The organism is Flavobacterium sp. P21 (assembly GCF_050632225.1).
Lineage (GTDB): Bacteria > Bacteroidota > Bacteroidia > Flavobacteriales > Flavobacteriaceae > Flavobacterium.
Genome location: NZ_CP192585.1, coordinates 3,862,162 through 4,784,907, shown reverse-complemented (window position 1 = coordinate 4,784,907; position 922,746 = coordinate 3,862,162). Strand labels below are relative to the sequence as shown.

General features: G+C 34.0%; 770 protein-coding genes, 12 tRNA genes, 3 rRNA genes, 3 other RNA genes and 148 pseudogenes (1 of these 936 only partly in view). 446 read left to right on the top strand and 490 right to left on the bottom strand.

Annotation, left to right across the window (positions count from 1 at the left end):
* From ACQ9BO_RS24020 to ACQ9BO_RS24005, 4 genes are all read left to right on the top strand, one after another.
* Positions 1-132 carry the end of a hypothetical protein gene (locus ACQ9BO_RS24020; protein ID WP_431242777.1) on the top strand. The gene continues 618 nt to the left of window position 1, outside the view, so only the last 132 of its 750 coding nucleotides appear in the window; its start codon lies beyond the left edge, outside the window; its stop codon occupies positions 130-132.
* A gap of 170 nt (positions 133-302) precedes the next feature.
* Positions 303-1,040: a sensor histidine kinase gene (locus ACQ9BO_RS24015; RefSeq protein WP_431242776.1), complete on the top strand. Its 738-nt coding sequence runs from the start codon at positions 303-305 to the stop codon at positions 1,038-1,040.
* Positions 1,041-1,159: 119 nt separating this feature from the next.
* The gene (locus ACQ9BO_RS24010) at positions 1,160-1,822 is read left to right on the top strand and encodes a response regulator (protein ID WP_431242775.1); all 663 of its coding nucleotides are present in this window, start codon (positions 1,160-1,162) and stop codon (positions 1,820-1,822) included.
* 338 nt (positions 1,823-2,160) lie between these two features.
* Positions 2,161-3,420 carry an asparagine synthetase B gene (locus ACQ9BO_RS24005; protein ID WP_431242774.1) on the top strand — a complete coding sequence of 420 codons (1,260 nt, stop codon included), beginning with the start codon at positions 2,161-2,163 and terminating at the stop codon, positions 3,418-3,420.
* Here ACQ9BO_RS24005 and ACQ9BO_RS24000 read toward each other — a convergent pair.
* The 13 genes and pseudogenes from ACQ9BO_RS24000 to thrS all read right to left on the bottom strand — a co-directional run bounded on the left by ACQ9BO_RS24000 (position 3,417) and on the right by thrS (position 13,492).
* Positions 3,417-3,641: a hypothetical protein gene (locus tag ACQ9BO_RS24000; protein ID WP_431242773.1), complete on the bottom strand. Its 225-nt coding sequence runs from the start codon at positions 3,639-3,641 to the stop codon at positions 3,417-3,419. The two genes, ACQ9BO_RS24005 and ACQ9BO_RS24000, sit on opposite strands and share 4 nt — an antisense overlap.
* A gap of 151 nt (positions 3,642-3,792) precedes the next feature.
* A complete protein-coding gene (locus ACQ9BO_RS23995; protein ID WP_431242772.1) occupies positions 3,793-4,221 on the bottom strand; it encodes a hypothetical protein in 429 nt (142 codons plus the stop codon).
* Positions 4,222-4,236: 15 nt separating this feature from the next.
* Positions 4,237-4,440 (bottom strand): hypothetical protein, encoded by a 204-nt coding sequence (locus ACQ9BO_RS23990; RefSeq protein WP_431242771.1) that lies wholly within the window; start codon positions 4,438-4,440, stop codon positions 4,237-4,239.
* 145 nt (positions 4,441-4,585) lie between these two features.
* Positions 4,586-5,254 (bottom strand): response regulator, encoded by a 669-nt coding sequence (locus ACQ9BO_RS23985; protein ID WP_431242770.1) that lies wholly within the window; start codon positions 5,252-5,254, stop codon positions 4,586-4,588.
* An 11-nt stretch (positions 5,255-5,265) separates the two neighbouring features.
* Positions 5,266-5,787 carry a sensor histidine kinase gene (locus ACQ9BO_RS23980; protein WP_431242769.1) on the bottom strand — a complete coding sequence of 174 codons (522 nt, stop codon included), beginning with the start codon at positions 5,785-5,787 and terminating at the stop codon, positions 5,266-5,268.
* Positions 5,788-5,833: 46 nt separating this feature from the next.
* Positions 5,834-6,934, bottom strand: coding sequence for a hypothetical protein (locus tag ACQ9BO_RS23975; RefSeq protein ID WP_431242768.1), 1,101 nt, complete (start codon positions 6,932-6,934; stop codon positions 5,834-5,836).
* A gap of 122 nt (positions 6,935-7,056) precedes the next feature.
* Positions 7,057-8,535, bottom strand: coding sequence for a tetratricopeptide repeat-containing sensor histidine kinase (locus tag ACQ9BO_RS23970; protein ID WP_431242767.1), 1,479 nt, complete (start codon positions 8,533-8,535; stop codon positions 7,057-7,059).
* Between the two features lie 410 nt (positions 8,536-8,945).
* Positions 8,946-9,380 carry a carboxymuconolactone decarboxylase family protein gene (locus tag ACQ9BO_RS23965; RefSeq protein WP_431242766.1) on the bottom strand — a complete coding sequence of 145 codons (435 nt, stop codon included), beginning with the start codon at positions 9,378-9,380 and terminating at the stop codon, positions 8,946-8,948.
* 79 nt (positions 9,381-9,459) lie between these two features.
* Positions 9,460-10,032: a Crp/Fnr family transcriptional regulator gene (locus tag ACQ9BO_RS23960; protein WP_431242765.1), complete on the bottom strand. Its 573-nt coding sequence runs from the start codon at positions 10,030-10,032 to the stop codon at positions 9,460-9,462.
* A gap of 151 nt (positions 10,033-10,183) precedes the next feature.
* Positions 10,184-10,527 (bottom strand): annotated as a pseudogene (gene rplT, locus ACQ9BO_RS23955) (50S ribosomal protein L20).
* Between the two features lie 154 nt (positions 10,528-10,681).
* The gene (gene rpmI, locus ACQ9BO_RS23950) at positions 10,682-10,879 is read right to left on the bottom strand and encodes a 50S ribosomal protein L35 (RefSeq protein WP_026727505.1); all 198 of its coding nucleotides are present in this window, start codon (positions 10,877-10,879) and stop codon (positions 10,682-10,684) included.
* Positions 10,880-10,976: 97 nt separating this feature from the next.
* Positions 10,977-11,477 (bottom strand): annotated as a pseudogene (gene infC / locus ACQ9BO_RS23945) (translation initiation factor IF-3); the annotation flags it as partial.
* Positions 11,478-11,545: 68 nt separating this feature from the next.
* On the bottom strand, positions 11,546-13,492 hold the full coding sequence (gene thrS / locus ACQ9BO_RS23940; protein ID WP_431242764.1) for a threonine--tRNA ligase: 1,947 nt from the start codon (positions 13,490-13,492) through the stop codon (positions 11,546-11,548).
* Between the two features lie 617 nt (positions 13,493-14,109).
* On the opposite strand from thrS, the gene ACQ9BO_RS23935 reads away from it, so the two are divergent.
* From ACQ9BO_RS23935 to pafA, 7 genes are all read left to right on the top strand, one after another.
* Complete coding sequence (locus tag ACQ9BO_RS23935; RefSeq protein ID WP_431242763.1) at positions 14,110-14,301, top strand: hypothetical protein; 192 nt, start codon at positions 14,110-14,112, stop codon at positions 14,299-14,301.
* Positions 14,302-14,637: 336 nt separating this feature from the next.
* Positions 14,638-16,153: ribosomal RNA gene (locus tag ACQ9BO_RS23930) — 16S ribosomal RNA — on the top strand.
* A gap of 126 nt (positions 16,154-16,279) precedes the next feature.
* A tRNA-Ile gene (locus tag ACQ9BO_RS23925) sits at positions 16,280-16,353 on the top strand.
* A gap of 107 nt (positions 16,354-16,460) precedes the next feature.
* Positions 16,461-16,534 (top strand) — tRNA-Ala (locus ACQ9BO_RS23920).
* A 127-nt stretch (positions 16,535-16,661) separates the two neighbouring features.
* Positions 16,662-19,545, top strand: a 23S ribosomal RNA gene (locus tag ACQ9BO_RS23915).
* A 172-nt stretch (positions 19,546-19,717) separates the two neighbouring features.
* Positions 19,718-19,827, top strand: a 5S ribosomal RNA gene (gene rrf / locus ACQ9BO_RS23910).
* The 16S, 23S and 5S rRNA genes sit together here with 2 tRNA genes alongside, the layout of an rRNA operon.
* A gap of 363 nt (positions 19,828-20,190) precedes the next feature.
* Positions 20,191-21,816 carry an alkaline phosphatase PafA gene (gene pafA / locus ACQ9BO_RS23905; RefSeq protein ID WP_431242762.1) on the top strand — a complete coding sequence of 542 codons (1,626 nt, stop codon included), beginning with the start codon at positions 20,191-20,193 and terminating at the stop codon, positions 21,814-21,816.
* A gap of 136 nt (positions 21,817-21,952) precedes the next feature.
* Here the strand turns inward: pafA and ald are convergent, their stop codons facing one another.
* Positions 21,953-23,071, bottom strand: coding sequence for an alanine dehydrogenase (gene ald / locus ACQ9BO_RS23900; protein ID WP_431242761.1), 1,119 nt, complete (start codon positions 23,069-23,071; stop codon positions 21,953-21,955).
* A 161-nt stretch (positions 23,072-23,232) separates the two neighbouring features.
* On the opposite strand from ald, the gene ACQ9BO_RS23895 reads away from it, so the two are divergent.
* Entirely contained in the window at positions 23,233-23,673 is a 441-nt protein-coding gene (locus ACQ9BO_RS23895) for an Lrp/AsnC family transcriptional regulator (protein ID WP_431242760.1), read from the top strand.
* 139 nt (positions 23,674-23,812) lie between these two features.
* Here the strand turns inward: ACQ9BO_RS23895 and ACQ9BO_RS23890 are convergent.
* Both ACQ9BO_RS23890 and ACQ9BO_RS23885 read right to left on the bottom strand, forming a co-directional pair.
* A pseudogene (locus ACQ9BO_RS23890) lies at positions 23,813-25,262 on the bottom strand (glyceraldehyde-3-phosphate dehydrogenase).
* A gap of 216 nt (positions 25,263-25,478) precedes the next feature.
* Positions 25,479-26,878, bottom strand: a pseudogene (locus tag ACQ9BO_RS23885) (Do family serine endopeptidase).
* A gap of 170 nt (positions 26,879-27,048) precedes the next feature.
* On the opposite strand from ACQ9BO_RS23885, the gene dapF reads away from it, so the two are divergent.
* The 4 genes and pseudogenes from dapF (at position 27,049) to ACQ9BO_RS23865 (ending at position 30,670) form a co-directional block, all read left to right on the top strand.
* Entirely contained in the window at positions 27,049-27,831 is a 783-nt protein-coding gene (gene dapF / locus ACQ9BO_RS23880) for a diaminopimelate epimerase (protein ID WP_431242759.1), read from the top strand.
* Positions 27,832-27,916: 85 nt separating this feature from the next.
* A complete protein-coding gene (locus tag ACQ9BO_RS23875; RefSeq protein WP_431242758.1) occupies positions 27,917-28,450 on the top strand; it encodes a GNAT family N-acetyltransferase in 534 nt (177 codons plus the stop codon).
* Positions 28,451-29,499: pseudogene (gene mltG / locus ACQ9BO_RS23870) on the top strand (endolytic transglycosylase MltG).
* A 528-nt stretch (positions 29,500-30,027) separates the two neighbouring features.
* Positions 30,028-30,670, top strand: a pseudogene (locus ACQ9BO_RS23865) (peptidoglycan-binding protein LysM).
* Between the two features lie 55 nt (positions 30,671-30,725).
* On the opposite strand, the pseudogene scpA reads toward ACQ9BO_RS23865, so the two are convergent.
* The 11 genes and pseudogenes from scpA to dnaA form a co-directional block, all read right to left on the bottom strand.
* Positions 30,726-32,872: pseudogene (scpA, locus tag ACQ9BO_RS23860) on the bottom strand (methylmalonyl-CoA mutase).
* 38 nt (positions 32,873-32,910) lie between these two features.
* Positions 32,911-34,274 (bottom strand): annotated as a pseudogene (locus ACQ9BO_RS23855) (methylmalonyl-CoA mutase subunit beta).
* 16 nt (positions 34,275-34,290) lie between these two features.
* Positions 34,291-34,623, bottom strand: coding sequence for an FtsB family cell division protein (locus ACQ9BO_RS23850; RefSeq protein WP_431242757.1), 333 nt, complete (start codon positions 34,621-34,623; stop codon positions 34,291-34,293).
* Between the two features lie 107 nt (positions 34,624-34,730).
* Positions 34,731-35,339, bottom strand: a complete 609-nt coding sequence (udk, locus tag ACQ9BO_RS23845; RefSeq protein ID WP_008467967.1) for a uridine kinase — start codon at positions 35,337-35,339, stop codon at positions 34,731-34,733.
* Positions 35,340-35,601: 262 nt separating this feature from the next.
* Positions 35,602-36,483, bottom strand: a complete 882-nt coding sequence (locus ACQ9BO_RS23840; protein ID WP_431242756.1) for an SDR family oxidoreductase — start codon at positions 36,481-36,483, stop codon at positions 35,602-35,604.
* Between the two features lie 74 nt (positions 36,484-36,557).
* Positions 36,558-37,685: a methionine aminotransferase gene (locus ACQ9BO_RS23835; protein ID WP_431242755.1), complete on the bottom strand. Its 1,128-nt coding sequence runs from the start codon at positions 37,683-37,685 to the stop codon at positions 36,558-36,560.
* A gap of 33 nt (positions 37,686-37,718) precedes the next feature.
* Positions 37,719-38,174 (bottom strand): energy transducer TonB, encoded by a 456-nt coding sequence (locus ACQ9BO_RS23830; protein WP_431242754.1) that lies wholly within the window; start codon positions 38,172-38,174, stop codon positions 37,719-37,721.
* Between the two features lie 159 nt (positions 38,175-38,333).
* Positions 38,334-38,810, bottom strand: coding sequence for an energy transducer TonB (locus ACQ9BO_RS23825; protein ID WP_431242753.1), 477 nt, complete (start codon positions 38,808-38,810; stop codon positions 38,334-38,336).
* Positions 38,770-39,482: pseudogene (locus ACQ9BO_RS23820) on the bottom strand (SAM-dependent methyltransferase). Before ACQ9BO_RS23820 ends, ACQ9BO_RS23825 begins: the two are co-directional and overlap by 41 nt.
* A gap of 60 nt (positions 39,483-39,542) precedes the next feature.
* Positions 39,543-40,010, bottom strand: coding sequence for a low molecular weight protein-tyrosine-phosphatase (locus tag ACQ9BO_RS23815; protein ID WP_431242752.1), 468 nt, complete (start codon positions 40,008-40,010; stop codon positions 39,543-39,545).
* Positions 40,011-40,018: 8 nt separating this feature from the next.
* Positions 40,019-41,446 (bottom strand): chromosomal replication initiator protein DnaA, encoded by a 1,428-nt coding sequence (dnaA, locus tag ACQ9BO_RS23810; RefSeq protein WP_026727948.1) that lies wholly within the window; start codon positions 41,444-41,446, stop codon positions 40,019-40,021.
* A gap of 184 nt (positions 41,447-41,630) precedes the next feature.
* Here dnaA and ACQ9BO_RS23805 point away from each other — a divergent pair, with 184 nt between their 5' ends.
* Positions 41,631-42,035 carry an acyl-CoA thioesterase gene (locus tag ACQ9BO_RS23805; protein WP_026727949.1) on the top strand — a complete coding sequence of 135 codons (405 nt, stop codon included), beginning with the start codon at positions 41,631-41,633 and terminating at the stop codon, positions 42,033-42,035.
* 31 nt (positions 42,036-42,066) lie between these two features.
* Here the strand turns inward: ACQ9BO_RS23805 and ACQ9BO_RS23800 are convergent.
* The 3 genes and pseudogenes from ACQ9BO_RS23800 to ribD all read right to left on the bottom strand — a co-directional run bounded on the left by ACQ9BO_RS23800 (position 42,067) and on the right by ribD (position 44,468).
* Positions 42,067-42,698 (bottom strand): annotated as a pseudogene (locus ACQ9BO_RS23800) (IMPACT family protein).
* A 125-nt stretch (positions 42,699-42,823) separates the two neighbouring features.
* On the bottom strand, positions 42,824-43,426 hold the full coding sequence (locus ACQ9BO_RS23795; protein WP_431242751.1) for an HAD-IA family hydrolase: 603 nt from the start codon (positions 43,424-43,426) through the stop codon (positions 42,824-42,826).
* On the bottom strand, positions 43,419-44,468 hold the full coding sequence (ribD, locus tag ACQ9BO_RS23790) for a bifunctional diaminohydroxyphosphoribosylaminopyrimidine deaminase/5-amino-6-(5-phosphoribosylamino)uracil reductase RibD (RefSeq protein WP_431242750.1): 1,050 nt from the start codon (positions 44,466-44,468) through the stop codon (positions 43,419-43,421). The genes ACQ9BO_RS23795 and ribD overlap by 8 nt, the downstream gene beginning before the upstream one ends.
* Before the next feature lie 110 nt (positions 44,469-44,578).
* Here ribD and ACQ9BO_RS23785 point away from each other — a divergent pair, with 110 nt between their 5' ends.
* Positions 44,579-45,064 carry a GNAT family N-acetyltransferase gene (locus ACQ9BO_RS23785; RefSeq protein WP_431242749.1) on the top strand — a complete coding sequence of 162 codons (486 nt, stop codon included), beginning with the start codon at positions 44,579-44,581 and terminating at the stop codon, positions 45,062-45,064.
* Between the two features lie 80 nt (positions 45,065-45,144).
* A pseudogene (gene prmC / locus ACQ9BO_RS23780) lies at positions 45,145-45,992 on the top strand (peptide chain release factor N(5)-glutamine methyltransferase).
* Positions 45,993-46,062: 70 nt separating this feature from the next.
* On the opposite strand, the gene ACQ9BO_RS23775 reads toward prmC, so the two are convergent.
* Entirely contained in the window at positions 46,063-47,307 is a 1,245-nt protein-coding gene (locus ACQ9BO_RS23775; protein ID WP_162847881.1) for an ABC transporter permease, read from the bottom strand.
* A 242-nt stretch (positions 47,308-47,549) separates the two neighbouring features.
* On the opposite strand from ACQ9BO_RS23775, the pseudogene hisS reads away from it, so the two are divergent.
* From hisS to ACQ9BO_RS23710, 13 genes and pseudogenes are all read left to right on the top strand, one after another.
* Positions 47,550-48,973, top strand: a pseudogene (gene hisS / locus ACQ9BO_RS23770) (histidine--tRNA ligase).
* A gap of 255 nt (positions 48,974-49,228) precedes the next feature.
* Positions 49,229-49,299: transfer RNA gene (locus tag ACQ9BO_RS23765), tRNA-Trp, on the top strand.
* 325 nt (positions 49,300-49,624) lie between these two features.
* Positions 49,625-50,203, top strand: coding sequence for a nucleotide exchange factor GrpE (locus tag ACQ9BO_RS23760; RefSeq protein ID WP_026727957.1), 579 nt, complete (start codon positions 49,625-49,627; stop codon positions 50,201-50,203).
* Between the two features lie 74 nt (positions 50,204-50,277).
* Positions 50,278-51,384 (top strand): molecular chaperone DnaJ, encoded by a 1,107-nt coding sequence (dnaJ, locus tag ACQ9BO_RS23755; RefSeq protein ID WP_431242748.1) that lies wholly within the window; start codon positions 50,278-50,280, stop codon positions 51,382-51,384.
* 158 nt (positions 51,385-51,542) lie between these two features.
* Complete coding sequence (locus ACQ9BO_RS23750) at positions 51,543-52,472, top strand: ABC transporter ATP-binding protein (RefSeq protein WP_431242747.1); 930 nt, start codon at positions 51,543-51,545, stop codon at positions 52,470-52,472.
* Between the two features lie 63 nt (positions 52,473-52,535).
* A pseudogene (locus tag ACQ9BO_RS23745) lies at positions 52,536-53,852 on the top strand (ABC transporter permease).
* 201 nt (positions 53,853-54,053) lie between these two features.
* A pseudogene (locus ACQ9BO_RS23740) lies at positions 54,054-55,216 on the top strand (sigma-54-dependent transcriptional regulator).
* A 50-nt stretch (positions 55,217-55,266) separates the two neighbouring features.
* A complete protein-coding gene (locus tag ACQ9BO_RS23735; RefSeq protein ID WP_431242746.1) occupies positions 55,267-55,929 on the top strand; it encodes a DEAD/DEAH box helicase in 663 nt (220 codons plus the stop codon).
* A gap of 60 nt (positions 55,930-55,989) precedes the next feature.
* Entirely contained in the window at positions 55,990-56,763 is a 774-nt protein-coding gene (locus ACQ9BO_RS23730; RefSeq protein ID WP_431242745.1) for an alpha/beta hydrolase, read from the top strand.
* Between the two features lie 20 nt (positions 56,764-56,783).
* Positions 56,784-57,002: a putative signal transducing protein gene (locus ACQ9BO_RS23725; RefSeq protein WP_431242744.1), complete on the top strand. Its 219-nt coding sequence runs from the start codon at positions 56,784-56,786 to the stop codon at positions 57,000-57,002.
* A 74-nt stretch (positions 57,003-57,076) separates the two neighbouring features.
* Complete coding sequence (locus ACQ9BO_RS23720) at positions 57,077-57,655, top strand: HAD hydrolase family protein (RefSeq protein ID WP_431242743.1); 579 nt, start codon at positions 57,077-57,079, stop codon at positions 57,653-57,655.
* Positions 57,630-57,881, top strand: coding sequence for an HAD family hydrolase (locus ACQ9BO_RS23715; protein ID WP_431242742.1), 252 nt, complete (start codon positions 57,630-57,632; stop codon positions 57,879-57,881). Before ACQ9BO_RS23720 ends, ACQ9BO_RS23715 begins: the two co-directional genes overlap by 26 nt.
* Positions 57,882-57,887: 6 nt before the next feature.
* Positions 57,888-58,415, top strand: a complete 528-nt coding sequence (locus tag ACQ9BO_RS23710) for a GNAT family N-acetyltransferase (protein ID WP_431242741.1) — start codon at positions 57,888-57,890, stop codon at positions 58,413-58,415.
* A 175-nt stretch (positions 58,416-58,590) separates the two neighbouring features.
* Here the strand turns inward: ACQ9BO_RS23710 and ACQ9BO_RS23705 are convergent, their stop codons facing one another.
* Entirely contained in the window at positions 58,591-59,010 is a 420-nt protein-coding gene (locus ACQ9BO_RS23705) for a hypothetical protein (RefSeq protein WP_431242740.1), read from the bottom strand.
* 485 nt (positions 59,011-59,495) lie between these two features.
* Here ACQ9BO_RS23705 and mtaB point away from each other — a divergent pair, with 485 nt between their 5' ends.
* Positions 59,496-60,830 (top strand): tRNA (N(6)-L-threonylcarbamoyladenosine(37)-C(2))-methylthiotransferase MtaB, encoded by a 1,335-nt coding sequence (mtaB, locus tag ACQ9BO_RS23700; RefSeq protein WP_431242739.1) that lies wholly within the window; start codon positions 59,496-59,498, stop codon positions 60,828-60,830.
* A 100-nt stretch (positions 60,831-60,930) separates the two neighbouring features.
* Here mtaB and ACQ9BO_RS23695 read toward each other — a convergent pair whose 3' ends face one another.
* The 10 genes from ACQ9BO_RS23695 to ACQ9BO_RS23650 form a co-directional block, all read right to left on the bottom strand.
* Positions 60,931-61,440: a hypothetical protein gene (locus ACQ9BO_RS23695; protein ID WP_431242738.1), complete on the bottom strand. Its 510-nt coding sequence runs from the start codon at positions 61,438-61,440 to the stop codon at positions 60,931-60,933.
* 68 nt (positions 61,441-61,508) lie between these two features.
* A complete protein-coding gene (locus tag ACQ9BO_RS23690; RefSeq protein WP_431242737.1) occupies positions 61,509-62,225 on the bottom strand; it encodes a 3-ketoacyl-ACP reductase in 717 nt (238 codons plus the stop codon).
* A gap of 114 nt (positions 62,226-62,339) precedes the next feature.
* Positions 62,340-62,927 (bottom strand): phospholipid scramblase-related protein, encoded by a 588-nt coding sequence (locus ACQ9BO_RS23685; protein ID WP_431242736.1) that lies wholly within the window; start codon positions 62,925-62,927, stop codon positions 62,340-62,342.
* Positions 62,928-63,029: 102 nt separating this feature from the next.
* Complete coding sequence (locus ACQ9BO_RS23680) at positions 63,030-63,380, bottom strand: TonB-dependent receptor (RefSeq protein WP_431242735.1); 351 nt, start codon at positions 63,378-63,380, stop codon at positions 63,030-63,032.
* Between the two features lie 10 nt (positions 63,381-63,390).
* Entirely contained in the window at positions 63,391-65,247 is a 1,857-nt protein-coding gene (locus ACQ9BO_RS23675) for a YfbK domain-containing protein (protein ID WP_431242734.1), read from the bottom strand.
* Positions 65,168-65,572: a carboxypeptidase-like regulatory domain-containing protein gene (locus tag ACQ9BO_RS23670; RefSeq protein WP_431242733.1), complete on the bottom strand. Its 405-nt coding sequence runs from the start codon at positions 65,570-65,572 to the stop codon at positions 65,168-65,170. Before ACQ9BO_RS23670 ends, ACQ9BO_RS23675 begins: the two co-directional genes overlap by 80 nt.
* Before the next feature lie 70 nt (positions 65,573-65,642).
* Positions 65,643-65,966: a hypothetical protein gene (locus ACQ9BO_RS23665; RefSeq protein WP_431242732.1), complete on the bottom strand. Its 324-nt coding sequence runs from the start codon at positions 65,964-65,966 to the stop codon at positions 65,643-65,645.
* A 5-nt stretch (positions 65,967-65,971) separates the two neighbouring features.
* The gene (locus ACQ9BO_RS23660; protein ID WP_431242731.1) at positions 65,972-66,604 is read right to left on the bottom strand and encodes a hypothetical protein; all 633 of its coding nucleotides are present in this window, start codon (positions 66,602-66,604) and stop codon (positions 65,972-65,974) included.
* A gap of 2 nt (positions 66,605-66,606) precedes the next feature.
* Entirely contained in the window at positions 66,607-67,107 is a 501-nt protein-coding gene (locus tag ACQ9BO_RS23655; RefSeq protein ID WP_431242730.1) for an RNA polymerase sigma factor, read from the bottom strand.
* Between the two features lie 225 nt (positions 67,108-67,332).
* A complete protein-coding gene (locus tag ACQ9BO_RS23650) occupies positions 67,333-68,010 on the bottom strand; it encodes a CPBP family intramembrane glutamic endopeptidase (RefSeq protein WP_431242729.1) in 678 nt (225 codons plus the stop codon).
* Positions 68,011-68,122: 112 nt separating this feature from the next.
* Between ACQ9BO_RS23650 and ACQ9BO_RS23645 the strand changes: the two genes are divergently transcribed.
* Positions 68,123-69,097, top strand: a complete 975-nt coding sequence (locus ACQ9BO_RS23645) for an integrase core domain-containing protein (RefSeq protein WP_431241922.1) — start codon at positions 68,123-68,125, stop codon at positions 69,095-69,097.
* Positions 69,098-69,210: 113 nt separating this feature from the next.
* On the opposite strand, the gene ACQ9BO_RS23640 is transcribed toward ACQ9BO_RS23645, so the two are convergent.
* The 3 genes from ACQ9BO_RS23640 to ACQ9BO_RS23630 are packed head-to-tail and all read right to left on the bottom strand — an operon-like array spanning position 69,211 to position 71,091.
* A complete protein-coding gene (locus ACQ9BO_RS23640; protein ID WP_431242728.1) occupies positions 69,211-69,723 on the bottom strand; it encodes a hypothetical protein in 513 nt (170 codons plus the stop codon).
* Between the two features lie 10 nt (positions 69,724-69,733).
* The gene (locus ACQ9BO_RS23635) at positions 69,734-70,570 is read right to left on the bottom strand and encodes a DUF6929 family protein (protein WP_431242727.1); all 837 of its coding nucleotides are present in this window, start codon (positions 70,568-70,570) and stop codon (positions 69,734-69,736) included.
* A 5-nt stretch (positions 70,571-70,575) separates the two neighbouring features.
* Positions 70,576-71,091, bottom strand: coding sequence for a hypothetical protein (locus ACQ9BO_RS23630; protein ID WP_431242726.1), 516 nt, complete (start codon positions 71,089-71,091; stop codon positions 70,576-70,578).
* Positions 71,092-71,560: 469 nt separating this feature from the next.
* On the opposite strand from ACQ9BO_RS23630, the gene ACQ9BO_RS23625 reads away from it, so the two are divergent.
* The 3 genes and pseudogenes from ACQ9BO_RS23625 to ACQ9BO_RS23615 all read left to right on the top strand — a co-directional run bounded on the left by ACQ9BO_RS23625 (position 71,561) and on the right by ACQ9BO_RS23615 (position 74,892).
* Entirely contained in the window at positions 71,561-72,811 is a 1,251-nt protein-coding gene (locus ACQ9BO_RS23625) for a hypothetical protein (RefSeq protein WP_431242725.1), read from the top strand.
* Positions 72,790-73,014, top strand: coding sequence for a hypothetical protein (locus ACQ9BO_RS23620; protein ID WP_431242724.1), 225 nt, complete (start codon positions 72,790-72,792; stop codon positions 73,012-73,014). The genes ACQ9BO_RS23625 and ACQ9BO_RS23620 overlap by 22 nt, the downstream gene beginning before the upstream one ends.
* 97 nt (positions 73,015-73,111) lie before the next feature.
* Positions 73,112-74,892, top strand: a pseudogene (locus ACQ9BO_RS23615) (cytochrome-c peroxidase).
* Positions 74,893-75,012: 120 nt separating this feature from the next.
* Here ACQ9BO_RS23615 and ACQ9BO_RS23610 read toward each other — a convergent pair.
* Complete coding sequence (locus ACQ9BO_RS23610) at positions 75,013-75,531, bottom strand: hypothetical protein (RefSeq protein ID WP_320568474.1); 519 nt, start codon at positions 75,529-75,531, stop codon at positions 75,013-75,015.
* A 189-nt stretch (positions 75,532-75,720) separates the two neighbouring features.
* On the opposite strand from ACQ9BO_RS23610, the pseudogene ACQ9BO_RS23605 reads away from it, so the two are divergent.
* From ACQ9BO_RS23605 to ACQ9BO_RS23590, 4 genes and pseudogenes are all read left to right on the top strand, one after another.
* A pseudogene (locus ACQ9BO_RS23605) lies at positions 75,721-77,105 on the top strand (MATE family efflux transporter).
* Between the two features lie 63 nt (positions 77,106-77,168).
* Positions 77,169-77,396 (top strand): hypothetical protein, encoded by a 228-nt coding sequence (locus tag ACQ9BO_RS23600; RefSeq protein ID WP_431242723.1) that lies wholly within the window; start codon positions 77,169-77,171, stop codon positions 77,394-77,396.
* A 226-nt stretch (positions 77,397-77,622) separates the two neighbouring features.
* On the top strand, positions 77,623-78,189 hold the full coding sequence (locus ACQ9BO_RS23595; protein ID WP_431242722.1) for a hypothetical protein: 567 nt from the start codon (positions 77,623-77,625) through the stop codon (positions 78,187-78,189).
* On the top strand, positions 78,186-79,553 hold the full coding sequence (locus ACQ9BO_RS23590) for an LTA synthase family protein (RefSeq protein ID WP_431242721.1): 1,368 nt from the start codon (positions 78,186-78,188) through the stop codon (positions 79,551-79,553). Before ACQ9BO_RS23595 ends, ACQ9BO_RS23590 begins: the two co-directional genes overlap by 4 nt.
* 99 nt (positions 79,554-79,652) lie before the next feature.
* Here the strand turns inward: ACQ9BO_RS23590 and meaB are convergent.
* The 3 genes and pseudogenes from meaB to ACQ9BO_RS23575 form a co-directional block, all read right to left on the bottom strand.
* Positions 79,653-80,747, bottom strand: a pseudogene (gene meaB, locus ACQ9BO_RS23585) (methylmalonyl Co-A mutase-associated GTPase MeaB).
* A 267-nt stretch (positions 80,748-81,014) separates the two neighbouring features.
* Positions 81,015-81,657: pseudogene (locus ACQ9BO_RS23580) on the bottom strand (NAD(P)-dependent oxidoreductase).
* A gap of 218 nt (positions 81,658-81,875) precedes the next feature.
* The gene (locus ACQ9BO_RS23575; RefSeq protein WP_431242720.1) at positions 81,876-82,124 is read right to left on the bottom strand and encodes an Rrf2 family transcriptional regulator; all 249 of its coding nucleotides are present in this window, start codon (positions 82,122-82,124) and stop codon (positions 81,876-81,878) included.
* Between the two features lie 241 nt (positions 82,125-82,365).
* Here ACQ9BO_RS23575 and ACQ9BO_RS23570 point away from each other — a divergent pair, with 241 nt between their 5' ends.
* The 3 genes from ACQ9BO_RS23570 to ACQ9BO_RS23560 all read left to right on the top strand — a co-directional run bounded on the left by ACQ9BO_RS23570 (position 82,366) and on the right by ACQ9BO_RS23560 (position 84,026).
* A complete protein-coding gene (locus ACQ9BO_RS23570) occupies positions 82,366-82,761 on the top strand; it encodes an AEC family transporter (protein WP_431242719.1) in 396 nt (131 codons plus the stop codon).
* Positions 82,716-83,276, top strand: coding sequence for an AEC family transporter (locus ACQ9BO_RS23565; RefSeq protein ID WP_431242718.1), 561 nt, complete (start codon positions 82,716-82,718; stop codon positions 83,274-83,276). The genes ACQ9BO_RS23570 and ACQ9BO_RS23565 overlap by 46 nt, the downstream gene beginning before the upstream one ends.
* A 111-nt stretch (positions 83,277-83,387) precedes the next feature.
* Positions 83,388-84,026: a peroxiredoxin gene (locus tag ACQ9BO_RS23560; RefSeq protein ID WP_431242717.1), complete on the top strand. Its 639-nt coding sequence runs from the start codon at positions 83,388-83,390 to the stop codon at positions 84,024-84,026.
* A gap of 172 nt (positions 84,027-84,198) precedes the next feature.
* Here the strand turns inward: ACQ9BO_RS23560 and ACQ9BO_RS23555 are convergent, their stop codons facing one another.
* The 5 genes and pseudogenes from ACQ9BO_RS23555 to ACQ9BO_RS23535 form a co-directional block, all read right to left on the bottom strand.
* The gene (locus tag ACQ9BO_RS23555) at positions 84,199-86,406 is read right to left on the bottom strand and encodes a cation:proton antiporter (RefSeq protein WP_431245198.1); all 2,208 of its coding nucleotides are present in this window, start codon (positions 86,404-86,406) and stop codon (positions 84,199-84,201) included.
* A 239-nt stretch (positions 86,407-86,645) separates the two neighbouring features.
* Positions 86,646-87,993: pseudogene (gene purB / locus ACQ9BO_RS23550) on the bottom strand (adenylosuccinate lyase).
* Between the two features lie 80 nt (positions 87,994-88,073).
* On the bottom strand, positions 88,074-88,763 hold the full coding sequence (locus tag ACQ9BO_RS23545) for an SIR2 family NAD-dependent protein deacylase (protein WP_431242716.1): 690 nt from the start codon (positions 88,761-88,763) through the stop codon (positions 88,074-88,076).
* Between the two features lie 93 nt (positions 88,764-88,856).
* Complete coding sequence (locus tag ACQ9BO_RS23540) at positions 88,857-89,042, bottom strand: hypothetical protein (protein ID WP_431242715.1); 186 nt, start codon at positions 89,040-89,042, stop codon at positions 88,857-88,859.
* Positions 89,043-89,068: 26 nt separating this feature from the next.
* Positions 89,069-89,941 carry a BNR repeat-containing protein gene (locus tag ACQ9BO_RS23535; protein ID WP_431242714.1) on the bottom strand — a complete coding sequence of 291 codons (873 nt, stop codon included), beginning with the start codon at positions 89,939-89,941 and terminating at the stop codon, positions 89,069-89,071.
* A gap of 339 nt (positions 89,942-90,280) precedes the next feature.
* On the opposite strand from ACQ9BO_RS23535, the gene ACQ9BO_RS23530 reads away from it, so the two are divergent.
* On the top strand, positions 90,281-90,943 hold the full coding sequence (locus ACQ9BO_RS23530) for a TrmH family RNA methyltransferase (protein ID WP_132989655.1): 663 nt from the start codon (positions 90,281-90,283) through the stop codon (positions 90,941-90,943).
* 190 nt (positions 90,944-91,133) lie between these two features.
* Here ACQ9BO_RS23530 and ACQ9BO_RS23525 read toward each other — a convergent pair whose 3' ends face one another.
* From ACQ9BO_RS23525 to ACQ9BO_RS23485, 9 genes and pseudogenes are all read right to left on the bottom strand, one after another.
* Positions 91,134-91,853, bottom strand: coding sequence for a YARHG domain-containing protein (locus tag ACQ9BO_RS23525; RefSeq protein WP_431242713.1), 720 nt, complete (start codon positions 91,851-91,853; stop codon positions 91,134-91,136).
* Between the two features lie 178 nt (positions 91,854-92,031).
* Complete coding sequence (locus ACQ9BO_RS23520) at positions 92,032-92,667, bottom strand: DUF2306 domain-containing protein (RefSeq protein ID WP_431242712.1); 636 nt, start codon at positions 92,665-92,667, stop codon at positions 92,032-92,034.
* Positions 92,668-92,779: 112 nt separating this feature from the next.
* Entirely contained in the window at positions 92,780-94,378 is a 1,599-nt protein-coding gene (locus ACQ9BO_RS23515; RefSeq protein ID WP_431242711.1) for a PepSY domain-containing protein, read from the bottom strand.
* 103 nt (positions 94,379-94,481) lie between these two features.
* Positions 94,482-96,622: pseudogene (locus ACQ9BO_RS23510) on the bottom strand (TonB-dependent receptor).
* A gap of 85 nt (positions 96,623-96,707) precedes the next feature.
* Complete coding sequence (locus tag ACQ9BO_RS23505; protein ID WP_431242710.1) at positions 96,708-97,085, bottom strand: hypothetical protein; 378 nt, start codon at positions 97,083-97,085, stop codon at positions 96,708-96,710.
* Between the two features lie 223 nt (positions 97,086-97,308).
* Positions 97,309-100,649 (bottom strand): annotated as a pseudogene (secA, locus tag ACQ9BO_RS23500) (preprotein translocase subunit SecA).
* Between the two features lie 88 nt (positions 100,650-100,737).
* Positions 100,738-100,959, bottom strand: a complete 222-nt coding sequence (locus ACQ9BO_RS23495; RefSeq protein ID WP_007138072.1) for a DUF2795 domain-containing protein — start codon at positions 100,957-100,959, stop codon at positions 100,738-100,740.
* A gap of 216 nt (positions 100,960-101,175) precedes the next feature.
* Positions 101,176-101,745, bottom strand: coding sequence for a cob(I)yrinic acid a,c-diamide adenosyltransferase (locus ACQ9BO_RS23490; RefSeq protein ID WP_320568456.1), 570 nt, complete (start codon positions 101,743-101,745; stop codon positions 101,176-101,178).
* Between the two features lie 82 nt (positions 101,746-101,827).
* Positions 101,828-102,514 carry an ABC transporter ATP-binding protein gene (locus ACQ9BO_RS23485; protein WP_431242709.1) on the bottom strand — a complete coding sequence of 229 codons (687 nt, stop codon included), beginning with the start codon at positions 102,512-102,514 and terminating at the stop codon, positions 101,828-101,830.
* 292 nt (positions 102,515-102,806) lie between these two features.
* Between ACQ9BO_RS23485 and ACQ9BO_RS23480 the strand changes: the two genes are divergently transcribed.
* Positions 102,807-103,469 carry a DUF6565 domain-containing protein gene (locus tag ACQ9BO_RS23480; protein ID WP_431242708.1) on the top strand — a complete coding sequence of 221 codons (663 nt, stop codon included), beginning with the start codon at positions 102,807-102,809 and terminating at the stop codon, positions 103,467-103,469.
* A gap of 55 nt (positions 103,470-103,524) precedes the next feature.
* Here ACQ9BO_RS23480 and ACQ9BO_RS23475 read toward each other — a convergent pair whose 3' ends face one another.
* From ACQ9BO_RS23475 to ACQ9BO_RS23450, 6 genes and pseudogenes are all read right to left on the bottom strand, one after another.
* A complete protein-coding gene (locus tag ACQ9BO_RS23475; protein ID WP_431242707.1) occupies positions 103,525-104,307 on the bottom strand; it encodes an O-methyltransferase in 783 nt (260 codons plus the stop codon).
* Between the two features lie 26 nt (positions 104,308-104,333).
* Positions 104,334-104,624 carry an FKBP-type peptidyl-prolyl cis-trans isomerase gene (locus ACQ9BO_RS23470; RefSeq protein ID WP_431245197.1) on the bottom strand — a complete coding sequence of 97 codons (291 nt, stop codon included), beginning with the start codon at positions 104,622-104,624 and terminating at the stop codon, positions 104,334-104,336.
* On the bottom strand, positions 104,533-104,808 hold the full coding sequence (locus ACQ9BO_RS23465; protein ID WP_431242706.1) for a hypothetical protein: 276 nt from the start codon (positions 104,806-104,808) through the stop codon (positions 104,533-104,535). The genes ACQ9BO_RS23470 and ACQ9BO_RS23465 overlap by 92 nt, the downstream gene beginning before the upstream one ends.
* Positions 104,809-104,953: 145 nt before the next feature.
* Positions 104,954-106,815: pseudogene (locus ACQ9BO_RS23460) on the bottom strand (ABC-F family ATP-binding cassette domain-containing protein).
* A gap of 49 nt (positions 106,816-106,864) precedes the next feature.
* Positions 106,865-107,227, bottom strand: a complete 363-nt coding sequence (locus ACQ9BO_RS23455) for a hypothetical protein (RefSeq protein WP_431242705.1) — start codon at positions 107,225-107,227, stop codon at positions 106,865-106,867.
* Between the two features lie 293 nt (positions 107,228-107,520).
* On the bottom strand, positions 107,521-107,829 hold the full coding sequence (locus ACQ9BO_RS23450) for a hypothetical protein (RefSeq protein ID WP_431242704.1): 309 nt from the start codon (positions 107,827-107,829) through the stop codon (positions 107,521-107,523).
* A 446-nt stretch (positions 107,830-108,275) separates the two neighbouring features.
* Here ACQ9BO_RS23450 and ACQ9BO_RS23445 point away from each other — a divergent pair, with 446 nt between their 5' ends.
* The 19 genes from ACQ9BO_RS23445 (at position 108,276) to ACQ9BO_RS23355 (ending at position 125,566) form a co-directional block, all read left to right on the top strand.
* Positions 108,276-108,701 (top strand): adenylyltransferase/cytidyltransferase family protein, encoded by a 426-nt coding sequence (locus tag ACQ9BO_RS23445; RefSeq protein WP_431242703.1) that lies wholly within the window; start codon positions 108,276-108,278, stop codon positions 108,699-108,701.
* Positions 108,702-108,780: 79 nt separating this feature from the next.
* Complete coding sequence (locus ACQ9BO_RS23440) at positions 108,781-109,800, top strand: aldolase catalytic domain-containing protein (RefSeq protein WP_431242702.1); 1,020 nt, start codon at positions 108,781-108,783, stop codon at positions 109,798-109,800.
* 152 nt (positions 109,801-109,952) lie between these two features.
* Positions 109,953-110,180: a hypothetical protein gene (locus ACQ9BO_RS23435; protein WP_431242701.1), complete on the top strand. Its 228-nt coding sequence runs from the start codon at positions 109,953-109,955 to the stop codon at positions 110,178-110,180.
* A 137-nt stretch (positions 110,181-110,317) separates the two neighbouring features.
* Complete coding sequence (locus ACQ9BO_RS23430) at positions 110,318-111,016, top strand: cytidylyltransferase domain-containing protein (protein ID WP_431242700.1); 699 nt, start codon at positions 110,318-110,320, stop codon at positions 111,014-111,016.
* A complete protein-coding gene (locus ACQ9BO_RS23425) occupies positions 111,003-111,449 on the top strand; it encodes an HAD family hydrolase (RefSeq protein ID WP_431242699.1) in 447 nt (148 codons plus the stop codon). The genes ACQ9BO_RS23430 and ACQ9BO_RS23425 overlap by 14 nt, the downstream gene beginning before the upstream one ends.
* 1,038 nt (positions 111,450-112,487) lie before the next feature.
* Entirely contained in the window at positions 112,488-112,961 is a 474-nt protein-coding gene (locus ACQ9BO_RS23420; RefSeq protein WP_431242698.1) for a hypothetical protein, read from the top strand.
* A 289-nt stretch (positions 112,962-113,250) separates the two neighbouring features.
* Complete coding sequence (locus ACQ9BO_RS23415; RefSeq protein ID WP_431242697.1) at positions 113,251-114,180, top strand: hypothetical protein; 930 nt, start codon at positions 113,251-113,253, stop codon at positions 114,178-114,180.
* 290 nt (positions 114,181-114,470) lie between these two features.
* Positions 114,471-114,944, top strand: coding sequence for a hypothetical protein (locus ACQ9BO_RS23410; protein ID WP_431242696.1), 474 nt, complete (start codon positions 114,471-114,473; stop codon positions 114,942-114,944).
* A 14-nt stretch (positions 114,945-114,958) separates the two neighbouring features.
* Positions 114,959-115,288, top strand: a complete 330-nt coding sequence (locus tag ACQ9BO_RS23405; protein WP_431242695.1) for a hypothetical protein — start codon at positions 114,959-114,961, stop codon at positions 115,286-115,288.
* A gap of 92 nt (positions 115,289-115,380) precedes the next feature.
* Positions 115,381-115,920: a sialidase family protein gene (locus ACQ9BO_RS23400; RefSeq protein WP_431242694.1), complete on the top strand. Its 540-nt coding sequence runs from the start codon at positions 115,381-115,383 to the stop codon at positions 115,918-115,920.
* 77 nt (positions 115,921-115,997) lie between these two features.
* A complete protein-coding gene (locus ACQ9BO_RS23395; protein WP_431242693.1) occupies positions 115,998-116,333 on the top strand; it encodes a hypothetical protein in 336 nt (111 codons plus the stop codon).
* 5 nt (positions 116,334-116,338) lie between these two features.
* Entirely contained in the window at positions 116,339-116,632 is a 294-nt protein-coding gene (locus ACQ9BO_RS23390; protein WP_431242692.1) for an exo-alpha-sialidase, read from the top strand.
* Positions 116,633-116,872: 240 nt separating this feature from the next.
* Positions 116,873-118,093: a glycosyltransferase family 4 protein gene (locus ACQ9BO_RS23385; RefSeq protein WP_431242691.1), complete on the top strand. Its 1,221-nt coding sequence runs from the start codon at positions 116,873-116,875 to the stop codon at positions 118,091-118,093.
* A gap of 371 nt (positions 118,094-118,464) precedes the next feature.
* Entirely contained in the window at positions 118,465-119,685 is a 1,221-nt protein-coding gene (locus tag ACQ9BO_RS23380; RefSeq protein WP_431242690.1) for a right-handed parallel beta-helix repeat-containing protein, read from the top strand.
* A gap of 21 nt (positions 119,686-119,706) precedes the next feature.
* Entirely contained in the window at positions 119,707-120,819 is a 1,113-nt protein-coding gene (locus ACQ9BO_RS23375) for a DUF1972 domain-containing protein (protein ID WP_431242689.1), read from the top strand.
* A gap of 151 nt (positions 120,820-120,970) precedes the next feature.
* Positions 120,971-122,239, top strand: a complete 1,269-nt coding sequence (locus ACQ9BO_RS23370) for an undecaprenyl-phosphate glucose phosphotransferase (protein WP_431245196.1) — start codon at positions 120,971-120,973, stop codon at positions 122,237-122,239.
* 242 nt (positions 122,240-122,481) lie between these two features.
* Entirely contained in the window at positions 122,482-123,159 is a 678-nt protein-coding gene (locus ACQ9BO_RS23365) for a polysaccharide biosynthesis/export family protein (RefSeq protein WP_431242688.1), read from the top strand.
* A gap of 14 nt (positions 123,160-123,173) precedes the next feature.
* Complete coding sequence (locus ACQ9BO_RS23360) at positions 123,174-124,274, top strand: GumC family protein (protein ID WP_431242687.1); 1,101 nt, start codon at positions 123,174-123,176, stop codon at positions 124,272-124,274.
* The gene (locus ACQ9BO_RS23355) at positions 124,259-125,566 is read left to right on the top strand and encodes a tyrosine-protein kinase family protein (protein WP_431242686.1); all 1,308 of its coding nucleotides are present in this window, start codon (positions 124,259-124,261) and stop codon (positions 125,564-125,566) included. The genes ACQ9BO_RS23360 and ACQ9BO_RS23355 overlap by 16 nt, the downstream gene beginning before the upstream one ends.
* 73 nt (positions 125,567-125,639) lie before the next feature.
* On the opposite strand, the pseudogene ACQ9BO_RS23350 reads toward ACQ9BO_RS23355, so the two are convergent.
* Positions 125,640-126,382: pseudogene (locus ACQ9BO_RS23350) on the bottom strand (tyrosine-protein phosphatase).
* A gap of 140 nt (positions 126,383-126,522) precedes the next feature.
* Between ACQ9BO_RS23350 and ACQ9BO_RS23345 the strand changes: the two are divergent.
* On the top strand, positions 126,523-127,713 hold the full coding sequence (locus ACQ9BO_RS23345; protein WP_431242685.1) for a DUF5009 domain-containing protein: 1,191 nt from the start codon (positions 126,523-126,525) through the stop codon (positions 127,711-127,713).
* A 68-nt stretch (positions 127,714-127,781) separates the two neighbouring features.
* Here the strand turns inward: ACQ9BO_RS23345 and ACQ9BO_RS23340 are convergent, their stop codons facing one another.
* On the bottom strand, positions 127,782-128,174 hold the full coding sequence (locus ACQ9BO_RS23340; protein ID WP_431242684.1) for a hypothetical protein: 393 nt from the start codon (positions 128,172-128,174) through the stop codon (positions 127,782-127,784).
* A gap of 3 nt (positions 128,175-128,177) precedes the next feature.
* Positions 128,178-128,774 (bottom strand): hypothetical protein, encoded by a 597-nt coding sequence (locus ACQ9BO_RS23335; RefSeq protein ID WP_431242683.1) that lies wholly within the window; start codon positions 128,772-128,774, stop codon positions 128,178-128,180.
* Positions 128,775-128,899: 125 nt separating this feature from the next.
* Between ACQ9BO_RS23335 and ACQ9BO_RS23330 the strand changes: the two genes are divergently transcribed.
* From ACQ9BO_RS23330 to ftsY, 11 genes and pseudogenes are all read left to right on the top strand, one after another.
* Entirely contained in the window at positions 128,900-130,036 is a 1,137-nt protein-coding gene (locus tag ACQ9BO_RS23330) for a hypothetical protein (protein WP_431242682.1), read from the top strand.
* 94 nt (positions 130,037-130,130) lie between these two features.
* Positions 130,131-131,295: pseudogene (locus ACQ9BO_RS23325) on the top strand (glycosyltransferase family 2 protein).
* An 84-nt stretch (positions 131,296-131,379) separates the two neighbouring features.
* A pseudogene (locus ACQ9BO_RS23320) lies at positions 131,380-132,728 on the top strand (dihydrolipoamide acetyltransferase family protein).
* 216 nt (positions 132,729-132,944) lie between these two features.
* Complete coding sequence (locus ACQ9BO_RS23315) at positions 132,945-133,715, top strand: exonuclease domain-containing protein (protein ID WP_431242681.1); 771 nt, start codon at positions 132,945-132,947, stop codon at positions 133,713-133,715.
* Between the two features lie 77 nt (positions 133,716-133,792).
* Positions 133,793-134,404 carry a fumarylacetoacetate hydrolase family protein gene (locus ACQ9BO_RS23310; RefSeq protein ID WP_431242680.1) on the top strand — a complete coding sequence of 204 codons (612 nt, stop codon included), beginning with the start codon at positions 133,793-133,795 and terminating at the stop codon, positions 134,402-134,404.
* On the top strand, positions 134,404-134,748 hold the full coding sequence (locus ACQ9BO_RS23305; RefSeq protein WP_026728026.1) for an Hpt domain-containing protein: 345 nt from the start codon (positions 134,404-134,406) through the stop codon (positions 134,746-134,748). The genes ACQ9BO_RS23310 and ACQ9BO_RS23305 overlap by 1 nt, the downstream gene beginning before the upstream one ends.
* 217 nt (positions 134,749-134,965) lie before the next feature.
* Positions 134,966-136,219 (top strand): CinA family nicotinamide mononucleotide deamidase-related protein, encoded by a 1,254-nt coding sequence (locus tag ACQ9BO_RS23300; RefSeq protein WP_431242679.1) that lies wholly within the window; start codon positions 134,966-134,968, stop codon positions 136,217-136,219.
* A 71-nt stretch (positions 136,220-136,290) separates the two neighbouring features.
* The gene (gene rpmB, locus ACQ9BO_RS23295; RefSeq protein ID WP_431242678.1) at positions 136,291-136,527 is read left to right on the top strand and encodes a 50S ribosomal protein L28; all 237 of its coding nucleotides are present in this window, start codon (positions 136,291-136,293) and stop codon (positions 136,525-136,527) included.
* Positions 136,528-136,554: 27 nt separating this feature from the next.
* Positions 136,555-136,736, top strand: a pseudogene (gene rpmG, locus ACQ9BO_RS23290) (50S ribosomal protein L33).
* A 74-nt stretch (positions 136,737-136,810) separates the two neighbouring features.
* Positions 136,811-136,963 carry a DUF4295 domain-containing protein gene (locus ACQ9BO_RS23285; protein ID WP_008468081.1) on the top strand — a complete coding sequence of 51 codons (153 nt, stop codon included), beginning with the start codon at positions 136,811-136,813 and terminating at the stop codon, positions 136,961-136,963.
* Between the two features lie 189 nt (positions 136,964-137,152).
* Positions 137,153-138,105: pseudogene (ftsY, locus tag ACQ9BO_RS23280) on the top strand (signal recognition particle-docking protein FtsY).
* Positions 138,106-138,348: 243 nt separating this feature from the next.
* Here the strand turns inward: ftsY and ACQ9BO_RS23275 are convergent.
* Positions 138,349-139,414, bottom strand: a pseudogene (locus tag ACQ9BO_RS23275) (serine hydrolase domain-containing protein).
* Positions 139,415-139,646: 232 nt separating this feature from the next.
* Between ACQ9BO_RS23275 and ACQ9BO_RS23270 the strand changes: the two are divergent.
* The 3 genes from ACQ9BO_RS23270 to ACQ9BO_RS23260 all read left to right on the top strand — a co-directional run bounded on the left by ACQ9BO_RS23270 (position 139,647) and on the right by ACQ9BO_RS23260 (position 140,928).
* The gene (locus tag ACQ9BO_RS23270; protein WP_431242677.1) at positions 139,647-140,087 is read left to right on the top strand and encodes a hypothetical protein; all 441 of its coding nucleotides are present in this window, start codon (positions 139,647-139,649) and stop codon (positions 140,085-140,087) included.
* Positions 140,068-140,364 carry a DUF721 domain-containing protein gene (locus ACQ9BO_RS23265; RefSeq protein ID WP_431242676.1) on the top strand — a complete coding sequence of 99 codons (297 nt, stop codon included), beginning with the start codon at positions 140,068-140,070 and terminating at the stop codon, positions 140,362-140,364. Before ACQ9BO_RS23270 ends, ACQ9BO_RS23265 begins: the two co-directional genes overlap by 20 nt.
* Before the next feature lie 159 nt (positions 140,365-140,523).
* On the top strand, positions 140,524-140,928 hold the full coding sequence (locus ACQ9BO_RS23260; RefSeq protein ID WP_431242675.1) for a hypothetical protein: 405 nt from the start codon (positions 140,524-140,526) through the stop codon (positions 140,926-140,928).
* A 26-nt stretch (positions 140,929-140,954) separates the two neighbouring features.
* Here ACQ9BO_RS23260 and ACQ9BO_RS23255 read toward each other — a convergent pair.
* The 3 genes and pseudogenes from ACQ9BO_RS23255 to bshC form a co-directional block, all read right to left on the bottom strand.
* Positions 140,955-141,375: pseudogene (locus tag ACQ9BO_RS23255) on the bottom strand (nucleoside-diphosphate kinase).
* Between the two features lie 220 nt (positions 141,376-141,595).
* On the bottom strand, positions 141,596-142,867 hold the full coding sequence (locus ACQ9BO_RS23250; RefSeq protein WP_431242674.1) for an acyltransferase family protein: 1,272 nt from the start codon (positions 142,865-142,867) through the stop codon (positions 141,596-141,598).
* A gap of 197 nt (positions 142,868-143,064) precedes the next feature.
* Complete coding sequence (bshC, locus tag ACQ9BO_RS23245) at positions 143,065-144,654, bottom strand: bacillithiol biosynthesis cysteine-adding enzyme BshC (RefSeq protein ID WP_431242673.1); 1,590 nt, start codon at positions 144,652-144,654, stop codon at positions 143,065-143,067.
* A gap of 272 nt (positions 144,655-144,926) precedes the next feature.
* Here bshC and ACQ9BO_RS23240 point away from each other — a divergent pair, with 272 nt between their 5' ends.
* The 8 genes from ACQ9BO_RS23240 to ACQ9BO_RS23205 all read left to right on the top strand — a co-directional run bounded on the left by ACQ9BO_RS23240 (position 144,927) and on the right by ACQ9BO_RS23205 (position 148,610).
* A complete protein-coding gene (locus tag ACQ9BO_RS23240; protein ID WP_431242672.1) occupies positions 144,927-145,205 on the top strand; it encodes a hypothetical protein in 279 nt (92 codons plus the stop codon).
* The gene (locus ACQ9BO_RS23235; RefSeq protein ID WP_431245195.1) at positions 145,094-146,203 is read left to right on the top strand and encodes an MFS transporter; all 1,110 of its coding nucleotides are present in this window, start codon (positions 145,094-145,096) and stop codon (positions 146,201-146,203) included. Before ACQ9BO_RS23240 ends, ACQ9BO_RS23235 begins: the two co-directional genes overlap by 112 nt.
* 98 nt (positions 146,204-146,301) lie before the next feature.
* On the top strand, positions 146,302-146,556 hold the full coding sequence (locus ACQ9BO_RS23230) for an autorepressor SdpR family transcription factor (RefSeq protein WP_431242671.1): 255 nt from the start codon (positions 146,302-146,304) through the stop codon (positions 146,554-146,556).
* A gap of 4 nt (positions 146,557-146,560) precedes the next feature.
* Positions 146,561-146,839, top strand: coding sequence for a DUF1648 domain-containing protein (locus tag ACQ9BO_RS23225; protein ID WP_431242670.1), 279 nt, complete (start codon positions 146,561-146,563; stop codon positions 146,837-146,839).
* A 74-nt stretch (positions 146,840-146,913) separates the two neighbouring features.
* Entirely contained in the window at positions 146,914-147,372 is a 459-nt protein-coding gene (locus ACQ9BO_RS23220; RefSeq protein WP_431242669.1) for an SdpI family protein, read from the top strand.
* On the top strand, positions 147,296-148,015 hold the full coding sequence (locus ACQ9BO_RS23215; protein ID WP_431242668.1) for an alpha/beta hydrolase family protein: 720 nt from the start codon (positions 147,296-147,298) through the stop codon (positions 148,013-148,015). The genes ACQ9BO_RS23220 and ACQ9BO_RS23215 overlap by 77 nt, the downstream gene beginning before the upstream one ends.
* A gap of 89 nt (positions 148,016-148,104) precedes the next feature.
* Complete coding sequence (locus ACQ9BO_RS23210; protein WP_431242667.1) at positions 148,105-148,287, top strand: hypothetical protein; 183 nt, start codon at positions 148,105-148,107, stop codon at positions 148,285-148,287.
* On the top strand, positions 148,239-148,610 hold the full coding sequence (locus ACQ9BO_RS23205; protein WP_431242666.1) for an alpha/beta hydrolase family protein: 372 nt from the start codon (positions 148,239-148,241) through the stop codon (positions 148,608-148,610). The genes ACQ9BO_RS23210 and ACQ9BO_RS23205 overlap by 49 nt, the downstream gene beginning before the upstream one ends.
* A gap of 78 nt (positions 148,611-148,688) precedes the next feature.
* Here the strand turns inward: ACQ9BO_RS23205 and ACQ9BO_RS23200 are convergent, their stop codons facing one another.
* The 3 genes from ACQ9BO_RS23200 to ACQ9BO_RS23190 are packed head-to-tail and all read right to left on the bottom strand — an operon-like array spanning position 148,689 to position 152,730.
* Positions 148,689-150,383, bottom strand: coding sequence for a T9SS type B sorting domain-containing protein (locus ACQ9BO_RS23200; protein WP_431242665.1), 1,695 nt, complete (start codon positions 150,381-150,383; stop codon positions 148,689-148,691).
* Positions 150,356-151,591, bottom strand: coding sequence for an immunoglobulin domain-containing protein (locus tag ACQ9BO_RS23195; RefSeq protein WP_431242664.1), 1,236 nt, complete (start codon positions 151,589-151,591; stop codon positions 150,356-150,358). The genes ACQ9BO_RS23200 and ACQ9BO_RS23195 overlap by 28 nt, the downstream gene beginning before the upstream one ends.
* On the bottom strand, positions 151,579-152,730 hold the full coding sequence (locus ACQ9BO_RS23190; RefSeq protein ID WP_431242663.1) for a hypothetical protein: 1,152 nt from the start codon (positions 152,728-152,730) through the stop codon (positions 151,579-151,581). The genes ACQ9BO_RS23195 and ACQ9BO_RS23190 overlap by 13 nt, the downstream gene beginning before the upstream one ends.
* 136 nt (positions 152,731-152,866) lie before the next feature.
* Between ACQ9BO_RS23190 and ACQ9BO_RS23185 the strand changes: the two are divergent.
* A pseudogene (locus tag ACQ9BO_RS23185) lies at positions 152,867-155,072 on the top strand (B12-binding domain-containing radical SAM protein).
* A 1-nt stretch (position 155,073) separates the two neighbouring features.
* Here ACQ9BO_RS23185 and ACQ9BO_RS23180 read toward each other — a convergent pair.
* The 4 genes from ACQ9BO_RS23180 to ACQ9BO_RS23165 all read right to left on the bottom strand — a co-directional run bounded on the left by ACQ9BO_RS23180 (position 155,074) and on the right by ACQ9BO_RS23165 (position 157,737).
* Complete coding sequence (locus ACQ9BO_RS23180; protein ID WP_431242662.1) at positions 155,074-155,838, bottom strand: MBL fold metallo-hydrolase; 765 nt, start codon at positions 155,836-155,838, stop codon at positions 155,074-155,076.
* A gap of 92 nt (positions 155,839-155,930) precedes the next feature.
* Positions 155,931-156,617, bottom strand: a complete 687-nt coding sequence (locus ACQ9BO_RS23175; protein WP_431242661.1) for a response regulator transcription factor — start codon at positions 156,615-156,617, stop codon at positions 155,931-155,933.
* Positions 156,614-157,015, bottom strand: coding sequence for a sensor histidine kinase (locus ACQ9BO_RS23170; protein WP_431242660.1), 402 nt, complete (start codon positions 157,013-157,015; stop codon positions 156,614-156,616). Before ACQ9BO_RS23170 ends, ACQ9BO_RS23175 begins: the two co-directional genes overlap by 4 nt.
* 38 nt (positions 157,016-157,053) lie before the next feature.
* Complete coding sequence (locus ACQ9BO_RS23165) at positions 157,054-157,737, bottom strand: histidine kinase dimerization/phospho-acceptor domain-containing protein (RefSeq protein WP_431242659.1); 684 nt, start codon at positions 157,735-157,737, stop codon at positions 157,054-157,056.
* A gap of 302 nt (positions 157,738-158,039) precedes the next feature.
* Between ACQ9BO_RS23165 and ACQ9BO_RS23160 the strand changes: the two genes are divergently transcribed.
* On the top strand, positions 158,040-158,453 hold the full coding sequence (locus ACQ9BO_RS23160; protein ID WP_431242658.1) for a DUF1573 domain-containing protein: 414 nt from the start codon (positions 158,040-158,042) through the stop codon (positions 158,451-158,453).
* Positions 158,454-158,609: 156 nt separating this feature from the next.
* Positions 158,610-160,187 (top strand): L,D-transpeptidase family protein, encoded by a 1,578-nt coding sequence (locus ACQ9BO_RS23155; protein WP_431242657.1) that lies wholly within the window; start codon positions 158,610-158,612, stop codon positions 160,185-160,187.
* 157 nt (positions 160,188-160,344) lie between these two features.
* On the opposite strand, the gene ACQ9BO_RS23150 is transcribed toward ACQ9BO_RS23155, so the two are convergent.
* The gene (locus ACQ9BO_RS23150; RefSeq protein WP_431242656.1) at positions 160,345-160,845 is read right to left on the bottom strand and encodes a C40 family peptidase; all 501 of its coding nucleotides are present in this window, start codon (positions 160,843-160,845) and stop codon (positions 160,345-160,347) included.
* A 260-nt stretch (positions 160,846-161,105) separates the two neighbouring features.
* Here ACQ9BO_RS23150 and ACQ9BO_RS23145 point away from each other — a divergent pair, with 260 nt between their 5' ends.
* The 4 genes and pseudogenes from ACQ9BO_RS23145 to ACQ9BO_RS23130 all read left to right on the top strand — a co-directional run bounded on the left by ACQ9BO_RS23145 (position 161,106) and on the right by ACQ9BO_RS23130 (position 167,428).
* Positions 161,106-162,023: a GDSL-type esterase/lipase family protein gene (locus ACQ9BO_RS23145; protein WP_431242655.1), complete on the top strand. Its 918-nt coding sequence runs from the start codon at positions 161,106-161,108 to the stop codon at positions 162,021-162,023.
* 108 nt (positions 162,024-162,131) lie between these two features.
* Positions 162,132-163,526, top strand: coding sequence for a sialate O-acetylesterase (locus tag ACQ9BO_RS23140; RefSeq protein WP_431242654.1), 1,395 nt, complete (start codon positions 162,132-162,134; stop codon positions 163,524-163,526).
* Between the two features lie 344 nt (positions 163,527-163,870).
* A pseudogene (gene bglX / locus ACQ9BO_RS23135) lies at positions 163,871-166,170 on the top strand (beta-glucosidase BglX).
* 301 nt (positions 166,171-166,471) lie between these two features.
* Positions 166,472-167,428 (top strand): aldo/keto reductase, encoded by a 957-nt coding sequence (locus tag ACQ9BO_RS23130; RefSeq protein ID WP_431242653.1) that lies wholly within the window; start codon positions 166,472-166,474, stop codon positions 167,426-167,428.
* A 205-nt stretch (positions 167,429-167,633) separates the two neighbouring features.
* Here the strand turns inward: ACQ9BO_RS23130 and ACQ9BO_RS23125 are convergent, their stop codons facing one another.
* The 12 genes and pseudogenes from ACQ9BO_RS23125 to ACQ9BO_RS23070 form a co-directional block, all read right to left on the bottom strand.
* Complete coding sequence (locus ACQ9BO_RS23125; protein WP_431245194.1) at positions 167,634-167,816, bottom strand: glycoside hydrolase family 97 C-terminal domain-containing protein; 183 nt, start codon at positions 167,814-167,816, stop codon at positions 167,634-167,636.
* Between the two features lie 29 nt (positions 167,817-167,845).
* Positions 167,846-169,178 (bottom strand): annotated as a pseudogene (locus ACQ9BO_RS23120) (glycoside hydrolase family 97 catalytic domain-containing protein).
* A 2-nt stretch (positions 169,179-169,180) separates the two neighbouring features.
* Positions 169,181-169,612: a glycoside hydrolase family 97 N-terminal domain-containing protein gene (locus ACQ9BO_RS23115; protein ID WP_431242652.1), complete on the bottom strand. Its 432-nt coding sequence runs from the start codon at positions 169,610-169,612 to the stop codon at positions 169,181-169,183.
* Between the two features lie 112 nt (positions 169,613-169,724).
* Positions 169,725-171,086, bottom strand: coding sequence for a glycoside hydrolase family 28 protein (locus ACQ9BO_RS23110; RefSeq protein WP_431242651.1), 1,362 nt, complete (start codon positions 171,084-171,086; stop codon positions 169,725-169,727).
* 8 nt (positions 171,087-171,094) lie between these two features.
* Positions 171,095-171,352: a glycosyl hydrolase family 28-related protein gene (locus tag ACQ9BO_RS23105; protein WP_431242650.1), complete on the bottom strand. Its 258-nt coding sequence runs from the start codon at positions 171,350-171,352 to the stop codon at positions 171,095-171,097.
* Between the two features lie 49 nt (positions 171,353-171,401).
* A complete protein-coding gene (locus ACQ9BO_RS23100) occupies positions 171,402-172,688 on the bottom strand; it encodes a glycoside hydrolase 5 family protein (RefSeq protein ID WP_431242649.1) in 1,287 nt (428 codons plus the stop codon).
* Between the two features lie 64 nt (positions 172,689-172,752).
* Positions 172,753-173,988 (bottom strand): glycoside hydrolase family 26 protein, encoded by a 1,236-nt coding sequence (locus tag ACQ9BO_RS23095; RefSeq protein WP_431242648.1) that lies wholly within the window; start codon positions 173,986-173,988, stop codon positions 172,753-172,755.
* A 151-nt stretch (positions 173,989-174,139) separates the two neighbouring features.
* Positions 174,140-174,550: a hypothetical protein gene (locus ACQ9BO_RS23090; protein ID WP_431242647.1), complete on the bottom strand. Its 411-nt coding sequence runs from the start codon at positions 174,548-174,550 to the stop codon at positions 174,140-174,142.
* A 44-nt stretch (positions 174,551-174,594) separates the two neighbouring features.
* Positions 174,595-175,785 (bottom strand): AGE family epimerase/isomerase, encoded by a 1,191-nt coding sequence (locus ACQ9BO_RS23085; RefSeq protein ID WP_431242646.1) that lies wholly within the window; start codon positions 175,783-175,785, stop codon positions 174,595-174,597.
* A 6-nt stretch (positions 175,786-175,791) separates the two neighbouring features.
* A pseudogene (locus ACQ9BO_RS23080) lies at positions 175,792-176,983 on the bottom strand (glycoside hydrolase family 130 protein).
* A 29-nt stretch (positions 176,984-177,012) separates the two neighbouring features.
* On the bottom strand, positions 177,013-178,320 hold the full coding sequence (locus tag ACQ9BO_RS23075) for an MFS transporter (RefSeq protein WP_431242645.1): 1,308 nt from the start codon (positions 178,318-178,320) through the stop codon (positions 177,013-177,015).
* A gap of 122 nt (positions 178,321-178,442) precedes the next feature.
* On the bottom strand, positions 178,443-179,495 hold the full coding sequence (locus ACQ9BO_RS23070; protein ID WP_431242644.1) for a glycoside hydrolase family 26 protein: 1,053 nt from the start codon (positions 179,493-179,495) through the stop codon (positions 178,443-178,445).
* Between the two features lie 378 nt (positions 179,496-179,873).
* On the opposite strand from ACQ9BO_RS23070, the pseudogene ACQ9BO_RS23065 reads away from it, so the two are divergent.
* From ACQ9BO_RS23065 to ACQ9BO_RS23025, 9 genes and pseudogenes are all read left to right on the top strand, one after another.
* Positions 179,874-180,752 (top strand): annotated as a pseudogene (locus ACQ9BO_RS23065) (AraC family transcriptional regulator).
* Between the two features lie 311 nt (positions 180,753-181,063).
* Positions 181,064-183,727 (top strand): SusC/RagA family TonB-linked outer membrane protein, encoded by a 2,664-nt coding sequence (locus ACQ9BO_RS23060; RefSeq protein ID WP_431242643.1) that lies wholly within the window; start codon positions 181,064-181,066, stop codon positions 183,725-183,727.
* Entirely contained in the window at positions 183,717-184,256 is a 540-nt protein-coding gene (locus tag ACQ9BO_RS23055; protein WP_431242642.1) for a hypothetical protein, read from the top strand. Before ACQ9BO_RS23060 ends, ACQ9BO_RS23055 begins: the two co-directional genes overlap by 11 nt.
* A gap of 12 nt (positions 184,257-184,268) precedes the next feature.
* Positions 184,269-185,867, top strand: coding sequence for a RagB/SusD family nutrient uptake outer membrane protein (locus ACQ9BO_RS23050; RefSeq protein ID WP_431242641.1), 1,599 nt, complete (start codon positions 184,269-184,271; stop codon positions 185,865-185,867).
* A gap of 20 nt (positions 185,868-185,887) precedes the next feature.
* Entirely contained in the window at positions 185,888-186,922 is a 1,035-nt protein-coding gene (locus ACQ9BO_RS23045) for an IPT/TIG domain-containing protein (RefSeq protein WP_431242640.1), read from the top strand.
* Between the two features lie 95 nt (positions 186,923-187,017).
* Positions 187,018-188,250, top strand: coding sequence for a glycoside hydrolase family 27 protein (locus ACQ9BO_RS23040; protein WP_431242639.1), 1,233 nt, complete (start codon positions 187,018-187,020; stop codon positions 188,248-188,250).
* Positions 188,251-188,260: 10 nt separating this feature from the next.
* Positions 188,261-188,983, top strand: coding sequence for a glycoside hydrolase family 5 protein (locus tag ACQ9BO_RS23035; RefSeq protein WP_431242638.1), 723 nt, complete (start codon positions 188,261-188,263; stop codon positions 188,981-188,983).
* Positions 188,943-189,224: a cellulase family glycosylhydrolase gene (locus tag ACQ9BO_RS23030; RefSeq protein WP_431242637.1), complete on the top strand. Its 282-nt coding sequence runs from the start codon at positions 188,943-188,945 to the stop codon at positions 189,222-189,224. The genes ACQ9BO_RS23035 and ACQ9BO_RS23030 overlap by 41 nt, the downstream gene beginning before the upstream one ends.
* A gap of 595 nt (positions 189,225-189,819) precedes the next feature.
* Entirely contained in the window at positions 189,820-190,815 is a 996-nt protein-coding gene (locus tag ACQ9BO_RS23025) for an outer membrane beta-barrel protein (RefSeq protein WP_431242636.1), read from the top strand.
* Between the two features lie 442 nt (positions 190,816-191,257).
* Here the strand turns inward: ACQ9BO_RS23025 and ACQ9BO_RS23020 are convergent, their stop codons facing one another.
* The 5 genes from ACQ9BO_RS23020 to ACQ9BO_RS23000 form a co-directional block, all read right to left on the bottom strand.
* Complete coding sequence (locus tag ACQ9BO_RS23020) at positions 191,258-192,163, bottom strand: N-acetylmuramoyl-L-alanine amidase (RefSeq protein ID WP_431242635.1); 906 nt, start codon at positions 192,161-192,163, stop codon at positions 191,258-191,260.
* 35 nt (positions 192,164-192,198) lie between these two features.
* Positions 192,199-192,693, bottom strand: a complete 495-nt coding sequence (locus ACQ9BO_RS23015; RefSeq protein ID WP_431242634.1) for a hypothetical protein — start codon at positions 192,691-192,693, stop codon at positions 192,199-192,201.
* Between the two features lie 90 nt (positions 192,694-192,783).
* On the bottom strand, positions 192,784-194,097 hold the full coding sequence (rimO, locus tag ACQ9BO_RS23010; protein WP_431242633.1) for a 30S ribosomal protein S12 methylthiotransferase RimO: 1,314 nt from the start codon (positions 194,095-194,097) through the stop codon (positions 192,784-192,786).
* Positions 194,098-194,321: 224 nt separating this feature from the next.
* On the bottom strand, positions 194,322-195,827 hold the full coding sequence (locus ACQ9BO_RS23005; RefSeq protein ID WP_431242632.1) for an OmpP1/FadL family transporter: 1,506 nt from the start codon (positions 195,825-195,827) through the stop codon (positions 194,322-194,324).
* A 44-nt stretch (positions 195,828-195,871) separates the two neighbouring features.
* Positions 195,872-196,882 (bottom strand): hypothetical protein, encoded by a 1,011-nt coding sequence (locus tag ACQ9BO_RS23000; RefSeq protein WP_431242631.1) that lies wholly within the window; start codon positions 196,880-196,882, stop codon positions 195,872-195,874.
* A gap of 101 nt (positions 196,883-196,983) precedes the next feature.
* Here ACQ9BO_RS23000 and proS point away from each other — a divergent pair, with 101 nt between their 5' ends.
* From proS to rpsT, 4 genes are all read left to right on the top strand, one after another.
* A complete protein-coding gene (gene proS / locus ACQ9BO_RS22995; protein WP_431242630.1) occupies positions 196,984-198,462 on the top strand; it encodes a proline--tRNA ligase in 1,479 nt (492 codons plus the stop codon).
* A gap of 78 nt (positions 198,463-198,540) precedes the next feature.
* Positions 198,541-198,611: transfer RNA gene (locus ACQ9BO_RS22990), tRNA-Glu, on the top strand.
* A gap of 45 nt (positions 198,612-198,656) precedes the next feature.
* Positions 198,657-198,728, top strand: a tRNA-Glu gene (locus tag ACQ9BO_RS22985).
* A gap of 154 nt (positions 198,729-198,882) precedes the next feature.
* A complete protein-coding gene (gene rpsT / locus ACQ9BO_RS22980) occupies positions 198,883-199,134 on the top strand; it encodes a 30S ribosomal protein S20 (protein WP_089052957.1) in 252 nt (83 codons plus the stop codon).
* A gap of 193 nt (positions 199,135-199,327) precedes the next feature.
* Here the strand turns inward: rpsT and ACQ9BO_RS22975 are convergent, their stop codons facing one another.
* From ACQ9BO_RS22975 to ACQ9BO_RS22965, 3 genes are all read right to left on the bottom strand, one after another.
* Positions 199,328-199,741: a response regulator gene (locus ACQ9BO_RS22975; RefSeq protein ID WP_431242629.1), complete on the bottom strand. Its 414-nt coding sequence runs from the start codon at positions 199,739-199,741 to the stop codon at positions 199,328-199,330.
* A gap of 4 nt (positions 199,742-199,745) precedes the next feature.
* Positions 199,746-200,339 (bottom strand): sensor histidine kinase, encoded by a 594-nt coding sequence (locus tag ACQ9BO_RS22970; protein ID WP_431242628.1) that lies wholly within the window; start codon positions 200,337-200,339, stop codon positions 199,746-199,748.
* 83 nt (positions 200,340-200,422) lie between these two features.
* The gene (locus ACQ9BO_RS22965; protein ID WP_431242627.1) at positions 200,423-201,256 is read right to left on the bottom strand and encodes a PAS domain-containing protein; all 834 of its coding nucleotides are present in this window, start codon (positions 201,254-201,256) and stop codon (positions 200,423-200,425) included.
* A gap of 365 nt (positions 201,257-201,621) precedes the next feature.
* Here ACQ9BO_RS22965 and typA point away from each other — a divergent pair, with 365 nt between their 5' ends.
* Positions 201,622-203,418 carry a translational GTPase TypA gene (gene typA, locus ACQ9BO_RS22960; RefSeq protein WP_431242626.1) on the top strand — a complete coding sequence of 599 codons (1,797 nt, stop codon included), beginning with the start codon at positions 201,622-201,624 and terminating at the stop codon, positions 203,416-203,418.
* 117 nt (positions 203,419-203,535) lie between these two features.
* Here the strand turns inward: typA and ACQ9BO_RS22955 are convergent, their stop codons facing one another.
* The 4 genes from ACQ9BO_RS22955 to ACQ9BO_RS22940 all read right to left on the bottom strand — a co-directional run bounded on the left by ACQ9BO_RS22955 (position 203,536) and on the right by ACQ9BO_RS22940 (position 207,645).
* Positions 203,536-204,390, bottom strand: coding sequence for a T9SS type B sorting domain-containing protein (locus ACQ9BO_RS22955; RefSeq protein ID WP_431242625.1), 855 nt, complete (start codon positions 204,388-204,390; stop codon positions 203,536-203,538).
* A 263-nt stretch (positions 204,391-204,653) separates the two neighbouring features.
* On the bottom strand, positions 204,654-205,751 hold the full coding sequence (locus tag ACQ9BO_RS22950; RefSeq protein WP_431245193.1) for a choice-of-anchor L domain-containing protein: 1,098 nt from the start codon (positions 205,749-205,751) through the stop codon (positions 204,654-204,656).
* Positions 205,752-205,893: 142 nt separating this feature from the next.
* Positions 205,894-206,730, bottom strand: coding sequence for an ABC transporter permease (locus ACQ9BO_RS22945; RefSeq protein ID WP_431242624.1), 837 nt, complete (start codon positions 206,728-206,730; stop codon positions 205,894-205,896).
* A 3-nt stretch (positions 206,731-206,733) separates the two neighbouring features.
* Entirely contained in the window at positions 206,734-207,645 is a 912-nt protein-coding gene (locus tag ACQ9BO_RS22940) for an ABC transporter ATP-binding protein (RefSeq protein WP_431242623.1), read from the bottom strand.
* Between the two features lie 93 nt (positions 207,646-207,738).
* Here ACQ9BO_RS22940 and ACQ9BO_RS22935 point away from each other — a divergent pair, with 93 nt between their 5' ends.
* Positions 207,739-208,791 (top strand): hypothetical protein, encoded by a 1,053-nt coding sequence (locus tag ACQ9BO_RS22935; protein WP_132989743.1) that lies wholly within the window; start codon positions 207,739-207,741, stop codon positions 208,789-208,791.
* Positions 208,792-208,889: 98 nt separating this feature from the next.
* Positions 208,890-209,747, top strand: a pseudogene (locus ACQ9BO_RS22930) (hypothetical protein).
* A 173-nt stretch (positions 209,748-209,920) separates the two neighbouring features.
* Here the strand turns inward: ACQ9BO_RS22930 and ACQ9BO_RS22925 are convergent.
* Complete coding sequence (locus ACQ9BO_RS22925; RefSeq protein WP_431242622.1) at positions 209,921-211,405, bottom strand: hypothetical protein; 1,485 nt, start codon at positions 211,403-211,405, stop codon at positions 209,921-209,923.
* A complete protein-coding gene (locus ACQ9BO_RS22920) occupies positions 211,386-213,668 on the bottom strand; it encodes a metallophosphoesterase (RefSeq protein ID WP_431242621.1) in 2,283 nt (760 codons plus the stop codon). The genes ACQ9BO_RS22925 and ACQ9BO_RS22920 overlap by 20 nt, the downstream gene beginning before the upstream one ends.
* Before the next feature lie 27 nt (positions 213,669-213,695).
* Here ACQ9BO_RS22920 and ACQ9BO_RS22915 point away from each other — a divergent pair, with 27 nt between their 5' ends.
* Positions 213,696-214,883, top strand: a complete 1,188-nt coding sequence (locus ACQ9BO_RS22915; protein WP_431242620.1) for a Pycsar system effector family protein — start codon at positions 213,696-213,698, stop codon at positions 214,881-214,883.
* 86 nt (positions 214,884-214,969) lie between these two features.
* Here ACQ9BO_RS22915 and ACQ9BO_RS22910 read toward each other — a convergent pair whose 3' ends face one another.
* Positions 214,970-217,339: a GAF domain-containing protein gene (locus ACQ9BO_RS22910; protein ID WP_431242619.1), complete on the bottom strand. Its 2,370-nt coding sequence runs from the start codon at positions 217,337-217,339 to the stop codon at positions 214,970-214,972.
* 229 nt (positions 217,340-217,568) lie between these two features.
* On the opposite strand from ACQ9BO_RS22910, the gene ACQ9BO_RS22905 reads away from it, so the two are divergent.
* Positions 217,569-218,321, top strand: a complete 753-nt coding sequence (locus tag ACQ9BO_RS22905; RefSeq protein ID WP_431242618.1) for an SDR family oxidoreductase — start codon at positions 217,569-217,571, stop codon at positions 218,319-218,321.
* Between the two features lie 72 nt (positions 218,322-218,393).
* A complete protein-coding gene (locus ACQ9BO_RS22900; RefSeq protein WP_431242617.1) occupies positions 218,394-218,975 on the top strand; it encodes a TetR/AcrR family transcriptional regulator in 582 nt (193 codons plus the stop codon).
* Positions 218,976-219,040: 65 nt separating this feature from the next.
* On the opposite strand, the gene ACQ9BO_RS22895 is transcribed toward ACQ9BO_RS22900, so the two are convergent.
* The 13 genes and pseudogenes from ACQ9BO_RS22895 to ACQ9BO_RS22835 all read right to left on the bottom strand — a co-directional run bounded on the left by ACQ9BO_RS22895 (position 219,041) and on the right by ACQ9BO_RS22835 (position 227,847).
* Positions 219,041-219,520 carry a hypothetical protein gene (locus tag ACQ9BO_RS22895; protein WP_431242616.1) on the bottom strand — a complete coding sequence of 160 codons (480 nt, stop codon included), beginning with the start codon at positions 219,518-219,520 and terminating at the stop codon, positions 219,041-219,043.
* Between the two features lie 41 nt (positions 219,521-219,561).
* Positions 219,562-219,996, bottom strand: coding sequence for a hypothetical protein (locus tag ACQ9BO_RS22890; RefSeq protein ID WP_431242615.1), 435 nt, complete (start codon positions 219,994-219,996; stop codon positions 219,562-219,564).
* Positions 219,997-220,007: 11 nt separating this feature from the next.
* A complete protein-coding gene (locus ACQ9BO_RS22885) occupies positions 220,008-220,367 on the bottom strand; it encodes a hypothetical protein (RefSeq protein WP_431242614.1) in 360 nt (119 codons plus the stop codon).
* Complete coding sequence (locus ACQ9BO_RS22880) at positions 220,355-221,044, bottom strand: hypothetical protein (protein WP_431242613.1); 690 nt, start codon at positions 221,042-221,044, stop codon at positions 220,355-220,357. Before ACQ9BO_RS22880 ends, ACQ9BO_RS22885 begins: the two co-directional genes overlap by 13 nt.
* A gap of 191 nt (positions 221,045-221,235) precedes the next feature.
* Positions 221,236-222,293 (bottom strand): annotated as a pseudogene (locus tag ACQ9BO_RS22875) (nucleoid-associated protein).
* A 44-nt stretch (positions 222,294-222,337) separates the two neighbouring features.
* Positions 222,338-222,697 (bottom strand): four helix bundle protein, encoded by a 360-nt coding sequence (locus ACQ9BO_RS22870; protein WP_431242612.1) that lies wholly within the window; start codon positions 222,695-222,697, stop codon positions 222,338-222,340.
* Positions 222,698-222,793: 96 nt separating this feature from the next.
* Positions 222,794-223,336 (bottom strand): IS1096 element passenger TnpR family protein, encoded by a 543-nt coding sequence (locus ACQ9BO_RS22865; RefSeq protein WP_431242611.1) that lies wholly within the window; start codon positions 223,334-223,336, stop codon positions 222,794-222,796.
* A gap of 192 nt (positions 223,337-223,528) precedes the next feature.
* A complete protein-coding gene (locus tag ACQ9BO_RS22860; protein ID WP_320568365.1) occupies positions 223,529-224,128 on the bottom strand; it encodes an HPP family protein in 600 nt (199 codons plus the stop codon).
* Positions 224,129-224,211: 83 nt separating this feature from the next.
* Complete coding sequence (locus ACQ9BO_RS22855; RefSeq protein WP_431242610.1) at positions 224,212-225,516, bottom strand: chloride channel protein; 1,305 nt, start codon at positions 225,514-225,516, stop codon at positions 224,212-224,214.
* Positions 225,517-225,868: 352 nt separating this feature from the next.
* Complete coding sequence (gene gloA2 / locus ACQ9BO_RS22850; RefSeq protein WP_320568363.1) at positions 225,869-226,258, bottom strand: SMU1112c/YaeR family gloxylase I-like metalloprotein; 390 nt, start codon at positions 226,256-226,258, stop codon at positions 225,869-225,871.
* Positions 226,258-226,834 (bottom strand): annotated as a pseudogene (locus ACQ9BO_RS22845) (sugar O-acetyltransferase). Before ACQ9BO_RS22845 ends, gloA2 begins: the two are co-directional and overlap by 1 nt.
* Positions 226,835-226,861: 27 nt before the next feature.
* Positions 226,862-227,296, bottom strand: coding sequence for a YciI family protein (locus ACQ9BO_RS22840; RefSeq protein WP_431242609.1), 435 nt, complete (start codon positions 227,294-227,296; stop codon positions 226,862-226,864).
* A 92-nt stretch (positions 227,297-227,388) separates the two neighbouring features.
* Positions 227,389-227,847, bottom strand: a complete 459-nt coding sequence (locus tag ACQ9BO_RS22835; RefSeq protein WP_431242608.1) for a DinB family protein — start codon at positions 227,845-227,847, stop codon at positions 227,389-227,391.
* Between the two features lie 141 nt (positions 227,848-227,988).
* Here ACQ9BO_RS22835 and ACQ9BO_RS22830 point away from each other — a divergent pair.
* The 12 genes and pseudogenes from ACQ9BO_RS22830 (at position 227,989) to ACQ9BO_RS22775 (ending at position 236,121) form a co-directional block, all read left to right on the top strand.
* Positions 227,989-230,156, top strand: a pseudogene (locus tag ACQ9BO_RS22830) (TonB-dependent receptor).
* Positions 230,157-230,507: 351 nt separating this feature from the next.
* Entirely contained in the window at positions 230,508-230,915 is a 408-nt protein-coding gene (locus ACQ9BO_RS22825) for a DUF2141 domain-containing protein (RefSeq protein ID WP_431242607.1), read from the top strand.
* 45 nt (positions 230,916-230,960) lie between these two features.
* Positions 230,961-231,584, top strand: coding sequence for a hypothetical protein (locus ACQ9BO_RS22820; protein WP_431242606.1), 624 nt, complete (start codon positions 230,961-230,963; stop codon positions 231,582-231,584).
* A gap of 22 nt (positions 231,585-231,606) precedes the next feature.
* Positions 231,607-232,964 (top strand): annotated as a pseudogene (locus ACQ9BO_RS22815) (2TM domain-containing protein).
* Positions 232,964-233,293, top strand: a complete 330-nt coding sequence (locus ACQ9BO_RS22810; protein WP_431242605.1) for a 2TM domain-containing protein — start codon at positions 232,964-232,966, stop codon at positions 233,291-233,293. Before ACQ9BO_RS22815 ends, ACQ9BO_RS22810 begins: the two are co-directional and overlap by 1 nt.
* Positions 233,284-233,598: a 2TM domain-containing protein gene (locus ACQ9BO_RS22805; protein ID WP_431242604.1), complete on the top strand. Its 315-nt coding sequence runs from the start codon at positions 233,284-233,286 to the stop codon at positions 233,596-233,598. The genes ACQ9BO_RS22810 and ACQ9BO_RS22805 overlap by 10 nt, the downstream gene beginning before the upstream one ends.
* Before the next feature lie 61 nt (positions 233,599-233,659).
* Complete coding sequence (locus tag ACQ9BO_RS22800) at positions 233,660-233,902, top strand: 2TM domain-containing protein (protein WP_431245192.1); 243 nt, start codon at positions 233,660-233,662, stop codon at positions 233,900-233,902.
* Positions 233,903-233,904: 2 nt separating this feature from the next.
* Positions 233,905-234,234: a 2TM domain-containing protein gene (locus ACQ9BO_RS22795; RefSeq protein ID WP_431242603.1), complete on the top strand. Its 330-nt coding sequence runs from the start codon at positions 233,905-233,907 to the stop codon at positions 234,232-234,234.
* Positions 234,225-234,542: a 2TM domain-containing protein gene (locus ACQ9BO_RS22790; protein WP_132989768.1), complete on the top strand. Its 318-nt coding sequence runs from the start codon at positions 234,225-234,227 to the stop codon at positions 234,540-234,542. The genes ACQ9BO_RS22795 and ACQ9BO_RS22790 overlap by 10 nt, the downstream gene beginning before the upstream one ends.
* A gap of 18 nt (positions 234,543-234,560) precedes the next feature.
* Positions 234,561-234,860 (top strand): 2TM domain-containing protein, encoded by a 300-nt coding sequence (locus ACQ9BO_RS22785; protein WP_431242602.1) that lies wholly within the window; start codon positions 234,561-234,563, stop codon positions 234,858-234,860.
* Positions 234,861-234,948: 88 nt separating this feature from the next.
* Positions 234,949-235,317 carry a 2TM domain-containing protein gene (locus ACQ9BO_RS22780; RefSeq protein WP_431242601.1) on the top strand — a complete coding sequence of 123 codons (369 nt, stop codon included), beginning with the start codon at positions 234,949-234,951 and terminating at the stop codon, positions 235,315-235,317.
* Between the two features lie 35 nt (positions 235,318-235,352).
* Positions 235,353-236,121: pseudogene (locus ACQ9BO_RS22775) on the top strand (LytR/AlgR family response regulator transcription factor).
* Between the two features lie 288 nt (positions 236,122-236,409).
* On the opposite strand, the gene ACQ9BO_RS22770 reads toward ACQ9BO_RS22775, so the two are convergent.
* Both ACQ9BO_RS22770 and ACQ9BO_RS22765 read right to left on the bottom strand, forming a co-directional pair.
* The gene (locus ACQ9BO_RS22770) at positions 236,410-237,435 is read right to left on the bottom strand and encodes a COX15/CtaA family protein (RefSeq protein WP_431242600.1); all 1,026 of its coding nucleotides are present in this window, start codon (positions 237,433-237,435) and stop codon (positions 236,410-236,412) included.
* Between the two features lie 12 nt (positions 237,436-237,447).
* A pseudogene (locus tag ACQ9BO_RS22765) lies at positions 237,448-238,880 on the bottom strand (CCA tRNA nucleotidyltransferase).
* A gap of 408 nt (positions 238,881-239,288) precedes the next feature.
* On the opposite strand from ACQ9BO_RS22765, the gene yaaA reads away from it, so the two are divergent.
* Entirely contained in the window at positions 239,289-240,047 is a 759-nt protein-coding gene (yaaA, locus tag ACQ9BO_RS22760) for a peroxide stress protein YaaA (RefSeq protein WP_431242599.1), read from the top strand.
* Between the two features lie 227 nt (positions 240,048-240,274).
* On the opposite strand, the pseudogene ACQ9BO_RS22755 reads toward yaaA, so the two are convergent.
* From ACQ9BO_RS22755 to ACQ9BO_RS22630, 26 genes and pseudogenes are all read right to left on the bottom strand, one after another.
* Positions 240,275-241,866: pseudogene (locus ACQ9BO_RS22755) on the bottom strand (DHA2 family efflux MFS transporter permease subunit).
* 5 nt (positions 241,867-241,871) lie between these two features.
* Positions 241,872-242,951 carry an HlyD family secretion protein gene (locus ACQ9BO_RS22750; protein ID WP_431242598.1) on the bottom strand — a complete coding sequence of 360 codons (1,080 nt, stop codon included), beginning with the start codon at positions 242,949-242,951 and terminating at the stop codon, positions 241,872-241,874.
* Positions 242,952-242,963: 12 nt separating this feature from the next.
* On the bottom strand, positions 242,964-244,283 hold the full coding sequence (locus ACQ9BO_RS22745; protein ID WP_431242597.1) for a TolC family protein: 1,320 nt from the start codon (positions 244,281-244,283) through the stop codon (positions 242,964-242,966).
* A pseudogene (locus ACQ9BO_RS22740) lies at positions 244,273-244,901 on the bottom strand (TetR/AcrR family transcriptional regulator). The gene ACQ9BO_RS22745 and the pseudogene ACQ9BO_RS22740 overlap by 11 nt, the downstream one beginning before the upstream one ends.
* A gap of 184 nt (positions 244,902-245,085) precedes the next feature.
* The gene (locus ACQ9BO_RS22735; protein WP_431242596.1) at positions 245,086-245,328 is read right to left on the bottom strand and encodes a hypothetical protein; all 243 of its coding nucleotides are present in this window, start codon (positions 245,326-245,328) and stop codon (positions 245,086-245,088) included.
* A 250-nt stretch (positions 245,329-245,578) separates the two neighbouring features.
* A pseudogene (gene trpA / locus ACQ9BO_RS22730) lies at positions 245,579-246,339 on the bottom strand (tryptophan synthase subunit alpha).
* 198 nt (positions 246,340-246,537) lie between these two features.
* A pseudogene (locus ACQ9BO_RS22725) lies at positions 246,538-247,251 on the bottom strand (carbon-nitrogen hydrolase family protein); the annotation flags it as partial.
* 35 nt (positions 247,252-247,286) lie between these two features.
* Complete coding sequence (locus ACQ9BO_RS22720) at positions 247,287-247,604, bottom strand: gamma-glutamylcyclotransferase family protein (protein ID WP_431242595.1); 318 nt, start codon at positions 247,602-247,604, stop codon at positions 247,287-247,289.
* A gap of 6 nt (positions 247,605-247,610) precedes the next feature.
* Positions 247,611-248,791 (bottom strand): annotated as a pseudogene (gene trpB / locus ACQ9BO_RS22715) (tryptophan synthase subunit beta).
* 12 nt (positions 248,792-248,803) lie between these two features.
* On the bottom strand, positions 248,804-249,436 hold the full coding sequence (locus ACQ9BO_RS22710) for a phosphoribosylanthranilate isomerase (protein ID WP_431242594.1): 633 nt from the start codon (positions 249,434-249,436) through the stop codon (positions 248,804-248,806).
* Positions 249,437-249,554: 118 nt separating this feature from the next.
* A pseudogene (gene trpC, locus ACQ9BO_RS22705) lies at positions 249,555-250,333 on the bottom strand (indole-3-glycerol phosphate synthase TrpC).
* Between the two features lie 48 nt (positions 250,334-250,381).
* Positions 250,382-251,373, bottom strand: a pseudogene (trpD, locus tag ACQ9BO_RS22700) (anthranilate phosphoribosyltransferase).
* Positions 251,374-251,468: 95 nt separating this feature from the next.
* On the bottom strand, positions 251,469-251,684 hold the full coding sequence (locus tag ACQ9BO_RS22695) for a GNAT family N-acetyltransferase (protein ID WP_431242593.1): 216 nt from the start codon (positions 251,682-251,684) through the stop codon (positions 251,469-251,471).
* Positions 251,685-251,691: 7 nt separating this feature from the next.
* A complete protein-coding gene (locus ACQ9BO_RS22690) occupies positions 251,692-251,871 on the bottom strand; it encodes a hypothetical protein (protein ID WP_431242592.1) in 180 nt (59 codons plus the stop codon).
* A 74-nt stretch (positions 251,872-251,945) separates the two neighbouring features.
* On the bottom strand, positions 251,946-252,512 hold the full coding sequence (locus ACQ9BO_RS22685) for an anthranilate synthase component II (protein WP_431242591.1): 567 nt from the start codon (positions 252,510-252,512) through the stop codon (positions 251,946-251,948).
* Between the two features lie 89 nt (positions 252,513-252,601).
* Positions 252,602-253,045, bottom strand: a complete 444-nt coding sequence (locus tag ACQ9BO_RS22680; RefSeq protein ID WP_431242590.1) for a hypothetical protein — start codon at positions 253,043-253,045, stop codon at positions 252,602-252,604.
* Positions 253,046-253,355: 310 nt separating this feature from the next.
* A pseudogene (locus ACQ9BO_RS22675) lies at positions 253,356-254,757 on the bottom strand (anthranilate synthase component I family protein).
* A 300-nt stretch (positions 254,758-255,057) separates the two neighbouring features.
* On the bottom strand, positions 255,058-256,239 hold the full coding sequence (locus ACQ9BO_RS22670) for a hypothetical protein (RefSeq protein ID WP_431242589.1): 1,182 nt from the start codon (positions 256,237-256,239) through the stop codon (positions 255,058-255,060).
* 297 nt (positions 256,240-256,536) lie between these two features.
* Positions 256,537-257,102, bottom strand: a pseudogene (locus ACQ9BO_RS22665) (YceI family protein).
* 31 nt (positions 257,103-257,133) lie between these two features.
* A pseudogene (locus ACQ9BO_RS22660) lies at positions 257,134-257,768 on the bottom strand (NAD(P)H-dependent oxidoreductase).
* A 6-nt stretch (positions 257,769-257,774) separates the two neighbouring features.
* Positions 257,775-258,236 carry a MarR family winged helix-turn-helix transcriptional regulator gene (locus ACQ9BO_RS22655; RefSeq protein WP_431242588.1) on the bottom strand — a complete coding sequence of 154 codons (462 nt, stop codon included), beginning with the start codon at positions 258,234-258,236 and terminating at the stop codon, positions 257,775-257,777.
* A 345-nt stretch (positions 258,237-258,581) separates the two neighbouring features.
* A complete protein-coding gene (locus tag ACQ9BO_RS22650) occupies positions 258,582-260,159 on the bottom strand; it encodes an FAD-dependent oxidoreductase (RefSeq protein ID WP_431242587.1) in 1,578 nt (525 codons plus the stop codon).
* Positions 260,160-260,475: 316 nt separating this feature from the next.
* On the bottom strand, positions 260,476-260,994 hold the full coding sequence (locus tag ACQ9BO_RS22645) for a GNAT family N-acetyltransferase (RefSeq protein ID WP_431242586.1): 519 nt from the start codon (positions 260,992-260,994) through the stop codon (positions 260,476-260,478).
* Positions 260,995-261,014: 20 nt separating this feature from the next.
* Positions 261,015-261,404, bottom strand: a complete 390-nt coding sequence (locus ACQ9BO_RS22640) for a DUF6691 family protein (RefSeq protein WP_431245191.1) — start codon at positions 261,402-261,404, stop codon at positions 261,015-261,017.
* 96 nt (positions 261,405-261,500) lie between these two features.
* Positions 261,501-262,068 (bottom strand): annotated as a pseudogene (locus ACQ9BO_RS22635) (YeeE/YedE family protein).
* An 87-nt stretch (positions 262,069-262,155) separates the two neighbouring features.
* On the bottom strand, positions 262,156-263,574 hold the full coding sequence (locus ACQ9BO_RS22630) for an MBL fold metallo-hydrolase (protein WP_431242585.1): 1,419 nt from the start codon (positions 263,572-263,574) through the stop codon (positions 262,156-262,158).
* A gap of 224 nt (positions 263,575-263,798) precedes the next feature.
* Here ACQ9BO_RS22630 and ACQ9BO_RS22625 point away from each other — a divergent pair.
* From ACQ9BO_RS22625 to ACQ9BO_RS22605, 5 genes and pseudogenes are all read left to right on the top strand, one after another.
* Positions 263,799-264,388: pseudogene (locus ACQ9BO_RS22625) on the top strand (HD domain-containing protein).
* Positions 264,389-264,769: 381 nt separating this feature from the next.
* Positions 264,770-266,116, top strand: coding sequence for a cytochrome ubiquinol oxidase subunit I (locus tag ACQ9BO_RS22620; RefSeq protein WP_431242584.1), 1,347 nt, complete (start codon positions 264,770-264,772; stop codon positions 266,114-266,116).
* A 2-nt stretch (positions 266,117-266,118) separates the two neighbouring features.
* Positions 266,119-266,436: a cytochrome d ubiquinol oxidase subunit II gene (locus ACQ9BO_RS22615; protein WP_431242583.1), complete on the top strand. Its 318-nt coding sequence runs from the start codon at positions 266,119-266,121 to the stop codon at positions 266,434-266,436.
* Positions 266,375-267,196, top strand: coding sequence for a cytochrome d ubiquinol oxidase subunit II (locus tag ACQ9BO_RS22610; protein WP_431242582.1), 822 nt, complete (start codon positions 266,375-266,377; stop codon positions 267,194-267,196). The genes ACQ9BO_RS22615 and ACQ9BO_RS22610 overlap by 62 nt, the downstream gene beginning before the upstream one ends.
* 233 nt (positions 267,197-267,429) lie before the next feature.
* Positions 267,430-267,918: a hypothetical protein gene (locus tag ACQ9BO_RS22605; protein ID WP_431242581.1), complete on the top strand. Its 489-nt coding sequence runs from the start codon at positions 267,430-267,432 to the stop codon at positions 267,916-267,918.
* 820 nt (positions 267,919-268,738) lie between these two features.
* Here ACQ9BO_RS22605 and ACQ9BO_RS22600 read toward each other — a convergent pair.
* The gene (locus tag ACQ9BO_RS22600) at positions 268,739-269,524 is read right to left on the bottom strand and encodes a sulfite exporter TauE/SafE family protein (RefSeq protein ID WP_431242580.1); all 786 of its coding nucleotides are present in this window, start codon (positions 269,522-269,524) and stop codon (positions 268,739-268,741) included.
* Positions 269,525-269,769: 245 nt separating this feature from the next.
* On the bottom strand, positions 269,770-270,396 hold the full coding sequence (locus tag ACQ9BO_RS22595; protein ID WP_431242579.1) for a Crp/Fnr family transcriptional regulator: 627 nt from the start codon (positions 270,394-270,396) through the stop codon (positions 269,770-269,772).
* Between the two features lie 463 nt (positions 270,397-270,859).
* Between ACQ9BO_RS22595 and ACQ9BO_RS22590 the strand changes: the two genes are divergently transcribed.
* From ACQ9BO_RS22590 to ACQ9BO_RS22570, 5 genes and pseudogenes are all read left to right on the top strand, one after another.
* A complete protein-coding gene (locus ACQ9BO_RS22590; protein WP_026728137.1) occupies positions 270,860-271,171 on the top strand; it encodes a rhodanese-like domain-containing protein in 312 nt (103 codons plus the stop codon).
* 77 nt (positions 271,172-271,248) lie between these two features.
* Positions 271,249-272,830: pseudogene (locus ACQ9BO_RS22585) on the top strand (NADP-dependent glyceraldehyde-3-phosphate dehydrogenase).
* 275 nt (positions 272,831-273,105) lie between these two features.
* Positions 273,106-273,873 carry a hypothetical protein gene (locus ACQ9BO_RS22580; protein WP_431242578.1) on the top strand — a complete coding sequence of 256 codons (768 nt, stop codon included), beginning with the start codon at positions 273,106-273,108 and terminating at the stop codon, positions 273,871-273,873.
* Entirely contained in the window at positions 273,836-274,978 is a 1,143-nt protein-coding gene (locus ACQ9BO_RS22575) for a M1 family aminopeptidase (protein ID WP_431242577.1), read from the top strand. The genes ACQ9BO_RS22580 and ACQ9BO_RS22575 overlap by 38 nt, the downstream gene beginning before the upstream one ends.
* 149 nt (positions 274,979-275,127) lie before the next feature.
* Positions 275,128-275,739: a hypothetical protein gene (locus tag ACQ9BO_RS22570; protein ID WP_431242576.1), complete on the top strand. Its 612-nt coding sequence runs from the start codon at positions 275,128-275,130 to the stop codon at positions 275,737-275,739.
* A 55-nt stretch (positions 275,740-275,794) separates the two neighbouring features.
* On the opposite strand, the gene ACQ9BO_RS22565 is transcribed toward ACQ9BO_RS22570, so the two are convergent.
* Positions 275,795-276,358, bottom strand: a complete 564-nt coding sequence (locus ACQ9BO_RS22565; protein WP_431242575.1) for a hypothetical protein — start codon at positions 276,356-276,358, stop codon at positions 275,795-275,797.
* A 170-nt stretch (positions 276,359-276,528) separates the two neighbouring features.
* Between ACQ9BO_RS22565 and ACQ9BO_RS22560 the strand changes: the two genes are divergently transcribed.
* The 5 genes and pseudogenes from ACQ9BO_RS22560 (at position 276,529) to ACQ9BO_RS22540 (ending at position 283,479) form a co-directional block, all read left to right on the top strand.
* On the top strand, positions 276,529-276,942 hold the full coding sequence (locus ACQ9BO_RS22560; RefSeq protein WP_431242574.1) for a GNAT family N-acetyltransferase: 414 nt from the start codon (positions 276,529-276,531) through the stop codon (positions 276,940-276,942).
* Positions 276,943-277,200: 258 nt separating this feature from the next.
* Entirely contained in the window at positions 277,201-277,584 is a 384-nt protein-coding gene (locus ACQ9BO_RS22555; RefSeq protein ID WP_431242573.1) for a hypothetical protein, read from the top strand.
* Positions 277,585-277,757: 173 nt separating this feature from the next.
* A complete protein-coding gene (locus ACQ9BO_RS22550) occupies positions 277,758-278,840 on the top strand; it encodes an efflux RND transporter periplasmic adaptor subunit (RefSeq protein WP_132989812.1) in 1,083 nt (360 codons plus the stop codon).
* Positions 278,841-278,874: 34 nt separating this feature from the next.
* Positions 278,875-282,044 (top strand): annotated as a pseudogene (locus ACQ9BO_RS22545) (efflux RND transporter permease subunit).
* Complete coding sequence (locus ACQ9BO_RS22540; protein ID WP_431242572.1) at positions 282,037-283,479, top strand: TolC family protein; 1,443 nt, start codon at positions 282,037-282,039, stop codon at positions 283,477-283,479. Before ACQ9BO_RS22545 ends, ACQ9BO_RS22540 begins: the two are co-directional and overlap by 8 nt.
* Positions 283,480-283,659: 180 nt before the next feature.
* Here ACQ9BO_RS22540 and ACQ9BO_RS22535 read toward each other — a convergent pair whose 3' ends face one another.
* From ACQ9BO_RS22535 to ACQ9BO_RS22525, 3 genes are all read right to left on the bottom strand, one after another.
* Complete coding sequence (locus ACQ9BO_RS22535; protein ID WP_431242571.1) at positions 283,660-284,301, bottom strand: sensor histidine kinase; 642 nt, start codon at positions 284,299-284,301, stop codon at positions 283,660-283,662.
* A 20-nt stretch (positions 284,302-284,321) separates the two neighbouring features.
* Positions 284,322-284,657, bottom strand: coding sequence for a hypothetical protein (locus ACQ9BO_RS22530; RefSeq protein WP_431242570.1), 336 nt, complete (start codon positions 284,655-284,657; stop codon positions 284,322-284,324).
* 760 nt (positions 284,658-285,417) lie between these two features.
* Entirely contained in the window at positions 285,418-285,645 is a 228-nt protein-coding gene (locus ACQ9BO_RS22525) for a hypothetical protein (RefSeq protein ID WP_431242569.1), read from the bottom strand.
* 559 nt (positions 285,646-286,204) lie between these two features.
* On the opposite strand from ACQ9BO_RS22525, the gene ACQ9BO_RS22520 reads away from it, so the two are divergent.
* Positions 286,205-286,852, top strand: a complete 648-nt coding sequence (locus tag ACQ9BO_RS22520) for a hypothetical protein (RefSeq protein WP_431242568.1) — start codon at positions 286,205-286,207, stop codon at positions 286,850-286,852.
* A 352-nt stretch (positions 286,853-287,204) separates the two neighbouring features.
* Positions 287,205-287,570, top strand: coding sequence for a hypothetical protein (locus ACQ9BO_RS22515; protein ID WP_431242567.1), 366 nt, complete (start codon positions 287,205-287,207; stop codon positions 287,568-287,570).
* Positions 287,571-287,644: 74 nt separating this feature from the next.
* Here the strand turns inward: ACQ9BO_RS22515 and ACQ9BO_RS22510 are convergent.
* Both ACQ9BO_RS22510 and ACQ9BO_RS22505 read right to left on the bottom strand, forming a co-directional pair.
* Positions 287,645-288,996 (bottom strand): annotated as a pseudogene (locus ACQ9BO_RS22510) (GH1 family beta-glucosidase).
* A 243-nt stretch (positions 288,997-289,239) separates the two neighbouring features.
* Complete coding sequence (locus ACQ9BO_RS22505) at positions 289,240-289,908, bottom strand: response regulator (protein WP_431242566.1); 669 nt, start codon at positions 289,906-289,908, stop codon at positions 289,240-289,242.
* Positions 289,909-290,486: 578 nt separating this feature from the next.
* Between ACQ9BO_RS22505 and ACQ9BO_RS22500 the strand changes: the two genes are divergently transcribed.
* Positions 290,487-291,404 (top strand): hypothetical protein, encoded by a 918-nt coding sequence (locus ACQ9BO_RS22500; protein WP_431242565.1) that lies wholly within the window; start codon positions 290,487-290,489, stop codon positions 291,402-291,404.
* A 99-nt stretch (positions 291,405-291,503) separates the two neighbouring features.
* Here the strand turns inward: ACQ9BO_RS22500 and ACQ9BO_RS22495 are convergent, their stop codons facing one another.
* The 13 genes from ACQ9BO_RS22495 to ACQ9BO_RS22435 all read right to left on the bottom strand — a co-directional run bounded on the left by ACQ9BO_RS22495 (position 291,504) and on the right by ACQ9BO_RS22435 (position 298,984).
* The gene (locus ACQ9BO_RS22495) at positions 291,504-291,713 is read right to left on the bottom strand and encodes a hypothetical protein (protein ID WP_431242564.1); all 210 of its coding nucleotides are present in this window, start codon (positions 291,711-291,713) and stop codon (positions 291,504-291,506) included.
* A gap of 11 nt (positions 291,714-291,724) precedes the next feature.
* On the bottom strand, positions 291,725-292,114 hold the full coding sequence (locus ACQ9BO_RS22490; protein ID WP_431242563.1) for a hypothetical protein: 390 nt from the start codon (positions 292,112-292,114) through the stop codon (positions 291,725-291,727).
* A 116-nt stretch (positions 292,115-292,230) separates the two neighbouring features.
* Positions 292,231-293,286, bottom strand: coding sequence for a type I restriction endonuclease (locus ACQ9BO_RS22485; RefSeq protein WP_431242562.1), 1,056 nt, complete (start codon positions 293,284-293,286; stop codon positions 292,231-292,233).
* A 196-nt stretch (positions 293,287-293,482) separates the two neighbouring features.
* Positions 293,483-293,785, bottom strand: a complete 303-nt coding sequence (locus ACQ9BO_RS22480; protein ID WP_431242561.1) for a hypothetical protein — start codon at positions 293,783-293,785, stop codon at positions 293,483-293,485.
* A gap of 72 nt (positions 293,786-293,857) precedes the next feature.
* On the bottom strand, positions 293,858-294,121 hold the full coding sequence (locus ACQ9BO_RS22475; RefSeq protein ID WP_431242560.1) for a hypothetical protein: 264 nt from the start codon (positions 294,119-294,121) through the stop codon (positions 293,858-293,860).
* Positions 294,106-294,414 carry a hypothetical protein gene (locus ACQ9BO_RS22470; protein ID WP_431242559.1) on the bottom strand — a complete coding sequence of 103 codons (309 nt, stop codon included), beginning with the start codon at positions 294,412-294,414 and terminating at the stop codon, positions 294,106-294,108. Before ACQ9BO_RS22470 ends, ACQ9BO_RS22475 begins: the two co-directional genes overlap by 16 nt.
* Before the next feature lie 141 nt (positions 294,415-294,555).
* Positions 294,556-295,014 (bottom strand): hypothetical protein, encoded by a 459-nt coding sequence (locus tag ACQ9BO_RS22465; RefSeq protein ID WP_431242558.1) that lies wholly within the window; start codon positions 295,012-295,014, stop codon positions 294,556-294,558.
* Complete coding sequence (locus ACQ9BO_RS22460; RefSeq protein WP_431242557.1) at positions 295,005-295,520, bottom strand: PIN domain-containing protein; 516 nt, start codon at positions 295,518-295,520, stop codon at positions 295,005-295,007. Before ACQ9BO_RS22460 ends, ACQ9BO_RS22465 begins: the two co-directional genes overlap by 10 nt.
* 76 nt (positions 295,521-295,596) lie before the next feature.
* Positions 295,597-295,890: a hypothetical protein gene (locus ACQ9BO_RS22455; protein ID WP_431242556.1), complete on the bottom strand. Its 294-nt coding sequence runs from the start codon at positions 295,888-295,890 to the stop codon at positions 295,597-295,599.
* Positions 295,887-296,135 (bottom strand): hypothetical protein, encoded by a 249-nt coding sequence (locus ACQ9BO_RS22450; RefSeq protein WP_431242555.1) that lies wholly within the window; start codon positions 296,133-296,135, stop codon positions 295,887-295,889. Before ACQ9BO_RS22450 ends, ACQ9BO_RS22455 begins: the two co-directional genes overlap by 4 nt.
* Positions 296,136-296,364: 229 nt before the next feature.
* The gene (locus ACQ9BO_RS22445; RefSeq protein ID WP_431242554.1) at positions 296,365-297,033 is read right to left on the bottom strand and encodes a response regulator; all 669 of its coding nucleotides are present in this window, start codon (positions 297,031-297,033) and stop codon (positions 296,365-296,367) included.
* Between the two features lie 6 nt (positions 297,034-297,039).
* Positions 297,040-298,506: a tetratricopeptide repeat-containing sensor histidine kinase gene (locus ACQ9BO_RS22440; protein WP_431242553.1), complete on the bottom strand. Its 1,467-nt coding sequence runs from the start codon at positions 298,504-298,506 to the stop codon at positions 297,040-297,042.
* A 292-nt stretch (positions 298,507-298,798) separates the two neighbouring features.
* Positions 298,799-298,984: a hypothetical protein gene (locus ACQ9BO_RS22435; RefSeq protein ID WP_431242552.1), complete on the bottom strand. Its 186-nt coding sequence runs from the start codon at positions 298,982-298,984 to the stop codon at positions 298,799-298,801.
* Between the two features lie 365 nt (positions 298,985-299,349).
* Here ACQ9BO_RS22435 and ACQ9BO_RS22430 point away from each other — a divergent pair, with 365 nt between their 5' ends.
* Complete coding sequence (locus tag ACQ9BO_RS22430; RefSeq protein WP_431242551.1) at positions 299,350-300,312, top strand: hypothetical protein; 963 nt, start codon at positions 299,350-299,352, stop codon at positions 300,310-300,312.
* 61 nt (positions 300,313-300,373) lie between these two features.
* Here the strand turns inward: ACQ9BO_RS22430 and ACQ9BO_RS22425 are convergent, their stop codons facing one another.
* Together ACQ9BO_RS22425 and ACQ9BO_RS22420 are read right to left on the bottom strand one after the other, a co-directional pair.
* Complete coding sequence (locus tag ACQ9BO_RS22425) at positions 300,374-301,330, bottom strand: L,D-transpeptidase family protein (RefSeq protein WP_431242550.1); 957 nt, start codon at positions 301,328-301,330, stop codon at positions 300,374-300,376.
* 189 nt (positions 301,331-301,519) lie between these two features.
* Positions 301,520-301,783 carry a hypothetical protein gene (locus ACQ9BO_RS22420; protein ID WP_431242549.1) on the bottom strand — a complete coding sequence of 88 codons (264 nt, stop codon included), beginning with the start codon at positions 301,781-301,783 and terminating at the stop codon, positions 301,520-301,522.
* A 651-nt stretch (positions 301,784-302,434) separates the two neighbouring features.
* Here ACQ9BO_RS22420 and ACQ9BO_RS22415 point away from each other — a divergent pair.
* From ACQ9BO_RS22415 to ACQ9BO_RS22330, 18 genes and pseudogenes are all read left to right on the top strand, one after another.
* The gene (locus ACQ9BO_RS22415) at positions 302,435-304,588 is read left to right on the top strand and encodes an alpha-glucuronidase family glycosyl hydrolase (protein WP_431242548.1); all 2,154 of its coding nucleotides are present in this window, start codon (positions 302,435-302,437) and stop codon (positions 304,586-304,588) included.
* A pseudogene (locus ACQ9BO_RS22410) lies at positions 304,581-305,341 on the top strand (SDR family NAD(P)-dependent oxidoreductase). The gene ACQ9BO_RS22415 and the pseudogene ACQ9BO_RS22410 overlap by 8 nt, the downstream one beginning before the upstream one ends.
* A 238-nt stretch (positions 305,342-305,579) precedes the next feature.
* Entirely contained in the window at positions 305,580-306,743 is a 1,164-nt protein-coding gene (gene uxuA, locus ACQ9BO_RS22405; RefSeq protein ID WP_431245190.1) for a mannonate dehydratase, read from the top strand.
* 71 nt (positions 306,744-306,814) lie between these two features.
* Positions 306,815-309,508, top strand: a complete 2,694-nt coding sequence (locus tag ACQ9BO_RS22400) for a glycosyl hydrolase 115 family protein (protein WP_431242547.1) — start codon at positions 306,815-306,817, stop codon at positions 309,506-309,508.
* 382 nt (positions 309,509-309,890) lie between these two features.
* The gene (locus ACQ9BO_RS22395; protein ID WP_431242546.1) at positions 309,891-310,832 is read left to right on the top strand and encodes an endo-1,4-beta-xylanase; all 942 of its coding nucleotides are present in this window, start codon (positions 309,891-309,893) and stop codon (positions 310,830-310,832) included.
* Positions 310,833-311,052: 220 nt separating this feature from the next.
* Positions 311,053-312,486, top strand: a complete 1,434-nt coding sequence (locus tag ACQ9BO_RS22390) for an MFS transporter (RefSeq protein WP_431242545.1) — start codon at positions 311,053-311,055, stop codon at positions 312,484-312,486.
* 59 nt (positions 312,487-312,545) lie between these two features.
* On the top strand, positions 312,546-313,538 hold the full coding sequence (locus tag ACQ9BO_RS22385; protein WP_431242544.1) for a glycoside hydrolase family 43 protein: 993 nt from the start codon (positions 312,546-312,548) through the stop codon (positions 313,536-313,538).
* 30 nt (positions 313,539-313,568) lie between these two features.
* A complete protein-coding gene (locus ACQ9BO_RS22380) occupies positions 313,569-315,311 on the top strand; it encodes a glycoside hydrolase family 43 protein (RefSeq protein ID WP_431242543.1) in 1,743 nt (580 codons plus the stop codon).
* A gap of 418 nt (positions 315,312-315,729) precedes the next feature.
* Positions 315,730-316,716 carry a GntR family transcriptional regulator gene (locus tag ACQ9BO_RS22375; RefSeq protein WP_431242542.1) on the top strand — a complete coding sequence of 329 codons (987 nt, stop codon included), beginning with the start codon at positions 315,730-315,732 and terminating at the stop codon, positions 316,714-316,716.
* 22 nt (positions 316,717-316,738) lie between these two features.
* A pseudogene (locus ACQ9BO_RS22370) lies at positions 316,739-318,221 on the top strand (xylulokinase).
* Positions 318,222-318,234: 13 nt separating this feature from the next.
* Positions 318,235-319,560, top strand: a pseudogene (gene xylA / locus ACQ9BO_RS22365) (xylose isomerase).
* Between the two features lie 370 nt (positions 319,561-319,930).
* Positions 319,931-320,587, top strand: a complete 657-nt coding sequence (fsa, locus tag ACQ9BO_RS22360; protein ID WP_431242541.1) for a fructose-6-phosphate aldolase — start codon at positions 319,931-319,933, stop codon at positions 320,585-320,587.
* Between the two features lie 26 nt (positions 320,588-320,613).
* On the top strand, positions 320,614-321,588 hold the full coding sequence (locus tag ACQ9BO_RS22355) for an aldose epimerase family protein (RefSeq protein WP_431242540.1): 975 nt from the start codon (positions 320,614-320,616) through the stop codon (positions 321,586-321,588).
* Positions 321,589-322,220: 632 nt separating this feature from the next.
* Positions 322,221-325,232 carry a SusC/RagA family TonB-linked outer membrane protein gene (locus ACQ9BO_RS22350; RefSeq protein WP_431242539.1) on the top strand — a complete coding sequence of 1,004 codons (3,012 nt, stop codon included), beginning with the start codon at positions 322,221-322,223 and terminating at the stop codon, positions 325,230-325,232.
* A gap of 11 nt (positions 325,233-325,243) precedes the next feature.
* On the top strand, positions 325,244-326,047 hold the full coding sequence (locus ACQ9BO_RS22345; RefSeq protein ID WP_431242538.1) for a RagB/SusD family nutrient uptake outer membrane protein: 804 nt from the start codon (positions 325,244-325,246) through the stop codon (positions 326,045-326,047).
* Between the two features lie 19 nt (positions 326,048-326,066).
* Positions 326,067-327,176 carry a RagB/SusD family nutrient uptake outer membrane protein gene (locus ACQ9BO_RS22340; protein ID WP_431242537.1) on the top strand — a complete coding sequence of 370 codons (1,110 nt, stop codon included), beginning with the start codon at positions 326,067-326,069 and terminating at the stop codon, positions 327,174-327,176.
* Between the two features lie 251 nt (positions 327,177-327,427).
* A complete protein-coding gene (locus ACQ9BO_RS22335) occupies positions 327,428-329,119 on the top strand; it encodes a sialate O-acetylesterase (protein ID WP_431242536.1) in 1,692 nt (563 codons plus the stop codon).
* Complete coding sequence (locus ACQ9BO_RS22330; RefSeq protein WP_431242535.1) at positions 329,083-329,346, top strand: hypothetical protein; 264 nt, start codon at positions 329,083-329,085, stop codon at positions 329,344-329,346. Before ACQ9BO_RS22335 ends, ACQ9BO_RS22330 begins: the two co-directional genes overlap by 37 nt.
* Before the next feature lie 109 nt (positions 329,347-329,455).
* Here ACQ9BO_RS22330 and ACQ9BO_RS22325 read toward each other — a convergent pair whose 3' ends face one another.
* From ACQ9BO_RS22325 to ACQ9BO_RS22305, 5 genes are all read right to left on the bottom strand, one after another.
* Positions 329,456-329,848, bottom strand: a complete 393-nt coding sequence (locus tag ACQ9BO_RS22325; RefSeq protein ID WP_431242534.1) for a hypothetical protein — start codon at positions 329,846-329,848, stop codon at positions 329,456-329,458.
* Positions 329,849-329,987: 139 nt separating this feature from the next.
* Positions 329,988-331,559: a PAS domain-containing sensor histidine kinase gene (locus ACQ9BO_RS22320; RefSeq protein WP_431245189.1), complete on the bottom strand. Its 1,572-nt coding sequence runs from the start codon at positions 331,557-331,559 to the stop codon at positions 329,988-329,990.
* Between the two features lie 34 nt (positions 331,560-331,593).
* A complete protein-coding gene (locus ACQ9BO_RS22315; protein WP_431242533.1) occupies positions 331,594-332,265 on the bottom strand; it encodes a PAS domain-containing protein in 672 nt (223 codons plus the stop codon).
* 59 nt (positions 332,266-332,324) lie between these two features.
* Positions 332,325-333,215, bottom strand: a complete 891-nt coding sequence (locus ACQ9BO_RS22310) for a PAS domain-containing protein (RefSeq protein WP_431242532.1) — start codon at positions 333,213-333,215, stop codon at positions 332,325-332,327.
* Positions 333,216-333,225: 10 nt separating this feature from the next.
* Positions 333,226-333,624, bottom strand: a complete 399-nt coding sequence (locus ACQ9BO_RS22305; RefSeq protein ID WP_431242531.1) for a response regulator — start codon at positions 333,622-333,624, stop codon at positions 333,226-333,228.
* 368 nt (positions 333,625-333,992) lie between these two features.
* On the opposite strand from ACQ9BO_RS22305, the gene ACQ9BO_RS22300 reads away from it, so the two are divergent.
* On the top strand, positions 333,993-334,463 hold the full coding sequence (locus ACQ9BO_RS22300; RefSeq protein WP_431242530.1) for a YybH family protein: 471 nt from the start codon (positions 333,993-333,995) through the stop codon (positions 334,461-334,463).
* Between the two features lie 67 nt (positions 334,464-334,530).
* Here the strand turns inward: ACQ9BO_RS22300 and ACQ9BO_RS22295 are convergent, their stop codons facing one another.
* On the bottom strand, positions 334,531-335,655 hold the full coding sequence (locus tag ACQ9BO_RS22295; protein WP_431242529.1) for a hypothetical protein: 1,125 nt from the start codon (positions 335,653-335,655) through the stop codon (positions 334,531-334,533).
* 346 nt (positions 335,656-336,001) lie between these two features.
* Here ACQ9BO_RS22295 and ACQ9BO_RS22290 point away from each other — a divergent pair, with 346 nt between their 5' ends.
* The 5 genes from ACQ9BO_RS22290 (at position 336,002) to ACQ9BO_RS22270 (ending at position 340,616) form a co-directional block, all read left to right on the top strand.
* Positions 336,002-336,580, top strand: a complete 579-nt coding sequence (locus ACQ9BO_RS22290) for a murein L,D-transpeptidase catalytic domain-containing protein (protein ID WP_431242528.1) — start codon at positions 336,002-336,004, stop codon at positions 336,578-336,580.
* A 92-nt stretch (positions 336,581-336,672) separates the two neighbouring features.
* A complete protein-coding gene (locus ACQ9BO_RS22285; RefSeq protein ID WP_431242527.1) occupies positions 336,673-338,274 on the top strand; it encodes a family 43 glycosylhydrolase in 1,602 nt (533 codons plus the stop codon).
* A gap of 244 nt (positions 338,275-338,518) precedes the next feature.
* Complete coding sequence (locus ACQ9BO_RS22280; RefSeq protein ID WP_431242526.1) at positions 338,519-339,115, top strand: TetR/AcrR family transcriptional regulator; 597 nt, start codon at positions 338,519-338,521, stop codon at positions 339,113-339,115.
* A gap of 6 nt (positions 339,116-339,121) precedes the next feature.
* Positions 339,122-339,349: a hypothetical protein gene (locus ACQ9BO_RS22275; RefSeq protein ID WP_431242525.1), complete on the top strand. Its 228-nt coding sequence runs from the start codon at positions 339,122-339,124 to the stop codon at positions 339,347-339,349.
* Between the two features lie 19 nt (positions 339,350-339,368).
* On the top strand, positions 339,369-340,616 hold the full coding sequence (locus tag ACQ9BO_RS22270; RefSeq protein ID WP_431242524.1) for an MFS transporter: 1,248 nt from the start codon (positions 339,369-339,371) through the stop codon (positions 340,614-340,616).
* 149 nt (positions 340,617-340,765) lie between these two features.
* Here the strand turns inward: ACQ9BO_RS22270 and ACQ9BO_RS22265 are convergent, their stop codons facing one another.
* The 4 genes from ACQ9BO_RS22265 to ACQ9BO_RS22250 all read right to left on the bottom strand — a co-directional run bounded on the left by ACQ9BO_RS22265 (position 340,766) and on the right by ACQ9BO_RS22250 (position 342,933).
* Positions 340,766-341,197, bottom strand: a complete 432-nt coding sequence (locus ACQ9BO_RS22265; protein WP_431242523.1) for a DUF5367 family protein — start codon at positions 341,195-341,197, stop codon at positions 340,766-340,768.
* Positions 341,157-341,552, bottom strand: a complete 396-nt coding sequence (locus ACQ9BO_RS22260) for a hypothetical protein (RefSeq protein ID WP_431242522.1) — start codon at positions 341,550-341,552, stop codon at positions 341,157-341,159. The genes ACQ9BO_RS22265 and ACQ9BO_RS22260 overlap by 41 nt, the downstream gene beginning before the upstream one ends.
* Before the next feature lie 14 nt (positions 341,553-341,566).
* The gene (locus ACQ9BO_RS22255; protein WP_431242521.1) at positions 341,567-341,983 is read right to left on the bottom strand and encodes an SDR family oxidoreductase; all 417 of its coding nucleotides are present in this window, start codon (positions 341,981-341,983) and stop codon (positions 341,567-341,569) included.
* A gap of 71 nt (positions 341,984-342,054) precedes the next feature.
* Entirely contained in the window at positions 342,055-342,933 is an 879-nt protein-coding gene (locus tag ACQ9BO_RS22250) for a helix-turn-helix domain-containing protein (RefSeq protein WP_431242520.1), read from the bottom strand.
* Positions 342,934-343,481: 548 nt separating this feature from the next.
* On the opposite strand from ACQ9BO_RS22250, the gene ACQ9BO_RS22245 reads away from it, so the two are divergent.
* The 19 genes and pseudogenes from ACQ9BO_RS22245 to ACQ9BO_RS22155 all read left to right on the top strand — a co-directional run bounded on the left by ACQ9BO_RS22245 (position 343,482) and on the right by ACQ9BO_RS22155 (position 367,860).
* Positions 343,482-344,456 (top strand): ribonucleotide-diphosphate reductase subunit beta, encoded by a 975-nt coding sequence (locus ACQ9BO_RS22245; protein ID WP_431242519.1) that lies wholly within the window; start codon positions 343,482-343,484, stop codon positions 344,454-344,456.
* A gap of 12 nt (positions 344,457-344,468) precedes the next feature.
* A complete protein-coding gene (locus ACQ9BO_RS22240) occupies positions 344,469-346,163 on the top strand; it encodes a ribonucleoside-diphosphate reductase subunit alpha (protein WP_431245188.1) in 1,695 nt (564 codons plus the stop codon).
* A 406-nt stretch (positions 346,164-346,569) separates the two neighbouring features.
* A complete protein-coding gene (locus tag ACQ9BO_RS22235) occupies positions 346,570-347,160 on the top strand; it encodes an RNA polymerase sigma factor (protein WP_431242518.1) in 591 nt (196 codons plus the stop codon).
* 171 nt (positions 347,161-347,331) lie between these two features.
* Positions 347,332-348,477: a FecR domain-containing protein gene (locus ACQ9BO_RS22230; RefSeq protein WP_431242517.1), complete on the top strand. Its 1,146-nt coding sequence runs from the start codon at positions 347,332-347,334 to the stop codon at positions 348,475-348,477.
* A 169-nt stretch (positions 348,478-348,646) separates the two neighbouring features.
* Positions 348,647-349,639 (top strand): carboxypeptidase-like regulatory domain-containing protein, encoded by a 993-nt coding sequence (locus ACQ9BO_RS22225; protein ID WP_431242516.1) that lies wholly within the window; start codon positions 348,647-348,649, stop codon positions 349,637-349,639.
* Complete coding sequence (locus tag ACQ9BO_RS22220; RefSeq protein WP_431242515.1) at positions 349,581-351,974, top strand: hypothetical protein; 2,394 nt, start codon at positions 349,581-349,583, stop codon at positions 351,972-351,974. The genes ACQ9BO_RS22225 and ACQ9BO_RS22220 overlap by 59 nt, the downstream gene beginning before the upstream one ends.
* A 10-nt stretch (positions 351,975-351,984) precedes the next feature.
* Positions 351,985-353,430, top strand: coding sequence for a RagB/SusD family nutrient uptake outer membrane protein (locus tag ACQ9BO_RS22215; protein WP_431242514.1), 1,446 nt, complete (start codon positions 351,985-351,987; stop codon positions 353,428-353,430).
* A gap of 16 nt (positions 353,431-353,446) precedes the next feature.
* On the top strand, positions 353,447-354,220 hold the full coding sequence (locus ACQ9BO_RS22210) for a DUF4843 domain-containing protein (RefSeq protein WP_431242513.1): 774 nt from the start codon (positions 353,447-353,449) through the stop codon (positions 354,218-354,220).
* Positions 354,221-354,253: 33 nt separating this feature from the next.
* Entirely contained in the window at positions 354,254-355,747 is a 1,494-nt protein-coding gene (locus tag ACQ9BO_RS22205; protein WP_431242512.1) for a PKD-like family lipoprotein, read from the top strand.
* Between the two features lie 75 nt (positions 355,748-355,822).
* Positions 355,823-356,542: a thioredoxin fold domain-containing protein gene (locus ACQ9BO_RS22200; protein WP_431242511.1), complete on the top strand. Its 720-nt coding sequence runs from the start codon at positions 355,823-355,825 to the stop codon at positions 356,540-356,542.
* Positions 356,543-356,699: 157 nt separating this feature from the next.
* Positions 356,700-357,908, top strand: coding sequence for a retropepsin-like aspartic protease (locus tag ACQ9BO_RS22195; protein ID WP_431242510.1), 1,209 nt, complete (start codon positions 356,700-356,702; stop codon positions 357,906-357,908).
* Complete coding sequence (locus ACQ9BO_RS22190) at positions 357,871-358,173, top strand: hypothetical protein (protein ID WP_431242509.1); 303 nt, start codon at positions 357,871-357,873, stop codon at positions 358,171-358,173. The genes ACQ9BO_RS22195 and ACQ9BO_RS22190 overlap by 38 nt, the downstream gene beginning before the upstream one ends.
* Before the next feature lie 27 nt (positions 358,174-358,200).
* A complete protein-coding gene (locus ACQ9BO_RS22185) occupies positions 358,201-358,728 on the top strand; it encodes a hypothetical protein (protein ID WP_431242508.1) in 528 nt (175 codons plus the stop codon).
* Complete coding sequence (locus ACQ9BO_RS22180; RefSeq protein ID WP_431242507.1) at positions 358,715-359,584, top strand: TlpA family protein disulfide reductase; 870 nt, start codon at positions 358,715-358,717, stop codon at positions 359,582-359,584. Before ACQ9BO_RS22185 ends, ACQ9BO_RS22180 begins: the two co-directional genes overlap by 14 nt.
* Positions 359,585-359,677: 93 nt before the next feature.
* A complete protein-coding gene (locus tag ACQ9BO_RS22175; RefSeq protein WP_431242506.1) occupies positions 359,678-360,067 on the top strand; it encodes a hypothetical protein in 390 nt (129 codons plus the stop codon).
* Positions 360,068-360,223: 156 nt separating this feature from the next.
* Entirely contained in the window at positions 360,224-362,905 is a 2,682-nt protein-coding gene (locus tag ACQ9BO_RS22170; RefSeq protein ID WP_431242505.1) for a M16 family metallopeptidase, read from the top strand.
* A 145-nt stretch (positions 362,906-363,050) separates the two neighbouring features.
* Positions 363,051-365,095, top strand: a pseudogene (locus tag ACQ9BO_RS22165) (cytochrome c biogenesis protein CcdA).
* A gap of 133 nt (positions 365,096-365,228) precedes the next feature.
* Positions 365,229-367,091 (top strand): TonB-dependent receptor plug domain-containing protein, encoded by a 1,863-nt coding sequence (locus ACQ9BO_RS22160; protein WP_431242504.1) that lies wholly within the window; start codon positions 365,229-365,231, stop codon positions 367,089-367,091.
* A gap of 142 nt (positions 367,092-367,233) precedes the next feature.
* The gene (locus ACQ9BO_RS22155; RefSeq protein ID WP_431242503.1) at positions 367,234-367,860 is read left to right on the top strand and encodes a response regulator; all 627 of its coding nucleotides are present in this window, start codon (positions 367,234-367,236) and stop codon (positions 367,858-367,860) included.
* On the opposite strand, the gene ACQ9BO_RS22150 is transcribed toward ACQ9BO_RS22155, so the two are convergent.
* The gene (locus tag ACQ9BO_RS22150; RefSeq protein WP_431242502.1) at positions 367,857-370,346 is read right to left on the bottom strand and encodes an ATP-binding protein; all 2,490 of its coding nucleotides are present in this window, start codon (positions 370,344-370,346) and stop codon (positions 367,857-367,859) included. The genes ACQ9BO_RS22155 and ACQ9BO_RS22150 overlap by 4 nt on opposite strands.
* 202 nt (positions 370,347-370,548) lie before the next feature.
* Entirely contained in the window at positions 370,549-370,902 is a 354-nt protein-coding gene (locus tag ACQ9BO_RS22145) for a hypothetical protein (RefSeq protein ID WP_431242501.1), read from the bottom strand.
* Positions 370,903-371,082: 180 nt separating this feature from the next.
* On the opposite strand from ACQ9BO_RS22145, the gene ACQ9BO_RS22140 reads away from it, so the two are divergent.
* Complete coding sequence (locus ACQ9BO_RS22140) at positions 371,083-371,643, top strand: NAD(P)-binding domain-containing protein (protein WP_431242500.1); 561 nt, start codon at positions 371,083-371,085, stop codon at positions 371,641-371,643.
* 185 nt (positions 371,644-371,828) lie between these two features.
* On the top strand, positions 371,829-372,470 hold the full coding sequence (locus ACQ9BO_RS22135; protein WP_431242499.1) for an NAD(P)H-binding protein: 642 nt from the start codon (positions 371,829-371,831) through the stop codon (positions 372,468-372,470).
* A gap of 82 nt (positions 372,471-372,552) precedes the next feature.
* Here ACQ9BO_RS22135 and ACQ9BO_RS22130 read toward each other — a convergent pair whose 3' ends face one another.
* From ACQ9BO_RS22130 to ACQ9BO_RS22120, 3 genes are read right to left on the bottom strand one after another with little or no spacing between them, the layout of a single operon-like run.
* The gene (locus tag ACQ9BO_RS22130) at positions 372,553-373,110 is read right to left on the bottom strand and encodes a carboxymuconolactone decarboxylase family protein (protein ID WP_431242498.1); all 558 of its coding nucleotides are present in this window, start codon (positions 373,108-373,110) and stop codon (positions 372,553-372,555) included.
* A gap of 17 nt (positions 373,111-373,127) precedes the next feature.
* Complete coding sequence (locus tag ACQ9BO_RS22125; RefSeq protein WP_431242497.1) at positions 373,128-373,685, bottom strand: cupin domain-containing protein; 558 nt, start codon at positions 373,683-373,685, stop codon at positions 373,128-373,130.
* The gene (locus tag ACQ9BO_RS22120; RefSeq protein WP_431242496.1) at positions 373,672-373,917 is read right to left on the bottom strand and encodes a 2TM domain-containing protein; all 246 of its coding nucleotides are present in this window, start codon (positions 373,915-373,917) and stop codon (positions 373,672-373,674) included. The genes ACQ9BO_RS22125 and ACQ9BO_RS22120 overlap by 14 nt, the downstream gene beginning before the upstream one ends.
* A gap of 215 nt (positions 373,918-374,132) precedes the next feature.
* Here ACQ9BO_RS22120 and ACQ9BO_RS22115 point away from each other — a divergent pair, with 215 nt between their 5' ends.
* Positions 374,133-374,708, top strand: a complete 576-nt coding sequence (locus ACQ9BO_RS22115) for a Crp/Fnr family transcriptional regulator (RefSeq protein ID WP_431242495.1) — start codon at positions 374,133-374,135, stop codon at positions 374,706-374,708.
* A gap of 1 nt (position 374,709) precedes the next feature.
* Here the strand turns inward: ACQ9BO_RS22115 and ACQ9BO_RS22110 are convergent, their stop codons facing one another.
* From ACQ9BO_RS22110 to gndA, 9 genes and pseudogenes are all read right to left on the bottom strand, one after another.
* Entirely contained in the window at positions 374,710-375,264 is a 555-nt protein-coding gene (locus ACQ9BO_RS22110) for a hypothetical protein (protein WP_431242494.1), read from the bottom strand.
* Positions 375,265-375,322: 58 nt separating this feature from the next.
* The gene (locus ACQ9BO_RS22105) at positions 375,323-375,820 is read right to left on the bottom strand and encodes a hypothetical protein (RefSeq protein ID WP_431242493.1); all 498 of its coding nucleotides are present in this window, start codon (positions 375,818-375,820) and stop codon (positions 375,323-375,325) included.
* A gap of 60 nt (positions 375,821-375,880) precedes the next feature.
* Positions 375,881-376,459: a DJ-1/PfpI/YhbO family deglycase/protease gene (locus ACQ9BO_RS22100; RefSeq protein ID WP_431242492.1), complete on the bottom strand. Its 579-nt coding sequence runs from the start codon at positions 376,457-376,459 to the stop codon at positions 375,881-375,883.
* A 14-nt stretch (positions 376,460-376,473) separates the two neighbouring features.
* Entirely contained in the window at positions 376,474-376,629 is a 156-nt protein-coding gene (locus tag ACQ9BO_RS22095; protein ID WP_431242491.1) for a hypothetical protein, read from the bottom strand.
* 92 nt (positions 376,630-376,721) lie between these two features.
* On the bottom strand, positions 376,722-377,492 hold the full coding sequence (locus ACQ9BO_RS22090; protein ID WP_431242490.1) for a putative quinol monooxygenase: 771 nt from the start codon (positions 377,490-377,492) through the stop codon (positions 376,722-376,724).
* A 289-nt stretch (positions 377,493-377,781) separates the two neighbouring features.
* Positions 377,782-378,231 carry a Crp/Fnr family transcriptional regulator gene (locus tag ACQ9BO_RS22085; RefSeq protein WP_431242489.1) on the bottom strand — a complete coding sequence of 150 codons (450 nt, stop codon included), beginning with the start codon at positions 378,229-378,231 and terminating at the stop codon, positions 377,782-377,784.
* 370 nt (positions 378,232-378,601) lie between these two features.
* Positions 378,602-379,126: a 6-phosphogluconolactonase gene (gene pgl, locus ACQ9BO_RS22080; protein WP_431242488.1), complete on the bottom strand. Its 525-nt coding sequence runs from the start codon at positions 379,124-379,126 to the stop codon at positions 378,602-378,604.
* A gap of 59 nt (positions 379,127-379,185) precedes the next feature.
* Positions 379,186-380,717, bottom strand: a pseudogene (gene zwf, locus ACQ9BO_RS22075) (glucose-6-phosphate dehydrogenase).
* 28 nt (positions 380,718-380,745) lie between these two features.
* A complete protein-coding gene (gndA, locus tag ACQ9BO_RS22070; protein ID WP_431242487.1) occupies positions 380,746-382,155 on the bottom strand; it encodes an NADP-dependent phosphogluconate dehydrogenase in 1,410 nt (469 codons plus the stop codon).
* An 856-nt stretch (positions 382,156-383,011) separates the two neighbouring features.
* Here gndA and ACQ9BO_RS22065 point away from each other — a divergent pair.
* From ACQ9BO_RS22065 to ACQ9BO_RS22055, 3 genes and pseudogenes are all read left to right on the top strand, one after another.
* A pseudogene (locus ACQ9BO_RS22065) lies at positions 383,012-383,617 on the top strand (carboxypeptidase-like regulatory domain-containing protein); the annotation flags it as partial.
* A gap of 100 nt (positions 383,618-383,717) precedes the next feature.
* A complete protein-coding gene (locus tag ACQ9BO_RS22060) occupies positions 383,718-386,171 on the top strand; it encodes a SusC/RagA family TonB-linked outer membrane protein (RefSeq protein WP_431242486.1) in 2,454 nt (817 codons plus the stop codon).
* A gap of 12 nt (positions 386,172-386,183) precedes the next feature.
* Positions 386,184-387,611: a SusD/RagB family nutrient-binding outer membrane lipoprotein gene (locus tag ACQ9BO_RS22055; RefSeq protein ID WP_431242485.1), complete on the top strand. Its 1,428-nt coding sequence runs from the start codon at positions 386,184-386,186 to the stop codon at positions 387,609-387,611.
* A gap of 132 nt (positions 387,612-387,743) precedes the next feature.
* Here ACQ9BO_RS22055 and ACQ9BO_RS22050 read toward each other — a convergent pair whose 3' ends face one another.
* From ACQ9BO_RS22050 to ACQ9BO_RS22040, 3 genes are read right to left on the bottom strand one after another with little or no spacing between them, the layout of a single operon-like run.
* A complete protein-coding gene (locus ACQ9BO_RS22050; protein ID WP_431242484.1) occupies positions 387,744-387,947 on the bottom strand; it encodes a hypothetical protein in 204 nt (67 codons plus the stop codon).
* Positions 387,948-387,961: 14 nt separating this feature from the next.
* Positions 387,962-389,482 carry an NACHT domain-containing protein gene (locus ACQ9BO_RS22045; RefSeq protein WP_431242483.1) on the bottom strand — a complete coding sequence of 507 codons (1,521 nt, stop codon included), beginning with the start codon at positions 389,480-389,482 and terminating at the stop codon, positions 387,962-387,964.
* A gap of 35 nt (positions 389,483-389,517) precedes the next feature.
* Positions 389,518-390,366, bottom strand: coding sequence for a hypothetical protein (locus ACQ9BO_RS22040; protein ID WP_431242482.1), 849 nt, complete (start codon positions 390,364-390,366; stop codon positions 389,518-389,520).
* A 1,154-nt stretch (positions 390,367-391,520) separates the two neighbouring features.
* Between ACQ9BO_RS22040 and ACQ9BO_RS22035 the strand changes: the two genes are divergently transcribed.
* Positions 391,521-393,443, top strand: a complete 1,923-nt coding sequence (locus ACQ9BO_RS22035) for a beta-galactosidase (RefSeq protein WP_431242481.1) — start codon at positions 391,521-391,523, stop codon at positions 393,441-393,443.
* A 177-nt stretch (positions 393,444-393,620) separates the two neighbouring features.
* On the opposite strand, the gene ACQ9BO_RS22030 is transcribed toward ACQ9BO_RS22035, so the two are convergent.
* The 5 genes and pseudogenes from ACQ9BO_RS22030 to ACQ9BO_RS22010 form a co-directional block, all read right to left on the bottom strand.
* Positions 393,621-393,830, bottom strand: coding sequence for a hypothetical protein (locus ACQ9BO_RS22030; RefSeq protein ID WP_431242480.1), 210 nt, complete (start codon positions 393,828-393,830; stop codon positions 393,621-393,623).
* Positions 393,831-393,832: 2 nt separating this feature from the next.
* Positions 393,833-394,315: a hypothetical protein gene (locus tag ACQ9BO_RS22025; RefSeq protein ID WP_431242479.1), complete on the bottom strand. Its 483-nt coding sequence runs from the start codon at positions 394,313-394,315 to the stop codon at positions 393,833-393,835.
* Entirely contained in the window at positions 394,266-395,087 is an 822-nt protein-coding gene (locus ACQ9BO_RS22020; RefSeq protein ID WP_431242478.1) for a hypothetical protein, read from the bottom strand. Before ACQ9BO_RS22020 ends, ACQ9BO_RS22025 begins: the two co-directional genes overlap by 50 nt.
* A gap of 506 nt (positions 395,088-395,593) precedes the next feature.
* Positions 395,594-395,991: a transfer-messenger RNA gene (gene ssrA / locus ACQ9BO_RS22015) on the bottom strand.
* 149 nt (positions 395,992-396,140) lie between these two features.
* Positions 396,141-397,342 (bottom strand): annotated as a pseudogene (locus tag ACQ9BO_RS22010) (serine hydrolase domain-containing protein).
* A gap of 240 nt (positions 397,343-397,582) precedes the next feature.
* On the opposite strand from ACQ9BO_RS22010, the pseudogene ACQ9BO_RS22005 reads away from it, so the two are divergent.
* Positions 397,583-398,785: pseudogene (locus ACQ9BO_RS22005) on the top strand (NAD(P)-dependent oxidoreductase).
* A 150-nt stretch (positions 398,786-398,935) separates the two neighbouring features.
* Here ACQ9BO_RS22005 and fumC read toward each other — a convergent pair.
* Positions 398,936-400,321, bottom strand: a pseudogene (gene fumC, locus ACQ9BO_RS22000) (class II fumarate hydratase).
* A gap of 66 nt (positions 400,322-400,387) precedes the next feature.
* Here fumC and ACQ9BO_RS21995 point away from each other — a divergent pair.
* On the top strand, positions 400,388-400,552 hold the full coding sequence (locus tag ACQ9BO_RS21995; RefSeq protein ID WP_431242477.1) for a hypothetical protein: 165 nt from the start codon (positions 400,388-400,390) through the stop codon (positions 400,550-400,552).
* Positions 400,553-401,127: 575 nt separating this feature from the next.
* On the opposite strand, the gene ACQ9BO_RS21990 is transcribed toward ACQ9BO_RS21995, so the two are convergent.
* Together ACQ9BO_RS21990 and ACQ9BO_RS21985 are read right to left on the bottom strand one after the other, a co-directional pair.
* Positions 401,128-403,563: a TonB-dependent receptor domain-containing protein gene (locus ACQ9BO_RS21990; RefSeq protein ID WP_431245187.1), complete on the bottom strand. Its 2,436-nt coding sequence runs from the start codon at positions 403,561-403,563 to the stop codon at positions 401,128-401,130.
* 118 nt (positions 403,564-403,681) lie between these two features.
* Positions 403,682-404,026 (bottom strand): ArsC/Spx/MgsR family protein, encoded by a 345-nt coding sequence (locus tag ACQ9BO_RS21985; protein ID WP_431242476.1) that lies wholly within the window; start codon positions 404,024-404,026, stop codon positions 403,682-403,684.
* A 111-nt stretch (positions 404,027-404,137) separates the two neighbouring features.
* On the opposite strand from ACQ9BO_RS21985, the pseudogene ACQ9BO_RS21980 reads away from it, so the two are divergent.
* Together ACQ9BO_RS21980 and ACQ9BO_RS21975 are read left to right on the top strand one after the other, a co-directional pair.
* A pseudogene (locus ACQ9BO_RS21980) lies at positions 404,138-405,054 on the top strand (lysostaphin resistance A-like protein).
* A 21-nt stretch (positions 405,055-405,075) separates the two neighbouring features.
* On the top strand, positions 405,076-406,119 hold the full coding sequence (locus ACQ9BO_RS21975) for an AMP-binding protein (protein WP_431242475.1): 1,044 nt from the start codon (positions 405,076-405,078) through the stop codon (positions 406,117-406,119).
* Between the two features lie 93 nt (positions 406,120-406,212).
* Here the strand turns inward: ACQ9BO_RS21975 and ACQ9BO_RS21970 are convergent.
* The 3 genes and pseudogenes from ACQ9BO_RS21970 to ACQ9BO_RS21960 form a co-directional block, all read right to left on the bottom strand.
* Positions 406,213-407,428, bottom strand: a pseudogene (locus ACQ9BO_RS21970) (RsmB/NOP family class I SAM-dependent RNA methyltransferase).
* A gap of 146 nt (positions 407,429-407,574) precedes the next feature.
* Positions 407,575-409,551, bottom strand: a pseudogene (locus ACQ9BO_RS21965) (KUP/HAK/KT family potassium transporter).
* A 133-nt stretch (positions 409,552-409,684) separates the two neighbouring features.
* A complete protein-coding gene (locus tag ACQ9BO_RS21960; RefSeq protein ID WP_431242474.1) occupies positions 409,685-410,944 on the bottom strand; it encodes a hypothetical protein in 1,260 nt (419 codons plus the stop codon).
* 237 nt (positions 410,945-411,181) lie between these two features.
* Between ACQ9BO_RS21960 and ACQ9BO_RS21955 the strand changes: the two genes are divergently transcribed.
* Entirely contained in the window at positions 411,182-412,243 is a 1,062-nt protein-coding gene (locus tag ACQ9BO_RS21955) for an oxidoreductase (RefSeq protein ID WP_431242473.1), read from the top strand.
* 88 nt (positions 412,244-412,331) lie between these two features.
* Here ACQ9BO_RS21955 and ACQ9BO_RS21950 read toward each other — a convergent pair.
* From ACQ9BO_RS21950 to ACQ9BO_RS21925, 6 genes and pseudogenes are all read right to left on the bottom strand, one after another.
* Positions 412,332-412,789 (bottom strand): annotated as a pseudogene (locus ACQ9BO_RS21950) (sensor of ECF-type sigma factor).
* 16 nt (positions 412,790-412,805) lie between these two features.
* On the bottom strand, positions 412,806-413,030 hold the full coding sequence (locus ACQ9BO_RS21945; protein WP_431242472.1) for a hypothetical protein: 225 nt from the start codon (positions 413,028-413,030) through the stop codon (positions 412,806-412,808).
* A gap of 14 nt (positions 413,031-413,044) precedes the next feature.
* Entirely contained in the window at positions 413,045-413,227 is a 183-nt protein-coding gene (locus ACQ9BO_RS21940; RefSeq protein ID WP_431242471.1) for a hypothetical protein, read from the bottom strand.
* Complete coding sequence (locus ACQ9BO_RS21935) at positions 413,214-413,801, bottom strand: RNA polymerase sigma factor (protein WP_431242470.1); 588 nt, start codon at positions 413,799-413,801, stop codon at positions 413,214-413,216. The genes ACQ9BO_RS21940 and ACQ9BO_RS21935 overlap by 14 nt, the downstream gene beginning before the upstream one ends.
* A 58-nt stretch (positions 413,802-413,859) precedes the next feature.
* Complete coding sequence (locus tag ACQ9BO_RS21930; protein WP_431242469.1) at positions 413,860-415,077, bottom strand: SRPBCC family protein; 1,218 nt, start codon at positions 415,075-415,077, stop codon at positions 413,860-413,862.
* A 196-nt stretch (positions 415,078-415,273) separates the two neighbouring features.
* Complete coding sequence (locus ACQ9BO_RS21925; RefSeq protein ID WP_431242468.1) at positions 415,274-415,453, bottom strand: hypothetical protein; 180 nt, start codon at positions 415,451-415,453, stop codon at positions 415,274-415,276.
* Between the two features lie 81 nt (positions 415,454-415,534).
* On the opposite strand from ACQ9BO_RS21925, the gene ACQ9BO_RS21920 reads away from it, so the two are divergent.
* Positions 415,535-415,915: a hypothetical protein gene (locus tag ACQ9BO_RS21920; protein ID WP_431242467.1), complete on the top strand. Its 381-nt coding sequence runs from the start codon at positions 415,535-415,537 to the stop codon at positions 415,913-415,915.
* Positions 415,916-415,975: 60 nt separating this feature from the next.
* Here ACQ9BO_RS21920 and ACQ9BO_RS21915 read toward each other — a convergent pair whose 3' ends face one another.
* On the bottom strand, positions 415,976-417,046 hold the full coding sequence (locus ACQ9BO_RS21915; protein WP_431242466.1) for a branched-chain amino acid aminotransferase: 1,071 nt from the start codon (positions 417,044-417,046) through the stop codon (positions 415,976-415,978).
* Between the two features lie 310 nt (positions 417,047-417,356).
* Between ACQ9BO_RS21915 and mnmD the strand changes: the two genes are divergently transcribed.
* Complete coding sequence (gene mnmD / locus ACQ9BO_RS21910) at positions 417,357-418,022, top strand: tRNA (5-methylaminomethyl-2-thiouridine)(34)-methyltransferase MnmD (protein ID WP_431242465.1); 666 nt, start codon at positions 417,357-417,359, stop codon at positions 418,020-418,022.
* A 164-nt stretch (positions 418,023-418,186) separates the two neighbouring features.
* Positions 418,187-418,384 carry a hypothetical protein gene (locus ACQ9BO_RS21905; protein WP_026730370.1) on the top strand — a complete coding sequence of 66 codons (198 nt, stop codon included), beginning with the start codon at positions 418,187-418,189 and terminating at the stop codon, positions 418,382-418,384.
* Between the two features lie 31 nt (positions 418,385-418,415).
* On the opposite strand, the gene ACQ9BO_RS21900 is transcribed toward ACQ9BO_RS21905, so the two are convergent.
* Both ACQ9BO_RS21900 and ACQ9BO_RS21895 read right to left on the bottom strand, forming a co-directional pair.
* The gene (locus tag ACQ9BO_RS21900; RefSeq protein WP_431242464.1) at positions 418,416-418,937 is read right to left on the bottom strand and encodes a LysR substrate-binding domain-containing protein; all 522 of its coding nucleotides are present in this window, start codon (positions 418,935-418,937) and stop codon (positions 418,416-418,418) included.
* Positions 418,938-419,026: 89 nt separating this feature from the next.
* A complete protein-coding gene (locus ACQ9BO_RS21895; protein WP_431242463.1) occupies positions 419,027-419,362 on the bottom strand; it encodes a LysR family transcriptional regulator in 336 nt (111 codons plus the stop codon).
* Positions 419,363-419,468: 106 nt separating this feature from the next.
* Between ACQ9BO_RS21895 and ACQ9BO_RS21890 the strand changes: the two genes are divergently transcribed.
* The 3 genes from ACQ9BO_RS21890 (at position 419,469) to can (ending at position 422,839) form a co-directional block, all read left to right on the top strand.
* On the top strand, positions 419,469-419,948 hold the full coding sequence (locus ACQ9BO_RS21890) for a Dps family protein (RefSeq protein WP_132989911.1): 480 nt from the start codon (positions 419,469-419,471) through the stop codon (positions 419,946-419,948).
* A gap of 461 nt (positions 419,949-420,409) precedes the next feature.
* On the top strand, positions 420,410-422,083 hold the full coding sequence (locus ACQ9BO_RS21885) for a SulP family inorganic anion transporter (RefSeq protein ID WP_431242462.1): 1,674 nt from the start codon (positions 420,410-420,412) through the stop codon (positions 422,081-422,083).
* 120 nt (positions 422,084-422,203) lie between these two features.
* Positions 422,204-422,839, top strand: a complete 636-nt coding sequence (can, locus tag ACQ9BO_RS21880) for a carbonate dehydratase (RefSeq protein ID WP_431242461.1) — start codon at positions 422,204-422,206, stop codon at positions 422,837-422,839.
* A 37-nt stretch (positions 422,840-422,876) separates the two neighbouring features.
* On the opposite strand, the pseudogene ACQ9BO_RS21875 reads toward can, so the two are convergent.
* Positions 422,877-424,078 (bottom strand): annotated as a pseudogene (locus tag ACQ9BO_RS21875) (LETM1-related biofilm-associated protein).
* A 109-nt stretch (positions 424,079-424,187) separates the two neighbouring features.
* Complete coding sequence (locus ACQ9BO_RS21870; protein WP_431242460.1) at positions 424,188-424,715, bottom strand: superoxide dismutase family protein; 528 nt, start codon at positions 424,713-424,715, stop codon at positions 424,188-424,190.
* A gap of 213 nt (positions 424,716-424,928) precedes the next feature.
* Here ACQ9BO_RS21870 and ACQ9BO_RS21865 point away from each other — a divergent pair, with 213 nt between their 5' ends.
* From ACQ9BO_RS21865 to ACQ9BO_RS21845, 5 genes are all read left to right on the top strand, one after another.
* Complete coding sequence (locus ACQ9BO_RS21865; protein ID WP_431242459.1) at positions 424,929-425,354, top strand: META domain-containing protein; 426 nt, start codon at positions 424,929-424,931, stop codon at positions 425,352-425,354.
* A gap of 37 nt (positions 425,355-425,391) precedes the next feature.
* Positions 425,392-425,913: a DUF4251 domain-containing protein gene (locus ACQ9BO_RS21860; RefSeq protein WP_431242458.1), complete on the top strand. Its 522-nt coding sequence runs from the start codon at positions 425,392-425,394 to the stop codon at positions 425,911-425,913.
* Between the two features lie 97 nt (positions 425,914-426,010).
* Positions 426,011-426,865: a transporter gene (locus ACQ9BO_RS21855; RefSeq protein ID WP_431242457.1), complete on the top strand. Its 855-nt coding sequence runs from the start codon at positions 426,011-426,013 to the stop codon at positions 426,863-426,865.
* A gap of 80 nt (positions 426,866-426,945) precedes the next feature.
* Positions 426,946-427,158, top strand: coding sequence for a hypothetical protein (locus tag ACQ9BO_RS21850; protein WP_431242456.1), 213 nt, complete (start codon positions 426,946-426,948; stop codon positions 427,156-427,158).
* Positions 427,159-427,208: 50 nt separating this feature from the next.
* A complete protein-coding gene (locus ACQ9BO_RS21845) occupies positions 427,209-427,433 on the top strand; it encodes a hypothetical protein (RefSeq protein WP_431242455.1) in 225 nt (74 codons plus the stop codon).
* Positions 427,434-427,562: 129 nt separating this feature from the next.
* Here the strand turns inward: ACQ9BO_RS21845 and ACQ9BO_RS21840 are convergent, their stop codons facing one another.
* The 8 genes and pseudogenes from ACQ9BO_RS21840 to ACQ9BO_RS21805 form a co-directional block, all read right to left on the bottom strand.
* Positions 427,563-428,201 (bottom strand): glycoside hydrolase family 18 protein, encoded by a 639-nt coding sequence (locus ACQ9BO_RS21840; protein ID WP_431242454.1) that lies wholly within the window; start codon positions 428,199-428,201, stop codon positions 427,563-427,565.
* Positions 428,099-428,602 (bottom strand): glycosyl hydrolase family 18 protein, encoded by a 504-nt coding sequence (locus ACQ9BO_RS21835; protein ID WP_431242453.1) that lies wholly within the window; start codon positions 428,600-428,602, stop codon positions 428,099-428,101. The genes ACQ9BO_RS21840 and ACQ9BO_RS21835 overlap by 103 nt, the downstream gene beginning before the upstream one ends.
* A 219-nt stretch (positions 428,603-428,821) precedes the next feature.
* Positions 428,822-430,631: pseudogene (locus ACQ9BO_RS21830) on the bottom strand (acyl-CoA dehydrogenase family protein).
* Between the two features lie 239 nt (positions 430,632-430,870).
* Positions 430,871-432,051, bottom strand: a pseudogene (locus tag ACQ9BO_RS21825) (thiolase family protein).
* 105 nt (positions 432,052-432,156) lie between these two features.
* Positions 432,157-434,546, bottom strand: a pseudogene (locus ACQ9BO_RS21820) (3-hydroxyacyl-CoA dehydrogenase NAD-binding domain-containing protein).
* A 48-nt stretch (positions 434,547-434,594) separates the two neighbouring features.
* A pseudogene (locus ACQ9BO_RS21815) lies at positions 434,595-435,052 on the bottom strand (MarR family winged helix-turn-helix transcriptional regulator).
* A gap of 221 nt (positions 435,053-435,273) precedes the next feature.
* On the bottom strand, positions 435,274-436,311 hold the full coding sequence (locus ACQ9BO_RS21810; RefSeq protein ID WP_431242452.1) for a helix-turn-helix transcriptional regulator: 1,038 nt from the start codon (positions 436,309-436,311) through the stop codon (positions 435,274-435,276).
* Positions 436,312-436,538: 227 nt separating this feature from the next.
* Entirely contained in the window at positions 436,539-437,186 is a 648-nt protein-coding gene (locus ACQ9BO_RS21805; protein WP_431242451.1) for an HD domain-containing protein, read from the bottom strand.
* A gap of 94 nt (positions 437,187-437,280) precedes the next feature.
* On the opposite strand from ACQ9BO_RS21805, the gene ACQ9BO_RS21800 reads away from it, so the two are divergent.
* The 11 genes from ACQ9BO_RS21800 to ACQ9BO_RS21750 all read left to right on the top strand — a co-directional run bounded on the left by ACQ9BO_RS21800 (position 437,281) and on the right by ACQ9BO_RS21750 (position 446,518).
* Complete coding sequence (locus ACQ9BO_RS21800; RefSeq protein WP_431242450.1) at positions 437,281-437,664, top strand: hypothetical protein; 384 nt, start codon at positions 437,281-437,283, stop codon at positions 437,662-437,664.
* A 65-nt stretch (positions 437,665-437,729) separates the two neighbouring features.
* Positions 437,730-439,151, top strand: a complete 1,422-nt coding sequence (locus ACQ9BO_RS21795; RefSeq protein ID WP_431242449.1) for an RtcB family protein — start codon at positions 437,730-437,732, stop codon at positions 439,149-439,151.
* Positions 439,152-439,445: 294 nt separating this feature from the next.
* Positions 439,446-440,246, top strand: a complete 801-nt coding sequence (locus ACQ9BO_RS21790; protein ID WP_431242448.1) for a TatD family hydrolase — start codon at positions 439,446-439,448, stop codon at positions 440,244-440,246.
* A gap of 80 nt (positions 440,247-440,326) precedes the next feature.
* Positions 440,327-441,028 (top strand): DUF434 domain-containing protein, encoded by a 702-nt coding sequence (locus ACQ9BO_RS21785; protein ID WP_431242447.1) that lies wholly within the window; start codon positions 440,327-440,329, stop codon positions 441,026-441,028.
* A 16-nt stretch (positions 441,029-441,044) separates the two neighbouring features.
* A complete protein-coding gene (locus ACQ9BO_RS21780; RefSeq protein WP_431242446.1) occupies positions 441,045-441,227 on the top strand; it encodes a hypothetical protein in 183 nt (60 codons plus the stop codon).
* A 17-nt stretch (positions 441,228-441,244) separates the two neighbouring features.
* A complete protein-coding gene (locus tag ACQ9BO_RS21775; RefSeq protein ID WP_431242445.1) occupies positions 441,245-441,727 on the top strand; it encodes a hypothetical protein in 483 nt (160 codons plus the stop codon).
* Positions 441,728-441,730: 3 nt separating this feature from the next.
* Positions 441,731-443,101 (top strand): SDR family NAD(P)-dependent oxidoreductase, encoded by a 1,371-nt coding sequence (locus tag ACQ9BO_RS21770; RefSeq protein WP_431242444.1) that lies wholly within the window; start codon positions 441,731-441,733, stop codon positions 443,099-443,101.
* A gap of 79 nt (positions 443,102-443,180) precedes the next feature.
* Positions 443,181-443,254, top strand: a tRNA-Ser gene (locus ACQ9BO_RS21765).
* 74 nt (positions 443,255-443,328) lie between these two features.
* Positions 443,329-443,400: transfer RNA gene (locus tag ACQ9BO_RS21760), tRNA-Asp, on the top strand.
* A gap of 1,301 nt (positions 443,401-444,701) precedes the next feature.
* Positions 444,702-445,202 (top strand): hypothetical protein, encoded by a 501-nt coding sequence (locus ACQ9BO_RS21755; protein ID WP_431242443.1) that lies wholly within the window; start codon positions 444,702-444,704, stop codon positions 445,200-445,202.
* A 770-nt stretch (positions 445,203-445,972) separates the two neighbouring features.
* Complete coding sequence (locus ACQ9BO_RS21750) at positions 445,973-446,518, top strand: exonuclease domain-containing protein (RefSeq protein WP_431242442.1); 546 nt, start codon at positions 445,973-445,975, stop codon at positions 446,516-446,518.
* Positions 446,519-446,524: 6 nt separating this feature from the next.
* On the opposite strand, the gene ACQ9BO_RS21745 is transcribed toward ACQ9BO_RS21750, so the two are convergent.
* The 11 genes and pseudogenes from ACQ9BO_RS21745 to ACQ9BO_RS21695 form a co-directional block, all read right to left on the bottom strand.
* A complete protein-coding gene (locus ACQ9BO_RS21745) occupies positions 446,525-447,463 on the bottom strand; it encodes a phytanoyl-CoA dioxygenase family protein (RefSeq protein ID WP_431242441.1) in 939 nt (312 codons plus the stop codon).
* Between the two features lie 111 nt (positions 447,464-447,574).
* Positions 447,575-449,354 (bottom strand): annotated as a pseudogene (locus ACQ9BO_RS21740) (AMP-dependent synthetase/ligase).
* Between the two features lie 181 nt (positions 449,355-449,535).
* Positions 449,536-449,967 (bottom strand): hypothetical protein, encoded by a 432-nt coding sequence (locus ACQ9BO_RS21735; protein WP_132989938.1) that lies wholly within the window; start codon positions 449,965-449,967, stop codon positions 449,536-449,538.
* A gap of 285 nt (positions 449,968-450,252) precedes the next feature.
* Positions 450,253-451,515 carry an outer membrane beta-barrel family protein gene (locus tag ACQ9BO_RS21730; protein WP_431242440.1) on the bottom strand — a complete coding sequence of 421 codons (1,263 nt, stop codon included), beginning with the start codon at positions 451,513-451,515 and terminating at the stop codon, positions 450,253-450,255.
* Entirely contained in the window at positions 451,512-452,648 is a 1,137-nt protein-coding gene (locus ACQ9BO_RS21725) for a carboxypeptidase-like regulatory domain-containing protein (protein WP_431242439.1), read from the bottom strand. Before ACQ9BO_RS21725 ends, ACQ9BO_RS21730 begins: the two co-directional genes overlap by 4 nt.
* Before the next feature lie 219 nt (positions 452,649-452,867).
* Positions 452,868-456,541, bottom strand: a pseudogene (purL, locus tag ACQ9BO_RS21720) (phosphoribosylformylglycinamidine synthase).
* Between the two features lie 383 nt (positions 456,542-456,924).
* Positions 456,925-457,440, bottom strand: coding sequence for a T9SS type A sorting domain-containing protein (locus ACQ9BO_RS21715; protein ID WP_431242438.1), 516 nt, complete (start codon positions 457,438-457,440; stop codon positions 456,925-456,927).
* Positions 457,409-458,773, bottom strand: coding sequence for an endonuclease (locus ACQ9BO_RS21710; RefSeq protein ID WP_431242437.1), 1,365 nt, complete (start codon positions 458,771-458,773; stop codon positions 457,409-457,411). The genes ACQ9BO_RS21715 and ACQ9BO_RS21710 overlap by 32 nt, the downstream gene beginning before the upstream one ends.
* Positions 458,774-459,243: 470 nt before the next feature.
* The gene (locus ACQ9BO_RS21705) at positions 459,244-459,402 is read right to left on the bottom strand and encodes a hypothetical protein (protein WP_431242436.1); all 159 of its coding nucleotides are present in this window, start codon (positions 459,400-459,402) and stop codon (positions 459,244-459,246) included.
* 34 nt (positions 459,403-459,436) lie between these two features.
* Positions 459,437-460,012: an XAC2610-related protein gene (locus ACQ9BO_RS21700; RefSeq protein WP_431242435.1), complete on the bottom strand. Its 576-nt coding sequence runs from the start codon at positions 460,010-460,012 to the stop codon at positions 459,437-459,439.
* 51 nt (positions 460,013-460,063) lie between these two features.
* Positions 460,064-461,578 (bottom strand): hypothetical protein, encoded by a 1,515-nt coding sequence (locus tag ACQ9BO_RS21695; RefSeq protein WP_431242434.1) that lies wholly within the window; start codon positions 461,576-461,578, stop codon positions 460,064-460,066.
* A 307-nt stretch (positions 461,579-461,885) separates the two neighbouring features.
* Here ACQ9BO_RS21695 and ACQ9BO_RS21690 point away from each other — a divergent pair, with 307 nt between their 5' ends.
* From ACQ9BO_RS21690 to ACQ9BO_RS21670, 5 genes and pseudogenes are all read left to right on the top strand, one after another.
* The gene (locus tag ACQ9BO_RS21690; RefSeq protein ID WP_431242433.1) at positions 461,886-462,314 is read left to right on the top strand and encodes a PaaI family thioesterase; all 429 of its coding nucleotides are present in this window, start codon (positions 461,886-461,888) and stop codon (positions 462,312-462,314) included.
* 7 nt (positions 462,315-462,321) lie between these two features.
* A complete protein-coding gene (locus tag ACQ9BO_RS21685) occupies positions 462,322-463,815 on the top strand; it encodes a P-loop NTPase fold protein (protein ID WP_431242432.1) in 1,494 nt (497 codons plus the stop codon).
* Positions 463,816-463,839: 24 nt separating this feature from the next.
* Positions 463,840-464,919 (top strand): chorismate-binding protein, encoded by a 1,080-nt coding sequence (locus ACQ9BO_RS21680; RefSeq protein WP_431242431.1) that lies wholly within the window; start codon positions 463,840-463,842, stop codon positions 464,917-464,919.
* Between the two features lie 155 nt (positions 464,920-465,074).
* Positions 465,075-465,792, top strand: a pseudogene (gene bshB1 / locus ACQ9BO_RS21675) (bacillithiol biosynthesis deacetylase BshB1).
* A 77-nt stretch (positions 465,793-465,869) separates the two neighbouring features.
* Positions 465,870-465,943, top strand: a tRNA-His gene (locus ACQ9BO_RS21670).
* 286 nt (positions 465,944-466,229) lie between these two features.
* Here the strand turns inward: ACQ9BO_RS21670 and ypfJ are convergent.
* The 9 genes and pseudogenes from ypfJ to ACQ9BO_RS21625 form a co-directional block, all read right to left on the bottom strand.
* Entirely contained in the window at positions 466,230-467,081 is an 852-nt protein-coding gene (ypfJ, locus tag ACQ9BO_RS21665; protein WP_431242430.1) for a KPN_02809 family neutral zinc metallopeptidase, read from the bottom strand.
* Between the two features lie 162 nt (positions 467,082-467,243).
* Positions 467,244-470,516: an ATP-binding protein gene (locus ACQ9BO_RS21660; protein ID WP_431242429.1), complete on the bottom strand. Its 3,273-nt coding sequence runs from the start codon at positions 470,514-470,516 to the stop codon at positions 467,244-467,246.
* A 14-nt stretch (positions 470,517-470,530) separates the two neighbouring features.
* Positions 470,531-470,857, bottom strand: coding sequence for a hypothetical protein (locus ACQ9BO_RS21655; protein WP_431242428.1), 327 nt, complete (start codon positions 470,855-470,857; stop codon positions 470,531-470,533).
* Positions 470,858-470,944: 87 nt separating this feature from the next.
* Entirely contained in the window at positions 470,945-471,739 is a 795-nt protein-coding gene (locus ACQ9BO_RS21650; protein WP_431242427.1) for a hypothetical protein, read from the bottom strand.
* Between the two features lie 119 nt (positions 471,740-471,858).
* Positions 471,859-473,186, bottom strand: a pseudogene (locus ACQ9BO_RS21645) (aldehyde dehydrogenase).
* Between the two features lie 78 nt (positions 473,187-473,264).
* Entirely contained in the window at positions 473,265-473,954 is a 690-nt protein-coding gene (locus ACQ9BO_RS21640; RefSeq protein ID WP_431242426.1) for an RluA family pseudouridine synthase, read from the bottom strand.
* A 53-nt stretch (positions 473,955-474,007) separates the two neighbouring features.
* A complete protein-coding gene (locus ACQ9BO_RS21635) occupies positions 474,008-474,358 on the bottom strand; it encodes a four helix bundle protein (protein WP_431242425.1) in 351 nt (116 codons plus the stop codon).
* 158 nt (positions 474,359-474,516) lie between these two features.
* Positions 474,517-475,335, bottom strand: a complete 819-nt coding sequence (gene panB / locus ACQ9BO_RS21630; protein WP_132989950.1) for a 3-methyl-2-oxobutanoate hydroxymethyltransferase — start codon at positions 475,333-475,335, stop codon at positions 474,517-474,519.
* A gap of 90 nt (positions 475,336-475,425) precedes the next feature.
* Positions 475,426-476,854 (bottom strand): annotated as a pseudogene (locus tag ACQ9BO_RS21625) (L-serine ammonia-lyase).
* A 304-nt stretch (positions 476,855-477,158) separates the two neighbouring features.
* Between ACQ9BO_RS21625 and ACQ9BO_RS21620 the strand changes: the two are divergent.
* Both ACQ9BO_RS21620 and ACQ9BO_RS21615 read left to right on the top strand, forming a co-directional pair.
* Positions 477,159-479,305, top strand: a pseudogene (locus ACQ9BO_RS21620) (cation:proton antiporter).
* Positions 479,306-479,320: 15 nt separating this feature from the next.
* Complete coding sequence (locus ACQ9BO_RS21615; protein ID WP_431242424.1) at positions 479,321-479,686, top strand: glyoxalase; 366 nt, start codon at positions 479,321-479,323, stop codon at positions 479,684-479,686.
* A gap of 95 nt (positions 479,687-479,781) precedes the next feature.
* Here the strand turns inward: ACQ9BO_RS21615 and ACQ9BO_RS21610 are convergent, their stop codons facing one another.
* The 19 genes and pseudogenes from ACQ9BO_RS21610 to ACQ9BO_RS21520 form a co-directional block, all read right to left on the bottom strand.
* A complete protein-coding gene (locus tag ACQ9BO_RS21610; RefSeq protein ID WP_431242423.1) occupies positions 479,782-480,288 on the bottom strand; it encodes a mutarotase in 507 nt (168 codons plus the stop codon).
* Between the two features lie 5 nt (positions 480,289-480,293).
* Positions 480,294-480,464, bottom strand: coding sequence for a hypothetical protein (locus ACQ9BO_RS21605; protein ID WP_431242422.1), 171 nt, complete (start codon positions 480,462-480,464; stop codon positions 480,294-480,296).
* A gap of 7 nt (positions 480,465-480,471) precedes the next feature.
* A complete protein-coding gene (locus ACQ9BO_RS21600) occupies positions 480,472-481,164 on the bottom strand; it encodes a TlpA family protein disulfide reductase (RefSeq protein WP_431242421.1) in 693 nt (230 codons plus the stop codon).
* Positions 481,155-481,370 (bottom strand): hypothetical protein, encoded by a 216-nt coding sequence (locus ACQ9BO_RS21595; RefSeq protein WP_431242420.1) that lies wholly within the window; start codon positions 481,368-481,370, stop codon positions 481,155-481,157. Before ACQ9BO_RS21595 ends, ACQ9BO_RS21600 begins: the two co-directional genes overlap by 10 nt.
* 41 nt (positions 481,371-481,411) lie before the next feature.
* Entirely contained in the window at positions 481,412-481,780 is a 369-nt protein-coding gene (locus ACQ9BO_RS21590; protein ID WP_431242419.1) for an iron chaperone, read from the bottom strand.
* Positions 481,781-482,027: 247 nt separating this feature from the next.
* Positions 482,028-482,495, bottom strand: coding sequence for an SRPBCC family protein (locus tag ACQ9BO_RS21585; RefSeq protein ID WP_431242418.1), 468 nt, complete (start codon positions 482,493-482,495; stop codon positions 482,028-482,030).
* A 118-nt stretch (positions 482,496-482,613) separates the two neighbouring features.
* Positions 482,614-483,195, bottom strand: coding sequence for a TIGR00730 family Rossman fold protein (locus ACQ9BO_RS21580; protein ID WP_431242417.1), 582 nt, complete (start codon positions 483,193-483,195; stop codon positions 482,614-482,616).
* A 103-nt stretch (positions 483,196-483,298) separates the two neighbouring features.
* Positions 483,299-483,757 carry a GNAT family N-acetyltransferase gene (locus ACQ9BO_RS21575; protein WP_431242416.1) on the bottom strand — a complete coding sequence of 153 codons (459 nt, stop codon included), beginning with the start codon at positions 483,755-483,757 and terminating at the stop codon, positions 483,299-483,301.
* Between the two features lie 81 nt (positions 483,758-483,838).
* Positions 483,839-484,963, bottom strand: a complete 1,125-nt coding sequence (locus ACQ9BO_RS21570; protein WP_431242415.1) for a lactonase family protein — start codon at positions 484,961-484,963, stop codon at positions 483,839-483,841.
* A 24-nt stretch (positions 484,964-484,987) separates the two neighbouring features.
* Complete coding sequence (locus tag ACQ9BO_RS21565) at positions 484,988-485,509, bottom strand: GNAT family N-acetyltransferase (RefSeq protein ID WP_431242414.1); 522 nt, start codon at positions 485,507-485,509, stop codon at positions 484,988-484,990.
* Between the two features lie 181 nt (positions 485,510-485,690).
* Positions 485,691-486,017: an MBL fold metallo-hydrolase gene (locus ACQ9BO_RS21560; protein ID WP_431242413.1), complete on the bottom strand. Its 327-nt coding sequence runs from the start codon at positions 486,015-486,017 to the stop codon at positions 485,691-485,693.
* A complete protein-coding gene (locus ACQ9BO_RS21555) occupies positions 485,983-486,789 on the bottom strand; it encodes an MBL fold metallo-hydrolase (RefSeq protein ID WP_431242412.1) in 807 nt (268 codons plus the stop codon). The genes ACQ9BO_RS21560 and ACQ9BO_RS21555 overlap by 35 nt, the downstream gene beginning before the upstream one ends.
* Before the next feature lie 7 nt (positions 486,790-486,796).
* Positions 486,797-487,219 carry a DUF1801 domain-containing protein gene (locus ACQ9BO_RS21550; RefSeq protein ID WP_431242411.1) on the bottom strand — a complete coding sequence of 141 codons (423 nt, stop codon included), beginning with the start codon at positions 487,217-487,219 and terminating at the stop codon, positions 486,797-486,799.
* Positions 487,220-487,225: 6 nt separating this feature from the next.
* Positions 487,226-488,274 (bottom strand): annotated as a pseudogene (locus ACQ9BO_RS21545) (serine hydrolase domain-containing protein).
* Positions 488,275-488,350: 76 nt separating this feature from the next.
* The gene (locus ACQ9BO_RS21540) at positions 488,351-488,719 is read right to left on the bottom strand and encodes a nuclear transport factor 2 family protein (RefSeq protein WP_431242410.1); all 369 of its coding nucleotides are present in this window, start codon (positions 488,717-488,719) and stop codon (positions 488,351-488,353) included.
* Positions 488,720-488,847: 128 nt separating this feature from the next.
* Positions 488,848-488,970: a hypothetical protein gene (locus tag ACQ9BO_RS21535; RefSeq protein WP_431242409.1), complete on the bottom strand. Its 123-nt coding sequence runs from the start codon at positions 488,968-488,970 to the stop codon at positions 488,848-488,850.
* Between the two features lie 27 nt (positions 488,971-488,997).
* Positions 488,998-489,429, bottom strand: coding sequence for a hypothetical protein (locus ACQ9BO_RS21530; protein ID WP_431242408.1), 432 nt, complete (start codon positions 489,427-489,429; stop codon positions 488,998-489,000).
* Between the two features lie 35 nt (positions 489,430-489,464).
* Positions 489,465-489,950 carry an SRPBCC family protein gene (locus ACQ9BO_RS21525; protein ID WP_431242407.1) on the bottom strand — a complete coding sequence of 162 codons (486 nt, stop codon included), beginning with the start codon at positions 489,948-489,950 and terminating at the stop codon, positions 489,465-489,467.
* A gap of 241 nt (positions 489,951-490,191) precedes the next feature.
* On the bottom strand, positions 490,192-490,788 hold the full coding sequence (locus ACQ9BO_RS21520; protein ID WP_431242406.1) for an NAD(P)H-dependent oxidoreductase: 597 nt from the start codon (positions 490,786-490,788) through the stop codon (positions 490,192-490,194).
* Between the two features lie 106 nt (positions 490,789-490,894).
* On the opposite strand from ACQ9BO_RS21520, the gene ACQ9BO_RS21515 reads away from it, so the two are divergent.
* Genes ACQ9BO_RS21515 through ACQ9BO_RS21505 form a run of 3 tightly spaced genes read left to right on the top strand, consistent with a single transcriptional unit; the run spans position 490,895 to position 493,402 of the window.
* Positions 490,895-491,653 (top strand): M14 family zinc carboxypeptidase, encoded by a 759-nt coding sequence (locus ACQ9BO_RS21515; protein ID WP_431242405.1) that lies wholly within the window; start codon positions 490,895-490,897, stop codon positions 491,651-491,653.
* Complete coding sequence (locus ACQ9BO_RS21510; protein ID WP_431242404.1) at positions 491,646-492,179, top strand: hypothetical protein; 534 nt, start codon at positions 491,646-491,648, stop codon at positions 492,177-492,179. The genes ACQ9BO_RS21515 and ACQ9BO_RS21510 overlap by 8 nt, the downstream gene beginning before the upstream one ends.
* Before the next feature lie 29 nt (positions 492,180-492,208).
* The gene (locus ACQ9BO_RS21505; RefSeq protein ID WP_431242403.1) at positions 492,209-493,402 is read left to right on the top strand and encodes a hypothetical protein; all 1,194 of its coding nucleotides are present in this window, start codon (positions 492,209-492,211) and stop codon (positions 493,400-493,402) included.
* Positions 493,403-493,492: 90 nt separating this feature from the next.
* On the opposite strand, the gene ACQ9BO_RS21500 is transcribed toward ACQ9BO_RS21505, so the two are convergent.
* The 14 genes and pseudogenes from ACQ9BO_RS21500 to truA all read right to left on the bottom strand — a co-directional run bounded on the left by ACQ9BO_RS21500 (position 493,493) and on the right by truA (position 505,069).
* Positions 493,493-493,909 (bottom strand): hypothetical protein, encoded by a 417-nt coding sequence (locus ACQ9BO_RS21500; protein ID WP_431242402.1) that lies wholly within the window; start codon positions 493,907-493,909, stop codon positions 493,493-493,495.
* A 5-nt stretch (positions 493,910-493,914) separates the two neighbouring features.
* The gene (locus ACQ9BO_RS21495) at positions 493,915-494,322 is read right to left on the bottom strand and encodes a hypothetical protein (protein ID WP_431242401.1); all 408 of its coding nucleotides are present in this window, start codon (positions 494,320-494,322) and stop codon (positions 493,915-493,917) included.
* 88 nt (positions 494,323-494,410) lie between these two features.
* Complete coding sequence (locus tag ACQ9BO_RS21490) at positions 494,411-494,899, bottom strand: hypothetical protein (protein ID WP_431242400.1); 489 nt, start codon at positions 494,897-494,899, stop codon at positions 494,411-494,413.
* Positions 494,900-495,063: 164 nt separating this feature from the next.
* Positions 495,064-495,495 (bottom strand): GNAT family N-acetyltransferase, encoded by a 432-nt coding sequence (locus tag ACQ9BO_RS21485; RefSeq protein ID WP_431242399.1) that lies wholly within the window; start codon positions 495,493-495,495, stop codon positions 495,064-495,066.
* 14 nt (positions 495,496-495,509) lie between these two features.
* Positions 495,510-496,190 carry a DUF4919 domain-containing protein gene (locus ACQ9BO_RS21480; protein ID WP_431242398.1) on the bottom strand — a complete coding sequence of 227 codons (681 nt, stop codon included), beginning with the start codon at positions 496,188-496,190 and terminating at the stop codon, positions 495,510-495,512.
* 33 nt (positions 496,191-496,223) lie between these two features.
* Positions 496,224-496,610 (bottom strand): YdeI/OmpD-associated family protein, encoded by a 387-nt coding sequence (locus tag ACQ9BO_RS21475; protein ID WP_431242397.1) that lies wholly within the window; start codon positions 496,608-496,610, stop codon positions 496,224-496,226.
* A 111-nt stretch (positions 496,611-496,721) separates the two neighbouring features.
* Positions 496,722-497,456, bottom strand: coding sequence for a DUF2625 domain-containing protein (locus tag ACQ9BO_RS21470; RefSeq protein ID WP_431242396.1), 735 nt, complete (start codon positions 497,454-497,456; stop codon positions 496,722-496,724).
* Between the two features lie 26 nt (positions 497,457-497,482).
* Positions 497,483-497,872 (bottom strand): DUF1801 domain-containing protein, encoded by a 390-nt coding sequence (locus tag ACQ9BO_RS21465; RefSeq protein WP_431242395.1) that lies wholly within the window; start codon positions 497,870-497,872, stop codon positions 497,483-497,485.
* A 184-nt stretch (positions 497,873-498,056) separates the two neighbouring features.
* On the bottom strand, positions 498,057-498,734 hold the full coding sequence (locus tag ACQ9BO_RS21460; protein WP_431242394.1) for a carbonic anhydrase: 678 nt from the start codon (positions 498,732-498,734) through the stop codon (positions 498,057-498,059).
* Positions 498,735-498,861: 127 nt separating this feature from the next.
* Positions 498,862-499,761 carry an arginase family protein gene (locus ACQ9BO_RS21455; RefSeq protein ID WP_431242393.1) on the bottom strand — a complete coding sequence of 300 codons (900 nt, stop codon included), beginning with the start codon at positions 499,759-499,761 and terminating at the stop codon, positions 498,862-498,864.
* Positions 499,762-499,886: 125 nt separating this feature from the next.
* Positions 499,887-501,274: pseudogene (gene lpdA, locus ACQ9BO_RS21450) on the bottom strand (dihydrolipoyl dehydrogenase).
* Positions 501,275-501,702: 428 nt separating this feature from the next.
* Positions 501,703-502,287, bottom strand: a complete 585-nt coding sequence (locus ACQ9BO_RS21445; RefSeq protein WP_431242392.1) for an NUMOD4 domain-containing protein — start codon at positions 502,285-502,287, stop codon at positions 501,703-501,705.
* A gap of 144 nt (positions 502,288-502,431) precedes the next feature.
* A pseudogene (locus tag ACQ9BO_RS21440) lies at positions 502,432-504,185 on the bottom strand (ABC transporter ATP-binding protein).
* A 137-nt stretch (positions 504,186-504,322) separates the two neighbouring features.
* A complete protein-coding gene (gene truA / locus ACQ9BO_RS21435; RefSeq protein WP_431242391.1) occupies positions 504,323-505,069 on the bottom strand; it encodes a tRNA pseudouridine(38-40) synthase TruA in 747 nt (248 codons plus the stop codon).
* A 620-nt stretch (positions 505,070-505,689) separates the two neighbouring features.
* Here truA and ACQ9BO_RS21430 point away from each other — a divergent pair.
* Positions 505,690-506,184: a metallophosphoesterase family protein gene (locus ACQ9BO_RS21430; RefSeq protein WP_431242390.1), complete on the top strand. Its 495-nt coding sequence runs from the start codon at positions 505,690-505,692 to the stop codon at positions 506,182-506,184.
* Positions 506,185-506,317: 133 nt separating this feature from the next.
* On the opposite strand, the gene ACQ9BO_RS21425 is transcribed toward ACQ9BO_RS21430, so the two are convergent.
* The 3 genes from ACQ9BO_RS21425 to ACQ9BO_RS21415 all read right to left on the bottom strand — a co-directional run bounded on the left by ACQ9BO_RS21425 (position 506,318) and on the right by ACQ9BO_RS21415 (position 508,354).
* Positions 506,318-506,863, bottom strand: a complete 546-nt coding sequence (locus ACQ9BO_RS21425; RefSeq protein WP_431242389.1) for a sensor histidine kinase — start codon at positions 506,861-506,863, stop codon at positions 506,318-506,320.
* A 276-nt stretch (positions 506,864-507,139) separates the two neighbouring features.
* A complete protein-coding gene (locus tag ACQ9BO_RS21420; RefSeq protein WP_431245186.1) occupies positions 507,140-507,802 on the bottom strand; it encodes a response regulator in 663 nt (220 codons plus the stop codon).
* 144 nt (positions 507,803-507,946) lie between these two features.
* Positions 507,947-508,354, bottom strand: a complete 408-nt coding sequence (locus ACQ9BO_RS21415) for a DUF4293 domain-containing protein (protein WP_431242388.1) — start codon at positions 508,352-508,354, stop codon at positions 507,947-507,949.
* Between the two features lie 180 nt (positions 508,355-508,534).
* Here ACQ9BO_RS21415 and rho point away from each other — a divergent pair.
* Positions 508,535-510,361, top strand: a pseudogene (gene rho, locus ACQ9BO_RS21410) (transcription termination factor Rho).
* A 144-nt stretch (positions 510,362-510,505) separates the two neighbouring features.
* On the opposite strand, the pseudogene ACQ9BO_RS21405 reads toward rho, so the two are convergent.
* From ACQ9BO_RS21405 to ACQ9BO_RS21375, 7 genes and pseudogenes are all read right to left on the bottom strand, one after another.
* A pseudogene (locus tag ACQ9BO_RS21405) lies at positions 510,506-511,520 on the bottom strand (M28 family peptidase).
* A gap of 6 nt (positions 511,521-511,526) precedes the next feature.
* The gene (locus ACQ9BO_RS21400) at positions 511,527-512,546 is read right to left on the bottom strand and encodes a DUF3667 domain-containing protein (RefSeq protein ID WP_431242387.1); all 1,020 of its coding nucleotides are present in this window, start codon (positions 512,544-512,546) and stop codon (positions 511,527-511,529) included.
* A gap of 44 nt (positions 512,547-512,590) precedes the next feature.
* Positions 512,591-513,363 (bottom strand): annotated as a pseudogene (locus ACQ9BO_RS21395) (dienelactone hydrolase family protein).
* Between the two features lie 99 nt (positions 513,364-513,462).
* Entirely contained in the window at positions 513,463-515,661 is a 2,199-nt protein-coding gene (locus tag ACQ9BO_RS21390; protein WP_431242386.1) for a penicillin acylase family protein, read from the bottom strand.
* A gap of 2 nt (positions 515,662-515,663) precedes the next feature.
* Complete coding sequence (locus tag ACQ9BO_RS21385) at positions 515,664-516,326, bottom strand: cyanophycinase (RefSeq protein WP_431245185.1); 663 nt, start codon at positions 516,324-516,326, stop codon at positions 515,664-515,666.
* The gene (locus ACQ9BO_RS21380; RefSeq protein WP_431242385.1) at positions 516,272-516,526 is read right to left on the bottom strand and encodes a hypothetical protein; all 255 of its coding nucleotides are present in this window, start codon (positions 516,524-516,526) and stop codon (positions 516,272-516,274) included. Before ACQ9BO_RS21380 ends, ACQ9BO_RS21385 begins: the two co-directional genes overlap by 55 nt.
* Positions 516,527-516,555: 29 nt before the next feature.
* A pseudogene (locus ACQ9BO_RS21375) lies at positions 516,556-517,007 on the bottom strand (Lrp/AsnC family transcriptional regulator).
* Between the two features lie 392 nt (positions 517,008-517,399).
* On the opposite strand from ACQ9BO_RS21375, the pseudogene rocD reads away from it, so the two are divergent.
* Positions 517,400-518,651 (top strand): annotated as a pseudogene (rocD, locus tag ACQ9BO_RS21370) (ornithine--oxo-acid transaminase).
* Between the two features lie 127 nt (positions 518,652-518,778).
* Here rocD and ACQ9BO_RS21365 read toward each other — a convergent pair.
* From ACQ9BO_RS21365 to ACQ9BO_RS21250, 24 genes are all read right to left on the bottom strand, one after another.
* Complete coding sequence (locus tag ACQ9BO_RS21365; RefSeq protein WP_431242384.1) at positions 518,779-519,459, bottom strand: RagB/SusD family nutrient uptake outer membrane protein; 681 nt, start codon at positions 519,457-519,459, stop codon at positions 518,779-518,781.
* A 38-nt stretch (positions 519,460-519,497) separates the two neighbouring features.
* A complete protein-coding gene (locus ACQ9BO_RS21360) occupies positions 519,498-520,175 on the bottom strand; it encodes a RagB/SusD family nutrient uptake outer membrane protein (protein WP_431242383.1) in 678 nt (225 codons plus the stop codon).
* A gap of 10 nt (positions 520,176-520,185) precedes the next feature.
* Entirely contained in the window at positions 520,186-520,485 is a 300-nt protein-coding gene (locus ACQ9BO_RS21355; RefSeq protein ID WP_431242382.1) for a hypothetical protein, read from the bottom strand.
* A gap of 55 nt (positions 520,486-520,540) precedes the next feature.
* Positions 520,541-520,978, bottom strand: coding sequence for a hypothetical protein (locus ACQ9BO_RS21350; protein ID WP_431242381.1), 438 nt, complete (start codon positions 520,976-520,978; stop codon positions 520,541-520,543).
* A 7-nt stretch (positions 520,979-520,985) separates the two neighbouring features.
* Entirely contained in the window at positions 520,986-523,172 is a 2,187-nt protein-coding gene (locus ACQ9BO_RS21345; RefSeq protein WP_431242380.1) for a SusC/RagA family TonB-linked outer membrane protein, read from the bottom strand.
* Positions 523,173-523,555: 383 nt separating this feature from the next.
* Entirely contained in the window at positions 523,556-525,481 is a 1,926-nt protein-coding gene (locus tag ACQ9BO_RS21340) for a family 2A encapsulin nanocompartment cargo protein cysteine desulfurase (RefSeq protein WP_431242379.1), read from the bottom strand.
* Positions 525,465-525,785, bottom strand: a complete 321-nt coding sequence (locus tag ACQ9BO_RS21335) for a hypothetical protein (RefSeq protein ID WP_431245184.1) — start codon at positions 525,783-525,785, stop codon at positions 525,465-525,467. Before ACQ9BO_RS21335 ends, ACQ9BO_RS21340 begins: the two co-directional genes overlap by 17 nt.
* A gap of 31 nt (positions 525,786-525,816) precedes the next feature.
* Complete coding sequence (locus ACQ9BO_RS21330) at positions 525,817-526,386, bottom strand: hypothetical protein (protein ID WP_431242378.1); 570 nt, start codon at positions 526,384-526,386, stop codon at positions 525,817-525,819.
* Between the two features lie 61 nt (positions 526,387-526,447).
* Complete coding sequence (cysK, locus tag ACQ9BO_RS21325; protein ID WP_431242377.1) at positions 526,448-527,359, bottom strand: cysteine synthase A; 912 nt, start codon at positions 527,357-527,359, stop codon at positions 526,448-526,450.
* 15 nt (positions 527,360-527,374) lie between these two features.
* Positions 527,375-528,106, bottom strand: coding sequence for a serine O-acetyltransferase EpsC (gene epsC, locus ACQ9BO_RS21320; RefSeq protein WP_431242376.1), 732 nt, complete (start codon positions 528,104-528,106; stop codon positions 527,375-527,377).
* A 108-nt stretch (positions 528,107-528,214) separates the two neighbouring features.
* The gene (locus ACQ9BO_RS21315) at positions 528,215-529,870 is read right to left on the bottom strand and encodes an arylsulfatase (RefSeq protein ID WP_431242375.1); all 1,656 of its coding nucleotides are present in this window, start codon (positions 529,868-529,870) and stop codon (positions 528,215-528,217) included.
* Positions 529,871-530,416: 546 nt separating this feature from the next.
* On the bottom strand, positions 530,417-531,058 hold the full coding sequence (locus ACQ9BO_RS21310; protein ID WP_431242374.1) for a YeiH family protein: 642 nt from the start codon (positions 531,056-531,058) through the stop codon (positions 530,417-530,419).
* Entirely contained in the window at positions 531,009-531,680 is a 672-nt protein-coding gene (locus ACQ9BO_RS21305; protein WP_431242373.1) for a putative sulfate exporter family transporter, read from the bottom strand. Before ACQ9BO_RS21305 ends, ACQ9BO_RS21310 begins: the two co-directional genes overlap by 50 nt.
* 33 nt (positions 531,681-531,713) lie before the next feature.
* Positions 531,714-531,839 (bottom strand): hypothetical protein, encoded by a 126-nt coding sequence (locus tag ACQ9BO_RS21300; RefSeq protein WP_431242372.1) that lies wholly within the window; start codon positions 531,837-531,839, stop codon positions 531,714-531,716.
* Between the two features lie 69 nt (positions 531,840-531,908).
* Positions 531,909-533,297, bottom strand: a complete 1,389-nt coding sequence (locus ACQ9BO_RS21295) for a sulfatase-like hydrolase/transferase (protein WP_431245183.1) — start codon at positions 533,295-533,297, stop codon at positions 531,909-531,911.
* A gap of 11 nt (positions 533,298-533,308) precedes the next feature.
* Entirely contained in the window at positions 533,309-533,524 is a 216-nt protein-coding gene (locus ACQ9BO_RS21290) for a hypothetical protein (RefSeq protein WP_431242371.1), read from the bottom strand.
* A 435-nt stretch (positions 533,525-533,959) separates the two neighbouring features.
* Positions 533,960-534,934 carry an integrase core domain-containing protein gene (locus ACQ9BO_RS21285; RefSeq protein ID WP_431241922.1) on the bottom strand — a complete coding sequence of 325 codons (975 nt, stop codon included), beginning with the start codon at positions 534,932-534,934 and terminating at the stop codon, positions 533,960-533,962.
* A 100-nt stretch (positions 534,935-535,034) separates the two neighbouring features.
* Entirely contained in the window at positions 535,035-535,751 is a 717-nt protein-coding gene (locus ACQ9BO_RS21280) for a thioredoxin domain-containing protein (protein WP_431242370.1), read from the bottom strand.
* 10 nt (positions 535,752-535,761) lie between these two features.
* Entirely contained in the window at positions 535,762-536,814 is a 1,053-nt protein-coding gene (locus ACQ9BO_RS21275) for a sterol desaturase family protein (RefSeq protein WP_431242369.1), read from the bottom strand.
* Between the two features lie 342 nt (positions 536,815-537,156).
* On the bottom strand, positions 537,157-539,088 hold the full coding sequence (locus tag ACQ9BO_RS21270) for an arylsulfatase (protein WP_431242368.1): 1,932 nt from the start codon (positions 539,086-539,088) through the stop codon (positions 537,157-537,159).
* Positions 539,089-539,279: 191 nt separating this feature from the next.
* Positions 539,280-540,116 (bottom strand): RagB/SusD family nutrient uptake outer membrane protein, encoded by an 837-nt coding sequence (locus tag ACQ9BO_RS21265; RefSeq protein WP_431242367.1) that lies wholly within the window; start codon positions 540,114-540,116, stop codon positions 539,280-539,282.
* A complete protein-coding gene (locus ACQ9BO_RS21260; RefSeq protein ID WP_431242366.1) occupies positions 540,031-540,534 on the bottom strand; it encodes a RagB/SusD family nutrient uptake outer membrane protein in 504 nt (167 codons plus the stop codon). Before ACQ9BO_RS21260 ends, ACQ9BO_RS21265 begins: the two co-directional genes overlap by 86 nt.
* Entirely contained in the window at positions 540,488-540,754 is a 267-nt protein-coding gene (locus tag ACQ9BO_RS21255) for a hypothetical protein (protein ID WP_431242365.1), read from the bottom strand. The genes ACQ9BO_RS21260 and ACQ9BO_RS21255 overlap by 47 nt, the downstream gene beginning before the upstream one ends.
* Positions 540,755-540,767: 13 nt before the next feature.
* Positions 540,768-543,899, bottom strand: a complete 3,132-nt coding sequence (locus tag ACQ9BO_RS21250; RefSeq protein WP_431242364.1) for a SusC/RagA family TonB-linked outer membrane protein — start codon at positions 543,897-543,899, stop codon at positions 540,768-540,770.
* Positions 543,900-544,861: 962 nt separating this feature from the next.
* On the opposite strand from ACQ9BO_RS21250, the pseudogene ACQ9BO_RS21245 reads away from it, so the two are divergent.
* The 18 genes and pseudogenes from ACQ9BO_RS21245 to moaA all read left to right on the top strand — a co-directional run bounded on the left by ACQ9BO_RS21245 (position 544,862) and on the right by moaA (position 562,006).
* Positions 544,862-546,335, top strand: a pseudogene (locus tag ACQ9BO_RS21245) (MFS transporter).
* Between the two features lie 214 nt (positions 546,336-546,549).
* The gene (locus ACQ9BO_RS21240; RefSeq protein ID WP_431242363.1) at positions 546,550-548,028 is read left to right on the top strand and encodes an MFS transporter; all 1,479 of its coding nucleotides are present in this window, start codon (positions 546,550-546,552) and stop codon (positions 548,026-548,028) included.
* Positions 548,029-548,044: 16 nt separating this feature from the next.
* Entirely contained in the window at positions 548,045-549,040 is a 996-nt protein-coding gene (locus ACQ9BO_RS21235) for a magnesium transporter MgtE N-terminal domain-containing protein (protein WP_431242362.1), read from the top strand.
* Positions 548,997-549,638 carry an MFS transporter gene (locus ACQ9BO_RS21230; RefSeq protein WP_431242361.1) on the top strand — a complete coding sequence of 214 codons (642 nt, stop codon included), beginning with the start codon at positions 548,997-548,999 and terminating at the stop codon, positions 549,636-549,638. The genes ACQ9BO_RS21235 and ACQ9BO_RS21230 overlap by 44 nt, the downstream gene beginning before the upstream one ends.
* Positions 549,639-549,667: 29 nt before the next feature.
* Positions 549,668-550,717 carry an MFS transporter gene (locus ACQ9BO_RS21225; protein ID WP_431242360.1) on the top strand — a complete coding sequence of 350 codons (1,050 nt, stop codon included), beginning with the start codon at positions 549,668-549,670 and terminating at the stop codon, positions 550,715-550,717.
* Between the two features lie 82 nt (positions 550,718-550,799).
* A pseudogene (locus ACQ9BO_RS21220) lies at positions 550,800-553,017 on the top strand (molybdopterin oxidoreductase family protein).
* A 19-nt stretch (positions 553,018-553,036) separates the two neighbouring features.
* Positions 553,037-553,605, top strand: a pseudogene (locus ACQ9BO_RS21215) (4Fe-4S dicluster domain-containing protein).
* Positions 553,606-553,615: 10 nt separating this feature from the next.
* A complete protein-coding gene (locus tag ACQ9BO_RS21210) occupies positions 553,616-554,128 on the top strand; it encodes a Rieske (2Fe-2S) protein (RefSeq protein ID WP_431242359.1) in 513 nt (170 codons plus the stop codon).
* A gap of 16 nt (positions 554,129-554,144) precedes the next feature.
* A complete protein-coding gene (locus tag ACQ9BO_RS21205; protein ID WP_431242358.1) occupies positions 554,145-554,393 on the top strand; it encodes a DUF6755 family protein in 249 nt (82 codons plus the stop codon).
* Between the two features lie 167 nt (positions 554,394-554,560).
* The gene (locus tag ACQ9BO_RS21200) at positions 554,561-555,733 is read left to right on the top strand and encodes a molybdopterin molybdotransferase MoeA (RefSeq protein ID WP_431242357.1); all 1,173 of its coding nucleotides are present in this window, start codon (positions 554,561-554,563) and stop codon (positions 555,731-555,733) included.
* A gap of 129 nt (positions 555,734-555,862) precedes the next feature.
* Positions 555,863-556,609 (top strand): sulfite exporter TauE/SafE family protein, encoded by a 747-nt coding sequence (locus ACQ9BO_RS21195; RefSeq protein ID WP_431242356.1) that lies wholly within the window; start codon positions 555,863-555,865, stop codon positions 556,607-556,609.
* Between the two features lie 187 nt (positions 556,610-556,796).
* On the top strand, positions 556,797-557,369 hold the full coding sequence (locus ACQ9BO_RS21190) for a molybdenum cofactor guanylyltransferase (protein WP_431242355.1): 573 nt from the start codon (positions 556,797-556,799) through the stop codon (positions 557,367-557,369).
* Between the two features lie 6 nt (positions 557,370-557,375).
* A complete protein-coding gene (gene cobA, locus ACQ9BO_RS21185; RefSeq protein ID WP_431242354.1) occupies positions 557,376-558,164 on the top strand; it encodes a uroporphyrinogen-III C-methyltransferase in 789 nt (262 codons plus the stop codon).
* Positions 558,165-558,166: 2 nt separating this feature from the next.
* Positions 558,167-558,406 carry a MoaD/ThiS family protein gene (locus ACQ9BO_RS21180; protein WP_431242353.1) on the top strand — a complete coding sequence of 80 codons (240 nt, stop codon included), beginning with the start codon at positions 558,167-558,169 and terminating at the stop codon, positions 558,404-558,406.
* Between the two features lie 3 nt (positions 558,407-558,409).
* On the top strand, positions 558,410-559,474 hold the full coding sequence (gene moeB / locus ACQ9BO_RS21175) for a molybdopterin-synthase adenylyltransferase MoeB (RefSeq protein ID WP_431242352.1): 1,065 nt from the start codon (positions 558,410-558,412) through the stop codon (positions 559,472-559,474).
* 192 nt (positions 559,475-559,666) lie between these two features.
* Positions 559,667-560,098, top strand: a complete 432-nt coding sequence (locus tag ACQ9BO_RS21170) for a molybdenum cofactor biosynthesis protein MoaE (protein WP_431242351.1) — start codon at positions 559,667-559,669, stop codon at positions 560,096-560,098.
* Positions 560,098-561,012: a bifunctional molybdenum cofactor biosynthesis protein MoaC/MoaB gene (moaCB, locus tag ACQ9BO_RS21165; protein ID WP_431242350.1), complete on the top strand. Its 915-nt coding sequence runs from the start codon at positions 560,098-560,100 to the stop codon at positions 561,010-561,012. Before ACQ9BO_RS21170 ends, moaCB begins: the two co-directional genes overlap by 1 nt.
* Entirely contained in the window at positions 560,999-562,006 is a 1,008-nt protein-coding gene (gene moaA, locus ACQ9BO_RS21160) for a GTP 3',8-cyclase MoaA (RefSeq protein ID WP_431242349.1), read from the top strand. Before moaCB ends, moaA begins: the two co-directional genes overlap by 14 nt.
* 293 nt (positions 562,007-562,299) lie before the next feature.
* Here the strand turns inward: moaA and ACQ9BO_RS21155 are convergent, their stop codons facing one another.
* The 4 genes and pseudogenes from ACQ9BO_RS21155 to ACQ9BO_RS21140 form a co-directional block, all read right to left on the bottom strand.
* Entirely contained in the window at positions 562,300-562,434 is a 135-nt protein-coding gene (locus ACQ9BO_RS21155; RefSeq protein WP_431242348.1) for a hypothetical protein, read from the bottom strand.
* Between the two features lie 161 nt (positions 562,435-562,595).
* A complete protein-coding gene (locus ACQ9BO_RS21150) occupies positions 562,596-562,871 on the bottom strand; it encodes a hypothetical protein (RefSeq protein ID WP_431242347.1) in 276 nt (91 codons plus the stop codon).
* A 364-nt stretch (positions 562,872-563,235) separates the two neighbouring features.
* Entirely contained in the window at positions 563,236-564,666 is a 1,431-nt protein-coding gene (locus tag ACQ9BO_RS21145) for a rubredoxin (protein ID WP_431242346.1), read from the bottom strand.
* An 86-nt stretch (positions 564,667-564,752) separates the two neighbouring features.
* A pseudogene (locus tag ACQ9BO_RS21140) lies at positions 564,753-568,268 on the bottom strand (molybdopterin-dependent oxidoreductase).
* Positions 568,269-568,445: 177 nt separating this feature from the next.
* Here ACQ9BO_RS21140 and ACQ9BO_RS21135 point away from each other — a divergent pair.
* Positions 568,446-568,838 carry a Crp/Fnr family transcriptional regulator gene (locus tag ACQ9BO_RS21135; RefSeq protein ID WP_431242345.1) on the top strand — a complete coding sequence of 131 codons (393 nt, stop codon included), beginning with the start codon at positions 568,446-568,448 and terminating at the stop codon, positions 568,836-568,838.
* Positions 568,838-569,149: a Crp/Fnr family transcriptional regulator gene (locus ACQ9BO_RS21130; RefSeq protein ID WP_431242344.1), complete on the top strand. Its 312-nt coding sequence runs from the start codon at positions 568,838-568,840 to the stop codon at positions 569,147-569,149. The genes ACQ9BO_RS21135 and ACQ9BO_RS21130 overlap by 1 nt, the downstream gene beginning before the upstream one ends.
* Positions 569,150-569,220: 71 nt before the next feature.
* On the opposite strand, the gene ACQ9BO_RS21125 is transcribed toward ACQ9BO_RS21130, so the two are convergent.
* The 15 genes and pseudogenes from ACQ9BO_RS21125 to nirB form a co-directional block, all read right to left on the bottom strand.
* A complete protein-coding gene (locus ACQ9BO_RS21125) occupies positions 569,221-569,538 on the bottom strand; it encodes a type II toxin-antitoxin system RelE/ParE family toxin (protein WP_431242343.1) in 318 nt (105 codons plus the stop codon).
* Positions 569,538-569,771 (bottom strand): hypothetical protein, encoded by a 234-nt coding sequence (locus tag ACQ9BO_RS21120; protein ID WP_431242342.1) that lies wholly within the window; start codon positions 569,769-569,771, stop codon positions 569,538-569,540. The genes ACQ9BO_RS21125 and ACQ9BO_RS21120 overlap by 1 nt, the downstream gene beginning before the upstream one ends.
* 104 nt (positions 569,772-569,875) lie before the next feature.
* Positions 569,876-570,499 (bottom strand): class I SAM-dependent methyltransferase, encoded by a 624-nt coding sequence (locus ACQ9BO_RS21115; protein WP_431242341.1) that lies wholly within the window; start codon positions 570,497-570,499, stop codon positions 569,876-569,878.
* A gap of 83 nt (positions 570,500-570,582) precedes the next feature.
* The gene (locus ACQ9BO_RS21110; protein WP_431242340.1) at positions 570,583-571,143 is read right to left on the bottom strand and encodes a hypothetical protein; all 561 of its coding nucleotides are present in this window, start codon (positions 571,141-571,143) and stop codon (positions 570,583-570,585) included.
* A gap of 147 nt (positions 571,144-571,290) precedes the next feature.
* Positions 571,291-572,037, bottom strand: coding sequence for an endonuclease/exonuclease/phosphatase family protein (locus tag ACQ9BO_RS21105; protein WP_431242339.1), 747 nt, complete (start codon positions 572,035-572,037; stop codon positions 571,291-571,293).
* Entirely contained in the window at positions 572,038-572,397 is a 360-nt protein-coding gene (locus tag ACQ9BO_RS21100) for a hypothetical protein (RefSeq protein ID WP_431242338.1), read from the bottom strand.
* A gap of 115 nt (positions 572,398-572,512) precedes the next feature.
* On the bottom strand, positions 572,513-572,878 hold the full coding sequence (locus tag ACQ9BO_RS21095) for a hypothetical protein (RefSeq protein ID WP_431242337.1): 366 nt from the start codon (positions 572,876-572,878) through the stop codon (positions 572,513-572,515).
* Between the two features lie 137 nt (positions 572,879-573,015).
* Positions 573,016-573,525 (bottom strand): hypothetical protein, encoded by a 510-nt coding sequence (locus tag ACQ9BO_RS21090; RefSeq protein WP_431242336.1) that lies wholly within the window; start codon positions 573,523-573,525, stop codon positions 573,016-573,018.
* Positions 573,468-574,283, bottom strand: coding sequence for an alginate export family protein (locus tag ACQ9BO_RS21085; protein ID WP_431242335.1), 816 nt, complete (start codon positions 574,281-574,283; stop codon positions 573,468-573,470). Before ACQ9BO_RS21085 ends, ACQ9BO_RS21090 begins: the two co-directional genes overlap by 58 nt.
* Positions 574,284-574,361: 78 nt before the next feature.
* Positions 574,362-575,840 carry an MFS transporter gene (locus ACQ9BO_RS21080; RefSeq protein ID WP_431242334.1) on the bottom strand — a complete coding sequence of 493 codons (1,479 nt, stop codon included), beginning with the start codon at positions 575,838-575,840 and terminating at the stop codon, positions 574,362-574,364.
* A 98-nt stretch (positions 575,841-575,938) separates the two neighbouring features.
* Positions 575,939-576,599, bottom strand: a pseudogene (locus tag ACQ9BO_RS21075) (response regulator).
* A 773-nt stretch (positions 576,600-577,372) separates the two neighbouring features.
* Positions 577,373-579,181: an ATP-binding protein gene (locus ACQ9BO_RS21070; protein ID WP_431242333.1), complete on the bottom strand. Its 1,809-nt coding sequence runs from the start codon at positions 579,179-579,181 to the stop codon at positions 577,373-577,375.
* A 6-nt stretch (positions 579,182-579,187) separates the two neighbouring features.
* Complete coding sequence (locus ACQ9BO_RS21065) at positions 579,188-579,772, bottom strand: DUF4202 domain-containing protein (RefSeq protein ID WP_431242332.1); 585 nt, start codon at positions 579,770-579,772, stop codon at positions 579,188-579,190.
* Between the two features lie 259 nt (positions 579,773-580,031).
* Entirely contained in the window at positions 580,032-580,409 is a 378-nt protein-coding gene (nirD, locus tag ACQ9BO_RS21060) for a nitrite reductase small subunit NirD (protein WP_111285356.1), read from the bottom strand.
* Between the two features lie 233 nt (positions 580,410-580,642).
* Positions 580,643-583,155, bottom strand: a pseudogene (gene nirB, locus ACQ9BO_RS21055) (nitrite reductase large subunit NirB).
* Between the two features lie 268 nt (positions 583,156-583,423).
* Here nirB and ACQ9BO_RS21050 point away from each other — a divergent pair.
* Positions 583,424-584,197 (top strand): META domain-containing protein, encoded by a 774-nt coding sequence (locus tag ACQ9BO_RS21050; RefSeq protein ID WP_431242331.1) that lies wholly within the window; start codon positions 583,424-583,426, stop codon positions 584,195-584,197.
* 129 nt (positions 584,198-584,326) lie between these two features.
* Here the strand turns inward: ACQ9BO_RS21050 and ACQ9BO_RS21045 are convergent.
* The 3 genes and pseudogenes from ACQ9BO_RS21045 to ACQ9BO_RS21035 form a co-directional block, all read right to left on the bottom strand.
* Positions 584,327-585,612, bottom strand: a pseudogene (locus ACQ9BO_RS21045) (DUF2130 domain-containing protein).
* Positions 585,613-585,913: 301 nt separating this feature from the next.
* The gene (locus ACQ9BO_RS21040; protein ID WP_431241922.1) at positions 585,914-586,888 is read right to left on the bottom strand and encodes an integrase core domain-containing protein; all 975 of its coding nucleotides are present in this window, start codon (positions 586,886-586,888) and stop codon (positions 585,914-585,916) included.
* Positions 586,889-587,008: 120 nt separating this feature from the next.
* On the bottom strand, positions 587,009-587,890 hold the full coding sequence (locus ACQ9BO_RS21035; protein WP_431242330.1) for a LysR family transcriptional regulator: 882 nt from the start codon (positions 587,888-587,890) through the stop codon (positions 587,009-587,011).
* A 359-nt stretch (positions 587,891-588,249) separates the two neighbouring features.
* Between ACQ9BO_RS21035 and ACQ9BO_RS21030 the strand changes: the two genes are divergently transcribed.
* Positions 588,250-588,957 (top strand): class I SAM-dependent methyltransferase, encoded by a 708-nt coding sequence (locus ACQ9BO_RS21030; RefSeq protein ID WP_431242329.1) that lies wholly within the window; start codon positions 588,250-588,252, stop codon positions 588,955-588,957.
* Between the two features lie 96 nt (positions 588,958-589,053).
* Here ACQ9BO_RS21030 and ACQ9BO_RS21025 read toward each other — a convergent pair whose 3' ends face one another.
* The 4 genes from ACQ9BO_RS21025 to ACQ9BO_RS21010 form a co-directional block, all read right to left on the bottom strand.
* A complete protein-coding gene (locus ACQ9BO_RS21025; RefSeq protein WP_431242328.1) occupies positions 589,054-589,512 on the bottom strand; it encodes a DUF3291 domain-containing protein in 459 nt (152 codons plus the stop codon).
* A gap of 158 nt (positions 589,513-589,670) precedes the next feature.
* A complete protein-coding gene (locus ACQ9BO_RS21020; protein WP_431242327.1) occupies positions 589,671-589,886 on the bottom strand; it encodes a putative quinol monooxygenase in 216 nt (71 codons plus the stop codon).
* 64 nt (positions 589,887-589,950) lie between these two features.
* Entirely contained in the window at positions 589,951-590,556 is a 606-nt protein-coding gene (locus ACQ9BO_RS21015) for an NAD(P)H-dependent oxidoreductase (RefSeq protein WP_431242326.1), read from the bottom strand.
* Between the two features lie 419 nt (positions 590,557-590,975).
* Positions 590,976-591,962, bottom strand: coding sequence for an aldo/keto reductase (locus ACQ9BO_RS21010; protein WP_431242325.1), 987 nt, complete (start codon positions 591,960-591,962; stop codon positions 590,976-590,978).
* Between the two features lie 119 nt (positions 591,963-592,081).
* On the opposite strand from ACQ9BO_RS21010, the gene ACQ9BO_RS21005 reads away from it, so the two are divergent.
* Positions 592,082-592,927: an AraC family transcriptional regulator gene (locus ACQ9BO_RS21005; RefSeq protein ID WP_431242324.1), complete on the top strand. Its 846-nt coding sequence runs from the start codon at positions 592,082-592,084 to the stop codon at positions 592,925-592,927.
* 134 nt (positions 592,928-593,061) lie between these two features.
* On the opposite strand, the pseudogene ACQ9BO_RS21000 reads toward ACQ9BO_RS21005, so the two are convergent.
* Positions 593,062-593,822, bottom strand: a pseudogene (locus ACQ9BO_RS21000) (NlpC/P60 family protein).
* Positions 593,823-593,892: 70 nt separating this feature from the next.
* Positions 593,893-595,072, bottom strand: a pseudogene (locus ACQ9BO_RS20995) (acetyl-CoA C-acyltransferase).
* 239 nt (positions 595,073-595,311) lie between these two features.
* On the opposite strand from ACQ9BO_RS20995, the gene ACQ9BO_RS20990 reads away from it, so the two are divergent.
* The 4 genes from ACQ9BO_RS20990 (at position 595,312) to ACQ9BO_RS20975 (ending at position 596,510) form a co-directional block, all read left to right on the top strand.
* Positions 595,312-595,395: transfer RNA gene (locus ACQ9BO_RS20990), tRNA-Ser, on the top strand.
* 14 nt (positions 595,396-595,409) lie between these two features.
* Positions 595,410-595,484 (top strand) — tRNA-Pro (locus ACQ9BO_RS20985).
* A 30-nt stretch (positions 595,485-595,514) separates the two neighbouring features.
* A tRNA-Arg gene (locus ACQ9BO_RS20980) sits at positions 595,515-595,588 on the top strand.
* Between the two features lie 130 nt (positions 595,589-595,718).
* Positions 595,719-596,510, top strand: a complete 792-nt coding sequence (locus ACQ9BO_RS20975) for a Fic family protein (RefSeq protein ID WP_431242323.1) — start codon at positions 595,719-595,721, stop codon at positions 596,508-596,510.
* A gap of 19 nt (positions 596,511-596,529) precedes the next feature.
* On the opposite strand, the gene ACQ9BO_RS20970 is transcribed toward ACQ9BO_RS20975, so the two are convergent.
* The 5 genes and pseudogenes from ACQ9BO_RS20970 to ACQ9BO_RS20950 all read right to left on the bottom strand — a co-directional run bounded on the left by ACQ9BO_RS20970 (position 596,530) and on the right by ACQ9BO_RS20950 (position 599,095).
* Positions 596,530-597,306 (bottom strand): ThuA domain-containing protein, encoded by a 777-nt coding sequence (locus ACQ9BO_RS20970; protein ID WP_431242322.1) that lies wholly within the window; start codon positions 597,304-597,306, stop codon positions 596,530-596,532.
* Between the two features lie 29 nt (positions 597,307-597,335).
* Complete coding sequence (locus tag ACQ9BO_RS20965; protein WP_431242321.1) at positions 597,336-597,608, bottom strand: hypothetical protein; 273 nt, start codon at positions 597,606-597,608, stop codon at positions 597,336-597,338.
* A 19-nt stretch (positions 597,609-597,627) separates the two neighbouring features.
* A complete protein-coding gene (locus tag ACQ9BO_RS20960) occupies positions 597,628-597,861 on the bottom strand; it encodes a hypothetical protein (RefSeq protein ID WP_431242320.1) in 234 nt (77 codons plus the stop codon).
* 23 nt (positions 597,862-597,884) lie between these two features.
* Positions 597,885-598,574 (bottom strand): annotated as a pseudogene (locus ACQ9BO_RS20955) (glycoside hydrolase family 9 protein); the annotation flags it as partial.
* 50 nt (positions 598,575-598,624) lie between these two features.
* Positions 598,625-599,095 carry a cellulase N-terminal Ig-like domain-containing protein gene (locus ACQ9BO_RS20950; RefSeq protein WP_431242319.1) on the bottom strand — a complete coding sequence of 157 codons (471 nt, stop codon included), beginning with the start codon at positions 599,093-599,095 and terminating at the stop codon, positions 598,625-598,627.
* Between the two features lie 552 nt (positions 599,096-599,647).
* On the opposite strand from ACQ9BO_RS20950, the gene ACQ9BO_RS20945 reads away from it, so the two are divergent.
* Positions 599,648-599,992 (top strand): fatty acid desaturase, encoded by a 345-nt coding sequence (locus tag ACQ9BO_RS20945; RefSeq protein ID WP_431242318.1) that lies wholly within the window; start codon positions 599,648-599,650, stop codon positions 599,990-599,992.
* The gene (locus ACQ9BO_RS20940; protein ID WP_431242317.1) at positions 599,989-600,519 is read left to right on the top strand and encodes a fatty acid desaturase family protein; all 531 of its coding nucleotides are present in this window, start codon (positions 599,989-599,991) and stop codon (positions 600,517-600,519) included. The genes ACQ9BO_RS20945 and ACQ9BO_RS20940 overlap by 4 nt, the downstream gene beginning before the upstream one ends.
* A gap of 72 nt (positions 600,520-600,591) precedes the next feature.
* On the opposite strand, the gene ACQ9BO_RS20935 is transcribed toward ACQ9BO_RS20940, so the two are convergent.
* Positions 600,592-601,110, bottom strand: coding sequence for a hypothetical protein (locus ACQ9BO_RS20935; protein WP_431242316.1), 519 nt, complete (start codon positions 601,108-601,110; stop codon positions 600,592-600,594).
* Positions 601,111-601,263: 153 nt separating this feature from the next.
* Here ACQ9BO_RS20935 and ACQ9BO_RS20930 point away from each other — a divergent pair, with 153 nt between their 5' ends.
* On the top strand, positions 601,264-601,917 hold the full coding sequence (locus tag ACQ9BO_RS20930; RefSeq protein WP_431242315.1) for a M15 family metallopeptidase: 654 nt from the start codon (positions 601,264-601,266) through the stop codon (positions 601,915-601,917).
* On the opposite strand, the gene ACQ9BO_RS20925 is transcribed toward ACQ9BO_RS20930, so the two are convergent.
* The 8 genes and pseudogenes from ACQ9BO_RS20925 to tsaD form a co-directional block, all read right to left on the bottom strand.
* Positions 601,918-602,481 (bottom strand): hypothetical protein, encoded by a 564-nt coding sequence (locus ACQ9BO_RS20925; protein WP_132988085.1) that lies wholly within the window; start codon positions 602,479-602,481, stop codon positions 601,918-601,920.
* Between the two features lie 3 nt (positions 602,482-602,484).
* On the bottom strand, positions 602,485-603,666 hold the full coding sequence (locus ACQ9BO_RS20920) for a THUMP-like domain-containing protein (protein ID WP_431242314.1): 1,182 nt from the start codon (positions 603,664-603,666) through the stop codon (positions 602,485-602,487).
* A 2-nt stretch (positions 603,667-603,668) separates the two neighbouring features.
* Positions 603,669-604,759 (bottom strand): annotated as a pseudogene (locus ACQ9BO_RS20915) (AI-2E family transporter).
* Between the two features lie 106 nt (positions 604,760-604,865).
* Positions 604,866-605,825, bottom strand: coding sequence for a M43 family zinc metalloprotease (locus tag ACQ9BO_RS20910; RefSeq protein ID WP_431242313.1), 960 nt, complete (start codon positions 605,823-605,825; stop codon positions 604,866-604,868).
* Positions 605,826-606,110: 285 nt separating this feature from the next.
* On the bottom strand, positions 606,111-606,608 hold the full coding sequence (locus ACQ9BO_RS20905; RefSeq protein WP_431242312.1) for a TrmH family RNA methyltransferase: 498 nt from the start codon (positions 606,606-606,608) through the stop codon (positions 606,111-606,113).
* An 87-nt stretch (positions 606,609-606,695) separates the two neighbouring features.
* Positions 606,696-607,334 (bottom strand): DUF4159 domain-containing protein, encoded by a 639-nt coding sequence (locus ACQ9BO_RS20900; RefSeq protein ID WP_431242311.1) that lies wholly within the window; start codon positions 607,332-607,334, stop codon positions 606,696-606,698.
* A 115-nt stretch (positions 607,335-607,449) separates the two neighbouring features.
* Positions 607,450-608,163: a 16S rRNA (uracil(1498)-N(3))-methyltransferase gene (locus ACQ9BO_RS20895; protein WP_431242310.1), complete on the bottom strand. Its 714-nt coding sequence runs from the start codon at positions 608,161-608,163 to the stop codon at positions 607,450-607,452.
* A gap of 2 nt (positions 608,164-608,165) precedes the next feature.
* On the bottom strand, positions 608,166-609,188 hold the full coding sequence (gene tsaD, locus ACQ9BO_RS20890; RefSeq protein ID WP_431242309.1) for a tRNA (adenosine(37)-N6)-threonylcarbamoyltransferase complex transferase subunit TsaD: 1,023 nt from the start codon (positions 609,186-609,188) through the stop codon (positions 608,166-608,168).
* A 278-nt stretch (positions 609,189-609,466) separates the two neighbouring features.
* Here tsaD and ACQ9BO_RS20885 point away from each other — a divergent pair, with 278 nt between their 5' ends.
* From ACQ9BO_RS20885 to ACQ9BO_RS20860, 6 genes and pseudogenes are all read left to right on the top strand, one after another.
* Positions 609,467-612,556, top strand: a complete 3,090-nt coding sequence (locus ACQ9BO_RS20885) for a translocation/assembly module TamB domain-containing protein (RefSeq protein WP_431242308.1) — start codon at positions 609,467-609,469, stop codon at positions 612,554-612,556.
* A complete protein-coding gene (locus ACQ9BO_RS20880) occupies positions 612,507-613,886 on the top strand; it encodes a translocation/assembly module TamB domain-containing protein (protein ID WP_431242307.1) in 1,380 nt (459 codons plus the stop codon). Before ACQ9BO_RS20885 ends, ACQ9BO_RS20880 begins: the two co-directional genes overlap by 50 nt.
* A gap of 307 nt (positions 613,887-614,193) precedes the next feature.
* Positions 614,194-615,177: pseudogene (gene pfkA, locus ACQ9BO_RS20875) on the top strand (6-phosphofructokinase).
* Positions 615,178-615,269: 92 nt separating this feature from the next.
* A pseudogene (gene gap, locus ACQ9BO_RS20870) lies at positions 615,270-616,275 on the top strand (type I glyceraldehyde-3-phosphate dehydrogenase).
* 133 nt (positions 616,276-616,408) lie between these two features.
* Positions 616,409-617,260: an N-acetylglucosamine kinase gene (locus ACQ9BO_RS20865; RefSeq protein WP_431242306.1), complete on the top strand. Its 852-nt coding sequence runs from the start codon at positions 616,409-616,411 to the stop codon at positions 617,258-617,260.
* Positions 617,261-617,270: 10 nt separating this feature from the next.
* Positions 617,271-617,645 carry a methylglyoxal synthase gene (locus ACQ9BO_RS20860; RefSeq protein WP_132988140.1) on the top strand — a complete coding sequence of 125 codons (375 nt, stop codon included), beginning with the start codon at positions 617,271-617,273 and terminating at the stop codon, positions 617,643-617,645.
* Here ACQ9BO_RS20860 and ACQ9BO_RS20855 read toward each other — a convergent pair.
* Both ACQ9BO_RS20855 and ACQ9BO_RS20850 read right to left on the bottom strand, forming a co-directional pair.
* Positions 617,626-618,006 carry a Rid family detoxifying hydrolase gene (locus ACQ9BO_RS20855; RefSeq protein ID WP_431242305.1) on the bottom strand — a complete coding sequence of 127 codons (381 nt, stop codon included), beginning with the start codon at positions 618,004-618,006 and terminating at the stop codon, positions 617,626-617,628. The genes ACQ9BO_RS20860 and ACQ9BO_RS20855 overlap by 20 nt on opposite strands.
* A gap of 131 nt (positions 618,007-618,137) precedes the next feature.
* A complete protein-coding gene (locus ACQ9BO_RS20850; RefSeq protein WP_431242304.1) occupies positions 618,138-620,474 on the bottom strand; it encodes a putative LPS assembly protein LptD in 2,337 nt (778 codons plus the stop codon).
* 488 nt (positions 620,475-620,962) lie between these two features.
* Here ACQ9BO_RS20850 and ACQ9BO_RS20845 point away from each other — a divergent pair.
* The 5 genes and pseudogenes from ACQ9BO_RS20845 (at position 620,963) to ACQ9BO_RS20825 (ending at position 625,966) form a co-directional block, all read left to right on the top strand.
* Positions 620,963-622,088: pseudogene (locus ACQ9BO_RS20845) on the top strand (N-acetylmuramoyl-L-alanine amidase family protein).
* 50 nt (positions 622,089-622,138) lie between these two features.
* Entirely contained in the window at positions 622,139-623,104 is a 966-nt protein-coding gene (locus ACQ9BO_RS20840) for an MlaD family protein (protein ID WP_431242303.1), read from the top strand.
* Between the two features lie 6 nt (positions 623,105-623,110).
* Positions 623,111-624,449 (top strand): annotated as a pseudogene (locus tag ACQ9BO_RS20835) (4Fe-4S dicluster domain-containing protein).
* 132 nt (positions 624,450-624,581) lie between these two features.
* Positions 624,582-625,372: pseudogene (locus ACQ9BO_RS20830) on the top strand ((Fe-S)-binding protein).
* Between the two features lie 111 nt (positions 625,373-625,483).
* On the top strand, positions 625,484-625,966 hold the full coding sequence (locus ACQ9BO_RS20825) for an ABC transporter ATPase (RefSeq protein ID WP_431242302.1): 483 nt from the start codon (positions 625,484-625,486) through the stop codon (positions 625,964-625,966).
* A 237-nt stretch (positions 625,967-626,203) separates the two neighbouring features.
* On the opposite strand, the gene ACQ9BO_RS20820 is transcribed toward ACQ9BO_RS20825, so the two are convergent.
* The 7 genes and pseudogenes from ACQ9BO_RS20820 to ACQ9BO_RS20790 all read right to left on the bottom strand — a co-directional run bounded on the left by ACQ9BO_RS20820 (position 626,204) and on the right by ACQ9BO_RS20790 (position 634,492).
* Positions 626,204-626,620, bottom strand: a complete 417-nt coding sequence (locus ACQ9BO_RS20820) for a hypothetical protein (RefSeq protein WP_431242301.1) — start codon at positions 626,618-626,620, stop codon at positions 626,204-626,206.
* A 198-nt stretch (positions 626,621-626,818) separates the two neighbouring features.
* Positions 626,819-629,923 (bottom strand): annotated as a pseudogene (locus ACQ9BO_RS20815) (efflux RND transporter permease subunit).
* A 35-nt stretch (positions 629,924-629,958) separates the two neighbouring features.
* Positions 629,959-631,047: an efflux RND transporter periplasmic adaptor subunit gene (locus ACQ9BO_RS20810; RefSeq protein ID WP_431242300.1), complete on the bottom strand. Its 1,089-nt coding sequence runs from the start codon at positions 631,045-631,047 to the stop codon at positions 629,959-629,961.
* A 30-nt stretch (positions 631,048-631,077) separates the two neighbouring features.
* Positions 631,078-632,364, bottom strand: a complete 1,287-nt coding sequence (locus ACQ9BO_RS20805) for a TolC family protein (protein ID WP_431242299.1) — start codon at positions 632,362-632,364, stop codon at positions 631,078-631,080.
* Positions 632,365-632,461: 97 nt separating this feature from the next.
* Complete coding sequence (locus ACQ9BO_RS20800) at positions 632,462-633,352, bottom strand: sensor histidine kinase (RefSeq protein WP_431242298.1); 891 nt, start codon at positions 633,350-633,352, stop codon at positions 632,462-632,464.
* A complete protein-coding gene (locus tag ACQ9BO_RS20795; RefSeq protein WP_431242297.1) occupies positions 633,352-633,819 on the bottom strand; it encodes a hypothetical protein in 468 nt (155 codons plus the stop codon). Before ACQ9BO_RS20795 ends, ACQ9BO_RS20800 begins: the two co-directional genes overlap by 1 nt.
* 2 nt (positions 633,820-633,821) lie before the next feature.
* Positions 633,822-634,492: pseudogene (locus ACQ9BO_RS20790) on the bottom strand (response regulator transcription factor).
* A 525-nt stretch (positions 634,493-635,017) separates the two neighbouring features.
* Here ACQ9BO_RS20790 and bshA point away from each other — a divergent pair.
* Together bshA and ACQ9BO_RS20780 are read left to right on the top strand one after the other, a co-directional pair.
* The gene (gene bshA, locus ACQ9BO_RS20785; RefSeq protein ID WP_431242296.1) at positions 635,018-636,154 is read left to right on the top strand and encodes an N-acetyl-alpha-D-glucosaminyl L-malate synthase BshA; all 1,137 of its coding nucleotides are present in this window, start codon (positions 635,018-635,020) and stop codon (positions 636,152-636,154) included.
* A 25-nt stretch (positions 636,155-636,179) separates the two neighbouring features.
* A complete protein-coding gene (locus ACQ9BO_RS20780; RefSeq protein WP_431242295.1) occupies positions 636,180-636,602 on the top strand; it encodes a protease complex subunit PrcB family protein in 423 nt (140 codons plus the stop codon).
* A 260-nt stretch (positions 636,603-636,862) separates the two neighbouring features.
* On the opposite strand, the gene ACQ9BO_RS20775 is transcribed toward ACQ9BO_RS20780, so the two are convergent.
* Together ACQ9BO_RS20775 and ACQ9BO_RS20770 are read right to left on the bottom strand one after the other, a co-directional pair.
* On the bottom strand, positions 636,863-637,360 hold the full coding sequence (locus ACQ9BO_RS20775) for a hypothetical protein (RefSeq protein ID WP_431242294.1): 498 nt from the start codon (positions 637,358-637,360) through the stop codon (positions 636,863-636,865).
* A gap of 167 nt (positions 637,361-637,527) precedes the next feature.
* A pseudogene (locus tag ACQ9BO_RS20770) lies at positions 637,528-638,342 on the bottom strand (UDP-2,3-diacylglucosamine diphosphatase); the annotation flags it as partial.
* Between the two features lie 186 nt (positions 638,343-638,528).
* Between ACQ9BO_RS20770 and aroC the strand changes: the two are divergent.
* The 4 genes from aroC to ACQ9BO_RS20750 all read left to right on the top strand — a co-directional run bounded on the left by aroC (position 638,529) and on the right by ACQ9BO_RS20750 (position 643,240).
* Complete coding sequence (gene aroC / locus ACQ9BO_RS20765; protein ID WP_431242293.1) at positions 638,529-639,587, top strand: chorismate synthase; 1,059 nt, start codon at positions 638,529-638,531, stop codon at positions 639,585-639,587.
* 120 nt (positions 639,588-639,707) lie between these two features.
* Positions 639,708-640,922, top strand: a complete 1,215-nt coding sequence (locus tag ACQ9BO_RS20760) for a dicarboxylate/amino acid:cation symporter (protein ID WP_431242292.1) — start codon at positions 639,708-639,710, stop codon at positions 640,920-640,922.
* Positions 640,923-641,036: 114 nt separating this feature from the next.
* Positions 641,037-643,016 carry an ATP-binding response regulator gene (locus tag ACQ9BO_RS20755; protein ID WP_431242291.1) on the top strand — a complete coding sequence of 660 codons (1,980 nt, stop codon included), beginning with the start codon at positions 641,037-641,039 and terminating at the stop codon, positions 643,014-643,016.
* Positions 643,016-643,240 carry a response regulator gene (locus ACQ9BO_RS20750; RefSeq protein ID WP_431242290.1) on the top strand — a complete coding sequence of 75 codons (225 nt, stop codon included), beginning with the start codon at positions 643,016-643,018 and terminating at the stop codon, positions 643,238-643,240. Before ACQ9BO_RS20755 ends, ACQ9BO_RS20750 begins: the two co-directional genes overlap by 1 nt.
* Here the strand turns inward: ACQ9BO_RS20750 and ACQ9BO_RS20745 are convergent.
* Together ACQ9BO_RS20745 and ACQ9BO_RS20740 are read right to left on the bottom strand one after the other, a co-directional pair.
* The gene (locus ACQ9BO_RS20745; RefSeq protein ID WP_132988055.1) at positions 643,237-644,484 is read right to left on the bottom strand and encodes a DEAD/DEAH box helicase; all 1,248 of its coding nucleotides are present in this window, start codon (positions 644,482-644,484) and stop codon (positions 643,237-643,239) included. The genes ACQ9BO_RS20750 and ACQ9BO_RS20745 overlap by 4 nt on opposite strands.
* Before the next feature lie 125 nt (positions 644,485-644,609).
* Positions 644,610-645,656, bottom strand: coding sequence for a formimidoylglutamase (locus tag ACQ9BO_RS20740; protein ID WP_431242289.1), 1,047 nt, complete (start codon positions 645,654-645,656; stop codon positions 644,610-644,612).
* Positions 645,657-645,752: 96 nt separating this feature from the next.
* Here ACQ9BO_RS20740 and ACQ9BO_RS20735 point away from each other — a divergent pair, with 96 nt between their 5' ends.
* Complete coding sequence (locus tag ACQ9BO_RS20735; RefSeq protein WP_431242288.1) at positions 645,753-646,631, top strand: hypothetical protein; 879 nt, start codon at positions 645,753-645,755, stop codon at positions 646,629-646,631.
* 75 nt (positions 646,632-646,706) lie between these two features.
* Here ACQ9BO_RS20735 and hutI read toward each other — a convergent pair.
* Positions 646,707-647,944 (bottom strand): annotated as a pseudogene (hutI, locus tag ACQ9BO_RS20730) (imidazolonepropionase).
* 106 nt (positions 647,945-648,050) lie between these two features.
* Positions 648,051-649,102 (bottom strand): annotated as a pseudogene (locus ACQ9BO_RS20725) (glutaminyl-peptide cyclotransferase).
* 88 nt (positions 649,103-649,190) lie between these two features.
* Between ACQ9BO_RS20725 and ffs the strand changes: the two are divergent.
* From ffs to ACQ9BO_RS20700, 5 genes and pseudogenes are all read left to right on the top strand, one after another.
* Positions 649,191-649,288, top strand: an RNA gene (gene ffs, locus ACQ9BO_RS20720) — signal recognition particle sRNA small type.
* Between the two features lie 194 nt (positions 649,289-649,482).
* A pseudogene (locus ACQ9BO_RS20715) lies at positions 649,483-650,285 on the top strand (SDR family oxidoreductase).
* 5 nt (positions 650,286-650,290) lie between these two features.
* Positions 650,291-650,497: a hypothetical protein gene (locus tag ACQ9BO_RS20710; protein WP_431242287.1), complete on the top strand. Its 207-nt coding sequence runs from the start codon at positions 650,291-650,293 to the stop codon at positions 650,495-650,497.
* Positions 650,498-650,638: 141 nt separating this feature from the next.
* Positions 650,639-651,295 (top strand): fructose-6-phosphate aldolase, encoded by a 657-nt coding sequence (gene fsa / locus ACQ9BO_RS20705; protein ID WP_431242286.1) that lies wholly within the window; start codon positions 650,639-650,641, stop codon positions 651,293-651,295.
* An 89-nt stretch (positions 651,296-651,384) separates the two neighbouring features.
* A complete protein-coding gene (locus tag ACQ9BO_RS20700) occupies positions 651,385-651,879 on the top strand; it encodes a hypothetical protein (RefSeq protein ID WP_431242285.1) in 495 nt (164 codons plus the stop codon).
* Between the two features lie 112 nt (positions 651,880-651,991).
* On the opposite strand, the gene ACQ9BO_RS20695 is transcribed toward ACQ9BO_RS20700, so the two are convergent.
* The 3 genes from ACQ9BO_RS20695 to ACQ9BO_RS20685 all read right to left on the bottom strand — a co-directional run bounded on the left by ACQ9BO_RS20695 (position 651,992) and on the right by ACQ9BO_RS20685 (position 655,366).
* A complete protein-coding gene (locus ACQ9BO_RS20695; RefSeq protein ID WP_431242284.1) occupies positions 651,992-653,446 on the bottom strand; it encodes an MFS transporter in 1,455 nt (484 codons plus the stop codon).
* Positions 653,447-653,622: 176 nt separating this feature from the next.
* Entirely contained in the window at positions 653,623-654,324 is a 702-nt protein-coding gene (locus tag ACQ9BO_RS20690) for a LytR/AlgR family response regulator transcription factor (RefSeq protein WP_431242283.1), read from the bottom strand.
* Positions 654,314-655,366, bottom strand: a complete 1,053-nt coding sequence (locus tag ACQ9BO_RS20685; protein WP_431242282.1) for a sensor histidine kinase — start codon at positions 655,364-655,366, stop codon at positions 654,314-654,316. Before ACQ9BO_RS20685 ends, ACQ9BO_RS20690 begins: the two co-directional genes overlap by 11 nt.
* Positions 655,367-655,628: 262 nt before the next feature.
* Here ACQ9BO_RS20685 and ACQ9BO_RS20680 point away from each other — a divergent pair, with 262 nt between their 5' ends.
* From ACQ9BO_RS20680 to ACQ9BO_RS20605, 16 genes and pseudogenes are all read left to right on the top strand, one after another.
* Positions 655,629-656,279, top strand: a complete 651-nt coding sequence (locus tag ACQ9BO_RS20680) for a carboxypeptidase-like regulatory domain-containing protein (RefSeq protein WP_431242281.1) — start codon at positions 655,629-655,631, stop codon at positions 656,277-656,279.
* Positions 656,233-658,818, top strand: coding sequence for a SusC/RagA family TonB-linked outer membrane protein (locus tag ACQ9BO_RS20675; protein ID WP_431242280.1), 2,586 nt, complete (start codon positions 656,233-656,235; stop codon positions 658,816-658,818). The genes ACQ9BO_RS20680 and ACQ9BO_RS20675 overlap by 47 nt, the downstream gene beginning before the upstream one ends.
* Before the next feature lie 10 nt (positions 658,819-658,828).
* A complete protein-coding gene (locus ACQ9BO_RS20670; RefSeq protein ID WP_431242279.1) occupies positions 658,829-660,343 on the top strand; it encodes a SusD/RagB family nutrient-binding outer membrane lipoprotein in 1,515 nt (504 codons plus the stop codon).
* Between the two features lie 86 nt (positions 660,344-660,429).
* Positions 660,430-661,451: pseudogene (locus ACQ9BO_RS20665) on the top strand (glycosyl hydrolase family 18 protein).
* A gap of 360 nt (positions 661,452-661,811) precedes the next feature.
* The gene (locus ACQ9BO_RS20660; RefSeq protein WP_431242278.1) at positions 661,812-662,708 is read left to right on the top strand and encodes a carboxypeptidase-like regulatory domain-containing protein; all 897 of its coding nucleotides are present in this window, start codon (positions 661,812-661,814) and stop codon (positions 662,706-662,708) included.
* 275 nt (positions 662,709-662,983) lie between these two features.
* The gene (locus tag ACQ9BO_RS20655; RefSeq protein ID WP_431242277.1) at positions 662,984-664,843 is read left to right on the top strand and encodes a TonB-dependent receptor domain-containing protein; all 1,860 of its coding nucleotides are present in this window, start codon (positions 662,984-662,986) and stop codon (positions 664,841-664,843) included.
* Positions 664,844-664,854: 11 nt separating this feature from the next.
* Positions 664,855-666,150, top strand: a complete 1,296-nt coding sequence (locus ACQ9BO_RS20650) for a SusD/RagB family nutrient-binding outer membrane lipoprotein (protein WP_431242276.1) — start codon at positions 664,855-664,857, stop codon at positions 666,148-666,150.
* On the top strand, positions 666,131-666,436 hold the full coding sequence (locus ACQ9BO_RS20645; RefSeq protein WP_431242275.1) for a SusD/RagB family nutrient-binding outer membrane lipoprotein: 306 nt from the start codon (positions 666,131-666,133) through the stop codon (positions 666,434-666,436). The genes ACQ9BO_RS20650 and ACQ9BO_RS20645 overlap by 20 nt, the downstream gene beginning before the upstream one ends.
* A gap of 117 nt (positions 666,437-666,553) precedes the next feature.
* Positions 666,554-668,492, top strand: a pseudogene (gene nagB, locus ACQ9BO_RS20640) (glucosamine-6-phosphate deaminase).
* Between the two features lie 136 nt (positions 668,493-668,628).
* Complete coding sequence (locus tag ACQ9BO_RS20635) at positions 668,629-668,922, top strand: hypothetical protein (RefSeq protein ID WP_431242274.1); 294 nt, start codon at positions 668,629-668,631, stop codon at positions 668,920-668,922.
* 16 nt (positions 668,923-668,938) lie between these two features.
* A complete protein-coding gene (locus ACQ9BO_RS20630) occupies positions 668,939-670,696 on the top strand; it encodes a beta-N-acetylhexosaminidase (RefSeq protein WP_431242273.1) in 1,758 nt (585 codons plus the stop codon).
* A gap of 456 nt (positions 670,697-671,152) precedes the next feature.
* Positions 671,153-675,890: pseudogene (gene chiA / locus ACQ9BO_RS20625) on the top strand (T9SS-translocated chitinase ChiA).
* 342 nt (positions 675,891-676,232) lie between these two features.
* Positions 676,233-676,442: a hypothetical protein gene (locus ACQ9BO_RS20620; protein ID WP_431242272.1), complete on the top strand. Its 210-nt coding sequence runs from the start codon at positions 676,233-676,235 to the stop codon at positions 676,440-676,442.
* Positions 676,443-676,477: 35 nt separating this feature from the next.
* Positions 676,478-677,005: a TlpA family protein disulfide reductase gene (locus ACQ9BO_RS20615; protein WP_431242271.1), complete on the top strand. Its 528-nt coding sequence runs from the start codon at positions 676,478-676,480 to the stop codon at positions 677,003-677,005.
* A 247-nt stretch (positions 677,006-677,252) separates the two neighbouring features.
* Positions 677,253-678,872: pseudogene (locus ACQ9BO_RS20610) on the top strand (ABC-F family ATP-binding cassette domain-containing protein).
* Between the two features lie 388 nt (positions 678,873-679,260).
* Complete coding sequence (locus ACQ9BO_RS20605) at positions 679,261-679,413, top strand: hypothetical protein (protein ID WP_431242270.1); 153 nt, start codon at positions 679,261-679,263, stop codon at positions 679,411-679,413.
* Positions 679,414-679,506: 93 nt separating this feature from the next.
* On the opposite strand, the gene ACQ9BO_RS20600 is transcribed toward ACQ9BO_RS20605, so the two are convergent.
* Positions 679,507-679,977 carry a hypothetical protein gene (locus ACQ9BO_RS20600; protein ID WP_431242269.1) on the bottom strand — a complete coding sequence of 157 codons (471 nt, stop codon included), beginning with the start codon at positions 679,975-679,977 and terminating at the stop codon, positions 679,507-679,509.
* A gap of 408 nt (positions 679,978-680,385) precedes the next feature.
* Positions 680,386-681,408: a hypothetical protein gene (locus tag ACQ9BO_RS20595; protein ID WP_431242268.1), complete on the bottom strand. Its 1,023-nt coding sequence runs from the start codon at positions 681,406-681,408 to the stop codon at positions 680,386-680,388.
* A gap of 182 nt (positions 681,409-681,590) precedes the next feature.
* Here ACQ9BO_RS20595 and pyrR point away from each other — a divergent pair.
* The 6 genes and pseudogenes from pyrR (at position 681,591) to ACQ9BO_RS20565 (ending at position 686,170) form a co-directional block, all read left to right on the top strand.
* Positions 681,591-682,129, top strand: a pseudogene (pyrR, locus tag ACQ9BO_RS20590) (bifunctional pyr operon transcriptional regulator/uracil phosphoribosyltransferase PyrR).
* A 105-nt stretch (positions 682,130-682,234) separates the two neighbouring features.
* A pseudogene (locus ACQ9BO_RS20585) lies at positions 682,235-683,163 on the top strand (aspartate carbamoyltransferase catalytic subunit).
* Between the two features lie 174 nt (positions 683,164-683,337).
* Positions 683,338-683,671: pseudogene (locus ACQ9BO_RS20580) on the top strand (ribonuclease Z).
* Between the two features lie 80 nt (positions 683,672-683,751).
* Positions 683,752-684,657 carry a ribonuclease Z gene (locus tag ACQ9BO_RS20575; RefSeq protein WP_431242267.1) on the top strand — a complete coding sequence of 302 codons (906 nt, stop codon included), beginning with the start codon at positions 683,752-683,754 and terminating at the stop codon, positions 684,655-684,657.
* A gap of 187 nt (positions 684,658-684,844) precedes the next feature.
* Positions 684,845-685,489: a pyridoxamine 5'-phosphate oxidase gene (gene pdxH / locus ACQ9BO_RS20570; RefSeq protein WP_431242266.1), complete on the top strand. Its 645-nt coding sequence runs from the start codon at positions 684,845-684,847 to the stop codon at positions 685,487-685,489.
* Positions 685,490-685,666: 177 nt separating this feature from the next.
* Positions 685,667-686,170 carry a CAP domain-containing protein gene (locus ACQ9BO_RS20565; protein WP_431242265.1) on the top strand — a complete coding sequence of 168 codons (504 nt, stop codon included), beginning with the start codon at positions 685,667-685,669 and terminating at the stop codon, positions 686,168-686,170.
* 132 nt (positions 686,171-686,302) lie between these two features.
* Here ACQ9BO_RS20565 and ACQ9BO_RS20560 read toward each other — a convergent pair whose 3' ends face one another.
* From ACQ9BO_RS20560 to ACQ9BO_RS20525, 8 genes are all read right to left on the bottom strand, one after another.
* Entirely contained in the window at positions 686,303-688,243 is a 1,941-nt protein-coding gene (locus tag ACQ9BO_RS20560) for an OmpA family protein (RefSeq protein ID WP_431242264.1), read from the bottom strand.
* A gap of 11 nt (positions 688,244-688,254) precedes the next feature.
* Complete coding sequence (locus ACQ9BO_RS20555) at positions 688,255-689,172, bottom strand: PorP/SprF family type IX secretion system membrane protein (RefSeq protein ID WP_431242263.1); 918 nt, start codon at positions 689,170-689,172, stop codon at positions 688,255-688,257.
* Positions 689,173-689,324: 152 nt separating this feature from the next.
* A complete protein-coding gene (locus ACQ9BO_RS20550; RefSeq protein ID WP_431242262.1) occupies positions 689,325-691,388 on the bottom strand; it encodes a gliding motility-associated C-terminal domain-containing protein in 2,064 nt (687 codons plus the stop codon).
* Complete coding sequence (locus tag ACQ9BO_RS20545) at positions 691,327-693,534, bottom strand: Ig-like domain-containing protein (protein ID WP_431242261.1); 2,208 nt, start codon at positions 693,532-693,534, stop codon at positions 691,327-691,329. The genes ACQ9BO_RS20550 and ACQ9BO_RS20545 overlap by 62 nt, the downstream gene beginning before the upstream one ends.
* Complete coding sequence (locus tag ACQ9BO_RS20540; RefSeq protein WP_431242260.1) at positions 693,488-698,848, bottom strand: Ig-like domain-containing protein; 5,361 nt, start codon at positions 698,846-698,848, stop codon at positions 693,488-693,490. The genes ACQ9BO_RS20545 and ACQ9BO_RS20540 overlap by 47 nt, the downstream gene beginning before the upstream one ends.
* Positions 698,781-699,113: a hypothetical protein gene (locus ACQ9BO_RS20535; protein ID WP_431242259.1), complete on the bottom strand. Its 333-nt coding sequence runs from the start codon at positions 699,111-699,113 to the stop codon at positions 698,781-698,783. Before ACQ9BO_RS20535 ends, ACQ9BO_RS20540 begins: the two co-directional genes overlap by 68 nt.
* The gene (locus ACQ9BO_RS20530) at positions 699,046-700,260 is read right to left on the bottom strand and encodes a hypothetical protein (protein WP_431242258.1); all 1,215 of its coding nucleotides are present in this window, start codon (positions 700,258-700,260) and stop codon (positions 699,046-699,048) included. The genes ACQ9BO_RS20535 and ACQ9BO_RS20530 overlap by 68 nt, the downstream gene beginning before the upstream one ends.
* Positions 700,241-700,726, bottom strand: coding sequence for a hypothetical protein (locus ACQ9BO_RS20525; RefSeq protein ID WP_431242257.1), 486 nt, complete (start codon positions 700,724-700,726; stop codon positions 700,241-700,243). Before ACQ9BO_RS20525 ends, ACQ9BO_RS20530 begins: the two co-directional genes overlap by 20 nt.
* Positions 700,727-701,543: 817 nt before the next feature.
* Here ACQ9BO_RS20525 and ACQ9BO_RS20520 point away from each other — a divergent pair.
* The 6 genes and pseudogenes from ACQ9BO_RS20520 to ACQ9BO_RS20495 all read left to right on the top strand — a co-directional run bounded on the left by ACQ9BO_RS20520 (position 701,544) and on the right by ACQ9BO_RS20495 (position 707,077).
* Positions 701,544-702,029 (top strand): SixA phosphatase family protein, encoded by a 486-nt coding sequence (locus ACQ9BO_RS20520; protein WP_431242256.1) that lies wholly within the window; start codon positions 701,544-701,546, stop codon positions 702,027-702,029.
* A gap of 5 nt (positions 702,030-702,034) precedes the next feature.
* Positions 702,035-704,112, top strand: a pseudogene (gene ppk1 / locus ACQ9BO_RS20515) (polyphosphate kinase 1).
* 32 nt (positions 704,113-704,144) lie between these two features.
* Positions 704,145-705,035: a Ppx/GppA phosphatase family protein gene (locus tag ACQ9BO_RS20510; RefSeq protein ID WP_431242255.1), complete on the top strand. Its 891-nt coding sequence runs from the start codon at positions 704,145-704,147 to the stop codon at positions 705,033-705,035.
* A gap of 106 nt (positions 705,036-705,141) precedes the next feature.
* Positions 705,142-705,723 carry a TMEM175 family protein gene (locus ACQ9BO_RS20505; RefSeq protein ID WP_431242254.1) on the top strand — a complete coding sequence of 194 codons (582 nt, stop codon included), beginning with the start codon at positions 705,142-705,144 and terminating at the stop codon, positions 705,721-705,723.
* A 3-nt stretch (positions 705,724-705,726) separates the two neighbouring features.
* Positions 705,727-706,293 (top strand): Crp/Fnr family transcriptional regulator, encoded by a 567-nt coding sequence (locus ACQ9BO_RS20500; RefSeq protein ID WP_431242253.1) that lies wholly within the window; start codon positions 705,727-705,729, stop codon positions 706,291-706,293.
* 206 nt (positions 706,294-706,499) lie between these two features.
* Positions 706,500-707,077 (top strand): annotated as a pseudogene (locus tag ACQ9BO_RS20495) (NAD(P)H-dependent oxidoreductase).
* Positions 707,078-707,152: 75 nt separating this feature from the next.
* On the opposite strand, the gene ACQ9BO_RS20490 reads toward ACQ9BO_RS20495, so the two are convergent.
* Positions 707,153-707,569 carry a DNA polymerase III subunit gamma/tau gene (locus ACQ9BO_RS20490; protein ID WP_431242252.1) on the bottom strand — a complete coding sequence of 139 codons (417 nt, stop codon included), beginning with the start codon at positions 707,567-707,569 and terminating at the stop codon, positions 707,153-707,155.
* A gap of 283 nt (positions 707,570-707,852) precedes the next feature.
* Positions 707,853-708,935, bottom strand: a complete 1,083-nt coding sequence (dnaX, locus tag ACQ9BO_RS20485; RefSeq protein ID WP_431242251.1) for a DNA polymerase III subunit gamma/tau — start codon at positions 708,933-708,935, stop codon at positions 707,853-707,855.
* 220 nt (positions 708,936-709,155) lie between these two features.
* Between dnaX and ACQ9BO_RS20480 the strand changes: the two genes are divergently transcribed.
* From ACQ9BO_RS20480 to ACQ9BO_RS20465, 4 genes are all read left to right on the top strand, one after another.
* Positions 709,156-709,950 (top strand): hypothetical protein, encoded by a 795-nt coding sequence (locus tag ACQ9BO_RS20480; RefSeq protein ID WP_431242250.1) that lies wholly within the window; start codon positions 709,156-709,158, stop codon positions 709,948-709,950.
* Positions 709,951-710,489: 539 nt separating this feature from the next.
* Complete coding sequence (locus ACQ9BO_RS20475) at positions 710,490-710,939, top strand: nuclear transport factor 2 family protein (protein WP_431242249.1); 450 nt, start codon at positions 710,490-710,492, stop codon at positions 710,937-710,939.
* A 45-nt stretch (positions 710,940-710,984) separates the two neighbouring features.
* Entirely contained in the window at positions 710,985-711,188 is a 204-nt protein-coding gene (locus ACQ9BO_RS20470; RefSeq protein WP_431242248.1) for a hypothetical protein, read from the top strand.
* Positions 711,173-711,463, top strand: a complete 291-nt coding sequence (locus ACQ9BO_RS20465; RefSeq protein ID WP_431242247.1) for a cupin domain-containing protein — start codon at positions 711,173-711,175, stop codon at positions 711,461-711,463. The genes ACQ9BO_RS20470 and ACQ9BO_RS20465 overlap by 16 nt, the downstream gene beginning before the upstream one ends.
* 62 nt (positions 711,464-711,525) lie before the next feature.
* Here the strand turns inward: ACQ9BO_RS20465 and ACQ9BO_RS20460 are convergent.
* Positions 711,526-711,818: pseudogene (locus ACQ9BO_RS20460) on the bottom strand (hypothetical protein).
* A 126-nt stretch (positions 711,819-711,944) separates the two neighbouring features.
* On the opposite strand from ACQ9BO_RS20460, the gene rnpB reads away from it, so the two are divergent.
* Together rnpB and ACQ9BO_RS20450 are read left to right on the top strand one after the other, a co-directional pair.
* Positions 711,945-712,274, top strand: an RNA gene (gene rnpB / locus ACQ9BO_RS20455) — RNase P RNA component class A.
* 114 nt (positions 712,275-712,388) lie between these two features.
* Positions 712,389-713,554: pseudogene (locus ACQ9BO_RS20450) on the top strand (cation:dicarboxylate symporter family transporter).
* Between the two features lie 137 nt (positions 713,555-713,691).
* On the opposite strand, the gene ACQ9BO_RS20445 reads toward ACQ9BO_RS20450, so the two are convergent.
* Complete coding sequence (locus ACQ9BO_RS20445) at positions 713,692-713,886, bottom strand: hypothetical protein (RefSeq protein ID WP_431242246.1); 195 nt, start codon at positions 713,884-713,886, stop codon at positions 713,692-713,694.
* Between the two features lie 180 nt (positions 713,887-714,066).
* Here ACQ9BO_RS20445 and ACQ9BO_RS20440 point away from each other — a divergent pair, with 180 nt between their 5' ends.
* Positions 714,067-714,606, top strand: coding sequence for a hypothetical protein (locus ACQ9BO_RS20440; RefSeq protein ID WP_431242245.1), 540 nt, complete (start codon positions 714,067-714,069; stop codon positions 714,604-714,606).
* Positions 714,607-714,638: 32 nt separating this feature from the next.
* On the opposite strand, the pseudogene ACQ9BO_RS20435 reads toward ACQ9BO_RS20440, so the two are convergent.
* From ACQ9BO_RS20435 to ACQ9BO_RS20425, 3 genes and pseudogenes are all read right to left on the bottom strand, one after another.
* Positions 714,639-715,329 (bottom strand): annotated as a pseudogene (locus tag ACQ9BO_RS20435) (response regulator transcription factor).
* A 10-nt stretch (positions 715,330-715,339) separates the two neighbouring features.
* Positions 715,340-715,653, bottom strand: a pseudogene (locus ACQ9BO_RS20430) (sensor histidine kinase).
* Between the two features lie 98 nt (positions 715,654-715,751).
* A complete protein-coding gene (locus tag ACQ9BO_RS20425) occupies positions 715,752-716,696 on the bottom strand; it encodes a histidine kinase dimerization/phospho-acceptor domain-containing protein (protein ID WP_431242244.1) in 945 nt (314 codons plus the stop codon).
* Between the two features lie 305 nt (positions 716,697-717,001).
* On the opposite strand from ACQ9BO_RS20425, the pseudogene ACQ9BO_RS20420 reads away from it, so the two are divergent.
* A pseudogene (locus ACQ9BO_RS20420) lies at positions 717,002-719,103 on the top strand (outer membrane beta-barrel protein).
* 86 nt (positions 719,104-719,189) lie between these two features.
* Here ACQ9BO_RS20420 and ACQ9BO_RS20415 read toward each other — a convergent pair.
* From ACQ9BO_RS20415 to ACQ9BO_RS20405, 3 genes and pseudogenes are all read right to left on the bottom strand, one after another.
* A pseudogene (locus tag ACQ9BO_RS20415) lies at positions 719,190-719,794 on the bottom strand (RsmD family RNA methyltransferase).
* Positions 719,791-720,006 (bottom strand): DUF3822 family protein, encoded by a 216-nt coding sequence (locus ACQ9BO_RS20410; protein WP_431245182.1) that lies wholly within the window; start codon positions 720,004-720,006, stop codon positions 719,791-719,793. Before ACQ9BO_RS20410 ends, ACQ9BO_RS20415 begins: the two are co-directional and overlap by 4 nt.
* Positions 720,007-720,064: 58 nt before the next feature.
* The gene (locus tag ACQ9BO_RS20405) at positions 720,065-720,610 is read right to left on the bottom strand and encodes a DUF3822 family protein (protein WP_431242243.1); all 546 of its coding nucleotides are present in this window, start codon (positions 720,608-720,610) and stop codon (positions 720,065-720,067) included.
* 242 nt (positions 720,611-720,852) lie between these two features.
* Between ACQ9BO_RS20405 and ACQ9BO_RS20400 the strand changes: the two are divergent.
* Together ACQ9BO_RS20400 and ygiD are read left to right on the top strand one after the other, a co-directional pair.
* Positions 720,853-722,261: pseudogene (locus ACQ9BO_RS20400) on the top strand (ATP-dependent DNA helicase).
* Positions 722,262-722,493: 232 nt separating this feature from the next.
* Entirely contained in the window at positions 722,494-723,324 is an 831-nt protein-coding gene (gene ygiD / locus ACQ9BO_RS20395) for a 4,5-DOPA dioxygenase extradiol (RefSeq protein WP_431242242.1), read from the top strand.
* 95 nt (positions 723,325-723,419) lie between these two features.
* Here ygiD and ACQ9BO_RS20390 read toward each other — a convergent pair whose 3' ends face one another.
* Positions 723,420-724,742 (bottom strand): PQQ-binding-like beta-propeller repeat protein, encoded by a 1,323-nt coding sequence (locus ACQ9BO_RS20390; protein ID WP_431242241.1) that lies wholly within the window; start codon positions 724,740-724,742, stop codon positions 723,420-723,422.
* A gap of 411 nt (positions 724,743-725,153) precedes the next feature.
* On the opposite strand from ACQ9BO_RS20390, the gene ACQ9BO_RS20385 reads away from it, so the two are divergent.
* From ACQ9BO_RS20385 to kdsB, 3 genes are all read left to right on the top strand, one after another.
* Entirely contained in the window at positions 725,154-725,831 is a 678-nt protein-coding gene (locus ACQ9BO_RS20385) for a class I SAM-dependent methyltransferase (protein WP_431242240.1), read from the top strand.
* Positions 725,818-725,967, top strand: a complete 150-nt coding sequence (locus tag ACQ9BO_RS20380; RefSeq protein ID WP_431242239.1) for a hypothetical protein — start codon at positions 725,818-725,820, stop codon at positions 725,965-725,967. The genes ACQ9BO_RS20385 and ACQ9BO_RS20380 overlap by 14 nt, the downstream gene beginning before the upstream one ends.
* A gap of 156 nt (positions 725,968-726,123) precedes the next feature.
* Positions 726,124-726,858, top strand: a complete 735-nt coding sequence (gene kdsB / locus ACQ9BO_RS20375) for a 3-deoxy-manno-octulosonate cytidylyltransferase (protein WP_431242238.1) — start codon at positions 726,124-726,126, stop codon at positions 726,856-726,858.
* A gap of 281 nt (positions 726,859-727,139) precedes the next feature.
* On the opposite strand, the pseudogene ACQ9BO_RS20370 reads toward kdsB, so the two are convergent.
* The 8 genes and pseudogenes from ACQ9BO_RS20370 to ACQ9BO_RS20335 all read right to left on the bottom strand — a co-directional run bounded on the left by ACQ9BO_RS20370 (position 727,140) and on the right by ACQ9BO_RS20335 (position 742,241).
* Positions 727,140-729,552, bottom strand: a pseudogene (locus tag ACQ9BO_RS20370) (alpha-ketoacid dehydrogenase subunit alpha/beta).
* Positions 729,553-729,740: 188 nt separating this feature from the next.
* Positions 729,741-732,490, bottom strand: a pseudogene (locus ACQ9BO_RS20365) (aminopeptidase).
* Positions 732,491-732,763: 273 nt separating this feature from the next.
* On the bottom strand, positions 732,764-733,492 hold the full coding sequence (locus tag ACQ9BO_RS20360; protein WP_026730075.1) for a TIGR00730 family Rossman fold protein: 729 nt from the start codon (positions 733,490-733,492) through the stop codon (positions 732,764-732,766).
* 632 nt (positions 733,493-734,124) lie between these two features.
* Complete coding sequence (gene uvrA / locus ACQ9BO_RS20355) at positions 734,125-736,956, bottom strand: excinuclease ABC subunit UvrA (protein WP_431242237.1); 2,832 nt, start codon at positions 736,954-736,956, stop codon at positions 734,125-734,127.
* A 101-nt stretch (positions 736,957-737,057) separates the two neighbouring features.
* Positions 737,058-738,011 (bottom strand): Fic family protein, encoded by a 954-nt coding sequence (locus tag ACQ9BO_RS20350; protein ID WP_431242236.1) that lies wholly within the window; start codon positions 738,009-738,011, stop codon positions 737,058-737,060.
* Positions 738,012-738,075: 64 nt separating this feature from the next.
* Positions 738,076-739,859: pseudogene (locus ACQ9BO_RS20345) on the bottom strand (chloride channel protein).
* 85 nt (positions 739,860-739,944) lie between these two features.
* Entirely contained in the window at positions 739,945-741,627 is a 1,683-nt protein-coding gene (gene ggt / locus ACQ9BO_RS20340; RefSeq protein WP_431242235.1) for a gamma-glutamyltransferase, read from the bottom strand.
* A gap of 29 nt (positions 741,628-741,656) precedes the next feature.
* Entirely contained in the window at positions 741,657-742,241 is a 585-nt protein-coding gene (locus ACQ9BO_RS20335; RefSeq protein ID WP_431242234.1) for an ACP phosphodiesterase, read from the bottom strand.
* Positions 742,242-742,493: 252 nt separating this feature from the next.
* Here ACQ9BO_RS20335 and glmM point away from each other — a divergent pair, with 252 nt between their 5' ends.
* Positions 742,494-743,882: a phosphoglucosamine mutase gene (gene glmM / locus ACQ9BO_RS20330; protein WP_431242233.1), complete on the top strand. Its 1,389-nt coding sequence runs from the start codon at positions 742,494-742,496 to the stop codon at positions 743,880-743,882.
* Positions 743,883-743,950: 68 nt separating this feature from the next.
* Here the strand turns inward: glmM and ACQ9BO_RS20325 are convergent, their stop codons facing one another.
* The 4 genes and pseudogenes from ACQ9BO_RS20325 to ACQ9BO_RS20310 all read right to left on the bottom strand — a co-directional run bounded on the left by ACQ9BO_RS20325 (position 743,951) and on the right by ACQ9BO_RS20310 (position 746,539).
* The gene (locus tag ACQ9BO_RS20325) at positions 743,951-744,607 is read right to left on the bottom strand and encodes a carbohydrate-binding protein (RefSeq protein ID WP_431242232.1); all 657 of its coding nucleotides are present in this window, start codon (positions 744,605-744,607) and stop codon (positions 743,951-743,953) included.
* Positions 744,529-745,074: a glycosyl hydrolase gene (locus tag ACQ9BO_RS20320; protein ID WP_431242231.1), complete on the bottom strand. Its 546-nt coding sequence runs from the start codon at positions 745,072-745,074 to the stop codon at positions 744,529-744,531. The genes ACQ9BO_RS20325 and ACQ9BO_RS20320 overlap by 79 nt, the downstream gene beginning before the upstream one ends.
* The gene (locus tag ACQ9BO_RS20315) at positions 745,004-745,438 is read right to left on the bottom strand and encodes a glycosyl hydrolase (RefSeq protein ID WP_431242230.1); all 435 of its coding nucleotides are present in this window, start codon (positions 745,436-745,438) and stop codon (positions 745,004-745,006) included. The genes ACQ9BO_RS20320 and ACQ9BO_RS20315 overlap by 71 nt, the downstream gene beginning before the upstream one ends.
* 226 nt (positions 745,439-745,664) lie before the next feature.
* A pseudogene (locus tag ACQ9BO_RS20310) lies at positions 745,665-746,539 on the bottom strand (lysophospholipid acyltransferase family protein).
* A gap of 111 nt (positions 746,540-746,650) precedes the next feature.
* Between ACQ9BO_RS20310 and ACQ9BO_RS20305 the strand changes: the two are divergent.
* The 18 genes and pseudogenes from ACQ9BO_RS20305 (at position 746,651) to ACQ9BO_RS20220 (ending at position 764,955) form a co-directional block, all read left to right on the top strand.
* Positions 746,651-747,288 (top strand): annotated as a pseudogene (locus ACQ9BO_RS20305) (rhomboid family intramembrane serine protease).
* 52 nt (positions 747,289-747,340) lie between these two features.
* Entirely contained in the window at positions 747,341-747,970 is a 630-nt protein-coding gene (locus tag ACQ9BO_RS20300; protein WP_431242229.1) for an SIMPL domain-containing protein, read from the top strand.
* Positions 747,971-748,419: 449 nt separating this feature from the next.
* Positions 748,420-749,217: a carboxypeptidase-like regulatory domain-containing protein gene (locus ACQ9BO_RS20295; RefSeq protein ID WP_431242228.1), complete on the top strand. Its 798-nt coding sequence runs from the start codon at positions 748,420-748,422 to the stop codon at positions 749,215-749,217.
* Positions 749,153-751,153: a TonB-dependent receptor domain-containing protein gene (locus ACQ9BO_RS20290; protein WP_431242227.1), complete on the top strand. Its 2,001-nt coding sequence runs from the start codon at positions 749,153-749,155 to the stop codon at positions 751,151-751,153. The genes ACQ9BO_RS20295 and ACQ9BO_RS20290 overlap by 65 nt, the downstream gene beginning before the upstream one ends.
* A 197-nt stretch (positions 751,154-751,350) precedes the next feature.
* Positions 751,351-751,806, top strand: coding sequence for a hypothetical protein (locus tag ACQ9BO_RS20285; RefSeq protein ID WP_431242226.1), 456 nt, complete (start codon positions 751,351-751,353; stop codon positions 751,804-751,806).
* Positions 751,807-751,818: 12 nt separating this feature from the next.
* On the top strand, positions 751,819-752,142 hold the full coding sequence (locus ACQ9BO_RS20280) for a hypothetical protein (protein WP_431242225.1): 324 nt from the start codon (positions 751,819-751,821) through the stop codon (positions 752,140-752,142).
* A complete protein-coding gene (locus tag ACQ9BO_RS20275; RefSeq protein WP_431242224.1) occupies positions 752,120-753,832 on the top strand; it encodes a RagB/SusD family nutrient uptake outer membrane protein in 1,713 nt (570 codons plus the stop codon). Before ACQ9BO_RS20280 ends, ACQ9BO_RS20275 begins: the two co-directional genes overlap by 23 nt.
* A 172-nt stretch (positions 753,833-754,004) precedes the next feature.
* A complete protein-coding gene (locus ACQ9BO_RS20270; RefSeq protein ID WP_431242223.1) occupies positions 754,005-754,388 on the top strand; it encodes a hypothetical protein in 384 nt (127 codons plus the stop codon).
* On the top strand, positions 754,385-755,161 hold the full coding sequence (locus tag ACQ9BO_RS20265) for a TlpA family protein disulfide reductase (protein ID WP_431242222.1): 777 nt from the start codon (positions 754,385-754,387) through the stop codon (positions 755,159-755,161). The genes ACQ9BO_RS20270 and ACQ9BO_RS20265 overlap by 4 nt, the downstream gene beginning before the upstream one ends.
* A 513-nt stretch (positions 755,162-755,674) precedes the next feature.
* Positions 755,675-756,028 carry a helix-turn-helix transcriptional regulator gene (locus ACQ9BO_RS20260; protein ID WP_431242221.1) on the top strand — a complete coding sequence of 118 codons (354 nt, stop codon included), beginning with the start codon at positions 755,675-755,677 and terminating at the stop codon, positions 756,026-756,028.
* 945 nt (positions 756,029-756,973) lie between these two features.
* The gene (locus tag ACQ9BO_RS20255) at positions 756,974-757,237 is read left to right on the top strand and encodes a hypothetical protein (protein ID WP_431242220.1); all 264 of its coding nucleotides are present in this window, start codon (positions 756,974-756,976) and stop codon (positions 757,235-757,237) included.
* A complete protein-coding gene (locus ACQ9BO_RS20250) occupies positions 757,206-757,556 on the top strand; it encodes a vitamin K epoxide reductase family protein (RefSeq protein WP_431242219.1) in 351 nt (116 codons plus the stop codon). The genes ACQ9BO_RS20255 and ACQ9BO_RS20250 overlap by 32 nt, the downstream gene beginning before the upstream one ends.
* A 20-nt stretch (positions 757,557-757,576) precedes the next feature.
* The gene (locus ACQ9BO_RS20245) at positions 757,577-758,320 is read left to right on the top strand and encodes a DsbA family protein (RefSeq protein ID WP_431242218.1); all 744 of its coding nucleotides are present in this window, start codon (positions 757,577-757,579) and stop codon (positions 758,318-758,320) included.
* 65 nt (positions 758,321-758,385) lie between these two features.
* A pseudogene (locus tag ACQ9BO_RS20240) lies at positions 758,386-760,577 on the top strand (peptidase domain-containing ABC transporter).
* A gap of 22 nt (positions 760,578-760,599) precedes the next feature.
* Complete coding sequence (locus tag ACQ9BO_RS20235; protein ID WP_431242217.1) at positions 760,600-761,946, top strand: HlyD family secretion protein; 1,347 nt, start codon at positions 760,600-760,602, stop codon at positions 761,944-761,946.
* Positions 761,947-761,964: 18 nt separating this feature from the next.
* On the top strand, positions 761,965-762,636 hold the full coding sequence (locus ACQ9BO_RS20230; RefSeq protein ID WP_431242216.1) for a DUF6625 family protein: 672 nt from the start codon (positions 761,965-761,967) through the stop codon (positions 762,634-762,636).
* Between the two features lie 661 nt (positions 762,637-763,297).
* Positions 763,298-764,647, top strand: a complete 1,350-nt coding sequence (locus ACQ9BO_RS20225) for a cysteine peptidase family C39 domain-containing protein (RefSeq protein WP_431242215.1) — start codon at positions 763,298-763,300, stop codon at positions 764,645-764,647.
* The gene (locus ACQ9BO_RS20220) at positions 764,647-764,955 is read left to right on the top strand and encodes a hypothetical protein (RefSeq protein WP_431242214.1); all 309 of its coding nucleotides are present in this window, start codon (positions 764,647-764,649) and stop codon (positions 764,953-764,955) included. The genes ACQ9BO_RS20225 and ACQ9BO_RS20220 overlap by 1 nt, the downstream gene beginning before the upstream one ends.
* Positions 764,956-765,048: 93 nt before the next feature.
* Here the strand turns inward: ACQ9BO_RS20220 and ACQ9BO_RS20215 are convergent, their stop codons facing one another.
* The 11 genes and pseudogenes from ACQ9BO_RS20215 to ACQ9BO_RS20165 all read right to left on the bottom strand — a co-directional run bounded on the left by ACQ9BO_RS20215 (position 765,049) and on the right by ACQ9BO_RS20165 (position 773,002).
* Positions 765,049-765,540 (bottom strand): CHRD domain-containing protein, encoded by a 492-nt coding sequence (locus ACQ9BO_RS20215; RefSeq protein WP_431242213.1) that lies wholly within the window; start codon positions 765,538-765,540, stop codon positions 765,049-765,051.
* A 29-nt stretch (positions 765,541-765,569) separates the two neighbouring features.
* Complete coding sequence (locus ACQ9BO_RS20210) at positions 765,570-766,112, bottom strand: YceI family protein (RefSeq protein ID WP_431242212.1); 543 nt, start codon at positions 766,110-766,112, stop codon at positions 765,570-765,572.
* 9 nt (positions 766,113-766,121) lie between these two features.
* Positions 766,122-766,469, bottom strand: a complete 348-nt coding sequence (locus tag ACQ9BO_RS20205) for a c-type cytochrome (protein ID WP_431242211.1) — start codon at positions 766,467-766,469, stop codon at positions 766,122-766,124.
* A gap of 17 nt (positions 766,470-766,486) precedes the next feature.
* Complete coding sequence (locus ACQ9BO_RS20200; RefSeq protein WP_431242210.1) at positions 766,487-767,266, bottom strand: DUF5777 family beta-barrel protein; 780 nt, start codon at positions 767,264-767,266, stop codon at positions 766,487-766,489.
* 87 nt (positions 767,267-767,353) lie between these two features.
* On the bottom strand, positions 767,354-767,749 hold the full coding sequence (locus tag ACQ9BO_RS20195; protein WP_431242209.1) for an OB-fold protein: 396 nt from the start codon (positions 767,747-767,749) through the stop codon (positions 767,354-767,356).
* Positions 767,750-767,765: 16 nt separating this feature from the next.
* Positions 767,766-768,680: a COG4315 family predicted lipoprotein gene (locus ACQ9BO_RS20190; protein WP_431242208.1), complete on the bottom strand. Its 915-nt coding sequence runs from the start codon at positions 768,678-768,680 to the stop codon at positions 767,766-767,768.
* Between the two features lie 324 nt (positions 768,681-769,004).
* The gene (locus ACQ9BO_RS20185) at positions 769,005-769,547 is read right to left on the bottom strand and encodes a hypothetical protein (protein ID WP_431242207.1); all 543 of its coding nucleotides are present in this window, start codon (positions 769,545-769,547) and stop codon (positions 769,005-769,007) included.
* Complete coding sequence (locus ACQ9BO_RS20180; RefSeq protein ID WP_431242206.1) at positions 769,535-771,238, bottom strand: carboxypeptidase-like regulatory domain-containing protein; 1,704 nt, start codon at positions 771,236-771,238, stop codon at positions 769,535-769,537. Before ACQ9BO_RS20180 ends, ACQ9BO_RS20185 begins: the two co-directional genes overlap by 13 nt.
* Positions 771,239-771,537: 299 nt before the next feature.
* On the bottom strand, positions 771,538-772,155 hold the full coding sequence (locus ACQ9BO_RS20175; RefSeq protein ID WP_431242205.1) for a FecR family protein: 618 nt from the start codon (positions 772,153-772,155) through the stop codon (positions 771,538-771,540).
* 7 nt (positions 772,156-772,162) lie between these two features.
* Positions 772,163-772,309, bottom strand: coding sequence for a hypothetical protein (locus ACQ9BO_RS20170; RefSeq protein WP_431242204.1), 147 nt, complete (start codon positions 772,307-772,309; stop codon positions 772,163-772,165).
* A gap of 178 nt (positions 772,310-772,487) precedes the next feature.
* Positions 772,488-773,002: pseudogene (locus ACQ9BO_RS20165) on the bottom strand (RNA polymerase sigma factor).
* Positions 773,003-773,131: 129 nt separating this feature from the next.
* Here ACQ9BO_RS20165 and ACQ9BO_RS20160 point away from each other — a divergent pair.
* The 43 genes and pseudogenes from ACQ9BO_RS20160 (at position 773,132) to ACQ9BO_RS19950 (ending at position 815,026) form a co-directional block, all read left to right on the top strand.
* The gene (locus tag ACQ9BO_RS20160) at positions 773,132-774,247 is read left to right on the top strand and encodes a hypothetical protein (protein WP_431242203.1); all 1,116 of its coding nucleotides are present in this window, start codon (positions 773,132-773,134) and stop codon (positions 774,245-774,247) included.
* A gap of 107 nt (positions 774,248-774,354) precedes the next feature.
* Positions 774,355-774,762: a hypothetical protein gene (locus ACQ9BO_RS20155; RefSeq protein WP_431242202.1), complete on the top strand. Its 408-nt coding sequence runs from the start codon at positions 774,355-774,357 to the stop codon at positions 774,760-774,762.
* Positions 774,759-775,310, top strand: a complete 552-nt coding sequence (locus ACQ9BO_RS20150) for a YheT family hydrolase (RefSeq protein WP_431242201.1) — start codon at positions 774,759-774,761, stop codon at positions 775,308-775,310. Before ACQ9BO_RS20155 ends, ACQ9BO_RS20150 begins: the two co-directional genes overlap by 4 nt.
* Positions 775,311-775,408: 98 nt before the next feature.
* Positions 775,409-775,987, top strand: coding sequence for a Crp/Fnr family transcriptional regulator (locus ACQ9BO_RS20145; RefSeq protein ID WP_431242200.1), 579 nt, complete (start codon positions 775,409-775,411; stop codon positions 775,985-775,987).
* A gap of 164 nt (positions 775,988-776,151) precedes the next feature.
* Positions 776,152-776,957: pseudogene (locus ACQ9BO_RS20140) on the top strand (SDR family oxidoreductase).
* 90 nt (positions 776,958-777,047) lie between these two features.
* Positions 777,048-777,782, top strand: coding sequence for a VOC family protein (locus tag ACQ9BO_RS20135; RefSeq protein WP_431242199.1), 735 nt, complete (start codon positions 777,048-777,050; stop codon positions 777,780-777,782).
* Positions 777,719-778,054 carry a nuclear transport factor 2 family protein gene (locus ACQ9BO_RS20130; RefSeq protein ID WP_431245181.1) on the top strand — a complete coding sequence of 112 codons (336 nt, stop codon included), beginning with the start codon at positions 777,719-777,721 and terminating at the stop codon, positions 778,052-778,054. The genes ACQ9BO_RS20135 and ACQ9BO_RS20130 overlap by 64 nt, the downstream gene beginning before the upstream one ends.
* A 427-nt stretch (positions 778,055-778,481) precedes the next feature.
* Positions 778,482-778,712, top strand: coding sequence for an energy transducer TonB (locus ACQ9BO_RS20125; protein WP_431242198.1), 231 nt, complete (start codon positions 778,482-778,484; stop codon positions 778,710-778,712).
* Between the two features lie 351 nt (positions 778,713-779,063).
* Positions 779,064-779,915: an aldo/keto reductase gene (locus ACQ9BO_RS20120; RefSeq protein WP_431242197.1), complete on the top strand. Its 852-nt coding sequence runs from the start codon at positions 779,064-779,066 to the stop codon at positions 779,913-779,915.
* Between the two features lie 812 nt (positions 779,916-780,727).
* A complete protein-coding gene (locus ACQ9BO_RS20115; RefSeq protein ID WP_431242196.1) occupies positions 780,728-781,762 on the top strand; it encodes a glycoside hydrolase family 43 protein in 1,035 nt (344 codons plus the stop codon).
* A 529-nt stretch (positions 781,763-782,291) separates the two neighbouring features.
* Positions 782,292-783,640 (top strand): annotated as a pseudogene (locus ACQ9BO_RS20110) (glycoside hydrolase family 43 protein).
* Between the two features lie 49 nt (positions 783,641-783,689).
* A complete protein-coding gene (locus tag ACQ9BO_RS20105) occupies positions 783,690-784,025 on the top strand; it encodes a hypothetical protein (protein ID WP_431242195.1) in 336 nt (111 codons plus the stop codon).
* 169 nt (positions 784,026-784,194) lie between these two features.
* Positions 784,195-784,602 (top strand): sialate O-acetylesterase, encoded by a 408-nt coding sequence (locus tag ACQ9BO_RS20100; protein WP_431242194.1) that lies wholly within the window; start codon positions 784,195-784,197, stop codon positions 784,600-784,602.
* The gene (locus ACQ9BO_RS20095; RefSeq protein ID WP_431245180.1) at positions 784,602-784,892 is read left to right on the top strand and encodes a sialate O-acetylesterase; all 291 of its coding nucleotides are present in this window, start codon (positions 784,602-784,604) and stop codon (positions 784,890-784,892) included. Before ACQ9BO_RS20100 ends, ACQ9BO_RS20095 begins: the two co-directional genes overlap by 1 nt.
* Positions 784,822-785,507 (top strand): annotated as a pseudogene (locus ACQ9BO_RS20090) (alpha/beta hydrolase); the annotation flags it as partial. The gene ACQ9BO_RS20095 and the pseudogene ACQ9BO_RS20090, both read left to right, overlap by 71 nt.
* Entirely contained in the window at positions 785,505-786,809 is a 1,305-nt protein-coding gene (locus ACQ9BO_RS20085) for an alpha/beta hydrolase-fold protein (protein WP_431245179.1), read from the top strand. The pseudogene ACQ9BO_RS20090 and the gene ACQ9BO_RS20085, both read left to right, overlap by 3 nt.
* 64 nt (positions 786,810-786,873) lie before the next feature.
* The gene (locus tag ACQ9BO_RS20080) at positions 786,874-787,722 is read left to right on the top strand and encodes a glycoside hydrolase family 95 protein (protein WP_431242193.1); all 849 of its coding nucleotides are present in this window, start codon (positions 786,874-786,876) and stop codon (positions 787,720-787,722) included.
* Complete coding sequence (locus tag ACQ9BO_RS20075) at positions 787,719-788,312, top strand: glycosyl hydrolase family 95 catalytic domain-containing protein (RefSeq protein ID WP_431242192.1); 594 nt, start codon at positions 787,719-787,721, stop codon at positions 788,310-788,312. Before ACQ9BO_RS20080 ends, ACQ9BO_RS20075 begins: the two co-directional genes overlap by 4 nt.
* Positions 788,275-788,866 (top strand): annotated as a pseudogene (locus tag ACQ9BO_RS20070) (glycosyl hydrolase family 95 catalytic domain-containing protein); the annotation flags it as partial. The gene ACQ9BO_RS20075 and the pseudogene ACQ9BO_RS20070, both read left to right, overlap by 38 nt.
* A 54-nt stretch (positions 788,867-788,920) precedes the next feature.
* Positions 788,921-789,316: a glycoside hydrolase family 95-like protein gene (locus ACQ9BO_RS20065; RefSeq protein ID WP_431245178.1), complete on the top strand. Its 396-nt coding sequence runs from the start codon at positions 788,921-788,923 to the stop codon at positions 789,314-789,316.
* Positions 789,317-789,383: 67 nt separating this feature from the next.
* Complete coding sequence (xyl3A, locus tag ACQ9BO_RS20060; RefSeq protein WP_431242191.1) at positions 789,384-791,978, top strand: xylan 1,4-beta-xylosidase; 2,595 nt, start codon at positions 789,384-789,386, stop codon at positions 791,976-791,978.
* 142 nt (positions 791,979-792,120) lie between these two features.
* Positions 792,121-792,981: a ligand-binding sensor domain-containing protein gene (locus tag ACQ9BO_RS20055; RefSeq protein WP_431242190.1), complete on the top strand. Its 861-nt coding sequence runs from the start codon at positions 792,121-792,123 to the stop codon at positions 792,979-792,981.
* Entirely contained in the window at positions 792,921-793,997 is a 1,077-nt protein-coding gene (locus ACQ9BO_RS20050) for a ligand-binding sensor domain-containing protein (RefSeq protein ID WP_431242189.1), read from the top strand. The genes ACQ9BO_RS20055 and ACQ9BO_RS20050 overlap by 61 nt, the downstream gene beginning before the upstream one ends.
* Entirely contained in the window at positions 793,958-794,260 is a 303-nt protein-coding gene (locus ACQ9BO_RS20045) for a hypothetical protein (RefSeq protein WP_431242188.1), read from the top strand. The genes ACQ9BO_RS20050 and ACQ9BO_RS20045 overlap by 40 nt, the downstream gene beginning before the upstream one ends.
* Positions 794,257-794,595, top strand: coding sequence for a triple tyrosine motif-containing protein (locus ACQ9BO_RS20040; RefSeq protein WP_431245177.1), 339 nt, complete (start codon positions 794,257-794,259; stop codon positions 794,593-794,595). Before ACQ9BO_RS20045 ends, ACQ9BO_RS20040 begins: the two co-directional genes overlap by 4 nt.
* A 16-nt stretch (positions 794,596-794,611) precedes the next feature.
* Positions 794,612-796,258, top strand: a complete 1,647-nt coding sequence (locus ACQ9BO_RS20035; RefSeq protein WP_431242187.1) for a response regulator — start codon at positions 794,612-794,614, stop codon at positions 796,256-796,258.
* Positions 796,259-796,813: 555 nt separating this feature from the next.
* The gene (locus ACQ9BO_RS20030; protein WP_431242186.1) at positions 796,814-797,512 is read left to right on the top strand and encodes a TonB-dependent receptor plug domain-containing protein; all 699 of its coding nucleotides are present in this window, start codon (positions 796,814-796,816) and stop codon (positions 797,510-797,512) included.
* Between the two features lie 29 nt (positions 797,513-797,541).
* The gene (locus ACQ9BO_RS20025; RefSeq protein WP_431245176.1) at positions 797,542-799,821 is read left to right on the top strand and encodes a SusC/RagA family TonB-linked outer membrane protein; all 2,280 of its coding nucleotides are present in this window, start codon (positions 797,542-797,544) and stop codon (positions 799,819-799,821) included.
* 9 nt (positions 799,822-799,830) lie between these two features.
* Entirely contained in the window at positions 799,831-801,318 is a 1,488-nt protein-coding gene (locus tag ACQ9BO_RS20020) for a RagB/SusD family nutrient uptake outer membrane protein (RefSeq protein WP_431242185.1), read from the top strand.
* A 178-nt stretch (positions 801,319-801,496) separates the two neighbouring features.
* Positions 801,497-802,042 (top strand): hypothetical protein, encoded by a 546-nt coding sequence (locus ACQ9BO_RS20015; protein ID WP_431242184.1) that lies wholly within the window; start codon positions 801,497-801,499, stop codon positions 802,040-802,042.
* A 168-nt stretch (positions 802,043-802,210) separates the two neighbouring features.
* Positions 802,211-802,776: pseudogene (locus ACQ9BO_RS20010) on the top strand (DUF6851 domain-containing protein); the annotation flags it as partial.
* 33 nt (positions 802,777-802,809) lie between these two features.
* Positions 802,810-803,706, top strand: a complete 897-nt coding sequence (locus ACQ9BO_RS20005; RefSeq protein WP_431245175.1) for a vanadium-dependent haloperoxidase — start codon at positions 802,810-802,812, stop codon at positions 803,704-803,706.
* Between the two features lie 49 nt (positions 803,707-803,755).
* Complete coding sequence (locus ACQ9BO_RS20000; RefSeq protein WP_431242183.1) at positions 803,756-804,115, top strand: hypothetical protein; 360 nt, start codon at positions 803,756-803,758, stop codon at positions 804,113-804,115.
* Between the two features lie 53 nt (positions 804,116-804,168).
* A complete protein-coding gene (locus ACQ9BO_RS19995) occupies positions 804,169-805,965 on the top strand; it encodes an FG-GAP-like repeat-containing protein (protein WP_431242182.1) in 1,797 nt (598 codons plus the stop codon).
* 63 nt (positions 805,966-806,028) lie between these two features.
* Positions 806,029-806,583 carry an FG-GAP repeat domain-containing protein gene (locus ACQ9BO_RS19990; RefSeq protein WP_431242181.1) on the top strand — a complete coding sequence of 185 codons (555 nt, stop codon included), beginning with the start codon at positions 806,029-806,031 and terminating at the stop codon, positions 806,581-806,583.
* A 2-nt stretch (positions 806,584-806,585) separates the two neighbouring features.
* A complete protein-coding gene (locus ACQ9BO_RS19985; RefSeq protein ID WP_431242180.1) occupies positions 806,586-809,321 on the top strand; it encodes a VCBS repeat-containing protein in 2,736 nt (911 codons plus the stop codon).
* Between the two features lie 312 nt (positions 809,322-809,633).
* Complete coding sequence (locus ACQ9BO_RS19980; protein WP_431242179.1) at positions 809,634-809,984, top strand: hypothetical protein; 351 nt, start codon at positions 809,634-809,636, stop codon at positions 809,982-809,984.
* A gap of 39 nt (positions 809,985-810,023) precedes the next feature.
* Positions 810,024-810,398, top strand: coding sequence for a hypothetical protein (locus ACQ9BO_RS19975; RefSeq protein ID WP_431242178.1), 375 nt, complete (start codon positions 810,024-810,026; stop codon positions 810,396-810,398).
* Positions 810,399-810,448: 50 nt separating this feature from the next.
* Complete coding sequence (locus tag ACQ9BO_RS19970) at positions 810,449-810,934, top strand: hypothetical protein (RefSeq protein ID WP_431242177.1); 486 nt, start codon at positions 810,449-810,451, stop codon at positions 810,932-810,934.
* Position 810,935: 1 nt separating this feature from the next.
* Positions 810,936-811,799, top strand: coding sequence for a hypothetical protein (locus ACQ9BO_RS19965; RefSeq protein WP_431242176.1), 864 nt, complete (start codon positions 810,936-810,938; stop codon positions 811,797-811,799).
* Positions 811,750-812,184: a hypothetical protein gene (locus ACQ9BO_RS19960; RefSeq protein WP_431242175.1), complete on the top strand. Its 435-nt coding sequence runs from the start codon at positions 811,750-811,752 to the stop codon at positions 812,182-812,184. The genes ACQ9BO_RS19965 and ACQ9BO_RS19960 overlap by 50 nt, the downstream gene beginning before the upstream one ends.
* Positions 812,171-812,500 carry a phosphatase PAP2 family protein gene (locus tag ACQ9BO_RS19955; protein WP_431242174.1) on the top strand — a complete coding sequence of 110 codons (330 nt, stop codon included), beginning with the start codon at positions 812,171-812,173 and terminating at the stop codon, positions 812,498-812,500. The genes ACQ9BO_RS19960 and ACQ9BO_RS19955 overlap by 14 nt, the downstream gene beginning before the upstream one ends.
* Positions 812,501-812,860: 360 nt before the next feature.
* Positions 812,861-815,026, top strand: a complete 2,166-nt coding sequence (locus ACQ9BO_RS19950; protein ID WP_431242173.1) for a beta-glucosidase family protein — start codon at positions 812,861-812,863, stop codon at positions 815,024-815,026.
* 57 nt (positions 815,027-815,083) lie between these two features.
* Here ACQ9BO_RS19950 and ACQ9BO_RS19945 read toward each other — a convergent pair whose 3' ends face one another.
* Positions 815,084-816,457 (bottom strand): MFS transporter, encoded by a 1,374-nt coding sequence (locus ACQ9BO_RS19945; protein ID WP_431242172.1) that lies wholly within the window; start codon positions 816,455-816,457, stop codon positions 815,084-815,086.
* A gap of 474 nt (positions 816,458-816,931) precedes the next feature.
* Here ACQ9BO_RS19945 and ACQ9BO_RS19940 point away from each other — a divergent pair, with 474 nt between their 5' ends.
* The 15 genes from ACQ9BO_RS19940 to ACQ9BO_RS19870 all read left to right on the top strand — a co-directional run bounded on the left by ACQ9BO_RS19940 (position 816,932) and on the right by ACQ9BO_RS19870 (position 831,288).
* Positions 816,932-817,888: a thioredoxin domain-containing protein gene (locus ACQ9BO_RS19940; protein WP_431242171.1), complete on the top strand. Its 957-nt coding sequence runs from the start codon at positions 816,932-816,934 to the stop codon at positions 817,886-817,888.
* A 35-nt stretch (positions 817,889-817,923) separates the two neighbouring features.
* Positions 817,924-818,127, top strand: coding sequence for a hypothetical protein (locus tag ACQ9BO_RS19935; RefSeq protein ID WP_431242170.1), 204 nt, complete (start codon positions 817,924-817,926; stop codon positions 818,125-818,127).
* A gap of 31 nt (positions 818,128-818,158) precedes the next feature.
* Positions 818,159-818,953, top strand: coding sequence for a hypothetical protein (locus ACQ9BO_RS19930; RefSeq protein WP_431242169.1), 795 nt, complete (start codon positions 818,159-818,161; stop codon positions 818,951-818,953).
* 542 nt (positions 818,954-819,495) lie between these two features.
* A complete protein-coding gene (locus tag ACQ9BO_RS19925) occupies positions 819,496-821,433 on the top strand; it encodes a glycoside hydrolase family 97 catalytic domain-containing protein (RefSeq protein WP_431242168.1) in 1,938 nt (645 codons plus the stop codon).
* 42 nt (positions 821,434-821,475) lie between these two features.
* The gene (locus ACQ9BO_RS19920; RefSeq protein ID WP_431242167.1) at positions 821,476-822,438 is read left to right on the top strand and encodes a glycoside hydrolase family 43 protein; all 963 of its coding nucleotides are present in this window, start codon (positions 821,476-821,478) and stop codon (positions 822,436-822,438) included.
* 111 nt (positions 822,439-822,549) lie between these two features.
* On the top strand, positions 822,550-824,019 hold the full coding sequence (locus ACQ9BO_RS19915; protein ID WP_431245174.1) for a glycoside hydrolase family 43 protein: 1,470 nt from the start codon (positions 822,550-822,552) through the stop codon (positions 824,017-824,019).
* Between the two features lie 17 nt (positions 824,020-824,036).
* Positions 824,037-824,420, top strand: coding sequence for a hypothetical protein (locus ACQ9BO_RS19910; protein WP_431242166.1), 384 nt, complete (start codon positions 824,037-824,039; stop codon positions 824,418-824,420).
* Between the two features lie 5 nt (positions 824,421-824,425).
* Entirely contained in the window at positions 824,426-825,334 is a 909-nt protein-coding gene (locus ACQ9BO_RS19905; protein WP_431242165.1) for a glycosyl hydrolase family 8, read from the top strand.
* 88 nt (positions 825,335-825,422) lie between these two features.
* Positions 825,423-827,267: a glycoside hydrolase family 9 protein gene (locus tag ACQ9BO_RS19900; protein WP_431242164.1), complete on the top strand. Its 1,845-nt coding sequence runs from the start codon at positions 825,423-825,425 to the stop codon at positions 827,265-827,267.
* Positions 827,264-827,536, top strand: a complete 273-nt coding sequence (locus tag ACQ9BO_RS19895) for a hypothetical protein (RefSeq protein WP_431242163.1) — start codon at positions 827,264-827,266, stop codon at positions 827,534-827,536. Before ACQ9BO_RS19900 ends, ACQ9BO_RS19895 begins: the two co-directional genes overlap by 4 nt.
* A gap of 46 nt (positions 827,537-827,582) precedes the next feature.
* Complete coding sequence (locus ACQ9BO_RS19890) at positions 827,583-827,885, top strand: hypothetical protein (RefSeq protein ID WP_431242162.1); 303 nt, start codon at positions 827,583-827,585, stop codon at positions 827,883-827,885.
* Between the two features lie 19 nt (positions 827,886-827,904).
* Complete coding sequence (locus ACQ9BO_RS19885; protein ID WP_431242161.1) at positions 827,905-829,071, top strand: alpha/beta hydrolase-fold protein; 1,167 nt, start codon at positions 827,905-827,907, stop codon at positions 829,069-829,071.
* 36 nt (positions 829,072-829,107) lie between these two features.
* On the top strand, positions 829,108-829,683 hold the full coding sequence (locus ACQ9BO_RS19880; RefSeq protein ID WP_431242160.1) for a TonB-dependent receptor plug domain-containing protein: 576 nt from the start codon (positions 829,108-829,110) through the stop codon (positions 829,681-829,683).
* Positions 829,677-830,282, top strand: coding sequence for a hypothetical protein (locus ACQ9BO_RS19875; RefSeq protein WP_431242159.1), 606 nt, complete (start codon positions 829,677-829,679; stop codon positions 830,280-830,282). The genes ACQ9BO_RS19880 and ACQ9BO_RS19875 overlap by 7 nt, the downstream gene beginning before the upstream one ends.
* Entirely contained in the window at positions 830,203-831,288 is a 1,086-nt protein-coding gene (locus ACQ9BO_RS19870; protein WP_431242158.1) for a TonB-dependent receptor domain-containing protein, read from the top strand. Before ACQ9BO_RS19875 ends, ACQ9BO_RS19870 begins: the two co-directional genes overlap by 80 nt.
* Positions 831,289-831,368: 80 nt before the next feature.
* Here ACQ9BO_RS19870 and ACQ9BO_RS19865 read toward each other — a convergent pair whose 3' ends face one another.
* The 10 genes from ACQ9BO_RS19865 to ACQ9BO_RS19820 all read right to left on the bottom strand — a co-directional run bounded on the left by ACQ9BO_RS19865 (position 831,369) and on the right by ACQ9BO_RS19820 (position 838,536).
* Entirely contained in the window at positions 831,369-833,006 is a 1,638-nt protein-coding gene (locus tag ACQ9BO_RS19865; RefSeq protein WP_431245173.1) for a glycoside hydrolase family 9 protein, read from the bottom strand.
* Positions 833,007-833,167: 161 nt separating this feature from the next.
* Positions 833,168-833,821, bottom strand: coding sequence for a hypothetical protein (locus tag ACQ9BO_RS19860; RefSeq protein ID WP_431242157.1), 654 nt, complete (start codon positions 833,819-833,821; stop codon positions 833,168-833,170).
* 349 nt (positions 833,822-834,170) lie between these two features.
* Positions 834,171-835,043 (bottom strand): IS3 family transposase, encoded by an 873-nt coding sequence (locus ACQ9BO_RS19855; protein ID WP_431242156.1) that lies wholly within the window; start codon positions 835,041-835,043, stop codon positions 834,171-834,173.
* The gene (locus tag ACQ9BO_RS19850) at positions 835,033-835,329 is read right to left on the bottom strand and encodes a transposase (RefSeq protein WP_431242155.1); all 297 of its coding nucleotides are present in this window, start codon (positions 835,327-835,329) and stop codon (positions 835,033-835,035) included. The genes ACQ9BO_RS19855 and ACQ9BO_RS19850 overlap by 11 nt, the downstream gene beginning before the upstream one ends.
* A gap of 300 nt (positions 835,330-835,629) precedes the next feature.
* Positions 835,630-835,710 (bottom strand) — tRNA-Tyr (locus tag ACQ9BO_RS19845).
* Between the two features lie 381 nt (positions 835,711-836,091).
* Complete coding sequence (locus ACQ9BO_RS19840) at positions 836,092-836,229, bottom strand: TlpA family protein disulfide reductase (RefSeq protein ID WP_431242154.1); 138 nt, start codon at positions 836,227-836,229, stop codon at positions 836,092-836,094.
* Positions 836,198-836,461: a peroxiredoxin family protein gene (locus ACQ9BO_RS19835; RefSeq protein ID WP_431242153.1), complete on the bottom strand. Its 264-nt coding sequence runs from the start codon at positions 836,459-836,461 to the stop codon at positions 836,198-836,200. Before ACQ9BO_RS19835 ends, ACQ9BO_RS19840 begins: the two co-directional genes overlap by 32 nt.
* A 36-nt stretch (positions 836,462-836,497) precedes the next feature.
* Positions 836,498-837,139, bottom strand: a complete 642-nt coding sequence (locus ACQ9BO_RS19830) for a DUF4369 domain-containing protein (RefSeq protein ID WP_431245172.1) — start codon at positions 837,137-837,139, stop codon at positions 836,498-836,500.
* A 379-nt stretch (positions 837,140-837,518) separates the two neighbouring features.
* Entirely contained in the window at positions 837,519-837,959 is a 441-nt protein-coding gene (locus ACQ9BO_RS19825) for a KTSC domain-containing protein (RefSeq protein ID WP_111366992.1), read from the bottom strand.
* A 331-nt stretch (positions 837,960-838,290) separates the two neighbouring features.
* Positions 838,291-838,536, bottom strand: a complete 246-nt coding sequence (locus ACQ9BO_RS19820) for a hypothetical protein (protein WP_431242152.1) — start codon at positions 838,534-838,536, stop codon at positions 838,291-838,293.
* A gap of 84 nt (positions 838,537-838,620) precedes the next feature.
* Between ACQ9BO_RS19820 and ACQ9BO_RS19815 the strand changes: the two genes are divergently transcribed.
* The 10 genes and pseudogenes from ACQ9BO_RS19815 to ACQ9BO_RS19770 all read left to right on the top strand — a co-directional run bounded on the left by ACQ9BO_RS19815 (position 838,621) and on the right by ACQ9BO_RS19770 (position 846,849).
* Positions 838,621-839,175 (top strand): hypothetical protein, encoded by a 555-nt coding sequence (locus ACQ9BO_RS19815; RefSeq protein ID WP_431242151.1) that lies wholly within the window; start codon positions 838,621-838,623, stop codon positions 839,173-839,175.
* A 241-nt stretch (positions 839,176-839,416) separates the two neighbouring features.
* Entirely contained in the window at positions 839,417-839,653 is a 237-nt protein-coding gene (locus tag ACQ9BO_RS19810) for a hypothetical protein (RefSeq protein ID WP_343534835.1), read from the top strand.
* A complete protein-coding gene (locus tag ACQ9BO_RS19805) occupies positions 839,640-840,020 on the top strand; it encodes a YchJ family protein (RefSeq protein ID WP_431245171.1) in 381 nt (126 codons plus the stop codon). The genes ACQ9BO_RS19810 and ACQ9BO_RS19805 overlap by 14 nt, the downstream gene beginning before the upstream one ends.
* Positions 840,021-840,126: 106 nt before the next feature.
* Complete coding sequence (locus ACQ9BO_RS19800) at positions 840,127-841,245, top strand: vWA domain-containing protein (RefSeq protein ID WP_132988953.1); 1,119 nt, start codon at positions 840,127-840,129, stop codon at positions 841,243-841,245.
* Between the two features lie 79 nt (positions 841,246-841,324).
* Positions 841,325-842,788: an AAA family ATPase gene (locus ACQ9BO_RS19795; protein WP_431242150.1), complete on the top strand. Its 1,464-nt coding sequence runs from the start codon at positions 841,325-841,327 to the stop codon at positions 842,786-842,788.
* 127 nt (positions 842,789-842,915) lie between these two features.
* Positions 842,916-843,365, top strand: a complete 450-nt coding sequence (locus tag ACQ9BO_RS19790; RefSeq protein ID WP_431242149.1) for an EamA family transporter — start codon at positions 842,916-842,918, stop codon at positions 843,363-843,365.
* Entirely contained in the window at positions 843,350-843,730 is a 381-nt protein-coding gene (locus ACQ9BO_RS19785; RefSeq protein ID WP_431242148.1) for a hypothetical protein, read from the top strand. Before ACQ9BO_RS19790 ends, ACQ9BO_RS19785 begins: the two co-directional genes overlap by 16 nt.
* A 476-nt stretch (positions 843,731-844,206) precedes the next feature.
* Positions 844,207-844,640: pseudogene (locus tag ACQ9BO_RS19780) on the top strand (Glu/Leu/Phe/Val family dehydrogenase); the annotation flags it as partial.
* Positions 844,641-844,652: 12 nt separating this feature from the next.
* Entirely contained in the window at positions 844,653-845,438 is a 786-nt protein-coding gene (locus ACQ9BO_RS19775) for a Glu/Leu/Phe/Val family dehydrogenase (RefSeq protein WP_431245170.1), read from the top strand.
* A gap of 607 nt (positions 845,439-846,045) precedes the next feature.
* Positions 846,046-846,849 (top strand): sterol desaturase family protein, encoded by an 804-nt coding sequence (locus ACQ9BO_RS19770; RefSeq protein WP_431242147.1) that lies wholly within the window; start codon positions 846,046-846,048, stop codon positions 846,847-846,849.
* Positions 846,850-847,078: 229 nt separating this feature from the next.
* Here the strand turns inward: ACQ9BO_RS19770 and ACQ9BO_RS19765 are convergent, their stop codons facing one another.
* Both ACQ9BO_RS19765 and ACQ9BO_RS19760 read right to left on the bottom strand, forming a co-directional pair.
* A complete protein-coding gene (locus ACQ9BO_RS19765) occupies positions 847,079-848,083 on the bottom strand; it encodes a DUF6377 domain-containing protein (RefSeq protein WP_431242146.1) in 1,005 nt (334 codons plus the stop codon).
* A 53-nt stretch (positions 848,084-848,136) separates the two neighbouring features.
* Positions 848,137-848,676 (bottom strand): hypothetical protein, encoded by a 540-nt coding sequence (locus tag ACQ9BO_RS19760; protein WP_431242145.1) that lies wholly within the window; start codon positions 848,674-848,676, stop codon positions 848,137-848,139.
* Positions 848,677-849,160: 484 nt separating this feature from the next.
* On the opposite strand from ACQ9BO_RS19760, the gene ACQ9BO_RS19755 reads away from it, so the two are divergent.
* From ACQ9BO_RS19755 to ACQ9BO_RS19715, 9 genes are all read left to right on the top strand, one after another.
* Complete coding sequence (locus tag ACQ9BO_RS19755) at positions 849,161-849,682, top strand: DUF5004 domain-containing protein (protein ID WP_132988948.1); 522 nt, start codon at positions 849,161-849,163, stop codon at positions 849,680-849,682.
* Positions 849,683-849,690: 8 nt separating this feature from the next.
* Positions 849,691-850,071 carry a hypothetical protein gene (locus ACQ9BO_RS19750; protein ID WP_431242144.1) on the top strand — a complete coding sequence of 127 codons (381 nt, stop codon included), beginning with the start codon at positions 849,691-849,693 and terminating at the stop codon, positions 850,069-850,071.
* Positions 850,019-850,774 carry a hypothetical protein gene (locus ACQ9BO_RS19745; protein ID WP_431242143.1) on the top strand — a complete coding sequence of 252 codons (756 nt, stop codon included), beginning with the start codon at positions 850,019-850,021 and terminating at the stop codon, positions 850,772-850,774. The genes ACQ9BO_RS19750 and ACQ9BO_RS19745 overlap by 53 nt, the downstream gene beginning before the upstream one ends.
* A 248-nt stretch (positions 850,775-851,022) precedes the next feature.
* Positions 851,023-853,908: a SusC/RagA family TonB-linked outer membrane protein gene (locus ACQ9BO_RS19740; protein ID WP_431242142.1), complete on the top strand. Its 2,886-nt coding sequence runs from the start codon at positions 851,023-851,025 to the stop codon at positions 853,906-853,908.
* 62 nt (positions 853,909-853,970) lie between these two features.
* Positions 853,971-854,996 carry a RagB/SusD family nutrient uptake outer membrane protein gene (locus ACQ9BO_RS19735; RefSeq protein WP_431242141.1) on the top strand — a complete coding sequence of 342 codons (1,026 nt, stop codon included), beginning with the start codon at positions 853,971-853,973 and terminating at the stop codon, positions 854,994-854,996.
* Positions 854,927-855,436 carry a RagB/SusD family nutrient uptake outer membrane protein gene (locus ACQ9BO_RS19730; protein ID WP_431242140.1) on the top strand — a complete coding sequence of 170 codons (510 nt, stop codon included), beginning with the start codon at positions 854,927-854,929 and terminating at the stop codon, positions 855,434-855,436. Before ACQ9BO_RS19735 ends, ACQ9BO_RS19730 begins: the two co-directional genes overlap by 70 nt.
* A gap of 188 nt (positions 855,437-855,624) precedes the next feature.
* Entirely contained in the window at positions 855,625-856,542 is a 918-nt protein-coding gene (locus ACQ9BO_RS19725) for a glycoside hydrolase family 71/99-like protein (RefSeq protein WP_431242139.1), read from the top strand.
* Positions 856,499-856,873, top strand: coding sequence for a hypothetical protein (locus ACQ9BO_RS19720; protein ID WP_431242138.1), 375 nt, complete (start codon positions 856,499-856,501; stop codon positions 856,871-856,873). Before ACQ9BO_RS19725 ends, ACQ9BO_RS19720 begins: the two co-directional genes overlap by 44 nt.
* A gap of 26 nt (positions 856,874-856,899) precedes the next feature.
* Entirely contained in the window at positions 856,900-858,918 is a 2,019-nt protein-coding gene (locus ACQ9BO_RS19715) for a glycoside hydrolase family 97 protein (RefSeq protein ID WP_431242137.1), read from the top strand.
* A gap of 276 nt (positions 858,919-859,194) precedes the next feature.
* On the opposite strand, the gene ACQ9BO_RS19710 is transcribed toward ACQ9BO_RS19715, so the two are convergent.
* From ACQ9BO_RS19710 to ACQ9BO_RS19695, 4 genes are all read right to left on the bottom strand, one after another.
* On the bottom strand, positions 859,195-859,572 hold the full coding sequence (locus tag ACQ9BO_RS19710; RefSeq protein ID WP_431242136.1) for a hypothetical protein: 378 nt from the start codon (positions 859,570-859,572) through the stop codon (positions 859,195-859,197).
* Between the two features lie 194 nt (positions 859,573-859,766).
* Positions 859,767-860,111: a hypothetical protein gene (locus ACQ9BO_RS19705; RefSeq protein WP_431242135.1), complete on the bottom strand. Its 345-nt coding sequence runs from the start codon at positions 860,109-860,111 to the stop codon at positions 859,767-859,769.
* 431 nt (positions 860,112-860,542) lie between these two features.
* On the bottom strand, positions 860,543-860,977 hold the full coding sequence (locus tag ACQ9BO_RS19700) for a DUF6526 family protein (protein ID WP_431242134.1): 435 nt from the start codon (positions 860,975-860,977) through the stop codon (positions 860,543-860,545).
* A gap of 255 nt (positions 860,978-861,232) precedes the next feature.
* The gene (locus tag ACQ9BO_RS19695) at positions 861,233-861,727 is read right to left on the bottom strand and encodes a DNA-deoxyinosine glycosylase (protein WP_431242133.1); all 495 of its coding nucleotides are present in this window, start codon (positions 861,725-861,727) and stop codon (positions 861,233-861,235) included.
* Between the two features lie 193 nt (positions 861,728-861,920).
* On the opposite strand from ACQ9BO_RS19695, the gene ACQ9BO_RS19690 reads away from it, so the two are divergent.
* Positions 861,921-862,442, top strand: coding sequence for a hypothetical protein (locus ACQ9BO_RS19690; protein ID WP_431242132.1), 522 nt, complete (start codon positions 861,921-861,923; stop codon positions 862,440-862,442).
* Entirely contained in the window at positions 862,424-862,930 is a 507-nt protein-coding gene (locus ACQ9BO_RS19685; RefSeq protein ID WP_431242131.1) for a helix-turn-helix domain-containing protein, read from the top strand. The genes ACQ9BO_RS19690 and ACQ9BO_RS19685 overlap by 19 nt, the downstream gene beginning before the upstream one ends.
* Before the next feature lie 258 nt (positions 862,931-863,188).
* On the opposite strand, the gene ACQ9BO_RS19680 is transcribed toward ACQ9BO_RS19685, so the two are convergent.
* The 13 genes and pseudogenes from ACQ9BO_RS19680 to ACQ9BO_RS19620 all read right to left on the bottom strand — a co-directional run bounded on the left by ACQ9BO_RS19680 (position 863,189) and on the right by ACQ9BO_RS19620 (position 873,666).
* The gene (locus ACQ9BO_RS19680; protein WP_431242130.1) at positions 863,189-864,277 is read right to left on the bottom strand and encodes an NAD(P)/FAD-dependent oxidoreductase; all 1,089 of its coding nucleotides are present in this window, start codon (positions 864,275-864,277) and stop codon (positions 863,189-863,191) included.
* A complete protein-coding gene (locus tag ACQ9BO_RS19675; protein ID WP_431242129.1) occupies positions 864,274-864,825 on the bottom strand; it encodes a low affinity iron permease family protein in 552 nt (183 codons plus the stop codon). The genes ACQ9BO_RS19680 and ACQ9BO_RS19675 overlap by 4 nt, the downstream gene beginning before the upstream one ends.
* Positions 864,803-867,169: an AsmA-like C-terminal region-containing protein gene (locus ACQ9BO_RS19670; protein ID WP_431242128.1), complete on the bottom strand. Its 2,367-nt coding sequence runs from the start codon at positions 867,167-867,169 to the stop codon at positions 864,803-864,805. The genes ACQ9BO_RS19675 and ACQ9BO_RS19670 overlap by 23 nt, the downstream gene beginning before the upstream one ends.
* Positions 867,151-867,651: an AsmA family protein gene (locus ACQ9BO_RS19665; protein ID WP_431242127.1), complete on the bottom strand. Its 501-nt coding sequence runs from the start codon at positions 867,649-867,651 to the stop codon at positions 867,151-867,153. Before ACQ9BO_RS19665 ends, ACQ9BO_RS19670 begins: the two co-directional genes overlap by 19 nt.
* Entirely contained in the window at positions 867,648-868,514 is an 867-nt protein-coding gene (locus ACQ9BO_RS19660) for an MlaD family protein (RefSeq protein ID WP_431242126.1), read from the bottom strand. The genes ACQ9BO_RS19665 and ACQ9BO_RS19660 overlap by 4 nt, the downstream gene beginning before the upstream one ends.
* Before the next feature lie 22 nt (positions 868,515-868,536).
* On the bottom strand, positions 868,537-869,316 hold the full coding sequence (locus ACQ9BO_RS19655) for an ABC transporter ATP-binding protein (protein WP_431245169.1): 780 nt from the start codon (positions 869,314-869,316) through the stop codon (positions 868,537-868,539).
* 3 nt (positions 869,317-869,319) lie between these two features.
* Positions 869,320-870,074 (bottom strand): annotated as a pseudogene (locus tag ACQ9BO_RS19650) (MlaE family ABC transporter permease); the annotation flags it as partial.
* 262 nt (positions 870,075-870,336) lie between these two features.
* Positions 870,337-870,693 (bottom strand): hypothetical protein, encoded by a 357-nt coding sequence (locus tag ACQ9BO_RS19645; RefSeq protein ID WP_431242125.1) that lies wholly within the window; start codon positions 870,691-870,693, stop codon positions 870,337-870,339.
* On the bottom strand, positions 870,645-871,457 hold the full coding sequence (locus ACQ9BO_RS19640) for a hypothetical protein (protein ID WP_431242124.1): 813 nt from the start codon (positions 871,455-871,457) through the stop codon (positions 870,645-870,647). The genes ACQ9BO_RS19645 and ACQ9BO_RS19640 overlap by 49 nt, the downstream gene beginning before the upstream one ends.
* The gene (locus ACQ9BO_RS19635) at positions 871,441-872,607 is read right to left on the bottom strand and encodes a glycosyltransferase (RefSeq protein ID WP_431242123.1); all 1,167 of its coding nucleotides are present in this window, start codon (positions 872,605-872,607) and stop codon (positions 871,441-871,443) included. Before ACQ9BO_RS19635 ends, ACQ9BO_RS19640 begins: the two co-directional genes overlap by 17 nt.
* Positions 872,588-872,887, bottom strand: a complete 300-nt coding sequence (locus ACQ9BO_RS19630; protein ID WP_431242122.1) for a hypothetical protein — start codon at positions 872,885-872,887, stop codon at positions 872,588-872,590. The genes ACQ9BO_RS19635 and ACQ9BO_RS19630 overlap by 20 nt, the downstream gene beginning before the upstream one ends.
* 138 nt (positions 872,888-873,025) lie before the next feature.
* A complete protein-coding gene (locus ACQ9BO_RS19625; RefSeq protein WP_431242121.1) occupies positions 873,026-873,226 on the bottom strand; it encodes a hypothetical protein in 201 nt (66 codons plus the stop codon).
* Between the two features lie 50 nt (positions 873,227-873,276).
* Positions 873,277-873,666, bottom strand: a complete 390-nt coding sequence (locus ACQ9BO_RS19620; protein WP_431242120.1) for a hypothetical protein — start codon at positions 873,664-873,666, stop codon at positions 873,277-873,279.
* Positions 873,667-873,925: 259 nt separating this feature from the next.
* On the opposite strand from ACQ9BO_RS19620, the gene ACQ9BO_RS19615 reads away from it, so the two are divergent.
* Entirely contained in the window at positions 873,926-874,093 is a 168-nt protein-coding gene (locus ACQ9BO_RS19615; protein WP_431242119.1) for a DUF1328 domain-containing protein, read from the top strand.
* A 72-nt stretch (positions 874,094-874,165) separates the two neighbouring features.
* Here ACQ9BO_RS19615 and ACQ9BO_RS19610 read toward each other — a convergent pair whose 3' ends face one another.
* From ACQ9BO_RS19610 to ACQ9BO_RS19555, 12 genes and pseudogenes are all read right to left on the bottom strand, one after another.
* On the bottom strand, positions 874,166-874,633 hold the full coding sequence (locus ACQ9BO_RS19610; protein ID WP_431242118.1) for a DUF1440 domain-containing protein: 468 nt from the start codon (positions 874,631-874,633) through the stop codon (positions 874,166-874,168).
* A 34-nt stretch (positions 874,634-874,667) separates the two neighbouring features.
* Positions 874,668-874,922 (bottom strand): hypothetical protein, encoded by a 255-nt coding sequence (locus tag ACQ9BO_RS19605; protein WP_431242117.1) that lies wholly within the window; start codon positions 874,920-874,922, stop codon positions 874,668-874,670.
* 28 nt (positions 874,923-874,950) lie between these two features.
* Entirely contained in the window at positions 874,951-875,178 is a 228-nt protein-coding gene (locus ACQ9BO_RS19600) for a hypothetical protein (RefSeq protein WP_431242116.1), read from the bottom strand.
* A 21-nt stretch (positions 875,179-875,199) separates the two neighbouring features.
* Positions 875,200-875,511 carry a VOC family protein gene (locus ACQ9BO_RS19595; RefSeq protein ID WP_431245168.1) on the bottom strand — a complete coding sequence of 104 codons (312 nt, stop codon included), beginning with the start codon at positions 875,509-875,511 and terminating at the stop codon, positions 875,200-875,202.
* 361 nt (positions 875,512-875,872) lie between these two features.
* Positions 875,873-876,253 carry a DoxX family protein gene (locus tag ACQ9BO_RS19590; RefSeq protein ID WP_431242115.1) on the bottom strand — a complete coding sequence of 127 codons (381 nt, stop codon included), beginning with the start codon at positions 876,251-876,253 and terminating at the stop codon, positions 875,873-875,875.
* Positions 876,254-876,493: 240 nt separating this feature from the next.
* Positions 876,494-877,225, bottom strand: coding sequence for a GNAT family N-acetyltransferase (locus tag ACQ9BO_RS19585; RefSeq protein ID WP_431242114.1), 732 nt, complete (start codon positions 877,223-877,225; stop codon positions 876,494-876,496).
* Between the two features lie 72 nt (positions 877,226-877,297).
* Complete coding sequence (locus ACQ9BO_RS19580; RefSeq protein ID WP_431242113.1) at positions 877,298-877,903, bottom strand: Crp/Fnr family transcriptional regulator; 606 nt, start codon at positions 877,901-877,903, stop codon at positions 877,298-877,300.
* A gap of 367 nt (positions 877,904-878,270) precedes the next feature.
* On the bottom strand, positions 878,271-879,689 hold the full coding sequence (locus tag ACQ9BO_RS19575) for a TolC family protein (protein ID WP_431242112.1): 1,419 nt from the start codon (positions 879,687-879,689) through the stop codon (positions 878,271-878,273).
* A 329-nt stretch (positions 879,690-880,018) separates the two neighbouring features.
* Positions 880,019-883,187, bottom strand: a pseudogene (locus ACQ9BO_RS19570) (efflux RND transporter permease subunit).
* Between the two features lie 11 nt (positions 883,188-883,198).
* Positions 883,199-884,416 (bottom strand): annotated as a pseudogene (locus tag ACQ9BO_RS19565) (efflux RND transporter periplasmic adaptor subunit).
* A gap of 241 nt (positions 884,417-884,657) precedes the next feature.
* Positions 884,658-885,251 carry a TetR/AcrR family transcriptional regulator gene (locus tag ACQ9BO_RS19560; RefSeq protein WP_431242111.1) on the bottom strand — a complete coding sequence of 198 codons (594 nt, stop codon included), beginning with the start codon at positions 885,249-885,251 and terminating at the stop codon, positions 884,658-884,660.
* 301 nt (positions 885,252-885,552) lie between these two features.
* Positions 885,553-886,467, bottom strand: a pseudogene (locus tag ACQ9BO_RS19555) (SMP-30/gluconolactonase/LRE family protein).
* Positions 886,468-886,843: 376 nt separating this feature from the next.
* Here ACQ9BO_RS19555 and ACQ9BO_RS19550 point away from each other — a divergent pair.
* The gene (locus ACQ9BO_RS19550; RefSeq protein WP_431242110.1) at positions 886,844-887,068 is read left to right on the top strand and encodes a cupin domain-containing protein; all 225 of its coding nucleotides are present in this window, start codon (positions 886,844-886,846) and stop codon (positions 887,066-887,068) included.
* Positions 887,069-887,238: 170 nt separating this feature from the next.
* Here ACQ9BO_RS19550 and ACQ9BO_RS19545 read toward each other — a convergent pair whose 3' ends face one another.
* The 16 genes and pseudogenes from ACQ9BO_RS19545 to ACQ9BO_RS19470 all read right to left on the bottom strand — a co-directional run bounded on the left by ACQ9BO_RS19545 (position 887,239) and on the right by ACQ9BO_RS19470 (position 901,123).
* Positions 887,239-887,583: a cupin domain-containing protein gene (locus ACQ9BO_RS19545; RefSeq protein WP_431242109.1), complete on the bottom strand. Its 345-nt coding sequence runs from the start codon at positions 887,581-887,583 to the stop codon at positions 887,239-887,241.
* Positions 887,584-887,603: 20 nt separating this feature from the next.
* The gene (locus ACQ9BO_RS19540) at positions 887,604-888,026 is read right to left on the bottom strand and encodes a DoxX protein (RefSeq protein ID WP_431242108.1); all 423 of its coding nucleotides are present in this window, start codon (positions 888,024-888,026) and stop codon (positions 887,604-887,606) included.
* Between the two features lie 223 nt (positions 888,027-888,249).
* Complete coding sequence (locus tag ACQ9BO_RS19535) at positions 888,250-889,044, bottom strand: helix-turn-helix domain-containing protein (protein WP_431242107.1); 795 nt, start codon at positions 889,042-889,044, stop codon at positions 888,250-888,252.
* 103 nt (positions 889,045-889,147) lie between these two features.
* Positions 889,148-889,492 (bottom strand): hypothetical protein, encoded by a 345-nt coding sequence (locus ACQ9BO_RS19530; protein ID WP_431242106.1) that lies wholly within the window; start codon positions 889,490-889,492, stop codon positions 889,148-889,150.
* 354 nt (positions 889,493-889,846) lie between these two features.
* Complete coding sequence (locus ACQ9BO_RS19525; protein ID WP_431242105.1) at positions 889,847-890,320, bottom strand: hypothetical protein; 474 nt, start codon at positions 890,318-890,320, stop codon at positions 889,847-889,849.
* A 440-nt stretch (positions 890,321-890,760) separates the two neighbouring features.
* Positions 890,761-891,228: a hypothetical protein gene (locus ACQ9BO_RS19520; RefSeq protein ID WP_431242104.1), complete on the bottom strand. Its 468-nt coding sequence runs from the start codon at positions 891,226-891,228 to the stop codon at positions 890,761-890,763.
* A 383-nt stretch (positions 891,229-891,611) separates the two neighbouring features.
* A complete protein-coding gene (locus ACQ9BO_RS19515) occupies positions 891,612-891,758 on the bottom strand; it encodes a hypothetical protein (RefSeq protein ID WP_165877248.1) in 147 nt (48 codons plus the stop codon).
* Positions 891,759-891,931: 173 nt separating this feature from the next.
* Entirely contained in the window at positions 891,932-892,324 is a 393-nt protein-coding gene (locus ACQ9BO_RS19510; protein WP_431242103.1) for a hypothetical protein, read from the bottom strand.
* 66 nt (positions 892,325-892,390) lie between these two features.
* On the bottom strand, positions 892,391-892,954 hold the full coding sequence (locus ACQ9BO_RS19505; protein WP_431242102.1) for a hypothetical protein: 564 nt from the start codon (positions 892,952-892,954) through the stop codon (positions 892,391-892,393).
* The gene (locus ACQ9BO_RS19500) at positions 892,920-893,222 is read right to left on the bottom strand and encodes a hypothetical protein (RefSeq protein WP_431242101.1); all 303 of its coding nucleotides are present in this window, start codon (positions 893,220-893,222) and stop codon (positions 892,920-892,922) included. The genes ACQ9BO_RS19505 and ACQ9BO_RS19500 overlap by 35 nt, the downstream gene beginning before the upstream one ends.
* A 349-nt stretch (positions 893,223-893,571) precedes the next feature.
* Positions 893,572-894,000, bottom strand: a complete 429-nt coding sequence (locus ACQ9BO_RS19495; RefSeq protein WP_431242100.1) for a hypothetical protein — start codon at positions 893,998-894,000, stop codon at positions 893,572-893,574.
* A gap of 104 nt (positions 894,001-894,104) precedes the next feature.
* Entirely contained in the window at positions 894,105-894,728 is a 624-nt protein-coding gene (locus tag ACQ9BO_RS19490) for a hypothetical protein (protein ID WP_431242099.1), read from the bottom strand.
* Between the two features lie 305 nt (positions 894,729-895,033).
* Complete coding sequence (locus ACQ9BO_RS19485) at positions 895,034-895,786, bottom strand: efflux RND transporter periplasmic adaptor subunit (RefSeq protein ID WP_431242098.1); 753 nt, start codon at positions 895,784-895,786, stop codon at positions 895,034-895,036.
* Between the two features lie 20 nt (positions 895,787-895,806).
* On the bottom strand, positions 895,807-896,058 hold the full coding sequence (locus ACQ9BO_RS19480; protein WP_431242097.1) for a biotin/lipoyl-binding protein: 252 nt from the start codon (positions 896,056-896,058) through the stop codon (positions 895,807-895,809).
* 376 nt (positions 896,059-896,434) lie between these two features.
* Positions 896,435-899,725 (bottom strand): annotated as a pseudogene (locus tag ACQ9BO_RS19475) (efflux RND transporter permease subunit).
* A 12-nt stretch (positions 899,726-899,737) separates the two neighbouring features.
* Positions 899,738-901,123, bottom strand: coding sequence for a TolC family protein (locus ACQ9BO_RS19470; protein ID WP_431242096.1), 1,386 nt, complete (start codon positions 901,121-901,123; stop codon positions 899,738-899,740).
* A gap of 448 nt (positions 901,124-901,571) precedes the next feature.
* On the opposite strand from ACQ9BO_RS19470, the gene ACQ9BO_RS19465 reads away from it, so the two are divergent.
* The 6 genes and pseudogenes from ACQ9BO_RS19465 (at position 901,572) to ACQ9BO_RS19440 (ending at position 904,239) form a co-directional block, all read left to right on the top strand.
* Positions 901,572-902,324 (top strand): sensor histidine kinase, encoded by a 753-nt coding sequence (locus ACQ9BO_RS19465; protein ID WP_431242095.1) that lies wholly within the window; start codon positions 901,572-901,574, stop codon positions 902,322-902,324.
* Positions 902,324-903,022 (top strand): annotated as a pseudogene (locus ACQ9BO_RS19460) (LytR/AlgR family response regulator transcription factor). Before ACQ9BO_RS19465 ends, ACQ9BO_RS19460 begins: the two are co-directional and overlap by 1 nt.
* A gap of 90 nt (positions 903,023-903,112) precedes the next feature.
* Entirely contained in the window at positions 903,113-903,400 is a 288-nt protein-coding gene (locus ACQ9BO_RS19455; RefSeq protein ID WP_431242094.1) for a hypothetical protein, read from the top strand.
* 25 nt (positions 903,401-903,425) lie between these two features.
* On the top strand, positions 903,426-903,587 hold the full coding sequence (locus ACQ9BO_RS19450) for a hypothetical protein (RefSeq protein ID WP_431242093.1): 162 nt from the start codon (positions 903,426-903,428) through the stop codon (positions 903,585-903,587).
* A 144-nt stretch (positions 903,588-903,731) separates the two neighbouring features.
* Positions 903,732-903,920, top strand: coding sequence for a hypothetical protein (locus tag ACQ9BO_RS19445; RefSeq protein ID WP_431242092.1), 189 nt, complete (start codon positions 903,732-903,734; stop codon positions 903,918-903,920).
* Positions 903,913-904,239, top strand: a complete 327-nt coding sequence (locus tag ACQ9BO_RS19440; protein WP_431242091.1) for a hypothetical protein — start codon at positions 903,913-903,915, stop codon at positions 904,237-904,239. The genes ACQ9BO_RS19445 and ACQ9BO_RS19440 overlap by 8 nt, the downstream gene beginning before the upstream one ends.
* Before the next feature lie 111 nt (positions 904,240-904,350).
* On the opposite strand, the gene ACQ9BO_RS19435 is transcribed toward ACQ9BO_RS19440, so the two are convergent.
* From ACQ9BO_RS19435 to ACQ9BO_RS19400, 8 genes are all read right to left on the bottom strand, one after another.
* On the bottom strand, positions 904,351-905,115 hold the full coding sequence (locus tag ACQ9BO_RS19435) for an SDR family oxidoreductase (protein WP_431242090.1): 765 nt from the start codon (positions 905,113-905,115) through the stop codon (positions 904,351-904,353).
* A gap of 123 nt (positions 905,116-905,238) precedes the next feature.
* Positions 905,239-905,961, bottom strand: coding sequence for an SDR family oxidoreductase (locus ACQ9BO_RS19430; RefSeq protein WP_431242089.1), 723 nt, complete (start codon positions 905,959-905,961; stop codon positions 905,239-905,241).
* 246 nt (positions 905,962-906,207) lie between these two features.
* A complete protein-coding gene (locus ACQ9BO_RS19425; protein ID WP_431242088.1) occupies positions 906,208-907,131 on the bottom strand; it encodes a helix-turn-helix domain-containing protein in 924 nt (307 codons plus the stop codon).
* Between the two features lie 88 nt (positions 907,132-907,219).
* Positions 907,220-907,477 (bottom strand): hypothetical protein, encoded by a 258-nt coding sequence (locus ACQ9BO_RS19420; RefSeq protein WP_431242087.1) that lies wholly within the window; start codon positions 907,475-907,477, stop codon positions 907,220-907,222.
* A gap of 79 nt (positions 907,478-907,556) precedes the next feature.
* Positions 907,557-907,781 carry a hypothetical protein gene (locus ACQ9BO_RS19415; protein WP_431242086.1) on the bottom strand — a complete coding sequence of 75 codons (225 nt, stop codon included), beginning with the start codon at positions 907,779-907,781 and terminating at the stop codon, positions 907,557-907,559.
* 24 nt (positions 907,782-907,805) lie between these two features.
* Positions 907,806-908,120, bottom strand: a complete 315-nt coding sequence (locus ACQ9BO_RS19410; RefSeq protein WP_431242085.1) for a hypothetical protein — start codon at positions 908,118-908,120, stop codon at positions 907,806-907,808.
* A gap of 475 nt (positions 908,121-908,595) precedes the next feature.
* A complete protein-coding gene (locus ACQ9BO_RS19405) occupies positions 908,596-908,766 on the bottom strand; it encodes an alpha/beta hydrolase (RefSeq protein ID WP_431245167.1) in 171 nt (56 codons plus the stop codon).
* Positions 908,767-908,792: 26 nt separating this feature from the next.
* A complete protein-coding gene (locus tag ACQ9BO_RS19400) occupies positions 908,793-909,527 on the bottom strand; it encodes an alpha/beta hydrolase (RefSeq protein WP_431242084.1) in 735 nt (244 codons plus the stop codon).
* A 441-nt stretch (positions 909,528-909,968) separates the two neighbouring features.
* Between ACQ9BO_RS19400 and ACQ9BO_RS19395 the strand changes: the two are divergent.
* From ACQ9BO_RS19395 to ACQ9BO_RS19350, 10 genes and pseudogenes are all read left to right on the top strand, one after another.
* A pseudogene (locus tag ACQ9BO_RS19395) lies at positions 909,969-911,239 on the top strand (MFS transporter).
* Positions 911,236-911,499 carry a hypothetical protein gene (locus tag ACQ9BO_RS19390; RefSeq protein ID WP_431242083.1) on the top strand — a complete coding sequence of 88 codons (264 nt, stop codon included), beginning with the start codon at positions 911,236-911,238 and terminating at the stop codon, positions 911,497-911,499. The pseudogene ACQ9BO_RS19395 and the gene ACQ9BO_RS19390 overlap by 4 nt, the downstream one beginning before the upstream one ends.
* A 47-nt stretch (positions 911,500-911,546) precedes the next feature.
* A complete protein-coding gene (locus ACQ9BO_RS19385) occupies positions 911,547-912,863 on the top strand; it encodes an MFS transporter (RefSeq protein ID WP_431242082.1) in 1,317 nt (438 codons plus the stop codon).
* A 99-nt stretch (positions 912,864-912,962) separates the two neighbouring features.
* Positions 912,963-913,802, top strand: a complete 840-nt coding sequence (kduI, locus tag ACQ9BO_RS19380) for a 5-dehydro-4-deoxy-D-glucuronate isomerase (RefSeq protein ID WP_431242081.1) — start codon at positions 912,963-912,965, stop codon at positions 913,800-913,802.
* Between the two features lies 1 nt (position 913,803).
* Positions 913,804-914,596 (top strand): annotated as a pseudogene (locus tag ACQ9BO_RS19375) (gluconate 5-dehydrogenase).
* Between the two features lie 25 nt (positions 914,597-914,621).
* Positions 914,622-916,025: a glucuronate isomerase gene (gene uxaC / locus ACQ9BO_RS19370; protein ID WP_431242080.1), complete on the top strand. Its 1,404-nt coding sequence runs from the start codon at positions 914,622-914,624 to the stop codon at positions 916,023-916,025.
* A 177-nt stretch (positions 916,026-916,202) separates the two neighbouring features.
* Positions 916,203-917,225 (top strand): PfkB family carbohydrate kinase, encoded by a 1,023-nt coding sequence (locus tag ACQ9BO_RS19365; protein ID WP_431242079.1) that lies wholly within the window; start codon positions 916,203-916,205, stop codon positions 917,223-917,225.
* A 7-nt stretch (positions 917,226-917,232) separates the two neighbouring features.
* Positions 917,233-917,904, top strand: coding sequence for a bifunctional 4-hydroxy-2-oxoglutarate aldolase/2-dehydro-3-deoxy-phosphogluconate aldolase (locus ACQ9BO_RS19360; protein WP_431242078.1), 672 nt, complete (start codon positions 917,233-917,235; stop codon positions 917,902-917,904).
* Positions 917,905-918,123: 219 nt separating this feature from the next.
* A complete protein-coding gene (locus tag ACQ9BO_RS19355; protein ID WP_431242077.1) occupies positions 918,124-919,572 on the top strand; it encodes a tagaturonate reductase in 1,449 nt (482 codons plus the stop codon).
* 2 nt (positions 919,573-919,574) lie between these two features.
* Positions 919,575-921,209 (top strand): UxaA family hydrolase, encoded by a 1,635-nt coding sequence (locus ACQ9BO_RS19350; protein WP_431245166.1) that lies wholly within the window; start codon positions 919,575-919,577, stop codon positions 921,207-921,209.
* 314 nt (positions 921,210-921,523) lie between these two features.
* Here the strand turns inward: ACQ9BO_RS19350 and ACQ9BO_RS19345 are convergent.
* Positions 921,524-922,551 (bottom strand): annotated as a pseudogene (locus tag ACQ9BO_RS19345) (LacI family DNA-binding transcriptional regulator).
* Positions 922,552-922,746: the final 195 nt, after the last annotated feature.

Below are 922,746 nucleotides of genomic sequence, written 5' to 3'. Positions count from 1 at the left end.
GGAAAAGTAACTGGGATTTTGATAGAATTGGATAAGAACAATGCCATCAAATCAAAATCATCTTTAACCGGTAAAACGATGGATAATCCGGAGGATGTGTATGATGGTATCCGTCCGTCCCCTCCATATTAAAATTAACTGTTTTTGATTAAACAAACCTCTCTCAAAATTTTATTTTGAGGAGGTTTTTTTTGATTTTTCGAATAACTTCAATCTTTTGAAATTCAAAAGGCAAAAATTCTTAAATATATGACAACAAAAGCAATCTCAGAATCCGAAATTGTTGCAACCGCGATATTCAGTTGTGTTTCTTTCTTTTTGATGGGGCTTGTTTTGATCTTGTTTTTTTATTTCTCAAGAAAAAAATTACGCAGAAAGAATTAGAAAAAAGAGATTTAGAAATTCAATACCAAAAAGAACAATTACATGCGATTATTGTAACTCAAGAAGAGGAACGGAAACGAATTGCGCAGGATCTTCATGACGATATTAGTTCGAAATTGAATATTGTTTCTTTGAATACCCATTTATTATCTGCTCCAAATTTGACCGAAGTTGAAACGAAGGAAATCACAGAGAATATTATTAGTTTGACGACTAAAGCTTTGGAGAATTCTCGAAAAATTGCCCACAATTTATTGCCTCCAGTTTTCGAAAAATTTGGGCTTAGTGCTGGTGTAGAAGAATTGTGTGCAGAATTCGAATCCAGCAAAGCGGTAAAAGTTCATTACAAAAACACTGCTGAGTTTGATGAAAATGATATTGATCGTCATTTGCATGTGTTCAGAATTCTTCAGGAATTTATGAATAATTCGCTCCGACATGGAAAAGCAAGTGAAATCAAAATTGAGTTCTTGGATGATAACGGAATTTTTACCTGCAATTATGAAGATAACGGAATTGGTTTTGATAGCCAAAATGCCGAAAATCAAAAAGGTCTCGGAATGAAAAATATTGATAGCCGTATTTCTTTCCTTAACGGAACTATTCGCATTTCTTCAGAAATAAATAAAGGTTTCGTTGCAAATTTTACATTTTAAGTTAATTTGTTGTATTAATTGTAGATTTAAAGCGATATATTGGATTTCTTAGGTCAATGTTTGCTACATATTTTGTAAATTCGGCATACCAAACGACCAAAAACAATAAATAAAAATGAATGCTTGCTATTAAAATTGCTTTAGTTGATGACGAAGTTTTATTTCGAAAAGGAATTGCCTTTTTATTGCAGAGAGAAGAAAATATCGAAATTATTTTTGAAGCATCAAACGGCGAAGAACTTCTTGCTAACTTAGAAGAAAACGAAATCAAGCCAGATATTATTATCATGGATTTGAAAATGCCTGTCCTTAATGGTGTTGAAGCGACAAAAATTATTCGTAAATCCTATCCAGATATTAAAATAATAGCACTAACAAGCTATGACACTAAATCATTTATTGCTAATATGATTCAGGTTGGCGCAGTGGCATATCTTATAAAAAATACTACTCCAAAAGATTTAATACTTACTATTAATGAAGTCGCAAAAAAAGGATTTTATTACAATGAGAGTGTTTTAAAAACAATTCAAGATACTATAGTTTCATCAAAAACCTCTAAAGTGCATCTTGAAACAAGTTTTCTTTCACCTCGTGAAATCGAAATATTGCGGCTTATTTGTCAGCAAAAAACAACTTCTGAAATTGCTGAACATCTTTTTTTGAGTCCGAGAACTGTTGAGGGCCACAGAAACAATTTGCTTCTTAAAACAGAATCTAGAAATATTGCAGGATTAGTTGTGTATGCGATTCAAAACGAAATTGCTGTTTTGACACTATAAATTTCTAGGCAGTCAAAAATTGTATAGAGAGGACATAGTACAAAATAATGGTAAGGACAAGTACACAAATACCAATTTTTTGAATAACATTTAATCCTTTTGGTTGGTTATTACTTTCGTTAAATTTCATAATTTTGGCTTTCATTGATTTATTGCTCAATGATTTGAGTTACCAAATGTAGTTAGAATTTGCTTTTGCAAAATACGTGTTTTTACCTGTTTTTAGATATTAGGATAAAAACAGTGAAAATTTTTAACTTTTCGTTCAGTTATAAATCAGCGATAACGTTAGTGTTTTTAACTGCTTACTTCATATCTTTACTAAAATAATTTTTTGAATGAAGAAGAGTTTAGTATATATCTTTATCATATTGTTTTCGTTTTCAGCAAAAGCATCATTTATTTTGTTGCCAATGGACGAAACGACACAACAAAATCATCTTAAAGCTTACGGAATTACTTATTGGTGTTTGAGCAAAGACTATAAGGCAAGCTGGCTTCTCAATTATAGAGGCGGTTCATTTTTGTTGCCTGATGCCGAAGAAATTAGAAAAGAATGCAAAATAAGAGGAGTAAGTTTTGAAATTTTATCGGATAGCGAAGAAGTCGCAATTTTGAATGAAATTTCTAGTCCATCTCAAAATATGGAGTCGGTTGTTTTGGAAAAAGCACCCAAAATTGCCGTTTATACTCCAAAAGGAAAACAACCCTGGGATGATGCTGTAACATTGGTATTAACTTATGCCGAAATTCCGTTTACACCAATATATGATGAAGAAGTCTTAAGCGATCAATTGTTGTTATACGATTGGCTTCATTTGCATCATGAGGATTTCACTGGTCAATATGGGAAATTTTATGCCGCATATAAAAATACACCTTGGTATATCGATCAGAAAAAGGATGCCGAGGCTTTAGCCGCAAAATTAGGCTATGCTAAAGTTTCACAAGAAAAAGGTGCAGTTGCAAAAAAAATAAGAGATTTTGTGATTGGCGGCGGTTTTATGTTTGCGATGTGTTCTGCCACAGATAGTTTTGATATTGCTCTTGCGACTGATGGAGTTGATATTTGCGAAGCCATGTTTGATGGAGATCCAAGCGAATCAAATTACCAGTCCAAATTGGATTTTGGAAATTCTTTTGCTTTCAAAAATTTCACTTTAGAAAGAAGACCAGAAGTTTATGAGTTTTCCGATATTGATATGACCTTGAAACGCAAAGTTCCAATGGAAAAAGATTATTTTACTCTAATGGAATTTTCGGCAAAATGGGATCCAATTCCGAGTATGTTGTGCCAAAACCATACACAGCTTGTTAAAGGTTTTATGGGACAAACTACTTCGTTTGATACTTCGTTGATTAAATCAAATGTTTTGATAATGGGAACTTGTGAATTAAATGGCGAATCGAGATATATTCATGGCGAGAAAGGAAAAGGAATGTTTACTTTCTTTGGTGGTCACGATCCTGAAGATTTTCAGCATCAAGTTGGTGATCCGCCAACAGTTTTAGATTTGCATCCAAATTCTCCTGGCTATCGCTTAATTTTAAATAATGTTTTATTTCCTGTCGCAAGAAAGAAAAAGCTTAAAACCTAGTTTAACGAAAATTCCATCCAGATTGGTAAATGATCGGATATTTTTCTTGCTTCAGATAAAGAATTGAATTTTGCATAAAAATGAATTACACCTGATTTTTTGTAATTCAATGTATTTGATTTGTAAAAAATATTGTCAAATTCAGATGCTAGACAAACATTGTTCCTGCATTCTTTCTTTAAAGTGGTTTTTTGATTTTGCAAAATAGAAGTGTAGCCCATTTTCTTTAAAGGAAAAAAACAGTATGCGACTGCGGACAGTTGAAATCTCCAAGAAAAATTAAATTTAATTCAGGATAAAGAGCAGGTAGAAATTTAAAGTATTTAATTTCTGTCTCAGGATTTCTGTTTTTGGTAATTGCGTGAAAGTTGCTTAAAGTAACAGTCTTTTTGCCAATTTCAAATGTGGCATAATAAGGTTCACGATCAATTTCCAGACTAAATTTTTTTCCAGCGAAGGTTTTCCTTTTAACTTTGCTTTACTTGTTTTCCAGATAAAAGCATAACGTTCTGCTTTATAGCTACTGTCGCTTGTTGGTTCACTGATTGTATAATCCCATTTTGTGCCCTTTTCATTTAATATAGCCGCAAGTTTAGCTATTGCTTGTGCACCGCCGTAGCCAGCAACGACTTCTTGAATAGCCACAATATCATAATCAACAACAGTTGAAGCGATAAAATTTATCTCCGAATCTGTTTTTGATTTTCCAAAATTTTCCAGATTCCAGGAAAGAATTTTAGTTTGTGAAAAGGAAAAGAGTGTAAAAAAATAAAGAACAATGGTAATAAAAGTGGTTTTCATTTGAAATTTAAAAAATCAAATATAAACAATACAAAATTGGATTGCAGTAACCTTAATTTTTTTGTATCTATTTTTTAGCGCTGTTGAAATTATGATAATTTGCAATACAAGTAATGCAGGAATAAAAACCATTTTCCATTCAATTTCAAAGCCACCGGCTTTTTCTGATACGAATGCAAAACTCACTGATAAAAAAATACAAAGAAGCATTGTTTTCATAATAATTCTGTTTTTAGTTGTATTAATTTTGCGGATAAAATTAATGCGATATTTAGGTTTCATGGTTTAGCTAATAGGATACTAGACAAATTTATGAGTATAAAAGAGCATTTCATTACGGAAAACCGTAAAGCAAATGTTAATTTTAAACTAAACCAAAATCTTTAGCGATGGCAATTAAATGAACATTGTTGTTCGCTTTAAAATATATTTTCAATTTGTTGATTCGTTTTTCAATGTCGCTAGTCCCGTTAGGAGTTATTGACATTGCTTTAAATTCATTTGAAATATGCTCTAAAATATAGCCTTTTGCTAAAAGTGATAAAATAGAAATATCGTAAGATTCAATTTCAATTAAAGATTTATCGCTGAAACTAAAAGATAAATCAGAGGATAATATTTTTTCTTCATTTCGACAAACCCCTTCTATGGCTTTTCTTAATTCTTCAATACTGTTGCGTCCTTTGGAAACATAAGCATTTATGCCTAAATCATTAAAAAGTGATTTTATGCGAAATGATTTGTCTTCTATTGAAAAAACAATCTTTTTTAAATCTGGTTGTACTTTATTAACCGCTCCAATGAGATCTTCGCCACTGTTAAGTTGATTTTTACGATAATCTGATTTGAATGATAAATCAGTGATCATTAAATCGTATGGTGCATTTTCTGCAAGTGCCTTTTTGATTTTTAATAAGCCGTCGTCACAGTATTTTACGTGGTCTATTATAGGAACTTTTAAGTCTTCAAGTACTTGAATTACAGCGATGCTAATGCTGTCTAAATCTTCGGCAACTAAAACTTTTTTGAACATATAATTTGTTTTTAAATAGGGAAAGTGAAACTTAATTTAAAACCTTTGTCAGAATTTTTGTCAAAAGTAATAGTTCCTTTTATAGTTTTAATACGGTTTTCCACATTTTGGAGACCATTTTTTAGAATTAGTGCATTATTTTTTGTTCCAATGCCATTGTCAATATATAAAACGGTCAAATTATGGTTAGATATTTTTAATATGACACTTACCAAACTAGCTTCACTGTGTTTTTTCATATTCAGAAATAATTCTTGCATCACACGGTAAAGAATTATTTTTTTGTTTTTCTCGATTTGATTCCATCGAACAGTGTCAAAACCTTGCAATAAAATATTCACTTTTTGGGTTTTGTATCCTGAAATCATTTCTTTTAGTTCAGAAATGTAATTTTCATCAGTGTTTATTAAGCTATTTTCTTTAGAAATATTTCTAGCTTTTGAATATATATTTTCGAGATTATTTAATAATTGATCCTTATTTTGGCTTAATTCCAAATCTTCCTTTTGTACCAAAACTATAGTGTGATACAAATCGTTGGCAAGTTCAGCATCTAATTTTCTAGAAATTCTGGCCTCACTAATATAAATTGCATCTTTTTTTCTTTCTTGCCTTTTTTGGAAAGATGAAAGAATAAAAAAGGAATGCTGAGAGAACAAATACTATAGAAATATATAAAATGATATTTCGATTTTTTTGTCTTTCTAATTGTAATTCTTTTTCCGCTTTTTGAGTTTTCAGCTCTAAGTTTTCTTCCCTGTCTTTCTTGGAGTTGTATATAGCATCGGCAAATTGATTTTTTGCTTTTTTTCTGCTGACAATTAAACTATCAACCTTTCTACTGTAAATTTTCCAATGTTTTCTGGAATTTTCGGCATTATCAGCCTCAATAAACTGAGCCAACATATTAATTTCATATGTTGTTGCTTTTGCTCTTTTTGCGCAATAGTAAGCTTTCTCGGCATTAATTTTCTTTAATTCTGGATTGTTGTATTTTTTATAATACTTATAAAAAGCATGATAGTTGCCAACAAGTTCATAATCATCATTTAATGTAAGTGTTAGTTTCAAGCTTTCGTTAAAGCATTTGAATGCTTCTTCTTTATGATTTCCGAGATATAAATAGGAAAGGCCTAGATTATATAATATAGTCGCGCGCTGAGGAATTGTATTTGAGGGCGTTATTTTATCTTCAATCTTATTTCTAACTCTAGCTAATGATTCTAATATATTTATTGCCTCTTGATATTTTTCTTGATGCATGTAAACAAATGCAATTTCGGATAATATTCGAGCTTTTCTAAATGTAGAGATTGCTTTTTTCAGTGCTTTTTTATGATAATATAATGCTTTCTCGTAATCATATGTATATAAGTAGTTATAGGCCATGAATGTATATGCATTAATGGCGTATTTTCCATTGGTTGTTTTTTCTAGGTATGGGAATGCTTTTATAAGAGTAGCTTCTGCTTCGTAATAATTGCCGTGTCGTTGCTGGATTTCTACCATATGATTTAATGAACCAACATAATAATCTGCATAATCTTCTTTTGGTTCACATAACAATTGTGTTTTATTGAAATAAAAAAAGGCGCTATCAAATTTTCCCGAATCAAAGAAAGCAAATGCTTTTTTGTGCATTTGTTCTATTTCTGCAGTACGATCTTTTTTGATGTGCAATATTTGTCGCTCTTTTGCTTCAGAAAATTGCGTAAAAAAACTAAATGCCAATACTATGATAAAGATTGGAAAGCAAAGAAAAATATAGTTTTTTCGAAAAAAACGGAATAAGTTCTTCTTTATCATAATGGGAGTTTAATTAGAACTTTAAAACCTTTTCCTAAATCAGAGTGAATATCAATTTCACCATGGATTTTGTGAATTGTATGCTCCATGTTATGCAATCCGTTTTTTAAGGTCATTTTGGAAGAATCAATTCCCTTTCCATTATCAGTATAATTGATTATAAGGGTATTGTCTTTTTCTTTAAAAGTTATTGCAACTAAACTGGCCTCACTATGTTTTTTCATATTTACAAGTAATTCCTGTATGGCTCTATAAACCGATATTTTTTTGATCTTGTCAACTTTATCCCATGAAATTGTGTCCAAACCATTAAGCAACAGATTTACATTAGATGTGTTAAATCTCGAAATCATCTCTTTGAGCTGAAAAGTATAATTTTGATTGCTTAAAATCGGATTGTTTTCCTTTGAAATATTTCTTGTTCTTGAATAAATATCATTAAGCTTCGTTAGTAAGTGATTTTTATTTTCTTCGCTAGAAAGATTTTTGCTTTCAACAAATGCTAGAGCATGGTAGACATCATTTGCTAATTCGTCATGAAGTTTTTTTGAAATTCGAGTTTCGCTCTGATATGTTGCTTCTATTTTTTGACGATTCATTCGAGCGGTTAAATAAAAATAAATTATAGTAATTAAGCACAATGCTAATATGATAATGATGTAAGAGATGATATTTCTACGTTCCTGTTTTTCTAATTGAAGTTCGTTTTTTATTTTTTGAGCTTTTAGTTTTAAGTTTTCTTCTTTTTCAGTTCTGGAATCATATTTCATTTTTGTAAATTGATTTTTAGCTTTTTGTCTGATTTCATAAATGCTGTCAATCGTTCTTATATAAAGAAGAGCTTTTTCTTTTGACTCTTCAGCCGAATCAGTATTTTCTATAATGAATTTTAAGGCAAGTAAACGATCATCGGTATTGCCGGATAGCGTGTAATTCTCGTAGCTTAGTTTGGCATATTTCATTGATAGAACCTTATTGTTCTTATAGTATTCCGTAAGATTATAATATGTTTTGCCCAAGCCATCTTCGTCTTTTGCTTGAGACTTTATTTGAATACTCTTTTCAAAAAAACTCAAGGCTTTAGGATTCTGGAGTTTGAAATAACAATAACCAATATAATTGAGTATTTTTGAATAGTAGGTTGGTTTTTGCTGAAGAAATTTCTCTTTACTTATTGATAGAAAAATCTGGAGAGCTTCATTGTACTTGTGCTGTTTTATATAAATTGTTGCTATATTATTTTTTGCTTCAAGTATATTGATTCTGTCAACTTTTAAAATAAATGCTTTTGAGTAATAGGAAATGGCATTTGGATAATCGTAAGTATAATAATAGTTTCTTCCCAAAACACTATAGATATTCCAAACGTAATTTGGATCTTTAATTTTATTTAAATAAGGAATTGTTTCTGTTGCGGTCTTAGTGCTTCCAATAAAATCTTCATGATCTTGTTGAATTTCGGCCATGTAATACATGCAATAAACGTAGGTCTTAGCATCTTCATTAGGATCGCATTTTGTTCTCGCTTTATTGTAAAAATAAAATGCACTATCTAATTGTTTATTCTTGTAGAAAGAATCAGCAGTATTTATTATCTCTTTTATTTTGACCTTATTATTTGTAATTTCCTCTGTAGAATATTTTTTCTTTTGACAGGCAAAAAAGACTGTGAAAATGAGAATTATATAGAGAGAAAATTGTATTTTTTGAAACCATGCGCCAAAAATAGAAAATTATATTTCTTACAACCACGTATAAATACGGTATTTTGTTTTTGATTAAAAAAAATATAATTCGAAATCTCATTTACAGGTATATACAAACAGACCCTCGAATAGGAGGGGCTGTAGATATGAAATTTATTGTAAAATTTATCTTTATAAAATTATTCTGCTCTCATTCCGGTTGCAATTCCTATTCTGTTCCAAGCATTAATTGTGATGATGGCCAAAATGATTTCGGCAAGGTATTTTTCATCAAATAATTTGGTCGCATTTTGATAAACTTCTTCAGAAACATGATTGCTTATTAAAGTAATTTCTTCGGTCAAAGCTAATATTGCTTTTTCTTCTTCCGAATAAAAATCAGCTTCACGCCATGCACTCAATAAATAAATTCGTTGTTCAGATACGCCATATTTTCTTGCATCTGCTGTATGCATGTTAATACAGTAAGCACAGCCGTTTATTTGCGAAGCACGAATTTTAATAAGCTCTTTATGAACTGGAGTTAATGAAGTTGTCGCCATATATTTTTCTAATCCTAACATGGCTTGATAAGCTTCTGGGGCAACTTGCGGGATAACAATTCTTGATTTCATTTTTATATGTTTTAAAAGTTCATTACAAAGGTCAATAATGTATGCTTTTAAAAACTTGAACTACTTCAAGAAATTCAAATCAGACTTTTCCGGCTCTGATCTTACTCATGAATTCAGCAGAAAAATCCAAGTAGGAGGCAAGCATATATTGCGGAACTCGCTGAACAAATTCTGGAAAATGATCATTAAAATGATGATACCTCTCTTCGGCCGACATTGTAAACAAGAATTTAATTCGCATTTGCATTGCACCAAAAGTCTTTTGAGTAACGACTCTAAAATACCTTTCAAGATTTGGAATTTCAATTAGTAGTGATTCTAAAACAGTTTTATCAAGTGCAATAACTTCTGAGTTTTCTACCGCCTGCAAATAAAAACTAGAAGGGATGTGATTATGGTAGCTCAAATAATCAGTGATCCACCAGTTTTCAATACCAAATTGTAATGTTTGTTCGGCTCCTTTAGGATTAATGATATATTGTCTCATACAGCCTTTGACAACAAAATACATCGTATTGCAAACCTGACCTTCCTTTAATACATGTTCTTTCTTTTTTATTTTGGAAACTTCTAAGCATGATTCTAATTTATCAATATCTGAAGGTTCGAGAGAAATGAATTTTTCAATATGATCAAAAAGTGGTTTGTACATAAGAAAGTTTTGGTTTTATACAAAGTTACTTTTTAAATTTTGTTTCTGAAGGAAGAGATTTGAAACTTCTTTAAAACAAAAAACCATCCCGTTTTGACTGGATGGTTTTTCTATGATAAGTAAGTAATCTTAAATTGAGTTTATAAAACGTTTATTTTACTTTATTAAGAATAGCTTTGAAAGCTTCTGGGTGGTTCATAGCTAAATCAGCAAGAACTTTTCTGTTCAATTCGATTCCGTTAGCTTTAACTTTCCCCATGAATTGAGAATAAGACATTCCTTCTAATCTAGCTCCAGCGTTGATACGTTGAATCCATAATGAACGGAAATTTCTTTTGTTTTGTTTTCTATCGCGGTAAGCGTAGCTCATCGCTTTCTCTACTGCATTCTTAGCAACTGTCCAAACGTTTTTACGTCTTCCAAAGAAACCTTTGGCTTGCTTCATTATTTTTTTCTTCTTGCTCTTTTAGCAACTGAATTTACCGATCTTGGCATAATTTTAATGTGTTTTTGTAGCAGGCGTCCTGAATTGAATCAAAGGAACTTAATGGCCGTACTCCAAGGTTATATAAATAATTTTTTAACCTAAAGAATTTTAGTCAAAATCAAAAATGACTTTAGACTTTATAACTTTCGTCTTTCGACTTAATTAGATAATTCTTAATTGTTGTTTGATGCTTTTCATATCTGTTTGGTGAACTAGCGCTGAGTGTGTCAAAGCTAATTTACGTTTTTTAGATTTTTTAGTCAAGATGTGACTTTTAAAAGCATGCTTTCTTTTAATCTTTCCAGAGCCAGTAACTTTAAAACGTTTCTTAGCGCTAGATTTTGTTTTCATTTTAGGCATTTTTCCTAGTGTTTTAATTTATTCTTACTTACTTATGTTTTTTGTTTCAAGTTTAAAGTCTCAGGTCCTAACTGAACACTGAGACTGTAAACTGAGACTATTTTTTCTTCTTCGGAGCAATGAACATGATCATTCTCTTTCCTTCCAGAACTGGCATAGCTTCAACTTTACCATGTTCTTCTAAATCTTGAGCAAGACGCAATAACAGAATCTGACCTTGATCTTTGTAAATGATAGAACGTCCTTTAAAGAATACGAAAGCTTTTAATTTAGCTCCCTCTTTCAAGAATTTTTCAGCGTTCTTTCTTTTAAACTCGTAATCATGCTCATCAGTCTGAGGACCAAATCGAATTTCTTTTACAACAACTTGAGAAGATTTAGCTTTTAATGCTTTGTCTCTTTTCTTTTGTTCGTAAACAAATTTCTTGTAATCCATGATTTTACAAACTGGCGGTTCTGCATTTGGCGAAATTTCAACTAAATCCAATTCAAATTGGTCAGCTAAACGTAACGCATCTGCGATTTTAAAAACGCCAGGCTCAATATTTTCACCTACAAGACGTACCTCTGGAACACGAATAAGATTGTTTATTCTGTGTGCATCTTTTTTCTACTCGAGGTTGAAAACCTCTGTTGCTTCTTATTGCTATGACTTTCTAATTTAAGTTAAACTGTAAATACTTTTAATGTCTTTTTTATTTCTTCGTCCACAATCGCGACAAATTCTTCGATTGAAACTGTGATATTACCTTTTCCTTCTTGTCCGTGACGACGAATCGAAATTGTACCGTTTTTCTCTTCTTCCTCGCCTACAATAAGCATAAATGGAATTTTTTGCATTTCTGCATCTCTAATTTTCTTACCGATAGTTTCGTTTCGGTTGTCAATTAGGGCGCGAATTTCGTGATTTTCTAGCAAATCTAAAACTTTTTTAGCATAATTTTCGTATTTCTCGCTCAAAGACAAGATAATAGCTTGCTCAGGCATTAGCCAAAGTGGGAAATTTCCTGCTGTATGCTCTAGTAAAATTGCTATAAAACGTTCCATAGATCCAAAAGGAGCTCTGTGAATCATAACAGGGCGATGTAATTCATTATCAGCACCTTTATAAGTCAAATCAAAACGCTCAGGCAGGTTGTAATCTACTTGAATTGTTCCTAGTTGCCATTGTCTTCCCAAAGCGTCTTTAACCATGAAATCTAGTTTCGGACCATAGAATGCGGCTTCACCATATTCTACAACAGTATTAAGACCTTTGTCTTTTGTCGCATTGATGATAGCGTTTTCTGCTTTCTCCCAGTTTTCGTCTGTACCAATATATTTATCTCTGTTTTCTTGGTCTCTTAATGAAATTTGAGCAGTAAAGTTTTCAAAACCTAATGAACCAAATACATATAATACTAGGTCGATTACTTTTTTGAACTCTTCATCTAATTGTTCTGGAGTACAGAAAATATGTGCGTCATCCTGAGTAAATCCTCTAACACGAGTTAAACCATGTAATTCGCCAGATTGCTCATATCTATAAACTGTACCAAATTCAGCATAACGTTTTGGTAAATCTTTGTATGACCAAGGTCTTACATTGTAAATCTCACAGTGATGAGGGCAGTTCATAGGTTTCAATAAAAACTCTTCCCCTTCTGCTGGAGTATGAATTGGCTGAAAACTATCAGCGCCATATTTAGCATAGTGTCCAGAAGTAACATAAAGCTCCTTTTGTCCAATATGTGGACTCACAACTTGCTCGTATCCTGCTTTCTTTTGTGCTCTTTTCAAAAATTGCTCTAAGCGCTCTCTAAGTGCGGCTCCTTTTGGAAGCCATAAAGGCAAACCTTGACCTACTTTTTGAGAGAAAGCGAACAATTCAAGTTCTTTTCCTAATTTACGGTGGTCACGACGTTTTGCTTCTTCAAGAAGTTCAAGATATTCAGTTAAGTCTTTTTGTTTAGGGAAAGATGTTCCGTAAACGCGTGTCAACTGTTTGTTTTTCTCATCGCCTCTCCAGTAAGCACCGGCGACACTCATGATTTTTACAGCTTTGATAATTCCAGTATTCGGAATATGTCCACCGCGACATAAATCGGTAAAAGTAGAATGATCGCAGAAAGTAATTGTTCCGTCTTCAAGGTTAGAAATCAATTCAGTCTTGTAAACGTTGTCTTTGTACATTTCCAATGCTTCTGCTTTAGTTACAGGACGCATTTTAAAATCAAATTTCCCTCTTGCAATTTCAAGAATACGATCTTCGATTTTTTTGAAATCAGCCTCAGAAATTTTCTGGTCTTCAAAATCTACATCATAATAGAAGCCGTTAGCAATTGCAGGTCCCAAAGTTAATTTAATTCCAGGATACAATTCCTCAAGAGCTTGAGCCATCACGTGCGAAGTTGAGTGCCAGAAAGCTTTTTTGCCTTCAGCATCATTCCAAGTATATAAAATAAGATTACCGTCGGTCGTTAATGGAGTCTCGGTTTCAATAGTTGTACCATTAAAAGATGCAGAAATAACATTTCTTGCAAAACCTTCGCTAATGTTTTTAGCGACCTCCATTGGAGTTACGCCCGAAGCGAACTCTCTAATTGACCCATCGGGTAAAGTAATCTTGATCATTGTTTATAATTTTGTGAATGCAAATATACATGATTACAAAAATACATACAATATATATATGTATAAGATTGCTTTATTATGTAAGAACCTAGACATATCTATATATAAGAGTAGATTTCATTCGTACAACCCGCCAGTTTTCCAAAACCTGTCGGGTTTGTTTTTTATACATATATATGTATGCACAGTTTGAATTGGGTCCCAATCTTCCGTAGAGGCGCACAGCAGTGCGTCTTATGCACATGGTTGACATACATATTAATATATTAACAGACTGCTTAGTGTTTTTTTTAAGACAGAGCGAATTTGGAATTTCAGTATTGCAGTCTTGATATATATAAGGAGCTGATCCCGCTATCCGCTCCAATCTTTTGTGCCGAACCCCGGCACAAAAGGATTTCAGCCGCTATCGGGGCTATGGCATAGGTTTTCAGAAGAAGAATCAGGGATAAAAGGGATAAAACTTGGCGTCTTGGCGTCTTTGTGGCATAAAACCGGCTGATGAAAACTTAATATCTCTTCAGAAAATTATCAAAAAAGCTGAAAACCCATCAAAAACGGAATCCTAAAAGAGGCAGAAACTGCCGAAACCGCGCATAAAACAAGAAAATTCCTGCATGGGATCAAAAAAATACGAAATGCAAGTTGTATGTTATCAGCGAGTTAGGAGAAAAATAAAAAAAGACCGAAAAAACATTTGGAAAAGCCTTGCACAACTGGAAAAAGGTGCTACTTTTGCACCCGCAACAGCGAAAACGTTCACAGAAATACTGGCAGGCAATACGGACCAAGCGGGAAGAGATTCCTGAAAAAAAGTTCAAAAAAAGCTTGCAGGTTTTGAAAAAGCGTTCTACATTTGCACCCCGCAAAACACGGAAAGTTCCTTGAGAGATTGAAAGAAAAATGAGAAAATGGAAGCGAAAAAAAGTTTCAAAATTTTTCAAGTTTTTCTTGCGAGAAACAAAAAGAAGTTTTAGTTTTGCACCCGCTTTGAGAGACAAGCGGAATACAAGAAATTACGTTCGTAGACATATTGAATTGACAGCCGTTCCGATGAGAATCGGAACAAACAGAATAAGAGTAACGGAATCGGAAGATCCGAATATAACCACTAGATAAGCGTCGAATATACATTATTAAAATATACGATGAAGAGTTTGATCCTGGCTCAGGATGAACGCTAGCGGCAGGCTTAACACATGCAAGTCGAGGGGTAGAAGTCTTCGGATTTTGAGACCGGCGCACGGGTGCGTAACGCGTATGCAATCTGCCTTCCACAGAGGGATAGCCCAGAGAAATTTGGATTAATACCTCATAGCATCGTTTTCCGGCATCGGGAAGCGATTAAAGTCACAACGGTGGAAGATGAGCATGCGTCCCATTAGCTAGTTGGCAAGGTAACGGCTTACCAAGGCGACGATGGGTAGGGGTCCTGAGAGGGAGATCCCCCACACTGGTACTGAGACACGGACCAGACTCCTACGGGAGGCGACAGTGAGGAATATTGGTCAATGGGCGCAAGCCTGAACCAGCCATGCTGCGTGCAGGATGACGGTCCTATGGATTGTAAACTGCTTTTGTACGGGAAGAAACACTCCTACGTGTAGGAGCTTGACGGTACCGTAAGAATAAGGATCGGCTAACTCCGTGCCAGCAGTACGCGGTAATACGGAGGATCCAAGCGTTATCCGGAATCATTGGGTTTAAAGGGTCTGTAGGCGGTCTTGTAAGTCAGTGGTGAAAGCCCATCGCTCAACGGTGGAACGGCCATTGATACTGCAGGACTTGAATTACTGGGAAGCAACTAGAATATGTAGTGTAGCGGTGAAATGCTTAGAGATTACATGGAATACCAATTGCGAAGGCAGGTTGCTACCAGTGGATTGACGCTGATGGACGAAAGCGTGGGTAGCGAACAGGATTAGATACCCTGGTAGTCCACGCCGTAAACGATGGATACTAGCTGTTGGGGGCGACCTCAGTGGCTAAGCGAAAGTGATAAGTATCCCACCTGGGGAGTACGAACGCAAGTTTGAAACTCAAAGGAATTGACGGGGGCCCGCACAAGCGGTGGAGCATGTGGTTTAATTCGATGATACGCGAGGAACCTTACCAAGGCTTAAATGCAGACTGACCGTTTTGGAAACAGAACTTTCGCAAGACAGTCTACAAGGTGCTCGCATGGTTGTCGTCAGCTCGTGCCGTGAGGTGTCAGGTTAAGTCCTATAACGAGCGCAACCCCTGTTGTTAGTTGCCAGCGAGTCATGTCGGGAACTCTAGCAAGACTGCCAGTGCAAACTGTGAGGAAGGTGGGGATGACGTCAAATCATCACGGCCCTTACGCCTTGGGCTACACACGTGCTACAATGGCCGGTACAGAGAGCGACCACCCCGCGAGGGGGAGCGAATCTACAAAGCCGGTCACAGTTCGGATCGGAGTCTGCAACTCGACTCCGTGAAGCTGGAATCGCTAGTAATCGGATATCAGCCATGATCCGGTGAATACGTTCCCGGGCCTTGTACACACCGCCCGTCAAGCCATGGAAGCTGGGGGTGCCTGAAGTCGGTGACCGCAAGGAGTCGCCTAGGGTAAAACTGGTAACTAGGGCTAAGTCGTAACAAGGTAGCCGTACCGGAAGGTGCGGCTGGAACACCTCCTTTCTAGAGCCTTAGTGTTGGTAGCAATACACGCTGAGGAAAAAAGATGCGGACCGGATGGTTTGGGATCCAAGACTGCGCTACTCTTGCTGTCGATTTAAAAAAAATGATAAAACTTAAGAAAAACAGAGTCTCGTAGCTCAGCTGGTTAGAGTACTACACTGATAATGTAGGGGTCGGCAGTTCGAGTCTGCCCGGGACTACTATTTGACTTGAGCAAAGGAAATTCTGGAAGCTGGGATTCGCCAAAAGAGATTAGAGAAGAATCAAGGGATCTAAAATCTGAATTCTAAAATCTGAGATTCAAAATGGGGGATTAGCTCAGCTGGCTAGAGCGCCTGCCTTGCACGCAGGAGGTCAACGGTTCGACTCCGTTATTCTCCACAATCCCGATGGATCGGGAAAAAGTTCATTGACATATTGAGATAAGAAAAATACAAAAAGTAGAAAGCGTTTCTGCCAGCGATGGCGGAAACAAAAAAACGGTCTCGTTTTGAAAACGAGATTGGTACAATAAGCAAAACAAGGGCGCATGGGGAATGCCTAGGCTCTCAGAGGCGAAGAAGGACGTGATAAGTCGCGAAAAGTCGCGGGGACTGGCACACACAGATCGATCCGCAGATATCCGAATGGGGCAACCCGCTATGCTGAAGGCATAGCACACCGATAGGTGGGCAAACCCGCTGAACTGAAACATCTAAGTAGGCGGAGGAGAAGAAAACAAAAGTGATTCCGTAAGTAGTGGCGAGCGAACGCGGATTAGCCCAAACCAGGCATGTTGCGGCATATCTGGGGTTGTAGGACCGCGACATTTCATGCACAAGGAACCGGAAGCTTCTGGAAAGGAGCGCCATAGAGGGTGACAGCCCCGTATGGGCAACGAGTGTAATGGATAGCGGTATCCTGAGTAGGGCGGGGCACGTGAAACCCTGTCTGAATTCGGCGGGACCATCCGCTAAGGCTAAATACTCCTGAGAGACCGATAGTGAACCAGTACCGTGAGGGAAAGGTGAAAAGAACCGTGAATAACGGAGTGAAATAGATCCTGAAACCATGCGCCTACAAGCGGTCGGAGCCCTTAAGTGGGGTGACGGCGTGCCTTTTGCATAATGAGCCTACGAGTTAACGTTGCCGGCAAGGATAAGTGGTTAAGCCATGGATCCGCGGCCGAAAGCGAGTCTGAATAGGGCGCTTTAGTCGGCAGTGTTAGACGCGAAACCGTGTGATCTACCCATGGGCAGGTTGAAGCTGTGGTAACACACAGTGGAGGACCGAACCGGTTGACGTTGAAAAGTCTTCGGATGACCTGTGGGTAGGGGTGAAAGGCCAATCAAACTCGGAAATAGCTCGTACTCCCCGAAATGCATTTAGGTGCGGCGCTGATGATAGTTATATAGAGGTAGAGCTACTGATTGGATGCGGGGGCTTCACCGCCTACCAATTCCTGACAAACTCCGAATGCTATATAATGTTTCACAGCAGTGAGGGCTTGGGTGCTAAGGTCCAAGTCCGAGAGGGAAAGAACCCAGACCATCAGCTAAGGTCCCCAAATATATGCTAAGTTGAAAGAACGAGGTTTGTCTGCCCAGACAGCTAGGATGTTGGCTTGGAAGCGACCATTCATTTAAAGAGTGCGTAACAGCTCACTAGTCGAGCGGACGAGCATGGATAATAATCGGGCATAAGCATATTACCGAAGCTATGGATTTTGCGGCAATGCAAAGTGGTAGGGGAGCATTCCGACAGGGCTGAAGGTGTGTCGCAAGGCATGCTGGACCGGTCGGAAAAGAAAATGTAGGCATAAGTAACGATAATGCGGGCGAGAAACCCGCACACCGAAAAACTAAGGTTTCCACAGCTATGCTAATCAGCTGTGGGTTAGTCTGGTCCTAAGGCGAACCCGAAAGGGACAGTCGATGGCCGACGGGTTAATATTCCCGTACTACTAATTACTGTGATGGGGTGACGGAGTGATGAAAGCGCCGCGAACTGACGGAATAGTTCGTTGAAGTACCTAGCTATATTCTCTATAGGCAAATCCGTAGAGAATGGTGAAATACGATAGTACTCGGAGTCTTCGGACAAAGAGATAGTGCGCCTAAGGGCTTCCAAGAAAAACCTCTAAACTTCAGGTAATTAGTACCAGTACCGCAAACCGACACAGGTAGTTGAGGAGAGAATCCTAAGGTGCTCGAGAGATTCATGGCTAAGGAATTAGGCAAAATAGACCTGTAACTTCGGGAGAAAGGTCGCCCCGCCCACGGCGGGGCCGCAGTGAAGAGGTCCAGGCGACTGTTTATCAAAAACACAGGGCTCTGCAAAATCGCAAGATGAAGTATAGGGCCTGACACCTGCCCGGTGCTGGAAGGTTAAGAGGAGATGTTATCTTCGGAGAAGCATTGAATTGAAGCCCCAGTAAACGGCGGCCGTAACTATAACGGTCCTAAGGTAGCGAAATTCCTTGTCGGGTAAGTTCCGACCTGCACGAATGGTGTAACGATCTGGACACTGTCTCAGCCATGAGCTCGGTGAAATTGTAGTAACGGTGAAGATGCCGTTTACCCGCAGTGGGACGAAAAGACCCTGTGCACCTTTACTATAGCTTAGTATTGACCTTGGATAAATGATGTGTAGGATAGGTTGGAGACTATGAGGCGGCGTCGCCAGGCGTTGTGGAGTCATTGTTGAAATACAACCCTTTGTTTATCTGAGGCCTAACCCCGCGGCCGCGGGGGACATTGCTTGGTGGGTAGTTTGACTGGGGTGGTCGCCTCCAAAAGAGTAACGGAGGCTTCTAAAGGTTCCCTCAGCACGCTTGGTAACCGTGCGCAGAGTGCAATGGCATAAGGGAGCTTGACTGAGAGACATACAGGTCGATCAGGTACGAAAGTAGAGCATAGTGATCCGGTGGTTCCGCATGGAAGGGCCATCGCTCAAAGGATAAAAGGTACGCCGGGGATAACAGGCTGATCTCCCCCAAGAGCTCATATCGACGGGGGGTTTGGCACCTCGATGTCGGCTCGTCACATCCTGGGGCTGGAGAAGGTCCCAAGGGTTGGGCTGTTCGCCCATTAAAGTGGCACGCGAGCTGGGTTCAGAACGTCGTGAGACAGTTCGGTCTCTATCTACTGCGGGCGTTAGAAATTTGAGTGGATCTGATTCTAGTACGAGAGGACCGAATTGGACCAACCTCTAGTGTATCTGTTGTCCCGCCAGGGGCACCGCAGAGTAGCTACGTTGGGAAGGGATAAGCGCTGAAAGCATATAAGCGCGAAACCCACCACAAGATGAGATTTCTTTTAAGGATCGTGGAAGATGACCACGTTGATAGGCTACAGATGTAAAGGCGACAATGTCACAGTCGAGTAGTACTAATAATCCGTAAGCTTATGTACATCCCTTTTCCCTCCGAGCAATCGGAGGGAGAGAACTTTCTATAATGGATATTGTTTCTTTGTCTCAGTATGTTAAGATATTAGCTCGCGCAAGAGCAGTGACTAGTAAAAAGTAACTAGTGATTAGTCCAAAGCTAATTGCTAATCACTAAAAGCTAATCACTTAAAACCTTAAGGTGGTTATTGCGGCGGGGCTCACCTCTTCCCATCCCGAACAGAGAAGTTAAGCCCGCCTGCGCAGATGGTACTGCATCATTGTGGGAGAGTATGTCGTCGCCTTTCTTTTGAAAACCCTGTCCAATTCGGACGGGGTTTTTTGTTTTATATGGTTTGCGGGGAATCATTAAAACCGGAACTTTCTTTTATGGCCGGAGCCGCGTTAGTGATGGGAGCGGCATCCTTTTGCGGGAACCCGCAACTTCCATCCTCCGTTGAAAGCTCTTCCGCAAAAGATACAGCGGACAGCACGGCCCGGAGGGAAACGCCATAATTATTCTTTCTACTTTATAAATCATTTATATATTGTCAATGTGTTTGATGACAGAATTCTGTTAAATTAAAGTCAATTTTAGGTTTTAAACTTAGCTGTATTAGCCTTTTTAAATGTGAATCTGTATTTTTGTTTTTAATAATATAATTTAAAGTATGAAAAAAACTATTGTATTGTTGGCATTGTTTGTTATTGCAAATTTAAATGCTCAGCGGCGCCCTAAGTTGGTTGTAGGTATTGTTGTAGATCAGATGAAAATGGAATATTTATATCGTTTTTCAGATGATTTTACGCAAAATGGCTTTAAGAGGTTAATGAATGAAGGATTTACTTTTCAAAATATGCATTATAATTATATGCCAACTTATACTGCTCCGGGTCATGCTTCAATCTATACTGGTACTACGCCTGCCACACACGGAATTGTTGGTAACGAATGGTTTAGTAGAACTTTAGGTAAAGAGACATACTGTACAGATGATGCCAGTGTAAAAACTGTTGGTGATGGAACTGTGGAAGAAGGTGCAATGTCTCCTAAAAATCTTCAAAGTACTACAATTACTGACGAAGTGAGAATGGCTACTAATTTCGCAGGTAAGGTAATTGGAATAAGTCTGAAAGATCGTGGTGCGATTTTACCAGCGGGCCATTTTGCAAATTGGGCATTTTGGTACAGTAAAACTGGTTCTTTTATTTCGAGCACTTTTTATGGTGAAAAATTGCCAGATTGGGTAACTCAATTTAATAATGAAAAGCATTATATGCCTTATATTAATAAAGGATGGGATTTATACAAACCAGCTTCAACTTACAATGAAAGTTTGCCAGATAATAATCCTTATGAAGGCAAATTATACGGAAGTGCGGCGCCAGTTTTTCCTTATGATCTAAAAACAATGTATGAGAAAAATGATGCAGGTGTTTTAAGATCAACTCCTTTTGGAAATGATTTATTAGCTGAGTTTGCTAAAAAAGCAATCGAAAATGAAGAACTTGGAAAAGATAATGTTACAGACTTCTTGACTGTAAGTTTTTCGTCAACAGATTATGTTGGACATTTACTTGGACCTCGTTCAATGGAACTTCAAGATACTTATTTAAGATTAGATCAAACTATTGCTGATTTTCTGGCTTATTTAGATAAAACTGTTGGTAAGGGGAATTATCTTTTGTTTTTAACTGCAGATCATGCTGGTGCTGAAAATGTAATTTATTTAAAAGATCGTAAATATAATGTAGATAATTATCCGTCTAAAGATGTTCGTAAAAGTCTTCAAGATTTTTCAGTAAAAACTTTCGGAGTTGATTTGTTACTGAACTATTCTAATTTTAATATTTTCTTCAATAAGCAAATTATTAAGGACAAAGGTTTAGAGTTGACTAAAGTAAAACAAGCTTTTAAAGAATTTTTGATTGCTCAACCACAAGTTAAAAGAGTTTATACTGAAGAAGAAATTCTTGCGAATAGTGGAAATGATTATTATTTAAACTTTGTAGCAAAAGGTTATGATGTAACTCAGGATGGTGATATGGTTGTTATAAATAAACCTGGTGATATTGAGTATTCACCTACGGGAACTTCTCATGGAACGCCTTATACTTATGATACTCACGTGCCAGCTATCTTTTTCGGATGGCATATCAAAAAGGGTGAATCATACGATAAAAAAGCGATTACGGAAATTGCTCCAACAGTAGCACAAAAAATCAAAGTCACTTTTCCTAATGGAACTGAAGCAAAAGTAATGCAGGAAGTTTTAGACGAGAAAAAGAAGTTGTGAATGCAAAAAAATAATTCAGAATAAATATAAATTTAAACCAGTCGATTGACTGGTTTTTTTGTGCTAAAAAAAAGGCTTTTCAATTAAGAAAAGCCTTTTAGTAGTGTTTTAGTAAGCACTTATTTTAATGTCAGCACTATGCGTTTGCCAACACTAATTCTTCGTTGTAAGGAAGATTCCAAGCTTCAGCAACTCCTTTGTAAAGGATTTTTCCATTCGCTACGTTTAATCCTTTTCTTAATTCTTCGTTTTCTGCACATGCTTTTTCCCATCCTTTATTTGCTAATTGTACAGCATATGGTAAAGTTGCATTTGTTAAAGCTAAAGTAGAAGTGTAAGGAACAGCTCCTGGCATATTAGCTACACAATAGTGAACAATATCATCAATAATAAAAGTTGGGTTTTCGTGTGTTGTAGGAGTACAAGTTTCGATACATCCTCCTTGGTCAACAGCAACGTCTACAACAACAGCTCCTGGACGCATTAATTTAAGCATGTCACGCGTAATCAAGTGAGGTGCTTTTGCTCCCGGAATCAAAACAGCACCAACAACTAAATCAGCATCTTTAATTGCTTTAGTAATGTTGTAGTGATTTGACATTTCAGTATTTACGTTTGCTGGCATAATATCGTCTAATTGACGTAAACGTGGCAAACTTAAATCCATAATAGTAACTTGTGCACCTAAACCTGCGACCATTTTTGCGACTTGAGTTCCTACGATTCCTCCACCTAAAACTAATACTTTTGCTGGCGGAACACCTGGAACACCACCTAAAAGAATTCCTCTTCCTTTTAATGGTTTTTCTAGATATTTTGCTCCTTGTTGAATTGCCATACGACCTGCAACTTCAGACATTGGTACTAATAATGGTAAACTACGATCTGTTTTTTCAACTGTTTCATAAGCTAAACAAACTGCACCTTTCTCAAGCATTGCATGCGTTAATTCTTCTGATGAAGCAAAGTGGAAATAAGTAAATAATAATTGATCTTTTTTAATCAATGGATATTCAGATGCAATTGGCTCTTTTACTTTGATGATCATTTCTGCAATTGCATAAACTTCTTCAATAGTTCCTAAAACTACTGCACCAGCATTTGCATACTCTTCATCGCTAAATCCACTTCCTAAACCTGCAGTTGATTGTACATAAACAACATGTCCGTGTTTTTTCATTTCAGAAACACCAGCTGGAGTTAATGCTACACGATTTTCATTGTTTTTGATTTCTTTTGGAACACCTATTATCATAATTGTTATATTTTTTGTTTTCTAGAATTTGTTTTACAAAGCTACTCATAGAGAATATATTATTGATAATGGACTTATAAATAAGAAAATATTATTTTATTTTATATTTTTACAGAAATATTTTCTGTTTGAGTGTCTTTAAGTTTCTCAAAAGAGAAAAAATGACTAAATTTTTATTAATTAAAGAAAACGTTTTCGCTATGATTTTAGATGATATTGACAAAAAAATCTTACGTCTTTTGCAAGAAAATGCACATTATACACTAAAAGACATTGCTAATAAAATAAACTTGTCTCTTACGCCAGTTCATGATAGGGTAAAACGTCTTGAAAAAGAAGGTGTTATAGAGAAATATGTTTCGATTTTAAACAAGAAAAAATTAGGAAACAATCTTACAGTTTATTGTCAAGTTACTTTGACAAAACAAACTTATGATACTTCTGAAGGATTTAATCAAGCTATTTTAGAAATGCCTGAGGTTGTCGAATGCAATTATGTTTCTGGGAATTTTGATTATATGTTGAAGATTATCATTCCTGACATGGAAAGCTATCATCATTTTCATCAAAAAAATTATCTGTTTTGCCTGAAGTTTCGTTAATCAATACTGTTTTTGTCATTTCTGAAGTAAAAAGCACAACGGTTCTTCCTATTTGAAAAGAAGCAAAAAAAGCCACCAAGAAAACTTGATGGCTTTTAGAAATAGTTGGTTTTGGTTTTATTTAATGGTTGGTTTTTTATTAATAGTATGTAAAGCGTCTTACTTTTGCGATATATTTTGCAAGACGAATTACTTGATGACTGTAGCCATATTCATTGTCGTACCAAATGTAGAGTACGATGTTTTTTCCATCTTTTGAGACAATTGTAGCATTGCTGTCATAAATTGAAGGCGCAGATGTACCTACAATATCTGATGACACTAATTCATTATTCAAAGAATATTTAATTTGCTCAACAAGTTCTCCTTCAAGAGCGTATTTTTTCATGATTTTGTTTACTGCCGAAATCGAAGTTGTTTTTTTAACTTCTAAATTTAAAACTACAAGAGATCCATTAGGAACAGGAACGCGAATAGCATTGGAAGTTAATTTTCCTTCTAATGATGGCAATGCTTTTGCTACAGCGCTTCCTGCGCCAGTTTCAGTAATTACCATGTTTAAAGCAGCAGCTCTTCCACGACGGTATTTTCTGTGCATATTGTCAACCAAATTTTGGTCATTCGTATAAGCATGAATAGTCTCTAAATGCCCTTTTGCAACTCCCAATGTATCTTCAATCGCTTTCAAAACTGGAGTGATTGCATTAGTCGTACAAGATGCTCGCAGAAAAAATATCAATTTCGTCTGGATTAAAATCATTATGATTTACGCCATGAACAATATTTGGAATGCCTTTTCCAGGAGCAGTTAATAAAACTTTACTTGCTCCTTTTGAAGATAAATGTCTTTTTAAAGCTTCTTCAGTAGTGAAAACACCTGTATTGTCAATAACTAATGCGTCATTGATTCCGTATTGGGTATAATCAATTTCTTCAGGAGAATTTGCGGTAATGACATGAACTGTAGTTCCGTTGATGATTAAAGCATTATTTTTCGTATCGGCAGTCACAGATCCTTGAAAATCTCCGTGAATTGAATCATAACGTAATAGAGAAGCTCGTTTCTCTAGACTCGAGATATCATTCTTGTCACGTGTAACAATTGCTCTCAAACGTAATTGATTTCCTTTTCCGGTTTTTGACATTAATTCTCTCGCTAACAAACGTCCAATTCTCCCAAAACCATACAAAACAACATCTTTTGGCTGAATTTCTTCTGAAGATTTAGCTTTCTTTAATTTATCCATTACAAAATATCTTGCGTCTGGATATTTTTCATCTTCTAAACGATATTCGTAAGTTAATTTTCCCAAATCTATTTTTGCAGGAGGCAAATCTAATGATAAAACAACTTTTGCAATTTCAACCGAATCAAAAATGGTTATTGGTTTTCCAACAAATTCACCAGCATATTGATGCAGGTTGATTATATCGCTGACATTTTTGTCCAATAATTGGTTTTTAAATAAAACCATTTCAATGGATTTGTCATACCATAAATCACTTATAACTTTGATTAATTCGACACCAGCTCTTCTTCGGTCGACTTGTAATGATACCTCTTTTTGGTACAAGGATTTTTTGCTCATAATTGACTAAATTGAAAAAATAAAATGCTCACTATTTTAAAATTTTGCGCAAAAGTATCTATTTCAATCGATTTCGTAAACTATTTTAGCATTTATTTTTGAAATAAAAAAAGCCACCTTATTTTATTAAGATGGCTTTTTTTGAAGTTTTCAGTCACAGTCGCAGTCACAGTTTGCAATTTTTAGTAGCTGAAAACTGAGACCGAAAACTGAGATTTAAATTATAATTCTAAAGATTTCTCCGTTTCTGTTTATCATTTCAATTCGAACACTTTGGCCTTCGTCTTTTTTGCTCAACAGTTTTGAAACGGTCTCAACGTTTGTTGCTTTTACATTATCAATACTTAGAATAATATTTCCTTGTAACTCATTTTGATACTGCATTAAATTTTCATTCGTGATGTTCTTAATTTTAACACCATAATCTATTCTGAATTTTTTCTTATCAACAGCATCAATATTTTCTAATTCGATACCTTTAAATTCTGCACTATAAAATTCATTTTTGCTTAAAGTTACAGGAACTGTTTTCGTTTTTCCGTCCTTAATATAAGTAACTTTTACAACGTCATTTGGTCTTTTTGTATTGATATATCCTGAAAGATCTGCATAAGTCGAAATATTTTGATCATCAAGTTTTACGATAATGTCGCCTTTAGTTAAACCTGCTTTTTCGGCTCCAGAATTTTTAGAAACTCGGTTAATATAAAACCCTTGCGTTTCTGTTACTCCTAATTCTTTTGAAGCAGTTGCATTTAATTCGCCTCCTTCAACTCCAAGAATACCTCTTTGAACATTTCCATACTCCATTATATCTTCAATAATTTTTCTGGCAATGTTTGAGGGAACTGCGAAAGAATAGCCAACATAAGAACCTGTCATTGAAGAAATCATAGTGTTAATTCCAATCAATTCGCCTCTTGCATTTACTAACGCTCCACCGCTATTACCAGGGTTTACCGCCGCATCAGTTTGAATGAAAGATTGGATGCCGCTTTGGTCTAAATTTCTGGCTTTCGCCGAAACAATTCCTGCAGTTACAGTTGAAGTCAAGTTATAAGGATTTCCAACTGCCAAGACCCATTCGCCTACTTTTACATTGTCAGAATTTGCAAAAGCAGTGTAAGGAAGTTTTTCATCAGCATTGATTTTCAAAAGGGCAATATCCATTTTTGAATCGGTACCGATTAATTTCGCTTTGTATGATTTTTTATTGTTTAAAGTAATTTCGATTTCTGTAGCGTCTTTAATTACGTGATTGTTTGTAACAATATATCCGTCTTCAGAAATAATTACACCAGAACCAGTTCCTACTTGTTCTTGTTGCTGTTGTCCGCCGTAACCGTAGAAAAACTCAAGCATTGGATTGTTGACAGTTCTTCTAGAAACATTTTTTACGTGAACAACGGTATGAATAGTTTTGTCTGCGGCTTCGGTAAAATCTAATGTTTCAGCTCCTAAACCAACATTTTTTCCATAAGAATTAGGAGCGAGAGTTACAACAGAATTTCCTTTACCAAAAAAGAATTGTTGCTTTCAAATAATAACTTGTAAGCACCAAGAGTAATAGCACCACTCAATAATGACACTAAAAATAAGGCTGAAAATCTTTTCATATTAGAATTTGTAATTAAGTTATTAGAATTAAAGTTTCATGTTTATTAACGTAAAATTACTTCAAAAAATTATTTGGAAAAATGGTTTAACGCTCTTTAACAATGATTAACATTTCATTAATTAATCTTCGCAGTTTCTTCGTACTTTTGCATTTCTTAACCACTAAAAAATGCAAATAGAATTTTATAAATATCAAGGTACAGGGAATGATTTTGTGATGATTGACAATCGTTCTAATTTTTTTCCAAAAGAAGACATTCAACTAATTGAACGCCTCTGCGACAGACGTTTTGGCATTGGTGCTGATGGCCTTATTTTATTAGAAAATGATTCTGAAACTGATTTCAGAATGGTTTATTACAACTCAGACGGAAATGAAAGCTCAATGTGCGGAAATGGCGGTCGTTGTCTCGTAGCTTTTGCCAATCAGCTTGGAGTTATAAACGACAAAACAACTTTTATTGCTACTGATGGACTGCATCATGCTTCTGTAAATAAGGATTCGATTGTTTCATTGCAAATGATTGATGTTGACGAAATTCAAAAACACGATTCGCATACTTTTTTGAATACAGGTTCTCCGCATCATGTTCAGATTGTTGAAAATTTAGAACAATACAATGTGAAAGAAAATGGAGCGGCTATTCGTTATGGCGCTTTATATGGAGAGAAAGGAAGCAACATCAATTTCGTTAAAAAAATTGATGAAGATACTTTTTCGCTTCGTACTTATGAAAGAGGTGTTGAAGATGAAACCTTGGCATGTGGAACCGGCGCAACAGCAGTTGCAATCGCGATGAATGCAATTGGGCAAACGGATAAAACGTCAATTAATTTAAATGTTGAAGGAGGAAAGCTAGTTGTTTCATTTGATAAATTAGGAGAACATTTTTCAAATGTTTTCTTAACTGGACCAGCAAAATTTGTTTTTAAAGGTACGATAGAAATATAATCAATAATGTCAGTCTGAGCGAAGTCTAAGACAATTTTCAAAAGCAACAATCCAAAATCCAAATTCTAAAATCTAAAATTGTCAAATGATAACACTCAAAGGCGAAAATATTTATTTGCGTGCATTAGAACCAAATGATTTGGAGTTTGTGTATGAAATGGAAAATGATCAAAGCATTTGGGAAGTTAGCAATACAAATACGCCTTATAGTCGTTATTTGATTAGGCAATATCTCGAAAACGCGCAACAAGATATTTATGAAGCAAAGCAATTGCGTTTGGCAATTTGTCAAGACGAGGATTTTCCGGCAATTGGATTGATCGATTTATTTGAATTTGATCCAAAGAATAACCGAGCTGGAATTGGAATTGTGATTCAAAAAAATGAAAATAGAGGGCAAAATATTGGTTCTGAGGCATTAGAACTTTTAATTAAATACGCTTTTTTTAATTTAAATCTGCATCAGCTTTATGCAAATATTAATGTAGGAAATGTAGCTAGTACAGCTCTTTTTACTAAATTTGGTTTTGAGAAAATAGGAATTAAAAAAGATTGGATTTTGCTAAATAACCACTATCAAGATGAAGCAATTTTTCAATTAATTAACAAACAAATTTAAATTTTAAACTTTGAGCTTAAAAAAATAATCACCATAACTGCCGTTGCAATAATCTCAGTATTATTAATTTACGGATTCATCTTAATCAGCAGAATTTTTAGTTCTAATACTAAATTTGAAGAAAAAGAACTTTATGTTTATGTTCCAACTGGAGCAAACTACACCGACGTAAAAAAATATTAGAGCCTTATATTAAGAATTTCGATAATTTTGAATTGGTAGCAAGCAAAAGAAGCTATCCAGAAAATGTAAAATCAGGTCGTTTTTTATTAAAAAATGGTATGAATAATATCGATTTGGTTCGCGCAATGCGTTCAAATGTTCCTGTTAAATTAGCTTTTAATAATCAAGAGCGTTTAGAAAATTTTGCAGGAAGAGTTGGTTCAGAAATCGAAGCAGACAGTTTATCTTTATTAAAAGCGATTAAAGATTCTACTTTCATGGCGCAGAATGGTTTCAATGAAGACAATGTATTTGCCATGTTTATTCCAAATACTTATGAAATTTATTGGAATACTTCAGCTGAGAAATTCCGTGATAAAATGATTAAGGAATACCATAAATTTTGGACTGACGAAAGAATCGCGAAAGCTAAAAAACAAGGTCTTACTCCAGTTCAAGCTACTATTTTGGCATCAATTGTACATAAAGAGTCTGTGAAGAAAGATGAGAGACCACGTATTGCTGGAGTTTATTTAAACCGTTTGCGTTTAGATATGCCACTTCAGGCAGATCCGACTGTAATTTATGCTTTGAAATTAAGAGATAATAATTTTGACCAAGTAATCAAGAGAGTTTTTTATAATGATTTGGTTATGAGATCTCCATATAACACATATGTAAACACAGGGCTTCCTCCGGGACCAATTGCAATGCCTGATATTACAGCTCTTGACGCAGTTTTAAATCCTGAGAAAAACGATTATATTTATTTTTGTGCAAGCGTTGATCGTTTTGGTTATCATGAATTTGCTTCTACTTTAGCAGAACATAATATAAATGCTAAAAAGTATTCTGACTGGATTGCAAGTCAAGGTGTAACAAGATAAAAAATCATTACAAAAAAATGAATCAAGACCGATGCAAAAATGCATCGGTTTTTTTATGTTTTTTTCTCGAAATCGTAAAAAATATGATTTTTTAGAATAGTGTTTTTTCGTACAAATAAGCTTGTTTCTCAGAAGTTTTTTGATCTATGAAAGCAGTTTTGCGTTCAAAAAAAGCTTAAAAAATCCTTTTTTGTAGCTTTTATCTTGTGAATTTTATGTTAGTTTTAGAAAACAAAACTAAATTTAAGCTACTAAATTGCAAAATAACATAAGTTTTATCTTATAAATTTAACGAATTTGATAAAAAATTGATAAAAATGACGTTTTTTGGATTTTTATTTTGGTTGTATTTCCGCGCTATTTAGTTTTTGCGAAATCTTCCGAAAACTGCATTATCACAGGGGGTTCGAAAGATTTTAAAATTTGCCAAAACTCGTAAAGTGTTGATTTACTGAGTTTTTTTGTATTCCTTATCTTTGCATCGTAGAAATTTCAAAAAGGTGACAGCGTTTTGAAGAAAAACATTTTATGATAAAGAAGTGGTATTTTTATGCGAGTTTAGTCGTTATTATTACATTTTTAAGTTTGGGTTTTAAACCCTTCAAAGTAAAAACCGAACCTTGGTTTTTAACAGAAAAAACAGATGGAACCGAATACATATTTCCATCACAAGAAAAGGATGATTATCCTAATACCAATGTCCCATACACAGGAAATCATTTAATAGGTTTTAAAGAAGCAGTTGCTTTCAAAGAATCTCAAGGAAAATACCGATTGGTAAATTCACTTGGTTATATGGGAAAATACCAATTTGGTTCTGAAGCCCTAAGAGCTATCGGTATAAAAAACAACAAAGCCTTTTTAAAGGATCCTGCACTACAAGAGAAAGCTTTCATTGCATTATTATCCAAAAACAAATGGATTTTGCGTTATGAAATTGCAAAGTACGAAGGAAAAGTAATTAATGGTATTGAGATTACCGAATCCGGAATTTTAGCAGTAAGCGCATCTTGGTGGAGCTGGTTCAGTAAAAAACTTTTTTAAGAATAAAGGGAATAGGCATTTTAGAGATGCTTACGGAACGTCATTAAAAAGTTATATGAAGGACTTTGGAGGTTATGATCTTTCTTATATTGTGGCAGATAGTAATGCGACAATACATAAGATCTAATAAAAAAGCATAAAAAATCCCGAATTCAATTTCAATTCGGGATTTTTTATGCGATTTAATCAATTAATATTTCTAAAATTTGAATTGTTGCTTCGCTGATTTTGGTTCCTGGACCAAAAATGGCAACAGCACCAGCATCAAACAAATATTGATAGTCCTGGACCGGAATTACGCCACCTACAATAACCATTATATCTTCGCGTCCATGTTTCTTCAATTCTTCAATTACTTGTGGCACTAAAGTTTTATGGCCAGCGACCAATGATGAAACTCCTAAAATATGAACATCATTTTCAACGGCTTGTTTTGTCGCTTCGGCAGGAGTTTGAAAGAGGGGACCTATATCGACATCAAAGCCAACATCTGCATAACCCGTTGCTACCACTTTTGCACCACGGTCATGTCCGTCTTGCCCCATTTTGGCAATCATTATTCTTGGACGTCTTCCTTCTTGTTTGGCAAAAGCATCAGCTAATTGTTTTGCTTTTTCAAAATTCTCATCATTTTTTATTGCCGCACTATACACACCGCTAAAGGATTTAATTTGTGCTTTGAATCGGCCAAAAATACTTTCCAGAGCATCGCTAATTTCACCCAAAGTAGCTCTTTCACGAGCGGCTTCAACAGCAATTTCCAGTAAGTTTCCTTGTCCAGTTTTGGCACAATGAATTAATTTTTCCAGTGATTGATTTACTTTTTCAGTATTTCTTTTTGCTTTTATTTCGGTAAGACGCTCAATTTGCTGTTTACGCACCATCTGGTTGTCAACATCTAAAATATGAAGCGGATCTTCTTTTTCTAATCTAAATTTGTTTACACCAACAATAATGTCTTGTCCACTGTCTATTCGGGCTTGTTTTCTTGCCATGACTTCTTCAATTCGAAGTTTTGGAATTCCAGCTTCTATGGCTTTTGTCATACCACCTAATTCTTCAACTTCTTCGATCAGTTTCCAAGTGTTTTCCAAAATTTCATTTGTCAAACTTTCAACATAATAACTTCCTGCCCATGGATCGACCGTTTTGGTAATCTTTGTTTCTTCTTGTAGAAAGATTTGCGTATTACGAGCAATTCTAGCAGAAAAATCTGTTGGTAAGGCAATTGCTTCATCTAGTGCATTTGTATGCAAAGATTGCGTTCCTCCAAAAGCGGCAGCAGTGGCTTCGATACAAGTTCTGGCAACATTATTAAACGGATCTTGTTCAGTTAAACTCCAACCACTGGTTTGGCAATGTGTTCTAAGAGCTAATGATTTATCGCTTTTTGGGTTGAATTGCTGTAATAATTTTGCCCAAATCATTCGGCCAGCTCTCATTTTAGCAATTTCCATAAAGTGATTCATTCCGATAGCCCAAAAGAAAGAAAGGCGAGGGGCAAAATCATCAATTGTCATTCCGGTTGATAGTCCAGTCCTAATATATTCTAAACCGTCTGCCAGCGTATATGCTAATTCAATATCAGCAGTTGCGCCAGCTTCCTGCATATGATAACCTGAAATGGAAATCGAATTGAATTTTGGCATTTTTTTGCTCGTAAATTCAAAAATATCAGCAATGATTTTCATCGAAGGCGCTGGCGGATAAATATAAGTATTACGCACCATAAATTCCTTCAAAATGTCATTCTGAATCGTTCCTGACAGTTTATTTAGAGGAACTCCTTGTTCTTCAGCGACAACAATATAAAATGCCATAATTGGCAAAACAGCGCCATTCATGGTCATGGATACCGACATTTCATCCAATGGAATCTGATCAAATAATACTTTCATATCTTCGACAGAATCAATGGCAACTCCGGCTTTTCCAACATCGCCAACTACGCGTTCGTGATCGGAGTCGTAGCCGCGATGTGTCGGTAAATCAAATGCAATGGATAATCCTTTTTGTCCTGCGGCTAGATTTCTTCTGTAAAAAGCATTGCTTTCTTCTGCGGTCGAAAATCCTGCATATTGACGAATGGTCCATGGACGACGAACGTACATTGTTGCGTACGGCCCACGTAAATTAGGCGCAAAACCAGCTCCGAAATCAAGAAATTCCAAATCTTCAATATCTTTTTCAGAATATCTTTTTTGACTTCGATTCCCTCAGCAGTCATGAAATTGTTTGTCAAATTTTCTAGCTTTTGTCCCGAGGCTTCGGGATCAATTTTAGACTTTAGACTTTCAAGGTTAATATGTTTAAGGTCTTTTCTTATCATAGACACTTTTTCTTTTTAAATTTAATTACAATTGAAAACTATTCTAATTCCAATCTTTCTTGTTCCAGTTTTTCAGCTAATCGTTTTTCAATTATTGGCGTAATTAATGTTTTTCTTGGCTTGATTTTTACAAAAGGAAACAATTCTAAATCATGTTTCATCTTGTCTTCCTTGTTTGGATATTTATTTGTTCCGAGTAAAACCTCTTTTTGGAATCAAATAATTCTTGCTCTTTATTGGCACTTTCTTGGATTTTCTTTTTTACGGTTCCCTCATTCAAAAGTTTTAAGAAACCGCCATCAGCTTCAATTTCTTTGAATAATTTCAAGCTTTTTTCTGCCAATTGCATTGTCAAACTCTCGATATAATAACTTCCATCTGCCGGATTATTTACTTTGTCAAAATAACTTTCGTGTTTTAAAACCAATAATTGATTTCTAGCAATTCGGTCGCCAAATTCATTGTCCTTATGATATAAAGCATCATAAGGCAAATTTGCTACAGCATCGGCTCCGCCTAAAATGGCCGACATACATTCTGTAGTAGTTCGAAGCATGTTGACATTATAATCGTAAATTGTTTTGTTTCGTTTGGTTGGCGTCGCTAATAAATGGCAATCTAAATCTGGATTGTATTCTTGTGCAATTAATTTGAAAAGCATTCGCAAAGCACGAAGTTTTGCAATTTCAAAAAAGTAATTGGTTCCAACGGAAATTTGAAAAACAATAGGTTTCGATAGAGTTGGAAAACGATTCAAATATTCATTTGCGTGAGCTAAACTATACGCAATTTGCTGTGTAATATTGGCTCCTGAATTTTGGTACAAACCTAAATCGACACTAATTAGTGAAAGATTTGTAGTTTGATTTGCCATTTTTTCAAGTGTCTCGAAATTGTTTTTGTCTGAAGTCGTAAACCAATTTCCGTCTCGTGCTAATTGTCCAATTGGATCTAAATTACAGAAAAAAACAGCTTTTTTCTCGGTTGCAATTTTGTCTAATTTTTTAACGAAATCGATTGAGAGAAAAGTCAAATTAAAGTAAATGATTTTGCCTTCTAAAGGAAGATTTTCCAATAAAGAAACAATATCTATATTTTCGTTTTGAATCGTAAAACGCAGACTTTCGGCACCTCTTTCTAGAGTGTTATTTGCTCGTTTGATTGATTTTTCAATGTCATGGACAAAAATATTTTGGCAGATTTTAAAATCAGAAGCATGAGTTTCAACCGTCGCCGATTTTGTAAACTCATCTATATGATAAAAAGGTTTCACCTGAATATCTTCGGGAGAATTCCAAATTACAGTTTGATTATAATCGGCGCCTTCTAATTCAAACTGAATTTTTTGTTTCCATTGTTTGGATGAAATCGGATTAAAATCTTCGAATAGGTTAGTGGCCATTAGGTATTTTTTCTGATTATTCTTTATCTTGAATAGTGTCTCCTTCAAAGTGAATGATGTAAATATCTTCGCTATCTTTTTTCATAAAGTATTTTTCGCGAGCGTATTTTTCTATTTGTTCAGGATTTTTAAGTTGTTTGATCTGTTCTTGATCTTTTTTTATTTCGTCCTGATAGTATTTTTTATTGTCTTGAAGCTCATTGATTTGTTCGTCAAGAAATCGATGATCAAAATAAGAGTAATTGTCTAAAAATAGCATCCAAACTATAAAAAACAACAAAACCCAAACATATTTGTTTCCAAGATATTTGAACCATTTTTTGTCCTTGTATGGATTTTTGAATTTCATATAAGATAATTTCTTTTGAATTGTATTGCTTTTTTAGACCTCATTGAGAGCAATCCCGACCAGGGCCGGGTTGCTTAAGATTTTATGGTTTAAATTTACGATAAAAATTATGAAATTCGCTGATTAATTACGGCGCGAACTACATCAATAGCTACCGTGTTGTATTTGTCGTTTGGTATGATAATGTCTGCAAAAGCTTTTGATGGCTCTATAAATTGCTCGTGCATAGGTTTTAAAGTAGTTTGGTAACGGTTTAAAACTTCGTCGATATCACGTCCGCGTTCTGAAATATCTCTTTTCAAACGACGAATTAATCTTTCGTCAGAATCGGCATGGACAAAGATTTTGATATCGAACATATCACGAAGTTCAGGATTTGTTAAAATCAAAATTCCTTCAACAATCATTACTTTTCTCGGATGCGTCGAAACCGTATCGTCAGTTCTGTTGTGTTGAATAAAAGAATATACAGGCTGATCAATTGTTTCACCAGCTTTCAAAGCTTTTAAATGTTTTACCAACAACTCAAAATCAATCGCACGAGGATGATCAAAATTGATTAATGCTCTTTCGTCAAATGATAAATTATCGGTTTGTTTGTAGTATGAATCCTGAGAAATTACACCAACTTCTGTGTCTGGTAATTCGTTCATGATTTGGTGTACTACCGTTGTTTTTCCACTTCCTGTTCCTCCTGCAAGTCCAATAATGAGCATAAAATTTTTGTTTGATATTTGTTTGACAAAATTAATAATTTAACTGAATTGTTAAACATATTATGTGATTTAACCATATAAGTAATGTAAGTAAATTTAAGCTACAAAATGTTTAAGCGGTATAATACTTAACTGAACTTATATTACTTATATGGTTAAAAATATGATGAAAAACATAAAAAAATCCCGAAAGTAAACTCTCGGGATTTCGTGCAATCAGTATAGTTTAAAAAAATATTCTGAATTTAGTAAGCACTTGTAATTATTTATTCTTTTTTGCTTTTATCATCATTTCAAGCTGATCCCAAAGTTCTTCTGGAATTGCTTCTAATAAGTTGAATTGCCCAGCGCCTTTTAGCCATTCGCCTCCGTCAATTGTGATGACATCACCATTCACATAAGCTGAAAAATCAGAAACTAAATAAGTCGCTAAATTTGCCAATTCTTGGTGATCTCCAACACGTTTCAAAGGCACTTTTTTGGCCATATCAAACTTTTCTGAAAGATCGCCTGGCAATAATCTGTCCCAAGCACCTTTTGTTGGGAATGGTCCTGGAGCAATTGCGTTTGAACGAATTCCGTATTTTGCCCATTCTACTGCAAGACTTCTTGTCATTGCCAAAACGCCTGCTTTTGCAGTTGCGCTTGGCACCACATAAGCCGAACCTGTCCAGGCGTATGTAGTTACGATATTTAAAATCGTTGCTGATGTCTGTTTCGTATCAATCCAATGTTTTCCAAAAGCTAGTGTGCAGTTTTTAGAACCTTTTAGTACGATATCTATAACAGTATCAAATGCATTTGCTGATAAACGTTCTGTTGGTGAAATAAAGTTTCCAGCGGCGTTATTTAAAAGAACATCCACTTTTCCAAAAACTTTTAAGGTTTCCTGAAGCATATTTTCTACTTCTTCATAATGGCGAACGTCACACTGAAGTGGTAAACACTTTCCTCCAGTTTCACTTTCTAATTCTGAAGCAGTTGTTTTCAATTTTTCTAAATCTCTAGAAGTAATCGCTACTTGAGCGCCTAATTCTAAGAAATATTTTGTCATTGCTTTTCCTAAACCGCTTCCGCCCCCAGTAACCACAATGACTTTGCCTTTTAAGGCATCATCGCGCAACATTTTATCTGTATAGCTCATACTTTTCTTTTTTTACAATATTAATTAAAAAAATAGGATGCACGCATACTATTGTTATAAAATTTTGATAAACTTTATATTTCGCACAGTTTTTTTGCGGCTGATTCGAGAGTGAAATTATCTTTTGCGAAACAGAAACGAATCAATTTCTGGTCTTTATGATCGGAATAAAAAGTTGAAATAGGAATTGCCGCAACGCCATGATTGATGATTAAATTTTTGCAGAATGTTACATCATCTTCATCTGAAATACTAGCGTAAGAAGCGACCTGAAAATATGTTCCTTCGCAAGGTTTTAATTCAAATCGACTATTTTTAAGCAGTTTTTGAAAATAGTCTCGTTTTTCCTGATAGAATTTTCCAAGTAAATTTACATCAACAACATCTAAATATTCACTGATGGCAAATTGAGAAATACTGTTGACGCTGAAAACCAAAAACTGATGCACTTTTTTGATTTCGTTCATCAAATATTCCGGTGCAATGGTATAGCCAATTTTCCAGCCCGTTATGTGAAATGATTTCCCGAAAGAGGAAACCATTACGCATCGATCAATAAGGAAATTTTTGGTATGTGCCGAAATATGTTTTTCCTCAAAAGTGATGTATTCGTAAACTTCGTCAGATAAAACAATAATATCAGGATATTTCTCAAGAAGATTTTTTAGCTGAATAAAATCATTTTCGTTTAATATTTTCCCAGTCGGATTATGGGGATTATTGATAATCATCATTCTGGTCTTAACCGAACATGCTTTTTCGATTCTTTCCCAATTAGGCGTATAATCATCATTTAGCGCCACTCGAACTGGTTTTGCTTTACAGAGTAAAACAGGAGATTCATAGGAATCATAACTCGGATCAAGAATAACTACTTCATCATTTTCTCTTACCAAAGCCAAAATAGTAGTAAAAATTCCTTGTGTTGCACCGGCAGTAACTAAAAGTTCAGTGTCAGGATTGATTGTTCTGTTATAAGAAGCTTGAGTTAGCTTCGCAATTTTGTTCATCAACGGCGGATAACCTGCCATTGGTGTGTATTGATGGACGTTTTCCTTTGATAATCGGGCGACAATATCTGTTAATCTTTCATCAACAGGAAAATTTGGAAATCCCTGAGAAAGATTGATAGCATTATATTCGGATGCCATTTTAGACATTACCGTAAAAATGCTTGTGGTTATGTTTGGAAGTTTACTCATTATAAAGTTTGATTTTGGGAAACTTGTGAGTAATTAGTTTGAAGGAATATTTATGTATAATGGAGCAGAATAAAGAACTCTTACTAGTTTATTGTTCTGTTTTCCTGGTTTCCATTTCGGAGATAGTTGCAAAACACGGATCGCTTCTGAACCTGTTTCATATCCAATATCTCTTAATACTTTAATTCCGCTTAGAGAACCATCTTTTTCTATAACAAAAGTGGTGTAAATTTTTCCTTTTAAACCGTCTTTTGGAATTTTGAAATTCTGTTCAATAAATTTATTAAATTCAATTATTCCTCCAGGAAATTCGGGTCTAACGTCTATGCCTGCTGTATTGTAAACAGTATAATCATCATTTGGGATATCTCCTTGTGGATGATTTTTAGTAGTAGGATCGTCAATAGTCAAAATGTCATTTGATTTTTTGCTTTGAGAAAATATATTCTGCGTCGTACAAATTAAAATCAGGATTAATATTTTTTTCATAATTAATTGGTGGTTTTGAAGTTAGTTTACATTTTATGAATAATGAAAATCGTTGGCCAATTGTGAAGGTTAAATTTTGATGACTTGCGAAAGATTTGTCGAATTGTATTCATCTGTCATTTTAGAAGTAAACAAAGCTTATAGTTGAATAAAATAAGCTTAATTTATTACCATTGGAATAGAGTAGAGGGCTCTAACAGTTTTATTGTTTAGTTTTCCCGGACTCCATTTTGGAAATAGTTTTATAACTCTTATAGCTTCCGCGACTGTTTCGTATCCAATGTCTCTTAAAATTTTAATATCGCTTAATGATCCGTCTTTTTCAATAATAAACATAGCATATACCTTTCCTTTTAAACCTTCTTTTGGGCTTTTAAAATTTTGTTTTATAAAGCTGTCCATTGCTTCTTTTCCTCCCGGAAATTCAGGTTTTACATCTATACCTGCTGTATTGTAAACATAATTTCCTTCAATAATAGCTCTTTCAGCATCGCTTATATATTCTCTAGGTGGTTCAATTTGAAAAAAACATTTTGAGCAAAACAAATTACAATCAGAATTAGAAGCTTTTTCATAAGGTGGTTTTAGAGTTAGTTTACATTTTATGAATAATAAAAATAGTAGGACGTTTATCAATATCAATTTTTAATTTTTTCCAATCCGAAACTTTCAGGGTTTTGATGAATTCCGTTGGCAAAGTGATATCTGTCGCAATACATAAATGCGTCGACGGATTTAAAATCTGCAAAAGATCTTCAATCAATTTATTGTTTCTATATGGAGTTTCAATAAATAACTGTGATTGGTTTTTGTCCTGAGACAATCTCTCAAAATGACGTATTGCCGATTTTTTCTCGTCTTTATCAATTGGTAAATAACCATTGAAAGTAAAACTCTGGCCGTTCATTCCTGAAGCCATCATTGCCAGTAGGATAGAAGATGGTCCAACCAACGGCACAACCTGGATTCCTTTTTCATGCGCCAATTTTACAATAACAGCTCCGGGATCAGCAACTCCGGGACAACCGGCTTCACTCATTAATCCCATGTTTATTCCTTCTAATAATGGTTTTATGAAATCTGAATGTTCGCTGGTTTCTGTACGTTTGTTAAGAGTAAAAAGTACTAATTCTGATTGTTTTTTTCAGGATAAACCGCTTTGATTGATTTTCTGGCAGTTTTGTCGTTTTCAACAATATAATGGTCAATAACTTCGATTGTTCTTCTAACAGTTTGCGGTAAAACATCCATCGGATCGCTTTCGCCCATTGTGGTTGGAATAAGATATAATTTTCCGAAAGATTTCATGTGCTTTTGTTTAAAATTAAAAAATTCAATTATCTCTTTTTTAGAAACAATTGAATTGAATTAGGAATGCTTTTCAAGTAGCTGATCTGCAATTAAGTCAGTTACTTCATCCAGCATTTGGTAAACGTTGTCAAAACCGTTTGCAGATCCATAATAAGGGTCTGGTACATCGACATTTTCATCTGGGAATAATTCGTTTAGAATCAAACGAACTTTATTTTTATGTTCTGGAGTTTTGGCTAAATGAACTACATCGCGAAAATTTGAATTATCCATTACATAGATATAATCGAATTCATCAAAATCAGAAACTTGAATTTGTCTGCCTTTTTGTGTGCTGATATTAATTCCGTTTTTTCGGGCAACTTCTATGGAACGCTTGTCAGGACAATGTCCAATATGCCAAGATCCCGTTCCAGCTGAATCTACAATAAATTTGTCTGCGGGTAATTTTGATGCTAAAATTCCTTCGGCTAAAGGCGATCTGCAAATATTTCCCAAACAAACCATTAAAACTTTTACAGGCATGATTCGCGTTATAGCGTTAATTTTTTGTTGATGTCTTCGACAAATTTTTTGAATTGTTTGTCTGTGGAAACTAAATTGTCAACAGTTTTGCAAGCGTGTAAAACAGTAGCGTGGTCGCGATCTCCAATTTGAGAGCCAATGTTTGCCAAAGAAGCTTTAGTGAATTTCTTTGCAAAAAACATAGCCAATTGTCTCGCTTGTACAACGTGCCTTTTTCTGGTTTTCGATTGAAGCGTTTCAATATCCAATTGGAAATAATCAGATACAATTTTTTGAATATAATCGATAGAGATTTCTCTCTTTACGTTTTTAACAAATTTCTCCACAACGCTTTTCGCCAGTTCGATTGTAACTTCTTTTTTATTGAAAGAAGATTGAGCGATCAACGAAATAATGGCGCCTTCAAGCTCACGAACATTGGTTTTGATGTTTCGGGCAACATATTCAAGAATATCTTCTGGCATATCTACACCATCGCGGTACAAAATATTTTTTAAGATCGAAATACGTGTTTCGTAATCTGGCTGATGCAATTCAGCAGATAATCCCCATTTGAAACGAGATAATAAACGTTGTTCGATATCCTGCATGTCAACAGGTGCTTTATCTGAAGTTAAAATTACCTGTTTTCCATTTTGATGCAAGTAATTAAAAATATGGAAGAAAACGTCTTGAGTTCCAGATTTTCCAGATAAGAACTGAACATCATCAATAATCAATACGTCAATTAACTGGTAAAAATGAATGAAATCATTACGATTATTCTTTTTTACAGAGTCAATATATTGTTGTGTGAAAATTTCGGCAGAAATATATAAAACCGTTTTTTCAGGATATTTGTCTTTTACTTCAACACCAATAGCGTGCGCCAAGTGTGTTTTTCCTAAACCAACTCCACCAAAAATCAATAAAGGATTAAACGAAGTTCCGCCTGGTTTATTGGCAACTGCCATACCTGCAGAACGCGCCAAACGGTTTGAGTCTCCTTCAAGGAAATTGTCAAAACTGTAGTTTGGGTTTAACTGCGATTCAATTTTTAAGTTTCGGATTCCCGGAATTACAAAAGGATTTTTAAGCTCTGGATTTAAGTTTTTAAACGGAGCATCAACCTCTTGTGGTTTCATAGGCACTCTGTTGGAACTTGGCAACTGCTCGGTAAACGGTTGTTTATTTCCATAAGTGTTTTCCATTTTGATTTTATAGAGTAACTTTGCGTTTTTTCCTAGTTCTTTGGTAAGCGCAACTTTCAATAATTTAACGTAGTGTTCCTCTAGCCATTCGTAGAAGAATTTACTTGGTACCTGAATATATAATGCGTTGTCGGTTAGCTCAACTGATTTGATTGGTTCGAACCAAGTTTTATATGCTTGATCTTGAATATTGTCTTTTATAAAGGACAAACAGTTTTCCCATACCGATTGAGCAGTTTTAGTCATAGATTCAGATAAGTTTTTTATTATTGATAAAGATTCTCCTAATAAAAATGGAGCAAAATTTTTCCGTATTTCGGGATAACAAATATGTGAACAAATTTCTGTAAAAAAAATATTTTGGGTCTAATTTTGTAAAAAAAAGTTGTAAGTGAACTTTAGGAATTTAATTTTTTTTAATCTATAAATAATGAAAAATCATCAAACGCAAGTGCGTGTTCGTTACTCAGAAACTGACCAAATGGGAGTTGTTTATCACGGAAATTATGTGCCTTATTTTGAGATTGGACGCGTGGAATGGCTTAGAAATAAAGGGATTTCGTATGCTAGCATGGAAGAAAGCGGCATTGGACTCCCGATTGTTTCGATGCAAATTAATTATAAAAAATCAGCGCGTTATGATGAACTCTTAACAATTCATACAACCTTCAAAAGTCAGTCATCTGTTAAGATTGAATTCGACTGCGCTATCTATAATGAGGCAAATGAGTTATTAACAACGGCAGTGTTTATTTTAGTATTTATTTCGTTAAAAACGGGTCGTCCAACAGCACCTCCAGATTACATTTTGGAATTGTTTAAAACACTAGAATAATTGTTAAAATGAGGTGTGTTTTAATGTTAATTTACACAATTTTAATATCGATTTCAAACATTAAATCAAAAATGTCGAATATAGATTCGGCATTTTTTTTGCGCGTTTTTGTCATTATTTTGCCAATTGGAAGCCCAGAATTTTCATCAATTTCCATTTCCTGAGAAGTAATTTCGAGTTTTTTTCTTTGATGACGCGCATTACTTTATTCATGTTTTTATAGTCAAAAGAGATTAAAAAATGAACATCAATTGTTTTTTCGACAATTTCACAAACCTCAAGCGTCATTTGCGCGGTAGTTCTGTAAGCCGTAATCAAACCCCCAACACCTAGTTTTACTCCGCCAAAAATACGAACTACAACTACAAGAACATTAGTTAATCCAAAAGATTGAATTTGTCCATAAATCGGTGCGCCTGCAGTATTGCTGGGTTCGCCGTCGTCATTTGCTCTATAGGATATTTTTGGAGCAGTTCCTAATTGATAAGCGTAACAATAATGAACAGCATGTGGATGCAGTTTTTTTAAGTCTTCAATTATTGGTTTAACTTCGTCTTCGCTTTCAATAGGAAATGCGTAGCCAAAGAATTTGCTTCCTTTTTCTTTAAAAAGAATCTCTTCAGATTCGAATGCAATGGTTTGGTATGTATCAGGATATTCCAAAAGTAAATTTTCTATAATTAGGGCTAAAATTTTTCTCTCGCAGATTTTGCAGATAAAACAGATATTTTAAATTTCTTATAAAAACAAATCTGCATTATCTGCAAAATCTGCGAGAGAAAATATTTTTATAATAAGCCTTTGCTAAATAAATCGACAACATCTTCTTTTCCGACTTGTAAATTCCAAACTTTAAGTCCTAAAGCGGTGGCGACATCTGTGTTTTCTTTTTTATCGTCAACAAATAACGTTTGTTCAGGAACTAAATTATGTTCGTCAATTAAATGTTGATAGGAATTGGCATTTGGTTTTCTTTTGCCAATCTCATATGAAAAATGAACTTTTTCAAAACAGTTGTAAAATTCTGTGTAAAAATCTACACCAGTTCTGTTTTGGAAAGTATTAATATGAATTGAATCTGTATTGCTTAAAAGAAACAAACGGTATTTTTTTGAAAGTTCTTTTAAAAAATCTAATCGATATGATGGGAAATCGGCTAAAACGGCATTCCAAGCTTCAAGAATTTCTTCTACAGAAGCATTTGGAAGTTCTTTCTGAAATCCGCCTACAAAATCATCGTACGATACATCTCCGGTTTCAAACAATAAATTCAAACGATCCATTTCGGAACTCCATTCGGTCATGCCTAATTTTTTCAATCCCGAAATTGTTCCTTGTTTATTTAAATTGATGAAAATATCGCCAAAGTCAAAAATTATCGTATCAATCATGGTTTCTAATATAAAGTAATTCGTCGTTTTGAATAATTGTTTTTGAAATAGTGCTTTTCTGAATTATAGGTGCTTTAACACCTTTTTCAAAAGTAGTTGTTCCAATGAAAATTCGTGCTTCATCCCATAAATCCGAATCTATAAAAGCTTGCAAAGTTTGTCTTCCGCCTTCAATAATTACAGATTGAATTTGATGCTGATATAAAACATTCAGAATTTGAGAAATCATACTTTCATTAAAATGAATTTTCTCAAAAATGGTATTTTCTGTTGAAAGGTTATTTTCTGATTTCGAGAATACAATCGTTTTTACGCTGTTATCAAAAACAAAACTGTCTTTTGAAATTCGGTTATTCTGATCCAAAACCACTCGCACCGGATTATTTCCTGACCAATCTCTAGTATTCAATTTCGGATTATCGTCAATAACCGTTTGCGTTCCTACTAAAATAGCCTGTTCTTCACTTCGCCATTTATGAACCAATTGTCTCGAATATTGATTCGTAATCCAAATTGGTTTGCGTTCCTGGTCGGTTTCTTTTTCAGGTGCCAAAAATCCGTCTTGGCTTTCGGCCCATTTCAGTATAATATACGGTCTCTTTCTTTGATGGAAAGTAAAAAAGCGTTTGTTGAGCTCGTTGCATTCGTCTTCTAAAATGCCAACAGTAACAGTCGCACCAGCTTCAATTAATTTTTTGATTCCTCTTCCTGCTACTTTTTCGTTTGGATCTACGGTTCCAACAACAACATTCGGGATTTTATTTGCAATAATTAAATCACAACAAGGAGGTGTTTTTCCAAAATGAGAGCAAGGTTCTAAACTAACATAAATGGTAGCTTTTTTTAGCGACGATTTGTCTTTTACAGATTGTACAGCATTTACTTCGGCATGTGGTTCGCCGGCTTTTTTGTGCCAGCCTTCGCCAATTATTTTTCCTTCATGAACAATTACGCTTCCTACCATCGGATTTGGATAAGTGGTTCCAAAACCGTTTTGAGCAAGTTCAATGCAACGTTTTATGTATTTTTCATGTGTATTCACGGTGCAAAAATAAACATTTTTGATTTTAATCTCGATAGTTAACAGTATAGTTGGAGAACTATCGGAAAAGTATTTTTACTTTTGTAGTTATAGTACACGAATAAACAATTATGAAAAATTATATTATCCGAGCGATTAAAAAAGAAGACAATAAGGCAGTTGCACAATTAATACGATCTGTTTTTGATGAAATGGAAATTCCAAAAATAGGTACAGCTTATGCGGACCCTTATCTTGATTTGATGTTTGAAGAATATGATAAGCCGAAATCTGCTTATTTTGTAGTTGAAAATGAAGGTGAAATTGTTGGTTGTTGCGGCGTTGCGCCATTGGAAAATGGTGCTCCAGAAGTTTGTGAACTACAAAAAATGTATTTTTTGCCAAAAACTAGAGGTTTGGGAATTGGTAGCCAAATGATGGAGAAATGTCTTGATGAAGCAAGAAGTTTTGGATTTGAAAAATGTTATATCGAGACGATGCCTTTTATGCATGCCGCTCAAAAATTATACAAAAAATCAGGTTTTGAATATTTAGATGCACCTTTGGGATGTACTGGGCATAATTCTTGTCCGGTTTGGATGTTGAAAGTTTTGTAAATCTTGTAACAAATTAGATTTTTCAATACTTATTTGAAAGAAAAATCAGCTTTTGCTGAAAAAAATACTCATACGCAGAAATGAAAATCAAACAATACCGGACTCAGTTTATAAAAGAATTATCACCTCTATATGATGCATATGAGGCAGAGAGTTTTTTCTATTTAATTTTAGAAGACAAACATAAATTGCGTCAGATTGACTTGGCGTTGAACCACGAGTTGAATTTTTCTGAAAAGGATTTTGTGGTTTGGGATTCATTATTGGATGATTTGAAAAACGAAGTTCCAATTCAGTATTTGCTCGGGAAAACCAGTTTTTATGGTTTGGATTTTGAAGTAAATGAAAATGTCTTGATTCCGAGGCCCGAAACCGAAGAGTTAGTGGAGTGGATTATTAATGAAAATAAAGGAAAATCTAAAGAAATCAAAATATTGGATATTGGAACTGGTAGCGGTTGTATTGCTATTTCATTAGCTAAAAACCTTCCAAAAGCCAAAGTTTATGCAATTGATGTTTCGAAAAAAGCATTAGATACAGCTAAAAGAAATGCGGTAAACAATAATGTCGAGGTTACTTTTATGCTAAAAGATATTCTGGAATTGGAAATATTGAAATCCGATTATGATATTATTGTTTCAAATCCGCCATATGTTCGAAATTTAGAAAAAGCTGAAATCAAAAAGAATGTCTTGGATTTTGAACCTCATTTGGCCTTATTTGTTGACGATAACGATGCTTTGATTTTTTACAGGAAAATTGCTGAATTGGCGAAAAAAATCTTTTAGAAAATGGACAATTGTATTTTGAAATCAATCAATATCTAGGAAAAGAAATGGTTGATCTGCTTGAAAAAATGAATTTTAAAAATATCGAACTCCGAAAAGATATTTACGATAATGATCGCATGGTAAAAGGGAATATTTAAAGTTTTCGGTCTCAGTCACAGTTTGCAGTCACACAAATAACTGAAAACTGTAACTGAAAACTGCGACTAATTATTCATATCGCAAAGCCTCAATAGGATCTAATTTTGAAGCTTTAATCGCAGGATATAGTCCAGAAACTATGGCAACGGTAAAACTGGTTGCAAAAGCCGCGAAAATAGCGCCCCACGGAATGACAAAGGCAAACTTCATTGCAGTTGCAATCGCAAATCCAAGCAAAATTCCGATTATAATTCCAACCAATCCACCAATTTGCCCAATCAACAGTGTTTCGATAAAAAACTGAGTAGAAATAGTTGTTTTTGTTGCGCCCAAAGCTTTTCGGACACCAATTTCACGAGTGCGTTCCGTAACCGAAACAATCATAATATTCATTAAAGCAATTGATGAGCCTAGAATTGTTATGATTGAAATAATCCATGAAGCCCAACCTAAATATTGTGTAATTCCAAGAATACGATTTATCAAATCATCGCTTCGGCCCATTCCGAAATTATTGTCCCGAACCGGATTTAATTTTCGAACTCTGCGCATTACGCTAGTTGCATTGTCAATTGCAGGATCTAAAAGCTCTTTTTTAGAAACCATGACGCTAATCGTATAATTGATATTTGGTGCTGTAAATAAAGAACGCGCAACTTGAATTGGAATCAAAACACGTAAATCCTGGCTATTTCCAAAAGTGGAGCCTTTTTCTTTTAATACGCCAATTACTTTAAAACGTGCTCCTCGAATCGAAATAATTTTGTCAATTGGATTGACATCTTTCAATAAGCCTTTTTCAAAATCAGAACCTACAATACAGGAATAGGTATTGTTGTCAATATCAAATTGATTGAATGAACGCCCTAAAGTGGTTTCAAGACCAGAATTTGAAATGAAATGTTCATCTACGCCAAGTATTTTAATTTCAGGATCTGTTTTTTCGCCTAGAAATTTAACTTCGGCTTTTGAGGTCGCAGTAAACGAAAGTGAGGTTTCAGTAAATGGATATTTGTATTTGTTTTTGAAGGCAACGGCTTCTGGATAGGAAATAATAGGGTTTATGATTTCGCGTTCTTTTCCGCCGCGATTTTTGAGATTGTTTTCGTATTGGTTGATGTTGAAAGTATTGGCGCCCATCGAAGCAAAATTGGTCGAAACGGTATTTTCCAAAGCCGTTACAACGGTCAAAATTCCAACCAAAGCGGTAATTCCGATAGCAATAATTAATACGGTAAGAATGGTTCGCAGAATTTGTGTTTTGATAGAACCAAAAGCAATTCGGATATTTTCTTTAAATAATTTTAGCATCATGACCAATTTGTCACGAAAATACGGTTTTTGTTACAAGTTTGTTTTCCAAGTGTTATTATTTATTTTAAAAAGTAAGATATTTGCAGACTTATTTAAGTCGAAAGTTGGAAAGTCATAAAGTCGAAAGTCTGAAGATCCAACAATCTAAAAGAAAATCTAGAAATAAATTAATTTTAAAAGTTTAGATTTTTAGGTTTCAAAGAAATCTAAAATCTAAAATCAGAAATCTAAAATAAAAAGAGATGGCTTCAAAACCAAGCGTACCAAAAGGAACCAGAGATTTTTCACCTGCTGAGGTGTCAAAACGCCAATATATTATGCAAACCATAAAAAGTAATTTTGAAAAATTTGGTTTTCAACCGATAGAAACACCTTCGTTTGAAAATTCAGATACTTTGATGGGAAAATATGGCGAAGAAGGAGATCGTTTGATTTTTAAAATATTGAATTCAGGTAATTTCTTTTATGATAAAAAGAAAATTGAACTGCCGCAATCTATTGAGGAATTACTTGTAAATTCTGCTGAAAAAATAAGTTTAGATCAAAGAATCGAATTAAATAAATTCACAGGGAAAATTTCTGAGAAAGCATTACGTTACGATTTGACAGTTCCGTTTGCGAGATACGTAGTACAACACCAAAGTGAAATAGTGTTTCCTTTTAAAAGATATCAAATTCAACCGGTTTGGAGAGCCGATAATCCACAAAATGGGCGCTACAGAGAGTTTTATCAATGTGATGCTGATGTTGTCGGTTCAAAGTCACTTTGGCAGGAAGTAGAATTAGTTCAGTTATACGACACTGTTTTTACTTCTTTAGGTTTGGAAGGTGTTACCATCAAAATCAACAATAGAAAAATTTTATCTGGAATTGCTGAGGTAATTGGTGCATCAGATAAATTAATCGATTTTACGGTTGCGCTGGATAAATTGGATAAAATTGGAGAAGACGGAGTAAAAAAGAAATGATCGAAAAAGGAATTTCTGAAAATGCTTTAGTTAAAGTGCAACCTCTTTTTAGTTTCTCAGGAACTTTTGCAGACAAAATTGCACAGCTATCGGAATTATTGGCATCTTCTGAAGAAGGGATGAAAGGTGTTGAGGAACTGAAATTCATTTGCGACAATGTGGCCGATTTAGGTTTGTCAACTGCAATTTTAGATCTTGATGTGACTTTGGCACGTGGATTAAATTATTATACAGGGGCTATTTTTGAAGTGGCGGCCCCAAAAACGGTTTCAATGGGGTCTATTGGCGGTGGCGGTAGGTACGATGATTTAACGGGTATTTTTGGTTTACAGAATATGAGTGGTGTTGGAATCTCTTTTGGATTGGATAGAATCTATTTAGTTTTAGAAAAATTACAATTGTTTCCGGAAACTGTGGCGACGACATCAAAAGCAATTTTTATCAATTATGGCGACAAAGAAGCTTTGTATGCTTCAAAAGCGATTCAGAAATTGAGAAAAGAAAATATAAAAGTAGAATTATATCCTGATAATGTAAAAGTTGGAAAACAATTTCAGTATGCAGACAAACGATTGATTCCGTTTGCGGTAATTGCTGGTGATCAGGAGATTGCATCGAATACTTTTGCACTTAAAAATTTAGTGACAGGAGAGCAGGTTTCTGTTGATTATGACGGATTGAAAAATGCACTAAGCTAATAATCAGATTTAAAAGATTTTATTTCACGCAGATTTGAGCAGATTAAAGCAGATTTAATTTGATTTTTATATTAAGAAATCTGTGCTAATCTGCTCAAATTATTTTTAAATCTGCGTGAAATAAAAAAAAGGTTAACTGTTTGAAATAAAGGTTTTTGCTCTGGATTGCTTGTATTTAAAGAGATTTCTTTTAAAATCTCTGCCTGAAATAGTTGCTGGAGAAGAAAAAATACTTTTAATTTGCGACCTCAAGTTACGGGCGTAGTTCAAGGGTAGAATAGCGGTCTCCAAAACCGTTGATGGGGGTTCGAATCCCTCCGCCCGTGCAAAAATGTAAATGACTTTTTTGTCATATAAAAGCTCAAACAAAAAAAGCTTCGTCTCTATAGGCGAAGCTTTTTTTAATATAAGGTAAATTTGAATTAATAATTATTTTGAGGCCTAAGCCAACCCTTAAATTCAATTTTGGTGTAATAATTTACGTTTTAACGACATCAAAGATAAAACAAACTATAACGTAATAGTCTTAAAATTATACTAATTTTTTTTGAGGTATATTTGATTTTTAAAGTACTCAGTTTTAATAAAGTGACAATTTGACATTTTAGAAATTTTGGCAGTACTTTTGCAATCCAACAGAAAGAAATAAAAATGAAGTTTAAGAATATTTTTAAAAATAAAAGTAATATGACTACGGAAAATACAGAATTCGATCAGGAATTAGATGATGTAACGTTAGAGAACAATGCCAACGGAGAGCAGTTAATTGTTGAAGAATTAAGTGTTGAGGAGCAATTAGCTAAAGACTTGGCTCACGAAAAAGATAAGTTTTTGAGATTATTTGCTGAATTTGAAAATTACAAAAAAAGAACTTCAAAAGAACGTCTTGAATTGTTTAAAACAGCAAACCAAGAAGTTTTGTTGGCTATGCTTCCTGTTTTAGATGATTTTGACAGAGCGGCAGTAGAGATCAACAAGTCAGATGATGAAAATTTGAAAAAAGGTGTTGAGTTGATTCACGATAAACTTAAAAACACTTTAGTTTCTAAAGGTTTAGAGCAAGTTGAAATTCAAGCAGGTGATGCTTTCAACGCTGATATTGCTGAAGCAATTACCCAAATTCCAGCTCCGTCTGACAAATTAAAAGGGAAAATTGTTGATGTTATTGAAAAAGGATACAAATTAGGAGACAAAATTATTCGTTTCCCTAAAGTTGTAGTAGGAAACTAAAAAAAATGCAATAAGAATTTCAAGTGCATTTTTTTGGATTTTGGAATTTTTAAGATTTGGAACCTAATCTAATTATGAAAAAAGATTTTTACGAAATATTAGGCATTTCAAAAAATGCTGATGTCGCCGAAATTAAAAAAGCGTACAGAAAAAGTGCTTTAAAATACCATCCTGATAAAAATCCAGGCGACAAAGAGGCAGAAGAAAACTTCAAATTGGCGGCAGAAGCTTACGAAGTTTTAAGTGATCCACAGAAAAAAGCGAAATACGATCAATATGGGCATCAAGCATTTGATGGTTCTGGTGGATTTGGCGGTCACGGTGGTATGAATATGGATGACATTTTCAGCCAGTTTGGTGATATTTTTGGTGGCGGATTTGGCGGTTTCGGAGGCGGAGGCGGAGGCCCTCGTCGTGCAAAAGGAAGCAATCTTCGAATTAAAGTAAAATTGACTTTAGAAGAAATTGCAAATGGAGTTGAGAAAAAAGTAAAAGTAAAACGTAAAGTTCAGGCAAAAGGTGTAACGTATAAAACTTGTACAACTTGTAACGGTCAAGGTCAAGTAATGCGTGTAACCAATACCATTTTAGGAAGAATGCAATCTGCATCTACATGTCCTACTTGTGGTGGTTCTGGACAAATTTTAGATAAAAAACCTTCTGAAGCAGATGCTCAAGGAATGGTTCAAGAAGATGAAACAGTATCAATCAAAATTCCTGCGGGAGTTGTTGACGGGATGCAGTTGAAAGTTTCTAATAAAGGTAACGATGCACCAGGAAACAGTATTCCAGGAGATTTAATTGTTGCAATTGAAGAAGTTGAGCACGAATTCTTGAAACGTGAGGGTGAAAACGTTCACTTCGATTTGTACATTAGTTTCCCTGAAGCAGTTTTGGGAGCTTCAAAAGATATTGAAGCAATCAACGGAAAAGTGCGTATCAAATTGGAAGAAGGAATTCAATCTGGAAAAATCTTGAGATTAAAAGGAAAAGGAATTCCAAGTTTGAATGGTTACGGAAGTGGTGATTTATTGGTTCACGTAAATGTTTGGACTCCAAAAACATTAAATAAAGAGCAAAAACAATTTTTTGAAAATGCTTTAAACGATGAGCATTTCGCTCCAAGTCCAGAGAAGTCAGAGAAATCATTTTTTGAGAAAGTAAAAGATATGTTTTCATAAATCGGAACTTTTTCGGAATATTTAAATATAAAACCCATTCTAACATAAAATTAGAATGGGTTTTTTGCTGAATATTACGCAGATTCGCTACGAATTATTTACTTTTACAGTCGCTGAACCAGAATGGTAATAGTGACGCAGAAAATCTTTAAAACAGCATGAGCAACTTACTAGAAGTACATAAAGTCGTAAAACAATACGGTGATTATGTAGCGCTTAACGAGGTTTCATTAAATGTGCCAAAAGGTACTATTTATGGACTTTTAGGTCCGAATGGAGCAGGAAAAACTTCCCTTATCAGAATCATAAATCAAATTACATTGCCCGATAGTGGCGAAATAATTTTGGACGGAGAAAGATTGCAACCAAAACATGTGCAAACTATTGGCTATCTTCCAGAAGAAAGAGGCTTGTACAGCTCGATGAAAGTAGGCGAGCAATGTTTGTATTTGGCACAAATGAAAGGTCTTTCTAAAGCTGAAGCCAAAAAACAATTGGATTATTGGTTTGATCGTTTGGGAATTCAAGGTTGGTGGAACAAGAAAATCCAAGAACTTTCTAAAGGTATGGCGCAAAAAATTCAGTTTGTTGTTTGTGTTTTGCATAAACCAAAACTGCTTATTTTAGATGAGCCTTTTTCTGGTTTTGATCCTGTAAATGCGAATGTTATTAAAGATGAGATTCTGGCATTAAAAGAGCAAGGTTCAACCATTATTTTTTCGACACACCGAATGGAAAGCGTAGAAGAACTTTGCGAGAATATAGCTTTAATTCACAAATCAAATAAGTTGATAGAAGGAAAAGTTGTAGATGTAAAACGTCAATTTAGAACCAATAGTTTTGAAGTTGGAATTTTGACAAGCAATGTTGAAGGTTTGATGTATGACATTACACAGAAATTTACGGTTTCGCCGGCAAGCTTTAAATCGTTAAATGATGATTTGAAATTAAATATTCAAATTGGAAATGCCTCGCCAAACGAATTATTGAATATTCTGACACAACGCGGACAAGTAACTCACTTTGTTGAAAAAATTCCAAGCATAAACGATATTTTTATTCAAACAGTTACTGAAAATAAAGTTTAGATTTCAGATTTTATAATAAACATCTAAAATCTAAAATCAACAATCTAAAATCTAAAATTATTTATGAGTATCATCTCGTTGATTATAAAAAGAGAATTTATTGCCAAAGTCCGCAATAAATCTTTTGTTGTTATGACTTTTTTGAGCCCGCTTTTGTTTGTGGCGATAGCCATTTTTATTGGTTATTTAAGCTCCATGAAAGCCGAAACAAAAAGAATTGCTATTCATGACGAAACAGGACTTTTTGCTTCTGATTTTTTGAAAAAAATAAAAAAGGAGCGGAGTTTAAATATCTTAATTTGTCTGAAATTGATGTTAATGCTTTAAAAGACAGTATTACAAAAGAAAATTTCAGCGGATTGATTGTCATTCCGAAAACAAATAATACAAGAGATTTAGAAAGTAAAATCGAGTTTATTTCAAACAATAGTCCGAGTATTTCTTTTGTTGAAAAAACACAAGATATTATTGCTTCAAAAATCACAAAACTGAATTTGGAAGAAGCAAAATTAGATACTTTGTCGATTCAAAAAGCACAATCAAAAGTAAATATTCATTTAATAAAAGCTTCTGGAGAGGAAAGTCTGAAAGGATTAAATGAAATTAAAATTGCAATTGGAGGAGCATTTGGTTACTTAATTATGATGTTCATTATCATTTACGGAAACATGGTAATGCGAAGCGTAATCGAAGAAAAAACAAACCGAATTATTGAAATCATTATTTCATCGGTAAAACCATTTCAATTGATGATTGGAAAAATTGTCGGAACTTCATTGGCAGGAATTCTGCAATTTATGATTTGGGCGATAATCGGTTTAGGATTAATGTTTGTCGCTTCGGCGTTTTTTGGTGTAAACGTTGGCCCAACATCAAGAATTTCACCAGAAATGATGCAAACGGCGCAACATCAATTGTCAGGATCAGCACAGATGTATATTACTGAATTATGGAATTTGCCGATTGCAAGCATTATAATTGGTTTCGTAATTTATTTTATAGGAGGATATTTCTTGTACAGCTCATTTTACGCAAGCAATTGGAGCGGCGGTTGACAATCAAACCGATTCGCGACAGTTTTTATTGCCAATCTTAATGCCACTGATTTTGAGTGTCTATATCGGGTTTTTTACAGTAGTAAACGATCCACACGGAACAATTGCTGTTGCATTTTCGATGATTCCGTTAACGTCGCCAATTGTAATGTTAATGCGTATTCCGTTTGGGGTGCCGTGGTGGCAAATTGCAATTTCGGTATCATTATTGTTTGCTTCATTTTTCCTTGTGGTTTGGTTCGTCGCAAAAATTTACCGAGTAGGTATTTTAATGTACGGCAAAAAACCGACTTGGAAGGAATTGTATAAGTGGCTGAAGTACTAGTTGTTTAAAGTTGCAAAGTTACAGAGGGACAAAGGTTCAAAGGTTTTTTATTTGAATTTTTTATAACTTAGAAAAGCGACTTTAAGATTGTGGATGAAGCATAAAAGAGATATTACTAATAACAGGTTAATAGGTAGCATAGCGATAAAGATTTTAAACTTTGTCACTCTGTAACTTTGCAACTTTGAACCTTAGAAAAGAATGAGTAAAATACTAATTGTAGAAGACGAAGCGGCAATCAGAAGAGTTTTGGTAAAAATATTATCAGAAGAAAATGATTCGTATCAAGTTGATGAAGCTGAAGATGGTGTTGCGGGACTTGAAAAAATAAAAAACAACGATTACGATTTGGTTTTGTGCGATATCAAAATGCCAAAAATGGACGGTGTTGAGGTTTTGGAAGAAGTAAAAAAGATAAAACCAGAAATCCCGATGGTGATGATTTCAGGCCACGGCGATATGGAAACGGCAATTCAAACAATGCGTTTAGGAGCTTTTGATTATATCTCAAAACCACCAGATTTGAACCGCTTATTGAATACAGTTCGTAATGCTTTGGACAAAAAACAATTAGTTGTTGAGAATAAAATCTTAAAGAAAAAAGTCAGCAAAAACTACGAAATGATAGGCGACAGCGAGTCAATTAACCATATCAAAGTGATGATTGACAAAGTGGCGCAAACTGAAGCGAGAGTTTTGATTACGGGGCCAAATGGAACTGGAAAAGAATTGGTAGCGCATCAATTGCATGAAAAAAGCGAGCGCTCTAATTTTCCTTTAATCGAAGTGAACTGCGCCGCAATTCCGAGTGAATTGATTGAAAGTGAATTGTTCGGTCACGTGAAAGGTGCCTTTACATCGGCGGTTAAAGATCGTGCTGGAAAGTTTGAAGCCGCAGATAAAGGAACTATTTTCTTGGATGAAATTGGCGATATGAGTCTTTCGGCACAAGCCAAAGTTTTGCGAGCGCTTCAAGAAAGTATGATTACGAGAGTTGGAGCAGATAAAGATATCAAGGTAGATGTTCGAGTTGTTGCCGCAACTAATAAAGACTTAAAAAAGAAATCGCAGAAGGTCGTTTCAGAGAAGATTTATACCATCGTTTGGCTGTAATTTTAATTAAAGTACCTCCTTTGAATGAAAGACGTGACGATATTCCGGCTTTGATTGCGCATTTTTCAGAAAAAATTGCTTCGGAACAAGGAAATGCCGTGAAAGGATTTTCGGCGCAAGCCATAAAATTACTGCAAGAGTATGATTGGACAGGAAATATTCGTGAACTGCGAAATGTAGTAGAAAGATTAATCATTTTAGGAGGAAATGAAATCTCTGAAAGTGATGTGAAAATGTTTGCGAGCAAATAATGATTTAGTTTTCAATCTGAAATCTAAAATCATAAATCTAAAATTTAGATATGAAACTAAAAAAAATAAACGAGAAATTACAAGATGCCTTAATTGAGAATGGTTTGACAGAAGCAAATGTTTTGCAGATGGAAACTTTTTCGACTATAAAAAGTGGCGCGGACTGTGTAATTGTTTCGCCAAAAGGAAGCGGGAAAACCACGACAATTGTTTTGAATGTAATTCAGCAATTGGCTGGAAAAAATGAAGAATCACCTAGAGCCTTGATCATTGTTGAAGACAAAGAAAAGGTTTTGGCAATGGAAGCGCTTTTTGATAAGTATAACAAATATACTAATCTTGAAGTGTATGGAGTTCACGACAAAGGCGATATGGATTACGATAAAAACTACGTTTCTACCGGAATCGACGTTTTGATTGGAACACCAACCAAATTAAATGACATGTTCAGTACGGCAGGTTACAATGTGAATCGTCTTAAAATGTTTATTGTAGATGATGCAGATCCGATTTTAAAATTGCGCCATGATCCAAAAATTACTCGTATTTCTAATAGTATTGCCAAAGTGCAACGCATTATTTTTGCTGAAACTTTGACAGAACGCATCGAAATTTTGGCAGACAAAATTATGATTGAACCGTATTTGTTTGATATGGATGAAGAAGGTGAGGAGGAATTGGATGAAGAGGAAGACGACGTAGAAGAAGAATAAAATCCTGCAGTATATTTTATGGAAATGATAAAAACGTTAAAATTTTTTACAATTGTGCTGATGGCATTTTTTGTAATTATTTATATCGTTATTGTTTCGTATGTATATTTCAATCAGGTTGGTATGATTTTTCAGAGTTCGTCACTTCCTAAGGAATATCAATTTGATTATCAGAGTCCGTTTGAGGAGTTAAATATTAAATCTTTTGATGGAGTAAATTTAAACGGACTTTTATTTAAGGCCGAAAAATCTAAAGGCCTTGTTTTTTATCTTCACGGAAATGCCGGTACGCTACAAACCTGGGGCAGTATAGCGAAAAATTATACCAATTTAGGATACGATATTTTTATTTTAGATTACCGAAGTTTTGGAAAAAGCGAAGGCGAAATCGAAAACGAAGAACAACTAAATAAAGATATTACAACAGCTTACAAAAAATTAAACCAAAGATATCCTGGAAATAAAATTATTATTGCGGGCTATTCCATTGGTTCTGGATTAGCGACAATTTTGGCTTCAGAAAATAAACCTAAAGCGTTGATTCTTCAATCGCCTTATTTTAGTTTTACTGAATTATCAGGAACCAAAGTTCGGTTTTTTCCTGATTTTATGAAGAAATTCCATTTTGAAACCTATCAATATCTTCCAAAAGTTAAAGCTCCGATTTATATTTTTCATGGATCAGACGATCAGTTGATTCCGGTTGAAAATTCGGTCAAATTAAATGAAATTTTAGGTTCTAGAGGGTATTTATATGTTTTGAAAGATCAGGGACATATTGGAATGAACGAAAATGAAAATTTCCAAGAGGAATTAAAAACAATTTTGAAATAAAGAATAAAAATAGAAATGCCATGGGATTAATGAAAGTGTTTTCAGGAAGTGAAGTATTAGCAATAGCTTTGCAGGAAAGATTAGAAGAAGCGGGAGTAGAAACAGTAAAAAAAGATAATATTCAATCGGCTAGATTGGGAGGTTTTGGCGGAACAGATTTAGCTGTTGAGGTTTTTATTCAGGAAACCGATTTTGCAAAAGCAAATCCAGTGATTGAAAACTTTAGAATGAGCCTTTAATAAGTCGCAGTTTGCAGTCGCAGTTTTCAGTATTCAAACTGTAAACTGCGACTGTGACTGAAAACTAAAAAAATATGCAATACAAAATGTTAGTGCTCGACATGGATGACACCTTGTTGACAGACGATCATAGAATTTCAGATTTAAACAAAAAAGTTTTATTAGAAGCTCAGGCAAAAGGAGTTTATGTGGTTTTGGCTTCTGGCCGACCAACTACAGCAATGACTGCTTATGCTAAAGAATTAGAGCTAGATATAAACGATTCTTATATGATTTCGTTTAATGGAGCTATTATCAGCCGTGTTAAAGATGATCTTGTTTTGTTTGAGCAAAAGTTAACTGTAAAGCAAATTCATGATTTATACGATTACAGTGTAAAAATGAATACGCATATCATTACTTATGTAGATGACGAAATTATAAGCGAAACTGATTCTGAATTCATCGAAATCGAAAAAGAGATTACAGGAATGCCTCATCTTATGGTTTCTAGTTTTAAAGACTATGTCGACAAGCCTGCTGTAAAATGTATTCTTTTAAAAGAACCGTCTGAATTAAAGGAATTAGAAGAAGATCTAAAAGCCAAAATGCCAGATTTAAGTATTTCAATGTCGAAACCTTTCTTTCTTGAAGCGACCGCGACAAGGAATTGACAAAGCGGCAAGCTTGAAATTTCTTGCAGATAAATTAGGGATTCTTCAAGAGGAAATAATCGCTGTTGGAAACGCAGGAAACGATTTGACAATGATTGAATATGCAGGTCTTGGTGTTTGGGTTGATAATGTTACGCCCGAATTGCGTGATCGAGCAGATTTAATTGTAGCGTCAAATAATGATGATGGAGTGGCCGAAGTAGTGCAGAAATATATCTTAAATTAAATTTTGATGAAAAATCCAATTGAAACAGAACGTTTGCTATTAAGAGAATTTCTTCTTTCTGATGCTGATGGAATGTTTGAATTGGATTCAAATCCAAAGGTGCATCTTTTCTTGGGTAATAATCCAGTAAAAAAGCCCGAAGAGAGTATCGAATATATTCATTTTGTTCAAAAACAATATAAAGATTTTGGAACAGGACGCTGGGCAGTGATTCTTAAGGAAACTAATGAGTTTTTGGGTTGGTCTGGGATTAAGTTCATTACAGATGAAATTAACGGACATAAAAACTTTTATGAAATTGGCTATCGTTTTATAGAAAAGCATTGGGGAAAAGGATATGCCACAGAAGCCGGAAAAGCTTTTGTAAATTATGCTTTTAATGAAATGAAGGTAGATGCGCTTTATGCGTACGCAGATGCAGGGAATGAAAACTCAAGAAAAATTCTCGAAAAACTAGGCTTGCAATATGTAAACTCTTTTGAGTATGAAGGAGAAACTGAAGTCTGGTACGAAATAAAAAATCCAAACTTATAATTGAGAAATGCGCTCCAAATCTTTGTAAGCTAATAAAAACCTGCAAAGATTTGGAAAACGTAATTTCTTAATTGCTTATTTTTTAGCTACAGAAACAAAATATTTGTTTCCATCACCCATTGTTAATTTTACACGCTCGTCGCAAAGATCGATTGCAAAAGCGGCACTTTCGTAGCTAGTTGCAAGTTGTGTTTTTGTCTTTAGACATTTCAGTTTTGCAATTGTTGTTTTTGAAAGTTGCTAATTGCGGTGTGTACAAGCTTACTAAATCTGTAGAAGCTGTAACCAAAGAAATAATACTTGCAGAATTATTATTCGTAATTCTGTAAACAATTCTGTCTGTATAGTTTACGTCATTTACAGTTACTTTACGAATATAAGTGTAGGCAGTAGATTCTGCACCTGGTTCTTTAACCTCAAATTTAAAACCAACGGCACGAATTGCAACATCAAATTGTTGTTGAGAGTTTAAACTTGCCCAAGTCGTTAAAGTGCTAATAGATGGAAATGGATTTGCGGCTGGGGCATTAGTTTGCGCTTGCGAACTAAAAACGGTTAAGAACATCAAGCAGATTGTGGGTAAAAATGCTTTCATAAAGTGTGGTATTTGTAATTTTATTTTTGCCTACTCTCTTTGGTTTTCGGCTTTCCCATTTCATTTTGTTACACAAAACAACAACATAACGATTGAAAATCAAAATTGTTATGTCCGATTTATTATTAAATTAATTAATACTTGCGATAATTTTAAAATCGGAATAAATTCTACAAGAGAATTTAGTTCTAGTAAATGTAAGATTTTTTCAGTTTAAATCGTTAAAAAATGTATTTAATCGATGAAATTTGCACTTAATCGATGTTTTTGTCATTTAATTCTTATTGAATTGTATAACGTAAAGTTCGAAAAAAATATTGTTTTTCAAAATTTTTGCAATCATTAAGTGCATTTTATTTTTATTAAAACTCTAATTTACGCAAATTGTTGAAACGAAGTCAATTATTGATTTTCTTTTACAAATATTGTTTGTAAATTTGCGACCTTAAATTTTTTGACAACGATTTCATTAATTTAAGAAAATTATGGAAAATAGAAAGAAAGTTGCCTTTTATACGCTGGGTTGTAAACTGAATTTTTCAGAGACTTCTACAATTGCCAGAAATTTCAATGACGAAGGTTTTGACCGCGTCGATTTTGAAGAAATAGCAGATATTTATGTGATCAATACTTGCTCTGTTACAGAAAACGCTGATAAGCAGTTTAAGCAAGTAGTCAAAAAAGCAATGAAGCTGAATGATAAAGCATTTGTTGCCGCTGTTGGCTGTTATGCACAATTGAAGCCAGAAGAATTAGCCGCAGTTGATGGTGTTGATTTGGTTTTAGGTGCTACTGAAAAGTTTAAAATTACCGATTATATTCACGATTTAAGCAAAAATGATATGGGTGAAGTTCACTCATGCGAAATTGCTGAAGCTGATTTCTATGTGGGAAGTTATTCGATTGGAGATCGTACACGCGCTTTCTTGAAAGTTCAAGATGGCTGTGATTATAAATGTACGTATTGCACCATTCCGTTGGCGCGTGGAATTTCTAGAAGTGATGCTTTAGAAAATGTTCTAAAAAATGCTAAAGAAATTTCGGCACAGAATATTCGCGAAATTGTTTTGACTGGAGTAAATATCGGAGATTATGGAAAAGGGGAGTTTGGAAACAAAAAACACGAACATACGTTTCTGGATTTAGTTCAGGCTTTAGATCAAGTCGAAGGAATTGAGCGTTTGAGAATTTCGTCAATTGAACCGAATTTGCTGAAAAACGAAACTATTGAGTTTGTTTCTAAAAGCCGCACTTTTGTACCGCATTTTCATATTCCGCCGCAATCAGGAAGTAATGATATTTTGAAATTAATGAAACGCCGTTATTTGCGCGAAGTTTATATCGATCGCGTAAATAAAATTCGCGAAGTAATGCCGCACGCTTGTATTGGTGTTGACGTAATTGTTGGTTTTCCTGGTGAAACAGACGAACATTTTTTAGAAACCTATCATTTCTTGAATGAATTGGAGATTTCTTATCTGCATGTATTTACCTACTCAGAAAGAGATAATACAGAAGTCGCTGAAATGGAAGGTGTTGTTCCGGCAAATGTTCGTGCAAAACGAAGCAAAATGTTGCGCGGATTATCAGTGAAAAAACGTCGTGCTTTTTATGAAAGTCAATTAGGAACCAAAAGAACAGTTCTTTTTGAAGGTGAAAACAAAGAAGGTTATATTCATGGTTTTACTGAAAACTACGTAAAAGTGAAAACGCCTTGGAATCCAGAATTGGTGAATACTTTGCAAGAAATTAATTTGACTAAAATTGATGAAGACGGAAGTGTTCGAATGGAGTTTGTAAATAAATTAGCAGAAGCTTAACGAGCGTTTTTAGGAACTTTGTCAAAGTTTGACAAAGTTTTACACGTACTTTATAAAAATGAGAAAGCCCTTTTCAAAAAGGGCTTTCTCATTTTTATAATTATTTCTGATCTTCCGGAATCACCAGTTTCAAAGAATTAATATAATCGGTATCAAATTCAATGACTCTGATTTTTTCGGGAATAAAATTTAATTCTCCGCCAAATTGACCTCTTGTGTCCAGAAAATCAATCAAAAGTTCCTCATCAGTAAGTGAAAGCAATTTGCCCAAATAGGCAGATTTAGCTGACTTTTTTGCAATTTGAAAAATTCCGTATTTATTGCTTATATAATTTAAAATCGAATCTAAATCTCTAATCGGAATTATATCTTCAGAATTGATTTTTAAGCCTTTTAACCGAATTACTTTTTCTGTAAAAGCCAAATCATGATCTCTGTTGACCGCCAAGATGTTTTTGTTTCTTAAAATCACAAATCCATCCAAAATAAAATCAACAGGATTATTTCGAAGCAAAATCCAATCATCAGAATAATCAATAAGAAATCCAGTAAAAATTTGCTTTTTATCTACAAATTCTATTTCGACTAATTGTCTTAAATATTGTTCCATTTAACGCTTTTTTTGCGATTTGAACTTTGTCAAAGTTTCAAACTTTGACAAAGTTTACGAGATTAGTTTTATGGGTTGGTTGACCAAATACTGCTGTTTTTCACAAAAACTCTTCGGTTCAATTTTAATTGCGAAATAATCAATTCGGCCATATCTTCCGACTGCATTACCTTTTCAGGATTTCCGTCAGTTAAGTTTAAATCCTTTGCCATATCAGTTGCAACTGTACTTGGCGTCAGAGCAGTTACACGAATGTTGTGTTTTCTCATTTCCTGCATCAAAGAATCGGTTAAGCCCAAAACAGCAAATTTTGAGGCGCTATACGCACTTGTCAAAGCATTTCCGTTCAAACCCGCAGTCGATGAAATATTAATAATGTCACCAGTTTGTCTTTCAATCATATTCGGTATTATGGCGCGCGTTGTGTAGTACGTTCCCATTAAATTTACCTGAATAATTCTTTCCCAAGCTTCTGGTTCCAATTCTAAAAATTTTCCAAAAGAAGCAATTCCAGCACTGTTGATCAAAATATCTATATGTTTGAATTCGGCTAGAGCTTTTTCTGCAACTGCATTGATAGAATTGATGTCTGAAACATCAGCGGTAATAGCCAAAGCTTTTACGCCCAAATTTGAAGCCTCATCAGCTAATTGTTCTACATCTTTTTGTGTTCTTGAAACTAAAATCAGGTTTGCGCCTTCTTTTGCTAAAGCAATTGCAACGGCTTTTCCTATTCCTTTTCCTGCTCCTGTAATAAAGGCAGTTTTATTTTTTAAATCGGTCATGATTGTATTTTTAGAAATGCAAAAAGCATCATTATAAGTCTTACAAAAATAAGCTTTTGCAAACTAAAATCATGCTTTAAGATGTTTTCTTAATCTAAGTTTAACAAGTTTTTGTTATTCTTTCAGAACCATATCGATGCACATTACAGCTCCTAAGATTAATTGTCTTAACGGACTTTCAGCGACAACAGTGTTTTCAATTTGAAGAACATAATTGTCCGCACTTGTAAAAAACTCTTTGCCAATTCCTGCCCATTTTTTACTTACTTGTGCCAATTGGTTGTTTTCGTGTGAAAATTTAAAATCCCAGCCTGTCCATTTTCCTTGAAGTGTTGCAACTGGTTTTTCATTTTTATCCAAAATTTCAAATCTTCCTCCAATTGAAAAGAATTTTTGTTTGAATGTGCCAACCAAACGATCTTTTTCGTCCAAAACTTCAACAGTCGATCTGAATATTGCAATTCCTCTTCTTACAGTAATTAACTTTTCGCCAGACGCAGTTGAGATTTCAATATTAAATGGTGTTGCTCTTTTAAAGTCTGTGAAACGTAGCATTTTAGTGAAAAAACTTAAATTTTTTTCACGGCAGTTCATAATTATTTGATTGCTTTCAGGATTATAAATATCGTAATTGTTTGAGGCTTTGAACATTCCGATATGTTCTTTTACTAAAAATAGATTTTGGCTTAAAATTGAGTTCATATGCGTGTAAAATTGATTTTTAAAACGAAGCGCAAATGTAGTAAAACGTTTATTAATTATTAGGTTTTTGTGTTTGTTTAAGGATGATAAAATTTATAAAATTCATTTTTTAGTAATGATTAAAATTGCTCCATTTGCTCCTTGTTCACCATAAATTAATTTTGCTTCATCTGGGTGAAGTATTTTCATAGATTTAATGTTGTTGGGATTAATTTTGCTGAAATCCAGTTGATTTATAATCTTTCCATTCAAAATATATAAAATTTGCATGAGAGAAGATCTTGACGGACCACATATTATTACTTTAGCACTTTGAGTTTGCTCTGGATCAGTAACGGTTGCAACTTTCATTTTCTGAACTGAATCTTTTGTTTGAGTTGAAGTCGCTTTGTCTTGTGCCTTTGCAATAAAACTTAGTAGAAATAAGAATGGAAAAAGCTGGATTATTTTCATAATTTCTAATTTAATTATATTGCTTAGCACCTTCTACGAGACGAATAAACTCTGCTTTATAACCTTCGCCATCATTTGAATTTCCTTGCCTTGCGAGTTTTACAATGTCTTCAGAAGACTTATCAGCAATCAATTTAGAATCTCTCAATTTCAACCCAAACCAAGCTACGGCATTACTAAACTTCATATCGTCACTCGCTTTTTCCAAAGCAACTGATTTGTTTTCAATTGTCTGAACCATTTCGATGCTTTTATCGCCATCCGGTTTTTTGTAACGGAATTTTATGGTTGCTAATTCGTTGCTGTAATTATTTGAATTTGGTTCTGTTTTAGTGTATTTTAAATCATCAGGTTGCTCAGCTAAATAATTGCTTTTTACACCAGTCGGAATAATTTCATATAAAGCCGTAACTGTGTGGTTGCTTCCTAATTCACCTGCATCAATCGCATCATTTTTAAAATCTTCTGGACGAAGTTTTCTGTTTTCATAACCAATCAAGCGATATGCCTGAACTTGTTTCGGATTAAATTCGATTTGGATTTTTACATCTTTAGCAATCGCAAACATCGAACCTTTGAATTCTTTTCCTAAAAAACGATTCGCTTCTTGAATATTATCGATGTAAGCATAATTTCCGTTTCCTTTGTCGGCAAGGATTTCCATTTTGCTGTCTTTGTAATTTCCCATTCCGTAGCCCAGACAAGTCAAGAAAACGCCAGTTTTTCTTTTCTCTTCAATCAATTTTTCCATATCAGAATTTGAAGCGCTTCCAACATTAAAATCTCCGTCTGTTGCTAGAATTACACGATTGTTGCCGCCTTTAATAAAGTTTTCAGTTGCCGTTTTATAAGCCAATTCAATTCCTGCACCACCGGCAGTGCTTCCGCCAGATTGTAATTTGTCAAGGGCTTCAATAATTGTTTCTTTCTCATCTCCAGAAGTTGGAGGCAAAACCATTCCAGTTGCGCCAGCGTAAACTACAATAGCCACTTTATCCTTAGGTCTTAATTCGTTTACCAATATTTTTAAAGATTGTTTCAATAAAGGCAATTTGTTCATGTCGGCCATAGAGCCTGAAACGTCAATCAAGAAAACAAGATTTGATGCTGGCAAATCCTCAGTCAGAATATTTTTTCCTTGTAAACCAATTTTCAAAATTTTAGTATTTGAATTCCAAGGAGAATCGCTCACTTCTGTATTAATAGAAAACGGATTTCCATCTTTTGGTTGCGGATATTTGTATTTGAAAAAATTAATCATTTCTTCTACACGCACAGCATCTTTTGGAACTTGCTGGCCATTGTTTAAAAAACGTCTGATGTTAGTGTAAGAAGCATTGTCAACATCGATCGAAAAAGTAGAAAGCGGGGCAGTCTCTGGACTTTCGAACGCATTTTCTACAAAGGCATCATAATCTTCCTGCGTTGGTTCTGTTGGAATTGGAGTAATATTTAATTTTTTGTTTAATTCATTTTCCGAAAGGTTTTTATAGATTTCATTTTTAGTTGAGATAATCACAACTCCATTTGATGCTTTGCTTCCGTAAACAGAAGTTGTCGCTTCATCTTTTAAAACTTTCAAATCCTGAATATCATTTGGATTAATTTTTGCCATTTGATTGGCTTTTGCTGGAACTCCATCGATAATATACATTGGTTCGTTTTTTGGCGAAATTGATGGAGATTCTCGCGGCATTTGAAAATTTGAATTTGCTACATATCCAACATTGTTTTGAACCTGAAGTCCCGCAACTTTTCCTTGTAAAGAAGCCGCTTGAGAAGCTTGCTTAGCTTCTTTTTTCTCTTCTTCTTTCCGCTCGCTCGTAACTTCTTGCACTGTAATCTGAATCGCTTTCACTTGAGCCATAACCAACAACTACAACTTCACTTAAAGTATTGTTATATTCTTTTAGGCGTATATTAATCGTATTTGAGTTTTGAACTTTTTGTTTTTGAGTTTCGTATCCAATAAAACTAAAAACTAACATATCTCCTGTTTTAGCTTGGATACTGTATTTTCCGTCAAAATCAGTTGTGGCAGATACTTTTGTATTTTGAATGTAAATCGATACTCCTGGAAGAGGCTGTTTATATTTATCAGAAACAATTCCAGTTATAGTTCTTTCTTGTGCCATGGTTACGAAACATATAAGCATAGCAATGGCTGATGAAATAAGTTTTAAACTTTTCATGATAATGAGTTTTAAGAATTAATGTTTTGATTTTGCTTTGTCAAAGCCGCAGACTTTGACAAAGCTTAGATTATTTTTTAGGAGTTGGTTTTCCTGTTTTTGTGGTAATGATTACAACTCCTTTTTTGCCTTTTTCGCCATATTTTTCAGTAGCTTCAAGGTCTTGTAAAATGGTAATAGTTTTAATGTCCTGTTTGTCTAAAGGCGCGTATGGACTCGTTGGGTTTTTTCCGAATAAATCATTTTCCGAATAATATATGCCGTCAATAATGTAAAGTGGCTCTTCTAGAATTACTAATGATTCTACGTTTTCAGGTTGCACATTCGGAAGTTCCGCCTGCATCATTTTATCTCTTTTTGTATCATCGCTGTGCGCTATTGCATTTCCATTCATAATAATTAGTGGCGCACTTTTTTTCGCTTTTGTCGCTTGTTTGTCGGCCAAAGCAACTTTAGCAGATTCTCTTTCAGGATAACCAATATATCCAACTTGCGTATTGTTTTCTTTTTTGAAAGCATGTCATCACCTTTGTCTTCAGTGTTTTCTTCATTTACTGGAACAATTACTTCTTGAGTTCCTGCGCATATTGGCAATGACGATTCTGCTTGAATGCCTGAGCCTGTTGTTTCTTGAATTGCAACGCTTTCTTTATGTTTTGTTTTGTTTTCTAAAATTTTTTCAGCTTCTTCATTTGGAATGAATTGTGAATCTGATGAAGCTGGAGCATTGTTTTTTTCTTCTGAATTGTTTTTAATTGTTTGGTTTTGTGTGTCATTGGTTACAACTTGATCGTTAGTTTCTAAAGTTGATTTTTTATCTGTTTTCAGAAATTGATAACCTAATGAGATTACTAATAAAAGTGAAGCCGCAACTGCAATTTTTTTCCAAAGTGAAATCGTTTTTTTGTCTTCTTTTTTGTCGAGTTTTTGTTCAACGCGCGACCAAACTTTTTCCATTCCGGGAAAATCTTGTGCTGGGGCATTTTCAGTCGCTTCTTTAAATTTGTCGAATATTTTATCTTGATTGTCCATGACTATTTTGCTTTTTGATAATATAATTTATTAACCAGATCTTTCAGTTTGGTTTTGGCGGCGTTCAATTGTGATTTCGAAGTGCCCTCTGAGATATTCAGCATTGTCGCTATTTCCTTATGTCCAAAACCTTCAATTACAAAAAGATTGAAAACAGTTTTACAGCCATCCGGAATATGGTTTAATAAATTGAGTAAATCCTCTTCTTCCAGTGCGCTCATTTCGTCTGTAAAAGGCTGTGAAAGCACTTTTACATCATCAAGATACATGTTGAAATTGGTGTTTTTCTTGATGGTTGCCAAGCAGTGATTAACGGTAATTTTTCTGGCCCAGGCTTCAAAGGCTTTGTCTTCTTTGAGCTGTTCTAGTTTCGTGAAAATGGTATAGAAGGCATCAGCAAGAGCTTCTTCAATTTCTTCTTCTTTCTTGAGGTATCGTTTGCAAACGCGATACAATTTTGGAGCCATATGCTCATAAACCTGACGCTGGGCATCACGGTTCATTTTTTTGCAGTTAGAAATTAGCGTTTCGTTTATCACAATGTTGGTCTTTATTTATAAAGAGAACTAAAAAGATAAAAAGGTTGGGACGGTTGTAAAAAAAATATTTTTTTAAGGTTCAAAGTTGCAAAGAAACAAAGTTACAAAGGTTTTATTGTAGAGGCGTACAGCAGTGTTTGTCTTGTCAAGATATTATTACGATAATTTTCTTTTATACAAATATACTTTTTACGTTTTTGCCGTCAAAAGAAAAAGATCCCAAAGAAAATGACAGACAATCAGTATTTTAATGTTTCTGTATTTTTCATACTGAACAGCAAATACCGGCCCTATAACAATTGACCCAATAACATTCAGTAATGTTCCATAACCAATATGCAGTAATCCAAACAGAATGCTGGAAATAATAATTGCCACGATTTTATTTTTAAAAAGAAGTTCTAATCTTGGCATTAAATAACCTCTGAAGATTAATTCTTCTGTGATGCCTGCTGTTAGACAAGTAAAGAAAAGCAAAAAGTAACTCTTTTTAAAAAGCGCCAAAGCTTTTTGCAACACTGCGCTTTCTGCAGTTATTTTAAATAACATGATTAAAAGCCCTGTAAAATATACCGCAATAAATAATTTTACGAATGTTATGAATATCGCTTTTGCGAAATCAGGAAAAGAATATTTGGTTTCTGGCCAAAGCAAAAAAGGCTGTTTTTCTAATTTTATCGAATATAAGAATAACAACAGTAGTGAAATCCAGATGGCAAATCTCGAAATGTAGAATTGAATTTCCTTGCTGATTCCAAGATCTTTGAATAATAAAGAAGAATAAATCGCGAGAACCGGAAGAAATACAGAAAGTATGATGCTGATAATTAGAACTGGTTTCTTAGCTGAATCTGAAATGTTGAGCATTTATTTTGGTTGTAGGTTTTGTTTAAATAGATGTGAATTTTCCCAATCTTGTCATTTCTGTAAAGGTTAGATATTTCGGTAACAAAATTTAAATTTAATAAATTTTGTTACGATGAGAAATAATAGTCAAGATTGTACATTAGAGAGGAACTATTTAGAGAAATATCGTTTCTTGATAAAAGAATATGAGCAGGTGAAAAACAAAACTCATCCACTTTATAAAAAGGCGATGGATTTTTACACAGCAAATGACACGTGCAGAAAAAGTTTCTTAAAGTATTATAATCGCTATAAACAGAGTGGGAAATCTCAGGATCTATTGCCTCAAAAGCGAGGTCCAAAATATAAAACCCGACGTCCTTTGCCTTTTATAGAACAAAAAGTAATCGAATTAAGAGAAAAAGGAAACAACAAATATGAAATTGTTAGTATCTTAAATCCCAAATTAGGAAAACATGCACCATCATATTCTGGAGTTTATAATATTTTAAAAAGGCATAAAATAAATAGATTAACTCCGAAGATTAAAAAGAATCATCAGAAAATAATCAAGGAAAGAATGGGACAGCTGGGTCATATTGATTGTCATTATTTAAGTAAAAGCATAATTCGTGGAGAAAATAAAAAACTCTATTTAGTCTGTGTAATTGATGATTACAGCCGAATTGCCTGGGCAGAATTAGTTCCAGACATTACCAGTTTAACAGTGATGTTTGCGTCATTAAAATGCTTAAACATCCTAAGCAGTCATTATGAAATAAAATTTGAAGAGATATTATCTGATAATGGGGCTGAATTTGGACCTAAAACAAGCAAAGTCAAAAATAACCATCCATTTGAAAGAATGCTGATGGAATTAGGAATCGTGCACCGATATACAAAACCTTACCGTCCACAGACAAATGGTAAAGTAGAGCGGTTTTGGAGAACTCTGGAAGACGATTTATTAAGAGACACGGATTTTGATTCTCAAGAAGAGCTAAAAGAAGAATTATTACAATATTTATATTATTATAATCACGAAAGACCACATCAGGGAATCGATGGAAAAAAGCCAATTGAAATGATAAATCCGTTACCGAAATAAGTGACTTTTACAATTTCGACTAAGGAGAAATCTTCACGAGTAGCTCCCCAATCTTTGTCGAGTTTCTTGCGAAGATTTTTCCTTCGTCGAAATGATATAAAATGCGGTTAATTTTATTTTTTTGTATTTCGATACCAATTTTCAATTTTTCTTACAGATTCCTTATCTGTTTTCGGATTGCAATTCAAACCCATATTAATTTGTTTTTTAGAAATATAGGAGTTTAGAAAAATTATTGCAAAACCGCCAACTTCGCCATTTTCAGTTGAAATAAAAGAAGAAAATGTATTCATGTATCCACAACATTTTTCTTTAGAGTTCATAATTGAAATTAAATATTGAACATCATTTGGCTTTACCCAATTTTCGGGAAAATCTCCAAGCATTGTTACAAAATTTAGCTTAGAGTTTTTATTATATTTCTCTTTAAAAAGTTTGATAAATGATTTTGGATTTAAATCTTTTGGACGTAATGTTTGATAGTATTTACCTTTTGTTTCTTCAAATTTCAATTCAAAAGTTTTAGAACTTGAAATCTCGTTATCATTAATTTTAAAATGATAATATAGATAACTGCTACCCAAAAGAATAAAAACGATTAGTGATGAAAAAAATATTTTTCTCATAAAGTTTACATTATTTAATCGGCAAAGCCAATTTATAAATCTTAGTTTCTAAGACCTCCGTATCATTATCCTCGCAAAGTAAAAACTCAATTTTATTATTTTCTTTTTTATAAAAAGTCAAACCTTCAAATTTATTGGTTGAAGTTATTTTTTGTGTAAAATCAATTTTCATGGTTTTAACATCGATTCTTCCAATAAAACTTCCTAATATTTCGCCGTCGTCGTAAGTTGATTTTGTGTCTTCGGCAGTTGAAAGAAAATAGATTTTGTCTTCGACTAAAATGGCGTCAGTAAAACTGGAACGAACGCCTTTTATTTTTGGCAGTTTATAATTGACCGCAATCAAAGCAAATTCCTGATCCAGTTTTTTTGCATGAATAGTGAAAATGGTGTTTTTGTTTGAAATTCCATTTCCACGATTAAATAAATACCAGTTTTCGCCATCGAAAATAGCGCCTTCTAAATTGAAATCTTCTGGTTTTATTTCGCCGAAACTTTGCATTAAAGCATATAAATCGACTAAATTATTTTTCTGTAAAACACTTTTGGATTTAAGATCAAACTCAATCATTTTGTTTCGGTTTTCCGTGGAGCCGGAACCAAAAACATAAAGTGTATCATTATGATGCGTAATTGATTCAAAATCGGGTTTTAGGTTTTTAGGAATATTTTGTGTTGGATTATCAATTAAAGCATGCTGATTCAATTGCTGATTCTGCATATTGTATTCGTATAAAAATCCGCTGTTGTCGCCAATTACGTAAAGCGTATCATTGTTATAAAATAATCCAGATGCCGAACCGATTCCGATGATTTGAAATAATATTTCTAATGTGAATTTTTCCATGAATTTTATTTTGAAACTTCTTTTGTTCTATTTTTTTGTTTTACTGATTTAGAGTTATTAATTAACTCCATTGTCGCGTTATTTACGGCTTCACTTATTTTTATTAAAGACTGCGAAACAATACATTCTGCCACGCTTATGTATACTATTTTGTCATCATCTGTTAAAATTTCATTATCCCAATCAGCTTGGCTTGAACTATTCATTCCATAGGTTAAGTACACAGGTGTTCCTTCGCTATATAGTCTAACAGTTATTTCTACAGCTCTTTTTAAAATTGAACTTTCAATTTCTTTTTTGTTTTCTGCGTAACCAATTCCTCTAACACATTGGTATAATGAACAGAATCTTACATTTTCCTTTTCGGGAATTAAATTTATTGTACCTTCAATCGGTTCCAGATCTTTATAGCATTTTCCAAATACTTCGATTATAGCTTTTTCGGGATTCGAATAATTTCTATCCTGACTAAAAGCTTGATTTATGAAAAACAATAATATAAATAGAATTCTTTTTGTCATTGTGAATTTTTGAGATAACGAAAAAGTTCATATGAAAACCAATGCCTAGCCCTGATAGTAATGAAAATACTTTGAAAAGAAATTGCATTTTTTCCTGACAGAACAAAGCGACTCCCGATGCATCGGGATAAGCTCTTGTTATGGCTTTGGAAAAAAGCAATTTATTGAAAAGTATTGCAATGAATAGCAGGAATATGCTTCGTAAAATTAGACTATTTATTAGTATAAAAAAATGAAAATTATGGAGATGCGAGAAGAATTGCGAGCATCAAGTTCTAAAATTCGTTTCTTTTTTTGACAGTAATGTTAATAGAAGTTTATGTGTATTTTGTATTACTAATTTATTGTTAAATTTTTATTCAACAAAGGTTGTTTGTGGTAAAAGTCTTGTTTTTTTGATAATATGGAAGTCATTTTAAGTTAAAGTGCTCGGATTTACTTTGTAAAAAAATAAAACCAATTTTAGCTTATGAAACGAATTATTCTACCTCTAATGATTATTGGGTCGGTGCTTACATCTTGTAACAACGATTCTAAAGATGACACGCCAGCCACAAGCGTTGTTTTGAAAGACCAATCTGTAACGCCAAGTTTATTAAAAGCGCAAGCAGGTTTTGAAAATTTAAAAATCTACTCTCTTTTTAGCTCAGATGATGTATTTGCAGATAGTCCAAATTTTGTTTTTGGAGGTTCTGCCGATGGTTCTGGTTTGTTGAAAAACACTGACGGAACATTTACATTTTTGGTAAACAATGAAGATAACTTTGCAGTTTCAAGAATTACATTAGACAAAACATTCAAACCTACAAAAGGGGAATATTTATTGAATTCAAGCGGAGGAACTTGGAGATTGTGTGGTGCGACAATGGCTACACAAGCAGAACATGGTTTTGGTCCAGTTTATTTGACTTGTGGAGAATCTGGTGAAGAATCTCGTACGCACGCTTTAGATCCTTATGGAAGTGCTGGAAATGCATCAGTTTCAAAAGAATTATCAGGATTTGGACGCTTAAGTGCTGAAAATGCTTTGCCATTGCGTTCGACTGCCTACAAGGGAAAAACGGTTGTAGTAATTGGCGATGACGATTCTGGAACTTATGGAGGTCAAGTTTTCATGTATGTATCGAACACCGTTGGTGATTTGACTGGCGGATCTTTATATATGTTAAAAAGAAACGATGACAATCAAAGAGAAAAAGATATGGAAGTTAGCAAGACATATCCTGTTTCTTTCGTAAAAATCGACAATCATACAACAATGACAGGTGCACAGATTAATGTCGCTGTTAATACTTTGAAAGCAATCAAATTTGGTCGTGTTGAAGATTTGGATTACCGCAAAGGCGGAAATACTGCAGATCGCGAATTGTATTTCAACGTGACGGGACAAGCAACAACTGGAACAAATGCTGATGGTTCAAGAACGAAATACGGAAGAGTTTACAGATTAAATCTTGATCTTGCTGATCCGCTAAAAGGAACTTTGGAAGTAATCCTTGATGGAGATAACAGAAGCGGAATTGCTGGAAAATTCCAAAATCCAGATAATATCTGTGTGACTAAAAACTATGTTTACGTTCAAGAAGATGCAAACGGTTACGGAGACGAAACACACGATGCATACATCTATCAATATAATATTGCTACAAAAGATTTAAAAGTTGTAGTTGAATTAGATCACCGTCGTACTGCGGCGAGATGCTTGCAAAATACAATGTAGGCGGAACTTCTAAATTTGGTGACTGGGAATATGGTGCTTTGATTGATGTTTCGGAGCAAGTTGGTATAAATGATACTTTTATGTTAAGCGTTCAGCCACATACTTGGACGGGAGCAAAATACAAAGGTGTTGACGGCGGAACAAATCGTCCGAATGAGCAACAAGCAAGCCAAATTTTGGTACTTCAAGGTTTAGCGAGATAAATTTTTAAGTCTTTATAAAACAGTATCCACTATTTCAATTTTGAAGTAGTGGTTTCTGTTTTTCTAAATATTCCTCTTTTATAATTCTAATAAAATCATGAAAAAAATATATTGTTTGCTGTTCTTAATGGCTCTTGTTTCTTGTCAGAAAAAAAGCAAACATCAGGAAGTAAATGAATTGTTTCAAAAAGATATTACTTCACTTATTGAAAAAGTTGCCAAACTGAAATATTCTGTTGAAGAAGATTCGACCGAAGCTCAAATTCAGAGGCAATTTCTGGAAGCGCATCAAAACTACAAGAAAGTCGAATTGCTCAGCGAATATTATTCGCCGTCAGTTTCTAAGGCAATCAACGGTCCAGCAATACCTGAGTTCGAAGAAAATGATAAAGTAACTGTTTCACCCGAAGGTTTTCAGGTTATTGAAGAATTGGTTTTTCCGAAATACAGCAAAGTGAACAAACAAGAATTGATTCAGGAATTAGGAGTTCTGGAAGCAAATTTAACTCGTTTGGAAAAAGTTTCAGGTTCCAATGAATTGACAGATGCCCATGTTTTTGATGCGATGCGATTAGAAGTGTACCGAATTATAACTTTGGGAATAACCGGTTTTGATTCGCCTGTCGTTCTAAACTCGCTTCCGGAGGCATTAGTATCTTTAGAAACGATTGAAAAATATTATCGTGTTTATCTTCAAGATCAATCGGTTTCAAATTCGAAACAAGTACTTCAGATTTTCGAAAAAGGGAAAAATTATCTGAAATCAAATACCAATTTTAATGCTTTCGATCGCGCTTATTTTATCAAAGAAATTTTGAATCCGCTAAGCAAAGGACTTTTTAAAACGCAATCTGAATTGGGAATTTCTCTGATGAAAGAACAGCGCGGATTAAAAGTTACGGCTCAAACTTTATTTGATAAAGATGCTTTTGATCCAGAAGCTTTCTCTGGTTTTCCAGATTATAAAACTACACCAGAAAAAGTTGCATTAGGCAAAAAGTTATTCAATGATCCTATTTTATCAGGAAACAATACACGTTCTTGCGCATCGTGTCATCACGCCGAAAAAGCATTTACAGACGGATTAGAAAGAGCTGTTTCGTTAGACGGAAAATCGATGTTGCAACGTAATACGCCAACGCTTTCAAACATTGCTTTTCAACGCGTATTTTTTGCTGATTCTAGAGTGAGTTATCTAGAAGATCAGGCTATTGCAGTCATTAAAAACGAAAACGAAATGCACGGATCATTGGAAAAATCGGCTTTGGAAATTCAAAAAATGTTGAATACGTCAAGTCTTTCAAAAAAGCTTTCCCGAAAGGAGAAATAAATGAATTTGCAATCAAAAATGCCTTGGCATCTTATATACGTTCGTTAAGTAAATATGATTCTAAATTTGATAATTATATGCAGAACAAAACTGCTTTTACAGCTGATGAAAAAGCAGGATTTAATTTATTTGCCGGAAAAGCAAAATGCGCTACCTGCCATTTTATTCCGCTTACAAACGGAACTGTACCACCAAATTTTGATCGCTCAGAAAGCGAAATTCTAGGAGTTCCAAATAAAGATAAAAAGCTTGATGGAGATTTGGGCAAGTTTGTTATCACGCAAGCGGCCATTCATAAAAATTCGTTTAAAACGCCAACAATCAGAAACATTGAACTTACAGCGCCATACATGCATAATGGAGTTTATAAAACGCTCGAAGAAGTTATTGATTTTTATAACGAAGGCGGAGGTTTAGGAAAAGGATTTGATGTGCCAAATCAGACTTTGCCTGAAGATAAATTGAACTTGTCTGAAAAAGAGAAAAAACAATTGATTGCTTTTACGAAAACATTGACGGATGAAAAATATTTTAAAATTAACAATTAACAATTAACAATTAACAATTAATAATTAATAATTAACCATTTTATAAAACACCAAACCCGGCAGACTGTGCAATCTGCCGGGTTCATACCAAAAACAAAAAAATAAATTAAACCTTAACTTTTATAAGTCAAAACCGTAAGCAACGCGCAAGGCTACTTGATTGGTTCTGAAATCATGATAATCTTCGTAACGTACGCTCAAATCAATGTATTTGTTTGCGTATCCTATTCCTGGCGCCCATAAAAAAGTCGTTTTGTCATAACCGTTTGTTACAGCAAAACCGGCACCAACTTCACCTAAAACATAGAACTGATCTTCCCAAACAAAGGCTTTAAAACCAGCTTTTGCAGGAATAAATCCAAGGTCTTTTACGTCATTTCCAAGTTCATCTTTTCCCATAAATAAATTGGTGAATCCCGTTGTCAAGGTCAATGATGTTCTTTTTGACAAATCATATTGTAAACGAACGTCTCCGCCAAGTGACCAGTCATAATCGTTATCTGTTGGAATTCCTCCATTGATACCGAAACCTAATCTAAATCCCTGATCGTAATTTTTTGTTTCACTTTCTTGTGCGAAAGTTGTGTTGGCGAATAAAAATGCAAAAGCGGCTAGGCATATCATTTGTACTTTTCTCATGGCTTATATATTTGAATTATTAATAATGTAAAAGTATAATCAAGGGCTTTGGAGCTTGTTATATAATTTTTAAAAATCGTTACATAATATTAGGGTGTGCTTAATTTTGCCTTAAAAATGGGATATCTTTTTATTGATAGGACAGAATTCGGAGCTTCTGATTATCTTTGCCCACAAAATAAAATAGAAGTGAATTTAAAGCAGTACACAAAGGAGTTTTCTTATAATTTAAAACTGGCATATCCTGTAATTTTAGGAATGGTCGGGCATACTTTAATTGGTATCGTCGATAATATTATGGTTGGAAAATTAGGAAGTACTGAACTGGTCGCGGTTTCATTAGGAAATAGCATGATTTTTATCGCAATGTCGTTAGGAATTGGTTTTTCTACTGCAATCACTCCAATTGTTGCCGAAGGTGATGCCGAGAAAAACGATGCAAAAATTCGTTCAGCTTTTCATCACGGATTGTTTTTATGCACCATTCTTGGTTTAATTCTTTTTAGTGTCATTATGTGTGCCAAACCAATAATGGAATTATTAAAACAGCCTGCAGATGTAATTGTTTTAGCGAAACCGTATTTAGGTTGGGTAGCTTTTTCATTGATTCCGTTAGTGATGTATCAAGGATATAAGCAATTTGCAGACGGAATGTCATTGACCAAATACTCTATGTACGCAATGGTGATGGCAAATGTATTGCATGTCGGAATTAATTATGTTTTGATTTACGGAATTTGGATTTTTCCAAAAATGGGAATTATCGGCGCGAGCACTTGGTACTGTAATTTCAAGAATATTTTTGGTAATGTTTATGCATATTATGCTTTCGCGAAGAGACGATTTGAAACGTTTTTTCAAAGGCTTTAGTTTCGACGAAATTAAAAAAGCGACTATCAAAAAAATTATCAGCATCGGATTTCCATCAGCAATGCAAATGCTTTTTGAAGTGGTTTTGTTTACAGCCTCAATTTGGCTTTGTGGAAATATCGGAAAAACGAGTCAAGCGGCCAATCAAATCGCATTGAGTCTTGCTTCACTTACTTTTATGTTTGCAATGGGACTAAGTGTCACTTCAATGATTCGTGTAAGTAATCAGCGAGGTTTAACAGATTATAAAAAGCTTCTTGTTGTAGCAAGGTCCATTTTCTTGCTCGCTATTATTCTGGAGGTTTTCTTTGCGATCATTTTCATTGTTTTTCATACAGTTTTGCCAAATATGTTCCTAAATATGGAAAACACGATTCAGCTAACAGATAATACAGAAGTAATAGCAATTGCTTCTAAATTATTAGTGATAGCGACAGTTTTCCAAATTTCTGACGGAATTCAGGTCGTTGTTTTGGGTGCTCTTAGAGGATTGCAGGATGTTAAAATCCCAATGTATATCACATTTGTGGCTTATTGGGTAATTGGTTTTCCGATTTCCTATTATTTAGGAGAATATACTGAATTGAAAGCTCAAGGTGTTTGGATAGGGCTTTTGGCAGGTTTAACGGCAGCGAGCAATTATGCTTTACTTGCGTTTTAATTATTTAACTAAGAAATTGATTACAAATTCAGTTTCTAAATAACTAATTTTGGAAAAAAATAAGCTATAACTTGAAAATATAAATTAACAATTAATAAAAATAAATATGGAATTACCTAAATTTTTACTTGGAGACAATACTGATTTTCCAGATGATATTTTCATCATTCATCTTGATTATCCTCGATTTATTATCAATTTAAAAGATGATGAGGTTGAATTTTTAGAAGAAGCAGAAGATCTTGACGAAGCAGAATTAAACGCTGAAATGGAGAGCTTGATCGAAAAAGCAAATGATTTTTACGACAGAGAAGTAAACCGTTACGAAGAGTAGAGGCACACCGCAGTGTGTCTTCTAGATACCTGTCTTTTATTTAACGCCAGAATTTTTCACAAAGCATAATGTAAAGATTTATTTCATGCAGATTTTAGCAGATTTAATTTTAAAATTTGCTATAAAAAATCTGCGTGCATCTGCTTAAATCTTTTAAAATCTGCGTGAAAAAACTTTGTGAATCATTATTTCCCTCTTTGAATCAAAAATTAATGCCATATCAATAATGAAAAAATTAAGTTACCTAAAACCCATTTTTAATTTTATACTATTTGGGTTGCTGATCACAACTTTAAGCCGTTTGTTTTTATTTTTCCTCTTTAAGGAAAGAGTAGTCGAAACGCCAAATTTCTGGTATATTTTTCCAATTGGTCTTCGAATGGATATGATTCTGTTATGTTATTTGTCATTTCTGCCAGCAGTTTTGATTACTTTTTTGCCCAACAAATCAATCAAATTCACCAATAAATTTCTAGTAATTTATAGTTTTCTCTTTCTGTTTTTGATTCTTTTTGTAGAAATAGCATCGCCAGATTTTGTAAAGCAATATGATACACGACCAAATAAGATTTTCTTGGATTATCTTATTTATCCAAAAGAAGTTGTCGGAATGCTTTTAAAAAGTTACCTAATTTCAATTATTGTGGCGTTTCTAATTTTGGGAACTGTTCTTTATTTGGCATTAAAAAAAGGAAAAAAATATTTTCATACAGTAACGACAGATTATAAATTTAAGCTGATGGTTTTTCCGTTATTAGCTTTTTTATTGTTTTTGGAGCGCGTTCAAGCTTGACTTCAAAACGACCAATTAATGCTAGTAATGCTGTTTTTTCGACAGATCAATTAACCAATACTTTAGGTTTAAATTCTTTTTATACAGTTGCGTTTGCGGCTTATTCAATCAAGAATGAAGCAAATACAAAAATGTACGGAAAAATGGATGAAGCCGAAGCAATCGCTCGTGTAAAAAAATACATGATTGCCGGGCTAAAAGATTTTACAGATCCTGAAATTCCGTTTCTTCACGTTCAGCAACCGGATTCAGCTAGGCAAAAACCATATAATTTGGTGATTTTTCTGCAAGAAAGTTTAGGAGCAGAATATGTTGGAATTTTAGGTGGAAAACCTTTAACGCCAGAGTTTGATAAATTATCAAAAGAAGGTACTTTATTCACTAATTTGTATTGTACAGGAACCAGAAGTGTTCGCGGAATCGAGGCAGTTGTGACAGGATTTTTGCCTTCACCATCAGAAAGTGTTGTAAGACTTGGAAATTCTCAACAAGGTTTTTTCACACTTGCCGACGCTTTAAAACAAAAAGGATATGACACAAGTTTTATTTACGGTGGAATGGCGAATTTTGATAATATGGCCTCGTTTTTTAATGGAAATGGTTTCAGTGATATTGTTGATCAAACCGATTTTGAATCTGATGGAAATAAATATGCGTTCAAAGGAACTTGGGGCTATTCTGATGAAGATTTGGTTACCAAAGCCAATCAGTATTTCAAATCAAAAGGAGACAAGCCGTTTTTCTCTTTAATGTTTTCGACTTCAAATCACGAGCCTTTTGAATATCCAGCAGGAAGAATAAAACCTTATGACAAAAAGCCTGCAACAGTAAATAACGCCATGAAATATGCTGATTTTTCAATCGGGAAATTCTTTGAAATGGCTAAAAAAGAAGCGTATTTTAAAAACACGATTTTCATCGTAATTGCCGATCATAATACAAGAACGTACGGAAAAAATTTAGTGCCAATTAATAAATTCCATATTCCGGCATTTATTATGGGACCTGGAGTTGCAAAAGGTGCAGTTTATGACAGATTAGCAAGTCAGATAGATATTCCGCCAACGTTATTGGGTTATTTAGGACTTCCATTCGAAACGCCAATGGTTGGAAGAAATTTAACAAAATTAGATCCAAAAGTCCAAGGAAGATCAATCATGCAGTTTAATGATATCAACGCATTTAGAGTAGAAAATCAAGTGGTAATCATGCAACCAAATTTGAAACCGCTTCAATTCGAAATCAAAAACGATACGACTTTAATTCCTGTAAAATTAAACGAAGATTTAGCAAAAGATGCTTTGGCACACGTAATTACAGCAGGAAATTTGTATAAAGAAAGTAAATATAAATTAAGACGCTAAGATTCTAAGTTGCTAAGGTTCTAAGTTTTTTATTTAGAGAACGAGTGGTCTTTTTTTTAATTGACAAAAGCGAGAAAACTTAGAGTCTTAGAATCTTAATCACTTAGAATCTTTATTAAAATAAAATTTTAATAAAAGAGAAGCAGTACAAAAGGTGAAATTTCATCATTTTGCACTGCTTTTTTATTTTTTCCAATAATGAAATAATTTCTGGCTGATTATAGAAGTTTTGTTTTAATTGCTCATTGATCGTTTCCATCATCCAAAACTGATTTTGTTCGTGTCGTTTTTCTTGGAAAAATCCCGTTTCTTTGGTCATTTCGAAATAATCAGAAATAGTATTCCAGACTTCCGAAATGCCATCTTTGGTAATAGCGCCGCAAGTAGTAACTTTTGGTTGCCAATTTGATGGTTTTGGAGGAAATAAATGTAAAGCTCGATTGAATTCTAATTTTGCCTGATTGGCTTTTTTGATATTGTCTCCGTCGGCTTTATTGATTACGATGGCATCAGCCATTTCCATAATGCCTCGTTTAATGCCTTGAAGTTCATCGCCTGCGCCAGAAATTTTTAATAAAAGAAAAAATCAACCATACTGTGAACAGCAGTTTCGCTTTGTCCAACACCAACGGTTTCAATAATTATGGTATCAAAACCAGCGGCCTCGCATAAAATAATCGATTCGCGGGTTTTTCGAGCCACACCGCCCAAAGTGTCTCCAGAAGCGCTGGGTCTGATAAAAGCATTTTCATCTTTCACTAATTCTTCCATTCGGGTTTTATCGCCCAAAATGCTTCCATGCGAAATAGAACTGCTTGGGTCAACTGCCAATACAGCCACTTTTTTGCCAATGCTAGTAAGAAAGGTTCCAAAAGCTTCAATAAAAGTACTTTTTCCAACACCAGGAACGCCAGTAATCCCAATTCGGATTGATTTATTGGCATGAGGCAAACATCCCTTTATGATTTCGTTTGCTTTTTCTAAATGTTCAGGATTGGTGCTTTCGATAAGCGTAATTGCTCTGCTGAGAGCTGTGCGATTTCCAGATAGAATTCCAGATATTAATTCAGAAGCTGAAGGTTGTTGTCTGCGTTTGTTTTTAATTTCATTTATAGCAGAAGCACTGGTGATTTCAGGGGATGAAATTCCAGCTTTTTCAGTTAAGCTACTCGATTGTTTCTTTAAACTTGACAAAATACTTTTTTAGTATCGTAAAAGTACAGAAAACAAAAACAGTTTCAAAAAGTTTAGTATGCCACGAATTACGCGAATTTTCACTAAGTTGTTGGCTAATTTTTGTCATCCTGAGCGAAGTCGAAGGACACGATAGAAACTCCATAATCAAAATCGACAATCTTTGTCGAGTCGCTTGCGCGTCCTTCGACTTCGCTCAGGATGACATGGAAAATTCATTAAAAAAAAGGAATTAGTGAAAATTAGTGCAATTCGTGGCGAAAAAAATTAGTATCCAGCTGTAAAACGAACTTGGTGATGTTTTGGAGTTTCAACTTCATCAGCAATAACCACTGCTAGATCTTCAACAGATAAAATACTTCTTTGTTCGTCGTTGAAAACAGGATTTTCTAACCCTAAACGGTATTTTCCTGTTCTTCCTGTCGTAATTCCTTGGTGCATTTCAAGAGCTGGACTAAAAAATGCCCAATCCAATTCTTTTTCTTCTTTAATAACATTTAAATAATCTCTTGCGGCAGAAGCGACTGTGTAATATTCTTTTGGAAACTCTGGAGTATCAACTGCTTGCACGCCTGGCGCAACATATAAACTTCCCGCACCTCCGATTGTGATAAAACGTTTTACACCTGATTTTTTTGCGGCTTCTTGAATCGATTTTGAGCCGTTTTCGAAATCAGAGGCGTAATTTGTATTTGTCCAACCTGGATTATAAGCGTTGATGATAACATCATGTCCTTTTAAAATTTCGGACAAAGCATCTGCATTAAAAATATCTGCTCGCAACCCATTTTGCATTGTCAGTATCTTTTGGGGTTCTTGCAATTGCTGTAATTTCGTGTTTTCTGTTTGCCAATTCGTTTAAAATTGCTGAGCCTACAAATCCTGTAGCTCCAATAAGTGCGATTTTCATAATATATATAAATTTATTTAGTAATAAAAAATGTTACAGTTTTGGTTAAAAAAATAGTTCTAAAACTGATTCGAAAAATCTTCCAATGAAATTTTTTCAAGTTGTGCACTGACTTTTTGATTCATTTCGCTGTATAAAGCGTCCAAATTCTGATTTATTTTTTTCCAACAGGACAATCAGGATTTGGCTGATTTTTGGCATAACCTAAACCAATAGTTTCAAAAGTCATTTCGAATATTTCTTTCAAAGTCAGTTTTGCGAGCATCTACAGCCAATTTTGTACCGCCATTTTTCCCTTCTTTACTTTCTACAATATGATGCGCTTTTAGGTTTGCAATCTCTTTTCTAACCAAAACAGGATTGAGGTTCATACTTCCTGCAATATATTCCGATGACAAATAATCATTTGGGAATTTATGAAGCAAAGTAAGAATGTGAATCGTTATGGCAAATTTACCTGAAAGCATACTGTAATAAAATATGTTACAAATATAATGAGTTTTGCAATACGAAAATAAATTTTAACTAACTTTTTGGAAATAAGTGATTAGTAATTAGTGAAAAGTGATTAGCAAATTATTTTTGGTAAAGTGTTATAAGTGTAACAAAATAAAATAAGTAGTTGCTATTCGTTCGAAAAGCTAATTACTAATCACTTTTCACTAATCACTAAAATATAAATAACTATTTTTGTCTCGATCTTATGATATGAACAACTTTCTTCTAATATTTTTATTTCTTTCGTTAGGCTTGGTTTTACAACATGTAAAACAATTTCCTACTCATATTTATAAGACGCTCAATAAGATTGTCATCTATTTTTGTCTTCCTGCGATTACTTTATATCACATTCCGAAAATAAAATGGAGCGACGAATTGCTGTTTCCAATAGGAGCAGGGTGGATTACCTATATTTTGGCTTTTATCTTTTTTCATTTCTTAGGAAGAAGAAATGGCTGGTCCAATAAACTCATTGGTTGTTTGATTTTAACTGCTGGATTAAGCAACAGCTCTTTTCTGGGATATCCAATTATTGAAGCTTTATTTGGAAAAAAGGTTTGGAAACTGCTGTTTTGGTCGATCAGCCTGGAACTTTTGTGGTAGTTTCTACACTTGGCGTTTTTACAGCGGCTTTTTATTCTAAAGGAAGCCCAAATGCTTTAGGGATCTTCAAAAAAATCATCACGTTTCCGCCATTTCTGATGTTTGTTTTAGCCTGCCTGATGAATATTTTTGATTATAATTTAAATGAAAATTTTCAATTAGTATTGCTGAAAATTGGAAGTTTGGTGACACCTTTGGCTTTGCTTTCTGTTGGTTTGCAATTGACTTTTGATCGAAAAAGTCAGCATTGGAAATTTTTACGACTCGGACTTTTCTTTAAATTGCTTTTAGTTCCTTTTATCATTTTTGTGCTGTACGTGTTTGTTTTTAATCAGCATTCTGAGGTCATAAAAATTACCTTGATGGAAACTGCAATGGCACCAATGATTACAGGTGCAATTTTAGCTTCAACTTACGGATTAAAACCAAAATTAAGCAGTATGATGATTGGTTTTGGTATTCCAATTTCTTTTGTAACTCTTGCTTTTTGGTACTTCATTCTTAGTTTTATTTAATAGTAAAATAGTAATTATATCGACAAAGTAGAATTTTAACTTTTTTTACCTTTTTGATGTTTTCTTAATGTGTTTTTTGGTTAATTTTATTGGAACTAAAAAATATAAATTATGTCAACATTAAGATTAGGCGATATAGCTCCGGATTTTCATGCAGAAACCACACAAGGACCAATCAATTTTCATGAATATTTAGGTGATTCATGGGGCGTTTTATTTTCGCATCCAGCAGATTTTACGCCGGTTTGTACTACTGAATTAGGAACTGTGGCGAATTACCTTCCTGAATTTACAAAAAGAAATACCAAGGTTATTGCTTTGAGTGTAGATGGATTAGAGTCTCACAAAGAGTGGATTAAGGACATCAATGAAACTCAAAATACAGAAGTCAATTTCCCGATTATTGCTGATGAAGATAAAAAAGTAGCGACTTTATATGATATGCTTCACCCAAATGCAAGCGATAAATTTACAGTTCGTTCGGTTTTCGTGATTGGCGCCGATAAAAAAATAAAACTGACATTAACATATCCAGCTTCAACAGGAAGAAATTTTGACGAATTGCTTCGTGTAATTGACAGTTTGCAATTAACGGCAAATTATAGCGTAGCAACGCCGGCAAACTGGAAAGATGGTCAAGATGTTGTAATCGCGCCAGCAATTCCAGATAGCGATATCCCAGCAAAATTCCCAAAAGGACACACACCAATCAAACCTTATTTAAGATTGACGCCACAGCCGAATAAATAATTAAAGATACTAAGATGCTGAGATGCTGAGTTTCTAAGTTTTATTCTCAGCACTCTTTGGCTTCTGTCAAATAAAAAGCGCTAAGATTTCATAATTGAAATCTTAGCGCTTTTTATATAAAAAAACTTAGAACCTTAGCCCCTCAGAACCTTAGTCCCTTTAGTCAACTCATTCATTTTTTCTTGTCGCCTACAACCCAGATAATATCATTTTTCTGTAAAATAATAGGAGATTCTGGGTTCAAAATTCTGTTTCCGTTTCGTTCAATTCCAACGACTAAACCACCAGTTTTTCCTCTAAATTGTCCAATGCTTTTTTGGATGAAATCCTCCTGAGAAACCTCTAACTGACGTAGTACAATTTCAGATTCTTGAACTTCTGTTGGAGGTTCAATTTCATTTTGATTTAGATATTTAGCAAATTCGGTTACTTGAGCATCGGTACCAATTACACAAATTTCGTCACCCGGAAACAAACGTTCATTTTTAGACGGAATTGGAATGGTAATATCGCCTCGTTTTATTTCAGCAATATTAATTCCGAGTTGTTCTCTGAATTTTAATTCTTCAAGTGTTTTTCCTGCCAAGTTTGATTCTTTTCCAATGTCAAAAAACGACATGTGGCCGTCCCAAGGCATCAAATTAGCGTAACGTCTGTCGATTTTTTTGTTTTCACGATCGTTAAGATTTTTCAGAAAATGATTTTCAATTTTATGATATTGTTCGTTTAATTTTTTAGGGAAAATTTGATAAGCGCAAATGGCAATAATCAGCGCGACAAAAGCAACCAAAGGCGAGAAGAAAATATTCAATAAAAATCCAACGAAAAACAGACCAAGACTCATTCTGATTAAAATCAGCATTAAAAGTGCACCACGGTATTTTCGCTCTTCCCATAAAGTTTCAACTTCATCAACTTTTACTCTTCGCAAAGAAAGCGCCCATAAAAAAGGAGCAATAATAACCAAAGTAATTAAGGCGGCAAGCGTATTTCCAAATCGGGTATCAGCCACTAACGGAGCCACAAATTTTGATGATAATAATATGATTGCCGTAATGATGATGGTATGAAGAATAATTTGTGTTACAGAAGCTCTCAAAACAATTTGCCAAGTGCTAACCGATTTAATTGCTTGCGCATTCATACTATAACGGTTGATGTTTTTGACCCATCTTTTTGGCATTTTTGATTCCAAAAACAAAGCAAATTGTTCCGAATATTTAATCAAAAATGGCGTTGTAAATGTAGTAACTGCTGAAACAGCCACAATTATTGGATACAAAAAGTCACTTGTCACTTTCAATGACATTCCGAGTGTGGCAATAATAAATGAGAATTCCCCAATTTGCGCCAAACTCATTCCGGTTTGCACCGATTGTTTTAAAGGTTGACCCGAAAGCAAAGCTCCAAATGCAGAGCTTAATGCTTTTCCAAAAACAGTTACCAAAGTGATAATCAAAACGGGAAGCGCAAAATCAACTAAGGTTACCGGATTAATCAACATTCCTACCGATACAAAGAAAACAGCTCCAAATAAGTCTTTTACAGGTTGAATCAAATGTTCAATTTTTTCGGCCTGAGTGGTTTCGGCAATAATAGAACCCATTATAAAAGCACCTAACGCTGGCGAAAAACCAACATTGGCGACAAACATTACCATCATTAAACAAAGGGCAAGCGAAATAATAAGCAACATTTCATCGCTCAATAAATGTTTCGCCTTTTTCAATATCGTCGGAATAATGAAGATTCCGCCTAAAAACCAAATAATCAAAAAGAACACTAATTTTAAAACAGATTGCAATAAAGCGACTCCAGAAACCTGATCACTCACCGCAATTGTGGATAATAAAACGAGCATCAAAATCGCAACAATATCTTCGACAATCAATGCGCCAAATACAATTCCAACGAACTTTTTTCCTTTGACGCCCAATTCATCAAACGCTCGAATGATAATAGTTGTAGAAGAAATAGAAAGCGTGGCGCCAAGAAAAATACTGTCCATTTTTCCCCAGCCCATCCATTGACCAACTAGATAACCAATTAAAGTCATAAACATAATCTGAGTTATCGCGGTTATGGAAGAAGTGCCTCCCACTTTCATCAGTTTTTTAAAACTAAATTCGAGACCTAAGCTAAAAAGCAAAAAGATAACACCAATTTCGGCCCAAACTTCGACACTTTTCATATCTGTAATTGATGGGAAAAAGTCAAAATGATTTCCAGCCAAAAAACCTGCAATCAAATACCCTAAAACTAAAGGCTGTTTCATTTTTTTGAATAAAAGCACAGCAATTCCGGCGGTCATCAGGATTAATCCCAAGTCGCTGATTAAAGGTTGTAAGTGGTGGGTGGTTTCGGCGTTTAATGCAATCATATAAAATGTGGTATTTTTTTCAGGAGCTAATCCAGCTTTCCATTTCAAGCTTTTGTTCAAAACGCCTATTTTTTAAGCAGTTCCAGGAGCTTCCTCTGGTCGCTCTGTACCTGCAAAAAAATATGGCGTTTTGAACAAAAGGCTTTTCATTTCAATCTGGGCTAAAAAGAGTCTGAGTTAAATAAAAAAAGCTATCTCGATAAAGATAGCTTTTTTTGGGAAAATATTTTAGGTTTTCTTTAAATTCCTGTGTAATTGCTAGGTGTTATCGCTAATAATTCTGCTCTAACAGAATCAGAAACCTCTAAAGTTGCAATAAAATTATGGATTGCGTTTTTATCAATAGCCTCATTAGTTCTTGTCAAACCTTTCAAAGCTTCGTATGGATTTGGATAAGCTTCGCGACGTAAAATCGTCTGAATTGCCTCAGCAACAACCGCCCAGTTTTTCTCCAAATCTTCAGCAAATTTGCTTTCGTTTAAAAGCAATTTGTTCAAACCTTTTAAAGTCGCTTCAAAAGCAATAATGGTGTGACCAACAGGAACACCAACATTTCTTAGAACCGTACTGTCAGTCAAATCACGCTGTAATCTCGAAATAGGCAATTTAGCGACCAAATGTTCAAAAATCGCATTTGCAATTCCTAAGTTTCCTTCAGAATTTTCAAAATCAATTGGGTTTACTTTATGTGGCATTGCAGATGAACCAATTTCGCCCGCTTTGATTTTTTGTTTGAAATAATCCATTGAAACATATGTCCAAATATCGCGATCTAAATCGATAATGATATTGTTGATTCTTTTTAAACCATCAAAAAACAGCCGCAAAATGATCGTAATGCTCGATTTGTGTTGTTGGGAATGAATGTTGCAATCCTAAACTAGTTTCAACAAATTTAGTTCCGAATTGTTTCCAATCAATTTGCGGGTAAGCAACATGATGGGCATTGAAGTTTCCAGTTGCACCACCAAATTTAGCGACAAACGGAACATTAAATAACAAACGCATTTGCTCTTCTAAACGCTCAACAAAAACCAAAATTTCTTTTCCTAAACGAGTAGGAGAAGCTGGTTGTCCGTGCGTGCGTGCCAACATCGGAATATCCTTCCATTCAACGCTTAATTCTTTTAATTTAGAAATTACCGAAATTAAAGATGGCATATAAACTTGCTCAAAAGCTTCTTTTGTAGAAAGCGGAATAGCAGTATTATTAATATCTTGAGATGTTAATCCGAAGTGAATGAACTCTTTGTATTGAGATAAACCTAATTTTTCAAAAGCATCTTTAATAAAGTATTCCACCGCTTTTACGTCGTGGTTAGTTACTTTTTCGGTTTCTTTAATCCAAAGCGCATCTTCAGTCGAGAAATTTTTGTAGATGTTTCTTAAACTGTCAAATAAACTTGAATCAATGCCTTTTAGTTGTGGCAACGGAATTTCGCATAAAGAAATAAAGTATTCCACTTCAACCAAAACACGGTATTTTATCAAAGCTTCTTCAGAGAAAAAAGGTGCTAAATTTTGAGTTTTATTTCTATATCTTCCATCAATTGGCGATATAGCATTCAATTCGTTTAGAGTAGTCATTGTTATGTTGTTTTTCGAAAGGTGCAAATATAAACAGAATTTAGCGATTTGAAGTAATCAAAAACGTCATTTATATGTGTTTAAAGTGATTTTAGCAGATCTCTCATCTCAGCAACTCCTTCGGAAGCAAATTTGGCAATTGTTTCTACTTTGTTTCGAATATTTGGAATCGCAATTGGTTTTGGATCAATATAAAAAACAGGAGTTGTACTTGGCGCGTAAGAAATCAAGCCTGCGACAGGATAAACCTGCAACGAAGTCCCAATCACCGCAAAATAGTCTGCTGTTTCAGTGATGTCGATCGCTTCTTCAAGCGCGGGAACTTCTTCACCAAACCAAACAATATGTGGTCGCAGTTGATGTCCGTTTGTGTCAAAATCGCCTGTATGTAAATCTTCAGTCCAATCTAAAATTAAGCTTTTGTTTTGCGTGCTTCGCACTTTTAATAATTCTCCATGCAAATGCAAAACTTTTGTACTTCCGGCGCGTTCGTGCAAATCGTCCACATTTTGAGTGATTACATGAACGTCGAAATCTTTTTCTAATTCGGCTAAAATGATATGGCCTAAATTCGGCTGAACTTCTTTTAGTTGTTGGCGTCTTTTATTGTAAAAATCCAAAACTAATTCTTGATTTTTATGCCAGCCTTCTGGCGTTGCAACTTCCATAACGTCGTGACCTTCCCATAAACCGTCGCTGTCTCGAAAGGTTTTTATACCACTTTCGGCACTAATTCCAGCACCAGTCAAAACTACAAGTTTCTTTTTCATTTTTTAAATTATATTATTTCGGCAGTTGATTCACTTCTAAAACTCTCACCATTGTAGGTTCAGATTTTGCAAGACCTTCGCCATCGACCTGATTTACATTTTGAAGAAAGATATGAAGTTTTTTTGTTTTTCCCAAAGAGAAATGTCATAATTGGGTTCCCATTCGCCTATAGATGTTGAGGTTAAATCGGTTACTTTCCAAGGATTGTTTTCGCCTAAATTGGTATAAGCTACTGAAACTTTGTTTTCTCTTTCAGCATCTCTGAAAAGAAGATACAAATAGCGTTTTTTCCCTTCTTCTTTGATTAATAAATCGGGTCTGGAAATTGGAATTTTTTGGTGCCTCCGCCTCCTAAATAAAAAGATGTTTTTCTGAACGCTGTATTTGATTTTTTCCAAATTCCATTTTCTAAATATACAATTTGAAATTGCGGGATATTGTTTTCACTCCAATAATTGGCAATGTATGGATTTCCGTTTTTATCAGTCGTCATTGAAGTTTGGTTAATCAAGCTTGATTTTTCTGGAATTTTCCAAGCAATTTCTGCTGATGCTACAGTGATTGGCAAGTTGTATTTTTCCCTGTTTGATTTTTCCCAAGTCAAACCGCCATCAAAAGAACGAGCATAACAAATGTCGTGATTCGTCGAAACATCCCAGCTTTCTCTCCAAACCCATGAGAGATGGATTGTGCCTTTTTGATCAACTTTGGCCTGCCAGTAAGCGCTTCTTTGCTCTTCGCCGTTTAATAAATTGCTTTGTAACTGCGACCATTTTTTGTCTTTTACCGAATATAAATTGAGAATCATATTTCCTCGTCCCGAAGCCCCGGAGCGGTAAAAGAACAATAAATTACCGTTTGGCAGATTATGAAATTCAGGATATGTTACTTTTTGTTCCGCAATTCCCGTCATTGATTCTTCTTTGTCCAAGTCTAAACTCAACGGATATTTGCTTCTTGCGTATCTAAGTTTTGTGTCGTGATGATCCCAACTGACATGCAAATAGCCATCGCCATCAATCGCAATACTGATTGTGTTATGTGCATCTTTCACATTTCCGGAGTAAGGTGTTTTTACAATTTCCCAATTCGCCGAATTCAATTTTCTTTTGCCCAAAACAACATAACCGACATTATCGTAATAGGCTATAAACTGAAAATTTTTAAAAGTCGTCAAAGCATTTTTTCTGAATTTTACTGTATTGACAGAATTGTCATGCTCCAGCCGTTTCCTACCGGAATTTCTACGTTTTGTTGTGCGATGCAGAAAAATGAACTAAAAAGAAGAAAATAAAGGATTTTGTAAAAATGTGGTTTCATTAAAAAGTTGCTGTTTGGTTGTAGTTAGTGAGAAATGAAAATTGGTTGAATTTTCCGAATTAGTAAAAATAACCGATTTAAATATAGCGAGGACTTAAACCATACCAGTTTAAATCTGTAAATGAATGGATCTCCACAAGAAGACGCTTTGTCCAATATGACAATTATTGTTATTTTTGCCGCAAACAGAAATAAAATGATTGATTTAGATTACCTCGCATTTCTTGAGAATATATTAACAGACAACCGTAAAGAAAGGTTTTTGGAAGTATTAGGAAACCGCACCAAACATTTTACAGTTGCTGTAGAAGATGTTTTCCAAATGCATAATACAAGTGCAGTAATGCGAAGCTGTGAAGTTTTTGGAATCCAAGAACTTAATGTAATCGAACAGCGTTTCGGAAAGAGAATCGACAAAGAAATTGCACTTGGTGCTCAAAAATGGGTAGATATCAATCGATTTGATTCTGTTTCAGGATGCCTTTCAGATTTAAAAAGCAAAGGTTACCAAATCATCGCAACTACGCCACACGAAAAAGATTCGATGTTGGAAGATTTCGATATTTCTAAACCAAGCGCCTTATTTTTCGGAACAGAAAAAGAAGGCCTGTCGCAAGAAATCATGGACAATGCCGATGGTTTCTTAAAAATACCAATGGTTGGTTTTACTGAGAGTTTGAATATTTCTGTTTCTGCCGCAATTGTTATTCAGAATTTGACCAACAGACTTAGAAGATCTGACGTTAAATGGCAATTATCAGAAGAAGAAATTCTAGTAAAGCGTTTAGATTGGGCTAAAAATTCAATTCGAGATATTAAAAGAATCGAAGCAAGATATTATCAAGATAATCCGAGATAAAGTTTTTTTAAAGGTTCTAAGGTACTAAGGTTCTAAGATGCTAAGTTGTTGGATCTAAAAAAAACTGAGCTAGAAACTCCATAGTGTGTCTAGCTCAGTTTTTTTATAAAACAATGTATAAAATCTTAGAATCTTAGAATCTCAGCGTCTTAGCGTCTTAGTATCTTAGTACCTTAGAACCTTTTTCAAACTATCTTCCAAAAGATTCGTAACTATCTGTTGCGTACTTTTCAAAACGTTTTAATAATACAATATTTTCTTTTTCAAGGGCAGTTAATTGATCATTTACATTGGTTGAAACTGGAATATACCATTCTTGATCATTAAAAAATTGACGTATAGTTTTAGTTTTAAAAGAAAGTCCATGTCTGGCAAAAATTGTATTTCTAAGAATTTCTAAATCTAGTTTTTTCAAATTCTTTAATTGGCTTTCTTTTAATTTTGTTGTTGAAGAATTAATCGTGTAAACAACATCTGAGGCTCCCCTATAAAGTGGTGAATCAGAATCGTCATACTCTTCGTCTTCATTGATTGTATCTTTTTTAATTTTTTCTTCTTTCTGTTCAGGTTCTTTAGGATTTTGAAAATCCATATATATGTCTTCAGAAAGCATTGCATTTGGATCGTATTTAAACTCTTTTTTTAATAGCTTAAATTTTCTCTTTGTAACTTCTTTTTTAGAATTGTAAGCAGTCCATGTTCCAATCAAGAGTGTATCTTTTTGAATTTCAAAAGTAAAAACGCCATCATTTTTATCATCTCCAGGTTCTTTAAGAGTAAAATAAAATGTATTGCCTGTTCTTTTCATAAATCCTTTAAGAGGCCTGATATTTCCAGCAACAATACTTTGTCCGATAACTTCTGTAGAGGTGATTTTTTTGATAAGGATATTGATTTTATTGCTGTACATTTCTGTTACAGGTCGGGTTGTGTCACGTTCTGCAACAACAAAGCCACCAACCCACGAACCATATAAATCTGTTCGGATTTCATCGGTTACTAAATTGTCTGCAGTATTTTTATTGTCTTTTTTTCTTTGGAATTACATGAAAATAATAAAACGGCAACAAATAAATAAAGAAGGTTTTTCATTTTTTGGATTGGTTATAAAGATAAAATTCAACGATTAATAAATTAGGAATCCAGCCAAGCCAGGCTATTATTTGATAAACATCCATTGGTGAAGGCTGAAACAAATATACAAGAAAAACCTTCCAAAAACGGAGTGTCACAGCAGAAAATGTTAAAGCAAAACTTCGATACATAAATACGTTGTGAAGCACTATATTTTTGTTTTTTATAGCCAAAAAACCTTTCAAAGTAAAGTAAAACCATAAAATGGATAAGGTCACAAAAGATATTTTAGAATAAAAACCGCCATTCGCAAAAATGCCAATAAACAACCCCGAAGGAGCACTAAAAAAGAGAATAGTGAAAACGTATAATTTCCCGATGTTTCGATGAATAATCGGGCGGTTTTTTAGTAAACCCGAATTGAATTGCGTAAATCCGGCAAGCAAAACAAAAATCGCTGAATAGACATGCGTGTAAAAGAAAAAAAGATAAAACGGAATTTCTGAAACTTCGGTTTGTTTTATTTGAAGAAAAGCCACATCATTTCTAAACGGAATGTATTGCCAAGTAATTTGAATCATCAATATGAAAAAATAGCTAAAGCACAATGTCATTAAGAATGGGAACGAAAGCTTTAAGTACTTTTTCAATTTATTTGTGACAGATGATTTGAGAGTCAAATGTAAGAAAAAGATTCTGAGCTTCTAAGATTCTTATAGTAAAAACTTAGAATCTTAGTAACTCAGAACCTTAGAATCTTTTTTACTTTTTCAGAAAAAGAATAAAACCTAAAACACTCACAATTAAAATGGATAGCGCGACAAAAACTGTTGCTAAATCACGAATGTTTTTTCCGGCCCAATCCATAAATAAAAATTTATGCAAAATGGCAAAAGAATAACCTTCGATTTTGTCTGAATTATTGACAACTGCGGCTAATCTTGATGTTGAGGTTTCAATAAAATAAGTTGTTTTTTCGGGCGTGTCATATGCCAATTTTACAACCGGAAGCCTTTTGTTTACAAAGCCGTATTCTCGACTATCAAAATCGGTTAAAACTTTTGATTCAAGCAATTTTATATTTTCGAAAGAGGGTTGAGAATCATCTTCTGAAGTGTCGATCATTTCGCAACATGAAGCTTTTGGAGCTCCATCGGTAAAGTAATACGCTAAAAATTGGGCATATTCTAAATCGAGATTTGGTGCAATTTTATTTGTTGTGGCGTTAATGTAAATCACTTCAGATTTTGGATCTTCTTTTTTATTCCATTTCGAATCTGATTTTGGCATTTTGAATCTTTTTGTGTCTTTTTCAAGCAATTGGCATCTGTAATACGTAGAGTCATTTAGCGTAATTAAACTGATGTTTTGAAAACGGTTCCAATCTAAATTTAGATTGTTGTTTGCGCCAGGAATTTCTTTGGTTACAAAAGTGGGTTCATAAACCATTTGTGACAACGTATAAGGCGCCCATTTTGTAGTTGCGTGATACGCACCGCTGAAAGCGAAAGTCAAAGTGAAAAGTGAAATCCAAATTCCAATTTGACGGTGGTATTTTCTCAAACCTTTTTTTGGTGCTAAACTATCTGTTTTTTTGAATTGTTTCCAAAGCAAGCCATAAATTAAAATCCCGCTCAAAGCAGAAAATCCAATAATTGACAACAAGAAAATCATCGTAATAATTCGGATACTGTTGTTGCTGATTGCATCTATAAGCGACCAATTGTGGAACGTATCAAAAAACCAGATGAAAAATTGTCGTGAAGTTGGATTATAAGTTGCTAATTTGCTTGAAGAAGTTTCTACATAGACCTGCATGGCATCTGGACGATCAAAACTTAATTTGTAAACTGGCAAATAGCGATTTACATATTTGTATTGAGAGGTAAATTCGGTTACTACTTCGCTGTTTTTTATCGGACTTTTTTGGTCATCCAAGAAATAGCGCGAAAGCCATTCGGCATATTTTTGATCTCCACTTTCCAGTTTTTTGGCTGTGTTCGCATCATAATACCAAAGCTCACCAAGAATTGTTTTTACTTGATAATAAGTCGCATTATTGAAAGTGACGATTCTGAAATTTTTGAATTGCGATATTTCATTTTTCAACAAAACTTCCTGAATTGAATAATGCAGTTGACTTTTATCAATAATTGATTGTTCGATTTTATCATGAGCAATTTCAGGTTTGAAAAAGTGCGCCATAAAAGGATGCATTAAACCAGAAAAAGTCCAGAAAATTACTGGAACAATTGTAATCAACCCAATAACACGATGCCATTTGTACATGTTTTGTTTGACTTTTTTGATGAATTTAGAATCTTTCTTCTTTGAAGATTTATTATTTGTTTCTTTACTCATTGGTTGCTTTTTTTTGGCCACAGATTTAAAAGATTAGAAAAGATTATTTAATCTGTGTTAATCATTTTAATCTGTGGCTAAATATTATTTTTTTAATGAAAAATTATATTGTATTCCGAATACAAAAGTTCTTGTAGCTGCAGACTGTATAAGTAGGCTGGGCATTGGCAACATTTGTTCTAGAAACATTATATGCATATAGTTTATCAGTAAGATTTAGTACGTTTCCGTAGATCTCAATTTTTTTCCATTGATAACCAATTCGAGCATTGAAAATATTATAACCGTCATATTTTACAGTGTTGATCTGATCTTGGTAATAACTGCCAACAAGTTGCCATTCTAAAGACGTTCTCAAATTTGGAAGCCAATTTGGGTAATAACTTACTTCTGAATTTCCTGACCATTTTGGTGCTGACGGCATTTCTTTTCCATTCAAGTCCTGAATCGGATCTGATGGTTTGTCCGAAAGTTTGAAATCAATATAAGTATGTTGTGCATAAGTTCCCCCAATGCGAATATTGAACTGTTTTGAAGGTTTGTATGAAGCGCCAAACTCAATTCCTTTATGACGTGTTTCTCCAGCAGAACGATAATCGGTTGAATTGTCTGGAAGTTTGATGTTCAGCAACTCATTTTTGCCTTCCATATAATAGAAAGCGTAATCAAAATTTAGTTTATTTTGAAAAAAGAAAGCCATCCGCCAACTTCATAATTATCAAAATCTGCAGGTTTTAAGTTATAATAAAATTCAGCTGGAACGCCCGATGTACCTCCAGTTCCCGGTTTAGCTCTAAAAATAGAAGTAATTCCCGGAGGCGCAAAACCTTGTGAATAATTGCCATAAAAACCGGCAAACTCAAACGGATTATAATTGGCTCCAGCCTTAAAGGTAAATTTGTCATACACTTTGCTTCCTGTAGAAAGATCAATGGCATTGTCATAATTCACTTTCATGTTGTCATAACGTCCACCAATTGTTACAACTAATTTTTCGATTGGGTTAAAACTGATTTGTGCATAACCAGCTGTGTTGAAAATGTCAGCCGTATAATCAGAAAGTTTAGAATCTGGATGTTCAGCAATGATTTCATACGAATTTACGGTTTGTTTTCCTGGATCTCCCGGATTTAAGTTCGCTTTCAAATCAATTACGTACGACAAATAGGTTACTGGCGAATAATCATATAAAGCTCCTGCAACAATTTTAGTGTTCAGAAAATCAAATTTTTGAGTGTGTTGCCCAATCGCTCCGTAACTTTTAAAGTTGTTCGAATTTACTTCGCCTTTTGCCGTAGTCGGATTTACGGTTGGACTCCATTTGATTCCGTATGAAGGATTTTGCCCCAATTTATTATCACGCAAATAAGCCGTAATATAACTGCTCGAATTTTCGTTCCAGTCATGTTCTAAAGTCAATCGAGTTCGCAAAGCATCAGATTTTCTATAAGTGAAATCAGAAGTGCTTTTGTATGTTCTGTTGTTAAAATCGTCTTCATTGACCGTACCGCTCATGTCTGAATAATATTTTCCGTACATGGTATTGCTGATCAATCGGGTAGTAGCAGAGATGTTGTAATCAATTCTCGCATTCAAATTGTCTTTGTTGTAATCAGAATAGGTCATCCAGCCATTTTCTTGCAAACTTGAAATTCCTGCAATATGAAAACCTACTTTTCCGATCGTTGCTCCGCCCGTGACTTGAAATCTTCGATAGCCATAATTGTCCGCTTGGATACCGAATTTAAATTCAGGATCAACAGGTGGTTTTAGAGAAATTAAATTAATAGTTCCACCAACAGCTTCGGGCCCGTATAAAGAAGAAACCGGACCTTTTACAACTTCGATACTTTGCAGATTGTATTGATTTATTTCCAATAAGGCATTATGATTGAAAATTCCCATCGGGCGAATTGGCAATCCGTCTTCTAGATATAAATAATAAGCATTTGTGGTCATAGGTTGACGAATAGACATCATATGTTGTTCGTTTCCTAGATTTACCATCAAGACTCCCGGAGTTTTATTTATGATTTCGTAAACCGCTGTAGCCTTGGTTTCGTTGATTGTTTTTACTGTTAATTTGCTGATTGCAACTGGAGTTTCTTTTCTTAAAGTTGCGGTGCGATTAGCGGTTACAAAAACATTTTCAAGTTCATGTGATTTTGTTGTGTCTTGCGCTGTTTTGTTTTGCGCAAAAACACATTGCCCTATGACTAATAGGGTAAAGTATATCTTTTTCATTTTGAATTATATAAATTAAAGCTGTAAGCTATAGGCTTTAGGCCATAAGCTAAACTGTAAGTCTTAAATTTTGACTTTTTAAAATTTATATAAAATAGGATGGAGGGTGAAAAATTGAATTTGCGATTGCAATAGGTTTTTTATCGAATGAAGCATAGATTTTTGCTTTTGATTCGATAATCCCTGTCAATTTGAAGTTGTTTAAAATAGAAGTTTGAATGTAAACAACATCTGTTTTTTCTTTCAGATTGTTTTGCATTCTTTTTTCGTTGTCTGCGTATTTTTTTAAGCTTTTTTGAAGTTCACAACGACCGTTACAGGTATTAAAAACCATTTTGCGCTGTACACAGATTGTTTTTGAAATCTCTTCCTGATTTAATTTGAATGAGGTATAAACAAAGAAACTGCCAAAAGAAGGAACTAATAGCATGCAAGAAAGAAATATGACGAAAAGTCGTTTCAAAGTGTGTTTCGTTGTTTTCGAACGCAAAAATACATTTTAAATATTATTTACAAGAATGATTTTTGTCATTTTGTGCAAAAAAGTCTTTTTTAGTATTCAGTATCAGTCTCAGTGCGGTACTGGATTTTTTTAAATAAATAAACCCGACAAGTTTTTTAAACTTGTCGGGTTTGATATGTAATTTAAGTACTAGTCTGAAAACTTAGACTGGGACTGAAAACTATTATTTAACTAAAACCCAAGCGCCTGAAGCTAATAAAGCTTCTGCTTTTTTGAATTTCATTTCTTCCGTTTTTCCAGTTGCAACTTCTTGAACAGTAACTGTATCATTTCTGTTGATTTTTGGCATATCTCTAACGATAGTTTCAGTAACTTGACGTTGCTGTGTTTCTCCAGCTTCGCGGTTCATGCTTTCGCTGTTTGGAATTTCGTCTTTGCTCAATTGCAAGTTTTCTTGTTGGCGAACTTCTCTAGCTTCGTGAATTTCTGGAGCGTTTTGAGCAGGTAGATCACCTTTGAATAAGAATGAAATAACTTCTTTATTAACGTTGTCCAACATTCCTCTAAACAAATTGAAAGCTTCTAATTTATAGATAAGCAATGGGTCTTTTTGCTCGTGAACAGCCAACTGAACAGATTGTTTCAATTCGTCCATTTTGCGTAAGTGTTTTTTCCAAGCTTCATCAACAATTGACAATGTGATGTTTTTCTCGAAATCAGCAATCAATTGAGCACCTTGGCTTTCGTATGCTTTTTTCAAATCAGTAACTACATTCAAAGTTTTGATTCCATCTGTAAAAGGAACTACAATTCTTTCGAAATGATTGTTTGGTTCTTCAAAAACACCTTTGATGATTGGGAAAGCTTCTCTTGCGCTTCTTTCTGTTTTTTCTGTGTAGAATGCTAAAGCTTCTTTGTATACTTTTCCAGTAACTTCGATATCAGATAATTTTGTGAAATCTGCTTCTGAAATTGGAGATGTAATTCCGAAATAACGAATTAAATCAAACTCGTATCCTTTGAAATCATTTGTTACTTTATTGTTGCTTACAATTAATTCGCAAGTATCATAAAGCATGTTAGCAATATCCAGTTTCAAACGCTCTCCGAATAATGCATGACGACGACGTTTGTAAACTACTTCACGTTGAGAGTTCATAACGTCATCATATTCCAATAAACGTTTACGAACACCAAAGTTATTTTCTTCTACTTTTTTCTGAGCACGTTCAATAGATTTAGTCATCATAGAATGCTGAATAACTTCACCTTCTTTCAATCCCATTCTATCCATTACTTTCGCAACTCTTTCAGAACCGAATAAACGCATCAAGTTATCTTCAAGAGAAACGTAGAATTGAGAACTTCCTGGATCTCCCTGACGACCAGAACGACCACGTAACTGTCTGTCAACACGACGAGAATCATGACGCTCTGTACCAACGATTGCTAGACCTCCTGCCGCTTTTACTTCTGGAGATAATTTAATATCGGTACCACGACCAGCCATGTTTGTTGCAATAGTTACAACTCCCGCTTTACCAGCTTCCTCAACGATTTGTGCTTCTTGCTTGTGCATTTTAGCGTTCAATACGTTGTGTTGGATTCCTCTCATTTTAAGCATACGGCTTAATAATTCTGAAATCTCAACAGAAGTTGTTCCAATCAATACCGGTCTTCCTGCTTGTGATAATTCTGTAACATCTTCAATTACTGCGTTGAATTTCTCACGAGTTGTCTTGTAGATATAATCTTCTTTGTCAATTCTTGCAATTCCTTTATTTGTTGGAATTTCAACAACATCTAATTTGTAAATCTGCCATAACTCACCAGCTTCAGTAACAGCAGTACCGGTCATACCTGCTAATTTGCTGTACATTCTGAAATAATTCTGTAATGTAACTGTTGCAAAAGTTTGTGTTGCGGCTTCGATTTTTACATTTTCTTTTGCTTCGATCGCTTGGTGAAGACCGTCAGAATAACGACGTCCATCCATGATACGACCTGTTTGCTCATCGACAATTAAAATTTTGTTGTCCATGATAACGTACTCAACATCTTTTTCAAACAAAGCATATGCTTTTAAAAGTTGAGTTAAAGTATGGATACGTTCGCTTTTTACTCCAAAATCTTGGAATAATCTTTCTTTAGCTTCCGCTTCAGCGTCTTTGTCTAATTTTTGTTTTTCAATCGCGACGATTTCTGTTCCGATGTCTGGTAAAACGAAGAAATCTGCATCAGTATCTCCAGAAAGGTATTTGATACCGTTATCTGTTAATTCTACTTGATTGTTTTTTCTTCAATCACAAAATACAAAGCTTCGTCCACTTTATGCATTTCGCGATTGTTGTCTTGCATGTATTGATTTTCAGTTTTTTGAAGCAATTGTTTAATTCCTTCTTCACTTAAAAATTTAATTAATGCTTTATTTTTAGGTAAACTTCTGTAGGCTCTTAATAATTGGAAACCTCCGTCTTTAGTATTTCCTTCTTTGATCAATTTTTTAGCTTCAGCTAAGAAACCATTCGCTAATTGACGTTGTTGTGCAACTAAGTTTTCGATTTTTGGTTTCAATTCGTTGAATTCGTGACGATCTCCCTGAGGAACTGGTCCAGAAATGATAAGCGGCGTTCTAGCATCATCAATTAATACGGAGTCAACCTCGTCGACAATCGCAAAATTGTGTTTTCTTTGAACTAGATCGCTAGGAGAGTGCGCCATGTTATCTCTTAAGTAGTCAAAACCAAACTCATTGTTTGTTCCGTAAGTGATATCGGCATCGTAAGCTTTTTTCTTTGTTCTGTACTTGGCTGGTGATTGTCGATACAGTCTACAGATAAACCGTGGAATTCGAATAAAGGCGCTTTCCAAGTACTATCACGTTTTGCCAAGTAGTCGTTCACCGTTACTAAGTGAACTCCGTTTCCTGTCAAAGCGTTTAAGTAAAGTGGAAGAGTAGCAACTAAAGTTTTACCTTCTCCCGTTTGCATTTCGGCAACTTTACCTTCGTGCAATACCATACCACCAATCAACTGAACATCATAGTGAATCATGTCCCATGTGATATCTTTTCCTGCGGCATTCCACTTGTTAGCCCAAATTGCTTTATCGCCTTCAATAGTAATATAAGGTTTCTGTTGCTGAAAATTCGCGGTCTTTTGGAGTTGCAGTAACTTCAATATGTGAGTTTTCTTTAAAACGACGAGCCGTTTCTTTAACTACAGAAAACGCTTCCGGAAGAATTTCTAATAAAGTTTTTTCAGAGATTTCATAAGCTTCTTTTTCAAGAGCATCTATAGCATCATAAATGTCTTCTCTTTTATCGATGTCTTCGATGTTTTCTACTTCAGCTTTTAGTGAAGCGATTTTAGCATCTTTATCAGCTCTAGCTTCTTTAATTCTGTCTTTAAAATAAACGGTTCTTTCTCTTAATTCGTCGTTTGACAGACTCATTAATGGAGCTTCGAATGTTTTGATTTTATTTAAATAAGGTTGTAAAGCTTTGACATCTTTCTGTGATTTATCACCTACAAAGACTTTAATAATACTGTTTATGAAACTCATGATTTATTGTATTTCTTTATTATATAATATGTATTTGAACCAAAAAAAAGTCTCTATGATGAGAGACTTTTTCATTTGGTTTATTTTTTTAATATTCATCCTCATTCCAAAGATAATCTTCGTCTGTTGGATAATCTGGCCAAATTTCTTCCATTGATTCATATATCTCGCCTTCATCCTCGATTGACTGAAGGTTTTCTACTACTTCTAATGGAGCACCAGCTCTAATAGCGTAGTCAATAAGTTCATCTTTGTTAGCAGGCCATGGCGCATCACTTAAATAAGATGCTAATTCTAATGTCCAATACATCTGTTATCTGTTTAGTTTGTGCAAAAATAAATTTTTTACTGAAAAAGACAAGTAAATTTTGATTTATTTTAATAAAATTTAAGAACGTCCCTATTAGTAATCAGTTTTCAGTGGCAGTTTGCAGTTTGAAAACCGATGTTTGCTACTAATTACTGTACTTTAAAGTATTCAGTTTTCATGTTAGTTTTCAGTATGAAAACTGAAAACTGAGACTGTTTACTTACGCGGAATCCATTTCACTTCCTCCGCTTTTAAGTCAAACGACAACTTCCGTGCCAAGACAAAAAGATAGTCAGAAAGTCGGTTTAAGTACTGGATTGCGATTTCAGGAACGTGCTCATTATGGCTTAAATGTACTGCCAAACGCTCCGCACGACGACAAATACAACGTGCTATATGACAATGTGACACAGTTGGGTGGCCACCAGGCAAAACAAAATGAGTCATTGGCGGAAGGCTTTCTTCCATTGTATCTATTTCGTTTTCGAGCAATTCAATATCTGAATCAATAATTCCGAGATTTTCTAAGCGAAGTTTGCCATTTTTTAAGACTTCTTTTTCCTGTGGTGTTGCCAAAATGGCACCAACGGTAAAAAGACGATCCTGAATTTCGATTAAAATAGTTTTATAATGTGGATTCATTTCCTGATCGCGAATCAATCCTATATAAGAATTCAGTTCATCAACAGTGCCATAACTGTCAATTCTGATATGATCTTTAGGAACACGCGTGCCTCCAAAAAGTGCCGTTGTGCCTTTGTCGCCTGTTTTTGTATATACTTTCATTGTGATTTTAGATTTTAGATTTTAGAGTGTAGATTTTAGATTTACAGGATTTAATCTGAAATCTAAAATCTACACTCTAAAATTATTTTCTCGTGTCGCTTTCAATTAAACCATCTCTTAAACGAATAACTCTGTGCGCATAAGCGACAATATCTTCTTCGTGAGTTACTAGAATTACCGTATTTCCTTGTGCGTGAATATCGCCGAAAAGTTTCATGATTTCTACAGAAGTTTTACTGTCTAAGTTTCCTGTTGGCTCATCGGCTAAGATTATTGAAGGTTTGTTGACCAATGCGCGAGCAACGGCAACACGTTGACGCTGTCCTCCAGAAAGTTGATTCGGTTGGTGATCCATTCTGTCTGCAAGATTAACTTGTGTTAATACTTCTGTAGCGCGTGCGATTCTTTCGGATTTTCCGTACCCAGCATAAATCATAGGAAGTGCAACATTGTCAAGTGCAGTTGTTCTAGGCAAAAGATTAAAAGTTTGGAAAACAAAGCCAATTTCTTTGTTTCTGATTTCAGCTAATTCATCATCTCGCATTTTGCTGACATCTTTTTCATTTAAAATATATTGACCAGAAGTTGGAGTGTCTAAACAACCCAGCAAGTTCATTAAAGTAGATTTTCCAGATCCCGAAGGTCCCATTAAAGCAACATATTCGCCTTTGTTTATTTCGAGATCAATTCCTTTTAAAACATAAACGATTTCATTTCCTAGCGTAAAATTTCGTTTTATGTCGGTTATTTTAATTAATGGATTTGCCATTTTGGTTTATAATTTTGGATTTAAAAGTACAAAACACTTTTCAATAAAATGATAAGTAGTTCAGAATTGGATTTTGTTACAAAAGCCTTTTTATAAATAAAGGGCTAAAAAGAATATGCTTTTGAAGTATAAAAGCGTTACATCTTTCTGAGATAAAGTTGCATAATGCTCATTATTTTACGTGTTTTATAATTTTAAGATGTTTTTAATTTAAAAAATGTGATAATAATGTAAAATTTTTAGAGTTGAGTAGTAGTAAATTTGGTTATCTATTAATTAAATAATCAAGATTATGAAAAGCATAAAAATAGCCGCAGGAATTGCATTACTAGTATTAGGGTTAGCATCTTGTAAAGATGAAAAACAAGAAAAAGCACAAAAGACCATTGACTCATATGTAGTGTATGTTGATTCAGTAAAAAATATCAAATCAGATGAGTTGAAAGCAAACTGGGAAAGTGTAGATGCTGAACATAACAGAAGAGCTGAAAATGCACAAATGGCTTTAGCAGATTTAAAAGATAATACTGCTGAAACCGCAAGGATAAATGCAAGCAAAGTCAAATATGAGGAATTTAAAAATGAAATGACTGTTGCTCTTGCACCACCACCGGCTCCAAGTCCTAAACAGCAATTGAGAAATGCTTTGTTTGGAGAAGGGAAAATTGGAGACGATATGAGTTTTGCTTGGGTAAATGCCCAAAATATTCACAGTGTATATCAGCAATTTGTTCATACGGTTGAAGACAATAAGGATCGTTATTCTAGAGAAGATTGGGATGAAATCAAAGTATTATATGAAGCCTTAGACAGCCGAAAAAACACAGTTGAAAAAGAAGGTTTGACAGCTGAAGACAATAGAAAAATTGCAGGTTTGAAAATTAAATTTGCGCCTATGTATAAAATAAACAGAATGGGAGCAAAAGCAGAAGAAAATAGAGAAGCTAAAAAATAGGTTTTAAATATTTTGAATTAGTAAAAAAGACAATCAGAAATGATTGTCTTTTTTATTATGCTCTTATTATAAAGTGTTCTTTTGGTTGTTCGTATCTGAAGAAAACAAATCCCCATTGAAAAGTATCAATTGTAACTTTTACTTTTGGATGTTTTTTTATAGCCTCCCAAGCTTCTTCCATATCTTTTGACCAATGAATATCGTCGAAAATCCAAACCGAATCGTTGTTGGTTGTTGGAAGCAAAAGTTCAAAATATTCTAAAGTCGCTTTTTTAGAATGATTTCCGTCGAAATATATTAAATCCCAATTACAGATATTTGCTGAACCATCTTTCAAAAAATTGCTAAATTCTGAATTTACAAAGTCAAAATTAAAATTTGGGAATTGTTCATTAAATAAATTTTCAGCAACTGAGAGCGTGTTTTGACAGCCCTCAAGACTTAGTAAAAAAGAATTTTTATTTCCCAATGCGATAGCTGAAGTTGCCAATCCTAAAGAAGTTCCAATTTCCAGAACATTTTTTGGTTGAAAATAATTCGCAACACGAAACAATAATTCCGCACGTTTTGATGAAATTCCTGCGGTTTTGGCAATTTTAGAAATTTGTCTTCGGTTTGATTTGAAAACTCGAGAACCCGCACCAAAATCGGTTACTTCAATGAAGTTTTGATTTTCTAAAAGTGATTTTCTGTAATTTTTAAGAATGCTGTATTCCGGTTTTCTTTTTCTATCATAAAAACATTTTGTCAATAAATTAAAAACAAATGGCGAATGTACCGCATGTTCATTTTTAGATTTCCAAAGGAATTTGAGATATGATTTTATTTGAAAAAGCATTTTTGAATTTTACTAAGAAATATAAATTAATTTACAGAAATTAATTTCACATCAAAAATTAGAACAGAACCTGCTGGGATTGTGCCAACGCTTTTATCTTCATAGGCTAAATGAGCCGGAATTAAAAGCATGCCACTTCCGCCTTCTTTAAATAACGGAATTCCTTCTGTCCATCCAGCAATGACTCTGTTTAATGGAAATGTTGCTCCACTACTTGTACTTTGATCAAATACTTTTCCGCTTGTTAAATATCCTTTGTAGGCAACAGTTACTGAAGATGTCGCTGTAGGCTGTTTTCCAGTTCCTGGTTCTGTAATGATGTAATATAAACCTGTGCTCGCTTTTTGTTGCAGTCAAATTGTTTTTGGCTAAATAATCTGTGATTTCTTTGTCGTTTTCTGCAGAATAATCCTTTGGAGGAGCCGTGTTAATGTCTTTGTCAGAGCCTGTGCACGAAATAAAAAGTGTTAATGTAAATAATGTGGCTAATAATTTTTTCATGTGTTATTTATTTTAAACTTCGTAAATATAGGGAAATTAGTTTTAGTCGCAGTCTCGGTCTCGGTCTTCAGTTTTTTTTTAATATTAAAGCAAAACCTGAAATCTGAAACCTGAAACCTGAAACTTGAAACTTGAAACAAAAAGACTATCCTTCTAATTTAGCAGAAAGTTCAAACCAACGTTCTTCTTTTGCGTCGATTTTATTGATTATGTTTTGAAGTTCGTTTGCTTTTTTCTCGATATCGGCATCGGCAACTTTTCCGTCAGAGAATAATTGTTCAATTTTAGATTTTTCGGCTTCAAGATCTTTAATTTCTCTTTCGATTTTTTGATATTCTTTTTGCTCGTTAAAGCTCAAATTCCCTGTCGGATTATTTTGTTTCCAGTCTTTCTTTTCCGCTTTGTTTTCTTCTTTTTGAGCAACATCGGCACTGTCTTCATAAGCTCTAAAATCAGAATAGTTTCCTGGGAAATTTTCGATTTCGCCCTGACCTCTGAAAACAAATAAATGATCGACAATTTTATCCATGAAATAACGGTCGTGCGAAACTACCAAAAGACATCCAGGATAATCCAAAAGGAAACTTTCTAAAACATTCAAAGTCACAATGTCCAAATCATTTGTAGGCTCATCTAGAATCAAAAAGTTTGGATTCTGAATCAAAACGGTACATAAATACAAACGTTTTAATTCGCCACCACTTAATTTTTCTACATAATCATATTGTTTTTTGGCGTCAAAAAGAAAACGCTCTAACAATTGCGAAGCCGAAATAATTTTTCCTTTCGCCAATGGAATATATTCTCCATATTCTTTGATAATGTCAATAACACGTTGTCCCGGTTTTGGATTAATTCCTGATTGCGTATAATAGCCAACTTTTATAGTGTCACCTTTCACAACGCGTCCGCTGTCTGGCGGAATTGTTCCTGTCAAAAGATTTAAGAAAGTCGATTTTCCAGTTCCGTTTTTACCAATAATCCCAATACGTTCTCCACGTTGAAAGTCAAAACTAAAGTTGTCCAGAATAACACGATCTTTAAATTTTTTAGAAAGTTTGTGAAGCTCAATAATTTTGCTTCCCATTCTTTCCATATTGATTTCAAGCTCAACTTTGTTTTCCTTACGTCGGCTTTGAGCTTTTTCCTTAATGATGTAAAAATCATCCTGACGTGATTTAGATTTGGTTGTTCTCGCTTTTGGCTGGCGGCGCATCCATTCTAATTCTTTTACAAATAAGTTTTTAGCTTTATCTATACTCGCATTTTCAGAAGTAATTCTTTCTTCTTTTTTCTGTAAGTAATAAGAGTAATTTCCTTTGTATTGATATAATTTTCCATTATCAAGCTCAAGAATTTCATTGCAGACACGCTCCAAAAAGAAACGATCGTGCGTAACCATAAACAATGTGATGTTTTCTTTGGCAAAATAACTTTCAAGCCATTCGATCATTTCAAGATCCAAATGGTTGGTTGGCTCATCCAAAATCAATAAATCAGGACGATTGATTAAGATTATGGCTAGTGAAAGACGTTTTTTTGTCCACCAGAAAGATTTTTAACTTTAAGTTTAAAATCTTCCAGTTTTAGTTTGAAGAGGATTTGTTTATACTGTGTTTCAAAATCCCAAGCATTATGCTGATCCATAGCATCGAAGGCTTTTTGGTAAGCTTCTTCGTCAGAAGGGTTTTCTAACGCCTTTTCGTATGCTTCAATGACCTTAAGTGTTTCGTTGTCTGAAGCGAAAATGCTTTCTTCGATTGTCAATTCATCTTGCAGATTATTATCTTGAGAAAGAAACGCCATTCTGATTCCTTTTCTTAAAACAACTTGTCCAGTATCGGGTTCGTCCAAACCATTAATGATGCTCATAATAGTGGTTTTTCCAGAACCGTTTTTTGCTATAAAAGCAATCTTTTGATCTTTGTTGATTCCAAAAGAAATGTTGTCAAAAAGGACTCTTTCACCAAATGACTTTGATATATTTTCTACAGATAAGTAATTCACAAGAATAAAATTTTTTGCAAAAGTAAACTATTATCTCCCGATTTGCGAATTATTTATGAATGTAGGAATTTAGAATTGAGCTTAAATCAAAATAATGAATTTGCGCCGGAACATTTATAATTGGTTTCCGAATCAATGTTTCATTTGTTAGATAATAGTGAAGTCCGTCTGTAGTTGCAATTCCTTCGATTTGATGAAAAGAAAGCTGAAGGTCGATTCGGCGTTTGTTTCCTGAATCAAATTCATGATTTTTGAAATCATAGAGCAAATACAAAAAAGGTTTCCCGAGTTTGGAATATCCACAAAGCACAACCAGTTTTTTTGACTCCAAATAAGTGGCACCGGTGACCAAGCCTTTGGTGTCGATTGTTTGTTTTAATTGCGCAATATGATTTCCAGGTTGATTCGGCAAGGCATAAATGTTTGTTTTGGATAATTTCCATTGTTTAGTAAACAGATAAATGCTGTCTTTAGTTACTATAAAAGCTTCGCAATCAAAATTAGTTGTATTGGGTTTTTGTGGAGAAAAGTCAGTTTGATCCGAATATTTGAAAGAAATAGTTTCTATAGTGGGTTTGCCATTCAGAAAATCTGCTTTATTGATTTTTAAGATACTTAAATCAACTCTGTTTCCGGAAAGGTTATTTCCAAAATCACCAATATAAATGCTGGAACTGTCTTGAGAAATTTCTTCCCAATCGTGATTTATAACTTTGTCTGGAATAATTTTTTTTGAATTTTTCCTAAAGTGTCTATCCCATAAATATTTTTGTCATGATCGTCATTATGCGTCCAAAGTAAATCTTTAAAAACAATTAATCCAGAAGTTTCCTTTATAGAATCACTCAGTTTTACAGAATATTTAGGCCTTAGTTTTAAATTTTCATATTGGCAACTGCCGTTATTTTCAAGAGCATTTTGATCGTAATTTTTAGCCAGTAAATCAGTACAGCCAAATGATTGCGAATAAGTTGAGTTAAATATTAAGAATAAAAAGAAAGCTAAATTTTTCATGTATAAACTTTTCTCTCAATGAGATAGATAAAAGTAATTTTAAATATTGAGAATTTTATCGAAAATTACTTTATAAAAATATTTTTAGAGATACAATTTTTTAAAAATTAAGATGTTATTCCTGAAGATGAAAATACGTTTAAGATGTATTAAATTAAGACATTTCTTTCTTTGTGTGTTTCAGTATTCATTTTAGAAATGTATTTTTGCAAAAATATTAGAGGGCTATTCTTACGGTTTTGTGCTTATGTTGTTGATAAGCAGTGTTTTGTAGCTGATAGTCGTTATTTTGACATCTTTTTTAAAGTATTGTTTAATAAAAAAACTTAAAATTTGTCAATATATTTGCCGCTAATGCAAATTTTTCTACTTTCAAATTTTGGGAGTTGGAAGGGCGAAGCCGTGTGTTGAAAGTAACTGTAAATTTCGAAAAAACAAAAAAAGATATGAAAATAGGCATCACATTCAGTGCATTTGATCTTTTGCACGCTGGACATATTAAAATGCTAGAAGAAGCAAAACGTCAATGTGATTATTTGATCGTTGGCTTGCAAACGGATCCAACAATAGATCGTCCTGAAAAAAATAGTCCAACGCAAACCGTTGTTGAAAGGTATATTCAATTAAAAGGATGTAAATTTGTTGATGAAATTGTTCCTTATGCAACAGAGCAGGATTTAGATGATATATTACGTGCTTTTAAGATTGATGTTCGAATACTTGGAGATGAGTATAAAGATAAAAATTTCTCAGGAAGAACCTATTGTGAGGAGAAGGGCATTGAATTGTATTTTAATACAAGAGATCACCGTTTTTCAAGCAGTGGCTTAAGGAAAGAGGTTGCGGTTAAGGAATTGAAAAAAGTGAAGTAATTACTGCCATTTATAGATAGGATAATGGTTGGAAATGTATCCTTATAGTTTGTAAATGATAGGTTATAATAAAAAATATATGAAAATACTAGATTGTACATTACGAGATGGGGGTTATTACACCAACTGGGATTTTGACAAAAACTTAGTTGATACATACATAACGGCAATGAATGATTTGCCGGTTGATTATTTAGAAGTAGGTTATAGAAGTCCTAAGTTATCAGGATATTATGGCGAATATTTTTATTGCCCCGATTTTGTATTGAAAAAGCTAGCTCTGATATCAAACAAAAAACTGGTAATTATATTAGATGAGAAAAATATTGACATAGAAACAGTTGAGGAATTGTTAAAACCTTGCCTTGGAATAATCACTATGGTTCGAATTGCTATTGATCCAGAGAAATTATTAAGAGCAATTGATTTGGCCAAAAAGGTTAAATCAATGGGATTTGAGTTGGGATTCAATGTTATGTACATGTCAAAATGGAAGAACTTGCCGGAGTTTCTCTCTAATTTAAAATATGTTGATGGTGTTGCAGATTACTTTTATATGGTAGATTCATATGGTGGTGTTTACCCTAATGATGTAAAAGAAATATATGCTCTCGTACGCTCTCAAATGCAAACTAAAATTGGTTTTCATGGTCACAATAATCTAGAATTAGGTTTGATAAATACTCTTACTGCGATTGAGTGTGGTGCCGATATGGTTGATGCAACGATAACAGGCATGGGACGTGGTGCGGGAAATTTAAAAACAGAATTGTTACTTACTGCGTTGAATCAAAAAAACAATTTAGAAGTTGATTTTAATGCTTTGAGCTCAGTGACTGATGCTTTTTCACAATTGCAGAAAGAATATGAGTGGGGAACAAACTTGCCTTATATGGTTTCAGGGGCAAATTCATTGCCTCAGAAGGATGTAATGGATTGGGTTGGGAAACGTTATTACTCGTATAATAGTATAATTCGAGCTTTAAGCAATCAATCGAAAGGAATAAAAGATAACGAAACATTGAATGAATACCATCCAGTTGAAGTGTTTAAAAGAGCTTTGATTGTAGGGGAGGTGATAGTGTTAGAGAGCATATAGATGCACTTAAAAGCTATTTATCGCTGAATCCGGATGTTGTTATAATACATTCTAGCTCAAGAAATGTAGCTTATTTAAATGATTGTGATAATAAACAATTTCATTGTTTAGCCGGAAATGAGGGACATCGTTTAGAAAAAGCTTTTAATTCTGTGCCGAATAATAGAGTTGCAATACTACCACCTTTTCCTAGAGCAATGGGAACTTATATACCAGTTAATTTTAAATCAAGTTCTTTTCAACTTTCTGAGATTAATATAACAGAAAAATATAAAAACTCAATTACGGCTTTAGTTCTTCAACTAACAAAAGAAATGAATGTCGAAGAGTTGATATTTTGTGGATATGATGGATACAATGGTGAAATTACGCAAGCATAAATTGGAGTTGTTTAATGAAAATGAATACTTGTTTAGAAATTTTTCAAAGAACAATTATATTTTAAAATCTGTTACTCCTACAAAATATAAAGGTTTGCGTCAGGAATCTGTTTATTCTGAACTTTATAAATAATTGTATGGAAACAGTCAGCGTATTCTTGCCTACTCGAAAAGGCAGTGAAAGAGTTATAAATAAAAATACCCGAATTTTTGCAGGTGTTTCTAATGGACTATTAGAAGTTAAGTTAGGTCAGCTTTTAAAGACCAAATTAGTTGATGAAATAGTTTTGTCCTCTAACGATGAAGCATCTCTGGATTTCGGAAATGATATAGCTAAGAAAGAGAGTAGATTAAAAATTATTGAGCGTCCAGATCATTTGGCATTAAGCAGTACAAATCTAATAGATTTAGTAAAGTATGTTCCTTCAATCTGCAGTAGTTCAAATTTTTTATGGACTCATGTCACTTCTCCTTTTGTAACTGGCGAAGACTATGATAAAGCAATTAAAACATATTCTGATAGACTGACAGAAGGTTATGATTCTCTTATGAGCGTTAAAACCATCCAAAATTTTTTATGGTCCAAAGAAAAAAATGATTTAATAAATAGATTGACAGATGTTAAATGGCCAAGAACGCAGGATTTAATGTCGTTATACGAAATTGATAGTGCTTTTTTTATTGCTTCTCGAGATATTTATGTAGATAATCAAGATAGAATTGGAGAGCGACCTTTTTTAATGGAACAATCTGGATTTAAGTCGTTTGATGTTGATTGGGAAGATGACTTTGAATTGGCTGAATTAATTTATAAGCATTTGGATGGAAAATTTTAAAACAATTCTATGGGATTTTGATGGTGTTATAATGGATTCAATGCCTGTTCGTGATAAAGGTTTTGAAATTGTTTTGCAAAAGTATCCTCAAGAACAAGTTTCTCTTTTGATGGATTACCATCGAAAAAATGGAGGTTTATCAAGATATCATAAGTTTAGATATTTTTTTGAAGAAATAAGAAAAGAATCAATAACTGAAGATGAAATTCAAGGATTGGCAAAACAATTTTCTACTGTAATGTTGGAAAGTCTTTTAGATGAAAGTCTATTGATAAAAGATACAGTAATTTTCATAGAAGAGAATTATACAAAATACAATATGCATATTGTTTCTGGTTCAGACGGGAATGAACTTAGATATATTTGCGAAAAATTGGGATTGTCAAAATATTTTATTTCGATTCATGGTTCACCAACTCCAAAAAAGAATTAGTAAAAGATTTATTGGCTGAAAAAAGTATCAAAATGATGAAACATGTTTAATTGGAGATTCATTTAATGATTTAGAAGCGACAGAGGTTAATGAAATATCTTTTATCGGTTATAACAATCCAGCGTTAGGTAATAAAAGTGGTTACATAAATAAATTTGCTGATTTAAATAAATTTGCTGATTTAAATAAATTTGCTGATTTAAATAAATTTTAGTTAAAGATTTTTTTTTTTTTCAATAGGAATATTTTAATAAAAAGTGTTATATAGAAGCTCTAATAAAAGAGTAAAGCGTTTATTTATAAGGCTTTAAATAATAAGAATTAATTGTGAAATCGAATATTACAAAAAACACCATGTTTCTGTATGTCAGGATGTTGGTGTTAATGGGGGTAACACTATATACTTCCAGAGAAGTATTAAATGTTTTAGGCGTTGTTGATTTTGGAGTTTGGAATTTGATAGCAAGCTTTATTTTATTATTTTCTTTTATTCAGAACTCCCTATCATCCACTACACAACGATTTATTAGTTATGAACTGGGAAAGGGGAACTCTAAAGGGATCAAAAGCATTTTTTATAATAGTAATATGCTATACTTGGTAATTTTTTTAACCGTAGTTATTTTATGTGAATGCTTTGGACATTATTTAGTATGTAATTTAAAAATACCCGATAACAGAATTGATGCTGACCTATGTGGCATATCATTTTGTTATTTTGGATTTTTCTTTTAAGATATTGAGATTGCCATTTGAATCAATAATTCTTTCTCATGAAAAAATGAAATTCTATGCTTACATAAGTATTTTAGAAGGAGGAATTGCTTTAATTGCCGTATTTATTTTAAAGTGCTTAAATTTTGAAGGGGATCGACTTATCTTGTATGCAATGCTTTTAGCATGCTCAACTATTGTCGTTAATTTGGTATACTATAGATTTTGTTTTAAGGAGTTTGGAGTTCTTTTTTTAAATTTCATTATGATAAAGAGGTTTTTAAATCACTATTTTCTTTTACAAGTTGGGCCTTGCTAGGCGGGATGGCTACAGTACTTTCAATACAAGGGGCTAATATTTTAATAAATCTTTTCTTTGGTGTTGTAGTTAATGCCGCAATGTCAATTGCAAATCAGGCAAGCACAGCTGTAAATAAGTTCGTTTATAATTTTCAATTAGCATATATTCCTCAGATTACAAAAATGTATTCAATGGGCGATGATCTAAACTTGAAGAAACTAATTATAAGCTCTTCAAAACTTTCTTTTCTATTATGCTGGATTTTGGCATTTCCTTTAATATTTAATATTAATTATCTTTTTAATTTATGGTTAGTTACACCTCCTCTTTATGCTAAAGAACTTTGTAGATTAATTTTAATTACTTTCCTAATAGAAGGAGCTTCAACTCCTTTGTGGATTACAGTACAGGCAGAAGGTAAAATTAAAAGATATCAAATAGTTTATAGTTTAGTTATGTTGTCTAACATTGCACTCTCTTACTTTTTTTATCTTTAGGATATAATGTTTATTGGGTACTCTATGTGAAAATTTTTATTTCTTGTTTGTCTTTGTTGGTGAGGCTTTTCTATGCCGCGAAAACTAAAATGATTGAATTCGAGACCTTTTTTATTCAAGTGGTACTTAAGTGTTTCGGATTGGTGTTTTTTTCATCGACTTTAATTATTTTTTTCTTTCTCAATTAGAAGACGGTATTTGGAAGTTAATTCTATCGTCTGGTTTATTTTTTATAATTACATCTCTCATTAGTTTTTATTTCTTTCTTGCAATAGAAGAAAGAATTTGGGTGAAAAGCTTTATAAAGAAAAAATTGACTTTATACAAGTATATGCTGGTAAGTAAGAGTGGACTGTATACTTTAGCAATATTATTGTTCCCAATAGCAATATTGTTAAAGTTAGATTATTATGATGAGATGGTCGTTAGTCTGCTGACGTTGTTTTTTTTGTTTAAGTCCGATAAGCAAATAAAAAAGAGCGATAAGATTATTTTTAGTTTACTCATTATTTCCTACTTAATAGGTTTCTTGTCAAATATTGAAAGTAAACTTATTAAACGGGTTGATTCAGTTTTTATTGATGCATTTGTAATTTATAAGCCATTGTTGGCTTTTCTTACAGTCCGATATCTTATAGATTATGATATGCATATACAGGTAATTAAGAAACTTCAAGTTTGGTCAAAGTTATTTATTGTAATAGGGTCAGTATTGGCTATTGTATCGCAAGTAATTGACATAGGAATGACTACGACCGAAGTACGTTATGGAATAAAAGCGGTTTATTTTTTATATGATACTCCTACTGTTTTTGGCTTATTAACAGTTATGGCAATAATTGTTCTTTCTTATTCTAATAAAACTGCTATCATTTATTATATACTTGGATTTGTTTCTTTGATACTAACAACTAAAGGAGTTTTTTACTCATTCATAATTTTTTCAATCGCTATTTTTTTATTTAATAGACGTAAAAAGATAAAGAAACGAAGTTTGATATTATTAGCATTATTGCTCGCTCTGGGTAGTATATTTCAAATTGAAACTTATTTTAAGGATTTGACATCTCCCAGAATGGTTTTTTTAGTTACAGTTTTAAGATTGCAAATGATTATTTTCCTTTGGGTTCAGGCTTTGCAACATATGGTAGTGAAGAAGCTAAACAGCATTATTCTGAATTGTATAAAAAATATGGTTTTGATTCATTCTGGGGCATGAGTGAAGACGAAAATCAATTTTTAAATGATAATTATTGGGCAATGATTATTGGTCAGCTGGGTTATATTGGGTTTGTCCTATTTATAATTATACTATATCTAATTTTCAATACGACAAATTCACATAAGTATCAAAATTCGAAAACACGATCATTTGTTATTGCGGCATTATTAATGATGTGTGTTACAACTATTGCGACTGGTATAGTGAAATCCTCCATGGGGGTCTGTCTTTTTTCTTTTTAGGGATCGTTATTAATAATGGAAGAAGAGTAAAATATATATTCAAAAATGAGTAAGTTTATAGAGAAAGTAAAGGATGTTAAGCTATTATTTTTTATTGGTGTTACAATTAAAAGTATTTATTATAATCATATTTTAAATTCATTAAAGTATTTTAGATGTGTTTTAGTTCGCAAAGGACTCTTTTCTAAAGGAAAGTATAATGAAATTGAAAAGTTTAAAAATATACACTCAGGTGAGCGTTGCTTTATTGTTGGAACGGCACCGAGTTTGACTATTAGCGATCTGGATTTATTAAAAAATGAGACCACTTTCAGCGTAAACTCTGTTATTAAGCTTTACGATAAAACAGATTGGCGCCCGACTTATTATGGAATTCAGGATCCTTTTGTTTATGAAAAGCTGGAAGACTATATCAGTACTACAAATATTCCAGTTGGTTTTGTTGGGGATTATATTTATAATAAATATTCTTCCGCAAAAAAGTTTACTCCATTTTTTTATATGAATGTGGTCATGTAAGCCACCCCGAAAGGATGAAGTTAAGATCAGGATTTTCTTCAGACGTTTCTGAGATTGTTTATGATGGATACTCAATAGTATACTCTTTAATTCAAATTGCAGTTTATATGGGATTTAAAGAGATTTATTTATTAGGAGTTGATTGTTCATATAGTGTTACTGGGAAACAACATATTGTAGATTCTGGTTTTACTGATAAACAGTCCGCCACCGTAGGTGAAAGAATGATTTTTGCACATTCTATTGCTAAAGATTATCTAAATAATTATCAAGTTGAAGTAAAAAATGTAACAAGGGGGGATGTTAGAAGTTTATCAACGTGCAACTTTAGAAGATATTCTTAAATAATTATAATATTTGGATGCCTTTAGAATCTGTATACAAAATTTGTTTAATATTGTCTTTTTGAAAATTATTACATTTAATACTGTTTTTTATGATTAATGGCTTACGAAAAACTTCAATCAAATTAAGCAACGCCATCGTTGTATTATTTTTATGCAGTTCTGTAGCTCTTTTTTTACTTTCATGTGATAAGGAGGAATCAAAATTTTCTCAGTCTGTGTCTACTAGCAAGCCAGTTTCTTTAGAAGGCGTTGATTTTAATTTATTAGAGACAACTCAAAAAAGTGATACCACTTATTCAGAGGGTGTGATTCTTCAAGATCAGAGTAAGAATGATTTATTTCAAAATCGGAAATGGCAGGGAACAGCTTCTATTGGCATGGACAGGTATAAAAATTTATTTGTCGGATGGATTTCTGGTGGCGATGGAGAGGGAAATGATAATTATATCACAGTATCCTTAAGTAAGGATAATGGTCAGACATGGACGCATGACAAATTAGTAGTATGTGTTAAACCAGCCGATAGTACACGATTAATGGATGTAAGCTTTTTTAACGATCGATTTAGTAATTTGTATATGGCATGGTCTAAAAAAGTGGAAAAAAAGGTGTTAAAGAGTGGTCAGTAGTTTGGTATTCAAAGCTCAAGTTAAATAATGATAATATTATTGAGTTTACCAAACCAAGACGCATTGCAGAAGGTTCTATGTTAAATAAGCCATGTTATTCAAACATAACTAAAAAACTATACTTTCCAATCGCTGTTTGGTTTTGGGGTGATGCATCTATTTATGAAGCACAATATGATTCTTTAAATAAGAGAAGTTTAGTAGGATTTAAGAAGGATGGTTATTTGCCAATACCAAAGGCAATTAAACAAATACATGAGCATATGATGGTAGAACTATCTGATAGTACCTTTTTGGCAATGGTACGAACAGCAGATGGTATTTATTATTCAAAAAGTAAAGATGTTATAAATTGGGATGAAGTTAAAAAGTTTACAGGAATAGGAGCTACAACTTCGTCACGATTTTTTTAAAGAAATTGCGATCAGGAAGACTTTTGTTAATTGCTAACAATAGCACTATCCGTCGAGACTTAAAGGCATTTCTTTCTGATGATGATGGCAAGACCTGGAAGTATTCTTTAAAGATAGATTCACGATATTGGGTTTCTTATCCTGATGCAGTAGAGGACGAAGATGGAGTATTAAAAGTTGTATACGATTTTGAAAGAAAACCAACAGGGACTATTTATTATTTGACCTTTAGTGAGAATGATATTTTAACTGGTAATGAAAAAAACATTAAAAAAGTTGTAGTAAACACTTTGTTGTAAATAGTTTAGATTTTCGGATTTTTTTAAATAATCAAGAATATTTATAGGAATTAGTAATTATTTATTTTTTATCAAAATAAGATAATTATTTACATACAGCATGATGTAAATAGACAGCGTATGATTATAATTAAATACAAATAAGAATAAAGAGTATATTTTATTGAAATTTCTTGATTTTCAGCTTCTAAAGTGAATCTATAGACTTTCAATACATTTAGTCAGACCAAAAATGTTATAATGAAAATACTTCAAATAAATAAATACCACTATATAAGGGGCGGTTCAGATAGTGTTTATTTTAATACTACAAATTTGTTAAGAGAACGCGGGCACGAAGTTATTCATTTTGCAATGGATTTTGTTGAAAATGAAACATCAAATGAAGCTAATTATTTTGCATTAAACAATGATTTTACAAAGCAAAATTTAATGCAAAAAATAATTGGGATTCCTTCCTTTTTTTATAATAAAAATGCAGAGAAAAGGTTGAAAGAGCTAATTGTAGCAAGTAAACCTGATTTAGCACATTTGCATATCTTTTATGGAAGCTTAACGTCTTCAATCCTGGAAGTATTGAAAGAATACAAGATTCCAATTGTGGTAACTGTACATGATTATAAGTTTGTTTGTTCTTCTTATTTATTCCTGAATAATAAAAATGAAATTTGTGAAAAATGTGAAGGTAAAAAACATTACCATGCAATTACAAATAAGTGTGTTAAAGGAAGCAGATTGTTTAGTGCTGTATTTGCGCTAGAAGCTTATTATCGTGATGCAGTTTATCCTATACATAAAATGTTTGACAGGTTAATATTTGTAAGTAAATTTTCTGCAAAAATTCATAATAAATATAAACAAGAATTTGAACCCATTACTTCCCATCTTTATAACTTTGATCCTTTCCTAGACGCTAAAGTTGCAAATAATAAGAAAGGAGATTATTTTTTATATTCGGGAAGATTGTCAAAAGAAAAAGGATTAAAGACATTAATACAGGCATTTTCTAGATTACCGAATATTAAATTAAAAATTGCTGGTACAGGTGAGGAAATGGAAGCATTGAGATCAATAGCTACTGATAATATTGAGTTTTTAGGTTTTTTAAAGGGAGAAGAATTACAAAATGTGATTTTAAATGCATCGTTTGTAGTAACTCCGTCTGAATGGTATGAAAATAATCCTATGGCTGTGATTGAGGCTTTAACCTTAGGAAAACCTGTAATCGGTGCAAATATTGGCGGAATACCAGAAATAGTGATAGAAAATACCTCTGGATTTCTTTTTTCTGCCGGTTCCGAGCACGAGTTGAGATCAACGGTTCTAAAAGCAGAGCAATTGAGTGAAAATGATTATTCCAAATTGTCAGCAACGTCAAGAAAATTTGCTGAGGAACATTTTTCACCAGCAAAACACTACGATGGCTTAATAAAAGTATATAATGACGTGCTTGAGAAGTAATATCGATAAAATACGAAGTACAAACGATAGAATAAGAGGATTGTAAGGATATTCGCCTAATAGTTGTTAAGAGGTATAAATGGTTTTATAATTTATTGTTGGATTGAAGGGGATTGATCTTACAGTATAAGACCATTTTTTGACTCACTACAACTATGATTTCTTGATAAAAAATATATAGTGATCTAATTATATGAATCAGATTAGCGGAATAATACTCAAAATTTATATGGAATAATTCATATAACAATTGGTAAAAAAGATTTTTTAAAGGACTATTGCGATTCAATAAACTATAAATTCCGCTTGAAGTATTAATCTTTATCAGATTTTCTTCCTTATTTTTTATGTTTAATTATATACGCTTAGTTATGAGATTTTTTCTTTTGCTAATATTTGTAATAAAGGGATATTCCCAAAAGATTTATTTTATTTCTCAATCTGGAAATGATTTAAATACGGGGACATCGGCTAAAATCCCATGGAAAACCCTTAAAGACTTTAAGCAAGGGAACACTTATTTATTCCATGCCAATGATACATTTTATATAAATATTCCTAAAATAAATATTGAAGACAGTTTACCAACAACAATATCTTCATATGGAAAAGGTGCTAAACCTTTGATATGTGGATATCGGATCATATCTCCAAATATGATTTTTCCAACTAATTTTCAAAATGTCTGGCAAGTAGATATAAATAACAATTTATTAGGAGGATTGAAATCCAATCAAAATGAAAATGTAGGATTTTTAATTATTAAGGGGAAAATTTATGGTAATAAGTGTAAAGCGTTAAATTTGCTAAAAAAAGAAGGCGATTTTTATGACGAGAATGGAGTATTATATATTTATGCATTATCAAAACCCAACAACAAAATATATTTTGCCTGCAGGGGAAATATCATAACTTTAAGTAATAACTTGACAATATCAGATTTAAGAGTAGAAGGGAGTGGTAGTCATGGTGTTCAAGGCGTAAATGTGAAGAATGTAAGAGTGAAGAATCTCGATATTAGTAATATTGGAGGTGCTTATCTTAAAGGATTTGGTAATGGGTTTATTAGATATGGTAATGGAATTGAATTTTGGGAAAGCGCTACTAATTGCTATGTTGAATATTGTTCTATTAAAAATGTTTATGATGCCGCATTTACTGCACAGGGAAGAAGTCCTTTAAAAGTGTTTTCTAATATTGTTTTTAGGCACAACAATATCTCTTACTGTGAACAAGCAATAGAGTTCTGGCAGGAGCATTCTCCTGATGGATTTAAAAATTGTTCTTTTTCCAACAATAAATCCATGTATGCTGGTTATGGATGGTCGCATGATGTAAGACCAGATACTAGTGCAGGGGTTCATGTATTAGTTTATTTTCCACTACTTGGTAGATCAGATGTTAAAATTAATGATAATACTTTTACAAATGGTCGAACAGCCTCTTTAAGATTACCGGTCGATTTTAATAAAAATAATTGTTTGTCTTTTGATAATAACTCTTATTATGGCAATAACGATAATTTTATTTATTATAATAACGGAGAGATTAAGAGTATAATTGACTTCAAGTCGACCGTTTCAAAAGAGTAATTCAAACTTAAGAATATATTGATGAAAATAGCAATTTTAGGAACAAGAGGTATTCCTAATCATTATGGAGGCTTTGAACAATGCGCTGAATATCTTGCATTAGGTCTGGTAAAAAGAGGTTTTGAGGTTGTCGTTTATAATTCACATAATCATCCTTATCAGGAAAAACAATGGAATGATGTTCAAATTGTACATTGTTACGATCCCGAACATAAACTAGGAACTGCAGGTCAGTTTATTTATGATTTGAATTGTATTTTGGATGTTAGAAAACAGAACTGTGATATCATTTTACAGTTAGGTTACACAAGTAGTTCAATATGGGGTTGGTTGATGCCCAAGAAATCTATTGTAACTACAAATATGGATGGGCTTGAATGGAAGAGAACAAAATATTCAGAAAAAGTTAAAAAATTCTTGCGTTATGCAGAGTCATTAGGGGTTAAGTATAGTAACTATCTTATTTCAGATTCTATTGGTATTCAAAATTATCTTAAAGAGACTTATAAAGCAGATTCTACTTATATAGCTTATGGCGCAACTCTTTTTGAAAAGAACAATCCAGAGGTCTTATTTGATTATAATTTACAACCTCAGAGTTATGATATGTTGATTGCCAGATTAGAACCTGAAAATAGTATAGAAATTATTTTAGATGGCGTTGCCAAAGCAAATCTTTCTCGTTCTTTTTTGGTAGTTGGTAATCACGAAACGGAATATGGTAATTATTTAAAAAATAAATTTTCTGTTTCTCCTCAAATTAAGTTCATAGGTGGAATTTACAATATACAAGTATTAAATAATTTGCGTTATTATTCTAATATTTATTTTCATGGTCATACTGTTGGAGGTACTAATCCTTCACTATTAGAAGCTATGGCATCAAATAGTTTGATTTGTGCTAACGACAATGATTTTAATCGATATATATTGGGTGAAGATGCCATCTATTTTAAAAATGGAGATGATGTAGCTAATCATTTGTTAAATGTGATATATGAAGAAAATCAATACCAAGTAATGTTGACTGAAAATAAAAGAAAAATAGCCGATGAATTTGAATGGGAACTTATTGTTGATCAATATGCAAATCATTTTAGAAATATTCTAAAAGTTAAAAAAAGCAAAGCATAAGTATGAAAATTTTGCAAGAACTCTCAGAATATCGTTTTTCCCGTTATTTTAAAGCGATATTTTTAATATGGGATGTGATATTATTGAATATCTCTATTGTATTATCTGCATTATTGCGATTTGGAACTCTAGATAAGCTTTTTTGAAAGAAGTGCAGACTATTTCTTTATTAGGAAATCTAGTTTGGATTGGACTTTTGTTATATAAAGATTCCTTTAGAATTGTTAGAATTGAACCTATTGAATCCATATTAAAAAGAACTATAAAGAAAGTAATTATCCATGTTTCTATAACCACTTTTTTTGTTGTTGTTTTGAAATATAGTGATATTTCAAGATTACGTTTAATTTACTTTTATTGTATATTCTTTGGATTGTTAATGGTTTCTAGGTTTTTATCAATGAAGCTTCTTAAATATATTAGAGCTAAAGGCTATAATTTTAGAAGTTTTATAATCATTGGTGCAAATGATACTGGTGAACGTATGCGAAAAATTTTAGCTAAAGATTTAACGTATGGTTATCGTTTTCTTGGTTTTTTTGATGAAAAAGTAGATCCTTTTGCGTTTATTTCACATCCTATATTAGGTGGGTTTAACCAAATAGAAGAGTTTATAATTAATGAAGAAGTAGATGAAATGTATGTAGCGTTGCACATTGACAATATTGAAGTTATAAACAAATTGGTAAAAATTTGTGAACATCATATGGTACGCATCAAGTTTATTCCAGATTTTCAGTTGTACACAAAATCAAATAAAGTCGAAATGACTTTTTATGAAAATACTCCAGTATTAATGTTTCGACGAGAGCCTCTAGAAGCGACTGTAAATAGAATTTTAAAGAAAGTATTTGATATTTGTTTTTCGTTATTCGTATTAGTTTTTATATTTCCATGGCTATTTCCTATAATAATGCTCATTATTAAAATTGAATCTCCAGGTCCGATTTTTTTCAAACAAGAACGATCTGGAAGAGATAATAGATCATTTACTTGTTTAAAATTTAGGAGTATGCGCCTTAATGGAGCCGCCGATAGCAAGCAGGCTGTAAAGGGAGATAGTCGCGTCACTAAATTTGGAGCCTTTATGAGGAAAACAAGTATCGATGAGTTACCTCAGTTTTTTAATGTTTTCTTCGGAGATATGTCGGTTGTTGGTCCAAGACCTCATATGGTTAATCATACTAAACAATACAGCGAGTTGATTAATAACTATTTAGTTCGCCAATATGCAAAGCCAGGTATAACTGGTTGGGCTCAGGTTAACGGTTTTCGTGGTGAAACGAAAGAACTTATTGATATGGAAAATAGAGTAGAATATGATATATGGTACATTGAAAATTGGAGCTTATTGCTAGATATCAAAATAATAATAAAAACGGTTATTAATGTATTTAAAGGCGAAGAAAATGCCTTTTAATATTTATTCAAATTTTGTATAAACTTTTCTGGATTTAAATTGGAGTTATAAGACACTTTAGAACTTAAGTTTTTTCTGTAAATAAAATATTTTAATCCTTATATTTGCCCCCGTAAATTGTAGACCTGATGAAATTGAACCCTTCTTTTTTTATTAAAGCTTGTAGCTTTTTATTGCTTTTATTTTTATGTTTTTCCTGTGGATCAAAAAAAGATATAGTATACTATCAGAACATTGATAATATGGTCGCACAGCAAAATGCAAATTCTTTCGAAATTAAACTACAACCAGATGATTTGTTGATGATTTTAGTTTCAGCCGATGATCCTGAAGTCGCAATTCCTTTTAATTTAAGAACTTATAGCACAACAAATAATAATAGGTTGGATATTACTAGAGGCCAAGAAACTGTTCAACTTTATTTAGTAGATCAAAGTGGCAATATTGAATTTCCTATTATTGGGAAATTACATGTAGGCGGGTTGACTCGTACAGAGGTGCTAAAATTGTTGCAAGATAAAATTGGTACGTATATTAAAAACCCCATTATAAACCTTCGTATAATGAATTTTAAAATTTCAGTACAAGGTGAGGTTAATTTGCCAGGTACTTATCCTATTGCGTCAGAGAGAGTCACTTTAATTGAAGCTTTAAGTATGGCGAAAGACTTGACGATTTATGGAAAAAGGGATAATGTTTTAGTTATTAGAGAAACTAATGGAGTGAAATCATATAATAGAGTTGATATTACTAAATCTGATTTTATTAATTCTCCATTTTATTATTTGGCTCAAAATGATGTGGTTTATGTTGAACCAAATCAGACTAAAATAAACGCGTCTGCAGTAGGTCCTAATACCTCAGTAATTATTTCGGCGATTTCTATTCTAGTGTCGTTGTCTGTCCTAATCTTTAAATAAAATTGAAATAGAAAATGCAAAAGCAAGGTTTTTATAATGATGTAATTGATGATGAAATCGAGGATGTTAATTTAAGAGAACAGTTAGATAAATATTTAATCCATTGGCGTTGGTTTTTAGTTAGTGTTGTTATTGGTCTATTTTTAGCCTTTATATATTTGCGTTATACGACGCCAAGTTATGAAGCTACAACTTCTATTTTAGTTAAAGACGAGAAAAAAGGAGGAATGCTTTCAGAATTGTCTGCTTTTGCTGATTTGGGGTTAGGTGGTAGCATGATAAACAATGTTGATAATGAAGTTGAGATTTTAAAATCGAGAACATTAGTAGAAAATACAATTAAGAAGTTAAATTTAGATGTATCGCTTTATGTTGAAGGGAAGGTAGTTGACCGTGATGTCTATGTTGATACACCAATTAGCGCGCATTTTACGAATAAGACTATCTTATTCGATAAAACAGAAGTTGTTTTAAATTGTAAATTTTTAAATTCAACTACGTTTTCATTAGAAAATGAGGAAGAAGAAACAGAAAAAGGAAATTTTATTCTGTCTACCAAAAATGAATTTAAATTTGGAGAAAAAATACCTACAGCAGTAGGTGTTTTGGTTGTTCAAAAAACAGCTTTTTATGCTAAAAATCATACCGGTAGATTTGAATCAATTCATATTGTCATCAATCCATTAGATGAATTGACTGAAAGCTTTAAGAAGAAACTAAAGGTAGAGCCTATTAGCAAAACTAGTAGTGTCGTTAACGTGTCAATTTCAGATCCTGTTGCTAAAAAAGCGGAAGATTTTTTAGATAACATGATTCAAATTTATAACGAAAATGCGACTGAAGACAAAAACTATATTTCAGAAAACACATCTAAGTTTATTGCAAGCAGATTAGCATTAATAGCTCAAGAATTAGATGGTGTAGAGCAAGATGTGGAAACATTTAAAAAGAGAAATAAACTTACAGATATTGAATCTGAAGCAAAACTTTTTATTGAAGGTTCGACAGAATACGATAAAAAAGGCGTTGAAACTGAAATCCAATTGAATGTGGTTTCTTCACTTTTGGATTTCATGAAAAAAGCACCAATTCAGATTTATTGCCTACTAACATGATTTCTGATAATGCTGATGCAAGTGGATTGATCTCTTCGTACAATCAGTTGGTTTTAGACCGCAACAGAATTTTGAAATCTGCTACTGAAGAAAATCCATCTGTAGTAAAGTTAGATCAGCAGATTACCTCTTTGAAGTCTAATGTGGCTTCCAGCTTAAGACGTATGCAGGCTAATTTGCAAATACAAAATCGTGATATTAAAAGTCAAGAAAGTCTTTTGAATAATAAAATTGGTAAAATTCCAGTTCAAGAACGTCAATTCAGAGTAATTGCAAGACAGCAAAAAGTTAAGGAGGAATTGTATTTATATTTACTTCAAAAACGTGAAGAAACGGCAATTTCACTATCTGCAACAGAACCTAATGCTCGTGTGATTGATGCCGCAAAAGCAGAGAAAGATCCAATCAGCCCAAAGAAAAAAATCATTTATTTAGCTGGAATGTTACTAGGACTTGTGGTTCCATTTGGGGTAATTTATGGAAATGATCTTTTAGATACAAAAATTAAAAGTAAATTGGATCTTGAAGGAAAAACACAGATCCCATTTATTGGAGATGTGCCAACTTCAGATGATATTGCTGAATTAATCAAATCAGAAAGTAGAACAAGTTCTGCTGAAGCTATTCGTATTGTAAGGACTAACTTGGAGTTCATGCTTACAAAAGTTCCAGACGGAATTGCGAAAACTATTTTTGTAACTTCTACTTTCCCTTCTGAAGGAAAAACGTTTATATCTGTAAACTTGGTCGCAACTTTTGCTTTGTCTGGAAGAAGAGTTTTGTTGATAGGTTCGGATATTAGAAATCCGAAATTTGGTGAATATATAAATGTACCGGGTGTTGGTTTAACTAATTATTTGTCTTCAACAGATAAAGATGTTAGAGACTATATCATTAAACATGAAGGTTATAAAAATTTCTTTATTCTGCCTTCAGGTGTGATTCCGCCAAATCCAGCTGAGTTGTTGATGAGCAATAAAGTAGATCAGCTTTTCGAAGAACTTAAAAAAGAATACGATTACATTATTGTAGATACGGCTCCAGTAAGTTTGGTTACTGATACATTATTAATAGCTAAAAATGCTGACACATTTGTATATGTAATGCGTGCAAATGTTCTTGAAAAACGTATGCTGAATATTGCCAATACATTCTATAAAGAGAAGAAATTACCTAATATGTGCATCGTACTTAATGATACCGACTCTACAAAAGGCTATGGTTATGGTTATGGCTATGGTGTTAGAGTTGAGAAAAAACCTTGGTACAAAAGAATAATCTCTAAAAAATAAAAAGAGATTTTCATAACATAAAAAAACGGCTCAATTAATTGAGCCGTTTTTTTATGCAATATTTTTAATTTAATTAAAACTTGAAAAATTGATTATTTGCAATAATGTCTTTTAAAGCCTTGATATTATTATTGTCAATTTTAAGCTTTTGATTGAAAGAGGCAATATGATTATTATGGTGGACATCTGTTCCAACAAAATCATACATTCCTTTTTAAGAAGCTCGTCTGCTACTTTGGTGATTTCAGCACCATAATATCCAACTGTCGCCAACAAATTAAGCTGAAATAGACATCCTGCTTTTTTTAATTTATCATATTCATTAAAATTTTTATGATAGAATAAATAGCGCTCAGGGTGTGCTAAAACCGGAATATAACCTGCAACTTGAAGATCAAAAAGAATCTTGTATAATTGAACTGGTGCATTCATGTACGACATTTCAACTAAAACATAATTGTCTTTCAATGTCAAAAGTTTTTCGTTTTGAAAATGACTTTCAAACCAATCATCCATGAAATATTCTGCGGCAGCTTTGAAAGGTGTTTTAATATTTTCAGCTTCTAACAAAATTTGAGTTTCTTGCTGTTTGGCAATAATTTCTTCGGGCGAATTATTCCAAATGTAATGGCTAATATGCGGTGTAGCAATAAATTGAACAACACCCATTTCTTGAAAAGACTTTGCAAGTTTGCTAGTGTCTGCTATTGTTTTGGCACCATCATCAATTCCTGGTAATAGATGTGAATGAATATCAACATAATTTCCAGCTAGAAGGTCCTTTAAATACGGTTTTGATTTTAAGAATGATAACATGCCGCAAAAGTAAGTAAACTACCTTATATTTTACATCATAAAAGATAAACTTTTTAGTACAGATGAATTTTGAGTGGTAATCTAATTTTTCTATCTCAACTATTAGTTTATATTTGTTTCTGATAATAATTTAATGATTTATGATAATTAAAGAGAATTTATATAACCAAAGAATTGTTTCTATAGATGCTTTGCGAGGAATTACGATTTTTGTAATGATTTTTGTAAATGAGTTGGCAAGCATAAAAGATGTACCGCAATGGATGAAACATATGCCAGCTGATGCAGATGCAATGACTTTTGTAGATGTTGTTTTTCCGGCTTTTTTGTTCATTGTGGGAATGTCGATACCATTTGCTTTTAACGCTAGGTTGATAAAAGGAGATAGCCCCAAAACGATTTGGACGCATACTTTGAAAAGAGCATTGGCTTTGATTATCATTGGTGTTTATATGGTTAATGCCGAATATGGTTTTGATGCTTCAAAAATGCTTATTTCTCCTGCCTTTTGGGGACTTTTGGCTTACGCAATGCCAATTCCAATTTGGAATAAATACTCTAAAGATTTTCCGGTTTGGCTGAAAAATATACTTCAGTATGGTGGAATGCTGGTCCTGATAGCTCTTTATTTTCTTTATATTCAAGATACTGGCGAGAGGGGAATGACTCCAAAATGGTGGGGAATTCTTGGCTTGATTGGTTGGGCATATCTTTTTACTGTTGTTTATTATTGGCTAGTTTGCGGTAGATTGTTTGCTATGATCACTTTTCTAGTTTTATGCGTTATTTGTAATTCAATCAATTTGACAGAAGGATCTGCTTTGCATCAACTGCCTTGGTTTAACTTTATTGCAGGGCATTTGACGCATGCTTCCTTAGTAACTGCCGGAGTAATAATTTCTCTTTTATTTTTTGATCGAAAAACACCAATCAAAATTAATTGGCCTGTAATTGGTTTTGCCATTTTGTTTTTTACCGTTGCATGTTTGTTGAGGCCTTATTATGGAATTTCAAAAATTAAAGGAACACCATCTTGGACTATGTTTTCGGCGACTATTTGCACGGTTTTGTTTTATTTCCTGTATTGGTTTATGGAAGTTAAAAAACAGACTAAATGGAGCGAGTTTTTTATGCCTGCGGTAACAAATCCGTTACTGATTTATATTTTGCCGGGAGTTATTTATTACTTCTGTAAAGTTTTTAATTTTCATATTATTCCAGGGTATTTTCGAGTTGGAGTTCCTGGCATTGTTTGGTCGTTAATTTTTTCGACCATTATGTTATTTGTAATGAAAATTTGCAACAAATATAAAATTCAACTGCATTTGTGAAAAAAGTTTCAGGTTTCAAGTTTCAGGTTTTTAACCTGAAACTTGAAACCTGAAACCTGAAACAAATTTCATCGAATTCTTTTAAATGCAATTGAACCTGTTCGGTTTTTATTGTCTTTAAAAGTGCCTTCAAGTTTGTTTCCGTCTTCAGACAAAACTAAAGTGTGAGTTCCTGCTGTAGCCCAGCCTTCAATAGGCAAAGTCACATTTACGTTGTATGTAATTGAATTTCCTATTCTTTTTCCTGTGCCACTTTCTACAAATTTTTGGCCTTTCCATTCTAAATAATGAGTGAAAATAATTTTTTCGTTTTGTTCCGATATAATGGCAACAGCATTCTGGACTCCAGAATTAATATCTTCCCAAACTCCATTAATATCCATTTTTGGAACAGATTTTTGTTGGCTGTAGCCAAGATTAAAGAAAAGTACAGCAATAAAAAATAAAAGTCTTGTTTTCATATTTTAATTTTGAATTAGAACGGATTTGATTTCTAAAGAGGCGCCAGGTACTGGATTATAATTCACAAAATTGAACTTGCAAAGATTGTGGATATTCAAAAGTTTTCCGTTGGCAAGGCCATCTTGTCTAAAGCTTTCCCACGGAATTTTAACAGTCATAAATTTTTTAGGAGAAGCGGATAAATCAACTCTTGGGTGAGAACCACCATGCACACAACCTGTTCCGTTTTCATTTCCTTCTCGGGCTTGAAGTTTTATCAAATGAGAAGATTTATAGGTAATACTGACAAATTTTGAATCTTCTGATAAATTTGTAGGTTTTCCGTCGTTTGAATCAGAAGGTGTAATCATCACATTCAATTCAATTTCTCCCTGCGGATTTTCATTTGCAGTAACTTTTACAATGCCATTTTCTAGCCTGACCTTATTTATTGTTTCTTGACTTTCAACTACAGGTCCGGCAATGTACCAAGTAGAATTTTTGACAAGATCTAAAGCTAATTTTTGTTTGTTTTCTTTTGATGAAAAACCAAAGAGAAAGCAACAAGATATAATTAGTAAAAGAAATAACGGAATCGAGGCTTGTTTTTGATCTTTCATAGAAATAAATTATTTCAGGATAAAATTAAAAATATCATTTTTTATGATAATTAGCTCTTTTCTTGATTTTTATTATTTTCTAAAATCAACTTCTGTTCCGAATAAAATTTTAAATTTGTAAGAAGTTGTTTCTGAAAGCCTTATACGATGAAAAATACGAAATGTCTGATTGTCTTGTTTTTCTTTTTTTAATGCCGTTTTGTTATTCGCAAACTGATTCAATTACGAATAATAAAAGAGATATTCTGGATGTTTTGTATAAACTTTTTCATAAAAACGATTCTGTGAGAACTGGGTTGGACAAAAAGATTGCTTTCTCGTTATTGCCTGTGCCTATTAATGCTGATAAAAGTGGTGGATTAGTGATTTCGTTTTTAACATCTTTTTATTTGGGAGATGAAAAAACGACCAATATGTCGCAAATTTCATTTTCGCCTTATTTCAGTTTTACGAATCAATATGTTTTTCCCATTCAATCTTATATTTATACAAGAGATAACCATTGGAATTTTATCGGAGATTACCGATTTATGATTTATCCGCAAGACACTTATGGTTTGGGCGGAAATAATACAGATGATAAAATGTCGACTCTCGATTATCAGCAATGGCGTTTTTATCAATTTGCAACACGAAAGATAGTTGGGAATTACAGGGCGGGTCTTGGTTTGTTGTACGACAATTACCAGAATATTTCTGAAGAATCTTATATTGATGGCGAGACGGATTATTACAAATATATGAACGGCGATTTTTCTAACGAAACTTCTTTTGGAGTTGCGCTTCAAGGGCTTTACGATTCTCGTGAAAACAATGTAAATCCCGAACAAGGCTTGTATGTTGAGGCCGATTACAGAATAAATACAAGTGGCGTTGAAGGAAAAAAATGGAATTCAATTTATATAGACGCAAGAAAATATCATTCTTTTAGTAAAGTAAGGCACAAGGTTTTGGCTTACAGGGCTTTTTATTGGTCAACTTTTGGAGGAAAACCTCATTATTTAGATCTTCCCAGCATTGGTTGGGATCGTGAAGGGAAAACGGGTAGAGGTTTTACCCGAAATAGATTTCGAAGCAATGCCCTTTTGTATTTTGAAGGTGAATACAGAATGGATATTTCAAGAAATGGATTTTGGGGAGCTGTTTTTTTACTAATATTTCTTCGGTTTCAAAGTTTGAAACTTATGATTTCGCAAAATGGAATCCTGCTGTTGGGACAGGATTGCGCATTAAATGGAACAAAAAAAACAACAGTAATTTAGTATTGGATTACGGAATTAGTAAAAACGATTGGTCATTGCGACTAGGTTTGTCTGAAAATTTCTAACTTCCCCAAAAATAAATTTCCTGTTTTTTATGCGGCTTTCGGTTATTATTTTAAATTACAATGTGCGTTATTTTCTGGAACAGTGCATTTTGAGTGTTCAAGAAGCTGTTTCTGCAATGGATGCTGAAATCATTGTAGTCGATAATAATTCTTCTGATGATTCTTGTTTGATGATGCAAGAGCGATTTCCGTCGGTAAAACTCATTCAAAACAAAGAGAATTTTGGTTTTCCAAAAGGCAATAATATTGGAGTGCAAGAAGCGCAAGGAAAGTATGTATGTATTTTAAATCCTGATACTGTTGTTGCCGAAGATACTTTTGCTAAAATTTTGGCTTTCGCCGAAGAACAAAAGGACTTAGGAATAATTGGATGCAAATTAATTGACGGTAAAGGGATTTTTTTGCCCGAAAGCAAACGCGGAATTCCGACACCTTGGGTTGCTTTTACAAAAGTTTTAGGCTTGTATAAATTCTTCCCGAAATGGAAAATCTTTAATCAATATTATGCCCAGCATATAAATGAAAATGAAAACGGGAAAGTTGAAATTCTTGTTGGTGCATTTATGCTAATGACACGAGAACTTTATAACGATTTGAATGGTTTTGATGAAAATTGTTTTATGTATGCTGATGATATTGATTTATCGTACCGAGTATTGCAAAAACAAAAGATAAATTATTATTTTTCTGAAACGACAGTTTTGCATTACAAAGGTGAAAGCACTATAAAAGATGAGAAATACATGAAACGCTTTCAAGAAGCAATGAACTTTTTTATAATAAGCATTTCAAGAAATCATTGTTTTTCAGTTCGTTTATTCAAATCGGAATTTGGTTTTTTTCTTTTATAAAAATGTTTCAAGGAAAACCAAAGCAAAAACCGCATGACCTGAAAAGTATATTTTTTACTCCTCAAATAGTATTTTGTCTGAAAAATTACCCTCCATTCTAAAAAATAAAGTTCAGTTTTTGGATTTCAAAAAAGAAAAAATGGTAAATTCGTCCCACGTTTTTAAGGGTAAAAGAGTTGAGATTATTTTAGATAATCAGTACGTTTCATTCAAAAAATGTATCAAAATCATAGAAACTCTTAAAGATAAGAAGGTTACTTTTAAGATTTTCCCCAAAAAAGCAAATTTTATTATTGGAAGCAATTCGCGAAATGACAGAGGGCAAATTGTAAAAATTGAGTAAAAAATTATATTAAATGTAATTTATATTTAAAAAATTCGGTAATTTCGCAATCTGTAAATCAAAATCACCCTTGAGGTTAACAATATGGCAAGATTTGAATTAAAACTTCCAAAAATGGGAGAAAGTGTCGCTGAAGCAACTATTACAAACTGGTTGAAAGAAGTTGGAGACAGAATTGAAGCTGATGAAGCTGTACTGGAAATTGCAACTGACAAAGTTGACAGCGAAGTGCCAAGCGAGGTATCAGGAGTTTTAGTTGAACAGTTATTTGGTAAAGATGATTTAGTTCAGGTAGGGCAGACTATTGCAATTATTGAAACAGAAGGTGATGCTCCAGCTGAAGCAAAAGCTGAAGAAACAGTAATCCCGGCGCTTACCGCAGAAATTGAAAAAACAATTGAAACAGTAAAAGAAGCAGTAAGCACTCCGCAGGATTTTGCTTCATCGGATAAATTCTTTTCTCCATTGGTTAAAAATATTGCCAAAGAAGAAGGGGTTTCTATTGCTGAACTTGATAGTATTCAAGGTTCAGGAAAAGATGGGCGCGTAACTAAAGAAGATATTTTAAAATATATTGAAGATCGCAAATCTGGAATAACAGCGCCTGTTGCAACAACAGAACCTGTGAAAGTAATAGCTGAACCTGCAAAAGTTGCTGAGCCAGTAAAAGCAGTAGAACCTGTTGCTCAAAAAAGTCATCAAGCCGTTCCGGTTTCTGTAAATGGAGGTGATGAAATCATCGAAATGGACAGAATGCGTAAACTGATTTCAGGATACATGGTGGCTTCTGTGCAGACTTCGGCTCACGTTCAATCATTTATTGAAGTCGATGTAACAAACATTGTAAAATGGAGAGATAAAGTTAAAACAGCTTTCGAGAAAAGAGAAGGCGAAAAACTTACTTTTACTCCTATTATGATGGAAGCGGTTGCGAAAGCTTTGAAAGATTTTCCAGGTATGAATATTTCTGTTGATGGCGAATATATCATCAAAAAGAAAAATATAAACTTAGGAATGGCGTGACTTTGCCAAACGGAAATTTAATTGTTCCTGTAATTAAAAATGCAGATCAATTGAATCTTGTTGGAATGGCAAAAGCAGTTAATGATTTAGGAAACCGTGCAAAAGCTGGAAAATTAAAACCAGACGATACACAAGGCGGAACTTATACAGTTACAAACGTAGGAACTTTTGGAAGTGTTTTTGGAACGCCAATTATTAATCAGCCGCAAGTTGGAATTCTGGCTCTTGGAGCAATTCGTAAAGTGCCGGCGGTTATTGAAACTCCTGAAGGTGATTTTATCGGAATTCGCCAAAAGATGTTCTTGTCGCACTCTTATGATCATAGAGTTGTAGATGGAGCTCTAGGCGGTAGCTTCGTAAAAAGAGTAGCTGAATATTTAGAGGCTTTTGATGTAGATCGCGATTTTTAGTCGATTCAATAAATAAATTTAGAACCCGGAAAATCAATTCGTTTTCCGGGTTTTTTATTAACAAGAAAATTAGAAATTAAAGTTTTAAGACCATCATATGGGGCTCTTTTTTAAAGTTAAAATCTAATAAATAGCCTTTTTTTAGGCAAAAAAAATAGAAATAGGGGCGGAAAATTCGGCTTTAAAATTTACATTTGTAATCTTATAAAAATTAAAATGGAATTAAAACTCAACAAACCAATTTGCTTTTTTGATCTTGAAACAACAGGAATAGATATCGGTAAAGATCGAATCGTAGAAATTTCAATATTCAAAGTTTTCCCAAACGGAAATAAGGAAAGTAAAACATGGTTGGTGAATCCTACAATTCCAATTCCTCCTCAAACAACCGCTGTGCATGGCATTACTGATGAAAAAGTAGCAAATGAACCTACTTTTGCAGAGCTTGCGCCTCATATTTATAATATGATAAAAGATAGCGATTTGGGAGGTTTTAACTCAGATCGTTTTGATATTCCGTTGCTTGCTGAAGAGTTGCTTCGCGCGGGAGTAGATTTTGATATGAAAAACAAAGTTTCTGTAGATGTCCAGACTATTTTTCATAAAATGGAAGAGCGTACTCTGAGTGTCGCCTTGAAATTTTATTGTGGAAAAACATTGGATAATGCGCACTCGGCAGAAGCAGATACAATGGCAACTTACGAAATTTTAAAAGCGCAATTAGATCGTTATCCTGAATTGGAAAATGACATGAAAGCTTTGTCTGAATTTACTACACGTAAAAAAATTGCTGATTTTGCAGGGATGATTGCTTTTGATAAAGATGATGAAGAAATTTTTACTTTCGGAAAACATAAAGGGGCCAAAGTTGAAAAAATTCTCGAAACTGAACCTGGCTATTTCAGCTGGATTCAAAACGCAGATTTTCCTTTATACACCAAAAAGGTTTTAACTGGAATTAAATTAAGAAAATTAAATACGAAATAAGGTTCTAAGATGCTAAGATTCTAAGGCGGTAAGTTCTTAGTATCTTAGCATCTCAGCTTCTTAGCAACTTAAAAGAAATGAAGATTATTTGCATCGGTAGAAATTATACCAATCATATTGAGGAATTAAAAAATGAACGCCCAGACGAACCGGTTATTTTTATGAAACCAGATTCGGCGGTTTTGTTGAAGCAACATCCTTTTGTAATTCCAGAATTTTCTGAGGAGATTCATCACGAAATTGAGATAATTGTTAAAATCAATAAAGTAGGAAAGTATATCGAGCCTAAATTTGCCAATAAGTATTATGACGAAATTAGTGTAGGTATCGATTTTACTGCCAGAGATTTACAAGATAAACTAAAAGCAAAAGGGTTGCCTTGGGAAAAAGCAAAAGCATTTGACGGTTCTGCTGTCATTGGAGATTTTTTGCCAAAAAGTGATTTCGTTTCTATGGAAAATCTTACTTTTGAATTGAAAAACAATTCTAATACAGTTCAGAAAGGCAATACAAGTTTGATGCTTTGGAAAATTGACGAACTTGTTGCTTATGTTTCACAATTTTTCACATTAAAAATTGGAGACATAATTTTTACAGGAACGCCTGCGGGTGTTGCGCCTGTAAAACCAAATGATGTTTTAGAGGGCTTTTTAGAAGATAAAAAATTATTCAGAATACAAGTAAAATAATGGCTTTAAAGTACAACCTTTCGAAAGTATATGCGCTTTCAGACAATGATCCGGAATTTGTAAACGAAATTCTTAAATTATTTGTTACTGAAGTTCCTGAAGATTTAAAGCAAATCAAGGAAGGAATCAAGAAAAAGGATCATAAATATGCTTATTCATATGCGCACAAAATAAAGCCTACGCTGGATTTGATGGGCTTGAATGTCGCTTTTGAAGAAATTCTTCAGGTTGAAGCATGGACAAAGGCTGAAGGCAAGAAAAAAGATATTATTGAGACTTTTAAAAGTATCAGAGTACAAGTAAAAGAAGCAATAAAAGAAATCAAAAAAGATTTTGATTTGTAGTAGTATAACCAAACCTTGCTTTGTTTTTTAGGAATAAAAAGATAGAGCAAGGTTTGTATTTTTCACCGATTTAAAATACTTCGTAAAATAAGTGGCATCTTGAAATGATATAAAAATAAAAGAAGCCAATTCTGCCCCTCCCATAAATCAAAACTTCCACAGCCTACTTTCCTTTAATAATAGCTTACAGATTATTTAAGCAAAAAATAAAATTTGCATGAAAGCAACCATTATAACTATTGGAGACGAAATTTTAATAGGACAGATTGTCGATACAAATTCTGGATTTATTGCAAAAGCATTAGACCGTATTGGGGTTGAGGTTACAGAAATGATCTCAATAAGTGATGATAAAAAACAGATTTTAGATACGTTTGCACAACTTCAGAATAAAGTTGATATCGTAATTGTGACTGGAGGTTTAGGCCCAACAAAAGATGATGTCACTAAAAAAACATTCTGTGAATATTTTGATGATGAACTTGTTGTAAATCCTGAAGTTCTGGCGCATGTGACACAATTGATTGAAGGTTTTTACAAAAGACCTATTTCGCAATTGAATAAAGATCAGGCGTTGGTTCCGTCGACTTGCACGGTTTTGCATAATAAAGTGGGAACTGCACCGGGAATGTGGATGAAGAAGGAAAATACTGTTTTTGTTTCGCTTCCAGGAGTTCCGTATGAGATGAAATATTTGGTGGAAGAAGAAATAATTCCAAAAATAGTTCGCGAATACAAACGTCCATACATTATTCATAAAACCATTTTGACTTACGGTCAAGGCGAAAGTTTAGTTGCAGAGCGTATTGAAAACTGGGAAAATAATCTCCCAGAGTTTATCAAATTGGCTTATTTGCCAAATCCTGGACGTGTTCGCCTGCGTCTGACTGCTCGAGGAACTGATAAAGAAGAATTAGAAAAAGCGATTGAAGACAATGTTCGGTCTTTAGATGCTATAATTCATGATATAATAGTAGGTTACGAAGAAAATGAAACAATCGAAACCGTAATTGCAAAGTTTTTGACGAAGCAAAATAAAACGATTTCAACGGCGGAAAGTTGTACCGGAGGAAGAATTGCATCACTTTTATCCTCTGTGCAAGGTGCTTCAAAATATTTTAAAGGAAGTGTTGTTTCGTATGCGACAGAAGCGAAAGTCAATATTCTTGGGGTTTCGCAGAATTTGATTGATGAATATTCTGTAGTTAGTGCCGAGGTTGCGACAGCTATGGCTTTGAGTGTAAAAGAGATGCTTAAGACAGATTATGCGATTGCAACGACAGGCAACGCCGGGCCGTCAAAAGGCGACTCAGATGCTGAGATCGGCACTGTTTTTATAGCTTTGGCAACGCCAAATGAAGTAATTGTAGAAGAATTTAACTTCGGACAACCGCGTGAAAAAGTGATAGATAGAGCGAGTATTAAGAGTTTGGAAATATTACAGAAAGAAATTTTAAAAATTGTGCAATAATTTTTTGCTACAATGGTTTATTTTTCTTTTCTTTGCACCCTGATTTTGAATAACGATAAAAGATAAGTATAATGTCAAGAGTTTGTGACCTTACAGGTAAAAGAGCGATGGTAGGAAATAACGTTTCTCACGCTATGAACAAAACTAAGAGAAAGTTTTCTGTAAACTTAGTTAAAAAGCGTTTTTATCTTCCAGAAGAAGATAGATGGATTACTCTTAGAGTAGCGACATCTACGATAAAAACAATTAATAAAAATGGAATCACTGCAGTTTTGAAAAAAGCGCAGTCAGAAGGATTTATCAAATAATCTTTTCCTAAATAAATATATAGCAAGATGGCAAAGAAAGGTAATAGAATCCAAGTAATTTTAGAATGTACTGAGCACAAGACTTCTGGTGTTCCAGGAACTTCTAGATATATTACAACTAAGAACAAAAAAATACTCCAGACAGATTAGAGATTAAAAAATTTAATCCAATCTTGAAAAGAGTAACTGTTCACAAAGAAATTAAGTAATAATTAGAGATTTTTATAAATCTCAAATGGTTTGGCCATTCGAGTTTTATGAAAAGTTCAATAACATTTGAATCATGGCAAAGAAAACCGTAGCATCGTTACAAACATCTTCTAAGAGATTATCAAAAGCCATCAAAATGGTGAAATCTCCTAAAACTGGTGCATATACATTCGTAGAATCTATTATGGCTCCTGAAGAAGTTGATGAATTCTTGAAAAAGAAATAATTACAATTACATTATATAGAAAAGCTACTTTCTTTCGGGAAGTAGCTTTTTTATTACCTATATTTGTCTAAAATTTAAAGAATCGCAACAATTGCTCTTTTTTTGAAAAACAATTACGCTTTCTTTAATGAAATTGGGTTTCTTGCCTGAAAATCGAGAAATCTAGTAAAACTAAATAAACTACAAAAAATGAGTTTTTTTAAAAAATTATTCTCTACCGAAAAAAAGAGACTTTAGACAAAGGTCTTGAAAAAACAAAAACTACTTTTTTCTCGAAGTTAAGCAAGGCCGTTGCTGGAAAATCTAAAGTCGATGATGACGTTTTAGATAATCTGGAAGAAGTTCTTGTAGCTTCAGATGTTGGCGTAAACACTACTTTGAAAATCATAGAAAGAATTGAAAAACGTGTTGCGGAAGATAAATATCTTGGAACTGACGAATTAAATCAGATTCTTCGTGATGAAATAGGAGCTTTATTGTCTGAAACGAATACAGGCGAAGCGACCGAATTTGAAGTTCCTGCAACTAAAAAACCTTACGTTTTAATGGTTGTTGGGGTAAATGGTGTTGGAAAAACAACGACAATTGGGAAATTAGCTTATCAATTCAAAAAAGCGGGACATAAAGTGGTTTTAGGTGTCGCCGATACTTTCCGTGCGGCGGCGATCGATCAGTTGCAGGTGTGGGCAGATAGAGTTCAAGTGCCAATTGTAAGACAACAAATGGGGAGCGATCCAGCTTCTGTCGCTTTTGATACCTTGCAATCTGCAGTTGCTCAAGATGCTGATGTTGTGATTATTGATACTGCTGGACGTTTGCATAACAAAATTAACTTGATGAACGAGCTTACAAAAGTAAAACGTGTAATGCAAAAAGTAGTTGCTGATGCTCCTCATGATGTGCTTTTGGTTTTAGACGGTTCAACAGGGCAAAATGCTTTTGAACAGGCAAAACAGTTTACTGCGACAACAGAAGTAACATCATTAGCCGTTACTAAATTGGACGGAACTGCGAAAGGTGGCGTTGTGATTGGTATTTCAGATCAGTTTAAAATTCCGGTAAAGTATATTGGTGTTGGCGAAGGAATTGAAGATTTGCAAGTCTTTAATAAATATGAATTCGTAGACAGTTTCTTTAAATAATATATAATGAAAAATATATCAGCTCTAACTTTTTATTTTGCGAGCATAATATCTTTTGTTCTGGCAAATGTTTTAAAGGATAAGAATCTCTCCGTATATTACATTTTACTGGTTTTGGGAGTTGTTTTGTTCTTTTTGGGAGTTCTTAAAAGAATAAAAACTAATCGCTAGTTTTTCTATCTTAAAATATTTGAGCTTTTAAATAAAAGTGTTTTTAATAACCTTTATTTAAAAGCTCTTTTTTTATTGATACAATGCATTGATTTTTTCCCAAAGCGTTTTATCGAAATCAGATAAGGCTAGATTTACATTATCTGTCAGCATCTCCCATTCTAATTACAACCATTTTCTTGCTTGGAATTACGTAGATTTTCTGATCATTTTTTCCTAAAGCCATAAACATATCGCTTGGACCAGTTGGAATTACGCTTCCTTGAAAAGTAAGTTGTGATTGTGGTAAATGATAAGAAGCTTTTCCGTTCAGCCACCATAAGTAACCGTATCCTAAATTAATGTTTTGGGAAGTTGTTGTTGCGTCATTAAAATAAGCTTCGTTCAGAATGGTGGTGTTTTCCCATTTTCCTTTATTCAGCATTAACAATCCAAAACGCGCCATATTTCTTGTGTCACTGGTGTAAACACTGTTTACGCCAAGCTGAACCCAATTGCCATTCATCCCGATTTTGTCTCTTAATTTGCTGTTGAAATACGTTTCCCATTTTTGTCCGCTGGCTTTTTCGACAACATCTTGCAGTTTTACATAAACATTATGATACGCCCATCGTGTGCCTGCATCAGCCTTGTAGATTAAATTGGATGGTTCTATATCGTCTGTGCTGTCGTCTAATCCTGATGTCATGGTCAGTAAATGTTTGCAGGTAATTAGATTTTCCTGTGCTAATGTTTCGCTTGTCCAACCAGTGCCTAGGTATTTTGAAACTTTATCGTTTATATTTAATAGATTTTCTTGCTGTGCAATTCCTGTTACGGTCGATGTTAGTGTTTTTCCAGCACTAGCCCAATACCATGGTGTTGTTGCTGAATGTCCGTTGAAGTAATTTTCTAAAACGATTCGGCCATTCACTAAGATTATGAACGATTTGGAGTTTTTAAGTTGCAAATAATCTAAAAGAGGCTGAACAGCATTTTGGTTCCATTTTAAATCGGCTATTGATTTTGTTTCCCAAGTATTCCCTGTTAATGGCGGGAAATACATACTTTCTGAAGGAGTTGTCTCAGGTTCTGTAGAATCTTTGTCGCAACTTACAAACAATAAGATTGTCAGGATGGTGCAAATAGTTTTGGTCATGGTTTTTTGGTTTTAGTTTGGGGTTTGACCAAAAATATGTAAAATAGTTTAATGGGTTTTGCAAATTTTTATTTCTTTTGAGATTTATAAGTTTACCTTTGTACTTGACTAAATTTACTTTTGAAAACGGATGCCCTAGCCCTGCTGTCCGCTGTATCTTTTATGGTGGGGTTCACCATAAAAGATACAGCGGACAGCAGGAAATAGCTCCTAATTAATACTATAAATTATTATGAAAAACACTTTTATGATTTTGGTTTTGTCACTTTTGTTTGTGGGTTGCAAACAAGAGATCAAACCGGCAGATATTGCTAAACTTAATGGCTACTGGGAAATTGAAAAAGTTGTTTTTGATAAAGGTGAGGAGAAGGCTTACGGAATGAATGAAAACTTTGATTTTTTTAAAATTAAAGGGACGAAAGGAACGAGGACGAAAGTAATGGCGCAATTGGATGGGACTTTTTTGACTACGAATACTTTTGAGAATTTTTCGGTTAGATTTACAGATAAAGGAACTTTTTTGGATTACAAAACAGATTATGCGAAGTGGAGTGAGGAATTGATCTCGATTTCGGATAAAGAGTTTGTGGTGAAAAATGACCAAAATAAGGAGTATCATTATAAAAAAGCAGGACCAGTTAATATTTTAAACGATGGCAAAGAGACTAAATAACGAAAGTACGATTGGGGCTGTTTTGAAGCAAATTATTCAAACGAATAAGCTTCAGTCTGGAATGGATGAAATTGATGTTCGTGACGCTTGGAAACAACTAATGGGAAGCGGTGTGAATACTTATACGAGAAATGTTGTCTTGAAGGGAAGCACGCTTTATGTTGAATTGGGTTCGGCTGTTTTGAGAGAAGAACTAAGCCACGGGAAATCTAAAATCGTTAAAATGATTAATGAAGAATTGGGGCGAGATGTAGTTACAGACGTTGTTTTGAGATGATATTGTTTAAGTGTTTTTAAAAACAGCAATGATGATTCCATTGAAATCTAGATTTAAACTTCTGCCAATTTTGTTAATTTCGTTTTTGAATCTTTTTCCATTTTTGGCTATTTATATATATGTTATCTCTCCAAAGGAAACTGTTTTTTTCCTCTAGTAATGTTCGCAATTATTGCTTATTTGTGGTTTGCTCTAGTGAGGACAAGGATACATAAAGTAATAATTGAAAAAGATAATATAATAGTTAAACGTTATTATGGATTAGGGAAAACTCTAGTTTATAACTTTAGCAAATTAGATGGTTTTGTGACATTACTCGAAAATGGAAAACTGGGTATTTCTGAGTCTCTTTTTATTCTTGAAAATGGAAAAAGAGTTGTTTGTGTCTGTAGTTATTACCTAAGTAATTTTAGTAATTTGAAATTGGTTATAAAAGAAAATTTGCCTGATTTAGGAGAAATAAAAGGGCATGATAATATTTCCGAATTTTTAAAAAGTCATAAAAAAATCCATTCGCTTCAACGAATGGATTTTTTTATTTTGATAATTAAGTTCAAAATCTAAAATCTGAACTCTACAATCTATATTTATTAGAATTGCTCTCTTCCTGCAAAGTGGAATGCACTTTCGATAGCGGCTGTTTTCGTCGCTGTCAGATCCGTGAACTGCATTTTCTCCAATTGAAGTAGCGTATGCTTTACGAATAGTTCCTTCAGCGACTTCAGCTGGATTTGTAGCTCCAATTAAAGTTCTGAAATCTTCTACTGCGTTGTCTTTTTCTAAAATTGCCGCAACAATTGGTCCGCGTGACATAAATTCAACTAATTCTCCGTAGAAAGGTCTTTCTGCGTGAACTGCGTAAAATGCTTTTGCATCAGCTACAGTTAATTGAGTTAATTTTAATGAAACGATTTTGAAACCTCCATTAGTAATCATTGCTAAGATATTCCCGATGTGTCCGTTTGCAACAGCATCTGGTTTAATCATTGTAAAAGTTCTATTTGTTGCCATTTTATTGTGCTTTTTAAATTTTGTGCAAAAGTAGACTTTTTTTATGAATTGATTTTAATAAATTCATAATTTAAACATAACAGAATGATGTTTTAACCAATAAAAGCCTTTTGTGAAACCGTATTATGTAGAGATGCACAGTAGTGCATCTAACGCAAAGTTGATTTTGAAATAAAAAAAGACGCACTGTAGTGCGTCTCTGCATAATATGGTAAAAAAATTAGACCTTGAATATTAATTTATTTCTGTAGAAAATCCATAAAATAAATGTCCAAATACAAACATAAACTAATGCGCCAGCTAATGAAGCTGTCATAGGATTGGTGAAAAATGGTGCAATCCAAAAGTTGTATAAATAACTTAGTAGATTGATTTTTTCTTCAGGCTTATCTGGATTTTGAAATTCAATCATTATTAATGCCTGTGGAATAATTTGAGAACTAAAAAATACAATCATAGGGTTTACTCCCCAAATCAAAAACGGTTTGAAACCTTTTTTATAATCGGCAATGTCAATTATGTAATATAAAATAGTCAGGAATACGGTTGCCAGACCTGTTGTATATAAAACGTAACTGCTGGTCCAGATTGACTTGTTGATTGGGAAAACAAGATCCCAGATTAGTCCTAAAAATATTAGTGTAGTTCCAGCGATTCCCATTTTTTGTGCTTTTTGAATTTTAGTTATATCAAAAAGCAAAAGCTTTCCAAGTAATAAACCAATAATTCCGTTAACAATTGACGGAATTGTACTTAAAATTCCTTCGGGATCCCAAGTTACTGTACCATGATACATATGTCCTTTTAATAAAACACTATCCAGCCATGCGGCTAAATTTGTCCCTTTTTCAAGATTTGCCTCTCCAATTCCAGGAACTGGAATTAAAGTCATAAAAGCCCAATACCCAAACAATAAGATGATTCCAGTTAAGATTTGTGTTTTTTGAGATGTTTTTAAATATAAAAGTGAAACGACAAAATAAACAACAGCAATTCTTTGCAAAACTCCAGGAAGTCTTACGTCTTGATATGCTTCTATACCACTATAGGCTAAAAAGAGATAGATGAACAAAATCGAGAAGGCTAAAATATTTTTGACCTTTGAACTGAAACTACCCATTAATGCGTATCCGACAGCAATAGTTATGACCAAGCGCCCAATCAAAAGCGGAATACCTTCAAGTCCAAACAACTGAATTTTCCCGAAGAAGTTGAAGAAAATTCCCAAACAAAGCATTCGTAAGGAACGAATCAAGATTTTGTTGAAAGTGGTTCCGTCATAAAATTTATCGGGCATTGCGAGCGGAACCGCAACTCCCATAATAAATACAAAAAATGGAAAAACTAAATCGGTTGGGGTACAGCCATTCCATTCGGCGTGGAGCAGTGGCGGATAAACATGGCCCCAGTCTCCAGGATTGTTGACGATTGTCATTAATAAAATTGTGAGTCCGCGAAAGACATCTAGCGAAATTAAGCGTTCTTTTACCATTGGTTTTGGGTAAATAGGTTAGTTAATAATTTTAAAAATCGCTATTTGGTTTGGAGAATAATAATTTTGAGAAGATAGGTGGTTATTTGGTCCTCAAGAATTATTATATGTTTTTTTGCCACGAATTGCTTCGCCTGTTCGCTATCGTTAGGGTCACGAATTAATTAAATGAAAATTCGTGAATTCGTGGCTATTTTTTAAATTGTTATGATGTTAAAATTCATTTCTAATGGTTTCAGTTTTTGGATTAAAAGCGGAATCAACTGATCGCCTTTTTCCATATAAAATTCAGAAAAATTGCTTTGACGTTCTTGCAAACTATTATTTGGGAACAATTCGCATTGCAAATCTATAACACGTTGCAGTTGATCATTTAGGTTTCTTTTTTGGGCTTTTAATAAGCGTTTCTCTAAATTTTCTAAACCCTTTGTTTGCTTGGCTTCTTGTGCTTTTACGGCGCCAGAAAAAGATTTGTCAGTTTGATTTGCTAAGTTGTAAAGATATTCAAATTGTGTTTTTAGTGCTTCTTTTTGAGGTGTTAAATCAATTGGAAAAGCAGAAATTTTATGCGTAATCGCATTTACTAAATTCTCTTGTTTTGTAAATAAATCTTTCCAGCTTAAATTTAAATTATCGGCTTTTTTAGCTTGTTTTTCAGTTGTCAAAAGCACAGAATTTCGAACTAAAAGGATTGGAAAAGTAATATTTACAGCATCAAAAAAAGATTTCAATTCCAACCAATAGGCAATTTCTCCGCCTCCGCCAATGTAGCATAAATTAGGAAGAATAATTTCTTGATACAGCGGACGCATAATTACATTTGGACTAAATTTCTCTGGATTGCTTTCTAGCAAATTGAATATTTCGTCTTTTGAAAAAGCAATTTTAGTATTGTTTACATGGTATTTGTCGTTCTCAAAAATGATTCTTTCACGCAAATCATCTTCAATATAAAACAAATTAATCTCGCGCGGATTTACCTGAACGGTATAATCTTTTAGTGATTCAATTGTTTTTTGAACCGCTTTGTATGAAGTGTTTTTTTCTAATTCTTCTTTAGCAAACGGAATAAAAGCTTGCTTCAAAGTATTATCATCTGCATCAATAATAACTAATCCATAATTTGAAAATAAGCTGTCAGCCAAAAAGCGTGTTGCGTCAGCCAAATTATCATGCTTCAAATAAGCATCTTCAAAAAGCTTTTTTAGCGTATTTGCATTTGTGCTCGATCCTAATTCTAATGAATATATTTCTAAAAATTCAGCTAAACCTTCAGTTGAAAGTCGGCCCACAGGGCCAGTACTTTCTTTATTCCATCTGAATTTTTTTCCTTTAAAATTAAAATAATTGATTTCTTCAAAATCATGATCTTCAGTCGCCATCCAATAAATCGGAACAAAATTATTTGAAGGATATTTTGACTTTAATTCTTTGGTCAAATTAATTGTTGAAATGATTTTGTACAAGAAATATAAAGGTCCGCTAAATAAATTTAACTGATGCCCGGTTGTAATTGTGAAAGTATTTTCGAGTGCTAAAAGCTCAATATTTTGTTTTGTTGAATCTGAAATCTCAATATTTTGATATTGTTTTTTTAATGTTTCAACCAATGGGATTCGGTTTTTATTATCAAAATTGGATTTCTTTTCTTCGATTTGTTTTTCGAAATTTTCCAAAGTTGGAAAATTATTATATAAAGATTGAAGTGCTGGTTTTTGATCTAAATAATCTTGTATCAAGGCAGAGAAATATCCTGAGGTTTGATAGCTGATACAGTCGGTAGGCATAATTTTAGATTTATTTTTGATAGCTGTAAATTTAATGAAAATATACAGTTAAAAATGTTTTTAACGATAGCTTATGATTTGATTTTTTGTTAATGATTATTAAAGGTCATAAAATCAAGTTTTTAATTTTAGCCGAAATAAAAATCTGTAAAATGTAAAATATATGAAATTTGTTAAAATGCAATTGTTGTTTTAAAACTATTTCTGTTAAATATGAATTATTAATAATGAAACTATATTTTTGTAATCAAAAAAAGTTATATCTATTTTACATGAAAAATAACCCAAATCAAAAGAACTCATTAAAACACGTTCTTTTTGGAAGTCTTATAGGCACCACAATTGAATTTTTTGATTTCTATATTTATGCCAATGCCGCAGTATTGGTTTTTCCTCAATTATTTTTTCCAAGTGCCGATTCGACTATGGCGACTCTTGAATCGTTAGCTACCTTTTCGATTGCTTTTTTATCGCGTCCGTTGGGTTCAGCTTTTTTGGACATTATGGAGATAAAATTGGGCGTAAATTTACCTTGGTTGCGGCTTTACTAACAATGGGAATTTCGACCGTTGCAATTGGATTTTTACCGAGTTATGCTAGTATTGGGGTTGCGGCGCCTTTATTATTAATGCTTTGCCGATTTGGCCAAGGAGTTGGTTTAGGCGGAGAATGGGGCGGAGCCGTTTTGCTTGCGATCGAAAATGCGCCACCGCATAAACGAGCTTGGTATGGAATGTTTCCGCAATTAGGCGCGCCAATTGGGTTGTTGCTTTCTGGCGGAACCTTTTTATTGCTGACAGATTCTATGAGTAATGAGGATTTTATGAATTATGGCTGGAGAATTCCGTTTATTGCCAGTGCGCTTTTAGTGGTAGTAGGTTTTTATATCCGAACAAAAATTACAGAAACACCTTCTTTTGAAACTGCTAAGAAAGAACAAGAAGAGATTAAAGTGCCTTTCTTTGAGTTGGTTAAATCATATAAGAACCAATTGATTTTTGGAACTTTTGTCGCAATTACAACTTTTTTGGTTTTTTATTTAATGACCGTTTTTACGCTAAGTTGGGCAACATCAGATTTAGGAATCGTTAAAAGAGATGGATTGTTGATTCAATTGTTCTCAGTATTGTTTTTTGCGCTTTTTATTCCGGTTTCGGCTGTAGTGGCTGATAAAATTGGACGCCGAAAAATGCTTATTTTGGCTACAGCGGCGATTGCAATTTTTGGATCTTTCTTTTCATTCTTTTTGAGTACAGGGAATATTGCGTTAGTGGCTACTTTTGCTTGCATCGGAATGGCTTTAATGGGATTCACTTATGGCCCGTTGGGAACCTTTTTATCCGAGTTGTTTCCTACGAATGTTCGTTATTCTGGCGCCTCTTTGACTTTTAATTTAGCAGGAATTCTTGGTGCGGCTTTTGCGCCAATGATTGCTATCTGGCTGGCTAAAACATACAGTGTAAGTTATGTTGGTATATATTTAATGATAGCCGCTTTTATTTCGTTGATTTCTCTATTCGTGATTAGTAAGGACGAGCATAAGTTTTAGTTTAATTTTCAATTATATAAAAAAGCGAGCAATAAGAAAATTGTCGCTTTTTTTGCAAATTAAAAAAGTATTTAGATATTTGTCTAAATGTTTAAATAATGAATGAGATTTTTAAAGCATTAAATGATGCAACCCGAAGAGAAATTCTAGAACTTTTGAAAGAGAGAGATTTGACAGCGGGAGAAATTGCCGATGCTTTTAATATTTCGAAACCCAGTATTTCTCATCATTTAGATATTTTAAAACGAGCAGATTTAATTACATCTGAAAAAAACGGGCAATTCATTATTTATTCCATCAATACCACCATAATGGAAGATGTTTTGCAGTGGATACTAACCTTTAAGAAATAAAAAAATGAATTTAGAATTTAAAAAAGAGCTTCCAATTATTGGAATTGTTCTTATTCCGTTTGCGTATTTGGCATTTATTTGGAACAGTCTTCCGGAAAAAGTACCAATTCACTGGAATATGAATGGCGAAATTGATAATTGGGGAAATAAGTTTAGTTTGTTGCTTTTAGTTTTTATGCTTCCTGTTTTAATGTACATAATACTATCAGTGGCGCCAAAAATTGATCCTAAAAAAAGGATTTCTTTAATGGGGAAAAAGTTTTATCAATTAAAGTTTTTTTAGTGTTGTTGATGTCTTTGCTTTCTTTGTTTCTTCTGTATGTTGCAAAAAATCAATCTACTTCTAGTCTAAATTTTATGCACATATTAGTCGGACTTTTAATAATGGTTTTAGGGAATTATTTTAAAGTTATTCAGCCTAATTATTTTATCGGGATTAGAACACCTTGGACGCTGGAAAACAAGGAAGTTTGGAAAGCTACTCATACGTTTGCTGGTAAGCTTTGGTTTTTTGGAGGCTTTTTTATTGTTCTTGGAGGTATCCTGTTTTCGGGCTTTATTTTCGCGAAAGCGTTTGTTGGTATCGGAATTACTTTGGCTTTAGTGCCAGTTGTCTATTCTTTTTTCAAATTCAAGCAATTGGAGAAAAAGAAGGAAATCATAATTCTTAATTATTTAAAGCATCTAAAAAATGATAAAAACAATACTTATTATAATTACAGCTTTAATTTCATTTATAATGAATGGGCAAGAAATAGAAGGACAATGGAATGGACTTTTGAAAGTGCCCGGAACGCAATTAATAGTTGTGTTTAATGTCAATAAAACTGAAACCGGATACAGTGCGACAATGGACAGTCCTGATCAGAAAGCTATGGGAATTCCGATGGAAAAAGCGAGTTTTGAAAATTCAGTTTTAAAATTGGAAATGCCAAAAGCTCTAATTTCCTATGAAGGAACTTTGAATAAAGACAATACTATTATTGGGAAATTTACGCAAGGCGGACAATCTTTAGAATTGAATTTGTCTAAAGAATTGCTTCAGAAACAAGTTTACGGGAGACCTCAAGAACCTCAAAAACCATATTCATATTATACTGAAGATGTCAAATTCGAAAATAAAACAGATAAAGTAGTTTTGGCCGGAACGCTGTCTCTTCCTAAAAAAGAGGGTAATTTCCCGGCTGTGATTTTAATTTCAGGAAGCGGTGGACAAAATAGGGATGGAGAAACTCTAGGACATAAACCATATCTTGTTTTGGCCGATTTTTTGACCAAAAATGGTTTTGCAGTATTGCGTTTTGATGATCGTGGTGTTGCACAATCATCAGGAGATATTTCAAAAGCTACAACTGCTGATTTTGCGCGAGATGTTCAGGCCGGAGTTGATTATTTGCAAACCAGAAAAGAGATTAATAAAAAGAAAATTGGATTAATAGGTCATAGCGAGGGGGAATAATTGCTCCAATTGTTGCTGGAAATTCATCTGCAATTGATTTTATTGTTTTGCTGGCAGGACCGGGAATTCGAGGCGAGAAATTATTGCTTTTGCAAAAGGAAGCAATTGAAAAAGTAAGTGGTGTTCCAGAAAGTGAAATTCAAAAAGCACAAGAAATTTTTAGAGGTGCTTATGATATTATTATTGCCTCTTCTGTAAATGATGAAAATTTGAAAAAAATATCATGGCTTATTTTACGTCGAAATATAATGTTGATTTTGCAAAAACATTGACGCGACAAATTACAAATAATTGGATGTATTATTTTTTAAAAATGGATCCAGCGGTAAATTTAGCAAAAGTAAAATGTCCAGTTTTAGCACTTAATGGCAGTAAAGATTTGCAAGTTCCTGCTACTCTTGACTTAGAAGCTATTAAAAATGCGTTGTCAAAAGCAGGGAACAAAAATGTAACAACAAAAGAACTTCCTGATTTAAATCATATGTTTCAGGAATGTCAAACAGGTTCTCCCGAAGAATATGAAAAAATAGAGCAGACTTTTTCGCCTATAGCTTTAGAAGAAATTTCAAGCTGGATGGTGTTGCAGACGAAATAGATAAATTTTGAATTTATGAATTGAAGTTCGCATTGATTTAAATCTTTATTTAAATCAATGCGAACTTTGTAATTAAATCTATCTTTTCAAGCTAAAATGTCCTCTAAATTCTTTTCCATTTGCTCTGGTCACAATAAACCAATAATCTGAAGCAGGTTGTTGTTGGCCTAGATAATTTCCATCCCAAGCAGTACCGTTGCTTAATTCTTTAATAAATTTCCCGTATCGGTCAAATATTCTAATTGCGGTATTTGGTGCCAAATAGGCAAAATCTATTGTCCAATGATCATTGTAACCATCGCCATTTGGCGTAAAGAATTTAGGAAAAGGAAGCTCGTCTACAAAATTGATGCAATTTCCAGCAGTTGCTTCAAGAACATTGATAGAAACAGGAACTCTGCCACTTTCACAATTATTTATTTCTTCTGATGCATAATAAGTCATCCCGTTTTCAAGTAAAGTTGATTCGGACAAACTTATTGTCGAAGTTGGACTTTCAAACCATTTTAAGTTTTCGCCTGAAATAGTAATGTCACTAATTTTTGCCTTCTGTTGCACACAGAAGGTTTGAGGAGAAGAAGCGATAGGGTTTTGAGGATCTTGAATTTTTACAGAAACAGCAAATCTTTGGCTCTCGCAATTATTAAGTGTTTGGCTTGCATAATACGTCTGATTTTGCAATAAAGTTGTTGTTGGCAAAAGCGCCCCGTTTGTTGAAGAATTGTACCATTTGATATTTGTTCCAATGATATTAAGATTTGCAATTGTAGCATTTTCATCAATACAAAAAAGCTGACTGCTATTTCCTGTTGGCATAGCAGTGTCATAAACACGAACTAAAACTGGAGTTCTGTCGCTTTCACATCCAATAGTTTGTGAGGCATAATACGTTCTGTTGTTTTCTAATAAAGTTGTGTTAGGCAAAGTTGATGCAGACATTGCAGTATCAAACCATTTTATGTTTTGTCCAGAAATTTGAATGTTGTTTAATGTTGCATTTTCGCTTTTACAGAATGTCTGATTTGCATTTGCAGTAGGTGCAGGCGGTGTATTTACAATCGAAATCGTAACTCCAAATCGAGGTCCTTCGCAACCATTTACAGTTTGTGAAGCGTAATAGGTTTTTCCGTTAACAAGACTTGTTGTTTCTGATAATAAAGAACCATTATTTTGCGCATCATACCATTTTATCGTGGTTCCAGTAACTTGAATATTAGCGATTGTTGGAGTTTGGCCTGTACAAAATGGTTGATTTGTATTTCCTGTTGGTGCAGGAGTGACTTGGATATTAATTGTAACTGGAATTCTATTGCTTTCGCAACCGTTTATAGTTTGCGAAGCATAATAGGTTGTCTTATCTTGAGCTACAGTTGTAGGTGAAACAAGTGTTCCGTTTGTTAAGTTACTGTACCATTTTATGTTTTGACCTGTTATTTGAATTTCATTTAAAGTTGCATTTTGCTGAACACAAAAAGTTTGTGGAGAATTTGCTGTTGGCAATGGCTGACTTGTAATGGTTACAGTTTGGTTTTGCGTAGATGAATTTCCGTTCCCATCGTTATAATTCCAAACAATTGTATAATTTCCTGGCAAAGCATAAGACAACGGACTTGTGGTTGTTGCATTGATTACTCCTGCACAAGCATCATTAGCTGTTGGAATTGTTGTGACCGTCGTATTGCAATCTCTTGTTATTGTTGGAAGAGTTGCTAAAACTGGAATTGGTGGTTCAATATCTCCTATTATTACTTGAATGTCATATTTTTTTCGCATCCACAATTATCACTTGCTGTTAAATGATATGTACCACTATTTGCATTTGTTACATTTGTGATAATTGGATTTTGTAAGTTGCTTGAAAAGTTATTAGGACCAGTCCATACATAATTATAACCAGGATCAGCATTTAAATTTAGGGTTTCGCCAAGACAAACTGGTGAATTGCTGGTTGGATTTGCATTAATATTACAATTCGTTTCTTCTGAGAATTTCATTAGATAGAAATTTTTAGGGCCTAAAATGTTGGATTGATATGAATCTTGATCCGCAATTCCATCATTAATCATAATAGATGTTCCGCCAACGACAATTTGATTGTTTTTAATTGTTATTCCGGTTTGACTATATTGGTCGAATCCTCCAATATAGCTCCCCCAAATAAATTCTCCATTTTTTGAAAATTTACCAATATATCCTCCAGAATAACCTGTTCGTTTGTATGCACATAAACTTGTTATTGAATTGTCATACCCACCATTTCCTCCAATGTATAATGCATTATTTGTAAAAACAAGGGAATAGATTTCGGTATCAAGCCCTAAATATGATCCCCATAATCTCTGTCCATGTTGATCCAATTTAGCAAAAAAGCCAGTATTGCTATATATGCTATAATCATCAAAAGAATTTGGAGTGGCAATGTTTTTTGAACTATGTGATTCTCCTCCTATATATATATTATTTTCATCGTCAATTTCAATTGCGTGAATTTTATCAATAGACTCTCCTCCATAATATGTGCTCCATATTCTATCTCCATTTAAATTTAATTTAAATACTATCCCGTTACTGGAAAAATTATTTTTGTCGTAAAGATCTTCTTGAAAAACACCAGGTGTTGAAATATTATCTGCACCATTGGAAAATCCTCCAACCGCTATAAAATTTTCTCCTACTTTAATTGCTCTAAATTCATCTGTTCCTTTTCCGCCATATAATTTTTGCCAAAGAAGAGTTCCATTAGGATTGTATTTAGTTATAAATCCATCACCTATTGGCGAGTTAAAAATATTCTCATAATGATTAATTGCAAAACTACCAACCATGAAAATGTTATTGTCTTTATCAATATCAATACTATACGCGACATCATCATAACTTCCTCCAAAATAAGTACCCCAGAGTCTCACACCCGACTCATTAAATTTTACCAAAAATGCATCATCATATTGGTTTTGGTAAGAAGGAGTTATTGGTCCCATGGTGCTAATGTTTTTTTTGCTTTCAGTTTGACCTGCAATAATAACATTGTTTTGGAAGTCAGTTTTAATTGAATAGATCTTGTCCAATTTTTCTCCTCCATAATACGTTGCCCATATTTTTTTCCCGTGGGAGAAAATTTTACTATTATTCCATCGTAATCCATCGTGCCAGGATTTCCAATTGTGACTTGATGAGCACCTGATGTTGCATATGATGAATTAGAAATCGAAGTAATTCCGGCTAAATAATTATTGCCAAGTAAATCCGTTGCGATACCAGCAAAAGCATTTCCACCATAATTTTCTTGATCACCATAGAATGTTCCCCAAAGACGAACTGGCACCGGATCAATAACAACAGTTTTCCCATTTACAGTATTAGAGGAACCAAAGCCATAAACATCTTTCTTTATCTTTCGATACTCGACAGCAATTTCCTTTTTTGTATTTCCATCTTCAATCCAACTGGCTGGCAATGTTTCCTCCATTTTTCCAAAACGAACATTCATTAGGATTTTGTTGTCAACCAAATATGTTTCAGCACCATTAAATTTCAATTGAATGTCTGAAATTTTTCCTTTCGGATGAATTACGAAATTATACTCAACGGTTTTCTGAGGGTCAGCAGGAATTGTAAAAACAACATCAATGTTTGGATAAATGTTTTTATAAGTAACTTGTTTGAATTGATAAACACCGAGAACTCCTTCGGGTTTGTTTGGAACATTATAATAGTTGTCAAAATCAGTTGATTTTTGTTCGGCAATTAATTCAACTTTAGAATTTGAATTTACAAAGTCAATATCGATTCTGTGAAAAGTATATTCTAGTTTAAAATTAGTTTCTTGTTCATTTTTGTTATTTTGAAAATGTGAAGAATTTTCTCGTTCATTTCTAGGATCTTTAGTTTCTGTTAAAGGAATCTTTTTTACTTCATAAATATCATATGAAAATCCAGTTTTCTTCAATTGTACATTTAATCCGTTGGAATTTAATAAATACAAAACTGAAGTATTCAGCTTTCCTTTTTGATCAACAATCTGACCTTTATTCTCTTTGAAACCAATAGATTGGTTTTTGTTTTGAGAAAATAATTGGGTGCCAACTAAAAAGAAAATTAAAAGTAGTTTTTGATTCATTTAAACTGATTTGCATTGTCGCAAATGTAATTAAATATCTACAAAACAAAACCAAAAATTCAAACCCCAGAACATTAAAATCTTTTCCTGAAAAAGTCCCCAATAACCCGTATTTTTGCAAAAAAATAATTCCCTTTTGAAAACGAAACTTTTTGTAATTACACCGCCTTTTACTCAACTGAATACTCCGTATCCGGCAACGGCGTATATAAAAGGTTTTTTAAACACTAAAAATATCGAATCAGTTCAGGCTGATTTGGGTATTGATGTGATTCTCGAATTGTTTTCGAAAAAAGGACTTGTTGATTTGTTTCACGTTTCACGTTTCAAGTTTGAAGTTCACTCTGAAATCTCGGATAATTCGAAACGTATTTTTGCTTTACAGGATGAATACATCAAAACAATTGATCCAGTAATCCAGTTTTTGCAAGGGAAAAATCCAACTTTGGCATTGCAGATTTGTCAAGAAGATTTTTTGCCCGAAGCTTCTCGTTTTGCACAATTAGAAGAGCTTGATTGGGCTTTTGGAACAATGGGAACGCAAGATAAAGCAAAACATTTGGCGACTTTATATCTTGAAGATATTTCGGATTTTATTGTGGAATGTGTCGATGAGAATTTTGGCTTCAGCCGATATGCCGAACGTTTAGGACGAAGTGCAAATTCGTTTGACGAATTGTATTTGGAACTTCAAAAAGAACCAACTTATATCGATTCGATTTTGATCTCGCTTTTAAAAGTTAAAATTGAAGCTGTAAAACCAACTTTGTTTTTAATTTCAGTTCCGTTTCCAGGAAATTTATATAGTGCGTTTCGATGTGCCCAATGGGTAAAACAACATCATCCTGAAATCAAAATTTCGATGGGCGGTGGTTTTCCAAATACCGAATTGCGTTCACTTTCTGACAAACGTGTTTTTGAGTTTTTTGACTTTATCACTTTAGATGATGGAGAAGTACCAATCGAAGAATTAATTTTCAATTTAGAAAACCCAAATTCCAATTCTTTCAAAAGAACTTTTTTATTAGAAAATGGAGAAGTTGTTTACAAAAACAATTCTTTAAAACACGATTACAAACAATCACAAGTCGGAACTCCAGATTATTCAGATTTGCCTTTGGACAAATATATTTCAGTGATTGAAATTGTAAATCCAATGCATCGAATGTGGAGCGATGGGCGTTGGAATAAACTCACGATGGCACACGGCTGTTATTGGGGGAAATGCACGTTTTGTGATATTTCTTTGGATTATATCAAAGTGTACGAACCTGTTGCCGCAAGTTTGCTTTGTGATCGAATGGAAGAATTGATCGAACAAACTGGCCAAAACGGATTCCATTTTGTTGATGAAGCCGCGTCGCCTGCATTAATGCGTGCCGTAGCTCTTGAAATTTTGAAAAGAAAACTGGCGGTAACTTGGTGGACGAATATTCGTTTTGAAAAAGTTTTTCAAAAGATTTGTGTTTATTGCTAAAAGCTTCTGGTTGTATTGCTGTTTCCGGCGGTTTAGAAGTGGCCTCTGACCGTTTGTTGAAATTGATTGATAAAGGCGTTACGGTTGAGCAAGTTGCTAAAGTTACACGAAATTTTACCGAAGCTGGAATTATGGTGCACGCCTATTTGATGTACGGATATCCAACACAAACGATTCAAGAAACAGTTGACAGTCTGGAAATGGTGCGCCAATTGTTTGAAGCTGGCGTTTTGCAATCTGGATTTTGGCATCAGTTTGCGCTTACAGCACACAGTCCTGTTGGATTGTATCCGGAGCAATTTGGCGTGACCAAAAAAACTGAAGCAATCGGAACTTTTGCTAACAATGATATTGAATACACTGATTCTACAGGAATCAATCATGACAAATTCAGTTTCGGATTAAAGAAATCGCTTTTCAATTTTATGCACGGAATCTGTTTTGATTATGAATTGCAAGATTGGTTCGATTTTAAAATTCCGAAAACAAAAATCGATCCCGATTTTATTTTTAATGCTTTAGAAGAACAAAACGATTTCAACACAAAACCAAATGCAAAAGTAGTTTGGTTAGGAGGAAAGCCTTCTGCAGAAATTTTTACAAAATCAAAAAAAGGAAGAAGCTGGGAAATGATGTCCCTGACTTTTCATGACAAAAAGAAAGCTTCACCATTCAAACCAGTAAAGATGAAGGCGAATGGTCGCTTTCGATTTTGACAAATATCTCGGTTTCGGGCCCTAAAAATTACACTTTTCAGGAAGTGAAAAATGATTTTGAAAATCAGGATTCTTTAGAGGATTTTGAATTGTTTTGGTATTCAAAACCTGTGAATACGTTGAGAGAATTTGGATTATTGGTTTTATAAATCAATACTCTACAAAAGTTCCATCACTAGGAATTGCAGTTTTTGATAAAAGATCATTTTCCGAAAGTGCTCTTTTTAATTCCTCACGAGTTGTCGGGCAATGATTTAAGGCTTCAAGATGATTGGCAAAAACTTTTCCTGGCGCAAGAGCGGCAAATTTCAAAATGTCATTCATTCGCATTAATAATGGTTGTCCAAAATCAAGTCTGGCGGTTCCGCAGGCAACAGTGGCAATATCTGGTTTGAGTTCTATAAGGACTTTTTGAACATCATCAGTAAAAATAGTGTCAGAACTTATGTAAATCGATTTTTCATCGGCAAGTTCAATATAAAACCCCATTACATTGCCCATAAGTTTTGCAATGAATCTGTAGCCATGAAGTGCAGGGATACCAATAATTCTTCCATCAAGAAAAGGCTGAGGTTCCCAATAATTTAAAGTTTGAACAATTTTTAAGCCTCGTTTTGTCAGTTCTTTTTCATCTTTCGAACTGCATATAACTGGAATGCTTTTTCGTCTTAAATAAACTTCGCCTGCTTTGTCGATATGATCTGGATGCAAATGCGTAATTAAGCAATGCGTTACGTTGCTTAAAATTTCTCTGCTGTTTTTGGGTAATGCAACTAGAGGATTTCTTTTTGGTTTATAACGGAAAATGGTGAATGGCGGGATTGTTTTTCTTTTTCCCAACATTGGGTCAACCAGAATTACATGTTTTTCGGTTTCAATTACTAAAGTCGCATTTCGCAAATGATGTATTTTCATATCTGACAAAATTAGAACTTAAAAATACAAAGATTTTTCAAAATCTATTTACAGATTTTTCTTTATTTTTAATGGAATTGTTAGGAATTAAATTACGCAATAGAAAAACGAAACCCTATTCCATGCAAGTTTTCAATAGAAATATCTTTTTCGTTTACCAATATTTTACGCAGTCGCGAAATAAAAACATCAAGGCTTCGCCCCATAAAATAATCATCAGTTCCCCAAAGTGCTGTCAAGATTTGTTCTCTTTTTAAAACGAGATTTTTGTTATCAAGAAAAAGTTTTAGCAGTTCGGCTTCACGTTGCGTAAGACTGATTTTTTCATCTTTATTAAAAAGAATAAAATTATTGATATCAAAATTATACTTCCCAATCTCATAAACCGATTTTTCTAATGGAGCATTTTTCTGCGAACGTTTTAAAAATATTTCAATTTTCAAAAGCAATTCCTCAATACTGAAAGGTTTTACCAAATAATCGTCGGCGCCCAAACGCAAACCTTTGATCCGGTCTTCTTTTAATGTTTTTGCTGAAAGAAAAATAATCGGAATATCAGTATTTAATTTTCTGACTTCGGTAGCTAAATCGAAACCGTCCATTTTTGGCATCATAATATCAAAAATGCAAATGTCAAATTTTTCTTTTTTGAAATTTTCCAAACCAGACAATCCATCGCAACAATGCACAACAGTATAGTTGTTTTGTTCCAAATTATCTTTGGTTAAAAACGCTAAAGTTTCATCATCTTCGGTATAAAGTATCTTGAATTGTTTCATTTTTTATAAGGAATTGATAAAGTTATAGTGATGCCTTTTTCTTGATTGTTTTCGGCTTTAATTTTCCAATTTTGAAGACTGCAGATTTCTTTCACATAATATAAACCAAGTCCGAAACCGTTTACTTCATTGCTTTTCTCGTTTTTTACGCGATAAAACTTATCAAAGATAAAGGAAATGTTTTTAACAGGAATTCCAATTCCGTTATCAATAAAAGCCAATTTTAGGATTTGATTTTGCTGTGTAATCTGAACTAAAATTTCTGGTTTTTCCGTGCAATATTTTATGGCGTTGTCAAGTAAATTGTAAACTAAATTATGAAAATGGAAAACATCTGTTTCAATTTTGAAATCTTTTGAAGTCGTTTCGATTTTAACTGAAGCTTCAGGATATTTCAATTGAATGTTTTCAATCGTTTCTTCAATAATCGGAACAATTAAAACAGTTTCTTTTTTATTTCCAAAGGAGCATAATCTGACTTAGCGATATTCAGAATCTTTTCAATATGATTGTTCAGTTTATTGCTCTGATTGATAATAATATCGGTATAGGTATATAGTTTTTTATCTTCTTTAATTGGGTTTTGCTCAATTAAATATTTCGATGCAATTAAAATGGATGATAAAGGTGTTTTAAATTCATGTGTCATATTATTGATGAAATCTCTTTGAAGCTCGGAGTATTTTTTTTGCTGTAAAAGCTTAAAAATAGAATATACATAGATGAGCAAAATCAAAATCAGTGCGGTAGAAAGCACAAACCAAAAACGCATTGAACTAAATAAATAAGTCGTTTCATTCGGGAAACGAACCGCAAAATAATACACTAAATTTTTGTGTTTCGGGAAATAGACCGTTTTGTTTTGTTTTCCTTTTTTTGACAAAGAAACATAATCGCCATAAACCATTTCATCACTTTGGCAATTGTACATTGCATATTCAAAATCGGTCGTAATATTCATTTTTTTGAATTCCGATTTTAGATAAAATTCTAAAATATCGGGTTCAAAATCATTCTCGATGTTGACAATATAATAATCGTTTGAAATTTTTTGAACAGGATTTTGGCAAGAATGTTCATGATCTGTTCCTTCATATAATTTTCGGGAAACTTCAAGCAAGGCAATATGAGCTTTTTGGCTCAGCTTTTTTGTTCTAATGTAAAAGCCTCTTTTGTCCAAAGCAATTGCGCTACCAAGATGCTAATAATGGCAATTAATCCGAGGAGGATAATACTATTGAGTCTGTTTATTTTCAAGAAAAATGGCTTTTTAAAAGTGTAATATTAATCAAATTTATTCTCAAAAACAGCACTTAACAAGTCGTTAACAAAGATTTGAAAGCGGTTAACAGCGATTTGATTTATTCTGAAATACTTTTGAAATACAAATTTAGAACTATAAATCACTAAAAATATTTAACTATGAAAATGATCAAAATCTCCATGTTAGCTTTGGCATTAGGTTTAATGTCTTTCTCGGCTGTTGCGCCAGTAAAATCATTAGTTTCAGAAACTAAAACTGTAGAAACAGCTTCAACAATTGTTTGGAAAGCTGAAACAATCGATGTTGGACAAATTCCGCAAGGAACTCCAAAAGCAATTGTTTACGAATTCAAAAACACAGGGAAAACAGCAGTTGTAATTACAAATGTTCAAGGATCTTGCGGTTGTACTGCAACAGATTACACTAAAGAGCCAATTCAGCCAGGAAAAACAGCTAAAGTTACTGCGACTTATAATGCGGCAAACAAAGGTGCTTTTACAAAAACAGTAACCGTTACGACAAGTGCTGAAACAACTCCAAAAGTTCTGACATTAAAAGGAACTGTTATTTAATTAGAATTTTAATAGGTTGGTTATATCGTGAGCCTCAAATACGCACTGTATTTGAGGCTTTTTTTATTTGTTTTGAGAGGTTAGATTTATTAAAAATTTCATTTTAGAAAGGTTTGCTTTTATGAAAACTTTCCTATTTTTATTAAAAATTTTATTATGAAAATCTGGTACCAGTTTATTGCCGCCGTTAGCCTTTTTGCTGTTGTTTCATGTAATTCAAAAGGGGATAAAAAAGAAGAAAATCAAATAAAAGCCAAAGTCGAAATTCCAGAACTTCATCTTACAATTGATAGTTCTAAAATTGCTTCTTTTTATGCAACATATCCAAAATTAGCCAAATTTCAAGATCAGGTTTTTACTTTATACAAGAAAAATAAATCAACGCAATTGTGGCAGGATAATAAAGGAATTGATGAGTTTGCACATACTTTATTCAATAAATATAAAGGTCTTGATGAAGAAGGTTTAAAAGCAAACTTTCCTTATAAAGAAATCAATTCTGTATTTGAAACCATTACCGACAATAAGTTGTCGAAGGAAAATACAGATTTAATGATTTCAAATTTGTATTTCTATTATGCCGAAAAAGTATATTCTGGAGTTGACGAAAAAACTAGTATTTCGCTTGAATGGCTTTTGCCGAGGAAAAAGCTCAATTACCGCGCCTTAACCGATTCTATTTTTCAAAAATCGACTATAAATGATGACCACAAAAACAAAATGTTCAGTCAATATTATAAGCTTCGAGATGTTTTAAAACAATATCGTGATATTGAAAAAAATGGAGGATGGAAAACTATTGAAACAGGCGAGGATTATAAAAGCTTGAAATTAGGCGATTCATCAAATATAGTGGCTCAAATTAGAGAAAGGCTTTTTATTACAAATGATATCAAAGAAGACAATAAAAGTGCGGTTTGTGATACGGTTTTGATTAATGCAGTGAAAAGCTATGAACTGCATCACGGATTAACCCCTAAAAATATAATTCTGCCAGAGCATATTGCAGAAATGAATGTTCCAGTTTCTGACCGAATCAAAACCATTATTGTCAATATGGAGCGATGCAGATGGATTGATCCTGAATTGGAAAAAGGGAAAAAATACATCGAGGTCAATATTCCTGAATTTAGATTGTATATAATTGAAGACGGAAAAATTGCTTTTATTTCGCCAGTTGTGGTTGGAAAAGCGATGACGAAAACGGTTATTTTCAGCGGGATGATGAATAATATTGTTTTCAGTCCGTATTGGAATGTTCCGACAAGTATTATCAATTCAGAGATCAAACCTGGAATGGCAAGAGATAAAAACTATTTGCAAAAGAAGAATCTAGAATGGAATAATGGCGCCGTTCGCCAGCTTCCAGGGAAAAATAATTCGCTTGGTTTGGTGAAGTTTTTGTTTCCAAATTCAAGCAACATTTACTTGCATGATACGCCAGCAAAAAGTTTGTTTGAAAGAGAAAGCAGAGCCTTCAGCCACGGTTGCGTGCGTGTCGCAAAACCTCGTGAATTGGCTATCGAATTATTAAAAGATGACCCAAAATGGACTCCCGCTCGAATCGACAAAGCGATGCACGCAGGAAAAGAAAATTGGGTTAGCTTAAAAAAGAAAGTTCCAGTTTATATTGGATATTTTACTGCTTGGGTTGACAGAAAAGGCCAAATGAATTTCTACAAAGATATTTATCAAAGAGATGAAAGTCTGCTTAAATTATTGACCGAAGAGTAAATGTTTGATTTGATGTTTCACGCAGATCTTGCAGATTTCAGCAGATTTAATTTGATTTTTATAAACAGATTATGCAAAATAAATCTTCGTGCATCTGCTCAAATCTTTTTATCCCGATAGCTATCGGGAGCCTGAAAAATAAATCAGTGGCAAAAAACTACTCAGACAAAACATCAATACACTTATAAAAGCGTTTGGTGTAATGTTCTGTATCAAGTGCAGTGATAGTCACGCATTGTGCTTTTCCAGACGAGGCATGAATAAATTTTGATTGCATACCGTTGGCTTCACAAATAATTCCGAGATGCCCAATTACGGTATTGTTTTTATAACCATAAAAAACCAAAATATCACCAACTTTAAATTCTTCGGGATTTAATTTTTTACCAATGTTTTTATATTCGCCAGAACTTCGCGGTAAAGTCACTCCATAGTTTTTGAAAACATAATTCACAAAACCAGAGCAGTCGAAACCTTTTTCGGGATTATTGCTCGCGTAAACATAAGGAGTTCCTAAATATTTTTTTGCAAAAGCAATAATTGAATCACGGTCAATTTCTGATTGGATTTGAGTTTTATAAGTTATTTTCTTTTCTTCTTTTTTGAAGGAAGAAAAGAAAATAATGGGTAGCATTAAAATTAATAGACGCAATTTCATTTTTGTAAAAAAAGTAATAATTGATTTAAAGATAAACCCTAGTTATTGAAAAACAAAGTAAAATGTAAGAATTGACATCTGTAATTCGAGGATTGATGTGCTTGAGTGGTATTTTTTTATTACGTTTTGACGTTTTAGTATCTTTCTATCTAAGAGATTTCAAATATATTTGTGAATCTAATTTATATTTTAACAAATAATGTATGTTTCTTAAAAAAATACCTTTTTTAATTTCGTTTTTACTAGTTACAACCGCTTGTGTGTCGCAAAACCAAAGTAAAAACAAAACTTTTTTATACGCAGGCCGAGTTGAAAAACTTCAAAATGATAATGTTATTTTAATTGGAACTGCCTCTTCGGTTTCATTCAATTTTATAGGAAATGAATGTTCGATTTTACTTCAAAGCGTTGATTCATATGAACACCATAATTATGTTGCTTTAGTTTTAGATGGGAAATATCTTGGGAAAGTCAGAATTGAAAAAGGTGGTGCGCAATCTTTTCCAATAAAAACAACTTCAAATAAAAAAGAACATAAACTGGAAATCTACAAAAATACCGAAGCACATACGGGCGGTGTTTTATTTGCAGGAACAACTGCAAAACTGACTACAATTTCATCTAAAAAGAAAAAGAAAATCGAATTTATAGGCGATTCTATAACATGTCTTCACGCAAGTGATTCTGTTGATTGTGACAAAGGCGAATACATGGATCATCATAACGGATATTATGCTTATGGGCCAACACTTTCAAGAGCAATTGATGTTGATTATTTGACTAGTTCTGTTTCAGGAATTGGAATGTACCGCAACTGGAATGATGAGAACAAAGACGAAGCAATAATGCCAGATGTGTATCAGAATTTGTATTTGACAAAAGACAATTCGAAACCTAAATATGATTTTGCTTTTCAGCCAAATATCATCAGTATCGCTTTGGGAACTAATGATTTTTCGGGAGGAGATGGCAAAAAAGAAAGATTGCCTTTTAATGCAGAAAAATACGTTTCGAATTACATCAATTTCATAAAAATGCTTTATCAGCATAATCCAAAAGCACAAATAGTAATTACAAATAGCCCTATGGTTGGAGGCGAAAAGGCCGCTGTTTTTGAAGATTGTCTGAAAAAGTTAAAAACGCTTTCGCGGATGATAAAGCGCACAAACCAATTTTGATTTTCAAATTCAAACCAATGAAACCAAATGGCTGTCTAGGTCATCCTGATGTTGCAGATCAAAAAGTGATGGCAAATGAATATGGTCCTTTTTTAAAGAAGTTGCTAAATGAAAAATAATATCTATAAGTTTGTTTTCTTTTTATTGATCTCCAGTACTATGATGGCAAACGTTTCGCTTCCGAATATTTTTAGTGACAATATGGTTTTACAGCGCAATTCTGAAGTGAAAATTTGGGGCTGGGCAAATCCAAAAGAAGAAATCAAATTGGTTTCAAGCTGGAATAATCAAGAATATAAAACGGTTGCAAACAATCAAGCAAAATGGGAATTGTTGATTAAAACTCCAGAAGCGGGCGGACCTTTTTCAATTTCAATAAAAGGCTACAACGAAGTGGTTTTAAAAAATATTTTGATTGGCGAAGTTTGGCTTTGTTCCGGACAATCAAATATGGAAATGTCCGCAAGCTGGGGAATTGACGATGGTGAAGAAGAAATGAAAAACGCGACGAATCCTAATATTCGTTTTTTTACTGTTCCAAAGTTAACTGCAACAACGCCACAAAATAATTTACTTGGAAATTGGACAGAATCGACTCCAGAAACGATGAAATATTTTAGCGCAATTGGTTATTTTTTTGCCAAACGTTTAAGAGAAGATTTGAAAAATGTTCCAATTGGATTGATTTCTTCCAATTGGGGCGGAACTCCAGCTGAAATCTGGATGCCGGAAGATGTCGTAAACGGCGATCCAATTTTATTGGAAAATGCCAAAAAACTTAACGAGCAAGAATACGGCCCGAGACAACCTGGACGCGCTTACAACGCTATGATTTATCCAATTGTTGGATTTAAAATTGCAGGAACGCTTTGGTATCAAGGTGAATCTAATGTTGGTTCTTTGGTTTATGATAAAACGTTAGGAGCTTTAATTACTTCTTGGAGAAAAGAATGGAAAGATGATTTTCCGTTTTACTATGTTCAGATTGCGCCTTTTAAAACAGGAAGCAATAATTTCTCCAATGTTACGGTTCGAAATTCTCAAAGAAAATTATTGAAAGAAATTCCAAAAACCGGAATGGTTTTGACTTCGGATATTTCGGATACAATTGATATTCACCCAAAAAATAAAAAGTCAGTCGGAATTCGTTTGGCTAATTTGGCTTTGGCTGAAACGTATCCCGAAGCTTCGGGACTAAATTCTAATTTGGTAAATGGGCCACTTTATAAAGACTATAAAATTGAAAAAAACAAAGTAATCGTTTCTTTCGATTATGCTGACGGACTTTATTTTAAAGACAAAGTTTCGAATCAATTTGAATTGGCTGGAGCCGATGGGATTTTCTTTCCTGCTGAAGCTTCAATAAAAGATAATAAGGTGATTTTGACGAGTAAAAAAGTCGCTCAGCCAGCAAAAGTGAGATTTGCGTGGGGAAATACAATTCAATCAGATTTGTTTAATAAAGTGAATTTGCCGGCTTCTTGTTTTAGTTCTGAATATTGAGATTTTAGAAGAAAGAGGAAAGAACAAAGGGTAAAGATTTTAGATTTTTCCGCATTTTATGTCAGACTGAGCGGAGTCGAAGTCCCGCAAAGATTGGCGATTTTGTTTGTGGACTTCGACTCCGCTCAGTCTGACAAAACTTTGTATTGAAAAATAAAAACCGAAAAAGTTCTTTTGAAACCGTTCGCGTGAGGGATAGCAGTGGAAAGCCCACAGCCTGACGAAGGAAGTGCGAGGACTTGTAGCGGATAGCCCGACCCGCCTTTTTCGGCGGGACACGCCCAAAAGAAAAAACTTAGCATCTTAGTATCTCAGCATCTTAGTAGCTTTTAAAAAAACTAACCATGAAAAATAAAAAAATAATAATTATTGGGGTCTTTTCCCTTTTTACGATTGGAAATATGAATGCACAAAAAAAGCCGTATCTGGATAAAAATAAAACTATTGAACAGCGTATAGATTTGCTTTTGCCTTTAATGACTTTGGAGGAAAAAGTAGGGCAAATGAATCAATACAACGGTTTTTGGGATGTGACAGGACCTGCTCCAAAAGGCGGAACAGCCGAATTAAAATACGACCATTTAAGAAAAGGATTAGTCGGTTCAATGCTGACGGTGCGCGGTGTGAAAGAAGTGCGTGCTGTGCAGAAAATTGCGGTGGAAGAAACTCGTTTGGGAATTCCGTTAATTATTGGTTTTGACGTAATACATGGCTATAAAACGTTAAGCCCTATTCCGTTGGCTGAAGCGGCGAGCTGGGATTTAGAAGCGATTAAAAAATCGGCGGCGATTGCGGCTGATGAAGCTTCGGCATCTGGAATTAACTGGACTTTTGGACCAAATGTTGACGTTGCAAATGATGCACGTTGGGGGCGTGTGATGGAAGGTGCAGGAGAAGATCCGTATTTAGGAAGCAAAGTGGGTTATGCTCGTGTGAAAGGTTTTCAAGGTGAGACCGTTGCTGATTTGGCCAAAGTAAATACGATTGCTCGCTTGCGCGAAACATTTTGTCGCTTACGGTTATGTTGAAGCGGGATTGGAATATAATATTGTAGATATCAGTAATTCGAAATTGTACAATTCGGTTTTGCCACCTTTTGAAGCGACTGTAGAGGCAGGAGTTCGTACGTTTATGAATTCGTTTAATACTTTGAATGGTGTACCAGCAACGGGAAATGCCTTTTTGCAAAGAGATATTTTAAAAGGAAAATGGAAGTTTGACGGATTTGTGATTTCTGATTACGCTTCGATTCGTGAAATGATTGTGCACGGTTATGCAAAAGATGAAGCTGATGCAACAACAAAAGCAGTAATTGCAGGTTCTGACATGGACATGGAATCGTATTTGTATGTGGCGAAATTGGTTGATTTGGTAAAATCAGGAAAAGTAAAAGAAGCTTTGGTCGATGATGCTGTTCGTAGAATTTTAAGAGTGAAATTTGAATTAGGATTATTTGATGATCCGTATAGATATTGTGATGAAAAACGCGAGAAAGAAGTTGTTGGCAGTAAGGTCAATAATGATGGTGTTTTGGACATGGCGAAAAAATCGATTGTTTTATTGAGGAACGAGAAAAACTTGCTTCCGCTAAAGAAATCGGGACAAAAAATTGCTTTGATTGGCGCTTTGGCAAATGATAAAAACAGTCCGTTAGGAAGCTGGAGAATTGTCGCCGATGATAATACAGCTGTTTCAGTTTTAGAAGGAATGCGAGCAATATAAAGACAATCAATTGGTTTTTGAAAAAGGAGCAGAATTGTTAACACAAAAAGCGACTTTTTTAACTGAAACCATTTTTAATACAACTGATAAAAGCGGATTTGAAGCGGCAAAATCAGCGACGAAAAATGCTGATGTTGTGGTAATGGTTTTAGGTGAATATGGCTTCCAAAGTGGTGAGGGAAGAAGTAGAACAGATTTGAATCTACCGGGATTGCAACAAGAATTATTAGAAGAAATTTATAAGGTAAACCCAAATGTAGTTTTGGTTTTGAATAATGGTCGTCCGTTGAGTATTCCTTGGGCGGCTGAAAATATTCCGGCCATTGTTGAGGCTTGGCAATTAGGAACTCAAACTGGAAATGCTGTAGCGCAGGTTTTATACGGAGATTATAACCCAAGTGGAAAACTGCCAATGTCGTTTCCTAGAAATGTTGGGCAAGTGCCAATTTATTATAACAAATACAGCACTGGAAGACCAGTTGACAGCGATAAAAACGTTTTTTGGTCGCATTATATGGATGTGGAGAAAACGCCTCAATTTCCGTTTGGGTTTGGTTTGAGCTACACAACTTTTGATTATAAAAACCTGAAAATAAATAAATCAGATTTTGCAAAAGGAGAAAAAGTTCAAGTTAGTGTTGAGGTCACAAATACTGGAAATTATGATGGAAAAGAAGTCGTTCAATTATATATTCATGATGAATACGCAAGCATCGTACGTCCAATAAAAGAATTGAAAGGTTTTGAATTGGTTAATCTGAAAAAAGGAGAAACTAAAACGGTAAACTTTACTTTAACGGATAAGGAACTTGGTTTTTATAATAACGAAGGAATCTATTTAGTTGAACCGGGAACTTTTAAAATCATGGTTGGAGGAAGTTCAGATAAAGGTTTGCAGAGTGGTTTTGAAATAAAAGAGTAACTTTTTTTGAGAGGCAAAGTGACAAAGTGACAAAGTGACAAAGATGCAAAGATTTTTTGAATAGCCCCTAGCTTTAGCTAGGGGAATAAGATTTGAATAGAAAAAGGCTTTAGCCGAGCTTTAAAGTTTGGCTAAAGCCTTTTTGATTGTGTTTATGTTTTCATCCAGCTAAAGCTGGACGCTATTGACTATTATTTTAAAAAAACTTTGTGCCTTAGTGCCTTTGTGGCAAAACAAACGTGCAACTTAATTATTTTTTTACCTTTAAAATCTATTAAAATACCAACCTTAAACTAAAATAATGAAATATAACAGATGTGGAAAAAGCGGGTTATTACTGCCTGAAATTTCTTTAGGATTATGGCATAACTTCGGGTCAGTTGATAATTTTGGAAATGCTGAAAGTATTGCTATTGAGGCTTTTGATAAAGGGATAACTCATTTTGATTTAGCGAATAATTATGGACCGGTTCCAGGTTCTGCTGAAGAGAATTTTGGTAAAATATTATGGCATAATTTTCAGGGGAATCTGCGTGATGAAATCGTAATTTCGACAAAAGCAGGTTATACAATGTGGAAAGGACCTTACGGTGACTGGGGGTCACGAAAATATCTGCTTTCGAGTTTAGATCAAAGTTTGAAACGAATGAATATCGATTATGTTGATATTTTCTACTCGCATCGCCCAGATCCTGAAACTCCGATTGAAGAAACTATGATGGCTTTAGACCATGCGGTAAGAAGCGGAAAAGCTTTGTATGTTGGAATTAGTAATTATTCGGCTGAGCAGACTCGTGTTGCGGTTGATGTTTTGAAACAATTAGGAACGCCTTGTTTGATTCATCAAGCAAAATATTCGATGTTGCAACGTTGGGTTGAAGATGGATTATTAGATGTTTTAGAAGAAAAAGGAGTAGGCTGTATTGCTTTTTCGCCTTTGGCACAAGGACTTTTGACAGATAAATATTTAAACGGAATTCCAGAAAACTCGCGCGCTCATAATCCGAATGGGCATTTGAGAGAAGATGAGGTGACGCAGGAACGCATTCAGAAATTGATTCAGCTGAATGAAATTGCTCAAAATAGAAATCAATCTTTGGCACAAATGGCTTTGGCTTGGTTGCAAAAAGACAAACGAATTACATCAGTTTTAATTGGTGCGAGTTCGGTAAAACAATTGTGTAATAATATTGATTGTTTGCAGAATACGGAATTTACGCACGATGAATTGAATGCGATTGAAAAAATATTAGCTTAATTTACTCTCATAATCTAAAATGGACTGAAGTCCAGCCCTACAATATAATTCGTTCCTTCGGATCGATAAGAGAGCCTTTGGCTCGATCCATATTGTAGAGCTGGACTTCAGTCCAGTTTTTGGAATTTTGGAATTTTGGAATTTTGGAATTTTGGAATTTTGGAATTTTGGAATTTTGGAATTTTGGAATTGAAAATTGTTATTTTTATTTGATAATCATCGCCAATCCTCCACCGCTAGCTAAACGATATTTTAATTTTGTTGTCGAATCAATGGTTATGATTTCTTTTTTATAATCAGTTGCGGCTTTGTCTGCGTTTAGGCCGTCTGAGAAAATTTCGGCTTGGAATTTTTTGCCTTTTTCGAGGAAAGAAAAATCAATTGTAATTTCTCTTGAATCCCAGTTTGTAATTGCGCCTAAATACCAAGTATTGTCTTTTTTCTGGCAATTGAAACGTATTTTCCAACTTCACCATCAAGAGCAACGGTTTCATCAAAAGTCGTTGGAACTTTAGCGATAAAATCGGTGCTTTCTTGTTCCTTCATAAAAGCTGTCGGACTGTCGGCCATCATTTGTAAAGGAGCTTCAAAAATGGTATAAAGTGCCAATTGATGACATCTTGTTCCTTGACTCATTGGGTTCGAATGGCTTGGTTTGAATTCACTTTTAGTTGCATTTCGCATTGCGCCCGGCGTATAATCCATTGGGCCTGCCATCATCCTGATAAATGGAATTGTACAATCATACAACGGAACATCATCATTTGGTGTCCATTTATTGTTTTCTAAACCTTTAACGCCTTCAAAATTTAGGATGTTCGGAAAAGTTCTTTGAATTCCGGTTGGTTTGTACATGCCGTGGAAATCCAAAAGGAGTTTGTGATTGCTGGCTTTTTGTGCAATATCGTAAACTGAATTTACCATTTTAGCATCGTCACGATCAATAAAATCAACTTTAAAACCTTTTACACCTAATTTTGCATAATTGTCAAAAACGGCTTCTATTCTATTATTGATTGCCATCCACGAAGCCCACAAAATAATGCCTACTTTTTTCTTTCGCGTAAGCAATCAAATCCTCCAAATCAACATTCGGATTGTGTTTCATAATGTCGGTTTCAACACTCCAACCTTCATCTAAAACCACATATTCGACTTTGTTTTTAGAAGCAAAATCAATATAATATTTATAAGTCTGCGTATTGATTCCTGCTTTGAAATCAACATTGTAAATATTCCAGTCGTTCCACCAATCCCAAGCCACTTTTCCGGGTTTTATCCATGAAATATCTTTTAATCTTGACGGTTCGGATAATTTCTGAACCATATCATTATTGGCTAAAGCTGAATCATTTTCAGAAATTATAATCGCTCTCCACGGAAAAGTTCGCGTCCCTTTGGTTTTGACCAAATAATCGGCTCTTTCGGTAATTAATTTGTTGAGATAATTAAATCCGCCGTTGGTTTCTTGAGTAGGGTATTTAGAAAAACGGGATTCAAAACCTGTTTTGTTTTTATTATTAGTAACAAATAAGCCTGGATAATCTTCTAAATCAGCCTCCAGGAAAACCGCTTTTTTATGGTTTTTATAATCAACTAAAAAAGGTAAAAATGCTAAAGTATCTTTTGAAAATTCACTTATTTTTTTGTTTTCATAATGCGATTCAAACGAAGAAATAAATTGATCTTTTGGGTTTCTTAAATCACGAACGTAAGGCATTAAAGTGTTGTAGTCTTGATCGAAATTCAAAACTACTTCTTCTGATTTAACTGTAATCTCTTTTTCTTTTTGATTAGAAATCGATAAGCCGCGCCATCATCAAAAACGCGAAATTCAATTCCGAAATCATTTTTAAAATTGATTGTCAATTTGTTGTATTGATCTTTTACGGATTTCTTTTTGTATAAAGGTGTTTCAAAAGAACTGTTTACACTTCCTTTTTTTGAATTTAAAACGATTGGATTTTTTCCTAAAACCTGATTTTCGTCCAAAGTCAAAGACATTTCTGAAGGTGCCAGAATCAAATCTTTTTCATGCGAAATCGACCATGAAATTTTATCGTTCACAGTAATTTTAACTTCAATTTTCCCATCTGGAGAATTTACTGAGAAGTCTTGTTTTTTCTGTGCAAGAGAAAGATTTATAAACAATATTGTGAAAAAGAAATACAATGCTTTTTTCATAATGTAGTAATTTTAACTTTTGCGCCTTTGTGTCTTTGCGAGCAAATTTCAGCCCAAATAATTAAAGCTTAAATTGTTTAATCTCGCAAAGACGCAAAGGCGCAAAGACTTTTTAGTTTTTAACATTAACCATTTTTACAACCATCTTTTTATCTAAATCCAGATTTGTTTTTGTACCATTTTCTAATAGAACGGGAACTGCTGTTTTATTAATTGTCGATCCGGTTCCTTTAAAATTAATAATTCTTACGTCACTAAAATTATTGATTTCGATTCCGTTAGTAAAATATGGCATTCTGGGTTTTGTCCACGTTAATTTAAAATCTTCAATAGTTAATCCGTCAACATATTGGCCATAAATTCCCGGAATATCACGTTGAAAAAGTTGTTGTTTTTCGTCCAGACAACCGCGAAGATCAATATTTCCGCCAGCAACATCATTTAGTTTGCTGTCGATAAATTCGAAAGTTATATTTTTAAAATTAATGTTTTGCAAAATACTTTCTTCAGAACCAAAAACTAAAATTCCGTTTTCGGCTTTGCAATTAATATTACTGAAAGTCACATTTTTTACGACGCCCAATTTCTCAGTTTCTGTTCCGGCAACTTTCACTTTTCCTCGAACTGCCGAAATGTGAATTGGCTCGCCATTTCCCCACCAATCACCGGTTCTCAATTTGGTTTCGATATTTACATTTGAAATATTAATGTTTTCTAAAGATCCTTGATCTCTTAGGAAAATCCCAATTCCTCTGGTTGAATTGGCGATGTTGCAATTTGAAATATTGATATTTCGAACCGAATTATGATCAAAATAACCAATTCGAATCGCACTCGAAGCCGACTGCAAATTGCAATTGACAATATTGATATTTTCAGAAGTGTGACGTAAATCTTTAAAGCCCGGAACTTCAAAATGCGAAGCGTAACCGACAACAATAATGGCGTCGTCACCTGTACGAATATCACAATTACTGATCGTTATATTATTTCCAGAGGTAATATCAATTCCGTCTGCGTTGGGAGTCAACATATTTGTCCAAAGTCTTATTCCGTCAATTAAAACACTATCACAATCTGCAATCAGAATCGTCCAGAAAGAAGAATTAGAAATAAAGACATCTTTAATCGTGACTCTTTTGCAGTTACTAAAAATCAATGTTTGATATGGTCTTTCTTTTGGGACAATTGGTCCGTCGCCAATGCCGCCATCTGTAACTTTCCTGAAATTTTCTTTTTGACGAGTTCCTGAAGTTCCGCCCCATTCAATTTTTTTAGCTTTAGTTGCATCAAAAAAAACTGCTCCATTTGCATCAATATTTCCGCTTCCGGAGATTGTAATGTTTTCTGAATTTTCAGTAAAAAACATACCATAATGAACGCCGTTTACAGGAGTGTAATCGTTAATGTTTGAACTTCCTTTTATGACAGCTCCACTTTCTAGATAAAGGTTTACATTGCTTTTTAGATTCAAAGTTCCGGTCAAAAAACTCCCGAAGGCACGTAAACAGTTCCACCTCCATTTTTAAAGCAAGTATCAATTGTATTTTGAAGTGCCTTGGTATTTATGGTTTTTCCGTCACCAATTGCGCCATATTTTGTAACATCACAAGTCTGGGCATTTGCGATCATCGAAAAAAAATAAATAATATAGAAATGTGTTTTTTCATCAAATTTAGATTTTGTTATTCCGTAGAGACGCATTGAAATGCGTCTACGTTCAGGATATTCTTTGCGCATAAGACGCATTGAAATGCGTCTCTACGGAAAATTGGAATGAATTCTATTTTTATTTTTTCAATTGTAAATTATATTTTTTCACAATATCCAAGGTCGATTTATCCGAAGAAAAAACTGAATTCAATCCTTGTGGTTCTTGTGGCGGATCTGTAGTTAAAGGATCGCCTGGATTCCATTTTCCAGATTCATTAACCGCTTTTCCTTCGCCACCAAATCCCCAGAAATTTGTCGCTTGTAACGGACCATTATTTTTATGGCTTTCGGCAACTCGGCCAAAAATATAATTGTAAAAAATATTTCTGTTCGCTACTGATGTCGTTGGTAATAAACTTTCGTTTTCTCTTCCCAAACCAAATTCTTCAATAATAATTGGACGCTTTAAACGATTGGCAACAGCTACATGTTTGTCAATATATTTTCCAGCATTTTCTAGTGTTGGTGTCAAAGTTTTTTCAGCGTTATCGGCTTTAAACCAACCCCAGTTTTTTGGCCAAATGTGCATGGTCAAATAATCAATATTCGGATTTTGATGTGTTCTTTCAAAAATCCCGATGTCATCATTCGAACTATTCAATCCTTCAGAACCCGTTGAAATCAAATGATTTTTGTCTAAACTATCCATTAAGTTTACAATGTTGTTCAGCCATTTTGTGAACTTTGCTTCATTTTCTGGAGTAAAAGTTCTCGGTTCATTTCCAACTTGCCACGCCATAATGGTATTATCTTCTGTGTATTTTTTATGAGAATATGTATTTGTTCTTCCCATTATAAATTTTACATGATTTTCTAAAGCTGTCATACAAGGCTCACAACTATGAAATTGTTCTGTATAAGCCATAAACTGTGGCCAAGTATTTGGCGCAATTCCTGGAACCGGAACAGGACCTTTGCCGTTCCACTCCAAATATTGCGACATTCCGCCAGACCATTCCCAGTTATTGGTTAGATATAAAACTGCATACATTTTGCGTTTACGCATTTCGTTAATCAGGAAATCTAATCCGTCAAGCAAATCTTCGTCATATTTTCCTTGCTCGTATTGCAAAGCTGGACGAACGGTAAAATCGTATTTTCCGCCATCGCCTCCAACTAAAATTCTCAAATTATCGATTCCGTTTTTCTGCATCAAATCCAATTCGCGGAGCAATCTTTTTCTGTCGCCCACTTTTTTAGAAGCCAATAAACTTCCGTACCAATAATTTGTTCCAATGTAAGCGTACGGTTTATCGCCTTTATAAAATTGTGTTCCTTTTACTGTAATTCGTTCCTGCGCCTGACAAGCAATTGCAGAAAAAATTAAGGTTAATCCAAGGGTTTTTAGAAATATATTTTTCATTATTTATGTTTTGAGAGGCTAAACCTAACAGGTTTTTAAAACCTGTTAGGTTTGTTAGGCTGTTTTATTTTGGTAATTCATACATTTTCGGCAAAGAATTCACTAAAGCCGATTTTGTTTTTGCACTATAATTTTTAAAGTCCGTTGTGTTTGAGACAGAACTATTTGGAACATAATAACCGTCTTTATTATTGTTCCAAAACATCACATAACTTATTTGAATGTCATTTTTAGTCAATACGCTATATAAAAGTGTCGAAAACCAATCGGTAATAGCAGGTGTTGTACTTGTTACGCGATAACCAGTTTCGGTCAAAGTCGCGATTTTTACTTTTGTTTTTGCATAGTCTGAAAGTATTTTCAGTTTGCTATTAGCTCTGTCAGCTCCCGTTTGACCTTGATTATTAAAATCACCATAATTATCCATCCCGATAATATCCACATAATTATCACCTGGATAACGGCTTAAATAATCGGCTTGTGTAGTGTATGAATTGTCAGGAGAAAAGGCATATAAAATATTGTGTACGCCTTTAGTGTTTTTTAAATAATCAACTGTGAATTGATATGCTTTTTTGTATTCATCGGCAGTAGAAAAATTAGCTCCCCACCAAAACCAGCTTCCGTCAAATTCATGAAAAGGTCTGAAAATGATCGGAATCAATTCGCCATTTGAGCCTTTTAAATTTGAAACAACGCTGGCTACTTTATCGAGCTTTTTCTTATACCATTCATTGTTCACTCCTCCTGGTAAAATGCTTTTAAAGGCGGTAGTTTTTTGCTCTGAAGTCATATCGGTGGCATTAAAAGATTCTTCTTTATTAGGTTCTCTCAGATGCCAGCAAAAAGTATTTATTGCACCTTTCGCGTAAGCGGCTTTTACATCAGCAACAATTTTTTGTTCCTGTTGATAAAACCAATTATTTGCTGTACCGTCATTGCTTTTATCGGTAATAAACATAAAATCTGAACCTAAAATTGCAGGATCATAACCTGTGTTTTTTTTAATATCAGAATCGCCACCTGCATCTTGATAAAAACTATTAAAAGCATCTTGCTGTCCAATTGCGGTTTTGGTTTTTGCTAATTTTTTCAAATTATAAAACAATGCTACAGTTTCTTTAGTTGCATTTGGATCCACTAAATAAGTTGCGGCATTTGTGGTCGTCAACGGATCAGTGTCAACCACGACCGGCGGATCAACTATCACTTTCGGTTCTGAATCATCATTGCTGGAACAGCCTCCGAGCGTTAAAATTAACATGCTTATGAAAGCTGTTTTTAGAATGTTTTGTTTCATTTCCTTGATTAGTTTTCTGCATTAGTCGGGCTTGCTTTGAGATATTCTGCTTCTGAAAGAGCGATGACTTTAACATCATCAAAAAAGACAGTTCCGTTTGTTTGTGCTAAGGCCAGCATGATTCTTATTTTCTTGGCTTCGGCAGGAACTTTTATGTTTTTTTGAAAAAGGTCCAATTTGTAGAACCAGTTGCTTGGGCAATTCTTTCTGCAATGATTTGTTTGTCAGCTGAGTTCGTAAATTCAACGATCATCGCGCCACATTTGTAATCTTCTTTTTGAGTTTCAATAGCATCAGATTTTATCCAAACACTGAATTCCAAAGCGAAAGTGTTTTTAGGCAACGTAATTATTTGATCTAAAGCTTTCCACTCGGCACCAACAAATTGATTGATTGCTCGCACTGTTTTTTCCGAATTTTTTTCAAGTGGAGAAAGCGTGGCATTTTCTTCACCTCTCCAATTAAGAAGCTCGGTTTCAAATCCTCCATTTTTTATTAAATTGGTTTGTGCATTTGTTATTGTAATTAGAAATAGCAAGTAAAAAAAGAATAGTGTTTTCATAACCAATATTTTAATTCAATACTAAATTTGGAGTGCGAAATGTCTTAATCTTGTATTCTTTGAATAAGCTCCAAACAGGCTCTGCTATTATGATACGGACATTTCCAGAAACCTGCTTTGTCTTTTTCAATCAACGAATAATCTCGGTAAATTCCCCAAAACCATTCTCCGTTTTGTTTGTCGATAATATAATTTTTAATGAAATCCCAATTTTTAAAAACAATGTCTAAATACGTTTCGTCATCTGTTAATTGGTAGGCATTATAAAAACCAATCAAAGTTTCCGCTTGAACCCACCAATGTTTTTCGGCGATTAATTCATTGTTTTTTGGGTCTAATTCGTACCATAAACCGCCATCAGAATCCAAACCTTCTTTTGTAACTTCTGCCATTAAAACAGCGTGTTTCTGATAGCGTGAAATCAAGCTTTTGTCTTCAGATACTTCCGCGCATTGCAATAAAAGCCAAGCGGCTTCAATATCATGACCATATGAAATTACATCTGGTTTTTCGACCCAGTTTTCATCAAAAAACAAACGTAAATGCCCAGTTTTGGTGTTGATGAAATACTTGTGGATAGTTTCAAGCAATCCAATAATATCACTTTGGAGCGTTTTATCTTTCCAGACTTTGAACAAATTGGCATAAGCTTCGACAATATGCAAATGTGTATTCATTGTCTTTTTTTCGTTGGCGTCTTTTTCACTTAAACGCAAATCGTCAATATTTTGCCAATCGCGTGTGAAGGCTTCAAAATAGCCTTTATTTTCAGGGTCAAAACTATTTTCTTGAATTTTTAAGTATAAATTGATGGCTATTTCTAAAGCTTTTTCATCTTTAGAAATAGCATAATATTCAGATAATCCGTAGATCGCAAAAGCCAGCGCATAAATTTGATTTTTAGTGTCTTTTGGAGTTTTGTCTATATTTATGCTCCAAAATAATCCTCCAAATTCGGCATCATAAAAATATTTTGAAAGAAATTCGAAGGCTCTTTTAGCCAATTCTTTATGTTCTTCTTTTTTAGTAACCTGATAACTGGCAGAAAAAGACCATAAAATTCGGGCATTTAAAACCGCACCTTTTTCAGAATTAGCGAGGATGTGATCGTTGAAATCAATTTGCCCAATAAAACCGCCATTTTGATTATCGATCGTATGTTTTGACCAATATTTTAAAATAGCATCAAGTTCTGCTGAAAGTTCAGATTTTAATTGCTTTAGTTTTGCTGACACGACGAATTATATTGCGTTATTTTTTTCAATTTGGCTGATGATTGTTTTTACTGAACCTGCAGAAATAAAAGTATCTTCTGGGGTATTTGTAACATAATCAATTAGTTTTGCGACTGATGAAACTGCCACATGCATTCGCGTATCTGATGATGCATAATAAATGTAAACTGTTCCGTCAGCATCTTCGATCCATCCGTTTGAAAACAATACATTTGATACGTCGCCAACTCTTTCAATTCCTTCTGGGCCCATAAAATGGCCAGCTGGAACGTGCGTTACTTTTGTAATATCATTTAAATCGGTCATGAACATGTATAAAGTGTAACGCAAACCTGCTCGCAGTATTACGAACGCCATGTGCCAGATGCAACCAGCCTTTTTCAGTTTTGATAGGGGCAGGGCCAAGACCATTTTTTAGTTCGTAAATAGTGTGGTATTGTTTTCCGAAAATAATTTTTTCTTCTTTTACAACTGGATTGATCATATCTTCAACATATCCTAAACCGATTCCGCCTCCTGAACCTACATCAATAAAACCATCTTGTGGACGCGTGTATAAAGCATATTTTCCGTTTACGAATTCCGGATGCAGAACTACGTTTCGTTGTTGTCCTGTGTTCGAAATTAAATCTGGAAGTCTTTCCCAATTCACTAAATCTTTAGAACGCACAATTCCTGCATTGGCTACAGCCGAACTTGTATCGCCTTTTGGAGCTTTTGGATCTTTTCTTTCAGTACAAAAAATGCCGTAAACCCAGCCGTCTTCATGATTAATCAAACGCATATCATAAACGTTTGTATCTGGATCTTCTGTTTGCGGAATTACACATGGTTTTTCCCAAAACTTGAAATTATCGATTCCGTTTGGACTTTCTGCGATAGCAAAAAATGATTTTCTGTCGATTCCTTCAACGCGCACGGCAAGCAAATATTTTCCATTCCATTTCATTGCGCCGGCGTTGAATGCGGCGTTCACTCCGATTCTTTCCTGTAAAAACGGATTTGTTTTTTCGTTTAAATCAAAACGCCAGTTCAAAGGCACGTGAGCCGCAGTAACAACAGGATTTTGATAACGCTGATAAATTCCGTTTCCTGCATTTTCTTCGGGAGCATTTTTTTGCTCGATGAGTGTTTTATGTTCTTTTTCTAATGTTGCTTTTCGGTCCTGAAAAACAGCTGAAGATTGTATTGTTGCCATATGTTTTTATTTCTGTCTGATTTGTTTTTTTAAAGTTTTTGGTCTCTTTTTTCGTTTAAATCTTGTTCTATAGTTTGCAGTTTTTCTTCTGATAAAGGATAGAATAGGATAAAAGCGACTGATATTGATGTCGCGATTGCAGGAAGGATGCTTAACATTAATTGAATTCCGTGTTGCGCTGTGGCAGTTTGTTCGACATTGGCTTGAAAACCATAATAACCCAAAAGCCATCCAGCTCCAGCGCCACCAATTGTCCATCCGAATTTTTGTGACATTGACGAAGCAGAGAATACTAATCCAGTAGCTCTTCGTCCTTGTTTCCATTCTGAATAATCAGCGCTGTCTGCATACATTGACCAGATTAATGGGAAGATGCAACCTGCACAAATACTGATTAAAAGTTGGAAGGTCATAATCAAGAAGATGTCTTCTTTTCCGAAGAAATAGAAAATGATGCTTAAAATCGAAGCCAGAGCCATTGCGCCAAAAAAGGTTTTTTTCTTCCCAATTTTGTTTGCAATTGGCGTTGCCAAAATCACTCCGATAATATTTGCCGCTTGACCCAAAACCAAATAGATGGATGTTGGTGTCATGTGAAAATCAGTTCCAAAAAGTGAAAAATCGAAATTGATAGAGTCGCTTACATAATATTTGAAATAGTAAACGGCCGCGCCATCTCGGATAGAGTTAAAAACTAAAGTTCCAATTCCTGCGCCTAACAAAATCCACCAAGGGCGGTTTTGCAGTAAATCTTTTAAATCCTCTTTTAAATTTGATTCTTCGTTTTCAATTGGTTTTACTCTTTCTTTTGTAAAGAAAAAACAAGCCCAGAAAAATGCTGTTGTAATTAATCCGAAAACGGCAATTGTGATTAACCAGCCCGTTTTTGAATTAAGGCTTCCGCCAAAGTAATTCACTAAAGGTTCTATCAGCCAAAGTGCCAAAAGACTTCCTCCAAAGGCAAAAACCATTCTGTAAGATGATAAAGTGGTTCTTTCCTTTCTGTCTGATGACATTACACCCAAAAGTGAAGCATATGGAACATTGATTAAGGAATAAATCATCATCATTAGCGAATAAGTCACGTATGCGTAGATGATTTTCCCTTTTTCATCAAAGTCTGGTGTATAAAAAGTCAAAACTCCAATTACGGCAAAAGGTACGGCAACCCACAGCAAATAGGGTCTGAATTTTCCCCATTTTGTTTTTGTTCTGTCGGCAATGATCCCTACAATAGGGTCAAAACAGGAATCCCAGATTCTTGTAATTAAAAACATGGTTCCTACGACAGCAGGCGCTAATCCGAAAACATCGGTGTAGAAAAAGAGAAGATACATGCTGAAAATTTTCCAGAACATGGATGATGCAGACGTCTCCAAGACCGTAGCCGATTTTTTCTTTTAAGTTAATTTTGTCGTGCATTGAGTTTCTTTTAATGGTTGTAATTTAGATTTGGTTGTTATTTTGAAGCTTTTTGAATGTCTTTTTCAAACAGCGTTTTGTCAAGATTGTAAAAATCTATAAAATCTTTTTCACTCGCTTGTCCTGAAAACGGAGCGTAATAGTGCATTTTTTGTTCTTTCTCCTGCCAACCGTGGTTTCTCCACAATAAAACATATGATATTTTGTAATCGCCAATGGCTTTGTTTAAAGTTCCAGTCCACCATTTAGGATCGGGAATTGCTTCGTATCCGGCTTCGGCAACGGCGATTAATTTGTGTTTTTCAAGACCAATTTCGTTTACAATTTTAAGCTGTTTTTGAACTTCGTCAATAAATTTTTTGCCGTCTTTGTCATCATTGTTTTGATAACTGTCAAAGCTCAAAATATCGGCATAATTATCGCCTGGATAATTCGCAAGAAAATCTTCTTTTGTGCCAAAACTGCTTGTGTTGTAAATGTAAATTAAGTTGTGAACGCCCTTTTTTTGAAGGTATTCAAAAGTGAATTTCCATAAAGCTTTGAATTCTTCAGGAGTACAATTTCCTTTTCCCCACCAAAACCAGCCTCCGGTAAGTTCATGATAAGGTCTAAAAAGTATCGGAATGTTTTTTCCTTTTTTATCTTTTAAAGACAAAAAGAAAACGGAAGCTTTATCAAGCCAAGAAGTGAATTTTTTATGATTTTCGCCACCTGGCAAAACCGTTTTTAGAGAATTTGGAGTATTGTCCCAAGCATTTTTTCCTGTTGCAGGATTGTCAAAATGCCAGCTTATTGTTGAAATTCCTCCACGTTCATTTGCTTCTTTTATGTATTGTTTCATTTTGTCAAAAGGAACGCCGTCGATATTTTTAGAATCGTCTTTTTCCAAACCTGCAATATCCCAGCCATAAACTGCTGGATAATCTCCTGCTGTTTCTTTTACATCGCTTCGGCCGTTTTCATACTTCCAGTTTACGCCGTAAGCAAGGTCATCCTGATGTCCGAAAAGATACCCTTTCTGAACCAATTGGTTTAGTTTTTTGAATAACAAAACCGTTTCAGGTGTCGCTTTTTTATCTGAAAGTGACAAATTAGTATTACTTACAATGCTTTTTGAAGAGCATGAAGTTCCTATAATTACGGTTATAAAGACAGCAAGTATGTTTTTTTCATTTGGGTTTTTTATGTAATCTGCACAGAATTAGGCCTTGAACACGTGATTTTTACAGTGTGAATTTCAATCGTTAATTCAGCATGGTTTTATAGATAAAATTATTAAAACTATAAAAAGATATTCTAGAAAAAATGATTAATGTTTATTATTAATACAGTTTTTATAAAATTGATAATTCTATTTTTCAAAGATAATTGGATGTTTATTCTGTAATTAATATTATTTTATCAATTATATATCATATTATTGCAAACAAAAAATGACCTAATTATTTCATGAAATAGTTTTTAAGATATGAGCAACGCTAAAAATTTTTATAGAGAAATCGCGCCACTTTCGGCTGGAGATAGTTTTTTGGTTTTTGATAGAGTTAAAGATAGTTTTGATTTTCCTGTTCATTATCATCCAGAATTTGAGATCAATTTTATCTTAAATGGAAAAGGAGTGAAGCGTGTAGTTGGAGATAATATTGAAGAAATTGACAATGTTGAATTGGTTTTGATTGGCCCAAATTTATATCACGGATGGGAATTGAATAAATGCACCAGCAAAAAAATCCACGAAATTACAATACAGTTTCATAATGATTTGTTTCATGAATCTTTGCTTTCAAGACGAATCATGAATCCGATCCGAGATATGTTTAACAGATCTATTCACGGGATTCTTTTTTCAAAAAAAACAGCCGAAGAATTGACGCCAAGGCTTGTTAGGCTTTCTAAATTGGACGGGATGGATTATTTTTGGAAATTACTTCCTTATTATATGATCTGGCAAATTCTAGAAATCAGCGTTTGCTTTCTACATATACAGTAGATTATGATACGTTTGATGATTATGATAAAATGAAGCTGGTTTATGAATATGTTCAGAAAAACTTTGCGGACAAAATTACTTTAGAAGATGCTCGCAAATGTTGCAAGCATGTCTATAATTTCTTTTAACCGATTTATTAAAAAACGTACCGGAAAAACTTTTGTCAATTATATTAATGATATTCGAATAGGATATGCGGCGCGCTGGCTGGTTGAGAAAGATATGAGTGTTTCTGAAGTCGCTTTTAAATCGGGTTTCAATAATATCGCCAACTTCAACCGCAGTTTTAAGGCTACCAAAAATTGTACTCCTAGTCAATATCGTGAAGAATTTTCAGGATTGAAACGCATTTTATAGTGATACTTTTTTTCACAAACAAATATTATTTTTAACGAAATCGTTTGCTTTTTGCAAATTCGTTCATTTTTATTTATAAGAAGTAGTGATTTAAGAGGTGTCATTGCGAAAAATGCAATTAAAGTTTGGTTTTATTTTCATATGTGTTTTTTTAAACTGATATAGTAAAAATATTATCATTAAATGATATAATATTATCGATTTGATGTTTTGTTCTGTTATAGATTTGTTAAATAATTTAGAAAATAAATCACACCCTTTTTATTACTTAATTATGAGTAAAACAAATTTAAACTAACCAAACATTTATTATGAAAAAACTAATGACTAACTTCATTCATTGGAATGCTAACCACAGAGCAGTTCCTTTGATTTTATTCTTGTTACTGACTAGTAATTTTATTACTGCTCAGGTTAAAATATCAGGAGTAGTTTCTGATGACAAGGGATTGACCATTCCTGGAGCCAACATTTCTGTTGTTGGTACAAAAACTACTGCCTCAACAGATTTTGACGGTAAATACACAATCGACGCTCCTGCAAACGGAACTTTATTAGTTTCATTTATTGGATTTGATTCTCAAAAAATAGCTATTGGTGGTAGAACAAAAATTAATATTACGCTACAATCTAGTTCAGAAGATTTAAAAGAGGTAGTTGTAATTGGTTACGGAACTCAGAAAAAGAAAGACGTAAACGGTGCAATATCTTCAGTAAAATCAACAGACATTGAAAATTTAAAACAAGTTTCTATTGATCAGATGCTTCAGGGTAAAGCGGCTGGGGTTTCGGTAACAAACAATTCAGGACAGCCTGGGGGTGCGGCTTCTGTACGAGTTCGTGGAACTACTTCTATTACAGGGACAAACGAGCCTTTATATGTAATTGACGGTGTGCCAATTTCTGGAGATGCTACAGGAAAATCAACAAGTGGCCAGACTTTAGCAGGAAAAGATGGTTTTTCTTCTTCAGGAGGAAGCGGAAATAATGCAATGAGCCCACTTTCTATGATTAATCCAAATGATATTGAATCTATGGATATTTTGAAAGATGCTTCTGCAACAGCAATCTACGGGTCTAGAGGTGCAAATGGTGTAATCATCATTACTACAAAACAAGGTAAAAAAGGAACAGGAAAAGTATCTTATGAAAACTATACTTCATTCGCTACTGTTGCAAATAAATTAGATGTTTTGACTTTGCCTGAATATGCGACTTTAAAAACAAATTTGGCAAAATTATGGGGTTTTCAAACGCGTCAGGAATTTTCTCATCCTGAATTGTTGGGGCCTGGAACAAATTGGCAAGATGAGGTTTATAGAACAGCAATTTCAAACAGCCATCAGTTATCGTTTTCTGGTGCTAAAGACGGAACGAGCTATTATTTGTCTGGAAGTTATTTAGATAACGAAGGAACTATCATCAACTCTGGATTAAAAAGATATACAGTAAGATTGAATTTAGATTCCAAAATCAAATCTTGGTTGAGAGTAGGAGGAAACCTTACAGGAGGTATCACAAATGAAAGAATTACTGTAAACCAAAGTTTCTCTGGTTTGATTTCAAATACTTTATTGCAATCTCCTGATATCCCAGTTAGAAATGTAGATGGAACTTTTGCCGGACCTCCATCATCAGAACAAAGTGTTACATATTATAATCCAGTGGCTGAAGCTTTAACTAGAGATAATAAATTGATTAGAAAAAATTTCCTTGGAAATGTTTATGCTGAAGCTGAAATTGTTAAAGGTTTGAAATACCGTATCGAGTTAGCCGCAAATACTGAGTTTTCTGAAAACGACGATTTTAGACCATCGTACAAATGGGGAAGCCAAACTAATTTATTAGCCGATCTTGATGTAAGAAGACAAAATTGGTATTCTACAAACATCAAAAATTTATTGACTTACGATAAAACTATTGGGAAACATAAATTCACAGTTTTAGCAGGTCAGGAAGCTAATGATTCTCATTGGGAAGGTTTGATTGCTTCTGCGCAAGGCTTTAAAACCAATTCAATTCACACTATTAATTTAGCTGATGTAGATAATAATACAGTTACTCAATATAAAGGTAGCGCATCACTTTCGTCTCTTTTTGCTCGTATTATTTATGATTTCAATGATAAGTACAGTATTACGGCTTCAATCAGACAGGACGTTTCGTCTAAATTTGACCCAACTACAGACAATCAAAAAGGTGTTTTCAATGCGATTTCTGGTTCTTGGAGATTATCTAGCGAGCCTTTTATGGAAGGAACACGCAAATATGTTGACAATATTAAATTTAGAATTGGTTACGGAGAGACTGGAAATCAGCAAATTCCAAACAACAGTTATTCTGCAATGTTAGGAACTCAAAATTCAGGATTAGGAAGCGGATTTTTACCGTCAAATTATCCAAATCCAAATTTAGTTTGGGAATCATTAAACCAAACCAATATTGGTATCGACTTTACGTTGTTTGACAGCAAACTTTCTGCAAGTTTTGATGTTTATGACAAAAAATCAGAAGGTTTCTTGTTCCAAGTGCCATTGCCGCTTTACTTAACTGGAGGTGGAGGTCAATACGGAGGAGTTTCTGCACCTTATTCTAATTTAGGTACAATGAGCAATAAAGGTTTTGATTTGACTCTTGGTTATGATATGAGATCTACAGGGAATTTCAATTGGAATGCTTCAATGGTGGTTTCTCATTACAAAAATAATTTGGATGAAATCGCAAACGGAATTGTCTTGACTCAAGAAGTAAATACTAACGGATATCAGCCTGTTGTTGTTACTAATACTACAGTTGGAAATCCAATTGGATTGTTCTACGGATATAAAACAGACGGAATTTTTAAAGATCAAGCTGTTTTGGACAAAGCGCCACTTCAATTTGGTCAAGCTGTTGGAACTGGAGCTGGAGAAACTTCGCTTGGAGATGTGAAATATGTTGATGTAAATGGCGATGGAAAAATTGATGCTCGCTGATAAAACGTTTATCGGGAATCCGCATCCAAAATTCACTTACGGTTTTACAAATAATTTCAGATATAAAAATGTAGATCTTTCTATTTTCCTTCAGGGATCTTATGGAAATGATGTTATGAACTTGACAAAAAGAGCAGGAACAACTAATGCTTCTTTGTATGACAATCAGTTAGTTGATGCAATGGATTATTATTCTTCTACAAACACGGCAAGTAATAATCCAAGACCACTTGCTGATGCTTCAAATACTAACTTGCTGATTTCTGACCGTTATGTTGAAGATGGTTCTTATTTGAGAATTCAAAACGTTACGTTAGGATATTCTTTGCCACAGGATGTTATTTCAAAATATAAAATTTCAAGATTAAGATTATACGGATCTGCTCAAAATTTATACACGTTTACTAAATATTCAGGTTACGATCCAGAGATTGGTTCATTTAATCAAAATGTGCTTTTGTCAGGAATTGACAACGGAAGATATCCAATTGCAAGAACGTTTTTAGTTGGTCTTAACTTAGAATTTTAAAAATTTAAAAAAATGAAAAAGAAATCTTTTTTAACTCGATATAGTTTGCTTTTAATAGCAACAGCATTTCTGACTTTTGCGTCATGTTCAGATGATTTTACAGACAGACCTTCTGAAGATGGAATAAGTTTAGATTCATATTACAGTACAAACGATCAAGTTTCATCGGCTACAAATGGTATGTACAGCAGGACTTGGTTTCAAATGTATAACAAGTTTTGGTGGGCGCTTGAAGTGGGTTCTGGAAACATGTATTCTGGTTCTCCTGACGTAAGCGGATTAAGAACATTTTCACTAAACGGGAGTGATCCTGAACTAGTAAATGGTTGGTCGTCATTATGGGCAAATGTGCAACAGTCTAATATGATTATTAACTTTTTGGTCGCCAGAGTAGGTCCAGACGTTGATAAAACAGTTTTAGATAATACAATTGGAGAAGCATATTTCATGAGAGCTACGGCTTATTTTGATTTGGTAAGGCTTTGGGGACCAGTGCCAATTATTGAAAATCCGCTTGATTATACCAGCAACCCTTATGTAAATACAAATACAGTTGCTGATATTTATAAATTAATCACAATGGATTATCTAAAAGCAATTGAATTGTTGGCTACTAAAACCAGAGGAACTAATTATGCTAATAACGGACACGTTTCTAAAGGTTCTGCACGAGCAATGTTGGCTAAAGTGTATTTGTACCAAAAAGATTATGCAAATGCAAAAGCAATGGCAGAAGCTGTAATCAGCGACGGAGAATTTAAATTGTTAGGAGGTGATCAATTGCCGACGAAAAGTTTTGGGGATTTGTTTACTTATCCAAACAATAATAACGAAGAATCTATTTTCGCTATTCAATGGAAAGGTGATGGAGCGTATGGTTCTGCAAACAACTGTAACACACAGTTTGGATTCCAAGACGGAACATTATCTACATCAAATGCTTCTTATGCGGGAGTTTTTGGTCCAAGTCAAGAAGTGCTTCTTTCTTTATATGGAGCTGGAGATGTGAGAAAGCATGAAACAGTTATGATAGGCGGGGATTCTTATCCAAATATCAAAACTACACAAGGTATCGGTTTTACAGTTCCAACTGGAAAAGATTTGGCTCAGGCATCTGGCGGTGGAATTAAAAAATACTGTATTGGTATTGTAAACGGAAGCGCTACCGGTCAAGCCGATGCATGGGCGATGATGGATAATAATACGTATGTAATGCGTTATGCTGAGTTGCTTCTTATTCACGCTGAAGCAATTTTAGGAGCAAATGCAAGTACTACAGATGCTAGCGCTTTAAGCTCAATTAATGCTGTGAGAAAGAGAGCTGGTTTGGCAAATTTAACGTCAATTACTTTTGATGATATCTTTTTAGAAAGAAGAAAAGAATTGTGTTTTGAAGGTGATTATTGGTTTGATCTAGGCCGTATTGACAAAAACAAAGCTATCGCAATTATGTCGGCGCAAAATAGAGGAGACAGATATGCTGAGCGTCATTACACGCCAGTTTATAGTGAGGATCATGCAACAAATGATTTCTATATGGATTATCCGGACAATGAGGTGGCTAAAAATCCTAAGTTATTGCAAGCGCCAGTTCCGTACACTTTTAAATAATTACTTAAAATTTGACAACTATGAAAAATATAAAAATAAAATACCTTTTGCCTTTTATCATGGCATTTATGGTACTGGGAGTGTTTTCATCTTGTAGTAATGATGAAGCTTCAAGTAGTGGAGGTGGACCTGTAATTACAAGTGTTTCGTTATCAAAAGAAGGAACTTTGGTTCCGGTAACGGTGGGTGATCCTAAAAATTACTATATCATTCAAGGAACTGGACTTTCAACTGTGACAAAAATCTATTTTAATGATTTTGATACCTATTTCAATCCAACATTAGTGACAGATACTGCAATATTTGTATTGATTGACGAGAAAACACCTTATGCAAATTCTAGCAATAAATTAAAATTGGTTACTAAGCAGGGAACAATTTTATACGACTTTGTGGTGGCGCCACCAACGCCAAAATTCAACAGCTATAATTCAATTAATGCAGCGACTGGTGATATTGTAACGGTTTATGGTGATTATTTCTTGAATCCAACAGTAAAAGTAGGAACAATAGATGTGCCGGTTATTTCTTCAACATTGACAGAAATTAAATTTAAAATGCCTGCAAATGCTACAGATAAATATGTGACCGTGACAAATATTTCAGGTTCTACAACTTCTGAAGAGGCTGTTGGGTCAGCTTTGTATGATGATATCTTGCAAGGAGATGCTGGACACTGGATGTGGAATGGCGCAGATACTTTTGATACAAATTTCAAAGACGATAAAGTTCAGGGTGAAGCGGCAATTAAATTTGTTTTTGGAGGATGGAATGGAGCTGATATGAAGTTCAATTCGAGAGATATTTCAAAATATAAAGCATTCAGAGTGAAAGTGAAGAGCGTTTCGACGAATACTGCCGCAAGTGTGATATTTGTTTTTGGAGGTTGGGCATATCAAATCAAAAAAACAATAACATCACAATGGACAACAATTGAGATTCCATTCTCTGATATTGGAAATCCAACAACTTTCGATCAGTTGACGCTTCAGGAATCAGGAAATTTTGGTGGCAACACAATTCTTATGGATGACATGGGATTTGTTTTGAAATAGTAAGCAATATTTTGGTTTGAGTTTTGTTGAAATATTCCCTAATTAAGTGATTAGGGAATATTTTTTTAGAATAATTAATTTTTGAAATTTTAATAATGAGAAAGATTATTTCAATACTTTTTTTGTTTGTTTCGTGTCTGGGTTTTGCGCAAGGAAATACACATAATCAAACAGGAGGGAAATTTGAAGGTTTGGCAATGACGCCACCAATGGGGTGGAACTCTTGGAATACCTTTGGAACAGACATCAATGAAAAGCTGGTAAAAGAAACGGCAGATATTATGGTTTCATCTGGATTGGCGATGACGGGTTACAATTATATTGTTTTGGATGACGGCTGGATGACACACGAGCGTGATGCAAATGGTGATTTAATTCCTGATCCAGTTAAATTTCCTAGCGGAATGAAAGCAATTGTTGATTATGTACATAGTAAAGGTTTGAAATTTGGCTTATACAATTGCGCCGGAACTCAAACTTGCGCGGGATATCCAGGAACGCGTGGCTATGAATATCAAGATGCTCGATTTTATGCTAAATTAGGAATAGATTTCCTTAAATACGATTGGTGCAACACTAAAGGAATTACAGCTCCCGAAGCTTACACAACAATGAGCAATGCGTTAAAAACTGCTGGAAGGCCAATTGTTTTCAGTTTATGCGAATGGGGAGATAATCAGCCATGGGAATGGGGGAAACCTGTTGGAAATCTTTGGAGGATTTCGGGCGATATTTATCCTTGTTTTGATTGCGAATTCAAGCATCCGGAAAATTGGTCGTCTTGGGGATTTATGAAAATTGCAGAAATGCGAAAAGATATTCGTAAATATTCTGGTCCGGATCATTGGAATGATTTTGATATGATGGAAGTTGGAAACGAAATGAATGATACCGAAGATAAAGCGCATTTTGCAATGTGGTGCATGCTTTCATCGCCATTGTTTACAGGAAATGATTATCGAAAAATGTCAAAAGAAACATTGGCGATTTTGACTAATAAAGATCTAATTGCTGTAAATCAGGATAAATTAGGAATTCAGGGTTTTAAATATTTGGCAGAAGATGGTTTGGAAGTTTGGGTTAAGCCTTTGTCAGATGGGAGTTGGGCAATTACTTTTTTAAATAGAAGCGATGTTGCTAAGAAAGTCAATTTCGATTTTAAAAAGAATATAATCAAGGATGCAGATTTTGGCTATGAAGCTGATTTTAATAAAGTGACTTATAAAATAAAAGATCTTTGGAAAAACAAAGAAATTGGGACGACTAAAAAGAATTTTATTTCAGATCTTGCTTCTCATGATGTAATTACACTTCGATTAACGCCTTAAATCTTAAATTATGAAATTAAAAGCATGTTTTATTCTTGTTTTGTTGGTAATTGCTGGCAATATACAGGCTCAGTTTGTAAAAAAACACGGTCAGTTAAGTGTCAAAGAAACTCAATTAGTCGATAAAAATAACGATCCAATTGTCTTGCGCGGATTGAGTTTTGGCTGGCATAGCATGTGGCCGAGATTTTATAATGAAAAAGCAGTAAGCTGGCTAAAGAAAGATTTTAATTGCAATGTTGTCAGGGCCGCAACGGGAATTGAGTTGGGGGAGTGGTCTTACATGAAGGATCCGCAATTCGCAAAAGAAAAGATTGAAGCGGTTGTAAATGGCGCCATCAAATCAGATATTTATGTAATTATCGATTGGCACAGTCATAATATTAATTTGAAAGAAGCTTCAGCTTTTTTTGCAGAGATGTCAAAGAAATATGCTAAATATCCTAATATAATATACGAGGTGTTTAATGAGCCGGATTATGAAACTTGGTGGGAGGTTAAAACATATGCAGAAGAAATAATACGTGTAATTAGGGAAAATGATCCTAATAATGTCATTTTAGTTGGGTGTCCACATTGGGATCAAGATATCAATCTTCCTGCAGAAGATCCTATCATCGGATATTCTAATATAATGTACACCATGCATTTTTATGCGGCAACTCATGGAAAAGAATTGCGAGATCGAACTGATGCGAGCAATCAAAAAAGGATTGCCTGTTTTTATTTCTGAATCTGCAGGAATGGAAGCTTCAGGTGATGGGCCGTTAAACATGCAAGCCTGGCAAGAATACATTGACTGGATGGAAGCCAGAAAGCTTAGCTGGATTACATGGTCAGTTTCGGATAAGGACGAAACTTGCTCCATTCTAAATAAATCGGCAAAGTCTGAAGGGAAGTGGAAAGATGAAGATTTGAAAGAATCGGGAATCAAGGTTAGGGAGTTTTTGAAAAAATATAATACGCACGAGTAGTGCAATTATCTTGTTTCTTTTATAAGCCTGTTCATTTTTTGAACAGGCTTTTTTCTGTTTTAAAATCAAAAAAATGCCCATAGCGATTAAGAGGTTTTGATTGTTTTTGTAAGTCTATTTTTGTAGGAATTTTGTTTTCAAAAAACAAAGGTTTTCTAAAGGTGCTTATTTTTTGTCTAAAAAATATATTTTATATGTTTTTTAGTTATACCCCTAAAAAAATGGGGTTTATGGTTTTTTGATGCATTTTTTAGTGCTTTTTTCGATGTATTTTTTGTTTGTATTTCATTTTTTATACAATTTTAGGGGTGTAAATGGTAAAATAGCATTGTTGAATTTTCAAAAATGAATCCGTATAAATATCAAATAACGATTATTGCTTGCTTAATTTTTGTAATCCATAATTCTGCTTCTAAAACGTCAAAAAAGTACTTTTGGATTGTTCTACTCATACAAAAGTTAATAAATTCGCTAATGAAAATGAAGGGGTTTTTTGAGGGTGATGAGGGATTTTAGAATTGACATATACTATTAATTACAGCTATATAAAGATTAACTAACCAGAATCAATTAATAACCAAAAACCAATTAAAACATGAAAAAAGTATTACACATTTTTGCCGCGATGTTAACGAGTTCTTTTGCTTTTGCTCAAGATGATACAGAAACAGCAACTTCACCAGCGACGACATGGGGCGGATCAGCAGATGCGTACTATAAATACGATTTTTCGAAACAAATGAATGGATTAACGAGCTTTACCAACTCTCAGAATTCATTTGAACTAGGAATGGCGTCTATAGAAGCTGGTCACACTTTCGGAAAAGCTTCTGTTTTTGTAGACTTAGGATTCGGAAAAAGAGCCGGCGAATTTTCATACAATGAAACAACAGATAAAGATATAAATGCAAAATTCTTGATTAAACAATTGTTCTTTACTTATAATGTTACTGAAAAATTTAAATTTGTTGCCGGTAGTTTTGGTACTCATATAGGATATGAAGTTCTAGACGCTGTCGATAATAAAAACTACAGTATGTCATATGCTTTCTCTTATGGACCTTTCTTTAATACGGGGGTAAAAGCGCAATATACTTCAGGGAAATTTACAGCAATGTTTGGAATCACTAATCCAACAGATTTTAAATCGGCGATGGATGCAGGTTCTACTCAAAAAACATATATCGGGCAAGTTGGATACATTGGTGAAACAGGAAGTGCTTATTTGAACTTTACTTCAGGAAGCGCCAACCCGGCATCTGACGAAAATAAAACGCAAATCGATTTTGTAGCGTCTAAAACAATAAGCGATAGTTTTGGTCTTGGATTCAATGCTACTTATGCTAAAACAAAAAATGATTTTGACAGCGATTTAGATGGAGAATGGTTCTCATTAGTAGGATACGCAAATTACTCATTCTCTCCATCATTATTATTAGCTTACAGAATGGAATATTTTGATGCTAAAGATCTTGCGCCAAGTTTAGGAACTTTAACAGGTTCAAGTGTTTTTGCAAACACAGTTTCTTTAAATTACAAAGTTGGAAAACTGACTATAATTCCTGAGTTAAGATACGATGCTCGCATCTGAAGATATCTTTTTAGATAGTGATGCAATGCCAACAGGTGGATCTTTCTATGGTCTTATAGCTACAACATACTCTTTCTAGAGATAAAGATTGATATTTTTTTTTTTTGGAGCTGTCGAAACAGATTAATGTTTTGGCGACTTTTTTATTTTAACAGGTTTCAAGTTCCAAGTTTCAGGTTTGAACTTTGTTGTCGTTATTGTTGGAATGTTTGTTGGGGTAGAGGCGTACAGCAGTGTGTCTTTTTGTTTAATAAAAGATATTTTCGAATAACACATATTGAGATGGCATGCAAATGACGCAGATTAAACGGATTTGTACAGGTAAAAAAACAACAGTGATAACCTGTGACATCTGTTTGATCCGCGGGCCAAGCAAGCTAAGGGGATAAAAAAAGAGGCTGTTTTTGTTGTAAAACAGCCTCTTTAATTTTGTGTGGAACTATTACTGAACTTGTTTTTTGTAAATCGAGTAAATAGTATCTATTGTTTTTCGGTCTAGCGTTGGAGTTACATCAGTTTGAATATAATGCAACTTAAAAGCCATAATTGCGGCTGAAAGATTTTTTGTGTTGTAGCCAATGATTCTCAGAGCCGGCTCGATTTTAAAATCAAAAGGAGCCTCTTCTAAAACTTCATCCGGCCAAATTCCGAAACCTTTTTCAGCTAATGTTTTCCATGGAAATAAAGCGCTTGGATCTTGTTTTCTTCCAGGAGCAATATCAGAATGACCTATTATATTTTGAGTCGGAATATTGTAATCTTTTTTCAGTTTTGTCAAAAGAGCAACAAGACTACTGATTTGGCTTTCTGTAAAAGGTTTGAATCCATTATTATCTAATTCAATTCCGATTGAGCTTGAATTGATATCCGTATTTTTTCCCCAAGTTGATGCTCCTGCATGCCATGCTCTTAAATAATCATTAAGCATTTGCACAACTTTTCCGTTTTCCGAAATAATATAATGAGCGCTTACTTGTGTTTTGGTTTTTGTAAAAGTATTTATGGTCTGTTTAAGAGAATCCTGAGCTGTATGATGAATGATGATAAAGCTTGGTTTTCTTAAATTGAAATTTACAGTTCCAATCCACTCAGTTGTGATGCCGTTTACTAAATGAGTAGAACCTGTTTTTGATAAAGTATCTTTTACAATGCCTAATTGAGCGACGTAAGTAGTGTCAATTACAACTGGACTAATTGCCGGAATTGCTTGAGGATCTTTACTCGTGATTTGGTTTTCTAAAGTCTTAAGCTGTTGATCGTAAACCTTTTCAGTGCTTTTATATGGATTTGTAGAGCAAGAAGTTATTATAATTGCTAAAACCAAATAACATAAATGTTTTTTTATCATGGTCATTTACATTTTGAGATGAAGTTTTTTTAATGTTATTCTTCAGCTTTTTTTGTTTTTTCTTCTTCGGTTGCTTCTTTATGATCTTTAGAGTCTTTTTTCTTTTTTGATTTTTCTTTTTGAACTCCTTTGAAATTGGCCATAAATTCTTTGTACTTTTCTATTTGCTCAGCACTCAAAAATGCATTTACTTTTTTAGTAGTACTTTCTCTTAAAGCGTTAATTTGTTCAATTTTTTGTTCTTGGCTACTGCTTTCATTTTTCAAAAGAACACCTTGTTCTCTAATACTGTCTGCTAAAGCGTTAGTGATAGCGATAGCTTGAAGATCATCAAGCTTAAGTTCAGGTCTCATTTGTTCAACGATTTTCGCAACAGTTTCTTCTGCAGGAATTTCTTTTGGCTTGCTTGGAGTGCTTTGTGGCCCAGCCATCATGCTTCTGTCCATACCCATTCCGCCACCGCGTCCGTAACCTCCATAGCCTCCGCCATAGCCGCTATTATAACCACCATATTGAGCTGATGCTCGCATTAACACAGCACAAAGCAAAAATCAAAAGAAAAAAATGTTCGTAGGTTTCATAATTAGTTTTTATCTAAATTGATAATAGTTAGCGTAAATTTAAGCAGGTTCTCCGTATAAATCAAATTCTGTTGCTTCAATTATCTTGATATTAACAAATTCACCAGTTTTTACATAATGTTTAGAGGCATCAATCAAGACTTCGTTGTCAACATCCGGACTGTCGAACTCAGTTCTGCCAACAAAATGTGCGCCTTCTTTTCTGTCAATGATGCATTTGAAAACTTTGCCAACTTTTTCTTGGTTTAAATCCCAAGAAATTTGTGATTGTAATTCCATTATTTCGTTTGCTCTGGCCTGTTTTACATCATCCGGAACGTCATCTTCCAATAAATAAGCATGCGTATTTTCTTCATGCGAATAAGCAAAACATCCCATTCTGTCAAATTTCATTTCTTGAACAAAATCTTTCAGGATTTCAAAATCTTCTTGAGTTTCACCTGGATATCCCACAATCAAAGTCGTTCTGATAGCCATTCCTGGTACCGAAGCGCGGAAATCTTTCAATAATTGAGTCGTTTTGGCTTGAGTTGTGCCGCGACGCATTGATTTTAAGATAGAATCAGAAATATGTTGCAACGGAATGTCAATATAATTACAGATTTTCGGCTCGCGTTTCATGATTTCCAAAACATCCATCGGGAAACCAGTTGGGAAAGCATAATGCAAACGAATCCATTCAATTCCTTCAACTTTGACTAATGCTTCTAAAAGTTCTCCAAGATTTCTCTTTTTGTAGAGATCAAGACCATAATAAGTTAAGTCTTGAGCAATCAAAATTAATTCTTTTACGCCATTTTTTGCCAAACCTTCAGCTTCTTTGACCAATTTTTCAATTGGCTGAGAAACGTGAGAACCACGCATAAGCGGAATAGCGCAAAAACTACAAGGTCTGTCGCAACCTTCAGCAATTTTTAAGTAAGCATAGTTTTTTGGAGTTGTTGTTAAGCGTTCTCCTAATAATTCATGTTTATAATCGGCGCCTAAAGCTTTTAATAATTGTGGCAATTCAGTTGTTCCAAAATATTGATCTACATTCGGGATTTCTTTTTCTAAGTCTGGTCTGTAACGTTCAGATAGACATCCAGTAACAAAAACTTTGTCAACTAATCCCTTATCTTTTTTATCGGCATATTCCAAAATCATGTTAACAGATTCGGCTTTTGCATTATCAATAAAACCGCAAGTGTTAATTACAATAATGTTTCCTTCTTTTTCTGCAGGAGCTTCGTGTTCAACTTCTTTTCCATTTGCACGCGACTGTCCCATAAGGACTTCACTGTCATAAACATTTTTTGAACACCCAAGAGTGATTACGTTAATTTTGTTCTTTTTTAAAGACTTGGTTCTCATACTTTTATAAATTGGAGTGCAAAATTACACTTTTTTATTCAATCACCGCTTATTTCGGTTTCTTTTAGGTGTTTTTTATGAAGCTGATCCTGCTGTTTGTCATGTCTTTTGTAATCTCGATAGTTCTCAAGAGGATATAAAAGATGTCACTTTTGTTACAGCTAAAAAAATCCGTCAAGAAAAGAACTTGACGGAAATCTTCAATCATCTATTTTGATTTTTAATTACAATTCAAATAATAAAGTAAGAGTTACATTGTTTAGTTTTGAAGTAATGTTGGCTCCATCGGTGAATCCTGTTGCGAAAAATCCTTGATTTGATTTTCTTTCCATATAAGAATAAGCTAAATCTAATTTTGTGCCGCCAAAGCTATATCCCAAACCTCCTGAGTAGCTTTTTAAATCACCAATTGTAGTTCCGTCTTTGTAAGGGCTTCCTTCAAAACGGTAACCTCCACGAAGGCTTACTCTTTGGATTTTGTATTCAGCACCAATTCTTAATTCTCCATTTGATGTCAATTGATTGCTCATATCTGCATTCAATCCTCTGAATCCTGGGTCGCTTGTTGGTTTATATTTTGTGTTTCCGTAATTTTTAATAGAATAATCAACACTGATTAAGCCTGATTTTCCGAAAACATAAGCACCACTGAAAGTAAATTTATCAGGTGTTTGCAAAGTATATCGATCATAAACGTTAATCAAATTCGGATTAACATTTTCACGTATTTCTGGACCGCCTGCGGCTTGTCTTGTTGTTGATAAACTTTGTGCAACTTCATCATATAGATCATACCAGGTATTTGATTCGTATGCAACACCAAGTCTTAAGCCATCAGTAACTTTAGCAATGGCTCCTAATTGAAAAGAAAATCCGTTTCCGTAAGTATATAAGTCATTGTTGAAACGTAAATTCGATATTGTTTCACGAGCTTCTAACGGGTTGCTATTGTCTTCATAAAAACTGCTCGATCTTCTGTAGTCTGTAATGTGTACATTTAAGTTAGCTCCAAAATATATTCTATCCTTATATGAAGTAGCAATGTTGAAAGTCAATTTACTATTGTATCCAGAGGTATAAATTTCGTTCTCTTGATAATAATTACCGCCCGCAGGAACGCCAGAAACATACTGAGTGTTGTTGTTGTCATTTGGATTAACTGGATAAATTACTTTGCCTCTGTATCCAAAATAGGCTTGTTGCTCGTCATAGTACTGATCTCGATATGGGATAGTGGTTATATTTCCTAATGGAATTCCATTTGCGTAAGTCAAAAAGTACTGATCAATCGAATTTCTCGGATTTGTTCCGGCAGAAAAGATGTTATTATTGAAATTATTAGTGTTTTCGTAAGTTGTTCCAATGGCAATTTTTTTCCAATTATTGTTTGGATTATGGTCATGGAAAACAAAAACAGCTCCAGCTTGATTCAAGATAAAGGAATTGTCTTTGTCGCTGGTTTCGGTTCCGAAATAATTGGAGTTGTTTTTCTTGGTTTGATTACTAAAAGAAACCCCAATTTGATTGTTGTTGAATACAGCAGATCCAGCCGGATTGACATTTAGGGCTGACAAATCTCCTCCAACTGCTCCAAATGCACCGCTCATGGCTCGGTATCTTGCTGTTCCTGTTAAGTTGTCTTGGGCATAGCGTACAGCATCAGATACTTCTTGTGAATGTAGCGCGCTAAAAGATAGTCCTATAGTAAAAAGGAAGAATATTTTTTTCATCTGTTTTGGTTTTTAAAGTGATTGAATGGCTTGTTGAAAGAGTTTTATCTTCTTCCGCCACCGCCACCGCCGTAGGATCTTCCTCCGCCGCCGCCACCACTGTAGCCGCCACCTCCACCGTCGCTTCTCATGCTTCCGCCGCCACTGTTCATTGAACGAGATGGACTAGGAGAGTAAGTTCTCGATGAACTACTGTTTGGCGTGCTGTAGCTTCTGTTTGTGGCTCCTGCGCTTGATCTTCTGTTAGCGTAATCATAACCACTGCTTTGGCCTTGAGCAGTGCCTCTTCTGTCTGTAAAAGTCGGACTTGAGTATGTTCTGCCGTTTACAGATGAGCTTCTTCTGTAGTCAGAGTAGCTTCTGCCGTTGTTTGTGCTGTAGCCGCTTCTTCCTGCGTAATTTCTTGTTGTGAAATCGTTTCCGTAGCTTCTTCCGGCATAACTTCTGCCAGCATAATTTCTTCCTGCGTATGATGAGTTTCTGTATGCATAACCTCTAGATCCGTAGTAAGTCGCAGATCCTCTTCTTCCGTAGCTGTAAGAATAATTGCCGTAATATCCGTAACATGGATATCCCCATCCTGGGTAACCCCAGCCTGGATATCCCCATCCAGGATAATAACCCCAGCCATAGTATGGGTATCCCCATCCATATCCATAATAAGGATAACCCCATCCAAATCCGATTCCAAAAGACCATACTGGATCAGAATAATAAGTTACCGATGTTTCTGTAGTTCCGCTTCCCCAAGCAGGATAAGCAACAGATGCTGTTTGAGTGCTGTCGTTTACGGCATAATTGCTGTAATTATCTACATCAGTAAAAATTTCAGTTGGCTGATTTTCGTCTTGAAGTGATTTAAAATAATCTTTATATTGGTTGTTTACACCTGTCGTGGTCGATTGTGCGTAAGTGTTAGTAGATTTGCCGTAAACTCCATCATTGTCGTAATAAGAAGTGTTTTGGTAAGAGCCACACGAAGCAAGCAGAAAACTCAGTAGTCCAATTAAGTAAAAGTAACTCGAGTTTTGGCGGAGATTAGTATAAGTTTTCATATCTGTGGAGTTTTTTATTGTTGCACATTACAAAAATAGTTAGTTTTGTCAAACTATTTAGTTAAAATTATTAAAACAAAATTTGTGCCAAACTATATAATATGAGTAAGAACCTTACTACAAGATCAGAAGATTATTCTAAATGGTATAATGAACTGGTTGTAAAAGCGGACCTAGCTGAAAATTCAGGAGTTAGAGGATGTATGGTAATCAAGCCATACGGATATGCTATTTGGGAAAAAATGCAGGCTGAGTTAGATCGAATGTTTAAAGAAACGGGACATCAAAATGCTTATTTCCCTTTGTTCGTGCCGAAGAGCATGTTTGAAGCGGAAGAAACAAATGCGGAAGGATTTGCAAAAGAATGTGCTGTTGTAACACATTATAGATTGAAGAATGATGAGGAGAGACCGGGAAAACTTATGGTTGATCCAAATGCAAAGCTTGAAGAAGAGTTGATTGTTCGTCCTACAAGTGAGGCGATCATTTGGTCTACATATAAAGGATGGGTACAGTCGTATAGAGACTTACCTTTGCTAATTAACCAATGGGCAAACGTGGTTAGATGGGAAATGCGTACACGTTTATTTCTAAGAACTGCTGAGTTTTTATGGCAAGAAGGGCACACAGCGCACGCTACAAAAGCAGAAGCTATTGAAGAGTCAGAAAAAATGATGAACGTTTATGCTGATTTTGCTGAAAATTTTATGGCAATTCCTGTTGTAAAAGGTTTTAAAACAGAAACAGAACGTTTTGCAGGTGCTGATGAAACCTATTGTATTGAAGCCTTAATGCAAGATGGTAAAGCATTGCAGGCTGGAACTTCTCACTTTTTAGGTCAAAATTTCGCAAAAGCATTTGATGTGAAGTTTGCTAATGCAGAAGGAAAACAAGAGCATGTTTGGGGAACTTCTTGGGGAGTTTCTACTCGATTGATGGGAGCATTGATTATGACGCATTCTGATGATCAAGGATTGGTATTGCCTCCAAATTTGGCTCCGATACAAGTTGTAATTGTGCCAATTCACAAAACAGACGAACAATTAGCAGAAATAACAGTCGCGGTTAATGAATTGACGGCGAAACTGAAAAAGCTGAAAATTTCAGTGAAGTATGATGATAGAACCACTCAGAAACCAGGATTTAAATTTGCTGAATGGGAATTAAAAGGAGTTCCTGTTAGAATTGCTGTCGGGCCTAAAGATTTAGAAAATGGAACTTTTGAAGTTGCAAGACGTGATAATTTGTCGAAAGAAGTTGTAGCCGCAGAGAAAATCGTCGATTATGTAAATGATTTGTTAGAACAGATTCAAAATGATTTGTTTGCTAAAGCGCTAAATTATCGTAATACGCATATTACGCAAGTAAATAATTTTGAAGAGTTTAAAGAAGTTTTAGAAGGCAAAGGAGGATTTATTTCTGCTCACTGGGACGGAACTGCCGCGACAGAGGAAAAGATAAAAGATCTAACAAAAGCGACGATTCGTTGCATTCCTTTAGATGCTGTTGAAGAGGTGGGAACCTGTGTGTTTACTGGGAATCCTTCTTCTAAAAGAGTGCTTTTTGCTAAGGCATATTAAAAAATAATATATTTTTTTGTGTTAGGTGTTGCGCAAATAAAAAATAGATGTATCTTTGCATCCGCAATACAGAAGCGCGGTCCGTTCGTCTATCGGTTAGGACGCCAGGTTTTCATCCTGGTAAGGGGGTTCGATTCCCCCACGGACTACAAGTTATATTACATATTGAATAGTTTCCAACTTAGGAGAATTTAGGTCCGTTCGTCTAGGGGTTAGGACGCCAGGTTTTCATCCTGGTAACAGGGGTTCGATTCCCCTACGGACTACAAAATTAGTTGTAAATAAGTTTTGTAAAACAAAGATTGGTGTCTCGGTTTTTGTTTTATTAGTTAAAACCAAAGTGATTGTTTTTTCAATTGTGGGAGGTTTTTCTTTTTTAACTAGTATTTATAATAATTATTACATCTAAAATTAAAAGAAATGGCAAATCATAAGTCAGCTTTAAAAAGAATCAGAAGCAACGAAAAAAGAAGAGTTCTTAACAGATACCAACATAAAACTACTCGTAATGCTATCAAAGCATTAAGATTAGCTACTGATAAATCTGATGCTACTGCAAAATTATCAACTGTAATCTCTATGATTGATAAATTAGCTAAAAAGAATATCATTCACGATAACAAAGCTTCTAACTTGAAGTCTAAATTAACGAAACATGTTGCTAAATTGTAATTAAAACAATTTAATAGATATTAAAAAAGTCCTCTTTTAGAGGACTTTTTTGTTCTATATCGGATTCCAAATTCCAAATTCCATCCCGAGGTTTCGGGACCAAATTCCAAATTCGTTTTTGAAAAATAAAAAATCCAAACTCCATTAGTCTTAAAGTTGGAGTTTGGATTTTTGGTATTGAAATTTAGTTTATTTATAGATCTATTTTCTTTTTAAGGTATTCCAGCATTGGCTGTGTAATTGGTTTTGAAAGGAAATCTATTATTATAGGGTATTTTTTTGCTTTGGCTAAATCTTCAGGGTCTATTGTAGAAGATAAGACTATTACATTAGCGGTATTAAATTCTTTATAATCGGCGGAAGTAAAATGGTCTAAGAACTCCCAGCCACCCATAACTGGCATATTAAGGTCTAAAAGGATTAATTCAGGTTTTTTATTGTCTTTGTTTTTGTTATTCGTGTATTTTAAAGTGTTAAAGTGATGAAGGGCTTCTTCGCCATTTTGAGCTGTAATAATTTCATGGCAAATTTGTGACTTCGAAATTACTTTTTTGCATAACATCAACGTGATTGGGTCATCGTCAATGCATAAAATCTGCTCGAGCATGATGTTAATTTTTAAATGTTATTGTAAAGGTGGTCCCTTTGTTGACCTCGCTTTCTATGCTGATTGTTCCTCCCATAGTTTCCACCTGAGATTTTACAAGATATAAGCCAAGTCCTTTGCTGTCTGGATAATTATGAAATCTTTGATATAAGCCAAAAACCTTGTCGCGGTTTCTTTCTAAATCAATACCAATTCCGTTGTCCTTAAATGTCAATATCGCTTTATTGTCGATTTGTTCTGCAATAATAGATATTTTTAGCTTTCTGTTTTCTGATTTGTATTTTATAGAATTGGTGAGCAAATTAAGCAAAATGCTTTCAATATATGCCTTGTTTGTGTTCAATAAAGGAACGCGTTCAAATTTAAGCTTTATTATTGGTTTGTGCAGTTCGATTTGAAAAGATAATTGACTGAAGACATTTTCAAAGACTTCTTTCAAGGATACTTCTTCTTTTTGCATCGAAGGATTGTCTTTGATGATGATGACTTTTACAAGGTCATTAATGGTTTCATTCAATAAATGGGTCGATTTGGTAAAGCCTGATAAAATTTCTTCCAGCTCTGGATTTTCAATTGGAATATCTTCAATTAAATTCAAAAGCCCAATTAAATTTGATAATGGAGCTCTTAAGTTATGCGAAGTAATGTATGAAAATTGTTTTAAGTCTTTGTTGTTTTGTGTTAGTTCTCGAATAAGGTGTTCTTTTTCGGTTTCGAGCTTTTTTCTTCGGTAATATCTCTTTGTATTGAAATCCAGTGTGAAATTGATCCTTCGTTGTTGAAAATAGGGATCATAGAAAAACGAACCCAATATTCTTCTTTTTGCTTGGTATAGCTGATGGTTTCAATCAGGCATTCTTCTTCATTTTTGATTGCTCGCAATAGTTTTTTTAATTCTTCAGAATCTGATTTTGGTCCTTTGAAGATATTTGGGGATTTGCCAACAATTTCGTTTGATAAGTATCCTGACATTTGTGAGAAAGCAGGGTTTACATAGACAATTCTCGGGATTTTTCGGGCCTGAGAGTTGGCTTCTGTAATTAAAATGGAATCTTTGGATTGAGTGATTACCGTTTCTAGTAATTTTAATCGCTGTTCTTCTTCTTTTTGTTTTGTAATATCTTGAATAGCTCCAATCATTCTAATGGCTCTTCCATTTTCGTCTTTCAGTAAAAAGCCTCGGTCCAAAACATATTTGTAGCTTCCATCGGCACATCTAAATCGATATTGATCTTGCCATTTTTCGGTTTTTTGCTCAATAAAAGAATATAATTTTATAGACATTCTGATGCTGTCTTCCGGGTGAATTTTGTCAAACCACCACTTAGAAGTTTTACCAACTTCGTTTGGATTGTAGCCAAAAACACCCTCAATTCCTTTGTTCCAGTTTATGCTGTCTTCCTGTATTTTCCAGTCCCAAATGGTGTCGCTTGTTGCTTTTGCTACAATGTCATATTTTTCGTTGGATTCTTTTATTTCTTCGTTTGTTTCTTTTAATTTTTTAAAAACAGTCACGTTGTGTTTTTCATTTTTTGAAACTATATATTTGAAAAACAATGCGGTAGTTAAAATGAAGAAAATGTCTTTTAGAAAAAAAGATAAAAATATTTAACGTCTGAAAAATAAGTGGTAAGTATTTTATGACAGAGTACCGCCATAAATAATGATACTAGAATGTAAACTAGAGTAATTTGGAGAGTTTTACTTTTCATTACTTCAAATATAGTTAATTTAACTATAATTAAACAATAAGTAAAGTTCAATTTAAGGGCTTTGTTATGATGTTTTGTATTAACTAATTGATTGTATATACGCAAACTATGTTAGAAACGTTTTTTTTAGAAAATAAAGTGTACCTTTGCGACCATTAAAAATCACAGATGGAATCTATTAGAAACATTGCAATTATTGCCCACGTCGATCACGGTAAAACCACTTTGGTTGATAAAATTATGTATCACTGTCAATTATTTCGTGAAAACGAAAACACAGGTGATTTAATTCTAGATAATAACGATTTAGAGCGTGAGAGAGGTATTACTATTACTTCTAAAAACGTATCAGTTCAATATAAAGGAACAAAAATCAATATTATTGACACTCCAGGCCACGCGGATTTTGGAGGTGAAGTTGAACGTGTATTAAACATGGCCGACGGTGTATGCTTGTTAGTAGATGCTTTTGAAGGTCCAATGCCACAAACACGTTTCGTACTACAAAAAGCTATTGATTTAGGTTTGAAACCTTGTGTAGTTATCAATAAAGTTGATAAAGAAAACTGTACTCCTGAAGAAGTTCATGAAAAAGTTTTTGACTTAATGTTTGAATTAGGTGCTACTGAAGAGCAATTGGATTTCCCAACTGTTTATGGTTCTGCTAAAAACAACTGGATGTCTGATGATTGGAAAAATCAAACGCAAAACATTGAGCCATTATTGGATATGGTTATCAAAAATGTTCCTGCTCCAAAAGTTGCTGAAGGAACTCCACAAATGTTGATTACTTCTTTAGATTTCTCTTCTTTTACTGGTCGTATCGCTATCGGGCGTCTTGAAAGAGGTACTTTGAAAGAAGGTTCTCCTATTTCTTTAGTAAAGAGAGATGGAAAAGTGATCAAATCAAGAATTAAAGAATTGCATACTTTCGAAGGTTTAGGCCGTAGAAAAGTTGAAGAAGTTGTTGCTGGTGATATTTGTGCTGTTGTAGGTATTGAAGGTTTTGAAATTGGAGATACTATCGCTGATTTTGAAAATCCTGAAGCTTTACAAACAATTGCTATCGACGAGCCTACAATGAGCATGTTGTTTACTATTAACGATTCTCCTTTCTTTGGTAAAGAAGGTAAATTTGTTACTTCTAGACACATCCGTGAGAGATTAACAAAAGAGTTAGAGAAAAACTTAGCGATGAAAGTTGGAGAAACTGATTCTGCTGATAAATTCATGGTTTTTGGTCGTGGTGTATTACACTTGTCAGTTCTTATTGAAACAATGAGAAGAGAAGGATACGAACTTCAAATTGGTCAGCCTCAAGTTATCATCAAAGAAGTTGATGGTGTTAAATGTGAGCCAATTGAGGAATTAACAATCGACTTGCCAGAAAACCTTTCAGGTAGAGCGGTTGAATTCGTAACTATCCGTAAAGGAGAAATGCTTTCTATGGAAGGTAAAGGTGAGCGTATGATCATTAAATTCAACATTCCATCTCGTGGAATTATCGGTTTAAGAAATCAATTGCTTACTGCTACTGCTGGTGAAGCTATCATGGCACACCGTTTCATTGGATATGAACCATACAAAGGAGAAATTCCTGGACGTAACAACGGTTCATTAATCTCTATGGAAAACGGAAAAGCTATTCCTTACTCTATCGATAAGTTACAAGATCGTGGTAAATTCTTCGTTGATCCAAACGAGGATATCTACGAAGGACAAGTAATTGGGGAAAACACTCGTAGCGACGATATGACGGTTAACGTTACTAAAACGAAAAAACTTTCTAACGTTCGTTCTTCTGGAGCTGATGATAAAGCTAGAATTATTCCAGCTATCAAATTCTCTTTAGAAGAAGCTTTAGAGTACATCCAAAAAGATGAGTATGTTGAAGTTACTCCAAAATCTTTACGTTTAAGAAAGATTTACTTAAGTGAAACTGATAGAAAAAGATATAAAATCTAATTAGTTTTTAACTTTCAATATAAAAATCCCAAATTCCAATATGGAGTTTGGGATTCTTTTTTTTCAGTGTTTTTTTAGTTTGGAATTTGGATTTTTTTAATTGGAATTTTAAAAGTTTTATCTTTTTAGGCTAAAATGCCCTTTGACGCTTTTTCCATCCACAAAAATAAGCGTAAACCAATAATCGTCAGATGGCAATTGTTCGCCATTAAAAATTCCGTTCCAGCCAGTGCTGTTTTGATTCATTTGTTTCAAAAATTTTCCGTAGCGATCAAAAATGCTTATCGTGTAATTTGGCATTTGATCTATGTCTTTTATTGTCCATAAATCATTATATCCATCGCCATTTGGTGTGAAGAATCTTGGATAATCTAAGACGTAAAATAAAAATCTGTTGGAAAGTCCGCAACCATTTTTATCCCGAGCTACAGCATAATATGCTCCCGGAGCCACTCCTGTAAACTGTGGGTCATCTTGGAAAATATTTCCATCCAATGAAAATTCGTAGTTTCCAAAACCAGTGTATTTTATTAAAACCGAATTATCAACTCCTGAGAAATCTTTTACGACAGCTTCTGTAATGGTAGCTGGTTCAGATTGAATTACTTTGAATTTTTTTGTTTTCGGGCATCCATTTGCATCAGTTACAGTGACTGAGTAATCTCCAGGTGCATTTACCGTCATGGAATTTGAGGTACTATTTCCTGGAGTCCATACATAACTACTGAATCCAGTTGCTACAGAAAGAGTGACATCGCCATTTTTGCAGATGTATTTTGATTCGTCTTCAAAATTTGGCGGATTAAAAGTGTTTACAACAAGGGCAACAGGTGAAATGTTGTAGCAATCAGCTCCATTTATAATTCGGGCATAAATTGTTTGAGTAAATGCGACAGTGTTTTTGAAGATATTTGGCAATGCATCTGTTTCTGTTACTGCGTCGTTGCTATTTAAAAAATAATGCACTTCCATACCTGCCGGTAAGCCTGCAATTAATTGCGGTGTAGCTTGAGCGTTAAGGTCAAATTGATAAAGGCCGTCTTGAACGCCATCTTCGTCACACGTTTTAACTGGATTTTGAGATGCAATTGTATTATTTGAAATCTGAAGTTTTACTTCAGCAATTTTAAAACAGCCAAATTTATTTTCAATTCTTCCAAAAACAGTTTGATTAGTAATTTTATTCGTGTATTTCTCAGGATTTGCAATAACATTTGTTTTGGCTTGTGCATCGGCTAAAGTTTCATAATAGCCATTATTTGTAATATCTGAAGCATTATTTTTGATGATATTATCGGCTTTTTTAAATTGAAAATGCTGATTCCATCAGTATTGTCATCGCATTGAAGCAAAGTGGTATTTGTTGAAAGAATCTCAGGAGCATAATCAATTTTTATTTCTCCTTTAGCGACGCAAAGTGTACCAATAACAGAAGCCTCTACGTTGTAAGTTCCTGCATTAGTTACCTCAAAAGTAGAATTTGTACCAAGTATAGATGCTGGGTCATCTTTTTTGTACCATTTAAAAGTATAATCACTAGCACTTAATTTAGTGTCTAAAAGTACTTTTTCTCCAAAACATGCTGGATTATTTCCTGCAATTGTGCGGTCTTCGCCTAAGGAAATACTAGAAGTAAAACTTCCTGCTTCAAGGAAAATGGCTGATTCTAAATTTCTATTTCTATCATCAGCCATTACCATTTTTACATGATATGTTTTTCCAGCGGTTACTGTAGTTTGAGCTGTCATTATTTTTGTTTGACCAGCATAATTTACAGGACTTGTATTATTGTTTAAGCCATTAAAATAAGCTTCATTTGAAGCTTCGCAACCTGTGTACGAAATACCGCCTGGTCTTGTTCCAGGAGTAATTTTAGGACGGATGTTTACTGACGAAACAGGAGTATTGGTTTTTGGTATTATTGCTAGATTTTTATACGGATCTGTTGTTCCAACTTCTTTTATCAAAAAGGCAAAACCATCTGAATATTGACACGGGTAATCGTATTGGTATTCATTTGAAGCAAAAATATAATTGAAACTCAATGAATTTGCCGATGCAACAAAATCAAATTCTAATACTGTAGCATTTATGGAATGAATGCCTAATATTTGGTCAAGATCAGCATCTCCAAGCCAATCTGGACTATCATTGCTAACAAGTTCGCTGACAAATGGCCCAACAGCTGTTGATGCCGTCGATGATGCTAAAACTATTCCTTCTGAAAATGGGAAACTGCTTCCATTGCTGTTGAAATAAGCAAAACTTTGCTTTCCTGCTCTAAAAGTATCTCCTTTTCCGGTAGAATTTGAAGCAGTACGCGCAAGAACTATTTACTAAAACATCTTCAATGAGTTGTTTTGGAGTTCTTTGATCATCAATGCTAATATATTGGGCATTCATCGTTAAAGATGAAATGCATAAAAATAGAATAATAAAAAAACTTCTTGTATAATTCATAATATAACAAATATACTACAAATCTCGCTTTTTTAATAGTTTGTAAGAAAAGTATATGAACAAAAATGTCCAGATTAAAACAATTAGAATTGCAAAATAACTCACACTATAATCTATATCAGTATTAATTCCCATTTGCGAGCCAATATTTTTAACAACAGACAATCTTGGGCCAGGATTAACTATTAAATTAGACATAGATTCTAGTGGTAGAAACTGTGTAATTTTCTCATCGGTATCGCTGTTTGGAAAAATTTTAAATGCCAATGTACCTCGTATTATTGCTTCGATTATATTCCAAACCAAAAGAAAACCTAAGGCAAAAGCCGAGCGTTTCACCAAAATTCCCAAGAATAAACACAATGAAAAGAAACCAACAAGTTTTACAAAAAAGGCTAAGAGAAAATCTAAATCAGAAAATATGATTCCGATTTCATTGTAAGATGAAAAAGACAATCCAAGAATCAAGCTCATTATAAAAACAAAAACGGTCGATGCAAATGCAAAAAGCACAACCGTCAGGAATTTTGACAAGATAAATTCCTTTTTGCTCAATCCGTCAATCAAGTTTTGTTTTAATGTTCCGTAGCTATATTCATTAGCCATCATCGAAACAATTACAATAGCAAGAAACAATTTGAGAATAGTCGCTATATAAGTATTAAAATGCCAAATGAAAGGGAAATTGAAAATCCCCATTTCAGCTAAATGAAATTTAAATGGCCCAATATCAAATTTTATGGAAGCAATTAATGCTATAAAAGAAAGCAGAATGAAATAAGCCAAAGTCAGTATTTTGCTGGCTTTGTTTTTCCAGATTTTTTGAAGTTCTATAGAGATAAGTCGGTTCATGGTTTAGTTTTTTTGGATGGTGGCGTTTTTGGTTAATTCTAAAAATTGTGCTTCAAGGCTGTTTCTGCGTTTTACCAAATGATTTAAAACGATGTTTTTTGAGAATAAAAACTGATTTAAATCTGAGGTCGCTAACTCTGATTTTAGGTAAACCAAAATTTTCCCATCTTCTTCTTTAATATGATCGACATTCGGATGATTGCTTAAAATAGATTTCAAAGTGAAATTGTCATCAGAAGAAACTTCGAAAAAGCCTTCATTGGCAGACATTTCATCAACTGAACCAGAGTATAGAATTTCGCCTTTTCGCAAAACTACAACGTGAGAACAAACTTTTTCAACTTCATCTAATAAATGGGAAGCCAATAAAATGGTTGTTCCCTGTGATGCAATTTCTTTAATAATATCACGAATTTGATGAATTCCCTGTGGATCTAAACCATTCGTTGGTTCATCTAAAATCAGGATTTCAGGATCATTCAGAAGCGCCGATGCGATTGCCAAACGCTGTTTCATTCCGAGTGAAAAGGTGCTGAATTTGCTGTCTTTTCTTTCGGTTAAACCTACAAGATTTAATTTTTCCTCGATTTTAGAGTAATTGATGCTTTTGATTTTGCAGACTAATTTTAGATTTTCTTCTGCCGTCATGTAAGGATAAAAGTTGGGGCGTTCGATAATTGCGCCTACTTTTTTCAAGGCATCATGAGTTTGCATTTTTCCGTCAAACCATTTATAATTGCCTGATGTTTCGTTTACAACATTCAAAACAATTCCTAAAGTAGTTGATTTTCCGCTTCCATTAGGCCCAAGAATGCCGTAAACATGTCCTTTTTGAATGCTGAATGATACATTTTTGAGCGCTTGAATGCGTCCGTATCTTTTGCTGAGATTTTCGATAGTAAGAATGGTTTCCAAGTTTTTCGGTTTTAGTTTTTAGTAAGACGAATCAACTTTAATATTGTTACGCTAAATTTTATTTAATGTAAATTTGTAATAAAGATATTCAAAATGAGCGAGCCTTTAATGGTTTTGAAAAAACCGTCATACCCTTTAACACAACCACTTTTAAGTTATTTGGACAGATACGAACGCATTTCGAAAGTTTCTGTTTTTTATGATGACTTATTGCGGTTTTCTGGCTCAATCAATGTGTATGATAAGAATGAAACGGATACTTTATGGATTCGTGTTTATTACAGTGAGTTTGAAAGAAATGAAATCGACCTCAATTTAAAGAAAATTTATTCGCTTTTGCATTCTGATGGAAACAGTGAAATAATTCAGTTTTTAAATATTGATGCCATTGATTATTGTACTTTCGGAAATTCAAAGCCATTCAGAATTAAAGTTCGAAATATTCTCAACGACAACTATGTGCATTTTTACATCAAAAAAGCCGATGCTTCCAGAATTTACGGTTTGGAATTAGAAGATATTCTTTCGCCTGACAAAATCAATTTTTTGGTTTATAATGATACTTTAATTGAAGAACATATTATAGGAATTCCGGGTGATGTTTTTATGGATACGCTTCTTGATAAATGTACCGAAACAGAAAAAGCTCAAATAGCAAAAGAGTTTGTAAAGTTTAATGAGCGCTGTATGATTCGGCTTTTGGGCGATATGCGTGCGTACAACTATGTGATTGTTCCCATTCACGATTTTGACCAAGTGGTTTATAAAATTCGCCCAATTGATTTTGATCAGCAATGTTATGAAGGGAATTTTAAAGTATATCGTCCGCAGTTTTTCAAGGAAAATTATCCGATGATCCAGCTTATAAAAGAAAAACTAGAGGAACGCTCGATTATTCAATATAAGGATGAAGAAAGAGCGATTTTAGCAAAACGAATCCATTCGGCCGAAACTAGAATCAAAAAATTGCTGAATATAATGTGCCACGATACCATTTCGACACCAGAACATCTGAATCAGCTCAAAATGGAATTGTATCGTTATACCAATGATATGAAATTCAAAAACGCAAAATCAATGGGACATATCATGCACGCGGCATTTGAGTTTATTACGCGTAATTTTAAAAATACTAACTTAGTTTAAAAGTTTTAGCCACAGATTAAAAGAATTAAAAAGATTTTTTTGTCATTTTTTAATCCTTGTAATCTGTGTAATCTGTGGCTAAATAAAAAAATAATATCATGAAAAAATCATTTTTAGTAGCCGTTTCTATCGTTTTATTAGCTTGCCAGAAACAATCCGGTTCTGATTTAAAAGAACTTTATTCACTTCCGAAAAAATTAAAAGAAGTTTCGGGAATTACCTATTTTCCAGAGACAAATATGATTTATACTTTAGAAGATAGCGGAAACAAAAATGCTATTTATGCAATTGATTCGAAAGGAAAATTAGCCAAGACCATCACAATTTCAAATGCCAAAAATGTGGATTGGGAAGATATTACAAAAGATAAATCGGGAAATATCTATATTGGTGATTTTGGAAACAACGACAATGAACGAAGAGATTTATGTATTTACAAAGTTGCAAAGAATCAGTTAAATAAAGATTTGGCTTCCGCCGAATATAAAATCTCATTTTCATATCCAGAACAAACCGAATTTCCTCCAAAGAAAAAAGAACTGTTTTATGATGTTGAAGGTTTCTTCGAGCAAAACGGCTATTTTTATCTTTTTACAAAAAATAGAAGCAAAGGTTTTGACGGAACTGCTTTTATCTATAAAATAAAAAATGCAAAAGGAACTCAAAAAGCAGTAAAAATAGGAGAGTTCAAAACCTGCGAGCAATTACAATCATTGCGTATTGACAAGTGCGACAATTAGTCCCGATGGAAAAAAGTTGCCTTGTTGAGCCATGACAAAATTGTTTTGTTCAAGGATTTCAAGGGCGATCTATTCCATAAAGGAAAACAGACGGAATTAAGCCTAAATCACTTTTCTCAAAAAGAAGCAGTAGTTTTCAAAGACAACAACACCCTGCTAATCGCCGATGAAAAAGTCGATAAAATAGGAGGGAAGGTTTATGAGTTTAAGCTCTGAGGTTCTAAGTTGCTAAGATACTAAGGGACTAAGTTTTAAATATAATATAAAAAAAACAGCCACGAATTCACGAATTTTTATGGCAAATAATTCGTGAATTCGTGGCTGTTTTTCTATTCGGTCACTAATAAAAAACTTAGCATCTTAGAACCTTAGTATCTTAGCGTCTTTTTTTAAAAGCTATATGCCGCTCCAAAAATCAACCTTCCTGGTTCATCAGGAGATTGGAAATAGGAAATTCTTGCCGTTACAAGATTAATCGCGTTTAGCCATAAGCCACCACCATAATCTTGGTGCCATTTTCTTGAGCTTTCGCCATCGAGCCAGATTCTTCCATAGTCAAATCCGCCAAGAATTCCGTATGTTAATGGAGCAACAGTTTTGTGAATTTTTCCAAGAGTAAAACGTAGATCAGAGCTTTGTGAGAAATAGGAATTTCCTAAAAAGCGCTCGTTTCTATAACCGCGCAAGTCTGTGTCGCCACCTAAACTGGCACCATGGTAAAAATCAAAATTGTTGTTTAAGATTGCTTTTCCTTTAAGAAATGTAGCCAAAACTAATTTTCCGTTATGATCAATTTTATGCGTAAAACCTAAAATACTTTCCAGCGTTGGGAAATTCTGTTTGGTGTCGTTCAAATTTGTAGCCCACATTCCTGAAAGCATAAAATAGATTCCAAGGGTTGGCTTTGCTACAAAATCAGAATTTTTGAAAACATATTTTGCCTTTAAAGCACCATAAGTTTGGCTGTCAAAAACATTTGGATTTATAATTCCTGGAATATCGATAAAACGATTTTCAGTTTCTTCAACTGTTAATCTTTGAAGAATTGGCTGTATGCTGAATTCGCTTCCAAAACGACCAACATGTCGCGCCGCACCTGCAACAGTAAATTTTCGAATTCTGACTCTGTTGTAATCCATTCCAAATTCGTCATCATTATTTACAGTTTCGTTTCCGTAACCAAAATAATTCATTGCAAAATTTGGTGTAGTTAGTTGTGAGTCAACGTCAATAACCCATTTTCCTAATAGTCCTGGAAAATGCGCAACATATGTCAACTCAAATCCTCCAGTTGCAAAATAATAGAAACCGTTTAAAATATGTTTTTGAGTATAAGGATTCTGTTTGAAATTGTTTACAGTATAATTCAAATTAAAACCAATTTTTACACCGTCATCAGGATTATAGCCAATGTTTGGCAGACCAGCAATAACATTGTATTTAGGCTTTTCGTAATTGTATAAATTCACATCATAATCGTCTGTTAGTTGTGTTTTGGCTTTAGTCCCGAGGCCTCGGGATAAGTTATATGTGTTTTCTTTTGATTTGAAATCATAAACAATCACTTTTCGACCGTTTTCAATATTATAAGTATCGTTGTTTTGGCCACCAATCAAACGAATTTTAATATTTGATTTATGATTTCCTTTTACTTCAAAAACATCATTATCATCAAGTCCATAAATCCATAAATTGACAGTTTTGTCATCGGTTACTGTTTTGGTATAAACCAGATCATCGCCTTCTTTTTTAACGCGATAAACTTGAATTTCGATGCTTTTTTTGGCGTTATGATTGATTACGAACTTGTCTTTTTTATCTGTTCCAGCAATCATTACGGTACGGCTCAACACATCAAAATATTCTGCGAGCATATTTTTGAAGATCTCTTTTTCTGTGTTTTAATTTCTGCTTGATTTCATCGACAGTTTCGTCTTGCACTTCTTTTGGCATATTTTTAAAAGCAGTGTCAATATCAGCATCAGATAAATTCTCTTGGATATATTTAGCTTGTTCAATCCAATCTTTTTCTTCGGCTGTTCTTAAAAATGCCAAATCAAGAGGATAAGGTTCTCTTCCTAGCCATTTTACATTAATTCTGTCACCCTTAAAAGTACGCATATGACGTAGCGGAGGCATGTTCATTATAAGCGAAAGCAAAGCACCATCATATTTCACAAATGCTTGATCGCGGTCGCGCGGAATTGGTTTGTAAATAACTTTTCCGTCTTGTTTATATTCGCCCCAGCGCCATTGATCGCTGTGTCTGTCCCAATCGCCAATCAAAATGTCAAACAAACGCGCTTTGATATATTCTTTTTCATCAACAGAATATTTTTCATCTTTATGAAGATTCAGCATCATATCATCAGTACTGATAATGTCTGAAGGATTTCCAAAACTCTTTGCATCCAAATGATTGTCTGCTGGGCGTTCTTCAACCATATATAGTTGATCTCCATAACCAGCGTTAAACTCTTTTAAGCCATTTTGTTTCGGAACGTAATATAAAATTGGGTTTGTATGCGCAAGCCCAATTTGGTCAGACATACTTCCTGTTACAAATGAAGCATAGGGATGAGAGGTCGTGTAAAAATCATATAAAAAGTTTTCTGTATATGTTTTTTCAAAATCGTTTACGATATATTGATCTTTAAAAGCGACAGATTGCAAAAATACCGTTGCGCTTTTTTTCATGGCACGCATGATATATTCACGGCCTTTTGGATCAGACATTCTTAAAGAAACCGATTGGTGACCACCGCCTTCGCGAATAGGTTTCAAACCGCCCATCAAGGTGTCAACAGTTGCAACTCTCGCTTCAATTGGCATGCTGTAGTATTTTCTGTAATGTTGCCCGAATAAAAATCTGTGAAACATACTTTTATCGGTCATGTCTTTCGTGTAAATCAAAGTCGTAATTTTTGAAGGGAAATTGTTTGGAATATCAGATCCCCAATTAATTTCTTTGGCTTTTATGATTTCACGTTCAAAAAGCAGTTTTTCTTTGTTGTTTTCATTTCCAAAATAAGAAACTTTTGCGTCGCCACTTTTGTATAAAGTCAGTGTTGCATAACCATTTCCTCCATACGAAAAATCATTTTCGCTGATTGCTCTTGCGGCTTCAGATTTTGAGCCTGCACCACTGATAATTTGCTGAATGTTTTCCTTGCTGATATATTGCAGATTATGATCATGGCCAGAAACGACAATGACATTTTTCTGCTTTTGCAAAAGTGTTTTAATTCGTTTTGCATAGATAGTATATTGTTTGTTTTGAATGTCTTGCGGATTTGCGCCAGAGGTTTTTCTCAACAAATTAATGAAAGAACCTATAACTGGAAGCGGAATTTTGTTTTCCAAAGGAAATAATTGTTTTTCGATCGAAAATTGTCCGCCGTGTGTTCCGTTGCTTAATAAAGGATGGTGGATTGCAATGATGACTGTTTTTTCTTGATTTTTATTTAAGATGCTTTCCAGCGCGTCAAAAAAATCTTCTCTGGTTTTGATTTCGCAATTGTCATTTATTGTCGGATGATTGTTCCAGTCTTCAAGGAACCATTCGCTGTCAATTGTAACTAACGTTGCAGTACTGTCAATTTTTACATCTTCAATAGGACACGCTTTTCTAGGCAGGAATGCTTTTTTGTCATTTAGATATTTCGTTACAAAATCGGCTTGACGTTCTAGGCCTTTGATACCGCTATACCAGTCGTGATTTCCGGGAATAAAAATGGTTTTTCCTTTAAAACCTTCGGCTAATTTTAATTGATTGGTCAGTTTTGTTTCAGCTAAAGCCTTGTCTTCGGCATTTTTATCTGCAGGAAAACCTTTCGGATAGATATTGTCTCCAAGAAATAAAAGGGTTGATTTTTTGCTGGATTTCTTCAGTTTTTGATGCAAAAGCTCCAGTGTTTGCTGAGCTTGCGCTTCATCGGCATTTCCCGCATCTCCTACTAAATAAAAGGTATGCGCAATTTTTATGGTATCGGTTGCGTTTTCCGTTTCGTTGGCGCTTACATTTTTTCCGTATTGCGCTTGGCGAGTTGCACAAGAATAGAAAAGAACTATAGCGGTTATTGCCAAAGAATAGTTTTTAATCTTGGCAATAAAATGATTATCCAAAAACAATTTCATATTTTAGTGGTATTAAAATATTCTCTTATGAATCTAATAGAACAGTCCGAAGATTTCGTTAGTAATTTACTCAAAGATAAACTTTCTAATTTATATTCTTATCATAATTTTAACCATACTTTGACAGTAGTTACTGCGGTAAAAGAGTTATGCAAGAAAGAAGATGTGGATGATGATGATAAAAAGGCACTTTTAGTCGCCGCATGGTTTCATGATACAGGATATATCGAGGGTTATGAGAATCATGAAGACAAAAGTGTAAAAATCGCTACAGCTTTTTTGAAAGAAAAAGGACAATCAGATGAATTTATAGTAAAAGTTTCAAGTTTGATCTTGGCAACGACCAAGGAATATGTGCCGAAAACACATTTAGAAAAAATCATAAAAGATGCTGATTACGCGCATTTAATGGGTACAGAATATGTTACAACTTGCGAATTGCTTCGTTTAGAATTAAAAAATACTGGGATTGTGACGTTTTCAAATTCAGAATGGACAAAAGAGAATTTAAATTTCCTATTGAATAAACATCGTTTTTATACCGATTATGCGTTAAGAAAATGGCAACCTTTGAAAGAAAAAAACCTCATTTTGATTCAGAAGAAAATAAACAAACAGGAATTGAAAGCGGCTTCGGCAATTGAAGATGAAAATAAAAAGAAAGAAAAAGCCGAAAAAGCTGATAAACCAGAACGCGGCATTGACACTTTATTTCGCGTGACTCTTGGAAATCATACTCGTTTAAGCGGCATTGCCGACAGTAAAGCGAATATTTTATTGTCTGTAAATGCCATTATTATTTCGATTGCACTTTCATCTATTATTCCAAAATTAGACAGCCCGAAAAATGCGCATTTGGTTATTCCAACATTTATAATGCTTATTTCGAGTGTTGTGACAATCATTTTTGCCATTCTTTCAACGCGACCAAAAGTGACTTCAGGATTTTTTACGCGTGACGATGTTGAAGCTAAAAAAGTGAACTTGATGTTTTTTGGGAATTTTTATAAAATGCCTTTTGAAGAATATGATTGGGCAATGAATGAAATGATGAAAGACCGAGATTATTTGTATTCTACAATGATCAAAGATTTGTATTACTTAGGATTGGTTTTACAGAGAAAGTATAATTTACTGCGAATTGCTTACAATCTTTTTATGATTGGAATTATTATAACAGTGATTTCGTTTGTAATTGCTTTTAGATCGATTTAATTTTTAGAAAATAACCTTATTACCGAATAAGCTTTGTCAAAGTTACAAACTTTGACAAAGCTTTACTTGAAAAAAAGCTCAACTGTTTAGTTGAGCTCATCTAATAAATCTTGGTATGTAATTTTTTTTGTTGCTGAATTGGTCGTGTTATTGATCACTTTTACGCGAATGGCTCTCAATCCCGAAACACCTTGAAGATCTTCTACTTCAAACTGCTCAATTGCAGGTTCAAGTATTTTTTTGTGTTGCAAATACTTGATGTATTTTAAGTATTCTGTTTCTTCATTGTTTTGAGAATAAACAATTGTGATTTTCTCTTTCTCGGTAATTCGTTCGTTTGTTCCTTTAATATGCGATTTGTCGATTCGTTTTTTAACGACCTCATATCTTGCATTGTAAGTTCCGTCAACATCAAAACGTTTTTCATCCATTCTAAAACGGATAGAAAGTGGTGCGCTAAAAACTAATATTAAAGACGTAACATCTAATTCATATGGAAGTGATTCCTTAAGCTGATGATGTTCTAATTCCATTTCGCATAAAGTCTGCAATTGCCATAATCTTAAATTATGCAAATACATGATGTCGAAAGGCTTAGTAGGCGAAATTGATGCGCCAATATATAAATTATGTTCTACTCCGTCAGTTTTAAAACGCTCATAATAATGCGGATAAATTTGTTGCGCATCTAATTGTTTTTTATCTAAAACCGAAGCCAATTTTTTGTTGATGATAGACATTGCGTTATCAAACTTCTTTCTTTCCTGATAAAACAAGCCTGTTTTTTCATCCAGACTTTCAAAATACAAAGCTTCTAATTCTTCATTTTTGGCGTTGCCTTTTGTGTTTTTTAATATCGGATGAATTTCTTCTTCAATATAACGCTGAATATGTTGCTCGGTATCTGCTTTTAGCGGAAAATCCAATTCGCTTCGAAGTGATTCCAGTTCAAATTTTCTTTGTTCCAAAAGCACCAAATTAGAATTCGGTTTTTGATTATCAAAAATTTCCAAAAGAGCAGTCAATTGATTTTTCAAGTCAATTTTTACGGTTTCGTTTCGATGTTCTGAAGAACCTTTGATATCGATTTGTCCGTAAAGCGGATATACATTTTTAAACACAATTTCTTTAAAAATATAATCTTTTGTATGATTGATATTCTGAAAATAATTCTGAGATTCTTTTCTGAATTTCCAATAAACGCTAGGGTGAATCGTAGTATATTCACGTTGAATAATCGCTTCAATTTGATGTTGCATATCGGTATTGTAGCGATCAATCGTATCCGTTAAATACGGAAGAATCAACTCCAGTTTTGTCGCATTGACACTATTTAAGTCTCTAGGATGCTCAGAAACCAATTCTACAACTCCCAATAATTGTTCGTCTTTCATGACTGGGGCAAAAACACAGCTTTTAATACCTTGTTTTAGTAAATGCTCGCCGAGTCTTTTATTTGGAGATTCCTCAATGAATTTTTCAACATTGGAAATCACAAAAGGTTCTTTATTGTGCAAAAGATTTTCAAATGAACAGCCAAAAAAAGCATTTTTACAATCGACTTCTTCATCTGTATTCAAAAGAAAACTTTGCATCTGATTGTCAAATTTAATTGGCCTGATGAATTTTTCTTCTTCTGGATTGTAAATAATGAAACCAACTTTTAAACTCGGAATTTTAAATATCGATCTAAAAATATCTTCAATAATGTCAGTTGAAGTAACACGAGTTGAATCAGGTTTTAATAAATTGCTTTTTAGATTTGAAATGGCACTTTCTGTAGTGGCGTCAAATAAAGAAACAATTCCAAAACCTTTTAAAACCCAACTTCTAGGCGGAAATTTAGATTTCCATAATTCGATATCATTATAATTGTCAATTAATTCGTCAATATCGTTTTGTGTTAATTCTACTGCTCTTTCCGTTGGCATGATTTCCATAAAATCAGCATTGTAAAGAATCCTGTAATGCCTTTCTATTCCTCTTTCGTCTGGAATATCGTAGAAAAAAGGTCGGTTGAAATCAATTTGCTGATTGTAATAATAGCTCAAAATCAAACAGCAGTTGTTGATGTAAAATTGGTGATCATCAAAATCACGAATTTCCATGTAGAATTCATCTCCAGCATTGCGCAGAATTTTTTTGAAGCGTTCTGTGTAATTGAATGAAATATTTTGAAAAGGAATAGTGATTGCCTTTATTTCGTTTTGTGTCAATGCAGTAGGAAATAAATCGGCAACTATATTTTTTATTAAACCTTCGTTGTTTTTGATGATATTATAGTCATGAATTCCAGTTCTGAATTCCGGAAAAGCTTCAACTTCTTTTAAAATTGCTTTGGCGTAATTAGATCTATAATCAACATTAGATAAAGCAATTTCCTCAAAAGATTCAATTAACTTATGAAATGAGATTATGGTTTCGAATGGACTTTCATGTGGTAAAAGACGTTCCATCTATTTTTGTTTTAGGAATACAAAATTAAGCAAATATTAAGAATTGCCGACATTTTATAATTTCTTTCGTTTATGGTTTGATAGTTATTTCCTTTATAAATAAAGGGTTGGAATTAAATGGCTTTAAATTTAACAAAAAATTAACAACGATAATAACGGAACGATCGTTCCGTTATTATATCTTTGTACCATAATAATTGAATAATCAATAACTTAAAAAACAAATAAAATGAAAAATTTAGAAAACAAAGTTGCCATAGTAACAGGTGGAAACAGTGGAATTGGATATGCAGCAGCGACTGAATTAGTGTCAAAAGGCGCAAAAGTAATTGTAACAGGAAGAAATGAAGAAGCTCTTGTTAAAGCAGAAAAAGAATTAAATGTTACCGGATTTGTTGCAGATCAATCTGATTTGAAATCGATCGACAATTTAGTTGAAGAAGTAAAAGCAAAATTTGGAAAAATTGATATCGTATTTTTGAATGCAGGTATTGCTTCATTTGCTCCAGTTGAATTAGCTCCAGAAGATCATTATGATTCTATTATGAATGTAAATACAAAAGGAGTTTATTTTACAGTGCAAAAATTATTGCCAATTTTAAACGACGGTGGTTCTATTATTTTTAATACTTCAGTAAATGCTCATTTAGGAATGCCAAATTCAAGTGTTTATGCGGCAAGTAAAGCGACAGTTCTATCTTTTAATAAAGTATTTGCCGTAGAATTGGCTTCAAGAAAAATCAGAGTAAATGCTGTATCTCCTGGTCCAGTTGAAACTCCTTTATATGGAAAATTAGGTTTGCAGAAAGAAGAAGTTGAAGGTTTTGGAACTGTTCTTGGTGAAAAGATATTATTGAAACGTTTTGCTCAATCTGCTGAAATTGCAAAAACAGTAGCTTTTTTAGCTTCAGATGATTCATCATTCATTACTGGAACTGAAATTGTAGTTGACGGTGGACTTACTGTTAATGCTGTTGTATAATTTTTTTGACTAATTCAGGAACGATTGTTCCGTATTTTTGATATCTTTGCAAATGAATTTAATTTTGAAGCGATGGCTAGAACAAAAGAATTTAACGAAGATCAGGCTTTAGATAAAGCAATTGAGATTTTTTGGCACAAAGGTTACAACGGAACTTCGGCTCAGGATTTGGTGAATCATTTAGGATTAAGCCGTTCGAGTTTGTATGATACTTTTGGAGATAAGCAAAAACTTTTTGTAAAATCATTAAAAAGATATCAGCGACAAAATCATGACATTCTTAAAGAGTTTTTAGGAAATGTCGCAAATATAAAAACGGCTTTTACTGAAATCTTTAAACAAGCAGTTGTCGAAAGTCTGCAAGACCGAATCACAAAAGGCTGTTTTATGGTAAATTCATCAGTCGAATTGGCGATGCACGATCCTGAAATTGCAAAAATTGTTCACGATAATCAGAAAACGGTCGAAGATATTTTTTGCCAAGCGATCAAAAAAGGGCAAGATTTAGGGCAAATTTCTGATAAGCAAGAAGCGCGATCATTAGCTCGTTTTATCTTTAATAATTATTCGGGAATTCGAGTTTTGGCGAGAGCAGGCGAGAGAGACAAGCAAGTTTATGATGATATTTTAAAATCAATTTTCGCTTTGTTTTAGAAAGTCGGATGCAATAAAAAACGGCAGTTACATTTGTAACTGCCGTTTTTTATATGGATCAAAAATTATTTTAATTGTATGGTAACGTTTTCTAGGACTGACATAACGTTTCCTTCTGTGTGTTTGTTGCGCATCTTTATAAAATATTTGTCGGTTTCGTATTGAATACCGGTAGAGTCTTTCAATTCTTTGATAACATGTTCTTTTGGTATTTTAAAATCACCTAATACAAAATCTCGATCATGTACATAAAGCAACAGTTTGCTTGATGGATGAACAAAAACAAGTTCTTTTTTAAGGTTATTGATGAATCCGAATCCACCAATTTCACTTTCTTGTGGTTTCCATCCGCCACTAATTTGTTTCAGAGATTTTTCTAAATTGGTCGCATCTTTTACAGTAATAAATTTTTCTAAATCCTTGAATTCTAAACTTCTGTTAGATATGTTTTTAAAATTTTTGATGCTTTCGTCATCAACCAAAACCCTGAAAATTTGTGGATTTTGCGGTAAATAAATAATTTCTACCTCTAATCCAACACCCACTTTTCGATACGCTTCTGATGAAATATCGGTTACAACTTTATTTACTTTATTATCAGCAGAGGTAAAAGTAAGTGAAAGCGTATATTCGGTATGAGAACCACTACGAGACGATTCGGTTGTTTCAGAAAAACCGCTGTCAATAGTGGCAGTTCCAAAAACACCTTCCTTTTTGATTTTTTCTCCAAACGACCACTAAAATTACTATTGATGATAATTGATCCGAAAAGAAATGTAGCAATAGGCACTATATACATCAATGGATTGCCTGCATTTGGATTTTCTGAATTAAAATAGGATAATTCAGAAAGGGAATTAATCCCGGCGATGCCAAGAAAAATAAAAAATGCAACTAATAGAGAAGTTACAATTCCGATTGCCCATCCACTCGCGTTGTACTGAGTTTCAGGAATTAAATAAAAACAAAGAAAAACTGTAATTACTGCGAATAAATACCATTTTAGGTTGCTAAAGTTCATGATTTTGGGGTTTAAGTTTTTTCGATTGAATTCATGGTGCCTGTTCCACTGATTAGGTAGGTGTATTCGATATTATTCGAGTCCAGGATTTTTATTTCGGCACTGTATCTATTGTTTCCGTAGAAAGAGAATTTGCTGTTTTCAGTATTTTCCAGAATGAATTTAGTTGGTTTTGATGCTGTTCCGGCACTTATTTCCATGGGTAATTTTGCATTCCATAGTATCGAATTTGAGATGTTCTTAATAGATAAAATTTTAAAAGCACTGCTACTGTTCGTTAATTCGATTTGAATTATTTTATAATCAATATAGGTTTGCGTGATGTTGATTTTTGGTTCAAATTTCTTTTCGATTGAAGTTATCGCATACATTTTTTTGAACCCAACAAATCTTGACCTTTATAACTATAATCTTTTGAAGTTTCATAATCGAGATTCAATGCTTTTTTTAAGAGCGCTTTTGAGATAGAAATCGTGTCTAAGTTGCCTTTGTTGTCATTATAACATTCTTCTAATTCTAATTGCGATGAATTAAGAAAGAACCCCGGAATGAGACTAAACATAATTTTATCATGATAGATTTTTTCAACCTTCAGGTACATTATCGCATCCGAAGAGTTGTCTTTTGTATCTTGAAGTGTATAGAATTGATTTGTGGTAGGATCATCAATGTCTTTAGTTAATTTCACGACATTTTGCGAAAAATTTTCAATATTCTGTTTTTCATAATTATGTTCCTTAATTTTTTCATTTAGGTAATAAGCAAAAAATCCAAAACAGACTAATAGCGGAATGGAATAAGTGTACCAAGGACTACGTACCTTGATATTTCGCCTTTTTATTTCGCGAATATATTCTACCGGAAGTTCGTATAATTCTCCATCTTTTCTTATTCCCCAAATTTTTCCAGTTCCGAAAAAAGGAATCCAGTAAATGTGAAAATATTTTTGGCGAATTTCAATTGTATAGCCAATATTGTTGCTGAGGCCAATTTCGTGAGGATAAATATCTTTGATTTTAAAATTTCGAGTGCCGAAAAATATTCTCATATTGAGGCTGTAGGTTTAAGTAGGTGATTTTGGGTTAAATATTGTTGTTGGCGAATATATAAAAACTTGTTAAATAACCTACAATTTTATAATCAATAGTTTTGAAAAATCTTAGTGCAATAAAAAACGGCAGTTACATTTGTAACTGCCGTTTTCTGTTTTAGTAAGTAAGTAATAGAAAATGAAAACCCTTAGTTTTTCTCTTCTTTGTTGAAGTAAACTAAGTAGTAATACATTTGTTTTTCTTCATCCCAGCCTTTTTCAACAAATTTTTCTGCGCTTTCTGGATTAATAAAATCCATTTTAATTTGAATATGAGTATCCAAATTAATTACGTTTTTAATCGATTTTCTAGCGTCAGAAACTGCTGCGTTGGCAATAGGGAATGAGGTAACATCTTCGATGCTGTATTTTTCTCCTTTATCAACTTTATAGTTTTTAAATTCAGGAATCAAATCAGGATTGTCTAGTACTTCATTCAAGAAATTCTGCTCTTCAAACTGATCATTTTTAGCGAAATAATTCACAGATCGGTTCATAAACATTACTTCCTCTTTCTTGTCTTCTGCTGGCAAAACAACGTCTTTTGCGAAGTTTTGACAGAATTTTAAATATTTTTTTGTGATGAAATTTTCATCTTCAAAAGCATCAACAGATAAAAAGTGCTCTAACCAGTAACGCGCATCGTAACGGTTGCTATCTACAGTTAAGATTTTGTATCCTTCTTCTTTTTTATAGTTGAAAATCAAACATCCTTTGTCTAATTTGCTCAAGTTGATTCCTTGTTGTAGAATCATTTCAAGGTTACTTCCGTTTTCTTCAAACTGTAAAAAGTCTGCTTGTAATTCGCTTTTGAAAATTCCAATTGCATCAACAACATTATTATCAATGCTTAAGTTGGTCAAATAAGTTACATAAACTTCTCCGTTTTTAATATGCGGATGATTTGACTGCTCAAATAAATGTTTTGTGATGTTTTTAGAAACCTCATGAACATTTGACGGATTAGCAAAAATCTCAGTTGCATATTTAAACATGTCGTTGTAATCCAAGTCCACTTCGTGCGCAAACTGATAATAGTTTTCTTCTTTTTCTCTAAAGGGCTTAAAAAGAATTCTTTTATCAAAGGAACAATTTCATCATTAAGATTAAATGGTTGCTCTGATAAAAAAATAGCTTCGTTACGGCTCTTGTTTCCTACGCGGTGTATCGAAAGCGTGTCGATGTGGGTGTTGAAAAGATTTATCATGTGTGTAAAGGTTCTGAGGTTCTGAGAAGCTAAGGTACTAAGGTTTAGTTTCGTTCTTTTATTTTTTTAATAAAAGAAACTAACATTCTTTCAACTTCGCGACTGTCCTCATATAAGTTGTTAAAATCGTCTTCTTTTAAGTAAGATATATTTTTTGCAATTTCTAGCTGAGTCTGCATTTCGAATAATGATCCTATAGAAATGTTTAAAAAGCGTAAAAGTTCTTTATCACTTTCTCTGCCAAATCCTTCTGCAATATTACTCGGAATAGAAATCGAACTACGTCTAATTTGTGAAGTTAATCCGAAGACTTCTTCTTTGGGAAATTTGTTTGTTAAGGAATAAATTTTGGTAATCAAGGTCATAGATTTCTGCCAAACCAATAAAGTTTTAAAATTGCTCATGCTTAATATTTTTAATTCGAAGAATTAAAAATAGGAAAAAACTTTCAAAAATAAAAACCTTAGAACCTTAGCGTCTCAGAACCTTAGAACCTTAAATTAATTCCAATTCTCCTCAAATCCATAATCTTCGAAGCTGTCATCGCCTTCGAACATGTCAAGATCGTCTTCGTCTAGGTCATCTTCAAATTCTCCGTAGATATCATCGTGCATGTCATCAGCTTCAAAGTTTTTTTCGATAGCGTCTGCTGGCATTTCACCGTGAGAATATAAAGTTTCTGGGTACGTTGCTCCAACAGCTTCATCTTCGATAGCGACCAATTCGACTAAGAAAGTCCACATGCTGATGAAGTCATAAACGTAGATAATCTTAGTATTCTGTTTGTCTAAAATACTAGATAATGGATAATCGTTCATGGTTCTTATTTCGCCAGGAACATCTCCTGTATCAAAAAGCGGAATTTCATCTTCTTGGTTCCAAGTATCATCACAAGTATAAAATGAAGCTACTTCTGAACCGTCAAAGCCAAAAGAATTGAAGATTGCATTGTGTAAATCCTCAAGTGTATCATCTTCAAGAATTGCAATGTCTCTGAAAATATCTTCTTCGGCGTCTAGAATAACTCTAAATTTATAAACCATAATCTTTGTTTTTATTGAGAGGTCAAAGGTAAAATATAAAAAACGAAATACGAATTTTGAATTACGATTTGTTGAAAAGATTTTAAAATATTAATTGTCAGGTAGTTTGTCAGGCTGAGCGAAGTCGAAGCCCGTACCGATAGGAAAGTCCTTCGACTCCGCTCAGGGTGATAGTACGACAAAAAATAGAGATTACTTCCCAGTCAATCTTTTTCGAATCTTATGATAATGTTTATGATAAGTACTGTGGCTAGGATAACTTCTGCTGGAAGTCATATTATTAAAAATAAGAGCCGTTACAAATAAAATTAGAACTCCGGTTAAAACAGGTGAAATCACATACATGTATCCCAAGCCTTTAATTTGTGCAGAACCTGTAACAGCAATTAAAGCCGTTGCGCCTCCTGGCGGATGCAGTGTTTTGGTAATCTGCATAAAAATAATAGAAAGCGAAACAGCAAGCGGAGCCGTTAACCAGACAATATCAGGAACGAGTTTGCCAACTGTAACGCCAATAAAAGCTGAAATCAAATGACCTCCAATTAAATTGCGAGGTTGCGAAAACGGACTTTGGATGATGCCATAAACTAAAACACTTGATGCTCCAAAAGAGCCAATTAAGAAAACAACATCCGATCCGTAAAAGTGGGAAGACTCAAGATAAGCCAGAATTCCAATGCCGACAAAAGACCCTAGAAATGACCAAAAATGTTCTTTATAATCTACTAAAGTTTCTTTGTATAAAATGTAGCGTGTCTTTCTGTAGCTTCTTTTTATTTTTTGAACAGGCATAGTATTGCGGTATTATTTTGCTCGTTATGTTTTTAAATATACTTTGCTAGAGCTTATTTTTTGCAAATGCTTATTTTTTAAGATTATTTCGTCAAGCTTGGAGTGTAACTATATACGGTATAAGGATAAATCATTTTTGCAGTGTATTTTGAAATCAAGCAAACTACAAGAATTGGCAAAAACAAAGTATAGTCATTTGTCAATCCGCAAACTAGGAAAATTGCTGTAAACGGCGCATGAATACTGGCGCTCAAAACCGCGACCATTCCGATAATCATAAAGTTAACTGGAATTACATTTACATGGAAAAAGCTGTTCAAGATGGAAGCTAATAATAATCCTAAAAAAGCTCCAATAAATAAACTCGGTGCAAAAACACCTCCATCACCTCCAGAAGCCAAGGTTATTGAAGTTACAATTGGTTTTAAAATCAATATTCCAATAAAAGTGAAAGCTAAAGTTATTGTTAACTGAATTTCTGATGCATTTCCAAAAATCCCCTTTATCGCGTGATAACCTTCTCCATATAATTGTGGAAAAAAGAAAAGCGAAATACTTAAAACGGCAGATCCAATTAAGATTTTATAATAATGTGTATCTATTTTTCCGAATTGTGATTTAATGAATAGAACGCATTTAGTCAAATAAACAGAATTTATTCCGGCCAAAATTCCCAAAAGAATAAAATACGGAATTGCTTTTAAATGCCAAGTTGTAATAGATACTGCAAATAATGGTTCTTCTTTTAAAATGGTCAATAAACCAAATGCAATTGAAACCGCAATGACATTTGAAATAACAAAAGCACGTGTAACTTTTCTAGAAATAACTTCAAAAGCAAATAAAATTCCCGCAATTGGACTGCTGAAAAGTGCTGTAACACCTGCCGCAACGCCCGCGCAGATTAATTCGGTTTTGTATTGACGGAAGACATTTTCTTTTTCATGAGCAACTGAACCAATCGTCGCTGTAGCAACAACTGTAGAAACTTCGATTCCAGTTGAACCTCCAAAAATAACAGTCAATAATCCGTTTATAAAGTGCGATGGAATTTTGTATGAAGGAAGATTTTTAGATTTTGATGCTGTACTTTCAAAAACTTCTTTTATCCCTTTGTTTTCTTTTTTCTTAAAAAGGTATTGTCTTAAAAAATAAATTACTGACAAACCAAAAACTGGAAAGATGATGTAAAATATAGGGTGAACCGATACTTCGTGAAAGAAAATGTGTTCGTAGTATTCTGTTATTCTTTTTAAAGATATTCCAAGGAAAGCGGAAAGAAAGCCAATTAAAAGAGAAACAATAACTAATTTTCGAAGTTTGATTAATTGATGATTTTTTTGATTTGCGCCGTTTTGTTCATCATTTTGAATTTGAAGATTCCGCATTTTTTTCTGCGGATTACAAAATTAAGCATCAAATTCGGTTTTTTATAGGAAATCTTGAATTTAGTGTGTTAAAATGGTTATTAGTAAGAAAAGCTTTCGTATCGAGGTTTTGACACAAAGGCGGTAAGACGCAAAGTTTTTTAAGTTTTCTTCTACGGCGAATTGAATTGCCTCCAGCTTTAGCTGGAGGTATAAAAATTGAAAAGTAAAAGGCTTTAGCCAAACAATTTGTATGTTTGGCTAAAGCCTTGTTAATATAATTCTTGTGATCATCCAGCTAAAGCTGGACGCAATTCAATCTTTAAAAGTAAAATATCTTTGCGTCTTAGCGCCTTCGTGGCATAAAAAAAGCCTAACGCTCATAAAACTCAATCGGCAATAAATCAGGATCAGCAATAAAAGTAAAACGCTTTTCAGTCGTTTCATCAATTCTTATCGGTTCCGATTCTATATTTTTTGAATTTAAAAAAGCAATCGTTTCTTCTAGATTAATTACTTCAAAAGCCAAATGGCGCAAACCAACCGCTTCAGGTCGAGAAGGTCTTTGCGGCGGATTTGGAAATGAAAATAATTCGACAACATAAGAACCATTCAAAGCCAAATCTAATTTATAAGATTGGCGTTCTTCACGATAGATTTCTCTGATAATCGTTAAACCTAAAATCTGAGTGTAAAAGTGTTTCGATTTTTCGTAATCGGAACATAAAATGGCAATATGATGGACTTTATTAAGGGTAAGCATTATTTTTTGGATTCAGGTTCTTGATTTAATTTTCGAATAACTTTTGCTGGATTTCCAACAGCGAGCGAATTGTCTGGAATGTCTTTTGTGACAACAGATCCAGCGCCAATAACACAACCTTTTCCAATTGTAACGCCTGGACAGATAACTGAGTTTCCGCCAATCCAGCAATCATCGCCAATTGTAACAGCATAAGCATTTTCCAGGGATTTTCGTAATTCAGCATCAAGCGGATGCGAGGCGGTATAAATTTGAACATTTGGCGCAATAAATACATTTGATCCAATAGTTACAGGCGCGCAATCCAGAACAACACAATTCACGTTGAAATAAACGTTTTCTCCACAGAAAATATTATAACCGTAATCGCAATGAAAAGGAGGTTCGATGTAAAAACCAGCTCCAGCATTTGGAACCAGTGCTTGCCAAAATTTCTTTTGCTTTTTTGGTAACTCGATATTCTTTTACGTTTAAGCTGTGCAAAAGGTTTTTTGCGGCACGACGGCCTTTTACCAATTCAGGATCAAAGGCATTGTAATATTCGCCAGAGATCATTTTTTCTTTTTCTGTTTTCATATTTACATTTTCGTCTTGGCAATTTTTTCATGCATTTTCGGAATTTCCTGTAATGCTCGCAGAACAATACCAAGGCGTTAATTCGGCTTCGAGTAAATTTGCTTTTATTGCCGGATCAGTGGCAACAAGCGCTTTGGCTTCTTCAATAGTTTCAACATTAAAGATATAGATGCCGCGATAATTTCGATCGTTTTTCATGAAAGGGCCGGCTACAGCAAGTTTTCCTTCTTTGGCCAATTTGTTGATATTAGCCATATGGCCTTCAAAAAGTTTTTGGGTTTCTTCTTTAGAAGCCGTCGTATTGCTTCCTGATTTTAAAAGGCAAAAAACGTATTTCTTCATTCCGTATTCATCGGCGTTTAGAGATTTTGCCAGTTTTTCGTCATATTTGACTTCGGTTTTCTGAGAAAATCCAATTGCGCTTATCAGGAAAAAAGCGAAAATAAAAAGTGAATTTTTCATATGACAATTCAAGTTTAAATTTATAATATCTTAAAATTATTCTCAATATCGTCATTCCGCGTCTCCTTCTTCGGAATGATATAAACAATGTATTAAAGCAACTTCTTCAAAATAACAATCTGTCCTAAGTGATAAACATCATGCTGAATAATTCCGTGAAGATGTTCATAGTAAGTATGACCGTTATTGATGTAAATTTTAGACAAATGTTCATCACTAAAATCTTCAAAAAAAGCATTCCAAGCTTCTTGTGATTTTGCTAAAGTTTGAAGCGACTGCTCCCAAGCGACTTCAGAAGGATCTAAAACAGGGACAAAATAATTGTGATCTGGAGTAATAATGGTTTCGCCCTGCATACGCTGTAAAATATTTCTTCTCCATTGAATTAAATGGTTTACAATTTCCCAAATGGTGTTCAAGTTTGGGTTTATTTTATGGTAAGCCTGTTTTGCTGTCACATTTTTTAAAGTGCCCGCAAGAGTAACCTCTAAAAAAGGATTTCCGTCATAAACAGATTGATATAAATTTGAAATTCTTTTATTTTCTGACATAATTAGGTGATTTTGGAATTCCTAGCTAATATACAAATTAGTATTTTACAACTCATCCTCGAAATTCTACAATTGGGTTATTATATATTTTTTAACGTTAATTGTTAAAATACATTTGCTTCATCAAAAACCAAAGATGACATGAAAACCAAATTATTTTTTACAATAAGCTTTTTATTTTTTACAGCTTTAACTTTTGCTCAAAATACGATTTCAGGAAAAGTAGTAGATCAAAAAGGAAAACCAGTTGCTGGAGCAAATATTTATATTGATGGAACTTATGACGGAGCAACAAGTTCTGAAACTGGAGATTTTTCTTTTCAAACCAGTGAAACAGGAAATAAATTTATCGTGGTTAGTTTTTTACTTTTTGAAACTTTCAAACAAGAAATTGACGTTGCAAATTATAAAGATCAAGTGATCAAATTAAGAGAAAATGTTAACACGCTAGATGCTGTTGTAATTACGGCCGGAACACTAGAGTCTGGTGACAAAGCGAGAGTTTCGGTTTTAAAACCTTTAGATATTGTAACAACTGCAGGTTCTGCAGGAAATATTGTTGCCGCTTTGCAGACTTTGCCAGGAACACAGAATGTAGGCGAGGATGGGCGTTTGTTTGTTCGTGGAGGTGAAGCTAGCGAAACGCAGACTTTTGTTGACGGAATTCGAGTTGCACAACCTTACGGAGCAACCACAAATAATTTGCCTACAAGAAGCCGATTTTCTCCTTTCTTGTTTAGCGGAATTGCATTTTCTACCGGAGGTTATTCAGCAGAATATGGAGAAGCTTTATCCAGTGTTTTGCTTTTGAATACTCAGGATGAAGCAGATCACGAAAAAACTGATATTTCATTTATGACTGTTGGTTTAGGATTAGGAAATACACAAAAATTCAAGAAAAGTTCGTTGAGCGTAAACATGATGTATGTAAATCTAGCGCCTTATCAAGCTGTAATTCCTCAAAATGTGGATTGGAATAATCCGTATCAATCACTTGGTGGAGAAACGGTTTACAGATACAATTTTACAAACGGAATCTTCAAATTATATGCTTCTTTCGACTCAGAAAAATTTGATTTGAATCAGAAGAATGTCAATTTCGAAAATCCGATAAGAACGGATATGAACAATAATAATTTCTACCTAAATTCTTCTTATAAAGGAACTTTTGGAACAGGTTGGCAATTGACTTCTGGAATTAGTTACGGTTACAGCAAAAATAAAATCACTTACAATATCACTGATGTTGACAACAACGAAAACAGTCAGCTCAACTGAAATTAAAATTGCAGAAAAAAGTTTCAAACTATTTCAAATTGTCTTTTGGTACTGATTATTTCATTACAAAATTCAATGAAAATGTCGATGATGATATTTCTATTAATGTTGCAAACGGTTACGATTCTAACATTTTTGCGGCTTACGCCGAAGGAGATATTTTATTTTCTAAAAAACTGGCAATGAAAGTTGGTTTGAGATATTCAAACAATAGTTTGCTGAATGAAAACAATTTTGCGCCAAGAGCTTCATTAGCTTATAAAGTTTCAAAAAGTAGTCAGTTCTCTTTTGCTTATGGAGATTTTTCGCAAACGCCTGTTGTCGATTATATCAAATATTCAAAATACCATCAGTTTGAGAGCGAAAAAGCGAGACATTATATTTTGAATTATCAATTTACAAAACCAGGACAAACTTTTAGAGCCGAAGCTTATTATAAAGAGTATGACAATTTAGTTCAGTATAATACGAGAGATATCCAATACAATTCGGTTTTCAATAATAACGGTTCAGGATATGCAAAAGGGATCGATTTGTTTTGGAGAGACAGCAATTTGTATAAAAACTTAGAATATTGGATTTCGTATTCGTACATTGATTCAGAGAGACAATATAAAAACTTTCCAACAATGGCAACACCGAGTTTTATCGCCAATCATAGTTTGTCTGTTGTAACAAAATATTTTATTACGGACTGGAAATCACAAGTTGGTTTTACAAACAGTTTCAGTTCAGGTCGTCCGTACAATGATCCAAACCAAACACAATTCATGAACGGAAAAACAAAATCATATAATAGTTTGAGTTTCAACTGGGCGTATTTATTGACAACACAAAAAATCCTTTATTTCTCGGTTTCAAATGTTTTAGGAACACAAAATATTTTTGGATACGATTACGCAAGAACGCCAGACGCAACTGGAAATTATCAAAGACAAGCCGTAGTGCCAACTGCTGATCGATTTTTCTTCGTAGGTTTCTTCTGGACCATCAGCCAAGATAAAAAAGAGAATCAGTTGAAGAATCTTTAAAAAAGGTTCTGAGGTTCTAAGATACTAAGGTTCTAAGGGAAAAAGCTCAGAACCTTAGCCCCTCAGAACCTTAGCATCTTAAAAAAACAATTCAGTAACCAAATTCGACAACTCGGTATCATTTAATTTTAAAAGACTAAAAACCAACATACTTTTGAAGTGTAAATTAAAAGGAACAAAGAAACAAAGTAACAAAGGTTCAAAGTTTTGAATCTTAAATAAATTAAAAAAATAAAACCTCTGTCACTTTGCAACTTTGTCCCTTTGAAACTTAAAAAAGAGTTTTAATCATCAACAAAAAACTTAGAACCTTAGCAACTTAGAACCTTAGTAACTTAAAAACTAGAAATCATGACCAAAATTATTACAATAACTATTTTATTTATCTGCGGCTTAATGTCTGCACAAAATGTAAAATTAACTGTTGCTGTTTCAGGCTTAAAAAATGATACAGGAGTTGTTAAAGTAGGATTATATAATTCAGACGGGACGTTTCTTAAAACAACTTACAAAAGCCTTGCTTCTGAAATTAAAAACAATCAGGCGATTGTAACTTTTGAAAATCTTCCTGCGGGAGAATATGCGATCTCAACATATCACGATGAAAACATCAACGGAAAGCTTGACAGAAATGCAATGGGAATTCCATCAGAAGAATATGCGGCTTCAAACAATGCAAAAGGATTTATGGGGCCTCCAGCTTATGCAGACGCTAAGTTTAATGTCAGTAAAGATTCAAAAGTCGAAATAAAATTCTAATAAACAAATAACTAATCTATATAAAACCATTAAATAACTTATAAAATGAAAAAAATCATCACTTTAATCGCATTATTTGTAGTAGTAATAACTTCAGCACAAACACAATTTGAACAAGGAATGGGAAAAGCTTTCGGGCTTTGGAAAGAAGGAAAAAATGCAGAAGCTTCGGCAATGTTTGAAAGAATCGCGATGACGGAGAAAAATAGTTATCTGCCAAATTATTATGTAGCTTTGATCAATACGACATCGGCTTTCAGTGAAAAAGATAAAACGAAAATCGATTTGTTGTTAACTAAAGCGCAAGATGCTCTAGATGTTGAATTCATAAAAGATCAAAATAATGCAGAGCTTTATGCATTGCAAGCCTTGATTTATACAGCGTGGGTAGTTGCAGATCCAATGACAAACGGAATGAAATATTCGGCTAAAGTAATGGAAGCTTACGCAAAAGGAAAAGCGATCGATCCAAATAATCCGAGAATCGTTTTTGGTGAAGCTGATTATCAAATTGGAGGAGCAAAATGGTCAGGAGTAGATACAAAACCATTATGTGCGCAAGTTGACAGAGCTATCGAACTTTTTGCTACTTTTAAACCTGCAACGCCTTTTTCTCCAAAATGGGGATTAGAAAGAGCTTTGGAAACTCAAAAAAATTGTAAAAAATAAATTTAATTTAAGCTGATTTAGAATGAAAGACTATAGAAGTAGCTTTGCGGATGTAAGAAGTGGAACGATAACTTGTTTCAAAATTTCTATGGTCTTTGCAATTATATTTTCAGCATTTTTAGGAGACGATTTTAACGTTAAAAATGTCCTGGTAACCTTTTTTGTAAGCTGTCTTTATTCTTTCGGACTCGGTTTCGGGAACGGATACATCAGTGTATTTCTAGATAAAAAATGGGACTGGCTGGAGCAAACGAATCTGAGAGTTTATTACGGAATTCTTTGTACAGTTCTTTACACAGTTCCTGTAGTTTTAGGAATAAATTATTTCATTTTTGTTGTCTTGCGGCATGTGACTTTAGATGTGTTTTTTAGCGCTAGAATGCTTTGGGTGCATTTATTTTATATTGTAGTTTCTCTAGCAGTTTCAACTTTCCTGCAAGCCAGAAGTTTTATGGTAAAGTGGAAACAAGCTTCAAAATTTGAAATAACCCAGCAAAAGATTATCGCCGGAACCGCAAATGCACAATTCGAAAGTTTAAAAAATCAGATTGATCCGCATTTTCTTTTTAACAGCTTAAATGTTTTAAGTTCTTTGATCGAAGAAAATCCAGACAATGCGCAACGATTTACAACTTCGTTATCTAAAATCTACCGTTACGTTTTAGAGCAAAAAGATAAAGAATTGGTCTCTGTTGAAGATGAATTATCGTTCGCAAAAACGTATATGAATTTGCTGAAAATGCGTTTCGAAAATAGTCTTTTTTATGAATTGCCAGCTGGAGATATAAATCCAGATGCAAAAGTAGTTCCGTTGTCGCTTCAGCTTTTATTAGAAAACACAGTGAAACACAATGTTGTAAGTGAGCAAAAGCCCTTGCATATCAGAATTTTTATTGATGGAGATTATCTGGCGATTCAGAATGATTTTCAAAAGAAAGAAGTTTTGCAGGATCGAAAAGGTGTTGGACTGCAGAATATTGTAAACCGATACGGAATTGTAACGAACCGAAAAGTAGTGATCGAACAAAATGAAGAAACGTTCACCGTTAAAATTCCGATTTTAACCAAACAAATTACAGTTATGGAAACAAGTGCAGACTATAGCGACGAAAATAAAGCTTATTTCAGAGCTAAAAAAGAGTAGAAGAATTAAAAGGATTTTACGGAAATGTAATTTCATATTGTTGTGTGATTCCATTTTTAATTTTTATAAATTTGAGGTATTCTCCTGGATTTCAGTGGTTTTGGTTTTCGGCTCTAGGCTGGGGATTTGGAGTTGTAATGCATGCTTTTAAAGTTTTTGGTTACAGCTCAGATTGGGAAGAGAGAAAAATTCGCGAGATTTTAGAGAAAGAAAACAAACAAAAAACCTGGAAATAATGAGAACTAATTTCAATAATGATCCTGAGGATTATGATTTACAGCAGTTTGCCAAGAGAAAAATAGAAAAGCTTAAATCGTTTTATTCACATGCATTTATCTTTTTTATTGGATGGGTAATTTATATTTTGAAAGCATATTTTGGAGTGCCGTTTAATTTTTTGCCCTTAAAATATATTAACGGTTTTGTTATGGCAATTTGGACAACAGCCTTTTTAATTAACGCGATCGATCTATTTGCTTCGTTTAAAATTTTTGGAGCAGAATGGGAAGAACGTAAAGTGAAAAGTATCTTAGAAAAAGAAAACGAAAAACAAAAATGGGAGTAATTATGGAACCAGATTATACGGAAGCAGAACGTTACTACGAAGCCCAAAAAAGAGTAAAAGAGATTAAGGAATTTTATCAACATTTGACCGTGTTTCTTCTTTGCAATCCAATTATAATAGTGGTAAATCTTATGACTTCTCCAAGTTATTTATGGTTTATTTGGTCTGTTTTGGGATGGGGATTTGCAATCGTTATGCATGCAATGAAAGCTTTTAGAATTTCACCAGCTTTTAGCAAAGAATGGGAAGAACGAAAAATCAAAGAGCTTCTAGAGAAAGAAAACAATAAAAAAATCTGGGAATAATCATGGAAACTGATCGTACTGAAGAAAAACGTTATCATAAAGCTCAAAAAAAGTAAAAGAGATTAAAGGATTTTACGAGCATTTAACCGTTTTTATTCTGGTTACCGTAATCCTGATCGTTATAAATTTAATGACTTCGCCAGAATATTTATGGTTTTTATGGTGTGTTTTTGGCTGGGGAATAGGAGTTGTAATACATGGTCTAAAAACTTTTGAAATTTCGCCTGCTTTCAGCAAAGAATGGGAAGAACGAAAAATCAAAGAAATTTTAGAAAAAGAAAACAATAAACAAACTTGGAAATAATTATGGAAACAAATTGTAATAATGACCAAGGAAAATTTGAGTTTGAAAAAATTTTCAGCAAAAAATCTGTTCAATTCAGATCTTTATATGTTCATACATTTATTTATACAATTGGATTGACAATCTATCTTTTAAAAGAATGTTATGGAGTTTCACTGAATTTTTTTCCTCTGCAATATTTGAATAGTGTTGTAATGGTAATTTGGACAAGTGTCTTTTTAGTATCTGTAATTGATTTGTTTGCTTCTTATAAAATCTTCGATGAAGAATGGGAAGAGCAAAAGATGAAAAGCCTTTTAGATAAAAAAGTAAAAAAACAAAAATGGGAGTAATCATGGAAGTAAATTTTAATGACGAGGATAAATATTACTTGGCAAAAAAGAAAGTCGAGAATATTAAAGGTTTTTACGGAAACTTAACGGCCTTTATTTTAGTAAACATAATTCTGATTGTTATAAATTTAATGACATCGCCAAATCATCTTTGGTTTTATTGGCCATTACTGTGGTGGGGAGTTGGCGTTGTTTTTCACGGATTAAAGGTTTTTGAAGTTTTCCCGGTTCTAGGAAAAGACTGGGAAGAGAAAAAAATCAAAGAATTCATGGAAAAAGAAAAAGAGAATAAAAAGAAATGGCAATAATCCTTAAATAAAAATAAAATGGGACGTTTAAGAAGACGCATGTACGAAGAATACAGACAAGAATTTTCGAATGATGAACACTTCGATATAGCATACAGAAAAGTTAGAAGAATAAAAGGTTTTTATTCGCACTTGAAAGTATTTTTAATTGTTAATGCAATTATTATTATCTCGAGTTTAAACCGAGAATTTATTGGCACTCATTTTACTGAAAGCGGTTTGTTTGAGTGGCACACTTATTCAACAACTTTTTATTGGGGAATTGCATTATTGATGCATGCGAGCATCAGTTTTTGGACGAGATATTTTCTTTGGTGATGATTGGGAGGAGAGAAAGATTAAGGAATACATGAATCAAGAATCGCAAAAGAGCAATAAATGGCAATAACTTTAAAAAAGTAATAAAATGAGACGTTTTGGACAAAATATTTTTGAAGATCACGACGAGCAATTCAGTACTGATGAAAACTTCAATATTGCATACAGAAAAGTAAAAAGAATAAAAGGTTTTTACTCGCATTTAAGAGTTTATATTATTGTAAATGCAATAATTATAATCACAAATTTGAATCGTGATGTATTTGGAAAAGATATAATTTACAACGGTTTATCAGATTGGCATACTTATTCTACCGCTTTTTATTGGGGAATTGCACTTTTGATTCATGCATTTTCAGTATTCGGGCCAGATATCTTTTTTACCAAAGATTGGGAACAAAAGAAAATCCAAAAATTTATGGAGAAAGAAGCTCAAAATAAAAATAAATGGGAGTAATTTTAACCTAAATTTCCAAAACCTTAACCAACAAAATGACCACATTAATTATAGAAGACGAAAAACCGGCGAGCAAGATTGCTGCAACGAAAGCTTGAAAAACTTGATATTGCAGTAAAAACCATGCCGCATTCTGTTGAAGAATCAGTAGATTGGTTTGCAAACAATGAACATCCAGATTTGATTTTTTTGGATATTCAGTTATCTGACGGGTTATCGTTTGAAATTTTCGAAAAAATTGATATAAAAAGTGCCATCATTTTTACAACTGCTTATGATGAATATGCGTTAAAAGCGTTCAAATTAAACAGCATCGATTATCTTTTAAAACCAATTGATGAAGATGATCTTGAAGTTGCTGTTGAAAAATTCAAGATGAGACTTCCTAAAGCAGTTTCTGAAACTTCTAATCTGCAATTGGATTTTGAACAAATAAGACAAATGTTGTCAAATCCTTTTGAAAAGACTTATAAAAAGAGATTCACCGTTAAAATTGGTCAGCACTTAAAAGTAATTACTACAGATGAAATCGAATGTTTCTTTAGTGAAAACAAAGGAACTTATATTCATACTTTTGATAACAGAAATTATCTAATAGATTCAACTCTGGAAATTCTGGAACAGGAATTAGATATGAAGAATTTCTTCCGCGTAAGCAGAAAATTTATCGTTCCGCTTCAAGCAATAAAAGAAATTCAGGTTTACACCAATTCCCGACTTAAAGTTATTTTGCCAACCTATAAGGAAGATGAGGTAATTGTAAGCCGAGAAAAAGTACAGGATTTTAAAACCTGGCTGGGATAAAAATTCAAATAAAAAAAGCTGTCTCAAAAGGATAGTTTTTTTATAAGCTTCGGAGAAGCGAAATATTTATAGAAAAAAATAATCGTTTACAATCTAAAGCTCCAGAGGAGCGACATACTTTTTTCACTAATATATGTTGCTCCTCCGGAGCTTTTTTGTTTGTCTTATTGTAATTCTATAAATATTTTACCCCGCTGGGGTTTCACTTAGAATAAATTTTATAAATACTCCGGCCATCAAAAAAGCCGTCATTGTAAGACAGCTTTTTTATTTTTATATATATCAATTTTATTTGCTCAATCTATGCAAAGTATAAGTCATTGCACTCAAAAGGAAAAACGCCATAATTTGGTGAATCAATCCTAAAGCCAATGGAACGCTATATAATAAAGTGAAAACGCCTAAAGTAAATTGAATGAAAACAAAAACAACTAATGTTTTGATTCCGTTTGCTTGAGTTTGTGTAAGTGTGTATTTTTTACTTTTGAAGAAAAGAAAAAGAATCATTGCTACAACAACATAAGCAAAAGTTCTATGTACAAATTGAACACCGCTTTTTCCTTCTGTCAAGTTTTTTATTAAAGTTGATTGCTCAATAAAAACCGATTCGTGAATAAATTCTCCGTCACTCATCAACGGCCAGTGATTATGAATTAATCCTGCATTCAATCCGGCTACAAATCCGCCATAAATAATTTGGATTAACAATGCCACCAAAGCATAGCGCGCAATATTTCGAAGCGGTAAAATCTTATTGATATTTCTTTCCGGATAAATCAAATCTAAGGCTACCCACAGGGTGTAAGCAAAAGTGATAAACGCAAAAGTCAAATGCAATGAAAGTCTGAAGTGGCTCACATCAGGATTATCGATTAATCCGTCGCGAACCATAAACCATCCAAGAAAACCTTGAAAAGCACCCATTCCTAAAAGCACAACACATTTTTTGATAGTCTCTGTGTCTAATCTCTTTTTCGCTAAAAAGTAAACAAATGGTACAAAGAAAACCAAGCCAATAATACGCCCGATGAAACGGTGAAACCATTCCCAGAAATAAATGAATTTATAATCGGCTAATTGAAAATCGTTGTGAATATTGATTTTTTGGTATTCAGGGAATTTCTTGTATTCGTCAAAGGTCGCTTGCCATTTTGCTTCTGTTAAAGGCGGGAAAGTATCGGTTACCAAATGCCAGTCCGTCATTGATAAACCTGAATTGGTTAAACGTGTGATACCGCCCACGACAACCATTAAAAATAATAAAACACAACCTGATAGCAACCAAATGATTACTGATTTATTCTCTTTTTTCATTTTATTAAATACTTATTTCTCTATTTTTTTCAAGCCTAATTTTTCAGCTCTCTTAATCACAAAATCATAAGCGGCCTGATATTCATTCGGAATAATGCCTTCTAAAATGGCCTCTTTCACCGCTTCTTTTAAAACTCCAATTTCGCGTGAAGGTTTCAAATCAAACATTTCCATAATTTCTTCCCCAGAAATTGGCGGTTGGAAATTACGAACATGATCGCGCTCTTCAACTTCAACAATTTTCTTGCGGACAAGCTCGAAGTTTTTATGGTATTTCTTGAATTTCGATGGATTTTTGGTTGTGATATCGGCTTCGCATAAAGTCATTAAATTTTCTACATCTTCGCCAGCATCAAAAACCAAACGGCGAACTGCGCTGTCGGTAACAATATCTTGTGCCAAAACAATCGGGCGTGAACTCATGATGACCATTTTTTGCACAAATTTCATTTTGTGATTCAATGGCATATGCAAACGTTCGAAGATTTTTTTAGCCATTTTTCCACCAAGAAACTCATGTCCATGAAAAGTCCATCCTTGTTTTTTGTTGAAACGTTTTGTTGGCGCTTTTCCAATATCATGCAATAATGCCGACCAGCGTAACCAAACGTCATCAGTATTTGGGCAAATATTATCAACCACTTCTAAAGTGTGGTAAAAATTGTTTTTATGGGTGTGGCCTTCAATTTCTTCAACCTGATTCAAAGCGGTCAATTCAGGCAAAATTAGATCTAAAAGTCCTGTTTTGTATAAAAGCAAAAATCCTGTTGAAGGTTTATCTGTCAAAAGAATTTTATTCAATTCGTCTACAATTCTTTCTCCAGTAATAATCTTGATGCGTTCTGCATTCTTTGTGATTGCATTTAATGAATTTTCTTCAATTTCGAAATTCAGTTGTGTTGCAAAACGAATTGCGCGCAACATTCGCAAAGGATCATCAGAATAGGTAATATCTGGATCCAAAGGCGTCTTGATTGTTTTAGTTTCTAAATCGGTTAAACCATTAAAAGGATCTAAAAGATCCCCGAAATTATTTTCATTTAAAGATAAAGCCAAAGCATTAATCGTAAAATCACGACGATTTTGGTCGTCCTGTAGCGTTCCGTTTTCTACGATGGGATTTCGGCTGTCACGGTTGTAAGATTCTTTTCTTGCACCTACGAATTCAATATCTGTATCTTCAAAACGAAGCATTGCCGTTCCGTAAGTTTTAAAAACTTGAACTTTTGGTTTGTTCGGAAGTAAATCTGAAACTTTAAGCGCTAATTCGATGCCGCCTCCAACAGCAACTACATCAATATCTTTTTTGAACCTCGGTTTAAAAGCAAATCACGAACAAATCCGCCGATTACGTAAGAGTCAACGTATAGTTCCTGAGAAGCTTTCGAAATAATATCGAAGATTTTGTTTTGTAAAGCAGTTTTATAATTTGTTTGTATCGCCACGAATTCAATTTTTGAATAAAAGGTGCACTTAGAATTTCAGTAGAAATAAAATGCATGCAAATTTACAACATAGAAAATGCCTATTATAATCTGAAGCTTACTTTTTTGAACAATTTCACATTTTGTAGCGTCGATTTTTATGAATTGGGAAAGGGTTGCCACGAATTTCACGAATTTTCACGAATTATTTTTTTTTGCCACAGATTAAAAAGATTTGCACAGATTTTTTTAATCCTTTAAATCCTGTAATCTGTGGCAAAAAATATAACAATTTGCGCAAAAGAATAATTCGTGGAAATTTGTGTAATTTGTGGCTAAAAACATTTATGCAACAATAAAACAAATCAATCACGATAATCAATTTTTAAAATTTCAATTTGTATTTTTGAATCATAGAAAAAAGCACACATGAAAATTGTTATATCGCCAGCGAAATCATTGAATTTCGAAAAAGAATTACCAACATCTCAATATACAGAACCTTCATTCTTAAAAGAAGCAAGAGTGGTTCATAAAGTAGTAAAAACAAAAAAGCCAGCTGAATTATCAGAATTAATGTCGATTTCAGACAAACTTGCCGATTTAAACTGGAAACGTAATCAAGAATGGAAAACTCCTTTTACAGCTGAAAATGCACGTCCAGCGGTTTATACTTTTGATGGTGATGTTTATACAGGTTTGGATGCCTATTCAATTCCGTTAGAAAAATTAGATGTTTTGCAAGATAAATTAAGAATCTTGTCAGGACTTTATGGGCTTTTAAAACCATTAGATTTAATGCAAGCTTATCGTTTGGAAATGGGAACCAAAATGCCTGTTGGCGAATCTAAAAATCTCCATGATTTCTGGAAACCAACAGTTACTAAAGCTTTAAACAAAGAATTGAAAAAAGGAGAACTATTCGTGAATTTAGCTAGCACAGAATATTTTTCTGCTGTTGATGTAAAAGCTTTAAAAGTGCCTGTAATTACTCCAGATTTCAAAGATTATAAAGACGGAAAACTTAAAATGATCAGTTTCTTCGCGAAAAAGGCGAGAGGGATGATGGTTCGTTATATTATTGATACCAATGCAGAAACTATTGATGATTTAAAAGGTTTTAATTACGAAGGATACCGATTCGATGCAAATCTTTCAAAAGGAAATCATTTGGTTTTTACAAGATAATTTTGTTAAGATGCTAAGATTCTGAGTTTTTTAACCGCAAAGACGCAAAGGTTTACGCAAAGTTCGCAAAGGTTTTACACAAAGCTTTGCGAACTTTGTGTTTTTAACGATTCTCGGAATTAAAATTCTTTGCGTCCTTTGCGGTTAAATAAAAATGCTTCCAAAAAATAAACGCCGAATTCTAAATGATGAATTCGGCGTTTCTGCGTATTATAAAATTATTATTATTAATGCATTGCGTCGGTCGCACTAATCTTGTTCTTCCCTTTCTTGATGAAAAGGATAATCGGTATACAACATAAAAACATAATTCCGAGATACATGAAAATATCCATGTACGACAATACCGTACTTTGTTTTAGGATTGAATATTCTAAAGCTTGATACGCCTTTTTTAATGCAACATCTGCGCTGTAGCCTTTCGCCATAAAGGCATGTTGCATTCCTGCTATACGTTGTTGAACATCAAATTTTGCAGGATCTAAATTGTTTATTAAATCTACTCTGTGCGATTGGGTGAAACGTGTAATAAAAGTGGTAATAATGGCAATACCAAATGAACCACCTAATTGTCTCATCATTCCGGTAAAAGCAAGCACCTTCACCAATTTGTTTTCCTTTTAATGTTGAAAGCGAAAGAGTTGTAATAGGTACAAAAAGCAATCCTAAACCAATTCCTCTTAAAATCAACGGCCAATACATATGTTCTACACCAGTGTCTGGAGTCATTCGAGTGTACATCATAAAGGTGAAGAGGAAGAAAATAAAAAATCCTACTCCAACCATATAACCTTGAGGAACACCTTTTTGAATCATATTACCCACAAATGGCATCATAATCGCGGTTGTAATCGATCCCGGAATCAATAATAAACCGGCATCAGTTGCGGTCCATCCTAAAATAGATTGCGTGTAAATTGGGATAATTAATGTTGATCCGTATAATCCAAAACCAAGAATAAAACATAGAACGGTTCCAATTCTTAAATTTCCATCTTTTAAAACACTTAAATTTACAATTGGATATTTGTAAGTTAGCTCTCTCCAAATAAACAATACCAATCCAAGAACGGTTACAACACTTAATGTTACAATTAATGAATCATTAAACCAGTCGTCTTGTTGTCCGTGTTCTAATACGAATTGCAATGAACCAATAAAGGCACTTAATAATATGATTCCCCACCAATCAACCTGATTTGCTTTTAGTTTTTCACCATATTTTGGACTTCTTACAAAAGTAAGCGCTAAAATTGTAGCAATAATTCCTAATGGAATATTGATGTAAAAAATGTAAGGCCAAGAGTAATTATCTACCAAATATCCTCCTAATGGCGGACCTAAAGTTGGGCCTACAATTACACCCATTCCGTAAATAGCTTGCGCCATACCACGTTTCTGTCGCTGGGTAACTTTCGGTGATAATGGTTTGTGCAGTTACAAGTAATGCACCTCCACCCATTCCTTGAAAGAATCTAAAAGCTACAAGTTCCCATATATTGCTAGCGTTCCCGCATAAAAAGGAACAAACCGTAAATAATATAATCGAAGCCACAAAATAATTGCGTCTTCCAAATTGCTGGGAAAGCCAGCTTGTCATCGGAATTACAATAACATTCGCAATTGCGTATGCTGTAATAACCCACGCCACATCAGTCAAGGTCGCACCAAGACTTCCGCGCATGTCTGTCAGCGCTACGTTTACAATCGTTGTATCTACAATTTCCAGCAGTGCACAAAGTACCGCTGTTATCGTAATGATAACACGTCTGAAGCCGTATTCTACTAAATCGTCATCTGCTTGTACTGCTGTTGCCATTTATCTTATTTCAAATGTACATCTACGTCAACATTCATTCCTGGACGTAATAATTTTACTTTTTCTGGATCGTTTGAAGGATCTAAACTAATTTTTACTGGTAATCTTTGAATTGTTTTTACAAAGTTTCCTGTTGCATTATCAGGAGGAAGTAAAGAAAAACGAGATCCAGTTGCAGGAGAGAACGAAGTTACAATTCCTTTGAATTCATAGTTTGGATACGCATCTACTTTTAAGCTTACTTTTTGTCCCACAACCATTTTGTTTAATTGTGTTTCTTTAAAGTTTGCTACAACCCAAGCTTCATTATTATTGATGATGTAAAACAAAGATTGTCCTGGTTGCACTAATTGTCCTGGCTGAATATCAACTTTAGAAACTTGTCCGTCAATAGCGACTGTTACTACAGTATAAGTAAGATTTAATTTTGCTACATCAAGCATTGTTTGCGCTTTTTTGATGTTAGCAGTGACAACCTCAGTTTGTTTGTCTGAAACTTTTGATTTAGATTGAATTACTGATTTTTGGTATGAAGTCGCTTTTTGTTGTTGTTCTAAAACACGTACTTGATTTTCAGCTTCTTCTTTAGCAGTCAAAGCTTGCTCATATTGTTGTTTTGTAATTGTATGTGTTTTGTACAAATTATTGTAACGGTTGTAATCGTTTGTAAGCTGTCTTAATCTGATTTTAGCGCTTTCGATAGAACCGCTTGCAGATTTCATTTGAGCATCAGAAACATTAATGCTTGCGTATGCACTTCCAATATCAGCTTTTGCGGCTTCATATTGACTTTCAGCTCCTAATAATGCGACGTTTGCTTCATCAATTTTTAATTGATAATCTCTTTTATCGATTGTAAACAAAGTATCTCCTTTTTTTACAAAATCATTATCTTTCACATAAACTTTGCTGATATATCCTGATACTCTAGGAATAATAGGATTCATTTTTTTCTCGATTTGAGCATCATCCGTTTCTTCGTGAGCTTGAGAGTGCAAGTATTTAGATATCCCGTAAGTTCCGCCTCCTAAAATAAGAACTGCAAGTATGATGATGAATTTTTTATTTGTCTTTTTCTTTTCCATGAGAGCTATCGATTATATTTTAGAAAGATTGAATGATTGTGATAATTGTCCTGATACTGAAAGTAATTCGTAATATTTTTGAATAATTGTTGCTTTTGATAAAGCGGTTTGAATTTTGGCATTTAAATGTTCTACATCGGCTTCAACCAAATCATTAGTGTCTGAAAGTCCGTTGTCAAACTTGTCTTTTACTAATCTGTAGTTTTCTGCGCCTTGTTGCAATGCTTCGTCATAAACTACACTTTGATTGATTGCTAAGTCATAATCTTCGATAGATTTTTGAACTTCAACCTTAATGCGGTCTGTCATAATTGCTTCGGTATTTTTTACTTCCAAAGCTTTGCTTTCGGCTTCTTTTACGTGAACATTATTTTTCAGAATTCCTGATAAGTCATAAGAAAGACCAATTCCAAAATTCATTGCATATTTTACCGTAATAATGTCTTTAAGGTCAAATGCGGTATAACCTCCCAATAATGAAACTGAAGGATAATAACCAGCTTTTGCGATTTTTACATTAGCTTCTGAAGCTTTGCTTTGCAATCTAATCGCTTCTAAATCTTTTCTGCTTTCAAGTGCAACTGCATCAGATGTTATTGAGTTGGTTGTTTTCAGATTAAAGAAATCCTGCTCATTAACTTCAATTTTTACCGAAGGATCTAATTTTAATAAAGTTGTCAGGTAAAAGTTGATATTGTTGATGTTATTATTCGCTTCATCAATTGACAATTGTGTTTTTGAAACTAATAATTGCGCTTTCAACAAATCATTTCTCGGAATAATTCCGTTTTTCTCCAATTCAGTAAAATCAGTAACACGCTGTTTTGCGCTTTTTTGATTTTCGTTTAAAACGTCTAAAGTTTTTTGAGCTTTGTATAATGCTGTATAATAAGTGATTACTTTTAAAGCAACATCTTCTTTTGTTTTTTCAGCATTTGCGCTTTCAGCTTCATATAAGTTGTCGTATGCATCAATGCTGTTTTGAATTTTAAATCCAGCAAAAATTGGAAGACTTAAATTTGCCATTCCAAGCATTGCTCTGTCTGGAGAAGCTAACGAAGCACTTTCGCCTTGATTTGGCATATCAATCGATGCTTTTGTAAGACGCTGATATTGACCAGAAACTTTAATATCTGGATATTGATTGTTCTTTACGGTTTTTAATTCGTATTTTTTTGTGTTTACCTTAGTGTTGGCAAGCGTAACTTCGTTACTCTTTTCCCAAGCCATTTTCACGGCTTCGCCCAAGGTTAAACTTGTTTTTTCTTGTGCCTCTATTGAAGATATTCCGATAAAGAAAACTCCAAAGAGCATTAATTGACTAATTTTCATAAACAAGTAGCGCTTTTATAGTTTGTTGAATGTGCTTTGTAAGATTGTTTTTAATGTAATTGTTGAACATTTCTTCCGTTTTTAAATCCAATAATTCTTCGAAGAAAGAGCGATTCATATGAAAGTGAAAAAAGGTTCCAATAATCGTTGGCGTAATCAATGGGATATTTAAATCTTTTCTAAAAACCCCTTGATCTTGTCCTTGTTTGATAATGCTTTCTACAGATTTTAAATTTCCTTTTTTAAGTTCTGTAAAAGCTTGAAGGCTTTTTCTCTCTTTTTATTATAAAGTTCGAAATGTAAAACCCTGTAAATCCCTTTGTTAAGGCAAATTCGGTTAATGTAAATTTCGATTAATTTATTGACTTTTTCAAGCGGTTCAATATTTTCCTGCAATAAATTTTCGAGTTGTAATTTTAAATCGGTGGTTTTATGGAGAATCAAAGCTTCAAGAAGACGCTCTTTTGATCCAAAATAATACGACACCATGGCAATGTTGATTTTTGCCTCTTTTGAGATGTCCCGAATGGACGTCCCTTCAAATCCTTTCTCAGAAAACAGCTTTTCCGCAACCTCAAGAATCTGAATTTTTTTATCGTTTAATTCGATGTTTGACATGGTATTGTTTCTTATCGAGTACAAAATTAAACAGTTGTTTAATTTAAACGCTTGTTTAATTTTATTTTAACATAATATTAACATAAAACGGTTTCGGTAATTTGTGTTAATTTTATGGTTTTGAAATCAAAAAAAGCTGAAACACGTTAGTATTTCAGCTTTATCAAATTTTGACACTCTCAGATTATCTTTTGTAATTTCGATATGAGATATAAAGAATAAAAAAACCAGCAATTAATCCAATATATAAAAGACTGCCTTCTTTCTGTTCGTATTCAATTTTGTCAATTATAATCTTTCCATCTTTCTCAAGTTGAATAAGATCAATATTTATATTTTCATCTTCATTAGAATTTGCTTGATAATAGACTTTAACCTTGTCTCCAATATTTATTTTTTGCAGTAAATCATTATAGTCTTTAGACATTCTGTAAACTCCTAAATCTTCATCTAAATTTTTTAGAGATATGAAAAATACATCTGATTTTTGACCTTTACTTCCATAATGAATATCAATTCCTTTATCGATTATTATACTTTCAAACTGATCTTGTTTTGATAAATCAATGTTTTTTTTTCGTAACCTATATAAGCTAAAAAGAAAAATAATATAGAAAATAATCCCGCAGTAATTGAGTTTATCAGCCGTTTAGTTTTCTTAGTCATGAAAGATGTATTTATCGAATCCCTCCAACAAATTCCTCAATTTTTCCGCTTCCGCTTTCGCTTAAATGTTTGATAAAAGCACTTCCAATAATAGCGCCTTTCGCATATTTTGTTGCTTGGTTGAAAGTTTCTTTATTCGAAATTCCAAAACCAACAATTTGAGGGTTTTTCAAATTCATTTCGGCAATTCTTTCGAAATACGTTTCCTGAGTATTTCCAAAACCACTTTGAGAACCCGTAACACTTGCAGAACTTACCATATAAATAAATCCGTTTGAAACGCTGTCAATAAAACGAATTCTTTCATCTGAAGTTTGAGGCGTAATCAAAAACACGTTTATTAATCCGTATTTTTCGAATATCGCTTTATATTCATTAGCGTAAACATCAACAGGAAGATCTGGAATAATCAATCCGTCAATCCCAATTTCGGCACATTTCTGGCAAAAAGCTTCAACGCCGTATTGTAACATCGGATTAAAATATCCCATAATAATCAACGGGATTTTTACGCTTTCGCGGATGTTCTTTAATTGGTCGAAAAGAATTTGAGTTGTCATCCCGTTATGAAGTGCCTGTGTAGAGCTTGCCTGAATAGTTGGACCATCTGCCAAAGGATCACTAAAAGGAAGTCCAATTTCAATTAAATCAACTCCATTTTTTCTAAATCCTGAATAATCTGCACGGTATCGTTCAAACTTGGATATCCTGCAGAAAAATAGATCGAAAGGATCTTTTTGTCTTCTTGTAATTTTTGAGTTATTCTGTTCATTTTGATATGTTTTTCCCTTGCAAGATTTTCAAAACCTTGTAGGTATATTAAGTTTATTTGAAAATTATTTCACGCAGATTTAAATTGATTTAAGCTGATTTGCGCAGATTTTTTTAATGAAGATCTAATAAAATCTGTTTGAATCTGCCAAATCTGCGTGAGATGTTTTTTTAAATCCTTGTAATTCTAATATTCTTTTTAAAAAGAAATAATCTTGCTTGTCCAAGTATTATTTTTATTCTCAACCAATAATAATCCAGAATCTGAATCATTCATTTGGGCAATCAATTCTCCTTTATTGTTCCAAAACGCGCTTTGTCCTGCCGATGGCGAACCCCAAGATTCTCCACTGAAATTCGACATTAAAACATTCATTTGATGTTTTTCGGCATAATTTTGCAAACTTCTGTACGCATTCGGAATTCCGTTTGGCGAAAAGAAAATGCTGGCAATATAAATATCAGTTTCTTTTTTCTTGGCATTTTCTGGATGTTTCGGATTATCAATATCCGCACAAATCGCAAATGAAATATTCTGATTTTCAATCGTAATCATCGGATTATAATCAAATGTTGATTGAAAAAATTCATCTTCACCTTCATGCAAAAACTGCTTCGTATATATTGAAGCTGAATTATCAGGAGAAATTACAAATTCGCCAATAAACATCTCATTTTCAACTTGAATAGGCGCTCCAGCAATAACGATAATATTGTTTTTGACAGCCAATTCTTTTAAATGGTCAATTCTATAATCGTCTTTTGTAAAAGCTAGCGATGCCGCATTTTCTCTTTCATAGCCTGTGATAGACATTTCAGGAAAAGCAATCAAATTGGCACCATTTTGCGCTACCAATTCAATAAGCTGATAATGATTTAATAGATTGGAAGATATATCTCCGCGTTTTGGTTTTGTTTGTGCAGCTGACTAAAATCATTTTACCAATATTAATTTTCCATATAAACCCAAGCTACAGTTCCAGACTTCAAGGTTACCTGAATTCTTCTGTAAGCATTCGATTCAAATAAATCTACTTTGGCTAAATCTGTGGCAGTAACATTATAAACAACCCCGTGAATAATCTCTGAAGCATTTTCGCTTGCTACTGCAACAACGTAATCTGCCATTCCAAATTCTTCTTCAATCTGAAGGCTTTTTAGCTTATAGCCAAGCAGTTGATCTGCAGTTCCAGTTAATACTTTATTGAAAACCTGCATTTGAATTTGCTTTGATCGTAATGTTCCGTATGAGAATAACTTTTCCATAAATTATTACAATTTAAAATATTCGATATAATTATCTAAATCTTTATCGCCGCGTCCTGAAAGACTGATTACTACAACATCAGTTGGTTTGAATTTTTCTGATCCAAAACCGCAAAAGCGTGTGCGCTTTCAATTGCCGGAATAATTCCTTCTAATTTTGTCAATTGCAAACCTGCATTCATTGCATCATCATCGGTTACAGAGAAAAATTCACCTCTTCCAGTTTGTGCCAAATGTGCGTGCAAAGGCCCAACTCCTGGATAATCTAATCCCGCAGAAATAGAATACGGTTCTGTAATCTGTCCGTCGGGAGTTTGCATTAATAAGGTTTTGCAACCATGAATAACGCCTACTTTTCCTAATTTGCTTGTTGCCGCGCTATGACCGCTGTCAACACCTTTTCCAGTCGCTTCAACTGCAATAATTCCCACTTCTGGTTCATGCAAAAAGTGATAATAGGTTCCAGCGAGCATTACTTCCCCCGCCAATGCAAGCTACAACATAATCTGGATTTTCGCGTCCTTCTTTTTCTTTTAGTTGCCATTTAATTTCTTCCGAAATAATACTCTGAAAGCGCGTTACCATATCTGGATAAGGATGTGGTCCAATTGCAGAACCAATAATATAATGTGTATCAACCGGATTATTGATCCAGTCACGAATAGCTTCGTTTGTTGCATCTTTTAAGGTTCTTGAACCCGAAAGTGCCGGACGAACTTCTGCACCCAACATTTTCATACGAGCTACGTTTGGCGCCTGACGCGCAATGTCGATTTCGCCCATATACACAATGCATTCAATTCCCATTAAAGCACAAACTGTTGCTGTTGCAACGCCATGCTGACCAGCGCCGGTTTCGGCAATAATTCTTTTTTGCCTAAACGCTTTGCCAACAAAATTTGGCCAATTGTGTTGTTTACTTTGTGCGCTCCGGTATGGTTTAAGTCTTCTCTTTTTAGATAAACTTTGGTATTGTATTTTTCAGATAAACGTTTTGCAAAATACAGTGGACTAGGGCGCCCCACGTAATCTTTCAATAATTGATTGAACTCTGCTTTAAAATCAGGTTCGTCCATTATGCTTAAATACTTTTGACGTAATTCTTCTACATTTGGATACAGCATTTCAGGGATGTAAGCTCCTCCAAATTCTCCGTAATATCCTTTTTCGTTAACGTTAAAACTCATTTTATTTAAATTTTAAAAGTTGGCAACATCAAATTTGCGTTTGAAATTGCTAAATAGATTTTTGTTTTTCAGCCCCGGCTCGATTTCAAATTTACTATTTACATCGACAGCATAAATAGGTAATTTGGTTTTTGAAATTTCTTCAATGGCTTTTAATTCTTTCATTCCGATGCCTCCGCTCAAAAAGAAAGGCTTTTTCGAATTGTATTTTTTTAAGATGCTCCAGTCGAAAGTTGTTCCGTTTCCGCCTGGAAGTTTTCCTTTTGTATCAAACAGAAAATAATCGCAGACATTTTCAAAAGGTTTTATAACTTCAAAATCAAAATTTTCGTCAGCCGAAAATACTTTAATAATTTCAATTTTCTTCGGAAGCTTTTCTTTTAATTCTGAACAAAATTCAACCGATTCTTCTCCGTGTAATTGAACAGCTTGCAAATTGAATTTTGCAACTTTTTCCAGAATTTCTTCCTGACTCTGATTGACAAAAACACCCACTTTTTTGATTGTTTCTATAAGTTCAGGAATGATTCCGTTGAAATATCGTGCGGATTTTTCCCAGAAAATAAATCCCATATAATCGGGCAGGAGCGCGCCTACCTCGAGGATATTTTCTGGATATTTCATGCCGCATATTTTGAGTTTCATTTTTTTATTTGTTTTGCCACGAAGGCGCTAAGACACTAAGTTTTTTGTTGCCACAAATTGCACTAATTTTCACTAATTCAATTTGTGTTAATTTGTGTAATTCGTGGCAAACTACAATTTAAAGTTGTTTAATAAATTCAGTTGCGGCTTCGCCAGCGTTATCAGTCTTCATAAAGTTTTCTCCGATGAGGAAACCTTTATAACCGTAAGGTTTTAGTTCTTGAATGGCTTCAATTGATGAAATACCGCTTTCAGAAACTTTTACAAAATCATTTGGGATTTGAGAGGCTAATTCTTTGCTGAAATCCAGACTTACTTCAAAAGTTTTTAGGTTTCTGTTGTTTACGCCAATCATATCTAAACTTGGCATAATTGATTTTTCAAGTTCTTCCTGATTGTGAACCTCCAAAAGAACTTCTAAACCTAAATTTTTTGCAAATTCAGATAATGATTTGATTTCTTCGCGAGTCAAAACCGCGACGATTAACAAAATCAAATCGGCTCCGTGCGCTTTTGCTTCTAAAATTTGATATTCGTCAACAATAAATTCTTTTCGCAAAAGCGGAATATTTACGGAAGCTCTTGCTAAAAGCAAGTCATCTAAAGATCCGCCAAAATATTTTCCGTCGGTTAAAACTGAAATTCCGCAAGCGCCTGCGTTTTCATAACCTTTTACCACTTCTTCAACTGTAAAATTATTGTTGATGATTGATTTTGAAGGAGAACGGCGTTTGTGTTCTGCAATAATTCCAGAATTGCTTTCTTTTAATTTCTGACTCAGAGAAATAGTTTCTTTTCCAAAAATACAGAAGCTTCCAACTGAGAAACCGGAATTATTGATTTCTTCAGAATTACTTCTCGTTGTTTATCTATTATTATTTTATCTAAAATGTTCATTTTTTAAGATGCTAAGTTTCTAAGGTACTGAGGTACTAAGTTTTTGTTTTAAAGAGATAATTCTTGTAATTTTTTTAAAGCTTGAAGCCCTTTTCCTGAAAATAAACTTTCTTTTGCCAGTTCAAATCCTTCTTGCGGAGTACATTTATTGACTGTTGCAATTGCCATTGCCGCATTGGCTAAAACAACATTATTCTGCGCTTCGTTTCCTTTTCCGGAAATAATATTTGTAAAAATTTCCGCTGATTCTTCGATGGTTTTTCCGCCTTCGATTTCAGTTTGAGATAAAAGACGAACGCCAAAATCTTCTGGTTTTATCATGCCTTCCATATGGCTGGTGATGATTTTTGTTGGTCCAGTTAAAGAAATTTCGTCATAACCGTCAAGCGAATGCAGGATGGTGAAATTTACATCGGTGTTTTGATATAAGTAAGCGTACATTCTTGCTAACTCCAAATTAAAAACTCCAACTAATTGATTTTGTGGAAATGATGGATTTACCATTGGCCCCAACATATTGAAGAAGGTTTTTACCGCCAATTCTTTTCTGATTGGTCCAACATTTTTCATCGCTGGGTGAAATAGGGAGCGTGCAAAACGCAAATTCCTGCTTGATCGATACATTTTTCTAAGAAATCTGGATCGTTGCTGAATTTAATTCCCATTTGTTCCATTACGTTGCTCGAACCTGAAATCGATGAAACGCCGTAATTTCCGTGTTTTGCAACTTTTATTCCTGCTCCAGCTGATACAAAAGAAGCTAAGGTCGAAATATTGAAAGTATCTTTTCCATCACCGCCCGTTCCGCATAAATCGATTGTGTTATAAGCTGATAAATCAACACGAATACATAATTCTAATAAAGCTTCGCGAAAGCCCGAAAGTTCATCAATCGTAATGCTTCGCATCATATATACAGTCAAAAATGCCGAAATCTGGCTTGGATTGTATTGACCGCTTGAAATATTAATCAAAACATTTTTTGCTTCTTCTTTTGAAAGCACTTCGTGGTTGATTAATTTGTTTAATATAGTTTTCATTGTTTTTAAGATTCTAAGTTGCTAAGGTTCTAAGATGCTAAGTTTTTTACTGAGACTGAATACTGAGACTGAATACTGAGGCTGAATACTTTTAATTAATGTTCATTCCCTTGATAAATCCACATCGGTTCTGTTTTTCCTGCTCTTTCGAAACCATTTTTTTTGTAAAAGTCAACTGATTTTCCGTCTGCAGTAAGCATTTGCATGTGAAAATGTTTGTATTTCTCCTGCATTTTATCCAAAATCAATTTTCCAATTCCTTTTCCTTGATATTCCGGAAGCACTAATAAATGCGGATAATAAACCGTCAAGAATCCATCAGAAATCGCATTCCCAAGTCCGACAAGTTTTTTCTTCCCAAGCCGTTACCAATGTTTCTGAATTTAAAAGACCATTGTAAAGTTCGTTTGGTTTGCTTGCAGAACTCCATTCGTTTGCTTTGTATAAAACTAAAATATCTTCAATATTGATTTCTCGGGTTTCTGAAATTGTAATCATTTTTTAAGTTGCTAAGGTTCTAAGTTGCTAAGATTCTGAGTTTTTTTACTGCGACTGCGACTGGATACTGTAAGCTAGCTCTTTATCCAATTCTCTAAAATCCTTTTTCCGTTTGGAGTCAACACACTTTCTGGGTGAAACTGAACGCCTCTTACATCATAATTTTTGTGTCTCAATGACATAATTTGCCCGTTTTCATCAACTGAAGTTGCTTCTAAATCGGCAGGCAAATTGGCATCTACAACCCATGAATGGTATCTTCCAACTTCAAATTCAGATCCTAAACCTTCAAATAAAATTTCGTCTGAAACTACTGTTTTTACATTCGTTGCAACGCCGTGATATACTTTATCAAGGTTAGAAAGAGTTCCGCCAAAAACTTCTCCAATGGCTTGTTGTCCCAAACAAACACCAAGAATACTTTTCGTTGGGCTGTATTTTTCAATAACTGCTTTTAATAAACCTGCTTCATCAGGAATTCCAGGTCCTGGCGAAAGCAGTATTTTTTCAAAAGAAGCGATTTCGTCAATTTCGAATTCGTCGTTTCGGTAAACGGTTACTTCGCAATTTAAATCTTCTAAATAGTGCACTAAATTGTAAGTGAAACTATCGTAATTGTCTATAACTAATATCTTTTTCATTTTTTCTAAGGTTCTAAGTTGCTAAGATTCTGAGGTTCTAAGTTTCAATAACCTGAAACTTGAAACAAAGAAAACTTGAAACTAAATTTTTATTTTTCTCGAACGTACTTTTCGGTAATAATGCGATCGATTCCTAATTTTTCTACTTTTTCTACTCCTTTTTGAGTCAATGTGTCGTTTTTAACTTTTACCACAAACTCAAATTTTCCATTTTCCCATTGACGGTTGTTGAAATATTCTAAATTTTCGGTGTAAACACTATCTTTTAAAGTGTATTTTCCGCCTCCGCCAAAAAATACGGCATTTGTTGAATCTTTTCCGTTTACTAAATCATGATTGAAAAAGGCAAAATGTGTTTCATTTATAATTTTAATCATTTTTGTTTTTGGATTGAAAGTTGAAAAAGTGGAATCTTTTTCTGTTGTTTCAGCTGATATAAGACGCCAGGTTCCTTCAATTTGATTTTTCTTTTTTTCAGAATTACAAGATGTTAACGTAATGATTAAAATTAAAATTGATACTGCTTTTTTCATGGTTTTTAATAGTTTATGGTTTGTTGTTTATGGTTTATGGTTTTGTCAATCTTTGCCTCCAGCGGTTGAAACCGCTGGCTATGTTTACTTAGCGTTCATTTTGCGTTCGTTTTTCAAATATAACCCGAGGTTTCAACCTTGGGAAACGTTTCGCTGATCAATCTTTGCCTCCAGCGGTTGAAACCGCTGTCTATATTTACTTAGCATTCTTTTTAGGTTCGTTTGTTTTCAAATATAACCCGAGGTTTTAACCTTAGGGACATAACGTTAATTATTCTGCATTACTGCGACTTAAAACTGCGACTGTTTACTAAATATTTTCTGCCATTTCAAGTGCTGTATTTAACGCTCTTAACTTGTTATAGACTTCTTGCATTTCGCTTTCTTCATCAGAACTTGCTACGATTCCCGCGCCGGCCTGACAATGCAATTGGTGATTTTTAGAAAGGAAAGTTCGGATCATAATTGCGTGGTTAAAATTTCCATCAAAATCCATTACACCGATCGCTCCTCCGTAGAAATTACGATTTGTTTTTTCGTAATCTTCAATCAACTGCATGGCTCTGTGTTTTGGAGCACCGCTCAAAGTTCCTGCAGGGAAAGTATCGGCAACTACTTGCATTGTCGTTGCTTTGTCATGTAAATGTCCTGTCACTTTTGAAACCAAGTGAATTACGTGAGAGAAAAACTGAACTTCTCTATATTTTTCGACATTCACATCGTGGCCGTTTCGGCTTAAATCATTTCTTGCCAAATCAACAAGCATAACGTGCTCACTGTTTTCTTTTTTGTCTTCAGAAAGTTCTTTGGCTAAAAGTGCGTCACGTTCGTCATTTCCAGTTCTTTTGAAAGTTCCAGCAATTGGATGAATCTCGGCTTTTCTATTTTTTACGATAATTTGTGCTTCAGGAGAAGAACCGAATATTTTGAAATCTCCATAATCAAAAAAGAATAAATATGGCGACGGATTAATGCTTCTTAAAGCTCTGTAAACGTTGAATTCATCTCCTTTGAAACCTTGCGTAAAACGACGAGAAAGAACTAATTGGAAAACGTCTCCTCTAAAACAATGTTTTTTTGCCAAAGCCACATTATGCTTGAATTCTTCATCGGTTAAGTTTGAAAAACCTTCACCTTCTTTCGTGAATTTGTATAAAGCGATATTTCTTGATTGCAATAATTGCTCGATTTCAGAAATATTATTTCTTCCGTCAACGCTGTGGCAGAAAATATAAGCTTCGTTTTTGAAGTGATTGATTGCAATAATGTTTTGGTAAACTGCATAAAACACGTCCGGAATAGAAGTTGCATTGTCTTTTTTTGCAATTGAAACTTTTTCAAAATAACGAACAGCATCATAGGAAATGTAACCGAACAATCCGTTGTTAATGAATTTAAAATCGTTTTTCTCCGATTTGAATCGGTTTGAGAATTCCTGAATCACTTCTGGAATGTTTGTCGAAGAATCAATTTTATTTTGTTCCGAAGTTCCGTCAGGAAATGTTTTTGTGATTACTTCGTTTTCAATTTTTATTGTTGCAATCGGGTTGCGAGCAGATGTAAGAAAAACTATTGTCATTTCCGTGATAATCACTACTTTCCAATAATAAGCTATTTGGAAATTTATCTCTGATTTTAAAATAGATGCTTACTGGCGTAATTGTATCTGCCAGGATTTGCTTGTAATGTGTATTGAGTATAAACGGTTTCAAAGTATGTTGTTTTTTAGTTTTTAATATATTTTTCAGTTAGAATTTTAATCAAAAAAAGGGCTTGTCGTGATGACAAGCCCTTTAAATTTATAGTTTTGAAAATACCATAGGAAGCTTCGTTCACGACGTTTGACGTAAATTCTTCCACCACCAAGTATTGTTCATTAATGTTTTCATTTCTTTATTTTGATATGACAAAGATATAAATGTAATTTGAATTAAAAGACATAAAATCTCAAAAAAAACTTTTCAAAAATTGAAATTTTGTTAAATTTTAAAATTCAGAAATGCAATAAAGTCTTAGTTTCCAATGGCTAACGTGTTGTTTACGTTTGCTCTAAAATCTGGGCTTCCTTTAATGTTTGGTGTAGTAAACAACTCTGTATTTTTCATTTTCGTGTACTCTATATTTGCATTTTGTGCAGTATAATAACTTTCGATAACAGGATTGCTTGCCGAAGATTCACTTGTAATACCACCATTGCAATTGTTGGCAATTATATTTTTGAAAGTGATTTTTGAAAGATTTTCATTCCCATTTCCTATATTTCCTTCCAATAATACAAATGGAGAAAAACCTGAAACAATACTATTTGATAAATTGAAGAAAGTGTTTTCGCGTACATAAACTGACTCACGAACTAATCCTTGATTGTTTTCTTCCAAATTAACTAGAGTAATGTTTGAAGCATTAATTTTTGTCATTTTTTTAGACATATCAGTATTCCCGATTTTGTCGTATGAATCGACTTCAAAACATCTTGAGCCTGAAATATCCGATGAAAATGGGTGACGAATTGCTATGCTGTTGCTGATATTAATTTGTGCACCTTGTGTAAAGTCGAAATCATCATCAGTAGTTCGATACGAAATTAAGTTGCTCAAATTCAAATCGCCGCCATAGCACTCAAAAGAATCGTCATTTGAAAAACTGATTTGGATATTGTTCAAAACCGTTTTTCTTCCAACGCCAGCCAATGAAAGTCCGTTCAATTCTTTTAATGAACTTAATTTTCTTCCAGCATATTCAATACGAACATATTTTAAAATCCCAGAATTGTCTTCAGCATCTTGACCTCCATAATGATTTAGTAAAGGTTCAAGATCAAATGGCAAAGTATGTAGTCCGCCTAAATTGTTTATCGGCGCTTTTCCTAAAACGATAATTCCGCCCCAATCACCGGGTTTTCTTTCTGTTTTTTCTTTATTTGATGTAAAAACAATTGGATCGGTTTCTAAGCCTTCAGCCATAATTTTAGCGCCATTTGTAATTACAAGAGTTCCGCAAGTTTTGTCGTCGTCGCGGATAACAGTTCCAGGTTCAATAGTCAAAGTTGCATTATTAGTAACATACACAACACCAACTAATTGATAGGTATTGCGTTTTAGTAATTTCATGTCTTTGTCGATTGTTCCTGCAATTATATTGGTTGCTTCGTTATATTCGTTTGCAGCAGGTTTAAAATTGGTCCAATTGTTCATCCAGTTAGAAGTTCCAATAATTCCTTTTGTTGCTTGTTGTGCTTGTAGAAAAAATTGCTCAAAAGGGCAAGAGCAACAATTTGTAGTTTTGTTTTCATAACTATAATGTTAATTTCTAGTTTTTGATTTTTAATAGCTCAAAATTAGAGTCCGAATGTTAATCAATTTGGTTATAGTTATTATGAAAGCGTTACTTTAGTATTAAGAACGTTATTTTTTTGAAAAGAAATAAAATGAAAAACCCCAATAGCTCACTCTATTGGGGTTTTTCGTATAATGAATTAGTAAGTCTAAAAATTAGAATTTTAAAGCTACAGTTAATTCAAATTCGTCATAGATAGTTTTGTCTCCTAAACCTTGGAAGAAACTTCCTGAACCATATTTGATGTCATATTTAGTTCTGTCAACTTTGAAAGCAGTTGTTGCAGTGTTTCCAGCTACAGTAATATCAAAAGTTACAGGTTTAGTGATTCCTTTAATAGTCAAATCAGCAGTTACAGTATAAACGTCAGCAGATTTAGCACCGATAGTTTTGAAAACTAATTTTGCAGTTGGGAATTTGTCAGTTCCAAAGAAATCGTCAGCTTTTAAGTGACCGTTTAATTTTCCTTGGTATTCTCCAGTTAAATCTGTAGAAGTTAATGAAGTCATATCAACAGTGAAGCTTCCTCCAACTAATTTTTTCCTTTGAAAACTGCGGCTCCTTCTTTGAAGTTTACAGTTCCAGAGTGCTCTCCAGTTACTTTTTTACCTACCCATTTGATAGAAGATGCTTTTACGTCGATTTTTTTAGTTTGTGCGTTTACTGAGATTCCAGCTACTGCTACGAATAATGCAATTGCGATTGTTTTTAAATTTTTCATGTTGTTAAAATTGAATTTGGATTAATAATAATTAAAGAGTGATAAATAATTCTTCTTGTGATTTTCTAACTTTTTTGTAGTGCTGAGCGTCGTCCTCATCATGTCTGTAACCTACAGCGACGATAACAGCGACATTTAAGCCTAATTTATCGAAACCTAAGATTTCATTGAATTGTGCTCGCATTGAAACCTTCCATTGGAGTTGCATCGATTTTTAATTCGGTGCAGTACTGCAAGTAAAGTTCCCAAAGCAATATAAGTTTGTTTTGCTGTCCAGATATTTTTAGCATCTTGTGATAGGTTTGAAATTACGCCATTCATCATATCTGCAAATCCGCTTAAAGCTTCAGTAGGAACGCCTCTTGTTTCGCTAATGTTTTTAATGTAAGCGACCACAGATTCTGGTCCAGCGTTCAAGTCATTTGCAAATACAAATATTTGAGAAGCATCTGTAAGTTGCGTTTGTCCCCAAGCAGTGACTTTTAATTTTTCTCTAATTTCTGGATTTTCAACTATGATTACTTTATATGGTTGTAATCCGTATGAAGAAGTCGCTAATCTTACCGCTTCTTTTAATGTATTCAAATCTGCCGCAGATACTTTTTTAGTTGCATCATATTTTTTAGTTGCATATCTCCAGCTTAAATTGTCTAATAATGTGCTCATAAATATTTAATTTTTTTGGGTTCGGTATTTTTCTAATAACTGATTTAATAATTCTAATTCTTCTTGGCTTATATTCTGGGCAAATACGCGCTCGTGCTCATCTACCTTCGGGTCTAATTCTTTTAAAACATCTAATCCTTTTTGTGTAATCAAAACCTCAATTTTTCGTCGATTGTCCGGACAGACATTTCTGGTAACGAATTCTTTCAGTAATAATTTATCCACTAATCGGGTTGTGTTGCTGGTTTTGGCCAACATGCGTTCTTGTATCACACACATATTAGCGGGATTTCCTTTTTGTCCTCTTAATATACGTAGTACATTATATTGTTCTCCAGATAAATCATACGGTTTAATTAACTCGTTGAAATGATCCTGAATCACATTCTGCGTGTACATGATATTCAGAATAACTTTTTTCGCATTATCCATCTTAACTGTACTTTTTATAACCTCTTCAATTGTCATAGTCGTAAGTGTATAATTTGTATATACAAATGTATAACTTTTAATAGTTGTATATACAAATGTTGTGTTAATTTTTTGTTAATTGAATTAAGAGAGGAGGATTTATATCCAAAAATTAAGTGCAAAAATAATCTATTTTTAAATGTAAAATATTGATTTATTGATATTTAACGATTTGTTTAAAATGGAGTTTGATTTTTTGTAATTCTGATGATGATACATATTTGTTTTGCCAAATTATGCTTAAAATTACAGCATCAAACATCTCATTTTGGTCCTGAAAAAGATAATTTAAGAGATAAAAAAGAGAATATTTGACCGAAAAAGATCTTTATGGAGAAAAAACTATTGAAATTCTGTCAAAAGAAAGCCTCTTGCAATTTTCTTGAAATTCAGGATTTCTTTATTTTTCCAAGTTTCATTATGTCCAAGTTCTTCCGCAAGAAGTCGCGCTACTTTTTCAGAAGATTCAATTGCGGCTCTCGCATCTAAGAACAATAAACGAACACGTCTCGCCAGAACATCATCTACCGTTCGAGCCATTTCATATCGAATTGCCCAAACAACTTCGGCCATTGTAAATTCATGATTGTGATGTAGTTTCTCTTTTAATTCTGGATTGTTTTGTTGCAATTCAATTATTTTCGAAATATCCGTACCATATATATAAAGGTGATTTTGTCTATCTGATTCAGAAGTAGTTTTGTTTCCATGAATGGAAAGATGTTCTGTTACACATGATTTCGCAGAAAGTTTACCGGTTTTAATTGCTTTGTCTATAATGTCTTCAGCAATTTTTCGGTATGTTGTCCATTTTCCTCCGGTAATAGTGATTAAACCAGTTTCCGAAATAATAATTTTATGGCTTCGCGAAACTTCTTTGGTACTCATTCCTTCTTCTTTTGGCGCCGCCAACGGACGCAAACCTGCAAAAACAGATAATACGTCGGCTCTGGTTGGTTTTTTTGCTAAATAATGTTGCGCAGTTTCGAGAATAAACTGAATTTCATTTTCTAACGCAATAGGTTCTAAGCTATGTTTTTTAATTAACGTATCTGTAGTTCCAACAACAATTCGGTTATGCCACGGAACAGCAAACAAAACACGCCCGTCGCTGGTTTTCGGAATCATCAAGGCATTTTCACCCGGCAAAAAAGATTTATCAAACACAAGATGAATTCCCTGACTAGGAACTATGTATTTTTTATAAACGGCATCATTCAGTTTCATTATAGCGTTTGTAAAAACTCCCGTAGCATTAATTACAACAGAACCTTTTATGCTATGTATTTCTCCAGTTTCATGATCTTGAACCTCAACACCAATGATTTGATTTTTTTCGTCTTTTAGGAGATCAATAACTTTTATGTAATTTAAAATGCAAGCTCCTTTTTCAACCGCAGTCTGAGCAATATTGATTGCCAGACGAGAATCATCGAATTGTCCGTCATGATAAATAACGCCATTCTTTAAATTATTCTCTTCCACGTTAGGCAACATTTCGATGGTTTTATTCTTCGAAATGTATTCAGAACTGCCCAAACTCAAGCTTCCGGCCAATAAATCATAAATCTTTAATCCGATAGTATAAAAGTAACCGCCCCACCAATTGTAATTCGGAATTACAAAAGATTGGTTCTTGACCAAATGGCCAGCATTTTGAGCCATTAACCCTCTTTCTTTTAATGCTTCTTTCACTAAATGAATATTTCCTTGTTCCAAATAACGTACACCACCGTGAACTAATTTGGTGCTTCTGCTTGAAGTTCCTTTGGCAAAATCTACAGCTTCAAGTAAAATGGTTTTGTAGCCTCGGCTTGCCGCATCAAGAGCAGTTCCGAGTCCGCTTGCACCGCCGCCAATAATTATTACGTCCCATTTTTCGGTATTCTGTAATCTGGATAACTGCTCTGAACGATTCATAAAGTATACGGCTTTTATAGGCTAATTTGTTTTAAACAAACTTAACGAAACGAAATTAGATTTAGATGAAGAACTTCGAGCTTTATCAAAAGTTTTTAGTTAGAAAATATCATTTCCAAAATCATCAGGGCGTGCCACCATCCCGATAAAAGGGCTAATTCTCTTTACGCTTATTCGCCCTTTTATCGGGATGCTGTCGGGCTATACGCGCTACTTCGGTAGCTTGCTTCTATCCCTCACGCAAATATCGGAAACAAGAAACCCGACAGGTTTTTAGAAACATGTCGGGTTTAAATATAATTTTGAAATTCGATATTTAGATCAATCTTTTCTCATAAGCTCTTCGTGCCGAACCTCTAAAATAAACTTCACCACAATAGGTATATTTTAATCGGTCCAAAATTTTCAACATCGGAATATTGTCGAAGTTCGTGTCAACTTTTATGCTGAAAACATTATTTGCCCGACTTAAATCTTCAAGACTTTCAAATAGTTTAGTCGCAATTCCTTTCCCTTTTGCCAATTTCGAAACAGCAACTCGATGTACTACAACATAATCTTCATTGCTTAACCATTTGCCTTTAATAGTTTCATAAGCAGGTTCTATATCAAAAATAATTGCGGCATAAGCCAGAATCGATTCGTTTTCTGTAAAAACGTACCCAAAACCATTTTCGATATCTTTTTCAATCGAAACTTCATTGGGATATCCATCTTGCCATTGCGAACTTCCATCTTGTCGTCTTTGCTCAATTGCATCTTGAATTATTTCCCAAATTTGTGGTATTTCAGAAAGATTTGCTTTTCGTAATAATAATTGTTCTGTCAAGCTCATTATAATCTAAATAAAAGGAATTAATGAGGCAATTTATCTTTGATTAAGCCATAAAACCAAGTTCCGGCAATAGCGCTTAACAAAGTAACAGTGATCACAGTTGCACCGGTACCAATTTGAGCAAAAAGTGGGCCCGGACAAGCTCCAGTAATGGCCCATCCAAAACCAAACATCAGTCCGCCATAGATTTGCCCTTTGCTGAAAGTCTTTGGCTGGATTTCGATTTTTTCGCCATCAAGTGTTTTGATGTTGAATTTTTTAATCAATTGCACAGATAGTAATCCAACAGCAACAGCACATCCAATTACGCCATACATATGAAACGACTGGAAGTGAAACATTTCTTGAATACGAAACCAACTGATGATTTCTGCTTTTACGAATACAATTCCGAAAAGGATTCCAACGATTAAATATTTAAGGTTTGCAAATCCTGCTTCTTTTTTTGGCTTGCGTTGATTCCTTCGCCATCTATATTTTTATTTTCTAAACTCATTTTCGAAATTTTAAAGTGAAAGAATATATGGCAAGATCAAAAGTGACATTACAAAACCGCCAATCATAAAACAGATTGTAGCGACTAATGATGGCCATTGTAAATTTGAAAGTCCCATAATCGCATGTCCGCTCGTGCATCCGCCGGCGTAACGCGTTCCGAAACCAACTAAAAATCCACCCACAACAATCATGATAAAACCACGAAGCGTCAATAAACTTTCCCATGAGAATAATTGTGCCGGAACTAAACCAGAATGATCTGTGATTCCGTAAGTCGCCAATTGCTCTGAAAGTTCTGGAGCAATTTCAACTGGATTTGGATTCGATAAAAAGTAAGCGCCAATAACGCCTCCAAAAATATTCCTAAAACAAAGAATAAATTCCAGCTTTCTTTTTCCAATCGTATTTAAAAAACGAAATATTTGCTGGAATACAAGCCGCGCAAATATGACGAAGCGAAGAACTAATCCCGAAAGATTTATTTCCGATTATTAATAAAATTGGAACAGTTAATCCAATCAAAGGGCCAGCAACATACCAAGGCCATGGTTCTCTTATAATTTCTAATATACTCATTTTTTAAAGGTTCAAAGGTTCAAAGGGGCAGAGGTTCAAAGGGAAAACTTTGTCGCTTTGCACCTTTGTATCTCTGTACCTTAAAAATTATGCTTTTAGTATTTTGCTTTGACAAACGAAATCTGATTTTGGAACATTGGTTTTTGAAATGGCTCCAAAACCTCCGTCGACTTCAGAGAAATTTCTAAAACCGCGTGCTTGTAAAATTGAAGCCGCAATCATACTTCTGTAACCGCCTGCACAATGCAAATAAAAATGCTCATTTGGATTAATATCTTTTACCCAATCATTAATATAGGCTAAAGGTTTGCTGTAAGCGTCTTCAATATGTTCTGCTTCGTATTCTGATTCTTTTCGAACATCAACAACTTTATCTTCCTTGATATTGAATTCTTTCGAGAATTGTTCTGCTGAAATTCGGTTTACAGTATCGATTTCAAAAGTGGCTTTTTGCCAAGCATCAAATCCGCCTTCAAGATGTCCAATAATCGAATCAAAACCAACACGGCTTAAACGTGTAACGGTTTCTTCTTCAAGGCCAGTTTCGGTTACTAATATAATAGGCTGTTTTACATCGCCAATCAAAGTCCCAACCCACGGCGCAAAATCACCATTGATTCCAATATTAATCGACTGCGGGATAAACCCTTTTGCAAACTCACCGCTTTTGCGAGTGTCTAAAATTAAAGCTCCAGTTTCTTCGGCTACAGCCTCAAATTCAGTTGCTTTAATTGCTTTCATTCCGTTGTGCAGAACCGTTTCAAAACTTTCGTAACCGCTTTTGTTCATAGCAACATTCATGCTGAAATAGGCTGGAGGAGGCAATAAGCCATCAGTAACTTCCTTAATGAATTCTTCTTGCGTCATATCAGCACGTAAAGCATAATTGGTTGCTTTTTGATTTCCGATAGTCGAAACCGTTTCTTTGCTCATGTTTTTTCCGCAAGCGCTTCCTGCTCCATGTGCAGGGTAAACAATTACGTCATCAGCCAAAGTCATGATTTTATCTCTTAAAGAATGAAATAAAATTCCGGCCAACTGATCTTGCGTCATTCCAGCGACTTTTTGTGCTAAATCAGGACGGCCAACATCTCCTATAAATAAAGTATCACCAGAAAAAATAGCGTGATCTTTTCCGCTTTCATCAATCAATAAATAAGTAGTGCTTTCCATCGTGTGGCCAGGAGTATGCAACGCTTTAATCGTTACATTCCCGATTTTGAATTCCTGTCCATCTTTTGCAGAAATGCAGTCAAATTCGCAGGCAACATTTGGTCCGTAAACGATTGGCGCTCCGGTTTCTTTGCTTAAATCGACATGCCCTGAAACGAAATCAGCGTGAAAGTGTGTTTCAAAAATATATCTCAGCTTCACTCCGTCGCGTTCTAAACGATCCAAATAAGGCTGAATTTCTCTGAGCGGATCAATGATAACAGCTTCTCCGTCAGATGTTATATAATATGCACCTTGCGCAAGGCATCCGGTGTAAATTTGTTCTATTTTCATGATTCAGTTATAAAAATAATGGAAGACAAAGGTAGCTTTGTTTTTTAATAAAATAGGTGACTAATGTTACAGAAATTTGATTTTTAAACAAAAAATAACTGATTTACCATATAAGCTATATAAGTTAATTTAAGCGCGATGTTTTAGTTCAAAACTAAAATATACTTATATAACTTATATGGTGAAAAACTGCGTAATTTTGCAACTCTACTAAAATTATGGCTATGAACACAGAAGATTTATTAGATCAAATTGCTTTTATAAAAGAAATTGATAAAGTAAAATACATTCAGCGCAAGACAAAATTATTCAACAGCGACAGATGCGAAAATGATGCTGAACACAGCTGGCATTTGGCTTTAATGGCAATTGTTCTAGCAGAGCATTCGAATGAGCAAATTGATGTGTTGAAAGTGGTAAAAATGGTTTTGATACACGATATTGTAGAAATCGATGCAGGGGATGTTTTTATTTACGACACGGTTAAAAATCATTCAAATACCGATGAAGAACGTTTGGTCGCCAATAGAATTTTTGGTTTACTTCCAAAAAACAAGCTGAGGATTTTATTGCTATTTGGGAAGAATTTGAAGCCGGAGAAACTAATGAAGCTAAATTCGCAAGATCAATGGACAGATTAGAACCATTACTGCAAAATACTTCTAACAACGGAGGAACTTGGAAAGAGTTTGGAGTGAAATACGATAAAGTTTATGAAAAGAAAAGTATCATTAAAGAAGGTTCAAATTCTATATGGAATTACGCGGAAGGTTTGATTAATGATAGCGTAGAAAAAGGGATTTTGGAGAAATAATCAAACAGAATCACATAATCAAATATAGCCTGCGGTTTCAACCGCAGGAAACGTATAGTGATGTGCATTGTGTTCCCGTGGTTGAAACCACGGGTTATGTTTGATCATGTAAATCTATACGCAATCTTGTCATTTCGACGAAGGAGAAATCTCCACGAGAAGCTCGACAAAGATTGGCGATTTTCTTTGCGGATTTTCTAGTGTGATTTCTCCCTTCGGTCGAAATGACAAACTTTGCGAAGTATTCTAAAAATAAGTGTAATCTATACTCTTTAAATTGTTGAAAAGTTTCACAAATATCAAGCGATAAACTTTTTTTAAGAGTGACATTTCGGGTTGTAATGGTTAAATTTGTTGAACTTCATAAAACAAATACCACTTATGGAAGAAATGCTCTTTTACGACCGAATGCAATTTGCCTTCACGATTACTTTTCATTACCTTTTTCCGCAACTTACAATGGGCCTTTCGCTCATTATTGTTTACTTCAAGTGGAAATATCTCAAAACTAAAGACGAACAATACAATCACGCCACTCATTTCTGGATGAAGATTTTTGCCCTCAATTTTGCAATGGGCGTGGTAACTGGGATTCCAATGGAGTTTCAATTCGGAACCAATTGGGCGAAATTCTCCGAATTAACGGGAGGAATTATCGGGCAGACTCTTGCCATGGAAGGTATGTTCTCTTTCTTTCTTGAATCTTCGTTTTTGGGAATCTTTTTATTTGGAGAAAAACTCCTTGGACATAAATGGCATTTTGTAACCGGATTATTAATCATGATTGGTTCTTGGGCCAGCGGATTTTTAATCATCGCAACGCATTCGTGGATGCAGAATCCTGTTGGTTATGAAATCCTTGAAAACGGGAAATTTGTTCTGAATAATTTTCAAGCTTTGTTTTTAAATCCTTGGCTTTGGCCTTCTTATTTGCACAATCAAGCGGCTTCTTTGGTGACAAGTTCGTTTGTTGTTGCTGGAATTGGAGCTTTTTATATTTTAAGCAAAAAAAATGTTTCTTTCGGGAAATTGTTCTTAAAAACAGGAGTGATTTTCGGATTGATTTCGAGTATTATTGTTGCTGTTCCAACTGGAGATTTAGCGGCAAAAAATGTGGTAAAATACCAACCAGTAACTTTTGCGGCGATGGAAGGGATTTTTCATACAGAAGAAAAAGGTTCCGAAATTGTTTTAATTGGACAACCCAATGTAAAAGATAAAAAACTGGATAATAAAATCGCGGTTCCTAATATTCTGAGTTTCCTTACTTATGGAAATTGGAATCAGGAAATAAAAGGTTTAGACCAATTTGAAGAAGATTTGCATCCAACAAATATTTCGGGATTATATTATGCGTATCATATTATGGTGGGTCTCGGAACTGTATTTATTGGTTTAATGATTCTCTCGCTTTTTCAATTAATAAGAGGGAAATTATTTGAAACCAAATGGATTTTATGGTCTTTAATGTTTATGATGCCTTTTCCGTACATCGCCAATACAACAGGCTGGTACACGGCCGAATTAGGAAGACAGCCTTGGTTGGTTTATAATTTAATGCGAACTGTCGCCGGAGCTTCACCAACAGTTTCTTCGGGAAATACTTTGTTTACTTTGTTAGGATTCATTGGGTTGTATCTTTTGCTCGGAATGCTGTTTTTGCTTTTGGTTGGAAAAATTATCAATAAAGGACCTCATCATGTGGAACTTTCAACAGAAAAAATATAAGTATGGAATTTTTTTGGTACATAGTTTTAATGGGAATTCTGGCTGTTTATTTGGTTTTAGACGGCTATGATTTTGGCGCAGGAATTATTCATTTATTTTTTGCCAATACAGAAAAAGACAAAAAAGCGATCACAAATTCGATTGGCCCGTTTTGGGATGCCAATGAAGTTTGGTTGATTGCGCATGGGAGGCGTTTTGTTTTTTGCTTTTCCAACTTTATATGCATCGTCTTTCAGCGGATTTTATTTGCCTTTGATTATGATTTTATGGCTTTTGATTTTCCGTGCAATCGGACTCGAAATGCGCGGACAAGTGCATAATCATATGTGGGAAGCGATTTGGGATAAGGCTTTCGGAATTGCGAGTTTGCTTTTAGCACTTTTCTTCGGAATTGCCTTAGGAAATATCGTTCGCGGAGTAAATCTGGGAATGGTAGAAAATGGAGTTTCGACACAAGAACCGCATTTTTTCTTTCTGCCGTTATGGAATCCAACTTTTAGTCCGCAAGCAAATGAATTGGGAATTATAGATTGGTTTACGCTTTTCCTCGGAATTGTGAGTACAGTTGCTTTGACTATTCACGGTGCAAATTGGATTATTTATAAAACAAATTCTGCCCTAAATCCAAAACTTAAAAATGTGGTTTTTAAACTGAACTTTGTTTTACTGGTTTTGGTTTTTATTTCGCTGGGAATTTGGCATTTTATTGAGCCAAAACCGTTTCATAATTTTATTGAAAATCCAATTTTGTGGTTTTTTCCTTTAATGACTTTCGTTGGAATTGCTGGATTATTTAAAGTTCGTTCGTTTAAAAAAGACGGCCACGGATTTTTGTTTTCGACTTTGTTTTTAGTCGGTGGATTTGCTTCGACTGCTGTTTCGATTTTCCCGAATGTTTTGCCTTCTACGAATAAAGTAAATCCATCGTTAACAATTTATAATACAGCGACGCATGAATATGGATTGAATGCTGGATTGAGTTGGTTTTTTGTGGCTTTGTTTCTTGTGATTATTTATTTTATTATTCAGTATCGCGTTTTTAGTGGGAAAATGGATGATGTTGGGTATGGGGAACATTGAGATTTTTTGTTAACCACGAATTCACGAATTTTTATTTTAACATACTTGAATTTCTATTGTTGGATTTTATAGCTATAAATTACACAAAATTTTAAAATCAATATAAATGAATTGCCTCCAGTTTTAACTGGAGTTTTTTTGTTTATTTGAATCGGGCTTTAGCCAAACTTTGCGGTTTTGGCTAAAGCCTTTTTTGTATAAATTTGTTTACCTCCAGCTAAAGCTGGAGGCAATTGAAAAATGATATGGAAATAGTACAGTTTAAAAATTGGAAATTTGAAGTTGATAAATCTTTAACAATTAAGAATTATTCCAATGTTATTAAAGGTGGAGCAGAATTATGCCTATGTAATGATTGTAGAAACTACATTCAAAATCGTGAAAATGTTTTTCCTGAAGAAGTTAAAATCTTGTTTTTAAATCTAGGGATTGATTATAAAAAGGAAGTTGAAATTTTATCGTATCAAATTTTACCAGATGGATTGCATCATATAGCAGGATGGTTTCATTTTAAAGGAAAAATTATTGATGGTAAAGATTGTAGAAGAAATATTAGGAATGAAAGTTTTCAAATTGAATTAGTAAATGTTTGTGATAATTTTTCAATAGGTTTTTGTGAACAAAATAGTCTAACATTTTTTGAAGATAAGGAGGGATTAATTCAGGTAGAATTTGAAGCTTATATTCCTTGGAGTATTGACAAAAGTTTAGAAACTAAATAGAATTTTGGATATCATTATAGTAACGAATTTTCACGAATTAATTATATCAATTGCCTCCAGTTTTAACTGGAGGTTTTTTTGCTTGATATAGGAGTGGCTTTAGCCAAAAAAAGTATTTTACGATTATTTTACGATAAAAGATTTTAAAGTTTCCTGACCCTCTTTTATTTTGTTTTTTGGTGTAGCTTGTTCTGAATAGACAAAAGATAAACAATAAACATTACTGTGATCAACATAATAAATTTCTTCGCAGATACCGGGTCTTCCATGAGTTTCATATTTTACTTTATAATACTTTTTATTCTGTTTATCAAACTCTTCGAATTTTAGAATATTTTCCCAAGACTTAATATTATTAATATATTTTTCTCCCCCTACTGAATCAGGAACTATGTTTAGATGAAATTCGACATTTGCATAAGCATGAGATTGAATGTCAATATAATTATATGTGCTTAAGGATTTTTTTCCCAGCTGTTTGGGTATTTGAAATTATATTCGGGTTCATTAATAGTTATAAAATGTGTGGTTTTTGGTAGTTTTAATTCAGTATCATTGTTTTTAGAATTACAAGCAAAAATTAAAATAAATAAAGGAAGGAAAATTAGGTTTTTCATTATGTTTTAAGTTCTATTTGAGTTTTGATGTGTTTATAAAATTACAATTTAATGTAATAAATTAACTTAATTTTGAATTGAATTTACTCAAAATTTAGCGGATAATCTATTTGTCCAGGTGAAAACGCCCAAAAAAAACACAAATCCGTTCATTCCCCAAAATAAACGGATTTTTTTAGTTTTCGTCTACAAGTAAAACTAAATTAGAATAAAACCTCTTTCGTAATAATATAAAATCCCATTACAAGCACAAACCAGCCAAAAAGCGGTTTTAATTTGGCTCCGTCGATTTTTTTAGAAAGCTGACTTCCAATGAACATTCCGAGAAGTGCCATTGCAGAAACTCCAAATAAAAATGGATAGTTTATTGGAGTTCCAATGTATAAATCGCCTGCAAAACCAATTGAGGAATTGATGGTAATAATCAATAACGAAGTTCCGACGGCTTGTTTCATTGGTAATTTGGCAAAAAACAAAAGTGCGGGAATAATTAAAAATCCGCCTCCAGCTCCAAGAAATCCAGTTACAATTCCAACAATGAAACCAATTATGCTTAATTGAATGTAATTAGTTTCGGAACTTTGTAATTCAGGTTGAGGTTTTCGAATCATTGAAATTGCCGCCGTGATCATCAAAACCGAAAAGACAATCATGATTAGAAAATCTTTTGAAACCGAATACGAAGCAATTGAAAATAAAGTTGAAGCAATTTTCGGAAAAATAACTTCACGAATAATCAAAATCGAAATCACAGAAGGAATCGCAAAATACAATGCCGATTTCAATTTTAGATTTCCCATTTTATAATGGCTGTAGCTTCCGGAAAGTGCAGTTAGTCCAACAATAAATAAGGAATAAGATGTAGCTTGCTCCGGATTTACTTTAAATAAATAGACTAAAATAGGAATAGTCAAAATGGAACCGCCACCACCAATTAGTCCAAGCGAAATCCCGATTATGATTGAAGCAAAATAGCCTAAATATTCCATTGCATTTATTTTGATGCAAAGTTGCTTCGTAAATTAGAATTCTACAGTAACATTTATCACAGAAGAATCTTTTTTGCCCACAGATTTTACAGATTAAACCGGTTTGCACCGATTTTAAATTAATTTAAGCTTGTCACATTGAGCGGAGTCGAAATGCTTTGTGGGCTTCGACTTCGCTCAGCCTGACACACTTTTAATAATTAACCTGTGGAAATCTGTTTAATCAGTATAATCTGTGGCCAATATCACTTTAACAACTCAATCTGGTTTCGGTTGAGTTTGACCAGACCTCTTTGTTCCATCTTTTTTAATAATCGGGAAACTACTTCTCTCGATGTATTTAATTCGGTTGCGATTTCTTGGTGCGAAAGTTTGACTTCAGAACAGCCGCAAGCATCAGAATGTCTTTTTAAATAAAATTCCAAACGTTCATCCATAGATCGGAAAGCAATATTATCAACCACTTCCAGAACTTCTTCAAAACGGCTTCGGTAGGTTTCGATAACAAATTCGTACCAAGAACGGTGTTCCATCATCCATTTGTCCATTAATTGTAACGGAATCATCATTACGGTAACATCTTCAACAACTTTGGCCATGATTTGGCTTTTTTCGCTTTTTGCGGTACAAATCATCGAAATGGCGCAGGCTTGTCCGGGTTGCAAATAGTACATTAAAAATTCGCCACCATCTTCGCCTTCACGGTAAATTTTGATCTTTCCTTTTAGGATCAAAACCGTGTTTTTGATGTATTGTCCCGTACGCATTAAAATGGTTCCGGCCTCAAAGCTTTGTTGGCTTCCATTTTCTTCAATCGTAGCAATAAGTTCGTTTGAAAAATTAGGAAAAATATTTTTTAAGGAGTTTTGCATGGATTATTTTTTTGCCACAAATTGCACAAATTTTCACTAATTTATTTGGTGTCTGCGTTGCATTTGATAGCGAATATTTTTTTTGAAATACTTTATCTTTTTCGGTGTGTTGATTTTTTTGCCAAGACATTAATTTCTACACTTTAATTCGTGAAAATTAGTGCAATTCATGGCAAAACATTTTGTCAAAATCGAATTAAAAATTATAATTTTTTACAAAGATAATAGATTCGTGTGGTATAAATTAGCAGGAATTGGTATTTGAGTTGTATTTTATGCAAATGAATAAATCCTAATTTTCTATCGATTTTGTAGAGTGAATTTTTAAAAATAGTAACTAAATTTGTAATTCACTGATTATAATCCTTTCTCTAAAACGTTTTCTGAGAATAATAATCGAAATCGCATTTGGTACGTTTTTTATAAATAGAAACGTCGTAATTTTACAAAAACACATAATACTATGAATTTATCACAAGAAGATTGGGTTGCTCAGTTAAATGCTGACGAAAATGCAGTTATACTTGATGTAAGAACTGAAGACGAATTTAATGATGGCTATATTGAAAATGCTTTAAACATTGATATCAATAAAGGTCAGGCTTTTATTTATGAAATTGAAGAATTAGATAAAAACAAAAATTATTATGTGTATTGCCGTTCTGGTGCGAGAAGTGCCAAAGCATGTCAGATAATGAACGAATTAGGGATTGAGAATGCCTACAATCTGCTTGGTGGTATACTGGACTGGGAAGGAGATACCGTACAACCATAAAATAGAAGAAGAGGCGCATAAAAGCCTCTTTTTTCGTTTAAAATGCTATTAATAACCAAACTATAAATTACCAGATCATGAGTTTAATACCAGAAGAATATCAGATCAAAAGTCTGATAAACCAAGATACCTATCTTGTAAATGGAGAACTGAAAAAATGGACAGGGCAAACTACGCCAGTATTTTCGACAATTTCTTCTACAGAAAAATATACGCCAACTTTATTAGGATCAATTCCGTTTATGGCAGAAAAAGAAGTCGCCGAGGTTGTTGAAGCCGCAAATGCGGCTTATGATAAAGGACAAGGTTTATGGCCAACAATGAAAGTGGCTGACCGCATCAAATGCATGGAGAATTTCGTTAAGCAAATGAAAGAAACTCGTGAGGAAGTGGTTAAACTTTTGATGTGGGAAATTGGAAAAAACCTTGGCGATTCGCAAAAAGAATTTGACAGAACCGTCGAATATATTTACGATACCATTGCCAGTTATAAAGAATTAAACGGACGCAGCTGCACATTTTGAGAAAGTACAAGGCGTAAATGCCATGATTCGTCGCGGGCCTCTAGGAGTTGTTTTGTGTCTTGGGCCATATAATTATCCGTTAAACGAAACGTTCTCGTTATTAATTCCTGCTTTGATTATGGGTAATGCCGTAATCTTCAAACCTGCAAAACATGGCGTTTTATGTATTTCGCCATTGTTGGAAGCTTTCAGAAGCAGTTTTCCAAAAGGTGTTATCAATATTGTTTACGGACGCGGAAGAGAAGTGGCTTCGCCAATTATGAAATCTGGAAAAATTGATGTTTTGGCATTAATTGGAAACAGCAAATCGGCAATTGCTTTGCAAGATCAGCATCCAAATAAAAACAGACTTCGTTTGATTTTAGGTTTGGAAGCAAAAAATCCAGCAATTATTCTTCCGGATGCCGATTTAGATTTGGCTATTCAGGAATGTATTGCAGGAACTTTATCTTTCAACGGTCAGCGTTGTACAGCATTAAAAGTTTTATATGTTCACGAATCAATCAGAGAAGAATTCAACAAACGTTTCGCTGAAAAAGTAGACAGTTTAGGATTTGGAAATCCTTGGGAAAAAGGAGCTTCATTGACTCCGCTTCCGGAGACCGACAAACCAGCTTATATTCAGGGATTAATTGATGATGCAAAACACAAGGGCGCAAGCATTATCAATGAAAAAGGAGGAAAACATACAGAAAACTTTATTTTTCCAGCCGTTTTATATCCAGTAAATAAAGAAATGAGAGTGTATCACGAAGAGCAATTTGGTCCAGTGGTTCCAATTATCTCTTTCAAAGATATCAACGAACCTCTTGAAGATATGGCCGAATCAAATTATGGCCAGCAAGTAAGTTTGTTCGGAAAAGATATTAAGACTTTAGCACCACTTATTGATGCTTTGGTGAATTTAGTTTGTAGAGTAAATTTGAATAGCTCTTGCCAAAGAGGACCAGATGCGTTTCCATTTACTGGACGTAAAGACTCTGCTGTAGGAACATTAAGTATTCCAGATGCTTTACGTTCTTTTTCAATTCGTACGTTCGTAGCCTCAAAAGATATCGCTTATAACAATGAAATTTTGCAGGAATTGCTAAATAGCAAAGAATCAAATTTCATTAATACCGATTATATTTTGTAGTTATTAAGGTTATATATTAATTGTAGGAGATCCGTCTTTTTCTTTTTGAAAGAGACGGTTTTTTTTTGAAAGATACTAAGATGCTAAGATTCTAAGATTTGTAATTTCACTCTGCAATTTCTCAGGGTTAAACTTTGCACTTTGTACTTAGTGCTTTGTACTTAGTGTTTTGTACTTTTTAACTCGATTTTAAATTTTAACTCAATTGTAACAATAAGTTAAAAAAATCCACTAATATTATATCGAAATAAAATCATCAAAATCTTAAAACAGTTATGAGAACAAAATCAATGCAGTTTTTGTTAATTGCTTTGGCATTTTTTGCACAAAATGCCTTTGCGCAAGAACTTTATATGCCAAGAAATATAAAAAATGCTTATGCAAAAGGAACCCGTTCTATGGACGGAAAGCCAGGAAAAAATTATTGGCAGAATCACGGTAATTACAACATGGAAATTACGGTAGATGCCAAAACAAAAATCGTTAGTGGTACTGAAACTATTGTTTATGAAAATAATAGTAATGATACCCTAAGAAATCTTAAAATTAGATTTGTCAATAATCTTCATAAGCCTTCTTCTCCACGTGGAGGAAGTGTAAGTGAAGATTTTTTAAGTAACGGACTTACTATTACGTCTCTGAAAATTGAAGGAGAAGTTTACAAAGAAGATGCGAGAAGTTGGGGAACTGTTGGGAGTGTTAAAATGAAAAAAGCACTTGTGCCGCATTCTAAAATTACCATTAATATTGATTGGAATTATCCATTATCTAAAGAAAGCGGGAGAGAAGGTCAAATTGACGAAACTACTTTTTTTGTAGCCTACAGCTATCCAAGAGTTTCTGTTTTTGATGATTATAACAATTGGGATATGCTTCCTCACACCGATCGCCAAGAATTTTACAATGATTTTAATGATTATACCTATTCTGTAAAAGCGCCGAAAAATTATGTGGTTTATGCAACTGGAGATTTGCTGAATCCAGATGAGGTTTTGCAACCAGAATTTGCGAGCACGTTTAAAAAAATCTTACGTAACCGATGAGGTAATGCATATTGCAAATGAACAAGAAATGAAAAACGGATTGGTTACAAAGCAAAATGACTGGAACGTTTGGAAATTTGAAGCAAAACACATTTCAGATGTTTGTTTTGGATTAAGTGACCATTATTTGTGGGATGCAAGCAGTGTTTTGGTTGACAAAAAAACAAATCGACGTGCAAGTGTTCAAGCGGCGTACGATGTAAAGGGAACAGATTTTGTGAATTCGATTAAAAATAATCAATATGCATTAGATTTCTTTTCAAATAATTGGCCTGGAGTTCCGTATCCGTTTTCAAAAATGACGGCTTTTCAAGGTTTTGCGGATATGGAATATCCAATGATGTGCAACGATTCGCAAATGGGAGATCCTGTTTTTGCACAGTTGGTTCAGGATCATGAAGTGGCGCATACTTATTTTCCGTTTTACATGGGAATCAATGAAACACGTTATGCTTTTATGGACGAAGGTTGGGCAACTACTTTTGAATATTTAATTGGAATTTCAGAACACGGCAAAGAAGCAACTGATAAGTTTTATAAAAGCTTTAGAGTACAGCAATATATTACTGATTTATCTACAGAAGAGGATCAACCTATTATTTCAATGTCGTCTCAACTTTCAGGGCCGGGTTATGGAAACAACTCATACGGAAAACCTTCACTTTCATATTTAGCTTTAAAAGACATGTTAGGCGATGATTTATTCAAGAAAGCTTTACACGCTTACATGGAAAATTGGAACGGAAAACATCCAATTCCATGGGATTATTTCAATTCGTTTAATACGGCAACAGGAAAAAATCTGAATTGGTTTTTTAATAATTGGTTTTTCACTAATAACTATATCGATCTTTCGATTAAGAATATAGAAAAAAACAAAATTTCAGTTGAAAATACTGGAGGATTTGCTGTTCCTTTTGATGTAAAAGTTGTTTATGCAGATAATTCAAATGAAATAATTCATCAAACGCCTGCAATTTGGGAAACGAACCAAAAATTGGCAACAATTACTTTGAAAAATAAGAAGGAAATTAAACAAGTTACGCTTGATGGCGGTATTTTTATGGATGCAACTCCTAAGAATAATACTTGGCCAGCTCAATAATTGGTAAAAAAATGAAGTAAAAAGCCGTCTTTTTAAATGAAAATGACGGCTTTTTTTATTTTTTGCAGGAAATTATCCAAATGTGGAAAACCGTAATAAAATATCATTGTAAAAAGTTAGGTTTGCAGAAAAAAATAACTGCATTATTAATGAAAAAATACCCTATTCTTTTAGCTTTTTTGCTTTCTCTTAAATGTTTTGCCCAAAATGATTCAAAAACTGCATTTCAGAAGAGCAGATATGAATTGGCAGTTTCGTATTACCAGAAAGCTGATTTTAGAAAAGCATTAGACCTGTTTTCAATAGCTTCAAGACTTAAGCCTGAAAATGAATTAGGAAAAGAATCTGCTAAAAAAGTAGATGCATTGAAAACTATTCTGAGAAATGATGCTTTAAGCCGTATAGTAGGAACTTGGAAAATGACCGGAGATAAACCAGTCTGGGCTCAAGCAAAAGGCATAAGCCAAAATGAAACTGAAGAAATAATCGAAATTAATCAGGATAAGATTTTGTTTTATGAAACGAATCAAAAAACGCAAATCAAAAAACTAATCAAAACTGAAGATTTGAAATATTATAATAAAGATGCATGTGATGGTGTATTTTCAGATATTATTCTTTCTGATGGTACAATTTGGACTTGTCTTTTAAATGAAGAGACTAATGTGTTGCATGTTATTAATGTTGCCAGAAAAAAGGAAACTGGAGTTGAAAAGATAACAGAGAACAACGAAGAAGCTTATTTTGTTAAAGTGAAATAATGAAAAAAGGGAATCTATATTTGATTCCCTTTTTTATGTTTTGAAATAAGATTTTTTATAAAAACTTAAACCCAACAGAAAAATTTGAAATTCCGGTTTTCAAACTTCTTCCTGAAGGATCAAGATCCGTTACACCGGCAAGATATCTGTAGTCTACTGTAAATCGCCATAAATCAACTCCAACGCCACCTAGAAAACTGCTGTTGTTTTTTTCAAAAGCAATAAAGTTTAGATTATTGCTGGCATTGATGTCGGAATAATTTTTCCAGTTATATCCAAGAAAAATTCTCACATTGCCTAATTTTCCAAGAGGCAATACTTTTAATCCCGCAAGCAAAGTTGCATCTGTTCCCCCCAATTCATATTCTGTTTCCCCAACTCCAGTTTGCGAAACGCTGAATTTTGATTGTGCATAACCAAATTCTCCTTGAGCATAAAAAAGGGCCAAATTTACGCGTACAAATCCTGCAAATCCATAATCTGTTCCTGCGCTTTTAGAGCTAAAATCATCCGTGACAGCCGAAGTTATATTAGTAGAAAATTGAGGACCAACTTGTATTAATTGTGCAAAACCATTTGCACTAATACATAATAATACTGCGAGAATGAGTTTTTTCATAACTGGATTTTTTGTTTTCGACTCTATAAAATTAATTATTAAAAATTAATTTCGAATGATTTATCTTATTTATTTTAAGTTATCTTTTTGGAAATGAGTGTAATGTTGTTTTTGTGTTTCATTTAAAATCAAATTGTAAAATGCTCTAAATTTGAAGAAAAGATTAAATAATGAATTCATTAAAAATTACTGAGATTAAACCTTCTCAAACTTGGCAAATTCGTCATGAAGTAATGTGGCCAAATTTGCCTTTTGAATATGTTCAATTAAAGGAAGATGATTTAGGGTTGCATTTTGGAGCATTTTTAGATGAAAAATTGGTTTCTATTGTTTCTTGTTTTTTTAAAGATGATGAAATGCAGTTTAGAAAATTGGCAACGTTGGAAGAATTTCAAGGAAAAGGAATAGCATCAGAATTGCTGAAGCATATTTTTAGTCTTGCCAAGCAAAAAAACAGTGCCAAAATTTGGTGTAATGCACGTACGAACAAAAAGGCATTTTATGAGAAATTCGGAATGGTCGATACACATAAAATTTTCACTAAAGAAGGTCAAGAATTTACAATAATGGAAATTTTGCTATAAAAAAAGCATCGGAATTTGTAAATAAGATATTTGATGTCAGTTATTTATCATTTTTATGTTTTTTCCATTCTAAATTTTGCCGTTTTAAAATAAACGCCAATTCAAAATGAGGCCTCGTTATTCTTTTGATATAAATTTAGCAATTTAGTTGCGAATTGAGCAATGATGTAAATTGAAAACGTTTTCGTTTATTACGGACATGTTAAGACTTTCTTATTTTATTTTTTTGTTGCAATCTTTTATTACTTTCGCACCCGAATGAGAAAGATAATAGTATTTTTAGTGTTTATGAATTTGCTTCTGTCAGGCGGAGGCCAATATCTTAATGCCAATACTTTTGATGGTTCTCAACATCATACCTTCGAAAAAAAGCACCGTGTAAAATTCACTAATCAGGAAAGAGGCACTTCGGTTATTGAAGATGCAGATATTGATCTTGGTGAAGATTTGTCAGGAAATGACGATTTAAATGATGGGCTTCCGGTAAAACTTTTTGCAGTTAATTACAGCATACTTGATAGCTGGTATTTGACTTTTTCAGATCAATCTGCAACAAACGAATCAAATCGATTTAAAATCTACGCGCCTTTCTTAGCGCATTCAAATCCTATCTACATTACTCAACGAGTATTAAGAATTTGATTTAACAATATACATCGGTTACCTCAGCTGTAATCCTGCTATCTTGTTGATGTATTTTTTCTACCTCTTCTTGTATGAAAGTTTGGTTATATCTATTGGTATCTGATGCATTTTTCCATCCAAAGGAATCACTGTATTCCAAGCATTGAATCGCTTAATTTCCAAACTAAATCATGAAAAGAATTATTTTGTTCACAGGCTTAATGGCCTTTGTGTGCCTAACTAGTTGTACGACTAAAAAAGAAGAAAAAGAAGAAGTTGAAAAATTTACGGTAACAAATCCGATAAAAATTGACACTTCATTTACTAAAGAATATGTTTCGCAGATTAGATCTGTGAGAAATATTGAATTACGCGCCCAAGAAAAAGGGTTTTTGCAAAACATCTATGTTGACGAAGGACAGTTTGTAAAAAAAGGGCAATTGTTGTTTAAAATTATGCCTAACATGTATCAGGCAGAATTGCTTAAAGCTCAGGCTGAACAAAAGTCAACTGAAATTGAATTACAAAATGCTAAACTTTTAGCAGATAAAAATATCGTTTCTAAAAACGAATTGAGTGTTGCGCAGGCTAAACTGCAATCAGCAAAAGCTGAAGTTTCACTGGCAAAATTACATTTATCATTTACAGAAATCAGAGCTCCGTTTGACGGGACAATTGACCGTATTCCATTAAAATTAGGAAGTCTTATTGACGAAGGTGAATTATTAACAAGCCTTTCAGACAATAGTCAAATGTTTGCTTACTTCAATGTAACTGAGCCAGAATATCTTCAGTATGAAACTAATGTTGCGGGTCGTGCAGAAAATAAAGTAAACTTAGTTTTAGCAAATGGTGATACATTTAAGTATAAAGGAAATGTTGAAGTAATTGAAAGTGAATTCAACAATGAAACAGGAAATATCGCTTTTAGAGCAAGATTCCCAAACTCTGAAAAATTACTAAGAAATGGAGAAACAGGACAAGTTCAAATGTTCTTGCCTCTTAAAAATGCTATTGTAATTCCGCAGAAAGCTACTTACGAAATTCAGGATAAAAAATACGTTTTTGTAGTAGGGAAAGACAACAAAGTTAGCTCTAGAGAAATTACAATTACTGGCGAAATACCTGATTTATACGTAATAAAAAGTGGTATCACAGAAAATGATAGAATTTTACTTGAAGGTGTTCAGAAAGTAAAAGAAAACGACAAAATTAAATATGAATTCCAAGCGCCTCAAGAGGTAATAAAACATTTACGCGTAAAAGCGGAATAGGTTCTATTGGTAATAATCATTAAAAAATATAAAAATGTTTAATAAATTTATTCAAAGACCTGTTCTATCGATAGTTATATCGTTGGTTATTGTCTTTTTGGGAGTGTTATCGGTCTTAAGTTTGCCAATTACACAGTTCCCGACCATTTCACCACCAATGGTGAACGTTACTGCAGATTATCCAGGATCGAATGGTGAGTTGATGATTAAAGCCGTTGTAATTCCTTTGGAAAGAGCCTTGAATGGTGTTCCTGGAATGAAATATATGGCTTCTGATGCGGGTAATGATGGTGAGGCTACTATAAAAGTAGTATTTAATTTAGGTACAGATCCTAACCAAGCGGCAATTAACGTTCAGAACCGTGTGGCTTCGGTTACAAATAAGCTTCCTCCTTTGGTAATTCGTGAGGGTATCAAAATTACACGTGAAGTACCGAGTATGTTGATGTACGTGAATCTTTACAGTACAGACCCAAATACCGACATGAAATTCTTGTATAACTATGCTGATATCAACGTACTTTCTGAATTAAAAAGGGTAAATGGTATTGGTTCTGGGGATATCTTAGGAACACGTGAATATGCAATGCGTATTTGGTTGAAACCAGATCGTATGTTGGCTTATAAAATTTCTGCTGATGAAATAATGGAAGCATTATCAAGTCAGAGTTTGGAAGCTTCTCCAGGTAAAACTGGGGAGAGTTCTGGTAAACGTTCTCAAGCATTCGAATATGTGTTGAAATATTCTGGACGTTTTACAACAAAAGAACAATACGAGAACATTGTAGTAAAAGCAAATTCAAATGGAGAGCTTTTACGTTTGAAAGACGTTGCTAAAGTTGAATTTGGTAGCTCGATGTATGATATCTATTCTAATTTGAATGGAAGACCATCTGCGGCGATCGTATTAAAACAATCTTTTGGAAGTAACGCGAATCAGGTTATTGAAGAGGTAAAAGCAAAACTGGAAAAAATCAAACAGAAATTCCCTAAAGGAATGGATTATGAAATTTCATATGACGTTTCTAAATTCCTTGATGCTTCTATTGAAAAAGTAATCCATACACTTGTTGAGGCATTTATTCTGGTAGGTTTGGTAGTATTCCTTTTCTTAGGAGACTGGCGTTCAACAGTTATTCCAGCAATTGCGGTACCTGTATCATTAGTAGGAACATTTGTATTCATGACATTTTTCGATATTTCGTTAAACTTGATTACATTATTTGCTTTAGTATTAGCAATTGGGGTCGTGGTAGATGACGCGATTGTAGTTATTGAGGCGGTCCACGCCAAGATGGAAGAAGAACATCTTTCGCCATTTAAAGCGACAAAACAAGCAATGCATGAAATCGCTGGAGCGATCGTAGCGATCACATTCCTTATGGTCGCGGTATTTATTCCGGTAGCGTTTATGTCTGGTCCTGTAGGAGTATTTTACAGACAGTTCTCTGTAACTATGGCAACAGCTATTATTCTTTCTGGTATTGTCGCATTGACGTTGACACCGGCGCTTTGTGCAATGATGTTGAAAAATGATCACGGAAAACCTAAAAAGAAAACACCAGCGAATCGATTCATTGATGCTTTTAACGAAAAATTCAATTTAGCACAAGGTAGATATCAAAACGTATTAGGAAAAATCGTTAACAGACGAGTAGTAACATTTGTTGCTTTAATCGGATTTTGTATTGGAACTTGGGCGATAAGCAGTTCTGTTCCTTCTGGATTTATTCCGAATGAGGATCAGGGAATGTTTTACGCAGTTATTCAGACACCTCCTGGTTCATCATTAGAAAGAACAAACAATATTGCGGAGAGAGTTCAGAAAATTGCTGAAACTATTGATGGAGTAAAATCTGTTTCTTCATTAGCAGGATATGAAATTCTGTCTGAAGGTACTGGTGCAAACTCAGGAACATGTTTGGTCAACCTTAAAGATTGGAGTGACCGTAAAGAATCTGTTATTGAGATTATGCATGAAATGGAGGAAAAATGTAAAGATATTGCGGGGGCAAATATCGAATTTTTCCAACCACCTGCTGTACCAGGATATGGTGTCGCGGGAGGATTTGAACTTCGTTTGTTAGATAAAACAGGTTCTGGAGATTATAAACGAATGGAGAAGGTAAACAATGAATTTGTTGCTGAGTTGAATAAACAGCCAGAATTATCTAATGTATTTAGTTTTTATAGCTCAAGTTTCCCTCAATACATGATGAAAGTCGATAATGATTTGGCACAACAAAAAGGGGTTTCTATCGAGAATGCAATGAATACGTTGTCAACGCTTGTAGGTAGTAACTATGAAATCAGTTTTATCAAATTCGGAATCAACTACAAAGTAATCGTTCAGGCTTCGCCAGAATATCGTGCGCAACCAGATGATATCTTGAAATTGTATGTTAAAAATGATCGTGACGAAATGGTTCCATATTCTGCTTTCATGAGATTGGAAAAAGTGTACGGACTTTCTGAGATTACGCGTCATAATATGTACACCTCAACACAAATTAGTGGTTCTCCAGCGGCGGGTTACAGTTCTGGTACGGCTATTAAAGTGATTCAACAAATTGCAGAGAAAAAATTGCCTAGAGGATATGATATTGACTGGGCAGGTATTTCTGCCGATGAGGTTGCTCAAGGTAATCAAGCAATTTGGGTATTCTTGATCTGTTTAGGATTCGTTTATTTGGTTCTAGCGGCTCAATACGAGAGTTTTATTTTGCCATTATCAGTAATTCTTTCTTTGCCGGCAGGTATTTTTGGAGCGTTCCTTCTATTGAAATTCACAGGATTAGAAAACAATATCTATGCTCAAGTTGCCATGGTAATGCTTATTGGTTTATTAGGTAAAAATGCCGTATTGATCGTTGAGTTTGCGATTCAAAGGCATGTTGCCGGAAAATCGGTTCTTGACGCCGCGATGGAGGGTGCAAAAGCGAGGTTCCGTCCAATCTTGATGACTTCGTTTGCATTTATCGCTGGTTTGCTGCACGCTTGCTTTTGCAACGGGTCCGGGTAAAATTGGTAACCGAACTATTGGTACTGCGTACCGCGGGAGGAATGCTTATCGGAACTATTTGTGGGGTGTTCTTGATTCCAGGATTGTACTACATCTTCGGAAGAATTGCAGAAAAACACAAACTGGTTAAACATGAAGAAGAAAACCCATTAACTGAAGAAATTGACAACAATCATGTATAATAAATTAAAAGTATATAAATATAGCGCCGCATTAGGGTTGTGTTTGGCTGTAGTAGGTTGTAAAGCTCCTGCGCCAGATACAGCAACTACTAGTGCACCGGTTCCAGAATCATTTGGTGTCGCTACCACTCAGGATACAACAAATACATCAACTGTAAAATGGAGAGAGTTCTTTAAGGATCAAAACCTTGTCGATTTGATTGATGTAGCCCTGAAAAACAATCAGGAGTTAAACATGACGCCGCAGGAAATCGAAATTGCTAAGAACGATGTTAGAGTTCGTAAAGGACTTTTATTGCCGCAAGTTGGTGTTCGTGCCGGAGCTGGAGTAGAAAAAGTAGGAAGGTATACCAGCCAAGGTGCTGGTGATGCCACTACAGAAATTAAACCTGGCGTTGAAACTCCAGATCCACTTGGAGATTTTACTATTGCGGCTTATGCAAACTGGGAAGTTGATATCTGGAAAAAACTGCGTAATTCTAAAAAGGCGACCTTAAACAGATATTTAGCAACGGTTGAAGGGAAAAACTTTGTGGTTACCAATCTTATTGGGGAGATAGCTGATTCGTATTATGAATTATTAGCGCTAGACAATCAGTTAGATATTGTGAAGCAAACCATTACTTTGCAATCTAACGCTTTGGAAATTGTGAAAATTCAAAAGCAAGCGACAAGAGCTACAGAACTTGGTGTTAAGAAGTTTGAAGCCGAAGTATTGACTTCAAAAAGTATGGAGTTTGATATTTTGCGACAAATTAAAGAAACGGAAAACAAAATTAATTTCTTGTTAGGACGTTATCCTCAGGAAATTAAAAGAAGCAACACAAAATTCCTGACTTTGTTGCCAGCTTCAGTAAGCGCAGGGATTCCATCTCAATTGTTGATGAATCGTCCTGATGTTAAGCAAGCAGAATTAGAATTGGTTGCCGCAAAACTAGATGTAAAAGTGGCTCGTGCAGAATTTTATCCGTCACTTGACATTACGGCGACTTTTGGAGTTCAAGCTTTCAAGCCATCTTATTTGTTTACGCTACCTGAATCACTTTTATATTCATTGGCAGGAGATCTTGTCGCGCCATTGATCAATAGAAACGCAATTAAGGCTGAGTTTTCAAGTGCAAATGCGAGACAGCTTCAGGCATTATATAATTATGATAAAACGATTTTAAACGCTTATTTAGAAGTATCTAATCAGCTTTCTAAAATTGATAATCTGCAAAAAAGCTATGATTTGAAATCACAACAAGTTGATGCATTAAACAAGTCAATTGATGTATCTAATGATTTATTCAAATCTGCAAGAGTCGATTATTTTGAGGTTTTAATGACACAACGTGATGCATTAGAAGCAAATTTAGAATTGATAGATACTAAAAAAGAACAACTTAACGCCGCGGTTCATGTTTACAGAGACCTAGGCGGAGGTTGGAAGTAGAATACCCATTTTAATTAGTTATTAGTAGAGGCCTCTCAGAAGTTAAATTCTGGGAGGTTTTTTTATAGTTTCGAAGGAACAAATTATATTGTAAAGCTGAACTGGACTAAAGTCCAATTTAAATGTAATAATGCAAAAAGCCTTTCAGAACATTTCTGAAAGGCTTTGTTTAAATTTGGCTTATTTAGGAATAATTATTTTCGCTCTAAAACCTTTATCTGGTTCTGTTTCAAAATCTACGCTTCCTTTAACGGCCTGAATGCGGCTTTCCATATTCTGTAGACCGTTTTTTATAATCTTATCTTTGTTGCAACCAATGCCGTTATCGGTGTAATTGATGAAGATTGAGTTTTGATCGCTTTCAAATTTTATGGCAACAAGATTTGCTTTGCTGTGTTTTTTCATATTTACCAAAAGCTCTTGTAAAATTCGGCTAATGGTGATCTTTTTTATATCATCGATCAATTCCCAATGTATGTTTTCTAAATTAGTAAATATGATATTTCTTGTGCTGGTATTGTAAGTTGAAAACAGTTCTTTTATGTTTCTGGTGAAATTTGCACCCGTATCAATTTTATTATTTTCTTTTGAAATTCCTCTTACACGGCCATAAATATCATCTAATTTTTGAAGAAGATTCTCTTTGGTGTTTTCTATGGACAAAGGCTGAGATTCTGTAAAAGCAATGACATTAAAAACGTCGTTTGCTAATTCATCGTGGATTTTTTTAGCAATTCTGGTTTCGGTTTCGTACGAAGCTTTAAATTCGATTGCCTTGTTTTTATTTTTGTAATAGCGCACTAGAATTGCTATTAAAATCACAAGAAAAACAAATATGATTACTAATACAATTCGCAGGAATTTTTCTTTTGAAGCGCTAACTGGTTTTCCGCTTTTTCTAAACGAAGTTTTTCATTTTCGTCTTTTTCTTTTTTAGCATCGTATTTAATTTTAGCGAATTTATTTTTGAAGTTGTTTCTAACCTTAATAATACTGTCGTTTAGCGTAAAATACTTTTGAACATATTTTTGCTTTTTAGGACTGTGGTCATTTGAAATTAAAATTTGCAAGGCTTCTAATCTTTCATCAACGCTGTTTAGTTTTGTAGAAATATTGTATGCTGTTAGCGCATTTTCATCTGATTTTTGAACGTCTTTTTTGGAATAATAATCGGCCAAATGAAGGTAGCTTTCAATACTTCCGTATGTATCTTTGATTTCATTTCTTTTTTGAGCGCATTATCCATTAAATGAAATCCTTTTTCATCCATTCCATATTTAAAATAGGCATACCCCAAATTATCTTGAATTCGAGCTTTAGAGGATGCTTGAGCTTCATTATTTAATAAATTTTTGCCCAAAATAGATTCTAAAAGAGCAATTGCCTTATCGTACTTTTTTTGTTGGATATAGATGGGGCCAATATTAGATAGCGGGCCTAGTTTTGCAATAGGATCTTTATATTCTTTTGCAGATTCTTTATAATAATAAATTGCATCATTGTATAAGGAAAGTTCTTTATCGGCAATGCCTAAGACGATATTTATATCAGGAGCGTATATACTATTTTTTTTAAAATACGCTGATGCTTCAGTAACTGTTTCCTTGCTACCGTAATAATCTCCGTTAACTTGCTGTATTGCGGCCAGCTGTAGAAGGACATATCCAATATTGACACTGTCTTTTAAAGTTTCGAAAAGTATTTTAGATTTATTAAACTCATGAAAAGCAGTGTTGAAATTTTGTTTTAAGATATTTTCGTATCCTTTATTTCGTAAGCTAAGCGCTTCTTTTTGTATAGCTTCTGTATTAGGACTAACGGTCTTTTTTCTTTACATGAAAAAAGAGAAAGAAGAATTATAAAATAAAAAAACGGGGACCGTAACATATAAATTTACTTTCCCCGAAAATAGTAATTAATTAGATACTAAAAATATATTTATTCATCAGTTGGTGGTGGTTTAATCGGACCACCATCACCAGGACCATCATCACCAGGAGTTCCGGTTCCAGGCCCAGTACCCGGTCCATCCTCAGCAAAGGTATCTTTTGCTGGATTAATAGTTTTTTTGGTTTCTTGTTTTGGTTGCGTTTCAATTTCATCCGGTGTACAAGAAAATATAGTGAACATTAACGCAATAGCGCTAAAAAATAATAGCTTTTTCATTTTGATTTAATTTAGAAATTAGACATAGGTATTGCTGTCCGGAGTTATCCAGAGTTTGTTATTGGCAATACCAAATTGGTTTTGGGAAGTTGATCGTGTAGAACTGTAAGACGTAATTTAAACTTCCCGAATAAACTCGGTCTTACGGTTTTCCACAATGTTAATTAGAACTAGTTTTTTATTTTTGTTTTAGTCTGCAGACAAAACTTGAACTAATTTCTTATGCAAAGGAAAGGCACTTCTAGGCTACTGTAGATAAGGAATTCCCGGAATTCCTGCGTTTTCCTGAGATTCCTGAAATTTCCCAATAAAATAAAAATGCAATGCCTATTTTTTATTAAATGTTGTTTGAATTTAGATGAATCTCTATTTTAATAGAGGTAAAAATCCTGAAGAAAGTTGGATGAACTGAAAAAAAAGTGGCAATAATGTGGAATCAAAATAAAAATTGAAAACGCTGAAAATAATTTGAATTTTAGAAGTCAAAAGTAAAGGCATGTAAAAAGATTTAGATTAAAAATGAAAATAAAGACCCCAGAGAGTTTCTTAAAAAGAGAAGATGAATAATACATTAGAAGAATATAAAAAGGCGATTAAAATTAAATATGAACTCGAAAAAGAAGGAGAACACTTCGATTACTTGTATAATCCATCTCGAGGAAAACTCCGCGATTTGTGCTGGCTTATTTTCGAAAATAATCCAACCCAAGATGATTTGAATGTTTTTAAGAATTTATTGTGTTTAGATTTTGATCATACAAAAAAGAATAAGTTTAAGGAACAAAAAGACAAGTTTAGGCCAATCGAAACCTTTTTTAAAGGCGAAACAGATCCGTCAAATATTGACGCAATAAATCTTGCGGCAATTCTGGTCGATTTTCAGTCGCGCCCTTTTAAAAAGTTTAATGAAAAGTGTCGAGTTGAAGAAATCAAAATGGCTAAAAATGCAGAAAGTATTAAAGCAACTTCTGAAATCGAGAATAAAGTCATAGAATCGAAGGGTTTTGTGAAAAATGAAAATGAAGAGTCTGAAGAGTTTCCCGAGAAAGGAAATCCTTTTTTGGATTTAAAAGACCTATATTCTAATTCTAAAAAAATAGCTCAGAACATACCGCTGAAAAGAGCAATTAAGATTGCGATAGGAACGGTCTTACTGGCGTCTTCTGCTTGTTTAAATTATGTGCAGAAAAAAGATAAGGTAGAATAATTTCCAAATGAAGATGGAAAGCATTTTGAAGAATAAAATGCAAAAAGTTGAAAAATGGATAATTTTTTGAAGCGTAATTTAGGCATTTAAAAAGTTTGTTTTTCGGCATATATTTATTGTTATTTACACTATAAAGATAAGAAAAAAATCTCGTTAAACCTAATAAAATCAAGGAAATAATGTTTTTTTTGCCTTTTTCAGTAACTTTTTTTTCGGTTATTTTAGGTTTGTTTTTCGATGAATAATTTGGGCGAAGTTTGTTTTTTTAGACCGAATTGCCATAAAATTATTTATATTTATAAAAGAGTAAAACAATCTGATTTCGGTCAAGAATCAATTTAAAATATTATTTATGAAAAAGCTTTTAATACTATTAATTCTTTTATCTGCTTTCGGTTGTAAAAAATATGTAGTGTCTTTTGAACAGCCAACGAATATGAAATTGGATAATTTAAAACTGGAAGTATTTCTGGATAAGACGAAAGTTCAGGATATCAACTTAAAAGCAACAGATGAAATGCCGACTTATGAAACAGCAAAATTTTCAATATCTGATGACGGAAAACATGTGATTCAAATCAAAACAAAAGATACGACCTTTAGTTATGATATAAAATATCCAGAAGAAAAATATATTAAAGTGACAGCCCACTTGCAAAGCAACGGTAAGCTTTATGTCGGAATTCAAAAGCAGAATTATAAGTTTAGATTTCAATAATAGAATGATATTATTTTAAATATAAAAGCCTTTCACAATTAATGGAAAGGCTTTTGTTTTTAGGAATAAGTCTCTTAGGATAAAAAATCTTTAAACCATAATCCAGAATTTTTTATGGTTCTCTTTTGCGTTTCAAAATCAATATGGATTAATCCAAATCGGGCGTTATAACCTTCTGCCCATTCAAAATTATCAGTTAAAGTCCAAACAAAATAGCCATCGACATTTAAGCCTTCCTCTTTGGCTTTTAAAATTTGTTCCAAATGATCCTGAATGAAATGTGTACGTTTTATGTCATACACTTTTCCATTTGTAACGGTGTCAGGAAATGCGGCGCCGTTTTCAGTAATTATGATTTTTTTGATGCCTTCGTAGCTGTTGAATCGTTTTAAAATATGATAAAGCGCAGGGGGATAAACTTCCCAGCCCATTTCGGTAGAAATTACATTTCGTTTTTCGGCGCTTATCAACTCGGCACCAATATATGGCGTCAATAATGATGCTTTTACAACCTCTCGAGTGTAACATTGGAGTCCGATGAAGTCAAAGTCGAACGCAAGATTGTTTCGATCATCTTCAAGAATATAATTATTCAATTTTTTTAAAACTGGCAGATCTTCCTGCGGATAACCAAGTCCTAAAAGCGGTTCGATAAAAGTTCGGTTTAGCAACGTATCAACACGTTTTGCGGCTTCGACATCCTTCTGATTTTGAGAAAAAGGTTCTATATGTGTGCAGGAAAAAGTTGTTCCGATATTTGCATCTGCAACATTTTCACGGAGTTTTTTTGCGCCAGCAACTGTTGCTAAAGTCACATGATGCATGGCTTTAATATAATTTGTGATGCCTTTTTTCCAGGCGCATGTATGCCCAAAAAATAGCCCGCGCCAGTAAAAACTGAAGGTTCATTAATGACCATCCAATTTTTTACGCGATCACCAAAATGTTTTGCACAAATATCCACATAATCTGAAAACCAAGAAACAGATTCACGATTGGTCCATCCGCCTTTTTCTTCAAGTGCATATGGCAAATCCCAGTGATACAGTGTCACCCATGGTTCAATTCCTTGTGCTAAAAGCGAATCGATAATTTTATTGTAATAGTCAATTCCGGCTTGATTTACAGGATGAATTCCTGTTGGCATAATTCGAGGCCAAGAAATTGAAAATCGAAAATTAGGAATATTTAACTCGCGAATCAGACTAATGTCTGTTTGATACGAATTATAGAAATCACAAGCAGTTATAGCATGATGCCCGTTTTTGATTTTTCCTTTCTGAGTGGTAAAAACATCCCAGATAGAAGAACCTTTTCCGTCGGTATCATGAGCTCCTTCAATTTGGAAAGCGGCAGTTGAAACACCCCACAAGAAATCTTCACCAAATTGATTTTTGTTCAAAAATGATTTGTCAATTTTATTCATTCAATTATTCTTTCCTTTTTTAATTTATTAATGAAGGAAAGAAGATTGCATTGCTCTTAAAAAAAGCCATTCTTTGAATGATACTAGAAAATTTAGATTAAAGAATTTCATAACTTTTTGTTTTATTCAAATTAAGAAAACTAATGTGAATAAATTGTAAAGTCATTATTATCAAATAATTAAATACGATAAAAGATCCGGAAAAATCGGTGAAAAGCGCATGAGAAACCTCTGGGGACAATTTTAAATAATCCCCATATCTTTTGCAATATAAACAAGCTGGACAGTATTGCCGGCTTTGAAAAAATCTTTCAGTTTGGATAATCTTTTTTCAATGGCGCTTTTGCTGTTGGGCTTTATATTGGCATTTTTGAAAATTTCGATAATATCGTCTTGTGATTTTCCTTCAGCGAGGTATTTCAGAATTGTAATATCGATGTTATCAATTTCAAAGCTGTTTTTTTCCTGAAGCACAGATGCAATTTCTGGTGAAATGAATTTGTCTTCAGAAGCCGAAATAATCCCGATTGCTTTTTTAAGCTCGTCAATGCTGTTTCTTCCTTTCAAAACAAAAGCATTTATCGCCGCGTTTTCAAAAAGCGATTTTATACGGTAACTTTTGTCCTCGACTGAATAGGTTAATATTTTAATATCAGGTTGGATTTCTCGTGTTTTCTGTACCAATTCATCGCCACTAGCAAGCTTTACCTCACGATGATCTGTTTTGAACGAAAGGTCGCTTATCAATAAATCATAAGGATCATTGTCCTGAATGGCTTTGCGTATTTTTAAATAGGCGTCATCGCAATATTTGGAATAGTCGAAATTTTCAATTCCTAAATCTTTCAGGACTTGCTCGATTCCAAAACTGATGCTATCTAGATCTTCGGCTATTATTACTTTTTTAAACATAACAAATTATTTAGGCATGGATATCTTTATTTTAAAACCTTTATCAGGTTCAGTGTCAAAATTAATGGTTCTCTTTGGAAGCAAAATACGGTTTTCCGTATTTTGGAAATCATTTTTCAAAGGAACCGCTATTTTGCCTTTGCATGAACTAGCAAAAACAGCTATAATGAAACGTAAAAAAGAGATCCTAGCATAAGATTTACTTTCGCCGAAAGTAGTAATTAATTATTTAAGGCAATTTTTTAAGATTTCAAAATTTGGCACAAGCATTGCTATTCAGAATTGTTCTGAATCGTTTTTTAGCAATGAAACTTTCTGTTTGCGAAGAAAAGAGCGTAGAATTGTAAGCTTGATTTTGGGTTTTCTCCTAAACAAAAATTTACGGTTTCCCGCAATTTAGAGGTAAACTAGTTTTGTAAATTTGTTATGATCGCGAGTCAGAACGAGAACTAATTCTGAGGCAAAGTAATTATATGTTTTCCTCTGAATTGAAAAGAAATCCGGAGATTCCAAATGTTCCTGATTTTCTTGAAAAATCCGAGAATTAACGCTAAAAATCCTGAAAATCCTGAATGTATATGGACCACATTACACGATGCAATTATGAAAAAGCTTATAAAGAAGCTATAAGAACAAAATATAATATCGAAAAAGAATTAGGGGAAAACTCTAATTATCTGGAGACACCTTCTCAAGCCCATTTGAGAGATTTATGTTGGAAAATATTACGTGAAAATCCTGCTCCAGATGATTTAAAAGTGTATTGGGATTTTAAAGGTGTTCCTTTTGATAAAAATATAGAGGATACTTGCACAACTTATACGGATAAGTATAAAAAAGTAGGCGCATTTTTGAAGGGAGAGAAAGAACCTCTAAAAATAGATACTGTTGATATGGCGGCAATTTTGATTGATTTTCAGCCAAGGCCTTTCAGGAAATTTAAGGCTAAAGCAATGTCTCAGGAAGAGCAAATTCCTGTTTTTGGTCCGGAAGTTTTATACAAAAATGAAGTTGAGAAAACTGCCGAAAATTTGAAACATTCTGAAACAGCTGTTTTTGTAAAAACGCCAAATAAGAAAAGAAAATTTAGAATTTATAAGTCAAAATTTAAAATGTTTCGAATTGCATCAATAACGGCTGTTCTTTGTTTGATTGGTGTTATTATTTATCTGGCGCTTCCGCAGAAAGAGTGTATGCAGTGGTCAGGCGATCATTATGAGCTTGTTAGGTGCGATTTGAAATCACAAAGTTCGCTTACAAGAAATCCAGTTGAATTATTAGATGAAAGTTTGGTTCATTTGCAGAAAGTAGATATTGATGATCATACTATTTGTTTTGATAAATACGGTCGCGCTATAATTTGGTATGCCCAAACTGCTGATGGAATTGACTTTTTTAACGGTCATGGAAGACATCCTGAAAATAATATTGCGCTGAAACCAGTCACAAAAGATATTTTTAGAAAGTACGCGCATAAATCTAGTGCGACAAAATAAAAAAAAACCTCCCAAAATAAACTTTAATTTGGGAGGTTTTTTAATTCGTTTTTATTGATTCGGTTATTATTTTTTTGATTTTATAATTAAAAGAAGAAATTAATCTTCCCAGCCACAAAGAGTCAAACCGTATCCTTGAGCTTTTTTAAGAGTAACTTTTGTAATTTCATGATTACATGAACTTAGTCCGCGACAGTTTGCGTTATAATGATATTTCTTGGCGCCAGTTGGGCCACACAAATATACTGTGGTTTCGAGCGGACAAAATGAAGTTAAAAAAGTAAAGAGAAGTAATAAAGCATATTTCATTTTGACTTAATTTATTTTACTACTAATTGATATTCATTTCTATTATTATCAAACGCTTTTAATTTTCCATGAGAAATCCATTCTGTAGTAATTTCTAGCTCAAGAATGCTATCAGTTATTAAAATTCCTGCGCCATATTTTCCTTGAACATTTATATTTCCAAAAACTGAATCGCCTCTTGCATTGATTCCTTTTACATCATAATTGTATTCGTAATGACCCGGATTTCCTGTGCGGTATTCATATTGATAGGTTTTATTTACGTGATAAGTTTTAGCTTCTTCTGGTGTAATGGTTTTTCGGTCGTCTGCGGTAACTATTTCTTTATAAAACGTATTGATGTGTTGTGGAGGCAGAGCACCAGATTTTTTGCAAGAATAAAACGTAAATATTAAAAGCAAGATGAGGTATTTTTTTTGCATAGGCTATCAGGTATTTAGGTTAGAGTTAGAAGCTTTATTTAGTTGCTAAATCTAATTAAGATGGACCTTATTAAGATAAGTACTTATACGTGATTTTATTCTGTTTCGTAAATTGCTACTGTGTCTAATAACTCTTTTTCAAATTGGTAAATATCATCAATTGATGAAATTGAAATTTTAGATTCGATTTTATTATCATTAAACAGGCTTATATATTTTTTACCACCATTAAGATGCAGTCTGCATAAAGGTTTACGATTATTATCGTCTAGTAAAATTCCAAAATAGGATTGTGTATCGCGATAAACAATTCTGTTAATTGGGAGTTTTCGGCGTAAAATGGCAACCACTATTCGATAACCGTCAAGTTCTTCTTCAGTTGTATTAATTTTATTGTCGTCTTCAATAACTGAAATTTCTTCGACTTGCTGTTTGATTGTTTCTTTAGTTAAAGCAGCATTTAAACGATCATTAATTTTATCATTGATAAATTGATTCACTGATTTTTGAACCAAATCTTTAAATTCATCAAGAACTTTCTCAGTTAGTCTTCCTGCGTATACTTTATTGGCAAAAAGTTTTGTAAAATCATTTGAAGGATTTTCTAATTCTGCACTTATCTGCTTTTTTATTTCTTTAATATATTTTAGAGAACTTGCATTACTTACAATATTATTTACATCAAAATTTGCTTTATGAAATTTTGCAATTTCGTTTATTGTGTTTTCTTTTAGATTGCAGATGTCAAATTCTAAAAATGGCTTTTCATCCATTTTATTTTGATCATCTAAATCGGTAAAAAATTGATAGGTAATACCATTTGTCAAAAGTGCAAATCGAGTTTTTGTAACATGAAAATAACGGAATAACTGCGAATTATGAACCGTAAGATTTTCTTTCCAACTTTTGCATTCAACAATTATAATAGGCTCGCCATTTTGAAAAATAGCATAATCTACTTTTTCTCCTTTTTTCAGTCCAAGATCTGCTGTGAATTCAGGAACTACTTCCAGCGGATTAAAAGCATCATAACCCAAAATATGTATAAAAGGCAATACAAAAGCATGTTTTGTAGATTCTTCCGTTTCAATTTTACTTTTCAGCTGATTTATCTTATCGGCAAGCGATTTTAGTTGAATATTCATTTCCATAAAATATTGATTTTAAGATTAGTTATTCAAAAGTAAAACCTGTAAAATCAATATTTTATGGAAATCCGTAATCGGGTAAAGTTTTTAAAGAAGCTTTTTATAAAATTATGTAAACAGAAAAAAGAGGACAATGAAGTTCCTCTTTAAAACATTTAGTTTTTGAATTTTTTACTCTTTTTCGAGAATACTTAAAAGTTTAGTTTCTACAATCAATCATAATAGTACCCGCTTGGCAGATATACACACGATTAACTCGTGGATCACCTTGATAATGATTTTCGAGATCTTCTTTTAAATCTTCGTATTCTTCTGAACTCACAATTTGTTGTATTTTTACGTTTATTAGACGACCAAATGGAGTAATAGAATATAATCCATCACTTGTCGTTTTAGAATATTTATTACCCAAAAATCCATAGCTTTCATATTCAGTTTGTAAAGATTGTACAAATGAATCGGTCTCTTTAAATAATTCATTTTTGTTTGAACAGCTAAACATTATTATTGCTATAAAAAGCAGGATACTTTTTTCATAACTTAATTCTTTTACATTTTGTTAATTTGTGAAAGATTACCATTTTAAATCTATAGTATTAAATTCAAGTATTTGATTGCCTTCACGATATAACGGTAATGAAACAAGTATTTTTTTTGATCTTTTTAACTTTGATAAAAACTTTGCTTCGTTATCAATAAAAATTAAGTCACTACTGCTGTCTTGTGGTTCACTATAGCTAAATTTTATTGGCTTCTCGTCATCAAAACGAACTGTAATAAAATTATTATCATATCCTCCGCTTATTTGCCCTTTATCAATACTTAGATATATGTCCAAGCGGTCTTTTTTCTTAATATTAATCGGCCATAATTATTTCCATCATATGGAAATTCTAGATTTAAGCTTTCATTAGATATTATCTGTGCAAACTTGATTGATTTTGATGTCATTTTATCAGTTGATTCATGATATTCCCATTTATTAGCTATGGTTGGTGTAGTTGAATCGACAATTACTGCCGCTGAATCGACTGCTACTGCTATTTCATCATATGATGAGGTTGTTCTTTGGCAAGAAAATAGTAATACGACAATAAATGATGCGATGATTTGTAAGACATTTTTTTTCATTTTTTTGAATTTAGTTGATTAATAATCCAAAAGTAAAATCAATAAAACCAGAATTTTACGGAAATCCATAATTCGTAAAATTTTAAATTTGGACAATAAAAAAAGCTCCCGAAGGAGCTTTAAAATAGGAATTATACGAGTTTAAATTATTCCCATATCTTTTACAATTGAAATTAAATGAATGGTATGATTGGCTTTAAAAAGTTCTTTCAGCTTATTTACTCTTTTTTCGATTTGAGAAAAAGAGAGATCTTTTAGAGAAAGAATATCTTTCATTTCAAATGTTCCATATCCTTGAGATAAATAACTTAGAATTTCTAAATCAATATTGTCAATATCATCCATATATGATTCAGATAATGAAATCAGATCTAAATCATCTTTATTAGGAATTGATGTAATCAATTCTTGATTGTTGAAATCTCTTAAAGCTTCAGATAATTTATTAAAAACTTTAATATGAATGTTAGGATTTAGTCCAATGAGATCATTTTTTAAAACAGGATTTAAATATAATAAATCTTTACTTTCAGTATAGTAGTCTTGATCTTTAGAAATAATCCAAATTCTATTAATCTTAGGTACAATATTTAAAAGCATTTCCCAAGATAATTGGTCTCCCAGAGGGTCATTTTTTTGCCGGGTGGATTGCCAATTTCTTTTCGATATCTAGCTCTAATTAGATCATCAGTTGATGGTTGAATACTTCTCAGATATAATGAAGATAATGCTCTAGAAACATTATCTTCGGATGAAGAAACATTGGACAATGTTTCATTTAAAATTTTCATGAGCTCGTTATTAGAATCTTTAATTTGTTGTTCTAATTTTTTTCTTGAAGTATTCCAATATTTTAATTTAGATGAAGTCTCTTGATCCAGATGTTCTGGTAAAGCTATATCTGTTATTGCTATTTGTTTTATATAATTATCTATTGATTGCTTGAAGACGTTCAGTTTATTTCTATCAATTTCATTTTTAAATTGCTCAGTAAAAAATATTTTGGTTTTAACTTCTATCACAGAGTTCAATAGTTTTTTAAACTCAGGTTTATTTGAATTGTAAAATCCGAGAAAAATATTTGCATCAATATATAAAATGTTCACTTAGTAATTATTTTAAATTTCTATAATTAATATTAAAAGTAACAAAAACATAACTATAATACTTATTGATCTAAAATTAAATAGCTTTCCAGATAGATTCAAAACTTTTTGCTTCTCCTTCTAATAAAGGTAAATATGTATAATCACCTTTTGTATTTTCGTATAATTTTGAATTCTTTACATCTAAAACTGCAAAAATGATTTCATCTCCAGTTTCTTTTCGCAATTGACTTTCCATCAAAGATAAGATTTGTGATAATTTATCTTTGGAAATTTTATCAGCTTTTAAAAATAATTTAATTACATAAAATTTGTTGTCAAATGAAAGACCTAGTTCTGGATTTATTTTAATATCGAGATCTCCTGTCAACCAATGATAAAATGGAGGATCAAACCATTCAATTTTTTCTTTCCCCAGAATTTTTTGTACCCATCAATTGATATTGGGTAGTTAACTTTCTTTTTTAAATCAGTCAATTTATGAAGTAAATTATCTAGCAATTTTTTATCGTCATTGTTTTTGTGTATTTCAATAATTTCTTCTCGAAAAGCTTTATAAAAATCGGAAGCAGGATGATAAGTGTTTCGGTATTTTACTTGTTTAACTTTTGTCATTTTAGAGTTTCCAGATTTATTTACAAAATCTATAAAATCAGTTAAAGATACGCTAATTGCATTTTTCTTTTTTTATATTTTTCCATATGTGAATTATTTAAAGTTATTAATAACCCAAAAGTAAAATCAATAAAACCAGAATTTTACGGAAATCCATAATCCATAAAATTTTAAAATTTGGCAATAAAAAAAGCCCCCGAAGGAGCTTTGAAATAGGAATAGTAGGAATTTAAATTATTCCCATATCTTTCACAATTGAAATCAAATGAAGCGTATTGTTAGCTTTAAAAAAGTCTTTTAATCTCGAAAGTCTTTTTTCCATAGCACTTTTGCTGTTTGGTTTAGTTCCTAAGTCTTTTAGAATTTCTATTATTTCATCTTGAGAAGTTCCGTTGGCCAAATATTTTAAAATCTTAATATCTAATTCTTCAATTTCGAAATTATTTTTTTCCTGTAAAGCCGAAGATATTTCTGGAGAAATAAATTTTTTATCAGAACTTGAAATTAGATTGATTGCTTTTTTTAATTCTTCAATACTGTTCAAACTTTTTAAAACAAAAGCATCTATTTCGGCATTTTCAAAAAGCGACTTAATACGAAAGCTTTTGTCTTCGACAGAATAAACAATTATTTTAATATCAGGTTGTAATTCACGTACTTTTTGAACCAGTTCATCTCCATTTATAATATTCGGTTCACGATGATCTTTTTTGAAGGAAAGATCACTTATTAATAAGTCGAATGGTTCATTTTTGTGAATTGCGACGCGTATCTTTAGAAATGCATCATCACAAAATTTAGAATGTTGGTAATCGGCAATATTTAAATCTTTCAAAACTTGTTGAATTCCTAAATTCATTGCATCGATATCTTCAGCTATAATTACTTTTTTAAACATAGGCTTTTATTTAGGCATCGTTATTTTTACTTTAAAACCTTTTTGAGGTTCGGTTTCAAAAGTAATGGCTCCTTTTACAGATAAAATACGGTTTTCCATATTTTGCAGACCATTTTTTATAATCTTTGATTTTTCACCGCCTTTTCCGTTGTCCGAATAATTTATAAAGATTTTAGTACTGTCGGTTTCAAATTTTAAAACAACTACCGAAGCTTCACTATGCTTTTTCATGTTAACCATTAATTCTTGTAAAACGCGATGAATTGTTATCTTTTTAAGCTCTTCAATTACATCCCAATTTATTTTTTCGACACCATTAATTGAGACATTTATATTTTTGTCGCTGTAAGTTGAGAGCATGTCTTTTAAATTTCTAGAATAATTTGTTCCAGTATCTATATCATTATTTTCTCTTGAAATACCTCGAACACGAGTATAAATATGATTTAGTTTTTGCAATAAGATTCCGGTATTATTTTCGGTTGTTAAAGATTGAGTTTGTGTAAAGGTTATTGTATCGAAGACATCATTTGCCAATTCATCATGTATATCTTTTGCAATTCTTGTTTCAGTGTCGTAGGCAGTTTTTATTTTTCCAAGTCGTTCTTTATTTTTATACCTATTTCTTAAATAAACACCTGAGAATACAACAGCGATTAAAGTGGCAAATAAAATTACTTTGTCTTTCTCGGCTTCTTTGATAGCTACTAAATCTTCCGCTTTTTCTAAACGCAATTTCTCATTTTCGTCCTTTTCCTTTTTTGAATCGTATTTAATTTTTGCGAATTTGTTTTTAAAATTATTCCTAACCTTTAGAATGCTATCATTTAAGAAAATGAATTTTTGAATGTATTCTGTTTTATTGATCACAGAATTATTGGTCATTAAAAATGATAACGCTTCTAAACGTTCATCGATACTGTTAAGTTTTGTGGCAGTTTCATAAGCATTTAAGGCAAATTGTCTGGATTTTTGAGGCTCGCTATCGGTATAATATTCAGTTAAATGTAAATTGCTTTCAATACTTCCGTAATCATCATTGTATTTATTTCTTGTATCTAAACCTTTTTGCATGAACAAAAGACCTTTTTCATGCAGTCCTTTTTTATATAAAGCATAGCCTAAATTATCTAAGATAAGCGCATTGCTATTTTGATCTCCCTCTCCAGATTTTTTTGTATTTATAATTGATTCAAAGATTTTTATTGCGTTATCGTATTTCTTTTGATGAATATAAATAACTGCAATATTGTTTAAAGGAGTTTGTTTACATAAAGAGTCAGCACAATCTTTTAATGCCTCATTATAGTAATAAATAGCATCATCATAATTTGATAATTCTTTATCAGCAATTCCGAAAAAATTATTGATTGAAACACTATAAATGTCTTTTTTCTTGAGGTAGGGTAAGGCCTCGGTCAATGTTTCTTTGCTCCCATAATAGTCTCCATTTATTTGCTGAATTGACGCCATTTGAATGAGATTATACATGATATTAGCACTGTCATTTAATGTTTCATATGCTATTTTTGCTTTATTGAAGTTGAGAAATGCCGCATTAAAATTTTTGTTTTCAAAGTTTATTAGTCCTTTTTCCCGATATGTGCTTGCTTCTTTTCTAATAGGCTCAGGTTGAGGAATACTGGTTTTCTTTTCTTTACATGAAAGAAGGAGCAGAAAAATTAAGGAATAAAAAAACGGGGATCGTAGCATAAAACTTACTTTCCCCGAAATTAATAATTATTTATAAACTAATCATCTTTATTTATTCATCAGCCGGTCCCGGTGGCGGTGGCGGTGGTTTTATTGTTCCGTCTCCAGGACCATCATCTGCATAAGAAGGTTTTGCTGGATTAATTTCTTTTTTAACATCATCATATTCGTCGGCCGTGCAAGAGAATAATGTAGCTGACAATAGCGCGAACGCTCCCAATAAAAATATCTTTTTCATGTTTTTTACGATTAAATTTTAGACATGGGTATGGCTGTCCGGAATTATTCCAGATCTAGTCAATACCATTTTTGTTTGGGAAGTGAAATGCGTAGAACAGTAAGATTTTCATCTATACTTCCCGGATAAATTCCGTCTTACGGTTTTCCGCATTTTTAATAAAACTAGTTTTGTATTTTTGTTTTTAACCTGCAGGTCATAACGTTAACTAATTTTGTTGAGGCAAAGTTATGTTGGGTTTAGAGCTGTATTGATCAGAAAGTCTGGAAAGTCTAATTAGTTTTTTTAAAGTCAGGATAAGTTCTAAAAAGTCACAAAAAGTAGAATAAAGTACTTTAGAAAAGTTGTAAAAAGTTCAAATGCCTATGTCAAACATTACTTTTGAAGATTATAAAAATGCTATTAAAGCGAAATATGAAAAGGAAAAAGAAGAAGGGGATTATTCAAATAATTTAAGTTCGCCAACACCTGCAAATCTTAGAAAATTATGTGTCAAAAGATTTAAGTCAAATTCTGATAAAGAAGATTTAAATGCTTTTGAATCTTTTTTTGATTTTCCATTTGATAAGGATAAAAAGAATTTGTTTGGAGATGATGAGATGAACAAATTAGAAGCGGTTAAGAGATTTTTTCAAGGTAAAACTGAGAAACCATCTGAAGACACTATTCAATTGGCCGCTATACTTGTAGATCTTCGCCCAAGACCTTTTAATAAGTTTAGGAAACAAATAGATGAAGAAGATTTAGAATTGTTCAATGAATTGACGATCCCTAATAATTCTGCTAAAGAAGTCGCTTCTGATAATTTGAATGATCAAGTTGAAATTGAAAACTCTAATGATTCAAAAACAGATTTTGTTATGGAAGAACCTCTACCAGTTCAAAGTAAAGGAGCTAAATCTGAAGAAACACCAGTATCGACTTTTGTTAATTTAGATGAGAAACGAAAATCTAATAAATTTAAATATTTAGCAATTGTGGCTGTTCTAGCTGGATTGGGTTTAATAATTTTTTTAGCCTTACCACGAAAAGAATGTATGCAATGGTCAGGTGATCATTATGAAATTGTAGATTGTAATTTAAAATCTGAAGGATTTATAAGTGGTAATCCTGTGGAGTTATTAGATGAGAATTTAGTTGGTCTTAAGAAAATAAAGGTTTGTGATACAACAGTTTATTTTGATAAGAATCATAATGCAATTATATGGTATGCAAAAAGAGGAGATAGCATTGATTTTTTTAACAATCACGGAAGACATCCAGAAAATAATAGTCCCTTAAGACCAGTTACAAAATATATTTTAGACAAGTACGTCAATAAGAAGTAGAGAAATAAAAAAACCTCCCAAAATAAATTTTATTTTGGGAGGTTTTTTTATTTGATGAGGTTTATTCTTGATCCGATTTATAAGCAGTGTCTTGTGGAAACAACATTCCATTTAGGCGAGTATCTCTTTGATAAACATCAGGATAAAAATTCATATTTCCATCTCGAGTTACCCAAGCGGTAAAATAACCTATATAAATTGGGATTTTTTTCTTTAGGAAAAAAGGAGTTTCTTTTTCGCCGCTCATTGTCGCATCTATTTTGTCAGTCGTCCATTCCGGATAATCTTTTAGCATTGAAATGGCAAGATCTTTTGCTTTTTCAACATTGATACAGCCATGACTGAAAATACGTTTTTCAAAGCCAAATAAACTTTTTGATGGTGAATCGTGCATATAAATATCATTCGGATTTGGGAACATAAATTTCACAAGTCCTAAAGCATTATCTGGGCCAGGTTTCTGTCTCACTTTTCCGCCATTCCATTCCATATTATGGTCAGCCAGATAATTTTTGTCTTCGGCCATTTTTAGTTTTAATTCATTTTGAATGATGCTCGTTGGAACATACCAATACGGACTAAAAACAATACGGTCGATTTGCCCACTAAAAATTACAGTCTTGGTTAAAGGCGTTCCAATAAAAACCTTCGATACAATATCAAAATTTTTATCTCTAACAAAATACAACATAAACGACGGAATGTTAACCATTACATATTCCTGTTGATCTTCTAAAGAAGGCGGAATCCATCTGCAACGCTCCATATTCAGCATTATGGTTTTAATGCGGTCGCTGATGGGTTCATTCATTTGATCGATATGTTCTTTTGAAAGAATGTAATTTGGCATTAACGCGTGTCGAAGTTTGTATTTCATTACACCATCCATCAACTCTTGATCATAAAAATTGCTTTTTGAATCGGTGGCTAAATCGCCAATTATAAATAAACGATGTCTAACGTCAGCAATGGTTTGAGAAGTAGCATCTGGACGTAAATCTTTATAAGGCGTGTCCATGTAGATTGGAGTCCATTGGTTGCTTTTTTCGATTTCACGATATTTTTTAAAACTTCTTGGAGTTTATAATATTGGCTAAAAAGAACATGTTTGTTTTCTTTTAATAAATCTGGATTGCCTACAATTGAATCTAGTAATGTCTCATATGAGAATTTTTTCTTTGGCAAATACCATTGAATTTTATCTTGCTCAGCGAGCATCAATTCCTTGATAAACATGTTTTGCATATAAAATGTACATGGAACTCAATAAAAGTTCCGTGTCAGAATCTGAAATTTTTGATTTTGATGTCGACTCCTCATTAAAAACTTCGTCAAGTTTCTTTTTATACGGAATTTCAATCTGAACGCCTTCTTCGTAAGTTGAATTTAATTTATGATATAAAAGATACCCAAACTCATTTATATCATTTCCTTCAAACCAAATCGGTTTATAGGCTTTATTTTTATACAAAGCCGCAACATCCGTTTGATAGGCTTTTAAATCAGAATACTTTTTAAAAAATGCAGTTATTGAAGTAGTAGTAATTTCTGGAGAATAGGCAGAAAAAACAATTTTTTTGATGCTTCAGGAAGATGAAGATCATTTTTTGAAAAAACATTTAAGGGACTAAAAAAATTCCCAGTAAAAGAATTACGGCAAAAGTAAAGTTTTTCATTTTTTTTCGATTTTACGTTATAAATCCTTTTGTAAAGTATTGGAAACAAGCAGTAAGTTGTGAAAAAAATGATTTGGGGAAATCGGTATTTCTATTCAAATTTATAAAAAATATCTTAATATTTTGAGGTTTGTATTTTAAGAAAATGTTCAAAAAAAATAATAACTGTTAAAATTGGAAATTGCAGTAAGGTGATGAACGAAAGTGCAGGATAGTTTTTCAAATTATCCTGCCTTTATTTGTTAAAGAAATTATTTTTTGAAAAAAATGAAGCAAAAGTTTTTTTCTTCAACAACAATCCTATATTTTTACGCAACCGATTGCAATTGTTGTTTTATTTAGAATAATGTAATTTTTGAATTAAAATTTTATTAAATATTTCTATACAGACGAAAAACACTGATTCATTCAAATTTGAAATTTTAAAGAATAAATTAAAAACCAAAATGATTTCATTAAGATTTGTTTTCCTATTTCTTCTGATTTCCTTTTCGGCTTCGGCACAAAAGGATTATAAATTGTGGCTTCAATATAATGCCGTAAATAATACTTTAATGACTTCAGAATATAAAAACAATCTTAAAGGAATTGTTGTTTTAGGAAATTCCGAAACAATTAAAATTGCTGAGAAAGAACTTAAAGCCGGATTTTTAGGTATGCTGGGAAATGTTCCCGAAATAAAATCGGAAATAAAAGAAGAAAATAACCTGATCGTAGGCGTTGAGTCTTTATTAAATCCTGAAATAGAAAAAACAGTCAGTTCTGATCTTGATAAAATAAATACTGAAGGTTTTATCATCAAATCGGTTTCCATTCAAAATAAAAAACAAATCATTATTACCGGAAAAAATGATGTTGCTGTTTTGTACGGAGTTTTTAATTTCCTGAGAATTTTGCAGACGAATAAGTCGGTTAAAAATTTAAATATTGCCGATTCTCCCAAAACAAATATCAGAATTCTGAATCATTGGGATAATCTTGATAGAACAGTTGAAAGAGGTTACGCTGGATTTTCACTTTGGAACTGGCAAAAATTGCCTGATTTTATAGATCAGCGTTATATCGATTACGCCAGAGCAAATGCCTCAATTGGAATCAATGGAACGGTTTTAACCAATGTAAATGCAAACGCTTTAATTCTGACGCCACAATATTTAGAAAAAGTCGAAGCCTTAGCAAATGTTTTCAGACCTTACGGAATAAAAGTTTATTTAACGGCAAGATTTTCGGCACCAATTGAAATTGGAAACCTAAAAACAGCTGATCCGAAAGATCCTGAAGTTATAAATTGGTGGAAAAATAAATCGGCTGAAATTTATAAACGAATCCCAGATTTTGGAGGATTTTTAGTAAAAGCCAATTCTGAAGGTCAGCCCGGTCCTCAAAATTACGGAAGAAATCATGTTGACGGAGCCAATATGCTTGCCGATGCCGTTGCGCCTTTTGGTGGCGTAATTATGTGGAGAGCGTTTGTATACTCAGAACATGATGCGAATGATCGCGCCAAACAAGCTTACGCCGAATTTCAGCCGTATGACGGAAAATTCAAAGAAAATGTAATCGTTCAGGTAAAAAACGGAGCAATTGATTTTCAGCCGAGAGAACCTTTTCATCCGTTATTTGGAGCAATGCCAAAAACACCTTTAATGATGGAATTTCAAATTACGCAGGAGTATTTAGGTTTCAGCACACATTTGGTTTTTCTGCCTAAATTATTTCAGGAAGTTTTAGAATCTGATACATTTCAAAAAGGGAAAGGCTCCACTGTTGCCAAAGTTGTTGACGGCACTTTATATCAAAATAAACTAACCGGAATTGCGGGCGTTGCCAATATCGGAAACGATTTAAACTGGACGGGACATCCTTTTGCGCAGGCGAATTGGTACGGTTTCGGAAGATTGGCATGGAATCCGTATTTAGATTCTGAAACCATTGCTGATGAATGGTTGAGGTGTACTTTTTCTAATGACGAAAATTTCGTTAAACCAGTTAAAAATATGATGATGGATTCTCGTGAAGCTGTTGTTAATTATATGACACCACTCGGGTTGCATCATATTATGGACACGGGACATCATTACGGGCCAGGACCTTGGGTTTCGAATCTTTCAAGACCAGAATGGAATCCGACGTATTACCATAAAGCAGATAAAAACGGAATTGGTTTTGACCGATCGAAATCGGGAACAAATGCAGTTTCGCAATATGCTCCAGAAGTTGCAAATCTTTTTGATAATTTAAAAACCTGTCCAGAAAAGGATCTTTTATGGTTTCATCATGTTTCATGGGATTATAAATTGAAAAACGGACAAACGCTTTGGAATGGTTTAGCTTTAAAATATCAGGAAGGCGTTGATGAGGTTGCAACAATGCAGGATATTTGGAACAAAACTGAGAAATATATCGATAGCGAACGTTTTAATGAAGTAAAAATGTTACTCGGAATTCAGTATAAAGAAGCAAAATGGTGGCGTGATGCGTGTTTGTTGTATTTTCAGCAGTTTTCTGGCAAAGAACTTCCGGCGGGAGTAGAAAAACCAACACAGACTTTAGACTATTTTAAATCATTAAGATTTCCTTTTGCACCGGGAAATGGATAAATATATTTTAAAAATTATGAGCAAAAAAACAGCAATTGTAACCGGAGGAAATTCGGGATTAGGATTTGCAACAGCAAAAAAACTTTGTGATAACGGAATCACAACGTATATAATAGGAAGATCAAAAGATAAGACAGAAGAAGCCTGCAAGGAAATTGGCGAAAATGCTATTCCGATAATCTTCGATTTAAATGATTTGGGCGGAATTCCTGCCATGATTGAAAACATCACAAAAGATAATCCGATTGATATTTTAGTGAACAACGCAGGAATCAATCTGAAAAAGAATTTTTAGACGTAACCGATGAAGATTTTTTATCGATAATTCATACCAATCTTTTAAGTGTTTTTGCTGTTAGTAAAGCAGTTGTAAAAAATATGAAAGAAAATGGAGCAGGAAGTATTGTAAACATCAGCTCGATGGCATCACAATACGGAATTCCAAAAGTAATTGCATATTCAGCAAGCAAAGGCGCAATCGAATCAATGACACGCGCTATGGCGGTAGAATTAGCTCCATTCGGAATTCGCGTAAATTGTGTTGCTCCTGGTTTTATCAAAACTAAAATGTCGGCAAAAGCTTTAGATAGCGATCCGGAAAGAAAAAATAAAGTACTAGGAAGAACACCAATGGGCTTTTTAGGAGAACCTTCAGATATTGCAGATGCGGTTTATTATTTCGCTTTAAGCGAATCAAAATATACAACCGGAACTATTTTGCCCGTTGATGGCGGAAATAGTATTGGTTTTTAATTGTGAAAATGCCACGAAGGCGCTAAGTTTTTTTACCATTAAGGCATTAAGAAAATTAAGCAAAACTTTGAACTCAATCTTTATGATAAAAAGAAAATTAAGGCGTGACTTTATGGACTTAAACCTAAAGAAAAAAGGATAATTAAAGACTTAGCTTTATGAACTTAATATCTTAATGGTAGAAAAAAACTTTGTGCCTTAGCGCCTTCGTGGCATTAAAAAAATAAGTATGACAAAAATGCAACAAACAATGCGTTGGTTCGGGCCTCAGGACAACGTTACTTTAGTAGATATCAAACAGGCAGGAGCAACAGGAATTGTGACAGCTTTGCATCATATTCCAGTTGGAGAAATCTGGACAATCGACGAGATTAAGGAAAGACAGGAAATAATTAAAAATGCGGGCTTAGAATGGTCAGTTGTTGAAAGCCTTCCTGTTCACGAAGAAATAAAACGTGCTTCTGGAAATTATCTGCAATACATTGAAAATTATAAAATCAGTTTGAAGAATCTGGCGGAATGCGGTATTGAAATCATTACTTATAATTTTATGCCGATTCTGGATTGGGTGAGAACGAATCACAATTTTATAAACGAAGATGGAAGCAAAGCTTTACTCTACAATCAGGATGCATTTACCTTTTTTGATGTATTTCTTTTGAAAAGACCAAATTCAGAAAACGATTATTCTGATGCTGAAAAAGAAAAAGCGTTGCAATTCGGAAATCAATTATCTGAAGATGAAAAAGCATTGTTGTTTAAAAATGTTTTATTAGGATTGCCAGGAAGTAAAATCAATTTTACAACCGAGCAGATTTTATCACTTTTAGAAAATTATGCCGAAATCGACAATCAAAAACTAAGAGAAAACCTGATTTATTTTTTATCAGAAGTAACTCCGATTGCAGAGAAAAATGGACAAAAATTAGCGATTCATCCCGATGATCCGCCTTTTTCAGTTTTAGGACTTCCAAGAATTGTTTCTACAGAAGCTGATTTAAAAGCCATTTTTGAATCAGTTCCATCAACAGCAAACGGATTGTGTTATTGTACAGGTTCATTAAGCGCCGATCCAGAAAATAATCTTGAAAAAATAATTGATGATTATGGTGACCGAATCCATTTTCTGCACCTTCGAAATACCATCCGCGAAAGCGAAAGTATTTTCAGAGAATCTGAGCATTTGTACGGTGACGCAAATATGCCTGTAATTGTAGAAAAACTTTTGTTGTTGATGAATAAAACAAAAGTAAGTCTCCCAGTACGCCCAGATCACGGTTTTCTGCATAGAGTTGATGAAACAACAGAAACTTATCCGGGTTATTCGCTAACAGGAAGATTAAAAGGTTTAGCGGAATTACGAGGTTTGGAAATGGGAATTGCTTATAAGTTGAGTTTGTAATATTATTGAAATCACACGCCTTGTTTGTCATTCCGAGGAACGAGGAATCTCCGCTAGAAGCTCTATAAAGATTGGGTTTACGTTGCGGAGTTACTTGCGGAGATTCCTCGTTCCTCGGAATGACAAAACTGAGCGTAAAAGCTAAAAACTATATTTCTATGTATTTAAAAAATAAAATAGCATCCATAATTTCTCTGCTTTTCCTAATCGGATTAAGCGCAAATTCGTATGCCATAAATCCAGAGAAATATATAGTCAATCAGGCTTCTGCTAAAAATTTTCCTTTAGTTTCAAAAGGAAAAATAACTCCGATTTTGGTTGACGATAAAGATTATGCTGGAGTTTTAAAAGTAACAGGACATTTAGAAAACGATCTTTTTAAAGTTTCAGATTTGCATCCGAAAAGAATAAAAAAGATTTCTGAAGCAGAAGATTTTGTTGTCATAATTGGAACTTTAGGAAAAAGCGAAATCATCAATCAATTAGCCAAAAAAGGAAAAATTGATGCCAAAGAACTTCAGGGAAAATGGGAAAAATTTACAACTCAAATTGTTGAAAATCCGTTTAAAGGAATCAAAAAAGCCTTGGTAATTGCGGGTTCTGATAAGCGAGGAACGATTTACGGAATTTACGATTTGTCTAGCCAAATTGGAGTTTCACCTTGGTATTACTGGGCAGATGTTCCGGTTAAAAAACAATCAGAATTGCATGTTTTGCCTGGAATTCATTCGCAGGGAGAACCAAAAGTAAAATATAGAGGGATTTTTATCAATGATGAAGCGCCGGCTTTAACAGGCTGGGCATTTGAAAAATTTGGCGGATTCAATTCGAAATTCTATGACAACGTTTTTGAATTGATTTTGAGAATGAAAGGCAATTATTTATGGCCGGCCATGTGGGGAAGAATGTTTTATGTGGATGATCCTCAGAATGCTGTTTTGGCCGATGAATACGGAATTGTGATGGGAACTTCGCATCATGAACCGCTAACAAGAGCGCATGCTGAATGGGGAAAAGAAAATGGAAAATGGGATTTTAACACCAATTCAGAGGCTTTGATTACATTCTGGAAAGATGGAATTAAACGAATGGGAAATAAAGAAACCATTGTGACGATTGGAATGCGAGGCGACGGCGATGAACCTATGACCGAAGGAACGGCAATTGGGCTTTTGGAAAATATCGTAAAAACGCAACGAAATATCATTTCAGAAGTTACGAAGAAGCCAGTAGAAGAAACTCCACAAATGTGGGCACTTTACAAAGAAGTTCAGGATTATTACGACAAAGGAATGACGGTGCCCGATGATCTAACGCTTTTATTATGCGATGATAATTGGGGAAATATCAGAAAACTGCCAGAACTGAATGCCAAACCAAGAAAAGGCGGTTATGGCATTTATTATCATTATGATTATGTGGGCGGACCGAGAAATTATAAATGGATCAATACCAACCAAATCGAGCGTACGTGGGAACAAATGGATTTGGCATATCAACATGGAGTTGATAAAATTTGGATCGTAAATGTGGGTGATATAAAGCCAATGGAATTTCCGATTGAATTTTTCCTTGATATGGCTTGGAATCCTGAAAAGTTTAATGCCGGAAACTTACAAGATTATTATGTGAATTGGGCAAAAGAGAATTTTGATGATCAGTTTTCAGTTGAAATTGCTGAGGTTTTAAAATTGTACACCAAATATAATTCACGCAGAAAACCTGAATTATTGGATGAGAAAACGTATAGTATCACAAATTATAACGAAGCCGATGAGGTTGTAGCAGATTATCAAAAATTGGTTGAAAAAGCCAATTCGATAAACGAGAAATTGAAGCCAGAATATAAAGATGCTTTTTATCAGCTAGTTTTATTTCCCGTTTTGGCAAGTTCTAATTTAAATGAACTGTATGTAGCGACAGCCAAAAATCATTTTTACGCAGAGGAAGGTAGAGCTTCGGCAAATGAATATGCTGAAAAAGTAAAAGAGTTATTTGAAAAAGACAGTTTGCTGACCAATTATTATCATACCAAAGTGGCGAATGGAAAATGGAATCACATGATGTCTCAGACACACATTGGTTATACAAATTGGCAACAACCGGATAAAAATGTAATTCCGAAAACTAAAACAGTTGAGGTTTTAAACAAATCAGAAGTAGAAGTTTCTGCTAAAGATTCTCCGAAGGCTGAAACATCAATTAATAAAAATAGAGATTTAGAAGATGTTCGAGGTTTTGTTGAAGACAACGGTTATATTTCGATAGAAAGCAAAAATTATTCAAAAGCAATTAATTCGGATGCAGTAAAATGGACTATAATTCCAAATCTTGGCAAAACGGATTCTGGAATAACTTTAAAACCTTCGAATGTAAAACCTATCGAAATCTCGGAACAATCTCAAAGATTAGAATACAACGTTCATTTTTTCAGCAAAGGAATTGTAAAAGTAAAAGCCTATTTTTCGCCGACAATCAATTTTAAAATGGGTGATGGCTTAAAATACGGAATTGGCTTTGACAATGAAAAACCGCAAATCATGAACCTTAATACAGATTCTTCTGAGAAAAATTGGGCACAGTCGGTTGCAAATAATATTAAGATTATTACATCGACACATAACATTGAAAAAGCAGGAAATCATATTCTAAAGATTTATGGAATTGATCCGGCTTTAGTGCTTCAAAAAATTGTAATTGAAACCGAAGAAGGAAAAGTTTTGGAGTCGTATTTAGGACCGCCAGAGAGTTTTAGAAAGGAATGATATTTTTATAATACTACGTTCTGTTTGTCATTTCGACGTAAGGAGAAATCTTCGTTAGTAGCTCCGCATGCAGGATCAACTTTGTAGAGTTTCTTGTGAAGATTTCTCCTTACGTCGAAATGACAAAACTATGAGTAAATATTAGACCTGACAGGTTTTAAAAACCTGTCAGGTCTCCGTTGAGAGAAAAACTATTAACTATTAAAACTACAAAATATGAAATTTATTAACCCTTATTTGTTTGCCGTCGCAACGCTGATGATGGTAAGCTGTTCTTCGAAAAAGAAACGCTGTCGCTAAAAGACGCCTACAAAGATGATTTCTACATCGGAACGGCTTTAAGTGCAGACCAAATTCAAGAAAAAATACCAAAGAAGATTCCTTGATTAAAAAAGAGTTTAATGCAATTACTGCAGAAAACATTATGAAATCAATGTTTGTGCATCCGCAAAAGGATAAGTATGATTTTACATTAGCTGACAAATTTGTGGCTTATGGCGAAAAAAATAAAATGTTTATTCACGGACATACTTTAATTTGGCACAGCCAATTAGCGCCTTGGATGGAAAAAATAAAAGACAGTACAGAAATGAAGGCTTTTATGAAAGACCATATCACGACGATTGTTTCTAAATATAAAGGAAGAATTGGTTCCTGGGATGTTGTAAATGAAGCTTTAAACGAAGATGGAACTTTACGAAAATCAGTTTTTTTGAATACGCTTGGAGAACAATATTTAGTTGATGCTTTCAAACTTGCGGCAAAAGCAGATCCAAAAGTAGATTTGTATTACAACGATTATAATATCGAAGAACCTGCAAAAAGAGCCGGAGCGATTGCTTTAATCAAAAAAATAAAAGCGACAGGTGGAAAAGTTGACGGAGTAGGAATTCAAGGACATTGGCGATTGAACAGTCCTTCAATAGAAGAAATCGAAAAAAGTATTTTGGAATATTCGGCTTTAGGAATCAAAGTCGCTTTTACAGAATTAGACATTACAGTTTTGCCAAATCCGTGGGATTTAAAAGGAGCAGATGTAAATCAGAAATTCGAAGGAAATCCTAAAATGAACCCGTATCCAGAAAAATTACCTGATTCCGTTCAGACACAATTGGCAGAACGTTATAAATCGATTTTTAAACTATTTTTAAAACATAAAGATAAAATAAGCAGAGTTACGTTTTGGGGCGTTCATGACGGGCAATCATGGCTAAACGACTGGCCAATAAAAGGAAGAACTAATTATCCGTTGCCATTTGATGCCGATTTGAAACATAAAAAAGCGTACGATAATATTTTGCGGCTTAAAGCGAAAAAAGAATAAAAACAATGCGAATTCTATTTATTGGAAATCCTAACAGACTGTTTTTGTGAAAATAATGTAATAAAGCAAGGTAAATTTGCATGGTATATTTTTTTTGCTAATTTTACACAACCGATTGCTTAAGTAAAAACCTTTTGAAATCAGTGCAAGAGCTAACAGATATAATCAAAAAAATGTAAGAATTGATTATAAAACTAACCATAATAACCACAAACCAATAATGAATTTTAATTCCCAAAAACTATCCATAAAGGAAAAAATTGGATACAGCTTAGGCGATCTTGCCGCAAATCTAGTCTTTCAGACTTTGATGACATATCTGGCTTATTTCTACACCGATATTTACGGATTATCACCTGCACATTCTTCTATAATAATGCTCGTTGTAGGTTTGATCGCCGCTTTTGTTTTTAATCCGCTTATTGGTGTTTTAGCCGATAGAACGAACAGTAAATGGGGAAAATTCAGACCTTGGATTTTATGGACTGCCGTGCCTTTGGGCGTGATCGCCTTACTGGCTTTTACAACACCTAATTTCTCTTATCAGGGAAAAGTAATTTATGCAGTAGCAACATATAGTTTATTATTGCTTTTTTATGCGACAAACAATTTGCCTTATTCGGCTTTAAGTGGCGTAATTACAGGCGATATGGGTGAGCGAAACAGTATGTCGTCTTATCGTTTTGTGGCGGTTATGTTTGCACAGTTTTTTGTGCAGGTGTTTATGCTCGGAATTATAAAAAGTGCTGGAAATGGCGATAAAGCTGTTGGTATAGAAAAAGTAATGACTGTTCTCGCAATTATTGGAACCATAATGCTTTTAATTACTTTTTTGACAACTAAAGAAAGAATTATTCCAAAACCAGAACAGAAATCAAGCGTAAAAGAAGATTTAAGCGATTTGATCAAAAACAGACCGTGGGTCATAATGCTTTCGTTGACGACTTTGGTTTTTGTAACTCTGGCAATGAAAGGTGGTTCCTATGTTTATTATTTTGAAAATTATGTCGATAAAGAACAATTAGCCATTTTTATTCAGCCTATTTTGGATTTTTTGACCAATATTGGGTTGAATCATTTTGGTAATGATCCAGTATCAGCAGGTTTCGGATTGTTTAATGCGGGTGGCATTATCTTTATGATCCTCGGTATCACGTTGTCTAAAAATCTAGCTGATAAATACGGAAAGCGAAATGTTTTTAGATTGTTTCTGTTTATTTCAACCTTGTTTATAATCGCTTTTTATTTCTACCCGCCAACATCGATCGGATTGATATTTTTCTCCCAAATCTTGCACGGATTTTTCTACGGAATAACAATACCAATTCTCTGGGCAATGATTGCCGATGTTGCCGATTACTCTGAATGGCTGAATAACCGTCGTGCAACTGCTATTATTTTCTCGGCAATGATGGTGGGACTAAAAGCTGGTTTGAGTATTGGAGGTGCTTTGACAACTTCATTATTAGGATATTTTAATTATGTTCCAAATGCCGCAGTGCAATCGGATATTGCTATAAACGGAATAAAACTGCTTGTAAGTATTTTTCCAGCAATACCTTTCCTTATTGGTGCAGGATTGTTGTTTTTCTATAAAATTGACAAGAAAATGGAAGTGCAGATTGAATCTGATTTAAAAGAAAGAAGAGTTTAATGTATTTAAAAAATTAAAAAAAGAGAATATGCCTGAAGATAGTATTGAAAACATTGACTTTGCTTGCGTTAGATAGGCGCGCGATTTCAAATCCATTAGTAAATCATATTTATACTGCCGATCCATCGGCACACGTTTTTAACGGCAAAATATATATTTATCCATCGCATGACATTGATGCAGGGATTCCGTTTAATGATAACGGAGACCATTTTGGGATGGAGGATTATCACGTTATTTCTATGGATAATGTAGATGCAGAAGCTGTAGATCACGGTTTAGCATTACACGTTGACGATGTTCCATGGGCTGTGAGGCAAATGTGGGCGCCAGATGCGGCCTGCAAAAACGGCAAATATTATTTGTATTTTCCGGCAAAACGCGAAGATGGAATTTTCCAAATTGGTGTTGCCATAAGTGATTCTCCAACTGGCCCTTTTAAGCCTGAACCATTGGCTATAAAAGGAAGCTACAGTATCGATCCTGCAGTTTTTGAGGATAACGATGGCAAGCATTATATTTATTTCGGAGGTATTTGGGGAGGTCAACTTCAAAAATATAGAAACAATGTATATGATCAATCACATGAAGAACCAAAGACAAATGAAAAAGCATTAGGTCCAATTGTGGCTTTGCTTACGGATGATATGAAAGAGTTTGCAGAAGATCCAAAAGAGATTAAAATTCTCGATGAAAATGGAAACGAACTTCTAGCAGGTGACAACGACCGTCGTTTTTTTGAAGCTTCATGGCTTCACAAATACAACGGAAAATATTATTTCTCCTATTCAACAGGCGATACACATTTTATTTGTTATGCAATAGGCGATAGTCCTTACGGGCCTTTTACTTACCAAGGAAGAATCTTAAATCCGGTTGTAGGTTGGACTTCGCATCATTCGATTTGCGAAATAGACAATGAATGGTTTTTGTTTTACCATGATTCGAGTTTGTCGAAAGGAGTAACGCATTTGAGATCTATAAAAGTGACCAAAATTGAATACAATGAAGATGGTTCGATTGTAACGATTGATCCTTATAAAGAAGATTAAAAAGACGATTTTTCAAAATTAATTCTGAAGATGATTGACTTAAGAACAGCTAGTTTAAAAATTACAGTATTAACCTTTTCTATGGTTAGCGTAATGGCATGTAAAAAAATTTTCTTGAAACCACAACCGGTTGTTCAAGAAAATACTGCTGTTTTTGATTGGTTTGATTATCAAGGAAAAGATGATGCATATACCAATATTTCTAAATCAGATGCGGAATATTTGAATCCGATTTTAGCTGGATTTTATCCTGATCCTACGATTTGTAGTGCAGACGGAAAATTTTATTTAGTTAATTCTTCTTTTTGCTATTTTCCAGGTCTTCCCATTTTTGAAAGCACGGACTTGGTGAATTGGAAACAGATTGGAAATATTATAAATCGTCGTGAACAAGCCGATTTTGGTAATTCTCGTTTGTCAGGCGGCATGTATGCACCAACGATTCGATATAGTAAAGGCATTTTTTATGTGATTTGTACCAATGTCAGCGGTGTTGGCAATTTTATTGTTACGGCTAAGAATCCTGCCGGACCTTGGTCAAATCCAATTAAACTTCCTGAAGTTGACGGAATCGATCCGGACATTTTCTTTGATGAAGACGGAAAAGTTTATATCACACATAATGGCCCTCCACCTAATAATATTTCGCTTCATGATGGCCACCGAGCCATTTATATGCTGGAATACGATTTGGAAAAACAAAAAATCATATCAGAACCGAAATTAGTTATTAACGGCGGAACCGATATGGCGATAAAACCAGTCTGGATTGAAGGTCCGCATGTGATTAAAAAAGACGGTTTTTATTATCTGATTTGTGCGCAAGGCGGAACCGGTTTCAATCATTCGGAAGTGGTTTTTAGGAGTAAAGATGTTTACGGCCCTTATGAAAGTTATGCCCATAATCCGATTTTGACACAGAGACATTTAGATCCAAATCGTAAAAATTTAGTTTCCACAACAGGTCATGCTGATTTTGTACAATTGTCAAATGGCGATTGGTGGTCTGTATTTTTAGGCTGTCGTCCTTATGAAGGCGATTTATATAATACAGGCAGAGAAACTTTTATGATGCCTGTAGAATGGAAAAATGGCTGGCCGGAAATTGTAGGCGGTAACGAAGCCATTCCGATGAAAAACAAGCGTCCGGATTTGCCTCTTTCAAAAGAAAAAACAGAACCGAATAATGGGAATTTTGTTTGGAAAGATGATTTTGATTCGAATGAATTGAGTTTGAAATGGAATTTCATCAGAACGCCTTCTGAAAAATGGTACGAACTGACTAACGGAAAACTAGTAATCAAACCTAGAAAAGAATCCATTCATACTGAAACTAATTTTTCGTTTATAGGAAGAAGACAACAGCATTTAAAATTTGAAGCTTCAGTAAAGTTTGAGTTTACACCAAAAGATAATTTACAAGTTGCAGGTTTGACCGCTTTTCAGAATGAAAAACATTATTTGCTGATTGGAAAGCGATTGAATTCAGAAGGGAAGCAAGAAGTTTTTGTAGAAAGAACAGCCAGCAAAATCAATAATGGAAAATCGGAGATTATTGCTAAAAAAGAGCTTTTAAATAATGATAAAACATTATTTGTAAAGATTGAAGGAAATGGAAGAAAGTATAGTTTTTATTATAAAACGACAGACAAACAAGAATGGAATTTATTAATTAAAGATGTTGATGGTTCTATTTTGAGCACAAAGGAAGCGGGAGGTTTTGTAGGGACGTATTTGGCGATGTATACGTCGAGTGAGCATTTTGAGAGGTAATTTTTCCCGTTTAGTTTGTCGTCCTGACGAAGGAAGGATCACACGCGGGATTCGACAAAGATTGGCTGTATAGTTTTTCCGACCAGTTTGTCATTTTGACGGAGGAGAAATCTCCACGAGTAGCTCGACAAAGATTGGCGACGTTCTGTGCGGAGTTCCTAGTGTGATTCCTCGTTCCTCGGAATGACAAAGGTTACGTAAAAGTTCTTCTGAAACCGTTTCGCGTGAGGGATAGCAGTGGAAAGCCCGGAGCCTGACGAAGGAAGTGCGAGGACTTGCAACGAATAGTCCGACCCGGAGGGACATGCCCAAATTATTGAAATATAGAATTTTAAAAACTTAACATAATTAATATAAAAAACAATTTTTTATAAAAGAATTTTATCTACTTTAGCATAACAGAACGGAACAGAACGGTATGCTAAAAGAAGAAGAAAAATTTGAGTTTATAATGAATCACGAAAGTGATATTCCGAAGTACCAGCAATTGGTTGACGGAATTACAAACGCCATTGCGGAGAATATTTTGCAAAAGGGAGATTTGCTTCCGTCTGTGAATGTGATCTGCAAAACATATCAGCTTTCGAGAGACACGGTTTTTAAGGCGTATTCGATTTTAAAAGATCAAAATGTAATTGATTCTGTGCCAAATAAAGGGTATTATGTTGCCGGCGAAACGAGAAAAGTGCTTTTGGTTTTAGATACATTTAAGGCTTATAAAGAGGTTTTGTATCATTCGTTTGTAAATAATCTGGCAGATAATGTGATTACAGATGTGCAGTTTCATCATTATAATATTGATGTTTTTAAAACGATCATCAATAACGGAATCGGGAAGTATTACAAATATGTAGTGATGAATTTTGATCACAAGGATATTGCTCCGGCTTTGTCGGCAATTTCAAAAGACAAATTGCTTTTGATTGACTGGAATATTCAGGCCGATAAAACGAATAATTACATTTTTCAGGATTTTGGAAAGGCGTTTTATGAGTCTTTGACAGAGGCGGTGGATTTGTTTAAAAAGTATAAAAAGATACAGTTTGTGTATCCAGATTTTACAAATCATCCATGGGAAACGGTAGAATATTTTAAGAAATTCTGTGCCGATTTTAGTTTTAAGTACGACATTATTACAGATCCTAAAAAGTTCAATATCGAAAAAGGAATAGCCTATATCAGTGTTAGTGACAGGATTTTAGGACACTTTTTGGAACAGTGCAAAGAGAAAGATTACGAACCGGGAAAAGATGTTGGCTTTTTATCGTACAACGAAACCCCGATGAAGAAATTTATATACAAAGGAATTTCGGTTGTTTCAACTGATTTTAAAGAAATAGGAACCAAAGCGCGGCATTTATTACGCACGACGAAGAAACGAAGTGTTATGTGCCGACAAAATTAATAATAAGAGAATCATTGTAAGTATGTATTATATCGGATATGATATTGGAAGTTCTTCTGTGAAAGCGAGCAATTGTTGAAGCAGAAACGGGAAAAAAGTGATCGTTTTGAATGAACCTCAGAACGAAATGGAAATCCTTTCGGTTCACCCGGACTGGGCGGAGCAGGATCCTGAAATGTGGTGGCAGTACATTTGTACGGCAACAAAAAGAGCTGTTAAAGAAGCAAATATTGACGCGTCTAAAATTCAGGGAATTGGTATTTCGTACCAAATGCACGGATTGGTAATTGTTGATGAAGCTGGAAATGCCCTTAGAAATTCAATTATTTGGTGTGACAGCCGTGCGGTTGAGATTGGGAATAAGGCTTTCGCCGAAATTGGAGAAGAGAAATGTATGTCGTATTTATTGAATTCACCAGGGAATTTTACTGCTTCAAAACTGAAATGGGTAAAAGAAAATGAACCTGTAGTTTACAATAAAATCTCAAAATATATGCTTCCGGGAGATTACATCGCTTTGAAATTAACAGGCGAAGTAACGACTACCAAAAATGGTTTGTCTGAAGGAATGCTTTGGGATTACAAAGAAAATAAAGTAGCCGAGTGGCTTTTAGAATATTACGGAATTGATACAGCTTTAACTCCAAAAATCGTAGAAAATTTTACGAATCAAGGAGTGGTTACCGAAAAAGTCTGCCGCAGAATCTGGGCTTCCAGCAGGAATTCCAATTGTGTATAGAGCGGGAGATCAGCCAAATAATTCGTTGTCATTAAATGTACTTCGTCCGGGAGAAGTTGCGGCAACAGGTGGTACGTCGGGCGTTTTCTATGCTGTGACAGAAACAAATTCAGGAAAAAGTACTCGTGTCAACAACTTCGTCCATGTGAATTATACGGAATCAAATCCGAGAGTTGGAAAATTGCTGAATATAAACGGAGCAGGAATCCAATACCGATGGATGCGAAACAATATCGGAAATGAATCCTATGAAGAAATGAATGAAAAAGCATCTCAGATAAATGTAGGTTCGCAAGGATTGGTTGTCATTCCGTTTGGAAATGGCGCTGAAAGAATGTTCAATAATAAAAACATTGGATCTCATATTTTAAACCTGAATTTTAATATTCATACCAACGCGCATTTATTCAGAGCATCTTTGGAAGCAATTGCATTTTCTTTTGTGTACGGAATGGAATGCCTGAAAGATGATAATGCAACGATTAATGTAATTAGAGCAGGAAATGATAATTTATTCCGTTCCGAAATTTTCTCCAATACAGTGGCAACATTAATTGGACATGAAATCGAAATTTACAATACAACCGGAGCAGTAGGAGCGACAAGAGCAGTTGGCTTGACAGATGGCGACTTTGAAAAATTTGGTTCAGGAATTACAACAAACGATCACGTAATGACCTTTTTGCCTCTAAAAAACAAAGAGGAATACGAAACGGCATATAAAAAATGGAAACAAGAATTAGAATTAATATTAACAAACAAATAAAAAAATAAATAAAATGATAGTTTTAGGAGATAAAGAATACTACAAAGGTATTGGCCAAATTAAATTTGAAGGAAAAGAGTCTGACAATCCGTTGGCATTTAAATATTACAATCCAGATCAAGTTGTAGCTGGAAAAACAATGCGTGAGCACTTTAAATTTGCTATCGCTTATTGGCATACTTTCTGCGGACAAGGTAGCGATCCATTCGGGCCGGGAACGCAGCAATTTGCTTGGGATGCTTCATCAGATCCTTACCAAGCGGCAAAAGATAAGGCAGATGCTCGCTTTTGAATTTATCAGCAAAATGGGATTCGATTATTTCTGTTTCCACGATTACGATTTGATTGCTGAAGGAGCAACTTTCGCAGAATCAGAAAAACGTTTGGCTTTCATTACAGAATACTTAAAAGGAAAAAAGCGGAGTCTGGAATTAAATTGCTTTGGGGAACTTCAAACTGTTTCTCAAACCCAAGATTCATGAACGGAGCCGCTACAAATCCTGATTTTAATGTAGTAGCAAGAGCCGGAGGACAAGTAAAATTGGCTTTGGACGCAACAATTGCTTTAGGCGGAGAAAACTATGTATTCTGGGGTGGTAGAGAAGGTTATATGTCTTTACTAAACACAGATATGGGAAGAGAATTAGACCATATGGCGCAATTCTTAACAATGTCTAGGGACTATGCAAGATCTCAAGGTTTTAAAGGAACTTTCTTCATCGAGCCAAAACCAATGGAACCATCTAAACACCAATACGATTTTGACTCGGCTACAGCAATTGGATTCTTGAAAGAATATGGTTTAGATAAAGATTTCAAAATCAATATCGAGGTAAATCACGCTACATTGGCACAACACACTTTCCAACACGAATTAGAAGTGGTCGCAAAAGCGGGAATGTTAGGAAGCATCGATGCAAACAGAGGAGATTACCAAAACGGATGGGATACAGATCAATTTCCAAATAACATTCAGGAAACTACTGAAGCGATGTTGGTTTTCTTAAAAGCTGGCGGATTACAAGGCGGTGGGGTTAACTTTGATGCTAAAATCAGAAGAAACTCTACAGATTTAGAAGATGTTTTCTTAGCGCACATTGGTGGAGCTGATACTTTTGCAAGAGCGTTATTGACTGCAGATAAAATCATCACTTCTTCTCCTTACGAGAAATTAAGAAAAGAAAGATACAGCTCTTTTGATTCTGGAAAAGGAAAAGATTTCGCTGATGGAAAATTAAACTTGAAAGATCTTTACACTATTGCTCACGAAAATGGAGAATTAAATCTTCAAAGCGGTAAACAAGAATTGTTTGAAAACATTATCAATCAATATATTTAATTGATTAACAAACTGTAAAGGCAGTTTTTGCATAAAATAATTTTCGGTTTTGTATAAAATCATAAAATCGAAATAAAGATTGTTTTTTGTAGTTTTTCTTCTCTGGTGCATATTTGAAGGTTAGTTGGTGCGCCAGAGAAAAATTTATTAATTAGTAATTATGGCCGTTGGATGATTGAAGCACTGACGGTCATATATTAAATTCGTATTCAAAAAGATAGTTTTCTGCTGTCTTTTCAAAGCAATTTCTTTTGCTTTTTATTTCAAATTAAAACATAAAATCATTTTTCTGTATTGGAAATTCGTTTCGTTATGAATTGAAAATATAGCATTTCTTAATGAACCCTATTAACATAAAAACCAAAAACCAATGAAATTTTTTATTGACACAGCAAATTTAAATGATATAAAAGAAGCGCAGGCATTAGGCGTTTTAGATGGCGTAACCACGAATCCGTCATTAATGGCTAAAGAAGGAATTACAGGAAAAGCCAATATTTTAAAGCATTATCTGGATATCTGTAATATTGTAGATGGTGATGTTTCGGCAGAAGTTATTTCGACAGATTTTGACGGAATGATTAGAGAAGGCGAAGAACTTGTCGCTTTGCATGAGCAGATTGTAGTGAAATTGCCTATGATTGCTGACGGAATTAAAGCTTGTAAATATTTTTCAGATAAAGGAATTAGAACGAATGTAACTTTAGTATTCTCGGCTGGACAAGCGCTTTTAGCCGCAAAAGCGGGCGCAACTTATGTGTCTCCATTTTTAGGAAGATTGGACGATGTTTCGACTGACGGAATGCATCTTATTGCTGAAATCAGAGAAATTTATGATAATTACGCTTTCAATACCCAGATTCTTTCGGCTTCAGTACGTCATACGATGCACGTAATTAATTGTGCCAAAGTAGGTTCAGATGTTATGACGGGACCATTATCGGCAATTAAAGGATTATTGAAACATCCTCTTACTGATATTGGTTTGAACCAATTTATTGAAGATGCTAAAAAAATGAATTTATAGGATTTCAAAATCTAGTTGGCTACAAAATGGAAAAATTAGAGGTAATTACGATTAAAAACAAATCAACATTAGAAATGACCATTTCTAACTTCGGTGCAACAGTTATTGCATTGAAAGTTAAAAACACAAAAGGTGAAATCTACAATGTTGCGACTGGTTTAGAAAAAGCTTCTGATTATCTTGAAGCGCCTTATTCAAATGTAAAACTCTTTTTGGGTTCAAGTATCGGAAGATATGCAGGAAGAATTTCTGGTGGAGAGTTTGAAATTGATGATATTGTTTATAAAATCGAAAATGAAGACGGAGTTCATTTGCATGGAGGCAGAAACGGATTTTTTAAAAAGTTTTGGTCGGTAAAAGAACTAGCCGAAGATCGTGTGGTGTTTTCATATGAAAGCAAAAATCTTGAAGAAGGTTATCCCGGAAATTTAAATGCTGAAGCCATTTTTCATTTAACATCTGAAAACGAAGTCAAAATCACTTATAAAGCAGTTACAGACCAAGCTACGCCAGTAAATTTGACCAGTCATGTTTATTTTAATTTAAACGGAAAAGGTTCTGTTTTGGATCATGAACTTCAAATCAACAGCGATTTTCATTTAGATGTTGACTCGCAATTGCTTCCGACAGGAAAATTGAATAAATCTGAAGGAACTGTTTTTGACAGAAATGAAAAAGCTAAAATCAAAAGGGAAGATTTTAGAGGTTTTGATGATACTTTTGTATTTAATGAAAAACAGCTGAAAGCCTCTTTATCTTCAGATGAAAGCGGTATCAATATGAATATTTTTTCGAATCAGCCGGCAATGGTTGTTTATACGCCAAAGGAATTTCCGGTTTTGCCATTTTCAAATAATAATCAATATGAAAAGTTTCCAGCAATTTGTTTTGAGCCTCAAAATTTTCCCGATGCTCCGAATAAAAAACATTTCCCAAATTCAATTTTAAGGACAAATGAAACCTATTTAAATGAAATGACTTTTGCATTCAATTTTAAGTAAATAGTTTCAGTTTAGATTTTAAAGCTTCTTTTTAAAAAAAGAGGCTTTTTTTGTTGTTTTATGCAAACGATTGTGTATAAAAAGATTCTTTTTCGGACAAAATGGAAACTTAATCTTGTGTATTATAGTAATCAGTGCTAATTCTGCCCCAAGCTTTTAAATTACGCATTTAAGTGTTTTAAACACACTTGTTTTTGTCTTGTTTTCGGAATCATAAAATGCTGTTTTTCTGCTATTTTATTGGGTTTTAGAGAATTGTTAGCTAATGTTTGAAAACAATAAACAAAGTCTTGATTGTTTTGCTGAAAAAGCATTTTTGTTGCGGATCATTTAATTATTTGGCTTTAAAATTATTTAGTGTTTAATTTAAGGAGTGATTTTTTTTGGTATAAATAAAAAAATAATACACAACCGGTTGTGTGATTTGAATTTTTATTTATATTTGTTAAAGAAATGCAAAAGAAGTTTTTTTGATCTGATTAAAACAGCTGTTTTTTGCTTCTTAATTTTCAACTAACTCAAACTATATATTAATTATCTAAATCAATTTTTATGACTGACTTTTTTACAATGAAAAGCAAAAAAAGCTCCTGAAATGTCTGGGGTTTTTATCCCTTATGCTTCTGTTTTCTGTGAGTGCCACGGCTCAGACTACAGTTACAGGGATTGTGTCTGATGCAAATGGACCAATTCCGGGAGCAAATGTGACGCTGAAAGGCACGAAAAATACTGCTGTTACAGGCTTTGACGGAAATTATTCTATAGCTAACGTTCCTTCAAATGGAGTTTTAGTATTTAGTTTTTTAGGTTTAAAAGATAAAGAGATCCCTGTTGCAGGAAAAAATAAAATAAATGCAGTTTTAGAAGAAAACCAAAATAACCTTCAGGAAGTTGTAGTTATAGGTTATGGAACACAGAGAAAGGAAGCGGTAACAGGATCTGTTTCTTCTATAAAAGGAGATGTTGTTCGAGAAGTGCCATCGGCTAATATTACGCAGGCTTTACAAGGCCGTTTGGCGGGGGTTCAAATGAACCAGACATCGTCTAAGCCAGGTGCTGAAATGCAGATTCGTATTAGAGGTACGCGTTCTCTAACGGCTGATAATAATCCGCTTGTAGTGTTAGACGGAATTCCGTTTGCAGGATCAATTGGCGATATCAGTCCAGATAATATTAAAAGTATTGATATCTTAAAAGATGCTTCAGCTACTGCTATCTATGGATCTCGTGGTGCTAATGGTGTTATTTTAATTTCAACAAATAAAGGACAAAAGGGACAAAAAGCTAAATTTTCATACAATACGTACAGTGGTCTAAAAACTATTTTTGCTAAATTCCCAATGATGAACGGACCTGAATTTGTTGCTTTGCGTAAAGCCGCTACACTTCCAGGAACAACTACGCCACTTTACACAAATGGCGCTGATGAAGCTGATAATGTAAATACAGATTGGCAGGATTTAATGTATGGCGCAGGTCTGGTAACCAATCATGATGTTGGTGTTTCGGGCGGAACCGAAGGCGGAAACTATAATTTTGGTACTAGTTACTACAAAGAAGAAGCAGTAGTGCCAGGTCAGGATTACAGCCGTATAACATTAAGAGGAGCTGTAGATCAGGCAATAGGGCAGTATTTTAAAGTTGGTTTTACAACTAATAATAACTATTCGATTTCAAACGGAGGGAATTTAAGTTTGTACAATACTTTGAGTACTACTTCAATTTCTAATCCGTATAATCCAGATGGTTCTTTAAAAAGAACTGTTAAGATGCCATTAGATGAAAACTGGGTATATACGAGAGATGTTATAGAAAATTTGGGAGATAAATGGATCGACCAAACAAAAGCATACAGTTCTTATAACACTTTATATGCAGAGGTAAAAATACCAGGTGTTGAAGGTTTGAAATTCCATGTTGATTTGGGAGGTAATTTCCGTTCGACAAATGGAGGTCAATATACAGGAGAAGGTGTATTTAGCATCAATCCAACAACAGTTTCTACAGCTACTGTTACAAATACTTTAAACACGAACTGGGCGATTCAAAACTTACTTACATATGATCGTACTTTTGGGAAACATCAAGTAAATGCGGTAGCGATGTACTCTTCAGAGCAAACGACATACAACAGATCACAAGTTTCTGCAAAAGACATTCCTTCAGATTCTTTCCAATTTTACAACTTAGGAAGAGCGACAGGAGAAATTTCGATCAATCCAGACAATCAAGATTACCAACAAAGCGGATTGATTTCGTACATGGCGCGTGCGATGTATTCTTATGACAATCGCTACATGCTTACTGCTACTGTAAGATCAGATGCTTCTTCAAGATTAGCAAAAGGACATCAATGGCATACTTATCCTGCTGTATCTGTTGGATGGAATGTAAAAAATGAATCATTTATGCAAAATGTAACTTGGTTGGAGCAATTGAAATTACGTGCAGGTTACGGAGAAACTTCTAATCAGGCAGTTGCGCCTTATTCTACTCTTGGAAGTTTAGCTTCAAGACCATACAATTTTGGAGATACTAATACAACAGGTTATTATGTGTCAACATTGCCAAATCCTGATTTGGGTTGGGAATATTCGACTACAATGAATTATGGTGTAGATTTTGGCTTCTTTAAAAACAGATTGAGCGGTACTTTTGAATATTATGTTACAGATACAAAAGATATTCTTTTAAGTGTAGGTTTGCCTCCAACGGCTGGTGTAGGAAGTTATACGGCTAACATTGGACAAACTCAAAACAAGGGTTACGAATTTACACTTAACGGAGCAATTTTTGACAATCCGAATGGCTGGTCTTGGGATGTTGGTGTTAACTTCTATTCTAACAAAAACAAACTTGTTGCACTTTCTTCAGGACAAACGCGTGACGAAAACAACTGGTGGTTTGTTGGACACCCAATTGATGTGATTTTTGATTATGAGAAAATTGGACTTTGGCAACAAAACGATGCAAATCTTACTAAATATGAGCCAGGAGGAAACGTAGGTATGATTAAAGTAAAATATACCGGAGATTTTAATGCAGATGGTACACCAACAAGACAAATTGGGCCTGCCGATAGACAAATCATTGATGTGAATCCTGATTTCCTTGGAGGTTTCAATACTCGCGTTGCATATAAAAATTTAGACCTTAGTGTGGTTGGTGCTTTCCAGAGCGGAGGTGTTTTGATTAGTACGCTTTATTCTTCGACAGGTTATTTGAATATGTTAAGCGGACGTAGAGGAAACGTAGATGTAGATTATTGGACTCCAGAAAATACGGATGCTAAATACCCAAGACCAGGTGGAATCTCAAGTAATGACAATCCAAAATACGGTTCTACTTTAGGATACTTTGATGCATCTTATGTTAAAATCCGTACAATTACTTTGGGGTACAACATTACTGAAAAATTCATTAAAGATTTAGGAGTTGATCGATTCCGTCTTTACTGCACAGTACAGAACCCATTTGTAATTTCTTCACCTTATTACAAAGAAACAGGTATGGATCCTGAAACCAACTCATACGGTAATGAAAATGCGGCAGTAACTGATTTTTACAAAAGACGTTTACTGACTTTAGGAACTAATACTCCTTCAACTCGTACCTTCTTGCTTGGCCTTAATTTAACATTTTAAAAAAGAAAACAATGAAACCTATACAAATAAAAACTTTTATAGCAACAGCAATAACAACGCTGTTCTTGGGAGCATGTTCTAATGTTTTAGAAGAAGAGCCTCGCAGTATATACACTCCTGAATATTTTAAAACCGAAAAAGGAGTTGTTGGAGGATTAACGTCGATGTATGCCCATTTACGCTACATCTACGGACAAGGGTATTATTACAATACAACAGAAACAGGAACTGATGAAGCAACTTACGCACAAAGTGCCGATGCCAACTTCAAAGATATGGACCTTTCTGGCGTTGGATCAATTACGCCTTCTTCAAGCCGTACAGATGCTTTATGGCAACCAGCATTTATCAATATCAATACAGCAAGTGGAATTATAGAAAATGCTACAGCAATTGGAACTGTTTCAAACGCAATGATTGCTGAAGCTAGATTCTTTCGTGCATTTGATTATTTCTTGTTAGTTCAGACTTTTGGTGGAGTGCCATTGGATTTGGGTGCAGGCGAACTTAAATTTAATACAAGTCCGTCAAGATTTTCGGTTAGAAATACTGTACCACAAGTTTATACAAAAGCGATTTTTCCTGATTTAGTTACAGCGGTTAATGATTTGCCAGATGTAGGTAGAGTAAAAGGCGGGGTGACTAAAACTGCCGCTAGGCTTTATTTGGCAAAAGCTTATTTGACTTACGCATGGTGGTTGAAAAATCCAAATAATATTCCAACTTATCCAGAAACTACTCGCGTTGACCCAGACGGACATGATGCCGCTTGGTATTTCCAAAAAGCTTATGATGTAGCGTGCAGCAGGAATTGATAGCCACGGTTCATTTGCATTGCAACCAACTTACTACGATGTAAACTTAGGAAGCAACGACCGCAACAGCGAAATTTTATTATATGCAGATCACACAGAGAAAAGCGAATTTTATAATGCGAGCAGTTTAACATTTTCGAATGGTAATGCCCCAGAAAATTTTGCGGTTTGGATGATGACGCCAAACTATACGGTTATCAGAAGTTCAGGTGTAAGTTCAGTACAACGTGAAGCAGTGCAGTCTTTAGGACGCCCATTTATTCGTATGTGTCCAACTATTGGTGCTATCGCAAATACATTTGCTGATAAAACAAACGATTCTCGTTACGATGGAACATTCACAACAGTATATCGCGGTAACTGGAATAAAGCGGGTATCACAACACCAACTTTAAATAATGCAAATGGTTTGCCAGTTGCTCCAGGAGGTGCGATTCTTTCTTTCTTAAATGCTGAAAATCCTGCTATTGTTTATGCCGCAGGAAATGGGCCAGAAGGTGGAGCTGTTGGAGCAGGAGTAATAGCAGGAAGATCTGATTTTGTTATTGCTCCAAGCGGTATCAGCAGAATTTTCTACCCAGGTTTATGGAAATTGGGTACTTACAGAACAGATAACGGAACTGGATTGGGTTCTCCTAATGGAGCTAGTACACGTCCGTACAATATTGCAAAATTATCAGAGCTTTATTTGATTGCGGCAGAAGCAAATGTAATGGGAGCCGCACCTCAAGGAGGTAAAAGCGCAAGAGAATTGGTAAACGTTTTGCGTGCTCGTGCCGGAAAATGGAGATTTGATAATGGTGGAAATGTTGCAAAATCGGCAGATAATAGCGCGGCAATGACTGCCGCAACTCCTGCAGTAATTGATATCAACTATATTTTGGCAGAGCGTTCACGTGAATATTTTGGTGAAGGTTATCGTTGGTACGATTTGATTCGTACTCAAAAATGGACAGAACTTTCAAGCTCTTATCAAATTTGTGGTCCAGCTTACGGAAATCATACTCCGCTTACTGTAGCAAGAGATATAAAAGCATATCATTATTTACGCCCAATTCCTCAAGTTCAGTTTGATGCAATGATTATGACAGCGTCTGAAAAAGCGGCATATCAGAATCCAGGCTACTAAAAAATGAAGTTTTTGTTTGTCCAAATTTATATGAATAAAACAAATTTAAGCGACCAATTAAGTTAGTAAAGTTGTAAGTAAGTGTTTATTTTATAGAATTGGTTAAAACTGCGCATAAAATTGTTTTATTAAAAAAGCCGAGAGTTGAGCCCTCTCGGCTTTTTGATGTCAAATGAAAAAGGAGAATAATTATCTTTAAAAAAGATTTCAGTCCCGAAGTTTCGGGATTAGCAGAAAATAAAATTTTGAAAATGAAAAAAATACTAATTTTTATCAGTGCACTTATTTGTGGCACTATTTATTCTCAAATTAAACTTCCGAGGCTAATTAGCGATGGTATGGTTTTGCAACGTGATATTCCTGTGAAAATCTGGGGTTGGTCGGGACCAAATGAAAAGATTGAAGTAACTTTCAATACTAAAAAATTCCAAACCGAAGCTTCTAAAGAAGGAAAATGGGAAATTACAGCGCCTTCTCAAAAAGCTGGAGGGCCTTATGAAATAACTTTAACAGCAAGCAATTCAATTCTTTTAAAGAATATTTTGTTTGGCGATGTTTGGCTTTGTTCCGGACAATCGAATATGGAATTGCCGATGGAACGCGTAAAAGACAAATACAGTGACGTAATTGCAAAGGCAAATAATTCGGAAATAAGACAATTTTTAGTGCCGGATCAATATGAATTTGCAAAAGAAAATACTGATTTGTCAAGTGGAGAATGGAAAGAAGCAAATGCATCAAATATTTTGAATTTTTCGGCTGTCGCTTATTTTTTTGCAAGCGAAATATATGCAAAATATAAAATTCCGATAGGATTAATCAACAGCGCTTTAGGAGGTTCTCCGGCTGAATCTTGGCTTAGTGCCGATGCCATTAAAAAATTTCCAGATTATGATGCCGAATATCAGAAATTCAAAGACGGAACTTTAGGAGCACAAATTGAAGCAAACGACAGAAAAATTAGCACTGATTGGTATGCTGAAATAAATCGTCAAGATGAAGGTTTAAAAAAGAATTGGTCAAAAGCCGATTTAGATGATGTTGACTGGCCGCTAATGAAGATTCCCGGATATTGGAGCGACTATGCTTTGGAAAAAACAAACGGCGTTGTTTGGTTTAGAAAAGAAGTTGATTTATCGAATGTAAAAGCAAGTACGGCAAAATTGATTTTAGGCCGAATTGTCGATGCCGATTCTGTTTACGTAAATGGGAATTTCGTTGGAACAACTTCGTATATGTATCCGCCAAGAAAATACGCTTTTGATCCAAAATTTTTGAAAGAAGGAAAAAATGAAATTGCCATCAGAGTCATCAATAATTCTGGAAAAGGCGGTTTTGTTGAAGATAAGCCTTATCAATTAATTCTTGATAAAGATTCAATTGATTTGAAAGGCGAATGGAAATATAAATTGGGTGTAAAAATGGCACCCTTGCCTCCTTCAACTTTTATTAGATGGAAACCTGTTGGTTTGTATAATTCGATGATTGCGCCTTTGAAAAATTATGCAATAAAAGGTGTGCTTTGGTATCAGGGTGAATCAAGCACAAAAAAGCCTCAGGAATATGCGGCTCTTATGGAAACATTGATTACAAGCTGGAGAGCAGAGTGGAAGCAAGGTAATTTTCCGTTTTTATACGTACAGCTGACGAATTTTATGGAACCAAAAGCAGAGCCAGCAGAAAGCAATTGGGCCGCTTTGCGTCAACAACAAAAAAATACTTTAACTGTTCCAAACACTGGAATGGCTGTAACAATAGATTTAGGCGAATGGAATGATATTCATCCTTTGAATAAATATGATGTTGGCAAAAGATTGGCCTTACAGGCTGAAAAAATTGCATACGGAGAAAAAAATATTGTTGCTTCGGGTCCGCTATTCAAATCGGCAGAAAAAAAGGGAATCAATTGGTTTTATCTTTTTCAGATACTGGAAGCGGTTTGATGATTAAAAATAGTGATCGTTTGAAAGGTTTTGAAATTGCTGGAAGCGATGGCAAATTTGTTTGGGCAAGCGCTATGATTGAAGGAAATAAAGTCAAAATCTGGAATGAAAACATTGATAAACCTGTCAAGGTTCGCTATGCTTGGGCAGATAATCCAGTTGAGGCAAATTTGTATAATAAAGAAAATTTGCCAGCATCGCCTTTTGAGGGAAGTGTAAATAAATAAAAATAGAAAAGAAAAAGCAGGATTTCCAACAAAGAATTCCTGCTTTTTTTAAATCATCAGATTCGCAAATAAGAATTATAGAGGCCTTCTTTCTTCTTTTTTCTGCGCACTAAGGAGCAATTTTTAAATTTATATCGTTTACAAAAATAAGAGGTTGCATGTTGCTCATATTGGTAAGCGATAGCACGCCACTTTTGTTTTCATTTATTCCATTTATTTTAAAGCAGTATTCATCGCCGTCCTTATCTCTTAAGGTCACGAATTCAGAAGTATCGCTTGAATTGTTCTGGCAACTGTTTGATATGGAATATTTATACATCACTTTCATTATGTTTTGATCATAGTTGTAAAGTTTTCCATCCTGAGTAAAAACCCATTTCGTAGTTCGGGTTGTGTTCGAATACCAATTTCCTAAAATGCGTTTTGATGAAGGATCTTGGCTTTGTGCAAAAATTGCAGATGCAAAAAATAGCAATGGCAGTATAAAAAATAGCTTTTTCATAGTTTTTTAATTATAAAATTTGTTGTATTTTATCGAGTGTTATTCTTATAAAAAAAAACAGAATTTTTAATTAATTGGAAAAATTAACACGTTTGTAATTTTCTGTTAAAAGAACATCTTATTTTGAGGCTTTTGAAAATTATCTTACTGGAATATAAATATCAAAAATAGCACCTTTATTCAACTTTCCTGTTGCCTTTATGATTCCGTTATGATTGTCTACAATTTTTTTTACAATAGCTAAGCCAATTCCTGTTCCATTATATTCAAGTTTTCCATGCAAGCGCTGAAAAACTTCAAATATTTTGTTGCTGTATTGTTGTTCAAAACCAATTCCGTTGTCTTCAATTCTGATGTGGCAATAATTGGTTTCTGGAATTAATTTTTCATTGTTGAAAACAATACCTTTAGCAATTTGGCAATTTATTTTTATTACAATCGGGTTTTCAGGATTCGAAAATTTTAGAGAATTACTCACCAAATTATATAAAAGTTGCCTGAATTGAAACGGAATAACATTGGCTTCGCAATTTTTTAGATTTTCAATTTTGGCATTTTTCTGTTCAATTTCTTCTTTTAAATCTTCTTTGACTTCAGCTATAATTTTTCCTAAATCTACTTTTTCAAAAATTCTTTCCTGAACATTGGTTCTAGAATACGAAAGCAGATCATTGATTAAAGTTTGCATTCGCTGTGCCGCATTTTGCATTCTTTTGAATTTATCTTTTCCATAATCAGATAAATTTTCAGATTCTTTCTCCATAATTTGCGTAGCAAAAGTTTGGATTTTTCGCAATGGTTCCTGCAAGTCGTGACTTGAAATGTAAGCAAAAGATTGAAGTTCTTGATTCATTTTTTCAAGTTCCGCATTTTTGTTTTCAAGTTCTAAGGCATTCATTTTTAATTTGTCATCGGCACTCTTTTTCTCTGTTAAATCGTGTGTCATTTTAGAGAAACCAATAATCTGATTGTTTTTATTATGAATAGCAGTAAGGGTTACGTTTGCCCAAAAAAGCGTTTTGTCCTTTCGAACGCGCCATCCTTCGTGGCTCGATTTTCCTTTTTCAATCGCCAGATTCAATAACTTCTGAGGAAGATTGTTTTTTCGGTCAGATTCGGTGTAAAATTGAGAGAAACTTTTACCAATAATTTCTTCGGCTTTATATCCTTTTATTTTTTGGGCACCTAAATTCCAGTTTTCAACAATACCTTCATGATTGAGATACAAAATGGCATAATCCTGAACTTCCTCGACCATCAAATGATAACGTTCTTCACTTTTTTGAAGTGATTCATTCATCAGGCTAAGTTCTTTAGTTCTTGCGGTTACTTGTTGCTCAAGCTCATTTGTAAATGCTTTTTCAGTATGAATATCGGTAAAAGCGCCAACCCATTTAATGATTTTATTTTCGTCATTAAAAACGGGTTCTCCAATAACAGTGTGCCATCTGTAAATGCCGTCGTATCTTTTGATTCGGACATCGCATTTGTAAATTTCCCCAGTAGCAAGACTATGACTCCAAACGCGCATGTTTTCATCAAAATCATCAGGATGAATCATGCTTTTCCAAATTTGTTCTTCAGGCAGGATTCCGGTATATTCAGCCCATTTTCCAGAAACAAACAGTGAATTCCCTTTTTCATCTGTTTCCCAAATTAGCTGTGGAATACTTTCGGTTAAAGAACGAAAACGCTTTTCGCTTTCTTCCAGTTCCTGTTGATGGTTTTTTCTTCGGTAATATCTCTTATTGTGCCAAGAAGTTTTTCTGGTTTATTTTCGGCATCAAAAAAACTTTTCCTTTGGCTTCAAGCCAATGAACCGATTTGTCATGCCAAATCACTCTTAGTTCATAATTGATGATTCCTGAAACAAGTGCTTCGTTATAAGCCGTATTTCTTATATGTAAATCGTCTGGATGAACGAAAGTAAGTAATTGCTCGTGTTTTAGATCAACCATTTCTTTATGTCCGGAAAGGATTTCTAAATAACGTTGTGAATAGTGAATTTTGTTTTCTTTTAGATTGAGTTCCCAAGTACCAAGTTCACTAGCTTCAACTATAATTTTAAGCCTTTCTTCGTTAAGCTCGATTTTTTTTCGAGTTTCAACTTTTTCGCTTACTTCAGTAACGGTAACAATGATTCCTGAGATTTCGCCATTTTCTTCCCTTAACGGATTATAAAGAAAATCAAAATAGGAAATATCAAGTTTTCCGTAGCGATTTAAAGGAATTGGAACTTCATTTCCATGAAAAGGAATTCCAGTTGTTAATACGTCAGATAAAAGTTTGTTTACGCTTTCTTCAACTTCTGGAAGCGAATCAAAAAGTGGTCTGCCTACAAAAGTGCTTTCTTCTCTGTCAACAATTTTTAAATAAGCATCATTGGCCATTTCGACCATATAATCAGGTCCGCGCAAAATAGTGATTCCTATTGGAGCTTGTTTAACGGTATTTCGAAAACGTTTATCCGCTTCTTCTATTTTTTTGTGGCGAGATGCAAATCGGTAATTTCTGTCGCAGTGTTCATTACGCCATAAATATTTCCGTTTGTATCATAAAGCGGCGTAAAACTGTAATTGAAATAAAAGGTTTCCAGTTTGCCGTTCATGGTAATGTCAATGCGAGCATTTTTATTATGAAAAGCTTCACCCGTTTCAAAAACGCGGTTAACTTGTTCAAAAACCGATTGATTGTTGAGTTCTGGCAAGATCTCGGTATATAATTTTCCAACAACATCATTTCCTTTTCCCCAAACGTCCATAATGGATTGATTGGCTAGCTCGATGCGTTGTTCTTTTCCCACATAAACCCCTATTGGAAAAGGAGCATTTTCTACAATTTGTCTTATTTTTTGCTCGCTTTCTTGAACTTTGGCTTTGCTTAAAAGTTGCTCCGTTTTTTCGGTAGTTTCAACAACAGTTACTAATATGCCCCCAACATTTCCATTTTCAGTTTTAATTGGAGTATAGGAAAAGTTGAAATAACATTCTTCATCAAATCCATTCCGATTTAAGATAAGTTTTAGATCAGAATAGCTAACAGCATTGCCATTCATGACATCTTCAAACATTGGCCCGATAGTATCCCAAATTTCGGAAAATGTTTCTTTAGAACCAATTCCCAAAGCGTCAGGATGTTTTATTGAACCCAGAATTGGGCGAAAGGCATCATTATAAAGTTGAGTATATTCATTTCCCCAAGCAATGTACATTCCAATAGGATTGTTGAGCATTACCGAAACCATTGTCTGAAGACTCTTTGGCCATAAATGAGGAATGCCTAAAGCAGTTTTGCTCCAATCTTTGGATCGGGTCAATTTGCCCATTTCGCCGCCGTCAGCTAGAAAATAATATTCCTCGTGGTTCATCCCTGAAAAATTATGGCTGAAGAACGAATTGTTCTCTCGCAGGCTGTTTTAAATTATTTTCGACTGTGGTTGACAAAGCATTGCTGATTACAGCTTTTAGTTTAGAAAATTCGCCAGGTTTGCGTATATAATGTGTAGCACCTTTTTCGTACATCAAATCAACAATTTCAATATCTAGAGAAGTAGAAAAAATAATTACAGGAAGTATATCAAATTCTGGTATTTCCTTAATTTCTTTCAGGCATTCGTGGCCATTTTTGCGAGGCATATTCAAATCTAGAAAAAGAATATCTGGCAAATTGTTAGGTGAATGCGCTTTTAAATAATCCATTAATTGTACGCCATCATGTACTGTTACAAGAGTTACTGGTAGGTTTAATTCGTCAAGAGCTTCTTTAAAAAAGAGCAATCGTCGTCGTCGTCGTCTGCAAGTAAAATATTGTAATGGTTTTTATTCATTTTTAATTGGGGTAAAATTAAATATAAAGCGTTTTTTATAAATTGACCTTTTGATGGATTCTTAATATTAGCTTTTTCTCCTGCTAATATAGAGCAATTTTTTTGAGAAAGAGTCAATATGACCTCAATAACTTGTTATAATTCTGGCAAAAATATATGTCTAAGGATCTGTATTGCTTTAATCTATTCAGATTCATATAAATATATTGAAATGTTTTCGTGATCTTTATCAAAACCGAATAATATTTTTGACAGAAATAACGTGATATTTTATTTTTTATAACTACTTTTAATATATAGTTTTAAATCCTTAAATATATGAAAAACAATGTCTTGAAAGAAATTTTGTTGTTAGGTATTTTAACTTCTGTCTTTGCCTGCAATACAAAAAAAGAAGAACCTGTAGTGGTTGATAAAGAAGCGATAAAAAAGGAAATCCAAAGTAAAGAAGATGACTTTGCTAGAGTGTATAATTCAGGTGAACTTACAAGTGTTGGCTATTATGCAGATGATGCGATTAGCTACTACCAAAACCATATTCCTTTGGTTGGAAAAGCTAATATTTTAGAGTTTTTGAAAGATAATGTTGGCTCAAATTCCAATCAGATTGCATTTAAAACAGGTGAAATTTTTGTATCAGATGATGGAAACCAAGTAGTAGAAACAGGTGCTTTTGAAGTTACAGATTCTACAAAAACCATTATAAATACAGGAAACTATATGAGTTTGTTTGTAAAAAGAGACGGAAAATATGTCTGCGTAAGAGATATGAGTGTTTCAGATCAATAAATAAATGATGATATAAAAAAAGATCGGATTTCAAATCCGATCTTTTTTTTATGCATTTGTATTTTGATTAACGTCTGCGTCCACCGCCACCGCCAAAACCGCCACCGCCACCAAAACCTCCGCCTCCAGATCTTGTTCTGCCGCCTCCTGAATTAAAATTAGAAGAACTGCGATTTGATGGTGATGAAAAGCTTCTATCTGATGTTCCTGCTGAAGGACGATTTGCTGACGAACCTCTATTTGAACTTCTATCTGATGTTCCTGCAGAAGGACGATTTGCAGATGTACCTCTGTTAGAACCTCTATCAGAAGTTCCTGCCGAAGGACGATTTGAAGATGAGCCTCTATTCGAAAGTCCTGTATTTGTTGCACGATTCGAAACGCTATTGCCATAACGGCCTCCAGAATTATTTCGTGCTACAGTGTTTGACCTTGATCTGTTGCTATTGTAATGATTAATGCTGTTTCTATTATTGTTATTGATAATAATGTTGTTATGACCGCCATAATGTCCTCCGTGATAGCCATAATGCCCACCATGATACCAGTGATTGTGACGATAAATTCCAACCGCCAATACCGTAAAAGCGACAAAATAAGGAGGATAATAACCGTAATAATACGGCGGATAATAAGGAACGTAAGCAGGAGAATACACATATTGAACTATTGGCGCCTGCTCCACGATTACGGTTGTTGCAGGAGTACTTTGGGTGACAGGATTATCTCCAGAGTAAGCGGGATTTGCAGTTACAGCAGGAACGTCTTTTTTGGGCTCAATTATATAATTTTTGCCGTAAAGATCTTCATCTCCAACCATTTGAAGTGAGACTTTTCCGTTTTTGTCTTTATCTACCAAGATGATCGCAACATCCTGAGTTTCGCTTTTAGTCACATTGACTTGAAGAATAAAAGTAAAGGAATTGCCATTCTTTTTGGTAACTACTTTTATAAAATCTACTTTTTTATCGAGATTAAGATCCAAGTTATTGATTCCAGTTTCTTTAAGATTTAATTTTTTTTCAAATTCTTCAATTGTTTTTGATTTTTGAAAAAGACTCAGAACAGCGTAAAGATCTAAGTTGTCACCGGGCAACCCTAGAGCAGGTTCGGTATCTTCGGTTTGGGAAAAAATCGGCTGATACATTATACTTATCACAACTACTAAAATTGAGAATAAAACTTTTTTCATAATGTGTGGATTTTTATTTGCTATATGCAAGTTATACAATATTAAGCATATAAAAAAGCATTAATATTAAAATTCTTATCGTAATAAGCTTTGGTTCAGTGTTTTAATTTTGTTGCCTAAAAGTCTATTCTCTCACAAAAAAGACAAAATAGAAAGATCTAGTAAAAATGCTTGTTTTGAAGTTTTTTTGAAAAATATCGAGTTGCTTTTAGTTGGAATTAAATCTTATTGTGTTGTTTTTAAGTCTTTTAATGTCTGATTTGTGTTGAACTGGCAAGGTAAATTTGCATCATAAAAAACAACTTTTTCTAAAAAATGTTTTGTGTAAATTTTTAATACCACTTTTATGAAAATTTTCAATTTAATCGTACTGCTTTCTGTATCTTTTTTTGGAAGTCCAAAAGTCATATCCGGAACAGAAAATTGGACCGCAACTGATATTGAAAGATTCAACAGTCAGCTGGCGACAGTAAAAGAGAAGATCAAAACCAGCCATTCTTATAATACCAAAATCGCTTTTTTTATCGATATGAAAATCAAATCAGGAAAAAACCGATTCTTCGTTTATGACTTGGAAAACGACAAAATTTTGGACGAAGGGCTCGTTGCGCACGGGTGTGGCTCAGAAACCGGAATTGCAGGAAATCTTAAATTCAGCAATGAACCTAATTCTAATGCCACTTCTTTGGGCCGATGTGCAATCGGAAAATCCTATAACGGAATATTTGGAAAATCATATAGACTATCAGGTTTAGATGAAACAAACAGCAATGTTTTGAAAAGAGCTGTTGTTTTGCATTCCTATTCTGCCGTTCCAGAACAAGAGCAGGATTATTATATTTCCAGAAGTCATGGCTGTCCAATGGTCAATGAAGTTTTTTTAAACGACTTGAAAAGATTATCGACAATTCAAAATCTGCAATAATCTTAAATATCTATTACTAAACAGGATAGTGCATGACGCAAACTTTATAGCTATTCAATAATTTTATTACGAACTAACTAACCGTAATAAATATGAAAATTCAAAAATGGTATTCCTTAAACGTTATTCTTTTAATGTTTTGTCTCGGAATATCGAATAAAACTATTGCTCAAAAGACTACAATAAAAAACGATGTTTTTTGGAATACTGTTGATGGAAAACCTTTAAATAGTCAAGGAGGAGGGATCTTTAAATTTCCTGATCCCGCTACAGGAAAACAAAAATATTATTGGTACGGTGTACATTATGCCGAAGCCGATATGTATCGTGCAGATCCTTCTGTGACGCATGAAAAAAATAATTTTGAAGCTGTAACCTGCTACAGTTCTACTGATTTAGTGAATTGGACTTTTGAGAAAAATGTTTTATCAAAAGAAGAAGCAAACAAAACCGGAAAAACATGGGTGGGGCGTTTGGGCGTTTGCTACATTAAAGAAATAAAGAAATACGCCATGTTTGTACAGCATGGAAGCGAAGTGTTGATTACACTTTCTGATTCTCCTACGGGTGAATTTTTGTGGGACAAAAAGATAAACATGGAAAAAATGATTGGAACCAGCAATACTGGCGATCAGACTGTTTTTACGGATGAAGATACCGGAAAATCGTATTTGATTTATTCTTACGGAAAAGGTCGCAACAGAATTTACGTTTCGGAAATTGGAATGAAAGAAGGACAGGTAAATCTGTTGGATTGCACTGAAATTTTCAAAGGCGAAAGCAGGGAAGGAAACTGCATGTTCAAATACAAAGGCAAATATTATATGTACGCTTCAAACATATACGGCTGGGATTCCTCTTTTGCGTATTATTTAGTTGCCGATGACATTCGTGGTCCTTATCTTCCAACAAATGATATGTTGATCACAAAAGGCGCAGAAGACGATTTTGCACATGTCTCACAAACTGGTTTTTTCTTTTCGGTAAAAGGAAGTAAACAAGAAACTATCGTGTATTGTGGTGATCGCTGGGCCGATTTTGCCGGAAACGGTTTAGGCTATAATCAGTGGTGTCCAATGTCATTTGATGGAACTGAACCCTATTTTAATTCGCTTAGCGCTTGGGATTTGGATGCAAAAACAGGAACTTGGAAAGTAAACAAAGAAAATAATTATATAAGAAACGGCAGTTTTGAAGCTGACCGACGCCATATTCCAAGTCCGGTCAAACCCGTACAGCTTCAGTTGACTGGCTGGGCAAGTGAGATAATTGAAGGAAATGTTATTAGCCAAGATACTGCTACTTCGCCCGTTTTAAATCATTTTAATACGCAAATCGAAAGAAAAACAGTAATTGGCGAAAAGAGTTTAAATATTAGTGATAAAGTCAATTTTAAAAGAAAAGTTTTTCAGATTGTAGAATCTTCGCCTTATGTCAAATTAGAAGACGGACTTTATAATTTATCTGTAAAAATTAAAAACAGTGCGGGATTTGATAATCTTGAGGTCTATGTTTTAAGCAATGGAAAGAAATTTCAATTTAATGTAAAGGAAGAGAATGCCGATTGGAAAACAATAGAAATTAAAAATATTGCCATAAAAGGTGGAAAAGCTGAAGTTGGTTTCCTAGCTAACGGAAAAGCAAAGTCATATTGTTTAGCGGATGATATTTACTTGGTGAGAAGCGGAAAGTAAAATTTAGAGAAAAGAATCAAGAGGCAATATTTGTATAGAAAGTAATTTAATTTTATTTGTTTAGTGTTTTTAAGTCTGTAAGCGGTTTGTTTACAGACTTTTTTTATGGTTAATTTCGAAGAAATCAGGCTTTAATTTTTTGCAAAATCTTGCTTCTTGCTTCTTTTTTCTTAAAACGTGAAAAAAATAAAAATAAAAAAGCGTTCATTCATTTATTGTTTTATCTTTGTAAAAAAATACAGCTATGAGAATTAGAGATATTGACAAAGAAAAACTGGTTATTGAAATGGCGATTGACCAGATTGTGCAGGAAGGGTTTCAAGGTTTCAGTATGAATAAATTGGCGAAAGCCTGTTCAATCTCTGTTGGTACGCTCTATATTTATTATGCTGACAAAGATGATTTGATTCAAAAAATAGGAGCCAAAATCGGGCTGAAGTTTTTCAAAAGCACTATTAAAGACTTTTCGCCAGACATGCCATTTGAAGAAGGTTTGTGGAAACAATGGGAAAACCGCGCCAACTTTGCAATGAAATATCCTAAAGAAGTTGCATTTTTTGAAATCATCAAACACTCGCCACATGGAGAAATCATTTTGGACTCAATTAGTGAGTTTGCCGATTTTAGAGCCATTATGAACCAATTTACAGACAACGCACTTCAAAATAAAGAACTTCTCCCAATGAGTTTTGAAGCATTTTGGTGTGTGGCGTACGGACCTCTTTATACATTATTGAACATGCATGCCGAACGCAAAAGTATGGGAGGAAAACCATTTGTGCTTACGAAAGAAATTATGAAAGAAGCCTTTCAAGCGACTGTTAAAGGCTTAAAACCTTGAAAAATTATGGAAACAGATTTAAACACAATACATATTTTTAAAACCAACATTGGAACAATAGATTCTAATTCAATTGCGCATCAATTATTGAGCAATCATCCGCAAATTCAAGAATGGAGTATTGATTGTGAAGACGTCGATTGCGTTCTTCGAGTGGTTTCGGAAACATTGAAACCAGAAGAAATTATAAAATTAATTCGTGATTTTGGCCACGCGTGCCAGGAATTATCGTAAAAAAATACAAATTATTAAAGTGGAAAAAACTACTATAGAAAGCACGGCTTTCACCTTACATCAAAAATTTATTATCGCTATTCTGGCACTTTTGCAATTTACAGTAATCTTAGACTTTGTCGTAATTTCTCCGCTTGGAGATATATTAATGAAAAAGTTAAGCATGACCACTTCTGATTTTGGTTTTGCTGTTTCTGCATATGCTTTTAGCGCCGGAATTTCTGGACTTTTAGCGACAGGTTTTGCAGATAAATTCGATCGAAAAAAACTCTTGATTTTCTTCTATATCGGATTTATTATTGGAACTATTTTTTGTGCCTTTTCTTCAAGTTATCATATGTTGTTGATGGCACGAATTTTTACCGGACTTTTTGGAGGCGTAATTGGCTCTATTTCATTAGCCATCGTAACCGATTTATTTGTGATTCAGCAAAGAGGACGCGTCATGGGATTTATTCAAATGGCATACGCATCGAGTCAAATTCTTGGTGTACCTGCTGGATTATTTTTTGCTAACCACTGGGGCTGGCATTCTACTTTTATTATGATTGCGGTTTTAGCATTACTGATTCTTGCGGCAGTTGCAACGAAATTGCCGGCAATTACAAAACATTTGGAGGTGCAATCAGACAAAAGTCCATTTTTGCATTTGTGGCATACTTTGAGCAACAGGCAATACCAAGTTGGGTTCATGGCAATTGCTTTTCTTTCAATAGGAGGTTTTATGTTACAACCTTTCGGAAGTGCATTTTTAGTCAATAATATTCATATCAGCCAAGAAGAATTGCCAATGGTATTTTTCTTTACAGGTCTTTCAGTATTATTTATAATGCCACTTATCGGGAAATTAAGTGATAAAATAAGCAAGTTTAAATTATTTGCGGCAGGATCAGTTTTGTCTATAATCATGATTTTGATTTACACCAATTTGAGTCCAATTCCGCTTTGGCAAATTGTGGTGTTGAACATGATTTTATTTATGGGAATCATGAGCCGAATGATTCCGGCGACAACATTAAATACGGCAATTCCTGAAATGCAGGATCGTGGCGCATATATGTCTATAACATCATCATTGCAACAAATTGCAGGAGGAATTGGAGCAGTTTCTGCCGGATTTATCGTGCATCAACAAACAAAAACTTCGCCTTTGGAAAACTATCCTATTCTGGGTTATGTGGTTGCAGTTGTTACTTTGTTCAGTATATTTCTGATTTACAGAGTAAGTCAATTGGCGAAAGCCAAAGTTAAAGACGCGAATCTTTAATTTCAATTTTAAGAAATAAACAAAAAGCTTGTTCGTTAGAACAAGCTTTTTTGTAGCCCAAGGTTTCAACCTTGGGGGACTAAGCAAATGTTATCATTGCGTCCCAATGGTTGAAACCATTGGCAATGTTCCTAATTTCGTTTTTAAAGTCAAATGTTTTGTTTTTTCTTCCAATAAAAATAAACTGAAAGCACATTAATAGTTGCCAAAAGCCATAAAACAGGACTAGTAAAAAAGCTGTAATAACTTCTTCCATTTGGTATTTCTACAAAAGGAACGGTTATCAAAACATCCAAGATTAAAGCGGTTGCCGACATTGCAATTCCAAGTAGCAAACCATTTGTCTGAGAATTTTTTCTGAAATAGATTTTAGCTCCACAAATCCCAAAAAATACAATTCCACACATAACAATTAACGATTGAAGCCAGAAGAATTCCTTTATAAACGGAATTTGATCCAAAATGTAAAACGAAATACTGACCAAAATCCAAACCAATATGCCAGATAAAGTCGCTCTAAAATAATTCATTTCTCTGGTTTTAGGAATTCCAAATTCCGGTTTTGGCTGTCTCTTTCGCATAAGCGCTGAAATCTTTTGCTTTTCGGCCTAAAACTTTTTCGATATCCGAAGTTATATTCGAATTTCGTCCATCCAAAACTTGTTCAAATAAATAATTTACAAGCCAAATATGATCTTCTGGAACCTGATATTCTTTCAGCATCTGTGTGTATTCTTCTAAAGTCAATCCTTGAAATGTGATATTTCTGCCACTGGCTTCGGCGATTTCACTAACCGCTTCTTTAAAAGTCAATAATCTTGGCCCTGTTAATTCATAGGTTTCTGAATTATGTTTGTCGTTTAAAAGAGATTCCAAAACTACATCAGCAATATCATCTGCATCGGTAAAAGGTTCAAGTGCTTCGGCTCTTGGCAAAGCAACGATTCCGACTAATATTGGATCAAGAAAAAGCTTTCGCTAAAATTTTGATTGAACCAGCTTGCACGAACGATTGTCCAATTTTTGGCATTTTCTTTTACGATTTCTTCACAAAGTTGTGCTTCTTTTTCGCCTCTTCCAGATAATAAAACCATTTTTTGAACTCCCGATTTTGTTGCCAAAACAGTAAATTTCTGAATCGTTTCGACCGCCGAAGGAATTGCTAAATCGGGCTGAAAAGTAATGTAAACGGTTTCAATGTCTTGCAGAACATTTTCCCAAGTTTGTGGATTTTCCCAATCAAAAGGAATTTTTTCATTTCTCGAACCTAAACGAATTTCAACATCTGAGTTGTTTTTTAATCTTTCAATTACTCTGCGTCCCGTTTTCCCGTTCGAACCCAAGACTAAAATTTTCTTTTTGCTCATATCAATATTCTTTAAATGATTACTGATACAAAGTTGATTAGATTAAAAATCAATCATTTGTCGCAAAAGAATTATGATTTGTTTGAAAGGAATTGAAACCGAACTTCATTTGGGCGCATCCCGAATTTTTTGTTGAAAGCATTTGAAAACGAACTCAAACTTTCGTAACCTACTTCCCAAGCGGCTTCTTGAACTGTTTTTTCGCTTTCGCGAAGCAATTCATATGCTTTATGAAGGCGTTCTTCTTGTACATATTTGAAAACTGGAATGCCAAAAAGTTCTTTAAAATTCTTTTTGAGTTTGTTGCTGTTCAAACCTACCATTTGCGATAATTGTATAATCGATGGCGGTTTAGAGTAATGTGTAGTTACAATTTCTTTGGCTTTATACAATTTGTTTTTGTCAATTTCAGAAAAATCAATTTTGGCATCGGTGCTTAAAAGCGCAAAAAAATGTGCCAAAAGTTCGTTGACTTGGCTTCTCAAAAATAATAATCGCGTATTTCCGGTGTAAGTTGTGTTGAATATTTTTTGAACTGCCAATTGCATGTCGAGCGTCATATAATATGATGGTCCTTCTACAAAATGTTCTTTCGGATGCAATAGTTCTGGAAGGTATTTTTCAAAAATTTCTTTTTCGGCTTCAGGAAGTGCGCTTAGATGTTTCGGTTTGGTGAAAATACTAATGGATTGCAAAGGTTTGTCGGGTTCAATTTTATGTGAGAATTCGACTTTCTGATTTCCGAAAAAACAAATCGCCAAACCGGTCGTATTTGTCAAATATTTTGTCTGATTATTGTGCTTGATTTCCAATTCAACATTGCCCGATCCGTAAAATGCAAATCCAACTGCGTCGCCGTCAATTTCACATCTTTGAATTATAGTTTTTGTTGTATTCGATTGTTCAATCAAAACGATAAAGTCATTCAATTCTATGATATCTGTTGTCATTTGATATTGCTGTTTTTTGAGAATTGTTTAAGAGAAAAAACTCATTTTTATTTCTTTCCTCAGATTTAGAAATTAGACTTTAAACAATTCTTAATTTTTGTAAATTGTTTAAAATTAAATAATTAGTTTTATTTTTCAATTTGATTTTTTTAGACTCCGACCTTTTTGAATCTTAAAATGAGACTTCAAATGCCACTTTTTGTAACACTTTTACAGATGAAATTTTGCTCATTTTCGAGTTTGCTGTTGATAACTGTTTTTTTTAATCGAAGAATAAAAGCGATTTTTCCTGTTGACAACTTTATTTAGATTCTTTTTAAATAACTGGTTTGTCGAGGGTTATAGATTTAAAATGAGCTGTTGATAAATACTTTTTTAACAAATAAAAAATTGCATTTTTTCCTGTTGATAATTGCTTCGATTTTTAACACGAAATGGAAAGTAAAACAAAAATGCCTGGCTTAAATTTGTAAGTATCGAGATGTAAAAATACCTCTTCAAATCGTCATTTCGTATCCAAACATTATTCATCGTTAATATTATATATTATGTCCATATTTGATAAAAGAATCAATTATAAGCCTTTTGAATACCCGGAAGTACTACAATTTACTGAAGCTATAAATAAAGCGTACTGGGTTCATACAGAGGTTGATTTTACTGCTGACACACAAGATTTTCATTCGCATTTGTCGCCAGCTGAAAAAACAGCAATCAAAAACAGTTTATTAGCAATTGCCCAGATAGAAGTGGCAGTGAAAAGTTTTTGGGGAAATATTTATGAGCATTTTCCAAAGCCTGAATTTAATGGTCTAGGAACGACTTTCGCCGAATGTGAATTCAGACATTCTGAGGCGTATTCCCGTTTGCTGGAAGTTTTAGGATATAATGATGAATTCGAAAAATTATTAGACGTTCCAGTAATCCGCAAGCGTGTCGATTATCTTTCTAATGTTTTAAAAGATACACGCTCGCAGGATAACAAGAAATACATGGTTTCGCTGATTTTGTTTAGTATTCTGATTGAAAATGTATCGCTTTTCAGTCAGTTTGCGATTTTGCTTTCGTTTACGAGATTCAAAGGTTACATGAAAAATGTGAGCAATATTATTGCTTGGACTTCAATTGATGAGCAAATTCATGCTAACGGAGGAATTTTTATCATCAATAAAATACGCGAAGAATTCCCTGATTATTTTGATGATACTACTTTATTGACAATTAGAGATACTGTTAAATATTCGATCGATGTAGAATCGGATATTTTGGATTGGATTTTTGAAGATGGTGAAATCGAATCAATCAAAAAAACGGATTTGGTTAATTTTATGAAATTCAGATTAGATGAAAGTCTGAAACAAATTGGAATTCCAACCGTATTTGATGTTTCGGCAGAAGATTATAAAGCGATGTTGTGGTTTGAAGAAGAAGTTTTTGCCAACAGTCTGGATGATTTCTTCGCAAAAAGACCAGTAGAATATACAAAACATGATAAGAGTATAACGGCAAATGATTTGTTCTAAAAGCATAAAATGATGAATGTAATAGATATAAATGAAGAAAGCAGACCGATGAGCGAAGCTGGAAATAAAATGTGGTGGAAAAACTCAGAAAGTGAACAAATCTTAAACCGAGGTTATCTTCTAAAAGGCGAAACGGTTGAAGGTGCAATTGATAGAATTTGCACGGCGCGACGAAAAAGACTTTATAAACCAGAATTGAAAGAATCTTTTGTCGAAATGATTGAGCGTGGCTGGATGAGCATCAGTTCGCCAGTTTGGGCTAATATGGGTACAGAGCGTGGCTTGCCAATTTCGTGTTTCAATGTTCATATTCCAGATAAAATTGAAGGCATTACGCATAAGCTTGGTGAAGTTATTATGCAGACGAAAATTGGTGGTGGAACTTCGGGTTATTTTGGTGAAATGCGAGGAAGAGGAAGTGCCGTAACCGATAACGGAAAAAGTAGTGGAGCTGTAAGTTTCATGAAACTTTTTGACACTGCAATGGATACGATTTCGCAAGGCGGTGTGCGTCGTGGGGCATTTGCGGCATATTTAGATGTGGATCATCCAGATATTGAAGAATTTTTGAAAATAAAGAGCATTGGAAATCCAATTCAGAACTTGTTTACCGGAATTTGCGTTCCTGATTATTGGATGCAGGAAATGATTGACGGCGACATCGAAAAACGACAAATTTGGGCGAAAGTTCTAGAAAGCCGTCAGCAAAAAGGATTGCCTTATATTTTTTTCAGCGATAACGTAAACAAAAACAAACCGCAAGTTTATAAAGATAAAAACCTTCGCATTAATGCAAGTAATTTATGCAGTGAAATTATGCTTCCATCAGATTTTGATGAATCGTTTATTTGCTGTCTTTCATCAATGAATTTGGAGCTTTATGATGAATGGAAAGATACTGAAGCCGTAAAATTGGCGATATTTTTCTTGGATGCTGTTTTGCAAGAATTCATCGAAAAAACAGAAGGCAATTATTATCTTTCTGTCGCGAATAAATTTGCAAAAAGGCATCGTGCTTTAGGTTTAGGCGTTTTAGGATGGCATTCGTATTTGCAAAAAAATATGATTCCGTTTGAAGGTTTGGAAGCCAAAATGAAAACGACAGAAATTTTCAAACACATCAGCGATAAAGCCGATAAAGCAACACAGGATTTAGCTAGGATTTATGGTGAGCCAGAGTTGTTGAAAGGTTACGGAAGAAGAAATACGACAACAATGGCCATTGCGCCAACAACATCGTCATCGGCAATTTTAGGGCAAACTTCGCCTGGAATTGAGCCTTTCAGTAGTAATTATTATAAGGCTGGTTTGAGCAAAGGAAATTTCATGCGTAAAAATAAATATTTGAAAAAACTGCTTGAAGACAAAGGCCTTGATAACGAAGAAGTTTGGAGAGGAATTATGCTAAATGGAGGAAGCGTGCAACACATGGAACAGTTGACCCAAACTGAAAAAGATGTTTTTAAAACCTTTAAAGAAATCAGTCAGCTTGAGATTGTGCAACAAGTCGCGATTCGTCAAAAATTTGTAGATCAAGGGCAAAGCTTAAATCTTAATATTCCTGCAGAATTGCCAATTAAAGAAGTAAATCGTTTAATGATAGAATCTTGGCAACTCGGAATCAAAAGCTTGTATTATCAGAGAAGCCAGAGTGTTTCGAAAGAATTGGTTACAAGTTTGGTTACCTGCGGCAGTTGCGAATCTTAAAAATCTAAAATCGGAAGTTTCTTCCGATTTTTTTGTCCCCAATATTCTAAAAATAAGCGTCAAAAAATATAGTAAAGCTTTTTTTACTAATTTCTAAAAGTCACTTTCGCTCAAATTTACGATTTAAGAAATTGGCTACGGTATTTTAGCTATTATTAATAAAAAAATGATTTTATCTTAACAGAGGGCAGTTTGAAAAATCCGTTTTTAAAATCTAAAAAATTAGATAAAGTCAAATTTTTTAGATTTTTCAGTTTATGAAATTGTCAAATTTATAGCGATTCGAGTCTTTAATCAAATTATTAGAATAATGTCAACAGCGTGTTGCATGATCGGGCAAATTAGGATTATTAGATAATATTATTAAGTTTGTTGCGAATTATTCAATTTCCCTAAAGCCATAAAATTGCCATCGTTATCCTCAAATCAAGATAAAATTTTAATAGATCGTCTTCGCTCTGGAGATGAATCGGCGTTGACGGAATTGTATAATACATTTTGGCAGGCACTTTTTATTTCGGCTTATAATATCATAAAAGACAAAGAATTGTGCGAAGATATTATTCAGGATATCTTCATGAACATTTGGCACAATCGCGAAAAATTGGAAATCCATATTTCTTTAAAAGGTTATATGTATGCCTGCGCGCGTTATCAAGTTTTTAATCATTTAAAAAAGAATAAAGACAAAATCAAGGTCGAGCTTTTTGATGATTTAGAAAAACGTTTTCAATATACAACACCCGAAACACAGTTGATGCATGAAGAATTAGTGCAACAACTTAATTTGATTATTGAGACACTTCCAGAAAAATGTCAGGCTGTTTATAAACTGAGCCGCGAAGAACAACTCAGTCATAAAGAAATTGCTGAACTTCTGAATATTTCAACCAAAACAGTCGAAAATCACATTACAAAAGCACTTCAAACGATCCGTTTGTCAATGGGAAGCTCATTGGGCACAGCGATGATTTTATGGCTTTCTGAAAATCTTTAAAAGAAAACAAAAAATGATTGCCGATTATAAGCCTAAAGCATTGAATTTTCTACTTTCTGGCGAGGCTTTTCTTAAAAGATTAAAAAAAATCAAAAAAATACAATTTGGACTAGGGGGTAAATGTCTTTTTAGATACTTACCTAATATACTCCTGCATTAATAATAAAAAAAATGAAAAAAGAAGAATTCTTAACGTTATTAAACAGATATCTTTCTGGCGATACGAATCGGGAGGAGAATAAGCAATTGTTGCATTTTTATGAAAGTTTTCAAACTTCAGAAGAATGGGATGATGCATTAGGACCAAAAGAAGAAATTCAGAGCAAAATGCTTAATCGGATTCAAAAGACAATAAAATCTGAAGAAACAAAAGTTATTCCGTTAAGGCCATTTTATTCTACAACAAGTTTTAAAGTTGCGGTTGCGGCTTCAGTGGCGATGTTGATTTCAATTTCGTTGTTATTCAACACAGGGAAAAATACGAGACAAAATATTCCAGTTGTTGCTCATAAAAATATTTTGATTGGAAGCGATAAAGCAACATTGACTCTAGAAGACGGATCTGTTATTGAATTGAAAAAAGGAGAATCCTACAATCAAGGAAACGCAACTAGTAATGGAGAAAAATTAATTTATAACGGTAAAAATAATACTGCAACGATAGCAAATAATTTTTTAACGATTCCGAGAGGAGGACAGTTTTTTGTTCAGTTGGCCGATAGCACCAAAGTTTGGCTGAACTCAGAATCACAATTAAAATACCCGGTTGCTTTTGTTGATGGCGAAATCAGACAAGTTGAATTGGTGTATGGAGAAGCTTATTTTGAAGTATCGCCAAGTACGAAACACAAAGGCTCGAAGTTTAAAGTAAAAACCCAAATGCAAAATGTTGAGGTTATTGGTACCGAATTTAATATCAAAGCCTACAAAGACGAAACAGCTATTTATACCACATTAGTACAAGGAAAAGTGGCGGTAAGCAATGCCACTGCGAAAGAAATTTTAGCACCAAGCCAACAATCACGAATCAGCAAGAGCGATGACCATATTTCAATTGCTGAAGTTGATGTTTACAACGAAATTTCGTGGAGAAAAGGATTGTTTGTTTTTAAAGGAATGCCTCTTAAAGATATCGCAAAAGTATTGTCAAGATGGTATGATGTTGATATTGAGTTCGCAAATCCAGCACTTGGAAATGTAAGATTTAATGGAGTCTTGAATAAAAATCAAAAATTAGAAGACATATTGACCACGATCAAGAATATTAATTTCATTAATGCCTATGAGAAAAAAGACAATAAGATTATAATTAAATAAAAAGAAAAGGGATTAAAGTTCAGACCTCTCACCGTACCGCACTTCATCCCTTTCTGTGTATTAATCAATTAATCATTTTTTAACAACCAACCAATTAACATGTAAATTTATGAAATTTAAATTAACCAGCGCTTATTTCTATATTAGAAATAGGCTAATTATTAACATTATGAGAACTTTTATCTTCTTGTTTTGTACAACAATTTTTGGTTTTTCTCCAGCAAATTTATTTTCACAAAACACAAAAGTTGTAATTGCGGCTGATAAAACAGTAACTGTTGACGAAGTTTTTGATATTATCAAACAACAAACAGATTACACTTTTATTTATCAGGAAGATTTATTTAAAAAATTGCCTAAAGTACATTTGAAAAAGGGCAAAATTAAAGTAAATGACTTATTAGAAGCCAGTTTCCCTAATAAAGATTTCGATTTTAGTTTGTCAAGTGGAAATACAATTTTAGTTAGAAAACTTCCAAAAGAAAACGTAGCCGTTTTTCAGTCTAAATATATTGAAATTAAAGGTATTGTTACCAATGAAAAAAATGAGCCTCTGCCAGGTGTAAACATAAAAGTAAAGAACAGTACTGTAGCTACTCAAACTGATTTTGACGGAAAATATGTGATCAAAGCTCCAGAAGATGGTCATCTTTTGTTTACCTACATTGGACATTTGGCACAAATAATCCCAGTTGATAAAAGAAAAGTTATTAATATCGTTTTGCGGCAACAAACCAAAGAACTTGGTGGTGTGACCATAAATACAGGGGTTACAGTTCGTAAAAAAGAATTAATTACGGGAGCAGTTTCTACTTATAGAGGTGAGGAGTTGAGACAGGTTTCGACACAAAATGTTGTGCAGGCTTTAAAAACTTTAGATCCTTCTTTTATGGTTTTGAACAACAATATTGCAGGTTCAAATCCAAATGTTTTGCCGGTTATTGAAGTGAGAGGACAGACTAGTTTATCTGTAAATCAGGTAAATGATCGTTTTAAAGAAGATCCGAATCAACCATTATTTATTTTGGACGGATTCCCAACAACGCTACAGCAGGTTGTTGATTTAGATATAAACAGAATTGCAAACATTACGCTTCTTAAAGATGCTCGCTTCAACAGCATTATACGGTTCACGTTCTGCAAATGGAGTTGTTGTTATTGAAACAAATAAGCCGGTTGCAGGAAAATTACAAATTTCTTATGTCTATAATTCATCTTATGAATTGGCAGATTTAAGTGTTTATAATTTAATGAATGCTGAACAGAAATTAGAATTCGAAAGACTTTCTAAAGCGTATGTAGTACCACGTCTTGGCGACTATGCCGTGCAATATAAATGGGACCAAATTTATAACAAACGTCTGGCAGATGTGCGTCGCGGTGTTGATACGTATTGGCTGAACGAACCAATTCAAATGGGAATTACTTCTGGACACAGTTTAGCCATTGGGGGAGGATCAGACGAATTTAGATTTAATCTTGCTGGAAATTATAAATCTTTGTCAGGAACTATGAAAGGTTCTGAACATAATACATGGGGATATAATGCAAATTTAATTTATAGAAAGAAAAGAATAAGCTTCAATAATAACTTCTTTATTTCGGGTGGAAATAATCAGGAATCGCCTTATGGTTCTTTTTCTACTTGGGCAAAAGCGAGTCCTTATTACGAAAAATATAATGAAAACGGAGTTCCAACACGTTACTTAGACGGAACTAATATACCAGTTGGAAACCCAATCGTGAATGATTATGTAAATCAGGAAGAAAACCCTTTGTATAATGTTCGTTTAAACAGCTTCGACAAAGGTGTAGATTTTAATTTTACAAACAACTTTGCTGTAAATTATGATGTTAATCCTCATATCAAAACAACTGCCGCAATTTCAGTTTCAAGATTACAGACTACATCGACTAAATTTATTTCGCCAGATGACACACAATTTATTTCAGATATTCCAACAGAAAAAGGAAGTTATAAAAGAACAGATTATCTGACCAATAAATGGAACGGAAATATTGGAGGAACATATTCAAATGTTTTCAATAATGTTCACTCGCTTAATTATACTTTGAGAGCTTCTGCATTAGAAACAAGATATGGTTATTATGGTTCAACTTTAAGAGGATTTCCGTTAGGAGTTCCGGGTAATCCTAATTTCGCTTTTGGATTTGAAGTCAATTCAAAACCATCAAATTATAGCGAAATGGTGCGAAGCGTCGATTTAACCAATCAGCTGAACTATGCTTACAACAGAAAATATTTGCTTGATTTAACGCACACGATTTCTGGAGCAACCAATTTTGGAACAAATAAAAAATATTCACCTTACTATGGTATTGGTCTTGGATGGAATATGAACTATGAGTTTAACATGAATGAAGATATAGTGAATATCTTGAAACTTCGTGCAAATTATGGTCAAACCGGAAATCAGAATCTTGTGGGATTTGCTTCTCATGACATTTATACTTATGATGATGATACAAATATTTTTGGTGCGGGATTAAATGTTTCGCAATTAGCGAATGTCGATTTAGAGCCTCAAAAGACAAAAGATTTGTCTTTAGGATTAGATTTGGCAATGTTTAGAAACAGGCTTACTGCTACTTTTGGAGCATACAGACGTAGAACTTCTCCACAAATTGTTGCGATTGATCTTGTCGCTTCAACCGGAGTTACTGCTTACCCGTTGAACATTGGTTACATCACAACGCAAGGTCTTGAGCTTAAAGCAAATTACACTATTATAAGTAATCCAAAGGCTAATTTATTTTGGGCTGTTGGCTTGACAGCAACTACAAACGAAAACGAATTAGGCGGTTTCAATAATGCTTTGGCTTCATTAAATGATGCCGCTAAAAAAACGACCAGCCTTACAAGATTTTATGATGGAGCAAGCACAAACGACCTTTGGGCAGTACCTTCATTAGGAATCGATCCTGCTACAGGAAGAGAAGTTTTCTTGAAGAAAAATGGTGAAACTACATTTATCTTAGATAAAAATGATGAACGAATCATGGGGAACTCAAGAGAAATTGCAACTGGAGTTTTTTCTACAAGTGTTAATTACGGAAACTTCAGCTTAGGCGTATTTATCCGCTATAGTTTTGGAGCAGATCAATTTAACACTGCTTTATATGATAAAGTTGAAAACATCAGCTCAAGCAATATCTTTGATAATCAAGATGCAAGAGCCTTTACAGATAGATGGACAACTCCGGGGCAAATGGCACAATTTAAAGCAATCAGCTTGACAAATAATACTCCAATTTCTTCTCGATTCATTCAAAAAGCAGATTATATCTCAGGAGAATCTCTTCGTTTAGGATATCGCGTAACCAATAGAGCTTGGCTTAATAAATCAGGTTTGGCAGGTTTAGGATTTAATGCTTACGCAAATGAGTTTTTTAGAGTTTCTACGATAAAAGCAGAGCGAGGTATTGAGTATCCTTTTTCAAGAATTTATTCTTTAAGTCTAAACGTATCATTTTAATACAGCAATTATGAAACAGTATTTAAATAAAATAGCATGCATTATTTTGATTTCATTGACGGCGACAAGCTGTAGTGATTTCTTGGATGTAACGCCTCAGGATAAAATTTTAGAAAGCCAAATATTTGAAAATGAAGCCGGAATGCAAAATGTGCACAACGGACTTTATTTGAGTCTTGTATCTGATGAACTATACGGACGCCAGCTTACCATGGATGCAGTAGAAATTTTAGGACAGCAGTACAATATGACAAGCAATGTTTCTAAAAGTAAAATCGCATCTTACGCTTATACAGAAAGCCATCCCAAAGCTGTGTTTTCTACTATTTGGGAAGCAGGATATAAAACTATTTTGTATGCTAACAAGTTTTTAGAAAGCATGGATGAACATGCCGGAATTGTTTCCAAAGAAAAAGCCGATCTTTTAAAAGGAGAAGCTATCGGAATTAGAGCAATGGTGCATTTTGATATGTTGCGTTTATACGGGCCAATTTATAAAGTTGATCCATCTCTTCAAGCAATTCCGTATTATGATTCTCCTGTTACAGCAAACCAGCCTTTGATTTCAGCCAAAGATGTTGTTGCTAAGATTCTGGCAGATTTGGACAAAGCTTTAGAATTGCTTCAAAAAGATCCAATTCTTACTTCAGGAAAATACAATGCGACAGCAGATTTTGATGCGAATCCATATTATTCGGCAAACAGAGGTCTGCGTATGAATTATTTGGCTGTAAAATGTCTTAAAGCTCGTGTGTTATTATATTCTGGAGATAAAACGGGCGCATCTGCAGTTGCAAATGAAGTTATTAATTTTACAAAAACGACGACATTTTTTCCTTGGACTCCATTTTTAGAAGCTACAAATGCGACAAATCCTGACCGAATTTTTTCATCTGAAAACTTTTTCGCTTTAAGCGATTACAGATTATATGCAAAACAAAAAGCTTTATTTGATTATAATTTGGCAGATGGAGCTATTTATGCGCCTTTATTGAGCCGATTAACAGCTGTTTTTGAATCAAATGATAATGATTACCGAAGCTTGCCAAGCTGGAAAGTTCCTGTTGTTGGAGGAAAAACGCAAAAGACATTTTATAAATATGAAGATGTAGTAAATAAAGATAAGCTTTTCCGTTTACAGATTCCTATGTTTAGACTTTCAGAGATGTACCTGATTGCCGCAGAAACAGCACCGGTACCAGCAGATGGAATTGCTTTTTTGAATACGCTTCGTTTCAATCGTGGTTTAGCAAATTTAGCGGCTACTGCAAATGTTACTACAGAAGTTACAAAAGAGTATAAAAAAGAATTTATAGGGGAGGGACAGTTGTTTTTTTATTACAAAAGAATCAACAGTACTACGATTCCTAACGGTTCAGCGACTTCTGGAAATCTGACTATGGGAGCACTGCAATATGTTGTGCCATTACCAGAGATTGAAGTTAATTTCCAATAATTTAAAACAAAGTAACATGAAAAAAATATTCATTTTAAGCATATTGTTTTTATCGATTTTAGGTTTTGCTTCATGTGATCATGAAGAAATTGCAACATATTCAGGAGTTAACAGCGTTTATTTTGCGCCTTCTGTTTTCGGAATTTCTGATGGAGCAACGACAACCGTAACCGATAGCGTAGGATTTACTTTTGCTCTAGAAAAACCTGTGATTGTTGGTAAAACTTATAATCTTCCAATTCAGGTACAAGGAAATAGTAGCGATGTTGACAGAAAAGTAAAAGTAGTTGTTGATCCAAAAAGTACAGCTATTGCCGGAACTCACTTTGAAATTCCACAAGATTTTGTTATTCCTGCCGGGAAAGTAGTAAATGATCTTCCTATTAAGATTTACAGAACTGAAGATATGAAGAAAAACAGCTTTTTGCTGATTTTGAATTTAGAAGAAAACGAATCATTCAAGACTGAAATGAAAAGCAAAGAAATAAATGTACTGACACATAAAAGAATCAGCTTTATTACTTTCAAACTTTCTTTTGATGATAAATTAACGCGACCTATTGGCTGGTATGCACCATATCTAGGCGTTTTTACGGCAAAGAAATTTTTCTTGATGTGTGATTTGATTCATTTGGATCCGGCGATTTTCAATCAGAAATTAGGAGGTCCTGGACTTGCCATTGCTGATTTCATGTATTACCAAGCTTTTATGAAACGTTATTTGGCTGACCAAAAAGCATCGGGCAACACTATTTATGAAGAGGACGGAAAAGAAATGATCTTTCCTTAAAAATCATTTTGTAAATTTTAAAAAGAGAACATTATGTTAAAAAATATAAAGATTCAATTTATTCTGTCACTGATGCTGGTTTTAACCTATAGTTGTGCAGAAGATGAAGGGAATTATGAGTATAATGCAATAAATGAAATACACGCGACAGGTATCGAGCAATCATACACGGTTTATACGGGAGATAACTTTAAAATTACGCCTAATTTAAATGCAACTTTAGATGATAGCAAAGATCCAGACCGCTATAGTTATGAATGGGTAGCACTCAATCCCTCTAAACTTTTATTAGAATCAAAAACATTAATAGCAACGACTAAAAATTTCGATGGAGTAGTAAAGTTAGCTCCGGGAAGTTATAATGTCTATTATTTAGTAAAAGACAAAGTTACAGGCGTTACTTGGCGACAAGAACCTTTTAAGCTAAATGTGGTTTCGGCTATTTATGAGGGTTGGCTTTTAATTGGAGATGTTAATAATAAAGCACGTTTAGATATGATTTCTATCATACCAGGCGTTGCGCGACCACGTATTATTACAGATGTTTTAGATGCGAGTGGTTCAGCATTAAAATTAACGGGAAAAGCAGTTGATGTTTCTTGTTTTTCTCAGGCATTGTCGACTTCTGCGACCTATGGAGTTTATGTAACAACAACAGAAAATGGTACTGCCAGAATAGATCCAGATTCTTTTGGATGGGCACAGTCGCAAAATATTGCTTATGAAACCGTTGGAGGTGCATTGCCAACTAATTTTGGAGTCGATTTTATGAAATCACCAATTGGGGGAGAGAACTTTCTTTACACCAAAGGAGATATTTATTATTTCTATCGTGCATTTAATATAAAATACGGTTTGCCTCAAAATATAATGGAAACGGCAACAAAAACTTTTTATGCCGCACCATTTATTGCTGAAAACAGAGGCTCATCAGGTGCACCGGTTTTTTATGATCAAAATGCGCGTCGTTTCGTTCGTTTCAATTATTCAAAAGGAAATTGTTCGACAATGCCGCCTGTAGTACCTTCTGAAACAGTTTTAGATTGGAATAATACTAATTCTGATTTGATTTATATGACTACATCAAATTATAACGACTTAGAGAATTTTGCCGTTCTAAAAAATATTGCGACTGGAAAATACAATTTGTTGCGCTTTTCAAGAGGTTTGATTCAGAGTTATTACAAAGAAATTTTGAACGCTCCAGAATTTGACAAAGCAACAAAATTTGCAGTAAGCCCAGATTCAGGATATTTGTTTTATGCAGTTGGAGGCAAGGTTTATGAATATGACAACGGAACTCAATTGGCTAAATTAATGATTAATAAAGGTGTTGAAGAGATAACTTATATTGGTTTTATTAGCAATGCGAAAGATGGTGCCAACAAAAAATTGATTGTTGGAAGTTACGGAACATCGGGCACAATGGAACTTTATACAGTTCCTCCAGTAAACGGCGATTTAATATTAACAAATAAATATGAAGGCCTTTGCAAAATCGTTGATGTTGCATTCAGAGCCAGATAATCTAATTACTCTAAAACGAAACCGGATGAAGCGCGAAATTCATTCTTCATTCGGTTTCTTAAAAAACCACATTTTATGAAACGTTTTTTTAAAATCGCAAGTGCAGTTTTGTCGCTTGCCAGCTCTTCTATTGCCTTAAATGCACAGACAAATCCAGCTGATGATAGTTGGGAACTTGCTAAAAAACAAGCACAAAAGGAGAAAAAGTTAATTTTTGTCGATTTGTATTTTACGGGCTGTATGCCGTGCGCGCAAATGGACAAAGATGTTTTTCCTGATCCTAAAGTTGCCAGTGTTTTGAATGCAGATTTCGTGACTTTCAAATCGGATATTTTGAAAGAAGAAATTGGTAAAAAGTTATGCATGAAATATGGTGTTACTGGATTTCCAACTTTTTTATTAATGAATTCTGATGGAAAAATTATTGATATAGAAACCGGCTTTCAAAGCGTAGAACAGTTAACGACACTTTTGCAAAAGTCAAAAGAAAACGCAAAAAAAGGAATATTCAAAAAGTACAGTCCACAAATTCAGGAAAAAGAGTATCCGGAATTTTATGCACAGGCTTATTTAGCAAATAAGAGAAATGTTTCTTTTGAAACTGCTGATGCGTATTTAAAAGCGCAACCTTCATTAACAGCTGAAGTTCCTTTCGTAATTATTACGGGATTAAGAATTGGTCGTCAATACGATGATTTCTTTTTAAAAATGCAAAAGAACTTTACAAAGATTATGGAACAGCAAGTGTTACAAATCATGTATTTACCATTTTGCAACGCAAGAAAAAGAGTTTGAAAAAACGAATGATTTAGCTGGTTTCAAAAAGCTTTTGGAAGAAATGAAACCGCTTTATTCTGCAGAAGATTGGACAAAATTTGAAGAGATTTTATTGAAAGATTTTGGAGTTCAAAAAACTTCGAACAATCCTTATACTTTACAAAAGTAATTCGAAATGAAAAAGATATTCTTGTTTTCAATAATGATTTTTGGATACTCGGTTTGCGCTCAAAACAGCGTTCAAAAAGTTATTGAATCTTTTGAAAAAGCCTTTCAGAATAAAAATTACAGCGAAATAAAAAATCTTCTAGCGCCTGAATTTACTGTAGGTGCTGGAGATTCTTCTTCAAATGAATTTTACCTTAACAGTATTTTCAAAGCTTTCCCGGTTTTAGATTCTATTCAAATAGGAAAATCGGTGACAATTAAAAACGAGACTTTTGTTTTGGCCGATTTTTGTTTTAAAGGAAAAGAAAAGAAACCAACTCAAATTGTTTTCAATTCAGATAATAAAATCTTGTATGTGACTTTTTTTGATGGTTTGTACAAAGTCGACCGACATGCCACTGTAAAAGAAGTAGCCAGTATTCCGTTTGAAATAATTGAAAACGGAATCGCCATCAAAATCAAATTAAACAAAGCCGATCGTGAGTTTTTAATGCTTTTTGATACAGGCGCAGACGGAATGGCGTTGAATCCTGACAGCGCTTACAAAGCTGGAGTTGTGGTGACAAAAAGCAAATCTGCATCTGTAGTTGGTGGAAGTCAGCAAGTACAATATTCGGCAGACAATACCATTTATATTGGCGATCAAGTTTTAAAAAACCAAGGTTTGGTTATTTTTCCAAAACATGGCGTTTACGATGGATTGTTTGGAGCCAATTTGCTTCGCAATTATATCACTTCGGTCAATTTTGATACGATGACGATTGATCTTTACAATTTCGGAAATTTCAATTATTGGGGAAAAGCAAAGCCATTAGTTTTTGATTATAAATCGGGGCTTCCGGTAGTAAAAATGAATCTGACTTTTGAAGACAAAAAATCGGTCGAAGGCAATTTCACTTTTGATACTGGAGCAGGTTATGATTTAATTGCGTATGGACCTTTTAATCATAAAAATAATCTCGAAACAAGTTTAAAAACAGAATACACTTCGGTAAATTATAGTTTAGGAAAGCAAACCAAAATTGTGGGTGGCGCAATTCCGAATGTTGCAATTAATGGGAATAATTTTCCAAATGTAACAATTGCGCTTCAGGAATATGACGAAGCCAATAAAAGTTGGGCTTTCGCCGATGGATCACTCGGAATCGATTTAATCAAACGTTTCAATTTTACCATCGATGTGCTCGCACAAAACCGTTTATCTGGAACCAAATAAAAACTTCAAAAAAAGATCTTCATTTTATTTCGCCGGACTCGATCTGGATTTTGACGAAAACCAGAATCTTTTGGTAAAACGAATTATCGATCAACAGAATGAAGATTTAAAGAAAGTAAAAATTGGAGCAAAAGTCACTCAAATAAACGATTTTGAAGCCAAAGAATTATTGAATCCAGAAAATCTTAAAAAGCTGAAAGAAAGCAAAGAAAGCAAAGATTTGATTATCGAACAAGGTGATCAGTCGCTTCGAATTTCAATTTAAACATCAAACAAAAAACAAATAAATATCATGAAAAAACACATTTTTTATTTCATTTTGACCGTGTTTACGGCTCAAATGAGTTTTGCCAAGAGCATTTCAGAATATGCAGTGATAAAAGGAATCATTTCGATCCCAGATTTTATTGCAAAAGAAGTTACGCTTTACAATGTTGAAGAAGGAAAGCCAGCCGTTGTCGCTACCGCTAAAGTTAACTCATTGGGGGAGTTTGGCTTTATGACACCAGTTTCAGTCGCTGGCTTTTATTATGTGGATTACGGACAATTTAAATCTAGAAATCAATTAATTCGTTTGTATTTAGAACCAAAATTGGACATTAATTTGGTAATCAATAAAGAGAATTATGTTTTAAGCGGAAAAAACGTTGGACAGAATGTCTTGGTTCAAAAAGCGAATGAAATTTATAATGAATTTGCGCCATTTTCAAGACTTGGAACAAATATTACTTACGTAGATTTTTATCCTTGGATTGATAAAGGTATTGCTAAAGCCAATGAATTTTCTAAATCAATAAAAACTAAAGATGCTCGCATTTGACAAGCTTTTAAAATTAGCCGTTGCAACAGATGTTGAAGAACTTACGTATACTTTTTTCAGAATGCCAAGAAGCGCATTTCCTGATAAAAATGATCGTCCAGCTGTAATAAAAACTTGGGAAACAGATAAAAAATTCACAGATCCAGATTTGTTGAAATTGCAAAACGGAGTTTCTTTGATGTCAAATTATTTCTTTTATGTAAGTATGAACAGCGCCACTCCTGCAAAGCGTTTGGACATAGCAGAAGCAATTACACATATTACAGATCCGGCTTTAAAAGATGTTTATTTGCGCGATGCGGTAGCAACTTCAAGAATGAAAATCGAAGAATATGAAAAAGTGGCACCAAGCATTAAACCTTACATGATCTCAGTCGCGAGCAAAACATTTTTAGTAGAATACGAAAAAGTGCTTCATAAAAACGTAGGTCAAAAAGGACTTGAATTCACATACAATGATATCAACGACAAACCAGTTTCGTTTTCAGATTTTAAAGGTAAATTTGTTTACATCGATTTATGGGCAACTTGGTGCGGACCTTGTAAAGCGGAGATTCCGCATATGAAAAAAATCGAAGAAGATTATCACGGAAAAAATATTGTGTTCGTAAGTCTTTCATTAGATAAACCAAAAGACGCTCAAAAATGGAAAGACTTTGTTACTAAAGAACAATTAAAAGGAATTCAGTTAATGGCAGATAAAGATTTTAGTTCTGATGTAGCTAAAAATTACGATGTAAATGCGATTCCAAGATTTTTATTGTTTGATACAAAAGGAAATATCATCAATGCCGATGCGCTTCGTCCGTCAAATCCGGAATTGAGAGTGCAGTTGGATAAATTATTGAAAGGTTAAAATAAGACTAGACAGGCTAATTTGACTATTAAAAAAATGAGATTTTTATTATTGTCCGTTATATTTTTTCCCTTGGTTATGCTTTCGCAGAATTTGGAAAAAATTAAAAACTCAGATACTGTTTATGTTTATTTCAAAAGAGATAAAAATCAGTTTTCTAATTCAAATAATAATATAAAACCAGACGATTTAAATTATTATTATGTTTTTGGATATAATGGTAAATATCAATTAGCAATGACCTTTATGCATCATTATCAAGTTGCTCCTCAAGAAATAAAGGTTAAAAAATCGTTTCTTAAAAAGAAAAAAGATGTAATTATTACATATGAATTTTTGACGAAATATAATTTGGCAGAAGCAACGGAATTAATTGGCAATAAAAAGCAAGTTTATCTAATTGATGAAGATGATATTGGCTGGTTTAGTCTAAAATTAAAGGAAGTTAAAGTTATAGGAACAGTTCCTCAGAGCATAGAATAATAATTAATAAAGTTCTAATAAAATATCAATGAAAAAAATATCTATAGTCTTTTTGTTCTTGATAGGTTTTTTGCCTTTTTCACAAGCCCAAAATTACAAAGGAAGCGACCCAATTGCAGTCAACCAAAAAATAAAAAAGGAGTTCTGCCAAACGGAATGACGTATTATATTTATCCAACTGATGTAAATAAAAATACGGCAAGTTATTACATTATTCAAAATGTTGGCTCGATTTTAGAAAACGACCAGCAGAAAGGTTTGGCGCATTTTCTGGAACATATGGCTTTCAACGGAACCAAGCATTTTGAAGGAAAAGGAATCTTGAATACACTTCAAAAACAAGGAGCCGTTTTCGGGAAAAATATAAATGCATATACAAGTACGGATGAAACAGTTTATAACCTAGATAATATTCCATCAAAAGATGGAAGTGTTGTTGATACGTGCTTGCTGGTTTTGCACGATTGGTCAAATTTTTTGTCGCTGACGAATGAAGAAATCGATGCTGAACGCGGCGTTATTACCGAAGAATGGCGTACAAGACAAAATGCCCGCGCCAGAATTTACAATCAGCTGGCGCCTTATTATTACAACAATTCGCTTTATGCAGACCGCATGCCGATTGGCGATATGGAAATCATTAAAAATTTTAAATATCAGGTTTTAAAGGATTTTTATAAAGATTGGTATCGTCCGGATTTACAGGCAATCGCCATTGTTGGAGATATCAATTCAGATGAAGTAGAAGCGAAAATCAAAAAACTTTTTGCAGATATTCCGACGCCTCAAAATCCTAAAAATCGTTTTGAAATCGCGATTCCAGAAAGAGTGGAACCAACTTTCAAATTGGCTTTGGATAAAGAAATTTCGGCTTCAAATATCACTTTTATGGTTCGCCATACGGCCGAAAAAGCCACTGGAACTTTTGCCGATTTAGAAAAATCGACACAAAGAAGTATTGCTTTTGAAATCATAAACAATCGTTTGTCAGAAATGGCACAAAAGCAAGAATGTCCTTTTAAAGGTGCACAAATTGGTTATCAGAAATATTCACGTCTGAATGATGTTTTTATCGTGAGTTTGAGTCCAAAACCAGGAAAACAAGCGGAAGCCTTTACAGCTGTTATGAATGAATGGGTTCGTGCGTATAAATTTGGTTTTTCAACCGGAGAAATCGAAAGAGCTTCTAAAGAAACGATTTCTGGATACGAAAATTATTTAGAAAAACTAAATGAGATTCCGCACAAACAAGTTATCGGAATGGTGAAAGATGATTATTTGAATCACGAAGTAATTGCAGATCCTACAGTAGAATTTGAAATGACAAAAAGCATTTTGAAAAATATTGACAGCAAAATTCTTCAGGAACAAATTTCAAAATTATACACAAAAGAAAACCGTGTTGTAACGGTTACAGGTGTAGAAGGAGAGGAGAATTTAATACAGGAAAAAGCATTTGATATCATTCAGAAAGCTGAAAATGATACTTCGCTACAGCCATACGTAGATACTTTTGTGGCTAAGTCACTTATGGATGGAACCGATTTAAAGCCTGGAAAAATTGTAGCAGAAAAAGAAACGAAAGAAATTGGTGCAACTACCTATATTTTGAGCAATGGCGTAAAAGTGCATTACAAATTTGCTGATAAAAACAAAAAATCAGTAACTCTATATGCCGATAGTTTTGGCGGAACCTCCTTGTATGATGGAAAAGACCTTCCGTCAGCGCAACGTTTTACAGATCTTGCTACGATGTCAGGAGTTGGATTATTTTCGGTTACTGATTTAGAAAAGATGCTGAAAGGTAAAATTGCAAGTTGTACCCCAATGATTACTCCAATGTCAGAAGCGATTTCTGCTTCAGCTAATGTTAAAGACATTGAAACGATGATGCAGTTAGTTTATCTACGTTTTGAAAAACCAAGATTTGAACAGACACAATTTTCTTTAATGAAAGAAAGATTTCAGAATTTTTTAAAGAATAAAGAAAAAGACATTAATTCTAAAATGAATGATAGTACATCTGTAGCTATCTATGGAAAAAACAATCCTAAAATGCCTCTTCTCAATCAAGAATATATTGATAATTTATCTTTTGATAAAATGAAGGCCATTTATGAAGATCGTTTTTCTGATATTTCGAATTTTGAATTCACTATTGTGGGAGATGTAACGCCTGAAGTTTTAAAACCTTTATTAGAAAAATATATTGCCAGCATTGATGGCGTTAAGCGTAAAGAAGGATATAAAGACAACAGAGCAAAATGGATTTCTGGCAAAATAAACAAGGTGGTTTTTATAAAAATGGAAACCCCAAAAAGTGCTGTAAAAATCAACTATACAAAAGCATATCCTTATTCTGAAAAGAATAAAATTTTAGCATCGTTTTTTGGTGATATTTTGACTTTAAGATACACAGAAAGTCTACGTGAAAAAGAAGGTGGTACTTATGGTGCTTATGTTCAATGTCTTTCGACAAAATATCCTGCTCCAACTACTAAACTTGAAATTTCATTTGACTGTGATGCAAACAGAGTAGATCATTTAATGCCAATCGTTTATCAGGAAATAGATAAAGTGAAAAAAGGTGAAATTGCTTCTGAAGATATTGAGAAAACCAGAACCAATTATTTGAAAACGAAAGCTGATAGTAAAAATTTTAATAAATATACATACGATTTGGTTTACTACTATTTTAGAGAAAATCTCAATATGGATGACCCTAAAAATTACGAAAATATTGTAAAATCAATTACGGCAAAAGATATTCAGGATTTTGCGAATTCGTTTTTAAACAAAGCCGATTCGTATGAAATCGTTTTCAAACCATTAAAATAATTTGAGAAATCTTAATTACCAGAATTTAATTTGTACTTCCGTAATCAATTGATATTTTGAATTAGTAAGCATTATTAGTTGTAATATCGGAATTTACGAGAGGGTTGTTTTTTGCTATTCAGCCCTCTTTTCTAAAATTTTACCCATGAACAAGAACATATTTTTAGTGAGTCTGCTGTTGTTGTTTACAATAATGGTAAAGGCTCAGATTTATACTCCCATTAAGTGGAAAACCAGTGTCGAAAAGATTTCGGATACTGAATACGAATTGCAGGCAAAAGCAACTTTAGACACAGGTTGGCATTTATACAGCCAGGAAGTTTCTGACGGAGGCCCAATTCCGACTCATTTTACTTTTGCTAAAACTCCAGATTTTCAATTGATTGGAAGTGTAAAAGAAGAAAAAGGAAAAACCATAAATGATCCTGTTTTCAAAATGTCGATTAAGTTTTTTGAAAAAGAAACGACCTTTAGGCAACGAATAAAAAACATCGGAAACAAACCTTTTAAAATCAAAGCTGAGGTTGAATATATGGTTTGCAACGATGAAAATTGTCTTCCGCCGAGTTATGATGAACTTGAATTTTCTGTAAGCCCGTCCATAACAACAGTTGCCTCTGCTAAAGAAATTATTTCTGAGGCAAAGCCAGAAAAGATAGTGTCTGATTCAGCTACAGTCGATGAAGTTCAACCGGAAACAATTGTTGCAAAAGAATCAATTACAACCGTAAAACCAGTCATTACAAAAAAGAAAAGCAAAGCCGAATTAGATAGTTTATGGACGATTTTTATATTGTCATTTTTCTCTGGTTTTGCCGCTTTGCTTACGCCGTGCGTTTTTCCGATGATTCCAATGACGGTTAGTTTTTTTACGAAACAAAGCAAAACCAAATCACAAGGAATCAGAAAAGCTGTTTTTTACGGAATCTTTATTATCACGATTTATATTTTTCTTGGTGCAGTCGTGACCTGGGCTTTTGGTGCCGATTCGCTGAATGCGCTTTCGACAAATGTTTGGTTTAATTTGATTTTTTTCGTGCTTTTATTGGTTTTCGCCATGTCATTTTTAGGAGCGTTTGAAATCATGCTACCAAATTCATTAGCCAATAAAGTGGACAGTCAGGCAGATCGAGGAGGAATTATCGGGATTTTGTTTATGGCTTTGGCTTTGGCAATTGTTTCATTTTCATGTACAGGCCCAATCGTAGGAACTTTATTGGTCGAAGCGGCTTCAAGAGGTGGTGTTGCACCTTTTGTGGGAATGTTTGGATTTTCGTTGGCTTTAGCCTTGCCTTTTACTTTGTTTGCGGCTTTTCCGGGTTGGTTGAATTCATTGCCAAAATCGGGTGGATGGTTGAATTCAGTAAAAGTGTTTTTAGGCTTTTTAGAATTGGCTTTAGCCTTTAAATTTTTATCTAATGCCGATTTGGTTTTGCAATTGCATTGGCTGGAAAGAGAAACATTCTTAGCCATCTGGATTGCGATTTTTGCAGTGCTGAGTTTGTATTTGTTTGGAAAAATCCAATTGCCGCACGACAGTCCGTTACCGCATATCAGCGTCGGAAGATTAAGTCTCGGAATTGTTGTTCTGTCATTCACCATTTATTTAATTCCGGGTATTTGGGGCGCTCCATTAAAATTAATCAGTGGTTTTCCGCCACCGTTGAATTATAGTGAAATTCCGAGTGGCTTAGGAACAAACTCAGATGAATTGACTGCAAAATTGCCGGAAGGAGCTGAATTTGGTCCGCATAACATTATCGCTTTTACCGATTATGATTTAGGAATGGCCTACGCCAAAAAAATGCGCAAGCCCGTAATGATTGATTTTACAGGACATGCTTGCGTAAATTGCAGAAAAATGGAAGATAATGTTTGGTCTGACCAAAAGGTGCTTAAAGTCTTGAAAGAAGATGTTGTTCTGATTTCGCTTTATGTCGATGATAAAAGAGAATTGCCTCAAAACGAACAAGTGGTTTCTGAATTGACAGGAAAAAAATAAAATACATCGGACAGAAATGGAGTGAATTCCAAACCGTTACATACAAAACCAATGCACAGCCTTTTTATGTATTGGTAAATAATGAAGGCGAAACTTTGAATGAAACTTCGGCATATAATCCTGATATTGAGGATTATTTAAGTTGGTTGCAAAGTGGAGTTTCGAATTTTAAAAATAGTTTTAATTAATTTTTATTTATTGTTACCCAAGGTTAAATTGGAAAAAGGGAATAGCAAACAGCTATTCCTTTTTTTGCAAATTTTAGTGCTTGTGCAGGGCAGAATAAGGTGTTACTTTTGCAAAAAAATCAGTAAACCAAAAATGAAGAAAATCTATATTGCTGTTTTGACAGTAATTTGTACCAATTTTTACGCACAGACAAAGAAAGATTCCATTAATCAAATGGATGAAGTTATAATTAACGAAAATCGCTTTAGTACTCCAATTTCAAAGCAGAATAGAAATGTTTATATTATTTCTAGCGAAACTATTAAAAAACTGCCGGGAAGAACACTTCAGGAAGTCTTGCAATACGCCAATGGCGTTGATATTCGACAAAGGGGGCCATTTGGAACACAAGCCGATATTAGTGTTGACGGCGGAAGTTTTGAGCAAACTGTCGTTCTTTTAAATGGAGCAAAAGTTATTGATTCGCAAACGGCTCACAATATGCTTAATTTGCCTCTTCCAGTAGAAGTTATCGAAAGAATTGAAGTGGTTCGTGGGCCAGCGACAAGAATTTACGGAATCAATAGTTTGACTGGAGCGATCAATATTATTACAAAAAAGCCAACGGATTCTGGATTTTTAGTGAGCACTTATGCAGGCTCAAATTTCGAGAAAGATTCCGAAGATACGGGAGACACTTTTTACGGAACTGGAATTCAGGCTGGTGCTGTTTTAGGAAAAGATAAGCAACAGCATTTAATTTTTGCTTCTCACGACAAAAGCAATGGTTATAGATACAATACGGCATTCGAGAACAATAAAATTTTCTATCAAGGAAATGTTCAGATCAATGATAAGAATGAAATTTTAGGTTCGGCCGGCTATATCAATAACGGATTTGGCGCTAACGGATTTTACGCAGCTCCAGGCGATAAAAATTCAACAGAAATTGTTCAGACTACATTTGCCAATATTCAGTCCACACATTCTATTACAGATAGCTGGAAAATTATGCCTAGAGTTACTTATAGATACAATTACGATGATTATCGTTATTTAGGAAACTCTAATTTGGCTGTTGGAAGAAGTCAGCATTATACCAATTCTATAGCAGGAGAATTGAATTCGACTGTTAAATTAGCAAAAGGAGAAATTGGTTTTGGAGCTGAATTCAGAAACGAAGACATTCATTCTTCAAATATCGGAGATCACGATCGTGAAAATGTTGGGCTTTACGCCGAATATAGAACAAGTTTTTCTGAAAAATTAGATGTAAATATCGGAACATACTTTAATTACAATTCCGATTATAAATGGCAGATTTATCCTGGAATTGATGCCAGTTATGCAATTTCAGAGACATTTAAAATTATTGGAAATGTTGGAACAAGCCAAAGAATTCCATCCTTTACAGATTTGTATTTGAAGCAAACGGGAAATATCGGAAATCCAGATTTAGATTCAGAAAATGCTTTTCAAAGTGAAATTGGCTTCAAATACAATAAAAAAACTTTGAGTTTGAATGCGAATTATTTCTATAGAAAAATTGATAATTATATCGATTGGATGCGCAACGCAACGACAGTTCCTTGGCAGAGCCAAAACACGGGAGATTTAAATACAAACGGAATTAATTTGCGTGGAACTTACAGATTCGATTTTTCTAAAGATTCTAGATTGAACATTCTTTTAGCATACACTTATTTGGATTCAGAATTTAAAAGCTCACGAACAGAAATTTATTCAAAATACTTGATTTCGTCGCTAAAACATCAAATTACGAATACCATAGATTATCAGTTTAAAGATTTCTCTGTTTTGTTTGCAACACGTTTTAACGAAAGAATTACTGGCCCGTCGTATTGGATTAACGATTTTAGAGTAAGTCAGTCGATTCATAAATTCACCATATTTTTAGACGCTCAAAATATATTTAATGCCACATATTACGAAGTAGGAGCAGTACCATTACCTTCAAGATGGTTTACATTGGGCGTGAAGCTTGTGACTTTTTAAGTTTTGGTCTAAAAAAATATAAAGAAGGAATAGCGAATTTGCTGTTCCTTTTTTTGTGCTTTTGATTCGGCTAAAAAGTTTTTCGTTAAAAATTTAATTGTTTAAAAAATAGTGTGTTAATTTGATACGAATTCTTTTCTCTATGAAGCAAATTTTAATAGTTGACGATCATTTGGTGGTACGAAATGGCGTTGCGATGGTTTTAGAAAAACAAATCGAAAATGTAGAAATTTCTCATGCTGAAAATTTCTTCGAAGCTCTTGCGGTTTTAAGGGAAAAACCAATCTGTTTAGTGCTTTTAGATATCAATATTCCTGGAGGAAAAAATACTGGGATGATTGCTGATATTAAAGCAATTCAGCCTGCCGTAAAAATTTTGGTTTTTTCTGCTCATGAAGAAGATCAATATGCTTTGCAATATATTTCTGCCGGAGCAAATGGCTATTTGAATAAGCTTTGTAGTGAAGAAAAAATGATATTTGCAATCAATTCTGTTTTTGAGACCTCGACTTATGTTTCTCCTGAGCTCGTAAGTAAATTGTTGGAAACTAGAATAAGCAAAAAATCGAAAAACCCATTAGAAAGTCTTTCTAAAAGAGAACTTCAAATTGCCGAAATGCTGATAAATGGCAACGGAAATCTTGAAATTTCAAACATGCTCAATATTCACATGTCAACAGTGAGTACTTACAAGGCAAGACTTTTTGAAAAATTAAGAATCACAAATTTGGTTGAATTGATCAATCTTTTCAAAACCTACGATTATTAATCGTATTCAACCATTATTTCAATAGCAGTTCCTTTTCCTTCTGTGCTAGTAATATTGATATTTCCTTCAATAATCAAAAGAAGCTCAATAATCATATGCAGTCCCAAATGGTAGTTTTTTACGATTGGATTTTTGTAAAAATCAAGGTAATAATCTATAAGCTCTTTGCTCATTCCTTTTCCGTTGTCAATAATAGTAAGCAACAACATATTATCTTTGGTTCCAGAAAATAATTCAACATGACCGTTTGGAGCATTTTTTATGGCATTATCAACCAAATTATGAATAATGATGGACAATGCTTTTTTATTTGTTCTGATGCGAAGTTTTGGGTCAACGCTGTTAATGACTTCTATATTTTCGGCCTCAGCGATTTTTTCAAAAATGTCAATTTTTTCTTCAATCAAATTGTATAAGGAATAGCAGTCGTCTTCGAGTTTTTTTCCTTCAATAAAAATAGAAGAGTATTTAATAAGATTTTCAACATATTCATACAATTGCGTAGTTGACATTTTGATTGTTCCGACGTGTTTTTTTAGTTGGACATCGTCTTGAATGATTTCATTTTCAAATAAATGCGTGATTGAATTTGTCAAGAATTTTAAAGGGCTTTTGATGTCATGACTGATGCTTTTTACTAATGTTTCCTGCTGTTTGATTTCTTGCTTTAGCGTGTTTTTCGTCTTTTGCAGTTTTTTGACTGTTGTAGCCAATTTTTTTGTTTTGATATCAATAACCTCTTTCAGCTTTATATTTTTTCTTTTGATGTAATACAATCGGATATACCAAAGTGAAATTATAAATCCGATAAACAAAAGGTATGTCAAGATGGTAAACCATATGGTTTGATAAAATTTTGCCGGAACTTTTAGCAAAATTCTTTTATATACATATTCAGATTCAAAATTAGCTAAGCTTCTTATGTTGAGTTTATATTCACCCGGTGGCAAAGTAGTAAATGAAATCGACCTTTCGTTTTTTATTCGTTCCCAACGACTGTTTGCTGTTTTTTCTAGTTTTGCTTCAATATGTAAATTTTCTGGATTGCCATAATAAGGATACGCTATCAAAATGCTGACCCTTTGAAAATTATTTGGCAAGACAATAGTATCATTTGGCTGAATTGCTTTTTGATCTACAATTACGTTGTCTATAAATAGTTCTTTACCTGGGAGGAGCGGTTTTACTTTATAAGGATTAAAAAATACAAAGCCATTAATAGAAGGCAAAACAATATTTCCGTTTTTAAGAAAATTGCTGTTAGGCTGGCATCCACCATTGAATTCATTAGTTAAAAAGCCATCAGCCTTGTTATATTGATGATAGTAAATGTCCTTTGATTTATCTTTGAGGTATGTCAGCAAAGCTTTTCTTGATGTTTGAAAAAGACCTTTGTTTGTTGGAATCCAAAAAAATCCATTTTTATCTTCGGTGATAGAATGTGAAGAATTCAGGTAATTGTCTTCATCTTTTGGAAAAGAATGAAGATGCTTGCGATTTGGAGAATAAAGGAAAAAGCCTTTTTCATAAGTGGTCAGCCATATTTTTTTCTCATGGTCGATGAAAATGCTTCTGATATTTATTTGATTCGTATTTTTTATATAAAATAGCTTATGAGATTTTTTCTCATATCTAAAAAGACCTTTTTCAGTACCTAAATAAAGTGTCTGCGCGTCACGTTGAGCAATAAAATTGATATTGTTTTTAAATAGTGCAATCAACGTTGTTTTTCCGTTTTTTATACGATATAATTTTGGTTTTTGAAATTCATTATAAGCCAGACTGACCCAGATATTGTTTTCATTGTCAATGAATATTGTTTTCGGATTTTGATCGAATTTATAAGTAATGTATTTTTTATAACCAGAACTTCTTAAATAGCATAAAACATTGGTGCGTCTGGAAAGCCATATATTTTTAGCATTATCGTGAGTAATTGTTATTTTTTCATTTAAGTCGACAATTTTTTCAAATGGCAAACTATCAATTAGTTTTTTATTGTTGAAAATCAGTCCTTGTGGCGTTATTATGGTACTGTCAGTAAAAGCTTGAGCGGCATAATAAGCTTCAGATTTTGCAGGCGCCTTTTTTACCGATTTAAAAGCAGGGAAAGTTATGATGCACAAACCATTTGTGTTGCTTCCTAAATACAGTTTTTGACTAGATTCATCATAATAAATAGAAACGATATTGCTGTTGACAAATTCATCGAATTCGACAATATATTTGGAAGAAAGTTTGCCATCTTTAAATTGTACAAGATAGATTTTGTTTTTAAAGGAAAGGAAGATTTGTCCGGTGGTAATGTTCCAGAAAATTTTGGGTTTTGTTTTAAAAATATTAGGATCGAGCTGTCCCGAATTTTTTCCGTTTATTGAAAAGCTATCATAATTTCCATTATCATTGAGATAAAAAAGAGTGTTGCCAAATGCAAAAAAGTTAAAAACATTATTGTTTTTATACGCCATTTTATAAAGGCGTTTCATTTTAGAATCGCATAATTCTACCTCATCATTGTCAATAAAAAAGATATTTCCATTTGATGTTTTAATGTAAAATTGGTGGGCAGGATTGATGGTAAGATAAGAAGGCAGTCCATCATGAGAAAAAGAATATCCACCTTTTCTAATGTAATTAGAAATTGGAGGTTTTTTTGTATGACTTTAATTTTTCGGCCAGTAATGATTGCTAGCTCTTTTTTCCTTCATTATAGCAAACCAAGCTGTCTTTTTCGACACTCCCAAAAATATCTGTAAATCGGCTTCCTTGTAAATTAGTATTAGATGCATTGAATGCGATAAAAGTATTGCCATCGTATCGAACTAGTCCGTTTTCAGTTGTCATCCAAATAAAATTGTATTTATCTGCAACTATGGCTTTTATACTGCTTTGTGGTAATTCATTATTATCAGCAGTATACCATCTGAAAGCATAGTTATCTTGGCAGAAACCTTTGGCCACAGTGAGCAAGAGAAATAAACAGCAATAACGAAAAGTGGTCGATAACGTCATTTGTGCAATCAGATTTGGAGACACAAACATAGCAAACAAAATTTAGAATCTGCGACTTGTAGTTTTAAATCTACAAAAATGTAGGTTTATTGGTACGCTATTACAAATCAATCGATTACAATATAGATTTATATTTGTGGTGTTAACATTTTACTTTTATGATTTAAGAATTTTTTTATGGAATCGAAGTAGATTAAAAAATAAAAAGATATGAAAATTGGATTTATAGGAGTTTGCAGAACAACAATGGATTTAGCCTCACGTGCCGCTAAATCAGGACACCAAGTGTTAATCAGTCATACACGCAACAACAGCCACATGCGGGATCTTGTTCAAATGATGGACGGAAAGGTAAAATTAGTCAGCCGACGCGAGGCCGCAAAAGCCAAAATGCTCGTATTGTTTATACCGCGGGAAGATATTCAGCTTTTTTTATCTGATTTGCCAGATATGACGGAGAAAATATTGGTACATGCCAACAATCCAATTTACAGTTTAGAATGTTTAGAGCCAAGTTTGAATATGAAATCATCTGGCGAAATAATAGCTTCTTTATTGCCTGAAGCCCATGTAGTTAAAATTCACAATATTGTTGATTCTGATATTCCTGTTCCAACGCATAAAAAGCAAGAAAACAACGAATTGTTTTATACAGGATCAAACAAATTAGCGAAAAATAAAGTTAAACACTTTTTAAAAACTTTAAATTTTTCAGGAATTGATTTCGAAGAAATGTATCTTGAGACAAAGTTCGCGTATTCGCCAAACTAAAAGTAATAAATAAAAAAAGGGGGAATTTTTTTTATTATGCTACGTTGAAGGTTATATTAGTTCACTTTAAAATCTAAAGTTTTTGAAACTGCTTTTTAAGCAGTTTTTTTTATTTATTTTTATGAGGAATTTCTCCAGCATAAAAGAGTTTTAGCAGAGAGAAATGTAATTCCTAAAACTGTATTATGAAAGCAATAATAATTGGAGCTACGGGTTCAACAGGCAAAGAATTGGTTGAAGAGCTTTTGAAGAATAATGATTACAGTTCGGTTTCAATTTTTGTGAGGCGTTCAATCGGCAAAACACATCAAAAGCTGACAGAAAATATTGTCGATTTTTCCAAAATAGATCAATTTAAGGATTTAATTACAGGAGATGTTCTTTTTTCTTGCCTCGGAACGACTCTGAAAGTTGCGGGTTCAAAAGAAAATCAATGGAAAATAGATTTTGATATTCCTGCCGCATTTGCGACTATTGGTAAAGAAAATAATATCAAGTCTTTTGTTTTGGTTTCTTCATATGGTGCTTCCGCAAAAAGCAGTGTGTTTTATTCTAAAATGAAAGGAAAATTAGAAGACTTCATAGCCGATCTTCATTTTGACCAATATTTAGTTTTTAGGCCCGGGCCGTTAATTAGAGAAAATACGGATCGTTTGGGCGAAAAAATTTCAGTTGCATTGATTTCATTCTTCAATGGAATAGGACTTTTTAAAAATTTAAAACCAATTTCTACAGCATTTTTGGCTGAAAAACTAGCAATTGCGCCAAAAAAACTTCCTGCAGGAAATACTATTCTCGAGCTCGATGCCATTTTGAATTTATATTAGATAGTAAATAAATTAAAAAGCCTTGAAGAACTTTCTTTAAGGCTTTTAAATTTTGGAGAAAATATGATTTTGTATAATTGATTTAAGGTGCAGGAACATCAAAACCATTTAAGATTGTTGCAAGTAGGGTGTAGGCTCCTATTAGAAATATAAGTTCTGCAACACCATTTTTTCCTATTATTTCTGTTGCAAAATGGTACAATGAATCGGGAACGATTTTTCCTTTTACTAAAACTGATGCAATTTCATAAGCGATTTTTTCTTCCTGATTTAATTCAGAAGGAGAAATTCCGGATGCTAATGATGCAACTGCTTCCGCAGAAAATCCAAAATGCTTGGCCATAATTTCATGCGCATAAAGCTCAAAACGTGCTCCAAACGCCGCACCGACAGTTAAAATGGCTACTTCTCTCACTTTTTTAGGAAGTGTTGCATGATTATCTAGAGAACGTACAAAACTTAAAGCCGGAATGCCAAATTGCGGGAAAGCAAGCATGGGAGGAAATGGTCCGGTTAAAGCGCCATCATTATTTGTCATTACAACAGGACCTTGACTATGTGTAATGAGTTTAAAAACTTCATCGTGCACATAACGAACTTCATCGTTCATGGTTTCTGGTTTTATAGGATGTACTCGCATAACAGTTGTTTTAAGATTTAGCGAAGGTTTTCTTCAAATTGTCCATCAATCAAGATAAATACTACTCGACACATTTTTCCAGATTTATTGCTCCACGCATGATTTGTGCCTCGTTGTATAATAATATCGCCTGCTTTTGCGATGGTTTCACCACGATCTACAATTAGAGTTAATTCGCCTTCCAATACAATTCCGTAATCAATGGTTTCGGTTTTGTGCATTAACGGATGAGGCGCATTTTCATCAGCTTTTGAAGCGTGTTCACCTTTCATGGTTTTGAAATGTTCGGCGCCTTGAGCCGCAGTAAGATTTCGGATTTCATCGCTTTCTGGTGGAAAATCGATAACTCGAATTCTTGTTCCTTGTTTTGGAGGTCCGAGAATAAGTGCAGTTTCTTCAGGATCTCCTGATACTTTATCGATCAATGCCGGAGTTTGTTTGGTATTCCAAATTTCATGGAATTTAGCTCCATTTGGCCCGCCGACCATATAAGTTCGTGAAGGGATTTCACTAGATAAAATGATAGCTTTTCCTTCGCTGTCATGACCGGTTACAATGCGTTTAAATGTTTCCATGACGATAGTATTTAAGGTTGTTGTTTTTAAATACGAATACACCTAAATAGTGGAAAACAATTCCGATAGCCCATGAAGCTGTAGACCAAAGTGGCCAAGGATAAGTTGTATCAGTTAGATACCAGATAATAAACACAATTGGAGTAACCAATAAAAATACAAGAAGATGGATTCTGAATCCTAGTTTTGAATTTTTGTTTGTTTTTGTTTCGATGTTGAATTTAGTTTTCATGATTAAGGTTTTTTAATTATTAGTAATAGAATTTTAATTTATGGTTTGTAAATATTTGATTTTCAACTTATTTGCATGACAAAGATAGAGCGGTAATTTTGTTCATGCCATTGACTTTGGTTAAGAACGTTTCTTTACTATTTAATGAACGTAATTTTGTTTTTAGGAGAATTAAATCTAATTTTAAGGGACTTATTTCTCTTAAAATCAATAGTATGGATGCCCTTAAGAACGTTATTACATCAGTTGTCCCGATGTCTGATGAAGAGTATAATTTTATGTTGCCAATTATTAGCAGATTAGAAGTAAAGAAAGACACTGATCTTTTGCGGCAAGGAGAAATTTGCCGTCACATCTATTTTATAGAAAGTGGTTTTTTCAGAATGTTTTATGTGGATTACAGAGGAAACGAAATCAATAGCAGATTTGTAAAATCAAATGATTTTCTGGTTGATTTTGCTAGTTTTATTACCCAAGGAACGGCTCATTATAGTTGCAGAGCGATGGAAGATTCGACTGTAATTGCTTTAGAATATGAAAAAGTCGAAAAGTTATATAACAGTTGCCCGAATTGGTCAAAATTTGGAAGACTTATTGCTGAATCTGCGTATCTTATTATTATCGAAAGGCAAGAAATGCTTCATTTTCAAACGCCCGAAGAGCGGTATAAAACAATCTTAAAAAAAGAACCTTATCTTTTTCAAATGGTATCACAGAATCAGCTGTCGTCTTACATTGGCATTAAGCCAGAATCTTTAAGCAGGCTTCGTAAACGAATGATTGGCAAATAAATTAAGCGATTTCAAGTTCTTTATACGTTTTCCAATCGGTATAACCGTGGTTTCCTAAACCATAATGAAGATTTCTGTCTGGCGGAGTCAATTCCCAATTGTTTTCTAAACGTTCTACTAAATCAGGATTTGAAATAAAAGGTTCACCAAAACCGGCAATATCAATTGTTCCTGCCTGAATCAGTTGTTCCGATTTTTCTCTGTTCATGCTTCCGGCCAAAATGATAACGCCATCATACCAAGTTCTAAAACGTTCCAAAAATCCATCAGGCAATGCATGGCTTCCTTTAGATTGCTGATCCATCAAATGCAGATAAGCCAGATTTCTTTTATTTAGTTCTTTTGCCAAATATTGGTAAGTAGCTTCAATTTCATCATAATGAGGCAAATCTCCCAAACCTCCATAAGGCGTCAATCTGATAGCTGTTTTTTCGTGGCCAACTGCTTCAATAAGAGCATCAATAGTTTCTAATAAAAATCGAGATCTATTTTCAATAGAACCGCCATATTCATCTTTACGATTATTCACAAACGGATTTAAAAATTGTTCGATCAAGTAACCGTTGGCTCCGTGAAGTTCAACGCCATCAAAACCTGCATCAATTGCGTTTTTGTCATGCGGTTGCGAAGTCTTTAGTAATTTGTTTTACTTCAGCATTTGAAAGCGCTCTTGGTTTTGAAGAAATTACAGGACCTTCTTTTCCATTTTCGTCATAACCCCATGCAAAAGAAGTTGTAGCCTGAATATCTGATGGACCAACAGGCGCAATTCCGTTGGGCTGATTTGAAGTATGAGAAACACGTCCAACATGCCATAGTTGAGTAAAAATAGTACTTCCTTTTTGGTGAACTGCTTTTGTTACTTTTTTCCAGCCTTCGACCTGTTCTTTTGTATATAATCCTGGAATATAAAGAACTCCTTTTGCAGTGTCAGAAATCGCGGTTCCTTCGGTAATGATTAATCCTGCTCCGGCACGTTGTGCATAATATAAGGCATTATCGTCATTCGGAATTCCGTTTGCATTTCTTGCTCTTGTCATTGGAGCCATTGAAATGCGGTTTTTTAATTGTAATGAACCAATTTTAGCGGGTTCAAAAATATTTGTTTTCATTGTTTTATATTTTTTGGAGAATAACGGAAGATGAATTTCACCTTCCGTTATTTTTTTGAATTATTTTTTAGCCAACCAGCTTTCTACAGCTTTAGAAAAATCGGCTACATCGATTGGGTGTCTGCTTGTAATAATGTTTGAATCAACAACAACAGGTTGATCAGAAACTATTCCGCCGGCGTTTTTAAGATCACTTTGAATGTTCCAATATCCAGTAAGTTTTCGTCCTTTAAGAATATCGGCAGAAGCCAAAACCACTGGCGCGTGACATATCGCCGCAATTAGTTTTCCAGATTTATTAAAATCCTGAATGAATTTGATCACATCTTTGTCATAACGAAGGTTATCTGGATTCCAAGCACCACCCGGAATGAATACGGCATCATAATCACTTACTTTAATTTGATCTGCAGTTCGGTCAAATTTGATCCAGCCAACAGGTTGTAAATATTGAATGGCCATAATATGCGTTTTTGCCATTTCAGGTGTGCTCAATCCGTATCTTGCTGGTGCTAGATTGAATTTTGGCGCGATGATGTCAACTTGAGCACCAAGTTCTCTGAAATACCAAACTGGTCCAGTAAGTTCGATTTCTTCAAAGCCATCCGCGCCCAATACAGCGATTTTTTTGCCCTTCAAAACAGTTTTGTCTTTTACCGGAGTAAAAAGAAATCTCTTAAGGCTTCATTTCCTGGTGCATTCAATAATTGTGAAACGGGCATCACAGACACATGTGATGGAGTTGCTAATTGATTCATAACATTTAATTCGTGATTAATTTGAGCTTCTGCATTTAATGCTGTGCCCACTAAACCTGCTCGCGATAACTTGTTTTAAATTTTTCATGATTTCTAATTTTTTAAAATGTTGATAATTGTTTTTTATGATTTTATTTTTCTAATTATTCTCTTGTCATTGGTGCAAATTCGATTAGATTATGCAAGCCGTTTTGAAAAGGTTGGGTTTTTATGCTGGTTTCCAAATATTCGATTACGGGTTTGATAGGAGGAAAGTTGAGATGATATTGAAAAGCATCATTGCTTCTGAATTTTTCGTAAGTAACAAATTGTGTGTCATCTCCTTCAATTTCAGAAAGCTGATAGGTTACAACTCCTGGCTCGCTTCTAAATTGAGGCATTGCGATATGGTATGTATCTTTAAAATTTTGCTGTGTTCCTTTTTTAGCATCAACAAATAACATTATAACCAGTTGGCTGTCTTCCTTTTTTGCTGTTTTGCGCCATTGCTCTTTTGTCAGCGGTTCAAGATCTTTTATATAATATGTTTTAAGAGGTTTTAAAAGCGATTTTTCAGTCAATGTTGCCAAAGATTTTGCCTCTGATTTTTTGCCGAATTTTTCTAATTCATTTTTGTTGTTCCATCTTTCGATCAACCATAATACGTTTGGTTTCTTTTCTTCGTAGAAAGCTTCAGCCATAATATTTTCTTTTGAAGCGATGGCATTAATAACATAATCTGAAAGTATTTTGCGAAATGAAGTCACTTCACTTTCTTTCACTTCATATTGGGTCATTTTTGAAATTGTTTCATTCAAAACCTTTGTTTTTACGTGTACTGAATTTTGAGCTTTTGCCGCGGTTGTCATAAGTACGAGCACATTTATCGAAGCGATAATTTTTTTGTTAATGGATTTAAAAGCAGTTGTTTTCATGATTCTTATTTTTTTAATTATTGAATGTTTTCAGTTAATAATTTTTAAGCGAAATAATTAGCTTTTGATCTGAGACAAAGTTCCGTCAAGTTTGAAACCTAGCGGTTGATCGAACTCACTTTAAAACTGTGATTCAAATCACACTTTTAAAAAAAGCCTGATAAATAATTGATTACGGGGCAAAAGTAGATTGACAGCATCTTTAAAATCATTGACTTTGGTTAAGAATGATTTTTTGCTGTTGAATTTGGGCTAAAAAAAGCGCGATAAAAATCACGCTTGCGTTTTGTTAATCTCGGCTAGTAGTAGAAGAGTATAGACGGCTTAAAGTTTCTCGGCTAACGCCTAAATATTCGGCTATATATTTTTTTGGAATTTTTTGCATTATGTTTGGATAAAGGCTGGCAAATTCCTCATATCGTTTTTTCGGATTGTTTGAAAGAAGTGAAATAATTCTTCTTTGCTGTGCTGAATAACCGCTGGTCAATTTCATTCTGAAAAAATGTTCCATTTTATGAAGTTCCGATGCCAATTGTTCCCGACCAGAAAGTGAGAGGCATAAAACTTCGGCATCATCCATGCAAACAATATTGATGTTTGATTCTTTTTCGTTGAAGAAGGCATTATAATCTGAAAGCCACCAATTTTCAAGAGCAAATTGCAAAATATGTTCTTTTCCGTCTTTATCAATATGGAAAGCGCGAAAAATACCTTTGACAATCCAATATTCAGAAGTCACTTTATCACCATCTTGAAGCAGATACTGGTGTTTTTTTACTTTTTCTCTTTGAAGAACGTTTTGATATATTCAAATTCTTCATCGGTTATTGGAGTAATTTCCGCGATATGTTTTTTCAGTTCATCCATCAAGTAAATATAATTAAACTTTTTATTAGAATAAAATGTTTAGTTGCTGAAAATCAGTGAAATAAAAAAAATCGTAATCATCTGAAAATTAATGATTACGATTTTTATAAGTTATTTTGAATCAAAAATTAATTCGTTCCTGCAGTACGCTTTATCCACCAAAAACAATATTTCTCCAGAAACTGGTTTGATCAATTGCATTGGATATAGAGTTGGATTGTATTCGCCTTTTGTAACTTCTTTTAAAGCGTGCGTTTTTTCTCGCCAAAAGCTACGACAACAATTTTTTCTGCTTTGTTGATTAACGGCGCAGTAAGCGTGATGCGATACATTTTCTGTGGCGCTAAATAATAAGCGTCGACCCATTTTGTTTGCTCTGCTAAAACAGCTTCACCTGGGAAAAGAGACGCAGTATGTCCGTCATCTCCCATACCTAATAAAATCAGGTCGAATTTTCCTTCTTCACCTAAAACTGATCTTACAGATTGTTCGTAAGTTGCGGCGTATTCTTCAGGAGTAACGCCATCTTTGTACATTTCAAAAATATTTTCCTGCGGAATAGGAACGTGGCTTAATAAAGTTGCATAGGACATTTTAGCATTGCTCAAATCATCGTTTAGCGGAACCCATCTTTCATCGCCCCAAAAAATATAAACTTTGCTCCAGTCGATTTTATTTTTATAATCATCAGAAGCTAATAACTTGTAAATTCCTGCAGGAGAAGAACCTCCTGTAAGAACAGCAGTGAATTGGCCTTTTGCTCGCAATAGCTTTTTGCGCAGATGCTACAAAAAGATCTGCCGCTGTAGTATTAATTTCTTCTGTATTATTGTAAATCTGTATCATTTAAAACTTCTTCTTTTGTTTGTGTATTCGGGATCCATTTGTGGCCTTGACGCGCTAACAATTCGTCGGCTTCTTCTGGTCCCCAGCTTCCTGCTTTGTAATTTGGGAAATTTTTAGGAGCGGTTGTTTTCCAAACTTGCTGAATTGTATCAATTGCATCCCAAGCTTCTTCCACCTGATCCCAACGCATGAAAAGGGTAGGGTCGCCCGCTAAAGCATCTGCCAATAAGGTTTCATAAGCTTCTGGGGACATTGTAGAACATGCAAAATAATCAAAAACCATTTCAGCTGGACGTAATGCCATTGATAAACCTGGTTTCTTGGTCATAAACTGCAACTTAATATCCATTGCAGGCTGAATGTTGATAATCAATCGGTTTGGTGTCATTCCTTCTTTTCCATAAGAAAATGAAGAATGCGGCACTGGCTTAAACTGAATAATGATTGAAGATTGTTTTTCTTCCATTCTTTTTCCTGAACGCAAATAAAACGGAATTCCTTGCCATCTCCAGTTGTCCAAATAAATCTTCATTGCCACATAGGTTTCTGTTAGCGAATCGGGAGCAATGCCTTTGTCTTGACGGTACCCTGGAACTGGAACTCCTTTTATTTCGCCAGGACCATATTGGCCACGTACAATATAATGATCAACTTCTTCTGGTTTGATGCGACGGATTGATTTCAAAACATCTGCTTTTCGGTTACGAATGTCATCTGCATTTAATGATGCAGGTGCTTCCATAGCTGTCATACACAAAATCTGAAGCAAGTGATTCTGAATCATATCTTTTAATGCACCAACGCCTTCGTAGAATCCGCCTCGTTCTTCAACGCCGACTTCTTCTGCAACAGTAATTTGGACAAAATCAATAAAATTTCGGCTCCATAAAGGTTCAAACATTGAATTTCCAAAACGGAAAGCTAAAATATTCTGAACTGTTTCTTTTCCTAAATAGTGATCAATTCTATAAATCTGTTCTTCTTTGAAAGTCTGTGAAAGCATTTCATTAAGTGCAATTGCCGAAGTTTTATCGTAACCAAAAGGTTTCTCGATAATAATTCGGTCTTGCTTTGGATTTGCCGCAAGTCCGATTTTCTTGATATTGCTTGAAATTGTTGAAATGAAAGAAGGTGTAATCGAAAGATAGAAAAGACGATTGGCACGTTCTCCAAAAGATTTGTCAAAACCTTCAATTTTTTCATTTAATCCAACGTAAGATTCTTCTTTGTCAATATCTAAACTATGATAGGTTATATGAGAAAGGAATTTTTCTGTTTCTGGATCATCAATTCCTTTTTTCTTGAAAAAAGACCTAGATTTTCTGCTACATAAGCGCGAAAATCTTCATTGGTTTTTTCCGCTCTTCCAAGAGCGATAATCTGAAACTTTTCAGACATACGTCCGTCAAGGTACAGATTTTGAAATGCGGGAAAGAGCTTTCTCTTTGCCAAATCTCCGGTTCCTCCAAAAATGACAATGATTGTTGGATTCTTTAGTTTATTTTTAGTCATTGTGTGTAGTTGTGTTGCTTTAAGTTGCTTATTCAGCCCATTGCGTGTGGAAAACGCCTTCTTTGTCTATACGTTCATAAGTATGCGCTCCAAAATAATCACGTTGTGCCTGAATTAAATTGGTTGGAAGATTAGCAGAACGGTAAGCGTCAAAATAAGCTAACGAGTTCATTAATCCTGAAACTGGTAATCCTTTTTGAACTGCAAACTGAATCACAGCTCTCATTCCTGATTGGTTTTCTACTAATTTTGAAGCAATTCCACCATCTAAAAGCAAGTTTGGCAAATCTGCTTTTGTAACATATGCTTTTCTGAAATCTTCTAAAATTGTCGCACGAATAATACATCCGCCACGCCAGATTTTAGCAACAGTTTCTAAATTCAATCCGTAATTATATTCTTTAGAAGCGGTGTGAAGTTGCGCTAAACCTTGAGCGTAGGTCACAACAATAGAAAAATACATAGCCGATTTTAAAGCGACAATAGCTTCGCTTTGAGAAACAATTGTTTCACCAGCGTTCCAAACTAATTTTGTAGCGACTTCAATTCTTTCCGGTTTTGTTTTCGACATATCGCGCATGTTAACCGCCGCATCGATTGTTGGAACCGGAACTTGTAAATCCATTGCATTTTGTGAAGTCCATTTTCCAGTACCTTTAGATCGTGCCCAATCAGAGATTTTGTTGATTAATTGCGTTCCATCTTCATCTTTTTGTTTTAAGATGTTTCCGGTAATTTCAATTAAATACGATCTTAAATCATCGGTTTGGTTCCACTCAGCAAAAGTCTTCTGAATCGTTTCATCATCCAAATTATAACCTCTTTTCATAAGGTCATAAACTTCAGAAATCAACTGCATGATTCCGTATTCAATTCCGTTGTGAACCATTTTAACATAGTTTCCAGCAGAACCGTTCCCTAAATATTCTACACAAGGTACGCCATCTACTTTAGTCGCGATTGCTTCAAAAATAGGACGAAGTCTTTCATAAGCTTTTTGGTCACCGCCTGGCATCATAGCAGGACCTAAACGTGCTCCTTTTTCACCTCCAGAAATTCCCATTCCGAAAAAGTGGATTCCTTTTTCAGATAATTCTAAAAATCGTCTGTCAGTATCCGTGAAATAAGTATTTCCGCCATCAATAATAATATCTCCTTTATCTAAATGAGGAAGTAAGCTTGCAATTGCACTGTCAACAGGTTTTCCCGCAGGAACCAATAACATAATCGCTCTTGGCTGTTGAATAAGCTCGACAAAATGTTTTACATCTGTAGTGGCTTCAATAGTTTGGTTTGCATCGGCTTCTTGCTGAAGAGAATTGACTTTTTCTGTGTCTAAATCTAAACCTGCGGTAACAAAATTATGACTGGCAATATTTAAAAGTAAGTTTCGGCCCATTACACCTAATCCTACAATTCCAAAATCAAATTTGTTCATAGTTTTTAATTAACTAAATTATTAGAAGAATGTTTGTCGCAAAAAAATAAGGATAAAAGCTCTAATGCTTTTTTATTCAGTGTTTTGCAGAAAAACAAAGTTTATTTTGCATCACCTATTTTAAAATGATGAACGCAAAGTTAGAGAAAAATGCTGAAAAAGGAGGAGTAAAATCGTTCACTTTTGGTCTTTATTGTGATACTTTTTATGTGTTTAAAACACGGTTATTATAAAAGGAATAACTATTTCGATTTCGGAACTTTATTCCTTTAAAATTGAAATGGAAAATTCAATCAAACGTATTGTTTAATGTTTTTGTTTTAAGAAAATTCCGATATGAAGGGAATTTTCTTCGTTTTATTAACTTTCTTGTTTTTAGTGAATTATATAAAAATGCTTTTCGTAGTTAACATTTTTTTTCAAAAAGAACTCTTAAAATTTTTAAGTTCGTTATTTTAATTTACTTTTGTTCTATCAAATTAGTAGAGTTTAAAAATATAAAACTACAGATTATTTGTTAGAGCACAAGATTTCTGGGCATTTTTGGTTTTAAAATAGTCTTCGCTAAAATCTTTACTCTGAATTTACGTAAAATTTTAATCAAAAGAATCTTGGTGAGAGAGGATTTAATTTGATATAAGCCAGATAAATACTAATCCAAAATTAAAAAAGAAATGAAAAAACGAATGTGTTGCAGATAAAAAGAAAAAACCATTTCTGTTGCGGCAGAAATGGTGAAGCTTAAAGAAATTGTCATCTCTAGAAGGAAAGCGAAAATGGAATAAATCTGTTTTCGGCTCACCTTTTTATTAAACTAAAACAAAGTAATGAAAAAAAATTAAATAGATATATTCTGTTGTGTATTTTCTTGATTTCCATAGGAGTTAAGGCACAAGAGACGAAACCGTTAATCCAGTCAAAACTAGAAGGAACAGTAGTTGATGCAGTTACAAAAGAGCCTGTTATTGGGGCTTCGGTAAACATTAAAGGAACAACCCACGGAGTAGTAACCGATTTAGATGGTAAGTTTTTCTTCCAAACCGGACAAAAATTTCCATATACATTAATAATAAGTTATTTAGGGTATAAAAAAACGGAAGTTGTTGTTCAAAAAAATGCAGTTGTCATAGCTCTTGAACAAGAACAAAATGCATTGTCAGAAGTTGTTGTTACAGCGCTTGGAATTACAAAAGAAAAGAAATCGTTAGGATATACTACTCAATCGCTTAAAGGAAAAGAACTCGCGAATACAAAGGAAACGAATTTCTTAAACAGCCTTACAGGTAAATTAGCGGGGGTTCGTATTACGAATTCACAAGGAGATATGGGATCTTCGCCTATTATTATTCGTGGAGAAACTTCTATCGCAGGTAACAACCAGCCGTTATTTGTTGTTGACGGAGTTCCTGTTGATAATTCGCAACTGAATTTTGGAGGCGCAACTCGTGATTTCAGAAATGCAATTGCCGATTTGAATCCGCAGGATATTGAGACATTGACGGTATTGAAAGGTCCTAACGCGTACTGCGCTTTACGGATCGCGTGCGGCACATGGTGTTGTTTTGATTACGACAAAATCTGGAAAAGGTCAAAAAGGTTTAGGAATCAGCGTAAATTCGGGGATTACGATTTCGCAAGTGAGCACTTTGCCAGCTTTTCAAAATTCATATGGACAAGGTTCAAACGGAAAATTCAGTTATGTAGATGGTAAAGGAGGCGGTGTCAATGATGGAGTTGATGAAAGCTGGGGCCCAAGATTAAATGGACAACTTATTCCGCAATTTTATTCAAATGGGCAAGCAGTTCCGTTTGTAGCGCATCCTAATAACGTAAAAGATTTCTTCAATACAGGACTTACTTATGACAATAGTGTTTCGGTAGCCAAATCAGATGATAAATCAGATTTTCGTTTAGGAGTGAACAATCAAAAACAGTTGGGAACTGTACCAAACAGTGAAATAAACAAAACCAATTTTACGATTAACACAAATTACCAAATCTCTAAAAACGTAAAAGTTGGTGTGAATGCCAATTATATCGTTACTGATGCGCCACAGCTTCCAGGTGGACCTTCAGGCGGACGTGCGACGGGCGTGATGTTGCAGTTTCTTTGGTTCGGACGCCAAGTTGACATCAATGATCTTCAAAATGATTGGACTAGAAACTGGAACAACAGCTATTATAGCAATCCGTATTGGAATGCGTATTACAATACCACAAGTCAGCAACGTAACCGCTTGATTGGAGATATTCATTTAGATGCAAAAATTATAGACGGACTTAATTTTAGATTCCGTACAGGAACTGATTATTATAATGATAGAAGAAAATATACGATTAAGTATGGCACAAACGGAACGCCTTTCGGATCGTATGCAGAAGATGCTTACACAGTAAATGAAAGAAATACAGAAGGTATTTTTCAATATACAAAAAACCTGAATGACGATTTTAGTTTGGATGCGCTTGCCGGATTCAACGTTCGTAACCACAGTGATGCAAACAATTATCAAAAAGCGCCGCGTTTGGCTGTGCCGGATTTATATACGCTGACGAATTCTCGCGATCCGTTGACTTCATCAAATTCTTATTCTCGCTTGAGAGTATATAGTGCTTATGCTTCGGCGCAATTGGGTTTCAGAAATTATGCGTTTTTGAATGTTACCGCTCGTAATGACTGGTCATCGACATTGCCAAGCAATAACCGTTCTTATTTCTATCCGTCTATCAATGGTAGTGTTGTGTTGACTGATGCTTTGAAAATCAAAAGCAATACACTTGATTTCTTAAAAGTACGTGGAGGTTGGTCTGAAGTAGGAAACGATGCTGATCCGTACCAATTATCGACAGTTTACAATTTCCAAACTGCGTTTGACGGAAATCCGATTCAGACTTCTTCTCAGAAAAAATTGAATGAGAATTTGAAACCAGAAACTACGCGTTCAAGCGAAGTTGGTTTAGAAGCGACTTTCTGGAAAAACAGATTGCGTTTTGATGCGACTTATTATAATACGGACAGTTTTGATCAGATTTTGGAAATCAAAACAACAGCTTCAAGCGGTTATAATTCGCAATTAATCAATGCCGGAAAAATAAACAATCATGGTATTGAAATTCAGTTGGACGGAACTCCAATTCAAACGAAAGATTTCAAATGGAATATTGGCGTAAATTATTCTAAGAATACAAGCAAAGTTGAAATTTTGGATTACGATCAAAAAATCCAAAACTATACTATTGGTTCATCAGGAGGTGTTGATGTATTGGCATCAGTTGGGCAAGCATACGGCGCGCTTTACGGAACAGCTTACGAGCGCGATGCAAACGGAAATATCGTAGTAGGATCAAACGGATTGCCAAAAGCAGATCCGACAAAGAGAGTTTTAGGGCATTATACTCCGGATTATTTGGCAGGTGCTACGAATACATTTACATACAAAAATCTTGAGCTTTCGGTTCTTGTTGATGCAAGTGTAGGAGGTGAGCTTTTCTCTGGAACAAACAGAACAGGTAATTATACAGGTGTATTGGCTCAAACGCTTCCGGGCCGTGGTGCTGAAAATGGCGGATTGAGCTACTATTATCCAGGAAACAATACTTCTAACCCAAAAACATTGGTAACTGGCGGAGTTGCTCCGGGCGGTGTAACAGTTTATGATGACGGAATGATTTTCGGAGGCGTATTTGCTGACGGAACGCCAAACAATAAAGTAATCAGCGCGCAGGAATATTACAAAGCTTCATACAATATCAGCGAAGCTTACATCTACAGTTCGACTTATGTAAAACTTAGAGAAGTAAGATTGACTTATAATGTTGATAAAAAATTAGTTAAGAAATTAGGATTAGATGGAGCAAGCATTACTGTCGCGGGACGTAACTTATTGTTTATTTACAAAGATGTGCCAAACATTGATCCTGAAACAGCTTTCAATACTGGAAATGCACAAGGATTAGAAAGTTTAGCCTTGCCTACAACCAGAAATTTTAGCCTTAACGTTAATCTTAAATTTTAAAAACTCGGAATCATGCTGAAAAAACTATTATATATTACACTATTTGCATTGACGCTGAGCTCTTGCAATGATGATACTTTGGATGATATCAATAAAAATCCAAATGCAACCGAAACGCCATTAGCGCCTTATTTATTAACGGGATCTTTGAAACAAGGAGCCGATTTGTATTGGGGAGATGGAAATAACTTTAACTCGTCTTTATTGTTCGTGCAACATTGGGCTAAAATTCAATATACAGAACCGGATCGATATGATGTTTCAAATACGTCATTCACTTCTTTATGGAATACGGGATACGCGACATTGGTAACAGATTTGAATACAATTATTAATTTCCCGGCAGATCAAGCAAACTCAAATTATAAAGGTATTGCGTTGACATTGCGTTCGTGGACATTTTTGTTATTGACAGATGCTTATGGAAATATTCCATATAAAGAAGCAGGCTTAAAAGTGACACCGGCGTATAATACGCAAAAAGAAGTTTATGTGGGATTACTTGAAGACTTAAAATTAGCGCAGTCTCAGTTAAGCGCCGCAAATGGTGCGGTAACGGGTGACTTGGTGTACAAAGGCGATATTGCAAAATGGAAAAAATTTGTGAATTCACTTCGTTTGAGAATTGCATTAAGAATTTCCGATAGAGAACCAGCTTTGGCAAAACAAGCGGCAATTGATGCCACAAGCGATGCAGGCGGATTAATTAGCAGTAATGCCGATACTTTTAAATTCACTTACATCAGTTCGCCTCAACAAAATCCAGCTTCGGCTTGGTTTGAAACTCGTGATGATTTCCGAATTTCGAAAACAATGGTGGATAAATTATATGAATTATCAGATCCGCGTTTGCCAGTTTATGCGCAATTGCCATCTGATGCAAGCGTAGGCAAATATGTTGGAGGAGCAAACGGATTATCAAACAGTGATGCCAATAGCCAAGGTTTTGCCAAAACCTCAAAACCGGGAACGTACTTTTTGACTTCGACATCGCCGGCAGTAATTGCTTCTTATTCGGAAACGTTGTTCAATCTTGCCGAGGCTGTAGCTCGTGGTTATATTTCTGGAGATGCTGAACAATATTATAAAAATGCCATTACGGCTTCGTTCACTCAATTTGGAATTACGGATGTAACTGCGATTTCGAATTATCTAAATCAGGCAACAGTAAAATATGATGCTTCAAATTATGCTAAATCAATTGGTACACAAAAATGGATTGCTTTCTACGGACAAGGTCTTGATGCTTTTACAGAATGGAGAAGATTGGATTATCCGGTTCTGAAAGCAGGTCCAGCGACAGTTTTAGACGGACAAATTCCTTCTCGTTTCTTTTATCCAGGAACTGAACAATCCTTAAACGGAGACAGCTATAAAGCGGCAGTTGCCAATCAAGGAAAAGATTTGTTGACTACGAAACTTTGGTTTGATGTAAAATAAATTTTATACGCCGATAGCTAAATATATTGGAAAGTAAAAAGCCTGATGAAAATGTTGAATTTTTATCAGGCTTTTTTGGTTTGTGTTTCAAGAGCAAGATTCTCGCGCCAACGGGAGAGATCTACTTATTATCTAAAAGCCTTGAAAATATTCATTGCTAAGAAGTGATAACTCATCCGTATAAGCTTTTAAAAATTTTTTACTTTTAGCAATATCCAAATATTGATTACCTTTTTCTATAGAATTTGAGATAATAATCTTATTAAAAAATGCTAATTTTTCAGATGTTTCGTTTGAAAAATTACTTAGTAAATTAATGATAACAGTTTCAGGCAACTCTTTTTTTGAATCTAGGTTTTCTTTTTTGTATACTCCATATTCATTTTTAAAAGTTGATAATAAATCACTTTTTTCTCAATCAGGAGGTCTAGTAAATCTGAATTCTTTTTTGAACCAATAATTATATAATTTGTTGAAAATACGACTATTGTTATTCTGTATCCGTCAGCCATAAAATCTGGTAAATTTTCTATTTTTTTACTATTAAAAAAATCTTCATTTTTTATTTTTTCGTAAATCGAATTTGTAATTTCAATATTTTTATTTGTAATTATTAAATATGACTTATTAAAAGTTATAAGCTTTCTTAAAAACAATTCATCAATATTTATGTTTGGCAAATCTTGTAAAAAGTCAAAGGAATTTTCAAAATGCTTAACAAACTCATTTAGATAAGGAACAAGAACCGCTTCCCTGAAAGGTTTAAAATCAATATCATAACACAGTTTAAAGATAAAGGAATACTTTTCAGATTTAGAACTATTATACATCTGATTTAATATACTAATTTGCATTTCTTTAGAATCTCTACAGATATATTCTGCCGCAAAGTATTCTTGAAAAGATTTATGTGACCATTTATATTGCAGTCCTTCCTTGTTAAATAATGGTACAGATTTGACTAAGTCTTCAGCTAAATCATTAAACTTGAATTTAATGTGAGGTAATCTTTTTGAAATTTCATCAAGGTATCTATGTAGAACAGCGTCGTTGTATTCAATTTCTTCTTTTTTAAAAGTATAAAATGCTAATTCTCTTAAAACTTGAAAAAAGTCATTAAAGCTTAGTTTTGTTTTTTTATTTCTAACAAAACTTTCTCCTTTCGTTAAATCGTGATCTTGGTATAAAGCTTCAAATACATCATAATAAAATTCTTGTAGTTGCAATGGAATGTTTTCTCTATGTTCAAATTTTTTATATAAGAGAGATACTAATAAGGGGCTTTGCAAAAAATCATCAATATTTTCAAAACCATTTTCCTTTAGCTTTTGTATTAATCTTAATGATTTCTCACTGTTATTGCCTATTTTTTTAATTAATTCAAACGCCTCTGTTTTTACCATTTTTTTTATTTTAAACTCTTTGAAGTCGCTAAACGTATTTAGGGCTGTTTCTGGTCTAGAGGTTAATAAAAATAGGTTATTTGAAGATTTAGATATAAAGCTTTGTAAATCAGTAGTGACAAATTCTCTGTCTGCTTCTGAAATTTCATCATACCCATCAAAAAAGAAAATAAAGTTACCTTGTGCAATTAATTTAGTTACTAGATCGACCTCCAGCTTTTTGTCAATTGGATTTAGTTCTGAAATAATTTCTTCAATAATACTCTTTTTGTTTTTTAATTTTCGAAGTTCGATGAATATTGGTATTCCTTTTTTGTACTTTATTACATTGAGAAATAGCCATTTCATAATAGTGGATTTTCCCATTCCACCATTATCAACAATTACAACTTTTTTAAATTGAGGAAGAAAATCATCCTCATATTTTAAAGTGCATATTTTTAATGGTTTAGAATTTGCATCTTCCATTTTGCACTCTAAATTTAATGGATAGTAAAAATCTTCTAATTTTTTTGTTGATTTCCAAAGACTAGAGTTCGTGAAGAAGAATAGTTGGAATATACTCTATGGACATATTCTTTAAATCTAAATGTAAAATCTTTATTCTCTCTATCTTTTTTAGGTATAATTTTGTTTAAAATAGGTGATAGATAAGTATCAATTATACCTTCTAAAAGTGCATTATCTGTCATTGTTAATACCCTAAAGAATTGTTTGAGCAAAGAATCGTGCTCATAGAGATAACGTGTCAAATCAGGAGGGACGATACTTTTTATTTCAATTTTCTCCAGTATCTTATATATTTCATTTTTTTTATCATCATAATTAATGGTTTTCAATGAAGTATATCGTGAAATTAATTCTTCGCAATATTGTTTAATATCTTCTGATTTAAAGTTCTTATTGAAATTACTAATTAATATGATTGAAGTTTCAGCCAGGCCTTTAGATACAGCTAAGTAATAAGTGAAATTATTTAAATTTGATATTAAACTTTTATCATTAACATAATGTAAAACAAACTTTAGAATTTCTTTTAGAACTTCAGGTTTGGTTATATTTTTATTAATTTGTTTACATTGAATTAAACCTACATTCTTGCCATTTTTAGTTAAAATACAATCTCTACCTCTTTCTCCAATGCCTTGCATCAAAGCTATTCCATCAAACTTATCGTTTAAACTTGAATCTTTTGTTTCTATTCTTAATTGAAAAATTTGGTACAACATGATCTCAAAAATTCTATCATCTAAGTCTGTAAATGGAAAAGACTGACCTGTATAAGCGGTAGGTTTAGAAGTAGTAGCTAGAATCTCTGTTATTTCACTATTAGTTACCTGTTTTTTTTTCATGCTATAGATATTGAGGTTTATAAAATTTAAAGTTATGTTTCAAAAATATCAATTAAGTTACATAGCAGTATAAGTAAAAATACCTGTTTGCAGTTAGGTATTGCTTTTGATGGCCAATAAAAATTAATCACTGTTGATGAGCGACCAGTTTAAATGGTATTCTGAAAATAGATAATGAATAATAATGAAAGTAAGGGAATTTTAAGTTGTTAAAAAAAACAGGAAGAAGAAAGTTATTTAGATGGAGGGAAGATGTTTTAATTGAGTGGTTTATATGTTTCACGATAGACGAACATTAGAGTAAAAGAGGCTTAAGGAAAAACAAAAGAATAAATCGGGTGATGGAGATTCAAATGTGCGAAAAAATCAAATCTGTTGAACATTTTTTTAAGTTGTAGTTTTTTAATGTTTTTAATTTATCAGTAAGCTGTTTTTGTTTAAATAATTAGAATAACAGCGTTTTAGAATGTAAAGATGAATGTTTTTGAGAATTAAATAAGAAGGGAAGGTGTTCGATATCTTCCCTTTCTGTAGAGTCACCGAGAATCGAACTCGGGTTCAAACAAGCAACTAAAGAGCTTTCTGCATGCTTATTTCCTGATTGAATTTTCTCTTTCTAATTTAGTTGCATATATAGCCAATAAAGATTTGCTGACGACGAAACTTTGGTTTGATGTAAAATAAATTTTATACGCCTATAGCTTAATATATTGGAAAGTAAAAAGCCTGAAAAACTAAATTTTCAGGCTTTTTGATTTTTTTAATCGTATTTATTTAAGTTTTGTTTTTAATGATGCATAAGATTGCGGCGCAACAGAACTTACAATAAAAAGTATTCCGCAATCCCGCAAGTAAATTGTTCAGCCTAGTTTCTCGACTACATTTTTAATAAAGTAAATTTGCTCTTAATCAAAAATAAGTGTATGTTTAACACTTTAGTTTTGTGTTGTAAATAGAAATATAAATCCAAAAAAAATGAAGCAGATTATAAAAAGAAAAATATTCAAAAAGTCCATGCTAACTTTTTTGATTGCAATGGTTTGTATCGGAGCAAATGCTCAAAAGTTTGATAAGTACTTTCCAAAAAAGATCTGACTACCGTTGGAGTTTATTATTATCCCGAGCATTGGGATGAAAGCCAATGGGATCGAGATTTGAAAAAAATTGCAGAAATGGGTTTTGAGTTTACTCATTTTGCAGAATTTGCTTGGGCACAGTTGGAACCAGAAGAAGGAGTTTATGATTTTAAATGGCTTGATAAAGCAGTTGCAATTGCGACAAAATACAAACTAAAAATTGTGATGTGTACTTCTACAGCTACGCCTCCGGTATGGCTCGTGCGCAAGCATCCTGATGTACTTGTTACGTATGAGGATGGGACCAGAAGTGATCACGGTTCTAGACAACACGCCTCATTTTCGAGCAATTACTATAGAAGTTATGCTTTAAAAATGGTTGAGCAATTAGTAAAAAAATATGGAAATAACAAAAATATCATAGGTTGGCAGATCGACAATGAACCAGCACGCTTTCTGGATTATGGCGCAGACGCACAACAACGTTACCGCAATTGGCTAAAGGAAAAATATCAGAATATCGACACTCTTAATAAAGCTTGGGGCAATAGTTTTTGGAGTGGTATTTATTCTGATTTCAGTCAAATAAATATTCCTTTGCATAAAGAATGGGGAATGAATTTGCATTCACAATTGGATCATTACAGATTTGCTGATGAGGAAACTGCAACTTTTCTGGATTCTCAAGCCGCAGTCATTCGCAAATATGTAAGCAAGGATCAATGGATTACTTCTAACTACAGACCTGCTTATGATGAGAGTTTTATTGGTATGAGCAGAGAATTTGATTTTGATTGCTACACTCGTTATATGGTTTATGGCGGAAGTTTAGGGATAGGAAAAAATGGATATCGTTTGGGAGATTACGCCGCTATCGGAATGGCTAATGATTTTTTCAGACCGCTTAAAGGAATGTATGGTTGTATGGAATTACAGCCGGGGCAAGTAAACTGGGGAAGTATTAATCCACAACCTTTGCCAGGCAGTGTTCGAATGTGGCTGTGGCATGTTTTTGCAGGAGGCAGTAAATTCGAATGTACGTATCGTTTCCGTGCTCCTTTGTATGGTTATGAACAGTATCACTATGGTATCGTTGGTACAGATGGCGTAACGCCAACACCGGGCGGACTGGAATTCAGCCAATTTATAAAAGAAATAGAAACACTTCGAAAAAACTATAACGCAAAGGCAGAATTACCAGACTACTATCTAAAACGCAAAACCGGAATTTTGTTCAATCCAGATAATGTGATGGGGATTGACTTAAATAAGCAAACCAAAGAATGGAATACGATTAATCACTTTTTAAAATATTATAAAGCTTCAAAGTCAATTGGTGCGCCAGTTGATTTTGTCAGAGATACAACAGATTTTTCAAGATATCCGTTTTTGATCGTGCCGGCATATCAAATGATTGACCAAAAAATGATCGATAAATTAACCTTGTATGCAAAAAATGGAGGAAATTTAATCATGAGTTGCCGATCTGGAATCCAAAACCGCCAAGGACATCTTTGGGAGGCAAAATTTTATGAGCCTATTTGGAGTTTGATAGGATCTCAAATAGAATCCTATGATTTATTAATGCCTCATTCCCCTGGTGCTATTAAATTTGAAAATCAAGAATTTGGGTGGACAAGTTGGGGCGATTTATTAAAACCAGATAAAGTAACAGAAATCTGGGCAACTTATCAAGGTGATTTTTATGCAGGTACAGCATCTGTCGTTTCGCATAAATTAGGAAAAGGAACCGTGACATACGTTGGTACAGATTCGAAAAATGGCGACTTAGAAAAACAAGTAATCAGAAAATTATACAAACAGCAAAACACACCTATAGAAGATTATCCAGAAGGTGTAATGGTCGATTATCGCGACGGTTTCGGAATAGCAGTTAATTATTCTGATAAGCCTTATAACTTTAATTTGCCAAAAGATGCAAAAATTATCTTTGGAACTCAGTCTATAAAAACGGCTGATGTTTTGGTGTGGAAATATTGATGAGAAAATTTTTAAAAGTAAGTAAAAAGCCTGATGAAAATGTTGAATTTTTGTCAGGCTTTTTGATTTATGATATTTCAGGATGAGACAGTTTATTAGGTCTTTTGGTAGTGTCGTAGATTTTAAAGCAATACTTAAATAGATAAAAAAACTTATTTTCTATAAATAGATTATTGTTTAAAGTCTGATATTTAATTCATTGGTTAAAGAGCTAATGCTTGTCCCGAGATTTTTTACAGATTTATCAAAACCAAATTGTGCTCCTCTATTGAAAACATCGATTATACTATCCAAATCTTTTTCATTTGCATTTTCATCAGAAATAGTTTTATCATCTCTTAAAGCAATAAATCCAGCTCCGATTGCAGTATGTAATATAAAATCCAAGTTTACCCAAGGTTGATAGTATTTGTCGTCTTTTTTCTAATTTCTTCCGGATTATCAGGTTTCCAAATGTTCAATTTATAAGCCAGATTTGGATTTATGGGTTCAAGAGCTTCAATTAAAAAATCTCTGGCAAATGACGGGCTATATTTTTCAGATAGAATTTCTTCTGCCAAAGCTCCAATACTGTTTAAATCTGCAATTGAAATATTTTCTCTTTTTTCAAGTGGGTAATTCAAACTTGCTTCTATAAGTTGTGAATCTTTTAAAAGGTAGTACCATATATATCTTCTCAGACATATAAATGCTTTGTTTTTGGTAATCCAAAGCGCAATATTCATATAATATTGTCTAATAACTTTAAAATCGGCCGTGGTTAAACCAGATTGTAAACCGGGTCTGTCATCTCCGTTGAAATAAGATTCGGAACCATTTAGATTAACATTTACAAAATGATGCCAGGTTGAATCGACTACAATGCGGCCCACTTTTGCCAAACGGCCATCCCATACAGCAATAGAAGAAAAGGAATGTGGAATAGTTAGCGATTTTCCGCCACCTCCAGTAGTGCTTGCCTCCTAAAACATGAGATGTTGCAATATTTTGAGTAGCAACCGTGATCCCATTAACTGTAAATGATGTTTCAGGCTTGCATTCACCTTCATGCGGGTGATCTGGCATAATATCTATCAATCCAGATGGTCTGATACTTTTTTTGATGGATAGTAAAGGATGTGGAAGGCCTGTGCCAAATATTCTTACGGAAATATTTTGAGGAATGTTGTCTGATTGGTTATCAAAATACAGAGAAGTTGCATCACCTGCTTTTGGTCGGTTTGTGTCATTTCTGCGTGGTTGGGTCATGCCTACTTCATTTGCTCCGAAATCAGCCCAATGTCTCATGTCTTTTACTCTTGGAATATTACTGCACAGAGCTGAACCTAAAGTCCCATGATCACCTGTGGCAAATAATCCGCCACCATTATTCATATAAGCTTCAACTGCGGCTAATTCATCAGTTGGTAAACCTGATCCTGAATCGATACCAAATAACCACACTTGGTCAAAATTATTAAGCGTTACACTTGAAGCAAAATTAAAATTTGGAATAGTCGCTACAACCAATGGATTAGGATTCGAGAAGGGGGTAGATCTTTTTTGACCAAGTGTTATTTGGTAATTATACCAGGTGGTTCTTTGCAGTTCATTAAAAGTGGTTAAAAATTCAGATAATCCAAATGCTCCTGTACCAAAATCCAAACCATCTGTTACAACTAAAACTTTTAGATTACAGCGTTTCCAAAGCCATCGTCCAGGAAAAAAGGTTTCAGGATTTCCGGGCGAATTATATCTATTTTACTGAGTAATCTTAAACGCTCATCTCGATCAAGAAGATGTATGTTTTTGAATTGTTCTTCTAAAGTTTCCATTTTATTAGTAATAAAATTACGTCTACTCTTTCTTGGATTTTCGACTTACTCCGAATTAAATTCTGGCCATGAATTGTACAGCTAAATTAAAAGTCCGGAACAATTGAAACAAGGGTATATTTCCCCAAGTTGTAGGAGGTTTTTTACTGAATTTGATTTTTTTAAAGGAGTGAAATTGAAGATTTTAACAAGTAATGAATGTTGTAACTAAATTTTGAATTCAAGTTTAAAACTAATTTTGAAGCTTGTCGATAGTAGGTTATCTGCTGATCTTCTTTTGATTGATATTGGGAATTAAATGAAAAAAGGGAAGATATGTTAAATATCTTCCCTTTTCTGTGGAGTCGCCGGGAATCGAACCCGGGTCCAAACAAGCAACTAAAGAGCTTTCTACACGCTTATTTCCTGATTGGATTTTCGATGTTGAGCTAGGCCAGAAACAACCACCCAACACTTATCTTCTTAATTTTCGAAATCTACCCGAAGCTCATAGAAATCTAGGTTTATTTTTACGGTTCCCCTGAACGGAACGCCACAAACCAAGGCTTTCCAGGAGAATCCAGCTTCCCTACCTTGTAGAGACGTGGCGCAATCGTACTATGATTCGGATTAAGCGGCTAAAGCGTAATTATTTTCGCCGTGTAAAAGTTCGAGATCTTATATTTACGAGCAAGGTCTCAATGCTCGACGTGCTTACTGTTCAATTCGACTTGCTGTCAAAACCAGTCGACCCCAAAAAATAAGTCTGCAAATTTATACTATTTGAAATTACTTTCACTTAAAATTTTCAGAAAAATTTGTAAGTCAGAAATGCCAAAGTCAACATTGGCAAATGTTTTTAAGACTTTACAACTTTTGACTTTCGACTTTATGACTATTAGTTTTACTCTTCGTCTTTGAAATTAAATGGATAATCGCCAAAAATAGGAGCTAGTTTGCGAACCGCATAAGTATTTCTAGTCATTTTGTTTGATAGCGCAATTATGGTCACATTTTCTTTCATCAAAGTAATGTAAGATGAAGTATTTCCGTGCCACCAACCATTATGGAAATAAAAATTCTGTCCTGTTTCCCAATTAATCATTCTGATTCCAAGACCGTAGTTTTTAGTTCCTTTGCGTTCGTTGCTGTAACCTGTATAAACTTGTTTTAACAAAGCTGGTTTTAAAAAGTCTGGCGATTGTCTGGCGCGGTCAAATTTTAAAAGATCTCGGACAGTTGAAAAAACATTTTTGTCTCCGTAAACATTATCCAAATAGTCGAAACCAATTTCTGCTCCATTTCCTTTATATGAAGGAACGATTTTTTTCTGTCTTTGTCATCATCAAAAACATACGTATGCGTCATTCCAAGCGGTTTGAAAATCATTTCAGACATTGCTTCTTTGTATTTTAAACCCGTGATTTTTTCGATAATAAGCGCCAGCATTGCATAATTGGTGTTGCAATAGCCAAAACGAGTTCCGGTTTTTGCTTCAAGACCAATGTCTTTTGTTGCCAAAATATCAAGAATATCTTTGTTTGTCAATTGATTATGTCGGTCCCAAACCGATTTATCATGATCTGTGAAATAAGCGTAATTACGCATTCCGGTGCGATGGCTCAAAAGCATTCGAACTGTACAATCTTCGTAGGGAAAGGTTTTTAAAATCGTATTGACTTTTTGGTCCAAATCAAGTTTTCCAGCATTAACTAATTTTAAAACCGCAGTGGCAGTCAAAACTTTGCTTACCGATGCAATTTGTACAGGAGTTTCGGCAGTGATTTTTGTGCCTTCGTTTTTGTTGGCGTAGCCATTATATCTTTCAAAAATAATTTGCCCGTTTCTTGCTACCAAGAAACTTCCATTCATACTGTTATTTGGCCAATTTTTATTATAAAAGTGATTAATTCTACCTTGTACGGAATTTATATATGCTTGTGAAAGTCTTTTTTCTGGCCCTAATGGCTTCATCTTCGGCATGGTATCTTCAACTACTGAAGCTGGATCAATACTCGTCTTTTTATCATTGCCACATGAACTTAAAACTAAAATTAGGAAAAGTATTTGTGGTATCTTTGTCATTTTAAGGAAACTCATTTTCATCATTCTTTAAAAACAAATATATAGAATTCAATATTTATGTTTTTGAAATTTTGGCAACTCAAAAAGGTTGTGTTAACATAATTTTAACTAAAATTTTAGTTAGTCGATTGTTATTCAGCGTTCAACGGTTTTTAAATATTCTAAATTGTAATTTTTGAACAAAACTTTAACGAAATTTGTTATATTTGAAACAAATACGATGTAAAAAGTTATATTATTAAAAGCTTTAAACTTATATAAATGAAATTTGGAATTATAAAAGAAAGAAAAAACCCACCAGATCGCCGTGTAGTATTTGCTCCAGATGCATTAGCAAAATTGAAACAACAGTATCATGATGCTGTAGTAGAAGTGGAGAGTTCAGATATAAGGATTTTTTCGGATCTTCAATATAAAAGTATGGGTATAACCGTAACGGATGATGTTTCTGACTGCGATGTCTTATTTGGAGTAAAAGAGGTTCCTGTTGAAAATTTAATTCCAAACAAAGCCTATTTCTTTTTTCACATACGATAAAAAAACAACCTCATAACCGAAAATTACTTCAAGCGATTTTGGAAAAGAAAATAGATTTGTATGATCATGAAACCATTGTAAATGAGCATGACCATCGTTTGATTGGTTTCGGAAAATACGCTGGAATGGTTGGTGTTTACAACGGAATTAGAGCTTTCGGAATCAAATTTGAATTGTTCAAGCTTCCAAAAGCGGAAACACTTTCAGGAAAGGAGGATTTGATCAAGCATTTAAAACGCATTACAATGCCAGCTTTGAAATTTGTTGTTACAGGAACTGGAAAGGTTGGGAGCGGGGCAAAAGAAATTTTGGACGCTATAAAAGTTAAAGAAATTACGATTGACAATTATTTGACTAAAAAATATGCACAAGCGGTTTATGTGCAATTGGATGTTTTAGAATACAACAAAAGAAAAGACGGGCAAGTTTTGGATTTTGTAGATTTTGTTACTCATCCAGAAGAATATGAATCAGATTTTGAAAGATTTACGAAAGTGTCTGATATTTATTTTGCGGGGCATTTTCATGCCAATAATGCTCCAATGATTTTGACGAAAGAAATGCTGAACGCAAGCGATTGTAAATTGAAAGTTGTAGCTGATATTTCATGCGATGTAAATGGACCAATTGCCTGTACAGTTCGTTCCTCAACAATCGCAGAACCTTTATATGGTTATTTTCCTTTAGAAGATAGAGAAGTAGATTTCTTTCATCCAGTCTGCGGTTGCAGTAATGGCGGTTGATAATTTGCCTTGCGAAATCCCGAAAGATGCAAGCGAAGGTTTTGGAGAACAATTTATGGAACATGTAATTCCGGCTTTCTTCAACGGAGATAAAGACGGAATTCTAAAACGCGCCAAAATCACCGAAAACGGAAAACTGACGGAGCGATTTAGTTATTTACAGGATTACGTCGACGGAAAATAAGTTATGAGTTATGAGTTAGGAATTATGAGTTCCTACTTTTAATAAAAATCAAAAAGGTAAAAGCGTAAGTTGCTTTTACCTTTTTGATTTAAAAGATTTAGATTTAGAAAGTTGACTCATAACTCATAATTCCTAATTCATAATTTAAAATTATACCATCTCTTCCGGTTTTACCCAAGCATCAAAATCTTCGGCTGAAACATAGCCTAAACGAACAGCTTCTTCTTTTAAAGTTGTTCCATTTTTGTGGGCTGTTTGAGCAATTTCAGCGACTTTGTAGTAACCGATTTTGGTGTTTAAAGCCGTAACCAACATTAATGAATTATCTACCAATTCTTTAATGCGTTTATAATTTGGTTCAATTCCCTGCGCGCAATGTTCGTCAAATGATACACAGGCATCACCTAACAATCTAGCCGATTGTAAAAAGTTGGTCGCCATAACAGGTTTAAAAACATTTAATTCATAATGCCCTTGCATACCGCCAACGGCAATTGCCATGTCATTTCCAATAACTTGAGCGCAAACCATTGTCAAAGCTTCGCATTGTGTTGGGTTTACTTTTCCTGGCATTATTGATGATCCTGGTTCGTTTTCAGGAATATGAATTTCGCCAATTCCAGAGCGTGGACCTGAGGCCAGCATTCTCACATCATTTGCTATTTTATTTAATGAAATGGCCAATTGTTTTAATGCTCCATGTGTTTCTACGATTGCGTCATGCGCGACCAAAGCTTCAAATTTGTTTTCTGCTGTTACAAAAGGATGATTGGTGAATTTTGCAATATATTCAGCTACTTTTACGTCGTAGCCTTTTGGAGTATTTAATCCTGTTCCGACAGCGGTTCCGCCTAAAGCGATTTCAGATAAATGTGCTAAAGTATTTTTTAAAGCTTTTAACCCGAATGCCAATTGAGCAACGATAGCCAGAAATTTCTTGTCCGAGTGTCAAGGGTGTCGCATCCATTAAGTGTGTACGGCCAATTTTAACGACATATTTAAATTCGGTTGCTTTTTTTACTAAAGTTGCGTGCAGTTTTTCAACTCCTGGAATAGTGGTTTCTACTACCATCTTGTAAGCGGCAATATGCATTCCGGTTGGAAAAGTATCATTTGACGATTGTGATTTGTTTACATCGTCATTTGCTTTTATGAATTGTTCACCTTCACCAATTTCGAAACCTTTCAAAACTTGCGCACGGTTGGCAATTACTTCATTGACATTCATATTGCTTTGTGTTCCAGAGCCCGTTTGCCAAATTACCAACGGAAACTGATCGTCTAATTGTCCTGCCAATATTTCGTCGCAAACTGTAGCAATGGCGTCTCTTTTTTCAATTGGCAAAACGCCTAAGTCGTAATTGGCATAAGTCACGCTTTTTTAAGATAGGCAAAACCTTCAATGATTTCTTTTGGCATTGAGGCTGGGTTTCCTATTTTAAAATTGTTTCGGGAACGTTCTGTTTGGGCACCCCAATATTTATCGGCTGGGACTTGAACTTCGCCCATGGTGTCTTTTTCTATTCTGTATTTCATTATGTTGTTTGTAAAAAGTTATCTGCAAAATGTGAGTTATAATCTGTTGCGGTAAATGGAACGCGGATGACGCTGATTTACTTCGTAAAAACGCTGATTGAAACGGATTTTATTTTAATGCTTGAAATTTCTCTTAAAAACGGATTTCCTAGCCCTGATGGAAGCGGCATCCTTTTTATTTTTTCTTTAAAAATAAAAAGATACAGCGGACAGCAGGTTTCAGCTCCTTAAAATACTCATATTCTTCTTATTTAGTGAGTTGAATATTATTTGGAAAAATCCCTTATTTAAAATGAGTATAAATATACGTATAAATGTTATTTAACGAAAATTGATTTAGATTTTATTGCCAAGGACGAATTTATACGCTACATTTGTCGTAACATTCAAAAATTCCGGAAAACATGTTTGAATTTTCACAGTACTTAGGCTTTTTACTTTTCTTAACCATACTAACTATAGGGTTTTGGTTAATGTTTTTCTTGGTTGGTTTCGTATCTTACTGGGTTACGGGTGCTAGCTGGGAAATGTTCAAAGAAAAGAGAGCTAAAAGAAGACAAGAAGAACAATCAATTTAATTATAAATTGATTTCATAAAAAAGGACCACAATTGTGAGTCCTTTTTTTTTTTTGTTCCAAAAAAAAGGAAATTCCAAATTCAATTGCAGTATTAAACCCGACAGGTTTTTAAAACCTGTCGGGTTTCTGTATAAATTAATATTCATTAAAAAAAATCCAAATTCCAGTTTTAAACTTGGAATTTGGATTTTTATCCCGAGGCTTCGGGATTGGAATTTAACTATTTGTTATCCGGGAAAGTCTCCTCCGCCATCGCCTTCTCTTGGTGCTTGATTTTTGTCTCTTTCACCTTTAGGTTTGTTGAAACGGTATGTAAACGATAAATTGAATTGGCGTTTACGGAACTGCATTTCGCTATAAGCTGTTTGGCTTTCAAGTGTTGTAGAATTTTGAAGATATGTATATGATCTCATAATTCTTGAATTGAAAATGTCACTGATATTGAATGCAATAGTTGCTTTGTCTTTTAAAACATCTTTACTGAATGCTGTGTTCATACCAAACATGTCTAGGTTTTTTCCTTGAGCTGTTTTTTGTGAACCATTGTAGTTTGCGCTCAATTGCCAATCGATTTTGTATGGCAAAGTCAATTTTGAGTTGATTCTAGCAAACCAAGTGTTGGCTTGATTGTCAAGATTTTGCACTACTGTGTTACCATTGAAATCAACATAAGTATTTTCTCCAGTTGTTTTTACGTTGTAAAAGTTGAAGTTACTGTTGATTCTCCAGATTTTAAATGGTGTATAATTTAATGTGAATTCAAAACCAAATTTTTGCTCTTTTCCAAGGTTGATTGGACGGTTTAGAATAACTGGAATACCGTTTACTACATTTCCGTTTGGTGTACGAACAAAACTGAAAACATCTTTTGTATCTTCAAAATAAGCAGAAGTATTGAACGTTAATTTATCCCAACGTTTGATGTATCCGATATCATATTTGTCAGTCAATGATGGATCTAGATCAGGATTTCCTTGGAAAATATTGATATTACTTGAATAGTTTACCGCTGGGTTCATGAAACGTCCTCTAGGTCTCGTTAAACGCTTGCTGTAACTAGCAGATAAACTACTTTGATCTGAAAATTCATAACTGATAAATGCACTTGGGAACAAGTTGTTGTATTTTTTAGTATTGAAATCATTTGTCTCCAATAAGTTCACATGAATATTTGTATCCTCCCAACGAAGTCCAAATAAGTAAGAGAATTTATTTACTTTGAAACCATATTGTGTATAAAGAGCATTGATGTTTTCTTTGTATTCTAACGTATTTGACAGATTTGGATCTTTTAATCCATTTTCATCCGTTACAAAATATTCGTTGTTCAAATCTCCAAAACTTCCTTTGTAACCAGCCTCAAACTGACTTCCTTTTCCTAATGGCAAAACATAATCGGCTTGAAACAATACTTGCTTTTGAACCTGATTATTTAATGTCGTATTGTAGTTTGGAGATGCAGTAATGGTACTGTTGCTGTCGTCATCGTTTTTTGAAATCGATAGATCGGCAGTAAGTTTGTGACCTTTATCGTTGAAGTTTTTGATCAAATTCGAAGTATATTCCACGTTTTGGCTTCCAGTGTCTCCATTGTTTAAACGGAAAGAAGTTCCGGTGAAAGCGTGAGCAAGATCATAATTGTAATAATTGATCAAGTCTCTTGTATCGCCTGAATTTTTTTGATAGTTAATAGCATTTGTCCAATACGTGTTTGGTGCTACAGTCCATTCGATTCCAGCTCTTCCATTAAAACCGTCAGATTCTCTTTTTGTATCACGATCTTCATCAAGGAAACCTTTTGGAGTTCCATCAGCGTTCAAATATTCAGTATTAGTTAAACCAGCACCTTCATTTGTTCTGTGATTGTATCCTAAAGTTGTGAAGTAATTTAATTTTTCAGTTTTGTAGTTCAAATTACCACTTAATCCGTACGTTTCAGGAATACCAGTTGAAGCGATAAAAGTTCCGTTGAAACCTTGATTTTTTCCTTTTTTAAGAATGATATTAATTAATCCAGATCCACCCTCAGCATCATAACGCGCAGATGGATTGGTGATAACTTCTACTTTGTCAATCGCATCAGCTGGAAGTTGGCGTAAAGCTTCGGCAATATTAATAGCGTTTGAAGGACGTCCGTCAATCAAAATTCTGATATTGTCGCTTCCTCTCAAACTCACATTTCCTTCAGTATCAACAGAAACAGATGGTACATTGTCAAGAACGTCGCTTACAGTTCCTCCTTTTACCATCATATCTTGACCAACACTGTAAACTTTTTTATCTAGTTTTATTTCTACAGTCGATTTTTCTGCACGAACCACAACTTCATTCAATTGTGTCGCATCTTCTGATAAATTTACAACGCCTAAATTAGTATCACCAGAAATGTTTTTTCCTTTGATTTCAGTTGATTTAAACGAAATGAATTCTACTTTGATATCATAAGTTCCAGGTGCTACAGCAACTTCAAATTCACCTTTTGGGTTAGTGATTCCACCGGCAACAACTTTAGTGTCATTTGGTGCCATAAGTGAGATTGTAGCGTATTCAAGTGGTTGTTTGCTAACTTTTTCGAAAACTTTTCCAGTAACTTTTACCTTGTTTTTACCAGGAGGTGCCTGTTGTGCATAGTTGTAAAAACTTGCAAAAAAAGAACAAGCAATACAGCAAATTTGATTTTTTTCATTGTTATTTTTGGTTTCATTTGCTCTTTAGACACCAAATATGGCTCCAGGTTTAAAGAGGAAATCACAAAAAAATGTTAATTTGACTAATTTGTAATTAATCTAAAAAGTTGGCTACTAAATCAAGATCTCTACCAATGATGGCTTTACCGTCTTTAACGACAATTGGACGTTCTATCAAAATTGGATTTTCGATCATTGCTAGGATAATTTCATCATTGCTCAGATTTTTTCCTTTATAATTTTCAATCCAAATTTTTTCTTTAACACGCACTAATTGAATAGGTTCCAAGTTTAGTTTTTTAAGCAATTCTTTTAACTCATCAAAGTTTGGTGTTTCAGTCAAATAAGGAATAATTTCAAATTCTTGTTTTGACTGATCGATAAAAGCTAAACAGCTTCTTGATTTTCCGCAACGAGGATTATGGTAAATTTGTATCATTTTGTTATATTTAAATATTGTAAGATAGTTAACGCAAAAAATAGGTATTTTCGCAGTGCCAAAAGTACTACTTACTTATTAAACTGAATTCTCATTTTAAAATTATATTGCATGTTTTTAGAACAAGGAATTAAACCTTATAATAAATTTTATCTGTATCTGATCGGGTCAGTTATTATCATAGCCGCTTCGTTTGTTGGTCAAATTCCGCTCTCTGTAGCAGTTCTTTATTCTAGTTTTAAAAATAAAACAGAAATTCCAACACAAGAAGATGCAGTTTTGAAAGTATTCGAGCCAAACTTGACTTTGTTTTTGGTCATGATTTCTTTTGTTTTTGCATTTGCTGGGGTTTATTTTGTTGTAAAATATCTCCATAAACAGACACTTTTGTCGGTCACAACATCAAGAAAAAAATAGATTGGAATCGTATTTTGTTTTCATTTATTGTGTGGGCTATTTTTTCGGGTTTGAGTTTTTGGGCTGTCTATTTAAAAGATCCTGAGAAATTTATATGGAATTTTAAATTAGTTCCATTTTTGATTTTGGTCGTAATAGCAACGTTGCTGATTCCGATCCAAACTAGTACCGAGGAATATGTTTTTAGAGGTTATTTGATGCAGGGTTTTGCGAATTTGGCTAAAAATCGATGGTTTCCCTTAATGATGACTTCTCTTATTTTTGGATTAATGCATATTTTTAATCCCGAAGTAGCAAAAATGGGATACATCATTATGTTTTATTACATCGGAACAGGTTTGTTTTTAGGTATTATTACACTAATGGATGAAGGAATAGAATTAGCTCTTGGTTTTCATGCCGCAAATAATTTGACTGGCGCTTTGCTAGTAACATCTGATTGGACTGTTTTTCAGACGCATTCCATTTTCAAAGATATGTCTGAACCTTCGGCAGGACTTGATGTGATACTGCCTGTGGTAATTGTTTATCCGATACTGTTGCTTATTTTCAGCAAAAAGTATAAATGGACAAATTGGAAAGAGAAATTGACTGGTAACATAAATATTTAAGAATCTTTTAATTTTATAATCATGACGCAGTTAACACATAAGAATGTACATAATTATTTTAAAATCAACGGATATCATTTAAATGCGAAAGATTTATGCCGTGTTGGATACAGCTTTATAAAAGAAGGTGATATTTATGAGCGAGCAATAGGCGAATTTCTTTTAGACTGGTTTGATAATAAAGATTATATCGAAATGACTACTTCTGGAACTACTGGGCTTCCTAAATTAGTCAGATTAGAAAAACAAGCAATGATCCAGTCGGCTTTGGCAACGGGCGATTTTTTTGGTTTGGAGCCAGGTGATCGAGCTTTATTGTGTTTGCCAACGCAATTTATTGCTGGAAAAATGATGCTTGTGAGAAGTTTGATTTTGGGTCTTGATATTGATGTGAAAGCACCAAGCACAGAACCTTTGGCTTTTAATTCTGAAAAATATGATTTTGTCGCAATGGTTCCGTCGCAGGTTCAAAATTCAATTGATAAACTGAAAAATGTAAAAAAGCTAATTATTGGTGGCGCCAAAATCGATTCGGCTCTTGAAGCGCAATTATTGGAATTGAAAGGTGAGATATATGAGACTTATGGAATGACCGAAACTATTACGCACATTGTCGCCAAAAAAGTGGGAGAAAGTACTTTTTCAATTTTGCCAAATGTGAGAATTGAAAAAGATGACCGTGGTTGTCTGGTAATTTATGTTTCATCTATTTCTGATGAGCCAATTGTTACTAATGATTTGGTTGAATTGATAAATGACCAACAATTCGTTTTTTTAGGAAGAATCGATAATGTGATCAATAGTGGAGGAGTGAAGCTGATTCCTGAACAGATTGAAGCGAAATTGGTTGGAAAAATTCCAAATCGATTTTTTGTAACCGGAGTTCCCGATTCTGTTTTAGGTGAAAAACTGATTTTGGTAATCGAAGGTGAAAAACAAGAATTTGCTACTGATTTTTTTGATGTTTTAGGAAAATTCGAGAAACCAAAAGAAATTGTTTTTGTTCCGAAATTTAAGGAAAATGAAAACGGAAAGTTGCTAAGAAAACCATCGTTACAATCGTAAAAACTTCAATAAAAAAAATCCCAAATCCCAATAAATACGGTTGGAATTTGGGATTTTTTTATTGATTAATTCCGGCAATTGGAATTTAACTTTTTATTTTTTACGTTCTAAAAGTGCCATATAAAATCCGTCAAAACCAGACTCAGAAGCCAACATTTTTCTGTCTTCAATAAATTTGAATTGTTGTCCGATTTCAGTTTTTAGAAATTTCTCAACTTGCTCTTGATTTTCAGAAGGCAAAACAGAACAAGTAGCATAAACTAATTTTCCGCCTGGTTTTACAATTTTAGAATAGCTTTCTAAAACCTCGCTCTGCACTTTACGAATGTTGTCGATAAATTCAGGTTGCAATTTCCATTTAGAGTCTGGATTTCTTTTCAAAACTCCAAGTCCGCTACATGGTGCATCGATCAAAACGCGATCCGCTTTTTCGTGCAATTTTTTGATCACTTTCGTGCTGTCGATAATTCGGTATTCAATATTAAAAGCGCCATTTCTTTTTGCTCTTAATTTTAATTGCTTCAATTTGCTTTCATACAAATCCATTGCAATTAATTGCCCTTTATTATTCATTAACGAAGCCATATGCAATGTTTTTCCACCTGCTCCAGCGCATGTGTCAACAACACGCATTCCTGGTTGAACATCTAAGAAACCAGCAACTAATTGTGAATTGGCATCCTGAACTTCAAACAAACCTTCCTTAAAAGCATCTGTCAAGAACACATTTGCTCTTTCTTTTAAAACTAAAGCTTCCGGCTGATCTTTTAAATACTCGGTTTCGATATTTAAATCCATCAGAGTGTTTCTTAAACTTTCTTTAGTTCCTTTAAGTGTATTGGTTCTTAAAATAACTTTAGCCGGTTGGTTTTGAGCAAGCAATTTCTTTTGCCCATACTTTTTCGCCTAATTCTTTCACGCCTAATTCATCCATCCAATCCGGAATAGATTCTTTTAAAGCTCTAATTTTTGAAAGTTCGTCAAAACGGCCTTTTATTTTTCTTTCAGGAGTTCCTTCTAATTGTCTCCAATCTGGAATTGGATAGCCTCTTAAAACTGCCCAAACCGCAAACATTCTCCATAAGTTATCTCTGTCGTAAGGTTCTTTTACTTCGGCAATTTCTGCGTACAGACGTTTCCAGCGAACAATTTCGTATATGGTTTCAGCAACAAACTTCCTGTCAGAACTTCCCCAACGTTTGTCTTTTTTTAATGCTCTAGCAACCACTTTATCTGCATATTCTCCTTCGTTGAAAATAGCATTTAAAGAATCGATGGTAGTATAAACTAAATTTCTGTGTAATCTCATTTCTATAATTTGAATTGCAAAGGTACTATTAATTGATTGAAAGTTAAATTTTTAATTCAGATTGTGCATTTGACTTTCATTTGAAAAGAAAAAACACTCTGATAAAGTTTTAAAAGAGTGTTTTTTTTGAAATATTTTATAAACAGTTAGTTTTTTATAATTCGGGTCAAACCAATGTTTTCTGGAGCATGAAGCACCATCGGGAATTTCTCAATTTTAACCGAACTGCTGTCTAATCCAAATGCTCTTTCTTCAGATAAACTCAGTTTTTTGATGAAGAAATAAGAGTTCATGATAATATTTTCGTGCCATCTTAAATCGTTGTCGTTTGATAGGAATTTTTCAGACAATACAAATTTGAAGTCTCCAATGATATTGTTTTTATTAAGAGATTCATAACGACTGGTAATATCCACTTCGCCACGTTTCACCATGTCACGAATAACTTCCCTAAACATTAAATTGATTTTTGTTGGCTCTCTAAATCCTAAATTAAAGTCAATTCTGTAAATGTCGTCTTTAGCGATTTCAGTTACCTTATATTCTGTTTTATAAGGTTCAGAAAGTACATTTACGTGTACGAACCAATAAATGTCAGCTCTTTTTGGACGTTTTTGCAAAATCGAATAAATTACTTTTTCCTCCAACTCATCTGTACGATTTGCATTTGTCATGTAAACCAAATGCGTTGCGTATTTTGGAATAGATAAATCCCTGCTCAATTCAACTAATACCTTTTTGTAATCGTCGATTTTGATAACTTTAGTGTAGTTTTTATTGATTTTCTTAGCCAAATACCAAATTGTCATAATTGAAATCAAAAGCATCGCAATGATTAAAGTAACATAACCACCTTCTGCAAATTTGGTGATATTAGCAAATAAGAAACTAAATTCAATCAATAAATAAATTGTGATCAACGGAACCATGAAATACAATTTTACACGTTTCATGATCAAGTAATAATTCAGCAAAATTGTAGTCATGATCATGCATAGAATAATGGCAAGACCATAGGCGTGCTCCATATTTCCTGATTTTTCAAAGTGCAATACAATTCCAATACAACCAAAAAGCAATAACCAGTTGATTGACGGAATGTACAATTGTCCTTTAACTTCAGTTGGATATTTGATTTTTACTTTTGGCCAGAAATTCAAACGCATTGCTTCGTTGATCAAAGTAAACGAACCACTGATAAGCGCTTGAGATGCAATCACCGCCGCTAAAGTTGCTACCACAATTCCGAATGGAAGAAACCAATGAGGCATGATCAAGTAAAATGGGTTTCCATTTTCGCCACCTAATTGTTGCAACGTACTTCCTTCATGATGAATTAGATATGCCGCTTGACCAAAATAGTTTAATACTAATGTTGCTTTAACAAAAATCCAGCTTATTCTGATGTTTTTTCTTCCGCAGTGCCCCATATCTGAGTACAAAGCCTCAGCTCCTGTTGTACAAAGGAATACGAAACCAAGAACAAAAAATCCGTCAGGATGAATTGATAATAAATGATAAGCGTAATAAGGATTTATCGCTTTGATTACTTCTGGATGATAAAAAATTTGAATTGCTCCCAAAGTCCCAAGCATTGCAAACCAGATCAACATCATTGGTGCGAAAAATTTACCAACCAATTTTGTCCCAAATTGCTGAATGGTAAACAAAATAACTAAGATTGTTATTACAATATAGATAATGGTTTGGGTTTCCATTGTAGGGTAGAAAGCCCTGATTCCTTCAACTGCTGATGAAATTGAAATGGGTGGTGTAATGATTCCGTCGGCTAGCAAGGCACTACCTCCAATAATGGCGGGCACAATGAGCCATTGGATTTTTGTTTTTTTACTAATGCATAAAGGGCAAAAATTCCACCTTCACCATGATTGTCAGCACTTAAAGTTATAAGTACATACTTTATTGTAGTTTGCGGCTGTTAAAGTCCAAAAGACACAGGAAATACCTCCTAAAACAATATCCGAATTAATAGCATATTCACCAAGAATGGCTTTCATTACATACAACGGAGAAGTACCAATATCTCCATAAATGATTCCTAATGTGATCAATAGACCACCAATAGACAACTTACTGTGTAAGTTTTTATGCGCCGCGCTCATGTTATTTTTATAAAAGACGGTTGCAAATTTACTGTTTTAAAACAAATTAGCGACAATTATAAATAAAAAGATAAAAAAAAGCACAATCGGTAAATTGTGCTCTGTTTTTTTATTTAGAAATGTGATTTTGATATTAGCCTCTTCTGCCGCCGCCTCCACGTGATCCGCTTTCTCTTTGTGGCTGTCCGCCTCTAGATTCCTGGCTTACTCTTGGTGCTTCAGAGCGTTGTGCATTTTGTGGTCTTGAACTATAAGATCTGTTTTCAGAATTTCCTCTGTTTTCAGAATAATTTCTTGAAGGCTCGCTTCTTTGTACAGAAACAGGTCTGTCGCTGTTTGAATTATTCATAGAGCTTCTTCTGTTTTCAGAATAACTTCTAGGTGCATCATTGTTTTGTGAAGCGGTTCTATCAGTATAATTTCTGTTGTCTGAATTATTTCTACTGTAATCTGGTCTTGACGGAGTCGCAACAGGAGCATTATTTTCTCTATTACTCATTGTAGGACGACTTGAGTTGTTGTAATTTCTGTCTGTATTTCTATCAGAACCATAACTTCTGTTAGATACTCTATTTTCTCTATATTGAGGTCTTCCGGCACTAGATCTTACTGGATTGTTGCTGTTTTGAGATGCAGTATAAGGTCTGCTAGTCACTCTTCTTTGGTCCAATTCATATCTGTTGTTCACATTGCTGTGTCTTTCAGCAAAACTATAATTTGGTCTCATTCTTTCATAGCCATAAGTGCGTCTTGATGCATAAATAGCTGGTGCAACATAGCTTCTTCTGTAATTTACATAGTTGTAGCTGTAGTTTGCGTTGATGCAAATATTTACGTTGTTTCTATATCTGTAAACTGGATAAGGTCTCCATGCTGTATAATATGTTGGATAGTAACCCCAGTACCAAGTTGAACAATAAGGTCTGTAGTTTGTAACCCAAAATGAACTATAGATTACCGGAACAACATTATAAACAGGCTCGTAAATATAGTTTGCGCCATACAAATAACTGTTTCCAACTACCTGAACGCTAACTTTGTTGTAATTGTCTCTTTCTACGTCAATTGTTGCAACGTCTTGATAAACATCGCGGTCTAAAACAGCTTGAATAATTACAACGTGAGTTCTGTTTTCTACAGATTCAATTACACGTAAATAATCAACTTGATCGTCGCCATTTAAGTCAAGATTTGATATTTGATATTTTGGGTCATTCAATCTTCTTTCAAAATCTTGAAGATTTGCTGATTCCCCAAACATCGAAGCAACCGCTCTTAAATCTAAGTTATCGCTGATGTCTGAATTTTTTGCATAAACAGTCGCTTGGTTTTGTGCAGAACAAGAACTAAATCCGATAGTTAAAAATGCTAGTATAAGTAGGTGCGCTTTCATGGCAAATAATATTAAAAAAATTAGTTGTTAGGGAATATCCAATTACTGTGCCAAAAAAATAATTTTATATTCTGTATTGTTTAAGTTGTTGAGTATTAGTCATTTGTGTTTTGTTGGTTTGTTTTTAATTTTAATTCTGTAAAAAAGGCTGTTAAAAAGATTATTATCAAAAAAAACAAAAGCTATTTTAGATGTTATAAATAATTGTATTTTAGCAACAACTAAATCTTAACCTACATGAGAAAATTAATATTATTTTTTAGCTTATTTGTTTTATTGGTATCCTTTAAAGCATTGAAAAATAATGATAAAGCTCCAGTTGCAGGAGGCTTTGTTTCAATGCAGACTGAAGTTTTATTTCAGGATAAAATTAGTATTCGAGCCATTGCAATTGATAATAATAAAATATGGTATGGTGCCGATAATTCGCGTTTTGGCTGTTTTGATTTAGATAAAAGAGAAAAATTTGAAGATCATATTTATCGCGATACACTTAATTTAGAATTTAGAAGCATTGCACAAAACTCAAAAAGTGTTTTTTTATTAAGTGTTGCAAATCCTGCATTGTTGTATCAAATTGATAAAAAGACTAGAAAAGTAAAATTAGTCTATAAAGAAGTTAACTCAAAAGTATTTTACGACAGTATGCAGTTCTGGAATGAAAAAGAAGGAATCGCGATTGGAGATCCGACAGAAGATACTTTTTCAATGATTGTTACTCGTGATGGAGGTGAAACTTGGACAAAACTGCTTTCTGATAAGTTGCCAACTAATACACAAGGCGAAGCGGCTTTTGCGACGAGCAACACAAATATCATAATTAAAGGAAATGATACGTGGTTGGTTTCTGGTGGAAAAAAATCTCGTGTTTTCTATTCTCCAGATAAAGCAAAAACTTGGAAAGTTGTTGATACGCCTATTATTCAAGGAAAAGAAATGACGGGTATTTTCACTGCTGATTTTTATGATGCAAAACACGGATTTGCGGCAGGAGGTGATTATGAGTTTCCTGAAAAAAACTCAGACAATAAGATTTGTACTAAAGACGGTGGAAAAACTTGGGAATTGATTGGTCAGAATCAAGGTTTTGGATATGCTTCATGTGTGCAGTATGTTCCAGGAAGTAATGCAAGAGAGCTTGTTTGTGTAGGCGCTTCTGGTATTCAATACTCACAGGATGGTGGCGCAACTTGGAAACAACTTTCAGATGATTCTAAGCTTTTCACAATTAGATTTGTCAATAAGAATACAGCAATTGTCGCTGGCTACAATAAATTAATCCGAATTACTTTTATATAAAGAATTCAAAATTCCTTAAAAATAACAAGCCCCCTAAATAATAAAGTAAGTATTATTATATAGGGGGCTTGTCGCTGTTGTATTTTATTTAATCTTTTCCTGCTTTATCTCGATATTGTTTTAATAATTTTCGATTAAAATCGTCTTCAGATTTTTTGAGCTTTAATATTTTTTTGCTGAAAGTATCTTTTTTAAGTTTGAATTGTATTTCTCACGCAAAAGATATAATTCTTTGTCTGTGCTTTCCATTTGTGCAAGCACGACTGCGACTTCTTTTTCTGAAATTGAATTGATATTGTCATCATCTAAGCGTTCCATGTACGCTTTCATTTTTTGATGCCTTAATTCAAATTGTTTGTCATCATAAGCATTATAGATAGGCCAGAATTTTTCAGCTTCTGAAGGAGTCAGTTCTAACTCGGTTGTTAAAAAAGAAACTTTATAAGCTTTAATCTTTTCGCGTTTTTCATCCATTTTCCCTCCTTGGGCGTAAAATGAAAAGCTTATCATGAACAAAATTATCGGTAGTATATTTTTGATCTTCATCTTTTAAGTTTTGTTTTTATTCAGAAATTAAGTGTTCGATGTTAGGATTTGATGCTAGAATATCTTCAAGAGTTTCATCTTCAATAGCAACATTTTTATTTAGTTTTTGAATGTCTTTCGTATCTAGATTCTGAATCAGGTCATATTGATTCAAATTCGATTGATAGGATAAATAGGTTTCTAAAGTAGCTTCGTCAAGTTCTTTAGAAGTGTCATTGTAATTATTGACAATAGGAATCATCAGTGCAAAAACAATTACCGCGTACCGCAGACAATTGAAATCACATTTTTGCGTTTGTAAAACGGTATTACTTTTACTTCAACTTCTTTTTCGTTAATCTGCTGTAAAACTTTTGCCGATAAATCATCAAAATAATGCTCTGGAGTTTTAAATCCAGATTTGATTTTCGGTTCGTTTTCTAATTTAAATGCTTTCATAATGTCTATAAGATAGTTTTTTTACAAAAGGTTTAATTTGATGTAACATATAATTCAATTTTTTTACCGCATGATGATAAGATGCTTTTAAAGCGCCCACTGAAGTTCCTAAAATTTCAGCTATTTCTTCATACTTCAATTCTTCAAAATATTTCATCTTAAAAACCAATTGCTGTTTTTCGGGCAAAGTGACAATGGCTTTTTGGAGCTTGATTTGAATTTCATCTCCATCGAAATAAACATCCGATTTTAGATTTTCGATAGTTTTTGTTTGTAAAGCTTCGGATGTCAGGCCACTTAATTTTGCTTTTTGATTTAAAAATGTCAAAGCTTCATTAGTTGCAATGCGATACATCCACGAAAAAAGCTTGCTTTCTCCTTTAAAATTTTTTAGATGTTGAAAAACTTTTACAAAAGTATTCTGTAAAACATCATCCGTATCATCATGATCCAAAACAATGTTTCGGATATGAGAATACAACGGTCTTTGATAATCAGACAAGAGTTTTTGAAACGCTGTGTTTTGCGTTTTCGGATTTAATAATTGTTGTATAAATTCCTTCTCGTCTGTCAAACTTCTTCATTTATCCTATTAGAATGAATTTTAAGCTAAAGGTTTAATGTCCTTTGTTTTAGAACTCATCTTCTTCTGGGGTCGTTGTAGGTGTAGTAGGTTTTGGCGCCGCAGGTTTTGGTTTTGCCGGTTTTTTTACAACAGGTGCTGTTGTTGCTGGGGTTGCAACTGCAGGATCTGTAGTTGTCGTAGTTGTCGCCGATGGATCTGTTTGAGTATTATATGGATCAGAAACTGGAGCTGTTACAGGCACAACTTTTGGTTTTGTTGGAAAATAAATTTCAGTAAGTAATTTAGATGGGCTTTTGGTGTCTAATTTGCTTACAGTTAAAACCTCTAAATGTGACCAGCTTAAATCTGGTACGATTTTTTGATTGTTGATGTATGCCGTGCTTTTGCCAATAGCTTCAGCTGTATGCGAATAATCACCAGTCAAAGTTGTTTTTACAGCTTCAAATCCATTCAATTTGCCTGATAAGATATCGCTTCCAGAACTGATCGAAATTTCTTTATTTATTGGCAAACAAATCGAAATTTTTGCCAATCCAGTTGTGGTATCGTAAGTATGGTAAATAATAAAAGGTTTTCCGGTAGTTTGTAAAGCATTGGTCTCGCTAAAGCGAATAAGCTTCGGAATTACAATTCTTGCATTTTTAGTTACTTTGGCAATTTCACTTGTAAAAGTTTGCTTGATATATGGCGTTTCTGTTTTTTGAACCACACCATCAACCTTTATATTGTATGTTTTAGTTTCGTAATCAAGATTTTTGTCAATGTTTGCTAAACTCTTTTCGTAAATGGTTCCAATAACTTTGTCTGAACCTCCATTTAATGCCGTGTATATTTTGAACAAAAAACTCATTGTTCCTTTTGCTTTCCAAGTAACTTTTGTTTTTCCTGCCAAAGTATCTTTGAAAGTCCAGTTTACATCAGCTTCTGTTCCGTCATATTTCATTTTTTGTTGAATGCTCTCGCCATCTTTTGTTTTTAGCGTAATAGCATTTCCGGCACCTTCTGTTCCTGTCCAGTAAAATGAAGCTCCATTTCCAGCCGTTTTGTTTGGGAAAGTGAAATTTAATGAAGGATCTTCAACCGCCCAAGATTCAAAATCTTCATAATTTCTAAAATCATTGATGTAGTTATAAACTGTCGCTTTTGGTGAATTGATCACTTTGCTTCTTTCTACAGAAAAAATGCCTTTTTGAGTAGCAACAAAAACAGTAAGAGCAACTAAGCTTAATAATGATAAAAGAAATAAATATTTTAGAATCTTCATTTGGGTAGATTGTTTGGTGTCGTAAAGTTATAAATTTTTATTACTAGTCACACTAAAAATAGCATCGCGATAAAAGTACACTTTATAAATTATTTTGATCAAAAAATATTCAAATTAAACGTTATTGAAAGCGTTTAATTATAATTTTTGAAATTTATTTTATGTAAGTAGAAATCAAGATTTGAGATTTATCTTTTTAAAAGATTTTGATCACAAATAAAATAGCGATGAAAAGTAAAAACACCAGCAAAACTTTGTAATTTCCTTTGTAGAATATTTTATGAAGCGCCAGGTCTTTTCGATATGCAAATATCATAACGATTACAAAAGCAATAAAAAAGCAGACTCCGAATATTATTTGTCCTTGACTAAACATAGTTAAAATTATTTTTGGCAAATTTAGAGAATTGTACACGAATTGTTACTAATTTGCCAATTCATTTAATCAATTAAAAACATGAAGAAACAACTGGATGCAGTAACTGAATTTCACACTGCTTTTAAAATAGGCCACAGTCAGACTCCAATTGCTGATTTGGGAGCAACAAAAAAACTGCTTCGTTATAATTTGATGAAAGAAGAAAACGAAGAATATCTTGAAGCGGTTCAAAATAATGATATTGTAGAAATTGCCGATGCTCTTGGCGATATGATGTATATTTTATGCGGAACAATAATTGAACACGGACTTCAAGACAAAATTGAAGCTGTTTTTGATGAGATTCAGCGTAGTAATATGAGTAAACTTGGCGAAGACGGCCAGCCTATCTATCGTGAAGATGGAAAAGTAATGAAAGGCCCGAATTATTTTAAGCCAGATTTTTCGAAATTATTATAAAAATACAAAACCCGATAAATTTTAAATCTATCGGGTTTCTTTATTTATTGTGGTTTTGGATTATTGTACTTTAACTGTCCATCCGTACGTATCTTCAGAAAGTTTGTTTTGAAGACTAGTTAGTTTTTCTTTTAAGAAAGAAGCATATGAATTTTCAATTGGAGCCATTTCATAATATTCATCTTTATAAGAGAATCCTTTGATAACGCTGATTACTGCGGCAGTTCCAGCTCCAAAAATTTCTTTTAAAGATCCATTTTTAGCGACTTCAACTAATTCTGAAACAATAACTGGACGAACTTCTACATTAAGGCCTTCTTTTTCCGCCATTGCGATCAAACTTTTTCTAGTTACACCATCTAAAATTCTTTCGCTTGTTGGAGCGGTCAGTAATGTATCGTTAATTCTGAAGAAAACGTTCATTGTTCCCGCTTCTTCTAATTTTGTGTGCGTTGCATCATCAGTCCAAATAACTTGTTGGAAACCATCTTTGTTTGCCAAGTTAGTTGGGTAGAATTGAGCAACATAGTTTCCAGCGACTTTTGCGGCTCCGATACCACCATTTGCGGCTCTACTGTAATGTTCAGCAATAATAACTTTTACTTCGCCTCCATAATATGCTTTTGCAGGAGAAAGCAAGATCATAAATTTATATTCATCAGAAGGATTTGCGATTACTCCAGGTCCTGTAGCAATCATGAAAGGACGGATGTACATACTTGCTCCGTTTCCTCTCTGAATCCATTCTTGGTCGATTTTCAATAATTCATTTAAACCTTCCATAAAAATATCTTCTGGAACTTCTGGCATTGCCATACGAACTGCAGAATTGTTGAAACGTTTGTAGTTTTCATCAGGTCTGAACAACCAAACATCATTATTTTCATCTTTGTAAGCTTTCATTCCTTCAAAAATAGCTTGACCATAATGAAAGACTTTTGATGAAGGATCCATTAAAATTGGTGCATAAGGCTTAATGACCGGAGTCTGCCATTGTCCATTTTTGTAATCACATTCAAATAAATGGTCTGTAAATACAGCACCAAAGCTTAAGTTTTCAAAGTCTACAGAGCTTATCTTAGAAGAAGTAGCTTTTCTGATTTCAATTTTGCTTGTTTGAGTTGTACTCATAATTATGTAAAGTTTTATCGAATTGAATTCTTAACAGATGAATTTATAACGTAGTGATCTGCTGAAGAATAGTTTTTTGTTGAATGCAAAATTACGGAAAAATATGTAATTTCCTTGGTAAAACCGCATTAATTCCTGTGTTTGACTGAGATTTATTTATCTTATAATAAACCTAAAATTTTAAGTAACTTTTATAAAGAATTTATGAAAAAACTGCGGTTTTTTAAGGCTTTACGCATTAGTTTTGACTAAATTTGATGACTAAAACAGACTGAAAATCAGTAAAACACCATTGTAAAATTCGAAAATCGTGAAAAGAGAAATAATTAAAACGCTAGATGGCTCAACGACAATTCATTTGGAAGAATGGAATGAAAGCTATCATTCAAAACATGGTGCAATACAAGAAGCCAAACATGTTTTTATTAAAAACGGACTTTCCTTATTTGAAAATAATCCGGTAGCGATTTTAGAAATTGGTTTTGGAACTGGTTTGAATGCTTTTATTACTTTTTTAGAATCAGAAAGAAAACAGCAGATTATTGATTATGTTGGAGTAGAGGCGTATCCGGTAAATGCTGAGGAGGTTTTAGCGATGAATTATGTTGCCGAATTAGAGGCATTGGAATTTGACAACATTTTTGAGAAAATGCATAAAAGTGAATGGAACGAGAAAACCGAACTTAGCGGCACGTTCTCGTTAACCAAAAGGAAACAATTTTTTGATGAAATCGACGATTTTGAAACTTTTGATTTGATTTATTTCGATGCTTTCGGATATCGGGTGCGACCTGAGTTGTGGAGCGAGGAAATATTTCAAAAAATGTACAATAGTTTAAAACCAAAAGGCGTTTTAGTTACATATGCGACTCGCGGAGTTGTTAAAAGAAATATGATTTCGGTTGGGTTTACTGTCGAAAAATTGGCTGGTCCTCCAGGAAAACGAGAAATGTTTCGCGCTTTTAAAAACACTTAAATCAATTATTTAGAATTGTTCTACATTGAGTTATATGTTTTAAGAAAACGTATTCGTTGATAAAGTTTTTAAAAAAATAGTTAAAAAGAGTCGTTATAAAGGTTATTTGTTTAAATTTGGTGCGAGTTTAAAAAATTAGATAACCCCAAAAATCTTATTTTATTATGTCAAAAATGATGTTTGATTACACGAAATCAATACTTGAGAGAGTAAGTTTCGATCCGGTGCTTTTCTGCAAAGAGTTAGAAAAAGCTATCAAAACACTGTTACCTTACGAAATGGAGCAATTACAAGAATGGTTGTTAAGTTTTGTAATCGAAAAACCAGAATTAAAACAAAGTCTACTACTGATAAAAGTATAAAAGAAAAGGAGCCAAATTGGCTCCTTTTTTATTACGCTTTCTTTTGCGGCGGACTTATGATTTGAACATTCTGAAAAACAATTGCACCTTTTACAACACCGGCAATTGTAGATCGGAGGGCATCAATGATTTGCATTTTTAATTCACTTTTAGGGTAAATCAAACTTACTTCTCGAGCAGGTTTTGGTTCCTTAAAGTTTCGAAGTTTCAGTTTATCGGATTCTTTCAAATCCAAGGTGTGCAAATACGGAAGTAATGTTGTACCAAGGCCTTCGTCTGCTAATTTAATTAGAGTTTCAAAACTACCACTTTGAATCTGGAAATTAGTTTGATCGATATCAGAAACGCTTTTGCAAAGATTTAAGATTCCGTCTCTGAAGCAATGCCCATCTTGTAAAAGGAGGATTTCATTTAGATTTAAGTCTGCAACTTCAATTTCTTGTTTTTCAAAACTTGCATGATGTTCAGGAATATAAGCTACAAATGGCTCGAAGTATAAAACAATTTCTTTTATTTTTTCATCTTCAAGTGGTGTTGCCGCAATTGCGAGCATCAAGATGTCCGTTTTTTAATTTTATAATAATTTCTTCTGTATTAAGCTCTTCGATTAAAAGCTTAACCTTTGGATATTTTTTGATGAAATTATTCAAAAACATTGGCGATGAGCGTAGGCATAATCGTTGGTATAATTCCTAAACGGAATTCACCGCCAATAAAACCTTTTTGTTGTTCTACAATATCTTTGATTCGGTCTGCTTCGTTTACAATGTTTTTGGCTTGGCTTACTATTTTTTGTCCAATATCTGTCAGCTGAATTGGTTTTTTGCTTCGATCAAAAATCAAAATATTCAGTTCCTCTTCAATTTTTGAATCTGCATGCTTAAAGTAGGTTGTGTTACGAAACACTTTTCGGCAGACAAGAGTAAAGTTTTTATGTTCGGCAACAGCTAAAACATATTGCAATTGAGTTATAGTCATATTGATAGTAATTTTTGATGCAAAAATAAGAAAATATAATTTTTATTTATATAATTTTTTCTGAACTTACTTTAAATTTGTAGTAAATTAGTGTAAAAAATAGATTATGAAAACAAATATTTTAGGATTACCAGTAAAAGAATCAGAATTGTTAGTACAAGAATTGAATATTTTATTATCCAATTTTCAGGTATATTATCAAAATTTAAGAGGAATTCATTGGAACATTCGCGGAAAGCGTTTTTTTGATCTTCATGTGAAATTTGAAGAATTATATACAGATTCACAACTTAAAATCGATATGATTGCTGAAAGAGTTTTGACCATTGGTGGCACTCCATTGCATACATTTGAAGATTATATCAAACATAATAAATTGACAGTTGGAAAAAATATATCAAATGATGAAAAAGCTGTTCAATTGATTGTTCATTCGCTATCAGATTTATTAAAAATAGAAAGAGAAATCTTAAATAAATCTGGCGAAATTAATGATGAAGGAACAAATTCTATGATGAGCGACTTTATTGCGGAGCAAGAAAAAACAATTTGGATGATGAATGCATGGCTTGAAGAAACGATTTAAGTCTTTGTAAAATAATAGTTTAAAAGCAGAACGGCATACAAATTGCGTTCTGCTTTTTTGTTTATGTTAAATTTCTATAAAAAAAACTTTGATTTTATTTCTTTAACGCTATTTTTGCCTCAATGAAATTAGTTGCTCGCATATTATTATTCATATTTATTGCTTTCTTGGCAACACCAACTGTGGTCACGCTATTGAAGAAAAGCAATGATACGTCTATGTTTTTCAGTTTTTCTGAAGAGGAGCACTCGCATAAAGAACTTAAGGCGACTGTTTACCCAGCAATACTTCAGCATGAGGTAATAGTGCCAGTTTATATTGAAAAAAAGACCATAGCGTCTGAAAATATTGTAAAATTAGAGAATATCTCTCCGAGCATTTTCGCTCCACCACCCAACTTAGCATAATACTTCCGATTATCTTGAACTGAACTGCATTTGCATAAATGCGGTCAATCTTTAATGAATAATTTTTTAGTATTGTGTTATGACAAAAAAATCAATCTTTTTGCTAACCTAAAATCTGATTTTGCCTCAGGTTTGGTGGTTTTCTTGGTGGCTCTTCCGTTGTGTTTAGGTATAGCAATGGCTTCTGGAGCGCCGTTATTTTCTGGAATTATTGCCGGTGTTGTTGGTGGTTTAGTAGTAGGTTACTTAAGCCAATCGCATATTAGTGTTTCAGGTCCTGTCGCTGGATTAACAGCAATTATTTTAACCGCTATTACTGATTTTGGTGCTTTTGATGTGTTTTTACTGTCTGTTTTTATCGCAGGAATAATTCAATTAGCATTAGGGTTTTTGAAGGCCGGAAGTATATCAAATTATTTTCCAACCAATGTAATTGAAGGAATGTTGGCAGGTATTGGTATTATTATCATTTTAAAGCAATTACCGCACGCTTTTGGTTATGATGCTGATTTTGAAGGCGATCAGGCTTTTATTCAAAACGATGGAAGTAATTCGTTCTCGTTTTTATTTGATGTTATTAATCATATTCAATTGGGTGCTGTCGTAATTTCTGCGGTTTCATTAGTTGTACTGCTTGCTTGGGATAGAGTACCATTTTTAAAGCGCTTAAAATTAGTTCCGGGTGCATTGGTTGCAGTTATTTTGGGTGTTGTGCTTAATGAAATTTTTGTTTCATCAGGAAGTTCATTGGCTATTGCAAAAGAACATTTGGTTTCGTTGCCAGTTCCAAAATCTTTTGATGATTTTAAATCGATTTTGATTCTTCCAAATTTCAGCGCAGTTACAAATCCGCAAGTTTGGGTTGTAGCTATTACAATTGCAATTGTAGCTTCTATTGAAACATTATTATGTATTGAAGCTTCGGATAGAATGGATGTTCAAAAGCGTTATACAGATACTAATGTTGAGCTTAGAGCACAAGGAATTGGTAATATGATCAGCTCTCTTTTAGGCGGTTTACCAATGACTTCTGTAGTGGTTAGATCATCTGCAAATAATAATGCAGGTGCAAAATCTAAAATGTCAACCATTATTCACGGCTTGTTTTTATTGATTAGTGTTTTGTCGATTCCGGCAATTTTAAATAAGATTCCATTAGCAACTTTGGCTACAGTTTTAATTTTAGTAGGTTATAAATTAGCTAAACCAGCAACTTTCATGCATTTCTGGGAAAAGGGCAAATATCAATTTGTGCCTTTTATAGCAACATTAGTCTTTGTTGTTGCTACAGATTTGCTGAAAGGGGTTGCGTTGGGAATTATAATCAGTATTATTTTTGTTTTGAGAGGAAACCTAAAAAGAGCTTATATCTTCAAGAAAGAAGAATATGAAGACGGAGATATTATTCATATCGATCTAGCTCAGGAAGTTTCTTTCTTAAACAAAGTCGCTATCAAACAAACCCTGAATGAGATTCCAGAGAATTCTAAAGTGGTAATAAATGCTCATGATACTGAGTATATTGCGCATGACGTTTTGGATTTGATTCGCGAGTTTAAAGAAACCCGCGCTATCGACGAAAACATCAAAGTAAAACTGAAAGGTTTTAAAGAAGCATACGAGTTGGAGAACACGCCAGATAATAATAATCATGTTACAATTGAACATTATTACGACGTTGCCAAAAGAGCTTTGGTGAAAAAAGAAACAATAAAAGAAGGATTTTAAAACAAATAATAAAAATTAAAGTATTTCTATGACATAGGAAATGTCAAAATTTAGGTAACTTTACATAAGTTCTTTTTGATGCACTTGTGCAATAGAAATACCATTCAAAAAATAAAAAAAATGAGAAAATTTTATGAGCAGTTATTAGAAAACAATAAGAAGTGGGTTGAAACTTCATTAGCAAAAGATCCTAATTATTTTGCGGATTTGGCTAAAGGGCAACAGCCGCCATTATTGTGGATTGGATGTTCTGACAGCCGTGTTCCTGCAAACGAAATTGTTGGAGCAAAACCAGGTGAAGTTTTTGTACATAGAAACATTGCAAATATGGTTGTTCACTCTGATATGAACATGTTGAGTGTATTAGATTATGCGGTAAATGTTTTAAAAATCAAGCATATTATTGTGTGCGGACACTATGGATGCGGTGGTGTAAAAGTCGCTATGGGGAATCAATCAGTTGGTATTATTGACAACTGGATTCGTCATATTAAAGATGAATACCGTCTGCATGATAAATACTTGAATTCAATTGAAGACGAAACAGAGCGTTTCAATGCTTTTGTTGAAATCAATGCTAAAGAGCAAGTTTACAATTTGGCTAAAACATCAATTGTTCAGGGAGCTTGGAAAAACGGTCAGGATTTGATGCTTCATGGATGGGTTTACGGATTAAATTCTGGTTTTGTAACTGATTTGAATGTAACAATCAGTTCAAATGATGAACTGGATTCAGTTTATCAACTAGATTTATAATAGAAAACAAAAAATCGCCTCAAAAGGGCGATTTTTTTTATTCGTTTTCGTCAAGATTTTCATTAAAAGCTGACGGAAGCATAGTTGGAATAAACTTAATCAGAATTGGCAATAGCAAACTTCCTCCAGGAAGTAAAAAGATTGTCAATGACGGAATCGTTTTACAGATGTCCAAAAGCTGTTTTTTTACTTTTTCTTTTCTTTGGCATCCAAATCTCTGGTTGTAGAATAAGCCAAAAGCACCATCAATTCTTTGCTTTGAACAATTTCTTTTACTAGTCGGTTTTTGTTTCTAATTATCAGTTTTACAACCGTATGCGTCATTTGATCGTAAAAATGTTTTACCGGATTTGAATAATTAAAATACGGGATTTTCTTTTTATGAGTTGTAATGAATGCGTTGGTCGTTTCAATGCTTTTTGTAACAAAATCATCCGAAGTATTCATCATCGAACCTAACGAATATAGGAAATAAGCTTCTTCATTCTCTACAACGCCATCACTCCATAAAGCCATTCCAGCCATATCGATTAAATAATAGTGCTCTAGCGTATTACTGAAATAATCCAAAGATAAAGTTTCAAGAGTTTCAACAGTAACTTTCGAAAATTTAGAATAACGAATAGAAGCTTCGAAAAGTTTTATCAATAAATCGTCGTGCTGTGATTTGACGGTTTTTGTTTTTAATGCAAGCCCTACAATTCCTAAAACGGTTTCTTCAATACGTTTTAAATATTTTTCAGGAATTGAGCCGTGTTCCAAATATTGCCTAAAAGCCAAAACATCAATAAACAATAAAGCATTAGTAACTAAATGCGAAAAGTTTTTACTGATGATACTGTCGTTTGTTTGAACTCTTTGGTCAATTATGTTTTCTAATGAAAGAGAAGGAGTGTCTTTTGGAAGCAAAATTTTAAACAAATTAAATCCTTCTGGATTCATTTGGTTGTAGAATTTTAAAGCTTCAGAAATAAAATTGTTTGGTTCAGAATTTCTTTTTTCTAAACAAAAAACATGATACAAAGTATTTAGTAACGCAACTTTTGAAATTTCGGTCTTGAACCAGCCTTTTATTGGAATAGGAATGTGCGAATCAATAGCAATGATATGTCCATATATAAAACCAGTTTCTCTTACTTTATAGTAGAAAGAATCTGTAGTTTCAAAAGGAATAGCTTCTGAAAACTTTTGTTCGCTAAAAAACTTATCTATCCAGCCTGGTGCCGATGCGTTGATCATTAACTTTAATTTGAAAATGCAAAGCTAATTTTTTTCTTGTCTTAGGATTCATTTAAAATGAAATAACCACTAGATTTTGTGAAAAAATAGTGGTTATTGCAATTTTTTATTATTTGATGATTCCAGTGCAAGCAACTCTACCACCTGCATTTCCAGTAGGTTGCGTTGTGAAATCATCTGTTCCTTGGTGCACGATCAATCCTTTTCCTAAAACATCTTTGGTTGCATCGCCACAGCCAACACACCATTCGTCTGTTGTTAAAGTGATTGTTCCGTTTCCTTTTGCATCTGCAGTAAAGTTCCCGATATCGCCTTTATGGTATTCGCCAACTCCCCATTTTCCATGTTTTTTGAAAGTTGGATTCCAGTGTCCTCCAGCTGAACTTCCGTCTGCGGCAGAACAATCTGATTTTTCATGAATGTGGATTGCGTGAACGCCAGGCTGTAATCCGGCAACTTTTGCAACAAAGGTTACTTTTCCATTTTTCTCTGTAAAAGTAGCAGTTCCGCTAACGGTACTGTTGCTTTTTGGCTCCAAATTTACAGTCAAAGTTTTGGCGTCATTTGATTTTGTATTGGTCTTACAGCCAATGACTAAGGCTGTAATTATAGCGAAAGAAACAATTGCTTTTTTCATATTAGAGGCATTTAAATTAATAATTAAGTAAATTTAACATAAAAAAGCCGATAAAATTTAGTCTAAAAGTTAAATAAATCTAAAACTATTAAGAGTAAATTAATGACGCTTTGAGCACAAAACACAAAAATATTGCTTAAATTCGTATAGCTTTTTAACGAAAAATTTCCCAAGTCTCGTTTTATAATTCATTAATTTTTAATGCTTAACGTTATGATGAAGAATTTTTTTACCCTTGTTTTCTTTGCCGCAATGCTAATTTCATGCAAATGCCAAAAAACAGATTCAGTTTCGAAACTAGATGGAAACTGGGAACTAAATTATATTACTGGTCCCCGAATAACTTTTGATGGTTTGTATCCAAATAAAAAACCGACGATCAATTTTAATACAAAAGAAAATCAGGTTTCAGGAAACAACAGTTGTAACTCTTTTACAGGAAAATTAGTTCTTGACGGCAATAAAATTGATTTTACGCAACCAATGGCAGTCACAAAAATGATGTGTATGGATGGGCAAGGAGAGCAAGTTTTTATGAGCACGCTTCAAAAAATAACATCGTATGATATTACCGATGACGGAAAAACTTTAAATTTTATTTCTGGAGATATTGCTATGATGCGATTTACCAAAAAATAAAAATCATTCTATTTTAACTCTATTAAATTTATATTTTATGTCAGTTAAATTATCCATTTTATTAGTGTTATCCTGTTTCTTGAGTTTTTCTGTTTTAGCACAGGAAAAATCCAAAAAAGAACTTAAAGCAGAACGCGAATTGCAAAAACAAAAAGAAATCGAAGCTTTAATTGATTCTAAAAATTTTGTTTTTGAAGCCCAAAAAGCTACTCCGCAAGGAGGAAGACTTTTAAATCTAGATTACAATACTTATTTTTTGAAATTCAATGAAACAAAAACAACCTGCGATCTTCCATTTTTTGGACGAGCTTACAATGTGGCTTACGGAGGCGATGGCGGAATTAAATTCGAAGGAGTTCCTGAAAATATCAAAATAGATAAAAGCAAAAAAAAGGTTACTGTGAAAGCTACCGTAAAAGGCAAAGATGATGTTTTCGATCTTTTGTTTACTATTTTTTCTGATGGAGGAGCTTCTTTATCGGTCAGCAGTAACAATAGGGCTCCAATTTCTTATGATGGTGAAGTGCACCCACCTAAAACTGATGAGATTAAAAAGTAAGAGTTATAATTTAACGGTTTCGCCAATTCTTTAATTTATGCCAAAAAAATACTGTTCTGTTTTTCCGAAAAAATACTTCTGCGTAACACTTTTTTTATTGACAATTATAAATTATGGTCAAGATTTAGAACCAAGAGCTTATGCCAATGTGCCCAAAAAGTTAAATGTAGCGGCGCTTGGATATGTCTTCATGGATGGAAATGTTGTTACTGAACCTTCTTTGCCCATTTCCGATTTTAAAATTCAGAGTCATAATATTGCGGCGAGTTATGTCAGGACTTTTGGTTTGGCAAATAAGTTAGCGCGTATTCAAGTTTCACTTCCGTTTACTTTCATGGATGGTTCTGCTTTAGTTGCCGGCGATATGGTGACGGGTTCAAGAACTGGTTTTGCTGATACAAAAGTGCGTTTTGGAATCAATTTGCTTGGCTCTCCTGCACTTGATAAAAGTGAATTTAGATCTTTTCAGCAAAAAACAATTTTAGGGGTTAGTTTGGTAACCTCAATTCCTACAGGAAGATATTATGATGATAAGCGAGTGAATATTGGGACAAACCGTTGGGGAATAAAACCCGAAATTGGTGTTTCGAAACGATTCGCGCATGTATATGCAGAAGCTTACGGAGGAGTTTGGTTTTATACCGATAATAATGATTTTTTAGGAAAAAAGATGGAACAAAAGCCTACGTATAGTTTGCAGGCACATGCGAGTTATTATTTTAAAAATCAAATGTGGATTGGTTTTAATACAACTTGGTTTTTTGGAGGAAAAACAATAATTGACGGTATTCCCGAAGCTAGCCAAATTGATAATTGGAGAGTAGGTGGTACATTTTCGACACCAATTGCAAAAGGACAATCTATTCGATTTCAATACCATGTTGGGGCTTTTACCAATAACGGACTGGATTATTATGCCTTATCAGCAGTGTATCAATATTCCTTTTTTTAGAACACAACTTAATGGAAAGTCTAAAATCAATATAATTTAAGAGTGCATAATTTTTTAAGAACAAATTAAAAATCAAAACTATGAAAAAGTTAAGTCTTATTTTTATTATGGCTATTGCCACGTTTTCAGTTAATGCGCAGTCTTCATTCAAAGAAGATGTAGAAGTGTTGCAAAGTCTTTACGGAAAATCTAAAAGTGATTTAGTAAAACAATACATGAATTTGTCGGATACTCAAGTCTGCGAGCATTTACTAAAGTATATGATAATTACGAAACAGAACGAAAAGCTTTAGGCCAAACAAAATTTCAGCTTATTAATGATTATGCGGCAAATTATGCAACCTTGACAGATGCCAAAGCAGATGAATTGGCAAAAGGAACTTTAAAAAATCATATTGCTTATGAGAAATTATATGAAAAGACTTATAATCAAGCCAAGAAAGCAATTGGCGCTATAAATGCCGCAAAGTTTATTCAGCTTGAAGTTTATTTGCAAACGATTATTAGAAGCGAAATTTTAGAAGCAATTCCGTTTATCGGAGAATTGGATAAAACGAAGGTTCAATAAAGGACTTTAATTAATCTTTTCAAATAAAAAAACGGCGACTATTTTTTAATAACTGCCGTTTTATTTTTTTAAATTATTTTGCTTTTATGACTTCGTAAATAGCGTTAACCATTCCGTCACGCGTTTTATCTAAGGTAAGTTCCCAAAACATAATGCCTCCCAGTTTTTTTGTTTTGCATATTCTGATTTGGCTTTTATCGATTTAAGATCATCAGATGTTGCGAAAGTTTTGGTTTGAGCATTGTACCAATATGGTGCTTTTGCTTTATCATCCCAGAAGTATTTCCAACCGTTAGCTTCTGTATAAGTTGTATCATAGTTTTTAAAATCAACTCCTTGTGTATGTTCTCCAGCTTGATACAAACCGTTATTGATGTTTTCTACATTTTTCCATTGCCTTGTATAAAATGCACCACCAATAACTAATTTTTCTGCGGGAACACCTGCTTTTAATAAATAAGTTACAGCTCTGTCTGTTGATTCTTCTTTCGGATTTGTACCATATAATGGTGTATGATGCCCAGTAACTTTAGAATATCCGTTTACTAAATCGTAGCTCATAATATTGATGCGATTTACATATGGCGCTACGCCTTTCCAGTCTATAGATTCATCTAAACATTTTTGAAAACCTCCTGCGGCAAAACTCAATTCATATTTTTTTCCTAATGTTGAACGTAGAATTTTAAGAAGATCAGTAAAATTTGGTTTATCCGCATGACTTGATACAAATGCCCCGGAAGACCTTCTATAGATGGATATTCCCAATCTAAATCTAATCCATCAACCTTGAAATAGTTGCTTACTTCTTTTACTGATTTTGCAAATTTCAAACGACCTTCTGGAGTTGAAAAAGCGACTGAACAAGGTTCACAACCTCCCCATCCACCAAGTGAAAGAACGATTTTCAATTGTGGATTTTTTGCTTTTAAAGCAACCAAATGTTTAATTGTTAAAGAATCTTTAGGAGAATCCACGCTTAATTTGCCATCTCTTAAATGGCAAAAACTGAATATAATTTGGTCCAATTTATTGACTTCATATTCATCAATAAGCTTAGAATCACCAGTATAATAAGCGATAATGTCGAGTTTTTTGTTTTTCTGTGCGAATGAATTTGTGGATAGCACCAGAAAAAATAAAATTGTAATTAGGTTAAGTTGTTTCATGTTTTTAGTTTTTTAGAATGCTAAATATAATGGAATGTATTTAATATTTAACTATACTAAAACGTTTTAATTTCAATTTTAACGAATTATTTGCAAATCACTGCAAAAATATTGCGCTTTTCAGGTTCTGTGTTTCAGATGAAAACAAAAAAATAAACCCGCACAGTTTCGGACTTGTGCGGGTTTATAACAAATTAAAAGCTAAAAACTATCTTTATATTAGAAGCAGTATGTATCTTCTGCTACTAATTTTGTCGCAATTTTTTCTCTAAGTGCCACAACATTTGGCAGATTAGTATATTTAGTGAAACGTTTAAGTCCCATTAACATCATGCGTTGTTCGTCACCTTCAGCAAAAGAAGCAATTCCTTCTTTTCCTCTTAAGTTTACGATATCAACCGCTTTATATAAGTATAATTTTGCCATAGCGATTTGCTCTTGAACTTTATCTTCACCTTGAGCTTTCGCTAATTTTTCAGTTCTCAAAATTGTACTTTCAGCCATGTAGATTTCGATTAAGATATCAGAAGCGACCATCAATAATTGTTGGTGAGCATCTAATTCTGGACCGTATTTTTGAACAGCGCTTCCTGCTACCATTAAGAAAACTTTCTTAAGGTTAGCGATAATTCCTTTTTCTTCAGAGAATAATTCAGAGAAATCTGGAGTGTCAAAAGATGGAATTCCCATTAATTCTTCTTGAACTTTCATTGCTGGCCCAAGTAAATCAACGTGTCCTTTCATTGCTTTTTTGATCAACATACCAACAGAAAGCATTCTGTTGATTTCGTTTGTTCCTTCGTAGATACGAGCGATACGAGCATCTCTCCAAGCACTTTCCATAGGAGTATCTTCAGAGAATCCCATTCCACCAAAAATCTGAATTCCTTCGTCAGAACAAGATTGAACGTCTTCAGAAACTGCTACTTTCAAGATAGAACACTCAATAGCATATTCTTCAACACCTTTTAATTCAGCTTCTTGATGACTTGTTCCTTCTGCTTCACGTGCGGCGATTCTGTCTTCGATGTCTTTTGCGAGCACGGTAAGAAGCACTTTCTCCAGCGTAAGCGTTAGTAGCCATTTCAGCTAATTTAGAACGGATAGCTCCAAAAGATGAAATAGAAGTATTGAACTGAATTCTTTCATTAGCATATTTTACAGCTCCAGAAGTAACTCTTCTTTGAGCATCAAGACATCTTGCATGACCAATTTAATACGACCAACATTTAAAGCATTCATTGCAATTTTGAAACCGTTTCCTCTTTCAGACAACATGTTTTCAACAGGAACTTTAGTATCGTTGAAGAAAACCTGACGAGTAGAAGAAGCACGGATTCCTAATTTATGCTCTTCTTCATTCATAGAAATTCCGTTTGAAGGATCGTTTTCTACGATGAAACCTGTAATATTTTTATCATCTCCAATACGAGCAAAAACGATGAAAACAGCCGCAGAAACCTGCATTCGAAATCCACATTTTTTGTCCAGTAATAGAGTAGTATTTTCCGTCTTCAGATAAAACTGCTTTTGTTTTTCCTGAGTTAGCATCAGATCCTGCGCCTGGCTCAGTTAAGCAATAAGCTCCAAACCATTCTCCAGAAGCTAATAACGGAACGTATTTTTTCTTTTGTTCTTCAGATCCGTAAAGTGTAATTGGCATAGTTCCAATTCCTGTATGCGCACCAAAAGCAGTAGAGAATGAACCAGTTGCCCCAGAAATGTAGTCGCAAACTAACATTGTAGAAACAAATCCCATTCCTAATCCGCCGTATTCTTCTGGAACCGCAACTCCAAGAAGTCCAAGTTCTCCAGCTTTGCGCATAGAAGCTTCTGTATACGCATAATCTTTTTTCTCAAAACGATCTTTATGCGCCCATAATTCTTTGTCAACGAACTCTTTTACAGAGTCACGCATCATTAACTGCTCTTCAGAGAAATCTTCTGGTGTGAAGATATCCTCGCATTTTGTTTCTTTAACTAAAAACTGACCACCACGAGTCACGTTTTTTTCGATTGTATCTGCCATTGCTAATGTTTTTTTGTATGTTTTTTATTTTATAACCTTTTATAATTTAGTATTTCCGGCTTTTTTGTCATTCCGAGGAACGAGGAATCTCCGCAAGTAGCTCTACAAAGATTATCAGCTGTGTGGAAAATCGTCGCGGAGATTTCTCCTTCGTCGAAATGACAAACTGAGTGGTTACTTTGTGGAAATGCTAGTGTGATTCTTCGTTCCTCAGAATGACAAACATTGTGTATACTTCCTTATAATACCTCGTAGATTCCAGCGCTTCCTTGCCCAGTCCCCACACACATAGAAACGATTCCGTATTTGTTACCTCTGCGTTTCATTTCGTCGAATAACTGAACAGAAAGTTTCGCTCCAGTACATCCTAGAGGGTGTCCTAAAGAAATTGCTCCTCCGTTTACGTTTACGATTTCCGGATTTATGTTTAACTCGCGAGTTACAGCTAAGGCTTGTGAAGCAAAAGCCTCGTTTAATTCGATTAACTCGATATCATTTAATGTTAAACCAGCTTGTTTTAAGGCTTTTGGAATAGCTTTTACAGGACCAATACCCATGATTCTTGGTTCAACACCAGAAGATGCAAAGTTTACCAAACGTGCAATTGGCTCAAGATTTAATTCTTTTACCATTTCTTCGCTCATAATTAAAACGAATGCGACACCGTCGCTCATTTGAGAGGAGTTTCCAGCTGTTACACTTCCGTCAGCGGCAAAAACGGGTCTTAAACCTGCTAAAGCTTCTTTAGAAGTTCCTGCTCTTGGACCTTCGTCTTTGTTTACAACGTATGATTTGGTTTCTTTTTTCCATTTTCGTTGATGAAAGTCTGCTCAACAGTAATTGGAACGATTTGTTTGTCGAATTTTCCTTCTGCTTGTGCTTTCAAAGCTTTCATGTGAGAGTTGTAAGCAAACTCATCTTGATCTTCTCTTGAGATTTTATATTGGTTAGCAACCGCTTCAGCCGTTAAACCCATTCCCCAGTAGTAATCTTCATGACCTTCAGTCGCAACTTTATAATCCGGAGTTGGTTTGTAACCTCCCATCGGAATATAACTCATACTTTCTGCACCACCAGCGATGATACAATCTGCCATTCCTGATTGGATTTTAGCAGTCGCCATTCCGATAGTTTCTAATCCAGATGCACAGTAACGGTTTACTGTTACACCAGGAACGTCTTCAACTTTTAATCCCATCAAAGAGATCAAACGTCCAACGTTTAGACCTTGTTCCGCTTCCGGCATGGCGTTTCCTACCATAACGTCATCGATACGTTTTTTGTCGAAATCAGGCAGTTCATCCATCATAAACTGAATGGTTTCTGCGGCTAATTCATCAGGTCTTTTAAATCTAAAAACACCTTTTGGAGCTTTTCCAACTGCTGTTCTATATGCTTTTACTATATATGCTGTTTTCATTTGTTTTTGTTTTTTTAAGATTTTTTAGAAGAAAGAGGCAAGAGGCAAGAGAAAAGACAAAACTTTGTTTTGAAGTCTTGCTTCTTGCTTCTTTCATCTTATTCTCTAATTACGAAGCGGTTTTCCTTTAGTTAACATATATTGAATACGCTCCAGAGTTTTTCTTTCTGTACATAAACTCAAGAAAGCTTCACGTTCGATATCTAATAAATATTGTTCAGATACTAAAGTTGCTTCAGATAAATCACCTCCAGCCATTACGTAAGCCAGTTTGTTAGCGATTTTCTTGTCGTGCTCAGAAATGTATTTTCCAGCTTGCATTTGATCTGTTCCAACTAAGAACATACCTAAAGCTTGTTTTCCTAAAACTTTAATATCATTTCTTCTGATAGGCTGTGTATAACCAGCTTCGGCCATTAACAATGCATGTTTTTTAGCTTCAGCGATCTGACGATCTTTGTTTACTACAATAACATCTTTTCCATGTTGAAGAAGTCCAGTATCAAAAGCTTCATAACCAGAAGTCGAAACTTTAGCCATAGCGATTGTTAAGAAATACTCTTGAAGAACATTCAATTCCACGTCGTTTTTGCGGAATAAATCTGAAGCTCTTAAAGTCATTTCTTTTGAACCACCACCACCAGGAATAACTCCAACTCCAAATTCAACTAATCCCATGTACGTTTCTGCAGCAGCAACCACTTTATCAGCGTGTAAGCTCATTTCGCATCCACCACCAAAAGTCATTCCGTGAGGTGCAACTACAACTGGAATAGAAGAGTAACGAACACGCATCATAGTATCTTGGAACAATTTAATTGCCATATTCAATTCGTCGTATTCCTGCTCAACTGCCATCATGAAAATCATTCCGATATTAGCTCCAACAGAGAAATTTGCGGCTTGGTTTCCAATAACTAAACCTTGATATTCTTTTTCAGACAAGTCGATTGCTTTATTGATAGCCTGAAGTACATCGCCACCAATTGTATTCATTTTAGATTGGAATTCTAAGTTCAAGATTCCATCTCCTAAATCCTGAATAATTGCTCCACTATTGCTCCAAACTTTTTTGCTTTCGCGAATGTTGTTTAGGATAATGAATGAATCTTGTCCAGGAACTTTTACTTGTGATTTTGTTGGAATGTTATAGAAATAAGTCGCTCCTTCTTTTACAGAATAGAAACTTTTGCTTCCAGAAGCCAACATTTCGTTTACCCATGCGACAGGCTCTAAACCTTCCGCTTTCATGATTTCGATTCCTTTTTCAACACCAATTGCATCCCAGATTTCGAATGGACCATTTTCCCATCCAAAACCAGCTTTCATAGCGTCGTCAATTTTGTAGAATTCGTCTGTGATTTCAGGAACTCTGTTTGAAACGTAAGCAAACATTCCAGCAAAGCTTTTGCGGTAGAATTCTCCCGCTTTGTCTGTTCCTTTTACTAAAACTTTAAAACGATTAATAGGTTTGTCGATAGTTTTAGTTAATTCTAAAGTTGCAAAATTTGCTTTTTTTGCGGCTCTATATTCTAATGTATCTAAGTCTAAAGAAAGAATATCTTTATCTACTTTTTTGTAAAAACCTTGTCCAGTTTTGCTTCCTAACCAGTTATTCTCCATCATTTTGTTGATGAAATCAGGAAGTTTGAACAATTCGTGTTGTTCGTCGTTCGGGCAGTTTTCATAAATACCATTGGCAACGTGTACCAAAGTATCCAATCCAACAACGTCAACGGTACGGAAAGTAGCCGATTTTGGGCGACCAATTACTGGGCCAGTCAATTTATCAACTTCTTCAATTGTTAATCCCATTTCTTTCACTAAGTGGAATAAACTCTGGATTCCGTAAATACCAATTCTGTTTCCAATAAACGCCGGAGTATCTTTAGCAACAACCGAAGTTTTTCCTAAGAATTTAGATCCGTATTCGTTTAAGAAATCCAATACTTCAGTAGAAGTTTTTGGACCAGGAATAATTTCAAATAATTTTAAGTAACGCGCAGGGTTAAAAAGTGTGTTCCGCAGAAGTTTTGTTGGAAATCTTCGCTTCTTCCTTCACTCATAAAATGAATTGGAATACCAGAAGTGTTAGATGTAACTAAAGTTCCCGGTTTACGGAATTTCTCGATTTGTTCAAAAACTAATTTCTTAATGTCTAAACGCTCAACAACAACCTCGATAATCCAGTCAACATTAGCAATTTTTGCCATATCATCCGTCGTATTTCCAGTCGTGATTCGGTTTGCGAATTTCTGACTGTAAATAGGAGATGGTTTCGATTTTAATGAATTCGCCAAGTGCTCGTTTACCACTCGGTTGCGAACAGCTTTACTTTCAAGAGTTAATCCTTTTTTAGCTTCAGCCTCGGTCAATTCGCGCGGTACGATGTCAAGAAGTAAAACTTCAACACCAATATTAGCAAAATGACAAGCTATACCTGAACCCATAATTCCGGATCCAATTACAGCAACTTTTTTAATTGTGCGTTTCATATTAGTTATTATTTGTTTTTTTACAGAATCAGGACAATCAAAAATTGATTATTTTTCTTCTGTGTTTTCTGTTTGATTAAATATGTTTTTATCGTGAATCAGTTCGTTGATGATTTCAGAAACTTCGATAAAATGTTTCAGTTTTTCTTCCGAAACATGTTTTCGAACCGTTTCATTAAACTTTAGAACTGTATTTTTAGATAAATCTCTTTTTCTTTTCCAAATTCGGTCAGATAGATCAAAACGCCTCGGCCGTCACTTGGGTTTTTCTTGCGAACAATTAAACCTTTTTCTTCCATAGATTTTAAGGTTCTTGTTAAGCTGGTGGCTTCCATTCCCATTCTTGGGCCAAGAGCCGTTGACGGAGTTCCTTCTTCCTTGTCCATACTTAAAAGAGCAAATCCTGTTGCCATTGTGGCATCGTACTTTGCCGCTTCTTCGTTATACATTCTTGAAACAGCTTGCCATGTCGCTCTCAAAATATAATCTATCGTTTTGTCTTTCATAGGTAACTATATCGATTTCAAATATAATTAAAAAATACTATGCATGCATATTATTTTTAAATAAATTTTTGGTTAATTAAAAAATGTCTTTGGTTTCTAGGGTTTTATGGTTAAATTTTAACTGAAATATACTATTCTTTTTTGAAATTTTAACAAAATTCATGCGGTAAAAAATCTTTTTTGATTTTAAAACGAGGTTTAATTCGGTATTATTCAAAAAATTATAGGTTTAATTCAGTATTATTTCCAGGTTCGTATCTGGAAATTGCTTTTTGAAGGATTTTTTTCATTCTGTTTCGAAGGTATTCGGGACGGAGAACTTTAATTCCGTCGCCAAAACCTAATAATATACGTTCCATTTCATAATTAGGCAAAAGAAAAATGTGTACAATAATACTATGATCTTCATTTTCTTTAATTAATCGCTGAGACGGATGCAAAGGTTTTGTCAAAACATACGGTGCATTTACAGCATCAATCCAAAGTTCGATTCGTCTGGGTTTTAATCCCGAATTAACGGTAACGCCAATTACATTTTTATAATAAGTATCAGCATCAAAATCTTCTTCTATATATGGAAGGTTAAAATCGTAGTCAATCGAAATAATTCTATCCAATGCTAAATTTGTAATGGGTCGCGATGCTTTTTTCTTTCCGACTAAAAACCATCGATTATTGAATTCCTTCAATATAAAAGGATGAAAATGGAATTTCGTTTCTTCTCTGGATTTAAAAGATTTATAAGTAATTATCAAAACCATCTTTTTGATAATTGCCTGATAAATTTCATCCAGATAATGTAAACCTTTTAAATTCTCATTTTTATCCAAATAGATTACTGGCTTTGTATGTGATTTTTCGGCGTAGATTTTGTCCTCCAACCGCTGTAGAATATCTGATACATCATTAAAAAGAGAAAAATCTTTAAATTGTTTCAACATCGAAACCGTTTCAGTCAAAACATTCATATCAGTTTCCGTCAGCGGAATATCGGTTATCGAAAAATCTTCGTCTTCATATTTATAATACTTTTTATCGTAAACCACGATTGGTGCATTATAACCGAGTTTTTCACTTCGCATCAGCTGAATATCCATTTGAATGGTTCGCTTGCTGATTGGGTTTTCTCTTCCTTCATATTCAAATAAAGCTTCAGAACAACATTCGATTAAATCTTCCAGAGTCCATTGCCGGTATTTATTTTGCAGACATTTATCGATTGTCTTGTACCGAATTAAGGCGTTTTTGTTTTGTGACATTGTTATGTTGTTTTTGGGCGTGTCCCTCCGGGCCGGGCTTTCGGCTATATCTTTTATTCCGCTATCGCTTCATAAAAGGATACCGCCTCAATCCCTCACGCATTTACGTTAATAATGAAATTTCGTTTTCAATTATTTTATTTTCGTTCCAATTTTCCGTAGAGACGCATTTCAATGCGTCTAACACATTGTTGATATTCGTTGCGTAGACGCAATGAATTGCGTCTCTACATTAATAATGAAATCTCTTTTTCAATATTAATTCTTGCTTTTTCTTCATATAAATTCCTAAATTCCTCGGTTTGAAAAATAAATTCATTCTCCAAAAAGTGCTTCAACGCTTTGGCACGTCCAGGTTTGTATAGAAAATCAGGATAAATGCGGTATTCTTTTCTAATTTGTTCGAAATAGATTTGATAATCTTCCCAATCTTTAGCAAGGATTTTCAAATCAAAATCGATTAACCAATTAATATCTTCAATTTCATTTTGCTGATGTTGTTGTGTTGCGCAGATGGCATCAAAAACTAATTGACGATCAAATTTTGCAAACCCGACAGGTTTTTGAAACCTGTCGGGTTTAATATCTGTAAAAATAGATACAGCAAACTCAGCACTTTTAAGTTCGTTATCTTTTTTAGAAGCCGAGTAAACAAAATCATGATAAAAAATAGAAAATAATATTTCGCCAGGATTTTGAAGTTTGTCTTTATAAATTTCAAAGCTCTCAATCATTTCTTTTAAATGCGTGAGATTGTGGTAATACCTTGATTTATGGGAATATGCCTTTTCTAAATCCAACCAGTTTTGCTGAATTTCATTTGCTGAAAAGCCAATTTTTGAGAGTAATTCAGAATAGATTTTCTCTAAATTCATGTTGTTTTTTACTCAAATTTAAAATTCTTTTTTTACTGCGCAAAATAATTGCGTAGTGGTTTTGAAATCTTTGTCATGTTAAAACGAAACAGTTATGAGAACTATTAAAATTTACTGCAAGGAATGTGAAACTGAATTGACCAATGAGTTAATTGAGTCAAATGAATTATGGGATTACGATTTTGGTATAATGCCAGAAAATCATTTTTTTATTCAAACGCAGGAAGCATCTCTTAAAAGATCTATTATTGTTCCTATAGATAATTATAATCTAAAAGACCATTCTGATACAAAAAGGTTTCAAGGATGTTGTGGAAGTTCTGGATTAGATGGTATGAATAAATTGTGTCTAAATGGTCATGAAGTTGCAACAGAATTTTCGGATTGCTGGACAGATGATTTTATAGAATTTAATAACGATAAAGTGGTTATAAAAGAAAAGATTGTGGATAATATTTTTAAAGAATTAAAATTATAATTCTTATTAAGCAAAATAACTGCGCAGTACAAAACAATCTTTGTACTATCAAAACAACAAAAAAAATGAAAACACAAATAAACGGTACAGATATATTAGAATTAGGATTCCCAGAAGGAAAAATAATCGGAATCGCATTAAAAATAAACAGCAAAAGAAACGGATTCACAAGAGACGAAATGATTGCAAATTTCAAAAACGTCTTAGAAACTCCGGAAAATTATATAGGCGATAAAATCTTCAGCAAACTGGCTGTGGCTTTGATCGAAAAATCGAATGAAAAACCAGAAGATTTTATTGCTTTAAATGAAAATCCAAATGCCTATTCAGCTTACGGATTAGATCATATCGAAGACGGAGCCAGAAAACAAATGGAAGTTGCTATGAAACTTCCCGTTACAGTTGCCGGAGCTTTAATGCCAGACGCGCACCAAGGTTACGGATTACCGATTGGCGGCGTTTTAGCGACAAAAAATGCCATTATTCCGTATGGTGTTGGCGTTGATATTGGGTGTAGAATGGCGTTGTCAGTTTACGATATTCCAGAGGATTTTTACTTTGAAAACGAAGCCAAATTCAAAAAAGAATTGATTGCGAATTCTATTTTTGGAGCAGGTCACGGATTTCACGGTCAGTACAAATCAGATCATGCGGTTTTGGAGAACGAGACTTTTAATATGAATCCGTTTGTGAAGAACTTGAAAGATAAAGCCTGGTCGCAATTAGGATCTTCGGGTGGTGGGAATCACTTTGTAGAATTCGGAATCATGGAATTTGCCCAAGACGATGCAGTTTTGAATATCCCAAAAGGAAAATACGTTGCTTTGTTAACGCATTCTGGTTCACGCGGAATGGGAGCAACCATTGCCGGACATTATACTAAAATCGCCAAAGACGAGTGCAAACTTCCAGAAGTGGCCAAAAACTTAGCGTATTTAGATATGAATTCGCAATTAGGACAAGAATACTGGCTGGCGATGAATTTGGCGGGAGATTACGCTTCGGCTTGTCACGAGATTATCCATAACAAAATGGAACGCGCTTTGGGAGCGACGATTTTAGCCAAAGTTGAAAACCATCATAATTTCGCCTGGAAAGAAATCTGGAACGGCGAAGAAGTGATCGTACATAGAAAAGGAGCAACTCCAGCCGGAAAAGGCGTTATGGGAATCATTCCGGGAAGTATGACCGCACCGGGATTTTTGGTGAGAGGAAAAGGCGAGGAGAACGCTATTAATTCGGCTTCGCATGGAGCAGGAAGACAAATGAGCAGAACCCAAGCCATAAAAAACATCACACAAACCGAAATGAAATCTATTTTGAAAGATCATGGTGTTACGCTTATCGGAGCAGGTCTAGACGAAGCCCCAATGGCGTATAAAGATATCCATCAGGTTATGGAAGCGCAACAAGATTTAGTGGATGTGGTTGCCAAGTTTACACCTAAATTGGTTAGAATGGCGGATGATGGGAGCCGAGAAGACTAGTTTTTCTTCGAGGTTCAAAGTGACAAAGTAACAAAGGGCAAAGGTTTTTCCGTACTGTATATAGAAATTACAAACATTACGGTTAGAGATTTTTTCACGCAGATTTAAAAAGATTTAAGCAGATGCTCGCAGATTATTTATAAAAATTATTTTAAATCTGCTAGAATCTGCAAAATCTGCGTGAAACAAAAAACTTAGCGACTCTGCGCCTTTGCGAGATTAATAAAATAATAACCAACACAAAGAATAAAAAAACTTTGTGTCTTAGTGCCTTAGTGGCAAAAAACAAAAAAAATGAAAACATATATAGACATAGGAATTAACCTAACCAACAAACAATTCCAAAACGACATAGACGATGTCGTACAAGACGCGCTCGACGCCGACGTATCGCAAATGATACTCACAGGCACCAGCGTACGAAATAGCGAAGAATCTGCGAAGATTGCGAGGCAGTATCCTGGCGTGTTGTACGCTACGGCGGGAATACATCCGCATGATGCGAAGAGTTTTGATGCGCAGAGTATTTCGAAACTAAGGAAATTATTAGAACTGAAACAGGTAGTTTCCGTAGGCGAATGCGGACTCGATTTTGATCGTGACTTTTCACCCCGAAACAAACAGGAAGAATGTTACAAAGCCCAGCTCGAATTGGCGATTGAAGTTCAGAAACCGTTGTTTTTGCATGAAAGAAACGCTTTTAGTTCGTTTATGAATATTACCAAAGACTATTTACCGCAATTGCCAAAGGCCGTTGTGCATTGTTTTGCGGGAACGTTGCAAGAAGCGAAAACCTATCTCGATAACGGATTTTATCTGGGTTTTACGGGAGCGATTTCAGATCTCAAACGTTTCAGCCATTTAAAAGAAGTCATTCAGTACGTACCGCTCGACCGAATGATGATTGAAACCGATGCGCCGTTTATGCTTCCTAAAAATGTCCCGAACAGCCTTTTAAAGAAATACCACGAACGCCGTTGCGAACCTGCTTTTCTGCCGTATGTTGCCGGAACAATTGCACAGTTTAAAGGAATTACTTTAGATAAAGTGGCGGAGGAAACGACTAGGAATTCTAAAAGCTTTTTTGGGATTTAGGTTTGTTTTCCTAACAGGTTTCTAAAACCTGTTAGGTATAATTTTATTCAAAAACGTAATATGTTTTATAAATTAGCAATATGGCAGATTTAAAAAACAGAGGAAAAGAAGCAAGTGACGATATTTTATTCGGAACGGAGAAAATACAATTGAAACTAAAAGAAGCCGTGACAGATTTGTCTTATTTTCTGAGTAGAGGTTATGGCGAAAAAGCAACATTAGCTTTAGTCGGAAACCGATATCGCTTAAATTCTCGACAGCAACAGGCAGTTCGCGGAATGAGTGCTTCTCAAAGTCAAATTGAAGATCGACAATCTAAAGAAATTCAAAGTTCCGATTTAGAAGGAAAAGAAATTGCTATAGATGGTTTTAACGCTTTGATTTTATTAGAAAGTATTTTGTCAAATGCTTATGTTTTTAAAGGACAGGATGGTTTTATTCGTGATTTGTCAAGTGTTCACGGAACTTATAAGAGAGTGAAACAAACGTCACAGGCAATAGAAATGATTGCTGATTTCTACAAAAAAGAAAAGATTAAAACGATTCATTGGTTTTTTGATAAACCTGTTTCAAATAGTGGAAGATTGAAAAAGATAATTGAAGAAATAGCCTTAGAAAATCAATATGATTGGAAAGTGGAATTGGTTTATAATCCTGATAAAGTCATTGCAGAAAGTAATTGGATCGCTGTGACTTCTGATGCTTGGATTTTGGATAATGCGTCTGCTAATTTTAATTTGATGAAATATATTTTAGATCAATTAGAAAAAAAGAAAACATAATTTGCTGTGATTAATAATGAAACTCGATCTCTTAAAAGAAATAAAAGCTGTAATTCCAGATTTGAGTCCAGAATGGAAAGAAAAGTATGGTCTGTTTTTAATAGACGAACATCTTGTCCTTTTTGAGCATATGCTTCGTTTTTTTATAAACAGAAAAAAGAGTTTCTCAGAAAGCCTTATTTTAAAGATGAAATTCTAGTAACATTACAAGATAAAATGTTTTGTTTTAAAGCTGTTTTTGAAAGTTTTGAAAACGAACCAGGTCAATTGAGACCCAATCTTATCAAAATGTTTGAAGAAACACCTTTTGAAATTCTGCTCCTCATTTTAGGACAGCGTTTAACTTCTGCCAGTCGACGTGATGAAACTGGGATTCCGCCACCAAGAGAATTACTTATAAAAAGTTGTTTTGAGCCTTATAATAAAGATATTTCTATAGCGGTGCGGGCTTGGGAAAAACACGCAGGTAGAAACACAAATAGTATTTTGGGAGAAATAAAAGGAAATCGGGAACAAAAACGTTTGTCAGCCCAAAGATTAATTTACTATATCATAGGCTATAAAACTTGGTGGAATATTTTTTATCATTATAAACATGGTTTGGTTTATGAGGCAAGAATAGAAAACGGACAAGGATTACGGTGGTCGGCAGATGGAAAAAAGTTTATTGGGTTTTTAGAAGACTTTTTAGAAGAATAAAAAATGGATATAGAAAAGAAATATATTTTTAGTAAAGAAGAATGGCAAACTTGCATTAAGGTTCTACAAGCGCTGAAAGACGATCCGTTTGAAAATCCAGACAATGATTTATTTGCAGGTTTGATTACCAAGATTCATAAAAATGCTAAAAAGAATTTGCGTAGTGTGAGTTATTCGTCTAAGAAACAAGAAGATCTTCAAGTAAGTTTGAGCGCTACTTTGGTTTCAAAAGCATTAAATGGAGAAACGTTATTTGCCGAAAAAGAAAATCCAGATGAACAGCAGTTTACCGAATTGCATTTGCCTAAAAATTGTTACGCCTGTAACCGTTCTTATAAATTAGCGCATAGTTTTTATACCAGACTTTGTCCAGAATGTGCCAAAGAAAATTACGAAAAGCGTTTTCAAAACATAGACTTAAAAGGACGAAATGTGATCCTTACAGGTGGACGCGTAAAAGTGGGTTTTGCGACTGCTTTAAAACTTTTGCGAAATAATGCCAATGTTATACTTACAACTCGCTTTCCTGCGCTTGCTTTAGAACAATTTAAACAAGAAAATGACTTTGAGCAATGGAAAGATAATCTGATAATTTACGGTCTAGATTTACGGAATTTGAATGCGATAAATGAGTTTATATCGTTTTACAAATCCGAATTTGAGAGTTTAGATATTTTGATTAATAATGCGGCGCAGACCATTAAATATACAGATGAATATTATCAGCCTTTAATTCGAAAAGAAGAAAATCTGCTAGATCAATTTTCTGCAAATAAAAAACTGATTGCCAATAAAACTCCTGTTGCGGCAGAAATAAAAGCATTGGAATATGGTTTTGAAGAAAAAACAGCAATAGCACTTTCGCGTTTTGGACAGCCAGTTGATAACCGCGAAAAAACAAGCTGGAATTCTACTTTAGAAGAAATCAGTATGTATGAATTGGTTGAAGTTAATTTGATCAATCAAATTGCGCCTTATTTCTTGATCAAAGAGCTAAAGCCATTGTTTTTAAATTCTGAATTTAACGAACGATTTATTGTCAATGTGACATCATCTGAAGGAATTTTTAGTTATACCAACAAAACGATTTTTCACCCGCATACCAATATGACAAAGGCGACTCTAAATATGATGACACTGACTTCGGCTAAAGAGTTTGCAGAAGATTCTATCTACATGACTAGTGTAGATGTTGGTTGGATTTCTACAGGAGCAAAAGAAAGTCTCCGAAAAAAACAATTTGAGGAAGGATATGTACCTCCGTTAGATTCTGTAGATGGAGCAAGTAGAATTTTTGACCCAATATTTCAGGGTATCAAGGGAAAAAGTATCTTTGGCGTTCTGTTAAAAAATTATAAAGTTGCCAATTGGTAAAAGTTAGGATAGTAGTTTAATTGGAAAAATATTCCCGCCAAAGGAAAAAAGTTTTGGGTTCGAGTCCCAACTATCCACTAGGGTGTTAGCTCAATTGGAAGAGCGACAGTTTGCTAAACTGGAGGATGCAGGTTCGAGTCCAGGCACACCCTTTTTCTCAATAATAAATCCTTTAAAAAAAAGGCTAAAAGTCCAAAGGTTATATCTTATGTCTGCATGGCAAAAAGAGGTGTTAGTTCAATTGGAAGAACGCTTGCCTATCACGCAAGAGGTTGCGGGTTCGAGTCCCGTACACCTAACAAATTCAAATCAATTTGAATTCAAAAGTTTGATTGAACTTAGTGAACAATTATACAAATAAGAAACTCAATCTTGTAAATAACAATCTTTGGGATTTGTTATAAAAATTAAATTTGAACTAATATTTGTTAAATTATCACAAAATATACTACATTTGTATCTGTAATTAAAAACACAAAAAACACAATGATACTATCAATAAGCCAAAATTTTGAAACTTTAGCCGGAGATTCTCCAGCTGTAAGCTCAGGATGCGTATGTATTTTTGTGAAATTGAAATGTAAGATTTAGAATCAAACTCATCATAAAATAGAAAAGCGTCCACATTGTAGGACGCTTTTTTTGTTTTAAAGCCACTTCGACTTCGCTCAGTGTGACAAGAAAGATGTTCAAAATGATAGAAAAACAAACCAGAACTAAAAAACTTAAAAAAATAATTAACCAAATGTTTAATCATAAATCAAAATAGGAAAATATAGTCTTGGAAAGTAATCTGATGAGCGACAGTCATTTGCTAAAAAGATAAATCTGCACCAGTTTGCGGACAGGAATTTCTTTGCTTTTGTTTTAGTGTAAGTAATTGATAATCAGTGGAATAATCTTAAAAAATATTTGGAAGTATGATTTTTTTCATCATATCTTTGCCCAACAAAATTGAAACAAAGCGTTTCAGAAAACAACAATTAAAAAATAAATAAAATGAGTTTTAAATTATACATACACAACGCAGGATTAGCGACCTCGATTTCAGATCGTGAATGCTTTTACATGTCGGTGCATCAATATAGGCAATAGGATAGAAATATCGTATTTGTTATGAAGCACCTTTAATCGGGTGCTTTTTTTATGAATTGATTTGCCACGAAGGCACAAAGTCGCAAAGGTTTTTAAGAAAAGATAAAAAAGAAAACTTAGTGTCTTAGCGCCTTAGTGGCAAACGACAAAGAAACAAAGTGACAAAGGTTCAGAGTGCTAAAAGAAAAAACTTAGTATCTCAGCATCTTAGTCTCTCAGAAACTAAAAAAAAATAAGGATGAATCAAAAAATAGGACTTAGGTCAGACGATAGTAGTCAAACAGATAAAGTGGAATTTAATGAGCCTCCATTTGCCTCGAGTGGGAAAATGGATTTAGAGCTTATTAACCTATGGAATGGAAAGGTGAATTTTAAGAAAATTATATATATCATTTAGAGATATTTCTCTGGTAAAGCAATGGTGCTTTGAACTTTTGTGATAGTGGATTTCTTAGAAAAGCCTTCGATTTCCTGAGATTCCCAAGAATTACAAAATTAAAATACCATGCAAAACAATACATTACAACAATATAAAAACGCAATCAGAAAAAAATACGAGACCGAAAAAGAAGGGAAATACTTTGATTATTTGTACCAACCTTCTCGTGGAAAACTTCGTGATTTGTGCTGGTTGATTTTCGAAAATAACCCAACAAAAGAGGATTTGAATGTTTTTAGTAATCTTTTGGGTTTAGATTTCGATCACACCAAAAAGAATAAATTTAAGGAGAAGAAAGATAAGTTTAGACCTATCGAAACGTTCTTCAAAGGCGAAACAGATCCTTCAAACATTGACGCTATCAATATGGTCGCAATTTTGGTTGATTTTGAATTGCGTCCTTTCAAAAAGTTTTACGAAAATTCTAAAACAGAGGAAATAAAACCAGCTAAACGGATAGAGAAAGCTAAAATAGTTTTTGAAAAGAAGAATTCTGAAACAAGAGAAAAACTGGAGAAAAAGAAGAAGAGAAATTTCTTTCTGGATTTCAAAAGCATGTTTTTCTAGGTTTTTGCCACAAAGATGCTAAGACACAAGGTTTTCTAGCCACAGATTAAATCTGCCAAATCTGCTGAATCTGCGAGAAACTAATCTTAGCGTTCCTTTGCGTAAACCTTAGCGCTCCTTGCGGTTAAAAAATCTCGCAAAGTCGCAAAGACGCAAAGTTTTTAGCCACAGATTGAAGGATTAAAAGGATTATTAAAAAAATCTGCTGAAATCTGCTGAAATCTGCTTGATCTGCGAGAAACTAATCTTAGCGTTCCTTTGCGTAAACCTTAGCGCTCCTTGCGGTTAAAAAATCTCGCAAAGTCGCAAAGACGCAAAGTTTTTAGCCACAGATTGAAGGATTAAAAGGATTATTAAAAAAATCTGCTGAAATCTGCTTGATCTGCGTGAAACAAATCTTAGCGTTCCTTTGCGTAAACCTTAGCGCTCCTTGCGGTTAAAAAATCTCGCAAAGTCGCAAAGACGCAAAGTTTTTAGCCACAGATTGAAGGATTAAAAGGATTATTAAAAAAATCTGCTGAAATCTGCTTGATCTGCGAGAAACTAATCTTAGCGTTCCTTTGCGTAAACCTTAGCGCTCCTTGCGGTTAAAAAATCTCGCAAAGTCGCAAAGACGCAAAGTTTTTAGCCACAGATTGAAGGATTAAAAGGATTATTAAAAAAATCTGCTGAAATCTGCTTGATCTGCGTGAAACAAATCTTAGCGTTCCTTTGCGTAAACCTTTGTGCTCTTTGCGGTTAAACACACATAATTATTAAAAATTAAAAAAATGAAAACAACAGATAAAATTATTATTTTCGATTTAGAAGCCACATGCTGGCAGGGTGGGGTCCCGAAGGGCCAGGAAAATGAAATTATTGAAATTGGTTTGGCCGTATTAGATACTGAAACCGGCGAAATTTCCAAGAATAAAGGAATATTAATAAAGCCACAACGCTCAAGCGTAAGTACATTTTGTACAGAATTGACAACGATAACTCAGGATTTACTGGATGAAAACGGCGTTAGTTTTGAAGAAGCGGTTAATGAGTTGATAGACGAATATAATCCCGATTTATATACTTGGGCAAGTTACGGCCAATACGATTTGAATATGCTTAAAAAGCAGTGTAAATCGTTCGGTATTTCATATCCGATGGCAGACGAGCATATCAACGTAAAAACTCATTTTGCCGAAAAATTTGGTTTGGTAAAACCAACTGGAATGAATGGCGCTTTGGCATTGCTTAATATTCCGCTAGAAGGAACACATCACAGAGGTATTGATGATGCTAAAAACATTGCCAAGATTCTGTATTGGTGTCTGAAAAACTAGAATGGTTTAAATCCACTCTCCAGATGCATTAAAATCATCTGGAAGATACGTGAGATATTGAACCATTCGCGGTTTTTTTCCTTTGTTTGGAGTAGCGCAGTGTGGAAGTGCTTGATTCCAAATGATAAAATCTCCAGCTTGTCCTGTAATTGGTTTTGGTTGCAATGTCTGCAATGCTTTCTCTCTTGGATTTTCATAAAGTTCAAGTTCGTCAAGCCATCGATCAATTTGGTTGTGAAAACCCGGAACACAATGAAAAGCACCATCTTCTGGCCCACAGTCGGTTAAATAAAGCAATCCTTGTAAGCCAAAAGTTAAAGGTTTTTTTAAACTCATATCCCAATGAAGCGAACTTCCCAGGAAATTAAAATTTTCTGTTTCAGGCGGATTAAAACTTACCTTGTCAATCGTTTTGTAAATTTTAGAGGTTTTATAGAGCTGTTCATATGCTTTTTTAACTCTTGGAGAAAAGCGGTTTTGGTTTAAAGCTTCATGATTAGAAAAATTAAGCATAAGCCCTTTTTGATTTTCATGACGATTGTACCAGCTTTCTTGGTTTTCAGGATCCATTTTCAAATATTCCCAAATGGCTTTTTGTGTGTTTTCGCAAGCTTCTTTTGAGATTGCATTTTTAACTACTACATAACCATTTTGATTCCAGAATTCAAGATCTTCTTCTGATAAAACATTTTCTGTTAAATCGTTAGTGTCGGTAGCAACATCTTGTTTTCTATTGTAAATCCATGCTTTAAAAGATTCAAAATCTGGTTTTTCTGAATGTAAAAACTGTAAAGCATCTTCCATGCCAATACCTAACAGATATAAGGCTTTAATTTCGTTGTTCCAGTTTGAATTGCTTGAATCAGCATTTTTAGGATCAACAGCACATTTCCATAATTGTTCAAGGATTGTCCAAGGCATGGTTTTGTATTTAGGATCAATCAAAAATAATGGATTTATAAATTGATATTCAAAGTAGAAATACCTGTTTTTGATACTAAAAAAGGCTGTCTAAATTTTAGACAGCCTTTTCCTTTGGTTAACTATTTTGGAATTTTAATTATGACCATAGATTTTAGCGTAAAGATCTTTGTAAATTTCTTTAATGATCTTGCGTTTTAATTTTAGGGTAGGAGTAAGCTGTCCGCCATCAATCGACCAAACATCTGGAGTAAGTTCAAATCGTTTCAGTTGTTCCCAGTGTCCAAATTTCTTGTTGATGCTTTCTACTTCTTCGTCGATACGTTTAATAACATCTGCATTCTGGCTGATTTCTTTGTCAGTACTTCCTAAAGTTATTTTGTGGATTTTCGCCCATTCTTTTACGAATTCAAAATTAGGCTGAATAAAAGCGCCAGGCATTTTTTCACCTTCGCCAATAACCATAATCTGCTCAATAAAACGAGATTGTTTCATGGCATTCTCGATCATTTGCGGTGCAATATATTTACCTCCTGAAGTTTTGAACATTTCTTTTTTACGGTCGGTAATTTTCAAGAAACCTTCGTTGTCGATTTCTCCAATATCTCCCGTGTGGAAATATCCGTCTTGTAAAGCTTCAGCTGTTTTTTCTGGATCTTTGTAATAACCCAGCATCACGTTTGGTCCTTTGCAAAGAATTTCTCCGTCTTCGGCAATTTTAACTTCTACGTTGCGAATTACTTTTCCAACAGTTCCAATTTTGAAACCTCTATTTCTTTGATCGTTTACGGCAATTACAGGCGAAGTTTCAGATAATCCGTAACCTTCCATAACTGGAATTTCTGCGGTACGCAAAAACTCTGGTCAAACGTGGCTGTAAAGCGACACTTCCAGAAACCATTAAATCTAAATTTCCGCCTAAACCTTCTTTCCATTTGCTGAAAATTAATTTGCGTGCAATTTTTAATTGGAATTCATACCAAGCTCCATTGGCTCCGTATGGTTCATATTTCAAACCTAAATCAATAGCCCAGAAAAACAGTTTTTTCTTGATGCCGGTCAATTCAGCTCCTTTTGCATAAATTTTATCGTAAACTTTCTCTAAAAGTCTTGGTACAGCTGTGATTACAGTTGGACGAACTTCTTTTAAGTTATCGCTGATTTTGTCAATTGATTCTCCAAAATAAACCGAAACACCATAATATTGATAGATGTATAAAATCATTCTTTCAAAAATATGACAGATAGGCAAGAAGCTCAACGCAGTGCTTTTTCCTGGATCAAACGGAATTCTTGGAGCACTGTCTAAAACATTTGAAACAATGTTTTTATGCGAAAGCATAACACCTTTAGGTCTTCCAGTTGTTCCAGAAGTATAAATAATAGTCGCTAAATCGTCTGTTTGAATGCTGTCTTTTCTGGCTTCAACTTCATTTTGATTGCTTTCGTCTTCTCCAGCAAGCAATAAATCTGTCCAGTGCTTGCAACCCGCAATTTCATTGAAAGAATAAACCTCTTTTAAAGTAGGCACATTTGCTTTAATAAGGTTTACTTTGTGAAGCACTTCTTCATCAGAAACAAAGCAGTACATACTGCCGCTGTGATTTAATATGTATTCGTAATCTTCTTCAGAAATCGTTGGGTAAATTGGAACAGTTTGAGCACCAGTTTGTAGAATACCAATGTCCATAATATTCCACTCTGTGCGGTTGTTTGATGTAATCAGGGCGATTTTGTCATCTTTTTGAATGCCCATACGCAATAATGCTCTCGAAACAGCATTTGCTTTTGCAATATATTCTTGGCTAGATGTTTTTTCCCAGACTCCGTTTTTCTTTGTTGCTAAGGCAACCGGAAGGTTGTAAGTTTCTTGTTGATAATAGGGAAAATCAAAAAGGCGTGTGATTGAAACCATGTTTAATATCTTGAATTTTATCGCAAATTAAATAAAAAATAGGTATAATTTTTAATTTTGTGGAATTTTATGGGAAAATTTATATGGACTCTTAAAAATCAACGAAAACGTTTTCTTTTTTGTAGTAAATTTTCGAAAAAACTAGAAATTAGTTAATTAAAAAAATATTATTTTTTAGAGATTATTGCACATTAAAATCCTCATATTCTTTGACTCTTTCTCCCATCAGAAACATTTTTTTCTTCGCAAAATGAATCGAGAATTGAGAATACACCCATTCTTCACTGTCATTAGGTCTGTACCAAAAAGTGTACGATTTACTATTGAAACCTTCTTTGAAAACAGGAATTCCCTCTTCTGTACATTCGATTCCCCAGTTAATTTTCTTTTTGCTCAAATCAGGTGCTTGAATAAATCCTGTTCCGTCTGGATTTAATTGGCTAATTGGTTCTTTTTGGCCAATTGGCGCGTAAGTTCCAGAAACTGGAAAACCAATTGTGGTTGTAATATAGCGCTCTTTAGAATTATGAGTAATTGTGTTTACTTCAACTTGTGAATACGATTTTGCAGTAAAAAATAATAAGGCAATAATTAATAAACGAATAGCTTTCATTCTATGTAGGATTAAGTGTTTTTGGGATTCTAAAAAATTCTGTGGCAGGAACTTTTGGCGAATATAGTTCAAATTTCAATAAAAAATAAATCCCAATTGTAAGAATGATGTTTTTTGTTTATTGACCATCTGGAATTTGTGCTAAACTAAAAATAACCGCAAATTTCACAAATTAGCACAAATTAAATCTTTAAAAAACAGAAATAGGGTTTGCGTAAATTTGTGAAATTTGGGGTTGCTTTTTTAGTCCGTTTAGCAGACAGTTTTTTTTAGTTTGTAAAAATATTACTCAGCTGAAAACTGATTCTCTAATAGTTTTTCTTTAAAATCAGATTTAAAAGTATAAGCAAAAGTGACCATCAAAGCGCGAGTGTCGGATTTATTGGTTCTTTGATTGTAAAAAAGTGCCGTGTTGTTTTTGTAGCCACTTTCAAGTGTATTAAACATATCGGTGACAACCAAACCTAAACGTGCGTTTCCTTTTCCGAGTTTTTGCTGAAATCCCATATCAACATTATAAATCGGAATACGTTTTCCTTGTGCTGTTGTTAATGCCGAATTATAATTCCCAATAATTTGCAGTTTTCCGCCTTTCCAAGGAACAAAATTATTGATGATTTTTCCATACCAGTTAAAAGCATTTTTTACCACATTTTCTGTCAGATTTGAAGCGTCTATTTTTTGCTCAAAAGCAGTTACACTAATATTTGCATCGTAAAAAGTTGCAGTTTTCAAAGTAAAGATAGTTTCTAAGCCATAAGTAATTGTGCTTCCGATATTTTGCGGTTGCAACAAAACAACGCCATTGTCCAAAAGCTGTGCATATTGTCTAATTGCATCAGTCGCATTTCTGTAAAAAGCATTTGTCGAAAAAGAATAATTCTGCCAATTTTTATTGTAGCTCACTTCAGCAATGTGAATAATTTCCGGTTTCAAATACGGATTTCCTCCATGTGGATTCAGGGCATCGGTAATATCAATAAACGGATTCAGATCATCTAAATCTGGACGATTGATTCTTTTGCTGTAATTGAATTTCACAAAAGATTCCGGGTTCAGATTCAATTGCAAATATGCTGACGGGAAAAATTTCAAATAATCATTATTGAAGCGGTCACTATTGTTTTGCGTTGCGCCCGTGTTAGAAACATTTTCGGCACGCAAACCTAAATTGTAGTTCCATTTCGGATTTTCTTTTTCACCAATATAGGAATTCAACATACCGTAAACGGCATTTATTTGCTCGTTAAATTTAAAAATATTGCTCGCTAACGGATTTATGACATATTCACCATTTACAAGATCTGCGCTTTCAAAATCGGAATTAAAAAATCTAAAAGTTCCTTTATAGCCTGTTTCTACAATTGATTTTTCTGAAACAGGAAAAGTATAATTTACGATTGCATTCGAAATATTTTGGTTTTCATAATTATGTGTTCTTTGCCAAAGCACATCGCCAATTTGTTGTTGATATTCGTCGTAATTATAAGTATCAATATCTGTGTTTTCTCTGTGTTTTCCGAAAGAAGAAGTAATCGAAGTATTCAAACTTTTTCTTTCATCATCAAATTTTCGGTCGTAAGTAAAAGCAAGTTCCCCAACTTTTGAACGTTCCAGTTCCAGAGAATGTCTTTTGCTGTTAGAAAAAATGCATTGGTACTTGTATTTACCTGCGTGTACAAAGTTTCATCGTTATCTTGATTTTCTATATTGCCTAAAGCTTCAAACGAAAAACTGTTTTTGTCATTTGGAGTAAAATCAACATTGAATTTTAAATTCTGTAAACCTTCCGTTCGTTGATCACTTCTGTTTTGATGAATATAGTGTTCATCGTCAATAAAATAATTTGTTCTGTCTGCATTTATTTTTTTAGTTCGGCCAGCAAAACGGTTGTCGTAACCTACGCCAAAATTCCATTTTTCTGTTTTATGATTTAAAAGCACAGAACTGTTGATTCTGCCTTTCGCACCAAAACCCGCGCCCAAAGCAACTGCACCATTTGTACCGCTTTGATTGTTCTTTTTAAGTTTTATGTTGATGATGCCACTTTCTGCATTTGCATCATATTTAGCTGTTGGATTACTGATTATTTCAATGCTTTCAATACTGCTCGCCGCAATCTGATCCATATTGGTAATCGCAGAGTTTTTTCCGTTAATCAAAATCATTGGCGATTTTCCTCTTAGCGTAATGCCGCCTTCAGCATCAACCGCAACAGTCGGGATACTTTTTAGCATATCGGTAGCCGTTCCGCCAATTTGTGAAATGTTTGAAACAGCATTAAAAATAAATCCTTCGTCGGTTTTCTGGATTTGTTTTTTCTGAGATTTTACAACAACGTCGTTAAGTAAATTTGCATCATTTTGTAATTTGATAGTGCCAAGGGAAATTGGACTCTCAGTAACTTTTATTTTTTGTGAAATAGTTTTAAAACCAATTAATTTAAACTGAAGCTGATAATCTCCAGAAGCAATATTCTCTAAAGCAAAATTTCCGGAAACATCTGTTACGGCGTAACTAACAGTTTTAGTAGAATCAGAAGCTTGTTTTAAAATAACATCAACAAATTCTATTGGAAGTTTTCCGTCAGAAATGGTTCCTTTTACAGAAGAAGTTTTTTGACCAAAAGAAAATTGGCTCATTAATAATAAGAGAAGAAGGGCGGATAATTTTTGCATCATTTTTTTCATGAGACAAAGATATTTATCCGAATATTTATACTTGCTTAAGCTGTCTTAAGATACCATTAAATTAAACTTAGAATAGTTTTAAATAGTTTTTGATAGCCACGAATTCACGAATTTTCATTAATTCAATTTTTGCAAATAAAAATTCGTGAATTCTTGGCTATCAAAAAAAACGCCCGAATTTATCGAGCGTTTTTAGTAAAAATATATTTCTTAGTTTTTCTCAATCCATTTTCTGGCATTGACAAAAGCTTCGTGCCAAGGCGTAACCTCGTCATTTCTGTCTTTTGGATAATGTGCCCAGTTCCATTGGAAAGTCGAACGCTCAATGTGAGGCATCATCACCAAATGTCTTCCGGTTTTATCACACATCATAGCAGTGTTGTAATCAGAACCGTTAGGATTTGCAGGATAACCTTCGTAAGCATATTTAGAAACAATGTTGTATTGATCCTCTGAATAAGGCAATTTGAATTTACCTTCTCCGTGAGAAACCCAAACTCCTAAAGTGCTTCCAGCCAAAGTCGATAACATTACAGAGTTATTTTCTTGAACTGTTACAGAAGTAAAGATACTTTCGTGTTTCTGGCTCTCGTTATGAAGCATTTTTCCGTGAACTTCGTGTTCTGGATTAATAACTTCTAATTCCATAAACAATTGACATCCGTTACAGATTCCAACAGAAAGTGTATCTTCTCTTTTGAAGAAATTATCTAAAGCTGTTTTTGCTTTTTCGTTGTATAAGAAAGCTCCGGCCCAACCTTTAGCAGAACCTAAAACGTCTGAGTTAGAGAATCCTCCAACTGCTCCAATGAATTGGATATCTTCAAGTGTTTCACGTCCAGAAATTAAATCTGTCATGTGAACGTCTTTTACGTCAAATCCTGCTAAGTACATAGCATTTGCCATTTCACGCTCAGAATTACTTCCTTTTTCACGGATAATTGCCGCTTTCGGTCTTGGTTTAGAATTATCGATTTCTGGTTTCTTTCCTGTAAAGTGTGCAGGGAAAGTATAATTTAAAACTTGATTTTTATAGTTTTCAAAACGTGCTTGAGCTCTTCCGTTTTTAGATTGTTTTTGATCTAATAAATAAGAAGTTTCGAACCAAACGTCTCTGTATGTAGGAATATCCAATTTATAAGCTCCAATTTCTAAAACTGCAGTTTCTTGAACTGAACCAATTTTGAAGAATTCGATGTTGTTTGCTTTTAATTTAGCTTCAACAGCAAGCATCAGATTTAGCTTGAAAAACGATTCCAATGTTTTCTGCGAAAAGGATTTTCAATAAGTCTTTTTCTGCAAAAGCGCTGAAATCAATTTTAGCTCCAAGATTTACATCAGCAAAACACAACTCTAATAAAGTAGTAATTAAACCACCGCTTCCGATATCGTGACCTGCCAAGATTTGGCTTTCGCCGATTAATTCTTGGATTGTGTTAAATGCATTTTTGAAGAAAGAAGCGTCTTTAATTGTAGACGTTTCGTTTCCGATAGTGTTTCTGATTTGTGCAAAAGAAGAACCTCCAAGTTTGAAATCATCTTGAGACAAATTGATATAATAGATTGAATCTCCGTTTTTCTGTAAAACGGGTTCAACTACTTTTCTAATATCGGTACAGTTTCCAGCAAGCAGAAATAATAACCGTTCCAGGCGCAATTACTTCATCGTTTGGATATTTTTGTTTCATTGAAAGTGAATCTTTTCCTGTCGGAATATTGATTCCCAATTCAATTGCAAAATCTGAACATCCTTGTACAGCTTCGTATAAACGAGCGTCTTCACCTTCGTTTTTACAAGCCCACATCCAGTTTGCAGATAATGAAATTCCTTTCAACTGGTCTTTAATCGGAGCCCAAATAATATTTGATAACGATTCTGCGATAGCATTTCTACTTCCCGCAACCGGATCAATTAAAGCCGCGATAGGAGCATGCCCAATAGAAGTTGCAATACCTTCTTTTCCTAAATAATCTAAGGCCATAACGCCAACGTTATTCAAAGGCAATTGTAACGGACCAGCATTTTGTTGTTTAGCTACTTTCCCTCCAACACAACGGTCAACTTTATTCGTTAACCAGTCTTTAGATGCAACAGCTTCTAAACGTAAAACGTCTTTTAAGTATGATTCGAAATCTGCGGCGTTATAAGCTACGTCAGCATATTTTCTGTCAACAGTGTTGTCAGTCATAACCGTTTTTGGAGAACTTCCGAAGAAATCTTCTAAAGCATAATCCATCGGTTTTGAACCGTTAGTTTGTGATTGGAAAGTAAAACGGTGATCTCCCGTAACATCTCCAACTTGATACATTGGCGAACGCTCTCTGTCAGCAATTCTCTGTAAAGTATCAATATCTTTTTGACCAATAACCAATCCCATTCTTTCTTGAGATTCGTTACCGATAATTTCTTTTGCAGAAAGAGTAGGGTCTCCAACTGGCAATTTGTCTAAATCGATCAAACCTCCAGTTTCTTCAACCAATTCAGAAAGACAGTTTAAGTGTCCACCTGCACCGTGATCGTGAATCGAAACAATTGGGTTATTGTCACTTTCAACTAAACCACGAATCGCGTTTGCAAGCACGTTTTTGCATTTCTGGGTTTGAACGCTGAATTGCATTCAACTCAATTCCTGAACCGAAAGCTCCTGTATCTGCAGAAGAAACCGCAAGACCACCCATTCCAATTCTATAATTTTCTCCTCCAAGAATTACGATTTTATCGCCTTCTTTTGGTTTGTGTTTGATAGATTGATCTAATTTTCCATAACCAATTCCACCCGCTTGCATGATTACTTTATCGTAACCAATTTTTCTGTTTTCTTCTTCGTGTTCGAAAGTCAAAACAGAACCTGTAATAAGCGACTGGCCAAATTTATTTCCGAAATCAGAAGCTCCGTTTGAAGCTTTGATTAAAATATCCATTGGTGTTTGGTACAACCATTTTCTTTCTTCAACTGCATTTTCCCATTTTCTGTCATCCTGAGCGGAGTCGAAGGATTTTAAACGAGAATATGAAGTCATATAAACCGCAGTTCCAGCCAATGGCAATGATCCTTGTCCTCCAGCTAAACGGTCACGAATTTCTCCTCCAGAACCTGTTGCGGCTCCGTTGAAAGGCTCAACAGTTGTTGGGAAATTGTGTGTTTCGGCTTTTAAAGAGATAACCGAATCAAATTCTTTTATTTCGTAAAAATCAGGTTTGTCAGCCGATTTTGGTGCAAATTGTCGCACTTTTGGTCCTTTTACAAAAGCAACGTTGTCTTTGTAAGCAGAAACAATATCATTAGGGTTTTCCTGAGATGTTTTTTGATTAATTTGAAAAGAGAAGTTTCTTTTTCTTCACCGTCAATAACAAAAGTTCCGTTGAAAATTTTGTGACGGCAGTGCTCTGAATTCGCTTGTGAGAAAGCAAAAATCTCTGAGTCAGTTAATTTTCTTCCAAGTTTAGCCGAAAGATTGTTTAAGTAATCAACTTCTTCTTCGCTTAAAGCTAAACCTTCAACTTTGTTGTAAGCCGCAATATCATCAATTTCCAGAATTGGTTCTGGCTGAATGTTGATAGTGAAGATTTCTTGATCTAATTCGTTGAATTTTTGAGAAAGCATTGGGTCAAAATCAGTAAAATCTTCCGTTGCAGGATGAAATTCCTCGATTCTGATAATGCCAGAAATCCCCATGTTTTGAGTAATTTCTACAGCATTTGTACTCCAAGGTGTAATCATAGTTGCGCGAGGGCCAACAAAAAAACCTGTCAATGCAGATTTTTCAATCTTATTCGCGTCGGCAAAAAGCCAGTTTAATTTTGAAATGTCTTGAGCTGAAATTTCGTTTTGCGTTTGTACGGCAAAAACAGTTTTGCTTTGGTTTTCAAAGAAATGGATCATTTGTGTAGTTTGTTGTATTGAGCCGCAAATTTAATGTAAATAAATAGTAAGCGCAAATTTGGAAACGATCTCTTTTCAAAAAAAATGAAATTGCTTTTTTCTTGCATTTTTTCTACCAAAAAGACGCAAAATCAAGAGGTTTCGGTCTTTAGTGAAATTTAATGTTTTAGTAAAATTTCTTTTTTGATATGTTCTGTAATATTAAACTTTTAGAAAGGAAAAAATCAAAAATGAAAGTTTAGATTTTGAGCATTTGCATAATAATGATTTTGCAAAATTTACGAAACCTTGAAACAGATGGAAAATGTAATTTTTGTAAAAATTGTCATTTTAAGATAAAAAAAGCGGCAATTAGCCGCTTTTTAAGATGTGAAAAAGTATTTTTAATTGATAATTATTCTTTTGAAAGATGTTTTTTCTCCCTTGATAATTTTAATAAAATAGATTCCTGCCGATAAATTTTGAACAGAAATTTTAGAAGAAGTTGTGTTTTGCTTTTCGAAAACTTTTTGTCCAGAAAACGAAATTATTTCTATTGTATAAGGAGTTGAAAAATCATTCAGGCCAACATTGAAATTTCCATCAGAAGGATTTGGATAAATTACAATTTCATCAGATAATTCAATAATTTCTTCATCTGCTACAGGCAATGCTTTTTTGCTGGCTAAGTTGTTGCAAGTGTCTGTGGTGTAAGAATCCCACTGCGCACTCAAATTGAAAGTAGTGCTTGGAGAAGTTACAGTAGATTTTCGTCTTAAAGTTACATCAATGGCAAAATTGGCTGTTCCGCCATTGAAAGTTCCGATAATGTCAATTAAAACACCGTTTTTAAATAACCCGACAGCATCATTTCCGTTGAAAGTCAGTTCAGTCGCCGTTGTTGAAATGTTTGCGAGCACTCGTAGAAAAACAAGTTGAAGAAATAGAACTGTTTACAATTACAAATTTGCTTCCCGTTGTTAACGTACCGCTCAAAGCTAAACCTGTGCTCCAAGAACCTGCTCCGTTTGTTTGTTTTTTGATCGTATAAGCAGATAAATTAACAGAACTTCCGGTATTGTTTGCAATTTCTAAAGCTTTGTTATTTCCAGAACCTTCAATGTATTCAGAGAAAAGAAGATCTGTTGCAGTTCCTGTTCCGTCGCTATTGGTTGTAACTGAAATAGTATTGCTTGACGCAGAAGTATTTCCTGTCGCATCTTTTGCTTTTGCATAAATCGAATAAGCTGTAGAAGCAGTCAAGCCTGTAATTGTAGCGGTGGTTCCAGAAACAGTCGTTTTTAAAACACTATTGGCATAAACATCATATCCTGTAACGGCTACATTATCTGTAGAAGCTGTCCATGAAAGCGTAATCGAAGTAGCTGTTTTTGATGTTGAAGCTAAACTTGTTGGGGCAGTCGGTGCCTGAGTATCTCCAGAAGGTGTTCCGCCCCAAATTTGATTGACATATTCTGGATGATCAATAAACGGATTTCGATTGTTTTGTCTTGCATAAATGGCATTGTTTCTAGCAATTTCTCTTGCGCTCACAGGATCTTGCGCGTGCCAAGCCAAAAGCATATTCAAAAAAGCAGTTGTAAAAACTTGGTTGCTTGTGCCATTAAACATAGCATAAGAATAACCTGCTACAGTATTTTCGTAACGTGTTGCAAAATAGAAATACATTCTGGCAATATCACCTTTAAAGTCATTGATTGGCTCGAAAACTGTTCCTGAATATCCAGAAACGGCACTTGATCCTAATTTGCTTCCGTTTTGAGAGGTATAGGTTGCGGAGCTTACATTTCCGTGCGGATAATTGGAACGAATTCCGTTTACTTTTCCATCTGTAGGCGTAATAAAATGTGCATCGGCAACCATTGGTGATTGTTCATTAAAAACCGACTGCGGAATAATATGTTCTCTGTTATAACAATCTCCTTCTACAGAATAGCTTCCGCATCTTTGAGTTGTTCCAGTACTGTAATTGTATGGATCTGTTCCAGAAGGATTTTCGGAATACATATCTAAAACAGTTCCATCATTTTCATAAAAATTATCAACGTCAGAAGTTTGATAGGTTGTGTACAATCCGGCATATCCATTGTCGGTATGACCTTTAATAATGTTGTACAATTGTGTTTTTAAGGTGTAGCCTGTTCCGGTTGCGGTGCTGTAATATCCAGAAGGAATTTGGGCAAAACCAATCGTGGCAAGAAACAATAATAGTAAAAAGTAGTTTTTTTTCATAAGTAATAGTTTTAAGATTTGGTTTAAAATAAATTTTTAAAAACTTGATTATTAGGTTTTTAAAAATGTATTGTAACAAAACTACTACTTTTTTGAATGTAAAATGTTATGAGAAGTTTAATTTTAGATATATTTTCTTACGAGGTGTTTTTTGAAATAAAATGTTACTTAAAGAATTTGATTATTTTTTTTCAGTGTCATTGGAGGCCCCATATCCTCATTAAAATCTTCATCTCTTACCCCTGTCGAACTAATTGCAAAAAGCATTTCTGTGTCGGTTATAAATTTTATTATGCCTAGAATTCTGCCTCTTTCGGTTAGTTTTCCATTCTCATGGATTGATAATATAAAATCTATTTTATTTGGACTTTTTGAATAATCGACAGAATATTTTAGTTCGCCTATCTTGCCATCGTTTATTCCTCCTTTAATTACATAATGCTTTCCATCAATAAATTCATTTCCAATAGTTATTGAGGCATAATTATCTTCAAAAAAATAAATTTACCTTCATTTCCATCGGAATCTTTTCCTGTCCATTCTCCAATAATTTTAGAATTAGTTTGTGAAAAAGTATAACTTGAAAAAAGTACAGTAAGTACTAAAAATACACTTTGAAGAAATTTCATTTGAGGAGTTTTTGAAATATTGTTTTGAATCATTTTATAGTGGTAATTTTTTTAATTGCTTTGCATATTCTTTTTCAGATTTGGGACTGCCATCATCGGTTATCTCGATATTGAAATCATGTATTTTATTGTTTTTGATTTTATAAAATGACGCCCAATTTTTTCCAGAAATTACATGGCTTTCTATAATTCCATATTTTGAATTAAAAATTGGATTTTTTATCTCTTCAAAGCCAATAACTTTCTTGAAAGTGTTTGTTTTAGGATTGTATAAATATAGATAGTAGGTCCAATTGCTTCTAACATCAGAATAGTTTTGGACTAAAATATCTTTGATATTATCGTTATTAAAATCTCTAAAATCAATTTCCTGTGCACTACTATGAAGATTTTCTTTTATTAAGACGGATCTTTTGCCATTTAATTCCTGAGTGATTGTCAGATTTGAATTTTCTTCATCATCTTGTAAATCTGCGCTGTCATTAAAAGTTGCAAGTTTTATTGTGATTCCTTTATTTTTATAAATAGAATCGCATTTAATTATAGTTGTACTTTGAGCAAATATATTTATAAATAACAGCAGAAAAGCTATTGTTAGATTGGTTTTCATTGTGTCAAGTGTATATTAAAACTTTGCGTTTTAGCGCCTTCGCGGCAAAAACTATTTCTTCGGGAAATCCTGACTCTGATAAGCTCCCAAATCTGGAGGAGAAGTTCTCGTAATTCCTAAAATATCTGTCGGAATTATATAGGCCTGATTCCCTTTCGCGAAAGCGGAAGAAGTTTTGTCAATATTGAATTTATTCTGCGAAACATTATAAAATTTTGGGTTTTCATTCAAAATGATATTGTTATAATGTTGTGTGTCGGTTTTGAATTGATAATCCGGATTTGTTGTCGAACTGCTGAATTTTAAAAGACAATTATTTAATTGATAAACAAAAGCTGTGTTTGCTTTTTTACTCAAATTAAATTCGTTTGTATTTGAGCCGTAAATAATGCAATTATTGAAAGTGGCCTGCGTAAGCGGGTTCGTTTCTGGTGTTGCTCCAGCCAAACTATTGCTCAAATTGACTGCAAAATGCGAACTGTTTTGCCAATTGTTATTAAAAGTGCAATGCACAAAACTGTAATTTCCGCCGTAAACACAAGACAAACTCACAATTCCCGCATAATTTATGACTAAGTTTTCTCCGTTGATTCGGCCATTTTTCGCCAGAATTCCGTGCTCGACAAAATTATAAAATTGACTGTTTTTGATCTGAATCGTATTTGCTGTGTTTCTGATTTCTAAACCAGTAACGGCATTTTTCAATGTCAGATGATTGATGGAATGTGTGCTACTTTGATTTTCAAGAATAACCGAATTCCATTGTCCAGGGATATCAGAGTAAAGTGATTCTAAACGATCGCCTTCAAAAATAACTTCATTTTCAAGTTTGTCAGTTGTAGAGGTTGTTCCATTAATTTGCAATGAAGCATTTTTGGCAACATACAGCCCAGAATTGACGTGAAAATGAACTCTTGCACCAGCTTCAAAAGTTACCGTTTTATTTTCAGGAACTCCTGCGTAACCATAAATCACATATGGTTTTTGTTTGGTGAAAATAAGTTCATTTCCGTTTGCGGGATCATTTTCGCTTAAGTAAAAACCGTCCACATCTTTGCCGTCGATTTTTATTTTTTCCTTCGTCCCGTCAGGATTTTGGTTTGGATATAAAAAAATAGCATCCTGAATTAAAGTAACCAAAGCTACTTTTTGAAGATTGGCGCCACTGTCAAATTCAATTTCATCAGTATATAAAAAATCAGTCGGGTTAGCGTCTGTAATATCTGCGGTAGTTTCAATAAAAATGTACAAACTGTCTTTTGCCAAAAGCGTAACATCTTTAAAAATCTTTCCGTTGTTGCCGGCCATTCCGTCAACCGTCATTCGGTATTTGGAACTCAAACCTTTTTTAAGCTGGATAATCGGAATTGAAATGTCATTTTTGCTTTTATTGTACACTTTCAATTGATACGTGCTTGAACCAATGTTTTTAAAAACAGTATCCAAATAAACGGTGTCTTTTGAAAACTTTAAATCTCCAGTGCTGGCAACAGTGTCGAAATCAGTTCTGCACGAACAAAAAGTTATAATTATTCCGAAAATGAAGAGTGCAAAGTATTGACGCATTTGAATGTTTTTTTAGCCACAGATTAAAAGGATTAAAAAAGATTTTTTTCCGCCACGAATTCACTAATTATTTGTTTTTTAAATTAGAAAAATTAGTGAATTCGTGGCAAAAAAATCAACACAAAGTGTTTCAAAATCCTTTTAATCTGTGTAATCTGTGGCAAAAAATAGCCAAAGATTGATTTTGATTGTTTTTGTAAAAATAACAAAAAACTGACAAGTTTATAATTGAATTTTAATTTTAAAATGGGATTTTTCGATTTGTGTCTTATCTTTCTTTAATTTTACGTTTTTAAAGTTTATTTTAATGAATTATACAAAAGAACAGATTTTGGCGCGCTGTAATGAGTTTTCTAAAAACACATTAATGGAAACGCTTAAAATTGAATATATCGACGCCGGAGAAGATTTTTTAACTGCAAAAATGCCTGTAAATCCAAGTGTTCACCAGCCAATGGGACTATTGCATGGTGGCGCTTCAGTAGCTTTGGCAGAAAGTGTGGGAAGTGCGACTTCTTTCTTTTTTATCAATCCGAAAGAACAGGAGGTGAGAGGCATCGAAATCTCGGCAAATCATCTAAAAAGTATTCGTGAAGGCTATGTTTTCGGAACAGCCAGAATCATTCACAAAGGAAGAAGTCTTCATCTTTGGGAAATCAAAATTACTGATGAAGAAGGAAACTTGGTTTCACTTTGCAAATTGACGAATATGGTTTTGGATAGAAAGAAAAGTTAAATTTAAAATGGAAAAACTTATAAAAGAAGTTAAAATTGAGACTACTCAAATTATCAATGACTTTAAGAGCCATTTAAAGATAGAACGTAATAAAAGAATTCTTTTTTCTGGTCCTTTTGGTACTGGTAAATCAACCTTTTTAAATGAATTATCAGAAACTGAAGATGATGATTTTTTCTATTTAAAAATATTTCCCGTAAATTATTCGGTTTCTGCAAATGAAGATGTTTTTGAACTTATTAAATTTGATTTATTATTTCATTTAATGGGTAACTATTATAGTGAGATCAAATTAGAGAAGAAAGACTTTACCTTGCTTTTGAAAAGTCAAGTTTTTATTATGGAACGCGTGAAATTTATGCCTCTATTATATGCAATACTTGGATTTAGTGAAAAGATAGGTACATCTATTATTGATTTTATTAAAGCGTTAGAGAAAACAGTAGGGGATTTTAAAGAATTTAGTGAAGAGGTAAAGGTTGATGAAGAAAACGATGTCAAGAAATTTTTAGAATCAATTGAGCAGAGAAAAGGGCATACTTATGAGATGGATGCTGTATCAGAATTAATTTTTGATTTAATAGAAAGAATAAAAATTGAAAAAAATAAAAAATCAGTTTTAATAATTGATGATCTTGATAGATTGGATCCAGAACATATATTTAGACTCTTTAATATTTTTAGTGCGCATTATATAGAAATAAATGGAGAGAATAAATTTGGTTTTGATAAAGTGATTTTTGTTTGTGATATAGAAAATATTCGAAAAATGTTTCATCATAGATATGGATTGGATGTTGATTTTTCAGGATATATTGATAAATTTTATTCTATCTCACCTTTTGATTTTGATAACAGAAGTTTTATTAAAGAACAGATAAAAAAGTTATTATATGAAATACAATTTGTTCCAGTTTTAAAGAAATATGATTTTAAAAATAATGATAGCTTTTTCGATGTTACACTTGCAATTGTACAAACATTGATTGATGCTCGATTATTGAATCTGAGAATGTTATTTAATTGTCCTATTGTAACTATGCCTGAGTTTTATTTGGGTGCAAACAGCGTTAATGGTGTAAATTATCCAATACTTGTGTTGTTTTATTTGCTTAAGAATTTTTACGGTTCTTTTGAAATTTTATCTTTAAAAATAAAAAGTCTTGATGAATTATATGAAAGAGAAGCTTTTAAGGCTAATCATAATAAATATATGAAAAGTGATGAGTGGGGTGTCGATAATCTTATTTCATTATGTTTACCATTTTTATTACCAGAAGAATTGACTAAAGAAAATGATGAAGTTGAAAAAAGATATTTTTTAAAAGAGTATGATTCTGATATTCATTTTAAAATAGTCCGACAGAGCTTTAGTAATAATTATCCAACAGTTTTTCTAAAATCTACTAGAGGCCAGCTTGCGCAAGCTGTTCAATTAAATCCTTATAGAGTATTTTTTGATACTTTTATTATTTGCAAAAAAAGAGCTTTATTAAAGTAGATTTATTTATTATCAATTCTAATTATGAGTGATTTTTTCTTCAATATAAGAAATCATAAAGAACGAAATTTACCCTTTGTACTTTATTCAAAACCCAATTCAGAAAATTATGTTGGGATTTTACAGCAAAATAATGTTTTAAACACTGTTTCAGATTATAGTGAGAAAGGATTTGTTTTTGCTTCTTTTGATGAAAAACAATTAATTCTGATTCCTGAAAACGAATCGGAAATTATTACTGCGGAAAAAGAATCAACTTCATTTGATCCAATAGAAATTGACGACATGAATTTTGATTCTGAAGCTAAATTTCAATATGAATATTTAGTAGCTCAGGGAATTCAAGCGATCAAAAATGAGGAATTCAAAAAAGTAGTTTTATCACGAAGTGAAGAAGTGCCTTTATCTGAATTTGATTTTATCGAAACGTTTCAGCATCTGGTTCAGCTGTATCCAGCGACTTTTTGTTATTGTTTTTTTCATCCAAAAATTGGACTTTGGATGGGGGCAACGCCGGAGAAACTTTTAAAAGCAAACGGAAATGTTTTTGAAACAATGGCTTTGGCAGGAACGCAGAAAGATAATCAGCAAACTGAAATTGTGTGGCATCAAAAAGAAAAAGATGAACAGCAATTTGTGACTGATTTTATTGTGAAAAGACTTCGAGAATTTACAGCTTCGGTTGTAGTTTCTGAGCCTTACAGTTTAAAAGCAGGATCAATCTGGCATATCAAAACGGATATTTCGGGTGTTTTAAAAGATAATTCAACTTTAGAAGAAGTGGTTGATACTTTACATCCAACTCCTGCTGTTTGTGGACTTCCAAAAAAGAAATCGAAAGCATTTATTTTGGAAAACGAAAATTATAATAGAACTTTCTATACCGGTTTTCTAGGCGAATTGAATAGCACTTTTGCAGGAAATGACGCAAGTTCTGATTTATTTGTAAATTTACGATGCATGCAGATTCAGGACGATAAAGCGATTCTGTATATGGGATGTGGCATCACAAAAGAAAGTATTCCTGAAAAAGAATGGGAAGAAAGCGTGAATAAATCAATGACCATGAAAAGAGTCTTGAGAGTTATTAGTTATGAGTTATGAGTTTTCAGCCGCAGTTTGCAGTTACTGAGACTGAATACTTAGACTGAGATTCCTGAAACTTGAAATAAAACAAACAAAAAATAAAAAGTCAAAAATCAATTTTAATTTATCAGAATTGTTATTGAAATTGATTTTTGGCATCGATATTAAAAATTATGAAACTAGACATATTAGCCTTTGGGGCACATCCGGACGATGTAGAATTGGGTTGTGCGGGAACAATTTTAAAAGAAGTATCACTTGGGAAAAAAGTTGGTATTGTAGATTTGACTCGTGGCGAATTAGGAACACGTGGTACGGCAGAAATTAGAGATCAGGAAGCAAAAGATGCTGACAAAGATTTTAGGCGTTCTTGTGCGTGAAAATCTGGCAATGCGTGACGGTTTTTTTGTTAATGATGAAAAACATCAATTAGAAGTCATTAAAATGATTCGCAAGTACAAACCCGAAATTGTATTGTGCAACGCAATTGATGATCGCCATATCGATCACGGAAAAGGAAGCAAACTAGTTTCTGATGCTTGTTTTCTTTCGGGTTTAATGAAAATTGAAACTTCGATTGACGGAGAGAAACAAGAAGCTTGGCGGCCAAAAGTAGTTTATCACTATATTCAATGGAAAAATATTACTCCAGATTTTGTAGTTGACATTACAGGATTTGAAGAAAAGAAAGTAGAAGCAATTATGGCATATAAAACCCAATTTTATGATCCAAATTCAAACGAACCTGCAACACCTATTACGAGCAAAAACTTCTTTGAAAGCTTAAATTATCGTGCACAGGATTTAGGAAGACTTGTTGGAAAAGATTTTGCCGAAGGATTTACAGTTGAAAGATGTTTGGCAGTCAATAGTTTAGAAAATTTGATGTAATTTTTATGAAAATTTTTCATTTTTTTCTTTGTAGAACTCAACCTTTGTTCTATATTTGCACTCGCTAAGCAAAAATGGTGGTTGTAGCTCAGCTGGTTAGAGTAGCGGTTTGTGGTGCCGCGGGTCGCCGGTTCGAACCCGGTCAGCCACCCAGATTTAAAGCCTTGAAGAAATTCAAGGCTTTTTTTGTTTTTGTTCGAAAACAGATTTATTGGCGAGATCAGCGCGATCTTGTCATTTCGACGAAGGAGAAATCTTCGTTAGTAGCTCCGTACAGTATGTCTCCAACTTTGTGGAGTTTCTAGCGAAGATTTCTCCTTCGTCGAAATTGTAAAGAGAAGTAGCTTCTAGCTAAATTAGATTTTTAATTTTTGGAAATTAAAAAAGCCCAACGGTAAAGTTGGGCTTTTTTGCGGTTATTATATTTGGTTTATGTATTATTGAATTTCCTCAAAGGTTGTACCTTGCTTAATATCTCCGGTTTTAAAACCTTTTTTGAACCAGTACATTCTTTGTTCAGATGATCCGTGGGTAAATGAATCTGGAACTACATGTCCTTGCATTTTGCTTTGAATAGCGTCGTCACCAACTGCATTTGCGGCGCTCAATGCTTCATCAATATCTCCGGCATCTAAATTCTGTTGGTTATAATGTGCCCAAACTCCTGCATAAAAATCGGCTTGAAGTTCTAGGGCAACAGAAAGTTTATTGGCTTCGGCTTCACTTTTTCCTTCTTGCGCCTGACGCATTTTTGCCGAGGTTCCTAATAAGGTTTGAATGTGATGCCCAACTTCATGTGCTATAACATATGCAATTGCAAAATCGCCACCTTTGGCGCCAAATTTTGTTTTAAGTTCTTCAAAAAAGCCGAGATCCATATATACTTTATGATCGCCTGGACAATAAAACGGCCCAGAAGCTGATGACGCTCCACCGCACGCAGTTTGTACAGAACCTCTAAACAGAACTAATTTTGGTTTTTCATATGTCATTCCATGTTCTTGGAAAATCTTGCCCCAAATATCTTCAGTATCTGCCAAAATAACGCGAACAAAATTTCCCATTTCCTCATCTTCCTTGCTCAAAGGTGTTGCGGCTTCTGTTTGAGTTTGCTGGCCACCTTGCATTTGTTCCAATGCGGCTCCTACAGTTTGGCCAGTTTCGCCACCAAAAACATTTAATAGCAAAATAATGATTCCAATAACTCCACCGCCAATAGCGACTTTTCCGCCAGATATACCTCTTCGGTCTTCTACATTATCACTTTGTCTTCTACCTTGCCATTTCATAAGTATGCTAGATTTAAACTTATTATGTTTTTATTAATACGAATTTATATATTTTTTAGCAATATTGAGATAGTAAGGTCTATTAAGTTTTGAACTATTTTAGCCATTTTCGCAATGCTTCTTCTACAGTACCTCTAATAATAGGTTTTGAAATATAATCGTTCATTCCGGCAGAGATGCATTTATTTTTTCTTCTTTTTCTGCGCCTGCTGTTACAGCAATGATTGGAATAGTTTTGCCAATTTCTGTTGTTCGTATGGCTTTTGTTGCCTCATAACCATTCATGATTGGCATTTGAATGTCCATGAAAACTAAATCTGGATTGATATTTTCGATTTGTTTTACAGCTTCATAACCATTTTCGCATTCAAAAATAATCGAATTCATATTTAGATTTTTGACAATGGTTTTCAAAAGAAGCATGTTTACTTTATTGTCTTCAACAATCAAAATGGTTATTTTCTTGACATTTGAATTGTAACTCAGTACATATTCGGGCTCGTGTCCGTTTGATAGCGCTTTTAGTTTCTCGCTTACTGTATTTTCGCTCGTTTTCAAATTCAAATCAAAATAAAAAGTACTTCCTTCGTCGATTTTGCTTTTCAACTGCAAACGACTTTCCATTAACGCTAATAGTTGATTCGAAATTGTAAGCCCCAAACCTGTTCCTCCAAATTTCCTCGTAGTTGAGCTATCTTCTTGCGAAAATGCTTTGAAAATTTTCTTCTGATTTTTTTCCAATATTCCAATTCCGGTATCAATAACCGAGAAACGAATCAGATATTGATCGTCGTATTTTTGATCGAGTACCGAAACATTTAATTTGATGGATCCTTCATTGGTAAATTTCACTGCATTTGACAGCAGATTAATCAAAATTTGCTTTAAACGAACAATATCAGTCCAGATGTATTTTGGTACATTAGGATCAACGTTTAATTCCAATAGAAGGTTTTTTTGATTTGATTCATATATAATCAAATCGAATATTTGTCCTAGAATTTTTTGAAGATCATATAAATCAATATAAAGCTCCAGTTTTCCAGCTTCAATTTTTGAGAAATCAAGAATATCATTAATAATTTCAAGCAACGAATGTGCCGATTGATTAATGGTTGTCATGTATTTTTCCTGAATTTCTTCAAGATTGGTTTTCATCAACAAATGCGTAAATCCAATGATTCCATTCAATGGAGTTCGGATTTCGTGGGACATATTGGCCAAGAAATCAGATTTTGACTTGTTTGCGACCTCAGCAAGTTCTTTTGCTTTAATTGCATCTTCACTTTCTTTGATTTTGGCCTGATTTCGATGTCGGTCTAAAGCCGCTGAAATATTATTGGCCAATGTTTGGTAGATGTAAATTTCATCATCAGTCCATCTTCGTTCTTTCGTGCAATCATCAAAACCAATAAAGCCAGAAAAGACATCATTTGAAAATATTGGAAGAATTAAAATTGATTTAATGTCATTTGCAACAAGTAATTTCTTGAAAAATGTTTCTTCAAGATTTTTGGTCAGCATGCTTAAAACCCTTTTGCTTTGCGAATGAAAAATAATTTCTTTTAGGTTTTCATCCGTGAATTTTTGAAGTTCTGTTATTTGATGGACAACGCCTTCTCTTGACCATTTATATTGCTGGCTAATGGTATTGGTTTCAAAATCTTTTTCATAATAAAAAATATGATCAGCTTTTGATGCTTTTCCAATAATATCATAGGTTTCCTGAAACATTTTTTGCGGGCCTTTGCTCGATAAAAACTTTTCTGTACAAAGTGCCATTGCCGAAAGCAAATCGGTTTTTAATTCTAGTTTTTTCTCGGCCTTAAGCCTCATTTGTGACGAAATTGCTAACGAAATTACATCTGATATAGTTCTGGCATAATTGATATCTTCGTTGTCCCATTCTCTTTTTTCTCCTGTACTTTCAAAACAAGCAACTCCTGCCAATTGTCCGTTAAGGAAAATTGGAACGTCCAGCATTGATTTTATTTTGTTTTTTGTGAAATAAGCTTCCTGAAATTCTGAAGTTTCTAATTTGTCAAAAACATCAGGAGCATTTATAATGGCTTTGTTTTTAAGCGTTTCAAAATAGATTGGATAAGATTCTTTATCGAGAATGTTTTTGTCGCTTAAAGTCTGATTGTCTCGACTAAATAAATTTTTGCAAGTAATAACGTCATTTGAAAATCTCCAAAAACTTACTCTGTTGGCATTTGACACCAAAGCGACCTCTTTGATTATATAATCAATTACGGTCTGCATATTGTCGTAATCGGTAAAGTTTGTTGTCGAAAGTTTTTTGGTCGAATTGTTATAAGATTCGATTTTTTCTAAACGTCTTTTTTTCTCGTTTTCGACATTTTTTAATTCGGTAATATCTCGTGCAATTCCCGCAAAACCGATTGTGGTTCCCAAATCATTTTTGCGAACAATAACTTTTTGAGAAATCCATAATTCCTCTCCGTTTTTCTTCAAAATCGGAATTTCTATTGTGGGATAATTAAGCTCGTTTTTTTCTAAATTCTCATAAAAATCAACAGCATTTCTAATGTAGTCTTCATGTATGAAATTCGAATAATGTCGCATTATGACTTCGTTTTCGGTATATCCCAAAATCGAATACCCAAATTCATTTAAGAAGGTGAAATGGCCGTTAATACTGATTTCAAAAATAATGTCGGTAGCAGTCTGAATCAGATTTTTGTATTGATCTTGAACGATAATTTGTTCTGTAACGTCTTGCCCGATGCTAATAATCAAATTTTTAGAAAACTTTTTGTCTTTCCACTGAATGTACTTGTACTCGCCGTTTTTGCTTTTTAATTTTCTGATGTATAACTTATTGTCGATATAATTTTTGTAATAATTATCCTTATTGAATTCTGAATCTTCGGTGACTTTCCAAAATTCCAGCGCCATGACATCATCAGGATGATAGCCTAAAATCGAGGTGATTGTTTCGCCGCAAAACAATAGTTCTCCATTTTCGTTTGTTGCAATTGTAAGCGAATTTCCTTTGTGTACAATTTCGTTGGTAAACCTGTAATTGTCTTTATTGTTTTGCAAAACAGCATATTTTACTTGGTTTATGATAAAAATAACAATGCTGAAATTGATCAACAAAACCGATGATTTTATTGGAATTAATTGAAAAACAACGGTTGTTATCAAATAAAGAAAAGCCAGGCCAACAAAAGCCCAATATACTTTTATAGGTTTTAATACGGTGTAGGAAAAGAAAAAGGATATTAAAAAAGTAAGAATAGGCAAAATATCATCAGGAAGATTAATGATATTGCGCATTACATAAGCAATGTAAAAAAAGAAAGAAACAATAAATATGTTCTGAATCCGGTCGCGAAAATATTTGATTTTATCAGTAAGCACGTAAATAACCAAAACACTGGAACCAATGATTAAGTTTATAATCAAGAGGCTTTTTGGCCTTATCTTAAAAATTTCATTGATAATCTCAATAACAATAACGGCAATTCCAAAAAAAGAATGTATAGCTGGTATTCTTTAGTAAGTGTTTCGGTCTCTTTTTTCTTCTCAATAAAATAACCAATTCTGGCTTTGATTCTGAAAAACTGATAAATTAGGATTCCTAAAAAGGCAAATAGAGAAAATCCTAAAACAATAAGTTTGGGATTATTATAGAAAATGACTTCCGGACTGAAAACAAACCAGTTTGTTATAATTGATTTCAGGGTATTGCCAATTAAAGCAATTCCTGAATTCAATGTACTATAAAAACTGTAGTTTTCTACCATAAATTTGGGAAGGTACGGTTTAGTTAATAGTATTTTGTGACTTTCTGAAAGAGTAGGTTAAGCTCTTTTTTGTTCAGAAATTCAGTTTCATATTTGATCCGATTGGCCAATAGAGTCAATTGAATCTTGTTCTTGTTCCATATCAAAAATGGCATAATATGTTGCGTAATTTAAAGACGTATTAAAAACGTATGTAAATAGAAAACCTATACCGCAAGCAAATACACCAACAATTGAGCCTACGATTCCGATAATAAATACGCCGAAAATCAATAAAGGGTTTTTGGTTACCAGCGTGATGCTTCCTTTAATTGCATCAATTGCTTTTAAATTTCCGAATACAATTAACGGAACAGCAAAATACATGAAAAAGTTTATAGCGATCGAAACTGCTACTCCAATAAATACAAAACCAGCAATTTCAAGTGTATTTGCAATTGCATTATTGATTGCTGTGATAATTAAAGTTGAAGCAAATAATTGAGCAAAATAAGGAGATTTGTAATAACTGAACATGAATGACGCCTTGAATTCATTGTTTTTGTCAGCGACATCAGCCATTTTGAAGAAACCAGCGCTAAATGGTGCAAGAATAGCGCTTAAAAGTGATACTCCAAAAGTAGAAATTAATGCTTCATCTAAAGTTAATTTAGTAGGTTTTAAGCTCTCTTGAACTACTTTTGTCACATGTTCAAAACCATAAATATTTCCTAAAACCGTTACCGCGACAACTGCGGCTATAAAAGAGAAAACCAACAGAATAAGTGCAGAATAAAGCGTTATTTTTTTAAAGTTTTCGAAAGCATGATCAAAGACAGTAGAAAAATCTATTGTATAGCCATTTTTTTTAATGTTCTCGATTTTGGCAAGTGTAGATTTCATTTTTATATGGAATTGTTTGTATTTTTAGAATTTACGGTCATTTTTGAAACGTAAATATAGTATTTTTAATCAATTACATATGATATTCTACAAAATTAACAACGACATTTTTTTGATATTTAGAGCCAATCTAATAAACGTTTAAGAGACGTCAGTTTATCCTTATAAGGAGCATATCGCATAGGAAGATCAAGCCAGTTTGCTTTTTTACCACAGCCTTGTGATGCGAGAAAATATCAAAGCTTAATTGGCCGTGATATGCACCGATTCCGCTATGGCCGACACCGCCAAAAGGAAGTCGTTTGTTAGAGAAATGAACTACTGTGTCATTAATGCATCCGCCTCCAAATGAGTAGTTTGTAATTAGTTTTTTTGCAAAATTGTTGTTTTCGCTGAAAACATAGAATGCCAAAGGTTTTTCATATCGACTAACAACGTTTTCAATATCGACCTCGTTTTCATAAGTGAGAATCGGCAAAATAGGTCCGAAAATTTCTTCTCTCATTACAGGGCTATCTAATGCTGGGTCTTCGATTAAAGTAGGCGAAATGTATAATTTTTCGGCATCAGTTTCTCCTCCAAAAATCACCTTTTCTCGTTCTATCATACTGTCCAGACGCGACCAATTTTTAGTATTTATGATTCTCGCAAAATCAGGTGATTTGTCTATCTTTTTTCCGTATGCATTTAAGATTTCGTCAATTAAGAAACTTACAAAATTGACTTTCATATTTTTTTGAATCAGAATATAATCTGGTGCAATGCAAGTTTGTCCTGCATTAATGAATTTTCCCCAAACGATTCGTTTTGCGGCTAATTTTAAATTAGCGGTTTCATCGATAATACACGGATTTTTTCCTCCTAATTCTAATGTGACAGGCGTCAGATTTTCGGCAGCGACTTTTGCAATAATTTTCCCAACAGAAACACTTCCTGTAAAGAAAATATAATCCCAACGTTTTGCGAGCAATTTGTTTGATGCTTCAACACCACCTTCTACAACTTCAACATGTTTGATATGGAATGTTTTAGAAATGATTTTGGAAATAATTGCTGAGGTATGCGGTGTGAGCTCTGATGGCTTTAAAACGACTCTGTTTCCTGCCGCAACTGTCGCGACCAAAGGGCATAATGCCAATTGAAACGGATAATTCCAAGGCGCAATGACTAGAACTTTTCCATAAGGTTCTTTGTAGATATAATCAGTAGATGGGAAATTGAGAAGTGATGGAAGAATATTTTTGGGTTTTGCCCAAGAATAAATGTTCTTGATCGTATCTTTTAATTCCGAAATAACATAGTTTGTTTCAGTTAAAACAGCTTCAAATTCGGGCTTTTTGAAATCATCGTATAAAGCTTGAACAATCAAATCTTCGCTTTTTTGAATGTTGTACAACAACTTTTTAAGCGTTTCTTTTCTGTATCCGATGTCGTTTTTGTAGTCCATTTTATGATTAGCTTGTTTTTTACGGCTATGCAAGTTAATCGATAAAATTTAAAAAATTAACAATTATATCATAAAAAATTAGACTGCATTCCAAATTGTTTCGTCTGGAGTAGGCGCAATAATTGTGATATTTTCTTTTGAAACGGGATGTGTAAAAACCAGTTTTCTGGCGTGAAGATGAATCCCTCCATCAGGATTGTCGCGATCCGCACCATATTTCAAATCGCCTTTTATTGGCGAACCAATTGCAGACAACTGTGCCCTAATTTGGTGATGACGCCCTGTATGAAGATTGATTTCAAGAGCAGTATAATTTTGAAGTTCCTTGATGATTTTGTAGTCCAAGCTTGCTAGTTTGCTATCAGGGACTTCTTTTAAATGTGCTTTAGAAGTATTGTTTTTTTCGTTTCTTTTTAAATAATGAATCAATTTGGCAGAAGCTTCTGAAGGTTTATTTTTTACAATCGCCCAATATGTTTTTTTGGTTTCACGATTACTAAAAAGTTCGTTCATTCGAGATAATGCTTTGCTTGTTCGGGCAAAAACCACAATTCCAGTAGTCGGCCTATCCAAACGATGAATCACACCCAAGAAGACATCACCAGGTTTATTGTATTTGGCTTTAATATACTCTTTTACAACATCAGATAAAGGCTTGTCTCCCGTTTTGTCTCCTTGTACAATATCGCCTACACGCTTGTTGACCACAATAATGTGATTGTCTTCATGAAGAATTTGGAGGTTATTTTTATCTGAAATAATTTTCATATTAGACTTGCTTAGATTTTTAGACTGACTTAGACTTCTTAGAATTTTTAGATTTACAGTAGAGTTGCTCTAAATCTAGATGTCATTTTAGTTATTTCTTCCAACATGTTGATTAATTCAGAGGTGTTTTCTTCATTAATAAAACCTAGATCTGACGAAATTAGAAGTTGTGTTTCAACTTCATAAGCTGATCCAATTGCAATTTCTAAAAAACGCGCAAAATCTTTATTGGAATTTCTTGATGAGCCTTCAGCAATATTTGAAGGAATTGAAACCGATGCTCTTCTTAATTGATTAATTATTCCAAACTTTTCTTCATTAGGAAACGTTGCAGTTATCGAATAAATTTTAGAACAAAATAATCTGCTTTTTTTCCAAATTAAAAGTTCTTTAAATTGATGCATTTTTTTTAAGATTGTTAGATTTTTAGACTGACTTAGACTTCTTAGATTTTTGTTTTAGACTTGTATTGATTTGATATTAAATTAAGACTTATGGATTAAAAAAATAAAGCACAAGTCTAAGCAGTCTAATATCTAAGAAGTCTAAGAAAGTCTAAAAATTAATATTGTTCTTTCTCGTTAGGGAAATCTTTTGACTTCACATCAGCCGCATATTGACCAATAGCTTTTGTCATTGATTCATAAAGATTCAGATAACGACGCAAGAAACGCGGGCTGAATTCATTGTTCATTCCCAGCATATCGTGAATTACCAAAACCTGTCCATCGACACCTCCACCGGCACCAATCCCGATAACAGGAATTGAAATGCTGTCTGCCACTTTTTTAGCAAGTTCAGCTGGAATTTTTTCAAGCACTACAGCAAAACATCCTACTTTTTCAAGCATTTTAGCATCTTCAATTAATTTTTCAGCTTCTTCTTCTTCTTTAGCTCTTACCGTGTAAGTTCCAAATTTGTAAATAGATTGAGGAGTTAAGCCTAAATGTCCCATAACAGGAATTCCGGCGTTTAATATCTTTTTGATTGATTCTTTGATTTCTTTTCCGCCTTCTAATTTTACAGCATGTCCGCCACTTTCTTTCATAATTCTGATAGAAGAGCGCAAAGCTTCTTTAGGATCAGATTGATAACTTCCAAAAGGCAAATCTACCACAACTAAAGCTCTCTCGACAGCGCGAACAACAGATGAAGCATGATAAATCATCTGGTCTAAAGTAATTGGCAAAGTTGTTTCGTGTCCCGCCATTACATTTGAAGCAGAATCTCCCACTAAAATAACATCGACACCTGCAGTATCAACAATTTTAGCCATTGTGTAATCATATGCAGTAAGCATAGAGATTTTCTCTCCATTGCTTTTCATTTCAATTAACGATTTGGTAGTGATTCTTTTATAATCTTTTTTAGCAACTGACATTATGAGTAAGTTTTAGTTTTTTTAATTATTTTAAAAGTTATTTATGCTTTTAAAACGTGAATTTTAGTTTGCAAAATTAAGTAATAAATTTTAACAATCGGCCATATTTACCGCAATTGCCAATCCGCCTTCAGAGGTTTCTTTGTATTTGGAATTCATATCTTTTGCCGTTTCCCACATCGTATTGATTACTTTGTCTAATGGAACCTTAGCATTTTTAGAATCGGTTTCAAGAGCTAATTCTGCGACATTTATAGCTTTTATAGCGCCCATTGTATTTCTTTCGATACATGGAATTTGAACTAATCCGCCAATAGGATCACAAGTTAATCCTAAATGATGCTCCATGGCAATTTCGGCGACCATCAAAACTTGTGCAGGAGTACCGCCCATTAATTCACAAAGCGCCATTGCTACCATTGATGACGAAACGCCAATTTCGGCCTGACAGCCTCCCATTGCGAGCAGAAATTGTTGAACCTTTTTTGAAAATACTTCCAATTTCTCCAGCAACCATCAAAAATTGTTTGATTTCTTTTTCACCTGCATTATGGTTTTCAATTACCATATAATACATCAAAACTGCTGGAATTACGCCAGCACTTCCATTTGTTGGAGCTGTAACAACTCTTCCTAAAGAAGCATTTACTTCATTAACTGCCAATGCAAAACAGCTTACCCATTTTAAGATTTGACGGAATTTAACTTCGGTTTTTCTAATTTCTTCCAGCCAAGATTGAGGATCTGTATAATTGGATAATCCGATTAAATTTTGGTGCATATCAAAAGCTCTTCTTCGAACATGAAGTCCGCCAGGCAAAATTCCTTCAGAATGACAGCCAATATACATACATTCTAGCATGGTATTCCAAATGCGCATTAACTCTGAATGAATTTCATCTTCAGAACGCATTGACTTTTCGTTTTCATAAACAATCTCGGAAATCGATTTGTTTTCAGAAACCGTATAATTTAGAAGTTCAACAGCGTTTTGAATTGGGAAAGGAAAAGCGCATTTGATAACTTCTTTAATTTTTGCATTTTCGCGTTCTTCTTTCACAACAAAACCACCGCCAATAGAATAAAAAGTCGATTCATACTCTGAATCGTCATTTTTGTATGCCGTAAATTTTAATCCATTAGCATGAAAAGGCAAGAATTCTTTGTTGAAAACAATGTCTTGAAGAAAATAAAACGGAATAGTATATTGATTAGCCAAAATAATTTCGTTTTTGTCTTCGATTTTTTTGATAATTCCAGCAATATCTTCAACTGGAATATATTCAGGATCTTGGCCACTCAAACCTAGCATTACAGCCAAATCTGTAGCGTGACCTTTTCCAGTTAAAGAAAGTGAACCGTACAAATCGACTTTTACGCGCTTGATTTGGTCTAAAATAGATTCGTTTTTTAGCTCTTCCAAAAAACGTTCTGCGGCTCTCCAGGGACCCAAAGTATGTGAGGATGAAGGTCCAACACCAATTTTAAGCATATCAAAAACAGAGATACATTCTTCCATTGTTACAATTTTGTTATTACAAAGATAATTGAATAATGCAACGATAGTTATATTTTGATCGTTAATCTTGCGCTTTTGTTAAAAATGGTATTAAATTTTAATAATTTGGCAACAAAATAAATTTAATTGTTTAATATGCAGTTTGCGTAGAAAGTTGGCTATTTTTCGGTATTTTTGTGGAGAGCCTTTCATTAAAACCGCTTAATTTATTTGGTATAATTACGAAATCACTTCAAGGGATTTTATTTTAATTCTGAAAAATGTCTTTTTACGATTACAATACCACAAAGCATAAAATTACAATATGATAGAATTTTTCAGGCATTTTTTACACGAATTCGAATTACCGCTCACGAATCCAGTATTGATTTTTTCTTTAATACTTTTTATAATTCTGCTTTCGCCGATTTTATTAAAAAAATCAATATTCCTGGAATCATCGGATTAATTATTTCTGGAGTTATTATTGGGCCACATGGTTTGCATCTTTTAGAAAAAAACTCTGCAGTTAATTTATTTTCAACGATTGGGCTTTTGTACATCATGTTTATTGCTGGACTAGAACTCGATATGAATGAATTTAAAGCGAATCGAAACAAGAGTTTATTATTTGGATTTTTTACTTTTATAATTCCCCTTTCAATAGGTTTTCCGGTTTGTTATTATTTGTTGCATTATGAATTTAATGCCAGTTTTTTAACGGCAAGCATGTTTGCAACGCATACTTTGGTTGCTTATCCAATTGTAAGCAAACTTGGAATTGCTAAAAATCAAGCTGTTGCCATTACGGTTGGTGGAACCATTTTGACGGACACTGCCGTTTTGATTATTCTGGCCGTAATTATGGGAAGCAGTCAGGGAAATCTAAATCAGGCTTTTTGGATAAAATTGACAGTTTCATTAGCTATTTTTTCGGCAATTATGTTTTTGGTTATCCCAAGAATTGCCAAATGGTTCTTCAAGAAACTAGAAAGTGAGAAACATGCACATTATATCTTTGTGCTTTCAGTGGTTTTCTTCGCCGCCTTTTTGGCCGAAGTAGCGGGAGTGGAGCCTATTATTGGTGCATTCGTTGCAGGTTTGGCATTAAACCCTTTGATTCCGCATTCGTCTGCTTTGATGAACCGAATTGAATTTATTGGAAACTCATTGTTTATTCCGTTTTTCTTGATTTCTGTTGGAATGTTGGTTGATGTAAGCGTAATTTTAAGCGGACCAACAGCTTTAATTGTAGCGACAACTTTGAGTGTTGTGGCTATTTTTGGAAAATGGACTGCGACCTTTTTTGCACAGATTGTTTTTAAATATACCAGAACCGAAAGACAGCTTATTTTTGGGTTAAGCGACGCGCATGCGGCGGCAACTTTGGCCGTAATTTTGGTTGGTTACAAAGCGAAAATTCTAGATGAAAATATTCTAAACGGAACTATTATTCTGATTCTGATAACTTGTATCGTAGCTTCTTTTGCAACCGAAAAAGCGGCGAAAAAAATAGCGATTTGTGAAGAAGAAATCTCGCATGAAGATGCTGACAAAGATCAAATTTTAGACGAGCATATTTTGATTCCACTTGCGAAAACTTCAGCCACAGCGAGTTTGTTGGATTTTGCGCTTTTGATTAAAGATAAAAAATCGGCTAATCCTGTAACGTTGTTGACTATTGTTCCGAATAATGATCAGGCTGAAAAGAATATTTTAAAATACAGAAAAGCAGTTGATAAATTTGTTATTCAAGGTTCAGCTTCAGAGGTAAAAATAAATACAATTGCCAGAATCGACCATAATCCAGCGAGTGGAATTGCAAGAACTTCTAAGGAAATCATGTCGGATATTGTTATTATTGGCTGGCCGAAAAAAACGGGATTTTTGGATAAAATTTTTGGTGAAAATGTAGATTCTATCATCAATAATGTCGATAAGAGTTTATTCATATGCCGATTTCCAACTAATTTTATTGAAGAAAAAAGATTGGTTTTTATTTGTCCGCCATTTTCTGAAAGAGGAATTGGTTTCCATCTTTTATTGCAGAAAATTTGTAGATTATCTCAGGAATTAAGTATTCCAATTGTACTTTATGCGGATTACAAAACACACCAAACCATTCAGGCAATTGCGAATAATTTGAGATTGAATGCGAAACTTGGTTTTAAAAGTGTCATAGAATGGGACAGTTTTGAATCGATTTCAGATGAAATAAAACCAACGGATTTAATTGTATTCAATTTGTCTCGAAAAGGCTCTGTTTCGTATCAGTCTATTTTTGAACGACTTCCACAGAAATTTGAGAAGTTCTTTGAAAATAACAATATTATTTTGGTTTACCCTCAAGATGACCGAAAAGAAAGCGCAATGGATGCCTACGAAGATTTCACGGCAACGCCTTTAACTAAAGGTCTTGAAGCTATTGAACAGATTGGTCGTGGTTTGGGGAATATTTTAAAGAAGGGATAAAAAAACAGTAATAAAATGAACCACAATATAAAATCAATTCGTCCCTTCATCGGAGCCAAAGATTTTCAAATATCAAGAAGTTTCTATCGTGATTTAGGATTTGAAGAAGGTGTGTTAGAATCTAATTTTTCTGTTTTTAAAAATGGAGAATTTGCATTTTATCTTCAAGATTATTATGCCAAAGAATGGATCGAAAACACTATGATTTTTCTTGAAGTTGATGATCCAGAAAGATATTATAATGAGCTTTTAGCATTAAATCTTTCTGAAAAATATGAAGGTGTAAAACTCACTCCAGTAAAATATTTAGATTGGGGAAGTGAATGTTTTCTTCTTGATCCGTCTGGTGTTTTATGGCATTTTGGAACATTCAAAAAATGATTTTTTTCGCCACGAATAACACGAATTTAAACGAATTGTATTTTTGTTAAGTGAATGAAAATTAGTGGAATTAGTGAAATTTGTGGCAAAATAAACTACCTCAAACCAAAATTCCCCAAAACGCGCGTAGTACTTTCACGCTGATACCAGTCATTATAAACAAGTTCTAGGTTTTTTACATCAAGTTCCCCAAAATCGTAATCACGAAATTGATCTGCAATTTCAATTAATTTCTTTGGATTTTGAAGCGGTTCTTGAAAACGCATAATCGTAGAATGCGCTGTCGAAATCGAATAACGGCTGTCAATGCTTTGCCGCAAATCTGAGTTTTTGAAATTATCACGAAGCTTGTTTCTGAAATTATTCAAAGTTTCATCCGTTGGAAAACCTTGAATCATTAGGGCAGAAGGAGAAGCCGTAATGCCTTTAAAATGAATTTTGATTTTGTCAGCATCGACCATGCTTTTGCAGATGAGCTGAATATAATCGTTTGGAGAAATCTGATTTAATTGAAATTCCTCAGAACAAGAAATAATCGACATTACAGTAATATGAATATCTGAATCTGGATAAAAATATTGCTCGGGCTCAGCTTCTTTCAATTCATTTAAAAAAGCTTGATATTGGCTTTTATTTCATCATTTGGACGAATAAGTAATGTGATTCCAAATCGTGAATCTGATTCGTTTTTAAGTTCAGTATCAATAGAATATTTTCCTGCTAAAATTGCTTCAGAGGATGTTTTATAAAGTTGATTGTAATGTTCAGTTAAATTCATTGTTCTATTATTGTGCTTCAAAAATCGATTTTAATTGTCGCTGTAAATCGTGTTTATTGTTTTCGCCACTGCCTTTCCATTTCCCAATAATAATTCCATTTTTGTCAATTAAAACTTTATGCGGAATACCGTTAACAAAATAATCTTTATCGACGGTACTTTGATTTTCTAAAATAGAAACATGTTTCCAAGATTGAATTTTTTCTTTTTCAATAGCTTTTTTCCAAAGATCGGATTTTTCATCTTTTGTAACGCTGATTATTTCAAAACCTTGCGATTTATAATTTTTATATAACTCCTTAATATAAGGAAGTTCTTCTCGGCAAGGAGCACACCAGCTTGCCCAGAAATCAATCAAGATGTATTTTTTGCCTTTAAAATCGGCAAGGGAAATAGCTTTGTTATTGATATCTTTTAAACTAAAATTGGGAGCAATGCTTCCCACTTTGCTTTGTTTGAAATAGTGTAGTTTCTCGGCCATTTCTTTTCCTTCTTCTGAGTTTTTAATTTCGGGAGAAAAGTTTTGGAAAACCTCTACGAAAGTGTCATAAAAGTTCATTCCCACAAAACGGCCTACCGAAATTCTAATTAGACGTAACGCTTTTTGAGAATTAGGATGTTTTCGGGCAAAATCAAAATCAAGCTTTAATTCATCAATACCATTTTCATCCAATGCATTCCATAATGTATCTAAACGCATAGTAAGCTGATTTTTTTAATAGAATCTTTTTCGGTTTCTATTTTTAAATTAACTTCTTTCATTAAGTTTGAAATAGAATCATGAACTATTTTAGTTGGTTTATGCAATTCCATAATTTCTTTTTCAATTGAAGCTTCGTCTTGCGCGTTGCAAAAGAAACTCACAAAAAAGGTAGTAATGATAAAAAGAAAATTTATTTTTTTCATGGAATATGCTTTGTTAATGGAGAGATTGATTTAATCTAGAGCTATTTCTTTTTTGCTTTTTGAAGATTTTCTTTTACTCGAAATTTTACAATTTTAGTGATTAAATCATAAGGCATTTTGTCTTTTAGTGGAAACTGGACAGAGCCTTTTCCTGATTTATATTTCGAAAGTTCGTCCTTAAATTCTTCATGTCCGCTTGGCAAAGCATAAAGCCCAATATGATTTTTAAAGGTCGCAAAATAAACTACAATTCCGTTTTGCTCAAAAGCTGGCATCGAGTAACTAATTTTCTCTTTGGCTTCTGGCGCTGCTTTTTGAATCGTCATTCTGATTTTTTCCAAAATTTCCTGTACGTCGTTTGGAAATCCGCCAATGTATTCGTCTATATTTTCGGGTTTTTTAACTTCCATTTTTTTGTTTTAGGTTTCAAGTTTCAGGTTGCTGAACTTGTACTACGATCAAAACATATCTGTTGTTTTAACGCAAAGTGCGCTAAGTATTTTTAATTGCTGGAGTAAGCAGAATCTATATTAAGTTCGCAAAGCTTTGCCTACCATTTTTTCTGCACAAAGCTTTGTGCGCTTTTCACTTTAGTGAGTCTCAAAAAACTTTGCGTTCTTTGCGTAAATCTTTGTGACCTTTGCGGTTAAAATACTATCAGGCAAGACCTTTCGGAAATCTATCTAAAACTAAATTCAGTTGCAGTTTATGTTCTAAATATGCTTTTGCTCCAGCTAATACCAAAGTAAAGCCTTCAGTAGAGTTGCGAACCTGATCGATAATTTTGTCAGCGTCGCCTTTTAAGCCAGAATTTGTAATACTTACAAAGGTCTCATTTTCATTTAGCGGACTAAAAACCCATTCGACTAAAGTGACTTCATCTGGATTTCCCCATTCAATTACAATCTTTTTATTTTCTTGCAATACTAATGTTGTGACCGTCAATGAAAAACCATACATTTCCCAAGTCCACTCGGTTTTTTGGTTTTCTTCTAATTTTCCGGAGCCTTTTGTAAACCAAAATTTACGGGTAATTTCCGGATCTATAAAAGCCTGAAAAACTTCTGAAACAGGTTTCCTGATCAGCATTTCGGCTTTTGCAAATTTGTTGTTTTCTGTTTTCATCTCATTATATCTAGTGCTGAAACTTTTTTTTGGGATTACTAATTTAAGAAATATAGTTGTCCGAATAAAAAAGCTTCACACGAAATTTGTAAAGCTTTGATATTTAATAGAAATAAGTTTATACTTTGTCTTTGTCAATCCATTTGCCGACTGTAGGTGGCATGTAATTTCTCATTTTTTCCAGTAAATCTGGAACATTGTCGCTAACCAAAAGCATTTTTTGATTGACGTCTTTCAGCAAGCCTTTTTCAACCATTGTTTCTGTCAATTCAATTAGCGAATCATAAAAACCGTTTGTATTTAAAATTGCAATTGGTTTTTTATGAAGTCCTAATTGTGCCCAAGTTAGCATTTCAAAAAGCTCTTCTAATGTTCCAAAACCACCTGGAAGTGCAATTACGCCATCGCACAAATCATTCATTTTTGTTTTTCGTTCGTGCATGCTTTCCACTACAATTAATTCGGTCAAGCCTAAATGTGCAATTTCCTTAGATCTAAGAAAATTTGGAAGAACACCAATTACGGTTCCATTTTCACTCAATGCGCCATCCGCGACAGCACCCATTAAACCTACATTTGCGCCTCCGTAAACTAAACCTATATTTTGTTTGGCTAAAGTTTTTCCTAGCAGTTCTGCTTGTTCTCTAAATATTTCTTCGGTACCAAAACTAGATCCGCAGAAAACGGTTATATTTTTCATTTTTTTGTATGTAAGATGTAAGATAGCTTAATTTAATTTTGTTTTATTTCGTACACAAAGTTATGACGCGAGGGCTCATTGTAATAGGCCACATTGATTTCGTCTATTTTTTTGCGCCTAATTTTTCAATTGCTTTTTGTGAGCGGAAATTTTCTGCTCCAATATGAAATTGAACTTTTTCTACAAATTGAAAGGCATAATCGAGCATTATTTTTTTGACTTGACTATTAAAACCCGTTCCCCAAAATTTTCTTCCATAAAAAGTATAACCAATAAAAATGCTATTGTTTTCGGGATCGTATTCATAAAATCTTGTACTGCCAGCAATTTCATTTGCGGTTTTGTCCAAAATAACAAAAGCGCCTTTGCTTTCCATCGCTCCTTCAAAAAAGTTCTGGAAAACTGCTCTTTCGTATCGATTTTTATTGGGATGCTGTTCCCAAACCAAAGGATCTGAGGCCACTTTATAAAGTTCTTCAAAATGACTTTCTTCTAGCGGAATCAATTTTATGATTTCGTTTTCCAAGAAATCAGGCTGTAAATCGAAATTATTTGCTGACATAATTTTTATTGTGTTAGTTTTCTTTGGAACGATTAGTTGCAAAAAGATCTAGGTTGTCTATAAAAGCGTAATAAATAACAATTAAATTCGTCTAATTTGAACACACGAAACATTTTCCATTTTTACTTCTTTCCCAACTTTTTTAAGTAATCCGGTTTTTGGATTTCTTTTAAAAACAACCACATTTCCAGTATTTACATTTGAAGCGATTAAAAATTTTCCGCTTTCATCGATGGCAAAAACTCTCGGATGTTTTCCTAAAGTGGCTTGATACCCAATGTTTTTCAAAAGCCCATTTTCATCAATTGTGAAAATGGCAATGTTGTTTTCTTTTCCTCGGTTTGTGGCGTAGAGAAATTTTCCGTCAGGAGAAATATGAATATCGGAGCTTTCATAACCTTCTTTTATTTTATCAGGATGCGTGGCAATGCGCTGGATTTTATTTAAAACTCCGTTTTCATATTGATAAACACTTATTTGACCTGCCATTTCTTCGATACAATAACCAAATTTCTGATTGGGGTGAAAGGTAAAGTGTCTCGGGCCGGCTTCTAAATCAGTCTTTGTAAACGGGTTTTTAGTTTCGATTAAAGGCTTTTTCTGATTGGCATCAAATGCATAGCAACGAATTTTATCGGCACCTAAATCTGGCAAAAACAAATAATCAAACTGAGGCGAAAATACAGCTGAATGAACGTGTGAACGTGTTTGTCTTTCTTTGTGCGTACTTCCGTCCATATACTGAAAATTCTGCGCTATTGAGTCGATTTTACCGTTTTCTAAAATTGGAAAAACAGAAACACTTCCTTCTGTATAATTGGCATTGGCAATCCATTTTCCGCTTTTATGAACCGTAACATAAACCGGATTTTCGCCACCGCTTCTTTGGCTGTTTAAAAAAGTCAGACTTTTGTTTTTTGGATTAAATTCAAAACTGCTGATGCTTCCTGCATTTGGCGTTTTGGTATCGGTACAGGCATACACATATTTTCCATTTGGAGAAACCGTCAAATAGGAAGGGTTGATAATGTTTTTTGCCGAAGCAAATTTTGTCAATTTTCCGTTTAGAGTGTCCAATTGATATATTTGAATGGCTTCTGCAGATTTATCACGATTATAAGAACCAAGAAAAACATAGGTATTTTGTGCAAAAAGGTTAAAAGTTGCCAGAAAAGCAACGATAAAAAGGTTAGTTTTTAGTTTCAATTTTTATTTTTTTTGATATTAATTTTATGAATCAAAAGGAAACCTGAATCCAAACACAGGAAGTTCTCCTTGCATAAAATCTAAAATTTCATCTCTTTTAAATCCGATATTTTCATACATTCCCCAAGCTGTTTTCATTGCCAAAGTAGAATGAATAATGACTTGTTTTCTTTTAGATTCTTTTGCTTTTTTGATGCATTCTAAAGTCAAAAGCTTGCCAATTCCTTTTCCTCGAGCATTTGCATCAACGCCCAACAAACGAAATCCAGCCGAATTTTTCTCTTGAGTCGCAATTCCGCCAGAGCCATAATATTGCATATCATTAAAATAAACTACTGCTCCAATAATAGTATTCTCGTCAAGAGCCACTAAAAGTTCTGTTTCTGGATATTGGGTAAAATTGCCAATATTGGCTAGCATTTTATAATAATTTGGCTGTTCATCTTGTTTAGGAAAGCCTTCCAAAGCCGAATAAACGCGAATTAAAAGCTTCCCGATTTCTTCAAATTCTGACGGATCAGCATTGCGGATTATATAATTCTTCATGTTTTTGTTCTTTTTTTGTCATTCTGAGGAACGAAGAATCACACTAGTGAATCGGCAAAGATTGGCGATCTACTTTGAGGAATTTCTAGTGTGATTCTTCGTTCCTCAGAATGGCAAACTAAATGTTTTATATTCCAACTTCCAAGTTTCAAGTTTGCAATTAACAATTAACAATTAATAATTAATTAACCCCTTTCCACCATTGTTTAAATTGTTGGTTTTCATTTTTTAATTCGACTATTTCGCCAATTTTAGGTGTAATTAACGGAATTGGGTTTTCAGATAGACTGTTTAATTCGGTTACTTTTTTCAAAGGTTCATCCCAAGCGTGAAGTGCCAATGCAAATTTTGAAGAATGAACAGGAAAAACTCTTTTGGCTTTCAGATCTTTCATGGCTTTTATCACATCTTCTGGCAAATTATGAATGTACTTCCAAGCCGGATTGTATTGGCCATTATCAATAAGCACAATATCAAAAGGGCCAAATTTCTCGCCAATTGCGAGCATAATGCGAATCGTAGCCGCTGTCGCCTCCCAGATACATTTTAAAATCTTTGCTTTCTAAAACGAAAGACGTCCAAAGTGTATTGCAACGTTTGATGCTTCTACCCGAAAAATGTCTTGAAGGAGTAGTGTAAAGCGTTAAATTTTGATCGAGTTCAATTTTTTCATGCCAGTCTTTTTCGATAATAATTTCAGAAGGGAATTTCCAAAATTCAAAATGCGAACCCACTCCAAGAGCCGTAATGACCTTTTTGATTTTTGGCTTCAGTGCCATAATTGTCGCATAATCCAAATGATCATAATGATCGTGGGTCATCAATAAATAATCAATTTCGGGGATATCATCCGTGGTATAAATATCGGTTCCTTTAAATGCTTTTGTGGTGCCGTAAATAGGCGAGGCGTTGCCGCTAAAAACGGGATCAATCAAAAAACGTTTTCCTTCAAGCTGAATATAATATGACGAATGCCCAAACCAAACCAAGATATCTTGATCTAACGGAATTTCATGCAAATTGGTTTTTATTGACGGAATAATATCAGTAGGGCTTTTGCGATCTACTTTTTTGAAGAAAAATTCTTTTAAAACATCAAAATAGCCATAACCTTCAGCAAGTTCAGGTGTGAAACTTTCGTTTTCAAATTTTCCGTTTTTGTATTGAGGCGATTTTTGGATTAAAGCTAGTCTTTCACCAAATGGCCTTTTCCCGAATCTTGGATGATATGCGAAATAAATTGCAACGGCTATTAAAAGAAGAAATAAAGTGAGGCTCATATTTTTTTTAATTTGAAGGGTATAAATTTTGGGTGTATTCCATAGAAAGTAAAATGATATTTTTTAATATTTCTATATCAATATCAGCCAGTTTTTTGACATAAATACACGCTTTTGAAGAGGTGTGTTTGCCAAGTTTGGATAAAAGTTCTTCTCTCTTGCCTTCAGGAAGATAAAAATATACGGTCATGGTCGCTTTTCTTGGAGAAAAACCTGCTAATGGCGCATCGCCTTCGTGACCACTGTCATATTTATAATGATAACTCCCAAAACCAATAATACTCTGCCCCCACATTTTTGGTTCAAAACCGGTTAACTCCTGTATTATTGAAAGAAGTTGAAAAGCGTCTTTTCTTTTCTGCTCATTTTCGACAGCATTTATAAAATCAGTAACACTGTTTGCGGTTTCGGTGGTTTTATTGACAGCCATTTGAGTTTATTTTTTATTTAATAAATCACTTTTTAAAAGCATATTTTTGATCTTAAATTCATTCGCATAAAATAAATTAGAATCTTCAGGCATCTGATTTTCTAAAACAATCAGACTAATATCGCTTTCAGGGAAATACAAATTTACAGAAGAAAATCCGTCGCCTAAACCTGTATGGCCAATATATTTAACCGCTTCTTTTTCAGTAATCCTAATTCCGTAGCCGTAGCCTTCATTTTCTTTCCCAAAGAAATTATGCTGTGCAGTTATCGTGTAGCGAAGCATTGCTTTATAAGTCTCAGGTTTCAGAATTTTTCCTTTATGTAAATTACTGTTCCAAATAGCCAAATCGGTTACAGTTGAAACAACGCCATCTGCGCCCAGATTTTGCGGTGTAATTTGAGTTTTTCCCACTTTTTCAAAAACGTCTTTAGAATTGAAATAGCCTGTAACTAAATTTTGAATTTTATCCTTTGAATAACAATATGTATTCTTCATTTTCAATTTTTTGAAAAGAGCTTCGGCTACTTCTGGATATTTTTTTCCGAAGTGTTTTCTATAATTTTCGTAAGAAGTGTATAACTTAAATCGCCATATTTAAACTGAGTTCCCGATTTGAAAGCCAATGGTTTCTGCAAATCGACAATTCCGTGAGAATGATTTAAAAGCTGATGAACCGTTACAGAATCAGCCCAAGTTTGAGTTAATTCAGGTAAATATTTTTTGATAGGTGACTTAAGATCTATTTTACCCTTTTCAACTTCCAATAAAATCAAAACTGCCGTTATCTGTTTGCTGTTCGACATGATTTCAAATTGGTTGTCTAATTTTAAAGGTTTTTTGGTCTGAAAATTCGAAAAGCCTTTTGCTTTAGAATACAATGTTTTTCCGTTTTTTGAAATCAAAATTGCACCATTAAAAATGGGAGAATTGGTGTTTTCTATTAAACTGTCAATTTTAGCAGAATAATTATCTTCTTTTTGAGCGAAGGAATTACAGCTCAAAAAAAGAAAAATTAAAGACAATAGTGAAAGTGTTTTGGTTAAAAAGGTCATTTTTAGATTTTTGTATTTTTTAGTTTTCGGTCTCTGGAAATAACTGATAATTAATAATTCACCATTAATAATTAATTTAAAACATTCCATTTTCATTAACAGTTTCCGTTGGAATTGGCTGACCTAAATCCCAAAGTTCAATTATTTTATCATCCTTAAATTTTAAAATATGAACTACGGCAAAACCAATATCTTTTGAATTTTGTTTTAAATGCGAATGCACGGCAACAAAATTGTCATCTTCTAAAATATGATGAATTTTGAAAATCTTATTCGGATTTGTTCTTGCAGATTCTTCCATTGCAAGCATTAAGGTGTCGGCATCACCTTTAAAATAAGCGTTGTGATGTTTGAATTTCTTGCCAACATGCAAACGAAATGCTTCGTGCGAATGTCCGTTTGCGGCAAGTTTTAGGAAGTCCCGAGCAATTTCTTTCTTAGTCATGATTTTCAAATATAAAAGTGAACTAAGTTAAGAAATTTGTAAGCACATTTTTTCTGAAATAAGCGGTAAGTTTTATAAATTTTCCAGCTTGATTTCTGAAAGATCGATGCCTAATTTTGTGAATTCTTTTATGCCGATTTCAGTAATATAGAAATGTTTGTCTGACGGATTTTTTTGGCAATCCATCCTTTTTCTGCAAAAGTGAAGGCGAGTAGTTGCCCAAGTTTTCCGCCGATATGTTCATAGCACATTTTAGCGGGAATTTTTTTGAGGATTCGCTACTCATTTTTTTGAATTTTTCCTTTATGACAAAGTAATTTCAATGCCAGATACGCCATCGGAATATAAGCGAAAACCAAATCGACAATCGTAAACCAAACCGGCGACGGCAAAGAGCAAACACTTACAATACCTCCAAATAAAAAGAATGCGCCAATAAGCGGCGCAAGTTTCTTTTTATGATTAAAAGCCAATAATGCCGTCGTGATTGCGCCAACGAATGTTCCAATAGCATGCGCTAAAAACGGAAAAAGATAATGTTTGGCTTCAAACAAATGCATTGTTGATTTTAAACTTTCCATTGTGGAGTTGTCAGCACCCTCTGGAAGCGGGATGATAGAACCACTTAATAAAATTATACTCATATTGACAATACTTCCAACGACAATTCCGGCAAGTACTGCCAGAGTATTTCTTATAATGGGGTTCATATAATTAGGATTTTTAGAATCACTAATTTATAAAATTATTTTGAAGATAACCTTTTTTCGTTTTCAGTTTGTGGTTTTCCCGTTGCATTTGGTTCGCCTTTTCCGGTTTCAATTAGTTTTTTAAGACTATTTTGAATGTAATTTGTCCAAGCGCCTCTGCAAATTTCAAAGCATTCGTATTCTGTGGTTAAACCAAAATGGGTGAATTTTAACTCTGTTTTTCCATCTTTTTCAGTGATTTCAAAAGTTGGTTTAGTGCCCGTCCATTCTGTTTTGTCTTCTGTAAAGTTGAAATAGTTTTCTTCAACCAGCCAAACAATTTTTTGATTCGGAACAACTTCAATTAATTTTACTTTGCGGCGATGAACATCCTCATAATGATAATCAAATTCATCATTCAGCTTGGCTGTATTTCCTTCTATTTCTTCAGACCACCAGCCTCGGACATTTGTAACAGCGTTAAAAACTTCCTCGGGAGATTGATCTACTTTTATGGTTGTGGTAAAATCTGTAGTACTCATTTTAAATAATTTAAAGGTTTGTATTACAAATTTACGTTCTAATAATCAATTTGTTAGGGTGTTTAAGAGACAAAAGAAAGGGGAGTTTCAGACATGTTTTGTAAATTTATTTAAACTGGACTGAAGTCCGGCCCTACAATATGGTTTGTTCCTTCGGAACTTTAAAAGAGCATTTGGCTCGATGCATATTGTAGGGCCGGACTTCAGTCCGGTTTGATGATGATTTGTTTATATTCTTTGTTTAATTTATTTTGGTTTTAATTTTTTCTATAATATTATCAATCTCCAAAAAATGCCCTTCCATTACTTTTTCCAATTCCAATGTTCCGCCCAAAATAATCATTTCTTTGTTTTCAAAACGTTTTCCAAGTCGGTCTTCTAGCATGATTTTTTCCATGCTTTGTGCAATTCCAATTTCATTCAGAAAATCATTTGGATGTCCCGCAGTGCAAATTGCGATTCCATGCGGTATAATTTTCATTTTCGGAAAAGATTCGGTTTGTCCGTAGGCATATCCAACCGAATATACGCGGTCAAACCAGCCTTTTAGTTTTGAAGGACAATCACTCCACCAAACAGGATAAAGAAAAATAATGCAATCTGCCTTTTCGATTTTTTTGTGTTCGGCCAAAACGTCTTCAGGAATAGGAAGATCAAGTTTCGCAAAACCTTCTCTTTCATATTCTTGTTCCGACATATCACTGATGAAGTTTGAAGCATATAAATCTGATATTTCTAAATTCCAGTTTTGTTTTAAGATAACCGATTTCAATCTTTCCAAAACCTGAAAAGTATAGGATTTTTTACTTGGATGCGCGTAAACAATTAAGATATTCATTAGGATTTGGTTATTTCAAAAGTTAATAAAGCAATTAAAATTAAGATGATTTTAGATTATATAAAGTTAATTCTTATTTTTATCCAACTGCAAACCATTTCCAATTATGACAAAAAACTTTTATGCTGTAGTATTGTTTCTAACAGCTTCGGTTTCTGCTTTGGCACAATTAAAATCGCCTTCAGAATTTATTCCAAACTACGGAAAACAAATAAGTTATTACCATCAGGTTGAGGATTATTTTAAATATCTGACTGAAAATTCGGCTTTAATAAAAAAACAGCAATACGGATTAACAAACGAACAGCGCGATTTGAATTTATATTTCATTTCTGATGCTGAAAACCTGAAAAATCTGGAGCAAATACGTTTGAACAATTTGGCTTCAATTGGACTTTCAGATTCTAAATCGGCTACGGCACAAGATAAAATTATCGTTTGGTTGAGTTTCAATGTTCACGGAAATGAATTTGCCGGAACCGAAAGCGCTATGACAGTTGCCTATGAACTTTTGAACCCAACAAATGAAGAAACCAAGAAATGGCTAAAAAATACGATCGTAATTCTGGATCCGTGCATTAATCCTGATGGATATTCTCGCTACGGAAATTGGCTTCGAGAAATTTCAGGAAAGAAAAATCATCCAAGTCTGTATGATCGAGAGCACATGGAAGAATGGCCGGGCGGAAGATACAATCACTATCTTTTTGATTTGAATCGCGACTGGGCATGGCAAACGCAAGCCGAATCGCAACAACGCATAAAAGTATATAACCAATGGATGCCTCAAGTACATACAGATGTGCATGAAATGAGCTATAATTCGCCATACTTTTTTCCGCCAGCGAGCAGAGCCTTTGCATGAATTTATTGAGCAATATCAAAAGGATTTTTATAATGTTTTAGGAAAAAATATTTCGCAGAAATTCGACAAGCAAAACTGGATGTACAATACCAGAGAACGATTTGATTTGTTTTATCCGAGTTATGGCGATACTTATCCAACTTATAATGGCGCAGTTGGTTTGACACTGGAACAAGGCGGAATAGGAGCAGGGCGCGAAGTGACAATGGAAAATGGCACAAACGTCACCATAAAAGATCGTTTGACGCACCACGCAACTGCTGTGTTGACAGTTGTAGAAAGTGCCGCTTCACAAAAGGATGTTTTGCTAAAAGGATTTCGAGATTTTCATGCAAATGCACGCAAAAAAGCAAAAGGCGTTTACAATACTTATGTTCTAAAAAACAATGCAAAACTGGAACAACTGACTGAAATGCTGAAAAAAATGACATTGAATTCAGTTATGCCGATGCTTCTGCAAGCGCTTCAGGATTTCATTATCAAAACAAAAAAAGTGAAAGTTTCAAAATCGAGCCAAACGATTTAATCATAAAAGCAGATCAGCCGAGATCTGTTTTGGCGCAGGTTTTATTTGAGCCAAATCAAAAACTAAACGATAGTTTATCCTATGATATCACAGCTTGGGCTTTGCCTCTAGCATATGGAGTTGAAGGTTATGCCGTAAAAAATGCAATTTCTATAAAAACAAAATCTCAAATTGAAATTGCGCAAAAAAATGTCCCAGCAAGTGTTTACGCATTTTATGTGCCTTGGAACAGCAGAACTTCAGCTCAGGTGCTTTCGTTATTGCATCAAGCAAATGTAAAAGTGCGTTCAGCAATGAAGAAAGCAGTTTTTGGAACTTTGACCATCGAGCCAGGCGGTTTGATTATAAGTCGAGCAGATAATCCAAAAATTGCTGATTTTGAAAAAACAGTTAGCGAAATCATCAAAATCAAATCCGATTATAGTTTTATTACAACCGGATTTTCAACCAATTCAAAAGATATTGGCGGAGAAAATTTTGTTCTTTTAAAAGTGCCAAAGATCTTAATGCTTTCAGGGAAAGGAATTGTTTCAACTGAATTTGGTGCCAATTGGTATTATTTGGATGAGGTTGTAAAATATCCAGTAAGTATTGTTGAAACTTCAAATTTCAACCGAGTGAAATTGTACAATTACAATACGTTGATACTTTCTGACGGATCTTATGATTTCTCAGATGACCAGAAAAAACAGATCGATGAATGGATTAAAAATGGCGGAAAAGTAATTGCCATGAGCAGTGCAATTTCGTTGTTTCAAGATCGCGAAGGTTATGCTTTAAGTCAGTTTGCGAGCAAAGAAGACAAAGAAAAATCGGAAAAAGAAGAAAAAGAAGTCGAGCTTAAAAAACGCTTTTTAGACTTCGAAGGATCTGAACGAAGAGAAATTTCAGGTACAATTCCGGGTGCGATTATCGAGAATAAATTGGATAAAACCTATCCAATGGCATTTGGTTTAGGAAATACGTATTACAGTTTGAAAACCAACGAAAGATCATTTTCACTTTTAAAAAATGCGATCAATGTGGCTTACATTCCTAAAAACTTTTTGAGTTATGGTTTTGTTGGAAATGACATCAAGAAAAAACTCCCTGAAACCGTGACTTTTGCTGTCGATAAAAGAGGCGACGGAAGCGTGATTTATATGATGGACAATCCGCTTTTTAGAGGTTTTTGGGAAAACGGAATTCTTTTATTCAGCAATTCATTGTTTTTAGTTAATTAATAAAAAATGCTCTTCAGAAAAAATTTTGAAGAGCATTTTTTTATTTTGACGCAGTAATTTTTGTTTTCAAAAGAACTAAAAAACGAGATTTTATTGTTTTACAAAAAACAAATCAGAACCATCAACATACGATTTTCCTAAAATCATTTCTCCTTGAGAAGAAGCAGAATAAGTCCATTTAGAACCATCAATAATCACTAATTGAATTTTTGATTCTCCAACAGAAGGACCTCCAGATAAATAGTCTAGTTTGTATTCGTATTGATGCTCTTCTTTTTGCCCATCCATGCTAATGGTTAAATTAGACATTCCATCAAATGTGTAAACAATATTTTTATCTGAATAATCAGTGATAGTTTCTTTGTTTGGATCATCAGCAGTAGCAAAAACATAATTTCGCGTTTTTACCAATTTCCAGCTTCCAATCATTGGATTACCATTGTCATCGTCATCTGAACAGCTTGTAAAAGCCAAAAGAATAAAAATAATTGGTAGAATTTTTTTCATATTCATTATTTTACTTTTTTATATTTTGAAATAAAACAGTCATTGCATTCTTCACTTAAAGTCATTTTACTTGCAGTTACAATAAAAGATCGATCAGCATAAGATACTTGAGTTAGATCTTCTTTATCAATCACAATCATTTTTTTATTTCCTCCAAAAATTGACTTTTTTGTTGCGATATGATACTTTAGTTTTTGGGTTAGCTGGCCATCTGTATACGTGCTTACATGGGTGTCAGAGAACTCAAGTTCTTCTTTTCGATTCAAAGCACCAGGAGTAACCCCCTGAAAACCCCCAGTTGAAGAAACCCAAAGCCAGCGTCCTTTTAATGCATTTGGGTTGTCATAAATTTTATCATCACCACTGCATGAATTCAAAATGATGAAAGCAAAAAACAATATATATTTTTTCATTGGTTCAAATTTATATTGGTTGATATAAAGATGATTTTTTTGTTAAAAGGTTGCGTACTAAATGATTGTTTAAGTGTTTTTTTTGAGTTTAACTTAAAACAACAGCAGGGGTTGGATCATTTTCTTTAATTCTTAATCTGCATTTTTTCTCAATCTCATAAACATTATCAATTCCGGTTAAGTAAATAATATCCGGAACAAATTTATCGGGTTGGTTTTTTCTGCTTTCCATTTTTCCGGTTCGCAATTCAAATTCGATTTCTCCAAAATTATTTTTAGCCTTGATTTTGATACTTCCAGTAAATTGTTCCCAATCTGTACTCGTAGTATTTCCATTTCGAAATTGAATCAGTCTAGTTTCTGTTCCAACAAAATAGCCACCATTTTGAAATATCCCATAAATTGAGCGTATTGTTACATATATTCCAGCAAGTACAAGCAGAATAATAATGCCGCCTGGAAAGATCAATTCACCGAAATCATCTAAACTTGCGGTTACCGGCGATCCGTTAGCCTCAAAATGAACTTCTTCATTTTTAAATAAAGGTCCGAAAAATGCATGTACAAAAAGACTCATAAAAGCTAACATCAGTATTCCAATAAGTAATTCGCCTAATTTTTTTTAAGCGGATGTTTTCGCTGTGCTTTTAATGCAAAATCTATTGTTTCATTTTCAATTTGTTTTTTCAGATCAATTGGTAATTCAGTTAAATTCATTCTTTGGTAGGTTGTAGTTTGGTTTTAATTTATGTTTTCGTTCAATTCAAATAAAATATAAGTTCCATGTTCTGACATTCCTTTTTCTTTTTCAACAAAACCTTTTTGTTTGTAAAAAGCAATGGCTTTGCTGTTTTTTTCAAGGCATTTTAATGTCAGTGGAAATGTTGTTTTTTTAATAGTAGCTTTCACTAATTCAGTTCCAATGTTTTTTTCCTGATGTTCACGGGCAACATACAAATGATGAATAAAATTATTGGGGATCCATATCGAAATAAATCCAACCGGAATATCATCAATAAGTGCTGTTAAGATAAGTTCGCCTTGTGTCAATTTTTCAAAATCATCCAATTGAAATTCAGATGGATCGAGCCATGAAAAAGTGTTTTTTCGTTCCTCTAAAAATAATCTTCTCAAAGGTTCGTAATCATTTTTTCTAATTTCAGTTATGGTCATTCAACTTGGAGATTTTACTTCAGTGATTTTGCTTCGTTTTCCAGCATTTTTTCAATATTGAAATATACGCCATCAACATTGTATTTTCCTTTTTCAAAACTAAGATAATCGCAGTTTCCCACTAATGATTGTCCTTTCGATTCGAGTTCAAAAAGATGTAGCATCACATATTCATGATCGACCAATAAAACATGAAATCCTGTTTCGCATTTTTTGCCATCGCCAGAAGAAAGAATGGCGTTCATGATGTTATGAAATTTATACGAAGTTATTTTGGCAGATTCGTCATCTCCTTTCAAATGATAAATATAGGCCAGATAATTGAGTTGTTGAAGATCAAAGGGAAAATCAGCCAGCGTATGATTGGCTAATTTGATGATTTCGTCATAATCTGCAGATTCTAGTTTTTCTTTATTGTAATATTCGCGAAGCTTTTTCTCGTCAGGAGATCTCCAGAAAGCGTTATATTTTGGTTGAAAAACATAACCAAAATACAAATATCTGAATTCATCCTGCGTCATAAGCGTATCATTTTTGGTTAATCGATCCATCAAATTCGGATAATAAAATGCCGATTTTTTATCCTTAATATCTTTTTCGATTTGTTTGTAGTCTGGAGCTTTGAAATCAAGTCCTTGCGCAAAAGCACTGATTTTGAAACTAAAAAGCAAGAGTAGGAGAATTTGTTTTAGCATGGTTAGAAAGTTTTTTGGTTATATTAGAAATAGTTATTTTTCTTTGGTATCAATAATCCATTTTCCTTGTTCTTTTGCAATATCGATTAATTTTTGACCGTGTTCTGTCATTAAATTTTGTGCAATAAGTCTTTCTGCTCTTTCAATATTTGGCGTGCTCCATTTGCTCGTTTTCGGATTTCGATGCGAAAAAGTCAGGTAATAACTTTCAGCATCGCGTTTTTTGCAAAGGCTATCGATCCAACCAAAACATAGCGCTTCTTCTGTAGCTTCTATTAAATTGATGCTTGGCGTTTTGCTTTTTTTGTGATATAAAATAAGCCAAACCGATTTTTCAATTTGACTGTTTGCGTCAAGCCAATTTCGCCAATCTTGCCTGGTTGGCGCATAAACGGCTAATTTTCCATCTTTAGTTTCCATAATTTTTAATTTATTTGATAAAGATAAAATCACCTATTGACAAACGTATGTCAGTAGTAAAAATAAGATTAAAAAACTGAAAATTAAAGTGTTATTTGTTTAAATGCTTGCTTATTGTCCCATTTGTTTTCTTAAATCAATATTTAAGCTGTATTGTTCTTCGATAGGAATTATTTTTCTAGATACCTTGTTGATGTCGCTTCCTTCTTTTGTCCATAAAAACGGATAAAAATTGAAAACTTGATCTCCTTTTAATCCTGCAACTTCATCTTTCCATTTTTCCCATCTGCTTCCTTCGTAATAATTATCTAAGTCGTTGTTGAAACAGAAATCCAAAAATTGAGGATAATTAATACCGAGAGGCTCAAATTCTAAATTGTCTGGAGAGAAATAATATACTTTGCCAACATCAGTTCCAAGTGCGCCGCCGTTTAAAATGTAAAAGCCACCCAAAGCATCATCTGCAATTAATAAATAACCAGGAACTTCACCAAATTCTTTAAAAGTTTTTCCTTTGTTCCAATCAGGAAGACTGCGATTAAGTTTTGCGCTTCCAGAACCTAGAATTCTGATCCAGCCATTATCAACTAAAATACCGCCGGTTTTGTAAATAACAGCGCCCATTGTTGTTTTCGTGCTTATTTGAGTATGATACAAAGCGTCATTTGCTTTTTGCGAATCAACAGGAAGGATTTCTATTTTGTTTTTTGCAGTTCCTGCAATTTCTTTGACTGATTTCCAGCCTGAATCGTTTTTGTCGATGAGTTCGTTTAACGGAAGCATTTTTGTTTGTGAAAAACTAGTAGAGGTAATAATAATGAAGGCGATTAGGGGTAAAAATTTCATTTTGAGTTGTAGTTGTTTTTGGTTTGTTATTTGAGTCGAAGCAGGACTCCTTTTCGTTTGACAATGTTTTTATAATCCCACTGAATTTTGGTGCTTTTTTCGAGCCATCGTATCAGGTCTTGTTTGTTTATTTGGTCAGCATTTGTATAACGCATTTCAGCGGCTTTAAAGGAGCCTTCGTTTTGCAGTTTTTCTTCTTCAAAAGTTTGCCCGCTCCAGAAAAGCAATCTCACCGAATCTTTCAGCTTGCTGTAGCCCACAATCGGATTTCCGTCTAAAAACCAAACCGGATGTGCATGCCAGATTTTGTTTTCTGCTTCAGGCAAGTTTTCATCAATTATCAATGCCAATTGGTAGCAAATTTCTTTGTCTGAACTGCTTTGTGAATTATTATAATCTTGAATGGTTGTGTTCATGGCAATTTTAGTTTGGTTAGAAATAAAAGCGCGAGAAATTTTGTAGCTAAATTAATCTTTTCTTATCAAATTATTGCCTGTGCTATTTTAAATCTAAAATGCATTTTTTATAAAACAGCCATTCAAAAAAAATCCGATCTGTGAATACAAAACGGATTTTTTTGAAAAAAGTATTTTTAAGCTTTTATAATTGGCTTACTTTTCCTGTATGTACGTCATAGCGCATAGCAATAACTTTTACATGATGTTCTTTTACAATTTTATTGTCTTCTATCAGTTTTACTGAGTGTTTAATGTTTGCGTCAATAGCGCCTAAATAATTTGATGCTTTAGGTGTTTTTTTGTCGGCTTCAATTTCTTCGTCTTCATTCGAAATTGTTTCAACTATATCATCAATATGGTTGAAATGATTTTTATAAGAACCATTTTTGTCATTGATGTAAGCTTTAATTGCACCGCATTCAGTATGCCCAAGAACAACAATTAATTTAGAATCTAAATGTTCTACAGCATATTCAATACTTCCAAGATCAATGTCCGAAATTAAATTTCCTGCATTTCGTATTACAAATAAATCTCCAATTCCTTGATCAAATACTATTTCTGGTGAAACCCTGCTGTCAGAACAGGTAACCACAACAGCAAAAGGTTTTTGTCCGTCTTGATTTTCTAAAACAGATTCTTTGTTTTGATGGGGATGAATTGATTTCTCGTCTAAAAAGCGCTGATTTCCAGTTACTAGTTTTTCAACGTCTGTTAATTTCGTTCCGCCTTGAGGAATGTCGACACTTGTGTTTTTGTTGTTTTTACATCCTACTAAAGAGAAAATAAGCATTACTAATAAAGCAATTTTTCTTTTCATTATTCAATTTTTTAAATAGATTTTTTTATTTTTCAATCCGTATTAACTTGATATTGATTGAGTTGTAAAATTATCCACTACTTTAAATCGAACTAGCCACAAAAAGTTTTTTTAGTATTAAATAAATTTAAAATTTAAAAGTATTGAAAGTCGAGCTAATATTGTCAACAAATTCTTGGGTATATTGGCCAGTAGAATCTAAATCAGGATCTAAAATTGTGATTTCAAGTCCGCTGAGTTTTTCACTTTGAAATAAATAAGAGATAAGTTGGTTGAATTCTATATAAGTAAGCCCATCTGGCGTGCGACTATCGACGCATGGCATAATTGAATCGTTTAAAACATCGACATCTATATGAAGCCAAAAGCCATCAAGTTTTTTGTCTTCAATTTGATTAAGAAATGTTTTAACACAATTTGAAATTCCTTGTTTTCGAAGTTCCTTTAAGCTAAAATATGTCGCATCAGAATTTCTGATTTCGTTTTCATATTCTTCGTCATATTCGCGATTGCCAACACACCAAAGATTTTCTTCTTTAATATAAGGACACAAATTTAAAATGTTTGTTAGTTTTTGATGGCCTTTTCCAGTAACTAAAGAAGCCGCCATTCCGCCAAATCCGCCGGTTTCAGATAATGAAATATCCATGAAATCAGTATGTCCGTCAAGATAAAACAAACCGTAATTTCCTTTCTGTTTTAAAGCAATCGCCGATCCTAAAAGAATACTGCAGTCACCGCCAAGTATAAACGGAAATTTATTTTGCGAAAGCAAATTGTTGATCAAATAAGCTTGTTCTCTAGCATAATCGACTAACGAGTTTGCGTTGAGAATTTGCGTTTCAGGATCTTTAAGATTAGTGTATTTTGGAGCATCGAGCGTTAAAATGTTTTTTGGATTGATTTTTTTATGCAAATTGTGTTTCCATAACCATTCGGGCAATTTTTTTACACCAGGCTCTTTTCCTGGTTGAGGTTCTTTTAAACCTAAGTTTGACGGAAATTCAACAATACAAATCTCTTTCATAACTGATTATGTTTCATGTAAAGTTATGAAAATAAAAAATCCGATCTGTTCTCACAAATCGGATTTTATAAATTGAAAATTATATATAACTCCGTAAAGATATCTGAACCTTTACATTGTATATTTTACAAGTGAATTACTTCGCCGTAAGCATCAGCAACAGCTTCCATAACAGCCTCGCTCATTGTTGGGTGAGGGTGGATCGATTTAAGGATTTCGTGACCTGTAGTTTCTAGTTTACGAGCTACAACTGCCTCAGCAATCATATCTGTAACACCAGCACCAATCATGTGGCACCCTAACCATTCTCCGTATTTAGCATCGAAGATTACTTTTACGAATCCGTCAGCATTTCCAGCGGCTTTAGCTTTTCCAGAAGCTGAGAATGGGAATTTACCAATTTTTAATTCGTAACCTTTTTCTTTAGCTTGTTTTTCTGTTAAACCTACAGAAGCAATTTCTGGAGTTGCATAAGTACAACCAGGAACGTTTCCGTAATCGATTGGATCTACGTGTAAACCTTTAATTTTTTCTACACAGTTGATTCCTTCAGCAGAAGCTACGTGAGCTAAAGCTTGACCTGGAGTAACGTCTCCAATTGCGTAGTATCCAGGAATGTTAGTTGCGTTGTAAGCGTTTACTAAGATTTTATCTCTGTCAACAGCGATTCCAACTTCTTCTAATCCGATGTTTTCAATGTTTGTTTTGATTCCAACTGCAGAAAGTACGATATCAGCTTCTAAAACTTCTTCTCCTTTTGCAGTCTTAACGAATGCTTTAACTCCAGCTCCTGTAGTGTCGATACGCTCAACAGAAGAGTTAGTCATTACTTTAATTCCAGATTTTTTCAAAGAACGCTCAAATTGTTTTGAGATATCTTCGTCTTCAACAGGAACAACATTTGGCATAAATTCTACGATAGTTACATCTGTTCCCATAGAGTTGTAGAAGTGAGCGAACTCAACTCCAATTGCTCCAGAACCAACAATAATCATAGATTTTGGCTGAGTTGGCAAAGTCATTGCCTGACGATACCCAATAACTTTTACACCATCTTGAGGTAAGTTTGGCAATTCGCGAGAACGAGCACCAGTTGCGATGATAATGTGATCAGCGCTATATTCAGTAACTTTATTGTCTTTGTCTGTAACGTCAAGTTTTTTTCCTGGTTTTAGTTTTCCAAAACCTTCAATAACGTCAATTTTGTTTTTTTCATTAAGAATTGAACACCTTTGCTCATTCCTTCTGCAACACCACGGCTACGTTGAATAACAGCAGGGAAATCTTTATCGAATTCAGAAACTTTCAATCCGTAATCAGAAGCGTGTTTAAGGTAATCAAAAACCTGAGCTGATTTCAATAATGCTTTTGTTGGGATACAGCCCCAGTTCAAACATACACCTCCTAGATTTTCTTTTTCAACTACAGCTGTTTTAAAGCCTAATTGTGAAGCTCTAATTGCTGTTACATAGCCACCAGGACCACTTCCTAAAACAATAACGTCGTATTTCATTTTTTTGGTTTTTAGTATTTATTACCGAAAAGGAGCATAATATTTCCGAAACTCATTTTTCGATTTTCTTTTTTTGTTATTTGTGATTGCGAATTTAAGGATTTATTTTAAATCAACGCCCCAAAATTTATTTTTAGCACATTAGATTTTGGTCTTTTCACAGAAACCAAGGTAATTGTGAATTGTAAATTGTGAATTATGAATTGGAAATCGAGATTTAGCTGATAAATCTGAAAATTAAAGGCTTTGTATAAATAGTATCAATAAAACAAGCCACAGATTATCAGGATTAAAATGATTTAAAAAAATCGATGTTAATCTTTAATAATCTGTGGCTTTATGAGTTATCAATTGACAATTGACAATTAACAATTAACAATTAACAATTAACAATTAACAATTAACAATTAACAATTAACAATTAACAATTAAACTTTAACGTGTCCCCAGTTTTCACCACTTGCAATCCTGCGGATCTGCATTTCGCTTACGCCGAATTGTTTTGCAATCATTTTCAAGCGTGTTTTTTGTTCAGGTCTAGCCAATATTTTCTTGATTAGCATCACTTTTGTAGTGGTCAGTTTTCTTCCGTCTGCTTTTAGATTGTGTTCGATTAGGTTCTTTTTGGCCTGAATTACACGTGGGCTTTTGCGGCTGTGAGCCATCATTTCTTGTTTTGTAGCCCAACGCAAATTACTTACGTCATCATTGCTTCGGTTGTAATCTAAATGAAGAACATAAGTTTGATCTTCGGATTGTTTCGGAATAAAATATTGCGCAACTAATTTGTACAGAAAAAGATATTTATTGACAATTTTGTCATCTTTTTTAACCTTGAATCTAAAGGTTGGATAACCGTCGCTCAGGCCGCCTTTGAGGATTCTGCCGTTTTCAATTTTGTCAGTAAAACTGATTAATCGGCCTCGGTTTGAAATGGCATATTTAAGTTGTAATGAGGCGTTTATTTCTATTTCTTTGAATTGTTCGTCTGGATAAAATCTGTTTTGTGGCATTTTCTTTTACATTTGATTTCTACAATCTCAAAGGTAAATAATAAACCAAAAACCAAGTGTTAAAGCCTTAGTGCTCAGGTGCAGTTTTATGATTTCTATAACGCTGATTTAACGTTTAGAAATGTTTTTTTAGCATTTTGAGCCTCAGTTTGCTACCGAAAATTGCGAATCATACAAGTTTTTGTAATATCCGTCGGTCTTGTTAATCAATTCTTGATGCGTTCCTTGCTCTACGATAAGACCTTTATCCATAACTACAATTTTGTCGGCATTTACAATTGTTGCTAATCGGTGTGCGATGATAATTGAAGTTCTTCCTTTGGTAATTGTTTCGGTTGCACGCTGAATCAATTCTTCAGAATAAGTATCAATAGATGAGGTTGCTTCATCCAAAATCAAAATACTTGGATTGCTCACATAGGAACGCAAAAACGCGATCAATTGACGTTGTCCAGAGGACAGCATTACACCGCGTTCTTTTACATCAAAGTCATAATTGTCTGGCAAACTCATGATGAAATCGTGTACGCCAATTTTTTTGCCGCTTCGAGTACTTTTTCGCGCGTTATTTCTGGATTGTGTAAAGTGATGTTGTTGTAAATTGTATCGGCAAACAAAAATACATCTTGCAAAACCACGGCAATTTGTTTTCTTAAAGATGCCAATGTATAGTTTTCAATATTGTGTCCGTCGATATAAATGGTCCCGCTATTAATTTCGTAGAAACGATTCAGTAAATTAATGATAGTTGATTTTCCTGCTCCAGTCGAACCAACAATCGCAATTGTCTGTCCCGAATCAACAGATAAATCAATTCCTTTGATAACTTCTTCTTCGGGAATATAACTAAAACGAACCTCTTTGAATTCGATACTGCCGCTAAAAACCGGAGCTTCAATTGTACCTGTATCCTGAATATGATCTTGAGTGTCAATAATATCAAAAACACGATTGGCCGCAATCATTCCTAATTGCATCTCGTTGAATTTATCAGCAATTTGGCGAAGCGGATTAAAGAGCATTCCAATAAACATGGTATATGAGAATAAATCTCCAAAAGTGGTGAAATGATCGCCATTCAAAATTTTAAACCCGCCAAAAACAACAACTAATCCTAGAGTTATCGAAGAAATAATATCTGCAATTGGGAAAAATATCGAGTTGTACAAAATAGTTTTGATCCAAGCAACTCTATGTTTGTCGTTGATTTCTCTGAATTTTTCAGCCTCAATTTTTTCTCGGTTAAAAAGTCGCACAATCTTCATTCCCGTTACACGTTCCTGAACAAAAGAGTTCATATTGGCAATTTGAGTACGAACTTCTTCAAAAGCAACTTGCATTTTACGCTGAAAAATTCGGGTAACATAAACCAGAATTGGCATTGCTACGACCACAATCCAAGTCAATTTCCAGTTCATGTAAAACATGAAAAGCAAAACCACCAGCATTTTCATCAAATCACTGATAATCATAAAAAGACCTTGACTGAAAATACGAGCAATCGATTCAATGTCTGAAACAGATCTGGTAACCAATTGTCCAACCGGAACCAAATCAAAATATTTCATTCTGAAACTCAAAATATGCTTGAAGAGTTTGGTACGAATATCTTTTACAATATCCTGACCAAGCCAGTTGGCCCAATACACAAAGTAGAATTGAGAAAAAACTTCCATCAAAAGCACAAGTCCCATCAAGATAATATACATCAATAAACCATATTTGTCGTGTGTTTTGATATAACCATCAACAGTTTGTTTAAGTAAATAAGGACGAAGCGCCGCAAAAATCGACAGCGAAATAGCAAAAACAATCACGCCATAATAGCGCCATTTATAAGGTTTGGTATATTTTAAAATTCGTTTGAATAAGCCGGTATCAAATGCTTTTGCTTTCATTTATTATAAGGAGCTATTTCCTGCTTTCCGTTACAAGTTTTTCTCAAAAATATGTTTTTGTGTTTTTTATAAGAGCTTCCGTTGGTCGCTTTATAAAAAACACAAAAACAATATTTTTTTCAAAAAAGCTTTTCACTTCAATCAGGGCTATTTATGTAATCGTAATTAATTTTGGTCAAATATAAACCGTGAGCCGGAACTGAAAATCCTGCTTTTTCTCTGCTTTTGCTGGCAATGATATTTTCAAAATCAGTCAGCGTAATTTTATGAAGACCAATGTTGATTAATGTGCCCACAATTGCCCGAACCATATTTCGTAAAAATCGGTTGGCTGAGATCGTAAAAATCAGTTTGTTGTTTTCATTTTTCCAATATGCCTCAAAAACCGTGCAATCAAAAGTGTTAACATCTGTATTGACTTTTGAGAAACATTGAAAATCGGTATGTTTCAATAAAATTTGCGCGACTTCATTCATCAAAGCTACATCTAATTTTTGACTTACATACCAGCTGAGTTCCTGCAAAAACGGATTTTTAACAGTATTGATGTGATATTCATAAGTACGTTTTGTTGCGTCAAATCTACAATGTGCGTCATCATGAACCAATATAATATCAAAAATTGCAATATCTTTTGGCAGAAATGAATTTAGTTTATGCACTAATACAGGAACATCTAACGGATTTTCAACATCAAAATGCCCATACATTTCTGTAGCATGAACTCCAGTGTCTGTGCGTCCTGCGCCCATGACATTTATAGGTTTATTTAATAAAACCGAAAGTGCTTTGTTTAAAGTTTCCTGAACAGAAGGTGCGTTTGGCTGAAATTGCCATCCATTATAAGGTGTTCCGTTGTATGCAAATCGAATAAAATATCTCACTGTAGAGGTTCAAAGGTTCAGAGTGGCAAAGGTACGAAAAAAGTTGCTAAGGTTCTAAGATGCTATCGCGATACTTCGGGACTAAGTTTTTTCTTTTTTAGGTACAAAGGGGCAAAGGTTCAGAGGTGCAAAGGTTTTTTATGGTTTTATTGTAGAGACGCACTGCAGTATGTCTAACGCTAGATTGAAAAAAATGCCTATATATTTAGGTGTATAATTTCGATATAAGAAAAAATCGAAGGACAGCTTATAATAAAATTCAGAAATAAAAACTTTGCCTCTTAGTGTCTCAGAATCTCAAAACCTTTGTTAAAATCGCTTAAAAACCAAAATGCGAATCATAGTTTGTTCAGCGAAAAATCGTGTTATGTATAATTAAAATCTTGAAAATTAATAAAAAAATACCTAACAGGTTTTTAAAACCTGTTAGGATATAAATCCGATTTGTGAAAGCAAATCGGATTTTTTATTTTCCAAATCTGATTTGAGGCGCACTGCAGTGCGCCTCTACAATACATGTGTATAAAAAAACCTTTGTCACTTTGTACCTTTGATTCTTTACCGCTTAAAAAAAATCCTTTGTACCTTAGCACCTCAGAACCTTAGCCCCTTTAAAAAAAATGACCAAAATCCTTCTCCTTTCAGATACTCACAGTCATATCGACGATACAATTTTAAAATATGTGGTTCAAGCCGATGAAGTTTGGCACGCTGGAGATATTGGAGATTTGAACGTAACTGATACGATTAAAAAGCTAAAACCTTTAAGAGCGGTTTATGGGAATATTGACGATGCAAAAGCAAGATTGGAATTTCCATTAAATAACCGATTTATGTGTGAGAATGTTTCGGTTTGGATTACACATATTGGAGGTTATCCGGGAAAATACAATCCGAATGTTAGGGAAGAAATGACTTTGAATCCGCCTAAATTATTTATTTGTGGACATTCGCACATTTTAAAAGTCATGTTTGATAAAAAGAATAATTTGTTGCACATGAATCCAGGTGCGGCTGGAAAAAGCGGTTTTCATCAAATGCGAACAATGCTTCGATTTGTGATTGATGATGATAAAATAAAAGATTTGGAGATTATCGAAATTGGCAAAAAGTAAAATTTTTAATGTGGCAACGGAATCTTTATTTTGATTATCGTGCCTTGGTTTGCTTTGGAAACAATATCAAAATTGCCTTTGAATTTTTTAACACGTGCTCTAATTCGGTTTAACCCAAAACCTTCAGTCCCATCTATTTTTTTGCATTAAAACCTATTCCATCGTCATGTATTTTAATCGTGAAGGTATTTTGATTCTCGTTTAAAAATATTTCAGCTCTAGTGGCATTGCTATGTTTTATAATATTGCTGAAGAGTTCTGAAACAATAAAATAAATTTTCATTTCGAATTTCTCGGTGTATCTTTTGCTGGTAGAAATTTTGCTTGAAAAAGCAAAATCAATTGAGTTGTTTGAGTTTCGCTCGCACAAATCTTCCAAAGCGTAAATTAAACCAAATCGGACTAAAAGACTCGGGACAAGATCATGTGAAATGTCTCGCAAAAGATCATGAGCTTCAGCTAAAATTACTTTGGCTTTCTTGATTTCTTCAGATTCTATTTTGTTTTGTGCTGTAAACGTATTCAAGTGCAGTCCGACAGAGGATAGCAAGGAATTTACATTGTCATGCAGGAATGAAGCAATTTTTTTACGCTCAATTTCTTGGCTGTCAATACTTGAATTAATAACATTCAGCAAAATTTTTTGCTTGATATCTTTTCGTCTTATTTTTTGCTTCAATTTATTGTTCTGGTAAAAAAGTAAAACAGAAAAGATAAAATGATAATTAGAATAATAATCAGGCTAACTACCTTTTTGTTTTTTAATTGTTCAATCTCTTGTAATTCAGTATTATTCGTCTTCGGATTTTGTAATTGTTGAATGCTTTCTTTTGGAAAATCATTTTGCTGGGAATAAAGAAGATTTTCATGAAAAGCATTTATTATAAAGAGAAAAATTAATATTCTTAAAATACGCATGGTAAAAGTAATCGAAGCTAATTTTTGATTCAAAAAATTATGGGTTGATCAAATTGTTTTTTAGAGCATACTTAACAAGGCCTATCGTGTTTTTTATCTGCAGTTTTTTCATAATATTTTTGCGATGTGTTTCCACTGTATTTATGCTGATAAAAAGCTTTTCACTTATTTCTTTTCCACTGTGTTCAAGTGATATCAAGGTAATTATTTCAATTTCTCGCGCACTTAAAATCGGATTTTCAGCATAAGTTTTTTTGCTCAATTTTGGATTGTTTTGTGTAAAGTCGCTGAAGATTTTTTCTCGTACAGCATCGCTAAAATATTCTTGTCCTTGATTAACAGCATGAATTGCTTCAATGATGTTTTCACCTGCGCATTTTTTTGTCAAATACCCTTTTGCATTTAGTTTCATGACTTCTTTAATGATTTTTAAATCGTCATAACTAGAAAGAATTATGATTTTACATTGGCTATTTTGTTCATGAAATTCTTGGAGAACTTTGATACCGTCTTTTTCTGGCATACTAATATCCAGAACCAAAATATCGGCATTGTTTTGAATTACATCATTATAAATGGTACTGCCATCTAAAGAACAACCGACAACTTCGAAATTTTGAACGGTATGTAATAAGTTGGTTAAGCCATCAATAAGTACTTGATGATCATCGGCAAGATGAATCCTTATTTTGGGTCTCATGATTATTTGAATTTGAAAATACAAATTTACCTTGAAAACTAGTTTTAGGATGTGCTCTTTAGGATTGATTTATAGTAATATAAGGCAAAAAAAACCCGAATAAAATTCGGGTTCTTCTTCGCACAAAAAATTAAGTTTATAGGTTTATCTCAAACGATCTACAGATTTTACAAGATCTTCGTCCTTTTTGATGGCCTTATTAGCTAAAACTAATAACACGATAGCAACAATTGGAAGAAACATCCCAATACCTTTCTCAGGAACTGCAGTTCCTCCAGATAAATTTAGTGATCGATATACAAATAATCCTAATAAAATTAAATTTAATATTATGTTCAGTCTGTTCATCACAAACTGATTTTGTCTCTTTTTAAATGATATAATACTGATGATTGTAAGCATTGTGCTTAATCCTAGCAATATTGTGTAAACCTGATCTTGCATAAAGAAGAAAGGCTTTCCGTTTGATGACCAAAGCGGTATAAAAAACATTAAAACCCCTGTAATTACAAAGGTAAGAATTAAATATACGGTTTGAATTCGTTGTAACATAACTTGAAATTGTTTTACAAAAATATATTTTCTTTTTTAAAATACTATTGTATGATTAAAATTTATTCGTATTATTGCATCAAAATACCGTAAGCACTTCATACTGCGGTCAATTGAAATAATTTATCTACCTACTTTTTACAGTATTTCCTTTAAAATAATTAAATTCATAGAACATTCATGTTTGATATTTCTGCATTAAAAGAAATGAAGCTTTCTGAGCTTCAAGAAATAGCTAAGTTGGCTAAAACTATAAAGTTTAATGGTGTTAAAAAAGAAACTTTAATCACTCAGATTTTAGCACATCAAGAAGCGACTACAGCGCCGCCAGCCCCGCCTGTGGCTGAAAAGGAAATTGCAGATGAAAAACCAAAAAGAGCGAGGATAGCTCCTGCAAAAAAAACAGCGGCTCAAAAAACGCTCCTGTTTTAGAATTTGATAAAGTTGAGGAAGCTCCAGAGAAAAAGAAACTCCTGCGGCTGTAAAACCAAAAATTCAGGTTAGTCCAAAAATCAGCCAACAGAGAAAGCTCAGGAAAGTAATGAGGAAAAACCTGTTGCAGAGAAAAAGGAGCCGAAAATTGTAAAATTTAATAAATCGGCATACGAGAAAAAGGTAGCATTACAAAAGGAAAAAGAAGCAGTTAAAATTGCAGAAAAAGAGGTTGTTGCCGAAGAAAGTGCTGAAGTTCCTGTTGCCGCAGAAAAAACAGAAACTGCTCCTCAAGGAAAAAAGATAAATCCAAATCAGAATAAAAATCAAAACCCTAATCAAAATCCGAATCAGAATCCAAACCAAAATGGGAATGGCAACGGAAATGGGAATAACGGAAATCAAAATCCAAATCATAAAAATAAAAAGAATAATAATTTCAGAGATTCTGACTTTGAATTTGATGGAATTATTGAAAGTGAAGGTGTTCTTGAAATGATGCCTGACGGTTACGGATTTTTGCGTTCATCAGATTATAATTATTTAGCTTCTCCAGATGATATTTATTTATCAACTTCACAAATCAGATTATTTGGTTTGAAAACTGGAGATACAGTAAAAGGAGTGGTTCGTCCTCCTAAAGAAGGTGAGAAGTTTTTCCCTTTAGTTCGTGTACTTAAAATCAATGGTCACGATCCGCAAGTAGTTCGCGATAGAGTTTCATTTGAGCACTTGACGCCAGTTTTCCCTTCTGAAAAATTCAAATTAGCCGAAAAAGGCAGTTCTATATCAACTCGTATTATTGATTTGTTTTCTCCAATAGGAAAAGGACAACGTGGAATGATCGTTGCACAGCCTAAAACGGGTAAAACAATGCTTCTTAAAGATATTGCAAACGCAATTGTCGCAAATCATCCTGAGGTTTATTTGATTGTTTTATTGATCGATGAGCGTCCTGAAGAGGTTACAGATATGCAAAGAAGTGTTCGTGGAGAAGTTATCGCTTCTACTTTTGATAGAGAACCACAAGAGCACGTAAAAATTGCGAATATCGTTCTTGAAAAATCAAAACGTTTGGTAGAATGTGGCCACGATGTTGTGATTCTTTTGGATTCAATTACACGTTTAGCAAGAGCTTATAACACAGTTCAGCCAGCTTCTGGAAAAGTATTAAGTGGAGGTGTTGATGCGAATGCATTACAGAAACCTAAACGTTTCTTTGGAGCGACTAGAAATGTTGAAAATGGAGGTTCATTAAGTATCATCGCAACTGCATTAACAGAGACTGGTTCTAAAATGGATGAGGTTATCTTCGAAGAATTTAAAGGAACTGGTAATATGGAATTGCAATTAGATCGTAAGATAGCCAATAAACGTATTTTCCCAGCGATTGATCTTACGTCATCAAGTACACGTCGTGACGACTTGTTATTAGATGAAAAAACATTACAAAGAATGTGGATCATGCGCAAATATCTATCAGATATGAACCCTGTAGAATCTATGGATTTTGTAAACGACCGCTTCAAGAAAACAAGAAACAACGAAGAGTTTTTGATTTCTATGAATGACTAGGAAAGGTGCAAAGTAACAAAGCAACAAAGGTTCAGATTTTTTTTAAGAATCTACAATATAAAAAAAGGATGAGTTTAACTCATCCTTTTTTGTTTGTTACATTATTAGAAACCTTTGTTGCTTTGAACCTTTGTTACTTTGTAACTATTTTTTATCAACTACCGGTCTATTTTCTCTATTTGCTAAATCCCAAGCAACTACAAAAGCTAGTTGAGCTCTTTTTGCCAAAGCATCGTATTCGATTTTTTCTGGGGTATCATCTTTTCCGTGGTAATCGGCGTGAACTCCATTGAAGAAGAAAACGGATGGAATGCCATGTTTTGCAAAGTTGTAATGGTCAGAACGCTCATAAAAATGATTAGGATCTTTAGGATCGTTGAATTTGAAATCCAAGTCCATTTTTACGTATTTGTTGTTTTGAGCTACAACTGTATTGTGCAATTCGCTTGATAATCTGTCTGCTCCAATTACATACACATAATTGTTTGTGTTTGTATGTTCAACATCGCGACGACCAATCATGTCAATGTTGATGTCTGTAATTGTATTAGCAATTGGGAATAGTGGATTTTCAGAATAGAAACGAGATCCGTGCAAACCGTGCTCTTCGCCTGTTACATGAAGGAATAAAATAGAACGTTTTGGTCCATGTCCTTCTTTTTTAGCTTTAGCAAAAGCTTTGGCAATTTCCATAACGGCAACTGTTCCAGAACCGTCGTCATCAGCTCCGTTGTATACTTCTCCGTCTTTAATTCCTACGTGGTCGTAATGAGCAGAAATAACTAAAACTTCGTCTGGCTTTTCTGATCCCTCAATATACGCCCAAATATTTTCTGAATCTGGCAGATTTTCATTACGTCTTGCATTTAAAAATGATGCCGGAATATGCTGATAGTAATCAGTTGCTCCTTTTGGGAACGAAATTTTATTTTTTTGTATTGCTCAATCATGTAAAGTCCCGCTTTCTTTTGTCCTTTCGAACCAGTTTCGCGGCCTTCCATTTCATCAGAAGCAACAACATAAAGCATTTTTTTAAGTCTTTTGCAGTGATCGAATTCATGTATTTTGTTGGGTCTGAGTTGTCTTTTGAAGCAACAGACTGCGCATTTTTACATGAAAACGCCGAAGCAATTAATAACAGAATTACAATTTTTTTCATTTTGGGTTAGTGTAAATTAATGAATATGTATAAAACATAGAATATCAGTAAAAATAGAATAAAAAGCGAATTTATAACAAAAAGGAATACACTTTTAACAAATGAAACAAATCGGCTTTCACCATAAAATCGGTGGTGCGCTGGATAAAAATAGTAACACATCCAAACAATTCCAACAAAGTTGATGAGGTTAGTAACAACTGAAATTGGGCCATTTCCTTCAAATATTCCGGCGATTTTGTTGACAATGAATAAAATTAGGAATATTAAAAGCAAAAACGAAAAATAATGAAGCGTGAAAATTCCGTGATCAAAATAATACCATTTTTTCTTGCTATGGAAAATCCACAAGAAAAAGGCAAAAAAGGGCATTATAATAAATAAGATTTTCGGAATATTATGAATGAAGGATTCTATGAATTTTTCTATAATCTCTTTTTTGGTATTTTTTTCAGTGACATGTGTCGCTTTTTCATAGACCCAATATTCAAAATCAGAAAGTTTTTCATCTTCTTTACCATATTTTTGAATGGAGTCGATTTCTTTCATTGTTTTCAACTGAAAATAAGACTTGTCCAATGTTTTTGACTTGATATAGGACTTTTCTTTTCCATCTTTTTCTTTTTCTTTTTCGTCTTTTACTTTTGTATTTGCATTTTCAAAATTGGATGTTATTTCCTTGTCGCTTTTCGTAAGCTCTTCACTGACATGATTTGGAAACATTGCAATCAATAAGAAAGTAACAAAGCTGATAAAAATATAAAGGCGTACCGGCGCTAAATAAGAAAGCCTTTTTCCAGAAAGATATTCTTTAGTTAGAGTTGATGGCTTTACAAGCAAGTTTTTTATTGTTTTCCAAAAAGCATTTTCATAATGCGTTAAATCTTCAAAAAAATGAACAAATAAATGATGGAAAGTTTTACGTGTATCGCTGTTTTCCTGTCCGCAATTTGGACAAAACTTTTGTTCGACTACATGCCTGCAGTTCAGGCAGGTTTTGTCTTCTCTAATTTTATTGTGTGACATTGGTTTATTGAGTTGATTTGGTGTTTTTGGGTTAGTTTCAAGACTTATTTTTTCAGCACTTCATTCAAGAAAAGAAGCAAATGTTCAAAAGATCTTTTTGCGGCGACAGCATTATAAGCGACTCCTTTTGAATTGTCATTTCCAGCTTCTGGATTTGTGAAAGAATGAACAGAATTTGCGTAATAAATCATTTGCCAATCGGCTTTTGAATCGCGCATTTCTTGTTGAAAAGATGCAACTTCATCTTTTGAAACAAATGGGTCATCAGCACCATGGCATACTAAAACCTTAGCTGTAATAGGTTCTGTAGGTCTTTTTGAATCTTTGCCTAAACCTCCGTGAAAAGAAACAACTCCTTTTACATTAAGATGACCACGTGCGGCTTCAAGAACTCCTGTTCCGCCAAAACAATAGCCAATAACTACAATATTGTCTGCATTTGCCCCAGATTTGATTAATTCTTGTAATGCGGCGTTGATTCTTTTTTGATAAGCTTCATAATTGGTTTTGTAGAAACCTGCTTGTTTTCCGGCTTCAGAAGTATTTTTAGGATAGTTGCCTTCACCATAAATATCAGCGATAAAAACATGGTAGCCTAATTTTGATAAATCTTCGGCATATTTTTTAGAAGCAGTATCGATTCCGAGCCATGCAGGAAGCAACAAAATACCTGGATTATTACTGCTTTTTTTGCCGCTTTTATAGATAAACCGTTTAGAGCTTGATTTCCGTCAGTATATTTTACGGATTTTAATTGTGCGCTTATAGTGTTAGAAAACAGAATAGTAGCAAAGATAAAGAGAAGTGGATTTTTCATTTGTTTTACAATTTTAAACAAATATCAGAAATATTCTCTTATAAAAAAACCTCGAAAGAAAGTTCTTCCAAGGTTTGTGAAAAGTGTTTTTTAACGGCATTATTCTCCCGGATGATACGTTTTTTCGGCATTTTTTATGACATCTTCTTTGTAAAACAAAACATCTTTGAATTGTCCTTTTCGATACATTTCGGCTTGATCAGTGAAATGTTTAGAGTTTGGGTCGCTACTGTTTCCGCCAGCTAATAATGATTTTGCTTTTATTTTTGAACCAAATTCAACTGCACAAATAAAACTGTTTCCATTATAGCCATAACGTTTTTTAGAATTGTTTTGATAACTGCTTTTGAAAGAAGGCAAGCTTCCCCAAGAACCAGGACCATAACCAATTGGCAAACTTGGTTTATTGTCGTCATATTTTAAATCAATATCGCCATTGGTACGTTGAAAACGGTTGATTTCGCCCCAAGCTACTTGCCAAGTTCCAAATTTTGTTTCCAATTCTTTTAATACGGCCTGCAATTGTGGAATCATTTGGTCTACCGTTGCATTTTTTGCAAAATTCTTTGTGTTTTCAACCTGATCTTTTTCGCCTTCGTCAACATAAGCTTTCAAAATAATAGGGTTTAATTTATAAGCCCATTCGACGGCTAATGTTGTCGCGACAGAATTTTCTTTGGCATAATAATCCCAGTATTTCAGTATTGAAATTGGCTCTTTTAATGCGACATATTCTGGTGATTGTACATTGACGTTCTTTTCAAAAACATTCACTAAACTCGGAATCAATATCTCAAAGATTGATAATTTCGAATCGTAACCATCAGCAATAACTTTGTCTAAAGTGTAATTGCTTCCTTTGCTAAAAATTCGAACGGCATTAACGCCTCTGAAATTTTCTCCATCTGGCGCCATGTACGGAATATAATCGGTTTTTTTGGGACTGTTTTCTCCAGCAACAGAAAAAGGAGTGGAGTTGCAGTTTTGGAGCCAGCCATTTACTGGATTGTAAATATGAACGGTTTCGTTTACATCATGAAGCCCTTTCCATTGTGTTGCAGATGTTGAGCCGTCAACAACTTTTGACCAATTTAATTTTTTATCACGAATCGGAATAAAATTCCCATGCCAGTAGGCAATGTTTCCCTTTCTATCTGCATAAACGGTATTGTTTGATGTATTCGCTTTTAGATCCATTGCTTTTTTGTAATCCTCAAAACTCTTTGATTTTGTTCGAACCCAACTCTGAATCAAACTTGTCATTGATCTGTTATTTGATTTTAAACTGATCCATTTTCCGTCTCTTTTGGCCATAATCGGGCCGTTGTTGGTAAAATAGGTTTTAAATCTTTTCGGAATCAATTTTCCGTTTTCGGTATAATTGATTGTAATTTCTTTCTCGATTACAGGCAAAAGCTTGTTGTCGAATTCATAAAATAGTTTTCCTTTTTTGTCAACGATTTTTTCGGCATACATATCGGCTACATCCACATTTGATGATGTATGCATCCAACCGCAATTTTCGTTGAAACCCTGATAAATAAAGAATTGCCCCCAAGTAACTGCGCCATAAACGTTCAAACCTTCTTCGCTTGTAATTTGAACTTCTGGCCTGAAATAAAATGTTGTATGTGGATTTATATAAAGAATTGCATTTCCGTCAGCAGTTTTTGATGGAGCAAAAGCAAATCCGTTTGATCCAGTTTGCACGTATTTTTCTCTTTCTACGTAAGCCACTTTATCGTTATTTCCAGAGTAAAAAGCTTTTAATTCGGCTGTCGAAAGATCAGCAGTGCTAATTGCGCCAATACTTCCGTCTGTCCAAAGCAACGGAAACCAAGGTTCAAAATGTGTCAATAAAGCAGGTTTTACTTCTGGATGTTTGTATAAATAAAAGTTAATCGCATCGGCATAACTATTCAAGAGTTTTTTGAGCCATTCTGGTGCTTTCTTATAATCGGCTTTGGCTTCGTTTGCGTCTATTAAAAGTTTAATTTCTAGATCATTATATAAAACCGATTGTCCTTTTATTTCAGAAAGACGTCCCAGTTTTTCAATATAATTCATCTCGATTCTTTTAAAATCATCTTCGCATTGTGCATACAATAATCCAAAAACAGCATCGGCATCTGTTTTTCCGTAAACATGCGGAATTCCCCAATTATCACGAATTATTGTCACTTGTTTGGCAAGATTTTCTAATCGGGCAATTTCTTTTGTGTTGCTATTTTGTGCCGAAATTTGAAAACTAAGACAAATGAAAAAGAATGATTTTAATAGTTTAAGATAATTATGCATGCTTATTTGATTTTAAATTTTTGTCCAGCCGTATAAATGCTCATTTGCAGATTTTCGATGGATATAAGATTGTTTTTCTTGGATTTTTGAATTCCTTTTGGATTACGAACCACAATAACTTCACTTTCTCCTGCAACTTCAACCTTATTGTTTCGGACGATAATTGCTGTGGCTTCATCAATTCCAATTCCAGTCAAATTTGGAAATTCGACTAAAGCAGAAATTAATCTGTTGTAACGGTTTCTTTTTAAAAAATGCTGATCAATAACGGCAGTTTTTAATAATCCCAAACCTTCGGCAGTTTCTAAATTATTGTATCGAATATTGTCAAATGTACCCGAATATTCTTTTTCTAGTTTTTGGTTTCCGGTAATCATTTTTTCAGACATAACGGCCGCTCCGGCGCTGGTTCCAGAAATTGTGCTTCCGTTTTCATAAGCTTTTTGGATCGCTGTTTTGATTGGCGTGTTTTGGACCACAGACATAAAACGGCTTTGATCACCTCCGCTTATAAAAATCAGTTTTGCTTTTTGGACAGAATCTGTCAGCTTTTTGTTTTGTGCCGTTTCTTTGTTGAAATTCAGCATTACAATAGGATTCTGCGTCAATTTCACCATTTGTTTTTTAAAGAAAATAAAAGAGCTGTCGGGTTCTTCGCTTGACATTGGCAAAACCACGATGTAATCTTTTTTGCTAATTCGGCTACAGCCAAAACTTGTTTCATCAATTCGTCAGAACGATTGCCTCCGCCAATGATAAATAATTTTCCTTTTGGAGTTTGGGCCTGCAGGTAATTGGCACCTAAAAACAGAAGAATTATAGAAAATATACGTAAATAAAAGTTAGAAACATTTTGTTTTTTCATAGCATAAAAGATTCAGCTAAAGTTGCTAATTACAATGAAATATTTCTTTTAAAAGCACAACCCAATTCAATAATAGAATCAGTTTTGGCAATTCCGGGAATGTTATCGATTTTCTCGTAAAGAATTTTTCGCATGTGTTCGTGATTCTTAGCTACAATTTTGATGTAAAGTGTAAAAGAACCCGTAACATAATAGCATTCTGTGATTTCCGGGATTTTTTTCATTTCTTCAATAATTCGGTCAGAATCAGAATCTTTATTTAAAGTAATTCCGGTAAAAGAAGCCCAGTCAAAGCCGATATTTTTTCTTGAATAATGGGTTTAATGCCGCCAATAACACCTTGTTCAATCATTCGGTTTACGCGTTGATGCACCATTGTATTCGAAATCTTTAAATTGGTTGCAATGGCAGAAAAAGCCATTCTTCCGTCTTTTTCTAATTCTTTCAGTATTTTAATATCGAATTCGTCTAAAATATCCATTCTTTGTATTTTATTGTTTAGCCCCTACGGGACATTTTTATTATTAATTGTTTTTTCTACCGATATCGAACCCCTATCGGGGTTTTAAATCAATTTTTTCAATGTTTTAGAATCTCATCTCGTTAGAGATGAAATATCGATAGAAAAATATATAGATACAAACCTTTTGTCCCGTAGGGACTTTGTCATTGTCAAATGAAATGATTTATAAAAGTAACTATTTTTTTCAATAATCAGGAATAAAATCAAAATATTGGACAGGTAAATTTGATTTTAATTCCGTATTAAAAATTAAATTTGACTTATTTTTGTGAAATATAAATTTAATTTTTACTTTTTTATGGCTAGTTTGAGAATTTTTGATATTTTTGTGTTTGAAAAAATAACATATTATGACACATACAGAAAACATACTTTCATCAAAATCTGAAGTTTTGATCGAAAAAGAGAATAAATACGGAGCTCATAATTATCATCCGCTTCCTGTGGTTTTAGAAAGAGGTGAAGGAGTATATGTATGGGATGTTGACGGAAAAAAATATTTTGATTTTCTATCGGCTTATTCTGCTGTGAATCAAGGTCATTGTCATCCAAAAATTGTAAAAGCAATGATCGATCAGGCGCAAAAACTGACATTGACTTCTCGCGCTTTTTACAATGATAAATTAGGAAACTACGAAGAATATATTACCAATTATTTTGGTTTTGATAAAGTTCTTCCAATGAATACTGGTGCTGAAGCTGTTGAAACCGCACTTAAAATATGCAGAAAATGGGCTTATGAAGTAAAAGGAATTCCTGAGAATCAAGCGCAAGTGATTGTGTGTGAAAACAATTTTCATGGAAGAACCACTACAATCATCTCATTTTCAAATGATGAAACGGCGCGTAAAAACTTTGGGCCATTTACTGATGGATTTATAAAAATTGAATACGATAATCTTGAAGCTCTTGAAAAAGCTTTGGAATCATCCAAAAATATTGCCGGATTTTTAGTAGAACCAATTCAGGGCGAAGCAGGAGTTTATGTTCCGTCAGAAGGTTATTTGGCGAAAGCAAAAGCGTTGTGCGAAAAACATAATGTTTTGTTTATTGCAGATGAAGTTCAAACCGGAATTGCCCGTACTGGAAAATTATTGGCAGTTCACCACGAAAATGTTCAACCTGATGTTTTGATTTTAGGAAAAGCAATTTCTGGTGGTGTTTATCCGGTTTCGGCAGTTTTGGCAAATAACGAGATCATGAATGTGATTAAACCAGGTCAGCACGGATCAACTTTTGGTGGAAATCCTGTTGCGGCGACGGTTGCAATTGCTCGCATTAGAAGTTGTAAAAGAAGAAAAACTAGCTGAAAATGCAGAACGCCTTGGTGCAATTTTGAGAAAAGGTTTAAATGAAATTGCTGAAAGAAATGATTTGATCAAACTCGTTCGAGGAAAAGGACTTTTGAATGCAATTGTAATTAATAGCGATGAAGAGTCTGATTTGGCTTGGGAAATCTGCTTGAAATTTAGAGATAATGGATTGTTGGCAAAACCAACTCACGGAAATAAAATTAGATTTGCCCCGCCATTGGTAATGACTGAAGCTCAAATTCAAGAATGTCTTGAGATTATTGAAAAATCTTTGAATGAGTTTAGGTAAATTTTAGGGGCAAAGGTTCAAAGTAACAAAGGCTCAAAGGTTTTTATTATATAATTTAAAAGGTCCAAAGTTTTATAGTTATTTATAAAACTTTGGACCTTTGTTACTTTGTTACTTTGAGCCTTTGTTAGCTCCCATAACCTGGATTTTGAGTAATTTTTTTGTTGGCATCCATTTCTTTCAATGGAATAGGGAATACAAGTCTATCTGCATCATACGGAATCAACTCTGAACCATCTCCATCTGAACTGATATCAATAGATTGTTTTGTTCTGCGGATGTCGTGAATTAAAAATCCTTCCATTCCTAATTCTAATTGGCGCTCTAACAAAATATCATCAACAGTTACGGCTGTCAATTCATCAGCGTTTGCTCTTGAACGAATAATATTGATATCGTCAAGCGGTGTATTTCCTACAGCAGTTCCTGCGCGCAAATTGCTTTCGGCTCTTATTAAATACATTTCGGCTAAACGAATAAGTGGCACATCCCCAAATTGATCTGTATATTTAGAAGTCAAAAGTCTTCCATTATCGTCGTTGATGTAATTAAAAACGGCTCTATCATCAGGATCGCTGAATTTTTCTAAATAAGCGTCTCTGATGGAGAAATCTCCTCCACGGCCTCCGTTTCCTTCAGAAGCATAAAAAGTTACCAAATCATTCAAACCAGTTTGTTTTGTGATTTGAATGGCAAAAACATCTTCAGTTTTATCTGTATCGTGATTAAATGCGTCTGCATATTTAAGAGACAAACCGTGTCCGCTGTTTTCGATAACATCATTTGTCGCATCTCTTGTCTGCGGCATAATTTTGTTGTTGCAGATAAACTCTTGCTAATAAAGCTTTAGCGAGCATATTTGTCAGCATAAAAACCGTTCTCTTCAGGAAGATTAGTATAAGCTAAATTCAATCCATCAATGATTACTTTATAAACTTCATCGACAGTGCTTCTTTCTTTTGAAAGGTCTGCGCTGAAATCGTAAATGGCATTTGGTCTGATTACAACTCCCAATTGAGAATTTGCTTGTCCGGCTATATAAGGTTTTGCGAAAAATCGAACTAAGTCAAAATAAGCTAACGATCGTAAAAAATTTGCTTCTCCAATCATAACAGCTTGTTTGTCTGGGTCTTTTACTTTGTCGATATTTTCGATAACTGTATTTGTAGCATTGATCATCGAGTAAAGTCTAGAATATGTTCCTTCAATAATTACGTTGTTAGATACCATTGTTTTAAGGTACATTTGTCTAAGCTCGCCATAAGTTCCTCTCCATCTTAAGTCGGTAGTGCTTAATGTACCTGTTACGCCAAGTAAATCAGCATATAGTAAAACGCGACCGCCATAGGAATTTCCGTTTGCGGCAATCGCATAAGTTCCTGTTAATACATTTGTAATACCTTCTTCGGTACTTAACGTAACCGATGCATCTTCAGCCTGCTTAGGATCTAAGTTTAGTTCATCTTCACAACTTGTAAAAAAGAGTGCGAAAATTATAAGTAAGATTAATTTATTTGCTTTCATTTTGTTCTTTTTAAAAATTAATATTTACCCCAATTGCCATAGTTCTAGCAGGTGGCGCAGAGTAAAAATCCTCTCCAATTCCTGAGTCATCTCTTCTTGCTTCTGGATCTGTTCCTTCATAATTTGTAAAAGTAAGCAAGTTTACAGCTGTAAAATAAATTCTTAAATTACTCATTCCTGCTTTCTGTACAGTTTCTTTAGGCAATGAGTAACCTAGCGTAACGTTACGTAAACGGATGAAATCTGCTTTGTCTAAATAGCGAGTAGATTCCTGTGTTCCGTTTGAACCTCCAAATCTTGCCTGAGGCACATTTGTGATATCACCTGGATTTTGCCAGCGATTTAGCTGATCTGCGGTTTGGTTGTCAAAATAATCTGCTCGCTGTTGACATATATATTCCCGCAGAGTTATAAATACTTGCGCCCCATTCACCTTGAAATGTAAAGTTAAAATCGAAATTTTTATAATTCATCGTATTAGTCAATCCAGACATTAAAGTTGGAAAAGGATTTCCGGCTACGATTCTTTTAGCTTCGCTGTAATCGTTAGTAGTACTTTTGTCCAGACTTCCATCAGCATTTACCGTGTTTTTTACAAAAAGAGCATCTCCATTTGCAGGATCAACGCCCGCATATTCAACTAAATAAAATGATGAAATGTTTTCACCAACGCGATTGATGTTGTAATTTGTAATAACATCAGTATTGTTATTTGGAAGTGATTTTACTTTTGAGTTGTTTGTCGTAAGGTTGAAACTTGTTGTCCATTTGAATTTTTCGGTTTCAACATTTTTTGTATTCAAAGTAATTTCAAATCCAGTCGCTTTTTATTTCTCCAATGTTTGTATTGATCGATGTAGCACCTGAACTTAAAGCCAAAGGTTTTGCAAAAAGAAGACCATCAGTACGTTTGTCGTAGTAATCGACTTCTAAATTGATCTTATTTATGAATCCGACTTCGACGCCAACATCTGTTTGAGATGATTTTTCCCAAGTAAGATTATCATTTCCAGCTTGGCTAAAAGTCAATCCCGATTTTAAGTTGTAAGAACTAGGTCTGTACAATTGGCGTGAAGCAAAGTTACCCACTTCTGCATTCCCAACTTGTCCCCAGCTTGCTTTTAATTTTAAATAACTCAAAACAGTATTGTCTTTTAAGAATTCTTCCTGCGACATAACCCATCCAGCTGAAAATGCAGGGAAAACTGCAAAACGCTCATTTTTTCCAAAACGAGATGATCCATCACGACGAATACTTGCTTTGAAAAGATATTTATTTTTGAAACTATAATTGAAACGCCCAAATTGAGAAACAAAGGCATAGTCAGTTTCACTGCCATGTCCTTCGTTGACTTCAGCACCACCATCCACAGTATGAAAACTGTCATTTGGAAAATAAATACTGTTTACATCTTGGTATCTTCTGTTGTATTTGTTGAACTCCATACCAGCAACAGCATTAATAGTATGATTTTCAGCAAAAGTAAGATCATACGTAAAGTAATTACTGAAAATATAACTTTCAGTATTTACAGAAGTTGCAAATACAGCTCCGTCAGTTGCCATAAAAGGAGCATTTTTACCTTGCCAATAATCTTCAGTTTGAGTCAATAAGTCATATGCAAAATCTGAATTGAATTTCAAGCCCTTAACCAGTTTTAATTCTCCGAATATTTTTCCTGTAACTCTTCTCATGATTGTTTTCCAAGAAGTATTGTCTTTTGCTAATAAATAATTGACATACTCCGTATTTGGATTTGGAGTTCCATCTTCTAATCTCGCTTGAGAAATTGGAGCTTGAGCTACAGATTGCATAGGAGTAGAGAATGAATTGTCATCTTGAACCCTATTGATAACAGATCTTGAGAAACCAATATTCATTCCGGCCGTAAAATGGTCTGTAATTTTATGAGAAACGTTTGATCTCGCTGTTATTCTTTCTAAATCATTGCTATCCACAATTCCTGTAGTATTGTTGTAAGCTCCGGCAAAGAAATATTTTGTTTTGTCATCACCTCCAGATACAGAAAAATCGGCATCAGTAGTATAACCAGTTCGCAAAGCAATATCTTGCCAATTTGTGTCGATTTCTCCGTTTCTCCAATCTGTTCCTTGAGATAAATACTCCAATTCATCTTCTACAGATTCTAAATCATCAACATTTCGTCCAGCTTCTTGTAGCAATTCTACATATTGTTTTGCATTCAGAAATTTTTTAGTGTGAGTAGCTTCACTGATACCTTGAGAGAAGTTTAAAGAGAAATTCCCTTTGCCTTCTTTCCCTTTTTTAGTTGTAATGATTACAACTCCATTAGCTCCACGCGCTCCATAAATTGCCGCAGAAGAAGCATCTTTTAAAACATCAATTGATTCGATTTCATTTGGGCTTAAAGTCAACAATGGATTTGTTGGCGCTCCATTGCTAGACTCATCATCTGTGATAAGCGGAATGCCATCTAAAACATACAGAGGCTGTGTGCTGGCACTAATACTTGCGACTCCACGAACTCTAATATTCATTCCTCCTTCAACTTTACCATTTGTTTGTGTAATCTGTACTCCGGCTAGTTTACCTACTAAGGCATTTTGTACGTTTGCAACAGGTACTTGTTGAATATCTTTTGCTGTTACACGAGCTATATTATCGGTTAAATTCTTTTTTGATTGTGTACCGTAACCTACAACAAGAACGGCTTCAAGTTCATTTTGCGTTTCAACCATTTTGATTGTCATAGCATTTGAAGCTTTTACCTCGATAGTAGCAAAACTAACATAACTAGCAACTAAAACATCGCCAGTATTGGCTTGAATTTTAAAATTTCCATCAAAATCAGTCTGAGTGCTGATTTTTGTTCCTTTTAATACAATATTTACTCCTGGAATTGGAACTCCCTTATTGTCAGTAACTGTTCCAGAAATTGCCCCTCCTTGAGCCACAGCTATCTGCACGCTTAAAACGAGCATCAGCCACAAAAAATGCTTTAAATTAATTTTCATTTTTTATTGTGTTTAAATTAGTTCTTTCAAATATCTTAAATTAATGTTAAGCAAAAGCTTGTTTTTAACATTAAATATAACATTATATGTTATTTTTGTATTATTTGTAACATTTGAAGCTTAAAAAACTTGAATTTGTAAAAAAGGATGTAATAAATTGATTAATTTTTAAATGAAACTTTTTATTTTGTGTGATAAATGAATTGAATTAACATAAAATCAACTAAAAAACGTGTTTTTTCTAACAAAATGTGAAATAAATCCTGCTAGTAGAAATTTTAAAGTAAAAAAGCGACTGTTCAGGAAAACAGTCGCTTTGGATTATAATTACTCAAAATATCAAAAAAAGTAATTATTACTGTTGAGAAGCTACTCTCAATATTTTAGAATTTAACTTTTTTAAGTTCCCACAAGGTTCTGATAAAAGTATCAACATCTTGTGTCGTATTATAAAATGCTAAAGAAGGTCGAACTGTAGTTTCAACACCCATTCTACGCAAAATTGGCTGTGCACAATGATGTCCGGTCCTCACTGCGATGCCTTCTTTGTTTAAAGCTTGACCCACTTGATCGTTTGTATAACCTTGTAAATTAAAAGATAATACGCTCGCTTTATCTTTTGCGGTACCAATCAATCGTACACCCGGAATTTCTTTCAGCTGTTTTGTTGCGTATTCAAGCAAGTAATGCTCGTATTGCCCAATTGCTTCAATTCCGAGTTTGGTTACATAATCTATGGCGGCTCCAAGACCAATTGCATCAGCAATATTTCCTGTTCCGGCTTCAAAACGATTCGGTGCTTTATGGTATTTTATTTCCTCAAAAGTAACATCCTGGATCATATTGCCACCAGATTGATAGGGTTGCATTTCGTTCAATAAATCTTCTTTTCCGTATAAAGCACCAATTCCCGTTGGGCCAAAAAGTTTATGTCCTGAAAAAACCAGCCAATCGGGATTCAAATCCTGAACATCAACTTTCATATGCGAAACAGATTGCGCTCCGTCAATTAAGACTTTTGCACCTGCGGCATGAGCCATTTCGGTTATTTTTTTAGCGGGAGTAACGGTTCCTAGTGCATTTGAAACTTGTGTAAAAGCAACCAATCGCGTTTTTGAATTCAATAATTTTTCATATTCGTCAAGCAAAATCTGACCATCATCATCAACTGGAATTACGCGGAGTTTTAAACCTTTTTTATCGGCCAACCTTTTCCAAGGAACAATATTCGCATGATGTTCTAAATTGCTTACAATAATTTCATCTCCAGAATTCAAATTTTGATCGCCCCAAGTTGAAGCAACCAAGTTTATTCCTTCGGTTGCGCCACGAACAAAAACAATTTCGTTTACAGATGAAGCATTCAAAAAGGTTTTTACTTTTTCTCGAGCCGCTTCGTAAGCATCAGAGGCACGTGCGGCCAATTCATGCGCCGCACGATGAATGTTTGAATTTTCATGTTCGTAGAAATACACAATTCGATCAATAACGGATTTTGGCTTTTGAGTAGTTGCCGCATTATCAAACCAAATTAAAGGTTTTCCGTTTACCGTTTCACTCAAAATTGGAAAATCTTTTTTGATTAATTCGGCATTGAAATGTGAATTTGTACTGCCACTTAATGGATTTGTTCCAAAAGAATTTCCAACAATTGCATTTGTATTTTTTGAATGAGCGAATGGATTCTGCTCTAAAAAATAATACGAATTTTCATTTCCGCTTGACGGAAAATCAGATCTTTTTCGGAAAAAGGTATCAACACTTTCTAAGGTCACTTTTAATTCATTTTCAAAAGAAGAATTTTCACTCTGAAAAGGCAAATACTGATCGTTTAAAAGCAATGAAGAAAACAAAGATTCTTCGTTAAGTTGAGGTGCGACGCTGTTTTTTAAATTGATGTCATGAAAACCTGTTTGCGGGTTATTGATGTTTAAACCGTTGTCATCGTGAATGCTGTCAAAAGAATTTTCTTTTTGTGGAGAAAATCCAGCGCCAGCATTCGGATACAAAACCGAGGCTCCTGTATTTCCATAATTTGCCACAGATGGAGAAACTCCAAAACCGTTGAAAGAATGTTGTACAGGCAAAACATGTGACGGACTATAAGCAGGAAATGTATTTATTGAATTTATATTTCCGGCCTCCAGCAACGTTTCTGCAATTTTTGTAGCACGTGGATGTTCGTTTTTGTCTGGACTCAATGAGATTTGTTTTGGAAATTCGTTGGGCAAAGCACTGAACAATTCGTTGGCTAAATTTTGCGGCTCGTCAATGTTTGGCAAACCGTTTATGTTAGTATTTGTACTCATGATACTTTCCTATTTCGACATCCTCTAAAACAGCGATGGCGTCATCAACCAAAATAGCCAAAGAGCAATAAAGCGAAACTAGGTAAGAAGCAATCGCTTTTTCATTAATTCCCATAAAACGGACCGATAATCCTGGAGATTGTTCGCCTTGCAATCCCGGCTGAATGAGCCCAATTACACCTTGACGGCTTTCGCCTGTACGTAATAAAATGATTTTTGATTTTCCTTTTACGATTGGCAATTTATCTGATGGAATTAGCGGAATTCCTCTCCATGTCAAAAATTGAGAACCAAATAAAGAGATAGTTGGAGGCGGAACGCCACGTCGAGTACATTCACGTCCAAATGCTCGCGATCGCCAATGGATGGAGTAAAAAGAAACCTGGCTCTTTCCAAACTTTTGTCAGCAATTCGTCTAAATCATCTGGAGTTGGTGCGCCGGTACGTGTTTTTATGATTTGCGAAGGCGCCACATTGCTTAATAATCCGTAATCTTTGTTATTGATTAATTCGCTTTCTTGACGCTCTTTGATGGTTTCTATTGCCAGTCGAAGTTGTTCTGTAATTTGATTGTATGGCTTGCTGTACAAGTCAGAAACACGTGTATGGACTTCTACAATCGTTTGAACGGCCGCAAGATTATATTCTCTTGGATTTTCGATATAATCAACAAAAGTATTTGGTAAAACTCTTTCGTCACGTGCAGAACAATCGACTTCAATGTGGTTGGCATTTTTTACTTTGTTCAAACGAAAAACTCCCGATTCTACTGGTGTCCAATGCAAAAGATGCGTCAGCCAGCGTGGAGAAGTGGTTCCAATTTGGGGTACGGTACGTGTTGCAATCGCGAGTTGTCTTGCCGCAACATCGCCTAATGCGGTCTGTTGTTGTTTAGATTCTGCCATTTTTTTGGTTATTTAATAGGTTTATAATTTATTTTTTGCTTGCTTAAAGTTATTCATAATTTTAATCAAATAGCTCATCTACAGATAAATATCTTTCTCCAGTGTCATAATTAAATGTCAGAATCACAGCATTTTCTGGAATATCTTTCAGTTTTTTAGAAATCGCTGAAAGTACTGCGCCGGTTGAAATTCCTGCAAATATTCCCTCTTCTTTGGCAATCCTTTTTGTAAAATTGTACGATTCGTTTTTGTCGACAGTCAAAATTTGATCAACATATTCACGGTTAAAAACTTCAGGAATAAATCCGGCTCCAATGCCCTGAAATGGGTGAGGTGAGGGAAGTCCGCCGCTTAAAACTGGCGACAAAGCAGGCTCAACGGCAAAAGTCTGCAGATTTGGAAAATGCTGTTTCAAAATTTTAGAAACTCCGGTAATATGTCCTCCTGTTCCAACTCCGGTAATTAGATAATCAATGCCATCTGGAAAATCCGCTATGATTTCCTGAGCTGTTGTTCTCTCGTGAATTTCAACATTGGCTTTGTTAGTAAATTGAGATGGAAGAAATGAATTCTTGATTGTTGCCGCTAATTCTTTTGCTCTTTCAACCGCGCCTGAAGTTCCTTTTTCTCTTGGTGTTAAAACATATTCAGCACCGTACGCACTTAAAATTCTTCGTCGCTCAATGCTCATTGATTCGGGCATTACTACAATTACTTTATAACCTTTTACAGCCGCAACTAACGAAAGCCCGATTCCCGTATTTCCTGAAGTTGGTTCAATAATAACAGTGTCTTTATTAATAAGTCCTTTTCGTTCAGCATCTTCAATCATTGCTAAGGCAATTCGGTCTTTAATGCTCGATCCTGGATTTGATTTTTCTAATTTGATCCACACTTCATGTGAAGTAAAAAGTCGGTTTAGCCGAATATGTGGCGTGTTTCCAATTGTTTCTAAAATGTTTTGATATTTCATGTGAGTTTTGATATTTTAAATAGAATAAAAAATGGGTGCGGGAAAAGGATTATTGTCTCTGATCTTGATTTCGTTTTTATGATACACAACAGAATTTGAAGGCACAGTATAGGTCAACCAGACATTTCCGCCAATAATAGAATCTTTTCCTACTGTGGTTTGACCGCCAAGAATGGTGCTGTTGGCGTAAATAATAACATTGTCTTCAATCGTTGGATGTCTTTTTACGAAGGCTTCGTCTTTTTTTACACTCAAAGCTCCAAGTGTAACGCCTTGGTAAATTTGGACATTGTCGCCAATAATTGTTGTTTCTCCAATCACGATTCCTGTTCCGTGATCGATAGCAAAATCTTTCCCAATTTGTGCGCCGGGATGAATTTCGATGCTCGTTTTAATATGCGCATATTCTGAAATTGTTCGGGCTAATAATTTTAAATCCTGCTCCCAAAGCTGATGCGAAAATCGGTAAACGGCAATAGCGAAAAAACCAGGATACGAGTATAGCACTTCTTCTAGAGATTTGGCGACAGGATCTTTTGTAAATATGGTTATAGCATCGTTTAATGCTTTTTTGTGCAAGTGCGGAATCGCTTCAAAAAAGATTTTAGTCTGTTGTTTTTGATCGCTTTTTGGTGAAAAATCCAAAACCAATTCATCAAACTGTTTTTGCAATTGATTGAATTTGTATTTGATTGTTGCCTCAGATTCTAATGATTTTGAGGTATTCGAAAATAAAATGACAAACAAATCATCTATAAACTGATGAATTAATTTTTTTCAGGCAGGATATGCTGTTTTGCTATTTCTTGATAAAATGAACTCATAACGATTATTTTATGGTTAGAAAAAGATTTTTTATTTCTTTAGAGATGCACCGCCCGGCATTACTTCTGGCTTAAGTTTGAATTTGCTGTATTCGACAACTCCAGTTTTTTCAGCCCATTCAAAATAAGAAGCCGAAAGTTTATTCACGATTCCCGGATTTTGCTGTGCTACATTTGTTGTTTCGCCACGATCTGTTTCGAGGTTGTAAAGTTCCCATTCATATGATGGATAAATCGAAACCAATTTCCATTTTCCGTCTCGAACGGCTCTGTTTCCGGCTCTTTCCCAGAAAAGCGGTTCGCCTCGGTTAACTTCTGAAACATTATCAAATAAAACCGGCAACAAACTTTTTCCCGGAAGCGGGTTTGCAGTTACGCCATTATATTCTTTTGGATATTGTATTCCGGCCAATTCGTAGAAAGTAGGAGCGAGGTCAATAATATGTCCTGTTCCTTTGTCAATTCTGCCTGCTTTTATTTTTGATGGAAACCAAGCGATAAACGGAGAACTGAAACCGCCTTCGTGCATATTGTTTTTATATTGCTGAAGTGGGGTATTCGATAAATAAGCCCAGTTTTGTTCCTGATAATCAAACGATCCCGAAGTTCCAACCGGACCATCATTTCGAACCAAACCTCTTCCAAGTGGATTGTAAGTATTGAATCCGCCTTGAGCGCCGTTGTCTGAAATGAAAATAATCAACGTGTTTTTATCTTTTTTAAGCGCTTTTAGTTTGTCCAAAACTTTCCCCACATTTTGGTCCATGTTGTCAACCATCGCGGCGTAAACTTCCATTTTGGCTTTCCAAAATTGTTTTTCGTCATAAGTCAATTTATTCCATTCTGGAACTTCAGGATCTCTTGGAGAAATGGTTTGATTGGGAAGTAAAATGCCGTTTGCTTTTAATTTTTCGATTCTTTTTTCTCTCAAAACATCCCAACCTTCATCAAATTTCCCTCTGTATTTGGCAATGTCAATAGGTTTTGCCTGCAACGGCCAATGTGGAGCTGTAAAAGCTAAATACAAAAAGAAAGGTTTGTTTTCTTTGTTTTGCTCCTCTAAAAATGTCACAGCATTATTCCCAATTTCATCTGTAAAATAATACGAATCGTCTTTTGGATGCAGTTCTTCATTATTTCGAATTAATTTTACCGGATAAGGTGTTTTCCCGAAAGGCAGAGGCTTTGTATCAAAATAATTGGAAGCGCCTTTTAAGATGCCGTAAAATTTATCAAAACCTCTCTGATTTGGCCATTGCGCCTGATCTTCAGAACCCACGTGCCATTTTCCTGATAAAATTGTGCTGTATCCGCCAGAACGGAAAACTTCTCCCAAAGTCAAAGATTCTTTGTTTAAATAACCTTGATAAGCTGGCAGTCCTAAATTGACATCAAAAAATCCAACTCCGGCTTTATGCTGATATTGTCCCGTTAAGAGCGAAGCACGGGTTGGCGCACAAATCGAGTTATTATAGAATTCACGCAAACGCAGACCTTCGCTCGCTAATTTATCCAAGTTTGGTGTTTTGATTTCTGAACCGTAATTTCCTAAATCAGAATAGCCCATATCATCTACCATAATCAGAATGATATTTGGTTTTGAAGCATTTTGAGCGTTTGCTTTTGTAAAACTTGCAGATCCGATTATCAAGGCAAAAAATACTATTGAGGTAATTTTATTATTCATTCTAAAATGCTTTTTGTTTGTTGTTTTTTTGTTTTGAAAGTGATAAATGTTCTTTAATTGACGGTTTTCTGTTGCCGCAGAAATTCCTTTTTTCTTAATGATATAACATTATGGAGCAACTTCGTTTGAAGCGAATTGCAAAATATGTTGTAAATAAAATTGGAGTAAAAGTGGGGTTTGTTCTGATTTTTGAATTAGGCAAAATCATGACAAACAAATAGGAGAATTAACAACAGCTACACATATAACAAAAAGTGTTATAGGCGTAATTTTTAGGAAGAATGAAAGACGTTCTGTGTGCTATTGTTTTCAAAATGTAAGTTTTAAATATTAAACTATACTAATTCTATAGACAAAGTTATATTTAATATTGTAAAAACCAAATTAATCTTGATTTTTTTTGAAAAAAGAAGTGAGAGCAAAATGATTTGCCACGAATTTCACGAATTAACACGAATTAAATTTGTAGAAATTGGCGAAATTCGTGGCAAATCATTTCGCTTAAACTTTGCGTTTTTGCGACTTTGCGAGAGAATTGCTCGCTCCTTACTTTCCAAACAGGAAAAACGCAATAATCAACGTAACAATCACATTGAATAATTGCGCCAATAAAAAAGCATACAACGGTTTACGACTGTTATTAGCAAGCAAATCTTTAAAATTAGTTTCCAAACCAATGCTAGTAAAAGCTAAAGCAAACCAGATTCCTTGCAAATTTTTCAAACTGTCTTTTACCGAATCTCGAACTTCTGGAGTAAGAAAAAATGAAAATAGGAGAGAAGCCAGAATAAAGCCAATAACAAATTTTGGAAAGCGTTCCCAAATCACTTTTAAAGTCGGCTTTGATTCTACAGCTTCAACCGATTTGTTATGCGTGTAAGTCCAATAAACCGAAATTGCAAATGTCGCCAATCCTAATAAAACATTCTGAGAAAATTTTACGATTGTACTGATTTTTAAAGCCGTTTCGCCAACTAAACTTCCAGAAGCCACAACTGCTCCCGAAGTGTCAATACTGCCACCTAACCATGCACCAGTGACTTCTTCGGGAAAGTTGAAATATTTGGCAATTATCGGCATGAAAATCATCATTGGAATGGCAGTTACCAAAACAATTGAAATGACATATGACAGTTTTTTAGAATCGCCTTTGATTGCGCCAGAAGTTGCAATTGCTCGCAGAAACACCACAAATTGAAACGGCGCTGGAAATCATCATTGTCAATTCATCATCGACTTTTAATTTTCGGCAAAGCCAAAAGGCAAAATACCAGACAGACAAAACAACAATCAAAGCCTGAATTAATCCCAGCGAACCGGCTTTTAAAATATCAGAGAAAATTACACTGGTTCCCAATAAAACCAATCCGATTTTGACGAATAATTCTGTAGATAGTGCTGATCGAAACCAGTCAGGAAGTTGGAAGAAATTCCCAATTGCCAAACCAATTATCAAACTGAAAATGACAGCTTCTAAATTAATGGATTTTATTGCCGAATTTCCCGCCAGAATTAATGCAATCAATGTTAAAAGATAAACAATCGGAAAAGTAAATAGAAAATATTTGATTGATTTTCCAATTAAAAAATTGCCAAAAGCTCCAATAGAAATCAGATATGAAAATTGAATGAGAAGTATTTTTAGGTTTGCAAAATTGAATACTTCCGTTTTTAAATCGGTACTATTTGACCAACTGAAAATGGGAACTTCGGGAAGATAGATAAAAAGCGAAATTCCTATGATTATGAAGCCTAGAATTACGACCGTCCAGTCTTCGTGAATATTAAATTGTTTAGTTTGAGTTGACATTTATTTTTAATTTGATTATTCTAAAATTTTATTTCAATTTCCTCCAGCTTCAGCTGGAGGTAACTGATTTTCAAATAGAAAAGGCTTTAGCCAAATAAAAAGTTTGGCTAAAGCCTTTTGCAGTTCAAACTTTAAACCTCCAGCTAAAGCTGGAGGCAATTAATTTTTGGATAGGTGCGCTAAACCCGACAGGTTTTTAAAACCTGTCGGGTTTGTAAAAAATTATAATTACAAATCCACAAAGTATTTTTGTTTTCCAAAATCGAATTCGTAATAAGTCAAATTGGGCCAAAGCGGTTTGATTAATCCTTTTTCCCAATTTTGTAAAGCGGTTTGGAGTTCTTTTACTTTTTCTGGATTTTTTGAAGCTAAATCTGTTGTTTCAGATTTGTCTTTTGATAAATCATAAAGCCAGGTTTCATGCGTTTTTCCGCTTACAATTAATTTCCAATTACCGCTTCGAATTGCTTTTGCATCGCCAGAACGCCAATACAAATCTTTATGCGCTTCTTTATTGTTGTTCACCACATCAATTAAATCAACGCCATCATAAACACGATCTTTTGGCAAGCCAGAACCCGTAACAGAAGCAATCGTGCTAAAAATATCAAGAGAGCTTACCGGAGTTTTATAAACGGTATGTGGTTTGATTTTTCCTTTCCACGAAAGTGCAAACGGAACATTTATCCCGCCTTCAAAATGTGAAAATTTACCACCTTTTAATGGCGCATTTGTTGTTGCAAAAGTATAATCGGCGCCACCGTTGTCGCTGGCAAAAATGATTAGCGTGTTTTCTTCTAAACCTTCTTTTTTAACTTTTGCACGAATTCTTCCAATGGCGTCATCAAGTGCGCTGATCATTGCATAATACACGCGTTTGTTTTCATCTTTTACATTCGGAAAACGATCGTAGTATTTTTTACGAACCTGAAACGGCGTATGCGGCGCATTAAAAGGAACATACAGCAAAAAAGGTTTGGTTTTATTTTTGTCCATGAAAGCTTCGGCTTCATCTGCAAAAGTTTCAGTTAAATACGCTTTGTCATGAATAATAGTGGTGTCGCGACGAATTTGCCCAATCCCAACACGGCCATTTCCCCAAATCATTTTATCGGTAAAATCTTTATGATGATGATTGATAATATCCGGATTATCGTCTTCTGGCGTATAAAGCGAAAAAGCCTGATAAAATCCGTAATGATAATCGAAACCACGGTCTAATGGAAAAAATCCTTTGTTGTGACCCAAATGCCATTTCCCGATAATTGCCGTGCTGTAACCTTGTTTTTTGGCCAAATCGGCAAAAGTAATTTCAGATTGTGGCAAACCTTGTGTGGCTATAGATGCTTCATTTGGGTAATTGATTTTATCGTTTAATCGCCAATTATTTGTGTTGATCAAATATTTGAAAGCGTAATATTCAAGATTATTTTTTGGATAGCGATCGCCTGGCTGATATTCGTGACCAAAACGTTCTTGATAACGTCCCGTAAGCAATCCTGCGCGCGACGGCGAACAAATGGAAGCTGAAACATAACCATCTGTAAAAGTAACTCCAGAAGAAGCCAATGAATCAATTTGAGGCGTTGGAACTTCTTTTCCGCCATAAAGCGAAATATCATATTTGCCTAAATCATCAGCAAGAAGAATAATGATGTTTGGCTTTTTTGAGAAGTTGAGGTGTCTTTTTGTGCTAAAAATGTTGCTTTTCCTTCAGCTAGTTTTTGATCCGGTTTTATTAAAGTTCCGTCAGTGTTTATGGGCCAGAAAAGAAATACTGCTAAAAGAAAGAGTATGATTAAAATGGGTATAACAATTTTGGTTATTTTTTTATAGTTTGCCATGTTTGATTGGTTTATGGTTTGTAGTTTATGGTTTTTGGCTCAGTATTGAGCATAAATTTTGTCATTTCGACCGGAGGGAGAAATCACACAAGAAACTCCGTATAGTGAGTCGCCAATCTTTGTCGAATTACTAGTGTGATTTCTCTCTCCGGTCGAAATGACAAACTGTTGTCAATTTTCGTGACGGAGTTACTTGCGCGGGCTTCGACTTCGCTCAGCCTGACAAACTATTTGGTAATAATCTTTGTCAAAGTTTTAAACTTTGACAAAGCTTTACGTGCGGTGTTTTATGCGCATTTTTGTCATTTCGACGAAGGAGAAATCTTCACGAGTAACTCCGCAACAAATATCCAATCTTTGTAGAGCTTCTTGCGGAGATTTGCTTCGCCTGTTCGCTATCGCTCGGGTCTCCTCCGTCGAAATTGTAAAAGTCACTTATTTCGGTAACGGATTTATCATTTCAATTGGCTTTTTTCCATCGATTCCCTGATGTGGTCTTTCGTGATTATAATAATATAAATATTGTAATAATTCTTCTTTTAGCTCTTCTTGAGAATCAAAATCCGTGTCTCTTAATAAATCGTCTTCCAGAGTTCTCCAAAACCGCTCTACTTTACCATTTGTCTGTGGACGGTAAGGTTTTGTATATCGGTGCACGATTCCTAATTCCATCAGCATTCTTTCAAATGGATGGTTATTTTTGACTTTGCTTGTTTTAGGTCCAAATTCAGCTCCATTATCAGATAATATCTCTTCAAATTTTATTTCATAATGACTGCTTAGGATGTTTAAGCATTTTAATGACGCAAACATCACTGTTAAACTGGTAATGTCTGGAACTAATTCTGCCCAGGCAATCCGGCTGTAATCATCAATTACACAGACTAAATAGAGTTTTTTATTTTCTCCACGAATTATGCTTTTACTTAAATAATGACAATCAATATGACCCAGCTGTCCCATTCTTTCCTTGATTATTTTCTGATGATTCTTTTTAATCTTCGGAGTTAATCTATTTATTTTATGCCTTTTTAAAATATTATAAACTCCAGAATATGATGGTGCATGTTTTCCTAATTTGGGATTTAAGATACTAACAATTTCATATTTGTTGTTTCCTTTTTCTCTTAATTCGATTACTTTTTGTTCTATAAAAGGCAAAGGACGTCGGGTTTTATATTTTGGACCTCGCTTTTGAGGCAATAGATCCTGAGATTTCCCACTCTGTTTATAGCGATTATAATACTTTAAGAAACTTTTTCTGCACGTGTCATTTGCTGTGTAAAAATCCATCGCCTTTTTATAAAGTGGATGAGTTTTGTTTTTCACCTGCTCATATTCTTTTATCAAGAAACGATATTTCTCTAAATAGTTCCTCTCTAATGTACAATCTTGACTATTATTTCTCATCGTAACAAAATTTATTAAATTTAAATTTTGTTACCGAAATATCTAACCTTTACAGAAATGACAATATTGTGGTTGTCTAAGTCTAATAAAAGTCAAAAAGTTATTTCGAAGCCAAAGCCACATCAACCTCATTTTTCAAATTTTCAAAACCTTCTTTTTTAAGAATAATTTTTCCATTTTGATATAAAATTAAAGTCGGAAAAACTTTAATCGTTTTCAAATCGGCGATGACTTGTTTGTTGTCTTCCAAATCGATTTTAACTATTTTCAGATTGCTTCCGTATTGTGCTTTTATGGTTTCCAGAATCGGTTTTACTTTTTTGCAGGCACCGCAGTAAACAGAGCCAATATCAACTAAAACCGTTTTGTTATCAGAAATGATTTTGTTGTATTCTGCTAAGGTTAATTTGCTTTTGGAATTGGCAAAATAAGGTTTTCCACCACCAATCCAATTGGCTATTCCGCCCTCTAAACTATAAACTTCAGAGAAACCGTTTTTAAGCAATTCATTTTGTAATTGAACGCTTCTTCCAGCTCCAATCGAGTAAATAAAAACCGGTTTTGTTTTGTCTAATTTTGCAACTTGCTTTGCATAATCTTTTGATTCCAAATTGAAATTTACAGCTCCAATAATATGATTCAGAGCAAATTCGTCAGGGCCTCTTGCATCAATAATCTGCGGATTTTTATGGCTTTGGATTTTCGAATAAAAAGAATCTAGAGTCAAGGAATTTCCGCTTTTATTTTGCGAAAAAACAGCAATTGCAAGTAAAAATACAATTGCTGTCAAACTATTTTTGAAAGTCGTGTTTTTCATCTTTTTAAGATTAAACTTGCTCTAAAACTGGAGCAGGAGCTTCTTCAACAACTTTTGGTTTTGATGGAAGTGACAAAACACCTTCGGCAAGAGAACTTCCTTCTTTTTTAGACTTGAATATCGGCCATAAAAATTGTGCGTACCATTCTTCTTGTTTGTATGATTTTGTTCCGTAAGACTCTGGGAATTTTCTGGTGATTAATCCCGTTCCGAAGATGACGTCCCAAATGAAAAACATATTCCCGAAGTTTCCTTTAAAGTGTCCAACGCCGTCTCCGCTTGTATCTGCGTGATGTGCGTGATGCGTTGCAGGAGTCGAAATCAAACGCTCTAAAACCCATGCAATTGGATGCAAAACTTTGTATTTATAAAATGGTTTGTCCCAAGCAATACTCGAATGCGCGCCCAAAGTGATGAAACTTTTGATGACCAAAACAAATAAAGCTGGCAATCCTAAACCTAAATAAGTTAGAGTCGCAGTCAAATAAATTTGAGAAAAAAGAACCGTATAAATAAAGTTTTGACGAGAAGCCATCGCCATTCCCATATAAGGAGCAGAGTGATGTGTTCTATGAAAACGCCATAAAAACGGAACCTGGTGATGCAATCTGTGGTACCAATATTGCGTCAAATCATCAGCAATTGCGATCAGGAAAAATCCGCCCCAGAAAGGAACCCAAGAAAGTGAATTAGCCAAATTCGGAATCAAATAAGGTAACGCAGTCAAGCTGAAAAATGCAATTACGGGAGGCAAAAGCAATTTTGGAGCAAGAAAACAAACAATATCTATTTTGCGTTCTTCGCCAGTCCATTCGTCATCGTATAAACCTGCGGCAAATTCGATAACTCCTAAAACCAGCATAAAAACGGTTAGGCCCCAAGTTCTGATGTTTTCAAAAGCAGGTTTTGAGAATTCTAAAAAAGCAGGAAGCGAAATGTGAGACTCGCTTACCAAATTGTTGCTTAATTTGAAGTAAAGGAAAATTGCCACTACCGGCAAAGAATATATAAAAAGACTTATCAGTAAATCTCTTGTCAGTTTTTCTCTTTGTACTATTGCCATGATTTCTTATTTTAAAAATTGATTAATTAATGCTAAACCTCCCGCCAATATGACTAGCGGAACTAAAAAAACAATCGCGCCCACGATGATTTTTTTCCTATAATTTCATAGTCTACTCGTTTCATGATTTCTTATTTTTTATTGTGTGTTATTGAAAACCAAAAAGTTATAAAGTGTAAATTTAAATTAAAAACTTTTAATTCTATAGAATTAGTAGTGTTTAAATTGTTCTTTTTTGTTGTTTATTGTGATTTTAGTGAATTCTAAATCAAAATGTATTTCTATTTCTTATAATGAAACCTACAAGGTTTTAGAAACCTTGCAGGTTTTAAAATCTCGATCTTAATGGCTACCTCCGGCAGTAGTTGTACCTTCTCCTGGTTTTGTCACTTGTTTGATTAAGTCTTGAAGACTTTTGCCTTTGTCTGGACCATTATTATGTATTTTTCTTGTGATTACATCCTGCCAGTCAATCAATGGATAAACGTTGTTTTCTTTGGCTTGCTCATCAAATAATTTTTTAAGCTCGGCTAATTTCTCTGGATATTTTGTCGCTAAATTGTTTCGCTCGTTGAAATCTTCGTTCAAGTTGTATAATTCCCAAACATCAGCATCAAAATTACTTGGTGCAGGCGTCTGAGCACCAGCAGTTTTTGCCGCAGTAAACGGATTTGCATGCGTCGCCTCGGCTTTCCATCCATCTTTATAAATGGCTCTATTTCCAAAGATGTAGTAGTACTGAACTTTGTGTAATGATTCGGCTTTAGCATTATCCAAAGAAGCATATAAAGATGAACCCTGAATAATATCCTGTTTGATACCTTTGATATATTCCGGAGCTTTAACGCCTACGATATCTAAAGTTGTTGGAAGCAAATCGGTTACGTGGCTGTATTGATTTCGGATGCCGCCTTTGTCTTTAATTCCGTTTGGATAAAACACAATCAACGGATTATGAGTTCCTCCTTCAGACTGCGCATCTTGTTTCCAGTTTTTGAACGGAACGTTTGTCGCCTGTGCCCATCCTAATGGATAGTTTGTATTTAGACCTTTTGCTGTACCAATTTCATCGATATTTGCTAAGTTCGTTTTTAAATTTTGTTCATCAGTTACGCCTTGAGCAAATAAACTTTGGTTGATTGTTCCTTCTGTAGTTCCTTCTTTACTTGCCCCGTTATCGCCAATTGCAACAAAAATTACAGTGTTGTCAAGCTGTCCGCTTTCTTTCAGATAATTTACAACTCTTCCCACTTCATAATCAGTATAAGTCAAGAATCCGGCATAAACTTCCATGAATCTTGCATATACTTTCTTTTGATCTGGAGACAATTTTTTCCAATCTGTGATCAACGGATTGCGTTCTGGCAAAACAGCATTTGCCGGAATTACACCCAATTTCTTTTGGTTCGCAATCACTTCTTCGCGGTAAGCATCCCAGCCTTTGTCAAATTTTCCTCTGTAAGGATCGCTCCATTTTGTAGCAACTTGATGAGGTGCGTGTCTTGCGCCCGGTGCATAATACAAGAAGAAAGGTTTTCCTGGCGCCGCTTTTTGTTGTTTTTGGATATAGCTGATCGCTTTGTCTGTAATTAATTCATTTAAGTGGCGTCCATCTGGCGTAACGTGAACTTGATCTTCTACCAAATCAGGATTGTATTGATCGGTTTGAGAACCTAAGAATCCGTAGAAATGATCAAAACCTTTTCCAGTTGGCCATCTGTCAAACGGACCAGCATCTGTAGCATCTTCATCTGGCGTAACACCATATTTTCCAACGGCAAAAGTGTTATAACCGTTTTCACGTAAAATCTCTGCAATAGTTCCTTTATCCGAAGGAATTCTTCCGTCCCAACCTGGGAAACCAGCAGATAAAATCGTGTGTGAAAATCCGCTAACATGTACTCTTCCAGAATTTCTTCCAGTTAATAATGCGACACGAGTTGGCGCACAAATAGCGGTTGTATGAAAGTTAGTATAACGCAAACCATTATTGGCCAACTGATCAAAAGTTGGCGTGCTGATCAAACCTCCAAAAGCACTTGAAGCACCAAATCCTACGTCATCTAATAAAATCCAGATTACGTTTGGTGCGCCTTTAGGAGCTTTTACCGGTTCTGGCCAATATTCTTTTGAATCGGCTAAAGTTTTCCCGATAACACCCTTAAATTCTTCTGGTTTATCTTGCGCTGTTCCCAGTTGTGCAACTAGGAGCGCTGTAATCAAAAGCCCTTTTTTAGGACTTTTGAAAGCAGTATTAAAATTAAAATTTTTCATTTTTTATAGTTTATTAGTTATAAGCTTTTTTTAATAATCATTTTTTTTAAGCACATAGAATCATAGTTCTTTGAACTTGAAAAAAGGCGTTTCACTTATTTAAATGCACATAGTCGCTATGTGTGAGAAATATGTTTCTCTTTAGAATCCTTTTTATAAAAAAATGAATCTATGTTTCTATGTGTTGAAATTTAATATCCAGGATTCTGAGGCAAGCCAACTGGGTCAATATTTCTTTCACTTTGTGGAATCGGATACAGATTATTTCTTTCAGAAACAGAATTTTTAGCTGTTACTTTTTTCACTTCAGTAACCAAAGTTCCCCATCTTACTAAATCATACCAGCGCTGTCCTTCCTGAACAAATTCTTTTTTGCGTTCTTCTTGAATTGTTGCTCTAAAACTGGTTTGAGTCAATCCAACTAAATCGACTGTAGCATCCGGAGTTGTAATTGGTTTTGCAAAAGCTCTTCTGCGTACTTGGTTGATTAATTCGTATGCTTCTGCAGTTGGTCCGCCTTGTTCGTTTATGGCTTCTGCCAAAGACAATAAAATGTCAGCATAACGAATAACTGGAAAGTTGATGGCTACGTTTGCAGGAGTTGCCAAATTGGTCAAATCCAAATATTTTTTGAAGATTGGTTTTGGAAAAGTATAAAGCGTTCCGGTAGCAGGATTCAGTAATTGTTTAGCATAACTCACATCTCTGCGTGTATCTCCTGCCGCATAAATGTCATAAAACAAAGCAACATCCGAAATAATATCTGCCGGTTCAGTGGCGGTAAATCCTGTAAATGAAGTCGCTTGAAATGTGCTTCCGCTTGATCCGTTTCCAGCTTGGTTTGGTTCAAACTGAACAGAAAAAATATGTTCTTTTCCGTTCTTTTTAGTTTTAGTGAAAATGTCTTGGAAATTCTCAAATAAAGCATAACCGTATCCTCCATCAATAACTTCTCTTGATTTTGCAATGGCGTTTGGCCAGTCTTTTCTTGTCAGATAAACTTTTGCCAGAATTGCTTTTGCGAGCACCTGAAGTTGCACGTCCGGCATCTGTTGCAGGATATGTTTTTGGAAGATTTTCAGCATCCTTCAAATCCGAAATAATCTGCGCATAAACTTCTTCTACAGTTCTTCTTTTTGATTTTAAGCTTTCTAGCTCAATAGATGTTGGCTCGTGCAAAACAATTGGAACGCCTCCCCAAAGACGAACTGCCTGAAAATATAATAATGCTCTAATAAATTTGGCTTCGTTGACTAATCTTGTTTTTACTGCTTCAGTTCCAGCTACTTTGGGAACATTATCAATCGAAACATTGGCTCTGTTGATTCCAGCATAGATTTGTCTCCAAGCGACTTGAACACGATCTGAAGTTGCATCATGAGTCAAACTGCTCAAAGCTCTAACTTGTGGATTTGTGGCAGAAACTCCTGCAGCGAAGATAATCACTAGCCATATCAGTCAAGAAATATAAATTTCTTCCAAATAAACTTTGTTCTCCCGGATCTAAACTTAATGAAGCATAAACAGCCGTAACACTTGCAATGGCGTCATCTTGGGTTTTAAAATAGTTGTCTTCGGTTACAAAAGAGGTTGGTGTTACCTCTAAATCGGTGCACGATGCAAATAAGCCCGCACTTAATAATAATGTTATAATGATCTTTTTCATTTTATTTTTTTACTTAGAAAGTTACGTTCAAGCCCGAGATGAATGTTTTTGAGTTTGGATAAGAACCAAAATCAATTCCCGGATATAAGTTGTTTTGTTCGTATGAACTTACCTCTGGATCATAACCAGTGTACTTTGTCCATGTAATTAAGTTTTCGGCTGAGATGTAGAATTTCACGCTTTTTGTTCCCAGTTTTTTTGAAACGCTTTTTGGAAGTGTATAACCTAATGTGATTAATTTCAATCTCAAAAATGAGGCATCTTCAACATAACGTTCAGAAACAATTCCTAATGGAGAACTTGATGCACGTGGAATTTCATTGCTTGGGTTTGTTGGCGTCCATCTGTCAACTAAAGTTTCGGCAACATTGGTTCCAAGTGTTGAAATTTCTAATTGCTGATTTAAGGCATTGAATATTTTTCCGCCATAAGCACCTTGGAAAGAAAAATTCAGATCAAAGTCATTGTAAGAGATTGTATTTCCAAAACTTCCAACAAATTTTGGCTGTGAAGTTCCAAGATTTCCTTTGTCAAGAGCTGTAATTACGCCATCGCCGTTTGTGTCAACATATTTTCTGTCTCCCACTTTTGTATTAGCCAAACTGTTGATTTTAGGCTGTGTATTCACCTCTTCTTGCGTCTGGAAAATTCCGTTTGTTCTGTATCCCCAAAAAGTTCCAAGAGGCAAGCCAACTTTTACAGTTACCGGTTGTTGCTGTAATAAAGAGCCGTTTGGCACAACAGGGAAAAATTGATCTACACCGTTTCCTATTTCTGTTACTTTATTTTTATTGGTAGAAAAAACAATGTTAGAATTCCATGAGAAATTTTCTGTTTTTATGTTTTCAGTCGTCAAGCCAATTTCAAGACCTTTATTTTCAACTCCACCAATGTTCTGAAGTACTGTCGCATATCCAGAGGTCAATGGCACCGGAACGTTGATCAACAAATCTTTTGTTTTTTTGTAATAAACATCAAAAACAAAATTGATTTTTCGGTCCAATAATGATAAGTCTAAACCAACATTATATTGATTTGTTTTTTCCCATCTCAAATCAGGATTGGCTAATCGGGTAGGGGCAAGTCCAGTTGCTAAAGTTCCACCAAAAGCATAATTTACAGAACCCATTGAGGCAAGTGAAAGATAATTTCCAATTTCTTGGTTTCCAGTTGTTCCGGCTGTAAGTCTTAGTTTAGCTTCGGTTACACCTTTGATATTGTTTGCAAATTCTTCATCGGTAATATTCCATGAAAATCCTGCTGATGGGAAATAACCCCAAAGTGATTCTGATCCAAATCTTGAAGAACCATCGGCACGACCTGAAAGCGTAAAATTGTATTTTCCTTTATAAGAATAATTTACTCTTGCCAGCCAGGATTTTAAAACACTTTCAAAAGCTTCACTATAAGGTTTTACTGGAACACCATCTTGCAAAGCATTATAAGTGTTCGCATCATTTACAAAATACTGCGCTCCAGCATTTACTACTTCACCTTCAGTATATTGAAGTGTATATCCTGCCAAAGCAGAGAATTTATGGTTTTCGCCGAAATTAGTATTGTAGTTTAATGTGTTTTCATTCAATACAGAGCTTACACGTCGATCTCCAACAGAAGCCAAACCTTTAGTTCCCGCTCCTGTTGTAGTTGTTGACGGCGCATAATAATTTTGTTTTGTGTCGATTACGTCACCGCTCACTGCCACTTTTGCGGTAAGTTCTTTGTTGAATTTAAATTCGCCAAATAAGCTCGTTAAGATTCTATTAATTTTGGTTTCATTGGTTGTATTTTCCAAATCATTAATCGGGTTCGGAATAATGCCGTTGGTTGCCGTTGCGTATGGGTTATTAGTTAAATTGTAACTTCCATCATCATTTTTTATTGGTACAACTGGTGGCTGGTACAACGCTACAACTAGCGGATTTGGCTGTCTTCCAGCAGAAGAACCTCCATTTGTTCCGATTCCATTTGCGATAGAGTTTGTATAATTTGCATTGACACCAAATTTGAATTTCTGAGAATAATTTCGTTCATAATTAGCACGAAGCGAAATACGCTTGAAATCAGTTGCAATCACAATTCCGTCCTGATCAAAATAACCTGCTGAAATTGTATATCTAGAACGATCGTCTCCACCAGAAAAAGTCAATTGATGATTTTGAATAGGAGCGGCAGTTCTAAAAACAGCATCTTGCCAATCATAACTTCCAGATGTTTTAAAAGCTTCAATTTGAGCGGGAGTAAAAGAAGGAGCTTGACCAATACTTGCCTGAACATCATTGCGCAAGCTCGCCCATTGGCTGGCATCCATCAGATTTAATTTTTTTGAAACATTCTGGAATCCAAAATAGCCTTGGTACGAAATATTATCTTGTCCTTTTGTTCCTTTTTTGGTAGTAATAATAACAACGCCATTTGCACCTCTCGATCCATAAATAGCAGTTGCTGATGCATCTTTTAAAACTTCAATAGATTCAATATCAGCAGGATTTATTGTCGAAAGTACATTCACCGAAGCTCCTGCGTATGCTACACCTGCCGTACCATTGTTATTGTCGTTGTAAATTAAAACGCCATCCAATACATAAAGAGGTTCATTACCAGCAGTAATTGAGTTTCCTCCACGAATGCGCACACTTGATGAAGCGCCCGGACGTCCTGAACTTTGTGTAACTACCACACCAGGAACCGCACCTCTCAAAAGGTTATCTGCCGATGAAGTTACTTGAGACAAATTGGCCTTTGGAACCGAGGCTACTGAACCTGTAATGTCTTTTCGTTTTTGTGACCCATATCCAACAACTACTAATTCATCAAGTTCCTGACGTTCTTCTTTTAAGTTAATGATTACAGGGTTTTTATCAACTACAACCTCTGTTTTTTTGTATCCTATATAAGTTACAATTAAAGTATAAGGGAATTTTTGTCCGGTTTGAAAATAAAATTTTCCTTCTGTGTCTGTTTGAACGCCGTGAGTTGTACCTTTAATAATAACAGATGCGCCTATAATGGGTTGATTTGTAACATCATCGACAACAGTTCCGTCAAGTTTTGATTGGATCAAGGGAGTCGTGTTTTGAGCATTAATTCCCGCCGTCAGGAGCAGGAGAAATAATATAGAGTATATCTTTAAATTATTTTTCATTTCTTTGTAATGGTTTAAGTAATTAACAAGGCGCCCTGAGCGTTGAATTTTCAACCCTCTAATTGTTTCCTTGATTTAGTGATAAATGTTCTTTAAGCCTCGCCATTTCTGTTGCCGCAGAAATGGCCTTTTTTATTTACAGCAACACGTTTGCATATTTTTCATTTTAGTTTTTTTTAGTTGTTAATTAGTTTCTTTTTTAAAATAGGGGTATATTCAAAATATCATCGCAATGCAAAATATGCATCAGCCAGATATTTGTATTTCCAATAAAAGTAATCTTGTGGGTGAATTTGAATTTCGTTTTTGACTTACAGAAATGAATCAAATGACGAATGTATTGCATGATGAATTAGCAACAGAAGCACATATAACAACAATTGTTATAAGTATATTTTTTTTGAAGATTTAAATACGATATGCTTTCGGTTGTTTTCAAAATATAGTTTTTTTGGTTTTCAATAAAAATCTAAACTCTACTAATCCTATAGACAAAGTTAATTTTAATATAATAAAAACCAAAAATTTACAGGATTTTTTTTGAAAAAGTCTGTAAATGTGTTTTTTAAGAAACGTGAACGCATGTATAATTAACTGATAATTAATTACTTATGATTGAATTGATATTGAAAAAAATGTTAAAAATTTTTTATTTCAGATTCGAAAATTGTAGTATTTTACATTTAAATTGCTTGTTTTTAATGCCTTGTAAAATAAGTTAAAGCATCAAAAACAGCTCAGAAACGTCTCAGAATATGTTTTTGTAAAATTTAATCGATAAAAGGACAGATTAAGTAATAATTACTTTTAATCGGTTATGTTATTTATTATTAGTGTTTTAGATGATTTTTTTCTAATTTTAATCTATTCTTATTTTTTGCAAGAAAAGCATTCTTATTTTTTCATGCAATATTGATTTATAGGTTAAATTTTTAAAGTAATAATTCTAACACTATTTTTCTATGGCAGATCTTTCTCAATCTCATCGCATTCTGTTTTTTAATACGTTAGCTTTTATAATTTGTTTCGCTTGCTGGACGCTAAACGGAGTATTAGTAACTTTTTTAAATGATCGTGGTATTTTTGAATGGAGTGTCGTCGAGATTGGATGGCTCTTGGGAATTCCAATTTTAACGGGTTCTGTTATGCGTTTGCCAATGGGAATTCTCACAGATAAATTTGGAGGAAAGCCTGTTTATTCCTGTTTATTAATTTTAAGTTCAATTCCGTTGTTTCTCTTGCCTTTTGCTTATAATTTCTGGACGTTTGCTATTTTGAGTTTTTTATTCGGAATGGTAGGAACCAGTTTCGCAATTGGAGTAGGATATACTTCTGTATATTACCCAAAAGAATGGCAGGGAAGGGCTTTAGGTATTTTTGGAATGGGAAATTCCGGTGCGAGCATTAACAACGTTTCTTGCACCAACATTATTGACAAAATTCTCCGAAAGTGATCCTGAAAATGGCTGGAAATGGCTTCCTGTTATCTACGCAAGTGTTTTGCTTACAATGGGAATTGTCTTTCTGATTTTTACAAAAAACAAAAAAATTGAAGCGGCTCCAAAAACCATAAGTCAAGTTTTTCAGCCACTTAAAAGTGTCAGAGTTTGGCGTTTTGGATTGTATTATTTTCTTGTTTTTGGTTCATTTGTAACTTTTTCGCAGTGGCTTCTTCCTAATTTTTTAAATGTATATCACACAACTTTAGTTATGGGCGGAATTTTCGCCGCCATATTTAGTTTGCCATCTGGAGTAATCAGAGCCTATGGAGGATTTTTATCTGATCGTTTTGGCGCTAGGAAAGTAATGTATTGGGTTTTGAGTTCGTCAGTTATTTTAAGTTTCCTTTTAATGTTTCCCAAAATGGATATCACAACTTCAGGTTCAGGAATTACCGCCGCAAAAGCAGGAACCGTTACTGAAGTCGCGAAAGATAAAATTGTTATTGGAGACAAAACATATCCTATAACACAAGAAGATAAAAATGCAAAACACAGCAAATTTTTGCCTTCAAAAACATCATGGCAGGAAGTTGTCGTAAAACAAAATCAGCAAGTTCAAAAGAAAGATTTATTAGCCGAAGGAATTACTCAGATTCATTTTGAAGCCAATATGTGGATTTATTTGGTTTTAGTAATTCTGATAGGCTCAGCATGGGGAATTGGTTCAGCGACAGTTTATAAACACATTCCAGATTATTTTCCAAATGAAGTAGGAGTTGTCGGCGGAATGGTTGGAATGCTGGGCGGTTTAGGCGGATTTGTTGGTCCAATTATCTTTGGTTATCTATTAAGTACAACTGGTTTCTGGACAAGTTCATGGATGTTTATTTTAGCAGTTTCACTTATTTGCTTAATCTGGATGCATCGCGTTGTCGTGAAATTAATGAAAGAGAAATCACCAGAATATGCCAAAGATATGGATAGAAAATATTAAAGTTTAGTTTAAAATAAAACACAAAAAAAAGCCTTTTCTTATTTTAAGAAAGGCTTTTTTTGTAGTCTTAATTTTATTATTTAGGATGTTTTAAAATAAGATAAAATTATCTCTTATATGATATATGTCATTTTAAGTACGAATATCAGGCTATAATTTTGCTTGTATAATTGAGGAGAATTACTCAATTATAATCAAGTAATCTAGATAGTTTATGAGTAATTTATCTCAATCTCACCGAATTTTATTTCTTAATACACTTGCCTTCACAATTTGTTTTGCTTGTTGGACATTAAATGGTGTTTTAGTAACTTTTTTGGCAGACAAAGGAATTTTCAACTTTAGCGTTGTAGAAATTGGTTGGCTTCTTGGAATTCCAATTCTTTCAGGCTCAATTTTCAGACTTCCAATTGGGATTTTGACAGACAAGTATGGCGGAAAAATAGTTTTTTCGGCTTTATTGTTTCTATGTTCTTTCCCGCTTTTTTTATTGCCATTTGCTGGTTCATTTTGGAGTTTTGCTATTCTGAGTTTTTTCTTTGGATTGGTAGGAACGAGTTTTGCTGTCGGAATTGGATATACTTCGGTTTGGTACCCAAAAGAATGGCAAGGAAGAGCATTAGGAATCTTCGGAATGGGAAATGCTGGTGCCGCAATTACCACTTTTATTGCACCTACATTATTAAATAATTTATCTGAAAATGATCCTGTAAACGGCTGGAAAATGCTTCCGGTTATTTATGCGACAACTTTAGTAATAATAGGAATACTTTTTCTTGTTTTTGCTAAAAACAAAACCAATCTGGCAGTTTCAAAAACAGTTCAAGAATTATTATCTCCACTAAAAAAGACCAGAGTTTGGCGTTTTGGAACTTATTATTTTTTGGTTTTTGGATTCTTCGTGGCTTATTCGCAATGGCTTCTTCCAAACTTCATGAATGTTTACAATACTACATTAGTAATGGGCGGAATGTTTGCTACCATATTTAGCCTTCCATCTGGAGTTATCAGAGCTTTTGGTGGTTACCTTTCAGATAAATTCGGAGCCAGAAAAGTAATGTATTGGGTTTTGGGTTCATCAATTGTAATCAGTTTTTTATTGATGTTTCCTAAAATGGAAATCTTCACTGCTGGTCCGGGAGTTATGTCTACAAGCAACGGAATTGTAACTGAAATTTCTGCAGATAAAATAATAGTCAACGGAAATCCACATCAAATTAATAATAAAAAAGATCTCGAAATAAATAGCGAATCTTCTGTTTTTCCTGTAAAAAAATCTTGGCAAGAAATCATTGTACAACAAAATCAGGAAGTAAAAAAGAAAGAATTATTAGCAAAAGGAATTACCCAAATCAACTTCAGCGCCAATCTTTGGGTGTATGTGGTGTTGGTAACGCTAATAGGAATTTCGTGGGGAATTGGTAAAGCGGCAGTTTACAAACATATTCCGGAATATTTTCCAAATGAAGTAGGAGTTGTGGGCGGAATGGTTGGTTTAATTGGCGGTTTGGGTGGGTTTTTAGGCCCAATAATCTTTGGTTACCTCCTCAATTATACAGGATTATGGACAAGCTCATGGATATTTATATTCATAGTTTCCGTAATCTGCTTAATCTGGATGCACCGAACAATCATCACTGCAATGCGAAGCAAATCACCCGATTTTATAAGAGAAATAGAAGACAATAGATAAATTAAAATTTAATAAAATGAAAACTTGGTTAGACAAATGGAGCCCAGAAGATGAAACGTTTTGGAACGCTGGCGGAAGTAAAATTGCATGGAGAACTTTAACAATTACAACAATCACATTAGTATTATCATTTGCCTCATGGTTTATGATGAGTGTTATAGCGGTAAAATTACCCGTATTAGGATTTAATTTTTCAAAAGATCAACTTTTTTGGTTAACGGCAATACCTGGATTAGCGACAGGATTTTTAAGAATAATTCACACATTTCTGCTTCCAATTTTTGGAACCCGCCACATTGTATCTTTTGCAACAGCAATAAAATTAGTTCCCGTAATCGGAATTGGTTTTGCAATTATGGATGTAAATACACCATTTTGGGTTTTTGCAGTTTTAGCTTTTACAACAGGTTTTGGCGGAGGCGATTTTTCTTCATATATGCCAAGTACAAGTTTATTTTTTCCTCAAAGATTAAAAGGAACTGCATTAGGAATTCAGGCAGGAATTGGGAATTTTGGAGTTTCGCTTGCACAATTCGTTACACCAATGGTTATTAGTATCGGAATTTTTGGAGCTTCAACCGTATTTACAAGTATTGATCCAAAAGAAACGTTAACGGTTTTTCAAAATTCATCAATAGAAAAACAAAAAGAAGTTTTTGCAACTCTTGATTCAGAAGTACAGACAAAAATTCTTTCCAACGTAAAGAAAAATGTTATTGATTCTGTAAGCACAGCCGTGAATTCTCATGATAATGTAGTGATATTTACTTCTCTTCCGGTTAAAACAAAAGCAAAAGCGATCGCAAATGCAAATCCAAAACTAGCCGAAAAAATATTAAATAATATTAGTGCTGAAAATACTGCAGTAAAAAACAAACCAATATTCTTGCAGTCTGCGAGCATTTTGGTACGCACCATTTTTAATAATCATGGCACTTGTGAGTTGGTTTTATTTAAGAAGTATTCCAATGAAAGCTTCAATAAAAGAACAATTGGATATTTTCTCAAATAAACATACTTGGTATTGTACGATTACATACGTAATGACTTTCGGAACTTTTGCAGGTTTGTCTGCGGCTTTTCCTTTAATGATTAAATTTCTTTATGGAGATTTTCCAAATGCACCAGATCCTTTAGTATATGCATTTTATGGCCCATTATTAGGTTCTTCAAGCAGAATTATGTTTGGTTTTGTAGCTGACAAAGTTGGAGGAGCAATATTAACAACTATTACAGGTTTAGGAATTTTGGCAGGAGCTATCATTTTAGTAACACAAGGATTAGTTGCACCAACAAGCATGGATCAATTTCCGCTTTTTGTGGGAGTAATTTTAGCAATGTTCTTTTTTACAGGAATTGGAAATGCCGGAACTTTTAGACAATATCCAATTATTTTTAAAGAAAATCCACGTCAGGTCGCCGGAGTTATTGGTTGGACAGCGACAATCGTCGCATTTGGACCATTTATCTTTTCTAAATTAATAGGAAATAATATTTCTGCTAATGGTACTGTAAATCAATTCTTTATTGGTGTTTGTTTTTTCACTATATTAGCTACAGGTATCAATTGGTGGTTCTATAATCGTAAAAATTGTGAAAAACCAAGTTAAGAAGTAATCATTAAAATTAAAAATTAAGGATGAAAGATAAAACGTACAATTCCAAAGCCTTACTTGTTGCAACACTAGTATCTATACTTACAATTATTCTAGTGTTTTACGGATCAAGACAATTACAAAATTTTGATGCGGCATTAGTTACATATTTATTCGGAACCGTATTTGCTTTCTTTGGAATCGTTTATCGATATACCGTTTGGCTTCAAAGGCCTCCAACTTGGATGTATTTTAAAAGAAGTCTTAGATTTCTTTTTACAGGAAAAGTATTTTCGCATTTATGGTTTTTAGGAAAAGAATCAGTACAGAATATTTTAGTTCAAAGGTTTATTTATCCGAGAAGTAAATGGCGTTGGTTTGCCCATTTTTGTATTGCAATAGGATGTTTATCGGCTTTTGCAATTACAATTCCGCTCACATTTGGATGGATTCATTTTACATTGGCACCAAATTCCATTTCAATTTACGAAGCACATTTCTTCGGATTTAAAATGATGGATTTTCAGATAAATTCCTTTTTAGCATTTCTAATTTTCCATGCCTTAAACTGGTCTTCATGGCTTGTTATAATTGGATCTGTTTATTATTTAAGAAGAAGATTAACAAATCCGGGATTAATTGCAACTCAAACTTTTGAAGGTGATTTATTGCCACTAATTCTATTAATTGCAATTTCGGTTACAGGATTATGTTTGACTTATTCATATCAATTCATGAAAGGTTTTGCATATGATTTTCTTGCTGTAATTCATTGTGTAACAGTAATTATGTTTTTGCTTTGGATTCCGTTTGGAAAATTCTTTCACATCATTCAGCGTCCGGCGCAAATTGGAGCACATATTTACAAGCAAGAAGGAATCAAAAAAGGAATGGCAGTTTGTCCGCATACAGGCGAAGAATTTGCTACAAAACTTCATATTGACGATTTAAAAATTGTAACCAAAGAATTAGGTTTCGATTTCACTCACGAAGACGGAACTTCTCACCTCGATTTAAGTCCAGAAGGAAAAAGATCTCGCTTAGCACAAGCACATTTGAAAGCCAGATTAGAGGGCGGAAATTTATTTGGATAATTTATAAAAAGTATGCAGTTGCAGTTTTCAGTTTACAGATTTAAACTGCGACTGCGACTGAAAACTGAAAACTAAAAAAAAAATGGCAAAACTACCAGTATCAATAGAGAAAATCATAGATGACTTTGGACCACATTTAAACTACGCTCCAGTAGATGGTTATAATGGAAGAGACGAACCAGACGACGTTGTAAAAACACACTGTTGTTTCTGCGGAATGCAATGCGGAATTCAGTTATTGGTAAAAGAAAATAAAGTAGTAGGTTTTGAACCTTGGATGGAATTTCCTTTCAACGAAGGTCGTTTGTGTCCAAAAGGAGTTCAGCGTTATTTACAAAACAATCACCCAGACAGACTTTTACATCCAATAAAAAGAGTAGAAGGAAAAGGTTTTGAAAAAGTTTCTTGGGATGATGCAATGGATAAAACAGTTTCTGAAATAAAACGCATTCAGGAAAAGTACGGAAAACATGCTTTCTCAATGCTTTCTGGGGTTTCATTAACAAATGAAAAAAGTTATTTAGTTGGAAAATTTGCTCGAGTTGCCTTAAAAACAAGAAATCTGGATTACAACGGAAGACTTTGCATGGTAAGCGCCGGAGCGGGAAATAAAAAGGCTTTTGGTTTAGACCGAGCCTCAAACAACTATTCTGATTTAGAATATGCCGAAGTTATCATTGTAACCGGAGCAAATATCAGCGAGACATTTCCAACGCTTACACATTGGATTTGGAAAGCCAGAGATCGTGGCGCAAAACTAATTGTTATTGACCCAAGAATGATTCCGCTGGCTAGAACGGCTGATATTCATTTAGACGTAAAACCCGGAACAGATTCGGCTTTATATGGCGCAATGTTGAAATATTTGGTTGATCACGATATGCTCGATCACGATTTTATTGATAATTATACTTCAGGATTTCAGGAAACGATTGATGCTGTAAAAGATTATACATTGGAATGGGCAGAAGAAGTAACTGGAATTGCTAAAGAAAAGATTAAAGCAGTACGCTGAGTTGTGGGGAAAAGCTAAAACAAGCTTTTTATTGCACGCACGTGGAATTGAGCATCACTCAAAAGGTGTAGATAATGTTTTAGGCTGTATCAATTTAGTTTTAGCAACCGGAAGAATTGGAAAACCCTATTGCGGTTACGGAACAATTACCGGACAAGGAAATGGTCAGGGTGGAAGAGAACACGGTCATAAATGCGATCAATTGCCAGGAAACAGAGATATTGAAAATCCGGAACATAGAAAATACATTTCAGAAGTTTGGGGAATCAACGAAAAAGATTTACCTGGAAAAGGACTTACGGCGTATGAAATTATTGAAGCCATTCACAGAGACGAAATCAAAGGATTAATTTCGATCTGTTTTAATCCGTTAGTTTCGCTTCCAAACAATAATTATGTGCGTTCTGCTCTTGAAAAATTAGAGTTTTACGTTTGTATTGATTTCTTTTTGAATGAAACTGCAAGACATGCGGATATTGTTTTGGCAGGATCTTTACAAGAGGAAGAAGAAGGAACAACAACATCAGCAGAAGGTCGCGTGATTAGAATCAGACAAGCAGTTACGCCTCCGGGAGAAGCAAGAACAGATACTTCGATATTATTAGAAATTGCTGAACGTTTAGGCGAAAAAGATAAATTCACGTACAATAATAGCGAAGAAATTTTCAATGAATTGCGTGTTGCTTCAAAAGGTGGAACAGCAGATTATTTCGGAATTACGTATAAAAAAGTCGAAGACAATATGGGGGTTTTCTGGCCATGTCCAACCGAAGATCATCCGGGAACACCAAGACTTTGGGAAGACAGAAAATTTAAAACTCCTGACGGAAAAGCGCATTTTAATCCCGCGCCATACAAACTTCCGGGCGAAGTTACCGATGAAGAATATCCAATAACATTGACAACCGGACGCGTTGTTTCGCAATACTTAAGCGGAACACAAACTCGAAGAATCGGAAAATTAGTAGATCAATTTCCGGAACCAATGGTAGAAATTCATCCAGAAATGGCATCAAAATATGGCATAAAACAACGTGAATTAATTAGAGTTGTAACCAGAAGAGGCGAAGGATTATTTCCTGCCAATATTGTAGAAACGATTAGAAAAGATACCGTTTTTATTCCGTACCACTGGCCGGGACACAAATCGGCAAATCAATTAACGCCGGGAACTTTAGATCCAATTTCTAAAATTCCTGAGTTTAAAGTTTGCGCCTGTCAATTATTTCCGCAAGGAACAATTGCTCCGCCAGCTAAAGAATCTGAAGCTTATGCAAGTGTTTAATCTATAAAAAATTAACCTTATGAATTTAACCAATTTTAATACGAGCGAAGAGTTTTTTGTAGACATGCAACGTTGCATTGGCTGTAAAGCCTGCGAAATGGCATGCGCCGAATGTGAAACAAACGGTCAGCAGACTTTAATTAGCGTGAATTACGTTGATCGTGCATCGACAATTCAGACAACAGTTCAGGTTTGCATGCATTGCGAAGATCCGGTTTGTGCGAATGTCTGTCCGGCAGATGCGATTTCGCAAGATGAATTTGGCGTTGTCCATACAGCAAGTACAGAAAGATGCATTGGCTGTTCAAACTGTGTTATGGCGTGTCCTTTTGGAGTACCAAAAAAGTCGAAGAATACGATTTGATGATGAAATGCACCATGTGTTACGACAGAACAAGCGTGGGCAAAAAACCAATGTGTGCAACAGTTTGCCCAAGCGGTGCACTGTTTTATGGTACAAAAGAGCAAATAGAAGAAATGAGACCGAATAGTACGCCAGTCAACAATTTTATTTTTGGTAAAGAAAAAGTAAAAACCAAAGTAAATATTATGATGCCAAAAGGCAGTACAGAATTACGAATTTATTAAATGACGAGTCATGTCTAAAGAAGATAATTTAAATGAAAACTGGAAAAAAGATTTTCCGATAAAAAAACAAGAATCAACTCAAGTCAGCCGACGCGATTTTGCTAAATTCCTAACTTTCGTTTCCGGCGGATTAATGGTTGGAACCGGATTTGTAACTGCAAAAGCCTTTTTATTGCCAAAGGAAGAAGTTCAGGGAGAACATTTTATTTGCAATAAAGAAGATGTTCCAGTTGGCGGAACAAGAGGTTTTGTTTTGGAAGGAAGTACAATTCCGTATATTTTGATCCATCTTGAGAATGGTGACTTTAGGGCTTACGAACAAAAATGCACTCATCTTTCTTGTTCTGTTTTTTACAAACCCGGAACCGGAATAATACATTGTCCGTGTCACGAAGGATCTTTTGACGCCAGCACCGGTGATGTAATTGCTGGACCTCCGCCAAGAGCTTTGCCACAATTAGAAGTGTTTTTTAAAGAAAATGCCGTTTTTGTAAAAGCATTGATTGAGAAAAAAGATAGCTAATTTAAATTTTTGAATTATGAGCACATTTAGAAGAAGCCAGAACAGAGCAAATCCTAATAAACTGAACAACATACTTTCGACACTTATTTTTATTTTGATTTTAAACGTAAGTATCCAGATTTGGCTTTTGTATGCATCGCTGAATAATGCATTAGAAAATAATAAAGAGATTTTAGTTCCGGCTTTTATAGCTTCGGCAATCCTGTTTTTTATTGGATTTGCGTGGCTGTATTATCTTCCAAAAGGAAATTTCAGAAATAAATAAAATCAAATCCGTAATTTCGAAAAGCTATTTTGATTTTTTCTGAATCTATTTGCATTAATTACGCTAAATTTATATTTTTTAAAGAATTAAAATTTTTAATGACTTTAACTAAGTAAAAATACTTATATTTGTAATAAGTATTTTTTGCTTTTAAATATATCCCCGTAATGATTAAAGTTGAAGAAGCCATAGCAATTATTGAAGCGAATAGTACTAAAATGCCAACCAAACATATTTCGGTAAGCAAAGCTTTAGGATATGTTTTAGCAGAAAAAGTGATTTCACCAATCAATATGCCACCTTTTCGTCAGTCGGCGATGGATGGATATGCTTTTGCACACAGCATTAGGCATCAATATGACGTTGTTGGGATTTCGCAAGCTGGAGATCATTCGAATATAAAATTAAAAACAACAGAGGCAATTAGAATATTTACGGGTGCTCATGTGCCAGATCACGCAGATACAGTTGTGATGCAGGAACATGTAATGGCAAATAAAGATTCCATTTTGATTGCTACAATGCCGGAAAAATTTTCAAATGTTCGTCCCGTTGGGGAGCAAATTCGCAAAGATGAAACGGTTTTTGAAGCCAATACTTTAATGACACCGGCAGGAATTGGATTTTTAGCTTGTTTGGGAATTACAGAAATTGAGGTTTATAAAAAGCCAAAAGTTGCCATTTTAGTGACAGGAAATGAATTAGTTCAACCTGGGGAAAAACTAAAAAAAGGCAAAATATTTGAAAGTAATTCGGTTATGCTTGAAGCAGGATTGCAAACAATCGGAATTAAAAAAACGAAAGTTTATCGTGTAAAAGATAATCTGAAAGCAACAAAAAAATCTTTAAAAGAGATTTTAAAAAAATATGATATTGTTCTTATTTCGGGCGGAATTTCGGTTGGAGATTATGATTTTGTAAAAGAAGCCTTGTTGCAAAACGATGTAAAAGAACTTTTCTATAAAATCAATCAAAAACCTGGGAAACCAATGTTCTTTGGATCTAAAAATGAAACATTAGTTTTTGCGCTTCCCGGAAATCCGGCTTCGTCACTAACTAATTTTTATATTTATGTTGTTCCGGCAGTAAAAAACAGAATGGGATTTTCGGAAATTCATAAACCGAAAGTTGTCCGAAAATTAAATTCAGAAATTAAAAACGACACAGGGAAAACCTTGTTTTTAAAAGCAAAATACGACGAAACTAATGTGACGGTTTTAACTGGCCAAAGTTCTGCTATGCTGAATACTTTTGCTGTAGCGAACAGTTTACTGATAGTTCCTGAAAATGTTGAACAATACAAAAAAGGACAAGCAGTTATATTATTGCCGATTGATTAGAGTGTGAGAAAATAGAAAAAAGAGCCAAGAAAAAAGATTTTAGTTGTTAAAGATGAAAAGCAGTATATAAATAAAAACATATAGCTAAACCAACTTGAAACCTGAAACAAAATAAACGAAACAAAAAAAATGAGCATTTTAAGTTCCGAAAATATACTATTATTCAGTTTTGCCTTAATTATAATTGCCTTTTTATATTCTAGTGTTGGGCACGGCGGAGCATCGGGATATTTGGCATTGATGAGCATTTTTGCTTTTCCGATTTCAGTGATGAAACCATCAGCATTGTTGTTGAATTTGTTTGTTTCAAGTATTTCGTTCTTATTCTATTATCGAAATAATTATTTCAAGCCAAAGCTCTTTTATCCGTTTGCAATAGCATCGATTCCGGCGGCGTTTATTGGCGGATTTATAACTTTAGATAATGCTATTTATAAAATTGTTTTGGGAGTCGTATTGGTTTTTGCCGCTTTGAGATTGTTTGGAGTTTTTAATTTTAAAGAAAAAGAAGAAGTAAAAATTAATCTTCCGTTTGCATTGGCAATTGGTTTTGCAATAGGATTATTATCTGGAATGCTCGGAATTGGGGGCGGAATAATTTTGAGTCCAATTTTATTGTTTTTAGGATGGGCTTCGGTTAAAGAATCAGCGGCGATTTCGAGTTTGTTCATTTTTGTGAATTCATTTGCCGGAATGCTGGGATTCTTTTTAGGAGGAAAAACAATTCCGATGGAAAGTTTTTATTTGGTTCCAATTGCAGTAGTAGGAGGAATGCTAGGCGGATTTTACGGAAGCGGAAAATTCTCGAATCGAACCTTAAAAATGGTTTTGGGAACAGTAATTTTAATGGCAAGTGTGAAATTGATTTTTCCTTAAAATTGGAAATATTGAATGGATTACCATTGCGTTCCCGAGGTTGAAACCTCGGGCTATATTTAAAAAAATGTGAAGATATGCTATAGAAAACATAGCCGACGGTTTCAACCGTCGGGACAAAGATTGGCAAAACCTGAAACCTGAAACCTGAAACCTGAAACAAAGAGAACCTGAAACAAAAATAGTTATGGAAACACTAACAGTATTTATTCTTTGCGGAGGAAAAAGCTCCAGAATGCAATCTGAGAAAGGTTTAGTGCTGTTTCAGGATAAACCGTTTATTGAGCATATCATTCAGGCGATTTTGCCTATTACAGATAATATAAAGCTGATTACAGCATCAAAAGAATATGATTATTTGGAATATGAAAAGATTCCAGATTTGATTGTAGATAAAGGTCCGCTTGGCGGAATTTACACTGCATTATCACATTCTGAAACCGAATTTAATTTGATTTTGAGTTGTGATATTCCGTTAATTTCAACCGAATTATTGCAAGAATTAATTTCAAAACATAATATAGAAGCCGAAATTACAGTTTTTGCTTCAGAAAGCAGATTGCATCCGTTAATCGGAATTTATTCTAAAAAAATATTGCCTGTTATCAAAGGCGCAATTGATAACGACGATTTGAAAATGATGAATTTGTTTGCCAATATTCCGCACCAAATCATCAATATTAAAGAAAGTGAAAACTTTCCTTTAACCAATATTAATTCGGTAGACGAATTAAACGATCTGAATATCAATTTAAGCTAAAAAATTATGCAAAGTTTAAAAACACCAAAATTGACCATTGTTGGCGCAGGTCCGGGCGACGTTGAATTGATTACGCTAAAAGCAATTAAAGCTTTAAAAAGTGCCGATGTAGTTTTGTATGATGCTTTGGTAAATGAAGAATTGTTAGAATATGCACCACAAGCCGAAATTGTTTTTGTTGGAAAACGACTAGGTTGTCACGCTTATACACAAGACCAAATCAACGATTTGATAGTTTCTATGGCAAAAACGCACGGACATGTGGTTCGTTTAAAAGGTGGAGATCCATTTGTTTTTGGAAGGGGAAGTGAAGAAATCGAATTTGCAGAAGATTTTGGTATCGAAACCGCTATTGTACCTGGTATTTCTTCTGCTCTGGGAGTTCCCGCTTCAGTCGGAATTAGTTTGACACAGCGAAAAGTAGCGGAGAGTTTTTGGGTAATTACAGGAACGACTTCGGCTCATGAATTATCAAAAGACGTTCATTTGGCTTCAAAATCGGCCGCGACAGTAGTGATTTTAATGGGAATGCATAAATTGAATGAAATTATTTCGATTTATGAAACAAACAGAAATGACGATTTGCCAATTGCTATTATCCAAAACGGAACTAAAAATTCTGAACAAAAAGTGATCGGAACTATTAGTACAATTACTAAATTGGTAGCTGAAAAAAACATTTCATCACCAGCCATTATCGTAATTGGTGAAGTGGTGCGAAATACATCAAGCTGGATTTCTTATTTTCAAGAACATTTTGAAGATGAATTCATTTTTCAGAATTTAAATTTATAAAAATGATTGAGGTTAAATATTTTGGAGCTGTTGCCGAAAAGACGAAATGCGAATTCGAAAAATTATCTTTTTCCGAAGAATTGTCTTTGCAAAAATTATTGCAGGATTTAGACGAGAAATATGAGTTAGAAGTATTGACTTTCCGAGTTGCGGTAAATCAAAAAATAGTTTCAAAAACAGCAGATTACACTTTACAGACAAGTGATATAGTAGCTTTATTACCGCCATTTGCAGGAGGATAAATTATGAGTGCAGATAACCGATATAACCGACAAATAATTCTCCCAGAAATAGGAGAGAATGGTCAGCAGAAATTAGCAGAATCAAAAGTTTTGGTAATTGGTGCCGGAGGTTTGGGCGCCGCGATTCTGCCTTATTTGGCTTCGGCGGGAGTTGGTGAAATCGGAATTGTAGATCATGATGTTATAGAAATTTCAAATCTTCAAAGACAGGTTATTTACAAAACGGATGCTATCGGAAAATCAAAAGCTAAGGAAGCCAAAGCAATGATTTTAGATTTAAATCCGTTGGTTAAAGTAAAAGCGATTTCTGAAAAATTATTTGAAAAAAATGCCCTTTCGTTATTTTACAACTATGATATTATTGTTGATGCAACAGATAATATTGCAATTAAATATGTAATAAATGATGCTTGCTTGGTAACCAATAAGCCAATGGTTTATGGTTCTATTTTCAGGTTTCAGGGACAAGTTTCGGTTTTCAATTATCAAAACGGACCAACTTATAGATGTTTGTATCCAGAAGAAAATTTGAATGCATTAAATTGTGAAGAAGCGGGAGTACTTGGTGTTTCAGTTGGAATTATTGGGATGTTGCAGGCGAATGAAGTCTTAAAAATGATTCTCGGAATTGGAGAGGTTTTAAGCGGAAAAATATTGGTTTACAATACATTGAACAATGAACAGCAAAAATACGATTTCGATAAAAGTGATTTTCAAGAAATAAGCAGAGAATCATTTGAAGAAAAATATAATAAATGTGTGATTGAAGAAGTAAGTTTTGAATCGGTTTTGGAAGAAATAAATGATGAAAATGTTCTTTTTCTAGACGTTCGAAATATTGATGAATCGCCAAAAATTAGTTTGCAAAATCAAATTCAGATTCCGTTAATAAATTTGGAAAGTGAAATTGAAAAACTGGATAAAAATCAGAAAATATATGTTTTCTGTCAATCAGGAATTAGAAGTAAAATCGCTTTTGAATTGCTTCAAAAACAGCAATTTAAAGATGTAAAAAGCATTGCTGGTGGAGCTTTGGCAATGAAGCAATTATTAGTCATGCGGAAATAAATTTATAGCCACAGATTATATGGATTAAAATGATTTTGAAATACTTTGTGTTGTGTTTTCTACCGCGAATTACACGAATTCCCACAAATTTTTATTCACAAAATCAAAAAATAATTCGTGAAAATTCGTGCAATTCGTGGCAAAAGAAAAAAATCTTTTTAATCCATATAATCTGTGGCAAAAAAATAAAAAATGAGTAAAAATGTATTTGTAGAAGGCCCAATTTCGCCTAAATTTATAGCCGAGTCGATTGCTAAGCACCAATCCAAACACACAATTGGCGCGCACAATATTTTTCTAGGACAAGTTCGTGCCGATGTGATTCACGATAATACAGTCGTGGCAATTGATTATTCGGCTTACACGGATATGGCAAATGAAGCTTTGTATGCAATTAGAGAAAAAGCTTTCGCTAAATTCGATTTGACCTGCATGCACATTTATCACAGTTTAGGCGTGGTAAAGGCGGGAGAAATTTGTTTATTCGTTTTCGTTTCGGCAACAAGGCGCAAACAAGTTTATGAAGCAACAGAAGCTATTGTAAACTGGATTAAAACAGATGTTCCAATTTTTGGAAAAGAAATGTTTGAAAATGATACATTCACTTGGAAACAAAATAGTTAATGGTAGATATTACGCATAAAATAAGCACGTTAAGAGTAGCAACCGCAACCGCAATTGTAAAAGTCAGCAGACAAGAAACAATTGATGCTGTGGTCAACAATTTAGTGCCAAAAGGTAACGTATTCGAAATGGCAAAAACGGCAGGATTATTTGCGGTAAAAAATACCCATTTATCTATTCCAGATTGTCATCCGCTTCCTATTGAATTTACTTCGGTTGAATATAATATTGAAGGTTTAGAGATTCATATTATTTTCAATGTAAAGACAGTTTATAAAACCGGAGTTGAGGTTGAAGCTATGCACGGCGCATCAATAGTAGCATTGACAATGTACGATATGCTGAAGCCGATTGATAAAGAGATCGAAATTTCAACAATCAAATTAATAAATAAAGAAGGCGGAAAATCGTCTTTCAAAAATAAATTTCCAAACGCTATAAAAGCGGCGGTTTTTGTTTGCTCTGATTCGATTTTTGCGGGCGACAAAGAAGATCGTTCCGGAAAAACAATAGTAGAAAAACTAGATTCGTACGGAGTTGAAACTTCTCATTATGAAATCATTCCAGATGAATTAGATATTATTCAGGAAAAAACTAAAGCTTTTGCAAAAGAAAATCAGCTGGTGATTTTTACAGGCGGAACTGGTTTGTCGCCAAGAGATGTTACTCCAGAAGCTTTGGAACCAATTTTAGAAAGCAGAATTCCAGGAATCGAAGAAGCCATTCGCAGTTACGGACAACAAAGAATGCCGTATGCAATGCTTTCGCGAAGTGTAGCGGGAACTTTAGGTAAAAGTTTAGTTTTAGCTTTGCCAGGTTCAACAAACGGAGTAAGAGAATCTATGGATGCTATTTTTCCGCACGTAATGCACGTTTTTCATATTTTAAAAGGAAAAAATCATGACAGCTTCTAACACTATTTTGACGGACGGTTTTGGGCGCAAACATAATTATTTGCGCATTTCGCTGTTGGAAAAATGCAATCTGCGTTGTACGTATTGCATGCCAGCGGACGGAATCGCGCTTTCTCCAAAAGCCAGTTTAATGACGGCCGAAGAGATTTTTGCCATCGCTCAGACTTTCGCGCAAAATGGTGTTGATAAGATCAGATTAACAGGCGGAGAACCTCTACTAAGAAAAGATTTCCCTGAAATTGTTTCTAAATTATCTGCTTTAAATATTTCACTTTCTTTAACCACAAACGGAATCTTAATTGATCGTCATATTGAGACTTTAAAGCAATTTAATGTCAAAAAGATTAATTTGAGTTTAGACACTTTGGTTTCATTTAAATTTGCTTCTATAACGCTTAGAAATCAGTTTGAGAAAGTAGTAGACAATTTGCATTTGCTTTTGAACAATGATTTTCACGTAAAAGTAAATGTGGTTTTGATAAAAGGTTTTAATGATAATGAAATTGTCGATTTTGTAAAATTGACACAGTTTTTGCCAATTTCTGTTCGTTTTATTGAGTTTATGCCGTTTGCGGGAAACGAGTGGGACAGGAGTAAAATGGTTTCGCAACAAGAGATTTTATTTTTAGTAGAGAATGCTTTTTCTTCAGATGAAATTCAAAAACTGGAAGACGAAAAAAACTTCACTTCAAGAAATTATAAAATAAACGGTTTTCAAGGCGATTTCGGAATTATTAGTTCCATTACGAATCCGTTTTGTGACAGTTGCAATAGAATCCGCTTGACGGCTGACGGAAAAATAAAAAACTGTCTTTTCTCGAATTCAGAAACCGATTTGTTGACTGTTTTTCGAAATGGTGAATCTATCACTGAATTTATTTCAGCGTCGATTCAAAATAAAAAGAAAGTAAGAGCTGGAATGGTAAGTGTTTCTGAAATGGATGATCCTGCATTGCATTTTGATAATCGAAGTATGATTGCGATTGGGGGATAGTCAATTGTTAATTGTTAATTGTGAATTGTCTGGCTGAGCGAAGTCGAAGCCTAATCCGTATAGTTTGTCATTCCTGAGGAACGAGGAATCTCACTATTACGAGCAATGTTGCCTATTGTTAGTGCGGTTGCTTCGTTCCTCGCAATGACTTGCTGGAACGCATAAAAAAAGGTTCAACTTATAAAGTCAAACCTTCCTAGTAATATTATTTTTCTCTTTTAGCTTTTGCCTTTTTTTGCGCTTTAGCTTTCTTTTTAGCAATTTTTTTAGCTTTCGCTTTTTCTTTCGCTTTTTTAGCTTTTTCTTTTTTCTTGGTCATAGACTTTTTGTTTTGCTTTTTTAGATTTCTCTTTCTTTTTATCTTTTTTGGCTTTTTCTTTTAGCTTCGTCGCTTTCTTTTTAGCCTTGTCTTTTTCTTTGTCTTTCACCTTTTTAGCTTTTTTGTCGTTAGATTTACTTTTGGCTTTTTCTTCAGTAGCAGGAACTTCTGTTGAAGTTTCTTCTTTTGCTACTGGTAATGGCTCAATAGCGACTGGTTTTACTACAGGCGTTAATACTTTTTTTGCTGGAGTTCTTCGTACGGCTGGTTTTACTGTTGCCGCAGGAGCCGTTGTTTTTGCCGCGGGTTTTGCAGGTGCTTTTGTGGCGACTGTTCTTGTTGCTCTGCAGGTTTAGCAGTTGTAGCCGGTTTTGCTGTTGTTGAAGCAGCAGGTTTTGCAGTTGTAGTTGCTTTTGGCGTTGCAGGTTTACGAACAGGTGCTTTTGCGGCTGGTGTATTTGCAGGCTTTTCGGCAACCGATTTTGTCGTTTCTGTAGCTGGAGAATCGACTTTCTCAGGCGTAATTTCTTCGGGTTTGTTTTCCATATGAATTTGCTTTTGGATGAGTATTTTAATAACAATGTAACTAAATTGTTAATTTACAGTTAAGTAAAGATAATTATAAAACAAGCTTCTCAATGTTAAGCTTTTCTATAAATTTTGTTATTAAATAATTGAATATTAAATGATTAGTTTTTTGCTCTAAATTTTAAAGCGAAATCTCTTAACAATTCTACATGAAAAAATAGAAGAAAATGCCTTATAAATAAAGTCTTTTTGGCAATTGCTTCTTTTGAAAACGACTGCCCTAGCCCCGATGGAAGCGACATCCTTTTTGTTTTTTCTTTAAAAACAAAAAGATATAGCGGACAGCGGGATTAGCTCCTAATAAATATTCTGAACTTCGGGATTAGTTTTTTATTAATTCTAAAATCCTGAAATTGCTTTTTGGCGCTTCGCAAAGTGAACAACAATAGGTTTCGGGCAGATTTTCAAATAAAATACCTTTTGGAATTCCTTGCGTTTGGTCTCCGTATTCTGAATTATAAAGCGTTAAACATTCTTGGCATTGGTAAATGTCTAATTGTGGTTTTTCTTTTTTCTGTGGGTTTTCAGTTGTTTCTGAAGCTGTATTTCCGAGTTCATCAAAATACTTGCGACTTAGTTCAATTAAAATAGTTGGCAGTTCTAGTTTGTCGATATCTTGCGAGTGCACAATGTATTCGCGTGTATTTGGGTCGAAATTCTTTGCAAACAAAACGTTATAAGTATCTCGGATTTTAATCGATTCTAAAGCTTGCGGAAGTTCATTTTTTTCAATTACAATCGACGTAAAATAATGTCCGTCGCGATTGTATTCTGAAATTCCGAAATTCAATCCATAAGTACTGATGTCAAATTGGTCTAAAGTTCGCACCAAGAACGTTTTAAGGTTCAAAGCCCATTCCATGGCAACTGGCAAATGCCAATTTAGCTCTAATAAAGAATGACGAACGTTTATACCGCGTTTGCCAAGAAATTTTTCCCATTCTAATTTTCGGTCTTTCGGAATTCCTTTGATAATGAAAGATTTCCAAGGCGTGATGCAGATTTTTCCGATTTTGCATTCAAAACACAAATCGCACATTTCTTTTAGAAAATCTAAATCGTAAAGATTATTTCGCCAATACAATCCTAGCCAATATTGATCGATTCCCATATGATTCATTCCCTCGTAATACGGAAATGGATAAAAAGGAACGTTCAGAGGTTTGTCGATTGTACGGTTATTAGTGTCTAAAGCTTCGCTAACTAATGAAAAAAGCATTTCAATATCAATTGATTCTTCTTTGGAGATTTTTTCGATTTCGTAATAAATCTTTGCCAAATCCCAAGTGTAAAGTAGAACCGGGTAAATTTCCATTTTTTCCCACTTTGGAAGACGAATGTATAAATACCAATAATCCTCAATTTCTGAAGCTATAAAGTTCAATTGTCCTGTAAATAAAGGTACTAACTGCTGTTTTGGGTCGGTTATGTTGACTTTTAGTTTTGGCTGTTCTTTAAATTCTTCTAAAATATATAAAAATCGATTTCCAGTGAGCCAATTCGTATTTCTGAAAATATCAGTCGAAACATAAGACGATACAATATTATTTCCACTCTTTTGATCGGGATAAACAAAATGATGTTTGCCTAAAGTGGTTTTGTCTAAAGTTTTAAACCCTTTCGGAAAAATAATATCCTGTCTGGAGCCAAATGAAATGGAATCCAAACCTTCTTCTGAAGCAATATTTACAACCTCTCTAAGTTCTCCCGGCGATATCACGCCTCCTTTTACTATTAATCTTGTTAGTTCCATTTTTTTAGTATTCAGTCACAGTTTTCAGCCACAGTTTTCAGTCTCAGTCACGGGGTAAACTGAAAACTGTGACTGCGACTGTAAACTCATTTACACTTTGCCAATATCTCTTTAACTTCTGTTTTACAACTTCCGCATCCTAAACCTGCGCCTGTGTTTTTGCATAATTCAGTGAAATCGTTTACACCACTTTTGATGGTTTCTTCGATGTTTCCGGCTCCGACTTGACTGCACGAGCAGACTAATTTTCCGAGAACTGGTTTTGCATTTGAGCTTCCTCTTAAAAGCGTATTTCGTTTGTCTGATAATTCGATTTTGCTTTCGATCATGGTTTTGAATTCGGCAAATTCGTTTTTATCGCCCATTAAAATGGCACCAACCAAAAGATCATCTTTTACGATACATTTTTTGTAATAGCGTTTTTTCAAATCTGTAAAGACGATTTCTTCATACGAATCGTCATTTTCTGGAATCGTTAAATCGCCAATACTGCAAAGATTAATGTCTTCTAATTTTAGAATATTCATTAAAATCGAACCTTTGTAATAACTGCTGATATCTCCGGCTAAGAAATTTGCCAAAATATCGGCTTGTTCTTCGGCGGCAGAAGTGATTCCGAATAGTTTATTGTTGAATTCGGCTATTTCGCCAATTGCAAAAATATCAGGATTTGAAGTCTGTAAATACTGATTGACTTTTACGCCTCTTCCGCAGATTAAACCGCTTTCTCGAGCAATTTCAATGTTTGGAATTGTTCCAATCGTATATACAATCGCATTCGCAGTCAATATTTTGCCACTTTTTAAAGCAATCTCGATTTCGTTTGGATTATCGGTTTCAAAAACGGTGCTGACTTCATTATCAAAATAAATCTGAATATCGCGAAGCTGTACTTCTTCGGCCAAAAGCTTACTCGAAATACGATCCAGTTGACGTTCCATTAAACGAGACGCACGTTGGATTATCGTTGTTTTTACCTTTTTATGCTTTAGAGTCACGCCAATTCTAATCCTAATAATCCACCGCCAATAATAACAACATGTTGTTCTTCTGGTGGAAGATTGGTGCTGTCTAAGTGTTTTTTCAAACGGTCTGCATCTTCTTTTCTTCGAACGGTAAATCGGCCGGGAAGATGAAGCTGTGCATTTTCCGGAACAAAGGGACGGCTTCCGGTTGCTAGAATCAACGAATCGAAAGTATGAGTTTCGCCTGAACTGTCTTTTATAATTTTATTTGCAGTGTCTATTTTATCAATAGCAACTCCGGCTTTCATCGTTATTTTTAACTTATTGAAAGTTTCGCCGTCTTTGACTTTTAAAAGCTGTTCCCAAGTAAATTCTCCCGTCATGTATTCAGGAAGCAAAACGCGATTGTAAAACGGATTTACTTCATTAGAAAAAACAATAATTTCGTCGGTTGTATTGAATTCTCGATAGTTTTGAATGAATCGGAACGAAGTCGCGCCAGCGCCGACAATTGCAATTTTCTGAAATGGTTTTACATATTTTTTAATTGAAACTGTAGTGAACTTAAAATCAGGTTCTTTTGAAATGGGATCAACAACGGTATTTGTTAAATTATTCGTTCGGTTTAAATCATTTTCGAGTTGTTTTCCCCAATGCATTGGCAGGAAAAGAACTTTTTCTTTGATTGCGTCCGTTACTTTTGCTTTTACCCGAACTTCGCCATTTTTGCTTGAAACCGTTACAATATCACCGTTTTTAATATCATTTTTAAAAGCGTCAATCGGATTAATTTCTAAAACCGGACTCGGGATATGCGTTAATAATCGCGATACTTTTCCGGTTTTCGTCATGGTATGCCATTGATCACGGATTCTTCCTGTTGTTAAAATAAAAGGGAATTCGGCGTTTGGCTGTACCGATGTATTTTCGATCGAAACGGGTAAATTAAAAATCGCTTTTCCTGAAGGAGTATAGAATTTTTTATCTGTAAACAATCTCGGGGTTCCCGGATGATTATAATCAGGAACTGGCCATTGAAACGTTCCTTCGTTTTTTAAACGATTGTAGTTTAAGAATGAAATATCAATATTGGTGTTTTTAGTAAGGGCGCAATGTTCTTTATAGATTTCTTCGGCATTGTTGAAATTGAATCCGTTGAAATTCATTTTTTTAGCAAAGCGAATTAAAATTTCGATGTCTGGAAGTGCTTCTCCGGGCGCATTGATTCCTTTTGGCAAGTATGAAATGCGACGCTCTGAATTGGTCATCGTTCCTTCTTTTTCTAGCCAACCGGCCGCAGGTAAAAGCAAATCGGCAAATTTGGCGGTATCCGCATTATGCGAAATATCCTGAACGACCACGAATTTTGCGTTTTTAAGTGCTTTTTCGGCTCTTCGGGAATCTGGTAAACTCACTAACGGATTAGTACAGATTATCCAAACGGCTTTCATTTTTCCAGATTCTAACGCCTCAAACATTTCCGTTGCGGTTAAACCCGGTTTATCTGAGATTTCGTCAACGCCCCAAAAATCTGCTACTTCTTTTCGATGTTCTGCATTTGCAATGTCTTTATGCGCCGCTAGGAGTGTAGCCATGCCGCCCACTTCGCGTCCGCCCATTGCGTTGGGTTGTCCGGTTAATGAAAACGGTCCTGAACCCGGTTTTCCAATTTGCCCCGTTAATAAAGATAAATTTAAAAGTGCTGTATTTTTATCAACTCCAACAGCGCTTTGGTTCAATCCCATTGCCCAAAGCGAAATAAATCCTTTTGCTTTTCCGATAATATCAGCGGCAAGTTTGATATCGTTTACAGAAATTCCGCAGAGCTTGGAAGCTTTTTCAAGTGAAGTTCCTAAAACCAAATCTTTGTATTGTTTGAAATTTTCTGCATGATTTTTAACGAAATCGTGATCGACGTAACCTTTTTCGATAATTCGTTTGGCAATGGCATGATATAAAATAATATCAGATCCGGGAAGAATTTGAAGATGCAAATCGGCGAAAGAGGCCGTATCGGTGCGTCTTGGATCGATGCAGATTATTTTTGTTTTCGGATTTTTCTCTTTGTGTTTTTCAAGTCTTCTGAATAGAATAGGGTGGCACCAAGCCGGATTGGCGCCTGTAATTAAAAAAGTATCTGCCAATTCTATATCATCGTAAGCAATTGGTACAGAATCTTCTCCAAAAGTCTTTTTATAACCCACAACTGCAGAACTCATGCAGAGCCTGGAATTGGTGTCTATATTATTGGTTTTCAAAAAACCTTTTACGAGTTTATTGACTAAATAATACTCCTCAGTTAAGCATTGTCCCGAAATATAAAAGCCAACGCTGTCTGGCCCGTGCTTTTTGATGATGGAAGAAAAACTGCGTGTCAGCTCGGTCAAGAGCAGTGTCCCAACTTACGCGTTCCAACGGATACGATTTACTGCCTCGCATTTCAGGATATAAAATTCGGTCAGAAGTATCGTTGACTACATAATGCAGATTCATTCCTTTTGAACATAACATTCCTTTATTTACCGGATGATCTTTGTCACCTTCAACCATTACGCCGTTTATGGCATCGTTAGTAGCAATGATACCACAGCCAACGCCGCAATACGAACAGGTAGTTTTGATTTTGGTATTTTGCATTACAGTTCTTTTTTTAGATACTAATTCTGAAATGTATTTAGGTTGTAAATGAATTACGTATACAAAAATAAGTATTTTTACGTATTAATACGTAATTTTTAAATTTATTTTTTTATTTTTGATGCAATTAAAAGAACCACAAGAAATTAGTTTTTAATCAGATAAAAATCAGGACTCATGAAAGAAGAACAAACTCTCTGTTATTCTTGTGCCAATGAAAATTGTTTTATCAAGAAACACCTGCATTTGGGGCAGATGAAAAACTATGTTTCTCAGAAACAGCAAGTAGACTGCAAAAAATCTGATCCATTTATTAAAGAAGGAGCGACTTTTCAAGGGCTTTATTTTATCCGTGAAGGAAAAGCTAAAACGGTTAAAACCGGTATCAACGGCCGTGAACAAATCGTACGTCTTACTACCAACGGAGATATTATTGGTTTCCGCGGATTCGGAACTAGCAAAAAATACTTAATTGGTGCTTATGCGCTTGAAGATACAGTTTTGTGTAATTTCAGCAACGAAACGATGCTCGAAATTTTAAAAAAGTTCCCGAGTTCACCTATGCTTTAATGCTTTTTTATGCCGAGGAATTAAATAAAAGTGAGAACAATATTCGCAAAATAGCTCACATGAATGTCCGCGAGCGTGTAATTGATTTATTGCTTTATATTCATCGCAAATTCGGGCAAACTAATGGTTTTATTGATATTGAGCTTTCTCGAAAGGAAATTGCAGATTTTGCCGGAACTACTGAAGAACAAGCGATCCGTATTTTATCAAGTCTTAAAAAGGAATCCTTAATTAAAACGGAAGGAAAGCGTGTTGGGATTTTGGAAGTTTCAACCTTGCGAGCTGAAATTATGGAGCACAAATATTTTTAAAAGAGGGGCAAAGTTATAAAGGTTTATGCTCGTAGAGATATACTATGGTGCGTTAAAAATTATTGCAAAGATTATTTTGTACGTTTCAATTTTACAGGGTTTTGTCTTGTATCAAAAACATCAGCGATTTGGATTTGCTTGTTTTCTTGATCTATACTATAAATAATCTTATAATTTTTACAGACTAAATAATGATATTCACTTTTTCGGTCAAGCAAAAGTTCTTCGATTTGAGTAGAAAGATTATTGGAAATGAGCTTATTTGGTTCAGAAATTATTTCCTGAATGATTTTTTTAGCGACTCTGATTCCAGCTCTATGAAGATAATAGTCGTAGATTTTATCAATTTCATTTTCTGCAAACTGCGACCAAACAATTTTTAATTTCATTATTTGTATTTTTCTAAAAGCTGAGAAGTCGTTTTATATCTTCCATTTTTAAAATCATCTTCAGATTGGTCTATTCTATTATTAAACTCTTCAATTGACAGTGGTTTGAAAAAATCATTATCATCGGCAATGTCTTTGTTTTTTAATAAATTTTCCAGTTGAGAAATGAGTTCTTCACTTTGAATTTTTAAAAATTCCTGAACAAATTCTATTTTTCTAGTTTGTAAATCCATGACATTGAATATTTTTTCAAATTTACGAATTATCTTTCAAGAGAATATTTTTTAAGATAATTTTTGTAGAGACGCACTGCAGTGTGTCTCTACATCGAATTTGATTATTTTTTCTTTCCAACAAATCGAATTACAGAACCCGTTCCGTTATGAAATAAACCTTCGTTGAGTTCGATTTCTTTTTCTTCTAATTCGATGATTTCATAATTCGGAAAACCAGCTTTGATTTCTTCTATTGAAAAAAGAGATTCGATGTCTTTTGGTCCGCCTACTTTTTCATTTTTGGTCACATATTCTAAATGTTTTTTGCTGAAAGCTTCAAAAATAATAATACCGTCTTTTTTTAATAAAATATTCAGCTGTTGATGAATTTCCGATTTAATTTCAGCTGGAAAATGTGCGTAAATTAAAGCTATGGCATCAAATTGTGCTGGTTCAAAATCTAGTATTTCCAGTTCCCCAACTTGATAATCAATTGAAACATTATTGTTTTTGGCCAATAGAAGCGCTTTGTTTCTGCCTTCTTCACTAATATCAAAAGCCGAAACTTCCCATCCTAGTTTTGCGGCAAAAACGGCATTTCTTCCTTCGCCTTCCGCTGGGAATAGAATGGTGCCTGTTTGTAGTTTTTCAATTTGTTCTTTTAAGTAATTGTTGGGTTCTTCTCCGTATGCAAATTCTTCGGTTTTGTAACGGTCATCCCATCTTTGAGTCCAGGTGTTGTTCATTATTTTTAAGTTGGTTTAAGTTTTAAAAAGTTAATTTTAGGAAACCCATGTTTCTTCTATTTCATCGATAATCCACTTTTGATTTATTTTTTTATATAAATTCTAAAACCCTGTCCACAAAGCCCTCCACAAGCAAAGCCACCATTTAAAACACCAAACTTTTTATTTTGGTCAAATTGTATTCTAGAAAAGAAAACAGCTCCTGAAAAATTGAAGTTGTATTTAGTCAGCCAAATCATGCCTCTTTCTTTTGGGAAATGATTTATATGTCGTAGTTGATATCTGTTATTGAGTTTGATTTTTTGAAAGTCAAAGATATATTCATTGTAAATTTTTTCTTTTGGAATAAATGCTTTAGTATTTTTAAAGTGTTTTTCAAGATATTCTTTTAAATCTTCATTGCTATATTCAATTACAGGGTTAAATGCAATTACAATTTTAGAAGTGTCCTTTTTAATTTTTTCAGTTTTAATTTTCCACTCTAACAATTTTTGTTTTTGTTCTTTTGTTGCTTTTGTACTGTCGACACCAACATAATGGCCTGTTTTATCATATATTGATTCACCATATTCAGGAGGAAAGTTTATAAATAGTCTTGTGTCCATGCAAGTTGAATCAATTAAGCTCGGGAAAATTTCGGTCATTACGTTTTTTTCAAATTCTAGATCTGAAATTTCCTTTTTACAGCTTGTCAATAGTATGATAGAAGTAATAAATGCTAAGGATACGATTTTCTTCATATTGTATTATTGATTCCATTTTTAGGTGTATTTTAAATTACAGACCTAAAATTATAAAGTAAATTTAATGATTAAAGGCTTATGATCACTATGTATCGTCCAATCTTGATAACGTCCAATTTCGACATTTTCTAAAGCCTCAATAAAGTCATTTGAAGCAAAACAATAATCAAGATGATAAGGTTTGTTTTCATGGCGATATAGGTACCAAGTTGGATGTTCTTCTTTCCCTTGAATTTGATTGAAGTATTTATGGTATGTGCTGAAAATTTTCTTTTCTGCCAATTTATTTACCACAGTGGTATGATTGCCTTCTCTTCGGGGTTTGTCCCAAATGGTGTTGCTGTTGAAATCTCCAATTAAAATGGTTTTGGTTTCTTTGATCAAATCTTCATAATAATTAATCGCCTTCCAAATCTGAGTTACATAAGCGCCGTCTTTATCAGCAGGATTATTTGCCCAAATAGCAAATAAAGTGAAGTCAATTTTTCCACCAGTTACGGCAATAGGAAGAATGTTTTTGAAATCTGGATTATGGCAATCTAAAAGCTGAAATCGATAATCACCATAAGATAAAACGCCAATCCCTTTATTCGGATTTGTGCCGTACCAAAGTATATCTGAAGGTAATTTTGTGCCGTCAGGGAATTGAAGTTTTTCAGGATTTTCGCACTCAGAAATTACAGCAATATCAGGATTGAAAGCTTGAATATACTGAGCTTTTTTCTGAATGCCATGTTGCAATTCCAAGCGATGAGTTTCATTATTAATGATATTATAAGATTTCTTAATCTGCACCTAAAAAAATGTTTTTCCATCAATTACATTAACTTCAGCATAATTATGTTTTCCCATAACTACAAGCAATTTCTTAGACTTATAGCTAAAATATCTGATTTTTGGTTCACCTACGTCCGGTTTTCCACAAATAGCTATAACATTAGTTTGCCATTGCAATTTCTTGTTTTTATATGCAGAAATGGTTTGCAGATCTTTTTCAACGTAGTAAATAATGTTATTTTTTTCAATTCCTCTTTTTGGCGTTTCAGAAATATTTATTTCCAAATCTTTTGAAACTAATTTGGGATCAAATGTTTGGGCAAAATTTATATGAGTTGAAAATAATGCTAAAATTAGAAATTTGATGATTGGTTTCATATTAGAAGTAATTGAAAAGCTATATCAAATATATTGATTTAGAATCAAAAAAAATGCCTTTTCTCAATTTTGAAAAAAGGCAAATTATAGCTGTATTTTAATCATAGTTTTACTCTTAACCAACAAGTTTTGTTGTGCCGGAATTAATGTCAATTTCTGCAAAATGATGTTTTCCCATCACAATAAGTAGTTTGTTGGTGTTGTAACCAACATACCTAATTTCAGGATTTCCATTTTTTGGTTTTCCACAAGCAGAAATAACATTAGTTTGCCATTTCAACTTTTTCCTTTTGTAAGCAGAGATTGTTTGCAAATCATTTTCAACATAATAAACTATGTTGTTTTTTTTGATTCCTCTTTTTTGCGTTTTTGCAAAATTAATTTCGGAGTTTTTCGAAATTAAGGCATCATCGTATTTTTCGGCGATACCTGTTTGCGTGACAATAAATGTCAGCAAAGACAATTTTAGAAATGGTTTCATTTGGATAGAATTTGGGGTTCTTAATCGTTTCAAATATAAATAATTAATGTATATAAAACGATTTTGTAAGACAAAAAAAATTACCCTTTTACGATTTTGAAAAAGGGTAATTTTTAGAAGTAAATTTTACAGAAAAATTATTTTTTCCAGCTAAAAATTCGCGGATCTACAGAAATCATCAACCAAGCCCAATTGTTGGTATGATTTGCATCTCCGTTTTTGATGAATTCTAAAGTACTAGATCCAAACATTTGAGAATAACCTCCCGTAACGGTAATATTTTTTTTGAAATTATAGCCAAAAGTTGCATCAACCTCTGTTCCTAAATATGAATCTAATTTTTCATTTACTGGCGTTACGACATCAGCGGCAGATAAAAATACATGCGGAATCAATGCAAATTGCCATTTATTGACATTATAATTTAATTTGATGAAAGCATCTTGTAAACCAACATTATTCAGGTGATTTCCAACATAAAAATAATCCATATAACCGTTAAAACCGTGGTTGGTTCCAAAAATTGGATTAAACGATTTGATTACGGTACTTCCGTCGTTTGAAGCTTTTCCTGATAAAAATTCGTAACCTAAACCAGCTTTAAATGCGTCTGTAATGTTGTATCCAAAATTAGCGTGACATTCCATGCACTTACCTGTAAATCGGTACTTTTTCCAGTTTGTCCGTAGAGCCAAAAATTAGTATCGATTTTGCCTTTTTTATAGGTTAGATACGGCCCAAAAGTTTGCTTGTAATCTACTAATAGTTTGGTAGATGGAGTAGGCTCAGGAGCGTATTCATATCCTGTATTCAATAATAGGAAACTCAAACCTAAATCGCTGTTAAATTGATTATGATACCAAGCATATTGCATTGTTTTGTAAGTAGCAACAGTATAAGGTGTTTGAAATGTATTTTCGGCATTAGAATTATAAGCGCCTCCAAAATCTAATTTTTGTTTATCTGTATGATAACTCACAGTAAGCGCGTCGTGACTTTGTGCTTGTTGTCCCCAATCTTGCTCTCCTAAAATACGCTGATTGTCATAAGAAAGTACTTGACGCCCCATTCTTGCGCTCCAATTTTCAGTGAAATTGTATTGTGCCCAAGCTTCAAAAACTGCAATACCATTTACGTCTTTAGCTGATGCAGGAACAACATCTCCCCAGGTTCTTGTATTTTGTAAAGTCAGTTTTACAGTTAAATCTTCTTGTTTATAATTGAAATTTAATCGAGAGCGTTGTGAAATTTGAGATGTTCCTTCTTGTCCGTAAGGCAATAAGGTTTTGTAACCGTTTCTGTATTCAAAGCGAGGCCTGATTTGCAGATTCACATCTAATTCTTGTGCCTGTATTTCAAAGCTGATTCCCACAAGCAATAAAATGGCCAATTTTAGTTTATTCATGATTCATGGTTTTAATTGTGAGGCAAATTTATAAGATTTTTTCCTTAGAAAATGTGATTAAAATCATATTGTTGTGATTTATTGTGCATCTAATGCCAAAACTAATTCTGGTTGTTTCTTAGGTGCCATTTTAAGAATGGTGTAATGCATCCAAACGAGACAAACAGTTGAGAACAGCAAAATAAAAATCCATGAGCTTGACCAGATTCCAGTTGCAGTTAAAAGATATCCGAAGATTATTGGACCAAAGAAACCTCCTAATCCGCCAATCATTCCAACCATTCCGCCAACAACACCTACTTCATTAGGGAAATATTCTGGAATATGTTTGTAAACTGCCGCTTTTCCTATTCCCCAAGAAATTCCGATTAGAATAACTAAAACAAGGAATACCCACATATTGGCATCAAATTTAATAACCGTTACTCCTTTGGCGATAAGCTCTTTTTTTGCAACACTTTGATTGTGTGATACAACTACATCCTGCCAGCTTGAAGTGGTTGGGAAAATCGTATTTTGAGCTGTATTTGCTGTTTTTTGCGCAATTGGATATTCTTTATCCCCAACTTTTACGGTTTTATCGCTGATTTGGTTTACAACGCCTTTTTTAGCGGCTAAGATTCCAGGACCAGAAGTCGTAATTTCCATTTTAGGAATTGATAATAAAGCGCTCAAAATTACTGAAGAACCCAAAACCCAATACATTACTTTTCTAGCTCCAAATTTATCGGATAAATAACCTCCAAAGGCTCTAATAACTCCTGACGGCAAACTAAACATTGTTGCAAACAAACCGCCCATTACTAAACTAGTTTGATACACATTCATGAAGTTTGGCAACAACCATTGTGAATAGGCCACAAAACATCCAAAGACCAAGAAATAATAAGCTCCGAATCTCCATACTCTTTGTGATTTTAAAGGCACAAGCATTTTTGAAACCGTTTTGGTACTGCTTTCTGGTTTTTTGTTTTGAGTGAAAAGTAAAAAGGCAATGCCAATTACTACTAAAGAAACGGCATAAATAACAGGAAGAACTTTCCAGCCATTTTGCGGATCATTTACTGAAAAATGATTTAATAGGGAAGGTGCTAAAAAAGTGGTAATTGCGGCACCGGCATTTCCCATTCCGAAGATTCCTAAGGCACGTCCTTGCCATTCTTTTGGATACCAGATTGAAGTGTAGCCAATTCCAACTGCAAAGCTAGTTCCGACCATTCCGAAGAAGAAACTAAGTAAAGCAAACATGAAAAAACTGTCTGCGTAGGGAAGGAGGAAAAGCGGAATCGAACTTAATAAGAGTAAAAGTGAAAAAACATATTTGCCTCCAAATTTATCGGTTAAGATTCCTATAGGAAGACGCATAATTGAACCTGTTAGAATCGGAATTCCTAAAAGCCATCCGACTTGAATAACGTCCCAATGGAAAATTCCGTTATCGACTAAAAAGGTTACTAAAACCCCGTTTAATGTCCAACAGGCAAAACACACTGTAAAAGCCAATGTGTTCAAAAATAAAATTTTGTGTGATTGAGATAATGAGTTTGTCGTTTTCATAGTACTTATATTTTTTATCAAAATTAAGTACTATAACTTAGTTAAAAGATGCGAAAACGCAGTTTTAGAAAAATAACTACGTATTTATACGTATTTTTTTAAATTAAAGAATACTCAGTCGCTTTGTTTGAAAGTTCCATAAGGTTTTTCACTTTAAGCTTTTTCATTAGATTGAAACGGTGTACTTCGGCTGTTCTTTTACTGATGTCAAGTGCTTCAGCGATTTCTTTGTTTCCTTTTCCAGATAATAAAAGTGTTAGGATTTCTTTTTCTCTTTTGGTAATCATCATTTCTTCACCTAAAGTTTGTTTAGGTTCTAATGAATTGGAAGGATTTGTTAATTGACTAATCAAGATAGAACGAAATGTCTCCGCTGAAATATTTTCCACCAGCCGAAACGCTGTGTAATGCTTTTAAGAATTCTTCTTTTGAAGAACCTTTTAGTAAATACCCATCGGCGCCGGCTTTTATTGATTTCAATACGTATTCTTCCGATTCGTGCATCGAAAGCATGATGATTTTTACGGGATTGTTTTCGCTTCTAAGTTTTTCTACTAATTCGATACCGGTCATGTTTGGCATACGAATGTCGGCTATAAGTAAATCGGGTTTGGTTTCGGCTACCACTTCAAGCGCATCTGCACCGTCGATTGCTTCGCCTACAACCTCGATGTTTGCTTCGTTTTCCAATAAAGATTTGATTCCGTCTCGAACAAAAACATGGTCATCTGCCAGCACTACACGAATGATATTACTCATAATTTACTTAATTTAGATTCTAGATTTTTACGTATATTCATCTATAACGAAGACGCTAATATACGTACTTTTTTTAAAAGTAAATTCCAATATTAAAATTTCTAATGTTTGAATTTCCAAATTTCAAAGTTTTGGAAGCGTAATTTTGTCAAAGTTATTCGCGTACTATTTGTCATTTCGAGGAACGAGAAATCTTCGCAAGAAACTCCGCAATCTAAATCGCCAATCTTTGTAGAGCTACTTGCGAAGATTTCTCGTTCGAAATGACAAGATTGTGAGAGAGTTTTGTGTTCAACTTTGTCAAAGTTTTAAACTTTGACAAAGTTTTTTTGTCCAGTTTTCCCACCCAGTTTGTCATCCTGAGGAACCAAGGATCTCCGCAAGTAGCTCTACAAAGATTGGTGATTTTGATTGTGTTTTGTTTGCAAGCAGATTCCGCAGATTTAAACAGATTTTTTTATTGTAAAGCTGTAAAGATTGTTGATTTTGATTGCGGAGTTTCTTGTGTGATTCTTCGTTCCTCAGAATGACAAAAAAGACGTTAAGTAAATAAGTCGTCTTCTGAAAACGATTGCCCGAGAGAGGGATAGGAGGATGCTACCAAAGTAGCCCGGATAGCCCGACAGTATTAGGGAAAGTGGGCGCATATAGATAAAGATTGATAGCCCACTTTTTCTAATACTGGCTCGCCCTAATTAATTAGAAAATGAGATAATGTGTCAATTAGATAATTCTTAGAATGCGTTGAATAATTATCTAATTTTCTAATTGTCTCATTTAAGAATTGGGATATTGAACGTAATTCTCGTTCCTTCTCCAGGAATTGATTTGATGAAAACACGTCCGTTGATGTATTGGATGCGTTCGTTCATGAATAATAAGCCCATTCCGGATTCGCTGTTGCGTTTTTTGTCGACTGAATTGATGTCGAAACCTTTTCCGTTGTCATCGACGATGATGCTTAATAGGGATTCGCTGTGCGAAAGCTGGACGATGATATGCGTTGATTCGGCATATTTTATGGCATTGTTGATGGCTTCTTGCGTAAGTCTGTAAATGTTGATTTCGATTAAGGAATCTAAACGCTGATCAAAATCGGTTTTATTGTAGAAAAGGATTTCTTTTCCGGTTAGTTTTGAAAGCTCTTGCGTGAGTTTTGATAAGGACGAAACGATTCCGTGATCGCTTAATTCCGGTGGCATTAGGTTGAAAGTTGCTGTTCGAACACCTTTTATAATGTCTAGCGAAAGTTTCTTTAGATACTCAATTTTTTGTTCCGATTTTTCTCTGTCGTCAAGATTAATGCTTTCCAGACTGAACTTTAAACCTGTAAGCATTTGTCCAATCCCGTCGTGAATTTCTTTGGCGATTCGGTTTTGTTCGTTTTCCTGATTTTCAACTATTTTGCTTGAAATAATCTTTTGTTGATTGATTTTTTCGGTTGTGTTTTCAAGGTTCAAACGTTCAACTTCGCGTTGCGCTTTCTTGCGTTCGGTAATGTTGAAACAAACAATTAAAAGTTCCAGTTCATCTTTTTTGATCATGACGGGAACCATCGATAAATCGAGCCAAATGGTCTGATTTTCTTTATTTAAAATATTGATTTCACCTTGCCAGCCACTGCGCTGTTTTTCGAAAATGAGTCGGTCGAAATTAACCTGTTCTTTTTCATCGACAGTTAAAACTTCTGAGAATTTTTTGTTGGAAGAGAATTTGGTGTAATTGAGCAGTTTTGCAAATTTTTCTCCGATATGAATGATGGAACCGTCAGGCGAAATTCGGCAATAAAGCAAAGTATTTTCCATTGCGTAATTGAGTGATTTGAGCTCTTTTACGGAGTTTTCTTTGATTTCGCTTAGAATTTCTGTGTCGTATGCGAGTTTTAACGCTTTCTTTTCAGAAGATAAAAGTTTGGCAATTAATCTTTCGATTTTCTTGTTGGTTGGTTTGAAAATGAAGAAGAATTCTAGAAGTAGAACAAGTAAAGTGAATCCGAAAATCCAGTATTCGATTCGTCGTTGTTCGGTTACTTTTTCGTGCGCTTCAAGATCGTATTGGGTTACGATTTCATTCATTTTGGAAAGGAAATTGCCTTCGTTTTCCAGAATTGTTTTTACGTGTTTTTGATTTTCGGCTGATTGTTTTTTTTGTTTTAAATTCTGTAAAAACGAATCGGTTGCTATGGCAATTTTACTGAAAATCGGATTGATTTCGAGGTATAATTTAGAAAGTGTTTCTGATTTTTCTTTTGGGAACGCAAGGCTATCATTTCCGTTTTCGAGTGCATTTTGGTTCTTTTTCCAAAGCGCCAAAACTTCTTCTAAATGCGAAATTTGTTTAACAGATGCGGTATCAGAAACGAAATGCAGAATCAGAACTTCTTTTACGATTTTCTGACTCAGCATTCGCTGTTTCCCTGAAAAGTTTATGATTTTAGAATCGCTTAACTGCTGATTCAGATTGTATTGGACTAAAAACTGACTAATGATTATGGTTAAGGCAATAGTAAGAAGTGCAAAAAAATACAGACGGCGTAAATTTTTGAACGTAATTTTATCTTCTTCCTGATTGCTTTTTTTCATACGGTTTTACAATCCCAAAGAGGCTTTTATAAGATTTAAATTTTCTTCAGAATAATTGATTTTCAAGGCTTCCTGATGTCCTTTGTCTGACATTTTATCCCAAGTTTTTGTGATGATGTTTTTTAGTTTTTCTTCGTCATGTTTGTGTACGAAAGGTTCTAAGTAATATTCTAAAAACACCAGGCAGATAACGTCTTCAAGCAACTGGGTTTCGGCATCTTTTTTAAGTAGTTTTTTCTCAATTAAAAAGGAAACACGATCGATAAAAGCTTGATCGTAACCTGCTTTAACCAAAATTTCGGCTGTAGTTTTTGCGTGGAATTTTTTCAATTCTTCTCTCCATTTCAAATAACCAACACGATCCATTGGATACGATTCGCGAGCGACTTTCCAACGGCAAATATGCTGGGCTTTTGAAGCGATCTGAATTTCTTCGGATGCATTGGGTTCAAACTCCATCAGTCTTTTATACATCCTGTCTGAATACAATAATTCTTTTGGATATTCTTTGTTTTGGTCTAATTCGATGTTTGGGTCTTGTGCGTTTTCAGCATCAATCCATTCGCTTGCTTTTTGAAAAGGTGTAGTCATTTTTTGGTTTGATAATAGAATTTCAAAGATACGGAATTAAGTTTTTTTCGCCACGAATTTCACGAATTAGCGCGAATTATTGTTTTATTTTTTTGCCACAGATTAAAAGGATTTTCACAGATTTAATTTTAGTATGCGACAATAATTCTCATTTTTTTGCCACGAATTTCACTAATTTCCACGAATTTAATTAGTGTAATTGGTGTAATTCGTGGCGAAGAAAAAATCCTTTTAATCTGTGTAATCTGTGGCTTTAAAATTAGTCCACAAAACCAACAAAAACTTCGTCTTCTACAATCTTAACGGGGTAAGTTGCAATGCTATATTCCTCGCCATTTAAGTTTGAACCATCAATTAAAGAGAAAGTCTTTTTATGCATCGGGCAGGCAATTTTCGGAATATCATCAGCAGATCCTGTCATTCCTCTTGAAAGCACCATTTCCATTTTGTGCGGGCAGGCGTTTTGGCAAGCGTACCATTCGTTTCTGCGTGTGAAATTGAAAATGGCGATTTGTTTGTTTTTGTATTTGATGCATCCGCCTCGATTGGTTGGGAAATCTTCAACTTTACCTGCTTTGAACCAAATTGTAGCGTCGCTTGCGTGAACTGTTTCGTATTGATTTAAGATTTCTTCCATTTTGTTTTTGTTTTGATTTCCTGTTTCTTAGCCCTCCTTTTACAATCAAGAGAGATTTGATGGCGCAGTAAAAAAGAGGGCAAGAAGGACAGCAAACGTTTGTGATTTTTTTCTTTTTTTTGGAGCTTGGTGTTTTGCCACTAAGGCGCAAAGGCGCTAAGTTTTTTTAAGTTTTTTTAAGTTTTTGTAATTTGACTTTGCGACTTTGCGTCTTTGCGAGATTAAAATATTTTTTACGACCAGGCTTTTGGCATTTTTTGATCTCTTAATGGAACAAAAACAGCATTGTCGTCTTTTTCGTCTGAGTTTATGAAGTGATTGAAACGTTTTAATAATCTTGGTTTTTCCAGCACTTGTTTCCACTCGCATTCGAAAGTGTTTACCAAAGTCTGCATTTCGGCTTCAAGCGTTTCACAGATTCCTAAACTGTCTTCGATGATTACTTGTTTTAAATAGTCTAAACCACCGTCTAGTTTTTCTAACCAAGTTGATGTTCTAATCAGTGGGCCAGCGGTACGGATGTAATACATTAAGAATCTGTCCATGTATTTGATAACGGTTTCTTTGTCGATTTTCTCCGCTAATAAAACCGCATGTTTCGGATTGGCACCACCATTTCCTGCGATGTATAAATTCCATCCGCCTTCAACAGCGATTAGTCCGAAATCTTTTCCGCGGGCTTCGGCGCATTCGCGAATGCAGGCAGAAACACCACCTTTTAGTTTATGTGGAGAACGAATTCCTTTATATCTATTTTCAAGTTCGATGGCAAATCCGGCGCTGTCATCCATTCCGTAACGGCACCAAGCATTTCCGACACAGCTTTTTACGGCACGAAGTGATTTTCCGTAAGCGTGACCGCTTTCAAAACCATTGTCTATTAAGATTTTCCAGATTTTTGGCAAATCACTTAAATGTGCTCCAAATAAATCTACTCTTTGCGCTCCAGTGATTTTGGTGTACAAATCGAATTGTTTTGCCACTTCGCCAATTACGATTAGTTTTTCGGCAGTAATTTCGCCTCCTGCAACTCTTGGAACAACAGAATAAGTTCCGTTTCGTTGAATATTCGCTAAAAATCTGTCGTTTGTATCTTGAGTCGTTACGTGTTTGTTTGCGGTATCATTGTAAATGCTTGAGAAAATAGAAGCTACAACAGGTTTGCAGACTTCACAACCGTCGCCTTTTCCATGATGATCTAAAACATCGTAGAAATTCTCGTATTTGTTGATTTTTACCAAATCGAATAATTCCTGACGTGTGTAGCTGAAATGCTCGCAGATCACTTCTTTCACTTCTTTTCCTAAAGATTTCTGCGTTGCTTTTACCAAGTCAGAAACCATTGGTTTACAGCCTCCACAACCTGAAGTTGCTTTGGTTGCTTTCACAACATCTGAAAGTGAAGCACAGCTTTCGTCTAAAATTTTACAGCAAATTGCTCCCTTGGTAACATTTTCGCAAGAACAAATTACGGCTGTATCCGGCAAATCCATTACGCTTCCTAGAGAAGAACCTTCAGATCCATCACGAGAACCTAAAATTAGATCTTCTGGATTTTTAGGCAATGTCATTTCGTTGATGTAAATCTGGAAAAGCGAATTGTAATCGCTGGAATCTCCGACTAAAATTCCGCCCAAAAGCGTTTTAGAATCTTTGGTAACATTGATTCTTTTATAGATACCGCTTAATTTATTTTCATAAATAATTGCAGTTACATTTTCATTTTCAATAAAAGGATCACCAAAACTTGCTACTTCAACACCAATTAATTTCAATTGTGTTGACATATCGATGGTTTCTCTCATGGTTTTGTCCCCATTTAAGATTTGCTCAGCGGCAACATCAGCCATTTCATAACCTGGCGCAACAAGTCCGTAAATGTTATGATTGTAAAGTGCGGCTTCACCAATAGCAAAAATGCAAGGATCAGATGTTCGCATTTGATTGTTTACCACAATTCCTCCTCTTACGCCAACTTCTAGTCCAGAAATTCTAGCCAGTTCGTCGCGAGGTTTGATTCCCGCAGATATAACCAGCATATCGACTTTTAGTAATTCGTCGTTGGCAAACATCATTCCTGTTATGCTTTCCTTTCCGTCAATATATTGTGTTGCTTTGTTAAGATGAATTCCAATATTTAATTCTTCAATTTTAGACTGAAGCATATCGCTTGCGCCTTGATCCAATTGTCTCGGCATCAAACGAGGTGCAAATTCCACCACATGCGGATTCAATCCTAAATCTCTAACCGCTTTTGCCGCTTCTAAACCTAATAAACCTCCGCCTAAAACTGCGGCTTCTGTAGCGCCTTTGATTTTTATTTTTTGGCGTAAGCCATAATAGCATCTAGATCTTCGATAGTTCTATATACAAAAACACCTTCTTTTTCTACGCCTTCAATAGGAGGTACAAAAGCAGATGAACCTGTCGCTAAAACTAAGTAGTCGTACGTATGCGTTTTGCCTAAGTGTGTATGTATTGTTTTTATATCACGATTAATATCTGTAATCAGCTCCGATGTGTTTAGAATAATATTGTTTTCTGCGTACCATTCGGTTGTTGATAATGATAAGTCATCAGCCGTTTTTCCTCCAAAGTATTCGCTTAAGTGAACGCGATCGTAAGCTCGTCTCGGTTCTTCTCCAAATACTGTGATTTGATACTTTTCTTGTCCTGATTTTGCAACAAACTTTTCGCAAAATTTATAACCAACCATGCCGTTTCCAACTACTATTACTCTAATCATGATTTCTTTAATTAAGTATTACTACGCAAATATAAGTATTTATACTTATAAAAATACGTAAAATAAATATTTTTTAAGTAGTGGATATGTTTTAAGTACTAAGTATTTTGTCTTAATCTTATACGTAGTACGGGTTTTGAATGTTTTTTTGATTACTTAGTTTTTTTAAATTTGAAAGGATTCTAAATAAGCGTTTGAAAAAAATGTCGTAAATTCATAAGAATTTTACACGTGTTTTTCTGAAAGAACATTTTTAAACTAAAATCTCATGAAAAAAATACTTTTAATATTGTTGTTATTCATTTTAGTAATGGGTTGTAAAACGACAGCAAACAAAGAATCTGCTGGAATAACTTCAGCAACTTCTACAGAAGAAGATTTAAAATATTATTTTAAAGGAACTGGAAATGAACCGTTTTGGGGAGTCAATATAGGAAATGAGGAGATTGTCTTTACATCTTTAATTCCAGGAAAAGAAAAAATCACTTTTCCTGCCGTTGATGCGATTAGAGCTATGGATGCTAATGTGAAAATGTACCGAGTAAGTAATGAAACGACTTCGGCAACAATTACAATTCAACAGTTGGATTGCCAAGATTCTATGTCTGGAGCGATTTCGCCTTATAGTGTAAAAGTAGAAATCAAAAATAATTCGGAATTAGAAATGAAAAAACTGAGCGGATGCGGTAAATATATCACCGATTATCGTCTTCATGATATTTGGGTTTTGGAAGAATTAAACGGTTATAAAGTTTTTGCAACCGATTTTCAGAAAGAAATGCCTCGAATTGAAATCAATTCGAGCGAAAATAGATTTTCGGGTTATGGAGGCTGTAACGCCATCAGCGGTTCTATTTTTTATGAAAAAGATTTGTTGCGTTTTACAAAAGTAATTTCAACGCTTATGGCTTGTCCGCAAGGGAATAAAGAAGGAGAATTTACTAAAGCCTTGCAGAGTACAACTACTTATTCTATTGGAAATAATCAATTGATTTTGTCAAATCCTTCGGGGAAATTGGCTGTTTTTAAGAAAGTCGATTGATTTTTTTATTTCTCTCGCAGATTTTGCAGATTAAGCAGAAAAAATCTATTTAATCTGTAAAATCTGTGGCAGTAAAAATATCTGCTCAATCTGCAAAATCTGCGAGAGCTTTTATTTTTTTAATTAAAATTACTCAAACAATTCTTTAGGTTCTTCGTCTTCAGGTTCTTCTTCAATAAAATCCAATTCCAAAGCTTTCACGCTTTGAACCGCATTTCCGGCAATGCCGCTGAATCGAACCGTACATGCCTAACGTATTATGAACCACTTTTTCGATTTGTTTTTCTCGCTGTTTCCAGATTCTCTGCATCGCTCTTTTTCCGATTCCAGATCATTTTGCATTTGTGTAAAACCTTCTACAATACCTTCAATCTGTAAACGGAATTCATTGCTAGTCAAGAAATCATATAACATCGACATTTTATCGCCTTTGTTTTCCTGCGCCTGAACGGCTTGATTAATCTGAATAAGCGACTGACGTAAAACCGCACTCAAACCTTTAAATTCTTCATACGTACAAATCCAGATTCCGTCGCGCATGCCCATTCGATCCATTCCCGATGGCATAACTTCGGTTACTAAAACCCCTATATTGGCTCTTTTGGTTCTAATATCATTTTTGAATTTCTCAATCCAAGACGGCTGAAACGCTTTGGTTCTTTTACTTTCATAATAAATAGAACCACAATTTTGATGTTCTCTTGTGTTTACCACTTGAAGACAGTCGGCACCGTTAGCTCCTTTTTTAATTTCGTCAATACTGTCGAGAGGGAAGTTGTTGGCAAGCCATTCTTCAATCGCCAATTCCATTACTTCGCCTTGCAATTGCATCGAACCTTGTTCCTGCTTGCGTTTCATTTCTTCCGTCAGCTTTTTTTGTTCTTCCAGCTGTTTCTGAAGTTCTTTGAATTTTAACTCGTTTTTATCGTCTTCTTGTTTTCTGATTTTTTCACGTTCCAAAGCCAATTGCGCGTTTAACTGCTTTTCGGCTTCGGCCTGAATCGCTTCTTTCATTTCCAGTTTTTCGCGCTGAAGTTTGGCGATTTCACCTTCCATTTTATTTAATTCTCTGATTTTTTCTGATTTTTCAGAGAGTTCTTTTTCCATTAAAAGCAAACGATCTTTGTTCTCTTCTTCGAGTTTGGCTTTTAGCTTTTCAGAAATTTCTTTTTCAGCTGTTTTTTCTCGCGTTCCAAACGTTCAGCAAAAAGTTCGTTTTCTTGTTTCTTTTTGGCTTCAAATTCGGCTTTGGCTTTTTCGAATTGCTCATTTTTAAGCTCTAATTCACGGTTTTGAATATTGGCTTTTTGTTGGAATTCTTTACGAATACTATCTTCCAATTGATGTTTTAATACATCATTTACATCGATAGGAGTTCCGCAGTTTGGACACTGAATTGAAGATTGCTCGGCCATTTTATATTGAGATTTTATTGTAGAATTTGAATTTGCTAAGATATTTAAAAGTTCTCTTTTTCTGATGTGGATTTCTGTACTAAATTGTAACGAATTTTTGTTATGGCCACGAAGGCGCTAAGGCGCTAAGTTTTTTATTTCACGCAGATTTTATAAGATTTAGGCAGATTCTGCAGATGTTTCTCATAAAGTTTGTCATTTCGACGAAGGAGAAATCTTAGCAAGTAGCTCCGTTGCTATAAGCCAATCTTTGTAGAGCTTTTCGTGGAGATTTCTCCTTCGTCGAAATTGTAAAAGTCACTTATTTCGGTAACGGATTTATCATTTCAATTGGCTTTTTTCCATCGATTCCCTGATGTGGTCTTTCGTGATTATAATAATATAAATATTGTAATAATTCTTCTTTTAGCTCTTCTTGAGAATCAAAATCCGTGTCTCTTAATAAATCGTCTTCCAGAGTTCTCCAAAACCGCTCTACTTTACCATTTGTCTGTGGACGGTAAGGTTTTGTATATCGGTGCACGATTCCTAATTCCATCAGCATTCTTTCAAATGGATGGTTATTTTTGACTTTGCTTGTTTTAGGTCCAAATTCAGCTCCATTATCAGATAATATCTCTTCAAATTTTATTTCATAATGACTGCTTAGGATGTTTAAGCATTTTAATGACGCAAACATCACTGTTAAACTGGTAATGTCTGGAACTAATTCTGCCCAGGCAATCCGGCTGTAATCATCAATTACACAGACTAAATAGAGTTTTTTATTTTCTCCACGAATTATGCTTTTACTTAAATAATGACAATCAATATGACCCAGCTGTCCCATTCTTTCCTTGATTATTTTCTGATGATTCTTTTTAATCTTCGGAGTTAATCTATTTATTTTATGCCTTTTTAAAATATTATAAACTCCAGAATATGATGGTGCATGTTTTCCTAATTTGGGATTTAAGATACTAACAATTTCATATTTGTTGTTTCCTTTTTCTCTTAATTCGATTACTTTTTGTTCTATAAAAGGCAAAGGACGTCGGGTTTTATATTTTGGACCTCGCTTTTGAGGCAATAGATCCTGAGATTTCCCACTCTGTTTATAGCGATTATAATACTTTAAGAAACTTTTTCTGCACGTGTCATTTGCTGTGTAAAAATCCATCGCCTTTTTATAAAGTGGATGAGTTTTGTTTTTCACCTGCTCATATTCTTTTATCAAGAAACGATATTTCTCTAAATAGTTCCTCTCTAATGTACAATCTTGACTATTATTTCTCATCGTAACAAAATTTATTAAATTTAAATTTTGTTACCGAAATATCTAACCTTTACAGAAATGACAAAAATGAGAGAAATTCTTTTAATCATTATAATCTGTGGCAGAAAAAGACTTTGCGTCTTAGCGTCTTTGTGGCAATAAAAACGCAACAGCAGATCGAGTGATTTCAGATTCATCTTCTCTCGAAGTAATAATTGAAACATCGGTTTTTAAATTGACTTTTTTTAATTCGATAAATCCGAGTTCAGGATCTTGATTATTTCTTGCAATGTTAGAAGGAACAATCGAAATACCTAATCCATTCTTTACTAATTGTACAATTGAATTAATGTTGTTAGCTTCATGAATGATCTTCGGCGTAAAGCCATAAAAGGCACACAATTCCAGCAAAACTTCATGATAATGAGGTGCGTAATCTTTGTTAAAGAAAACGAATGTTTCGTCTTTCAATTTTAAAATATCATTTTCCGATTTTATCTGAAGTGATTTTTTATTGTAGACCAACGAAAATCCATCTTGAAACCATAAATCGGATTTTATTTTAGGCGACTGAATTGGCGAACGGATAATTCCCATTTCGATTTTTCCTTGCTCCAAAGCATTGATTTGCTTGGTGGTTGAAATTTCAAAAAGTTTGAAATTTACGTACGGAAACTGTGTTTTTAGATGTTTGATTAAATCGGAAATCACGCCAGAATAAATGGAACTGATATAAGCGATTCTGAATTCGCCCGAAACGTTCTCTGCAATCTTTTTTGTTTTTAATGAAATGCGTTCCAGATTCTGAAAAAGGTCTTTTACTTCTTTTTCGAAATATTTTCCAGCTTCAGTCAATTCGACTTTTTTATTATTTCTGATGAAAAGTTTGGCTTGAAGTTCTTCTTCTAATTCTGCTATTTGCCGGCTCAGCGGAGGTTGTGAAATAAAAAGTTTTTCTGATGCTTTGGTAAAGTGTAGTTCTTCGGCTACAGCTAGAAAATATTTTAGGTGACGTAATTCCATGATACTTTTAAAGTATTATTAATTGATAAAAATAGTATTTTTAAAGTATTTATGAAAGAGGTAGTTTTGATAAAAAAATAATTCTCTCGCAGATTGAGCAGATAAAGCAGATTATTAATTTTTAGATAAATCATCTTAATCATAATAATATCCCAATCATATAATAGCAAAAAGATTAGCTCAATCTGCTTAATCTGCGAGAGATTAAAGAAAAAGAAAAAAGTTTCTCGCAGATTTAGCAGATTTAAACTGATCGAAGCAAATTTTTTTATTTGCATAAAGAGTAAAAAGAAAATCATTTTTAAATCTGCTTTAATCTCTTTTAAATCTGCGTGAAAAATTTAAAAAAACAAAAGACCATGAAAAAATCAACTATTCAAGAAATTAAAGAAAGATTTGACAATGATGTCGAACGCTTTTCAAATTTAGAAACAGGACAAGTTGCTACAATAGACGCGACTATTTCTTTGGAATTAATAACTGAAGCTTCAAAACGCATTGTTCCAAATGCTAAGAATGTATTGGATGTGGGCTGTGGAGCAGGAAATTATACTTTAAAAATGTTGTCAAAAGTGCCAGATTTAAATTGCACTTTAGTCGATTTGAGTTTGCCAATGTTAAATCGTGCTTTTGAGAGGGTTTCAGAAGAGACTAATGGAAAAGTCGAGATCAAACAAGGAGATATTCGTGAAGTAGATTTAGAAGAAAACAGTTTTGATATTATCTTGGCTGGTGCCGTTTTGCATCATTTAAGAGATGATGGCGATTGGGAAACTATTTTTATAAAGTTGTTTAAATTATTGAAATCGGGAGGCTGTTTAATGATTTCGGATTTAATCACGCAAGACACAGAATTATTGAACGAATATACCTGGCGGCGTTATGGAGAATATTTGGAAGGAATAGGAGGGGCGGAGTATCGTCAGAAAGTTTTAGATTATATTGAAAAAGAAGATTCGCCTAGATCGATGAATTACCAATTGGATTTGATGAAAAAAGTTGGTTTTTCAAAAGTTGAAATTTTGCATAAAAATATGTGTTTTGGCGCTTTTGGAGGAATTAAATAATTGTTTTTGCCACGAATTTCACGAATTTTCACAAATTAATTTTTTAGTTTAGAAAAGAAAAATTGGTAAAATTAGTGTAATTCGTGGCGAAAAAAACTATGCGTTAACGGGCATCTGGTATTTGTTTCTTAAATCGAAAACAAGTTCTGATGGCCCGTTTTTTTGAAGATAATCTAATTTTTCTACTGCTTCTTCTAGAGTAGGAATATGTCCTTTTGGAATCCACCACATGGCGGTGTGGGCTTTTCCGAATTTTTGAAACCATTCTTTTCTACGTCTTAAAAAGTCACTGTGAAATGTTTTGTACATATAATGTTCCAATGTTTCTATATTTTCCCAAACGGAAACATTGATGATAATTTGTTCATCATTGTACGGATTAAGACTTGTAGCATTGTCAGTTTCGTCTTTTAAGCGCCAAACAAAACCTTCGCTTTCTTCAGCTAAAGTATTTACAGCATCTAAATTATCTACAAATTCTTTCATGATCGGATCGTTGATGTCGACGCCTTTCATTTTGGCAATATTAATTTCGGCAAGATGGTATTTGCTCATAAAATATATGTTTCTGAATTTTAGGCAATTTAGCTTTTTTCTGAATAATTTTATAGCCACGAATTCATGAATTTATTTTTAAAATCTATGCGCAAAGCATTTAAAATAATTCGTGACTCGAGCGATAGCGAACAGGCGAAGCAATTCGTGGCTAACTCTTATAAAATTTGTGCTGTTTTGTAAACCTGAATAGGGGCAGAAACAAAATTTTCGCTTTTGCTGATAAAATCTTGTAAATGGGATTGATTGTTATGGATATCAAGGCCTTCTTGGTCTTTCCATTCTTCCCAGATTATAAAAACGTTTTCAGAATGGTGAAGATCATAGCGTATACAGGCTACTTCTTTTCGGGTTTCGGTTACCAGATTATTCAATAAACTTTGAAGTTGTTGAATGTTCTCTTTTTACTTTTAATGATGGCAGTGATAGATATCATAATTATAAAGTTTTAAAGGTTTCTTCTAAGTGTTTGGTATACTGTTCTTTAAAGGTAAGGATATTTTCTGTTGTAGCGCCTTTCTCAACATCATGAAAATGAAAACCGTCTAGTTTTTCCATTCCGGTGAATTTGTTCATTTTGTGAAAGCCAAACATTACGCCGTCATCTACAGAAGTTTCTTCGAAGAATTCTCCTGGAAGTGTAAAAGCAGTTGCAGGAGCATTCCAGCTTGTGGTAAGCATGTATTTTCTTCCGTGTAAAAGTCCGCCCGTTCCATAGTTGATATCTGGATTTACACGGCTTCTTCCATCGCTTTTGTAGATTCCGTTGTTGTGTCCTTGCGTAAAAACATCGTCGATGTATTTTTTGAAAAGATTCGGGATTTGAAACCACCAAACCGGTGTATGATAAATGATCAAATCTGCCCAAACGAATTTTTCAACTTCTTCCTGAAGATCGATTTTGTTTTCGATATGCGTTGTTTTGATTTCGTAATTTGTGTTTTTTGAAAGAAATTCAACTGTCCAGTCCTGAACTGTTTGATTGAATTTTCCCCCTGAATGAGCGAATTTTTGTCCGCCGTTAATTATAAATATCTTTTTCATTTTAATTATTGTTTCTTTTGAAAACGGATGTGTGAGGGATAGTAGTGGAAATCCTTTTGTGCCGGGGTTCGGCACAAAAGATTGCAACGGATAGCCCGACCCAGAGGGACACACCCAAATTGTTCTTATTTAATTTTTTGAGATTTTTTTAAACACATAGAAACATAGATTTTTCTTTCGTTAAAAGGGAATTGAAAGAAACTAGTTTCTAACACATAGATTTTCAAGGTTTGTCATTCCGAGGAACGAGGAATCTTCGCAAGTAACTCCGCATAGTGAGTTGCCAATCTTTGTAGAGTTTCTCGCGGAGATTCCTCGTTCCTCGGAATGACAAGATTGCGTAAACTATGTGCATTTATGCAAGTGAAACGCCTTTGACGATCACTAAGGACTATGTTTCTATGTGTTTAAAAAGAGAATTATTTTATTTTTGAAATTGCCTGATTAATAAATTCCAATTCAGAAGCTGATAAATCGAAATCCATTGTTTTGGCGTTTGAAATAGCTTGTTCTGCATTTCTTGCGCCTGCTAAAACTATTGAAATTCCTTTTTGTAATGTTGTCCAGCGCAAAACTAATTGCGAAATCGAAATGTGTTTTGTATTTGCCAAAGAACTTAATTCTTCGATTAAAGTTTTTACTTTTTGAAGATCAAATTGCCCGAAATAACCATTTCTGTGATCGTTTTCTTTTAGTTTGCTGTCTGTGAAGTATTTTCCTGTCAATAAACCTCTTTCCATCGGGCTGTAAGCAATAATTCCGATGTTTTCTGCAACTGTAAACGGAATCAAATCGGTTTCAATTTTACGATTTAACATGCTGTATGCAACCTGATTCGAAGCGATTTGAACTGTTTTTTGCGCTTCTTGAATTTGTGGAATACTATAATTGCTTACACCAAAAGCTCTGATTTTTCCTTGTTGGATAAGAGTATCAACAGCTTCCATAGTTTCAGAAATTGGAGTTGTGGAATCTGGCCAGTGAATTTGCAGTAAATCAATATAGTCTGTTTGAAGGCGTTTTAAGCTTTCTTCAACTTCTTTAATTACGTTTGTTTTTGAAGAATATTTGTAAATCGGAACTTTTTTGCCGTTATCGTCGGCATCAAAAAAGAAATCGCCTTTTCCGTTGTTGCTTCCGTCCCAAATCAAACCAAATTTAGTAAGTAATTGAATATTTGAACGATCTTGGCCCTTAATTGCTTCACCAATCATTTCTTCGCTTAGACCGAAACCATAAAAAGGAGCGGTATCGATTGTAGTAACACCGTGGTCGATTGATGCGTGAACTGAAGCGATTGAATCTGCTTTTTCATTTCCGCCCCACATATTTCCTCCAATGGCAAATGCGCCGTATGTAATAGTTGATAATTGAAGTTCTGAATTGCCTAATTTTCTATATTCCATAATGTTGTATTTTTAAATCTTAAATTTTACTTGGCAAAATTATACCATTTTTAAGAGTGTAAACTTGTATATATTTGTCTTTTTTATGTAAATTTGCAACTTCAAATAATTTAAGGGTCATGAAAAAAGAAAATTTATACGAACCGTTTACCGTTTCTTTTGAAACTTTAGATGAATATCCGGATGTTGGAGATCGTCATAATTTCTTTGAATTGGTTTACATTTTAAATGGAACAGGAAGGCAATGCATCAACAAAAATATTTTTGAGTATGATGCCGGACATATGTTTTTATTAACTCCGGAGGATTGTCACAATTTTACGATTGAGACCAAAACGAAGTTTTTCTTTTTAAGATTTAATGATATTTATTTGAAGAATTCCAGTTTGCAGAATGAAAATATTCAGCGATTGGAATATATTTTACAGAATGCGAATCATCAGCCGGGTTGTATTTTAAAAAACGACGCCGATAAATGTTTGGTGAAGGTGATGGTGGAAGCTATTTGTCGTGAACATCAGGATAAAGATGTTTACAATCAGGAATTGATTCAGCAATTGGTAAATACACTTATTATTATTGTTGCCAGAAATATTGCTAAATATTTGCCGGAACAGGTAAATGTGGGAACTGAAGCTAAAGCAATGGATATTTTGCAATATATCCAGACCAATATTTATTATCCAGAGAAAATAAAAGCAGAATCCATTAGTGATTATTTCGGAATTTCGAATACGTATTTAGGACGCTATTTTAAAAAACATGCCGATGAAACGATGCAACAATATATCAGCAATTACAAAACGAAACTGATTGAACATCGTTTGCAATTCAGCGACAAACGCATCAATGAAATTGCTTATGAATTTGGTTTTACAGATGAAAGCCACTTTAATAAGTTCTTCAAGAAACAAAAGGGAAATAGTCCTTCTGAGTTTAGAAAGTCGATTCGATTGAGTGCTTAAGCCTTTTTTGCCACGAATTCACGAATTTACGCTAATTTTTAGGCTTTTTTATTTCACAGAAAGTACTAAAAAATAAAAAATCCGTGTAAATCCGCGTTTTCGCAAAGCGAATCTGTTTTATCCGCGTACTTTAATCAGATAATTTTTTTGATAACACGAAGCTTATGAGTGTGCTTGTTTATTTCAGGATTATAAATTCCGGTATGATCTAAACGGTCAATACGAACTTTTCCACTTGCGTGAATGATGTAATTATTTTCCATTATGATTCCGACATGGATGATGTTTCCCTCATCATTGTCAAAAAAGCTAAATCCCCCGGCTCACATTCTTCAATAAAACTCAAAGATTCTCCTTCTAACGCTTGTTGAGAAGCATCACGGTGAATTTTGTAGCCATTTAGTTTGTAAACCATTTGTGTAAAGCCAGAACAATCGATGCCAAAAGGTGTTTTTCCGCCCCAAAGATAAGGCGCGTTCAAATACATAAAGGCAGTGCTTATTATGGCGCTTTTTGGTTTTATACCGCTGGTTTTGGTTCCTTCGAAATCAAAATTTGAAATATTGATTTCGTTGTTATTTAAAAATGATAAAGAAGCTCCAAGCGGAATAGGAAGCAATAAATTATTTGGTGCCGTGATATAATCAATTAAATCGGCATTCAAGATTATGGCTTCTTTGCTTAATTGGTCAAATTGTTCTTTTGAAATTACCTGATATTGTTTTGAATCGACCCAGCCTTCGTAGTCGTCAAATTGAATTCTTATTTTAGCCCACTGATTATGGCGTTCTAAAATTTCGATATGTTCTCCAAATAAAAGCTGTGTAGTGATTTCGCTTCTGTCGCTTGGTTCAGCTCTAACAGGTACTATGGCAAGATTGCAAATTCCGAACATTTATGGTAATTTATAAGTTGAAAAATTAGGAGTTAAAAGTAATTAATAACTCCTAATTTTAAGTATTATTTTAAGCCTTTTCAATAACAATTGCAGATGCTCCTCCGCCACCATTACATATTGCGGCGGCTCCAATTTTAGCATTGTTTTGTTCTAAAACATTTAATAAAGTTACGATGATACGCGCGCCAGAGGCTCCAAGAGGATGCCCTAAAGAAACAGCGCCACCGTTTACGTTTACTTTGTCGTTATCAAGATTTAAGATTTTAGCATTGGCTAAACCAACTACAGAGAAAGCTTCATTGAATTCAAAGAAATCAACATCTGAAATTGAAATCCCAGCTTTGTTTAGAGCTTTTGGTAATGCTTTTGCCGGACTTGTTGTAAACCATTTTGGCTCTTGTGCGAGCATCTGCGTAGCCTTTTATATATGCTAGAGGTTTTAAGCCTAAAGCATTTGCTTTTTCTTCAGACATTAAAACTAAAGCAACTGCTCCATCGTTGATTGTTGAAGCGTTTGCGGCAGTTACAGTTCCGTCTTTTGTAAAAACAGGACTTAAAGATGGAATTTTGTCTAATTTAACATTAGTGTATTCCTCGTCTTTTGAAAAAATAATTGGTTCGCCACGTCTTTGCGGCACTTCAACAGGAACAATTTCGTTGTCAAATTTTCCAGCATCCCAAGCTTTAGCGCTTCTTTCATAAGATTGAATTGCGAATGCGTCTTGCTCTTCACGGCTGATGTTGTATTCAGTCGCACACAAATCAGCGCAAACTCCCATTGCGTTGTTGTCATAAGCATCTGTCAAACCATCTTTTTGCATTCCGTCCAACATAGTTGCTGGACCAAATTTGTTTCCAGCACGCATTTGCACATAATGTGGAATCAAACTCATGCTTTCCATTCCGCCAGCTACTACAATTTCAGCGTCTCCACATGCAATTGCTTGCGCCGCAAACATCACAGCTTTCATTCCAGAAGCACAAACTTTGTTTACTGTTGTTGCGGCAACTTCTTCAGATAAACCAGCAAAAAGCGCCGCTTGACGCGCTGGAGCTTGCCCAACGCCTGCCTGAATTACATTGCCCATAAAAACTTCATCAACTAATTTTGGGTCTAGGTTAATTTTTTGAAGGGCGCCTTTTATAGCGGCAGCGCCTAATTTTGGTGCAGGTACGGTAGATAACCCTCCCATGAAACTTCCGATAGGTGTTCTAACGGCAGAAACGATAACAACTCTTTTGTTCATTTTCTGTGTATAATAGTTAATAAAGCAAATTTACTCTTTATTTGAATAAATTCAAATTTTACCTTGCATAGGGCAGATTTTAAATTTAAGGTCAAATTTATGTTAATTCTATTTGTTTGATTGTGAAGAGGTTTTGAAAAAAGATGAAAAAAAACTAAAAAAACTCAAAAAAATAGTTGTGAGATATGGAATGTTGTTATACATTTGCACTCGCAAAACGGAAGCAATTCCTTGAGCAAGGAGAGGTGCCAGAGCGGTAATGGAGCAGATTGCTAATCTGTCGACGGGTAACCGTCGCCAGGGTTCGAGTCCCTGTCTCTCCGCTTAAATTTTGCCTCGGGGTGTAGCGTAGCCCGGTTATCGCGCCTGCTTTGGGAGCAGGAGGCCGCAGGTTCGAATCCTGCCACCCCGACAAAACTTTGCCATAAGTTTAAAAAGAAATGGACGCATAGCTCAGCTGGATAGAGCACCTGCCTTCTAAGCAGGCGGTCGAAGGTTCGAATCCTTCTGCGTTCACTTGTGAAACCCGCTTTTTAGCGGGTTTTCTTGTTTTTATACATTCATAGTTGATTTCTTGTTTACGATTTTTATGTATTTATAAATTTAGAATCGTATTTTTATAATCAATTATTCTAAATTCTATAAAATGGAATCTTTGGTAGCAAAATTTAATAGTTTAAGAATTACTGATGTATTGCATTACGAGAAATTTAATCTGATTTCAATAAGCCACCATTCTACAAAAATCGAAGGATCAACTTTGACAGAATTAGAGGCGCAAATTTTATTAGATGACGGTTTAACACCAAAAGGGAAGCCACTTAATGATACTTTGATGGTTACCGATCATTTTAAAGCCCTTCATTTCATTATTGAAAAAGCAAGAAATAAAACAGCTGTCACTACTGAATTAATTAATGAGATTAATGCTTATGTGATGAAAAATACTGGAGGGATTTATAATACTATTCTAGGCGAAGTTGATGCAAGTAAAGGAATGTTTCGAAAAGGAAATGTTACAGCGGGAATTTCTTATTTTCCTAATTATGATAAAGTTGAAAGATTGACAAATGAACTAGTAGTTTTTATCAATAAAAAAATGAAAGATGATTTGTCAATTGACGAAAAATTGTATTTGTCATTTGACGCACATTTTAATCTCGTTAGTATTCACCCATTTTACGATGGTAATGGACGGACTTCTCGTCTGCTTATGAACTATATCCAGGCGTTTTATGATCTTCCACTAGGAATTGTTAACAGTGAAGACAAACAAGAGTATATTCAAGCTTTAATTGACACAAGAAACGAGGATAATATTCAAATTTTTAGAGATTTTATGAAAAAACAGTATGAACAATATTTGTTGAATGAAATCAAAAAGTTTGAGGATGGTTTTTCCTCCAAATCAAATAAGGGATTTAGTTTTCTTTTTTGATACAATGTAAAGAAAATCTTCAGTTTCTCTTCATGACCCAAAAAATTGCATTCTTAAGAAGAGTAGTATAAGCTTCATTTTCGAATAATTCAGGAGAATGTCCCATGAAAATATAAATATTTCGTGATGCAAAATGATTATTGGTCCAAACAACAGGATGATCGCCCATTTTTATTTTTGAATCGGGATCATAAGTCGATTCGTCAACTGATGCCAATATATGAACATTCTGCCTTGGGCTTTTGTCGTAAATATACCATTCTTCTTTTTTGATTAGAAAATCAGTTGGAATTCCTTTTGTGACAGGATGTGATTTGTCTTCAATAGTTACTTTTCCATTCGCGAAATCCGGAATGTAATTGACAAATTTTATGCCGCCCATAAAATCGGAAAACCATTTCCACATTGGATAGCCGTCAAATTCGCCAAGCAAAGTGGCATGATGCAAACCCACCCAGCCACCTTTTCCACTATTCATATATTTTTGAAACGCCTGCATCGATTCTTCGCTCCAAGTGTAAGGCGGGTAATCAAGTTGTATAAAAACTTGATATTGTTTTAAAAGCTTCTCATTTATCGTTTTTGTGTTTTCAATATAATCAATTGTAAAACTGCCGCCAATTGCTAGTTTGTTCAGCCAAGGTTTTGCGGCTTTGGTATAAGCCAAATGATGACCGCCATTTTCATATAAAACCAAGGCCTTGAATCTTGTTTTTTTTGATTTTTGAGCGCCGCAATTTGTCTGAAATAAAAAAGTTGTCAGAAATAAAGTGATGATTATAATTGAATTTTTCATTTAGTCTAGATGTTATGATTTGCTGATTTTTAATTTTCAACCATAGCCGTTATAGCTTGTAAAAACCATGCTGAATGCGGAATCCATTGTTCTGTCCAGCGCCATTCGTCATTTCCTTCTACATCCATATTAAATTCAATTCCTGAACCATCGGGATTGCCTTCTTTTCCAGTAATTCCATTTGAAATACCGCCTTTTTCAGATCCATGGCCATAATTAGAATGCATGTATGGAACGTTTGTTTCTCCAAATTGATACAAAAAGCAAACAGAATATGGATTGCATCCTAAAATCCAAGACAATTGCTGTGAAGCGAAAATATCAAGTGATTTTTTTGTATTGTTGTTTTTTTGAATAGAGGTAGCTTTTGCTCCTTCTATTGCGGCAGGTTGCAAGTGAGGCTAAACGGGCATTTTCGCCTTGCCACCACCAGCCAGTTTCATTTTCATGTGGAATAAAAAATCCGTCTTTTACTTGTCCGTTAAATAAAAAACTTTGCCTTGCATAACCAAAAGGATTACTGGTGTTGTTTGTAACGGATAAATTATAATCCAATGCTTTTTTGATTACCGTTGTTGCTATATTTCTTTCCTTTTTGTCGTTTTCTTTTTCAGGTAGCGAGTCAAAGCTAGAATTGGCAAACCAGCGTCTGTCGCATGCCAAAAAGGACGGTTTCCATTATTGCTTCTAAACCAGCCTTTGTCTGTCATTCGGTTTTCAAGATTGTGTGCCCATTTTCTGGCTTCATCTCGATAGAAATTTTCATTTGTAGCAATCCATAATTCGGTCGACGCCATTAAAGCGCAATAGTCATCTATAATGTTTTCTTTTCCGTCGTCATCGTATTTTGTGTTGTTTGATAAAAGATGCTTGTATGCTCTTTTTGCACCGTCTAAATATTGCTGTGAAGTAAAATCTCCATTTTTATTCCATTGTGAAATTCTGGCCAGTGAAGCGATTGCCATTCCGGCGCCTTCGCGAAAGGCGGACTGGTATTCATCTGTAGTTACACTATTAGCTTTTAATCCAACAATTCTTCTGGCCGAAGGATTTTTATCAAAATAACTAAAAACAATCATATAAAAATAATCTTCATCAGAAAGGCATCGCATCATGTAATCGGCTCCCCAAATTGCTTCGTTATCTAGTGAATCTTTTATTTTCCATTGTTCTAGTTTTTTCGGAATGGTTTCAGAGGTATTGATAAGCGACCAAGTTACCAATGGCGTTTGTTGTGGCGATACAAAATTGGCGTAGGCCAAATGCGAAAAATATTTGCTTACATCTCCAGATGCATCGCACCATCCGCCATGGACATCTACTTTTTTGAGCTTCCAAAGAGTAACATATTTTTATCGGCTTCGAGTTCTTCGGGCGTGTTGGCTCTTTGTTTATTGTAATAATGTACAATTGCAGAAATTGTTTTTTTAGCTAATATGTTTTCTTCAATTGAAAAACGAGCTGAAGTATAGATTTGGTCGGCAATTTTGAAAGTGATTTTATAATTCCCTGGTTTTTGAAAAGATGAAAAATCGGCTTTATAATAAAAATTGCCAAGTTTCCAATCTTCAACACTTTCTGCTTTTCCAATTTTGGAAGTGAAGACTGTTTTTCCGGATTCGGCATCTACAACGTCAAAAGTGCCACTTAAAAGATTGTTATAATATTCAATAATGGCAATTTTTGGACTTTTTGGATCAAAGCCAACTTGGTTTACATGAATGATAGTTTTGCTGTACATTGAAAATGAAAGAAACAAAACTAGCAAAGCGCATTTTAGTTTTAGCATGGTTGATTTTTTTAGAAAAATGGAATTGACTTTCAAATAACTTTTAAGCAAAATACGAAAAACTGAAAATCTGAAGTGCTTTCGAAAATTCTATAAAAAATTAAAGAAGATTATGCTGTGGCTTATTTCTATTGATAATTTAAATGCAAGAAGCAAAAAAATGATGTGTTTTTGTTGTGCTTTTTGCGAACAATTCGGACTTTTAGTATACTTTTTTCAAGAATTGATTTTTCTTACTTTTTTCAAATTGTAAAGCTTTGTTTTAACGTCTTTTAACTTTTTTTATTAAATTTGGTATGACAATTTCAGCAAAATTTAATTCTATGGAAAAATTAAAACGCCCAGTTTACGTTAAAGCTGGCAATGATGATTTTTTTAAAAAGTTACGTACTGAAGTGAACGAAACTGTTTTGCAAAATTCATCATTGTATCTGCTTAACATTATCAAGTCTGTCGGACTTGTATTTCTCTTTTTTATTTTATGCCTGTATTTTGCTGTTCGGAAACAGTACTCCGTTGTTGTTCTTGTTTTATATCTTGTGCGGTTTTACCATGATCGTACTTTTTATAAACGCATTTCATGATGCCGCTCACGGAGCACTTTTCAAAAAGCAAAAATACAATGAGTATTTTATGTATGTTTTGGAGCTTTTTGGAAGCAATCACTGGCTTTGGACACGTCGTCACATCAATCTTCATCATGCTTATCCAAATGTTCCGGATTGGGATGTCGATATCAAACAAAGCGACATCATCAGGATTTTTCCAAACAGTCCGCTGTTTAATTATCACAAATACCAGCACATTTATATGTGGTTTATTTATCCACTTTATAGTTTGAATTGGATGTATATTCGTGATTTTAAGGACTTTTTGGAACAAAAAATAACTATGTGAAAAAAGTCGTTGAAAAAATCCCAACGCGTGAAATCTACAGATTATTTGCGGCTAAAATCATCAATTTGATCTATATGCTTTTTATCCCGATGCTTCTTTTAGATCAGCCTTGGTATATGGTTTTATACGGTTGGTTGGCCTTGCATTTATGCGGAAGTGCGTTAGGGGTTGTTGCGCTTGTATCTACGCATGTTGATGAAGATGCGCATTTTCCACAAACTGATGAAGACGGAAATCTTTCTGCAACGTGGGCAATGCATCAAATGATTGTAACCAAAGATTTCAGCACAAACAGCAAATTAGCGAACTTCTTATACGGAGGTTTTACACACCACGTTGCACACCACTTGTTTCCTGGTGTGGGACATACATACTATCCTTATATTACACCGATTATAATGCGTTATGCAAAAGAATATGACTTGCCATACACTTCATATCCATTTTATCATGCGATACGCTCTCATTTTAGAATGTTGAAAGATAAAGGGATTCAGGAAAATATCCTATTGACAGGAGAGATTTAGTAGCAGTTTTCAGTCGCAGTCTCAGTTTTTAGATGCAGTGAGCATTGTGAACCGTGACTGCGACTGAAAACTCTATTTAATTTCAGCATTACTCTTTTTTGTATTTAAGTCCTTTAAAAATGCATCTTTGATTTCAATGTCAAAATTATCTTCTTTAAAAACAGTCATTTTCGATTTTGCAAATTTGTATACATTGATTTTGTTGTTTTTTACATCAATAAAAAGATCATAAGAATACGAATTGCAGTCATGTTGTTTGCATCCCCAAGCATGTACTATATTTTCTTGTTTTTCAAAAGGAGTTTCTGTATTCCAGTTTTTTACCATTTCATCATAATCTGTTCCCAATAAAGTTTTTAATCTTGGAGCAAGTGCGCTCTTGGTTAAAAATTGGGTTCCAATTACGCTTTTATCTACCAAAGCATAAAGTGAGTCTGTTGGATTTAAAACTGTGCTGTCTGTTTTTAATGCTTCAGTTCTTATAGAAGTTGAGTCGGTAGTTGGGACACTTTTTATATGTTCTTTTTTACAGGATACAATTGCAAAACAACTCAACGCAACTATAAAAAAATGCTTCTTTCTTTTGTTCATAGTATATCTTTTTGAATTAACTAATTGATTTGTAAAGTCTTGTTTAGCTAATTTAATGAAAAAACATCAGATTTTTATTTAAAAAAGAAAGCGATTTCCAATATGAAAGTTTTAAAATATTGTTTAATTTCATTTTTTTAAATCCCAAGCATTATGTCGCAATTTTTAAAATTCTTGTTTTTTGCTGTTTTTCTTTTTTGGAATGTTTCTTCAGACGCTCAAAACGAAACATATGAAGGCCCTGTAAAACAAGAAATTCCCGATACCACTTTTGTTAACTTGAAAGATTTCAGCAAGGATTTTGTTTACGATATGAAATACGCAACAGAAGATAATTTTTTGAAAGCAAAAGTGTATGATTGTGCCGAATGTGTTTTGAGAATGAAAACGGTCAAAGCGTTAATTGCGGCAAATAATGATTTTAAAAAGAAAGGCTTCAAAATTAAACTTTATGATTGTTACAGGCCTTTATCGATTCAAAAAAGAATGTGGGCAATTGTCTCAAACCCTGAATATGTGGCTGATCCAAAAAAAGGCTCCATCCACAATAGAGGAGGAGCCGTTGATATTTCAATAGTTGATGCCAATGGAAAAGAAGTTGATATGGGAACTCCTTTTGATTTTTTCGGGATCCAAGCCAGCCATAATTATACCGCGCTTTCAAAAGAAGTGAAGGCAAACAGAAAGTTTTTGAAAAAAATAATGATCAAAAACGGTTTCAATTCATTTGATTCAGAATGGTGGCATTATAATCTAAAAGCAGGTTTGAGCGACAAAGTATCTGATCAAAACTGGAAATGCGAATAATTATTCAACGCATCGAATGTTCTGAATGAAATAAGTATCAGGATTATAAACCTTTTTATTCATTTCAGATGTTATTTCGCTTTTTACAATGTAATCTTCTGTGTCAGTCAAATATTTGATTCGCATCATTGTAACTGGCGATTTTTTAAGCTCTTCGTAATTGTCTTTTACAAACATAAAAATGCCCGTGTTTACTCGATTGTCAAAGCCACCTTCGCGAATAAGTGTGCCGCAGTTTTCTTGATCGATGTGCATTAAAGTTACCACTTTTCCATTCTGTAATTGTAAAAATACGCGCGAGTTTTTGTCAAAGCAGTTTGCTTTTATAAAATCTTTACTTTTTTGAATAAGTTGCAAATTAAGTGTTGGAAGACCATCAGTTTGTGCCAAAGAAAAGAAAACATAACTAGAGTTTCCTCCAAAGTTTTTTTCACTGATAAGGTATTCGTTCGTCACTTTATAAGTGCCTAGCGAGTCAGTTACATTGGCGCTATATTCACATGGTTTTTGTGCAAATGCAGTAAAGGTTAATAAAAAAAGAGTTAGTGTAATTAGTTGTTTCATTGTTTAGATTATTTTGGTGCAAATTAAAACTATTTTGTTATCTTTTACATCAGTTGTAAAAAAACAATATAAATTGCCTCCATTTTTTATTTTCCACTTTTTTCGGATGTTTTCTACAGTATCGGGAAAATTGCGTGTTGTTATATTGGCCTGCTGATTTGCAAGCTCCGTTTTCATCTCATTTTTGCTGTACGGAATCATTTTTTCGATCTTAAAAGTTCTGCCTGGAAAATCAATTAAATCTTCTGAAGTATATAAATGAGAATGTTTGTGAAGTTTGTTAATTTTGAAAAAAGTACTCACTTCATCAAATCCACCAGATTTCATTATAGCCGAATTCGGTTCGTATAAATATTTTTGAGGCAATTCATAAGAAGGAAATTCGGTTTCATTGCCTAAAACAAATTCAAAAGTTTCTGTTTTTTCTTTTAAGATATTAGCCGTTTTAATTGTAATGGCTCCCAAATAATTATTTTGAATTTCGAAAAGCAATTCTTTTACTTCATTTTCAAGTGCAATGATGTGAATGTTTTTTACAAATTTCAATTCAGATAAACCTGCCGAAATGTCTAAAAGCGGGGCGGTTTTTATTAAAATAGAATCGCTTTTTTCGAAGTAAAAATCTAAAGATTCCGGAACATTCGGCAAGCAATCTTTTAGCATAAAAACTTTTCCTTTTGCATCATTTCTTCGAGAAGGATCAATATAAATCCAATCCCATTTTTGGTCTGATTCTTTTAAAATATTGGCTGAATCATCTGCGTAGCAAAAACAATTTTTTATACTTAATTGCTGTAAATTATGTTTAACAATTGCTGATAAATCTGGATTAATTTCACAATGAGTTACAGATTGAAATTTTTGTAAAAAATAAAAATCATCAACTCCAAAACCTCCAGTTAAATCAATCAAAGTTTCTCCTGAAATTAAAGAAGCTTTGTAAGTCGCCGTTTTTTCAGAAGAAGTCTGTTCAACTGAAACTTTACTTGGATAAATAATATTTTCGGTTTTAAACCAAGTTGGTAGTTTGTCTTTTGCTTTAGTTCGCGCTTCAATTTGATTTAAAATTGTAATCCAATCCATTTCTGGAAAAGGATTTTTCTGAAGCGCTAATTTTGTTATATCTGCACCAGTATTTTGAATTATAAATTCTTGAATGTCTGGATGCAAAATAGGATTGTTCAAAGCTAAATTCTTTCAGTTAATACGGAGACGATTTTGTTGTCTGGAAAAAACTCTTTTAAAATCACTTTCAGCATAGTATAAACCGGAATTGCGATAATCATTCCGACAATTCCAAAAGTAATACCGCTGATTAAAGTAATCAGGAATATTTCCAGAGGATGCGAATTTACACTTTTTGACGAAATTATAGGCTGGCTAATGTTATTATCAATGGCCTGAACCAACAAGAAACCGATTACTACGTAAATCGTCGTTGGCAAAATTTCGGATTGAAAATCATTTCCAATCAAGCTGATCATCGTTAAAATGGCGGCTAAAATAGTTCCGATAATTGGTCCTATATATGGGATTACATTTAAGATGGCACATAAAAAAGCAATTACAAAAGCATTTTTATTTCCGAAGATAATCAATACAATAAGGTACAGAAAAAAGACAACTGTTAATTGCAAAAGCGACCCAATGAAATAACGCGTCAGCAAATGGTTTATTTTTGTGATTGAATTTAATATTTTGTCTTCGTTTGTGTCAGGAAGAATTTTTCGGGCTTGAATTTTAAAAGCTTCCTGATCTTTGATGAAGAAAAAAGTGATAAAAAAACAGAAACTAATCCCATTCCCATATCGGCCATAAAACTCATAATGGAATTTATAAAGCTTGTGAAATAATTAAAATCCAAAGCTGAGGTTATTTTTGAATCACTCAGCATTTTATTCAAATCAACATGTTCGATATTGAAATAGTTTTCTAAGCTTTTTTCTGTCTCTACGAATTGCGCCTGCAAATGATTTGTATCTAATAAGGATAAATTATTGGCTTGAGAAATAATTAATGGCACAAATAAAAGAATGAAGCCTACCATTAATAATATAAAAAGAATAATTGTGGTGGTCGCCGCCAAAGAATTGCTGAATTTTAATTTGCTTCTTAAAAACTGCACTAATGGATTTGCGATCAAACATAGAATTAGCGAAATGCAGAGGTAAACGATCACTGTCTGTATTTCATATAAAAAGTATAAAACTGCGGCAACTGCCAGTATGGTTGCCAAGGCTCTTAGAATTCCGTTAGAAATGATTTTTGAAGTGATCATAGTTAAGTTTTAGACCATAAATATAGGAAAAAAGCTTTAAAAATTTAGGAAGCATAAAAAAAGCGAGATGTAAATATCTCGCTTTCATTGTGCATTTTATTTAGATTTATTGGGCAAAAGCGGCTCTTGGTCCTCCAGAAGCAAAAATGGCTAACATTCTGCTTTTTTGACCTGTAGAGAACATATACATTGCATTGTCGTCAACATAATCCATGTAGTTCATAGTCATTTCAACTGGAGTTCCAGAACAAGTGCTATAGTGTGGATATGCAGGTACGCCATAGTTTGCAGTATTGTGTGTAGGAGTGTCAGACACTAAGTCGCTTCCGCAAGTTGCGTCTCCCCAAATGTGACGTAAATTCATCCAGTGTCCAACTTCGTGAGTTGCTGTTCTTCCTAAGTTGAAAGGAGCATTTGCGGCACCAGACAAACCGAAGTAACGAGAATCAATTACAACTCCATCTGTTGCAGATGAGCCACCAGGGAATTGCGCATAACCTAGAATTCCGCCACCAATAGCGCAAGACCATAAGTTAAGTTTTGTAGTAGGAGATGTTGGTGCAATACCGCCTTGAGCTGTTTTTTTCATAGCGTCATTAGTTCCCCAAGATGTTTTAGTAGTTGATTTTCGGATTACTTGATCCAATACAAATGTAATTCCGATGTTAGCTTTAACTCCAGCAAACAAAGCAGGAACGCTATTGTAATCTGAGTTCAAAGCATTAAAATCTTTGTTTAACACATCAATTTGAGTTTGGATTTGTGCATTAGAAATGTTTTGTGCAGTTGTTTTGTATAAAACGTTCACGACAACCGGAATTTCGATTTTGCCATTTACTAAACGGCCAGAAAATCCTTTAAGCAATTGCTCGTTTGTGAAAGCTTCAATTTGGTTCATTCTGATGGCCTGCATCGGATCTGCTTTTAATTGCGCTTCTAATACGTCTTGTGAAGCACAAGAACGAAGTGTAGCAACTTTTGCTTCTGCTCCAGCTCCTTCAGTTTGATCGTTTTGACAAGAAAACAGCATTAACGCCGCAACTGCGGTAATAAAAATTTTTTTCATAATAGTTTGGGTTTTTGTTATAAAAAAATTACTTTGGTTAATTATAACGCAATTTTATAACAAAAAAATATTGTAGAAAAATATTACAAAGATTATTTTGTGAGAAATTTTACAATCCCTTACAGATACTGATTCCTACAAAAATTTAACAAAAAATATTAATAAGTTTTTTCTTTCTTTTGTGTTTTTGAAATGTATTTCGTCGTGATTATCTGTTGTTTATCGAAAAAAATAAACAAATCAAATCGGCAAAAAAAAACTAATAGGATGCCTAAAAAAGAATTTTTACAAAGAAGTAATCTCATAAAGAGCAATACTTGTCGCCTGTACAACATTCATACTGCTGTTGTTTCCAAACATATTTATATGCACAATTTGATGTGAAACTTTTAAAAGCTCGTCTGAAATACCATTTATTTCGCTTCCAATTAAAAGCGCAATTTTTTGATTTTCAGGAATAACGACTTCTTTGAGTGGTTTGCTGTTGCTGGCGATTTCCAGCGCAATAATTTCAAAATTGTTTTTAAGTAGATAAGTAATCAAATTTGAAGTTTCTTCAATTACTTGATGCGGTACATGCAAATGTGTACTTCGTGAAGTTTTATTGATTTTGCGAGGTGTAAGCGGAATGTCTTTTCCTAAAAAAATAATGTTTTCTACTCCAAAAGCTTCACTAATTCTAAAAATCGAACCGATATTCTGCTGAAAATAAATATGATCGCAGACTAATGTTATCGGAAACGTTTTTCTTTCAAATTGATTGTCGTAATGAGTGAGTCGCATTTTTTTGTGTGAAATGTGAAAAGTGAGAAGTGAAAAGTCGCGGTATGGTTTTTATTTTATGAATTACCAATCACTAATTACTATTCACTAATTGGTAAAGATATAATTGATAATGTTTGCGCCCATTTTTAAAGCTTTGTCGCGAACATTTGCAGGATCGTTATGAACTTCGGCGTCTTCCCATCCATCACCTAAATCACATTCGTAAGTATATAAAAGCACTAATTTGTTTTCGACAAAAATTCCAAAGGCTTGCGCGCGTGTTCCATCATGTTCGTGGATTTTTGGCAATCCATTTGGAAAAGGAAATGGTTTTTGAAAAATAGGATGATTTGCTGGAATTTCGATCAAATCATTATTTGGAAATATTTTTTTGATTTCTTTTCGAATATATTGATCCATTCCATAATTGTCATCAATATGAAGAAAACCACCAGAGGTCAAATAATTTCTCAAATTAGTAATGTCCGAATCGCTGAAAACTACATTTCCGTGTCCCGTCATATGAACAAAAGGATAGGAAAGAAGGTCAGGATTGCTAGGTTCAACTGTTGAAGGTTTTGCTTTGATGCGTGTATTAATATTTGAATTGCAAAAACGAATCAAGTTTGGCAATGAAGTAGGATTGGCGTACCAGTCACCACCACCGCTGTATTTTAACAAAGCGATTTCTTGTGAAAAAGTAGAGATTGAAAAAAGTAATAATAGATAAAATATTTTTTTCATGTATTTTTTAATTATTAGGTAAGTCATTGCGAGGAACGAAGCAACCTCACTAATATACAAAGCTTGATTTTTGTTAATGCGGTTGCTTCGTTCCTCGCAATGACAAAACTAAGCTTTAATTATTACTTTCATTAAAAAACACAACACTATGACAAGCTACAACTGTCGCTGTTTCTGTTCTTAAGCGTGTATTTCCTAACGTAACGGGTTTGAAATTATTTTCGATTGCCAATGCAATTTCTTTTTCAGAAAAATCACCTTCGGGACCAATTAACAATGTTACATTCTCATTTGGTTTCAAGCTTTCTTTCAATGATTTTTTATCCGTTTCTTCGCAATGCGCAATGAATTGCAAACCTGTATTTTTTTGTTTGATAAATTCTTTAAACGAAATTGCCGGATTTAATTTTGGCAAAAATGTTTCGTTTGATTGTTTCATTGCCGAAAGAATGATTTTCTCAAAACGCTCCGGGTTTATTGCTTTTCTCTCAGATCGATCGCAAAAAATAGGCGTTATTTCTTGAATGCCAATTTCGGTTGCTTTCTCTAAAAACCATTCAAAACGATCATTCATTTTGGTTGGTGCGACCGCCAAGTGCAAACGGAATTTGGGTTCAGGAGATTTTTGAATCGAAAGTACATCGACAATGCATTTATTGTCTGAAGCCAAAGTAATTTCGGTTTCAAATAGTAATCCATTTCCATTTGTAACATGCAGAATATCTGAATCTTTTTTGCGTAAAACCTTTATGATATGACGGCTTTCTTCTTTGTCAAAAGAAAAACTTTCGGTTGTTTCGTCAATATCGGGATTGAAAAATAACTGCATAATTAAAATTGAATTCTCGCTTTTGAAACAACAGAAGCGTCTTCAAAACGATTTGATAAATATTTTTGATAACCTACAATTCCAATCATTGCGGCGTTGTCTGTTGTGTACTCGAATTTAGGAATAAAAGTTTTCCAGCCATATTTGCCTTCTGCTTCTTTCAGTGTAGTTCTGATTCCTGAATTGGCCGACACTCCTCCGCCAATTGCAATCTGCGTAATTCCGGTTTCTTTTACAGCTAATTTTAGTTTATCCATCAAAATTTCGATGATAGTATGTTGAATAGAAGCACAAATATCATTCAGATTTTCTTCGATGAAATTTGGATTTTCTTGTTTGTTTTTCTGAATGAAATATAAAACCGCTGTTTTCAATCCAGAAAAACTAAAGTCTAATCCAGGAACTTTTGGTTTTGTAAATTGAAAAGCTTTCGGATTTCCTTCTTTTGCATATTTGTCAATTAAAGGTCCGCCAGGATACGGAAGTCCAAGAATTTTGGCACTTTTGTCAAAAGCTTCTCCAACGGCATCATCAGTGGTTTCACCTATGATTTCCATGTTAAAAAAGCTGTTTACTTTTACAATTTGAGTATGTCCGCCACTGATTGTCAAAGCTAAGAATGGAAATTCAGGTTTGTCAAAACCTTCTTCATCAATAAAATGTGCCAAAATATGAGCATGCATATGATTGACCGCGATAAGCGGAATATTTAAAGCTAATGACAATGATTTACTGAATGAACCACCCACAAGCAGTGACCCCATCAAGCCAGGACCCTGCGTAAAAGCAATGGCACTTAGCTGTTCTTTTTGTATATTTGCTTTGCGAAGTGCGGCATCAATTACTGGAACAATGTTCTGCTGATGTGCTCTTGAAGCCAATTCTGGAACGACACCGCCATATTGATTGTGAATTAACTGATTGGCCACAACATTTGAAAGTACTTTGTCGTTATGTAGAACTGCGGTAGCAGTATCATCACACGAACTTTCAATGGCAAGAATAAAAACCTCTGAATTTTGCATATAAAGGCACAAATTTTGAATTATATTTGACAAATCAAATTTTTGATTTCTTTGATTGTAAAGGAGAAGCCAAAATTAAAGAATTTTTATCAAAATCTGCCGTACTTTGTCTGTGCAAAACAAATTAATAGAAAACTAAAATTAAAGCGACTATCAAAAAAGTAAAGAAAATAGTATCCAGAACCCTAATTGGGTTGATCTTACTTTTGTTAGCAGTAGCTATCATACTGTCTTTGCCTGTCGTACAAACAAAAATCGCCAGATACGCAACAGACTCTTTGAGAGAAGATTTTAATGCCAATATTACGGTAGGAAGAGTTGCGATAAATATTTTTGGAGGTGTAAAGCTTAAAGATGTGGTGATTTTAGATCATCACAAAAAAGTAATGATCGCTTCTGATATTATTACGACTGATATTTTGAGTTTTAAAAGATTGATGGATGGCGATTTGATTTTTGGTGATCTTCGATTGACGGGTTTGATTTTTAATTTGAAAACCTATAAAAACGAAGACGAAAATAATATAAATAAGTTCGTCAAACTGTTTGAAACAGGAAAACCTTCAAAATCAAAAAAACATTTTCTGCTGACTGCCCGAAATGCCTATATTTCAAAAGGATTTTTTTCTGTTGTTGATGAGAACAAAAGGACACCAAAATTTCTTGAATTTACAAAACTGAACGCGTACATAAGCGAATTCAAATTGTATGGTCCTGATGTAAATACAAATATTCACAGGTTTTCATTTCAAGATCATCGTGGCCTGTATGTTTCTAATTTCGCTGGGAAATTCAGTTATACCAAAAAACAAATAAAAGTTGAGAATCTTGCGATAAAAACAAAGAGATCAACGCTTTATGGTCAGGCAATTTTAAGATATAAAGTAGAGGATTTTCTTCATTTTACAGATAAAGTAAAGTTTGATGTTGCAATTGATTCAGCTTCGATTGCTTCAAATGATATTCGTTATTTCTATGATGGATTAGGAAGAAATCAGCATTTTAGAATTCGAACCAAGTTAAATGGTCCACTTAATAATTTGAATCTGCGTAAGTTAAGATTGAGTGATACTAATGGCTCTAGAATTGTTGGGAACATCAATTTTAAAAATCTTTTAGGAGATAAAATGCAGAAGTTTTCAATGGAAGGAAAATTTGACAAATTGACTTCTAGTTATGATAATCTTGTGGTTTTGTTGCCGAATGTGCTTGGGAAAAGGCTTCCGAAAGAACTTAAAAGAATCGGGAAGTTTAATATTGTAGGTAAAACAAAAGTATCAACAACTGATTTGGAAGCCAAATTCAAAATGGTAACCGATTTAGGGAATGGAGAAGCCGATTTGCATTTGAATAATATGGACTTTATTGATAAGGCATCTTATTCGGGTAATATTATTTTGGATAACTTTAATGTGGGAGCATTACTAGATCGAAAAGATATTGGCAGAACAACTTTAAATGTTGATGTGGATGGAGTTGGTTTTACTGAGAAATATCTGAATACAATTATAAAAGGTGATATTGCAAAACTGGATTACAATAATTACACCTATAATAATATCACTGTTAATGGGAATTTCAAACTTCCATATTATAAAGGAGAGGTTTCTGTGAACGATCCTAATTTAAGTTTGACTTTTGATGGTTTGGTGGATTTGAGCAAACGTGAAAACAAATATGATTTTCATATTAATGTAGAAAACGCCGATTTGCGCAAATTGAAATTTGTGTCTGATTCTATTTCTACTTTCACTGGAGATGCCGTTGTTCAAGTTTCTGGAAATTCTATTGAGAATCTTCAAGGAAATATTTTCATTAAAGATGCGGTATATAAAAATCCTAAAAACACCTATGCTTTTGATGATGTGACCATCAATTCTAGTTTTGATGCTGATAGACTTAGAACAATTGCGGTAAATTCTACAGATGTTGTAAACGGGCAAATTGTTGGTAAATTCCGCTTTGATCAGTTGGATAAATTGGTGATGAATTCAGTAGGAAGTTTGTATACCAATTATAAACCTTATAAGGTTGGAAAAGGACAGTTTTTGCGTTTTAATTTTCATGTGTATGATAAAGTTGTCGAAATGCTTTATCCGGAAATTAACATTGATTCTTCCACGGTTATGCGTGGTAAAATTGATGCCGATCTGCAGGAATTCAAATTCAGATTCAAATCGCAAAAGATCAAGTTGGACAAAAACACTTTTGACAACATCCGAATCAATATTGATAATAAAAATACGCTTTATAATGCTTATGTTGAGTTAGATAGTATAAAAACGCCATATTATAAAATACGCGATTTCAATTTAATTAACGTTACAGCCAAAGATACGTTGTATGTGCGTTCAGAATTCAAAGGAGGTGACAAGGGCGAAGATTATTTCAATCTCGATTTGTTTCATACAATAGATAAAAACAAAAACAACATTGTCGGGATCAAGAAATCTGAAATGAAGTTTAAAGACTATATATGGTATTTGAACGAAAAATCAGAAAAAGACAATCAGATTATTATTGATCAGCATTTTAAAAACTTCAATTTTGATAATATTGTTTTATCTCATGAAGGCCAGAAAATAGATTTGAATGGAGTGATTAAAGGAGCAGACTATAAAGATCTAGTCCTCAATTTTGAAGATGTGGACATCAATAAAATTACACCTTATAATTCCAAGTTTGTTTTCAATGGAAATTTGAACGGAAAAGTGAATTATAAGCAAAATAAAAATGTTTACCAACCTACGGCTTCGATTAAGATTGATCATCTTAATATGAATAAAACCGAGTTAGGAACGTTGAATTTTGATATTTCGGGAGATGAGAGTTTTAGAAAGTTTACAGTAAACTCATCGATTCAAAATGGTTTTACCGAATCATTTAAGGCCAACGGAACTTTTGCGATTGAAAACAAAGAGACATTTTTAGATCTTAATTTGAAAATGGAAGGATTTAATTTGGCTACTTTAGGTCCTGTTGGCGGTGAAGTAATTTCAAATGTTCGCGGATCTGTTTCTGGAAATGCCGCTGTTGTTGGGAATTTGAAAAAACCGGAAATCAATGGAAGACTTTATGTTGAAAAAGCAGGAATGACAATTCCATACCTAAATACAGATTATGAATTAAGCGATCGAACAGTAATTGATTTGACTGATGAGAAATTCTTGTTTAGAAATAATCAATTGACAGATACCAAATACAAAACAAAAGGATTGCTTAACGGAACAATTGAGCATCATAACTTTGGAAACTGGAAATTAGATCTTACAGTGACTTCAAAACGATTATTGGCACTTGATACCAAAGACAGTGAAGATGCAAGCATATTTTGGAACTGCATTTATAAATGGGACAGCCAGTATTAAAGGTCCTACTGAAGGATTGTTTATTAAAGTTGATGCGAAATCTGAAAAAGGAACAGAAATTAAGATTCCAATAAGCAATGCACAAAGTGTTGGCGAAAGCAGTTGGATACATTTTGTGACACCAAAAGAAAAATATAATTTGGCCAATGGGATTGTCGAAAAAACAAGAAATTATAACGGTCTGGAATTAGAGTTTGATTTTGATATTACGCCAGATGCAGAAGTTGAAGTAATCTTGGACAGAAATTCCGGTCATGGTATGAAAGGAAAAGGATACGGATCTTTATTGTTTAAAATCAATACGCTTGGCAAGTTTAATATGTGGGGAGATTTCCAGGCATATGAAGGAACTTATAATTTTAAATATGGCGGTCTGATCGATAAAAAATTTGCGGTTAAAAAAGGAGGGTCTATTATTTGGGAAGGAAACCCTATGAAAGCGCAACTTAATCTGGAAGCTGTTTACAGAACATCGGCAAATCCAGCGGTGTTATTAGAAAATTCATCTTTTAATAAAAAGGTTCCTGTAGAGGTTGTTATTGGCTTGAGAGGAGATTTGACAAGTCCAGATCCTAATTTTGATATTCAGTTTCCATCTGTGAGCAGTGTTTTAAAATCGGAGATACAATATAAGTTGGATGATAAAGATGTTCGCCAGACACAGGCTTTGTACTTGCTTTCAACAGGATCGTTCATGAGCCCTGACGGATTTAATCAAAGTGATTTATCTGGAACATTTGCAGAAACTGCGACAAGTTTATTAGGAGGCATAATTAAATCGGATAATGATAAAGTAAATATCGATTTGAATTTTATTTCTGCAGATAAAAGAATTGGTCAAGAAGCCGATGGTCAGTTTGTGGCTAATATTTCATCGCAGATTAATGAAAAGATTTCTATTAACGGAAAAGTTGGTGTGCCAGTAGGAGGAGTCAACGAATCGGCAATAGTTGGAGATATTGAAATTCTTTACCGCGTTAATGAAGATGGCTCAATGAACCTTAGATTGTTTAATAAAGAAAACGACATTAATTATATAGGACAAGGAATTGGTTATACGCAAGGTGTCGGTATTTCGTATGAGGTCGATTTTGATACGTTCAGCGAATTGGTTAATAAATTGTTTAAGAGCCATAAATTGGAGCGTACGATTAAAAAAGGTTCATCTGATGATTTACAAGATTCGTATTTGAATCCAGATTATATCAATTTTACCAATAAAAAGGATGCTGATAAAAATAAAAAGAAACCTGAGAAAAAGGAAGAAGAGAAGAAACCACCACCTGTATATAATAATCAAGGTCTGATTCCTGATAACGACGATTTTTAACCTATTGTTAAATAAAATCAAATTATAAACCATTATTCGCGTAATGGTTTTTTTATGCTTAAATTTAGAGGTTTAAATGTTTTTTTGAACAAAGTGCACTTTCGCAATTTTGTAACACTTCATTAATGTATTGTTAATTTTAAGGATTTAATTAAAATAAGTGCCTTTTATTATTTTAAATGAATTTTTTGCTATCAAAAAACTTATTAACGAAAACGTTTGAATTTAACATATTTTATTAATTTCTGATAATCATCGCCTGAAAAGTGCCGAATGTTTGCTAATTTTACAACTTAATACTTAAATAATGCCAAAAACAATAAAAAAGTTGGTGTTCTTACCTCAGGAGGAGACTCGCCAGGAATGAATGCCGCAATACGATCAGTTGTTCGTACATGCGCTTATCATAATATAGAATGCATAGGAATTTATAGAGGGTATCAAGGAATGATCGAAGGTGATTTTAAAGAAATGGGCCCTCGAAGTGTAAACAATATTGTAAATAAAGGAGGAACGATCTTAAAATCGGCTCGTTCTGTTGACTTTAGAACACCGGAAGGTAGAAAAAAGCTCACGAAAACCTTGTGAAAGCCGGAGTTGACGCTCTAGTGGTTATTGGTGGAGATGGAAGTTTTACCGGAGGTTTAATTTTTAATTCAGAGTACGATTTTCCTGTAATTGGAATTCCAGGTACAATTGATAATGATATTTATGGAACAAGCCATACTTTAGGCTATGATACAGCTTTAAACACAGTTGTAGATTCTATAGATAAAATCAGAGATACAGCAAGCTCGCACAACCGTCTGTTTTTTGTAGAGGTTATGGGTAGAGATGCTGGGCATATTGCTCTTAATGCTGGTATTGGAGCAGGTGCCGAAGAAATCCTTATTCCTGAAGAAGATTTAGGTCTAGATAGATTGTTGGACTCTCTTCAAAAAGTAAAGCTTCAGGAAAATCATCAAGTATAGTGGTTATTGCAGAGGGCGATAAAATTGGTAAAAATGTATTCGAATTAAAAGATTACGTTGAAGCTAATTTGCCTGAGTATGACGTAAGAGTTTCTGTTTTAGGACACATGCGGCGTGGTGGTTCTCCATCTTGTTTTGACCGTGTTTTGGCGAGCCGTTTAGGTGTAAAAGCTGTTGAATCTTTATTAGAAGGGAAATCAAACTATATGGTTGGTCTTAAAGAGGACAAAGTAGTTTTGACGCCGCTTGAGCAGGCAATTAAAGGAAAATCAGAAATTGATAGAGAATTATTAAGAGTGTCAGACATTATGTCGACCTAATAAATAAAAGTTTAAAAGGAAAGAAAGTTTATTGTGAGGAAATTAGACTTTTAAATTAGTGTAATAAAAACAAAAGCAAAAAATTTAGTAAAATGTCAAAAGTAAAATTAGGAATAAACGGATTTGGACGTATCGGAAGAATCGTTTTTAGAGAGTCTTTCAATAGAGATAATGTAGAGGTTGTAGCAATCAATGATTTATTAGATGTAGATCACTTAGCTTACTTATTAAAATATGATTCAGTTCACGGTCGTTTCAACGGAACTGTTGAAGTTAAAGAAGGAAAATTATATGTAAACGGAAGAAACATCCGTATCACTGCTGAGAGAAATCCAGCTGACTTAAAATGGAACGAAGTTGATGTTGACGTAGTTGCTGAATGTACTGGTATTTTCACAACTGTTGAAACTGCAAGCGAGCACTTAAAAGGTGGAGCTAAAAAAGTAATCATTTCTGCTCCTTCTGCTGATGCTCCAATGTTTGTAATGGGAGTAAACCACGAAACTGCAAAAGCTTCTGATTTAGTTGTTTCTAACGCTTCTTGTACTACAAACTGTTTAGCTCCTTTAGCTAAAGTTATCAATGATAATTTCGGAATCGTTGAAGGTTTAATGACTACTGTTCACGCAACAACTTCAACTCAAATGACTGCTGACGGACCTTCTAGAAAAGACTGGAGAGGTGGACGTGCTCGCTGCAATCAATATCATTCCTTCTTCAACAGGTGTCGCTAAAGCGGTTGGAAAAGTAATTCCATCTTTGAATGGAAAATTAACTGGTATGGCTTTCCGTGTTCCTACTGCTGACGTTTCTACAGTAGATTTAACTGTGAAATTGGCTAAAGAAACTTCATACGAAGAAATTATGGCAGTTTTGAAAAAAGCTTCTGAAAACGAATTGAAAGGTATCTTAGGATATACTGAAGATGCTGTTGTTTCTCAAGATTTCATCTCTGACAAAAGAACATCTATCGTTGATGCTACTGCAGGAATTGGATTAAATTCTACTTTCTTCAAATTAGTATCTTGGTACGATAATGAGTACGGATACTCAAGCAAATTAATCGATTTATCTGTACATATTGCAGGTTTAAAATAATAATATATATTTGTGCAAAATCCCGTTATCTCAAAGTAACGGGATTTTCTTATTTTGTTACGTCTTTAATTAATGTAAAAAATACACTTTTTATTTAAATGAAGAAAAACTAACTCAAAAAACAAAAAATAAAATGAAATTAATAGTTGACAGTGGATCTACTAAAGCAGACTGGATTGCGATAGATGATAATGGAAAAGTATTATTCACGACACAAACTTTAGGGTTGAACCCTGAAATTCTTGATGGTCCTGAAATCATCGAAAGATTAAATGACCGTTTTGATATTTTACAAAACAAAAAGAATGCTTCGCACTTGTTTTTTTATGGAGCAGGATGCGGAACAGACAGAATGAAAGAATATTTGAAACAAGTCTTTCAAGAATATTTTTCTAATGCAATTGTAGACGTTCAAGAAGATACTTATGCGACTGTTTATGCAACAACTCCAAAAGGAGAAGAGGCAATTGTTTCAATTCTAGGAACAGGATCTAATTGCAGTTATTTTGATGGAAAAGTATTGCATCAAAAAGTACAATCATTAGGATATATCGTGATGGATGATTGTAGTGGAAATGTTTTCGGAAAAGAATTGATCAGAAAATATTATTTCAATAAAATGCCTAAAGAATTGGCGGTTGAGCTTGAAAAAGAGTACGACGTTGATCCTGATTTTATTAAAAACAAATTATATAAAGAGCCAAATCCAAATGCATATTTGGCAACTTATGCAAAGTTTTTAATTAAGCATAAAGACACTGAATTCTGCAGAAAAATCATTTTCAAAGGAATGAAATCTTTCGTTAAAAACTACATCAAACAGTTTGATAACTGTAAAGAAGTTCCTGTACATTTTGTTGGTTCTATTGCATTTTATTTAAAAGATGAACTACAAGTGACTTTCGATAAATATGAGCTTAAATTAGGAAATGTTTTAAGAAGACCAATCGATGGTTTAATTGCTTATCATGTCGCTAATCAATAGTTCTGGATTTATGGAAATTGCAATTATTGCTCATGATGGTAAAAAAGCGGATTTAATTGATTTTTTAATCAAAAATGAAGCTGTTTTGCATAATGAGAAAATAAGATTGATTGGTACTGGAACTACCGGGGGTAAGGCTGAAGCCGCAGGATTTAAAACTCAAAGAATGCTTTCTGGACCTCTTGGTGGTGACGCGCAAATTGCTGGAAGAGTTGCAGAAGGAATAACTAATATGGTTTTCTTTTTCAAAGATCCTTTGTCGAGTCATCCGCATGAAGCTGATATCAATATGCTGATTCGTGTGTGCGATGTGCATAATGTGCCGCTGGCAACAAATGAAGCAACGGCACAATTATTATTAGATGCTATTGCACAGCAATTATAGAAATCTCAACATTTACATTTTTTGGCAAACATGCCACTTGAACCGTTTCACGTGCTGGAGCGGTTTTTTCGTTAAAATAAGATCCGTAAACTGTGTTTATTGCGCCAAAGTTATTCATATCCATAATGAAGATAGTTGATTTCACAACATTTTCAAATGTCATACCTGCGACTTCTAAGATTGTCGCAATGTTCTCCATCACTTGTTTTGTTTCGTCGTTGATATTGTCAGTTACAAGTTCCCCTGACGCTGGATTGATAGCAATTTGTCCAGATGCATAAAGTGTATTTCCTGATAAAACGGCTTGGTTATACGGACCGATTGGAGCCGGAGCTTTTTCGGTAAAGATGATTTTTTTCATAATCAATATATTTTATTAAAAGTGTAAGTTTTTGATTTTTTTGTAATAAGCTGTTAGTCATAAACTTTTGCATACTCGTAAAAGACAACCTTTTGACTTTATGACTTTCAACTTTATGACTTAAATAATTTTTATCGATTTGAAACGCTTCGTTTGTTCCATTTGATGTCACTAAGCATACCAGATTTAATTCCGATGAAGAAGTTCCAGTTAGAATTTGTTCCAAGTGGTTGCCAGTTGAATGCCATTCTCCAGCTTAATAAATCTCTTTCAAAACGGAATTGGGTAAAGGTAATTCCTTTTTGAACAAAGTCGTATCCAGTAGAAACTCCACCTTTCCATTTTGGCGTAATATCCATATTGGCAGAAATCATAATAGAATTTCCTGAGATTTTATTTTCGCGGTTTACGTTTGAATAAGTAAGCGAATAAGCCATTGTCATATCCCAAGGAATTTTTGAATTGAAAAATTCCGTGATGACATCCTTATCGTCGTCTTTTTCATTAGCAAATTGGCTGTTTCGGCTGTCGGTCAAGTCGGTGTTAGTTCCGAACAAATCATCATTTCGACCTCCATTTCGCTGGCTCTGAGAGTTGGTTTTTTCTTTTTCGCCTCCTTTATTGGAGAACGAGTAATTCAATGTAACATTGGCGCTTGTCATTCTAAACAAACTTCCTCCGTTATCGATGTTGTATTTGTCTATCCTTGTTCCAGAATTGTCAATGGCGTAAGGATCTAATGTAGCCCCAAAATTGACATTCATTTTATTGTCAAAAAATTGTGTCCCTCCAGATACAAGTACAGGTTGCCATGCTAGAGTTTGTTTTCCGTCTGCATTGAAATTATAGCTTGTACTGAAGTTTAAATTGTTCAACAGCATGATTTTTTTAGGTTCTGTTTTTGTGCTGTCTTTATCTCTTACTTTAGCTTCAAAAGTATTGCTCAATGCAAAACCTACAATGTTTGAATTCTCTTTTCCTGGGGCGCCGTAAACACCGCCTTCAAAACGCGTGTATTGTGTTGTAATTCGTCCAGAAGCATCTACTGCGTAGGTATCGTAGTATTTTTCAAAACTAGGCGTGTATGCATATGTAATCGAAGGACGCATGACGTGGCGAATAGATTGGATTTTTTTATCTGAGCCAAAATTAAATGTACCGTAAATTGTAGTTCCTAAATTCGAGCTGAAATTATATGTTCTAAAAGCGTCAAAACCGTTTACAGTTTGAGTGACAACTTTGCTTTGTGTGTCATCGTAATCTTTATGAATGGTTTTAGTTACCCAAGTTTCTTGGTAATTGGTCGCCATTCCAGCACTGAAATACTTGAATAACTTAAAGTTGGTGCTTAATGGGATTGTGTGTCGCATTCCAATTTGAGCATCTTTAAACATTTGGGGCTTAAAGAACAGCGAATCGGTTGTGACAAAACTGTTTTTACCACTTAAGTTGTATTGCAGGTTGATGTTCTTTATGAAACCTTTTTTAACTCCATCTTTTCCAACAAAAGGATAAATACGATCAATACTCGCTTGAAGCGATGGCAAAGTCATGTTAATAACTTCTGTTTGTGTATTTTGCGAATGTGTCGCTGTTAACGCAATTCGGGCTTGCGGAATTATATTAAAAGTTTTGTTGTAAGATATCGATGAACTTAAAGTATTGTTCAAATTTGAACCAATATTCGCTTGATTAATAGATTGCTTAAAATATTTACTACTACCCATGTTCACTGAAGCAGAAAACGTTGAATTTGGATTGGATTTCGAGTCCTTAGAATGTGACCACTGAATGTTGTAAATTTTTTGTTTTGAATAATCAGGATAACCTCTTTCACTGCTTATCAAATTTTCAAAACGTACATTCAGGTTGCCTCTGTATTTGTATCTTTCGGCATATGCGGATTCGAAACGTAGGGCGTAACTTCCGTTGGTATAATAATCTGCTAAAGCGGTTAAGTCGTAATTGTCGCTCAAGGCAAAATAATATCCCATATTTTGCAAAGAAAATCCTCTCGTGTTAGAGTCGTTATAACTTGGTATGATAATACCCGAAACACTTTTTCTTGGCTCATTGGGAAATAAGCAAACGGCAGCCGCTAGTGGAGTAGGAACGTCGGCAATAACCATGTTTGTTAATCCTGTAACAACCTTTTTTCCAGGAACAAATTTTACTTTATTAGTTTGGAAATAGTATTCTGGATTATCAACATCTGTTGATGTTGTGAAACGCGCGCCTCTTAAAAAGTAAACGGAATCGTTTTCTTTTTTAGTAACAGCGACTTTGATCTTAAATTCACCCTGTTCTGTTCTGGAATTAAAAATTAAGGCTTTTTTGGTCTTAAAATTAAATCGGATAGAATCTGGCTGTACTTCGTTTGATCCTTGTTTGAAGTTTGGGTATTGAACAAGCACTCCGGCAGAATCTTTTATTCTTCCAGCATAAACTTCGTCTTTGCCATAATCCAAAATAATGATTCCGGATTTTAATTCTACATCCTTATAATATAGTTCGGCTTCATTATATAAGGTAAGCTGTTTCTTTTTTTGTCTATTGTTGCATAATCCTTTGACTTGTATCTTACTTTACCATCAAGAAAAGTCTTTGCAGGCTTTATGCTGTCGATCTTTACAGTGTCAACTTTAACAGCTGTAGATTTATCGGTTTGTTTTGTCGCATCAGTTTTAGCAGTTGAAGCTTTATCTGTTTGTTTTACAGTTGGTAATGATTTTTTTTCGGTTTTATATCTTGCGAATATACTTTACCACATCCTAAAGTTAGGAGAAATGATAATAAAACGATATTAAATAAGTTTGTGTGCAAAGGTTTAAATGCTATTTTTGTAAAAGTATGGCTTGTTTTTTGACATGTCAAAACTACATATAATTTTTTGGCAAAAATAATCAATTGCGAAAATTATAACAGTTGCATATTATTAAAATTAACTTTTAGATTTATGAATATATTTAACAAAACTAGGCTATTATTTAGTTTTTTTCTAACTATAATTTCGTTTTGTGCTTACAGTCAGGCAAATGTTTTTAAAGTAACACTTGATGCCGGGCACGGTGATCATGATTTTGGAGCTGTTTACAGTGGCCGAATTGAAAAAAATATTGCTTTGGCGATTGTACTTAAAGTTGGGAAAATTTTAGAGGCGAGCCCAAATGTTGATGTGATTTATACGCGTAAAACAGATGTTTTTATTGATTTGGTTGAAAGAGCGAATATCGCAAACAGAGCAAATTCGAATATTTTTGTCTCAATTCACTGTAATGCCAACAAAAATACAGTCGCTGACGGAACAGAAACTTATGTAATGGGTTTAAGTAAAGTGGCGTCAAACCTTGAAGCGACGAAAAAAGAGAACTCGGTAATTACATTAGAGAAAGATTATAAGCGCAAATATGAAGGTTATGATCCAAATTCGCCAGAATCGATGATCGGAATGACTTTAATGCAAGAAGAATATTTGGATAACAGTATTTCATTGGCTACAAAAATAGAAGATAATTTTGATCGACTTGGAAAAAAATAAGACAAGGTGGTGTAAAACAAGCGCCATTTATGGTACTTCATAAAGCATACATGCCTAGAGTATTAGTTGAAACAGGTTTTGTGTCTAATCCTACAGAAGGAAATATCTTGAACTCAGAAGAAGGGCAAAATGATATTGCAAAAGCAATTGCTGAAGCAATCTTAAGTTATAAGAGCGAGTATTTTGGTTCTGGAGTTCCTGAAATGACAGATGTTAGACCTGCAAAAGATACTTCGACGCCAAAAAAAACTAAGCCAGCAGAGCCTTCTGCGGCGGCTAAAAGCGCAGTTAAAGGAACTTTTTACAAAGTGCGACTTATTGCAAGTATAAAAAAGACTCCGTTAGAGCCTAAAAATTTTAAAGGTTTGAAAAATGTAACGATGCTTTATGAAAATAATATTTACAAATATTTCTATCAAGAAACTTCGGATTACGAAGCGACAAAAAATATTTGCAAGAGGCTAAGAGTAAAGGTTATGGCGCAACATTTTTGACTGCAACTAAAGATGGAGAAAAAATCAGTATTCAAGACGCTACTAAATAATAGCCACAAGTTCGAATATTTATATTAATTTTGTACAAACACTTAGAATTTTGAAACTAACAAGAGAAATTAAAACGGCTATTCTAGTCATCGGAGCAATTTTATTATTTATTTGGGGCTACAGTTTTTTAAAGGGAAGAGATCTTTTTACCAATTACAAAACATTATTTGTTGAGTATGATAATGTTGAGGATTTGGCACCGTCAGCACCAGTTACCATAAACGGACTTGCAATTGGTAAAGTAAATAAAATTACACTCAATGAAACAACAGGAAAATTATTAGTTGAACTGCGGCTTAAAACAGATTTTCCAATTTCAAAAACAAGTACAGCGGCTTTGTATTCTCCAAGTTTGATTGGAGGAAAGCAAATTAAAATTGTACCAAATCTTGCAGATAAAAATCCAGCGGAAGAAGGCCAAACATTAGCCGGAACTGTTGAATTAGGTTTGACAGAATCTTTAGGAGGAAAACTAGAACCAATTCAAGCTAAATTAGATAAAATGCTTGTGAATATTGATAATCTGGTTACAGGATTAAACAATACTTTAGATAAAAATACGCAGGAAAATTTAAAGAAAACGATTGCTGAATTAAGTAAGACAATGGAGCAGTTTCATAAAGCCGGCGGAAGTCTTAACTCTATTTTAGATACTAATAAAGGCCAGATTAATGGAGTTGTGACAAACTTGAATAAAATGTCAGGTAATTTCAGCAAAATTTCAGATTCTTTAAATAAAGCTGATTTAGGAAAAACAGTGCGCAATTTGAACCAGACTTTGGCTAAAGTGGATGTCTTGATGGCGAATTTGAATTCTGGAAAAGGAACTGCAGGAAAAATATTAAATGATGACGCTTTATATAATAATTTAGCTAAAACTTCAAAAGAGCTTGAATTGTTATTACAAGACCTTCGTTTATACCCAACTCGTTACGTCAATGTTTCACTTTTTGGAAAGAAAAACAAACCATACGTAGCACCAACTGAAGACGCTAATTCAACTACTAAAAAATAATTATAAATGAGTTATTTAGATAATATTTTATTCGCCATACTTCTTGTAGTAGGTTTTGGTTTTTTTACAGCGAGCGTAAAAAAATCATCCGAAACATTAATTTAGGAGTTGACGTAGATAGAAAAGATAATCCTAAAGCTCGTTGGAAAAACATGGCATTGATTGCTCTAGGGCAATCAAAAATGGTGAGACGCCCTGTTGCCGGAATACTTCATATTTTTGTATATGTAGGTTTCGTAATTATTAATATCGAATTGCTGGAAATTATTATTGACGGGCTTTTTGGAACACATAGAATTTTTGCTCCTTATTTAGGAGTGGTTTATGATGTTTTGATTGCTTCATTTGAAATTTTGGCAATACTTGTAATTGTTGCGGTTGTTACTTTTTGGATCAGAAGAAATGTGATTCGTTTAAAACGTTTTGTAAGCAAAGATCTAACTGGGTTTCCAAAGAGCGATGCGAATTACATTTTGTACTTTGAAACCGTTTTAATGATTCTGTTTTTATTGATGAATGCATCAGATTTGCATTTGCAGAATGTTCCTGGAGGATATTCTCATTTTCATAAAGCAGGAAGTTATCCTATCAGCCAGTTTATCGCGCCAATATTTAACGGTACTTCAAACGAATTGGTTGGATTGTTGTTCGAAGTTTTTTGGTGGCTTCATATTGTGGGTATTTTAGTTTTTATGAACTATTTATATTTCTCAAAACATTTGCATATTCTTTTGGCTTTCCCGAATACTTATTTTGCAAACTTGAAACCAGAAGGTCAGTTTGATAATTTAGAGTCGGTTACAAAAGAAGTGAAGTTGATGATGGATCCAAATGCTGATCCATTTGCAGCGACTCCAGTTGATGAAAATGCTTGCTCCGGCTAAATTTGGAGCAAGCGATGTTCAGGATTTAAATTGGGTGCGGCTTTTGAATGCTTACACATGTACAGAGTGCGGAAGATGTACGTCATCTTGTCCGGCAAATCAAACAGGAAAAAAATTGTCTCCTCGTAAAATTATGATGGATACAAGAGATCGTTTGACAGAAGTTGGAAAAAATATTGATGCCAATAAAGGTGTTTTTGTTCCAGATAACAAATCACTTTTAAACGATTATATTACCCCAGAAGAATTGTGGGCTTGTACATCATGTAATGCCTGCGTTGAAGAATGTCCTGTAAATATTAGTCCGCTTTCTATTATTATGGATATGCGTCGCTACTTGGTTATGGAGCAAAGTGCTTGCGCCAATGTCGTTAAACGCAATGATGACTAATATTGAAAACAACGGTGCGCCTTGGCAATACAGCCAGCAAGACCGTTTGAATTGGAAAAACGAGAATTAAGATTTATTGTTTACGCGGTTAATTGTTTAACCGTTTAATCGATTTTTATAAAAAAATAAAGGTTTTTTAGTAAGGTTATCATAGAGAGCGATTAACCAAATAAACGATTAACCGATTTAACAACAAAAGAAGATGTCAGAAAGTTTAGTAGTGCCAACAATGGCTGAAATGCTAGCCCAAGGAACACAACCAGAAGTTTTATTTTGGGTAGGTTGCGCGGGAAGTTTTGATGATAGAGCAAAAAAATTACAAAAGCATTTGTACGTATTTTGAATCGTACGAATGTTTCATTTGCAGTTTTAGGTACTGAAGAGAGTTGTACTGGAGATCCTGCAAAACGTGCCGGAAATGAATTTTTGTTCCAAATGCAAGCCATGATGAATATCGAGGTCTTAAATGCATATGAAGCAAAAAAGATTGTTACGGCTTGTCCACATTGTTTTAATACTTTGAAAAACGAGTATCCTGAATTAGGTGGAAACTATGAAGTTATTCATCATACAGAGTTTTTAAAGTCATTAATTGATGATGGAAGATTGACTGTTGAAGGTGGTCAGTTTAAAGGAAAGAAAATCACTTTTCACGATCCTTGTTATTTAGGAAGAGCAAATAAAGTGTATGAAGCGCCACGAGATTTAATTCAAAAATTAGACGTTGAATTAGTTGAAATGAAACGTTCTAAAGCGAATGGATTATGCTGTGGAGCTGGTGGAGCACAAATGTTTAAAGATGCTGAACCAGGGAACAAAGAGGTGAATGTTTTGCGTACGGAAGATGCTTTAGAGACTAAGCCAGATATTATTGTCGCGGGATGCCCTTTCTGTAATACCATGTTGACAGATGGGATTAAACATGCACATAAAGAGGGTGATGTAAAAGTAATGGACGTTGCAGAACTAATTGCAAATGCGCAAGATTTGTAAAAAGACGCTAAGGTTCTAAGTTGCTAAGATGCTAAGTTTTTTTATACTGAAACTTGAAACCTAATTTTTTTTCAAATCTAAAATCAACAATCTAAAATCTAAAATTAAAAAATGTATATACCTTTTGAAAATTTACCTGGTGAGTCTAGAGTTTGGATTTACCAATCGAACAGAAAATTTTCTGAGGAAGAGTTTTCTGAAATTGAAACCGATTTAAAAGCTTTTGTAGAGCAGTGGGCGGCGCATGGAACAAGTCTTGAAGCTTCGTTTTTGCTGAAATACAATCGTTTCATTATATTGGCTGTAAATCAAGATGTGCAGGCGGCAACAGGCTGTTCTATTGATAGTTCAGTTGAATTTATTCAAAGCTTAGAAAAAAAGTACAATGTTGATTTGCTTGACAAAATGAACGTTACTTTTAAACTTGGGGAGCATATCGCGCACAAACCGTTAATTGATTTTAAAAAGATGGTTAAAGACAAATCGGTTTCGGAGAATACGATTGTTTTTAATAATCTTGTGAATAATATCGAGGAATTTAATGAATCTTGGGAAGTTCCTGTCGCGGATAGTTGGCATAGCAGATTTTTCTAAGAATGAATTTATAATATATTTGAAAAGGCATAAAATTTAGATTTTGTGCCTTTTTTGTTTTAATTATTTTATGTTTCATTTTTTGCTAAAGTTTGTCATAAAAGTCGAAATGGCAAAAAGTGAAAATAAAGATTTTGGATTATACACCTTAGTAGAGGTACAATAAAACAAACTGGTGATTTATTAAAAGGAATTTGATGTCATCAGCCATGATTATTAATTTTATTGGGGATTTTTTTACTTTTGATTAACATGAATAATTACAGGATTTCTACCGTCTAAATCTCTTTTACTGCGACCTAATAAGCCTATATCAACAATATTTGGTATTTTAGATTTTATTTCCTGCGGACTCACGTAAGTGTAAATTCCGTAACCATGTCCAGAAACAATCCAGCCTTTTGTTTTGTTTAAATCGGTTACGTCAAAATCTTCTGATTTTCCTCCTGGATAAACTGGGCCGAACTTTTTTATCAGTCTTATAGCTTCGCTTTTTATATCAGGAAAACGATCTGCGTATTCAAAAATAATGTATGTCCCATTTTTAAACAAAACCCAATCTTGGAATCTTGGATTTATGCTTAGTTTGACATGATTCAGTAATTCGGTTTCGATTCTATTTTCAATTTTTCCGTTGTCAATTTTCTGTTCCATAAAAAGAAAAAGTTTAAAAAAAATAATTTTATTTCAGGTCATTAAGAAATATTTTGAATGAATGCTTTTAGGGGTATTACCTTTAAAAGTTTTATTTGTGATATTATAAGGTATTTTTACGATTCCTATTATTTGAATAAAAGCACCTTTAAACAGGATGTCTAAAGGTGCTTTTTAAAATTTATATTAGTTTTAATATTAAGATTCGGTGTTGTTCGGGTCTTTTTTGCGATAAGCTAAATAAAATACCTGAGGCAATACTGTAATCGACAAAATCATACAGGTTATTAAACCGCCAACAATCATAATAGCTAATGGTTTTTGAACTTCAGAACCCATTCCTGTTGATAAGGCCGCAGGTAGCAATCCTAGAGAACCCATTAGTGCAATCATTACAATAGGACGAATTCTAGCGTGGATTCCATGCGAAATAGCGTCTTTTAAATGCATTCCACTTCTCATGTTTTCCCTAATCATTCCAATGAGAACAATACTGTCGATGGCGCTGACACCAAAAAGAATAATAAATCCAATTCCTGCCGATATTCCGAATACAGTTCCTGTAATCCAGAGCGATATGAATCCGCCAATAAAAGCATATGGCATTGCCGTTACAGCGATCATAGTATCTTTGAAATTTCCGAAATTGAAATATAACAAACATAAAATCAATACTAAAACGACTGGTACAATCATCGCTAATTGTTTTGATGCTCTTTCTTTGCTTTCAAATTCTCCTGCCCATTTCATTGTATTTTCTTTTGGAAGTTTTACTTCGGCGACCACTTTTTTCTGTGCTTCTTCGATAGTACTTCCTAAATCGCGTCCTTGAATATTAAATCCTACGGCAATGTATCGGCTGTTTCCTTCACGATAAATAAAAGTTGGACCTGTTTTATAATCGACTGTTGCAATTTCTTTCAATGGTACTTTTTTGCCATTCATAGTCGGGATCAGAATATTTTCGATTTTTTCTTTAGAGTCACGATATTCTTTTTCGAAACGCAGCGTAATATCAAAAATCTTTTCATCATCATAAAACTTGGTTGTCGCCTGCCCGCCAATCGTCATTCTAATTACGGCTTGCGCATCGGCAGTTGTAACGGCATAACGTGCCATTTTTTCGTCGTTAAGCTGAATTCTTAACTCCGGCAGACCAATGTTTTTGTACACATTAATATCATCAATTCCTTTTACATCTTTGATTGATTTGGCTACTTTTGCGGCCATTTCTTCCAATTCGAAAAGATCACTTCCAAAGATCTTTATAGCAAGCGGGCTTTTGACTCCGGCAACATATTCCTCGACATTATCCTGAATTGGCTGACTGAAACCAAATGCAATTCCGGGATATACATCGAGTATTTTTTTGATCTCGGCAATCAGTTCATCTTTACTGATGTCGTGTTTCCATTCGTCTTTGTGTTTTAATTCGATATGAAATTCGATATTAAAAAATCCGGTTGGATCAGTCCCGTCATTTGGTCTTCCGGTTTGGGTCAGGATGAATTTTACTTCTTCAAATTTCCTTATTTTGGCTTTCATTTCTTTCGTCAGCCTGACCGATTCATCAAGATTGATGCTGTTGGGCAAAGTTGCTCTGACATAAATGGCGCCTTCGTTCAATTTCGGAATAAATTCTGATCCGTAAAAAGCAAATCTTGTAATACATATAGCCAATAAAGCTAAGAATGCATATATCGTTGCTTTGCGGTGTCTGGTACTCCATTGAAATAGTTTGAATAGATTTTCTCTAAAGAAACGAGAAATCATATTTTCTTTCTCAACAATATTTTTAGTCAGCATGACTTTACACATTGCCGGCACGTAAGTAAGTGATAAAATCAATGATCCTAATAACGCATAACCCAAAGTAAAGGCTAGGGGAGAGAACATTTTTCCTTCAACTTTTGTAAAAGAGAAAATTGGCATCAAGGCAACAATCAAAATTATCAAGGCAAAGAAAATATAAGTAGCGACACTGCCCACACTTTTTTTGATAAGTCCCATTTTGCTCATACTGTTAAAGCGTTCCATACCCACCTGATGCGCTTTCTTTTCGAGCGAAACGAATACCTGTTCGACAATAACGAGCGTTCCTTCGAGTAAAAGCCCAAAATCTAATGCTCCCATCGAAATTAAGTTCGCTGGCAATCCCTGAATTCGAAGCATTATAATAGCAAATAAGAACGAAAGCGGAATTACTGAGGCTACAATTAAAGAAGTTCTCCAGTTGTAAAGGAAAATAAACACAATTAAGGATACTAATAAAATACCTTCAGTAAGGTTTTTTGTAACGGTTTTTACAGTTGTGTTTACCAACTCCGTACGGTCAATAAACGGAACTATTTTTACATTTTTTGGTAAAACTCTTTCGTTAAGTTCGTCCAGACGCACTTTTAATCTTTTGATTACTTCACCTGGATTTTCTCCGCGCAAGCATTACAACAATTCCCTCAACCACATCATCATTGCCATCTAAACCTACTTGTCCTAATCTTGGTTTTGCCGAAATCGAAACTTCGGCTACATTTTTTACTAGTACTGGTGCAGAACCTTTAGTTTCAATCATGATATTACCAATATCTTCTACTTTGTTGATTAAGCCAACGCCACGAACAACATAAGCCTGGTCGCCACGTTTGATGACATCTCCACCAACGTTGATGTTACTTTTTGAAACGGCCTCATAAACATCTAATGCCGATAGATTGTAATTCTCTAACTGAGTTGGATTGATTTTGATTTCGAACATTTTTTCTTCTCCACCAAAACTTACCACATCCGCAACACCAGGAACGAGATTAATTCTCTTTCAATTACCCAATCCTGAATAGCTTTTACTTCTTTGATAGGTAAATCACTTTTGATAGAATATCGGAATATTTCTCCAGTTGCTCCAGATGGCGGATCGATTTCAACATCGGTACCTTCGGGCAAATCTAGCCCGTTAAGACGATTTGAGGCATATTGCTGTGCGTAGAAATCTTCGACTCCATCATCAAATAATACAGTTACTACTGATAGCCCAAAAAGCGAAGTAGAACGTACTTCAGACTTTTTAGGAATAGTATTCATTTGTTTTGAAATTGGCAATGTGACGAATTTCTCTACTTCTTCGGCACTTCTTCCAGGCCATTGTGTAATAATTCTTGCTCTGGTATTGGTCACATCAGGAAAAGCTTCAATAGGTGTATGAATGTAACTTACGATTCCTGCGGCTAGCAATATGGCAGTCAGGAAAAAAACTATTAGAGAGTTTTTTAGCGAGAAAGCCACCAGACCTTGTACAAATTTTTTCATGTCTTGTATGGTATTTATCCGTTTTTAAGGAATACTTAGTTTTTTAATCTTTCGTGAATTAGAAGCTGATTTTTAGTAATCACCATTTCGCCTTCTTTTACATCTTTATCAAAATATAGCCAGTTGTTGTTTTTTATAACGGGATTGATTTCTCTGGTTTCAATCGTACAATCGTTTTTGTAAATTAAGATGTAATCACGGTTATTATCAAAAATGGCGGCTTTTGCAGGAACAGCGACTAATGTTTCGCCTCCCATGCTCTTATCAATAACAATGTCTGCCGTCATTCCAGGTTTAAGTCTTAAATCTTTGTTGTCCATTACGATTCTGGCTTTTAAAACATGTTCATCTTCATCAAAAACTTTAGCCATCATTTTTATTTTTCCTTTAAAAATTTCTCCTGGATAGGCTGGAGTAGTAACATCTACAGGCATATTTTCGGAAACATTTTTTAAATTACTCGTATATACATTTACTAAAACCCAGATTTCTTTTAAATCAGAAATGGTAAAAAGAGGATCACTTGAATCTGTAATCTGCATTCCAGGACTAATACTTTTGGCTACAATATAACCTTCTGTTGGTGCTTTGATTTGGAAAACTGATCTTTCACTGCTGGCGCTGTACATGGCAAGATTTGCTCTTACATTTTGTAAAGATGATTTTAAAACATCTAAGTCGCTTTGTGCTTGCATTAAATCTTTTTGCGATGAAATTCCGTCGTCGTACATGGATTTAACAGATTGTAAATTGCGTTGCGCAACTGCTATCTGAGATTGCAATGATTTGCTTTCAGACTGCATGCTGTTAAGATCTGTGCTTTTTATTTCAGCCAAAACCTGTCCTTTTTTGACATAATCACCAAGTGAGAAAGTAGTTTTGGTAATAATTCCTTGTACAAGGCTGTTAAACTGAACGATATGATCGCTGTTGTAAGTAATATTTCCGGTAAGGTTTATCGATTCGCTCACAGCACGTTTTTGCACCGGTTCGATGGTGATTTTTTCTTTTAATTCTTTATCGATACAAAACTTTTCTTCTTTGCTTTCTTTAACTTCTTCCTTTTTGCCACATCCGTAAACGAGCATTAACCCAAGTATCGGGAGTAAAATAAGTTTCTTCATTTGTTTGTTATTATTTTTGATAATTAGATTTTAGTTGATTTCCTCGCCAGCGATGTAACGCAGTTGTTCGAGGTCATTGTTCAGGTCTTTTTTAGAATTAAGCAGTATCGATTTATTATCCATATAGGCATCAACAAAATCAAGATATTCAAGCATGCTAGTGTTTTTCTGCATGAAATTTTTACGATAAGCGTCTAACAGTTTATCCAAATCGCCTTCATAAGTTGCATCAACTGTATCGTAAAGTTTTTTTGTTACGATTAGATCCTGATAAGCTTGCAAAACTTCGGATTGTACCGTAAGTGTTTTTTCTTCGGTCTCTAATTTGCCTTGATCAACAGTTAGTTTTGCAACTTTTATGTTTCCTTTATTTCTATCAAAAAATGGAAGATCCAACGAGAAACCAACACCAACAAAATCATTCATTAAACTTGCTCCACGATCATAACTCATTCCTAGTGTAACATCAGGAGTTCGTTTGGCTCTTTCGTATTTATACTTTAAGTCGTTATAATCATTTCCGAGTTTAAGCACTTTCACATCTGGACGGTTATCTACCGCCGATGCCATCAAATTGCCCACATTTATATCTTCAAGATTTTTATTTTCAGGAACAAAACCTTCGTCAGTAAGTTTGATATAACTTGTCGGCGGAAGATTCATTAAAACTTTCAGTTCTTTTTGTAGCGAATTATTATCCTTTTGCAAATCACTTAATTCTTTTAAAAATTGAAGTTCAGATGCTTTTAGCCTGATGTATTCACCTTTTCCAACATTTCCTTGCGAAACCTGATTACCATATGCTTTTAGCAATGTCTTCAAATAGGCAAGTTGTTTTTTGTAAAGTGCTTCCTGAGCTTGTGTGTATTGCAGTTCAGTAAGATTGCCTCTAAATTCGATTTTAAGATTGCGCAAAAAGGTCTTGAAATATTCTTTGGCAATATCAACACCCACTTTTTCCATGGCAATCATCTTTTTTCGTTTTCCAGCAGTTTGAACTAATTGCTCAAGCTCTGCATTGACTTGCTGTGTTCTCCCGAAATTTCCCCATAAAGCCGGTAATTGCTGTGCGGTAGCATTGTTCCAAAGATTGATTTCGCCTACAGTAAGCGTAGGATTTGGCCATAATTTTGCCTGAATCACCTGTGCATCGGCAATATCGATATTCAGTTTTTCGGAAATAAGAGAGATATTCTTTTCCAAAAATATAGACTCTGCTTGTTTTCTGGAAAGTACAATTGTATCGTTTAGAGTAGCAGTCTGTGCACTAACTTTGTAGGATACAATAATAATTAGGGTTAAAAGTATACGTTTCAAATTGAGTTGATTTTAATATGCCACAAAGCTATCTGTAGCATATTAAATCCTAATTTGAGACTTGTTAGAAAGGAGTTAGAGTTAGATTAGAAAACGATTAGAGTGGAGGGAATAATAGGGTTACAGTCGTTCCTTCGTCTTTTTTCGACATAATTGTAAAATGAATGTTGTTTTGTTTAAAGATAATATTGGCTAACGAAAGCCCAACGCCACTGCCTTTGATGTCTTTTGCATTTTTGCCTCTGTAGAAGGTTTGTTTTATGAATTTTAAGTCTTCTTCAGTAATCCCACTTCCGTGATCTTCAATTACAATTTTGAGTTGATTTTCCTGTTGCAAAAGACTTATTTTGATCGGATTTCCGTTGGAGTATTTTACGGCATTTTCAATAATATTATATAACGCAATTTTAATTTCGTTGCTATTTCCTTTAATTGAAAGCAGTTTGTCGTTTTCTATTTCGATTGCAATTTTGATTTGAGCGTCTTTTAGCTGATACAGTTCAGGCAATTGATCGTTTATGTCCCAAACGAGTTCATCGACCCTGAAAATTTCAGTAAGTTCTGTATTGTTTCTCAATCCCGAAAGCATCATAAGCGTATTCATAGTGTCTTCAATTTGATAGACATTTTCTAATACTTTTTCAGACATTTGTTTGTACTCGGCACTTGTTCTGTCTTTTTGAGCAAATACTTCGAGATTTCCCGAAATAGCTGTCAAAGGCGTTTTAAATTCATGCGAAACATAATTAATGAAGTTTTTCTGGATGATAAATGTATCTGACAAACGCTTCAATAAATTATTATAGGTTTCGATTAATTCCTGAATTTCATCTTTTGTATTTGGTGAAACAATATTACGATCTAGCGATGAAGCTTCGATTTCGTTTACCTGATTAATAATATTTTTGATTGGACTATACGCCAGATTCGAAAGTAAACGGCTTACGATATAAATTATAATTAATCCGCTTAATAGGACTAAAAGCATTATAATAAGAAGTCTTTTAGTGACAGTTTTAAATTCCTGATCATTTTTTTGACCAAGACTACAAAATTTCCCTGATTGTCATGGTAATAATTGCCAAAATAGAAATGATGTTTAGATTTAAAACTCAATTTTCCATTTTTTCTAATATAATCCAATTTTTCTTTGGTGATATTTTCGTCTGTTTTTTTGTCGCCGTATACAATTTGATTTTTATTATCATAGACACGCGCAATCATTTCGAGCGAATTTTCCCTGAATTGTTTTCCAATAATTAAATGTTGATTCTTAGGTAATTCATCTTTTTCCAGATAAAAAATTCCCGTTAGCAAACATGTTTTCTGAACTTCATTAAAAATAATTTTTTCAGAATAACTGTAGAAAGAAAAATAAGTGATAATCGAAGCAATGACAAATACAACGCTAAACGTAAGAGAAGAAATTATGGTAAACCTGTTGCGTATTTTCATGACTATTCTTTCAGCATATATCCAGTTCCTTTTATGGTTTGGATAAATTTATGATTTTGCTCAATTTTGTTTCTCAGATACGAAATATACACATCGACAACATTGGTGTTATTGTCATAATTTATGCCCCAGACAGCATTTAAGATTTGAGTTCTTGACATTACCTTATTTCTGTTTTCTAATAAAAACAACAACAGTTTGTATTCTCTTGGCGATAAATCAATCGGTTCATTATTTTCTGTAACCGTATGTTCTTCCGGATTTATAGTCAGGCTTCCGCAGACATATAGAGTTTCTACTTTGTCATAATTAAATTTTGTTCTGCGTGTTAAGGCATTTACTCTCGAAATCAATTCCTTGAAATGAAACGGTTTTACCAAATAATCGTCGGCGCCAGAATCTAAAGCATTTACTTTATCATCAGTATCACTAAGAGCGCTGAGCATTAAAATTGGAGTGTGATTTTTTTGAAGCGCATCATTTTTGTCAGCTGAATACCATCAATTCCAGGGAGCATAATATCCATCAGGATAATATCCCATATATCATGCTGAATGAGATCTCTCGCAATCTCGCCCGTCTCGGCCAAATGGACTGTAAAATTGTTTTCTTCTAAACCTTTTACTATAAATTCGCTGATGCGTTTATCATCTTCAATGAGTAAAACATTCATAAATGGTATAATTATAATAATTGTTGCTTTGATTAAAACGGAAATATTTTAATCATCTGATAAGTTGCTTTCAAAAAAATAGGATTATCAAAAGTAATATTTATTTTTTTAACCATATAAGGACGTGTAAGTTATTGAGGTTAAATTTGTTTCAGAATTATATAACCTTTTACAAATGACAAACTTATATGTTTATGTAGTTTGATTTCGCTAATGTTGTTGTTTAGTAGCGCTTTTGAAAACAAAACCATCTAATCTAGCCCCGATGGTAGAGGCATCTCCCGATTTAGAAAAACAAGGCTTTTTCAGCCGTAGTTTTTGTTAATCGGGAATATAGCGGACAGCGGGACAGGTGCTTCTTGTGAAAACAAATTTTTCTGCTCCTGATAAGAATTATGAGATATTTTATTGTTTGAATCGTAAAGGTCTAATACTGTGGTGTATCTGATATTTACAAAAATCTAACAAATGAAACGGTCGATTAAACGTGATTTTTGAGTATTTTCGTAGAATTAAATCTAATACATGAAAATAGCAATAGTTTGTTATCCGACGTTTGGCGGAAGTGGGGTAGTAGCCACTGAGTTAGGACTTGAATTAGCCAGACGAGGACACGAAATACATTTTATAACTTATAGCCAGCCAGTTCGATTGGCACTTTTGAATCCGAATGTTCATTATCACGAAGTTAATGTTCCGGAATATCCACTTTTTCATTATCAACCTTATGAATTGGCTTTGTCGAGCAAATTAGTCGATATGGTGAAATTATACAAGATTGAGGTTTTGCACGTGCATTATGCTATTCCGCACGCTTATGCAGGTTATATGGCGAAGCAAATGTTGAAAAACGAAGGAATCAATTTGCCAATGATTACAACACTTCACGGAACTGATATTACGCTTGTTGGAAATCATCCGTTTTATAAACCTGCGGTGACTTTCAGCATCAATAAATCAGATTATGTGACTTCGGTTTCGCAAAGTTTGAAAGATGATACCTTGAAATTATTCAAAATCAAAAATAAAATTAAGGTAATTCCGAATTTTATTGAATTGGACAAAGTGGTAAAAGATCCAGATGCGCCCTGCCATCGTTATGTAATGGCAAAAGCAAATGAGCGTATTGTAACACACATCAGTAACTTTAGAAAAGTAAAACGTATTCCGGATATCATTAAAATCTTCTATAATATTCAGAAAGAAATGCCTGCTAAATTGATGATGGTAGGTGATGGTCCTGAAAAAGAAAAGGCTGAAGTTTTATGTATGGAATTGGGAATTTACGACAAAGTGATTTTCTTTGGGAACAGTAATGAGATTGACAAGATTTTATGCATGACCGATTTGTTTTTACTTCCTTCAGAAACTGAAAGTTTTGGTTTAGCGGCTTTAGAAGCGATGGCTCTTGGTGTTCCTGTGATTTCTAGTAATTCGGGAGGTTTGCCTGAGGTTAATTTTGATGGGGTTTCTGGGTATTTGAGCAATGTGGGAGATGTTGAGCAAATGGCAGAGAATGCAATTAAGATCTTGAAAGATGATGCAACGCTGAAAGAATTTAAAAAGAATGCATTAGAAGTAGCTAAGAAATTTGATATAAAAAATATACTTCCAAAATACGAAGCATTGTATCAAAAAGCAATTGATGACTATAAAGAATAAGAAAGCAATCTAAATAATTTAATGAATGAAAAAGGTAATTTCAGTTTTAGCAGTTTTTGTTTTGATTTCCTGTGGCGCAAAAAAGACTTCGGGTTCGACAGCTTTATATGAAGTTTTGACTGAACAATCGGATGGCGGCGGAAACATCAAATTTTTTGAAATTTTGACGGAACCGAACGAAATTAAAATGCTTGAAAATGATCCGCTTTTGGCTGGTAAAATGAAACAGGCTGATATTAACAATTCAAATTATGTTATTTTGAATATGGGCGAAAAAAATACCAGCGGTTATTCTATTGGAGTTGAAAAAGTAGAGGAAACGGATAAAAATATTATTATCACGGTTAAAGAAAATAACCCAGCACCAGATGCAATGGTTATGCAGGTTATTTCATATCCTTATACTGTGGTGAAAATTCATTCTAAAAAAGAGATTATTATTAAGTGATTTTAGTACTTAGTAATTAGTGAAAAGTAATTAGTTATTAGTTATTAGTTATTGGTTATTGGTTATTGGTTATTGGTTATTGGTCATTCGTTATTAGTCAGATGTCAGGCTGAGCGGAGTCGAAGCCCTCGCAATCCAAACGCCCTTCTCCCGAAGTCTCGGGACGCTCAGGGTGACAATAGTTATCAATTTAAAACACAAAAAAAACCTGTCGCTATTAAAACGACAGGTTTTCTTTTACAATTATTTTTTATTTTTATTTAGAATTTGAATTTGATTCCTAAACCAACATCAAATCCAAAGTTATCATCATCGTAATATCCAGAACCAATTTCTGGTCTTGCGTCTAATGATAAAAGAATTGGCACTTCTTTGAATCCATACTCAATTCCTATATCTCCTGTCGCAAAAACATACGTTCCGCTGTCATTATATTTGGTGTTTCCGTTGTAATAATCGTGATCCCAAGCGGCAAGTCCACCACCAACACCTGCGTACCAGTTAAAACCGCCATCTATATTCCAAACCCATTGATAAAGTGCTACACCTTTGATCGCATCAACGTCACTGCTGTTTCTCCAGCCTAAATCAAATTCTAGTCTGTTTTTTTGATTCAATCCTCTTTGATAAGATACTTCTCCTCCAAAACCGTTATTGTCGCCTAAACGCAAACCTAGTGCGTTTTTCGCAATGTCTTGTGAATGAGCCGTAAATGCTAAACCTAATAGCATAATGGCTGATAAAATGATTTTTTTCATAAAAATGATTCAATTAATTTTTTTCAAATGTATAACTACAACTATGTAGAGAACGTATAAAATTTTTGAAAATTGTTATATAATTTACATTTTTTTGAAATAAACCTTTGTTTGAAGGTGTTGTATGGGCTATTTGGTTGGGAATTACAAGGTTGAAGATTATTTTTTTCCATGATAGAAATCAACAATTGTGAAGTTAGGTTGTCTTCCATTTCAAATAAGTTTTCTTCTTCAGTAAAATTGCTTTCGGCATAAGAATACATTTTCCAGCGTTTTTTATGATATTCTAATGCGGTCAAGTTTTCGACCCAGTCACCTGAATTTAAATATAAAGTCGATCCGTGACGGTTTTCTTTAGTAATGATTTTTGGCTCATGGATATGTCCGCAGATTACATAATCGTATTTTTTTCGATAGCCAAATCTGTTGCGGTAGTTTCAAAATCTGAAATAAATTTTACCGCTTTTTTGACGCTGGCTTTAATTTTTTTAGAAAATGAATAAGGTTCACGCCCCAATTTTGATAAACACCAGTTGGCAAAACGATTGGAAAGAATCAAATAATCATAACCTAATCCTCCTAATTTTGCGATCCATTTTGAATGTTGGACAGAAGCATCAAAAACGTCTCCGTGAAAAATCCATGCTTTTTTGTCGTCTAATTCCAAAACTAATTTATCGACTAAAGAAAAATTTCCCATATTCATGTCGGTGAATTTTCGAAGAATTTCATCATGATTTCCGGTAATGTAATACACTTTTGTCCCTTTAGAAGCCATTCCGATGATGCGCTGAATCACTCTTAAATGGGATTTTGGGAAATACGATTTTCGGAATTGCCAAGCATCAATTATGTCTCCGTTTAAAACAAGTGTTTTGGGTTTTATGCTTGATAAATAGTTGTTTAGTTCTTTGGCGTGGCTTCCGTAGGTCCCCAAATGAACATCTGAAATTACAACCAGTTCAACATTTCTCTTTTTCAATTTTTCTTGATTTGAAGTTTAACAAATAAAAGAAACAAACGCTGGATTTATTTTATCAAATGGTTATCAAATGAGCTCCAATTTTAATAAATTATGATTTTTGAACTCGTTAACCTTAAATTAATAATCACAATTTTATATTTTTTAATTTAATTCATAAAACTTACATTTGCTAAAACTAAAAACATGGCAGGAAATAGCTACGGCACATTATATAGAGTTACAACATTTGGCGAGTCGCACGGTGAAGCTTTAGGCGGTATTATTGATGGTTGTCCATCAGGAATTCAATTGGACTTTGAAGCAATTGAAGTTGAAATGGCGCGAAGAAAACCTGGACAATCAGCAATTGTAACGCAAAGAAAAGAACCAGATGCAGTTCAGTTTTTATCTGGAATTTTTGAAGGAAAAACAACAGGAACTCCAATTGGTTTTATTATTCCAAATACCAATCAAAAATCAGACGATTACTCTCATATTAAAGATAATTATAGACCAAGCCACGCTGATTATGTATATGACCAAAAATATGGTTTTCGTGATTACAGAGGTGGTGGAAGAAGTTCTGCACGTGAAACTGCAAGCCGTGTAGTTGCTGGAGCGATTGCAAAACAGATGCTTCCTGAAATTAAGATTAATGCTTACGTTTCTTCTGTAGGTCCAATTCATTTAGATACTCCTTATCAAGATTTAGATTTTTCGAAAATCGAAAGCAATCCGGTTCGTTGTCCAGATGAGAAATCGGTCGCGATTATGGAAGAGTATATTCGTGATATCCGCAAACAAGGCGATACTGTTGGAGGTGTTGTTTCATGTGTTATTCAAAATGTTCCGGTTGGTTTAGGCGAGCCAGTTTTTGATAAATTGCATGCAGAGTTAGGAAAAGCAATGCTTTCAATAAATGCAGTAAAAGGCTTCGAATACGGAAGTGGTTTTTCTGGATCAGAAATGAAAGGAAGCGAACACAATGATTTATACAATCCTGACGGAACTACAAAAACAAATCTTTCTGGGGGAATTCAGGGAGGAATAAGCAACGGAATGGATATCTATTTCAGAGTAGCTTTCAAGCCTGTTGCGACAATTATGCAAACTCAAGATTCATTAGATAATAAAGGAAATATTACACCAATGACAGGCAAAGGACGCCATGATCCTTGTGTTGTACCTCGTGCGGTGCCAATTGTTGAGGCAATGGCCGCAATTGTTTTGGCTGATTTTTACTTAATCAACAAAACATATTAATAAAAGTTAAGACAGTGAGGGTCTTAATATTTTAATCTAAAACAAATAATTAATGCAACAAGTTACAGAAACTAAAAAAAATCATTTCTTTCAGGATTAACAGGACAGATTATTGTCGCAATGGTCTTAGGGGCTACTTTGGGGATTATACTGCATGCAACGCTTTCTCCTGAAGGCGCGCAATCTTTCAGCGACAAAATTAAAATGCTGGCAACTATTTTCATTCGATTGGTTCAAATGATTATTTCGCCTTTAGTATTTACTACTCTGGTAGTAGGAATTGCTAAGCTTGGTGATATTAAAACAGTTGGAAGAGTAGGCGGAAAGGCCCTTGGGTGGTTTTTTACAGCATCATTTATATCATTGCTTATTGGTTTATTTTATGTAAATATTCTTGAACCAGGAGTAGGTTTGAAATTAGGCCACGTTGATATGACAGCGGCGGCGGAAGTAACTGGGAAAACTAAAACGCTTTCTGTAGAGAATTTTGTTGAGCATATCGTTCCAAAAAGTCTTTTTGAAGCAATGGCAACTAATGAAATCCTGCAGATTGTTATATTTTCAATCTTTTTCGGATTAGCGGCGGCTTCTATAGGAAGTCCTGTAAAACCTGTAATTAATGCGCTAGACAAAGCTTCGCATATCGTATTGAAAATGGTGAATTATGTAATGAACTTTGCTCCAATTGGAGTGTTTGGTGCTATTGCGGGAGTTTTTGCCATTAGAGATGCTGAGGAATTAGTAATTACCTATTTCAAATTCTTCGGATCGTTTTTAGTTGGTATCAGCACTTTATGGGTTGTATTGATTGGGGTTGGCTATATTTTCTTAAAAGGAAGAATGACCGAATTGTTAAGACGTATTGTTGGGCCATTGGCGATTGCTTTTGGAACAACTAGTAGTGAAGCTGTTTTTCCAAAATTGACTGAAGAATTAGAGGATTTTGGTGTAAAGGATAAAATTGTTTCTTTCATGTTGCCACTTGGTTATTCATTCAACTTAGACGGAAGTATGATGTACATGACGTTTGCCAGCATCTTTATTGCTCAGTTTTATGGAGTTCATTTGGATATTCCAACGCAAATGGTAATGCTTTTGGTTTTAATGCTTACTAGTAAAGGAATTGCGGGCGTGCCGAGAGCAAGTTTGGTAGTTGTTGCGGCTACATGTGGAATGTTTGATATTCCTGTTGAAGGAATTGCATTAATTTTGCCGATTGATCATTTCTGTGATATGTTCAGAAGTGCGACTAACGTGCTAGGTAATGCATTAGCAACTTCTGTTGTTGGGCAATGGGAAAGTAATAAAGAAATAGCGTCTGGCTTAGAAGAATAAAAGCCCAATTTTAGATTTATTTCACTGATTTTTATCAGATTAAAGTATAAACAAATATTAAAGAAAGCTGTATTTTTATTTTAAATACAGCTTTTTTTATTTTTAAGTGTATATTTGGGAAAATTAGCCATTTATGCCCCGAATGCGGATTTTTTTCTTCTGATCTTTTTTCTGAATTGTGTTAGCAGTTCGGCATTCACGCAGTCTGAAGCTATTTCTGAGGCTAAGATAAATAAGCTTGTTAAACAAGCATGGGATGATTTTAAAGATTCAAATTTTGAAAAATCATTGATTACTTCTCGAGTTGCATTAAATTATGCAACAACCATAAAAAACAATGTCTTAATAGCGAAGTCGTATAAAATAATTGCTGGTAATTACAGCGAATTGTCTGAGTTTGATAAAGCTATTTTTTTCTACAATAAAAGTTTGTTTTACGCTAATAAAACAAACAATGATTCGATAAAATATAGTTTGCACAATAACTTAGGAAATCTTTATTGTTTTGAAAAAAAGCAGTTTGATAAAGGAATTTCATATTATAAAAAATCAATAGCTTACAGTTTAAAAATTAATGATATTGACCAAGTATATTTTACCAACGTCAATATTGCATGGGCTTATTTTGATGTCGGAAAATTTAAAGAAGGTTATCCTTATTTAAAATTCGTTGGCAATAATATTGAGAAATACGGCGATGAATCGACAGAGATTGTGGTAAATATGCTCAACGGAATGTATTCATCTTTCAAGAATGAGAATGATACAGCAAATGCCTATTTTTTGAGTGCAATTGCGGCAGGAAAAAACGGCAACGAAAAATCAGATTTGTCATATGCGCATTTAGAGTATTCCAAGTTTTTGCTCAAAATCAATAAATATAAGGAAGCTTATGAAAATCTTACGCTTTATAATCAAATAACGGAAGAATTATACAATCAGGAAAAATTAAAAAAAGCCTCTACCGCAGGTTTCAATCTTGAACTTGATGAATATAAAAGGCAGATTGATAAAATCGAAAACGAGAAAATCTCGCAATATCAAAGTCTTAAAAAATCGCGTATAATTGTGATTTTGTTTGTTCTCATCTCGTTGATCTTACTTATTTTGATTGTTACGTTGATCAAAAATATCAGATTTAAAAAGAAACACAATTTAGAGCTTCTTAAAGCTAAAGAAATTGCTGAGGAAGCCTCTTTGCTCAAAACACAATTTATTTCGACTATAAGCCATGAATTGCGTACGCCGCTGTATGGTGTGGTTGGGATTACTAATATGCTTTTAGAAGAGCATAAGGAATTGTCAAGAAGCCAGCATTTAAGTTCGCTGAAATTCTCTGCTCGGTATTTGCTTTCTCTTGTAAATGATATTTTGCAGATAAACAAAATTGAAGAAAATAAGGTAGTGCTGGAAAACTTGACATTTAATATTTCTGATGAAATTATGATGATCAAAAATTCGCTTTCTTTTTTATCTCAGAAAAACAATAACAAAATAAATGTTTATATAGACCCCAATATTCCTGAATATTTGATAGGCGATAAGTTAAGGCTTGCGCAAATTTTGATGAATTTGGTCAGCAATGCTTTGAAGTTCACCAAAAATGGAGAAGTTGAAGTAAAGGTTGATCTTTTGAAAACAGACGGAAAAAATCATTTCTTAGATTTTCTCATAAAAGATAACGGTATCGGGATTGCAACTGTTGATCAAAGCAAGATTTTTGAAAAATTTGTTCAAGTTGGCCGAAAAGATGAAGATTATCAAGGAACAGGACTTGGTTTGAGTATCGTAAAACGTTTGTTAGGATTGTTTGGAAGTACAATTACTTTAGAAAGTGATTTGGGACAAGGGACTTCATTTTCGTTTGTAATTCCGTTTGAACATGATCCTGAAAAAACGATAAAAATTATCAATGAAATTGAAGTGGATCTGACCTCAAATGAAGTTCATAAAATTTTGATTGTCGAAGATAACCGCATTAATCAGCTGGTAACGAAGAAAATTATTGAGAAGAACAATTATGACTGTAAAGTGGCAGATGATGGTTTTGGCGCATTGGAGATTTTGCAAAAGAAAGTTTCGATCTTATTTTAATGGATATCAACATGCCATTGATGAACGGATTTGAAACCAGTAAAAGAATTCGTTTGCAGGGTATCAAAACACCAATCGTTGCTTTGACAGCTTTTGATAAAGACGAAATAACCGATGAGGCAATATCATCAGGAATAAACGATATTATAATCAAACCTTTTGAGCCTGTTAAGCTCTTTAAAATTATTAGTTATTTGATTGAAGAAGCAAAAAACGCTGGTTAGTACCAGCGTTTTTTATTTTTCTTAGAAGTATTTGATTTTCTTGATTTGTGAGCGCCTCCGCTTCTGTTAGAGTTTTTTGGTTTTTCACCAGCTCCAGGACTTCCAGAATGCCATTGATAAGGATGTTCACTAATTATTTTGACATCAACTTTTATTAGTTTTTTAATGTCTTTCCAGTAAGGTTCTTCGTCTTTTCCACAAAATGAAATCGCAATTCCTCCATTTCCTGCACGTCCTGTACGGCCAATTCGGTGTACGTAAGTTTCAGGAATATTAGGCAAATCAAAATTGATTACATAAGGAAGTTGTTCAATATCAATTCCTCGCGCCGCAATATCGGTAGCGACCAAAACGCCAACTTCTTTGTTTTTAAATGCATCTAAAACGCGCTGTCTTGCATTTTGCGATTTATCTCCGTGAATTGCCTCTGCCGGAATATCTTTTTTGCGAAGTGCTTTTACAACATTATCAGCGCCATGTTTAGTTCGTGAAAAAACCAAAACATTTGATAAGTTTTCTTCTTTAATTAAATGATAAAGCAAGTTTCTTTTTTCGGTTTTGTCAACGAAATAAATGCGTTGTTCTACATTTTCTGCGGTTGATGAAACAGGCGAAACTTCAACTTTCTCAGGATCTTTCAAAAACATTTCGGCCAATTCGCGAATAGCTATCGGCATTGTTGCAGAGAATAATAAAGTCTGACGATTTTTTGGCGTTAGCTTTACAATCTTTTTTACATCGTTTATGAATCCCATATCCAGCATTTGATCGGCTTCGTCCAAAACCAAAGTATGCAGATGGTCAAAATCAAGAAAGCCTTGTTTGTGCAAATCAAGCAATCTTCCCGGAGTTGCAACCAAAATATCGACTCCGTTTTTTAAGGTTTCAACTTGCGGATTTTGCGAAACGCCTCCAAAGATTGTTAATTGTGTTAAATTGGTGTATTTGCCGTAAGTGTCAAAACTTTCTCCAATTTGCACGGCAAGTTCGCGAGTAGGCGTAACGACAAGTGCGCGAATTTGTTTGGCTTTTTTTGATGAACCTACAATTCGGTGTAACTGATGTATGATTGGGATTGCAAATGCGGCTGTTTTTCCTGTACCTGTTTGCGCACATCCAATTAAATCTCTCCCTGATAAAATAATCGGAATAGATTGTTCCTGAATTGGAGTGGGATTTAGGTAGCCTTCTTCAAATACGGCTCTTTGTATACTTTTTGAGAGTGATAAATCTTCGAATAACATATCTTAAGTGTTAAGAATTTAGTTTTTACTACTAAAAATTCTGTGCAAAGATAGGTTTATTCGATCAAACGTTTATTTGATTCTTGTATTATTTGGGAAATGTGTGGTTTTAAGCCAGTTGAAGTTCAGTTGGATTTTTCTTTTTCGTTGTTTGCTTTTATGAAATCGGTAATCAAATAACCAATTAATTTTCCAATCAAATTGTTGTTTGGAGAATCGGCTAAATCTGGCGCTCCTTCACAAATATGCAAATAAGTAGCGTTTTTATGTTGTCCGAAGAAAGAAACAAACTGGCGTAGCTCTTCTACAGAAAAACCACTGATAGTCATGGCGGCGCTGGCAATATTTGGGATAGCGTCCAAATCAATTTCTATTCCGAAAGAATCATTTTGAATAAATCCTAAAGCCAAAGCCATTTCTCGGTTAAAATCTTTTTCTTTGCGAATGTTTACACTGTCATATGTATTATAACGCACACGATCTTCTAGTTTTTTGATGATATCCAAAACACTTTTTGAAGTATAATTTTCGTGAAGCCCGAAAATGAAATATTTTTTCAGAAAACCTTCTTCATAGGCATATGAAAATCCGTTTCCGCTATGGCGTCCTTCTAAAATTCTAAAATCAGAATGTGCGTCAAAGTTGATTGCATTTATAGGTTTTCCTTTGGCAAGAGCCGAACCTTTGATATTTCCGTAAGCATTATTATGGCCTCCGCCAATGATAATTGGAGTTTTTCCCGCTTTTATAATAGTGAAAATAATATGAGAAACCTCTTTGTCAATTTTTTCAACAAGCTGGCTTAGTTTTGATCGATCGTCAATGTCATTAAAGTCTAGATTTTCGACATCTCGCATTTCCTGCGCAACATTGATTTGTCCTAAAACAATGATCTGGCTTCCTTTTGAAAAACGATTATGCTGAATATTGGCAATGCTTTTTATAGCATTTTCCCATGCCGATGCAGTACCTGGACGACCGTAATTTGCGCGCACGCCAATATCTTCAGGAATTCCTAAAAGTACATATTTAGCCTCACTTTCAGTCAAGAATTTTACTTTGTCAGCCTCTTTAGGAATGACAATCATTTTCTCGCCGAATTTAATTTCGCCGCTTCGGTGATTTGTGACTTTAGCTAAATCATTAACAGTAAAAGGAATTAATTTCTCCATATAAAAAAATATTGTCCAAAAATAATATAATTGTGTCAACATACGTTATTAAGATATATTAATTCTTAAATTTGTTAATAAAGAAAATTATTAAATATGGAAAACCCAAAGAACAACAACTCAAGTCTAAAGGCGGTAATCGCAGTTTTAGCAGTCCTACTGATTGGTAGTTTAGTGTATATTTTTAAATTATCTTCTGATACAGAAGTGGTTAAAACTGAGCTTACCACTACAATGACAGAAAAAGAATCTGTTATGAAGGATTTACAAGAATTAAAAGCAACTTATGATGCCGCAATTGCTGAAAATACTTCAATGTCTGATGAATTGATTCAGGAAAGAGATAAAGTAGTAGCTCTAATGGATGATTTGAATAAATCAAAAGGAGATGTTTCTAAATACAAATCTCAAGTTCAGGCAATGCAAGCAAAAATGAAAACTTTAGTTGCTGAAAATGACGAACTGAAAAAACAAAATGGTGTTTTAACTACTCAAAGAGATAGTACTATTGTAGTTTTGGGAGAATCTAAAAAATACAACGAAGTATTAGTTGGTCAAAACGAAGAGCTTGCTAAAACGGTTGAAAAAGGTTCTAAATTATCTATTTTGAACACAAAAACTGCGACTTACAAATTGAAAAGCTCTGGAAAACAAATTGAAACAGATAAAGCAAGCCGTGCTGATGTGTTGAAAGTAAGTTTTACAATTGCTGAAAATTCTATCGCAAAATCTGGAGATAAAACATATTATGTTCAAGTTATTGATGCTAAAAACAATGTTTTAGGAGAAAAGAAAACAGAAAGTTTTGGCGATAACTCTTTAACGTACAGTTTTAAAACTACAGTTAAGTATGAAAATAAAACTGTAAATGTAACTGAAGATCTTCCAGGTAAAGATTTTGCAAAAGGAACTTATTTTATCAATGTTTTTGATAATGACGAATTGGTTTCTAAAACAAGTTTCAGTTTGAGATAATTTGTCGTCAGGGATAATAATACCACTTTGATATTAAAGGTCTGTGAGTTTTCACAGACCTTTTTTTATGGGGTTTTATTCTAAAATTTTTCCTTCTAAGAAAACAGATTCAATCAAATTGCTTCCAAAAGCGTATGGAATTTGATAGTAAGAAGAAATTGGTTTTGTCAGGATTAAATTTGCTTTTTTCCTTTTGTGATGCTTCCATGTGTTTCTGAAAGTCCCATTGCATAAGCGCCATTTATTGTTGTCGCGTTTATCGCTTCTTCTGGCGTCATTTTCATTTTGATGCACGCTGTTGCCACGACAAAATTCATATTTCCAGATGGAGTAGAGCCAGGATTAAAATCTGTGGCTAATGCCAATGGAAGTCCAGCTTTTATCATTTCTCGTGCAGGCGTGTACGGAATGCTTAGAAAATATGAACAAGAAGGAAGGGCAACCGGCATTGTTTCTGATCTTTTTAAAGCCTCAATATCTTCTGGATTCATTACTTCAAGATGATCTACTGAAAGTGCGTTAAATTTAACTCCAGATTGAATCCCTCCAATTGAATTGAATTGATTGACATGAATTTTTGGCTTTAAGCCAAAATCAATTCCCGCTTGCATGATTTTTTCTGTTTCTTCGACCGAAAAATAACCGCTTTCACAAAATACATCTATATATTCGGCTAATTTGTCTTTGGCAATTTCAGGAAGCATTTTAGTAATGATTTCATCGATATAGCCAGCTTTGTTTTCTTTATAATGCGTTGGAAAAGCATGAGCGCCCAAAAATGTAGCTTTAATGGCAATTGGATAATTTTCGGCCAACTTTTTAATCACACGAAGCATTTTTAATTCGCCTTCAATCGTTAATCCGTAGCCTGATTTTATTTCAACGGCTCCAGTTCCCAAATGCATTACTTCTTCTAATCTGTGCTTTGATTGTTCGTAGATTTCTTCTTCAGAAGTTTCATTCAGTTTTTTAGCCGAATTTAAAATTCCGCCACCACGATTGGCAATTTCTTCATAAGAAAGTCCGTTAATGCGATCTACAAATTCCTGTTCGCGGTTTCCCGCATAAACAATATGAGTGTGGCTATCGCACCAAGTTGGAAGAACTACTTTTCCAGTTGCGTCAATTGTTTTATCTGCTTTGATTTCAGGAAGATTATCCATAGAACCAAAATCTTCAATAAGATCATCATTTAGGATTAAAAAAGCATTCTTTATTGAAGGAAGTTTTGCCATTTCAGAACCTGAAACTTTAGGAATTGAAATTTCACGTACTTGGAGTAACTCTTGTATGTTTTTGATTAAAGTAATCATTATGTAGATTTAGTATTTTGAGAATGTTATAAAACACAAATTTCACAAATTATCACGAACTCATCCGTGAAATCTGTGAAATTTGTGTTTTGAGTTTTACTTTGATTTATTCTGAAACAGTGATTTCGAACATTTTGCTCCAGTTTTTACCAGTTACAAAAATGGTTTTAGTTTTAGGATTATAAGCAATTCCGTTTAAAACATCATCTTTAGTAATGTCACTCATGAATTTGCGCAGGCCAGACATGTCTAAAATTCCTTCAACCGCTCCAGATGTTGGGTTTACAACTGCAATAGCATCTTTTAGCCAAACGTTTGTATAGATTTTTCCGTCAATCCATTCCAATTCATTAATAGCTTTTATTTTAGATTCACCAGAATAAACATTGATGTAATCAATCATTTTTTGTGTAGCTGGATCCATTTTCCAGATTTTTTCTGTTTTATCTGTTTGATAAATGTATTTTCCGTCATTTGTCATTCCCCAACCTTCAATATCTTTGTCGTAAGCAAAAGTTTTTTCAAGTTTTAAAGTGTTGGCATCATAAATAAAGCCTGTTTTTTCCTGCCATGTCAACTGGAATAATTTTCCATTAATGAAAGTGATTCCTTCGCCAAAATACTTCGAATCAAGATCGATCTGTTTGAAGACTTTTCCTGTTTTATAGTCATATTTTCTTAAATATGAAGTTCCGTTTTGTCCTGTACTTTCATATAAAGTGTCTTTGTAAAACTCTAAACCTTCTGTAAAAGATTTTTTGTCGTGCGGATACGTATTTACGACTTTGTATTTTAATAATTTTGGCTGAATATCCGAAACTAATTCAATTCGTTTAGTTGCATCAGAAGAATCAGAACCAAAATAAACAGTCGCTTTCAAATATTGATAACCCAGTTTTTGATCTTTTAATTCAAATTTGAATTTTTCTGCACCTTTTGTACTTCCCACTCTTTTGTCATTAATAAAGTAGGCAATACTGTCGATTTCTTTCGATTTTGGATTCAAAACTCCAATCGAAACCGCTTCTTTTTGGGTAAAATGAGCCGGAAAAGCAAGATCATCAATATTAAATAAAGAATTTTCACCTTTATTTTTTCTCCACATCCAACAAATGTGATTCCTAATAAAATGACAGCTAGGAAGTTATATTTTTTCATAGTTTAAAATTTGAATAAGCCAATATACAACGATATTTTTATAGCAACAAAGCTCTTGCAAAAATATAAAAAGATTGTATATTTGCACCGGCAAGTCCTACACGACCAGCTCCTGCAGACTCCCCCAGGATGGGAACATAGCAAGGGTACGTGGTTGAGCGGTGCGATGTAGGTCGCTTGCCATTTTTTTTTTTTTTTTTCGTTATTAAGATTCTTTTTTAGAATTCATATAAATCTAATCTTCCTTCGGGGAGATTTTTTTATTTTTGGACTTTTTGGAAATAAAATCATTTAGCAAAAGTTATCATCGTTTGACGCGTGAGTAATTTTTGATTCTAGAAATACTTTTAACTTATAACATTTAACATCTAACAAGAAAAATGAATAAAGTTGTTTTGATTACCGGAGGATCGTCAGGGATTGGAAAATCAATTGGTGAATTTTTGCATAAAAAAGGCTATGTCGTTTATGGAACGAGCCGAAATCCAGAAAAAGTACTTAATTCTATTTTTCCGCTTGTGGCTTTAGATGTTAGAAATTCGGACTCAATAAAAAGTGCTGTAGCTAAAATTTTAGAAATTTCAGGAAGATTGGATATTGTGATTAATAACGCTGGAGTGGGTATTACGGGACCTTTGGAAGAAATTCCGATGGAAGAAATCAAGAACAATTTTGAAACGAATTTTTTGGTCCAATTGAAGTAATGAAAGCTGTTTTGCCACAAATGCGTGAACAAAAATCAGGATTGATTATAAATATTACTTCTATCGCGACTTATATGGGATTGCCTTACAGAAGTGTTTATTCGGCTTCAAAAGGTGCTTTGGAATTGATTACCGAAGGATTAAGAATGGAAGTAAAGCAATTTGGAGTTGAAATTACAAATGTTGCCCCAGGCGATTTTGCTACGAATATTGCCGCAGGACGTTTTCATGCACCAGTAATAAAAGGTTCTGCTTATGAAAAAGTGTACGGTGATACTTTGGCAACAATGAATGAGCATGTTGATGCAGGAAGCAATCCAAATGAAATGGCTGAAGCTATCTATAAAATCATTCAGACTAAAAAGCCAAATGTGCATTATAAAGTTGGTGTTTTCATGCAAAAGTTTTCGATAGTCTTGAAACGAGCACTTCCAGATAAAGTCTATGAAAAAATGCTGATGAATCATTATAAACTTTAAATGTTATGGAAAAAATAACGGAGTTTTTGCCAACGATTATTGGAGCATTATTTTTAATCGTTATTTGGTTTGTCATTCGTAAAATACTTGGCGCTTTAAGTGACAAGATTAATAATGCCGAATCTTATAAAGAAGATACTTTGAGAGTTCTTGAAGAAATTAGAGATGAACTAAAAGAATTAAACAAAAAGAATTCTTCCCGACAATCATAAACCGAAAATTATTGCTATTTGTGGTTATTTTGTGAATTTTGATATAATTTGGAAATTGCTTTAAAATTTAAAACTGTTATTGGCATTGATTTCGTAATTTTGCACGGAATTTTTCAACACACAATTATAAATATATAGATTATGAAATTTTTTATTGATACAGCTAACTTAGCTCAAATTAAAGAAGCGCAGGCTTTAGGTGTTTTAGATGGTGTAACCACTAATCCATCATTGATGGCAAAAGAAGGAATTACCGGAAAAAACAACATTTTGAAGCATTATGTTGATATCTGTAATCTTGTTGAAGGTGATGTAAGTGCAGAGGTAAATGCATTGGATTATGATGGAATGATCAAAGAAGGTGAAGAATTAGCTGAATTGCACGATCAAATCGTTGTAAAATTGCCAATGACGAAAGAAGGAGTTATGGCAACAAAATATTTTTCTGATAAAGGAATCAAAACAAACGTAACTCTTGTGTTTTCTGCTGGACAAGCTTTATTAGTCGCAAAAGCTGGAGCAACGTATGTTTCTCCGTTCGTAGGACGCTTAGATGATATTTCAACTGACGGTTTGAACTTGATTCAGGAAATTAGAGAGATCTACGATAACTATGGTTACGAAACTCAAATTTTGGCGACTTCTGTACGTCACACAATGCATATCGTAAACTGTGCAAAAATTGGTGCTGATGTTATGACTGGACCATTATCTGCAATCACTGGTTTGTTGAAGCATCCTTTGACTGATATAGGATTAGCGCAGTTTGTTGCTGATTTCGAAAAAGGAAATAAGTAATAATCAGGTTTTTATAAAATATTTAAATCGTCTTTTTTATTGAAAAAGACGATTTTTTTACTTTTATGTAAACGTAAAAAGAAATATTTATGAAAACCATCTTAGTTTTAGTTTCGTTTTTTGTTGCGACAATATCGATAAATGCGCAAGCCAAAGTTTTAACCAGTGTTAATGATGCAGGCGATGTGGCTACTTATGAGCTGGATTGTACAACCAAGTTTCAGTCTCTGGCAAAAGGTCTTCGTTATAATATTACCCGACATGAGTTTAAAGGACCAGAACTTAAAAACAGTTATCGGCTAATGTTAGTAATGGATGGTTTTTATTCTAAAACACCAAATAAAGAAATGACTATTTCGGCTGTATTGACTGACGGAACTGTTATTGAAGCGAAAAAGATTATTGAAGATGACGGCTTTTTTGATGGCGCTTGTACTTTAAGGGTTAAAGATCCTAAAGCGCTTTTAGCGGCTAATATAGATAAGGTTATTGTACATGCTGATAAAGACGTTGTTTATAAAATTTCTGAGCAGAGTAGAGCTATTTTTAAGAAGAATCTAGAGAATATTATTAATGCTAAATAAGATTCTGAGTTGCTGAGGTTCTGAGATGCTAAGTTTTGTCTTTATAGAATAAAAAAGCTCCCATTTTAAATCAAATTTAAATGGGAGCTTTTTTTGTTTTTATCTAGTGTTTTTAGTGGCCTCCAGAAAGTTTTTTGTCAAAACTGATTCCTTGTTTTTTAAGAATCGAGCTTACACTCCAAGCATAAAACGCTAAGTATGCAAAACATAAAACTCCTACTAGGTAACTAGCGTGAATACCGATTGATTCAGAAACGAAACCTTGTAACCAGCTGATAACTCCACCACCCATAATCATCATGATCAAGAAACTACTTCCTTGGCTTGTGTTTTTTCCTAATCCGCTTACTGCTAAAGTAAAGATACATGGCCAAAGTGTACTGCAAAATAAACCAACACTTGTAAAAGCATATATACTCACGATACCTGTAGTTGACATTCCAACTGCTAAAGCTACAATTCCTAATGCTGAAAATATAAGCAACATTCTAGCAGGATTTCCTTTACTAGCAATATCTGCGGCAATTAATACCAAAATGATTAAGCCGTAAATGTAAAAAGGTGTTAAATCATGTTTTGCGATCGCATTTACAGCTAAGAAAACTCCAAAAGCTAAATAAGGTGCCACAAAACGTAATATTTGCTGTAAACTGGCTTTATCTGTAAAAGCTTCGATAGCTCCAGTCCAACGACCAATCATTAAACTCGCCCAGTAAAGAGAGATATAAGGAGAGATTTCTTGTAATGTATAAAGTACGCCAGTTTTTGCATTGATAAGAGATTCCATGTAAGCAGGCAAGTTACTTGCGGTTGAAACTTCTACACCAACATAAAGAAAGATTGCGATCATTCCCATTACTAATTGTGGATATTGTAATGCAGAACTTTTTGTATGTGAACCTTCTGCGACAATTTCTTCTTCAATCAAAGCAGGTCTGTCTGGCAATGAAGAGAATTTTAATAAAATAGCAACTAGTAAAAATGCTAAACCAAGTATTAAATAAGGGATTTTTACACTTTCGATACTTAAGGTCGATGCTCCAGTGCTTGATCCAAAAATAGCAAAAGTTACAATTAATGGTCCAATTGTAGTTCCTAAATTGTTAATTCCTCCAGCTAATGTCAATCTTTGTGATCCTGTTGTGATTGGTCCTAGCGCAATTGCTAATGGATTGGCAACAGTTTGCTGTAATGAAAAACCAAGTGCTACAATAAATAATCCAGATAACATTAAAGGAAAAGATCCTGTGTTTGCCGCTGGATAAAATAATAAAGTTCCAAATGCAGAAATTAGCAAACCTAATGAAAGACCATTTTTATAACCAATTTTATTTACTAAATCTTCTTTGATTAAAACTGAAACTCCCATGTAAATCAAGGAACCAACTGTATAAGCAATGTAAAAAGCTAATGATACTAATTGACTCTCGCCTTGTGATAAATGAAAAGCTGTTTTAAAAACGGGAATTAAGATGTCATTGCTGGCCGCAACAAATCCCCAAAAGAAGAATACGATTACCAATGGGATGAACTGTCCCCACTTGGTTTGTAGATTTTCTGAACTCATAATTGTAATAAGGTTAATTTTTTATTATAGTGTTTTTTGAAGACCGTAAATATATTTGTTACGAATAGCAAAAAAAATAAAAAGGCACAAATAATGTTAAATTTAAACAAACAACATCATTTTTTCAACAATGTGTTAGTTTTAACTTAGTTAGCAAATAAAAAATGTAATGAGATTTATTCCAGAATTTTGTTTTTTACGTCCTTACTGTAGTTTCTGCCAATAGGAATAGTGTAAGATTGTATTTGAATGCGGTTTCCTTCGATCGATTTTACCTTATTTAGTGCAATTACGTACGATTTATGTATGCGTAAAAAGCGATCAGCGGGCAATTCTTCTGATAAAGATGTTAGAGATTTATGCGTAATATAGGTTTTGTCTGGAGTGACTACTTTTATATATTCCTTCATTCCTTCAACAAAAAGAATTTCTTCAATATTAATTTTCATCATCTTTTTATCGACTTTGATGAAAATATGAGAATCGCCTTTTGTGGCTTCAACTTTAATATTGTTTTTAAGATTGTATTCGGTAGTGATTTTGTTGATACATTTTATGAATCTTGGCAACGGAATTGGTTTTACTAAATAATCCAAAACATCAAGATCATAACTCTCAGCAACAAATTCCCTAAAAGCGGTTGTAATAATGACTTTGGTTTTGTTTTCGATGAGGCTAATCAATTCAAATCCCGTCATCATTGGCATATTGATATCTAAAAAAACAGCATCAACAGGTGTACTGTTTAAAAAATCAAGTGCCTCCAGAGAATTATTGAATGTAGCAACAACTTCAAAATCTGGAAAATTAGTAAAATAATTTTGCAGAACTTTGATAGCTAATGGTTCATCGTCGATCAAAACGCATTTAATCTTCATTACGAATAGGTATTTGCAAACGTATTATATAGTAGTTCAGTTTTGTAGCCTGTTTTAAGCTGAAATTATTCTTGTAAATTAATTTCAATCTCTTTTTGGTATTGATTAATCCAATTCCTCCTTTTGGATTAAGATTTTGTGAAATTACAAAATTATTTAGGATTTCAAAATCTAACAATTTGTTGTCGGTAACTTTACAATTTATCTTGATTTTAAGGTTTGGATTGTTTAAAGCACCGTGTTTAAAAGCGTTTTCAACTAATGATATGAAAATTAGCGGAGGCACCACAACATCTTCAATATTTGATTCCAGATTAATGGTAACTTCTACATTTTCAAATCGGAGCTTTTCGATTTCGATGTAATTTTGGATGTAGTCGATCTCTTTAATTAAAGGTACAAACTTGGTTCCTTTGACATCATATAAAACATATTCCATCAAGTTGGATAATTTGATGATCACATCTGGAACTTTATCTGAAGATTCTAGAGACAATGCGTATAAATTATTCAGCGTATTGAAGAAGAAATGCGGTTGTATTTGATTTTCAAGATATTTTAATTTGATCTTGAATTGATTTTCTCTTAAAGATCTGTTTCGTTCACGTTCTCGGAGCCAGGTTAAAGTCAAATATACAGACGATGCCATTGCCAGAACATACAATTCTCCAATACAAACAGCAACAATGTGATTCAGTTCAAATGGATGATATTCGCGATTAGCTTCTGGCCAAATATTTTCGGATATTATATAATAGGTAAGTGCAGTTTTGCATAAATACATTGCAAATAAACTCAGCAGAAGCAAAAAAGTATATAGGATGTATTTTTGTTTTAAGACAAATCGCGGTACTAAAACAAAGAGATTGAAATATACTAAAGGAATGACTAATGCAAATTCAATCGAATTTGATTTGAAAGCATAAGGATAATCATTAAAGTATGCTCCCCATCTTAAAAAATTTAAAGTAAAATAAATGCTCCAAAACCAGATATGATTTTGAATCTTGATATTGAACTTTAGTTTTTGAATTTCCTTCAACTTTACTTGGGTTAGCTTTTTGTGCAAATTTTAATTATAGTGCAACTTTAAACAATTAGTAGTTAAAACGCAATTCTTTTGAATAAAAAAACGTAAAAAAAGTTAAATGATGCTTAATTTCAACGAGATAACGTTTTCGTAAAACATAATGTTGAATGATTTGTGTTGTTTGTTTAAGGTTTTTTGCTGTTTGTATAAATTGTTTTATTTATGTTAAAATTAACAATAAATTTAGCGCATAACTAAAAAAAACCATGAAAAAATGAAACAATTTGTATTAATCTTTGTGATTTTTCTCGCCTCGCAGTTTGCGAATGCACAGGCGAAAACTATCAAAGGTTTGGTAAGCGATGAGAGCGGATTGCCGTTGCCAGGAGTAACTGTATTAGTTCAAGGTAAAAAAACCGTAACTCAATCGGATTTTGACGGAGTCTATACGATTCAGGCATCTACAGGAGATGTTCTTGTGTTTTCGTATATCGGAATTAAAACTAAAAGTGTTACTGTTGCAGGAGCTACTACAATCAACGTTGTACTTACTCCTGATGCACAAAATTTAAATGAGGTAGTTGTAACTGCATTAGGGATCAAGAGACAAAAGAAAGAATTGGGTTATGCAGTTCAGGATGTCAAAGGAGAACAATTAAACAAAGTAATTACAACAAACGTTGCTACAGCGCTTTCAGGTAAAGTAGCCGGTGTTGATGTATCTATTCCAGCAACAGGTGTGGGAGGAAGCACGAGAGTTATTATTAGAGGTATATCAAGCATAGGTGAGAGTAATCAGCCACTTTATGTTGTTGATGGTGTTCCAATTGATAACTCTGGTTTGAATAATGATCAAGCGGCTACAAGTAAATGGTTTGATGGGAGAGATAGTGGAGACGGTATTCTCGAGTATCAATCCAAATGATCTTGAGAGCTTGACAGTTCTTAAAGGTGCGGCGGCGGCGGCACTTTACGGTTCTAGGGCTTTAAATGGGGTAATTTTAATTACTACTAAAAAAGGTAGCAAAGGAAAATTACAAGTTGAATTAACAAGTGGTGTGAGCTTTGACCGAGTAAATGCTAAATACAGTGACTATCAAACGGAATATGGTACTGGTTCAAACGGAATTTTGCCAGATCCAAATAAAGCTCCTACCGAAATTTACGGATATACTACAAACGCTTGGGGACCTAAATTCTCTGAAACAGTAGGACAACAGGTTAAAATATTTGATGGTTCAATGCGACCTTATGCTAAAGTAGATAACAATATTCAAGATTTCTTTAAAACGGGAGTTACAACATCAAATGGAATTGCGCTTTCAGCAGGAAGTGATAATGCATTTGTTCGTTTTGGATTCAATAGTCTTAAAAATGACGACGTGATTCCAGAGTCAGGTTTAGAAAGAAACAACGCGACTTTGAATGGTACTATTAAATCGGATAAATTTACTTTGGATGCCAATGTAAATTACATTGCTGAAAATACCAACAACAGACCAGGTTTGGGAGATTCACCAAATAACGTTGGATATTCATTAAGCGGTTTAGCACCAAATATTGATCAGGCTTGGCTTAAAAATTCTGTAAATCCTGTAGATGGTTCAATGTATCAGTGGAATAACAATGTGTATTTGTTGAATCCGTATTGGGTTGTAAACGAAAATCATAATGCTACTGTAAAAAACCGTTTTATTGGTAATGTTACAGGAACTTATCAGGTTAAAAATTGGTTAGCATTAACATTCAGAACAGGTTTGGATACTTATAATTTTAATTCTAAAGATTTTATGGCTAAAGGAAGTACTTGGCCAGGAAGAGATTTAGGTTATCTTGGATTAGAAAATATTACAGTTTCTGAACAAAATACTGACTTTATTGCGACGTTCAGCAACATAAAATTAGCTACAGATTTAACGCTTTCTGGAATTTTAGGAACAGGAAGAAGAGATTTCAGAAGACAGCAAAATTCTAGATTCGGAACAAATATTATTGAGCCGGGTACAGAATATATCAGCAATTTCTCTAATCAAACAGAAAATGCGCCACAAGACACTAAAACAAGAACAAATTCAATTTACGGCTCTGCTAAGTTTGATTACAAAGGATATTTGTATGCTGAGTTTACAGGAAGAAATGACTGGTTCAGCGTAATCAATAAAGATGCTTTTTATCCAGCGACTTCGTTAGGTTTTGTTTTCTCTGATGCGTTTGATATTAAGAGTGATGCTTTCTCTTACGGAAAATTCAGAGCATCTTGGGCACAGGTTTCAAATGCGCCAGGGGCTTATAAAAATGCTTTAAATTATACTACATATTCTGCTTATAACGGAGGTAGTGTTGTAAACATTAAAAATACTTCGGCACCAAATCCTAATTTGACGTATCAATCTAAAACTGGAATTGAGTTTGGACTTGAAACAGCTTTCTTCAAAAACAGATTAAAAGCTGATATTACAGTTTACCGTGAGGATACTTCAGATCAAACAATTGATTTGCCTTCTTCTGCGACTTCTGGTTATGAGTACATTTCTGTAAATGCTGGTAAACTTCGTAACGAAGGTATCGAGATTTTCTTATCAGGAACGCCAATCAAAACTAAAGATTTTGAGTGGGGAATTGATTTGAACTTTTCTAAAAACAAAAATTCAATTATTTCTTTGCATCCTGATATTGACACTTATACTATTTCTGAAGCTCGTTGGGCTGGTGTTGCGATTGTTGCGCAAGTTGGAGGTCAATACGGAACTATTATTGGTAAAGATTTCCAAAAAACGCCTTCTGGAGAAAATATAATAGGAGCAAATGGCCTTCCGGTTTACACAGATACTAAAGTTGCTTTAGGAAAAGGACTTCCAGACTGGGCGACAGGTTTGACAAACCGTTTTTCTTATAAAGGATTTACGTTTCAATTTTTAATTGATATGAAATTTGGAATGGATGTTTATTCTATGACAAACTCACTTGCGGCACAAAAAGGACTTCTTGATGTTACTACAGAAGGTAGAGATGCTTATAATGCGGCAAGAGCACAAGCAGTTGCAAATGATCCTAACTTTAGCCAAGCAACTTGGATTCCTACAGCAGGTTATGTTGCAAACGGGGTAGTAAATACTGGAACAGAAGCTAATCCTGTTTATGTGAAAAATACAACTCCTGTAAATCCGCAAGATTACTGGAACTCAGTTTTCAACAACACACCAGCGCCATTTATTTATGATGCTTCCTATGTGAAATTAAGAGAGGTAAGTTTAGGTTACCAAATTCCAAAAAGTGTATTTGGCGGAGCAAAAATCAACTCAATTTATGTTTCGGCTTTCGCAAGAAATTTATTCACTTTCAATAAAGACTTGCCAAACATTGATCCAGAGTCGATGTACACTTCAGGAAATGGACAAGGTTTTGAATATGGTTCATTGCCATTCAGAAGATCGTATGGTTTTAATCTTAAAGTTACATTCTAAAAAAGAAATTATGAAATTTAAACAAATAATAGCTTTATTGGCAATATTTACGCTGGTTGGCTGTACAGAAAATTTTGACGAACTGGAAAAAGATCCGGTGGCGTTATCTGCAAATCCTGCAGGACAACTTACGTTTGCGCAATTGTGTATGTCTGGTGACGGTTATTACCAATGGAGAGCCAACTTGATTTATTCAGGAGGATTTGTACAGCATTATGCAGGTGCATGGAACGTAACGGAGTTTGGAAGCAAATTCAAGAAAAATGATGATTATGCTACTGCTTTATGGAGAAATGGTTACGCCAATGAATTAAAAGGAGTTGTAGATATTATTGAGAAAACCTCTGGTGATCCAACTTTAGTAAATATGAATGCTGTAGCAAAAATTATGAGAGTAATGATTATGCGGCGTGTGACGGATCTTTATGGTGATTGTCCTTATTCAGAAGCCGGTTTGGGTTTCTCTAAAGGAATAGTTACGCCTAAATATGATAAGCAACAAGATATTTATAATGCCTTTTTTAAACAATTAGAAGAAGCATTTGTACAGTTGAATGATGGTGGAGGTGCAATAAAAGGCGACCAATTTTATAATGGTGATGTTTCAAAATGGAAAAAATTAGCGAATACAATGCGTTTGCGTTTGGCAATGAGGATTTCAGAAGTAAGTCCTGCGGAAGCTGAAAAACAAGCAAAAGCGGCGTTTGCAAATGGTGTTTTCCAAAGCAATGCCGATAACTGTTTCATGAAATGTTTGGATTACCCTTTTAATGATACACCAGGTGCACTTGATTTTAGAGGAAACGGACTTTCATATGCTTTTATTGGGAATGAAAACGGAGATCACTTTAGTTCATTAATGATTGATTTTTTAAGAAACAATGGCGATCCAAGATTGACAATGCTTGCTACTCCTAAAACTGGAAGTTCAAATTGGGGGCCTCCAGGTCCAGGCGAAGAGCTTTATGTTGGTAACACGCCAGGAGTTTTTCAGTGGGAAATGCCAGGTGGATCTAATGCAATTTCAGGAATTCAGCCTTATCTAAAATTAAAAACAACTCCTTTTTTGCATGTTAGTTATTCAGAATCACAGTTATTATTAGCCGAAGCCGCGTATAGAGGTTGGGTTACAGGTGTCGCTTCTGATTATTATAAAAAAGGAGTTGAGGCTGGTATTAGACATCTAGCAATGTACGGTGCTACTTTGCCAACTCAAGTCGCGATAGATACTTACTTAACTAATAAGCCTTTAGTTGCAGGAAAAGAGAAGGAGCAAATTGCAACACAGCTTTGGGTGACTTATTTGTTGAATAGTATTGAAGCGTATTCAAACTGGAGAAGAACTGGATTCCCTAAATTATTACCAATAACAAATCCAGATTCAGAAACCGGTGGCGTTGTGCCAACGCGTTTGTATTATCCAAATGACGAAGCGCAGAAAAATGGTGTGAATTTCCAAGAAGCTGTGGCTAGAATGGGTGGCAAAAATGAATGGACAAACAAAGTTTGGTGGGATGTAAACTAAGTTAAGATCTCAAAATAGAGTTATGCCTAATAAGGTATTATTTCAATCTAATTAAAATTAAAAACAATCTGTTTAAATTAAAAATTATGATCAATAATAAAGCCTTATTAGGCATTCTTTTCTTTATAATTTCGCTAGCATCAGTTTATGGCTGTACTTCTCAAAAGGAATCAGATGATGATAAACAACCAAAAACAGCTAGAGTTGTTGGTTATTTATCTTCAGATAACATTAATAAAATGACTTCAATTCAGTTTTGCAAATTAACACATCTAAATGTTGCCTTTGCAAATCCTGATAGAGACGGAAATATCATTTTTTCAGGTGATATTGATGCTCTTATTAAATATGCTAAATCTGTTAATCCTAATATTATTGTTAGTATTTCTTTAGGAGGAGGCGTCATTTCAGCAGAACAGACTTCAAATTGGTCTCGGTTAATTGATAAGCCAGAAAACAGGCCAGCTTTAATTCAAAATATAATAAATTTTGTAGAACTCCATAATTTAGATGGCGTTGATGTTGATCTCGAATGGGATGCAGTAACAACAGGCTATAGCGGATTTGTTATAGAATTGAAAAAAACCTTGCGGAACATAAAAAATTAATGACAGCCGCATTGCCAAATAATACTCGTTTTGAAAACATCAGCAATGCGGCTTTAAATGCATTCGATTTTTTAAATATTATGGCTTATAACAGCACTGGACCTTGGACACCAAATAATCCTGGTCAGCACAGTTCTTTTGATTTTGCTAAAAGCGGAATTGAATTTTGGCACAAGGAACAAAATGTTCCCAACGAAAAGTTGACACTTGGCGTGCCTTTTTATGGCTATAATTTCACCTATTCTAATGTTACAAGTTCTACTTACGGCCAAATTGTTGAGGCAGGAAAACAATTTGCAGATCTTGATGAATTAGGAAAGATATATTATAATGGAAGACCAACTATTCTGAAAAAAGTAGAATATGCGGCTCAAAATACGGGCGGAATTATGATTTGGGAACTTTCTCAAGATTCTTTTCGCGAATATTCTTTATTAGATGTTATTCATAAAAAGTTCAGTAGTTTAAAAATTAAAACTACAAGTCTTTGTAATAACTAAATCTACACGCAACACTATTTTTTTGGATAATCTGTAAAATAAAAAAAAACAGTACAAAACTTAAAATTTTGTTAAAGCAAAGATCTTGAAAAAGATTTTAGGCTGATTTTTTGATTTAAGTTATTGTTTTTTAAACAGTTGTAAAATTTTTGTATTTTTTATCAAATAAGCTAATATGTTGAATATAATGCTGTCGATTACTTAAAATACAGAGATATTTTAGTTTGAAAACGTTTTCGCAAAACGCATTATTGAATGTTTTATGTCGTTTGTTTAAAGTTTTGAGTTGTTTGTATAATTTATTTTTTTTAACAATGCCTTAAGAATAATTTTACGTCATAACTAACAAAATAAATAAACATGAAAAAAATTTTCTTAATCTTTATGATTGTTTTTACGGCGCAAGTTTCGCTTGCTCAGGTAAAAAATGTTAAAGGTGTGATTACAGGCTCTGACGGAATGCCGTTGCCAGGGGCATCTGTTTTAGTGCAGGGAAGTCAAAAGGGAGCTACTACCGATTTTGACGGATTGTACACAATCGAAGCACAAAAAGGACAAACATTAGTTTTTAGCTATGTAGGTCTTGAAACACAAAGTATAGTAGTTGGTGATGCTACTACTATTAACGTAAAAATGGTGAGTGGAGCTTCAAATGCTTTAAGTGAAGTTGTTGTAACTTCTTTAGGTATTAAGAAAACTAGAAAATCATTGACTTATGCGGCTCAGGAACTTAAAGGAGATGAGTTAGTACGTGTAAAAGATGCTAACGTTATCAATACAATTGCTGGTAAAATTGCCGGTGTTGCTGTAACAAAAAGTTCAGGAGGTACTGGAGGTTCTACAAAAGTTCTTATTCGTGGTAACTCATCTGTTTCAAACAGCCAGCCTTTATACGTTATTGATGGTATCCCAATGTTGAATTCAGGTTCAGGTCAGCCAAACGATACTTTTGGTAGTTTATCTGGAGGTAACCGTGATGGAGGAGATGTTGTATCTCTTGTAAATCCTGATGATTATGAAGGAATGACAGTTCTTAAAGGTGCAACTGCATCTGTATTGTATGGTTCTCAAGGAGCAAATGGTGTTATTTTGCTTTCTTCTAAAAAAGCTAAAGAGGGTAAAGCTAACATTTCAGCTTCATCTGTAACTACTTTCGAAACTGCGGCTTATTTGCCTAAATTTCAAAGTGATTATATTGCTCATAGCTGGGTGCTGATGAATCATGGGGAGCTAAACAAAAATCAAGCGACTATGTAAAAGATTTCTTTAGTACAGGAACAACTCAAATTACTTCAGTTGGTTATTCTATCGGATCTGAGCGTTCTTCAACAGGTTTTTCTTATGCAAATACATCTGCAACAGGTGTTATTCCTGGAAACAGTTTAAAGAAAAACAACTTTGGTATTCGCCAAACTGCTAAATTCTTAAACGACAAATTAACTTTTGCGGCAAATGCAAATTATACTTCGCAAACTATTGCTAACAAACCTGTAAATGGTTTTTACTTCAACCCGCTTACTGGTGTTTATTTAATGCCAAGAGGAAATGACTTTAATGAATACAAAGAAAACTACGAAGTTTTTGATCCAACAAGAAATTTAATGGCGCAAAATTGGATGACAAATAGAGATATTATGCAAAATCCATATTGGGCAATCAACAGAAACAAATCGGAAGACAAAAACGATTATTTTAACGGAGCATTGTCTTTATCATACAAAGCAAATAACTGGTTGACAATAGCATCTCGTTATAGCTATAACAGAATCACGAGTTTATACGATAAAAAAATATTTGCTACAACACAAGGTACGCTGTCAAATATTAATGGTAGATACATCAGTGAGAATTCATTAAGTACACAACGTTATGCTGACTTAATCGCTACAATTAATACAAAAATCGGTTCTGATTTCAGTTTCAATGCAAACATTGGTACAAGTGTTACAAATACATTGACAAACCAGAAAACAATTTTAGATTCAGGAATTAGTTCAGGATTAACTTATGCTAACTGGTTTACATTAGCTAATTTTGTTAACAATGCTAATAATTACCAAACAATCGATTCTAGAAGAGAAGTACAATCAGTTTTTGTCGCTACAACTTTTGGATATAAAGATATGTTATTCTTAGATCTTGCAGGAAGAAACGACTGGTCATCTACATTAGCAAATACAGGAACATCAAGCTATTTTTATCCATCTGTAGGTGTAACTGCACTTATCAGTGAAATGGCTACAATGCCAGAGTGGATTAATTTTGGTAAAGTTCGTGGTACTTATGCACAAGTTGGTAATGATATTTATCCTTTCATTTCAACTCCAACATATTACTACAGACCAGGTTTTACAGATCCAAAACCTAGCGCAGGACCAAAAAATGGAACTACTTTGAAACCTGAGTTAAAATCAGAATTTGAGTTTGGTACTGAATGGAGAATGTTTAATAACAGATTAGGTTTTGAGGTTTCATATTATAACTCAGAAACAAAAAACCAATACTTACAAGTTGTTGCGCCAGTTGGAAATCAAGAAGGAGTTGACTTTTATGGATTTAATGCAGGAAGTATACAAAATAAAGGTTTAGAGCTTGTTTTGAATGCTGGAATCATCAGAGGAGATAAATTTTCTTGGGATACATCTATTAACTATTCTCACAATAAAAACGTAGTTAAAGAACTTCCTGATAATATCGGAAACAGAGTTAACTTAACAGAGGCTGGAGTAAACAGCTATAGATATGCTTTAATCGAAGGAAGACCTTATGGAGTTATTGAAGGTATTAACTTCAAGAAAGACGCACAAGGAAGAATTTTATTAAATGATGATGGAACTTTCCAAAAAACTGATTTTGAAGAAGTAGGAAATTCAAACCCTGATTTCATGTTAGGTTTCTCTAACTCATTCAAATATGGTGCATTCTTCGCAAATGTATTAATTGACGGACGTTTTGGTGGAGATGTAATGAGTTTGACAGAAGCTCAAAATGATTCATTTGGAGTTTCTAAAGCTTCTGGAGATGCTAGAAATGCAGGTGGTGTTGCTATCAATGCAGTTAAACCTGATGGAACAGCAGTTACATCAATGGACGCTAAATCTTACTATACACAAGTTGGTGGTAGAGCAGGGATTACAGGAGAATATGTTTATTCAGCAACAAACGTAAGTGTTAGAGAGGTTTCTATCGGATATAACTTTAACCCTAAAACATTACCTTTTATCAATACTGCAAGTATTTCATTAATTGCTAGAAACTTATTCTTTATCTACAAAGATGCTCCTTTTGATCCAAATATTGCATTAAGTACTGGCCAAGGTCTTCAAGGAGTTGATATTTATGGTTTACCATCTACTAGAAGTATCGGTCTTAATTTAAATGTAACTTTCTAAATTTAAAAAAAATGAAACTAAATAAAATAGCAAAAGCGACTATCTGTATCTCATTACTTACCGCAGTAGGTTGTACAGGTGATTTTGAAGAGATAAATACTAATCCAAATGGTTTTACACCAAAGGAGTTAGAACAAGATTTTAATAACATTAAAGGAGGTTTCGCTCCAATGTTCAACAATATACAAGTATTAACTCCAGAATGGGTTTATCAATTGCAACAAGGATTAAGTTGTGATATCTGGTCTGGATATATGGCAACCCCAACAGGATTTGCAGGAGGTATTAACAATACTACTTATTCATTAGTGGATGGTTGGAATGTTTTCAACTGGGATTATGCTTATAAATATGTAATGTTTAATGCATACGATATCGCTAATAAATCAAAAGGTAAATACGATCAGTTTTATGCACTTTCATTGATTTTGAAAGTTGAAGGAATGCACAGAGTTACGGATACTTGGGGGCCAATTATCTATTCTAAATTTGGTTCGCCTGAAACTACAATTCCTTACGATTCTCAAGAAGAAGTTTACAATCAAATGTTTAGTGAGTTAGATTTTGCTGTTACTGAATTAACAAAAAGAGTAGATGCTGGTGAGGCTTCAACTTTTACATCAACAGATTTATCTGCTTATGGTGGAGATTATAAAGCTTGGGTGAAATTTGCAAATACTTTACGTTTAAGACTTGCAATGCGTATCGTTAAAATTAATCCAGCTTTGGCTAAAACTCAAGCTGAAAAAGCAGTAGCTCAAAAATTCGGAGTATTTACAACAAATGCAGATTTATTTAAAATTGTATCTCCGGTTTATACAAACCCAATTGCTACAATCAGTGGTTCTTGGTTAGATATTCGTATGTCAGCTGACATGGAATCTATTTTAGGAGGTTATCAAGATCCTAGAACTGCAACTTACTTTGATACTTCAACTCAATTTCCTGGTCAATACAAAGGTGTTCGTACAGGTATTGCAATTAATGGTAAAGGAGATCACCAAGATTTTTCTGGAATAGGTGCTGTTGTTAGATCTAAAGAAATTGTTTTAATGACTACAGCTGAAGCTTATTTCTTAAGAGCTGAAGGTGCATTGAGAGGTTGGAATATGAATGGAACTGCTCAGAATTTATACGAAGCAGGAATTAAAGCTTCGTTTGATCAAAGAGGAGCGTCTGGCGCGAGCACTTACATTGCAGATAATACAAAAACTGCTATTGCTTATACAGATCCAAATTTCCCAGAAAATAATTCAGTCGCTGTAAATAATGTTACAGTTGCTTGGGATGCTTGCAGCAACAAATGAAGTTAAATTGCAAAAAATCATTACTCAAAAATGGATTGCAGGTTTCCCAGAGGGACAAGAAGCTTGGTCTGACTACAGAAGAACAGGTTATCCTAAACTTTTCCCAGTAATTAAAAATTATAGTGGAGGAACGATTAGCACTCAATTTGGTGTTCGAAGAATTAATTATGTTACATCTGAGAAAGCGACTAACGCTGGTGGTGTTGCTTCAGGAGTTGCAAAATTAGGAGGACCAGATAATGGAGGAACAAGAGTTTGGTGGGATACTACAGGTCCTAATTTCTAAGAAAATTTTAAGGTTAAAAGAATTTAAGTTTGGTTAGTAATTGAAAATGGTATAAGTAATGAGAGTTACTTATACCATTTTAAAAACCAAAATTGTACATACCAAAAAAAGAAAAAAATGAAAAGTGCTTTAGAAATAAAACCTGATATCAGTTATAAAAGCGCCGGTAAATTTGAAGAAACTAGATTTGAGAAAATTCATAATGAAATCTTCAAAAGTTCAGCCGAAGCATCAATAATTGTAGCGCAGGAAATCGCTCAGTTAATCAGATCTAAGCAAGAAAAAAATAAATCTTGTGTACTTGGTTTGGCAACAGGTTCTTCTCCTATAAAAGTATATGAGGAACTAGTGAGAATGCACAGAGAAGAAGGATTAAGCTTTAGCAATGTGATTACTTTTAATTTGGATGAATATTATCCAATGTCAAAAGAAAACAATCAGAGCTATCATTATTTCATGCATCAGCATCTTTTTAATCATATTGATATTAAACCTGAAAATGTTAATATTCCAGATGGTACAGTTGCAATTGATGAATTGAATCAATACTGTATCGATTATGAAATGAATATCAAACAGGCTGGAGGTCTTGATTTTCAGTTATTAGGAATTGGACGAACTGGTCACGTTGGTTTTAATGAACCAGGTTCACATGTTAATTCGGGAACACGCATTATTACTTTGGACCATATTACCAGAGTCGATGCATCGTCAGATTTTAATGGTATAGACAACGTTCCAAAACGCGCAATCACGATGGGAGTTTCAACCATTATGAGATCAAAACGTATTGTATTGATGGCATGGGGACAAAACAAGGCTGATATAATTAAAAGAACTGTTCAAGGTGATATTAGTTCAGAGGTTCCTGCTACATTTTTGCAGAATCATCCAAACGCTACTTTTGTTTTGGATCAGTCGGTCGCATCAGAATTGACTCGTTTCAAAACACCTTGGCTTGTTGGTGAATGTATTTGGACACAAGAATTAAAAAGCAAAGCGATTGTTTGGTTATGCCAAAAAACAAAACAGTCGATATTGAAATTGACAGACCGTGATTACAACAACAACGGAATGTCTGATCTTTTGGCACAAGAAGGTTCTGCTTATGATTTGAATATCAATATGTTCAATGTATTGCAAGCACACGATTACAGGATGGCCTGGAGGAAAACCAAATACAGATGATTCATTTCGTCCGGAAAGAGCAAATCCAGCCAAAAAAAGAGTTATTCTTTTCAGTCCACATCCAGATGATGACGTGATTTCAATGGGTGGAACTTTTTCAAAATTGATAAAACAAGGTCATGATGTGCATGTTGTGTATCAAACCTCAGGAAATATTGCCGTTACAGATGATGAAGCACTAAAATTTGCTGAAGTAGCTAGTGATTTTGTTGGAGAAGGCAAATCAGATATCAATTTCAAATCGGTAATTGATTTTCTAAACAATAAATCGGAAAACCAAATAGACTCTCTTGAAGTTCGAAAATTAAAAGGGCTTATTAGAAGAAGAGAATCTTATGGAGCAACAAGATATATTGGTTTGAAAGATGAAAATACACATTTCTTAGATCTTCCTTTTTATGAAACTGGGCAGGTTAAAAAGAATCCGCTTGGTCAAATAGACATTGATATCGTAAAAGATATTATTGCCAAAATTAAACCGCATCAAGTATTTGCGGCAGGAGATCTTGCTGATCCACACGGGACACACGAGGTTTGTTTGAATGCAATTTTCGCCGCAATGGGAGAACTAAAGTCAGAAAAATATATGGATGATTGCTGGTTATGGCTTTATAGAGGAGCTTGGCACGAATGGGATATCCATGAAATTGACATGGCAGTTCCGTTAAGTCCATCAGAAGTGTTATTGAAGCGTCATGCTATTTTGTACCACCAGTCTCAAAAAGACCGAGTTATGTTTCAAGGGAACGACTCTAGAGAATTCTGGGTTAGGGCAGAAGACCGAAATAAAAACACAGCAATTTTATATGATGAACTAGGTTTGGCAGAATATGAAGCAATTGAAGCCTTTAAACGCTTCGATTATTAGATTCAAAACCAAATCAATTACAGAATTCAGAATGATCTTATAGCGATTAGTGAGGTTCAATAGAAATCACTCTGAGTTTTGTTTCTATTATCAATTTATTGTTATCCCAGTGGTAACATTTTTCAAAAAGAATAAAATGAAATATTTATTAGTCTTACTATTTGCGGGTTTAACATCTAGTGCTCAAGTTCAAAAAGAGCAACTAAATTTAATGCCTTGGCCTCAAAGTGTTGTTTTAAATGATGGCAATTTTGCTTTAAACAAAAACTTTAAAGTAAATATTACTGGAAACCCAAATCCAAGAATTTTTGGAGGAGTTACTCGTTTTTTGCGTCGTTTAGATGGACGGACTGGTATGTTTTTCTCTCAAGGTTTTATTACAAAATTAAATGAGGTTCCGGCGAGCAGAACTTCAAATCAATTGCACTAAAAGTGGGAAAATTGGTTTGTATGAAGATGAAAGCTATCATTTAGATATCAAACAAAATAAGATTACAATAAACGCAACAAGCGATTTAGGAGCTTTGCATGGTCTTGAGACTTTATTGCAAATGTTGCAGAATAACAATACATCATTTTATTTTCCGAATTCGCAGATTTCTGATTTTCCTCGTTTCACATGGAGAGGATTGATGATTGATGCTTCAAGACATTTTCAGCCAATTGATGTTATTAAAAGAAATATCGATGGATTGGCGACAATGAAAATGAATGTTTTCCACTGGCATTTGGTTGATGATCAAGGATGGAGAATTGAAATGAAAAAACATCCAAAACTGATTGAAAAGGCTTCAGATGGATTGTATTATACACAAGAGGAAATTAGAAATATCGTAAAATATGCTGATGAGCGCGGTATTTTGATCGTTCCAGAAATAGATGTTCCGGGTCATGGTTCGTCAATACTTACTGCTTATCCAGAAATTGGTAGCAAAGTAATTACGGTGACTGGTGGAACTTCCGAAAAAAATATTCAAGGTACAGCAATCGCTACCTATGGAATTGAAAGAAATGCGGGTATTTTTTCACCAACATTAGATCCTTCAAACCCTAAAACATATCAGTTATTAAGTGAAATTTTTGATGAGGTTTGCCCATTATTCCCAGGTGCTTATTTTCATATTGGGGGAGATGAGAATGAAGGAAAAGACTGGGATGCAAACCCAAAAATTCAAGAATTCAAAAAGAAACACAATTTAGCCACAAACCACGAATTGCAGACTTATTTTACAATGCAATTGGCTCCAATGCTTAAAAAACATGGAAAACAATTAATGGGTTGGGAAGAAATTTTAACTAAAGATCTTTCGAAAGAAGCAATTGTTCATTCTTGGAGAGGAGCAAACGAAGGAATGGTAGCTGGACAATCTTTGGTTGATGCGGTGAAAAAAGGCTATAAAACAGTATTGTCAAATGGCTTTTATATTGATTTGATGTATCCAGTTGAAAGTCATTATTTGAATGATCCAATGCCAAAAGGAGCTAGTTTGACAGCTGAAGAAAAGGCAAGAATCTTAGGCGGTGAAGCAACCATGTGGACAGAACTTGTAACTCCTGAAACAATTGATTCAAGAGTTTGGCCAAGAACAGTCGCAATTGCAGAAAGACTTTGGTCAGCAGAAAATGTTGTTGATGTTGCAAATATGCGCAAACGTCTTGAGGTTGTTTCGTTCAGATTGGAGGAAGTTGGACTGACACATATTCGTAATAAAGGAGTAATCCTGAGAAATATTGCAAACAATCAAGATGTCAATATTTTGAATGAATTTTCAAATGTTTGCGAGCCTTTAAAAGGATATACAAGAAACAAGGGCGGAACAGAATATCAAATGTATTCTCCATTGACACTTTTTGCAGATGCATGTACGGCTGATGCTAAAGATGCAATCAGTTTTAATGAAGCGACAACACAATATGCAACGAATAAAACTCCAGAAAATAAAGCTAAAGTTGCCGCATTTTTAACAAAGTGGATTGCTTTGAATAACGGATTAAATGAATTAAGCGCAAATGCACCTTTAATACAACCCATTCTTCCTTTGGCTAAAAGATTAAGCGATGCGTCAGAACAAGTTTTGTTGTCTCTTGATAATAAATCGACTTTGAAAGCGGAAGATTTGAAGAAATTGATTGAAGATTGTAATACAAAAGATTTCGCCGATGTTGAGTTGGCAGTTTATGCAGGATTAAAGAAATTGATATAAAATTTGGTTTGAATTAGTATTTTTTTGAGTTTCCTCTATTGTTTAAAAAGGTTTGGTTGTCTCTGCCAGAACGATCTGGCAGAGGTAATTAAAATTTAGCTTGAATGATACTATTAAACCTTTCAAATAAAAAAATAACCACTAACTGAGTATTAACATTTAAAAAACCAAATAGAGAGAATAGCATAAAACATGACAAAAACGAGTATAGATTGATGATTAGTCCCCAAATTTATCATTTGTATTTAAGATTAATTTTTTAAAAATTATAAATAAATATCAATCACTACTATTGGCTTATGATTATGAAAAATCAGTAATAGTAATATTTATCTATAGAATTTAATTTGAGTTATTTCCAATCGACGCGACCTTCCAACCTGTGTTGAGCGAAACCAGCAGTAAAAACTGCTTTGGCCCAATTATTTATTTTCTATTAACCAATATCTATTAATTATGAAACATTATTACAGATTGCTCTTTTTGTTATTGTTTCCCTTGCTTGCGTTGGCCCAACCAGCCCACGGAAAAAAAGTAGTAGGGTATTATGCGCAATGGTCTATTTATGCCCGGGATTTCAACGTTCCGAAAATTGATGGAAGCAAGTTGACGCATTTAAATTATTCTTTTTATGGTACAACGTATGATCCGGCACATCCGGAGAATACAAAATTGAAATGTTTGGATACCTATGCTGATTTTGAGCATATGGAAGGCGGAATCCCTTGGGATGCTCCAGTAAAAGGAAACTTTTATGACTTAATGAAACTTAAGCAAAAGTATCCTCATTTAAAAGTTTTAATTTCTGTTGGAGGATGGACAAAAGGCCAAGATCTTTCGCCAATTGCGACAAGTCCGGTAGCAAGAGCCGCTTTAGCGACAGATATGGCAAATTTCATTGTTACTTATCCGTTCATTGATGGTTTCGACATTGATTGGGAATATCCCCTTTCAGGCGGAACTGATGGTACAGAAGTAGTGAATGGAGCGCCAGTTCCTGCACAAAAATACAGTCCTGATGATAATAAAAATTTAGTGCTTTTATTGAAAGCAATGCGTCAGGCAATGCCAAATAAGCTGATTACAATCGTCGCCGGAAACAATGTCCGCAAAGTGGCGCAAGCAATATTTAGGCCCAAACAACAGATCACAATACGGAATGACTGAAGATATTTCTACATATTGCGATTATATCACTTATTTTGGATATGATTTTGGAGGAAACTGGTATGATAAAACATGCTACAATGCGCCTTTATACGCAAGTGGAAATCCAAATGATCCATTGTATGGTGCTACGCAGTCAGAATCGTTAGATGAATTAACAAATCAATATTTAAACGTAATTGGTTTTCCTGCCAATAAATTAATTATGGGATTGCCTTTTTACGGAAAAAATTCGATCACGTTGTCGCTAACTCAACAAACGGGTTATTCGTTTCAGCTCCAAGAGATATAGTTGGAGGATGTACCAATCCGCAAAATCCTATCGGAACTTGGGATGGCTCTGGAGCGTGCGAACGTTCAGGAAGTATAGAAATTTGCGATTTAGTCGGAAATCCGGTTACAAATTCGCATCCTTATTTAGATCCAAATACAATGCAGGTAACTGCATCTGCAACAGCGGCAGGATGGGTAAGATATTTTGATAATACTACAAAAGTTCCTTATTTATATAATGCGACTACAAAAGAGTTTATTTCTTATGAAGATAAACAATCAATGGATTTAAAAGTTCAATATATAAAATCTAAAAACTTAGCCGGAGGAATGATTTGGGAATTATCTCAAGACACAAGAGGTTCAATTCCAAATTCATTATTAACTCAGGTTGATACTTCTTTTGGAAGCGTTGTTCCGGGAACAGTAAGTATTTCAGGTTCTGTAAAAAATGGATCGGCTTTAGTTACAGATGTTACCGTTGAATTACGAAATGCAAGTAATGTAGTAATTCAAACAATAGTTTCTGCTACAGGAAATTTCACATTCAACAGTTTAACTTCGGGACAAAATTATACAGTTTCAGCTTCAAAAGCGACTTATACATTTACTCCTGTTACTTTAACAAATGTTACAGTAAATCAAACAGCAGTTGTAATTAACGGAACACAACCAACTTACACAGTAAGCGGAACAGTTCTTAACGGAAGCACAGGAGTTTCTGGCGTAACAGTTTCTGCAGTTTCAGGAAGCACAACCTTAACAGCAGTTTCAAATGCAAGCGGGGTTTACAGCGTTGCAGGTTTAATAGCGGGATTAAATTATACAGTTACAGCGGCAAAATCTGGATTCTCTTACACGCCGGCTTCAACAGTTTATAATGCAATTAGTGCAAACCAAACATTGAATTTTGCGCAAGGAGCAACGAATTGTAAATTATACAGTAAGCGGAACTGTTTTAAACAACACAACTCCGGTTTCTGGTGTAACAGTTACGGCAACCTTTTCAGGCGGAAGTTATGCGGCGGTAACAAATGCAAGTGGTGCATATTCACTTAGTTTGCCTTCTGGCGGAAACTATACCTTAACTGCGGCTTTAACTGGACAAACATTTACACCAGCATCAACGGTTTATTCTAATTTGAATGCCAATAAAACATTGAACTTTACGCAAGATGTTGTTGTAAGTACAAATAAAATCAGCGGAACAGTTAAAAACGGAACAACTCCGGTTGCTGGTGCTAAAGTTGAAATAGTTTTACCTTGGACAGATAGCACGCATAATTGGAAAAGCGTTATTGCTGTAACAGATTCGCAAGGAAAATACAGTTTTGATAATTCTGTAATAGCAGGTTATACAACAGTTACAAGTTTGAAACTGAATACTTGGGAAAACGGAGAAGTAAATTATTATCCAAATAACTTGGCAAACTTTCCTGTTCCTGCAAACCCAACGGTTTATAACTTTAATACAAGTTCTACAGCAAAATCAGCATTGGCAGCGACCACAAACTTAATAAGTGGGTCAGTTAAAAACGGAACTACTCCAGTTTCTGGTGCCAAAGTCGAAATCGTTTTGCCTTGGACAGATAGCACGCATAACTGGAAAAGTGTTTTAGCAACAACAGATGCATCAGGAAATTACAGTTTTGATAATTCAGTTGTGGCAGGTTATACACAAATTTTAAGTTTGAAATTAAATACCTGGGAAAATGGTGAGGTAACTTATTATCCAAATAACTTAGCCAATTTTGCAGTTCCAACAACGCCAACGATTTATAATTTTAATAGACAAGCGGTGGTTGAGACTAAACCAGTAGTTGCTATTACAGCACCAACAGCTTCATCGATTGCTATAAACTTAGGATCATCGATTAATTTTGTGGCAAGTGTTGGATTAAGCGCTACAGATGCCACTACAATCTCATCGGTTGTATTTAGTTTAGACGGACAAACCATAAGCGCTACCAATTCTTCGGGAACGTACACTTCGGTTTGGACACCAGTAGCAAATCAGTTTGGAGTTTCTCATACATTAACTGTTACGGCTACTGCATCAAACGGAACAACAGATTCAAAAACATATAATTTTGCATTAACTTGTTCAGGTGCAAACTGTCCAAATACATTACCAACAATTACTTGGGTTTCACCATCGAATACTACTGTAACTCAAAGCACTTTTCAAGCTGTGCCAATTTCGGTTACTGCAGTTGATAGTGACGGATCAATTTCAGGCGTTACGATTACCATAAATGGAGGTACATTTAATATGACAGCAGGTACAAATAATAGTTATTCGTATAATTTCACACCATCTGCTTATCAGGATTATCCAGTTGTAATTAAAGCAACTGATAATAAAGCCGCTGTAACTACATTAAACAATACTATTAAAATTGCTCAAGTGAGCACTAATAGATTTATCCCGCTTCCGTCTAAAATTATTTTAGGGTATGCACATTCTTGGGAAAATACTTCTGCTCCATTTTTATATTTTTCTCAAATGGTGGGGAAAAAGTTTAACGTAGTGGATTATTCTTTCGTAGAAACCGTTAATCGTGATGGTTATACGCCAATATTAACTACAAATGACAATAGATATTTGACCAATGGTGTTTTCAATAAGCAATTGTTGAAAAATGATATCAAATCTTTAAGAGATAGTGGCGTTCCCGTTATTGTCTCTATCGGAGGTCAAAATGGCCATGTTGTTTTGGACAATGTAACTCAGAAAAATATTTTTGTTAATGGCCTAAAAGCGATTATTGATGAGTATCAATTTGATGGAGTTGATATTGATTTTGAAGGTGGATCTATGAATTTTAGCGCAGGAGGTTTAAGAGATATTTCTTATGCGGGTATTTCTGCTTATCCAAGACTGAAAAACGTAGTTGATGCTTTCAAAGAATTAAAAGCGTACTACGGCCCTGGATTTTTATTAACTGCCGCTCCAGAAACTCAATATGTACAAGGAGGATATACTACTTATACGGATACTTTTGGTTCTTTCCTTCCAATCATTCAAAACTTGCGTAATGAATTGGATTTGTTAGCAGTGCAATTATATAATACAGGAGGAGAAAACGGATTAGATGGCCAGTATTATGGAACAGCTAAGAAATCAAACATGGTAACAGCTCTAACTGATATGGTAATAAAAGGATATAATATTGCTACAACAGGAATGCATTTTGATGGTTTGCCAGCTTCAAAAGTTCTTATTGCTTTGCCGGCTTGTCCAAGCGCCGCAGGGAGCGGTTATTTAACGCCTACAGAAGGAATTAATGCGATGCATTATTTAAGAACTGGAACCACTTTTACAGGAAGAACATATACCATGCAACCAGGCGGACCATATCCTTCTTTAAGAGGTTTAATGACTTGGTCTGTAAACTGGGACGCTTCTTCTTGTGGAAATTCATCTGAATTATCGAATGCTTATGCGGCATATTTCGCATCACAATCAGCGGCAAAAACTTTAGCTCTTGGCGATATTTCAGTGAAAAATGGCAATACGGTAACTTACTTTAAAAATGATGCTTTATCGGTTACAAATGAAGTAGAAGAAATTGCTCAGGTTGATGTATTTAACACAATTGGGCAGACTATTGTAAGTCATAAGAATATTCAAAACAACAAAGAAATATTGCTTTATAATCAAAGTTTTTCAACTAAACAATTGTTTATAGTTGTTGTGACAGATAAGTCAGGAAACAAAAAATCATATAAAGTAATGAACTTTTTAAACTAGAATAAAATGGTTGAAAATTTAGAAATAAAAAATTGGGACGGTTAAAATTGAGTTTGGTTATTTATTTTTTAATCTAATTTTTATTTCGAAATAGTGTTCAAATTCGGGTGATTTGTTATTTGGTTTTCTCCCGAAGGCGACATTATAAAACCTGGCAACTCTCTATTGCCAGGTTTTTTTTATGTTTTTTAGTTAAAGTTTGCCTCAAAGGATGTCTTTGCGAGGAACGAAGCAACCGCATTTGCTGAATCAATTGTTAGTGAGATTGCTTCGTTCCTCACAAATCATTGTGGTTAAAAAGAAATCAGTACTTTTGACTTTACAATTATCGCATAAAACTTCATGAAGAAATCATTCATTATTATAATTACATTTTTAGTTTCAACTCTTTCTTTCAGTCAAAACAAATTTGGAAATCCGGAAGTTGATCCCATTCAAATCCAAAAGACTTTCACAGATTGGTCTGTTTATCAAAGCAAAAAAATAATGCTTTCCAGAGATTTTACTGCATTAGATGCTGAATCAAAAGAAATCTCAAAAGAAGCTTTTTAGATCAACTGGCAAACGGAAATTTTATTCCAATTAGATTGAAATCAGAAGCTAATGATTACGTTTATAAACTTTTCAAAATCCTGCCAAAAACAGATACAAGCATAAAAGCAACAATCAACCAAATTGGTTTTGATGCTTTTAAAAACTACAAAATGGAAGGAACGGCTTTTCCTGAATTTTCATTTAAAGATTTAGACGGAAATTTGGTTACGAATGAATCCATGAAAGGAAAAATTATTGTGATAAAATGCTGGTACATTCATTGCACGCCGTGCATCAGAGAATTTCCTCAAGTCAACAAATTGGTCGAAGAATATAAAGACAGAAAAGATATTGTTTTTATGAGTTTAGCCGAAGATTCAGCAGAGCAATTAAAAACATTCTTGGCTAGAAAACCATTGTCTTATTCTGTAATTCCTGATATGAAAGAATACATGAATAATGCATTGCAATTGAATTCTTTTCCAACACATTTTATCATTAACAAAGAAGGAATTATTTCGAAAGTACTTCCAAATTTTGAAAGTTTAGAAGTGGCTTTGGCAAAAGAAAGTAAAATGTAGTTTTTTTAACCATATAAGCTCATATAAGAGATTATAAGTGGTTTTTCATATTGCAGAAATTATAAGTTTAGTTTTAAATGAACTTATATCACTTATATGGTTTTATTTTCTATGTAAAGTTCCTTCTCTGCGCCTTTGCGCCTCTGCGAGAAATATTCGTTCGCATAAAAAACCTTAGCGACTTAGCATCTTTGCAACTTAGAACCTTTTTCACTACTTTTGCACCAAATTAATTAAAAAGACATTCATGTTAACAGTCAATAATTTATCAGTTCAGTTTGGTAAAAGAGTTTTATTCGACGAAGTAAATACTACGTTTACACACGGAAACATTTACGGAGTTATTGGAGCCAATGGTGCTGGGAAATCTACATTTCTTAAAATCATTTCAGGCGATATGGACCCAACTTCTGGACATATCCATTTAGAACCAGGAAAACGTATGTCGGTTTTAAACCAGAACCACAATATGTTCGACGAACATACTGTTTTGGAAACCGTTTTAATGGGAAATAAAGTTCTGTATGCTGTTAAAAAAGAAATGGATGAACTTTACTTAGATTATAATGATGCAAATGCTGATAGAATAGGGGAGCTTCAAGTTCAGTTTGAAGAAATGAATGGATGGAATGCCGATTCTGATGCTTGCATCAATGTTGTCTAACTTAGGAATTTCAGAAGCAGATCATTATACTTTAATGAGCGATATGGAAGGAAAAATGAAAGTTCGTGTGCTTTTGGCACAGGCGCTTTTTGGAAATCCTGATGTATTGATTATGGATGAGCCTACCAACGATTTGGATTTCGAGACAATCGCTTGGTTAGAAAACTTCTTGGCAAATTACGAAAATACTGTAATCGTTGTATCTCACGACCGTCACTTTTTAGATGCGGTTTGTACACATATTTCTGATATTGATTTCGGAAAAATCAATCATTACTCAGGAAACTATACTTTCTGGTACGAGTCTAGCCAATTAGCGGCAAAACAACGTGCACAGCAAAACAAAAAAGCAGAAGAGAAGAAACAAGAGTTGGAAGAATTTATTCGTCGTTTTAGTGCAAACGTGGCGAAATCGAAACAAGCAACTTCTCGTAAAAAAATGATTTCGAAATTAAATATTGCCGAAATCAAACCTTCAAGCCGTCGTTATCCTGCAATTATTTTCGATCAAGATCGCGAAGCGGAGATCAGATTTTGAACGTTCAAAATTTAGCGGCTTCTGTAGACGGAGAGGTTTTATTCAAAGATGTTGATTTGAATATGGCAAAAGGCGATAAAATCGTTCTTTTCTCTAAAGATTCACGTGCAACAACAGCTTTCTACGAAATCTTAAACGGTGAACAAAAAGCTGATTCTGGAACTTTTGATTGGGGAATTACAACAAACCAAGCGTATTTACCAGCTGAAAACCACAAATATTTCGAAAACGATTTGACTTTGGTTGACTGGTTACGCCAGTATGCTAAAACGGAAGAAGAACGTGATGAGGTATTCATTAGAGGTTTCTTAGGGAAAATGATTTTCTCTGGAGAAGAAGCTTTAAAAACGTCTAGAGTTTTATCTGGAGGAGAAAAAGTACGTTGTATGTTGTCTAGAATGATGATGGAACGTGCTAACGTTTTAATGCTTGATGAGCCAACAAACCACCTAGATTTGGAGTCTATTACCGCTTTCAACAACTCATTGAAAAACTTTAAAGGTTCTGTAATTTTCACAACGCATGACCACGAGTTCGCGCAGACTGTTGGTAACAGAATCGTAGAATTGACACCAAACGGAGTTATCGATCGTTACATGACATTTGACGAATATCTCGATGATGAAAAAATTCAAGAACAAAGAAAGAAGATGTACAATCTTTAATCTTTAAATTTCAACATATTAAAATCCCAAATCCCAAATTAGACTGGAGTTTGGGATTTTTTATTGGGGTGTAATTTTAAACACATAGAAACATAGTTTTAGTGTCGAATTAAGTACGAATAAGAACTCCAAAAAAGAAATATATTTCTTTCATATAGCTATGTTTTTTGAAAAAAAGTGAAACGCCTTTCTGCGATTCCAAAAACTATGTTTCTATGTGTTAAAAAAATATAGCCACTAATTACACGAATTTCCACGAATTAAATTTGTGCTAATTTGTGTAATTTGTGGCAAAAAAACAATCCCGCTATAAAAATTGGAATTTGGGATTTTTTTATTGTTCATTGATAACTATTTACTTCCGAACATTTTAGCGAAAATCCAGATAATGATCGCAATAATAAAAATTACGATAAATATCCCGAATCCCATTCCGGCTTTAAAAATGTCTCCAATAACTTCACAGCTTGTAAATGAAAACAGTATTACGAATACCATTAACAATCTTAGTATTTTATTTTGCATGACTTCTGATGTTTAAAGTTGATATTTAAAATTACTTCAGGAATCAGGGAAATATGTTATAGAATTTTTGGAAATGTTTTAGGATTTGGATTCTTAGTTTTTTTATTTTCTACTCGTTTTTTGCAAAATCGTTTTTAATTATTTCAAACAATATTATTGAAATCCAATTTATACCATGATTTATCAATGGTTTAAAAAACAAATCTGGAAAAAGTAAATTTGTTGATTCTAAATTTGATTGCCACGACCCTTTTGCATTATGAAAGAATCTATTACGTAATTCAATTATAAAGTCATAAAAAGTTATAAACTGTACAGACATACTTTCATTTTCTGTAGGTTGTCCAACAGTTCTATTTTTTAATTTTTCAAGATAGATTTTGTAATAAACGGGGCGAATTTCTTCAATGTCAATAAGGTGAAGGTCAATTAATAAATTAGATTTATAGAAATCTTCTTCTTGAAAGGTTGTAGAAATAAATCGTTTAAAAAAAGCTAATTCTCCATCTTTGTCTTTACCGAAAAATGCTTGAAGTTCACCATAAGTTTTATTATAATCTTTATTTTTTGAAACATACATTAAAGGTATGGAGTATGAAATACCTTCTATAATTCTATATAAATAAAAAAAGATTCAAGATAGCGTTGATCATGATTGGCAATTAAACATTTTAGAAGTTCAATTTCAATCGAGTCATAGAACTTTTTATTGTTTCTAGCTGTTTTGAAATATTTGTCTAAGTCTTTAATTTTTAACTCAGTTGGGAAATTGTTTAAAACAGTTTTTGCACTTAATTTGTTATTTGTTTCATAAGGGAAAGTTGTAAAATTGTTTCTGAATTTGTAAACTTTATTTTTATATTCATCTTCACAGTTTATAGTCCCAGAAATTAATCTGAAAATTTTTAAAATTGAATTACCATTTTCTATTCTTAAATTTTGGTTTAGACTATTTTCCCGGAAAATTACATCATGATATTTATAACGACTAATCATTTGTTAAATCACTAAAGTATTCAAGTAATTCTAAGCGGCCATAATTTTTGAGTTTAGAATAATTTTTAAAAAAATCATATGACAGTTCTCTACGTAGTTTTCCCATTTTAATTTTAGATGGGTTAAAATCGGTAAAAGCTTGGTCAAACAATATGATCGATTCTTCAAATTCATCCACAGATAACTCTAAGATTACTTTGGAAGAATATTTCATTCCAACAGCAAATCCAACTAAATTATTAGCTTGCTTAAGCCATTTTAAAGCAATATTGCTTTTTTGAAATTTTGCTAAAGCATTTATAACATTTTCAAAAGTCGTTTCATTAGAAACAGGTTCAGTAGATATTATTTTACTTACAATTAGCTCGTCCATTTTATCTTGGATAATTTTTTGATTATCTACCATTGGACTATTTGCCATATATGCCAAATATGCCTGTACTAAGTCTGATTTATTAAAAGAGTTCATCTTAATTTTATCAGCTCTCTCTTTCTCTGTTTGTATATTTATTCCTAATTGTTCAAAATTAAAGACATTTGCCATCATTACTTCAACTTGATGTCTTGGTGTCATTGGCTTTTGACCATTATTTAGAGTAATCATTCGATAAAGTAATTTATCAATATTGTCACAAAAAATAATATTTAAATATAGATTTTTAGTTAAATCAATTGTTTTTGAATCTACAACTCTTTTTAGAGTATTTAGTCGTTGTATTCCATCGAGAACAAACGAAGTGTCGTAATTTGCATTAAAGAAATTAACTACATCTTCTGTACTAGATTCTTGGGTAATTTGATTGTTTACATATGCAATAGTAATTGGAGGCATTATACATCCTTTCTCTATGTCTCTTTCTAGTTTTTCGTAAAACTTTTTATCTTGTAGTTTTCGTTGAAATTCAGTTTTACTGATTAATGGAACTAATTTTTCAATTACATCCTTATAAGTTATTGACCCATTAGCTACTACGCCATCAATTACTGAATCGAAATCTTTATCATATATTTTCATTGGATATATTTTTGGTTTTGCTAAAATATGTTTTTTTTAAGTAAAATTACCTACAAAAAATAAAGTTTATTCAAAATATAACTTCTTCGTTTATTTTAAGAATATAAATATTTCCAACCCCAACACCCCAACAAATAAAATCAGATTCCGTATATTTGCGCAACCAAACATTACAATCACTTATGAGTCAAAAAGTATTACTTAATTCGAAAGAAGTTACTATCATACTCCATCGTTTGGCTTGTCAGTTAATCGAAAAACATCTTGATTTCTCTACTACTATTTTGGTCGGGATTCAGCCAAGAGGCGTTTTTTTAGCTGAACGTTTAAAACAATTATTAGAAAACGAATATAAGGTTCCTGAAATTTCTTTAGGATATCTGGACATCACTTTTTTAGAGATGATTTTCGTCGTACTGATAAACCGCTTGAAGCCAATAAAACCCAAATCAATTTTATAGTCGAAGACAAAAAAGTCATTTTTATAGATGACGTTTTGTTTACAGGACGAAGCATTCGTTCTGCCTTAACAGCCATTCAATCTTTTGGAAGACCTTCAGAAATTGAATTGTTGGTTTTAATTGACAGACGTTTCAGCCGTCATTTACCAATTCAACCCGATTATAGAGGCCGTCAGGTAGATGCTATTAATGGCGAAAAAGTAATTGTAAGCTGGAAAGAAAATGATGGTGAAGATGTTGTTCACCTAGTAACGAATTAAGTTTAATCGGTTAACCGGTTAATTGTTTAATCGGTAATAACACCGATTAAGCAATTTGAAAAAAACGATTAAACAATTCAACGATTAAACATATAAACACACACAATGAAAGAATTAAGCGTAGATCATTTATTAGGAATCAAATATATCAACGAGAATGATATTAACCTGATTTTTGAAACGGCAGATCATTTTAAAGAAGTCATTAATAGACCAATTAAAAAAGTTCCTTCATTACGAGATATTACTATTGCCAATATTTTCTTCGAAAACAGTACCAGAACCAAACTCTCTTTTGAATTAGCGCAGAAACGTTTATCTGCTGATGTAATCAGTTTTTCTGCGGCTCAATCATCGGTTAAAAAAGGAGAAACCTTGATTGATACTGTAAACAATATCCTTTCGATGAAAGTGGATATGGTTGTAATGCGCCACTCTAATCCCGGAGCGGCTTATTTTTTATCTAAAAATGTCAAAGCTAGTATTGTAAACGCTGGAGACGGCGCGCACGAACACCCAACTCAGGCTTTATTAGATAGTTATTCTATCAGAGAAAAATTGGGCGATGTTGCCGGAAAAAAGTAGTAATTGTAGGTGATATTCTGCACTCAAGAGTTGCCTTATCAAACATATATGCTTTGCAGATGCAAGGCGCAGAAGTAAAAGTTTGCGGACCAAAAACATTGATTCCAAGATACATTGAATCGCTTGGTGTTACAGTTGAACCGAATTTGCGTAAAGCCTTGGAATGGTGCGACGTTGCAAATATGCTACGTGTACAAAACGAACGTATGGATGTGAATTTCTTCCCATCGACACGAGAGTACGCTCAGCAATACGGAGTAGACAAACCGCTTTTGGATTCGCTAGGAAAAGAAATCGTAATCATGCACCCAGGACCAATCAACAGAGGAGTAGAGATTACTTCTGAAGTGGCTGATTCTGATCATTCGGTGATTTTAAATCAGGTGGAGAATGGAGTAGCGATTAGAATGGCGGTTATTTATTTATTGGCTTCTAAAATTCAGCAATAAATTGGTTTTCAGTCACAGTCACAGTACACAGTTATAAGATAAACTGAGACTGAAAATTCTTTAAACCGATGGTTTACAGTCATAGCAAGTAACTGAAAACTGTGACTGTGACTGAAAACTAAAAAAAACTTAGTACATTAGCATAATAAAATATAAGCCCCCACTAATTATAAAATGAAAGTAGATCAAAAAGGACATACCGTTACCATTAAAGATACTCAAGGAGATGTAAATTCTTTCTTGGAAAAAGTGACGCAACAAATTAAGACTTTTGAAAAACATAATATTATAATTGATCTTTCATCTGATGCTCGCTTTGACAGAAAATGATTTGAAGCTTTTTTTGCCGCTTTCAAAACAACAGAAAAAGGCTAAAAAATCTTTTGTAATTGTGGCTACAGATCTTGATTTTAATGCAATTTCAGATAAGTTAGTTGTGGTTCCGTCACTTTTGGAAGCACACGATATTATCGAAATGGAGGAAATCGAGAGAGACCTAGGGTTTTAATTGTAGATTTTAGAGTTCAGATTTTAGATTTTGAATGTTGGAGTCTAAATAAATCTAAAATCTAAAATCAACAATCTAAAATGAAATTAACGATACTTGGCTGTTATGCCGCAACTCCCAGAACGATTACCAATCCAACTGCGCAAGTTTTAGAAATTAAAAACAGATTGTTTTTGATTGACTGCGGAGAAGGAACTCAGGTTCAGCTTCGAAAGAATAAGATTAAATTCTCAAAGATTAATCACATTTTTATTTCGCATCTTCATGGCGATCATCTTTATGGATTGATCGGAACAATTTCGACTTTTTCGCTTTTAGGAAGAACAACCGATTTACATATTTATGGACCAAAAGGGATTAAAGAATTAATTCTTCTTCAATTAAAATTGACCGAATCTTGGACAACTTATGATTTGTTTTTCCACGAATTAGAATCAAAAGAAAGCGAAGTTGTTTTTGAGGATAAAAAAGTTATAGTGAAGACAATTCCGTTGAAACATCGTGTTTACACCAATGGTTATCTTTTTCAGGAAAAACCAGATGAAAGAAAACTGAATGTTGAAGCTGTTCAGAAATATGATATTCACGTTGCTTATTATCAAAAGATAAAAAATGGAGGTGATATTACATTAGATAACGGAACTGTAATTGAAAATGAAAAACTGACTTTTGACCCGGCTCCAACAAAAAGTTATGCTTTTTGTTCGGATACTGTTTATCATGAAGCTGTAATCCCAATTATTGAAAATGTCGATGTTTTGTATCATGAATCGACTTTTTTAGAATCGGAGGCTTCATTGGCACAAAAAACATTGCATTCCACAGCAAAAGAAGCAAGACGAATTGCCTTAAAAGCAAATGCAAAACAATTAATTTTGGGGCATTATTCGACACGATATGATGGATTGGAGCGCTTTAAACAAGAAGCCGAAGAAGTTTTTCCGAATGTGCTTTTAGCGGATGACGGCCTGAGTTTTGAGTTTTAATCTAAGATACTAAGATACTGAGGTTCTAAGTTTTGAAGCGTGACTATATTGATGTCACCCTGAGGGAAGTCTAAGGGCTTTTGTATTCAAGACGTGCTTTGTAAACGAGGGCTTCGACTTCGCTCAGCCTGACAAACTTGAAACAAAAAATCTAAAATCTAAAATCAACAATCTAAAATAATAAATCATGAATGATTTAAGCAATTATAGAAGATCTTACGAGAAAAGCGAATTACTGGAAACCAATATTCCGGAAGATCCAATCAATCTTTTTAACCGCTGGTTTCATGAAGTGGAAGATTTTGGCGGAAGCGGGGAAGTTAATGCGATGACAGTCTCAACAATCGGATTGGATGGTTTTCCAAAATCACGTGTGGTTTTATTGAAGAAATTCTCTGAAGAAGGTTTTATATTTTATACTAATTATGATTCGGAAAAAGGGAAAGCGATTGCAAATAATCCAAATGTTTGTTTGTCTTTCTTTTGGCAGGAAATGGAACGTCAAGTGATTATTAAAGGAATTGCCCAAAAAACTTCTGAAAATATTTCAGATGGCTATTTTAGTTCCCGTCCGGATGGAAGCAAGCTTGGTGCAATAGTTTCGAATCAAAGTGAGGTTATTCCGTCGAGAGCTTTCTTGGAAGAAAACTTAAAAAAATTGGAAGCAGAATTTGAAGGAAAAGAAATTCCGAGACCTGAAAATTGGGGAGGTTATTTAGTAACTCCTTTACAGGTAGAATTTTGGCAAGGACGACCTAACCGACTTCATGATAGAATTCGTTATACGAGTCAATCTGATTTTTCTTGGAAGATTGAGCGATTATCGTCTTAATTGTAAGAAAATTATGTGTTAAATTAAAATTTTAATGCATTTCATCGATTATTTTTGTAGTTTACCGACAATTTGAATACGTTTGGCGTAAGAAAAGTGAAACAATTTATTCAAATTATAAAAATTTAAAGGATTTGCCCCAACATTTACCTTTAGGCATTAAACTACTGTATGATTATGAAGAAGATAATGCGCATCATGACGTTCATTGCAATACTAATTGCAGTGAACGCATGTTCTGCTGATACTGCAGAGGGAACTGAAAACAGTGCATCAACTGAAATTCTGATTACGAACTACACGTACAATGATTCAGAATTAGAAACCATGAAATTGATTAACGATTACCGTATTAGTGTTGGTCTAAATGCTTTAGAACCAATCAATCATATTTCTGCAAAATGCGAAGAACACAACAATTATATGATTGAAAAAAATGTTGTTGATCACAATGATTTTGTAGCGCGTTCTGAAAATCTTGAAAAAGTTCTTGGTGCAAAAAAAGTAGGTGAGAATGTTGCCTATAATTATAAGACTTCTCAAGCGGCCTTAAATGCTTGGTTGGAAAGTCCAGGGCATAAAGAAAATATTGAAGGTAATTTTACTCATTTTGGTATAGCAATTACGACAGATGCTAAAACAGGTAAAAAATATTATACTAACATTTTTGTTAGAATATAAGGATAAACTTAAGACTGGTTGGTTTTTAGTGATCGTTGCAGGTTTTTAATCTGTGACGATTTTTTTGCATAAAAAAAGCTGTCTGAAATAGACAGCTTCTTTTTTCCAAATTATGATAATCTTAACTAATAACTAAAGTGCCGTAATAATAAATTCGCTTCGTCTGTTCATTTGATGTTCTTCTTCGGTACAAGGAACATCATCAGAACATTTGTTTACAAGCTGTGTTTCTCCATATCCTTTTCCGGTTAAGCGATCGGCTTTGATGCCGTTTTTGATCAACCATTGAATAGTAGATTTTGCTCTTCTGTCAGACAAACCTTCATTGTATTTATGTGATGCACGGCTGTCTGTGTGCGAACGAATGTCAAGTTTCATGGCTGGATAATCGTTTAATACAGCCAATATTTTTTCTAAATCTAATGCCGCTTCAGGTCTGATGTTTGATTTGTCCAAATCGAAATAAATCATTTTGATGCCAAAACATTTTCCTAAATCATCACCAACCGTTACACGGCACATACGTTTGGTCAGAGCAATTGGCAAGTCGGTTTTTCCACTTACTTTATCAATTGTTACGCTAACTTCTCTAGTTTCATAATCTTGGTTTTCGGCACGAACATTATAGGTTTTTTTACAATCAACAGGAAATTTATATAATCCTGTAGCATCGGCCGTTGTCGTGTTTTTGATAACTTGATTTTCGTATAAAGTAACTTTTGCTCCAGGCAAAATTTCATTTGTCGCAATATCAGTTATAAGACCACTTAATTCTTGAATGCATTTCAGTCTTCGAGTTTCTAAAAATTTATAGATATCATCAGAGCCAAGTCCGCCATCTTTATTGGAACTGAAGTAGCCAAGCCTGCTTTTAGAATCTATAAAATAAGCGAAATCATCTTTAGGTGAATTCACATCGGCGCCTACATTCTGGATATTGCTGATAGTTCCGTCGCTATCGATATCACCTACAAAAACGTCTAATCCGCCAAGTCCTGGATGCCCGTCTGAAGCGAAATAGATTTCGTCGTCATCCGTTACAAATGGGAAAGTTTCTTTTCCTTCGGTATTTATCGTTTTTCCTAAATTTTCCGGATTGCCAAAACTTCCATCGCCGTTGATACTTACTTTAAAAATATCCGATTGTCCAATTGTACCTGGCATATCAGAAGCAAAATAAAGTGTTTTTCCGTCTGGACTTAGTGCGGGATGTGCAGTGCTGTAATTGTCGCTTGTAAAAGAAAGTGGCGCTATGTTTGTCCATTGTCCTTTACTGTCAAGAGTGGCTTTGTATAATTTTACTAAAGTAATTTTGTTAGCATCTTTTCCTTTTTTTCCATCTACAAAATTGTTTCTTGTGAAGTATGCAGTTTTCCCATCTTTTGAAAAAACGGGAGTTGCTTCGTTGAATTTACTGTTTAAAGCATTTTTGAATTTATTTACTTTAGAAGCAGTATAGGTCGAAGGATCAACATCGGCATCATAAATATTGGTAAAATATTCGCCTGTCCATTTGTGTTTTCTTTGCGAAAAATTTCCGGTATCTCTAGCAGATGCAAAGTATAATTTGTTGTTATAAACAAATGAACCATAATCAGAATATTTGCTATTTATTCCCGCATTTTCGATATTATATCGGCCTGAGTTGGCTTTGATTTGATCCAGATAGTTTACATCTGCTTTATACAGTCTTGCTCTGTTGTCATTTTTGTTTTTAGCATCAAATTCGTCTAGAATTTTATTTGCTTTTGTAGTTTCTCCTATTGATTTTAATGACTGAGCATATCTGTAGTAGTATTCAGGTTCTATGTTCGAATTCATAGCAAACAACTCACCATACCATTTAGCGGCGCCTTCAAAATCTGAATTGAAATAATAAGAATTTCCAAGTTTCTTGAACATTTCTTCAGATTTATATCCTTTAGTCGCTACTTTCTCATACGTTTTTATTGCGTCAACATAAGCGTAATTATTGTATTTTTTATCACCAGAGTTTACTTTTGACTGCTGTGAATAACTGTCCAATGAAAAAACGCTTACAAATGTTAGGCAAAGGAAAATATAATTTTTCATAGTACTTATTTTTAGAAGAAACGAGGAGTTGTGATTTTACCATTTTTAGTAAAGAATTCATAACGAAGGAATATCTCATGAGATCCTGAATTATAATTATTAAGGTTTGTGGTTTCGTGATCGTAACCGTAACCTAAATAAAGACCGTCGGTGATTTGGAACCCAACCATAGCGCTTAATGAAGCACTCCATCTGTAACCGACACCGGCAACAAACTTATCAAAGAACATAAAGTTCGCTGAAAGATCTACTTGAAGTGGTGCACCTTCAACCATTTTAGTAAGTACAGCTGGTTTGAATTTGATGTATTGGTATTTGTCTAAATCAAATACATAACCGGCCATTAAATAATAATTGATTTTGTCTTTGAAAATGGCAATATCATTGTCATCGTAGCGATTCGTTTCAATAAAGTTTGGAATTGAAAAACCAATGTAAGCTTTGTCAGAATGCCAATAAACTCCCGCTCCCACATTTGGAGAAAATTTATTGTTCAGATCCTGAAATTGTGGATCTCCAGAAATTTCTGGATTCAGTTTGTTGACATCTAAATTGAATATATTGGCAGTTCCTTTAATCCCAAATGACAGTTTGAAATTAGCCGATGTTTGGACTGTATATGAAACATCAACAGAAATGTTGTTTTCATTTGTTGGACCAATTTTATCATTAACAAGTGAGCCTCCAATTCCCAAATTACTATTGTTAATAGGAGTATTTACAGAGAAAGTACTTGTTTCTGGTGCACCATCAAGACCAACCCATTGTGTACGATATAGTCCAAAAATGCTTAAGGCTCCACGAGAACCTGCATAAGCAGGATTTATGTTTATTGTGTTGTACATGTATTGCGTATATTGAGCATCTTGTCGCGCGTGACTTGCAATAGTTACAAACAGAATGACGAAGTAAAATAATTTTGTTCTCATAGTAGATGTTTATTATTTCAATTTTACTATTGAATTATTAATGAAATCCTCTAAAAAAATCCACGATATTATTCCTTCAATTCCCGGATTTTTAATATTAGTTGCTGTATCAGGCTGATATAGATTTTATATCAGCCTGTAGCAGTCTGGGTTTATTTTGAAAGATAGAGGTATCCGTCTTTTTTGTTATATTGAATCGCATTATTACCGTCTAAAGATTTGTAAGTCACAATGTAGAAGTACGTTCCTGTTGGTAATCCTTCAGATTTGTTAACAGTAGTTCTTCCTCGTGAGGTTCCATCAAACGCATTCGTTGTATTGTTATAGTCAGTAGTTTCAAAGACTAATATTCCCCAACGATTATAGATCTCGACTGTGTTTCCTGGGTAACAGGTCAAGTCGCCAATACCATCAATTACAAACACATCATTTATACCGTCTCCGTTTGGAGAGAAAGCATTGTGTACCACTATGTTTTGACATGGTAATACTTTACAGTCATCATTGATTTCCATATTAAGTACTACACTACGAGGGCAGTTTTGATCAGCAATTCTGTACTCAAATGCGTAGTTTCCAATAGCTAACCCAAGTGCATTTAAGACACCGTCTCGCAATGCATTAGTGTTGTTCGTGTCAACCCACGTTCCATTTCTTGGCGTATCTGTTGGAAGAAGAGAAAGCAAGTCGATTAAAGTTGAATCATCATTACAAGCTGAACTGCTTAGTGTTGTTACACCATTTGGAATAACTGTTATGGTAATTGTACCGGTATCACAATTGTCTGGATTTAATTTTTCACAAATTTGATAAGTCAATGTGTAAGTTCCAGGCGCTGTTAAGCTTGTTACATTTAGATTACCAGAAGCATCTACCGTAATATTTGGATCAGTTTTTACCTCATTAGTTTGAGGTAATACACTAAAGTTTACTAATTGCAGTGCCACTGGAGCCTGATTCAATACGTCATTGCTTAATACATTTCCAACGATTCCAAATCGGTTACAACCAATGTTTGTAAAGCTGTCGTCGTTTGCCACTATTGGTGTTTTACCAACAGTTACTGTTACTATTGCTGTATCACAGTTTCCAAAGTCAGCGTTTTCACAAATTTGATAAGTCAATGTGTAAGTTCCCGCTGGCGTATTTGGTGCAACAGTAATTGATCCGTCAGGATTTAATGTCAGAACTCCTTTAGGGTCTGGCGTTACTGTTGTCAAAGTAACATCGCTTGGATTTACTGGTGAGCCGTTTAAGGTATCGTTAGTATAAACGTTGATTACATTTGTTCCACCGGTTACTCCGTTTATTGGTCCTGCTGTATCATCATTGGCAACAATTGCAAATGTTGGTCTTGAGGTACAATAAGGATCAGCTGGCGGATAACTTACAACGATTGTTTCGCTTGGATTAACAGAGATTGTAACGGTAGCTGTTGGACGAAGATTTTCAAATCCGTCTGGAGCCTGAATCCATTTATTATCTTGGAAAACCCATCCTGGCCAGTCAATACCATTTCCATTCTGATCTACCACAGCTCCTGGCCACAATACTCTTCCGCTAAGCGGTAGGTTGGTCATTGTAGTGACTACATTATTATTGCTGTCAGCCCATGTAATTGTTACGCCGTTTATAGGAGTAAAGTTTACCGGCGTTGCAGAATAGTCAAGATAAGGAACATCGTTCACACAAATTGATGTTGCAGTAACCGTCATAACTGGAGCTTCAATTGTAATAGTCACAGTTGCTGTGTCGCAATTTGAAGTTTGATCGGCTTCACAAATTTGATACACCATTGTTAATGTTCCAGCTGGAGCATTTGGCAGAATATCTACAGAGCCGTCAGGATTCAATTGCAAGAATTCGTTTGGCGTTACTGTTGTAATCACTACATCTGAAGCTGTTATTGGTTGTCCTTCAAGAGTGTCATTTGTTAATACATTCAATACATTTGGTGTAGTAGTATTAACTCCAGGGAAAGGTCCGCCGTTATCATCATTGGCAACAAGGTCTTGGAACTCTTTGCAATTAACTCCAAAGTCAATATCTAAATGAACTAAATCTTCTGGTGTTACATTAACAATGTATCCATCTGCACTTGTAGTCGTGCATACGGTATGCATTTGTATTTTGCCAGTTTTAGATGTTGCTTTTTTAGCTGTACTTGCTGATGGAAGAACTTTCACTAATCCAGTTGCTCCTAAAGCGTACCGCAACTGCATCTAAGTTCGCATCTCTAACAAGTTTAACTTTGTACTCTCCATAAGGATTTTCGCTTTCTGGTCTGTTTCTCCAGAAACCTTGAATTCCAATAATTACTTCATCATGATATCCATTTGGACCATCCACAATAACATTGGCACTTTTGGCATTTCCAAATCCACCGGCATTTAATTCGCCAGCATTTTGTGGACCGGTATAGCTTCCATCACCGTTTAAATCAAGCCATTCCCATAAGCTATAATCAATAGCGCCATCGCTGTCTGGGATATTTTTAGTTACAATGCCATCATTGTTGGCATCATACCACTCATCCTGAATTCCGTTGCTATTGGTGTCATACCAAACATAATCTCCTAAAACTGGAAGTTTTGATTTTCCATATAAGAAGTCATGTACTTGGAATTTGCATTCTTCAAGAGTTGTAAAGAACAAACTTGAATCTACAGGATATAATTGATATGCACTATTTAAATTAGCATCTTGAACTTGAACTAAGTAACTTCCTGCAACCATGCCAGCGAATGAATACTCTCCATTAGCATTGGTAATGCGAATTAAAATTGGACCAGTAGTTGTTCCTTGAGGAATCAATGTAATCGGCACATTCGCAATAGGAGTGTTAGTATCTACGTTGATAATCTGACCAGATATTTTAACTTTATAATTTGGCTGTGTAATAGTAACAGTAGCCGTTGCTGTACAAACTTGACCTTCACCATTTACAGGTGCAGTTGCAGTAAGTGTATAAGTTCCAGCTGGCAAATTAGTATTTCCAACAACTTCATTATTAGCATTTGTAATCACAACAGTAGCGCCTGGACTGCTAGTTACAGCAATCGAACCGTCAGTTCCGTCAAGACAGCTTACGTTTGTTGGAACTCCAGAAACAGATACTTTGTTGTCAACAGTAAATGTCTGAACTAATTCTGTTTTATTTCCAGCGCAATCTGTCAAAGTATAGGTTCTAGTCAATACATAAGCATTTCCGTCGCAACCACTTGCTCCATTGTTAGAATCGCTTACAGTAACGGTTACATTTCCTTCACAATTATCAGCTTCATCAATAATATCGCTAGGATTTCCAACTGGAATTTCAGTAGTGCTTTGTAAACCTGCCACATCTGCTGGAGCAGTTCCTGTTGGAGGAGTAGTATCTCTAACGGTAATGATTTGTGTGAATGATTCTGTATTTCCAGAACAATCACTTGTTGTCCATTTACGAGTTAAAGTATATTCAGTTCCACATTCATTTTTGATATCGCTTTTAACTTCAGATAATACAATTGGTAAATCTCCACCGCCACAATTATCAGTAGCCTGAATATTTGCTGGCTCTGGAACCGCATCGCAAGAAACTGTTATATCAGATGGAAGTTCGCCATTAAATACTGGCTTAGTAGTATCTTGAATTGTAATCACTTGAGTGAAAGTTTCAGAAGTATTACCGCAATCATCTTTTATAGTCCAAGTATTAGTATAAGTTCCAGCATTTGAACAACCTTCAGAAGCTATAAACTGGCCACTTACTTTTACAATATTAGTAACGTCACTATCGCATGCGTCAGTAGCAGTAGGGAACAAGGCTTGCGCCGATGCCAAAGCTTCTGTATCGCCGCATTCGATTGTTTTGTTTAAAGAAGCAGTTTGTGTTGTCCAAGTTGGAGCTGTTGTGTCTTCTATTGTAATTATTTGAGTGAAAACATCCGATGTATTGCCACAATCGTCCTTAACTGTCCAAGTGTTGGTATATGTTCCAGAATTTCCGCATCCTTCAGTAGCTACAAATTGACCACTTACTTTTGTGATGTTTGAAACATCGGCATCACATAAGTCGGAAGCTGTTGGGAATTGAGCTTGAGCAACTGCAAGTCCTTCTGTGTCGCCGCATTCTAAAGTTACATTTAGAGTGCCGGCAACAGTATTCCAAGTTGGAGCAGTTTTATCTTCAATTGTGATTACCTGAGTGAAAGTATCAGAAGTATTGCCGCAGTCATCTTTTACGGTCCAAGTATTGGTGTAAGTTCCAGAATTTCCGCATCCTTCGGAAGCTACAAATTGACCACTTACTTTTGTGATGTTTGAAACATCGGCATCACATAAGTCGGAAGCTGTTGGGAATTGAGCTTGAGCAATACGCAAGTCCTTCTGTGTCGTCGCATTCTAAAGTTACATTTAGAGTGCCGGCAACAGTATTCCAAGTTGGAGCAGTTTTATCTTCAATTGTGATTACTTGCGTGAAAGTTTCAGAAGTATTTCCACAATCGTCTTTTACAGTCCATGTATTGGTATATGTTCCAGAATTTCCGCATCCTTCGGAAGCTACAAACTGGCCACTTACTTTAACGATGTTTGAAACATCAGCATCACATAAGTCGGAAGCTGTTGGGAATTGAGCTTGAGCGTTAGCAAGCCCAGAGGCATCGCCGCATTCCAAAGTCACATTCAAAGCTTCTGCGGCTGTTGTCCAAGTCGGTGCAGTTGTATCTTCGATTGTGATTACCTGATAGAAACTGTCGGTAACGTTTCCACAATCATCTTTTGCAACCCAGCTGTTAGTATATGTTCCAGCATTCGCACAACCTTCAGAAGCTACGAATTGACCGCTTGTTTTGGTATAAGTTACAATTGTGCAATTTGCAGTAGCTTGAGGAGCCTGAGCCTGAGCTGTGGCTAATCCTGCTGTATCGCTACATTGTAAAGTTACATTCAATGTTCCAGCTACTGTAATCCATTTTGGAGAAGCAGTATCTTGGATTGTAATCACTTGAGTGAATGTAGTTGAGGTGTTGTTGCAAAGATCTTTTGCAACCCAAGTATTGGTATAAGTTCCAGTACTTCCACAGCTTCCTCTTTGCAATTCTCCGCTTGTTTTCACATAAGTTATGTTTCCATTGCAGTTATCAGTTGCAACCGGAGCTTGTGCTTGTGCGACATTTAATCCTTCTGTATCGCTACATTGTAAGGTCACGTTAAGAGCATCTGCGACTGTTGTCCAAGTCGGAGCTGTTGTATCTTGGATTGTAATTACCTGAGTGAAAGTGTCAGAAGTATTGCCGCAGTCATCTTTTACCGTCCAAGTATTGGTATAAGTTCCTGTGTTTGAACATCCTTCAGAAGCCACAAACTGTCCGCTTGTTTTGGTGATGTTTGAAACATCAGCATCACATAAGTCAGAAGCTGTTGGGAACTGAGCCTGAGCGTTTGCAAGTCCAGATACATCGTCGCATTCCAAAGTTACATTTAAAGCTGTTGGAGCAGTTGTCCAAGTCGGTGCTGTTGTATCTTGGATTGTAATTACCTGAGTGAAAGTATCAGAAGTATTGCCGCAGTCATCTTTTACTGTCCAAGTATTGGTGTAAGTTCCAGAATTTCCGCAATCTTGAGAAGCCACGAACTGACCGCTTGTTTTGGTGATGTTTGCAACATCAGCATCGCATAAGTCAGAAGCAGTTGGGAACTGAGCTTGGGCAGTGGCAAGACCTGAAGCATCGTCGCACTCTAAAGTCACATTCAAAGCTGTTGGAGCAGTTGTCCAAGTCGGTGCTGTTGTATCCTGAATGGTGATTACCTGAGTGAAAGTATCAGAAGTATTGCCGCAGTCATCTTTTACGGTCCAAGTATTGGTGTAAGTTCCAGAATTTCCGCATCCTTGAGAAGCTACAAACTGGCCACTTACTTTTGTGATATTAGAAACATCTGCATCGCATAAGTCAGATGCAGTTGGGAACATTGCCTGAGCATTTGCAAGTCCAGATACATCGCCGCATTCCAAAGTCACATTTAATGAACCTACTGTAGTTGTCCAAGTCGGTGCTGTTGTATCCTGAATGGTGATTACCTGAGTGAAAGTGTCAGAAGTATTGCCACAATCATCTTTTACCGTCCAAGTATTGGTGTAAGTTCCAGCGTTTCCGCATCCTTGAGAAGCCACGAACTGTCCGCTTGTTTTAGTGATGTTAGAAACATCAGCATCGCATAAGTCAGAAGCTGTTGGGAACTGAGCCTGAGCATTTGCAAGTCCAGATACATCGCCGCATTCCAAAGTTACATTCAAAGCTGTTGGAGCAGTTGTCCATGTTGGAGCAGTTGTATCTTGGATTGTAATTACCTGAGTGAAAGTTTCAGAAGTATTGCCACAGTCATCTTTTACCGTCCAAGTATTGGTATAAGTTCCTGTGTTTGAACATCCTTCAGAAGCCACAAACTGACCGCTTACTTTAGTTATGTTGGCAACATCAGCATCACATAAGTCAGAAGCTGTTGGGAACTGAGCCTGAGCGTTTGCAAGTCCAGATACATCGCCGCATTCCAAAGTTACATTTAAAGCTGTTGGAGCAGTTGTCCAAGTTGGTGCTGTTGTATCTTGGATTGTAATTACCTGAGTGAAAGTGTCAGAAGTATTGCCACAGTCATCTTTAACTGTCCAAGTATTGGTATATGTTCCAGCGTTTCCGCATCCTTGAGAAGCCACGAACTGTCCGCTTATTTTGGTGATGTTTGAAACATCAGCATCGCATAAGTCAGATGCAGTTGGGAACTGAGCCTGAGCATTTGCAAGTCCAGATACATCGCCGCATTCCAAAGTAACATCTAAAGAACCAGCCTGGGTATTCCAAGTAGGAGCAGTTGTATCCTGAATTGTGATCACCTGAGTGAAAGTATCAGAAGTATTTCCGCAGTCATCTTTTACGGTCCAAGTATTGGTGTAAGTTCCAGCGTTTCCGCAACCTTGAGAAGCCACGAACTGTCCGCTTGTTTTGGTGATGTTTGAAACATCAGCATCGCATAAGTCAGAAGCTGTTGGGAACTGAGCCTGAGCAGTGGCAAGACCTGAAGCATCGCCGCATTCCAAAGTCACATTCAAAGCTGTTGGAGCAGTTGTCCAAGTCGGTGCTGTTGTATCCTGAATGGTGATTACCTGAGTGAAAGTGTCAGAAGTATTGCCACAATCATCTTTTACCGTCCAAGTATTGGTGTAAGTTCCAGAATTTCCGCAACCTTGAGAAGCCACGAACTGTCCGCTTGTTTTGGTGATGTTTGCAACATCAGCATCGCATAAGTCAGAAGCTGTTGGGAACTGAGCCTGAGCAGTGGCAAGACCTGAAGCATCGCCGCATTCCAAAGTCACATTCAAAGCTGTTGGAGCAGTTGTCCAAGTCGGTGCTGTTGTATCCTGAATGGTGATTACCTGAGTGAAAGTGTCAGAAGTATTGCCACAATCATCTTTTACCGTCCAAGTATTGGTGTAAGTTCCAGAATTTCCGCAACCTTGAGAAGCCACGAACTGTCCGCTTACTTTTACAATATTTGAAACATCAGCATCGCATAAGTCAGAAGCTGTTGGGAACTGAGCCTGAGCAGTGGCAAGACCTGCCGTATCGCCGCATTCCAAAGTCACATTTAATGAACCTGCTGTAGTTGTCCAAGTCGGTGCTGTTGTATCTTGGATTGTAATTACCTGAGTGAAAGTATCAGAAGTATTGCCACAGTCATCTTTAACTGTCCAAGTATTGGTATATGTTCCAGCGTTTCCGCAACCTTGAGAAGCAACGAACTGACCGCTTGTTTTGGTGATGTTTGAAACATCAGCATCGCATAAGTCAGATGCAGTTGGGAACATTGCCTGAGCATTTGCAAGTCCAGATACATCGCCGCATTCCAAAGTCACATTTAATGAACCTACTGTAGTTGTCCAAGTCGGTGCTGTTGTATCCTGAATGGTGATCACCTGAGTGAAAGTATCAGAAGTATTTCCGCAGTCATCTTTTACGGTCCAAGTATTGGTGTAAGTTCCAGAATTTCCGCAACCTTGAGAAGCCACGAACTGTCCGCTTACTTTTACAATATTTGAAACATCAGCATCGCATAAGTCAGAAGCTGTTGGGAACTGAGCCTGAGCAGTGGCAAGACCTGCCGTATCGCCGCATTCCAAAGTCACATTTAATGAACCTGCTGTAGTTGTCCAAGTCGGTGCTGTTGTATCTTGGATTGTAATTACCTGAGTGAAAGTATCAGAAGTATTGCCACAGTCATCTTTAACTGTCCAAGTATTGGTGTAAGTTCCAGCGTTTCCGCAACCTTGAGAAGCCACGAACTGTCCGCTTGTTTTGGTGATGTTTGAAACATCGGCATCGCATAAGTCAGAAGCTGTTGGGAACTGAGCCTGAGCAGTAGCAAGACCTGAAGCATCGCCGCATTCCAAAGTCACATTCAAAGCTGTTGGAGCAGTTGTCCAAGTCGGTGCTGTTGTATCTTGGATTGTAATTACCTGAGTGAAAGTATCAGAAGTATTGCCGCAGTCATCTTTTACCGTCCAAGTATTGGTGTAAGTTCCAGAATTTCCGCAACCTTGAGAAGCCACGAACTGTCCGCTTACTTTTACAATATTTGAAACATCAGCATCGCATAAGTCAGAAGCTGTTGGGAACTGAGCCTGAGCAGTGGCAAGACCTGCCGTATCGCCGCATTCCAAAGTCACATTTAATGAACCTGCTGTAGTTGTCCAAGTCGGTGCTGTTGTATCTTGGATTGTAATTACCTGAGTGAAAGTATCAGAAGTATTGCCACAGTCATCTTTAACTGTCCAAGTATTGGTATATGTTCCAGCGTTTCCGCAACCTTGAGAAGCAACGAACTGACCGCTTGTTTTGGTGATGTTTGAAACATCAGCATCGCATAAGTCAGAAGCTGTTGGGAACTGAGCCTGAGCAGTAGCAAGACCTGCCGTATCGCCGCATTCCAAAGTCACATTTAAAGCGGTTGAAGCAGTTGTCCAAGTCGGTGCTGTTGTATCCTGAATGGTGATCACCTGAGTGAAAGTATCAGAAGTATTTCCGCAGTCATCTTTTACGGTCCAAGTATTGGTGTAAGTTCCAGAATTTCCGCAACCTTGAGAAGCCACGAACTGTCCGCTTACTTTTACAATATTTGAAACATCAGCATCGCATAAGTCAGAAGCTGTTGGGAACTGAGCCTGAGCAGTGGCAAGACCTGCCGTATCGCCGCATTCCAAAGTCACATTTAATGAACCTGCTGTAGTTGTCCAAGTCGGTGCTGTTGTATCTTGGATTGTAATTACCTGAGTGAAAGTATCAGAAGTATTGCCACAGTCATCTTTAACTGTCCAAGTATTGGTGTAAGTTCCAGCGTTTCCGCAACCTTGAGAAGCCACGAACTGTCCGCTTGTTTTGGTGATGTTTGAAACATCGGCATCGCATAAGTCAGAAGCTGTTGGGAACTGAGCCTGAGCAGTAGCAAGACCTGAAGCATCGCCGCATTCCAAAGTCACATTTAAAGCTGTTGAAGCAGTTGTCCAAGTCGGTGCTGTTGTATCCTGAATTGTGATTACCTGAGTGAAAACTGCTGAAGTATTATTGCAGACATCTTTAGCGGTCCAAGTGTTGGTGTAAGTTCCAGAATTGGCACAAGTTCCAGCGGCGAAAGTTCCGCTCACTTTTGTATAAGTTACAGTTCCGCCGCAATTGTCTGTAGCAACAGGAGCCTGATTTTGTGCTCGCTGTCAATCCTGCTGTATCGCTACATTCCAAGGTAACATTTAATGAACCTGCTGTAGTTGTCCAAGCTGGAGCACTAGTATCTTGGATAGTGATCACTTGAGTAAAAACTGTTGAAGTATTATTGCAGACGTCATTAGCGGTCCAAGTGTTGGTGTAAGTTCCAGAATTGGCACAAGTTCCAGCGACGAAAGTTCCGCTCACTTTTGTATAGGTTACAGTTCCACCGCAATTGTCTGTGGCAACAGGAGCCTGATTTTGTGCTCGCTGTCAATCCTGCTGTATCGCCGCATTCCAAAGTCGCATTCAGAGAACCAGCCTGTGTTGTCCAAGTTGGCGCAGTCGTGTCTTGGATAGTGATCACCTGAGTGAAAACTGTTGAAGTATTATTGCAGGCATCTTTAGCGGTCCAAGTGTTGGTGTAAGTTCCAGAATTGGCACAAGTTCCAGCGACGAAAGTTCCGCTCACTTTTGTATAAGTTACAGTTCCGCCGCAATTGTCTGTAGCAACAGGAGCCTGATTTTGTGCCGCCGCCAATCCTGCTGTATCGTCGCATTGCAAAGTAACATTTAATGAACCTGCTGTAGTTGTCCAAGTTGGAGCTGTGGTATCGTTAACAGTTACTATTTTTTCACAAGTAGAACTACATCCGTTTAAAGTAGTAGTTAATAATAATTTAAACGTTGTATTACAGGTAGAACCAGCTTGAACAGTTACGTTTTGTGAGTTTGTAGCTGATGTAATTGTAGCGCCATTTGCAGTCGCAGGAGGCAAAGACCAGGAATAGGTTGTCATATTGGCTGGAGCCGCATAAACGTTAGAAGAAGATAAACATACAGGACCAGCACTACCAGTAATAGAACAAGCAGTTGGAGCATTTACCGTTACGGTTGCTTCACTTGTCGCAATATTGCTTCCAGAACATAAACCTGAATTAGAAAATATTGCTCTAAATTTTGTGGTTTCGGTTAAATTACCTGTAATGTAGCCGGTTAAACCTATAGTATTAGCAATATCTACCCACACTGAAAATGGTGCAACAGATGATTGCCATTTAATTACATTAGAATTAGCATTGAGACCTGCTATTGTTAAAGCAACACTAGCCCCTGAACATATAGTTGAGTTTGGTCCAACTGTTCCTTTTAGTGGAATTCCAAAAGTAAGTGGAGTATTAGTACATAGGCTTGAATTAGGTGAGTTACCACTAACAGAAGCTAATTTTGTAACGTTAATTACACCAGGATTATTGGGATCACAAATGTTAATTCCCAAGCTTCCAAAAGGAACATTAAATTCTAAAAATGTAGCTCCGGAATTACAATTGGCCTTACCTGCCTGAGCGAGCAAGACCTGCTGGGATAACATTAGTTTGAGTTTTAACACTGCCATTTCCTGTATATAACGTAAAACCATTTCCGTTAGAATTAATTTCTAAGATATACTCAGCACCAGCTACACTAATAGTTCCTCCAAATGAATCTGAGGTTAATCCTGTTGATGGATTATTATCGGTATCTAAGTACAATCTAAAAAGTGCCGAACCACCATTACCTATGTCCATACCTAATCTTAGAACTTGATTTTGGGTATCAACTTTAGCACGAATCGTTCCAATATTACATGTTGAAGAAGGGTTAGCTAACAATACTGTGCTATAAACCGTTCCAGTCGCATATTCATCACCTACTGAACCTGGTCCGGGGCAGTAATTGCCATCATATGTGTTTTGAGAATAGCCACTTGTAATAAATATTAAAAGCAACGCAACATAAACGTATTTAATATTCATATTCATTAAAGTAATGTTTTTCATAATCTCTAATTTTTAAACTTTAGTAATCATATTTTGAGATTTTTTAATTAATAATCAGCTTTTTAACTGATTGTTAATTTGTCAAGGCTTTGTTTATTCAATAAAATTTTAGTCGGCTTGTAAAAAAAGAGCGTGTTTTTTTTAATAGGTTTTAGATTAATGTTTAATAAAATTCTCAAGAAGATGTAAAAACGGTTCTATTTATTTTTTTAAATGGGACAAATAGGTTTTTAATCACATCGTACATTTCTAACCAAAAAAATAACTTACAATTTTGACGCTTTTGAGATATTTGAAGTGTCATTTTTTTATTCTTGCTAATTACTTCTCTGTTTTGTGATATATTTAATATTTTAACAAAATCAAAGTTATATTAGAGTTTTTGTAATATGTTTTTTTTATCTATAACTAACCTAAAAACTCGTTGAAGTGTTGTTTTTTTATCAAAAATTGACTAAAAAATATTTTTTTCAACTGCAAAAAGTAAAATTTTTCTGTCTCTTTTTTTTGCTTTATTAGCGATAATGAGTTTTTTGTAAAGGTTTAAATGATTAATAATCAGGTATTTGGCTAAAATTTTGAATAAAAGCAAAATATCGACTAAAAACTAATTTTATAGATGAAGTACATAAAATGCAGAAAATCGCATTTCTATTTTCTTTTAATTTTTAACGTTTTGCGAATAGTTAATTCTTGTTAAAATTTTGTTAGAGTGTTAACAGAAATAAAAAAAGGGAAATGATTAAAATTTCTTTTGTAAATTAGAACTTAGAAAGCAGTTTTCTCGTTATGTATTTATTTTTAAATATTGTCTTTTATGAAAAACTTAATTTTAATACGACACGCAAAATCAAGCTGGGAAGCGCCTCTTAAAGATTTTGACAGACCTTTAATGAAAAGAGGAATTTTAGATGCACATGAAGTGTCTTCAAATATTTCAAAATATCTACCAAAAACCTATATTATATGGAGTAGTACCGTCGCACGTGTCGCGGAGACGGCTCTTATTTTTGCTCAAAATATTTCGTACCCCCTCGAAAGCATTGTTTTCAAAGACGATCTTTATACTTTTGATGACAAACAACTCGAAAAAGTTATCAAATCGTGTGATAATAGTTTAGAAAGCGTTATTCTTTTTGGACATAACGAGGCTATTACAAATTTTGTTAATAAATTTGGGGATGTTTTTATTGATAATGTCCCAACTTCAGGTTTCGTCTCCCTGCAATTTGACACAGAAAGCTGGGATACGCTCAATAAAGGCAAGACACATAAAACAATTTTCCCCAAAGATTTAAAATAAAAAAAGTGTACGAACAGAAATATATCGATAGAGAAAAAAGTTGGTTAGCGTTTAATGCAAGAGTGCTTCAAGAAGCCGCAGACAACACGGTTCCACTTTTAGACAGACTGCGTTTTGTTGGAATTTTTTCAAACAATTTAGATGAGTTTTTCAGAGTTCGGTATGTCGCGATTCGAAGATTGAGTCTCTCGGGTATTTCTGGCGAAAAGTATTTAGGCGGAATTTCTGCTCACCAATTAATTAAGGATATTACCGAAATCGTAATTCAGCAACAATCTGAAAGTTTACGTATTCTTGGAAATATTGAAGCCGAACTAGAAGCCGAGAATATTTTTATTATAAATGAAACTCAAATTACCAAAAAACAAGAGTGTTTCTTAAAAGACTTTTTTACACAAAAATTAAGTCCAGAATTGGTGACAATCATTCTTAATGATTTGGCAGTTTTTCCAGTTTTGAAAGATACTTTGGGTTATTTGGCTGTTCGTTTAGAATTGGCAACAGATGAAGTTCGTTACGCTTTAATCGAAATTCCAAAAAACATCAACCGTTTTGTCGTTCTTCCTTCAGAAGATGAAAAGCAATATGTAATATTGATTGATGATGTTATTCGTTATAAACTTAAGAGCATCTTCAATATTTTTGATTATAAAAGTGTTTCGGCACACATGATCAAAATTACGCGTGACGCGCAGTTAGATATCGACAGCGACTTAAGCAAAAGTATGCTCGAAAAAATTTCTAGCTCCGTAAAAGACCGCCGAATTGGAGAGCCAGTGCGCTTTATTTATGACAATTTAATTGAAGAAGATACACTACAATTCTTTTTGGAAAAAATGAAAATTGTAGAAACAGATAGTATAATTCCGGGTGGAAGGTATCACAACCGCCGTGATTATATGGATTTCCCAAATTTAGGCCGTTACGATTTATTGTATAAACCAAATGAACCTTTACCAGTTCCAGGTTTGAGTTTGGATGGAAGTATTTTAGAGAAAATCAACAAAAAAGATTATTTGGTGCATGCGCCTTATCAGTCATTTTCATATTTGACCAAATTTTTGCGTGAAGCGACTTTAGATCCAAAAGTTACTAGTATCAAAATCACGTTATATCGTCTGGCTAAGAATTCACAGATTATCAGTTCGTTGATCAATGCCGCTAAAAACGGAAAAAAGTAGTCGTTCAAATCGAGCTTCAAGCACGTTTTGATGAAGCTTCGAATATCTCATATGCAGAACAAATGCAGACTGAAGGCATCGAGCTTATTTTCGGAATTAAAGGTTTGAAAGTGCACAGTAAAATTTGTGTAATTGAAAGAATCGAAGAAGGAAAAACACGTCGTTACGGCTTTATTTCAACTGGAAACTTCAATGAATCAACAGCAAAAATTTATACAGATGTTACGCTTTTCACTTGTCATCAAGGGATTTTAAAAGATACTTCGAAAATATTCGAATTCTTTGATATAAATTATAGAGTGCACAGATACAAGCATTTAATTGTTTCGCCGCATTACACAAGAACAAAATTCATTAAGTTGATTGATCGCGAAATTTTGCATGCACTTGCTGGCAGAAAAACGCATATTAAATTAAAAATGAATAGTTTATCTGATTTCAAAATGATCGATAAATTATATGAAGCAAGTAATGCCGGAGTTAAAATCCAGCTTCAGGTTCGAGGAATTTGTTCTTTGATTCCTGGAATTCCTGGAATGAGCGAAAATATTGAAGCAATAAGTATTGTAGATAATTATTTAGAGCATTCAAGAGTTTATATTTTTGGAAATGCTGGTCTAACGGAAGTTTACATTTCTTCTGCCGATTTTATGACTAGAAATCTTGACGGAAGAGTCGAAGTTACCTGCCCAATTTATGATCTCGAAATCAAAAAAGAACTGATTGATAATTTTAATATTGCATGGAAAGGGAATGTTAAAGTGAGATATCATTCCTATAAATTAGATAACAAATACAAGCCTCGAAATCATCATGCCCCATTTAGAGCGCAATTTGAAACTTATAAATATTACCAAAACAAAATTGAAGTGGCCGAAGCGGTTCCTCAAAAAATAGATTAATTAAAACCAATTTTTCAAATCATAAAGTGAGCATGATTAATATTAGAAAATTTGCGGCAATAGATATCGGTTCAAATGCCATGAGGCTTCTGATATCGAATGTTGTAGAACAAGAAGGAAAAGATCCGCAATTTAATAAAAGTTCGCTTGTCCGTGTGCCAATTCGTTTGGGACAAGATGCCTTTACCGTTGGAGAAATATCACAAGAAAACACAGATCGAATGGTTGATGCCATGAAAGCATTCAATCTTTTGATGAAAGTACATAAAGTAGAGCGTTATATGGCGTTTGCTACTTCGGCAATGCGTGAAGCTTATAATGCCAAAGAAGTTGTGGCTTTGATTAAAAAGAAAGCCGATATTAAAATCGAAATTATCGACGGCAAAAAAGAAGCGACAATTATTGCTTCGACAGATTTGCATCATTTATTAAAAACAGACGAAACCTATCTTTTTGTAGATGTAGGTGGTGGAAGTACTGAGTTTACTCTTTTTTCAGATGGAAAAATGATCAATTCAAGATCATTCAAAGCGGGAACAGTTCGTTTGTTGAATAATATGGTTTGCGATGTAGTTTGGGATGAAATCGAAAAATGGATTAAAACCAATACTGCAGATTACGATGAAGTAACATTGATTGGATCTGGTGGAAATATCAATAAATTGTTCAAAATGTCTGGAAAACAGCAGGAAAAACCGCTTTCATACATTTATATCAATTCACAATATGCGTTCTTGAATTCATTGACTTACGAACAAAGAATCGCTGAATTAGGTTTAAACTCTGACCGCGCCGACGTTATCATTCACGCAACTCGCATCTATCTAAATGCAATGAAATGGAGTGGAGCACGCCAGATTTATGTGCCAAAAATTGGACTTTCTGACGGAATTGTAAAAGCAATGTACTACGGTAAAATTTAATTTTTTGCCACTAATCACACGAATTAGCACGAATTATTTTTAAAGTTTTTGAAAATAAAATTAGTGTAAATTGGTGTAATTCGTGGCAAACTTACACTTGTAATAAATGAATAAAACTAGACTTGAAGCCTTTAGTGACGGTGTTTTGGCAATTATTATAACCATTATGATTTTGGAAATAAAAGTTCCAGAAGGTCATGAGTTTGCCGATTTAAAACCGCTTATTCCTAAATTTCTGAGTTATATTTTGAGTTTTATTTACGTTGGGATTTATTGGAATAACCATCATTATTTGCTTCATGGTTTGTCCAAAGTGAACGGAAAAGTGCTTTGGAGCAATCTGCATTTATTGTTTTGGCTTTCGTTGATTCCAGTTTCGACAGGCTGGATGGGAGAACATAATTTTGAGAAAGCATCAATGGCATTTTACGGAATTATTTTGCTTTTATGCGCAATTGCTTACGTGATTTTGCAATATGTAATTATGTGTAATGAAGGTGATGATTCTCCTCTAAGAAAAGCGCTCGGCAAAGATTTAAAAGGAAAAACTTCAGCGGTTTTATATATCATCGGAATTGTTGCTTCTTTTTACAATGAGTGGATTTCTGGTGCGGCCTATTTTATCGTGGCATTGTTGTGGCTTATTCCAGATAAAAGAATTGAACGCGTTTTTAATTCTAATGATTAATTCATGAAAGCCGTTTTTCAGTCCATTCAAAATTTTTCTTCAGATGAATTAGAACTTTTGGATAGTCTAATTACGTTTCGAACGCTTAAAAAAGGCGAGCTTTTATTGACTGAAAATCAAGTTTGCAATGAAGTTGTTTTCATCAAAAAAGGTATTCTAAGATCGTTTTTTGTAAATCATAAAGGGGATGAAATAACCAATTGTTTTGCTTTTGAAAATGAATTTATGGCTTCGTTTGCCAGTTTTATTACACAAGAAAAAGCAGAAGAAAATATTCAAGCTCTTGCCGAAACCGAGCCGCAGATTTTAGATCGAAAAGCTTTGGAAAAATTATATGAATCTGGTTTTAACTGGCAGGAAACAGGCAGGAAATTAACCGAATTAGAGTTTGTCAATCTGCATAAAAGAATGGTTTCTTTTCAAAAATTATCTGGTGCTCAGCGCTACGAAGAGCTTTATCAGAATCATCAAAAATACATACAGTTGATTCCGCTTCAATATTTAGCTTCTTATTTAGGAATTACACCAAGACATTTAAGCCGAATCAGAAAAGCGGTTTTGAGTATTTGATTTTAAAGATAAAGTGCACTCGCAGATTTGGCAGATTGAGCAGATTTATTTTATTTGTATTCTGATTTAAAAATCTGAAAAATAATTTTAAGATTTTCAAAATCTGCTTAATCTGCCAAATCTGCGAGAGAATAAATAACCGATTTTCAGGACATTTGTCTATTAAAAGAAAATCTGTAAAAAGTATTTTTGAGAAAACATTTGATATGAAAAAAATACTGATTATAAACGGACACCCTAATGCTGAAAGTTTTAATTTTGGTATAGCCGAAGCTTATAAAAAAGGCGCAATTGCTTCTGGCACTCAGGTAGAAACTATTACAATTGCTGATTTGAAATTCAATCCGAATTTACAGTTTGGTTACCAAAAACGAACAGAATTAGAACCCGATTTACTTGAATCTTGGGAGAAAATCAAAAGAGCTGATCACTTAGTTTGGATTCATCCTGTTTGGTGGGGCGGACTTCCTGCAATTACAAAAGGATTTATCGATCGTTTGTTTTTGCCAGGAATGGCTTTCCAATACAGAGAAAAGTCCGTTTGGTGGGACAAACTGTTGAAAGGCAAAACAGCTCATATTATTACAACTTTAGATCAGCCAGGCTGGTTTTACCGATTGTCTTTTGGAAGACCAAGCGTAAATCAGCTGAAAAAATCAACCTTGCAATTCTGTGGAATAAAACCGGTAAAAGTAAGCTACATCGGAATTATTAAAGGTTCTGATGAAGACAAAAGAAAAAGTGGTTAGAAAAAGCCTATAATTTCGGACTTATTAATCGATAATTTTTTGACGATTTGAGCAATAGTGACCTGTTGAAGTAATTAATTTAATTCGTGAATTCGTGGCTATCAAAAAAATTAATCTTTTAAATCCAATCCAAATGTTGTGCGCAAAAGCTCGATATTTGGATTGATTTCTACAAAACGATTGTAGCGGTCCTGATTGTTGTAAGTTCGTTTAGTTTGTGCCTCTTCATTCACAATTACTTCAATGGTTATATCATGATTGTGCAAATGACCTTTTAAATGTCCTAATAAGGCATTCATCTGGCTTTCAAATTCCAATTTTGAACCTTCGTTTGGAAGTTCATAAGTGATTCTCGTTCCTTCTAAAACTGGGTCGTTGATCAACAGAATAGATTCCATGATCTTGAGACCTTTTTGTCCTAAACGCTCAGCATATTTGTTCCAATGCAGGCGCATGTCCGTCTCGTTAAATTCTTCCGTAGGCAATATAGAAGTTGGCTTAACATACGATTTGCCGCTTTGTTCCATTTCTTTTTCTTGCGGATGCTGGCAAGAGAAAAAGCCGAAACTTTTGGAGGCCCGCTCAGGTCAGCTCGTGGTGTTTCTGGAGTTTGAACTTTTTGAGGTTCAGGAGAAACTTGAGTTGTGTTTGTAGTATTTATAGATACAGCATTGCCATTGCCATTGCTATTTTGATTGCCATTGACTTTTTCATCCGTTTTTAAAGTTTCAGTTGGACTTAGAACTGTGGACTTTGGGCTTTGGACTTCAACTATAGAAAAACTTCCGTTTTTGTAATAAGTTGGCGGAATTATGAATTGCTCAACTTTTTTTCTCCATCAAAGTTGATAGAGGCCAATTGCATCAAACATAATTCAACTAGAAGTCGTTGATTTTGACTCAATTTGTATTTTAAATCGCAGTCGTTTGCAATATCAATTCCTTTTAATAAAAATTCCTGCGAACATTTTTGAGATTGAACGCCATACATTTGTTGCGCTTGCTCTCCAACTTCAAGCAATGCAATTGTAGAAGGTGTTTTGCTTACCAATAAATCTCTAAAGTGAGAAGCTAAACCAGCAATAAAATGGTGTCCATCAAAACCTTTTGCAAGAATATCGTTGTATGCAATCAATAAGTCTGGAATTTTGTTTTCCAGAATCAAATCGGTTACAGTAATGTAGGTTTCGTAATCTAAAACATTTAGGTTTTCAGTTACGGCTTGACGTGTCAAGTTTGTTCCGCAGTATGAAACTACGCGGTCAAAAATTGATAAGGCATCACGCATCGCACCATCTGCTTTTTGAGCAATAATATGCAGTGCATCATCTTCAAAAACGATTCCTTGACTTTCAGCAACATCTGCCAAGTGTTCTTTGGCATCTTTTACTGTAATTCTTTTGAAATCAAAAATTTGGCAACGCGATAAAATCGTTGGAAGAATTTTGTGTTTTTCTGTTGTCGCTAAAATAAAAATAGCATGTTTTGGCGGTTCTTCTAATGTTTTCAGAAAAGCATTAAAAGCGGCCGAAGACAACATGTGTACCTCGTCAATGATATATACTTTGTATTGCCCGGTTTGTGGCGGAATACGAACTTGATCAATCAAGTTACGAATATCGTCAACCGAGTTGTTTGAAGCGACATCTAGCTCAAAAACGTTAAAGGCAAAATCTTCAGTAGGATCATCATATCCCGGCTGATTTATCTTTCGAGCCAAGATACGAGCGCATGTGGTTTTACCAACGCCACGCGGTCCTGTAAATAAAAGAGCAGAAGCCAAGTGATTGGTTTCAATAGCATTCAACAAAGTGTTGGTAATGGCTTTTTGTCCCACAACATCCTTAAAGGTCTGCGGGCGATATTTACGTGCCGATACTACAAATTGCTCCATATTCTTTTTTATTCGATAGCAAATATAGAGTATAATTTAATGATTTAAAAATTTAAAAATTGAAAGATTTTTAAGTTGCTGAATAGGAGAAATCAAGAGCTGTTTTTCATGTAATTTTCTTTTGCTATAATTTTGAGAATAAAATTTTTGTAATAAAAAATGTGTTATTTTTAATCCGAAAGTAAAATAATCTATTAACAGAAAAACAATTCGATAATTTATGAACGCAAAACAAATAGTAAGATTAAGCAACATCATTGGCATTATTTCAATAATGTTATTAGTTTATTGGGTCTTCACTTTTATACTAATTCAGGTTTTTGGATTAAAAGTATTTAGGGAAAATATGACCGAATCTTTTTATTTAAGTGTTTTGGGGATTCTTGCCCTAATGACAGGTTCATTGATTATCAACATCATGTTTAATTTAACCCGAATTGCCGAAAAACACAATCTGGATGTTGTAAATTCAAAATCAAATAGATGGCGAATTATGACTTTGGTTTTGATTTTTCCATTAATAGCGATTATTTTATTTGGTGGCGATTATTTGACAGTCGCTAAAAAAGAAAAGTTAATGATTAAATCGGCAGAGTCTATTATTGCTGTAAATAAAGCCAATAGCGATAAATTGGTAAATTATAGTTTTTCTGAAAAGTATATAAAAGAAACAGCGACTATTTTAGAGATCTTATCTGGAACGGATAAAAATTTTCCAAGCGTGACTGTAATTGTCAAGGATTCCATAAAAGGTTCTCCAGTTTATTTAGGTTTTGATGATTATTACGAAGGAAATTTAAAAGATACAATACATCCCCAGAAAAACAGATTTCTTTATAAAACCACAAAGGCAGAAAGAGATTATTTAGAAAGTGTTTTTGAAAAAAGCAATGACGAATTAAGATACAGCAATCATGATGGCCGATATGAATTGTTTTACCCTTACAAAAAGAACGGAAAGAAAATTGTGCTCTATTTTTCAGATAGTCAGAGATATGGCAAGCTTGGAAGTTAATATTTTATTTAAAATCAAGAGAATACTTAATTAAAATTTATGCAACAATATCACTACCAAAACAACATCTTAAATCTTAAAGTAAAAAAATCACCACTTTTTGTTAGAGTAATGATGTTTTTACTGGCTTTCTCTTTTTTATTTTTCCTCTTGTCGGAACAATTTTTGGCATTGCAAGGGGAAGTGGTTTACGGATAGGTTATTTTATCGGAATTGGAATATTTTCATTAATTGGATTTTATATGGTAAGAATTGCTCTCTGGAATACTTATGGTGAAGAAACTATTCAAATACTTGAAAATAAAGTTATTTATGAAGCAAATTATGGCTGGTTTAAAGATGGAAAAAAGAAACGATAATTTCTAATCCGAATTTTTATGCGACGCCAGTTGGTTATGAAGAAGATAATGAAGGAGTTTTAATTATTGCTTCTAATGATATTAAAATAGAATCTGTTGTGAAAATGAAAATGTTTCAGATGGAAGAATTAATTAAAGTTTTGAAAAGTTCTTAGAAAATAAACTTTAAATCCTTTTAATATGAAAAAATATTTAGTGCTCATTACAATTGTATTCTTTTCGTTTAAAATTCAAGCACAAACCAAGCAGGATTCGTTAGATATCAAGCGTGTTGCTTTGGCATATATTGAAGCACAGCATACTCCAAATCCTAAATTGATGGAAAGCGCTTTGCATCCCAGAATGGTGAAAAGATCTGTTTTTAGAAACAAGACAGCACAAAAAGATTATATTTCAGAATTCTTCGCAGAAAATATGGTTATTTTGGCAGAGACTTATAATGTAAAAGGCGATAAATTCCCCAAAAATCCAAGAAAGGAAATTAAATTATTAGATGTTTCTGCTAAAACGGCATCAGTAAAATTACTCGCCGATGCATGGATTGATTATATGCATATAGTGAAAGAAAATGGCGAATGGAAAATTATAAATGTGCTTTGGCAGTATAATGATGTTTCACAGCATGAATAGATAATTTTATGGAGATAATGAGTAGAAAAATTTATAAGATTCAAAATGAAAAATCCAATCATAACCGTAGACGAAACTCAAGGACATAAACTGAATATTGCCGGAGGAAATTACCGTATCGTCATCTCGGGAAAAGAAACCAATGGCGAATATGCTGTAATCGAAATGTCAGTTCCGCCAGGAGCAGGACCAAATCCGCATGCGCACGCGGATTTTACAGAAACTTTTTTGTGTTGGAAGGCGAGGTAACTTTTAAATCAGAATTTGGGATTTATGTTGCCAAGAAAAATGCTTTTGTCAATATTCCAAAAGGCGGCATTGTACATGGATTTAAAAATCTGAGTGATAAGCCTGCCAAATTATTGTGCACCGTAACTCCCGCAGGATTAGATGATTTGTTTGAAGAAATTGCAAGTTATATGGAAACGAATTCTTCAGCTTCTGAAATTGAAAAGAAAGAAAAAATAAACTCCATTTTTATAAAATACGGACAAGAAATGTTTCCGCAGGATTATTTGGATTAATGTTTTTTAGTTTTCAGTCTCAGACTGAAAAACTGTGACTGAGACTGAAAACGAAATTAAAACTACCTTCCCCTAATACTTAAATTGAACAAAAATTGTGCTGTTTCCTGATCTGAATCGGCAGAAAAACCCGCTACATAAACTCCTTTTTTCCAGAAGTTGATTTAATTCCGTATACAACTGCCTCATCGCCTGGGTCTGATTCCCCCTCGTATCGATACACATGAACAATTTCAAATTTCTCAGGATTCTTTTTAATCACGTCAGCATTTCGATTAAAATCACATGTAAATCCTTTCTCATTCAATTGATCTAAAGCCTTTGAAACAGTTGCGTAATGATACATTCTTTTCATGATAACTGAATTTAAAAAATTATGGAATTTTAAAGATAACTATTTTAAAATTAAAATGTTAGGATAAAATTCATAAATTGAAAATTTTAAAATTTTTATTCTTCATTCATAAAGTGTTACTTTTGCACCGCAGACCGCCTTATCGTCGTCCTGATTTATCGGGAGGGAGGAAAGTCCGGACACCATAGAGAAGCATAGCGGGTAACACCCGTCGGTCTTAGAAATAAGGCAAGGACAAGTGCAACAGAAAGTATGTACAGGTAATGCTGTAGTGAAACCAGGTAAACTCTATGCGGTGAAATACCAAGTATATCAGCATTTAAGGGCTTCTCGTCCGTTGTTGAAGGGTAGGTAGCTTGAGTCTCGGAGTAATTCGGGATCTAGATAAATGATAAGGTATTGTCTGGTTGCAAAACGAGACAAGAACAGAATCCGGCTTATAGGTCTGCTTTTTTTATATATTTGTGAAACTATCTAACTGAATTTCATGAATATTTCTGCTCCAAATCCTACACCGAAAATCAAAAAAGTTTTTTTCAAACTGTAATTACAAACCTTACTTTCTGGGTTTTGATTGCAATTATTGCCGGAATTTTGCTTGGCCATTTTTCTCCTGAAAATGGTATTAAAATGGAAAAGATAGGAAAAGGTTTTATTGATCTCATTAAACTTTTTATTGGCCCAATTATTTTCCTAACGATTGTTTTGGGAATTTCTGGAATGGGAAATCTAAAAAAGTTGGTCGAATTGGAATTAAAGCTTTAGGATATTTTGAAGTAGTATCGACTGTTGCTTTGGCAATTGGCGTTTCGGTTGCGTATTTGTTTCAACCTGGAAAAATTGATAAATCAGGATTAGCTATTGGAGATGCGAGCCAATATACAAGCAGTTCGGCCGAACATTTTTCGTGGTTGCAGTTTTTCTTTTCGAATTTTACTTTGCAGGTTTTAGTTGCGGCAATTGTCTGTGGCATTGCTTTGAATTTTTATCAAAAAAGAGAACAAACAATTTTAGTTTTAGAACGATTTTCAAATATTGTTTTTACAGGTTTAAAATATGTGATGTATTTGGCACCAATTGGCGCTTTTGGTGGCATGGCATTTACGATTGGAAAATTTGGGCTTGCAACTTTGATTCCGCTTGGAAAATTGATGCTTTGCGTTTATTTGACAATGGCTTTGTTTGTTTTTCTGATTTTAGGAAGTATTCTGAGATATTACAAAATCAGTATTCTTTCGATTTTAAAATATATAAAAGAGGAACTTTTATTGGTTCTTGGAACTTCATCGTCAGAAGCCGCTTTGCCGAGTATTATGGTAAAACTTGAAAAAATGGGTTGCAGTAAATCGGTTGTGGGATTGGTGATTCCTACAGGTTACTCTTTTAATCTTGACGGAACTTCAATTTATCTTTCGATGTCGGTCATATTTTTAGCGCAATTATATGATGTTCATTTGAGTTTTTTCGAAATTTTATCCGTAATCGGAATTTTGATGATCACCTCAAAAGGCGCGGCGGGCGTGACCGGAAGTGGTTTTATTGTATTGGCTTCAACATTGACAGCGCTTCATAAAATTCCAGTTGAAGGTTTGGCTTTTTTATTGGGTGTCGATAAATTTATGAGCGAAGCCAGGGCGATTACCAATTTAATTGGAAACACGGTTGCCACAATCATAATTTCAAAAACAGAAAGAGATTTTACTGAATTGAATTTGAGTAATGCTCAGGATGTATAAAAAAATGTATAAAAAAATTGCGTTTTAGTTTTCCCGCAGATTTTGCAGATTGAGCAGATTTAAATTTAAAATAATCTGCCAGATCTGCGAAATCTGCGAGAAAAAATCTTAACAACTGTGTGCTTTTGTGATTTAATTTAAGCCTCATCTTTAGTAGCTCTCACTAAACTGATTCCTGAAGTAAAAAATACGATTCCTAAAATTCCGTAAATAATTAACGATTTAATATCTCTAGTTCCTCCACTTGTATCTGCAAAAATCATTGCTGTATAAATAAGTCCTATAATTCCGAGGATTGTCAATAATCCGCCGAATAATCTTTTTAGGTTCATGATGATTAGTTTTAAAGTTATATAACAAATTTATTCTTGTAATTGTTAAATCTTGTTATACAATTACTTATGGAAATTATATGATTTAAAGGAGGAGTTTTGTAAGAAGAAAGTTTTATTGTCGAGGGTTTCGTATTGATTAAATGCTATTTTTACGCGCACTAATTGATAAACCATTATATGAAGAAAATTTACTTTTTGATGTTGTTTTTTGCAGGATCTTATGTTCATGCGCAAGATGAAGTCGCGGTTTCAGTTGCGAAAAATCAATTTAAAATAAATGTGTTATTTCCAGGCTTTGTTTACGAACATGGTTTTTCAGAAAAAAACACACTTTATTCCGAAGCGACTTTAGGTTTAGGTTATAGTTATAGTGATTTTTATGGAGAATCTAATGTTTATATTGCTCCGTATATTACTGAGCAATTTCGTCATTATTATAACCTACAAAAAAGAGCGAATAAAGGCAAAAGAACAGAACGCAATTCTGCAAATTATTTAGCGTTAGTCATGACTTATACCTTCAAACCTCTTTCAGGTGATGCAGAGCATTTTTCATATACTCCCTCAACTACGGTTGCGGCGCTTTGGGGATTGCAACGTACTTATGGAAGATTTAATTTGGAATTTAATGCTGGGCCTGGTGTGAATTTTAGCAAAGTCGAGACAGAATTTGCATTTCCTGTTAACTTTACTTTAGGCTGGGTAATTGGAAAATAGTTCTCATTTTAAAATAGAAAAACCTTGACGAATCAAGGTTTTTCTATTTTAAATTCCAGTCCAATATTTCGAACGCTTTCAATTTTGATTTTCGGATCTGAATTAAAATATTTTCTCAATCTGCTGATAAAAACGTCCATACTTCTTCCCGAGAAATAGTCGTCTTTTTTCCAGACCGACATTAAAATTTGGTCTCTTTTTAATAACTGATTATGGTTTAAGTACAAATATTCAATAAGAAGCGACTTCCTTTTCTGTAAGTTGCTGGACGTGGTTTTTATTATTGAGTGTTAATCGTTCGTTATCAAAAATATACGAGCCAATTTCGATTATATTATTTCCATCTAGAGTTCTCTTTTGTTCGATTCTCTTTAGAATATTCTGCAAACGTAAAACCAATTCGTCGACTTCAAAAGGTTTTGCGATATAATCGTCTGCCCCGAGTTTCAAGCCAATTAATTTATCTTCTTTTAATTTTCTTGCAGTCAGGAAAATAAAAGGGATTTCGGGATTGATTGTGATAATTTTTTCAGCCAATGAAAATCCGTCCAAAATTGGCATCATGACATCAAAAACACAAATATCAAAAGCTTGGTTTTTAAAATAGTCCAAAGCTATTTCGCCATTTTCTGCCCAAGTCACTTCAAATTGATGCAATTCTAAATATTGTTTCAGAATTGTAGCAAAATCAAAATCGTCTTCGGCCAAAAGTAATTTTTTCAAAATAAGGGATTTAAACTTTTAATAAAATAGTAAACTCGGTTCCTTTGCCTAAATCGCTGATAACGCTAACAGAACCCTGATGTGCTTTTATAATCTGATCGACATAATAAAGGCCTAAACCTAAACCTTTTGTATTGTGGAGATTTCCTTGTTCAACGCGGTAAAACTTCTCAAAAGAAGTGATTGTTTGTTTTTTGCAATACCAATTCCGTCGTCTTCAAAACTTACAGAAAATTGTTTTTCAACTATTCTCGTTTTAATTGTAATGGTGTTTGAGCCATATTTTACAGCATTTTCAAGAACATTTAAAAATGCAGTTGTCAAATGGAATTTGTCTAAAGCTAAGATAGTTTTCTGCGTTTGAAAATCGGTTTTGATTTTTATTTTCGGAAAAGTAAGTTTAAAATCATCGACAATCGAAATCAGAAAATCTTCGGTTTCGATTTTCTCTTTTTTAATTCAAGTTCGTTTTCTGCCAATGAATTTGCCATAACTTGGTCAATCAAATTCTGTAAACGATTATTTTGGCGTGAAATAGTGTTGACAATTGCATTGAAATTTTCATCGTTTTCACGAATGTGTTTTTGTTCTAAAATTTTAGTCGAAATACCTAAAGTTGCCAAAGGCGTTTTGAGTTCATGCGTAATATTGTTGATGAAATCAGTTTTTACGTCGCTGACTTTCTTTTGTTTAATTAATGCTTTTAACGCAATAACAAATAGCGTAATTAAGGTTAAAATGGATAATAAAGACAGAACCAGTACAAAGGCCATTCGCCTTAAAATAATCATTTCCCAATCGACAACTGAAACATACATTGAATCTTCGGTCAACAAATTATAGTTTTGATTTTTAAAAGTTCCGTTTGTGGTTCCAACGTAATTTCGAACCAAAAAGGCATGATTTAATGAAGCCAGATTTCCGTATAATTTGTTTTGAATAAAAGGTTTTTCAGAGAAAATGGTATCTGCTTTTTTTTCGTTTTTATATAATATGAATTTATTTAGGACGATTGCAAAATCAATTTTGAAATTGGGCAAATCTCTTTCAAATTTTCGCTGAATTTGTGTTGTCAATGCACTTCGATATTCATTTTCTAAAATCTTGTTTTTGACTTCAATTTTAGAGTTTTTTCCTTGGATGTAATTCTCGGACAAACTGGTGTAAAGCGCTTCTTTTTTGGCAACTAAAACCGAATCAATATCACTGTAATTATTGGTAATCTGCGCAATTTCATTTTTAATCTGCGTATGAAACTCAGCTACTTTATAATCGTAAGCCGTTTTTACCAAATAGCATTGCATGGTCGACAAAACGATCAATGCGACAACTGAAAATGCTATTAATAAATTGATTCTTTGTTTCATTTTTATTTGAAATTATGGACCACAGATAACTCGGGTAGAGCTGATGTGCACAGATCTTTTTCCTCTCGCAGATTTTACAGATTTAAATTTAATCTGCTGAATCTGCAAAATCTGCGAGAGATTATAAAAAAACAGTGAAAATCAGTTTAATCTGCTTCATCAGTGTGTCAATTATCTCCGTCCAAAAATACTGCTTTTGTGCAACAAAAATGGCGTTAACTCAGCATTAACCTTCAATTAACTTTCAGAACTGGTTTTTCAAAGCACTTTTGTCGCATTGTTAATCCATTTTAAATATCATTTATATGCCATTGAAACTAATTCTGGCTCTTTTGCTTTTTCTTTTTTCATTTTTTGCAAATGCGCAAAATGAAACGGCAAAAGATTCCATTTCTCATAAGTTGAACGAAGTTGTTGTAACTCAAAACAAAAAGACTTTTACAAATTCAAACGGAAATATTAAAGTTGATGTCGCAAATTCAATCTACAATACGATTCCGAATCCGGTTGATTTGCTTTCGAAATTGCCGACAGTTTACGTTAGTTCAGATCGAGAAAATATTTCGATTGTCGGAAAAGGAAATCCACTGATTTATATTGACAATCAAAAAGTGACTATGAATGAGTTGAATGCTTTGGCTGTCGCCGATATTAAAACAATAGAAATCATTCAGAATCCATCTTCTAAATATGAAGCCGAAGGTCGTGCGGTAATTTTGATTACTAGAAAATTTAGTAAAAAGGATAGTTTTAGAACCGAAATTTCTGAAACAGCTTCTTTTAAAAAGCATTTTAATAATTATCTCGGATTCAATTCAAGTTTCAAAAAAGACAAATTAGAATGGAAAGCAAATTTTAATTACAACAAGCGAAATCCATGGGAAAATCATAGTATTGCTTATGAAATTCCACAAGCTTCGATTGTTTCCAATTATGATGTAACGGCAAATTCGCATGTAAAAGAATATGTGTTTGGTGGTGGATTATTTTATAAAATTAATGAGGAAGATTATTTTTCAGTGAATGTAAACGGCAAGCTTAGAGATGATAATTTTGACATTAATACTTTCACTTTTAATAAAAACCAGAATATTGAAAACAATGTTTTGACTTGGAGTGATAATTCGAGTGACAAGAATTTTGTAAATGCATTCATGAATTATTCCAAGAAATTGAAATTTATTAATACACAGCTTTTTGCTGGTTTTCAATATTCCAATTTCAATCAGCATTTATGGAGTTTGGTGGAGAATAATTTTAATGAAACCGAATTTGAATTGTCGCAAAACAGAGATCAGAAATTTAATGTCGATGTTTTTTCTGGAAGAATTGATTTGGAAAAGAAATTTAAAAATGAAATGAATTTAGAATATGGCGGCTTGTATTTAAAAGCAAAATCGAATTCGGATTCAGATATTTTTGATTTTGAGAAAAATAAAAACGAGACTTTAAATTATGATTTTAAAGAAGAAAATTTAGCGACTTATATTCAGTTTTCTGGAAAATTGAAAAAAGTTGATTTTTCTGTTGGATTGCGGACTGAAAACACAAATGTTTACGCAAAATACAAAACAGATTTATTGCCTTCAATTGATCGGAATTACACCAATTTATTCCCAAAAGCGCAGTTTTCATTTGCGATAGACAGCACAAAAAGCATCAATGTAAATTATGCGAAAAATATTGTGAGGCCTAAATATTCTTCCTTAAGCCAAATTGCGACGTATATAAATCCGTACTTTTTATATGGAAGCAGTATTAAATTAGGTTCAGCATTTACAGATGAAATTGCGAGCACTTTTCAATATCAAGAGAAATCGGTTAAATTGAGTTATTATCAGACCAAAAATACCGTAAATCCGACTTTTATATTTAATGATGAAACAAATGTGTTGACGATTACAGATGTTAATTTTAAACGAGAAACCGGTTTTACAATCGATTTTACGCTTCCGTTTACGTATAAATTTTGGACAGCAACCAATTCGTTGATTTTTATAAAAAGTAAAGTTGAAGACAACTTGGCACAAATGCATTCGTCAAAACCGTATTTATATTATTATTCGAACAATTCGTTTAAGTCGCCGAAGAACTTTAATTATGTTTTTTCTTTTGGGGGACAACAACGCAAAATGACGGCGTTTTTGAAAGAAAAGCCAATTTTGTTTTAGATATGTCCTTGGCCAAAACATTTGGAAAAAACTGGAATTGCACTTTGAATTTTAATGATGTTTTTAAGCAAACGATATATAGTGAAAGTTTTGCCATCAACAAAGTAAGTTCAAAGTCGAGGTATTTAGTTGATGCACATGAGATTTCGATTGCTGTTCGTTATTCTTTCGGAAAAATAAAAGATTCGAAATACAAAGAAAAGACGGTTGATGAGAATGAGAACAGAATTAGATAAAAATTGAAAATTCCAAAATTCAAATCCCAAATCCCAAACTTCATCCCGAAGTGTCGGGAGGAATTTGGGATTTGAAATTTTAGTATTTAAAAATCGTCTTCATCTGTAATTTTTATTGGAGAATCTCCAGGAAGTTCTTCATCATCATCAGTTGAATTTAATTCGAAGAAACTGAAATACGAACCTCCGTAACTCTTCTGAAAAGAAAAATTACTCAAATGATCCAGCTTTGTATATTTTGAATGTTCGATTATCATCATTCCGTCTTCATGAAGCAAATCTCTTTCAAAAACCGTCATTACGATTTTTTCAAAAGTTGCTTGATCTAAACCGTACGGAGGATCAGCAAAAACAATATCGTATGAAGTTTTGCAGTTTTCCAAAAATTTGAAAACATCGCTTTTTGTAGCCGCAATATCAAAATCATATTCTGATGAAATTTGTTTGATGAACTTTACGCATCCAAAATCACCATCGACAGACGTGATTGGTGCGCTTCCGCGCGAAGCGAATTCATAACTGATGTTTCCGGTTCCTGAAAATAAATCCAAAACCTTTAAACTGTCAAAACTAAAATGATTGTTCAAGACATTAAATAATGCCTCTTTGCTCATATCAGTTGTGGGTCTAACAGGAAGGTTTTTGGGGGAGAAATTCGACGTCCTTTGTGTTTTCCTGAAATGATTCTCATGATTGGAATAGAATATAATGTTTTTGATTTTCTGTTAAAGAGAAGCTGTTTTTTTGCTGTAAAGTGCTTACATCCATGAAGGATATATTACGAATGTATTTATACGCAATGGCATAAAACGGATCGTTTTGGTCTATCGTGCCTAATAATTCGAGCGGGAAAATTTCCGGATTTAAATTCGATTGTTCGGCAGTAAATAGTAGGTAATATATGAAATCTTCAGGGGTTTGATATTCAAAAGAATTGAAAAAAGCAGTTTTTGGTTCTGAACTACAATAACTTCAAACTGGCCAGGGTTAAAGTTGACCACCATTTTTTTTCGTCATTGTTTCTAGAATTGTCCAGAATTTTTTCGACCAAAATACTGTTGGCATGTTTATAGTCAAAAGAGCCCACATTATCAATCAAAAAATTATTGATATTGACATACGGAATGTAAACAGAATTCATTTGATAATTTGGGATTTCATCAAACGTAAAAAAATCTGTTTCAAAAACTTTTGTCGTGTATTGCAGATAACTTCCTAGATAATCTTCATCAAATAAAGCAGTTGGAACAAAAGTTGAAAGATTGTTATTGTGAATTACCATCACTTCATCATAAGTGTCTTTCAATTCCAAATTATTTTTGAAAGCTTCAGTAAAAAGATCTTCAATTTTTGTGCTTTTGTTTGAAATGTCAAACTTGATTTCTTTAAATGAAGTAATGACATTATTTAAAGTATCGAAACAGCAATAGGAAAATCCAGTCAGGGAAACCTGAATAGAAAGTTTTTTATAATTTTTAGAAATAATGTTAGTGTTTTGTAATGACATATCTGATTTACAACTCGTTACCTGTTTTTGAATCAAGAAAGAATTTAAGCGACCACAAACTTACAAATTAAAAAGCAACAATTATAATTGCAATTTCAAAAAACAATTTTAAAGAAAAGTTAGGTAGACGTTACGGTAGTATTATTTTTTTTGAATGAGCTTATATCACTTAGTATGGTTTAAAACATTTAAAGTTGAAATTGCCATTAAAAAAGCCGAACTTTGTAGTACAATTTTACCCTATGAATTCAACATTGTTTTACAGCGTTTTACAAAAAAGATTTCCTTTTGCGCCTACATACAAACAAGATATTTTTTTCAGAAAATCGCGATTTTTCTAACCGAACCTAAAAATGATACCATTTTTGTGCTGAAAGGATATGCGGGAACCGGAAAAACAACCGTGATTTCAACGATTGTAAATAATCTTGGAGAAATCAATAAAAAGTTTGTTTTGCTGGCACCAACAGGTCGCGCAACAAAAGTGATCTCGAATTACTCAAATACATCGGCTTTTACCATTCATAAAAAAATATATTTTCCTAAAAAGTCATCGGGTGGAGGAGTGGCTTTTACCAAGCAAGTCAACAAACATAAAAATACCGTTTTTATTGTCGATGAGGCTTCGATGATTTCAGATAGTACACTCGATAGCGGATCACTTCTGGATGATTTGATCAATTATGTATATTCTGGAAATAATTGCAAAATGATTCTTTTAGGAGATACTGCACAGTTGCCACCGGTAAATTTAGATATTTCTCCAGCGCTAGACATTCAGACTTTAGGTGTTCATTATGATAAAGAAATTGAACATATTGAATTGGACGAAGTAATGCGTCAAGAAGAAAATTCAGGGATTTTGTTTAATGCCACAGAATTGCGAGAATTGCTGAAAGAAAGCTTTATAACTGAATTTAGATTCAACGTAAAAAAGTTTAAAGACATTGTTCGTTTGACAGATGGTTACGATATTCAGGATGCTATAAATACAGCTTACAGCAATTATAGTATTGAAGATACGGCTTTTATCGTTCGATCGAATAAAAGAGCAAATCAGTACAATGAACAAATCAGAAGCCGAATTTTATTTAAGGAAAGCGAACTTTCGGTTGGTGATTTTTTGATGGTTGTAAAAAACAATTATTTCTGGCTGAAAGAAACTGACGAAGCTGGTTTTATTGCGAATGGCGATATTATCGAAGTTTTGGAGATGTTCGGAATCAAAGAATTATACGGTTTTACTTTTGCGAAAGTAAAAATCAGAATGGTCGATTATCCGAACCAAATTCCTTTTGAAACGGTTTTGATTTTGGATACCATTAAAAGCGAATCGCCATCATTGACTTATGAAGAATCGAATCGTTTGTACGAAGAAGTAATGAAAGATTATGAAGACGAACCAACAAAATACAAACGATTTCAGAAAGTTAAGGAAAATGAATATTTCAACGGATTACAAGTAAAATTCTCATACGCAATCACATGTCACAAATCGCAAGGTGGGCAGTGGAATACTGTTTTTATCGAACAGCCATATTTACCAGACGGAATCGATCGTGATTACATCAGATGGCTTTATACCGCTATGACTCGTGCCAAAAATAAGCTATATTTGATAGGATTTAAAGACGAGAGTTTTGAGGAATAAAATTTTAGCCACAGATTAAAAGGATTCTCACAGATTTTTTGTTCAAAGCAGAACGATTTCATTAAATGCGCTAACTTTTTGTTTCTCGCAGATTTTACAGATTCTGCAGATTATTCTTTGAGAAACTTAACTAAAAAAATCTGTAGAATCTGCGAAATCTGCGAGAAAAATTATACGCATTTTACGAAATCTTTTTAATCCTTTCAATCTGTGGCAAAAAAACTTTTATAAAATGACAACACTAAACGACTTACATTCGATTTCATCAACGTTTTCGAATACAGATAAAATGCCGGTTTTATTTTTAGGACACGGAAGCCCAATGAATGCAATTGAAGAAAATCAGTTTGTAACCGGTTTTCGTGAATTGGCAAAAACATTGCCACAGCCAAATGCTATTTTGTGTGTTTCGGCGCATTGGTTTACCAAAGGAACCAAAGTAACTTCAATGGAAATGCCGAGAACCATTCATGATTTTGGAGGTTTTCCGCAGGCGCTTTTTGACGTACAATATCCAGCAAAAGGGAGCCCGGAATTAGCGGTTGAAACTAAGAAAATATTAGATCCGGTTCAGGTTGAATTAGACGAACATTGGGGTTTAGATCATGGCGCGTGGAGCGTTATAAAACATTTATATCCAAATGCAGATGTTCCTGTGATTCAATTAAGTATTGATTATACAAAATCAGGGCAATATCATTTTGAATTGGCTCAGAAATTACAACAACTTCGTTACAAAGGTGTTTTAATCATTGGAAGCGGTAATATTGTCCACAATCTTAGAATGGTCGATTTCAGAAATTTTGACAAAGACAATTATGGTTATGACTGGGCAATTGAAGCAAGAGAAACAGTAAATAATTATTTATTAGACGGAAATTTTCAGCCTTTGATTGATTTCGAAAAAATGAATAAAGCCGTTCAATTGGCGATTCCAACTCCGGATCATTATTTGCCTTTGCTTTATACTTTAGGCTTAAAAGATAAAACAGACGAAATGGAACTTTTTAATGATAAATTATTAGCAGGTTCTTTGAGTATGACCTCAGTAAAAATTATGTAATATAACTTTGAGAATCTCTGCGAAACCTTTGTGCAACTTTGCGTAATAACTATTTCACAGAGATTCACAAAGGTTTCGCAGAGATGCGCGAAGAATTATTTCAAATTATATGCGTATAAATAGCCATCGGCACTTCCAAAATAAATGGTATTGTTGTTTATGAATGGCGATGAAACAATTGGACCTAATTTGTAAAATTCGTTCATTACTTTTTGATTTTCGGTATAAACAGATAAATCGGCTTGTTTAGAAGCGTATGTAAAATCAAGATGATTGTTGTTTAAAATTTCAGGAGCATATTTTTTTCTGTTTTCCGTACTTATAAAATCAGATATTTTTCCGTTCGAAAGCAAGTTTAAAGCGAAAAAATTACCGCTAAAATCGCCGAAATAAGCGGTGTTTCCTGATATTGCCGGAGAAGAATAAATATAACCGTTTCCTTTAAATCGGTACTTTTCCTGACCTGTTTTCGCTTCAAGCGCCAATAATGCATAAGTGTCGGAAGTTCCAACGTAAAGTACATTATCTTGAACAACAGCCGAACTCAAAATCCAGGAATTCTCGGCATTGTATTTCCAAACTAATTTTCCGGTTTCTGCGTTAAGCGCAAACAAAAAAGGATCTCTGGCTCCAAAATAAACCAAGCCATTTGCAACAACAGCAGAAGCCTGAATGCCTTTAAATCCAGTTTTGACTTCAGTTGAAAAATGCCATTTCTCTTTTCCGGTTTTACAGTCTAAGGCGTAGAAAATTCCGTCCCAACCTCCAAAATACAAATTCTCTTTTTCGATAACAGGAGTACTGTGAATAGGATCATTTGTTTTGAAAGTCCATTTTAAAGTGCCATTTTTTGAGTCGACAGCGTACATATTTCCATCACTGCTTCCAAAAATCACTAAAGCTGTATTTTTATCTTTATAAATAACAGGCGATGATAAATAAAAATCCCATAAATCGTTCATCAGCATATCGTTTGGTTTCATTCCCCACATTCCGATTTCTCGATACCAATTTTCGCCTTTGGTTTTAAACTTCCAGATTTCTTTTCCGGTTGTCGCATTTAGGGCATAATAATACCCGTCAAAACTTCCAAAATAAACCATATTATTATCTAAACTGGCCGAACTGTGAACGGCACCATCGGTTTTGAATTTCCAGTTGATGTTTCCCGATTTTTCATTGATACAGTATAAAAAACCGTCTTCACTTCCTATATAAATTGCTCCGTTTTTAACAATTGGCGAGGAAAAGATTTTTCCATCTGTTTTAAATTTCCATTTCAAATCACCCAATGGCCGATAACCTTTTCCATCAAAAATTCGGTTTGTGAATGCATTTATGGGTTTATTCTGAGAAAAAGCATTTGAAGTAAAAATTAAAAAGAAATAGAGCAGGATAGAAGTAAAGGTTCTTTTCATGTTTTTTACATAAAAATAAAAATATTCTAAGAAATTAAATAACAATGCTTTAATGAAAATGTTACAAAAATACTTTAGAAAGCTTTTTGCGATAGTATTTTGTTTTTATATGGAAATACCGAAATAACTCATCAAACTTTTCCAATTATGTGATAATGATCTGAAAGTTATAATCTGCAGAATTTGTTTTAATAAATAAATTTTGTGAGATAATAAAATGTTTCATCTAAATTTGTTTATTTTTGTGTAAGTAATTGTTTGTCAGTTGATTATTTGTTTTATGTCTTCTTTTTTAAGTAGTTTTTTAAATGCCTTTTGTGATTAACTGGTGATGATTTAAAAAAGGATAGAGGATGTTTACAAATTAAGTAAAAGTGCGGCATCAGCACTATAATCACTGATAAAACTAAGATGAATCCAAACAAAGCATTATGGGAAAAAGGCGATTTTACGCGCGTTGCAGAATCTATGAGAGAAAGCGGTGCGGAATTGGTTGCCAAAGTTGGAATTAAAGCAAATAGCAACGTTTTAGATCTCGGTTGTGGAGATGGCACTACGGCAATACCTTCGGCAAAATTAGGAGCCAATGTTTTAGGTGTTGATATAGCAAGAAATTTAGTTGAAGCTGGTAATCTTCGAGCAAAAAAGGAAGGATTGGACAATATTGTATTTCAAGAAGGTGACGCAACCGATTTGAATGAATTGAAAGATCAAGCTTACGATGTTACGATGAGTATTTTTGGAGCAATGTTTGCCCCAAAACCTTTTGATGTTGCTAAAGAAATGGTGCGTGTCACAAAACCTGGAGGTAAAGTTATTATGGGTAATTGGATACCGGGAGATCCAACATTGATTGCACAAATCTTGAAAATTAGTGCTGAATTTACGCCACCGCCTCCTGAGGGTTTTGTAAGTCCGATGCTTTGGGGTATTGAGGATAATGTAATCGAAAGATTCACAAATGCGGGTGTTCCTAAAGAAAATATTTCCTTTGAGCGGGATACCTTTACATTTAAAGCGAGCATTCCCACCTTCGGAGTGGCTGAATCGATTAAAAACGTACTATGGTCCAACGATGAATGCTTTTGAAGCGACGGAACAAAACGGGAAAACTTCGGATTTGTATGCTAAACTTGAAGGATTAGTTAATAGCCAAAACCAAAGTAATGACACAAATTCTACATTAATTCCTGCAACTTATCTTCGTGTCACAGTTTCGGTTTAATTTTTTGTTTTAATATTCATGAACATGATTTTCATCCTTTACAGAAATGGAAAAACAGAAAATTTAAAAGTAATTTTTGCATATTTGCAAACACTTAAAACCAGTGAAAATTAAATTACTAAATTTTGAGTTTTTTAAGCTCAGTAAAATATAAAAATGAAAATAATAGCGGTAATTCCAGCCAGATATGCTTCAACGCGTTTTCCGGCAAAACTAATGCAGGATTTAGGAGGCAAAACAGTAATTTTAAGAACATATGAAGTCGCGGTTTCAACAAAATTATTCGATGATGTTTTTGTGGTAACCGATTCTGATTTGATTTTTGATGAAATTGTGTCTAATGGCGGAAAAGCCATTATGAGCATCAAAGAGCATGAATCTGGAAGTGACAGAATTGCTGAGGCTATTGCTGATCTTGATGTTGATATTGTGGTAAATGTGCAAGGCGATGAACCTTTTACAGAGGCGGAACCTTTAGCGCAAGTTTTATCGGTTTTTAAAAATGATCCAGATAGAAAAGTTGATTTGGCTTCGTTAATGCGTGAAATCACAGATGAAGACGAAATCAATAATCCGAATAATGTGAAAGTTGTGGTAGATCAGTCGCAGTTTGCATTGTATTTTTCAAGATCTGTAATTCCGTATCCAAGAGAGAAAAATGTTGGAGTGAGATATTTTCAGCACATCGGAATTTATGCTTTTAGAAAACAAGCTTTATTAGACTTTTATAGCCTTCCAATGAAATCTCTAGAAGCTTCTGAGAAGTTGGAGCAATTAAGATATTTAGAATTCGGAAAACGTATTAAAATGGTGGAGACTACACATGTTGGAATTGGAATTGATACGGCTGAGGATTTAGAGAAGGCAAGAATGATGCTGAAGGATATTTAATTAGTTGATGGTTGATTGTTGATGGTTGATTGTTGATGGTTGATGGTCTGTAGTTGTAATTAATAATTGTTTAATTCTTTCGATATTTATCTACAATCTTGTCATCCCGAGGAACGAGGGATCTCCACAAGTAGCTCCGCACAGTTGAGCAATTTTTTTCGAATTACTAGTGTGATTTCTCCCTCCGCTCGAAATGACAAACAATTCGTGACTTTGTACATAAAACAAAAAAAGCTCCAAAATTATTGGAGCTTTTCTTTTATCTAAAACATTCTAAATTCTTAGTACAAACTAGGGAATTTAGAAGGATTAACTTCATTCATCATGCTGTACACTTTCTCAAAAATATCTTCGGCAGAAGGTTTAGAGAAATAATCGCCATCAGTTCCGTAGGCAGGTCTGTGGGCTTTTGCGGCAAGCGTTTGCGGTTTGCTGTCAAGATATTTGTAAGCATCTTGTTCTTCAAGGATTTGCTGTAAAATGAATGCTGAAGCTCCTCCAGGAACATCTTCATCAATTACTAAAAGACGATTTGTTTTTGCAATACTTTTTACAATATCCTTGTTTACATCAAAAGGAAGAAGAGACTGGATGTCAATAACTTCACAATCAATTCCTAGATCTAACAATTCTGTTGCGACTTGCTGAACCAATCTTAAGGTAGATCCGTAAGAAACTAAAGTAATATCTGCCCCTTCTTTCATAGTTTCAACAACACCAATTGGCGTTTTGAATTCACCAAAATTCAATGGTGCTTTTTCTTTTAAACGGTAACCGTTTAAACACTCAATTACTAATGCAGGTTCATCACATTCTAAAAGTGTATTATAAAAACCTGCCGCTTGAGTCATATTTCTTGGAACCAAAACGTGAATACCACGAATAGCATTGATAATCATTCCCATTGGAGAACCAGAATGCCAGATACCTTCTAAACGGTGCCCACGAGTTCTGATGATTAACGGCGCTTTTTGTTTTCCAACAGTTCTATATTGTAATGTAGCCAAATCATCACTCATGATTTGGATTGCATATAATAAATAATCTAAATATTGGATTTCAGCAATTGGGCGCAGACCTCTTAAAGCCATTCCAATTCCTTGTCCGATAATTGTAGCTTCACGAATTCCGACATCGGCAACACGAAGTTCTCCGTATTTTTCCTGCATGCCTTCTAAACCTTGGTTTACGTCACCAATGTTTCCAACATCTTCACCAAAAATTAAAGTTTCGGGATATTTAGCAAACAAAGCATCAAAGTTGTCACGCAAAAGCATTCTTCCGTCGATATCAGCTTTGGCATTTTCTCCATATTCAGGAAGTACTTTTTGTACTGAGAAAACATTTTTATCTGAATCAGAGTGCAAATTACTGCTGAATTTTTCTTGAGTTTCATTCAAGAATCTTGTAATCCAGTTTGCTAAAAGTACTTTGCTGTTTGGAACTTCAATAAAACGAAGAATTTTTCTAGCATAAACTAAAAGTTCTTTTTTCAAAGGCGCTTTAATAGCACGTAATTCCGAAATATATTTTTTAATTCTGTCTTTATGATTGACGCTTGCTTCTGCAATTTGTTCCAATAAAGCCAAAAGATTGTTTTGTTCTTCAATAATTGGATTGATAAATGAATTCCAAGCATCTTTTTTAGCTTGTAATACTTCATTTTTCAATTGAAAATCAATTTCAGAAAGCTCTTCAGGCGAGGCAATATTGATTGCAATCATCCATAAACGCATTTGACGAATACAGTCAAAATCTCTTTCCCAAGCTAATCTTTCTCCGCTTTTGTAACGTTCGTGCGAACCAGAAGTAGAGTGCCCTTGAGGTTGTGTCAGCTCATTTACGTGAATCAAAACCGGAATATGTTCTTCGCGGGCGATCTTGCCAGCTCTTTCATATGTTGAAACCAGTTCAGCATAATCCCAGCCTTTTACTCTAAAAATATCATAACCTTTAGAATCTTCGTCGCGTTGGTATCCTTTTAGAATTTCAGAAATGTTTTCTTTTGTAGTTTGATGTTTGGCGTGAACCGAAATTCCGTATTCATCATCCCAAACACTCATTACCATCGGAACTTGTAAAACTCCAGCAAGCATTTATGGTTTCAAAAAACAAACCTTCAGATGTACTTGCGTTTCCAATAGTTCCCCAAGCCACTTCATTTCCATTTACAGTAAATTTATCTTTGATGGTAATTCCGTCAACATTTCTGTAGATTTTAGAAGCTTGAGCCAAACCTAACAATCTCGGCATTTGCCCAGCTGTAGGCGATATATCTGAACTTGAATTTTTTTGTTTTGTTAAGTCTTTCCATGATCCGTCTTCGTTTAAACTGTGCGTTACAAAGTGTCCGCCCATTTGTCTTCCGGCAGACATTGGATCAAAATCTAAATCGGTGTGACCGTATAAACCAGCGAAAAATTGTTTTGGAGTCAATTCGCCAATCGCCATCATAAAAGTTTGATCGCGGTAGTATCCAGAACGAAAATCACCGTTTTTGAAGGCTTTTGCCATCGCAAGTTGTGGTACTTCTTTTCCGTCTCCAAATATTCCAAATTTGGCTTTTCCTGTTAATACTTCTTTACGACCTAAAAGACTACATTCACGGCTAGTTACTGCAATTTTGTAGTCGTTCAATACCTCAGTTTTGAAATCTTCAAATGTCAATGTAGTATTGTTCATTTCTTTTATCATAATCTTTAATGGTCATGTTGAGACTGCGAAATTACTTAAAAACAATCAATAATCATAATTCTTTAAAATAAATATAATTTAATTATTTGTATTTAAAATCAAAAAACTACGTATTTTATTTATGTTATTTTTAGTAAAAAATCAATTTATTTAAAAATAATTCAACATTTTGTTTAAAATTTATTCGATTAAAACCATTTTCTAGTGAAAAGATTGACTAATGTTTTTGGAGAAAAAGTTATCACAAATCGTATTTTTTCGTTGTATTTGCTTTGAGAAATTTCCCATCCATTGTTCGAATAGACTGGAAAATAGAGTTCAAAATAATCTGGGACCAAGTTTAAACGAATACCACTATCATATGCAAAAAACTCTTTTTCATGCTTATTTTTCAAAAATCCAATATCTCCGTACACTTCAACCCAGTTCCAAATGGCATAACTTGCATTTAAAGTTGTCATCCATTGATTGGCGTAAGAAGGTTCTAATTGCGATTTAAATCCACCTTCAGCAATTACATATTGCTGACTGAAAAATCCTGTTGATTCTGATCTTCCAAACAAATTATAATCAAATAAATAATCTGTCGGCCTGTCTAAACCAAAACTGAAATAATCTGAATTTGTTGTGTTGTATAAAAATGCTCCAGCGTACAATCGTAAATTTAGTTTATGATTGTTTTCAAACAAACGTCGATATTCAACTTCTCCAGACAGTTTTCCAAAATCTCCAGAAAACTGAATATCATTCATATAACTGAAATGATTGACAAGTTCTGTTTTGGTATTTGAATATCGGGCATTAAAAATAGAATAATTTGGTTTTGAATTATCGGTGATGTATTCGCTTGCTTCACGGTTTACAATAACTTGGCGAAACATAATTAACTGTTTTCTGTTGTCTCTAAAATTTTCTTCACGAATACGCAATTGTACCATTGGATTTAATCTCAAATAAGTGGCATCTGGTGCATAATGAAAATAATTCTGGCTTATGGAATATCGCACATTGAACAACGTACTATTTCGATAATATTGATTCCAAGAAAATGCCGAAGAACCTGATATGGTTTGCGCTTTGATTGAATAAGCCGGATTAATGTCAAATAAAAAAGGCTTGTCTAATATGGTTTTATTATGAAAGCGAATTCCAGGCGTTATACCGTCATAATAGTTGTAAGTTAAAGTCGGAATATATAAAATTTGATTATAGTACGGATCTTCTAAATCTTTTGCAAAATTGAATTTGATTGGACGATTTGTTATCGCAATTGTTTTTAATGATTTCCAATTGTTTCGCTGATTGTATTCTGGAACTTCGTTATCGTAATTCAAGACAATTTTATCAGCATTTTTTCGGCTGAAATGATAAACCGAATCATTGTTTTTTGGTTCAATCCATTCTTTAAAAACAACTTCATTTTTTTTGATTCCGTAAACCGGAATCGGAGCAAAAACTCCCGTTTTATTTTTTATCGAAAATTGAACGCTGTCTTTTGTTCTTGAAACATCAGTAAATTTATAATCTATAATATCGCGTGATTCAATAATGGTTCTAAAAAACCAGTCGATTTTTTTGGACTGTTTTCAGTCAGAATTTTTTCAAAATCATATCGGTTTGTTTGCTGTGTTTTATTCAAGGCATAAAACTCTTGCACACTTTCAGGTACAATATTATGATTCAGATAATCATCTAAATAACTTAAGCTCAATCCTGCGCGGTATTTGCTAGCAATCTGTTCGTTGAATTTGATGAGCGTATTTTTTGGGTCTCCAAGTGGCTGATCTAGATTTTTTCGAGCCATCAGCATATAATAATAACTGTACTGCTCGTTAAATGTCAGATTGGTAATGTTGTAGCTGTCAAAAAGTTTCATATCCGAAAGTCTTCCTAGCATTTTTTGATCTAAATGATGCTCTTCCATGTATTTCATCATGGTATAAATCTGGATTCCATCATAAATCCAATTGTCTTTTCTTGGATCTAGCTTAAGAGAGTTTTTCAGATAATTGCTGAGGTAAGTTTTCAGAAAAGTAATTTCGAAGATAAATTCGTCTGAAAACGGACTGATAAAGGAAGGAAGCTGATTTAGTCCGTAAAACGGATTTCGGTCATAATCTGCTTGCGAAACTGAGATTTTTGAATGTGGATATTTTCCAATAAATTCATTTGCAAAAGTCGCTACTCTGTTGATGATTATCGCTCTTTGAATTTCATTCAATTTCTTTGTTTTCAAATCTGAAACTATTTCTAAATCTCCATTTGTATAGCTTCTGAAACTGTTCTGTTTCTCAATAATAACATTGAAATCGGTTCTGTTTTTTCCAGAAAAAATATAATTTGTAAAAGATGAATTAGAATCATCCTTTGAAACCGAATCCAAATCAGTACTGATAAAATAATTTGCAGGAAGTTTTATTTCAACTTGATAATCCACTACGGCATTTGCAATATCATCAAGATTGAAATTATTGTTTTTTACAAAATAATGATTTTCGAATCGGGCAGGACTCAAAAACCAGTTTTTTAAAATCATGCCTCCGTTTTGATCAAAACCGTAATGCGTGAATTTTGCACTTGGAATTTTTGAAATATAGATAAGATGCAAATCAATTTTCTCGCCTGGATACAGTTTTTTGTTTAATTTGATAACAATAAAATCAGGGTTTTTATCTGTCCTTTGCCATTCAAGTGCTAAATCATCAGAATCTGTAAGATTCAAAATAGTCGTATTTCCTCTTTCTTCAGGTTTGGCCACATGAAAACCTCTGTAAAACTCATCTGAAAAACGTCGAGCTAAAGGCGTGTTTTTATCCGAAAATGCATTGTTCCAATCATTCAGCACAATTGTGTCCAAAGAATCGTTAGAAGTATTGTAGTACGTAATGTCTTGCCTAACATTAAGTGTTTTAAGGTCAAGATTAACCGCCACTTCCATCTTAGATTGATGTTGTGCATATTGTTTTACTGAGCTCAATAAAACAAAAATCAGGATAAAAATTTTATATAATGATTTCAAGTAGTGGCGTAAAAATAGTATGAATATATATTAAGTTACGTGTATCAAGATCTTTTGGATTTTTGTAAAAATAGCATAAAAAAAGCTGTTTTAAAAAACAGCTCTTAAAATTTAATCATATTATAAGCAAATTAAGTTGACATTAAAACAGTTACTTAAATTATTTGCTGATTTATATTGCAAAAGAATATTTTAGAAATTTGGACTCAAATCGTATTTCTTGTAGAATTTATCCAAAGCTTCAACAACTTCGTCTTCTGTATCAACCACTTTAAATAAGTTCAAATCTTCTGGACTAACGGTATGCATTTTTTCTACCAAAACGGTTTTTACCCAATCAATCAATCCTGACCAGAATTCCACTCCAACTAATATAATTGGGAATTTTCCAATTTTCTTAGTCTGAATCAAGGTAATCGCTTCAAACATTTCGTCCAAAGTTCCAAAACCTCCCGGCATAACTACAAAACCTTGTGAATATTTAACGAACATTACTTTTCTCACAAAGAAATAATCGAAATTCAAGTTTTTATCGTGATCGATATAAGGATTAAAATGCTGTTCAAAAGGCAATTCGATGTTCAAACCTACCGAAGTTCCGCCTCCTAAATGTGCCCCTTTGTTTCCGGCTTCCATAATTCCCGGGCCTCCTCCCGTAATTACGCCGTAACCCGCTTTACTGATTTTAAAAGCAATTTTTTCAGCCAATTGATAGTATTTGTCATCTGGTTTCGTTCTTGCCGATCCAAAAATAGAAACACACGGACCAATACGTCCCATGCTTTCGTAACCATTTACAAACTCAGACATAATTTTAAAAATTGCCCAGCTGTCATTGGATTTAATTTCATTCCAAGTCTTTTGTTTTAAACTGTCTTGGATTACTTTATCTTCATCATTATCAAAATCTTCTAATCTCATTTTAGGTATTTTAATTTATTATTTTTATTTAAAGCTGATATTTTTTATAGTTAGAAGAAGGAGCTAGTTCCTGCTGTCCGCTATATCTTTTGTGGTGAACCCCACCACAAAAGGATGCCGCTCCCATCAGGGCTAGGGCAATCGGTTTCAATTGAACAATCGGTTTAATCGAAACATTTTATATTAAGCTCAAATTTTTGAAAAAAGGCGGATGCTAAATTAACACTTTTTATTAGAATTGTTGTAAAAAGGGAAGGTTATAATCTAATAGTAATGTTTTGGTAATAATGAAATTTTGGTTTTTTATTTCATTATCAGGTGTATACTGTGTATTAAAATAGGATGTTTTTTTCTAAATCTTTCTCAAAGTTTATAACCAAGGGTGTGATGAATTTTGATAGAAGATAAATTATAAAGTTGATTTGCACATTTTTGTCATTTCGACGAAGGAGAAATCTCCACGAGAAGCTCGACAAAGATTGGACTTACTTTGCGGAGTTACTTGCGAAGATTTGCTTCGCCTGTTCGCTATCGCTCGAGTCTCCTTCGTCGAAATGACAAACGTTGTGGTTACTTTATAGAAAGCTAGGGTTTGTTGGTCTTTTAGTTTTAAACTTTGATAAATATGAATTTTACTCCAATTCTTTCTTCAAAAATTTAGCTGTATAACTTTTTTTATTCTGAGCCACTTCTTCAGGAGTTCCTTTAGCTACTAATTGTCCGCCACCTTTTCCACCTTCGGGACCAATATCGATAATATAATCGGCAAGTTTGATAACGTCCATATTATGCTCGATAACTAGAATTGTATTTCCTTTATCAACCAATTTATTGATTACTTCCATCAAAACGCGAATGTCTTCAAAGTGTAATCCTGTTGTTGGTTCATCTAGTATATAAAATGTATTTCCAGTATCTTTTTTCGATAATTCTCCAGCCAATTTAATACGTTGCGCCTCACCACCAGAAAGTGTTGTGCTTTGTTGACCAAGCGTAATATAACCTAATCCAACATCCTGAATGGTTTTGATTTTTCTATGAATCTTCGGAATGTTTTCAAAGAATGGAACTGCTTCATCAACCGTCATATCCAAAACATCAGAAATAGATTTTCCTTTATATCGAATTTCTAAAGTTTCTCTGTTGAAACGTTTTCCTTGGCAAGTTTCGCATTCTACGTAAACATCTGGCAAAAAGTTCATTTCGATCGTTCTAACGCCAGAACCTTCACAAGTTTCGCAACGTCCGCCTTTTACGTTAAAACTGAAACGTCCCGCTTTGTAACCACGAATCATACTTTCAGAAGTCATGGTAAATAAGTTTCTGATTTCAGTAAAAACCTCCGTGTATGTTGCTGGATTTGAACGTGGCGTTCTTCCAATCGGACTTTGGTCAATATCAATTACTTTGTCAATATGTTCTAAACCTTCGATTTTTTTGTAAGGCTGTGGTTTTTTTACGCCATTGAAATAATATGCATTTAAAATTGGATAAAGTGTCTCATTAATCAAAGTCGATTTACCGCTTCCTGAAACGCCTGTAACGCAGGTTAATTGCCCTAACGGAATTTCGATAGAAACGTTTTTAAGATTGTTTCCTGTTGCTCCAGTCAGTTTTAAGAATTTGCCATTTCCTTTTCGTCTTTCTTTCGGAATGTCAAATTTCATTTTGCCATTCAAATATTGAGCGGTAATAGTGTCGGAAGCCAAAGTTTCTTTTGGAGTTCCTATACTAATGATTTCTCCTCCATATTTACCAGCTTTTGGCCCAATATCAATTACATAATCAGCGGTTTCGATCATGTCTTTGTCGTGTTCCACCACAATTACAGAGTTTCCAATGTCGCGCAATTGCTCTAAAGACTGAATCAGTTTTTCGTTATCTCTTTGATGCAAACCAATACTTGGCTCATCCAAAATATATAAAACACCAACCAATTGCGAGCCAATTTGTGTTGCTAGACGAATACGCTGTGCTTCACCACCAGAAAGCGATTTTGAGCTTCGGCTTAAAGCCAAATAGTTCAAACCAACATTCATCAAAAAGTTCAAACGATCTTTGATTTCTTTTACAACTTCAGATGCAATTAAAAGCTGTTTGTCTGTCAAATGGCTATTTAAATCTTGAAACCAAGCTGTTAAATCTGAAATATCCATATCACACAATTCGGTGATATTTTTTTCATTCACTCTAAAAAATAGAGCTTCTTTTTTCAGGCGTGATCCTTCACAAACTGGACAGTCAATTTCGTCCATAAAATCTTTTGCCCAACGCTTTAAAGCTGTTGAAGAGCTTTCGTCATATTGGTTTTTGATGAAATTCGAAATTCCTTCAAAATCAATTTTATAATCTCTGGTAACGCCCAAATCTTTTGAGCTTATTGTAAATTTATCTTTTCCACCATGAAGAATCATTGTCATGGCTTCTTCTGGAATTTTCTCAATTGGATCCGTAATCTTAAATCCGAATTTTTCTCCAATGGTTTCTAATTGTTTGAAAATCCATGAAGATTTGTATTCGCCAAGCGGAGCAAAACCACCACTTTTGATCGATAATTTCGGATTCGGAATAATCTTTTTTACGTTGATTTCATGTACCGTTCCTAATCCGTTGCAATGCGGGCAGGCTCCTTTTGGAGAGTTGAACGAAAATAAATTTGGCTCTGGATTTTGGTATGAAATTCCAGTTGTAGGACACATCAAATTTCTACTGAAATAGCGAACTTCATTCGAATCTTGATCTAAAATCATTAAAACATCTTCGCCATGATGCATGGCTGTATTAATGCTTTCTGAAAGTCTTTTTTGGGTGTCAGGATTATCTTCAATAACCATTCGATCTACAACAATCTCTATATCGTGAGTTTTGTAACGGTCTAATTTCATTCCCGAAACTAAATCTTGGACATCGCCATTTACGCGGACTTTCAAGAATCCTTGTTTGGTAATTTGCTGGAAAAGTTCAGCATAATGACCTTTTCTGGCTTTAATAACTGGAGCTAAAATATTGATCCGTTTACCATTATAATCCTGAATAATCAAATCTTTAATTTGTTCGTCAGAATACGAAACCATTTTTTCGCCGGTGTTGTAACTATAAGCGTCAGCACCACGGGCAAATAAAAGTCTAAGGAAATCGTAGATTTCAGTAATAGTTCCAACGGTAGAACGTGGACTTTTGCTGGTTGTTTTTTGTTCAATTGCAATTACCGGAGAAAGTCCGTCGATTTTATCAACATCCGGACGTTCTAATCCACCAAGGAATTGTCTGGCATAAGCCGAAAAAGTTTCAACATAACGACGCTGACCTTCGGCATAAATAGTATCAAATGCCAAAGAAGATTTTCCCGAACCTGAAAGACCGGTAATTACAACCAGTTTTTCACGCGGAATTGAAATATCGATATTTTTCAGATTATGAACTCTTGCGCCAAGAACTTCAATAGTATTGTCTTTGTCTAACATAATTTTGAGCAAAACGCAAAGTTACCACTTTGATTTATTCTTTTAGTGCTCGATAGCAAAAGTTTATGTTACAAATAGTAACAAAAAACGCTGATTTAAAATCAGCGTTTTCTTTTTCGGGTTGCCATATAGTTTTCAATTGCTTCTTTGGTTGTATACCAATTTCGGCCTTCTTTGTAAGCATCAATTTTTCCTGTTCTTGCCAGTAAGCTTACATATTCTTGGCCATAAGGAGTATCAGGTTCACTAACTATGTTTTGTATCGGTTGGTAATCATAACTGCTTCCTGGCATTGCACCAAGATAAATATTGAGGGTTCGCTCTAGTGCCTGACACATTAAAAGGGTCAATTTTTGATAATTTCCATTATTGGCTTGGTTGAGAGCTTCATAATATTTCTTTCTATCATTTTTAAGAATAATGGCTGGTGGAAAACCACAACGCATTAATAACAAATTCATACTTAAACGTACCGTGCGCCCATTTCCATCAAAAAAAGGATGAATCCAGACCAGTTTATGATGATAGATTGTGGCAAGTTCAATATCGTTTAGACCTAAGGGATTTGTATTGATAAATTCTATAAGTTCATCTAAATAATCTGAAACTTTATTGGCATTTGGAGGCATAAAATTGGCTCCAGAAATGCGAACACCTCCATTGCGAATTCTTCCTGCAAAATCTTCTTCGATAGAGCGCATTACCAAACCATGAATAGATAGGATATCTATGCTCCTTAGCTTGTAATTTTCATCGACAATAGAGTAGAGGTAATCAATAGCTTTGTCATGATTATGGGTTTCAAAATGTTCACGCAACGATTTGCCCTTAATAGTAATTCCTTCTTGAATCACCATTTGGGTTTCTCGCAAACTAAGTGTGTTCCCTTCAATACTGTTTGAATTGTAAGTCCACTCGAGAGAAAGACTTTCTCGTATTTTGTTTAAAGCAATATTAGGCAATGGTCTGCTGTTTTGCAGTTCCAGCCTTTTTTGATACAATCTATCAAAAGTTGATTGAAATTCTTCTCTGTATGTTAGGTCAATATTAAACATAATCCTACAAAGATACTTCTTAATATCGGATAAACAAAAAAAATAACGTATCCGATATTAAAAATTATTCAATCGTCATAGAACGCAATTTCATTCGGTAAGCTTCAAGTGCGATAGATTTTGAAATGATGCCGTAGTATTTTTCATTTCGAAGTACAGGCAAAAATGCTGATTTTGAGTTTTCGAATTTTGTCATTACGATTTCCATACTGTCATATGATGAAATAGTAGCGACGGGAATTTTCATTACATCTTTAATTTGGGTGTATTTGACGCGATACGTGTTAAAAATAATCTCACGAATATCATTAAAATGTACAACTCCAACTAAATCTTTTTCATTGTTTACAACCGGAAAAACAACTTGATTTGAATGTGAAATTAGATCGACCAGTTTGCTTAAATTTTCATCTGGATGAACCGTAAGGTAATCGCATTGAATAATGCTATCGATGTCTAAAGTTGATAGAATATTAGAATCTTTATTGCTGGTGAAAGCATGACCTTTTTTGGCAAGATTTTTTACGTCAAGCGAATATTTTTCAAATCGTTTTGATATTGCAAAACTGATAGATGAAACGATCATAAGCGGAATCATTAATCCGTAGCCTCCTGTAATTTCGGCAATAAGGAATATCGCGGTTAATGGTGCATGAAATAATCCACTCAAGATACCTGCCATTCCAACCATAGTGAAGTTGCTGATTGGCAAATGTGATATACCAGTAAGGCTTACTAATTTGGAGAAAAAATACCCCAAATAAGACCCTAAAAATAGGGAAGGAGCAAAATTACCTCCATTTCCGCCACTTCCAAGTGTAAGCCCAGATGCGAAGACTTTTACCATCATTGTACATCCAACAAACAAAAGTAAAACCCATTGGTTGTTTCTAAAATCGGCAAATAAGGTATTGTCTAACAATTGTCCTGGATCACTTTCAGATAAAGTTTTGATGCTTTCATATCCTTCACCAAACAATGTTGGGAAAACGAAAATCAGCAGTGCCAAAAGAGATGAACCTATTAAAGCTTTTTTGTACGGACCGATTTCCATTTTAGCAAAATAATGCTCAACGCGCTGAAAATTTCGAGCATAATAAACCGCGACAAAACCTGTCAAAACTCCTAAAACAACGTAAAGGGGAATGTTGTGATAATTGAAGGCTTCTTGTTTTTTAAAAGACAAAAGGATTGTTTCATCTAAAACAATGGCTGAAACCAATGCACCTGTAGCGGCAGAAATCATAATTGGTGTAAAAGCAGAAATACTCACATCCACCAATAAAACTTCAATCGCAAAAAGTACTCCGGCAATAGGAGCGTTAAAAGTACTGCAATTCCGGTCGCAACACCGCAACCAATTAATAATGTTCGGTCTTTGTATGCGAGTTTATAGTTTTGAGCATAATTTGATCCAAAAGCGGCTCCAGTGATTACAATCGGACTTTCTAATCCGGCAGAACCTCCCAAACCTACAGTCAAAGAGCTTGTAACAATCTGGGCATACATTTGTTTCTTCGGAATGATGCTGGCCTTTTTTGCAACTGCATATAAAATCTGTGAAGTCCCTTTTTGAATCGTTCCGTTTAAAACTTTTTTGATAACAAAAACAGTCAATAGAATACCAATTATAGGCAAGATACTGTTAATGAAACTCAGTTTTAAAACCCCATTGATGTAAGTTGCAAAAGAAAAAACGCTGTGTGCGAAAGTCTTTAAAACAATTACTGCAAAAGCACATGAAATCCCGACTAAGACACTCGACAAAAAAATAAACTGCTTTGGCGTCAGTAAAGATTGAGCTAAGGCAATAATGCTTTCTAGTTTTCGAAAAAGTCGTTTTATCATAGTTTTTTTACAAAGTTACTGGGGAATACAAATTTAGTTCTAAACATTCAATTTTATACAATTTTTTGATGTAAATCTTTTATGTTTAAAATCCAGTCGCCTTGTCATCGCCACGAAAATCGGCACCTCCTTCAAGAGTGTTATCAGGCAGAACCAAAATGGCATCTACTTTTCCAATTACTGGTGTTGTATTTTCGCTGATCAAATATCCTTTTGCTTTTAGTTTTGATAATGTTGTGTCACTAAAAGCTTTTGGCTCAAAAGTAATTAGATCAGGCAACCATTGATGATGAAAACGTGGTGCATTTACAGCCTCTTGCATGCTCAAATTATATTCGTAAACATTTAAAATTGTTTGCAATACTGATGTTATAATTGTAGAACCACCTGGCGAGCCAACAACCATATAAAGTTTTCCGTTTTTTTCGACAATCGTTGGCGTCATCGAGCTAAGCATTCTTTTTTGTGGAGTGATGCTGTTGGCTTCGTTTCCAACCAATCCAAACATATTTGGAGATCCTGGTTTTGCACTAAAATCGTCCATTTCATTGTTTAAGAAAAAGCCCAATTCATCACAATAATATTTTGATCCAAATCCGTCATTGATTGTTGTTGTGGCCGCAACAGCATTTCCTTGTGCATCAACAATAGAATAGTGAGTGGTTTCGGTACTTTCGCTATAAGTTACTTTTCCTTCTTTTATATCAGATGATAAAGTCGCTTTTTCTGAATTAAAATTTGCCATTCTTTCTTTTAAATAACTATCAGATAAAAGACCGTTAATTGGGATTTTTACAAAATCAGGATCGCCTAAAAACTGACTTCTATCAGCATAAGCTCTTCTTTCGGCTTCTACAATAACTTGAATGGATTGTTCCGAATTATGTCCCATTTTTGAAAGATAAAATGGCGCAACCATTTTCATGATTTGTGCTAGACAGATTCCGCCACTGCTTGGAGGAGCCATCGAAGTTATTTTTAAATCTTTATAATCAAATTGAAGCGGTTTTCTCCATTTTGCTTCATAAATCGCCAAATCTTTTAAGGTTATAATACCACCTTTTTTCTTTAAATAATCCACTAAAATTTGAGCAGTTTTGCCTTTGTAAAATTCATCTCGTCCATTTTTTAAAATTCTTTTCAAAGTATTGGCCAGCGCAGGATATTTTATAGTGTCATTTTCTTTGAATTCTTTGGCCATAAGTGTATTTGGGCCATTAGCTTTTACAATTGCATCATGATAATTTTCCAGTTGTTTTTGTTGTTTTTTAGTAACTACAATACCTTTTTCAGCAAGTGCGATTACGGGTTTTAGGATTTCAGACATTGGTAACGATCCTAATTTTTTATGAACCGCAAAAACTCCTGCAATTGTTCCGGGAACACCAATTGCTAAAGCTGTTTCAGTACTTTTTCCTTTTATGACATTTCCGTCTTTGTCCAAAAACATATTTTTTGAAGCCGCTAAAGGTGCTTTTTCACGATAATCCAAACTGCCAACTTCTCCATTTGCTTTTCGATATACCATAAATCCGCCTCCGCCAAGATTTCCTGCGTATGGGTATGCAACGGCCAATGCAAGTTCTGTAGCGACCATTGCATCAAATGCGTTTCCGCCTTTTTTCATGATTTCAGCACCAATTTTTGAAGCTTCCTCTCGAGCCGAAACTACCATCGCTTTTGAGGCTATAAAACCGGTTGGACGAACAGCTTGTTGGCTAAAACCGTAAACTGATATAAAAAAGAATAAAAGCGAAGTTTTTTTCATAATTGGATTGTATTTTAAAGCGGTTTGGTTTATAGAGATAGTAGTTTTTGTTGTGCATTTAATCGAAGATCTTCAAAAAATAAGGTGAATTCTTCTTCAAATTCGATGTAAAATTCTTTTAGTTCTTCACTTGCGTATTGCATTTTAGAAACGTTTTTAGATCTTCGGTCCATTTGTGTCAGGATTTGATGAATTCCTTCAACTGTTCTATAGCTTAAGAGCCAATTTCGTTCAATCATATAAGGCATCAAACCTTGTGTTTTTTCAGTCAAAATGGAGTAATTATCACCTAACGATTTATAAAATCGGTTGATGAAATTTTCCAGATTTTCATCAGAGTACTTAGTCCAGTTTTTGGCTAAAAAATGATCATAAACAATATCTACAATTACACCAGCGTAATGATGGTATTTTTCGTGTAAACGCTTGGTGCTTTGTCTGAAAATATCGTGAGAATCGGTATAAGTATCTATAAAACGATGCAAAAGAATTCCTTTTTGGACATCTTCAGGAAAATTTTCAAATTGCTTTCCACGGATTCCGTCGGCCATAAAATTGCCAATTTTGATTAAATCGTTATCACCTGAAAGATAAATATGGGCAAGGAAATTCATTTTTTTTAAGTTTCTAAGGTTCTGAGATGCTAAGAATCTGAGCTTGTTCTTGTAAATGTATAAAAACTTTTTTAAATCATTTTGTTATAAAATCGTGTCTGTTAAAATGGATACTTAACGATAAATTAAAAAACTTAGTATGCCAGAATCTTAGTGCCTTAGCAACTTTTTAAAAAATCTTAGCAACTTAGTATCTTAGAACCTTAGCAACTTTATCTATATTTGTAATAAAAATAACCTTAACTCGAAAAAATGACTTTAATAAAATCGATATCCGGAATTCGCGGAACAATAGGAGGCAAAGTTGGGGATAACCTAACTCCTGTTGATGCTGTGAAATTTGCATCAGCATACGGAACATTTCTGAAAAATAACACTTCAAAAGAAAAATTAACGGTTGTAATTGGTCGTGATGCTAGAATTTCTGGGCCAATGATTCATAATTTAGTAGTGAATACTTTAATAGGTTTAGGAATCGATGTAATTGATCTTGGACTTTCAACTACGCCAACTGTAGAAGTTGCTGTTCCTCTTGAAAAAGCTGACGGAGGAATAATCTTGACGGCTTCTCATAATCCAAAACAATGGAATGCTTTAAAATTATTAAATGAAAAAGGCGAATTTTTAAGTGGTGCCGATGGTGCAAAAATTCTTGAAATTGCCGAAGCTGAAGCTTTTGATTTTTCTGATGTAGATAGTTTAGGAGAAATTATTTCGAACGACGCTTACATGGATATTCATATCGACGAGGTTTTAAATTTGCCTTTAGTTGATGCTGAAGCTGTAAAAGAAGCTAAATTCAAAGTGGTAGTTGACGGAGTAAATTCTTCAGGAGGAATTATTATTCCGAAACTTCTAAAATTAATGGGAGTTGAAGTTGTTGAATTGTACTGCGAACCAAACGGGCATTTTCCTCATAATCCAGAACCTTTAAAAGAGCATTTAACTGATATTTCAGAATTGGTTGTAAAAGAAAAAGCTGATTTTGGAATTGTGGTTGATCCAGATGTTGATCGTTTGGCTTTCATCAGTGAAGATGGCGAAATGTTTGGTGAAGAATATACTTTGGTTGCTTGCGCAGATTATGTTTTGAGCAAAACTCCAGGAAATACTGTTTCGAATATGTCATCTTCTCGTGCATTAAGAGATGTTACAAAAGCTCACGGCGGTAGCTACGAGGCAAGCGCAGTAGGAGAGGTGAATGTAGTCGAATTAATGAAGAAAAACAATGCAGTTATTGGTGGAGAAGGAAACGGCGGAATCATCTATCCAGAATTGCACTACGGAAGAGATAGTTTGGTAGGGGTAGCGCTGTTTTTGACTCATTTAGCAAATAAAAAAATCTCAGTTTCTGCTTTGAGAGCTTCTTATCCAGAATATTATATGAGTAAAAACAAAATTGAATTAACACCACAAATTGATGTTGATGCGATTTTAACTCAAATGACAGAGAAGTATAAAAATGAAGATATTTCTACAATTGATGGTGTTAAGATTGATTTTGCAGAAGAATGGGTTCATTTAAGAAAATCAAACACAGAGCCGATTATTCGTATTTATACAGAATCTTCTTCGCAAGAAGATGCTGATAAATTAGCATTGAGAATTATTGATGAAATAAAAGTAATTGCAGGATTATAATCTTTCAATTTAAATAGAAAAAGCCTCTTTTGAAAGTTCAAAAGAGGCTTTTTTGGTGTTATGAGGTTTTAATATTTAATGATTTTAATTGATTTTCGAATTTTTCCATAAGAGGCTTTTACAATATAAACGCCAGATGCAAGCCTGTCGCCAATTTTTATGTCTTCGTTCGTGAAATGATCTTTTGATTGGTAACAAACAATTCCGTTCATGTCAATAATTTGTATCAACAAGGGCTCAGTATTGACTGATTTTACATGAAGTGTGGATTGATTCTTGACAGGATTTGGGTAAATCGTAAATGAATCTTTTTCAGCAATAGGATCGTTTACACCAAGATTGGCTAACGAAAAATTCATATAATTAAAATTCATCCCATCTGATTTGAATTTGATTTTCATATACACTTCGCCTTTTGGCAAATAAACTCCGTTTACATCTTTATTGGTAAAAGTCTGCCAGTCGCCAGTTGCAGGAAAAGTTTCGTCGGTTTTTACAACAGCTTCATTTACAAGTATGTCAAATTTTCCATTGTTGACTGGTGCCGCAACTCTGAAGGTTATATTGTATGTTCCAGCATCTGCAACATTTAATAGAAATTCATTCCAATCACCAACTTGAATAGACGATACGTGCTCGCCGCCACCTACATCGCCTGATGCTTGCAATCCTGTTCCTTTTCTGCGGTAATGTTTATTTGCAGGCACTTTTCCGGGAACGTCCATTTTTTTGCAGTATAACTTTCGTTGATATATGCAGTACCTATTGGCTTTAAAACACCACTTGTGGGGCTTAATAATTGTCCTTCTTGCATATCGGTCCAATCTGCGGGAACGCTACCAGTAAACCATGAATATCTATAAATATCTGGATCGTTTTCAAAACTGCTCACCACATTTTTCATAAAATTGATTTTGTCGGCTTCGCTTTGAATAACTCGGTTTGCAAATTCGGTAACCCAAATAGGGCGGTTAAAGGTTTTCAAGTTTCCTGTAACTCCCACTACAGAACTTGCAGTAGCGTCATAAGTGTGAAATGCTATGTAATCAACTTTGCAGTTAGGGCATAAAAGAAAAAATTGATTATGCCATGCAACAGGATCGCTGTAACCACCATAATTGTTAGGGCCATTGTACGCAGGAGATGCGCTGACGATTTCTAGGTTTTTTGCGGCAGACGACTTTTTCAACATTTGCCCAAGCATTTACCGCTTCTTGTGGCGTTAAGCGTGCTCCATCATTAAAGTTTGGTTCATTAAACGCAAGCAAGTATTTCGCACCTGGTTTTATATTGTTAATAAAAGTCTGTACTTCACTGTCGCTCAATTTTCCCCAAGCCATTGGCACATATTCAATACCAATAGAGGTGTAATTGTCATTTGTATCATTTTCAGGAATTCTTCCCCAATTGTACCACCACGAGATTCCAGGTTTTAAAGCCATTAAATCAGCGGTGCTGTTTTGTCCATAAGCAATACCACGTTTAGGACTTTTTTGCGCGAGAACAGGTTTTGAAATACAGATTATTAAAAAAGTAAAAAGTAATTTTTTGATCATGAGTATTAATTTTGTAATGGTTTTTTGGATAGTTTTAGTCAGCTTCAAATGTAAATTGTTTGTCTAAATATGCATTTGTTTGAATCGAAGAAAAATCATTACAAAAACACATCAAAAATCTGTTTTAATGCCTTAAAAGGTAGTTTTTGATTTTCTGGAACTTACATCAAATAAAAAAAGCCCAAAAAGTTTTTTTCTTTTTGGGCTCTGATTCTTTTTATGAAATTTAAGATTGAAGTCGATGCTTCCATCTTTTGTGCGTCCATAAATAGTATTCTGGTTTTTCGAGAATTTGTTTTTCAACTTCTCTTAAATACATTTCTGTGATTTCAAAATCTGGATAATCTTTTGGATTATCAGCAATCGGAATGAAAGTAGCTTCATAAAAACCTCTTCCTGTTTTTTTGACCTCTGCAAAAATAACGCTCAAATTGTATTTTTTTGCCAACATTTCGGCTCCGGTATGTGCTGGAACTTCAACTCCCATAAATTTCATTGAATGAAAAATGCGATCTAATTTTGGAGATTGATCACTCGCCAAACCATACATGCTTAAAATTCCGTCACGCTGATTTTGGGCCATAGTTGGAATTGCTTTTCTGGTTTCGATCATTTCGGTTTTGTATTTTGAACGAATTTTTCGAACTAATTTGTCAAAATAAGGATTTGCCAGCTTCTTGTAAACCGCGATACCATGAAAACCAATTTTTGGATTGATTGTCATAAGCCATTCATAACTTGCGTAATGAGAAGCGACTAAAATCACACTTTTTCCTTTTTTTGCATAGTCTAAAACCAAATCGAGATTAGTGACTTTGAATCGTCTTTCCATTTCTTCAGGAGAAATGCTCATGGTTTTGATCATTTCCAAAAACATATCACACATGTGACTGTAGAATTTTTCTCCACAACTTTTCTTTCAGCATCATTTAAATGTGGCAAAGCCAAAGCCAGGTTCGCACGAACTACTTTTCGTCGATAGCCAATAACATGATATACCAGAAAATAGACGAAATCTGAAAACCAGTAAAATAAACGAAATGGAAGTATAGAGATAAGCCAAAGCAAAGGATAGGCTAGAATATAGACAAGAAATTGCATGTAATTTTTTTTACAAATATACAGGAAAAATGATTAGATGCCGATATTTTGGTTTGAAGCAAACTTCTCTTGAAGAATGACTATATTTACAATTCAAATTAAATATTTTTTATGAATGCAATTTTGATTGGAATTATAGTTGCCAATGTTCTTTTTAGTTATAAAGGCTTTAATGATTATGCTTTTTTCAGAAAATACGAATTTCATGTTGGAAGTATTCGCTCTGGAGAGCAAATAAGAATGCTTTCTTCGGGTTTTTTGCATGTTGATATAATGCATTTGGTCCTTAATATGTATACACTTTGGATTTTTGCTCCAGTGGTGATCGATACGCTTGGAACCATTTCTTTTGCGATGATTTATTTTGGAAGCTTGATTTTTGGAAATCTGCTTACTATGTTTTTTCACAAAAACGATTATAGTTATCGTGCAGTTGGCGCTTCGGGTGCAGTGACCGGAATTTTGTATTCGGCAATCTTATTATATCCTGACATGACATTAGGGATTTTCTTTGTACTTCCGATGCCGGCCTATCTTTTTGGAATCTTATATTTATTGTATTCGATTTATGGAATGAAAGCCAAAAATGATAACATTGGGCATACAGCACACTTTGGAGGTGCTATAGGGGGTATTTGATTACTTTGATAAAAATGCCATCGCTTTTTGCAGATCATACTTTAATGACGATTCTATTAGCAATTCCTATTATTATACTTTTTGGAATGGCAAAATTGGGAAAATTGTAAGGTTGGCATAACTTTTGGAATGCCCTTATCAGTAATTTAAAATATAACAAAAATGAAAAAACTAGTATTATTTTTAACAATCATGTTTATGACTATGTCTTACGGCCAAGAAATCAAACAAATACCTCTTATAAATGTTAACGGGGAAGGAAAAGTAAAAGTAGCACCTGATCAAGTTTGTATTTCAGCTACGGTTGAAACAAAAGGGAATAATGCTAAGGACGTCAAAAAACAAAACGACGAAAAAATGGATGCGGTTTTAAAATTCATCAAAAAGATGAACATCCCGACTGCTGATTTTAAAACAAAACAAGTTGCCTTGAATCCTCAATATGATTATGAGAAAAAGAAAACGAGTTACAATGCTACACAAACTGTAGAAATCGTCGTAAAAGATTTATCTAAATATGATGAACTAATGGAAGGTTTAGTGCAACAAGGAATAAACAGAATTGACCGCGTTTCTTTTGAATCATCTAAAGAAGCACAACTACAAGCCGAAGCAAGAAAATTAGCGATGAAAGATGCTAAAGCAAAAGCAGAAGATTATGTATCAGTTTTAGGTCAAAAAATCGGAAAAGCTTTTACAATTTCTGATAATTCGCAAGTTTATCATCCGCAACCCGTGTATGCTCGCAATGAGAATGAAAGAATCTGCAGATTCAATGGGAGCTTCAAATGAAACTTTAGCAATCGGAGAAATCGAAATTACAGCTAATGTTAGCGTGAGTTTTGTATTAGACTAAAAAAATAAATTCCAAATATTTAAAAATCCAAATTCCAATTCAAATTGGGATTTGGATTTTTTTGTTTTATGATTTACGTAAATCACGATTAGTGATTTTCAAAATCTAAAATCTAAAATCTGAAACCACAAATTGTCAAAGTAATAATTATAGGTTATTTAATTTTTACGTTAGTTTTTTGAAATAATGTCATTTTTTGGTTACAAAACACGGGTAAAATCCATATACAAGACTATAGTATACCCAAAATCGGATTTTATTGCTCCCTGTGAAAACCATTAATTAATCAAATTTGCCTCTGTAAAATCATTCTTGCGATTCGATTGTTGCAACAATGATTTTTTCAAACTAACTAATTAATTAACCAACAAATTACTAACCAAAAATGACAAATTTTATTAGGATTAAAAAAAGTCCTAATGGTGTATCTGGATTTAATTTGAAAAAGAAAATGTTGATGCTTTGCGTATTGTTTTCTTTATCTCAAGTTCAAGGTTACGCTGTTAGTTCTAAAAGTACAACAGAGTCTTATGATGCAGTTCCACAAAAAAGCATCAAAGGACTTGTTATCGATGAAAGCGGTATGCCGATGCCGGGAGTTTCAGTTTTAGAAAAAGGAAGTAAAAACGGTACGTCAACAGATTTTGACGGAAAATTTACTTTAAAGGTAGATAACGATAATGCAGTGATCGTGGTATCTTACTTAGGTTATGTAACTGCCGAAGTTGCAGTAAAAGGAGAAGCTTCTATTACTGTAAAAATGAAAAAAGCTACTACTTCACTAGATGAGGTTGTTGTTGTAGGTTACGGTAAAATGAAGAAAAAGGACTTAACCGGAGCAGTTGTTCAAGTAACACCTGATAAACTTGCAAATCAAAACCCACAAACGGTTCAGGATATCTTAAGAGGTACTCCGGGTGTAAGAGTTGGTTATGACCCTTCAGCAAAAGGAGGGGGAAGCATTCAGATTCGTGGACAGACTTCTGTGTATACAGGTAATGATCAAAAATCAGGAGGTCCTCATAATTCACCGCTTATTATTTTAGACGGAATGCAATTTTATGGTGAACTTTCAGAAATCAATCCTGATGATATTCAGCAACTTGATATCTTAAAAGATGCTTCGGCAAGCATCTGTATATGGATCGAGAGCGGCGGCAGGGGTTATTTTGATTTCAACTAAAAAAGGTAAGACTGGTAAGCCTATTGTAAGTTTTACTACAAACACTACAATTAGCAACAAGAGCGCTTATCGTGGTGTATATTCTCCAGAAGGATACTTAAAATACCGCGAAGATTGGGAAACAGCTCAAACTTATGGTGTCAACCCAACATCTAAGCAATATGAAGCTTGGATTGCAGGAACAGTTGCTAATGGTAAACCTGGATATTTTTCAAATCCTAATGACTTAGCTAAATGGGGGATTACTGAAGCGCAATGGTTAGCGTATCAGCCAGTCGCTCAAACAGCAGGAAAAAGCAGTAAAGAAGTATGGGGTACACGTTTAGGATTGAATTTTGATCCTTCTTTGATGGCTAATTTCTTAGCAGATAAAACGCATGACTGGAGTGATAGTTCTTTCAGAACAGGAATTAACCATGATAATAATTTGAGTATTTCAGGAGCAAGTGATAAAGTTAACTATTACATGTCTTTTGGTTATTTAACTTCAGAAGGAGCAATTGTTGGAAATGATTACAAATCAGCTCGTTCTAATATGAAAGTTGATGCTAAGATTACGGATTGGCTTGACTTTGGAATAAACGTTAATTTCCAGGATCGATCAGATGGAGATGTTACACCTTCTTTAGGCACGGAGTCTGGACAAAATAATATGATGAGAACCAGCCCTTATGGAACTTTTATCGATGCAAATGGCAACTATGAGAGACAACCAATGGGTAAAAACGTTTCAGGACAGAATTATAACTATTACTACGAGCGTCAATTTATTGAGAAGGAGACAGGATTTACGACACTGAATACTATTTTCAATACAAAGGTTACATTGCCATTAGGAATCACTTATACCTTTAATATTGCTCCTCGTTACCAATTTTATCACGATCGTTACTTTAGGTCAACACAAAATCCAAACTGGGCTCCAGCAACTACTGGAGTAAACAGAAATAATGCTACAAGATTTGATTATAATTTGAATAATACATTAGCTTGGGATTATACGATTGCAGAAAAACATCATATCATTGCAACTTTTGTTCAGGAAGCAGAAGAACGTCGTTATTGGTCAGACGGAATGGATGCTTATAATATTCAACCTTCAGATGCTTTAGGGTTTCACAATGTTAATACTGCAACATTAGCAAATAGTACTCTTAAATCATACGACTCACATGAAACGGCAGATGCATTAATGGCAAGACTTTTCTATTCGTATGATAATCGTTATATGTTTACGGCGACTGTTCGTCGTGATGGATATTCAGCATTTGGAGCTTCTGATCCTTACGCAGTTTTCCCTTCTTTTGGTGTTGCATGGACCTTCAAGAATGAAAATTGGTTTAAATGGGATGCGATGAGCACAGGTAAATTGCGTTTGTCTTGGGGTAAAAATGGTAACAGATCGCTTGCAGATCCATATATTTCTTTGGCAAACTTAGTAAATAATGGTACAATGGGCTATTTAGATGCTTCTGGAAAAGCACTTGAGTTGAAGTATCTATCACTTGATCGTATGGCAAATCCAAACTTGCAATGGGAAAAAACTACATCAACAAATATTGGTCTTGACTTAGGTTTCTTACATGATCGTATTACGGCTACTTTAGATCTTTACAAAACGGCTACTCATGATATGATTATGAGCCAATCGTTGCCTGGTTTCACTGGATTCTCATCAATTGCGACCAACCTTGGAGAGGTTCAAAATAAAGGTTTTGAATTAAGTGTCAATACACTTAATATTAAAAAACCAAACTTTGAGTGGCGTACTACATTAGGTATCTCTTATAACGAAAATAAAATTATCTCATTATACGGTAATATGGTAGACATTAAGGATGCCAGTGGAAATGTTATTGGGAAAAAGAAGGTGATGATTCAAATAATGGATGGTTTATTGGTAGACCAATCTCTCAAATTTGGGATTATAAAGTAACAGGAATTTGGCAAAAAGATGAGTGGAAAGAGGCTCAAAGATACGGACAGCGTCCTGGAGATCCAAAAGTTCAAAACAGCTATACAGCAGATGATATAGATGCGGTAGATGCAGATGGTGTTGCTTACAAAAAAGCGGTTTATAATGAAAAGGATAAACAGTTTATAGGAAATTCAAATCCTCCAGTACAGTGGACGTTGCGTAATGATTTTAAGATTTATAAAAATTGGGATTTAGGTATCAGTATGTATTCATATGCAGGAGGAAAATCACTTAGTTCAATTTATATGAACACTTTTAATGATAGTAGTTTGTATAAATTTAATTTCAATCCATATGTAAATCCTTATTGGACACTTGACAACCCAACAAATGACTGGGCTCGTCTTGATGCTAAAGGACCTGCTGGAACTCCAGTCGCCCCAGGAAGATTGTACGATCGCAGTTTTGTTCGTTTAGATAACATTTCGTTAGCGTACACACTTCCTAGAGATCTTTTAGACCGTGTCCATATCAAAAATATTAAAATTTATGCTTCTGTTCAAAACGCCGCAACATGGTCAGCTTCTAAAGAATGGAAATATTTTGGGGATCCAGAAACGGGAGGATTGGCTACAAGACAGTTTAATTTAGGTTTTAATTTCCAACTTTAAAATTATTCAACAATGAAAAAATATATAAAAAATAAAATTTCAAGACTAGTGCCTTTTGCAGTATTGGCGGTGATGGCTAGTTCTTGTTCGAAAGATTTTCTCGAAGCTGACCCGCTTTCGTTTTATGATCCAGAAACTACGTTTACGACAGAAGCTGGTTTGCAGGCTACATTAGCACAGTGTGATAAACAGTTGCGTAATAATTATATTCATTACAATTTTTCTGGTGTAAGTGTACCTATTGGTACAGAGTACCTTTTCTCTGATATGGCACAATATGGAAAAACAGATACAGGAAGTAATATTGCTGATTATGCTCGCAAATATAGTTCCTAGTGCTGGTACGGATGTATTTAGAAGAGATGGCGGTGGTGAATCGATTTATCTAGGATTCCTTTGGACAGAAGCTTACACTGGTATTAAGAATGCTAATACCGTATTAACCTATATTGGAGGTGTAAAAAGTTTGTCTGAAGAGGTTAAAAATAAATATATCGGTCAAGCTTATTTTCACAGAGCTTATCGTTATCTTAATTTAGTGTATGAATTTGGAGATATTCCGTTGATCACTAAAATCTTGGAGGTTCCAAAGCAGAGTTATTACTCTACTAAAAAAGAAGCGATCATTGAAATGATTACGGCTGATATGGAGAAAGCGGTACAATGGGTGCCAGAGCAGTCGAAAATAGGATATATTGGTATGGTTAGTAAAGGCGCTTGCCGTCAATTGCTAATTAAGTGTTATTTGGCATCTGGAAGATTTGCTGATGCTGAAGCACAAGCCAATATTTTGATAAATCAATCAGGTTACTCTTTGGTACAAGGAAATTTAGGAATTTTTGATCCAGGAGGAAATCCTACTGCATGGCCAATAACAAGAAACGTAATTTGGGATTTGCACAGACCTGAGAACAAAGTAATTTCTTCTAATACAGAAGCGATATTGGTTGCACCAAACGGAGGAGCACAATCATTCTTAGCATTTGCTTCAATGAGGATTTTTGGCCCTAACTGGAATGATGCGAATTTAATTACTCCTGATGGTAAAACTGCGGCGCCACGTTTTCCATTGACTGACAAAACGAATTATAATGCAAAATATGATTACCAAAGAGCAATAGGACGTGGTATTGGTACTATCAGTGGTTCTTATTATTCACAGCATCCTATGTGGGTTGTAAATGGTGTAGAGGATAAGGTGGATCTTAGACATAACAGTACTGTTGGTAACTGGGTGAATATGGAAGACCTTAAATATGCACCTGGAGCAGGAGGAAGTACTGTATGGGCTGGACAAAATTTCAGAATGAAAGATGCAACCGGAAAACTGCTGGCACAAGATTCTATTCGTGATTGGTATGATTTCCCACATTATAAGATTTTTTATCATGATGTTGTAGCTGAAGCTAATCAAGCGACAAACGATTTTCAGGGAGCTACTGCAGGAGCAAGTGCGCATTTGTACATCTATCGTTTGGCTGAAACGTATTTATTGCGTGCAGAAGCTCGTTTTTATCAAGGTAATGCAACTGGAGTCGCTCAAGATGTGAATGTTGTAAGAGCAAGAGCAAAAGCGTCGCAAATGTATACAACTGTAACGATTGGTGATATTTGTGCAGAAAGAGGTAGAGAGCTTTATATGGAAGAATGGAGAAATGTGGAGTTGAAACGTATTTCACACTGTTTAGCTATGAGCGGTAAACCAGATGAATGGGGTAATACTTATAGCAAAACAAACTGGGATAAACAATCTGGGAAAGATGCTAGTGGAGGAAGTTACTGGTGGCAACGTATTGTTCATTACACGCTTTACAACAAATATCCAAACGGTATTGCTCTTAAGCCAGGTGTGAAGTTCTATACTATGGATAAACGTAATAACTACTGGCCAATTCCGTATAAAATTGCTATAGAGCCTAATATCAAAGGTCAGTTAAGCCAAAACTATGGTTATGATGGCTACAATGAAGCTGTCAAAGTATGGGATAAATGGCAGGATGCTGTTGCAGATGAAAGCAAAATTTAATTTTTTTCTCAAAGTAAAATTTGAGATATAAAATGAAAAAATAGCTTGATGCCCCAAAGAAAGCTAAACCAAGAAACGAGTTAATTTTATATAGTTAACTCGTTTTTTGCTTTATTTTAGAATGTCTTGTTTCTGAGCATTAACTCAAAGAACGATTTTAATTTTTATAATTATGAAAAAAATTGCGATTACGATTTTAATGATATGTTTTTGTCTCACATTGAGTGCACAACATAAATTTTCGATTTCAGGAACTATTCCTCCTCAATATAAAGGAGCTGATATTATACTTTCATCAGAAAACGCCGCTAATACTCAAATTAGTACAAAAGAGAAAAATGGCAAATTCTATTTATCGGGCGAAACTAAGGACAGTTATGAACCTGCTTATTTAGATATTCAGAAAGACAATAAACATCTTGGAGGGAGTTTTTTATTTATTGGCCCAAAAGATATGAAGATTCAAATCGTAAAGCTTAATGAAAAAGATAATTTAAACGATTTTAAATTTTCCAATGTTCCTTTTGTAAAAGAAAAAAGGAATACGAGCGTTTGACAAAACCAAGTGTTGACAGTGCCAAAGCAACTTTTGATATTTGGTATGATGCGAGAAATAAACATTTGCCATCAAGTAAGCAAGATTCTTTATGGACTATTGTTTCTGGTTTGAGAGAAAAAGTAATAATCCAAAGAATAAAGTTTGTTGAATCATATCCCGATGCCTATATCTCATTGTATCTTTTTAAAAAAGATGTAATAAAAGGGTATCATCCAATTTCTCCGGAAAGGCTTAATATTATTTACAATAAATTAAGCAATAATTTGAAAGAAACAGATTTGGGAAAATCAGTTAATAAATACATTCAGAAACAGCTGTCACTCACAGTAGGTCATATATTGCCTAATTTCTCTTTTTCAACAGACAAAGGACAACATTTTGAAGTTCCATTATCTTTTAAAAACAAAAAACTTATACTTCTTTGTTTTTGGTCAAAAGGTTGCGCGCCATGCATAAGGAAGATCCCAACGTTAAAAATTCTTAATGAAAAATATGAATCAAAAGGGTTGCGGCTAATCTCTATTTCAACAGATCTCACAGCTGATATTTGGTTGAATTCTTTAAATAAATATCAAATGCCTTGGTTGCAAACATGTGATCTTCCTGCCTATGTTCAGGGAGATAAAATACAGAATATCTTAGATGTAACTAGTTTTCCACAGTATTTTTTAATTGATGGAACAGGTAAGCTTGTTTATCAAAACACAGAATTAAACGACGATGAAGACTTGAGTATGTTGCAAAAGCTTTTGGAAAACCAGTTGTTATAGAAGTTCTCTCCTAAAATTAAAACTCCTTAAAAACGCCAAAGCCTTACTATTGAATTAGTAAGGCTTTGGCGTTTAATAAAATCAAAGAATTATTACTTTGTGTCAAAACTTCAATCAGGATTATCAGTAAAAGATGCTCTTTCACTTTATCTTTTATATAACATATTGTTTTGTGTTATGAGTAATTATTTTATTTGTTTTTTAGAAATATCTTTTTTTAAATCTTAAAAATATGCATAAAGTTTATCTTTTGGATTTTTTTGTATCAAAAAACGTACTTTTTTGCTCCCTGTATAAAGTGATATTAATCAACTTTGTAAGAACAACCGATTTAATCATTATTAATTACTAACCTAAAAAGTTATAGAATGAAAAAGATATTAGAATCAACAATTTTATAGTATCCAAAAAAAGCTAAAACAAAAACGAGTTAATAGATTTAGCTCGTTTTGTTTTTACAATCTATTGTTTCTCTATTATTCAAATAAAGAATTATAACCCAGTTTTTACAATATGATAAAACAAAAACTCATAAATAAACGAATCGAGAAAAATAAAACCCAAGAGGAAATAGCACATCTTTTAGGAATTACTCAATCGCAATACAGTCGTAGAGAATCGGGTATTACTAAAATTACAAAAAGCGAATGGAATGTATTAACAAAAATTCTGGAAACAAATCTCGAAACCATCTATGAACCTCAAGATGGTATATACATATTAAACAATGAAAATGAGGTAAACAATCTGGAGAATAAAAATAATGAGCATTATGAATTTACGATGGCTATAATGAAAAAATATATTGAAAAGCTTGAGTATGAAAATGAAGCTCTAAAATGGCAACTTAATAGTCAGCAATCCTAAATAACAGCTAAAATTTGCAAAATCGAGTTCGTTTTTGAAGTCACTATATATATGCTGTTTTTAGCATATTCTATGTTTTAATTAGCATAGGAAAACATCTACAAATAAATCAGATTTGTTATAAGTTTTTTGTTTTTGAATTAAGTGCACGTAATAAAAAGCAGGGAATGATTTTATTTTTTCAAACAATTAATAAACATTAAAATTTAATTTATGAAGATCCAAAAAATTAACCTTGCCAGTATGCAAGGCAAACTTTCTAGAAACGAAATGCGTCATATTTTGGCAGGTAGTACTCTTTATGGTACTAATGGTAGTTATTGTCACATCGGACAACCTTGTTCGGTACATGATATAAGTGCAGGTAAGATTTATAGCGGATCTTGTACAGGGAACGGGCAAGATCCAAAATCTTGTTGGTGTGGAACTGATGAGGGAGGCATTTCTTTTGGCACTATAGCCGAGAGCGATATGTGTGGTGTAGCCCATTGATAGGTTTTTAGGATAAGTAATTAGGACAGTTGCAAAAGTTTCTGTCCTAATTTTTAGATACAATTAGAAGGAAATAAATAATAAAAAATTGCCTCCTCAAGTAAAACAGAATGAGCTAATAATATCGCTTTTTTTCAGGCAAGTTGATATGATCTTGTCAACAAGAATTTCTAAAATTTAATAAAACATGAATGACTCTTATAATTTTCTTTTCAAACATCTAGAAAAAGAAGAAATACAAATAGATAAAACAGAATTTTTATTTCAGCTGAAATCGCATCCTGATTACAGCACCTTGTTGGCAGTTTCAGACACCTTGAATTTTTTTGATATTGACAATTTTGTTGCAAAAATAGATTTTGAAGACATTGATAAATTACCCAATAAATTTATTGCTCTTCTGAATGTAGAATTTGCAAAACCTCAATTTTGGTTTATAGAAAAAAAGGGGATATGTTTTTTTGTACCAATGATAAAACGATCAAAAAGACTAAATCAGAATTAGAAGCAAGATGGAATGGTGTTGTGCTTTTGATAGAAAAAAATGAAATCGAGAGTGCAATTGGAGCAGAGAAAAATAATTTATCCTGGGTTTTTCCATTATTGTGTATTGGGTTGTTCTTGTCAATATTATTCATGGTTGAAGAAAGCTTACAGACAAAACTGTTTTTTATTTTTCCAGTAATTGGCATTTTATTTTCTATTGCGAGCACTTAAGGATTTATTTGGAGCCAAAAGCGAGTTGCTAAATAATTTTTGTAACATTACTTCAACCGCAAGTTGTTCAAGTGTTATGGAGTCCAAAAAATGGAAGATTTTTTCATTAGTAGATTTAAGCAGTTTGAGTATTGTTTTTTTCGCTACTCAGTTAGTGTCTTTTTTCTTATTCCTTTTGTCAAATAGCGCAAACGAATATTTTTATATTCAAAAAATATTGCTTTTTGGTGCCGTTCCAGTTACATTACTATCGGTTTATTATCAAAAATTTGTCGAAAAAAATGGTGTCCAATTTGTTTGTCAATCAGTTCCATTTTAATTTTAGAATTAAGCGTTTTCTTGTCATTTCAAGAAAGCAGTGAAACCATTTCGTTGAAATCAATTATTCTGTTTGGATTTGTGTTTTTTGCTACAGTATGCATATGGGAACTACTAAAAGCTACACTTTTAAAACAAAAAGAATTAAAAGAATTTCAGTTAACAGGCAACCGATTTATGCGTAATTATGAAATTTTTAAAAACACATTAATTTCAAAAGATTGGGTTGATTTGCCAAATAGCTCAATTATTTTAGGAAATAAAGAAAGCAAAACCGAAATAACCATTATTACGAATCCTTTTTGCGGACATTGTGGAAAAGCTCATAAAAATTTAGACAAAATCCTGACAGCAAATAAAGATTCTTTAAAAATTAAAATACTCATTAATGTAGATCTAGATACATTAGACGATGGAAGTAAAGCGTTTTTAAGAAGTTTAATGTTTATTTATTTCGAAAAAGGAAATGATATTTTCGTTCAAGCGTTGAGTTATTGGTTTGAAACTAGAAATTTAGTCGATTGGGCAAAAGAATATAGCGGACAATCTTTTGATAGCGATAAAATTGATTCTATATATAAACAGCAGAATCTGTGGTGCAAAACCAATGATTTTAATTTTACTCCTGCCATTTTTATAAATGGGTATTTGTATCCAAAAACGTATAATAGAGAAAACCTTAAGTTTTTTATAAATGAAATTATAGAAGACGATTTTTTTGAGGTCAATCAAATAGAAGAGAAGGCAATTATAGAAACGATATAAATTCTGCCAAAGAAAAACTCAATACCGCGTTCTATTACGAAAACCTTAATCCACAAATTTTAAAGTTGAAAAAATTCCCTAATTATTTACAATCCGATTCTAAGGATTGTGGTCCTGCATGTTTAAAAATCATATCGAAGTATTACGGTAAGAGCTTTAATATTCAGCAGTTACGTGATTTTAGCGAAACCACCCGTCAGGGAAGTAATATGATGTTGCTCAGTGATGCCGCAGAGAAAATCGGCTTTAGAACTCTCGGAGTAAAACAAAATTTAGGAAAAATAAATGAATTTGCTCTGCCTTGTATTTTGTTCTGGAACAAATCACATTATGTTGTACTCTATAAAATAAAAAAAGGCAGATATTATATTTCTGATCCTGCTTTTGGTTTGATTGATTATGATCAGAAAGAATTCATTCGTTTCTGGATTGGAAACAACGCAGATGTAGAAACAAAAGAAGGGATTGCTTTATTATTGGAAACCACTCCGCGTTTTTTCAATTCAGAATTTGAGATCGATGAAAAGAAAGTTTTACGATTTGGATTATTGTCGCAATACGTACTTCGGTATAAAACATTTTTGTTTCAATTAAGTATTGGATTGCTGGCCAGTAGTTTATTGCAGTTAATATTTCCTTTTCTTACTCAAAGCATTGTAGATGTTGGTATTCAGAATCAAAATATTCAATTTATTTATTTGGTTCTGTTTGCTCAATTGTTTCTTTTTATTGGAAAAACAGGTTTAGATTTAATCCGAAGCTGGATATTGTTGCATCTTTCTACCCGAATCAATATTTCATTAATTTCTGATTTCTTCATTAAATTAATGAATCTTCCGATCTCATTTTTTGATGTTCGAATGACCGGAGATATTATGCGGCGAATTAATGATCATCGTCGTGTAGAAAAAATATTGACGACTTCTTCTTTGAATGTACTTTTTTCGTTCGTCAATATGTTTATTATGGGCGGGGTTTTAGCTTATTACAATCTTCAAATTTTCTTTGTCTTTTTTGCCGGAAGTCTATTGTATTTTGGTTGGATTGCTATTTTCTTAAAACAGCGTGAAGTTTTAGATTACACGCGATTTTCTGAAGTGAGCAAAGAACAAAGCAAAGTAATGGAGCTGATTAATGGAATGCAGGAAATCAAATTGCATAATGCCGAAAAACAAAAAAGATGGGGTTGGGAGTATGTGCAGGCTCGATTGTTTAGAATCTCTCTGAAAGCGCTGGCTTTAGAACAAACTCAGTCAATCGGTTCGGCAGTTATAGATCAGTTAAAAAACATATTTATTGTTTTTACATCAGCCAAATTAGTGATTGATGGACAAATAACGCTTGGTATGATGATGGCAATAAATTCGATTGCAGGAAGTTTGAATGGACCTATTTCTCAGCTTATTGGTTTTGTCCGAGAGTTGCAAGATGCCAAAATATCATTGTCGAGATTATCTGAAATTTACGATAAGGAAGACGAGACGCAACAAGAAATTTTTCAGACTCACGAAATTCCAAAGGATTGTGCAATTGAAATCAAAAACCTTTCGTATCGCTATCCTGGCTCTGATGATTCCGTGATCGAAAATTTGAATTTAACAATACTAGCACGTAAAGTAACAGCAATTGTAGGAGTAAGCGGAAGCGGTAAAACTACTTTAATGAAACTCTTGCTTAAATTTTATGACCCTTCTGAAGGTGAAATAAAAATAGGTAGTACACAACTGAAAGATATTTATCAAAAATCCTGGCGTGATAATGTGGGCGCCGTCATGCAGGAAGGATTCATCTTTAATGATACTATTGCAAACAATATAGCGGTAGGAGTAGAGAAAATTGATAAAGAGCGTTTGGTTTATCTTGCTGATGTGGCAAATATTCTAGAGTACATTTCCGGCTTGCCTCTAAGATTTAATACCAAAATTGGCCCGGAAGGTGTTGGAATGAGTGTTGGACAAAAACAACGATTATTAATTGCAAGAGCCGTTTATAAAAATCCTGAAATGCTGTTTTTCGATGAAGCCACATCTGCTTTGGATTCCAATAATGAAAAAGAAATCATGAGAAAACTAGGGATTTTTTTAAGGATAAAACGGTTGTAGTTATTGCGCATCGCTTAAGTACGGTAATGAATGCTGATCAGATCGTTGTTTTGGGCAAAGGAAAAATTATTGAGATCGGTAATCATTCTGAATTAGTAAAACGAAAAGGGAATTATTTTGAATTGGTTCACAATCAATTGCAATTAGGGAATTAAATCTTCTTTTAAGAAATTAAAAATGACAAAAAATTTAAAAATAAAGTCGACTGATTTTGAACTTCGAAGCGAAGAAGTCCAGGAAATTCTACAGCGAGTTCCGCATTGGATGATACGATGGGGAATGGCTTTAATTTTTGTGATTATCATGATGTTGTTTCTGGTTTCTTGGTTTATAAAATATCCAGATATCGTAAATACTAAAATTGTAATCACGACTAATTTTCCGCCAGAAAAAATAGTTTCAAGATCAACAGGACGAATTGAAGCAATTCTTGTAAAAAACAAAGCTATTGTTTCTAAAAACACCACGCTTGCTGTTATTGAAAATACGGCTAATTATAAAGATGTTTTTCTACTGAAAAGTATTGTTGACAATTACAACATCAACGATTCAGGAAAGGCATTTCCATTTGTTTTATTAAAGAATCTACAACTTGGTGAAATTGAAAGCGCTTTTGGACTTTTTCAAAAAGATTATGAAGAGGAAAGATTAAATAAAAAGTTGAAACCTTTTGAAGTCGAAAGCCAAGCGCAGATTTCTGAGAAAAACCAAATTAAGGAAAGACTTGAAATTTTGAAGGACCAAAAAGAAATTAATGAAAGCGAACTTCAACTTCAAAAAAATGAAATAAGTCGTTTCGAAATCTTATTCATTAAAGGCATTATTTCTGAACAAGAAATGGAATCCAAAAAACTAAGCTATTTACAAGCTCAAAAAAATTATAAAGGACTTTTATCGACCATTTCGCAATTAAAATCAGCTAATATCAACAATACAAAATTGGGTTTGGTTACTGAAATCACTAGTACTAAAGAAGAGGTGAATTTAGGACGAAGTATGGCACAATCCTTTTATCAGCTCAAAAAAGTGATAAAAGATTGGGAATTAGCTTATACCTTAAAATCATCAATAAGCGGAGTAGTTACTTTTCTGCAAGTTTGGAATGAAAGCCAAACAATTAATGTTGGTGATAATGTGTTTTCGATTATTCCTGATACAAAAAATGATATTATAGGCAAAGTAAAATCTCCAGCTTTGAATTCGGGTAAAATAAAAGTTGGGCAAAAAATTATTGTACGCTTAGTTAATTACCCTGATAATGAATTTGGTATAATTAAAGGAGAAGTGAAAAATATTTCTCTAATTCCCGATAAAGATGGAAATATTTTAATAGATATAGCATTGCCAAATGGTTTGGAAACTTCCTATCATAAAAAACTTCCTTTTACACAAGAAATGGAAGGAAGCGCTGAAATTATTACTGAGGATTTAAGATTAACAGAAAGATTGTTGTATCAATTCCGGGACATGTTTAACAGACCAGCTCTTATGGAAAAAAAGATGTCTTCGGAGCAAACACAATGATATATAACTGATTGAAATATGAATAAACTAAAATCTATTGCTGTGGTTACGTGCTGGTATGGTCAATATCCATGGTATTTTCCCTATTATGTGCATTCGTGTTCATTTAATTCAACGATTGATTTTTATATCATCACAGATAATATTGAGGAGATTCCAAATAAACCAAAAAATCTAATCATTATAAATAGAAAATTAGAAGATATAAAAAAGGTAGCTTCTGAAAAATTGGGATTTACCGTAAACATTGATTATCCATATAAACTGTGTGATTTTAAACCCTCCTATGGTTTTCTATTTCCAGAAATTGTACAAGGATATGATTTTTGGGGACAAAGCGACCTAGATATTATTTACGGAAATGTGCGCGATTTTATTACCGATGAAATGCTAGAAGAATTCGATTTTATAAGTGCTCGGCATGATTATACTACTGGATGTTTTGCTCTCTATAAAAATAATAAAGTCATGAATACCTTTTTTATGAGAAGCAAGGATTATAAAAAAGTGCTTTCTAGTTCCAAACATTTTTGTTTTGACGAATGCAGTTTTGTTTGGGATGAATTGACCGCTGGGGCATCAATATTTGACCTTGCTACAGAAATTGAAAGCTTCACCCATCTTATAAAAAAGCCGATCAAGAACGAGAGATTAAGGCTCATTTTGATTTTATTCTTTTCGAAGGATTAATAGGAAGAGTAATTTTTGACAATGGAAGAATTTATTATAAAAATGAATTTGAAGGTTTATTGTATCATTTATTTTGGTTTAAAAAAGGATACAATCCGACAGTAAAAGCTAAAAACATTCCAAACAAATACTATATAAGTAAAACAAAAATTTACCATTCAAGGTAAAGGGTTTTATAGTTGAAATAAATAATTGTGTCATTAAAATTTAAAGCATGTTCAATTCGCTTAAAAGAAAATCTGTTTTTAAAAATAAGTATAAAATGCATCCTGAGGCAATTATAATTTCTTGTTTTTTTAATCCTCAAAATTCTCCTTACAGAATAAAGGCTTTCGAAATATTTTATGAAAGTATAAAACATTTAGACCACGCAATTATTGAATGCGTAATTGGTAATTCGGAACCACAGCTTGAAGAAAATGAAAACATAAAAAGGATATATACCGAGAATTTACTTTGGCATAAAGAGTCCCTATTAAATAAAATTATTTCTGATTTACCAGCAAAATACAAATATGTTTTTTGGCTTGATGCGGATGTTCTTTTTTCGAATGAAAATTGGATAATTGATGGCATAAAACAATTGCAAACCAGTACAATACTACAGCCATTTGAATACGCTGTTTTTCTTGAAAAAGACCAAATAAAACCTTCTTTTGCAATGGATAAAGTTAGAGAATCTTACTTGCCAAATGCAACGAACAAAAGAGTCTGGAGGAGTTTTGGTGCCAATGTTGCAACGACAGAACTTTGGAAAAATGAAAATTTTAATAAACATGGTCATGTAGGATTTGCATGGGGAGCGAAAAGGGAGATTCTAGATGCTGTACCGTTATTTGATAAAGCATTAATTGGTGGAGGTGACTTCATAATCGCACACGCCGCAACTGGGCAAATAACACATCCAGGTATAGGTAGAATTTTTATGGATAATATTCTCATTAACCAAATAAATTTATGGGGTGCCGATTTTTACAAAGTGACAGAAGGAAAAATCGGATTTGTGGAAGGTGATTTGTACCATATTTGGCATGGAGATATTGAAAAAAGACAATATGCAAAACGAAATGAATATAACGCTAAAACAAAAGAAATAGTTGAACGTGATGAAAATGGTCTGTTTGTAACCAATAAACCTGATGACGCTTTTATAGAAAATTATTTTAAAGAGAAAGAAGTAAAAAAAGCGAAAAAAAGAATGTCTTTAAAGATTTCTTCTCAGGAACAAGCAAAGCAGGATAATTCGAGAATCGTTCTATTTTCTATAAAACAAACACTCCTAATTTTATTATACATGAATAAAGAATTTTATTGTTTATACCAATATTTAAAAAAAGAAGGCTTTTCTATTGATCTAGATGAATTTGAGTTGCAAATTCTAACACATCCCGAATATCCTTCTTTATTATCTGTTACAGATGCACTAAGTTTTTTTAATGTCGAAAATGGCGCTTTTAATATGGGCATATCAGGAATAGATTCATTACCAAATCGCTTTATGACTGTATTGCAAGATAAAAATGGTGAAAAAGGATATCATCTTATTGAAGAAAAAAATGATGAAAATCATATCTGTTATAGCAACAAGAATAAAATTAGAATTTCAAAAAAAGAACTAGAATCTCGATGGGGTGGTGTGGTAATTTTGATTGAAAATCCGGAATTACAAGCATGGAGTGTGTTTAAAAAAATACAGGTAAAGTTATGGAACAAACGATCAAATGGAAAAAAAGCTATAGACAATTATGAGGTTCTTAAAGATGCTTTATTAATCTCTAATGTTCTGGAGAATAATTTGTCTCAATCTTCAACTATTCATTTAGGAAATATAAATGCTTCATTAAAAATTATGATGGTCATCAATCCATTTAGTAGTGCTTGCAAAGAAAGCTATTTTGTTTTAGAGAAAATATTGGAAAAACATTTCGATAAAGTATGTTTAGATATTCGTTTTAATTTTAACAATAATGATTATGGTTATAAAAAATCAAAAAAATTCACCAGCAATTAGTGGCTTTTTATCTTGATAAAGGACAAGAAGTTTTTACGAAAGAATTGCATAATTGGTTTGAATATAAAGATGAAAAGAAATTATGTGAAAGCACAATTTCACAATCAAACGAAATAAAATCAGACGAAATTTTAAACGCTCAATTCCATTCAAATTCAGAAAACGAAATCATATTTACTCCCACAATTGCTATCAATAATTATATGTTTCCGAAACAATATGATTTAAAAGAATTAGGTTTCTTTATAAATGAGATTTCCGAGGATAACGATTTTAAAAACAAGGAGAAAATAGCATCTTTTGCGTAAGAAGAAGAAATAAAAAACTCCTTAAAAATACCAAAGCCTTACTATCTAAACAGTAAGGCTTTTTGTAATTAACATAAATTGTAAGAAGGAAGATTAATAACCTCCGCCACCTCCGCCACCAGCAGGGCTTCCAGCTGGATTTGCAGTAACAAGCTGTCCTCTTATTTCGCCTCCTGAAAAAGCTTCAGAATGTAGATTGACATAATAATTATTGGCCATCAGATCTGTTTCTTGAGCCGCTGTCAATGCCGCACTAGTATAGCTAATAGGTGATGCCAAACTAGAGAATGGAAAAATTACAGGACCATTTGTGCCGGCGGCTCCCATATGAATATGTCCCATAGTTGGTGTTAAACCGGAATACGTCACAGTAACTGTAAAGATTTTTGTGGTTTTATTATAACTCAAAGTTGCCGTTCCTGTAGCCGTTGAGGCGTTTGAGGGAACTTCATTTGCGCCATTCATTGTAGCGTTGAACGTTACTATTATTGGAGCGGGAGGGCTAGAATTGTCATCATTACTGGAACAAGAAACTCCAATAAATAGTAATAGTAAGGGTACCGAGAAATTAAATAGAGATTTCATAATTTGATAATTTTTGGATTAAAAAAAGATTATTTTTCATCAAGAGTAAGGTCCAGAGCAATGTTTACATTTTCTGAAACTTTACTTTTCACAAGACTTGGTATTTTTATATTATATTCTTGTGCTTTAACAGTAAAATTGTTGGAGAGATATACTTTTCCTTCCTTCAAGACCACACTGATTTTGGTTTTAATCTTTTTGGTAACACCATGTATGGTCAGATCGCCTTCGACATCATATTTTTTGGAGATGCTTAATTTCGAAGCATCAAAATTTATGATTTTACCTTTAAAAGTTGCTTTTGGATATACGGATGATTCCATATAATTTTCATTAAAATGTTCTTCCATCAACGGAATTTCAAATTTGAACGCTTTTATCAATGCCAGAACAGCAAATTCACCATTTGACTTATCAAGAATTGCTGAAACCGAATTATTTGTGGCCGCAACAGGCTCAAAAGATGGCACTGAAGCTTCAAATTTTACTTGTCCGGTTCGGGTCATAACTTTTTGCGAGAAAACCAAGTTTCCCACAAAAAGCAATAATGCCAAAAATGTTATTTTTTTCATCGTATTAATTTATTCTTTTATAAATCCGTTTGCGGCCCAAAGTTTTATCATGTCAATATCGCTTTGAGGCAAACTTCCTCCTAAAGGCATTCTTTGTCCGCAAGATTCAGATTCTATTCTGCAGATTAAATTTGCATTGGTGCATGCATTTTTTACTCCTTCGTAGGTTTCCAAATTAGGATATTGAGAAGCTGTTCCAGAGTGACAACTAAGGCAATTGTGTTCCATAATATGTTCTATGTTTGCTACATAAGTTGGGTTTCCGGCCGGCGGACTTATTTCGCTGTAAGTATTAGATTCACAAGAGATAATGAACAAGCTGGAGATTGTTATCAGACAAATTTTTATTTTTTTCATAGAATTTCGTATTAATTTTAAAAAACTCTGTAGAGATTAAATCCGAAGTAAATGCTTCCGCCGTTCCATTTTCCAGTTGCATTAGAAAATACATAGACATCATTCATAGTTTGGCAGTTTGAGAACACCATTTGAAAAATATGTCCTCCAGTGTCGATATCCAATCCTAATGAAACCAAGTTGTGATACACATCATTTTCTGGAGCATTTATTCGGGGCGCATATTCAAGATTCATGCTCAATCGTTTTGTGAATTTATATCTTCCGCCAAGTCCAACTACAAATTGATCTTTTTGCTCAGTGGTCTCGTCATAAAGATTTTTATGAATATAAATTGGGGTTACTTCAAGTGAAATCTTATCAGAAAACTGTCTTGACACTAATAATTGTGTGGTAAAAGCCAATCGATTATTGAATTTTAAGTACGGATATTGATCCGTACTTAAATTGGTGTTGATATCCGTCGTGTTATAACCTACAATGGTCACAGGAAAGCCGTCAACTTCTTGTGTTTTTAATCTGTATTTTAAGGTCAATTCATAAATTTTATTATTAGTTTGTCTTGACGCTCCAACTGAAAGCCAATCTGTAACACCGTAAATTGCTCCCAGTTTAGTGTAAGCATCATCTAAACCAAAGAAATTCTCAAAACCTTGAGTCAAATCGCCAAAACGATGCGAAATCAAAACATACCATTCGCCTTTTGCAGTCAATTTTGTCGATTGCATATTACAGATTTGCAGTCCTTTAAAAGCTAAGGTTTCAGTCTGTTTTTCCTTTGGTTTTATTGTATCCAATTCTTTCAGCAAATCATCTTGCGCCGATATTTGGCCAATGACTGAAAGAAAAATGCTAGGGATAAAAATAATTTTACGTTCATCTAATTAATTTTTGATTATAAAACATTGATCTAGTTTTACTTCACCCATCAAATCATCATATCCAATAATTCTTCCTTTTACAGTCACGATTTGCCCTTCTTTAATGGATAAATCTTGATTTTTAAAATTGCAGATAATGGTACCGTCTAGAATTACCTCTTTTGCATTCACAGCTGTAATTTTTCCTTTTATTGCTACCGCATTTTCAAGGTATTTTTTGTTAGCGGCTTCTAAATCTGACATAAATTCGGCTGTAATGGATGCTGAGGTCGTGGTGAAATCTGTTTTTTCATTAGCTAAATTCCGAGCGCCTCCATGCATAATATAGTTGTAACCGAAAAAAGCGATTAGCCCAATTGCTAAAACTATCGAGATGATTATTTTGATTTTTCTTTTCATTTCTCGTTTCGTTGGTTTATATCGCAAGCGGTAAGTCTTTTACAGGAACAGGCCAAATTCCTGGGCTTGGAAAACTAATTCCCTTGTTAGCGCCTCTCACGCCAGCATCTTGTCCAAAATAATACAGAGGCCATCCATTGTAAGTCAATTGCACTTTTCCAAAAACAGTAATCGAGCTGAATTTTGACTTATCAAGAATAGAAGGAACAACCACTTTATCGGTTTCATAAATTGGCCATACAGCATTATTTGAAAAATCTTGTTTTGTGAAATTATTTTTCTTGAAATTGTCGTTTTTGAAAGTATATAAAGTCAATCCTTTGGCATCTGTAAAATAAGTAGTTGCGCCATCGCCTACAGTATAATCTGATTTATAATTTTTTCCGTCATGCCCAACAAGCTGGCTTCTCACAATCATGATCGAATAATCGGGTTTTGCGATAAACCAAGTGCCATCAACTCCGTCACCAGATGTTTTTCCAGGATCTTCGAGTGTGTTTACACCAGCACCGCCATATGCGCCACCTGAAGACATTGGTGCATAATAGTACAAAGGCCAGCCTTTGTAGGTTAATTGTTTTTTGCCTGAAGGAGTAGTTATCGTTGCAAAATCAGCTAATGTTAAACCAGCTCCTAATTTATCGGTGGTTAAATTATCTACAAAAAAAACAGGCCAAAATGCTTCACATCCTCCCGTGCATGAAGATTGTCCGTTTGCATCAGTTGCGAAAAAATATAATGATCTGCCGCTTTTATCTGAAAGATATGATCCGAGTGAAGTGCTTGTAGAAAGATTGATTTCTGTTGTGGTTACGGGAGTTGGTGTTGGAGTAGGTGTAGTGGTATCATTGCCATTATCACTGCTGTGACTTAAAAAAAATGTAGAGATTGCCAGGACGGTTGTCGCGAATTTAATTGATTTTAATTTCATTGCTGTTTTGATTTAAGTTATGTTAAAATGGAAATAGTGTACTTTACAAAACCGTAAAGTCTTTTTGGTTTAAATTTTCAACATCAAGGTTTGGGCTTGATTTTAAGGGACATTTTGTTCAATGGTTTGGAGTTATGAACTGTCGCAAAAAAAATAGCCGAGCGGATATAATTTCAAGTTTTTTAAAGGGCTCATATTTTACTATTTTGATAAAATTCAATAGTAAAACAGCATCGAGGGAATTTACCCTACCTTAAGAATTGATATTTTTTGAAAAAAAGTAAAAAAATACATGGTTTCTAAACGAAACTAGTAGGAAGAAGATTAAAATGAAACTCTAAAGCTCACATTTGGAGTTCTTTGAAGTGAAAAAGTTTCTACTTCTTCAATAGAATTTGTCAGCGAACTTATTCTATAATATTCGCTGATTTCGTTTTTTCTATTTAAGATATTTAAAATAGAGATTCCTAATTTGTACTGAATTCCTTTATCGGTTTCCCATTTATAAGTCGAGGAAAAATTAACCTGCGCAAAAGTGTGCAAATTGGTATTATTAGGTCTGTTGTAAATCAATACAGGATTATTGTTGTCAATTTGAGAATCGTTTGGGGAAGTTTTTGGTCGGCCCGAAGTCCATTTTGTGCCTAATGCGATTTTAAAATTGTTTTTTTCATAAATTCCTGCCCAAGTTGCCGTATGCATTACTTCAAAATTGTTTGGAAAAACAGGATATTCATAAGAAATAAAATGATAGTTATTATGATTATAAGTATAACTCAGCCAAGTCAAAAAGTGATTCATTTTTTTCTGAACAAGCATTTCTGCGCCCCAAATTTCATAATCGCCAGTTATTTTTACAAATTCCAATTGATTCTGAAAACCTTGGCTGGAAGTTGTGATTCCTGATACTCTTTTATAAAAATTTTCGATATCAAACAGCCAGCCTTTTTTTCATAAGATAAATTTAAAGAAAGTTGTTTGCTTTTTTGAATAGGAATTGTCGAGTCATTAGAAATAATCCAACGCCTTTTTTCAATTCCAAAATAATCTTTCTGCAAGTCAATGATTTGTTGGGAATTTTGACTTTTCAGTTCACCCAGCAATTCTAAATTTAGATCTTTCGTAATGCCATAACCAAACTGAATTCGAGGTTCAGCAATGAATTTTTTGAATTTTTCGATATAATTAAGTCGGGTTCCTGCTTTAAAATAGACTCTTGAAAGTGTGTCATTGTATTTTCCTTCCAAAATTAAGGCGTGCGTTCTCAAAACATCTTTCACTTTTCGATAGAAATCAGGATTGGTAACGTCTTCCAGATTTGTAACGCCAATTTCATTAAACTGATAGCCATCATTTAAAATGAATTTGGAATTGATGATATGATTGTTTTCTAAATTGATTCCGTTGTTATTGACCTTGTTTTCCTGAATTACAATTTGATTTCCAAAAGTTGTGTTTTGATTGGCCAAAAGCTCGTAAGCCGAATTATAGACATTAATTTTAGTCGTATTAAAGCGGTTCCAATTTCGTTTCCAAGCCAGATTCCCTCCATAATTTTGCTGTCTCAAAGTATTGTTTTCGGATCTAAAAATATCATATACAGTGGCACTTTGAAAAACTTCCAAATTATCTTTGATCGTAATTAAATCCAAAATGATTTGATCTTTTTCGCCTATTTTTTGAGCGTATTTTAGCGTCGCATCATAAAAACCAAATTTCTTGTCGCTCCGATAATCGACGTTTTGTTTGTCTGAAAAATCAGTAATGGTAGTGTTTTGAAATACTTTGTTGAAATACTCTTTGTAGGTTGGCGTTTCGACAAAATCAGTAATAGATTTGCGTGCTGAAATTTCTATATAGCTTTTTTTAGAAAGATTGTATTTGGCATAAATATCAGCATTAATCATATTTATTCCGGCGCTAAAAGAGTTTTTCTCAACAGTTTCTGGAGTTGATGAAATGGCCACGACGCTTGAAACGCTTTCGCCATAAAAAGCAGAACTTCCGTTTTTATAAATCGAAATGGTGTGTGCCAAATTGGGATTAAAAACCGATATTAATCCAAAAAAATGCCCCGTTTGATACATTCGGATTCCATTCCATAAAAACAAATTTTGATCATGAGTTCCGCCACGCACATTTATGCTGGAAACACTTTCATCAATACTATTTACTCCTGGAATTTGTTGCATTGTTTGCAAAGCATCAGGTTCGATAAGGCCAGGAAGAATTCCGAATTTCTTGGGTTTGATTTCAAATGAGCCATCAATATTTTTCGAAATCCCCGAAGCCAAAATTGCATTGGTTTTAATTTCGTGAAGTTCTGTGATTTCAGGTTCTAAAAATATTTGAGGACAATTTTTAGAATTAGTATTAGGCACCGTAATTTTTTTGGTTCCGAAACCAATATGAGTAATTAGAAATGTGTTTTCTTGCCCTTTTATAAATTCAAAATAACCGTTTGAATCTGTTCGTGTTTGCGTTTTGTTTGGCAAATTTATATTGGCATTTTCAATAGGTTTTTTGTCTGTATTAGAAAAAACATAGCCACAAACCATTTGTGGTTCTTCATTTTTCTTGTAAATATTGATGAATTTGTTTCGAATGTTTTCAAAAGAGAGATTGGTGTTTTTAGAAAGATATTCCAGTTTTTGCTCTAATGAAAGTGTTTTTTGGGCGGAATTAATTCTACCCCAGAAATATTGTCTTCAGTATAATTAAAGCTTACTTGATGTTGTTGCTCAATTTCGAATATGATTTTTTTAATGGGCATGACTTTCCCTTGGTCCTGCGCAAAAAGAGTGAGGACCAGAAAAAAGTGGAAAAACAAAAAACGAAATTGTTTGGGGAGCAACATTTACTTTTCGTCAAAAATTATTTTATTAGTTGATACTTTTTTAGCCTCTAAATGATATGTCGTACTAATAATTTGCAAAGCTACATTTAAGTCTTTTGCAGGTAATTTTCCTGTAAATAAAGATGTTGTGTCTTTTGTATTTAATTCTATTTTAATGTTATACTGTCTTTCAACTTCGTCTAGCAAGCTTCGAATATTTTCTTTATAAAAACATATCTGATTGTCAACCCATTCAGGTTTCAACGCATTCACGTTAATGTTGGTTTGTTTTTGGTTTTCAAAACTAACACTTTGACCATGCGTCAGTACAATTTGAGAATTTGCGTAATTTACCTTTACGCGCCCCTCATAACATACAACATCAAATCTGTTTTTTCTGACTTTGACATTAAATTGCGTTCCTAAAACAGTGACTTTTCCTAAACGTGTATGCACTTCAAAACGTCTTCCTTTAGAAACTCTAAAATAGGCTTCTCCATTTAGGTCAAGACTCCGGTGGTTATCCCAGTTCCATTTTTTATAATTTATTTCAGAACCTGAATTTAGCACTACTTCAGAATTGTCAGGTAATGAAAAAGAAGTTTTCTCTCCAAAACCTGTCGCATGTGTTTCAGGCATGAAAAAATTAAATGCAAATGTAACTCCCAAGGCTAAAACAAATATTGCGGTACGCTCTAAAAGCCCATTTTTTGTACAACGGAACTACTTTTGGAGTTGCTTTTTTCTGTTTCAGAATGTTAGAAAGCATAGCATTTTCATCCAAATCATCCATAGTCAAATGATCTGTGTAATTTTTAATCTTTTGATATTTTTCAAAATCGGGACTTGCTTCAAATGCTCGCTAATTCGTCCTGAGACAAATCATTGTTAAGCCATTTTGCTAATAAGCGATTTTTTTCATTTTCTTGTATTGTATAATTAAAACAATTGGAACTCAGTTTACCCTACTTTTATAAATCAATTTCTTTGCGCAAGCTTAATAAAGCTAAATGAATGCGCTTTTCAACCGCTTTTACGCTGATGTTTAAATCCTGCGCAATTTCACTATATTTTTTTCCATCAATTCGATGCATCAAAAACGCGACACGCTGTTTTTCATTCAAATTTTCAATCGCTTTCAGAAGTTTGGATTGGAATTGTTTTTCTTCTAAAAGATATTCTGGGCTTTCATTGGTTTTATCTAAACCGGTGAAATTTTTTCATATTTCAAAACAACTTTTTGATGCGCAATTTGGTTGAGACTGCTATTATTGGCAATCGTATAAAGGTATGATTTTGCTTTTTCGAGTGGCACTTGTGAGCAGTTCTGCCAAAGTTTTACAAATGCTTCTTGTGCTACATCATCTGCTTGATCGAGATTGCCAAATTTGTAAAAAAGAAAATTTCTAAGCGCTTTAATATGGCTTTTAAAGAAAGACGAGAAAATAATTTCATCGCAAGTGTTTGATTCGTTTTTAGTTGGCATTTAGAATTTCAATTTGGTATCGTACAAAAGTATTTGTTTTTGCATTAAGTAGGGTAAAAGTGAAGCTGATTGTTCTATAGATATATAAAATGCTATTTTCGAGCAATATTCGGGCTTTAGAAAAGAAAAATGAAAAACCGTAATGCCGAATTTATTGAAAAACAGTTTCTTAAATTTTATTACATTTGTAAAAATATGAGTATGTTCCCGTTTAAAAAATATTTATCAATTGTCGTTGTTTTGTTCTTGTTTTCATGTCAGAATGAAATGGACGAACAGACTAGTAATACGCAGGGAACAATTACAAATTCGTCTCCGCTAACATCTTATTTGCAAAGAGTTGCCATGGTGCCAACCGTTCAGGATAATGTAATCGACGGCTCAACTTATTGTACTATAAAACCTCCTTATACCGTTACAGTCAATAACACACAAATTGCTATAAACAGCACTGCAGATTATCAAAAAGTGATTGATAATATCAACGCGAGCAATTCTGATGCAGATATTGTAAAGATAAATTTTCCGGTGACAATGGTGTATTATAATTACATCGAGAAAAATATTCCAAATGAAGCCGATTTTAATTCGCTAATTGATTATTGGAATCAATATCCTGATCTTTTATCTAAAATTAACGGCTTAAATATCAATTATCCAATAACAATTAATATTTATAATACGTCAAACCAAATTGCAAGTTCGGCAACAATTATAAGCGATCAGACTTTTTTTAATTTCATAAAAAATCTGAATGCGAGTCAGTATATTTCTTTGAAATATCCAATCTCAATAGTTGATTACAACAATCAAACAAAATCAATTTCGAATAATTTAGATTTCGAAAATGCCATAAAATATGCAATTGATTATTGTCCCGAAAATAATATTGTAACACTTGATTTTGTTGCCGCAATAACTAAAGGAACTTGGAAAATACCGTACTTTTTTAGTGATTCAGAAAAAACTTCATTGTACACTGATTATTCATTTGTTTTTAAAAGTGATCAAACTGTAGTTGCCACCAAAGGATCGACTTCAGAAACTGGTCAATGGGAAACTAGTTTGCAAAACAATGTTAGGGAACTAAAGGTGAATTTTAATTCTGAACCGCTTAAAAAATTAAATGAGGACTGGAAATTATTTGAATTTAATAATTCACAAGTTCGATTGCGCGATGGCAATGGCTCTAATTATCTTTATTTTGAAAAAAATAAATTCTACTGTAAACATTCCTATTTTTAAGTCTTTTAATTGCTGTTTTCCAAAAAAGCAAAATAAAAATTGACAGTATTACACTACATATTGATTGATTTCTTAGATTTGTAATAAGTACCACCAAACTTGTTATTATGCCAATAATTGAGCAATCAGAATATAATTCACCTTCTGTTATTCATCGCAATAGGCATGTTTCGACTATTTATGTCGCTTTGTTTAAAAAATTTGAGGTTCCAGAATATACCAGAGAGAAACTTGAATTGAAGGATGGCGATTTTATTAATGTTGATTTCATTATAAATGATTCTAAAAAAGCAGTGATTTTATGTCATGGCTTAGAAGGCGATTCCCGCAGAACTTACAATAATAGTTGTGCGACTTATTTTCAAAATAAAGGTTTTTCAATTTTTGCATGGAATAATCGAACTTGTGGTGGCGAAATGAATCGATTGCCAAGACTGTATCATCATGGTGCTGTTGACGACCTTGATGAGGTTGTGCAGTTTGCTTTAAAAAAGGGTTTAAAGAAGTTTATTTGATTGGATATTCAATGGGTGGCGTGCAACTGCTGAATTATTTAGGCTGGACAAAAATCGATGAACGAATAAAAGCTGGGGTTTCGATTTCAGTACCAACTCATATTGCAACAAGTGCTGAAGTGCTTAAGCAAGGTTTTAACCGAGTTTATTTAAAGAATTTCACCATTGATATTAAAAGAAAACTGAAACACAAAGCCGCTCAATTTCCTGATTTTGTGAACCGAGATCAAATCGATAAAATTTCTTCTTTTGATGAAGTTGATCAATACTTTACAGCGCCGCTTCATGGTTTTGCAAGTCGAGAAGATTATTATGAGCGCGTTTCTCCCGAATTTTCACTTCCAAATATTACGACTCCTGTCTTGATTATCAATTCGCTTGACGATCCTTTTTTGGGCGAAAGATGTTATCCGAGAACTATTGCAAAGAACAGTGCATTTGTTTATCTGGAAACACCAAAATATGGCGGACATTGCGCTTTTCCGCTTCGTGATTCCATGTATTCCTATGCAGAGAAAAGAGCTTATGATTTTTTTGAATCTTTGTAAAATCGTTAATATGCAATGAGAGTAAAAGTGCATTTTATGAATTTTATAAGCTCTCAAAAATTTGCTCTTCCACGGTCTTTTGCATAATTTTACATGCTATGTATGAAATATTCCAAAAGTATCTAGAAGAAAAAGCTGAACTGACACAAGCAGAATCAGAACGAATACAATCATTTGCCATTATAAAAAAACTTCGCAAAAGGCAATATCTGCTTCAAGAAGGAGATGTTTGGAAATACGATGCTTTTATCACTCAGGGCTGTGTTAGAACTTATACAGTTGATGAAAAAGGAAGCGAACATGTAAATAGCTTCAGTATCGAAAATTGGTGGACGGGCGATCGAGAAAGCTTAATGATGCAACAACCATCTCGTTTTAATATTGATGCCATTGAAGATACTGAGCTTGTACTTTTTACTCATGAAAATTTTGAATTGCTTTGTAGAGAAATTCCAGGGTTTAACAATATGGTCAATACTATTTTGCAAAGAAGTTTTATAGCCGCTCAAAACAGAATTCAGGCTTCATTAACTTTAACTGCAGAAGAAAAGTATTTGAACTTTATAAACAAATATCCAGGTTTTGCTTCTAGAATCCCTCAAACCATGATTGCCTCATATCTCGGCATGACACCAGAAACACTAAGCCGTATTCGTAAACAAACGGCAAAGAAATAAATGATCAAAGGAGCTTTTAGAGCTCCTTTTTTATGCCTTCTTCAAAACTCTTGATCTAGATCAAGTTTTTACTTATTTCTAATCAATGTGCAGGTCTTGCGTTCGTCGCAACTTTGTAATGTTCAAAAGAAACAAACATTATAAACATTTAAATATTAGAAATCATGTCAAAAACAATTTTTATTACAGGAACAAGTACAGGCTTTGGAAAATTAACAGCTATTACATTAGCAAATGCGGGTCATTCAGTAATTGCAGGAATGCGCAATACAAATGATAAAAATGCCGCTGTCGCAAAAGAATTAGGAGCAATAGAAAATATTGAAGTAGTAGATATCGATGTTACAGATGATGCATCGGTAAATAAAGCAATCGAAAAAGTATTAATTAAATACGGAAAAATTGATGTCCTAATCAATAATGCGGCTGTAAGCGGTTTTGGCTTACTTGAAGGTTACTCAATTGATCAAGTTCGTAAAATGTTCGATGTAAACGTTTACAGCGTACTTCGTATGTATCAAGCGGTTCTTCCTTCTATGAGAAAAGAAAAAACGGACTTGTGATTAACATTACGACCGGAGCAAGCGGACACACACTTCCTTTTATGGTTCCGTATATCGCATCAAAATTAGTAGTTGAAAGTTTTACTGAAGGATTGCAAGATGAACTTGCAGATTACGGAATCGAAAACGTTAGTATTCAGCCAGGAGTTTATCCAACAGAAATGAATAACGGTTCTAAAGCTGGTATTCACGCCGATAAAACGGCAATTATTGAAGAATACGGCGATGCCGCAACAGAAAAATTCAACGCATTAGGAACTGCCTTATTTGGAAAAATGGCTCAGTTTGATATGAACCCGCAAACTATTGCTGATGGTATTTTAGAATTGGTAAGTATGAAAAAGGGGAGAGACCGCTTCGTTTCCCACTTGATGCTATTGCTCAAGGAACTGATAAAGAATTTATAGAAGCTCGCGCTAATATTAAAGCAAAATGGGTAGCGACTTACACTAATTAATTTTTTTAAAATATTGAATAATAAAAACATAAAAGTAATCATGAAAACAACTCATAAAAAATCAAATAAAAAAGTACAAACTTCAGCAATTGCAATGCTCAATTTATTAATACTGTTTTCTGCTTCAGAAAAAACAGTGGCACAAACTAATGCGGGAATTGTTGGAATAGATCATGTCGGAATCAATGTTCCAGACCTCAATAAAGCGGTTACATTTTTTAAAGATGTGCTTGGCTTTACGCCAGTAACACAACTAGGGCCAATTCCGCTTGACGCTGATTGGAAAAAATTAAATCATATTAATCCAAATACTGGTGCCGTTACCATAAAAATGGTCAACGCAGGAAACGGCGCAAGCATTGAAGTATTTGAATATGCTGACAATAAAGGAAGCAAAACGCATCCAAATACAGATGATATCGGAGCATCTCACATCGCATTTTATGTAAATGATATTAATGCGGCGGTGATATATTTAAAAAGCAAAGGTGTGAAAATAGTAGGAGAACCTTTTGCAACTCCTTCTGGTGATACAGCTGGAGAAACTTGGGTTTATTTTGAAACGCCTTGGGGGTCTAAAATGGAATTGGTTTCGTATCCAAACGGAAAAGGATATGAAAAAGCAAATCCAAAAACGATATTATGGTCTCCAAAAAATACAGCTTCGAAAAAGGCCTCTGCTGAAGATTTCGATTCTAAAAAAATACAACAATTGTTGAAAATCACCTTAAAATCTGGAATGAAAAAGACGAAGCAAAACGTAAAGTATTATTAAATCAAGTTTACGCTTCTAATGTAGAAATGGTAGATCGCCATTTTATTGCTGAAGGAATTGACGATATAAGCAAATTTATTGTAGAACTTCAAACGAAAAATCCTGATTTTAAATTCACTACAAAATCAGTAGAGACCAATCATAATATAGCCCGATTGTATTGGCAGTTTGGATCAAAAGAAAAACCTGCTGTTGTAAGTGGTATGGATTTGTTTGTGATTGAAAATGGTAAAGTTCAGAAGTTATATGTTTTTGTTGATCAGAAAGAATAAGTTTTTGATATTTATTTGAAAGTTCTAAAAAGCCAGAAATTAATTTCTGGCTTTTAAAATTTCCAGACTTATTCCTTTATTGTTATTTATTAATTGAATAATTTTCGTTTTTTTACTTCTGGAAAATATATGTAAAAACTTAATTTTAACCCTAAAAGTAAAAATCTATGATAAGAATATTTTTTGCTATTCTTAGTTTAGTATTGTATAGCTGTCAGAATAAAAACGTTTCAGAATCGAAAGATTCGGCCTTAGAATCAGTTGACCTTCATAAAAAGAATAAAAATATTGCGCCTCAAAAAACAGTTAAAAACGAAAAGGACTCTTCGGTAGATTATAATAAAATTTACAAAGTGATGGAAGTTGATGTTAAACCGGATTATGTTGGAGGTATAGAGAAATTTTATGCTTTTTTGAAAAAAATTACGTGGTTCCAAAAGATCCGGATGCTAATGGTTCGCTTCAAGGAGGTGTTTTTGTCAATTTTATAATTGAAAAAGATGGCAGTATTTCTAACATCAATATTCTTCGCGATATTGGATATGGAACTGGAAAAGAATTAGAAAGAGTTTTGAAACTATGTCCCCATTGGGTTTCGGCTAAGAAAAATGGAAATTCAGTACGTTGTTTGTATAGTATACCTTATTATATCCAGTAGACTACTTTTACGCAACAATTTGTAAATCATTTAATTTAATCTTCTCGCGAAATTTTGCAGGAGCAATTTGTGTTCATTTTTAGAAAAGCGTACTGTAAAGTTTAAGGTGCAAAAAAGCCAGAAAATAATTTTTTCTGGCTTTTTACATTGTATTAAATAATTTTTAAATGCTGTCTTTAGTTGAGTAATTTATTTAAAAATAATGTCTATTTTTATTAATTGATTTTTTAAATTGACTAACAGACAAAGAAACATGAATGCTGAAAACCAAAAAAATGAAATAAACCGACGCAGATTTTTACAAACCACTGCAAAATTTGCGGTACCGGGATTTATTTAGGCGCATTTGGAATGCCTGAATTATTAGCCAATGTTGTCCCAGATAAAAATGCTAATGGCATTCCAGATATTAAGTTAAATAATGGTTTGAAAATGCCAATATTAGGATTTGGTACATACGGACTCAGTGGAGAGGTATGCCAGCGATCAGTTGCTGACGCTATCACTTCAGGATATCGTCTTCTTGATACCGCAAAAGTATATGGAAATGAAGAGGCAGTAGGCAAGGGAATAAAGCAAAGCGGCATTGACAGAAAAAAACTTTTTGTTACTTCAAAACTTTGGGTTGATGATGCTGGTTATGAAAATGCTAAAAAAGGTTTTGAAGACACATTAAGAAAACTAGAACTTGAATATCTTGATTTATATCTGATTCACCGTCCAAGAGGAGATGTAAAAGGATCTTGGAAAGCAATGGAAGAACTTTACAAAGCCGGAAAAATTAAAGCTATTGGTATAAGCAACTTTGATCCGGCTCAAGTGGCAGATTTGTTGTCTTATGCTGAGATAAAACCAGTAATAAACCAAATTGAGACACATGCCTATTTTCAGCAAACGAATGATTATAATGTATTAAAGCAACATAATATTCAAATGCAGGCATGGGCGCCTTTTGCAGAAGGACGCAACGGTCTTTTTACAAATGAAGTATTAACCCAAATTGCTAAAAAACACGGCAAAACTACTGCACAGGTAAGCTTGAGATGGCATTTGCAACGTGGTATTGTAGCAATTCCAAGATCTTCGCAAAAAGCACACATTATAGAAAATCTTGATATATTTAATTTCAAGCTTGATACTGCCGACATGAAAGCGATTGAAAAGCTTGATTTAAATCGAACCCAGTTTCCGGAGTGGAGTTAATCGGTATGATTGAAAATAAAAACTGCTAATCTAAGATTAGCAGTTTTTTTATACCATTAAATTTTAATGCAAAAAAATCCTAATCATTTGATTAGGATTTTTTGTGGGGAGAGCAGGATTCGAACTATATAGCTGAAGTCCCGTCTATACAAGGTTTTATAAATTGTCTTAACCAAAGTGCACCGATTCTGCACCAAATTCAAATTTTTCTATATCAATAGTAAATCATTCACAAAAATTAAAATATTAACGAATTAGCAAATAGTAGTATTATTCTTTTTTTGCATCACAAATATATTAAAAATATTAAGTTCTTAATCTATTTAACTAAGCTTTTAAAAATCCCCATCACTTTTATCTAATTTTTTTGAAGTAGGAAGCAGTTCAAATTCAAGTCAAAATTTATGGTTATTGATTTCTGCACGTTGCAATCTTAATTATTAGTAGCAAAAGAGGTATAAACTCGAAACCCTGTGGTTGAGTAAAATGATGAAAATTATCTGATAGAAAGTAATTTAGATATTTTAAAGAGGATCTTTTAGTTTAATTTTCGAACGAATTTACTGATTTTGCGTAAAATTTTAATTTCTTAATATCAACATCTGTTTATTATTTTTTTATATCTTTGAACAACCGGTTGTGTTTGTTATTTATATTCCATTATTTTCTAATAGTTGACGGTTTCTTTAGATCGTTTAAACTAAGTTTAAAAGCAAAGCTTACTAATTCTTTGATTTAGTATAAGGCTTTGTTATGCCATTTGTTGTCGCTGAAAAGAAAGGATTAATTATAAATCAAATAACAAACAAGGTATGCCTGAAGATAATATTGATAAAATAAATTTCGAAGAAATTAGCAAATCTGCAATTTCTAAACCTCTAGTTTCACATATATACACAGCTGATCCCTCGGCACACGTATTTGAAAATAAAATATATATCTATCCTTCCCATGATATCGAAGCTGGGATTCCCTTTAATGATAATGGTGATCATTTTGGTATGAAAGATTATCATGTGTTTTCGATGGATTCTATAGAGTCAGAAACCGCAGATCATGGTGTTGCGCTACATGTCGATGACGTAGCATGGGCCGAAAAACAAATGTGGGCTCCAGATGCGGCGTACAAAAATGGTAAGTATTATTTGTATTTCCCAGCAAAGCGTGCAGATGGAATTTTTCAAATTGGCGTTGCAGTGAGTAATTCACCTACAGGACCTTTTGAAGCTCAAAAAAAGGCGATAAGGGGAAGTTACAGCATTGACCCTGCTGTTTTTGAGGATGATGACGCTAGGCATTATATTTATTTTGGAGGTATCTGGGGTGGACAACTTCAAAAATATAGAAATAATAAATATGATGTCAATAACCTAGAACCATCTGATATTGAACCTGCTTTAGGCCCCATCGTAGCAATGCTGTCAGATGACATGCTAGAATTTGCAGAAATACCAAGGGAAATTAAAATTCTCGATGAGAATGGAGAACCGCTGAAAGCTGGCGATAATGATCGCCGTTTCTTTGAAGCTTCTTGGGTTCATAAATACAATGGTCAATATTATTTTTCATATTCGACTGGAGATACACATTATATCTGTTATGCAATAGGCGACAATCCTTATGGCCCCTTTACTTATCAAGGCCGTATTCTTAATCCAGTGATTGGATGGACATCACATCATTCGATTTGTAAAGTAAATGACGAATGGTATTTGTTTTATCATGATTCGAGTTTGTCAAAAGGCGTGACGCATTTGCGAAGCATTAAGGTAACTAAAATCGATTATACAAATGACGGAAAAATCCTTACCATAGATCCATATGGTTTAAGAAGAGCAATGGAGTAAATGTAGCTTGTTAGAATCTTATGCAGTTTAACCAAATTATACTGCATAAGGTTTTAATAATATAATGAGTAAAGTAATCAAGAAAAGTAAACTTAATTATCTGACAGTCTAGGAACGCTATTTATTGCGGTCAATTGTGATTTTAATTTGTTTAATGAAAAGTTGGAAAATTACATAGTACTACATCTTATGTTTTTTATACAATTTTTCTTTCTCTGTTAAAAAAATTAGAAAAAAAGTCATTCATTTTTTTACTCTATTTTTTAAAAAATAATTAATAGAATTTCAATTTTTGTGGAATTCAGATCGAATAAAATTGATAAAAAACAATTATTTTATCAATTTTATTATAGAGACTGTTTTTTAATATGCAGTTTTTTGCTTTTTTGTTAAAGATGTTGTCAAGCAACCGGTTGTTTTTTCAAATGTTTTTTTATATTTGTAATAAATACACTTATTAATTATTTGCATTCAATTATTTTATAACCACACATTTCAAAGAGATGTTAAAATACAAGAACTAATTAAAATGAAACACCAAAAAATATTTCTACTGCTATCCTTATTATTTCTTTTTTCATTTAATGAAATAAAAATTAAAGATTCCCTTGTAAAAGCGCAAATTGGTAAAATGCCAATCTTTTCAAATGTTGTTTATACAGGCAATGATGATATTTATAAAAATAATCCTTTAAAATCAGACGAGTTTTATACTCCAATTTTGCAGGGATGTTATCCTGATCCTGCTATTACCAGAAAAGGAGATGACTATTATATGGTTTGCTCTTCTTTTGCCATGTTTCCAGGAGTGCCAATTTTTCATTCTAAAGATTTAGTGAATTGGACTGATTTGGGAGGGGTTTTAAATAAGGTTTCAGAATTTAATCCTCACGATACTGGAATTAGCCAAGGAGTATATGCGCCGGGTATAACTTATAATCCTCATAATGATACTTTTTATATGATTGTAACTGCCTTTACAGGAGGAATGGGGAATATTATTGTAAAAACAAAAGATCCAATGAAAGGTTGGGGAAGCCCTATTAAATTGGATTTTAACGGTATTGATCCTTGTATTTTTTTGATGATAACGGAAAAGGATATATTGTACATAATGATGCACCAGACAAAGGAAAAGAATTGTATGAAGGTCATCGTGTAATTAAAGTTTGGGAGTATGACCTTGCAAATGATAAAGTAATTCCAGGCTCAGATAAAATTATTGTAGACGGAGGTGTCGATCTTTCTAAAAAACCAATTTGGATTGAAGCACCACATTTATATAAAAAAGACGGTCGTTATTATTTAATGTGTGCCGAAGGCGGAACTGGTGATAATCATAGCGAAGTTGTTTTTGTTAGTGACAGTCCGAAAGGTCCTTTTAAACCAGCATCAAACAACCCGATTCTGACACAAAGGTATTTTCCACAAGATAGACCTGAAAAAGTGGACTGGGCAGGACATGCTGATTTAGTATTAGGTCCTGATAATAAATATTATGGAGTATTTCTTGGTATTCGTCCTAATGATAAAAATAGAGTGAATACGGGACGAGAAACTTTTATGTTGCCTGTAGATTGGTCTGGCGTTTTTCCAGTTTTTGAAAACGGACTAGTTCCTCTCAGACCAAAAATGAAAATGCCTAATGGTGTTATTGAAAACAAAACTGGAAAAGACGGATTTTTTCCTAATGGAAATTTCACGTTTACTGAAAACTTTACATCTGAAAAATTAGATTACAGATGGATTGGACTTAGAGGACCTCGTGAAAATTTTATTTCGGTAACAAAAAGCGGACTCGAGATCAAGCCTTTTGCAGTAAATATTAAAGAAGTCAAACCAACTTCAACACTTTTTTATAGACAGCAAGCACAATAATTTTTCTTTCACATCAACTTTAGATTATAAACCTTCATCTGAAAAGGATTTGGCTGGAATTGTTTGCATGCAGAGTGAGCGCTTCAATTATGTTTTTGGCATAACTAAAAAAGGCAAGGACACTTATATCATATTGGAAAGAACAGAAAAGGGAGAATCAAAAGTTATTGCAAGCGCTAAAATTGAGATCAAGAAAAACATACGTCTTCAGGTAAAAGCAACAGGCGACAGTTACCAGTTTAGTTATGCTTTAAACGGTGTTGATTTTGAAAATTTAGGAGGAAGTGTTTCTGGCGATATTCTTTCTACAAATGTCGCTGGAGGTTTTACTGGAGCATTGGTAGGATTATACGCTACTAGTGCAAATGACGCTTACGCAGAATAAAAAGAGAAATTTTAAAAACAGTTGAATTTTCTAATTCAACAATTAAACAATAATTTTTGACATTAAAATAGCACCATATAATGAAATCAATAATTAGATTTTTTGCATTTGCTGTTCTTTTTTTATAGGACAAAAAGGATATTCTCAAGATCCAAATTTTCATGTTTATTTGAGTTTTGGCCAATCAAATATGGAGGGTTATGCTAAAATTGAACCGCAGGATATCACCGCAGTTGATGATCGTTTTCAAGTTTTAGCAACAGTAGATTGTCCAGAAATTGGGCGTTCAAAAGGCAATTGGTATACGGCAGTTCCTCCATTATGCCGATGTAATACTGGGCTGACTCCAGTAGATTATTTTGGAAGAACTTTAATTGCCAATCTACCAAAAAATATAAAAGTTGGGGTGATAAATGTGGCTGTTGGAGGCTGTAAAATCGAACTTTTTGATGTAAATAAAACATCAGAATATGTTGCAACTGCGCCAGATTGGATGAAAGGTATTCTAAAACAATACAACGACAATCCGTATCAAAGATTGGTTGAAATGGCTAAGATTGCTCAAAAAAAGGTGTAATTAAAGGAATTTTACTGCATCAAGGAGAATCAAATACGGGTGATACACTTTGGCCGAAGAAAGTAAAAATCGTTTACGATAACCTGATGAAAGATTTAAATCTGGATCCTAATAAAGTTCCACTGCTTTCAGGTGAAACTGTAAATGAAGATCAAAATGGTAAATGCGGAAGTATGAATAAAATCATAGCCACACTTCCTAAAACAATACCAAATTCGTATGTCATTTCTTCAAGCGGATGCAAAGCCGAACCAGATTTTCTACATTTTAACGCAAGCAGGTTATCGTGATTTAGGTAACCGTTACGGCGAAAAAATGCTATCGCTATTAGGCTATAAATTGTACAATGGAAAAGAGTTTTTCAGGGCTAGCGCGCCAATTGGTTTTGATCAGGTAAATTCAAATGCTCCAACGGGTAAAGTAGAAACAATCAGTTATGAGTCTAAAACGGTTGGAACGGTAAGAAAAGTAAATGTATATACGCCGCCTGGATTTAATAAAAAGAAAAAGTACTCTGTACTATACCTCCTGCATGGTATAGGCGGTGATGAAAATGAATGGTTGAAAGGAGGAAATCCGCAAATTATATTAGACAATCTTTACGCAGAAGGAAAATTAGAACCTATGATTGTTGTAATGCCAAACGGAAGAGCAATGAAAGATGATAGTGCTACAGGAAATATCATGGCTCCAGATAAAGTGCAAGCTTTTTCAACCTTCGAAAAAGATTTATTGGGTGATTTAATTCCGTTTATTGAAAAAAATACCCTGTTTATAAAGACAGAGAACACCGTGCAATTGCCGGTTTGTCTATGGGTGGCGGACAATCTTTGAATTTTGGCTTAGGGAACTTGGATAAATTTGCTTGGGTTGGTGCATTTTCAGCCGCGCCAAATACCAAAATGCCAGAAGAATTACTCCCAAATCCTGAAGAAGCAAAAAAGAAATTAAAATTACTTTGGATTTCGTGCGGTGATAACGATTGGTTAATTAGCAACAGTAAACGCACTCACGAATATTTGTATAAAAATGATGTGCCTCACATTTACTATTTAGAGCCGGGTGTGCATGATTTCAAAGTTTGGAAAAATGGATTGTATATGTTTTCACAGTTTTTATTCAAGCCTGTCGATCAATCCAGTTTTGCAACCTATACAATTTTAGGTGATCAGGCTCAGACTAATATTCGTAATGCTAAGTATCCGCGACTATTACCAGACAATCGTGTTGTTTTTAAAATTAAAGCGCCAGAAGCGTCAAAAGTTCAAATTGATTTAGGCAAAAAGTATGATATGTCCAGAGATTCAGACGGACTATGGACTACAACAACAGGAGTAATTAATAAAGGATTTAATTATTATTCTTTGCTAATTGATGGTGTAGCTGTAGCTGATCCTGCTAGTGAAACATTTTATGGTATGGGACGCATGGCCAGCGGTATTGAAATTCCAAATAAAGAAGGGGATTTTTACGAATTAAAAATGGTTCCCCATGGTGATATCAGAATCAAAAAATATTTTTCAAAAGCAACTAATTCTTGGCGTGAAATGTATGTTTATACACCACCCGGTTATGAAAATTCAATCGAAAAATATCCTGTTTTATATCTGCTTCATGGAGGAGGCGAAGACCAAACCGGATGGGCAACTCAAGGCAAGGCGAATTTGATTTTAGACAATTTAATAGCCGAAAGGAAAGCAAAGCCAATGATTATCGCCATGCTTGATGGAAATATGGGAACTGCAGGTTTCAATGAAAATGCATTGAAAGCATTTGAAAATGAATTAAAAGAGGGCGCAATTCCTTTTGTAGAAAGTAATTTCAAAGTAGCAACAGACGCTAAAAATAGAGCATTGGCCGGATTATCAATGGGAGGACTGCAGACATTGTATGCTGGGGTTAAAAATTCAGATATGTTTTCAAGTATAGGTGTATTCAGCTCGGGTTGGTGGGCCAATAATGATACATTGTCAGGGCCTCAATATGAATTTATGAAAAATAATGCCACTGTTATTAATTCTAATATCAAGAATTTTTGGATTTCAATGGGAGGCAAGGAAGACATTGCTTATGAAAACTGCAAAATAATGTTGAGCAAATTTGACCAAATGGGAATTAAATACAAATACAGTGAATATTCAGGAGGACACACATGGCCAGTTTGGAGACATGATTTGTTTCTGTTTGCGCCGTTATTGTTTAATTAATTAATTTTTAGATAGCAAGGATTTCCAAAAACAAAATAATGATGAAAAAAGTCTGAGTACCATATTGATTCTATTGGGAATTTCATTAGTCGCACAGCAGAAAGATGATTTGAAACTTTGGTATAAAAATTCTTCAGGAACAGTATGGGAAAATGCGGCGCCAATTGGAAATGGCTTTCAAGGCGCTATGGTATATGGAAATGTCGAAAAAGAAATTTTTCAACTAAATGAAGCAAGTGTATGGAGCGGAAGTCCAAATAGGAATGATAATCCTGATGCAAAAAATGCACTAAGCGAAATTAGAAGACTTATTTTTCAGAAAGAATATAAAAAAGCAGAAAAACGCATCAATGAAAATATAATCACTAAAAAATCCCACGGGCAAATGTTTCAGCCTGTTGGAAATTTAGAATTGGATTTTTTGAATCATCAAAACTTTACCGATTATTACCGAGAACTTGATATAGAAAAAGCGGTTGCAAAAACAGTTTATAAAATACAGGGCGTTGCCTATACCCGTGAAGCATTTATGTCTTTTTCTGATCGGGTTCTAGTGATAAAACTTTCTGCTGATGAACCGGGAAAATTGTCGTTTACAGTCGCTTTTACCTCTGAACATAAAAAACAGGAAATTAAAGTTGAAAATAACAATGAACTTTCACTTTCGGGAACTACAAGTGATCATGAAGGCATAGACGGAAAAGTCAATTTTAATGCATTGGCAAAGTTCAAAGTCAATGGCGGAGGAATAAAAAGTATTGGAAATTCTATAAAAATTGAAGGAGCAGATTCTGTTTTGATTTATGTATCTATTGCGAGTAACTTTATTAATTACGATGATATCAGCGGCAATGAAAAGGAACTTGCAAAATCTTTTTGGACAAGGCATTTGATAAAGAGTATAACAATATGAAAAAAGCACATATTGCTTATTATCAAAAATATTTTAAGAGAGTCAAACTTGATTTTGGAACAACGGAAGCATCTAAACTGCCAACAAATGAAAGATTAGCGAATTTTAGATATGTTTCTGATCCATCTTTTGTAACGCTTTATTTTCAGTATGGCAGATATTTATTGATATCATCTTCACAGCCTGGAGGTCAGCCCGCAAATCTTCAAGGAATTTGGAATCACAGCATGAATCCTGCATGGGACAGTAAATATACGATCAATATAAATACAGAAATGAATTACTGGCCCGCTGAGAAAACCAATTTGTCAGAAATGCACGAGCCTCTTTTAAAAATGATCCAAGAAGTAGCACAAACCGGAAAAGAGACTGCCAAAGTAATGTATGGAGCCCGTGGCTGGATGGCGCATCATAATACTGATATATGGAGAATTAACGGCGCTGTCGACGGCGCAACCTGGGGAGTTTGGAATGCAGGTGGAGGCTGGTTGAGCCAGCATTTATGGGAGCATTATCTCTACACGGGCGATAAGGATTATCTTCAATCGGTATATGAAACCCTTAAGGGAGCAAGCAGATTTTTATGCTGATTTCTTGGTAAAAGATCCTGAAAGCGGCTGGCTGGTCGTAGTTCCAGGAAATTCACCAGAAAATGCTCCAGCAGCCGCATCAAGGTTCTGCAGTAACTGCTGGATCAACAATGGATAATCAGATTGTTTTTGATGTTTTTAGTACAGCAATAAAAGCATCTGAAACATTAGGAAAAGACAAACAATACATTGATAGTTTAAAAACGTTGCGCAATATGCTTCCGCCAATGCAAATTGGTAAATACAACCAGTTGCAGGAATGGATGGATGATGTCGATGATCCTAAAGATAATCATCGACATATTTCGCATTTATATGGGTTGTATCCTTCTAATCAGATTTCAACTTATAAAACTCCAGAGCTTTTTGCGGCGGCAAAGAATACATTATTGCAAAGAGGAGATATATCTACAGGTTGGAGTATGGGCTGGAAAGTAAATTGGTGGGCAAAAATGCAGGATGGAAATCATGCTTACAGTTTGATTCAAAACCAATTGACTCCGCTTGGTGTGAACACCGGTGGAGGAGGCACTTATAATAATCTTTTTGATGCGCATCCACCTTTTCAAATTGACGGAAATTTTGGATGCACATCAGGAATTGCTGAAATGTTGATGCAAAGTTCAGATGAAGCCATTCATTTGCTTCCGGCTCTTCCAGATGCGTTGAAAGAATATGGAGAAATAGCAGGTTTGAAAGCGCGTGGAGGATTTGAAATTAAAGAAATGAAATGGAAAAATGGAAAGTTAGTTGCTGTCAGTATTCAGTCCAATCTTGGTGGAAATCTTAGATTGAGAACTCCAAATCAAATCATTCCTAAAAATAAAATGGATTTTAAAACTGCTTCCGGAGGTAATTCAAATGTTTTTTACGAAACAGATGCGATCAAAAAGCCCATCATCGCTAAAGAATCAACGATAAGACCTTTAAATATTCAACCAACATTTTTATATGATGTTGCTACTGAAAAAGGAAAAATATACCATTTTTCGATTAAGGAATAAATTACAGTCATTTCAATATGAGTGACTTAAAGTAAAAGTTTTTTTAAAATTTAAATTCAAAGAAGATATGAAAAACAAGTTTCTATTTATAATAAGTTTACTATCGTTTTTTTGTGCCAATGCGCGACAATATCCTTTTAAAAATCCTTCTCTTAGTTCTGAAGAAAGAGCAAAAGATCTAATTTCACGATTGACGCTTGAAGAAAAAGCGGCTTTAATGTGCGATCAGAGTGATGCGATACCGCGACTAGGAATCAAAAAATTCAATTGGTGGAGCGAAGCTTTGCACGGTTATGCGAATAATGATAATGTAACTGTTTTCCCGGAACCTATTGGCATGGCGGCATCATTTGATGATCAGTTGCTATATCATGTTTTTGATGCTGTTTCAGATGAAGCCCGTGCCAAATACAATCAGTGGATTAAAAACGGCAACGAGAATAAGCGGTTTTTAAGCCTTTCGGTTTGGACGCCTAACGTAAATATTTTTAGAGATCCACGCTGGGGCAGAGGTCAGGAAACTTATGGAGAAGATCCGTATCTTACTTCACGAATGGGAATTTCTGTTGTTAAAGGATTGCAAGGCCCTGCAGATGCTAAATATCGAAAACTTTTGGCCTGTGCGAAACATTTTGCGGTTCATTCAGGACCTGAATGGAGTAGGCACGAATTGAATCTTAATAATGTAAATCCACGAGAATTGTATGAAACGTATCTGCCAGCATTTAAATCATTGGTTCAGGAAGCTGATGTTCGTCAGGTAATGTGTGCTTATCAGCGTTTAGATGATGAACCTTGTCGCAGTAATAGAAGATTGTCGCAAGGCATTCTTCGTGACGAATGGGGTTATAAATATATGGTAGTATCGGATTGCGGAGCGGTTACTGATTTTTATACTTCGCATAAAGTTTCTTCTGATGCAACACATGCGGCGTCTAAAGCTGTACTTGCAGGAACTGATGTCGAATGCGTTTGGGAAAAATATCCTTTTAAAAATTTGCCAGAAGCGGTAGAGAAAGATTTAATAAAAGAGGCTGATATCAACAAAAGCTTGCTTCGCGTTTTAATTGGTCGTTTTGATTTGGGCGAAATGGATGATGATGCAATTGTTCCTTACGCTCAAATTCCGGCAACTGTTCTCAATAGTAAAGAGCATCAAAAACTGGCACTTGAAATGGCTCAGGAGTCAATGACACTTTTGCAAAATAAAAATAATATTCTTCCTCTAAGTAAAACAATGCATAAGTTAGCAGTCATTGGTCCAAATGCCGATGACGAACCAATGTTATGGGGAAATTATAACGGAACACCTGTTAAAACCATCACCATTAAAACCGGAATAGAATCAAAAATTACTGCTGATAAAATCTTTTATGATAAAGCTTGCGATTTAGTTGAAGATAAAGTAAATCAAACCTATTTTGACCAACTTTCTTTTGAAGGGAAAAAAGGAATGAAAGCAACTTTTTGGAATAATCCCAATAGAGAGGGCGCTAGCGTTATATCACAACAGATTTTAAATCCCATAAAAATGACAACTGCAGGCCAGCATGAATTTGCTTCTGGAGTGAAGCTAGAAGGATTTTCAGCAAAATACGAGGGAGAATTTTTAGCTAAGAAAAATGATACACTTGTATTTAAAACAGGGGCTTGCGGTGTTTTTGAATTACTAGTCAACGGAGTTTCTAAAGCAAAATATACCACTTGGAGAACGTTGCCTGGAAAAATTCCATTTGCAGTCGAAGCAGGTAAAAAATATAAAATCGAAATTCTGTACGCGCAATCAAATAATTGGCAGGCCAACCTTGAATTTGATTTTGGAAAAGAATTCAATATAAATTTCGGCGGATTGATCCAGAAATTAAATGGTATTGATACTGTAGTTTTTGTTGGCGGACTTTCGACTTTGCTGGAAGGCGAAGAAATGCCGGTTTCATATCCCGGTTTTAAAGGCGGTGACAGAACGAATATAGAACTTCCCGCAGTTCAAAGAAAATGTCTGCAAGAACTTAAGGCTGTAGGCAAAAAAGTGGTTTTTATAAACTGCTCGGGTTCTGCAATTGCTTTAACACCAGAAACATCAAGTCGCGATGCTATTTTACAAGCATGGTATCCTGGAGAATCAGGTGGTCAGGCAGTAGCCGATGTGCTTTTTGGAGATTATAATCCCGCAGGAAAACTTCCGGTTTCATTTTATAAAAACTCAGATATTTTGGGTGATTTTGAAGATTATTCTATGAAAGGACGAACGTACAGATATACAAATGATGTTTTATTTCCTTTTGGTTTTGGTTTGAGTTACTCTAAATTCAACATCGATACAGCAAAACTTAGCAAGACAAAAATCAATTCAAATGAAAGCACACAATTGACTCTTTCAATAAAAAACAACAGCAAACGTGAAGGAACAGAGGTTGTTCAGGTATATGTCAAAAAAGCAAATGATAAAGATGGTCCATTAAAAACTTTAAAAGCTTTTAAACGAATCAATTTAAAAGCCGGAGAAAATCAAAATGTAACCATTGATTTGCCATCATCTTCATTTGAATTTTATGATCAAAATACTAGAAATATGAAGGTAACTCCAGGTGAGTACGAGGTTTATTATGGCAATAGTTCTGCGGCAAATGATTTAAAAGTGCTTAAAGTGTTTGTTCAGTAATCGACCATAATTCAGCGCTTGCTTAGAAAGATGCTATTTTTGAAGCAAGCTTAAAATTCTGACGATACTTTTAATTTATGTATGATTAATTGCATTTTCAATTAAAAAGTATATATTTAATTTAAATTTCCTCAAATAATATATGTCTGTAAAAAATTGTGTTAGAGCGATAGTTATTCTATTTTTTATAGTAAACAATTTGTTTTCTCAAAATAAATTTGAAAACTATCAATTTCGATTAGTAGATAAAGAAGCATCGAAAAGTGGCATTTATACCATTTCACAAGATCAGCTTGGATTTATGTGGATGGGTACAAATGGCGCCGGGTTATATAAATACGATGGAGTTAACTATATTGCTTATGAACAAAACTCTAAGCTTAAAAACTCTATTAACAGCAATTTGATTTATGCTACTTATGTCGATACTCGCAACCGGTTGTGGATAGGGACTGATGAAGGATTATGCCTGTACAATCGAAATCTGGATAATTTTGAAAGCATCGATATTCAGAAGAAAATTAAAAAAGAAACTGTAATTTCTATTAAAAGCATTATTGAAGATAATAATGGAAATCTAATGTTAGGAACAGTTAATAACGGTTTGCTAAAGTTAAACACTACGACACGGGAAATTACCAAAGTTCATTCTGATGTACCAAACAACTCAAATTATCTTATAAATAGTCTTGCAAAAGATAAAAAAGGAACAATTTACTTGGGAACAAATTTAGGTTTGAAAATATTCGACCCTATAAAGAATGAGACTAAAAAGGTTGACATTGACAATGATAGTAGAATACACTCGGCAAGTATTGTGTCTATGTGTTTAGACAGTAATCAAAACTTATGGATTGGCGATGGATTTAAAGGTTTAATAAAAGTAGATTTACATTCTAAAGTTAAACAGGCTTTTTTCTACCCAATTACCAAAAAAGGATTATGTCAATTTTGGCAAAGGATTCCAAAACAATTCTTTGTGCTACCGAAAATGATGGTTTGATAATTGTGGACGATCAGGGAGCTGTTCAAAAAAAGTATGTAAACAGCAAGTTCAATACACGTAGTTTGAATTCAAATTCGGTTTGGTCTTTATTATTAGACAGAGAGAACAGAATTTGGCTGGGATATTATAATAAAGGCTTAGGCGTTTTTGATAAAATAAATAGCAAAGTCAATATCATAGAAAGTTTGCCTGGAAATCCGCAATCCTTACAAACAAATTGTGTAACAGGAATTGCCAAAGATCATCAGGGACAATTATGGATTTCTATGGAAGGTGGCGGAGTGGATGTTTACAATCTTACGACCAAAGAATTTAAACACATTACGAAATCAGATGCTAGCCTATATTCTGGATTAACCAATGATAATATCACAAAGGTATTTATTGACAAAAAACAAAATATCTGGTTGTCGAGCTGGAATGAAGGGATTTTTCTTTTAAAGAAAGGAAGCAGGAGTTTTATTAATTACAATACAAAAAACACACCTAATCTGGCTTCAGATAATATTATGAGCATTACAGAAGATTCCAGAGGCGTAATTTGGATTGGAACTTTTGCTAAAGGATTACATTATTATACGCCGTCAGACGGACAATTCCACCATTGCAATGCGAAGCCATTTTTGACAAATGCAATAACAAATATTGACATCAGAAATGTAATGGTTGATTCAGATGATGCCGTTTGGGTTGGTTCAACAACAGGTCTTTATAAAGTGGTTACGAATGATTTTATCACTTTTTCTGTGACTTCTTTTCGAGATAAAATGTCGGAGAAACTTAAAAATCATAAAAGTACTCATACTATCAATGCTTTATATCAGGCTAAAAACAAAGAAATCTGGATTGGAACTGATGGCGCAGGATTGTTCAGTTATAATAAAAAAACAGATGTTCTAAAGTGGTACATAAATTTTAAAGGGTCGCATGAAAAATCAATTTCAGCAATTACAGAATCTAATGACGGAGCTGTGTGGTTAAGCGGAAAAAAGGAATTACGAGACTGGATCTAAAAAACAATACTACAGTCAACTATTCTACCTATGATGGTTTGCTAGGGAATGATTTCAACAACAATGCAGTTTTAAGAGATGAAGATGGAATGTTGTATTTTGGAAGTTATGAAGGCTTAAATTATTTCAATCCTTCTAGTTTAGTTAAAAGTAAAAAGCAATTACCTATTTATTTTACTGATTTAAAGCTTTTTAATAAATCGGTTGGGCCACTTGAAAAAAATTCGCCACTTATAAAAGTACTTTCTGAAACAAAAAAATAATTCTTAAACACGATCAGTCTGTCTTTACAATTGATTTTATTGCGGTAAATTATTCTTTTCCAGCTAGAAATGAATTTGCCTATTATTTAGAAGGTTTTGATGATTCCTGGAATTATGTAGGAAACAAACGCTCGGCAACTTACACCAATTTAGCTCCCGGAAATTATACGCTTAAAGTTAAAGCGACAGAAAAAAATGGCGCTTGGAGCAAGGTGCCGCTGGAACTAAAAATCGAGATATTGCCGCCATGGTGGAAAACATCTTTTGCGTATTTATTTTATACTCTTTTACTTGGAGCAAGCAATTCATTTTGCCAATCAGTACTATCAAAATAGATTCAAACAAAAACAGATGATCGAGTTTGAAAAACAGAAAGCAATTCAGATTGAAAAATTGAACAATAAAAAATTGCAGTTTTTTACCAATATTTCACATGAATTCAGAACTCCATTAACCTTGATTTTGAATCCTTTAGGAGATATTATCAAAAATAACAGCCAGCAACTTCCGGAAGGTGTACTGAATAAATTGCAAACGATTCAAAAAAGTTCTGACAGACTTTCCAGATTGATTAATGAGTTGATGGATTTTAATAAACTTCAGTTCAATAAAATGAATCTTCAGTTGCAATTGATTGAAGTTATTGGTTTTACAAGAGAAGTTGTGAGTTATTTTAATGAAGAAGCATTAAGTCGCGGAATTCAGTTGCAATTTGAATCCAATAAAACTTCACTGAAAGATTGGATCGACCCTAAAATGTTCGAAAAAATTATTTTTAATGTCGTTTCAAATGCTTTTAAAGTTACTCCGGATAATGGAAAAATTAAGGTGAAAATCATAATTAATAACGAACAAATTCATTTCCCTTTAATTGATTCATCAGATACGGCTCCTTATTTTTCAATAGTTGTTGAAGACACTGGTTCGGGATTGGATAAAAAAGATATTAAAAGAATTTTTGACCGTTTTTATCAGGTAAACAATTTGAACAAAGCTTATTATGGAAGTACAGGTATTGGCTTGGAAGTGGTTCGCGGATTTGTCGAATTGCATAAAGGAATAATTGAGGTTGAAAGTGAATTACGAGTAGGCACTATTTTTAAATTGCTGTTTCCACTTGGAAAGGAATTTTTTAATGAAAACGAAATATTGTTTGAAGAATATAAAAAGGAAAATAAAATAAGCTTCAAGCCAATTGTCGAAAAAGAGGAAATCCAATTGATTGATGATGAGGAACAACAAGACCGAATTTATACGGTTTTGATTGTTGAAGACAATGTAGAACTTCGAAATTATCTAAAAAGTGAACTCAAAAAAGAGTACAAAGTCATCGTTGCAGAAAATGGGCAAGTTGGTTTAGACTTAGCTCTGCAAAAATTGCCTGATCTGATTTTAACCGACGTGATTATGCCTGTTATGAATGGTTTGGAACTATGCAAAAACATAAAAGCCAATTTAAAAACAAGCCATATTCCTTTAATGATGTTGTCTGCAAAAGCCTTAGTTAAAGATAAATTGGAAGGAATTGATTCTGGTGCTGACATGTATTTAAGCAAACCTTTTGATATGGATATTTTGAGATCCAGCCTAGGACAATTGATTAATAGCAGACAAATTATGTTCAATAAATTCTATAACGGAATTACTTCAACAGCTAAAGAAAAAACGACGACTTTAGACAATGAATTCATAAAAAATGTCCTGAATTACATTAATGAAAATATTCGCGAAACCGAATTGAGCGTAGAAGTCTTGGCTTCGAATGTTTTTTTGAGCAGAAGCCAGTTGTATCGTAAAGTCAAGACTTTGACCGGCGTATCAGTCAATGAATTTATTCGGAATGTTCGTTTAGAAAAAGCTAAAGAACTAATAGAATTAGGAAATGACAATATAACGGAAATAAGTTATAAAGTAGGCTTCAGTTCGCCGTCTTATTTTACTAAATGTTATAAAGAAAAATTTGGATGCCTTCCAACACAAAAAGTAAGCAATAGTTAATTACATTAATTTTTCCTCTAAAAAAGACGAAGTATTTCGTCTTTTTTTTGCTTTAAATGGATCATATACGGTTTTTATAAACTAAATATTATGATGTCTTTAGCACCTCTTTTCTTTTTTTAAAAGAAGAAATATTGAGATCAATTTTATCATTTTCAGATTATGAAAAAGAAATTTATAAGTCATTTATTTTTTCTATATCCAAAAAATATGACGCAAAAATTGGCAATAATATATTTTTCATTTCAATTGATTAAGCGCTGTAAAACCCTGAATTTGCTATTTTTTTAACTGTCATGCTACAAATTTGATAGATTATGCATCAAATGTAGTATGTGAAATTTATGTTAACAATCTACTTTTGGTATAATCAAAATTAGAATAAACATGAAACAAATTACTAACAATCTTAAACCATTTAGAACATGAATTAAAACCATATTTATGTATTGCAAGCGGCTTTTTAAATTAAAAAATAAAGGACAATATCAATATCATAAATAACAAACAAAACTTTACAACCAACAATTATTTAACTAAAACAAAAAACCAATTATGAAGTTAAAATTAAAATTTGCAATAATCGCATTGCTGATGATAAGCTATCAGAATATGATGGCACAATCCAAGACCGTACAAGGTGTGGTAACAGATCCTTCGGGATTTCCATTACCTGGCGCCACCATAATTGTACAGGGTTCAAAAAATAGTGCATCAACAGACTTTGATGGTAAGTATTCTTTAAAAGGAGTTAATCCAACAGACAAAATAACATTTTCTTATGTTGGTTTAGTTACGCAAACGGTTGCAGTAGGAACTCGTACTACAATTGATGTTACATTAGTTGAGTCAGCACAAAACTTGCAAGAAGTTGTTGTTGCCTACGGTACACAAAAAAGAACTAAAGTGACTGGAGCAATTTCAACCGTTACCTCAAAAGATATTACGGCAGTTCCTATTACTAATGCAGAGTCTGCTTTACAAGGTAGAGCGACAGGTGTTACTGTTGTAAATGGAGCACCTGGTTCTAGCCCTACGGTTAGTATTCGTGGTTTGGCTACAATGGGAAACAGCACACCTTTATATGTAATCGATGGCGTATTAACTGGTAATTTATCAGGATTAAATCCTAGCGACATCGAGAGTATATCTGTTTTAAAAGATGCCTCAACGACAGCTTTATATGGTTCTAAAGCGTATAACGGTGTGGTTATGGTAACTACAAAAAAAGGAAAAAAGGAGCAGGTACCTTAAATTTTAGTACTTATGCAGGTTTTCAGAGAATTACTAAAAGATATGATGTTTTAAATACACAACAATATCTTAAATATGCAAAAGATTTAGGAAGTGACTTAACAGCAAGAGCGACAGAATTTGGCAATATAAATACAAATTGGCAAGACCAAATCTTTCAGGATGGTGTAATGCAGGATTACAATTTAAGTTTTTCAAACGGAACAGATAATTCTACTGGCCGTTATTCTGCTGGATATTTAAAGCAGGAAGGAGCTGTTATAAACACCGGTTTTGAGCGCTATTCTTTTAGAGCAAATAATACGCAAAACATCGGTAGATTGACTGTAGGAAGTAATATTGGAGTATCTTTTAGCAAGACTAATCCAGAACGTGCATCAGGAGGTAGAACATTATTGGAGCATGCTATCAAAATGGCGCCATACTTGCCTGTTTACAATGCAAACAATTTAGGAGGTTATCAAGGTCCTTCTACTGCTGATGGACAAGATGCTGAAAACCCAGTTCGTGTGGCAAATTTAGGATATCAGTACATTAAGGGTTTATCTATAATTGGAAACATCTACGCTGAAGTGGAAATCATTAAAGGATTGAAATTCAGATCACAAGTTGCTTTGGATTATTTTACAAATGAAGATCATACTTTTATTCCAAGCTACAGCGATGGTTCAGCTCATAAACAAGCTTATTCATCAACTGCAGAAACAAATTCTCAAGGTCAAACTATTGTTTTTGATAATAGTTTAACTTACAAAACTACCATTGCAGAAAAACATCACGTAGAAGCAGTAGGAGTAATTACTAAAATCGAGAATAAATTTCAGAATCTTGTAGCAAGTAGCCGTTACTATATTTCAGATGAAATTGATCAATTGAGACTTCAAGATGCAAATTTGGCATCAACAAGCAGTGAGACAAATAATTTAGGTTATGTTGCTCGTATTAATTACGACTACGACGATAAATATCTGTTTGCAATTTCAGGACGTAGAGATGCATCTTCTCGTTTTGGTTCTAATAATCGCTATGGTAATTTTTACTCAGTAGCTTTAGGTTGGAATATTGCAAAAGAAAGTTTCATGGCAAATTCCATCTTCAGCACATTGAAACTTAGAGCAAGTACCGGAACAACGGGTAATGACCTTATTGACAATTATCAGTACAGTGGAACTTTGGCGACAAATTATATTTATCCAATTAATGGAGCGGCGGCTTCAGGTGTTACCGCTGGTAGAGCTTCTAATCCAGATTTGAAATGGGAATCTAAAACGGATAGAAATATTGGTTTGGATTTTGGATTATTTGATGAAGCATTCACTGGAAGTTTTGAGTATTTCAACAATAAAGGCAGTGATATTCTTTTCGCAGTGCCGCTTCCTGCTTCTGTAGGTTCAGCTGGTGGAGGAACTCAGACTCAAAACATTGCCAATACAAAAGTACACGGATTTGAACTATCACTTGGCTACAATGATAGAAAAGGTGATTTTACATGGTCTGTTGTTGCGAATTTAGGAACAAGCAAAAACGAGGTAACGAGTTTGGCACCAGGTGTAACTAGCGTATTAGGAGGGCCGTCAGGAAGAGCTGGTTTAGAGAGTTTCTCAAGATTGGAAGTTGGCCAGCCATTGTTCTATTTCTGGGGTTATCAAACCAATGGAATTTATAAAAATCAGGCAGAAGTTGATGTTGCTTTTGGTCCTGGCCAAACTACAGTACAGCCAGGCGATATCAAATTTGTTGATAGAAACGGAGATAAAGTTATCAATTCAGATGATAAAACAAATATTGGGAATCCATATCCAGATTTTACATATGGTTTAAACCTTACTGCCGCATATAAAAAATTCGATTTCAACTGTTTCATAACTGGAGTTAGCGGTAATGACGTTTTTAATTCAAATAAATTTGATCTAGAAGGCATGCGGCGTTTATTTAATGCTAGTACAGATGTTTTAGACAGATCAATTGTTCAAAATGGAGTAGTTACCAACCCTTCGGCGACATTGCCTAGAGCACTTGGTGCGGGGCAAAACTGGTCATCTGCAAGTCAAAGATATGTTGAAGATGGTTCTTATACAAGGTTAAAAAATGTGACTCTTGGATATACTTTATCAGGAGACACTTTCGACAACCATTTTACAAACATACGCTTTTATCTAAGTGCGCAAAATCTTGTTACAATTACAAAGTACTCTGGCTTAGATCCTGAAATTGCTCGTGTAGATGCTAATGCAAATTCTGCTGGAATTGATATAGGAAGATACCCACAACCTAAATCAATAATTTTTGGACTTGATGTTACATTTTAATTTATAAAGATGATGAGAAAAATAAAATATACAGTTGCGATATTACTAGGAATTTTTACTATAAATTCTTGTAACGACAATGATTTAGAATTGAGCAATCCAAACGAGCTATCGCCGGAAACATACTTTAAAAGCGAAACTCAAGTACAGGCTTCAGTAAATGTTGCTTATGCAAACTTACAAACAAGAGGATTATATGCACGACACATTTTCTTTGCTTTAGATAATATGGCTCAAGAAAATAAAGGGAATCCACAGTTGGAAGGAAATAAAAAACCTTTTCTTGATTTCTCTTTTGATGCAAGTAGCGATATTATCCAATTTTATTGGGAAACCTGCTATTTAGGAATTTCCAAAGCGAATTTTGTTTTAGACAATGAAGATAAAATCAATGCTTTACCAAATTCAATTCTATCACAAGAGAAAAAGAATAAGTTTTTAGGAGAAGCTCATTTTTTAAGAGCATACTATTACTTTTTATTAGTCCCTCGTTTTGGAGATCTTCCAATTTATACAAAGCAAACTATCGTTGGTAATCCAAGAAGTCCTAAAGATGAAGTGTATAAATTGATTGTGTCTGATTTTGATTTTGCTTCTAAAAATCTATTGAGCAAAAATGTTGAAGACAAAGGAAGAGCAACAAAAGAAGCAGCTTTCGCTTACTTAGGGAAAGCGCTATTGTACCAAAAGAAATATGATGAAGCTTTGGTCGCTTTTAACAAAGTGACAGGATTTAGCTTAGAAACTAATTTCTATAACAATTTCATGGATGAGACAGAACATGGTCCTGAATCAATCTTCGAAATTGAATATGACGAAAAATTAGGAGTAGCTGATAAATGGGGTAGTGATACCGCTGGAGATGGTGTTGCTGAATCTACACTTAGAGGTCAGGAATATGGTAACCTAGGTTGGTACAATGTATATCCGTCTGATAATTTATTAGATGAATATGAGCCAGGCGACAAACGTTTTGGTGATACTTTTTACGTGCCGGGATCTAAATATAATAACGGAAACAACACGATGACAGTCGCTAATTTCTCTTCATCTGAAGGTTTAAGAAGAGCAGGCTGGAAAAAATATCAAAACTATTATAAACGTACTGACGAAAATCTTGATTCAAGCATCAACTTCAAAGTTATGCGTTATTCTGATGTCTTGCTTATGATGGCAGAATGTGAAAGCTTAAGATCGGGCGGTGTGCAAGCAACAGCGATTGGTTACATCAATCAGGTTCGTGCAAGAGCAGGTGTACCATTGTTGGCTACAACTCTTACAAAAGACCAAGTTTTTACAGCTCTTATCCACGAACGCAAAGTAGAATTGGCTGGCGAGCAAGTTCGTTTTGATGATATAATTAGATGGGGCATTGCTAGTACTCAATTAGCAGGAACTGGCTTTAAAGCTGGTAAAAGCGAATTGTGGCCAATACCAAATAGAGAAACGTCTTCAAATCCAAATATAAAACCAAGTAATAATAATCCTGGATATTAAATAAATTGAAGTTAGTTAGTTTAAGTTAAGTTAGTTAGTAGTTTGAGAAACAGCGCATGCAAGTGCGCTGTTTATCACTATTTTATATGTTGCAAAACCATTAAAATTTAGACACTTATAATTTACTGTTTTAGTATTAAAATACTTTTTTAAATACCACAGACCAGTTTTATTCAAAATGAAAAAAATTGCATCACTTTTTTTAATCGTAACGTTGTTTTACAATGTTTTAGGATTTTATATCATGTTTGCGGAACAACAAGAGCAAGTGTGGGTGACTGCTATGGAAAAAACTGAAGATATAAATTTTGAAGTTATCGAAATTCAGATTGATCCTTACGCATATGTCGTGGATTCAGGTTTTGAAGAGGTCAACGAAGATTTTACAATCGAAAATAAGACCTATCATGTTTTTAAGAAAAGAATTGTAAACAATGTTCTAAAATTATATTGTTTAAAAAATTACCATTTCAAAGTTTTTAGCAAGGATTTGAAAAAAATTGTCGACAGTCAAATTTTCGACACCTCTTCTAACAAAGAAAATCCAAGTAAAAAAATAATGAAATCTTTCATCACGGATTATATCCCTATTAATAATAAAATTGATTTGGTAGTTACGGCATCAAAAGCATTTTATGCGACCAAATTGTGTCCATATACACCCAAAAGCGACCTGCTTTCTGGGTATTTTACCACGGTTTCTCCTCCTCCGGATATGGTATAATATTTCTTTCACGTTAAAAATTTAAAAGATCTTGACTATTTAATCAGGTCCAGCAATTCAATCTTTGGTGTTGCCATAAGATGTATTGTGATTATTTAAATTTTTCAGTCAATTAGTGTACATAATTGATTAAGAAACTATTACATAACCATATAAACCTAACCAAAAATGAAATTATATAAATTTTTGTTTAAAGTGCTATTGTTTAGTGCTTTAAGCATATCTGCGTTTGCCCAGAACAAAGACAATAAAAAACAAGCTGAGCCAACAGGAACAAGCAATATGGCTTATAAATGGAGCGAAATTGCGATCAATGCAACGGCAAATGATACCGATAGATTCAAGCCAAGACCAACTGTTACTTCCCGTTTTTTAGGATTAACATTTGTTGCCATTTTTGATGCCTGGAGCCGTTATGATGAAAAGGCAATTCCCGTATATTTAAAAGATGCAGAAAGAAGACCTCAGAAAGAACAAACCTTAAAAAATAAAGAGATTGCTATTAGTTATGCCGCTTACAATGCATTGTGTGAATATTTTTTTCAGACAAAGAAATTTTTAAAGCATATATGATAGAATTAGGATTGGATCCTAATGATAAATCCCTTGATCCTAAAACACCAGTAGGGATAGGAAATTTAGCCGCCAAATCAGTAATTGAAGCCAGAAAACATGACGGTTCAAATCAATATGGAGAAGAAGATGGATCAAATGGAACTCCCTATTTTAACTATGTAAATTATAAGCCAGTAAACACTGCCGACGAAATGGTTGATGTAAATCACTGGCAACCAAAATATTTTTCAGATGGAAAAGGTGGAAAGTTCGCACCAGGTTGCATGACGCCATTTTGGGGTAAAGTAAAACCTGTTGGATTAAAAACTGGAGATCAGTTTCGTGCAATGTCACCACCTTCTTTAGATTCTGAACAACTAAAAAATGAAGTTAAAGAACTAATCGACTTGCAACATAATCTTACTAACGAACAAAAAGCATTAGTAGAATTTATGCGTGATGGTCCAAAATCAGTGCAACAAGCTGGACACTGGCTAAAATTTGCTCAAGATGTTTCAAGACGAGACAAGCACACGCTGGATCAGGATGTGAAAATGTTTTTTTATAATCAGGTGACGGCTATGGATTGTTTTATAGCATGCTGGGATACAAAAATGTTTTATGATTTTGCTCGTCCTTATGCTTTAGTGCATTATTATTTTAAAGACAAAACTATAAATGCTTGGGGCGGACCAGGTTTTGGAAATATAGATATGAAAGGGCAAGACTGGAGACCCTATTCGCCAGATATTTTTTTATGTCCTGCATTTCCCGGTTATGTTTCCGGACACAGTACAATTAGTGGTGGTCGCGGTGAAGCATTAAAACTATGGACAGGAAGCGACGCTTTTGGAGAGTCTGCAACAGTAAATGCGCCAGGATCAATGACAGAACCAGATAACGTCGGGAAACCTGTTGTACTAAAATTTCCAACATTTACAGAAACAGCAAATATGGCTGGAATTTCCAGAGTTATGGGAGGCTATCACATTCAGGCAGATAATGTTGAAGGACTTAAACTTGGAAGAAACGTAGCTCACGAGGTTTGGAAATTCTACAATTTTCATATCGGAAATAAAACTATAGATAAAATTACTTCAATTGAATAAGTGTTCCAATTTTAAAATGGAACTGATTTTTTCTGAAAATGTTTTAATTATGAAAATTAAGCCAGTAGTATTTTTATTGATAGTTTCTGTTTTGGCAGTTTCATGCGATTATTTTTCCAATCCGAATGACAAGATGATTAAGATTTTGGATGCGAGAAAAATGATGTATAATGTCAAGAGCAATCCTTTTGCCGCAAAGGCAGAAGTCGCCTATTATGATTCTATAATCAATAGTTCTGATGAAGGTTTTTTCAAATTATTCAACGAATTGAATAAAGGAAATGCTTTGCTGAAATTCGGAAAAGAAGCAGAATCTGTTTCAATTATGGAAAATGCCATCAAAAGAAAAAAGCGATTGATGGCAAAGATGATCCACAAGCGCTTAAATGTTTGGCAATTGCTTATATGAGACTGGGTGAGAAGCAAAATTGTGTCAATTACCACAATCCAGAATCGTGTATTATGCCTATTCAAAAAAATGGTATTCATACTATACGTCAGGGATCTCAAAACGCAATCGAAATTTATAAAAAGTTATTGGATTTAGATCCAAATGATTATGAATCAAGATGGTTGCTTAATATTGCTTACATGACATTAGGGGGTTATCCTTCAAGCGTTCCTCAAAAATGGCTGATACCTAATCTGAACAAAGACAACTCAGACTACCATATAAAACCGTTTTTGGATGTTGCGCCAAACGTGGGCATAAAAAGCAGAAATATGTCGGGCGGAGTAATTGTTGATGATTTCAATAATGATAATTATCTGGATATTCTTACTTCAGACTGGAGTTTGGATGGTGTGATGCATTACTATCAAAATGATCTAAAAGGAAAATTTTCAGATGTATCCAAAATTTCAGAAATAGGCAGATTTAAAGGCGGTCTGAATATGATCCAGGCAGATTATGACAATGACGGCGATGTTGATATTTTTGTTTTAAGAGGAGCTTGGATGCACAAATGCGGCAGACAACCCAACTCATTATTGCGCAACAACGGCGATGGCACTTTTACCGATGTTACTATTAAAAGTGGTCTATATTCTGAATTTCCTACTCAAGCCGGTAATTGGAATGATTTTAATAATGACGGCTATTTAGACTTATTTATTGGAAACGAGTCCTCTGATGATGGAGTATATCCTTCTGAATTGTATCTCAATAATCAAGACGGGACATTTACCAATGTTGCAAAAGAAGCAAAATGTGACATTATTGCTTTTATCAAAGGAGCAACATCCGCTGATTATGATAATGATGGCGATATTGATTTGTTTCTTTCCGGAATGAATAAAAAGAAGATATTATTAAAAAATATCGGACTTAAAAATGGCATTCCACAATTTAAAGACGTTACAGATGAAGCTGGTTTAGCAGGAATCAATGTCATGACTTTTCCAACTTGGTTTTGGGATTACGACAATGATGGCTGGCAGGATATTTTTGTATGCGGTTATCAGTACAACGGATCAATTGCCGCTGAGACTGCAATGGAAGCACTAAATATCCCGAATGGAAGCAGTAAAATGTACTTGTATCATAATAATCATGACGGTACTTTCTCTGATGTTTCAAAAGTATCGGGTCTGAGTAAAACTGTTTTTGCGATGGGTTCCAATTTTGGAGATTTTGATAATGATGGTTTTTTGGATATGTACCTAGGTACTGGAAATCCAGATTATAAATCCTTATCTCCTAATAAATTATTCAGAAATATGGGTAATGGAAAATTTGCTGATGTAACGGTTTCAAGTCGTATGGGGAATTTGCAAAAAGGACATGCCGTAGCGTTTAACGATCTTGATAACGACGGCGACAGCGATATTTTCATTGAAGTTGGAGGAGCTTATTTTGGAGATGCTTTCAATAATTCTTTATACCTGAACCCCGGCCAAAACAACAATCGCTGGATTAAGATTAAGCTCGAAGGTACAGAAAGCAATCGTTCTGCCATTGGTGCCAAAGTAAGAATAACTTTCAAAGAAAACGGCATTTCACGATCTGTGTACAGAATCTTAAATTCAGGGGGAAGTTTTGGAGCCTCGGCATTGCGAATGGAAATTGGAATTGGACAAGCTTCAATTATTGACCAAATTGAAATTATCTGGCCAAAAAATCAAAAAAAGCAAGTGTTTAAAAATGTAAAGCCTAATCAATTCATCAAAATAATTGAAGGCGAAAAAGAATTTTCAAACATAAATCTTAAAAAACTTTCTTTTCCTACGGCCGGAGCGAGATCGCCTATCTGTATGTAATAAAATGCTCGGAATTAGGAGGTTAATTCATTAGACAAATTGATAAATTTTAGAAACATAAAAATGAAAAACATAAATACGATAGCAGGTTTTTTGAGCATTGTGAGCTTACTAATACTTGCAAGCTGTTCTAAAGATTCTGATCAAAAGATCTTTACAACTTTAGATCGTTCTGATACAGGAATTGATTTCAGCAATAACCTGAAAGAAAATGATTCACTGAATTACTTTACCTACAACTATATTTATTTAGGAGGTGGAGTTGCAACAGGCGATATCAATAACGATGGTTTGGTTGATATTTATTTTACAGGAAATCAGGTTTCAAACAAATTATACTTAAACAAAGGAAATTTAAAATTTGAAGATATTACAGAAAAAGCTGGTGTAGGAGGCGATAGCCGTTGGTATACCGGAGTTACAATGGCCGATGTAAATGGAGACGGATTTTTAGATATTTATTGTAGCGTGGGAGGAAAATTTGGACCTAAAAACAATGAGCTATATATCAATAACGGAAACGGCACTTTTACAGAAAAAGCCAAAGAATACGGAATTGATGATATAGGAAACAGCGTTCAGGGAACTTTTTTGATTATGATAAAGATGGTGATCTAGATTTGTTTGTTGCCAATTATCCGCCTACGAAATTTAATTCTGCAACGGGTGATTATGTCCAAATGATGCTTCATGTCAAAGACAATGAATCTGGACATTTGTATCGAAATGATGGAAATCATTTTACGAATGTTACTGAACAAGCGGGTGTAAAAAACTATGGTTTGTCTTTAAGCGCAACAGTAGGCGATTTAAATAATGATGGCTGGCCCGATATCTATGTTTCAAATGACTTTAACTCACCAGATTTTTTATACATAAATAATCAGGACGGAACTTTTAAGGAAGTGGTAAAAGAAGCAATGGCGCATAATTCATTTTACGGAATGGGCGTTGATATTTCAGATTTCAATAACGATGGAAATTTAGATCTTTTTCAGGTTGACATGGACGCAAAGGACAATCGCCGTAAAAAGGCAAACATGTCCAGTATGAATCCAAAACTTTTTTGGGATGTAATTGATGCCGGTTTTAATTACCAATACATGCACAATTGTATGCAGTTAAATACAGGTGTTTATGAAAACGGGATTCCGCATTTTGGCAATGTATCGCGTATCACAGGAACATCTTCTACAGATTGGAGTTGGGGACCTTTATTTGCCGATTTTGATAACGACGGAAATAAAGATTTGTTTGTAACTAACGGAACAAGAAGGGAAATCAACAACAATGATTTCTTTCATAGCCTTGAAACGTTAAATTTAAAACCAAAAGATTTGCTGAAAAAATCACAGGAAATTCCATCTGAGAAAATCGATAATTTCATGTTTCAAAATAATGGAAATTTAAATTTTGAGCAGGCAAATAAAAAATGGGGAATTGAATATAAAGGTTTTTCAAACGGCGTTGCTTACGTTGATTTAGATAACGATGGCGACTTGGATATTGTAGTAAATAATATCGACGATTATGCATCAGTTTTCGAAAATTCAAGTTCAAAACTAAACAATTATGTCAAAGTCGATTTCAAAGGCAATTCAAAAAATGTTTATGGTCTTGGAAATCGTGTTTATGTGAGAACCAAAAAAGGAACTCAAATGCAAGAACTTACTTTAACAAGAGGTTTTCAGTCATCTGTTGCTCCTGAACTGCATTTTGGAGTGGGCAAGGAAAAAACAATAGACGAAGTAAAAGTAGTTTGGACAAATGGCAAAGTACAAAAACTAAACAATGTAAAAGCGAATCAAACACTTCATTTTAAAGAGCAAGATGCTAAAGAAGAACCAGTAGTGGCTACAACTTCTAAAAAGCAATTATTTGCAACTGAAACTAAGGTCTTCCCAGTTTTTAAACACGAAGAAAATAAATATGATGATTTTAAAGATCAGGTTTTACTGCCTCATAAAATGTCAACTTTTGGACCTGTGATTGCTGTTGGAGATTTGAATAAAGATGGTCTTGACGATTATTTCATTGGAGGTTCAGCAACTTATTCTGGAAAAATGTTTTTTCAGACTAAAAATGGTTTTGTCGAAAAGAATATTCCTGCATTGGAACTGGATAAAGCGAGTGAAGATACAGGAGCATTAATTTTTGATGCTGATAATGATGGAGATAACGATTTGTATGTAGTGAGTGGTGGTTACGAGTTTTTGATTAATGACCCAAAATTACAAGACAGATTATATATCAACAACGGAAAAGGTGATTTTGCCAAAGCTCCAGTCGGAGTATTGCCATCAATGTTGGTAAGTGGTTCAAAAGTGTATCCAATCGATTATGATAAAGATGGAAAGCAGGATCTTTTGGTTTTAGGAAGACAAGTTCCGGGACAATATCCTTCGCCAACAACAACTTATTTGTCGCATAACTTAAGCACTGCAACACAACCAAAATTTGAAATTTCTAAAAAAGCTCCTAAAGAATTCATTAATCTCGGAATGGCAACAAGTGCCGTAATTACAGATATCAATAATGATAAATTAGATGATATTATTGTTGTGGGCGAATGGATGCCTATCCGAATTTTTCAAAATTCAAAAGCAGGCTTCAAAGAAGTTACAAAAGACATGGGACTTAACGATGATACGACAGGCTGGTGGTGGAGTATTCAGCAAGGAGATTTTGACAAGGATGGCGACATGGATTATATCGTTGGGAACAACGGCTTGAATTACAAGTACAAAGCTACTCCAAACGAGACTTTTGACATTTTTGTGAAAGATTTTGACAACGATAAACACAAAGATATTGTGTTGAGTTATTATAATGATGGCAAGCAATATCCGGTGCGTGGACGTGGTTGTTCGTCACAACAGATTCCGAATATCAAGAAGAAATTCAAAGACTACGAAAGTTTTTCAGAAGCGACTCTGGTTGATGTTTATACCGAAAAATCACTTAAAGAAGCCTTGCATTACAAAGTGAAATCATTTGCCAGTATTTATTTGGAAAATAGGAACGGAAAATTTGTTATTCATGAACTGCCTGTTGAAGCACAGCTTAGCTGTATCAATCAAATAATGATAGATGATTATGACAAAGACGGAAATCTAGATGCGTTGATTACAGGAAACATGTACAATTCTGAAGTAGAAACTCCTCGAAACGATGCCGGTCATGGATTGTTTTTAAAAGGGAATGGAAAAGGAAAATTCAAATCGGTAACGGCAGTTGAAAGCGGATTTTTTACTCCGGGCGATGTTAAAAACATGGAAAAAATAAAAGTACAAGGAAAAACATATCTCTTAGTCACCAAAAACAATTCGTTTTTGCAAAGCGTCAGGATTAATTAAAGTAAATAGCAAGTCAAGAAAAAATTTCAGATCTCTGATTTCGGAGTGCAAGATTGACTTTTAAAAACAATACGTACAATGTCATTAAGACATTGTACGGAATTGTTTTTACACACATTTAATTAACTAATCCAAAACTTCAAAAAAAATGAAAACTACTTTTAACTCTTTCTATTTTTCATTGAGTGATAAAATAGGAAAACACGGTGTTTACTTAATGCGTATGGCTCTTGTCATCATTTATATTTGGTTTGGACTTCTTAAAATCTTCGACCTTAGTCCTGCAGGTGACATGGTGGCAAAAACGGTTTTTTGGTTAAAGCCAGAATTTTTATTCCAATTCTTGGAACTTGTGAAGTATGTATAGGATTGGGATTGCTCTTTAGAAAATTAATTCCGGTAACTATTGTGCTGTTATTATTGCATATGATGGCAACACTTTCCACTTTTTTTATTCTAAAATCCAGCTGTTTTGAAATCTTTCCTTATGAACCAACATTGGCAGGTCAATATGTTATCAAAAATATTGTTTTGGTAGCAGGCGCACTGGTTATTGCAGGCAAATACAACGAAGAGTATTATATAGCAATGAGTTTGAAAAAAGAACGCGAAAAATTTACCGCAAATACTGCTATTCAGAATCAGCAAATGCTGAATGAATAAACAGAAAACAAACTATTAACTAACAGAACAAATTGAAAAATGAAAAAAATATACTTGTGCTGTCTCTTCCTAATTCCCGTTATGATGAGCGCACAAACTGATATAGATGCGCTTATGATGAAGAAAAATGATTTTTGCTTTGGAGCGGTTTATCAATACAGTAGCTGGGATAAATATTGGGAGGGAACCTTTAAAAGAGAAAATCTTAACCTTGGAACGGTATCTGCGCAAGGTCCTGCTTTTATGGGAGATTATGGAATATTAGATAAGTTAAATTTTCTTTTAACTGTTCCTTATGTTGAAACAAAAGCGACCGCTGGAACTATGAAAGGTCAAAAAGGAATACAGGATTTTACTTTCACTCTAAAATACATGCCAGTTAAAAAAATATTGGTAATATCAAGTATTCATTAATTGTTTTAGGAAGTTACTCGACGCCGGGATCAGACTATGCCGCTGATTATTTGCCATTAAGCCTTGGTCTTGGAAGCAATACTGGAACACTTCGATTGATGGGAGATGTCCAGTATAAGCATTTTTTTGCCACTTTATCTGGAGCTTATCTAAAAAGAGCTAATATAACAATTGATCGAAATTCATATTTAGACAATGAAATTCATTATACCAATGAAGTAAATATGCCGGATGTTATAAATGTCAATTTTAGATTCGGATACCGTTCCTCAAAACTTATTGCAGAAGCTATTATGGACAATTCAGTTACACAATCTGGAGGTTTTGATATTACAAAAAACAACATGCCTTTCCCAAGCAATACTATGAATGCTTTCAAATTGGGTGTAAATGGAAAATATACGGTTATAAAACAACCTGAATTAGCCATTGTTGGTGGCTATAATGTAGTAACAGAAGGAAGAAATGTTGGAGAAGCAACTTCATTCTATGGAGGTGTTTTTTATCTGATTAATTTTAATAAGAAAAGCAAGTAAGATGAAAAAGAGTATTCAAAAAATAGTATTTAAAAGTCTGATGTTTTTAAGTTTTGCAGTTGGACTAATGTATTCTTGCGATGATGACATTACACAACGTAATGAAGAATTTCCACAATTAAACCCAAAAAATACAGATGCTGAAGCTGGCACTTGGAAAACATATCTTTTGACTGCACCAGATGAATTTTCAATAGACGCACCCGTGGCGACAAATTCAGCCGCATATACGAGAGAAATTAATGAAATAAAGAGTTTTCAGGTTGCTATTACAAAAGAACAAAAAAGAATAATAGAGTATTGGAGTGCCGGCAGTGTGCTTCGTTGGAATGAAATTTTGCGAACTTTGGTCGCACGACACAATCGTCCACCGTATCAAAATGAAGATGGAACGTATCCAGCACCTTCAGCGACAAATCCGTTTGCTTATCCTCAATTTCCATTTTCTAATCCTCCTTATGCGGCGAGAGCTTATGCGTATGTAAGCGCCGCTCAATACGATGCTCTCGTTGCCGCTTGGCATTTTAAAAAGCTTTACAACAGAGCGACACCTTATACTGTTGATCCGAGTTTGCAGGTTCTAATTCCTAAAAGCACTTTGCCATCTTATCCTTCAGAAGATGCTGTAGTGACGGGAGTTACCGTTGAACTTTTGAAATTATTATTTCCAACTGAAATCGCTTATGTAAACGAAAAAGCCGAAGAAGAAAAATTATATCGCATTATCAGTGGTGCCAATGTTCGCTCTGATGTTGATGCCGGAATAATTTTAGGAAGAAAGGTTGCGGCAAAATTCATCACTCGTGCTTCAACAGATGGAGCGGGAGCAACTATTGGTACGCCAGCAATTTGGGCGAGCATTTGAAACTGAAACTGAAGCAAAAGGAGAAATTCCGTGGAAATCATTAGAAGTACCGGCAAGACCTCCAATGTTGCCATTATTCGGAAAAGTAAAATCATTTTTAATGACAGAAGCTGATGTTGTTGCAAATCGTCCGCCTGCACCGCCATCCACAAAATCTGAAGCTTTTGCCAAAGAATTAGCCGAGATTAAAAGTTTCAGTCAGGACAAGTCTCGTGAACATTTGGAAATTGTTAGTTTTTGGGCTGATGGTGTAGATACCTATACGCCTCCTGGACATTGGAACGCTATTGCTTCTGAAACTTTTGTGCAACAGTCCTACAGCGAAGTGCGCTGGGCCAGAAATTTAGCCTTGTTGAATGTCGCGATGATGGATGCTCGCAATTAGTTGTTGGGATGCAAAATACGTTTATTTCAATCCACGTCCGTGTCAAATGGATCCTTCGATTAAAACAACTACTGGAGTACCAAATTTTCCAGCTTATGTTTCTGGTCATTCGACTTTTAGCGTCGCTGCCAGTACAGTTTTATCGCATTTTGTTCCTGCTAAAAAAACTGAATATGAAGCAATGGCGCTAGAAGCATCAAATTCACGAATGTATGGCGCTATTCATTACAGAAGTGATTGTGAAAAAGGATTAACGCTTGGTAAAAAAGTGGCTGGTTTTGCCCTTGCAAGAGCTATGGCTGATGGAGCCGAATAATAGAAAAAGATTATTTTGCATACTGCTATTTTCCATTTAAAACCCGACAAGTTTCTAAAACTTTTCGGGTTCTATTTTTCATTGCAATCTTTTTATATCAAAAATAATATGCAAAGATTTTTTTAAGAAGCGATTATTTGAAATGACGAAAATAGAAATGAAGAGCAATAGAAATTCTTCTTTGATCAGGTATCGAATTTTGATCAAGTTGCTTCATTTATGATAGAAAATGCACGATTTGTAGGAGTCTAAAATATGGTATTGCTTTACTTTTGGGGGCTTGTTAAAAGAATTTATTTCCGTTGATTCTAATTTATCAACACTCAATTTAATCAAACCGTTTTTCTAAAAATAGATAAAATGAAATTTAAAATTAAAGCCATTATGTTGTTTTCACTATTCTTTCAAAATGCCTTTTCGCAAACTGATGCGGCAACAGAAAAGAAGATTATACATTTAATTGAAAAAATGACTTTGAAAGAAAAAGTAGGAATGCCGCATGGCAACTCTAAATTTTATACTTCAGAAGTCAAACATCTTGGAATTCCCGAATGGGCATTGTCAGATGGTCCACATGGAGTCAGAGCAGAAATGAATCGTCATAATTGGCAATATACTGGGCAAACAGATGATGCTTCTACTTCTTTCCCTCCGGGAACTGCAATGGCGACAAGCTGGAATTTAGATTTGGCAAAACAGCGCGGTATCGTTTTGGGTGAAGAAGCCCGTTTTCGTAAAAAAGATGTTTTGCTCGGACCCGGAATCAATATTATTCGTTCTCCGCTTTGTGGACGAAACTTTGAATATTTGAGCGAAGATCCATTTCTTATTTCTCAACTTTCAATAAGTTATATCAAAGCTTTGCAGACTCAGGATGTTGTCGCTTGCGTGAAGCATTTTGTAGCAAATAACCAAGAAGAAAATCGTTTTGTTATTGATGTTAATATGAGCGAACGTGCTTTTCGCGAAATTTATTTACCTGGTTTCAAATCGTCGATTGTTGATGCTGGAGTATTGGGAGTTATGGGAGCCTATAACAAATTTAGGGGTGAATACTGCACCGAAAATACTTATTTAGGCCGAACAATTCTTAGGGATGAATTCAAATTCAAAGGCGTTTATATGTCGGATTGGGATGCTGTGCATAGTACTGAAAAAGCGGCATTAGCTGGTTTAGATTTGGAAATGGGAACTGAAAAAGAAAATTATGATGAATGGTATTTTGCAGATCCACTCATTAAGGCAGTACAGGAAGGACACATAAAAGAAAGTGTAGTAGATGAGAAAGTAGCGAATATTTTACGAGTTATGATTAAAACCAAAGTTTTAGATCCTAAAACACGAATAACAGGTTCTATAAATACAAAAGAACACCAGCAAGCCGCTTATCGCTCTGCTGTCGAAGCGGTTGTTCTATTAAAAAATGAAAATCAAACTTTGCCTTTAAATATGAGTGCTTTAAAATCGGTTGCAATTATTGGAGATAATGCGACGCGCACGCATTGTGGTGGCGGATTTAGTTCGGAAATAAAAGCGTTATATGAAGTAACGCCACTTCAGGCTATTACCGAAAAATATGGAAAATCGTTGCAAATAAATTTTTCGCAAGGATATGAAAAACAATCGCATGTTGTGGAAAGGAGCAGTAATGGCCAATTAAATACAGATAAAGTAGATTGGAAATTAATTGACGAAGCTGTAGCTCAAGCGAAAAAATCGGATGTAGCGATTGTTTTTGCAGGCTTAAATCATGATTTTGATTCTGAATCATTTGATAGACTTCACATGCGTTTGCCTTACGGACAGGAAACTTTAATTCAGCAGGTAGCAAAAGCAAATCCTAAAACCATTGTTGTGATTATTGCCGGTTCTCCACTTGAACTTGCAGGAATAGCATCTTCCGTGCCTGCTTTAGTTTGGGGTTGGTACGGCGGAATGGAAGCTGGAAATGCCATAATCGACGTATTAAGCGGCAAAGAATTTCCTTCGGGAAAACTTCCTTTTACCATTCCTGTAACTTTGAGCCAGTCACCAGCCCATGCTTTAGGGGCTTATCCTGGTCATGATTTGAAGGTAAATTATGAGGAAGATATTTTGGTAGGTTATCGTTGGTTTGATACCAAAGGCATTGAACCTCAATATCCTTTTGGATATGGATTATCTTATACTTCTTTCGAAATCTCAAATGTTGCTTCAGATAAAAAAGTCTATAGTTTAAATGATGAAATAGTATTGAAATTTGATATTAAAAATACAGGAAAAACAAATGGAGCAGAAGTTGTTCAATTATATGTGGGACAAACAAATGCGTCAGTCTTAAGGCCAAAAAAGGAATTAAAAGCATTTGATAAAATATTTCTGAAGGCAGAAGAAAGCAAAACCATTGATCTAAAAGTAAAGGTTAAAGATCTGGCTTTTTACGATGAGAAAACTTCCAGCTGGAAAGTTGAAACTGGTGAATTTGTACTTTATACGGCTACATCAGCGAAAGATATCGTAAGTAGTCTGAAGATTATGGTACAATGATCAACATTAAAAAAATTAAAATTATGACAGTGTTTTATGACTGTCATAATTTTAATTTTATCTTCTTTCTCTTAAGTCATTTTCGATCTGAATTTCCATTTTTTTATCTATTTTGTAAAAGCACAACATAACAGCGCTTATAATAAAAATAAAGCCCGGATAAATACTGATAGAAAGTTTAATTCCTTCGACTGCGACCGGAACCTGATTAACTTCTTCGGCTACATAACCGTATTTAGATAAAAATGCGGCGCCCAATGCACCACCAATACTAATTCCAATTTTTAATCCAACAAGCATGGCCGAAAAGACGGTAGCAGTTGCTCTTCGATGGTTTTTCCATTCGCTATAATCTGCCACATCAGCAATCATAGCCCACAATAAAGGAATGGTAACACCATAAATAAATCCGTGCGCTAATTGCGTCAGAAAAACGATCTCAATAGCTGTTCGGCTGTAAAAATTAAAAAGCAACAGACTTATAGCAGACAAAAAAATAAAACTGATGTAAATGTTTCTTTTTCCAAAGGCATCTGCGAGTGATTTCGAAAATAAAATGCCCAAAATCATAAAAAGAATTCCGCCCGCATTAAAAAGGCTAAATGCAGAAGTAGCAACATCCTTTGGCCATTGAAAATCAACTAATCCCATGGTTGTCAATGAAGTATTCAGATCATGAATAAATGCTGTAAAACCAATATCATTCAAAAAGACGGTTTGAGCGACTGAATCTAAATAATATTTAAAATAAAACACATACATCCCGCCTTTTAAGGACAAGGTTATAAAAACTAAAATTGTGACCAGCAACATAACGAGCCAAGGACCGTTTTTAGACAAATCAATAAAATCCTGCTTTACTGAAGATTCTTGGTTTTTTGATGGTAGAATTCTTTCTTTGGTTGTAAAAAAAGTGATCAGCAAACAAATTGTGCCTATTACAGCAAATAAAATCATCGTATTTTTAAAACCAACTGCTTTATCACCATGACCAAAAATCAAGACTAAGGGCAATAAAAGGGACTGAATCACAAATTGAGCAATCAATACTGCGACAAAACGATAAGAAGAGAGGCTGTTTCTTTCTTTCATATCACCCGTCAAAACGCCACTTAAGGCTACATAAGGCAAGTTGTTTGCTGAATAAATCAGTACAAGGAAAAAATAAGTCAATAAAGTGTAAATAATTTTGCCGGTTTCAGAAAAATTTGGCGTTAAAAAAGTAAGAACAGAGCCAATTCCAAAGGGTAATGCGGTCCATAAAATCCAAGGTCTGAATTTTCCCCATTTTGTTTGGGTACGATCAGCAACAATACCCATAAAAATATTAAAGAAAGCACCGATAAAACCGCCAATAAAAATAATAATACTTGCTGTACCGGCAGGAATCTTATAGACATCTGTATAAAAGAAGGCTAAAAAAGTAAGCAAAGTTTGAAAAATCAAATTTGCTCGCAAAATCTCCCAAACCGTAGCCTATTTTTTCTAACACAGAAAGTTTTTCAGATGTTTTACTCCTACTTACGTATTGTTTTTTACTTCTATCAGTGAAATGGTTTATAGTCAAAATAGTACTGAGTTTTTTCATTTGCAAAAATTTCCTTCCTTTTAATAATTCGAATAAAATGCTACTTGTAAAAATACCTCGAAAGTTGAAATAAGATTGTCACTTTTGAAGCCTTTAATAGAACATTTGAAGCATTCTTTTGTTTCGATAAATCTTTTAAATATAAATTGCTATTTTCGCTTCATAAGTTTCTAAAAACTCCTGCAACCCAAGTCATTATTTACACTTTTACAATTTATTTATATGCGTATTCAATACCTTTTATTTTTTGTTTTCTGCTTTTTTTAAGTTGCGATAAAAAACAGAATCAAAAAGAATATCATAAATATACGAATGATTTGATCAATGAGACAAGTCCGTATCTTTTACAGCATGCGCACAATCCTGTAAATTGGAAACCGTGGAATAAGGAAGTTTTAGATCAGGCAAAAACAGAGAATAAACTGATCATTATTTCAGTAGGATATTCGTCTTGTCATTGGTGTCATGTAATGGAAAAAGAAAGTTTTGAAAACGATTCTGTTGCCAAATTAATGAATGACAATTTCATCAGCATAAAAGTAGATAGGGAAGAACGCCCAGACATTGACCAGATTTATATGAATGCCGTACAATTGATGACTGGCGAAGGCGGATGGCCATTAAATTGTATTGCACTTCCTAATGGTCGTCCAATTTTTGGTGGCACTTATTTTACAAAAGAGCAATGGACAAAAGCTTTAACCGAGATTTCTGATTTATATAAGAAGAATCCAAATAAGGCCAGTGAATATGCAGATAAATTGGTAAAAGGAATTCAAGAATCGCAGTTGATTGCTGTCAATAATAAAGATGTCAATTTTAATAAAACCGAAATTTCGGTCGCTGTAAAATTATGGAAAGAACATTTAGATTATAAAGATGGAGGTTTAGTTGGTCAAACCAAATTTCCAATGCCGGCTTCTTTGCAATTTCTGCTTCGTTATGGTGTTCAGAATAAGGATAAATCAATTCAGAATTTTGTTGACAATACACTAACAAAAATGGCTGATGGTGGAATGTATGATGCAATTGGAGGAGGATTTTCAAGATATTCAGTAGATGCAAATTGGCATATTCCTCACTTTGAAAAAATGCTGTACGATAACGCGCAGTTAGTAGGTTTATATTCCGAGGCCTATCTGGTTTCAAAGAATGAACTTTATAAAAAAACTGTATATGAGACGCTGAATTTTGTGGAACGTGAACTCATGGCTTCTAAAGGAGCTTTTTATTCTTCGATCGATGCTGACAGCAAAAACAAAGAAAAAAATTAGAGGAAGGTGCGTATTATGTTTGGGATAAAAAAGAATTGCAAGTTTTATTAAAATCAGATTACCCGCTTTTTCAGAAATATTATAATAGTAATGAACACGGTTTATGGGAAAACCAAAAATATGTCTTGTTTAAAAATCATTCGGATAAAGAGTTTGCTGTTCAAAATAAATTGACTTCAGCTCAATTGGATTCAAAAATTAAAAGCTGGAAGCAGATTCTTTTAGCAAGCACGAAATAAAAGACCTCGTCCACATGTTGATAATAAAACATTGACTTCATGGAACGCTTTAATGATGAAAGGTTATATAACTGCGTATAAAACATTTAAAAATCCACATTATAAAGAGGTTGCTTTAAAAAATGCCAACTTTATCATTGATAATCAATTGCAAAAAGATGGAAGTTTGAATCATAGCTATAAAGATGGCAAAAGTAGTATTGCTGGTTTTGCTGAAGATTATGCCAGTGTTGTAGATGCTTTTATTGCGTTATATCAAATCACGCTTGATGAAAAATGGATCAACAAAGCAAAACAATTAACGGATTATGCCATTAAACATTTTCAAGATAAAAAATCAAGCCTTTTTTATTTTGCATCCGATGCTTCGACAGGTTTAATTACGAGAAAAATGGAAGTAGTAGATAATGTTATTCCGAGTTCCAACTCGATTCTGGCGCATAATTTGTTTTTATTGGGACATTATTATTCTAATGATACTTATGCAGAAAATGCACAGCGAATGTTGAATAATGTAAAAGTCAATGCTTTGGAATCTCCTATGGAATACTACAATTGGCTGGATCTAATGCTGAATTATACTGATAATTATTTTGAAGTAGCCATTTCAGGCAAAGAGGCCATGTCCAAAACAGATCAACTTCAAAGTTACTATTTGCCTAATATTTTGATTGCCGGATCCACAAAAGAGAGTAGGCTTCCTTTATTAGAAAATCGTTTTGATGAAAATGAAACTTACATCTACATATGCGTAAACAAAGCATGTAAAAAACCTGAAGTAGATGTTGTAATGGCAGTCAGTAAAATTAATAGCAATATTCAGTAAATAAGGTCTATATGTTCTTGATTAACTGAGTTTTGATAGAAAAATGACAACAATTTTTTTTACGAGTTTTTCAAAGAATATTGTGTAATGGGTATAAATCTTTAATTTTTCTGCCAATGGACATAGTAAAATGAGGATATTGTATTTTATTGGCTAAAAAAAGACATATATGATTTTTTTATAACTATTTTTTTATCAAAAATTAATGTTTTTTGTAACACAACCGGTTGTGTTTTGATTTATTTTTTTATATTTGTAATAAATACACTTATTCGTGGTTTGATTAAATTTTTGTACCGTTATTGAATAAGTAAAGAAAGTCAGGATTGCAATTAATTGTTTAATTATAAAACAATTAGATGTCAAAAGATAAAAATTGGTTTAAAAGTTTGTGGTAGGTTATAAGTGTTATTTTACAGAATCTGTTTATAACTAAATGCCTTAGTTTTTAAATCGTAAAGCCGGAAGCTTAATCCTTTCGGCTTTTTCATTGCTTCATAATTATTCTATTTATAATAGGGCTAATCGAATTATCCAAAATCATGAAATTAAAAATTATCCTACTGCTTTTTGCTTCATTTAACATGTCTAATATCTGGTCGCAAAATATCATTTTGCAATCACCAAATGGAAAAATTAAAACTGCTTTGAATGCTGTTGATTCAACTATAAAAGGTGAATGGTATTTGAAAACATCGTATAAGACAGCTGATCAGATGACAGAAATAATACCGAGAATAAATTTAGGTCTTTCAAGAAGCGATCAGGATTTTTCAAAAGAACTCCATTTTTTAAAAGCAACAAAGCCAAAACTAATTAATGATCGATATGAACTTCCATTTGGGAAAAAGTCTGTGCGTGAAAATTCGGCCAACGAAATAACTGTTTTTTTTGAAAATCCGAGCAAAGCCAAATTATATCTTATCATAAGAGCGTATAATGATGGCGTTACATTTCGTTATGAATTTCCAGAAAAACATGGCTCTTATATCATTAATGATGAATTTACAGCTTATCAAATACCAAAAGAAAATAAACGGTGGTTGGAAAAGTGGAATCCGGCCAATGAAGGATTATACGCTTCATCCAGTGATGATAAAATTCTTCAGCAAGAATGGTGTTATCCTGCACTATTTAATTCCTCAGATAAATCATGTTGGTTTTTATTACATGAAGCCGATTTAAATCGCACTTATTGCGGCACAAAATTAAGCAACAGAACAGACATCAATACCTACAAGCTTACATTTCCCGATCAGCAGGATGCGAGAGGTACTGGCGAATCAAAACCAAAAATTGCACTTCCGTGGAAGTCACCTTGGCGAGTAATTGCGATAGGAAGTTTAGGTGCTATTGTAGAAAGCACTTTAATCGATGATGTTTCGACTCCAACTGCTTTTAAAACTACCGATTGGATAAAACCGGGAAAAGTTTCCTGGAATTATTGGTCAAGCAATCACGGGACGAAAGATTACAAAATTGTATGCGATTTTACAGATTTAGCTGTAGAAATGAATTGGCCTTATACGCTTTTAGATTGGGAATGGGATGCTATGTCAAACGGCGGAAATCTAGAAGATGCTTTAAAATATATCCATTCAAAAGGGATAAAACCTTTGATGTGGTATAATTCTGGAGGAGATCACACATGGGTTTCTTCTACGCCGAAAGACCGAATGCTGACGCATAAAAATAGAGTAGAAGAATTTACAAAACTTAAAAAACTGGGTGTTGCTGGGGTTAAAGTTGATTTTTTTGAAAGCGAAAAACAGGATATGATCAACTATTACTTGGATATTTTAGAAGATGCGGCTCAATTTGAAATCATGGTTTATTTTCATGGCTGTATTGTACCGCGTGGCTGGTCAAGAACTTATCCAAATTTAATGACTTATGAAGCAGTTCGAGGCGCTGAGTGGTATAATAACGGACCTGAATTTTCGACCACAGCGCCAGAACATAATGCCATTTTGCCTTTTACAAGAAATGTAGTAGGGGCAATGGATTATACTCCTGTGACTTTTACCAATTCTCAGTTTCCACATCACACTTCTTATGGACATGAATTGGCGCTTTCTGTACTTTTTGAGTCTCCTTTCCAACATTTTGCAGACAGGCCTGAAGGATATTACCAATTACCTGACGAGGCGAAAAACTTCTTAAAAGAAGTTCCAACAACGTGGGATGCAACCAAACTTATAGATGGTTATCCAGGCAAAGATGTGATAATGGCGCGCAGAAAAGGAGGCTCTTGGTACATTGGCGGAATTAGTACCTCTGAGCGTGAAGAGCTTACAAAAGAAATCAAACTGGATTTTTTAGATGAAGGGATTGATTATCGTGCCGTTGTTATTGCAGATGGAAAACACGATAAAGCATTTTCTTTTCAAGTTTTGGAAGTAAATAAGGATAAAACTATTGAAGTGAAATTACTTCGAAGAGGAGGCTTTGTGATTTCCTTAATTCCGATTGAAAAATAAAATAATTGCAAAAAAATAACTATTAACCCAAAAACCACAATAATGAAAAACCAAATTAAAATAGCATTTATAGTAATGTGCTGTTTATCAGTAGTTAAATTGAAAGCTCAAAATCCTATTATCAAAGATATTTTTACCGCTGATCCAGCTCCAATTGTACATAAAGGAACCTTGTATTTATATACAGGACACGACGTAGCAACGGAGCAGGATACAAATTATAAAATGGCCGATTGGCATGTATTTTCTACAACCAACATGAAAGACTGGAAAGATCACGGAGCACTGCTATCACCCAGCACATTTTCATGGGCTACGGGAGATGCTTATGCCGCTCAATGTATTGAAAGGGATGGAAAATTCTATTGGTTTGTCTCTACATTTCATAAAAAAGATGATAGAAGTGGTGGTGGCGCGGCAATAGGGGTAGCTGTTTCGGATAGTCCTATTGGGCCTTTTAAAGATGCAATTGGCAAAGCGCTTATTATAAATGAAATGACAACAGACATGAAATACGCTTGGGACGATATTGACCCGACTGTTTTTGTTGATGATGATGGCCAAGCCTATATGTTTTGGGGAAATGGAAGCTGTAAATGGGTCAAGATTAAAAAGAACATGACAGAATTGGATGGAGAGATAACTACTTTCAAACCTAAAAATTATATCGAAGGACCTTGGGTTTATAAAAGAAAATGGCTTTACTATTTAGTATATGCCAGTGCAGGAACCAAACCAGAAATGATAGAATACTGCACGGCTAAAAGCATTACAGGACCATGGACCCATCAAGGTATTATTCAGGAAAATGTGCAAAATAGTTTTACCACACATCCCGGTATTATTGACTTTAAAGGCAAATCATATTTTTTCTATCATAACGGAAGTCTGCCAACTGGAGGAAGCTACAGACGTTCCATTTGCGTCGATTATATGCATTACAATAAAGACGGAACCATTCAGAAAATAATACAAACAACTGAAGGTATAGGCAAAATCAAGTAATAAGGATTTTAATTTTTTAAGTTATGAAAAAAGAATTAGCTTGATTTTTACCTTCCTCATTTTGATTGTTCAGATGACTGCTTCAGCGCAAGGAAAAAAGCTCAAAATCCGATAATTTTTTCTGATGTGCCCGATCTTTCTATTATAAGAGTTGGTAAAAATTATTACATGAGCAACACTACAATGCACATGAGTCCGGGTTTGCCTATTATGAAATCTACAGATTTGGTTAATTGGACATTAATAAATTATGCCTATGATACTTTGGCAGATATGCCCGAATTAAATTTAACAGATGGAAAAAGTACCTACGGAAGAGGTTCATGGGCAAGCAGTTTACGTTTCCACAAAGGAACTTATTATGTGACAACTTTTGCTCAAACAACGGGCGAGACGTATATTTTTAAAACAAAAGATATAGAAAAAGGAAATTGGCAAAGGGTTTCTTTTCAACCTGCTTATCACGACCATTCCTTGTTTTTTGATGACGATGGAAAAGGATATTTGATTTACGGAACGGGTCAAATCAAATTAGTTGAACTAAACGATGACTTAACTGGAATCAAACAAAATGCTCCTGAAAAAATTATTATAGAAAATGCCAGTGAACCAGCTGGAAATAACATCATGTCGCGAGCTGAGGGTTCGCAATTATTCAAAGTTAAAGGCAAATATTATTTGTTTAACATCTGTTGGCCAAAAGACGGAATGCGAACAGTAGTTATTCATAAAGCAGACCATATTACTGGTCCTTGGGAAGGAAAAGTTGGGTTGCAGGATTTAGGTGTTGCGCAAGGGGGACTTATAGATACTCCTGATGGACGCTGGTTCTCTTACCTTTTTCGTGATTTTGGTGCAGTTGGCAGAATTCCATATCTGGTTCCGGTAAAATGGGAGAATGGCTGGCCCATATTAGGTGAAAATGGTAAAGTTCCTGAAATAATAGATCTACCAGCCAGTAAGGGTTTGATTCCGAATTTGGTTGCTTCTGATGAATTCAATCGAAAGAAAGGACAAGAAATGTTGCCATTAGTTTGGCAATGGAATCATAATCCTGATAATACACTTTGGTCTTTAAAAGAAAGAAAAGGATTTCTGCGTCTAAAAACGGGAAGAATTGATACTGATTTTCTCCAGGCAAGAAATACACTTACACAACGTACTATCGGTCCAATCAGTAAAGCCTCTGTTTTGTTGGATGTTTCGAAAATGAAAGATGGTGATTTTGCCGGATTAAGTGCTTTACAAAAAGAGTACGGATTAATAGGGGTAAAAATTGAAAACGATCAAAAAGTAATCGTAATGGTCAGTACTGCCAAAGATAAACCGGTTGAAATACAACGAATTCCTTTGCTTCAAAATCACATTTATTTAAAGATTGAATGCGATTTTACCAATAAAAAAGATGAAGCAAATTTCTTCTATAGCTTAGATGGAAAAGTTTGGAATCCGATAGGTGAAACTTTAAAAATGAAATATACACTTCCTCACTTTATGGGTTATCGTTTTGGATTGTTCAATTATGCAACAAAAAATATTGGCGGATATGTAGATTTTGACTGGTTTCGAATTAATTATTAATAAAGAAAAAAACAAAAATGATAATAGATAAAAATTTCGCAAGCGAATCCCTTGTCAGACTTCACTATTTGGTGCTGATTTTGGGATTGATTTTTCCGGTTTTAGTTATTAGTCAGAATAAAAAGAAAGAAGAAAAATCAGAATTTAAAGCACCTCAATATCGCAATCTTTTTAAAGAAGCTGGATACAGCCAAAATGAGATTGATAAAAAATTGGCCAAAGCCTATTACGATGTTTTTGAAGGACCAAACAAAGTTTATTTTGAAGAGGGTGATTCTTTAGGATATGTATCGGATGTTAAAAACAAAGATGCGCGTACAGAAGGAATGTCATACGGAATGATGGTTGCGGTTCAGCTTAATAAAAAGAAGTATTTGACCGTCTTTGGAGATGGTCTGTAAAGTACATGCAACATCAGGATGGCCCAAGAGAAGGTTATTTTGCATGGAGTGTAAATCCTGAAACCAAAAAGCAAAATTCGGCTGGATCTGCTTCAGATGGCGAGTTATATTTTGTAACAAGCTTGCTTTTTGCTTCAAATAGATGGGGCAATACTACAGGAATAGATTATTACAAAGAAGCTAGAAGAATATTGGATAATATGTGGAAAAAAGATGGTACTGGCAAAATTCACAATATTATCAATACTGAACATAATCAAATATCATTCGTGCCTGAAGGTGGTGGTTACAATTGGACAGATCCTTCATATCATGTTCCAGCATTTTTCGAAATATGGGCATTGTATGCAAAAGATGGACATGAGCAGTTTTACAAAGAATGTGCTGATGTTTCGCGACAATTTCTGCATAAAGCAACGCATCCGATAACAGGATTAAACTCAGATTATACCGAGTTTACTGGCGAACCTCATCCTACACCATGGATGCCACCGGGATTTCGATATGATTCCTGGCGCGTTCCTATGAATATTGCAATGGATTATACCTGGTACGGAAAAGATAGAAAATGGCAGGAAGAATACGCTTCTAAATTTCAAAATTTCCTCAGATCAAAAGGATTGGACACTTTTGAAGATCAATTCAATCTGGATGGTACTAAACCTGATTTTATTCTGCAAGCAGGTTCGGTTAAAAAACTAAGACATTCGATCGGATTGGTGGCAACTTCGGCTACGGCATCATTAGTAAGCAAAGACAAAAATAGTATCGATTTTGTTCATGCGGTTTGGAATGCCAAACTGGAACCGTATGAAGATGGTTATTTCGATCCTTACTATGATGGGCTAATGTATCTCTTTAGTTTAATGCATCTAAGTGGGAATTATAAAATTATAACTCCATCATTTAATTAATTTTTTAAACTTAAAAAAATCAAGTATGAAACAATATATAATTTTTATACTATTAAGTAGTTGGTCAACGATTTCATTTTCCCAAAAATTGAAAATAAACGAAAAGGAATATTTTGAAACCCGAGGATTAAATGTTTTGGTTTTTAGCAATGAATACAACGGAATGTTCTTTGACGAAAAAACGGCCGGAATAGAGTTTATTCATCATGGTGTAAGAACCGTAACAGGTGGAGCTGTAAGACTTCAAAACACACCGGAACAATGGGATTTGATTCCAAAAATGACAAGCCGAAAAGTAGATAAAGCGACCAATACCATTGAAGTTACACTTCGATATGAAGAATTTGATTTTGATTCCAAAATAATAGTAACATCAAAAGGAAACGGATTCTTGATCAATGTTTTTCTAGATAAGCCAGTTCCGAAGCAATTGGAAGGAAGAGCAGGATTTAATATGGAATTTTTGCCAACATCTTATTTTGAAAGTAATTATGTTGTTGATGGAAAGGCAGGAACTTTTCCGCGTTATCCTTCGGGAAATACTGAAATGAAGCCTTTATCTCAAAAAATCCCACAATTTGCGGGACATACCACATTTGATGATCGCGGAAAAAAGGAATTTATAACGACTCTTCCATTAGATTCAGGGAAGAATTTAATATTTGCGCCTGAAAATCCAGAGCGAACAGTAAAAATTCAGTCAGAAGATCAGGAAATTATGCTTTTTGATGGAAGAAATCTTGGGCAAAATGGCTGGTTTATAGCGCGAAGCATGCTTCCTTTAAATAAAACAGGAAAAGTACTGACATGGTACGTAGAACCTAACACAATAGCCAATTGGACAAGACAACCCGTAATAGGATTTTCACAAGTTGGGTACATGCCGGGACAAAGGAAAGTAGCCGTAATTGAACTTGATCAAAATGATAAAGCATTAGCTGAAGCATCGATTTTTAAGCTTAATGAAGACGGGAAATTTGTAGAAAAGCTGAAAGGTGATGTCAAAGTTTGGGGAAATTATTTGCGATATAATTATGCTCAGTTTGATTTTAGCTCTATTAAAGAAAAAGGACTTTATTATATTCAGTATGGTGATCAAAAAACAAACACTTTTCAGATTGAGAATGAAATTTACGCCAATGTATGGCATCCTACAATGGATGTCTGGTTTCCCGTTCAAATGGATCACATGGAAGTGAATGAGGCTTATAGAGTCTGGCATGGGAGACCATTTTTAGACGATTGCCTTCAGGCGCCATTGAATCACGAACATTTTGATGGCTACAAACAAGGTCCGACGACAGAAACTAAATACAAACCTTTGGAACGTATTCCCGGAATGTCTGTTGGAGGTTGGTTTGATGCAGGCGATTTTGATATACAAACCTTTTCACATGTAAGTGTAATCAACAGTTTTGTAGAATCTTGGGAAGAATTCAAAGTAAATAGAGATGAAACTTATATTGACCAAAAAATGCAGTTTGTAGACATTCACCGTCCCGATGGCCAGCCTGATTTGTTACAGCAAATTGAGCATGGCGTTTTAAATCTTGTGGCACAGGTTGAAAATATTGGTCATCCAGTAAGAGGAATTGTCGTGCCTAATCTTCACCAATATCATCATTTAGGCGATGCTTCTACAGAGACCGATAATCTTCCGTATAATACTTCTCTTAAACCATATGAATCCAATGGAGTTTCAAGTGGTACGATGGATGACAGATGGGCATTTACAAATCGCTCTTCGTTTTTGGATTACAGAACTGCGGGCGCATTAGCTTCGGCAAGCAGAGCTTTAAAAGGCTACAATGACGAGCTTTCTGCTAAATGTTTGTCTCTTGCTATAAAGCTGTACAACGAAGCAACAGAAATAGAAAAAAGGCAAAACCGGATAATAGTCCTATGGCAAGATGGGGAAAAGGCGACGATATGATCGCGATATTACAGCTTTACTTAAGCACAAAAGACCAGAATTATAAAAAAGGGTTTCTAGATAAGATTTGGAAATTACTGGATGAAAATTTAGAATTCAATATTAATTCAGCTCTCTTGGCTGTGCATTCTATGGATGATAGCTATAAAGTAAAATTACGAAGCTATGTTATCAAGTATAAAGAAAAAACAAATAAAGAGAATACTGATAATCCTTATGGAGTTCCTTTGGTAAAGAGAGGCTGGGGCAGGCACTTCGCAAGTAATTAATTGGGCAAGCACAAATTATTACATTCATAAATTCTATCCTGATATTATGGACAAGGAATCTGTTTATCAAGGCTTGAACTATATTTTTGGATGTCATCCTTATTCCAATTTGTCTTTTGTAAACGCTGTTGGAAATAAATCCAAAAAAGTAGCTTACGGAAACAACCGTGCCGATTTTACAACTATTGCCGGCGGAGTAGTTCCCGGACTTATTTTTCTTAAACCGGATTACTTAGAAAATAAAGACGACTGGCCGTTTTTTTGGGGCGAAAATGAGTGTATTATCGATGGCGGTGCGTGGTATGTTTTTCTTGCAAATGCTGTAAATGATTTGGCTAGAGAGAAATAATAACCTTAAAAAAGCAAAGATGAAACGATATTTAGATATAGTCATTATAGTTTTAAGCTTGTGTTTTCAGTCTGGTTGGAGCCAGGAAACGCAGATTGTTGAAGATTTTAAGCCTTCACCAATGAATCAGTCAGAAAAACAATTTCCACAGGTAAATTCGCAAAGACGCGTACGTGCCAGTATTGTTGCTCCCAATGCAAATAAGGTGCAACTCGACATTGGTGGTGTAAAATATGATATGCGAAAAGACACCAATGGAGTATGGACAGGAGAATCGAATCCGCAGGATGAAGGATTTCATTATTATCAATTAAATATTGATGGCGCTTCGGTACCAGATCCGGGAAGCTTGTATTTTTATGGTGCAGGAAGATGGGGAAGCGGTGTAGAAATTCCGTCGAGAGATCAGGAATTTTTCGAATTGAAAAATGTGTCTCACGGTCTTGTCAGCGAAAATATTTATTTCTCAAAGCTGACCAATTCTTTTAGACGCTGTTTTATCTATACACCTGCCGGTTACAATGAAAATACGAAAACACGTTATCCCGTACTTTATTTGCAACACGGAAGTTTTGAAGACGAGACAGGCTGGTCTTCTCAGGGCAAAGCTAATTTAATTCTAGATAATCTGATCGCTTCAAAACAGGCAAAGCCAATGATTATTGTAATGGATAATGGCTACGCTTATAAACCTCAAAGCAAAGAAATCAAAGAAAAGAAAGAGCGTACGGAATCTATTTTTGAAGAAGTATTGATATCTGAAGTTATCCCAATGATTGATGCCAAGTTTCGTACTATCGCCAATCGTGAAAATAGGGCTATCGCAGGCCTTTCTATGGGTGCCAATCAAACAATGAGGATTATGATGAATAATCTGGAAACTTTCTCGTACTATGGAGGCTTTAGCGGTACAGCAAATTATCCGAGTATAGATCCTCTTGATGCTTCTACTTTTTTGGATGGAAAATATAAAGAGGGCAGTGCATTAAATAAAAAAATAAAGCTTTTTTGGTTAGGTTTAGGTACGAAAGAACCGGCTCCTTTTCCCAAATCAGTAGGAGCATTTCGAACGATGCTGGAACAACAAGGAATTAAATATGATTATTATGAATCTCCTGAAACTGCGCATGAATGGTTGACATGGAGAAGATGTTTATATCAGTTTGCCTCTAAGCTGTTTAAATAAGTAATTCTAACCTCTAAAAACTAACTAACCTACCATATGACCAAACCCATTCTAATTGCAGTATTCCTAATTAATTTTACTGCTGTTATTTCACAAACCACAACAGATACGATAAAAACGCATAAACTTTCTCCTGTAACGGTAGAAGGAAATCGGATACCGCTGGACATTCATCGGCTTGAACCCGTACAAGGTACTTACATTTATTCTGGAAAAAAGAATGAAGTAATAGATATGGCGCAAAAAAATGTTGCTATTACTGAGAAATACGGCAGACAGATTTTTGCCAAAATACCAGGTGTTTTTGTTTATGATATGGATGGAACAGGAAATCAGGTAAATATTTCTACTCGCGGACTTGACGCACATCGCAGTTGGGAATTCAATGTCCGCAAAGACGGAATCATCACAAACTCTGATATGTATGGTTATCCTGCCAGTCATTACAATATTCCAATGGAAGCACTTGAACGTATTGAGTTGGTTCGAGGCACGGCTTCACTGCAATACGGAGCGCAATTTGGCGGTATGTTAAACTATATAAGCAAACAGCCAGATTCAAAAAAGTTGCTTTTGAAACGATCAATACGCTGGGTTCTTATGGTTTGGTAAGCACTTACAACAGTCTTTCTGGTACATTAGGTAAGTTTCGATATTCGGCTTGGGTAAATGGAAAATGGATTACCGGTTATCGTGAAAATAGTGATGCCAGTTTTGATGCTGAAGGAATTTCGCTTTATTATGATGTATCAAAAGATCTAACCTTCAAGTTGGAGTGGACACATTCAAACTATATTACACATATTCCGGGGCCATTGACAGACAGCATGTTTCATGATGATCCAAAAATGTCAACCCGTTCCCGCAATTATTACCAGCCCAATATTCACATTCCTTCCATTACAGCGGATTGGAATGTTGCTCCTTCAACAAAACTGCGACTTGCAACTTCGGCTGTTTTAGGAGCAAGAAACAGTGTAATGTTTGACAAGCCAGCCAATATTGCCGACACTATTGTTCCTGTTACACTTCAATACAACAATCGTCAGGTTGATATTGATCATTTTAATAGTTATACCACAGAGCTACGAATGCTTCAATCGTACAAATTATTTCAGCAAACAAGTTCTCTTGCTCGCAGGAATTCAGTATATGAACAACGACCTGCACCGTCAACAGCAAGGAAAAGGAACAACAGGAACCGATTTTGATTTATCGCTTGTAACACCAGGCTGGGGAAGAGATCTGCATTTCAAAACAAAAAACATTGCATTTTTTGCAGAAAACCGATGGCTTTTAGCAAAACGATTTTCAGTTAATACAGGAGTTAGAATGGAAATTGGCGAAACGAATATGACAGGTACTACCATTTATTATTCGGAAAAGGATCTGCCAAATAAAATTGAACATCACTTTCCGTTGTTTGGAGTAAGTGCGCAATATGATCTGACACAAAATATCAATATTTACGTAGGATGGTCGCAAGCTTACAGGCCTGTTATATTTAAAGATATTATTCCACAATCGATTTATGAGGTAAGCGACAAAAATTTAAAAGATGCGTACGGTTATAATACGGAAATCGGTTTTAGAGGCAAATGGAAATTTCTGAATTGGGATGCAACAGGTTTTTATTTAAAGTATAACAATCGTTTGGGAACACTTGTAGAAAACGATGCGACAAATAATCTGATTATTTTTAGAACCAACATTGGAGATTCGCGAACAGCAGGACTTGAATTCTTTTTGCAAGGAGATTTCTCTTTGGGCAAAAAAACAAGTTTGTCATTGTTTACTTCGACTTCTTTCATGGACGCCCAGTACGAAGATGCTGTAGTTAGATCAGGCAATACCAATGTAAATATCGACGGCAATAAAGTAGAAAGTGTTCCGTCTTGGATTTCAAGAAATGGCATTACATTTAGATATTCATCAGCTAGTTTCTCGGCACTTTACAGTTATACTTCTGAAAGTTATGCCGATGCACTTAATACTGTTACGCCTTCTGCAAGCGGAGCCGTTGGTTTGGTTCCTGCTTATCAGCTACTGGATTTAAATTTTGCTATACGATTGACAGAAATTATAAAATTGCAATTTAATCTGAGTAATGTTTTTGATGAGCATTATTTTACCAAACGCCCTCAATTTTATCCAGGACCTGGAATATGGCCGTCAGACGGAAGAACGTTTTCAGGAACAGTAGCTATAAAAATATAATCGGAATACATTATTGTAAAGTGATAGAATATAGAATATAGAATATAGAATCCTCTTCTATATTCTATCGCTTTTAAAATTTAATTTCCGAAATGTTTTTGAACTGCCAGTACTAAAAACATAAAATCGGTAGATCCACCACCCATAACATATTCGGTTTGTTGCCAAAAGTAAGGCCATTTTTTAAGTTCGGGCAAGTTTGGTCTAATAAGTGCCGTTCCCGAAGTTACTCCACCGGGAATATAAGACCAATCGGCACGATTCATGCCATACGCTACCAACAACGAATTTGATCCAATTCCAGATGCAAAAGAGGCTGTATTATTGCCAGGATGAACTCCAAGTATAAAATTCAAAGCTTTACTGTACACTTCGTAGTTTGCAAACTCTGGCCATGATTTTGAAAAATAATATTGCTTTACGCCAAATTCCTGTAAAGTCCAGCCAGCTCCCCAGATATTCGGTGTGTAAGGAACTCCATATGGAGAATCTGCAAGGGAATTGTTTTTGGTTTTCAGACTAAATTTTTGCGCCTCAACATTCAATTTGTCCAAAACAGATTTATCTTTTATAAGATGCTTTATTCTTCCAACTTTCCATCCTAAATTATCGAAATTTTTTAATACATCTTCTTTTAAATCTGTAATTTGATTGATGTAACTTGTATCGTTTGTTGACAGTGCTAATTCGACAAGAACCGTTATTTTACTTTCTGCTCTTTTTGATTTTGCAAAAGATGTTTTGTAAAGTGCTTTGGATGTTTCTAAGCATTCAGCGACCAATTTAGGATTTGAAGCCTTTAAAACCCGATAAGAAGCGGCAAGTCCGGTCGCAACATACAATTCCCGATCAGGATTATCTTCGGTGAAAACCCATCGATCATCATCTTTAGCACTTGGATTTGTGGTCCATTTATTATCTGTAACTCCGCCAAAATCGCCGAGAAGAACATATTGTTTTAGATCGTTTGTAATTATTCCGCGATATAAACGTCCCATTGAACGATAGCCTGCCAAAATGGAAGCCAATCCATGTTCCATTTGCCGCAAAGCATCCGACTTTCCATCGGGTTGATGAATTTCAACTATTTTTTTATCTAAATCGATACTTGTCGCATCATAAGATTCAATATTAAATTCCTCTAACATCAACGCCAGATTCCACACTGTCCCAATTTGAGATTCGACTCTTAAATCGTCGTCTCCTGCATCGTGCCATCCTCCTTGATTCAGATTCGGAACAATTTCATTCGGTTTATATTTTGTAAGTGTCGAAGGTCCCTGAACATATCCATCAAAATGATTCAGATTTACTGGCGCCATTTGGGCATCATCCAAATGACAGAAGTTATGCCAAATTCGATACTTTTCATTGACTCTCATGTGGCACATTTGTACAGGTAAAAAGTATTCCAGAATGGGTTGCCAGACATTTCTATCATAAAGTTTTTTGCTTATTTGGAAAGGAGAAGTTTCATTTCCTCTGTAACTTAATGTGTACATTCCTTCTTCCTTTATTTCTGAAAAGTCTATTTGGTAATAGTTATATCTTAAAAAATCTCCCCATTTTTTCGGTTTTATAGTTTTGATGTTTTTCTTGCCAAACTCATCATGTTTTATCAAAATTACTTCTGATGTTTCTGTATCATTTGGATCTGTTTCCAGAATAGCTACTTTAGATTGTTTCGGATAATAGCCGACTTGGGAAACCTGAACAATAGGCTTGTAAGTCCAATTCGGAATAACATTTGGAGAAACAACAATGTCTATAACCCTTTTTCCTGATCTGGCAGAAATAGGGGAACGGATAATAAACCATCCGTTATTATGATTGATTCTTCCATCCCATAATGCAATGTCTTCTAAATTAGACTGGATCGTTACTCTCGATAAATCGCTTTCAGGGGCAATTGTGATTTTTTTCCTTTACAGAGAGGAGTGCCAAGATTCTGTCCATCCATTTGAGATTGAAGGGGCCCGTAAGGAGAATGAGTAAAAATGCCGAAATTTCCATCACATATATAAGACTTTCCAAACAGATCGCCCGGAAACAATTCAATGTTGAAACCAATTTTTCCTAACCATTTTGCATCAACCTCATTATCCAAATCGACTGTAATTCGAAAATTATTTCCTTCTGTAGGCGTTACGTTAACTTTATATTTTAATTTAAAATCAGGATAATCTATTGGGTTAAAGCCAATACGGTTTTTAGATTCATCAGGATAAGATAAAGTCTGAGATATTGTATTCGAACCCGAATCTATCTTTTTTACGACCTCTTTTGGTACAGGCGACCATTGTCCTGGCGAGATTTCTAAACGCAAATCTCCATTTGCCATGACGCGTTCACCATGCTGAATCATTGTGACCCCTGTTTGATGCCCATCGGGATAAATATCATCAAAGACTGTTACATCCAGGCCCCTAGCAGAAAAATAACCTTTTGGATGAAGTTTTAAGTTTTGTGCCTCCATTTTTATTTGAAGCATTACAGTCAGTAATACAAAAACAACAAGAGTTTTGTTTTTCATTATTTTATAAATTATTGCCATTAATACTCATTAACTACTGCTTAAAAAGAACATAAGCTTATAAATGTAGTTTTCTGCTAATAATCTGAATAACAAATTTGAAGCGTAATATAGAAGAATTGATGCTTTTTTAATCGTTTAATTTCATGTCAAATAAGTTTAGGAAATAAATCAATTTTAATGTTCAGTAGAATAGCAATTATTCATTGCTAATGTAGTTCTTTTGGTACTATAAGATTTAAAAGGCTTTGATACAATGTTTTAAGTGACTGCTTAAAACTTGATGAAACGATTATGGACCCAAATTCAAATATGTTAGGCCCTAATCCAGCGATATTAGGAAAAGCTATTATTTAATTGGTCGCTGATTCTGAAACTCTTCAATCGTTAAGTTTCCGAGTGCCGAATGTCTTCTGCAGGTGTTGTAAAAGTTCTCTATATAATCGATTATTGATTTTTCTGCTTTTTCTTTAGTTGTATATCTATTTTGGTATACCAATTCTATTTTCAATGTCTTGAAAAAGCTTTCTGCCACTGCGTTATCATAGCAGTTTCCTTTACGGCTCATGCTTTGAGTTATTTTATTCGTGTCTAGTAAAGCAATAAAATCACGGCAGGTATATTGTATACCTCGGTCTGAGTGAAAGAGCAGTTCCTGACAGATCTGCAGGGGGCGATTTAGAAGCGCTTTTGTCAAGGAAGCGATGCTGGTATCTTTTGCTCTCATTGTTTCGCTGATTGAGAAGCCGATCACTTTGCGGTCAAAAAGGTCTATCACCACGGTGAGATACAACCAGCCTTCCTCTGTTTCTACGTATGTCATATCAGAAACCCAGATTTCATTTATTCTGTCTGCTTTAAAAACCTGCTCTAATCTGTTTTCGACGACGTTGCTGTTGCGGGATGGGTTAGTAGTTTTTTTGTATTTCGATTTTGCAATGCTTCTCAGATGGTTTTCCTTCATGATCTGCCCGACAAATTTTCTTGAAACTTTTATCCCGATGGAATCTAATTCTTTGGCAATTCTTGGGCTCCCGTATCGGCACTGGCTCCAGTGGTAGATTCTTATAATTTCGCGTATAATGTGGGCTTTTCGTTCTGACCTTGCGGTAGGCGTTCTTTTGCGCCATCGGAAGAAACTGCTTTTGTGGATCTGAAAAATCCGGCACATCTTCTCGACAGGAAATATTTCAGAATTTTCCCTGATAAATTCATATTTCACCTGCCGCTCCTGGAGAAGATATTTTGAGCCTTTTTAGAATATCCCTTTCAATTTCCAGCTCTTTGATCCGTTTCCGCAGTGTCGCTAATTCATTTATATGGGATAGTTCAGCTGAGGTTTTCTTTATGGTAAATCTGCCGTCCTGATAGAGCTTCTTCCAGTGCCGCAGGGTGCTTGTGCTGATATTGAGCTCTCTTGCCACGTCGCTGACCCTTCCGCAGTGGATGCTCATAGATGCGGCCAGAATCTTGAAGCCCAAAGTAAAGGTTCTCCTTGTCGTTTTCATGCTGTTAAAATTAGCAGGAATAAAGTTAGCCGCCAGTCAGAAACTTTGCCCATTATATCCTTCTTTTTTTACTACTTCATATAAACACCGCCTAAGCTTTTAGTCGCAAAAAAGGTAGCAACTCCAGCCTGAAAGTGCACCGATTCTGCACCTTTAATTTTGTGAGGATTTATAAATATTGAAAATAGGCTTTAAACAAAAAAAACCTGCAAATCATTGAATTTGCAGGTCTTCAGACATTTTTTATGGCTTTTTGAAAAGATTGAAAACTTTATGTTTTCCGCCTTTTTGGCCTTTCCGTGGGGAGAGCAGGATTCGAACCTGCGAAGTTCACACAGCAGATTTACAGTCTGCCCTCGTTGGCCGCTTGAGTATCTCCCCGATCTCAGCTTATTGTGCTTTGTTGTTCTAAGCGGTGGCAAAGATAGGAACTCTTTCTACATTTCCAAACAAAAAAACGACTTAATTTTAAGTTATTTTAAAGTTGTTTTTTAATTCATTGGAATTGAATAAAATAAAAATAGGCTTCGGATAAGTTTTGTTTAATTATTTTTGAAAATAAGATTATTCTTTCGTTGTGTTTTTTATTTTTACTCTGGATTTCGATTAGTAAAAGCTGTCAGCTATTGTTTTTATTGATAAAAAAATGTCCCAAAAATCATCTAAGTTTTTCGTTGCTTAGAAATTGATTTGTCATAAAATTTAATGATTAAACAAAAAAATCTCCACGAGGGAGATTTTTTTATTCGATTATTTTTGAAATTATTTAGCCAAAAGCTCTATAATTTTTGCTCTCAATTCTGGACCTCTTAAATCCTGAGCTACCACTTTTCCTGATGCATCAAGAATGAAAGTTGCTGGAATTGATTCAACATGATACTGTCTGCGCAATTGGTTCATCCCAAAATTTCAAGTTAGAAACATGTGTCCAAGTTAAGCCATCTTTTGCGATAGCTTCAGTCCACTTGCTTTTTTCTTTATCTAAAGAAACACCAACAATGTTTAATCCTTTTGAATGCAATTCTTTATAAATCGCTACGACGTTAGGATTTTCTTTGCGGCACGGTCCACACCATGAAGCCCAGAAATCAACTATGGTTACTTTGCCTAAACTTTCTTTAAGCGAAACCATTTTCCCTTCTGGATTAGGAGCTGAAAAATCTGCTCTTCATTTAGCGCTACCTACTGGAGTCGCTGATGCACCTACAGTTGGTAATTTTGCTTGTCCAATTTTTGTTTTAGCGTCTTTTCCAGGTTTAGTGTTTTTTACAGACTCATCTAAAGAGTTGTAAATGCTTTCTACTTTTTTAGCATCAGCAGTTGGGTCTTCAGACATTCCTTTTACGATTAAAGCAGAAATGAATGATTTTGGGTGAGATTCAGCATAAGTAACATATTTCTTTTTAGTGTCTGCTTGAACCTCTGTTTGGATTTCCATGTATTGTTTCATCAAGCCATTGATAGTTGCTGTATCTTGAGCTTGTTGAGCTTGTTGCATTTTAGCAGTATTGTTTTTTTGAAAATCTACTAATTTTTTAGAAGTTTTGTTAAGCTCTTCTTGGAATTTTACAAACTCTTCATTGTTGTAAGTTCCTGAAATTTTAGATTTGTGGATGCTGTCTTTGTCAATAGCGATTGCAATTTCTCCTGTTTCTAAGATAAATGGAATTGGTGCATTAGCATCTTGAAGAATTAAAGTATGAAAAGCTGGTTCAGTTACTTTTCCTTTTATTTCAAATTTTCCGTTTTCAACTTTTACTGTATCAAGGGCAACAGTCATTTGTGTTACTGGATCTTGACCTTGAAGAATGATTGTTTTTCCGTTCGCAATTCCAGTTGCAGTTCCTGTAATTAGATACTCTCCGTCTTTAACTTTGCTCGCATGAAATAATTGCTACAGAAGCTGTAAGTAAAAAATATTTTTTTCATTATAAAAATTAATTAGTTAATTGATTTGTGCAACAAAAGTATTTAAAAATATAGAACATCAAGAATTTTGTAACCTAAAATTTTGTTATAGTTTTTTGTGTGCTAAAGTCCCTAAAATCAAGTGATTTGCTCGTTTTATGTCATTTAAAACTACTAATTGTGTTTTTATTTTGAATGAAAATAAACAATTTAGCATTTTTAAGGCATAAAAAAAGCACTCTGTAATGAGAGTGCTTCTGAGTATATTTTAGCTATAAAAACTATTCTTGGTTTGTTTTCTTTCTCCAAGTAAAAGCGTTTAAGATATGTCTTTTTGCAAATCTTGCTGGAGAATCTGCATTTACCATTTTCACGTAAGTTGCTTTTGGTACGCTGATGTATTCGTAAACACTTCCATTAGAAAAGTCAATAATCAAACGTCCTTCAACAAATTTGAAATCTGTGATAGAACAAGTTGAAATTGTTTCTGTGTACTCAGGTAAATTAAGTTTGATAGTATCAGGATGAATACTTACTAAAAAGTGGTAAGCTTCAATGATTGTTTTACTTTTTTCTTCTGCCTCTTTTAAACCTGCCTCGTTTCCAACAAATTTATCAGGATGAGATTCTTTCATCGCATTACGATAAATTGTTTTTAAATCTTTTAGCTCTGCAGTTTTTTCTACGTTTAGTAACTTGCGGTATTCAACTATTTTTTTCATAAATAAAAGGTAACTACTTGTCTATTAGTTTGAAATCGATATTAATTAGTTCAAATCGACAAATTTTTTGCAAAGGTACACTTTTTTTAACTTTTCTGTTTTCAACTAAAAAAATTCTGAATGCTGTAAAGATTTAACCGCAAAGTTCGCGAAGGTTTACGCAAAGAGCGCGAAGTTTTTTTAAGGTTATACATAAATGCAAAGTTCGCAAAGCTATGTCGACACAAAGCTTTGCGAACTTAATATTCTTAAAGTATACAATAAGTAAAAATGACCTTAGCGATCTTTGCGTTAAAAATTAAGCGTTCCAACAAAACCTGAAACAAAAAACTTATTCCGGCTTATGATTTGCTTTATCAAAGTTTCTTGATTTTTTTGGATATTGCTTAAAGCTAATATAGCTAGGATTTTCGATTACCGATTTAATTGTAACCCAATCCCCAACTTTAAAATTACTCTGAACCATTTTATAGTCTAAAAGATATTCTCCGCAGAAATAATTGTTGTTTTCATCTTTTTCGATAATACCGGTAAAAACTCCTTTTTGCGGCATTTTTTGTTGTGAATCTTTAGACATGATTTTTCATTTAAAATTAAAAAGCAAAGGTAAGCAATTTAGGTTTGTTTTAGGGAGTTCGCTGTAATCTGAGTATATTTGCACATGCAGAAAAATTTTAAGCCACATCCAAATTCTTTTAAAAATACGTTTTGTGCTTTTCATGAAGTGCTTCCGCATAAAATTGAAGGTTTGAAAAAACAATTTGAAAGCAAAGCTGGAAGTGCTTACTATTATACTGAAGAAGGGATGTACCGAGTTTCGAACCATTGGGGAAGATTAGCAAACAGCAAATGGCGCTTGATTGCCCTTGATCCTGAAACCGAATCGAAAACGAAAATTGGTTTTGCAAAATGGAGTGAGTTTTATCCTGATAATGCCCAAGAAAAACTCTATTATATTAGTGCTGATTTTGATAAAAATCTTGCTAATTATCAGCATAAAAATAATCCCGAATATGATGGAAAAGCGATTTTAAGAACAAGTTTTGAAACTACAAAAAGATTGAAACAAGTTCGGAATCTGCAACAACTGACATCTTGGGCAAAACATTTTGATTGTGAGGATATTGATGATTTAAGAAAGCAGATCATAACCGAATTGATTTTTACAGAAAAAAGTTTAGAAGAAATTAAAAGAGAAATTTATGGGACGCAATAACGAAAGAAACATTAAAAAGCACAACGATAAATTGCACAAAGCCCAAGCAAAAGCAAAACAAGCTGAGATTTCCCGCAAAGAAAAGCTCAAAGAAATAATGAAAAAGTTCAACGAAAGTAAAGAGTAAATATAAAATTGCCACAGATTTCGTTAATTACCGTGAATTCTATTTTAGAATTGTGTTCAAGGCAGATTAAAAATTAGAGGAAATTTGTGTAATTCGTGGCAAAAAAACATCCATATGAATAGCAAATTCGAAGAATTAAAACCAAGAGTACAAGAAATCATTGATTTGATTGCCGCAAAAAACGACAGAGAAGCAAATAACAAACTGCTTGAAGTTAGCGAAACATTAGACGAAATGATTGATTTTGCTGAAGAAGATGAAGAAGTGAGAGAAATCAGCAGATATCAAGTTTTGCTGAATCAGCTTCATGTAAAAATTAATGGAGAAGAAGCAGTCGATGACGAGTCATAAATGTTTTTGCGACACTGGATTGCTTTTTGAAAACTGTTGCGGATTATATCTTCAGCAAAATCAAAAAGCGCCATCAGCTTTGGCTTTGATGCGTTCTCGATATTCGGCATACGCAACACACAACGCTGATTATCTTTTGGAAACCACTTATATTTCTGAAAGAAAATATTATTCAAAAGCTGAAATTCTGAAATGGGCGACGGCAAATAAATGGCAAAAATTAGAAATTTTGAGTTTTGATGAAAATACAGTAGAATTCAAAGCTTATTTTTTAGATGCCAATCAAAAACCACAGACGCATTATGAATTTTCGACTTTTAAATTTGAAAACGATGCATGGTTTTACGTTGATGGAAAGTTTGAATAATTAGTATATCTAACACTGTTAGTTGCTGATTTTGGTTGAATATTTTAACTAAAAATTAATAAACGTTTCGTTTTTCATAATTCTAAAAAGATGTAATTTTAAAATTATGAAAAACGAATTTAAAAAAGGTTTTTATTTTAAGTCGTACGAAGCCCCATTTCAGTCTCCGTTTGAGAAACTATTTGGCATTTTTAAAGAGCTGATCACCCATACTTCGGGGGATTTTGATGAAGCAATAAACTGGCTTCGGGAGTTGGACAAAGAATATAAACTGACCGACGAGAACTACACAATCGATGATTTTATCGAAGATTTAAAAAAGAAAGGTTACATAAAAGACGAAGTAAAAGAAGACGGCTCTAATGGTTTTGGAATTACTGCCAAAACTGAAAGAGCAATTCGTCAGCAAGCTTTGGATCAAATTTTTGGGAATTTAAAACGTTCTGGAAACGGAAATCACAAAACAAAACATGCCGGAAATGGCGACGAACATACAGGCGAATTCCGTGAGTTTAATTTTGGCGATGGATTAGAACGTATTTCATTGACTGAAAGCCTTCGAAACGCGCAAATCAATAATGGCGTAGAAAGTTTTATGCTGACCGAAAATGATTTGGTTGTTGAGGAAACACAATACAAAGCTCAAATGAGTACTGTTTTGATGATCGATATTAGCCATAGTATGATTTTATATGGTGAAGACCGAATCACTCCGGCCAAAAAAGTGGCAATGGCTTTAGCCGAATTAATTACAACACGCTATCCAAAAGATACGCTCGATATTTTGGTTTTCGGAAATGACGCTTGGACAATTCCAATCAAGGATTTACCTTATTTACAAGTTGGACCTTATCATACCAATACGGTTGCTGGACTTCAATTGGCAATGGATATTCTAAGAAGAAAACGGAATACCAACAAGCAGATTTTCATGATTACCGACGGAAAACCAAGTTGTGTACGCGAGCGTGATGGTTCGTATTATATGAACAGTAACGGACTCGACGAATATATAGTGGATAAATGCTATACACAAGCACAACAAGCGAGAAAACTTCACATTCCAATTACGACCTTCATGATTGCAAACGATCCTTATTTGCAACGTTTTGTAAATCATTTTACAGAAGCCAATCAAGGAAAGGCATTTTACACTGGTTTGAAAGGTCTGGGCGAAATGATTTTTGAAGATTATGAAACAAATAGGAAGAAAAGGGTTCGGTAAAGGTTTTATCGTAGAGACGCATTTTAATGCGTCTAACACAATCCAATAAAATAAATTACACAATCGATATTTCAATAAAATGGAAATAAAAAATATAAAAACATTAGGCCAATTAAAGGCCTCTGGATATAAAAGCACAAGTATTAAAGATGAATTACGAAATAATCTTCGTGAAAAAATCAAATCTGGAAAAGCGGTTTTTGAAGGCGTTCATGGTTTTGAAAATACAGTAATTCCTGAATTAGAACGTGCGATTCTTTCTCGTCACAACATTAATTTATTAGGACTTCGCGGGCAAGCGAAAACACGTTTGGCGCGCAAAATGGTCGAATTACTTGATGAATATATTCCGTTTGTTACGGGTTCAGAAATTAATGATGATCCGTTAAATCCAATTTCTCGTTTTGCAAAAGATTTAATTTCAGAAAAAGGAGATGAAACTCCAATTTCGTGGTTGCATAGAAATGAACGTTTCTTTGAAAAATTAGCAACGCCAGATGTTACCGTTGCCGATTTGATTGGTGATGTCGACCCAATAAAAGCGGCAAATTTAAAATTATCGTATGCTGATGATCGTGTAATTCATTTCGGAATGATTCCGAGAGCAAATCGTCGCATTTTTGTGATCAATGAATTGCCTGATTTGCAAGCTAGAATTCAAGTTGCATTGTTTAATATTCTGCAAGAAGGCGATATTCAAATTCGTGGATTCAAACTGAGAATGCCGCTTGATATGCAATTTGTTTTCACAGCAAATCCAGAAGATTATACAAATAGAGGAAGTATTGTAACGCCTTTGAAAGATAGAATTGGTTCACAGATTTTGACGCATTACCCAGAAACTGTTGAAATTGCCAGAACGATTACAGAACAAGAAGCAAAATTAGATGAAAATCAAGCTGAAGTGGTATATGTGCCAAGTTTAGCCAGAGATATTTTGGAACAAATTAGTTTTGAAGCGCGCGAAAGCGAATATATCGACAATAAAAGCGGTGTAAGTGCCAGAATGAGCATCACAGCTTTTGAAAATTTAATCAGCACAGCAGAACGCCGCGCTTTAAAATCAGGAGTTGATAAAACTGTTTTAAGACTTTCAGATTTTATGGGAATTATTCCAGCCATAACTGGAAAGGTTGAATTGGTTTACGAAGGAGAGCAGGAGGAGGCGGCTGTTGTGGCGCAGTATTTAATTGGCTCGGCAATTCGAACTTTATTTTCCGAATATTTCCCGAAAATTGAAAAATTAGAAAAGCCTGGAGAAAAAACACCTTATTCAGATATTATTGAATGGTTTTTTGCCGAAAGCGGATTTGAATTGCTAGACGATGCTTCAGATAAAGAATATCAACAGATTTTAGACGAAGTAACGCCACTTGATGCTTTATTGAAAAAGTATCAGCCTCAATTAGACAAAAAAGATCAGTATTTTGTGAAAGAGTTTGTTTTATGGGCATTGGTTGAATATAAAAAACTGAGCAAAGATCGATTTGCAACTGGACATCAATTTAAAGATATGTACGGAAGTTATATTAGTAAATTGTAGATAATTGTAAATTGTTAATTATAAATTATTAATTGATTCTTTATCGCTATTAGACCTAACAGGTTTTTAAAACCTGTTAGGTCTTTTCAATTTAGAATAGTTTATTTTTGCGCTCAAAACTCAAGTTATGTTATTTCTTATTTTAAGTATTTTGTGCGGCGTAACGGTTGGTGTAATCTTTAAAATCACCCGAAAGTACAGTGCAAACGCTATTCAAATAATTACCTTCAATTATGTAACCGCATTATTGCTTTGCTACTTTACCTTTAGTCCAGATTTAACCGCAATTTCTGCCAATGCGCCATGGAGTATTTATGCATTAGTTGGAATTTTATTGCCAATTGTTTTTCTGTTTTTGTTTTCTTCTATAAAACATATGGGAATCGTAAAAACTGATGCGGCGCAACGCTTGTCGCTTTTTATTCCGATAATTGCCGCTTGGCTTATTTTTAAAGAAGAATTTAATTCGTATAAAGTCATCGGGTTGATAATTGGGTTTGTAGCGCTTTTATTCATCCTAAAAAACAAACGGCAAACGATCAAAACCAGTGGATTTATCCATTGGCTGTATTTCTAGGTTTCGGAATTATCGATATTCTTTTTAAACAAATCGCACTTTACACGGCTTTGCCATATACCACTTCTTTGTTTATGGTTTTTGATATTTCTTTGGCTATTTCTTTATTGGTTGTGGTTTATGATGTTGTTCTAAAAAAGGTAAAACTTCAGTCAAAAAATATTCTTTTTGGAGCTTTAGTTGGAATTTTTAACTTCGGAAATATATTGTTTTACTTGAAAGCGCATAAAGCATTCGCAGAAAACCCTTCAACTGTTTTTGCTGGAATGAATATGGGCGTAATTGTTTTAGGAAGTCTTGTTGGTCTGCTTTTTTCAAAGAAAAATTGTCGAAAATCAACTTTATCGGCATTGCTTTGGCTTTAATTGCGATTGTTTTTATTGTTTTTTCGCAATTAAGCTGATATTTTTTAATCCGTAAACCCTTAATTTACAAGCGTTTTAAAAATAATTTCAAAAGTTTTTAAAATTAACTCTACTAATTCGATAGAATTTATAAAATATATTTATAAATTTGCTTCAACAATGAAAAACTATAGTCTAAATATCATCCCGTTTATGTGCGACTTGACGATGTGCTTGCATGTCAAACCATGCGATGAAATGGCGTTAATAGAGAAAGTACTTGTTAGTTATTTTTTTTAGCCTTTCATGCACCAATGAAAGGCTTTTTTAGAACTATTAATAACCATAAATATGAGATCGAATCGAAACACTAATATTATGATGCCTTGTTGCTTGATGAAAATTCCGTGTTGTACCTGCGGCTATTGCCGATTTTATTTCACGAGAATTTAATTTGATGTTCCAAATCAAAAACTAACATTTAAAAACTTAAAAAGATGAGTTCAGAAATTATAAAACAGAATCCGTTTCAATCGATGATTGATCGTTTTAATATAGCGACCGATATTCTAAATTTAGAAGAATCAATAAGGCTGAAATTGCGGCGTCCTGAAAAACAAATTGTGGTGAATTTTTCGATTACTTTAGATAATGGAAAAGAACAGAATTTTGAAGGATACCGCGTAATACACAATACGGCACTTGGTCCTTCAAAAGGAGGGATTCGATACGATACCGCCGTAAATCTTGACGAAGTGAAAGCTCTTGCGACCTGGATGACTTGGAAATCGGCTGTAACGGGAATTCCCTTTGGAGGAGCAAAAGGCGGTATTATTTGTGACCCAAAAACGCTTTCTAAAACCGAATTGGAAAGAATTACGAGAGCTTATACCAAGGCGTTGTCCGATATTTTTGGGCCACAAAAGATGTTCCGGCTCCAGACATGGGAACTGGACCAGATGAAATGGGCTGGTTGATGGATGAATTTTCGATTGTACACGGAAAAACAATTCACGCCGTAGTAACTGGAAAACATTTGCATTCAGGAGGATCTTTGGGCAGAGTAGAAGCAACAGGAAGAGGTGTTAGCATTATCACTTTATTGGCACTTCAAAAATTGAAACTTAGACCAGCTAGATCAACAGTTGCAATTCAAGGTTTTGGAAATGTTGGATTGCATTCAGCGTTATTTTTATTCGAAAAAGGGTTGAAAATTGTTGCTGTAAGTGATGTAAATGAAGCTTTTTATAATCCTGAGGGAATTAACATTCCTGAATTGATTTTGTATTATAATCTCAATAACAAAAGCATAAAAGGATATCCAAATTCGGTTGCGATTAAGCATGAGGAATTATTGTTGTTGGATGTAGATGTTTTGATTCCGGTCGCAAAAGAAGATGTAATTACACAAAATAATGCGGCATCTATTCGTGCAAAAATTATTGTTGAAGGTGCAAATGGTCCAGTTTCATCTGATGCGGATAAAATTCTGCATGAAAATAATGTTTTGGTCGTTCCAGATATTTTAGCAAATGCTGGCGGTGTGACGGTTTCGTATTTTGAATGGCTTCAGAATTCACTTTTAGAATCGTGGAGAATTCACCAAATCAATACACGTTTGGAAGATATTTTAGAAAAAGGTTTTGAAACCGTTTTCAGAACAGCATTGAAGCATAATGTTACGCCAAGAATCGCGACTGTACATTCTCGCGTTGCAAAAAGTTGCTGACACGCAGTCTGTAAAAGAAGTAGCGTTAGAAGCTCCAAAATTTAAACAAAATTAATGGTTTGGTTGTAAAGATAAAGGTCGTTTTCGAGTTGAGGTCATTTTTAAAATGGATTGAAATATGAAAACGTCTTTATCTTTAGTTTTATGACATATATTTTAGTTTTTAAGAATAAAAGAAATTTTAAAAAATGGAACACATTAATTTTCTTGCTTTTGCAATGCCTGCTTTTTTTCTGTTTTTGTTTTTAGAATATAAACTCGCACAACATAAAAAAAGCCGGAAATTTTCAATTATGAAAGTTCGGTTTCAAACATTAGCATTGGTATTGCAGAGCGTTTAATTAATTTATTTATTGCGGCATGAGTTTTTATCAGCTGTATTATTTCATTTACGATAATTATAAACTTTTTGATATTCCAAGTAACATTATGGTTTGGTTTGCACTGATTCTCGCGACAGATTTTGTTTGGTATTGGTATCATAGGTTAGGGCACGAAGTCAACTTTTTTGGGTCGCACATATTGTGCATCATCATAGTGAAGAATTCAACTTTACAGCCGCCGCTAGAATTACTACTTTTCAGGCTATAATCAGAACTGGTTTTTGGTGTGTGCTTCCTTTTTTGGTTTTCATCCAGGAATGGTTATTACGATGTTGATTGTACACGGAGCTTATTCGTTTTTTACCCATACACAAGTAATTGGCAGAATAAAATGGCTTGAATATGTTTTTGTAACGCCTTCAGTTCATGGTGTTCATCATGCATCCGATGAAAAATATTTGGACAAAAATTACGGTGATATGTTCACATTTTGGGATCGGATTTTCGGAACTTTTCAGGAAGAAGAAGAAAAACCGAAATATGGTTTGACACATCCTTTAAAAAGCTATAGTTTTCTTTGGCAACATTTTCATTACTATTTTGAAATATATGAATTGTGGAAACGCTCAAAAGGATTTAAAGCACGATGGATGGCTGTTTTTGGAAGTCCCGCAAATATGGATCAAGACATTCGCCCAATATTAGAAAAGCGCTTTCTGCAAGACAAAAGCAATCCGAATCAGCGCCTTCGCTTCCGAAATTATCTTTATATCCAACTCGGAATCTGCACATTAATCTTGACTGCTTTCACGTATTATTTTGATTTATTGAATACGCTCGATAAAGTTTTTGTTTTGTCGGTTATCATCATCACATTAATAAACTGCGGTGCTTTGCTGGAACAACGAAAATGGATTTATTATCTAGAATACGCCCGAATTCTCATGATTACAACTTTCTTTTTGTATGAAGAAAATTTGACGGTATTTTTCTTTATTCCGCTTGCGGTAATGATTTTTGTAGAGCAATTGTTTTCGTTGAGCAAATATTATCAAAGTATGATTTTGCAATTGGAGACTGTTGAATGAAATTAGAGCATCTATAAGAACAAAAAACCAAGATAAAAGAAAAGCGACATCTAAAGTGTTGCTTTTTTTATTAGCAGATTAAATTGATTTTAAAATTAGATTTTCACGCAGATTTTAAAAGATTTAAGCAGATGCGCGCAGATTATAAAAGATCAGTTTAAATCTGCTTTAATCTGCATAATCTGCGTGAAAAAAGCTTAGTATCTCAGAACCTTAGCACCTTAACAATTTAGATAGTTTTTATCGCCATAATTTTCTCTTCAAAAGTATCTTTAAAATCAGATTTGCTTTTGATTCGAGTTTTATAAGTATAAATGGTAGCTACAGAAAGTTCCAGGAATTCTGCCATTTGATTGCTGTCTTGAATTCCTAATCGGTAAAGCGCAAAAATCCTTAATTCGGTATTTAAAAGTTCGCCTTTTTTGACGATGCATTTATGATCATTTGGAAACAAATTATTAAAATCGGTCACAAAAGTCGGGAACAGTTTCAAGAAAATCTCATCGAATTGATGAAACAGATTTTCTCTTTCTTCTTTAACATTATAGCGCTTTAAACTCGCAATAACTTCATCGGTTTTTTTGGTAATGATTTTATGCAAAGTGCTTTTCTGAATATGATCAATTTTGTTAATGAAAGCCGAGGTCGCTTTAATAAAATAGGTAATATATTCCTCTTTAATGGCATTTGCTTCGCTTAAGCTAATATTCATTTCCTGAAGCTGTGCATAGGAAGAAGCCATTATTTTTCGGGCTTTGTTTCTTTCTTTTAATTGTTTGAAAATAATAATTGAGAACAAAACAATTATAAAAGTCAAAATCGTCAGCAGAATAATGATTCTTTCTAGTTTGTCATTTTTCTCCTTTACATTATTCAGTTGCGCTTTTTCAATAATTGGCAAAATTGATGAAATTTCAATTTTTCGATGTCTTGCATTGTAAAAAGTCGCATCGTCCATTGCAATATTGATATATTCATTTGCTTTGTCCAAATAGCCCATTTTAAAGAGTTCATTGGCCAGATTTCGGAGTGCGACGGTTTCTTTTGTTGCATTTTTCACATCGGCAATTGCGGCTAAAGCTAAATATTCAATGGCTTTTTTTGTATAACCTCTTTCGGAATAAATATAGCCAAGACTTGAAGTTGCAATTCCGTAATAATCAGGAGGAAGGTTATAATTATTGATCCAATAGCTGAATGCAAATTCGGCGCCACGCCAATCTTGCTGTTTCAATCTTTTCAAGCTTTCAGCGGCCCAATATTCATTGCTGTTGGTTCCAATTAATTCTAAAGCTTTTTCAAAAAGTGGTTTCCCTGCTGTACATAATGAATATTAAAACGTTGATCTTTATTATAATCAGCTAAATCATAATAAGCGCGGGCTTTGATGTTGTAATATTCAAATTTGTTTTTTATATCCAATTTATGATCGTCAATAACATTTAAAGTGTCAATGGCTTCTTTAAATAATCCAGATGAAAGAAGTACAAAACCTTCTTTGATGCGGCTTTTCGCCAAAAATTTCGGATCTTTTAAAACAATAGCCTTGATTTTTGCTTCTTCCAAATAATAATAAGCCGAGTCATATTTAAACGATTTATATTCATCAAATAGTGACATATAAGTATTGTAAAGGCCTTCGCTGTTTTGGCTCACGGTATATTTTGAAACGTTTCGCTTTAAAGCTTCAATCTTTCGATACTTCTGCTTCAAATAAACGTCTTTTTTGAGAAGCGTTTTATCTAATTCTTCTAAAACAGGATTTGTCTCTTTCGCGGCGAGAGAAAAACCTGCAATAAGAAAACATAGAATTAAAATTCTTTGCATGGTTTTTTGTTGGTTTAGGGTAAAAAAATCTTTTTTTGGTTTGTTCGAGTTAATTCGTTTTTTAATTCGGGATAAGCTTGAGCGGGCTTATGAAACAACTTTTTAGATCTTTAAAACTTCGTTAAAACAAAGCTATGAATTTAGGTTGAGCATCCAAAAATAAGACATAAATGTTAAAAGTTGTCAATTTATTTGCAATTATACAATAAAAACCAATTATATATATGCATAGTGAAAAAAATATACTATTTAATTTTCATATTGTCATATTTACCATCATTTTTAGGCTCATTTTCGTCTAAACAGCATCTTGATTTTTTGAATTATCAAAAATAGTTAAAATATTGATTATTAATTATTTATGTGTAAAAATCTTTCAATTATATCTTGATTTTTCTCAGACATTTTTTTTAGATTTATTTAACATCTAGTTTCGTCATGTCTTTTAACGAGACAGAAAAACTAACAAACAAACCACAAATTTATGAGATGTAAAAGTATTTATTGGTTAGCTGTTGTTTTGGGTTTAATGGCCACTGGCTGTGATAATACTGACGACGGAAGCTACGTTGATCCGATTACCCTTTATGAAAAAGTAAATGGAAATTGGGGATTGACAAACTTGAAAATGGTTGATGAAGTTGCGAAAGCAAATAAGATCGAACCAAGCGAAGAAAACTTGAGCACGTATTTTAACTATGAAGATTTTAAAATTAAATTCAACGTAGATGAAAAGAACCAGCCTACAAGTTACGAGGTAACAGGAAATGTGCCTCCATTATTTGCGCCAAAAGGATATTGGGCTTTAAGCTCAGATTTCCAGCCTACAAATCTTGGCGTAACAAAAATCTATTTGTTTAGTGATGCGCAAAAAACGCAAAAAACAGACGAATTAAAATTGTCATCAGTTCCAGGAAGCAGTGATGAAATGGAATTCCAATTAACGCATTCCTCTGGAGGTTCTGCATTCGTGTCTTATGTGTTTAAATTAAATGCTATTAAATAAAAAGTAATATGAAAAAATTTATATATACAATTTTACTTGCCCTTTTGATGGCTCCTAATTTTACGCAGGCGCAAGAAGCCGCTGGAGCCGTAGGCAGTATGTCATCATTTCCTGTAGTTTACAAATATGATGAAAAAGTAACGTGGTACTTTGATCTTTCGGGAACTACGTTTGCAGAGACTGAAGATGTTTATATCTGGATTTGGTCGCCATCTGAGCCTGATGCTGGTCACTGGGAAAATTCATCAGATTTTGCCAAACTTAAATATGAAGGAAATAAAGTTTGGAGTTTTACTTTAACACCAACACTTTATTTCTCTAAAACTCCAGAAGAAATTGCGAGCAAGCGCTGGGTTTTGGTTTCGTTTGAAAAACAAAAACGGATCTAAGCAAACTGATGTTGCTAATATGCCTTACACTGATTTTTCTTCTTTTTATACTGCAAATGAATTAATTAGATCATATCCATCAAAACCTTTGATCGATAAGCCAGTTAGTATTTTATTCAATTCGAATTTAAAAGATGGTTTTGCAGGTGTTCCAAGCGTTCATTTTCATTCTGGTTTAAACAACTGGGCTGTTTTGCAGGAATATCAAGCGTGGATTCCAGAAGTATCTGAAAAAACAAAATTGAAAGATCTTGGAAATGGTTTCTATAGAATGGATTTGATTCCGCAAGAATATTACAATCCTCCAGCAGGTTTTGTGATGGAAAACATCACTTTCTTGATGGTTGCAAAAGATTGGACAACTAATTCTGGTGACCAAATTATTTATGCAGGTGAATTTATTCCACCACCACCACCAAGTTTCAGTTTTTTTCCAACAGTTATCAGCCAAAAAGATTTCCTTGGAATGTCAAGAAAAAACAATGAAGTGGGTGTAAATAAACTTATTTATACGATTACGGCAGGAAGCAAAACAATATCTGGTGAGTTTACAGGAGGTACAGCTGAAATAAAAGGATTTGTCAATTTAGTTTCAGAATTAAATGGTGTTCAGGGTTTAAGTGAGATTCATGTTTTGGTAAAAGACAACAAAGACAAAACAATTTCGGATACCAACATTCCTCTTAAAACTTTAGACAAATAATTCACTATCAAATTAAAACATCAATTCTAATGAAATGAGCATAATCCCAAATTAGTCATTAAACCAATAATGGCTATGCGAATTACATATGACTGATAAAAAAACAATAAATAACGACATATGAATAGTAAAAATAAAAGAATAGTCCTGCATCAAATGTGGACTACTAAAACTGCAGTATTCATGATTTTCATGCTTTTTCTTTCGGCAGGAATGTTTGCGCAAGAAAAAAGCAGATTTCAGGTACTGTGTATGACAATACAGGCACTGTATTGCCGGGAGCATCGGTAATTGAGGTGGGAACAAAAAATGCAACCACAACAGATTTTGACGGAAAATTCACTTTGACGGTAGCCGTAGGAGGTTCAATCGAAGTTTCATTTATTGGATCAACAAATCAGAAAATCCAAATCACTTCGGCAACTAAAAATCTTGATGTTCGTTTGCAAAACGACGGATATCAATTGGCAGAAGTTCAGGTAGTAGCTGTTGGTTACGGAACTCAAAAGAAAGCAGATTTGACAGGAGCAATTTCAACTGTAAAAGCAGATGATTTAGTAAAAGGAACAATCTCTTCTACTGAGCAGGTTTTGCAAGGAAAAGTAGCAGGTTTAAATGTTATTCGCCCTTCTGGTGATCCAGCGGCGGGTTCTACTTTGAGACTTCGTGGAGGAACTTCTTTGACTGCAAGCAACAACCCATTAATTGTAGTTGACGGAATTGCTGGTGTTGATATCAACATTGTACAACCTTCAGATATTAAAACGGTTGACGTTTTAAAAGATGCTTCGGCAACGGCTATCTATGGTTCAAGAGGAGCAAATGGAGTTATCATTATAACTACAAAATCAGGGACAAAAGGTGTTTCTGTTACGTACAGCGGTTTATCAAGTATTGGTTATGTAAACGATAATTTAGATCTTTTATCAGCAAATCAATGGAGAAATTACGTTCGTACTACAGGAAATAAAGATGCAGTAGATTATGGTGCAAATACAGATTGGCAAAAAGCTATTGAGCAAACAGCAATTTCTCAATCTCACACTTTAACGATCAATTCTGGTAAAGCTGACAGTGGTTTCAGAACTTCGCTTTCATACTTAAACAACGAAGGAGTTATTAAAAATTCTGGTTTAGAAAGACTTAGCGGAAACGTTACAGCATATCAATATCTTGGAGATAATAAAGATGTAAAATTCGACATGGGATTATTTGCAAATATCGATAAATGGCATCCAATTGATTACAGAATTTTTGAATATGCTTACAACTTGAATCCAACAATTCCGGTTTATACACCAAGTGGAGAATTTTCATCTGTAGCTCTTAATCAGTACTATAATCCAGTTGAACTTTTGACAAACAGAACAGTTGACAATGAAAGACACAGACTTTTAGGTTATTTTAAAACTGAGGTTAAATTTTTGAATGATTTCCTGGCTGTTGCTAATATTTCGTTAGAACACAATGCCGTTAAGGGAGGTACTTACAAACCAAGTTATGCTGTTTTAGAAGGATCTACAGAGGGTGGTTATGCTCAAAGAACATACTCAGAATATACAAATGCGCAAGGTGAACTTTATGTAAATTATACTAAAGTAATTGATAAACATAACATCAGTGCACTTGGAGGATATTCATATTTAGAAAATATTTACGAAGGTTTTGGTGCACAAAGAAGTGGTTTTGTAACAGATGCTTTTAGTTATAATAATTTAGGTGCTGGTTATAAATATCGTTTAGGTGATGTGTATTCGTATAAAGGAAAATCAAATTTGGTTTCGTTTTATGCTCGTGCAAATTATTCTTATGACGGAAAGTATTTGCTGACTGCAACAGTAAGAAGAGACGGTTCAAGCCGATTTGGAGAAAACAATAAATGGGGAACTTTCCCGTCAGCCTCTGTGGCTTGGAAAATTTCAAATGAAGGATTCATGGATTCTACAAAAGGTTGGCTTGATAATTTGAAATTGAGAGTGGGTTATGGTGTAACGGGTAATCAAGACGGAATTGGAGAGTACAAATCGCTTTCTATTTTAGGAGTTGGAAACGACAGTTACTACGATCCAGTTACAGGAACTTGGAGTTTGGCTTATTCGCCACAACAAAACCCAAATCCGGATTTGAAATGGGAGTCAACTGAGCAGATAAACGTTGGTTTTGATTTTACACTTTTCAACAGAATCTCAGGTTCATTTGAGTGGTATTCTAAACAAACAAAAGATTTATTATACACTTATGAAGTGCCTCAGCCACCTTATTTAGTTGGAACGATGTTGGCAAACGTTGGTGAAATGTCAAACAAAGGAGTTGAGCTTACTTTGAATGCAGATATCATCAAAGGGCCAAAATTCAATTGGAATGCTAATCTGACGCTTGGACACAACGTTCAAAAAATCGAAAAACTTTCAAACCCAACGTATAAAACAGATGTAATTTACAGCGGTTCTTTACACGGTTTAGCAGGTATGTCTGGACAATATTCTCAAATTATTGCTGAGGGTTATCCTGTTGGAACTTTCTGGGGATTCAGAAATGCTGGTCTTGATGAAAATGGAAAAATTCAATACTATAACAAAGCAGGAGATATCGTTGCAGAAAGCGCTTTAGTTGATGCTGACAAAACAGATTTAGGAAATATTCAGCCAGATTTGACATTAGGAATCGGGATGAACTTTACTTACGGAAAATTTGATTTAGGTATCAGCGGTTACGGAATGTTTGGCCAAAAAGCATTAAATGCAACAAATATGATGCTTAATGATCCAACAAGATTGCCTGCTTATAATGTTCCAGATGATTTCTTAGGAAGCGGTATTACATCAGCTCCTAAATATTCTGATTACTGGATTGAGGATGCTTCATTCTTTAGACTTCAGACACTTTCTTTTGGTTATACGATGCCTCTTGGTACGCAACAAAAATCAAAACTTAGATTTTATTTAATGGGAGAAAATCTTTTTGTAATTACAGGTTACAAAGGTGTTGATCCAGAAATTGGCTTAAACGCGCAAAATGGAGTAAATGGTGTTATTGATCAAACAGGTTTAGCATCTCCAGGAATTGACAGATATAACAATTATCCTAGACCAACGACAATTTCTGTTGGATTAAATTTCTCGCTAAATAACTAAGCGAATTAACTCAAAATTAGAACAAATGAAAATCAAAATAACAGCAAGCAATAGTAATGAGCATGCTTTTTACGATATCATGTACAGATTTAAGTGAAGACTTATATGATAAAGTAGAGGATGGAAATTTTGGAAATACCACCAAAGAAGTTGATGCATTAGTTGGAGGGGCTTATTCTTCTCTAAGAGGATTCGCTGACGGAATATCAAACAATTATCCAACTTGTGAGTATGTATTCTTTTTAACTGAAACCGTTTCTGATGAAGCGACAATTCCTACCAGAGGAACAAACTGGTACGATGGAGGGCAATATCAGGACGCACAGAAACATACTTGGAAAGCAGATAACCGAATGATTCTTTCGGCTTGGCGTTACAATTATACTGGAATCGCAAAAATCAATTCTATCATTTATCAAATAGATAAATCATCTTTGTCTGATACTTCAAAAGCGCCAATTTATGCTGAATTAAAAGCGTTAAGAGCATATTACTACTATAATCTTTTAGATTTATTCGGAAATGTGCCAATTGTAACCAATTTTGAAGATACATCGCTTCCATCAAATTCTACAAGAAAACAAGTGTATGATTTTGTTGAAAAAGAATTGACAGATGCTCTTCCGCATTTAAATTCAAATGTGGTGTATTCTAAAATGACAAAAAATGTTGCCTATTCTTTATTGGCGAGATTATATCTAAATTCTGAAGCTTTTATTGGAACAGCGCGTTGGCAGGATTGTATTAATATGTGCCAAAAAATCTCGGGTTACTCATTAACGCCAGATTTCTTTGCCAATTTTGCTACTGAAAATCAAAAATCACCAGAAATCATTTTTGCAATTCCTTACGATTCAAAAGCGGGAACAGTTGGAAATTATATGAATTCAATGTCTTGCCATTATTTGCATAAACTAACCGTTTCTGCAACTGGCGATTATCCTTGGAGCGCAAACGGAATGTGTGCGCGACCAGGAGTATTCTCAACTTTTGCTGATACAGATAAAAGAAAAAATGTATGGTTGCCGGAGATCAAATTAACAAAGCTACAGGACAAGTTATTGTTATGGATAACGGTGAAAAACTAACATATACTGAAGAAGTTAATAGTGTTACTGACGCCAAAGAAAATCAAGGAGTTCGTTTAGGAAAATATGAAATGAAAGAAGGAGAAACTTGGGAGCGTGATCATGATTTAGTGGTGATTCGTTATGCCGAAATCTTGATGATGCAAGCAGAATGTTATGTTCGTCTGGGTTCTCCAGATTTGGCTAAACCTTTCCTACAACAAGTTACAGCGCGTGCTGGTGAGGAAATGCCAACAACAATTGATCTTGCATTTATCGATAAGGAATTATTGAAGGAATTTACTTTTGAAGGAAGAAGAAGAACAGACAATATTCGTTTTGGAACATTCTTCTTGCCATGGTGGGAAAAAGGAACTACAGAAAAATACAGAGCGATTTTCCCAATTCCTAGCACCGTTTTAACAACAAATAAAAACCTAAAACAGAATCCTGGGTATTAGGTCATTGAATGTCAGTCTTCCATGTTGGTTAGTCGTGGAAGGCTGACATATTTTTAAAATGAAGATCTGCATGGCTTTATTTTTTAGCCACAGATTATAAGATTTTCACAGATTACAATTAAAGAAAAAAGAAATCCTTTTTAATCCTTTAATCTGTGGCAAAAAAACGAAACAAATATTACATTAATATGAAAAGATCTATCACCTTATTGTTTTTCGGGATCGTGAATGTTTTGATCGCCGCCGGGTGCGCTGGTGATGATAATAAAGGTCCAGATAAGCCTACAGAACCAGAAACACTTGCCCCTGTAGCAATTGAAAAAACAAACAGCACCAAAATCTACGTTCATTATATGCCTTGGTTTGAAACCAATGAAAGCAGTGCTGATAAAAAATGGGGATACCATTGGACAATGGCAAACAAAAACCCGAACAACGTTGGAGCAAACAACCGTAGGGAAATTGCTTCGTATTATTATCCGCTGATTGGACCCTATCATTCTGGAGACAAAAATGTGATTGAAAATCATTTATTATTGATGAAATATTCAGGAATTGATGGTGTTTTGATCGATTGGTACGGCACTTATGACGTGAATGATTACCGAATGGTAAAAGAAAATACAGAGCAATTGATTGCCATGTTGAGCAAAGTTGGTCTTGAATACGCGATTGTTTATGAAGACCGAGTGACGACAAATGTTGTAAATGCAGGAAAAGCAATTTCTGTAACCAGTGCGACAAAAACCGATTTAAGTTATTTGCAGACGAATTGTTTTAGCAACGCCAACTATATTAAAATAAACGGAAAACCTTTATTGATGAATTTTGGACCAATTGTGTTGCAAACGCCTGCAGAATGGACAAATGTTTTTAGCTCATTGACAACAAAGCCTACTTTCCTGACGCTTTGGGATCAATCTGTAGAAGCGGGCGATAATGCTTCTGGGGAATATGCATGGGTTTATAAAAACAGTACGTATCTGACTAATTTTTATACCAATACAAAACCAAAACTTTCAGTAGCAATGGGAAGTGCTTACCCTGGTTTTAAAGATTTTTATGCTGAAGGCGGTGGCGGAGGCGGCAATTGGCTGGACCATTGAACACAATAATGGTGCAACACTTGACGAAACTCTTTCTTTAGCCAAAAATGCAAACCTAAGCTACTTGCAATTGATTACTTGGAATGACTTTGGTGAAGGAACCATGTTTGAGCCAACAGTTGAATTTGGATATAATTACATCGAAAAAGTAAAAACTTTCGCTGGCGTAAAAAACACCGAATCATTTTTTGCAGATATCAGCAAGCTTTATAATCTGAGAATTGAAAAGAAAGGAAATGCTGATGCTCAGAAAAAACTGGATCAGGCTTTTAATTATTTTGTTTCCATGCAACCTGCAAAAGCAAAACAGTTACTAAGTGAAATTAAATAAGGAGCTGTAATTAATACAATTAAATAATGAAAAACATAAAATATAGATACTGTCTGATGGCGCTGGCCTCAATGTTGCTCTTTGCCTGCAGTACTAAAAAAACGACTTATAAAATCAGTTCTCCTGGAAAAAACACCGAATTAGTTTTTGAATTAACGCCTTCTGGACAGCCTCAGTATAGTTTTACTTCTGGAGGAAAATCAGTTATTGAACCTTCATTGTTAGGATTTGAGTTTCAAGGAATCCAAAAAATGACAGATGGTTTTGAAGTGGTTTCCACCGAAGAAAAAACCGCTGATGAAACTTGGGAACAGCCTTGGGGCGAATTCAAAAAAGTGAGAGATCATCACAATGAATTAATTGTTCATTTGAAGGAATCGAAAGGCGAAGAGCGTTTGGTTGATATTATTTTTAGAGTTTTTGATGATGGTGTCGGATTTCGTTATTCTTTCCCAAAACAGCCTCATTTAGGCAAAGTGAAGATTTCGAATGAAGTTACGCAGTTTACTTTTAAATCAAATAATGATGTTTGGTGGATTCCGGTGCACCGTGAAAACAGTTATTACGAAAGCGAATATCGTAAAACGCCGATTAGTCAAACAGATACTATCAACACGCCAGCAACTTTTGAAACAAAAGAGAAATTGTATGTGGCAATTCACGAAGCAAATTTGACTGATTTTGCCTCAATGACGCTTTTAAAAACAAGCGACAAACAATACAAAAGTGATTTAGTGCCTTGGGCCGATGGTGTAAAAGTATATGCCGAAGCGCCTTTTATAACGCCTTGGAGAACAATCGTTGTTGGTAAAACGCCAGGAGAAGTTGCCACTTCGACTATTATGTTGAATCTAAATGAACCTTCAAAAATTGAAGATCTTTCTTGGATTACGCCATCAAAATATATTGGGATTTGGTGGGGAATGCATTTAGAAAAATTCACTTGGGGGCAAGGGCCAAAACATGGTGCAACAACAAAAAACACTAAAGAATACATTGATTTTGCGGCGAAAAACAATTTTGACGGCGTTCTAGTTGAAGGCTGGAACGAAGGCTGGGATGGTGATTGGACTGCTGACGGATCTGCCTTTAGTTTTGTAAAAGCATATCCTGATTTTAATTTGGAAGAAATCACAAAATATGCGGCTATAAAGAATGTTCGCCTGATTGGCCATCATGAGACAGCAGGCGCTTCTAAACATTATGAGAGCCAGCTTGAAGATGCTTTTAAATTGTATCAAAAAATGGGAGTGAATTCTGTTAAAACGGGTTACGTAAACAAATATTTGGACAAAAAAGAATGGCACGACAGCCAATATGGAGCACGTCATTACAGAAAAGTAATCGAAACTGCGGCTAAATACCATATTATGATTGACAATCACGAGCCAATGAAAGGAACTGGAATTCAGCGTACGTATCCAAACTTTATGTCGCAAGAAGGCGGAAGAGGTCAGGAATACAATGCCTGGTCTGTTGATGGCGGAAACACTCCGCGACATTTAACAACTTTGCCTTTTACAAGAATGCTTTCTGGACCTTTTGATTATACTCCGGGGAATTTCAATTTTGATTACAAAACGCCTTCTGGCGCGAGAGTGCAAACTACTTTGGCGAATCAATTGGCTTTGTATGTGATTATTTTCAGTCCGTTGCAAATGGCTTCAGATTTACCGGAGAATTACGAAGGTAAACCTGAATTTCAATTCATAAAAGATGTTCCGTGCACTTGGTCATACACTAAAGTTTTGGATTCTAAAATTGGAGAATACACTACAATTGCACGTAAGGACTGGGATGAGAAAAATTGGTATTTAGGATCTATTACAAACAAAGATGCAAGAGACCTAAAAGTTGATTTGTCATTTTTAGATGCAGGAAAAGAATACGAAGCCACAATTTATGCTGATGGAGAAGGGGCAAATTATAAAACAAACCCATATCCGGTAACGATTTCAAAACAAAAAGTAAATAGCAAGAGTTCAATAAATATAAAATTGGCGACTGGTGGAGGAACAGCTATAAAATTCACTCTGTTGAATTAATTGAATTAGTTTTCGTTTATTTTAGTTAAGTTTAAGTTTGAGCAGATGAGCCCGATTTCTTTTAAAAGATTTCGGGCTTGTTTTTGTTTTTTTATTTCAAGTTTCAAGTTTAACCGCAAAGAACGCAAGGTTTTTTGCTTAAGATTGCGTTCATAAACGCAAAGTTCGCAAAGCTTTATCTAAAAACTTTGCGAACTTTGCGAACTTTGCGTAATCTTTTGCGTGCTTTGCGGTAAAAAAACTTAGAATCTCAGTATCTTAGTACCTTAGCACCTTTTACTTATGAAGCTGAATATGTTTTCCAAAAGTATAAACAGCGGCTATAGTTGGACCGTTATAACCCCATTTAAAGAAACCGTTAAGTCTTTCTTTTTCAGCGTCAATTCTAATGTTTAAGCCTGTAAATCCTGCTGTTAAACTAAAGTTTTTATAAACGTTATATAATACAGAAAGGTTGTAGCTCAAAATGCGGCCATCGATATCGTTTACTTTTATAGCGAAATAATTCACATTAGCATAAAGTCCCACTTTTTTGCCTAATACAAATTCTCCCCAAAGACCAATGTCTGGTAACGGCGCAGTTACACCAAAATCATCACTAAAAGAAACTTGCTGTGTTTGCCCTTCCAAACTCAGACCAACATCTATTAACATTACGTGAGCACCTATTAAGGCACCTATTTCATAAGTTGGTTTTGATACAAACGCGTAGCTGTAATATATTCTAATAATCTGATTGTCAAAAAATGCTGAAACACGACCATCAACTGGATAAGTATGATCACCAAATTCTATATCTTTTTGAAGGGTTTTTGTTGATGTTCTGTCTAAATAATAATATTCAGAACCTAGTCTTGATCTTCTTGAAATTCGCCACTCAAAAGTAGCGACAAATGATTGGGTGTTTTTTTAAAACCAAGATCTTTTTCAAAATCGATCATATTTCCAAAATTACCGTTGTTGCTTCCTACTTCAACTTGTGTATTATTTACGGGAAAAAATGCGCCAGCTGTAAATTTAAATCGGCGCGCATGCCAAGGCAAATCTTCGGGATCATAATTTTGACCTTCGTCAGATTTTAAAGAGTTGTTTTGTACGGCGGGTAAAGTTTCGGCTGGAATTTCGGCAGTAGTTTGTGCTTTGGCCAAAAAACAAGAGAAGAAAACTATCATAAAACAAATTAATTTTTTCATTGGATTTAATTTTAGAGTTTTTGATAAATTTTTAACACTTAAAGTTAACAAAAAAAATCATCCATTTTATTTTTTACCGTTTAATATTTAATTAATTCGGTTGAATATCAGTTTGATAACTTAAGTTTTGTTTTGTAAACTCTTAAACTTCTTTTGAAAACGGATGCCGCGTGAGGGATAGGAGTAGTCCGCCGCCAGCGGAACGGATAGCCCGACAGCTTTTAAAAAAGGCCTCAATACGCACAAAGCATATTAAGGCCTTTTTTTAAAAGGTGGCACGCCCAGATTTTAATTATAAATTGTGAATTATAAATTGTTAATTGGTTTATATCATGTGAATTACGGTGCGTGTCCCTCCCGAGGTCTCGGAATCGCCCAAGATGACCTACAGAGAAATTAATAATTCACAATTAATAATTCACAATTAAAAATCAGACTCTATTGTAATCTGCTTTCCAGTGAACGATTGCTTTTTTGATAGAGTCGCCTGGAAGATTGTTTTTTAGCGCATCTTCAACAAGTGACAGGAATTCTGCATCGGGAGCAAAACGAAGTGCAAATATTTGATCATCGGTTAATTTGTATTCGAATTCTTCAAATCGCTTTCCGGTTAAGGTAAAATAGCGGTAACGAACTTCGAGTCTTATAATTCTGTTTTGAAGTATTAAAGCGTAATGCTGTCGTAGCATAAAGGCCAAGAAAAACAGGAAAATGAATCCGACGCTGATAAACGTCCAAATAAGCGCATCGTTTGTTGTGCAGGCAAAATAAATGCCGCAGATTAGAAAAAAGATGAGAACAGGATAATATATAAAATGATGTGGGATATAAAAACGGATATGATTGTAATAAGTTTGAACTTTCATAATTAATCTTTTAAGTATTTATAAAAAAACAAAGCTACTCTAAAAATTAGAATAGCTTTATTTCTCAAAATAAACTAACATAACCAATGTTTCCTTTATACTCTTAACTTTGCAGTTTTGTACTTCTATTTATTTGAAAAAAGCCTTCATTTCTGTTTAAATTCTTTCTTTTTCGTGGCTTTAATTTCTTGATAGTAAAGTTACTATGTGAAGGAATCTATTTGTTATATTTTAAATTTAATTTGTTATATGATTTCAACTGCGGTTTTTTAAAACGGCTATGATTTTCCATTCGGATAATTTTGAATCGAATGATTTTCCTGCGTTTGCCGGACTTGTAGACGGAAGTGTGATGAGCTGATATGTTTTTTCTAGATGGATATATTTTTTGAAAAAAGCATGTGCTTTTTGTCCGTTAAAAAGAATGGCTTTAATGTTTGAATGTTGTTTTAAAAAGGTTTCAAAATCATTTGCTATTTCGTTTTTGATCGCGCTGTCCAAACTTCCTACTCGGTCGCAATATTGAAGAACATCCCAAAGTGCGATTTTATTTTTTTCCAACAGTGCTTTTCTGATTTCATAATCGTTTGAAAAATCTTCTCCTAAAATGGCAAACATGAATTTCCAGAAATTGTTCTGATTGTGCCCATAATATTGATTCAATTCTAATGATTTTGTGCCGGGCATGGTGCCGAGAATTAGAATTTCAGAATCATGTGTGGAGATTGGAGCGAATGAGAAGCTTTTCATTTTTTTGAATTAAGAAATTTTTTATTTGAGTTAAAATTTTCATTCCGAAGTAATTATAAAACAAAACTGAAAAATTATATAACATTTTTCGGGATGACTTGGCCGAACTTTGGAATATTGATTTATAAAACAGCAAGAATAAGTTTTAAGAATTAATGTGTGAAATGAAATACCAAATCTAAATATAAGCAAAATGAAAATAGTTACAATACATACAGAGCAAATCCAAACTGTTTTTGAGGAATTGAATGCTAATTTTGATGGAAAAATAGCTTTTGATTTTGATGAATACAAATTGGAAATCAATAATAGTTTTGCTCGCGGAACAATTACTGGAGCATCTTTCAATGATAATATTTCATACGTTCAGTTTGATATGACATTTTCAACTCCGGTTCGAATAGATTTTTTGAATGTGATTTCAACTCCTGTTTATTTTGCGTATTGTTCAAAAGGAAGTTTGAAGCATAGCTTTGGAATTGATGGTGAAGAACGAAAATTTAAAACTTTTCAAACTGCTATTTTGGCTTCGAACCAAAACCAAGATAATATTCTATTTTTTGAAAAAGACATTAATACAAAACTGACTTTGATTATTGTTGGAACTCAGGCGGAGAAATCTTATTTAATGCCTTCGTTGAATCAAAAAGTGAAAGAAACTTTTTTGAAAATAATGTCATGCAGAATTTCTTTTATATGGGATCTTATAATTTAAAAATTGCTAATAAAATTGAACAACTCAATGCTGTAACGCAAACTGGAATTGTGAGAAATTTGTTGAAAGAAGGAATCTTGAAGATTATTTTGGCAATGGAAATTCAGCAACACAGCGATGATTTAAATGCTTTTTCAAAAGATTCAAATTGTTTGACTTTAAAAGAAATGGAAGAAATCAAAGAACTATCTGAATTTATAAAATCAAGTCCAGAAGAGCCTTTCACGATAAAATCATTGAGTAAAAAATCAGGATTGTCACCAAACAAATTGCAAGAAGGCTTTAAAATGATTCACGACAGAACAGTGAACGATTATATCACACATATGAGAGTTTTGAAGGCCGAAATTTTAATGCGCACCTCTGACCTGAATATTTCTGAAATAGTGTACTGCATAGGATTTACCAGCAGAAGTTACTTCTCGAAAATCTTCAAACAAAAATTCAACTGCGGCCCGAAAGAGTATAAGTTTAATCTGTTAGTCTAAGGAACAAAGGGACAAAGTAACAAAGGTGCAAAGTAACAAAGGGACAAAGTAATAAAGCAAAAGACTAACAAAGTTGCAAAGCAACTTAAAAAAGCTTTGTCCCTTTGTTACTTTGTCCCTTTGCACCTAAAAAAGTCGCAAGCTTTTTTCAACGTCCGAAACGGTAATACTCTAAATCCATATTTGCCTTATTATTGATCGAATCCAAAATTGAATTCGTTCCGATGATGCTGAAAGTGATTCCGTTGCCACCAAAACCTAAAACGTAATGTTCATTTTTTTAGGATCCGGTTTCCCAAAATAGGGAAGACCATCTTTGGTTTCTCCAAAAGTTCCTGCCCAGGAATAATCTATTTTGAAATTGATGTTTGGAAATTTTCTTTTGAAGGAACGTAGCAAAAATTGTTCTTTTTTGGGCAATAATTTATCACGTTTTTTGGCATCAATAAATTCCTCATCGCCACCGCCTACGATTAATCGGTTATCTGAAGTTCCTCTAAAATATAAATACGGATTTGAAGTGTCCCATAAAATATAGTTTTTAAAAACAGCTGGCAAATCAGGCAGACTTTCAGAAGCAATGACATAAGTGCTTTTTAAATCGACTACTTTTTCCTTTAATGTTTCTGTGCTTTCATAGCCAGAACAATGTATGACATGACTTGCCGTAATAAGACTGCCATTTTCTGTGTGCGCAATAAATTTTGAGCCGTGATTTTTAATGGATTCAATATTTGTTCGGTCAAAAATTTCCATCCCTTTATTTTTGCAATAAATAAGTAAATCTTGCGCCAAACGATACGGATCCACCACTGCCGCGGTTTTGGATTCTATTCCCGCAATTGCCTTTAATCCCATTGTCTCCAATTCAGATTTTCCAAGCCAATTAACATCAAATCCATGTTGTTTTCTGGCTTTGAATTCGTTTTTTAAAAACGTAATGTCCTTTTTTAGCGTGCAGAAATAAATGCTTTTTTTGAATTCAAATCCGCAATCACTTTCTATTGTGTCAATAATTCTTCGCAAGTCAAAAATGGCTTTTTTACCATTTATATAACTGTTTATAGCACAATCTGCTCCGCGAATTTTCATGAGTTCGTGCAATGAAACGTCAATTTCGTATTGAAGCAAAGCGGTACTTGCGACAGTGCTTCCGTTGCAAATATCGCGTCGGTCAACTAGAACAACTTTTCTTCCGTCATTAATCAATTTATAGGCAATCAATGCGCCTGTAATGCCTCCGCCAATAATTAAAATTGGTGTTTCAAGATCACGATCTAAAGACGGATAACTTGCTTTTAGTTCGTTTTTTAATGGCCAGAAAGTTTCGGTTGAGCGTAGTTTCATTTTTTCGCGGTTTTTGAGGTAGTGGTTGAATTTGGTTTTTTGACTACTTTATTTTTGGATTTAGTCTCAATGCTATTCTTCGTTCTGTTTTCTGTTCTATTTTTGTCTTTTCTTGCATGTTGTTCGTGCGCTTCTGCAATGGAATGCGATGTTCTAATGGTTTCATCTTTTTTGGCAAGTTCGCTTAGTCTGCGATAATATTTTTGAACAATTTCCATTTCTTCTTCCGTCATGCTTTCAATATCAACTAGACTGTTGCTGGAAAACTCGCTTGACGCGACTAATTCATTTAATTTTAGCTGAATGGCCAATGAATCTTTATTTTGTGCTTTCTGAATCAAGAAAACCATCAAAAATGTAATGATTGTTGTTCCTGTATTGATGACCAATTGCCAAGTTTCTGAATAGTCGAAAAATGGCCCAGAAACGGCCCAGACTACGACAATCAGAAAAGCGATAATAAATGCTGGAGTGCTTCCGGTGGCTTTGCACACTGCGCTTGAAAATTTTTCAAAAGCACTGTTTTTATTTTGAGTTTTTGTTTTCATTTGAATTTGATTTTTTTGGTTTGCTAACTTTTTCTTCTCGAATTACTTTATTGTGTTTTTCGTCATAAATGGCTTCGTCAATTTTTTGTCCTGTTTTGCTGAAGATTTTTATTTTAGGAGCTTCGTGCGTTCCGGTGATGACAATCGGAAATCCAATAATTCCAAAAGGCGGAAGCCCAAGACGCATTCTTAAATCCAAAAGGCCATCAAAACTGGTTGTGCCTTTAATAGTGGGCCTGAAACTGGCAACAGAAAAAGTAAAAGGTTCAACGCGAATTAAATTATTGTCAATTGTTGAATTGATCTCGATTCCTTTCATGTCTGGATTGTCAAGGCCTTTTTGTCCTGTTTTAGAGCTGATTCCGTCGAATAGTTTTAAGCCTTTGACTTGAACATCACGGAGATCTATTGTACCGCCTCCTTCGAGTGATTCGTAAATCGGACTCATATTTCCATCTACATCGCCTTTGACTTTATAATCTACAGAAATAATTCCCTGCGCTTTTTCAGCTACTGTTACCATATCATGAAACATCGGAATTTCTTTGTAAGCTCTTTGCACGCTAAAATCCTTAGCCGTAAAATGAGCATCAAAATGAGCAGAAGTTGGTGATTCATCTTTATAAGATGCATCAATTCCGAGAATACAATCAATAATATTGAAAGTGGCTTTTTCCAAATAAAAACCTTCTTTTTTAATTCCAACTTTTCCTGAAAGTTTGTTTAAGATTAATCCGTTGTATTCGACTTTATCTGCATTTGCGGTTAAGGACACATTTAAGTTTTTCGGAACAATAACAACACCGCTCATTTTTGGGTGATCTTCTTTGGCATATTCAACCTCAATATTTCGGTCTTTATTTTCGCCTTTTTTTAGCGCCATAAATTCATCCACATTAATCAAGTTAGATTTCATGTTGAAATTCCCGCTCAAAGTTCCGTGCGATTCCAAGAAATAGTTGATTGTGTTTAAAAGATATCCGTTAATATCAAAATCTGATTTTCCATAAGAAGCATTGAATTTTTCAAACCACATTTTTTCGTTCTGAAAACGGAAATTTCCTTGCTTGATAAAAAATGCTTTTGGAAAAAGTTCAGAAGTTGCTTTTATGTTTTTCAGCAGAATTGTTCCTCGATTATCCAGTTTATTATATTGCCCAGTCGTAGCATAGCTTTGTTTTCCTTTAAGCGAAAGATCAGCTTTTGCATAACCTGTTACGTCAACTCCTTTTTGCGAGAAAACCTGATAAATACGACCAACATTAAGTTCGCCTTTGATTTTTGCATTGTAAGCCAAATCATTAAAATCAGAAAGTGTTGCATTTACATACATTGGATTTCCTTCGAAAACAAATGAAGCAGGCGCAACCGCCACAATTAAATCCTGGTAAGTTCCGGCTTTATTGAGCACATTCGCTACAAAAGTGATGTTAGTAATTGGGTTAGGATAGGAGTCGGTTTTGAGCCAGCCGTTATGCAACGCAATTCCGCCAATAGTTTTTGGGAACAGTTTTTTTGAAGTGCTAAAAATACCTTTTGCTTGAATATTTGTTTTTAAAATTCCTTTTAATTCTAAAGAATTCAATCCTAATGCGGCATCGACAACGGCAAGATCCAAAGCGCCTTTTACACTCGCATGAATTGTCATTTCATTAAAACCTTTGCTGTGCAAATAAGCGTTGAAATAATCTTTTTCGCCCACTTTAAATTTAAAAGTTCTCAGATTTACCAATAATTGCTCCATGTCTAAAGCCGGCAGAATTGCATTTAAATCCATTTGGAAATCGGTCAGCGGGACAGGAGCGTTTTTATAATTTACTGCGCCATTATTGATTTTTAGGTTAAAAGCTAAATTTGGTTTTTGCTTTTTTGCGACATTGTAATTTCCTTTAAAAGTAAAAAGCAAATCGCTTCGGCCCGAAATTTCAGTTTTTTCCAGCCAAGTCAAATATTCTGGAGGCATTACAGAAAGCAAATCTTTTACAGTTGTATTTTCTGAAGCGGCTTTGATATTGATTTTGTACCCATCTTTTAAAATCGTAAAAAGCCCTGTAAATTTTAAGGGCAGTTTATTGATATGAAGTTCATTTTTTTGAAGAATAAAGGAGAGCGAGTGTGTATTGATTCGGGTTATTAAATCGGCGCTTACATTTTTGCGTCTTAAATATCCCGTCCGATCGTAAAAGAAATCAAGATTGTCAATTTGGGCATTGGTACTTAAATCAAAAATATCTTCGCTAAGATTTCCCTTTCCAACATAATTGAAACCTTTAGCATCAACTAATACTTTCGCAGAACGATCATTATATTTGACATGGCAATTCTTTAGATCAATTCGTTCCAAGCGAATTGCTGTTCCTTCTTCGGGTGCGTTTGGATCGTTTTTTCTTCTTTACGATCTTCTGGTGCGATATAAATATTATAATTGGCTTGTCCTTTTTGATTGACCATTATATTGATCAAAGCATCAGAAACATATAATTTGTTGATTTTAACTTCGTTGTCAAAAATCAGTCTTTTCAAATTTATTCCAAATGCCACTTGATCTGCTTTCAGCAAAGTATCGTTTCGAAAAGGAGCTGAACCCGTCATTGATAAATCATCTAGCGAAACTGTAAGTGACGGAAAATGAGTAAAAAATGAAAGTTTGGATTTCGAAAAATCCAATTTAGTATCTAAACGTTCGTTGGCAATTTTTTTAACTTCAGATGCAACTTTCCCAGGGAATAAAAGCGGAATCAAAAAAAGTAATAATAAGATTCCTGCGATTGATATTCCGGTCCATTTTAAAATTTTAAGGCTTATATTTTTATACGAAGTTTTCATGGCGTAGAAATTTTATTGTTTTTTTCAGGCTCTTTTTTAGCTTCTTCGGCTTTTTGTTTGTCCTGTTTTTCTTTTTCTTCTTTAGCTTTTTCTTGTTTTTCCTTTTCTTCCTTGGCTTTGGCTTCTTTTTCTTTAGCTTCTTTTTCCTGCTGTTCTTCTTTCTTCTCTTTTATTTCTTCTTGTTTTTTTGCTTTTTCTTTCTCTTTTTTCTTGAAGTAGCCTCTAAAAAGGAAATTGCTTTTTGCGACTTCCATATTTTCGCTGAAACCTTTAGTACCGCTTTCTAAGTTTGAAAGCGTATTTGTAACACTGTTTGCCATTTTATCATCCCTTACCAATCTTGCCAAAGCACCGTTTCCGTTGTTCATGCTGTGGCTGAAAATGGCTAATTCCTCAGAAATCACGCCCACATTATCAACGCTTTTTTTGACGCTTTTCATGATGTCGTTCATTTCTATACCGTCAATAGATGCGATGGCTCCGTTGTCTTCAATAATTTTTGTTGATTTCGGACCTGGAGAAATTGTCAGTACTTTGTCGCCCATTAATCCGTCTGAGCCAATGCTGGCGCGGGCATCGGTTTTTATGAATTTGCGTATTTCGTCTTTTATCACCATTGAAACAATTACCGAAGAGTCGTTTATGATTCTGATTTCTTCTACAGTTCCAATGTTGATTCCAGAAAAACGAACGTTATTCCCGACCTCTAAACCACTTACTGTTTTAAATTTTGACGAAAGGTGAAAAGTCTGGCCAAATAAGTTTTTTTGTTTTCCAATAAAATAAATGGCCAAAATGAAAAGCGACAGTCCCACTGATACAAACATTCCTAATTTCCAAGTATATCCAGATTCCTTTTCCATGATTTCTACAATTTATTTTGCTTTATTCAAAAAATGAGCGTACCCATTCGTCTTCGTCTTTTTCTAATTCTTCATAGGTTCCTTCAGCGTGGATAACACCATCTTTTAAAACCATAATTCTGTCGGCAGTCATTTTGGCGCAAGCCATATCGTGCGTAATGATTATTGATGAGGTTTTTTGTTTGTGCTTTATATCCAAAATCAATTCACTGATTTCTCTTGAAGTGATAGTATCCAATCCCGTTGTGGGTTCGTCATACAAAATGATTTCGGGTTTTAAAATCAGTGTTCTTGCCAAACCAATTCTTTTTCGCATTCCGCCAGATAATTCGGCAGGCATTTTATCAATTGCATCACTCAAACCTACATTTTCGAGTGCTTCCATAACTTCATTTTCAACTTCTTCGGGCGTTAAATCTCTTTTGTGTGCCCTGAGGGTAAAAGCCAAATTTTCGCGCACAGACATCGAATCGTATAAAGCGGCACTTTGGAATAAAAAACCAATTTTGACTCTTATTTTGTTGAGTTCGGTTTTGCTGAGATTCAACACATTTTCATCAAAAACTTTAATTTCACCCTGATCCGGTTCAATTAATCCGACAATGCATTTTATTGTAACTGATTTTCCTGAACCAGATCGTCCTAAAATGACTAAATCTTCACCTTTGTTCACGGAGAGATTTACGCCTTTTAAAACGGCATTTTCACCGCCAAAATTTTTGTGCAGATTCTTGATCTCTATAATCGGAATCTGTTTTTTCTCTTTTGATTTTGTGTCGATATTTTTCTTTTCCTTGATCATCTTAAAAAATAAATCGGTTATCTGTACAGCCACCATGTCAATAATAAATATGCTTAATGAAGCTGTAACTACGGCCGAGTTTGCGGCGCGTCCTACACTTTCAGTTCCGTTTGCGGCATTAAAACCTTTAAAACAGCCAATCATTCCGATGAAAAAGCCAAAGAAAAAGTTTTGATTGTTGCCGGAATTACATCTAAAAATTCCAATGATTGTACAATCTGTGCTAAATAGCGACGAAAGGTCACATCTCCATGAATATTAATTCCCGCATAACCGCCCAATATTCCTATTGCATCTGCAAAAAACACCAATATGGGCACCATTAAGGTGCAGGCCAAAATTCGCGTTACGACTAAATAATTATAAGGATTGATTGCCGAAACTTCCATAGCATCAATTTGTTCTGTAACTTTCATTGAACCAAGTTCAGCACCAATTCCAGATGAAATTTTTCCGGCGCAAATTAATGCTGTAATGACAGGTGCAATTTCTCGAATCAACGAAAGTGCAACCATTCCCGGAAGCCAGCTTTCGGCACCAAAAGTCACTAGAGTTGGTCGTGATTGAATGGTTAAAACCAAACCCATAATAAAACCGGTTATGGCAACTAAAGGAAAAGATTTATAACCAATGACATAACATTGTCTCAAGAACTCTTTTGCCTCGTATGGAGGAATTAAAAGTTCCTTAAAAAATCGTGAGGCAAATAGTGTTGCACTTCCAATTTGTGAGAATGTATTTTTTAAGCTGAGAATCAAAATAAGATCTTTTAAAGTTGTAAAATTCCTTGCAAATCAGTTTTTTAACAGTTTTATATTCGTTTTCTAAATTATAGATGAAAGTTACCTTAATACTTGTTAAAATCTTTTACAGAACTTTTTTGGATGCTTATATAATTTTCATTTCAATACAATAAATCGCTTGATATGGCGTTTTCGAATTTCCCAAAAACAAAAAATCCCTTTCATTAAGAAAGGGATTTTAAGGGTTTAATTAATTTTGGTCAGCTGTATTGTAAATTTAAGAATTTATGGCAATGCCTCGACGATTTTTTATGAGCGGAATAACTTTGCTTTCTGAATGAGCAAAATTTTCCATTAATAAACGTGCCGTTAAGAAACAAATGGTTGATTCTGCACCTTGATTTAAGTTTACGTTTTCCTTTTCAAGACCATCGTAGCCACCGCCACTTATAGGATTATACATAATTTGGCCCAAATGATTCTTACCTAAAAACCAATTAAAAGCGGCTTTCATTTTGTGTTTGTATTCTGGAATTTCAAACGCATTGTAAAAAGCATTTAAAGTTTGAATAGTGTAAGAAACATCTATTGGTTGTTCTCCATATTCTCTTGGAACTGAATTTTTTGAAGCCATCCCTGATTCGAAATTACTTTAAAGTCCTTATTGACGAACATTTTTGACATTAAAAAGTCTAAAGAGTCTAAAGCAACTTTTTTGTAAACCGGTTTATTGGTTATTAAATACGCGTAAAGCATTGATTCTGGTAGAATTCCGTTAGCGTATGTTAAATAATTTTCAAACCATTTCCAGCTCTCTGAAGCATGATCTTCATAATTTGCAAGTAGTTTGGCATTTAACTTATTAATAATTGCGGCGACATATAAATTAGGAACAGCATTATGATAATGAAACAGCCCTTTTGTAGCAAAACCTATAGAACGTGGTGATTGTATAGTTTCGGCCCATTTTAAGGAGTTCAACAAACATTTTTCTGCTTTTTTTGAAATGTTTTCCGGCAAAATATCCTTATTAGAAATCACAACTCCTAAAGCCCAGATTGCTCTTGCGTTGGAGTCTTCTAAATTAACTTCAGCATTTTGTTCAATATGCTCGCGATAGTCCTTATCTACATAATTAATGAAACTGCCGTTTGGTTTTTGGCATCTTTCAATAAAATCCAAATAGATTAAAATGTATGGTAAATCTTCTTTATCCTGCGTTAATTGGTAATGCATGCAAAAAGCAATCAGCGCGCGCGCATTGTCATCTAAAGTATAACCGGATTCTAAATCTGGAATAGAGATTTTGCTGAATTGGATAATACCTAAATCAGTGGTCAATTTTTTAATGTGTTTCAATTGAATATCAGGATAGCTGAATTTAATTTCTGCGAGCATTTTGAAACAGTCTTTTATACGTATTCATATGCGTAATAGCACAATTTTCCCAAGAAAAAGCTCTGGTTTTTGAAAAAGCCTGAATTCCCATTTCGTGTCGTAAATCTTCATCGGCGATTAATTTTAAAGTCGCTTCAGCAAATTGATCCACATTTCCAATATCGACTAAAATTCCTAGTTCAGGAGTTAATACTTCTAGTGTATGCGGAATTTTTGATGCGACCATTGGGCACGCACAACTCATTGCATAAGAGAAAGTGCCACTCACGGCTTGATTAGGATCTTTTGATGTGAATAAATAAATATCAGTTGCTTTTAAATAATCCAAAAGTTCATTTGTATCTAAATATTCATTTATAAAACGAACATTGTTTTCTAATTTCAATTCTTTGACAATTGATTCTAATTTGTCGCGATAAGCATCGACGCCATCAACTATTAAATTTGGATGTGTTCTGCCAATAATCAAGTAGAGGACATTCGGTTCTTTTTCAATGATTTTTGCTAAAGCATGCAAACCGGTTTCGATATTTTTTCCTTCTCCCAAAAGTCCAAAAGTTGATAACACCAATCTATCTTGAATATTAAATTTTGCTTTTGCTAAATGAGGAGTTTCATAAACTACAATATGCGTTCCGTGGTGCATTGTAGTGATTATTTCTTCTTTGATACCGTAATCTTTCATCAAAATTTCTTTTGATTTATTTGTCATTACAAATACCGAATTGCTGTAACTCAAAAGTAATTTTACAAATGTTTTAAGCTCATTATTTGGATTTGGAATAACACTGTGAAAAGTAAAGGTGACAGGTTTTTTTATTGCATTTAAAAAATCAAGCAAATGATCTCCATAGTTACCGCCAAATAAACCAAATTCATGTTGAATATGAACCAATTTTACATTTTGATCTTTGTTGATTTCCTCCGCTACTCGAGCATATTCTTCTCTATTTTTAGTATTTAAAGTATAGGCTTGAGTTGGATTTTCTTTGGGTTTGTCAACCAATTCGCAAATTTCACAAGTAATTGATTTGCCAAAAACATTGGTAATTCCTTTAATGGTATCTTGTGTATAAGTTGCTATTCCGCATTGTGTTGGAGGAAACGTAGAAAGAAAAACTATTTTCGATTTATTTGCTATCGTCTTCATGGGGATTCTGTTTTAATTCGGTTAATAAGTCGTTCAAGTTCAGTGAGGCCACCGCAATTTTGTCATCGGCGGCACCGTAATAAATATAGAGTTGGTCATCAAAAATGGCTGTTCCTGTTGGAAAAACAACATAATTTACATAACCGTGTCGTTCGTAATGTTCTGAAGGCGTAATAATAGGTCTTGTTAGTCTTGACAGCACCTTTGCAGGATTGTGTAAATCCAATAAAGCAAGCACAGGCATGATATACCAAACCTTTTTCTCGTCTTTCAGCCGCATGATAAATCAGCAACCATCCATCTTTAGTTTCAATTGGCGGGGCGCCTGGACCAATATGACTGGTTTCGTGGTCAAATTTTGGTTCCAGAATAATATGGTCTGGTAAGTTTTTGATGTATTCTTTCCAGAATTCAACTGTTAAGTCGCTTTTTTTTCAAAAGAGAAAATCTGAATTGAAGGAAACAATCTATGTAAAGCTATGAATTTTCCGTCAATTTTTTTAGGAAAAAGAACTACATTTTTATCCCAAACGAATAAATTTTCTTTAATAGTTTCCGACAAAGGATAATTTCTTTCGGTGTTGAAAGCCAATATCCTTGCAATACTAGTGTTTTGCAAGTGCTTTCTAATCAGATTAGTAAATTCATTTAAAATAAATTTGGGAGTAATTATGCCCTTTTTTTAAAAGAAATCAAATCTTTTGATGTTGCCAATGCGCCACAAGCATTTATTCCATCGTATGTAACATACGTCATAAAAAAAGTATCGTCAATTTTTACAATTCTCGGATCTTCGACACCATGAATTTCATAAATATATTCTGGAACAAAAATAGGTTCAGTTCGTCTTTCAACTAATGTTTTTGGCCCTTCAAATCTGCAATATCCAATAGTTGAAAAATTTCCTCTTTTGGCGACTCGGTAAAACATGTGAATCGTATTTCCGTCTTGATAAATTGCAGGATTTAAAACACCTAATTCTTCAAAGGTGCGTTCTGTCTTTTCTAAAATAATTCCATGTTTTGTGGCTGTTATACCTTGAGCTGTCGCTATTTCCATAATGCTAAAAAATTTTATCTAAAATTACTTTAGGAATAAAGCGACGATTAATCCAATCGATCAAAAAATTAACTCAATAACATTAGCATGGGAATTTTGTAAGAGTGAAAAATGAATTTTAAAATTAACATACGAAGCTCCATTTTTAATCTATTGTGTTATAAAAATAATTTGTAGAGGCAATCTAGTTAACATTAGGGAACGAAATTTGGCAAGGTTAAACCCCCATCAAATTTTATTAACAATAAAAAAGAGCAGTATGACACATTGGACTATTACTTTTATTGTTCTAGCTATTATAGCTGGGATTTTGGGTTTTGGAGAGATTGGAAATGATTCCTCTTTTATTGGACAGGCATTTTTCGTTGTATTTTTGATTTTGACATTTATAACGATGGTAATTGGAAAGTTAAAAATCTCTCGTTAAGAGTACTCTTCAAAACAAAAAAAAGCGAAATCAAATAAATTTTGGTTTCGCTTTTTTAATTTCATTATTACGCTATTGTCGCAACGAAATATATTTTTTGTGAAGGAAAGCTATTGGAATTCCAATGCAACATATCAAAATTATCATAGACAAGAATAACGGAAAATCTAAATGCTTTTCTGGTAAAACAGGAAATACAACCGGAAGGACCACAAGATTCATTATAATCCAAACAAATATGCCGTAAACAATTCCGGATATTAGAGTGTTTTTTTTCAAAAAGGAAAAATAAGGATAGATAGTAAAATAAAACCAAGTAAAGGTAAAAGCTATAAAATAATGCAATAATAAACCATACAATGCCATTTGCGAACCTCCAGAATAGGCTTCTTTTTTAAATATGCCACTTGCAATGGATTGTAAAATTTTAATACCTGTGGTTTTGTTTAGAATTCCTGCATAAATCGTGATTGTTGCAACAAGGTCAAGAGTTCCGGCAATTAATCCTGTAATAAAAAGGGCTCCGCTTTTTGATTTCATATAGATTTGTTTTTGGTTGATTTGAAGCTTAAAATTATATTTTGGTCAGCATTTTATAAATTGAATTTAGTTGATGTGTATGTCTTTGAGTGTGAACGAGAGCAAAATTGATCCACTCAAAAATGGTGAATTTATCAAAACCCGGAACTTGAAAATCCTGACAGGTTAGTGTCAGGTCATAATTTTCAGTTGCCGTAAGCAAATCCGATTCGATTTTCTGAAATGCTAAAGTTAACGATTTTTTGTTATACTCCTTATTTTCAGGTTTTAGGAAATCTGGAGAATTCATTTTTGTAGTAAAATTTAAAAAAATGCCTTCAAGTTGCGGTACAAACTCTTGATATTTTCGGATTGTTTTTTCTGTTTTTCCCCCAAATAATTCGGGATAGCCTGAACAGGCCAAAATGATGTGCTTGCGCAGTTTGCCCCGCAGTCCAGCTGTCTTTATATGGAACTGTATTTAATTCTTCTTCCGAAAAAGAAGCAAGGGTTTCATTTAATTTTTTGAAAGTTTCAACAATATTTTTTTGGACTTCGGTTTTCATAGTATTGATTTTAAAAGTTGATCAATCTACTGATGTAATCCACCAAACATTCCCAAAAGGATCAGTTATGCCACAAGTTCGGCCATAATCTTGATCGCTTAATTCCATTAGCGAGCTCGCGCCATTTTCTAATGCTTTTTGATAGGTTTCATCAGCATTTGGAACATAAACAAATAAGTTTGCGGTTTGTTTAGCCCAATCTGTTATTTCATCGGTAATCATTATTGTGCTTCCATTCAAAGTGATTTCGGCATGCATAATGGTTCCATCTCCGCGTAGTGATTTTGTATTTGTTTCTGTTGCTCCAAAAACTTTTTTGTAAAATCGATGAATTTTGAAGCTCCTTGTAAAATCAGATATGGCATTATCGTTTGATGTTCTGCTGGAATATTCATTTTTATGTGATTTAAAATTCAGTATTCTAAAATTACAACTTTATTTTTAATAATTTGTAAATCAATGAATTGTGAATTTATGAAAGTACCTCGCAAGAGTAGCCACATGAATTTACAAGTTCAATTACACTAGTATTGCAAATTGAAGATGCATGAATACGGAGAATTTTATCGCAGTCTTCAAGGTCAAAATTGATAATGCTGTTTGGAAAATGCTCAAGAAGCTTCCCAACAATCAAATTGGATTGTTCGACTTCTTGAACATTTGTTTTGAAAACCTCTATCATCACGCCAAAAGGTTATAAGGCTATAGTTTTATAGCGCTCGATTTTATGATAATAGATATATGAAGTAGCTAAAATCAGTAGAATAATCAATGGGAAAAAACTTTGGAAATTCATTCCGTCAACTGCAAAATGACTAATTGAAGCAAATATGAAATCAAATCCGAATCCGGCATAAGCCCATTCCTTTACATTTTTAGGCACTTGCGGAATCACTAATGCTAATACTCCCAATACTTTGAAAACGACCAAGGCATTTCCAAAGTATTCAGGATATCCTAAATGCCTGATTCCTTCTTTAGCCAATTCTGTTTGAGAGGTCAATGCAGGCATGACGCCTTCAAATAAGAAAATTAGAATTGTCGTTGTCCAAAAAATAATCTTTGCTTTTTTCATGTGGTTTTGTTTTTTAAATAGTTATCAGTTAATGTATTACAAATGTAATATTCTTACTTTTTTATTTAAATACTAATTTCCGACTATTTTAGGGGCATTTGGGACAAGATTTTGATTTTAGATTTTTAGAAAGAAAATAGTTCTCGCAAAGACGCGAAGTCGCAAAGTTTTCTTTTTTAAGTATTTTTTCTTTGTGACTTCGCGTCTTTGCGAGAGATGAATTAGCTTATGAATTGAAATTTATATCAATTGATAATTCGTAATCGTAAACAAATCTTGAAAACCTAATCTCGTATAAATGCCTTTTCCTAAGGCAGAAGCTTGTAACTGTGCATATTCGCATTTAAGATCAATTGCTTTGTTGACAGCAAACTTCATGATTTCTTCAGCGAAACCTTTTTTACGCATTTCGGGAATTACGCCCACGCCATGAATTCCCATAATATTTTCGGTTTGAAAAAGAGTCAGCGTTCCGATTGGCTTTTCTTCAAAATGAACCAAATAAAACTTTACATTGTCATAATTATAAATCAAGGTTTCTTTACTGATTATATAATTAAACGACAACGGATAAATATCTGACCACGTTTTCGAATCTTCTTCATTTAAAACTCTTTTAAAAGTAAGATTATTTTCAAGTTGAAATTTTTTATCCAATTTTAAAGCCATCGCTACAAGTTGGTTTCGAATTTCAAATCCGTTTTTTTCAAAAATCTCATTTGAATTACTTTCAAAAATATCCCAATACGGAATCACCAAACCTGAATGGTCTTTAATAATTTCAAAAATTTGTGGAAGATTTTCTTCAGTAATATCTTCGCGAAACCATAATCGGTTTGGCCAGCCGGAATTTTTTATCTGACTGAATTGAAATGGATCGTTTTTATGATAAGAAAGGAGCGGAGTGGCAACAGTTTTCCAAAGTGCGGTAAGATTGTCAATATTATCTTTAATGAGGTTTATATTGTTCATTTTTAATGTCGAATTTTAATTATAAAACAAAGATAAATGAGCAATTTAAGGAAAGCCTTTACATATGTTGATTTATGAAACTTTTTCGAGATTTTTTCGAATTCGACTTAATTGCGTTGGCGTAATGCCTAAATGCGAGGCAATATGCAATAACGGAATTCGATCTGCAATATTTGGATTTTTCTCTAAAAAGTCTAAATATCTTTCAGTTGCATTTTGCATAACTAGAGCAACTTCTCTTTGTTCTTTTTCAATAATCCAGTTTTTTTCCAAATAGGCAATGTAGAAGGTTTTAAGATCGTCATTTTCGTTAATCAACTGGGTGTATTTTTTGTAATCAAGAGCGATTAAAATGCAATCTTCCAGAGCTTCGATTGTAAAGCTGGAAGGAGTTTGCAGTATTGATGAAACTTTAGAGCAGGCAAGTTTGTTTTCGAGAAAAAGGTTTTTGTTATAGAAATTTCCTTGTTCGTCTGTAATAAAAGTTCGTAGAATTCCTTTTGCAATAAAATAAAGATTTTTGCAAATTTCCCCGTTTTCTAGCAATATTTCTCCTTTTTTGATGGTTTGGAAATGTGTTAGGTTTTCAATCAATTTCCATGATCTTTCAGAGATTGGGGCATAACTTTCGAAATATCGTTTTAGATTGTTGAGGTAATTCTGTTGATCTGAGGTCATTTTTTTTGCTTTTACGATAGACTAAAATTAGATAAGTTTTTTGTTTGATGCAAGGTAGATTAATAGCTCTCGCAAAGTCGCAAAGACGAGAAGATTTATTTTTCACGCAGATTTAAAAAAGATTTAAGCGAATTTGCGCAGATAATTTTTTTATACCTTTAAAAATTAATCTGCTTAAATCTGCAGAATCTGCGTGAAATAAATACTTAATAACTTTGCGAGAAATTCCAAAAAGCTTTTGTGTCTTTTGCGTATCCTGATAGTTATCGGGATTGCGTCCTTTGCGGTTAAATAAAAAAACGCCATGAAACCAAAAAGTCTCACAGCGTTTTCATCTCAAAAAATAAATAATTAACGGGTACGGGTATTATTTCCAGCCTCCGCCGAGTGCACGATACAATTCGGTATTGGCAGTTAGTTGTTGTCTTTTTATGTCTGCTAATTCTAATTCGCTTTGCAATAAATTTGCTTGAGCGGTCAAAACTTCAAGATATTCTGCCATTCCGTTTTTGAAAAGCAAATTGGCGTTTTTAATAGCTTGTTGCAACGTTTTTACTTTTTGCTGAAGGAAAGTTTCTTGCTGTTGTAGTTTCTCGGTTACAACCAAAGCATCAGCAACTTCGCTCACGGCAATCAAAACCGATTGTCTGAAATTGATAACTGCTTTTTCTCTTTCTGCGACAGCAATATTATATTGTGTTTTTAGTTTTTTATTGTTCAATAACGGCTGTGTCAAACCTCCGGCAACCGTTCCAAAAAGCGAAGCTGGAATATTGAACCAAGTACTGGTTTCAAAAGAGTTTACGCCACCTTGAGCAGTAATTCTTAATGTCGGATATAAATCGGCTTTTGTGATTCCAACATTAGCGTTGGCGATTTTTAAAGTAAATTCAGCACTTTTAACGTCAGGTCTTCTGCTTACTAATGAAGCGGGAATTCCAACAGCATTATTGTTTTGAATTGCAACTGAATTTAACAAAGCCGTTCTTTGTTTTGAAGAAGGAAATGAACCCGTCAAAACGCTCAACGCATTTTCTTGAATCGCAATATTTTGTTCCAATAACGGAATCAGTTGTTCCGAATTTAATTTTTGCGCTTCCGATTGTTGAATTGCTAATGAAGTAGTTTGTCCAGCATCATATTTTAATTTGATGATATTGGTTGTACTGTCATTCAATTTCACATTTTGTCTTGCAATATCAAGTTGAGCATCCAGCATCAAAAGATTATAATATCCTCTTGAAACATTGGCAACAATATTAGTCTGCAATGCTTTTTTCACTTCTTCAGATTGAAGATATGCCGCAAAAGCACCTTTTTTCTGGTTTTTGATTTTTCCCCAAATATCAGCTTCCCAAGAAAGCGTTGCTCCTGCAGAGAAATCGTCAATATGTTTTTGGCCTAAAGCCTGATTCAAGTTCATTCCTGTAAAACTATTGTCTGACGGATTGCTTGAACTTGCGTTTACAGCTAAGTTAACTTGAGGAATATTTCCCCATTTTGATTGTGTGAATCGGTATTGCGCAATCTCGATGTTTTTGGTTGCAATTTGCAAATCATTATTTCTTGCGATGGCGCTGTCAATCAATTGTACGATATCTTTTTCGGTATAGAAATTTTTCCATTCCAAATCGCCAATACTGGTTGTATCTTTTGAAACAGCCGCATTCCTGAAATTCTCAGGAAATGCATCTTTTGGTGTTTCAATATCCTTTGATACCTTACAGGATATTAAGGTCGTGATCAGAATGGCGAAGACCACTATTTTGGTTATATGATTTTTCATTATCTTTTTATTAAAATTCCTTTAACCCGTTTGGGTGTAATTTTTTTTAAACACATAGAGACATAGTTTTTTGGGATTTGAAAAAGGCGTTTCACTTATTTTAAATTCACATAGTTTTCTATGTGTTGAAACAAGTTTTTTCTGATCTCTTTTTTAGACATATTATCCTATGTCTCGATGTGTTAAAATATTTTTTTAACCTCATTAACAGATTAAATTTCTGTACAAATATCTTTTTTCGTTTCAAGATCTTTTGAGATTCTGTACGATATATATCCGATGCCAAATATGATGGCCACAAGAATTGTTGTTATATAGTTTTCCATTTATTATTTTTCTTCTTCGTTATGAATTACGGCTACTGGTTTTCCAGTAACTTTTTCTTGTAAATGTTGGAATACGATGAATAAAACCGGAATAATAAATAATCCGAGAATTACTCCAGAAAGCATTCCGCCCGCCGCTCCAATACTGATCGAATGATTTCCTTGAGCCGATGGTCCTTTGGCACTCATCATTGGTACTAAACCAACAACAAAGGCTAGGGAAGTCATGATAATTGGTCGCAAACGTAATTTCTGTCGCTTCGATTGAAGCTTTAACCAAAGCTTGTCCTGATTTTCGTTTCTGTACTGCAAACTCCACAATTAAAATGGCATTTTTAGCAAGAAGTCCAATCAGCATGACAAGTGCAACTTGAACGTAAATGTTGTTTTCAATTCCGGTCAAGCCGATTGCCACAAATACTCCAAAAATACCTGCAGGGATTGATAAGATTACAGCCAATGGCAGAATGTAACTTTCATACTGTGCGGCAAGTAAGAAATAGACGAATATCAAACACAGCAAGAAAATTGTTGCCGACTGCCCTCCAGAAGAAATCTCTTCGCGAGTTTGTCCTGAAAATTCATAACCATAACCTGCAGGAAGCTGTTGTCTCGCAACTTCTTCAATTGCTTTAATGGCATCTCCAGAACTAAATCCAGGTTTCGGAATTGCATTAATCGAAATTGAGTTGAACAAGTTGTAACGTGAAGCGGTTTCAGATCCATAGACACGAGTCAGTTTTACTAAAGTGTTTATCGGAACCATTTCGCCTGTTTTGTTTTTTACAAAAACTCGGTCAATTGATGATGGATCAGCTCTGTCAGCAATATCAGCTTGAACTACAACTCGGTAATATTTTCCGAATCTATTAAAATCGGAAGCCTGAGCACTACCAAAATAAGTCTGCATGGTTTGTAAAATGTCTTTTACATTTACGCCTAACTGATTTGCTTTTTCGTCATTGATATCCAATTGCAATTGTGGATAATCGGCTTTGAAACTGGTAAAGGCTACTGCGATTTCTGGGCGTTTCATTAATTCTCCAATGAAATTCTGAGAAATACCGCTGAATTTATCCAATTTTCCTCCAGTTTTATCCTGAAGCACTAAATCTAAAGCTTCAACATTACTAAATCCAGGAACAGTTGGGAAACTGAAAACGAAGAAACTTCCGCCAGAAATACTGCCCAATTTGCCACGAACTTGGTTCATGATGTCTTCGATATTTTTCACTTCGCCACGATCTTCATTTGGTTTAAGCAATACGAAAACAACTGCTGAAGACGGACTCGTAGAGTTAGTCAACAAGTTGAAACCAGAAATTGCGGTTACAAATCGTGATGCATCTAAACCTCTTAAAGTATTTTCAGCTTCGGTCATTACTTTTTGAGTTCCGTCAAGAGATGTTCCAGATGGCGTGTTTACTGCAATCGCAATAAATCCTTGATCTTCTGTTGGAATAAATCCTGCTGGAGTTGTTTTTACCAATAAAACAGTTGCTATTGTAATTGCCGCTAATCCGCCTAAACTCAACCATTTTTTTCTGATTAAGAATTTAATTCCGCCAACGTAACGATTGGTAAGCGATTCAAAACTGCTGTTGAAAGCAGTAAAGAATTTCTCTTTAAATCCTTTTTTCACATAAGGCGCATTTGCATCGTGAGCACCGTGATTATCTTTCAAAAATAACGCCGCAAGCGCTGGTGACAATGTCAAGGCATTTACAGCCGAGATTACAATTGCAATCGCCATAGTAAAAGCAAACTGACGATAGAAAACCCCTGTTGAGCCTTCCATAAAACCAACCGGCAGGAATACAGCGACCATTACCAACGTAATCGAGATAATAGCACCCGTGATTTCGTGCATAGCTTCATGTGTGGCGATTTTTGGAGACAAATGTTTGTGCTCCATTTTCGCATGCACGGCCTCGACAACGACAATCGCGTCATCCACCACAATACCAATCGCCAAGATTAATGCGAAAAGCGTTAGAAGGTTGATCGAGAATCCGAATAACTGCATGAAGAAGAACGTTCCTAAAATTGCTACAGGTACAGCAATAGCCGGGATTAATGTTGATCTAAAATCCTGAAGGAAAATAAATACCACAATAAATACAAGTATAAAAGCTTCTAGTAAAGTGTGTTCAACTTGTTCAATAGATTGATCCAGCGATACTTTTGTACTATAGAAAATATTATGTTTTATTCCTTTTGGGAAATCTTTAGAGGCTTTTTCCATCATTTTATTGATGGCAATCTGAATATCATTTGAGTTGGAACCTGCTAACTGAATAACTCCAATTACAACTCCTTTTTTACCATTTAAACGCGTTAAACTGTTATAAGAATAAGCACCAAGTTCAACTCTTGCAACATCTTTTAAGTGAAGAACAGAACCGTCAGGATTAGAGCGAATTGCGATATTTTCGTAATCTTCAGGTTTGGTTAGTTTTCCTTTGTATTTGATTACATATTCAAAAACTTCTTTGCTTCGTTCACCAAATTTACCCGGAGCCGCTTCCAAACTTTTGTCTTGAATTGCGCTCATGATTTCGTTTGGAGTGATTTTGTACGTTGACATTTGCGTTGGATTCAACCAAACACGCATAGAGTAATCTTTTACTCCACCAAAAATACTGGCAGAACCCACACCCGGAATACGTTTCAATTCCGGAATAATATTAATTTGTGCATAGTTAGCAACAAAAGTCTGATCGTATTTTGATTCATCTTCGGTGTACATACCAATGGCCATGATGAAACTGTTTTGCTGTTTCGCCGTGATTACACCTTGTTGTACAACCTCCGCAGGAAGCTGACTTGTTGCTTGAGCAACTCTGTTTTGAACGTTAACTGCGGCTTGGTCGGCATCTGTTCCTAATTTAAAGAACACCGTGATAGCCAAACTACCGTCATTACTCGCTGTAGAACTCATGTAAGTCATGTTCTCTACACCATTTATAGATTCTTCTAAAGAAGGAGCAACCGAACGCAAAACCGTTTCTGCGTTTGCTCCCGGATATACCGCCGTTACCAAAACCGATGGTGGCGCAATATCAGGAAATTGCTGTAAAGGCAATTTAGTCAAGCCAAGTACTCCCAGAATTACCAATAAAATGGAAATAACGGTTGCCAGTACAGGTCTTTGTATAAATATTTTGAACATTGTCGTTTTTATTATTTTTGATTAATTACTTGGGCAACTTTTGTTGATTTTTCAGGTTGAATAACCTGTCCTTCTTGAAGTTTGTCAATACCGCTTAATACGATTTGATCTCCCGATTTTACACCATCTTTAATTAGATAATTTGTGCCGTTTTTACCAGCAATCGTGATTGGCATTTTGCTTACCTTGTTGTCTTTGTCTACAGTAAAGACAAATACTTTATCTTGCATTTCAACCGTAGCTGATTGCGGAACTAAAATCGCATCATCGTGCTGAACACCTAAACGGATTCTTCCTGTATTTCCAGAACGTAAAATTCCGTTTGCATTTGGGAAAGTTGCTCTTACAGTAATCGCTCCAGTAGTTTTGTCGAATTGACCATCGACCATATCAATTTTTCCAGTTTGAGGATACGCATTGTTATCCGCCAACACTAAAGTTACAGGAGGCAATTTTCTGATTTTGTCTCCAATTGTACTTCCTGCATATTGCGCTTTGAAGTTTATGAAATCTGTTTCTCCAAGAGAGAAATAAGCAAAAACTTCGTGAACATCTGAAAGATTTGTCAAAGGCTCAACATCTGTAGCTGAAACTAAACTTCCTTGTTTTTTAGGCAATCTTCCAATGTAACCGCTAACAGGAGCCGTTACAGTAGTATATCCTAAATTGATTTTAGCAGAACCAACCATCGCTTTTGCTTGTTCGATATTGGCGTGACAATTTTTTGTGAAGCTTTAGCCGTTTTTAATTGATAGTCTGAAACTACTTTATTTTGAACTAACGGAGTCAATTTATCAACTTCTAAATTCGCGTTGATCAAAGTCGCTTCAGTCGCGTGAAGATTTGCTAAAGCGTTGTTCAATTGTTCACGGAAAGGACGTTCGTTTATTTTAAATAAAGTTTGACCTTTTGTTACATAAGCACCTTCGTCAACATAAACTCTTTCAAGATTCCCACTTACTTGCGGGCGAATTTCAACGTCAACAGTACCTTGTATAGAAGCAGGATATTCAGCATCCGTAGTTGTGTTAGCGCTTGTAATTGCCGCCACAGGTAAAACCGGTGGAGGTGGAGCAGACAGGCGTCTGATTTTTATCAGCACAGTCGCTTAGTACTAATGCCAGAATAAAGCTGGTTATAATTACATTTTTCATTTTCATATTGGTTTTAATTTGTTGGACATTCATTTGTTTTGAAATCTTTTGCATTCTGACAATCTCAGTATTCATAATTAATTTAATTAAATTATCTAACGTTGTTAAGTTTAAGTGCGCAAATTTGCTATTTCTAGCTGTTTTTGATTCTGCTTTAAATCGGTATTAAATTATTTATCACCGTTAAGTAAAAGAGTAAAAAAGCTCTAATTACGTTAATTAAATTTTCTAACAGTGTTAAGTTGAACTTCTAAAAAAAGGATTTTTAAATTGTCCTTAAATTATTTTACACTGTTAAGTAAAATTGAAAATTTTTTTATTGAATTGATTTGATAATACCACCAATAGCGTCTTTCAAAATTTGATTGTTGATACTTTCTAATGCTCCGTTTTGGTTTATAATGTTGATCGCAATCAAACCATGAATAATAGAAAAGAAAGTAAAATACTTTTGTTTAATAATTTCCGCATCGGGATTACTGTTTTTCATGACTTCAGCAATAACTGCCGTAAACATCATATAAGGCGAATCTGAAAGGGAACATTGTTGCGAACAGCAATTCATCTGAACACCAAACATTACCTGATACATTTCGGTATCGGTAAAGGCAAAATCCCAATAAGCCATCCACATGGCTTCTAATTGTTCTTCTGGTTTTTCAAATTTTGCTTTCGCTTTTTCTAATTCTTTTGCCAGTTTAATAAAACCTTGACCGGTTAATTCGGTCAAAATAGCATCTTTATTAGAAAAGTATTCATAAATAATAGGGGCAGTATATTCAATTCTGTCAGCAATTTTGCGCATACTCAAACCATTCCAGCCGTCTTCCTTTACGATGTCATAAGCGACTCCAAGAATGTTACTTCTTGTCTCTTCTTTTTGTCTTAAAATTCGATCTTTACTAGCCATTTTAATTAAGTATTAAATTGTTTAACACTGTTAGGCAAATGTATGGCGGTTTTTCGAATTACAAAATATTTTTATCATAATATTTTCTTATTGAATCATAGAGAGAACTAAAATGCCAGTAAAATAAGGTGTTTCGAAAGGTTTTGTCTTTTTGTGAAATTTCATTTTAAGCAAAATTAAAACCAAATACGAATCAAATTAAGATTTTTTTGCAATTTTTTGATTCTGAAAAAAGGCTGATTTTATCTCTAAAGAATAAAATTTCAATCAAAATAAATGTAAACAAGAGAAATAGGAACGATTATTTCATTCCCCGAACGTTCATTTCTATCGTGTAAACACTTTTACTGGCAGTAATAAATAATGTTTTAAATTTTTTCCCTCCAAAACAAATATTAGCTGTCCATGGTTCAGGAACATCAATATGGGCAATTTTTTCTCCTTGTGGATTGAATATCGTAACTCCATTTCCGCATAAGTAAATGTTTCCAAACTCGTCTATTGTCATTCCATCTGAACCTGATTCAGTAAAAAGCGTTTTTTTGCCTAAAGAACCGTTGCTTTCGATCGCATAAGAGTATGTTTTATTTGCTCCTATATCCGCTACGTATAAGGTTTTCCCATCCGAAGTTCCAATAATGCCATTAGGTTTGACAAGATCATTCGCAACGTTGATGATTTTGGATTTGTCCGGAGATAAATAGTAAACGCATTCTTTCTCTATTTCTTTTGAGGTATGTTTCCAATAATCTCATTGGTAAAAAGGATCTGTAAAATAGATACCGCCTTTTGGGTCAACCCAAAGATCATTTGGACCATTCAATCTTTTCCCTTCAAAGTTGTTTAGTAATACTGTATAATTTTTGTTTTGGTCTATTTTCCAAAGCTCATTTTTTTCATCGGCGCAAGCCAAAAGATTACCCTCGTGATCAAAATACAAACCGTTGGCTCTTCCTGCATTTTCCATAAAAACAGAAAGTTCGCCATTAACCGACCATTTCATGATTCTGTTATTAGGCTGATCTGTAAAATAAATATTTCCTTTCTTATCCGAAGCTGGCCCTTCTGTAAAACTGAATTGATCGGATAGTTTTGTGAGAATTGCGCCTTTTGCTATTAATGCATGGCTTTTTTCTTTTGATGTTTGAGCGGATATAAAATTTAAAGTAATAAAAAATAAAAAGAGTGATTTTATTTTAAGTTGGAATTGGGTCATTATAATAAGATTTAAAAGTTGCTTTTGAAGCGGTTTTAAAAGTAGTTTTTATTTCTCATATTCTGCAAATTTGGATTCAAATTTCCTTGTAATTGAAGAATTTCTTTTGATCTAAATTTATCAAAAAGCATTTTTTCGTAACATTACAAAAAAAGAAAATGAAATTAGCGTCAACGATCACCATTGCTATTCTTGTGTTATTCGCACAACAAGCTATAAATGCACAGGAAATAAAAAAGAAAAAACGCCATCAGAACTACAATACACAATCGAAAACTGTGTCAATCATTTTGATTTAACCAAAGCTACAAAGACAAAAGTAGGTTATCAATATTGGTTTGCCGACAAGAACTTCACTGAGGAAAATACATTAAAAATGAGCATCGTTGAGCCAGGAAAATCGACACACGCGCCGCATCACCATCCGGAAGAGGAATTCTTTTATATTCTCGAAGGTTCAGCATCTTTTTTCTTGGATGGAAAAACAGTTGTTGTGGGGCCAAATACAAGTTTATATTGCCCGCCAAATGCGGAACACGGCATCAGCAATGCGGGAACTACAGATTTGAAATATTTGGTTATAAAGAAGGATTTGAGATAAACTTTCATTGAAATGAAAACAAAAATTCCGAAGGAATGCCCCATATTGTAGAGCTGGACTTCAGTCCAGTTTAAGGTATAATTTTCAACGTCATGCAATTCAATTTAAGCTGGACTGAAGTCCAGCTCTACAATATTGGTATAGCCTTTGGCTCTTTTTTGAAATTTTAATTACTTCAAAATCACAACTTCTTCTGGTACCATAAACAAAAGCGTACAACCATTTTTAGAAAAAACAGAATGTGTACTTTCAGGTGGCATGTACAAGTAATCACCTGTTTTTAGTTCGTCTTTTCCAGAGCGCACTTCGCCTTCAAGAACAAAGATTTCTTCTCCAGCTGGATGAAGGTGATTTGGGTACGAAGCTCCTGCTTCAAATTTTAATAAAAAAGTTTTGGGTCTGTTAGCGGTTTCGTCAAAGCGTAGCACTTTATAAAAAATGCCGTCTGTATTTACGCCTTCTTCAATAAGAGGTTTCCAGTTTAATTCGCTTGTTTTTGCAATTTGTTTTTCCATTTTAATTGATTTTAAATTGTTTAATTTTTTGAAAGAAATTCATCTAAACTCCAGTTGTATTTTTCGATTGTTGCTAAAAGAAAAGCGCCCATAGAAAAGACAAATACTGAATAATCAAGAGGTTCTTTAATTCCGAAGGAATATGTCATTGCCAACGCAAATAGAAAAGTCAGGATTGAAGCACCAAAAGCCGTTTTTCTAGTTTGATATCCAATCAACAATAAAACAGCAAATAAGGATTCCAAAAAAGTGCTGATAATTGCTATTGGCGGAATAAAACTTTTAGGCAAAAAAGAATTCACTTTTTCGGCATAAGCCAGAAAATTTTCCCACCCTGAAGATTGTTTTCCCAACAAACCTAACCGACTCAAAACGGCAGATAAAAATCCAATAGCCATTGCAATTCGTAAAAGCAAAACGGCAAAATCCTGATATCTTTTCATAAACTATTTTATTAGTTATTAATCAGATACAAAGATCCGGCAACGGTTCTCTTTAAAGAATAGAGAATTCTGGAAAAAGCATGTAATTATGGGGAGCTATTTTTAAATAGACCACAGATGGCACTGATTGAACAGATTTGCGCTGATGAATTTTTGCTCCAGCAAGTAATAGAAAAATCTGTGCTAATCTGTTTAATCCGCATTATCAGCGAGCCATTTTAAATCAAAGATTGACCAGTTTTTCTTTATAAGATTTCGGAGAAATATTCGTGTGTTTTTTGAAGAAATTCGAAAAGTAAAAAGGATCATTAAAACCCAAAGCATAAGCGGTTTCTTTAACCGATAATTTCTCGTAAGTAAACAAACGTTTTGCCTCAGAAATTAGCAATCCGAAGATGATGTTTTGGGCGGTTTTATTGCAATGCAGTTTTGAAAGTTCGTTCAATTTGGCTTCGGTGGTTCCAATTAAATTGGCAATTTCATTTACTGAAAGATTTTTGTCAAAATTCCCGCGTATTGCCTCTAGAAAATGAAGAAACAAAGCATCGGGTTTGTAGATTTCTTCTCCGAGTTTTATTTTAGAGCGATTGATTTCTATTAAAATCAATTCGATATAATTATGAATAGAGATGAGGTATTGATAGGGTTTTTCAGCAATTTCTTTTTCGATAAGTTTGAGCGTATCAACAACCATTTTGTCATTGTCGACTTTGATAACTTCATTCATTGCAAAATGACAGAACAAGCTGTTGTGAAAAATGAGTTCGATATCATTATCATTTTTGCAGAAAAAATCATAAGTAAATTCGAGAACAAATCCGATTGCTTTGTTGCTGTTTTTAATAAAATGAATTTGACCAGAAGTTATAGTAATGACTGAGTTTTTGGTAAGTGTATATTCATTTTCATCTACAGATAGCGTCATTTCACCCGATGTACAAAACAGAAGTACATATTTTAATATACGTCTCGGATCTTGTAATTCTGCCGCTTGATCAAATGTTTTAATCTCAATCATTTGCTTTTGTTTTGATCAAAAGTAAGCATATTTTTTTGTTTAGGATTTGAAACAGATTTTATGCTCTGTAAGGATTGAAGGTTTGAATTAAGGGATCAAAAGGCTAAGCGGTATCATGTTTATGCTTTTCGAAATATTCTATAGCCATTTCCACAATTGCTTCTTTAGATGTAAAACTGTAGGCAGTTCCACTGTCGGTTATATACGATTCGCCAAGTTTAGGATTATGGTCTTTTCCATTTGCGTGAAAAGAATCTACAGGAGTTACCCAATAATTGCGATTTTGATCTATAAAAGAGTAGAGATCAGCGTCTGATATTAGGAAAATGGTTCCATTTTCATTGTCCAGAATAGAAGTATAGCTGGTATTTGCATAAGTGCCTAAAATAGTAATATTTGAATTGTATTTTTTAGACAGCAATTCTGTGATTTTTTTTGTTAGTGGCATAACTGGTGGATTTTTTGTCTTGGTGTAGTAAAATTAAAAGTATGGTTTTTTATTGTATTACCACTAAAAGTTTTATTTGTATTAAAATAAGGTTTTTTGTTGGGTGAAAATAAATGAGTTTGAAGCTGTAAAATTGTGTTATCAAGGTTTTAAGAATAAAACATAAAAAAAGGACAGCGACTGACTAAAAGCTGTCCTTTTTAAACAAATTGTAATTTTTGCATTTTAAAAACCCAAATCAAAAATTTAAAATGCGTACAGTTTAGGTAATTACTAAAATAAAAGCAAACGCAGGCTGTTTCGTTTCAACTGCTTTTTTTAGTTTCGTTGCGGGCAAAACTTGCCAGTTTATTTTTAATTGAAAGAAAGGTAAGTGTCGACTTTGCTAAACATTCGTGCTTTAAACTTTTGAAGGTTTAAAGCAAGGAATTTTGTTTTATCAAGACTTTCATAAATAATGAATTTTTCATTTGCGATTTTGATTCCATAACACGGATCAATAAATTTTTCGAAATAGGCAACAGCTCTTTTCAAAACAGCTTCTTTGTTGGTGAAAGTATATTTCGCGCCGTTTTTACTGGTGTATTCCTGGCCTTCCGTTGGATAATGTTTCTGGTTGTTGTAGATAAATGACTTTGGTGTAGTCGACCAGAAATTGTTTTTGGAATCTTTGAAGACAAAGAGCGATTCGCACGAAACAGAAAAAATAGTGCCGTTTTTGGTATCCAGTATCGAACAGAATTTGTTTTCTAAAGTATTAGTGAGAACAGAAATACGAGATTTGTATTTTTGTGATAGCAGGTCAATAACGTTTTGTGCAGTTTCCATAATAATTATTTTAAATACTATATCATTTACATGTACTGTAAATTTAAAGTTTAAAATATTGATACAATGGTTGTTAAAAGTTATATAAATGGTATAATAAGTTTAAATTTAGGAAATTGAAAAGATACAAAGTTGCAAAGGGACAAAGGTTGTCTTTGAGGTTTTAAGAACATTAAAAAGCGGAAAATCAGGAGATTTTGTAGAGTGGGTGATTTTTGTTTTCGGATTTTTGCGTTTAGTTTGTCATTTCGGGGAACGAGAAATCTTCGCAACTGACTCGACAAAGCTTATCCGAGTAGGAGGCATTTATCTAGACGATCGTTAGCGCGGATTTGCAATCCGTGCCCGTAAAAGTTTAACAGAATAATATGTCATTAAAACATGGAACAAACCAATCTTTGTGGGCACGGATTGCAAATCCGCGCTAACGGGGTTTTTATTTAAATGCGATAGTCTTTTTCAAGTAATGATTTTATATCAACGAACTCTTGTATATAATTATTCTTTACTTCCTTAAAATCCTTTGAATACTGCCCGCTTATCGTTTCCTCTGAAGGCTCATACTCCAAATTTTCTAAGTGATAAATTCTGACCTGAGATAATATTTCATCTAAATTTTGTAGTGAAAAATAATTACTTTCTTCGTCCATTTTTAAAATTATGATTTCGATATGATTTATTAAAATATTTTTTATTTCATCAGAAATTATAAACTCATTAAAATCAAGAAAGGCAAACATGTCTATAAATATATTATCGATGTTTTGAACGAGTTCTTTTTTTAGTTCAATAAAATCTTTATTATCATTTTTAAGTTCGTCAAAGAGGAAAATATAAAATACCAATAAAAAGCCATCTTTGACCCAAAGTTGTCCGTACTTATATTTTAATTTACTTTCAGATGGCATTTTAATTGGGATTTTTTATTGGAATAATTTTTATTTAAAGTCAAATTTAAAGTAAAAGTTTAAGTCCTCTTACATTTTTTTGATTTAGAAATTCTTTGCGTTCACGAGCGAGACGCTCGCGCCAGCGGGGGAAAAAGGTTAATTGATTTTTTTAAACATATTATAGATCCCGAAGATAGGACAAAAATATTAAAACAAGTAAATTGCATTTTAGCTCTCGGCGTAATGCGACAACACGACACCCTCCAAATTGGACTAACCAATTTTGAAGACAATTATTATTGGCTCATTGAATTGGCGGAGATTTTGAACCCTTATTTGAGTGAGGAGTAAGGTAATTTGAATAATGTAAAAAAGCCGCTTTATATAAAGCGACTTAAAAATTAAAGTCTACTACAATGACTACAAAGTGGTTTTCCACCAGTTCCTGGTCGAAGATTAACTTTTTCAATGTTGTTTCCTTCTGTACAACTTGTGTTGTTGTGATACACAGATTGTTTTACACTGTGAAATGCGGCTGTTTTTGCCATAATAAATTATTTTAAATTAATATGGAGAAAGTTAATACAGTTGAATTTTAGTGTTTTATGGAAATCCGTAAAGAATTATTTTTTTTAAACATTGCCTTCACAAGTTAGATGCTCACACTAACAAGTAGAGATTTTTTTTGCACTTAAAATCTCATGACCAGCAATAACAATTTTTAATTTATTGGTAGAACAATTCTGTCTTTTGCCTCAGCTGACCATTGTACTTGCCAGACACGACCATCAATTTGGTCAAGCAAAATGAAATTATATATGTTTGTTGTTGGATAAAGAAAAAATCTTCCATTCTTTTCATCATCTTTTATAACTCTTTTTGTTAAGGATAATGGAGCTTCAGATTCATTACCTTTAGTAGACCACTGAACTTGCCACATTTGTCCATTTTTTGTGTTTAGTTTAATAAATGTATACAGATTTTTTGTAGAGAATAGTCTATACTCTACATTACTATCAGTAGAAATATTTTGACTTGGTATGTCAGATGTACTTTGAGCAAAAACAGAAATCGTTGTAAAACAAATAATTGAAGCAAATAATATTTTTTTCATAATACTCTATGTTTTAAATTGTTTTTTAGTACTAAATTAATTGCATTCTATTGTATGTATGACAAGTTATTTTTGCTTTTCCATATATTTTAAAAGTAAATTTACAGATTCTAGATTAGTTAAATAATCGTCAGTAAACGACATCATATTAACCGCAAATTGCTGTTGATCTACAAATCTATTATTAAGTTCTAAAATTGTTTTTTCGATTTTAGCACCAGATAATGGAAGAACTACACCAAAAATTCTTTTTCTCAATTTTGTCGTTAGTTTAAATAGTACAAAAATTGACTCCAAATTTTTTTCTGTAATGAAAGGTACACCAATTCTTTCTTCTGGAAATGGTCCTTGAAACCAGCATTTCAATGGATAAATATCAGATTCAGGATTTAAAAGTTGTTCTCGAATTCTATCGTATTCTTTATCGAATAAAAAAGCGTATCCAAATCTTTCAAACATTAGAATGTATGCATTTTTAATGATTGCAATTTGTAGTTTTTTTGGATCTACTCTTGTTGGAGTAGGACGCCAATATGGTTTTTTTATTCCTTTTCCATTAATTAATTTTATATATTCTTCAAGAGTTGCTGGGTTATTATTTTTTTGATAAATAAGCTTTATGCATTCCATTCTCCTGAATTATTATTTTTCCATTAACAGTTATATCGTTTAAACTGAATGTGCCTTTCTGTTCAGCTCCTACAATTTGGTCGTGAAAATCCATTTCGTTTAAACTTTCAGTTAAATGCCAATCAATATCTTTTCCCATTCCATTATTACATCTTTCACATGTCAAAACAATTTGCGAACCACCAAGAGATTTCGGTGGAGCATCTTCTAAACTTAAAGGATTATCTTTTTTTGATCTAAATCGTCTTTTGTGAATGTATCTAGGCATATAGGACAGATATAATCACTCATTTCATTAGACACAATACCGTTTTCTTTTAAAAATAAAAGATTTTTAGAAAATTTGTCATATAGAAATTCTCTCTTTTTTCTCCTTTATTCATAGGCTTGTTTAAATTGCTCACAATTTTTAAATTTCGCTACTTTGTAGTAGCATTTTATTCAAATTTAGTAATATTAGCGAATGTTTATTAAGTATTATTTTTTTCAAAAATATCAATTTACAAATTTAAACAACCACGTATTTCTACCTGTTTATTCCTTTTGAAAACAAGTGTCTTAGCGTTGATGAGAGGAAAAATTCTTATGTATCGGAGTTACAAATCTGCGCAATCGGATTAAAGGTTTTTTACATTAAGTTTATCCAAACGTTTGTGAATGGTTTCTTGTATTTCTTTTAGTCTCTTAAAATGATCATTTTCTTCTGAAAAGTATTCGGTATATCTTTTTTCCATACTCTTAGAATAAACTAAAGCTGTAGATTTAACAAAGAAAATATCCTTTCGAAGGGCGGAAACCAAATTTGCTAAATCAATAATTCCAAATTTATCATCGTTTGGATTTTCTAAAAGATTATCAATCTCTTTTAAAAAGGATAAAAGAATATCCTGTGAGATTTCATCTATATTTGATTCATTTTGCCCTGAATCCTTTAAATATTTATTATAGTTATATAGCAAATTATTTACACTAGAATAGTATGGCTGATTTGCATAATCATTAAACTGTTTTCTGTATTCAATTAAAATCATTTTTGCTTTTTCCATAATGTGATTTAACTGTGAAGTAATTTTAACCTTATAGTCGTATTTTTCAGCAGTATGATTTTTATTGTTTATAAATAATTCTTTTAATACTTCATCATAGAAAGTTACAACTCCAAATAAATCATTAAAATCAGAAACCCAATTATCATTGTAGTTTTCAAAAAGAATTGAAATGTTTTAAAGAGCGATAAGCTTTCTAATTTGTTTAATCTTTCTGCATCCTTATTAATGTCAAATTGGACATTAACATGTAGTAAAGGAAATTTATTTTCAAATTCATAACATTTTTTAATTTCTTCGGACATCACTTTTAAGTGTTTACTGAAGTAAATTAAGAATGTGTCGACTAGCCTAAGTTGAAAATACATATCTTTCTTTTCTTCTTCTTCTTCTCTTCTTTTATCCTCTTTATATTGATCTTGTTGCAACGAAAATTGTTTATTAAATTGGTCTTCCTGCAATGTAAGCTGTTTATTAAATTGTTCGGTCTGTTTTCTGAATTGTGTAAGCTGTGTGAAAATGGTATAAATTAATAATATGGCTGAAATAAGAGCTACAATCATTGTCGCAATTGATCCATAATTACTTATTACATTTTCTTTGTTTGCGAAGTCGATTGACCAACTCCAATTCTCGTTTATATTTATAACTTGATATGTAATAATCGCTAGATAAATAACAAGTGTGATACAACCTAAAATTATAATGAGGTTTAATGTTTTTTTCATTGTTTTTAATTGTTTTATCTTGAGTATATTTCAAAAATAGCAAATTAACTATTCAAATAATTGTCTTTATAATTTTTGTTGTAAAACCTAAAAAAAGAATCACATAGATTATTAAATACCTGTGCAACTTTATGATTTTGCAAGAAAAATAAATAAAGGATAAGAAACTTTGTTTCTTAACACCTTAGTTACAAAAAAAGAGCGGTACTATATCAAGCACCGCCCTTTAGGCAAATTTTAGATTTGCACTCCGAAGAATGCGTACAGTAATTGGTAATCTACTAAAAAGAAGACTAAAACGCAGGTTATTCGTTTATTGTATCGCCTTCCTTAGTTTCTTCGCTGGCAATTTTTACCAGTTTATCGTTTGGAGTCAAATCGCCGAAAATTTCGATTTTATCATCGATTTCTCTTCCTTTTTTAATGTCAACTCTTGTGGCTTTGTGGTTTACCACTTTCACCACATATATTCCTTCAGCAGAACTTACTACTGCCGATTTTGGTACTACAAACGTGCTGTCTTTCGCGTTAAGCGGTAATAAAACTTCGGCAACCATTCCTGGTAACAAATTTCCTTTGGTGTTTTGCACATCCATTTCAACTCGTTCAGAACGTAATTTTAAATCTAAAGCGCCAGACATTCTGGTAATTTTTGCTGTAAAAGTGTCTGGTAATGATTTTACGTTGAAACTCATTTCGTCGCCTTGGTGCAAATAACCTGTGTACAATTCAGGTACAGAAACGGCCAAACGCAATTTTGATTGCTCTTGGATCGTCAATAAAGGCAAATCTGAACCTTTTCCTTGTGGGCCGACAAATGTTCCCAAATTCACATTTCGAGCCGCTACAACGCCGTCAAATGGAGCACGAATTTCAAGATAGCCTCTCATAATTGAAACTTCTTTGTGTGCCGCAACGGCCGCTTGGTATTGAGCGTAATCCGAATTCTTTTTACCGTTTGCCATTTCTAAATCATTTTTAGAAATAGTTCCTTCCACTTTGCTTGTTTCGTACAAACGGTTGTACGTGCTTTTGCTGGTTGCGTAAATCGCTTCCATCGATTTTAATCTCGATTCGGTCACGCTACTTGTGAGCTGATTTCAGGCGCTTCTAAAACAATCAAAAGCTGTCCTTTTTTTACTTTAGAACCAATATCAACTTTTAATGTTTTTACGAAACTGCTCACTTTTGCATACAAATCAACTTGTTGGAAACCTGTTAATTCGGCTGGCAAACGCAACTCTGTAGTCAGTTTTTCTTTCGATAAAAGGAAAGTTTCAACTTTAGGCTCGATTTCTACTTTCGCAGTTTCTTCTTTTTCTTTTCGCAACCGCTTAATACAACTAGTGCTGTAAATAATAATGCAGATGATTTTATAATATTACTTTTCATAAATGTTGAATTTATTTTGCATTGGTCATTTATGTTATCGCCTTTTAATTTATCGGTATTTGTTTTCAACAAATTATTTTTTTGTTGGCGATTTCATTTTTTGGTTTTATATAATGAATATATTTTAAGCTTTTGGGTGAAAGTGTCTAAAATTTAATTTAACACATAGAATCATAGCTCTTCTTACGGGTAAAGGCGTTTCACTTATTTCAATGCACATAGCTATGTGTGAAAACTAGTTTTTTCTTTTACCTTTTTTTATTTAAAACTAAAATCTATGTTTCTATGTGTTAAAAAAAATTACACTCAACGAGTTATGACTTTCTAAATTTCGACTTACTTATTGATGAAATATAATGGATGCTTTCTTCGTCTTCAGGATCTAAAGAAACAGATTGTGTCGATGTTTTTTCTTGTGCCCAAGCAAATATCTGCGGAAGGATCAATAATACAGCAAAAGTAGAAAATAATAATCCTCCGATAACCGCTCTTCCTAAAGGAGAAACTTGATCGCCTCCTTCGCCGTGTCCTATCGCCATTGGCAACATACCCATAATCATCGCAACAGAAGTCATGATAATTGGACGAAGACGCAACGCGCAGCCTTCTCTCGCAGATTCTAAGGCGTTGCCATTTATTTTACGCAATTGCTCGGCATTGGTCACCAAAAGTACGGCATTGGCAATAGAAACCCCGACTGACATGATGATTCCCATGTACGATTGCAAGTTTAGCGTTGAACCAGTAAGTGTCAGCATTAGCAATGATCCTAAAACTACCGCAGGAACTGTGGTCAAGATTACTAGCGAAACTTTGAACGATTGAAAATTAGCGGCCAACATTAAGAAGATTACAAAAACGGCAACCAATAATCCTGTTTGTAAACTACTTAATGTTTCGGTCAATACAGTACTTAGTCCAATTGGCGTGATAAACAAACCACGTGGCAATTCGCCAAGAGAACTAATTGTTTTGCTCACATCTTTAGAAGCCGTCCCCAAATCGGTTTTATAGATGTTCGCTGTAACGGTAATGTATGGCATAGCCCCTAAATTATCATTTTCACCACTCACAAAGCCTGGTGTAATTTTAGCAACGTCACTCAAAACGGGACGAAGCGAGTTTTTCAATACTGGAATTTCTCCAATATCGGTTTTGCTTTTCATTTTATTCAATGGAACCTGAACTTGAACAGAATAGGATAATCCTGCTTTTTCGTCAACCCAGTTGTTTTTTTCTGTATAACGTGAAGATGAGGTCGAAGCTACAAGCGAACGAGAAATATCATTCATATCAACTCCTAATTCGGCGACACGAGTTCTGTCAATATCAATATTCATTGCTGGATAATGTATTGGCTGACCAATTTGCACGTCTCTGAAATAGGATATTGCTTTTAATTTATCTACAATCTGAGTAGCGTACAATTCATTTTTCTTTTTGTCTTTTCCGGCAACTCGAATCTCAATTGGAGTAGGAGAACCTTGGCTTAAAACTTTATCCGTCAATTCGATTGGCTCAAAAGAAAGCTTCGTATTTGGAAGTACTTTTTTAAGTCTTGCTCTAAATTCATCTTTAAAGTCGTCCATATCTGCTTCATAATCTTTCAAACTTACTTGGAAAACCGCTTCGTGAGAACCTGCCATGAACAAATAAATCGGGTTGATCGAGAATAGAGAAGGATGCTGGCCGACATATACAGATGAAATCCCGATATGCTCTTTTCCAACCATTTTTTCCAATTCTTTCAAAACAATTCTAGCTTGTTCTTCTGTTCTTTCTAAACGCGTTCCATCAACAGCACGCATTCTCAATTGAAACTGACTTGAATTGGTTCGTGGGAAAACATCTTTTCCGATGAAACTAATAAACAAAACAGCCAGAATAATAGACGCAGTTAAATAAATAATAGTCGTAGCTTTTTTATGAACAAACAAACGGTCTAAGGTTCGCATGAAACGAATCTTGAATCGTTCGAAAACGCTAATTTTTCCGTTATTATTGGTGTCTTCTCTTTCTACGTAACCTTTTTTCTGCGTAATTAGATTTTGTTCCGATTCTGGTGTTAAACCGCAGTCATTAAACTCAGCTTCGTCGTCTGTGATTTCTGGTCCGTGTTCGTGTTTAGCGTGTCCCTTCATCATCCAGTTTGCCATTACAGGCACAAAAGTTTGAGATAATAGGAACGAAATTACCATTGAGAAACCAATTGCTAAAGCCAAAGGCAAGAACAACGCTCCCGGAATACCAACCATTGTAAACGCTGGCGCAAATACCGCTAGAATACAAAGCAAGATCAATAATTTAGGTAAAGCAATTTCCTGACAGGCATCCCAAATGGCGAGCGCTTTTGGTTTTCCCATGTCGAGATGCTGGTGGATATTTTCGATGGTTACGGTACTTTCGTCCACCAAAATACCAATTGCCAAAGCCAATCCTGATAATGACATCAAGTTGATCGTTTGCCCGAATAATTTCAGGAATAAAACTCCAGAAATAATCGAAATTGGAATCGTCATAATTACGATTAAAGCCGCACGACGGTCGCCTAAGAACAATAAAACCATTAATCCCGTCAAAACCGCACCAATAATTCCCTCAGTAATCAAACTTTTAACCGAGTTGATTACATAAACCGATTGGTCAAATTCATACGATAATTTTACGTCTTCAGGAAGTGTGCTTTGGATTTTAGGAAGTTCTTTTTTAATTTCTGAACCACATCCCAAGTCGACGCATCTCCCGCTTTTGCGATACTAATATAAACCGAACGTTTTCCGTTCACCAAGGCATAACCTGCCGTAATATCGGCACCGTCTTTTACAGAGGCAACATCGCCTAATTTTAAGTTCTGAACGCCTCCTTTGAATAACGGAATCTGCTCAAAATCTTTAACTTCTTTAATAGTATTGTTCGTTGGCGTAATATAGTTTTTGTCGCCCATACGCACGTTTCCTGATGGAGCCGTTTGGTTGTTCAAACGAATGGCTTCTACAATTTGGTCCGGTGTCATATTGTGAGAACGCAACAAATCTGGGTCAACGTTTACCTCAATAGTTCTTGGGCTTCCGCCAAAAGGCGCTGGCGATAATAAACCAGGAATCGAAGTAAACGAAGCACGAACATAAACGTTGGCCAAATCCTGCAATTCATTGTTTGATCTGATTTTACTGCTCAAAACCAATTGTCCGATTGGTAATGAAGAAGCATCAAAACGAATAATAAACGGAGGCTGAGTTCCTGGCGGGAAAACCGCTTGAATTCTGTTTGAAAGCGCACTCAACTCGGCAGCAGACCTGAGCCATGTTGGTTCCTTCGTAATAGGTTAATTTCATAATCATTAACCCTTGAATATTTTTAGTTTCTACAGATTTGATACCATTCGAAAAAGGTAAAACGTTTACATAGTTTTTGGCGAAATAAGCTTCCATTTGGTCTGGCGTATAACCTCCAAAGGGATGCGCAATATAAATTACCGGCAAGTTCATTTTTGGCAGAATATCTACCTTAATGTCCTTTATGGCACCAATTCCGAAGAAAAATAGACCCGCAACCAATACTAATATGGAAATGGGTTTGCGGAGTGCAAAGCGTATTAAATTCATTTGGCTTTATAATTAAAATTCGTTTATAAATAGGTCAAAATCTCCTGTTGTCGCGACTTTTAGCAAAAATGACTGCCATACATTGTTGTTGACGATATCACGGTCAATTTCGGCGCGATTTAGTGTAAACATCGTTTGAGTCAAATCGGTCAAATCGGTTAACCCGTTTTTGTACAAAGTCGATTTTTGAATATAAGCACGTTGTGCGGCATTGACCTGAATTGGCGCTTCGGCATAATTTTCTAAAGTGATTTTTATTTTATCTTCAGCAAAAGTCAGTTGCGACTGCAATTCTCTGCTCGCCTGATTGTATTCTTCCTGCAAAGCTTGTGAAACAAATTTTTGCGAAGTCACTTGTTTGTTTGCTCTAAAAGGTGTTGTCAAATTCCAAGTGATTCCAACTCCAACTAAATAATTAGAGCGATCCGGATTCACGCCATCCCAATAATTTCTGCTGAAATTAGATTGATCTACCGCATAACCCGTTTCAAAACCAGAAGCTCTCGTTTGCAAAACACCAAAAGCACTCATTGTCGGGTAATAAAAGCGTTTGTACAATTTAACCTGTTGATTGCTGTAATCAATTTTTGTTTTGTAATACTGCAATAAAGGGTGCAAACTGTCTGTTGAAGCTGTTGATCGTAAAACCTCTTTCGGAATTTGGTTGACAAATAAAGTATCTGCAATGAAATCCTGAGGCGCAACGCCCATTAAATCGACTAATTTGTTGTTTTGTTCTTTGACAAAATTTCTCGCAAGATTCAGCGCAATTTTCGCTTTTGAAACTTCAGCGGTCGCCAAGGTCGAATCTACTCCAGCTAATAATCCGTTTTTAACTCGGGCAACAGCTGTCTTTTTGAAAACTTCTGCACGGCTTAAATTCTTTTGCTGTGAAATCAGTAACCTTTGGCTCGCCAATAAATTCAAATAAGCTACCGAAATTTTAATTTTCTGTTGGAATTCTTCTTGCCGCAAATCTTTTTCTTTTGCCTGAACATCAACTTTTGCTAAATTGATTTTTTCTTGCGTTTTCCCAAAAGTGAAAAAATCCCAGTTCATGTTGACCAAATACAAAGCTCCAAAAGCAGAGTTCCAGTTTTGTTCTGGCAATACTGGCCCGGAAGAAGCAGTTCCTAAACCATTAAATCCGTAAAGTGCACCGTTTTGTCCGTTGATTGTTCCGTAATCCTGCTGTGCAGATAAATTTAAGTTTGGAAGATAATCACGACGAGATTGTTTCAATGTCTCTTTTGAGGCGCTGGCGTAATTGTTTTTTGCTTTGATCGAACCGTAGTTTTCAAGACCTGTTTTTATTGCTTCTTTTAAAGACAAGGTTTGTGAATAACCAATTGAGGCTAGAATCAAGAAAAATAATAAGGTAATTTTTTTGAAATACATAAAACTCAAAATGTGAAATTATGGCACAAATTTATTTCTCTTATGCTGATAAAAGTCAGGTTAAGTGATGTACTGCACTGATAAATGACCAATTGAATTTGTCATTTTTTGGAAAAAAGAATTAAATATTTGTGCGAACTTTGTGGACTATTTAAGTTTTAAAAATGAATAAAAAGTTTGATAATATATTGGATAACAAGTGGTGGCAGGAAATTGCTGTTGTCCTTTTTTCATTTACAATTTATACGTTAAAAAATGACTGGATGCTTTTCAGTTCGGTCACTTCCATTTTAATGGGGATTTTTTTCTATTGCATTTTGTACATGCACGCCCAGTTTAATCGTTTTTTCTTCTTCCAATATTATTCAAAACACAGCGTCCGTTAACTTATATTTTCCTGACTCTTTTCGGAGTTTTTGTGTTCTCTATTATTTTGTATGAAATCACCATGCTGGATATGTTCAGCAATTGCCGTTTGTATCAAAATTCGCATCAGCGAAGTTATGTTTACCAATTGGCGAGTGTTTTAGGAACTTTGGTTTGTATTTTAAGTCCGATTATTGTTTTCAAATTCTACAGAATTCACAGAAAACAGACAGATGAAGCGCTTTTGTTCAATCAAATGCAGTTGAATTCTTTGAAAGGACAACTGAATCCGCATTTTTTATTTAATACCTTTAATACGCTTTACGGAATCAGTTTGGAATTTCCAGAAAGAACTCCAGATCTGATTATGAAAGTTTCGCAATTAATGCGTTACCAGCTCGAAAGCAATAACAAGCAGTGTGTGTCTTTAGAAGATGAATTGGAGTTTATAAACAGTTATGTACAGCTTGAAAAAGAAAGAGTAGGATACCGTTGCGATATTACTTTTGATTCTAAAATTGACAACGAAAATGCATATAAAATTTCACCAATGCTGTTGATTGCATTTATTGAAAATGCTTTTAAACATGGAACTTGTGCAATCGAAAAATGTTTTGTCCGAATTTTTATTACAGTAGAAAAAGGAAATCTTCATTTACACGTTGTCAATTCAATTCCGACGAAAAAAACGGATGTAGTTTCGACTAAAATTGGCTTAAAAAACACCATTGAAAGACTGAATTTAATTTATGGAAAAGACTATAAATTGGATATTCAGGATGAAAAAAATACCTATATAATCGATTTAAAACTTCAATTGAAAAAGTTTGTATAATGAAAGAGCCAAAAAAATGTATAATTGTTGATGATGAGCCGGCGGCGCATTATGTTTTGGCGAATTATATCAAACAGAATCCACAATTAGAATTGGTTTTTCAAGGATATAACGGTATTGAAGCTATGGATTATTTGCGTGAAAATCATGTTGATTTGATGTTTTTAGATATCAATATGCCCGAGATTTCAGGAATGGAATTGTTGAAGATTATTCCGAATCATCCTAAGACTATTTTAACTACTGCTTATTCTGAATTTGCATTAGAAAGTTATGATTATGGCGTAATTGATTATTTACTGAAACCGATTTATTTTCCAAGATTTTTAAAAGCAGTTGACCGCTTTTTTCAACAGAATCAGTAAAAATCAAAGAAGAAGAAAATATTGTAAATTCAATAAGCGTAAAGGTTGACGGTTATTTTATTGAGATCGAATTAGAGCAGACTTTTGTATGCACAGAGTTTTGGTAATTATGTGAAACTTCATACTACAAAACGAACTTATTTAGCTTCAATAACAACAACTGAATTAGAAAAATGTCTTCCTGAGAAAAATTTTATGCGAATTCATAAGTCATATATTGTTGCTTTAGACAAAATTGAGGATACAGAAAAAGATTTTGTAGTGATCAAACATGAAAAATTGCCAATAGGAATTACATATAAAAGGGAATTGTCTGACCGTTTAAAAAAATAAGAAATTGTTGATAATATTAACACATCTTCATTTATACTTCATTTAAAAGTAGTAATTTTAATACGATAATTAATTTGTAAATGATGGGGTATGAAAAAGCTTTTACTTATTGTTTTGTTTTTATACAATGGTTTTTTGATTGCACAGGAAGGCACAAATATGAAAAAAGTAATCACGCCGCCAGAAAAGGTAAAATTTACTTTTGAAAAGGAATATCCTGGAAAAACTGCAGTTTGGTCTGAAGAATATGTGGGAGATGATGATGACGAAGTTCGTTATGAAGCGAAATTCAATAAAGATAAAAATACTAAAGCTGTAGCGATTTATGACAATTCAGGAGTTTTGAAAGCATTTGAGCAAAGAAATTCCGCTCAGTAAGTTGCCGATAAATGCGCAAGCTTATTTGAAAAAGAATTATTCGCCAAAAGAGATTAAAGAAATTGCGGTTGTGGTGGATGACAAAAATAAAACGACATATGAAGTTGGCGTTAAAAAAGACTCCAAATTTTATGATGTGGTTTTTGATAAAGATGGCGATTTTAATGTCTCTATCGAGAAAAATTGAAATATACTTGCTTACTAATTCAATATATTTAAAAAGGCAAACCCGATAGTTTTAGGACTATCGGGTTTTGTTTTTTCTGAATTTTAAACCCATAAAATAAAAGTAGTATTTTTATTACATTTGTGCTTTTTGAAAAAAATGCAAATGAAAAATATTTACTTATTCCTGTTTCTTTTCAATGTTACTTTATCAGTTGGTCAAAGTATATTACTGCCATCTGAAAATATAAGAAATGCTTTTGAGAAACAATATTCCAAAAAGAAGCCAGTTTGGACAGTAGTGTTTGGCAAGAATGAAACTGATGTTAATTTTGCGAGCAAAATTCATGTCTAAGCCCAAAACGCTGGCTTTTGCAATTTATGATAGTCAAGGGAATTTTAAATATTATAAAGAACAAATAACAAGTGCTAAATTGCCAAAAAGTGTGCATTTTTATTTGGATGCCAATTACCGTACTAATGTAGCTTATAAAGAAAAATCCAAATTCAAGTCAAAAACTAAATCTTTTCCTGTGACGTTGAGAGAAATTTATTCTGTACTTGATGCAGAGAATGAAATAACGTATGAAGTAAAAGTTAAAAAGGAAGGTAAAAATTATAATCTCATTTTTGATAAGGATGGAAATTTGACTAGAAGGATTGTAATGGAGTAAAAAGAATTCTAACTAATTCAAATTGTTTTTTGTTTCAGGTTTCAAGTTTCACATTCAAACTTGAAACCTGAAACCTGAAACCTGAAACCTGAAACTTGAAACTTGAAATCCTTAAAGCATCATTCCACCAGAAGCTTCAATTCTTTGAGCATTGATCCAACGTGCATCTTCGGTACATAAAAAAGCAACAACAGCACCAATATCATCAGGTAATCCAACTCTTCCTAAAGCTGTTACAGAAGCAATTTGCTGGTTCATTTGTTCATTGTCACGAACTACTCCGCCACCAAAATCAGTTTCAATTGCTCCGGGAGCAACAATATTTGCTCTGATTTTTCTAGCACCTAATTCTTTTGCCTGATATTTAGTCAAAGTTTCCATTGCGCCTTTCATAGAAGCATAAGCCGCGTAACCAGGAAATGAAAATCTCGCTAATCCCGTTGAAATGTTTACGATTCCGCCACCGTCATTCATTATATTTAATCCTTTTTGTGTTAAGAAAAATGGACCTTTGAATTGAATGTTTGTTAATTGATCAAATTCTGCTTCAGTTGTGCCAATGAAAGAATTATGGATTCCAATTCCAGCATTGTTTACAATAAAGTCGAATTTATCTGTTTTGAATGTGTCTTTCAAAACTGTTTTTACTTCTTCAAAGAAAGAATCAAAAGTATTAGAATCACCAACATTCAATTGAATTGAAGTGGCTCTTTGGCCCAAATTTTCAATTTCTTTTACTACTGAATCTGCTTCATCTTTCTTGCTGTTATATGTAATAATAACATCTAATCCTTTTTTAGCAATCGCAATTGCCATGTTTTTCCCTAATCCTCTGCTACCGCCAGTAACGAGAGCTATTTTTGTATTTACTGCCATGTTTTTAATTGTTAATTATGAATGGTTAATTATGAATGGTTAATTATGAATGGTGAAATGTCAATTTTTTTGTCTTTTCAATTAACAATTGACAATTAACAATTCACCATTTATCATTTACCATTAATTATGCATTGCGTTAAAATGATTTCTCAAATCTTCTGCGCTTGCGTTTAATCTTGTTTCGCTGGTTCCAAAAGTTAGTTCTTGTCTGCCTTCTTTTAATTGTTCGAAAATAGATTCGATGAAACTGCTTACGCTTGGGTGTGCGTCGTGTAATCCTATGCCTCCTAAATCAGTATTTAATGCTGGTGGAATAATTTCGATTACTTCGATATTTTTTGCTTTTAGCAAATGACGAAGCGAAAGTGTAAACGAACGGAAAAAAGCTTTTGTAGCCGAATAAACAGGAACTTTTGCAAAAGGCGAAAATGCCAATCCAGAAGTTACATTCATTACCGTATTCAAAGATTTTAACTGAATAAAAAGCGATGTCAAATGCAAAGGAGCTTCAATATTCGTATTGATTTCTGCTTTCATGCTTTCATAAAAGTCGGCATCTGTTATTGAAACCCATTTCTGAATTCCCGCATTATTGATTAAAACGTTTAAATCTGGGTGGTTTTCGGAAATCCATTCATAAAGTGCGATTCGTTCTTTTTCGATAGATAAGTCACATACTTTTGTAATTACAGAAGGGAATTTTGCTTTTACTTCATTTAAAACAGATTCTCTTCGTCCGCAAATAATAACAGTATTGTTTTCTTGAATAAATCTTTCAGTAAGTCCAAGTCCAATGCCACTTGCACCGCCTGTTATTAAAATTTTGTTGTTTGATAAATTCATCTTTTCGATCTTTTAAATTGATAAGACAAAGGTAGGAGCAAGGTAGTTTTTGGGTGTTGTAAATATCAAACCGATGTTTGCAAAATTCAAATCAGTTCATTTTATGTCATTGCGAGGAACGAAGCAACCGCACTAAAATAAGCCACCAGTTTCATTTAGTAAATGAGATTGCTTCGTTTCTCGCAATGACCAAGCTTTGTGGTAACTATTGTAGATAATCTAAAATCTAAAATCTGCAATCTAAAATTAAGACCTAAAAGCTAAAGGCGTAAATGAGGTTTGTTTTTTGAAGAAGTTTGAAAAATGTGCTAGTTCTTCAAAGCCTAATGAATAGGCGATTTCAGAAATGTTCCAATCGGTTTGTTTTAAAAGTATTTTTGCTTCGTTTGTTAGTCTTGAGCTAATCAATTCGGTTGTTGTTTTACCCGTGCTTTCTTTTAAAACTTTATTTAAATGGTTGACGTGAACAGATAATCTTTCGGCAAAATCCTTCGCCGTTCTTAATTGTAATTTTTGATTTGGTGATTCTATCGGGAATTGTCTTTCTAATAATTCGGCAAATAAAGAGGAAACTCGAGCCGCAGAATTATGTTTGGAATACAATGCCGTAATAGGTTGTAATTTTTGTCCAAAATGAATTAATTCCGCAACATAATTTCGGATTAAATCGTATTTGTAAATATAATCAGAATTGATTTCTTTTTGTATTTTATTGAAAATCAATTCGACTTCAGAAACTTCTTCATCAGATAACTGGAAAATTGGATAACCGTCTGAAGCGAAAATAGGAAGATCATCTAAATCAATTCCGCTTTTATTTTTTGATAAAAATTCGCTAGTGAAAACACAAAATTGCCCTGATTGATTTGTGTCCTGCGGAATGTAATTGTATGGAATTTTTGGTGTAGCAAATAACAATCCCTGTTTTTCGATTTCAATTATTTTATCGGCATATTCAGCTTTATTGTGGCCTCTAATTAAACTTATTTTGTAATAAGCCCTTCTGTCATAAGGCATTCCAGGTTTTCCTTTCATGCGTTCCAGAAGCTCTTTAATATCAAAAACATTAAAATGCCCAATTTCTTTTTGAATATCATTGGGCAACAATGAATTTGGTTCAACGCTTGAGCCTTCAGTAATATCTTTGTAAAATGAATCTAGGGATTTCATATATGAATTGTAAAATTCAAATATACGAAAAATATAGGATTGTTTTTTTTAGTTTCAGGTTTCAGGTTTCAAGTTTGCTTCTTTCGGGTTAAAAAAGACTTCCTTGAACAAATTCTGGCTGAGGATTATTGCCAAACGGAATCGTATCAATTATAAAAAACTGTTTTTTGATGGGATCAAATTCTCGCAGGACAATTTTATCGCATAAAAATTCCATATCAATTGTAGTGAAAAGCTGTGAAGCGATTTTTAGATTTTCGGGAGTTAATCTTCTTCCAATTGATAAATGAGGATCATCACTTTTTTTGAGGTTTAAAAATTTCAAAGTTTCATGAATCTTTTTCATAATAGGTACAAGATTATTTTTTGAATCTTCAGTTGTACCAATAAAAAAGCGCCACTATTTTGATAAGAGTCAAAATGATCTAAAAATACTTGGAAAGATGTAAAAGTGTCGGAAATTTTAGAAAGCTTTTTTTGATTGAATCGAGTTGAGATTCATCAATTTTGAATTCGCAAATCGTAATATGCGCTACTGAATTGCAACTATTAAACCAGCCAATTTTACTTTTTAAATAATCCTTCATTACTTTGACAGAATCGATTCCGTTATCTGAAGGGTGAATTACGACTGAATATGTCTTTTCCATTTTGGGGCATTGAATTATACAAATTTAAAGCTTTCCTTTTAAATATAATCGATGCATAATTTCAGATTTCAGCAAACCGCTTCCGCCTCCAAAATGTTCAATAACTTCTACATCTGGTTGCTGTTTTAGGCAAAAAGATGTAAAATCTTTTTCGACATGATCTTCAATTCCAGAACTCAAAAGCACAATATCGATTTTGTTTTTCTGAAAATATTCTTGCGCTTCTTTTTCGTTATTAAAAGCAACAGCATTCCAATTTTCATCTGCATTTACCAATCGAAGCAAAATGGCCAGAATTGCTTCATTTTTTCCGAGTAATAAGAATTCGAGAGTTTTCATAATATGTCTGTTTTCAAAGCAAATTTAGAAGTAAATAAGTATCTAGAACTTAATCTATGACAAGAAATAATGTAAAGAGAAAGTTAAATTTTATTTTTTTTATTTTTTATAAATATAGCTTAATGGTTGTATTGTTTTGATAAACAGTGGTTTATTTTTTATTTCACGTTTTATGATTTAAAAAAGAAGAAAATTTTTTTCAGAATGTGGAAAACCGTAATGTAGTTTTTAATGAGCGCGATACATTTGCCCCATAGAAATAGAGATTTAAGATGTTTTTGCCTTTTTTAATCATCTTTAAAGATTTCTATTGATTGTTACTAGTTTTTGGAGAAACACAGTAAGTTGAAATTTGACATATTCATTTGATCGTGGGTACTTGTATAAATTTGCAAGATAAATACAAGAAGTCAAAATTTTTATCGGGTTTTTAGGTTCAGTTACACGTTAACCAAATCTAAAAACCCTTTTTTATTTAATAATATCCGTGATTTTTTAGCCATTCTTCACAGTCTTTTGTCCAGTTTTTGCTCGTGTCTTTGACTCCTAAACCAAAACCATGTCCGCCATTTTCATACAAATGCAACTCTGGTGTAACACCGTTTTTTTTGAGTGCCAAATAGTAGTTAATGCTGTTTTCAGGAATAACAGCAGTATCATCTGTAGCGTGAACTAGGAATGTCGGTGGAGTTTGTGAGCTAACCTTTTTTCGTTGGAAAAAGAATCAATCAATTCCTGCGATGGATTATTTCCTAATAAATTAGTTTGAGAACCTTTGTGCGTAATGTTATTTTCCATTGAAACAACAGGATAAATCAAGATTGAAAAGTCAGGACGGGCGCTTGTTTTAGACCTGGTTTCATATGTTTTTTCGTCAAAATGTGTCGCTAAAGTTGAAGCTAAATGACCACCTGCGGAAAACCCTAATGTACCAATTTTAGAATTATCAATATTCCATTTTGCGGCGTTTTCGCGTACATAACGTACAGCTTCTTGTGCGTCCTGAAGGGGTCCAATATTTTTATTTTTCATGATCAAATCACTCGGCAATCGGTATTTTAGGACGAAAGCTGTTATACCTATACTATTGAGCCAATTTGCAACTTTAGTGCCTTCCTTGTCAATTGCTAAATGCGAGTAACCTCCGCCAGGAAAAATAATGATTGCAGTTTGATTTGGTTTTACATCTTTCGGAATAAAAACGCTTAAAGAAGGGACAGAAACAAAGCTTGTACTCTGAAGTACGCCGTCTTTTATGATTTCTTTTTCTTTATAATCTGGAGAGGCAATTTCATCTGGAATTTTCGCCCATAGCGGAATTATTTGATTTTGCGATTGCAAGTTGTTGATAATTAATAGGTATAGTATTGAGTAAATAAATAATTTTGAAGAAAGGATGAGTTTCATTTTTTAGAAAATTGTTTTATAATGAATTTAATGCGAATGAAAATGAGTTTTAAAAAGCGAAGCTAACAAACAAATAGGACCTAAGGATTTTGTACAATTTTAGCCCTAGTAACGGATGAATTTGCTCCGTTGCTATTTAACAAATATATTGTTTAATATGTAATATTGTATTATTTTTTTTGTGCGATATGTTTATTTTCTGGAATAAAATAATTTTTTATATAATTTATTTGGAATATAAAGATTAAAAACTATATTTGTGCAATCGATTACATTATTTCGTTTTATTTGTATTAAATCATTGTTTTTTAGTGCTTTTTAATTCGGATTTCGTGATAAAATAAAAGAACCAAAAAACATCAATTTTTACAATAAAATAACCATGACCCAAGAAGATTCAGCTACTATCAGCCAAAGCGTCAAATCAGCAGGAAAATATCGTTGGAGCATTTGTGCTTTGCTTTTTTTGCAACTACTATCAATTATTTAGATCGCCAAGTCCTTTCTTTAACATGGAAAGATTTTATTGCACCAGAATTTCATTGGACAAACAGTGATTATGGAGACATAACAGCATTGTTTTCGATTTTTTATGCTGTTTCATTGCTGTTTGCTGGTCGATTTGTGGATTGGTTAGATACAAAAAAGGATTTCTTTGGGCAATCGGAATTTGGTCTATAGGAGCTTGTCTTCATGCTTTCTGTGGTATTGCTACTTCTGGAATAATTACCGGAGATTGGTTGGTGGGGTTTCATGGCTCAAAAGCAATAATCAGCACTGTTCAGGATACTGCTTTGGTGATTAATGTAAGCGTGGCTTTGTTTATTTTCGCACGTTTTGTTTTGGCAGTAGGAGAAGCTGGAAACTTTCCTGCGGCGATTAAAACTACGGCAGAATATTTTCCTAAAAAAGACAGAGCATTTGCAACTAGTATTTTCAATGCGGGAGCGACTGTTGGGGCTTTAGTCGCGCCAGTTACAATTCCGTTTATTGCTAAATCTTTTGGTTGGGAAATGTCTTTTATTATTATTGGAGCTTTAGGGTTTATTTGGATGGGATTTTGGATGTTTATGTATGACAAACCAGAAAGACATGCAAAAGTAACTCCTGAAGAATTGGCTTATATTCAGCAAGATGATATTGCAGATAGTAAATTAGGTTATGTTTCAGAGGCTGGTTCAAAAGTGTCTTTGAAAGATTGTTTTAAATACAAACAAACATGGGCTTTCGCTTTTGGAAAATTCATGACTGATGGCGTGTGGTGGTTCTTTTTATTTTGGACGCCAGCTTATTTGAGTTCGGTTTACGGAATGGATTCTACTCAAGCGACTTTGCCGTTGTTTGTTCTTTATATGATTACATTATTGTCAATTATTGGGGGATGGCTACCGACTTACTTTGTAGAGAAGAAAGGTATGAATCCGTATGAAGGGAGAATGAAAGCGATGCTTATTTTTGCTTTTTTTCCTTTGTTGGCTTTGGTCGCGCAACCTTTGGGTTATATTAGTTATTGGGTACCGGTTATCATTATCGGAATTGCAGGTGCGACTGCACCAGTCTTGGTCAGCAAATATTTTTACTACTGTTGGAGATATGTTTCCAAAAAAGCAATCGCAACGATTACAGGTATTGGAGGATTAGCTGGAGGAATTGGTTCTACAATTATAAACAAAGGTTCAGGCGTATTATTTGATTTTACACAAAGAAATTGAGTACTGTAAATGGCCAGCCATTATTAGAAAAATACCCACAATTCAAAAATGCAGTAACAGAAAAGGCTTTTTTGGCTGAAAGAGGTGTAGGGAATTTAGAAGAGTTCTTAAAGTCGCTTACAACTGCTGGTGAAAATGTTGTAAACGGAATAAATACTGGATATATGATTATTTTTTCAATCTGTGCTGTTTCTTATTTGGTAGGCTGGATTGTAATGAAAACTTTAGTTCCGAAATACAGACCAATTACAGATCTTTAATCAAGATCTGAACGCTAACTAACCAACCTAAACCAACCAACTAAATTATGAACCAAACCAACGCAGTAATTGGAAAATACCGCTGGACAATTTGCAGTTTAGTCTTTTTTGCAACAACTGTAAATTATTTAGACAGAAATGTAATAAGTTACCTTCGTCCTTTTTTAGCAGAAGCTTTTCATTGGACACCTGAACAAGAAGTTATTGACTATTCGAATATTGAAATTGCATTTAAAATTGCATATGCGCTGGGAATGCTTGTTGCTGGCGGAATCATTGATAAATTAGGAACTAAATTAGGGTATGCCATTTCTACAGGATTATGGAGTTTAGCCGCAATTGGTCATGCGCTTGCGACAGGTACGGGAGGATTTATAATTGCCCGCATATTCTTAGGAGTAACTGAAGCAGGGAATTTCCCAGCGGCAATAAAAGCAACAGCCGAATGGTTTCCACAGAAAGAAAGAGCTTTAGCAACAGGGATTTTTAACTCAGGAAGTAATATTGGTGCAATTATAGTGCCGTTGACCGTTCCTTACATTGCTGAAAATTATGGTTGGCAATGGGCATTTATTTTAACAGGTATTGTTGGTTTTGTTTGGCTTTTATTGTGGTTTTTACTGTATGAAGTGCCTCAAAAACAAAAACGTTTATCTCAAGCAGAATTAGAATATATTACTTCAGATCAAGTGATTGTTGCTGAAGAAGATTCGAAAGAAAAAGTCTCTTGGTTTAAGTTATTGTCATTTCGCCAAACTTGGGCTTTTGCAATAGGAAAATTATTGACCGACCCGGTTTGGTGGTTTTATTTATTCTGGTTGCCAGATTTCTTGATGAAACAATATAAATTGACGGCAACAGAAATTATCTGGCCTTGTGCGTTGGTATATATGATTGGAAGTGTCGGAAGTATTGGCGGAGGCTGGCTTCCTTTAAAATTAATCAATAATAATTGGCCGGCGTACAAAGCTCGTAAAACAAGTATGTTGCTCTATGCGTTTGCAGTTTTGCCGGTTTTATTTTCACAATATCTTGGAACAATAAATATGTGGTGGGCGATTTTAGTCATTGGTTTGGCGGTTTCTGCACATCAGGCTTGGAGTGCTAATATCTTTACAACAGTTTCAGATATGTTTCCTAAAAAAGCCACTGCCTCGGTTACGGGATTAGGTGGAATGTTTGGAGCGCTTGGGGGAATCTTGTTGACTTTGGTCGTTCAGAAAAACATGTTTGTGTATTATACGAAGTTAGGCAAAATTGAAACAGGTTATTTTATTATGTTTTGTATCTGCGGAGGTTCTTATTTATTGGCTTGGCTGATCATGCATGTACTGGTGCCTAAGATGAAAAAAGTAGAATTGTAAAGAAAAAATGGCATTGATGAAATATTTTTTTGGTTTCAATTATGGTATTTCAATATAAAAAATTAAATTTGTGCAATCGATTACATTAATTTAGAAATTATGACAAAATATAGTTCAAGATACGCATCAAGCCCAGAAGCTGTAAAAAAATATGACACACAACAATTGAGAGATGAATTCTTAATTGATGACTTAATGCAGGAAGATGAAATCGTTTTGGTTTATTCTCATTACGACAGATATATTGCTGGATCGGCAGTTCCAGTAAAAGGAGATTTGGCTTTGGAAACAATTGATCCACTTAAAGCACCTTATTTTTTAGAAAGAAGAGAATTAGGGATTATTAATGTTGGAGGAAGCGGTTCTGTTGTTGTTGAAGGAACTACTTATGAGTTAGGTTTTAAAGATGCCTTGTATATCGGAAGCGGAAATAAAGAAGTGATTTTCAAAAGTACTGATGCTAGTAATCCAGCTAAATTTTACATCAACTCAGCACCAGCTCACACTACTTACCCAACGGTAAAAGTAAGTTTGGCTGAAGCAAATAAATTGAATTTAGGTGCAATAGAAACGGCAAATCACCGTACAGTAAACCAAATGATTATTGGAAGTGTTGTAACAACTTGCCAATTGCAAATGGGAATGACGGAACTAAATCCTGGAAGTGTTTGGAATACTATGCCAGCGCACGTACACGATCGTAGAATGGAAGTTTATTTCTATTTAGATATTCCAGAAAATCAGGCTGTTTGTCACTTTATGGGACAGCCACAAGAAACAAGACATATTTGGATGAACAATCATCAGGCAGTTATTTCTCCGCCATGGTCAATTCACTCTGGTTCAGGAACAAGTAATTATACTTTTATCTGGGGAATGGCTGGAGAGAATTTAGATTACGGAGATATGGATGTTTGTAAAATCACAGATTTAAGATAAGATGACAAATTTATTTGATATAAAAGGAAAAGTTGCCCTTATCACAGGAAGTACACACGGACTGGGAATGGCAATGGCAAAAGGATTAGGTCAAGCGGGAGCGACAATTGTTGTGAACGGAAATTCTTCTCAAGAAAAAATTGACAATGCTGTTAATGAATTAAAAAGTGAGGGAATAAATGCTGTAGGCTATAAATTTAATGTAACCGAAGAAAAAGAAGTTGCAGAAGCGGTTCAAAAAATTGAAAAGGAAGTTGGTCCAATCGCTATTTTAATTAACAACGCTGGAATCATTAAAAGAATTCCACTTCTTGATATGGAAGTTTCAGATTTCAGAGAAGTGGTGGATATAGATTTAGTAAGTCCGTTCATCGTTTCAAAGCATGTTGCAAAAGGAATGATCGCTAGAAGACAAGGTAAAATCATCAATATTTGCTCGATGATGAGTGAATTAGGAAGAAATACAGTTTCTGCGTACGCTGCCGCAAAAGGAGGTTTGAAAATGCTGACTAAAAATATGGCAACAGAATGGGCAAAATACAATGTTCAAATCAATGGAATTGGACCTGGATATTTTGCAACAGAGCAAACAAAGCCTATCAGAGTTGACGGACATCCGTTTAATGATTTTATCATCAGCAGAACTCCGGCGGCAAAATGGGGTGATCCAAGCGACTTAGCTGGAGCGAGCAATCTTTTTGTCTTCAAAAGCAAGTGATTTTGTAAACGGTCACATTTTATATGTTGATGGTGGTATTTTGGCAACAATTGGGAAACCATCAAACGAAGAATAATTCTCAAAATTTTATTTAAAAAGACATGAGCGCGAATACATTCATAAACGATAATTTTTTATTAGAAAATAAATTTGCTGAAGAATTATATCATAATTATTCTAAAAATCAGCCAATTATTGATTACCATAATCACTTAAATCCACAGTTTATCGCCGAAGATAAAATCTTTGACAATATTACTCAAGTTTGGATTAATGGAGATCACTACAAATGGCGTGCAATGCGCACATTGGGAATTAATGAGCAGTTTGTAACTGGAAATGGTTCAGATAAAGATAAATTCTTGAATTGGGCAAAAACAGTTCCGTACACAATGCGAAATCCTTTATATCACTGGACGCACTTAGAATTGGCTCGTTATTTTGATATTTATGATTTGTTGAATGAAAAATCGGCTGAGAAAATTTACATCGAAACTTCGGAAAAAATAAATTCTCAGGCTTATAGCACGCAAAATCTTCTTAAAAAAGTAAATGCTGAATTGGTTTGTACAACTGAAGACCCGATTGATTCTTTGGAATATCACCAAAAATTCGCGAATAATTCTACGGGAATCAAAATGAGCACAGCTTTCAGACCTGATAAAGCCATTTTGATTTCGAATGATGGATATAATGCTTATGTTGATACTTTGGGAGAAGTTTCAGGTGTGACAATCAATACATATGCAGATTTACAATCGGCATTGAGAAAAAGAATCGAATTCTTTAATGCAAACGGATGTAAATTAAGTGATCACGGACTTGATCAAATTTATTTTGAAAATTTCACTGAAAATGAAGTAAGTGCGATTTTCAAAAAGAAAAGAGAAAATGGAGCATTATCTCCAGAAGAAGCATTAAAATTCCAAAGTGCGATTTTATTGTTCTTATCTGAAACGTATCATGAATTTGGTTGGGTACAGCAGTTTCACTTAGGCGCTTTAAGAAACAACAATGCGCGTATGCACAGAATCTTAGGTCCAGATACAGGATGGGATTCTATTGGAGATTATCCACAAGCGCAAAAATTATCAAACTTTTTAAATGCTTTGGACAGTAAAGATAAATTGTCTAAAACTATTATTTATAATTTGAATCCAGCTGATAACGAAGTTATGGCGACAATGATTGGGAATTTCAATGACGGAAGCGTTCGAGGAAAAGTACAATTTGGTTCAGGATGGTGGTTTTTAGATCAGAAAGATGGAATGACAAAACAATTAAATGCGCTTTCAAATATGGGCTTAATTAGCTGTTTTGTTGGGATGTTGACAGATTCAAGAAGTTTCTTGTCTTTCCCTAGACACGAATATTTCAGACGTATTTTATGTAATCTTCTAGGAGATGAAATCAAACGCGGAGAGCTTCCAAATGATATGGAATGGATTGGAAAATTGGTTTCTGATATTTCATACAACAACGCTAAAGAATATTTTAAGTTTTAATAATATTTAAACCATTAAGGCATTAAGAAAATTAAGTTTGAAACCTAAAACTAATTTTTAGGTATTAAAGATAATGAAGCAGTAATGCTTAATAAACTTAACCTTTAATGGCAAAGAGAGCGTAAAGCAAAGCTTAATTTTCTTAATGTCTTAATGGTGAAATAAAAAATATAAATAATGAGTAAAGTAGTTGCATTTGGAGAAATCATGTTGCGTTTATCAACAGAAAGGCATTTGCGTTTTTCGCAATCTACAGCATTTGGTGCTACTTATGGTGGCGGTGAATTTAATGTTTGTGTTTCTTTAGCAAATTATGGCGTAAATGCTGAGTTTGTAACAAGATTGCCTGAAAATGAAATTGGTGGATCTGCATTAAAAGAAATGCGAAAAATGAATGTGGAAACCAAAAATATTGTTTTTGGAGGAGAACGTTTAGGAATCTATTTTCTTGAAACAGGCGCAGGAACTCGCGGAAGCAATGTAGTTTATGATCGTGCACACAGTTCGATGGCAACTATTCAAAAAGGAAGTATTGATTGGGATAAAGTTTTAGAAGGAGCAGAGTGGTTTCATTGGAGCGGTATAACTCCAGCGATTTCTGAAAGTGCGGCCGAGGCTTGTCTAGAAGCAATCAAAGTCGCTCATAAAAAAGGAATCACAATTTCATGCGATTTGAATTATCGTTCGAAATTATGGCAATACGGAAAAACGCCAAGCGAAGTTATGCCTGAAATGTTGAAATACAGCAATGTTATTCTAGGCGATATTGATACAGCATATTTTATGTTGGGAATTCCAAAAGTGAACCCAAATTATCAAGATGAAAAATCGTTGCCAGTTTTATATACAAAACTGTTTGAATTGATTCCGAATTTAAAAACTGTAGCAACGACTTTACGTTATTCTGTAAGCGCTTCACATCAAAGAATTGGAGGGATTCTGTTTGATGGAAAAGCAATTTATCAGGCGACGGTTAAAGAAGTTACACCAGTAGTTGACCGAGTAGGAAGTGGAGACGCTTTTATGGGCGGTTTGATTTATGGTTTGCTTCAGTATAAAAATAATAATCAAAGAGCCTTAGATTTTGCAGTTGCGGCTTGTTGTTTAAAACATACGATTGCGGGTGACTATAATTTGGTAACATTAAAAGAAGTTGAAAATATGATTGATGGCGACGGTTCGGCATTAGTATCAAGATAAAAAAGAAATGGCAAAGTATTCAAGAATTGAAGTAGCGCAACAAATGAAAGAGGACGGAATGGTTCCGTTATTTTTTCATTCAGATATAGAATTAAGCAAAAAAGTGCTTAAAGCATGTTATGACGGTGGTTCGCGTTTGATGGAATTTACAAGCAGAGGCGATTTTGCTCATGAAGTTTTCGGGGCATTGAACAAATATGCTTTAGCTGAATTGCCAGGAATGATGCTGGGAGTAGGTTCTGTTACAGATGCGGCTTCAGCTTCGCTTTATATGAGTTTAGGTGCAAACTTTATTGTAACTCCGGTTTTTAGGGAAGATATTGCAATCGCATGTAATCGACGCAAAGTTTTATGGTCACCAGGCTGTGGTACACTTTCTGAAATTGCAAGAGCTGAAGAATTAGGATGTGAAATTGTAAAATTATTTCCAGCTGATATTTATGGTCCAGAATTTATCAAAGCAATAAAAGGACCATGCCCGTGGACAAATATTATGCCTACAGGCGGTGTTTACCCAACAGTTGAAAGTTTGAGCTCATGGCTTAATGCGGGAGCTACTTGTGTTGGTTTAGGTTCGCAATTAATTTCAAAAGATATATTGGATAAAAAAGACTATGACGGTTTAAAGGCTAAAGTAAGTCAGGTTTTGGATATCATCAAAAATATTAAAAATAAATAGGGAACAATCATACCAGTTCCTTATTTGGCATGCGGTTTTTTTAGAGTTTTAGATGTTGTAATTGAACATTACGCTTGCAAAATAAATCTTGTCACTCCTCACAGCAGGATTTGTTTTACTCTTTCAGGTGTAATGTTTCTTTTACAATATAAATCCCCACAAAAAAATAAGGTAATGAATATGGTTGTTAGTTGTAACAGTTAATGGAATTTTAGAATAATGGAAAAAATAAACAGATCAAATACGGAGTTTTCACATAGGCTTCCTATTAAAATTGTACAATTTGGAGAGGGTAACTTTTTGAGAGCCTTTGTAGAATATGCTTTTCAGGAATTGAATAAAAAAGCAGATTTCAATGCAGGTATTGCAGTTGTACAGCCTATTGACAGAGGATTGGTGAATATGATTAATGATCAGGATGGTCTGTATACGTTATTCATGAAAGGGGTTAAAAAAGGAGAGGAAATTCAGGAAAAAGAATTGATTACCAATATCGTAAAAGCGGTAGATCCTTATGCTTCTTTTCAAGAATTTTTGGCTTTAGCTAAAGAAGAAGAATTAGAATTCATTATTTCAAATACAACTGAAGCCGGAATTGAATATATCGCCTCAGATAATGCTTCAATGACGCCTCCAGTTTCTTTTCCTGCAAAATTAACTGTACTTTTGCATGAAAGATTTAAGCATTTTAATGGTGATAAATCAAAGGCTTTGACAATTATTCCTTGTGAATTAATTAATTATAATTCAGATACTTTAAAGGAAATTGTCTTGAAATATAGCGACGATTGGAATCTTGGAGAAGATTTTAAATCATGGTTAACAAACGATTGTTCTTTTCATAATACTTTGGTGGACAGAATTGTTCCAGGGTATCCAAAAGATCAAATCGAAGAATACAACAGCCAGCTTCTTTACAAAGATGATTTGATTGTAAGTGCTGAAAGTTTCTTTTTATGGGTGATTGAAGGTGATGATAAACTAAAAGCAAAACTTCCTTTTGAAAAAACAGATTTAGATGTAAAAATCGTTGCAGATATGCAACCTTACCGTACGCGTAAAGTGAGAATTTTGAATGGAGCACACACTGCAATGGTGCCATTTTCATTGCTTTACGGAAATGAAACGGTAAAAGAAACTGTTGACAATGCATTTACTGGTGCATTTGTAAATAAAGCAGTTTTTGATGAGATTAATGAGACTTTAAACATGGATAGAGCAGAACTGACAAGTTTTGCTGAGGAGATATTGGACCGTTTTAGAAATCCGTTTATCAAGCATTTATTGTCTTCTATTGCTTTGAACTCAATTTCTAAATTCAAAGTTCGTGTATTACCAAGTTTAACGGGCTATGTTGATGTTCATAAAAAGCTTCCAGTGCATTTGACTTTTGCTTTTGCATGTTTGATCCGCTTTTACAAAGGAACTTGGAAAGGCGAAAATCTTCCAGTTCAAGACAGTGAGGATATTGTTTCGTTTTTCAATGGACTTTGGACATCAGATGATTACAATAAAATAGCACGACTTACTTTGCAGAATAAAAATTTCTGGGATGAGGATTTAACTGAAATTCCTTCATTAACAGATTCAATTGCAAAAGCTTTAGAAGAAATTGATGCAAACGGCGTAGAGCAAGGCTTCATCAATTTTCAAAAACAATTAAATTAAGAATTACATACGATTGTTATGGCAACTCAAAAAAATTAATAAAAGTCAACCCAGCAGATAACGTAATTGTCGCTTTAACCGATTTGGTACAAAACGAACAAATTATGTTTGAAGGGACCACTGTCTCACCAACAACTGATGTTAAAGCAAAACATAAAATCACAGAGAAAGATTTTTCAATTGGTGATGATATTATAATGTATGGTGTTTTGGTTGGAAAAGTCGCTAAACCTATAAAAAAAGGAGAAGTAATTACCACTGAAAATGTAAAACATCAAAGTGAAAAAGTTTTTGGTAAAAACGGAAATTTAGGTTGGACTCCACCAAATGTAGATCGTTGGAAAGACAAAACTTTCAACGGATACCACCGTACTGATGGACAAGTTGGAACCAAAAACGTTTGGTTGTTTTTTCCATTGGTTTTTTGCGAAAACAAAAATATCGAAAAACTGAAAGATATTTTTGAAAACGAATTAATGCCCAAAAAAGAAGTTTCTTATAAAAACTTGTTGCGTTCTTTAATTGAAGAAAAAAGCATAGAAGAAGTTTCGGCTAAAAATTTAAATGAAAATCTTTTAGATAATGTCGAAGTGAAATTTATCAATCATCAAGGTGGTTGTGGAGGGATTCGACAAGATTCAGAATTGTTGGCAAAACTGCTTGCAGGATATGTGAACAACCCAAATGTTGCAGGTGCAACTGTTTTAAGTTTAGGTTGCCAAAATTTGCAAGTTGATATTTTTAAAAAGGCATTGAAAGAAATGAGCCCGAATAGTGATAAAGAAATTTTGATCTATGAGCAACAACAAATTGGAACTACTGATCAAATGTTTCAAATGGTGATTAAAGATTCTTATGAAGCCATTAAAAGAGCCAACAAAATTGAACGAAAACCTGCTCCTCTTTCAAAGCTAAGTATTGGTTTAGAATGTGGAGGGTCTGATGGATTTTCCGGAATTTCTGCTAATCCGGCATTAGGAGTTGTTTCAGATATTTTTGCGGCTTTGGGAGGGAAAACAATTTTGGCAGAGTTTCCGGAATTATGTGGCGTTGAGCAAGAATTGATGAATAGATGTGTGGACGAAGAAAAAGCAGATAAGTTTTTAACTTTAATGAAAGCTTTTGAAAAATCAGTTGTAGATGCAGGTTCAGGGTTTGATATGAACCCATCTCCGGGAAATATCAAAGACGGATTAATTACAGATGCAATGAAATCTGCTGGCGCGACTAAAAAAGGTGGAACTTCACCTGTTGTAGATGTTTTAGATTACGGAGAGTATATTTCAAAACCAGGATTAAGTCTTTTAAATACGCCAGGAAATGACGCAGAATGTACCACAGGATTGGTTGGATCGGGCGCAACTGTTGTTTTGTTTACCACAGGTTTAGGAAATCCGATGGGAAATCCGATTGCACCCGTTGTAAAAATTTCTTCGAACACGGCATTAATTAATAGAATGTCTGATATTATCGATGTAAATGCCGGAACGGTGATTACTGGTGAAAAAACCATTACCGAGGTTGGAGCAGAAATAGTAGATTACATTATAGAATTGGCGAGCGGAAACGTGGAAACAAAAGCAGACCAGTTGAAACAAGATGTATTTATTCCTTGGAAAAGAGGAGTTTCTTTATAGTTTTTTAGGCTCAAAGTTACAAAGATACAAAGTGGCAAAGTTTATATGTAGAGACGCACAGTAGTGCGTCTTTTTTTATGAAAGCTCCAGCGGAGCAAAATATTTATAGAATTACAATAAGATAAATAAAAATAAAGCTCCAGAGGAGCGACATATATTTTTTCTGCAAACTAAATATATGTCGCTCCTCTGGAGCTTTATGTTGTAACAATTTAACTTTTGCTATTAATATTTCGCTTCGCTGAAGCTTATAAAAAAGGCTATCCGTTTGAAATAGCGAAATAGCCTGTTATATAATTTATAAGGGAAAAAAATTAAAAATTAGTTCTTGAAGACGATTTACGGATATGCAATTCTGGTGCAAGAACCACTTTTTTCTCAATTTTGATTGTATCTGTTTTGTCGACTTGTTCCAAGAAAACTCGAGCAGACATTTTTCCCATTTCGAGTGGAGATTGATCTACAGAGGTAATTGATAATTCCATGAATTTAGTAAATGGCTCGTTACTGAATCCTGCAACGCAAAATTCTTCTGGAATACGGATGTTTTTTCTTTTAATTCCTGAATAGCTCCTAAAGCCGCAAAATCACTGGCAGAAAATAGGGCATCAGGTGGCGTTTCTAAAGCTAAAAGAGCATTAATTGCTTCTTTTCCGGCTTCAACACTACTTTTAGTGCGAATTACATAATCTTCGTTAAAAGTCAGTCCGTTGTCTAGTAGAGCTTGTTTATAACCTAAAAACCTGTTTTTGAAAATTTCTAGAGATTGATCTCCTGAAAAATGTGCAATTGCACGGCAACCTTCATTTATAAGATGCTTTGTTGCTACATAGCCACCTTTAAAATCATTGATAGTTACAGAACTTACTCCGTCTATGTGTTTGCTTCGGTCAAAAAAGATTAATGGAACGTTTTTTTCTAGAACATAATTGAAAGCGCCAATATTTTCATCAGCAACGTCAGTAACCGACATCATAATTCCATCAACCTGAGCATCTATTAAGGTATATAGATTTTCATTCTCTCTTTTTGCACTTTCATGTGTCTGACAAATAATTACCTGATAACCATGAGGATGAAGTTCTTCTTCAATACCTCTAATAACCGATGCAAAAAAGTTGCTGTCAATACGAGGAACAATAACACCAATATTATTGCTTCGTCCGCTTTTTAATGCTAAAGCAAGTTTGTTTTGCTTGTAGTTCATTGATGCGACGGTTTTGATGACCAGTTCTCTAGTGCTTTCTTTTATTTTTGGGTTGTTGTTTAAAGCTCTGGAAACAGTCGCGACAGTGATATTCAATTTCTTGGCAATATCATAAATGGTTATTTTTTCGCTCATTAAAAAAAGTTTTCAGATTTAATTTTTAAACAAAAATACATTTTTTTATATATGACAATATTTTTTGTTATCGATTACATAATTAATAACTCAAACGTTTTCAGTTCTACAATGATAAAAAATTATGTATTTTTTTATGTTAACTGTAAATATAATTGCAAATAAAAATTAAATATATAAATTATTTCTAAATAA

Bases quoted from the DNA above. Each gene is read 5' to 3' on its own strand.
- ACQ9BO_RS24010 (WP_431242775.1), top strand. From the start codon at position 1,160: ATGCTTGCTATTAAAATTGCTTTAGTTGATGACGAAGTTTTATTTCGA.
- ACQ9BO_RS24005 (WP_431242774.1), top strand. From the start codon at position 2,161: ATGAAGAAGAGTTTAGTATATATCTTTATCATATTGTTTTCGTTTTCA.
- ACQ9BO_RS24000 (WP_431242773.1), bottom strand. From the start codon at position 3,641: ATGGGCTACACTTCTATTTTGCAAAATCAAAAAACCACTTTAAAGAAA.
- ACQ9BO_RS23995 (WP_431242772.1), bottom strand. From the start codon at position 4,221: ATGAAAACCACTTTTATTACCATTGTTCTTTATTTTTTTACACTCTTT.
- ACQ9BO_RS23990 (WP_431242771.1), bottom strand. From the start codon at position 4,440: ATGAAAACAATGCTTCTTTGTATTTTTTTATCAGTGAGTTTTGCATTC.
- ACQ9BO_RS23985 (WP_431242770.1), bottom strand. From the start codon at position 5,254: ATGTTCAAAAAAGTTTTAGTTGCCGAAGATTTAGACAGCATTAGCATC.
- ACQ9BO_RS23970 (WP_431242767.1), bottom strand. From the start codon at position 8,535: ATGTATTACATGGCCGAAATTCAACAAGATCATGAAGATTTTATTGGA.
- ACQ9BO_RS23965 (WP_431242766.1), bottom strand. From the start codon at position 9,380: ATGAAATCAAGAATTGTTATCCCGCAAGTTGCCCCAGAAGCTTATCAA.
- ACQ9BO_RS23960 (WP_431242765.1), bottom strand. From the start codon at position 10,032: ATGTACAAACCACTTTTTGATCATATTGAAAAATTCATTTCTCTCGAA.
- rpmI (WP_026727505.1), bottom strand. From the start codon at position 10,879: ATGCCTAAAATGAAAACAAAATCTAGCGCTAAGAAACGTTTTAAAGTT.
- thrS (WP_431242764.1), bottom strand. From the start codon at position 13,492: ATGATCAAGATTACTTTACCCGATGGGTCAATTAGAGAGTTCGCTTCG.
- ACQ9BO_RS23935 (WP_431242763.1), top strand. From the start codon at position 14,110: ATGGGATCAAAAAAATACGAAATGCAAGTTGTATGTTATCAGCGAGTT.
- pafA (WP_431242762.1), top strand. From the start codon at position 20,191: ATGAAAAAAACTATTGTATTGTTGGCATTGTTTGTTATTGCAAATTTA.
- ald (WP_431242761.1), bottom strand. From the start codon at position 23,071: ATGATAATAGGTGTTCCAAAAGAAATCAAAAACAATGAAAATCGTGTA.
- ACQ9BO_RS23895 (WP_431242760.1), top strand. From the start codon at position 23,233: ATGACTAAATTTTTATTAATTAAAGAAAACGTTTTCGCTATGATTTTA.
- dapF (WP_431242759.1), top strand. From the start codon at position 27,049: ATGCAAATAGAATTTTATAAATATCAAGGTACAGGGAATGATTTTGTG.
- ACQ9BO_RS23875 (WP_431242758.1), top strand. From the start codon at position 27,917: ATGATAACACTCAAAGGCGAAAATATTTATTTGCGTGCATTAGAACCA.
- ACQ9BO_RS23850 (WP_431242757.1), bottom strand. From the start codon at position 34,623: ATGAAATTCAAAAATCCATACAAGGACAAAAAATGGTTCAAATATCTT.
- udk (WP_008467967.1), bottom strand. From the start codon at position 35,339: ATGCTCATTATTGGACTTGCAGGAGGAACAGGAAGTGGAAAAACAACG.
- ACQ9BO_RS23840 (WP_431242756.1), bottom strand. From the start codon at position 36,483: ATGAGCTATACAGATAAAATGTTGCGCGATGATGCCTTAAAAGGCAAA.
- ACQ9BO_RS23835 (WP_431242755.1), bottom strand. From the start codon at position 37,685: ATGAGTAAACTTCCAAACATAACCACAAGCATTTTTACGGTAATGTCT.
- ACQ9BO_RS23830 (WP_431242754.1), bottom strand. From the start codon at position 38,174: ATGAAAAAAATATTAATCCTGATTTTAATTTGTACGACGCAGAATATA.
- ACQ9BO_RS23815 (WP_431242752.1), bottom strand. From the start codon at position 40,010: ATGCCTGTAAAAGTTTTAATGGTTTGTTTGGGAAATATTTGCAGATCG.
- dnaA (WP_026727948.1), bottom strand. From the start codon at position 41,446: ATGACTAAAACTGCTCAATCGGTATGGGAAAACTGTTTGTCCTTTATA.
- ACQ9BO_RS23805 (WP_026727949.1), top strand. From the start codon at position 41,631: ATGAAAAATCATCAAACGCAAGTGCGTGTTCGTTACTCAGAAACTGAC.
- ACQ9BO_RS23795 (WP_431242751.1), bottom strand. From the start codon at position 43,426: ATGATTGATACGATAATTTTTGACTTTGGCGATATTTTCATCAATTTA.
- ACQ9BO_RS23785 (WP_431242749.1), top strand. From the start codon at position 44,579: ATGAAAAATTATATTATCCGAGCGATTAAAAAAGAAGACAATAAGGCA.
- ACQ9BO_RS23775 (WP_162847881.1), bottom strand. From the start codon at position 47,307: ATGATGCTAAAATTATTTAAAGAAAATATCCGAATTGCTTTTGGTTCT.
- ACQ9BO_RS23760 (WP_026727957.1), top strand. From the start codon at position 49,625: ATGAAGTTTAAGAATATTTTTAAAAATAAAAGTAATATGACTACGGAA.
- dnaJ (WP_431242748.1), top strand. From the start codon at position 50,278: ATGAAAAAAGATTTTTACGAAATATTAGGCATTTCAAAAAATGCTGAT.
- ACQ9BO_RS23750 (WP_431242747.1), top strand. From the start codon at position 51,543: ATGAGCAACTTACTAGAAGTACATAAAGTCGTAAAACAATACGGTGAT.
- ACQ9BO_RS23735 (WP_431242746.1), top strand. From the start codon at position 55,267: ATGAAACTAAAAAAAATAAACGAGAAATTACAAGATGCCTTAATTGAG.
- ACQ9BO_RS23730 (WP_431242745.1), top strand. From the start codon at position 55,990: ATGGCATTTTTTGTAATTATTTATATCGTTATTGTTTCGTATGTATAT.
- ACQ9BO_RS23725 (WP_431242744.1), top strand. From the start codon at position 56,784: ATGGGATTAATGAAAGTGTTTTCAGGAAGTGAAGTATTAGCAATAGCT.
- ACQ9BO_RS23720 (WP_431242743.1), top strand. From the start codon at position 57,077: ATGCAATACAAAATGTTAGTGCTCGACATGGATGACACCTTGTTGACA.
- ACQ9BO_RS23710 (WP_431242741.1), top strand. From the start codon at position 57,888: ATGAAAAATCCAATTGAAACAGAACGTTTGCTATTAAGAGAATTTCTT.
- ACQ9BO_RS23705 (WP_431242740.1), bottom strand. From the start codon at position 59,010: ATGAAAGCATTTTTACCCACAATCTGCTTGATGTTCTTAACCGTTTTT.
- mtaB (WP_431242739.1), top strand. From the start codon at position 59,496: ATGGAAAATAGAAAGAAAGTTGCCTTTTATACGCTGGGTTGTAAACTG.
- ACQ9BO_RS23695 (WP_431242738.1), bottom strand. From the start codon at position 61,440: ATGGAACAATATTTAAGACAATTAGTCGAAATAGAATTTGTAGATAAA.
- ACQ9BO_RS23690 (WP_431242737.1), bottom strand. From the start codon at position 62,225: ATGACCGATTTAAAAAATAAAACTGCCTTTATTACAGGAGCAGGAAAA.
- ACQ9BO_RS23685 (WP_431242736.1), bottom strand. From the start codon at position 62,927: ATGAACTCAATTTTAAGCCAAAATCTATTTTTAGTAAAAGAACATATC.
- ACQ9BO_RS23680 (WP_431242735.1), bottom strand. From the start codon at position 63,380: ATGAAAATAATCCAGCTTTTTCCATTCTTATTTCTACTAAGTTTTATT.
- ACQ9BO_RS23675 (WP_431242734.1), bottom strand. From the start codon at position 65,247: ATGGCTCAAGTGAAAGCGATTCAGATTACAGTGCAAGAAGTTACGAGC.
- ACQ9BO_RS23670 (WP_431242733.1), bottom strand. From the start codon at position 65,572: ATGAAAAGTTTAAAACTTATTTCATCAGCCATTGCTATGCTTATATGT.
- ACQ9BO_RS23665 (WP_431242732.1), bottom strand. From the start codon at position 65,966: ATGAATGGAAATGCAATAGCGCACAGCGATGATACAAAAAGAGATAAA.
- ACQ9BO_RS23660 (WP_431242731.1), bottom strand. From the start codon at position 66,604: ATGGACAATCAAGATAAAATATTCGACAAATTTAAAGAAGCGACTGAA.
- ACQ9BO_RS23655 (WP_431242730.1), bottom strand. From the start codon at position 67,107: ATGAACCGTGATGCCCAGCGTCAGGTTTATGAGCATATGGCTCCAAAA.
- ACQ9BO_RS23650 (WP_431242729.1), bottom strand. From the start codon at position 68,010: ATGCTCAACATTTCAGATTCAGCTAAGAAACCAGTTCTAATTATCAGC.
- ACQ9BO_RS23645 (WP_431241922.1), top strand. From the start codon at position 68,123: ATGAGAAATAATAGTCAAGATTGTACATTAGAGAGGAACTATTTAGAG.
- ACQ9BO_RS23640 (WP_431242728.1), bottom strand. From the start codon at position 69,723: ATGAGAAAAATATTTTTTTCATCACTAATCGTTTTTATTCTTTTGGGT.
- ACQ9BO_RS23635 (WP_431242727.1), bottom strand. From the start codon at position 70,570: ATGGAAAAATTCACATTAGAAATATTATTTCAAATCATCGGAATCGGT.
- ACQ9BO_RS23630 (WP_431242726.1), bottom strand. From the start codon at position 71,091: ATGACAAAAAGAATTCTATTTATATTATTGTTTTTCATAAATCAAGCT.
- ACQ9BO_RS23625 (WP_431242725.1), top strand. From the start codon at position 71,561: ATGAAACGAATTATTCTACCTCTAATGATTATTGGGTCGGTGCTTACA.
- ACQ9BO_RS23620 (WP_431242724.1), top strand. From the start codon at position 72,790: ATGCTTGCAAAATACAATGTAGGCGGAACTTCTAAATTTGGTGACTGG.
- ACQ9BO_RS23610 (WP_320568474.1), bottom strand. From the start codon at position 75,531: ATGAGAAAAGTACAAATGATATGCCTAGCCGCTTTTGCATTTTTATTC.
- ACQ9BO_RS23600 (WP_431242723.1), top strand. From the start codon at position 77,169: ATGGAATTACCTAAATTTTTACTTGGAGACAATACTGATTTTCCAGAT.
- ACQ9BO_RS23595 (WP_431242722.1), top strand. From the start codon at position 77,623: ATGAAAAAATTAAGTTACCTAAAACCCATTTTTAATTTTATACTATTT.
- ACQ9BO_RS23575 (WP_431242720.1), bottom strand. From the start codon at position 82,124: ATGCTTTCAGGTAAATTTGCCATAACGATTCACATTCTTACTTTGCTT.
- ACQ9BO_RS23570 (WP_431242719.1), top strand. From the start codon at position 82,366: ATGAACAACTTTCTTCTAATATTTTTATTTCTTTCGTTAGGCTTGGTT.
- ACQ9BO_RS23560 (WP_431242717.1), top strand. From the start codon at position 83,388: ATGTCAACATTAAGATTAGGCGATATAGCTCCGGATTTTCATGCAGAA.
- ACQ9BO_RS23555 (WP_431245198.1), bottom strand. From the start codon at position 86,406: ATGATTGCATTAAACGCCGAAACCACCCACCACTTACAACCTTTAATC.
- ACQ9BO_RS23545 (WP_431242716.1), bottom strand. From the start codon at position 88,763: ATGAAAAAGAAACTTGTAGTTTTGACTGGTGCTGGAATTAGTGCCGAA.
- ACQ9BO_RS23530 (WP_132989655.1), top strand. From the start codon at position 90,281: ATGATTGATTTAGATTACCTCGCATTTCTTGAGAATATATTAACAGAC.
- ACQ9BO_RS23525 (WP_431242713.1), bottom strand. From the start codon at position 91,853: ATGTACAGCAATAAAATCAATATCCTTATCAAAAAAATCACCTCTACA.
- ACQ9BO_RS23515 (WP_431242711.1), bottom strand. From the start codon at position 94,378: ATGAGTAAAGAAACAAATAATAAATCTTCAAAGAAGAAAGATTCTAAA.
- ACQ9BO_RS23495 (WP_007138072.1), bottom strand. From the start codon at position 100,959: ATGTATTGGACATTAGAATTAGCATCTTATTTAAGTGATGCGCCATGG.
- ACQ9BO_RS23490 (WP_320568456.1), bottom strand. From the start codon at position 101,745: ATGAAAGTATATACAAAAACAGGCGACAAAGGCACAACGGCACTTTTT.
- ACQ9BO_RS23485 (WP_431242709.1), bottom strand. From the start codon at position 102,514: ATGGCAAATCCATTAATTAAAATAACCGACATAAAACGAAATTTTACG.
- ACQ9BO_RS23480 (WP_431242708.1), top strand. From the start codon at position 102,807: ATGAAAAGCATAAAAATAGCCGCAGGAATTGCATTACTAGTATTAGGG.
- ACQ9BO_RS23475 (WP_431242707.1), bottom strand. From the start codon at position 104,307: ATGCTTTTTCAAATAAAATCATATCTCAAATTCCTTTGGAAATCTAAA.
- ACQ9BO_RS23465 (WP_431242706.1), bottom strand. From the start codon at position 104,808: ATGAAAAAATTATTAGCCACATTATTTACATTAACACTTTTTATTTCG.
- ACQ9BO_RS23450 (WP_431242704.1), bottom strand. From the start codon at position 107,829: ATGAAAAATTTAGCTTTCTTTTTATTCTTAATATTTAACTCAACTTAT.
- ACQ9BO_RS23445 (WP_431242703.1), top strand. From the start codon at position 108,276: ATGAAAATAGGCATCACATTCAGTGCATTTGATCTTTTGCACGCTGGA.
- ACQ9BO_RS23440 (WP_431242702.1), top strand. From the start codon at position 108,781: ATGAAAATACTAGATTGTACATTACGAGATGGGGGTTATTACACCAAC.
- ACQ9BO_RS23430 (WP_431242700.1), top strand. From the start codon at position 110,318: ATGGAAACAGTCAGCGTATTCTTGCCTACTCGAAAAGGCAGTGAAAGA.
- ACQ9BO_RS23425 (WP_431242699.1), top strand. From the start codon at position 111,003: ATGGAAAATTTTAAAACAATTCTATGGGATTTTGATGGTGTTATAATG.
- ACQ9BO_RS23420 (WP_431242698.1), top strand. From the start codon at position 112,488: ATGGCTACAGTACTTTCAATACAAGGGGCTAATATTTTAATAAATCTT.
- ACQ9BO_RS23410 (WP_431242696.1), top strand. From the start codon at position 114,471: ATGAGTAAGTTTATAGAGAAAGTAAAGGATGTTAAGCTATTATTTTTT.
- ACQ9BO_RS23405 (WP_431242695.1), top strand. From the start codon at position 114,959: ATGAAGTTAAGATCAGGATTTTCTTCAGACGTTTCTGAGATTGTTTAT.
- ACQ9BO_RS23400 (WP_431242694.1), top strand. From the start codon at position 115,381: ATGATTAATGGCTTACGAAAAACTTCAATCAAATTAAGCAACGCCATC.
- ACQ9BO_RS23395 (WP_431242693.1), top strand. From the start codon at position 115,998: ATGTTAAATAAGCCATGTTATTCAAACATAACTAAAAAACTATACTTT.
- ACQ9BO_RS23385 (WP_431242691.1), top strand. From the start codon at position 116,873: ATGAAAATACTTCAAATAAATAAATACCACTATATAAGGGGCGGTTCA.
- ACQ9BO_RS23380 (WP_431242690.1), top strand. From the start codon at position 118,465: ATGAGATTTTTTCTTTTGCTAATATTTGTAATAAAGGGATATTCCCAA.
- ACQ9BO_RS23375 (WP_431242689.1), top strand. From the start codon at position 119,707: ATGAAAATAGCAATTTTAGGAACAAGAGGTATTCCTAATCATTATGGA.
- ACQ9BO_RS23365 (WP_431242688.1), top strand. From the start codon at position 122,482: ATGGTCGCACAGCAAAATGCAAATTCTTTCGAAATTAAACTACAACCA.
- ACQ9BO_RS23360 (WP_431242687.1), top strand. From the start codon at position 123,174: ATGCAAAAGCAAGGTTTTTATAATGATGTAATTGATGATGAAATCGAG.
- ACQ9BO_RS23345 (WP_431242685.1), top strand. From the start codon at position 126,523: ATGATAATTAAAGAGAATTTATATAACCAAAGAATTGTTTCTATAGAT.
- ACQ9BO_RS23340 (WP_431242684.1), bottom strand. From the start codon at position 128,174: ATGAAAACAAGACTTTTATTTTTTATTGCTGTACTTTTCTTTAATCTT.
- ACQ9BO_RS23335 (WP_431242683.1), bottom strand. From the start codon at position 128,774: ATGAAAGATCAAAAACAAGCCTCGATTCCGTTATTTCTTTTACTAATT.
- ACQ9BO_RS23315 (WP_431242681.1), top strand. From the start codon at position 132,945: ATGGAATTAAAACTCAACAAACCAATTTGCTTTTTTGATCTTGAAACA.
- ACQ9BO_RS23310 (WP_431242680.1), top strand. From the start codon at position 133,793: ATGAAGATTATTTGCATCGGTAGAAATTATACCAATCATATTGAGGAA.
- ACQ9BO_RS23305 (WP_026728026.1), top strand. From the start codon at position 134,404: ATGGCTTTAAAGTACAACCTTTCGAAAGTATATGCGCTTTCAGACAAT.
- ACQ9BO_RS23300 (WP_431242679.1), top strand. From the start codon at position 134,966: ATGAAAGCAACCATTATAACTATTGGAGACGAAATTTTAATAGGACAG.
- rpmB (WP_431242678.1), top strand. From the start codon at position 136,291: ATGTCAAGAGTTTGTGACCTTACAGGTAAAAGAGCGATGGTAGGAAAT.
- ACQ9BO_RS23285 (WP_008468081.1), top strand. From the start codon at position 136,811: ATGGCAAAGAAAACCGTAGCATCGTTACAAACATCTTCTAAGAGATTA.
- ACQ9BO_RS23270 (WP_431242677.1), top strand. From the start codon at position 139,647: ATGAAAAACACTTTTATGATTTTGGTTTTGTCACTTTTGTTTGTGGGT.
- ACQ9BO_RS23265 (WP_431242676.1), top strand. From the start codon at position 140,068: ATGGCAAAGAGACTAAATAACGAAAGTACGATTGGGGCTGTTTTGAAG.
- ACQ9BO_RS23260 (WP_431242675.1), top strand. From the start codon at position 140,524: ATGTTCGCAATTATTGCTTATTTGTGGTTTGCTCTAGTGAGGACAAGG.
- ACQ9BO_RS23250 (WP_431242674.1), bottom strand. From the start codon at position 142,867: ATGGTAAAAGAACGCTTAATTTCGCTAGATGTCTTTCGCGGACTCACA.
- bshC (WP_431242673.1), bottom strand. From the start codon at position 144,654: ATGCCTACCGACTGTATCAGCTATCAAACCTCAGGATATTTCTCTGCC.
- ACQ9BO_RS23240 (WP_431242672.1), top strand. From the start codon at position 144,927: ATGAAAAATAACCCAAATCAAAAGAACTCATTAAAACACGTTCTTTTT.
- ACQ9BO_RS23230 (WP_431242671.1), top strand. From the start codon at position 146,302: ATGAATGAGATTTTTAAAGCATTAAATGATGCAACCCGAAGAGAAATT.
- ACQ9BO_RS23225 (WP_431242670.1), top strand. From the start codon at position 146,561: ATGAATTTAGAATTTAAAAAAGAGCTTCCAATTATTGGAATTGTTCTT.
- ACQ9BO_RS23220 (WP_431242669.1), top strand. From the start codon at position 146,914: ATGCACATATTAGTCGGACTTTTAATAATGGTTTTAGGGAATTATTTT.
- ACQ9BO_RS23215 (WP_431242668.1), top strand. From the start codon at position 147,296: ATGAATGGGCAAGAAATAGAAGGACAATGGAATGGACTTTTGAAAGTG.
- ACQ9BO_RS23205 (WP_431242666.1), top strand. From the start codon at position 148,239: ATGGCTTATTTTACGTCGAAATATAATGTTGATTTTGCAAAAACATTG.
- ACQ9BO_RS23200 (WP_431242665.1), bottom strand. From the start codon at position 150,383: ATGCGAAAAAAATATGACATTCAAGTAATAATAGGAGATATTGAACCA.
- ACQ9BO_RS23195 (WP_431242664.1), bottom strand. From the start codon at position 151,591: ATGGGACCAATAACTCCTTCTTACCAAAACCAATATGATGATGCATTT.
- ACQ9BO_RS23190 (WP_431242663.1), bottom strand. From the start codon at position 152,730: ATGAATCAAAAACTACTTTTAATTTTCTTTTTAGTTGGCACCCAATTA.
- ACQ9BO_RS23180 (WP_431242662.1), bottom strand. From the start codon at position 155,838: ATGAAAATACATCATTTGCGAAATGCGACTTTAGTAATTGAAACCGAA.
- ACQ9BO_RS23175 (WP_431242661.1), bottom strand. From the start codon at position 156,617: ATGAAACAATTCAAGATACTTTATACCGAAGATGATGAAACTTTAGCG.
- ACQ9BO_RS23160 (WP_431242658.1), top strand. From the start codon at position 158,040: ATGAAAATGATCAAAATCTCCATGTTAGCTTTGGCATTAGGTTTAATG.
- ACQ9BO_RS23155 (WP_431242657.1), top strand. From the start codon at position 158,610: ATGAAAATCTGGTACCAGTTTATTGCCGCCGTTAGCCTTTTTGCTGTT.
- ACQ9BO_RS23150 (WP_431242656.1), bottom strand. From the start codon at position 160,845: ATGAAATTGCGTCTATTAATTTTAATGCTACCCATTATTTTCTTTTCT.
- ACQ9BO_RS23140 (WP_431242654.1), top strand. From the start codon at position 162,132: ATGAAAAATAATATCTATAAGTTTGTTTTCTTTTTATTGATCTCCAGT.
- ACQ9BO_RS23130 (WP_431242653.1), top strand. From the start codon at position 166,472: ATGAAATATAACAGATGTGGAAAAAGCGGGTTATTACTGCCTGAAATT.
- ACQ9BO_RS23115 (WP_431242652.1), bottom strand. From the start codon at position 169,612: ATGAAAAAAGCATTGTATTTCTTTTTCACAATATTGTTTATAAATCTT.
- ACQ9BO_RS23105 (WP_431242650.1), bottom strand. From the start codon at position 171,352: ATGCGCAAAGAATATCCTGAACGTAGACGCATTTCAATGCGTCTCTAC.
- ACQ9BO_RS23100 (WP_431242649.1), bottom strand. From the start codon at position 172,688: ATGAAAAATATATTTCTAAAAACCCTTGGATTAACCTTAATTTTTTCT.
- ACQ9BO_RS23095 (WP_431242648.1), bottom strand. From the start codon at position 173,988: ATGAAACAAAACATTCTAAAAACAGCTTTCATAAGCATGTTAATTTTA.
- ACQ9BO_RS23090 (WP_431242647.1), bottom strand. From the start codon at position 174,550: ATGAAAACACTATTCTTTTTTTACTTGCTATTTCTAATTACAATAACA.
- ACQ9BO_RS23075 (WP_431242645.1), bottom strand. From the start codon at position 178,320: ATGTATCTTCTCTTTTTCTACACCGATGTTTTCGGATTAGCGCCTGCT.
- ACQ9BO_RS23060 (WP_431242643.1), top strand. From the start codon at position 181,064: ATGAAAAAACTAATGACTAACTTCATTCATTGGAATGCTAACCACAGA.
- ACQ9BO_RS23055 (WP_431242642.1), top strand. From the start codon at position 183,717: ATGCTCGCTGATAAAACGTTTATCGGGAATCCGCATCCAAAATTCACT.
- ACQ9BO_RS23050 (WP_431242641.1), top strand. From the start codon at position 184,269: ATGAAAAAGAAATCTTTTTTAACTCGATATAGTTTGCTTTTAATAGCA.
- ACQ9BO_RS23045 (WP_431242640.1), top strand. From the start codon at position 185,888: ATGAAAAATATAAAAATAAAATACCTTTTGCCTTTTATCATGGCATTT.
- ACQ9BO_RS23040 (WP_431242639.1), top strand. From the start codon at position 187,018: ATGAGAAAGATTATTTCAATACTTTTTTTGTTTGTTTCGTGTCTGGGT.
- ACQ9BO_RS23035 (WP_431242638.1), top strand. From the start codon at position 188,261: ATGAAATTAAAAGCATGTTTTATTCTTGTTTTGTTGGTAATTGCTGGC.
- ACQ9BO_RS23030 (WP_431242637.1), top strand. From the start codon at position 188,943: ATGCGAGCAATCAAAAAAGGATTGCCTGTTTTTATTTCTGAATCTGCA.
- ACQ9BO_RS23025 (WP_431242636.1), top strand. From the start codon at position 189,820: ATGAAAAAAGTATTACACATTTTTGCCGCGATGTTAACGAGTTCTTTT.
- ACQ9BO_RS23020 (WP_431242635.1), bottom strand. From the start codon at position 192,163: ATGATAAAAAAACATTTATGTTATTTGGTTTTAGCAATTATAATAACT.
- ACQ9BO_RS23015 (WP_431242634.1), bottom strand. From the start codon at position 192,693: ATGCGAGCATCAGCTCAATATGGTGGTTATAATAGCGGCTATGGCGGA.
- rimO (WP_431242633.1), bottom strand. From the start codon at position 194,097: ATGAGAACCAAGTCTTTAAAAAAGAACAAAATTAACGTAATCACTCTT.
- ACQ9BO_RS23005 (WP_431242632.1), bottom strand. From the start codon at position 195,827: ATGAAAAAAATATTCTTCCTTTTTACTATAGGACTATCTTTTAGCGCG.
- ACQ9BO_RS23000 (WP_431242631.1), bottom strand. From the start codon at position 196,882: ATGAAAACTTATACTAATCTCCGCCAAAACTCGAGTTACTTTTACTTA.
- proS (WP_431242630.1), top strand. From the start codon at position 196,984: ATGAGTAAGAACCTTACTACAAGATCAGAAGATTATTCTAAATGGTAT.
- rpsT (WP_089052957.1), top strand. From the start codon at position 198,883: ATGGCAAATCATAAGTCAGCTTTAAAAAGAATCAGAAGCAACGAAAAA.
- ACQ9BO_RS22975 (WP_431242629.1), bottom strand. From the start codon at position 199,741: ATGCTCGAGCAGATTTTATGCATTGACGATGACCCAATCACGTTGATG.
- typA (WP_431242626.1), top strand. From the start codon at position 201,622: ATGGAATCTATTAGAAACATTGCAATTATTGCCCACGTCGATCACGGT.
- ACQ9BO_RS22955 (WP_431242625.1), bottom strand. From the start codon at position 204,390: ATGGAAGTGCATTATTTTTTAAATAGCAACGACGCAGTAACAGAAACA.
- ACQ9BO_RS22945 (WP_431242624.1), bottom strand. From the start codon at position 206,730: ATGAACCGACTTATCTCTATAGAACTTCAAAAAATCTGGAAAAACAAA.
- ACQ9BO_RS22935 (WP_132989743.1), top strand. From the start codon at position 207,739: ATGAGCGAGCCTTTAATGGTTTTGAAAAAACCGTCATACCCTTTAACA.
- ACQ9BO_RS22925 (WP_431242622.1), bottom strand. From the start codon at position 211,405: ATGCTCGCAGAATATTTTGATGTGTTGAGCCGTACCGTAATGATTGCT.
- ACQ9BO_RS22920 (WP_431242621.1), bottom strand. From the start codon at position 213,668: ATGAAATTGTTTTTGGATAATCATTTTATTGCCAAGATTAAAAACTAT.
- ACQ9BO_RS22915 (WP_431242620.1), top strand. From the start codon at position 213,696: ATGAATCTAATAGAACAGTCCGAAGATTTCGTTAGTAATTTACTCAAA.
- ACQ9BO_RS22910 (WP_431242619.1), bottom strand. From the start codon at position 217,339: ATGGAACGTCTTTTACCACATGAAAGTCCATTCGAAACCATAATCTCA.
- ACQ9BO_RS22905 (WP_431242618.1), top strand. From the start codon at position 217,569: ATGAAAAATTTAGAAAACAAAGTTGCCATAGTAACAGGTGGAAACAGT.
- ACQ9BO_RS22900 (WP_431242617.1), top strand. From the start codon at position 218,394: ATGGCTAGAACAAAAGAATTTAACGAAGATCAGGCTTTAGATAAAGCA.
- ACQ9BO_RS22890 (WP_431242615.1), bottom strand. From the start codon at position 219,996: ATGAACTTTAGCAACCTAAAATGGTATTTATTCGCAGTAATTACAGTT.
- ACQ9BO_RS22885 (WP_431242614.1), bottom strand. From the start codon at position 220,367: ATGTATGCGATAACTTCAATCGAAAAGAAATTTGAACCAAAAATCAAC.
- ACQ9BO_RS22880 (WP_431242613.1), bottom strand. From the start codon at position 221,044: ATGAGAATATTTTTCGGCACTCGAAATTTTAAAATCAAAGATATTTAT.
- ACQ9BO_RS22870 (WP_431242612.1), bottom strand. From the start codon at position 222,697: ATGAGCAATTTTAAAACTTTATTGGTTTGGCAGAAATCTATGACCTTG.
- ACQ9BO_RS22865 (WP_431242611.1), bottom strand. From the start codon at position 223,336: ATGGTTTATAAATTTAGAGTTATTCTAGACGCCGAAGAAGATATTTTC.
- ACQ9BO_RS22860 (WP_320568365.1), bottom strand. From the start codon at position 224,128: ATGCCTGTTCAAAAAATAAAAAGAAGCTACAGAAAGACACGCTACATT.
- ACQ9BO_RS22855 (WP_431242610.1), bottom strand. From the start codon at position 225,516: ATGCGGAATCTTCAAATTCAAAATGATGAACAAAACGGCGCAAATCAA.
- gloA2 (WP_320568363.1), bottom strand. From the start codon at position 226,258: ATGCTTACCCTTAATAAAGTCCATCATATTGCCATTTTATGTTCCGAT.
- ACQ9BO_RS22840 (WP_431242609.1), bottom strand. From the start codon at position 227,296: ATGAAAAATTCACTTTTTATTTTCGCTTTTTTCCTGATAAGCGCAATT.
- ACQ9BO_RS22835 (WP_431242608.1), bottom strand. From the start codon at position 227,847: ATGTCAGAAAATAAAAGAATTTCAAATTTATATCAATCTGTTTATGAC.
- ACQ9BO_RS22825 (WP_431242607.1), top strand. From the start codon at position 230,508: ATGACCAAAATTATTACAATAACTATTTTATTTATCTGCGGCTTAATG.
- ACQ9BO_RS22820 (WP_431242606.1), top strand. From the start codon at position 230,961: ATGAAAAAAATCATCACTTTAATCGCATTATTTGTAGTAGTAATAACT.
- ACQ9BO_RS22810 (WP_431242605.1), top strand. From the start codon at position 232,964: ATGAGAACTAATTTCAATAATGATCCTGAGGATTATGATTTACAGCAG.
- ACQ9BO_RS22805 (WP_431242604.1), top strand. From the start codon at position 233,284: ATGGGAGTAATTATGGAACCAGATTATACGGAAGCAGAACGTTACTAC.
- ACQ9BO_RS22795 (WP_431242603.1), top strand. From the start codon at position 233,905: ATGGAAACAAATTGTAATAATGACCAAGGAAAATTTGAGTTTGAAAAA.
- ACQ9BO_RS22790 (WP_132989768.1), top strand. From the start codon at position 234,225: ATGGGAGTAATCATGGAAGTAAATTTTAATGACGAGGATAAATATTAC.
- ACQ9BO_RS22785 (WP_431242602.1), top strand. From the start codon at position 234,561: ATGGGACGTTTAAGAAGACGCATGTACGAAGAATACAGACAAGAATTT.
- ACQ9BO_RS22780 (WP_431242601.1), top strand. From the start codon at position 234,949: ATGAGACGTTTTGGACAAAATATTTTTGAAGATCACGACGAGCAATTC.
- ACQ9BO_RS22770 (WP_431242600.1), bottom strand. From the start codon at position 237,435: ATGAAAAAAGAGAATAAATCAGTAATCATTTGGTTGCTATCAGGTTGT.
- yaaA (WP_431242599.1), top strand. From the start codon at position 239,289: ATGAAAATTGTTATATCGCCAGCGAAATCATTGAATTTCGAAAAAGAA.
- ACQ9BO_RS22750 (WP_431242598.1), bottom strand. From the start codon at position 242,951: ATGGAAAAGAAAAAGACAAATAAAAAATTCATCATCATACTTGCAGTT.
- ACQ9BO_RS22745 (WP_431242597.1), bottom strand. From the start codon at position 244,283: ATGAAAATTAGTCAATTAATGCTCTTTGGAGTTTTCTTTATCGGAATA.
- ACQ9BO_RS22735 (WP_431242596.1), bottom strand. From the start codon at position 245,328: ATGTCTAAAGACTATAATGATTTACTGCAAAAAATAAATATTGGAGAC.
- ACQ9BO_RS22720 (WP_431242595.1), bottom strand. From the start codon at position 247,604: ATGGAAAAGTTATTCTCATACGGAACATTACGATCAAAGCAAATTCAA.
- ACQ9BO_RS22710 (WP_431242594.1), bottom strand. From the start codon at position 249,436: ATGAAACTCAAAATATGCGGCATGAAATATCCAGAAAATATCCTCGAG.
- ACQ9BO_RS22690 (WP_431242592.1), bottom strand. From the start codon at position 251,871: ATGATTACAATTTCAGAAACCCGAGAAATCAATATTGAAGATATTTTA.
- ACQ9BO_RS22685 (WP_431242591.1), bottom strand. From the start codon at position 252,512: ATGAAAAAGATATTAGTTATAGACAATTACGATAGTTTCACTTACAAT.
- ACQ9BO_RS22680 (WP_431242590.1), bottom strand. From the start codon at position 253,045: ATGAAAAAAGCAGTATCAATTTTAATTTTAATCATTACGTTAACATCT.
- ACQ9BO_RS22670 (WP_431242589.1), bottom strand. From the start codon at position 256,239: ATGAACAATTGGACCAATTTTAAACCTGCTGCAAACGAATATAACGAA.
- ACQ9BO_RS22655 (WP_431242588.1), bottom strand. From the start codon at position 258,236: ATGACAATTGAAGAGGTTATAAAAAGTACAGTTAAGATGGATAATGCG.
- ACQ9BO_RS22650 (WP_431242587.1), bottom strand. From the start codon at position 260,159: ATGAATCGTTCAGAGCAGTTATCCAGATTACAGAATACCGAAAAATGG.
- ACQ9BO_RS22645 (WP_431242586.1), bottom strand. From the start codon at position 260,994: ATGAGCTTGACAGAACAATTATTATTACGAAAAGCAAATCTTTCTGAA.
- ACQ9BO_RS22630 (WP_431242585.1), bottom strand. From the start codon at position 263,574: ATGAAAATAGAACAAATTTACACCGGATGCCTTGCGCAAGGTGCATAT.
- ACQ9BO_RS22620 (WP_431242584.1), top strand. From the start codon at position 264,770: ATGGAAGAAATGCTCTTTTACGACCGAATGCAATTTGCCTTCACGATT.
- ACQ9BO_RS22615 (WP_431242583.1), top strand. From the start codon at position 266,119: ATGGAATTTTTTTGGTACATAGTTTTAATGGGAATTCTGGCTGTTTAT.
- ACQ9BO_RS22610 (WP_431242582.1), top strand. From the start codon at position 266,375: ATGATTTTATGGCTTTTGATTTTCCGTGCAATCGGACTCGAAATGCGC.
- ACQ9BO_RS22600 (WP_431242580.1), bottom strand. From the start codon at position 269,524: ATGGAATATTTAGGCTATTTTGCTTCAATCATAATCGGGATTTCGCTT.
- ACQ9BO_RS22595 (WP_431242579.1), bottom strand. From the start codon at position 270,396: ATGCAAAACTCCTTAAAAAATATTTTTCCTAATTTTTCAAACGAACTT.
- ACQ9BO_RS22590 (WP_026728137.1), top strand. From the start codon at position 270,860: ATGAATTTATCACAAGAAGATTGGGTTGCTCAGTTAAATGCTGACGAA.
- ACQ9BO_RS22580 (WP_431242578.1), top strand. From the start codon at position 273,106: ATGAGAACAAAATCAATGCAGTTTTTGTTAATTGCTTTGGCATTTTTT.
- ACQ9BO_RS22570 (WP_431242576.1), top strand. From the start codon at position 275,128: ATGAAAAAATACCCTATTCTTTTAGCTTTTTTGCTTTCTCTTAAATGT.
- ACQ9BO_RS22565 (WP_431242575.1), bottom strand. From the start codon at position 276,358: ATGAAAAAACTCATTCTCGCAGTATTATTATGTATTAGTGCAAATGGT.
- ACQ9BO_RS22560 (WP_431242574.1), top strand. From the start codon at position 276,529: ATGAATTCATTAAAAATTACTGAGATTAAACCTTCTCAAACTTGGCAA.
- ACQ9BO_RS22555 (WP_431242573.1), top strand. From the start codon at position 277,201: ATGAGAAAGATAATAGTATTTTTAGTGTTTATGAATTTGCTTCTGTCA.
- ACQ9BO_RS22550 (WP_132989812.1), top strand. From the start codon at position 277,758: ATGAAAAGAATTATTTTGTTCACAGGCTTAATGGCCTTTGTGTGCCTA.
- ACQ9BO_RS22540 (WP_431242572.1), top strand. From the start codon at position 282,037: ATGTATAATAAATTAAAAGTATATAAATATAGCGCCGCATTAGGGTTG.
- ACQ9BO_RS22525 (WP_431242569.1), bottom strand. From the start codon at position 285,645: ATGAAAAAGCTATTATTTTTTAGCGCTATTGCGTTAATGTTCACTATA.
- ACQ9BO_RS22520 (WP_431242568.1), top strand. From the start codon at position 286,205: ATGAATAATACATTAGAAGAATATAAAAAGGCGATTAAAATTAAATAT.
- ACQ9BO_RS22515 (WP_431242567.1), top strand. From the start codon at position 287,205: ATGAAAAAGCTTTTAATACTATTAATTCTTTTATCTGCTTTCGGTTGT.
- ACQ9BO_RS22505 (WP_431242566.1), bottom strand. From the start codon at position 289,908: ATGTTTAAAAAAGTAATAATAGCCGAAGATCTAGATAGCATCAGTTTT.
- ACQ9BO_RS22500 (WP_431242565.1), top strand. From the start codon at position 290,487: ATGGACCACATTACACGATGCAATTATGAAAAAGCTTATAAAGAAGCT.
- ACQ9BO_RS22495 (WP_431242564.1), bottom strand. From the start codon at position 291,713: ATGAAATATGCTTTATTACTTCTCTTTACTTTTTTAACTTCATTTTGT.
- ACQ9BO_RS22485 (WP_431242562.1), bottom strand. From the start codon at position 293,286: ATGGAAATGAATATTCAACTAAAATCGCTTGCCGATAAGATAAATCAG.
- ACQ9BO_RS22480 (WP_431242561.1), bottom strand. From the start codon at position 293,785: ATGTTTAGCTGTTCAAACAAAAATGAATTATTTAAAGAGACCGATTCA.
- ACQ9BO_RS22470 (WP_431242559.1), bottom strand. From the start codon at position 294,414: ATGAAAAAAAATGTCTTACAAATCATCGCATCATTTATTGTCGTATTA.
- ACQ9BO_RS22465 (WP_431242558.1), bottom strand. From the start codon at position 295,014: ATGCTTTTAAATATTGTACCTAAGATTAATAGAATTTGGATTATTTCT.
- ACQ9BO_RS22450 (WP_431242555.1), bottom strand. From the start codon at position 296,135: ATGACAAAAGTTAAACAAGTAAAATACCGAAACACTTATCATCCTGCT.
- ACQ9BO_RS22445 (WP_431242554.1), bottom strand. From the start codon at position 297,033: ATGTTTAAAAAAGTAATTATAGCTGAAGATATCGATGCAATGAATTTA.
- ACQ9BO_RS22440 (WP_431242553.1), bottom strand. From the start codon at position 298,506: ATGGCGTCAATTCAGCAAATAAATGGAGACTATTATGGGAGCAAAGAA.
- ACQ9BO_RS22435 (WP_431242552.1), bottom strand. From the start codon at position 298,984: ATGAAAAAGATATTTTTATTGGGAGCGTTCGCGCTATTGTCAGCTACA.
- ACQ9BO_RS22430 (WP_431242551.1), top strand. From the start codon at position 299,350: ATGTCAAACATTACTTTTGAAGATTATAAAAATGCTATTAAAGCGAAA.
- ACQ9BO_RS22425 (WP_431242550.1), bottom strand. From the start codon at position 301,330: ATGGACACGCCTTATAAAGATTTACGTCCAGATGCTACTTCTCAAACC.
- ACQ9BO_RS22415 (WP_431242548.1), top strand. From the start codon at position 302,435: ATGATTTCATTAAGATTTGTTTTCCTATTTCTTCTGATTTCCTTTTCG.
- uxuA (WP_431245190.1), top strand. From the start codon at position 305,580: ATGCAACAAACAATGCGTTGGTTCGGGCCTCAGGACAACGTTACTTTA.
- ACQ9BO_RS22390 (WP_431242545.1), top strand. From the start codon at position 311,053: ATGAATTTTAATTCCCAAAAACTATCCATAAAGGAAAAAATTGGATAC.
- ACQ9BO_RS22380 (WP_431242543.1), top strand. From the start codon at position 313,569: ATGATTGACTTAAGAACAGCTAGTTTAAAAATTACAGTATTAACCTTT.
- ACQ9BO_RS22375 (WP_431242542.1), top strand. From the start codon at position 315,730: ATGCTAAAAGAAGAAGAAAAATTTGAGTTTATAATGAATCACGAAAGT.
- fsa (WP_431242541.1), top strand. From the start codon at position 319,931: ATGAAATTTTTTATTGACACAGCAAATTTAAATGATATAAAAGAAGCG.
- ACQ9BO_RS22355 (WP_431242540.1), top strand. From the start codon at position 320,614: ATGGAAAAATTAGAGGTAATTACGATTAAAAACAAATCAACATTAGAA.
- ACQ9BO_RS22345 (WP_431242538.1), top strand. From the start codon at position 325,244: ATGAAACCTATACAAATAAAAACTTTTATAGCAACAGCAATAACAACG.
- ACQ9BO_RS22335 (WP_431242536.1), top strand. From the start codon at position 327,428: ATGAAAAAAATACTAATTTTTATCAGTGCACTTATTTGTGGCACTATT.
- ACQ9BO_RS22325 (WP_431242534.1), bottom strand. From the start codon at position 329,848: ATGAAAAAGCTATTTTTTATACTGCCATTGCTATTTTTTGCATCTGCA.
- ACQ9BO_RS22310 (WP_431242532.1), bottom strand. From the start codon at position 333,215: ATGAACCACGAGGAATATTATTTTCTAGCTGACGGCGGCGAAATGGGC.
- ACQ9BO_RS22300 (WP_431242530.1), top strand. From the start codon at position 333,993: ATGAAAAACAATGTCTTGAAAGAAATTTTGTTGTTAGGTATTTTAACT.
- ACQ9BO_RS22295 (WP_431242529.1), bottom strand. From the start codon at position 335,655: ATGAAAAAAGTTTTATTCTCAATTTTAGTAGTTGTGATAAGTATAATG.
- ACQ9BO_RS22290 (WP_431242528.1), top strand. From the start codon at position 336,002: ATGAAAATTTTCAATTTAATCGTACTGCTTTCTGTATCTTTTTTTGGA.
- ACQ9BO_RS22285 (WP_431242527.1), top strand. From the start codon at position 336,673: ATGAAAATTCAAAAATGGTATTCCTTAAACGTTATTCTTTTAATGTTT.
- ACQ9BO_RS22280 (WP_431242526.1), top strand. From the start codon at position 338,519: ATGAGAATTAGAGATATTGACAAAGAAAAACTGGTTATTGAAATGGCG.
- ACQ9BO_RS22275 (WP_431242525.1), top strand. From the start codon at position 339,122: ATGGAAACAGATTTAAACACAATACATATTTTTAAAACCAACATTGGA.
- ACQ9BO_RS22265 (WP_431242523.1), bottom strand. From the start codon at position 341,197: ATGCGAAAGAGACAGCCAAAACCGGAATTTGGAATTCCTAAAACCAGA.
- ACQ9BO_RS22255 (WP_431242521.1), bottom strand. From the start codon at position 341,983: ATGAGCAAAAAGAAAATTTTAGTCTTGGGTTCGAACGGGAAAACGGGA.
- ACQ9BO_RS22250 (WP_431242520.1), bottom strand. From the start codon at position 342,933: ATGACAACAGATATCATAGAATTGAATGACTTTATCGTTTTGATTGAA.
- ACQ9BO_RS22245 (WP_431242519.1), top strand. From the start codon at position 343,482: ATGTCCATATTTGATAAAAGAATCAATTATAAGCCTTTTGAATACCCG.
- ACQ9BO_RS22240 (WP_431245188.1), top strand. From the start codon at position 344,469: ATGAATGTAATAGATATAAATGAAGAAAGCAGACCGATGAGCGAAGCT.
- ACQ9BO_RS22230 (WP_431242517.1), top strand. From the start codon at position 347,332: ATGAAAAAAGAAGAATTCTTAACGTTATTAAACAGATATCTTTCTGGC.
- ACQ9BO_RS22225 (WP_431242516.1), top strand. From the start codon at position 348,647: ATGAGAACTTTTATCTTCTTGTTTTGTACAACAATTTTTGGTTTTTCT.
- ACQ9BO_RS22220 (WP_431242515.1), top strand. From the start codon at position 349,581: ATGCTCGCTTCAACAGCATTATACGGTTCACGTTCTGCAAATGGAGTT.
- ACQ9BO_RS22215 (WP_431242514.1), top strand. From the start codon at position 351,985: ATGAAACAGTATTTAAATAAAATAGCATGCATTATTTTGATTTCATTG.
- ACQ9BO_RS22210 (WP_431242513.1), top strand. From the start codon at position 353,447: ATGAAAAAAATATTCATTTTAAGCATATTGTTTTTATCGATTTTAGGT.
- ACQ9BO_RS22205 (WP_431242512.1), top strand. From the start codon at position 354,254: ATGTTAAAAAATATAAAGATTCAATTTATTCTGTCACTGATGCTGGTT.
- ACQ9BO_RS22200 (WP_431242511.1), top strand. From the start codon at position 355,823: ATGAAACGTTTTTTTAAAATCGCAAGTGCAGTTTTGTCGCTTGCCAGC.
- ACQ9BO_RS22195 (WP_431242510.1), top strand. From the start codon at position 356,700: ATGAAAAAGATATTCTTGTTTTCAATAATGATTTTTGGATACTCGGTT.
- ACQ9BO_RS22190 (WP_431242509.1), top strand. From the start codon at position 357,871: ATGTGCTCGCACAAAACCGTTTATCTGGAACCAAATAAAAACTTCAAA.
- ACQ9BO_RS22185 (WP_431242508.1), top strand. From the start codon at position 358,201: ATGAAAAAACACATTTTTTATTTCATTTTGACCGTGTTTACGGCTCAA.
- ACQ9BO_RS22180 (WP_431242507.1), top strand. From the start codon at position 358,715: ATGCTCGCATTTGACAAGCTTTTAAAATTAGCCGTTGCAACAGATGTT.
- ACQ9BO_RS22170 (WP_431242505.1), top strand. From the start codon at position 360,224: ATGACGTATTATATTTATCCAACTGATGTAAATAAAAATACGGCAAGT.
- ACQ9BO_RS22160 (WP_431242504.1), top strand. From the start codon at position 365,229: ATGAAGAAAATCTATATTGCTGTTTTGACAGTAATTTGTACCAATTTT.
- ACQ9BO_RS22155 (WP_431242503.1), top strand. From the start codon at position 367,234: ATGAAGCAAATTTTAATAGTTGACGATCATTTGGTGGTACGAAATGGC.
- ACQ9BO_RS22150 (WP_431242502.1), bottom strand. From the start codon at position 370,346: ATGAAACGCCTTTATAAAATGGCGTATAAAAACAATAATGTTTTTAAC.
- ACQ9BO_RS22145 (WP_431242501.1), bottom strand. From the start codon at position 370,902: ATGTTTGTGTCTCCAAATCTGATTGCACAAATGACGTTATCGACCACT.
- ACQ9BO_RS22140 (WP_431242500.1), top strand. From the start codon at position 371,083: ATGAAAATTGGATTTATAGGAGTTTGCAGAACAACAATGGATTTAGCC.
- ACQ9BO_RS22135 (WP_431242499.1), top strand. From the start codon at position 371,829: ATGAAAGCAATAATAATTGGAGCTACGGGTTCAACAGGCAAAGAATTG.
- ACQ9BO_RS22130 (WP_431242498.1), bottom strand. From the start codon at position 373,110: ATGCGAGTACATCCTATAAAACCAGAAACCATGAACGATGAAGTTCGT.
- ACQ9BO_RS22125 (WP_431242497.1), bottom strand. From the start codon at position 373,685: ATGGAAACATTTAAACGCATTGTAACCGGTCATGACAGCGAAGGAAAA.
- ACQ9BO_RS22120 (WP_431242496.1), bottom strand. From the start codon at position 373,917: ATGAAAACTAAATTCAACATCGAAACAAAAACAAACAAAAATTCAAAA.
- ACQ9BO_RS22115 (WP_431242495.1), top strand. From the start codon at position 374,133: ATGGATGCCCTTAAGAACGTTATTACATCAGTTGTCCCGATGTCTGAT.
- ACQ9BO_RS22105 (WP_431242493.1), bottom strand. From the start codon at position 375,820: ATGAAAACAAATATTTTTGAACCCGCTAAAATTGGTTCATTACAATTA.
- ACQ9BO_RS22090 (WP_431242490.1), bottom strand. From the start codon at position 377,492: ATGAAAACAACTGCTTTTAAATCCATTAACAAAAAAATTATCGCTTCG.
- gndA (WP_431242487.1), bottom strand. From the start codon at position 382,155: ATGAACAAATTTGATTTTGGAATTGTAGGATTAGGTGTAATGGGCCGA.
- ACQ9BO_RS22055 (WP_431242485.1), top strand. From the start codon at position 386,184: ATGCTGAAAAAACTATTATATATTACACTATTTGCATTGACGCTGAGC.
- ACQ9BO_RS22045 (WP_431242483.1), bottom strand. From the start codon at position 389,482: ATGGAAGATGCAAATTCTAAACCATTAAAAATATGCACTTTAAAATAT.
- ACQ9BO_RS22040 (WP_431242482.1), bottom strand. From the start codon at position 390,366: ATGAAAAAAAAACAGGTAACTAATAGTGAAATAACAGAGATTCTAGCT.
- ACQ9BO_RS21995 (WP_431242477.1), top strand. From the start codon at position 400,388: ATGACGCTGATTTACTTCGTAAAAACGCTGATTGAAACGGATTTTATT.
- ACQ9BO_RS21985 (WP_431242476.1), bottom strand. From the start codon at position 404,026: ATGATACAAATTTACCATAATCCTCGTTGCGGAAAATCAAGAAGCTGT.
- ACQ9BO_RS21975 (WP_431242475.1), top strand. From the start codon at position 405,076: ATGACGCAGTTAACACATAAGAATGTACATAATTATTTTAAAATCAAC.
- ACQ9BO_RS21960 (WP_431242474.1), bottom strand. From the start codon at position 410,944: ATGAAAGCGCACCTACTTATACTAGCATTTTTAACTATCGGATTTAGT.
- ACQ9BO_RS21955 (WP_431242473.1), top strand. From the start codon at position 411,182: ATGAGAAAATTAATATTATTTTTTAGCTTATTTGTTTTATTGGTATCC.
- ACQ9BO_RS21945 (WP_431242472.1), bottom strand. From the start codon at position 413,030: ATGATTCCTATTGTCAATAATTACAATGACACTTCTAAAGAACTTGAC.
- ACQ9BO_RS21940 (WP_431242471.1), bottom strand. From the start codon at position 413,227: ATGAAAGCATTTAAATTAGAAAACGAACCGAAAATCAAATCTGGATTT.
- ACQ9BO_RS21930 (WP_431242469.1), bottom strand. From the start codon at position 415,077: ATGAAGATTCTAAAATATTTATTTCTTTTATCATTATTAAGCTTAGTT.
- ACQ9BO_RS21925 (WP_431242468.1), bottom strand. From the start codon at position 415,453: ATGTTTAGTCAAGGACAAATAATATTCGGAGTCTGCTTTTTTATTGCT.
- ACQ9BO_RS21920 (WP_431242467.1), top strand. From the start codon at position 415,535: ATGAAGAAACAACTGGATGCAGTAACTGAATTTCACACTGCTTTTAAA.
- ACQ9BO_RS21915 (WP_431242466.1), bottom strand. From the start codon at position 417,046: ATGAGTACAACTCAAACAAGCAAAATTGAAATCAGAAAAGCTACTTCT.
- ACQ9BO_RS21905 (WP_026730370.1), top strand. From the start codon at position 418,187: ATGTCAAAAATGATGTTTGATTACACGAAATCAATACTTGAGAGAGTA.
- ACQ9BO_RS21900 (WP_431242464.1), bottom strand. From the start codon at position 418,937: ATGCTCGCAATTGCGGCAACACCACTTGAAGATGAAAAAATAAAAGAA.
- ACQ9BO_RS21895 (WP_431242463.1), bottom strand. From the start codon at position 419,362: ATGACTATAACTCAATTGCAATATGTTTTAGCTGTTGCCGAACATAAA.
- ACQ9BO_RS21890 (WP_132989911.1), top strand. From the start codon at position 419,469: ATGAAAACAAATATTTTAGGATTACCAGTAAAAGAATCAGAATTGTTA.
- ACQ9BO_RS21885 (WP_431242462.1), top strand. From the start codon at position 420,410: ATGAATAATTTTTTAGTATTGTGTTATGACAAAAAAATCAATCTTTTT.
- can (WP_431242461.1), top strand. From the start codon at position 422,204: ATGAGAAAATTTTATGAGCAGTTATTAGAAAACAATAAGAAGTGGGTT.
- ACQ9BO_RS21870 (WP_431242460.1), bottom strand. From the start codon at position 424,715: ATGAAAAAAGCAATTGTTTCTTTCGCTATAATTACAGCCTTAGTCATT.
- ACQ9BO_RS21865 (WP_431242459.1), top strand. From the start codon at position 424,929: ATGATGAAGAATTTTTTTACCCTTGTTTTCTTTGCCGCAATGCTAATT.
- ACQ9BO_RS21860 (WP_431242458.1), top strand. From the start codon at position 425,392: ATGTCAGTTAAATTATCCATTTTATTAGTGTTATCCTGTTTCTTGAGT.
- ACQ9BO_RS21850 (WP_431242456.1), top strand. From the start codon at position 426,946: ATGAAAAAGTTAAGTCTTATTTTTATTATGGCTATTGCCACGTTTTCA.
- ACQ9BO_RS21835 (WP_431242453.1), bottom strand. From the start codon at position 428,602: ATGAAACAACTTAACCTAATTACAATTTTATTTTTTCTGGTGCTATCC.
- ACQ9BO_RS21810 (WP_431242452.1), bottom strand. From the start codon at position 436,311: ATGTCACAAAACAAAAACGCCTTAATTCGGTACAAGACAATCGATAAA.
- ACQ9BO_RS21805 (WP_431242451.1), bottom strand. From the start codon at position 437,186: ATGAATTTAGAGAAAATCTATTCTGAATTACTCTCAAAAATTGGCTTT.
- ACQ9BO_RS21800 (WP_431242450.1), top strand. From the start codon at position 437,281: ATGAGAACTATTAAAATTTACTGCAAGGAATGTGAAACTGAATTGACC.
- ACQ9BO_RS21795 (WP_431242449.1), top strand. From the start codon at position 437,730: ATGAAAACACAAATAAACGGTACAGATATATTAGAATTAGGATTCCCA.
- ACQ9BO_RS21790 (WP_431242448.1), top strand. From the start codon at position 439,446: ATGAAAACATATATAGACATAGGAATTAACCTAACCAACAAACAATTC.
- ACQ9BO_RS21785 (WP_431242447.1), top strand. From the start codon at position 440,327: ATGGCAGATTTAAAAAACAGAGGAAAAGAAGCAAGTGACGATATTTTA.
- ACQ9BO_RS21780 (WP_431242446.1), top strand. From the start codon at position 441,045: ATGAAACTCGATCTCTTAAAAGAAATAAAAGCTGTAATTCCAGATTTG.
- ACQ9BO_RS21775 (WP_431242445.1), top strand. From the start codon at position 441,245: ATGTTTTGTTTTAAAGCTGTTTTTGAAAGTTTTGAAAACGAACCAGGT.
- ACQ9BO_RS21770 (WP_431242444.1), top strand. From the start codon at position 441,731: ATGGATATAGAAAAGAAATATATTTTTAGTAAAGAAGAATGGCAAACT.
- ACQ9BO_RS21755 (WP_431242443.1), top strand. From the start codon at position 444,702: ATGCAAAACAATACATTACAACAATATAAAAACGCAATCAGAAAAAAA.
- ACQ9BO_RS21750 (WP_431242442.1), top strand. From the start codon at position 445,973: ATGAAAACAACAGATAAAATTATTATTTTCGATTTAGAAGCCACATGC.
- ACQ9BO_RS21735 (WP_132989938.1), bottom strand. From the start codon at position 449,967: ATGAAAGCTATTCGTTTATTAATTATTGCCTTATTATTTTTTACTGCA.
- ACQ9BO_RS21725 (WP_431242439.1), bottom strand. From the start codon at position 452,648: ATGATGCAAAAATTATCCGCCCTTCTTCTCTTATTATTAATGAGCCAA.
- ACQ9BO_RS21710 (WP_431242437.1), bottom strand. From the start codon at position 458,773: ATGAAAAAAAACTACTTTTTACTATTATTGTTTCTTGCCACGATTGGT.
- ACQ9BO_RS21705 (WP_431242436.1), bottom strand. From the start codon at position 459,402: ATGAAATTTCTTCAAAGTGTATTTTTAGTACTTACTGTACTTTTTTCA.
- ACQ9BO_RS21700 (WP_431242435.1), bottom strand. From the start codon at position 460,012: ATGAAAACCAATCTAACAATAGCTTTTCTGCTGTTATTTATAAATATA.
- ACQ9BO_RS21695 (WP_431242434.1), bottom strand. From the start codon at position 461,578: ATGCGTCAATACTTTGCACTCTTCATTTTCGGAATAATTATAACTTTT.
- ACQ9BO_RS21690 (WP_431242433.1), top strand. From the start codon at position 461,886: ATGAATTATACAAAAGAACAGATTTTGGCGCGCTGTAATGAGTTTTCT.
- ACQ9BO_RS21685 (WP_431242432.1), top strand. From the start codon at position 462,322: ATGGAAAAACTTATAAAAGAAGTTAAAATTGAGACTACTCAAATTATC.
- ACQ9BO_RS21680 (WP_431242431.1), top strand. From the start codon at position 463,840: ATGAGTGATTTTTTCTTCAATATAAGAAATCATAAAGAACGAAATTTA.
- ypfJ (WP_431242430.1), bottom strand. From the start codon at position 467,081: ATGAAATGGCAAGGTAGAAGACAAAGTGATAATGTAGAAGACCGAAGA.
- ACQ9BO_RS21655 (WP_431242428.1), bottom strand. From the start codon at position 470,857: ATGGTAGAAAACTACAGTTTTTATAGTACATTGAATTCAGGAATTGCT.
- ACQ9BO_RS21650 (WP_431242427.1), bottom strand. From the start codon at position 471,739: ATGAAATCTACACTTGCCAAAATCGAGAACATTAAAAAAAATGGCTAT.
- ACQ9BO_RS21640 (WP_431242426.1), bottom strand. From the start codon at position 473,954: ATGAAAATTATTTCAGATAAAAATAACCTCCAAATTCTTCATGAAGAC.
- ACQ9BO_RS21635 (WP_431242425.1), bottom strand. From the start codon at position 474,358: ATGCATCAATTTAAAGAACTTTTAATTTGGAAAAAAAGCAGATTATTT.
- panB (WP_132989950.1), bottom strand. From the start codon at position 475,335: ATGTCAGTTGCTAAAAAAGATTATAAAAGAATCACTACCAAATCGTTA.
- ACQ9BO_RS21615 (WP_431242424.1), top strand. From the start codon at position 479,321: ATGAACCACAATATAAAATCAATTCGTCCCTTCATCGGAGCCAAAGAT.
- ACQ9BO_RS21605 (WP_431242422.1), bottom strand. From the start codon at position 480,464: ATGAATTTAACTGAACATTACAATCAACTTTATAAAACATCCTCTGAA.
- ACQ9BO_RS21600 (WP_431242421.1), bottom strand. From the start codon at position 481,164: ATGCGTTTAGATACATTATGGAATGCATTGGATGAAAATGGTATTGAT.
- ACQ9BO_RS21595 (WP_431242420.1), bottom strand. From the start codon at position 481,370: ATGAAAAAAATAAATTTTCTTTTTATCATTACTACCTTTTTTGTGAGT.
- ACQ9BO_RS21590 (WP_431242419.1), bottom strand. From the start codon at position 481,780: ATGGAAGTTAAAAAACCCGAAAATATAGACGAATACATTGGCGGATTT.
- ACQ9BO_RS21585 (WP_431242418.1), bottom strand. From the start codon at position 482,495: ATGAAAACAGAAAACAACAAATTTGCAAAAGCCGAAATGCTGATCAGG.
- ACQ9BO_RS21580 (WP_431242417.1), bottom strand. From the start codon at position 483,195: ATGAAAAATATAACCGTTTTCTGCGGATCTAGTTTTGGTACCGAAGAA.
- ACQ9BO_RS21575 (WP_431242416.1), bottom strand. From the start codon at position 483,757: ATGTCAGCAAATAATTTCGATTTACAGCCTGATTTCTTGGAAAACGAA.
- ACQ9BO_RS21565 (WP_431242414.1), bottom strand. From the start codon at position 485,509: ATGAAGAATTATATAATCCGCAATGCTGATCCGTCAGAATTTGAAGAA.
- ACQ9BO_RS21560 (WP_431242413.1), bottom strand. From the start codon at position 486,017: ATGCTCGCAATTGGCGAGAAATTTGGCCCTTTTGATATTGTGCTTATT.
- ACQ9BO_RS21555 (WP_431242412.1), bottom strand. From the start codon at position 486,789: ATGAGCCTCACTTTATTTCTTCTTTTAATAGCCGTTGCAATTTATTTC.
- ACQ9BO_RS21550 (WP_431242411.1), bottom strand. From the start codon at position 487,219: ATGGCTGTCAATAAAACCACCGAAACCGCAAACAGTGTTACTGATTTT.
- ACQ9BO_RS21540 (WP_431242410.1), bottom strand. From the start codon at position 488,719: ATGACTAAGAAAGAAATTGCTCGGGACTTCCTAAAACTTGCCGCAAAC.
- ACQ9BO_RS21535 (WP_431242409.1), bottom strand. From the start codon at position 488,970: ATGTGCTATGAACATATCGGCGGAAAACTTGGGCAACTACTCGCCTTC.
- ACQ9BO_RS21530 (WP_431242408.1), bottom strand. From the start codon at position 489,429: ATGAACCCCATTATAAGAAATACTCTGGCAGTACTTGCCGGAATTGTC.
- ACQ9BO_RS21525 (WP_431242407.1), bottom strand. From the start codon at position 489,950: ATGAGTACTACAGATTTTACCACAACCATAAAAGTAGATCAATCTCCC.
- ACQ9BO_RS21520 (WP_431242406.1), bottom strand. From the start codon at position 490,788: ATGAATATCTTAATTGTTTACGCGCATCCAAGTAAAAAATCCTATACT.
- ACQ9BO_RS21515 (WP_431242405.1), top strand. From the start codon at position 490,895: ATGACAAAAAACTTTTATGCTGTAGTATTGTTTCTAACAGCTTCGGTT.
- ACQ9BO_RS21500 (WP_431242402.1), bottom strand. From the start codon at position 493,909: ATGAAAAAAATTCTACCAATTATTTTTATTCTTTTGGCTTTTACAAGC.
- ACQ9BO_RS21495 (WP_431242401.1), bottom strand. From the start codon at position 494,322: ATGAAAAAATATATATTGTTTTTTGCTTTCATCATTTTGAATTCATGC.
- ACQ9BO_RS21490 (WP_431242400.1), bottom strand. From the start codon at position 494,899: ATGAGTCTTTTTGTACATGCATTTTTCGGACCTTTATTTAAAAATGAA.
- ACQ9BO_RS21485 (WP_431242399.1), bottom strand. From the start codon at position 495,495: ATGACCATAACTGAAATTAGAAAAAATGATTACGAACCTTTGAGAAGA.
- ACQ9BO_RS21480 (WP_431242398.1), bottom strand. From the start codon at position 496,190: ATGCTAAAACAAATTCTCCTACTCTTGCTTTTTAGTTTCAAAATCAGT.
- ACQ9BO_RS21475 (WP_431242397.1), bottom strand. From the start codon at position 496,610: ATGGAAACTAAAGATGGAAAATTAGCCGTTTATGCGCCAACCAGGCAA.
- ACQ9BO_RS21470 (WP_431242396.1), bottom strand. From the start codon at position 497,456: ATGAAATTTTTACCCCTAATCGCCTTCATTATTATTACCTCTACTAGT.
- ACQ9BO_RS21465 (WP_431242395.1), bottom strand. From the start codon at position 497,872: ATGAACACAACCATTCAAGATTATAATAATTCACAAAGCAGTTCAGAC.
- ACQ9BO_RS21460 (WP_431242394.1), bottom strand. From the start codon at position 498,734: ATGAAAAGAAAAATTGCTTTATTAGTAATGCTTATTTTCTCTTTAGTA.
- ACQ9BO_RS21455 (WP_431242393.1), bottom strand. From the start codon at position 499,761: ATGAAAGAGATTTGTATTGTTGAATTTCCGTCAAACTTAGGTTTAAAA.
- ACQ9BO_RS21445 (WP_431242392.1), bottom strand. From the start codon at position 502,287: ATGCCACAAAACAGATTTTATCCAGACGAACAATTCAAAGAAATAGAA.
- ACQ9BO_RS21430 (WP_431242390.1), top strand. From the start codon at position 505,690: ATGACCAAAATCCTTCTCCTTTCAGATACTCACAGTCATATCGACGAT.
- ACQ9BO_RS21420 (WP_431245186.1), bottom strand. From the start codon at position 507,802: ATGAGACCCAAAATAAGGATTCATCTTGCCGATGATCATCAAGTACTT.
- ACQ9BO_RS21415 (WP_431242388.1), bottom strand. From the start codon at position 508,354: ATGTTACAACGAATTCAAACCGTATATTTAATTCTTACCTTTGTAATT.
- ACQ9BO_RS21400 (WP_431242387.1), bottom strand. From the start codon at position 512,546: ATGTCACACAATAAAATTAGAGAAGACAAAACCTGCCTGAACTGCAGG.
- ACQ9BO_RS21390 (WP_431242386.1), bottom strand. From the start codon at position 515,661: ATGCATAATTATCTTAAACTATTAAAATCATTCTTTTTCATTTGTCTT.
- ACQ9BO_RS21385 (WP_431245185.1), bottom strand. From the start codon at position 516,326: ATGTCAAGCGAAGAACCCGACAGCTCTTTTATTTTCTTTAAAAAACAA.
- ACQ9BO_RS21380 (WP_431242385.1), bottom strand. From the start codon at position 516,526: ATGAAAAAACAAAATGTTTCTAACTTTTATTTACGTATATTTTCTATA.
- ACQ9BO_RS21365 (WP_431242384.1), bottom strand. From the start codon at position 519,459: ATGCCGCAGACAAGAGATGCGACAAATGATGTTATCGAAAACAGCGGA.
- ACQ9BO_RS21360 (WP_431242383.1), bottom strand. From the start codon at position 520,175: ATGAAAGCAAATAAATTAATCTTACTTATAATTTTCGCACTCTTTTTT.
- ACQ9BO_RS21345 (WP_431242380.1), bottom strand. From the start codon at position 523,172: ATGAAAATTAATTTAAAGCATTTTTTGTGGCTGATGCTCGTTTTAAGC.
- ACQ9BO_RS21340 (WP_431242379.1), bottom strand. From the start codon at position 525,481: ATGAGTACAAATACTAACATAAACGGTTTGCCAAACATTGACGAGCCG.
- ACQ9BO_RS21330 (WP_431242378.1), bottom strand. From the start codon at position 526,386: ATGGCAGAATCTAAACAACAACAGACCGCATTAGGCGATGTTGCGGCA.
- cysK (WP_431242377.1), bottom strand. From the start codon at position 527,359: ATGAAATATCAAAACATTTTAGAAACAATTGGAAACACGCCACATATT.
- ACQ9BO_RS21315 (WP_431242375.1), bottom strand. From the start codon at position 529,870: ATGAATAATAAAATTACCTCAATAGTATTTTTTGCCTTGATAATCGGA.
- ACQ9BO_RS21305 (WP_431242373.1), bottom strand. From the start codon at position 531,680: ATGTCAACTCAAACTAAACAATTTAATATTCACGAAGACTGGACGGTC.
- ACQ9BO_RS21290 (WP_431242371.1), bottom strand. From the start codon at position 533,524: ATGGCAAACTATAAAAAAATAACCAAAATTGTTATACCCATTTTAATC.
- ACQ9BO_RS21285 (WP_431241922.1), bottom strand. From the start codon at position 534,934: ATGAGAAATAATAGTCAAGATTGTACATTAGAGAGGAACTATTTAGAG.
- ACQ9BO_RS21280 (WP_431242370.1), bottom strand. From the start codon at position 535,751: ATGAAAAACACGACTTTCAAAAATAGTTTGACAGCAATTGTATTTTTA.
- ACQ9BO_RS21275 (WP_431242369.1), bottom strand. From the start codon at position 536,814: ATGGCAATAGTACAAAGAGAAAAACTGACAAGAGATTTACTGATAAGT.
- ACQ9BO_RS21270 (WP_431242368.1), bottom strand. From the start codon at position 539,088: ATGAAAAATTTTAATTTTAATACTGCTTTCAAAAGTCCTAAAAAAGGG.
- ACQ9BO_RS21255 (WP_431242365.1), bottom strand. From the start codon at position 540,754: ATGAAAAAGATCATTATAACATTATTATTAAGTGCGGGCTTATTTGCA.
- ACQ9BO_RS21250 (WP_431242364.1), bottom strand. From the start codon at position 543,899: ATGAAAAATAATTTAAAGATATACTCTATATTATTTCTCCTGCTCCTG.
- ACQ9BO_RS21240 (WP_431242363.1), top strand. From the start codon at position 546,550: ATGAGTAATTTATCTCAATCTCACCGAATTTTATTTCTTAATACACTT.
- ACQ9BO_RS21235 (WP_431242362.1), top strand. From the start codon at position 548,045: ATGAAAACTTGGTTAGACAAATGGAGCCCAGAAGATGAAACGTTTTGG.
- ACQ9BO_RS21230 (WP_431242361.1), top strand. From the start codon at position 548,997: ATGAAAGCTTCAATAAAAGAACAATTGGATATTTTCTCAAATAAACAT.
- ACQ9BO_RS21225 (WP_431242360.1), top strand. From the start codon at position 549,668: ATGAAAGATAAAACGTACAATTCCAAAGCCTTACTTGTTGCAACACTA.
- ACQ9BO_RS21210 (WP_431242359.1), top strand. From the start codon at position 553,616: ATGTCTAAAGAAGATAATTTAAATGAAAACTGGAAAAAAGATTTTCCG.
- ACQ9BO_RS21205 (WP_431242358.1), top strand. From the start codon at position 554,145: ATGAGCACATTTAGAAGAAGCCAGAACAGAGCAAATCCTAATAAACTG.
- ACQ9BO_RS21200 (WP_431242357.1), top strand. From the start codon at position 554,561: ATGATTAAAGTTGAAGAAGCCATAGCAATTATTGAAGCGAATAGTACT.
- ACQ9BO_RS21195 (WP_431242356.1), top strand. From the start codon at position 555,863: ATGAGCATTTTAAGTTCCGAAAATATACTATTATTCAGTTTTGCCTTA.
- ACQ9BO_RS21190 (WP_431242355.1), top strand. From the start codon at position 556,797: ATGGAAACACTAACAGTATTTATTCTTTGCGGAGGAAAAAGCTCCAGA.
- cobA (WP_431242354.1), top strand. From the start codon at position 557,376: ATGCAAAGTTTAAAAACACCAAAATTGACCATTGTTGGCGCAGGTCCG.
- ACQ9BO_RS21180 (WP_431242353.1), top strand. From the start codon at position 558,167: ATGATTGAGGTTAAATATTTTGGAGCTGTTGCCGAAAAGACGAAATGC.
- moeB (WP_431242352.1), top strand. From the start codon at position 558,410: ATGAGTGCAGATAACCGATATAACCGACAAATAATTCTCCCAGAAATA.
- ACQ9BO_RS21170 (WP_431242351.1), top strand. From the start codon at position 559,667: ATGAGTAAAAATGTATTTGTAGAAGGCCCAATTTCGCCTAAATTTATA.
- moaCB (WP_431242350.1), top strand. From the start codon at position 560,098: ATGGTAGATATTACGCATAAAATAAGCACGTTAAGAGTAGCAACCGCA.
- moaA (WP_431242349.1), top strand. From the start codon at position 560,999: ATGACAGCTTCTAACACTATTTTGACGGACGGTTTTGGGCGCAAACAT.
- ACQ9BO_RS21150 (WP_431242347.1), bottom strand. From the start codon at position 562,871: ATGGAAAACAAACCCGAAGAAATTACGCCTGAGAAAGTCGATTCTCCA.
- ACQ9BO_RS21145 (WP_431242346.1), bottom strand. From the start codon at position 564,666: ATGGAACTAACAAGATTAATAGTAAAAGGAGGCGTGATATCGCCGGGA.
- ACQ9BO_RS21135 (WP_431242345.1), top strand. From the start codon at position 568,446: ATGAAAGAAGAACAAACTCTCTGTTATTCTTGTGCCAATGAAAATTGT.
- ACQ9BO_RS21130 (WP_431242344.1), top strand. From the start codon at position 568,838: ATGCTTTTTTATGCCGAGGAATTAAATAAAAGTGAGAACAATATTCGC.
- ACQ9BO_RS21125 (WP_431242343.1), bottom strand. From the start codon at position 569,538: ATGAAATTAAAAATTGTTTGGTCGCAGTTTGCAGAAAATGAAATTGAT.
- ACQ9BO_RS21120 (WP_431242342.1), bottom strand. From the start codon at position 569,771: ATGGATTTACAAACTAGAAAAATAGAATTTGTTCAGGAATTTTTAAAA.
- ACQ9BO_RS21115 (WP_431242341.1), bottom strand. From the start codon at position 570,499: ATGAACAACACCTGGACTCAAAGATGGGATGACCGTTACAAAACCGAA.
- ACQ9BO_RS21110 (WP_431242340.1), bottom strand. From the start codon at position 571,143: ATGACCGAAATTTTCCCGAGCTTAATTGATTCAACTTGCATGGACACA.
- ACQ9BO_RS21100 (WP_431242338.1), bottom strand. From the start codon at position 572,397: ATGAAACCAATCATCAAATTTCTAATTTTAGCATTATTTTCAACTCAT.
- ACQ9BO_RS21095 (WP_431242337.1), bottom strand. From the start codon at position 572,878: ATGAAACCATTTCTAAAATTGTCTTTGCTGACATTTATTGTCACGCAA.
- ACQ9BO_RS21090 (WP_431242336.1), bottom strand. From the start codon at position 573,525: ATGGAATGTCACGCTAATTTTGGATACAACATTACAGACGCATTTAAA.
- ACQ9BO_RS21085 (WP_431242335.1), bottom strand. From the start codon at position 574,283: ATGAATAAACTAAAATTGGCCATTTTATTGCTTGTGGGAATCAGCTTT.
- ACQ9BO_RS21080 (WP_431242334.1), bottom strand. From the start codon at position 575,840: ATGAAAACGACAAACTCATTATCTCAATCACACAAAATTTTATTTTTG.
- ACQ9BO_RS21070 (WP_431242333.1), bottom strand. From the start codon at position 579,181: ATGAAAAAAAGCAATCAGGAAGAAGATAAAATTACGTTCAAAAATTTA.
- ACQ9BO_RS21065 (WP_431242332.1), bottom strand. From the start codon at position 579,772: ATGACTACACCTTTTCAAAAAGCAAGCGAATGGATTGATGCTGAAAAC.
- nirD (WP_111285356.1), bottom strand. From the start codon at position 580,409: ATGGAAGAAATCTTAAATCAATACGAAACAGTTCACGCAAGCGACGCT.
- ACQ9BO_RS21050 (WP_431242331.1), top strand. From the start codon at position 583,424: ATGAAAAAAATACTTTTAATATTGTTGTTATTCATTTTAGTAATGGGT.
- ACQ9BO_RS21040 (WP_431241922.1), bottom strand. From the start codon at position 586,888: ATGAGAAATAATAGTCAAGATTGTACATTAGAGAGGAACTATTTAGAG.
- ACQ9BO_RS21035 (WP_431242330.1), bottom strand. From the start codon at position 587,890: ATGGAATTACGTCACCTAAAATATTTTCTAGCTGTAGCCGAAGAACTA.
- ACQ9BO_RS21030 (WP_431242329.1), top strand. From the start codon at position 588,250: ATGAAAAAATCAACTATTCAAGAAATTAAAGAAAGATTTGACAATGAT.
- ACQ9BO_RS21025 (WP_431242328.1), bottom strand. From the start codon at position 589,512: ATGAGCAAATACCATCTTGCCGAAATTAATATTGCCAAAATGAAAGGC.
- ACQ9BO_RS21015 (WP_431242326.1), bottom strand. From the start codon at position 590,556: ATGAAAAAGATATTTATAATTAACGGCGGACAAAAATTCGCTCATTCA.
- ACQ9BO_RS21010 (WP_431242325.1), bottom strand. From the start codon at position 591,962: ATGGAATATAGAAAATTAGGCAATTCAGAACTTCAATTATCAACTATT.
- ACQ9BO_RS21005 (WP_431242324.1), top strand. From the start codon at position 592,082: ATGAAAAAAGAAAATTTATACGAACCGTTTACCGTTTCTTTTGAAACT.
- ACQ9BO_RS20975 (WP_431242323.1), top strand. From the start codon at position 595,719: ATGGAATCTTTGGTAGCAAAATTTAATAGTTTAAGAATTACTGATGTA.
- ACQ9BO_RS20970 (WP_431242322.1), bottom strand. From the start codon at position 597,306: ATGAAAAATTCAATTATAATCATCACTTTATTTCTGACAACTTTTTTA.
- ACQ9BO_RS20950 (WP_431242319.1), bottom strand. From the start codon at position 599,095: ATGCTAAAACTAAAATGCGCTTTGCTAGTTTTGTTTCTTTCATTTTCA.
- ACQ9BO_RS20945 (WP_431242318.1), top strand. From the start codon at position 599,648: ATGATCGTACTTTTTATAAACGCATTTCATGATGCCGCTCACGGAGCA.
- ACQ9BO_RS20935 (WP_431242316.1), bottom strand. From the start codon at position 601,110: ATGAACAAAAGAAAGAAGCATTTTTTTATAGTTGCGTTGAGTTGTTTT.
- ACQ9BO_RS20930 (WP_431242315.1), top strand. From the start codon at position 601,264: ATGTCGCAATTTTTAAAATTCTTGTTTTTTGCTGTTTTTCTTTTTTGG.
- ACQ9BO_RS20925 (WP_132988085.1), bottom strand. From the start codon at position 602,481: ATGAAACAACTAATTACACTAACTCTTTTTTTATTAACCTTTACTGCA.
- ACQ9BO_RS20910 (WP_431242313.1), bottom strand. From the start codon at position 605,825: ATGAAAAAAATTTTTATTACCGCAGTTGCGGCGTTAATGCTGTTTTCT.
- ACQ9BO_RS20905 (WP_431242312.1), bottom strand. From the start codon at position 606,608: ATGCGACTCACTCATTACGACAATCAATTTGAAAGAAAAACGTTTCCG.
- ACQ9BO_RS20900 (WP_431242311.1), bottom strand. From the start codon at position 607,334: ATGAAAAAAATATTTTATCTATTATTACTTTTTTCAATCTCTACTTTT.
- ACQ9BO_RS20895 (WP_431242310.1), bottom strand. From the start codon at position 608,163: ATGCAGTTATTTTTCAATCCCGATATTGACGAAACAACCGAAAGTTTT.
- tsaD (WP_431242309.1), bottom strand. From the start codon at position 609,188: ATGCAAAATTCAGAGGTTTTTATTCTTGCCATTGAAAGTTCGTGTGAT.
- ACQ9BO_RS20880 (WP_431242307.1), top strand. From the start codon at position 612,507: ATGCAAGCATATTTTGGAACTGCATTTATAAATGGGACAGCCAGTATT.
- ACQ9BO_RS20865 (WP_431242306.1), top strand. From the start codon at position 616,409: ATGAAATTAATAGTTGACAGTGGATCTACTAAAGCAGACTGGATTGCG.
- ACQ9BO_RS20860 (WP_132988140.1), top strand. From the start codon at position 617,271: ATGGAAATTGCAATTATTGCTCATGATGGTAAAAAAGCGGATTTAATT.
- ACQ9BO_RS20855 (WP_431242305.1), bottom strand. From the start codon at position 618,006: ATGAAAAAAATCATCTTTACCGAAAAAGCTCCGGCTCCAATCGGTCCG.
- ACQ9BO_RS20825 (WP_431242302.1), top strand. From the start codon at position 625,484: ATGTATATACCTTTTGAAAATTTACCTGGTGAGTCTAGAGTTTGGATT.
- ACQ9BO_RS20820 (WP_431242301.1), bottom strand. From the start codon at position 626,620: ATGGAACAGAAAATTGACAACGGAAAAATTGAAAATAGAATCGAAACC.
- ACQ9BO_RS20810 (WP_431242300.1), bottom strand. From the start codon at position 631,047: ATGAAGAAACTTATTTTACTCCCGATACTTGGGTTAATGCTCGTTTAC.
- ACQ9BO_RS20800 (WP_431242298.1), bottom strand. From the start codon at position 633,352: ATGCTTTTAGTCCTATTAAGCGGATTAATTATAATTTATATCGTAAGC.
- ACQ9BO_RS20795 (WP_431242297.1), bottom strand. From the start codon at position 633,819: ATGAAAATACGCAACAGGTTTACCATAATTTCTTCTCTTACGTTTAGC.
- bshA (WP_431242296.1), top strand. From the start codon at position 635,018: ATGAAAATAGCAATAGTTTGTTATCCGACGTTTGGCGGAAGTGGGGTA.
- ACQ9BO_RS20780 (WP_431242295.1), top strand. From the start codon at position 636,180: ATGAAAAAGGTAATTTCAGTTTTAGCAGTTTTTGTTTTGATTTCCTGT.
- ACQ9BO_RS20775 (WP_431242294.1), bottom strand. From the start codon at position 637,360: ATGAAAAAAATCATTTTATCAGCCATTATGCTATTAGGTTTAGCATTT.
- aroC (WP_431242293.1), top strand. From the start codon at position 638,529: ATGGCAGGAAATAGCTACGGCACATTATATAGAGTTACAACATTTGGC.
- ACQ9BO_RS20760 (WP_431242292.1), top strand. From the start codon at position 639,708: ATGGTCTTAGGGGCTACTTTGGGGATTATACTGCATGCAACGCTTTCT.
- ACQ9BO_RS20750 (WP_431242290.1), top strand. From the start codon at position 643,016: ATGGATATCAACATGCCATTGATGAACGGATTTGAAACCAGTAAAAGA.
- ACQ9BO_RS20745 (WP_132988055.1), bottom strand. From the start codon at position 644,484: ATGTTATTCGAAGATTTATCACTCTCAAAAAGTATACAAAGAGCCGTA.
- ACQ9BO_RS20740 (WP_431242289.1), bottom strand. From the start codon at position 645,656: ATGGAGAAATTAATTCCTTTTACTGTTAATGATTTAGCTAAAGTCACA.
- ACQ9BO_RS20735 (WP_431242288.1), top strand. From the start codon at position 645,753: ATGGAAAACCCAAAGAACAACAACTCAAGTCTAAAGGCGGTAATCGCA.
- ACQ9BO_RS20710 (WP_431242287.1), top strand. From the start codon at position 650,291: ATGGAAAAAATAACGGAGTTTTTGCCAACGATTATTGGAGCATTATTT.
- fsa (WP_431242286.1), top strand. From the start codon at position 650,639: ATGAAATTTTTTATTGATACAGCTAACTTAGCTCAAATTAAAGAAGCG.
- ACQ9BO_RS20700 (WP_431242285.1), top strand. From the start codon at position 651,385: ATGAAAACCATCTTAGTTTTAGTTTCGTTTTTTGTTGCGACAATATCG.
- ACQ9BO_RS20695 (WP_431242284.1), bottom strand. From the start codon at position 653,446: ATGAGTTCAGAAAATCTACAAACCAAGTGGGGACAGTTCATCCCATTG.
- ACQ9BO_RS20690 (WP_431242283.1), bottom strand. From the start codon at position 654,324: ATGAAGATTAAATGCGTTTTGATCGACGATGAACCATTAGCTATCAAA.
- ACQ9BO_RS20680 (WP_431242281.1), top strand. From the start codon at position 655,629: ATGAAACAATTTGTATTAATCTTTGTGATTTTTCTCGCCTCGCAGTTT.
- ACQ9BO_RS20675 (WP_431242280.1), top strand. From the start codon at position 656,233: ATGGGAGAGATAGTGGAGACGGTATTCTCGAGTATCAATCCAAATGAT.
- ACQ9BO_RS20670 (WP_431242279.1), top strand. From the start codon at position 658,829: ATGAAATTTAAACAAATAATAGCTTTATTGGCAATATTTACGCTGGTT.
- ACQ9BO_RS20660 (WP_431242278.1), top strand. From the start codon at position 661,812: ATGAAAAAAATTTTCTTAATCTTTATGATTGTTTTTACGGCGCAAGTT.
- ACQ9BO_RS20655 (WP_431242277.1), top strand. From the start codon at position 662,984: ATGCCAAGAGGAAATGACTTTAATGAATACAAAGAAAACTACGAAGTT.
- ACQ9BO_RS20650 (WP_431242276.1), top strand. From the start codon at position 664,855: ATGAAACTAAATAAAATAGCAAAAGCGACTATCTGTATCTCATTACTT.
- ACQ9BO_RS20645 (WP_431242275.1), top strand. From the start codon at position 666,131: ATGCTTGCAGCAACAAATGAAGTTAAATTGCAAAAAATCATTACTCAA.
- ACQ9BO_RS20635 (WP_431242274.1), top strand. From the start codon at position 668,629: ATGAAATATTTATTAGTCTTACTATTTGCGGGTTTAACATCTAGTGCT.
- ACQ9BO_RS20620 (WP_431242272.1), top strand. From the start codon at position 676,233: ATGAAGAAATCATTCATTATTATAATTACATTTTTAGTTTCAACTCTT.
- ACQ9BO_RS20605 (WP_431242270.1), top strand. From the start codon at position 679,261: ATGATCGCAATAATAAAAATTACGATAAATATCCCGAATCCCATTCCG.
- ACQ9BO_RS20600 (WP_431242269.1), bottom strand. From the start codon at position 679,977: ATGTATGTTTCAAAAAATAAAGATTATAATAAAACTTATGGTGAACTT.
- ACQ9BO_RS20595 (WP_431242268.1), bottom strand. From the start codon at position 681,408: ATGAAAATATATGATAAAGATTTCGATTCAGTAATTGATGGCGTAGTA.
- ACQ9BO_RS20575 (WP_431242267.1), top strand. From the start codon at position 683,752: ATGAAATTAACGATACTTGGCTGTTATGCCGCAACTCCCAGAACGATT.
- pdxH (WP_431242266.1), top strand. From the start codon at position 684,845: ATGAATGATTTAAGCAATTATAGAAGATCTTACGAGAAAAGCGAATTA.
- ACQ9BO_RS20565 (WP_431242265.1), top strand. From the start codon at position 685,667: ATGAAGAAGATAATGCGCATCATGACGTTCATTGCAATACTAATTGCA.
- ACQ9BO_RS20560 (WP_431242264.1), bottom strand. From the start codon at position 688,243: ATGAAAAATTATATTTTCCTTTGCCTAACATTTGTAAGCGTTTTTTCA.
- ACQ9BO_RS20555 (WP_431242263.1), bottom strand. From the start codon at position 689,172: ATGAGAACAAAATTATTTTACTTCGTCATTCTGTTTGTAACTATTGCA.
- ACQ9BO_RS20525 (WP_431242257.1), bottom strand. From the start codon at position 700,726: ATGAAAAACATTACTTTAATGAATATGAATATTAAATACGTTTATGTT.
- ACQ9BO_RS20520 (WP_431242256.1), top strand. From the start codon at position 701,544: ATGAAAAACTTAATTTTAATACGACACGCAAAATCAAGCTGGGAAGCG.
- ACQ9BO_RS20510 (WP_431242255.1), top strand. From the start codon at position 704,145: ATGATTAATATTAGAAAATTTGCGGCAATAGATATCGGTTCAAATGCC.
- ACQ9BO_RS20505 (WP_431242254.1), top strand. From the start codon at position 705,142: ATGAATAAAACTAGACTTGAAGCCTTTAGTGACGGTGTTTTGGCAATT.
- ACQ9BO_RS20500 (WP_431242253.1), top strand. From the start codon at position 705,727: ATGAAAGCCGTTTTTCAGTCCATTCAAAATTTTTCTTCAGATGAATTA.
- ACQ9BO_RS20490 (WP_431242252.1), bottom strand. From the start codon at position 707,569: ATGGAACAAAGCGGCAAATCGTATGTTAAGCCAACTTCTATATTGCCT.
- dnaX (WP_431242251.1), bottom strand. From the start codon at position 708,935: ATGGAGCAATTTGTAGTATCGGCACGTAAATATCGCCCGCAGACCTTT.
- ACQ9BO_RS20480 (WP_431242250.1), top strand. From the start codon at position 709,156: ATGAACGCAAAACAAATAGTAAGATTAAGCAACATCATTGGCATTATT.
- ACQ9BO_RS20475 (WP_431242249.1), top strand. From the start codon at position 710,490: ATGAAAAAATATTTAGTGCTCATTACAATTGTATTCTTTTCGTTTAAA.
- ACQ9BO_RS20470 (WP_431242248.1), top strand. From the start codon at position 710,985: ATGAAAAATCCAATCATAACCGTAGACGAAACTCAAGGACATAAACTG.
- ACQ9BO_RS20445 (WP_431242246.1), bottom strand. From the start codon at position 713,886: ATGAACCTAAAAAGATTATTCGGCGGATTATTGACAATCCTCGGAATT.
- ACQ9BO_RS20440 (WP_431242245.1), top strand. From the start codon at position 714,067: ATGAAGAAAATTTACTTTTTGATGTTGTTTTTTGCAGGATCTTATGTT.
- ACQ9BO_RS20425 (WP_431242244.1), bottom strand. From the start codon at position 716,696: ATGAAACAAAGAATCAATTTATTAATAGCATTTTCAGTTGTCGCATTG.
- ACQ9BO_RS20405 (WP_431242243.1), bottom strand. From the start codon at position 720,610: ATGTCATTACAAAACACTAACATTATTTCTAAAAATTATAAAAAACTT.
- ygiD (WP_431242242.1), top strand. From the start codon at position 722,494: ATGACAACACTAAACGACTTACATTCGATTTCATCAACGTTTTCGAAT.
- ACQ9BO_RS20390 (WP_431242241.1), bottom strand. From the start codon at position 724,742: ATGAAAAGAACCTTTACTTCTATCCTGCTCTATTTCTTTTTAATTTTT.
- ACQ9BO_RS20385 (WP_431242240.1), top strand. From the start codon at position 725,154: ATGAATCCAAACAAAGCATTATGGGAAAAAGGCGATTTTACGCGCGTT.
- ACQ9BO_RS20380 (WP_431242239.1), top strand. From the start codon at position 725,818: ATGAATGCTTTTGAAGCGACGGAACAAAACGGGAAAACTTCGGATTTG.
- kdsB (WP_431242238.1), top strand. From the start codon at position 726,124: ATGAAAATAATAGCGGTAATTCCAGCCAGATATGCTTCAACGCGTTTT.
- ACQ9BO_RS20360 (WP_026730075.1), bottom strand. From the start codon at position 733,492: ATGAGATTAGAAGATTTTGATAATGATGAAGATAAAGTAATCCAAGAC.
- uvrA (WP_431242237.1), bottom strand. From the start codon at position 736,956: ATGTTAGACAAAGACAATACTATTGAAGTTCTTGGCGCAAGAGTTCAT.
- ACQ9BO_RS20350 (WP_431242236.1), bottom strand. From the start codon at position 738,011: ATGTTTAATATTGACCTAACATACAGAGAAGAATTTCAATCAACTTTT.
- ggt (WP_431242235.1), bottom strand. From the start codon at position 741,627: ATGAAAAAAACTTCGCTTTTATTCTTTTTTATATCAGTTTACGGTTTT.
- ACQ9BO_RS20335 (WP_431242234.1), bottom strand. From the start codon at position 742,241: ATGAATTTCCTTGCCCATATTTATCTTTCAGGTGATAACGATTTAATC.
- glmM (WP_431242233.1), top strand. From the start codon at position 742,494: ATGACTTTAATAAAATCGATATCCGGAATTCGCGGAACAATAGGAGGC.
- ACQ9BO_RS20325 (WP_431242232.1), bottom strand. From the start codon at position 744,607: ATGGACGTTCCCGGAAAAGTGCCTGCAAATAAACATTACCGCAGAAAA.
- ACQ9BO_RS20320 (WP_431242231.1), bottom strand. From the start codon at position 745,074: ATGTTGAAAAAGTCGTCTGCCGCAAAAAACCTAGAAATCGTCAGCGCA.
- ACQ9BO_RS20315 (WP_431242230.1), bottom strand. From the start codon at position 745,438: ATGATCAAAAAATTACTTTTTACTTTTTTAATAATCTGTATTTCAAAA.
- ACQ9BO_RS20300 (WP_431242229.1), top strand. From the start codon at position 747,341: ATGAAAAAACTAGTATTATTTTTAACAATCATGTTTATGACTATGTCT.
- ACQ9BO_RS20295 (WP_431242228.1), top strand. From the start codon at position 748,420: ATGACAAATTTTATTAGGATTAAAAAAAGTCCTAATGGTGTATCTGGA.
- ACQ9BO_RS20290 (WP_431242227.1), top strand. From the start codon at position 749,153: ATGCTTCGGCAAGCATCTGTATATGGATCGAGAGCGGCGGCAGGGGTT.
- ACQ9BO_RS20280 (WP_431242225.1), top strand. From the start codon at position 751,819: ATGAAAAAATATATAAAAAATAAAATTTCAAGACTAGTGCCTTTTGCA.
- ACQ9BO_RS20275 (WP_431242224.1), top strand. From the start codon at position 752,120: ATGCTCGCAAATATAGTTCCTAGTGCTGGTACGGATGTATTTAGAAGA.
- ACQ9BO_RS20270 (WP_431242223.1), top strand. From the start codon at position 754,005: ATGAAAAAAATTGCGATTACGATTTTAATGATATGTTTTTGTCTCACA.
- ACQ9BO_RS20260 (WP_431242221.1), top strand. From the start codon at position 755,675: ATGATAAAACAAAAACTCATAAATAAACGAATCGAGAAAAATAAAACC.
- ACQ9BO_RS20255 (WP_431242220.1), top strand. From the start codon at position 756,974: ATGTTTTTTTGTACCAATGATAAAACGATCAAAAAGACTAAATCAGAA.
- ACQ9BO_RS20235 (WP_431242217.1), top strand. From the start codon at position 760,600: ATGACAAAAAATTTAAAAATAAAGTCGACTGATTTTGAACTTCGAAGC.
- ACQ9BO_RS20230 (WP_431242216.1), top strand. From the start codon at position 761,965: ATGAATAAACTAAAATCTATTGCTGTGGTTACGTGCTGGTATGGTCAA.
- ACQ9BO_RS20225 (WP_431242215.1), top strand. From the start codon at position 763,298: ATGGATAAAGTTAGAGAATCTTACTTGCCAAATGCAACGAACAAAAGA.
- ACQ9BO_RS20215 (WP_431242213.1), bottom strand. From the start codon at position 765,540: ATGAAATCTCTATTTAATTTCTCGGTACCCTTACTATTACTATTTATT.
- ACQ9BO_RS20210 (WP_431242212.1), bottom strand. From the start codon at position 766,112: ATGAAAAAAATAACATTTTTGGCATTATTGCTTTTTGTGGGAAACTTG.
- ACQ9BO_RS20205 (WP_431242211.1), bottom strand. From the start codon at position 766,469: ATGAAAAAAATAAAAATTTGTCTGATAACAATCTCCAGCTTGTTCATT.
- ACQ9BO_RS20195 (WP_431242209.1), bottom strand. From the start codon at position 767,749: ATGAAAAGAAAAATCAAAATAATCATCTCGATAGTTTTAGCAATTGGG.
- ACQ9BO_RS20190 (WP_431242208.1), bottom strand. From the start codon at position 768,680: ATGAAATTAAAATCAATTAAATTCGCGACAACCGTCCTGGCAATCTCT.
- ACQ9BO_RS20180 (WP_431242206.1), bottom strand. From the start codon at position 771,238: ATGGTTTGTGGCTATGTTTTTTCTAATACAGACAAAAAACCTATTGAA.
- ACQ9BO_RS20175 (WP_431242205.1), bottom strand. From the start codon at position 772,155: ATGCCTGAAACACATGCGACAGGTTTTGGAGAGAAAACTTCTTTTTCA.
- ACQ9BO_RS20170 (WP_431242204.1), bottom strand. From the start codon at position 772,309: ATGGATGATTTGGATGAAAATGCTATGCTTTCTAACATTCTGAAACAG.
- ACQ9BO_RS20160 (WP_431242203.1), top strand. From the start codon at position 773,132: ATGAAAAACCGTAATGCCGAATTTATTGAAAAACAGTTTCTTAAATTT.
- ACQ9BO_RS20155 (WP_431242202.1), top strand. From the start codon at position 774,355: ATGCCAATAATTGAGCAATCAGAATATAATTCACCTTCTGTTATTCAT.
- ACQ9BO_RS20145 (WP_431242200.1), top strand. From the start codon at position 775,409: ATGTATGAAATATTCCAAAAGTATCTAGAAGAAAAAGCTGAACTGACA.
- ACQ9BO_RS20135 (WP_431242199.1), top strand. From the start codon at position 777,048: ATGAAAACAACTCATAAAAAATCAAATAAAAAAGTACAAACTTCAGCA.
- ACQ9BO_RS20120 (WP_431242197.1), top strand. From the start codon at position 779,064: ATGCCTGAATTATTAGCCAATGTTGTCCCAGATAAAAATGCTAATGGC.
- ACQ9BO_RS20115 (WP_431242196.1), top strand. From the start codon at position 780,728: ATGCCTGAAGATAATATTGATAAAATAAATTTCGAAGAAATTAGCAAA.
- ACQ9BO_RS20085 (WP_431245179.1), top strand. From the start codon at position 785,505: ATGCCAGAAGAATTACTCCCAAATCCTGAAGAAGCAAAAAAGAAATTA.
- ACQ9BO_RS20075 (WP_431242192.1), top strand. From the start codon at position 787,719: ATGAAAAAAGCACATATTGCTTATTATCAAAAATATTTTAAGAGAGTC.
- ACQ9BO_RS20065 (WP_431245178.1), top strand. From the start codon at position 788,921: ATGTTGATGCAAAGTTCAGATGAAGCCATTCATTTGCTTCCGGCTCTT.
- xyl3A (WP_431242191.1), top strand. From the start codon at position 789,384: ATGAAAAACAAGTTTCTATTTATAATAAGTTTACTATCGTTTTTTTGT.
- ACQ9BO_RS20055 (WP_431242190.1), top strand. From the start codon at position 792,121: ATGTCTGTAAAAAATTGTGTTAGAGCGATAGTTATTCTATTTTTTATA.
- ACQ9BO_RS20050 (WP_431242189.1), top strand. From the start codon at position 792,921: ATGTCAATTTTGGCAAAGGATTCCAAAACAATTCTTTGTGCTACCGAA.
- ACQ9BO_RS20035 (WP_431242187.1), top strand. From the start codon at position 794,612: ATGATCGAGTTTGAAAAACAGAAAGCAATTCAGATTGAAAAATTGAAC.
- ACQ9BO_RS20030 (WP_431242186.1), top strand. From the start codon at position 796,814: ATGAAGTTAAAATTAAAATTTGCAATAATCGCATTGCTGATGATAAGC.
- ACQ9BO_RS20020 (WP_431242185.1), top strand. From the start codon at position 799,831: ATGATGAGAAAAATAAAATATACAGTTGCGATATTACTAGGAATTTTT.
- ACQ9BO_RS20015 (WP_431242184.1), top strand. From the start codon at position 801,497: ATGAAAAAAATTGCATCACTTTTTTTAATCGTAACGTTGTTTTACAAT.
- ACQ9BO_RS20005 (WP_431245175.1), top strand. From the start codon at position 802,810: ATGGTTGATGTAAATCACTGGCAACCAAAATATTTTTCAGATGGAAAA.
- ACQ9BO_RS20000 (WP_431242183.1), top strand. From the start codon at position 803,756: ATGAAAATTAAGCCAGTAGTATTTTTATTGATAGTTTCTGTTTTGGCA.
- ACQ9BO_RS19995 (WP_431242182.1), top strand. From the start codon at position 804,169: ATGCCTATTCAAAAAAATGGTATTCATACTATACGTCAGGGATCTCAA.
- ACQ9BO_RS19990 (WP_431242181.1), top strand. From the start codon at position 806,029: ATGAAAAACATAAATACGATAGCAGGTTTTTTGAGCATTGTGAGCTTA.
- ACQ9BO_RS19975 (WP_431242178.1), top strand. From the start codon at position 810,024: ATGAAAAAAATATACTTGTGCTGTCTCTTCCTAATTCCCGTTATGATG.
- ACQ9BO_RS19965 (WP_431242176.1), top strand. From the start codon at position 810,936: ATGAAAAAGAGTATTCAAAAAATAGTATTTAAAAGTCTGATGTTTTTA.
- ACQ9BO_RS19960 (WP_431242175.1), top strand. From the start codon at position 811,750: ATGGAGCGGGAGCAACTATTGGTACGCCAGCAATTTGGGCGAGCATTT.
- ACQ9BO_RS19955 (WP_431242174.1), top strand. From the start codon at position 812,171: ATGCTCGCAATTAGTTGTTGGGATGCAAAATACGTTTATTTCAATCCA.
- ACQ9BO_RS19950 (WP_431242173.1), top strand. From the start codon at position 812,861: ATGAAATTTAAAATTAAAGCCATTATGTTGTTTTCACTATTCTTTCAA.
- ACQ9BO_RS19925 (WP_431242168.1), top strand. From the start codon at position 819,496: ATGAAATTAAAAATTATCCTACTGCTTTTTGCTTCATTTAACATGTCT.
- ACQ9BO_RS19920 (WP_431242167.1), top strand. From the start codon at position 821,476: ATGAAAAACCAAATTAAAATAGCATTTATAGTAATGTGCTGTTTATCA.
- ACQ9BO_RS19910 (WP_431242166.1), top strand. From the start codon at position 824,037: ATGATAATAGATAAAAATTTCGCAAGCGAATCCCTTGTCAGACTTCAC.
- ACQ9BO_RS19905 (WP_431242165.1), top strand. From the start codon at position 824,426: ATGCAACATCAGGATGGCCCAAGAGAAGGTTATTTTGCATGGAGTGTA.
- ACQ9BO_RS19895 (WP_431242163.1), top strand. From the start codon at position 827,264: ATGATCGCGATATTACAGCTTTACTTAAGCACAAAAGACCAGAATTAT.
- ACQ9BO_RS19890 (WP_431242162.1), top strand. From the start codon at position 827,583: ATGGACAAGGAATCTGTTTATCAAGGCTTGAACTATATTTTTGGATGT.
- ACQ9BO_RS19885 (WP_431242161.1), top strand. From the start codon at position 827,905: ATGAAACGATATTTAGATATAGTCATTATAGTTTTAAGCTTGTGTTTT.
- ACQ9BO_RS19880 (WP_431242160.1), top strand. From the start codon at position 829,108: ATGACCAAACCCATTCTAATTGCAGTATTCCTAATTAATTTTACTGCT.
- ACQ9BO_RS19860 (WP_431242157.1), bottom strand. From the start codon at position 833,821: ATGAAAAACAAAACTCTTGTTGTTTTTGTATTACTGACTGTAATGCTT.
- ACQ9BO_RS19850 (WP_431242155.1), bottom strand. From the start codon at position 835,329: ATGAAAACGACAAGGAGAACCTTTACTTTGGGCTTCAAGATTCTGGCC.
- ACQ9BO_RS19840 (WP_431242154.1), bottom strand. From the start codon at position 836,229: ATGAACCAATTGCGCAGACAGTATCATGTTGAATCAATTCCAGCAACT.
- ACQ9BO_RS19835 (WP_431242153.1), bottom strand. From the start codon at position 836,461: ATGGTTTCGCTTAAAGAAAGTTTAGGCAAAGTAACCATAGTTGATTTC.
- ACQ9BO_RS19825 (WP_111366992.1), bottom strand. From the start codon at position 837,959: ATGAAAAAAATAGTTGAATACCGCAAGTTACTAAACGTAGAAAAAACT.
- ACQ9BO_RS19820 (WP_431242152.1), bottom strand. From the start codon at position 838,536: ATGTCTAAAGATTCACAACAAAAAATGCCGCAAAAAGGAGTTTTTACC.
- ACQ9BO_RS19815 (WP_431242151.1), top strand. From the start codon at position 838,621: ATGCAGAAAAATTTTAAGCCACATCCAAATTCTTTTAAAAATACGTTT.
- ACQ9BO_RS19810 (WP_343534835.1), top strand. From the start codon at position 839,417: ATGAATAGCAAATTCGAAGAATTAAAACCAAGAGTACAAGAAATCATT.
- ACQ9BO_RS19805 (WP_431245171.1), top strand. From the start codon at position 839,640: ATGACGAGTCATAAATGTTTTTGCGACACTGGATTGCTTTTTGAAAAC.
- ACQ9BO_RS19800 (WP_132988953.1), top strand. From the start codon at position 840,127: ATGAAAAACGAATTTAAAAAAGGTTTTTATTTTAAGTCGTACGAAGCC.
- ACQ9BO_RS19795 (WP_431242150.1), top strand. From the start codon at position 841,325: ATGGAAATAAAAAATATAAAAACATTAGGCCAATTAAAGGCCTCTGGA.
- ACQ9BO_RS19790 (WP_431242149.1), top strand. From the start codon at position 842,916: ATGTTATTTCTTATTTTAAGTATTTTGTGCGGCGTAACGGTTGGTGTA.
- ACQ9BO_RS19775 (WP_431245170.1), top strand. From the start codon at position 844,653: ATGGGAACTGGACCAGATGAAATGGGCTGGTTGATGGATGAATTTTCG.
- ACQ9BO_RS19760 (WP_431242145.1), bottom strand. From the start codon at position 848,676: ATGCAAAGAATTTTAATTCTATGTTTTCTTATTGCAGGTTTTTCTCTC.
- ACQ9BO_RS19755 (WP_132988948.1), top strand. From the start codon at position 849,161: ATGAGATGTAAAAGTATTTATTGGTTAGCTGTTGTTTTGGGTTTAATG.
- ACQ9BO_RS19750 (WP_431242144.1), top strand. From the start codon at position 849,691: ATGAAAAAATTTATATATACAATTTTACTTGCCCTTTTGATGGCTCCT.
- ACQ9BO_RS19735 (WP_431242141.1), top strand. From the start codon at position 853,971: ATGCTTTTTACGATATCATGTACAGATTTAAGTGAAGACTTATATGAT.
- ACQ9BO_RS19730 (WP_431242140.1), top strand. From the start codon at position 854,927: ATGGTTGCCGGAGATCAAATTAACAAAGCTACAGGACAAGTTATTGTT.
- ACQ9BO_RS19725 (WP_431242139.1), top strand. From the start codon at position 855,625: ATGAAAAGATCTATCACCTTATTGTTTTTCGGGATCGTGAATGTTTTG.
- ACQ9BO_RS19720 (WP_431242138.1), top strand. From the start codon at position 856,499: ATGCTGAAGGCGGTGGCGGAGGCGGCAATTGGCTGGACCATTGAACAC.
- ACQ9BO_RS19715 (WP_431242137.1), top strand. From the start codon at position 856,900: ATGAAAAACATAAAATATAGATACTGTCTGATGGCGCTGGCCTCAATG.
- ACQ9BO_RS19710 (WP_431242136.1), bottom strand. From the start codon at position 859,572: ATGTTAATAGATGTTGGTCTGAGTTTGGAAGGGCAAACACAGCAAGTT.
- ACQ9BO_RS19705 (WP_431242135.1), bottom strand. From the start codon at position 860,111: ATGAAAAAATTAATTTGTTTTATGATAGTTTTCTTCTCTTGTTTTTTG.
- ACQ9BO_RS19700 (WP_431242134.1), bottom strand. From the start codon at position 860,977: ATGAAAGTTCAAACTTATTACAATCATATCCGTTTTTATATCCCACAT.
- ACQ9BO_RS19695 (WP_431242133.1), bottom strand. From the start codon at position 861,727: ATGAAAAGCTTCTCATTCGCTCCAATCTCCACACATGATTCTGAAATT.
- ACQ9BO_RS19690 (WP_431242132.1), top strand. From the start codon at position 861,921: ATGAAAATAGTTACAATACATACAGAGCAAATCCAAACTGTTTTTGAG.
- ACQ9BO_RS19685 (WP_431242131.1), top strand. From the start codon at position 862,424: ATGGGATCTTATAATTTAAAAATTGCTAATAAAATTGAACAACTCAAT.
- ACQ9BO_RS19680 (WP_431242130.1), bottom strand. From the start codon at position 864,277: ATGAAACTACGCTCAACCGAAACTTTCTGGCCATTAAAAAACGAACTA.
- ACQ9BO_RS19675 (WP_431242129.1), bottom strand. From the start codon at position 864,825: ATGAAAACAAAAACTCAAAATAAAAACAGTGCTTTTGAAAAATTTTCA.
- ACQ9BO_RS19665 (WP_431242127.1), bottom strand. From the start codon at position 867,651: ATGAAAACTTCGTATAAAAATATAAGCCTTAAAATTTTAAAATGGACC.
- ACQ9BO_RS19660 (WP_431242126.1), bottom strand. From the start codon at position 868,514: ATGGAAAAGGAATCTGGATATACTTGGAAATTAGGAATGTTTGTATCA.
- ACQ9BO_RS19655 (WP_431245169.1), bottom strand. From the start codon at position 869,316: ATGATCAAGGAAAAGAAAAATATCGACACAAAATCAAAAGAGAAAAAA.
- ACQ9BO_RS19645 (WP_431242125.1), bottom strand. From the start codon at position 870,693: ATGGCTTCAAAAAATTCAGTTCCAAGAGAATATGGAGAACAACCAATA.
- ACQ9BO_RS19640 (WP_431242124.1), bottom strand. From the start codon at position 871,457: ATGCTCGCAGAAATTAAATTCAGCTATCCTGATATTCAATTGAAACAC.
- ACQ9BO_RS19635 (WP_431242123.1), bottom strand. From the start codon at position 872,607: ATGAAGACGATAGCAAATAAATCGAAAATAGTTTTTCTTTCTACGTTT.
- ACQ9BO_RS19630 (WP_431242122.1), bottom strand. From the start codon at position 872,887: ATGCGGCTGAAAGACGAGAAAAAGGTTTGGTATATCATGCCTGTGCTT.
- ACQ9BO_RS19620 (WP_431242120.1), bottom strand. From the start codon at position 873,666: ATGGAAATAGCGACAGCTCAAGGTATAACAGCCACAAAACATGGAATT.
- ACQ9BO_RS19615 (WP_431242119.1), top strand. From the start codon at position 873,926: ATGACACATTGGACTATTACTTTTATTGTTCTAGCTATTATAGCTGGG.
- ACQ9BO_RS19610 (WP_431242118.1), bottom strand. From the start codon at position 874,633: ATGAAATCAAAAAGCGGAGCCCTTTTTATTACAGGATTAATTGCCGGA.
- ACQ9BO_RS19605 (WP_431242117.1), bottom strand. From the start codon at position 874,922: ATGAATTCTCCAGATTTCCTAAAACCTGAAAATAAGGAGTATAACAAA.
- ACQ9BO_RS19600 (WP_431242116.1), bottom strand. From the start codon at position 875,178: ATGAAAACCGAAGTCCAAAAAAATATTGTTGAAACTTTCAAAAAATTA.
- ACQ9BO_RS19590 (WP_431242115.1), bottom strand. From the start codon at position 876,253: ATGAAAAAAGCAAAGATTATTTTTTGGACAACGACAATTCTAATTTTC.
- ACQ9BO_RS19585 (WP_431242114.1), bottom strand. From the start codon at position 877,225: ATGAACAATATAAACCTCATTAAAGATAATATTGACAATCTTACCGCA.
- ACQ9BO_RS19580 (WP_431242113.1), bottom strand. From the start codon at position 877,903: ATGACCTCAGATCAACAGAATTACCTCAACAATCTAAAACGATATTTC.
- ACQ9BO_RS19575 (WP_431242112.1), bottom strand. From the start codon at position 879,689: ATGAAAAATCATATAACCAAAATAGTGGTCTTCGCCATTCTGATCACG.
- ACQ9BO_RS19560 (WP_431242111.1), bottom strand. From the start codon at position 885,251: ATGGCTAGTAAAGATCGAATTTTAAGACAAAAAGAAGAGACAAGAAGT.
- ACQ9BO_RS19550 (WP_431242110.1), top strand. From the start codon at position 886,844: ATGAGCATCGTTGAGCCAGGAAAATCGACACACGCGCCGCATCACCAT.
- ACQ9BO_RS19545 (WP_431242109.1), bottom strand. From the start codon at position 887,583: ATGGAAAAACAAATTGCAAAAACAAGCGAATTAAACTGGAAACCTCTT.
- ACQ9BO_RS19540 (WP_431242108.1), bottom strand. From the start codon at position 888,026: ATGAAAAGATATCAGGATTTTGCCGTTTTGCTTTTACGAATTGCAATG.
- ACQ9BO_RS19535 (WP_431242107.1), bottom strand. From the start codon at position 889,044: ATGATTGAGATTAAAACATTTGATCAAGCGGCAGAATTACAAGATCCG.
- ACQ9BO_RS19530 (WP_431242106.1), bottom strand. From the start codon at position 889,492: ATGCCACTAACAAAAAAAATCACAGAATTGCTGTCTAAAAAATACAAT.
- ACQ9BO_RS19525 (WP_431242105.1), bottom strand. From the start codon at position 890,320: ATGGAAACTGCACAAAACGTTATTGACCTGCTATCACAAAAATACAAA.
- ACQ9BO_RS19520 (WP_431242104.1), bottom strand. From the start codon at position 891,228: ATGCCATCTGAAAGTAAATTAAAATATAAGTACGGACAACTTTGGGTC.
- ACQ9BO_RS19515 (WP_165877248.1), bottom strand. From the start codon at position 891,758: ATGGCAAAAACAGCCGCATTTCACAGTGTAAAACAATCTGTGTATCAC.
- ACQ9BO_RS19510 (WP_431242103.1), bottom strand. From the start codon at position 892,324: ATGAAAAAAATATTATTTGCTTCAATTATTTGTTTTACAACGATTTCT.
- ACQ9BO_RS19505 (WP_431242102.1), bottom strand. From the start codon at position 892,954: ATGGAATGCATAAAGCTTATTTATCAAAAAAATAATAACCCAGCAACT.
- ACQ9BO_RS19500 (WP_431242101.1), bottom strand. From the start codon at position 893,222: ATGCCTAGATACATTCACAAAAGACGATTTAGATCAAAAAAAGATAAT.
- ACQ9BO_RS19495 (WP_431242100.1), bottom strand. From the start codon at position 894,000: ATGGAAAAAGCAAAAATGATTTTAATTGAATACAGAAAACAGTTTAAT.
- ACQ9BO_RS19490 (WP_431242099.1), bottom strand. From the start codon at position 894,728: ATGAAAAAAACATTAAACCTCATTATAATTTTAGGTTGTATCACACTT.
- ACQ9BO_RS19485 (WP_431242098.1), bottom strand. From the start codon at position 895,786: ATGGAAGCGATTTACGCAACCAGCAAAAGCACGTACAACCGTTTGTAC.
- ACQ9BO_RS19470 (WP_431242096.1), bottom strand. From the start codon at position 901,123: ATGTATTTCAAAAAAATTACCTTATTATTTTTCTTGATTCTAGCCTCA.
- ACQ9BO_RS19465 (WP_431242095.1), top strand. From the start codon at position 901,572: ATGCTGGATATGTTCAGCAATTGCCGTTTGTATCAAAATTCGCATCAG.
- ACQ9BO_RS19455 (WP_431242094.1), top strand. From the start codon at position 903,113: ATGAAAAAGCTTTTACTTATTGTTTTGTTTTTATACAATGGTTTTTTG.
- ACQ9BO_RS19445 (WP_431242092.1), top strand. From the start codon at position 903,732: ATGAAAAATATTTACTTATTCCTGTTTCTTTTCAATGTTACTTTATCA.
- ACQ9BO_RS19440 (WP_431242091.1), top strand. From the start codon at position 903,913: ATGTCTAAGCCCAAAACGCTGGCTTTTGCAATTTATGATAGTCAAGGG.
- ACQ9BO_RS19435 (WP_431242090.1), bottom strand. From the start codon at position 905,115: ATGGCAGTAAATACAAAAATAGCTCTCGTTACTGGCGGTAGCAGAGGA.
- ACQ9BO_RS19430 (WP_431242089.1), bottom strand. From the start codon at position 905,961: ATGAATTTATCAAACAACAAAATTTTAATAACAGGCGGTGCAAGTGGC.
- ACQ9BO_RS19425 (WP_431242088.1), bottom strand. From the start codon at position 907,131: ATGAAATCCCTAGATTCATTTTACAAAGATATTACTGAAGGCTCAAGC.
- ACQ9BO_RS19420 (WP_431242087.1), bottom strand. From the start codon at position 907,477: ATGAAAAAGATTCATGAAACTTTGAAATTTTTAAACCTCAAAAAAAGT.
- ACQ9BO_RS19415 (WP_431242086.1), bottom strand. From the start codon at position 907,781: ATGGAAAAGACATATTCAGTCGTAATTCACCCTTCAGATAACGGAATC.
- ACQ9BO_RS19410 (WP_431242085.1), bottom strand. From the start codon at position 908,120: ATGAAAACTCTCGAATTCTTATTACTCGGAAAAAATGAAGCAATTCTG.
- ACQ9BO_RS19400 (WP_431242084.1), bottom strand. From the start codon at position 909,527: ATGAAACTCATCCTTTCTTCAAAATTATTTATTTACTCAATACTATAC.
- ACQ9BO_RS19385 (WP_431242082.1), top strand. From the start codon at position 911,547: ATGAACCAAACCAACGCAGTAATTGGAAAATACCGCTGGACAATTTGC.
- kduI (WP_431242081.1), top strand. From the start codon at position 912,963: ATGACAAAATATAGTTCAAGATACGCATCAAGCCCAGAAGCTGTAAAA.
- uxaC (WP_431242080.1), top strand. From the start codon at position 914,622: ATGAGCGCGAATACATTCATAAACGATAATTTTTTATTAGAAAATAAA.
- ACQ9BO_RS19365 (WP_431242079.1), top strand. From the start codon at position 916,203: ATGAGTAAAGTAGTTGCATTTGGAGAAATCATGTTGCGTTTATCAACA.
- ACQ9BO_RS19360 (WP_431242078.1), top strand. From the start codon at position 917,233: ATGGCAAAGTATTCAAGAATTGAAGTAGCGCAACAAATGAAAGAGGAC.
- ACQ9BO_RS19355 (WP_431242077.1), top strand. From the start codon at position 918,124: ATGGAAAAAATAAACAGATCAAATACGGAGTTTTCACATAGGCTTCCT.